Source organism: Pseudomonas sp. AN-B15, from assembly GCF_019056475.1.
GTDB lineage: Bacteria > Pseudomonadota > Gammaproteobacteria > Pseudomonadales > Pseudomonadaceae > Aquipseudomonas > Aquipseudomonas parakoreensis.
Genome location: NZ_CP049737.1, coordinates 3266126 through 4188871, shown reverse-complemented (window position 1 = coordinate 4188871; position 922746 = coordinate 3266126). Strand labels below are relative to the sequence as shown.

Here is a 922746-nt window from a genome sequence, read left to right as displayed (position 1 = left end):
CGCAGAAGCCTACATTGCGCCGAATATCGGTACGGTCACCCCGTTCTCGAATAACGCGACCATTTGCAGTTTTCCGGCCTTCCTGTACGAAAACGAACAGGCCTTCGGACTAGATGTCCATCAGATCGACAAAGTGTTCGCCGGGGCACGACTGCCAAATGTGAAAGCACCTACCGGTGTCGGGTTCTGCATGTACGTGCGCCGCGATTGCCTGGACGTCGTGGGCTTGTTGAATGAGGAAAAATTCGGTCGTGGTTACGGCGAAGAAAACGATTTGTGCCAGCGCGCGCTCAAGGCCGGCTGGTCCAACGTCATTACACCGAACCTTTACGCATTCCATGAAGGCGGCGTCAGTTTTTCTTCGACCAAGCAAGCATTGATCGAAAACGCCTTCAAGGCGATTGTCGAACTGCATCCAGACTATCACCTGGATATTCAGACGTTTATTGCCGAAGATCCGGTCAAACTGGTGCGTGTCAATCGTCTGGTCCAGTTGCTTTCGACACTCGATCGTCCCAAGGTCCTGCAGGTTTCCCATGAGGCCGGGGGCGGAGTCAAACAGCATGTCGAAGAGCTGAGCGAAGCGCTTCAGGCGAATACCTACAACCTCATCCTCAAACCTCGTAAAGGTGCGGGCGCCGTCTCTCTGTACATGGGCACATTCCCCGGCGCAGACGAGTTGGTCTTCCATCTTCCGGAAGAGCTTCCGAAGCTGGTTGCCCTGCTCAAAGGCTGCGGTGTCGGATTCGTCCATTTCCATCACTCTCTTGGATTGAATCCGGCACTGTTCGATCTTCCGGCGCAACTGGGTACTGAATACGCATTGACGGTTCACGACTTCTATTGGCTTGGGGGCAACCCGACACTGACCAACGAGGCGGGCGTTTATCCAGGCCAGTATTCCGATGATTTACTCAATCCTGCGTTCCCTCTGCCCAAGGGTGTCTCGGCAGCCGAGTGGCGCGAACAATTGAGAGTATTCCTCGAAAGCGCGAAAACAGTCGTGTTCCCATCTGAGTACACATTGGCGCTTTACCAGCAGTACTATGCTTTGAAGCGTCCAATCGTAGCGTTGCATGTCGAGAACAAGCGACCGGTGAGCTCTTCGGTGGTACCGATCATCCCAAAACCACGTTATACCGTGGGCGTGCTGGGTGCGCTGGGCAAGGAAAAAGGCGCGGATTATCTCGAGCAACTGGCTGCGAAAGCGAAGGCTGCAAATGCCCCCTTCGACTTCAAGCTGCTTGGCTTCGCTTACCGGGAATTAAACGGCGTTTTCACCAGCGGGCAATACGACGCTGCGGAGCTCGTGCGGTTGATCGCGGAGCATGAACTCGACTTGATCCTGTTTCCTGCGCAATGGCCGGAAACTTACAGCTACACACTCAGCTATGCGCTGGCGTCAGGGCTGCCGATCATCGCGCCGGATATCGGTGCGTTCCCCGAGCGCCTGGCCAGCCGTGAACATACGCTCGTCTACCCATTTGGCATCGAGCCTGCAGAGCTTCTGGAAGCAATGAGCACATTTGTGCAGTCATCGGTGGCGGGGGACTTGATCCAGGCACCTTCGCATGCACAAAGTCTGTTGAATCCGGATTTCTATGATGTCGATTATTTGCAACTGGTAAATAACGCTGTTCCGCGTCAGCAACAGCCCGGTTTCCTCGAGCTCCCTGCCACGGGCATTGCTGCGGCCGAGTACGAAGTGCCGTTGACCACCCGGGAAATTGTGTTGCTCGCTCTGTGGACGTTGTACCGCAAGCCTGGCATGCAGCGACTCAGCCGTTCGGTTCCCTATGGTGTGCGTCAGAAAATCAAGAGAAAGCTGACCAAGCGTCCACTTCACGAAATAGTCGACCTGCACAAAAGCTGAGCAACTTGTTCCCCTTGCCGCGAAGCTGGGGCTTCAGCGGAAGGGGACAGATGATTTTTGGCGCAATGTCGAATTAGAGTTTTGCAAAGGAGCCGCTGGGCTTATGAGTAGCGTTTGGCTTGTGCCAGTGGTTTTTGCCAGTGCCTTCACTTTAACCGCGCTCTTGCGCCGTTATGCCTTATCCAAAAGCCTTATCGATGTGCCTAACGATCGGAGCTCTCACACCATTCCAACCCCAAGGGGCGGAGGAGTGGCGATCGTCGTCACCTTTCTGGCTGCACTTTGTCTATTGTTCATGGCGGGGATAATCCCGTCGGGGCTCTTCTTGTCGGCGTTGGGAGCGGGGGCATTGGTCGCGATCATTGGTTTTATGGATGATCATGGCCACATCGCTGCACGCTGGCGACTACTGGGGCACTTCGCCGCCGCTGCATGGGCTCTTTACTGGCTGGGAGGTCTTGCGCCGCTGCATGCGTTCGGTCAGGTGATCAATCTGGGATGGCCGGGGACGGCATTGGCGGCTTTTTTTCTCGTCTGGATGCTCAATCTCTACAACTTCATGGACGGTATCGACGGGATCGCCGGTGTCGAGGCGGTCACGGTGTGCCTTGGGGTATGCGTGTTATCAGTGTTGGATAACGGCGCGCCGTTGATTGGTGCGCCGCTATTGCTGGCGGTCGCTGTGGCAGGCTTTCTGGTCTGGAACTTTCCGGCGGCACGGATCTTTATGGGCGATGCCGGCAGCGGGTTTCTCGGTCTGATTCTGGGCATTCTCGCGCTTGAGGCCAGCTGGCTCTCGTTTCAGCTGTTTTGGGGGTGGTTGATCCTGCTGGGGATCTTCATCGTCGATGCGACGTTAACACTGCTGCGCCGCTTGCTGCGTGGCGAAAAGGTCTATGAGGCTCACCGCAGTCATGCCTATCAGTTTGCGTCACGTCGTTATGGCAAACATTGGCCTGTCACAATGGCAGTGGGTTTGATCAATCTGCTGTGGTTGTTGCCGATTGCAGTATGTGTCGCCCGATTCCAATTGGACGGGGCGACGGGACTTATCCTTGCGTATGCCCCTTTAGTTTTTCTTGCCTTCAAGTACCAGTCGGGCAGGGCGGAGCAGGCTTGAGTGAGGAAATACAGGCTTCGTAATGGCAACATAATCTCGCCGCACTTACGTGATAATATGCGCGCGCCGAATAAAAGGTGACAAAACGAGTTCGCGTAATGACCAATTTTAAAAAGCCAGCAACAACACTTGGCGACATGGTAAAGCTGCGTGCTAACAACTTTGACTTGCTCAGATTGTGCGCAGCCCTGATCGTCTTGATAACCCATAGCTTTGAGCTCACGGGGAAATCGGCTGCATCGTGGCATACCTTTTTTATGGGTTATGCGCCTGGAAGCCTGGCAGTCAGTGCTTTTTTTGCGATCAGTGGCTTTTTGATTGCCGGCTCTCTGGAGCGCCGTACATTCTCGGAGTACTGGCAGGCACGTGCCTTGCGCATCATCCCGGCACTGGCGGTCACCTCGTTCGCTTCCGCCTTGATATTAGGCCCGATTTTCAACGCGCTGCCGATTGCTGAGTATTTCCAGAGTTCCGGCACCTATCGCTATCTGACCAACTCCATTCCGTATCAGACAATCTTCGTGCTGCCTGGCGTCTTCACGGATGTATTCTATCCACTGACGGTGAATGGTTCGCTATGGACGATCCCGATCGAAGCGTTTTGCTACGTGGCGCTGGCTGCGATCTTCTTTGTCGGACGTCGAACCTTCTCGCTAGTTGTACCGGTTATGGTGTTTATTTCGGCGTTCTTTGTCTGGTTGTTTTTCCATGGCCCCATCGCGCCGATCACACTTTTCGGAACGACGGAGGTACTACCTGTTCTGCGCTTCGGCTTGATGTTCCTGGTCGGTACCTTCCTCTGGAAGTACAAGGATATCGTGCCATTCAAGGGCGGTATCGCGGCAATGTGTCTGGTCATCCTGTTGATCGGCTCACGATTTGGTTACACCAATCTGGCACTGTTCATTGCATTGCCGTACTTGCTGATGTATCTGGCTTATCGTCGTCCAGTCTTCGTTGATGGCATGCACAAGCTTGGCGATCTATCTTACGGCACCTATCTCTTTGCCTTCCCTATCCAGCAAGCGCTGGTGTCGATCTCCCACAAGTCGATCAACGGCTGGTGGTTGGCTATTGCCACCAGCGTGATCTCCATGGGGCTGGCGTGGTTTTCCTGGCGATACATCGAGAAGCCGGCGATGCAGTTTAAAAAGAAGTTCTCGGCACCGGTGGTGCTTGAACGAGCAGCCTGATCAACAGGCATAAAAAAACCCGGATTGCCGGGTTTTTTTATGCCTGTTGATCGTCAAGGACGCTTTCATTGGGCTGGTGTGTTGCTTTTCACAAACACAAGTTTGCTTAACGCATAAGTTATCGGCAGCGTTAGTGCGATGGCTGCCAGTGGGGCCAGATACTCGGGAAGGGACAGCTTCTTGACCCACAGCCAGACAATCAGGACGCCCAAAGCGTATTGCGCAACGTACACGAACGGGAACAAAAGCGCGGATTTCAACCCCTGATGCTCTTTGAATACGAAGAAACGACTGAGCATGAACGCCAGAAAGATCCCGCAGACATAACTGATTGAGTAGCTCCAGATGTAGGGTAGAAAACTCAATAGAACGAGATAGAGAACGTAAGTCAGTCCGGTGTTGAGCCCGCCGGTCAGGAGGAACCGGACAAACTTGATCTCCAGCAGTTTTTTCAGATTCATTCCTACGAAACTGCCTGCTGTTTTTTCTCGATCAGGAATTGATCATAGTCACGGATGTAGTCGTCGGCCATGTAGTGTTCCGAGGCGAATACCAGCAAGACGGCGTCTGCCGAATACTTGTACTGAATTCCCCAGGTCATCGCTGGCAAGAACAGGCCCAGAGTATGGTTGTCCAGAACGAATTCCTGGCGGTGCTTTCCATTATCGGCAACGACATGCACTGTGCCTTTGACCGCTACCAGAAACTGGTGACATTCCCGGTGAGCATGCTCGCCACGGGTTTCTGCCGTCGGAACGTTGGTCACCAGGAAGTAACGCTTCACTTCGAACGGCACATCCTTGCCGCATTCGCCAACGCTCAGACTTCCGCGCATGTCGACGGCTTCCATCATGCGGTGCAAAGTAACGCCACAAGGGTATATATCCGATTTTCCGACTTTCACCGGGTTTTCTACCAGTGCCCCATCGGTAGGCTTGGCATCGACATAACCGATGATTTTGGCCGGGTTGCCGACCACGATGGCATTGGGCGGAACAGATTTGGTGACCACTGCGCCTGCACCAACCATCGCCGAAGTGCCAATGGTGATGCCGGGCAGAATCGTCGAGTTGGCGCCCAAGGAGGCACCTTTACGAATAATGGTTCGGGCGAATGCTTCCGGATAAATCTTGCTGCGTGGGAACTTGTCGTTGGTAAATGTGACATTAGGCCCGACGAAGACATCGTCCTCAATGGTGATGCCGTCCCAGACTTGCACGCCGCATTTCAGCGTCACACGGTCACCGATGATGACGTCGTTCTCGACAAAAACGTTGTCGCAGATATTGCACTCGGCACCGATGAGGGCGTTCGGCAGGACGTGGGCAAAAGCCCAGACTCGTGAGCCGGCGCCAATGGTAGACGATTCACAAATCGCACGGTCATGAACGAAAAAATCCCGTGGATCACTCATTTATTGGCTCCAAACTCAGTAACTTTCATAGGAATAGCCAGAGGGCGCCCTTTAGTATTTTCATACGTGCGCCAAGCGTAAGAACCGATGACGCCCAGGCCCAGCAGATTGAGGCTACCCAATAGCGTGATGGTAAACAGCGTCATGGCATAGCCGGGCACGTTGATCAAACCACCCAGCTTGGCCAGAACTACACTGACGCCATAGAGTGCAGAAAGCACCGAACCTACTGCACCGACCCGGATCAATAATCGAATCGGCAGGTCGGTAAAAGAGAAAACGCTATCCATCAGGTAGTTGATTTTCTTGCGCAGAGTCCACGCGGACTTTCCGTGCTCTCGGGCCACGCGGGAATAGTGAACCACCTGCCGACGGAAGCCGAGCCAGAAAATCTGCGCGATCAACGAGCTATGCCGCTCTTCAAGTTTCAGCAGGTTGTCGCGAAACTCCAGATTGCAGCCGAACATGTCAACGCCGCCGGCCGGCATTTCCGGAATAACGTATCGCTTGTACAGACCCCAGAACGTTTTCGACGCCAGTTTCGACAGGAAAGGATCCTGACGGCTTTCGCGCACGCCTACTACAACATCGACTGGCTCGGTATTCAGGACGCGATTCATGGTCAGAACCAGGCTCGGTGGTTCCTGCAGATCGGCAGCCATTACTGCGAAAGTCCGTCCCTTGCCATGCTGCAAGCCGGTTCTGATCGCCATGAAAGAACCAAAGTTCTTCGAGAGCAGAATCAACTGCGATGCGAAACGTTGCATTGGCAGGCTGTCGCGAAGAATTTCATACGAGCGATCCGGGCTTCCATCTACAACAAACACAACCTCCAGGGCTCCCTGAAGCTCGACATTCAAGTCGTCGACAGCCTTCAGCAGTGAAGGGAGTGATTCTTCGTTGCGATAGACAGGAATGACGAGCGACAGCACGTTAAGCCCTCTGCTTGAAGTAGTTTTTGACCACTTCAATGACGCGGTCTACTTGAGATTCCGTCAGCCCGGGGAAACAAGGCAAAGACACAAGTTGCGAGCAGGCCACTTCGGTAACCGGCAAGTCGAAGTGCTCGGTCAGTTCATAGGCTGTTTGCCAATGATCAGGTACAGGATAGTGAACATCGGTGCTGACGCCATTCTCTTTCAGGTACAGGGTGAAGGCCTCTCTGTCCTTTATGCGCAAGACAAACAAATGCGCAACAAAATCGCTGCCCAAGCTAACTGGAAGCGTGACGGGCAGACCTTTAAGGCCCTCGGTATATCGGCGAGCGATGTATCGACGCTGTTCGTTCCATTGATCCAGTAGAGGCAATTTCACGCGAAGAATTGCAGCCTGCATTTCATCGAGTCGGCTGTTGCGGCCCAGGGCTGTGGTGATGTGATACTTGGTCGACCAGCCATACTGGCGAAGCGTACGCAAACGTTCGGCGATTTCGGTAGAGGACGTAACAATTGCTCCGCCATCACCCAGAGCTCCGAGATTCTTCGTCGGGTAAAAGCTGAAGCAGGCCAGATCACCGAAGGAACCACACTGTCCGCTGGATGATCTGGCACCATGAGACTGTGCGCAATCTTCGAGCACCGCTGCACCCGCCGCTCTTGCCATTTCTGCCAGTGTTCCGATCTCTGCCAGTTGACCATAAAGGTGCGTGACGATTACGACTTTGGCTGGCTTGGACAGTGCTTTTTCCAGCGAAGCCGGGCACATCGTCAGTGAATGTTCGTCGACATCGACGTACACCGGTTCGGCGCCCACTGCGCGAATGGCCGTGCTGCTGTAGAAGCCGGCATTAGCTACAGTAATGACACGATCACCTGGGCCTACTCCAAGCGCAAGCAAAGCGATCTCCAATGCTTCGGAGCCGTTCGCGACAGAGATGCAATGCTCAACGCCTACATAGTCGGAAAATTCGCGCTCAAAGGCTTTGACCTCCTCGCCCATGATGTACCAGTGCCGATTGACCACCCGCATCAGTGGTTCGGAAAAGTCGATGCCTGCGTTCGCCGCGGCTGCAGAAAACAACGGAACGGTTTGATTCACTTCCATGATTTATCCAGAAATATAGGGCGGAGCACTTGATGATGGGCGAAATGTTACTACAGATATTGCCGCCTATGTCGGGCCAATCCACGCCGTTCGTACGCGATGTGCAATGAATAAAAATGGCAGTCTTGGTGCGCAGAACGGAGCTCCGAGCGAGCTCCGTGCGCAGAGGCCGCTGACTGCCTATTGATACTGGGCGTGGATGGGGTCGGGCTTTTCTGACAGCTTGATCAGATAGATACCATTGTCCAGACGAACAGAACCTGGCGCAGGCCAGACCGGCATATCCTTAAACTTCGGCGTCAGCGCTATCCGATCAACCGGCTGGAGAGGAAAAACATTACGGAATCCAACAAGCTGCATGTATTTGATCATTCGATTTGCGTTGCCATCGTCCCAGTCAAAAAATGAAGCACTCATGGTCGACGAGTCGGGGGACGGGTAGCGAGTGTTAAATGACATCTTTCCAAATATATCGATATGTGCTCGTGCATTTCGGTCGAAATGAGGGTTGGACTCGGCTATTTTTTTATATATTTCTTCAGCTGTAAATCGATCATGACTGGTTGCGAGCAGAGTGCTGGCTGTGTACTGCCCATTAATCGTTACTATCTGGAATATCAATATGGCGCTCAAAGCCAGGCCAAGCGCTCGAATTCGGCCTTGATACTCGAGAATAATCATGACGCTAAACCAGCTGACGAAAGAAACCGCCAGCATCGAGCGTAGTGGAAGATTGTTCCCGCCGGTTACAAAATTTAGCAAGAAAGGCGAGATAAGAAGAGCTGCAATAAAAAGCATCATTCGCGCGGAGGCTTTCCAGGTTCTCTGCGTGATCAGAAGTAACGTGGCGAGACCGAGCATGATTGCAGAGATGAAAAAATCGACCCCGAAAGTCTGCGCTGAACCAGTATAAATTTTAAATATTTCATTAGTGGTCAGCTTCGTGATGAGTAAAGGATTTTCCAGTAGTGCGTTCAGCTTCAGGAAGCTGTCTAGATAGCCTGGATTTGCTGGGTAAAAGTGTTTCGCAATTTTATTAATGAGCGCATAAAGAATCAGGCCGCAGAGGAATACTGCTGCAATGAGAGCCATTCTCTTGAATAGAGGCCGAAGCCCACCAGGCAGCGACGTTGTGTCGGCTTTGGCTGCAAATATTATCATGCCTATTCCGATCGCCAGGTAGAACATCACCAGAGACTGATAAGCACCGATTGCCGCCGCGAGTAACAAACTTGCACAGGCGAGTGCGAGAAATTTTGCTTTGTTTGCTTCTGTAGATAGATCAACTCGAGAAACAATGTAAAGGCTGATGGAGAGGCAAAGAACTCCAAGGCCTGTGGAAGGTAGGTTAGAGTAAAACTCGGAGATGAACCACCAGATCGGATGGGCGACAAACACGCAATAAGCGAATGCCGTAAGCTTGGTAAATGTCAGATTGTGCGAACGTAAGATCAGCATGTAAGAAGCTGCGAGGCATACATAGAAAAACAGGTTCGGGACAAAAGGTAAGACTGGCAGCGGGAATATAAATTTTTCTACAAGGAACGCGGTCCATCGTCCGTCAGCAATCCATACCGATGGGTCGGTACGAAAGGCGCCCACTTCATCATCGACGGACAGGAAAAAATTGCTGATGGGGATCAGATTCAAAACTATCCCGATGCACAGAAGAGTAATGAATTCAATCGATGAAAAGTTATCGTTTTTTGCCACATTTTTTATGCGTGTTGCCCAGATGCTTTCTTTCTGAAAATACGGCAGGATAATTGGATGCCAAATGATCCAGCCGACTGTAGCGAGTGCGAGCAATGCTGCCAGCATGAAGGCGATAGATGTACGCACCTTTTCAAGATGGGCGCTATTTATATGGATGGTAATCTGTGGGTCTGTCGATCCAGGCGGTGCCGAAAAGAAATAAAGGTTGTTTCTGAAGGTTTTCTGCAGCTGGAAGGACGGATTGACGTCATCCATTGAAATATCCATACGATACGCCAATAGACTGATGCTGACCGATTTCAAATCAAAGGCTTCTGCATTATCGAACGGATCCCAGCGAAGCTCGTCGTCATAAAATGGTAGCTGGAACTGAAAGCGTGTCCTTGAAGGATCGATTTTTTTGAAGACTGAATTCTGTTCGCTATAGGGTGTCAGTTTTTTATAATAGAGCTGCGATTTTTCGGCAGGGAAGTTCTCAACTTCGATGTTTAATGTGGGCATTAAAATCGGGCTTTTCAGAAGTACCCAGGTAAACACCAATGTTAGTGCTGCGCCGAGGACAGCCCATTTAAAAACGGCTTTTGCTTTTGTCTTGAACTCGGTGTGCATAACCGTTGCTCACTTCCCTATATTTGATTTTTACGAGTGGGGGCTTGATGTTTGAGACGCGGTGGTGCGGCAAATCACGTTGCCGGCGGTTACGCCCGACCTCCTGAGCCTAGAATGGCGCCGGTCAGTATAACGGCTGATGTCCACTGCCGCAGCAGGGCGCTCGGATCCGGCTCGGAATTTCTAGCGGTTAGACGAGGTGGGGGGCGGCTCTGCCTGGCTTAAACTTTGTCGTATCGATATGATTTTAATTTTCCACCCCCTTCTTTTTTCTGTAACGTACTTCTCTATCTCCGTACAATGTCAACCGCCGATTTAACCGAAGGGAGCAGGCCAGATTGGTACAGGGGAGTATGAACAGAATGCGCGAATTCTTGCTGGGATTGCCTCGTCGCCAGAAGCGATTGATTCAAGTGTTGACTGACGTATGTCTCGTCTGGCTTGCGCTGTGGCTGGCGTTTATCGTTCGTCTGGGCATCGACGAGATGGTCAATCCGTTCAGGGTGCACTTGTGGCTGTTCATCTGTGCTCCCATCGTGGCCATCCCGCTGTTCATCCGGTTTGGCATGTACCGGGCGGTGATGCGCTATTTTGGCAACGACGCACTGGTGGTGATCATCAAGGCGGTCAGTTTGTCTTCACTGATTCTGGCGCTGGTCGTGTACTGGTACAGCAATCATGAAGCGGTCGTGCCGCGCTCTATCATTTTCAATTACTGGTGGCTGAGTCTAGTGATCATTGGCGGCCTGCGTTTGTGCATGCGCCACTATTTCATGGGGGACTGGTTTACTGCGGCCCAGCATGTGCCGTTCACCAATCGCGACGACGGGCTGACCAAGGTAGCTGTTTATGGGGCAGGTGTTGCGGGTAATCAGTTGGTAGCGGCACTGCGCATGGGCAGGGTAATGCGCCCGGTGGCCTTTATCGATGATGATCCGGGCATCTCGGATCGTTCGATTTCCGGCCTTCAGGTCTACAAGCCAAAACACATCCAGCAAATGATCGACATGACTGGTGCGCAGGAAATTCTCCTCGCGTTGCCGTCCTCCACTCGTGCACGACGCCGGGAAATTCTCAATCTACTGGAAGGCTTCCCGCTTCACGTGCGCAGTGTTCCCAATTTCACCGACCTTGCCAGCGGGCGAGTGAGAGTCCAAGACATTCAGGAAGTCGATATTGCCGATTTGCTGGGACGCGATGCGGTGCCGGCTCAGCCTGATCTGCTGGAGCACTGCATCAAAGGTAAGGCTGTCATGGTTACCGGGGCAGGTGGATCCATTGGTTCTGAACTGTGCCGACAGATTTTTTCCCTGCAACCGACCACGCTTCTTTTGTTTGAGCACAGCGAATTCAACCTTTACAGCATTCTTTCGGAACTGGAACAGCGCGGTTATCGTGAGTCGGTATCCGTCAAACTGCTGCCGATCCTCGGCTCGGTCCGTCATCAGGACAAGCTGCTTGACGTGATGAAAACGTGGAAGGTCGATACGGTTTACCATGCTGCAGCTTATAAACATGTACCAATGGTCGAGCACAATATTGCTGAAGGTGTCCTGAATAACGTTATCGGTACGCTCAATACTGCTCAGGCCGCATTGCAGTCTGGCGTATCGAACTTCGTATTGATTTCCACTGACAAGGCCGTGCGTCCAACCAATGTAATGGGCAGCACCAAACGTTTGGCCGAGTTGACTCTTCAGGCGCTCAGCCGTGAGATAGCGCCGGTATTGTTTGGCGACAGTTCCAACGTGTCCCGAGTCAATAAAACCCGCTTCACCATGGTGCGTTTCGGCAATGTGCTGGGATCGTCGGGTTCGGTGATCCCGCTGTTTCACAGCCAGATCAAGTCAGGCGGCCCGCTGACGGTCACCCATCCCAAGATAACTCGCTACTTCATGACGATCCCGGAAGCCGCGCAACTGGTGATACAGGCCGGATCCATGGGGCAGGGTGGCGATGTCTTCGTGCTGGACATGGGCGAACCGGTCAAAATTGTCGAGCTGGCAGAAAAAATGATCCACCTGTCGGGCTTGAGCATTCGCTCCGAGCGCAACCCGCAGGGCGATATTTCCATCGAGTTCACTGGCTTGCGGCCAGGTGAAAAGCTCTACGAGGAGCTGTTGATCGGCGACAACGTAGCAGCAACACCCCATCCGATGATCATGTCCGCCAACGAGGATCACCTTCCCTGGGATGTACTCAAGTCTCGCCTGCACGAATTGCTCGTCGCCGTCGAAAATGATGATTACTCACGAGTGCGCCAGTTGCTGCGCGAAACTGTCAGCGGCTACACCCCGGACGGCGAAATCGTCGACTGGATCTATCAACAACGCCGTCTCGAACCCTGATTGTTTCACATCCTGTAATAGACGCATTTTTGACACCCGCCAACCATCGCCTAAGTTTGGAGAGCAGCTTCGGAAAAGCTGCTTTCTCAAACGATGATGGAGCGTCATTTATGCGTACCGGTTTTTTCTACTCTCTGGTTTTTGCTTTGCTCACCAGTGCTTCAATCGCTGTAGTGGCGGCACCTGCCGTTGTCCCGAACGCGGAAAAGGCAACGATGGTGAGCGATACCGTTGCGACGTCTACCAGTGAAAAAGTCGATCTCAACGGTGCCGACGCAGCCACTCTGCAAAAACAATTGGCCGGCGTTGGCGAGACAAAGGCCAAAGCCATTGTTGCGTATCGTGATGCTAATGGGCCATTCGCCTCGGTGGATGAGTTGCTGGAAGTGAAGGGCATCGGCAAGGCGATCCTGGATCGCAATCGCGACAAGCTGGAAGTGAACTAAGCTGATTATTCAACGCCAAGGGGCCGGTCATTGACCGGCCTTTCTGCTTTCTGGTGGCAGAGATGCGACAGAGGGAGCACCGTCGCGTCTGTCGGCGAGCTGAAAATTATGGGTATCATATTGTCTTGAGATTATGCCTATAATAATTTCCATCACCTCCAGGCAAGTGAGCGTTGGAGGCCTATCTCCCAATATGTTTCAGGAGCGCTCTCATGAGTTCAGTCCAGTCTCAAGGTACGGCCGTCGTCACTGGCGCATCGTCCGGTATCGGTGCCATCTACGCGCAGCGGCTGGCAGCGCGTGGTTTTGATTTGCTGTTGGTGGCACGCGATCAACAGCGTCTTGAAATTGCCGCGGGCGAGTTGCGCGAAGCGCACGGTGTAAAGGTCGAAGTGCTCAAAGCCGACCTGACGCAAAAGGACGATGTCCTCAAACTCCAGCAACGCCTGCGCAGTGATTCGAGCATCAGCCTGTTGGTGAACAACGCAGGGGTCGCAGCCGATGGCTTGCTTGCCAATTCCGATGCCGAGCAACTGGAGCGTCTGATCCAGTTGAACGTCACCGCCGTAACGTTGCTGGCCTCCGCAGCAGCCGCCAGTTTCGCCAAGGCTGGACGCGGCACGATCATCAATATCGCGTCGGTGGTGGCGCTGTTTCCTGAACGCTTCAACGCGACCTACAGCGCCAGCAAAGCCTACGTGTTGAGCCTGACTCAATCGCTCAACGCCGAGCTCGAAGGCACTGGCGTGAAGGTGCAAGCGGTGCTGCCCGGCGTTACCCGCACTGAAATCTGGGAACGCTCGGGCATCGACGCCAGCGGTATTCCGGCGGAGATGGTGATGGAAGCTGGCGAGATGGTCGATGCGGCGCTGGCCGGTCTGGATCAGGGCGAGTTGATTACCATCCCGTCGCTGCCGGATGAGGGTGAATGGCAGGCCTTTGTGCGTGCACGACATGTCATGGCACCGAATCTGTCGCGCAGCTCTGCGGCCCAACGCTACAAGCATTGATCAGAGGTAACTGTGTATGAGTGAAGGTCGAATTGTTGTCACCGGTATGGGCCTGGTTTCGCCTTTGGGCAGTGACGTCGAGGTTGTCTGGCAGCGCTTGCTGGCCGGGCGCTCGGGCTTGCGCAATTTGCCGGACGCGGTGAGCGCAGATTTGCCGACCCGGGTCGCCGGGATGGTGCCAACGGCGGCGGAGGACGTCGAGGCCGGTTTCGATCCGGACCTTGCCACGCCACCTAAAGAGCAGAAAAAGATGGATCGCTTCATCCTGTTTGCCATGGAAGCGGCACGCCAGGCGCTGGCGCAAGCCGGATGGCAGCCGTCCGAGGCCGAGGATCAGGAACGCACCGCAACGATCATCGGCTCCGGTGTTGGCGGGTTCGGTGCAATAGCCGACGCCGTACGCACCACCGACAGTCGTGGTCCGCGTCGTCTGTCGCCGTTCACTATCCCATCGTTTCTGGTCAATCTGGCGGCCGGACATGTGTCGATCCAGCACGCTTTGAAAGGCCCGCTCGGCGCACCGGTGACTGCTTGTGCTGCCGGGGTCCAGGCGATTGGCGATGCTGCGCGGATGATTCGTGCCGGTGAAGCGGACATCGCGGTTTGTGGCGGAGCGGAAGCCTGTATTGATCGGGTCAGTCTGGCCGGTTTTGCCGCGGCGCGGGCGCTGTCCAGTGGTTACAACGACACCCCCGAACGAGCTTCACGGCCGTTTGATAGCGGTCGCGATGGTTTCGTGATGGGCGAAGGCGCCGGGCTGCTGGTGATCGAATCGCTGGAGCATGCACTGGCACGCGGTGCGCAACCGTTGGCTGAGCTGGTCGGTTATGGCACCACTGCCGACGCCTATCACCTCACTGCCGGGCCGGAAGATGGCAGCGGTGCGCGACGGGCGATGCAGTTGGCGTTGGCTCAGGCAGGTGTTGCGCCGGAGCAGGTGCAGCATCTGAATGCGCATGCGACTTCAACGCCGGTGGGTGATCTTGGTGAGTTGGCAGCGATCAAGGCACTGTTCGGTACGGAGAATAAAATCGCCGTGACTTCGACCAAATCCGCCACCGGGCATTTGCTCGGTGCTGCCGGCGGACTGGAAGCGATCTTCACCCTGTTGGCCATCCGCGATCAGGTCGTCCCGCCGACGCTCAACTTCGATAATCCCGATCCGGCGAGTGCGGGTGTAGACATTGTTCATGGTCAGGCACGGTCGATGCCGATCGAGTATGCCCTGTCCAACGGTTTCGGTTTCGGCGGGGTAAACGCCAGTGTGCTGTTCAAGCGTTGGCAGGCTTAGTCCTGCGATTGCTTGAGGTGATCGCGCGTGACCTCGAGGATGCGTTGGGCAAACTCGGCGTCAGCGACACTGCGTGACAGCAAGAGCGCGCCGACCAGCGTCGACATGATGACAATGGCCCGGTCGGCGCCGTTGTCGCCCTCAAGGGTGCCTTCGATTTGACTCAGTCGGGCATTGAGTACCGCATCACTGGTCGGGCTCGGCTGGCCGCGCAGACCCAGCTCTGAGGAAATGGTCAGCAGTGGACAGCCTTCGTGCGGGGAGGTCTGATGCCATTCGGACAGGTAGGTGTCGATAAACGTCTGCAGCGGCTGTTCCTGAGCAAAGATCTCGGCGCACAGGCCATCGACTTGAGCACTCGCCTCCTGCAAGGCTTTTTCGACCAGTTCGTCCTTGGATTTGAAGTGCGAATAAAAGCCGCCGTGGGTCAGCCCCAGTGCTTTCATCAAGGGTTGCAGGCCGGTGGCACCGATGCCGTCTTTGCGAAATCGCGCCGAGGCTTCCTTGATGATCCGCTGATGGGTTTGAGCTTTATGATCTTGCGAGTAACGCATGTGGAACTCTCCGCAACAAGACCACCATCTTAACCAAGGTAAATGAAATGGTGACTGTACTTCTACTTCTTAAAAGCGTGTGGCTGAGTCCAACATGATCCTTGGGGGAATACGCTCCACAAAAAACAAACCCCGCCTGATCCGGCGGGGTTTTTCGTTCAGCGATCCTGCGCGTCCTTGATGTCCGCTTCGGCGTTGCGCTGCGCAACGCGCTTGCGTTCCTCATCGGTCAGTTCAACCTTGTTGGCGGTGTCGCGCAACATCATCAATCCGCCAACGATCGAGCCGATTGCAACGACCAGAATCAACCAGGCATACCAGGGCATAACGGCTCTCCTTAATGGCAGCTTGGCGGGCGAGGGTTCGCCAGCGACGCTGCATACCACTTATGAGCGAAATGACTTCGCAGTGGTTCCATTCTAGGCCCGATATCCAAGCCGCACCTTAATTCCCTGTAGGAGCTGCCGAAGGCTGCGATCTTTTGACTTTGCTTTTTCAAAAACAAGATCAAAAGATCGCAGCCTTCGGCAGCTCCTACATGATGGGTTATCGCCCCGTTAGCATGGCATCGGCCGGAGCGTCAGCGCGCAACTGACCGGTAAGCATGAAGTAGCCGAAACCGACTGCCATGAAACCAAGGAAAATCAGCCCGATCAGCGCATTGAACCAAGCCATGGCGATCAGGCACACCACCGCCAGCACCAGCGCGATCAGCGGGATCAACGGATAGCACGGCGCACGGAAAGTCCGCTCGAGATTGGGTTCGGATTTACGCAGTTTGAACAGGCTGAGCATGCTCATGATGTACATCACGATCGCGCCGAACACGGCCATGGTGATCATCGCTGCGGTGAGGGTCATGCCGCCGAGGTTGATCAGGCCGTCGCTGTAGATCGCGGCGATGCCGATCACGCCGCCAGCGATGATTGCGCGGTGCGGAGTCTGGAAACGCGAGAGTTTCGCCAGCGACGCCGGCAGGTAACCGGCACGGGCGAGGGCGAAGAACTGCCGCGAGTAGCCGAGGATGATCCCGTGGAAACTCGCCACCAGACCGAACAAACCGATCCACACCAGCATGTGCAACCAGCCGGAATTGTCGCCGACCACGGTTTTCATCGCCTGTGGCAGCGGGTCATTGATGTTCGCCAGGGTGCGCCAGTCACCGACACCGCCGGCGAAGAACATCACGCCCATCGCCAGCAATACCAGAGTCAGGATCCCGCTGATGTAGGCCTTGGGAATCGTGCGCTTGGGATCCTTGGCCTCTTCGGCGGCCATCGCCGCACCTTCAATGGCGAGGAAAAACCAGATCGCAAACGGAATCGCAGCGAACATCCCGGCAATCGCCGGCGCACCGAACACATCGGAACCGGCCCAGCCATTCAGGGCAAAGCTGCTGAAGCTGAAGGCCGGTGCGACCACGCCCATGAACACCAGCAATTCGATCACTGCCAGCACGCAGACGATCAGTTCGAACGTTGCCGCCAGTTTCACCCCGAGGATGTTCAGGGTCATGAACACGATGTACGCGCCGACTGCTGCGTGTTTCGGGTCGAGCGCCGGAAACTGCACATTCAGATAGGCGCCAATCGCCAGGGCGATGGCCGGAGGGGCGAAGACGAATTCGATCAGCGTGGCCAGTCCGGCAATCAGTCCGCCTTTTTCACCGAAGGCTCGGCGGCTATAGGCGAACGGCCCGCCCGCATGAGGAATCGCGGTGGTCAGTTCGGTGAAGCTGAAGATGAAGCAGGTGTACATCGTGGCGACCATGAACGAGGTCACCAGAAAACCCAGTGTGCCGGCGACGCCCCAGCCGTAACTCCAGCCGAAGTACTCGCCGGAAATCACCAGCCCGACGGCGATGCCCCACAGGTGCAAGGTGCCCAGCGTGGGTTTGAGTTGTGTGTTCATGCGCATGCTCCCTGAACGGTTTGGAAAGCTCGGGGGAGGGGGTGTGCAGTGGGCGTGCCAGTCATGTGAATCAGGTCGCAATAGGCTGAAAGCTGTCGTTATCCAAGATGTTCATTACCGGATGGGCACATTTTCGTGCGCCAGTTGGGTGCGACGTCGTTAGTGCTGCCGTCTTCGCGGGCAAGCCCGCTCCCACAGGTTTGGCGTTGGAATCAAACTCTGCGGACCACGCAAAAAACTGTGGGAGCCGGGCTTGCCCGCGATGAGGCCCGACCTGACGCTGCAAAACCCCGCTGCAAAACCCCGCTGTAAAGCCAGCATAAACCCACTCTTTACGCTTTCTTTATGCCTCGCCGCACCCCTCGCTCTCGTTCCTTTACAGCCTCCTTTCCGACAATGCCTCCACACGCGGCAATACGCCGTAACACGGAGATCTTCCATGAGCGTTCTGGACGGGGTGTCCCTGCTGCTGGCAGCCGGGCTGTTCATTTATCTGTTGGTTGCGCTGTTGCGCGCGGATCGGAACTAGGAGCGGCTATGCACAGTTATGACTATTGGCTGATCCTCGCGTTTTTTGCGGTGGTCTTGCTGCCGGCGCCGTTCCTCGGGCGCTTTTACTACAAGGTGATGGAAGGTCAGCGCACCTGGCTGACACCGATTCTCGGCCCGGTCGAGCGCGGTTGCTATCGGATTGCCGGGGTGGATCCGCAGGCTGAGCAGAGCTGGCAGAAGTACACGCTGGCCTTGCTCGCGTTCAACCTCGCCGGTTTTCTGCTGCTGTTTGCGATCCTGTTGTTTCAGGATCACTTGCCGCTGAACCCGCAAAACCTGCCGGGCCAGGAATGGACCCAGGCGTTCAACACCGCGGTCAGCTTCATGACCAACACCAACTGGCAGTCCTACAGCGGTGAAGCGACCCTCAGCTACCTGAGTCAGATGGTCGGCCTTACCGTGCAGAACTTCGTCAGCGCTGCCACCGGTCTGGCGGTGCTGGTTGCGTTGTGCCGTGGCATCGGGCGCAAATCGGCCAAGACTCTGGGCAACTTCTGGGTCGACATGACTCGCGCCACGCTCTACGGCCTGCTGCCGCTGTGCCTGCTGCTGGCGCTGTACCTGGTATGGCAGGGCGTACCGCAGACTTTCGCGCAATATGTGAACGCGGTGACGATGCAGGGCGTCGATCAAGTGATCCCGCTCGGCCCGGCGGCCAGCCAGATTGCGATCAAGCAACTGGGTACCAACGGCGGTGGCTTCTTCGGTGTCAACTCGGCGCATCCGTTCGAGAACCCGACCGCGTGGAGCAACCTGTTCGAAGTCGCTTCAATCATCCTGATCCCGGTGGCGCTGGTGTTCACCTTCGGTCATTACGTGAAAGACCTGCGTCAGAGCCGCGCGATCATCGCCTGCATGCTCGCATTGTTCCTGATTGGCGGCGCGACGTCGCTGTGGGCCGAATATCAGCCTAACCCGGCGCTGAACAATGTCGCGGTCGAACAGACCGCGCCGCTGGAAGGCAAGGAAGCACGCTTCGGTACCACCGCCACCGTGCTGTGGTCGGTGACCACGACTGCGGCGTCGAACGGTTCGGTCAACGGCATGCACGACAGCCTCAACCCGCTCAGCGGCATGGTCGCGCTGGTCAACATGATGGTCGGCGAAGTGATCTTCGGCGGCGTCGGTGCCGGGCTCTACGGCATGTTGCTCAACGTGCTGATCGCGGTGTTCCTCGCCGGCCTGATGATCGGCCGCACCCCGGAATACCTCGGCAAGAAACTGCAGGCGCGGGAAGTGCAATTGCTGGTGGTGACCTTGCTGGTGATGCCGATCGGCGTGCTGGTGCTCGGTGCGATTGCCGCCACTCTGCCTGGCCCGGCGGCGACCATCAGCAACCCCGGCCCGCACGGTTTCAGCCAGTTGCTGTACGCCTACACCTCGGCCAGCGCGAACAACGGTTCGGCGTTCGGTGGCCTGAGCGCCAACACGCCGTTCCACAACCTGATGCTCGGTCTGGGCATGTTGATCGGTCGCTTCGGCTACATCCTGCCGGTACTGGCTCTGGCCGGCAGCCTGGCGATGAAGAAAACCGCACCGATTGGCCAGAACAGCTTCCCGACTCACGGGCCACTGTTTGTGACGCTGCTGACCGTGACCATTTTGCTGGTGGGTGGCCTGACGTTCTTGCCGACCCTCGCATTGGGCCCAATCGCCGAACATCTGAGCATGGGCTTCTAAGGAGTCAATGATGAATATGCCCGCAATCAAACCCGCCGCCGTCAAGGCGCCGGAACAAGCGAAAACCGCGATCTCGGCCCTGTGGCGTCCGGCGCTGGTGCAAGCTTTCGTCAAGCTCGACCCGCGCCAGCTGGTGCGTTCGCCGGTGATGCTGGTGGTCGAACTGACGGCGATTTTCACTACCATACTTTGCTTCATCCCGGACAACGTCGTGCCGACTTTCGTCGCCGCGCAGATTGCTCTGTGGCTGTGGTTCACGGTGCTGTTCGCCAACTTCGCCGAAGCCTTGGCCGAGGGGCGCGGCAAGGCCCGCGCCGACAGCCTCAAGGCCGGCAGCGAAGGCCTCAGCGCGCGGCGCAAACTGGCCAATGGCAGCTTTCAGGTGGTGCCTGCCGCCAACCTGCGCAAAGGTGATGTGGTGCGCGTCGAAGCGGGAGAGATGATCCCCGGTGACGGCGAAGTCATCGAAGGGATCGCGGCGGTCAATGAAGCGGCGATCACCGGTGAGTCGGCGCCAGTGATTCGCGAGTCCGGCGGCGATCGCTCGGCGGTCACCGGCAACACGCGCCTGGTGTCCGACTGGTTGCTGGTGAAGATCACCGCCAACCCCGGTGAGTCGACCCTCGACCGCATGATCGCACTGGTCGAAGGCGCCAAACGCCAGAAGACCCCGAACGAAGTCGCGCTGGATATCCTGCTGATCGGCCTGACTCTGATCTTCCTGCTGGTGGTGGTGACCCTGCAACCGTTCGCCCACTTCGCCAACGGCAGCCTGCCGCTGGTGTTCCTGGTGGCGCTGCTGGTCACGCTGATTCCGACCACCATCGGCGGCCTGTTGTCGGCAATCGGTATTGCCGGGATGGATCGTCTGGTACGCCTGAACGTGATCGCCAAGTCCGGTCGCGCCGTGGAAGCGGCCGGTGACGTGCACGTGCTGCTGCTGGACAAGACCGGTACCATCACCTTCGGCAACCGTCGTTGCAGCGCGGTGTATGCCGCGCCGGGCGTGAGTGGTCGCGAGTTGGCCGAAGGTGCGTTGTTCGCCTCGCTGGCGGACGAAACCGCCGAGGGCAAGTCCATCGTCGAATACCTGCGCGGTCTGCACCCGCAATCCGAGCCAGCGCTGAATACCTTGACTGCCGTACCGTTCAGCGCGGAAACCCGCCTGTCCGGTGTCGACTATCAGGGCCGCGTGTACCGCAAGGGCGCCGTGGATTCGCTGCTGGCCTTCCTTGGCCAACAACGCTCCGATCTGGCCCCGGCGCTGTCGCGGGAAATCGACAAGATCGCGCAGAGCGGCGGTACGCCGTTGCTGGTCTGCGCCGACGGCAAACTGCTGGGTGCGATCCACCTCAAGGACGTGGTCAAGCCAGGCATTCGCGAGCGTTTTGCCGAGCTGCGCAAACTGGGGATTCGCACCGTGATGGTCACCGGTGACAACCCGTTGACTGCTGCGGCCATTGCGGCGGAAGCGGGCGTCGATGACGTGCTCGCCGAGGCTACTCCGGAGAAGAAACTGGCGCGTATCCGCCATGAGCAGAACGACGGCCGTCTGGTCGCCATGTGCGGCGACGGCGCCAACGACGCCCCGGCGCTGGCCCAGGCTGACGTCGGTATGGCGATGAACGACGGCACGCAAGCCGCGCGTGAAGCGGCGAACATGGTCGACCTCGACAGCGACCCGACCAAGCTGCTGGACGTGGTACAGATCGGCAAGGAGTTGCTGGTGACCCGTGGCGCGCTGACGACGTTTTCCATCGCCAACGACGTCGCCAAATACTTCGCGATTCTGCCGGCGCTGTTCGCCGCGATTTATCCGCAACTGGGCGTGCTGAACATCATGCACCTGACCAGTCCGCAGAGCGCGATCCTCTCGGCCATCGTGTTCAACGCCCTGATCATCGTGGTGCTGATTCCACTGGCATTGCGGGGCGTACGCGTGCAGGCGGCGAGCGCCGCGGCATTGCTGCGACGCAATCTGCTGATCTACGGACTGGGCGGGATTCTGGTGCCGTTCGTGGGGATCAAGGCGATCGACATGCTGCTGACGGCGCTGCATCTGGTGTGATCCCTTCGCGAGCAGGCTCGCCCCCACAGTTGCAATGCGGTCCCCTGTGGGAGCCAGCCTGCTGGCGATGAAATCGACTCGGTCCACCTGAATTAACGCGGTATCCGCTTTCTGAATTCGAGGATTTTGCAATGTCCACAATGTTACGTCCGGCCCTGAGCCTGCTGGTGCTGATGACCTTGGTCACCGGTGTGGCCTATCCACTGGTGGTGACCGGCGTTGCCCAGGTCGCCTTTCCTGAACAGGCTAACGGCAGCTTGGTGCACGATGCCGACGGCAAAGTGCGCGGCTCGTCGCTGATCGCTCAGGATTTCGTCGGTGATGCCTGGTTCCATCCGCGTCCTTCGGCGGGCGCGTTTGCGACCGTGTCCAGCAGTGCCAGCAACCTCGCACCAAGCAATCCGGCGCTGGCCACGCGGGTGATCGACGACGCCAACAAGTTGCAGGTGCCCGGCCAGGGGCCAGTGCCCTTGGCGCTGCTGACCACCTCCGGCAGTGGCCTCGATCCGCACTTGCCACCGGCGGCAATTGCCTATCAACTGGCGCGTGTCGCGCAAGCGCGCAACCTGCCGGTGGCGACCTTGCAGCAACTGCTCGATGCGCACATTGAACAGCCGCTGGTGGGGCCACCGGTGGTGAATGTGCTGGAGCTGAACATGGCACTGGAAAAACTCTGAACCGGCGGCGCGGCCATTCGCGAGCAAGCTCGCTCCCACAAGAGCAACACTGAACCTGTGGGAGCGAGCTTGCTCGCGAAGAGGCCGTAACTGGCAACGCATAAACATCTGACTGAAGAGATCAAGCATGAGCGACTCCGGCCGCGCCGACGCGCTGTTAGCAGACCTGCCCCGCGACGGCCGTGGTCGGCTGAAGATTTTCCTCGGCGCCGCTCCCGGCGTCGGCAAAACCTACGCCATGCTCCAGGCCGCACACACGCAATTGCGCCAGGGCGTTAAAGTCATCGCCGGCGTCGTCGAAACCCACGGCCGCGCAGAAACCGAAGCGCTGCTCGGCGGTTTGCCGCAGCAGCCGTTGGTGCGCTCGGAATACCGTGGCGTGATGCTCGAAGAAATGGACCTCGACGGTCTGCTCGCAGCGAAGCCGAAACTGGTGCTGGTGGACGAACTGGCGCACACCAACGCCCCGGGCAGTCGCCACGCCAAGCGCTGGCAGGATATTCAGGAACTGCTCGCCGCCGGCATCGACGTCTACACCACGGTCAACGTCCAGCACCTGGAAAGTCTCAACGATCAGGTGCGCGGCATCACCGGTGTGCAGGTGCGCGAAACCCTGCCGGACTGGGTGCTGCAGGAAGCCTACGAACTGCTGCTGATCGACCTGCCACCGCGCGAGCTGCTGGAGCGTCTGCGCGAAGGCAAGGTCTACGTGCCGGAACAGGCGCGGGCGGCGATCGATGCGTTTTTCACCCAGACCAACCTCACCGCGTTGCGTGAACTGGCGATGCAAACGGCGGCCGCGCAGGTTGATAACGATCTCGCGCAAGGCTATCGCCAACTCGGTCAGGCGGCTCCGGCGGTGCGTGGTCGGTTGCTGGTCGGCGTCGATGGCGACGCGCATGCCGAACGCCTGGTGCGTCACGCCAGCCGCGTGGCCCAGCGTCGGCATTTGCCGTGGAGCCTGGTGCATGTCGACAACGGCACGGTGCGCGACGAGCAATCGCGCCTGCGCCTGCAAAACGCTCAGCAACTGGCCGAACGCCTCGGCGGCGAGGTGGTGTTGTTGCGCGCGGGCGAAGTGGCAAAAACCCTGATCCAGCATGCCGCCGAACGCCGTGCGAGTCTGCTGCTGGTCGGCCAGTCGCGGCCGAGTCTGCGCCGTCGTCTGTTCGGTGGTGGGCTCGCCGCGCGTTTGTTGCGCCAGGCCCACGGCCTGGAAATCAACGTCCTCGATAACGACCATGAACACCCGCAGCCGCGTCTGCGGGCGACGCCGACGCTGGTCTGGTTCGACTATCTGTTGGCGCTGGTTGCCACGCTGTTGGCCAGTGCCCTGGCGTGGGCGGTCTCGAGTATTTTGCCGCTGCCGAACATCTCGCTGGTGTTTCTCGCGGCGGTGCTGCTGGTGGCGGTGCGCAGCAGTCTGGGGCCGGCGCTGGCCTGTGCGGCGCTGTCGTTTCTGACCTACGATTTTCTGTTCATTCCGCCGAATTTTTCCTTCGCCATCCAGCGCGAAGAAGACGTTTTGACCTTGCTGTTCTTCCTGCTGATGGCGGCGCTCACCGGTAATCTCGCTGCGCGTCAGCGACGGCAGTTGCAGGCGCTGCGCGACACGCAGGAAGAGACCACCGAGCTGCTCGACCTGTCGCGCAAACTCACGGCGGCGACGGATCGTCAGGCCGTGATCAGCGCTGCCGCGCAGCACCTCAATGGCTGGAGCGACCTGCAATTGTGCCTGCTCAACCGCGACGGTCAGGGCGGCTGGAAAGTCGAGACCGGCGGGCCGCTGGAATTCAGCGAATCCGAACGTGCTGCCGCCGACTGGGCCTGGCAGCACGATCAACCGGCGGGCATGGGCACCGGCACGCTGCCATTCGGTCGCTGGTGGTGGTGGCCGCTGTCGGTGGAAGACGGGCCGCTGGCGCTGCTCGGGGTCTGCGCCAAAGAGGGCCAGACTTTGAGCGGGCAGCGTCGACGCCTGCTCACCGCGTTGAGTCAGCCACTGGCGCAGGCATTGGCCCGGGCGCAGCTGGCGGACGATCTGGAAGCCGCGCGCCTGCACGGCGAAACCGAGCAATTGCGCAGTGCGCTGCTGGCTTCGGTATCCCACGATCTGCGCACGCCGCTGACCGCCATGCGCGGCAGCATCGACAGCTTGCTCGCCCTCGGCGAAGCGATCCCGCTGGAGGATCGCCGCGAGTTGCTCGAAGGCACGCGCGATGAAGCCGAACGCCTCGACCGCTACATCCAGAACCTGCTGGACATGACCCGCCTCGGCCACGGTGCATTGAAGCTCGCGCGCGACTGGGTAGCGCCGGCGGACATCGTCGGCAGCTCGCTCAATCGCCTGCGTGCAGTGCTCGCGCCGTTGCAAGTCAGCACCGATGTGCCGGCCGAGTTGCCGCTGCTGTTCGTGCACGCGGCGCTGATCGAGCAGGCGCTGGTCAATGTGCTGGAAAACGCTGCGCGCTTCTCGCCGCCACACGGTCGTTTGCAACTGAGTGCCGGCGCCAATGACGAAGGGATTTTCTTCTCCGTCAGCGACGAAGGCCCGGGAATTCCCGAGGACGAGCGGGCGAAGATTTTCGACATGTTCTACACCGCCGCCCGTGGTGATCGCGGCGGGCAGGGCACCGGTCTGGGGCTGGCGATCTGTCAGGGCATGGTCGGCGCGCATGGCGGGCGGATCAGCGTCGCCGACGGCATCGACGGCCGCGGCACTTGCATCACCTTGCACCTGCCGTTGCAGGCGCAACCGGGGATGGACCATGAAGCCTGATCGCGACTGCGCTACTCTCTTGCCAATCTTTTGTGTTGATGTGAATTCATGAGCCAGACCGCGACCATTTTGGTCATCGATGACGAACCGCAGATCCGTAAATTCCTGCGCATCAGCCTCGCCTCACAAGGCTACAAAGTGCTCGAGGCCGGCACGGGGGCCGAAGGCCTGGCACAGGCGGCGCTGAACAAGCCCGACTTGCTGGTGCTCGACCTCGGCCTGCCGGACATGGATGGCCAGCAGGTACTGCGCGAGTTTCGCGAGTGGGCCACCGCGCCGGTGCTGGTGCTCTCGGTACGGGCCAGCGAAGGGCAGAAAGTCCAGGCGCTGGATGGCGGCGCCAACGACTACGTGACCAAACCGTTCGGCATTCAGGAGTTTCTCGCCCGGGTCCGCGCGTTGTTGCGTCAGGCACCGGCCGGCGAGGCGCAACAGGCGGCGCTGACGTTCGGCCCGTTGACCGTGGATCTGGCCTATCGGCGGGTGTTGCTCGATGGCGCCGAAGTGGCGCTGACCCGCAAGGAATACGCGGTGCTGGCGCAGCTGGCACGGCATCCGGGGCGGGTGATCACCCAGCAGCAATTGCTCAAGGACATCTGGGGGCCGACGCATACCGAGGACAGTCATTACCTGCGGATTGTCGTTGGACATTTGCGCCAGAAGCTGGCGGATGATCCGACTCGGCCGCGGTTTATCGTGACTGAGGCGGGGGTTGGGTATCGGTTGTTGAGTGACAACAGTCTGTAGTTTTTGTATTGCCTGGTCTGGCCTCTTCGCGGGCAAGCCCGCTCCCACAGTGGCCGGTGTGCTACACAAATCTCAATAACACCTTAAAACCCTGTGGGAGCTGGCTTGCCAGCGAAGAGGCCCTGCCAGACATCCGGGATTTCAACCCTGTTCACTCTCATACCGATCCAGCGTATCCCGCGCAATCTCCCGCCCCAACGCGATCAGTTCCGGCGCTTTGTAGAATTCGAAAAACCGGCACACGCGCTTCGGCACGTTGATCAGGATGTCCGGCGGATAGCCGGCGATCTTGTATTGCGCCAACGAGGTCTGCATCACCTCGAAACTCTGGTTGATCAAGTCCAGCAGTGACGCCGGTCCGACGTTGTCGATGATGAACGAGCCGGTGGCGGACTTCGGCGCGCCTTCGCGCTCGGGTGCCGCTGCCGGTTGCTGACTTTCCGGTTCGCTGCCTTCCAGCCACGGGTTGATGTCCGCCGCCTCCGCACGCAGGGCTTCCTGTTCAAGCAGCAGCAATTGCTCGGCCTGTTTGCGGCGGAACGGCATCTTCGAACCCAGCGAACTGAGCAGGCTGTCAAAGCGCGAACGAAAGGCTGGCGGGCGCTGAATTACCGGCAATTTGTAATGCCGCTGGTTGGTGGCGTTGAGGTTGACCGCGATGATCAGGTCGCAGTGGCTGGACACCACCGGCACAATCGGCAACGGGTTGAGAATGCCGCCGTCCACCAGCATCCGATTGCCCTGCATCACCGGCGTGAACAGGCTGGGGATCGCCGCCGAGGCGCGCATCGCCTGATGCAGGCAGCCTTCCTGAAACCAGATTTCCTGCTGGTTGGTGAGGTCGGCGGCGACCGCGGTGTAGGGGATGCGCAGGTCTTCGATGTTGATTTCGCCGACGATCTTGCGGATCTGTCCGAAGACCTTTTCGCCGCGAATGGCCCCGAGACGAAAGCTCACGTCTACCAGCCGCAGCACGTCCAGATAGTCGAGGGTTTCGATCCAGTTGCGGTACTGATCGAGCTTGCCTGCCGCATAGATTCCTCCGACCACCGCCCCCATCGAACAACCGGCAATGCAGGCAATGTCGTAACCGCGTCTTTCGATCTCTTCGATGACTCCGATATGGGCATAACCCCGGGCGCCACCGGAGCCCAACACCAGTGCGACACGCTTTTTCATCAAGCTTCCTCCCCGACAAGGCTTCACAATGCACCCATCCGGGGGCGGGCGACAATCGTCAGGGTCGTTCGGAGCCGCAGGCGCGTCGTTTTTTCGCTACGGCGTGACCACTCGGCGCTATGCTTTGGTCACCGCAGATTCATGGGGCGCCAAGGCACTTTTCCCGCGCCGTAACGTCTTACCTGCACGACTGTTGACCTATTTTGAGGTGTGAGTGATGAAAGCCTGGATCTGTGTGCCGTTGATTGCGCTGGCATTGGCCGGTTGCGCTGGCAAGACTGCTTATCGTGACAGCTGTGGCAGTCAGCTCGATGCGGCGTGGCATGAACTGGACCTGGCCAAGGCCGAAGGTTTTGCCGGCACGGTCAGTTACTCCAAGGCGCTGTCGTTGCTGACGGCGGCCAAGACTCAACAGCAATTCGAAGGCTTCGAAGGCTGCAGCAAAAAGGCCGAGAAAGCCCGTTTCTATATTCGCGAATCCCGCGCCGGACGCTAAGCTGCTGACTTGACGCAAGGATGCGCCTGCCTTCTGACGGCAGACTCATCCTTCAAGCCATGTGAATCAGGAGCAAGTGATGTCTGCGTTGGTTGACCGGTTGGTGGCTCATGTCCTGAGTCTGGAAGTGCGTTTGCTGGCCTGTCAGGCGCGCTTGACTGCGCGTACCGACCCCGAGGCGCTGCATGACTTGCGCACTACGGTACGGCGCTTGCGCAGCCTGTTGCGACCCTTGCGTGGCTTGCCCGGTGTCGAGCAACTGGAAGTGGCGGCATCCGCGGTGGGGCAGTTGACCACGCCGTGGCGCGACCGCGAGGTGCTGGCGGCGTACCTGCTCAAGCATGATCAACCGCAAGCGGCGCAGCGGCGCATGGCGCAAATGGACGAAGCCTATCCAGCGTTGGCAGCCAGCGCCGAAGTGGCTTCGCTGCTGATCATCCTCGACGCTTTCCCGCGATTTTTGCGTGCCTCCGAGCGTCAGGGTCTGCTCAAGGGGCTGGGCAAACGCATCGAAAAACGCCTGCACAAACAATGGAAAAAACTCGACGAGGCCCTGCACGATCCGGCCCATGACCGGCATCGTCTGCGCTTGCTGATCAAGCGCGTGCGGTATGGCATCGAAGCCTATCCGGAACTGGATCGCCTGCCTGAGCCGGCGCTGGAGCGGCTGAAGTCGGCGCAGGGTGCGCTGGGCGACTGGCACGATTGCTGGCAGTGGCTGGCGCGGGCCGAGCAGGAAAGCGATCTGCAACCCTGCGTCGCGACCTGGCAGGCGGGCCTGATCAAGGCTGAAGCCAAGGCGGATCGGGTTCTGGAAAAACTCAGTTCAGCCTGCTTCAAATAACCTCGATATTACCCGGCCCCTCTAGGAGCTGCCGAAGGCTGCGATCTTTTGATTTTAAAAAACAAAGATCGCAGCCTTCGGCAGCTCCTGCAGGGGGTTTTGTTTGAATGGGAAATCGGGGTAAGGCCTTTCTGTCAGTCCATTTGACCGGAATAGACGCTGCGACGCTCTGCCATGCTGGTTAAGATCGCTGCATTCCTTTTTCGCTTGCCGAGGTTGTCATGCGCTTTTCCGATCTGCTCGAGGCGGTTCGTCGCCAGCCAGAAGTGACCATTCCCGCCGAATGGGGTCAGGGCCGGGCCAGTTTTGGCGGCCTGGTCGCGGCGCTGCAATACGAAACCATGCGCGCGAAAGTGCCGGCCGAGCGCCCGGTGCGTTCGTTGGCGATCACCTTTGTCGGCCCGGTTGAGCCGGACGTACCGGTGCGTTTCGAAGTCGATGTGCTGCGTGAAGGCAAAGCAGTCAGCCAAGTGCTGGGCCGTGCCCTGCAGAACGGTCAGGTGGTCACGATTGTGCAAGGCAGCTTTGGTGCCTCGCGACCTTCGGAAGTCGCGGTGGCAGCCTATCCGGCAGCCGAGATGAAGCACTGGGACGATTGCCAGGAGTTGCCCTATATCAAAGGCGTGACCCCGGAGTTCATGCGGCATCTGGCGATGCGCTGGAGTGTCGGCGGCATGCCGTTCACTGGCAATAAATCGCGGCAGATGGGCGGTTGGGTGCGCTTGCGTGGAGACGTTAAGGAAGAACCGGTCAATGAAGCGCATCTGCTGGCGCTGGTGGATGCCTGGCCTCCGGCACTGTTGCCGTATCTGAAGAAACCGGCGCCGGGCAGCACGTTGACCTGGACCATTGAATTCGTGCAGCCGTTACGCGACTTGAGCACCCTGGACTGGTGCAAATACCTGGCGGATATCGAGTACGCGGCTGATGGTTACGGCCATGTGGCCGCCAAGCTGTGGAGCTCGGAGGGGGAGTTGATCGCCATGAGTCGCCAGACCGTGACGATTTTTGCCTGAGTCACTCAGTGCCGACGATGGCGCTCCCGCCAGGCGCGCCACCAGCCGCCACTGAGGAAAAACCGTGGAAAGGTCAGGAACTGCTCGACCAGCAAGCGCGACACGGCATCTTTGCGATCACTGAACGGCTCGGAGGCTTGCGCCTCCAGGCTGTGGCCATGGCGCTGCAAACCCAGCGCCGCGACAATCCCGATTACGCCGATGGCGACACTGGCCAGGCTCAGGCTGAACACTCCGGACACGATCAACAGAAATGCGACGATGAACAACGGCACGGCGATCAGGTGCAACACCAGATTGGTCGGGTGCTGGTGATTGTTCGGGTACGCGCGCCATTGCCACGCGGGAAGGTTGGGATGACGTTTGCCCATGTTGACTACTCCTCGATCCATGTTGAACACATGCTTGAAGAATAGGCCGGGGCGGGTGGGGCGGCGAATCAAGGTTGGCTATTGGCATCATAGTAATGGTGAACAAAAAAAGATCGCAGCCTTCGGCAGCTCCTACATTGAAATGCGTATACCTGTAGGAGCTGCCGAAGGCTGCGATCTTTTGATCTTCAGAGTTTCAACTGCCCGATTGCCTTGTTGAGCTCCCCGGCCAACGTCGCCAACTCATTACTGGTGGTCGCCGAATCCACGGTCTGCTGCACGGTGTTTTCGGTCACATCACGAATGCTCACCACTGCCCGATTCATCTCTTCCGCCACTTGGCTCTGCTGCTCGGCCGCCACCGCAATCTGCGTGTTGCTCTCGCGCATCTGCGCCACGGCGCCAGTGATTTCCGCCAGCGCCTCGCCAGCCTCCTGTGCCTGCTGCACGCAGTCGTCGGCCTTGTACGAACTCTCCTGCATGAAGTCCACCGCATCGCGGGTGCCGGCCTGCAGCGCCGAGACCATGGTGGTGATTTCATCGGTGGAGGTCTGCACGCGTTTCGCCAGGTTGCGCACCTCATCGGCGACTACCGCAAAACCGCGGCCCATCTCGCCGGCACGGGCTGCTTCGATGGCGGCGTTCAGCGCCAGCAGGTTGGTTTGCTCGGCGATGCTGTGAATCACGCTGACCACGCCGTTGATCTTCTGGCTGTCTTCGGCCAGGCGCTGGATCATTTCGGCGGTCTGCTGCACGCCGCTGGAGAGTCCGGCAATCGATTGCTGTACGCGACTGACCACTTGCTGACCGCTGCCGGCCAGACCATCGGCGGTCTGCGACAGATCGCGGGTGGCGCCGGCGTGCTGGGCGATGTGATAAACCGTGGCGGTCATCTCGTTGATTGCGGTGGCGGCCTGATCGGTTTCGCTCTGTTGGCCGAGCATGCCGTGGCGCACTTCGTTCATGCTCGCCGCCAGGCGCGCGGCACCGACGTCGAGTTGTCGCGCAGTGTTGGCGACGGTGGTGACCACCCGTTGGTAACCGGCCTGCATCGCGTTGAACGCGTTGGCCATCTGCCCGACTTCGTCCTTGCACGCCAGCGGCACGCGAGCCGAGAGGTCACCGCTTTTCTCCACATGCAGCATCACGTCTTTCAATGTGTTGAGTTGGCTGAGCAGGAAGCGGATCAGCAGTTGCGAAGCGCCGAGCATGGCCAGCATCAGGATGAACACTGCCACCGCGTAGTTGGCAAAACGTTCACTGAACACTTGCGCCAGGCTTGGACCATAGGCAATGACTGCCACCTGCTCGCCGTCGGCACGGCTGAACACTTCGGCGCCCATTAACGGGTTATTGCCGAACAATGGCAGGTGATTGATTTCGTTCCAGCCGTTGTTGTCACTGATCTCCAGCACCGGCTGATCGTTGAGGCGCGGCGCTTCCCCGCGTTTGAAGGTCAGAATCTGATCAGCCTTGGGCAATGCCTGCCCGGCCGGCCAGGCCTTGAGCAATTGTGCCTGGGCCTGGGCGGAGGCCTGCGCCGCGTGGCTGCGCGCCTGCTGTTCCAGTTGCACGGCGTACAGCACCAGCAACAGAGTGGTGACGAAAGCGACCGCGTTGACCGCCCAGAATTTGTATTTCAGCGAGATATTGCTAAGCCAGGCACCCATGGAGGTCTTCTCTGATAGCGGAAACAGTTTTGGCAAGGTGCCAGCATTGTGCCGCCATGCAGATCTGAAGATCTTGATACATATCAAAAGAACACATTCCCCCTGTGGGAGCGAGCCTGCTCGCGAAGAGGGCGTGTCAGCCAACACCCATGCCATCTGAACCACGGCTTTCGCGAGCAGGCTCGCTCCCACAGGAGAATTTCGGTGTGTCAGGGAAGGGCGGGAAGGTTGAAGAACGCACGGGCACACGCGGTGGTGTGCGCCGCCAGGTCTTCCTCGCTCTCGCCTCGGTGCAGCGCCACTTCGCGCAATACTTCGGTCAGATACGCCGGCTCATTGCGGCCGTTCTTCGGCTTTGGCCGCAGGGTGCGGGGCAGCAAGTACGGCGCGTCGCTTTCGAGCATCAGTCGTCCGCGTTTGATCTCCTTGACCAGCGAGTGCAGGTGCGTGCCGCGGCGCTCGTCGCAGATCCAGCCGGTAATGCCGATGTGCAGATCCAGATCCAGGTAACTGAACAAGGCTTTCTGCTCGCCGGTAAAGCAGTGCACCACAGCGGCGGGCAGTTGATCACGAAAGTCCCGGAGGATTTCCAGCAGACGCTGGCTGGCATCGCGTTCGTGGAGAAACACCGGCAATTGCAGTTCTACCGCCAGCGCCAGATGTTCTTCGAGGACTTTTTCCTGTTGCGGGCGCGGCGAGAAATCACGGTTGAAATCCAGCCCGCATTCACCCACGGCGACCACGTTTGGCTCGTGCAGCAGACTGCGCAACCGGCGCGCGCTGTCAGCATTCCAGTCACTGGCCGAATGCGGGTGAATGCCGGCGGTGGCGAACAGCTGTTGGCCACCGTCATCCAGTTGCCGGCATAGCTCCAGCGCCTGTTCGCTACCTTCGACGCTGGTACCGGTCAGTACCAGTTGGCAAACCCCGGCGGCGTAGGCGCGGTCGAGCACGGCCTGATGTTTTTCAGCAAAACCGGGGTTGGTCAGGTTGACGCCGATATCGATGAGTTGCATGGTTCTACCTCGGGCCGAAGGCCGGAAAGCATACCAGAGCTGTAGATTTATAAGAAAAACCAAGAACTACAAAGAGTTATAGCTGTCTTTTGATGCCGTGACAGAGCCCGGGTGGCGGATAAGCCATCACTGTGCCAGTCTCTCGCACTTTGCCAGCGCTCCAGGCGCTCTGTTTTCGTCGGCGATTTCGACCGTTCAGCGGTTAAAAAACGCCCCGTATTCTTTCCGGAGAGTGGATGCATCGTCCCTCGGTTTTGCTTCTGTTGTGTGCGTCGCTGCTACTGCCGATAACGGCGGTTGCGCGCTTGCCCGGGCCACAGCAAGCCGTGCCGGCCGCCAAGGTCCGCGACCTGTCAGAGATACGCAGCAGCCGCGTACTGCGAGTGCTGGTCAACCAGAGTCGCAACAGCTCCGGAGAAGTCCAGGGCCAGGCCATCGGTGTCGAATACCATCGCCTGCGCGCCTTCGAGCAATACCTCAATGGCCATGCGCGCGATGGCCAGGAAGTCACTCTCAAAATCATTCCCAAAGCCAAGGATCAACTGCTCGGCGCGTTGCAACGCGGCGAAGGTGATCTGGTGGCGCCCGGCGAGCTGCTTGATCTGCAGCCGGGCCACGCGGTTGCCAGCAGTGAGCCGATCGCCAGCAACGTGCCGCTGGTGCTGGTCGGTATCAAGGGCGAGCGTCGTTACACCAAGGTCGAGCAGCTTTCCGGCAAGACCCTGGCCTTGCCCACCGGCAGTGCGGCGGGGGACGCGGTCAGCCAGCTCAATCAGAAACTGGCGCTGCACAAACTGGCACCGATCAAGATCGAATGGGTCGATCCGACGCTGGCGGTCGAGGACGTGCTGGAGATGGTGCAGGGCGGAATCTTCCACCTGACTATCGTTGAGCAACCGATCGCCGAGCGCTGGGGCAAGATCCTGCCCAAGCTGCGTTTTGACCGGCAATTGATGATCAGTGAACCGGGTGAGGAGTACTGGTTCGTGCGTCGTGATGCCTCGATGCTGCGGGCGAGCATTGATCGCTTCCTCGGCGGCTACAAGAAACCCGCGAACGAGGATGCCGAATTTCTGCGGATCTATCGGCGCCTCTACCAAGTGCACTATCCGTTGGCCAAGGCTGACCGTCAGCGTCTGGAAAAACTGCGCCCGACGCTGCAAAAACACGCCGATGCGCAGAACATGGACTGGCTGAACCTGGCGGCGCTGGCCTTCAAGGAGTCGGCCCTGCAACCCGGCGCCCGCAGCGGCAGCGGCCCGACCGGGTTGATGCAGATCACCCCGTCCGCGGCGCAGCGGGTCGGTGTGAACAACATCCAGAATCTCGATGCGAATGTGCAGGCCGGGGCCAAGTATCTGGCGATGATCCGTCGCAAGTTTTTCAACAGTCCGAAACTCAATGAGCGCGAGCGCATGGCGTTCACCCTGGCCGCTTACAACATCGGTCCGGAACGGGTGCAAGGCATGCGCGCCGAGGCTCGGCGGCGCGGGCTGAATCCCAACCAGTGGTTTTTTCAGGTCGAGCGCATCGCCATGGAGCAGGTGGGCATGGGCCCCGTCAGCTATGTTAATAGCGTGAACAAGTACTACCTGGCGTTCGACCGGGAGCGGGAGTCACTGGAGCCCCGGGAACAGAAAGTCGCCTCACGTAAATGATCAAATAATTTGATTGTTATGGCGGAATAATTGCGCTTTTAACATGAATTTAACTGATTAATATAGCGGCCAATCCCAACACACTTCTCGCAAAACAAGGAATGCCCCATGAGCTCACTGATCAACAAGGTTCTGTTCACCCGCGCCGGTTACGGCCTGACCATTCTGCGTATCGCGGTCGGCGTGATCTTCGCCGCCCACGGTTCGCAAAAACTCTTTGGTCTGTTTGGCGGTTACGGTCTGGCAGGCACCGCGCAGTACATGGACAGCATCGGTCTGCACCCGGGTTACCTGATGGCCACATTGGCCGGCGGCACTGAGTTTTTTGCCGGTCTGGCGTTGATCATCGGCCTGCTGGTGCGCCCGGCGGCGCTGGGCCTGACCTTCCTGTCGCTGGTGGCGATCTTCACCGTGCACATCAGCAATGGTCTGTTCATGGCCAACAACGGTTACGAGTTTGCCCTGGCGCTGCTCGGTGGCAGCCTCGCGGTGATGATCGAGGGCGCCGGCAAGCTGTCGGTGGATCGCGCCATCGCCGGTTGAGCGCTCTGGATCAAGCAAAAGGCCCGCATTGTGCGGGCCTTTTTTTGTTGTGGCTGATTCTTGACACTCATCGGTCACGTTCTCTAGGATGTTGCACATGCGCCGATTTAAACAGCTACTTGCGGGGCGCCAGGTGACTCAGACAGTTGCCGTCAGAAGCCGGAACAGGGCTTCGAAATACCGCTAAAGCGCTGGTTCGGTGTTGCCTCTCACCTGCCATGCAGACTTTTGAGGCAGAGACACGACACGATGAATGCACTACGCCCTCCAGCACGTCCCGCGCCGATCACGGCACATATCACCCAACGCAATCCAAAAATCCTGCTTGGCGGCAAACACCAGCCGACGCTGTTGCGTTATCTGGATGGCTGGCCACGCCGCAGCGGCGGTCCTGCCGCGTTCCTGATCCAGTTCGTTGAAGACGGCGAGTCGCTGGCGCGCTTTGCCAGTGACAGTTTTGACCTCGCCGTGATTCAGGCGCCGAGCGCTGAAGACGCGCCAGAAATGATTAAGCAACTGACCCGCGTTGCGCGGCAGGGACTGATCACGCGCCGCTGAGAGTTACGGATACTCGATCGCCACGATATAGACAAACTGCTCACCGGTTGGCGTCTGCACCCGAACCTCGGCGTCCAGCGCCTTGCCGATCAAGGCACGAGCCAGCGGTGAGTCAATGCTGATCAGACCCAGTTTCAGATCCAGTTCATCCGGGCCGACGATACGGTAGCGCGACTGCTTGCCGTCTTCGTCCTCGATGGTCACCCAGGCACCGAAGTACACCTTGTTCGGATCGCTGGGTTTTTCGCTGACGACCTTCAGTGCTTCGAGTCGCTTGGTGAGAAAACGCACGCGGCTGTCGATCTCGCGCAGCATTTTCTTGCCGTAGGTGTACTCCGCGTTTTCCGAACGATCACCCTGCGCCGCTGCCTCGCTGACTGCCTGCGTCACTTGCGGGCGGCGCACATGCCACAGTTCATGGAATTCGGCGCGCATCCGCGCTTCACCTTCAGGGGTGATCAGCGCGGTGCCGGCGGTGCGGGGAGGGCGATAACGACTCATGGCAACTTCTTCTGGTGACGAAGGCTGGAGTCTATCAACCCTCGCGCAAGACTGTCAGCGGACTCGCATTCAGTGCTCGACGCGTGCCGAACACCCCCGGCACCGCCAATCAGTGCGGCGCCAATTAATGGCAGCACCAGCAGCCATGGATGCGGATGCCATGGCAGATCGAAGGCAAAGCGATACAACACCAGACTCACCACTTCCGAACCGATGGCCGCCAGCAAACCGCTGACCGCGCCGAGCAGACCGAACTCGATACGCCGCGCCTTGACCAGCAACTGCCGTTGCGCGCCCAGTGCGCGTAACAACGCGCCTTGGCGAATGCGCTCGTCCAGCGTGGCCTGCAAGCCAGAGAACAGCACCGCCATCCCCGCCGCCAGCACAAACAACAATACATACTCCACCGCCAGGGTGACCTGGGCGAGGATGCTGCGCAGTTGTTCCAGCAGAGCTTCGACCTGAAGGATGGTCACCGCCGGGAATGCTCGTGACAGCTCGACAATCTGCTGATCGTGACCAGGTGCCAGATAGAAACTGGTCAGGTAAGTCGCCGGCAGATCCCTCAGGGTGCCGGGCTGGAAGATCATGAAGAAGTTCGGCTGAAAGTTGTCCCAATTGATTTCGCGCAGACTGGTGACCCTGGCTTCACGATTGACCCCGCCCACGCTGAACACCATGCGATCGCCGAGTTTGAGCTTGAGGCTTTCGGCGACTTTGCCTTCCACCGACACGCCCGGTATGTCTTCCGAGGGTTGCCCGGTCCACCACACACCGGCGGTGAGCGTGTTGCCGGCCGGCAAGTCGGCGGCCCAGGTCAGGCTCAAGTCGCGTTGCACTGCACGGTCGCCGGCGGAATCCTTGCTGACGATCTGCTGCACCGGTTCGCCGTTGATGCTGATCAGCCGTCCTGGCACCACTGGGTACAACGGTGCCGCTTGAGCCGAGACTTTGATCAGGTGGTCGGTGAAGGCCTGTTTATCCGCGGGCAGGATGTTCAGGGCAAAGTAATTCGGTGCGTTTTTCGGCAACTGGTTTTGCCAGGTGTCGAGCAGCTCGCCGCGCAGCAGAGCGATCAATGCCATCGACAACAGGATCAGACCGAACGCCAGCGCTTGCCCGGCCGCCGCCAGCGGATGACGCAACAACTGCCCCAGACCGAGGCGCCACGGCAGCGGCGCACGGGCGAGCATCCGTCGCAGGCTGTTGAGCAGCAACAACAGCAAACCACCCAATACCAGCGCCGCGATTACACCGCCGCCCAGCAGGGCGAAAGTCAGCAACAGATCCAGACTCAGGCGCCACATGATCAGACCCAGTGCGCCCAGTGCCGCGCCGTAGACCATCCAGGTACTCGACGGAATCGGCAGCATGTCACGGCGCAGCACGCGCAGTGGAGGCACCCGACCCAGCGCGGCAAGCGGTGGCAGGGCGAAACCGGCCAGTGCGACCAGTCCCGTACCGATGCCGGCCATTGCCGGAAACAGGCCGCCCGGCGGGACATCTGCCGGCAGCAGATCATGCAGCAGGGCAAACAGCCCCAGTTGTGCCAGCCAGCCAAGCACCGCACCACTGAGGGCGGCGAACAGACCCAGTACGCTCAGTTGAATACTGAACAACAGCATGGTTTCTCGACGCGACAAACCGAGGCAGCGCAGCAAGGCACTGGCGTCGAAGCGACGACTGGCAAAGCGGTTTGCAGACAGCGCCACGGCCACGCCGGCCAGCAGGACCGCGACCAGACTCGCCATGTTCAGGTAGCGCTCGGCCTTGCCCAGTGCGCCGCCAATCTGCCGGTTGCCGTCGCGCGCATCCTGAATGCGCTGATTGGCGGCCAGGCCCGGTTTGAGCAATTGCCGATAGGTTTCCAGCGCCTGCGGTTCGCCGCGCCACAGCTCGCGGTAGCTGACGCGGCTGCCGGGCTGTACCACGCCGGTGGCGGCAAGGTCGTCGAGGTTGATCATCACCCGAGGCGTCAAGCTGTAGAAATTGCCGGCGCGATCCGGTTCGTAGGTCAGCACGCGGGTCAGTTTCAGCGTTTTCATGCCGACGTCGATGCTGTCGCCGATTTTCAGATCCAGGGCGGTCAGCAAACGTGCCTCGACCCACGCTTCACCGGGTTGCGGTTCGCCGCCGGTTGTCTCGGCGGCAAACGGCGCCGGGGCACTTTTCAGTTCGCCGCGCAGTGGATAAGCGCGGTCGACGGCTTTGATGCTCGATAACTGAATGCCGTTGTCGGTGGCGACGACACTGGAAAACTCCACGACCCGTGCATGATTCAAACGCAGCTCGGTGCCGCTGCGAATCTGTTCGTCGCGGGCCGGCGAACTGCCTTCGAGGACCAGGTCGGCGCCAAGGAACTCGGTGGCGCGCAGCATCATCGCGCCGTTGAGACGGGCGCCGAAGTAGCCGATGGCGGTACTCGCGGCCACCGCCACCAGCAGGGCGAAGAACAACACGCGAAGTTCGCCGGCGCGGGCATCGCGCAGCAATTGGCGAAGGGCGAGACTGAACAGACGCAAGAGCGGCAGACGTGCCATCAAGGCTCCAGAGGGGCGACCAGCAGCCCGGCTTCAAGTCGAATCAGGCGCCGGCAGCGATGGGCCAGGCGTTCGTCGTGGGTCACCAGTACCAGCGTGGTGCCGCGTTCCTTGTTCAGTTCGAACAGCAAGTCGCTGATGCGCTCGCCGGTGTGGCTGTCGAGGTTGCCGGTGGGTTCGTCGGCGAACAGCACGTCGGGCTCGGCAGCGAAGGCGCGGGCAATCGCCACGCGCTGCTGTTCGCCGCCGGAGAGCTGGCGCGGCGAGTGCGTCAGGCGCTGGCCGAGGCCGACGCGCTGCAACAATTCAGTGGCGCGCTCACGGGCGTCCTTGCGGCCATCGAGTTCCAGCGGCAGCATGACGTTTTCCAGGGCGTTGAGGCTGTCGAGCAACTGGAACGACTGAAAGACGAAGCCTACGTGCTCGGCACGGATGCGCGCGCGCTGGTCCTCGTCGAGACTGCTCAGGCCCTGGCCGGCGAGAATGACTTCGCCGCTGCTCGGCAAATCGAGACCGGCGAGCAGGCCGAGCAGGGTGGATTTGCCGGAACCGGACGCGCCGACGATGGCCAGGCTGTCGCCCTGGTTCAGTTCCAGGCTGAGTTCGTGCAGGATAGTCAGTTCACCTTCCGCGCTGGGAACCACTTTGCTGAGGTTCTTCGCGGTGAGAATGCTTGCGCCCATGGAGAATCCGATGCGTGTGTGGTTTTTGAGTGCTGGCCTGGCCTTGATGTGCATGGCCCAGAACGCAGCGGCGGGTACTGTCCTGATCGTTGGCGATAGTATCAGCGCCGGTTTCGGACTGGATACCCGCCTGGGGTGGGTATCGCTGCTCGAGCAACGGCTCAAGGCTGAAGGTTTTGACGACAAAGTGGTCAACGCCTCTATCAGCGGTGACACCAGTGCCGGAGGCCAGGCGCGCCTGCCGGCGCTGCTTGCAGAGCATAAGCCGGAACTGGTGATCCTCGAACTGGGCGGCAATGACGGCCTGCGCGGAATGCCGCCAACGCAATTGCAACAAAACCTTGCGGCAATGATCGACCGCTCGCGCCAGACCGGTGCCAAGGTGCTCCTGCTCGGCATGCAATTGCCGCCCAACTACGGCAAGCGTTACACCGATGCCTTTGCCGAGGTCTACGGCAAACTTGCGGACGAGAAAAACATCCCTCTGGTGCCATTTTTCCTCGAAGGCGTGGGTGGGCATCCCGAGCTGATGCAGGCCGATGGTCTGCACCCGGCAGTCGGGGCTCAGGGCAAGTTGCTGGAAAATGTCTGGCCGACGCTAAAACCGCTGTTATGAGGCTTTTCTAGTGGCAGGCTTTCGGCTAATGTGGCGCCCCCTTATTTGGAGCCCCCGATGCCGCGTCCTGCCTGGTCCCTGTTTGCCTACCAACTGATCGAGCCTGACGAACAGCTGGATCTGTTCGCCTGCCAGGAAGTGCGGGTGCATCTGGTGACCCGTCAGCTCGAACTCGGTGGCTCGGCCGACCGCACGTTGTGCGGCAGTCTGTTGCCGGCGCAACCGCGCTGGTCGAGTGTGGATCGCCGAGTGTTCCAGGATCAGCGACTGTGTTCGTTGTGCCGGGCGATTCTCGAGTCACAAAAACGCGGCACCTCGCCGATCTGGCCTGAGTTGCGTTTCGAGCTTTAGGACCAACAGATCGCAGCCTGCGGCAGCGCCTGCATGAAGACTTCTGGCTGCCCATCGGCGCATCTCCCCGAATTCCCGAGGCGCGGTGTACAATCGCGCCCTTATACCCTTGTTGATCATGCGAAGGATTTTCCGGATGTTGCCGCGCTTTCCTGCCGTCACCCGCTGCCTGTCACTTGCCGCCCTGTGTGTGGCCGGTCCTGTTGCTGCATTGGAGTTTCCCCTGCCACCGCCTGGTGAGGACATCATCGGCCAGGTGCAGGTGATCAAGGCCAAGTACGAAGACACTTTCGCTGACTTGGGAACCAAGTACGACCTGGGCTATTCGGAAATGGTCGCGGCCAACCCGGGTGTCGATGCCTGGCTGCCGGGCGCGGGTACTGAAATCGTTCTGCCGACGCGGTTCATTCTGCCGCCGGGGCCGCGCGAGGGTATCGTGATCAACCTCGCCGAATACCGTCTCTACTACTACCCGAAAGGCCGGAACGTGGTGTACACCTTCCCGCTGGGTATCGGCCGTGAAGGGTGGGGTTCGCCAATCGCGCATACCTCGATCACCGCCAAGACGCCGAACCCGACCTGGACCCCTCCTGCGTCGATCAAGGCCGAGCACGCCGCTGATGGTGATCCGCTGCCGAACGTGGTGCCGGCCGGTCCTGACAATCCGCTGGGCCCGTTCAAGTTCACCCTGGGCACTCCGGGCTACCTGATCCACGGCTCGAACAAGAAGTTCGGCATCGGCATGCGCACCAGCCACGGCTGCTTCCGCATGTTCAACAACAACGTGCTGGAAATGGCGGCCATGGTGCCGGTCGGCACTTCGGTGCGTATCCTCAATGACGCGTACAAGTTCGGCAGCAGTGGCGGCAAGGTCTATCTGGAAGCGCACACGCCAATCGACGACAAGGGCAATCCGTCGGTAGTCGACAAGCACACCGCGGTGATCAACGCGATGCTCAAGCGCGAAGACGTGACCAACAATCTGCGCGTGAACTGGGATGTGGTGCGTGATGTGGTGGCGGCTGAAGACGGTCTGCCAACCGAAATCGGCACGCCGAACACCTCGGCACCGATTGTCTCGAGTGCGCCGATCGACCTGCAGCAGTAAGCTCGATCCAGACCCGCCGATGCGAGAAGCGTCGGCGGGTTTTTTATTGTCCGGACAAAAGCTGCAGGCACAAAAAAGCCGACCCAGAAACTGGGTCGGCTTGATAACAATCCCGAGGGATTATTACTTGCGGCTAGCTTTGTCCAGCATACGCAGAGCACGCTCGTTAGCTTCGTCAGCAGTCTGTTGTGCTTTTTGAGCAGCAGCCAGAGCTTCATCAGCTTTACGGTATGCTTCGTCTGCACGAGCCTGGGCGCGAGCAGCTGCGTCTTCAGTAGCGGTCAGACGTGCTTCGGTTTCTTTCGATGCGCTGCTGCAACCGGTAGCCAGAACTGCGGCCAGAGCCAGAGCAGAGAATTTCAGAACGTTGTTCATCGTGTTCCCCTTCAAGGACTTTCAATTAAGTGGCTTTCTCCTCCGATTGAGGAAATAGCCGGCGTACATACTACCCATTACTTGTAGTAAGTAAACTGACGTAGCGCAAGAAGCAAAAAAAATTGTAGGCGTTGATTCTTTTTCGAGCAACTTTTAACGGGGCTGATTAAAAAATATCCAGCTGCAAGCCCCTGCCTGAGCGAGTTAATGAGAAAAAGTTCCCGCTGTCACGTGCTGTTTTCGGTGTCTTGCACCAAGTCTGCCTAGATGAATTCGTCTACACTTTTGTTCCGATTTTGCATGACGCCTCACATATCTTTGTCGCTCTTGAGGTGACTTTAAAGAAGAGCCTGCGTCTTAAGTCTCGACATCCGGCAATGTTCAGGTGAGCGCCTCGGGATATGTTCCCCGCGCCTGCCACTACGCCCATCGGAGTTATCCGTACAACCTGCACGATGACGAGCGCACCTTGAGCATTTTTGCCAATGGTGCCTACTATTTATCACGTGCTCGGTTGCGCGAGATCGGTGTGGCTTTTCTCGGTGTCCATCAGGCACGGGGTGGCGTAGATGTTCCTTCGCCGGAAAAACATCGGTAAGGTAGGGGTCAGAATTCAAGACCCGCGAGGAGTAGTGATGAGCGAGGCGTTGTCCATCCACCATGACCAGGCTGGTCATCAGTTCGAGACCAATGTGGACGGTCATCGTGCCTACCTGACCTATATGGATCTGGGAAAACAGACCCTGGATATCTACCGCACCTTCGTGCCCAATGCCCTGCGCGGTCGAGGCATCGCGGCAGCGCTGACCGAAAGCGCGCTGCAGTACGCCGAGGAAATGGGCTACACGGTGATTCCGTCGTGCTCCTACGTCGAGCGCTATATGGAGCGCCATCAGAAGCGCGCGGCGAAAATCTGATTACCCCTACACACAAAAACGCCGGGCAATGCCCGGCGTTTTTTTATGCCTGCGAAACGCTGATCAGCTGCGCTGACGCTTCGGCAGCACATCCTTGAGCTTGGCGTGCATGCTGCGCAGGGTGTTCTCGGTGGCGGACCAGTCGATGCAGGCATCGGTGATCGACACGCCGTATTGCAGGTCGGCGAGGTCTTTCGGGATGGCCTGACAGCCCCAGTTCAGATGGCTCTCGACCATCAGGCCGATGATCGACTGGTTGCCTTCGAGGATCTGGTTGGCGACGTTCTCCATCACCAGCGGTTGCAGAGCCGGATCCTTGTTGGAATTGGCGTGGCTGCAATCGACCATGATGTTCGGCTTGATCTTCGCCTTGTTCAGCGCCTGCTCACACAGGGCGACGCTGACCGAATCGTAGTTCGGCTTACCGTTGCCACCACGCAGCACCACGTGACCGTAGGCGTTGCCCTTGGTGGTGACGATCGACACGCCACCTTCCTGGTTGATACCGAGGAAACGGTGCGGGCTGGAAACCGACTGCAGGGCGTTGATCGCCACGGTCAGGCCGCCATCGGTGCCGTTCTTGAAGCCGACAGCCGAAGACAGGCCGGAAGCCATTTCACGGTGGGTCTGGGATTCGGTGGTACGCGCGCCGATGGCCGACCAACTGATCAGGTCCTGCAGGTACTGCGGGGAGATCGGGTCGAGGGCTTCGGTGGCGGTCGGCAGGCCTTTCTCGGCCAGGTCCAGCAGCAACTGGCGACCAATGTGCAGGCCGTCCTGAATCTTGAACGAGTCATCCAGGTACGGATCGTTGATCAGGCCTTTCCAGCCGACGGTGGTCCGTGGCTTCTCGAAATACACACGCATGACCAGGTACAGGGTGTCGGAGACTTCCTCCGCCAGCACCTTGAGGCGGTCGGCGTACTCGTGGGCAGCCTTGATATCGTGGATCGAGCACGGGCCGATCACTACGAACAGACGGTGGTCGGTGCCATCAAGAATGTTGCGAATGACTTCGCGGCCCTTGGTGACGGTGCGCAGGGCAGCGTCGCTCAGAGGGATATCACGCTTGAGCTGATCGGGAGTGATCAGGGTCTCGTTAGAGGCGACGTTTAGGTCGTTGATCGGTAAATCAGCCATCGTTTACTCGTCAGGTCACGGGTGCCGGCCGCCAGCGATCCCCGCGCGGCGGAGCACAGCAGATTTAAGCGCGTCGGGGAGCCGAACCTTAGCGCGTCAGACGCGGCTCGACAATGGGCAAGCGCCGCTTTAATCCAGTACTGGCTGGGCAAAAGCCTTGCGCACGCTGTCGTGGGAGAACTCGTTGGCGTGTTGTTCGACCCATTGCAGGGCCAGCGCCTGAATATCCTGCAAGTCGTCATGGGCCTCGTTCATACGGCAATAGCGTTCGATCTGGCACACCTGCTCGCCCATCCGGGCGCTGAACAACGTCTGCTCATCAGTGAACGCGATCCCCACCAGATAGCCCTTTTTGCGTCGCAGGCACCACGCCACGTAGCCCGGAAAACAGAGGTCGGCATTGAGCGTCGGCAGACGCACTTCAAGGGCGGTGCCGTGGCGCCAGGCGCGGTGATAATTGCAAGCGATCCCGCCGAGGCTGATAGTGTGCAGCTGTTGCCTGGAAATACACTCGGGCTTGAGCAAGGTTAATTCAACCGGCACTTCGTCCGGATGAGGAATGAAACGTCCCATGAGCACAGACTCCCTGTGTCGGCCATTTGACATTGTTTCCCCCAGTATAGTGGTCGAATCCGAGCTGACCGATTTCGACGCCGACCAGCGGCTGCTGGCGATGAGCGGTGTTTCGCTGGTGATTTTCACCAGTGTCGGCTGTTCCAGTTGCCGCTATGCCAGAGAAGTGTTGCCCGGGTTCGCGCTGGCGGTCGATCGCCTGTGCTGGATTGATGCCGGCAATAACGGTGGGCTGGTGGAGCGCTATCAGGTCTTTCATTTGCCGGCGCTGTTTGTGGTGCGCGACGGCGAGTTCTTTGGGGCATTGCACACGCGCCTGACCGCCGCTGCGCTGAACGCGGCAGTGGCGCAGGCGCTGGGTCGAATTGCAGAGGAGTTGCCATAGATGGTGGGAGCAGACAGCAAACCGGTGATCGGGATTATCGGCACCGGTGCAATTGGCGGGTTTTACGGTTTGATGCTGGCGCGGGCCGGTTTCGATGTGCACTTTTTACTGCGCAGTGAGTTTTCAGCGGTGGCCGAGCGTGGGTTGCAAGTGGACAGTGCCGTGCATGGCACGCTGACATTGAACCCGGTGCAAGCGTATGCCAAGGCCGAGGACATGCCGGCCTGCGACTGGTTGCTGGTCGGCGCCAAGACCACCAGCAGCGCCGGTCTGGCCCCGGCGATCATTGCCGCGGCCAGGCCCGGCGCGAAAGTGCTGGTGCTGCAGAACGGTCTGGACGTCGAAGACAGCTTGCGCGAGTGGCTGCCCGACTCCCTGCATTTGCTCGGCGGTCTGTGTCTGATCTGCGTGCATCGCGAAGGGCCGGGGCACATCACCCATCAGGCCTTGGGGGCGGTGAACGTCGGCTATCACAGCGGCCCGGCGACGGACGATGCGGCGCGCATGGCGCTCGTTGAAGAGGGCGCCAGTCTGTTCCGCGCCGCGGGCATCGATTCGCAGGCAATGGCCAATCTGCAACAGGCGCGCTGGCAGAAACTGGTGTGGAATATTCCCTACAACGGTCTCTCGGTGTTGCTCGGTGCTGGTACCACGCCGCTGATGGCCGACGCTGACAGTCGCGCGTTGATTCAGGCGCTGATGGCCGAAGTGGTGCAGGGCGCCAGGGCCTGTGGTCATGAAATACCGTCCGGTTACGCCGAATACCTGTTCACAATGACCGAGAAAATGCCCGACTACTGGCCGAGCATGTACCACGATTTTCTGCACAAACGGCCGCTGGAGCTGGAAGCGATTTACGCCCGGCCATTGGCCGCCGCCAAGGCGGCAGGATGTGAATTGCCACGAATCGAAGCGTTGTATCGCACGCTGGGTTTCATCGACCGACGCAACACCTGAGTCGGTTTTTTGCGGGAGTGGGGGAAGGCATGGCCAAGAACATCGATGACAAACTGGTGCTGGCGATTTCGTCTCGCGCCTTGTTCGACCTGAGCGAGAGTCACAAGGTCTACCTGTCGAGCGGCGTTGAAGCCTATCGGCAATATCAGATCGAACACGAAGACGAAATCCTCGCCCCCGGCGATGCGTTCCCGCTGGTGGAAAAACTCCTGAGCCTCAACAGCCGCCTCGACCGCGCCCGGGTCGAGGTGATTCTGGTTTCGCGCAACAGTGCCGATACCGGCCTGCGCGCGTTCAACTCGATTCATCACTACGGGCTGGACATTTCCCGGGCGGCCTTCGTCGGCGGACGCAGCCCGTATCCGTATCTCAAGGCCTTTGGCTGTGACCTGTTTCTGTCCACGCACGCCGAGGACGTGCGCGCCGCACTGGATGCCGGATTTGCTGCGGCGACAATTCTGTCTGGGGGCGCCAGCCGTGCCGCGAGTGATGAGTTGCGCATCGCCTTCGACGGTGACGCGGTGTTGTTCTCCGACGAGTCCGAGCGCGTTTATCAGTCCGGCGGGCTGGAGGCGTTCCAGGCCAAGGAACGCGAGTCGGCACGCGAGCCATTGCGCGGTGGGCCGTTCAAAGGATTTCTGGCGGCGCTCAATGCGCTGCAACGCGAGTTCCCGGAGGACGACTGCCCGATCCGTACGGCGCTGGTCACCGCGCGTTCGGCACCGGCCCATGAGCGGGTGATCCGCACCTTGCGCGAGTGGGATATCCGCCTCGACGAGTCGCTGTTCCTCGGCGGTCTGACCAAATCGGCATTCCTCGAAGCCTTTGCCGCCGACGTGTTTTTCGACGATCAGGCCGGACACTGCGAGCTCGCCCGTGAAGTGGTCGCCACCGGCCATGTGCCGCATGGCATCAGCAACGAAACGTCGATCTAAAGCCCCTGTGCTTCAAGACGTTGCGTCGCACGTCGTAGTCGCCAAGGCACTGCTAAGCTGAATCAAATCTCCGCCATGTTGGCACGCGAGGAGGTCATATGATTCGTTCGATGCTGTATGCCACTGACCTCGGTCTGTACGCACCGTTAGTGATGCAGCATGCCCTGGCACTGGCGCGGACATTCAATGCCGACTTGTACGTGGTGCATGCAGTGGAGCCCATGGGGCTGTTTGCCGAATCGGTGTTGCAGAGTTATCTCGACGAACAGGCATTGAACGAATTTCACCGTCGGGGTCTGAAAACTGTCATCGCCAGTATCGAGCAACGGGTGCTGGACAGTTTTCGCGAAGAACTGGGGGACGAGGGCGAGCAGGATCTGCAGCGGATTTGCGCGGTTCGGGTGGTGCAGGGCGATCCAGCGCAGGTGATTCTCGACCAGGTGCGGAAACTCTCTGTGGATTTGCTGATCGTAGGCACTCACAGTCACGGCGTAGGGGCGGAAACGCCTTTGGGGCGCACGGCGACCCGGGTTCTGCAATTGGCCAAGGTGCCGGTCTATCTGGTGCCGTTGATGGAGCGTCGGCGCCGGGGGGATCGCTGAAGCGGGAATAATGGCGTTTTGATAAAAAAGTTCTAGATTTATTCATCAAACCATTAATATAGTTATATACCGTCGCTGATGCCCGTGGCGTCTACCTGCTTTGAGGGATACATATGAAGCTTCAACAATTGCGCTACATCTGGGAAGTGGCGCACCACGACCTCAACGTTTCCGCTACCGCCCAAAGCCTTTACACCTCGCAACCGGGTATCAGTAAACAGATCCGCCTGCTGGAAGACGAACTTGGCGTTGAAGTGTTCGCTCGCAGCGGCAAACACCTGACCCGCGTCACCCCGGCCGGCGAGCGCATCATCACCACCGCTGGCGAAATCCTGCGCAAGGTCGAAAGCATCAAGCAGATCGCTCAGGAATTCTCCAACGAGAAGAAAGGCACCCTGTCGATCGCCACCACCCACACCCAGGCACGTTACGCATTGCCGCCGGTGATCAGCAATTTCATCAAGCAATACCCGGACGTGGCGCTGCACATGCACCAAGGGTCGCCGATGCAGATCGCCGAGATGGCCGCTGACGGCACCGTCGATTTCGCCATCGCCACCGAAGCGCTGGAGCTGTTCGGTGATCTGGTGATGATGCCGTGCTATCGCTGGAACCGTTGCGTGGTCGTGCCCCAGGGCCACCCGCTGACCAAGTTGCCGAAGCTGACCCTCGAAGCGCTGGCCGAATACCCGATCGTGACATACGTGTTCGGTTTCACTGGCCGATCGAAACTCGACGAAGCCTTCAGTCATCGTGGCCTGACGCCGAAAGTGGTGTTTACCGCCGCCGACGCCGACGTGATCAAAACCTACGTGCGTCTCGGCCTGGGTGTGGGCATCGTCGCCAAAATGGCGGTCGACACCAAGCTCGATAACGACCTGGTGGTGCTGGATGCCAGCGAACTGTTCGAGTCGAGCATCACCAAGATCGGTTTCCGTCGCGGTACTTTCCTGCGTGGTTTCATGTGCGACTTCATCGAGAAGTTCGCCCCGCACCTGACCCGCGAAGTGATGGCCAAAGCCATCCAGTGCCACAACAAACAGGAACTGGAAGAGCTGTTCGACGGCGTCGAATTGCCGGTCCACTAAGTCCCCGCCTCAAAGCACCTCGGTGACAGCGAACTGTTGCCGGGTGCCTGCCACTAGAATCTCCACTTCATCGCCCTCGAACTTGCCCAGCAGGCCTTTGCCCAGCGGCGAGCGTGGGCTGATGACGGTAATCGGCTGACTCACCACATCGACTTTCAGGCCCGCCGCATCCGGGGCCAGGAACAGCCATTGCTCGCGGCCCTTTTCATCTTCCAGGCCGAGCAGGGCGCCGATCTCGATGCCGCGATTTTCGTCGTAGGCGCGCAGCTTCAGGTTCTGGCATAGCGCCAGTGACTGGCGGATTTCCTCGACGCGTTTCGCCTGACCCGCCGCCAGATAGGAAGCCTCAAGTCCGAGGGTGTCGTACTTGTTCTCGGCGATGTTCTCTTCATGGGTCGCGGTTTCGTAAGCGGTCTGCGCGGCGCGCTCGGCGATGTCGAGGTCGACGCGCAGTTTGTCTAGGATCAGTTGGTGGACGGTGTGCTTGTTCATGATCAATCGCAGAATTGCAAAACGTTGGCGCGGCTCTTTTCGCTCGGCGCGGTCTGGTCCTGTTGCAGCCAGAACTGGCATTTCGGATTCGACTGGTTGCGACTGCTGCCGCGAGCCTGATCCAGACGTGCCTGCTGCTCGTTCTTGCGCAGGTTTTCTTCGTACTGCTCGAACAGCGGGCTCTGTGGCGGAATGTCCGGTTGTACCTGGACGGCCGCTGGCGGCTTGGCCAGTTGCTGCACGGCCTGGGCAACCGGCGCCAGTTGCTCGGTCAACACAAAACGCGAAATCAGCCAGCAGGTCAGGGCGATGGCCAGAAAGCCCAGCCACATGCCCAGGGCAATGCTGCCGGTCAGTTGCAGCGCGCTAAGCTGAACAGGCAACGGACGACGCGGGTTGGGACGATAGGGCATGGCTGCCTCCTGGCGGATGATTGCGGGCAAGTGGCGATTGTCGCACGAAGATTAATCGCCGTCGGCTCTTCTGCGCGAGGTCATTTATGCGGACAATCAGCGCTTTTGCCAACGGGAGTCTTTGCATGCCGGTACCGAAAACCCGCTGGGATATTTTTTGCACCGTGGTCGACAATTATGGCGACATCGGCGTGACCTGGCGTCTGGCCCGGCAACTGGTGGCCGAACATGGACTGGCAGTGCGCTTGTGGGTTGATGACCTGCGCGCCTTCGAGCGTATCTGCCCCGAGATCGACATCCACCTTGCGCAGCAATCGCAGCAGGGCGTTCAGGTATGGCACTGGCCGAGCGACTGGCCGCAGACGGAGGCAGCGGACGTGGTGATCGCCGCGTTTGCTTGTCAGTTGCCAGCTGCCTATATGGACGCCATGGCCGAGCGGCAACAGCCGCCGCTGTGGATGAACCTCGATTACCTCAGCGCTGAAGACTGGGTCACCGGTTGTCACGGTTTGCCGTCGGTGAAGTACAAGTCGGTACAGAAATTCTTTTTCTTTCCCGGATTTCAGCCGGGGACGGGCGGCTTGCTGCGTGAAAGCGGTCTGCTTGAGCGGCGTCGGCAATTTCAGCAGGATGCAGTTGCGCAGCGACAATTCCTGCAAAACCTGGGCGTCGATCGAGCAGCGGACGCACAGCTGATCTCGTTGTTTGCCTATGAAAATGCCGGGCTGGCCAGTTGGCTGGATGTATTGGCGGCCGATAGCACGCCGACCCATCTGCTGGTGCCGGAAGGGCGGATCCTCGGTGACGTTGCGCGCTGGCTCGGGGTCGACGCGTTGGCTGTCGGCGATCTGAACGTGCGTCAGGCGCTGACGGTGCAGGTGCTGCCGTTCGTTCGTCAGGATCAATACGATCAGTTGATGTGGTGCTGCGATTTCAACGCAGTGCGCGGAGAAGACTCGTTCGTCCGTGCACAGTGGGCCGGGCGACCGATGCTCTGGCACATCTATCAGCAGGATGAAGACATCCACCTCGACAAGCTCGATGCCTTTCTCGCGCTCTACACCAAAGGGCTTTCCCCGGCTGCTGCCGAGGCGACGAGCGGTCTGTGGCGGGCCTGGAGTGCCGGGCAACCGATCGGCGAGCACTGGCTCAAGGCCCGTAAACACTGGCCAGAACTGCAGGAAAACGCCGAGGCGTGGTGTCTGGAACAAGGCTTGCAGGCGGATCTTGCCACGGCGCTGGTACAGTTTTACCTAAATTGGATATGATACGCGGCCTAGATTTTTGTAAATCCCATCCAAATTCGGATATTCGCAATGAAAACTGGTAAAGAACTCAAACCCGGTACCGTGATCCGTATCGACAACGATCCTTGGCTGGTTCAGAAAGCTGAATTCACCAAGTCGGGCCGTAACAGCGCGATCATGAAGACCAAGCTGAAGAACCTGCTGACCGGTTACAAGACCGAAACCGTTTACGGTGCGGACGACAAGCTGGACGACGTGATCCTGGATCGTAAAGAAGCCACCCTGTCTTTCATCAGCGGTGACACCTACACGTTCATGGACACCACTGACTACACCATGTACGAGCTGAACGCCGAAGACATCGAAAGCGTTCTGCCTTTCGTTGAAGAAGGCATGACCGACGTTTGCGAAGCCGTGTTCTTCGAAGAGCGTCTGGTGTCCGTAGAGCTGCCGACCACTATCGTGCGTCAGGTTGACTACACCGAAGGTTCCGCTCGCGGTGACACTTCCGGCAAGGTGATGAAGCCTGCAAAACTGAAGAACGGTACCGAGCTGTCGGTGGCTGACTTCATCGAAATCGGCGACATGATCGAGATCGATACCCGCGAAGGCGGTTCCTACAAAGGCCGTGCCAAATAAGCACTGCTTTTCGCGGAAAGAAAAAGCCCGACCATTGCGTCGGGCTTTTTTGTACCTGATGAATTACTTCTTCAGGTGCTGTTTCAGTTCTTCCGAAGCCTGCAGCATCGCCGAACGCACTGCCGGTACCTGGCTGACCACATTGAGCAATCCGTAGTCGTGGATCATGCCGTTGTAGCGCACTGAGGTCACCGGCACGCCGGCTTCGTCGAGTTTACGGGCGTAGGCTTCGCCTTCGTCACGCAGCACGTCGGCCCCGGCGGTCTGGACCAGTGCAGGCGGCAGATCTTTCAATTGCGCGGTCGTGGCCCGCAGCGGCGAGGCGTAGATCTCGTTGCGCTGGTTGGCGTCGGTGGTGTAGTTGTCCCAGAACCACTTCATCATGTTGCGGGTGAGGAAGTGCCCCTCGGCATACTGGTTATACGAACCGGTGTCGAAATTGGCATCGGTTACCGGCCACAGCAGCACCTGGAATTTGATCGCCGGGGTGCCTTTGTCTTTGGCCATCAAGGCGACGACTGCGGCCATGTTGCCACCGACGCTGTTGCCCGCCACCGCCAGACGCTTGCCGTCGACGTTGATCTCTTTGCCGTGTTCGGCCACCCATTTGGTCGCGGCGTAAGCCTGGTTGATCGCTACCGGGTAATGCGCTTCCGGCGAAGGGGTGTAATTGACGAACACCGCCGCCGCCCCCGAACCGGCCACCAGATCCCGCACCAGACGTTCGTGGGTCGGGAAGTCCCCCAACACCCAGCCGCCGCCGTGGAAGAACATGAACACCGGAAGCTCGCCCTTGACCCCGGCCGGCCGGACGATGGTCAGGCTCAACGGTTGGCCATCGACCTGAATAGTCTTCTCGCTGACGTCCGCTTTGGGCAGCGTCAGTTTGACCCCGGACTGCGCGCCTGTCAGCACGGCGCGGGCATCCTTGGGTGTCAGCTGTTCCATCGGTTTGCCAGTGCCTGCATTCAGTACATCGAGGAACGCCTGGGTGTTGTGTTCAACCTCCCCGGCAAATGCGCTCTGGATGGACAGGGCGAGAAGGGTACCGGTCAAGACTTTGCTGAAAGTGTTCATGTTCATTTCCTGTACGGGCCAGAGTGTCAGTGATTACACGGTGACGTGCAGACGCACATCGACGTTGCCGCGAGTGGCGTTGGAGTACGGGCAGACCTGGTGGGCAGCTTCGACCAGGCTTTGTGCGTCAGCCTGCTCCAGGCCCGGCAGATTAATGTGCAGGTCGATGTCCAGACCGAAACCGCCAGGAATCTGGCCGATACCGACGTGGGCGGTGATCGAGGCGTCGTCCGGGATTTTGCGTTTGGTCTGACTGGCAACGAATTTCAGCGCGCCGATGAAGCAGGCCGAGTAGCCGGCAGCGAACAGTTGCTCAGGGTTGGTGGCCGCGCCGCCGGCACCGCCGAGTTCTTTCGGGGTGGCGAGTTTGACGTCAAGGACGTTGTCGCTGGAGATCGCACGACCATCACGGCCGCCAGTGGAGGTTGCGATTGCGGTGTAGAGCGTTTGCATGGTGTGAGCCTCTTCAAGTGTGATTGTTGTGCTAATTGTTTGCGCGCTAACTAGGTGCGAAGTAAATGTACTTCGCTAATATTTGGCGCGCAAGATAAATTTTTGAAGAAAGCGTGGATCGGCACTTGGATTGGGCAGTGTCGTGATCTCAAGCGTTTGATATGGAAGGTTTTTTTAACGTGAAACGAGAGGAAAAATTTTTCGGGAGATAGGCGGGGGGACGGTGCGATTCGCCTGCAGGCGCAAGGCTGCGCCCACAGGGAAGGGGAGTCTTAAGCGAGGCTGTCCTGCAAATGACCACGCAATGCCTGCAATTCAGCTTGCAGATTTTGCAGGCGCTCCAGCGTGAAGCCACTGGCCCCCAGGATGCATTGAGGCACGGTTCGGGCCTTGTCTTTCAAGGCGCGTCCCTGTGCAGTCAGTTCAACGATCACCACGCGTTCATCCTCACGGCTGCGGGTTCTGCTGAGCAAACCTTCACCTTCCAGCCGCTTGAGTAGCGGGGTCAGCGAGCCCGGATCGGTCAGCAGGCGCGTGCTGATTTCTCCGACGGTCAAACCGTCCTTCTCCCACAGCACCATCATCGCCAGGTATTGCGGATACGTCAGGCCAAGCGCTTGCAACAGCGGCTTGTAGACCTTGGTCATCATCAGCGAAGTGGAATGCAGGGCGAAGCAGGCCTGATTGTCGAGCAGCAGGTCTTCGCAGTGGTCGGTGGTGTCGCGGTCGGTGGTCATGTCAGTGCCTTGAACGGTGATGCAGATGAATCTAGCGCTCGAATCTTTAATGCGCCAGACAATTGTGCCTGGTGGCGGATCGGTCAGTGCCGGCCCAGTTCACGTTGCAGCGCCAGATCCCACGGCGGCACGGGGCTGAAACGGGTCTTGAGGTATTCCAGCAGCAGGCGGCTGCGGGAGCTGGCCTGTTGTTCCAGCCGCAGCGCATAGATGCCGGTGCTCTCCGGTTTTGGCAGGCCGTTTTCACAGAACAGCGGCAGCAACTCGCCACGTAACAGGTATTCGCTGGCCAGCCAGGTGGGTAGATGCGCGATCCCGAGTCCCGCAAGCGCTCCGCAAACCAACGCCTCAGCGTTGTTGGCGCTCATGCGCACCCGCGCCGGGCGGTGCAATTGCATCTGCCCGTTTTGCTCGAAACGCCAGGCGAAGGGCGGGGCGAGGCCGTCCCAATCGAGGCCGTCATGCTCGCTCAATTGTGCGGGTTCGCTCGGCACGCCCCGGCGCTTGAGATAGTCGGGGCTGGCGCAGGCGATGCGCACCATGCTCGCCAACGGAGTGGCCACCAGCCGGGTGTCGGCCATCTGCCCGGCACGCAATACCAGGTCGACCTTGCCCAGGTTTGAACCGTCCATGTCGACGAAGCTATCGATCAGATGCAGTTGCACATCCAGCCCCGGATACAGCACCAGAAAATCGGCAATCACCGGCGCGAGATGTCGGCGCCCGAACGCCGCTGGCGCATCCACCCGAATCAGCCCCTCCGGCGCGCTGCTCAGAGACACCGCTTCAGCCCGCGCCAATTGCAGCTCGGCAACGATTCGCCGCGCCCGTTCGGCAAACGCCAGCCCGGCCGGCGTGGCGCGCACCGCATGAGTGCTGCGGATAAACAACTGGCTGCCGACCGCGCTTTCCAGGCTGTCAATGCGTCGGGCGACGGCGGATGGCGTCAGCGGATGTCGACGCGAAGCCGCAGAAAAGCTCCCGCTCTCCAGCACATCGAGAAACAGCCCAAGTTGTTCGGTCAATTGATTGGGATTCATGAACCAGCTCAGTACCTATGCGGTTTTGGCACAGCCATTGTGCGTTGCTGTGCGTTTCCCCGCCAGTCACGACTGCGTAGGATGGATCGCCTGACGGATGAGGACATCGCTGTGATCGAGTTTTTGCTGTACCTGCTGTTTGGCGCCGCCTTGGGGACATTGGGCGGAATATTCGGTATTGGTGGCGGGCTGATCGCCATTCCGCTGCTGGGCGTGTGGTTCGGCCTCGATCAACAGATCGCCCAAGGCACGGCGCTGGTGATGGTCGTGCCGAACGTGATGCTGGCGCTGTGGCGTTATCACCAGCGTAACCGCATCGAACTGCGCCACGCGCTGCCGCTGGCGATCATGGGTTTTTGCTTTGCGTGGATCGGTTCGATCTGGGCGGTGGGCATTGATGCGCAAACCATGCGTATCGGTTTTGTCGCTTTCCTCGTGGTGCTCTCGGCGTACAACCTGCTGAAGATGTTCGGCAAAAAGCCGGCAGTGAGCTCAGAGATGCGTTATTCATGGCCATGGCTGGGTGTGCTTGGCGCGGCGTCCGGAACCATGGGCGGTCTGTTCGGTGTCGGCGGGGCCGTGGTGGCGACGCCGGTCCTCACCAGTCTGTTCGGTACTAGCCAGGTGGTTGCTCAAGGCCTGTCGCTGGCACTGGCGCTGCCCAGCACCGGCGTGACCCTGGTGACCTATGCGGTGCATCACGAGGTCGACTGGATGATCGGCCTGCCCCTGGCCATCGGCGGTCTGGCGAGCATCAGTTGGGGTGTGAAAGTCGCTCACGCCATGCCGGAAAAACTGCTGCGCGGGCTGTTCTGCGGTTTCCTGGTGCTGTGTGCGGTGATGCTCGCGTTTAAAGTTTGAAGCCTTCGACGATGTGCTCGGCCAGGCATTCGGTGATCGGCGACGGGTTGTTCAGGTTGCGGATCAGCATGATGCTGGCCTCGGGCAGCAGCGGCAGGTCTTCGTTGGCACCGAGAATGCGCATGTCCGGAGTGATCAGGCTTTCCAGTTGCGCGGTGATCGCCAGACCCGCGCTCACCACCGCCATCAGTGCCGACAGGCTGGTGCTGTTGTAGGCGATGCGGTAATCGCGGCCCATCGCGTCGAGCGCATTGCAGGCCCACAAGCGGCAGAAACAATCACTGTTGAACATCGCCAGCGGCAGCGGCGTCTGCTCGTGCGCGCTGAAGTTTTGCGCCTCGGCCCAGACAAAACGCTCCTTGCGCAGCAACTGGCCGATCTCGTTGCCCGGCTCGCGGGTGACGATTGACAAGTCCAGATCGGTGCGCTGCAACAGCTGTTTGCTGGACTCACAATGCACTTCGATCTGGATCAACGGGTAGAACTGCGCGAACCGCGACAGGATCCCCGGCAGAAACCGCATCACGTAATCGTCCGGCGTACCGATGCGCACAGTGCCGACCATGTGCGGCTCGCGCAGGGTGTTGAACACTTCGCTGTGTAATTTCAGGATGCGCCGCGCATAACCCAACAACACCTGGCCTTCGGCGGTCAGGCGTACCTGGCGGCCGTCGCGCTCGAACAGCTGACGCTGCAACACGTCTTCTTCCAGACGTTTCATCTGCATGCTCACCGCCGATTGCGTGCGGTTGACCATTTCGCCGGCGCGGGTAAAACCGCCCTGATCGGCAATCGCGACGAAGGTGCGCAGGACATCGGTATCGATACTGGGGTAGGCCGACAATTAATGAATCTCCGTGATGAATGCCATCAGAAACATTCGTTGGATTGATCTTAGCGCCAGCGCGAGACTTGAGCCATCCACAAGGAGGGCAACACGATGAAAGGTCAAAGAGAGTATGTAGACGACACAAAATTTTCCGGCCACGGCCATATCGTTTCCGATCTGCTGCACAGGTTCAGCCGCTGGTACGAACTGCACCGTGAGCGCGAGTTGCTCGCCAGTCTGAGCGATGAAGCGCTGAAGGACATCGGGGTCAGTCGGGCCGACGTCGAACACGAGGCGATTCGGCCGTTCTGGGACGATCCGATGCATAAATGATCGGCGCCTTACTACACAAACCACTTTCAGGTGAGGTAGGTTGCGAGCAGACAAGGAGATGCTCATGCCCGCGACTCTGGCCTTTTCTCTCAAACAGGCGCGACGTCTGGCGCTGGCCGCCCAAGGATTCAACGGGCGCCAGCCGCCAACCGTCAAGGCGCCGCAACTTAACCGGCTGATCGAACGGCTGGGCCTGCTGCAGATCGACTCCGTCAACGCCGTGGTGCGCTCGCACTACCTGCCGCTGTTTTCCCGTTTGGGTTCCTATTCCGCTGATTTGCTCGATCAGGCCGCCTGGAGTTCGGGACGACGTCGCACGTTGTTCGAGTACTGGGGCCATGAGGCATCGTTGTTGCCATTGGCCATGTATCCGTTGATGGGTTGGCGCATGCAGCGGGCGAGGAATGGCAGAGACATTTATCAGCAACTGGCAAAGTTTGGTCTGGAGCAGCAGAGCGTTGTGCGCCGGGTCTTGAGTGCGGTCGAGGAGCGCGGTGCATTGGGTGCCGGCAGTCTGTCGACCCGCGAGGACAAGGCCGGGCAGTGGTGGGACTGGAGCGCGGAAAAGCATGCGCTGGAGTGGCTGTTTGCCGCGGGTGAAGTGACCGTGGCCGGTCGTCGCGGTTTTGAGCGTTTGTATGATTTGCCGGAGCGGGTCATTCCCTCCTCGATTTTGCAACAAGCGTTACCTGACGAGGCGCAAGCGCAGCGTGGTTTGTTGCTGCACGCGGCGCAGGCGCTCGGCGTCGGCACGGAAAAGGATCTGCGGGATTATTTCCGCTTGAATCCGTCTGATGCGCGACCGCGTCTGGCGGAACTGGTCGAGGACGGGCATTTGCAGACCTGTGAAGTCACCGGTTGGCGACAGATCGCCTACTGCCTGCCGGAACCGAAGGTGCCGCGCAAAGTGGTTGCCAGTGCACTGTTGTCGCCGTTCGATTCGTTGATCTGGGAACGCAGTCGCACCGAGCGGCTGTTTGATTTCCGCTATCGGTTGGAGATCTACACGCCGCAGGACAAGCGCGTTTACGGCTATTACGTGCTGCCTTTCCTGCACAACGAACGGATTGCCGCGCGGGTCGATCTGCGCGCCGAACGAGCGTCGGGGCGCCTGGCGGTGCACGCGGTGCACGAGGAAGCGCCGGGGCTGGATGAAGAGGGCATGCTGGCGCTGGCGTTGAATCTGCGGCAGATGGCCGATTGGCTGAGGCTTGCGCGGGTGCAGCTTAATTGTCAGCGCGAGAGTGCGGCGCGGTTGCGGGTGGCGTTGGCGCAAATTGAGGGTGCCTGAACCGACCTCATCGCCAGCAGGCTGGCTCCCACAGAGATCTTTGACCCCTGTAGGAGCTGCCGAAGGCTGCGATCTTTTGATTTTTTAAATCAAGATCAAAAGATCGCAGCCTTCAGCAGCTCCTACAGGGATAGAGGTCAATCCATGCCTGCTGGCGATGGGGCGACTCGGTCTAGCGGCGGACCTGTTTCAGGGTTTCCGCAATCAAAAACGCCAGTTCCAGCGACTGATCGGCATTCATCCGCGGATCGCAGTGGGTGTGATAGCGATCCGACAACCCGTCTTCCGTGATCGGCCGCGCGCCACCAATGCACTCGGTGACATTCTGCCCGGTCATCTCGATATGAATCCCGCCGGCATAAGTGCTTTCGGCTTCGTGCACCTGGAAGAACTGTTTCACCTCACCCAGGATCTGCGCGAAGTCGCGGGTCTTGTAGCCGCTGCTGGCCTTGATCGTGTTGCCGTGCATCGGGTCGGAGCTCCACAACACCTGCTTGCCTTCACGCTGTACCGCGCGGATCAGCGCCGGCAGGTGGTCGCCGACCTTGTTCGCGCCCATCCGCGCAATCAGGTTCAGGCGGCCGGGATCGTTGTCCGGGTTGAGCACGTCGATCAGGCGGATCAGGTCGTCCGGGTTCATGCTCGGGCCGACTTTGACGCCAATCGGGTTGTTCACCCCGCGCAGGAATTCGACGTGAGCACCGTCGAGCTGACGAGTACGGTCACCGATCCACAGCATGTGCGCCGAGCAATCGTAGTAATCGTTGGTCAGGCTGTCGCGACGCACGAACGCTTCTTCGTAGTTCAGCAACAGTGCCTCGTGAGCGGTGAAGAAACTGGTTTCGCGCAGTTGCGGCGAGCTGTCCATGCCGCAGGCGCGCATGAATGCGAGGGTCTCATCGATGCGGTCGGCGAGGTGGCTGTATTTCTCGGCCAGTGCCGAGTTGGCGATGAAATCCAGGTTCCACTTATGCACCTGATGCAGGTCGGCAAAGCCGCCCTGGGCGAAGGCGCGCAACAGGTTCAAGGTGGCGGTGGACTGGTGATAGGACTGCAGCAGGCGCTCCGGATCCGGCACGCGGCTCTTTTCGTCAAAACCGATGCCGTTGACGATGTCGCCACGGTAGGCGGGCAGGGTCACGCCGTTGAGGGTTTCGTCGTTGGCAGAGCGCGGCTTGGCGAACTGACCGGCCATGCGCCCGACCTTGACCACCGGGCAACCGGCGGCGAAGGTCATGACGATCGCCATTTGCAGCAACACTTTGAAGGTGTCGCGAATCTTCGCTGCCGAGAACTCGGCAAAGCTTTCCGCGCAATCGCCGCCCTGCAACAGGAACGCCCGGCCCTGAGTCACTTCGGCAAACTGGCGGCGCAGCTCGCGCGCTTCACCGGCAAACACCAGCGGCGGATAGCTGGCCAGGGCCTGCTCGACCTGGCGCAGATGCGCGGCGTCGGGGTATTGGGGTTGTTGCTGGATCGGCAGGGCGCGCCAGCTGTCAGGACTCCAGGGTTGGCTCATCACGGTCTCTAATGGGTTCTACGCACGGGAAGGCCATGGTAGCAGCAATTAGTGCGTGACCTGCTCCCGCCCCATCACCGACAATCGCCGCTTTGCCACGGCGCCGGAGCGGTGCCATCGCGTCACCGCGCCCGGTGGCCATCAGGAGACGAAATGACTGAGGAGCGCGTCGAGCTGTTGCTCGCCGAGGTACAGGATGAATTCGGCGTGATTCGCGTGCTGGAAGTGGCCGATTACCGCTTTCTGGAATTCGGCGATGCCATCGAGCAGAGCTGCGTGTTCACCGCCGATCCGAGCTGGCTCGAATACGACTACACCCGGGCGATGCTGATTGGCGCGTTGTGCCATGAACAACCGGAGAGCGCACTGTTTCTTGGCCTCGGTGCCGGTACGCTGACCCAGGCCTGCCTCAAGTTCCTGCCGCTGGAAGATGTCGAAGCCATCGAACTGCGCCCGGACGTGCCGCGCCTGGCCATCGAATACCTGGGGCTGGATGACGATCCGCGTTTGTACATTCGGGTCGGCGATGCGCTGGAGTTGCTGCCGACGGCCGAGCCTGCGGATCTGATCTTTGTCGACCTGTACACCGATGTCGGCCCGGGTGTCGGGCATCTGGCCTGGAGTTTTCTCGGCGACTGTCAGAAGCGTTTGAATCCGGGCGGCTGGCTGGTGATCAATCAGTGGGCCACCGATGATGGCAAACCGCTGGGCGCCGCGTTGCTGCGTGGGCTCTACCACCGGCATTACTGGGAACTGCCGGTGAAGGAGGGCAATGTGATTCTGATTGTGCCGGCGGATCTCGATCAGGAGCTGGACATGCAGGCGCTGACCGCCCGCGCTGAAGCGCTGGCGCCGCGGTTGGGGTATTCGTTGCAGTCGTTGATCAACAGTATTCGCCCTGCCACCTGAGTGGCGACTCGGTCAACTGTAGGAGCTGCCGAAGGCTGCGATCTTTTTAGAAACAAGATCAAAGATCGCAGCCTTCGGCAGCTCCTGCAGGGGGGAGTTCATCAGATCCCTTTGAAGATGCCTGGCCGCCGCTCAACCAGCGAGCTGATGCCTTCCTTGGCATCCTCACTCCCCAGCAACTTCTTCACCAGTGCCGGCAACCCCTGCGCCGCCGCCGTCTCACCTTCATACCGTGCCTGCCGCGCCGACATCAGCGTCGCCTGCACCCCCAGCGGTGCCTGCCGGGCAATCCGCTCGGCCAGTTCGATCGCGCGGGGCAGCAGGTCCTCACTGGCCATTACTTCCTGTACCAAACCCAGGCGCAATGCATCATGCGCATCGAACTCATCGCCGGTCAGCAGCCAGCGCATCGCGTTGCCCCAGCCGGCCACCTGATGAAAACGCAAGGTCGCGCCACCAAAAGGAAAAATCCCTCGCTGCACTTCCATTTGTGCGAAGCGGGTATTGCTCGCGCACAGGTTGATGTCAGCGGCCAGCATCAACTCGATACCGATGGTCAGGCAGTAGCCCTGCGCGGCGACAATTACCGGTTTGCTCACGCGCGGCCCGACGAAAACGCCCCACGGGTCGCAACCGCCGGTCGGAACCTGCCAGCCTTCGGCGAGGGCGGCGCTGGCGTTGAGCAGATCCAGACCGGCGGTAAAGTGCTCGCCATGCCCGAACACCACGGCCACTCGCGCGTCACTGTCGGCCTCGAACTCGCCGTAGGCCAGGCTCAGGTCATTGAGCAGATCGAGGTCGAAGGCATTGCGTTTGGCGGCCCGGTCAAGGCCGATCAAGTGGATATGACCTCGACGTTCACGGCTGACGCGGCCGGGGCAGGGCTGACTCATGGGTAGATCCTCGGGCGGGAAGGGCCGGTGCAGCGACGGTATGCCGCACATCGATGAATCGTTTAAGCGTCATCACCCGCAAGGCCGGGCCTTTGCAAAATAGACCTTCGCACGATTATCCGCAAAACCCCGTTACACAGCGGTGACACCGCGATTCAGCTGATAAAAAAAGCTCCCTTTTTGGGCAAATTCCGGTATAGTGCGCGCCGGCCTTTAACCGGGCCGCGTTTAGGTAGCGCAATTCCCCGAAGTCAGCTTCGGCTGCACGTCCGCACTGCGGGCTCTTCCTTGACGATTCTTTTTCATTCATACGTTTTCGCAAATCCCCGCCGACAAAGCTGCCAGGGCGACTCTTGAGTCTCAACACGGCATGCGCAGCTTTGGAGCATGGGTCTTTGCGGATGCACTTAGAGGCAGACCCATGACCCAGGAAATCGGCGGCTTCGCCGCTCTTGAACTTCATCCCAATATTGTCGCTGCAGTAGTCGCTACCGGCTATGAAGAGCCTTCGGCCATTCAGCAGCAGTCGATCCCGATCATCCTCGCCGGTCACGATATGATTGGTCAGGCGCAAACCGGTACCGGTAAAACCGCTGCCTTTGCCCTGCCTATCCTGCACCGCATTGATCCGTCCAAGCGCGAGCCGCAAGCTCTGATCCTGGCCCCAACTCGTGAGTTGGCGCTACAAGTTGCAACCGCTTTCGAAACCTACGCCAAGCAAATGCCGGGCGTAACTGTTGTGGCTGTCTACGGCGGCGCGCCGATGGGCCCACAATTGAAAGCAATCCGTAATGGCGCACAGATCGTTGTCGCCACGCCGGGCCGTCTGTGCGACCACCTGCGTCGCGACGAAAAAGTCCTCGCTACCGTGAACCACCTGGTTCTGGACGAGGCGGACGAAATGCTCAAACTGGGCTTCATGGACGACCTGGAAGTGATCTTCAAGGCCATGCCGGAAACCCGTCAGACCGTATTGTTCTCGGCAACCTTGCCGCAGTCGATCCGTGCCATCGCCGAGCGCCACCTGCGCGATCCGAAGCACGTGAAGATCCAGAGCAAGACTCAGACCGTTACCGCGATCGAACAGGCTCACCTGTTGGTTCACGCTGACCAGAAGACTTCTGCCGTTCTCAGCTTGCTGGAAGTGGAAGACTTCGACGCGCTGATCATGTTCGTGCGCACCAAGCAAGCGACCCTGGATCTGGCCAGTGCCCTGGACGCCAAAGGCTACAAAGCCGCTGCGCTGAACGGTGACATCGCCCAGAACCAGCGTGAGCGCGTCATCGACTCGCTCAAGGATGGCCGTCTGGACATCGTTGTCGCGACCGACGTGGCTGCCCGTGGTCTGGACGTTCCGCGCATCACCCACGTGTTCAACGTGGACATGCCGTACGATCCGGAGTCTTACGTGCACCGTATCGGCCGTACCGGCCGTGCCGGTCGCGAAGGTCGTGCGCTGCTGCTGGTGACTCCACGTGAGCGCCGCATGCTGCAAGTGATCGAGCGTGTCACCGGCCAGAAAGTTGCCGAAGTGCGTCTGCCGGACGCTCAAGCTGTGCTCGATGCACGCATCAAGAAACTGACCAATAGCCTGTCGCCGCTGGTCGCCGATGCCGAATCGACTCACGGCGAGCTGCTCGATCGTCTGACCGCTGACATCGGTTGCACCCCGCGTGCACTGGCTGCAGCCCTGCTGCGCAAGGCAACCAACGGTCAAGCGCTGAACCTGGCAGCGATCGAGAAGGAACGTCCACTGGTGCCGAACAACGCACCGCGTGGCGACCGTCCTGAGCGTTCCGGTGATCGTCCTGATCGTGGCGACCGCGAGCGTCGCGCGCCAATGCCTCTGGGCGAAGGCCGTGCCCGTTGCCGTACCGCGCTGGGTGCGCGTGACGGTATCGCCGCCAAGAACCTGCTGGGCGCGATCCTCAACGAAGGTGGTCTGGCCCGCGAAGCGATCGGTCGCATTCAGGTGCGTGACAGCTTCAGCCTCGTCGAACTGCCGGAAGATGGTCTGGACAAACTCCTGACCAAGCTGAAGGACACTCGCGTCGCTGGCAAGCAGCTGAAACTGCGTCGCTACCGCGAAGATTGATCCGCCCTCGGGCTGATTGATCGAACATAAAAAATCCCCGACTGGTTCGGGGATTTTTTATGTCTGCTTTTTGCCTCGCCCCACAACCCTGTGGGAGCTGGCTTGCCAGCGATGACGTCAGCCGAAGCGATAGATATCCATACCCAGTGCACCCATCGTGAAGCCTTTATGCGCTACGCGGAACTCACCTCCCGCACCACGGGCGAAATACAACGGCAACAAATGCTCATCACTCGGATGGCTGCGCACCGCATTTGGCGCCTGCTGACGATAGTCGTGCAACGCCGCTTCGTCATTGGTCGCCAACTTGTCGATCATCCAGTCGCGGAAGTCCCGCGCCCACGGCTCGACGCTTTCGGGGCCGGCATGCCAGTCCAGTTCGCGCAGGTTGTGGGTGATGCTGCCGGAGCCGATCAGCAAAATACCCTGCTCGCGCAGACTCGCCAGTGCTTGTCCGACACGGGTTTGCAGCGCCGGGCCACCGCGACTCGGCAGCGACACCTGCACCACCGGAATATCCGCCTGCGGGTACATCAGTGACAGCGGCACCCAGACGCCGTGGTCGAACGGTCGTTGCGCATCGAGGCGAGCCGGCAGATGGGCAGCGTTGAGCAATTCGGCCACTTCGGTGGCCAGTTGCGGATTGCCCGGCGCCGGATATTGCACTTCAAACAGGGCGCGGGGAAAACCGCCGAAGTCGTGCCAGGTTTCGGGTTGCGAATGGCTGCTGACCCGCAATTCCTGGCTTTCCCAGTGGGCAGAGACAATCACGATGGCTTTCGGTTTAGGCAGTTCGGCCGCCAGGCGCGCGAGGGCCGGGCCGCTGGCGCCGGGTTCCAGGGCCAGCATTGGCGAGCCGTGGGAGATAAACAGGCTGGGAAACATGGAAAGGTTCCTGAGCGGTAAGATGGTGCCATCTTCAGTCAGATCATTGATCTAAATCTAATATAAGTTTTAACGCCTTTTGATCGAATTTTTTGAGGTGAAGCATGCAGCCTGAGTTTTGGCACAAGAAGTGGGAATGCAATCAGATCGGCTTTCACCTGCCTGAGGTGAATCCGTATCTGCAGCGTCTCTGGCCGCAGTTGAATATCCCGGCCCAGGCGCGAGTGCTGGTGCCGCTGTGCGGCAAAAGCCTGGATCTGTTGTGGCTGGCCGGGCGCGGATATCAGGTGCTCGGGGTCGAGTTGTCGCAGAAGGCCATCGAGGACTTCTTCAGTGAGCATAAGGTAACGCCGCAGGTCAGCGACGAGGGGCCGTTCAAGGTCTATCGCGGCGATTCCATCGAGTTGTGGTGCGGTGATTTCTTCGCGCTGACTGCAGACGATGTAGCGGACTGCGCGGCGTTGTACGACCGGGCAGCGTTGATCGCCTTGCCGCCTGCGATGCGTGAACGCTATGCGACGCATCTGCAGCAAATCCTGCCGCCGGTTGTGCAAGGGTTGTTGATCACACTGGATTATGATCAGGCGCAAATGTCCGGGCCACCGTTTGCGGTGAGCGATGATGAGGTGCGGCGCTTGCTGGCGGGTGCCTGGCAGGTGCGAATGCTGGAAGAGCAGGATGTGCTGGGGGAGAGCTGGAAGTTTTTGCAGGCGGGGGTGACGCGGTTGGAGGAGCGGGTTTACCGGGTTTCTGGTCGATAGGTTTGTATTGGCGGTGCGGGCCCCATCGCTGGCAAGCCAGCTCCCACAGGGTTTTGTGGTGTTTTCTGGATTCGAGGACGAATCAGATCACTGTGGGAGCTGGCTTGCCAGCGATGGGGCCAGATCCGCAACACACAATCCCGAGCACAAAAAGGCCCGCATCGCTGCGGGCCTTTTCGGTTGTCACGCCAGATGGATCAACCGCGACGACGCAGAGCGTCGATACGCTCTTCCAGCGGCGGGTGGCTCATGAACATGCGGGCAAAGCCCTGTTTGATGCCACCGTTGATGCCGAAGGCATTCAGGGTGTCCGGCATGTGTACCGGCAGGCCCTGTTCGGCGCGCAGGCGTTGCAGCGCGCCGATCATCGCGTTGGTGCCCGCCAGACGAGCGCCGGCTTCGTCGGCACGGAATTCGCGCTTGCGCGAGAACCACATGACGATAGCGCTGGCGAGGATGCCCAGGACCAGTTCGGCGAAGATGGTCGCCACGTAGTAGGCAATGCCCTGGCCTTCTTCGTTCTTGAAAATCACCTTGTCGACGAAGTTGCCGATGATCCGCGCAAAAAACATCACGAAGGTGTTCACCACGCCCTGGATCAGCGCCAGGGTGACCATGTCACCGTTGGCCACGTGACCGATTTCGTGGGCCAGAACGGCTTTCACTTCATCTGGCGAAAAACGCTCGAGCAGGCCCTGGCTGACTGCGACCAACGCGTCGTTCTTGTTCCAGCCGGTCGCAAAGGCGTTGGCCTCGTAGGCCGGAAAAATACCGACTTCGGGCATCTTGATCCCGGCTTCGCGGGACAGTTGCTCGACGGTTTGCAGCAGCCATTGTTCATGCCGGGTACGTGGCTGGCTGATGATCTGGGTGCCGGTGCTCATCTTGGCCATCCACTTTGAGATGAACAGCGAGAACAGCGAACCGGCGAAACCAAAGACCGCACAGAAAACCAGCAGCTGACTGAGGTTGAGATCAACCCCGTTGGCCGCCATGAACCCGTTGAAGCCGAACAGGCTCAGGGTGATGCTGGCTATCAGCACGACCGCCAGGTTAGTGGCCAAAAACAGCAGGATGCGCATCATGGTTGTAGAAATCTCCTCAAGCTAAAGATGTAGCGTACTGCGGGGTATATAAGGTGCGGCACGGGGTGATTCAACTGAGTGACTATTTCAAACTGTGTCCTACAGCGGATTCCGGGGCTGCAGGCCATTGCCCACGACCGAAACCGAAAGGGATGACAGCCAGCCGCCACCCGCCACCACTGCGCCAGAGGCAAGTGGACTATACGAATCGCAAGTGTAGAAGGCCCTGCGAGGCGGGTAGGGCAGAAGTGTTGCTGAATCAGACAGTGCGCAACGTTCGGGCCGTTGCGCACTGTCGACCGGTTACTGGCGGTAGGACTTGAGGAAGTTGCCGATACGTCCGATGGCCATCTCGAGGTCGTCGACGCGGGGCAGGGTCACCACGCGGAAGTGATCCGGCCACGGCCAGTTGAACGCCGTGCCTTGCACCACCAGCAACTTCTCGGAAAGCAGCAGGTCGAGGACGAATTTTTCGTCGTTGTGGATCGGGCAGACCTTCGGGTCGATCCGCGGGAATGCATACAGCGCGCCCATCGGCTTGACGCAGCTGACGCCCGGAATGTCGTTGAGCAACTCCCAGGTGCGGTTGCGCTGCTCCAGCAGACGACCTTGCGGCAGCACCAGATCATTGATGCTCTGATAGCCGCCGAGGGCAGTCTGGATTGCGTGCTGACTCGGCACGTTGGCGCACAGGCGCATGTTGGCCAGCATGTCGATGCCTTCGATGTAGCTCTGGGCATTGTGTTTCGGCCCGGAGATGGCGATCCAGCCGGAGCGGAAACCCGCCACGCGGTAGGATTTCGACAGCCCGTTGAAGGTCAGGCACAGCAGGTCCGGTGCCAGCGAGGCGGTGCAGATGTGCACGGCATCGTCATAAAGAATCTTGTCGTAGATCTCGTCGGAGAACACCACCAGATTGTGCGCGCGGGCGATTTCCAGCATGCCCAGCAGTACTTCCTTCGAGTACACCGCACCGGTCGGGTTGTTCGGGTTGATGATCACCATGGCCTTGGTGTTCGGCGTGATCTTGGCCTTGATGTCGGCCAGATCAGGAAACCAGTCGGCACCCTCGTCGCACAGGTAGTGCACGGCATTGCCGCCGGCCAGGCTCACGGCGGCGGTCCACAGCGGGTAGTCCGGGGCCGGTACCAGCACTTCGTCGCCGTTGTTGAGCAGCGCCTGCAGCGACATCACGATCAGCTCGGACACGCCGTTGCCCAGGTAGATGTCTTCGATGCCGACACCTTCGACATTCTTTTGCTGGTAGTACTGCATCACCGCTTTACGGGCGCTGAACAGGCCTTTGGAATCGCTGTAGCCCTGAGCGGTCGGCAGGTTGCGGATCACGTCCTGGAGAATTTCGTCCGGCGCTTCGAAACCAAACGGTGCCGGGTTGCCGATGTTCAGCTTGAGGATGCGCTGGCCTTCCTCCTCCAGACGTTTGGCGTGCTTGAGCACCGGTCCGCGAATGTCGTAGCAGACGTTGGCGAGCTTGTTCGATTTGCTGAACTGCATGGCGATGTGATCCCGAAAATGAACGATCCAGACGGCGGATGGCCAACCGTACTGGGATTCCTGCGTCTTCGCACAGGCGGAGTCTTGCGCGGTGGCGCCAATAATCCGTTTGAATGCGCCCGGTCTGGCTGCCAGACTGGCGTGTGACGAGGCGCAATCATACGTGCCACCCGATCCGTGGAAAAGGTACAGATCGGGCTTTTTCAGCCGTTGAGGTGTGATGATGGAAAAGTTGGAAAAAACCCTGGAAGAATGGCGTGCGATGCTCGACCCCGAGCAGTACAACGTGTGCCGGCTCAGTGCGACCGAACGGCCGTTCTCCGGCAAATACAACGCCACCAAAACCGACGGCATTTATCATTGCGTCTGCTGCAATGAGCCGCTGTTCGACTCCCAAACCAAATTCGATTCCGGCTGCGGCTGGCCGAGCTTCTACGCGCCGATCGGCGAAAGCGCCATGACCGAGATCCGCGATACCAGTCACGGCATGATCCGTACCGAGGTCAAATGCGCTCGCTGTGACGCGCATCTGGGCCACGTGTTTCCCGATGGTCCGCCACCGACCGGCCTGCGTTATTGCATCAACTCCGTGTGCCTGAACCTCGAGCCTCGCGATTGAACTGCTGGCTTGCCCGGCTGGTTTGATCCACCCCTGTAGGAGCTGCCGAAGGCTGCGATCTCTTGATTTTTTAAGATCAAAAGATCGCAGCCTTCGGCAGCTCCCACATGATGGCAACTCAATTAATTAAATTGCACACAATTTAATTGCTCGCTATGTTTGGCCTTTGCCGATAACCCGTGGAGCCGTCTCATGAGCGACAACCTGCTGAATATTCCTGTCACCACCATCAAGGGTGAGCAAAAGACCCTGGCCGATTTCGCCGGCAAGGCCGTTCTGGTGGTCAATACCGCCAGCAAATGCGGCTTCACCCCGCAATACAAAGGCCTGGAAGAGCTGTGGCAGACCTACAAGGATCAGGGCCTGGTGGTGCTGGGGTTTCCGTGTAATCAGTTCGGCAAGCAGGAGCCAGGCAACGAGGGGGCGATCAGCGAATTCTGTGAGCTGAATTACGGTGTGAGTTTCCCGTTGTTCAAGAAGATCGATGTCAACGGTTCAGATGCGCATCCACTGTTCGTGCAGTTGAAAAAACGCGCTCCGGGTCTGCTCGGCTCCGAGGGCATCAAGTGGAATTTCACCAAGTTCCTGATCGGCAAGGATGGGCAACTGGTCAAGCGTTTTGCCCCGACCACCAAGCCGCAGGACATCAGCGGCGAGATCGAAGCCCTGCTCAAATGAACAGCCTGCCCGACGATTCGCTGAAGCTCGACAGTCAGTTGTGCTTCAAGTTGTATGCCGCGTCCCGGGCGGTGATTCGCGCTTACAAGCCGATGCTCGATCAGCTCGGCCTGACGTACCCGCAGTACCTGGTGATGCTGGTGCTGTGGGAGTGGCAGGACAGAGCGCCGGAGCAACCGACGGTCAAGGCCTTGGGCGAGCGTCTGGCGCTGGACTCCGGCACTCTGACGCCGTTGCTCAAGCGGCTTGAGCAATTGCAGTGGGTGCAGCGCCAGCGTTCTGCGCGCGATGAGCGTGAAGTGCATCTAAGCCTGACCACCCAAGGTCAGGCGTTGCGCGAGCAGGTCGGGCCGCTCAAGGCCCGATTGTTGTGCGACAGCGGCGTGGATCTTGAACGGCTCAACGATTTGCGTAACGGTCTCGATCACTTGCTGGGGCAGATCAACGCGCTGACGTAGTCGGAATCCACTGATCGAGCAGGGTCGCCAGCTCTTCGCGGCGGAACGGCTTGGCCAGGTAATCGCTCATGCCGGCGGCACGGCAGCGTTCGCGCTCTTCCGACATGGCGTTGGCGGTCAGCGCGACAATCGGCAAATGCGGCCAGCGCCCGCTCTGGCGAATCTGCCGGCTCGCTTCGTAGCCGTCCATCACCGGCATGTTGCAGTCCATCAGCACCAGGTCGAACTCATCGTGCTCCAGTTGATCCAGCGCTTCGGCACCGTGGGCGGCGACCACCACGTCGCAACCGAGCTTGCCGAGCATGCCTTTGGCCACCAACTGGTTGACCGGATTGTCCTCCACCAGCAGCACGCGTCCGCGGCGTTGAACCGGCTGGCTTTCGTGCTGCGCATCGTTGTTCGTGGTGATGTCTGCCAGCAGAATGCGCCGCAGGATCTGATACAGCGCGTTGCGTGCCAGTGGTCGGGCCTGTTGCTGCAATGGCGCCAGCGCTGCGGCCTCTTCGCTGGGCATGAAGCTGCCATAAGCGGTCACCACCAGGATCGGCGCGCTGAGGGTCGGGCGCAGACTGAACAGGCATTCCGGGCAATCGGTGATCAGCAGATCGGGTGACAGGCCCAGCAGCGGGTCGTCCATGGTGCGCTGTTCGTAAGTCACGCCCCACACCGGCAACAGCATCTTGAGCAGTTCGGCGAGGCCGCTGCTGGCCGCGGTGATCGCCAATACCTTGCCGTGCAGCGGTGGCGGCATGATCGCCCGGGTATGGCACGGCAGCGGCAGGTCGGCACAGAACTGACTGCCGAAACCGGCCTCGGAACTGATGGTCAGCCGACCCTGCATGGCTTCACAGAGGTTGTAGGTCAGCGCGAGGCCGAGACCGGTGCCGCCGTACTGCCGGGTGATACCGGCGCCCGCCTGGGTGAACGGCTGGAAGATTTTCACCTGGGCCTCCTGGGCGATGCCGATACCGGTGTCGCAGACTTCAATGCGCACCCCGTCGCCATGGGCCGACAGGCGCACATCAACCCGACCGAAGCGGGTGAACTTCAGGGCATTGGACAACAGGTTGCTGACGATCTGCCGCACCCGGGTCGGGTCTCCCAGCACCAGAGCGGGGAAGTGCGGATCGATCAGGCAGGTCAGTTCGACGCTCGGCGCGGCGTTCTGCGACAGCAGATTGGCGGTATCCTCGATCAGCGAGCCGAGGTCGAACGGGATGTGCTCGAGCTCCAGTTGTCCGGCATCGAACTTGGACAGGTCGAGAATATCGTTGAGCAGCTCCACCAGCACCTTGCCCGAGTCATGGGCAATTGACAGCTGTTGCTGTTGTTCGGCATTCAGCGGGCCGTCAAGGGACAGGGCGATCATGCCCAGCAGACCGTTGAGCGGGGTGCGGATCTCGTGACTCATGTTGGCAAGGAACGCCGAGCGTGCTTCGGCCATGTCCAGTGCGGTGCTGCGGGCGATCTCCAGTTCTTCGTTGGACTGGCTGAGCCGGGTGTTGATCGCCTTGAGCTCGGCGGTGCGGGCCGAAACGATGTGTTCCAGCTGCCCGAGGTAGTCGGTCAGGCGGTTTTCGGCGTTGCGGCGCTGCTGGATTTCCGTGGCGATGTTTTCGAACTGCTGGTTGGCGACTTTGACCAGCACGCCGATCTCGTCATTGGCGTGTCCGGCCGGGCATTCCAGCGTTGTCGGTTCTGCACTGCGTGCGTCGCGCGCACTGAGTTCACGAATCAGCCGTACCAGTGGCTTGGTCAGCATCACGTAGAACAACGCCAGCAGGATTCCGGTGAGGATCAGGCTGCGGGCAAACCCGTTGAGCAGAGTGACTTCGGCGCGGCGCAGGAAACGGCTGCCGAACGCGTACGTGTCGACTTCAAGGCTGAGGATGCCCAATGATTCGTCAGGCAGGTGGTCGAGGTACAGACGGTCTTCGAACTGGCGTTTGGCGCCGAACAGGAAGTCGCTGATCACTCGATAGCCGCTTTGCAGCTCCGGGCGTTTGACGTTGGCCAGCACGTTGCCATTGTTGTCCGTCAGTTGCGCCGAGATGATCGCCGGCGAACGCAACAGCCCCAGGGTCAGTTCCTGCGCCAGTTCCGCGTCGATGTTGTAGGCGATCCGCGATGCCGGATTGTGGCTGATTTCGAGCAAAGACAGGATTTCACGGTTGATGGAGGCGTCTTCGCTGGCATAATCGATGCCGATTTGCAGCAGGCTGAGCAGCGTGCCCAGAATGAACCCGACCAGCACAGTGAATCTGGCTTGCTTGTAAGACAGCCGGTGGGTGAATTTGATATCCATGGGGTGTTGAACCACTTCCGTTTCCCTTCGCTGCTCAAGCATAGTCGATCATGTATGGATACCGAGGTTCCCGAATCGCCTTGTAACAAGGCCTGAGCGGGGATTGAGATCTGTCTGTCGTCGCTGTATCGACATCATCACTGTGAACGTGCCCGAGGAGAAGACGTGGATTCCCGATTGAATGCTTTTCTTGAACGCGCCGAGTCGGTTCTGGCGCGGATCGAACCCTTGCTGCCGGCGCCACGTCCGCTGATCGACTGGAATACTTGCCTGGCCGCGCGCTGGCAGCGAGACGGGCGTAGCGGATACTTGCTGCCGCTGGACGTCAGTCTCGACATGCGCCTGTCCGACCTGATCGGTGTTGACCGTCAACTGGAGCAACTGGGCCGCAACACCCAGCAGTTTCTCGACGGCATGCCGGCTAACCATGCGCTGCTCTGGGGTTCGCGCGGTACCGGTAAATCCTCGCTGGTGCGCGCGCTGCTGGCTGAACACGCCAAGGCCGGCCTGCGGTTGATCGAGATCGAACGCGATCATCTGGCCGACCTGCCGCGCGTGGTCGAGCAGATCGGCAAACTGCCACAGCGCTTCGTGCTGTTTTGCGATGACCTGTCGTTCGAATCCGGCGAAGGCGATTACCGCGTGCTGAAAAGTGTGCTCGACGGCTCGCTCGAGCAGGCCCCGGACAACGTTCTGCTGTACGCCACTTCCAACCGCCGCCATCTGGTGCCGGAAAAGGAAAGCGACAACGAAAACTGGAAACGCGTCGACGGCGAGCTGCATCCGAGTGAGGCGGTGGAAGACAAGATCGCCTTGTCCGACCGTTTCGGTCTGTGGCTGTCGTTTTATCCGTTTACCCAGGAACACTTCCTCAACGTCGTCGAACACTGGATCGGCCAGTTGGCCGCCAAGGCTGGCCTGAGCTGGCAGCGCGACGAACAACTGGACATTCTCGCCGTGCGCTGGGCCACCGGGCGCGGCAATCGCAACGGCCGTTGCGCGTACCAATTCGCCCGTTACTGGGTGGGTCTGAAATTGCTGGAGCACAAGGCATGATTGATTTGCAACAAAGCGGCCAGGGCCTCGAAGGCTACGGCATGTTGGCCGCACAACTGGAATCGCTGCTGGCGGACGAGCGCGATTTCATCGCGAATGCCGCGCAGTTTTCGGCGTTTCTGTTCAACCAGCTCGATGACTTGAACTGGGCGGGTTTCTACCTCAATCGCAATGAAGAGCTGGTGCTCGGTCCGTTCCAGGGCCAGATCGCTTGCGTGCGCATTCCGTTCGGGCGCGGCGTGTGTGGCGCCGCGGCGGCCAGTCTACAGACTCAGCGCGTCGAAGACGTGCATGCGTTCCCGGGCCATATCGCTTGCGACAGCGCTTCCAACAGCGAGTTGGTAGTGCCGCTGGTCAAGGACGGTCGGTTGATCGGCGTACTCGATCTCGACAGCCCGAAACTGGCGCGTTTTGGCACCGACGATCAGGCAGGTATCGAGCAATTGGCGGCGATCTTCCTGCGTCTGACCGACTGCTGATCAGGCACTCAGGCCAGCCTTGCGCAGCAGGCTGGCCGGATCCACCGCATCGATCTGGCGCGGATCGAGAAACCGCGCAGCGTATTGCATGTAAACCCCGTCATTGATGAACAGCGCGAACAGCTCGGCGTCGATGTGCGCCTCGCGGCACATGGTGGCCATGGTCGCCAATGCCTCGCTGAGGGTTTTGGCTTTCTTGTACGGCCGATCCGCAGCCGTCAGCGCCTCGAAAATATCGGCAATCGCCATCATCCGTGCCGGCAGGCTCATGTCGTCGCGTTTCAGGCGCTTTGGATAGCCGCTGCCGTCCATTTTTTCGTGATGCCCGCCGGCGATTTCCGCGACGCTGTCCAGGTGCCCGGGGAAGGGCAGGTGGCTGAGCATCAGGATCGTCTGCACCATGTGGTGATTGATGATGTAGCGCTCTTCGCGGGTCAGGGTGCCCCGGGCAATGCTCAGGTTGTAGAGTTCGCCGCGATTGTATTTGTAACGCGGCACATCCAGTTTGAACCCCCACGGATTGTCTTCCGGAATCAGTTCACTCTCGGCGCGTTCGATCAGGTGTTCGGGCTTGTCCGCCAGCAGTGGCTCGCTGACTGGCAGCGTTGGCGCGGGCGTTTGCGCCTGACGGCGGTTTTCCTCCCATGACACCCCCAGGCGATCATCGAGGGTGCGCATCCAGCGCCGCTCGGCGATGCGCTCAAGGCGCTGCAGATCGGCGGGTGCCATGGCCTCGCCGCCCAGATTGCAGCGGGCAACAAAGGCAAAGTCATCGTCCAGTTGCGTCAGCGCGGCGTCACGCTGTTCGCTCAGTTGCGCCGCGTTGCCGCCGAGCGCCAGCGCCTGCCAATAACTGACCCAGGCGTCGCGCTTGAGCACTTCGAAACGGGTGCGAATTTCGTGGATGCGATCGTTGAGGGTTTCCAGTTTGGTCGCCTTGTCGACGACATATTCGGGAGTGGTGACCTTGCCGCAATCGTGCAGCCAGGCCGCGATGTGCAGGGCTTCCCACTCGTCTTCGCTGGGCTGATAACGCTGAAATGCCGGTGCCTGGCTGGCGGCAGCGGCCTGCGCAAGCATCAAGGTCAATTCCGGCACACGTTGGCAGTGGCCGCCGGTGTAGGGGCTCTTGGCGTCGATGGCGCCGGCCAGTAACTGGATGAACGCATCGAGCAACTGCTTCTGTTTCGCTTGCAGACGCTGACTTTCAATACTCACCGCCGCCGCACCGGACACTGCTTGCAGGAAGGCAATGCGGTCCGGGCGCAGTTTTTCCAGATCCTGAGCGTTGCCGCTGTCGTTGATCAGCAGAACCAACAGGCCAATGGTCTCGTTGTGGCGATTACGCAGGCGGATACCGATCAGGTGGATGCGCGGCGACTGCATGGCCAACAGGACGTTCTGCAAGTCTGCGGCCTGCTCGAAGCCGAGGCTGCTGACCACGTTGTCGGCGTGGATCAGTTGCTGAAACCACGCCGGGCCCTGATCTGCCAGCAGGTCCTGGCCGAGCACGTTGAACCCGCCCGGCTCCTGCGAAACACCGTCGATCACCAGTCCATAGGGTTCCATGCGGTTGCCGTCGCTTTCGCGCAGATAGATCAACCCTGCCTGGGCCTGGGCGATCTGCACCGTTTCGAACAGCACCCGTTGCAGCAGCGGGGCGAAGCGGGTTTCGGCGCTGACGCTGTCGGTGATACGGAAGAAGCTGGCGAGTGTGTCTTTCATGCGCGCCATCGACAGGCTCAACTGGTCGACCTCCAGCACTGGCGAGCGGCGGGTGACCGGAAAATTGAAATCGAAACTGCGGATCGCGTCGGCTTCCTTGACCAGCGCGTGCAACGGTTTGACCAGAATCCGCGAGATCAGCCAGCCCAGCGGCAGGCACAGCAGCAAGATCGCGAGGGTGATCAGCGCGCCTTGCCAGCGCATGCGGTAGGCGTCGGCCAGCAGTTCGTCCTCCGGCACCAGCAGGGCCATCTGCAAACCGTTCGGCCCACCTTCCTCCAGGTTGCTGCGGGCGACGATCCAGTGGCGCCCATTGACGTCGAGCCGTTTGCCCTGATGGGGCGTGGACAGCAACGCGTGCAGGTTCGGGCTCAGGTCGGCGGCCTTGGCCAGGCGCGCGCTGCGGTCATCGACAATCAGCCGGCGGCTATCGGGATAGGCCACCGCATTGCCATCGGCATCGAACAACACGATTTCGGTGGAGGGGGTGACGACGTGCTTGAGCAAGGTGGCGGAAAGTGCTTCAAGGGTCAGGTCGGCACCGATGACGGAGTCTGCGCTGCTGCGACGGGCGAGCGTGGTGCCCACATTGTGCGTGGAGAAAAATACATAGGGCTCGGTGGTGATCTGGTCACCCTGTTGCAGGGCGTTGATGTACCAGTTGCGGGTACGCGGGTCGTAGCGGTCGTCGGAATTGACGTCGCGCCCCACCGGCGCCAGTGTCTGATCGAAGAACAGTGACTGCGACGATACGGTGCCGCTGGCGTCGTGCTCGATGCTCCAGACCTGATAGACCGCGGTCGGCGGCGCCTTGAGCAGGGTTTTAAGGGCGTTGGTACGCAAGGGTCGAACCATGAAGAAGTCGCCGTTGCCGTACCCCAGATACAGCGACGCGAGATCGCTGTTGTCCTTGAGTGACTGACTGAACGGCTTGAGTAGCGCCAGACGCTGTTGCAGGCGCGAAGCGCCGGCCGCCTGATTGTCGGCCAGCAGGCTCAGCAGGTGCCGGATCGGTTCGTAAGTTGAATGCAGGTCCAGGCGCACGTCCTGTTCGATGCGATTGAACAGGTTTTCACTGCTCGACAGGATGATCCGGGTGGTCTGGCGATAATTGAACAACCCCAGCACAACGCCTGTCAGCAACAGCAGGAAGGTGAACATGACGCTGATGTGCACGTGCAACGGGAATCGGCGTTGATCCGGGCGCAGTGGGCTGGGCATTGCTGACTCTCCATTGAAGTAAACACACTGCTCAGCGTCCAAGCATAGTTAAGGCTCGCCCAGTGTGCCTTCTTCCAAAGGTTCCAGTTGTCGCTGCAATGCCTGCTCCAGTTCGACAATCGCTGCGTCGGTGGCCTCGGTGCAGCGCACGATGGTCGCCAGCGAGGTTGTCTGCAGGCAGGCTTGTTCCAGCGCATCGCAACAGGCGATCAGGCGCGAGGCCTGGGCGATTCGGGCGGCACCTTTGATCTTGTGTGCCACGACCGCCAAGGCTTCACGGTCATTGTGCGGGGCCAGGGCCCGAAGCTCCTCGCGATCCAGACGGCTACTCTTGAGCAGTTGCGTGAGCAGGCGCCGGGCTTGCAGCGGATTGCCACCGGTCAACTGATTCAGGCCCTGAAGATTGAACGCCGGCCCCGGCGATGCCGGTTGCAACCCGTTGACCCAATGGTTCAGGGCGCTGAGGCTCAAGGGTTTGAACAGGCAGTCATTCATGCCAGCCTGTTTGCAGCGCTTGACCTCTTCGGGCTGGGCATTGGCCGTGAAGCCCAGCACCGTACAAGGTGCGCGGCCGGTGCGCCGTTCCTGTTGGCGGATGGCCTCCGTCAGTTCATAGCCGTTCATCACTGGCATGTTGCAGTCGGCGATGACCAGATCGAATTCGCCGGCCTGCCAGACTGCAAATGCGCTTCGCCCTTCTTCGGCAACACTGAAACGATGACCGAGGAATTCCAGCTGCTGGCACAGCAGCAGACGGTTGGCCGGATGGTCATCAACCACCAGAATGTTCAACGGTGTCGCAGACGGGGCGATCGGCTGTGCGGTTTTCGCTACGGTGGCCTTGCACGGCAGCGTCTGCAACGGCAACGACAGGCAGACCTGGGTGCCGATCCCGGGCTGACTGCTCAGCTGCAGTTGACCGCCCATCATTTCACAGAGGTTACGGCTGATGACCAGCCCCAGTCCCGCACCACTTCGAGCCTGTTGCCGACCGCTGTCGGCCTGGGAAAACGGTTCGAACAGGCGTTGTTGATCTTCGATGCTGATCCCGACTCCAGTGTCGTGAATGGTCAGTTGGATCAGGGAATACAGGCCCGCGTCATTGGGTCGTACGTCCAGCGCGACGCGCACCTGCCCGCGCTCGGTGAATTTGATGGCGTTGCTGATCAGGTTCGACAGGACTTGCTTGAAGCGCAACGGATCCAGCTCCACGTCGACGGCGAGTCCGGGAGGATTGACCGTCAGGGGCAAGGCGAGGTTTTTCTGACGGGCCAGGCCGTCGAAAATTCTGACCACTGACGCCACGGTTTCGACCAGATTGACCCGCTCGGGGCTCAGACTCAGGTGCCCGGACTCGATTCGTGCGATATCGAGGATGTCGCCGATCAGGCCCAGTAGATCCTTGGCCGAACAGTAAGCGGTTTCGATGGATGAGCGATCCGGTGCCTGATCGCTCATGCGCTCGAGCGTCAGTTCGAGCATGCCGATGATGGCATTCATCGGCGTACGGATTTCGTGACTCATGGTCGCCAGAAAGGTGCTTTTGGCGCGATTGGCGTTGTCCGCCTGCTCCTTGGCCGTGCGCAGCTCATCGAACAATTGGCGACGTTCACTGATGTCGATCCAGCCACCGATGATCCCTTGTACTTCGCCGCTGGAGTCGCGGTACGGCAGGATCCAGTGATAGATCGTCAGGCGCCGGCCACCGATGTGCAGCGGACGGTCGAGCAGCAGCGGCGTCCCTTCGGCCACCACCCGTTGGTAATCCGCCTGGAAGGCCTGGGCTTCGAAGGCATTGCTCAGGGTGCCCTGCATGACACTCTTGCCGATCACGTCTTCGCGTTTGGCGTTGAAGGCTTCGAGATAGCTGTCGTTGCAGCTTTGCAGCAGACCCCGGCGGTCACGCACGTAGATCGGGTGAGGGGTACCGTTGACCAGCGAGCGCATGAATTCGAACTGATCGTTGAGCGCGCGCTCGGCGGCCTGACGTTGCTTGATCTGGCGGCGCATGTAGGCGTTCCAGAGCAGTGACAGCAACAGCAACAGGCATGCCGCCCCGATCAGTTGGTAAAACAGGCGCTGGTATTGATGCCAGTTGCTTTGCGCGGCATTGGAGAAACCGCGCCAGCGGCTGTTGATGACGCCCAGTTCTTCGGGGCTGATGCTCAGCAGCGCTTTGTCGAGGATCGAGCTCAGCTCGCGGTTGTCACGCGCCGTGGCCAGCGAGAAGGCGGCCTGGCGAGTGCCCAGGGTCGTGGTGATCTGCAACTGATGTTCGAAGATCCGCGACGAGATCAGGTAATTGGCGATGACCAATGAGGTGACCGCGCCATCGACCCTGCCTTCAGCGAGCAATGTCGCGGCGCCGAAGGTGTCCGAGGTTTCGGTCAGACGGATATCGGGAAACTCGCGGCGCAGGTAATCGGTCATGGGGCTGCCTTGGGCAATCGCCAGGTATTTGCCCCTCAGCTGAGCCGGATGTGTCGGGCTGTCGGGGGATTTTCGGGTCAGCAGGACAAAGGAGTTTTCCAGATAAGGGCGACTGAATTGCAGGGTTTTTTCCCGCTGGGGGCTGGGAAGCAGCGCCGCGATCAGATCGGCCCGATGCTGATTGATCTGTTCCACCATGTCGCCGTCGCTGCGGCTGCGCACCAGTTCGAAGCGCATGCCGGTGCGCAATCGCAGCAGCTCAAGCAGGTCTGCGGTAATGCCGCGCAGATTGCCATCACTGTCGAAGAACGTCAGCGGGGCGAACGCTTCGTTCACCACCACACGCAGCACCGGATGCTGTTTGAGCCACTGCTCTTCATGATGGGTCAATTGCAGCTTCTGGTCGGTCAGCAGAATGTCGCTGCCGGCGCTCCAGCGCTTGGCGATGCTGTCCCGTTCACTGGTCGGTATGGCTTGTAGCACGGCGTTGATGATGGCCAGCAGTTGAGGGTTTTCGGCGTGTACGGCAAAACTGAAACCGTGGGCTTCCTGTTTGCCGAAATTGGCCATGCGGATGTTGTTCAGATAGCCCTTGTTGATCATGTAGTGGGTGGAAATGGTATCGCCCAGAAACACGTCGGCCTGATCAAACGCCACCGCGTTGATTGCGTTTTGATAGGACGGATAGGAGGTCAGGATGGCTTTCGGATACAGCGCCCGGACCTCGTCCTGGGGCAGATAGTGATAGACCATGCTCAGGCGCAGACCGGCCAGGCCCTGGGTGAGCGTGCGGGTTTCGTCCTCACGGGTGACCAGTACCGGCTGATCGATGGCGTAGGGCGTTGAAAGCAGGATATCCGCGTCGCTGGCTTCGAAACCGTTGGCGGTACCGAGCATGTCGACCTGACCGGCTTTCAATGCGCGCAAGGCGGCTTCCCGTGAAGCAAAGCGCTGGACCCGCACTGGCAGTCCGCTGGCCTGTTCGAGGAGGCCGGCGTAATCAGCGGTAAATCCTTCGTAATCGCGCCCGCTGGCCGTCATGTCGAACGGCGGATAATCCGGTGCGGAAGTGCCCAGTACCAGTTCGCTGCGAGTCTGCAGCCATTGTCGCTGCGCAGGCTCCAGTGTCACGGACAGTGCTTCATGACCCGAACGGCTGCGCAGCACATACTCTTGCGCCGTGATGAGGTCGGCATGGCTCTGAGTCGTCAGGCACAGGCTCGCGCACCAGAGGGCAAGATAGATCTTTAAACGACTGGGCATTCGGGCTCTCACACTAGTGCGTTGCGTTTGGCCATCTCGATAAGTTCCACCAGAGACCTGGCTTTCAGTTTCTGCATCAGGCGTTTTTTATAGGTGCTGACAGTCTTGTTGCTGAGAAACATGCCTTTGGCAATTTCCTTGTTGGTGCGCCCTTGGGCAAATAACTGCAGAACCATGAGTTCCCGGTCATTGACGGACTTGAATAACTCCAGTTCGGCATAACGCACATCATCGCTGCGCACCGGATTCAATGCCTGGCTGGGGAAATAGTTGTAACCGGAAAGTACCGCCTTGATGGCACTGACCAGTTCGCTCAAGTCTTCTTCCTTGCACACATAACCGGATGCGCCGGACTGCATGCAGCGAATGCCGAACAGGGTCGGGCATTGTGCAGTCAGCACCAGGGTCTTGAGCGGAGTCCCCATGGCGTTGAAACGGGCGAGGACTTCCAGGCCGTCGAGTTTGGGAATGCTGATATCAAGGATGATCAGGTCGGGCATGCATTCGCGGACCATCTGCATGGCATCGACCCCGTTATCGGTTTCGCCGACGACCTTGTAACCTTCATGCTCGAGCAGCATCCGAACGGCAAGCCGGATGACGGGGTGATCATCGACAATAAAAACGGAGTTCATAATCAAATCCCATACGTGCGCGAATAAAGCGCGCACCTTAGCTCAGATAAATGAGCGGCCGCATGAACTCCCACGGCTCTAGCAGCGATATAGGATAAGTCCTACACGCTAAAGGGAAATCGACTACGATCAAACTCAGTGTCGCGTAAGGAAGTGTTTAGGATATTTGTTTATCTGAATGTCTTAAGTTGCTTGTAGAGTATTGAAGAAGCAGAGTTTGTCCGGTTTTTTTGAGTGTTAAACAAATGACACTTGGAAGTCACAAATATTGCGAACCGTAACGCCGGTTCAATGGACCACGCGCTCAACCGGGCAGTCATGGCGACCCGGTGAGCGCAGTGTTCTGTCAGTGGCTGGAACGTCCGGTCATTTCCAGCGCCATGTCGCTGGCGTAGCTGTCGGTCATCCCGGCGATGAAGTCGATCATGCGCAGAAACGAAGTGTGCAACGGGCCATGGGGATCCGGCGCATTGTTGCCCAGCAGATCGAGGATGCGTCGGCTTTTGAACGACGGCGTGCGTCCGCCATGTTGCTCCAGCGCGGCGCCGCAGAACGCGTTGAGGAGGATTTCCAGGGTGGTGTAGGCGCCGATTTCATGCAGCGTCTTGCGCTTGTCCTGAAAAATCTTCTTGCGCGCAATGTCCTTGGCGTTCAGCACGCAGCGTTTGGCCGGGCCGTGCATGTGTTCCACCAGGTCGCCGTGCAGAGTGCCTGCCAGCAATGCGTCCTGTTGTTCGACGAACGCCCTGGCGGCGGCGTTGGTCAAGTGCTCGATGGCCTTGCCGCGCAGGATCGCCAGTTTGCGTCGACGCGAATCCTGCGGGCCGAGCTGGCGATAGGTTTCCGGCAGATCGTCACCGACCAGGCCGAGCAGCAGCGATTCAACCTCCGCGTACTCCAGCAGTTCCATTTCCAGGCCGTCTTCGAGGTCGATCAGTGCATAACAGATGTCGTCAGCCGCTTCCATCAGGTACACCAGCGGATGCCGCGCCCAGCGTTGGTCTTCCAGTTGTGGCAGGCCGAGCTTGTGGGCGATCTGCTCCAGCAGTGGCAGTTCGCTCTGATAGCAGCCGAACTTGTGTTTCTTGTAGCCCAGCGAGTCGGCGTGACGTGCGGTCCACGGATACTTCAGATACGTGCCGAGGGTGGCGTAAGTGAGGCGGGTGCCACCGTCGAACTGGTGATACTCAAGCTGAGTCAGCACCCGAAAGCCCTGCGCGTTGCCTTCGAAATTGAGGAAGTCACCGCGCTCGGCTTCGCTCATGCCGTCCAGCCAGCCGCGCCCGGCGGCTTGCTGGAACCAGTGACGAATGGCGTCTTCACCGGAGTGGCCGAATGGCGGGTTGCCGATGTCATGGGCCAGGCAGGCCGATTGCACGACCATGCCCAGATCGCTCGGGTCGCACCAGTCGGGCAGGGCGCTGCGCAAGGTTTCGCCGACGCGCATGCCCAGCGAGCGGCCGACGCAGCTGACTTCCAGCGAGTGGGTCAGACGGGTGTGGATATGGTCGTTACTTGATACCGGATGCACCTGGGTCTTGCGCCCCAGACGGCGGAAGGCGCCGGAGAAGATGATGCGGTCGTGGTCTTTGTGGAACGGGCTGCGGCCCAGCTCTTGCGGGCTGTGCAGCGGTTTTCCAAGGCGTTCGCGGTTGAGCAGGGTCTGCCAATCCAAGGCTGGTTCTCTCCGTCGGTGACTGGGATGACTGTTGCCCTAGCTTCCCGGTTCAGGCTCGCACCTGCAAGCGGAACTACAGGCCCGCGGCATCGATATCGATCAGCAGCAGGCGCTCGCCGTTATCGAAGAACTGCCCGGCGGTCAGGCAATACTGGTTGCTCGTGGCATCGCGGTAGGTGCTGGACAGCGTCAGGCGACGTTCCTCCCAGCCTTCGGCGAGCAAATGATAGAAGTACGGGCGCCATGACCAGTTGTGGCCCAGGTAGCGGTTATCGGCGACCCAGCCGTTGTTGCGCCATTCAAGGTTAGGCGTGAGTTGGGTGCCATGCCGGTCACATTGGTAGAACCGCAGCAACCACGGAAAGGCTTCGAGTTGCGGCAGCGCACTGAGCGGTGCGTGAGCCTGAGCCCAGGCCTGGAGAATCGCCATCAGTTCGCTGAGTTGTTGGCGCATTTGCATCAGGCGTCCGCGTTCGGCCAGTTTCTGCCTCACGTAACGCTGGCGCAATTCAGCGAAGCGCTGCACGAAGGCATCCGTTGGATAGAGCGCCTCCTGCGCCCGGGCGAACAGGAAACCCTGAACGTAGCGCGAACCGCATTCCAGGGCGAAATTGAGCTGGGCCTCGGTTTCCACACCTTCGGCAATGATCCAGCAGCCGGTCTTCTCGGCCATCTGCGCCAGTGCCTTGACCACATCACTGCTCGGCCCGCCGAGTGCGGCAGCCTGGAACAGGCGCATGTCGAGTTTGAGGATGTCCGGCTGCAAGGCCAGCACCCGATCGAGCTGCGAATAACCGGCGCCGAAATCATCAATCGCAATCCGCGCTCCCGCGTCGCGATAACGCGCCACCACTTCGGCCAGACGCTGACTGTTGCCGCCCAGCTCAGTGATCTCGAACACGATGCGTTGCGGGTCGACGTCGTGTCGCAACATTTGCTTGAGGCTGGGCAGCGGCTGTTCGGCGCGCAGGCGACTGATCCAGCGTGGCGACATGTTCAGGCTGAGAAACCACTCCGAGGGGGCTTCATGCAGTCGGCTCAGGGCGTTGTCGCGGATCTGTCGGTCGAGGCGGCGCAGGGCGATGGCGGGTGTGCGCGGGTCGGCGAACAATGGCCCGACCGAGACCAGTTGGCCATCGGACTGGCGCAGGCGACCCAATGCTTCGACGCCTGCAATGCGCCCAGTGGCGGTATCGATGAAAGGTTGAAAGCAGGCGAGCGGTTACCCGTCGATCACGGGGCCTCCTTAGTCGTTCTTGTTCTGGGTGAACCCCGCCGACCGGGTAGGCGCGCGGGATTGAACCTCCGGGTAAAGAGGTTCATCCCGCGGATATTGCAAGAATGCAGCCAGATGCGCCGGCTCAGCGTTTGCCCGAGCTCTGCATTACCAGTCTGATCAGCGGCCCGAGGCTGGTGCCCAGACGTATCAGTCGGGTCAGACCGCCGACGCCCCCGCTTTTTGCGCCCTTGCCGGTGATAAACCCCAGCAGGGTCACAGCGGCCACGCCCCATAGCGGCGCGTGCTTGATGCCGAAACCTGCTTGCAGGTTTTGCGTCATCCCGCGCATGCGCTGCAAGGGTTGCAGCACTTGCCCGGCTTCATGGCGGATTTCCTGCCGGTGCATTTCCATACGCAGGCGGATCAGTGCCTTGCGCATTTCCCGGCGCGAGCTGTTGTGTGGCAGTTCAGGCAAGCTCATGGCAACAGGCGCTCCCGATCGTTGGCCAACTCTTCCAGCGTGCCGTGGAAGGGCGAGGATTCATCGAAGACGGCTGCTTTGAGGCGTAGCCCACAGAAAGCGGCGGCCAAGGTGTAGAACACGCACAGGCCGATGATTGCCGCCAGGCGATAAGTGTCCCAGAACACGATCAGCACCAGCGTCGACAGACCGACCAGCAACAGCAGGGCAAACACCAGTGCCAGGCCTGCGAACAGCAACAGGCTGACGGTGCGTGCTTTCTGCTCCTGCAACTCGATGCCGAACAGTTCGACATGGCTGTGCAGCAAGCCGAGAACAGCGGCGCCCAGACGCCGCGTGGAGGATGAGGTGCCCGACCCCAGGCCGGATTCGCCGATCGACATGATCAGCGCCGAGTGGCCAGCAGGCCAATCAGAAAGCCCACTCCGGCAGCAATGCCCACCGACTGCCAGGGATTGGCCGACACGTAGTCTTCAGTCGCGGTGACGGCGGCCTGACCGCGATCGCGCAGGGTGTCTTCGGTCAGCTTCAGGGTTTCACGTGCGCGCAACAGGCTGTCGTGGATCTGCTCACGCAGCTCATCAGCCTGATCGCCCGCCAGCGTCGCGGTGTGTTCGAGCAACCGCTCGGTGTCGGCGACCAGAGTCTGGAAGTCGTTCATCAGGATTTCTTGAGCGGTCTTTGCCTTGATGCTGGCCATGGGTGGATCTCCGTAAGTGACGTCTGAAGCGTTCGAGTATGAGCCTTGCGCGAAGGTTCAGTACAAATGACTGGTACAGCTTTTGCTATGTCCTGGTGCGTTCTGCCGCGGTCGTGCGCTGTTGGCGGGCGTACATGCAGCAAAACCTTAACTCAAATAATCCTGGTCCGTGTCAGGACATCGACCTTGTGCGCCAAAGCGGTTCACTGCAGCGTCACTGCGGTGCCTGGCCGGGCGCAACTTGGTGCATGAATTGTCCGCGCGAACCGCTTTGGTACCTTTTTAGCCTTCAGGTCTGCCTCTTTATGGAAAATCTGCAAAGCGCTGTGGACACGCTGGTCCACAGCTCCAACACGTTGTTCATTCTGATCGGTGCGGTGATGGTGTTGGCGATGCACGCCGGTTTCGCCTTCCTTGAAGTCGGCACGGTGCGCCAGAAAAATCAGGTCAATGCACTGTCCAAGATCCTCAGTGACTTTGCCGTTTCGACGCTGGCCTATTTCTTTATAGGCTATTGGATCTCCTATGGGGTGACCTTCATGCAGCCGGCGGCGGTGCTGAGCGCGGATCACGGTTACGGTCTGGTGAAGTTTTTCTTCCTGCTGACCTTTGCCGCGGCGATTCCGGCGATCATCTCCGGCGGGATTGCCGAGCGTGCGCGATTCGTTCCGCAGTTGTGTGCGACAGCGCTGATCGTGGCGTTCATCTACCCGTTTTTCGAGGGCATGGTCTGGAACGGCAACTACGGTCTGCAAGCCTGGCTGACGGCGCGCTTTGGCGCGGCGTTCCATGATTTCGCCGGTTCCGTGGTGGTGCACGCCATGGGCGGCTGGCTGGCACTGGCGGCGGTTTTGCTACTCGGTCCGCGCAACGGGCGTTATCGCGAAGGGCGTCTGGTGGCGTTCGCGCCGTCGAGCATTCCGTTTCTGGCGCTGGGTTCGTGGATTCTCATCGTCGGCTGGTTCGGCTTCAACGTGATGAGCGCGCAGACCTTGCAGGGCGTCAGCGGTCTGGTGGCGGTCAACTCGTTGATGGCCATGGTCGGCGGTACCGTGGCGGCGCTGATCGCCGGGCGAAATGACCCAGGCTTCCTGCACAACGGCCCGCTGGCCGGGCTGGTAGCCGTCTGCGCCGGTTCCGACCTGATGCACCCGGTAGGCGCGCTGGTAACCGGCGCACTGGCCGGTGCCTTGTTCGTCTGGTGCTTTACCGCCGCGCAAGTCAAATGGCGCATCGACGACGTGCTCGGCGTATGGCCGTTGCACGGTCTGTGCGGCGTGTGGGGCGGGATCGCCTGCGGCCTCTTCGGCCAGACTGCGCTGGGGGGGCTTGGCGGCGTCAGCCTGATCAGTCAGTTGATCGGCAGCGCGCTGGGTGTGCTGGTGGCACTGATCGGCGGATTCGCCGTCTACGGCGTGATCAAGGTCTTGCACGGCCTGCGCCTGAGTCAGGAACAAGAGTATTACGGCGCCGACCTGTCGCTGCACAAGATCGGCGCGGTGAGCCAGGACTAGGCTTCCTCGTCTTCCGCGCCGGGATAGAAGCCATGCAGCAGACGATAGCGGTCAATGCGCACCTGATCGATTTGCTCCTGTACCTTATGCGCCGGCAGGCCGAGCATGACCAAGGCGTGGGAGGCGAGCATCAGGCTCGACTCCAATAGCTCCGGCACCACTTCGCTGGCGCCGGCGGCTTTGAGTTCAGCCCATTGGCTGTCGTCGCGGGTGCGCACCAGAATCGGTATCCGCGCATTGAGCCGGCGCGCTTCCTTGAGAATTTGCAGGCTGACATCGCTCTGATCCACGGCGATCACCAGCAGCCGGGCGCGCAATAGTCCGACGGCGGTCAGCAGGTCGCCGCGCGCAGAATCGCCGTAATGCACCTCGCTTTCGCCGGCTGCGGCTTCCTGCACACGTACCGGATCGTTATCCAGCGCGATATAAGGCTGATTGGCGTTGCGCATGAAGCGGCCGATGGATTGACCGACACGGCCGTAACCACAGATCACCACGTGTTGATCCAGCCCGGCATTGAGGGCGCTGATTTCCTCGATTTGCGCCTCCTGGTTCGGCTTGCGGTGCAGGCGCGCGGCCATTTGCGGCGCGGCGCGCAATAGCAGAGGTGTCAGCAGCATCGAGCAGAAGGTTGCCGCCAGCAGCAGGGCGCCCAGCTCGGCAGGCAGCATCTGGTTTTGTTGCATTTGCGCCATTAAGGCGAAGCAGAATTCCCCACCCTGCGCCAGGGCCAGGCCGCTGCGCCAGGCGGTTTCGTGATCACTGCCGCGCCATTTCACCAAGAGCGCGACGACCGTGCCCTTGATCAGCATCAGGCCGAGGGTCAGGCCGAGAATCAACACACTGTGACTGACGAACAGTTGCAGGTCGATCAGCATGCCGATGCTGACGAAAAACACCCCGAGCAGAATGTCGCGAAACGGCCGGATGTCAGCTTCGATCTGATGGCGGTAGTGGCTCTCGCCGAGCAGCATCCCGGCCAGAAATGCGCCAAGGGCAGGGGACAGGCCGAGCAGGTGCGTCAGCCATGCAGTCAACAGCACAATCACCAGCGCCAGCAGCACGAACAATTCCGCCGAACGCGAGGCCGCCACTTCATGGAACAGCCGTGGCAGCAACCAGCGGCTGGCCAGCAACAGACCGAAAAACAGCACCACGGTCTTCACCAATGTCAGGGGCAAGGCCCAGTACCAGGCTTGCGCGCTGCTTCCGGCGAACACTGGCACCAGGGTCAGCAACAACACCGCTACCACGTCTTGAAACAGCAAGACCCCGACCGCGTTCTGCCCGTGACTGCTGAACACTTCGCCCAGGCTACCCAATTCCTTGGTGACAATTGCCGTCGACGACAATGACAGTCCGGCGCCGAGCAACAGGGCCGGGGCCCACGGCATGCCCAACAGGATCAGCACCAGCCCGAGCAATCCGGTGCTGAGCACTACCTGCTGGCTGCCCAGGCGGAACACCACCTGGCGCAGCGCGATCATCTTCGACAGGGAAAACTCCAGGCCCAGCGAGAACAGCAGAAACACCACCCCCAGTTCGGCCACGTCCGGCAGATGTTCGCTCTCGTTGACCCAGTTGAAAGCAGTCGGTCCCACCATCAGGCCCACGCAGAGATAGCCCAGCACCGGCGGCAAGCGCAGGCGGCGGAACAGGGCAATCATCACCAGGGATGAGGCGAGGATGATCAACAGGTTGGCAAACACAAGGCACTCCGATGTCAGGCTCAGGCTTCTCAAGCGTAGAGGCAAAAAGCGCGGGAGCATCGCCTGATTGGCTTTTCCGTGGACTGATTTGCATCAGGGTTTTGCTTGTTTGCTGCGGTGCGCCGGCCATCTGGCAGCGCTGGCTCGACGGGTTTTCGAGGCGGGCCTAGAATGAACGCTCATTTTTTCGGTTGAGCGATCATGCCTCCTGAATGTCAGTTGTTCGGCACCTTGGGATGCCATCTGTGCGAGGTGGCAGAAGCCGAGTTGATGCCGTTTGTCGAGCACGGTTTGCTGGTGGAACTGGTGGATATTGCAGAGGATCAATCGTGGTATGAGGCTTACAGCCTGCGGATCCCTGTATTGCGCCGAGTGGATACTGGCGCAGAACTGAATTGGCCGTTCAGTGCCGATCAGGTGGTGGCATTCCTGCGCTGAGCGATTTGTCATCCGCTGGTCGCGAGCGACCATCGTCGCGTTGGCACTCTGCGGTTTATTCGTTTACTGTATGCGCATACAGTAATTGGGTTGACCTGCTGCTTGTGAAGTCTTGAGCAGGTGAATCCGGCAGTCAGAGGGACGAACCGTGGTCAATGTCGAACAGTTGAAGAACAGCGTGAACCGGATGTCGGTTGACGTGGTGCGCGAGGCGGTCCTCGAGTTGCGCCTGGACGGGCTGGTCACGGAGGGCAAGACGCCATTCAACAAACTGCATTTCAACACCTGCTTTGCCGAGATCGAAGCGTTGTTCCAGCGTGCCGGTTATCACAAACAACTGGATGTGGTCGGTTATCAGGGGTTGTTGTACGCCTTGTATGACCCGGGACGCTGGGAGGCGGTCGATGTGTTGCGCTGGCTCAAGGAGTTCACCGAAGCTGCGGCACTCAAGTCGATTCCGGCCTGAGGCGGGCCGCGGATTCCGCACTAGGTTCGTTTCGCTCAGTGTTGGATAATGCCGGCCTGCATTGAGGGTTCGAATTTCCGTATGTCCACACCAACGTTTTCTGCTGCGCAGAATCAGGCCAGCACCCTTTACCTTCCTCCGGGGCCTTGGGCGACCGTCCTTGATTGCCTGTGTGAGCATTTCAGGGCGATCAGTCGCGAGCAATGGCTTGACCGGATTGTCCGGGGCCGGGTGCTGGACGGTCAGGGTCAGCCAATTGCGCTGGATCTGCCTTACAAGGAAGGGCTGCGCATTCACTACTTCCGTGAAGTGCCGGATGAAAAGCCGATTCCGGTGGTCGAGTCGATCCTCTATGCGGACGAGCATCTGGTAGTGGCGGACAAACCGCATTTTCTGCCAGTCACGCCCGCTGGTGAGTATGTCGAGCAGACGTTGCTGCGTCGTCTGATCCGCCGCCTCGATAACCCGCATCTGGTGCCATTGCACCGCATCGACCGGCACACCGCCGGGCTGGTGATCTTCTCGGCCAACCCACAAACCCGCTCGGCTTATCAGTCGCTGTTTCCGACCCGGCAGATCGATAAACGCTATGAGGCGATTGCCCGTGCGCTGCCGGAGCTGGAGTTTCCCCTGGTGCACAAAAGTCGCTTGATCGACGGCGAACCGTTCTTCCGCATGCAGGAAGGCCCGGGACTGGCGAACACTGAAACGGCGGTGGAAGTCCGGGAAAAGAACGGTGATCTGTGGCGCTATGGTCTGTATCCGGTGACCGGCAAGAAGCATCAGTTGCGCGTGCACATGACTGCGCTGGGCGCGAGTATCTGCAACGATCCGTTTTATCCGCAGGTGTTGAAAGACGTTGAGGATGACTACGCCAATCCGCTCAAACTGCTGGCGCAGGGACTGCGGTTTGTCGACCCGGTCACCGGTGAGAAGCGCGAGTTCGAGAGCCAGATCACCCTGCAGTGGTGACACCATTTACTTTTACGTACCCATGAAAAAGCCCGCATCAATGCGGGCTTTTCTGTATCCGGTGTCGACGTAAAGGTTACAGCTCTTTAACGGTACGAACCTGATCCTTGTTGATGCGGGTCTCTTTGCCGTCCAGCTGCTTGAACTCGTAGAAGCCCGAATCTTCGTCATATTTCGGGGTGTCGACGGCCTGGATTTCGCGACCGTCATTCAAGGTGATCACTGTTGGCGACGAGCAACCAGCGAGCGTTGCCAGGCCCAGTGCGAGCATGAAAGTGGCGAGGGTCCGTTGAGTCATGAGTGTGTCTCCGAATGGGAATACTTTTGGTTACTGAGCTTGAGACGTATACAAGGCGTGAGAGTTCCTTGAATGCTGTCAGTCTGACACAGTGTTATGCGCATTTAACAGTTCGGGGGTATTCAGGTTGGCCAGGCGCGGGTCGTTGTCCGGGCATTGCAGGGCCGCTGCGCCGAGGCTGCGCATGATACGGCCGGGGCTGCGTTCGCCGGCGTTCCAGGCATTTTTGAATGCGGGCAACAGGGCCACCGGAATCACGCACAGCAGGGGCTCCCAATGGTCGTCATGGCGCAACATTAAAGGTTTGTCAGGAAACTGGCCGGCAGTTGCACGCATGTCGCGCAGCAGCGCTGCGTCGATGCGCGGCACATCGCAGGGCAAGACCAGCAGATGGGGCAAACGCGCAACTTCAAGCCCCGCGAGGATGCCGGCCAAGGGGCCTGGAAAGTCGTCTTCTTCATCACTCACCAGTTGGTCGGCGTAGGCAGCATAACGCTCGCGATTGCGATTGCAGGAGATGATCAGATCGTCAGTCAGCGGTCGTACCTTGCGCTGCAAATGCGCAATCAGCGGTTCACCCTGCCATTCCACCAACCCTTTGTCCTGGCCGCCCATGCGCTGGCCGCGTCCGCCTGCCAAGAGCAGAATGGAGCAGGGGAGCAATGGCGTATTCGGGATCATGGCAGCTCTCCAGCAGGGCGGCGAAAGAATCAAGCGCTGTGATATAACACCGGGCTGATTCTCCTACAACTGGACGAGCCTAATGAAAGCCAAGGCCGATGTACCTTTTGCACCGCTGAATATTGCGGTGCTGACTGTCAGCGATACCCGAACCCTGGACACCGACACCTCAGGCCAGGTCTTTGTCGACCGCCTGACTGCTGCCGGCCACCGTCTGGCCGAACGGGTCCTGCTCAAAGATGACCTGTACAAGATCCGCGCGCAAGTTGCCCACTGGATTGCCGAGGACGTGGTGCAGGTTGTATTGATTACCGGCGGCACCGGCTTCACCGGGCGTGACAGCACGCCTGAAGCCGTGGCTTGTCTGCTCGACAAGCAGGTTGACGGGTTTGGTGAGCTGTTCCGACAGATTTCGGTGGCTGATATCGGTACGTCAACCGTGCAATCGCGGGCACTGGCCGGTCTGGCCAATGGCACGCTGGTATGTTGCCTGCCAGGTTCGACCAATGCGGTGCGCACCGGGTGGGACGGCATTCTCGCCGAACAGCTGGATTCGCGGCATCGGCCGTGCAACTTCGTTCCTCACCTCAAACAGGCGGCGCCTTGTGAATCCCGTGGGTAAGCCGGGCAAGAACGGCAGCCTGATGCCCGTCGAGGAAGCGCTGGCTCGCCTGCTGCAAATGGCCGAGGCCACGCCGATTGTCGAGCGCGAGTTTTTGCCATTGGCGCAGGTCGAGGGGCGAGTGCTGGCCGAAGACCTGGTTTCGACGCTGGACCTGCCGCCTTGGCCAAACAGCGCCATGGATGGTTATGCCTTGAGGCTGGCGGATTGGACCGGCACACCGCTGCCGGTCAGCCAGAAAGTTTTCGCCGGTCAAGCGCCTGCCGCCTTGAAGCCCGGCACCTGCGCGCGGATCTTCACCGGTGCGCCGGTGCCTGCTGGTGCCGACTGTGTGGAAATGCAGGAGAACGCCGAAGTCCAAGCCGACGGCAGTGTGCGCTTCGTCGAAATCATGAGCCTCGGCCAGAACATTCGTCCGCAAGGCCAGGAAACCACCGTGGGTGAGTTGATCCTGGCGGCAGGCACAAGGCTGGGACCGATCGAGCAAGGTCTCGCGGCATCGCTGGGATGTGACGGGCTGAATGTGGTACGCAAGGTCCGAGTGGCGGTGCTGTCCACCGGCGATGAACTGGTTGAGCCGGGCCAGCCGCTGGGGCCGGGGCAGATTTACAACAGTAATCGGGTGGTGTTGTGCAGTTGGTTGCAGCGATTGGGCTGTGAGGTGATCGATGCGGGCATTCTGCCGGACGATCTGGACACCACCCGAGCGCGGCTGGGCGACTTGCAGGATGTCGACCTGATTCTTTCAACCGGCGGGGTTTCGGTCGGGGAAGCAGATTTTCTGGGTGTTGCATTGAGGGAAGAGGGCGAGCTGGCACTGTGGAAACTGGCAATCAAGCCAGGAAAGCCGCTGACGTTCGGCCATTTTCGCAACGTGCCAGTGATTGGCCTGCCCGGTAACCCCGCTTCGACGCTGGTGACGTTTGCCTTGCTGACGCGACCTTACTTGCTGCGGCGTCAAGGTGTAAGAGACGTTGTGCCGTTGAAGTTCAAGGTGCCAGCCGGTTTCGTCTGGCCTGTGGCCGGCCATCGGCGTGAATACCTGCGTGGTCGACTCGAGCAAGGACGGGCCATTATTTATCGTAACCAAAGCTCTGGTGTGTTGCGCAGTGCTGCCTGGGCGGATGGGCTGGTAGAAGTGCTGGAGGGTCGTACGCTCGTAGAAGGTGATGAAGTCGGGTTCATTCCCCTGAGCGACCTGCTCGACTGACTCTGATCTTCGCTGAGCCTGCCCTTGCAACTGCAGGCTCTTCGCCTGAAAGCGTCGAGCCTGCATTCCCCGGTCATTGGCTCATCAGTGTGACCAACTGATCGAAGCGGCTGTTGGCAACCCAACCCAACAGTCCCATTATCACTGCCGTTGCACCTGCCGAATAGGCGAGGCGGTGCTTGATTGTTCTTACATCTGCGCGGACTTCATCCATATCCCGGCGTATGTACTTGAGATGGGTTTCCAGTTCGGTCACGCGCGGTTCCATTTGTGCTTCTCCAGCGGTTCTGGCGCTCTTTTTGAAATCGGATTTGTGACTGCTGCGACTTTCGTTGAGAGGGGCAATCGGACGGGTTGAAACTCTGGCTTCATGGCTGGACATGGACATATCCGTCGGCTGTTTTCACTGTCAGCGCGCTGGCCTTTCCGTCATTCGAACTGTCACCAGCTCCGAGGGGGTATCCACTCATTCCCTGCACATCCTTGTGTTGTTAAAAAACGAAAATTGATACTGCCTGCACAAGGTGTATCAAGGATCGAGTCCGGTCAATTGAGCCGATTCCTTACCTGTTGTAAGAAAAAGTACCGCTGTGTAGGACGTGACAGGCCGGGCGCTTGAATTAAATGGTGCTCCGATGGCTTTTTTGCCTGTGCCAGTGGTCAAGATGTTTTATACCGATTCAATTGTGGGGAGTGACCGTTATGAGTGAACGCAGGGCGCTGTTGATTCTGCATGGCAAGCAGGCACTCAATGAGGCGGTTCGCGCCGCTGTCGAAGCAAAACGCAAGCAGGGCTGGGAGTTGGCAGTACGCCTGACCTGGGAGGCCGGTGACGCTCAGCGTCTGGTCGCGGAAGCACTGGCGAGTGGCTATCGGACGATCATCGCCGGAGGCGGAGATGGCACGTTGCGCGATATCGCTGAAGCGCTTGCCGCGAATCCGGACGAGGCCAGTCTGGTGCTGTTGCCGCTAGGAACGGCTAACGATTTTTCTCGCGCGGCGGGGATCCCGCTGGAGCCGGCCGAAGCACTGGAAATGCTGGACGTGCCACCGCGCAAGATTGACCTGGGCGAAGTCGGTGGGCAGATTTTCCTGAACATGGCGACGGGTGGTTTCGGCAGCCAGGTCACGGCCAATACCTCTGAAGATCTGAAAAAAGTGCTCGGCGGGGCGGCCTATCTGTTCACCGGTTTATCGCGTTTCAGTGAGTTGCACGCAGCCTACGGCGAACTGCAGGGACCGGACTTTCACTGGCGTGGCGAGCTGCTGGCGCTGGGAATCGGCAATGGCCGTCAGGCGGGTGGCGGACATGAATTGTGTCCGCAGGCACTGGCGGATGATGGCCTGTTGGACATCAGCATTTTGCCGGCACCGCAGGAGTTGGTCGGTACGCTTAAGACCCTGCTAAGTGACGGCTTCGGCCTCGACAATATGTTTGTCCGGGCCCGTCTGCCCTGGGTCGAAATCAAGGTCGCCGAGGGCTTGAGCATCAATCTTGACGGTGAGCCGCTTGAAGGCGACAGCCTGCGCTTCGAGGCGCGCCCTGCGGCCTTGCGGGTGCATTTGCCCGAGCATTCGCCGCTGTTGGGCGGTGCCGGGTCGATCAGTCGTCAAGACTGATGATCTGTTCGCGCACGGCGAACAGGACCAGACCCGCCACGTCATAGATCTGCAGGCGTTTCATGATCTGCGAGCGGTGGGTTTCGACGGTCTTGATGCTCAGGCCCAAGCCGTTGGCGATCTCCCGAGTGGATTTGCCGCGCACGATCAATCGCAGGATTTCCAGTTGACGGGCTGTCAGGTTGTGCGAATCGGCGACTTCCGGCGGGTTTTTCTGCGTACGGGTCAGGGCCTGGTTGATCACGGTGTGGGCGATCGCCGGGCTCAGGTAACGTTCGTTGTTACGCAGGGCTTCAAGGGCATGCTCAAGTTCGGTGGCTGTGGTGTCCTTGAGCAAATAACCATGCGCCCCGGATTCCAGTGCCTGCATGATCAGCGCCGGATCGGTGTGCATCGACAAAATCAGCACTTTGCTCTGGGGCCGCACCCGCTTGAGCCGTTGCAGGGCTTCAAGGCCACCGGTTTCCTTCATCGAGATATCCAGCAACACGATATCGGGTGCCAGATGCTCGACCATTTCAAGCAACTGCGAGCCATCGCTGGCTTCGCCAACGACGGCGTAACCGGGAATGTCGAGCACCAGAGCGCGCACGCCGGCCCTGATCAGCGAGTGGTCATCCACCAGAAGTAAGTTACAAGTCAACGCATAACCTTATTCGTACTGGCCCGCTCGAGTGCACGGGGCGCCCAGGGGAATAGTGCTTCGATTTGAGTGCCTTTGCCCGGCTCGCTGATGACGTTCAGCGTGCCGCCCAATTGTTCGATCCTTTCGGCCATCCCGGCCATTCCGCGCTGTCCTTCCCGACCCGGATCCGCAGCAGGCGCGAAGCCTTGGCCATCGTCGCTGATCAACAACGTCAGCCCTTGTGGCAGGCGCTGCACACGGATCAACAGGTTGCTGGCCTGCGCGTGGCGCAGAATGTTGGTCACCGCTTCCTGGGTGATGCGAAAGGCGGCGACCGCCATTTCTTCCGGAATGCCGTTGAGTCGCTGCTGGCAATCGAGGCTCCAGTGCACCGGTGTGTTGGCCAGAGTCTTGAGCAAGTGCGCACGCAGGCTGGCTTCCAGTCCGAGGCTGGTCAGCTGGCGCGGGTTGAGAATGGCCGAGACGTCGCGCACCTTGTTGAGGGTTTCTTCGAGGGTGTCGCAGAGCGTCGAGCATTGCTCTTGCAAGTCGCTTGGCAAGCGTCTTTTGAGCCATTCACTTTGCAGTTTGGCGGCCGTCAGTAACTGACCGATGTCGTCATGCAGTTCACGGCTGAGGCGGTGTCTTTCGTTTTCCTGGACTTCCAGCAAGCGGTCGGCGAGTTCCTGGGGCTGGAACTTGATCGATTTGCGCGACAGCCGATATTGCACCCAGACACAAGCAGTGGCGGCCATGTTCAACAGCAGCAGTCCCAGCGAAAGCGGTGCAGACAAACCGTAGGTCAGCAGGCAGCCGGCGGTGGCAGTGACACACAATATGAGTGTGAACCGGCGTGCATTTTCCCGGGACGGTGGCCATGTGGTGATTGACTTGAGGCTGGCGTACATATCGGATGGAGCCAATGGATATTCGCTGCGGGCAGACCGGCCGTTGGCTGGCGGGTCTCTGTCTGAAAATGCTGTCAATTACATTATTGATTTGAACGAGGTTCAGTGAACGCTGTTTGACCGCCAACTGCGTTGGGGAGGACTGTCACTGAATCACTTTGCCATTAATTGATAGCAACTAACGGGCGGCATAATACCACTTAAGATACCGTTGGTCGCGTTTGCCATATATGTCCAAAGGGTCAGGAAAGTCGCCATGTTGGACGTGAGTTCCATAATGGAAAAAAGTCACCTTATTATGCTGGATAGATATCCCGTGGCGCTTGAAGTTGATCGTTACACGGACACAGGCAAACCCTGAGGCGCGGGAAAATTTCTGCGGGTGTCAGGTGTGATTATTTAATTCGAACTGTCGCTGGCGGGCATGAACTATTCATTTGCGACATTCAGCGATTCGGCTCTACAGCCGCGATGTGCGCATTAACCGCAGCGAATCAGGCCTGGCGCTCGGAATAAGACAAGAGTGGAACAGGCCGGGGCGAGAGCGAAGGCTGAAACTGGCGTTGGCCGACCTGGAACGCGAAGGCTTCGATCAGCGAGGTCTGCTCGCTGCTATCCAGGCTCAGTTGCCCGGTATTGTGATCGACCAGTTCAATCTGCCAGGCCATCAGGGTGAAACAGTCCTGAAGCGCATTCAGTGCCTGAGCGTGCAGATCGATAGAGTCCGGGGCATGATCGAGCAAGCTGTGAATGTGCAGGGAAAACTCGGAAATCGCTTCCAGTGCCAACGCTTCGGCACGACTCGCCAGCTTGAGCAGGGTGCTGCGCATGCAGTCGATCGCATCCTTGTCGTTGCTGATCAATTGCAGGTGGCTCAGACATTCTTCCGACTTGGCCAGGAGTGTTTCCGCTTCGACGAGAAATTCGGGAAAGCGTTGTGCCCAGTCTTTACGGTCGATTGGCATGCTTATCTCCACAGCGTCATGTCTGATGAGGGAATGCCGTGTGTGTCGACGATCATGAACCGTCGGGAGATCGCGCCCCGCCGTGCAAGTGCACTGGCTGAGGTTTTCCAGAGGGTGGGTTTCCACTGACCTGCGATCGCACACAATAGCCTGACTCCGTTCATGCAATGAGAATGGCGTCACATTAATGGCTATTGGATATTGCGAACATCAGGTTGGGCCTGATTGTTACTAGGGGATTCCCTTACACGCGGGAACCTGTGGCGCAAACTGTGGTCGCGCCAGAAGAGAATGTAGCAGATGAAAACGCCGGGCCAGTAAACCATGATGTTAATGTGACATCAATGCCTGCGTGTGGCATTTTGATGGTGATTTTGTGGGGATCAAGAATCGCCATCAACAGCCGATAACCCCACTTAGTAGTGAATTCATCAGAACAAGCCCAGGAGTCATTGATGGCCGGCATTCTCGACACGGTAGACCAACGCACGCAACTGGTGGGTGAGAATCGCCTGGAAATTCTCATGTTTCGACTGGCCGGACGCCAATTGTTCGCGATCAACGTGTTCAAGGTTCAGGAAGTCCTGCAATTGCCGAAGCTGACCCTGATGCCGCAACGTCACCCGTTTGTCTGCGGTGTGGTCAACCTGCGTGGCCAGACGCTGCCGGTGATCGACCTGTCCCAGGCGATCGGCATGCGCCCGCTGGTACCGGGGCCGAACAGCACCATCATCGTCACCGAGTACAACCGTTCGGTGCAGGCGTTCCTTGTCGGCGGCGTGGATCGCATCGTCAACATGAACTGGGAAGCCATCCTGCCGCCGCCGACCAGTGCTGGCCGCCAGCACTACCTGACCGCGATCAGCAAGGTCGACGATCAACTGGTGGAAATCATCGACGTCGAGAAAGTGCTCGCAGAAATCGTTCCGTACAACGCCAAGGTTTCGCGCGACAAACTCGACGATCCGGTGCTGGAACGTGCCCGTGGCCGCGAAGTGCTGCTGGTGGACGACTCCAACGTCGCGCTCTCGCAACTGCGTGACACCCTCGGCCAGCTCGGGGTGAAGATGCACATTGCCAGTGATGGCCTGAAGGCGCTGAACATGCTCAAGGCCTGGGCCGATACCGGCGTGAACATGACCGACAAACTGCTGATGGTGTTTACCGACGCGGAAATGCCGGAAATGGACGGCTATCGCCTGACCACCGAGATCCGCAATGACCCGCGCCTGCGCGGTCTGTATGTGGTGCTGCACACCTCGCTGTCCGGAAGCTTCAACGATTCGATGGTGAAGAAGGTCGGCTGCGACAACTTCCTCTCCAAGTTCCAGCCGGACAAACTGGTGGACGTGGTGCGTCAGCGTCTGATGCTCGATGAAGTGCCGGCCTGAGGAAATTCTGTAGCGAGGGGATTTATCCCCGATGAACTGCACAGCAGTCCCGCTTTCTTGATTCAAGTGGGGCCGCTTCGCGCCCCATCGGGGATTAATCCCCTCGCCATAAACTATCTGTGCAGGCGCATGCATCAGGCTTTGATTCACAGATAAAGCTCGTATAGGGTGGCTTTTTTGCCCATCAGGAAGCTGGACATGCTGCGTCTGAGTGCGCTTTATCGTTACCCGTTGAAATCCGGCAAGCCCGAGATTCTGCAATCGATTGGCCTGGATAAACTGGGCCTTGAAGGGGATCGACGCTGGATGCTGGTGGACGAGGCCAGCGGCCGCTTCCTGACCCAAAGGGCCGAGGCGAAAATGAGCCAGCTGTCGGCGCTGTGGAATGCGCAGGGCGGGCTGACCCTCAGTGCGCCCGACCATGCCGCGCTGGATATTGCGTTACCGCAGGACGATGCCGAGTTGCGCGGTGTGACTATCTGGCGTGACACCCTGCGCGTTCCGGATGCCGGTGATGCAGCGGCCCGCTGGGTCAGCGATTTCATCGGCAAACCGACCCGTCTGGTGCAGGTGCCACTTGATCGCGCGCGTATGACGCAGGCCGGGTATGGCCGCGACGATGATCAGGTCGCGTTCGCCGACGGTTTCCCGCTGTTGTTGATTGGCCAGGCGTCGCTTGACGATCTGGTGCAAAAGGTTGGACGACCGCTGGAGATGCTGCGCTTTCGACCGAATCTGGTGATCGAAGGCAGTACGGCATTTGCCGAAGATGGCTGGAAGCGCATCCGCATCGGCGATGTCGAGTTCCGCGTGGTCAAGCCTTGTTCGCGCTGCATCCTGACCACGATTGATCCGCAGACTGGCGAGCGCAGTGCCGATCGCGAACCGCTGGCGACCTTGCAGAAGTACCGTGCCCAGGCTGATGGCGCGATGTTCGGGCAGAATCTGGTCAACGACAGCAATGGTCGGCTGGAAGTCGGTATGCCGGTGGAAATCCTCGAATAACCGAGGCCGGAAATGAAAAATGCCCGTGTCCATGGACACGGGCATTTTTTTGCACCGGGAAAAGCCGTGGGCTTAGCCGCGGTATTCGCACAGGTAAGCAGTATCGACGGCGACTTTCAGTTGGAACTTGCTGTTGGCCGGAACGTTGAACTGGCTGCCAGCGGCGAAGGTTTCCCAGTCGCTGCTGTCCGGCAGTTTGACGGTCAGCGCACCGGAGACTACGTGCATGATCTCGCGCTGAGCGGTGCCGAATTCGTATTCGCCCGGGGCCATGACGCCGATGGTCGCCGGACCTTCAGCGGTGCCAAAAGCGATCGACTTGACGGTGCCGTCGAAGTACTCGTTGACTTTGAACATGGGCGATTCCTCTTGAATGGGGCTTAAAAGGGTTAAAAAGGGCCGGCCAGTATGCACAAGGCTCCCGGCGCCGTCACCTGCCCGGGGCGTGTCCGGCGAGTTCTCGCCCTGACTTCAGAGTGGCAAGACCAACGGCAACAACCGCGCAGTATTGCGCGCATCTTCCAGGGCCCGATGCTGCTGACCGCTGAACTGCATGCCGGCCAGTTGCAGCGCACCGTTCAGGCCCAACGGTCGTTCCAGGCGTCGGGCCTTTGCAAAGCGCTGTTTGAGATTCATGTGCGGCACTCGGCCCAGCACGCTGTCGAGTTGCAGGCGCTGCCATTCCTGAAGTAACTGCTTGCGGTCGTAATCGCCCCAACTGGCCCAGCCCTCAAGGCGCGTCTGGTGTTGCCCGAGCCAGCGCTCAAAGGCTGGCCAGACCTCGTTCAACGGCTGCGCGGCATCGATATTGGCCTGGGTGATGTGCGTGAGTTCACGACAAAATGCCGTCAATAACGGCCGTCGGGTCGGTTTGACGAACCGCTGAAAATGATCCTGCTCGCGACCGGCTCGATCGACCAGCGTCGCGCCGATTTCGATGATTTCCATTTCCGTAACCGGCCAGCCACCTTCATCTGTGGTGGCTTCCAGATCAATGACCAGCCAATGGGGCATCGCAGGTTTCCTGATTTACGCGTCCTGATAGATCAGAGCGTAGTCAAACCTTGCGTTTGCGCCTGGCGACTCACTCGACCTGCAACAGAACCTGACGATTTTTTACCTGATCGCCGACCTTGACCTGCACCCGCTTGAGCACGCCGTCGATGCCGGCCTTGAGCGGATGCTCCATTTTCATTGCCTCCAGCACCACCAGCAACTGACCCTTGCTGACCGGACTGCCTTCGCTGACCAGCACGTCGACGATGGCACCGTCCATCGGCGCTTTCAGTGTGCCGGAGCTGACGCTGCTCTGACTGCTGATCAGCGCATGAGTTCGATCCTCCAGGCGCAGGTTGCCGGGATGGGTGAACAGCCAGAGTTCTTCGCCGACGATCCGATACGCATGACGCTGGCGCAGGCCGTCGACTTCCAGCGTCACCGAGCGTTCGTTGCACTCAATGATGGTCAGCATCAGTGCGCGCTGCATCACGTTCACGGTGAAGCGGCCAGCGCCGTCCGCAAGCAGTTGCAAGTTCCAGTCCTGCTGTTCCAGCCCGAGGCGGTAATCGAGCGGCGCGCCGACATTGTTGCGCCAACCCTTGAGCGGCGCGCGATGCGCCTGCGCGCCAGACTGATAAAACAGCACGGCGGCGACGGCCAGTTCCTCCGCGGTGGGGGCGTAGGTGTGCAGGCAGGGGTGATCAGTGAAATGCTGGGCAATGAACGCGGTGCTGAACTCGCCGCTGATGAACTGCGGATGCTGCAGCAGGCTGACCAGCAAACGCTGATTGCTCTGTACACCGAGCAGCACGCTGTCCTGCACTGCGCGCAGCAGCTTGCGCCGTGCCTCTTCGCGGGTCGCGCCGTGGGCGATCAGCTTGCCGAGCATCGGGTCATAGAACGGGCTGATCAACTGACCTTCGCGCAAGCCGTGATCGATCCGCGCGCCGGGATTCAATACCGGTTCCCAGGCCTGCACGCGACCGGTCTGCGGCAGGAAATTCTGCGTCGGATCTTCGGCATACAATCGCACCTCCATGGCGTGGCCGTTCAGCGTCACCTGTTCCTGTGTCAACGGCAGCGGCTGACCTTCGGCGACGGCCAGTTGCCAGGCGACCAGATCTTGCCCGGTGATCAGTTCGGTCACCGGATGCTCGACCTGCAGACGGGTGTTCATTTCCAGAAAGTAGAATTGCCCACGGGCATCAAGCAGAAACTCGACGGTGCCGGCACCGACGTAATTCACCGCCCGGCCAGCCTTCAATGCTGCTTCACCCATGGCCCGGCGCAACTCGCCGGTCATCACCGGGCAGGGCGCTTCCTCGATGACTTTCTGATGGCGACGCTGCACCGAGCAATCGCGCTCACCGAGGTAGATCAGATTGCCGTGGCAGTCGCCAAACAGTTGCACCTCGACGTGCCGTGGTTCGATCAGCGCCTGTTCGAGGATCAGTTCGTCACTGCCAAAGCCGTTCAGTGCCTCGGAGCGCGCGGTGCGCAATTGCGCCGGCAACTCGTCGCTGCTGTGCACCAGGCGCATGCCACGTCCACCGCCGCCGGCGCTGGCCTTGATCATCAGCGGGTAGCCGATGCGCTCGGCTTCGCGCAGCAAGGTAGCGTCGTCCTGCGCGGCGCCTTGATAGCCGGCGATGCAGGGAACGCCGGCGTCGAGCATGGCGATTTTCGACAGGCGCTTGCTGCCCATCAACTCGATGGCGTCGGCGCTGGGACCGATGAAGGTCAGACCGGCTTCTGCGCAGGCGCGGGCGAATCCGGGGTTTTCCGAGAGAAAGCCGTAGCCGGGGTGGATCGCGTCGGCACCGCTGCGGCGCGCGGCATCGAGGATCGCCGGGATGTTCAGGTAGGACTGGTGTACCGGTGCGGCGCCGATGTTCACCGCTTGATCGGCCATCTGCACGTGCAGGGCATCGGCGTCGGCATCGCTGAATAAGGCGACGGTGCGATAGCCGAGGGCCTGGGCGGTGCGCTGAATGCGGCAGGCGATTTCACCGCGGTTGGCGATCAGGATTTTGTGGATGGCGGGCATGGTGATCTTCCTGAGTATTTGGCGGTGGGTTGGCTGGCCTCTTCGCGAGCAGGCTCGTTCCTACAAGGAATTTGCATCGTTCACAAAACCTGTGGGAGCGAGCCTGCTTGCGAAGCTTTCAGGTGGCCCATCGCGGTTTTCGCTTTTGCACGAAAGCCATCGTGCCCTCGATCCCTTCGACACCGGTCACCGCTTTACTGAACCACTGCGCTGCGTCATCCAGCAGTTCATTCGATGGCTGTCCGGCGCTGGCCAGCAACAGCTTTTTGGTCATCGCATTCGCGTCCGGTGCGCAGCACAGAACATGGTCGAGTACTTCGTCGAGGCGTTCGGCCAATGCCTGCGGATCCTGCTCGACAAAATGCACCAGCCCCAGGCGTCGCGCTTGATGACCATCGAAACGCGCGGCTGTCAGTGCCAGCCGACGGGTTTCGGTCAGGCCGATGCGTTGCACCACGAACGGCGCGATCTGCGCAGGCAGCAGCCCGAGGCTGGTTTCCGGCAGGCCGAACTGCGCCTGATGATCGGCCATGGCGATATCGCTCACACATGCCAGCCCAAGACCACCGCCGAGCACTGCGCCTTGCAACACCGTGATCAGCACTTGCGGCGCCTGCTGCGCCTCTTGCAACAGCGCACCGAAAGCGCGGTTCAAATCGCGATAGGCATCGGCGCCCCGGGCGCGTGCATTGGCCATGTCCTTGATGTCGCCGCCAGCGCAGAAGTGCCCGCCCGCGCCACTGAGCACCAGGGCGCGAACACTGCGCTCATCGCGTACCGTCGCCAGTACCGAACGCAGTTCGGCGACCATGTGCAGGCTCATCGCATTGCGGCTTTCCGGGCGATTGAGGGTGATGTGCAATACGCCGCCATGCAGCTCCAGCAGCAGTGTCTGGCAATCGGGCAGGGGGCTCATTGCTTTTTCCCCGGCAGAATGCCCATCAGTTTGCAGATGATCCCCAGCATGATTTCGTCGGCGCCACCGCCAATCGACACCAGCCGCACATCGCGATAGGCGCGGGCCACCGGGTTGTCCCACATGAAGCCCATGCCGCCCCAATATTGCAGGCAACTGTCGCTGACTTCACGACCGAGGCGCCCGGCCTTGAGCTTGGCCATCGAGGCCAGACGCGTGACGTCCTGACCCTTCACATATTGCTCGGTGGCCTGATAGACCAGCGCCCGCAGGCATTCGATTTCGGTCTGCAATTCGGCGAGGCGGAAGTGGATCACCTGATTGTCGATCAGCGCGTTGCCGAAGGTTTTGCGCTCCTTGCAGTACTCGATGGTGCTGTCGACGCAATATTCCAGCCCCTTGATCATGTTGGCCGCGCCGAACAGACGTTCTTCCTGGAACTGCAGCATCTGCATCATGAACCCGGCGCCTTCGTGGCCGATGCGGTTGCGCTGCGGCACACGCACGTTGTCGAAAAACACCTGGGCGGTCTCCGAACTGCGCATGCCGAGCTTGTCCAGGTGTGAGCTGAGGCTGATGCCCGGGGTGTTCATCGGCACCATGATCAGCGACTTGTTGATGTGCGGCTTGTCGTCCGAGGTGTTGGCCAGCAGGCAGATGAAATCGGCACTCGGTGAATTGGTGATCCACATTTTGCTGCCATTGATCACGTAATCGTCGCCGTCCTTGCGCGCGCTGGTCTTGAGACCCGCGACATCGGAACCGGCGCCGACTTCCGAGACGCCGATGCAACCGACCTGCTCGCCGGTAATCGCGGGGCGGAGGAATTCGTCGCGCAATTCATCGGAGCCGAAGCGGGCCAGCGCCGGGGTGCACATGTCGGTCTGCACGCCGATCGACATCGGAATGCCGCCGCAATGAATGGTGCCGAACTCTTCGGCGGCGACAATCGAATAGCTGTAGTCGAGGCCCATGCCGCCGAATTTTTCCGGTTTGGAAATCCCCAGCAGACCAAGGTCGCCGGCCTTGCGGAAAATCTCGTGGATCGGAAAGCGCCCGGCCTTCTCCCATTCATCGACGTGTGGATTGATCTCGTGTTCGACGAATTGGCGGACGGTGCGGCGCAGTGCTTCGTGTTCCGGGGTGAAGATCATTTTTATTGTTCTCCTTGGGATCCGTGGCGGTCAGAAGCGGCTGACGCCGAAGCTGTTGGGTTGCAACGTGCGGATGTCGGCTTCGTGGCAGATATCCAGCAGGTAACCGAGCAGGGTGCGCGTGTCGCGCGGGTCGATCAGGCCGTCGTCCCACAGGTTGGCGCTGCCGTAGAGTGCGGTGGACTGGCTGTCGAGTTTCTGCGCGGTGACCTGTTCGAGCATGTCGAGCATTTTCGGATCCGGCACCAAGCCTTCCTTGAGCTGTTTGGCCTCGGTGACAATGCGCAGCACCTTGCCGGCCTGTGCGCCGCCCATCACCGCCGTGCGGCTGTTGGGCCAGGCAAAAATGAAGCGTGGATCGAGACCGCGCCCGCACATCGCATAGTTGCCGGCGCCGTAGGAGCCACCGACGACAATCGTCAGTTTAGGCACTCGGGCATTGGCCACCGCTTGAATCAGTTTCGAGCCGTGTTTGATCACGCCTTGCTGCTCGGATTCGGTGCCGACCATGAACCCGGTGGTGTTGTGGAAGAACAGCAGCGGCGTCTGGCTCTGATCGCACAGTTGAATGAACTGCGCGGCCTTGCTCGCCCCGGCGGGGGTGATCGGGCCGTTGTTGCCGATCAAGCCGCAGGCACGGCCCTGGATTTTCAACTGGCCACAGATGGTCTGCTGATCGAACTCGCCTTTGAATTCGAGAAACTCCGATTCATCGGCTATCCGCGCAATGATTTCGCGCACGTCGTAGGGCTTCTTCGGGTCGTCGGGAATCAGCCCGAGCAACTCGTCGATCGGGTACAGCGGGTCCTTGTATTGCGGTTCCGGCAACCACGGCAGTTGTTCGTTCCACGGCAGCAGGCGCAGGATCTCGCGCACCAGACGCACGCCATCGGCATCGTTCTCGGCCAGGTATTCGGCGGTGCCGGCAACCTGTGCGTGCATTTCTGCGCCACCCAGTTCTTCATCGGTGGCGACCTCGCCCGTCGCGGCTTTGAGCAGCGGCGGCCCGGCAAGAAACAGCTTGGCCTTGCCGCGCACCACCACCACGTAATCCGACAGCCCCGGTTGATAGGCGCCACCGGCCGTGGCCGAGCCATGCACTACGGTGATCTGCGGCAGCCCCATGGCCGACATTCGCGCCTGATTGGCAAAACTGCGTGCGCCCTCGACGAATATCTCCGCCGCATAATTGAGGTTGGCGCCGCCGCTTTCGGCGAGGGTGATCACCGGCAGTTTGTTCTCTTGGGCGATCTGTTGCAGACGCAGGGATTTCTTCAGGCCGGTGGGGGAAATGGTGCCGCCCTTGATTGCGCTGTTGTTGGCCACCACCATCGCCCGAATGCCGGACACATAACCGATGCCGGCGATCAAGCCACCGCCGGCGGCGCTGCCATCCTTGTCGTCGTGCAGTTTGTAGCCGGCCAGGCTCGCCAGTTCGAGAAACGGTGCGCCGGGGTCGAGCAACAGGTTCAGGCGTTCGCGGGGCAGCAGTTGCCCGCGCTTGTCGAATTTGGTCTTGGCTTCGGCAGCCTTGTTCAGCAGGTTCTGTTCCAGTTGCTGGACGTGCTCGATGGCCGTGAGCATCGCCGCGCGGTTGCGGGCGAAGGCTTCGCTGTGCGGATCAAGTTCGGACTGGATCTGCGGCATGGCTTACTCCTTGTCCTTGAGGACGTCGGGCAGGTACGCCCGATGGAAACCGTTGAACGACTCGCTGTGGCTCGCCTTGTGCAACGGCCATGCACGGCTGCCGAGGCTGGCCGCACCATCGATTTTCAAGGTGCTGCCACTGATGAACGCCGCCGCCGGACTGAGCAGGAAAACAATCGCCGCACTGACTTCCGATTCGGTGCCGATGCGCTTGAGCGGTACGTGTTCGCGCAAGGTCGGGATCACCGCTTTGAACGCGCCCTCATAAGTGTCCATGCCGCTGGACGCGATCCACCCCGGCGCCACCGCATTGACCCGCACCCCGGCGTAACCCCACTCGAATGCGGCGGTCTTGGTGAAGTTGTCCATCCCCGAACGTGCCGCGCCGGAATGGCCCATGCCGGGCATGCCGCCCCACATGTCGGCGAGCATGTTGACGATGCTGCCGCCGTGTTTACTCATCGACTGGTTGAACACTTCCCGGGCCATCAGGAAGCCGCCGACCAGATTGGTGCGCAGCACGGTTTCAAAGCCTTTCTGATTGATCGAGGCCAGTGGCGACGGGTATTGACCGCCGGCATTGTTGACCAGGCCGTGGATCGGCCCGTGCTCGGCGATCAACTCAGTGACCAGTTGTTTTACCGCGTTTTCGTCACGGATGTCGCAGGCGTGCCAGTGCGCGCGGCCACCGTCTTCGGTGATTTCGGCGGCGACTTTTTGCAGTTTTTCCGGCTTGCGCCCGACCAGCAGCACCCTGGCGCCGAGCGCTGCCAGTTCATGGGCGGTGCAACGGCCGATGCCACTGCCGCCACCGGTGACGATGAGGGTCTGGCCGTTGAACAGATCGGCTTTGAAAATCGATGCGTAAGCCATGAAGTCCAACCTCTAGTCGAGTTGTTCGGCGATGCTCTGCGGCACCGGGATCTGGATTTCCAGCAGTTGCTGGGCGAAGGCCTTGCCCTGTGGATCGATGCGCAGACTTGCCACGCCACCGCCACCGAGGGCGTTTTCCAGCAGGAAATTCAGGCTGTGGGTGCCGGGCAGGTACCAGCGTTCGACCCGGCCATGGATCGGGTCGAGCACGTGGCGCATCCAGTCGACGATGACCGCCGGCGTCAGCGCTTCGGCGATCCACGGCAGGTACTCCGGCCGACGCGGCAGGACGCCGATGTTGCTGTGGTTGCCCTTGTCACCGGAGCGCGCCACCGCCAGTTTGACCAACGCCACGCTGGCGTCGGCGCGGCCCTGGGGTTTGGGTGGCTGTTCGGGGGTTGGCAGAGCGTGGCTGTCGAGTGGTGTTTGCGCAGGCAGGGCGCAGGGGTATTGCTCACCGGCCATGTCGATTTGCAGGGTGCAGGCGTTTTTGTCGATCAGGAACGAGAACAGGCGGATCAGCGGATAGACCGTCGGCCGCCCGCCGACGATGCCGGTCAGTCCCGGCGCCATGCCGGTCGCGGCCTGGGCGATTTCCCGGGAGAACAGGATCAGCGCCGGTTTCAGTGTATGGCGCACCGCGAGTTTGATCACCACCTCGCGGCTGTCACGGCGCTGACCGTGAGGGCCGTAAGTGGCTTCACTGCCGAGCAGTTCGATATCGACTTCGCTGTAGGGCGGCCAGCCGCGCTGGCTGAATATTTCCGAGGTTTTGTCGATGATCGCCTGGCTCACGCGCCGGGCCTTGTCCACCGCATCGATGCCGGCGATCAGGCAACTGGCGGTGCAGCGAAAGCCGTCCGGGTAAGTAGCGCTGACTTTGTATTTATCGCTGGGTGGCAAGCCTTTGGCACCGTGCACATGCACGGTGTTTTTGCCCTGTTGCTGCAGTTTCACTTGAGTGAAATCGCAGACTACGTCTGGCAACAGATACGCCTGTGGATCACCGATTTCATAGAGCATCTGCTCGCCAACCGTCAGTGGCGTCACTAACCCGCCGGAGCCCTCGGGTTTGCTGACGATGAACTGGCCGTCGGCGCTGACGTCGACGATGGGAAAACCGATGTGTTCGTAATCCGGCACATCGCGCCAGTCGGTAAAATTGCCCCCGGTACATTGTGCGCCGCACTCGATGATGTGCCCGGCCAGCGCCGCCTGAGCGAGTTTGTCGTAGTCGTGCCAGGCCCAGCCGAACTCATGCACCAGCGCCGCGCTGACCACCGCGCTGTCGACCACGCGCCCGGTGATGACGATGTCGGCGCCCAGGCGCAGGGCTTCGACGATGCCCGGCGCGCCGAGGTAGGCGTTGGTCGATACGCACATCGGCGGCAGCGGCGCGCCGTTGAACATTTCGTGGATGCCTTGAGTGGCGAGTTGCTTGAATTGCGGCTGCAGGTCGTCGCCGAGCAGCACGGCGATTTTCAGACTGACACCGGCCTTGTCGCAGGCGGCCTGCAGGGCGGCGGCACAGGCTTTCGGATTGATTCCGCCCGCGTTGCTGATCACGCGAATCTTCTGTTCGACCAGTTGCGGCAGCAGCGGCGCGAGCACTTCGACAAAATCCCCGGCGAACCCGGCTTGTGGGTCCTTCATACGGGCGCCGGCCATGATCGACATCGTGATCTCGGCCAGGTAATCGAACACTAGATAATCCAGGCGCCCGCCTGCCACGAGCTGGGCGGCGGCGGTACTGGTGTCACCCCAGAATGCGCTGGCGCATCCGATGCGAACGGTCGTGGGCATGGTGATCTCCGACTCAGGAACCTGCGACAGAAGTGCCTGGAGGCTACCAAGCAAGCGCTTGGTTTGTAAACAGCTGAAATATCTTCTGCCCAAGCGCTTGCTTGGTTGCCGCCTGCGGCTTAAATTGCGCGCAACCCTGCGTGTTCAGGGGGCAACAGACTGATCGACTGTAGGAGAGAACGGGTGGACGAGCAAAAAGCCCTGAGGGTCATGCGCGAACTGGTCGACCAAGGCCAACTGACCGACCCTGACAGCGCTCGCGGCAAACTGCTGCAAGTGGCCGCCCACCTGTTCCGCAACAAAGGCTATGAACGCACCACCGTGCGCGATCTGGCCGGGGCGGTGGGGATTCAGTCCGGGAGCATTTTTCATCACTTCAAAAGCAAGGATGAAATCCTTCGTGCGGTGATGGAGGAGACCATCGTCTACAACACCGCGTTGATGCGCGCCGCGCTGGCCGAAGCCGCCAATGTACGCGAGCGAGTGCTGGCGCTGATTCGTTGCGAGTTGCAGTCGATCATGGGCGGCAGCGGCGAAGCAATGGCGGTGCTGGTCTACGAGTGGCGTTCGTTGTCCGAGGAGGGGCAGGCCCGGGTGCTGGCCCTGCGTGATGTCTATGAAGAGATCTGGTTGCAAGTGCTGGGCGAAGCCAAGGAGGCCGGGTTTATCCGTGGCGATGTTTTCATTACCCGACGTTTCCTCACCGGTGCACTGTCCTGGACCACCACCTGGTTCCGCGCTGGCGGCAGCCTGAGCCTTGATCAGTTGGCCGATGAAGCGCTGATTCTGGTGCTCGAAGAGCGCCAGTCCACTTTCTAACAGGCCGGGAAACTGGCTAACTGGGCGAAACCGCCTAGCTTGAATGCATTGAGTGCCTTTTTTTCGGGGAGTGGGGTGTTTTGAAGTCTTCGGCAATTCGGACGACCGCAGGGCTTTTGCTCGTAGCGCTGTCGGTATTTTGGGTGTTGCCCGTACAGGCAGCGCAACTGGTTCGGGTGGGTGCGGCGCATTTTCCGCCTTACACCGTGCGTCCGGAAAGTGGTGCCGACACTGGCCTGCTGCCGCAACTGGTCGAGGCGCTCAATGCACTGCAGGCAGACTATCAGTTCGTACTGGTACCGACTTCGATTCCTCGGCGCTTCGGTGATTTCAAGCAGGGCCGGATCGACATGGCGATCTTCGAGAACCCCGATTGGGGCTGGAAGGAGATTCCTCATACCGACGTCGATATGGGCCTGGAAGATGCCGAGATTTTCGTCGCGCAACGTGAAGACGGTCGCCAGCAGAACTATTTCGCCGACCTCAAGGGCAAGCGCCTGGCGCTGTACAGCGGTTATCACTATGAGTTCGCCAACTTCAACGCCGATCCCAAATACCTCGCCGATACCTTCAACGCGACGCTGACCTATTCCCACGACAGCAACCTGCTGATGGTGCTGCGCGGGCGCGCCGATATCGCTCTGGTCACGCGCTCGTACCTGTTCGATTATCTGCTGCGCAACGAGAAAGTGCGTGACGAATTGCTGGTGTCGCAACGCATCGATCAGATCTACCACCATTACGCCATTCTGCGTCCGACGGCACCGATCACTGGCGAGGCGTTCGGCAAGTTGCTGCAGGGTTTGCGCGACAATGGCCAGATGCTGAAGATCTTCGATCCTTACAAGATTGCCGTGGTGCCGGTGGCTCATCGCTGACCGATTTTCATCCGGGCGGCTAAATTTCTCCTCTCGGCTCACGTCCCATCGTTGAACTGTCGACGATTATCGTGAGCCCGACCCATGTCCAATCTGAATGACCTGACTGCCCTGGCCCTGCCTTCGGGCAGCCAACTGGTAGCCGATGCCACTGAAAGCCGTCTGAGCCTGAGCCTGGACGGGCAACCGCTGATTCGCCTGCGCCTCGATCGCCTGGGCAAAGGCCCTATCCAGCTCGACGAGCGTTACGCACTGCCCGTGGGGCAGGCGCTGTGGGCGGCCTGTTACTGGTTGTTCGCACGCGATCCGGACTGTCAGCAACTGCTCTGGCAACTCGATCAACCACCCACTGAAGCGTTGCTCAGCGGTTTGCTGGTCAGCACCGAAGTGGCTGGTGAATACCGCTGCGAACGCACCCTGTTCTGGCAGTTGCCGCAACCCTGGCTGGGCACGTCGCTGACCGGCAGCTACCCGCAACAAATGGTGATCAGTCACGGCAAGCGCCATCCGCTGCGCCCGGCGAAGCCGCGCGGTGAGGTCTATCGGCGTTTCGATGCGCGTCTCGGTGCGTGGATTTCCCTGCGTACGCTGGAGATCGAGCAGGATCTGGCGCGTTTCAATCGCTGGCAGAACAGCCCGCGAGTCGCCAGTTTCTGGCAGGAGGAGGGCAGCCTCGAGCAGCATCGCGAATACCTGAGCAAGCTCGACGCCGATCCGCACACCCTGACGCTGATCGGCTGTTTCGACGATCAACCGTTTGCCTATTTCGAGGCCTACTGGGCCAAGGAAGACCGTATCGCGCCGTTCTACGACGCCGACAATTACGACCGTGGCATTCACATGCTGGTGGGAGAGGAAAACCACCGTGGCCCGCACAAGGTCGCGAGCTGGTTGTCGGCGCTGGTGCACTACCTGTTTCTGGATGATCCGCGGACCCAGCGCGTGGTCGCCGAACCGCGTGCCGATAACGCGAAGATGATCGGCCACATGCACAACCAGTGCTTCCACTGCGAGAAGGAGTTCGACTTTCCGCACAAGCGCGCGGCCTTGATGATTCTGGGACGTGAGCGGTTTTTTGATCGGTGCAAGCTGGCGTAAAAGCAAAAGATCGCAGCCTTCGGCAGCTCCTACATGAAAGGTATTCCTCTGTAGGAACTGCTGAAGGCTGCGATCTTTTTCTGCGATGAACCGGGCTTAGCGCCGACCCATCGAGGCCGCATCCCCACGGCTGCCCGACACCTTGCGGCAGTGCACCAGTGCATCGCGAATCATGAAGTTGACCAGGGTCGGCGAGACGCCGAGTTCCTTGGCGATGTCCTTTTGCGGCACGCCGTGCAGGCGGTACATCTCGAAGGCGTAACGGGTGCGGCTGGGCAGTTCGGTCAGCGCGTCGGCGATGTGCTCCAGCGTCGAGAAATTGATGTGCGAGGTTTCCGGCGAAGCGCCCTGAATGACCACGTTCAACCCTTCCTCTTCGGGGCCCGAGTACTTTTGTTCCAGCGCCTGTTTGCGGTAGTGATCGATGGCGAGGTTGCGCACGATCTGGAACAGGTAACTCAATTGCGCCTTGATCGACGAGGTGATCGGCGGCGCCGATTGCAAGCGGAAGAACGCATCCTGCACCACGTCTTCGGCGCGCGAACGGCAGCCGGTAATGCGCGCTGCGATCTTCACCAGAATCAGTCGATTGTCGACGAAGGCCTGAAGTAGCGGTGAATCGCACCTGCTTGTGGATACTTGTTCCGTCATGGAAATCACCTTGCTGCCAATAGGTTAGTGGGACGCCGGGGGACGAGGCCGTCCTACACATCGAGCGACAAATTATGTTGAATGATAATGATTGTCAATTGAGAAAGAGAACTAATGCTCCGTAAAGGTGCGAATCGAGAACTGCGACACACCGCCACACCCCGTCCCCCGTTGGCGATCCTGCCCGCTGACTAATTATTTGCAGACGCCATCCGTTCTCATTGGTGAATGGCTTCGGGGGTACAGCCCCGGCCAGACAGCATTCCCCAAGCCTTGCGCGGTCGGCACAGACCACGCCCTGCACGCCCACGACTGGCGTGACGCAGCAACCCGATTCCACTAGCAAGCCGAATTCAGGCAGGAAACCTCATGACCGACGCGTTCGAACTCCCCAGCACTCTGGTCCAAGCCCTCCAGCGCCGTGCGGCACACACGCCGGAGCGCCTGGCCCTGCGCTTTCTCGCCGAAACCGAGGAGCAGGGCGTGGTGCTCAGTTACCGCGAACTGGATCAACGCGCGCGCACCATTGCTGCCGCATTGCAGGCCCAGGCTGAGTTCGGTGATCGCGCGGTGCTGCTGTTCCCCAGCGGCGCGGATTACGTCGCGGCGTTTTTCGGTTGCCTGTACGCCGGGGTGATCGCGGTGCCGGCTTATCCGCCGGAGTCCGCCCGTCGTCATCATCAGGAACGCCTGCTGTCGATCATTGCCGATGCCGAACCGCGTTTGCTGCTGACCAGCGCCGACCTGCGCGATGCCTTGCAACAAATCGAAGGGGCGCCGCCGTTGCTGTGCGTCGATACGCTCGACAACACGCTGGCCGAGAACTGGATTGAGCCGACCCTGCCGCAGAACCACATCGCCTTCCTGCAATACACCTCCGGCTCCACCGCGTTGCCCAAAGGCGTGCAGGTCAGCCACGGCAATCTGGTGGCCAACGAGCTGCTGATTCGCCACGGTTTCGGCATCGACGTGAACCCCGACGACGTGATCGTCAGCTGGCTGCCGCTGTACCACGACATGGGCCTGATCGGCGGATTACTGCAGCCGATTTTCAGCGGCGTGCCGTGCATCCTGATGTCGCCGGCGTACTTCCTCGGTCGCCCGTTGCGCTGGCTTGAAGCGATCAGCCAATACGGCGGCACCATCAGCGGCGGGCCGGATTTCGCCTATCGTTTGTGCAGCGAGCGGGTCAGCGAATCGGCACTGGAACGACTCGACCTGAGCCGCTGGCGCGTGGCCTATTCCGGTTCCGAACCGATCCGTCTCGACACCCTCGAGCGCTTCGCCGAGAAGTTCACCCCGTGCGGCTTCAGCGAAGACAGCTTCATGGCGTCCTACGGTTTGGCCGAAGCGACCCTGTTCGTTGCCGGCACACCGCGTGGCACCGGTATCCCTGCGTTACGCGTGGACGATCAAGCGCTGGCGCAAAATCGTGCCGAGCCGGGCGACGGCAGCGCGATCATGAGTTGTGGCATCAGCCAGCCTGATCACGCGGTGCTGATTGCCGACCCGGTCACGCTCAAAGAACGAGCTGACAACTTCGTCGGTGAAGTCTGGGCCGCCGGGCCGAGCATCGCTCACGGCTACTGGCGCAACCCCGAGGCCAGCGCCAGGACCTTCGTCCAGCACGCCGGTCGCACCTGGCTGCGCACTGGCGATCTGGGCTTCATCCGCGACGCTGAACTGTTCATCACCGGGCGCCTGAAAGACATGCTGATCGTGCGCGGTCACAACCTTTATCCGCAAGACATCGAGCAAACCGTCGAGCGTGAAGTGGAAGTGGTGCGCAAAGGTCGCGTCGCGGCATTCGCGGTCACTCAGGGCGGTGAAGAAGGCATTGGCATCGCGGCGGAAATCAGCCGCAGCGTGCAAAAAATCCTGCCGCCCGAAGCGCTGATCAAAGCCATTCGCCAAGCGGTGGCCGAGGCCTGTCAGGAAGCGCCGAGCGTGGTGGTGCTGCTCAACCCGGGCGCGCTGCCGAAGACGTCCAGCGGCAAGCTGCAACGCTCGGCGTGCTGCACGCGTCTGGCCGATGGCAGCCTCGACAGCTACGCGACGTTCCCACCGGCCACCGCTGAAACCCGCGAGTCGACCGCGTCCACCTCCGAGCTGGAAGCCCTGATCGGCAAGCTCTGGGCCGAGCAACTCAATCTCAAACAGGTCAACGCCGACGACCACTTTTTCCTGCTCGGCGGCAACTCGATTGCAGCAACTCAAGTGATCGCCAAGGTGCGCGAAGAACTGGGCCTGGAGCTGAACCTGCGTCTGCTGTTCGAGGCGCCGACCCTGTCCGCGTTCGCCGCTGCCGTGGCGCAACAGCAACAGGACGGCGGCAGCGCCCAAGGCGAAATCACCCCGTTGTCGCGCAGCGAAGCACTGCCGCAATCGTTGGCGCAAAACCGTCTGTGGATCACCTGGCAACTCGACCCGCACAGCAGCGCCTACAACATTCCCGGTGCCCTGCGTCTGCGTGGCGAGCTGGACGAGGACGCGGTGCGCGCCAGCTTCCAGCAACTGATCGAACGCCACGAATCGCTGCGCACGCGCTTTTTCGAACGTGACGGTGTGGCGCTGCAACAGGTCGAGGCGGCGCCTGAATTCAATCTGCAACTGATTGACCTCAGTGACTTGCCAGTGCACGAGCGTGAAGCCCGCGCGCAACAGATCCGCGAAGACGAAGCGCGCACTCAGTTCGATCTGGAAAAAGGCCCGCTGCTGTGGGTGACGCTGGTGCGCCTCGACGACGAAGATCACCAGTTGCTGGTGACGCTGCACCACATCATCGCCGACGGCTGGTCGCTGAACGTGCTGATCGATGAATTCTCGCGCCTGTACGCTGCGGCATCCCAAGGTCAGCGCGCCGAACTCGCGCCGCTGCCCACCCGATACGCCGACTACGGCAGCTGGCAGCGCCAATGGCTGGCGCAAGGCGAGGCCGAGCGGCAACTGGCGTACTGGAAAGCCCGGCTGGGCGACGACCATCCGGTGCTGGAACTGGCCACCGATCGCCCGCGCTCGGCCAAGCAATTGCACAGCGCCGCGCGCCACAGCGTGCGCCTCGGTGTCAGCCTCAGCGATGCGATCAAGCAGACTGCGCAGGCGCATCAATCGACGCCATTCATGCTGTTGCTCTCGGCGTTCCAGAGCCTGTTGCACCGCTACAGCGGTCAACGCGATATCCGCATCGGCATCCCCAATGCCAACCGCCCGCGCCTGGAAACCCAAGGCCTGATCGGCTTCTTCATCAACACCCAGGTACTGCGTGCCGAGGTTGATTCGCGGCAGTCGTTTATCGAGTTGCTGGCGCAGACCCGCGAGGCTGCGCTGGGGGCTCAGGCCCATCAGGATCTGCCGTTCGAACAACTGCTCGAAGCGTTCCCGCAGGCTCGCGAACAGGGACTGTTTCAGGTCATGTTCAACCACCAGCAACGCGACCTGAGTGCGCTCAAGCGTCTGCCGGGTCTGCTCGCCGAAGAGCTGCCGTGGCACAGCCGCGAAGCCAAGTTCGACCTGCAACTGCACAGCGAAGAAGATCGCAACGGACGCCTGACCTTGTCCTTCGACTACGCCGATGAACTGTTCGACGCGGCGACCATCGAGCGTCTGGCCGAACACTTCAGCAACCTGCTGCGCAGTGTGTGCGAACACCCGCAACAGGCAATCGGCGACCTGCAACTGCTGACTCCGTGCGAGCACGAACAGCAACAAGCGTGGAGCATCGCCCCCTGCACCCCGGCGCGACACTGGCTGCCGGAACTGCTCAACGAACAGGCGCGGCAGACCCCGGAACGCACCGCTTTGGTGTGGGACGGTGGCAGTCTCGATTTCGCCGAATTGCACGCCCGGGCCAACCGTCTCGCGCACTACCTGCGCGACAAAGGTGTGGGCCCGGATGTGTGCGTGGCAATCGCTGCTGAGCGTTCGCCGCAACTGCTGATCGGCCTGCTGGCGATCATCAAGGCCGGTGGCGCTTACGTGCCGCTGGATCCGGATTATCCGGCCGAACGTCTGGCCTATATGCTCAGCGACAGCGGCGTCGAACTGCTGCTGACCCAGACTGCTCTGCTCGAGCGTCTACCGGCCAGTGACGGTGTCAGCGTGATCGCCATGGACGCATTGCACCTGGAAAACTGGCCGAGCCAGGCCCCGGGCCTGCACCTGCATGGCGACAACCTCGCCTATGTGATTTACACCTCCGGCTCCACCGGCCAGCCGAAAGGCGTGGGCAACACTCACGCGGCGCTGGCCGAACGTCTGCAATGGATGCAGAACACCTATCGCCTGAACGACAGCGACGTGCTGATGCAAAAGGCGCCGATCAGTTTCGACGTGTCGGTGTGGGAGTGCTTCTGGCCGCTGATCACTGGCGCGCGTCTGTTGATCGCCGGCCCTGGTGAGCACCGCGATCCGCATCGTATCGCGCAGCTTGTTCAAGAATATGGTGTGACCACGCTGCACTTTGTGCCGCCGCTGCTTTCGCTGTTTATCGACGAACCGCTGAGCACCGAATGCACCAGCCTGCGCCGGGTGTTCTCCGGCGGCGAAGCGCTGCCGGCGGAACTGCGCAACCGCGTGCTGGCGCAACTGCCGGCGGTGCAATTGCACAACCGTTATGGCCCGACCGAAACCGCGATCAACGTCACTCACTGGCACTGCACCACGGCCGATGGCGAGCGCTCGCCGATTGGCCGGCCGCTGGGCAACGTGATCTGTCGCGTGCTCGACGCCGATCTCAATCCCGTACCGGCCGGTGTGCCGGGTGAACTGTGCATAAGTGGTATCGGTCTGGCCCGTGGTTACCTCGGTCGTCCGGCGCTGACGGCCGAGCGCTTTGTGATCGATCCACTGGGCGAGCAGGGCGCACGTCTGTATCGCACCGGTGACCGTGCACGCTGGACTGCTGATGGCGTGATCGAATACCTCGGCCGTCTCGATCAGCAGGTCAAACTGCGTGGTTTCCGCGTCGAGCCGGAAGAAATCGAAGCGCGCCTGCTGGCTCAAAATGGCGTCGCCCAGGCCGTGGTGCTGGTGCGCGAAACCGTGGCCGGCGCGCAACTGATCGGCTACTTCACCGCTGTCGATGCGAGCGAAGATCAGCACGTGCAGATCGCCCGCCTGAAAACCGCGCTGGCCGCCGAACTACCGGAATACATGGTCCCGGCGCAACTGCTGCGTCTGGACGCAATGCCCCTGAGCCCGAGCGGCAAGCTCGACCGTCGCGCCTTGCCTGAGCCGCAGTGGCAAGTGCGTGAACACTTCGAACCGGTCACTGAGCTGGAGCAACAGATCGCCGCGATCTGGCGTGAAGTGCTGGGTCTGCCACGGATCGGTCTGCGCGACGATTTCTTCGCCCTCGGCGGGCACTCGTTGCTGGCCACACAAATCATCTCGCGCAGCCGTCAGGCCTGTGACGTCGAGTTGCCGCTGCGCGCCTTGTTCGAACACAGCGAACTCGGTGATTTCGCCGAACAGATCCGCCTGATCCAGGCCAGCGGCCAGACCAACCAACAGCCGCCGATTGCCAAAGTCGACCGCCGCCAAGCGGTGCCGCTGTCCTATTCGCAACAACGCATGTGGTTCCTCTGGCAGATGGAGCCGGACAGCCCGGCGTACAACGTCGGCGGCATGGCGCGCCTGCGCGGCGTGTTGCATGTCGAGCATTTCGAGGCGGCGTTGCAGGCGTTGATCCTGCGCCACGAAACCCTGCGCACCACGTTCCCGAGTGTCGATGGCGTGGCCCGTCAGCAGGTGCATGCCGAGACCGGCGTGCGCATGGGCTGGCAGGATTTCTCGAAATTGCCGGCTGACCAGCGCGAACAGAAAGTCCAGCAATTGGCCGACGAAGAAGCGCATCTGCCGTTCGACCTGGAAAGCGGCCCGCTGCTGCGCGCCTGCCTGGTCAAGACCGCCGAGCACGAGCATTACTTTGTCCTGACCCTGCACCACATCGTCACTGAAGGCTGGGCGATGGACATTTTTGCCCGCGAACTCAGCGCGCTGTACGAAGCGTTCGTCGATGAGCGCGATTCGCCGCTTGAACCGTTGCCGGTGCAATACCTCGATTACAGCGTGTGGCAGCGCAACTGGCTGGAGTCCGGTGAGCGTCAGCGCCAGCTCGACTACTGGACCGCGCAACTCGGTCGCGAACATCCGTTGCTGGAACTGCCCGGCGACCGTCCGCGTCCGCCGGTGCAAAGCCATCAGGGCGAGTTGTTCCGTTTTGATCTCAGTGATGACCTCGCCGCCCGCGTCCGTGCGTTCAATGCGCAAAACGGTCTGACCCTGTTCATGACCATGACCGCTGCGCTCGCCACCTTGCTCTACCGCTACAGCGGCCAGACCGACCTGCGCATCGGCGCACCGGTGGCCAACCGGATCCGCCCGGAAAGCGAAGGGCTGATCGGCGCATTCCTCAACACTCAGGTGCTGCGTTGCCAGCTCGACGGGCAGATGTCGGTGGGTGAGTTGTTCGAGCAAGTGCGCCACACCGTGATCGAGGGCCAGTCGCATCAGGATCTGCCGTTCGATCATCTGGTCGAAGCGCTGCAACCGCCACGCAGTGCGGCGTACAACCCGTTGTTCCAGGTGATGTGCAACGTGCAGCGCTGGGAGTTCCAGCAGAGCCGGACGCTCGCCGGGATGACTGTCGAATACCTGGCCAACGATGCACGGGCGACCAAGTTCGACCTCAATCTTGAAGTCACCGACCTTGATCATCGCCTCGGCTGCTGCCTGACGTACAGCACCGACCTGTTCGACGAACCGACCATCGCGCGCATGGCCCGGCATTGGCGCAATCTGCTGGAAGCGTTGATCGCCGATCCGCAACAGCGTCTGAGCCAGTTGCCGCTGCTCGACCCGGCTGAGCAGCAACACCTGCTCGACAGCCTCGGTGTCGAACCGGGCGAACGGCGTCTCGATCAATGCATCCATCACCTGTTCGCCGAGCAGGCGCTGGCGCGCAAAGACGCCCCGGCGCTGACGTTCGCCGGGCAGACGTTGAGCTACGCCGAACTCGATGCCCGCGCCAATCGCCTGGCCTGGGCCCTGCGCGAGCGTGGGGTCGGTCCGCAGGTGCGGGTCGGTCTGGCGCTGGAGCGCTCGCTGGAAATGGTCGTCGGCCTGCTGGCGATTCTCAAGGCTGGTGGCGCTTATGTGCCGCTGGACCCGGAATACCCGCTCGACCGTCTGCGCTACATGATCGAGGACAGCCGTGTCGGTCTGTTGCTCAGTGATCGGGCGATGTTCAACGCCCTCGGCGTTCTGCCGCCGAGCATGGCGCGCTGGTGCCTGGAAGATGACAGCGCGGCGCTGGCCGATTACCCGGCCAGCGAGCTGCCATTCATCAGCCTGCCGCAGCATCAGGCTTATCTGATTTACACCTCGGGTTCGACCGGCCAGCCGAAAGGCGTGGTGGTGTCGCACGGTGAAATCGCCATGCATTGCCAGGCGGTGATCGAGCGTTTCGGCATGCGTCCGGACGACTGCGAACTGCACTTCTATTCAATCAACTTCGACGCCGCTACCGAGCGTCTGCTGGTGCCGCTGCTCAGCGGCGCGCACGTGGTGCTGCGGGCGCAAGGGCAGTGGGACGCGGAAGAAATCTGCAACTTGATCCGCACCCACCGGATCAATGTGCTCGGTTTCACCCCGAGCTACGGCAGCCAGTTGGCGCAATTCCTCGCCACGCAGAATGAAACCCTGCCGGTGCGGATGATCATCACCGGCGGCGAAGCGCTGACCGGCGAGCACCTGCAACGGATTCGCGCCGCATTCAAACCGAGCCTGTTCTTCAACGCCTATGGCCCGACTGAAACCGTGGTCATGCCGCTGGCCAGTCTGGCGCCGGAAGTGCTGGAAGAGGGCGCCGGCAGCGTGCCGATCGGCAGCGTGATCGGTGACCGCGTGGCGTACATTCTCGACGCCGATCTGGCGTTGGTCCCGCAAGGCGCGACCGGTGAATTGTTCGTCGGCGGTGCCGGTCTGGCGCAGGGTTATCACGACCGTCCGGGCATTAGCGCCGAGCGTTTCGTGGCTGATCCGTTTGCCGCCGATGGCGGACGCATGTACCGCACCGGCGACCTGGTGCGCCAGCGTGCCGACGGGCTGGTGGAATATCTGGGGCGGATCGACCATCAGGTGAAAATCCGTGGTTTCCGCATCGAGCTGGGCGAGATCGAAACCCGGCTGCTCGATCACGCTTCGATCCGCGAAGCGGTAGTGCTGGCGCTGGATGCGCCGAGCGGCAAGCAACTGGTGGGCTACCTCGTCACCGATGTCGCCGAACAAAGTGAAACCCACCAGGCCGAACTGCGCGAAGCACTGAAGTCACACCTCAAGGCGCAACTGCCGGATTACATGGTGCCGACGCACCTGATCCTGCTGGCGAGCATGCCGCTGACCGCCAATGGCAAACTCGACCGTCGCGCCTTGCCGGCGCCGGATCCCGAGCTGAATCGTCAGCATTACGTCGCGCCGAGCAGCGAGTTGGAGCAGACCCTGGCACAGATCTGGTGCGAGGTGCTCAACGTCGAGCAGGTCGGTCTCAACGACAACTTCTTTGAGCTCGGTGGCGACTCGATCCTGTCGATTCAAGTGGTCAGCCGGGCGCGCCAGCAAGGCATTCATTTCAGCCCGCGGGATCTGTTCCAGCATCAGACGGTGCAGACCCTGGCCGCCGTCGCCAGCCGCAGCGAGCAAGTCACTGCCGAGCAGGGACTGGTGCTCGGTGAGTCGGCCATGACGCCGATTCAGCACTGGTTCTTCGACACTGAAATTCCTGAGCGTCAGCACTGGAACCAGGCGCTGCTGCTGGAGCCGAGCGTGGCACTGGAACCGCATCGTCTGGAACAGGCGCTGCTGGCGGTGATCGAGCAGCACGACGCCCTGCGTCTGCGTTTCACCCAGGTCAACGATCAATGGCAGGCCACGCATCAACCGGTGTCCGACGCCGAGGTGTTATGGCAGGTGCGGGTGGCGGCGATGGACAAGTGCGCAGCCTTGTTTGCCGATGCCCAGCGCAGTCTCGATCTGCAAAATGGCCCGCTGCTGCGCGCCTTGCTGGTGGACGGGCCCGAAGGTCAGCAACGCCTGTTCATTGCGATCCATCACCTGGTGGTCGACGGTGTCTCGTGGCGCGTGCTGCTTGACGATCTGCAAACTGTGTATCGCCAGCTCGACGCCGAACAGTCAGTACAACTGCCGGCGAAAACCAGTGCCTTCAAGGATTGGGCCGCACGTTTGCAGGCCTATGCCGGCAGCGAATCGTTGCGTGAAGAATTGAACTGGTGGCAAATCCAACTGGCCGGCCCGAACGCCGAGCTGCCGTGCGAAAACCCGCAGGGCGGACAGCAGAATCATCACGCGCAAACCGTCAGCGTACGCCTGGATGCCGAGCGTACCCGACAATTGCTGCAGCAGACGCCGCGCGCCTACCGCACGCAAGTCAACGATCTGCTGTTGACCGCGCTGGCCCGCGTGCTGTGCCGCTGGAGCGGGCAGCCGTCGGCATTGATTCAACTGGAAGGCCACGGCCGCGAAACCCTGTTTGACGAGATCGACCTGACCCGCACCGTCGGTTGGTTCACCAGCGCCTATCCAGTGCGCCTGACTCCGCACAACATCGAAGAAGCGGCCGGGCAGGGCGCTTCGATCAAGGCGATCAAGGAGCAACTGCGCGCGGTGCCGCACAAAGGCCTCGGTTATGGCGTGCTGCGTTATCTGGCCGATGACCTCAGCCAGCGCAGCATGGCGGCGTTGCCGAATGCTCCGGTGACCTTCAACTACCTCGGCCAGTTCGACCAGAGTTTCGCCAGCGATGCGCTGTTCCGTCCGCTGGATGAGCCGGTCGGTGCAGCCCACGATCCGCAGGCGCCGCTGCCCAACGAGCTGAGCATCGACAGTCAGGTGTACGGCGGTGAACTGTTGCTGCGCTGGACCTTCAGCGCCGAACGTTATGACGCGCAGACCATCAATGAGCTGGCCGACGCTTACCTCGGCGAGCTGCAAAGCCTGATCGAACATTGCCTGCAAGACGAGGCCGGCGGCCTGACGCCGTCGGACTTCCCGCTGGCGAAGCTGACCCAGGCGCAACTCGATGCCCTGCCGGTGCCGGCGGCGCACATCGAAGATGTCTACCCGCTGACGCCGATGCAGGAAGGCATGTTGCTGCACACCTTGCTCGAGCCGGGCACCGGTCTGTACTACATGCAGGATCGCTACCGCATCAACAGTGAGCTTGATCCCGAGCGTTTCACCCAGGCCTGGCAAGCGGTGGTCGCTCGTCACGAAGCGCTGCGTGCTTCGTTCTGCTGGAACGTCGGCGAGGACATGTTGCAAGTGATCCACACCCCGAGGCGCACGCCGATCGAGTACCTGGACTGGTGTGACATTGCCGAGGACGAGCAAGAACCGAAGCTGCAAGCGCTGCTCAAAAGCGAGCGCGAGGCCGGATTCGATCTGCTCAATCAGGCACCGTTCCACCTGCGCCTGATCAAGGTCGGCGCGGCGCGTTACTGGTTCATGATGAGCAACCACCACATCCTCATTGATGCCTGGTGCCGCTCGCTGCTGATGAACGATTTCTTCGAGATCTACACCGCCCTCGGTGAAGGGCGCGAAGCGCAGTTGTCGCTGCCGCCGCGTTACCGCGACTACATCGGCTGGCTGCAACGCCAGAGCCTGGCCGACGCACGCCAGTGGTGGCAGCAGAACCTGCGAGGGTTCGAACGCACCACGCCGATCCCGAGCGACCGGCCGTTCCTGCGTGAACATGCGGGTGAAAGCGGCGGCATGATCGTTGGTGACTGCTATACCCGTCTCAAGGTTGAAGATGGCGCCCGTCTGCGCGAGCTGGCCCAGGCCCATCAACTGACCATCAACACCTTCGCCCAGGCGGCATGGGCCTTGGTGCTGCGCCGCCTGAGCGGTGATCGCGACGTGCTGTTCGGCGTCACCGTAGCCGGGCGCCCGGTGGAGTTGCCGGAAATGCAACGCACCGTCGGCCTGTTCATCAACAGCATTGCGTTGCGGGTGCAGATCCCGGCGGACGACCAACGCGCCAGTGTGCGTCAGTGGTTGAGCGGACTGCTCGACAGCAACATGCAGCTGCGCGAGTACGAATACCTGCCGCTGGTGAGCATTCAGGAACAGAGCGAACTGCCGAAAGGCCAGCCGCTGTTCGACAGCCTGTTCGTGTTCGAGAACGCCCCGGTGGAAGTCTCGGTGCTGGACCGTGCACAGAGCCTCAACGCGACGTCGGACTCCGGTCGGACCCACACTAACTTCCCGCTGACGGCGGTGTGCTACCCGGGCGATGACCTCGGTCTGCACCTGTCTTACGACCAGCGTTACTTCGACGAGTCGACCATCGAACGCATGCTCGGCGAGTTCAAGCGTCTGTTGCTGGCACTGGTCGATGGTTTCCATGGCGACATGGCCGAACTGCCGCTGCTGGGTGCCGAGGAACAGGACTTCCTGCTGCACGGCTGCAATCAGAGCGCGCACGACTATCCGCTGGAGCACAGCTACGTGGCGCTGTTCGAAGCGCAGGTCGCGCAACATCCGCAACGCATTGCCGCCAGTTGCCTCGATCAGCAACTGAGCTATGCCGAGCTGAACCAGAATGCCAACCGTCTCGGTCATGCGCTGATTGCAGCCGGGGTACAGATGGATCAACCGGTGGCGTTGCTGGCCGAGCGTAATCTCGATCTGCTGGGGATGATCATCGGCAGCTTCAAGGCCGGTGCCGGTTACCTGCCGCTGGATCCGGGTCTGCCGAGCCAGCGTCTGCAGCGAATCATCGAGCTGAGCCGCACGCCCGTGCTGGTGTGCAGCGACGCCTGCCGCGAACAGGCGCAGACCTTGCTCGATGAATTCAGCTGCGCCAATCGACCACGGCTGTTGGTCTGGGAAGACGTGCAGGCGCTGGCGACATCACTGCACAACCCGGGGATCTACAGTGGCCCGGACAACCTTGCTTACGTGATCTACACCTCGGGTTCGACCGGGTTGCCGAAAGGCGTGATGGTCGAGCAGCGCGGCATGCTCAACAACCAGTTGAGCAAGGTGCCGTACCTGCAACTGACGGACGCCGACGTGATCGCGCAGACCGCTTCGCAAAGCTTCGACATTTCGGTCTGGCAGTTCCTCGCCGCGCCGCTGTTCGGCGCGCGGGTGGACATCGTGCCGAACGTCATTGCCCACGATCCGCAAGGGTTGCTGATGCATGTGCAGGCGCAGGGCATCACCGTGCTGGAGAGCGTGCCGTCGCTGATTCAGGGCATGCTCGCCTCCGAGCGCCTGAGCCTCGACGGCCTGCGCTGGATGCTGCCGACCGGTGAAGCGATGCCGCCGGAACTGGCGCATCAGTGGCTGCTGCGTTATCCGGACATCGGTCTGGTCAACGCTTACGGCCCGGCAGAGTGCTCCGATGACGTGGCGTTCTTCCGCGTCGACCTGGCCTCGACTCGCGGCAGCTATTTGCCGATCGGTACGCCGACCGACAACAACTTGCTGTACCTGGTCGATGGCGCGCTGGACCTGGTGCCATTGGGCGCGGTGGGTGAGTTGTGCGTGGCCGGGATCGGTGTCGGTCGCGGTTATGTCAGCGATCCGCTGCGCACCGCGCCGGTGTTTGTGCCGAACCCGTTCGGCGCGCCCGGCGAGCGTCTGTATCGCACCGGTGACCTCGCGCGGCGGCGCAGTGACGGGGTGCTGGAGTACGTCGGCCGGGTTGACCATCAGGTGAAGATTCGCGGTTACCGCATCGAACTGGGCGAGATCGAGGCACGTCTGCACGAACAACCGGAAGTCCGCGATGCGGCGGTCGGCGTGCAGGAAGGCGTGAATGGCAAGCACTTGGTCGGCTATCTGGTCGCGGCGGATTCGGCGCTCAACCCGAGCGAACGTCTGGAGCGGATCAAGCAGCGCCTGCGCAGCGAATTGCCGGAGTACATGGTGCCGCTGCACTGGTTGTGGCTCGATCAGCTGCCGCACAACGCCAACGGCAAACTCGACCGCAAGGCCTTGCCGGCGCTGGAGATCGGCCAGTTGCAAAGCCAGCATTACCTGGCCCCGCGCAACGAGCTGGAGCAGACCTTGGCCGATATCTGGGGCGAAGTGCTCAAGGTCGACAAGGTCGGGGTGCGCGACAACTTCTTCGAGCTGGGCGGTCATTCATTGCTGGCCACACAGATCGCCTCGCGTGTGCAGAAAACCCTGCAACGCGATGTGCCGCTGCGGGCGATGTTCGAGTGCAGCACGGTGCAGGCGTTGGCCGAGTACATCGAGGGTCTGGCGGCCGGTGACATGACCGAGGACAAGGTGGATCGCTTGAATGATCTGATGGCGGAGCTGGAAGGCTTGTAATCTTCAGCGCCTGTTCCGGCCCCATCGCTGGCAAGCCAGCTCCCACAAGTTTCATGGTGAACACATGATTTGTGTACACATTCGATCACTGTGGGAGCTGGCTTGTCAGCGATGGCGTCAGTGCATTCAACACCGATAAACCGGCATATTCACGTACATATCCAGGGTTGACGATCAACAACCGGCAGCTCAGTCTGCCGGTTCTCTTTTTCATCGCGGGGGTGGTCGATGCCTTTCTTCACGGTTGACGGACAAGCGCTGCACTACATTGATCAAGGCACCGGCCCAGCCGTGTTGCTGGCGGGCAGTTATCTGTGGGACACGGCCATGTGGGCGCCGCAGATCGCTGCACTGTCACCGCACTACCGGGTGATTGCGCTGGATTTGTGGGGCCACGGTGAGTCCGGGCGTTTACCTTCAGGCACCACGTCGCTGGATGACATCGCGCGGCAGATCGAGGCCTTGCTCGATCACCTGGGTATCGACCGGGTCACGTTGATCGGACTGTCTGTCGGCGGTATGTGGGGCGTACGTCTGGCCTTGTCGGCACCGCAGCGGCTCAATGGCCTGGTGCTGATGGATACGTACGTTGGCGTGGAGCCGGAACCCACCCGCCAGTACTACTTTTCGCTGTTCAAGCAGATCGAGGACAGCGGCGAGATCTCCGAACCATTGCTCGACATCGTGGTACCGATCTTCTTCCGCCCGGGCATCGATCCGCAGTCGGCGCTGTATCAGGACTTCCGCGCGAAACTGGCGGCGTACACTGCGGACCGCCTGCGCGAAAGCATCGTGCCCATGGGGCGTATCACTTTCAGTCGGGATGACCTGCTACCGCGTCTGAGCGAATTGAATGCCGCGACCACGCTGGTGCTGTGCGGCGATCAGGACAAACCGCGACCGCCGTCAGAGGCCAAGGAGATGGCGCAGCTGATTGGTTGCCCGTGTGTGCTGGTGCCGGAGGCGGGGCATATCTCCAGTCTGGAGAATCCCGAATTTGTCACCGAGGCGTTGCTCGGCTTTTTGGCTGAGCGTCATTGAAAATGATCGCAGCCTGCGGCAGCTCCTACAGAAAACGCGTTCCCATGTAGGAGCTGCCGCAGGCTGCGATCTTTTGATCTGGCTTATTTAGGCCCGAGAATCTTCGCCAGTTTGTCCGGCGAAGGCGCGCCTTGCTGCTGTTGCAGCTCACCCTTGTCGTCCATGTAGAAGATGGCCGGCGTCGCCTGCAACTCCAGGTCTTCCATCAACTGCATGTTGGCGGCCAGTTTGGTCTGCACCGCTTTTGGAATGTCTTTCAAGGGCTTGAGGGTGCTGGCCTTGCCGGCCTTCTCATGGTCTTCCAGGGCTTTGGCCGGATCTTTCGCGGCCAGCAGGGCGGCGGATTTCGCCGGGCTGTCTTCGCGGATGATCCCGACCATGATGTGCCGCAGTTGCACCTTGCCGGCCTTGACCCATGGCCGCGCCTGTTCCCAGAACATGTTGCAGTACGGGCAGTTCGGATCGCTGAACAGGTACACGGTACGCGGCGCATCCTTGTCGCCGTCCTGAATCCAGTTGCTGGCTTCGAACTTGCCCCAGATTTCCTTGGCCATCGGCGCGTAGACCAGTTTTTGCAGCGGTTCGCTGCTCAAGTCCTTGCCGTCGGCGTCGTACAAATTGCCGAGCAACACATGCTGGCCGTCCGGCGTCAGGTACAGCGCCATGCCACGGTTCTGGTACTGCGCCGCATAGCCGCGCAAGCCGTCCGGGGCGTCGAACTGGCCGACGATTTTTGCGCCCTTGGCTTCGATCTGCTTGATCGCGGCGGGCAATTCTTCGGCAGCCTGCACCGACGGCAGGTGCAGCAGGGCAGTGCCCAGGGTCAGCGTCAGCAGGTGGCGGAGGCGGGGCATGGCAGTTTCCTTGCAGAGGTGGCCGGTGCGGCGGTTGGATTCGGGGTGTCGAAGTTTTCCAGGGCGCGGGCGAGACTGGCGTTCGACAGTTCGCCCAGATGGCTGCTCAGCAAGCGACCGTCAGGGCTATAGAACAGCGTAGTTGGCAGTGCCATGGAACCCACGGCCTGGCCGAGTCGACCGCTGCGGTCGAACAGCACGTTGTTCAGGCTCAGGCCCTGGGTTTCAAGAAAAGTCGCAACGCTTTGCATGCTTTCGGCCTGATTGACGAACAGAAAGGTCAGGTCCGGGCGTTGTTGTTGCGCATTTTCCAGCACCGGCATCTCGCGCCGGCACGGCGGGCACCAGGTTGCCCACAGGTTGATCACCAGCGGGCCGCCCTGATAGTCGCTGAGCTGGATGGTCTCGCCGGCGGCGTTGCGCAGGGTGATGTCCGGCAGGCGCGTGCCTTGTTCGTAGATATTCAGTGACAGGGTCGCCAACAGCCAGAACACTACGCCACTGGCCACGCCAAAACCCAGTGGCCGACGCAGCCCCGGGCGACGCCAGCCGCGATAGAGAGCGGCGAGCAGCAGCACGATCACCCCCGGCCAGGCGAGGAAACCGCCGTCGCGCAGGTCGATGATCTGCCACGGATCGTTGCGATAGTGGCCCCAGTACACGGCCACAAAGGCCACGCGCGCCGCAAGCATGCCCAGCAGGAACAGGCTGAACAAGGCCGACTCGGGGTTATCGCCGCCACGCTTGGCCACCCGCCAGCCGACAAAGGTCGCCAGCGCCAAGGCACTGATCAGCAACAGGTGGTTGAGCGCGATGGCAAAGGTGCCGAGGGTGAACGTCAGCATTTAATTGGCGTCTCGGGTGGTGGTCCAGCGTTGCAGGAACGTCTCGGCATCGACTTCGCCGGTAATGCGCTGGCTGCGCCGCTCTTCGCCGTCGGTGCCGATCCAGACAAAACTCGGTGGCCCCGGGACTTTGTAGCGGCCGAGCAGCTCGCGGCTGGCGGCATTGTCGGCAGTGACGTCGAGGCGCAGCAGGCGCACATCGCTCAACGCTTGCATGACTTTGTCTTTGCCGAACACCTGTTTCTCCATGACCTTGCACGACACGCACCAGTCAGCGTAGTAATCGAGCAGCACCCATTGGCCCTGAGCCTTGGCGCTATCCAGTTCGCGCTGCAGGGCTGCCGGATCCTTGATCGTGGTGAACGCGTCATGCCCGCTCGGCGTGGTGCTGGCGACCCGGCCAGCGCTGTACACCTGCAGCGGCTGATACGGGTCGTCACTGCCGCCAGCGGCACCGATCAGCAGCAGGCTGCCCCACAGACCGAGCAGCAGCGAACTGGCGCCGAACACTTGGGCGACGCGGCCGAAGCCTTCCGATTGCTTCCAGGCGCAGAACGCCGCGATCAGCAGCAGCGCGCCGCACAGGCCCAGCCACAGCGACGAGTCCAGCACCGGGCGCAACATCAGCAGCGCGGTCGCGAGGAACAGGAAACCGAAGATGCCCTTGAGCAGGTTCATCCACGCCCCGGGTTTGGGCAGGAAGCGATTGCCAACGGTCACCAGCAGCAACAGCGGTACACCGATGCCGATGCCCAGCGCGAACAGGATCAAGCCACCGTGCAGCGCATTACCGCTCTGCGCGATGTACAGCAAGGCGCCGGCCAGCGGTGCGGTCATGCACGGGCCGACCAGCAGACCGGACAATGCGCCGAGCACTCCGGCGCCGATCAGGCTGCCACCGTTGCGGCTGCGCGAAGCGTGTTCGAGGCGATCACGCAAGGCCACCGGCAATTGCAATTCGAAGAAGCCGAACATCGGCAGCGCCAACACCACGAAAATCGCCGCAAAGGCACCCAGCAGCCACGGATTTTGCAGCCACGCCTGCAGGTTGGCGCCGAGCAACGAGGCGATCACACCCATCGCGGCATACACCAGCGCCATGCAGATCACATAGCTGCTGGCCAGGGCGAAACCACGACGCGGGGTGGCGCCGCTGCCGACAATCATGCCCGCCAGAATCGGCAGCATCGGCAATGAACACGGGGTAAACGCCAGCAGCAGGCCGAGGCCGAAGAACACCAGCAGGCTCCAGCCCAGCGCCCGTTGTTGCAGGCTGCTGGCCAAGGCTTGATCCGGCGCTTCAGCACTGGCCGTTGGTGTTGCTTTGCCGCCCAGGTCGATGACCCGGGTCTGCGGCGGATAACACAGGCCGGCATCGGCGCAGCCCTGATAGCTGACCTTGATCTGACCGCTGGCCGAGGCCGGGACTTTCACCTCCAGCCCTTGGCGATACACCGGTTGTTCACCGAAGAATTCGTCGCTGTGCGACTCGCCCTCGGGCAACGACGGCTGCTGCTCTGCCGACAAACCGTCGAATTTCAGGCGTTTCTGGTACAGGTAATAGCCGTCGGTGATCTGCCAGAACAGCTGGGTTTCCCCGGATTCAAGGCGTTCGGAGGTCAGCACGAAGGCTTTGTCGACCGGCAGAAACTCCGGTTTGGTCTCGAATGGATTGTTCCCGGCCTGGGCCAGGCTGGAGATCAGCAGTGCAAACAAAAGAAAAAAATGACGCATGGAGGAGCCTTGTCCCTGTGCAAGTCTGGTGCACAGTGGCGGGTGGCGATTAACCGATGATTAACCGCCCCGCACGATGTCGGATGGCGACCCGACGCCGATTCACTGGTGCCTGCGAGTGGCTCAGTCCTTCAGCAGTCCGGGCCAGGTTGAGTCGGAGATTGTATACGGGCCAAATACTTTTTTCGCGTTCTGTTCATAACGCAGGTAGCGGTTGTCGTTCAGGAAAACATAAAAGTAAGTGTCGAAGGTCGGGTAGTCATTGGTGACGGCTGTCATCATTTGGTTTTTATATTCTTCCAGCGGTGCCCAGGGCGAACCTTTTAGAGGTAGTAGTTCCAGGGTCTTTGAGTATATTTCGTAGATCAGATAATTTCCGTCATTCAACAAGAACCAGTAACTCTCTCTTTGTGCAGTGCTTTCAGCCCACATGACGCCAACGATTTTTTCGTAGTAAGGCAATATTTTTTCCCACTTTGATTTGGCGATGGGGGTTTTCGAGATTGCCTTGTCGGTTTGTTGGCTGTACTCGCAAACGCAGGGTGTTGTTCCTTCGTCGTAGAACAGCCAGAGCGTGTCGACGCCACCGTTCCAGTGGGTGGTCGTCGTGGTAAAGCCAAAGCGCAAGTCTGCAGCAGTCTTGTCGAAGCCTTCCCATTTGCCATCCACCGGCTTGGGGAAGCCGGAAAGTACTTTGTTATCCTCGAAGTCGAAACGGGAATAACTGTTTTTCTCCGGGAAGAAGAAATAAATGCGGTCGGGGCCGGTGCGCCAGTCAACGGCTACGAAGTTTTTTGTAATGCTCATTCATGGTTCCTTTAATAGGTTGATTTATGTTTTAAAGTTTTGATTGGTTGTATGTAACTTGCGAAAGCGAGGTTAGTTATTAGTTGTGGTTTTGTATAGTTTGAAGGTGTTGGAATTCATGTCGGTTAGTTTGTTTTCAAGTTGATCAAGCGTTGTTCTTGCGCAAGCGGTCTGTTGGCAGTTTTGAGTCCGGACCTGGCGAACGGGTGAGTCGCTGCCGTGTCGGTTGTCGCCCTGCCATAATTGCGGCTTAATCCTGTTCTGTTCGACTTGCCTTTTATTTCAGGGAACCACCATGCACGTACTGGTTTGCGAAGACGATGAGTTGATCGCCAGTGGCATCGTCGCCGGCCTGACAGCCCAAGGCTTGACGGTCGAGCACGTCAACACCGCCTCCAAAGCACGGGCGATGCTCAAGGTCGCCGAATTCGACGTGATGGTGCTCGATCTTGGCCTGCCCGACGAAGATGGCCTCAAGTTGCTGCAACAATTACGTCAGCAGGGGCTGGAAATCCCGGTGCTGATCCTGACCGCGCGCGACTCGGTGACCGACCGGGTCGACGGCCTGCAAGCCGGGGCTGACGATTACCTGCTCAAACCCTTCGATCTGCGTGAATTGTTCGCGCGCCTGCAAACCCTGCTGCGCCGGGTCGCCGGGCGCAGCGTCAACCTGATTGAGCACGGTGCGCTGACCTACGATCCAAGCAGCCGCGAAACCACTCTGGCCGGGCAACCGGTGGATTTGTCGCGCCGCGAGCAATCGCTGTTGCAGGCGTTGTTGCACAACCGTGGCCGGGTGTTGTCCACCGAGCAGTTGAAGGACAGCGTCTACGGCTTCAATGACGAACTGGAGAGCAACGCCCTCAACGTGCATATCCACCACCTGCGCAGCAAACTCGGCAAGGGCATCGTCGAAACCGTGCGCGGTCTGGGTTATCGCCTTGGGCCGGCCGATGGTGGAGAACAACAGAAGTGATGAGCCTGCGTCTGCGCCTGAGTCTGACCCTCGGCGCCGCGTTTGCCCTGATCTGGGCCCTCGCCGCGGCCTGGATGCTCAGCGACTTGCGCAATCAGATGATGTTTTCTCTCGATCAGCGATTGGTGGCTTCGGCGCGCATGGTCGCCGGGCTGCTGGAGCAACTGCCGGCGCTGCCGAGCAAGGGCGAGGGCACCCATTTCAGCGCCGAACAATTGAACATTCCCGGCGGCATGGCCTGTCAGGTCAGTTCGTTGCGCGGGGAGATTCTCGCGCGTAGTCACAGCAGTCCCGAGCAAACCCTGGAAGCGGAAAAAATGGGCTTCCATGACCAGATGATCGATGGCGCGCCGTGGCGCAGTTTTACCCTCGCACGAGGCGACGTGCGGATCACCACGGCTGATCGGCAGATCGAACGCGAAGCGCTGAACATGTCGATCCTGCTGGCGGCCTCGGTGCCGGTCGGCGTGGCGTTGCTCGGTTGTCTGTGCCTGTTGTGGCTGGGCATCGGCCAAGGCCTGGCACCGCTTAATCGCCTGCGCGAAGCCTTGATGCGGCGTAACGCCGATTCGCTGGAACCGTTGCAACTGCAGTCGTTTCCCAGCGAACTGAAACCGCTGCTCGATACCCAGAATCAGTTGTTTCAGCGCATCGGCAAGACCATCGAGCGCGAACGACGGCTGACCGGCGATGCCGCGCATGAACTGCGCAGTCCGCTGACCGCGATCAAGACCCACCTGCAAGTGGCGCGCATGACCGAAGGCAGTGCCCGCGATCAGTCGCTGGCGCGGGCCGAGGAGGGCGCCGACCGCATGCACCGTACGCTGGAGCAACTGCTGTTGCTGGCGCGGGTCGAGGGCAGTCTGTCGTTCGATGATGGCGTGCAGTGCAGCGCCGAGCAGGTGGCAAAACTGGCGATGCAGGATGCAGCGGGCGGTGAGCGTCAGCGCATCAAACTGCACTTGCCCAAGCAGCTCTCCAGTGCGCCGGTGCAAATGCCGGCGGTGCTGTCGATTGCCGCGTTGCGCAACTTGCTCGACAACGCTCTGCGCCATACCCCCGCGGACGCTGAGGTGGAACTGAGCCTGGAAACCGTCGGCCAGCGCGCCCGTTTTGTGGTGCGCGACCACGGTCCGGGGATTGCGGCGGAAGATCTGCAGCACCTGACCCAACGCTTCTGGCGCAACGGCCAGAGCACCGGCTGCGGCCTCGGCCTGGCCATCGTCCAGGCCATTGTTCAGCGCTGCGCCTGCACCCTGCATTTCGACAGCCGCGCGGATGGGCTGCGCGTTGAGCTGACCATGCCGCTGCAGTCCATCTGAAAACACTCCCCCCTTGTAGGAGCTGCCGCAGGCTGCGATCTTTTGATTTTGATTTTCAAGATCAAAAGATCGCAGCCTGCGGCAGCTCCTACAGGGGATTTGTGGTGTGGCACATCAAATGTAACGTCTATGCGTTGGTGATTTGGCAATCGCGGCGCTAAGGTCGGGGCTGCTCTGACTCAATGGATTGAGGGAACGCGCCATGCAAGCACCGATCTGCATTCGTCCAGCGAAACCTGCCGACGCCGGCCTCATCAGTCGCATCATCGAGCGTTCGATTCGCGTCGGTTGTGCGCTGGAACATCGCAACGACCCGCAGCAGGTCAACCGCTGGATTGACCGGCAATCCGCCGACATCATCAGTGCGCGCCTTGCCGACTCGCATTGCTACCTGAACGTCGCCCTGCTGCAGGACAAACCGGTGGGGGTCGGCATGGCCACGGCCAGCGGTGACATCGGTTTTTGTCATGTGCAGCCGGAATGGTTTCGCCGTGGCGCAGGACGTGCACTGATGAGCGACCTGGAGGGCTGGCTGCGGATTCGTGGCGTGCTGCAGGCGCGCATCGCCAGCACCCAGAGTGGCGCGGCTTTTTATCGACATCTGGGCTACCGCGATCTGGCGCCACCCGCCAGCGATCAGGGCTTGCACCGCGTGACGCTGCACAAGCCGTTGGCATTGTCCGGCTGACAACTCGATCAAGGGTCTAAATCCTCGCTCCGCTTAAGCGTTTCCAGAACAGGAAAACCTGCATGTGCGCCCCGTGACCGGAACGCGCACCTGTGCGGTGTGCTGTTTTGGTCACTATCCATAGCGTATTGAGGGGTCGAGAGATGTCAGTCGCCACCAGCCTTATCGAAGAGTCGTCAGGGCGGATCACCGCCACGCCGGCGGAAACCCTGTACCAGTTCAACGAATCGCCACTGTTGGCCCGGCAGAACCAGCAGGAGTCCAATGCCCGCAGCTACCCGCGACGCATTCCGCTGGCCCTCAAACGCGCCAAGGGCCTGTACGTCGAGGATGTCGAAGGCCGCACGTTCATCGACTGTCTGGCCGGTGCCGGCACCCTCGCGCTGGGGCATAACCACCCGGTGGTGATCGAGGCGATCCAGCAAGTGCTCGCCGATGAGCTGCCGCTGCACACCCTCGACCTGACCACGCCAGTGAAGGATCAATTCGTCCAGGACTTGTTCGGTTTGCTGCCGCCGGCACTCGCGGCCGAGGCGAAAATCCAGTTCTGCGGCCCGACCGGCACTGATGCAGTGGAAGCCGCGTTGAAACTGGTGCGCACCGCCACCGGGCGCAGCACGGTGCTGTCGTTCTGCGGCGGATATCACGGCATGAGCCAGGGCGCCTTGAGCCTGATGGGCAGCCTGGGGCCGAAAAAACCGTTGGGCGCCTTGCTCAGCAACGGCGTGCAATTCATGCCGTTTCCGTACGACTACCGTTGCCCGTTCGGTCTCGGCGGCGCAGCCGGGGTCAAAGCCAACCTGAGTTACCTGGAAAACCTGCTCAACGATCCTGAAGCCGGCGTGCAGTTGCCAGCAGCGGTGATCGTTGAGGCAGTGCAGGGCGAAGGCGGGGTGATTCCGGCTGACGTCGAGTGGCTGCGCGGGTTACGCCAGATCACCGAGAAGGCCGGCGTGGCGCTGATCGTCGATGAAATTCAGAGCGGTTTCGCCCGTACCGGCAAAATGTTTGCCTTCGAACATGCCGGCATCGTCCCCGACGTGGTGGTGTTGTCCAAAGCCATCGGCGGCAGCCTGCCATTGGCGGTGGTGGTCTATCGCGACTGGCTCGACACCTGGCAACCGGGTGCCCACGCTGGCACGTTCCGTGGCAATCAGATGGCGATGGCCGCCGGTTCCGCGGTGATGCGTTATCTGCTTGAGCACAAGGTCTGCGAACACGCCGCCGCCATGGGCGAACGCCTGAGCGAACATCTGCGCATCCTGCAACGCGACTTCCCGCAACTGGGCGACATCCGCGGGCGTGGCCTGATGCTCGGCGTCGAGTTGGTTGACCCGAACGGCGCGCCGGATGCGCTTGGTCACCCACCCGCGTTCGCCCGTCTGGCACCGCTGGTGCAGCGCGAATGCCTCAAGCGCGGACTGATTCTCGAATTGGGCGGCCGGCATGGCGCGGTGGTGCGCTTCCTGCCGCCGCTGGTGATCACCGCCGCCGAAATCGACCGTGTCGCCGAGATCTTTGGCCGGGCCTTGGCCGCTGCCACTGCCGCTGAGTAAATTTTTCGCAGCGCCGGACGTTCTTTCTACATAACCGGCTGCACCCGGCTGCAGCCCACCCTCACAACGATGGAGAACCAGCATGACGTCAGTATTCGACCGCGAGGACATCCTCTTTCAGGTCGTGGTCAACCACGAAGAGCAATACTCGATCTGGCCGGATTACAAAGCCGTGCCGCAAGGCTGGCGCACCGTGGGCAAGAGCGGCCTGAAGAAGGAATGCCTGGCCTACATCGAAGAGGTCTGGACCGACATGCGTCCGCTGAGCCTGCGCCAGAAGATGGAAGGGCAGACGGCTGCTCAGTAATCTGACAGGCAAAAACAAACCCGCTGGACTGGTGACAGTCAGCGGGTTTTTATGGGCTTCAAAAGATCGCAGCCTTCGGCAGCCCCCTACAGGGTGTAAGTATCCCCCATTAGGAGCTGGCGAAGGCTGCGATCTTTTGATCTTAGGCCGAAGGCCCGCCGCTCAACCCCCTGAGCAGCAAATCGACATTGCCTTCCAGCTCCGCCACCGGATCTTCGGCGTCGGTACTCAACACCAGCAGCTGACTCCCCGACGCAGCAATCGCCGCCTTCACCGCTTCCGATGGCTGGCGATGATGCAGCACCAGCGCCACATCGTTGTCCTTGAGCGTCGCCGTGAGTTGCTTCAACTCTTGCGGCGTCCACTCGCTATCCGGCCGTGGATCCTCGCCAACCAGCTCCAGATTCAGGCTGCCGATCAGGTAACCGAAGTGATCGCTGAGGCTCACCACACTCAAGTTGTCGACCTCGGCCAGACGCGCTTCGCTGTCGGCGCTGAGCTTGAGCAGGCGCTGTTTCAGCGCCGCCAGATTGGCCTCGATCTTCGGTTTGGCCGATGGCGCCAGGCGCACCAGATCCGCCGCGATCACGTCGGCCATCCGTCCCATGTTGTTGCTCGCCAGCCATGGCTGACTGTTCAAGCCATCGACCTTCAGCCCCGGTTGCACGGCGATCCCTGGCAGGGCGCCGTCCACCGGACGTGCTGCGTCGACCTCGACAATGCGAATGTTGCTGCGCCGTGCGATCGGGTACAGCGGATCATCCGCCCACAACGAGCGCACGCCGATCACCGCGTCGGCATCGCCTGCCAGTTTGCCCAGTGCCGGTGCGCCGCGACCGGTGAAGTACGCTGTCTGACGGCTGCCCGGCAGATTGGCGGGGGCCGCACGTTCCAGGTTGACGTCAGTGCCTTTGAGCAGCACTTCGCCCAAGCCGTAGGTGATGGGCAACGAGGCCAGTACGCGAAGTGGTTTGGTGTTTTCAGCCGCCAGCAACGGGCTGCCGGCCACGCCGCACAGGGCCATGGCCAGGGTCAGCTTTCGCAGTGAGAAGATCATTTATCCAAGGTTCCCTTTCAGACTCGGAACAACCCCGCGCGCGATGGCGGCGAGGGCGAAGGCGATGCCGGCGACCAGAATGATCGCGGCGCCGGACGGGATCGGCAGATCGAAGACGATCGGCGCGAGAATCCCGCACAGGGTGCTGACGGTGGCAATCAGCACCGAACACCAGAAGAAGCCCTTGAGCGACTGGCTGAGCAAACGCGCTGCCGCCGCCGGAATCACCAGCAACGCGCCGACCAGAATCGCGCCGATGACCTTCACCGCCGCGACGGTGATCAGCGTCACCAGGATCACGAACAGGTAATCCAGGGTCTTCACCGCGACGCCGCGTACCGCCGCCAGTTGCGGGTTGAAACTGGCGAGCATGATCCGGTTGTACAGCGGCAACGCCAGGGCCATGACCAGCGAACCGACAATCGCCAGCACCAGCAGGTCGTTGCCATTGACGGTCAGCACCGAACCGAACAGCACGTTCTCCAGAATGTGCACGTTGATCTTGCCGGCCAGAATCAGCAGCAGGCTTGCACCCAAGGCCAACGACACCGAGAGGAACACACCGATCAGGGTGTCCGGCGCCAGACCGGTGCGGTTGCGCAGGTAATTGAGCAGGATGCCGAACAACAGGCAGTAACCGAAGAGGCTGCCGTACGGCCCGGTGTAGGGTTCGCCGAGCAGAATGCCGATGGCCACGCCGGTCAGTGCTGCGTGGCCGACCGCTTCGGAGAAAAACGCAAAACGCTTGACCACCACCAGCGTGCCGAGACCACCGAGCACCGGGCCGATCAGCAGACCGGCAAGCAGCGCGTTGACCACAAAACCGTAGGCCAGCGCTTCCGGCAGGTAACCGGACGATGCCCAGCCCTGAACCATCAAACGAAAGGCTTCGTAGCTCATCAGACTGCGCTCCGTGGATGGGTGGAAAACAGACTGAGCAGACGTTCCGGGGTCAGCGCCTGTTGCGGCGTTGCGTCGAACAGCACGCGGCGGTTGAGACCGGTGACTCGGTCGGCCAGGCGCTTGACCGCTTCCAGATCGTGCTCGATCCACAGCACGGTGATGCCGGCGGCGCGCCAGTCGCCGAGCAGGCGTTCGAAGACCTGGATCCCGGCTTCGTCGAGCGCTGACATCGGCTCATCCAGCACCAGCAGTTGCGGGGCCGGGATCAAGCCTTGAGCGAGCAACACACGCTGGCGTTCGCCACCGGACAGCGCGCCCATGCGCCGCTTGCGTTTGTCCTGCATGCCGACCCGTTCCAGCGCCTCGCCGATGGCGTTGGCGTAGTGTCTGCTCAAGCCGAGAAAAGCCGGGCGCCGCTGACACATGGCGGCCATGAAATCGTCGACGGTCATCGGCAAGCCACGATCGAACTCCAGCGCCTGCGGCACGTAACCGATGGTCCCGGGTTGACCGGGCCAGTGCAGGCTCAGTTGACCCTGATGCGGCATTTGCCCGAGCAGGGTCTTGATCAGCGAGCTCTTGCCGCCGCCGTTCGGGCCGACCAGGGCGTGCACGTGGCCGGGTTGGACCTGGAAGCTGACGTTGTCGAGAATTGTCGTGCGACCGAGCGTCAGAGAGACTTGCGCAAAATCCAGAGTCGGCCCCAATCCCTGTGGGAGCGAGCCTGCTCGCGAATGCGGTGTGTCATTCGATATCGCTGTTGGCTGACCCGGCGCTTTCGCGAGCAGGCTCGCTCCCACAGGGGATTGATGGGTGTCAGAGAGGGTTTCTTTTGCTGTCATGCCCCGGACTCCTGAATCGCTCGCACCACGGTGTCGAGGTTGCCGGTCATTTCCTTTTCGTACTTGTCAGCGCTGTATTCGCCATAGGAAATGTGCGACAGCGGGTACAGCTTCACCCCGGACTCACGCTGGATGGTTTCGACGTAGGTCGAAGGGAAATCCATCTCGGAGAAGATCACCTTCACGTCAAGCTCGCGCAGTTGGTCGATGGTCTTTTTCAACTGGCTCGGGCTCGGTTCGATGCCATGGGCGGGTTCGACCACGGCCGTCACTTCCAGGCCGAATTCGCGCAGCAGATAGTCATAAGCCGCATGCACCGTGGCCACGCGCAGCTCGGCGTTCGGTGCCTGGGTCAGTTTGGCCAAGGCATCGGCGCGCATCTGCCGCAAGCGTTTGCCGTAGGCGCGGGCGTTTTGGGTATAGGTCTTGGCGTTGTCCGGATCGAGCTTGCCCAGCTCGCGGGCAATATTGTTGACCTGGGCAATCGAAGCGCTGATCGACAGGAAGGTGTGCGGGTTGACCACTTTGCCGGCGCCGCGCGCCGCGGTACCGGTGGCGGCCAGCAGCGGCACGTTTTCGTTGGCTTCGATGGTCTTGATGTTCGGCGTTTCGCTGGCGGCGATCATGCGGTCGGCGAAGTCGTCATGGCCAACACCGTTGAGCACGATCACGTCGAGCCCGCTGATGCGCTTGATGTCTTCGGCGCGTGGCTCGTAGGCGTGCGGGTTGAACCCTGCGGGAATCAGCGGCACCACCTCGGCCTTGTCGCCGACGATGTTCGCCACATAGCTGTAATACGGGTGCAGGGTGATGCCGATGCGCAGGCGTTTGCCCGGATCGGCGCTGGCCAGCGGGCTCAGCAGGCACGCGCACAGGCCTAAGAGCAAGGTGCGCAGGAGGGGACGGCGAGTCAGTGAAATAAGCATGGGCAAGCGGTCTTCTCTCGGGTGAAGGCGAAGGTTCAGTGGCGATGCTCGCGGGTCACGCCGGCATCGAACTGCGCGACGATCTGTTTCCAGCCAGCGGCGGACAGCGCGGCGTCGGTCAGTTCGGCGGGCGTCTGCAAGTCGGCGGCGCGGTTGAGCCAGATGTCCGGCGCGGCGGTGGCATCGGCGCTCAGCCGCATCAAGAATGAACCGGCGACGGCGGGTACCTGGCTGTGGCCGAAATAGGCAGTGTCTGCCAGCAATTGCCAGACGTGACCGCCTCGGCTGACCGAACTGGCGTCCTGGGCGAACGGGGCGAAACCTTCTTCGGCCAGAGTCTGTGGCGTCGGCAGGCTTTGCTGTTCTGCACGCAGCAGGCGGATTTCGTCGAGGGTCACCCGCAGGTCGGCGTAGATGCCTTGCTCGGCGGCACTGAGGTCGCGCCGTGCATCGAGTTGATGGCTGGCGACCGGTTCCGGCTCATGGGACACCCCGCGCCATGCCACCACCGAGCCGGCGACGGCAAGGATCAGCAAGCACAGCAGCAGAACGTTAAGGGTTTCATGCCCGGCACCGGCCGGGCGGACGACTTGGGTGGTGGGCGTGCTCATGGGGCCTCAATGTCGGCTTGGTCGATTTCCACGACGTGGCCGGGGCCGGCGTCGAACAGCACATAAAACTCGGCCGCCGGTTTCTTGAAGGTCAGGCTTGAGTCGGCGCCGAGCTTGCCCGGCAGCAGAATGGTTTCGTCGTAACCGATCACATCGAGGGTCACCCCCGGTGCGCCGCTGCCGTCGGAGAAGCCGCCGGTGCATTTGATCTGCTCGGCATCAACGGCTTTGCATTCGCACATCGGGTTATGGGCCAGGGCGCCGGCGCTGAAACCTGCGCACAGCAGCAACGCGGCGCGCAACCGCAGGCGGGAAGGGCGTTGAACGCGGTTCATGGTTTGGCTCCTTGTTTGGTCAGCCAGGCGAGGGTCGCGGGAGAGGCCTGGCTCAGGGGAATCGAGGCTTGGTGCAGGCTGCCGTCCCAGCCTTCCATGGTGATCCACAGTTCGGCATCGGCCTTGGTCTTTTCCGCCACCGGCAGTTGCGCGCCCATGCGATACGGCGTGCCGAAGAAAATCACCCCGGCGGCGCGCAGGCTGCGCGGCTTGCCGATGCGCAGGTAGGTGGCCTTGACCTGTTCGACGCAGGCGTCGCAGAGGGCGGCATTGAAGTCCTTCATGTAGCCGGCGGGGCCGCTCAGGCGCGGTGCTTCGTTACGCAGTTCGGCCAGGCGCAGGCTCCACGGGCCGACCTGGATTTCGCCGACCTCATGTTCACCGAGGCCGACGTCACCGCGAAACAGCGCAGCATCGGCGAAGTACTTGGGCATGAACCCCAGCGGAATCAGCAGCAACAAGGCGTTCAGGTGAAAGCGCCATTTGTGCCAGAAGCGGCGCAGGGCGGACGGTGGGGCAGTGCGATTGGACGGGCTCACAGGCTGACCTCCGCCGGTTCACGGCTGACGCGGGGGCTGCGGGCCTTTTTATTCTCGCGCTTGAGGGCGTTGGCGGTGGCCAGCGCGGTGCGCTTGGTCCAGATCAACAGGCCGCTGAGGACCATCATGCTCAGCAGCAGGCCGAAGAAGAACCAGATCAGTTTGATCCACAGACCGCCGAAATCACCGGTGTGCAGCGGGCGCATCGACTCGGTGACGAACTCCAGCGAAGAGCGGTCAGTCAGCAGTCGGGTGGCGGCCATGTCACCGTTGTACGGGTTGAGCGTGGCGGTCTGGAACATCAGTGGATACCAGCCGCGACCGCCAACGCTCAAGTGACTGTAGGCATTGCCCGGCAAGCTGACGAAGCTGACGTCCAGCCCGGGGATGTGCTGTTCGGCGATCTGTACCGCGCGATCAAGGCTGATTCGTGGGGGAGGACTGGCGTCGCTCGACATCGGTACGCTTTCCCGGGACATGGCGGGAATGATCGGCTCGCTGCTGATGGACACCTGGTTGTCGGCCAGAATGGCCTGAATCAGAAACCAGGTGCCGGTGATCGAGATCACCGCGATGAACCAGATTGACCAGATGCCGCTCAGTCGATGGAAATCGCCCCAGAAGATCCGCGCGCCGTGGCGAAATCGCAGGGTGGGCTTGAAGAAGCCTTTCCAGAATCGTTTGTAGACCACCAGCCCGGTGACCAGCGAGGCCAGCATCGGCAGGCCGAGGAATGACACCAGGTACCAGCCCCAACTGAAACCGTTGGTGAACGGCACCAGCCACCAGCCGTGCAGGGCCCGGGTGAACGCCTTGAAGTTGAAGTCCGGCGCCGGGCCTTGAATCACCCCCGTGTACGGGTTGACGTATACCGTCTGGGTGCGGCCGTCGGGGTAGCTGACCTCGACATCGAGGGCGAAGTGCGACTCGTCGGGACGGCTGATGCTTTCCACCAGCGTCTGCGGTTCAGCTTGTTTGATCGCGGCCAGCACCTGATCGTAACTGAGCCGCGGCGCATCGTCCGACGGTTGGCTGGCGCGCATCTGCGGGTTGGCCAGCCAGACGATTTCCTGGCTGACCACCGCCAGCGTGCCGGTGACGCAGACGATCAGGACAAAAAACCAGATCGGCAACGCGAGCCAGCTATGCACCAGGAACCACAGTTTGGAACGGGATTTCTTCGACATGTTTGCGCGTCTTGATTTCGATGAAAGGGCACGCGGCTACGGGCTTCGCAGCGCGGGTGTCCGCAAAAAGGCGCGGTCGTGGCGGTTGCCTGTGCGAACGGCCTGCATCTCTATAGGACGGATGAGCCGGACAAATCCCGATGGCTGATATGAAAGTAAATGTTTCGCACTTCGCAGGGGCGACGACATCCCCCTGTAGGAGCTGCGGCACGCTGCGATCTTTTGATCTTGATCTTTAAACAACAGATCAAAAGATCGCAGCCTCGTTGCACTCGACAGCTCCTACAGGATTTTTGCGGGCGGGCGATCAAACACGATTCATGAATGGCGCTATCACTGTCGGGCAATTGATGGCCGGTTCGCGCTCCTTATGATGGAAAGCACTGGATTTCCCGAGTGAGCCCCCTGATGAGTCCCAGAACCCTCTACGACAAACACATTGATTCGCACACCGTGTGCCGCCTCGACGATCAGGGCCATGTGCTGTTGTATATCGATCGCCAGGTGATCAACGAATACACCAGCCCGCAGGCGTTCAGCGGTCTGCGTGCTGCCGGGCGCAAGGTCTGGCGGCCGGGTACGGCGTTGGCGGTGGTCGATCACGTCAACCCGACCACCCCCAAACGGGTGGCGGCGATGCCTGATGCCGGCGGTGCGCGGCAGGTGTCGTATCTGGCGGAGAACTGCCGGGACTTCGGCATCGAACTGCTGGATATCCTCGACAAACGTCAGGGCATCGAGCATGTGATCGCCCCGGAGCAGGGCTTCATTCTGCCAGGCATGGTCATCGCTGCGGGCGACAGCCACACCACCACCTACGGTGCGCTGGGAGCGTTCGGGTTTGGCATTGGCACCTCGGAAATCGAGCACCTGCTGGCCTCACAAACGCTGATCTACAAACGCCTGAAAAGCCTGCGCGTGACGGTGGAGGGTGAGCTGGCGCCAGGGCTGACGTCCAAGGACTTGATCATGGCGCTGATCGGTCGCATCGGTGCGTCGGGTGCCACGGGTTATGCCATTGAATTCTGCGGTTCGACCATTGATGCGCTGAGCGTCGAAGCGCGGATGACCATTTGCAACATGGCGGTCGAAGCCGGTGCACGCGGTGCGTTCATGGCGCCGGACGAAAAAGTCTTTGCTTATCTCAACGGCAAACCCCGCGCACCGCAAGGCGAACGCTGGGCGCGCGGCGTGGAAAAATGGCGTGAACTGCGCAGCGATCCCGGTGCGGTGTTCGACCGCGAAATCCACCTCGACGCCAGTCTGCTGGAACCGATGGTCACCTGGGGTACCAGCCCGGATCAGGCGGCGCCGATCGGCGCGCAGGTGCCGGACCCGCAAAGCATCGACGATCCGATCCTGCGTCAGGACATGCGCCGCGCCCTGCATTACATGGGCCTGGAGCCGGGCATGGCGCTGCGCGATATTGTCATCAGTCACGCGTTTATCGGCTCCTGCACCAACGCGCGGATCGAGGATCTGCGTGACGCCGCCAGCGTTGTGCGCGGGCGGCGGGTGGCCGGGCATGTGCGGGCGATGATCGTGCCCGGTTCCAGCGAAGTGCGCGCTCAGGCCGAGGCTGAAGGGCTGGCGCAGATCTTCATCGACGCCGGGTTTGAATGGCGTCAGTCCGGTTGCTCGATGTGCCTGGCGATGAACGATGACGTACTCGCGCCCGGCGACCGTTGCGCCTCCAGCACCAACCGCAATTTCGAAGGCCGTCAGGGTGCCGGGGCGCGTACGCACCTGATGAGTCCGGCGATGGTCGCCGCCGCCGCGATCAGCGGTCATCTGACCGACATCCGTCACTTTGGAGAACGCCCATGAGTCTGCAACCTTTCACGCAAGTCAGCGGCCAGGCCGCGCCGCTGCTCGCGGCCAACGTCGACACCGACGTGATCATGCCCAAGCAGTTTCTCAAGGGCATTGATCGTCAGGGACTGGATCGTGGGCTGTTTTTCGATCTGCGCTTTCTCGCCGACGGTACGCCCAACCCGGAATTCGTGTTGAACCAGCCAGCCTGGCAGGGCGCGAGTTTTCTGGTGGTCGGGGCGAATTTCGGCTGCGGTTCCAGCCGCGAACACGCGGTGTGGGGGTTGCAGCAAATGGGCATTCGCGCGCTGATCGGCAGCCGTTTCGCCGGGATCTTCTTCGACAACTGCCAGCGCAACGGGGTGTTGCTGATCACGCTGGATGAGGCGCAGGTGCAGCGCATTGGCCGGTTGGTGAGTCAGCCTGAAACGGCGCAGATCAGTGTGGATCTGGAGACGCAGCAGATTCGTCTGGCGGACGGTGAAGTCATCGATTTCCAGATTGACGGCTTGCGCAAGACCGCGCTGTTGCTGGGGCTGGATGCGATTGGCAGTACCTTGCAGCGACGAGCGCAGATCGAGGCGTTCGAGCGCGAACACCTGGCCGCCAACCCATGGCTGGCCTGACACACCTTTGACCCTGTGGGAGCTGGCTTGCCAGGGATGAGGCCAGCACATCCAACATTTATATTGGCTGAGCTGACGCCTTCGCTGGCAAGCCAGCTCCCACAGGGTTTTGTGGTGTTTGGGCTAGAGAGAAAGATCCTTGAAATGCCCCTGCAAGAACTCCACACACGCCCGCAGCTTTCCGGAGTTGGCCAGCCGCGTCGGGTACACCGCCCAGACATTGGCGCTCTGGCTGTAATCGGCCAGCACCGGCAGCAGTCGGCCCTGTTCCAGCAACGGTTTCACATCCCACAATGAGCGCAGCAACACCCCGCGTCCGTCGAGCGCCCATTGCAGGACGATTTCGCCGTTGTTGGACGACAGCGGCCCACTGACGCGCACGCTTTCCTGCGTGCCGTCACGATCCAGATCCCAGACGCCGAACGCGTTGTCGCGCTCCTTGATCACCAGACAATCGTGTTGTTGCAGATCGTCCAGGGTCTGCGGTGTACCTCGGCGTTCAAGGTATCCGGGCGCTGCGCACAACACCCGGCGATTACTCACCAGTTGCCGGCCGATGTGCTGACCGGGCAGGTCGTCGCCGACGCGGATTTCCAGATCGAAACCTTCGTTGACGATGTCCACCGCGCGGTCGAACAGGTCCAGGCGAATCTGCAATTGCGGGTGCCGTTCCGCCAGCAGCGAAACCGCAGGCGCCACATGGTTGCGGCCGAAGCCGAAACTGCTGCAGATGTGCAGGCGTCCGCGTGGGCTGTCGTGGGCGTCGGCCAGATCGTCGTGCAGTTGCTGGAAATCATCGAGGATGCGCAAAGCCCAGCGCTGCACCCGCTCGCCGTCCTCGGTCAGCGACACGCGGCGACTGGTGCGGTGCAGCAGGCGGGTGCCGAGGGTCGATTCGAGAATCTGGATGCGTTTGCTGACGTAGGCCGGGCTCAGGCCCAGCTCATCGGCGGCGGCTGCGAAGCCGTTCTTGCGGATCACGGTCAGCAGCACCCGCAGGTCTTCGGGCAGGGGCACGGGGTCTTGGTTCCGGGACATGTGGGGGCGGGCACTGGCGGCACAAGCCGCCAGCATAGCATCGGTGGGGAACGCTCGATTCAGCGCAGGAAATCCAGCGCTTCGGCGAGCAACAGTTCGGGCACTTCTTCGGCCAGATAATGCCCGGCCGGCAGCGCCTTGCCACTGACGTTGGTTGCCACGTGCTGCCATTCCTTGAGCGGGTCGAAGCAGCGCCCGACCGTGCCTTGCGCGCCCCACAGCACCCGCAGCGGCAGGTCAAGATGATGGCCGGCAGCGAGGTCGGCCCGGTCATGTTCCAGGTCGATGCTGGCGCTGGCGCGGTAGTCCTCGCAAATGCCTCGGGCGCTGCCGGGACGTTGCAGACAACGCAGGTATTCGCTGAACGCTGGCCCGGTAAACGGCGTGAGCCCGGCGCTGCGGCTGCCCATGACGCTGCGCAGATAGCCTTCAGGATCGGCTTCGATCAGGGTTTCCGGCAACGGCGCCGGGCGGATCAGGAAGAACCAGTGCCAATAGGCGCGGGCAAAGGCCTCGTTGGTCTGCGTGTACATCGCCAGGGTCGGGGCGATGTCCAGCAGCATCATCCGTTGCACCGCAGCGCGGTGGTCGAGGGCCAGGCGATGGGCGACCCGCGCGCCACGGTCGTGGGCCAGCACCGAAAACTGTTCGAAGCCCAGCGCCTGCATCAACTCGAGGTTGTCCCTGGCCATTTCGCGTTTTGAGTAATGACGATGTTGTTCATCGGCAGCCGGCCGGGCGCTGTCGCCGTATCCGCGCAGGTCGGCGGCGACCACGGTGAAATGCTCCGCCAACTGCTCGGCAATCTTGTGCCAGATCACATGGGTCTGCGGGTGTCCGTGCAACAGCAACAGGCCCGGGCCGCTGCCGCCGAGGCGGTAGGCGATGTCGACACCGTTGAGGTGGCGCTGGTCTTTGCTGAATCCGGCAAACATCGGGCTGATCCTTGTTCAGGTGCTTGTAGGGTGCATCCTGAAAGTCTCTGGCATGCGGGGCAAGGGGTGAAGCGTGGTGTGGTGGTTCATGAAGTGTGATGTGTGTCGCCAGGGCTGGCCCCTTCGCGGGCAAGCCCGCTCCCACAGTGTTTTTCTGTGTGACACCCATCGTATAAACACCGGAGATCCCTGTGGGAGCGGGCTTGCCCGCGAAGAGGCCAGCCCAGCCCCTGAAAATCTCAACCCTGCTGAAACATCTCCATCGCCCGCTGCCTGATCTGCTCCTCGGTCAGATCCTCCTTGCGCGTCGCCAGAAACCACAGATGCCCATAAGGATCTTTCAGCGTCCCGCTGCGATCACCATAAAACTGATCCTTGACCTCGGACACCGCTTGCGCCCCGGCCTCCAGTGCCCGCTGAAAGGATTTGTCGACATCGGTGACATACAGATGCAGACCGACCGACACGGCATGGTCCGGGCCGCTCAATGGCCCTTGATCGCACGGTGTGCCGAGCATGATCGCGCTGTCGCCAATGCGCAGCTCGGCGTGGCCGATACGGCCGTCCGGCATGTCCAGGCGCATGACCACCGTGGCGCCGAAGGCTTTTTTATAGAATTCGATGGCCTCGGCAGCCTCGAGGCTGCCGAGGTATGGGGTAATGCTGTGATACCCCTCGGGAATGGGTTTGACGCTCATGACGTTCTCCCTGTTCTTTGTTTTGCGAGGTAGGGCTCCACCGGATTTGTGGAAAATTCACTATAGAACTGTCTGCGCGGGCAGAATTTTTCCCCGACGAGCCGTCAGCCGAGAAAGTGCGCCCCCGGCCCTTTCTCACCGAGCACATCGCCCTGGTTGCGCAACGGGCAAGCTTCCATCGACAGACAGCCGCAGCCGATGCAGCCGGTAAGCCGGTCACGCAACAGGGTCAGCTGATTAATCCGTTCATCCAGCTCGCGGCGCCATTGCTCGGAGAGGATTTTCCAGTCCGCTGCGGTTGGTGCGCGGTCGTCGGGGAGTCTCTTCAGCGCCTCGCCAATCTCCGCCAGCGGAATACCCAGGCGTTGCGCGACCTTGATCAACGCTACTCGGCGCAAGACCGCCCGTGGATAACGGCGCTGATTGCCGGCATTGCGCTGGCTCTTGATCAGGCCTTTGGCTTCATAAAAGTGCAGGGCAGTGACCGCGACACCGCTGCGCGCGGCGACTTCGCCGACGGTGAGTTGTTTGTGCAGGTTTTCCGGGGTGATCATTTTGCAAAGGGCTCTTGACCTTGACTTAACTAGAGGTTTTACCCTGCAGGTCTTCGAGTCGCAAGACTCGGCTTAATCAGTGGGGACTTCTCATGCAAACCTCAGCGAAAAATCGCAGTTTTACCCAATTGATCGAATTCGAGATCGAGCCGCGTCAGCAGCCGGCATTGGTTTCGGCGCTGTCGCAGCAGAGCGAACATCTGGCGCAGCGCTACGCAGGCTTCGTCAGCGCCAGCGTCCAGGTCAGCGACGACGGTCGGCGGGTGCTGAGCTTGCTGCAGTGGCAGAGCCGCGAGGCCGGGGAAGCGGCGTTCTGTCGCTATGAAAGCGGCGAGCAGGATTTCTGGCAACTGATCCGCGCCCATCAGGCGAAAACCGTGACCTTCAATTCATTTCAGGTGTTGAGCAGCATCGCCCGCAGCCATGACGATGCGCTGCACTGCAACCTGGTCGGCTAGATCGACAACTGGATCAGGCGTTCACCGCGCAGGTTCTCCGTGAGCCGCCGCTTGTTCACCGCCAGTTCGCCGATCTTTATCAGCCGTGTGCGCGTGACGTTGCGGCTCAGACCGAGCAGCGCGGCGGTGTGCACCTGGTTGTAATGGCAGAAGCGATAGGCGGCGCGCAGCAAGGCGTCTTCGACCTTTTCGTGGAGGGCGCCGGCCTGTTGCTCGAAGAGCTTCTGGAAGGCTTGCTCCAGCAACGCTTCCGGTGAATCGTCGGCGCTCGACTGCTGATCGTCCGCGCGCTCGATGCGCAGGTTGGACAGGCGCAGATCGTCGCGCTCGATCACACCGTTGCGGCAGATCAACAGGGTGTGATGGATGACGTTTTCCAGTTCGCGGATGTTCCCCGGCCAACTGTAGCTGCGCAGTTTCTGTTCGGCACCGGGGCTGATACTGACCCGTCCGTAACCCAGGCGCTGGCTGTAGGCCTCGATGAAATGCCGGGTCAGCGGCAGGATGTCGCCGGGCCGTTCGCGCAGCGGACTGAGTTCCAGATTGACCACGTTCAACCGGTAGAACAGGTCTTCGCGGAAGTTGCCGGCATTGATCGCTTTCTCCAGTTGCACGTTGGTCGCGGCCAGCACCCGCACATCGATCGGAATGCTTTTGCGCGAACCGAGGCGCACCACTTCGCGTTCCTGCAACACCCGCAGCAACTTGACCTGAATCGCCATCGGCAAATCGCCGATTTCGTCGAGGAACAAAGTGCCGCCGTCCGCCTCTTCGAACCAGCCGGCCTTGGCGCTGAGCGCGCCGGTGAAAGCGCCTTTTTCATGGCCGAACAGCTCGGCTTCCACCAGTGATTCGGAGAAGGCGCCGCAGTTGACTGCGACAAACGGCCGATGCCGGCGGTGGCTCAGGTTGTGAATATGCCGCGCCACCAGCTCCTTGCCGGTGCCGGTCTCGCCGATGATCAGCACGCTGGCTTCGCTCGGCGCGACCTGTTGCAGATGCGCCAGCAAGGCCTGGGATTTCGGGTCTTCGAAGACCTGCGCGGTGGCGCGGATCGACGTCGCCAGAGCGGGTGAGGGCGGAAGGGTCAGCAGTTGCATGGGACTCGCTCCATTAAAGGCAAGATCAGGAATAGAACGTCGGCACCGGCAGCGCCTGGTTCAGCGCCCAGTCGCCCAGCTCGTGGAGTTTGTAATCGAGCGGGTCGTGCAGAGTCTGCGTGCGCAGGTTGCGCCAGTGTCGGTCAAGACGCAGCGAGGCGTGGGTTGAACGCGCGCCGGTGACTTCGAACAAACGGCTGCAGATGTCCAGTCCCTGACGACTGGCGGCGACCTTGGCGGTGGCAATCGCCGTGGCCAGATGTCCACGTTCTTCTGCGGTCAGGTTCGGGCCTTTGGCCCAGGCCTCGTCGAGCAGCGCGGCGGCCCGCTCGACCAGCAGACGAATGCCTTCCAGTGCGACCCAGAACTCGCCGTAATGCGCGAGCACGTACGGATCTTCACGCACGTCGCGGGCGGCGGATTTGTGCCAGAGCCGGGTTTCGCTCAGCGTGTACTGGCGCGCTTCCTCAAACGCACCTTCGGCGATGCCGAGGAACATGTGAGTGAAGGTCAGTTGCGCGATCAGCGGACGCAGGCAGGCGAACGGCGTGCTCAACGGGCCGGGATCAAGCAGCAGCTCGGATTCTTCGACCCGCACCCGTTCGAACGTGGCACTGCCGCTGTCGGTCTGGCGCTGGCCGATGTTGTTCCAGTCGTCGTGCAGAGTGATGCCGCTGCGACCGCTGGGGATCGCCGCGATCAGCAACTTGCCGCCGGCACTTTCGTCGACGGCGGAAGCGATCAACATCTGCGAATCGCTGGCGCCGGAGCAGAAGCTTTTCTTCCCGGAAAACTCGCGCCAGCCGCCGAAGTCCTTGACCACAGTGCGGGTGTCGAGCGGGTTGAGGGCGTTACCCCAGAACCAGTTCTGCCGCGCGGTCTGTTCGAACCATGGCTGCCATTGTTCGGGCCGCGAGAACAGGCGCACGGTGGCAAGCATCAGGTGATGAAAGCCGAAGACGTGGGCGATGGAACTGTCGACCTTGGCGAACTCGCGCACGACTTGCAGGGTTTCGCTCCATGTCGCGCCGAGGCCGCCGTAACGGTTGGGAATGCTCAGAGCCAGCAGGCCGCTGTCGCGCAGGGCATCGCGTTCGGCCTTCGGTGTACCGCCGCGCTCGTCACGTTCGACGGCGGTCAGGGCAAATTCGGCGGCCAGTTGGCGCGCGGTCTGCAGCGGGGAGAGCAGGGTGCTTTGTGGTTTGGCGGTCACACCAAAACTCCTATGTTCTACAACTTCCGTGTAGGAGCTGCCGAAGGCTGCGATCTGTTGATTTGATTTTTACAAGCAAGATCAACAGATCGCAGCCTTCGGCAGCTCCTACAGTGGACGTTTTAGGCCTTTGCCTGGGTGGGCAACACATCGTTGGCAATCATTTCGCCAAACGGCCCGGTGAGGTTGGTCACGCCGCGTCCGGCCAGACTCGCGTAGGGTTCCGGCAGCAGCGGGAACACCAGTTCGGCAAAGCGATAAGCTTCTTCCAGGTGCGGATAACCGGAAAAGATGAAGCTCTCGATACCGAGGTCGGCGTACTCCTTGATCCGCGCGGCCACTTGCTGCGGATCGCCCACCAGCGCGGTACCGGCACCGCCGCGTACCAGACCGACGCCGGCCCACAGGTTGGGGGCGATTTCCAGGTTGTCGCGACGCCCGTCGTGCAACGCTGCCATGCGTCGCTGACCTTCGGAGTCGAAACGCGAGAAGGATTTCTGCGCGGCCTCGATGGTCTCGTCGCTGATGTGCTCGATCAGTTTGTCCGCCGCTTTCCACGCTTCTTCGGCAGTCTCGCGAACGATGACGTGCAGACGAATCCCGAACTTCACCTTGCGCCCATGCCGCGCGGCGCGTTCACGCACATCGGCGAGTTTTTCGGCAACGGCGGCGGGCGGTTCGCCCCAGGTCAGGTACACGTCGACTTGCTCGGCAGCGAGGTCATGTGCCGCGTCGGACGAGCCACCGAAATACAGCGGCGGATAGGGCTTCTGCACTGGCGGATAAAGGGCCTTGGCGTTCTGTACTTTCAGGTGTTTGCCTTCGAAATCCACCGATTCGCCTTGCAACACCCGGCGCCAGATCTTGAGGAATTCGTCGGTGACTTCGTAGCGTTCGCTGTGGCTGAGGAAGCTGCCGTCGCCACGGTTTTCGTCGGGGTCGCCGCCGGTCACCACGTTGATCAGCAGGCGGCCGTTGGACAGTCGATCGAGCGTCGCCGCCATGCGCGCCGAAACGGTGGGCGAAATGATCCCCGGACGGATCGCTACCAGATAACGCAGGCGCTCGGTCAAAGGCACCAGCGCCGAAGCGATCACCCACGAGTCTTCGCAGGAGCGCCCGGTGGGAATCAGCACGCCGTGGTAGCCGAGGCTGTCGGCGGCTTGCGCCACTTGTTTCAGGTAATTCAGGGTGACCGGGCGCGCGCCTTGGGTGGTGCCCAGGTAATGCCCGTCGCCGTGGGTCGGCAGGAACCAGAAAACATCCATGAACAGCTCCTTAAGCGATTTTCAGCAACGGTTTGATTTGCGTGCCGAACAGCGGCGCGGCGCGTTCGGCGGCCAGGCGAATGCGCGCTTTCAGCGGTTCGCTGGTGATCTGGTAGTCGGCGAAATCGGCCTCGGTGGCATAGACCCCGATGGGCAGGGTCACGGCCTGGAAGAAACTGAACAGCGGCCGCAACTGGTGATCCAGCACCAGCGCATGGCGCTCACTGCCCCCGGTGGCAGCGAGCAGTACCGGGGTGTCGATCAGCGCGTTGAGGTCGATCAGGTCAAACAGATGCTTGAGCAGGCCCGGGTAGGAACCGCGATACACCGGCGCGGCGACGATCAGCAGATCCGCCTGTTCGATGGCTTGCAGTTCGGCCTCGACCTCGGTGTTCAGCTCCTGACGCGACAGGGCACTACCCAACGGCCGGGCGATGTCACCGAGTTCGATCAGATGACTCTCGACCGGCAAGTGTCCGGCCAGTTCGGCCAACAGCGCTTGGGTCAGTACCAGCGTGCGCGATGGACGCCAGGTGCCGCCGGAGAGGGCGACGACTTTCAGGGGACGCGACATGATCAGTTCCTTTTTTTCAACAGTTGCTCAGCGAGCAGTGAGTCAGTGCCAAGGCTTGAGCAAGCGCTGTACCAATTCCTGAGAGGCCCGGTTTTATTGGGCCTGAGCGCTCTGGCGTAAGTCGGTTGTGCGGATATCAGGCGGGTTTGTTGATCTGCTGTTGCCTGGGCAACAGTTGCTGGAGCAACAGTTGTTCGCCGTGTGCAGGGATTTATAGCGACTGCTGTTTATTCCGTAAAAGAACGTTAATCGATATTTATAGATCATTAGGAGATATAGCGACGATACAGCTGAAATCCTGATAGCCACTATTGAACGCGTTGATTTTTGCCCGGACGGGCGCGGGCGTAGCCTTTGTCCATCGACTACCACCGCCCCGCCAGGACGCTCCTCATGAATCATTTACTGACTGTTTCGCTGTTGCTCGCTGTCTCCGTACTCGCCGGTTGCGCGACCCACGTTTCCCCCGAACAACGGCCTTACACCGCCGAAGAAACCCGCGAACTGGCGATGGAAGCGCTGAATCGCAGCGGCTTGTCCTTCGACGAATATCACGCGAAGAAAGCCGCACTGCTGGGCGAATCGCAATTCGACAAGAAAGCTGAAATGAGCGCCGGGCGAGCCATACAGCTGCACGGTCGTCCAAGTTAATCGAAAACTGTACTGCTCGAATTTTCGCGTAACTGTCCGTGGGTTTGCGGGCTGCCGTGCGATAGGGTCAACACCTGAATGACCCCCGACGGATTGCCCTCCATGACCCTTTCGCTTGATCTGCTGTTGGGCTTTGCCCTGTTTGCCCTTGTCACCTCGATTACACCGGGGCCGAACAACACCATGTTGCTGGCGTCGGGGGTGAACTTCGGCTTCAACCGCACCATTCCTCACATGCTCGGCATCACCTGCGGTTTCTTCGTATTGGTGGTCGCGGTGGGCTTTGGCCTGGGCGCGGTATTCCAGACATACCCGATTCTGTACACGGTGCTGCGCTATGTCGGCGCCGCGTATCTGTTGTACCTGGCGTGGAAAATCGCCCACTCGGGGCCGGTGGGCGAGGGCGTCGAAGGCGAGGCCCGGCCGATCAGCTATCTCGGCGCGGCGGCGTTCCAGTGGGTCAATCCCAAGGCCTGGATCATGGCCATCGGCGCCATCAGCACCTACACGCCGATGCAGGGTTATTTCACCAACGTGGTGGTGATTGCCGCCGTGTTTGCCATCATCAACCTGCCCAGTGTCGGCGTCTGGGCGGCGTGTGGCACGCTGTTGCGCAACGTGCTGAAGGACCCGCGCTGGTTGCGCGTGTTCAACTGGGGCATGGCGGCGCTGTTGGTGATTTCGCTGTACCCGTTACTTCTCGAAAGCTTTCACTGACGCATTGCTTCAACCGCCGGCCCGATGCCTGTTAAGCTCGGCTTCAGGAGCGTTCCTACGCACTTTTAAATGAAGTTGTTCTTCTTTAACGGCATCCGATCAGGTATTGATGACGCTCTCGAACCGACGCGCAGCTCACAAGGCTGCGTTGTGCCGTTTGCAGACACGAGCCTCCTGATCCCGGAACACGCTCTGCGAGTCTTTTATGAATAAACGTCCGCTGTATTTCGATTACGCCGCCACCACCCCGGTGGACGAGCGAGTCATCCAGGTGATGATCGACTGTCTGGGTTTTCACGGTAACTTCGGCAACCCGGCGTCCAGTTCCCATGCCTTTGGCCAGCAGGCCCGGCAAACGGTCGAGCAGGCCCGTCGACAAGTCGCCGAACTGGTAGGCGCCGAAGCCGCGCAGATCGTCTGGACCTCCGGTGCCACCGAATCCAACAACCTCGCCCTCAAGGGCGTAGCCCAGGCGCGCGGCGTTGCCGGTGGCCACATCATTACCAGCCAGATCGAACACAAAGCCATTCTTGATACCGCCCGGCAATTGCAGGACGCCGGTGTTGCGGTGACCTATCTGGTGCCGGATGCCGAAGGCCTGATCACCCCGCAAGCGGTCAGCGAAGCCATGCGCGACGATACCTTTCTGGTGTCGCTGATGCTGGTCAACAACGAACTCGGCACCCTCAATGATATCCCGGCCATTGGTGAAGTCGTGCGCGGCCGTGGCGCGCTGTTCCACGTCGATGCCGCGCAGGGTGCGGGCAAAGTGGCGATCGATCTGCAGCAATGGCCGGTGGACTTGATGTCGTTTTCGGCGCACAAACTCTACGGCCCCAAGGGGATCGGCGCATTGTATGTCGGCCCGCGTGCGCAGCAGCGTTTGCAGGCGCAGATTCATGGCGGCGGCCACGAAGGCGGGCTGCGTTCCGGGACGCTGGCGACGCATCAGATCGCCGGCATGGGCGCGGCATTCGCCTTGGCCGCTGTGGCGTTCGATGCGGAGAAAACATCCATCGTGGCGCTGCGTGAGCGCTTGCTCGAACAGTTGTCGAGCCTGCCTGGCGTGCGTCTCAACGGCAGCGATAGCCAGCGCATCCCGCATACCCTGAGCCTGACGTTCAGCGAAGGTGAGTTCAACGGTGCAGCCTTGAGCCAGTCGATCGCCTTTTCCGCGACCTCGGCCTGTAACTCGGCGAGCAACACGCCCTCTCACGTGCTGTTGGCCCTGGGACACGATGCCCGGCTGGCCGGTCGCACCATTCGCCTGAGCCTCGGCCGTTTCACCACTGCCGACGATATCGATCAGGCGGCAGAACTGATCAAAGGCGCCTGCGCCAGTGCCCCGGCATTCTGGGCGACAGGGCTTTAACCGGCCGGTTTTCACGGCTACGAACAATAACGATGAAGTGATTGGCAGGAGACATGATGAGTACCCAGACTTTGACCGAAGGAACGGTTCCCCAGCGCCTGGCGCACACCCGTGAACTGATGCGTCGCGAAGGCATTCATGCGTTGCTGGTGCCATCGGCGGACCCGCACCTCTCGGAATACCTGCCGGGTTACTGGCAAGGGCGGCAATGGCTGTCGGGCTTTCATGGCTCGGTCGGCACGTTGATCGTGACTGCTGATTTCGCCGGGGTCTGGGCTGACAGTCGCTATTGGGAGCAGGCGACCAAGGAACTCAGGGGCAGCGGCATCGAACTGGTCAAGCTGCAACCGGGTCAGCCGAGTCCGCTGGACTGGCTGGCCGAGCAGACACCCGAAGGTGGCGTGGTCGCGGTCGACGGTGCGGTGATGGCCGTTGCCTCGGCACGCACGTTGAGCAGCAAACTTGAAGCCCGCGGCGCGCGTCTGCGGACCGACATCGATTTGCTGAATGAAGTCTGGGCGGACCGCCCGAGCCTGCCGAACGCGCCGATCTATCAACATCTGCCACCGCAAGCGACGGTCAGCCGTGGCGAGAAACTCGCCAAACTGCGTGAGACCTTGCGGGAACGTGGCGCCGACTGGCACTTCATTGCCACCCTCGACGACATTGCCTGGCTGTTCAACCTGCGCGGCGGCGATGTCTCGTTCAATCCGGTGTTTGTGTCGTTCGCGTTGATCAATCAACAGCAAGCGACCCTGTTTGTGGCCTTGAGCAAAGTCGACGCCGAGTTGCGCGCAGTGCTGGAGCAGGATGGCGTGACTCTGCGCGATTACCGCGAAGTCGCCGACGCCTTGCGCGCTGTACCAGGCGGCGCGAGCCTGCTGGTGGATCCGGCGCGGGTGACCAGCGGTTTGCTGGATAACCTGGACAAAGGCGTGAAACTGGTCGAAGGCCTGAACCCGACCACGCTCGCCAAATCGCAAAAGAGTGAGGCTGATGCGCAGCACATCCGCAAGGCCATGGAGCAGGACGGCGCGGCGTTGTGCGAGTTCTTCGCCTGGCTGGAATCGGCCTGGGGTCGTGAACGCATCACCGAACTGACCATCGACGAGAAACTCACTGCTGCCCGTGAGCGTCGTCCGGATTACGTGTCGCTGAGCTTCAACACGATTGCCGCGTTTAACGCCAACGGCGCAATGCCGCACTACCACGCCACCGAAGAAGAACACGCAGTGATCGAGGGTGACGGCTTGCTGCTGATCGACTCGGGCGGCCAGTACCTGGGCGGCACTACCGACATCACCCGAATGGTGCCAGTGGGGACGCCGACGGCTGAACAGAAGCGTGACTGCACTCGGGTACTCAAAGGCGTGATTGCTCTTTCGCGGGCGCAGTTCCCGAAAGGCATTCTGTCGCCGTTGCTCGACGCCATCGCCCGTGCACCGATCTGGGCGGAAAGCGTGGATTACGGTCACGGCACCGGTCATGGGGTCGGCTATTTCCTCAACGTTCACGAAGGCCCGCAGGTGATCGCCTATCAGGCAGCACCGGCACCGCAAACGGCGATGCAAGCGGGGATGATCACCTCGATCGAACCGGGCACTTATCGTCCGGGCCGTTGGGGCGTGCGCATCGAGAACCTGGCGATGAATCGCGAGGCGGGGAGCAGCGAGTTCGGTGAGTTCCTCAAGTTTGAAACCTTGACCCTGTGTCCGATCGACACGCGCTGCCTGGAACCGTCCTTGCTGACGCAGGAAGAGAAGCAGTGGTTCAACGCCTATCACGCTGAAGTGCGTGAGCGTCTGAGTCCGTTGCTGGAGGGCGCTGCGCTGGAGTGGCTGAACACGCGCACCGTGGCGATCTGAATGGCTGAAACCCGGGCGCTGTCGGCAGTGCCCGGGTGTTGTTTCTAATCTTGACGCAGGGCCTCTTCGACGAAGTCGAGGCGGTCCTGTCCAAAGAACATCTGGTTGCCGATAAACATGCTCGGCGCGCCAAACACCCCGCGTTTAATGGCTGTTTCGGTGTTGTCCTTCAGGGCTGCCTTTACTGTCTCATCGTTGGTCAGGGCCAGAACTTCATTGGGGTCGAAGCCGTGCTCGCTCAATACCGCAGCGACAGTTGCCGGCTCATCAAGCGGGCGTCCCTCCACCCACAATGCCTTGAACAGACAATCGATAAACGCCTGAAAGCGTTCCGGTTGGCGCAGTTGGATGCCGGTGACGGCTCGCATCAGCATCAGTGTGTTGATCGGAAAATGCGGATTGAATTTCAGCGGCACGCCGTAACGCTTGGCGTAGCGATCCAGATCCTGAAACATATAGCGGCCCTTTGCCGGAATCATCGCCGGCGATGCGTTGCCGGTCGCCTTGAACACGCCGCCCAGCAGCATCGGGATGTAAATCAGTTGGCTCGCGGTCTCGGCACAGATCTTCGGCAACTGGGTATAGGCCAGGTAAGTGGCAGGGCTGCCGAGATCGAAATAGAACTCCACGGTTTTCGTCATCTTCGCTGCTCTCTATTTATTGTTATGGAGGAGGTGGGGCTTACCAGCGTTCGTTCCACGGGCGCAGATCCAGTTCGAAGGTCCAGGCGTCCCGTGGCTGACTGTGCAGATACCAATAGTTTTCGGCGATGTGTTCGGGATTGAGAATACCGTCCTGATCCTTGGTCGCGTACTTCTCCGGGAAACTGTTGCGAATGAAATCGGTGTCGATGGCGCCATCTACCACCACGTGCGCGACATGGATGTTCATCGGCCCCAGCTCACGCGCCATGCTTTGCGCCAGTGCACGGATACCGTGTTTGGCGCCGGCAAACGCGGCAAATCCGGAAGCGCCACGCAGTCCAGCGGTAGCGCCAGTGAACAGAATGGTGCCGCGCTGGCGCGTGACCATGCGCTTGGCCACTTCGCGGGCATTGAGAAAACCCGAGAAACAGGCCATTTCCCAGATCTTGAAATACTTGCGCGCAGTTTCTTCGAGAATGCTGCAAGGCACGTTGGCGCCGATGTTGAAGACAAACGCCTCGATCGGACCCAGGCAGGTTTCGATCTCTTCAATCAACGCGATGACGTCTTCTTCCTTGCGCGCATCGCAGGCAAAACCATGGGCTTCTCCGCCCTCGGCCGAAATCGCGTCGACCAGCGGCTGCAATTTGTCGGCACTGCGCCGGGTGACGCAAGCGACAAATCCTTCCCTGGCAAAGCGCTTGGCAATCGCTCCGCCGGTGGCATCGCCGGCACCAACGACTAATACGACCTTCTTGTTGTTATTCATGGGTGAACCCCTTTAGTAAACGATCGTTAAGTGAACGAACGTTATGCTAGGATCCGGACAACGTCAAGGCGGTCGATCAAGAGGGTAAGCACATGCGGTATTCCGCCGGTCACAAGCTGGAAACCCGAGAAAAACTGCTGAACAGCAGTGCACTGTCAGCCAAGCGTTCGGGCTTTTCCACAGTCGGTGTCGATGGTTTGATGAAGGCGATCGGCCTGAGTGGCGCGGCGTTTTATAGCCACTTCTCGTCGAAAAACGAGCTGTTCACCGCTATCGTCGAGCGCGAACTGTGTCAGAGCCTGGAGCGGCTGGGGGGGAAGGGGGCGCAGGACCGTGAGCGGCTGGAACGCTGTCTCAAGCAGTACCTGAGCATGGCTCACGTGGAGCAGCCTGAATCGGGCTGTGCCTTGCCGACGCTGGGCGCGGAAATTGCCCGTTCAGATGATCAGGTTCGCGAGCAGGCAGAGTTGTGGATTTGTCGGCTGCAAGCCAGTTGGGCGCAGATTCTGGAAAGCGACAGCCTGGCCTGGGCGATTCTGTCGCAATGCGTCGGAGCGCTGGTGGTGGCGCGGATGCTGGTGACGCCGGAGATTCAACAGACGGTATTGCAGTCCAGTCATGAGGAAATCGGGCGTCAACTGGCTGCTCGGAAAGGCGGGCAGCCTGAATGATTCACTTGCAGATGACGATCATGCTGCGGCTGGTATAGCCAGCCGGATTGAGACCGAACGGGTAATCGCCTGGCTCTTCCACGGCGTCCCCGGATTTGGCGATGACCTTGTAGCCTTTGGGGGCGCAGGAATTGGCGGCGCTGGTGTAGCACTTGTCCCAAGAGGACGACAGCCCGGAACAGTTGATGTGCAGCCCTTTTTTACCGTGCTTCACCTGGGTCTTGGAGGTCGCTGCGCACCCCGCTACTGCCAATACAGCGATCAGTATCAAAATTCGTTTCATTACCGTCCTTATGGTAGCCACGAGTCTGGCGCTCGGGTCTGCCTGTATTCGCCTGCGCTTTAAGCGGTTTGATATCCCTGTCCGAAAAATCCATGTCTGGCACTGAGTCAAGGGGGCTAAACATGGCCTAAATGAACGCCAATTGCCAGACCTTCGTCAAATCCTGTCTCAATCCGCCGCAACGGCGGGCTTGGCAGTGCTGCCCATGGTCATGGTTGCCCCGACGGAGGCCAGAATAATGCAGAGGATCGCCATCCATTGTGACAGCGTGAGGTACTCCTGCAGAAACAGGAGGCCCGACAATGCGCCGAAGGCCGGTTCGATGCTCATCAAGGTACCGAAGGTGCGGGCAGGCATGCGGGTGAGGGCGACCATCTCAAGGGTATAGGGCAAAGCCGTCGAGAGGATGGCGACGCCGATGGCGATCGGGATCAGCGACGGGGTCAGCAACGCGGTGCCGGCATGCACGATGCCGATCGGCGCGACAAACAGTGCGGCGATCATCACGCCCAGAGCCGCAGTCGTCACGCCGTTGTCTGCACCGGCTTTTTGGCCGAACAGAATATACAACGCCCAGCACACGCCGGCGCCCAGGGCATAACCGGCGCCGACCAGATCAATTCCCGCGGATGTTGCTCCCGTCGGGATCAACAACAGCAGGCCGACGGCCGCCAAGGCAATCCAGAGAAAATCGATAGCGCGGCGAGAGGCGTAAATGGCGACGGCCAGCGGACCCGTGAACTCAAGCGCGACTGCAATGCCAAGCGGTACGGTGCGCAATGACATATAGAAGAGGAAGTTCATCCCGCCCAGCGCCATTCCGTAAACGATCACTGTCCGCAGCGACTGAGCTGTCAGCCTTGCGCGCCATGGGCGCAGCAATAACAGCATGATTACGCTGGCGAAGACCAGGCGCAGAGTGGTCGTCCCTTGAGCGCCGACTACCGGGAACATGCTTTTGGCTAAAGAGGCGCCAGACTGGATGGATGCCATGGCTATTAATAAGAGGCCAACCGGGAACAGCGTTGAGGCCAGAGAGCGAGGTTGGTCAGTCATTGCGAGGCATCGTCCAAAGGTAAGAGCAGAGTATTGTTTTAGGTGTTGGGCAATATACTGCGCATTCGGAGGCATTGCGTCTATATATAGCTGGCTTTTTCGGTGTCTCGACAGAAAACTGAAATTAACGGTTGACTGCAGATTCTGGAGGTCTATAATTCGCCCCACTTCCGGCGCAGTCGAAACGGAAAACTCCTTGAGATTCAACGAGTTAAGCAGTTTTCGACGGCGGATCGCTTCAGTTCATCGAAGCCTGGAAGGAGTTGAAGGGGCGGTGATGTTTGGCTCTTTTGACGGTTCGGTCTTCTCGGTCGAAAGCGGTGAAAAAGAGGTGTTGACAGCAGCGTGTAACGCTGTAGAATTCGCCTCCCGCTAACGAGAGATCGGAAGCGCAAGTGGTTGAAGTTGTTGAAGAATTCTTCGAAAGCTTCTGAAAATAATCACTTGACAGCAAATGAGGCTGCTGTAGAATGCGCGCCTCGGTTGAGACGAAAGATCTTAACCAACCGCTCTTTAACAACTGAATCAAGCAATTCGTGTGGGTGCTTGTGGAGTCAGGCTGATAGTCAACAAGATTATCAGCATCACAAGTTACTCCGCGAGAAATCAAAGATGTAACCAACGATTGCTGAGCCAAGTTTAGGGTTTCTTAAAAACCCAAAGATGTTTGAACTGAAGAGTTTGATCATGGCTCAGATTGAACGCTGGCGGCAGGCCTAACACATGCAAGTCGAGCGGATGAGAGGAGCTTGCTCCTGGATTCAGCGGCGGACGGGTGAGTAATGCCTAGGAATCTGCCTGGTAGTGGGGGACAACGTTTCGAAAGGAACGCTAATACCGCATACGTCCTACGGGAGAAAGCAGGGGACCTTCGGGCCTTGCGCTATCAGATGAGCCTAGGTCGGATTAGCTAGTTGGTGAGGTAATGGCTCACCAAGGCGACGATCCGTAACTGGTCTGAGAGGATGATCAGTCACACTGGAACTGAGACACGGTCCAGACTCCTACGGGAGGCAGCAGTGGGGAATATTGGACAATGGGCGAAAGCCTGATCCAGCCATGCCGCGTGTGCGAAGAAGGTCTTCGGATTGTAAAGCACTTTAAGTTGGGAGGAAGGGTTGTAGATTAATACTCTGCAATTTTGACGTTACCGACAGAATAAGCACCGGCTAACTCTGTGCCAGCAGCCGCGGTAATACAGAGGGTGCAAGCGTTAATCGGAATTACTGGGCGTAAAGCGCGCGTAGGTGGTTTGTTAAGTTGGATGTGAAATCCCCGGGCTCAACCTGGGAACTGCATCCAAAACTGGCAAGCTAGAGTATGGTAGAGGGTGGTGGAATTTCCTGTGTAGCGGTGAAATGCGTAGATATAGGAAGGAACACCAGTGGCGAAGGCGACCACCTGGACTGATACTGACACTGAGGTGCGAAAGCGTGGGGAGCAAACAGGATTAGATACCCTGGTAGTCCACGCCGTAAACGATGTCAACTAGCCGTTGGGAGCCTTGAGCTCTTAGTGGCGCAGCTAACGCATTAAGTTGACCGCCTGGGGAGTACGGCCGCAAGGTTAAAACTCAAATGAATTGACGGGGGCCCGCACAAGCGGTGGAGCATGTGGTTTAATTCGAAGCAACGCGAAGAACCTTACCAGGCCTTGACATCCAATGAACTTTCCAGAGATGGATTGGTGCCTTCGGGAACATTGAGACAGGTGCTGCATGGCTGTCGTCAGCTCGTGTCGTGAGATGTTGGGTTAAGTCCCGTAACGAGCGCAACCCTTGTCCTTAGTTACCAGCACGTTATGGTGGGCACTCTAAGGAGACTGCCGGTGACAAACCGGAGGAAGGTGGGGATGACGTCAAGTCATCATGGCCCTTACGGCCTGGGCTACACACGTGCTACAATGGTCGGTACAGAGGGTTGCCAAGCCGCGAGGTGGAGCTAATCCCACAAAACCGATCGTAGTCCGGATCGCAGTCTGCAACTCGACTGCGTGAAGTCGGAATCGCTAGTAATCGCGAATCAGAATGTCGCGGTGAATACGTTCCCGGGCCTTGTACACACCGCCCGTCACACCATGGGAGTGGGTTGCACCAGAAGTAGCTAGTCTAACCTTCGGGAGGACGGTTACCACGGTGTGATTCATGACTGGGGTGAAGTCGTAACAAGGTAGCCGTAGGGGAACCTGCGGCTGGATCACCTCCTTAATCGACGACATCAGCTGCTCCATAAGTTCCCACACGAATTGCTTGATTCATTGAAGAAGACAAAAGCTAAGTAAAAGCTTAGAAATGAATATTTCGGCGTGAATATTGATTTCTAGTCTTTTGATTAGATCGTTCTTTAAAAATTTGGGTATGTGATAGAAAGATAGACTGAACGTTACTTTCACTGGTAACGGATCAGGCTAAGGTAAAATTTGTGAGTGACTCTTAAGAGTTTTGCGAATTTTCGGCGAATGTCGTCTTCACAGTATAACCAGATTGCTTGGGGTTATATGGTCAAGTGAAGAAGCGCATACGGTGGATGCCTTGGCAGTCAGAGGCGATGAAAGACGTGGTAGCCTGCGAAAAGCTTCGGGGAGTCGGCAAACAGACTTTGATCCGGAGATGTCTGAATGGGGGAACCCAGCCATCACAAGATGGTTATCTTGTACTGAATACATAGGTGCAAGAGGCGAACCAGGGGAACTGAAACATCTAAGTACCCTGAGGAAAAGAAATCAACCGAGATTCCCTTAGTAGTGGCGAGCGAACGGGGACTAGCCCTTAAGTGGCTTTGAGATTAGCGGAACGCTCTGGAAAGTGCGGCCATAGTGGGTGATAGCCCTGTACGCGAAAGTCTCTTAGTCATGAAATCGAGTAGGACGGAGCACGAGAAACTTTGTCTGAATATGGGGGGACCATCCTCCAAGGCTAAATACTACTGACTGACCGATAGTGAACTAGTACCGTGAGGGAAAGGCGAAAAGAACCCCGGAGAGGGGAGTGAAATAGATCCTGAAACCGTATGCGTACAAGCAGTGGGAGCAGACTTTGTTCTGTGACTGCGTACCTTTTGTATAATGGGTCAGCGACTTATTTTCAGTGGCGAGCTTAACCGAATAGGGGAGGCGTAGCGAAAGCGAGTCTTAATAGGGCGTCTAGTCGCTGGGAATAGACCCGAAACCGGGCGATCTATCCATGGGCAGGTTGAAGGTTAGGTAACACTGACTGGAGGACCGAACCGACTACCGTTGAAAAGTTAGCGGATGACCTGTGGATCGGAGTGAAAGGCTAATCAAGCTCGGAGATAGCTGGTTCTCCTCGAAAGCTATTTAGGTAGCGCCTCATGTATCACTGTAGGGGGTAGAGCACTGTTTCGGCTAGGGGGTCATCCCGACTTACCAAACCGATGCAAACTCCGAATACCTACAAGTGCCGAGCATGGGAGACACACGGCGGGTGCTAACGTCCGTCGTGAAAAGGGAAACAACCCAGACCGTCAGCTAAGGTCCCAAAGTTATGGTTAAGTGGGAAACGATGTGGGAAGGCTTAGACAGCTAGGAGGTTGGCTTAGAAGCAGCCACCCTTTAAAGAAAGCGTAATAGCTCACTAGTCGAGTCGGCCTGCGCGGAAGATGTAACGGGGCTCAAACCATACACCGAAGCTACGGGTATCACGCAAGTGATGCGGTAGAGGAGCGTTCTGTAAGCCTGTGAAGGTGAGTTGAGAAGCTTGCTGGAGGTATCAGAAGTGCGAATGCTGACATGAGTAACGACAATGGGTGTGAAAAACACCCACGCCGAAAGACCAAGGTTTCCTGCGCAACGTTAATCGACGCAGGGTTAGTCGGTCCCTAAGGCGAGGCTGAAAAGCGTAGTCGATGGAAAACAGGTTAATATTCCTGTACTTCTGGTTATTGCGATGGAGGGACGGAGAAGGCTAGGCCAGCTTGGCGTTGGTTGTCCAAGTTTAAGGTGGTAGGCTGAGATCTTAGGTAAATCCGGGATCTTAAGGCCGAGAGCTGATGACGAGTTACCTTTCAGGTGACGAAGTGGTTGATGCCATGCTTCCAAGAAAAGCTTCTAAGCTTCAGATAACCAGGAACCGTACCCCAAACCGACACAGGTGGTTGGGTAGAGAATACCAAGGCGCTTGAGAGAACTCGGGTGAAGGAACTAGGCAAAATGGCACCGTAACTTCGGGAGAAGGTGCGCCGGTGAGGGTGAAGGACTTGCTCCGTAAGCTCATGCCGGTCGAAGATACCAGGCCGCTGCGACTGTTTATTAAAAACACAGCACTCTGCAAACACGAAAGTGGACGTATAGGGTGTGACGCCTGCCCGGTGCCGGAAGGTTAATTGATGGGGTTAGCTAACGCGAAGCTCTTGATCGAAGCCCCGGTAAACGGCGGCCGTAACTATAACGGTCCTAAGGTAGCGAAATTCCTTGTCGGGTAAGTTCCGACCTGCACGAATGGCGTAACGATGGCGGCGCTGTCTCCACCCGAGACTCAGTGAAATTGAAATCGCTGTGAAGATGCAGTGTATCCGCGGCTAGACGGAAAGACCCCGTGAACCTTTACTATAGCTTTGCACTGGACTTTGAATTTGCTTGTGTAGGATAGGTGGGAGGCTTTGAAGCGTGGACGCCAGTTCGCGTGGAGCCATCCTTGAAATACCACCCTGGCAACTTTGAGGTTCTAACTCAGGTCCGTTATCCGGATCGAGGACAGTGTATGGTGGGTAGTTTGACTGGGGCGGTCTCCTCCTAAAGAGTAACGGAGGAGTACGAAGGTGCGCTCAGACCGGTCGGAAATCGGTCGTAGAGTATAAAGGCAAAAGCGCGCTTGACTGCGAGACAGACACGTCGAGCAGGTACGAAAGTAGGTCTTAGTGATCCGGTGGTTCTGTATGGAAGGGCCATCGCTCAACGGATAAAAGGTACTCCGGGGATAACAGGCTGATACCGCCCAAGAGTTCATATCGACGGCGGTGTTTGGCACCTCGATGTCGGCTCATCACATCCTGGGGCTGAAGCCGGTCCCAAGGGTATGGCTGTTCGCCATTTAAAGTGGTACGCGAGCTGGGTTTAGAACGTCGTGAGACAGTTCGGTCCCTATCTGCCGTGGACGTTTGAGATTTGAGAGGGGCTGCTCCTAGTACGAGAGGACCGGAGTGGACGAACCTCTGGTGTTCCGGTTGTCACGCCAGTGGCATTGCCGGGTAGCTATGTTCGGGAAAGATAACCGCTGAAAGCATCTAAGCGGGAAACTTGCCTCAAGATGAGATCTCACTGGAACCTTGAGTTCCCTGAAGGGCCGTCGAAGACTACGACGTTGATAGGTTGGGTGTGTAAGCGCTGTGAGGCGTTGAGCTAACCAATACTAATTGCCCGTGAGGCTTGACCATATAACACCCAAGCAATCTGAATGCTCGAAAGAGACCAGATTGCGGTGTGTGAAGACGCAATGAACCGAAAGTTCGCGCAGCTCACAAACACCTGTATCACATACCCGATTTGCTGAAGCGAGGCCAGTTGGTCACGAGTCAGTACCCGAATTTCTTGACGACCATAGAGCGTTGGAACCACCTGATCCCATCCCGAACTCAGAAGTGAAACGATGCATCGCCGATGGTAGTGTGGGGTTTCCCCATGTGAGAGTAGGTCATCGTCAAGATTAAATTCCGAAACCCCAATTGCGAAAGCAGTTGGGGTTTTGTTTTGCCCACAGGAAAGTGCTTGGCTCGCCAAGATCAGACGATACAGGTGTTCCAACCGTCGCCAGGACTGCCATTGGAGAAAAACCTTCTGAAGTGACCACTCGGTTTTTGGTATGGTGCAGCTCGTTTTTTAACGGATTGATGTCATGCCCATGGATCGGCGCTCAAATTATGTCAAAGAGTTGCTGTAGAAATGCCTGAACCCATCCCGATCAAAGATCACGAAAAAGAGAAGCGTTTGGTCAACAAGCGGTTGATCGCCTGCGCTCTGTTTGTCTTTGCTATCAGCTGCGCGCTGGTGGTGCGCTTGTACGTCCTGCAAGTGGTTGAATTCGACTACCACTCGACCATCTCTGAAAACAACCGCGTGCACGTCTTGCCGATTCCGCCGACGAGAGGCCTGATCTACGATCGCAATGGCGTGCTGCTCGCTGATAACCGTCCTAGTTACAACCTGATCATCACCCGCGAACGCGCCACTGATGTTAATCAGGAGCTGGACGAGGTGATCAATCTGCTGCATTTGCCAGCTGAAGATCGTACGGTTTTCGATAAGGCCATGAAGCAGTCCCGTCACCCGTTCACCCCGGTGACGCTGTTCTATGGACTGACGGAGGAGCAAATCGCCGTGTTGGCGGTTAACGAGTTCCGTTTGCCGGGCCTCGATGTCGAGCCGCAGTTCGTTCGGCATTACCCGCTGGGTCCGCACTTTGCGCATTCAATCGGTTGCGTTGGCCGGATTAACGAAAAAGAATCCAAAACCCTCGACTCGGTGGAATACCGCGGCACTCAATCCATCGGTAAAACCGGCATTGAACGCTTCTACGAAGCGCAACTGCACGGTCACGTTGGCTACGAGGAAGTTGAGACCAACGCCCAAGGCCGAGTGTTGCGAGTGCTCAAACACACCGATCCGGTCCCTGGCAAAAACATCGTTCTAAGTCTCGACGTCAAACTGCAGGAAGCTGCTGAAGCCGCACTGGGCGACCGCCGTGGTTCGGTGGTGGCTCTCGATCCATCCACTGGTGAAGTGCTGGCCATGGTCAGCAATCCGAGCTTCGACCCGAACCTGTTCGTCACTGGTATCAGCTCCAAGGAATACTCGGCGCTACGCGATTCCATCGATCGGCCGCTGTTCAACCGTGTGCTACGCGGCCTGTATGCACCGGGTTCGACCATCAAACCCGAAGTGGCGATTGCCGGCCTTGATGCCGGTGTTGTGACCCCGCAGACACGAGTCTTCGACCCGGGCTATTACCAGCTCCCGGATTTCGATCACAAGTACCGCAACTGGAACCACAGCGGCGATGGCTGGGTGGACATGGATGCGGCGATCATGCGTTCCAATGACACCTACTTCTACGATCTGGCGCACAAGCTCGGCATCGATCGCCTGCACGACTACATGGCGATGTTCGGCCTCGGCGAAAAAGTCTCGCTGGACATGTTCGAAGAGTCGCCCGGTTTAATGCCATCTCAGGCCTGGAAACGCGCCACGCGCCGTCAAGCCTGGTTCCCTGGGGAAACAGTAATCCTGGGCATCGGCCAAGGCTACATGCAGGTCACGCCGCTACAACTGGCTCAGGCCACCGCACTGATCGCCAACAAGGGCGTTTGGAATCGACCGCACTTGGCGAAGACCGTCGATGGCGTTGCGCCGGTCGACGAGCATCCTATGCCGAATATCCTGCTGAAGAACCCGCGTGACTGGGATCAGGTCAACCACGGCATGCAGATGGTGATGCACGATGCCCGGGGTATCGCGCGCGCCGCAGCGGCCGGTGCGCAGTACCGCATCGCCGGCAAGAGTGGTACGGCGCAGGTGGTGGCGATCAAGCAGGGTGAGCGTTACAACCGTGAGAAAACTCTCGAACGGCATCGCGACAACGCCTTGTTTGTCGGCTTCGCTCCGGCAGAGCATCCGAAGATCGCCATCTCGGTGATGATCGAAAACGGTGAGGCCGGTGGTCGGGTTGCCGGTCCCGTGGTGCGGCAGATCATGGACGCCTGGCTACTGGACCAGGACGGCCACCTCAAGCCGCAATACGCGGCGCCGGCCAAGCCGCCGGGTGACCCGCACGTGTAGCCGGAATGCGCTTCACCGCTCCGGCTCACGTTGGCTACGCCGTGAAGCTGTCGAGACAGAGGTTTGGGTAACTGACTATTTGCAGCTGTAACCCTCGGGCATCGTGACGCTGTAGTTGCGTTGCACGCGATCCTGGAAGTCCAGATTCTGCAGGCCCTGTTCGACCAGAAAGGCTTCGACCTTAGCGGCCTGACAGTCCTCGTTATAAGACGACGCCCGCAGCAGATACACCGTGCGTTTGCTCGCCTCATCCCGGGCGGTGGCAATAAAGGTACTTAAGGTGGTATAGCCGATTCGCTCCGAAGTACCTACCGGACCATAGGTCGTATTGGGCTTACTGGTGCAGGTCAGTCGGTCATCTTTCTTCTTGGTATTTTTGCAAACGGTCGTAGTACTGGTTGGCACTTGCCCATAGTCGGTAGCGGTATAACGGTAAGACACTTGCCGGCTGCCGATATCGAGGCTGATGGTCATTTTGATCGGTGCGTGATTTCTGGGCAGGCTGGCGTCGGTATAGACCTCTTGGAAACCCCTGTCTTTCAATGCGTTGACCATGTCGCGGAGATAGTAGCGGGCACTCAGTGCGTTTTCATCAGCGCCATTCGTCGAGGTCACCAGTACGGTTGCCTTTCGGTCGAACTGATAGTCCGGATCAGGAATTGCATTGAGTGCGACGTCAAATTGTGTGGCGCAGCCGCTGAGTGACGCTGTCAGCAATAACAGCGCGCATAACAAATAACGGGACATGACAAAGCCGCCTTGAAACTAAGGATTGAATAAGCGTTAAACGATTGGGACCTGCGACAAATAACTCGCCGTCCGGGGAAAGTCTCAGTCTTTCTGGTATTCCAGCAGATCGCCCGGCTGGCAATCGAGCGCAGCGCAGAGCTTGTCCAGAGTTGCCATCTTCACGCCTTTGACTTTGCCGTTTTTGAGCAATGACAGATTGGCCTCGGTTATTCCGAGCAAGGCGGCTAACTCTTTCGAGCGAATTTTTTGCGTGGCCATGACGACGTCAAGGCGGACGATAATGGTCATTATGTTGTTCTATATGTATTGGCTTTGCTCATCGCTGAGTACTTTTGCGTCACGCATGATAATTGAAAAGATACAGAGTAATACGCCTTTGATTATCTCGTAGGCAGAAGCGGAAGACAGGCCGATCGAGAACTGGAAAATCCGATCCCCCGGCGGCAGATCTATCGACAACGCCAGACCTTGCAAGGTCTCTATTAGCGGGTAGGTTGCCGGAGAAACGATGCAGAGTACGCCCACTCGCCAGAGCACCCTGATGTTGCGGTCGGTCCATGTTTCGCCGCGCGACAAGCGCAGAAAAAACAACCCGGTCAGCCATAACGCGTAAGCCGACAGGACAACGGGCAGGAAATCCAGAAAGACGATCAGCGCAGTGACCGTTGATGACAGCCAGGTGTCAGGATCAAGCAATGCACCTTCGACAAACGGGTCAAGCAATTGCGGCGAGCCTTCTGCAAAGGCATAAAGCAGGCTTGCCAGCATTTCATCCTTCTTGAAGAACCAGATCGTCACGTTGCCACCGACCTCCGTAACCCCCAGAACCCAGACAAGAATCGCAGCCAGCAGCCCGATCCAGTGCATGCGCTGCGGCGCCAATCCGTTGATGTGAGTACTCATGAAAATTCCTGGTTGTTACAATTTGGTAGCGAATTTTCGATGAAAAATTATCTTATTACAATAATTAATTTTGATTTTGTTGCTGCTCCACCTGCTTCTGTTCCGGCTCCGCGCAATCGCTGGTAACGGTGCGGAAATCGATTCACTGGCCAGCGTGCCGAAACGGCGCCAAGCGTGGAATCAACAAACCTGGCGGCAAGACCGAAGCCACTACACAATCAAATCCCTGGCACCGGGCAACTCATGTCACCTTCCTGACACTTCAAATACTGCTTCAGCGCCTCAATCCGTGCCTTGGTCACAGCGGTCAGGCAATTGCTGTAGATCAGCGGATAAACACTCCCGCCCTCGACCCCGGATGCCGAAAACTTGCACTCGGTATCGCGAAACCCGATCCACGCTCGCTGCGCACCCACCAGCAGCTTCTTGCGGTCAGGGTTGTCCTTCAAACGGCCGATGATCTGCTGATACATCGCGTTCAACTCCTTGTCAGTCGACTTGAATTCCTGCCCGGCACACTGGTTCATGGTGGCCTGATCGCTGGCATTGGCGCAGTCGATGGCAGCGTGGGCGAGGGGGCTGAACAGAAAGGGTGTCAGGGTCAGAAGCAGGCGTGGCGACATTGGGTAATCTCACTGAGTCGGATGGAAAGTGCAGTGCAGTCTAGCGGCTATGGAGCTTCTAATCAGGGACGCGTAGCCGGGAGGCGTCGAGCAGGCGATCTGCGGTGGCTGCAATCTCCTCGCCGTCATGGAGCATTTCCAGCCAGTGGGCGGGAATCGACCGAATGCCGTAGTAGGCCCCGGCCAATTGGCCGACGATCGCGGCAGTAGTGTCGGCATCATCGCCCAGGTTGGCGGCTTGCAGAATCGCCGCAGCGAAACCGTCAGTGTGATGAAAACACCACAGCGCCGCTTCCAGCGACTCGACGCTGTAGCCGCTGCCACGGATTTCGCTCGCCGACTTTGCGAGGTAATCACCTCGGGCGATGGCTGCGACTTTTGGCTGAACGAAGGTTGTGTCTGGCAATTTGCGCAATTCTGACTTGGAGGCGCCTAGCAGTGCTTTGCTGAGCACTTCGGCAAATAATTGACAGCATTCGATGGCTTCAGGTGCAGCATGGGTGGTTCGCGAACTGTCACTGGCGAACTGGCGAATCTGCCGGGCATCAGGGAAATAAAACAGCACCACCGGCACCAGGCGCATCAGCGACCCGTTGCCGGCGGTAAACGGGTCGGTAGATCCCGCGAACGGCTGACCGGTTTGCTGATACCGCGACAGCGCCTGGCTGACCGTCATGCCGATATCGAAACAATCACCGGTTGAACTGAGATACCCCCATTGCCACCAATTCAGATAGCGTCCCATCTGGTCCGCGGCATCGAATGTGTTTTTCCTCAGCAGGCTCTCCGCCAGGCACAGCGCCATCGAGGTGTCATCCGTCCATTGCCCAGGTTTCAAGTGAAAGGGGCCGCCACCGACCATGTCCGTCAGCGGCTGGAATGAGCCTCTTGGCCTGAACTCCACCGTGGTGCCGACGGCATCGCCGCAAGCGAGGCCGAGCAGGGCGCCGCGATAACGTTCGGAGAGAGAGGGCTGCATGCTTCGTCCTTGTCTGTGTCTATCTCGCAGGAAACGGTAACAGGTTCATCGCAGGGGGGCGCTCGTTTCAATGAACGGAAATGCCGCTGAATGTTTCCTTTGGATTGGACGGGTGCAGCCCTTTGATACAACTTCAGGTTGGACATGTGGTCATACAAGCCTACTGTTCAAAACAGGAGGTGACTTATGAAACCGGTACCCAATAGTTTCGAACGAAAAATCGCGCTCAAGGCGCCACGTTCATATGTCTGGCGTGCATTGGTCGATGCCGAGGCGTTTGGCCAGTGGTTTGGTGTGGCACTGGAGGGCAGGCGGTTCATTGCCGGGGAATGGACGCAAGGGCAGGTCACCTATCCCGGTTATGAGCATGTGCTGTGGAACGTACTGGTGGAGCGGGTGGAGCCGCAGCAGCTGTTTTCGTTTCGCTGGCATCCGTACGCGGTCAATCCGAACATCGACTATTCCCAGGAGCCGACAACGCTGGTCAAGTTCGAGCTGCAGGATTACGAGAGCGGCACATTGCTCAAGGTGTCCGAGTCCGGTTTTGCGCATATCCCCGATGTGCGGCAGAAGGAGGCGTACTACATGGACAGTCGTGGCTGGGAGGAGCAATTGAGTCGACTTGAACAGTTTCTCGCCGAAAGTGCGAAGACGCGCGAGCGTGATGGTGACTGATAGCGCAGTATTTGAACCCTGGCTGCAACGCTGGGCGCTGGTACCGGATGGTGAGCCGATCATCACCCCGGGCAGCCGTTTGTTACCGGTGAATTACGGTGATGCGCCGGCCATGCTCAAGATCGCACTGGATACCGACGAGCAGTACGGCAATCGGCTGATGGTCTGGTGGGACGGTGACGGCGCCGCGCAGGTGCTGGCCCATCATGAGAACGGTCTGCTGCTGGAACGGGCGATGGGGCGGCGTTCGCTGATGCACATGGCGCTTCATGGTGAAGACGACGACGCCACCCGGATCATGTGCACGGCGCTGGCGCGCTTGCATGCGCCGCGTCCGACGCCATCACCGCCGCTGGTGGAGCTGGCACCGTGGTTCGCGTCGCTGCGAGTGGCCGCCGCCAAACATGGCGGCGCTTATGCCTTGAGCCTGCAAACGGCTGAAGCGTTGCTCGCAGACCCGCAGGATGTGGTGGTGTTGCACGGAGACATGCACCACGACAATGTCCTTGATTTCGGTAAGCGCGGCTGGCTGGCGATCGATCCAAAGCGGGTACGCGGTGAGCGTGGTTTTGACTACGCGAACCTGATCTGCAACCCGGATTTGCCGACGGCTGGTGATGCCGAGCGTTTCCGGCGGCAGGTCGACGTCATTGTCGAGGCCGCCATGCTGGATCGCCAACGGTTGCTGCAGTGGGTGCAGGCGTTCGCCGGGTTATCTGCCGCCTGGTTTATGGAGGATGACCAGCAGGAGCAGGCCATCGGACAGCTGAGCGTCGCGTACATCGCGGCCTGCATGCTCGGTGCCTGACGAGCGTAGGGGTTTTCGGAAGGGGTTCTATAGCGAATGTCTTACACGCGGTGGTAGCTTTTGCGACTATTGCCGATTGGATCCACGGCGTAATCTACACCCATCAACTGAGACACAGGGAGTGTTTCAGGATCACGGATGATCGACCATTAGCAAGGATCGCTGCCGACAGGGAGTCGATAATGGTCTTGGGAAAAACCCGCTTCGGCGGGTTTTTTTTCGCCTGTAGAAAAGTACATCACCCTGTAGGAGCTGCCGCAGGCTGCGATCTTTTGATCTTGCTTTTGAAAGCCAAAATCAAAAGATCGCAGCCTGCGGCAGCTCCTACAGGGAAACGTATTTTCAGGAAGCAATCAGTTGGCGCAGGACGTAGTGCAGAATCCCGCCCGACTTGAAGTACTCCACCTCATTCAACGTATCGATGCGGCACAGCACGTCGAGCTTCTCCTGGCGGCCGTCATCGCGAGTGATGACCAGGGTCAGGTTCATGCGCGGCGTCAGCTCGACGCCAGTCAGCCCCTGGATATCAAGGGTTTCCTTGCCGGTGAGGTTCAGGCTCTTGCGGTTCTGATCGAGCTTGAACTGCAGCGGCAACACGCCCATGCCCACCAGGTTGGAACGGTGGATGCGCTCGAAGCTTTCAGCGATCACCGCTTTGACACCCAACAGGTTGGTGCCCTTGGCCGCCCAGTCGCGGCTGGAGCCGGTACCGTATTCCTGACCGGCGATTACCACCAGCGGCGTGCCCGAGGCCTGATAACGCATGGCGGCATCGTAAATCGGCATTTTCTCGCCGCTCGGGATGTAGATCGTGTTGCCACCTTCTTCGCCGCCGAGCATCTCGTTACGAATGCGGATGTTGGCGAACGTACCGCGCATCATCACCTCATGGTTGCCACGTCGTGAGCCGTAGGAGTTGAAGTCCCGCGGTTCCACGCCTTTCTCGCGCAGATAGCGCCCGGCCGGGCTGTCAGTCTTGATGTTGCCGGCCGGGGAGATGTGGTCAGTGGTCACCGAATCACCGAGCAGCGCCAAAACCCGCGCCCCCTTGACGTCAGTGATCACCGGCAATGGGCCGGAAATGTCGTCGAAGAACGGCGGATGCTGGATGTAGGTCGAATCGTCCTGCCACACATAGGTGGCGGCTTGCGGCACCTGGATCGCTTGCCACTGTTCATCGCCGGCAAACACCTCGGCGTATTCCTTGTGGAACATCGCGGTGTTGACCTGATTCACCGCATCGGCGATTTCCTGGCTGCTCGGCCAGATATCGCGCAGGTACACCGGATTGCCTTGCTGGTCGTTACCCAGAGGCTCGCTGCTGATGTCAGTGCGCACACTGCCAGCCAGAGCATAAGCGACCACCAGCGGTGGCGAGGCCAGCCAGTTGGTCTTGACCAGCGGATGCACCCGGCCTTCGAAGTTACGGTTGCCGGACAGCACCGACGCCACGGTGAGGTCAGCTTTCTGAATGGCCTTCTCGATCGGCTCCGGCAATGGCCCGGAGTTGCCGATGCAAGTGGTGCAGCCATAACCGACCAGCGAAAAACCGAGCTGATCAAGGTATTGCGTCAGCCCGGCTGCCTTGTAGTAGTCGGTGACCACTTTCGAGCCGGGGGCCAGCGAACTCTTGACCCACGGCTTGCGCGTCAGGCCTTTCTCCACGGCTTTTTTCGCCAGCAGACCAGCCGCCATCATCACGCTCGGGTTGGAGGTGTTGGTGCAGGAGGTGATGGCGGCGATCACCACCGCGCCGTTTTTCAGGCGATAGGTGTGGCCTTCATATTCGTATTCGGTTTCGCCGACCAGATCGGCGTTGCCCACGGCCACCCCACCGCCGCCCTCGCTTTCCAGGCGGCCTTCTTCCTTGCTGGTGGGCTTGAATTGCAGGTCCATGAAATCACTGAAAGCCTGCGCGACATTCGGCAACGAGACCCGGTCCTGCGGGCGCTTTGGCCCGGCGAGGCTGGCTTCGACGCTGCCCATGTCCAGCGCCAGACTGTCGGTGAACACCGGTTCCTGACCGGGCAGGCGCCACAGGCCCTGAACCTTGGTGTAGGCCTCGACCAGTTTCACCACTTCGGCAGGGCGACCGGACAGGCGCAGGTATTCGAGGGTTACGTCATCGACAGGGAAGAAGCCGCAGGTCGCGCCATATTCCGGGGCCATGTTGGCGATGGTCGCGCGGTCGGCCAGGGGCAGGTCGGCGAGGCCGTCACCGTAGAATTCGACGAATTTGCCAACCACACCTTTCTTGCGCAGCATCTGCGTGACGGTCAGCACCAGGTCGGTGGCGGTGATGCCTTCCTTGAGTTTGCCAGTGAGTTTGAAGCCGATCACTTCCGGGATCAGCATCGACACCGGTTGGCCGAGCATCGCCGCTTCCGCCTCGATTCCTCCTACTCCCCAGCCGAGTACGCCGAGGCCATTGATCATGGTGGTGTGGGAGTCGGTGCCGACGAGGGTGTCGGGGAACGCGTAGGTGCGGCCGTCCTCATCCTTGGTCCATACCGTGCGCCCGAGGTATTCGAGGTTGACCTGGTGGCAGATCCCGGTGCCCGGTGGCACCACGCTGAAGTTGTCGAAGGCGCTCTGGCCCCAGCGCAGAAACGCATAACGCTCGCCGTTGCGCTGCATCTCGATGTCGACGTTCTGTTCGAAGGCGCTAGGGGTGGCGAATTTGTCGACCATCACTGAGTGGTCGATCACCAGATCCACCGGCGACAGCGGGTTGATTCGCTGCGGATCGCCGCCGGCCTTGGCCATCGCCGCACGCATCGCAGCGAGGTCGACCACGGCGGGCACGCCGGTAAAGTCTTGCATCAATACCCGGGCAGGGCGGTACTGGATTTCCCGATCTGAGCGGCGCTCCTTGAGCCAGGCGGCGATGGCCTTGAGGTCGGCGCCGGTGACAGTTTTTTCATCTTCCCAGCGCAGCAGATTTTCCAGCAGGACTTTCAGCGACATGGGCAACTGGTCGATGTTGCCCAGGCTTTTCGCGGCATCCGGCAGGCTGAAATAGTGGTAGGTTTTTTGGTCGATCTGCAGTGTTTTAAGGGTCTTCAGACTATCGAGGGACGGCATTACGATCACTCCTTTGAGTCCGCACGGCTACGGACTGAGGGGACGGGCAGAGCTATCAACGTAGCCCTGTTTTCAGTAGCTGGCTAATAACTGGACTCTATCGATAAGTCCAAGGTTCCGAACTCGGCTATCATGCGCCGGTTTTCGTGACAGGCTTTGCTTCACCGCAAGGCTTGAGCAGCGTGCAGGGGCCGAATATCCGCCCTCTGCCCAGGAGTAAGAATGAACACCCTATTCATGCATTGCCGGCCAGGCTTCGAAGGCGAAGTCTGTTCGGAGATTTCCGACCTCGCCGCCCAGTTGAATGTGGCCGGTTACGCCAAGGCCAAACCGGCCACCGCGTACGCGGAGTTTGTCTGCAGCGAAGCAGACGGCGCCGAACGCCTGATGCGCGGCCAGCGTTTCGCCGAGTTGATTTTTCCGCGCCAGTGGGCGCGCGGTGTATTCATCAATCTGCCGGAAACCGATCGCATCAGCGTGATCCTCGAGCAGATGGCGGACTTCCCGGTCTGCGGCAGCCTGTGGCTGGAAGTGGTCGATACCAACGATGGCAAAGAGCTGTCGAACTTCTGCAAGAAGTTCGAAGGCCCGCTGCGCAAGGCGCTGACCGGTGCCGGCAAACTGGTGGACGACGCCAGCAAACCGCGCCTGCTGCTGACCTTCAAAAGTGGCCGCGAAGTGTTCCTCGGCCTGGCCGACGCCGGCAACTCGGCGATGTGGCCGATGGGCATTCCGCGCCTGAAGTTTCCGCGCGAAGCGCCCAGCCGTTCGACCTTGAAACTGGAGGAGGCCTGGCACCATTTCATCCCGCGTGATCAGTGGGATGAGCGCCTGCACAGCGACATGACCGGTGTCGACCTCGGTGCGGCACCCGGTGGTTGGACCTGGCAACTGGTCAACCGCGGCATGCTGGTGACCGCCATCGACAACGGCCCGATGGCCGAGAGCCTGATGGACACCGGACTGGTGCAGCACTTGATGGCCGACGGCTTCACCTTCAAGCCCAAGCAACCAGTGGACTGGATGGTCTGCGACATCGTCGAGAAGCCGGCGCGTAACGCGGCGATGCTTGAAGAATGGATCGGCGACGGTCATTGCCGCGAAGCGGTGGTCAACCTCAAGCTGCCGATGAAACAGCGCTATGCCGAAGTGAAGCGCTTGCTCGAGCGCATCGCCGATGGCTTCAAGGCGCGCGGGATCAAGGTCGATATTGGCTGCAAGCAGCTGTATCACGACCGCGAGGAAGTGACCTGTCATTTGCGTCGGCATGACATCAAGAAAGCCAAATCCCGCTGAGTCACCACTAAACCCTGTGGGAATGATCTCTTTGGTGAGGAGATTTATCCCCGATGGGATGCAGCGCATCCCCAGTCTCTGGGGCCGCTTCGCGACCCATCGGGGATAAATCCCCTCGCTACAGATGACTGAGCACCCGGCAATGCGCGACAATGCCGGCCAGTTTCAGGAGTGAATCATGAGTGAAATGATCGATACCCCGGTCGACGGCACCCTCGACGCCACCGGTCTCAATTGCCCGGAGCCGGTAATGATGCTGCACCAGCACATTCGTGACCTGGTGCCGGGCGGCCTGCTCAAGGTGATCGCCACCGATCCCTCGACCCGTCGCGACATTCCCAAGTTCTGTGTGTTTCTCGACCACGAACTGGTGGGGCAGCACGAAGAGGCCGGTACTTATCTGTACTGGATCCGCAAGAAGTCCAATTGAATCCGGACAAAAAAAGACCTGCATGTGCAGGTCTTTTTTTATGGCTGATCAGCCCACCGAACGACTGATCCGAATACGCTTGCGTGCACTGCGCGTCAGGCGAATCGACAACATCAGCGCCGCGCAGCTCAGGCCGACAATCAGCCCTTGCCACAGACCGCTTGGGCCACGCGGTTCGCCGAGCCAGTCGGTCAGACCGAGGGCGTAACCCACTGGCAGGCCAATGCCCCAGTAGGCGAACAGGGTCAGAATCATCGTTACCCGGGTGTCCTGATAACCGCGCAGAGCGCCGGCAGCCGTCACCTGGATCGCGTCGGAGAACTGGAACAGCGCCGAGTACACAATCAGCATTGCCGCAATCTGGATCACCATCGGATCGGCGGTGTAGATCGACGCGATCGGCTCGCGCAGCAACAGCATCATGCTCGCCGACAGGCAGGCATACGCCAGTGCGGTGCCCATGCCGACGCCGGCGGCAAAGCGTGCTTCCCGCGGCTCTTCACGGCCCAGCGCCTGGCCGACACGCACCGTGACGGCCATGCCCAGCGAATACGGAATCATGAACACCAGCGAGCTGACGTTCAGCGCGATCTGGTGCCCGGCCACCACGGTGGCGCCGAGACTGCCGATCAGCAGGGCGATCACGGCGAAGATGCTCGACTCGGCAAACACGGCGATGCCAATCGGCAAGCCGATCGCCAGCAGACGTTTGATCACCGCCCATTGTGGCCAGTCGAAGCGGCTGAAGATCTCACTCGAACGATACGCCGGCGCCCAGCGCTCCCATCCGGCCAGACCCAGCGCCATGACCCACATCACGATGGCCGTGGCCCAGCCACAGCCCACGCCACCCATGGCCGGCACGCCGAAGTGGCCATAAATGAAGATGTAGTTCAGCGGAATGTTCAGCGCCAGACCGCACAGACCCAGCACCATCGCCGGGCGGGTACGGCCGATGCCGTCACTGGTGCAACGCAGCACGTGATAGAACGCCACCGCCGGCAGACCGCTGGCAATGCCGTGCAGGTATTGCATGCACGGGCCGATCAGCTCGGGATCGACTTTCATCAGGTGCAGCACCGGCTCGGCGGCGACCAGCATGCACGTGGCGATCAGGCCGACCACCAGTGCCAGCCACAGCGCTTGACGGACAATCGGGCCGATTTCGCTGTGGGTGCCGGCGCCGAAACGCTGGGCGACTTTCGGCGTGGTGGCCAGCAGGGTGCCAGTCATCAGCAGAAACACCGGGACCCAGATCGAGTTGCCCAGTGCAACCGCTGCCAGGTCACGCGGCCCGACACGGCCGGCCATCACCGCATCGACGAAGCCCATGGCGGTGGTCGCCAGTTGCGCGATGATGATCGGCAGCGCGAGGGCGAGCAGATTCCTGAATTCCAGGCGAATTCGCGCGGGGCGGGTGAGTGAGGCAGCGAGCGGTTGATCAGTAACAGAATTCACAGGCAAAGCGTCCACAGGGATTGATGCGCAAGGCGCCGCATTCTACGCCGCTGACGCTTTGGTCAGGAAAAATCCTCTGTTGCGGATTTGTAATCTGTAGGAGCTGCCGCAGGCTGCGATCTTTTGATCTCGATCTCGATCTTGAAAAACAAAATCAAAAGATCGCAGCCTGCGGCAGCTCCTACAGTTAAACTGCCGATCCGCCCAAGGAGCCCGCCATGCTGATTGTTGCCGACGAAAATATCCCCCTGCTTGATGCCTTTTTTGCCGGTTTCGGCGAGATCCGCCGGGTGCCTGGCCGTGCCATCGACCGTGCGACGGTCGAGCAGGCCGATGTGTTGCTGGTGCGTTCGGTGACCAACGTCAATCGTGCTTTGCTCGAAGGCAGCAAAGTGCGTTTCGTCGGCACGTGCACCATCGGTACCGATCACCTCGATCTCGATTATTTCACCGAGGCCGGCATCACCTGGTCCAGTGCGCCCGGTTGCAATGCGCGAGGTGTGGTCGATTATGTGCTCGGCAGTCTGATGACCCTGGCGGAAATCGAAGGCGTTGAATTGCCGCAACGTACTTATGGGGTAATCGGTGCCGGTGAAGTCGGCGGTCGGCTGATCAAGGTGCTCAAGGGCCTGGGCTGGAATGTCAAAGTCTGCGACCCGCCGCGTCAGGCAGTCGAGGGCGGTGATTACGTGAGCCTCGAGCAGATCATCGAGCAATGTGACGTGATCAGCCTGCACACGCCGTTGACCCGTACCGGCGCAGGCGCGACCTGGCATCTGTTCGATGAGCCGCGTCTGCAAAAGCTCAAACCCGGTACCTGGCTGATCAACGCCGCCCGTGGCCCCGTGGTGGATAACGCTGCGTTGCGCAACGTGCTGCTGGCGCGTGAGGACCTGCAAGCGGTGCTCGACGTGTGGGAAGCCGAGCCTGAAGTCGATGTCGACCTCGCCGAGCTCTGCGTGCTGGCCACGCCGCACATTGCCGGCTACAGCCTTGATGGTAAACAGCGCGGCACGGCGCAGATTTATCAGGCTTATTGCGAATTCATCGGTCAGACGCCGAGCATCCAGCTCAGTGACTTGCTACCGGCACCGTGGCTGTCAGAAGTGACCCTGCACGCCGACAGCGATCCGGCCTGGGCACTGGCGATGTTGTGCCGTGGCGTATACGACCCGCGCCGCGATGATGCGGATTTTCGTCGCAGTCTTGTAGGCAATGTCGCGGAACAGCGTGCGGCATTCGATGTGTTGCGCAAGCAGTACCCGGTGCGGCGCGAGATCGAGGGGCTGAAGGTGCGGATCGACGGAGATTCGCAGCAGTTGCAAAAGATTGTGGCGGCGCTGGGGGCGGTGGCTGTCTGAAGTTCCTGTAGGAGCTGCCGGAGGCTGCGATCTTTTGATCTTGCCTTTGAAAAACAAAGTCAAAAGATCGCAGCCTTCGGCAGCTCCTACACAGAACAGAAGAGAACGGCAGGCAGAAAAAACCCGGCCAAACAGGGGCCGGGTCAGGAAGACGGTGGCTATATCACTTTTGTTCGGCAGGCTTGACCAATCGCTTCTCCAGCTCGCGGCACGCGTCCTGGATCATGTCTTCAGTGATCGGTACTTCACGCCCATCCTTGTCGATAATCGAGCAACCCAGAGATTGGCCGGGCTGGGTGCGGATCACTTGAATCTTGTCATCGCTGCTGTGTTGCAAGGACATGGCCTGTCTCCTCATCAGGTTGTGCACGTAGATTAAAACCGCCACGTGACCAGGCTGTGACAACACCCTTGGGTCTGTCAAAAGCGGCATCTCCACTCCAACAGAAATGACCGCTCGTCTCAACCGGGACATTAGACCAATAGCAACTATGGCCTAGTCTTTGGGGGCATATTTAACCTGACTCATTGTGATTTACAGAGTTCCGCCCCATAGAAGGTTTAGGCTAGCCCTTTCATCAACACGGATGTGTACCTGAATGATCTCGAAGCTTTCTTCCCGGCACCGTCGAGCGCTGAGTCTGACCAGCCGGTTTCTGGCGCCTTATCGTTGGCAAGTCTGCGCTGCGCTGTTGGCGTTGATCGTCACTGCGGCCGTTACTTTGTCGATGGGGCAGGGGATCAAATTGCTGGTCGATCGGGGTTTCATGACGCAGTCGCCGCACCAACTGAACCAGAGCATCGGTATCTTCATGCTGATGGTGTTGGGCCTGGCGATTGGCACCTTTGCGCGGTTTTACTGGGTGTCGTGGATCGGCGAGCGAGTTGTCGCGGATATCCGGCGCGAGGTGTTCAACCATCTGGTCTACCTGCATCCCGGCTTTTACGAGAATAACCGCAGTTCGGAGATTCAATCACGGCTGACCGCCGACACGACGTTGCTGCAATCGGTGATCGGCTCGTCGCTCTCCATGTTTCTGCGCAACCTGTTGATGGTGATCGGCGGAGTAGTGCTGCTGTTCGTGACCAATCCGAAACTCACCAGCATCGTGGTAATCGCCTTGCCCTTCGTGGTCGCGCCGATTCTGATTTTCGGGCGGCGCGTGCGCAATCTGTCGCGGTTGAGTCAGGATCGGGTCGCCGACATCGGCAGCTACGTTTCCGAGACGCTCGGGCAGATCAAAACCGTTCAGGCCTACAACCATCAGGTGCAGGATGAACGCCGTTTCGCCACGACGGTCGAGGACGCGTTTGATACTGCGCGCAAACGGATCTTTCAGCGCTCCTGGATGATTACCGTGGTGATCGTGCTGGTGCTCGGCGCGGTGGCGGTGATGTTGTGGGTCGGCGGCATGGACGTGATAGCCGGGCGCATTACCGGGGGTGAACTGGCGGCATTCGTTTTCTACAGCCTGATCGTCGGCAGTGCCATCGGTACGTTGAGCGAGGTCATCGGCGAGTTGCAGCGTGCGGCGGGTGCCGCCGAGCGCATTGCGGAGTTGCTCAGTTCGCAGAACATCATCCAGCCACCGACCCTCGGGCTGGTGACGTTGCCTGAACGGATCAAGGGCGAGTTGCAATTGCAGAATGTGCACTTTTCCTACCCGTCGCGTCCGGACAGCTATGCCATCAGCGGCTTGAGCCTGACCATCAGGGCTGGTGAAACCCTGGCCCTTGTCGGGCCTTCCGGTGCCGGTAAATCCACGGTGTATGACTTGTTGCTGCGCTTCTACGACCCGCTTGAAGGCCGGATCCTGATTGACGGGGTGCCGCTGACGAGCCTCGATCCGCTGGATCTGCGGCGCAATTTCGCCCTGGTCTCGCAATCGCCAGCGCTGTTTTTCGGCAGCGTCGAAGAGAATATTCGTTACGGCAATGCCAACGCGACACTCGAGCAGGTCAAGGAAGCGGCAAGAATTGCCCACGCCCATGACTTCATCGAGAAGATGCCCAACGGTTATCAGACTCATCTGGGGGACGCTGGCCTCGGCCTTTCCGGCGGCCAGCGTCAACGTCTGGCGATTGCCCGCGCGTTGCTGGTGGATGCGCCGATTCTGCTGCTGGACGAAGCCACCAGCGCTCTCGATGCTCAGAGCGAACATCTGATCCAGGAAGCGCTGCCAAGCCTGATGCACAACCGCACCACGCTGGTGATTGCGCATCGCCTGGCCACGGTGAAGAACGCCGACCGGATCGCCGTGATGGATCAGGGCCGATTGGTCGCAATCGGTACGCATCAGGAGCTGATCGTGAGCAATCCACTGTATGCGCGGCTGGCGGCGTTGCAGTTCAACGACGGGCATGCGATGGCGGTGTAGAACTGCCGAAGCCTTTCCTGGCAGCAAAAAAATGCCCGCATCGATGGATGCGGGCATTTTTCATTTCAGGTATTCAGCACCTGTCATTGATCGTCGAAATACCGCTCATGCCAATCCACCAGCGGCTGCGGCGAATTGAGTTTCTGCCCGTAGATCACCGAGTACGACAGCACGTTCTGCACGTACTGGCGGGTTTCGTCGAACGGGATGCTTTCGACCCACACATCGAAGCTCAGGTGATCGGCGCCGCGCAGCCACTGGCGCACGCGGCCGGGACCGGCGTTGTAGGCGGCGGAGGCCAGGACGCGGTTGCCGTTGAACTGGCTGTGCACCTGGCTCAGGTAAGCGGCGCCGAGCTGGATGTTCTTGTCCGGATCGAGCACTTGCTGCGGCGAGGCCAGCGGGATGCTGAACTTGCGCGCGGTTTCCTTGGCGGTGCCGGGCATCAATTGCATCAGGCCGCTGGCGCCGACGCCGGAGCGGGCGTCATCCATGAACGCGCTTTCCTGGCGGGTGATGGCGAACACCCAGCTCGAATGCAGGCCGCGCGTCTTGGCTTCACGCACCAAGGTGTCGCGGTGGGCCATCGGGAAACGGATATCCAGGTCGTCCCAGTATTGCGCCTGACTGATGGTGCGAATGGCCGGGAAGTACCATTTCAGGTCGTAAGCCAGTCTGGCCTGGGCGACCATTTCGTCACGATTGAAATGGCGGCTGACGTGATACCACTCGCGGCGCCCGTCGACGATCTGCCCGCGCGCATGGAATTCCAGAGCGCGACGCACACCGGGGGTGTTACGCACTTTGTTGATGGTGGCCTGGCTGAGTACCAGCGGCTTGTTCATCAGCGAGTAAGGCAGTTGCGAGCGGTCGGCGGCGAGGAAGCCGTAGAAGTCGCGTTCTTTCGCCAGGTTCTTGTACAGGGTCTGCGCTTCCGGGTTCTGCGGTTGCGCCAGTTCCAGGCTGCGGGCCTGCCAGTAACGCCAGCGGTTGGTGGTCGCCAGATCCTGCGGCAGCCGACGGGTCAACTGATACGCATCGTCCCAGCGTGCCAGACGCAACAGCAGGCGCAGGCGCCATTCGGACACGGTGTTGTCACGCAGCTCCGGATCGTATTTGGTCATCACGTCCAGCGCGCGGCTGTCGAAACGCCGGGCCAGGGTCAGGCCGATTTCCCGGGCAATCGCGACTTTTTCGTCACGGGAAAAATGCATGCTGCTGGCGTATCCGTCGAGCAGGGCCATGGCCTTGTCCGGGTCCTGACGGGCGAGGCGGCGCAGGCCGAGGCTGACCACGTCGGACATCGGCTCGTCAGCGGGAGTGAAGCGCGACGGCTGATTGAGCAGTTCGGGTTTCTGCGCCACATCCACCAGCAGCCGACCGCGTGGGGCGAGGGTGGTGAGGCCGTTGACCAGGCTGTTAGCCAGTGGATAGTTGCGCGCCTGGGCGGCAAGTTTGGTGCGCTCCCAGCGTTTCTGCTCGGTCAACTGGCCATCGGCCGCCCAGATCCCGAACAACCCGTCACAGGCGGCCGGTTGCGATTTGCCGGTCAGCCACAGTTTGTCGGCGTTGGCATAGCCCTCGGCCTTGTGGCCGCTGCTGATCTGGTACTGCGCATTGAGGCAGTCCAGTTCGGTGAAGTTGAGTTTCGGGTCGTAATACTTGACGAAAGTTGCCCAGTCACCACGGTCGGCGAGCCAGCGCAACCAGCGCAGTTTCATCCAGTTGGCCTGTGGCAGGTCGCCGTGCTCGGCGAGGAATTTCTCGATTTCCTCGTTACTGGCGGTTTTCAGACGCGCGGTCAGTTCGTCGTAAGCCAGGTACGGTTCCAGCGGGTAATCGGCCAAGGCCTGGCTGTAACGAAAGTACGGGCCGGTATCGCCCTTGGCCAGTGCGCGCTTGGCTTCATCGTAATACTGGCGTTGGGTCGACAGGTCCACCGCCTGGGCGGATTGAGCGGCAGCGGCGGTAAGTAGCAAACAGGACAAGACACTGAAAAGGCGACTGCGCATGAGACATCCGGGCAGAGAAATCATGACAAGCACCGGCCGCGGCCAGCACTGAATTGTCTGTAGCTTAGCCTTTTGCCAGCAACGGGCGAAAGCTTTGCGGGTCTTGCAGCACAAGTTCGCAACAAATGTTGTGCAGAGTGCTTCAGCAAACAAATTGCCGGCCTGCTGAGGACCTGATTCAGGTAGAATGCGCGCCCGGTTTTTGGAGAAGCTCATGACCCTGCTCAAATTCAGCGATGTGTCCCTTGCATTCGGCGCGATGCCGTTGTTGGACAAGGTGTCCTGGCAGATCGCCCGTGGTGAGCGGGTGTGCATCATCGGCCGCAACGGCACTGGCAAATCCAGCATGATGAAACTGGTCAAGGGCGACCAGAAACCCGATGACGGCTCGGTGTGGCGTGCCCCCGGTCTGAAAATCGGTGAATTGCCGCAAGAATTGCCGGTGGCCGACGGGCGGACGGTATTCGACGTGGTTGCCGAGGGTCTGGACGGTGTTGGCGCCTTGCTCGCCGAATACCATCACTTGAGCCAGAACATCGTCACCGACGCCGATCTGGACAAGCTGATGCACGTTCAGCACGACCTCGAAGCCCGTGACGGCTGGCGTTTGCAGACGCTGGTCGACAGTACCCTGAGTCGCCTGCAACTGCCGGCCGACAAGACTCTTGCCGAGTTGTCCGGCGGCTGGCGTCGCCGCGTGCTGCTGGCGCAGGCGCTGGTGTCCGAACCGGATTTGCTGTTGCTCGACGAACCAACCAACCACCTGGACATCGGTGCGATTGCCTGGCTCGAAGAAGCCCTGAAGGATTTCCAGGGCGCCGTCCTGTTCATCACGCACGACCGTTCCTTCCTGCAAAACCTCGCCACGCGCATCCTCGAACTGGATCGCGGCGGTCTGATCGACTGGAACGGCGACTACGCCAGCTTCCTCGTGCATAAAGAAGCCGCGCTGGCTGCTGAAGAAACCGCCAACGCGCTGTTCGACAAGCGTCTGGCTCAGGAAGAAGTGTGGATCCGTCAGGGCATCAAGGCCCGTCGCACCCGTAACGAAGGCCGTGTGCGTGCCCTGAAAGCCCTGCGCGTTGAGCGCAGCGAACGTCGTGAACGTACCGGCAAAGCGAATATTCAGCTGGAAACGGCAGAGAAGTCCGGCAAGCAAGTGATGGTCCTGGACAACGTCAGCTTCCATCACCCGGACGGTCCGTACCTGATCAAGGACTTCTCGATGGTCCTGCAGCGTGGCGACCGTATCGGTCTGCTCGGCGCCAACGGTACCGGCAAGACCACTCTGCTCAAGCTGATGCTCAACGGCCTGCAACCGACCAGCGGCAAAGTGGAAGAGGGCACCCGGATCGATGTGGCCTACTTCGATCAGTTGCGTCATCAACTCGATCTGGAAAAGACCGTGATCGACAACGTCGCCGAAGGTCGCGACTTCATCGAAATCGATGGCCAGAGCCGCCACGTCCTGAGCTACCTCGGTGACTTCCTGTTCAGCCCGCAGCGTGCGCGCACGCCGGTGAAGGCGCTGTCCGGTGGCGAGCGTGCACGTCTGTTGCTGGCCAAACTGTTCAGCAAACCGGCGAACCTGCTGGTACTTGATGAACCGACCAACGACCTCGACGTCGAGACTCTCGAACTGCTCGAAGAAGTGCTGCTGACGTTCAACGGCACGGTGCTGATGGTCAGTCACGACCGGGCATTCCTCGACAACGTGGTCACCAGCACTCTGGTCTTCGAAGGTGAAGGCAAAGTCCGTGAATACGTCGGCGGTTATCAGGACTGGATCCGTCAGGGCGGTTCGCCGCGCCTGTTGGGCGTGACCGAGAGCAAGTCGGGCAAGGCTGACCTGAACTCGGCGGTGGTCACTGCTGAACCGGCCCCGGTTGCCGCGCCTGTCGCTGCGGCCCCGGCTGCGAAGAAGAAACTGAGCTACAAGCTTCAGCGCGAGCTGGAAGCGCTGCCGGGCGACATCGACAACAAAGAGCAGCAGATTGCTGCGGTCGAGGCTGAAATGGCTGAAGCCGGCTTCTACCAGCGTCCGCCGGCCGAAACGGCCAAGGTGATTGCCTCACTTGAGCAGTTGCAGGCTGAGCTGGATGCGCTGGTGGAGCGTTGGGCCGAGCTGGATGCCTGATTGTTTCCAGGCATGAAAAAGCCCGGCGTCCAGTGATGGACGCCGGGCTTTTTAGCTTTTCACAAGGGCCTGGGATCAGCGTTTGACCAGGTGCACCGCCAGCACATCACAAGGTGCGCCGTGCAAAACATCGTTGGCGGTTGAGCCCAATAGTAGTGCCAGACCATGTCGGCCATGGCTGCCGACCACGATCAGGTCGCATTCCTGATCCTTGGCGAAGTGGTGGATTTCCTGGCGTGGCTGGCCGTAGGTCAGGTGGCAGTTTGAGCCTTCCAGTTCGGTGTATTTGTGCTTCAGGCGCTCCAGGCGTTCCTTGGCTTGATCGAACTGTTGTTGTTGCAGTTGTGACAGATCCATCGGTACGTCACCCCCAAAGGCCATGGCCATCGGTTCGACGATATGCACCAGCGACAGCTTGGCGCCATTGCTCACCGACAGCTCTCGGGCGCGGTGGATCACAGGGTCGCACTCTTCGGTCAGATCTACGGCGACCAGGATATGGTGGTAGGGCATGAGGTGCTCCTCGTGAGGGATCAATATTGTTAAGTATGGCTGGTTTCAAGCGCATTGGTTCCAAAGTGACGCAATGGGCTCATGACAAAACGGGAGTAGAGATATGACGGTCTGGCTGGTGGTGTCAATCCTGCTGGTGGTGTTGAGCCCCCTGGCTTGGTTGCGTCCGTCCCGTGCACAGAGTGGCCGGATAGCCTTGCGCACGGAGGCCCGGCGCATCGGGCTGGCCATGCAGCTGGCGCCCCAGGAGTGGCCGCACTGGCTGAGCCAGGAGCCGCCAAACCCGTGCGCGCAATACCATCGGCCACGGCGCGGCAAGCAGCCGGCTTGCTGGACGTATTGGCAGAAAACCCCGGGCGTGTGGGTCAATCAGTGGCAGGAAGTCTGTGAAGATTCGCTCCTGTTGAATCATTTCGAAAAATTGCCGGGCAACGTTTTCAAGGTCGAAGCTGACAAGCAGATGATCGCGCTCTATTGGGGCGAGAAGGGTGACGCTTCGGTTCTGCTGGAAATTGATGCCACGCTGAAAGCACTGGCATGACTCACGGACGTTTCGCGCTGCAACGGTGCGAAACGTCTGGCAGACGAGCAATAAAAAGCCCGACATGATTCATCGGGCGGGGTGGCCAGGCAGGCCGGAAATTCTTTTTGATGTTGATTCGGCGTGTTCCGGTCAACACACGTGCGCTTGTTTTCCTTCGTGGTCCAGCGAGCGTAGCCTGTTAAACAAGGCTTGCAGCGAATTAGGGCGACATTTCTAACTATTAGTCTTATGAATACCCTCACATGCAAGCATGTGTCGGCGGCTGCGTCTTACAGAAATGACCGCAAAGTCGCATTTCAACCCGTATTTAGGGCGATTGACAATTGTCGGAAATTCCGTGAAGGTGGCGTACCCAAATCAAACGGGCGTATGAATTGAGCGTTTGTCTTACAGACTGCTCCTACAGAATCCCGACTATCGCGTTGGCGGGTGTGCCGGGTGGATTGGCGTCAGCATCGACGAAAAAGCGTCCTGCCGAGCCATTTACCTGCGTCCGACGTGTACTGTTCAGCTTCCATATCGTGGAGATCAGTTGATGATTTACGAAGGTAAAGCCATCACGGTTAAAGCTCTTGAAAGTGGCATCGTCGAATTGAAATTCGACCTCAAGGGTGAGTCCGTCAACAAGTTCAACCGTCTTACCCTGAACGAACTGCGTCAGGCCGTGGACACCATCAAGGCAGATGCTTCGATCAAGGGCGTGATCGTCAGCAGTGGCAAGGACGTGTTCATCGTCGGCGCCGACATCACCGAATTTGTCGACAACTTCAAGCTGCCGGATGCCGAGCTGGTTGCTGGCAATCTCGAAGCCAACAAGATCTTCAGCGATTTCGAAGACCTCAACGTTCCGACCGTGGCCGCGATCAACGGCATCGCCCTGGGTGGCGGTCTGGAAATGTGCCTGGCGGCGGATTACCGCGTCATGTCGACCAAGGCCAAGATCGGTCTGCCGGAAGTCAAACTGGGCATCTACCCAGGCTTCGGCGGTACCGTGCGTCTGCCGCGCCTGATCGGCGTCGATAACGCCATCGAGTGGATTGCCGCCGGCAAGGAAAACCGTCCTGAAGACGCGCTGAAAGTCAGCGCCGTCGATGCTGTGGTGGCTCCAGAGAAGCTGCAGGAAGCTGCCCTTGAACTGATCAAGCGCGCCATCTCCGGCGAGTTCGATTACAAGGCCAAGCGTCAGCCAAAACTTGAAAAACTCAAGTTGAACGCCATTGAACAGATGATGGCTTTCGAAACCGCCAAAGGTTTCGTGGCAGGTCAAGCCGGCCCGAACTACCCGGCGCCGGTCGAAGCGATCAAGACCATCCAGAAAGCCGCGAACTTCGGTCGTGACAAGGCGCTGGAAGTCGAAGCTGCAGGTTTCGTCAAGCTGGCCAAGACCTCTGCCGCGCAGAGTCTGATTGGCCTGTTCCTGAACGATCAGGAACTGAAGAAGAAGGCCAAGGCCTACGACGAAATCGCCAAGGACGTAAAACAGGCTGCGGTACTGGGTGCTGGCATCATGGGCGGCGGTATCGCCTATCAGTCGGCCTCCAAAGGCACGCCGATCCTGATGAAAGACATCAACGAGCACGGTATCGAGCAGGGTCTGGCCGAAGCCGCCAAGCTGCTGGTGGGCCGCGTTGACAAAGGCCGCATGACCGCTGCGAAAATGGCTGAAGTGCTCAACGGCATTCGTCCGACCCTGTCCTACGGCGACTTCGGTCACGTCGACCTGGTTGTTGAAGCCGTGGTCGAGAACCCGAAGGTCAAGCAAGCCGTGCTGGCTGAAGTCGAAGACAAGGTCAAAGAGGACACCATCCTCGCGTCCAACACCTCGACCATTTCCATCAGCCTGCTGGCCAAGGCCCTCAAGCGTCCGGAAAACTTTGTCGGCATGCACTTCTTCAACCCGGTGCACATGATGCCGCTGGTGGAAGTGATCCGTGGTGAGAAGTCCAGCGAGCTGGCGATTGCCACCACCGTTGCCTACGCCAAGAAAATGGGCAAGAACCCGATCGTCGTCAACGACTGCCCGGGCTTCCTGGTCAACCGCGTCCTGTTCCCGTATTTCGGCGGTTTCGCCAAGCTGGTCAGCGCGGGTGTGGATTTCGTGCGCATCGACAAGATCATGGAAAAATTCGGTTGGCCGATGGGCCCGGCGTACCTGATGGACGTGGTCGGCATCGACACCGGTCACCACGGTCGTGACGTGATGGCTGAAGGCTTCCCGGATCGCATGAAGGATGACCGTCGTTCGGCAGTCGACGTGCTTTACGAAGCCAAACGTCTGGGCCAGAAGAATGGCAAGGGCTTCTACGCCTACGAGACCGACAAGAAGGGCAAGCAGAAGAAGGTGGCCGATCCGTCGGTGCTGGAAGTGCTCAAGCCGATCGTTTACGAGCAGCGCGAAGTCACTGACGAAGACATCATCAACTGGATGATGATTCCGCTGTGCCTGGAAACCGTGCGTTGCCTGGAAGACGGCATCGTTGAAACTGCCGCCGAAGCCGACATGGGTCTGGTTTACGGTATCGGTTTCCCTCCATTCCGTGGCGGTGCGCTGCGCTACATCGATTCGATCGGTGTTGCCGAGTTCGTTGCCCTGGCTGACCAGTACGCTGATTTGGGCGCGCTGTACCACCCGACCGCGAAGCTGCGCGAAATGGCCAAGAACGGCCAGAGCTTCTTCGGTTAAGCGCCCCCAACTAGAGTGAGAGTGAACTTATGAGCTTGAATCCTAGAGACGTCGTGATTGTCGACTTCGGTCGTACTCCGATGGGCCGCTCCAAGGGCGGCATGCACCGCAACACCCGTGCCGAAGACATGTCGGCGCACCTGATCAGCAAACTGCTGGAACGCAACGCCAAGGTCGATCCTGCTGAAGTCGAGGACGTGATCTGGGGCTGTGTGAACCAGACCCTGGAGCAGGGCTGGAACATCGCGCGCATGGCGTCGCTGATGACCCAGATCCCGCACACCTCGGCCGGCCAGACCGTCAGCCGTCTGTGCGGCTCGTCGATGAGCGCCCTGCACACCGCTGCGCAAGCGATCATGACCGGTAACGGTGACGTATTCGTGGTTGGCGGCGTCGAGCATATGGGTCACGTGAGCATGATGCACGGTGTCGATCCGAACCCGCACATGTCGCTGTACGCGGCGAAAGCCTCGGGCATGATGGGGCTGACCGCGGAAATGCTTGGCAAGATGCACGGCATCACCCGTGAGCAGCAGGACGCCTTTGGCGTGCGCTCCCACCAGCTCGCCCATAAGGCGACGGTGGAAGGCAAGTTCAAAGACGAAATCATCCCGATGCAGGGCTACGACGAAAACGGCTTCCTGAAGCTGTTCGACTACGACGAAACCATTCGTCCGGAAACCACTCTGGAAAGTCTGGCGGCCCTCAAGCCTGCCTTCAATCCGAAGGGTGGCACCGTGACTGCCGGTACTTCGTCGCAGATCACCGATGGTGCTTCGTGCATGATCGTGATGTCGGCGCAGCGTGCGCAGGACCTGGGGATCCAGCCGATGGCCGTGATCCGTTCGATGGCGGTGGCGGGTGTGGATCCGGCGATCATGGGCTATGGTCCAGTGCCGGCTACACAAAAAGCCCTGAAGCGTGCGGGCCTCGGCATCAACGATATCGACTTCTTCGAGCTCAACGAAGCTTTTGCTGCACAGGCCCTGCCGGTGTTGAAAGATCTGAAAGTGCTCGACAAGATGAACGAGAAGGTTAACCTGCACGGCGGCGCGATCGCCCTGGGTCACCCGTTCGGTTGCTCCGGTGCCCGTATTTCCGGCACTTTGCTGAACGTGATGAAGCAGAATAGCGGCACCTTCGGGGTGGCCACTATGTGCATTGGTCTCGGCCAAGGCATCTCCACCGTCTTCGAACGCGTTTAAGCGTCTCGTCGATGGAAGCCGGGGCCAAGTGCCCCGGTTTTTGTTTTTGTGGATTTATTTTTGTATTTATTTTGAAAAAATTTGAGTGAGGGCCGAAGCATGCCGATACAACCTGGGCTCTACCAACATTACAAAGGTCCGCAGTACCGCGTATTCAGTGTGGCGCGGCATTCCGAGACCGAGGAAGAAGTGGTCTTTTACCAAGCCCTGTATGGCGATTACGGCTTCTGGGTACGCCCTTTGAGCATGTTCGTCGAGTCGGTCGAGGTTGACGGCGAGCAGGTGCCACGCTTTGCTTTGGTGCAAGCCGAACCGAGCCTTTTTTCCAAGCCATGAGGCGAGTGCGCACAGAACCCTGTGCTTGACCTCACCTTGTAGCCACTATATATAGCGGTGCCGCGTCAGGCGCCAACCGCCTTTCACTTCTAGAATTCAGGAATTTTCTGATCCATGGGCAAATCGCTGGTCATTGTGGAATCCCCGGCTAAGGCCAAGACCATCAACAAGTATCTGGGCAACCAATACGTGGTGAAGTCGAGTATCGGCCATATCCGAGACCTGCCCACCAGCGGTTCGGCTAGCGCCAGCAAAGAGCCGGCCGCCAAGCGCGGCAAGGCCGCCGCGGGCGAAGGGCCGGTGCTCACGCCGAAAGAGAAGGCGCGCAAGCAACTGGTTTCGCGCATGGGTGTCGACCCGGAACATGGCTGGAAAGCCCAGTACGAGATCCTTCCGGGTAAAGAGAAGGTCATCGAAGAGCTGCGCCGGCTCGCCAAGGATGCTGACACCATCTATCTCGCAACCGACTTGGATCGCGAGGGGGAAGCCATTGCCTGGCACCTGCGCGAAGCCATCGGTGGTGACGACAGCCGCTACAAGCGCGTGGTCTTCAACGAAATCACCAAGAAAGCGATTCAGGAAGCGTTCTCCGAGCCGGGCGAACTGGACATCGATCGTGTGAACGCCCAGCAGGCGCGTCGTTTCCTCGACCGCGTTGTGGGTTACATGGTCTCGCCACTGCTGTGGGCCAAGATCGCCCGTGGCCTGTCGGCCGGTCGCGTGCAATCGGTTGCCGTGAAGCTGGTGGTCGAGCGTGAGCGTGAAATCCGTGCGTTCAACCCGGAAGAGTACTGGGAAGTGCACGCCGATCTTGGCACCGCCAAGGGCTCGACTGTACGTTTCGAAGTGGCGCGCGAGAAGGGCGAGGCCTTCAAGCCGCTGAACGAAGCCCAGGCCACGGCCGCGCTGGAGAAACTCAAGTCCTCCAGCTACAGCATCGTCAAGCGCGAAGACAAGCCGACCAGCAGCAAGCCGTCGGCGCCGTTCATCACGTCCACCCTGCAGCAAGCCGCGAGCAATCGTCTGGGCTTCGGCGTGAAGAAAACCATGATGATGGCCCAGCGTCTGTACGAAGCCGGCTACATCACTTATATGCGTACCGACTCGACCAATCTTTCGGCCGATGCCGTGGCGATGGCGCGCACCTACATCGAAGATGAGTTCGGCAAGAAGTACCTGCCGGAAGCGCCGAATGTCTACAGCAGCAAAGAAGGCGCACAAGAGGCTCACGAAGCGATTCGTCCTTCCGACGCCAACACCACGCCAAGCAAGCTTGCAGGCATGGAGCGTGACGCTGAGCGCCTTTACGAGCTGATCTGGCGCCAGTTCCTTGCTTGCCAGATGCTGCCGGCGCAGTACCTGTCGACCACTGTCAGCGTCGCTGCTGGTGACTTTGAGCTGCGCGCCAAGGGCCGCATCCTCAAGTTCGACGGTTACACCCGCGTCCTGCCGCAGATCACCAAACCTGGCGATGACGACGTTCTGCCCGACATGGCGCAGGGCGATGTGATGAAGCTGATCAAGCTTGATCCGTCGCAGCACTTCACCAAGCCGCCAGCGCGTTACTCCGAAGCGAGCCTCGTGAAAGAAATGGAAAAACGCGGTATCGGTCGTCCCTCGACCTATGCAGCCATCATTTCGACCATTCAGGATCGCGGCTACGTGACCCTGCACAATCGTCGTTTCTACTCGGAAAAGATGGGCGACATCGTCACCGAGCGTCTGTCGGAGAGTTTCTCGAACCTCATGGACTATGGCTTCACTGCCGGCATGGAAGAGAACCTCGATGACGTGGCTCAGGGCGAGCGTGACTGGAAAAACGTGCTGGACGAGTTCTACGGCGACTTCAAGAAGAAGCTTGAAGTGGCGGAGAATCCGGACAATGGCATGCGTGCCAACCAGCCCGTGATGACCGACATTCCGTGCACCACATGCGGTCGTCCGATGCAGATCCGTACCGCATCGACCGGTGTGTTCCTTGGCTGCTCGGGTTACAGCCTGCCGCCGAAGGAGCGCTGCAAGGCCACCGTCAACCTGGTGCCAGGCGACGAGATTGCCGCGGACGACGAGGGCGAGTCGGAGTCGTTGGTTCTGCGTGGCAAGCATCGCTGCCCGATTTGCAGCACGGCGATGGACGCCTACCTGCTTGATGAGAAGCGCAAACTGCACATCTGCGGTAACAATCCGGATTGCGCGGGCTACGAAATCGAAGAGGGCAACTATCGCATCAAGGGCTATGAAGGTCCGAGCCTGGAGTGCGACAAGTGCGGCAGCGAGATGCAGCTCAAGACCGGTCGTTTCGGCAAGTTCTTCGGTTGCACCAACCCAACTTGCAAGAACACCCGCAAGCTGCTGAAGAGCGGTGATGCGGCGCCGCCGAAGATGGATCCGGTGAAAATGCCTGAGCTGAAATGCGAAAAGGTCAACGACACCTACATCCTGCGCGACGGTGCTTCCGGTCTGTTCCTGGCAGCCAGTCAGTTCCCGAAAAACCGCGAGACCCGTGCTCCGCTGGTGATCGAGATTCTGCCGCACAAGGACGAGATCGATCCGAAGTACCACTTCCTGTGCGAAGCGCCACAGAAGGATCCTGATGGTCTGCCAGCGGTCATCCGCTACAGCCGAAAGACCAAGGAGCAATACGTGCAGACCGAAGTAGACGGCAAGCCTACCGGCTGGAAGGCGTACTACGATGGTGGTAAATGGACTGTTGAAGACAAGCGCACGAAAGCCAAGGCTGAGTAAGCGTTAGCCTGATACAAAAAAGGCCGCATGATAACCCTCGGGTTTTCATGCGGCCTTTTTGTTTTGTGCTTGCGGTCGGATCCGTTGATCCATGACACTGTCGGGTCTGTGTGACGCAATTATTTCGCTGTGGAGACTGCCGGCATGGCGCACGAACTCTATACCCGCACCAATCAGAAAATCTATTTCGCCGGCCTGTCGCTGGAAGCTCTGGCTCGTGCCGAAGAGGGGCGAGCGATGAATTCGCTGGCGCTGATCCAGGCTGGGCGTGAATCGGCGTTATTTCACCTCTACGGCGCGCTTTTGGGACTGTGCCATGAGATCGCCGGTTTCTATCGTCTGCCTCAGGCTAATGCGTCGCGAGCAGAAGTGTTGTTGACTCGTGACGTCCTGGAATCGATTGCCATCCCTGAGCTGGCCGAGATGGTGGAACTGGCCGGTAACCCTGAAACCTGGCTGGCGAAACTGCTGGCGGCGCATTCGGCGTTGTTCCAGCCGCCACGGGTGCCACAGAAGCCCAAGGGCGATGTGACGCAGCCATTGATTCAGGCCATTAATCTTGATGAGGAAGAGGCGCCGCAGGAGTTGAGTCGCGAAGAGCTGGAGAGCTGGCGGCAGAATCTCAAAGGTCTGGCGATCCGCTTTCGCGAAGGTCTGAACGAATGCTGATGGGCATTGGTACGGTGGCAATCTGAAACATGCTGCTGGTCAAGATCCCGAGCGAAGCCCGAATGATGTCTATATAATCCCTGCCTTTCGTGGAGAACAGACCTATATGCCAACGTCCTTTCTAGAAATTGTCGAGTTACCAGACGGCCGAATCGAACTGCGCAGGGCTGAGGACGAGGGTTCTCTGGTGACGCTGGATTTCTCCGAGGATGCCAAAGCGTTCCTGCAAGGCCAGCACGTGGAAATCGCCAAGGCGATGTTAAGCGTCGGCGTACAGATGGCCGGTCGTATGGTCGAAGGCGAGTTTGATAAGGAAGAGGGGCCGCGGGTTCTTCACTGAGCCCCGCCTGTCGGCGATTGCCGCTATCGCATCAGATCGGCTTCTCTGTCCCTGGAGAAGCCATGCGCTTCACACAGCGCGCGTTACCAGTGAATCAACCCAGTCGAATGTTCAGGCTCTGAGCGTCGCCCGTGCGGGCAGCGCCGATCAGCTGTTGCCGGGAACTTGTGTTCAGTGGGTTGAGCCATGTCACCACTGTGTGGCTACGGCCCAGACGCAGCGCTTCACACGCCAGTTGCTGAGCGCTTTGCGCGCCACGTGGTTGCAGCAGCAGAATGCGTTCACGGTTCAGGCCGGCCTCTCGCAGCCAGGTCTGGGTCAGGCTGGCGGGTGGGGCGATCAGTGTCAGCCAGCGCGCGTCCTGATCCTCGCTCAGTTCGCGAAGGATCGGGGCAAGCAGGTTCAGGCAGTTCCCGGCCGCACCGCGCAGTGACAGCTCACTGAATACTTCCGGTTCGGCAATCCATGGGCGCTCGACGACATCTTTCAGGATCGGCGCCATCGGTTGTGCCAGAAACGCTTCGAATAAAGGCAGTTGTGTTTGCTGAGGTGTGTGTGGGAACTGCATAAAGCCTCCTTTAGCGGCGGATGACGCCGACACTCAAGCCTTCGATCACCAGTTCCTGATCTTTCAGGTCGACTTCGATAGGGGCGAACTCAGGGTTTTCGGCAATCAGCCAGACTTTGCTGCCTTCGCGCTTGAAGCGCTTGACCGTCACTTCATCGCCGATCCGTGCAACCACGACCTGGCCATTGCGTGCTTCGCGAGTAGTGTGAACCGCCAGCAGGTCACCGTCGAAAATGCCGATGTCCTTCATGCTCATCCCGTGTACGCGCAACAGGTAGTCGGCTCGGGGATGGAAGAAGGCCGGGTTGATGTTGCAGGACTCTTCGATGTGCTGCTGGGCGAGGATCGGAGCACCGGCGGCGACCCGGCCAATGATTGGCAGGGTGGAGTCATCGGCCTTGGCTTCGAAGCCCGGGATGCGGATGCCCCGAGAAGCGCCAGGCGTCATCTCGATGGCACCTTTGCGGGCCAGGGCCTTGAGATGCTCTTCAGCCGCGTTTGGCGACTTGAAACCCAGCTCCTGAGCGATTTCCGCGCGGGTTGGCGGGTAGCCGTTGTCTTCGAGGCAGCGTTTGATAAAGGCCAGAATCTCGGCTTGGCGTGGCGTCAGCTTTAGCATATTGATCGCTCTGTCTTTTTATACAGTGACTGGGATTATATACAGTGAAGCAGTCTTGGCAATGCCCGTTTTTTTGCGGCCCGCCGGACGGTCGGCTGCCGTGCTTATTAAAGGAGCGGACGAGTGTGGTTAAATAGCTGACCGACCATTCCCAAAACGAACTGGCAGGCTTGACAAGGCACAGGCTGAAACGTATGTTTCAAACAAGTGTTTGTCAGGCGGAGTAGCCATGGCCCAGTCGGAAACCGTTGAACGCATTCTTGATGCTGCCGAGCAGTTGTTCGCGGAGAAAGGTTTCGCCGAAACCTCATTGCGTTTGATCACCAGCAAGGCCGGGGTAAACCTGGCGGCGGTGAACTATCATTTCGGCTCCAAGAAAGCCCTGATCCAGGCGGTTTTTTCGCGCTTCCTCGGGCCGTTCTGCGTCAGTCTTGATAAAGAGTTGGAACGGCGTCAGGCCAAGCCGGAAAACAAACCGACACTTGAAGAGTTGCTGGAGATCCTCGTTGAACAGGCGTTGGTGGTCCAGCCACGCAGCGGTAACGACCTGTCAATTTTCATGCGTTTGCTCGGGTTGGCGTTCAGCCAGAGCCAGGGTCACCTGCGTCGTTATCTGGAAGACATGTACGGCAAGGTGTTCCGCCGCTACATGCTGCTGGTCAACGAAGCAGCTCCGCGCATTCCGCCAATCGAACTGTTCTGGCGCGTGCACTTCATGCTCGGCGCTGCAGCGTTCAGCATGTCGGGCATCAAGGCCCTGCGCGCGATTGCCGAGACCGATTTCGGCGTCAACACGTCGATCGAACAGGTGATGCGCCTAATGGTGCCGTTCCTCGCCGCTGGCATGCGTGCCGAAACCGGTGTCACCGATCCGGCGATGGCAACAGCGCAATTGCGTCCGCGCAGCAAGTCGACTCCGGTGGCCGCCAAGGTTTAACCGCACACGGGTGGGCGCGGCAGTTTACATCCGCTAAGCTAGCCGCCCATGCCGACTCTCGTTCTGAACCCGAAATCCCAAGAAATTGCCGACCTGCCGAGCATTGCTCACGGTAGCGATTTCCTGCGGGTCGGGTTTTTCGTTTTCAAGGAATTTCTATGACTGCTGGCCTGCAAGGCTCGTTGATGGTGGACGTCGCCGGTACCTGGCTGACGGCCGAAGATCGCCAATTGTTGCGTCAGCCCGAAGTGGGTGGCCTGATCATTTTTGCCCGTAACATCGAGCATCCACGGCAGGTGCGTGAGCTGAGCGCCGCGATCCGCGCCATTCGCCCGGATCTGCTGCTGGCGGTGGACCAGGAGGGCGGTCGCGTCCAGCGCCTGCGTCAGGGCTTCGTGCGCCTGCCGGCGATGCGCGCCATTGCTGACAACCCGAATGCCGAGTACCTCGCTGAGCAATGCGGCTGGATCATGGCCACTGAAGTGCTGGCGGTCGGCCTTGATCTGAGTTTCGCCCCGGTACTGGACCTGGATTACCAGCGCAGCGCCGTGGTTGGCACCCGTTCGTTCGAAGGTGATCCCGAGCGCGCCGCATTACTCGCCGGTGCCTTCATCCGCGGTATGAATAGCGCAGGGATGGCCGCTACCGGCAAGCATTTCCCCGGTCACGGTTGGGCCGAAGCCGACTCCCACGTCGCGATCCCGAACGACGAGCGCAGCCTTGACGACATCCGCGCCAATGACCTTGTACCGTTCGCCAGGTTGAGTAAGCAGCTCGCGGCGGTCATGCCCGCCCACGTCATCTATCCGCAAGTCGATTCGCAACCTGCCGGCTTCTCCCGTCGCTGGTTGCAGGAGATCCTGCGCGGCGAGTTGCAGTTCGACGGGGTGATCTTCAGCGACGACCTTTCAATGGCCGGCGCTCACGTGGTTGGCGATGCCGCCAGCCGTATCGAAGCCGCACTGACTGCCGGCTGTGATATGGGGCTGGTGTGCAACGACCGCGCTGCTGCGGAACTTGCGCTCAGTGCCGCGCAACGGATGAAGGTCAAGCCGTCCACGCGCATTGCGCGGATGCGCGGCCAGGCGTTCGCCAGCACCGACTACCGTCAGGACCCGCGCTGGCTCACTGCAATCGGTGCGCTCAAAGACGCTCAACTGATCGATTAAGGATTATTTGCTATGACGGTTTACGCAATCATTGGTGGCACTGGCCTGACTCAACTCGAAGGCTTGACCATTCGCCAATCGCTGGCGGTAGACACGCCTTATGGCGCGCCATCAGCCGACGTGCAGATCGGTGAATACGCTGGCAAGGAAGTGCTGTTCCTCGCCCGTCACGGCCATCCGCATCGCTTTCCGCCACACAAGGTCAACTACCGCGCCAACCTGTGGGCGCTGAAGCAGGCTGGCGCGGAGGCGATCATCGCGGTCAACGCGGTGGGCGGGATTCACCCGGCCATGGGCACCGGCCATTTCTGTGTGCCGCATCAGATCGTCGACTACACCAGCGGTCGCGAACACACGTTTTTCGCCGACGATCTGGAGCACGTCACCCACATCGATTTCAGCTTTCCTTACAGCGAGTCGCTGCGTCAGCAATTGATTGCGGCGGTGGCTGCCGAAGGTTGCGAATACAGCGATCAGGGCGTGTATGCCTGCACTCAGGGCCCGCGTCTGGAAACCGTGGCGGAGATCGTGCGACTGGAGCGCGATGGCTGCGACATCGTTGGCATGACCGGCATGCCGGAAGCCGCGCTGGCCCGTGAACTGGAGCTGGATTACGCCTGCCTGGCGCTGGTGGTGAATCCGGCGGCGGGCAAGACCACCGAAGTGATCACCATGGCCGAGATCGAGCAGGCGCTGCATGACGGGATGGGCAAAGTGAAATCGGCGTTGGCGCGGGTGCTCAAGGGCTGAGTCTGACCGAAACCGATTTGGCCTCATCGCTGGCAAGCCAGCTGCCACAGGTATCGAGTTGAATCACAGTGTTGTGTTCGACTCATAACCTTGTGGGAGCTGGCTTGCCAGCGACAGCTCTCTAATTGGCAGGGAGGGGCTCAACGCTTGTCGAGCTTATCCGGCAACGGCGCAAACAGCGCTTCGATGTCATCGCTCTGTAGTTTCCAGTCTCCGGCCTTGCGCCCATCCAGCACGCCAGCTGCCAGGTCGGACTTTTCCTTCTGCAGGTGCTGAATCTTCTCTTCCACCGTGCCCCGGGCAATCATCTTGTAAACGAACACCGGCTTTTCCTGGCCGATCCGGTACGCGCGGTCAGTCGCCTGATTCTCGGTTGCCGGGTTCCACCACGGGTCGTAATGAATCACCGTGTCCGCTTCGGTCAGGTTCAAACCAACGCCACCGGCCTTCAGGCTGATCAGAAAGATCTGACGCTTACCGCTCTGGAATTCCTTCACCGGCGTGCGCCGATCGCGGGTCTGTCCCGTCAGCAGGGCATAGGCCACGTTGCGTTTTTTCAGTTCGTCTTCGATCAGTGACAGCATCGACGTGAACTGCGAGAACAGCAGAATTCGCCGACCTTCCTCAAACAACTCCTCGAGCATTTCCATCAGGCTGTCGAGCTTGCCGGAACTGCTGCCGCGAGCGGGCAGGGTGGCGTCGTTGACCAGACGCAAGTCGCAGCAAACCTGACGCAGCTTGAGCAGGGCTTCGAGAATGATGATCTGGCTACGCGCCACACCCTTGCGAGTGATCTCGTCACGAACCTTCTTGTCCATCGCCAGGCGCATGGTTTCGTACACGTCGCGCTGGGCTTCGTTGAGATCGACCCAGTGGATGATCTCGGTCTTGGGTGGCAGCTCGGTAGCCACCTGTTCCTTGGTGCGGCGCAGCAGAAACGGTTTTATCCGCCCATTGAGGTGCTGCAATCTGACTTCGCTGGCGCGTTTTTCGATCGGTACGCGGTAGTCGGCATTGAAACTTTTGACGTCGCCCAGCCAGCCCGGCAGCAGGAAATGAAACAGCGACCACAACTCACCGAGGTGGTTTTCCAGCGGTGTGCCGCTCAGGCACAGCCGTTGGCGCGCGTTGAGTTCGCGGGCAGCCTGTGCGGCTTTGCTGTTGGGGTTCTTGATGTATTGGGCTTCGTCCAGCACCAGAACGTGCAGCGGCTGTTGCGCCAGGCGCTCGACGTCCTTGGGCAGCAGCGCGTAAGTGGTGAGGATCAGGTCGAAATCGGCCAGATGCTCGAAGTGTTTTTTGCGGGCGGCACCGTACAGCGCGACCACTTTCAGTTGCGGCGTGAAGTGCGCAGCTTCGTCGAGCCAGTTCGGGATCAGGCTGGTGGGCATCACCACCATGCACGGCCGATCCAGGCGCCCGGCATTTTTCTCGCTAAGAATATGCGCCAGAGTCTGTAGGGTTTTGCCCAGGCCCATGTCGTCCGCCAGGATCCCGCCAACCTCTAGCTGACGCAGGGACTGCATCCAGCTCAAGCCTTCGAGCTGATAAGGCCGCAACGTCGCGTTCAAGCCCTTCGGCGCTTTGGCGCTGAAGTCGCGAATGTCGCGCAGGCGTTGGGCGAAGCTGCGAATCTGCTCGCCGCCTTCCCACAGCAGGGGAAGGCCTTCCAGCGAATTGAGCCGCGTCGCGTCGGCTTTGCTCAGGCGCAGGGTGGTTTCGCCCGGCTCCTGCAAGTAAAACTCGCCCAGTGTCGCCAGCACCGGTTTCAGTCGGCCAAGGGGCAGGGCCACCTGCAGTGGCCCGTGCTCACTGTTGCGTTGCGGAATATTGACCAGAATCAGTTCGTCATCGCGTCGCCGTGCCAGGCGTTCCGGGTTGAGGATTTCCGTGTGCGAGCGCATCAGGTTGAGCAGGATCGGCAGCAGGCTCAGGCGTTCGCCATTGACGATAATCCCCAGCTCCAGATCGAACCAGTCGCGTTCCGGCGCCTGTTCGACAGTCGCGTACCAGTCGTCGACGGCGGTCAGATCGAAACCGAATTCCTCGTCGATCTGCAATTCCCAGCCTTGGGTACGCAGTTTCGGCAGTTCGTTGAGGGTGAACGTCAGCCAGGCGCTGTCGTTGACCATCTCGTACAGCTCGCCGGCGCTTTCCGGCAGCGCCTTGCTCTGGCGGGTGGCGATGCGAAAGCCGAGGATTCTTAACTGTTCGCGGTAGGACTGTTCCACTTCAGGATGGCGTTTTATCCGCAGCGTCTGGGTTTCCTGGCGGATCAGGATGTCGCTGTTTTTCTGTCCGCTGACGTATTCATCCAGATAGCTGAACGACAGCGCCGCGCGATGCTGGATGTAGCGCTGCATCTTGCCGTTGCGTGGCTCGAACGCGCTGAACTCGACGCTGGCCAGCCACAGGCGCGGCAGCGGTTGCACGTTGTCCACCAGCACTTGCGGCGGCGCCTTGGGGCTGCGGTTCTCCAATACGGCCTGGAGTTTTTCCAGCAGTTCGGCGTCTTTTGCGGCGGCCGGGTATTCGAGGGTTTCCTGCACTTGCAGAAGTACCGCAGCGCAGTGCTTGCAGTTGTTGCGCACCGGGCAGGTACAGCTGGCGTCAACCAGCAGCAGGGTGCCTTTGGCTGACTCGCGCAAGTGAATGGTCTGACGGTAGACGTTACCGCCAGAGCCTTCGCAACTGGCGGTGATGGTCGCATCGCCAACCTGCGCGATGCGTACCCGATTCTCCAGGGCGTAGCGGCGGCCACGCTCCAGGCTCTGTTCCTTGAATCGGCTGACCCAGGAGGGTGCCAACGGTTTACTCAGGGGCGGGGACATAAGGACTTCGATCAGTCCGGAATCGCTTCAGGAGCTTGCCGAGGGGCGGGCGCCGTCAGGGAAGTGATCTTGATCAGCAGCGCCAGGTGGCCGTTGTCGAGATAGTTGAGCTGGCCGTTTTTAGTGTGGCTGTCCTGCTTCAGGCGTTCGCTGGCAGTGACCATGCCGTTGGCGTCGATCTGGTTGACCCAGAAGTCGGCGTTCACGTCGGTGAAGCGCCCGAGTTTCATTTCCAGGGTGCCTTCGATCGGGAACTGGCCGAACTGTTCCTTGCCGTCGCTGACGGCCACCTTGGTCGGCGCTTCGCCGAGGGTTTGCTGCCAGGCCTTGTGCAGCAGCACGCTGTACTCGCCGGTGGCGCTGAGTTTGTTGGCCACCTCATTCAAGGCAGGTGTGCGCTGGCTGGCATCGTCGAGGCGTTGAGCGCCGGCTGCCCAGTCTTCCGGGGCCGCGCGGCTGACAATCGCCGGTACGGCGTTCTGCCGCACCAGAATCATTTCGACCATGTAGGTGTCATCGGCAAACGCCATCGGTGCTACGAAGCTGAGTAGCAAAGTCAGTGAGCGAAACAGGCGCATGCGGCGTCCTTCAAACAGTTTTCGGGAGGAGGCGCTCGAACAGCGCCTCTACAGTATTAAAGCGCTCTTCCGGGCGTTCCATCGGCACCTGGAACTTGAACATTGTGGCGCCTTCGAATTTGTAGCGTTTTGGCTGAGTCTGGATCAGTTTGATCAAGGTCATCGGGTCGACCGGCGTCTGCGCGGCGAACTCGATGCGGCCACCTTGCGGGCCACCGTCGACTTTCTTGATGCCCAGTTGTTCGGCCTGCAACTTCAGCGCGGTGATGCGCACCAGATTCTTGGTCGGCTCCGGCAGCAGACCGAAGCGGTCGATCATCTCCACTTGCAGATCCTTCAGGCCTTCCTCGTCGGTGGCCGAAGCGATGCGCTTGTACAGGATCAGGCGGGCATGAACATCCGGCAGATAGTCTTCCGGTATCAGCGCCGGCACCCGCAGGTTGACTTCCGGGCCACCGCCGAGCGGTTGATCAAGGTTCGGTTGCTCGCCCTTGCGGATCGACTTCACCGCGCGTTCGAGCATTTCCATGTAGAGCGTGAAGCCCACGGCCTGAATCTGCCCGCTCTGGCCGTCGCCGAGCAATTCGCCGGCGCCACGGATTTCCAGGTCGTTGGTCGCCAGCACGAAACCGGCGCCCAGATCCTGAGTGTTGGCAATCGCTTCCAGACGCTTTTCCGCGTCCGAGGTGATTTGCTGGCGCGGCGGCGTCAGCAGGTAGGCGTAAGCCTGGTGGTGACTGCGACCCACACGTCCGCGCAACTGGTGCAATTGCGCCAGGCCGAACTTGTCGGCGCGCTCGATGATGATGGTGTTGGCGCTCGGCACGTCGATGCCGGTCTCGATGATGGTCGAGGCGATCAGTACGTTGAAGCGCTTGTGATAAAAGTCGCTCATCACCTGTTCGAGTTCGCGTTCACGCATCTGCCCATGGCCGATGCCGATCCGCGCTTCCGGCACCAGTTCGGCGAGATCGGCAGCGCACTTCTCGATGGTCTTCACGTCGTTGTGCAAGTAGTAAACCTGCCCACCGCGCAGCAGTTCTCGCAGCAGGGCCTCTTTGACCGTGCTCTTGTTCTGCTCCATGACGAAGGTGCGCACCGACAGGCGGCGCGCTGGCGGCGTGGCGATGATCGACAGGTCACGCATACCCGACACCGCCATGTTCAGCGTGCGCGGAATCGGCGTGGCGGTCAGCGTCAGAATGTCGACTTCGCTGCGCAGGGCCTTGAGCTGTTCTTTCTGCCGGACACCGAAACGGTGTTCTTCGTCGATGATCACCAGTCCGAGGTTTTTGATCTTCACATCGTCGGACAGCAGCTTGTGCGTACCGATGACGATGTCGATCTTGCCTTCCGCCAGATCGGCAATCGCCGCGTTGACTTCCTTGGCCGATTTGAAGCGACTCATCACTTCTACGGTCACCGGCCAGTCGGCGAAGCGGTCGCGGAAGCTGTTGTAGTGTTGCTGGGCGAGCAGGGTGGTCGGCACCAGAATCGCCACCTGACGCCCGCCGTGCACGGCGATGAACGCTGCGCGCATCGCCACTTCGGTCTTGCCGAAACCGACGTCGCCGCAGACCAGGCGATCCATCGGCTTCGGCGCGAGCATGTCTTCGCGCACGGCTTCGATGGTCGCTTGCTGATCCGGGGTTTCTTCGAACGGGAAACCGGCGCTGAACGTCGCGTAATCGGCTTTCGGGTCGGCAAACGCGTAGCCTTCGCGCGCGGCGCGGCGGGCATAGATGTCGAGCAATTCAGCAGCGACATCGCGCACCTGTTCGGCCGCCTTGCGCTTGGCTTTCTGCCAGGTTTCGGAGCCGAGGCGGTGCAGCGGTGCCAGTGAGTCATCGCTGCCGGTGTAACGGGCGATCAGGTGCAGGTTGGCCACCGGCACGTAGAGCTTGGCGTTCTCGGCGTATTCCAGGGTGAGGAATTCGGCCGCCTGATTGTCGATTTCCAGAATCGTCAGGCCCAGATAACGCCCGACCCCGTGATCGATGTGCACCACCGGCGCGCCTTCGCGCAGCTCGGTGAGGTTCTTGATCACGGCATCGTTGTTGGCGTCGGCACGTTTTTCCCGGCGACGACGCTGCATCACCCGCTGACCGAACAGCGGACTCTCGGCCACCAGCGCCAGCGCCGGGTCATCGAGCATCAAGCCCTCGTCGAGCGGGGCAATGGTGATCGCCAGACGGTCCTTGCTCGCAACGAAGTCCGGCCAGCTGTCGACGGTTTTCGGCCGCAGCTTCAGACGCTCCAGCAACTCCAGCAGGACTTCACGACGGCCCGCGGATTCGGCGGTGAACAGCACGCGTCCGGGGAATTCGTCGAGGAATGCCGAGAGCGCCGCCAGCGGTTGCGTCGCCTTGGCTTCGATCGCCAGGTTCGGCAGCGCTTGCGCCGGGAAGCGCTCGCGACCGGCACCGGCTTCGACGTCCTGCTGACTGGCCACTACCCGTGGCCAGCTCTTGAGACGGGCGAAGCAGTCCTCCACCGGCAGGAACAGTTCGGCGGGCGGCAATAAAGGACGTGATGGATCGACGCGGCGCTCTTCGTAGCGATTGCGCACGTCGTTCCAGAAGTTTTCCGCTGCTTGCTCGATGCCCGGCAGCGAGAACACTTGCGTGTCCTGCGGCAGGTAATCGAACAGCGTCGAAGTCTCATCGAAGAACAGCGGCAGGTAGTACTCGATACCGGCGGGCGTGATGCCGCTGCTCAGGTCCTGGAAGATCGGGCAGCGCCGGAAGTCGACATCGAAGCGCTCGCGGAATCGCGCCTTGAAGCGGGTGACCGCATCTTTCTGCAGCGGAAACTCTCGCGCCGGCAGCAGCTTGACCGATTCGACCTTGTCGATGGAGCGCTGGTTTTCCGGGTCGAAGGTGCGCAGGGTTTCGATTTCGTCGTCGAACAGGTCGATGCGATAGGGCAGTTTGCTGCCCATCGGGAACAGGTCGATCAACGCGCCGCGTACGGTGAACTCGCCGTGCTCGTAAACCGTATCGACGTAGCGATAGCCGCTGGCTTCCAGGCGCGAGCGCATCTGTTCGACATCGAGCTTCTGCCCGACATCCAGCACCAGGCTGCTGCCGAGCAGAAATTTGGTCGGCGCCAGGCGATGCAGGGCGGTGGTGATCGGCACCACCAGCACGCCGTGCGCCAGTTCCGGCAGCCTGTACAGGCTGGCGATGCGCTGGGAAATGATGTCCTGGTGCGGCGAGAACAGATCGTACGGCAGGGTTTCCCAGTCGGGGAAATGCAGCACGGGCAAATCCGGGGCGAAGAAACTCAGCTCCTGTTCCAGCCGTTCGGCACTCTGGCTGTCGGCGGTCAGTAGCAGGGTGAAGCGCTTGGCTGCGCTGGCAGCCTCGGCAATCGCGAGGCTGAGGGCGGCACCGGGCAAGTTGCCCCAATGCTGTTTACCTGCCGCGGCAGGGAGAAGCGGTAGACGCAGAACAGGCACGGAAGGTTGAGCTCCAGGCGTTGCGACAAAGTCGGTAATTGTAGCGGCGTCAGGTGCCGGCTGTCAGTTGCAGACTGCGTCTATCTGCGCGGTTTGCGCGAAATGTAGTGGTAACCATAAAAACGAGCACTTTTTTTACGGTTATGTAGTGCCGAAATCGACCGGTGTTACGGAGGGTTACAGACATCGTCTAACAGTCGTCGAAAAATTGACTGCGCTGAAAGCCCCGGTTTTACTGGGCTGGCGCGAGGCGTAATTTTTTTGAACGGAATTTTGTTACCGATTGCGCGACAAGCGCGCATTGCTACAAGAGGTTCTCGGCGGCATAATGTAGCCCCTTTTTTCTGCCCCTACATGTGGAAGGTTCCCGTGACTCAGAAGCCCGACCAGTGTCTTGGTGAATGGATCGACCGTGAAGCACTCGCAGAAGCGATGATTCCGCTTATCGGTCAGCTCTACCGCAATAACAACGTGGTGAGCTCGATCTATGGCCGCAGCCTGATCAACCAGTCTGTCATCGCGATTCTCAAAGCTCACCGCTTTGCTCGCCACCGTTCCTCCGACGATAGCGAACTCTCCGTCCACGAAACATTCCCTCTGCTTAAAGCCATGAGCGAGCTCAAGCTCGGCGCGGCTTCGGTAGACCTGGGCAAGTTGGCGTTCAAATTCCGCAGCGAAGGCAATGGCCGCAGCGCCGAGCAGTTCGTGCGTGAAGAACTGGCTGACGTGGTTGGTCAGCAAAACGCTTCGGCCCGCAAAGGCACTGACGTTGTGCTGTACGGCTTCGGTCGTATCGGCCGTCTGCTGGCGCGCATCCTGATCGAGAAAACCGGTGGTGGCGACGGTCTGCGTCTGCGTGCCATCGTCGTGCGCAAGGGCGCCGAAAACGACCTGACCAAACGCGCCAGCCTGCTGCGTCGCGATTCGGTACACGGTCCGTTCAACGGCACCATCGTCATCGACGAAGAAAACAACACCATCACCGCCAACGGTAACCTGATCCAGGTGATCTACGCGAAGAACCCGACCGAGGTGGATTACACCCAGTACGGCATCAAAGACGCGCTGCTGGTGGACAACACCGGTGTATGGCGTGACGCCGATGGCCTGGGTCAACACCTGCAATGCCCGGGTGTTGCTCGCGTTGTTCTGACCGCGCCTGGCAAAGGCAAGCTGAAGAACATCGTTCACGGTATCAACCACAACGAAATCACCGCTGACGACAAGATCGTGTCCGCCGCTTCCTGCACCACCAACGCCATCGTGCCGGTGCTGAAGGCTGTGAATGACAAGTTCGGCATCATCAACGGTCACGTCGAAACCGTTCACTCGTACACCAACGACCAGAACCTGATCGACAACTTCCACAAGGGTGACCGTCGTGGCCGTTCCGCCGCGCTGAACATGGTCATCACCGAGACCGGTGCTGCCACCGCTGCTGCCAAGGCCCTGCCTGAGCTGGCCGGCAAGCTGACCGGTAACGCGATCCGCGTTCCGACGCCAAACGTGTCGATGGCCATTCTCAACCTGAACCTTGAGAAAGCCGCCAGCCGTGAAGAGATGAACGAGTACCTGCGCTACATGGCGCTGCACTCCGATCTGCACAAGCAAATCGACTTCGTCAACTCGCAGGAAGTGGTGTCCACTGACTTCGTGGGTTCGCGTCACGCCGGTGTGGTCGACGCTGAAGCGACCATCGTTCAGGACAACCGCGTTGTGCTGTACGTCTGGTACGACAACGAGTTCGGCTACAGCTGCCAGGTGGTTCGCGTGATGGAAGACATGGCCGGTGTAAACCCGCCAGCGTTCCCGCGCTAAGCTTTAGCTGCAAATGAAAACGCCCCGACTTAGGTCGGGGCGTTTTTTTATGCCTGGCAGATCTCTATTGCCTGATCCGGCCTCATCGCTGGCAAGCCAGCTCCCACAGGTTTCCTGGCAGGCTGCGCCATGGCATGTACGCCTCAAGACCTTGTGGGAGCTGGCTTGCCAGCGATGGCGTCCTATCTGGCGCCACCTGCCACAGCGGCTTGCGCAGTTCGCAGCTCATGTTTGTTCCCGCGGAACAGCACCAGCGTCGCAATCAGCCCCAGCACCGCCGCACCGCTGAGCCAGATTCCCGGCGCAGCCTTGTTGTCCAGCACGTGAATCAGGTAAGTACAGGCCGCAGGCGTAAAGCCGCCAAAGGTCGCTGTTGCCAGGCTATAGGCCAGCGAGAACCCGGTCGTGCGCACTTCCACCGGCATGATTTCGGTCAGCGCCACCACCATCGCGCCGTTGTACGAGCCGTACAGGAACGACAGCCACAGCTCGACGATCAGCAGATGACTGAAGCTCGGGTTCGCCACCAGCCACGACAGCGCCGGGTAAGCGGTCAGGATCGCCAGAAGGGTCGCCGCCAGCAGTAGGGGTTTGCGCCCGATCTTGTCGGACACCGCGCCCATCACTGGCAGCCAGAAGAAGTTCGACAGACCGATGCACACCGTTACCAGCAGCGCGTCGAAGTCCGACAGATGCAGTTCGGCCTTGCCGAAGGTCGGGGTGTAGGCAGTGATCAGGTAGAACGAAACCGTGGTCATCACCACCAGCGCCATGCCAGCGATGACGATGCCGAAGTTCTGACCGATCGAGCGGACGATTTCCCGCAGGGTAGGGCGATGTTTGCGCGCCTGGAATTCCGGCGTTTCTTCCAGCGAGCGACGAATCACGAAGATCACCGGAACGATCATGCAACCGATCAGGAACGGCACGCGCCAGCCCCAGTCACCCATCTGCTCCGGGCTCAGCCAGTGGTTGAGACCCACCCCGAGCAGACCGGCAAACACCACTGCTGCTTGCTGGCTTGCCGACTGCCAACTGACGAAAAAGCCCTTGCGGCCCGGCGTGGCAATTTCCGCCAGATACACCGAAACACCGCCCAGTTCGACGCCGGCCGAGAAGCCTTGCAGCAAGCGACCGAACAGCACGATCAACGGCGCGGCGACACCCAGGGTGGCGTAACCCGGCACGCAGGCGATCAGGATCGTACCGGCGGCCATCAGCGCAAGGGTAATGATCAGGCCCTGGCGACGACCGTGACGGTCAATGTAGGCACCAAGGAAGATCGCCCCCAACGGACGCATCAGGAAGCCTGCACCGAAAGTCGCCAGGGAAAGCATCAGGGAAGCGAAGGCGCTGTCGGCCGGGAAGAAGGTTTTGGCAATGGCCGTGGCGTAGAAGCCATAGACCATAAAGTCGAACATCTCGAGAAAGTTACCGCTGACAACGCGAAAAATCGCTTTGCCTTTGCCCGTGGTCGAGGACATTTTCAGTTACTCATTATGGGTTTCTTGTAACGCGTTGCATCCGATGGGGAGCGTGCGGGCCTTTGATCCATAATGGCCGGCGCGCTTTTATGGGGAGATGAAGAATTGTTCACTGGACGGTGGGTTGGGCTTGTGAGTGTGCTGGTTGTCCTTGTGGCCTGTGGCAACGGTGATTCCCTGGAAAGTTTTGGTGGCCCGACCATGGGCAGCACGTATTCGATCAAGTACGTGCGACACGCGGGTATTGCCGAGCCGGCGCAAGTTCGCCGGGAAGTGGAAGGTATCCTCGCTGACGTGGATCGACAGATGTCGACCTATCGCAGTGATTCCGATATCGAGCGCTTCAATGCCTTGCCGGCGAACAGCTGTCAGACTATGCCCGCCGCCGTGCTCGAATTGGTCCGAGTTGGTAAGCAACTGGCAGAGCAAAGCGAAGGTGCCTACGACTTGACCGTCGAGCCGCTGATGAATCTGTGGGGGTTCGGCCCGCAAGGGCGTGAAGAGAAAGTCCCCGACCCCGCCGTGCTGGCCGAAACCCTGCAGCGAGTCGGCTACCGCCATTTGCGTATCGACGGCGACCGCTTGTGCAAGGACGCCGCTGTCGAGGTCGATTTCAACAGCATCGCCGCCGGATATGCCGTCGACACCATCGCCGCCAGACTCGAATCGATGGGCATCCATGACTATCTCGCCGAAGCCACCGGCGAGCTGAAGGCCAAGGGCAAGAAGCTCGACGGCTCGGCATGGCGCATCGCGCTGGAGGCGCCGCGTGACGATCAACAGGTGGCCGAACGGATCATTCAGGTCGATGGCTACGGCGTGTCCACCTCCGGGGATTACCGCAACTATTTCCTGCAGGACGACCGGCGCTATTCCCACACCTTTGATGCGCGGAGCGGGGCGCCGGTCCTGCACAACCTGGCATCAGTCACGGTGATTCATCCTTCAGCGTTGATGGCCGATGGACTATCGACGCTGTTGCTGATTCTCGGGCCTGAACGGGCTTGGGACTATGCCGAAAAACACGACATTGGTGCATTCTTCGTGATTCGTGCCGATACAGGCTTTGTTATTCGCACCAGTGCGGCTTTCGAGCGCCTGAGTCGTGCAAAAGTTGACTGAAAACAGTACGAAAGCTGGCGTTGTAGTGCAGGCAAAAGTAGCCTACGACGCGACCAAGGGTTAATGTGCGCGGCGTTGACGCTTCTATAGACTGTGTCCGGGTTCTTTACTGGCCCCCAATTGTTCCTTCGCGCCGCGATTCGGCGTGATTTAGCCGCCGGTGCTGCTGGCACCGCGGCCTGTTCTGAGGAGTACGCATGGCTGTCTACAACTACGACGTGGTGGTGCTGGGTTCCGGCCCGGCGGGAGAAGGCGCGGCAATGAACGCCGCCAAAGCAGGGCGCAAGGTGGCCATGGTCGACAGTCGTCGCCAGGTCGGCGGCAACTGCACCCACCTGGGAACCATCCCGTCCAAGGCCCTGCGTCACTCGGTGCGGCAGATCATGCAGTTCAACACCAATCCGATGTTCCGGGCGATCGGCGAGCCACGCTGGTTCTCCTTCCCGGACGTGTTGAAAAGCGCTGAAAAGGTTATCTCCAAACAAGTCGCTTCGCGCACCGGCTACTACGCCCGTAACCGCGTCGACGTGTTCATCGGTACCGGCAGCTTTGCCGACGAGCAAACCATCGAAGTGGTCTGCGCCAACGGCGTGGTCGAGAAACTGGTGGCCAAGCACATCATCATCGCTACCGGTTCGCGTCCGTATCGCCCGGCGGACATCGATTTCAATCACCCGCGTATCTACGATAGCGACACCATCCTCAGCCTCGGTCACACCCCGCGCAAACTGATCGTTTACGGCGCCGGTGTGATCGGTTGCGAATACGCCTCGATCTTCAGCGGTCTGGGGGTGCTGGTCGAGCTGGTGGACAACCGCGGTCAGTTGCTCAGCTTCCTCGACTCGGAAATTTCCCAGGCGTTGAGCTACCACTTCAGCAACAACAACATCACCGTGCGCCACAACGAAGATTACGATCGCGTTGAAGGCGTGGACAACGGCGTGATCCTGCACCTGAAGTCCGGCAAGAAGATCAAGGCCGACGCTTTGCTCTGGTGCAACGGCCGTACCGGTAACACCGACCAGTTGGGTCTGGAAAACATCGGGGTCAAGGTCAACAGCCGTGGCCAGATCGAAGTCGACGAGGCTTACCGTACCTGCGTGCCGAACATCTACGGCGCCGGCGACGTGATCGGCTGGCCGAGCCTGGCCAGTGCCGCCCACGACCAAGGGCGTTCGGCGGCTGGCAGCATTGTCGATAACGGTAGCTGGCGCTTTGTGAATGATGTGCCGACCGGCATCTACACCATTCCGGAGATCAGCTCGATCGGCAAGAACGAGCAGGAACTGACCCAGGCCAAAGTGCCGTACGAAGTCGGCAAGGCGTTCTTCAAGAGCATGGCGCGTGCGCAGATCGCCGGCGAGCCGCAAGGCATGCTGAAAATCCTGTTCCACCGTGAAACCCTGGAAGTGCTGGGTGTTCACTGCTTCGGTTATCAGGCGTCGGAGATCGTGCACATCGGTCAGGCGATCATGAACCAGCCGGGTGAGTTGAATACGCTGAAGTACTTCGTCAACACCACGTTCAACTACCCGACCATGGCCGAAGCCTATCGGGTAGCGGCGTACGACGGCCTCAACCGGCTTTTTTGACGGGCTCCGGCCGGTGGCCTGAGCCGGCCGGGGAGACCGATTTCAGCAATTCTCGAGGGTGGCAGTGGCCAAACCGGGAAAGTCTGTAATCAGGCTGTCAACGCCGAAGTCGGCGAGTCTGCGCATCAGCGCAGGCTCGTTGACGGTCCACACCGACACATGCAGCCCCTGACGCTGCGCCTTCTGCAGGCGTTCCGGCGTACACAGCGTCCAGTTCAGCGCCAGAATCTCACAGCCATAGCTGGCGGCGACCTTCAACGGGTCGAGCCAGGCGTATTCGGCGACCAGTCCACGCGACACGTCCGGCACCAACTCCAGCGCTGCCTTCAGTACTTCCCGCGAACTCGAAGTAATGGTGACCTTGTCCAGCAAGCCATGACGCTGGGCCATTTCGCGAATCGCCAACACGGTGGTGGCGGCGCGGGTGCGTGAAGCGCTTTTGACTTCCAGTTGCCAGTGCTCGAAATCGCACTGCTCGAACAGTTCTTCCAGGGTCGGAATCGGGCACGGCTTGATCCAGCCCGGGCCGCCCTTGCGCGCGTCGTAGGTCACCAGTTCGGCGGCGGTGTGCTCGACCACCTTGCCGCGCCGGTCGGTGGTGCGCTTGAGGGTCGGGTCGTGGATCACCATCAGCTCGCCGTCCTTGGACAGGTGCAGATCCAGTTCGCAACGGCGTACGCCGTGCTTGAGACATTCCTGAAAACTGGTCAGGGTATTTTCCGGTGCTTCGCCCTTGGCGCCGCGGTGGCCGTAGATGAGGGTCACGGTGCTTCCTTAATTAAATGCCTGATTCGTTCTGTTCACGGGCCAGGCGTCGTTCCTGGGCCTGTTTCTGCAAGATATAGCGGGCGAGCAACTGGCGTTGGGCGTCGGTCAAGTGTTCGAACTCGGTGCCGACGTCGTAGCCATCGCCCTTGCGGTCGCAATGGGTGACGCGGGCACGCAGCAGCAGGCCCAGTGCCTGCGGCATCAGCACCAGTTTCACCGACAGGTGCGCGCCCGTGGCGATCGGCGTCGGGTGCTGAAAGTCGATTCCGCCTTCGGAGAGGATCACCGGCTGCGGCTCGCCGATATGGCCGAGCACGGTCAGGGCGACCACCTGACTGAGCAGGTCGATGCGTTTGTTCTGGGATTTGAGGAACGCGGCGATGGCCCGGTCGCGCTCGCTGATCTGGCGCAACAGGTGCTGCGACTCGAATTCGCTCAGGTGCAGTTCGCTGAGCAGGTTGAACAGCGGGGAAGCATCCTGCAACACTTCCTGGCCTGCGGCTTCGGGAGCGGACAGGGGCCGAATTTCCAGTGCGATCATGTCCTCGATACGGTAGTATTCGCGGCGATCTTCTTCATCTAATGTCGACATGGCGAACCCATGGTAGCGGCGGTGGTCTGAGTGTAAAGCTGGTTATCGACCCCCGCCACAAGGACGTTCCTTTTCCCTCCGAACAAGCCCCGACATGTTCAGACCTCTCTTCGTATTTATCGGCACGCGTTATACCCGTGCAAAGCGTCGCAATCATTTTGTGTCATTCATTTCCCTGACTTCGATGATCGGGCTCGCCCTCGGCGTGATCGTGATGATCGTGGTGCTCTCGGTGATGAACGGCTTCGATCATGAGATGCGTACCCGCGTGCTGGGCATGGTGCCCCACGCGACCCTTGAAACCGGCGAACCGATCAACGATTGGCAGAGCCTGGCCGCCAAGGTCAAGCGCAACCCGGAGGTAACGGCCGTTGCGCCGTTTACTCAGATGCAGGGTTTGCTGACCAACAACGGCCAGGTGTCCAAGGTGTTGCTCAACGCCATCGACCCCGCGCTCGAGCGCAATGTGTCGATCATCGACAACTTCATGAAGCAGGGCAAACTCGACGATTTGACGCCGGGCAGCTTCGGCATCGTCATCGGCGACAAGGCCGCGACCAAGCTCGGCGTGGGCCTGGGTGACAAAGTCACCTTCGTCGCGCCGGAGGTCAGCGTGACCCCGGCCGGGATGTTCCCGCGCATGAAGCGCTTTACCGTGGTCGGCATCTTCCACGTCGGCGCCGGTGAACTGGACGGCTATCTGGGCGTCACCAACCTGCAGGATCTGGCGAAGATGCACCGCTGGAAGCCTGATCAGGTGCAGGGCATCCGGTTGAAGTTCGATGATCTGTTCCAGGCGCCGCGCGTGGCCTGGACCATCGCCCAGCAGTTGGGCGAAGACCATTACTACGCCCGCGACTGGACCCGTACCCACGGCAACCTGTATCAGGCAATCCGCATGGAAAAAGCCATGATCGGTCTGCTGTTGCTGCTGATCGTCGCGGTGGCTGCGTTCAACATCATTTCCACGCTGGTGATGGTGGTGAATGACAAGAAGAGCGACATCGCCATTCTGCGTACCCTCGGCGCTACGCCGGGGACGATCATGCGTACGTTCATGGTGCAGGGCACCGTGATCGGCGTGGTCGGTACGGCGATTGGTGCGGTGGTCGGGATCTTCGCCGCGCTCAACGTCAGCGCTGCGATTTCCGCCCTTGAAGGGCTGATCGGCCACAAGTTTCTCAACGCCGACGTGTATTTCATCGATTACCTGCCGTCGCAGGTGCAGAGCCAGGACGTGGTCATGGTCTGCGCCGCTGCGTTGGTCCTGAGTTTCCTCGCCACCCTGTATCCCGCCTGGCATGCTGCGCGCACCCAGCCGGCGGAGGCGCTACGTTATGAGTGAGTCGGGCATGAGTGATAAAGCAATCTTGAGTTGCCGCAACCTGGGCAAATCCTACGAGGAAGGCCCGGAGTCGGTGCAAGTGTTGGCCGGTCTGCAACTGGAGTTGCACCCGGGCGAGCGTGTGGCGATCGTCGGCAAATCCGGTTCAGGCAAAAGTACCTTGCTCAACCTGCTGGGCGGTCTCGACACCCCAACCGAGGGCAGCGTCTGGCTTGACGGCGAAGAGCTGTCAGCGCTGAGCGAAAAGAAGCGTGGCCTGCTGCGTAACCGTGCCCTCGGGTTCGTGTACCAGTTCCACCACTTGCTGCCGGAATTCACCGCACTGGAAAACGTCTGCATGCCGTTGCTGATCGGCAAGACCGCGATCCCGCAAGCACGTCAACGCGCTACCGCGTTGCTTGAGCGTGTCGGTCTGGGCCATCGTCTGGAGCACAAACCGGCCGAGCTTTCCGGTGGCGAGCGCCAGCGTGTGGCCATCGCCCGTGCGCTGGTGAACAACCCAGGCCTGGTGATGCTCGACGAGCCAACCGGCAACCTCGATTCGCACACCGCCGAAGGCATTCAGGACTTGATGCTGGAACTCAGCACTTCGATGCGCACGGCGTTCCTGGTGGTGACTCATGACATGAACCTGGCCCGCCAGATGGACCGCGTCCTGCAACTGCAGGAAGGCTGCCTGACTCCAATCGCTTGAGAGCTACTGCGCTCGGAAATACTGCGTTAAAAACAGGCTCGGAATGCTCATTTACAGCCAGTAGACTCCGCTTCCTCGCCTGTTTTTGCCTTGTCTTTCCTTCGCTCGCTACGCTCTCAAACGATTGGCCGCTTTTTTAAGCTTGATTTTTTATACGGTGCCCCAGCGAATGTTCAGACCGTTATCGATCTTTATCGGCACGCGCTATACCCGCGCCAAGCGCCGCAATCGCTTTGTTTCGTTCATCTCGATGACTTCGATGATCGGGCTCGCCCTCGGCGTGCTGGCGATGATCGTGGTGCTGTCGGTGATGAACGGCTTCCAGCGCGAAATGAGCTCGCGCATCCTCGGCATGGTGCCGCACGCGACCATCGTTGGCGTCAAGCCGATCGATGACTGGCAGCCGGTGGCCGCTGCCGCGCTGAAAAATCCCGAAGTGACCGCCGCCGTGCCGTTCACCGAGATGGAAGGCATGCTGTCTTACAAGGGCTTGATGCAGCCGATCCAGATCAGCGGTGTCGATCCGGCTCAGGAAGGCAAGGTGTCGATCGTGGCCCAGCACATCGTGCAGGGGCGTCTCGATGACCTGAAGCCAGGTGAGTTCGGCGTGGTGATCGGTGAAATCACCGCGCGCCGCTTCCGTCTCAATGTCGGCGACAAGATCACCCTGATCGTCCCGGAAGTCAGCAGCGCACCGGGTGGCATCACCCCGCGCATGCAACGGCTGAACGTGGTCGGTGTGTTCAAGGTCGGCGCCGAGCTGGACGGCTCGATGGGCCTGATCCACGTGGCCGATGCCGCGACCATGCAGCACTGGCAGCCGAATCAGGTGCAGAGCGTGCGCCTGGCGGTGAAGGATCTGTACGCCGCGCCGAAAGTCTCCTCGGACATTGCCGCAGGCCTGGGCGCCGAGTTCAAGGCTGACGACTGGACCCACACCCAGGGCAGTCTGTTCAGCGCGATGAAAATGGAAAAAACCATGATCGGCCTGCTGTTGCTGATGATTGTCGCTGTGGCGGCGTTCAACATCATCGCCACGCTGATCATGGTGGTGAACGACAAAGGCGCGGATATCGCGATTCTGCGCACCATCGGCGCCACGCCACGGCAGATCATGGCGATTTTCATGGTGCAGGGCACGGTGATCGGCATTGTCGGCACATTGATTGGCGGTGTGCTCGGCGTGATTGCCGCGCTGAACGTCAGCGAGATGGTCGGCTGGGTCGAGCGCGTCACCGGGCAGCACATCTTCAGTTCCGACGTCTACTTCGTCAGCAACCTGCCTTCGGAATTGCAGGGCGGGGATGTGCTATTGATCTGCTCGGCGGGCTTTATTCTGAGCTTCCTGGCGACGGTGTACCCGGCGTTGCGGGCGGCGAAGATCGAGCCGGCTCACGCGTTGAGATATTCGTAAGCGCTGAAATCGCCATCGCGGGCAAGCCCGCTCCCACAGGTATTGAGTTGCGTCACCATTATGTGAACGACACAAAATACTGTGGGAGCGGGCTTGCCCGCGATGGGGCCGTACCTGCTGGCCTCAAGCCTCCTTGGGCAACTCGATCACAAACCGCGTCCACCCCGCAGCCGATTCGCAATGAATCTGCCCACCATGCGCCCGGACGATCGATTGGGTAATCGCCAGCCCCAACCCTGCATGCTCACTGCTGCCTTCCTGCCGCGCCGGATCGGCGCGATAGAACCGGTCAAACAGCCGTGGTAACAGCTCTGCCGAAATCTCTTCGCCACTGTTCTCCACCGACACCTGCACCGCATGCGGCTGATCGACGATGGACAGGCGTACGCTGCCCGCCACCGGAGTAAAGCGCAGCGCGTTATCCAGCAGATTCGACAAGGCCCGGCGCAGCATGCTGCGATCGCCCTCTATTCGCGCATGACCTTCACGGCTCAGCGTCACCCCGGCGTCTTCGGCCAGTGGCGCGAAGAATTCGAGCAATACATCGCTTTCATCCGCCAGCTCCAGCGCCTCGCGCTTGGGCATCAGCAAACCATGGTCAGCCTTGGCCAGATAAAGCATGTCGTTGACCAGTTGGGCCATCCATCGCAGTTCTTCGAGGTTGCTGTGCAGGGCCTCGCGGTAATCCTCGAGCGGACGTGGGCGGGTGAGGGTGACCTGGGTGTGGGTCAGCAGGTTCGACAGCGGTGTGCGCAGTTCATGGGCGATGTCGGCAGAAAACGCCGACAGCCGTTGAAACGAGTCATCGAGGCGTCCGAGCATGGCGTTGAAGCTGTGGGCCATTTCTGCCAGCTCCGGCGGCATTTGCGCTTCCGGCAGTCGGGCATTCAGCGATTGTGCGGAAATCCCACGGGCGACTGCACTCATGCGCCGCAGTGGGCGCAAGCCGCTGCGCGCCGCCCACGCGCCGAGCAGCGCGGTGGCCAGGGCCGACAAGCCGACGGTCAGCCAGATCAGATGCTGCATGCGTTGCAGGAAGTGCTGGTGATGGGTGATGTCCAGCAGCAGCGTCAGTTGTGGTGTATCGGACTTGTCCGGGTAGAGCGGGGCGTTGAGCACGCGGTAGTCGGCGCCGTCATGGCTGATGGTCGACAGGCCGGATTGTTTCGGCAACTCCGTAGGGATCTGCGTTGAACTGTCGTACCAGCGCTGGCCGTCACTGCCGGTAATACGCAGCGCCAGATCGGCCTGGCGGCTCAGCTCATCCGCCAGCCGCGCCTCACGCTGAGCGGGTTGTACATCCTGCAAGGCCCGGCGCAGGCCGATCAGTTTGCCATCCAGCAATTGCTGATCGAGCTCAATAAAGTGCGCCTCGCTGGCGCGGCTGAACAGCACCCCGGCGAACAGCGAGACCACGGCGGTGCACGCGGCAAACAGCAGAGCCAGACGAGAACTCAGCGAAAGGCGGCGCATCAGGCTGGACGCTCTTCAAGCACATAACCCATGCCACGCACGGTGTGGATCAGTTTGTTGGGGAAGTCATCGTCGATCTTCAGGCGCAGGCGACGGATCGCCACTTCGATCACGTTGGTGTCGCTGTCGAAGTTCATGTCCCAGACTTGCGAGGCAATCAACGATTTCGGCAACACTTCACCCTGACGGCGCAGGAGCATTTCCAGCAGCGCAAACTCCTTGGCGGTGAGGTCGATGCGCTGGCCACTGCGTTCGACCCGGCGGCGGATCAGGTCCAGGCGCAGGTCGGCCAGTTGCAGGCTGGTTTCCTGGGGTGCCGCACTGCCCCGGCGTAGCAGGCTGCGCACCCGCGCCAGCAACTCGGAGAAGGCGAACGGTTTGACCAGATAGTCGTCGGCGCCGAGTTCGAGGCCATGAACCCGATCCTCGACTGCATCTTTGGCGGTAAGAAACAGTACCGGCGTGTCGAGGCCGGCACTGCGCACTGCTTGCAGAATCTGCCAGCCACTGCGCCCGGGCAGCATCACGTCGAGAATCAGCAGCGCATAATCACCGCTCAACGCCAGTTGCTGGCCGCTGTTGCCGTCGGCCACCAGTTCGGTGTTGAACCCTGCCTCGGTCAGGCCCTGGCGCAGGTAGTGGCCGGTTTTCGGTTGGTCTTCGACGATCAGCAGTTTCATGGGCGACTCGGATATAGAGAAACGAAAGCGTTATACCGTGGGAGCAGACGGCGCGCGCCAACCTGACAAAGTTGTAATCTGCCTGTCAGGTAGCTGCCAGCGCGGGCGGGCTAGAGTTTCCCACAGGCTGAACCTTTTCTTGTTGGAGTATGACCATGTTTTTGCGCAACCCTCTGGCCGTCGCCGCCTGCTTGCTGGCACTGAGTTCACCTGTCTGGGCCGCTCCCGCACACACTTATGATTTTGGCCAACCGGCACCAGCAGCCAAGGCTACTCGCAGCATTGAAGTTGTACTGAACGACATGTCGTTCGACCCCAAGGCGATTCAGGTCAAGGCCGGTGAGACGGTTCGCTTTGTCCTGGTGAATAAAGGTCAGTTGCTGCACGAATTCAACCTCGGTGACGCGGCGATGCATGCCCAGCACCAGCAGGAAATGCTGCAGATGCAGCAAAGCGGCATGCTGACGCCTACCGGCATGAAAGAAATGTCCCACGACATGGCGGGCATGGATCGCGGCAGCATGGGCCACGGCATGCAGCACGACGACCCCAACAGCGTGCTGGTCGAGCCGGGCAAGACCGCCGAGCTGACCTGGACCTTCAGCAAGGCCACCAGCCTGGAATTTGCCTGCAATATTCCCGGGCACTACCAGGCGGGCATGGTCGGCAAACTGACTGTCAGTCAGTAAGCACTCAAAGGCGGGCGCAAAGGCTGATAGAATCCGCTGATTCTTCAGTCAGGTTTCCGCCATGCATCCCGCAGCCGAACATTCGCCGCTGGGCAAATCCAGCGAATACATCGCCACGTACACGCCGTCACTGCTGTTCCCGATTCCGCGCACCGCGAAATGGGCCGAACTGGGCCTGACCGCCGAAACCCTGCCGTATAAAGGTGTGGATTTCTGGAACTGCTTCGAACTGTCGTGGCTGCTGCCGTCGGGCAAACCGGTGGTGGCGATCGGTGAATTCAGCATTCCGGCGGATTCGCCGAACATCATCGAATCGAAGTCGTTCAAGTTGTACCTGAACTCGCTGAACCAGACGCCGTTTGCCGACATCGCCAGCCTGGAAACGACGCTGGTCAAGGACCTGTCGGCCGCTGCCGGCAAACCGGTCGGCGTGCGCGTACGCAGCCTGAAAGAGGTCGAAGCCGAAGGCGTCGTGGCGTTGCCGGGCGTGTGCATCGACGATCTGGACATCAGCGTCAGCAACTATGAGCATCCGCGTCCGGAACTGCTGCGTTGCGATGATTCGCGAATTGTCGAAGAGAGCGTGCACAGCCATCTGCTCAAATCCAACTGCCCGGTGACCAGCCAGCCAGACTGGGGCAGCGTGGTCGTGGAATATCGTGGCGCGGCGCTGGATCACGCCAGTCTGCTGGAATACATCGTCAGCTTCCGCCAGCACTCGGACTTCCACGAACAGTGCGTGGAGCGGATCTTCCTCGATCTGCAGCGTTTGCTGAAGCCGGAGAAACTCACGGTGTTTGCGCGGTATGTGCGTCGCGGCGGGCTGGATATCAACCCGTATCGCAGCACCGAAGCGGTCCAACTGCCGAACCACCGACTGGTCCGTCAGTAAGATCAAAAGATCGCAGCCTGCGGCAGCTCCTACATGAGATTCCCTGTAGGAGCTGCCGCAGGCTGCGATCTTTTGCTTTTTTGGGATACCCGGGAATCAGATCCCCATGCTGCCCAGCGCATTGACGATATTGCGCAGGGTGCCGGCAATGGCCGGGTGTTCGAGTTCAAAGCGGTCAACCGCCAGGTTCACGCCATCGGCGATACTGGCGTCCTGGGTGGCGCTTTCCAGTTTGATTTCGGTTTCAATCTGCGCCATTAGCGCGTGCAAATCTTCACGCTCGGCTTCGGACAGCGGCGGATTCTGCTCCAGTTGCTCGCGCAGGGTGTCGAGTTGTTTTTGCAGTTCTTGGGCGGGCATGGTGGTTTCCTTTTATCAAGAGGCACTGGCATTGACCGCAGCCGCGCGCCAAAGGTCTATGGCTGACCTTTAGATTAATCCACTCTGCTGCAACCTGCATGATCCCGGTCAGGGCTTTTCGCCCTTGAGGCGGCGCAGGTTGATGTCGGCCAGGCAGGTGTCGAGTTCGCCCAGGTGATCGATCACCGAATGCACGCCCAGATTGAACAACTGCAGGGTCGCCTTGCCGCGACGCTGTTCGCGTTCCTGTTGGCTCAAGGCTTGCCACTCGCTCGGCGACAGGCCGCACAACGAGCCGCAGGAAGCCAGGCCAATGGTCCACAGCCCGGCGTTGAGGCCTGATTGCAGCAGGCGCGGCTCGCCACTGACCAGCACGCAGCCATCCAGGCGGCTGACGTTCAAGCCCATCAGTGCCTGCCAGCAGGCATTCGGCGCGGGCCATGGGTTGTTTGTTGCTGAATATTGCGTCGGTTTGATCCACGCCGGCAGAGAGGCCGCCAGGGGATGCGCGAGGGCAGGGGGCAGTTCATCGATCCACGCACAGGGAATCTGCTGGCGCTGCAGGCTGAGCAGGCTGTCGAGGGCGCCGGGTGTGGCGTCGGCGTGCTCGGGCAGCATGCTGGCGTGTTGCCGGGCACGGGCACCAAAATCCACCAGACAGCCACTGAGTCCGAACAGCACGGCGGTCAGGCCGGGCGCGGCGACAGGCAAGGCTTCAGCGTGGGTCATGGCAACGTCCCTGAAATAGTCACGAGGTTAGGCGACATCGGTGACAGCTGGATGACAGGTGTGTGAAGGCGCTCTCTGGAAACGTCCTGCATTACTCTTGACAGGTAGACTGCCCAAAACGGCTTTTGCGCTTATACTAGCGGTCTTAACGCTTGGGCCGACGGTGCCCGCGCCAGTACGAATCCAAGGAGCTTTTCTATGCGCTGGAGCAATCCTCTCGCTCAGCTATGTGTATGTGCCAGCGTCTTGCTGGTTCCGTTCGCCGCCAATGCTGCAACGGAAGAAGACCCTTGGGAAAGCGTCAACCGCCCGATCTTCCAGTTCAACGACTTCGTCGACACCTACGCGCTCAAGCCGCTGGCGCAGGGCTACGAGTACGTGACGCCGCAGTTCCTTGAAGACGGCATCCACAACATGTTCCGCAACGTCGGTGACGTCACCAACCTGGCGAACAATATTCTGCAGGCCAAGCCCGCAGCCGCTGGTGTCGATACCGCGCGCATCATCTTCAACACCACGTTCGGCCTGCTGGGCTTCTTCGATGTCGGCACCAAAATGGGCCTGAATCGCAGCGATGAGGACTTCGGTCAGACCCTCGGTTACTGGGGCGTCAGCAGCGGCCCTTACGTGATGCTGCCGTTGCTCGGCCCGAGCACCCTGCGTGATGCGCCGTCGAAGTACGTCGACAGCTACACCGGTCCGTACCGCTACATCAACGACGTGCCTGTGCGTAACTCGGTGTTCGGCCTGAACATCGTCGACACCCGCGCCAGCCTGCTGTCGAGCGAGAAGCTGATCAGCGGCGACAAGTACACCTTCATCCGCAACGCCTACCTGCAGAACCGCGAGTTCAAGGTCAAGGATGGTCAAGTCGAAGACGATTTCTGATTTCGACCGATGACAAGAAGGCGGCCCTTGGGGCCGCCTTTTTTGTGTGCGCTTATTTCATTTTCAGAATGCTCAGGCCGAGCTTCTGGCTGTCGCCATCCTGGGCCTTGACCCAGACCACTTCGGTCTCCGCTTCCAGACCGCTCAAGGCGGCATGATCGGAGTCGATGCGCACACTCAAGCGGTCGCCAACCGCGAAATGGGGCGGTGCCTCAACCTGCATGCCGCTGCTCGAGAGGTCGATGCACACCGCTGATACCTCATCACCCTCATGGATCAACACCACATCGGCGTCGACCCGCATGCGGATGAAATCACGCTTTTCGCTGTAGTCCCGACCGGTTTGACTCATGGTTTTGACCTTCCATTGGGTTACGGTTTGAGCGGTTCTTATAACTCTCGGTGATTTGACAAGTAAAGTCGTCAAGCGACCATCGGCGCATGCTTGAAACGCCCCGCGGATGGGAGTACCGTCTGCGCCTTAGAAGGGCACCTCTGGTGCAATCGCGTTCCGGGCCACTGCTCGAAAGCGGTGCAGCAGAGAGGCTAGAAAGCGAATCCAGTAGTCTGAGCCGGGCCGATGCCCCGCCTGCTACGCCAACCTAATTCTGGCGCCGTTTGCCCACATGCCAAAAACCAGTGCCACGCTGCTGATAATCGATGATGACGAAGTAGTGCGCGCGAGCCTCGCGGCCTATTTGGAAGACAGTGGTTTCAGCGTCCTGCAGGCCAGCAACGGCCAACAGGGTCTTCAGGTATTCGAGCAAGACAAGCCCGACTTGGTCATCTGCGATCTGCGCATGCCGCAGATGGGTGGGCTCGAACTCATCCGTCAGGTCACCGAGCGGTCACCGCAAACGCCGATGATCGTCGTTTCGGGTGCCGGCGTGATGAACGACGCGGTCGAGGCGCTGCGCCTGGGTGCGGCGGACTACCTGATCAAGCCTCTTGAAGACCTGGCCGTGCTCGAGCACTCGGTGCGTCGCGCGCTTGATCGTGCGCGCCTGCTGCTGGAGAACCAGCGCTACCGCGAGAAGCTGGAGAAGGCCAACCGCGAGCTCGAAGCCAGCCTGAACCTGCTGCAGGAAGACCAGAACGCCGGTCGCCAGGTACAGATGAACATGCTGCCGGAAAGCCCGTGGCGCATCGACGAGTTCCAGTTTGCCCACCAGATCATCCCGTCGCTGTACCTGTCGGGAGATTTTGTCGACTATTTCCGCGTCGACGAGCGTCGGGTGGCGTTCTACCTGGCTGACGTTTCGGGGCATGGCGCCTCTTCGGCGTTCGTCACCGTGCTGCTGAAGTTCATGACCACGCGCTTGCTGTTCGAGTCCAAGCGCAACGGCACATTGCCGGAATTCAAGCCTTCGGAAGTCCTTGGTCATATCAACCGGGGGCTGATCAGTTGTAAGCTGGGCAAACACGTCACAATGGTCGGTGGAGTCATCGACGAGGAGACCGGTTTGTTGACCTATAGCATCGGCGGCCATCTGCCGTTGCCTGTGTTGTACACGCCTGACAGTGTTCGTTACCTCGAAGGCCGCGGTTTGCCGGTGGGCCTGTTCAACGAGGCCACCTACGAAGATCACGTGCTTGAGCTGCCACCGACGTTCAGCCTGACGCTGATGTCCGACGGTATTCTGGATCTATTGCCAGAACCTACGCTCAAAGAAAAAGAAGCCGCTTTGCCACAACGGGTGAAGTCGGCGGGCGGCAGCCTGGATGGTCTGCGGCAAGTGTTTGGATTGGCCACGCTAGGGGAGATGCCGGATGATATCGCCCTGTTGGTGTTGAGCAGGAACCTTCAATGAGTACCGGTAGAATCCAGTTCGCCGAGCAGGACGGCACCTTCGTCCTGAAGTTCGTCGGTGAAGTTCGCCTGACCCTGTGTTCGGCGTTGGATGCGACTATTGAGAAAATCTTCACCGCGTTGAATTTCAACGCGATTGTGATCGATTTGACCGAAACCCGCAGCATCGACAGCACCACCCTGGGCCTGTTGGCCAAGCTGTCGATCCTGTCGCGGCAAAAGGTCGGCCTGCTGCCGACCGTCGTCACCACCCACGAAGACATCACCCGTCTGTTGCAGTCGATGGGCTTCGAACAGGTGTTCAACATCGTCAACCACCCGGTGCCGTGCCCCGAGTGCCTGGACGACCTGCCGGATCAGGACCAGTCAGAAGAAGTGGTGCGGATCAAGGTGCTCGAAGCGCACAAGATCCTCATGGGGCTGAACGATTCCAACCGTGAAGCCTTCCATGACCTGGTGAATGCCCTCGAAAGACACTGATTCTTTGAGGTTGAGGTTGTCTGTTCCGGCCTCTTCGCGGGCAAGCCCGCTCCCACAGTGATTGAGTGAACCCGAGATCTTCATTCCACACCTGACCCTGTGGGAGCGGGCTTGCCCGCGAATGCGTCAGTCCAGACGATGCATCTTCAGGCACTGCATAAATAAAAAGGGCGAACCCAACCGGGTTCGCCCTTTTTGCATTTCAACCGCTCAGATCACAGCTTGGCCTGCAACAGCGCCTCGAGCTTCTCCTGGTCACGGGCAAACTGGCGGATGCCCTCAGCCAGTTTCTCGGTGGCCATCGCGTCTTCGTTGGACAGCCAGCGGAATTGCGCTTCGTTGAGGCTCAGGCGCGCTTCGCCGGCGTGGCCCGGGGCGAGTTTGCGCTCCAGTTTGCCGGTGTCGGCTGCCAGCTTGTCGATCAGATCCGGGCTGATGGTCAGGCGGTCGCAGCCGGCCAGTTGTTCGATCTGGCTCAGGTTACGGAAGCTGGCGCCCATGACCACGGTCTTGTAATCATTGGCCTTGTAGTAGTTGTAGATGCGGGTCACCGACTGCACGCCCGGATCATCGGCACCGGTGTAGTCGTTGCCATTGGCCTTCTTGTACCAGTCGTAGATGCGGCCCACGAACGGCGAGATCAGGAACACCCCGGCGTCAGCGCAAGCGGCAGCCTGAGCGAAAGAGAACAGCAGGGTCAGGTTGGTCTGGATGCCTTCCTTCTCGAGAATCTCGGCTGCGCGGATGCCTTCCCAGGTCGACGCGATCTTGATCAGTACGCGGTCACGGCCGATGCCGGCCTTGTCGTACAGCTCGATCAGGCGATGTGCACGCTTGAGCACGGCGTCCTGGTCGAACGACAGGCGCGCATCCACTTCGGTGGAAATGCGGCCCGGAATCACTTTGAGGATTTCCTGGCCCACGGCGACGCCGAAACGGTCGCTGGCCAGGCCCACGTCGCCCTTGCAGTCGCTGACGCAAGCGTTCAGCAGCTCGGCGTAAGCCGGGATGGCGGCGGCTTTGAGCAGCAGGGAAGGGTTGGTGGTGGCGTCGACCGGCTTGACCCGGGCGATCGCTTCGAAGTCGCCGGTGTCGGCAACCACGGTGGTCATCTGTTTGAGTTGTTCCAGCTTGGAAGTCATGGGTGTGCTCTGTCCTGTGGGTTTGACGACATTACCCGAGCGCTGACGGCCACTCAAGGGCATCAAGGCGTAACGGGCTCCCCGGGGGCAACAACCTGAGAACGGCTGTTTGAAGGGTGGGGCGCGGTATCGATGAATACGATGCCAAAATCGGCCGCAGGTTCAAAGCAACTGACCTGTGACCAGGCCAGTTGCCGCTGACTTATTGGGCGTTAAGTTGCAATTCGGCCGCCGCTCTCGCCGGTTTTGGCTGGCCGTCAGAGGTCAGCAAGCCGAAGTTCTTCTCTCGTTCATTGCTGCCTGAATCACTGTTTTTCCATTCATAGATCGAAGTCAGTGGAATGTTCAGCCTTTTGACGTCGGCTATGAACGCGCCGACTTTGCTGGCTTGTCCTTCAATCCCGCCGTTGGAACCGAGCGCCGAAATACCCCATTCACTGATGACTCCCGGCAGATGGAAATTCTGCTGGATGAACGATTGCGCATTGCTGATCTGCGTGGCTGTCATGCCGTAGGGATGGTAGGAAATCGCATTCAGGCACTTGGGGTATTCACTGACAATCCTGCTCAACGCCACGGTGGACGCCGAACCGGCCGTTGGCGGCCGCGCGAAACCGTAGCCGACCCGCGGTGCTGACTGCGGTTTGTCCTGGAGTGTTTTGCACACCGCACTCATGAACGGCACAAACGTGGTGTCGAAATTGCGCGTGGGCCAGTAGGTTTCCAGATCTGGCTCGTTCCAGATCTCCAGTGCTACCAGTTGTGAGCTGTAGGCGGTTTCAAGGCCGGTCAGGGTATTGGCAAAAGCTTCGCCTGCCGTCGTCAGTTCATTAGTGTTGGCCGGCGTCGTGGTCAAAGGCTTGATGGCGCGCACGGTCAGGAGCACCGGCAGGCCAGCGGAGCCGGCTGCGGCGAAAGCATCGCTGACCTGTTTTTGATAGGCCTTGGCGCTGAGGCTGTCGCTCCATACCCCGAAGCGCACGAAACTGAAGCCGGCAGCCTTGATGTTGGCAGCGTCGTCGGCGGTGAAACTCTGGATCTTCACCTGGACGCCGATGGTTCTGGCGGGAAGCTTGGGAAACAGTTCACTGGCGTGAACATGGGTGGCGACACTGAGTGCCAGCAGCGCCGAGGCGCCGAGCTGTGTGAGATGGGCTGATTTCATGTCTGCTCTCCGGATGAGAATGACAACGACGAATAGTTATCCCGTTACTCCTGTTTCGAAACTAACAAGGGTGCTTAGTGCGTGATTGTTATTTTTTGTCAGGAAAACAAGACCTGAAAATCACAGTTATTTTTAGTCCGGTAATTCTGTTTTGGCGGCTTTTGAGGCTGTGGTACTTAATACGCTGGTACTGACAGGGCGAATCTATTTCTGAGTGCAGGATGATCTAGTGGGTTCATTAAGATTCGCACTAGATGTTGGCAGAATGATATTACACAGGAAAGTAAACCTTGTTCAGAAATATCCTGGTTGTGTGCGTTGGCAATATTTGCCGAAGTCCGACAGCAGAACTTCTGCTGCGTAACGCGCTGACCCCCTCAACCATTTCCGTGACTTCCGCAGGCCTCGCAGCGCGAGTCGGCGAAGGCATGGAAGCCTCGGCACGCCAGGTGCTGGAAGATCACGGGCACAGCGCCGAGGGGTTCAAGGCGCGGCAATTGACGAGCGATATCGTCAATGCATCAGACCTGATTCTGGTCATGGAAAAACAACATGTGAATCAGGTGCTGAAGATTGCTTCGCATGCCCGAGGCAAAGTGTTTCTTCTTGGCAAGTGGCAGGGCGAAAGAGAAATACAGGATCCGTATCGTCAAGGTAAGGCCGCTTTTATTCATGCCCATGCATTGATTGAAGATGCTGTTAGCTCGTGGGCGCAGCGCCTCGGACATTGATGAATATTCTTCAGATCAGTGAATGGTAAGAAAGACTTATGCAGTTACCGTCAGTAATCGCCAACCGTGATAACGATCAAGACAGTATTGATCTTCTCGGCATATTCGGCAGTTTGATCGACCAGAAATGGCTGATCGGTGCATTCACCGGTGCCTTCATGGCCGCCGGCGTTGCCTACGCGGTATTGGCGACGCCGGTGTACATGGCGAACGCGCTGGTGCAGGTCGAGCCGAAAAAAAACGACATGCTCGGCTTTTCCGACCTCAGCAGCATGCTCGGTGGGCAATCGCCGTCGGTCACCGAAATCGGCATCATCAAATCCCGCGCGGTGATCGGCAAAACCGTCGACGACCTGCGTCTGGACATCGACGTCACCCCCAATACCTTCCCGGTCATCGGCGGTTTTCTCGCCCGGCGTTATCGCGGTGAAACCGAGTCCAGCGTGGCGCCGCCGCGTTTTGGCTTCAACAGCTACGCCTGGGGCGGCGAGCGTCTGGAATTCGCCCGGCTCGATCTGCCCAAAGAACTGTTGGGCAAGAAGCTCACCCTGATTGCCGGTGAGCAACAGCACTTTCAGTTGCTCGATGACAACGACAACCTGCTGATCGAAGGCGTCGCCGGCGAAGCCTTCGCGCAGGACGGCGTCGAGGGGTTGATCGAGCGTCTGCAAGCCAATCCGGGTGCCCGTTTTGAAGTGGTGCGCAATCCACGGATCGTGACCATTCAGGGTTACCAGGATGCGCTGGATATTTCCGAGCAAGGTAAAGAGTCGGGGATTATCCGTCTGGCGCTGGCCAGTGCCGACGCCGCCGAGGCGGTGAAGATCCTCAACAAGATTGCTGCGCTCTACGTGGATCAGAACGTACGTCGCACCTCGGCGGAAGCGGCGCAAAGTCTGGCGTTCCTGCAAAGTCAGTTGCCGCAGGTCAAGCGTGATCTGGCCAAGGCCAGCGATGCGCTCAACGCTTACCAGACCCACGGCAAGACCGTGAACATTTCCCTGGAAACCCAATCGGTGCTCGGTCAGTCCGTGGCGCTGGAAACGCGGATTTCCGAGCTGAAAATGCAGCAGGCGGAAATGGATCGCAAATTCACCAAGCAGCATCCGGCGTATCGCGCCTTGATGTCGCAGATCGGTGAATTGACCCAGCAGCAGAAATCGCTGGAAGGCAAGGTCGGCGACCTGCCGGCGACGCAACAGGAGCTGCTCAACCTGACCCGCGATGTGGAAGTGGCTTCGCAGATCTATACGCAGTTGCTGAACAAATCCCAGGAGCTGGACATTGTTCGCGCCGGTGCGGTGGGCAACGTGCGCCTGATCGACCCGGCGGATGTCGACCTGACCAGCCCGGTCAAACCGAAAAAAGCCCTGATCGTGCTGATCGCGACGTTCCTCGGCGCCTTTGTCGGCGTGGCGCTGGTGCTGTTGCGCAAATCCCTGAGCAAGGGTCTGGAAGGCCCGGAAGCCATCGAACAGCTCGGGCTGCCGGTGTACGCCTCGATTCCCTACAGCGCCTTGCAGCGCGAAGAGGATACGAAAAAGGGCCGGGCCAAAATCACCGCTGAAACACCGGCCTATCTGCTGGCGTTGCGCAACCCGACCGACCTGTCCATCGAGTCGATCCGCAGCCTGCGCACCTGCCTGCATTTCGCCGCGCTGGATTCGACCAACAACCGCATCATGATCTCCGGCCCCAGCCCGCAGGTCGGCAAGACCTTCGTCTCGTCCAACCTCGCCGCGGTCATGGCGCAGAGCGGTCAGCGCGTACTGCTGATCGACGCCGACATGCGCAAGGGCCACCTGCACAAGACGCTGAATGTGCCGATCGCCAATGGCCTGTCGGATCTGCTGGTCAAGCGCTGCAGCATCGAGCAGGCGATCAACACGGTGGAAATCGACAACCTGCACTTCATCAGCCGTGGCCAGGTTCCACCGAACCCTTCCGAGCTGCTGATGCACGCCAACTTTCGCGATTTGCTCGCCGAGCTGAGTCAGCGCTACGACGTGGTGATCATCGATACGCCGCCCCTGCTGGCGGTGACCGATGCGGCGATTGTCGGGCGTGAAGCCGGCATCAGCCTGATCGTCACCCGGTTTGCGGTTAATCCGGCCAAAGAGATTGAAATGACCATCCGCCGCTTCGCGCAGAACGGCATCGAGCTCAAGGGCGCGGTGTTCAACGGCGTCGAGAAGCGCGCCGCCAGTTACTACGGCAACGGCAACTACGGTTACTACAACTACGAATACGCGTCGGACAAATCCTGAGTGTCAGCGCTTGTCCTTACATGCAAGGAAGTGGGTGGGTTGTGAAGAAAATACTGCACGTGGCTGAAACGATAAAAGGTGGGGTTGCCACCGTTATCCGCACGATATCGGCGTCGCCGGAAGGCCAGGACGCGAACTACGAATGGGTCTATCTGGTGCCGCTTGACCAGAAACAGGAGCTGCACGGCATCGATCAGCGCCAGATTCGCACGTTCGTCAGATCCGGGCGTAACGTGCCTTCGCTGCTGCGCTTTGCGTGGGAACTGGCACGGACGCTGTTCAAGGAAAAACCCGATGTGGTGCATCTGCATAGCACGTTTTCCGGGGTGATTGGCCGCTGCGTTTGTGTACTGCTCAAGCCGTGGCGTCGGCCGAAAATCGTCTACTGCCCGCACGCGTTTTCGTTCCTGATGGAAAGCTCGCCCATCAAGCAGAAGGTCTACGCCTCGATCGAGCGCGTCTTGCAGAAAGTCACCGACGTGATCATTTGCGTCAGTCGCTACGAGATGGACAAAGCCGCGCGGTTCGGTATCGAGCGCAAGCGCATGCGCCTGATTTACAACGGCATCCCGCACAAGGATGACGCACCGAGGGCCGACAACCCCGCGCCGATTCATCTGCTGTTCGTCGGTCGCCTCGACTACCAGAAAGGCTTCGACGTATTGCTCAAAGCCTTCGCCAAGGTGCAGCGCAGCGATCTGAAGCTGACGGTGGTTGGCAGTGCGGTCAACGAGGACAAGGTCGAGTGCCCCGAGATGGACGCGGTCGAGTACCTGCCGTGGGTCACACCGACCGAAGTGCAGGCGCTGTATCAACAGGCCGACGCGCTGATTGTTCCGAGCCGCTGGGAAGGTTTCGCCATGGTGCCGCTGGAAGGCATGGCCATGGGTTTGCCGGTGATCGCCAGCAACTGCACCTCATTGCCCGAACTGGTTACCCATGAAGTGTCCGGCTACGTCTTTCCCACCGGTGACCACCAGGCGCTGGCCGATGTGCTGGCGCGAATCCAGAAGCCGCGGTTGCTCGACCTCGGCAGCGAAGGCCGGAACATCGTGCGTGAGCGCTTCAGTGCCGCGCTGATGATCCGCCAGACCTACGACGTGTATTGCGCTCCCACTTATTAAGTAGAACTCAAGCTTATGAACGTAACGATTTTGCATGGCTACAGTGCGTCCAACTCCGGTGACGGCCTGCTCGTCGATCTGGCCATCGCGTTGGTGCAGCGCAACTTTGGCGAAGACACTTCGATCAACGTCGTGGCCTCCGACCCGCAGTCTTTCGCCTACCTGCCGCACCCGCGTTTCGACGCGCCGGTGATGGCGGCCAAGGGCTTGGGGCGGGTCAAGCAGGCGGTGTTCCTCAATCAGTCGTATGCCGGGCTGGCGGATCTGTTGCGCAAGACTGATCTGATCGTCGGCGTCGGTGGCGGCTACATGCGCTCGAAAAGTGCCTTCGAACACATCAAGCTCAAACTCGGCCACGCCAAGCAACTGGAAACGGCGATCCTCAGCAAGGTGCCGTCGGTGTACCTGCCGCAAAGCATCGGCCCGTTCCATGGCGAGAGCCGCAAGATCGTCGATCACTACGCCAGCGCGGACGCGGTGTTCGTGCGCGATAACCGCTCCTCGGCAATGTTCGATGCCTGCGAAAACGTCTATCGCGCGCCGGATCTGGCGGTGCAATCGTTGGCCAGCAAGATTCTTCAGCAGCCGAAGTTCACCCGCTGTGCCGCATCGCCGGCCACCGTGTGCGTGGTGCTGCGCAAGCCGCCGGAATGGAGCAAGGAAAAGAAGGTCGCCTACGTCACCAACCTGAAGCTGCTGCTGCAGCGCCTGAAGAACAAAAGCAAAGTGGTTTGTGCCGTGCAGAGTGCCGTTCGCGGTAACGACGACGGTGCGTTCTATCGCGAGCTGGGCATCAGCGAAGAGCTGCTGTCGTTGAAGGCGACGATTGCCAAATATCAGCCGGACCTGGTGATCTCGGTGCGTCTGCACGGCGCCATCGAATCGCTGTTGTCCGGTGTCCCGGCGTACCACATCAGCTATGAACGCAAAGGCTTTGGCGCCTATCAGGACATGGGCGTGGAAGACTGGGTGATCAATGGCGGCGACATCAATGTCGAGCAGATCATCGACACCGTGTACGCGCCGAACGCGCTGTCGAATTTCGGCAAGCGCCTGACGGATACCTGCCGTGAAATCGAAGCCAAGACGGTGATGATGGACGAGATCATCAAAGGCGTCGTTCGATGATATTTCGCTTGCTGCTGCGCGGCGGAGCCTTGGGCGCGAAGTTTCTGCTGGTGTTGGCCATCACCCATTACCTGGGCTACGAAGCGCTGGGGTTTTATGGCGTGGTGGTCGCCGCCTCGCTGATCGCCTCGAAGTTCTACAGCGTCGGTTTCAGTTCCGAGATCAATCGGCTGATCAGCGTCGGCGGCAGTTCACGGCGGGTGGTCGACAAAGTCCTGCTGCTGTACCTGGCGGTGGGGCTGCTGCTGTCGCTGGCAACGGTGGGGATCTATTCGCTGTTTCAGCAGGTCGAGGCGAGCACCGCGCTAATCCTCTGCGTGACGCTGGTGTTGCTCACCGAACACCTGTCGTTCGAGATCAATTCGTTCGTGTTTTCTGCGCAGAAAGCCACGGCGGGTGCGCTGCTGTTCTTCATCAAGACCGGTCTCTGGGCGCTGCTGGCGGTGGGCGCGATGATGCTCGACTGGGTGTCGGGCATCGCCAGTGTGCTGTGGTTGTGGGTGGCCGCCAACGTGCTGGTGATCGTCGCCGGTTACCTGATCGTGGTGAATGTGCACAAGGGCCGGGTCAGCGCGGCGCTGACGACGGCGACAGTGTGGAAGGCCGGGTTGCCGTTTTATTTCGGTACGGGCTTGATCGCGCTCAGTCAGTACGCCGAGCGCTTTCTGATTGCCGACCTCGAACCGTATGCCAATCTCGGTAAATACGTGTATGCGTGGTCGGCGGCGAACACTCTGCAGGCGCTGTCTTACGCGGTGGTGGCGGTAGTTGGCATTCCGGTGCTGGCCAAGCGGTTTCAGGCGGATCAACAGGCGTTCAGCATCCGGCAGTTGTTCGTCAACAAGTGGGTGATGCGCTCGTTAGGGGTGTCGGCGGCGGTGGCGGTGCTGATTTATCTGTTCTTCAACGTGGTGCTCGATTACGTCGCTAACAGCGTGCCGCGTCCGGATAACGCACTCCTCGGCGTGCTGATCTTTTCCTTTGCCCTGCGGGCCATCGGCGACATCGTCTGGGGCGGTCTGATCGCTTCGAAAAACAGTCGGGTGTCATTCGCCAGCGCGGCGATTTGTTTGCTGGTGTCGGTGCCGGTCAGTTACCTGCTGATCAAGCATTATTCGATTTATGGCGCGGCGTGGGGCAATGTCTTCGCGATCATCGTGCAGCTCGGGGTGATCGCCGTGTTGACTCGAGCGACCCGTGCCAAAGGGGCGCTGGCATGGGGTTGAAATTGCCGTGCATCGAGTTTCGCGGCCGCAAACTCGATTCCTCGCTGTCGTTCCTGATTCTGTTCACCGGGCTGTTTCTGTCGGTGGCGATGCCGCTGCTGATCCCGCGCGATCCGGGGCCGGATGCGATGACCTTATGGTCGTCCTACGCCCGGGCCGACAACTGCAATTTCTGGAACCCGTTCTCGCCGGATCGCTCCTCCTACGAGTGTTCGGCGTTCCTGCTGCGGCCCACCGGGATCAACCTGACCAACGCCTGGGCCTACGGGATGTTCTGCAACTTCTTCCTCACGGCGATCCCGGTGGTGGTGTTTCGGCGCATGCCGCTGGCGATCTTCGGCACCCTGTGCCTGTGGGGTGTGGTGCGTTCGTTTTTTCTGGAAAACCTGACCAAGGAAATCATCGTCTCGGTGGCGGTGCTGAGCATTTTGTTCAGCGCATTGACGCGCAAATACCGCGGCGGTTTTTTTCTCTCGGCGATGATCTATGGCGTGCTGATCCGGCCTTACTGGATTCTGTTTTCGCTGTCGTGGGTTGGCGTCTGCGTGATGAAAAAGTACGTGTCGCGTTTCACCTTCTTCCTGATGCTGTTCCTGTTTTACCTGGCGGTGGCCATGGCGATTCAGCTGGCGCTGGGCTTTCCGGTGTCGTCGATTCGCGCCAGCAACAACGAGTTGCGCACGGCGGGGGAGGAGGGGTCGAAATCGCTGATCGTCTCGTGGCTAAGTGGCAGCGACTTCGTCTCGCAGGCGCTGGACTCGATGATCATTTTCTTCCGGTTGTCGTTCCCGGTGGAGCTGATTCTGTTGTCCGGGCCGGGCCAGGTGATCTTCGTCGCGCTGATGATCATGACCGCGCTGCTGCTGTTCAAAGTCATCACCTCCACCGATTACAAAGGTGCGCCGATCGAGACCAAACCCAAGGAACTGATCGCGATCCCGCTGGCGTTTCTGTTAGTGCAAGGCTTGTTCGAGCCGGACTTCGGCTCCTTTGCCCGACACTTTTCCATGGTGGTGCCGGTGCTGTTTGTCGGCCTGGGCCTGATGTTGCGTGCGAACAAACCGGTGCGGGTTGAATCACGCGTTCTGAATTGAGGCAGGTGCTGTATGTCGAGCAAGAAAAAATCGCTGGAGATCGAAACCCTGCGTGGTCTGGCGTGCCTGCTGCTGGTGCTCTACCACGTCATCGGCCCGTTGGGCGGAGGGCTGAAAATCGATCTCGGCTCGCCGTTCCGGGTGATCGCCGATTCGATGGTGTACGTGCGCATGCCGCTGTTCACCTTTATTTCCGGCTACATCTATTCGATCTACAAAATCCGTGGCAATGACTTTTCCGCATTCTTCAGCGGCAAGGTGCGACGGTTGATCGTGCCGTTGTTTTGTGTCGGTGTGCCGTTCTCGGTGTTGCAGGCGGTGGGGCCGGGGGTGAACAAGGACGTCGGGGTGATCGATGCGCTGCTGTCGTTCTGGGTGCCGGTCAATCACTTCTGGTTCCTGCAGGCGGTGTTCATCATTTTCATGTTCGTCGGCCTGCTGGAATGGCGTGGGATGCTGCGTTCGATGACCCGCTTGTACCTGCTGTTCGCCTTCGCTGCGGCGCTGTTTCTGCTGCCACCGTTCAAGCTCGATGCGTTCGGCATCAACGGTGCGATTTACCTGCTGCCGTTTTTTGTGGCGGGGATGATCGGCCAGGAAAATGTCGAGGCGTTGAAGCAACGGTTCAAGGTGATCGGGCCGCTGGTGTTTGTGTTGATTTCGTTGACGCTGCTTTACGTGGCGGCGATTGATCGTGAGTTGATTGTCGACCGCCGTAGCCTGATTGGCTTGACCGTGGGTTGCGTGTCCTGCATTGCTTTGCTGTCGAGTGACATGCGCTCGAAGTGGCTGACCTGGCTGGGCGGCTACTCTTACGCGATCTTCCTGTTTCATGTGTTGTTTGCGGCGACTTCGCGGTTTGTCATGGGGCGGTTGGGGGTAAAAGACGAAAGCGTTCTGGTGCTCAGTGGCCTGCTGTTCGGTCTGTTGGGACCGGTGGTACTGTCGATGATTTTCAGTCGCTTCAATGTCACTTCGGTGCTGTTTTTGGGCGAGCGTGCGGCGAAGAAAAAACCGGTGGCGGGCATTGCTCCAGCGGTGCCGGCCAATAGCTAAAAAGCTTCGCGAGCAAGGATCTTTGGAACTCACCATCTCTGTGGGAGCTGGCTTGCCAGCGATGGGGCCAGATCAGATGAAGTTTATGCGCCTGACCCACCGCCATCGCTGGCAAGCCAGCTCCCACAGGGTTTGGGTGTACAAGGATTTAGCGGATGACCTCAACCGCTGTTCGCGAAGGGGCCATTCCAGACTCAAGGAAATAATGCATGTTGGCAGTAAATGACGCTCAGCCCGTCGCGGCGTCGGTGGTGGAAGTGGGCGATGCCCGCGAGCGCTTTGCGCAGTGGCGCGAAGGCAAGGCCGGGAAGGTGTTGTCGGTCTCGGTAATTGGCGACAGCTACAGCGCCGGTCAGGATTTTTACTTGAACAAACTGGTGCAGCGCGTGGCCGGCGAGGTCGGATTTGCCGGCCCCGGTTATGTCGGTTTCAACCATGGCGCGGCGCTGGGCGGCACGCATTTCAAATACACCCGCAGCAGCGAAAAATACTTCGGCGGTGGCTGGCAAGTGTCCGGCCTCGGCCAGGCCAGCCCCGACAGCCGCACGGTGACCGGCAAGCCCGGCGCCTGGCTGCAAATCGACGCCAGCCCGACACCCGCCATCGACACCCAAGTCACCCAGGCGAAATTGCTCTACCTGGGCAACGGCGAGCCGAGTGAGCTGCGTTACCGCTGGACGCCCGCACAAGCCTGGCAACCCTTGACACTTGGAGGTTCAGGCGTACAGGAACTACCGCTCGCAGGTCTTTCGGCAGCCGCAGACTGGTCGTTCAAACTGGAGGTGGTGAAGGGCGCACCGACCTTGTTTGGCCTGTGGCTGAGCAACGAGCAGAACGGCGTGCGGGTCTCGAAACTGGCGGCCTCGGGCGCGGCCTCAGCGGACTTCTATCACCGCGATCCGCAATGGCAAGTGCAGTGGAAAGCCGCCGTGTCGAAGATCCCCGCCGACATTTACCTGATCATGCTCGGCGGCAACGACCAGGGTTTCGGGGTCAAACCCGAACAGTACCTGCACAACGTTCAAGGGTTGGTGGCGATGATCCGCGAGATCCAGCCGGCGGCGAGCATCAACCTGATCCTGCGTCAGGACACCACGCGGTCCAGTGCCTACCCGATGTCGGCGTATGCGCAGGTCTTGCAGCCGTGGGCGCATGAGCAGCAGTTGGGCTTTGCCAATCTGCAATGCGCGTTCGGCCCTGACGTCAAACGCTATGTAGCGGCGATGATCGGGCCGGACAAGATTCATCCGCAGCCCGCGACGGGTGGGAAAGTGATTGCCGACTACTTCTATCGCTGGATCGTCAGTGGCATCAACGCAGACAGTTGCGACCCAACGAAACCCCTGTAGGAGCTGCCGAAGGCTGCGATCTTTTGATCTTGCTCTTCAATACAAAATCAAAAGATCGCAGCCTTCGGCAGCTCCTACAGGGGTGGTGTTTTATTTGAAGTGATCTATCTGGTTCAGGAGCTCCGCAGTCTTCTGCGGCATCAGTTGCGTCGCACACCGTGTCTCGACATTGATGATGATCGCCGGCTCGTTGCAGCACAGGCGTACGCGGAAGCGCCAGTCGCTGAAGATCACTTTCAGGCCATCGCGGTCGTCCATTTCCAGCGCCTGCTCGGCATACAGGTGTTTCAGATGGGCGAGCAGGGGATAGGGATCGGCCAGCGGCCGGCGAATGTCGCCGGACGAGGGAAACATGCCGATGCGTTCCACCAGCAGGATGCTGCCCAGCCACGACTCGTTGGCGCTGGGCAACGGCTGATGCCGTGACAGCCGGCTCACCGCCCCGAGGTTGCCCACCTCCCGTTCAATCTCTGCTGCATGCTGTGCCATGTTCATGGTTGCCTCCTGAAAAGAGAAGTGGGCGGGGGCCGTCTCAGCGGCCCTTGAGGTAGACGTTGTCGTAGCAGAAGTTGGTCGCCTGCAGGTAACCCTCGGCGTCACCGCAGTCGAAGCGCAGGCCCTTGAACTTGTAGGCCAGCACGCAACCGTTCTGTGCCTGTTTCATCAGCGCGTCGGTGATCTGGATCTCGCCGCCCTTGCCCGGTTGGGTGTCGGCGATCAGGTCGAAGATGTCCGGGGTGAGGATGTAGCGGCCGATGATCGCCAGGTTCGACGGCGCGTCCTGCGGCGCCGGTTTTTCCACCATGTTATTGACCCGGTAGATGCCCTCGGACATCAGTTCGCCGGCGATCACCCCGTACTTGTGGGTCTGGTCGGCCGGGACTTCCTGGATGGCGACGATCGAGCAGCGGAATTTTTTGTACAGCTGGATCATCTGCGAGAGCACGCCGTCACCGTCCAGGTTCAGGCACAGGTCATCGGCCAACACCACGGCGAAGGGCTCATCACCGATCAACGGACGGCCGCTGAGAATCGCGTGACCGAGGCCCTTCATTTCCACCTGACGGGTGTAGGAGAAGGTGCAGGTGTCGATCAGCTCGCGGGTGCCGGCGAGGAATTTCTCTTTCTCGGTGCCGCGGATCTGGTGTTCGAGTTCGTAGCTGATGTCGAAGTGGTCTTCCAGCGCACGCTTGCCCCGACCAGTGACGATGGCCATGTGTTGCAGGCCGGCGTCCCGTGCTTCTTCAACGGCGTATTCGATCAACGGCTTGTTGACGATCGGCAGCATCTCTTTCGGCATGGCTTTGGTCGCCGGCAAGAAACGCGTGCCATAACCGGCAGCGGGGAACAAACATTTACGAATCATAAAAGTATCCTGGACAGTCATGGAACACAGGCAACGGATGCGCGCACTTACGAACGCGCACAAGTTTCAATGATTATTGAACGAGTACTTTAATACCTGAGTCAGGTTGTTAATGGCAATTAGTGCGGAGGGTAAAACCTGACAATGTTATGAGATGTCGGTTATAGCGTTATTGGTTATTTTTAGTCGGTATCTGTTGATAGTGATGAGTGCACTCGGGGTGCTAATAAGTACCGGGCAATACAGTTTGACCTGCAAAAATATTTATTGCCAGTGGTTGAACTAATTTTGTTTAAGGCTGTTGTCGTCCTTATTTGTGTGGTGCGCCACAGATTCAATGAAAGGGACTTGACAGGCTACTTGTCACTTATCCAATGACGGACCGCGCTATGAAGATTCTGGTAACGGGTGGTGCCGGCTATATCGGCTCGCACACCACACTTGCGCTGCTTGAAGCAGGTTATGAAGTTGTTGTACTGGATAATCTTTGCAACAGCAGCGATGCGGCACTGCATGCGATAGAAGGTATTTGCGGCAAAAGCGCGCTGATGATTCGCGGCGATGTCTGCGACCGGCCGTTGCTCGACCGGATTTTTCGCGAGCATCAAATCGACGCGGTGCTGCATTTTGCCGGGCTCAAGGCCGTCGGCGAGAGCGTGCGCAAGCCGCTGGATTATTACGAGAACAACGTCGTCGGCAGCATCACGCTGTGTCAGGCGATGGCGGCGGCCGGAGTGTTCCGGCTGGTGTTCAGCTCTTCGGCCACGGTGTACGGCGAGCCTGAGCAGATGCCGATCCGCGAGGATTTCCCCACCGGTATTCCGACCAATCCTTACGGCCAGTCCAAGCTGATCGTCGAGAACGTGCTGCGCGACCTGAGCCAGGCCGAGCCGCGCTGGAGCATCGCCTTGCTGCGTTACTTCAACCCGATCGGTGCGCATCACAGCGGGCATATGGGCGAAGACCCCAGCGGCATCCCCAACAACCTGCTGCCCTACATCAGCCAGGTCGCGGTTGGCAGCCTGCAGGAACTATCGATTTTCGGCGACGATTACCCGACCATCGACGGCACCGGGGTTCGCGATTACATCCATGTCGTCGACCTCGCCGATGGCCATCTCAAAGCCTTGCAATCGATTACCGACCGTTCGGGCATTCACACCTGGAACCTCGGCACCGGCGACGGCTACAGCGTGATGCAAGTGTTGCATGCCTTCGAACAAGCCAGCGGGCGTCCGGTGCCATACCGAGTGATGCCGCGGCGCAGCGGCGATATTGCCGAGAGTTGGGCCGACGCCTCCAAGGCCGCAAAAGAACTTGGCTGGAAAGCCACGCGCAGTTTGCAGGACATGGTCACCGACACCTGGCGCTGGCAATCGAATCATCCACGCGGTTATCTCGAATGATGTCGTTCTAATACTGAATGTTAGTTTCGGTCAGCTGTTAGATATCGTCGGGAAAATACGCTGGAAATGCCTTTTGCAAGTCCGTAGATATAAACCTGCCGTTCGACTTTTATCAGTTGGGTAAGACTGTGAAAGAACGACGGATCTTGTTCGCGATTTTCGCGAACTTGAACGCTACCACCGCTAACTCAGGCCGGTTTTTAACAGGCCGAATGTTAGAAAGGAGTTGATATGAAAAAAGTGATGGCGATTGCCCTGTTGACGATGTTGAGCAACTGGGCGTCCGCTGCTGAAGCGCCGCTTACTGCGGTGACCAATGTATCTGGCAGTGTCGCGGCTTCTACAGCGCCTGCTGCCAGTACTGCAATGGTTGCCAGTGCAGTCGCGGCGTCCAACAGCGGCGGAAGTGCCAACGGCGGTACCACGGGCACCACCGGTACTACCGGCACCACTGGCACGCACAACTAACAGGAACATTTGTTAGTGCAGTACAGGGTCGCCCGACGCAAGTCGGGTGACTTTATTTTTAGATTCGCCCTTGAATAGCGTAGTGCCATTATGACTCGTAGTTTTTCTCTTTTGCTGTTGGCAAGTATCGCTTTGCAAGGTTGCATGTTTTCCCCCGGCCAATACCTGAGCACCGGCGACATCACGCGCCAGGGCGCCAGCGAAAGCAGTCGGGTCGAGCTGATTCCGATCACGCCCAAGCTGATCTCGATGACCCGCGCCACGCAAAAGCGTGAGTCGGTGCCGGCGGAACTGTTGGCAACGCCGGCGGAATACCGCATTGGCAGCAACGATGTGTTGTACATCACGGTCTGGGATCACCCGGAGCTGACCGCGCCATCGGGGGCACAACAGCAGATCGACGCCAACGGTCGACTGGTGCGCTCCGATGGCACGCTGTACTACCCGTTCATCAAGGAAGTGCAGGCGGCCGGCAAGACCATTCAACAGCTGCGCTCGGACATCGAAACCCGCCTGTCGGCGTTCATCGCCGAGCCGCAGGTGGACGTCGCGGTGCTGCGTTTCGCCAGTCAGAAAGTGGTGGTTTCGGGCGCCGTGGCCAAGGCCGGTCCGCAGCCAATTTCCACCAACCCGCTGAGCGTGGTCGAAGCCCTCGGTACGGCCGGCATCGACACCAACAACGCCGATCTGTCGGGCCTGCTGCTGACGCGCAATGGCCGGGTGTATCCGCTCAATCTCGACTCGCTGAACCAGCAGGACTCCGAGTTGCAGCACGTCTTCCTCAAGGGCGGCGATCAGTTGTATCTGCCGTACAACGACAACAAGCGCATCTACGTCATGGGTGAAGTCAACCAGCCCCGTGCGCTGAGCTTCAAGACCGCGACGATGAACCTCTCCGATGTGCTTGGCTCGGTCGGCGGCTTGAGCCAGACCACCTCCAATGGCAACGCGGTGTATGTGATTCGCGGGGTGGAAAACCTCGATGTCGAGCCGGCGAAAATCTATCAACTGGAAGCTCAGTCGCCGACCGCCATGGCACTCGCTTCGCATTTTGAAGTGCGTCCGCAGGATGTGGTGTACGTCGGCCCGGCCAACGTCACGCGCTGGAACCGCTTCATCAGCCAACTGGTGCCGTCGGCATCGATCGTCGGGACCGGGGCTTCCGCTGCGAAGAACTGGAGCGAATACAGTAACAACAGCAAATAAGGCCGACTGTGAAAACCTTGAAAGTGGGCGTCTGCCTGATGGCGGCCTTGATGTTGTGTGGCTGCAACCCGCTGATGACCGCCTCGGTGCGCAACCTCAAGTCGGCGGTGATCGGCCCGGACGAGCTGGACGTGAGCGCGGCCCAGGTGGCCGAGGTCAAGTACCCGCAAATCAAACTGACCACGCCGTCCGGCTCCGGGGTACTGGCGCTGGTGCGCGAGCGTGAAGACCTGCAGTTCTGGGTCGCCTCCGGCAAACAGGTGTTGCTGCTGCGTGACGGCCTCGCCGTGCGCACCATCGGCCTCGGTGTCGAGGGCGATCTGGACGGCACGCGGCTGGCTGACAACGCGCCGTTCAAACGTGGCCTGCATCAGGTCGCCGACGGCTTCACCAGTCAGCGCTGGATCGACCTGTACAAGGGCCAGGAAGTCGGCTTGATCGTCAACAGCCGGTTCTCCCGCCGTTCCACGCAAACCCTGCATATTCTCGACAAGGAATATACCGTGCTGCGTGTCGACGAACGCATCGACGTCCCGGCCATCGGCCTGCGCGCGACCAACCATTACTGGGTCGATCCGCTGGACGGTTTCATCCTGCAGAGCGAGCAGCAACTGACCACGCAACTGCGCGTGCGCATCGTGCAACTGACCCCTGATCGCAGGCATCTGCCGTGAAGCGCTTACGCATGTTATCGGCAGGGTTGTTGTTGCTCAGCGACGTCAGTCAGGCAGCGGTCACGGTCAGTGGCGATGTGGCCAATCCGGGGCCGGTGGAATTGCCGCCGGGCGGGCGCTTGCTCGACGTGATCAGCGTGGCGGTGCCGAATGCCGAAGGTTACTGGCTGGCCGGCGTGTTGCTGCGCCAGTCGTTGCTGGAACAGCAGGCGCGGCTCAAGGCCGGGGTGCTGTTCGATCTCGATGTGTTGCAGCGCATGGCCTCGTTGTTTGATCGACCGAGCCGCGCGGCACTGGCGCTGCGTCTGGCCGAGCAGGTGCGGCAGATGCCGGTCACCGGGCGCCAGATCGCAGACCTCGACCCGGTCGCAGTAGAAGTTGGCTTCGCGCGCAACATGCGTCTCGACGATGGTGATCGTCTGATCTACCCGAAACGGGTCGACGAGGTGCAAGTGCTGGGCGCGGTTGCCGAGACCTGCCACCTGCCTTATCAGCCCTTGCTGGAGGCGCGCGAGTATCTGGAAAACTGCACGCCGCTGGACGATGCCGAAGCCGATTACCTGTGGCTGATCCAGCCCAATGGTGCGGTGCGGCGCGTGGGCATTGCGCACTGGAATCGCGAGAGCGGGCAGTTTCCCGTGGCCGGCAGCAAGATTCTGGTGCCGGTGAAAAACGATGATCTGGATCCGCCTGTTCCTGAACTGAATCAGCAGTTGGCCGAATTGATTGCCACGCAGCTGGCTGAGGTGGTTCGTTGAAGTTACGTGTTGCAGCTGTGTTGTTATTGCCGTGCGGCCTGGTGTATGCCGAGCCGCGTATTACTCAAAATGATTTTGGTGGCACCGGTCTGTTGCAGACCCCGACCGCGCGCATGGCGCCGGCCGGCGAACTGAGCGTCAATGCCAACCGCACCGAGCCTTACAGCCGCTACAGCGTGTCGTTGCAGCCACTGGACTGGCTCGAAGGTTCGTTCCGCTACACCGCGATCACCAACCGGCCGTACGGCTCCGAGGCGCTGAGCGGCAGCCAGAGCTACAAGGACAAGGCGGTCGACGCCAAAGTCCGGCTGTGGCAGGAAAGCCACTGGGCGCCGGAAGTCGCGCTGGGCTTCCGAGACATTGGCGGTACGGGTCTGTTCTCCAGCGAATTTTTTGTCGCCAACAAACGTTTCGACAATTTCGATTTCAGCGCCGGCATTGCCTGGGGTTATCTGGGTAATCGCGGCGACCTCGACAACCCGCTGGGCTACGTCAGTGATCGCTTCGATACCCGACCGGCTCTCGAAGGTACCGGTGACGTCAACTCCGGCTCGTACTTTCGCGGTCGGCCGTCGTTCTTCGGAGGCGTGAGCTACCAGACGCCGTGGGATCGACTCAGCCTGAAACTCGAATACGAAGGCAACGACTACAAGCACGAGCCGAAGGACAACGTGATCAAGCAAGATTCGCCGATCAACTTCGGCGCGGTGTTCAAGGTGGCCGATTCGGTGGATGTCAGTGCGGCGTGGGAGCGCGGCAATACGGCGATGTTCGGCATCACGTTCCACACCAATTTCGTCAGCCGCAAAGCGCCGGCCAAGACCTACGATCCGACACCGGAACCGCTGCCGGCGAAGATGCCGACCACGCCGATGGAACAGGTCAACTGGGCCGACGTGTCGCAACGTTTGCAGCAGAATGCCGGGTACAAGGTCGAGCGCATCAGTCAGCGTGATTCCGAGCTGATCGTCTACGGCGAGCAGCAGCGCTACTTCCATTCGTCCAAGGCTGTTGGCCGCGCGAGCCGGATTCTCGACAACAGTGTGAATGACGACATCAACTGGTTCACCGTGGTCAACAAGCGCTACGACCTGCCGCTGGAAGAGACCAGCGTGCCGCGCCAGACCTTCCGCGAAGTGATCAACAACGAGGAACCGCTGGAGTCGCTGCACCGCACCACCGAGATCAACCCGGCGATGCCGCACAATGAGAAAACCCTCTACAGCGAAGCGCCGCAGCACTTCAATTACGGCGTCGGCCTGGGCTTCAAGCAGAACGTCGGCGGCCCGGATGGTTTGCTCTATCAATTCAGTGCAGATGCGGACGCGGAGTATCGCTTCAACCGCAACACCTGGTGGAACGGCCTGCTCAGCGCCAACCTGATAAACAACTTCGACAAGTTCACCTACGACGCGCCGAGCGGCCTGCCGCGCGTGCGTACCGATTTGCGTCAGTACCTGACCACCTCGGAGGTGACCATGCCGTTATTTCAGGTCAGCCATGCCGAGCAGTTGGACAAGGACCTGTATGGCATGGTCTACGGCGGCTATCTGGAGTCGATGTTTGCCGGTGTCGGCGCTGAGGTGCTGTTCCGGCCGACCGGCGAGCGCTGGTCGGTGGGGGCGGATCTGAACTACGTGCGTCAGCGCGAGTTCGACCAGGGTTTCGGCCTGCGCGATTACTCGATCTGGACCGGGCACATCACGGGTTATACCGACTTGCCGTACGACACGTTGGCTGCGGTCAGCGTCGGTCGTTATCTGGCGGGCGACTGGGGCGGTACGCTGGACATCTCTCGCGAGTTTTTCAACGGTGTGCGTTTCGGCGCTTGGGCGACGATCACCACGGCTGGCAGTGCCGAGTACGGGGAGGGTAGTTTCGACAAGGGCATCTACCTGTCGATCCCGTTCGACGAAATGATGAGCATGTCGACCATGCGCCGCGCCAATCTGGTCTGGGCCCCGCTGACCCGTGACGGCGGCGCCAGGCTCAATCGCAGCTTCCAGCTGCACTCGATGACCGATAGCCGCGAGGGTGACATGTTCTACCGCAACTTCTCGAAGATTACCGAGTAAACCCGGATCCTGCTCGGGACCTGTGGGATCGGGATGAACTGGATATCCCGATCCACCCCCGATCCCTGTGGGAGCGAGCCTGCTCGCGAAGGCGCCAGTCCATTCAAAATCCATGTTGCCTGACCCACCGCTATCGCTTGCAGGCAAGCTCCCACAGTGATTTTGTGGTGTGCCCGATTTGAGTGAACACCGCCGGACCCTGTGGGAGCGGGCTTGCCCGCGAAGGCGTCGGCACATTCAACATCTCTGTCGGCTGACCCACCGCCATCGCGGGCAAGCCACGCTCCCACAGTGGATCGGGATGAACTGAATATCCCGGATCCACCCCCAATCCCTGTGGGAGCGGGCTTGCTCGCGAAGGCGTCAGTCCATTCAAAACCCATGTGGCCTGACCCACCGCTATCGCTTGCAGGCAAGCTCCCACAGTGATTTTGTGGTGTGCCCGATTGGAGTGAACGCCGCCGGACCCTGTGGGAGCGGGCTTGCCCGCGAAGGCGTCGGCACATTCAACATCTCTGTCGGCTGACCCACCGCCATCGCGGGCAAGCCACGCTCCCACAGTGGATCGGGATGAACTGGATATCCCGGATCCACCCCCAATCCCTGTGGGAGCGGGCTTGCCCGCGAAGGCGGTGGCACATTCAACATCTCTGGCGGCTGATCCACCGCCATCGCGGGCAAGCCACGCTCCCACAGTGGTTCGGGGTGAAACAAATATCTTGATCGACAACCCAATCCCTGTGGGAGCGAGCCTGCTCGCGAAGGCGTCAGTCCATTCAAAATCCATGTTGCCTGACCCACCGCTATCGCTTGCAGGCAAGCTCCCACAGTGATTTTGTGGTGTGCCCGATAGGAATGAACGCCGCCGGACCTTGTGGGAGCGGGCTTGCCCGCGAAGGCGTCGGCACTGCAACCCTCGCAACCGCCTGACCCACTGCCCAAATCCCGCCCACAAAAAAGGGGACTTTCGTCCCCTTGCGCTATCGCCTGACTTGTCACCAGTCCATCAATAAATATCTTTCGACAACAGCGTAAACGGCGTCTTCACCAGGATCTTCAGATCCAGCCACAACGACCAGTTGTTGATGTAATGCAGGTCCATCTCCACCCGACGCTGCATCTTGTCGATGGTGTCAGTCTCGCCACGGCAGCCGCTGATTTGCGCCAGGCCGGTGATGCCCGGTTTGATTCGGTGACGAGCCATGTACGCGAGGATTTTCCCCGAGTAGTAGTGGTTGTGCGCGACAGCGTGAGGACGCGGGCCGACCAGGGCCATCTGCCCTTGCAGCACGTTGAACAACTGCGGCAGCTCATCCAGAGAGGTGCGGCGGATGAAGCGCCCGACGGCGGTAATACGCGAATCATTGCGGCTGGCCTGGATCACCTCGCGATCATCGTGCACGCGCATCGAGCGGAATTTCCACACCTGAATCACCTTGCCGTTCCAGCCGTGGCGATCCTGTTTGAAGAACACCGGCCCCGGCGAGTTGATCTTCACCGCCAACGCGATGAACAGCAGCACCGGGCTCAACAGAATGATCGCCAGCAGCGCCACGCCTTTCTCCACCAGACTTTTGCTCAGCGCAGCAGTAGGGCGGCTGGTCAGCGGGCTTTCGTTGAGGCAGATTGCCGGCAGACCATCCACGACCTTCACCGAGTGGTTGAGCAGGGTCAGACTGTTCAAGTCCGGCACCCAGACCACATCAACGTTGGCCCCGAGCAAATCGACGTACATCGCTTCGATTTTCGCCGCTTCCGCCAGCGGCAGGGTGATGTACAGACGGCGGATGTCATGATCCTTGATCAGTTGCAGCAGATCTTCCTGATCGCCCACCACCCGCGGTGCATCCGAATCCAGAACCGGTTTCGTGCCATTGCTGACCAAACCTACCAGTGGCAAGTTTTCCACCAGACTGATCTTCTGCGCCAAGCCCAGCGCCAACTCACCCGTGCCGACAATCAGGGTTTTCTGCGCACTGGTGCGGGAACGCTGGTAGTACTTGGAGAACGCATGCAGCGGCGCGTACAGCAGCGCCTGACCGAGGAAGCCGTACACCGCCCAGCTCAGCGTCACTTCACGGGAAAACACCTCGTCGGCCTTGCACACGAACGCGATGCCGGCCAGCGCGAGCATGGTCATCGACCAGCCCATGAACAGACGTCCCAGACCCGTCAGGTAATTGTCCTGTTTGCGGTATACGCCGCTGAACGTGTACGCCGGTACCGAGGCCAGTACCGCCAGTGTTGCGCACAGGCGGTAGTAGAACTCGACGGTGCCGGTATGGCGTTCAGCAAGTACGAACAACAGCGCGACAATGAAACCTTGCGCCAGCGCCCATTGGCCCCAGAAGGTAAGTCCCTTGAGGCCGTTATTTCGATTGATCCGTAGAGAGAGTTCCATGAGATATCCCCAGAAATACGTCCATTCAGGTTTCGACAGTTAAAGTCCGAGTTGCTAGATAGGCTTGTTGTTGTTATTGGACGAGTGTCCTGAGGTAACAACGTCGATAGGCCGAACTGTCGTCAATCAATAGACTAAGTTATTGCCGGAGAGGGTGTCTGACGAGTTCTAACAAGATGGCACAGTGCCAACTTTCGAGTAATCAAATATAAGGCTGTTAGAAAAGGTCGTGGAGCAAGGGGTGAATAAATGATGTTGTGTTTGTTACTGTAGGAGGGGTGGAGGCAGGGAACTTTATTTACCAGGGAGGTGAAGTCAAACAGAGTGCTCTTGTTGTTTTTGTAATCGCACTGTTTTCTGTTTGTTTTGTTCGCGGAGATCGTGCGTGTTTACGCAACGATTTCCTGGATGAGGCAATAACCGCGGTTTCTTACGGCACGGAACAATCGCTCCCCATTACTGGCGCTTTTGAACTTGTCCTGCAGGCGACTCAGGCACATCTCCAGGCCACGATATTGCTCCGGTTCACGGCCGATGCTGAGGATCAGATCGTCGCGGCTGACAACGCGCTCTTCGTGATGGAGCATTTTGCGCACCAGCGCGGTTTCCAGTCCGGTCAGGCTGATTTCGACGCCTTCCTTGATCAGGGCGCCTTGATCATCGTCCAGATGCCAGGTCGTGTTGCCAGTGGCAGCGTCTTCAATGGCGGCAGTGCGGTTGTCGCTCTCTGCACTCTGAAACGGCTTCGCCGATTGTGCGGACAGCCATTCCGATTCGAGGGTGGCGAGGATGCGCTGGGTATCGTGTTCAATCGTGCGGGCCACGTGTTTACGGGTGCCGCTTGGGTAAGAGAACTCCATCAGCATGGGCGCGGAAGAGGGCGAAGTAGCACCTTCAATAAACATTTGTGCCTGAGACGTGCCAAACGAATTGAAGCGCTCGCTGGACAGAATGCTCTCAAGTTCACGCTGCGACGTTGTACTGTGAGTCACGACGACAAAATATTTTCTCGGGAGGGTTGTACTCGTTTCCATGTCTCTCTCCTAAAATGTGCACCAAAATGGGCGAAAAGATAAATCGGCAGGCGAGCAATGACTTCCTCGGAAGTAATCGACAGGCAGGGTCTGGGCTTAAAAATGGCCCTCGATAAGTTCCACTCGTTCTGCTGCTATGTTGTGAAGTTTATTGTTATGGTTCGGTGTAGCCGTGCTCATTCAATGGCTTGATTATAATTAGATGTGAAGTACAACTAGAGCGGTATGGTTGCATATGACGATCCTTCGTAATTATGCAAAGAGGATGGCTGCCCGAGAGTCAGGCAGTCGATATCAGACCCCGCATCAGGCGATAGCCGTAGCCGCGGATGCTCTGAATCGCGTTCGTACCATACATGTCCTTGATTTTTCCACGCAAGCGGCTGATGGATTTTTCCAGCGCCCTCGGGTCGTAGAAATGGGTGTTGAGCCCCATGATGCTGGCGATTTCATCATGGCTGAGAATGTGATTGCTGGTCTGCGCAAAGGCTTCCAGGATCTTCATCTCGGCGAACGAGATGTCGAGTTTCTGACGGGGGCTGCCCAGCAGGCAGATACGCGTAGGGTCTAGCGTCAGATTGATATCCCGCTGCCATTCTTCACTGTTGAAGAACTCACCGAGCAGCTCGTCGCCCTCGTCGGCAAGGGTATTGAGTTTGATACAGAAGTCGGCGCCAGCCAGAAAATACTTGATCTTGTTGAACGCGCCGCGACCGGTAATGACCGCGCAGATGATCGGCTTCAAGTTGTCGCTGCGCAGGCTTTCGATCAGCGCAAGATTGTCTTCCAGCGCTTGCGGAGTATCGATAACGATGAAAATGGCGCGATACGGACCAGAAAGTTCATTGTTGAAGGAACTAGTGTACGACTCGGCCTCAAGTGCCATATCTGTGCGTACGTGCTTCGCGATCAGCGCCCTGAAATGTTCGGCCACGCCACGGGTACGACCCAGAGTAAGAACACCGGGTACGTCGTTCGTCGGGCGCGGACTTCTAGTCGCCAAGTTCCCTGAGAGCATCATGCTTTGACTCGAATTAGGTGCTGACATCGGGATGTTAAAGCACCGGTTCTCATCTGTGACTGACAATTGGTAACATTCACGCGATTTTTAGACGTGGCTCCCGAGTTTTCTAACAATAATTAAGCATTTCAAGCTTTTAGTTGATTTTCTCGGGGTTGTGAACTAGTCGTTACATGGTGGCAATGTGGAATTGTGCCACTATTTTGAATCTATGGCGATGGCTTTATTCATGTCCAATTGCCACTGTTCACGATCCGGAGACAGTGTGAGCTGGATCACACTTTATTGGCGAATCGATCTTTTTTCTACTATAGGCCTAAATATTTTTCGATTAGTTCGTAGGCGGACGTTTATTAACATGGCTTGAGTGTGTCTTTTGATAAGACATATTCTCCGTCGCCTGATCAGGCAATGGGTGTCGCGTTATACCGATTGTTTAACTTCAGATACTCAATTCCTGAATACAGTTGACCGGTCGCTCAGCAAGAGCGCTCTGACGGAGGATTAATGGATTTCTGGACCTTTATCCAGGTGTTGATTTTGGGCGCGGTAGAAGGCCTGACCGAGTTCTTGCCGATCTCCAGTACCGGCCACCAGATCATCGTCGCCGACCTGCTGGACTTCGGCGGCGAACGCGCGATGGCGTTCAACATCATCATTCAACTGGGGGCGATCCTGGCCGTGGTCTGGGAGTTTCGCCCGAAGATCTTCGACATCGTCAAAGGCCTGCCCACCCAACCCAATGCGCAACGTTTCACCCTTAATTTGTTGATTGCCTTCCTGCCGGCGGTGATCCTCGGTGTGCTGTTCGCTGACAAAATCCATCAATACCTGTTTAACCCGATCACCGTGGCCATGGCCTTGGTGGTGGGCGGCATCGTCATGTTGTGGGCGGAACAGCGCAGCCATGTGGTGAGCGTCGATCACGTCGACGACATGCGCTGGTCAGACGCGTTGAAAATCGGTTTCGTGCAATGCCTGGCAATGATTCCCGGCACGTCGCGCTCCGGCTCGACCATCATCGGCGGCTTATTGTTCGGCTTGTCCCGGAAAGCCGCCACAGAGTTCTCGTTTTTCCTCGCCATGCCGACCATGGTCGGCGCTGCGGTGTACTCCGGCTACAAATACCGCGACCTGTTCCAGGCCAGCGACCTGCCAGTGTTCGCCCTCGGTTTCGTCATCGCCTTCATCTTCGCCATGATCGCCGTGCGCGGCCTGCTCAAATTCATCGCCAATCACAGTTATGCGGCGTTCGCCTGGTACCGGATCGCGTTTGGCTTGTTGATTCTGGCGACGTGGGTGTTTGGCTGGGTGAACTGGACGGAGGCGGCGGGGTAATGCGCACGCCAGGCGGATCAACCCGCCTGGCGCGTTTTACGGAAGGAGGGCATCAACGCCCTTGCAGCAACTCGCCAGCCTGATCCAGCAACGCCAGCGGATCCGTGGCCTTGTGAATGTCCACCGACAACAACTGGCGGAATTTACGCGCCCCCGGGAAACCGGTGCCCAACCCCAGCACATGCCGGGTGATGTGATGCATCGCACCACCCGCCTGCAAATGCTCGGCAATATAAGGCCGCAACTGCGCCAGCGCCTCGGCACGGCTGATCACCGGTGCGCTGCTGCCGAACAACTGCTGATCGACCTCCGCCAGCAAATACGGATTGTGATAAGCCTCACGCCCGAGCATCACACCGTCAAAGGTCTGCAAATGCTCATGGCAGGCCTCCATCGTCTTGATCCCGCCGTTCAGCACAATCTCCAGCTCCGGAAAATCCGCCTTCAACTGCGCCGCCACGTCATACCGCAACGGCGGAATATCGCGATTCTCCTTCGGCGACAACCCCTCCAGAATCGCAATCCGCGCATGCACGGTAAAACTGGTACACCCAGCATCGCGCACCGTCCCGACGAAATCACACAACTCGGCGTAACTGTCCCGCCCATTGATCCCGATCCGATGCTTCACCGTCACCGGAATCGACACCGCATCGCGCATCGCCTTCACACAATCCGCCACCAACTGCGGATGCCCCATCAGGCACGCACCGATCATATTGTTCTGCACCCGATCACTCGGGCAGCCAACATTCAGATTCACTTCGTCGTAACCATGCGCCTGGGCCATGCGCGCGCAAGCGGCCAGATCCAGCGGGACGCTGCCACCCAACTGCAATGCCAGCGGGTGCTCGGCTTCGTTGTGACGGAGGAAGCGTTCGTGATCGCCGTTGAGGAGAGCGCCGGTAGTGACCATCTCGGTGTAGAGCAGGGCGTTCTTCGACAGGAGGCGTAGGAAGTATCTGCAATGCCTATCAGTCCAGTCCATCATGGGCGCAACGGAGAACCTTCTAGACAGCGTAGAGCCGGTGTTTGTTGGGTATGTAGCTGATTTCTGTACCATTTTGCTCTACGTGTTCTAAGCTGATTTCAGGGGGTAAATAGGCGTTTTCTGGGGTCGGTTGGTACAATGTACCAACCACTTTCCCAATTGTACCAGTTGACTATGGCCACGATCAGAGCACGGAAACGCACCGACGGCAGCACCAGTTACACGGCACAGATACGCCTGTTTCGCGATGGGGCGCAAGTTTACCAAGAGAGTCAGACCTTCGCCCGAAAACAGGCCGCACAGGCTTGGGTGCGTAAAAGAGAAACCGAACTGGACGAACCAGGTGCGATCGAGCGGGCGAACCGACCTGGTGCGACGATCAAGGAAATGATCGATCGCTACTTGGCCGAGATGACCAAGGCGCGCCCTCTCGGGAAAACGAAACTCGGCACGTTGAAGGCGATCAGCGAGTCGTACTTGGGGAAACTGAACGACAGAGATATAAGTAGCCAGCACCTGGTTGAGTATGCGCTATGGCGCATGGGCAAGGAGGGTGGGGGCGTTCAGCCTCAGACCGCTGGCAACGATCTCGCACACCTTGGCGCTGTTCTCTCGATCGCTCGGCCAGCTTGGGGTTATGAGGTGGATCCGCATGCAATGGCGGATGCGCGCCGAGTATTAAAAAAGCTCGGTTACAACATGAAAAGCCGCGAACGCGATCGCCGGCCCACCCTGGACGAACTCGACAAGCTGCTTACACACTTCCTGGATATCCAAACCCGTCGTCCAACTTCTATCAACATGCTTAAACTGACCGGCTTCGCGTTGTTCTCCACGCGTAGGCAAGAAGAGATTACCCGGATCCGCTGGGAGGATTTGGACGACGTTGGCCAGCGGGTTCTGGTTCGTGACATGAAGAACCCTGGGCAAAAAATCGGTAACGACGTCTGGTGTCATTTGCCGCCAGAAGCATGGGCGATCCTTCAGACCATGCCCAAGGTGTTGCCTGAGATTTTTCCTTACAGCGCTGAATCCGTGTCGACGTCCTGGACAAGGGCCTGCAAAATCCTGGGCATTGAAGATCTGCACTTTCACGATCTGCGACACGAAGGCGTCAGTCGTCTTTTTGAAATGGATTGGGATATTCCGCGGGTGGCGAGCGTGTCGGGCCATCGAGATTGGAACTCAATGCGCCGTTATACCCACTTGCGCGGGCGAGGGGATGCTTATGCAACTTGGGAATGGTTCGAGCGCATCCTGCAGGCGCCCGTAAAGCTGGGCGCCAAAACGTTGAAGTGAATTAGCTGCTGCGCGGCGCGCTATTCAGTTGATTACTCTCTTTGACTGCAGCAGCGCGCTGTTCATCCAGATAGGCCGACAGGTCTGCAATATGAACACCTTTCGCACTTTTCTGGCTCGGCTCCATGCGAGTAATCGGGAGCTTTATCTGCCCGGCACCAACTTTGCGTTGAAACATATCCGTTGTCAGGTGCGTGAAATAGTCCTGGCACACTCGATCCAGGGGAATTACCACTTGGCCATTGTATTGAGCCATCAGTACAAAAAGCGTTTTCATAGTGCGATACCTTCGAGTGAGTAAGTTCGATCAATTGGGGGGCGGTCTGCTGTCGATTTGCCTGCCAGTAGTTGAGCTACAACAGCGAACTCTGTCGTATCGATGTCGCCCAACTCTTTGGCGAAAGTGGTAAGGCATTCAAGCCGGATCCTCGCTGCTTCAGTTTTCCGTACTCGATATTCAAACAGCGCTGTACCTACGATTCTGATAGCCATCAGATGCCGTTCGTGCGGTCACTGTTGTTGAGTGTGTTAGCCTTTGGATCACTGCTGCTTTGGTGCCTTGCTTCCATGGTGTAGCCCTCAGTGGTGGTTGATGTCGGGGAGCTGCAACTCCTCGACATCGCTTCTCATCCGTCAGTCTCGACGGGCCAGGTGAATAACCAGGTCAGCGTAATTCGGGTCTTCCTCGGTGCAGGATTGCCATTCAAGTACGCTCAAGATCTGCTGCGGGCTGCACGACTCCACCAGGATTTCGCGCTGGCCACCTGCAGCACGAACTTCAAGAATCTGCAGCAGCCCGTCCTCGCCGTAAGCCCCGGCTTGAATCACCGGCTGGCTCTTCCCCAGCGCATTCAGGCGATCGATGATCTCCTGCAGCTTGTTCGTGTTGCCGTCGCCGGCATTACCCATAAAGACTTGGATTTGCATCGGTGTAGCCTCCTTTTCACGCTTTGAAGATCCAGCACTTGACCGTTGTGGGACGGCCCGGCGCCAGGGGGGTTCTGCTGTTCATCGCTGCGCGGACTGCGCTGTGTACGGCTTTATTTGCCTCCAGAAACTTGTGCGAGCGGGACTCTTTCAACAGGTCGCGCAGGGTGGCGACGTCGGCCAGCTTCTGTTTGTGTTCGGCAGCTCGTTCGCTGAACTCATTGAGGTTGATCGCAATCACGTTCGGGTCGCTGCTGTGATCGACTAAGGGGTCATCATTGAGCGATTCGAGGTAGTCGTAGACCTCCCAGAATTCGGCAACGGCCGGGTGGTCGGAGCTGATTGAGGCTTGACGCTCGATTGCCATACGGACGATCTGCCGCTGGGTCGCTGCTACCTGAGGCTCGTCCAGTTTCAGAACCAGGCGCAGCGCATCGAGCAGCGAAAGCAGCTGCGCGTGGTTCTTACTGATCCGCTCCACACGGATGTATCCGCGCAGGTCGGATCCGCAGCTGCGGCAATTACCTTGTTCGCTTGGGAACTCGGTTCCGCAGTCGAAGCAGTGGGTGTGAAGACGGCGCAGCTTGGATTCGTATTCAGGCATGCGCTGGGCGAAAAGCTCGAGGACGGCCGATTCTTTACCGACGGCCCGAATCAAGAAGTGGCTGAGCGTGCCGCCGTCCAAAGCGTTCAGCTTGTCCGCTGCAGCGCGGCTTTGCGGCGTCACTGTCGGCCGGATGAAGTGCAGCTTCACGATCCGGGTCATGATCGCCTCATGGGCGACCACGGCCGCGTTCTGGCTGATGGCGATCGTGCCGCGAAACGGTGGTTCGTAGGTTTCGTTGCCGGCAGTCTTCACACCCTTGGTGGCCAAGGTGCCGCCGCCGTAGTAATCCTTTAGCTCGTCCCATTCGAAGGTTTTGGCGTGAGAGCGATCCTCGCTGTGCCGATCGGCTTCGAGGAATACGACCGGCATACCTGCGACTTGCCCCATCAACCGCGAACGGCCGGCTTTCGTCGATTTCATCGGGTCGAAGCCTTCGTACCCCTCGCGGCCGAGCAGTTTCCACAGCAGGTTAAGCAAGGTGGTTTTGCCGGCGCCGGCCTCGCCGGTGGCTTCCAGAAATGGGAAGGACTGATAGCGCGCCCGGATCTGCTCGCAGAACAGCGAACCGAAGAAGAACACCAGTGCGACCAGGCCCTGGGCGCCGAAGCATGTCCACAGCAGCTGCAGCCACTGCTCGTTAAAGTCCTTGCCGTCACGCTGTAGCTTGATCGGCACGCCTTTCTGCAGCGATTTCAGCCGAAGTTTTCCGAACTCGAAATAGTCCTCGCTGTTGATTTTGTAGATCGTGCCATCCTTGATGGCGAGATCCCCAAAAACGTAGCAGCCGTATTCCTTGCTGTAGCCCACGTAGTCGATCGTGGATACGGTTTTGATGCCGAAAAGCTGATCCTTCATCAACTTGTCGAGCTGCTGGCCGCTACCGGTGTACATGGCACCGGCAGCCATCCCGAGCAGACGTTTTTTGAACTCGCTGGCGGCTGACAGCTGACCGCTGGTGAAGGTGTTCTTCACGCTTTCTGAGTCGTGAGGGAAGTCCACGCGCACGTAGTACCAGGATTCGTCGGTGACTTCGTTGCGTTGAAAGTACAGCGCCTGTGGGTAGCAGTTAGCGATCTCGACCACGCTGCCGGACTGCTGCAGAGCTTTCTCGCGCTGTTGGGATTGGTTGAGTAGTTGGTCGTCGTGGTTTTCGCTGTCCTCGATGTCCTGCATCGCCCGGTTGAATTTTTCCATGTCCAACTTGAACCAGTAGAGGCGGCTACCGAAGCCGAGGTGAAATTCCCCGCGCTTGTTCCAGTCATACATCAGCAACGCTTTCTCGGCGGCGCTCTCGGCAAGCAGCAGCGCACCCAGATGACGCGTCTGTTTCAGGTCAGCGGCAATCTGGTCGGCTCGCTCGCTTTCGTTGTCAATGAAGCCCCAGCGTTGATGTAGGTCGTTCCAGTCGGTCTTCCGACCGTCACGCAGAGGGATCTGCGCGGCCTCACAGACGAACCCCAGCGCTCGCGCCTGCTTGGCCCAGCGTTTGGTGTAGGTATGTGCACCTGGTTCGTTATCCAACGCCCAGACCAGCTTCGGCAGCTTCCCCTCACGGTCACGAACGAGCGCCCGTAGGGATTCCTCCGGGAACGCATTCGAAGACATGGCGGATACGGCTGCGATTTCGTTATGCACCAAAGCGATCGCGTCGAAGATGCCTTCCACTATCCAGATTTCTTTGGCTTCTAGCAGATCGACGCAGGGCGGGCACCACCAGACGCCGCGATAGCTGTCCTTGGATTTGAAGCGAGCCTTCATCTTTCCAAAACGGTGAGGTCGGTCGATCAGCCTTTCCCACCAACCGCCTTTCTCCAAGGCAAAGCGCACGGTAGCGCTGCCAGCATTGTGTTCGGCCGAGTAATAGCTTTCCTGTGTGAACCATCCCTGGATCAGCTCTAAACGAAAACCTCGGGCAAACTCCAGATAGGCGCGGGCGGTGGCGTTGGGGTGTTGATCTGTCGCCGGCGCTCGCTTGCTCCAGTCTTCAAACAGGTCTTCGTACAGTTCCTTTACATGCAGGGTGTGAGCGCATTTTTCAGGTCTGCCACAGATCACCAACCAAGGAGCGTCAAAACGGGTGTACAGCGTCTTCTGCCGGCATTTCGGACAGGTGCCGCCGCGCATGTAGTCGGTGTTTGCCCGGTGCTTGAGACCGTAATCGCTTGTCAGGCGCTCGATCACGTCGCTACGCAGTTTCTCTTTCATCGTTACTTCACTTTCTTAAGGCAGAGGGAGAGGGCGCCGATCAGGTGTTTCTGGGCGGCCATCACAGGGCAGTTAGCGAGGATTGATCCGTGACGCAGGCCTTCGGGAATGAATCGGTATTGGTCTGCGTACCAAAGGTCGTTGAGGCTGAGACGGTACTGTTCGCGCAGGTTTGCCAAGAGCGCCTGAGCCTGTTCCGGCGGTAGCTTTGCGTGGATGTTCAGGGCGTTTTCCATCGTCAAACCTCAATTTCGGACGCAGCTCACCCAAACCCACGGGAATGGGGGATCGGGAGGATTTGTTGGTTGTGTGTTACGGAGTGGTGACGCGGAAACGCCCGTTGTCCGGTGCGTTCAGAATGCGTTCATAGATCAGGCTGACGGGGACGGCCCAAACCTCACCGGTGCCTGTGTCAGTGATAACTGTGTGTGTCGCCGTGCTGGTCAGTACGTCCAGGCGCTGCCGATCGCTTGCGGCAGATAAATCGCTGTAGGCCAGGTGAACCATTTTTTCGGCTGTCGGAGCCAGTACGTCGAAGTCGGATACCAAATGTTGAACGGCGCGTTTGACCAATTGCTGATCGTCGCTCAAGTGTTCGCACCGGTGCCGTTCTAGGAACAGCGACGCCGCGGCTTTGAGCATGTCCTGATATTCCTGTACTGCAGGTAGATTGTTCATTGGGTTTTCCCCGCACGGTAAAGAGCGATGGCTGCAAGCACTTCGGCGTGTCGTGCAGCTACATGGAGGTTGTGGGCGTCTAGGATCAGCTCGGCTTCTTCTTCGCTGATCGAGCCGTCTTCAAGCGCCTTGGCGATCGCCTGGTCAACACAACCGCGCTTTGCTGCTACCTGCACCGACCGAGCGTAAAGCTCGACGTTGTCCAAGGTCTCAGGATCAGCAACCGGCACAAACAGCCCGCCATACATCGACGCGACGTAGTTGGGGAAATGGTGGGTGCCGCAATCTTGCTCCAGCATGAAAACTTGCGTGTCAGTAAGGGGGCTACAGCCGGCGTTTTCGTAGGCATGGTTGTCGAACTTTTTAAGCTTCAGTCCCAAGCGTGCGGCAGCGGCCTCACGTCCTCCGGTATAGCTGCGGATGATCTCGCTCATGACTTCTTTGCGAGTGTCTAGGATCGGGCTTTTCATCTTCTACTTTTCCCTGTTGAGCGCCGCTATTACTGTTCGATCACGCCGTCTTTAATCCCTAGCAACACAGCGGCGCGATGTGCCTCCCCCCGGCGACCTTTGATCCGACCGTTCAATAGGTCGCTGACTAAATTTTTGTTCAGTCCGTGTTTGCGACTGAACTCCGCAATGCTTACTCCTTTTCGATCAAGCGCCGCCCGGGCTTGCTCGTGCGTAACGGTGGCGGGCATAGTGCTCCCCTTGTTTGTTTCTGTTTGTTTGCGTTTGTCTGTGGTGATTCTTGGTCAAAAAAATGATCAAGTCAATGGTGGTGAATAAAAAAATGCTCATAGCGGATCGAGTGGGTGAACGCCTCAGGGAAGAGCGCGAGCGCTTGGGGTTAAATCAAACTGATTTCGGTGTGCTGCTTGGCGTCAGCCGGGGCACACAAAAGAACTACGAATTGGGAGCGAACTCTCTCGATCTACGATACGTCACGGCTCTTGAAGAACGTGGCGTTGATGCTGCTTATGTGCTGACCGGTCGGCGATCCACTCCTCTGGGTCAACTTTTTAGCGCAGCAGAAGAAGAGTTGATAAACCAGTTCAGAACCATCTCGGATGAGGATCAAAAAGCGATCCGTCGTTTCCTTGAGGCCATGGCTGACGACGCCGTGAGGCGTCGGTCTTAATTCACGAAAATCCATACATCATTGGGAAAGCTCCCATTCCAATGATTTTTGCCACGCCCCATAAAGTCCGTTCAGCAATGCACTTTATGGAGTAGTTAGCATGTTGGATCGCAAGAAGAACGATCAAATCAACCTCGAGCACGTCGGGTCGGAAACAACCGTACTCACAGACATCGAGCGTCGACTGATCGATCTGTATCGTCGGCTGAGTCGCGTTGAACAGCAGCAGATTCGTCGCGTGGCTGAGATACTGGCAATCAACCCAAAGGAGAAAGTAGGGGGCTGAACGTCATTCTTTGAATGATCCCGATCGCCGACGCTGTAGCGTTGGCGGTTTGTACCTACGCCACCGCCTGCGACCCTAATTGCTCGAACAGCTCCCGCTGCTTCGCCCTGGGCAACTCGCGAAACCGATCGATCAACATGCGTTCGAAGGTCTGCGAAGACGGACTGAGCGTGTGTGAGAACGTCAGGTTCGACACCCACGTATGCCCGCACCTTGCATCCAGGCATTGGCAATACAGCTTCACGAACTCCGTTGTTACCTCTTCCCGTGAAGCAATTCGGCCCTTGTGGCCGCACTTGCATACAACTCTCATAGTGTCCCTCCCCAGGGGCAACTGATCGCCACCATATTGCCACATTTTGTAGTGGTATTCGCTCCGAAAGGTCTCTCATGCAGTTATATCCACTGCATCTTGAACAGGCTTCCAGCTAAAGCGCCTGTCTTCGCGTAACCGGTGATTTAGCTGATCGAACAGCTGGCAAATCGGTCGAATCTCGTTACTGGTGTACACGCGATCGATCTTTTCAATGTCGCCAAACCCGCCGGTGTTCTCCGGGATGATGCCGGCCAGCGCGGGGTTCATCCGCCAGGCCGCGATGACATCGTTACGGGTGATGTTCTTCACTTTCTCCAGCTCGTCTTTCGCCTGGAAGTCACCCACGGGGATGATCTGAATCGCGTTCTCTTTGCCGTTGGGGATGTTGACGAACATTGAGCGGAAGTTGCCCACACCTTTGCTGGCGCTGATTTGGGCGCGCAGCTCGTCTTCGTCCTCTTCGGTTAGGTCGGGGTCATTGGTGTAGAAGATGTAGCCGGCGTGCGCGCCGTTGCTGTAGTAGCGCCGGCGGAAGAGGGTCGCAGCCTCATTCAGCAGCAATGCCTGCAAGCCGCCCAAGTAGTCCGGAATGCCGTAAATGTTCTGTTCCACGTCGTAGTCCAGGACATGGGAAATTTCGTGCGCCTCGAATTCCATTTCCTTGTTGTCGGGCAGCAGCATCACATACCCGCCGTCGACCTTGACGCGCATGTTGATAGCCGGCAGGTGCTGCAGCTCCAGCACCTGGCCGAACGCATTGGTGTCGTTGTAGAAGTAGGCTTCGCCAAACACCATGTAGTCCAGCCCGGCACGGCCCATCGTCTCTGTGCTGCAGCCTGCTGAGGCGATGAACTCACGCAGCAACAGGTTGCGCTTGAACTTCGGAATGGCGCCGTGGTGCGCGTTGGCGCGCAGCAGCTTGGCCAGCCCAGCCCTCGACACCGGCGGCTTGTAGATCTTGCCGTCGTCGCTGGGGAACACGCCCACGTACTCGCCGATGTTGCCGGACAGCACTTGTTCCGGCTCCCCGAACGTAAACGAGCGCATCGGCTGTTGCTGTGGTTGGGCTGCGGGGTGCTTTCTGCGTTTGCGGTTGGCCATGGCTGCTCTGGTTACTCGTGACGTAGCGGCTACGGCGCCGCTTGTTGGTGTTCAAAGGTTCGTTGGACAGGGCGTGCATCACCGCCCAGGCAATGTCGGCGTGACCGGTGGCTTCGGTACGGGATGCGCTGTAGGTGATCTGGCCGCTGTTGGTAGCGCCGCGCTTGATGGTCAGGAACGCCTGGGCGATATCTGTCCATCCTGCGTCCCACTCGATGCGACTGCCTTGGATCGTGTCCTGGGCTTTCAGTACCAGGGCGTTTTTCGCTTCCAGGCTGTAGTGAATCGGTGTCGCCTTTGCGTAGAAGTCGCGCACCAGGTCGAACACGCCGTACCCCACGCCGGTGACATCGATGCCGATGTGCTGCACATTGAAGCGCTCGGTCAGCTTCTTGACCTGAGCGGCCTGGTAGGTAAACGAATGGCCCCGCCAGCTGTGCTTCTCCAGGATCCGGAACTTCGCCCCGGGTTCGAGAGGTGGCGCGATGACCACACAGGTGGCGTCGTCGCGCGTGCGACTCGGGTCGTACCCCAGCCAGACTGGGCTGTTGCCGAACGGACGATCCAGATCCGGGTTGTAGTCCTCCCACAACGACAGATCCGAGTAGCAGCGCTCCAGATCCTTGAGACTGAACGCGCTTTGGGTGCTGTCGATGAACTTGCAGTAGAACAGCTGCTGAAACTTGTCCTCGTCGTACTCCAGTTGCAGCTGCTCCAGGTCGAACAGATCGCAGCCGCCGGCGATCGCATCGTCCAGGGTGATCGTTTTTCGCCACTGGCCGTCCGGACACAGCGCGCCCTGTGTATAGGCCGTTTCGCTCGGCCACACACCGCCGGCCTTCTTGCCGCGCTTGCTGTTGCGGAACTCTTCGCCCGACCAGAACGGATACGCCTGGTGCGACACGGCGCTGGGCGTCGAGAAATAGGTTTTGCGCCACTTCTTGTGGGTGCCCATGGCGCTGGCCACGGTGCTGAGTTTTTCGAAGTCGCGAATCCAGAAATATTCGTCCACGTAGACGTGGCCGTGGTAGCCCTGGGCGGTGCTGCTGTTGGTGCTGAGAAAGCGCAGCTCGGCGCCGTTGCTCAGGGTGATCGGGTTACCGGTCAGCTCAATATCAAACCATTGCTTGGCGAACTGGATGATGTAGCTGCGGAAGATTTCGGACTGCGATCGGCTGGCTGATAGGAACACCTGGTTATCACCGCTCAACACGGCGTCCATGAACGCTTCGCCGGCGAAGTAGTAGGTCAGGCCGACCTGACGGCTTTTGAGGATGTTCCGCACACGGCGGGTCAGTGGGTTCTGTTTCGCCTCGAACAGTTCTCTCTGGTAGCCGTACATTTTCGAGATGAACTTATCCAGGAAGTCCACTTCGGTCAGGCCGCTGATGTCGTTCTTTGCCTTCTTTTCGCGCTTCTTGCCGCCGCCTTCGCCACGCTCACGGCGTTGACCAAGCTGACGTTCGCGAGGCTCGTCCGGACGATCTGTTGCCGCCGCCGGCGCAGCTTTGGCCGCGAGCTTTTTCAGTCGCTCAAGCAGGCTTGTCAGCCGCTCCAGTTCGTCCAGTTCGGCTTTCGTCAGCGGCTCAATCTTCTCTAGAATCAGGGTGATTCGTCGGTTGACGGCGCTCAACGGTTCTTCATCCGTAAGCATCTCGTCCCAGCCGCCCTGGCGGATCCAGTAGTAGACGATACGGATATTTGGCAGCTTCAAATGCGCCTGGATTTCCTTTACCGAACAGCGGCGCAGGTAGAGGCGTTTTGCAGCTTCTTTGACTTCGGTCGGGTAGTTCATGGGCCGCAGTCTATGCGGCGAAAACGCCGGAAACGCGGGGTTAAATCCCATCATTCGCCTATATCCGGAAAATAGGAGATCGCCGAAAACCAACCGTTTGTTTGGGGCAAATCGGCTCCCTATCGTGGCGGCTCATTCAATGATTGAGCGCAGTCAACGACCATGCCCCGTTCCCTTGTCTCCTACTGGAAACGTGTTGCCACCAGCGGCCCGACCGTCGATGGCCGCGAGATCCTGCCCCAGGAACTGCGCGACATCGCCGAGACCTACACACCTGCCAAATACACGGCGGTGATCTGGTGCGACCACGAACGCTGGCCGGGTTCCCACGGCACCGTTTTTGCCGTGCGTTTGGTTGAAGAGGGCGAGGATCTGGAGCCAGGCCAGATCGCGCTGGAAGCTCAGCTGAAACCGAACGATCGCCTTCTGTACCTCAACGACCAGGGCCAGAAGCTGTTCAGCAGCATTGAAATCACCCCGAATTTCGCCGGCAGCGGAAAGGCCTATCTGACTGGCCTGGCGGTGACTGATTCGCCGGCGAGCCTCGGCACGCAAGAGCTGTATTTCTCCAATCGCACCAGCCGCGCCGCGTACTACGCCGCCTCGCAAGAACTCGGCCCCCTGCGCGAAACCGAGCCGCAGGGCGAGATCGGGCGCCTTGCCGCCATGTTCACCCGCCTGTTCAAGCGTTTCGGCATTGAAGACACGCCCACCGAAACCACCCCGCAAACCCCAACCGAGAGCAAACCCCCAATGGATGAAGCTACCGCAACGGCTTTGAAAGCCCTGCTGGCCCAGCTGCTGGTCGTCGCTGCCGGCATTCAGGCCGTGATTGAGCCTGCCGCCGAAGACGCACCAGAACCCGATCAAGCCCCGATCGATGACGTCAGCACGGCTGTCGACGAGATCGTCACCACTGCCGAGGAACAGCGCGAATTCAAGCGCAACGGCGGCGGCAACAAGGCAGTGCTTGCAGCGCTGACCAGCCTCCAGAAGCAGTTCACCGCGCTGCAGAACACCTCCACCGGACGTCAGTTGCCGCGCAATTCCGGCCCGACTGACAAAACCAAAGCGCGGGTGCTCTGACCATGGCCCGTTCCCTGAGCGCGTACGGCGCCAAGATGTACGCCGAAATGCAGCTGGCGATTGCCGAAACCTACGGTGTCGAGCTGGCCAGCAAGATGTTCTCCGTTGAACCGTCGATCGCCCAGGAGCTGAACGACGCGATTACCGCCAAAGCGGACTTCCTGCAGCGCATCAACGTCATTCCGGTGACCGAGATCAAGGGCGAGAAGGTGTTTATTGGCGTGTCCGGCCCGGTGACTGGCCGCACCAACACCAAGACCACCGATCGCGTGGCGAAAGATGCTTCGGCACTGGAAAACAGCACCTACGAGCTTTCCTCGACCGAATCGGATGTGGGCCTGCCTTACGCGAAGATTGATGCCTGGGCCAAGTTTCCGGACTTCCATCAACGCTACTCGGCTGCGGTGCAGAAACAGATCGCCCTGGATCGCATCATGGTCGGTTTCCACGGTGTGAAGGCGGCTGCGCAGACCGACATCGAAGCCTATCCGATGCTGCAGGACGTGAACAAAGGCTGGCTGCAGCAACTGCGCGAGCAGGCGCCGCAACAGGTTCTCAAGGAAGGCAATACACCTGGCAAGGTCACCATGGGGCCGGGTGGTGATTACGAGAACCTGGACGCCCTGGTGCATGACACCAAGCAAATGGTGGACGAGCGTCTGCGCGACAGCGGCGACCTGGTGGCGATCATCGGCACCGACCTGCTGGCCGCTGACAAGGCCAAGCTGTATGCCAAGCAGGGCGACACCCCAACCGAGAAAGAGCGCATCGAGGACGCCCAGGTGATCGCCACCTACGGCGGTCTGCCGAGCTTTAGCGTTCCGTTCTTCCCGGTCAACGGTGTGCTGGTCACCAGTTGGGACAACCTGTCGATTTACTTCCAGGACTCCAGCTGGCGCAAGCAAACCGTGGACAACCCGAAACGTTCCCGCGTCGAGGATTACAACAGCCGCAACGAGGGCTACGTGATCGAGCAGCTGGAAAAGATCGCGCTGACCGAAAACGTGGAGCTGGTGAAGTGAGCCTGGCCCTTGCCCACAAGCGCCGCATTTTGGCTCAGGGAACTGCTGCAGTGATCGCTGCTGCAGCGGCACCGCTGGCGTATTCGCCGGCGGAAGCCCTGAGCAGCCCAGCCAACGCAAAAAAACACCTGCTGCTGATGCAAGCCTCGCTGGATGAAGACCTGAAGCGCTTGAGCGATTTAAAGAACTTGGCGAGCAAACAAACGCTTAAGCGAACTGAGTTGCTGCCCAAGTATCAGGATTTCATCCAGCGCTACATGGATTCGGGCCTGGTGATGCAGAACCCCGTCCTGGTGCAGGTGATGGTCTGGCTGTTCGACACCGAGCAGTTCGAAGACGGTCTGGAACTGGCGGACTTCGCGATCGAGCAGGGCCAGGAAATGCCGGAGCGCTTCAAGCGCAACGTGCAGACGTTCGTAGCGGACGCGGTGATCGAATGGGCTTTCCGTGAATACAACGCCCAGCGCAGCCCGGAACCGTACCTGTCCGACCTGCTGCCGCGTGTCGACGGCGAATGGGATCTGCCCGAACAGATCCCGAGCAAGTACCACAAGTTGATCGGCATGCGCGCCATGGAGGCCGAGCAGTGGGAAACCGCGCTCAAGCACCTGGAACGATCCACTGAGCTGCACGCCAAGGCCGGCAACGAGACACGCATTGCGAAGTGCCGTAAGGCGATCGCCAAACAAACACCCGCCGTCACCGGCGCCCAATAACCGACTACCCCCCCAGCGGGGAACTGTGGACGTGTGTCTGCCATTTATGGACAGCCCCACGAAAAACAGCCTCCCCGCCCTAATTCGAGCGGTCAGCAATGAGCTTTTCCGGGAAACCCACCACTGTTGTGGAACAGGCGATCGAGAACGACGGCTTTTGGCCGAACCTCTCCGTGGCCGAGTTCCAGAAGGGCTACCGCCTGCCGGCGGAGTTCCTGGGCGACCTGCTGACCGACGCTTTGTTTATCGCGATGGCCGAGGTCAATACCGACCTGGCCAAGCTCAAAACCAGCTGGCTTGCAGCGGGCATCGTTGCCGTGGAAACAGCCGATCCGATGCTGCTGCCTGAGCGTGCTTTCAAAGCCCGGCTGTACAAGCGCGCCGTGTATTGCCGCGCCAAGGCCAGCGCCCTGCAGCAGTTCGCCACCGTGACCCGCCGCGAGAGCGCCGAGAACACCGGCAAGGAAGCGCCGGAGCGTGAAGACACGTTTCTGGCATTCAGTCAGCAGGCTGTGCGCGCCTTGCAGGGCCGTGGCCGCATCACGGCGAAGTTGCTATGACCAAGCTTCAGGCGTTGACCGCCTACCTGCTGGAGCGCCGCCTGGTCGAGCCTGAACAGCTCGACAGCTGGACGGAGCAGGTCAAGCTGTCGCTGATCTGGAAACCCGACGTCGACGGCATGCACTTTGCCGACATGCACTATCGCGCCGTGATTGTCCTGGAGCGTTTCGCCGCCAATCCGGCCCGCATGATGGCCCTGGTGGGCAGTTGGCTGGAGACTCACGACGCCGATCGCGACCGCCACGAACTGCCGGCGCCGGAATTCGCCGTGGAGCCCCTGGACAGCGATCTGTTCGACGTGGAAGTCACGCTGGAATTCGTCGAGCCGCAGTATCTCTCCGAAGAACCGGACGGCGAGATCCAAGCCTTCGGCAAGACCTGGGCGTTCATCCCGTTTGACCTGTGGGTCGCTGAGCGCGGCGAGGTGGCCACCAGTGGCGGGGCGTAGCACGTTCGAACTCGATGTGCGCGGACGCCTGGGTGTACACGAGCAATTGGCCTTGCTGAGCCTGCCGCCGCAGTTGCGCCGGCGGTTGTTGAACCAAGTGACCAAGCGCGTGCGGACGATGAGCCGCAAACGTCAGCGCGCCCAGCAGAACGTGGACGGTTCGGCGTTCGCCCCGCGCCAGGGCGAGAGCAAGGGCAAAAAGAAGATGGAAGCCGGCCTGGCCAAGCTGATGGTGGTCACCCGCGTGACCGCTGACGAAGCAGAACTGGGCTGGAAAAACGCCCTGACCCGATGGGTCGCCGCCCAGCAGCACTATGGCGTCAGCGAACGCCGCACCGCCGCGCAGATGCGTCGCTGGAACAAAACCCCGCCTGGCCTGGCTGCCACCGAGAAACAGGCCAAACGTCTGCGCCGGTTGGGTTTTCGCGTGCGTCAGGCCGGCAAAAAGACCCTGACCAGGCCGTCAGTGGCGTGGATTCAAGAACATGTGAACTACGCCAAGGCGGGCTTGTTGATTCGCATCCTGGACGACCAGCGCAGCGAGTCTTCGGGCGCGCAGAGCTGGGAAATCACGCTGCCCAAACGCCAGTTCATCGGCGCCGAAACCGAACGCGACACCAACCTGCTGATTAACCAGGTGTTGCAACAAATCCTAACTTCACCCCGCTAACGAGGCACTGCATGGCACTCGGTCAAGTCACCGTCGACAATCTCAATCTGGGCCAGGGGCCAGTGAGCGAGATTGAGCGTTACTTTCTTTTCATCGGCCCCGCCGGCAAGAACGTCGGGCAGATCCTGCCGCTGAACATGGACAGCGACCTGGACGTCCAACTGGGCGTCCCGGCCAGCGACCTGAAAACCCAAATCACCGCCGCCCAGCTCAATGGTGGCCAACGCTGGGCGTGCGTGGCGGCTCCGATCGGCGCCGAGGGCGATTGGGCCAGCGCTTTGGAAAAGGCCCAGCAACAGGGCTACTCCGTCGAAGCCGTGGTGATTACCAACCCGGTTACCACTGCCGCCGAATTGTCGGCCATGCATGACGCGGCGATCGCGCTGAACAACACCTACGGGCGCCGCGTGTTCTTCATGGCATCCGTGCCTGGCATCACCGCCGAACAGACCTGGGCGCAGTACGTCAGCGAGCGTAAAGGGCTGCTGGCCAATCTGGCAGCGCCGCGTGTGCTGGTCGTGCCGCAATTGCATGGCAATGACCTGGGCGTGCTGGCCGGTCGCTTGGCCAACGCTTCTGTGAGCATCGCTGACAGCCCCATGCGTGTGACCACCGGTGCCGTGCTGGGCCTCGGCCCTGTGCCGGTCGACGGCGACAAAGTCCCACTGACCTCGGCGGTGCGCAGCGAACTGGATCGGGCGCGCTACTCGGTTTCCCAGACCTATCCCGATTACCCGGGCGTGTACTGGGGCGACGGCAACATGCTGGACACCGCCGGCAGTGACTTTCAGGTCGTGGAATACCTGCGCATCACCGACAAGGCCGCTCGCCAGATCCGCCCGCTGCTGATTCGCCGCGTAGCCGATCGCCGTTTGAACAACACCCCCAACAGCATGGCCGTCAACACCAACCAGTTGATGGCGCCGCTGCGAGCCATGGCCAAGTCCACCACGTTTGCGGGTCAGGTGTTCCCGGGCGACATCGAGCCGCCGAAGGACGGCGACCTGGTGCTGACCTGGGAGACGAAAACCAAGGTCGCGGCCTACATCAAGCTCAAGCCCCACAACTGCCCGAAAGACCTGACCGCAAACATCGCGTTGGATCTTTCCACCGACAAACAGGAGTAACGCCCCATGGCGAAGATTGGCGGCAAGAACTTTGACGTGAGCCTGGGCGATATCGCACTGCACGTCGAAAGCTGCACTTTGGATATCACCGACAACTCGGCAGTGGCCCAAACCCGGGGCGTGCCAGACGGCACCGTGGACGGTGACGTGGCCGCTGCCGGCGAATTCGAGCTGGATACCACCAACTTCAATCTGCTGATCGACGCGGCGCGCTCGGCGGGCAGCTTCCGAGGCCTCAAACCCTTCGATGCGGTGTTCTTCGCCAAGGCCGGCGAAGACGAGGAACTGCGGGTGGAAGCCTTCGGCTGCAAGGTGAAGCTGTCCAGCCTTCTGGCGATCGATCCGAAGGGCGGCGAGAAGTCCAAACACAAGGTTCCGTTCGACGTCACCAGCCCGGATTTCATCCACATCAATGGCGTGCCGTACCTGGCTGCGACCGAGATCGAGGGGCTGCGCTGATGGTGGACTGGTTCGACCGTGCCCAGGATCTGGAGCAGCGCCAACGTGACCAGGCGATCAAAGCCCAGCTGAGCAAGCCTGTGCCGGTCGGGCCGAGCCTGACCCATTGCCAGGACTGCGACAAACCTATTCCGCCGGCGCGCCAGGCGCATGGCGGTATCACCCGGTGTGTCCCGTGCCAAACGGACGTTGAGAAGAGCAACCGCCGATGACCAATGAAACCGCACGTCTGGGAACGCTGGAGCGGCAAATCGCCGTGATCGAGCACCGCATGAACGAGTTTGAAGATCGGCACGACACCGTGCCCACTCGCGTGACCAAGCTTGAGCAGCAATTCGAAAACATGACTGGCCAGCTCAAGGAACTGAACAAGGGGCAGCAGGCGTTGACCCTTGCGGTCAACGTGATCGGCTCGAAGGTCGGGCGCTTGCTGACCATCCTGACTCTGGTTGGCGCTGTGCTGCAGATGGTCGTGCCGGCACTGTTGCGTGTGTGGTTCCCATGAGCCTGCGCGGACGTATCACCGCCGGTTTGATCGCGCTGGCCAGCGCCCCGTTGGTGATCTTCCTGGGCACCTGGGAAGGCAACGGCCAGAACACCGTTTACGCGGACAAGCTCGCTGGGGGACTTCCCACGGTTTGCAAAGGCATCACCCGGTTTACCAGCCCGTACCCGGTCGTCGTCGGCGACTACTGGTCGCCCGCCAAATGCGCCGAGGTGGAGCAGCTGGTGATCCGCAAAACGCAGCTGCAGCTCGCCGAGTGCATCACGAACCCGAACGTGGGCCAGAACCCGTTCGACGCACTGACCAGCCACGCCCACAACTTCGGCGTAAGCAGCACCTGCGCCAGTCGAGCGGTCGCGCTTATCAACGCTGGTCGCATTGCCGAAGGCTGCAAAGCCCTGGCATGGGCGCCGGACGGCAAGACGCCGGTATGGGCCTTTGTGACTGACCCCAATGGCCAAAAGCGCTTTGTGCCGGGCCTGCACAACCGCCGGCTGGCCGAATCCCGGCTGTGTGCGGAGGGCTTGTGATGCTGCGCGAAGCCTTGTTCCTGGTCGTGCTGTGCCTGGTTGCCTGGATCGGTTTCGACGTGCTCGAAGGCCAGCGCGACGAAGCCAGGCGCGAGCGCGACAGTGCGAAATGGGAGGCCAGCGGCCTGCGCGAAGCGGCACGCATCAGCGGCGAAATGCTCGCCGAGCGGGACGCGATTGACCAACGAAACACCAAGGAATTGACCCATGCCCGCACTGAAAACGAACGCCTACGCCGCGCTGTTGATGATGGGACTCGGCGGCTGCGGATCCGCGCCACCTGTCCCACCTCCGGATCTTTGCCCACCGCCACCGGCCCCGGCCGCGTGGCTGATGCAGGAACCGCCGAACTCGCAGCAGACGCTCGACCGGATTATCACACCCTCCGAGATCAGCACGCCTTAAGCCGGCAAATGATTCTCGGACTTCAGCAATACGCCCTAGGCGTCTGCCGGCGATCGCCGGCGCACCAGGGCACCCATTTCCCCAACCTCAACAAGAGCGATACCCCATGAGCCAGCAAAACACCGAAATCACCCTGGAAGTCGGCGAACAGGAATTCACTTTCAACCTGACCCCGGCCGACGTGACCAAATACTTCAACGCCCTGACCCAGACCAACAAGGTCGCCCCGGGCAATAACCTGCTGATGACCACCGTGCTGCAGGATCAAAAGCCTGCTTTGAAAGCCCTGCTAGGCAACCCGGTGATGGTGATGCAGCTGGCCGGCGCGCTGCTGGAGGAATACGCACCCAACGTTGAGGTGATCGTAAAAAAGCGCTCGAGCACGCTGAGCGCCTGAGTGAAAACGGCCTGGGCCAGCTGATGGCCCTGACGAACCGCTGGCTTCCTGGTGCCGAACCCACGCCCGAGGCGATGGGGACTGCCAAGTGGCTGGAGGACGAACACTGGAGACGCATGGAGTTTGCCGTGGCTAGCGGCATCGCCCTTGCGCTGAACGGGTAACGACATTGGCAGACCGTAGCGCCAGCCTGGCTTTCATCCTGAGCCTGACCGATAAGGTCACCGCGCCCCTGGGCAAGGTGAAAATGGGCTTTTCCGAGCTTGCCGATCAGAGCGAAAAGCACATCAAGACGATCGGCCTGGGCTTGGGCGGGCTGACGGCGGGCGTGGTCGCCATTCGCGAATCCATGGAACCGGCGTTGGAGGTCAATCGTGCCCTGGGCGACGTGCGCTCGCTGGGCGTGGCTGAAGATGCGCTGTCGGCGCTCAACGCCAAGTCGCTGGAATTCGCCGTGAACTACGGGGAGAACGCCAAGGATTTCGTGGCGTCCGCGTACCTGATCGAGGGCGCTATCAAGGGGCTTGCCGGCAACCAGCTGGCGACCTTTACCAACACCAGCAACCTGTTGGCCAAGGCCACCAAATCCGACGCCGAAACCATGGGCGAATACGTCGGCACGCTCTACAACCTGCAGAAGTCCCAGGCCGATGCGATGGGGAAGGGCGCGTGGGTGGAAAAACTCGGCGGTCAGACGGCGCTGGCGGTGCAACTGTTCCGCACCAGCGGCGCGGCCATGAAAGACGCCTTCAAGGAAGCCGGAGCGATCGCCACGACGTCCGGCGTCGACCTGGCTGAACAGATGGCGGTGATCGGCACGCTCAGCAGCACCATGGAAGGCGGCGACGCCGGCGGACGCTACAAGGCGTTTTTCGAGAACATCGGCGCCGCCTCGGAAAAGCTGGGCATGAAGTTCACCGACCAGCAGGGAAAGATGCTGCCGATGATGACTATCCTGGACAAGCTCCAGGGCAAGTTCGGTGACCTGACCAGTGCGTCGGCGGGTGCCAAGCTGATGGAGGCTTTCGGCGGCGAAGGCGCCCAGGTGATCGGCGCGCTGGCCAAGGATACCGATCGGCTACGCAACGGCATCGAGCAGCTGGGCAAGGTGCGCGGATTGGAGAACGCTGAGCAGATGGCGCGGGCCATGGTCGATCCGTGGCAGCAGTGGGCGTCCCTGGTCGAAGTCATGCGCGTGGTGTTCGGCCAGGTGCTGATCCCGGTGCTGTCGCCGTTCATGGCCAAGATGGTCGACATCGGTAAAACGCTGGTGCGCTGGTCGCAGCTGTTCCCCAACATCACCCGCGTGGTTGGCATCACTGCGCTGTCGATCATGGGCATCGTCGCCGCCATGTCAGCCTTGACCATGGTGGTGGGCATCGCGCGGATGACGTGGCTGGGCATGCTCACCGTCTGGAAACTCTTCCAATTGATGGGCCTGCGCACGGTCGCGATGTTCATCCTGCAGAAACTAGCGATCCTGGCTTACATCGTGGTGATTCACACGCTGAGCGCCGTTCTGGCGGTCATTCGTGGCGCCATGCTGCTGTGGCAGGGGGCGATCTGGCTCGTCAACGCGGCGCTGCTGGCCAACCCTGTGGTGTGGATCGTGGTCGGCATCGTCGCCCTGGTCGCTGCGATCGCAGCAGCGGTCTACTACTGGGACGAATGGACGACGGCCCTGATGAATACCGCCGCGTTCCAAGCCGTTGCCGAGACATTCCAGAAGCTGTCCGACTGGTTCAACTCCATGGGCGGCTGGTCAGGCATTGCCAAGGCCGCGTGGGACAGCATCGTCGGTATTTTCACGAAGGCCGTAAACGGCGTGATCGAGCTGCTGAACAGCATCCCGGGCGTGAACATCGAGGCACGTTTCGGCGGTATGCCCGAAGTGCCAGGCGTCGACGCGGCCACCAGCGCTTCCGATACCGCCAACGCCGCGCAGAAAGCCCAGCAGACCATCAATGCGGCCATTCCCAGCCTGTCGCCGGCACGCCCGTCTGCAGTGCCGCCGGGTGGCCTGCTGACCAGTATTCAGAACACCAACAGCAGCCAGAACAAGGGCACGCATGTGGAAAACGTGAACATCCACACCGGCAAGCAGATGACGCCGCTGGAGATGGAAAACATGGTCGCGATGGCGGTGGGCGGATGAGCGAATACGTGGATTTGCTGATCGCCGACAACGACCTGGCGCTCGATCCTTCGAACCAGCCCAGGCTGATTGATGACCGCGCCTGCATCGCCCAGGACATCGCCCACATGATCCGCGACAGCGGCCTGCTGGTGACGCTGGTGGCCGAGCGGGACCGCCTGCGCCAACGCGATTGCATCCAGCAGATGGAACTGCTGGTGGAAGACGACGTGCGTCTGGTGCCGGGTACGGCGCGCATCACCGAGCAGGCGCCAGGCGTGTACCTGGTCACCGCGAAAACCATCAAATTCGGATCGATCGAGGTAAGTCTGTGAGCGTCGATTTCAAAAAGTTGATTGCCGATACTGGCATCCCGACCACCGAAGCAGGCTTGAAGGCTGCTTGGGAAAAAGAGGTGGAAGCCCAGGGCGCGAAAGTCGCCAACACCAGTAGTTATTCGCCGTTCTGGCGGGTGATGACCGCGCTAGTCACCAAGCCGGTGTTGTGGTTGTTGGACTTCCTGTGCTTGACCGTGCTGCCCAATTTCTTCGTGAAAACGGCGGTCGATGCCTGGCTGGACACGCTCGCATGGGCGGTCAACGTCGAGCGCAAAGGCGCGACCAAGGCGAAGGGCAAATTGCTGTTTACCCGGGCCATTCCGGACGGTGTGCTAGAGCTGGAAAAGGGCATCGTGGTGCAGTCTGCCGCGATCAACGGGAACGTCTACAAACTGGTGACGACGGCGCCGGCGACGTTCCAGCAGGGCCAGCTGCAGCTGGACGTTCCTGTCGAGGCGATCGAAGCCGGCAGTGGTTTTAACTTGGCGCCGGGTTATTACGCGATCCTGCCGGCGCCGATCCCTGGCATCGTGCAGGTGGTCAACAAAGATGGGTGGCTGGATTCACCAGGCGCAGATCCGGAACCCAACGAGCAGCTGCGCCTGCGCGTGCGCAACCAGTTTTCGGCGGTCAACCAGTGGCACACCGACGCGGTCTATCGCGCCATGATTTCCGCCTTTCCCGGCGTGCGCCCTGACGGCGTGTACTTCGAACACGGCGCCCCGCGTGGCCCCGGCAGCGCTAACGCCTACATCCTGTTTGATGCAGGTGTGCCGGCGGCGACGTACCTGGAGCAAATCAACGCGCATATCCGCGACCAGGGAAATCACGGCCACGGCGACGACTTGCTGGCCATGGTCATGCCTGAAACGCCGACCAACCTTGTGGTGAACGTCTGGCCGTTCGCCAACCAGACCGCCGCGCAGATCGCCGAACTCAAGCAAGAGGTTGAACTGTTTGTGCGGGCCGCGTATCGCGAAAGCACGCCCCGGGACTACCAACCCACCCTGACCTATCCGCAATCAAGGTTCAGTACCAGCCGCTTGGGTGAGGAATTACACCGGCAGTTTCCCGGTATCGAAGCGGTGAAGTTCACGCCCATGGTCGACGTGGTCAACGGCCTGTCGATTCCCCGGCTGGAGAACCTGACGGTGAACATCAAGTGATAAATCTCAAGTTGCCGTTTTGGCTCGCCGGCACCGAGCTGTCGAAACTGACCACTGCCGCACAGTCCTGGTGGGAAGCCGTCACCGGCTGGCTTCGCTGGCCTTACTCGCAGATCGATCCCGACACCTGCCACCTGAGCATCCTTGAGCTGTGGGCCTGGCAGCGCGACGTGACGCGCTTCACTGGCGAGCCGGAATCGCTGTTCCGCTTGCGGGTGAAATTCGCCTTCATCAACTCGGTCGACGCCGGCAGCACCGCCGGCATGAAGCGCATTTTCGAGCGCCTGGGCGTCGGCTATGTCGAGATCGAGGAACGCCAGCCCGACCGCGATTGGGACGTGGTGCTGCTGAAATTCAGCAACGCGCAGCTGTCGCTCAATCCTGAACTGCTGCGCGTGCTGATCCAGCAATACGGTCGGACGTGCCGGCGCTACGACTTCGTGACCATCACCCCCGTGGGCCTTCAAGTGGGCCTTATCGATTTCAACGACGACCAGCAAACGCTGGTCGCCAGCCTGTAGGAGCGCACTGTGAGCGCCAGTATTACGTTGGCCGGTGAAGGCCAGATCGCCCTGAAGCAAAGCCAGAAAAAGCCCCTGGTCATCACGAAATTTATCTTTGCCAACGTGCCCGGGTTGAACCCCGAAGCCCCGGTGGATCGTGCCGCCGGCAAACCCCCGGCAGGGCAGATCGTTCAGACCTATGACATTCCCAAGGAAAACGCCGGCTTCGTGAATCCCAACCAGGTCGTGTACAGCGCCCAGCTGGGTTCCGACATTGGCGATTGGGACTTCAACTGGGTCGGCCTTGAGGATGAGGACGGCCTGCTGTTCGCGGTGTCCTATGTGCCGCTGCAGCAGAAACGCAAGAACATCCCGCCGCTGCAGATCGGCAACAACGTCACCCGCAACTTTCTGGTGGCCTTCGACGGCGCCCAGGCGCTGACCGGTGTCACGATCGATGCCAGCACCTGGCAGCACGATTTTACGGTGCGTCTGGCCGGCATCGATGAGCGCGAGCGTCTGAGCAATCGTGAAATGTACGGTCGGGCCTGTTTCTTCGGTAACTCGCTGGCATTCGCAAAGAGCGAAAACGGGTTCCAGTTGAATGCCGGTACGGCGTACATCGAAGGCATTCGGGTGTTCATGTCGAAGCCTTGGCCATTCACTGGTGTTATTCCCGTTGGAACTATCACCCTCGACGTGTGCCTGGAACGACAGTTGAACGATCGGGTGGCGACGTGGAAGGTCGTCTATGGAGAAAGGGGCGATTACACCGACGCGGCAGGTATCCGTCACTACTGTGTGCCGATCGTCTATTTCGCCTCTGCGACAGAAATCTACGATGCGCGCCCAGCGGAACCGATCGCCGGTGCGCTTATGCAGCATTTCGCAGCGCGCAATGGTGACTACCCAAATTTACGTGCAAGAGCCACAACGAAAGTTGACGTCGGACTGGGCAACCTACCCAACGCAATCAGCGACGATCCTGCCACCAACAGCAGTCAGATCATTGCGTCGACGGCCGCGTTGAACAAGCTGCAGAAACAGGTCGGCGACTCAATGACCGGCATGGTCGCCGCGTTCGCCATGAATAGCCCGCCGGCAGGGTGGTTGGCGTGTAACGGTGCCGCGATTTCTCGCACGGCGTTCGCCGGTTTGTTTGCACGGATCGCCACACACTACGGCGCAGGCGACGGAACAACCACGTTCAACTTGCCCGATATGCGCGGTCTGTTCCCTCGCGGCTGGGACGACGGGCGCGGCCTCGATCCTGGTCGGGCGTTCGGTGTCTATCAGGACATGATGATCCATTCCCACGCGCACACCGCCTCTGCTGCAGCGGTGGGTGACCACCTTCACGCCGCCTGGACGGATGCCCAGGGCAACCACGTTCACCGAACATGGACTGACGCTCAGGGCGCACACAATCACTCGGCGCCCAGCTCGCCGGGTATTGGCCAAGGTGCTGGTGGTCTCAACTCGGTACAACAATCGGGTGGCGCACACGAAACGTCCTGGGCGGGCGCGCACGCACACAACATCGGAATGGATGCCGCCGGCCACCACGCGCACAACGTCGGCGTAGGCGGGGGCGGCGCGCACACCCACGGCGTCACCGTCGCCGCCGCCGGTGGCACTGAAACCCGGCCTAGGAACTTGGCCCTTTTCTACTGCATCAAGTATTGAGATCGAGCATGACCGAGAAAATCGTCTATCAGACCAACCATCTGGGCATCCTCGTCGGTGCTGTGAAGGCTGACGAATCGCCGCTGGAACCAGGCGTGTACATGATCCCCGGCGGCTGCGTGGAAACAGCGCCGCCGCTGATCCCCGAACACAAAGCCGCGTGGTGGAACGGTAGCGCCTGGCAGCTGGTGGACTACTTCGGCGGCGTCGTGGTGTACAACACCGCGACCGGTGAACCGCGCACGCTCGAAGGCTTTGAACCGGTGCCTGCGGGGCACACCATGAACAAGCCCGGGCCAAACCAGATCTGGAGGGACGGGCAATGGGTCGATGACATCGACGCCGTGCTGGCCGCGCTTCAAGACCAAAAGCTTCAGGCGATCGGCGCCGGTTGCGCGACGTACATCGCCGGCGGATTTAACTCCAGCGCCCTGGGCGACGTGCACCGCTACAGCAGCGCCATCGATGACCAGGTGAACCTGAACGCCCAGGTGTTGCTGGGAGTTGATGACGTTTACCCGTGCACCGGCGCCGACCAGGTGCTGGCTTTCCGGCCTCACACTATCGCCCAGTTGCAGAAGGTCAGTCATGACCTGGTGCGCTTTCGTCAGGCTGCCCAGCAGTGCGCGGAGTCGTTGCGTCAGGCTGTGGATAAAGCGCTGAAAGACAAAAACCTCAAGGCCATGAAAGCCATCACCTGGACGCCGCCGGCATGAACTGGGCACCGGTGACGATGCAATGGCCGGAGCAGGCCACGCAATGGATGGGCGGGCTGTCCGCCGCCAAGGATCTGGCCACCGGCGAGCTGGCCAGCACCGCGCAACGGCTGGCCGGTCTGGACGGGCTGGCCAATACCAACCCGGGGCCAGTTGCGGATGCCGCGAAAGGCGCCATTGAAGCCGGTCGGGCGGCGCTGGCCGATCAACTGGGCCAGGTGCCGGCGTGCCTGGTGGTGACGCCGTTTCAAAGTGGCATTGGCCAGGGCCAAGGCTATCAGCGGTTCCTTTCGGCGCCGAACGTGCTGGAACACCTGGCCAGAAAGCTGGAGGACGCGACCGACAACGGGCGTCCGGCGGGGCCGCAATATGCCCTGTCGATTCTGTTCCTGGGCACGCGCCTGGAACAATTGGCCAGCGGCCTGTCGCGGTTCAATGCTTTGCTGCCGATTCCCGACCTGGTGCGCACGGAACGGCGCGCCCATCACCTGATGAAGCTGGAGAGCGACAAGTGGGAGATTCCCGGCGCCGGCCCGCTCCCGCGCTGGCAAGCGCTGCCGCTGGAGCGCTGCACGGTGGTGAAGGCCGCGAAACAGTCCATGGCCGGCCAGTTGGCCGTGCTTGAGGGCTACGCCGCCGACAGCTCGCCGCTGGCCGATCTGGCAGCGCTGGCCGCTCGCAAAGTCGCCCAGCAAAAGGGCCGGGATCAACAACTGGCTGACCTGAAAAACCTGCTGGCCGAGGGCAATCCGGATGTCAGCATTCGCGCACGCCTGATCGGCCCGGGTAACTCCAGCGAGCTGCGCCAGGAGTTGCTGAGCGGTGAAGCGCCGGGGCATGAGTGGGTGCAGTGCGCGGGAATGCTGCTGGTCGGCACCAAGGAAGGGCTGAGTTTTGTACAGGAGCTGGTGGGCCTATGACGCTGTTACTCGACGGGCAAAAAGTGCAGGGGAAGAACCTCAAGGTCACGGCCAATCTGCGTATCGAAAGCGGCGACATGTCCGGGCAGACCAGCAATACCGACAAGGCGCACAAGGGCTTCAAGCCCAAGACGCTGGCCGTGTCGCTGATGATCCCCTTCGTCGATCGGGTGCAGTTGACTGACTTGATGCGCATGGCCGAAGCCACGGCAAGCGGTGGCCAGCTCCATCTGTACCGCGTGGTGAATGACACCGCCGAGGCCTTCGGCGTGCGTCAGGTGGAGTTCTCCGAAGGTGTCAGCGCCCGCGAGGCGGACACCTTAAAAGCCTGGCTGGTGCAATTCACCCTCAGCGAGCGCGAATCGAACCCGGAAAAGGTCGAGGGACGACGCGCCGGCAACAAGGCCGACGCCCAGGGCGCCCCCGGCAGCGCGGTCGGGGAGGGCGGCGGTTCCGGTACCGGCGACAATCCGGAATTGAGCGGATTTGAAAAGGTGCTGGGCCGTGTAGACAAGTGGCTGGGGAGTGAGCAGACGTGAAGCTGCACAAGGTTCTGTCGATCAATGGCGCGCCGGTTGCCCTGGTCAAAGAAGACGTTCGGCTGGACGCCACCAGTCCCGGTCGGGCGAATTTTACGGTGCAGTCTGCCGAGCCGCTGAAAGGGCTGGTGACGCTGGATATCGGCTACAACGATCGGACGCTGCAGCGCCATTTCATCGGCTACGTCGAGCGTTGCACCGCCGCCAACGCGGTGGAACAGGTGCTGTTCTGCCGCGAGCTGGCCGCTGTGCTAGCCAACCCCTTGCCGCTGAATCTGCGTCACGTTGACCTGCGCGCCGTGCTGGCCGCTATCAGTGAGCAGACCGGCCTGCGTTTTCGTGTTCCGGATCAACCCTATGCCGGCATGAAAGCACCGTATTTCTACAGCCTCGCCGCCGGCTACCAGGCGATGGACAGTCTGGCCCGCGTGTTCAGCATTCCGGACTTCACCTGGCACCAGCTGGGCAACGGCGAAGTGTTCGCCGGCAGTTGGGCCGACAGTTTTTTTGGCGCCCGGGCGCCGCTGCAAATCCCCACGGAGCTGTTCGACGGCTACCAGGGCAACCAGAGCGCAATGGTCGCGGCCCTTCCTGGGCTGCGACCAGGTGCAACAATCAACGCCGGCGAGCGCGTCACCAGTGTGGCGCTCGCCAATGACCAGATGGCCATCCGATGGAAGACGCAATTCGCCGCGCTGTAGAGCGCCAATTCCCCGAACTCACCGGCGGTTATCACCTGCCGCGATTCGCCCAGGTCACCGCCGTGGCCGATGCGCCGGCGGACGCTGGCCTGTGCGATGACTTCCGTCCGCGCTACGCCGTGGACATTGTTGTCCTCGGGCCAGACGACGAGCCAGATCCGGCCATCCCGCCGCTGACTGGCGTCCCGTTGCCACTGCCCACCGGTGGCGAGGAAATGGGTATTTACGCCTTTCCCGAGGAAGGCACCCGTGTCGTGGTGTGCTTTGCCTACGGCTTGCCGAACAAGCCCTACATTCAGTCAATCTTGCCGCACGGGCTGAGCATGCCGAGGGTGCCCAAGGGTGATCAGGTATGGCAGCACAGCGGCGCCGCCCAGCAGCGCGTCGATGCCGACGGCAACTGGCTCCGCCAGACTGATGGCAGGATCCGAGATCTGGCGGTCGAGCGTGAAGTTGAAGCCCTGGACAACCGCGAACAGTTCCAGAGCCACACGCAGACGATTGACGACCACTCGACCGAGTCGGTGGGTGGCGTGAAGACGATCGAGGCGCTGGGCGCGCTCAAGCTGCTGTCGGGTGGATCCGCGAGCCTTGCAGCGGTGGATGATCTGCACCAGGCGACCGGCCGGGATCTGAACGTGGTTGTGGGCCAGAAACACAACGCCACGGTGGGGGGCGATATGCATGAGCGGATTGAAGGCTTGCGGCGAAGTGTGGCCAGCAAAGGGCAGCGCCTACAGGCGCCTGAAAGCTGGATCGGCTCAGAAGGCGTGAACCTGTTTCAAGTAGTCTGCGATCTTCTCGACTTGGTAGAGCAGATGAACGAACAGCTGGCCGCACATACGCACGGCCCAACACCGCCACCATCGAATTCGTCGGCATTTTTATTAAACGCCGAAACTTCAAAACAAAAAGGTGACATAGTAAAAGCAATCACACTAAAGCTCTAAAGTGGTATTGTGAACTTCCGCATTCTCAAAAGCACGACTGTACGCATCAAGATGCTCTTCTGAGACATTCATCACGCGTAGCCAACTTACAACACCCTCATCTTCTAAAATCTCGTCTTGCATTATCATCTTGCAAAATCTAGAGCAATTTACTGCCAAACCTATAAGGTTCAACAGATTAACGGCGCGCGTATACATTGGTCCTTTGAAATCCTTTATCTCTACCAAGGCGTCACTTATTTCCTCTAGTCGCGAAATTAACAATTGAATCCAGTATCTTTGCTGGCGACTATATTTGTGAGCTACATCAATAAAGTAAGACTCCAAACATAAAGCACTTATGCTCAATGGAAGATAATTTCCCCTGGCAGGCGTTTTTTTGACGATAAGGCTAATCATTCGTAGAGCCTCTTTATTCAATTCATCCAGAGAATGCTCAATCGCCATGACATCTTCTTCGATGCACATGAGCTTGTTTTTTGCTGCGTTATTTTCTTTGCCACGTCCTGCAAAATAATTTAAAGCAAAACCAAAAACGGCACCTACTAGGGTGCCTAGTATCGGAAGCGCTTTGTCTAAAGTCCCTTTCCCTTGCAATGACGCCTGCAAATACCCCAAACACTGGTTGAAGCTTTCAATATCCATATTCTTCCCTTGCCGAGTATTCATGGTGGTCATTTAAGCTAAAATAACTTGCTGGGCTATTAAATTACAGGTTTCAGTATTTAAATCACATAGTTCATTCTTCACGGCACCACCATGATTGCGCGTAGGCACAACCATCAATGTACTCGATTCCGCTCAGAACAAATCCTGTTACTGCCATACCCGCTAATGTGGCGTCAAGCAAGGGTGGTAAAGGATCCGGATCGAGCGGCATTCCCACCTCAACACGAGCAACGTTGGCTGCGCGGCCTAACTCATGGCTCATCGTGGAATTGACCATGACATTGCCTCTAACCGCCGGATAGCGGCGCCGCTCTTTCGCATCCAGCGCGACACCACGTAACCGCATAGGCGTGACCAATACGCGCATGGTTCCCCCTATTCGTCAGCTTTGAGGTCGAGCAAAGACTCGACGGCGTAGGCAAGCGCAGCGTCCGCTAACTCCAACAAATCACTGAGGTGATCACTATCAATTACATGATCCTGGTGCAGAACATGGGCTTGCCTGAGCAGTGCTTTGTGATGGGCGCCAGGCATCGCCAGCAGCGCCAATTCATCCCGCAGCATTACGTGCCACTGCGCTATCGCGGATGACTCTTGGTTTTCGGTTCCCGCACATTGTTTGTTCATAAGCCATGCTTACAAGAATACTGTATATGCAAACAGTATAGCGGCAGACGAACTCCTCGACACCAGTCGGGCGACTGACGGCGATCGGCGGACGCTTGGTTGCTCGGAGAAATTTAGCTGCAAGAAAAAAACAGCTGAAAAAGCACTTATCCCCCTCCCGCCGACGGGTATTGCGTCCCTTTTTTGTGCAAAGGCCGGAGCGGTGCAACCACCTCCGCTGCCCAGGCCTTCTGCGAGGGCAGTTGACGTTGTAGCGATTGCACGATGTGAAAGGATTTGCAAAGAAATGCAGCAGCTTTGCACTGCACTCAGAACCGACGCTGCCTGCGAAGACAATTCACGAGCCATTGTTTAAAGGGGAATCCTTTAAAAAAGGTGCCTTATCGACATTTTTGGTTTTTGAACAGCTGATTTTGCAACCACTCAAGGTACGATTGAGGTTCGTAACTTTGTTAGCTGAACCCTCGGATTACCGAGGGTTCAGGGTGGTTTTGCGCATTTCAAAAGTGATCACACTATAGGACGACGGTTGCACATGATTTCGGCATGTGCATCCATCGAGATTGGCGCCTGAATCATGCGAGACTTGGAAGGTATCAGAAGTCAATCGTTGAACTTTAGAATATGAGCATATATCTTAGAGCATAGCTCTTGAAGCGGCTCTGGAAGCACCCATTCAGCGGTATTCATTACATCTATTGCCTCGCGACAAAATTTAACTTTATCGTTGATTGTTCCACTTTCATCTGCGAAAACTCGAGGGTTAGATTTTCCTCGTCCCTTCAGGCCAAGGCATTGGTCTAAATGATATCCAATCCCGTAAGGTGATGAAGATATTTCACGGCGAAGTATTTTTTTAAGGTCGGAAATATCAAGGCCTTCAGTTGTTTTTCTTTTCTTTCTCTCGAATATGTTTTTCGCTGTTTCCTCTATGATATTTAGTGGCAGTAGATTCTCAATCTCCTTGCTTGGTAATAGATGGAATCTTTCTGCTAGTTCGCCTTCTAGTGTTTCGCATCTATTACCTTTTCCTTGAATGTCACCGTCCGCTATAAGGAATGCCGAAGCGCAAAGTTTTGATGCATTCAGTCGTTCTGTAGTGTCGCCGTCATCAAAGCCCCAATGACCTAGTGTTCCGCCTTGATATTCAACGAAAGCATAATGGAAGTTTTCTAATAGCCCTTCAAGTTTTATTTTGAAAACTGAGTCTGTCAGGGTGTCTAAATATTTTTTCATTAGTATTTTAAGGTACAGCCGATCCGTTATGCCTTCAACCCAGATGGTCGAGTTGGCTAGATAAACTGAGGAAGCAAGTACCCCAAGGTCTGCTAATAGCTCCCTGTCTCTGGTGCACTCTTGTATGCGAAAACTTGTGCCATTCTCACCATTGCTCTTGGAAACCTTGTGAACAACTACGTCTTGTATGGTTTCCGCCAGGTCGAGTAAATGATTTGAGTGAGTTGTGGCTAGATATTGATGATTCGTATGTTTTAATAAAAAAAGTGCAAGCTTTCTGAGCAGGCCAGGATGCAAGCATGCTTCTGGTTCCTCAATAAAAAATAGAGACGGGTCAGACTGTAAATAAGCAGCGGAAGTAATAATAATCACTTGCTGTAGTCCGTCGCCCAAGTTGAATATTGAGAATTGATCGTCGGCCCCGATTTTTACTGAAACTGTATCTTTTCCATGTTCAGGGATTAATGTTATATGCCTGCCGCCAAAGAACTCGTTTCCCAGTATTCGTTCATATTCTCTGATGCGTTCACGTTGTTCGGGTTGACCCAATAAAAAACGAACTAGCAAGTTGTAGAGGTCAAATCCCGTGGTGATTGTTAGAGGGGCCATTTGCTCGATCGAAAAGTAGTCCTTAAGTGTGCGGTCGCGATAAAGGTCTGACTCACCACCTAAAGGCCTCATACCTCGAAGAATAGGAATGTAATGCCTTTTAGAATTAACGGCCTCATTGCAAGAACTTTTAATTAAACCAATCTCGTTTGTCGGGAGTTCGCGCCTTACTATTCGTTGAATATCGTAGTAAAAATTTATATTTTCACCGCCGGTGTAGGATACGTTGGTGTTTGCGGCATCAATTAATAGCTTTACAAAATTTTCAACGATAATTTTAAATTCTACAGTCGTTACGCATTTGCCATTATAAATTTCCATGAAAGTATTGCAGTCAAATCCCAGAATTTGTTTTCGGAATTCGATGATTTCAAAAATTTCTGGAATGCTTTTGCATGCTTCTCTAAAAGCTGGTCCGCACCCAATTTTTAGATTTTTATCTGGGGTTGCGAATAAATATCGTAGTAGCCTACTTTTGCCGCTATTATTTGGGCCAATAAGCAGGTTCAGCTTTCTTAGTTTAAGATGGTTGTCATCATAAGAATCCGTTTCGTAGTTCTTTATGTCGGTTGACCAGATTTTATCTAAAGCCATTTCTGTTACTCGTAGAATGTGTTGTGCAAATATGAAATAAATTTTTATTGTGGTGCGTTTTGCTATTTACATAATTATGATTTTAGGTTGCACTAGAAATAAGGTCGCGTTATTTTGGAAGTTCTGCGCACTAAATTTATTCATTCGCTTTAAGGCGAGCTAAACCTTGTTTGATAAATCCAGCATTATCACCTATCCGTTCTAGCGAACCACGGACATTATCACCCACTTCAACGAAACCTTGCTGCTCTACGAGTAGCGTCAGTTCCATTATTGCTGCCTCAAGGCCGAGTTGGTTTTCGTAGATTTTTTCGAGAACCACGGAAAGGGAATACTCACTGACCATACCTTCGACTCCATTCGGAAACAAGGAAGCATAGCAGGCGACCCAATGGTTATTTTCAGTTCAAGGCTGGGAAAAAGGTAATTTTGGTAATTCGATGAGAAAAATTGCCTACAACCCTTATAGAACGTGGCTTTGACGCATTACCTTTGAAGGTAATATTTGGTAAGGCCGGAGGTAATATTTCACCAAGTGACTGATTTTAAAGGGTTTTGCAGGTTGGTGAAGTTACTACGACTAAGGGTAATTTTCTAACCTCCCTATTACCCTATTATTACCTTTGCCAAATCACTCTAACCTACTGATTCTATTATGTTTTTATCACTATAAAAATGAAAATTACCAAAATTACCTTTTTCCTAGGGGTCAACCTGAAAACGGAGTGAAGCACAGACGGGGTGATTCGCTGGCCTTCCATGCGCGCTGTTTTAACTCTCACGAAACACGCCTGAGCCGACGATAGACAGTGCCAGGATTGGAGCCGAGATCCGCTGCTTAAAATTTGCTAAAGCAGTCGACAGAGGGATGGGACTAGGAGGGAGAAGAACGGAGCTGGTACGCAACTGGTACGCGGGCTGGTGGTGAGGCGTTTGGGCCTTTATTTGCGGGAGGTGAAAGAAGGGTCAGTTCGATCCATCACTGGAGCGACGTACAGCGCTGGAAAAGGATCGTATTTGCTCTCTGCACTAGTGACGTTATCCCGAACAATCAGCGTATTTTTGAAGCTTTTTTGAGTGAAAATGCGCCTGTTTAAATGAGGCCTATCTTTGCAGTCCTGCTCCTACACCACCTTGCGCCTCCCCCTACACCTAAGACAGAATCCGCCGGCTTGTGCGTCTAGCTCGCGGGTTCTATCGTCCCTATGTCACTGAAAACCAGTGATCGGGTTTGGTAGCCCGCCTCCGTCAGAAGCACAAGACTACTGTCTTGCGAGGGCGTTTCTCGTCTTCGTTTTATGGTGGTCATGCGCGGGGCGTCTTCGGATGCGCCGGGGTTCCTGACGACCGGTCTACCAACCTGCGTATGGCCTCCACCCTTCGTTTGGTAGCGAGAGTGATGGCTCCTTTTCGTTTATCCGTCAGGAGTTACACCATGTTCAAACCAACACCCAACCCACCCGAAACCAACCCCGCATCCCCCTACGAATCCCTCGATTCCCGCAAACTCCACGAAGCCGCCGAGCGCGCCCTTGATCACTACCTCACTCCAGCCAGCCAGATCATGGCCAGCGGTGATCAATCCAGACCGATGTTCCTCGCCAATCCGGCCTACGACACTGAATCCCTGCTCGCCAACGCCAGTGAATCTCTGGGTTCCGCCACGACCATGCTCAACGATTTCGCCGCGTTGCTGGATGTCTCGCACCGCAAGACGCTGCTGGGCATTGCGCAGGTGGTGATGTTGGGAGAGCTGGCGGTGAATCAGGCGTTGGACAACGTCGAGCTCAAGGCGTAGATCGCGGCCCTCCGTGGCGAGCGGCCAGGTCGTGGTCGCGGAGGGCGCTCAGTCGATGCGCAAACCAACCGCCGAAATGGCAGGTTTCAGCCTGATTTCGCAGCAATAGCGATGTGCCACAAAAAGTGATGGCAATGCGTCATCACGCGCTCAAAAAAGTTCAACGATTATACAAAAATATAAAGTTGTACAACTTTTCCCAAAATTTATAGCATCCGTTCCAACACCTTTGCTGAAACGATAAATCCAGCGTCAGTCCTGGATTTGTCCGCTAGTGCGTGGGCCGTCAGTACGGTTTTTCGCATTGGCCAGTTGCAGCCGGGTCAGTGGAAGCTGCCCGTATTTCGCCCAGGACGACGACCCCGAATATGAGCGGTAACTCCGGTTATCAGAGATCTACTTTTTGTGCCTGACGCTGAATCGCGTCAGGGCGTTAGAGGCTGAACATGGCAGAAGCATCGAATTTCCTGGGCAACATCAAGGTTTCCCGAAAGTTGGGGGCCGGGTTTGGCGTTCTGTTGCTGGCGGTGGGGGCGGTGGCCTTCATTGGCTACAGCAGCAGCAATGTGTTGGTGGATCGCCTGGACACCACGCGTCTGATCGGCACGCTCAACGATGCGACGCAGGACATGCGTCTGTCGGAGAAGCAATACGAAGCGGCGGCGGATGTCACTTATGCCGAGGCTTATCAGTCGCAGTTGAATGTGTTGCAAGGGCTGATCGCCAAGGCCTTGCAGACTCTGACGCGGGCGGAAAACCAGCAGGCCTTGAAGCGTTTGCAGGACACCACGCTGGCTTACGATCAGCAGGTCAAGCGCCTGGTCGAGGCGGACAAGGCGACCAGCGAAGCGCTGAAACCGTTGGGGGCGATGTCGGACAAGTACGCCGAGACCTTCAACAGGCTGTTCGAGAGCGCCACGGCCAGTGCGTTGGCGTCAGTCGACAGTGCGCGGGTGGCGGACTTGCGCACGGTGGCGGATCTGCGCAATGGCATGACGATGTTTCGTCTGATGCTGCGGCGTTATATCGCGGTGCCGAGTGAGGCCAACAAGCAGGTGCTGCTGGACACCACCGATACGTTTCTGACGGACATGGGCAAGGCGCGTAGCGGGTTGCCGGCAGCCTTGTCGAGTCAGCTTGAGGAGGCGCAGGCCGGGATCCGGCGGTATCGCGAGGTGCTGGTGGAGGTTGCCGCGCTGTTCGAGCAGAAGCAGAGCCTGCGCCAGCAGGTGGATCAACAGAGCCAGGCGATGGACAGCATCATGACCGGGCTGATGGACACCCAGCAGCGTCTGGCGCGGGACGATCAACATCGTGCGTTTATCCAGATTGCCGTGCTGACCGTGCTGGCGCTGGTAGTCGGTTTGTTGGCTGCGGTGTTGATCTCGCGGCAGATCACCGGGCCGCTGGCGCTGACGGTGGAACTGGCGCGGCGGATTGCCAAGGGCGATCTGACGGTGCAAGCCAAATCCAGCCGCAAGGATGAGTTGGGCGATCTGCAAAACGCGATGCAGGACATGGCGCAAAGTCTCAACACACTGGTGCAGGGGATCGGTAACGGCGTGACGCATATTTCGACGTCGGCCGAGAAGCTTTCGGCGATGAGCGAGCAGACCAGCGCCGGTGTGCGCCAGCAGAAGGTCGAGGTCGATCAGGTCGCCACGGCGATGCACGAAATGGCCTCGACGGTGCAGGAGGTCGCGCGCAACACCACCGACGCGTCCGCCGCCGCAACTCTGGCCGATCAGCAGGCACGTCACGGCAGCGCGGTGGTCAAGCAGGCGACTGTGCAGATCAGCGAACTGTCGGTGGCAATCGAGGACCTGGGCGCGGCGATGAACGTGCTGTCCCAGGACAGTGAGCAGATCGGCAAGGTCATCGATGTGATCAAGGCTGTCGCCGAGCAGACCAATCTGTTGGCGCTGAACGCGGCGATTGAAGCGGCGCGGGCGGGGGAGCAGGGCCGTGGTTTTGCCGTGGTTGCCGATGAAGTGCGCTCGCTGGCGCAGCGCACCCAGGATTCGACCAAGGAAATCGAAGCGCTGATTGTCACCTTGCAGCAGGGCACGCAAGCGGCCTCTACACTGATGACATCCAGCCGCGAACGCACGCTGGACACCGTGGTGCTGGCGCAGAAGGCCGAGCAGGCGATCACCGAGATCAACCAGTCGATCGGTACGATCCAGCAAATGAGCCTGCAGATTTCCGCCGCCGCCGAGCAGCAAAGTGCGGTGGCCGATGAGATCAATCGCAGCATCGTCAGCGTGCGCGATGTGGCTGATCAGTCGGCCGTCGCCAGCGAAGAAAGTGCTGCCGCGACCCTTGAGCTGGCGTCGCTGGGGCAGGACTTGCAACGCATGACGGCGCATTTCCGCACCTGATGGCATTTCGCAATGAACTTGGCCGGAATTGACCGGTCAGCCTGTATAAGCGGGGGCCGCCACGCGGCGCCACCCGGTCCGTGCAGTGATTTTTTCTGGGCCATGGATGGTTGCAACCCGCTCTCAGGGGGCGTCATGACCAATACACCCATTTTCCCCCAGCCCAGCGGGGGGTGCCAAGGCTGCCGGCAAAAAGGCGAGGCCGACATGGCGTTCTCGTTCGCGTTCCAGCCGATTGTCGATGTGCGTGATCAATCGACCTTCGCCCACGAGGCGTTGGTCCGGGGCGTGCAGGGCGAAGGGGCGCTGTCGGTGCTGCAGCAGGTCGATGACCAGAACCGCTATCGCTTCGATCAATTGTGCCGCGTGCGGGCGATCTCCACCGCCGCGCAGTTGGGCCTCACCGGTTTTCTCTCGATCAACTTCCTGCCCAACGCGGTTTATCGCCCGGACCTGTGCATCCGCAGCACGCTGGAGGCGGCGCGTGCGCATGCGTTTCCGCTTGAGCGGCTGATCTTCGAAGCGGTCGAGGGCGAGCACGTCGAAAGCAACAAGCACTTGATGAACATCCTGCGTGAGTACCGCGAGTTTGGCTTCAAGACCGCCATTGATGACTTCGGTGCGGGGTATTCCGGGTTGAATCTGCTGGCGGACTTTCAACCGGATCTGATCAAACTGGACATGGCGCTGATTCGCGGTATTCACCGCGACCGTGTCCGTCAGGCGATTGTGCGGGGCGTGGTGGGCATGTGTACCGAACTGGGGATCGAGGTAATTGCCGAGGGCATCGAGCACCCGGAAGAGCGGGATTTCCTGGCCGATTGCGGGATTTATCTGATGCAGGGATTCTGGTTCGCCAAACCAGCATTCGAGGCGATGGCGCAGATTCCTGCCGGGGCGTGGCGGGCGGTGTGATGCGAAGCTGAACCCGTGCTGTCGATCAGCCAGGTTTCATCTTGCCGGGCGCGGTGAACGCCTACGATGCGTGCACAAGATCATCCCAAGGGGAGCCGTACCATGCGCGCCGCTGTCGTCAAAGTGCTGTTGATCGCTGCAACTGTCTCGGTATTGAGTGCCTGTTCGGGCGCCGGTGGCTTGACCACCACCAGTTGTTTTTCTGCGGATTGTCAGTCGCCCGAAGGGCGCAGTCATGCCACGACCCTGAAGTTTGGCGGCAACAGCATTGGCAGCAGCTTGAATCAGTACAGCTCCGGGATGTTGCATGATGACTGATGGATTTTGTGGCTGAGAATCAATGTGGCGAGGGAGCTTGCTCCCGCTGGGTCGCGAAGCGGCCCCTCAAAAGAAGGCCTGCTGCGCAGTCCAGCGGGAGCAATCTCCCTCGCCACAACTGTTTGTGCCTGGACGATTACTGCGGCACTGCCAGCCACTCACCAATGACCTTCTGATAACTGCCAGTGACTTTGCTCAAATGCAGCCACTGATCGACGTACAGCTTCCAGCTGATGTCATCGCGCGGCAGCAGATACGCCTTCTCGCCATACTGCATGTACTGATGTGGATTCACCGCACACAACCCCGGTTTGAGTTTCTGCTGATACAGCGCTTCCGAGGCGTCGGTGATCATCACGTCGGCCTGGTTGTCGAGCAGTTGCTGGAAGATCGTCACGTTGTCGTGCAGGGCCAGTTGCGCCTTGGGCAGGAAGGCGTGGACGAAGGCTTCGTTGGTACCGCCGGCCGGTTCCACCAGACGTACGTCTGGCTGGTTGATCTGCTCGATGGTCTGGTATTTGGCCTGCTCGGCGCAGCGCACCAGCGGGATCTTGCCGTCGCTGTCGAGGGTGTTGCTGAAGAAGGCTTTTTTCTGCCGTTCCAGCGTCACCGAAATGCCGCCCATGCCGATGTCGCACTTGCCGGCCTGCATGTCCGACATCAGGGTTTTCCAAGTGGTCTGCACCCACTCGACTTTGACCCCGAGGCTGTCGGCCAGCGAGCGCGCCATGGCGATGTCGATGCCTTCAAATTCGCCGTCGGCGCGCTTGAAGGTGTAGGGCTTGTAGTCGCCGGTGGTGCAGACGCGCAGTTGGCCTTGTTGCTGGATGCTGTCGAGGTGCGAAGTGGCTTCCTGGGCTTGCACACCTGCGGCCAGGGTCAGCGCGCCGCAAAGGATCATCGTGCTTTTTAGAATAGTCATGAACATCGGGCTTCTGCAGAGGACGGTGAGCCAGTGTAGTGAAAGGCCTTCGCGGGTGTCATCCCGCGTCCGGACTCAACGTGCCGAGCCACGCCACCAGCGCCACGATCAGCAGGGCCATGCCCAGTTCCAGCAGCACACTGCGCCTGAGTGCGTTCGCCGCGATGACGTGCTGTCCATCGCGTAGTGATCGCGCCAGCGCCGGCCCAAGGTGGAAGCGGTTCAGCGCGGCCAATACCAGCATCCCGGCAAACAGCACGACCTTGATCGCCAGCAATACGCCGTAAGTGCCGAGCAGCACGTCATCCAGCCTCGGGCCGACGATGAACAGGTAATTCACCACGCCGCTCACTGAGAGCGTCAGCACAATCGTCGCGCCGACCCATTCGAAGCGTTTCACCGCCTCAGCCAGCAGGCGAATCCGCGCTTCATCCACGCGACCCCTTGCCAGCAGCACCAGCGCCAGCATCCCCCCCAACCACGCACCCGCCGCCAGCAGATGCAGGATGTCGCTGAGGAAATGCCAGACCCGCAGCGAGCCCTCGTCCATGGCCCCGTGCCCACTCCACGCAAGGGAGCTGAGGACAACCGCGCCGGCCGTCGACGCGAGCCACTTCCCCGGCTGAATCAGCACCACGATCAGCGCAATCATGCGCAGCGCCCACGCCAGCCCGACGTCCGTTTCCAGCAGCATCATCTGCAGATGTGGCCAGAGCGCGGCGAGTTCGGTTTCGCCACTCATGGTGCTTGTCATCAGCACCAGTCCAGCCACTGACAGCAGTGCCCCGATCAACGCCAGTCCACGCAGCATCGGGCCAGACCGCAGGTCGGCGTTGGCGCTGTACAGCGTAAACAACCCCACCCCGAACAACAGCAGCAAATCCACATACAACGCCAGGCGCAGAATGATGTTGATCAGTTCTGCCATCGCTCACTTCACTTTGAACGTGACGTTGCCGGTGATCGGGTGCGTGTCGGACGACACCGCGCGCCACTCGACCTGGTAGGTGCCGGCGGGCAACGGCACGAGCGGGGTGACGAGCATGGATTTCGGGTCGCTGCCAGCGCTGACTCTGGCCTTCATCGGCATCGGTGAATGGGCCATGCCGGGCATCTCGGTCATCACCAGTTTGGCGCCGGAGAACCGGGTCAGCAGGTTTTCGGAGAAGTGCAGCTCGATCTTGTCCGGCGCTGCGCCGTCAGCACCTTCGGCCGGGGTTGATGACAGCAGTTTCGGGTGGGCCTGGGCGAGGGTGCTCAAGAGCAATCCGCTGGCGAGTGCCAAGGTGATATTCATTGTGCGCATGCAAGACTCCAGGTTGTTTTTTAATGGGATTCAAAACCACAGCCGCACACCGAGCACGAGGCGTGCTTCGCTGCGATCCTCGCCTTCTTCGCGGGCGTAATCGGCGGTGTTGCCGTAGGTGCGGTTCCACGTCACACCGACGTACGGCGCAAATTCGCGGCGGATTTCGTAGCGCAGGCGCAGGCCGGCTTCAGTGTTCGACAGGCCGGAACCAAGGCCTCGTTGCGGGTCGTTTTTGCCATAGACGTTGAGTTCGGCGGTGGGCTGCAGGATCAGCCGGTTGGTCAGCAGAATGTCGTAGTCGCCTTCCAGCCGCAGCGCGCTTTGTCCGCCCTCACCGAGAAACGCCGTGGCCTCGGCTTCGAAGTTGTAAAGCGCCATGCCCTGCAGACCGAACGCGGCCCAGGTTTGTGCGGCGCCGGGTTTGAAGTCCTGACGCACGCCGCTGACCATGTCCCACCACGGCGAAATCGCATGGCCCCACAATGCCTGGAGTTCGGCGTCCTCGGTCTTGCCGTTGCTGCGTTCGCCTTCGGACCGCAGCCACAGGCGATCGATGTCGCCGCCGATCCAGCCGGACAGATCCCAGGCCAAAGCGCTGCCGTCATCGGCGTTTTGCCATTCAAGTTTGTCGGCAAGGAAGTAGCTGTTGATCGCGCTGTCATGCACCTGATGGCCGCCGGGGCTGGCGAACACGGCGGCGCGGTCGGCGTCGGTCAGCACCGGGATCGGCGTGCGGCTTTCAGTGGATGCGGCAGGCTGCATCATGCCGTCGTCCATGCTTTGCATCGAGTGATCCATGCCGGGCATCTGGCTGTGATCCATGCCTTGCATGTCGTTGGCGGCCATGACGGAGGTGCCGATGAACAACACGGAGAACGCTGCAAATCGAGTCATCATCAGCCCCTTCATTCTTCCACCCGCACTTCGCGGAACATGCCGGTTTCCATGTGATAAAGCAGATGGCAGTGATAGGCCCAACGGCCCAGTGCATCGGCTGTGACCCGGTAACTGCGACGGGTACCGGGGGGCATGTCGATGGTGTGTTTGCGCACCTGGAAGTTGCCGTTTTCGTCCTCCAGATCGCTCCACATACCGTGCAGGTGGATGGGGTGGGTCATCATCGTGTCGTTGACCAGCACCAGTCGGATGCGCTCGCCGTACTTGAGGCGCAGCGGTTCGGCATCGGAGAACTTGATGCCGTTGAACGACCAGGCGAACTTCTCCATGTGCCCGGTCAGGTGCAACTCAATCGTGCGCCCGGGATCGCGGCCGTCCGGGTCGTCGAAGGTGCTGCGCAGATCGGCGTAAGTCAGCACGCGACGACCGTTGTTGCGCAGCCCGAGGCCGGGATCGTCGAGTTTCGGTGTGGGGGTCATGGCTTGCATGTCCACCAGCGGGTTGTCTTTTTCGCTGGCGGGGTGCGATTGCATCGGGCCCATCGCCGAGTGGTCCATGCCCGCCATGTCGCTCATGTCCATCGAGCCGTGGTCCATGCCACCCATGCCCATGTCGTCCATGGTCACCCGTGGGCGCGAATCCAGCGCTGGCAGCGGGGCCGTCAGACCGGCGCGGGACGCGAGGGTGGCGCGGGCGTAACCGCTGCGGTCCATGGCCTGGGCGAACAGGGTATAAGCGTCGGCGGCGGGCTCGACGATCACGTCGTAGGTTTCCGCCACCGCGATGCGCAGTTCATCGACGCTGACCGGTTTGACGTGCAAACCGTCTGCTGCCACCACGGTCATTTTCAGCCCGGGTATGCGCACGTCGAAGTAGGTCATGGCCGAGCCGTTGATCAGGCGCAGGCGCAGTTTTTCGCCGGGGCGAAACAGGCCGGTCCAATTCGAGTCAGGAGCGTGGCCGTTGATCAGGAAGGTGTAGGTGGCGCCACTGACGTCGGCGATGTCGGTGGGGTTCATCTTCATTTCGGCCCACATCGTGCGGTCGGCGACGGTGGCACCCCAGCCTTTGTCGCTGACGTCGTCGATGAAATCGCCAACCGTGCGCTTGTGGTAGTTGTAGTAGTCGGACTGCTTTTTCAGGGTTTTCAGCAGGCTGGCCGGGTCATCGTCGGTCCAGTCGCTGAGCATCACCACGTAGTCGCGGTCGTAGTGGAACGGCTCCGGTTCTTTCGCATCGATCACCAACGGCCCGTAGACCCCGGCCTGTTCCTGCAAGCCGGAGTGGCTGTGATACCAGTAAGTGCCGTGCTGCCGCACCTTGAACTGGTAGACGTACATGCCGCCCGGTTCGATGCCGTGAAAACTCAGACCCGGCACGCCGTCCATGTTGGCCGGCAGCAGGATGCCGTGCCAGTGAATCGAAGTGCTGTCCTTGAGCCGATTACGCACCCGCAGCGTCACCGTGTCGCCTTCGCGCCAGCGCAACAGTGGACCGGGCAGGCTGCCATTGATGGTCAGCGCAGTGCGCGGGCTGCCGGTGAAGTTGACCGGGGTTTCGCCGATGAACAGCTCGAACTCGCTGCCGCTCAGCTCATTGATCTGCCCTGGCCCGCTCAGCGCCCAGACCGGCGCGCGCCACAGACCGAGGCCGCCGAGCAGGCCGCCGGCGGCCAGGCCTTTGACGAAGGTGCGTCTTGAAGTGTTGGAAGGCATGCGCTGGAAGTCCCCGTTTGAAACATGACGGGGAGGCTAACCAGCGCTGGCTTTCAGTTGGCTGAGGGCGGGATTACAGTTTTGACAGTTTGCCCGTTCCTGTTACAGGCCCAGACCTTCCTGCACCACCTGCAACAGATTGTTCTCGGTCAGCGCAATCGCATCCAGTTCTTGCCCGGTTTCCACCGTTTGCAACCACCAATGGCTTTCATGATGTTCATCGACGGTGCGCAGCAGGGAGGTGTTGCGGTCCGGCAGGGTGATCTGTACGCGGCCGGCGCCGTCCTCGGTAAACCGGGCGATGGGATCAAAGGTCAGGGTTTGCTGGTTGGCTTCGATCACCAGTTGGTCGATCGCATAATCGTGGCTTTCGCCATCAGGTGAGCTTTCGCAAACGTGGGTCGGGTTGCGGCGGATTTTCAGGCCGACTTCGGTGACGGGCTGCAGCCAGGCCTCGATGCGGTGGTACAGGTCATAGACCTGCGCCGGCCAGCAATCGATCTCCAGCGCGGCATCCGCGTGGGTGTGCCGGGTTTGCTTGAGTTTGGCGGCGAGTTCGTCTGCTTTACTCATTTCGGATCCCTTGGTTTGATGTCTGCCTGTTAATCGTAGACCTTTCAACGGCGTACGGTCTTGCCTTGCGTCATGCGCTTGCAACACAAGCATGGCGAAATCAGCGCTGGCCAAGTCTGGTCAGCATCAAAAACCACGGACGCAGGCGTCCCAAGGAGCGGGTACATGAAAAAGCTGTTTACAATTCTGGCGCTGATCGCGCTGACGGCCGGTAGCATCGGTCTGAGTTCGGCGCGTCAGTCGCACGCCAGCAAGGTGCAAACGGAAGCAGTGGCGGGGCAGTTCGATTACTACCTGCTGACGCTGTCCTGGTCGCCGACCTTTTGCCTCACTCACAAAGATGACGTGCAATGTTCCGGCAAGGGTTATGGCTTCGTGCTGCACGGTTTGTGGCCGCAATACGCCAATGGCGGCTGGCCGGAATCCTGCCCACCCTTGACCACGCTGTCGGCGGCGGAGACGACCAAAGGTCTGACGCTGTTCCCGACCAAAAAACTGCTTGATCACGAATGGTCCAAGCACGGCACTTGCAGCGGTTTGGGCTCGATGGGCTATCTGGATGAGGCGGACAAAGCGGTGGGCGCGGTGAAGATTCCGCAAGAGCTGCAGCCGTTCAGTTCCTCGTATTATTTCGAAGCCCAGGAAATCGCCGACCTGTTCCGCAAGGCCAACCCGGGCATCCCGGCCAATGGCATCGCGGTGATCTGCAGCGGCCCGGAACTCTCGGAAGTGCGGGTGTGCATGGGCAAGGATCTGCAGTTCGGTGCTTGCGGCAAGGGCGTGAAGACCCAGTGCCGGGCGGGGGATATTCGGGTGCCACCGTCGCGTTGATGTGAGCGGTTTACGCGAATGAAAAAGGCGCCTCGATCGGGCGCCTTTTTTTGCCTGGAGGTTTGAAGCAACCTGGAAATTCACGCATGCTTGCGCCCCCAAAAGGATGACCCGCAACACGGCAAGGAGCTGTTCATGAGCGGAAAACCCGCCGCCCGCGTCACCGATCCGACCGCCTGCCCACTCCCGGGACATGGCACCAATCCGATTGCCAATGGCTCGCCGAACGTGAATTTCGACGGATTGGTGAAAAGTGGCTTATCTCCTTTGGCCCTTCATTAAACGTCAATGTAGACACAAATTATGCAAATGCTTTGGGGTTGTTTACTGCCCGTATCGCCGGGGCAAGCCGGCAGGCGATATGCTTTTTGACTCAATCATGAAGGAGTTTCCATGATGTACAGGCTACTCCTTTGCGTTTTACTCGCTATTTGCTCTGGTTGTGCGAAGAACCACGTAAAGCCTCCGGCAAACCTGAGCTTCGAGTCTGTGGAAAGAGAAAAATCGCTGCTATACGTCATCCGGTATCAGTCGGACGTTGATGTGTTGGATCTTTTTGATCGCGGAGAGCGAGTTGGGGTGATTTCGGGCATGCTTCATTGTGCATTGGCGGATGATCATGATTTCTCAGTAGGCAAAGCCATACAGTTTTCCGCCACCGGTTTGATACGCTCGGAAAAAAATGAAAACAACAAGGCCAAGTTTTCCTATCTCACTCGCGCATTCTTGAGTGAAACTTCAAGCAACCGGAGTTCTGAAAGAAATCTCTCGGTGGCAGAGCTGAATCAACTCCTCGCCAACAAACAACAAATCCCCTGCAAAGTCGTCGTCACCGCGTACGGCTATAAACCCTACTACTCAAACACCATGAACCTGCCGGTCGCGGATCTACTGCGGGAAATCAACAAACCCCGATAGCTGCCACTGGTGCCCTGCGCGAATGCCCTGCGCAGATACGCGAGGGCGATCACCTGCAAAACGACCTCTGAAAATAAATCGCGGCGCGACGTTCATCCAAATCCCTCGCGCGCCGATACAACGGGGCGGGCGTGTGTTGGCGCGGCGGGTTTGCCGTGCGCATCCCGGTGGGCTACGCTCACAAAAAGTAAGGGTTTCGGGCTGCGGCCCCTGTCGTACCTGCCCAGGACACGTTTTTGCCAATCCCCATTCACGAACCGCATCAAACTCCCGGCACGCTAAAACGCCTGCCGTTGCGCAAGGCGGCAGCGCTGTTCATCGTTGCGGTGTGCCTGTGCCTGTCCGGCTTGCTTTATTTGCAGCTGGAGCAGACGCGGCGTCAGGATCTGGCGAACGCGCAGGTTGCCTCTACCAACTTGACCCGAGCCATGGCGCAGCAGGCCGAAGACACGTTTCTGGCTGCCGATCTGGTGCTCACCAGTCTCGCCGACTGGGTCGAGGACGACGGATATGGCGCCGCGCAACGACCACGCCTGCAGCAGACCTTCGCCCGCCGGGTGCAGCAACTGGAACAGTTGCACGGCATGTTCCTGTTCGACCGCGAGGGGCAGTGGGTGATTACCTCGTTCCCGGACCTGCCTCGTGGCAACGGCGTGGCCGACCGCGAGTACTTCAGGTTTCACCAACAGAATGTTTCTACCGTGGCGCACATCGGCCCGGCGATCCGCAGTCGGGAAAATGGTGAGTGGATCATTCCGATCTCGAAGCGCATCAATGACCGCGCCGGCAACTTTCAGGGCGTGCTGATGGCCGGGATCAAGATGGCGTACTTCGACCGCTTCTTCAAAAGCTTCAGCCTCGATGATAGCGGCATCATGTTTCTCGGCCTCAAGGACGGCACCTTGCTGGCGCGGCGGCCGTTTGACGAAAGCCTGATCGGCTCGTCGCTGGCGCGGGGCAAGATCTATCAGAAACTGCTGCCTGAAGCACCGGCCGGTACGGCGATGATCAGATCAGTGGTCGACGGCGTGGTGCGTTTATATGGCTACCGGCAGTTGGCGGCTTACCCGCTGGTGGTCGCGTCCGCCTCTTCGCGCGACACGATTCTCAAGGGCTGGTCCGAGCGGGCCTTTCAGTCCAGCGTGATTGTGGCGCTGGTGATTCTCGGCGTCGGCCTGTTCGGCTGGGTGTTCATTCATCAGGTGCGGGACGGTGAGCGTATCGAGAAAAACCTGCGCAAGGCACAGCGCGCACTGGAGCAGATTGCGACTCATGACAGCCTGACCGGGCTGGCGAACCGGCGGCTGTTCGAGCAATCGCTGGACATCGAATTCGCTCGCGGTGCACGGCAGTCGAGTCCGGTCGGCCTGATCATGCTCGATATCGATTTCTTCAAACGCTACAACGATGCCTACGGCCATGTGGCGGGGGATCATTGCCTGACCCAGGTGGCCCAGGTGCTGAAGAACAGTTGCCAGCGCAAGGCTGACCTGGCAGTACGGTACGGTGGCGAAGAGTTCGCGGTGCTGCTGCCGGACACTGACATCAACGGCACGCTGGCGATTGCCGGGCAGATCCGCCGCAGCGTGATGGACAAGCGCATCACCCACAGCGGTTCGCCGACCGGCTACCTCACGGTGAGCCTGGGTTGTTATGCGTTTGTGCCCAGCGGCAACGACAGCGTGGAAGAATTTATCCAGCGTGCCGACGCGGCGTTGTATCAGGCGAAAAACGCCGGGCGCAATCGTGCGGCGGTGTTGTCGCTGGAATCGGAGGTTGCCGAGTTGATGCGTTCGGATCGCTAAAGGCCCGCCCCTGATCTGTGGCGAGGAGCCAGGTTCCCGCGCCACAGATTGTTGGCTTTATGCCGGATCACCAGCGGTCACGCTTGTTCGTTCAGCTCCCGGTGCCACCGCCGGCACCGCCGGTTCCGCCGCCGGCCGAACCGGTGCCGCCACCCGCCCCCGAACCAGAACCCATGGTGCCACTGTTAGTGCCCGTACCCTTGCCGGCGCCATCGGTACTGTCGCCGTTTTTCGGTGCTCCGGGATTGGTGTTGGGGGGCATGTTGGTGCCACTTGTCGCACCGGATTGGGTGCCTGAGGAATCTGCCCCGTCATTGGCGGCAAAGGCGCCGAGCGACGCGGAGGTCAACAGCCCGGCGAGCAACAGCGAAGTCAGTTTGCGCGATGTCATGGTACGTCTCCAGAAAGGGTCGGTTACCTGACTTTGGTCTGACGGCCCTGAACGTTGGTGCCACCTGGCTGACGAGCGGTTGCGACCTGAGCTTTACTGAGCATGCGGCAGGTCGCGGCAATCACGCCAGAGGTGAGCGCCTGTTGCGCGGCAGGCGGTTGATCCGATGCAACCAGCGGCGCCGCTACCGGGTCACAATTGTCATACCTTGTTCGCCGGAGCCTGGACGATGAAAAACCTGCGGATTGCCACCTTCAACGTCAACGGTTTGCGCGCGCGGCTACCGAACCTGCTGCAATGGCTCAAGCGCGAACAGCCGGACATCGCCTGCCTGCAGGAGCTCAAGTCGGTGGACAGTGCATTTCCGGCTGCCGAACTCGAAGCGGCGGGTTACGGCGCGATCTGGCACGGTCAGGCGTCATGGAACGGCGTGGCGATCCTCGCTCGCGATGCGCAGCCGCTGGAAAGCCGTCGTGGTCTGCCGGGCGATCCCGACGACAAGCACAGTCGTTATCTGGAGGCGGCGGTGCACGGCGTGCTGGTCGGCTGCCTGTACTTGCCCAACGGCAATCCGCAGCCGGGGCCGAAGTTCGATTACAAACTGGCCTGGTTCGAACGCCTGATCCGCTACGCCAAGGATCTGCAAAGCAGCGATCATCCGGTGGTGCTGGCCGGCGATTACAACGTGGTGCCCACCGACATGGACATCTATAACACCCGTTCCTGGCTCAAGGATGCGCTGCTGCAGCCCGAAAGCCGCGAGTGTTATCAACGGCTGCTCGATCAGGGCTGGACTGATTCGCTGCGTCATCTGTATCCCGAGGATCGCCTCTACACGTTCTGGGATTACTTCCGCCAGCATTGGCAAACCAACTCCGGTCTGCGCATTGACCATCTGCTGCTCAACCCGGCACTCAGCCCTTACCTGCACGAGGCCGGGGTCGACGCCTGGGTGCGCAACGAACCGCACGCCAGCGACCATGCACCGACCTGGATTCGTATCGGTTCGCGCAAGCGGCGGTAGCGCTGATTGGCGAAATCAATTGTCGGAGTCGGGGCCTGATCCCGTATACCTGTCGGCCAGCGGCACAGCGATCCGCGGCCACATGCAAAAGGACTGAGCAATGAGCGAGCCACGTCTGGCGAATCCGACGTTGTACCTGCAGCGCCTGGGGTTCGATGCCCCACCGGCACCGACCCTGGAAACCCTGCGGCAGCTGCAGTTACGCCACACCGGCGTCTTCCCCTTCGAGAACCTGTCGACGATCACGGGCGCACCGGTGCCGATCGATCTGGCGTCGGTCGAACAGAAAGTTCTCCACGGAGGCCGGGGTGGTTACTGCTACGAATTGAACAATCTGTTTCTGGCGTTGCTGCAGGAATTGGGCTTCGAGGCCCGTGGTATCTCCGGACGCGTAGTGCTGGCGCAACCCGAGGGCACCTGGACGGCGCGCACCCATCGCTTGAGCCTGGTGATCATCGATGGCGAGCGCTACATCACCGATGTCGGCTTTGGCGGTATGGTGCCGACTGCGCCGCTGTTGCTCGATACCGAGGCTGAACAGCCGACGCCGCACGAGTCCTATCGCATCGAGAAACAGGCCGACGGTTACATGCTGCGCGCCAATGTCGCAGGCGAGTGGCGCGCGATGTACCTGTTTGATCTGCAACGCCAGGAAGACATCGATTACACCCTCGGCAACTGGTACGTCTCGACCCATCCCGAGTCACCGTTCGCCAAACGGCTGATGGTTGCGCGCACTGGCGATGGCTGGCGACGGACCCTGAACAACGGCAGCTTCGCGATTCATCACATTGGCGCCGACAGCGAGCGGCGCGAGGTGGCGGATGTCGATGAGTTGATCGAGCTGCTGGAACAGGAGTTCGGCCTGCGCCTGCCTGACCAGCCGCATGTGCGCCAGTCGCTGGCGCGGATGCTCGTACCGGCCTGATCTCAAGGCTTGGCCTCCGGTTCCAGTACCCGGCGGATTTCACCGACCGCCGCCGAGAGCTTTTTTTCCAGGCTCTTGAGGTCGGCGGCGGTGATGCCTTTCTTGAATTGCCCGGAGTGGGGCGGCTCGGCCTCCTGCGTTTTGCTGCCAGCCTCCAGCAGGGCATGGCGCAGGGTGTTGTTGATCACCGTCTGATAACCGAAGCCTTCGTTTTCCGCCACGTTGCGGGCGGCTTCGATGACCGCGTCATCGAGCATGATGGTGATGCGGGTCTTGCCCTTGGCGGGCGCCAAGGCACCGCGTTTGCCCTGCGAGAAGTCGTATTCGTCTTTCATTGTTCAAGCCTCCAGAAAGTAAGCGCAACGCTCGCTCGGTGTGGCGACACGTGCAGAAATGATTCGTACGACGTTGGCTTCGCGATAACTGTACGCAACCACCAGCAAACGCCCTTTGCCATCAAGGCCGAGGGTGATCCAGCGCTGTTCGTCATGGTTGTTGTCCTCGATCGTCAGCGCGCGCTCGTCGTGAAAGACCGGCTCGGTCTCGGCAAGGCTGACGCCCCTGTGCTTGAGTTTGTTGGCTGCGTTCTTGCTTTTGTCGTACTGAATTTCGAATGACTTCATTATGCATACTTTATATGTATAAAAAAGAGCGCCGGTGCACCGCTGGTCGCCATGAATAATTCAGCCTAGTGCGATAAGAACCGGGGGCAGGAAGGGATGTGTTGCCGGATTTGTGGGCGCTAGAGGTGGCGGGATAGAAGCTTGGGTGGCTACCTATCCATTATGTGACTGATAAGTTGTATACAACTCTATGGACATTTGTCCCGAGTATTGAATACAGTGTGCGCATAACAAAAACCAGGGAACCCCCCACATGAAAACGCCCCATGTTTCACACCAACGGCCCGAGGATGAAAATCTCGGGGTCGGCGCGAATATGGCTTACGGCCTGCAACATGTTCTGACCATGTACGGCGGTATCGTTGCGGTGCCACTGATCATTGGCCAAGCGGCCGGGCTGTCGCCGGCGGACATTGGTTTGTTGATTGCTGCTTCATTGTTTGCGGGGGGGGCTGGCGACACTGCTGCAAACCCTGGGTCTACCGTTTTTTGGCTGTCAGTTGCCGCTGGTGCAGGGCGTGTCGTTCTCCGGTGTGGCGACCATGGTCGCGATCGTCAGCAGTGGCGGGGAGGGCGGCTTCCAGTCGGTGCTGGGCGCGGTGATTGCCGCGTCGTTGATCGGCTTGCTGATTACGCCGGTGTTCTCGCGAATCACCAAGTTTTTCCCTCCGCTGGTCACCGGCATCGTGATCACCACCATCGGTCTGACGCTGATGCCGGTGGCGGCGCGCTGGGCCATGGGTGGCAACAGCCATGCGCCGGACTTCGGCAGCATGCAGAACATCGGGCTGGCGGCGGTCACGCTGGTGCTGGTGTTGTTGCTGAGCAAGGTCGGCAGTTCGACCATCTCGCGTCTGTCGATCCTGTTGGCCATGGTGATCGGCACGGTGCTGGCGGTGTTCCTCGGCATGGCGGACTTCTCCGGTGTCGCTCAAGGACCGATGTTCGGCTTCCCGACGCCGTTCCACTTCGGCATGCCGACTTTCCACTTCGCCGCGATCCTGTCGATGTGCATCGTGGTCATGGTGACGCTGGTGGAAACCTCGGCGGACATTCTGGCGGTCGGTGAGATCATCGGCACCAAAGTCGACTCCAAACGCCTGGGCAACGGCTTGCGGGCGGACATGCTGTCGAGCATGTTTGCGCCAATCTTCGGATCGTTCACCCAAAGCGCCTTCGCGCAGAACGTCGGGCTGGTGGCAGTGACCGGGATCAAGAGCCGTTATGTGGTGGCCACCGGCGGTATCTTCCTGGTGATCCTTGGCCTGCTGCCGTTCATGGGTCGGGTGATTGCCGCAGTGCCGACCTCAGTGCTGGGCGGTGCCGGTATCGTGCTGTTCGGTACGGTGGCGGCGAGCGGCATCCGTACGCTGTCGAAGGTCGATTACCGCAACAACGTCAACCTGATCATCGTCGCGACCTCGATCGGCTTCGGCATGATCCCGATTGCCGCGCCGAACTTCTACGATCATTTCCCGAGCTGGTTCGCGACCATTTTCCACTCGGGCATCAGCTCGTCAGCAATCATGGCGATTGTGCTGAACCTGACCTTTAACCACTTCACCGCCGGTAACTCGGACCAGCAGTCAGTGTTTGCCGCTGCGGAAGAGCGGACCCTGCGTTATCGCGACCTGGCGGCGTTGCGTGAGGGTGACTACTTCAGCGACGGCAAACTGCACGATTGCGACGGCAAGGAAGTGCCGGTGGTCGAGCCTGATGACCACGATCATGGGCATGGCGTGCCGAAGACCCAGATGAAGAGCAGCGAACACGTTTGATCGCTGATTGGGTGAAAAAGGCCGAACTGTAGTTCGGCCTTTTCGTTTGAAGATCAAAAGATCGCAGCCTTCGGCAGCTCCTACAGGGGAACGCATTCCACATGCAGGAGCACCGCAGGCTGCGATCTTTTGACTTTTCGAGCGCCCACAAAAAAGCCCCTGAATCTTTCAATTCAGGGGCTTTGCTATTTGGCTCCACAACCTGGACTCGAACCAGGGACCCAATGATTAACAGTCATTTGCTCTACCAACTGAGCTATTGCGGAATTGGTGCGTATGTTACTGATTCAAAAAGAGAAGTCAAGCAATGGATGTAAAATTTCAGGTGTAGGCAGGACGGACGGTGATTTGTCAGTGATTGGCGGTTACCAGAAAACCATCGGCGGTCTACCATGGGGCCCCGGAAGTGGTCACACGCGCTGCCGGCCATTCGCCGAAAAGGTACGCGCCATGAAGCCTGCAATCCGCAACAACGAGGTGCTCGCATGAGCATCGCGCAAATCAGTCTGCCCAAGGGCGTTGGCCCCCACGCCGAGAAACTCTTCGACGCAATCACTCAGGCCGGCACGGCTGAGGAACTCAATCGCGCTGGCGGCAAAGCCGAAGGTTTTGTGCTCGGCCTGGAAAGCACCAAGGCGATCAAAAGCCAGATCGCCGAATTGCTGTACGTCGTGTATGACGATGCCGCGAGTCAGCGCGCGAGCGAACTGGCTTAACTGCCGAAGGTAATCGTTCCGAGCAGTAATTTGGCGTACGCCGCGGTGGCCGCCAGTTGCACCAGCCACAGGGCGAGACCGCCGAGAAACACCCCGGCGGCGACTTGCAGCACCAGGCTTTTTTCGCGTCTGGCCGGGGCGCGGGGGATGAAATCATCCAGGTCGTCACGGTCGGCACGCAGGTTGTCGTTTTTCATTTGGGTTCTCACAGAATTCCTGGATGTATATGAAACCTGTGGGAGCGAGCCTGCTCGCGAATGCTGTCAGCCACCAACAATGGCGACTGACCCACCGCATTCGCGAGCAGGCTCGCTCCCACAATTCAGATTTGTATGCAGTTTAGAGGGAATGTTGCATTCCTTCGGACAAATAAAAAACGGGAAGCCCAAGGCTTCCCGTTTTTCATTGCCAGGCGAATCAGATGACCTGCACGATCGCATCCGTTACCGCTTTGATGTTGCTCTGGTTCAGTGCCGCGACGCAGATGCGGCCGGTGTCCAGGGCGTAGATGCCGAACTCGTTACGCAGGCGATGCACCTGTTCGGTGGTCAGGCCGGAGTAAGAGAACATGCCGCGCTGACGGCCGACGAAGCTGAAGTCACGCTGCGGGGCTTTCTCGGCCAGCAGGGCGACCATCTGCTCGCGCATGCCGCGAATGCGCAGACGCATTTCTGCCAGTTCGGCTTCCCACTGGGCGCGCAGTTCCGGGCTGTTCAACACGGCGGCGACAACGCTGGCACCGTGAGTCGGCGGGTTGGAGTAGTTGGTGCGGATCACACGCTTGACCTGCGACAGCACGCGCGCGCTTTCTTCTTTCGATTCGCTGACGATCGACAGGGCGCCCACGCGCTCGCCGTACAGCGAGAACGACTTGGAGAACGAGCTCGAAACGAAGAAAGTCAGGCCCGATTCAGCGAACAGACGCACCGCTGCGGCGTCTTCGTCGATGCCGTCGCCGAAACCCTGGTAAGCCATGTCGAGGAACGGCACGTGACCTTTGGCCTTGACCACGTCCAGCACGTTCTTCCAGTCGGCCGGGGTCAGGTCGACGCCGGTCGGGTTGTGGCAGCAGGCGTGCAGCACAACGATCGAGCCGTTCGGCAGGGCGTTGAGGTCGTCGAGCATGCCGGTACGGTTCACGTCGTGGGTGGCGGCGTCGTAGTAACGGTAGTTCTGCACCGGGAAGCCAGCAGTTTCGAACAGCGCACGGTGGTTTTCCCAGCTCGGGTCGCTGATCGCCACGACGGCGTTCGGCAGCAGTTGCTTGAGGAAGTCGGCACCGATTTTCAGCGCGCCGGTACCGCCGACAGCCTGAGTGGTGACGATGCGACCGGCAGCGATCAGCGGCGAGTCGTTACCGAACAGCAGCTTTTGCACGGCCTGGTCGTAGGCGGCGATGCCGTCGATCGGCAGGTAGCCACGGGAGGCGTGCTGAGCAGCGCGAATGGTTTCGGCTTCGATCACCGCGCGCAGCAGGGGAATTCGCCCCTCTTCGTTGCAGTAAACACCTACACCCAGGTTGACCTTGGTGGTCCGGGTATCGGCGTTGAATGCTTCGTTGAGGCCCAGGATTGGATCGCGGGGTGCCATTTCGACAGCGGAGAACAGGCTCATTATTACGGCGGCTCTGAATGGAGAGTGGAGGGACGTGTCGCGCTCCAGCCGAATGCACTAGAGCGGTGCACAAACGGGGAGCTAGTATAGAGGCCATTACTGAGCAATGGCGACAGGCGATTCAGCTTTTCCGGCAAGTTTTTCCGATTATTTCTTGACCGTTAGTCGATTGACTCTGTCAGAGACTTTACCGGATGTAGGACGTTTGCCTTGAAAGGCGAGGCAATCGGCTCCACATTGAGCACAATCTTCGTTTTTCCTTGGGCGACAACGGTCGTTTGCGGTCATCCCCGCGGCTCGGCTGTTTTCTGCGCGAGCCGCGATCCCAGAGGTGTGTATGTCCGAATTCCAGCTAGTCACCCGCTTCGAGCCCGCCGGCGATCAGCCAGAAGCGATCCGCCAATTGGTCGAGGGCATCGAAGCCGGGCTGGCGCACCAGACGCTGCTCGGTGTGACCGGCTCGGGCAAGACCTTCAGCATCGCCAATGTCATCTCGCAGGTACAGCGCCCGACGCTGGTGCTGGCGCCGAACAAGACCCTCGCCGCGCAACTGTATGGCGAGTTCAAGGCGTTCTTCCCGAACAACGCCGTCGAATACTTCGTTTCCTACTACGACTACTACCAGCCCGAAGCCTATGTGCCGTCGTCCGACACCTTCATCGAGAAGGACGCGTCGATCAACGACCACATCGAGCAGATGCGTCTGTCCGCGACCAAAGCGTTGCTCGAGCGCAAGGACGCGATCATCGTCACCACCGTCTCGTGCATCTACGGTCTCGGTAGTCCGGAAACCTATTTGAAGATGGTGCTGCACGTCGATCGCGGCGACAAACTCGATCAGCGCGCTTTGCTGCGGCGTCTGGCCGACCTGCAATACACCCGCAACGACATGGATTTTGCCCGGGCGACGTTCCGCGTGCGCGGCGACGTGATCGACATTTACCCGGCCGAATCCGATCTGGAAGCGATCCGCATCGAGCTGTTCGATGACGAGGTCGAGAGCATTTCCGCGTTCGACCCGCTGACCGGCGAAGTCATCCGCAAGATGCCGCGCTTCACCTTCTATCCGAAGAGTCACTACGTGACGCCGCGCGAGACCCTGCTCGACGCCATCGAGGGGATCAAAGTCGAGTTGCAGGAGCGTCTCGAGTACCTGCGCAGCAGCAACAAACTCGTTGAGGCCCAGCGCCTGGAGCAGCGCACCCGATTCGACCTGGAAATGATCCTCGAACTGGGTTACTGCAACGGCATCGAAAACTACTCGCGCTACCTGTCCGGGCGTCCTGCTGGTGCCGCGCCGCCAACGCTTTATGACTATTTGCCGGCCGACGCCTTGCTGGTGATCGACGAATCCCACGTCAGCGTGCCGCAAGTCGGCGCGATGTATAAGGGCGACCGTTCGCGTAAAGAAACCTTGGTGGAATATGGCTTCCGCTTGCCGTCGGCACTGGACAACCGGCCGATGCGTTTTGACGAGTGGGAAGGGGTCAGCCCGCAGACGATTTTTGTCTCGGCGACGCCGGGCAACTACGAGGCCGAGCATGCCGGGCGCGTGGTCGAGCAAGTGGTGCGTCCGACCGGCCTGGTCGACCCGCAGGTTGAAGTGCGCCCGGCGCTGACCCAGGTTGACGACTTGCTCTCGGAAATCACCAAGCGCGTGGCGGTCGAGGAGCGGGTGCTGGTCACCACGCTGACCAAGCGCATGGCCGAAGACCTCACCGATTACCTCGCCGACCACGGCGTGCGCGTGCGCTATCTGCACTCGGACATCGACACCGTCGAGCGGGTCGAGATCATCCGCGATCTGCGCTTGGGCACCTTCGATGTGCTGGTGGGGATCAACCTGCTGCGTGAAGGTCTGGACATGCCGGAAGTGTCGCTGGTAGCGATTCTGGACGCCGACAAGGAAGGCTTCCTGCGTTCCGAACGCTCACTGATCCAGACCATCGGTCGTGCTGCGCGCAACCTCAATGGCCGGGCGATTCTCTACGCCGACCGCATCACCGGCTCGATGGAGCGGGCGATTGGCGAGACCGAGCGTCGTCGCGACAAGCAGATTGCCTTCAACCTCGCCAACGGCATCACGCCCAAAGGCGTGTTCAAGGACGTCGCCGACATCATGGAAGGCGCCACCGTGCCCGGCTCGCGCAGCAAGAAGCGCAAGGGCATGGCCAAGGCTGCCGAAGAAAGCGCCAAGTACGAAGCCGAACTGCGCTCGCCGAGCGAAATCACCAAGCGTATTCGCGCGCTGGAAGAGAAGATGTACCAGCTGGCGCGGGATCTGGAATTTGAGGCAGCGGCGCAGATGCGCGATGAGATTGCCAAACTGCGTGAGCGGCTTTTGGCGGTTTGAACTTCATCGCCTGACCGGGCCCATCGCTGGCAAGCCAGCTCCCACAGGGATTGAGGGTGTACACGAAATGTGTGAGCACCAAAAAAATTTGTGGGAGCTGGCTTGCCAGCGATAGGGCCGGTCCAGGCAATACAGATCAGTGAGACTCCCCAGCCTTCAATCCCTGCGGCAATTTTTTGGTCAACAAAATCGCCAACATGCTGATCCCTAGCGCAATCCCGACAAAGTGAAACGCATCGTTGTAGGCCATGATCAGCGCCTGCTGGTGGACGATCTCGCTCAACTTGCCCAACGCCGCCGTGTCACTGCCAAAGCGGTCGGTCATCGACGCCAGCCGCTCAGCCACTTGCGGATTGGTCGGCACCACCGCCTCGCGCAAATAATCGAAGTAAGTCTTGGTCCGTGCATCCAGCAGCGTGGCGAGCAGGGCAATGCCGATCGCACCGCCGAGGTTGCGTAGGATGTTGAACAGGCTCGATGCCGATCCCGCGTCCTGCGGCAGGATGTAAGCGGTGGCGATCAGCGAAATGGTCACCATGATCAGCGGCTGGCCCAGCGCCCGGATGATCTGGATTTGATTGAACTGCGGTCCGGCGAAATCCGGGTTGAGCACTCCCGACGAAAAACTCGCCAGCCCGAACAGTCCGAAGCCCAGGGTGCACAGCCACTTCGGTGAAACGAACTTCATCAGCTTCGGCACCAGCGGAATCAGGAACAGCTGTGGCACGCCCATCCACATGATCACTTCGCCGATTTGCAGGGCGTTGTAGTTCTGGATCTGCGCCAGGTACAGCGGCAGCAGATAAATCGAGCCATACAAGCCGACACCCATGCCCAGGCTGGAAATGCTCGACAGGCCGAAGTTGCGATTGCGCAGGATGCCGAGGTTGATCAGCGGGTTGGGTTTGGAGACCTGCACGATGACGAAGGTGATCAGGCTGAGGAGGGCGATGCTGCCGAGGGTCACGATCAGGTTCGATTCGAGCCAGTCCTTGCGGTGGCCCTCTTCAAGAAACACCTGCAGGCAACCGAGGCCGACACCGAGGGTGAGAATCCCGGTGTAGTCGGTGCTTTTTAGCAGTTCCCAGTGCGCTTCTTTCTTCTCCAGCCCGTACATCAGCCCGGCGATCATGATCAGCCCCGGCGGAATGTTGATGTAAAAAATGTATTCCCAGCCCCAGTTTTCCGTGAGCCAGCCGCCGAGGGTCGGGCCGATGGACGGAGCAAAGGTCGCGGTCATGGCGAACATCGCCATGCCTTTGGCGCGATGATGTTCGGGGAGTTTGATCAGGGTCAGGGTGAACGCCAGCGGGATCAGCGCGCCGCCGGTGAAACCCTGCATGGCGCGAAAGACAATCATGCTTTCGAGGCTCCAGGCCATCGAGCACAGCAGCGATGACACCAGAAACCCCAGCGACACCCACACCGCCAAGCGTCGTGCCGAGAGTAACTGCACCAGCCACGCGGTCAGCGGAATCATGATGATTTCCGCTACCAGATAGGAGGTGGAAATCCACGAGCCTTCTTCCAGTGTCGCCGACAGCGCGCCCTGAATGTCCTTGAGCGAAGAGTTGGTGATCTGAATGTCGAGCACTGCCATGAAGGCGCCAAGCATCACGCTCATCACCGCGATCCAGTCCCGCCGGGTCGGTTCGCCGGCCGGGCGGATCAGTTGATCACCGGCCATTGTCTGGGGCGTCTTTGATGTTCACGGTGGCGGTGACCGACATGCCCGGACGGATCTTGCCATGCAACGGATTGTCAGCCTTGAACGTCAATTTCACCGGAATCCGCTGCACGACTTTGGTGAAGTTGCCGGTGGCGTTGTCCGGCGGCAACAGGCTGAACTGCGCACCCGAGGCGGCGAACAGACTGTCGACACGCGCCTCGATCGGCGTGTCGCTGTAGGCGTCGAAAGTCAGTTCGGCTTTTTGGCCGGGGACCATGTGGCCGATCTGGGTTTCCTTGAAGTTGGCCTGCACCCAGATGTCTTCGTCCGGGACGATCGACAGCAGGTACGCGCCGGCCTGCACCACTTGGCCGTTGCGCGCGGCACGCTGGCCGACCATGCCGCTGATCGGCGCGTGGATATCGCTGCGGGTCAGGTTGAGTTCGGCTTGCGCCAGATCGGCGCGGGCGTTGGCGATCTGCGCGTCGAGGCGTTTGATCTCGGCGGTCAGTGCGTTGACCTGCTGGCGCTGACTCTGCGCATCGGCCTGAGCCTTGGCCACTTGCGAGCGGGCGATATGGTTGTCGGCGGAGAGGGTGGTGACCCGCTCCTCGGACACAAAACCAGGCTTGCGCAGGGCTTCAGCGCGAGACAGATCTATCTGCGAGCGACCCAGCGATGCCTGGGAGGCGGCCACTTGCGCGTCGCTGGCGGCGATCAGGCTCGATTGCTGAGTCAATTTGCTTTGTGCCTGCAAACGCTCGGCTTCGCGGGTGGCGAGGGCGGCGCTGGCGCGATCCACGGCCAGGCGGAAATCATTGGGTTCGAGGCGTACCAGCAATTGGCCTTTTTCCACGTGCTGGTTGTCCTGCACCAGCACTTCGTCGATGCGCGCGCTCAACTGGCTGGAGACGCGGGTGATCTCGCCCTGGACATAGGCATTGTCGGTGCTTTCATAAAAGCGTCCCTTGAAAAACCAATGGGCGAAGAAGCCCCCGGCAATCAACAGAACCAGCAGCAGGAAAACGAACAGGCGACGCTTGAGTTGGGCAGGCATGGGCAAACTGTAGTCGAGGAATTGTAAGGAAAGTTATCAGGGGGAGAATCTGGCACGAAGCCGATAAACGGTAAATGCTGTCGACCGATATTCGGCCATTCGCCACGCTCTATGGGCGTTCCAGCCGCAAACTTGGCTTAAATGCCCTGCCCGCTGGAGCGGGGCGGGTGTCGCCTGTTACCATTCGCCGCTTGATTGTTTTGCTTTTCATTCTTTTCGAGACATGCCATGACCACCGTCCGCACTCGCATCGCGCCATCGCCTACCGGGGACCCCCACGTAGGTACCGCTTACATCGCATTGTTCAACTACTGCTTTGCCAAGCAGCATGGCGGTGAGTTCATCCTGCGCATCGAAGACACCGACCAGTTGCGTTCGACCCGCGAGTCCGAGCAGCAGATTTTCGACGCCCTGCGCTGGCTGGGGATCGACTGGAGCGAAGGCCCGGATGTCGGCGGCCCGCACGGCCCGTACCGGCAGAGCGAGCGTGGCGATATCTATCAGAAGTATTGCCAGCAACTGGTGGACATGGGCCACGCGTTCCCATGCTTCTGCACCGCTGAAGAACTGGACCAGATGCGCGCCGAACAAATGGCGCGCGGCGAAACCCCGCGTTACGACGGCCGCGCGCTGCTGTTGTCCAAGGAAGAAGTCGCGGCGCGTCTGGCCGCTGGCGAGCCGCACGTGATCCGTATGAAGGTGCCGACCGAAGGCGTCTGCGTGGTGCCGGACATGCTGCGTGGTGATGTCGAGATCCCGTGGGATCGCATGGACATGCAAGTGCTGATGAAGACCGACGGCCTGCCGACGTACTTCCTCGCCAACGTGGTCGACGACCACCTGATGGGCATCACCCACGTGCTGCGCGGCGAAGAATGGCTGCCGTCGGCGCCGAAACTGATCCTGCTCTACGAGTACTTCGGCTGGGAACAACCGGAGCTGTGCTACATGCCGCTGCTGCGTAACCCGGACAAGAGCAAGCTGTCCAAACGCAAGAACCCGACCTCGGTGACCTTCTACGAGCGCATGGGCTTCATGCCCGAAGCGATGCTCAACTACCTCGGTCGCATGGGCTGGTCGATGCCGGACGAGCGCGAGAAGTTCTCGCTGCAGGAAATGGTCGACAACTTCGACCTCAAGCGTGTGTCCCTCGGCGGGCCGATTTTCGACATTGAGAAGCTGTCTTGGCTCAACGGCCAGTGGCTGCGTGACCTGCCGGTGGAAGAGTTCGCCGCGCGTGTGCAGAAGTGGGCGTTCAATTCCGAATACATGATGAAGATCGCGCCGCATGTCCAGGGCCGCGTGGAAACCTTCAGCCAGGTTGCACCGTTGGCCGGGTTCTTCTTTGCCGGTGGTGTCAATCCGGATGCCAAGCTGTTCGAGTCGAAAAAGCTCTCGGGCGATCAGGTGCGTCAGCTGATGCAGTTGATCCTGTGGAAGCTGGAAAGCCTGCGTCAGTGGGAGAAGGACAGCATCACCGCGACGATTCAGGCGGTAGTCGAATCCCTTGAGCTGAAGCTGCGTGACGCGATGCCGCTGATGTTTGCCGCGATCACCGGGCAGGCAAGCTCGGTATCGGTGCTCGATGCGATGGAAATCCTCGGCCCGGACCTGACCCGTTTCCGTTTGCGCCAGGCGATTGACCTGCTGGGTGGCGTGTCGAAGAAAGAAAACAAAGAGTGGGAAAAGCTGCTGGGCGCTATCGCCTAAGCGTTTGCGGCTTGTGTAGGAGCTGCCGAAGGCTGCGATCTTTTGCTCTTGCTTCTAAAGACCAACGGCAAAAGATCGCAGGCTGCGCCAGCTCCTACAGGTCGGCGGCGTGCGTAAACCTCCCGGATTTTCGGGGGGAGGGCGGTAAGTGATTGTTATGCCGACAAAAAACTTTGAATTTTTTCAAAAATAAGTTTGACAGGCTTTCGATACGCCCTTAAGATTCGCCCCGTCCTCAGCGATGACATCAACGATGAGGGGCTATAGCTCAGCTGGGAGAGCGCTTGCATGGCATGCAAGAGGTCGACGGTTCGATCCCGTCTAGCTCCACCAATTTACACTTCGAAGCCTGGCCACACCGGCTTCGAAGCGATCAACACTCAGCGTTGATCAGTTGTATGGAAGGGTTTGCGTCCCCTTCGTCTAGTGGCCTAGGACACCGCCCTTTCACGGCGGTAACAGGGGTTCGAGTCCCCTAGGGGACGCCAGTTTTACAGAAGCGATGTTGCAAGATGTCGCTCCGCCGCGAGGCGAAAAATCCGGGGCTATAGCTCAGCTGGGAGAGCGCCTGCATGGCATGCAGGAGGTCAGCGGTTCGATCCCGCTTAGCTCCACCAATTTTACAGTTCAAGGTCTGGCCACACCGGCCTTGAATCGGATCAGATCTCAGCACTGATCAGCTGTATAGAAGGGTTTGTGTCCCCTTCGTCTAGTGGCCTAGGACACCGCCCTTTCACGGCGGTAACAGGGGTTCGAGTCCCCTAGGGGACGCCACGATTACCCGCTCTGCGGGATTTATAAGGGTCATTCAATTATTGAATGGCCCTTTTGTTTGTCTGGCGTTTGGCCAACTCTCCATTTTCCTTACACTGTGCTTCAGACCAGCGGTCATATCCTCGACTTGCAGAATATTATTATGCGAATAATATTCTAGGCGTAATATTCGGAGGCAACGATGAACGATAAAAAAGCTCAAACCCGCGAACGCATCCTCAAGGCTGCCAGCGCTGCGCTGATGCAGCGGGGTCCGGCGGATCCCAGCGTAGGCGAAGTGATGGGTGCCGCCGGCCTGACTGTTGGTGGTTTCTACGCGCACTTCGAAAGCAAGGACGCGATGATGCTCGAAGCGTTCAAGCAACTGCTCAGCCGTCGACGCGACCTGATTGCCGACATGGACTCCGAGCTGACCGGCGAAGAGCGTCGCGCCCTGGTTGCTGCGTTCTATCTGTCGCGCAAGCATCGGGATTCCAGCGATGCTGCGTGCCCGATACCGGCTTCGATTGGCGAACTGGGGCGTCTGCCGGAATCCTTCCGCATCGCACTGAACGAACACCTGGAATTGATGATTGCGCAGTTGGCGTCCAGCCCCGAGGACACCGACAAGGCATTGGCCGATGTGGCGTTGATGGTGGGTGGTCTGGCGCTGGCACGCGCGCTGGGCCCGGGCGATTTATCCGATCGATTGCTGCGCGCTGCCAAGTCGGCGGTGCGTTGACCTGAAGGCAATACGCCTGAGGAGAGAGCGATGAACACGTTGAAGTGGGTTCGTGGCGTTAATGGCACCTTGGGCTGGATTGCACCAAAGCGGGTAGCGAGCAAAATGCGCGTAGCGTTCATGACGCCGCGCACGTTGCCGCTGCGCGATTGGGAGCTGCCGCTGCTGGCGAGCTCCGAACGCATCACTTTGCGCTTTGGCCTGTCGGCGCTGCGCTGGGGCCAAGGCCCGGCGGTGCTGCTGATGCACGGCTGGGAAGGGCGACCCACGCAGTTTGCGGCGTTGATCACAGCGCTGGTCGAGGCCGGTTACACCGTCGTTGCCCTTGATGGTCCGGCTCATGGTCGTTCGCCGGGGCGTGAAGCCAACGTCGTACTGTTCGCCCGCGCCATGCTCGAAGCAGCCGCCGAACTGCCACCGCTGCAAGCCGTCATCGGCCACTCCATGGGCGGCGCCAGTGCCATGCTCGCGGTCCAATTGGGGTTGCGTACAGAAACCCTGGTCAGCATCGCGGCGCCCGCACGGATCCTGGGAGTGCTGCGTGGTTTCGCCCGTTACGTCGGCATGCCGCCGCGGGCACGATCCGCCTTCATCCGTCAGGTCGAGCAGGATGTCGGCATGCGCGCCGCCACCCTAGATGTCGCGCACTATCAACTGGATATGCCGGGCCTGATCGTGCATGCCGAGGATGACAATTTCGTCCCGGTCAAGGAATCGCAATTGATCCACGAGTCCTGGTTCGACAGTCGCCTGTTGCGCCTGGAAAGCGGCGGTCACCAGCGCGTACTGGCCGACCCTCGGGTGGTTGATGGCGTGTTATCACTGCTGGCAGGGCGCAGTCTTCAGACGCGGCAATCGGCCTGACATCCGTTACACTGCCCCGGTTGAATAATCTGACCGGGAGTGGGGCATGGGCTGGGATCGGGCAACGCCGTTCACCATTGATCTGCAAGTAGGCGCCGAGGACATCGACGGGCTGGGCCACGCCAACAACGCGGTGTACGTGACCTGGCTCGAACGCTGCGCCTGGCGTCACTCGCAGCGTCTGGGGCTGGATCTGGTCGAGTACCGGCGCCTGGATCGGGCGATGGCCGTGGTGCGGCACGAAATCGATTACCTGGCGGCGGCCTACGAAGGCGACGAGCTGCAACTGGCAACCTGGATCGTCGATTGGGATCAGCGCCTGAAAATGACCCGGCACTTCCAGCTGATCCGCCCCAGCGACAACGCCACCCTGTTGCGCGCCCAGACCACTTTCGTCTGCATCGAACTGTCCACCGGCAAGCCCAAGCGCATGCCGGCAGAGTTCATCGAGGGTTACGGCCCGGCGATCCAGTCCCCAGCCTGACCCAGTCCTTGTAGGAGCTGCCGAAGGCTGCGATCTTTTGATTGTGATCTTTAAAAATCAAAGTCAAAAGATCGCAGCCTGCGGCAGCTCCTACAGGTGGTCGTGGGTTTAACCGGCTTAATCCAGTAAACTGCCGCACGTTTTTTCTTCCTGAGTAGTGTGTTCCCCATGCAAATTGCCCTGGCGCCCATGGAGGGGTTGGTCGACGACATCCTGCGCGACGTGCTGACCCGCGTTGGCGGCATCGACTGGTGCGTGACCGAATTCATTCGGGTCAACGATCAGCTGCTCACCCCGGCTTATTTCCACAAGTTCGGCCCGGAGCTGCTCAACGGCGCCCGCACCCGTTCCGGCGTGCCGCTGCGCGTGCAATTGTTGGGTTCCGATCCGGTGTGCCTGGCGGAAAACGCGGCGCTGGCCTGCGAACTCGGCTCGCAAGTGATCGACCTGAACTTCGGCTGTCCGGCCAAGACCGTCAACAAATCGCGGGGCGGGGCGGTGCTGCTCAAGGAGCCGGAACTGCTCAACAGCATTGTCGAGCACGTGCGTCGCGCCGTGCCGGCGCACATCCCCGTCACCGCGAAGATGCGCCTGGGTTTCGACAGCCCGGATGGCTCGCTGGTCTGCGCCACCGCGCTGGCCGAGGGCGGCGCCGAACACATCGTGGTGCATGCCCGTACCAAGGTCGATGGCTACAAGCCGCCGGCGCATTGGGAGTGGATTCCGCGGGTGCAGGACGTGGTCAAGGTGCCGGTGTTCGCCAACGGTGATATCTGGAGCGTCGAGGACTGGCGCCGCTGCCGCGAGATCAGCGGCGTCGAAGACATCATGCTCGGACGCGGTCTGGTATCGCGCCCGGATCTTGCCAGGCAGATCGCCGCCGCGCGCGCTGGTGAAGACGTGGTCGAGATGAGCTGGGCCGAGCTGCTGCCGCTGATTCAGGACTTCTGGCTGCAAGCCAAGGCGCAGATGACCGCACGCCAATCGCCGGGTCGCTTGAAGCAGTGGCTGGCGATGCTGACGCGCAATTATCCCGAGGCGACCGAGCTGTTTACTGTGCTGCGTCGCGAGACAGAACCGGACCAGGTCTCGCGTTTACTGGGTTTGCCGGTCGCCGAAGCGGCCTGAAAAAAATCTTCAAATACTCTCTTGAAATCATTTTGGCGGTCCCTATCTAAGGGTTACGCGATGCCGAATTCGGGTCGCGGAGACACAAAAACTTGCTGATTGTTTTCAGGAGATTTGAACCATGAGTACTGCATTTTCCCTGGCACCACTGTTCCGTTCTTCGGTGGGTTTCGACCGTTTCAACGACCTGTTCGAAACCGCTCTGCGCAACGAGCCAGGCAGCACCTACCCACCCTACAACGTGGAAAAACACGGTGACGATCAATACCGCATCGTCGTGGCGGCCGCCGGTTTCCAGGAAGAAGACCTGGAGCTGCAAGTCGAGAAGGGTGTGCTGACCATCAGTGGCGGCAAGCGTGATGTCAACGAAGGCGTGACCTTCCTGCATCAAGGCATTGCCCAGCGGGCTTTCAAGCTGTCCTTCCGCCTGGCTGATCACATCGAGATCAAGGCCGCCGATCTGAGCAACGGTCTGCTGAGCATCGACCTGTTGCGGGTGATCCCGGAAGAAGCGAAAGCCAAGCGCATCCCGATCAACGGAGCGCAAAAGCCGGTTCTGCAATAAGACCGAGCAATAAAAAAGGGCGCCACTGGCGCCCTTTTTTTGTGCCCGTCATTCGAGCATCTTTTTCAATGCTTCCAGTGCAACCGGCCGACTGTGCAGGTAGCCCTGATACAAATGGCAGCCGAGCCCTTGCAGGAACGCCAGTTGCTCCGGCGTCTCCACGCCTTCGGCAATCACCTCCAGTTCCAGGCTGCGGGCCATGGCGACGATGGCGCGGATGATCTCGGCGTCGTTGGGGTCGGTGGTTGCGTCGCGGATGAACGACTGGTCGATTTTCAGAGTATCGACCGGCAGGCGTTTGAGGTAAGTCAGCGATGAATAGCCGGTGCCGAAATCGTCCATGGCGAAGCTCACACCGAGTTTTTTCAGGCGACGCATTTTGCTGATGGTGTCTTCCAGGTTCTGGATGACGATGCCTTCGGTGATCTCCAGTTTCAGCAGCGAGCAGGGCAGGCCGTGGCTGCTCATGCTGTGTTCGATACGTTCGACGAAGTCGTTCTGGCGGAACTGCCGTGGGCTGATGTTCACGCACAGGCTGAAGTTGAGCGGGTCGACCAGTTTCAGCGCGATCAATTGTTTGAACGCCTCGCAGGCTTCATCGAGAATCCAGGTGCCGACTTCCAGAATCAGACCGCTGTCTTCCAGTACCTTGATGAATTCGGTGGGCGATTGCGCACCCAGTTCCGGGTGGTTCCAGCGCACCAGCGCTTCGGCACCGATGATGCGGTTGTCCTGCGCGTCGACCTGCGGCTGGTAATGCACGTTGAACTCGCCACGGGACAGCGCCAGACGCAAGTCAGTCTCCATGCGCAGCCGTTCGCTGGCCGCTTTCTGCATGGTGTTGTGGTACATCTGCGTGGTGTTGCGCCCGGAGTCCTTGGCCCGGTAAAGGGCAATGTCGGCGCGCTTGAGCAGGTCGGTCGGGGTCGAGCCGTGGTCGGGAATCAGCGCCACGCCGATACTCGGTGTCACTTGCAGGCGCTGGCCGTCGAGGAACATCGGCTCCGACAGCAGCTCGCGAATGGTGTCGGCGAGTTCGCGCACTTGCGCGCTGACCTCGTTGCGCGTGCCTTCGAGACCGCTGAGCAGTACCACGAATTCATCGCCGCCGAGACGCGCCACCGTGTCCTCCATGCGCACGCTGGCTTCGAGCCGTGCGGTGATGATTTTCAGCACCGTATCGCCGACCGGATGGCCCAGCGAGTCGTTGATGTGCTTGAAGTGGTCAAGGTCGAGGAACAGCAGCGCACCGCGCAGGTTGTGGCGCTTGAGCAGGGCGATCTGCTGGCTCAGGCGATCCATCAGCAAGGCGCGGTTGGGCAGGTTGGTCAGCGGGTCGTGATAGGCCAGGTGGCGGATCTGCGCCTCGGCATTTTTCAGCAGGCTGACGTCGCGCGCGGTCAGCAGCAGGCACGCGGTTTCGTTGAGGGTGATCGGTTCGATCGACACCTCCACCGTCAGCAACTCGCCGCGCTTGTTGCGTCCGAGCATTTCCTGATGATGCACGCGGCCCTTGATCTGCAGTTCGGCGAGCAGCGCCGAGCGTTGTTTCTCTTCGGCCCAGATGCCGATCTGATACACGGTCTTGCCCACCACCTCGTCGGCGCGATAGCCGGTCAGGCGGCAGAAGCCGTCGTTGACCTCCAGATAGCGCCCGGTGTCGCGCTCGGTGATGGTGATCGCGTCGGGGCTGGAGTGAAACGCCTTGGCGAATTTCTCTTCGCTGGCCTTGAGTGCGGCCTCGGAGCGTTGCTGTTGAGTGATGTCGCGCAGGGTGGTGACGATGCACGGCTGATTGCCAACGCTGATCTGCCGACTGGAAATCACACACGTCAGCGACTGGCCGTCCTTGTGCTGGACGATGATCGCGACATTGCTCAGGCCCTGTTCGCGGATGACGCGTTCGATGCGTTGCAGGCTCTTTGCCGAGGCGTCCCACAGGCCGATGTCCTCGGCGGTGCGCCCGATCACGTCGGCGGCGCTCCAGCCGAAGGTCTGGGTGAAGCTGTTGTTGATTTCGATGAACTCGCCGCTGTCCTGACGGGTGACGCAGATCGGGTCCGGACTGACCTGAAACAGCGTGGCGAATTTCTCTTCCGAGGCCACCAGACGTTGCTCGCGCTCGACCTGATCGGTGATGTCCAGCAAGGTCCCGGCCATGCGCAGCGGCGCGCCGTTCTCGTCGCGGTAGAGGCGGGCGCGGCTTTCCAGATAACGTGAGCTGCCGTCGGGCAGTTGCACGCGATAAGTCAGCTGATAGTTGCCGGCCGGGCCCTCGCGCAGGCTGCGGTAGGCGTCGCGCATGCTGTCGCGCTCTTCGCCGGGCACGCCTTCGAAAAACTCTTCAAATGACTCGTGAAACGGGATCGGTTCCAGCCCGTGCAATTGCGCGGCCCGCGCCGAGCCGTAGAGCATGCCGCTGGGGATGTGCCAGTCCCAGGTGCCGAGTTGCGCCGAGTCCAGCGCCAGATCGAGACGTTCCTGGCTGTCTTTCAAGGCGTGTTCGGCAGCTTTGCGCTCGGTGGTATCGAGGAATGTGCTGAGCAGATATGGCTGGCCTTCGAGTTCGACCTTTTGCGCGCTGAGAATGCCGTCATGGATCTGCCCGTTACTGGCGCGAAACTGTACTTCCATGCTGACCAGTTCGCCTTTGGCCTTGGTCTTTTTCACCAGCTCGGTACGTTGTTCGGGGTGTACCCACAGGCCCAGCTCCAGGGTGGTGCGGCCAATGGCGCTCTGCACCGGCCAACCGAACAGGCTTTCGAAATACTGGTTGGCCTCGCTGATCAGGCCGTCTTCCTGGCGCGTCAGCAGCACCATGTTCGGGCACAGATGAAAGAGTGTGGCGAAACGTTTCTCCGAGCTGCTGAGGGCCTGTTCGCGTTGACGTTGGTGGGTGATTTCGCGAATCACCCCGATCATTCGGGGACGGCCGTTTTTGTCCGGCAGCAGGCTGCCGCTGATTTCCAGCCAGTGCAGGCTGCCGTCGGGCCAGCGGATGCGGTGGTGCATCGCCTGTTCCAGCGGCGCGCCGGCAATCACCGCGTGGAAGGCGCGCACGGTTTTCGCCCGGTCTTCGGGTGGCAGCAGGTCGAGGTATTCGAGGTCTTGGGGCAGCGGTTGCCGTGGATCGAAACCGAACAGCGCCTGAGTGCCCCGTGACCAACTGATTTGACCACGCTCGATGTCCCAATACCAGGCGCCGAGCCGGGCGCCGTTGAGTGCGGCGAGCAGTTGCGGCGCACTCTCCCAGCTCTGCTCGGAACGTCGCGGATCAATGGCCTGAATACGCGGCATCGGCGGAATTCGGTCAACAGATTTCGGCATTGTTAACGGGCCTTGAGCTGATGGTGGCGTTAGGCACAGGGACAGCGGCTCTATAGGAGTAGCACAAGTTAGCCTGGAGTCCCTGGCAGATCGATTTGCGCATCCAGCAAGGCCATGAAAGCCCTTGCCGCATTCGACAGCGTCCGTTCGGTGTGCACGATATAGCCTAGCTGGCGACTGAGCTGTATGCCCGGCAAAGGTATGCGCGCCACCTGTTCGTCAAGCATGGTACGGGGCAGAACACTCCAGGCCAGTCCAATGGACACCATCATCTTGATGGTTTCCAGGTAGTTGGTGCTCATGGCGATGTTCGGCGTCAGCCCTTGGGCTTCGAACAAGCGTTGGACAATGTGATGAGTAAAGGTGTTGCCGCCGGGAAAAACTGCCGGATGACCGGCAACGTCCGCCAGGCTCACGGCGCCATTGCTGATCAGCGAATGCTCCGGCGCTACCACGAAATCCAGCGGGTCGTCCCACACCGGCGTGGCTTTGACCAGTGTGTGCGGCTCCGGGGCCAGAGTGATTACCGCCAGCTCGGCGCGGCCGTGGAGAATTTCTTCGTAGGCCACTTCCGAATCGAGGAACTGAATATCCAGCGCCACTTGTGGGTAGCGGCGGGTGAATTCCCTCAAGAGTGGCGGCAAACGGTGCAGGCCGATGTGGTGACTGGTGGCCAGGGTCAGACGACCGCTGACTTCACCGGTCAGGTTGGTCAGGGCGCGCCGCGTGTCGTCCAGCACGTTGAGAATCTGGTACGCCCGGGGCAGCAGAGCGCGGCCGGCTTCGGTCAGGCCGACTTCACGACCCAGGCGGTCGAACAGTCGCACGTTCAATTGTTGCTCCAGCCCGGCGATGCGTTTGCTGATCGCCGGTTGGGTCAGATGCAGGCGTTCCCCGGCGCCGGAGAAGCTGCCAGTCTCGGCGATGGCGATAAACGCATTGAGGTTGGCCAGATCCATGGTTTGTATTCCAGTTGGTTATCCAAAGCATAAAAAATATGAATTTGAGTTATTTAATGTAACCCCATAGGATCGGCCTCACAAGCCAAAGGGTTATTGATAAGCCCAGGGCATAGAAACAAGCTGATGAGGAACCGTCTGATGGCCGGCAAAACGCTCTACGACAAGCTCTGGGATTCGCATTTGGTCAAGCAGCGCGACGATGGCTCGGCGCTGATCTATATCGATCGTCACATCATCCACGAAGTGACCTCGCCGCAAGCCTTCGAAGGCCTGCGTCTGGCCGGGCGCAAGCCGTGGCGCATCGATGCCAACATCGCGACCCCGGACCACAACGTACCGACCACGCCAGAACGCAAGGGCGGCATCACGGCCATTGCCGACCAGGTCTCGCGTTTGCAGGTTCAGACCCTCGATGACAACTGTGATGAGTACGGCATCGTCGAGTTCAAGATGAACGACATCCGTCAGGGCATCGTCCACGTGATCAGCCCGGAGCAGGGCGCAACCTTGCCGGGCATGACCGTGGTCTGCGGCGACTCGCACACCTCGACCCACGGCGCCTTCGGTGCCTTGGCGCACGGGATCGGCACTTCCGAGGTCGAGCACGTGCTCGCCACCCAGTGCCTGGTCGCCAAGAAGATGAAAAACATGCTGGTGCGCGTCGAGGGCCAGTTGCCGTTCGGCGTGACCGCCAAAGACATCGTCCTCGCGGTGATCGGCAAGATCGGCACCGCCGGCGGTAACGGCCATGCCATCGAATTCGCCGGCAGCGCGATTCGTGATCTGTCCGTCGAAGGCCGCATGACCATCTGCAACATGTCCATCGAAGCCGGCGCCCGCGTGGGTCTGGTGGCAGCGGATGAAAAGACCGTCGAGTACGTCAAGGGCCGTCCGTTTGCGCCGAAAGGCGCGCAGTGGGATCAGGCGGTTGAAGCCTGGAAAGACCTGGTCTCCGACGCCGATGCCAAGTTCGACACCGTGGTTGAACTCGACGCTGCGCAGATCAAGCCGCAAGTCAGCTGGGGCACTTCGCCTGAAATGGTCTTGGCCGTTGATCAGAACGTGCCGGATCCGGCCAAAGAGATGGATCTGGTCAAGCGCGACTCGATCGTCCGCGCCTTGAAGTACATGGGTTTGAGCGCCAATCAGGCGATCACCGACATTCAGCTGGATCGCGTGTTCATTGGCTCCTGCACCAACTCGCGCATCGAAGACTTGCGCGCTGCAGCCGTGATTGCCAAGGGCCGCAAAGTCGCTTCGACGATCAAGCAGGCCATCGTGGTGCCGGGCTCGGGTCTGGTGAAGGCGCAGGCGGAGGCCGAAGGTCTCGACAAGATTTTCCTCGAAGCCGGTTTTGAGTGGCGTGAGCCGGGTTGCTCGATGTGCCTGGCGATGAACCCGGACCGTTTGGAGTCCGGCGAGCATTGCGCCTCGACCTCCAACCGTAACTTCGAAGGCCGTCAGGGTGCCGGTGGTCGTACCCACCTCGTGAGCCCGGCCATGGCCGCTGCGGCGGCGGTGAACGGTCGTTTCATCGACGTTCGTGAATTGATCTGAAGGAGAGCGCAGCATGAAAGCTTTTACCCAGCACACTGGTCTTGTCGCGCCTCTGGATCGTGCCAACGTCGACACCGACCAGATCATTCCCAAGCAGTTCTTGAAATCGATCAAGCGCACCGGTTTCGGCCCGAACCTGTTCGACGAGTGGCGTTACCTGGATGTCGGCCAGCCGTATCAGGACAACTCCAAGCGCCCGTTGAACAAGGATTTCGTGCTCAACGCCGAGCGCTATCAAGGCGCCAGCGTGTTGCTGGCCCGTGAGAACTTCGGTTGCGGCTCCAGCCGTGAACACGCCCCGTGGGCGCTGGAAGAATACGGTTTCCGCAGCATCATCGCGCCGAGCTACGCCGACATCTTCTTTAACAACAGCTTCAAGAACGGCTTGCTGCCGATCATTCTGAGCGACGCTGAAGTCGATGAGCTGTTCAAGCAGGTCGAGGCCGCGCCGGGCTATCAATTGCAGATCGATCTGCACGAGCAGACCGTGACCAGCCCGAACGGCAAGGTGTACCACTTCGAGATCGACGCGTTCCGCAAGCATTGCCTGCTCAATGGTCTGGATGATATCGGCCTGACCTTGCAGGACGGCGATGCGATTGCCGCGTTCGAGGCCAAGCATCGTGTGAGCCAGCCGTGGTTGTTTCGCGACGCGTGATTGATTCGTGATTGATGTAGTCAGGGCCGGCCTCTTCGCGAGCAGGCTCGCTCCCACACTTGAAATGCATTCTCCTGTGGGAGCGAGCCTGCTCGCGAAGACGGTCGCTCAAACAACACAAATGCAGGATGTGACCATGACCAGCACCGCCCAGCACAGCCAGGTCGTACAAAAGCAGTTCGGTGAACAGGCCGCCGCCTACCTGAGCAGCGCCGTTCACGCTCAAGGCACCGAATTCGCGCTGCTACAGGCTGAACTGGCCGGGCAGGGCGCGGCCCGGGTGCTGGACCTGGGGTGCGGCGCCGGTCATGTGAGTTTTCATGTGGCGCCACTGGTCAAGGAAGTGGTGGCCTACGACCTGTCGCAGCAGATGCTCGATGTGGTGGCCGCTGCGGCGGTTGATCGCGGCATGAACAACATTGCCACGGTCAACGGCGCCGCCGAGCGTCTGCCGTTTGCCGATGGCGAATTCGATTTCGTGTTCAGCCGTTATTCGGCGCACCATTGGAGCGACCTCGGCGTAGCCCTGCGCGAAGTGCGTCGGGTGCTGAAAACGGGTGGTGTGGCGGCGTTCGTTGACGTGTTGTCACCGGGCAGCCCGCTGTTCGACACCTATCTGCAGAGCGTTGAAGTGCTGCGCGACACCAGCCATGTGCGCGATTATTCTGCCGGCGAGTGGTTGCGTCAGGTCAGCGAGGCCGGGCTGCATACCCGCAGCACCACGCGTCAGCGTCTGCGTCTGGAGTACAGCAGCTGGGTCGAGCGCATGCGCACGCCCGAGGTGATGCGCGCGGCGATTCGCCAGTTGCAGCAGTCGATGGGCAACGAAGTGCGCGAATATTTTGAGATTGATGCCGACGGCTCGTTCAGTACAGATGTAATCGTATTGATGGCTGAGCGATAAGAATTTTTCCGGGCGCGCCCTGAGTGGCGCACCGACTGATGACATGAGGAAAGCATGAGCAAGCAGATTCTGATTCTCCCAGGTGACGGTATTGGTCCGGAAATCATGGCCGAAGCGGTCAAGGTGCTGGAGCTGGCCAACGACAAGTACAGCCTGGGCTTCGAGCTGAGCCATGACGTGATCGGTGGTGCCGCCATCGACAAGCACGGCGTGCCGCTGGCCGACGAAACGCTCGACCGCGCCCGTGCTGCCGACGCCGTCCTGCTGGGCGCCGTGGGCGGCCCGAAATGGGACGCCATCGAGCGCGACATCCGCCCTGAGCGCGGCCTGCTGAAGATTCGTGCGCAACTGGGCCTGTTCGGCAACCTGCGTCCGGCGATCCTCTACCCGCAACTGGCCGACGCTTCGAGCCTGAAGCCGGAAATCGTGGCCGGTCTGGACATCCTGATCGTCCGTGAGCTGACCGGCGGCATCTACTTCGGCGCGCCACGCGGCACCCGCACCCTGGACAACGGCGAGCGTCAGTCCTACGACACCCTGCCGTACAGCGAAAGCGAAATCCGCCGAATCGCCCGCGTCGGTTTCGACATGGCCATGGTTCGCGGCAAAAAGCTGTGCTCGGTGGACAAGGCCAACGTGCTGGCGTCCAGCCAACTGTGGCGTGAAGTGGTCGAGCAGGTCGCCAAGGATTACCCTGAAGTCGAACTGAGCCACATGTACGTCGACAACGCCGCCATGCAGCTGGTGCGCGCGCCGAAGCAGTTCGACGTGATCGTCACCGACAACATGTTCGGCGACATCCTGTCCGACGAAGCCTCGATGCTCACCGGATCGATCGGCATGCTGCCGTCGGCTTCGCTGGATTCGAACAACAAGGGCATGTACGAGCCGTGCCACGGTTCGGCGCCGGACATCGCCGGTAAAGGCATTGCCAACCCGCTGGCGACCATTCTGTCGGTGTCGATGATGCTGCGTTACAGCTTCAATCTGCACGACGCGGCCGATGCCATCGAGAAAGCCGTCAGCGTGGTGCTGGATCAAGGCTTGCGTACCGGCGACATCTATTCGGCCGGTTGCACTAAAGTCGGAACGCAGGAAATGGGTGACGCAGTAGTCGCCGCGCTGCGGAATCTGTAATCTCTCGGGCCCGCTGCGAAATTCAATACAAAGCAGCGGCCCACTTTTCAAGAAGGTGTAGTTGCGATGAAACGTGTAGGTCTGATCGGTTGGCGCGGCATGGTCGGTTCCGTGCTCATGCAGCGGATGCTGGAAGAGCAGGATTTCGATCTTATCGAGCCGGTGTTTTTCACCACTTCCAATGTCGGTGGCCAAGGCCCGTCCGTGGGCAAGGACATTGCTCCGCTCAAGGACGCTTACAGCATTGAAGAGCTGAAAACCCTCGACGTGATCCTGACCTGCCAGGGCGGCGACTACACCAGCGAAGTGTTCCCGAAGCTGCGCGAAGCCGGCTGGCAGGGTTACTGGATCGACGCGGCGTCCAGCCTGCGCATGAACGATGACGCGGTCATCATTCTCGATCCGGTCAACCGCAAGGTCATCGACCAGCAACTGGACGCGGGTACCAAAAACTACATCGGCGGCAACTGCACCGTCAGCCTGATGCTGATGGGCCTGGGCGGTCTGTTCGAAGCCGGTCTGGTCGAGTGGATGAGCGCCATGACCTATCAGGCGGCCTCCGGCGCCGGCGCACAGAACATGCGTGAACTGATCAAGCAGATGGGCGCGACCCACGCTGCGGTGGCCGATCAACTGGCCGATCCGGCCAGCGCGATCCTCGACATCGACCGTCGCGTGGCCGAAGCCATGCGCAGCGACGCGTACCCGACCGAGAACTTCGGCGTACCGCTGGCCGGCAGCCTGATCCCGTGGATCGACAAGGAACTGCCGAACGGCCAGAGCCGTGAAGAGTGGAAGGCCCAGGCCGAGACCAACAAGATCCTTGGTCGCTTCAAGAGCCCGATCCCGGTCGACGGTATCTGCGTGCGCATCGGCGCCATGCGTTGCCACAGCCAGGCACTGACCATCAAGCTGAACAAAGACGTGCCGATCGCTGATATCGAAGGGCTGATCAGCCAGCACAACCCTTGGGTCAAACTGGTGCCGAACAACCGCGACATCAGCATGCAGGAGCTCAGCCCGACCAAGGTCACCGGCACCCTGAACGTCCCGGTGGGTCGTCTGCGCAAGCTGAACATGGGTTCGCAATTCGTCGGTGCCTTCACCGTCGGCGACCAACTGCTGTGGGGCGCGGCCGAACCGCTGCGTCGCATGCTGCGGATCCTGCTGGAACGTTGATCGCTTGATGCAATGAAAGAACCCGTGCCTTGTGAGAGGTGCGGGTTTTTTTATGCCTTGGATTTTCGGGTATCAGCTCTGGCCTCATCGCTGGCAAGCCAGCTCCCACAGGTTTCAGGTGTGTACAAATATCTGTGTCCCACACTGACCACTGTGGGAGCTGGCTTGCCAGCGATGAGGCCGGTCAGGCGGCACAAATCCCCGGCAGAAATTGCCTGCATGGCAGTCACCCGGTAAAGTGCCGCTCCCCCCGTTTCGCCAGAGGTAGAACCATGACCCAGACCCTAGATATTGCCGTCGTCGGCGCCACCGGTACTGTCGGCGAAACCCTCGTACAGATTCTCGAAGAACGCGACTTTCCGGTCGGTAACCTGCACCTGCTGGCCAGCAGCGAATCCGCTGGCAGCTCGGTGCTGTTTCGCAACAAAAACGTGCGCGTGCGCGAAGTCGACGAGTTCGATTTCAGCAAGGTCAAACTGGTGTTTTTCGCCGCGGGCGCTGCCGTTTCCCTGAGCTACGCGGCGCGTGCCCACGCGGCCGGTTGCTCGCTGATCGACCTGTCCGGCGCATTGCCGGCCGAGCAGGCGCCGCAAGTGGTGCCGGAAGCCAACGCCGAGGTCATCGCCGGTCTGACCGCGCCGTTCCAGGTCAGCAGCCCAAGCCCGTCGGCGACGACGCTGGCTGTGGTGCTGGCGCCGCTGCTCGACTTGCTCGACCTGCAATACGTCAACGTCACCGCCAATCTCGCCGTCTCCGCGCAAGGTCGCGAAGCCGTGACCGAGCTGGCGCGGCAGACCGCCGAGTTGCTGAACATGCGTCCGCTGGAGCCGACCTTCTTCGATCGGCAGATGGCCTTCAACCTGCTGGCCCAGGTCGGCACGCCGGACGCTCAAGGCCACACGCTGCTGGAAAAACGCCTGGTGCGCGAGCTGCGTCAGGTGTTGGCGCAGCCTTTATTAAAGATTTCCGCTACTTGCGTTCAAGCCCCGGTGTTTTTTGGCGATAGCTATAGCGTGACCTTGCAGTCAGCGAGCGCGGTCGACCTGGAAAAGGTCAACGCCGCACTTGAAGACGCACCCGGCATCGAGCTGGTTGAAGCGGGCGATTACCCGACGGCGGTGGGTGACGCGGTGGGGCAGGACGTTGTCTATGTTGGCCGTGTGCGCGCCGGTGTCGACGACCCGGCGGAACTTAATCTGTGGCTGACGTCAGATAACGTACGCAAAGGCGCGGCCCTCAACGCTGTGCAGGTTGCTGAATTGTTGATAAAAGACCTGCTGTAAAAGATACTTGGCAACAATTTGTCGACTGATTCTAGGTGAGCGCTATGCTTGCCCGGAGCACTTGATAACGTGTCACCCTCCGGGACTTTCCGGGGCATCAAAGAAATGATCGCGCGCGGCATGTGTCGTCGTCGCGCGCAATGCCTTACGGCAGCGGCAATCAACATCTTCTCGCTGGCCGAGGAACGTTCAAACAAAGGATGAGGCTATGGTTCAAGTTCGCAAACTGGTGTTAGCAATAGCGGCCGCCTCGGCGCTGTCCTCCGGTATGGCGCATGCCCTCGGGCTCGGGGAGCTGACCCTGAAGTCGACCCTGAACCAGCCGCTGGTGGCCGAGATCGAGTTACTCGACGTCAAGGATCTCACCGCTGCCGAAGTGGTGCCGAGCCTGGCTTCACCCGAAGATTTCGCCAAGGCCGGTGTTGATCGCCAGGCCTTCCTCAACGACCTGACGTTCACCCCGGTGCTCAACGCCAGCGGCAAAAGTGTGCTGCGCGTGACGTCGAGCAAGCCGCTGTCGGAACCGATGGTGAAATTCCTCGTGCAGGTGATGTGGCCGAATGGCCGTCTGCTGCGCGATTACAGTGTGCTGCTGGATCCGTCGAAATTCTCGCCACAGACCGCTGACGCCGCCGCGCAACCGGCGCCGTCGCAGACCATCACCGCACCGACCACCGGCGCCACGCACCCGAATCAGTACACCACCACGCCGCGCGATACCCTGTGGGAGATCGCCGCGAAGGCGCGCACTGGCGGCTCCGTGCAGCAAACCATGCTGGCGATTCAGGCGCTGAATCCGGATGCGTTCATCGACGGCAACATCAACCGGCTGAAAACCGGTCAAGTGTTGCGTCTGCCGGACTCGGTGGAAAGCACCGCGCTGCCACAATCGAAAGCGATTGCCGAAGTTGCCGCGCAGAACGAAGCCTGGCGTCAGGGTCGTCGCTATGTGGCCAAGCCGGGTACCGGCCAGCAGCAGCTCGACGCAACCAAGCGTGGTCGCAGCAATGCCGGCACCGGCCAGAATGCCAAAGACAACTTGAGCCTGGTCTCCGCCGAAAGTGCCAAGGCCCGGGGTAAAGGCCCGGCCGGCGATGCCAAGGCCTTGAGCAACAAGCTGGCGGTGACTCAGGAAAGCCTCGACACGACCCGTCGTGACAACGAGGAACTGAAAAGCCGCATGGCTGATCTGCAAAGTCAGCTGGACAAGCTGCAGCGCCTGATCGAGCTTAAGAATAATCAGCTGGCGAAAATGCAGGCCGACGGTACCGGTGCCGCGCCAGCTGCCAACGCCGCTGTGCCGGCGATCACTGCTGAGCTGGCTGCCACTCCGCCGGCGACCCCGGCAGAAGCTGCACCCACCCCGGAATCGGCGATTGCGCCACCGGTCGACACGCCTGCCGAGACGCCAGTGGTTGCGCCAAAACCGGTGGTCGATGAAGACAAAACCTTCAATGAACTGCTGACCAATCCGATCCTGCTGGGTCTGATCGGCGGCGGCGCGGTGGTGTTGCTGCTTCTGCTGTTGCTGCTGGCCCGTCGCCGCAAAGCCCAGCAGGAAGCCGAGAAACACCTGCGCATGGCCCGCGCTTTGGCTGAAGAGCAGGAGTTCTCTGCCGAACAGGATCTGCCGGAAAGCAGCTTCGAAGGTCTGGAAACACCTGCCGCCAGCGTCAAGCTCAACACCCCGGCATCTGCGCCAGCGCCTGCTGCGGTAGTGGCTCCGGTGGTGATGGCCGAGCCGATTGCCGCGCCATTGGTCGCGCCGGCCGCCGAGCGTTCCGATGACGTGCTGGACAAGGCTCAGTCGCATATCAATGCCGGTCGCCTGAATCAGGCTGCCGCGTTGCTGGAAGAAGGCGTCAGCCTTGAGCCGCAGCGCAGCGACCTGCGCCTGAAACTGATGGAAGTCTATGGTCAACAGGGTGACCGCGATGCGTTCGTCGGTCAGGAGCGTCAACTGGTGGCCAATGGCGACAACTTCGCCAAGGTCGAAGAACTGAAAAAGCGCTTCCCGGCCATGGCTGTAGTCGCGGTCGCTGGTCTGGCTGCAGCGGCCGCCGCCGCTGAACTCGATGCGCAATACGTCAAGGAGCTGCTGCTTGACGAGCCCGAGGCGCCTGCACCTGAGCCGGCGGCAGACGATCTGGACAGCGCGTTCGACCTGAGTCTGGACGATCTCGATAACATTACCCCGGTTGAGCCTGCGCCTGTTGTCGCACCTGAAGCACCAGTGGAGCTGGACGAGTTTCCGGCTGACGACGATCTGAGCTTTGAGTCGGTGCTGCAACAGCAGACCGAGATCAAAGAGAACCTCGACGACCTGTCGGACTTCGACCTCGATCTGGACCTCGGTGCCGAGCCTGCGCCAGCCTCGATGGCTGACCTGGCGGACGATGACTTCCTGCTGGATCTGGACGAAGGCGTGAAAGACCTGTCGCCGGCCGAGCCTGTGGTCGCCAACGAAGTGCCACAGGACGATCTGGAGCTGCCCGCCGATTTCGATCTGTCGCTGGCCGACGAGATGGACACCAACCCGGCCGAACCGGATGCCTTCGCGGCAGAGCTGGATGACGTCAACGCCGAGCTGGATCGTCTGTCGCAGAGCATCACCGAGCCGACCTTCACCGAAGCCGACGCAGCCATGGGTGGTGATCTGGGCGAAGATGACTTCGACTTCCTCGCCGGCACCGACGAAGCCGCCACCAAGCTCGATCTGGCCCAGGCCTACATCGACATGGGCGACAATGACGGCGCGCGCGACATCCTCAACGAGGTGTTGACCGAGGGGGATGAGAAGCAGCGGGGCGAGGCCAAGGAAATGCTTTCGCACCTGGCTTGAGTCAGCGGTAAATCAAAAACGGCAGCCCGATCAAGGCTGCCGTTTTTGTTTGCTTTTTCAAATCAAAAGATCGCAGCCTTCGGCAGCTCCTACAGAGAAACGTAATCTCATGTTGGAGCTGCCGAAGGCTGCGATCTTTTGATCTTGAAACTGGCATCCCCGACCCACAGCCTTATAATGCCCGCCTTTGTACATCAGCAGGCTGTCCCACCTTGGCAAACATAGATAATCCGGCCGCCGAAATGGCACCCGAAGGCTTTTACCGCGTGGCACTGGGCGTCGAGTACAAAGGCTCGCGCTACAGTGGCTGGCAGCGTCAGTTGACCGGCGTGGCCACGGTGCAGGAAGAGCTTGAAAAAGCCTTGTCGAAAGTCGCCAATTCGCCGATTTCGCTGCAATGCGCCGGTCGCACCGATGCCGGGGTGCATGCGTGCGGGCAGGTGGTGCATTTCGACACGCCGGTCGATCGTTCGCTGAAAGCCTGGGTGATGGGCGCCAATATCAATCTGCCCCACGACATCAGTGTCAGTTGGGCGCGGGTGATGCCGGCGCATTTTCATGCGCGGTTCAAAGCCATCGCCCGACGATACCGCTATGTGATCTACAACGATCAGATTCGGCCGGCGCATCTCAATGAAGAGATCACCTGGAACCACCGCCCGCTCGACGTCGAGCGCATGGCGCAAGCTGCGCAATATCTGATTGGCACCCACGACTTCAGTGCGTTCCGTGCCGGTCAGTGCCAGGCCAAGTCGCCGATCAAGAAGATGCATCACCTGCGCGTGACCCGGCACGGCAAGATGATCGTGCTCGATATCCGTGCCAATGCGTTCCTGCACCACATGGTGCGCAACATTGCCGGTGTGCTGATGACCATCGGTGCCGGCGAGCGCCCGGTGGAGTGGATGAAGGAAGTGTTGGAGAGCCGAGAGCGGCGCTCCGGTGGCGTGACAGCGCATCCGTATGGGTTGTATCTGGTGCAGGTTGAGTATCACGACGAGTTCCCGTTGCCCGAGCGTTTCATCGGGCCACATTTCCTTACGGGTTTCTCGGACCTTGACGGCTGACGCCTCCCGACGCTTTTGTTACCATCCGGGACTTTCCCGGTTTTTACCTTGAGGTTTTTATCGACATGTCAGCCGTTCGCAGCAAGATTTGCGGGATTACCCGCATAGAGGATGCGTTGGCAGCGGTCGAGGCCGGGGCCGATGCCATCGGTTTCGTGTTTTATGCAAAAAGTCCGCGCGCAGTGAGCGTGCAGCAGGCAAGGGCGATCATTCAGGCTTTGCCGCCCTTCGTGACGACGGTGGGCTTGTTCGTCAACGCCAGTCGCTGTGAATTGGGGGAAATCCTCGATGCCGTGCCGCTGGATCTGTTGCAGTTCCATGGCGACGAGACCGCTGAAGAGTGCGAAGGCTGGCATCGTCCGTACATCAAGGCATTGCGGGTCAAGGCCGGCGACGACATCGCGGCTGCCGTCGATGCCTATCCGAGTGCCAATGGCGTGCTGCTCGACACCTACGTCGAAGGCGTGCCTGGCGGAACCGGTGAGGCGTTCGACTGGTCATTGATTCCGCAGCAGTTGAGCAAGCCGCTGATCCTGGCGGGTGGCCTGACCCCGGAAAACGTCGCCGACGCCGTGGCCCGGGTCAAACCGTACGCCGTCGATGTCAGCGGCGGGGTAGAGGCGAGCAAGGGCATCAAGGATCCTGCGAAGATCCGCGCGTTCATCAATGCCGTACGCAGCAGCTCGCAGGGAGCGTCTACTTCGATGTGACGGCTGGCAGTCTGCCGCCGTCCATCAATGCACTTGCACAAAGCAGGCGAGGCTGAGGGTTTCTGGAGGTGCACGCAGGTCATGTTTCGCGCTGACCGCGGCGCTCCACCAACCATCGCCACACACATGAATTTAGCTGAAGGGCATACGCGGGGCTGCGAACCAGAGCGTTCGGGCCGCCGGTACTGGAGAAAGAAAGCATGAGCAACTGGTTGGTAGACAAACTGATCCCTTCGATCATGCGGTCGGAGGTCAAGAAGAGCTCGGTGCCTGAAGGTCTGTGGCACAAATGCCCGTCCTGCGAGGCTGTGCTGTATCGTCCTGAGCTGGAAAAGACCCTGGATGTTTGCCCCAAGTGCAACCACCACATGCGCATCGGCGCACGGGCGCGTATCGACATCTTCCTGGATGCCGAAGGTCGCAACGAGCTGGGTGCCGATCTGGAGCCGGTTGACCGTCTGAAGTTCCGTGACGGCAAGAAGTACAAGGACCGTCTGGTCGCCGCACAGAAGCAGACCGGCGAAAAGGACGCGCTGATCTCCGTCAGCGGCACCTTGCTGGGCATGCCGGTGGTGGTGTCGGCGTTCGAATTCAACTTCATGGGCGGTTCCATGGGTGCCATCGTCGGTGAGCGCTTCGTGCGCGCCGCCAACTACGCCCTGGAAAACCGTTGCCCGATGATCTGCTTCGCCGCCTCCGGTGGTGCGCGCATGCAGGAAGCGCTGATCTCGCTGATGCAAATGGCCAAGACATCGGCCGTACTGGCGCGCCTGCGTGAAGAAGGCATTCCGTTCATCTCGGTGCTGACCGATCCGGTCTACGGCGGTGTTTCTGCCAGTCTGGCGATGCTTGGCGACGTGATCGTCGGTGAGCCAAAAGCCCTGATCGGCTTCGCCGGTCCGCGCGTGATCGAGCAGACCGTGCGGGAAAAACTGCCGGAAGGCTTCCAGCGCAGCGAGTTTCTGCTGGAGCATGGCGCAATCGACCTGATCATCGATCGTCGTGAACTGCGTCCACGTCTGGGCAATCTGCTGGCGCAGCTGACCGGTCAGCCGACACCGACCTACGTCGCCGCTCCTGTCGAGCCAATCGTCGTTCCACCGGTGCCTGCCAACGTATGACCGAGCGTACCCTTGGCGAGTGGCTCGCCTACCTTGAACAGTTGCATCCATCGGCCATCGACATGGGGCTGGAGCGTTCGCAACAGGTAGCGTCCCGCATGGGACTGGGCCAGCCGGCGCCTCGGGTGATCACGGTCACCGGCACCAACGGCAAGGGTTCAACCTGCGCTTTCATGGCTTCATTGCTACGGGCGCAGGGCCTGAGCGTAGGTGTCTACAATTCTCCGCACCTGCTGCGTTACAACGAGCGGGTGCAGCTCAATGGCGTCGAAGCCACTGACGCACAGCTGTGCGAGGCCTTCGCTGCAGTCGAGGCCGGGCGAGGCGACACGTCCCTGACTTACTTCGAAATGGGTACCCTGGCGGCGTTCTGGCTGTTTCAACAGGCAAAACTTGACGCTGTGGTGCTGGAAGTCGGTCTGGGCGGGCGTCTGGATACGGTCAATGTGGTGGATGCCGATGTCGCGCTGGTCACCAGCATTGGCGTTGATCATGCCGAATACCTGGGCAATACCCGTGAATCCGTGGCATTCGAGAAGGCCGGGATTTTCCGTCAGGGCAAACCTGCCTTGTGTGGTGATCTGAATCCTCCGCAGCCGTTGCTCGACAAGGCGCGCGAATTGGCGTGTCCGTTTTTCCTGCGTGGGCGTGATTTCGACCTGGGAGTCACTGAGCAGCATTGGCAATGGCGCGGTACCGATGCGCAAGGCCTGCAGGTCGAACTGCATGATCTGCCGTTGCTCGATCTGCCGATGGAAAACGCCGCGCTGGCCTTGCAGGCGTATCTGTTGCTCGGTCTGCCGTGGGATGCCTCGCAGATCGTTGCAGCCTTGCAGGCGACTCGCGTGGTCGGGCGTCTGGATCGTCGCTCCTTTGACTTCAATGGCAAACGCTTGAACCTGCTGCTGGATGTGGGACACAACCCGCACGCGGCGGAATATCTGGCGCGGCGTCTGGCCAGTCGGCCACTGGCGGGCAAACGTCTGGCGGTGTTCGGCTTGCTGGCCGACAAGGATCTGGATGGTGTTGTCGGTGAATTGAATGCTAGTGTCCAGCATTGGGCGGTCGCGCCGCTGGATTCGCCGCGTTCGCGCCCGGTCAGCGAATTGCACGCCGGGTTACAGAACCTTGGCGCATCCGTCACGTCCTATGACAGTGTTGCGGCGGCGCTGGAAGGGCAGTGCGCAGTGGCCACCAGTGACGACGAGATTCTGTTGTTCGGATCATTTTATTGTGTCGCCGAGGCCCTTGAATGGCTGGCCCGGCGCTCCACGGAGGAAGCGGCAAATGGCTTTGCTGGATAAAGCGTACAAGCAGCGCATGGTTGGTGCCCTGGTGCTGGTGGCACTGGCGGTGATTTTCCTGCCGATGCTGTTTTCCCGTCAGGACGAGCAACGTCAAGTGACGGTCGAGGCGCCATCCGCACCGCAAGCGCCGGCTGTGCCGCAAGTGCAGCTCGAGCCGGTGGCCGTGCCTGAGCCGCAAGCACTGCCGCAGGAGCCGGTACCGAGCGACGACGAAGTGGCCGAGCAATCGGCGCCGTCGATGCCGATTGCCGCAGCACCGGCACCCGCGCCGACCCCGGCTCCGGCTCCGGCAGCCAAACCGGTTGCGCCTGCGCCCGTTGCCAAACCTGCTGCGGCGCCGGCTCAGCCGATTGCTGCGGCTGCGGCCAAGCCTGATACCACGCAAAGCCGGGTCGATGCCAACGGTCTGTCGGTCAGCTGGTCGGTGCAACTGGCCAGCCTGTCGAGCCGTGAGGGCGCGGAATCGCTGCAGAAAACCCTGCGCAGCCAAGGCTACAACGCTTACATCCGTTCTGCCGATGGCAAGAATCGGGTGTTCGTCGGGCCGCTGATCGAACGTGCCGAGGCTGATCGTCTGCGGGATGTGTTGAGCCGTCAGCAGAACCTCAAGGGTTTTGTCGTGCGCTTTCAGCCCGAGCGCGGCTAGGATCTATCGATTCGATTGAAATGCACTGAAAATCGCAGCTTACCGACAGCGGTGCGCTCTGCTAAAATGCGCCGCCTTATCCGTCTGTAGGCTGCACTGTGCCATTTACCCTGGTTGACTGGGCGATCGTTGCAATCATCGCCATCTCCGCTTTGATCAGTTTGAGCCGCGGCTTCGTCAAGGAAGCATTATCGCTGGTGACCTGGATCATCGCAGGAGCGGTTGCCTGGATGTTCGGTGGCTCACTGTCCGAGTACCTCGCCGGATACATCGAAACCCCATCGGCTCGCGTGATCGCGGGCTGTGCCATCATGTTTGTCGCCACACTGATCGTGGGCGCAATGATCAATTATCTTATCGGCGAGTTGGTGCGCGTGACCGGGTTGTCCGGCACCGACCGATTCCTGGGCATGGCCTTCGGCGCGGCGCGTGGCGTGTTGCTGGTGGTCGTGGCAGTCGGGCTGTTGAGCCTGGGGCCGGTACAGCAGGACGGGTGGTGGAAAGAATCACAGCTCGTGCCAAAGTTTCTATTGGTCGCCGACTGGTCCAAAAACCTGATTCTCGGGTGGAGCAGTCAGTGGCTTGCCAGCGGAATCAGCGTACCCGCTGATATTCCGTTCAAGGAGCAGCTCTTGCCGTCGGCCAAAACGCCACAGTGAGTGTTGTTCAGTTCAGATCCATTAAGTAGGGGTTGCGTCGCATGTGTGGCATCGTCGGTATCGTCGGTAAGTCGAACGTCAATCAGGCGCTGTATGACGCGCTAACCGTGCTCCAGCACCGCGGCCAGGACGCTGCCGGTATCGTGACCAGCCATGATGGCCGGTTGTTCTTGCGCAAGGACAATGGTCTGGTGCGTGACGTGTTTCAGCAGCGTCACATGCAGCGCCTGGTCGGCCACATGGGTATCGGCCACGTGCGTTATCCGACCGCCGGCAGCTCGACCTCGGCCGAAGCGCAGCCGTTTTACGTCAACTCGCCTTACGGCATCACCCTGGCGCACAACGGCAACCTGACCAATGTTGAACAGTTGGCCAAGGAAATCTACGAATCCGACCTGCGTCACGTCAACACCAGTTCCGACTCGGAAGTGCTGCTCAACGTGTTCGCCCACGAGCTGGCCCAGCGCGGCAAGCTGCAGCCGACCGAAGAAGACGTGTTTGCCGCCGTGACCGACGTGCACAACCGTTGCGTCGGCGGTTACGCCGTGGTGGCAATGATCACCGGTTACGGCATCGTCGGTTTCCGTGACCCGCACGGCATTCGTCCGATCGTGTTCGGCCAGCGTCACACCGACGAAGGCGTCGAGTACATGATCGCTTCCGAAAGCGTTTCGCTGGACGTACTCGGTTTCACCCTGATCCGCGACCTGGCCCCGGGCGAAGCGGTCTACATCACTGAAGACGGCAAGCTGCACACCCGTCAGTGCGCGACCAACCCGTCCCTGACCCCGTGCATCTTCGAACACGTTTACCTGGCGCGTCCGGATTCGATCATCGACGGCGTGTCGGTGTACAAGGCGCGTCTGCGCATGGGTGAGAAACTCGCCGAGAAGATCCTGCGCGAGCGTCCAGAGCACGACATCGACGTGGTCATCCCGATTCCGGACACCAGCCGCACCGCCGCGCTGGAGCTGGCGAACCATCTGGGCGTGAAATTCCGCGAAGGTTTCGTCAAGAACCGTTACATCGGCCGGACCTTCATCATGCCGGGCCAGGCGGCGCGCAAGAAATCGGTTCGCCAGAAGCTCAACGCTATCGAACTGGAATTCCGCGGCAAGAACGTGATGCTGGTCGACGACTCGATCGTGCGCGGCACCACCTGCAAGCAGATCATTCAGATGGCCCGCGAAGCCGGCGCGAAAAACGTCTACTTCTGCTCGGCGGCCCCGGCCGTACGCTTCCCGAACGTTTACGGCATCGACATGCCGAGCGCTCACGAACTGATCGCACACAACCGTTCGACGCAGGACGTGGCGGATCTGATCGGCGCAGACTGGCTGATCTATCAGGATTTGCCTGACTTGATCGAAGCGGTCGGTGGCGGCAAGATCAAGATCGAAAACTTCGATTGCGCGGTGTTCGACGGCAAGTACGTCACCGGCGACGTCGACGAGGCTTACCTGGACAAGATCGAGCAGGCACGCAACGATGCCTCCAAGGTCAAGACCCAGGCGGTCAGTGCGATCATCGATCTGTACAACAACTGAGTTTCTACCGGCCCTGAGGGGCCGGTTTTGTATCTGGCAAAAGACTTTCATTTATTCAGAACAGGGCAAGGAGTGACAGCATGAGTCAGGAATGGGATGCCGGTCGGCTGGACAGCGACCTCGAAGGCGTAGCGTTCGATACCCTGGCCGTACGTGCCGGTCAGCACCGTACGCCGGAAGGCGAACACGGTGATCCGATGTTCTTCACTTCCAGCTATGTGTTCCGCACCGCCGCCGACGCGGCCGCGCGCTTTGCCGGGGAAGTGCCGGGCAACGTTTACTCGCGTTACACCAACCCGACTGTGCGCGCGTTCGAGGAACGTATTGCTGCGCTGGAGGGCGCCGAGCAAGCGGTTGCCACTGCCACGGGCATGGCCGCGATCATGGCGGTGGTGATGAGCCTGTGCAGCGCCGGCGATCATGTGCTGGTGTCGCGCAGCGTATTCGGTTCGACCATCAGCCTGTTCGAAAAGTACTTCAAGCGTTTCGGCGTGGAAGTCGATTACGTGCCGCTGGCCGATCTGTCGGGTTGGGAGGCGGCGATCAAACCGAACACCAAGCTGTTGTTCGTCGAGTCGCCGTCCAATCCGTTGGCCGAGCTGGTGGATATCACCGCGCTGGCGGAAATCGCTCACGCCAAAGGCGCGATGCTGGTGGTCGACAACTGCTTCTGCACGCCTGCCTTGCAGCAACCGCTGAAGCTCGGTGCAGACATCGTCGTGCATTCGGCAACCAAGTTCATCGACGGCCAGGGCCGGTGCATGGGCGGGGTGGTGGCCGGTCGCAGCGAGCAGATGAAAGAAGTTGTCGGTTTCCTGCGCACCGCCGGGCCGACCCTCAGCCCGTTCAATGCGTGGATCTTCCTCAAGGGCCTGGAAACCCTGAACCTGCGGATGAAGGCGCACTGCGCCAACGCCCAGCAACTCGCCGAGTGGCTGGAGCAGCAGGACGGTATCGAGAAAGTCCATTACGCCGGGCTCAAGAGCCATCCGCAGCACGAACTGGCCCAGCGTCAGCAGAAGGGCTTCGGTGCGGTGGTGAGTTTCGAGGTCAAGGGCGGCAAAGAGGGCGCATGGCGCTTTATCGACGCCACCCGCTTGATCTCGATCACTGCCAACCTTGGTGACAGCAAGACCACCATCACCCATCCGAGCACCACCTCCCACGGCCGTCTGGCGCCGCAGGAGCGTGAGGCGGCGGGGATTCGTGACAGCCTGATCCGCATTGCGGTCGGTCTGGAAGACGTGGCGGACCTGCAGGCCGACTTGTCGCGCGGTCTGGCGGCGTTGTGATCGAGTTGTCGACGCCGACGGCGGGTACCCATGGCCGCGTGGCGCTGGTCACCGGCGCCGCGCGTGGCATCGGTCTGGGCATCGCGGCCTGGCTGATCAGCGAAGGCTGGCAAGTGGTGCTGACCGATCTTGATCGCGCACGCGGTTCGAAAGTAGCGAAGGTGCTGGGCGAGAATGCCTGGTTCATCGCCATGGACGTGGCGGATGAAAGTCAGGTGGCATTGGGTGTTGCTGAAGTGCTTGGGCAATTCGGTCGTCTCGATGCGTTAGTGTGCAACGCGGCGGTGGCTGATCCGCACAACATCACCCTGGAAAGTCTGGATCTGGCGTACTGGAATCGGGTGCTGGCGGTGAACCTCAGCGGGCCGATGCTGCTGGCCAAGCACTGCGCGCCGTATCTGCGCGCGCACAACGGCTCGATCGTCAATCTGGCCTCGACCCGTGCGCGGCAGTCGGAGGCAGATTCCGAGGCCTATGCGGCGAGCAAGGGCGGGTTGTTGGCGCTGACCCATGCGCTGGCGATCAGTCTCGGGCCGGAGATTCGGGTCAACGCGGTCAGTCCCGGCTGGATCGATGCGCGGGATCCTTCTGCGCGTCGAGCCGAGCCGCTGGCCGATGCCGATCATGCGCAGCATCCGGCGGGTAGGGTAGGGACGGTCGAGGATGTGGCGGCGATGGTTGCGTGGCTGTTGTCGCGCAATGCCGGGTTTGTCACCGGGCAGGAATTCGTCGTGGATGGCGGCATGACCAAGAAGATGATTTACACCGAGTAGATCGCGTGCTTCTCCTGAATTTGCGTCAAATGGGCTGCCGTCTTCGCGAGCAATCTCGCTCCCACATTTGGAATGCAATCCCCTGTGGAAGTGAGCTTGCTCGCGAATGCAGTCTTGCAGGATGGAAACAATTTCGTCTTTTTCAGAAAAACTTCAATCCTGCTATTGACTTAGGTTCGCCACCTGCGTAAATTTCGCGGCCTCGGAGATGCAAACGGGTGATTAGCTCAGCTGGGAGAGCGTCTGCCTTACAAGCAGAATGTCGGCGGTTCGATCCCGTCATCACCCACCACTCCCGAGAAACTTGCGAAAGCAAGAGGTAGGCTGAAAGTGCCTCCACCGACGCGCAGCGGTAGTTCAGTCGGTTAGAATACCGGCCTGTCACGCCGGGGGTCGCGGGTTCGAGTCCCGTCCGCTGCGCCATATTTTACGAGTCGGGCATTGTCCGGTTCGCGATTGAAAAGCACCGAAGCTTTCAGTCAAAACGAGTTACTTGAGCGCAAGCTCAAAGCGATACGCAGCGGTAGTTCAGTCGGTTAGAATACCGGCCTGTCACGCCGGGGGTCGCGGGTTCGAGTCCCGTCCGCTGCGCCATATCTGTTTCAAGGACCACTGAACGCCTTGAAACACCGAAAGCAACCCTTGGTTGATTCGGAATCGATAGCAAAGACCCTGGTCGAAAGACCGGGGTTTTTTGTGTCTGAAATTTCACCGCTCTCCCTTCACTACCCAGTCCTGCACAAATCCCTGTAGGAGCTGCGGCACGCTGCGATCTTTTGATTTTGATCTTGATCGTAGAAGTAGGATCAAAAAATCGCAGCCTCGTTTCACTCGACAGCGCCTGCATGAAGTGGGCAACCGCATTCGACTGTGTATGGCGGGGGGCAATCGACCTCATGCGGTGCCACGTCGCATTGATTTTTTGATTCTTTAGTCAAATTTTTGTAACTGGTTGTTTGCTGCGAGCGCGGAAACCTTTAAAGTTAACCTTTCGGTCAGCTTTGCACTGTCAACACGCCCTTTGTTTAGCCAAGAAGGGCTTCTGCAAGACTCGAGATTCCCAGTAGATAACCAGAAGGGCGGACACATAACCGCCCAGAGGATGATCCATGTCCAACCGTGATATATCCCGGCGCTCGTTCCTCCAGGGCGGGCTGGTGGCGGGCGTGAGCGTCACGCTCACGCCGCTCAGCAGTCAGGCGCTGGCTGCCTTGATGGAAACCAGCGTCACCGTGCCGTCCGAGAAGTGGCTCGGCAACAACGGCAAGGCGCGTCAGCGTAACGATGCGCTGTCCAAAGTTTGCGGCAGCAAAGTATTTGCCCGCGACATTCGCTCCAAGGACATGCCGGGCTGGCCTGAGCAACAGGGCCACGCCATGCTGCTGAAAACCATCAAGGCCGACCGTATCTACGCTGGCTACGACCTGTCGTGGCTCGGTGCCGACTTGCAACCTGACCGCATCGTCACCGCGGCCGATCTGGACAAGGACGGCATCGTCTTCCCGGAAGAGCACGCGCCGGACCCCTTGCTGCCGGAAGGCAAAGTGCCGATGTTCATCGGTCACCCGGTAGCAATCCTAATCTGGAACGATTTCGAGCGTTTCCGCCAGGCCAAGAACAAACTCAAATTCAATGACAAGGCGATTCGTTACGGTGCACAAGTGCCGTACTACGAAGGCGATCCTTATGGCAGCTTCCGCTACGTGCGCGTGGGCGGTCCGACCTCGGCCGACGAAGACGAATTCGCCAGCCTGAAAGACTCGATCCTGTTCCCGATGCTGAAGAACCGTCGGCCGGTGTGGAATTCTCAGCCGAACCTGCACGGCAACCTGACTGAGCGCGGTCTGTTCTACGCCGATCGCATGAAGAAAGAGATCGATAGCCCGCCAGACAACTGGCTGGTGTTCGACGAGCGCTACAAGACCCCGTCGATCGAACCGGCTGCGATGGAACCGGACAACGGCAACGGCTGGTACGACCCGAAAACCAAGACCCTGCATTTCGTGGTTGCCACTCAGTGCCCGCTGGAAGCCGCGACCGAGACCGCGAAAATGATCGCGCCGTCGCGCTTCGGCCTGGCCAACTTGAACATGCACCCGGGTTACACCGTGGGTTACGGTTCCAAAGACCACAACATCTTCGTCTACTACGCGGCCCTCGCGGCGCTGTACGGTGCCGGTGTGCCGATCCGTCTGGCGAATGACCGCTATGAGCAGTTCCAGAGCGGCATCAAGCGTCACCCGTTCGACATCCGCTACCAGTTGGCGGTGGACAAGAACGACTACAGCTTCAAGATTTTCCGTGCCGAGATGAGCGTCGACGGTGGCGGTCGCATCAACTACAGCCCGTCGGTGGCGGCGGTGGGTGCCACGGCAGCGCAGTCGATCTATTACATGCCGCAGAACGATCTGCAGGTCACCGCTTACCACTCGCGTGGTGTTGAGGCGGGGTCGATGCGCGGTTACGGCACCCTGCAAAGCATGGCCTCAACCGAAATGATGGTCGACGAAATCGCCCATCGTCTCGGCGTTGACCCGATTGATCTGCGTCGCAAGAACGCCTTGCGTTCGGGGATGAAAAACACCCAGGGCGCGATCCCGGCGGGTGCTCTGCGCCTGCACGAAATTCTCGATAAGGCTTCGGTGCACGAAGTCTGGAAAAACCGCGACGCGATCAAGAAGCAGCGCGAAGCCGCCGACCCGGACAACTGGTACGGCGTGGGTTTTGCCATTTGCCAGAAAGACTTCGGCACCGGTTCCGAAGCGCCGATGGCCAGCATCGAATTCACCGCTGAAGGTCGCATCACCCTGCGCCACATCGGTATCGAAATCGGCACCGGCATGTCCACTTCGCAAGCGCTGGTGGTGGCCGATTTCCTCGGTAGCCCCGCGCATGAAGTGAAGACCGGTGAAACCGAATGGCAGGAAATGCAGCTGATCACCAGCGGCAACCCTTACATCATGAGCCAGGCCGAACAGGACAACCTGCTGCGCAATCCGCGCTGGGTTGGCAAGCTGGCTTCGGCGTCGTCCGCGACCAACTCGGCCTACTATTTCAGCCACGCCACTCGTGAAGCGGCGCGCGTGCTGTTCAACAATGGCTTGTGGCCGGCGGCCATGGAAATCTGGCGTCAGGGCCCTTACGGCGGTCAAGCCAACCCTTACGTGGTGCGTCGTGAAGATGCGCATTGGGTCGACGGCAAACTCACTGCCAACGGCATGCAGCCGTTGAGTTTTGAAGAGCTGGCCAAGCGCGCTCACGAGCGTGGCCTGGTCACCGGTGCCACCGTTCACGCGTTCAACCGCTGGAGCTGGGCCGAGGCTGAATACAGCATCGACGGCGTGCGTGAGCGTCTGCCGCTCGACGGTCTGGCGGTGAAATACGGCGATGGTGCGCCGAAGGCGAAGAAGGCGCTGATGAACACCGCTGGTTTCCACTTGCTGGATCGCCAGAACATCAACTACCCGGTGGTTCAGTTGAACAATGCCGCGGTGACTTACTACAGCCCGGTCGCGACGCTGGTCGAGCTGAAGGTTAACAAAGGCTCGGCGGAAGTCGAAGTGCTCAACCACCATTCGTGGGTCGAGTGCGGTCGGGTGCTGGTCGAAGAACTGGTCAAGGGCCAGCTTGAAGGCGGGATCGCGATGGGTATCGGTCACGCATTGATGGAAGAGATGCCGCTGTACGAAGGCGGACCGGGGGAGGGTGACTGGAACTTCAACCGTTATCGCTTGCCGATGGCCCGTCACGTCGCGGTGTGGAAGCAGACCGCGGAGATTCTGCCGCCGTTGTCGCCAAGCGATCCGTCCAAAGGCATCGCCGAAGTGGTGATGATTCCGGTGGTTGGTGCCATCGGTAACGCCGTGGCGCATGCCATCGGTAAACGTGTTCGCGATCTGCCAATCACTGCTGCGCGCATCAAGGAGGCCCTCAATGGCTAACCGTCCGCTTCAACTGACCCTCAATGGTCAATCCGTCGGCCCGGTGGACATCCCTGATGACCTGCCGATGATCGACTACCTGCACGAATACAAGAATCTCACCGGTTCGCGCCTGGGCTGCGGCCAGGGCATCTGCCACGCCTGTGTGGTGATCGTCGACAACCCGGACGGCACCAGCGAAGAAGTGCGCACCTGCATCACCGGCGCGCATTACTTCGAGGGCAAAAAAGTCCGCACCATCGAAGGTCACGCCAAACGTGATGAGAGCGGTCAGGTCACTGAGCTGAACCCGATCCAGCAGCGTTTCGTCGACGAATTCGCCTTCCAGTGCAGCTATTGCGCGCCGGGCTTCGTCAACGCCGCGACGGTGCTGGTGGAGAAGCTGCAGCGCCAGCCGATCGTCAAAAGCCAGCTGGAAAGCGTCATCGAAGACAGCCTCGGCCATCACGTCTGTCGTTGCACCGGGTACGTGCGTTACTACAACGCCACGCGCAACGTGCTGACCGATCTCGGCCTGGTCAAGGACCCTGGCGATACAGGTGCACGTTCTTGGAACGGTGGGTCGCGACTTTGGTGAAGCCCATGATCTCGAAGATCGGCTCCAGGGTGCCAGGAGTCGGCGATGCGAACTCGATGAACTCAAAGCCCATCAGGCCCATTGGGTTTTCGTATAAATCTGCCATGGTGAAGCCTCATCATTCTTATCAATTAACCAGAGTTAGTTGTCAGTAATGCTGAGACCGGCGGGTGGTGCGCAGGAGATGCCTCGCACACTGCGGGCGAGGAAGTCACCATAGATCAGTTGAAACCCGAATATCTTCATTGTCGACCCAAGGCTCTTGCGGGCGAGGCTTCTGCTGCCAGAAGACGTTTATTATTGTATGCGTAACCGGATTCTACACAGCGTAAATAGGGTTGTCTGCCCTCTCTATAAAATCCGCCTTTTTCGCATCGGTGCAAGGGGTTTGTTGCACAGGTAAATTCCCGCCAGCACCAGCGCACCGCCAAGGCACAGAGTCAAGGTGAGTTGTTCGCCAAGCAACAGCGCGCCGAGCAGCACTGCGGTCAGTGGATTGAGGGCAATGAACACGCCGGAACGGGTCGCACCGATTTTGCGGATGCCGTCGTAGTAGCCGATGTATGCCAATGCCGAGCCGAACACGCCGAGGTAGATCAGGCTCAGCCATTGTGGCGTGTCGAGGTTGAGCAAGGCTGCCGCGCTCATCTCGCCACGCAGTGTTGCCAGCACCAACAGCATCACGCAGCCGATCAATACCGAAAATGTCACTGTCTGCAGCGGGCCGAGTGCCTGATTTAACTCGCGGGAACACAGCGAGTAAATACCCCAGCCCGCTACGCAACCGAGAATCAACAAATCGCCGATCCAGGCATTCGGTGTCACGGCGAGCAATTGCGGGTTGCGACTGACGATCACCAGACTCGCGCCGCCAATGCACAGGGCGATGCCGGCGACTTTCACCCGGCCCAGGCGCTCCTTGAACAACAGCCAGGAAGCCAGGCCGATCACGGCCGGATTCAACGCGACGATCAACGAAGCGCGCGAGGCATTGATGTACTGCAAGCCATAAAAGAAACACAAATTGTAGAAAAAGATCCCGAAGAACCCCAACAGCGTCAATTGCAGCCATTGCCGAGGCGTCGGTCGTGCCAGCGGGATGCGCGCAACCCATACAAACCCGAGCAACGCCACGCTGGCGAGCAGGAAGCGCAGGCTGGCGGCGAACAGCGGGCTGAGGCTGCCCGCCAGAAAACGCCCGGCGACAAAGGTCCCGCCCCACATCATGGTCACGGCAGCCAGCGTCAGATAAACCGACCGGTCAGAAACGTTATTGCGAGTTTGCTCCACGTTGCGCATGACGCTCCAAACCAGAGAAGCCAAAGGATGGCGTATCATTCACTTCATTCCTTGTCATCGTAAAATGAGCAAACACTCATGACCCTCACGCAACTGGAGATCTTCTCACTGGTCGCCGAACTGCGCGGCTTCACCCTCGCTGCCCACCGTCTGGGGATTTCGCAGTCAGCGGTATCCCACGCCATGAAATCCCTGGAGCAGGAGTTGGGCGTCGAGTTGTTGCGCCGTCACTCGTCGCAGGTGGAGCTCACCGATATCGGCGAGCAGGTACTCCAGCGCGCACGCGCCATGCTCGGTCTGGCCAACACGCTGCGCCAGGAGGCGGCCGATGCGCGGGGCATGAAAAGCGGTACGCTGCGCATTGGCTCGTTCGGCCCGACGGCGTCGATCAAGTTGCTGCCGAGAATTCTGCAGCGCTATCGCCAAGTCCATCCCGGCATAGAAGTGCACATCGATGAGGGGCCGGACCGGCAGGTGCTGCAGTGGCTGGAAGAGCGGCGAATCGACGTCGGTTTCGTGGTGTTGCCCGAGGAACGCTTCGACACTTTCGCGCTGGTCGAAGACCAGATGGTTGCCCTGCTCCCGCTCGGTCATCCACTGGCCGCCAGCGCGGCGCTGAGCCTTCAGGATTTGTGTGCCGACCCGTTTGTGCTGACCGAGGCCGGTTCAGCGGAACTGGTTTCACGCCTGTTCACTGCCGCGCGCCTGCAACCGAACATTCGCTACCGCTGCTCGCAATTGCTCAGCACACTTGACGTTGTCAGCCGGGGCGATGCAGTCACGGTCGTCGCCGAAGGCTCATTGCCAGACGATCCAGCGCCGTGTTACGTGAAGAAGCCGCTGTTGCCGGCGGTGCAACGTCTGATCGGCCTCGCTGTTCTCGATCAGCGTCAGGCTTCGCCCGCCACGCGGGCATTTATCGAACTCGCCAAGCAGATCAATCAGCCGTGAGCGGCACAAGCGCCAGCGGCCATCTATCATGCCTTCTGACTCCGCTGTTCCTCACCGGTGCGCCGTTGCCAGGCCTGCATTCGAGCGTTCCACCTCATCGCAACAGGATGCGCCTATGCCCTTGACCGTCAGACCCCGCCGCAAACGTAGCGTACGCATTTTGATGACCCTGCTCTGCGGTGTATTGCCCGTCCTGCTGGGCGGCGGGATTCTGTATATGCAAGCCGAACGGGCCTTGCAGCAGAGCACGCAAAATACCGCCGATGAGGCGTTGCGCCAATTCGAGCTGATGCTCGACAACACCGCCCAGGCCGCCAGCGAATTATTGCCCCTGGCTGGCCAGCCCTGCGAAAGCGTAAAACTGGCTTTACGTGAGCAGGTAACCCGCCGGCCTTTCGTGCGTTCGACCAATCTGGTGTGGGACAACAACCTCTATTGCAGCTCGCTGTTCGGTGAATTCAAGGAAGCCGTCAACCCGGGCGACTATGCGCAAGGCAAACTGTGGTTGATGAATGGCAACCCGGTCACGCCCGACACCGCGCTGCTGGTATATCGCCTCAGCGAAGGTCGCGGCGGCGCGCTGACTACGCTCGATGGCTATCACTTGAGCAACATCCTGCGCCTGATCGGCCGGCAGACGCAGTTGGTGCTGCTGGTCGGCGACAACTGGCTGTCGGCCGATGGCAAAGTGCATCAGGGCGCCCTGCCGCCGCTGCCGATAGCGCAAAGTACGTTGATGTCTTCACGTTATGCCTTCAGTGTCAGCGCAGGGTTCGCGCAAGGGCAAACGTGGCGCTACATGGCCGCCGAATACGCACCCTTGTTCAGCCTGCTGATCTTTTTCGGGGTGATCTCGGGCGCGATCGCTCACGTCCTGCAACGACGCGCCACCTCGCCCAGTCATGAAATGCTCCGCGCCCTGGAGGCCGGCGAGTTCATCCCTTACTTTCAGCCGGTGGTGCATGGTGACAGCAGGAAATGGTCCGGCACCGAAGTGCTGATGCGCTGGAAACACCCCAAGGAAGGCCTGGTGCGCCCGGACCTGTTCATCCCGTTCGCTGAACATTCGGGGCTGATCGTGCCCATGACCCGTTCGCTGATGCAACAGACTGCCGCCTTGCTCGGCCCGCTCTCTGCAGACTTCGACCAACCCTTCCACATCGGCATCAATATCACTGCCAGTCACTGCCAGGACTTGGAGCTAGTGGAGGACTGTCGCGAATTTCTTGCCGGGTTTGCCCCCGGCAGTATCAATCTGGTGCTGGAGCTGACCGAGCGCCAACTGATCGAGCCGACCGACGTCACGCACCAGTTGTTCGAGCAGTTGCACACGCTCGGCGTGATGATCGCCATCGACGACTTCGGCACCGGGCATTCAAGCCTGGGCTACCTGCGAAAATTCAATGTCGACTTTCTCAAGATCGACCAGAGTTTTGTCGCGATGATCGGTATTGATGCGCTGTCGCGGCATATTCTGGACACGATTATCGAACTCTCGGCCAAGCTTGATCTGGGTATTGTTGCCGAAGGTGTAGAGACTCCGGCACAGGCTGACTACCTGACCGCACACCACGTCAACTTCCTGCAAGGCTATCTGTTCGGAAAACCCATGCCCGGCGCTGACTTCATCGCTGCATTAAGTGATCGTTAACTAAAAATAAATTAAGCCCGACGCTTCGACGCGACGCACCAAATTGATACAAAACACCACTGTTGTTACATGACGACAAGATCAGGATTTACTCTTGGCGCATTAACTACTACAATTTTTTCAGCCTGTGCAAGATTGACAGGTGAGCCATTATCACCGAGTCGCTTCAAGGCTCTTGGCTTATAGCTTTGTTTGCGGTTGGTATCAGCCAAACACACTATTGGAGTAAAGATATTGTCCAGACTCGCTGAATTTCGTGCAGCTGAAAAGGCCCTTCAGGAACAGCTCAAGCAGCTGGAATCGCTGAAGAACGATGCCGGGCTCAAGAAAGAAATCGAATTCGAAGAAAAGCTCCAGGGGCTGATGAAAACCTACGGCAAAGGCCTGAAAGACATCATCGCCATCCTCGATCCGAACCCGTCCAAGTCCGGCTTGCAAGTGTCCGCCGCACCAAAAACCCGCCGCGCTCGCGTGGTCAAGGTTTATCAGAACCCGCACACCGGTGAACTGATCGAAACCAAGGGCGGCAACCACCGTGGCTTGAAAGCCTGGAAGGAACAATACGGTGCAGCCACCGTTGATTCCTGGTTGCGCGGTTAATTTTGCGCCAACAAACAAGCCCTGCTGTATGCAGGGCTTTTTTTTGACAATATCTAACAAAAGCAACGATTTCCCCCGCGCTAGTTATCAATCCGCTTTAACACCCACAAGACGTGAGGCTAAAAACTCTTGCCGGATGTTGCGACGGTCATCGCTGCTAAACTTTGTGCTTAATGCCTTCGAGGTATCTAACCTGGCCGAGGTGAAACAGAGGCTTAAAGTTTCAAGCTGTTTCTCACGGCGACTATTTCGTCAGCGCTGGCCTTATAAATCTCAGCCTGACCCGCGTAAGAAAGTACATACGCCTTATCCGCCCCGACCGCCGCAACCAATGTTTGCGACAACACATGTCGGCCATTTTCAGTGATCGTACAGGTGGTTTCCAGTGCGTCCAAGGCGCCGAGTTTCGCCGGGTGCACCTTATTGCAAACACTCTGATAACCGCCCTGGAAAAAGTCTTTCTGAATCGACTTGCGCATCTCCAGCAGCACGCCCTGCACATTGACCTGATGGCCAGCTTCAACCTGAGTCATGGTCAACTCCATCACCATGACCTGATTGCCATCGGCGTCGTTTTTCACCGCACGCTGGCGCGACACCTGCGGCGGCGTGTCGGGCAATGCCTGGATTTCCCACCCCGCAGGCCAGGTGATGCTCGGCTGATCGGCCCATGCGGGGGCAGCCAGCAGCGACGAGAAAAGGCAAACGAATAGCACGTTGAACGGTCGGATCATTACCAGAGGCACTCGTAGATTGAGCAGCAAAGTCTGAGGCCCGGTCGCCCACAGAGCAAGCCGCGCATTCGGTTTGGCGATGCCGCCCCGCATGCGTATCATTGCGCCCATTCACTCGCCCCATTGTTACGGAGGGCCTATGAGCCTGCACGAACTGAACACTTTCCCCGGCGTTACTGCCACGCCAGACAGCGCAACCCGCAACTTCGTCTTCAACCACACCATGCTGCGTGTCAAGGACATCACCAAGTCCCTGGACTTCTACACCCGCGTCCTGGGCTTCTCGCTGGTTGAAAAACGTGATTTCCCGGAAGCCGAGTTCAGCCTGTACTTCCTCGCGCTGGTCGACAAGGCGCAGATCCCGGCCGACCCCGCGGCCCGCACCGAGTGGATGAAGTCGATTCCCGGCATCCTCGAACTGACTCACAACCACGGCACCGAAAACGACGCCGACTTCGCCTATCACAACGGCAACACCGACCCGCGTGGCTTTGGTCATATCTGCATCTCGGTGCCGGACATCGTCGCGGCTTGCGCGCGTTTTGAAGAGCTGGGCTGTGATTTCCAGAAGCGCCTGACCGATGGCCGCATGAAAAGCCTGGCGTTCATCAAGGACCCGGATGGCTACTGGGTAGAAATCATCCAGCCTGCACCGCTGTAAACAGATCGCAGGCTTCGCCAGCTCCTACACATTCCTTGCAGGAGCTGCCGCAGGCTGCGATCTTTTGCTTCAGCCATAAAAAAAACCCATGATCGCTCATGGGTTTTTGCGTTTCAGCGACTGATGCTTATGCCGGCGCCGAAGTACGGATCAAGTGATCGAACGCGCTGAGGGAAGCCTTGGCGCCCTCGCCCACTGCAATCACGATCTGCTTGTACGGCACGGTGGTCACGTCACCCGCCGCGAAGATCCCCGGGATCGACGTCTCGCCACGGTTGTCGACGATGATCTCGCCGCGTGGCGACAGCTCGATGGTGCCTTTGAGCCAGTCAGTGTTCGGCAGCAGACCGATCTGTACGAAGATCCCTTCCAGCTCGACGTTGCGCAGTTCGTCAGACTTGCGATCCTTGTAACGCAGGCCGTTGACCTTCTCGCCATTGCCGGTGACTTCCGTGGTTTGCGCACTGGTGATCACGGTGACGTTTGGCAGACTGTGCAGTTTGCGTTGCAGCACCGCGTCGGCACGCAGTTGCACGTCGAATTCCAGCAACGTCACATGGGAAACGATACCGGCCAGGTCGATGGACGCTTCGACGCCGGAGTTACCGCCGCCGATCACCGCCACACGCTTGCCTTTGAACAGCGGGCCGTCGCAGTGCGGGCAGTACGCCACACCCTTGTTGCGGTATTCCTGTTCGCCCGGCACGTTCATTTCACGCCAGCGTGCGCCGGTCGCCAGGATCACGCTCTTGGCTTTCAAGGTCGCGCCACTGGCGAAGTGGACTTCGTGCAGCTCGCCGTTCTTGCCGGGAATCAGCTTGTCGGCGCGTTGCAGGTTCATGATGTCGACGTCGTACTGTTTGACGTGTTCTTCCAGCGCCGTGGCCAGTTTCGGGCCTTCGGTTTCCTGCACGGAGATGAAGTTCTCGATGGCCATGGTGTCCAGCACCTGACCGCCGAAACGCTCGGCCGCCACACCGGTGCGGATGCCTTTACGGGCGGCATAGATAGCAGCCGAAGCACCGGCCGGGCCACCGCCAACTACAAGCACATCAAAGGCTTGCTTGGCGCTGATCTTCTCGGCCTGACGCTCGATGGCGCCGGTGTCGAGTTTGGCGAGAATTTCTTCCAGGCCCATGCGGCCCTGACCGAAGTTTTCACCGTTGAGGTAGATGCTCGGCACAGCCATGATCTTGCGATCGTTGACTTCGTCCTGAAACAACGCGCCATCGATGGCGACGTGACGGATGTTCGGGTTCAGCACGGCCATCAGGTTCAACGCCTGGACCACGTCCGGGCAGTTCTGGCACGACAGCGAGAAGTAAGTTTCGAAGCTGAACTCGCCCTTGAGCGAGCGGATCTGTTCGATGACTTCAGCACTGGCTTTCGATGGGTGGCCGCCGACTTGCAACAGGGCCAGCACCAGCGATGTGAATTCGTGGCCCATCGGAATGCCGGCGAAACGCAGACTGATGTCGGCACCTGGGCGATTGATCGAAAACGACGGCTTGCGCGCATCGGTGCCGCTGTCGATCAGGGTAATCTGGCTCGAAAGACTGGCAACGTCTTTGAGCAGGTCAAGCATTTCCCGGGATTTCGCACCGTCGTCGAGGGAAGCAACGATCTCGATCGGCTGGGTGACCCGTTCCAGGTACGATTTCAACTGGGCTTTAAGATTGGCGTCCAACATACGGGCGATCTCCTGTGTCTTTATTCAAGGCGAAAAAAAGCCCGAGCGAATCTCGCCCGGGCTTTTTCAATGGGCGGTGCAGCTTACTGAGGTAGGTGCGGAGTACCGCCCTGTGTTGCGTGTCTCACAGACTCAGATCTTGCCGACCAGGTCCAGGGACGGAGCCAGAGTGGCCTCGCCTTCTTTCCACTTGGCTGGGCAAACTTCGCCTGGGTGAGCAGCAACGTACTGAGCAGCCTTGATCTTGCGCAGCAGCTCGGAAGCGTCACGGCCAACGCCGCCATCGTTCAGCTCAACGATTTTGATCTGGCCTTCAGGGTTGATCACGAAGGTGCCACGGTCAGCCAGACCAGCTTCTTCGATCAGCACGTCGAAGTTGCGGGAGATGACGTGGGTCGGGTCGCCGATCATGGTGTATTCGATTTTGCCGATGGCTGGCGAAGTGTTGTGCCAGGCAGCGTGGGCAAAGTGGGTGTCGGTCGAAACGCTGTAGATTTCCACGCCCAGTTTCTGGAACGCAGCGTAGTTGTCGGCCAGGTCTTCCAGCTCGGTTGGGCAAACGAAAGTGAAGTCGGCTGGGTAGAAGAACACTACGGACCATTTGCCTTTCAGGTCAGCGTCCGAGACTTGTACGAAGTCGCCGTTTTTGAACGCGGTAGCTTTGAACGGTTTTACTTGGCTGTTGATGATAGGCATTGATGACTCTCCGTCAGGGTTGTGAATTCGATGGGTGAATCCTACCCACTCACTTGACGGATGGCTCATTGGCAAACCTGATGCTGCTGATTTGTTTTCGCTATTAGCTGACTGTATTAATAGAAGAAAACCATATCTACGACGAAGCCGGCTTATCCGTAATCCGAGCCATTCCGTGAAAGGGGCTCGCTTCAACATAGCGCATGGCTGACTTCATATCCTTCCAGCCGACATAGCTCATCAAGGATTTCAAATCCCAGCCCCTTTGATGCGCCCAGGTGGCAAAGCCGCGACGCAGGGAATGGCTGGTGTAGCGCTCGGCCGGGATGCCGGCGCGTTCCAGCGCCTGACGCAGTAATGGAATGACACTGTTGGCGTGCAAGCCCTCCTCGCTCAGATGTCCCCAGCGGTCGATGCCGCGAAATACCGGACCGCGTACCAGCGCCGCCTCGGTGATCCAGTCGATATAAGCCTGCACCGGGCACAGCTTGAGCAGCGCCGGCGCCTGATACGTCTGCCCGAGGTTCTCGCGGTCGCCCTTGCTGCGCGGCAGATACAAGGTGATGCCGCTGCCGGCGTGCGCTTGCACATGCTCGATCTGCAAGCGGCACAGCTCATCACTGCGAAAGCCGCGCCAGAAACCCAGCAGGATCAGCGCCCGGTCGCGACAGGCCTTGAGCAACTGCGGGCGATCTTGCTGCTGCCGCGCACTGCGGACTTCCTGTTCAAGCCAGTCGACCACTTGCTGCAGATCGTGCAATTGCAGCGGCTCGGCCTGTTTTTCCTGCGTCGGATGCAGTGCGCGAATGCCTTTGAAGACCTTGCGCACCACTGGCGCCTTGGTTGGGTCGGCAAAACCCTGACTGTTGTGCCACTGCGCCAGCGCCGACAAACGCAGCTTCAGCGTATTGATCGACAGCACGCCGGCATGCTCGACCAGATAACGCGCAACGCTATCGGCCGTCGCCGGCAGGAATCCACCCCACTTGACTTCAAAGTGTTCAATCGCCGAACGATAGCTGCGGCGGGTGTTGTCACGAGTGGCGGCTTGCAGATAGCGATCAATCTCGCTCATGGACAGTGTTCTCGCTGGCGTACTGATTCAGGGCGCAAAAAAGCAATTTAATCACCTGACATTGGGTAATACCAGTATATCCCGTCTGTTATTAATCAAACATTTAACTTTATTTCCAGCGTGGTACACTGCGTACTTTGGTGGCATGTACCACAGTACGAAACGGTAGGAGTTCACATGGCCCGTGGCGGCGTAAATAAAGCAGTGGTTCAGATCGCGCGCACAGCGATTCTGGCCCGAGGCGAACACCCCAGCATCGATGCGGTACGCATTGAGCTGGGCAACACCGGCTCGAAAACCACGATCCATCGCTATCTGAAAGAGCTCGATGACGGCAGCCAACCGGTCGAAGCGTCCGCAGAACCGATCAACGATGAGCTGACGGCGCTGGTCTCGCGCCTCGCCCAGCGCCTGAAAGAACAAGCACAAGAGCCCATTGAACAAGCGCGCGAGCAGTTCGAAGAGCAGCGTGAAACGCTGGAAGCGGAACTCAAGCAAGTACGCCAGGCACTCGAACAACTGGAGCAACAGCACGACATCCAAGGCGCGGCGCTGGCCAAGGAATCCGAGGCGCTGAAAGAAACCCGTTCGATGCTGCAGACCGAGCAAACCCGCAACGCGGGACTCAATCAGGCGCTGGCCGATTTCGAGTTGCGCCTGCAGGACAAGGACGAGCAGATCCGCTCGCTGGAAGAAAAACATCTGCACGCCCGCGATGCGCTTGAGCATTACCGCAACGCCACCAAAGAGCAGCGCGAGCAGGAACAGGCCCGTCACGAGGGACAGCTGCAACAGTTGCAGATGGAATTGCGCCAGGCGCAACAAAGTGCACTGGTGCGTCAGGACGAGATCACTCAGTTGCATCGCGACAACGAACGTCTGCTCACGGAAAACCGTGGTACCCAGCGCGAACTGAGCCTGATGCAGGATCAGCTCAAGCACAGCAACCAGCGTCAGGATCAGTTGCTGGAGCAAGCCACTCGCGTCGACAACGAACGCACCCTCCTCCAGGAACGCCTGCGCGTGGCCCTGCTGGAGAGTCAGACGCTGAAACAGGATGCCGACGAACAGCGGCAGCTCAATCAGTCACTGGAGAAGGAATTGACCAAGACTCAAGCGAGTCTGGAAGACAGCTTGCGTCTGGCGGCTACCGTTGCAGCAGCGCCAGACACAGGCAAAGCGAAGGATGCTTAAGCGCCGACCGGCGTACGCAGGGTGACGAACTCTTCGGCGGCCGTCGGGTGTACCCCGATTGTGTCGTCGAAGTCACGCTTGGTCGCGCCAGCCTTCAGAGCAATTGCCAGACCTTGCACGATCTCACCCGCGTCCGGGCCGACCATATGGCAGCCGAGCACTTTGTCGGTCTTGCCGTCGACCACCAGTTTCATCAGGGTTTTCTCCTGACATTCGGTCAGCGTCAGCTTCATCGGGCGGAAGCGGCTCTCGAAAATCACCACTTCGTGGCCCGCTTCCCGCGCCTCTTCTTCGGTCAAACCGACAGTGCCGATGTTCGGCAGGCTGAACACCGCCGTCGGGATCATCTTGTAATCCACCGGGCGGTATTGCTCCGGCTTGAACAAGCGCCGCGCCACCGCCATGCCTTCGGCCAGTGCCACCGGCGTCAGTTGCACCCGGCCGATGACATCACCCAACGCCAGAATCGACGGTTCGCTGGTCTGGTATTGCTCGTCGACCTTGATGAAGCCCTTGTCGGTGAGCTGCACATCGGTGTTTTCCAGACCCAGATTGTCCAGCATCGGACGGCGACCCGTGGCGTAGAACACGCAGTCGGCTTCCAGTACGCGGCCATCCTTGAGGGTCGCCTTGAGGCTGCCGTCTGGCTGTTTGTCGATGCGCGCGATGTCGGCGTTGAACTGCAGATCCATACCGCGCTTGGTCAGCTCTTCCTGCAAATGCTTGCGCACCGAGCCATCGAAACCACGCAGGAACAGATCGCCGCGATACAACAGCGTGGTGTTGGCGCCCAGGCCGTGGAAAATCCCGGCGAACTCGACCGCGATGTAACCACCACCGACCACCAATACACGTTTCGGCAGTTCTTTGAGGAAGAACGCTTGATCGACCCTGTCGGTGGCGGAAAACCTGTTTCTCGACAACCTGCCGAGCAACGGCGGCTGGATCAGTCGCAAGCAATTGCGCAAGGCCGCCATCGAAGCCATGGCGCAGGTCGGCCTCGATGCGATTGATCCGGACACTCTGGTCGGCGAGTTGGGTATCGGGCATCAGCAGATGGTCGAGATCGCACGCAACCTGATCGGCGATTGTCATGTGCTGATTCTTGATGAGCCGACGGCCATGCTCACTGCCCGTGAAGTGGAAATGCTCTTTGAGCAGATCACCCGTTTACAGGCGCGTGGCGTTGCGATCATCTATATCTCCCACCGCCTGGAAGAGCTGGCCCGAGTTGCGCAACGCATTGCTGTGCTGCGTGACGGCAATCTGGTCTGCGTCGAGCCGATGGCCAACTATAACAGTGAGCAGTTGGTGACCTTGATGGTCGGCCGTGAGCTGGGCGAACACATCGACATGGGCCCGCGCAAGATTGGCGCGCCAGCCCTGACGGTCAGGGGCCTGACCCGCTCCGACAAGGTGCGCGATGTTTCCTTTGAAGTGCGTGCTGGCGAGATTTTCGGGATTTCCGGGCTTATCGGAGCCGGACGCACTGAATTGCTAAGGCTGATTTTTGGCGCCGACCTCGCCGACAGTGGCACGATCGCGCTGGGTTCGCCGGCGCAGGAGGTCAGTGTGCGTTCGCCGGTTGATGCAGTGAAACACGGCATCGCCCTGATCACCGAAGACCGCAAGGGTGAAGGCTTGCTGCTCAGCCAGTCGATCAGCGCCAATATTGCTTTGGGCAACATGCCGGAAATTTCCCGGGCCGGGGTCGTCAATAACAGCAACGAAATTTCTTTGGCGCAGCGCCAGATCAACGCCATGCGCATCCGCAGTTCGAGCCCGACCCAATTGGTTTCCGAGTTGTCTGGCGGTAATCAGCAGAAGGTCGTCATCGGTCGCTGGCTGGAGCGTGATTGCTCGGTGCTGTTGTTCGACGAGCCGACTCGCGGCATTGATGTGGGTGCCAAGTTCGATATCTATGCCTTGCTGGGCGAGTTGACACGTCAGGGCAAAGCGCTGGTGGTGGTATCCAGTGACCTGCGCGAGCTGATGCTGATCTGCGACCGGATCGGCGTTCTGTCGGCAGGGCGTTTGATCGATACCTTCGAGCGCGACAGCTGGACCCAGGATGATTTGCTTGCTGCCGCGTTCGCCGGCTACCAAAAACGTGATGCGCAGCTCAATGAAGCGGCGCCTAGGGAACTCCCATGAAAACTGCATCTTCTGCCGGCAAACGTGGTGGCAATTTCTACGGTCTTGGCACCTATCTGGGCCTGGCGGGTGCCTTGTTGGCGATGGTGGCGTTGTTCTCGGTCATGAGCAGCCACTTTCTGTCCTACGACACCTTCAGCACGCTGGCCAATCAGATCCCCGATCTGATGGTGCTGGCGGTGGGCATGACCTTCGTGCTGATCATCGGCGGCATCGACCTGTCGGTCGGTTCGGTGCTGGCACTTGCCGCCTCGACAGTCAGCGTCGCGATTCTCGGCTGGGGCTGGAGCGTGTTGCCGTCCGCTTTGCTCGGTATGGCGGTGGCTGCACTGGCGGGTACGGTGACCGGTTCGATCACTGTAGCGTGGCGTATTCCGTCGTTCATCGTTTCGCTCGGTGTGCTGGAAATGGCCCGTGGCCTGGCGTATCAGATGACCGGTTCGCGCACCGCCTACATCGGTGATTCGTTTGCCTGGCTGTCGAACCCGATCGCCTTTGGTATCTCGCCGTCGTTCATCATTGCCTTGCTTGTGATCTTCATTGCGCAAGCGGTGCTGACCCGCACCGTGTTCGGTCGCTACCTGATCGGCATCGGCACCAACGAAGAAGCGGTGCGTCTGGCCGGGATCAATCCAAAACCGTACAAGATTCTGGTGTTCAGCCTGATGGGGCTGCTCGCCGGCATCGCCGCACTGTTCCAGATTTCCCGTCTGGAAGCGGCGGATCCGAATGCCGGCTCCGGTCTCGAACTGCAAGTGATCGCTGCGGTGGTCATTGGTGGCACCAGCCTGATGGGGGGGCGTGGTTCGGTGATCAGCACCTTCTTCGGTGTGTTGATCATTTCGGTGCTGGCGGCCGGTCTGGCGCAGATCGGTGCGACCGAGCCAACCAAGCGCATTATCACCGGTGCGGTGATCGTCATTGCGGTGGTACTCGATACCTATCGCAGTCAACGCGCCAGTCGACGGGGCTAAGCCATGGCAACGATCAAGGATGTGGCGGCGCTCGCGGGGATTTCCTACACCACGGTTTCTCACGTGGTGAACAAGACGCGCCCGGTCAGCCAGGAAGTGCGGTTGAAGGTCGAGGCGGCCATCAAAAGCCTCGATTACGTGCCAAGTGCCGTGGCGCGTTCACTGAAAGCCAAGACCACTGCGACCATTGGCTTATTGGTGCCCAACAGCCTCAACCCGTATTTTGCCGAGTTGGCTCGGGGTATCGAGGATTACTGTGAGCGTAACGGCTATTGCGTGATCCTTTGCAACTCTGACGATAACCCGGAAAAACAGCGCAGCTATTTGCGCGTGCTGCTGGAGAAGCGCATTGACGGCCTGATCGTCGCCTCCGCCGGTGGCGACATCGGGCTTGCGCAAGGGCTGGCCGGGGTGAAAACGCCGATGGTCATCGTCGACCGCGGGCTGGATGGCGTGGACGCCGACCTGGTGCGCATCGACCATGAATATGGTGCCTATCTGGCGACGCGTCACCTGCTGGAGCTGGGCCATCGTGACATCGCCACCATCGGCGGTCCGTCGAGCACCAGCGTGGCGCAAATGCGTCAGGCCGGTTTTTGTCGAGCGCTGCAGGAGGCGGGCATCAAGGTGCGGGCCGAGCGCATGCTGGAAAGCGATTTCACCAGCACTGGCGGTTACAACGCGGCGGCGATCCTGCTTGAAAGCAATCCGCCGAGTGCGATCTTCGCCGGTAACGACATGATCGGGATCGGTGTGCTGCGCGCGGCGGCCGAGCGCAATGTGCGCGTACCGAGCGAGCTGTCGGTGATCGGCTTCGACGATATCCAGATGAGTCGCTACGTGTACCCGGCGCTGACCACCGTTGGCCAGTCGATCCTGCAGTTGGGCGAGATGGCTGCCGAAGTGTTGCTGCGAAGGATTGCTACCCCGAGTCTGGTCACCGATCAACGGATCGTGACCCCGAGTATTGTCTTGCGCGAATCGACTGCGCCGCTGTCCGGCGTATTCACCGAGTACCGCTGAAACCGAATTGACGAGTAGTGATGTATGCCAGCAAATGTAGTGGTAATAGGCAGCCTGAACATGGATCTGGTCACCCGGGCACCACGGCTGCCCAAGGGCGGTGAAACGCTGATCGGTCATTCCTTTACCACCGTGTCCGGCGGCAAGGGCGCCAATCAGGCAGTCGCTGCTGCGCGCCTGGGTGCGCAGGTGGCGATGGTCGGCTGTGTTGGCAACGATGACTACGGCGTGCAATTGCGCGACGCATTGCTGGCCGAGCAGATCGATTGTCAGGCGGTGAGCACGGTTGCCGACTCCAGTGGCGTGGCGCTGATTGTGGTCGATGACAACAGTCAGAACGCCATCGTGATCGTCGCTGGCGCCAACGGTGCAATGACCCCGGCGGTGATTGACCGCTTTGATGCGGTGCTGCAAGCGGCCGACGTGATTATCTGCCAGCTCGAGATTCCGGATGCAACGGTAGGGCATGCGCTCAAGCGTGCACGTGCGTTGGGCAAGACGGTGATCCTCAATCCGGCGCCGGCCAGTCGTCCGTTGCCGGCAGACTGGTTTCCCGCCATCGACTACCTGATCCCCAACGAAAGTGAAGCCGCGGCGTTGAGCGGGTTGCCGGTCGATTCGCTGCAGAGCGCAGAGGGCGCTGCCAGTCAGTTGATCGCAATGGGCGCGGGCAAGGTCATCGTTACCCTCGGTGCGCAAGGCTCGCTGTTCGCCAATGGCAAAGATTTCGAGCATTTCCCGGCGCCCAAGGTGCAGGCGGTCGATACCACCGCCGCGGGCGATACCTTTGTTGGTGGTTTTGCCGCAGCACTTGCCAGTGGCAAATCCGAGGCTGAGGCGATCCGTTACGGGCAAGTCGCTGCAGCGTTATCTGTGACCCGGGCCGGCGCACAGCCTTCCATTCCCACCATATCCGACGTACAGGCGTTCAAATCCGCATGAAAAAGACTGCTTTGCTCAACGTCGCGTTGTCGCGGCTGATCGCATCCCTGGGCCATGGTGACATGGTGGTGATCGGTGACGCCGGACTGCCGGTTCCTCCTGGTGTTGAACTGATTGATCTGGCGCTGACCCACGGCGTTCCGGATTTTGTCAGTACCCTGAAAGTCGTGCTCAGCGAGATGCAGGTGGAGAGCCATGTGCTGGCCAACGAAATCCTCGACAAGCAGCCGACCGCCCTGGTTGTGCTGGACGAGTTGCAAGAAGAGGGCGCCCTCGGTCGGCGCGATCTGCTGACTCATGAGCAATTCAAGGTCCTTAGCCGACAGGCACGGGCGATTGTTCGTACAGGCGAATGTCAGCCGTACTGCAACATCGTGCTGGTGGCCGGAGTAACGTTCTAATCGGATTTTCGACCCTTTCATTTTCATCAGCACAAGGAATGCGCCATGCACCGTTACGCTCACAAACTCCACCAATTGCTTCGGAGTCTGCTGCTTTTGTCTTTTATGACCGCCACCAGCGCTCAGGCTGCTGAAAAGATCGACCTGATCATCGACACCGATCCGGGTGCCGACGATGTGGTTGCCCTGCTGTTCGCCCTGGCTTCGCCGGATGAACTGAACATTCGCGCACTGACCACCGTGGCCGGCAACGTGCGCCTCGACAAGACTTCGCGCAACGCGCGCCTGGCTCGCGAGTGGGCAGGGCGCGAGGACGTTCCGGTTTACGCCGGCGCGCCGAAGCCGCTGATGCGGACGCCGATCTACGCCGAGAACATCCATGGCAAGGAAGGCCTGTCGGGTGTCACCGTGCATGAGCCGAAAAAAGGCCTGGCCGAAGGCAATGCGGTCAACTACCTGATCGATACCCTGAAAAAAGCCAAGCCGCACAGCATCACCATCGCCATGCTGGGTCCTCAGACCAACCTGGCGCTGGCGCTGATCCAGGAGCCGGAGATCGTTAACGGTATCAAGGAAGTGGTGATCATGGGCGGCGCGCACTTCAATGGCGGCAACATTACCCCGGTGGCCGAATTCAACTTGTTTGCCGACCCGCAAGCGGCAGAGGTGGTACTCAAGAGTGGTGTAAAACTGACCTATCTGCCGCTGGACGTGACCCACAAGATTCTCACCAGCGACGCCCGCCTGAAGCAGATTGCCGCGCTCAACAACAATGCGAGCAAGATTGTCGGCGACATCCTCAACGAGTACATCAAGGGCGACATGGAGCACTACGGCATCCCTGGCGGTCCGGTGCATGACGCTACCGTCATTGCTTACCTGCTCAAGCCGGAGCTGTTCACCGGTCGCTCGGTGAACGTGGCCATCGACAGCCGCGAGGGGATCACGTTCGGTCAGACCGTGGTCGACTGGTACGATGGTCTGAAACAGCCGAAAAACGCATTTTGGGTCGAGAATGGCGATGCCCAAGGTTTCTTCGATCTGCTGACTGAGCGTCTGAAGCGCTTGAAGTAAGGCCAGGACCCGCAGGTGCAAGTCTGCGGGTTTTTACTCCCTCTCCGTGTCCGGCGTGCTCTTGTCGTCATGCTGGTACCGTTCGAACACTTGAGCGATAAACGTTTGTGCGCCTTGTGTTCCCATCGTCTTGACCAGTAGATCGATGCTGATCAGCGCCAGCTCCTCCGAACTGCCCGGGCTATACGAACTGCGCCCCTTCGGCCAAAGAACCTTGATGTCGGCGGAGATGCTTACGGTGCTCATGAGTGCGCTCGAAAAGTCGGGAATGTCTGAGCGCGAGTTAACCACTTTGTCGGGCGTTTGGCACTGCGACTTAGGCATGGACGCGACGCTATGCGACACTTGGTCTTTTCCGGTTGAACCAAGGAATGTGCTGTGCAGATCGATTTGAATTCCCCCGACGGCCTCACACTTGACGCTGTGCGCCAGTTGCTCGCGTCGGCTAGCGATGATGTACACACGCAACTGCGCGTGACCAAGGGTGGGATTGCCTATATTTCTTCCGGTGTGACCGGCGGGCAGGATATTGACGGCCTGCTCTTTCGCCTGGAAACCTGGGCCAAGGGTTCGGGGTATGTCGGCAACGTCGCGGCCAGCGATGAAGTCTGGGTGATGCAGATTTTCAACGCACTGAAAGACAACTGGCCGAATCCGCCGCTCGATTACATCGACGTCTATTGAGCTTCGTTAATATTCGGTGACGATTGTGTGAGGATGCGCTGCACGCTCTTCAGGCAGACTCAGCGTTTTTCCGGATCGTGGGGCAGGGTGGCAGCATTGGTTGTGAAACCAAACGCCAGATTGGCGGTCGCACGATCTCAGCTTAACCATTTGAAAGAAGGAGGCTTCATGCCTTTGAAGTTCGCGTCTCTGGGTGCACTTATGGCCGTTGTCATGTTGGCCGGTTGCAGCACGACCTCCAGCGAGTCGGCAAAGGATCCTGTGGCGACCGATGCCGGTCACAGCCGCTGTGAAGCAAAGGCAGCGGAATTTGCCATCGGTAAAAAGGCTTCGCCGGAACTGCTCGATCAGGCGCGTGCCAAGGCTGGCGCGCAAAACGCCCGTTTCCTCAAGCCAACCGACATGATCACGCTGGAATACCGCTCCGATCGCTTGAATCTGAACACCGACAACAACCTGGTGGTCACCCGCGTCAACTGCGGTTGATCGCAGAGCGCTTTTGTTGCAGGCATAAAAAACCCCGTCACATGGACGGGGTTTTTTTAGCGCGCCGGGAAATTACTCTGGGCGAACTTGTGCAGCTTGCATACCCTTTTGGCCTTTCTCAGCCACGAAAGAGACGGTCTGGCCTTCTTTCAGGCTTTTGAAACCGTCGGATTCGATAGCTTTGAAGTGTACGAACAGGTCGTCACCGCCACCTTGAGGAGTGATGAAGCCGAAGCCTTTTTCATCGTTGAACCATTTAACGGTGCCGGTTTGGCGATTAGACATGGTGTATCTCCAAGAAACATATATTTTCAGTAGTACTGTGCTGCTCAGGCCAACTGGGCACACCCGGGTATCATAGTCGAAATGTTCGCTTTGGTAGCCCCCCGGACGTGCTGTTTGCTTTCATATTGCATCGATTTCAACCTCTGAAATGTCTGCAAGCCCCGGTTTCAGTGGCTTTTGGCCGAAAGAAGAGGGTGTAAAAAAAGCTATAAAACCTGCGTAAATTATCGATTTCGGGGTCTTTTTAGCGATTTTTGGTCTGCCGGACGCCCGAAAAAACATTCGTCAGCGCTTATTTCTGCACGCGGCAAACCGAGATTTCTTTCAGTGCGCGTTGACCCAGTTCACCACTGGGCGGGGTGTTCTTGTCCATCAGTTGCGCGATCTCTTGCGTGGTGAATTTCTTTTCCAGAACATCGGCACCGCAAGCGCAGTGTTTATTGGCTTCGGCTGGATTGACGCTCTTGCTGGCGGCGGCGGTGCAGTCGTTCATGTACTGGGCTTTGACACCGGCAGGCCAGGCCGCGTTGGCGCTCAGCGGCAGTAGCAGAGCCAGCGGGGCCGCGTAAGCAAAAAGTCGGGTAAGGCGCATGTCGGAAACTCCTTGGGTTGATATCGGCGACGATTCTCAGCTTATTTGAGGCAAAGCGTATATCCCAAGTTCACTTTGCGCCGCAAAAATGCATAAATCTTCAGCACTGAAAATCCTTCGACTCGATGACCGCTCATCTGTGCTAGCATGCCGGGCTCATGCGTTCTCAGGCTCCGGATGGCCTTCAGCCCCGAAGCGGTCAGCGTGCGAAACCCTGATTTGAATCCCAGTCACTCTGGTTCGGTTTTCCGGTTGGCCGCAAGGCTCCTGCCGCTGTAAGGCAGGCGTTCGTCATTGAATGGCCTGGATCGGATCTTGTACTGGCTCATCCCAACCCACGTGACCTTTGGTAGGGGTCACCACTAGGAGAGGAGGCGCCATGCCAACTATTACTCTTCCCGACGGCAGTCAACGTTCATTCGATCACCCGGTTTCCGTAGCCGAGGTCGCCGCATCCATTGGTGCCGGTCTGGCCAAGGCCACCGTGGCCGGCAAGGTCAACGGCAAGCTGGTTGACGCCTGCGACATCATCGACAGCGACGCGACGCTGCAAATCATCACGCCAAAGGATGAAGAGGGGCTGGAGATCATTCGCCACTCTTGCGCGCACCTGGTTGGCCATGCGGTCAAGCAACTGTACCCGACTGCGAAAATGGTCATCGGCCCGGTTATCGACGAAGGCTTCTATTACGACATCGCCTTCGAACGTCCTTTTACGCCGGACGACATGGCCGCCATCGAACAGCGCATGCATCAGCTGATCGACAAGGATTACGACGTCATCAAGAAAGTCACTCCGCGCGCCGAAGTGATCGAAGTGTTCAAGGCTCGCGGCGAAGATTACAAGCTGCGTCTGGTCGAGGACATGCCGAACGAGCAGGCCATGGGCCTGTATTACCACGAAGAATACGTCGACATGTGCCGCGGCCCGCACGTGCCGAACACGCGTTTCCTGAAGTCCTTCAAACTGACCAAATTGTCCGGTGCCTACTGGCGCGGTGATGCCAAGAACGAGCAACTACAGCGCGTTTACGGTACTGCCTGGGCAGACAAGAAGCAGCTGGCGGCTTACATCCAGCGCATCGAAGAAGCGGAAAAGCGCGATCACCGCAAGATCGGCAAGCGCCTGGGCCTGTTCCACACCCAGGAAGAAGCGCCGGGCATGGTGTTCTGGCACCCGAACGGCTGGACCCTGTATCAAGTGCTCGAGCAGTACATGCGCAAGGTGCAGCGTGACAATGGCTACCTCGAGATCAAGACCCCGCAAGTGGTCGATCGCAGTCTGTGGGAAAAATCCGGGCACTGGGCCAACTACGCCGACAACATGTTCACCACCGAGTCGGAAAGCCGCGACTACGCCATCAAGCCGATGAACTGCCCGTGCCACGTGCAGGTGTTCAATCAGGGTCTGAAGAGCTACCGCGAGCTGCCGATGCGTCTGGCCGAGTTTGGTGCGTGCCACCGTAACGAGCCGTCGGGAGCATTGCACGGCATCATGCGTGTGCGTGCGTTTACTCAGGACGACGCCCACATTTTCTGCACCGAAGAGCAGATGCAGGCTGAATCCGCAGCGTTCATCAAACTGACCATGGATGTTTACCGCGACTTCGGCTTCACCGACGTCGAGATGAAACTGTCCACTCGTCCGGAAAAACGCGTAGGTTCCGACGAGCTGTGGGATCGCGCCGAAGCGGCGCTGGCGGCAGCCCTCGATAGCGCGGGCCTGCCGTATGATCTGCAACCGGGCGAAGGTGCGTTCTACGGTCCGAAGATCGAGTTCTCGCTGAAAGATTGCCTCGGTCGCGTCTGGCAGTGTGGTACCTTGCAGCTCGATTTCAACCTGCCTGTCCGTCTCGGCGCCGAATACGTCTCCGAAGACAACAGCCGCAAGCATCCGGTGATGTTGCACCGCGCGATCCTCGGTTCTTTCGAGCGTTTCGTCGGGATTCTGATCGAGCACTACGAAGGTGCATTCCCTGCGTGGCTCGCGCCAACCCAGGCAGTGATCATGAATATCACTGATAAACAGGCAGATTTCGTCGCTCAGGTTGAAAAAACTCTCAACGAAAGCGGATTTCGTGCCAAGTCCGACTTGAGAAATGAAAAGATCGGCTTTAAAATCCGCGAGCATACTTTGCTCAAGGTTCCCTATCTTTTGGTTATCGGAGATAAGGAAGTCGAGATGCAGACTGTCGCTGTGCGTACTCGTGAAGGTGCTGACCTGGGCTCGATGCCCGTCGCCCAGTTCGCTGAGTTTCTCGCGCAAGCGGTTTCCCGGCGTGGTCGCCCAGATTCGGAGTAATTATTATTAAGCGTGAAATGAGACAAGATAAACGAGCTGCACCGAAAGCCCCGATCAACGAGAATATCTCGGCACGCGAGGTTCGGTTAATTGGCGCTGATGGCGAGCAGATTGGCATCGTCTCGATTGATGAAGCGCTTCGTATTGCTGAAGAAGCAAAGCTTGATCTGGTAGAAATCTCTGCTGACGCAGTCCCACCGGTTTGCCGGGTGATGGACTACGGCAAATCGATCTTCGAAAAGAAGAAGCAGATTGCAGCAGCGAAGAAAAACCAGAAGCAGATTCAGGTAAAAGAAATCAAGTTTCGTCCAGGGACGGAGGAAGGGGATTACCAGGTAAAACTGCGCAACCTGGTACGTTTCCTGAGTGACGGGGACAGGGCCAAGGTATCCTTGCGATTCCGCGGCCGTGAGATGGCCCACCAGGAGCTGGGGATGGAACTCCTCAAGCGGGTTGAAGCTGACCTGCTCGAGTACGGTTCGGTCGAACAGCATCCTAAGATGGAAGGACGCCAGCTGATCATGGTCATCGCCCCGAAAAAGAAGAAGTAATCAACAGGGCACGGCAGGCCTTCTGATTATGTTTATCAACTGAATGCGGAGTATCCGAACATGCCAAAAATGAAAACCAAAAGTGGTGCTGCTAAGCGGTTTCTGAAAACTGCTAACGGTATCAAGCACAAGCACGCTTTCAAGAGCCACATCCTGACCAAAATGTCGACCAAGCGTAAGCGTCAACTGCGCGGTAGCAGCTTGCTGCATCCGTCTGACGTGGCAAAAGTCGAGCGCATGCTGCGCCTTCGTTAATTTTAGTCAAGAATAGAGGAAGTAACTCATGGCTCGTGTAAAGCGTGGCGTCATTGCCCGTAAGCGTCACAAAAAAATTCTGAAACTTGCTAAAGGCTACTACGGCGCACGCTCCCGCGTATTCCGTGTTGCCAAGCAAGCGGTAATCAAGGCAGGCCAATACGCCTACCGTGACCGTCGTCAGAAAAAACGTCAGTTCCGCGCTCTGTGGATCGCTCGTATCAACGCTGGTGCTCGTGTTAACGGTCTGTCCTACAGCCGTTTCATTGCTGGCCTGAAAAAAGCGTCCATCGAGATCGACCGTAAGGTTCTGGCTGATCTGGCAGTGAACGAAAAAGCGGCGTTTGCTGCGATTGTCGAGAAAGCTAAAGCCACCTTGGCTTAAGTACCCCCGACAGTCACCCGGCCTCACCTCTGTGGGGTCAGGTGTTAAACGTCATAAATAGGGGAAGAGCCTTCAAGCTCTTCCCCTATTTTGTATCTGGAGTCTGTACATGGAAAACCTGGATGCGCTGGTCTCTCAAGCACTAGAGGCTGTGCAAAGCGCTGAAGATATCAATGCCCTGGAGCAAATCCGGGTTCAATACCTTGGCAAAAAGGGTGAATTGACTCAGGTGATGAAGACCCTGGGGAATTTGCCGGCAGAAGAGCGTCCGCAAGTCGGCGCCCTGATCAACGTTGCCAAGGAGCGTGTTACAGGCGTTCTCAATGCGCGCATGGCCCTGTTTGAAGAAGCTGAACTGGCTGCCAAACTGTCTGCCGAATCCATTGACGTGACGTTGCCGGGCCGTGGCCAGACCTCCGGCGGTCTGCATCCGGTGACCCGGACTCTGGAACGAGTCGAGCAGTTCTTCACCCGCATCGGCTACGGCATCGCCGAAGGCCCTGAGGTCGAAGACGACTATCACAACTTCGAAGCGCTCAACATCCCAGGCCACCACCCGGCCCGGTCGATGCATGACACTTTCTATTTCAATGCGAACATGTTGCTGCGCACTCATACCTCGCCGGTACAGGTCCGCACCATGGAGTCCAAGCAGCCGCCGATCCGCATCGTCTGCCCAGGTCGTGTGTATCGCAGCGACTCCGATATCACCCACTCGCCGATGTTCCACCAGGTCGAAGGCCTGCTGGTCGATCGCGATATCAATTTCGCCGATCTCAAAGGCACCATCGAAGAATTCCTGCGGGTGTTCTTCGAGAAAGAGCTGGCCGTACGTTTCCGTCCTTCGTACTTCCCGTTCACCGAACCATCCGCTGAAGTCGACATGGAATGCGTGATGTGCAGCGGTAAAGGCTGCCGCGTCTGCAAGCAGACCGGCTGGCTGGAAGTCATGGGCTGCGGCATGGTCCACCCGAACGTGCTGCGCATGTCTGGCATCGATCCGGAAGAGTTCTCCGGTTTTGCATTCGGTATGGGCGTTGAGCGTCTGGCCATGCTCCGTTACGGCGTGAACGACTTGCGTCTGTTCTTCGACAACGACTTGCGGTTCCTCGCGCAATTTCGCTAGTCGTAACGAATTCTTAGGAGAGCAGGATGAAATTCAGTGAACAATGGCTGCGTGGCTGGGTTAGCCCGCAGGTAAGTCGCGACGAGCTGGTTGCTCGTCTGTCGATGGCGGGTCTGGAGGTCGATAGCGTGACCCCGGCCGCCGGTGTATTCAGCGGCGTGGTCGTGGGCGAGGTGCTGAGCACCGAGCAACACCCTGACGCCGACAAGCTGCGTGTGTGCCAGGTCAGCAATGGCGCGGAGACCTTCCAGGTCGTGTGCGGTGCGCCAAACGTGCGTCCGGGCCTGAAGATTCCGTTCGCCATGATCGGCGCCGAACTGCCGGGCGACTTCAAGATCAAGAAGGCCAAGCTGCGCGGCGTCGAGTCCAACGGCATGTTGTGCTCGCAAGCCGAGCTGCAGATTGGTGAAGGCAACGACGGTCTGATGGAATTGCCGGCCGATGCGCCGGTGGGCGAAGATTTCCGTGTGTATCTGGATCTGGAAGACGCCAGCATCGAGGTCGACCTGACCCCGAACCGTGGCGACTGCCTGTCGCTGGCCGGTCTGGCCCGTGAAGTGGGTGCGCTGTACGCCGCTCCGGTTACCCGTCCGGCGGTCATGGCGATTCCGGCAGTGCACGACGAAGTGCGTCCGGTAGACGTGCTGGCGCCTGCCGCTTGCCCGCGTTACCTGGGGCGTGTCATCCGTAACGTTGACCTGTCCAGGCCGACCCCGCTGTGGATGGTTGAACGACTGCGCCGCGCCGAAGTGCGCAGTATCGACGCTGCCGTCGACATCACCAACTACGTGATGCTCGAGCTGGGTCAGCCGCTGCACGCGTTCGATCTCGCCGAAATCAATGGCGGCATCCGCGTGCGTATGGCGGAAGAGGGCGAGAAGCTGGTACTGCTCGACGGTCAGGAAGTCAGCCTGCGCAGCGATACGCTGGTGATCGCCGACCATACTCGTGCTCTGGCGATTGCCGGCGTAATGGGTGGTGAGCACAGCGGTGTGTCCGCGACCACGCGCGACGTGTTCCTGGAAAGTGCGTTCTTTGACCAGATCGCTGTGGCGGGCAAGGCCCGTTCCTACGGCCTGCACACCGATGCTTCGCACCGATACGAGCGTGGCGTGGACTGGCAACTGGCCCGTGAAGCCATGGAGCGCGCCACTGGCCTGCTGCTGGAAATCACCGGTGGTGAAGCCGGCCCGATCATCGAGACCGTCAGCGAGCAACACCTGCCGTCGATCGCCCCGATCACCCTGCGTGCACAGCGCATCACCCAGATGCTGGGGATGGAAATGGATTCGGCGCAGGTCGAGCGTCTGCTCAGCGCTTTGGGCCTGAAGATTTCCGCTGATGGAGCAGGGCAGTGGTGCGTGGAAGTGCCAAGCCATCGCTTCGACATCAGCCTGGAAGTCGATCTGATCGAAGAGCTGGCGCGTCTTTACGGCTACAACCGTCTGCCGGTTCGTTACCCGCAAGCGCGTCTGGCGCCACAAGCCAAAGCTGAAGCACGCAGCGAGCTGCCTGAGTTGCGTCGTCTGCTGGTTGCCCGTGGTTATCAGGAAGCGATCACTTACAGCTTCATCGATCCCAAGCAGTTCGAACTGTTCAACCCGGGCGTCGAGCCGCTATTGCTGGCCAACCCGATTTCCAATGACATGGCTGCCATGCGTTCTTCGCTGTGGCCGGGCCTGGTCAAGGCGTTGCAACACAACCTGAACCGTCAGCAGGATCGCGTGCGTCTGTTCGAAAGCGGTCTGCGCTTCGTCGGTCAGCTGGAAGGTCTGAAGCAAGAGCCGATGCTCTCGGGTGTTGTTTGCGGCAGCCGTCTGCCGGAAGGCTGGGCGCAAGGTCGCGACAGCATTGATTTCTTCGATGTGAAAGCTGACGTTGAAGCGGTTCTGGGTTACGCCGGTGCGTTGGATGCCTTCACTTTCACTCCGGGCAAACATCCGGCGCTGCACCCGGGTCAAACCGCGCGCATTGAACGTGATGGGCGTGAAGTCGGCTTCATCGGTGCGATTCACCCTGAACTGTCCAAAGCCCTGAGTCTGGATCGTCCGGTATTCGTCTTCGAGCTGGTTTTGGCTGAAGTCGCTTCCGGAAAAATGCCGCAATTCCACGAGTTGTCGCGTTTTCCTGAAGTGCGTCGTGACCTTGCACTGATCGCGCACAAAGACGTCGCGGCCTCGGCTGTACTCGACGTAATCCGTGAAAATGCAGGCGAATGGCTCACGGATCTCAGGCTGTTTGACGTGTATCAGGGTAAAGGCATTGATCCTGATAGAAAAAGCCTTGCAGTTGGCTTGACCTGGCAGCATCCATCGCGCACTCTTAATGACGATGAGGTGAATTCGACGACGCAAAATATCCTCACCTCGCTCGAACAAAGGTTGAACGCCACGTTAAGGAAGTGACGTATGGGGGCTTTGACGAAAGCTGAGATGGCGGAACGTCTGTATGAAGAGCTGGGCCTGAACAAGCGGGAAGCCAAGGAATTGGTCGAACTGTTTTTCGAGGAAATCAGGCACGCTCTTGAAGACAACGAGCAGGTCAAATTGTCCGGTTTCGGCAATTTCGACCTTCGGGACAAACGCCAGCGGCCTGGCCGCAACCCGAAAACGGGGGAAGAAATCCCGATCACGGCTCGCCGTGTGGTCACCTTTCGTCCAGGGCAGAAGTTGAAGGCCCGAGTTGAGGCTTATGCTGGAACCAAGTCATAACGACGAGCTACCCGTCATCCCGGGCAAACGCTACTTCACCATTGGTGAAGTCAGCGAGCTGTGTGCGGTAAAACCACACGTGCTGCGCTACTGGGAGCAGGAGTTTCCTCAGCTCAACCCCGTCAAACGCCGCGGAAACCGCCGGTATTATCAGCGCCAGGACGTGCTGATGATCCGGCAGATCCGCGCGCTCCTTTACGATCAGGGTTTCACCATCGGCGGCGCGCGCCTGCGTTTGTCCGGCGATGAAGCCAAAGACGACACCACCCAATACAAGCAAATGATCCGCCAGATGATCGCTGAGCTTGAAGATGTACTGGTGGTGCTCAAGAAATAAAAAGCTGCGTTTGAATACTTCCAGTTTTCAAAAGCTTGCGCTATATTCTTGAGCGCTCTTCGAGATGAAGGGCAGGTTCCAAACCAGTCGGGGCGTAGCGCAGTCCGGTAGCGCACTAGCATGGGGTGCTAGGGGTCGAGTGTTCGAATCACTCCGTCCCGACCATATAATTCAATGACTTAGCCGCTTTCGTGCGGCTTTGTTGTTTCTGCCATAGTGACTTTACGAGTGACCTTGGCCTTTTCTTCACGCTTCCCTCCTTTTCAGAATCGTCAGCGCTGGTGCGCGCGAGTCGGTTGCTGATACCTTGTTTGCCGCCGCAATGAGCTGATCCAACTCCGCTGCTGAGTAGTGGCTGGTGATGCTCCCATTCTTGTGGCCGAGCAGTGCTTTCCGATCCTCCTCAGTCACACCTGCAGCACGCAGCCTTCTCCCAAAGGTGTGCTTCAAGTCGTGAATTCGGATTCTGGCAAAGCCGTCATGTGCCGGCCGCAAGAATTTCTCCTGCCACTTCTTCGCCGCCCGGATTCGCGCCTTCTTCCAAGCCGAGTCGTTCATGCGGTGAACTGTCGTTTCATTCCCATCACCATCTGGCTTGCCAAACGGGAACACGTAGACCGGGTGCTGCCCTCTCTGTTGCTCGATTACTGACTTGGCAACGTCATTCATCACGACCAGACGCTCGTCTCGGTTCTTCACGCCAGACCTGGCGCTTCTTCCCCCAAATCCCGCAGGTATCAGGAACACGCTCGTTCCAAGCTCCGGTACCGCAATCTCCCAATTCCATTGAAGCTTGCAAACTTCCTGCTCCCGGCAACCTGTATTGACCTTGAACAGGGCCATGGTCTGCAGGTGCGCCGGGAGTTCGGCGAACAGGATCGACTGTTCTTCCCATGAAAGCGGGTAGGGCTTTCGGCTGTTCGTCTTCTCGTCCAGCAGGGAAATCATCGGCACCACGTCCAGTAGCGGCCGTCGCTCCTCATCGCGCCACTTTCGCGCGCAGAGGTTCAACACGCGAATAACTCGTTGAAGCGCGATATTCACTGTCCGGTTCGTGACTGGCTTCCCTACCGCTGGATTCAGCTTCGACTGGATGTAAGGCGCGAGGGCGTCGTCGTCAATGTGGGTCAGCGGCATGTCGCCAATGAACGGGTCGAGCTGCTCCATATAGGTGGCAGAGATATGGATGGAAGCCTGATCCTTCACTTCCAGCAGGAAGCGAGTTGCCGCCTCCCGCCACGTCCTGATCCGCCGAACGCCGTACACCTTTTGCTGGCGCAACTGCTCCAGCTTGTGGATCAGGTACTGCTCTGCTTCGGCGCGGTTACAAGTGCCAGTACTCTCTTGAATTCGTTCTCCTCTGTACTTTTTGTCGATCTTCCAGATGCCGTTCGGCATTTGCTGGAGGCCGGTGATTGCTTTTTGGGCCACGGCGTTGCTCCTTTCTTCTTGCCCTGGCGCTCGCTGCGAGGGCGATTGTTGTCCTGATTCGCGGCCTTTTCAATTGCCATGGTCTCGATGTAGCGATCTGCCCACTCATCAAGCTCGATTCGGTCGAAGCCGACGCCCTGTTTCCCGATCGGGAATTCGCGGACGTTCGGGCGCACCGTTTTGTTGAATTCTTCCCGGCACATGCCGAGGTAGCCGTATGCCTCGCCGGCGCGAATGAAGCGCGGGAGGATGGGCGCGACCTGGGCCGCGCTTCGATTTGCCATGAGGTGATGCTCCATGCCGCGCGTGGCGGCAGAAGGTGGTGATGGGTTATGCGAGCGGGGCGTAAGTTTCGCCGCGACGCTCGGCCGAAGCCTTTCGATAAGTCTCGTTGGTGTAGGGTGCGTCCGGCTCGCGGCGTACCAGGGTCATCTGGTATTGGGAGCCTTTGGCGCGATGCGTGCCGGCGCAATATTTCTCGATCAGGAACTGGGCGTCGTGCTTATCGCCTTTCTCTGCCCGGCTACCTGCGCCGATCGTTCCGCCTTTCCACGACCCTTTCTCGGGGCCGGTCTCGCCATCGAACGAGAGTTCAAGCTGGACGAACGTTCGAGTGGGTCGCAGCGCGCCGAAATACTTCTTCACCCAGCCGGTGCCGACGCGGTATACGCGCTTTTCCATGTAGCAGTAGGCTCGGATCTCCTGCCCGTCGTAATCCTTCAGCAGGTACACGTAGCGCGGCATGGCGTCCTTAATCGCCGATTGCTCCTTGTAATCGAGGGTCGCACCCTTGCCCTTTTGGACATGCTCCACGCCTTCCGCGTCGCAGATGGCATGGAATTCCAAGTCAAACTTGCGCCACGGGAAAGAGTGGTACCGAGACTTTGTTGTTCGGGAATCCCAGGTGCTCGGGCCGAAATTGGTGTGAATCCCGTGAGTGGTCAGGTGGAAGCCGAACTGGCGAGAGTGGTATTCGTAGTAATGAAGGTGCCCATGCTCTGCAATTCGCTTGGCTTCCGCTTCAGGGCTCAGACTGGTAAAGGTGTGCTGCTCAGCCCAGGGCTTGATGATGCTTGGGATCTTGATCCAGGCCGAGTACTTCCACATCTGGATTACCAGCTTGTTGCCCGGGTAGTCGCCCTGATCGCCGGAGTTCAGCGTGATACCCAGGACACTGTCGCGCTGCCCTTTGAAGTACAGGTCAATGAAGTTCAGCAGCACGAGCTTGTCGTGCCATGGGTTCGCCCGGAAAACATTGCGGGACCACCAAGCTTTGATGATTTCGAACATGCACGAATTCCTCGCCCGCCGTACACCGGCAGGCTGTTGAGTAGGGGGAGGGGTTAAACTAGGTTGGCTGGAACGTTGACGCTGGCGCCGTGCCTGGCGAAGACCACGGCCCGGAAGACCGCGATGGTGCGCGTTACGCCGTGCTGGCGGTTGAACGGGTCGTTTGTCGCGTCGGCCAGCCAAGGGTGCCGGTGGCCGGCATCGACCCAGACGCCGTACTTCGTGATCAGCTGCTCGGCGTCCGGCAGGGCGAAGAGATCCAGCTGACCGGTGCCAGGCTGCTGATCACCCTCGATCGCGTTGATTGCCCAGTCCAGCGCCGGGCCCGCCAGTTCCTCGGTGCGGACGATGACCATGCGGTTCATGGGTAATTGTCGTAGTTGTCGAAGCAAGAGCCGCACATGGGCCGCCAGCCTTGGCTTATTGCTTGGGGATGATCCTTCCGAACCCACCGCCATTTCTGTACGAATGCTCCGCAGTCGCGGCACCGAATATAGTGGTCGACGGCTTTTCGCTGAGCGATTTCAATCCTCTCGCGTTCCAGCTCCACACGGTGCGCTTCTTGTTGCTCGGCGAACCACTGCTTTTCCTGCTCCACAGTCATTTCCGGAAAGATGTCGCTCATCTGTGTCATCGCCACGGCCCGCTGTATATCAGGTAGGCCATGTAGAGCGGGGCGCCTCCCGCGAGAACGGGGACCAGCGCGGGGATCAGGAAGATCATGGCGTCACCCTCAGGCCGAGAGCCTCGATGGCCAATTTCACATCAGCCAGATACTTGGATTCGTTGAAAGACCCGCCCTCAACATCGTCGAAATACTCTTGGTACTTCTCGTCGTAGCGGTTTGGCAGCTCAATCACCAGCGCATCGCGCGATGCCTGCCAACCCCACCACGCTCCCTCAAGCTCCGGTAGAACATACCGGCCATCCAGCCCGCAACGCTCGAAGCTGGCAGGAGCGAACTTTCCTTCCTGCTGGTTTTTTGCGATCGCCGTCTCAAACTGTTCACGCATTGTTTCGCTCATCCGATCACCGCCTTAATGGTCAGGGCCAATGGAAGCCAGAAGAAGAGGGTGCAGCCGGCCATGCATTTGAGGATCATGGCGCGGCCTGCTTGATGTGGGAGTCGACCCATTTGCGCATCCGCTGCCAGCGCCGTTCCGGTGTTTCGCGGATCAGCTTGTAGCGGCCATCGGCTTGCAACTCGTACTCACCGTCGCGCTCGTCGTTCTCGAAAACGATCTCCGCAGCCATGGCCTCGGCAATCCCGAAAGCCTGCGAAACGCTTTCACGGCAATGAGAGTCGATGCTCGTCATGTCCAAGCCGCGTTTGGCACCGAGGACGCCAAGCGTGCAAAACTGGCCATCGGCTTCGAGGGTGTCCGTCACCAGCCGCTTGTCCGGCATCGCATCCATGGCTTCACGCAATTCAACCAGGAATGCTTGGCCGCGCTTTCCATTCAGCGCCGACTTCACGGCGCCCCTCCAGCAGATCAGGTCCCATCCGCCGCAGTCGTCGCTGTATCCGCTTCTGCTCATGGCGTCACTCCACCCCGTTCAGGTAGCAAGGTTCCGTGGCTTCAGCCAGCCACTGCCGGAGAGATCCCGCTGGGGTGCTGGGTGCATCTTCGTCCTGCCACTGCTGGTCGAGCTCCGAATCGCCCGTCAGAACCACGTCGTAATCGTCGGAGTGCTCGTGCAGCCAGTCGCCGTTGTATTCAGCCAGTACTGCCAAAGCCTGTTCCGGGTTCTGCGCGGCAACCCAATCTTGATCGCCGACTTGGTAGCAGAGCAGCGGACCATCCTCCGGCTCAAAGGTGTAGCTTTTGGAGTTCATGGCGTTGTCGATGGCCTTGTCCAACGCGGCGCCGGTCAGCACGTCCTCATGGCTGGCCAAGCCAACGACAATCCATTGTTCTTCTGGAAGCGTTACGGGTGCGCTGGCTTTTGGCTCGCGCAGAAAGCGGTACCGATCAGCGAGCGGGCGATCTTCGTCATGACTGCGCTTGAGCCCTTCGACGTTCGCGAGGAGGGTCGACAGGGAGTGATTGCTGCTCAGTCCGAACACGTTGTAGATCCGGGCCAAATCTGGATGAACTTGAGACATGAGTCGTCCTTGCCGCTATAGCGGCTGACTTTGAAGGGGGAGGGAGTAATTTTGCGGGAGGAGTACAGATGTACTCTTATCGGGATCCGGCTGATTCGCTGGCTGGGTGTGTCGCGTTCCAGCGCTCGAAGGCTTCCTGCGTGGTCGCGGCCTCGATCTTCTCGTCGCACTGGTTGCACGCCGCCACACCGCCCGAAGCGCCGACATCACGGTGACCTTTCTTGCACGGGTTCATGTGCCAGTCGTCGTCAGCGTCGGGTTCAGGCTCAGGGTATTCAGGTCTTGCTGGCGGATACGCCGGCGCCGCCATTGCCTGGTCAATTGCTGCGCGAAGGTTTTCGCTGTAGTTCTCACCGACGACGCGCTCGAACGGCTGATCCATCCAATGGCCGACGACTTCGATGTTGATGCTGCTGTCGCCGGCGTCGCCGTTGGGGCTGCTGTTGAAGCGGACGTCCCAACAATTCGAGTCAAGGGCATCCAGCCGCGCCTTATCGCGCTCCAGCTCATCAATCTGCTGATCCGCTGCGTTCAGGCGCTGCTGCAGGGCGTCACGCTCTGCGGTGACCTGGTCGAAGTCGGAACCCAGCACATACCGCACCGACTCATGCCCGCATTCGCACGCATCCCACACATCGTCCTGGCACCATTCACGGCCGCTTGATTGGCCCTGCTCCTGGCAGGCTGGACCGAGGTAAATCACTTTTGGGTCGCTCATCCTGCAATCTCCATCGATACCAGATCATGGGCATTCACGACCTTCATGCCGAGCTCGCGGGCAATGTGCACTTCAAGCCGGGCACCTTTCGAGTTTTCCCAGCCGGGCAGCACCGCGATCTGACCGCACAGGCCAAGGCGGGTAAGGTCGTAGGCCATGTAGTCGGCCCAGTCCGCACCCTCGACAACGCCGTGCTCGGCAGGGTTCTCGACGACGTAGCCGCGCGCCCGGAGCTGGGCGGCCATCGCGTTGAACGCGGGGAAGTTGAAGTCTTCGAAGCCGGTCATCGGGCCGGCCAGGTAGAGGCGGTTGGAGCGGTCCGCGATGAGCGTTACTCCAGTCGCTGCTGGCGTCGGGTCGAGTTCGTGCCAAGTGTCGACCTCGAACTCAGTAGGGCGCAGGCCAAGACGTTTTCCGTCGGGCATCACCGCCGCTACGGCACCGTAAATATTCGTCCATGCCACATACGATTGACCGACATTTGCCACGGGTAGATCGCCATTGACGTATACGTAGTCAGGCATCGGGTCAGCTGTCACGGCCTTGAGCATCCGGACAGTGCGCGGAACTCGATCGCCAAACGGGTAGCTGGTGCTGCGCTCGTGCAGCGCTGGGCAATCGATGATGTTTTCTTTGGGCATGGGGCTATTTCCCGTGGTTGGAGTGGTAGCCGTTCTGGCTTTCGAATGACTTGCGGGCTGCTGCCGCGTCGAGCAGCGTCTGGTGTCGGCCGAGCGTGATATAGCGACCGCTCAAGTAGCCGTAGGCTCGCCATCGCGATCTCTGATCCCACATGACGCCCGGCAATCCGGAAGAATTGGTTCTGTGAAGCCGCTGATTTCTGGCGTTCTCGATCGCAGTCACTGGCCGAAGGTTTACCCACCGGTTATCCGTGCGGTCTCCGTTGATGTGGTCGACGCAGTCCGGAATCTCTTGCCCCATGAACGCGAAAGCCAATCGGTGCAGGCTCTGGTACTTCTTGTTGACCATCACGACCAGGTAGCCGTTTGTGGCCTTAGTTGCCGCGACTGATCCCGCTTTCGCGCTCCCCTGATCGACTAGCCAAGTGAACAGCCCCGTATCCGGGTCATAGCTCAGCAGATGTTCGAGGTAATCCTGATTTTTGAGCATGCGCGTCCTATGCCGGGGCATGCCCGGGCGGTGGAGGGGCGGGAGGTATACAAGCGATTTTGTCGTGACGGCAGGATGGGTCATCCAACGAGCCGGAGCACGACCGAATGAAACGACTGATCGCTGAAGTGATGTACCAGGTACTTATCGAGCTGCTTAGCCAGATTCTGATGCGTTTGGCTGACTGGCTGTCGGCTTTGCCGTGGCTGTGACTACGCCGCGGCTGCCTGCTGCTCGACAACGCGCCACGGATCGTTTGCCCGTGCCAGTGCAGCCATCGGCGGCGGGCTGACGCTGTTGCCGCACATGTGGACCTGCTGAGTCTTGGTGAACGGTTTGCCGTCGGCACCGTGGCTGATGATGTAGTCAGCAGGGAAGCCCTGAGCCTTGTACAGCTCGGCCGGTTGCAGCATCCGCAGGCAGATATCGACGATCACGTAGGGCGTGCCCTTGATCGTGACGGTGACAAGGCCAAGCCGATCCTTGGTGGTGATGGTTGGCGCCGGCGCGTCGGCGGCGCTCATGTTCTCAGTGCCGTAGTAGCTGATCAGGAATGCCGCGACCCGTAGTGCGCCCGCTTCAACTTCTGGCGAGAGCTGCAACTCGACCAGCGAGCTTTTGCCGCCACCGCCGGCGGTGATGGTTGGTGCGGGCTCGTCCACGCCCTGGCCGACGCTGGCGCCGAACTGGCGTTCCATGAAGGCCGTCACCAGCCCATGGTGGGTGCCGCCGGCACTGACGGTATACAACGGGTCTGAAGCGTCCCGCGCATCGCAGTTGCCGCGCAGATGCACCAGGTTCGCGGTCACCAGCTGCTGCTGGCTGCCGGTATTCGTCACCGTGGTCATCGGGTCCTCGACGCTCTTGGCGTCCGTGGTGTTGAACCCGCCATTCATCTGGGCCATGAACACGGTTGAGATGCCCATGGCGTGGGCGGCGCCGGCCGGACGCGAGTAGTTGCCGCCGCTGGTGATGGTCGGCAGCGGCTCGTCGACCGCTTTTCCCGCATCGTCAAACCTGAACTTCACCAGGTGTGCGGCTGCCAGAGTCAGCTCGCCGCGGTTGGCGCAGGTAATCGTCGGCAGCGGGGCGCCCGGGTCGCAGATGCGGTCGCTGCCCTGATGCGTGGCTGGCGCAATGATCGGGCTGGCCATGGCAAACGAACCGCCGCGCGGCCAGGACGTCACGGTGCGCAGCGGCTCGTTCGCTGACTGCACGCTTTCCCCTGACCAGTTTGCGATCGGCACGATGAAAGGGTCGGCTGCGTCGATGACGAACTTCTTCATGCCCTTGGCGATCCGGCGCAGGGTTGCGGGTGCCAGCGGCTTTGCCCGGTCGAAGATGCTTTTGCTCGGGATGGTCCAGTCGATGCACTCGGCGGCGGTGCGCCACTTCTTTTGGCCCTTGGCCGGGTGCTTCGCGTGGGTCGGCTCGGGCCAAACAATCGGCTGACCATCGCAGCGGGCGATCATGAATAGGCGCTCGCGGCTGGTCGGTGCGCCGAAGTCGCAGGCCTTGATCACTCGCCATTCGACGGCGTAGCCCAGGCGCTGCAGCTCAGCGACGAACACGGCCCAGGTCTGACCGCGACGTGCCGGATCCGGTATCAGGAACTGCTGGCTGACCGGTACCACTTCGCCAGGCTCGGCAACTCCGCCGCCCAGCTTCACCACGCGGCCGGTTGTCTTGCAGCGCTTGGCGATCAGCGGCCCCCACTGGAGGATCTGTTTTACGTTCTCCAGGCTGATGACGCGCGGCTTCTTCTTACCGGCCCACTTCAGGCCGATCCATGACAGGTTGCGGATCTCGCGCTTGCGCGGCTGGCCGCCGGCGGCCTGGCTATGATGCGTGCAATCCGGCGACATGTGGAACCATCCCACGGCCTTGCCGCCGCATTCGGTATCCGGATCACCCTCGAACACATCGGTGGTGAAGTGCACAGCGCCCGGGTGATTCACGGTGTGCATGCTGATCGCCGCGGCGCTGTGGTTCTTCGCCACGTTTACTGCGCGGCCAAGGCCCATCTCCAGCCCGGTACCGGCGCCGCCGCCACCGCAGAAAAAATCGACAACGATCTCATCGTCCTGAGTACTGAAGCCGAGTCCGTATTGAGTTTTGAAATCGAAGGGGTGTTTCTTCTGTTTTGCGGACATAGGGGATCCTCGCCGGCTGGCGTGATTCGTAGAAGTGGGGTATTTGTGTTCGGCCCGGCATGGGGCCGGATCAAGGAACTGATATGGCTGAAGATACGAAGAACTTTTCTGCATGGATGAGGGCTGCCGACATTCAGGCATCCGTTTCGCGATGTGCGGACCTATTCAACTGTGGAGTTTTCAACTCCAACAACACCGCCGGGCCATTGTTCGAATCAGCAGTAACACTTTTGTTGGTCCATCTAAACGACCTGCTGCAGAAGGCGAAACAAGACGGGAAACGGATAGATTTCTCTGACGACATGGAGGCAACTGACGTCGTGGCTGATATCACTGACCTAGTGCGGACGTGCAGAAATGCGGCCTGTCATGTCACGAGCGGGGAGCACAAGATCGATTCTAATAAGTTCACATTTTGTGTGACTTCTGGTTATGGGCCAGGTGCGTTTGTTATCAACGGCCAAGAAATGGGCTGCGATCACGAAGATGACATGGCAATTTACTACGGTAAGAATCGCATTTATCTCAGGCGGCACCTGCTCAGGAGCTTTGAGTTGGTTGCCCAGATGTATCGAAGCGACGGCCGCTGGTAGCGTTCCACTATCTCTGCTTCGCATCGTGTCATTGGCTACTTTGGTATGTCGACTTCGTCGTCATGCTCTGGCGGATCGTCGGCGAGCGACTTCATGCCGGCGGCCTCGATAAGTCGTGACACCTTTTCCGTAACTACGCAAGGTGTCGTGACACATCGCAACATCTTGGACTGGGTATCAAAGTCGGAGTTGATCAGGTTCATCAGCAGGAGCTGGTAAACCTCCTGCTGGTTATTGATCCCGTGGGCTTTCATCACCTTCTTCAGGTCAGGCTTGAACACCCCGGCCACCTCAACCGTAAACTTCTCGACGCCCAATGCAGCGTCCTTCGCTGCTGCCTTCTCGCGCTTCCTGCGCTGCTTGATGGCTTCCGCTGTCAGCTGCGGCTCTTCCACCGTCAGTTCCTGTTCTTCGGCCATAGCCTACCTCTTCAATTCCGCTGGCCGGCAAGTCCAGCCAGGTCTGTCGGCGGCGCGTGGCCGCCCGGTTGTTGGTTCGTCTCACGCAGCTACCTTCACCTGATGCCAGGCGCCGGCGGCGTAGAACAGCTTCGCGGCTTGGGCTTCATCCATCGAGATCTCGTTGGGGATGGCGATCCAGCCCGAGGCCACCAGATGGTTCGGGTTCGCGCTGTTGCGCAGCTCCAGGTAGTAATGCTCGATGGCATCGGTCAGGCGCTCGACCTTGTAGATGCCCTCGGGCGAAATCTCGACCGACTTGATGTACTCGGCGCCGCGCTCGTCTCGACACATGGCGGCGATGTAGATCGTCCAGCGGTAGGAGAAATCGAAAATCGCGTTGGCGATCGCCAGGCTTCGGATCTGCCGGCAGTTCTTCCAGTTCGCCATGATCTGGCTGCCGCTTGGGTCGATGTTCACCACCGCGACGTGGTTGGTGCGCAGCAGCGCCCGGCAACTGCGTTCGGCTCGGGCGAAACCGTTATTGGGTTTGCGTTTCGATTTCATAGCGAGTCCGCCATTTTGCGTAGGGCCTTGCGGTCGGCGGCCGATATCGGCTTCGGCCGACGCTTGAGGACCGTTTCAGGGTCTATTTTGTTGGAGCGGGGCGGTGGCAGCGGATTTCGCGGCGGACTTTTAAGTTGGTCGATCCGCCCGCCGGCGGCCAGGTACTGGGCGACTCGTTCAGAGATCGCCTCAGCGTCCGGCCGGTGCTGCTCCACCAGGTTGAGGTGGTTGCTGATCATGCGGCCACCTTGACCAGCTTGACGCCGGCCATGCTGAACTTAGCGCCCTGGGCGGCGACCATTGCGTCGAGTGCCTCCCAGTCCACGGTCAGCACCGAAATAGGCGCTTGGCCGTAGGCGACAGCTTTGATCAGCGATTCCAGATCGAACACTTCAGCCTGCAGGTTCACCGGCGTCGCGGTTGCAGTCGATGGTTTCGAGGCTGACTGAACCGGCGCCGCAGCTTTCATCGGTGCCGGGCTGGCAACTGGAGCCTGTTCGATCGGCGCCTTGGCCTTTGCCTCGTCCTCGATTCGCTTCAGCTCCTGCTGGCGGATCTGCTCGCGCTGGGCTTCGGCTTTCTGCTCCTCGGCCTTCTGGTGTTCCGAAATCCGCAATTTGATCAGCGTGATCAAATCGTCGTTTGCCTTCATCACCAGTTGCTGAATATCGTTAAACAGGAAAGCGTAGTCGGCCGCCAGCTCAGCCAAGCTGGCCAGGTTCAGGCGAATCGCGTCGGCGGCCTGGCTCGCGGCGATTTTCGCGCGGGCCAGCTCAGTATCTACAGCGTCCTGCAAGCTGGCGATCGTTCGCTTGTTCTTCATGACGCCGGCGAAGTCTGCGGCGACTACCGGCATGGTGACCCGGCCCAGCGTCTTGTTGATCGCCGCGATATGGTCTGTCAGCGACTGCTCTGCTTTCTGCTTGATGTTGGTCTTCACCAGCAGCTCTTGAGCCTTCACCAGCTTGTCGACCTTCAGCCGAGTCTCGCGAGCGTGCGCGCTGATCCGATCCAGCGAGGAGAATAGGTCGTCGATGGTCTGGGTTTGCGATAGTGCCTGTTTCTTCGCTGTCGCGACGGCCTCTTCAACATCGCCGCACCATTTCACGGCCTTCTTGGCGTCGGCGAAGTCCTGATCTGTAGTCAGCTCGGTCTTCACGGAGTCGATCACCGCCAGTGCCGATTCCTCGAACACTTTTAGGTTGCTCGCGGTGACCATGCCAGTCAGTTCGATGCGTAGCGCTGGCAGCTCGTCCGGTGCCTTGCCGACGACAATAGAAGGCGCCTCGGCCAATTCGAAGTTGGCCAGGTCGGCCTCGAACTGTTTCCAGCCTTCCACCAACTGCGCGGCCCGGCCAGCGACAGGCCGATACTCCATGTGCACGAAGTTTTCAGGGGTACCGTCTGAGCAAACAAAGATCACACGCTCGGCGCCGCTCACCAGCAGTTGCTGTTCAAGCTGCCAGTAATAATGCGGCTCCAGATTTTCGGCCCGAACCTGGGCAGCCAGCGATTCATTCCAGAGCTTGTGCTCGAAAAGCGTCTCGCCGAGCATCGTTGCGCCGTCCATGGACGCTAGCAGGTTGCCATCTGTACCTACAACCGGGTACAGCTCTTCGCCGATTATCACCTCAACCAGTGGCCGGGCCAGCGCTTCAGTGGCGTGGCCTTTGTCGAAGATGTACTGCTGAGCTTGGGTGACTTCCGGCGCAATGCCGGTTTTTTTCAGCGTCAGCAGCTCGGAACGGGTTTGGTACTTCGAGGCTCCCATCATTGCTGGGGCCTCGGAGGCGGTGAAGTGCTGGGCGCGGAGTGCATGCCACTCGGCGGAGCCTTGAGCTACGTTGTGAATTTTCATGCTGTGTCTCCGTCGATGGCTTTCAGGTTATGGATGGTTTCGATCTGGTCGTCGCGTAGCGTGTATTTGCTACTGACGTTGGCGATGATGTGTTTCGGACTGGTGCGACCCGCGTCAATGAGCGGCTGCCACTTTTCGATGTTTGCCGCCAAAAGCTCGTCGGGGTAATCAGGTTTCGCATCCGGCTCTTGCTGGGTTTGTCGTGTCGGTGAAATGTCCTTTGCTGGCTCTTCGAACGACTTGCCTTCCATTTCATCCGCCGTGGGAGCAGATCCGACCTCTGGAAAGGCCTTGCGCAGTGCCTGAGCCTCGGCACACTTCGCCAGCTGGGCGAAGGCGCGGCGCTTCCACATGGAGTTCGGCGCAATGGTGTCTTTGGCTGCCGTGGCGTAGTTTTCGAGCCAGCGCTCATTAGCGGTGAACTCGGCGACAAGGCCGTTCGACATCTGCCTTTTGACGGTAACTCGGCACCACTCTGGATAAGTGACTTCAACGCCGCCCAACTTTGCTGTGATCGATGGCCCGTACTCCGGATCGCTGATTCCGGCGTATTGACCGGTGCGCGCAGCCTGAATGCGGTAAAGGCCGATACCGGGCATGACCGTGTCGACCATCCCGCGGCCTTTTTGGTAGATGGGAACGATGTGCACCGGCTTGAGCATCGGATCGAGCTGAGCCGCCTTGCAGTAGGCCAGCACCATCACTACAGAGTTGTGCGCCGCGCCTGGATACAGGCTTCCGCTCAGCACTTCGACGAGCGCGTCCTCGGAGATGGCTGGCAGATGGTCAGCCTGTTTCATTACTGCGGACATGGGGAATCCTTGCCGCGCCCAGCGCAGCGATTGAATGCTTGGTTTATTGAGTGATGCGGTCGGCGAGGGCGCTGAGCAGCATCAGAAAGGTGAAAACGCCGAGGGAAGAGAACGCGCCGCGCCAGATGATCAGGCGGCGCGCCCATTGGCGACTGGTCACTGGAACACCTTGTAGGTGGTCGATTTTGGAACTTGGCAGGTGCCAGGCTCGCTATTGACGACCTTGAGGGCGCCTGCGCCTACCACCAGAACCACGACGAGAATCCAGTAGACGAGATTCATGGCCGAGCCCTCACGGCAATACGTCCGCCTTTCATGGTCACAGACAGACGCTGCGGGAGGTTGTCGACCAGATCCTCGCGCTTGCGGCCGATCACCTCATTGAAGGGGAGGCCGAAGCCGAGGAGGGCGATCTTGCGCTCGATGTCCGCCAGTTGCTCCTCAACCAGCGTTGTCACGATTGGCGTGGTCATGCTGCCAGCTCCTTGCGCTGCCGACTGATCTTCAGCAGGCGGGCGCTGTAGTGTTTGAATTCTTCTGCGGTGATGGCGTTGGCCGTGAAGTGCTGGATGATCAGCCCCTCGGCCAGGGTTTCGACGATCTGGCGGGCGCCGGCCTGTTCAGCAGCCTCCAGAGCCTTATCGATGGCGATGTGAGCGCTCATAGGTCGCTGTCCACATCGTCCTCGGCCGCTTCGCGCTCAGCAGCAACAGCATCGGCGGCGTGAGGGCGGAGGAAGTTGGCGGCGATCGCCTCAAGCTGTGTGACCGGGCTGTTGCTGCCCAGCAGGTGCTTGGCGTGCGTCAGCGCCTCGGCTGGACTGCCAACCACGACGGCCAGCACCAGGTTGGCGAACGAGTCACGATCATCCAGCCCGTCGATCTGCCGCTGATTCAGGTGGTGCTGCAGGTGTTCGGCGTACTGCGCAGAGGTCACCTTCCGCGCCGGGCCAAACCGGCGCTTCCATTCCACATCCGAGCCGCACACAAGTTGTTCGGCCGCGCTTTCCAGCCATTCCCGCTGATCATCTGGCTCGCTCACCACCGGAGGCAATTGCGCGTCGTACATGGCCTGACAAATCTTCAGTGCTGCGTTCATGCGACCTCCGGCCAATGGCGCTCAATGCTCTGTTTTGCGTAAATGGACAGCCGCTGGTAACTGTTCACGCTGCCGCAGCCAGGCATGGTTCCTTCCAGCTCGACACAGGCGCGAATGTCGCAGCGCCGCGAGCAAACCCAACCGCCGTAATGGCAGCGGTGGACTTCACCTTTCGGCTCGGGGTGATAGGCGAGGCCGCCTTTCCACGATGGCGAGCCGCGCAGCTTCAGCCCGCAACCTCGGCAAACTGCTTGTGTGTCGGTGCAGTTGTGCATGACGACCTCCAGTGTTTGGGGTTAGGCGGTGGCCAGAACGGCTTCACGAAAGCGCGAGGGGCTCCAGTCGCACGACTCATCCGCAGGGATGTGGCCGAACATCGCGGTGCAGCGCTTGCAGTGCACGCAGTCGCCGCAGGTCTTGCCCTCGGGCAGGTTCATCTGATCAGCGTTGTCTGCCGACCGTGGATACGGCGCTCGTTGCTCGGCCATGATTTGCTCCATGTGGTTGATCCAACAAAACTCGGATGCACTCATCCGCTCCGCTGGTTGCCGTTGGGCGCGGAGGGGAGTGCATTCGGGATTAGTCGGGGAAGGGATGCCGGTTACTTGTCCGGCGCTGATGTCACCAGCAGATCTGTGGGATATACCCGCTTCGGGGCGCTGACAAGGCGCGCTCTCCGGGGCCGATATTTTCTCGTCGACCCAAGCGCCCGACACTGTAGCGGCCGGGTAAGCTGTTGCTCGGCAACGTCTCGTTAACGCTTCATGGCTGTATCTCCTATCGCTCGCTCACTGGGCAGGCAGTGGCCACCTATGGATCGAGTTTCTTGAGGGCTGATTTGCCCAGTCCACGCAGAGAAAGGCGGAAATGGCCTAGGTCTCGGCGCTCCTCTTTGCGCTTCTGGATGAAGTACCAAGCGCGGGTGCAGTGGACGCAGCCAAGCTCAGCCAGGTAGTCGCCTATCTCGTCAGTGTGTAGGCCAGCGATGTAGCCGCAGCTATTGGGTTCCCGATGCTGAAAGGCTTCCCAAATGTGAGTCTTCCGATATCCCTTCTCGTCATAGAGAATTTTCATGTGCTCTTCGCTGCCGTTCGGCCATGGCATCGGTCCAAAAATCTGATCGCCGACCGAATGTGCCTCGTACGCTTCAGGCCGCGGGCCGATTTCATCAAAGCCGTTCTGGCATTTGTTGATGCAAACCCCGATGACGTGGGTCAGGCGCTTGATCTGCTGGAGGCACGCTTCGTGTGCAGCCAGCGCGAGTACCACTTTCCGCTCGAAATTCATCTGCAATACCTTCGACAGGTCGTTCGGTGTGCCCATTGATCCATGAGTTCCAGGCGTTCTTGTCGATCACCTGCCCCTCGTATTCATGTGCACAGCATGACCTGCAATAGATGTGCGGGGTGCGCATGCCAAGTGAGGCCGTGTTGCCTGAGTTGCAAATCTTGCAGGCCATGTTTCTGCCCTCGGTGATTTTCCCAATGCACCCGTCACCAGGTGCATCAGTGAAAAAGTCCGTGTTGCTATCCGCCCCATGCGCGGCGCCGCGGTTTCCCCACCTGGCCGGCGTCACACATTTCGTGTTCGGTGTTCTTCGCCGGCTGGCTTGCATGGTTTGGCGTCCTCCCATATGGGGAGTCCGGCAGGTTCCAGAGCCTGCATGGGGATCGAAGTTTGTGTTTCGCGCTATGCCCGTTTCCGGGGATCGATCCGCGAAGATTCCTGACTGTTAAAGAGCGGCGGGTCTCTTGAGGCCCTTCGCAGTGGCTGTGTGTCGCTGCGATGGGAGAAATATAGGCACTCCCATATTTAGTGTCAATGGGTATTCCCATAAATTTTGAATCTCCCGTATTCCTGGTCGCAAAAAAGCCCGCGCTTGGCGGGCTTCGGATGACGATCGTGCTATCTACACCGCCTGTTGTACCAAGTCAGAGCCACAGTATCGGCACTTCTTGGCTGCGGCCTTGATGGTTTCCGCGCAGAACGGGCATTCCTTGTTCGCGGCAGCGGCAGCAAGATCCTCGGCGTAAGTTGTAGTCTCGACCGGACGGGCAGTGTGGATGGCGGGCTTGTTGAGTGCCCAGATGAAAGCCGCAACCCAGCCGATAAAAGTCCAGCCGGCGAGGAGGTTTAGCGCGAAGATCGGCGTGGCCTTGGGGTGCTCGCCAACGGCGCAAATTGTCGGGTAGAAGTACAGCGCGATCGCGCTGGGAAAGAAAACGATACTTGCGACCATTGCAAAGCCGTTGGTGCCGCTCCCGATCAGGTAGCTGACCAGGCAAACAATCCCGAGCAGAATCAGGCCTACGATCTTCATTGGATCCCTCCATCAATTGAGCTCAGATTTTACCATTCGTGGCTGTGCGCCACCATTGGCGTGAGAGAGGGGGAAGGGGAGGCATGAAAAAGCCCGGCGCTGGGCCGGGCATTAGTTCTGTTCTCGCCACTCTTTTGCTAAGTGAGCCAAATATCGCATAACTACATTGTTTCTTGCTTGTTCATGAGCGTCCGGCCAGAAGAACGCAAGAATCAGATAGTGATCCTCCTCAAGCTCCCCCTGTACGTACACCAATGCCGCGTCCTCGTGAGGTTTCTTAAAGTCGCACACTCGGTAGTATTGAGCGCAGTCTTGGCGAAACCTGCCTGGCGGAAGCTTTATGTGGATGTGGGACAGGTGAGCGTTGAGTGCTGCTTGAGGCTGGGTGTAGGGAGCGTCTCTGCCAAAATACACGGGCGTTCTGGTTTGTCTCGATTCTATGTAAGCCAGAAAGTCAGATGCAATTTTTGCGGATAAGCCAGGATACTTTTTATCAATCGGCTCGAAAAATTCTGCGAACGTCGCCTGATGGAAGCTTACAGAAGCCATTTTCTCCCTTAGGCGATATGCGCCAAGCGGGCATTCGTAAAACTCGCCAGCTCTTTCAATCCATTGAAATTTACTTCTGTGTCTATGTAATCAGGCATACGAGTAGCTTGACGATGGAGGCTGTCGAGCTCAGAAAGCCTGGCGCGAGTTCCGGCGACAACGCGCCGAAGCTTTAGGTGGTCAGCGGCTAACTGCACTGGTGGTTGCGCGCTCTTGAGAGCAGCCTCTAAGGCTCGAGTTGCGTTTAGCAACTCTGCTACTCGAGAAAATTCTGGATGAGCAATGTTGTCGCGTTTGAGGCAGGCTCTTAAAGCGCTCGCAAATATTCCATCAAGCTCAGACCAACCTTCAGCTAATTCCTTTAGCTCTTTCCGCATTGCCGCAAGCTCCAGATGGTTGCATTCCACCTCCAAGCGAGGAGTTGGGTTCTGATGTGTTGCAGCTTCGGAGTAGCTACCCATCAAAGCGAGAGCTGCAACCATCATCTGTGATGCTGCTGCGCGATAATCCACGATGAGGATCTCCAAATTTAATAACAACCGGATAGTCGCTTCACAGCGAGAAAATCCCGGATCAGTCGTTAGACGTTTACCTTTTTGGAAAACGTCACACGCAGTGATCATACGGCAGTTTATTTTTTTTTCCGATGGAATCCGATGTGCGCCATGACCGCGTGTCGGTGTAAGAGATCTCTTACACGGATGAACAGCCCTAGGTTCTCCGCGGCCTGCACGAAAGTTTCGAGCTGCGGGAGCGAGCTATCGGGCAATTAAGCCAATAATCGGCTTTGGTCAATTTATTGAAAAATATTTGATCAGGACGTGATGGCAGCCAGGCTTCAACGGCGGAAGTGTCAATTTATGGCAAATATCACTATCGCGAGTACATCGCCCACCAAAACACATGCCCCAGGATCGAGATCTGCTGCTCCTGGATCTGCTGAAATGTGTAGTCCTCGTCCGGATGTTCGTCTCTGTTGAAGCTGCGCAAGCGAATACCGATCGGGATCCGGTAGACCTGCTTCACGCGAAGCTGACCGTTGTGGTTGATGGCGTACATCTCGCCGTCGACGATATCGCTCAGTGAGTTTTTCCCCACGTTCACGCCAACTGTGGCGCCGTCGCGCAACACAGGCATCATGCTGTTGCCGCCAACCTTCACGCACTTCGCGTTGCTGAACTGAACGCCGTTGTGGCGCAGATCCTTCTTGTTGAAGCGGAGGCGTGAGTTAGCGTTTTCCTCAATCGCAAACCTGCCGGATCCGGCTGCCAGCTCCACTTCATGGAGGAAAGGGACGTAGACCTCGTCATCATCGAGTGGAGTTTCGTCATCCCAGGTTTCGATGGTGCCAAGTTTCACGCTGGGCTGGATGCGTTCAGCCTGATGATCAGGCACACCCTTGAGCATGTCACCGACACCTTCAGCCAGCCACATCGGGGACACGCCACATACAGAGGCGATCTGAGCTGCGAAGGCGGTAGCCTTCGATTTCCCCCTCTCCAAATCGGAGATCGAGGTTTGCGTGAGTCCAGCGCGCTCAGCAAGCTCAGTCTGATTGAGCTTGGCGTGGCGGCGGGCGATTTTGAGTCGTTCTTTGAATTCCATCCGCGAAGTATTACGGGCGCTCCCATACCCTTGCAAATCGGTGTTCCCATAACCTACTATATGGGTATTCCCGTATGGAGGGGCATCATGAACGCAATTTACAAGGGCCTCGTTGACTACTTCGGCACCCAGGAGGCCACCGCCGAAAAGCTCAAGGTTGATCAAAGCACCGTTTCCGGTTGGGTTCGGGGGAAGCACGGCATGTCTCCGGTTATTGCCAAACGAGCGGAGGCGCTGACCGAAGGTGCTTTCAAAAAAGAAAACCTGTGCCCGTCGTTTCCTTGGGCCGAGATGGCCGCCTAAGCGACATCCCTGTCCGCCAATCCGTTGAAGCCAGATTAAAAGAGAGCAGTCCCCATGGAAACGTCCAGTCCAAGACACACCGTACAAACCCGTGATCAGGTGCTGGTCGCTCATGCTCAAAACCAGATCGCGCGTACCAGCCTGAGCCAAGATGACTTCGCTCAGGCTCTGAGCCGTGAGCTGCACCTGTCGATTCCAGATCGCGCCAAGAAGAAGGAAGTGCCTGACTTCAATTCGCCCGAACTGACAGGCGAAGTCGGCGAGTTTGTGAAGGCAACCGGCCGCTGGCTCAAGCGTGTACAGCGCTGGCTCAACGGCGATCAGGAAATGCCGTCCTGGCTTGAAGAGTCGTGGGTAAACGCTCTTGAGCCTGAGTTCCGCGATCACTGCCTGAACGAGTTGGCCAGCCGTCATGGCTTGACCGGCGCCCGCCAGATGATCAGCGACCAATGTGCGAACAAAAGCTTCGGCGCGCTGATCCGCGCCCTGGGCGATGTGATCGACACCGGCAGTGAAGTTTTTGACGACCAAGTGATGTGCGAGCAGGACATGCCGCACTTGCCAGCGTTCGCCAAGCAGTGTCGTCAGGTTGAAGCAAAGGCGGGGGAGTTGCGCCGTAAAGCTGAGGCGTTGATCAACGGAAAGCCAGCACTGAAATCTATCGCCTGAATCCCAGGCACAAAAAAGCCGGGATTGCGCCCCGGCTGATTCGTTAACACCTGATGAGGCTGATTATGCAGAGCCATCCCCAATTCAGCAATACCCCAACCAATGTCGCGACACGTTTTTCGAGTTCTGAAAACGTGTCGCGTACCACCATGTCCTCCCGCGAGATCGCCGAACTGACCGGAAAGCGTCATCCGGATGTGAAGCGAGACATCCAAGCGATGGCGAAAGACCTTCTGGAAGATGTGAGCAGTTTTGCTCACATCTATCTGGACGGGATGAACCGCCAGCAGACCGAATACCTTCTTGACCGCGAGCATACCGACTGCCTGCTGACCGGCTACAGCGCCGCGATGCGCATGGCGGTCATCAAGCGCTGGCGGGAACTGGAGGAGGGAGCCGGCAAGGTCATCGCCACGCTTCCGAACTTCGCGGATCCGGTCGCCGCGGCCCGTGCCTGGGCTGATCAAGTCGAGCAGAAGCAGGTCGTCGAGCAGGCCCGCCTGCAGCTCGCAATCCAGGTCGAATCCCAGGCCTCGAAAATCCACTCCATGGAGAACCTGTTCAAGGAGGGGATGACCCATACCCAATTCTGCAAGGGCCTCAATGGGGTCAACGTCATGCAAGTGGGCAAATTCCTCGAAGGCCGCAACTGGCTCTACAACGAGAGCAAATCCGGCCTGCGCTTCCGTGTGGCGTCCTACGCCCGCGACAAGTACATGACCGAGCATCAGCACGAAGTCACTCCCCACGGCCGCGAGCCGTTCGTTTCCTTCACGCCGATCCTGCTGAAGAAGGGCGCCGTGCGCCTCTACGACCTGTACCTGGCCGGCGAGCTGCCCATGAAGAAGAACTGGAACGGGCTGTTCACGCACGATAAAGCACTCAAGGGGGCCGCATGATGGCCAGATCCAGAAATATCAAACCGGGGTTTTTCTCGAACGAACACCTGGCTGAAGTAGATTTTGCAACGCGTCTCCTGTTTATCGGCATGTGGACTGAGGCCGATCGGGAAGGGCGCCTTGAGGATCGCCCGCGCCGCCTGAAAATGGCCCTGTTCCCGGCCGACAATGTCGACATCGAAAAGATGCTCGCCGACCTGGATCATTTGGGATTCATCACGCGGTACACCGTTGGATCATTCAAGGCTATCCAGATCGTGAACTGGTCGAAACACCAGAACCCTCACGTCAAAGAAGCCAAGAGCATCATCCCTGAAATGCCCGTTCTAGAGACGTCGGAAGGTGAGCATGGTGCAAGCACGGTGCAAGCACCAGACAAGCACAGTTCTTTCCCTGCTGATTCCCTCTCTCTTGATTCCGGATTCCTGATTCCTGATTCCCTCACTCCGTCGCAGGCTCCGGTGGTGACCGAGGACCTGTTCCCGAAGTTCTGGAAGCTCTATCCGCGCAAGGTAGGGAAGGACAAAGCCGAGAAGGCGTGGGCGAAGCTCAAGGTCAATCAAGCGCTGTACGACGTGATGGTCGCAGCTCTGTCCAAGCAGGTCTTGACGCCTGACTGGACCAAGGAGCGGGGCCAGTTCATCCCGCATCCTGCGACGTGGCTCAACGGCAAGCGCTGGCAGGACGAGATCCCTGACGTGCCAACCAACGTGCACCCGTTCCCGCAATCCCGGCACACCGGCTTCGCTGAGCGCGATTACAAGGCCGGACTGATCCAGCGGGAGGATGGCACCTATGCATTCTGAACAGGTTCAAGTCGCCCCCGAACTGCCACCAGGTACTCGCATCCAGCCGGCCGAGTGCGAAACACACGGTTCCTACGATCAAAAGGTTTATGCCGTGCTGGGCCGCGAGCTCAAGAGCGGTTGCCCCGATTGCAGTCGCATCCGCAGCGAGGAAGATGCCGAGCGCCAACTGGCGCAGGAAGCAGCATTGGCTCGCTACCACATGGCGGAGAAGCTGGGAGCCGCGTTGATCCCCAAGCGTTTCGCTGGCAAGACCTTCGCCGGTTACATCGCCAAGACCACCGAGCAGCAGAAGGCGCTGAAGACCTGCATGCGGTACGCCGCTGAGTTCAAACAGATCTCCGCCGCTGGCCGCTGCCTGTTGCTGCTGGGCAAGCCTGGCACCGGCAAGACGCATCTGTCGGTCGCGATCGCCAACGAGATCATGGCCACCTCCAGCGCCACGGCCGTGTATCGCACCATCGGATCGATGCTGCAGGCCATCCGCGCGACTTACGACCACACCAGCGACCAGAGCGAGAGCCAGATCCTGTCGAGTCTGATCAGCCCCTCCCTGCTGATCCTGGACGAGATCGGCGTGAGCAAGGAGAAGCCAAGCGACTTCGAGCTGACGACCTTGTTCTCGATCATCAACGGACGGTACGAAGAGCTCCGGCCCACCGTCATCGTGTCCAACCTCGATGCGAAGGCCTTGGCCAGTGCAATCGGCGAACGCTGCGCAGATCGTCTGAGAGAGGGCGGGGTGATCGTCGTTCCGTTCGAGTGGGAATCTCAGCGCGGCAAGGAGGGCTTCTGACATGACCATCGACAAACAGAGACTCCAGTCCCTGCTGTGGAGCGAGGTCGCCGCATGGAAGGCCAACTGCGCGGAGTGGAAGCAGAACGCTGAAGCGCTCGGCGAATTCCTCGGGGAGAAGACCGTGGAGGAGGTGGCGCTTGAGCTGCTGGCCGAGAACGAGACGCTGCGTAAGGCTGCGCTGGACGCCCGCGAATTCATTCTTCACGAAGCCGAGGTGCGCGGGCTTCTGGATGAAAACAACGAGGTTTCCTTCAGGCACCCAAGGCGCCAAGCGGCCATCGCGTCCATTGACGCCGCGATGAGCAAGGTGGCGCAGCCATGACTGGAAAAAAACGGTTGTGGGTTACTCAGGTCGCTCTCGCGACGCTTGACTCTTGGTACGTGACTTGGGAGGTATTCCGCACGAAGGGAGACCGTGAGGTGCGGCGCCGTGCGATTTGCTGCAAGGCGCACGGTCTCGTATGGCATGACCGTCATCTTGTGAAGGGGCTGGAGGTTTTCAGTGACTGACAAGATCAGCGTCAATTGCCAGGCCAAGCTCTCAGAGGCTATCACCCGGCTCAGCGCCATGTTCCGCGACAAGAAGTTCGTCGTGGTGTCGCTACGCCCAGGCAAGGATCGTACGCTCGACCAGAACCGGCTCTGGTTCGCGATGTACAAACGCATCTCCGAAATGACCCAGATCGGCGACGCGGCCGACGCCAGATGCTACTGCAAGCTGCACATCGGCGTGCAGATCCTGCTGAACGAGGACGCCGGCTTTCAGGCTGAGTGGTATCGGGTGATGCGGCACCTGCCATACGAGGCGAAGCTCGCCCTGATGGGGGAGTGCAAGCTCTTTGGTCCTGACGGGTTCCCGGTGACCAGCCTGTTTAATCGCGCCCAAGGCGTCGCCTACACCGACCGTATCGTCGCGCGCTTCGCTCCGCAGGGCGTGTACTTCGATGATCTTCTGAGCCAGGAGGCTGCATGACGATTGAAAGGAAGCAGCCGCGCCCGAAAAAGTGCTCAGTCAAAACCTGCAGGGCCTCATTCGTCCCGAAGGTGAGCTTTCAGTCTTGGTGCTCGCCGGACTGCGCCGTTGTCATCGCGCGGGACAAGCAGGAGAAGAAGCGCAAGTCGCTGGCCAGCATCGAGCGCCGCGAGATCAAAGTCCGCAAAGAAGCCCTGAAAAGTCGCGGCGATCACCTCAAGGATGCCGAAAAAGCAGTGCGCGACTATCGGCGCACCTATGAGCTGAGCATCGGCAGCGGCTGTATGAGCTGCGGCCTGAGTCAAGAAGAGATCCTCGCCGCCCAAGGATGGAAGGTGGGAGGGGCATTTGACGCGGGTCATTTCATGGGTAAAGGCGCCCGGCCGGAGCTGCGCCTGGAGCCTTCCAACATATGGCTTCAGTGCAAGGCCTGCAACTCAGGCTCCTACATGCACGCCCGTAAGGGATACACCGTTTCCCAAGGCTTTCGAACTGGACTTATCGCCCGCATCGGCCTGGAGGCCGTCGAAGCGCTTGAAGCCGACCACGAACCACGCAAACACACCGTAGAAGAACTCAAGGCGATCACCGCTGAATACCGGGCCAAGACCCGCGAACTGAAGAGGGCTGTAGCATGATCTATCCAGGCGTTCTGAACGCAGTTGTCTCCGCCCTCGCGGCTGAGGCCATCGACAACACCAGCAAACAGGCATGGCAGAAGCTGTATAACTCTGCCGACGAAGAGGAGGGCGGCGATCTGGCAACACTGGTCCGTTCCCGTGGTGCCGACACCATCGACCGCACGCAGGTGGACTGCTGGGTGTCTGCCCGGCTGCACAGTGCGCTCGAGCCAAAGCACTGGGACGCGCTGGTGGCGAAGTACAGCACTCACAAGGGACGCAAGGTGCAAGCGATCTCAGCGTTGCAGACCCTCATCAACACGCCGGCCCCGAAGCTGTTCCTGTTCAAGGCGACCACTGCCTGGGCTATCCCGCAGCTGAAGGGGGCGCGGCCGAAGGTGGCAACGTCCGTATCCGTCGAGATCCCGCTCGATGCACCGGAGTGGCGTCGCGAAGCAGTGGTGAAAGCGGCTCTGGCGGCAGGCCAGGCCAAGGCGAAGAGAGACGAGTCCCGATCGGCCGACATGATCGTGCTGAAGGACAGCTTCTACGACATGAACACCTGGGACAACGACGGGACGCCGGAATCGACTCGACGCCGGTGGCGGAAGGATATTGGCAAGGCTGCTGACGTCTTGGTCGACGAGGCGCTGGCGCACGCCGCGGACATTCTGGAGGCAGAAGGTTTGCTGATTGAACAGGCTGCGTGATTGCCTGTTGACATCAGTGAGCGGATGAGCGAAATTAATCCCATCCTGTCATTCCTGCGCGTATCGAGGAGTGACAACCGAAACCCGGCCACCGTGCCGGGTTTTTTATTGCCTGAAATTCGCCGCCATAGCTCCAGTGGTAGAGCAGTCGCCTTGTAAGCGAATGGCCCGGGGTTCGAATCCTCGTGGCGGCACCATTTTCACCTGTAGCCAGGACAGCCCTCGGGAAGGCCTGGACGTCGATAGCCGGATAGTGCGACGTACGGAATCAACACCGGCAGCCCGCGCACCCTGACCTAAAACTTGCTTTCGGGGTGGTGTGAGACTGGATCAGCGAGATCGATGCAATGGGGTGTCGACGTTGAGAAGGTCTTTGGCAGACAGCTCGGAAAGACGAGCGCACCTATTCAGGGCCTCTGCATTCGCAGGGGTTAACCAGCTCTGTTCCAGCGGACTTGGGTCACGCCCAGTTTTCCAGCCTCGAGCAACATTGCCTCTCTCGATAGTCCGCAATCCATGCAGCTTTCTGTCTCTTGGACGGCGTGACTTGCAGCGAGGCGAATTGCTTCTTCCTCGCTAAACGAGGTCGCTGTCGTTATGAAATGCTCGGGCTCGCCGTGCCTCATGTAATGGATGGCGTAGTGGACGGGGTTTGTCATTGGAGCCTCTTGGCCGAAGCCATACCCAAAAGGGTCGATTCTAAGTATCTGGAATTCAGAGAGGTCTGCCGGGATATGAGGCCGAGAGAGATGGTAATGCCTGAACTGCGAGTGTTTATATGTGTACTGGTTAAATTATGACCACTAGGTCTTTGGTTCGTTCGTTTTAACGCTGCATCAAATTTCTGGGCCTCGACATTGATCGGGGCCTTTTTGTTTCTTCATGCCCACGGAGTCGAGCGCATGGATTTTTTGCACCGCCTGCTCGACAGATTGGATCTGCTGATCGCCGGCCTGTTCGGCGTCATCGTCGCCAGTTGGTGGCACAAGGACGATCTGACCGATTGGCGCGCCTGGCTGATCTTCCTCACCACTGGAGTGGCCTGCGCCCTTTACCTGACTGGTATGGTCAGTGCGTACCTCGGCGTGACAGAGCCGAACATCGTTGCCGGCGTGGGCTTCCTGCTGGGAACCTTCGGCGGATCGCTACTCGCGGCAATCAACCGAGCCATCAAAGCCGCTGACCTCTGGGCGCTCATTCGCCAGCGGTTCGGGGGAGGCAATCCACCATGAGTCTTGAACTGATCAACTCCATCGCCTGCGGCTTGATTGCCTTGTGGGCGACCTGGTGTGTTCTGAGCGGTCGAGTGCGGGACGGAATCCTAGGCAAGCTGATCTATTCAGCGATCGCCATCAGCGGTTTTGTGGTGATGAGCCGCAATCAGAACATCTTCATCATCGGCCCAACCACTGCCGGTATCACGTTGCACGTCTCGCTGGCCCTTGCCGGTATGCGTCACATCTTCATGGTCATCTGGTGGCAGCGGGTGAAAGCCTGGCTTTGCCGGACGCTGAGTTGTGAACACTGCCTACGCTGTGACAAGGCGCCGGGCGGGATCGAGCGTCGATCCAAGTAAATCGCGACACATTTCGCGAATTAGAAATTGTGTCGCGACCGATTATTCGGAGATATCTTCCCGGAGTAACGTCATTCCATTATGCCCCCCGCTGAAGCCAACGGAGCGGACAGTGGATTCGTCGAGGCCTGCTTCCCTTGCAATCGTAGATAGATCATAAACTTGAAAGCGGGATGTCTGCCTGGCGTAAAGGCGATCGACAGCGCTGTCAATTGCTACCGCATATTGGTTGTGTTGGGACGCCTTGCGCTTCTTCCTTGCATCATTCCCTCGGTATGTGTCTCTCCGCGCTCTCGGTAATAGCATTGTGCTTCTCCATGGTTTTCCCTACTCAAATACCGGCAACGGGCCACTATTTCAAGCTCAAGGTGACCCATGGATAGGCCATACCCTCCAGCATCATTGCTTGAGCTGTCGGATCTACCAGACTTCGGTATCCGCCTGATACCTGCTCCGGAAGTGTGGGAGTGGTTCCAAGCGGAGATCCTCGCCGCGACCGGCAGCATCCACAACGTAGAACATGCCCATCTGATCGATGCGGACATCCGCGTGATGTGGGCGTCTGCCGCCTTCACGAAGAAGGGTCGCACTGTGGTGGGCCAGGCCGAACAGGTCGCGTTCCGCGCAGGCGGCTGGCAGAAGGCGCGGATGGAGCAGCAGATGCGTGATTGGTTCGGCGACGTGCCGGCCTACATCATCACCTTGGCTGCCGACTACTGCGCCGACTGTTCCGAAGCTGACTTCTGTGCGTTGGTCGAGCATGAGCTGTATCACATAGCCCAAGCGACCGATAAGTACGGTCAGCCAGCATTCACCCAGGACGGCTTGCCCAAGCTTGAGATGCGCGGACACGACGTTGAAGAGTTCGTCGGTGTCGTCCGTCGCTACGGCGCGAGCGCGGCTGTCCAGGAGCTGGTGGACGCTGCAAACAATCCTGCTGAGGTGGGGAAATTGAACATATCGAGGGCCTGCGGAACCTGTCTGCTCAAGTCGGCCTGATTCTGGACAGGCTCTGGACGGATGAAAATCTATGGCAGCCCTTCAAAACGACGTGAAGGCCTTTATCGTTCAGGCCTTGGCGTGCTTCGACACGCCGTCACAGGTTGTTGAAGCCGTCCAAAAGGAATACGGGATCGTGGTGACTCGCCAGCAGGTAGAGACGCACGATCCCACAAAGACATCGGGAAAAGGCCTGGCCAAGCGCTGGGTGACGATGTTTGAAGATGCCCGCAAGCGCTTCCGCGAAGAAACTGCCGAGATCCCGATCGCAAACCGTGCCTACCGCCTGCGCGCCATGAACCGGTTCGTGGAGAAGGCCGAGACGATGAAGAACATCGGCCTGGCCATGCAGATCCTCGAACAGGCCGCGAAGGAAGTCGGCGACGTCTACGTCAATCGCCACCGGAAGGATGAGCCTGACGACGAACCGGCAATCCCGACGCGCATTCAGGTCGACGTAGTGGATGCGAGGAAGCCGAATGCCGAGCCTTAACGTTCCGCAGTCGCAGTTCCTCCTGTTGCCCCACAAATTTCGCGCATTCGTCGCTGGATTCGGCTCCGGAAAGACCTGGGTCGGATGCTCGGCGCTCAGCAGGCATTTCATGGAGTGGCCAGGCGTCAACGCGGGTTACTTCGCACCGACTTACCCGCAGATCCGCGACATCTTCTACCCCACGATGGAGGAGGTGGCTTACGACTGGGGGCTGAAGACCAAGATCAACCAGGCGAACCATGAGGTTCACATCTACAGCGGCCGGCAGTATCGCGGCACTGTGATCTGCCGGTCGATGGAGAAGCCGCAAACCATCGTCGGCTTCAAGATCGGTCACGCTCTGGTCGATGAGCTGGATGTGCTGACGTCGATCAAGGCGCAGCAAGCCTGGCGCAAGATTATTGCCCGGATGCGTTACAACATTCCCGGGCTGAAGAACGGCGTGGACGTGACCACAACGCCGGAAGGCTTCAAGTTCGTCTTTCTCCAGTTCGTGAAGCAGCTACGCGACAAGCCGGCGCTGAAGGAAATGTATGGGCTGATCCAGGCCAGCACCTTCGACAACGAGCTGAATCTACCGGATGACTACATCGCCTCGCTGATGGAGTCGTACCCCGAGCAGCTGATCCGCGCGTACTTGAACGGCCAGTTCGTCAACCTGACGTCCGGGTCGATCTACCACGCTTACGACCGCAAGCTGAACCAGTGCTTCGACACGGTCCAGCCCGGCGAACCGCTGTTCATCGGCATGGACTTCAACGTCGGCAAGATGGCGGCAATCACCCACGTCAAGCGTGATCAGGGACTGCCGCGCGCCGTGGACGAGTTGATGGATGGCTACGACACGCCGGACATGATCCGCCGCATCAAAGAACGGTACTGGGAACACACCGGCAATGACTTCAGAAAGACTTGCGAGATCCGGATCTACCCGGACGCCTCCGGCGATTCGCGCAAGTCGGTAAATGCAAGCCTGACCGATATCGCCATGCTCAAGCAGGCGGGTTTCACAGTAATCGCGCCGGCGGCCAACCCGCCAGTTAAGGATCGAATCAACGCCATGAACGCCATGTTCTGCAACGCGCAGGGCGAGCGGCGTTACTTGGTCAATCCGTTCACCTGCCCGACATACGCCGACGGCCTGGAACAGCAGATATGGGCGCCCAACGGCGAGCCAGACAAGAGCCAAGGAAACGACCACGCCAACGACGGCGGCGGTTACTTCATTCACCGCGAGTACCCGATCGTTAAACCGGTCACCTCAATGAAAATGGGAGTCGCTCGATGACGGACGTCACTTTTACTCGTCCCGAGTACAAGGCGGCACAGTACCGCTGGCGCTTGGTGCGCGACGTCTGCAAAGGGTCGGAAACCATCAAGACTGCCGGCGACCGTTACCTGCCGAGGCCGAACGCGGCCGACACCGGCGAGGACAACAAGCAGCGCTACGAGGCGTACAAGAAGCGGGCAGTGTTCTACAACGCTACGGGGCGCACGAAGCACAGCCTAGTCGGTGCGGTATTCCGCACCTGGCCCACGCTGACTGTTCCCGGCGCGCTCGATTACGTGGCCAAGGACGTCGACGGTCAGGGTGTGAGCGTCTACCAACAATCCCAGTCGGTGATCGGGCACCTGCTCGAAGTGGGTCGCCATGGGCTGCTGGTGGATTACGCCGCGGTTGAGGCTGGAACTGTCAGCAAGGCCGACGAATTGTCCGGCCGTGCCCGAGCGAACATCGCGAGCTACACCGCAGAGTCGATCATCAACTGGAAGACCCGCCAGATCGGCGGCCAGCACCTGCTCAGCCTTGTAGTGCTGCGTGAGACAGTCGATGTCGACACGGATGACGGTTTCGGTAGCGAGCAAGTCGTGCAATACCGCGTGTTACGCCTTGATCTTGCTGGCCAGTACACGCAAGAGGTTTGGGAGGAGGGTTCGAGCAAGACTTCTCAAATTGTTGCTCCGTTCACGCCGCTGAATGGGATTGGCCGGCCATGGCAGGTGATCCCGTTCCAGTTTGTTGGCAGCGAGAACAACGACACGACCATCGATGATGCACCGCTGTACGACATGGCCGAGGTGAACATCGGCCATTACCGAAACAGCGCGGATTACGAGGAAGCTGCCTATCTGGTGGGTCAGCCTCAGCCGTGGATGGCTGGTTTGGACGAGCAGTGGCGCGATCACATGGAGACGAATGGGATATTCCTCGGCTCCCGAGCGCCTTGGCTGCTTCCGGTAAACGGCACTTGCGGAGTTTGGCAGGCTCAGCCGAACACGGTGGCCAAGGAGGCCATGGAATCCAAGAAGCAGGACATGGTGTCGCTCGGCGCGCGCCTCATTGAGCGTGGTAGCGCAGTGAAGACCGCAACCCAGGCCGACAACGACAGCGCCGCCGAACACAGCGTCCTGTCGCTGGTGGTCAGCAACGTCAGCGAAGCCTACAGCCAGTGCCTTGAATGGATGGCTGAGTTCGTGAACGTCTCCGGTGACGTGGTCTACAAGCTCAATCAGGACTTCAGCCAGATCACTCTCGACGCGACGATCCTGGCTGCACTGTTCAATGCGGTGCAGGGCGGCAAACTCCCTGAAGGCGACTTCTGGCAGTACCTGCGCGATCGAGGCGTGATCAACCCTGAGAAGACGGACGACGAGATCCGGGACGAACTCGAAGCGCAGAGCGCCGGGCCAGCCCTTGATGACGCAGAGGTGATTCCGAATGGCGGCAAACCAGGCAATCCTTGATGCCACGATCCGGCACGCCGTCTTCCTCGAGCAACTGAAGTCGGGGGAGGTGGCGAAGTTCGCGCCATTCCTCAAAGAGATCGACCGCTCGATCCGTGAGCGGCTGACCCGGGCTGATCTGACGGACTACACCGTTGCCCGGCTTGAGCGGCTGCTGAGCGAGGTCGACAGCCTGCTGCTGGGCATCTTCGATCGGTACAGCGAGAAGCTGAACCTTGATCTGGTGGATATCGCCAATTACGAGGCCGAGTTCGAGGCGACCAGCCTGACCCGGGCGGCACCTGTTGGCGTCTCGTTCGATGCGGCGGTGCCTGGTGCAGCGGCGATTCGCGCTGCAATCCTCACCAACCCGCTCAGCGTACGCGGTACGGACGGCGGCAAGCTGCTCAAGTCGTTCATTGATGGCTTCACCACCACCGAGCGACAACGCCTCACAGGCGCGATCCGGCAGGGCTTCTTCGAAGGCCAGACCAACTTCCAGATCATCAAGAACATCCGTGGCACCAAGGCGCTTCAGTACAACGACGGCATCCTGGCCACAACCAACCGCAACGCCGGCGCCATCGTGCGGACGGCAGTGCAGCATGTCGCCACTCAGGCGCGAATGGAGACGCTGAAGGCGAACTCCGATGTCGTGCCGTCGGTGGAATGGGTCAGCACGCTGGATTCGAAGACGACCAGCCAGTGCCGGACGCTCGACAAGCGCCGTTTCAAGCTTACCGAGGGTCCGCGGCCGCCGATCCACATCAACTGCCGTTCGACGGTGGTGGCGGTGACTCGCTTCAGCGCGCTGTTCGCCAAAGACGCCACACGGGCATCTATCGGCGATAGCGGTGCGCAGCAGGTGAGAGCAGACCTCAGCTATTACGACTGGCTAAAGCAACAGCCGGCGGCGTTTCAGGACAAGGCTATTGGCCCGGTACGTGCGAAGCTGTTTCGCGAAGGCGGTTTGACAATCGAACGATTCGCCGAGATGCAGCTTGATCGCAATTTTTCACCTCTAACCCTCCTGCAAATGAAGGCTCTCGAGCCTCTGGCGTTCGAGCGGGCGGGCATCAAATAGGGATAGGTCTATTAACCAGACGAGGACATTTAACCCGCGCCTTGAAAAAGATTGATACAGCCTTCATCTTGGGTTGTACAACCACATAAAAGGAAAGGCGCGCATGAAAACCGGTCAAGAATTGATTCAGGTAGAGCATCTGCGGAAGTTCACGCATCTTTTAACCATGGATGGGCGCCTAGGTTGGGACAACACTCAACGCAACGCTCTTCTTCAGGCTATTGCAGATAGCGAAAAAACGACATACATCGGTTGTATTGCAGACGCATTTGGCATTGAGAGTCCGCAGGTTTTTGCTATCGGGGATCTTGTCAGGATTATTTCCCTGCCGTCTGTGGTATTCATGGATGCGCTGAGCGAAGAGATCAAATCCTTCGCTTCTAATTATGGCCACATCGCAGTGATTAGCGGCCGGGGTTTATACGGGGCTGAAATTTATTTCATTGACCGCAGTGCTCTTGCGCTCGCAAACGCTGCGGAGACCTTCACTAAGCTAAAGCTTCTAGGTTCAGCCTAAGTAGCTCAAACAGCCCTGGTTCACGCCGGGGCTTTTTACATCAGATATTTCAAAAGGCCTCGTCAATGACGGGGCTTTTTTATTCCCGCAGGCAGGGCCTGCACCTACGTCTCTGGGAGACAACCAATGCTGAAATTCCAACTGGATACCCTGGAAGGGGTAGATGAGGCCGTGCGCGCTCTTTACACCGAGAAGGACGGCAAGTTCGTACTCGGCATTGAAGGCCTGCCGCAGCAAGAAGATGTATCCGGCCTGAAAGCCAAGGTTGATGAACTGCTCGGCGAGAAGAAAGCCGCCGAGAAGAAGGCGCGCGAAGCCGAAGAGGCTGCGCGCCTGGAGCGGGAAGAACTAGCTCGCAAGTCCGGCAACGTCGAAGAGCTCGAGCGTTCCTGGACAGAGAAATTCACTCGCCGCGAAGCTGAGCTGACCGGCACGTTGGAACAGGAGCGGGCAACGCTGAGCGGGCAGATCCGGGATCTGACTGTCGGCCGTACCGCTACTGACATCGCCTCTGCACTTGCAGTGCAAGGTAGCGCAAAAGCCCTGTTGCCGCACATCGAACGCCGTCTGAGCGTCGAGCAGCGCGACGGGAAGCCTGTTGTGGTCGTCCTCGACGCACAGGGCAAGCTCTCGGCGGCAACGCTGGACGAGCTGAAAGCGGAAATCGCCAATGACGCGGCGTTCGCGCCGCTGATCGCGGGCAGTAAAGCATCGGGCGGCGGGGCCGGCGGTGCAGGTGGTGGGGGCGGGGCCCCGAAAGGAAAAATCGGCGGTACCAAAGAGGAACGCACGGCTGCAATCGCAAGCCGGTTCCCAGATCTCCCTCAATCGTAAGGAAAAAACATATGTCCCTGTCGCAAATGCAGGTCTTCAACCAGTACATCATGCCGGCGACTCTCGAGACGCTGGATCAGTACCTGGCTGCTTTCAACGCTGCGAGCCGCGGCGCTATCGTGCTGTCCCCAGACGGCTTCACTGGCGACTTCCTCCAAGAGTCGTTCTTCCAGACCCTGGCTGCTGCTCAGCGCCGCGTGGACCGCTATAGCGCCAACGCCGCCGTTGCTGCCACCGACCTGACCGAGCTGAAAAACACTTCGGTGAAGGTTGCCGGCGGCTTCGGCCCGATCCGCTATGAGCCATCGCAGATGACCTGGCTGGAGCGCCCGACCGCGCAAGGCATCGAAGTCGCCAGCCGTGCGTTCGCTGAAATCCTGCTGAAGGACCAGTTGAACACTGCGATCGCGGCACTGGTTGCAGCAATCACCGCTCAAGCGGCAGCAGTCAACGATGTGTCGGCTACCGCAGGTATCAGCTACGCCGGCCTGAATAACGCGCATGCGAAGTTCGGCGACGCCAGTCAGAACTTGGTCACCCAGGTGATGCAGGGCACCAGCTACCACAAGCTGGTCGGCCAGAACCTGGCGAACCAGCAGCAGCTGTTCCAGGCAGGCAACGTTCGCGTGGTGGACATCCTCGGCAAGATCTCCGTTGTGACGGATGCCCCTGCGCTGATGCAGGCCGGCACCCCGAACAAGGAAATCATCCTCTCCCTGGTGCAAGGCGCTGCGCTGGTCCACGACGGCCGCGACATCATCAGCAACGTCCAGACCACCAACGGCAAGGAGCGCATCGAGACCACGCTGCAAACCGATTACACCTTCGGCTTGGGCCTGAAGGGTTACACCTGGGATACCACCACCGGCGGCAAATCGCCAACCGACGCTGAGCTGGCGACCGGTACCAACTGGGACAAGACCGCCACCAGCATCAAGCACACCGCCGGTGTGGCTCTGATCGGTGACGCCTCCAAGTAACCCCGCGATGTCCAAGCCGGGACGTGTGCCCGGCTTGGCGGAGATGCAATCATGAGCAATAAAATCTGGTATCTGCCCGGACCGTTTCACCAGTACCGGGAAGACGTGAAGGCGCTGGCGAAGGAACACGGCCTGCGCATCATCGACGCGAGCATCACCGAAAATCGCGATGGTGAGGCCGATGATGTGCCGGAGGTGACGGTGCGGCAGGTCGAGCCGTCGCCGGTGTTGCTGATCGCCGATAGTGGTGATCACGCTGCGCTGCAGGAGCTGATCGACAAGCTGAATGCGGAGCGTGACGGCATCGTGTTGTTAATCGACGCCGCTGAAGGTCTGTCCGATCTGGAACACCCTGGCGCCGGCGAACTGCCAATCCGCCTGTTCAATGCGCTGAAAGCGATTCACGAGGGTTTCGAAACCCTCACGGGTGAACGTGACAACTTAGCGGGTGAGGTTGAATCACTCCGCGCTGAATTCGTACGTCTCAAGGCAGCAGCCGAGCCGGTCGACAATGCCGAGAAGATCGCGAACCTCAAAGCGCAACTCGACGCCGCCAACGTGACGTATCGGGCGAATGCCTCGGTAGAATCGCTGGAAAAGGCAGTTGCTGACCTGCAGCAGGCGTAATAACCCGGGTGCCCGGTAACGTGGCACTCGATCCAGAACACCACAGCGAGCTGATTCATGACTCTCATCATCGAGGACGGTACCGGCAAGCCTGACGCCGAAAGCTATGCATCCGCCGAAGACCTGGCCATGTACGCCGTGAAGTTCGGCGTGACCATCCCAGCGGAAGCGCCTGCACAGGAAGCGCTGCTGCGCCGGGCCGCGCTGGCAATGGATGGCATGACGTGGAAAGGGCGAAAGTCCAACAACGAGCAGGCGCTGTCTTGGCCGCGTCGCGGTGTAGAGCTGGATCATCAGATCAAGCCTGACAACTACCTGCCGGCGCGGATCCAATACGGACAGATGGCGTTGGCCGCCGAGATCCACAGCGACGACGTCGACCCGATCGAGAAGCGCAAAGGCGCGGTGACGCTTGAGCGTGTCGAGGGCGCGGTAACCCGCGAATATGCGACCATCCCAAACACCAGTGGCCGACTGTTACCGGCGGCGCCGGATCGGCCTAGCGCCACGCAGTTTGCTGACTACTTGCAGCGGCGCGGACTGTTCGCAATCCGAGCGTAAGGATATGCTTGCTTCCTGTCAGTCTCCGGGGGCATCGCTGTGAGCCAATCTGGTGGGAAAATCAAAATAAATCTCGCTCCTGAGTGGGAGCTGGAGCTTGAGATTCAGGCCGAAGCCGCAGGCATGCTCAAGGAGGACTACCTCATTGAGCTTTTGGAGGCGTACTGCAAAAGCCTTGATCAGGAGGAAAATCCTCCTTCACCTCTAATTCACTAAGCCCAGCCATCGTGCTGGGCTTTTCACATCTGGAGCCACCATGGCCTTCTACGACGAAATGGCCGTGATGGCTCTGGAGATGATCACAGAGTTCGGTCAGCCCGTGACCATCAACAAGACGGAGCCGGGCGAGTATGACCCGGAGACGGGCGGCGAATCGCCAGGCGCCACCATCGAGCAGACCGCCCAAGGCATCCTGCTCGACTTCACCGGTCAGGAATTCCAGAACAACAGCCTCATCAAGCAGGGCGACAAGAAATTGAAGATTGCCGCGCAGGGTTTGGCCTGGGTGCCGGGCCTGCTCGACAAGGTGGTCGCCCAAGGCCGCACATGGGCAATTGTCCCGCCGCTGAAAGAGGTCAATCCAGCCGGCACGCCGATACTGTATGAACTGCAGGTGCGGTCATGAGCCGAGCAGGCGCTGGCCAGTCCGGAAGCTTCGCTTTGAGCCTTGCGGAGTTTGCCGTGCAGACCAGCGAAGCCATCGACGCCAGCGTGCGCGAGATCATCATCGAGGTCGGCAGTAGCCTGATCCGCATGTCTCCCGTGGGCAACCCGGAGATATGGGCGCAGAACGCTGTCGCGGCCCAGTACAACAAGGCCGTTGACGAACACAACTCCTCGCTGCGCAGCGATCCGGCCAACCTGACCAAAGGCGGCAGGCTCAAGAAAGGTCGCAAGCTCAACGACGGCATGGACATCGTCGCACCGGAGGGCTATGTCGGCGGCCGGTTCCGGGCGAACTGGCACCTATCCATCGGCGTGGTCGAGAATGTCACCTTCGACGAGGTGGATCCTAGCGGCGCCGAAACCATCGCGGCCTTGGTCGCCGCCATCAGCGACTTCACCGCCGGCCAGATGGTCTACCTAATCAACAACTTGCCCTACGCGATCCCGCTAGAGTTCGGCCATTCCAAACAGGCCCCCAGCGGGATGGTCCGGGTCACCGTGGCTCGCTTCCAGCAGATCGTGCAGGAGGCCATCAGGAACAATCAGGTATGAGTCACGCGATCATCGCCTCGATCTACGAGGCAAAGCTCATCACTTGGAACAGTGCCAGGCCGCAGAAGCTGAAAATCGTCTTCGAGAACATGGTCTACACGCCATCAGCGGATGAAACTTACCTGCGGGCGTTCACGATACCGGGTGATACCGCGAGCAACACGATCGGCGGCGATCACCGGCTGTTCACAGGTGTGTTTCAAGTCAGCATCATCGCGCCGGCCGGTACGGGGAAAGCAAAGACGAACCCGATCGTCGATGAGCTGACAGGCCTGTTCCCTCTGTACGCTCGGGACACGAAAGGGGCTGTGACTGTGGTGACTATGTCGCCAGTTGACCAAGGCTCAGGCATCACTGGCGATTCCGCGTACACCGTCCCGGTCTCGTTCTCCTATCGAGCCGATACCAACTGATCCCGCCCATTGGGCAACCCTACGAAACCCGCCACTGAGCGGGTTTTTTCATATCTGCAAAGAGGAAATACCCATGGGCTACAAGATCCCGAACGGCGGCACTTTCCAGCACGCTGCAACCTATGCCACTGCACTGGCGTTCGCTTCCATCACCAACGCCACTGAAGCTGTGGCCACCGTTGTGGGCGGTACGCTGAGCGCCGGCGATATCGTGTTGCTGACTTCGGGCTGGAGCAAGCTGGACAGCAAGGTGGTGCGCGTGAAAGCGGCGACCGCCACGGCAATCACGTTGGAAGGCATCGACACTACTGACACCCAGATCTTTTCGGCCGGCGGCGGCGCGGGCACCATGCGCAAGGTTTTGACCTGGGTGCAGATTCCGCAAATCTCCGACGTTGCCTTCTCCGGCGGTGAACAGAACTACCTCGACGTGGTTTTCCTCGAGGATGACCAGGGCAAGCAAATTCCGACCGACAAATCGGCAGCCAGCATGGTGCTGACCCTGGCGGATGACCCGGCGCAGGACTTCAACAAGGTGCTGATGAAGGCTGATGCCGGCAAGCAGGTTGAGGCTGCGCGTCTGAACCTGCCGGGCAATGACACGCTGCTGTACGGCGCTTACACGTCGTTTTCCAAACAGCCGGCAGTGTCCCGCAATAATCTGCTGACGCGAACTGTGAACCTGGCGCTTCAGGCTGAGCCGACTCGCTACCTGACCGCAGTGGTGTAACCAATGGCAAAAATCCGCATTGCCCAGAATCCGACGTTCAAGGCCATGGTGCTGATCCCAATCGTTGGCAGCGAACCCGAAAAGATCGAGTTCACGTTCAAGTATCGCGACCGGTTGGAGCTGGCTGCTCTGTTTGACGGGTGGAACCAGAATCGCAAGGAAGCCATGGCCGCGCTCGGTGATCAACCATCGCTCTCTGAAGTGGTCGCTGCAGATGCAGCCCAGCAGGTTCAGCAGATCAAGGATCTGGTGGCTGGCTGGGCCTTCGACGACAAGTTCGATGAGAAGAGCATCACCGCACTGGTGAAGTCGTGCCAAGGAGCAACCGAGGCAGTAGTCGATGCGTACCAAGGCGCCTACAACCAGGCCCGCCTGGGAAACTGACGGACGCCGCACGCGCACTGTACGCGCCTGCGGCGCCGGTCGAGTTGATGAGTATGTTCGGGCTTGCGCCTGGTGATCTGGAGGAGGAAACGGAGGTCTGGCCCTGCAACTGGCCGGCCTTCCTCCTATTCAATCGGATGTCCACGCAGTGGCGGGTCGGCTCCGGTGGCGCCATCGGTCTCGATTACAACTGCATCCTCGACGTTGCCGGCTTCCTCGGCATCAAGAAAAAGAAACTCGCTGAAATCTTTCCTGACCTGCAGGTGCTGGAAGGCGAAGCCCTGCGCGTCATGGCGGAGGAAAGGGAAAACAGCCCGTAATCGCGGGCATTTATTCAAGGTGAGTCGATGAACATTGCAGAACTCGGCGTCAAGATCGACTCGGCCGATGCGATCGAGGCCAAAACGAGCCTGGATGAGATGGCGAAGGCCGGCGGCCGGGCCGAGCAGTCCGCCGTTTCGCTGATGAACGAAATGCAGGCGCTGGAGAAATCGCTATCTACCAGCGCCAAAACTACGCAGGACCTTGCCAAACAGCGCGATGCGTTGGCGAAGCTGACCAAAACTGGAGCCTATGGCGAGGCTGAGGCCGCGAAGATCTCGGCACAGCTCGACAAGCAGCAGGTAGCGTTGGCCAAGTCGGCCATGGATGAACAGAAGGCGCTGAACAGCCTGCTGGGCGCCATTGACCCGGCCCGCGCCGCACTGGCGAAGCTGGACACCCAGGTCGAGCAACTGGGCAAGCATCTGGATGCCGGCCGGATCAGCCAGGACGAGTACAACACCGCCCTGAGCAAGATCGACAAGGATTACGACAAGCTCAACAAAACCACCACCGGATTCGACAAGCTGCGCCTCGGTACACGCCAGGCACAGGAAAACGTTGTTCAGTTGGGGAATGCGCTGTCCTCGGGAGACTGGGGCAGTGGCGTACGTGCGGTTGCGCAATTGGGCGCTGGTGCAGGGGCAGGCGCGGCAGGATTGCTCGCCATTCTTGGCCCGCTCGCGCTTGCCACCGCTGCCGTAGGCGGTCTGGCGTACGCTTTCTATAAGGGGAGCGAGGAACAGGACAGCTACAACAAAGCGTTGATCCTGACCGGTAACTACGCCGGTGTGAGCGCCGGGCAATTGGGCGACATGGCCCGCCAGGTCAGCGCAACCGTTGGCACCACTGGCCAAGCCGCAGCCGTGCTCGCTCTGCTAGCCGACAACGGCAAGATCGCCGGCGAAAGCTTCACCGGAATCACCCAGGCTGCCGTGTCGATGCAGGAGGCGACTGGCAAGGCCGTAGGCGAGACCGTAGCCGAGTTCGCCAAGCTCGCCGACGACCCGGTCAAGGCATCCGCCGCGCTGAATGAGCAATACCACTACCTGACCGCGTCGGTTTACTCGCAGATCGCCGCGCTGGAGAAGCAGGGCGACCACGCCGGCGCAGTGAAACTGGCGACCGAGCAGTATGCCGACGCGATCAACGAGCGAACCCCGCGAATTCTGGAGAACCTGAGTTTCTGGGAGAAAGGATACAACGCCGTTGCGCGTGCGGCGGACAACTTGAAGAACCTTGGCCGGCCGGATATCAACGCCGATATCGAGCAGGCTCGGCGTAATCTGGAGTCTGCCCAATCGGGCAATGTTGGTCTGTTCCAGAACAAGCAGGAGATGATCGATCTCTACCAGAATCGTCTCAACATGCTTGAAGATCAAAAAGCAGCTGAAGCCGATATCGCCAAATGGGAAGGGGAACAGGCAAAAGCCCAAGGCGAAGCTGTTACCGCCATGGGCAAGATCGACGCACTCACCAAGTCGGCGTGGACGAATGAACAGAAGCGCACCGAGGCGATCAAGGAGTACAAGCGGCAGCTCGACGATATTCGCAAGGTCGCCCCCAACGACCCGCGCCTTAATCAGGCTGCGATCGACAAGAACCTGGCGAACATCAACGACCAGTTCAAGGATGCGAAAACGGCAGGTACTCAGGTCGATCTGACCGGTTTCAACAACGCCAAAAACAATTTAGCCGCCATCAGCGAGGAGTACAAAAACGCCCAGAAGGAACTGGACGCGGCGCAGAAGGCTGGGCTCGTTTCGCAAGCCGACTACGCCCTTAAACGCGAAGCGCTGATCGGCAACGAGCGCGACGAGGTGACTGCGTCCTACGAGGCGGAGATCGCCGCACTGGAAGCCGCGAAGGCGAAAAAGACCACTTCTGCCGCGCAAAGCATCCAACTCGACCAGAAGATCGCTGATGCGCGAGCCGGGATGGTCAAAGCGCAAAGAGAGGCGGACAGCCAGCTTGAGGTTCTGGCCACGAACGAGACCGGTCGCCTTGCTCGACAAGAGCGGTCGATCACGACCTACGTCCAAGCCTTGGCCCAGCAACAGAGGGCTCTGGAATTGGCAGGGCAGCGCGCCGTTATCGGCGTCGGCCAGGGCGATCGTCAGAACGCTCTCAACAACGAGTTGAACAGCCAGCAAGACCGGTTCGCACAGCAGGCGCTGGAACTCGCGAATCAGAAGTCCGATCCGTCGCGCAATATGTCGGAGGAGGAGTTCAGCCGTAAGTCGCAGGCGCTCGCCGACGCGAACAAGGCGGCCACTGACCAGATCCGGCAGAACTACGCGGATGTGGAAAAGGCGCAAGGTGATTGGACCAAAGGGGCGACATCGGCCTGGGCCAATTATCTGGATTCGGCGAGCAATATTGCCGGCCAGACGAAAACTTTGTTCGGCAACGCCTTCAGCTCGATGGAAGACGCGATCGTCAACTTCGCCATGACCGGGAAGCTGTCGTTTGCTGACTTCACCAAGTCGATTCTGGCGGACATGGCGCGGATCGCGACTCGGCAAGCCAGCTCGGCGTTGCTGAGCAGTCTCGTCGGAGCGGCCACCAGTTACTTCACTGGCGGTGGTGGCGGTAATGGGCTGGCGGCTGGATCAGCAGGTGCGACGTCGTCGAACCTCGGCGCGTCCTCGGCGGGTTACTCCAGCAGTTACTTCCCGCAGGCACTCGGCGGTGCCTGGTCGTCTGGCGTACAGATGTTCGCCAACGGCGGCGCCTTCACCAACAGCATCGTCAGTACGCCAACCGCCTTCGGGATGGCTGGCGGCCGGGCGGGAGTCATGGGCGAGGCAGGGCCGGAGGCGATCATGCCGCTGACCCGGACTTCCAGCGGCAAGCTGGGTGTTCTCGCCGCCGGCGCTGGCTCCGGGACTGCGATCAGCATCAATGCACCGGTCACGGTGGTGACACAGGACCGAGGCTCTGAAGGGATGCAGATCGACCAGCAGGCACTGTCGAGAAACCTGCAATCGCAAATGCAGGCCGTGGCCGAGAAGGCCGTCGCTGACTCTTGGCGCGCGGGCGGTACCAGCTTCCGAAATGCAAATGGGAGGGCCTGATGACTATCGAGAAATTCACCTGGCCAACCGAGCGCGGGGAAACACCCGATATCAATTATCGGGTGCGCACCTCGAAGTTTGGCAACGGTTACGCGCAGAACGTCGGAGACGGTCCGAACAACAAAGAGGACTCCTACCCGGTTACCTGCGTCGGCCAAAAGGCCGCGGTGCTGGAGATTATGAAATTCCTCGACCGGCACGCCGGCGCGAAAGCGTTTCTCTGGACAACGCCGCTCGGCGAACTCGGGCTTTTCACCTGCAAAAATCCCGCTCCCACACCAATGGGCGGCGGGGTCTTCAAACTCACAGCCACGTTCGAGCGGGCATTCCAACCATAAGGGGCAATCATGCCGCTGATCAGTGACATCCAGGTGCTTGAGCCTGGCAGCGAAGTGCTGCTCTTTGAATTGGACGGCACGGACTACGGCGCAGATGTTCTGCGCTTCCACGGGCACGCAATTCCGCACACGGCAGCCGAACTGATTGCCGCCGGTGACAATGCAGATCAGCTACCGGCGAAGGCCATCTACTGGCAGGGCAACGAGTACAGCGCTTGGCCGATGCAGATCGACGGTATTGAGGCAAATGGCGACGGCACGGCGGTTCGGCCCACGCTTTCGGTCGGCAACGTCAATGGGCGCATCACAGCGCTGTGCCTAGCGTTCGAGGATCTGCTCGAGTTCAAGCTGACCATGCGTCACACGCTCGGCACCTACCTCGACGCGGCGAACTTCCCTGCGGGCAATCCAACGGCAGACCCAACCCAAGAGACGATCGAGGTCTGGTACATCGACCAGAAGACGAACGAGGACGGGGAAAACGTTAGTTGGGAGCTGGCCAGCCCAGGCGACGTTGGCAGCGAGTCGATCGGCCGGCAGGCCACGACGCTGTGCCACTGGTGCCTCACCGGTGGCTATCGCGGGCCGAACTGTGGCTACACCGGGCCGTACGTGACCAAGGACGGCGTCGTTACCGATAACCCGGAACTGGACGAGTGCGACGGCACGCTGGGTAAGGGCTGCATCCCGCGCTTCGGCGAGGGCAACCAGCTACCTTTCGGCGGCTTCCCGGCCGTTTCCCTCATCGCTCGGAGCTGATATGCGCAAACACATTTTGAACGCGATCCAGGCACATGCCGCTGCGGAGTACCCGAAAGAGTGCTGCGGTCTGCTGTTGGCCGTGGGCCGCAAACAGCAGTATTACCCGTGCCGCAACGTCTCGACCGAGCCGAACGAAGAGTTCCGGATCGATCCCGAGCAATACGCAGCGGCCGAGGACGTCGGGGAGGTGATCGGCGTTGTGCATTCGCATCCAGACGCTACCAGCCGTCCTTCGCCGCGTGACCTCGCCATGTGCGAAGCGACGGCGATGCCCTGGCACATACTCAGTTGGCCGGAAGGAGACCTCAGAACAATCGTGCCCACTGGCGACGTACCGCTACTGAAGCGGCCTTTCGTGCACGGCGCCTGGGACTGCTGGCAGGTCTGCGCCGACTGGTACAAACGCGAGTGGAGGCTGGAGTTCGAAGCCTTCAAGCGCGCTGATGGCTGGTGGGAAAGCAAGGACAACACCAGCCTGTACGAGGCGAACTATGAGGCCGCCGGCTTCTACCGGGTCGACCAGCCGCAGCGCGGCGACATGATCGTGATGGAAGTGGGGCGCACCGTGTACCCAAACCACGCCGGGATTTTTCTCGGCGCTGACCCGGCACTGCCAGGGGAGGACGCGGCGACGTTCGGCCCCGGGCCGTTCCTGCTACACCACCTGTACGGCCGGCCATCGGAGGTCATCGTTTTCGGTGGACCTTGGCTCGACCGGACACGCCTGATTCTCAGACACAGAAATGCACAACCAGCCATATAACGCGGCGCAGCCGCAGGAGGGATTTATGAGTCAGCCGTTTGCATTCGATGAAGAAGGGCGAACTTACATTAACGAAACGGAAGTCTTGAAAGATCAGATGATTGTCTCTGCCGCCGGAATTTCTTTACCGGCTGATTTTGCGGGAAGGGCGCAAGAGAAAGCCGACCTGCTGGAGCGCCGGCTTGCTCGATTGGAAAAACAGCTTGGCCTTGACCCTATTTGTGCTGATTAAAGACTGCGGAAATTCGGTTTGTATCGGGACGAGATGGCCCAGTGCTCGGCATCGTTTTCGCAACTTCCAGCGCGAATACGCGTGCCGCTTCAATACCCTCTGGCCCCTGAGCTGCTCGAAGCTGGCTGATTAAACCGGCCAAAATGCAGCTGATCGTCGTTATATCGCTACCATGAGAATTGATTACGTCGATGAGTCTTTGTTCGTTTGTCACACTGACCTCCAGGTCATAAACGCGCCGAAATTGGCGCAATCCCAGTCCTTGGGCTTGCAGGCAAAGGACTGGGGAATCCTTTAATTTTTCAATTTACGCAGCACTCCACTGAGTGCCGAAATTGCGCTCAGCACCCAAACGTGGTGCTGTTCGACGCCGTGACCGTTCGTGATGTCGTAGCCAAGCATCGCAGCCGAGTGAAAGCGAAGTCGTTCCACATTTTCGCCTGCATACGGCGCCTTCTCTTCGAAGTAGTTATCCAGACGCTGGACGAGTAGTGCTATGGCGGAGAAGGCAGCCGCATGGGAGAAAAGGTCATCCGTGGCGCGCGCGGCGTTAATCAGCTCTTCGATTTTCTCGAGAGCCTGCTTCGGATCATTCATTCTCAATCCTTTGAAAGACTATGTCGTGGAGGCTAGAGGCTACTATCGGAGATGGGCGGGGCGGTACTGGGGTTGCATACACGCTGGATGGGTGAACAGCGCGAGGTAGGGAGAAGCCTCATCAATGTTGACTCGCGTCAATTAACCATGCATGTTTTTGGTGAAAATTAGTCTTCTGCCAGCTGTACTGAAAGGACGCTCCATGACAAACAAAGCTAAAGACCTTGAAGAGTTAGCCGCCTGGGATATCTACTTTGCTGCAGCGATGCCGCTGGTAAAGGCGGAAATCATCAGTCAGCCGACCCATAACTATTTCAAGCGCTGGGCCGAGAAGGCTGCCGATATCGCAGATGATATGCTCGTTATTCGGCGCCAAAGGGAGCCAAGAGAGAAATAGTATTGTTAAGCCCGGCCCAGCGCCGGGCTTTTTCATTTCCATCCGGCCGAGTGATATCGTTCACCCTTTCCCACAGGAGTGACCTGCATGAAATTGATCGTAGGAGCGCTGGCGGTAGCGCTGTTGGCGGGGTGTGCGACTTCAGCTATTCCGGTTAGCCAGGCTGATCCGGTACCGCGTGATGAGCTGTACGCGTTTCAGACCAAACCAGCTGGCGAAAGCGGCAAGTTAACGGTCGTAAGGGACTCGGGAATGGTTGGGTCTGGTTGTGACATCGTCGTGTATGTCGATGGCCGGAAGGCCGCGAAATTCGGCACCGGTCAGCGCGCTTCCTTTTACCTGCCGCCGGGAAATCCAAGCATCGGAGCAGGTCTCGCCGGCTCTGGGCTCTGTGGCGGGGCAGCCATCCGTACGATCTCTGCCAACGTGCGGAGCGGCAAGGAAAGCCTCTACCGGATCAGTGGGGACATGAGCGGCTTTTTCATCGGCCCTTACGTTGATTACCAATAATTGAATTTTCAATCAGCCGCCTTCGGGCGGTTTTTTTATGTCTGGAGAAAGCTATGCAGTCGACCGTTGCTCACTATCAGCCGATGACCACGATCAGGCTGTCCGGGTCGCTTGCGGCCAAGTTTGGCAGGATTCATCGTCGCGTTTTGGATTCAGGTCAGGCCTGGGAGGCGTTCAGGGCGTTGAAGGCAACGCTTGATGGATTCAAGGAGGAGATTCAGCGCCTTGATCGGCTGGGCATGCGCTTCGCCGTGTTTCGCAATCGAAAAAACGTTGGCGAAGCGGAATTTGGTCTGGGTGGCGCAACCGACATTCGTATTGTGCCGGTTATCCACGGAAGCAAGAAGGCTGGGTTGATTCAGACCATTGTCGGTGCTGTTCTGATCGTTGCCGGTACGTTTCTTTCGACCACGCCATTTGGTGCGCCACTGATTGGCGCGGGTATCGGCCTTGTCGCTGGTGGCGTGATCCAGATGCTCAGCCCCCAAGCCTCGGGCTTGAAGCAAAGCGCATCACCTGAAAACGCTCCGTCCTATGCCTTCGGCAGCGCCAAGAACACTACAGCCAGCGGCAACCCGGTGCCGATCTGCATCGGCGAGCGCCGGTGGGGCGGGATGATCATCTCGGCCTCGATCCTGGCTGAAGACAAAGCTTAATTTTTTTGAGGCGTACGCTAGGATATGCTCAAGAAAATTTCACGGAGTTGATCACATGGCTTTCGGCGTGCGGCTTGTTGCGGCAGACGGTGAGGAACTACAGATGCCGGGCTGGTCATTGAACTTGGAAACAAAGCCACCTTGTGTATTCAAGGGCGGTAAAAAAATTGACCTTCCGTGGAAAGGTCTTGAGGTAAAGGTCACCAACGAGGAGCTTGCTGATATCCGTCGGCAGTATGAGCTTGCAGAATCACCCTGAAATTATTGAATGCACAAAAACCCGCCATTGAGCGGGTTTTTTTATGCCTGGAGGAAAGCATGGGCGCAGCGCAACAGATCGAGATCCACGGCGATAAGGGCGGCAGCAGCAAGCCGAAGTCGCCGGTCGAAGCCAGCGACAGCCTGCGCTCGACCAACCTTGCGAAACTGCTGATTGCCGTGGGCGAGGGGGAGTTCGACAGCGTGCCGACCGATTACGACATCTACCTGGACAACACGCCGATCCGCGACGCCAGCGGCAACTACAATTTCCCGAACGTGAAGTGGGACTGGCGCCCGGGCTCGGTGGATCAGACCTATATCCCCGGCATCCCGTCCGTAGAGAACGAGACTTCGCTGAACATTGAGCTGCGCAGCGATGCGCCGTGGGTACGCTCGATCAGCAATACCCAGTTATCGGCGGTGCGCATGCGCCTGGCTTGGCCTGCGCTGCAACGGTCGGACGATGAAGGCAATGTTGGCGGTTACCGGATCGAGTACGCCATCGACGTGGCCACCGACGGCGGCGCGTATCAGCAGGTGCTGGTGGATGCTGTCGATGGCAAGACCACCACGCGCTACGAGCGATCGCGCCGCATCGATTTGCCGGCTGCAACTACTGGCTGGCAGATCCGCGTGCGCCGCCTGACGCCGAACCAGAACAGCAACAAGGTAGCCGACACCATGCTGGTGGCGGGCTACACCGAAGTCATCGACGCCAAGCTGCGATACCCAAACTCCGCGCTGCTCTACATCGAGTTCGACGCCGAGCAGTTCACCAACATCCCGGCGGTGACCGTGAAGTGCAAGGCCCGGCGCTGGATGGTGCCGAGCAACTACGACCCGATTCAGCGCACTTACGCCGGGACATGGGATGGCTCGATGAAGTCGGGCTGGACCAACAACCCGGCTTGGATCACCTATGGCATTTGCACCGAGGAGCGTTTCGGCCTGGGCAAGCGCATCAAGCCTTTCATGGTCGACAAGTGGGAGCTGTACCGAATCGCCCAATACTGCGATCAGTTGGTGCCGAACGGCCTCGGCGGGCAGGAACCACGCTTCCTCTGCGACATGAACCTACAAGGCAAGGCTGACGCTTGGTCGCTGTTGCGCGATATCTCGGCTATTTATCGAGGCATGACGTACTGGGCGCAGGGCCAGTTGGTGATGCAGGCTGACATGCCGCGCGCGCAGGATTTCGACTACGTCTTCACCCGGGCCAACGTCATCGACGGGAAATTCTCGTACGGCAGCGCCTCGGCGAAAACCCGGTACACCCGAGCACTGGTGAGCTACGACAACCCGGCGAACAACTACGACACCGACGTCATTCCGTTTGCTGATCTAGATCTTCAGCGCCGCTATGGCGACCGGCCGACCGAGCTGAGTGCCATTGGCTGCACCCGCGCCTCCGAGGCCCAGCGCCGCGGCAAGTGGGCGATCTTGAGCAACAACCAAGACCGCACCGTTTCGTTCAAGACAGGCATGGAGGGTGTGATTCCGCTGCCGGGCCACATCATCCCGGTGGCGGATTCGTTGCTGGCCGGGCGGGAGGTCGGCGGGCGGATCTCGTCAGCAACTGGCCGCGTGGTGACCCTCGATCGCGATACCCAGGCCAAGGCGGGTGATCGGTTAATCGTCAACCTGCCGGGCGGCCGCGCCGAAGGGCGCACTGTGCAGAGCGTCAATGGCCGTGTCGTGACCGTCACAGTCGCCTACAGCGAGCCTCCAGTCGCGCAATTGCAATGGGCGCTGGACGCTGACGACCTAGCGATTCCGCTGTACCGCGTTTTGCGCACCAAGCGCACCACCGAAGGCGACTTCGAGATCAGCGCGCTGCAGTTCGAGCCGAGCAAGTTCGCGCATATCGACACCGGCGCACGCCTGGAGGAGCGGCCAATCAGCGTGATCCCGATCACGGTGGTTCCGGCACCGGCCAGTGTGACCCTCACGTCGACATCGTCGGTGGTGCAGGGCTTGGCCGTGGCCACCATGACCATCAGTTGGCCCGCCGTGGATGGCGCGGTCGGCTACGACGTGGAATGGCGCAAGGACAGTGGCAACTGGATCAAGCTGCAACGTACCGGCATGACCAACGTGGACGTGGTCGGCATCTACGCCGGCGCCTACGTGGCTCGGGTGCGTGCGGTGAGTGCATTCGACATCTCGTCGCAGTGGCGCAACTCGATCCTGACCAACCTGAAAGGAAAGGAGGGGCTGCCGCCGGCGCTCAGCTACCTGACCGCCACGCCGCTGCTGTTCGGCATCTACCTGAAGTGGGGCTTCCCTGCTGGTGCTGAAGACAGCCAGCGGACTGAAATCTGGTATGGACCCACGACGCAGCTTGATGCGGCCACGAAGCTCACAGACTTGGCCTATCCGCAGAGTGACTTCTCCATGCTCGGCCTGCGCGCTGGCGTGACGTTCTACTTCTGGGGCCGGATCGTCGACAAAATCGGCAACATCGGGCCGTGGTACCCGATCGGCATGGGTGTGCAGGGACAGTCGAGCGCTGACGCTGCGGCAATTCTGGAGATGATTGCCGGTGAGATCGGCCGCACCGAGTTGGGTCAGGATCTGCTCGACGAAATCGACAAAATCCCAGGCTTGCAGGAACAGATCGATGCGCTCGACGGGCTGAAGGGTTACAACCCCGACGATACCTACGAAGAGTACGACCTGGTGGTGCAGGGCAAGCGCATCTATCAGGCGACTGGGCCGGTGCCGAAAGACACGCCTCCGCCGAACCCTGCCTATTGGCTCGACGTTGGCCAGACCGTTGAGACGGCTAATGGACTTGCCCAGCAGGTTGCCACCAACACTGCCGAGATCACTGAACTCGACGGCGTGGTTACGGCCCAGGCAACGGCCTTCGAAGCCCTGCGCGCCTCCTATCGAGACGATGATGGCGCTGGTGATCTTGCAGACGCGATCAAGAGCTATACCAGCACCGCTTCGCTCGCATCGGAATCGAAGGTTCGAGCCTCCGAAAACGAGGCAATGGCAAGGCGCGTCACGACGTTCGACGCGAAAATCGGAGAGAACGCTGCCAACATCACCGAGCTTGAAGAGGTGGTGGCCACTAACGAATCAGCGACCGCGACGAAAATCGACCAATTGAATGTTTCCGTCGGGCAAAACTCGACGGCCATTCAGCAGACCTCGACCGCCTACGCGGACACGGCCGGCAAGTTGAACACGATGTGGTCGGTGAAGATGCAAGTCACGGCGAATGGGCAGTACGTCGCGGCTGGCATCGGTCTTGGCATCGAAAACACCGGTGCCGGGCTGCAGAGTCAGTTCCTGGTCAGCGCTGACCGGTTTGCCATCGTCAACACGATTGCCGGCGGCGCCATCTCGGTGCCGTTTGCAGTGCAGGGTGGCCAGGTGTTCATGAACTCGGCGTTTATTCAGGACGGCAGCATCACGATGCTGAAAATCGGCCAGTACTTGCAATCCGACAACTATGTTGCCGGTGCTCTGGGTTGGCGCTTGGATAAAGCAGGAAACCTCGAGTTCAACGGGCCAGCGCCCGGTGGCGGGCGACTGACGATGACCAACAGAGCGATAAAGGTGTTCGATCAAAACGGCGTGAAACGGGTGCAGCTTGGAGATCTGGACGCATGACCTATGGAGCAAGAGTCTGGGACGAGAATGGCAATCTCGGGATGGATACCAACAGCTTTACCTATCAGGTGCTGTGGCAGGGCGTGATCGACTTCAGCGGTAGCACGCCCAGCTACACACTCAATATTCCAGGCTTCAACCCAGCCAACTGCGTGTTCATGATCATTCCGACGCGTGCACAGGATGTGCAGTCGTCAGAAACAGACGGTAGCGGCAATGCCAAGTCCTATCCCTATGTCACGACTGCCGTCGGCCAAGTGATTGTCAGGCCTAAGAATCCGTCAGCCAGCGCCTCGACAATTCAGACAAGGATCGTCGCCAAGGGCTACGCCATCAGGTATTCGACATGAGTTACGGCTTTCAGAGCATCAATGACAACTCGTTTGTTCAAATTGATTCGGAGGCACCCAGGCTCTGCCTTCTCACCAAAGGTACCTATTCCGGTGTTGCAACTGCATCAGGTACGTTTGCCCGGGCGGTGACCAGCCAAGACCCGCCAATGGTGTTCATTCGTCCTGATCAGGGAGGCGCGATTCAGGTTCCCATTTCAGTGTGGTTTACGGGAGGGCCGGGTAACTGGACTGGCTTTGCCATGAACGCGTCACGGGTGAATGAAACCCTCAGCGGGCAGTATTTCGTGGCGGCATGGGCTTCGATGGGTACCGCTGCTTATGGGATGCGGCTGTGGGATGGCGCTGGCGCGCTTGTTTACGACAGCGGCGCCCCGGCGGTGGTCGTTACGTTCGCTGCTGGCAACTGGACGTATCTCGGAACCGAACAGCTCAGTGTTGGGCGCCGGTACTTATGGGGTATCAACAAGAGCCTCGGGGTAGGTGAGTACGTGTCCCTCAATCCTTTCACGATGAACTGCCACAACGACGGTACCGGTGGCGGCTGCGCTCTGGGAGTCGATTACGCTGGCGGCCGCATCATGATGTACAGCCTTGCCTTTACAGCCTGGACTGACCAGGGCCATCGCCCATTTCTCTGCGCCAAGTTGCTGGCCTGAAACCTTTATTTCTGGAGATATACAATGCCTTGGTACAAGACGGGAACGGTCTCTGTCACCCAAAATTCCAACGCGGTGACAGGCTCGGGCACCGCATTCATTGCCAACAGCCGGGTCGGCGATGGCTTTCGCGGGCCGGACGGTCGCTGGTACGAGGTGACCAACATCGCCAGCAATACGGCTCTGTCGATCTCGCCCAACTACGAAGGCCCGACAGCGGCCGGCGGCTTCTACTCGATCATGCCGGTACAGGGCTACCAGAAGGATCTGTCCGACCAGGTGCGCGCCATCCTCAATGACTACGGCGAGAAGCTGGCGGCGCTCGGGACTACTGGGAACTACGACATTTTGCCTCCCAGCAAGGGCGGCACGGGCATAACCGATCTTTCCGTTTTCATCGAAGGGCTGTTGAATGACACGGACGCACCAGCGGCACGCGCCACGCTGGAGGCGGCGAAGTCTGGCGCGAACGGCGATATCACCTCCATTACAGGGATGACTACAGCTCTCTCTGTGTCTCAAGGTGGTACGGGAGGGAAAACACAGGCGGCCGCGCGAACTGGCCTCGGATTGGGTAGTGCGGCTGTTCTGGAAGTTGGCACGGGTGCTGGAACTGTCGCCGCTGGCAACGACCCCAGGATGACAGGCGCTGTGCAGACTGGCTCGGCAGCCAACGTTGCAACTCTGCGGTTGAATAATGCTGCAACTTTGTCCAGTAGCGCCGGATATTTTATCTCTAGCGCCACGTTTTTCCCCCCTGGGTATCGCTCAAGTAACGGCGGTACGTCCAGTTCGAGTACTTGGAATCTCTTTTGGGGTTCCGGCATGCAGGTGTGGGTGGATGGCACTAACACTGGCACGATTCAGTACACCGCGTCGGATGAGCGCATAAAGGATGAAATCACTTACGTTCAAGATACCTCTGGCGACCTCTCGCTAGTTGAGTCACTGCGGCCGGTTACCTACAGATTTTCACAGCGTGGGCCGGTTGCTCAGTCCGGCATAAAACGAGGTTTCATCGCTCAAGATGTAATGGTATCGGATTCAGCGCTGGTGACTGGCGAGATCATCGAGGGCGAAACGAAGGACAATATCACCTCAATTCTTTCGCTCGACTCACTCGGTCTCGTTTCCTATCTGGTTGGTGCAGTGCAAGAGCTTTCGTTGAGAAATAAACAACTTGAAAGCCGAATCAGCGCGATTGAGCCAAGTTCATAACTGCCGGTTTTCGAATCCACCCGCCATTGAGCGGGTATTTTTTTGCCTGGAGAAAAGTGATGCCTGTAACCGAAAAAGATCGCGACATCCTTGCCCGCACGCTTTGGGGCGAGGCCCGAGGTGAAGGCCCGGCCGGACAAGTAGCCGTGGCCTGGACGATCCGCAACCGCGTGTTCGATGGCAAGACCAATTCGTGGTGGGGCGAGGGCTACGCCGGCGTGTGCCAGAAGCCTTACCAGTTCAGCTGCTGGAACAAGACTGACCCGAACTATCAGTTCCTGATCGGCGTAAAGGAAATCCCGTTTCGCGAGCTGGCGCAATGCCGAATCGCTGCTGATCAAGTGATCGACGGCAAGGTGCCGGATCCCACCGGCGGCGCCACGCATTACTACGCTACCAACATCAAGGCGCCGGCCTGGGCGGCGAAGGCCAAGCAGACGCTCAGTTTGGGTGGGCACGTCTTCTTCAGGGATGTGCCGTGATGGTCGTTCCGTGGAAAGCGGTTGGCGTGCTGGCGCTGGTGCTGATCGGCGCTGGCAGCGCCTGGCAGTTTCAGGACTGGCGCTACGGCAAGCAGTTGGCCGAGCAGTCCCAGCAGCACGCCGAAATCCTCAATCAACTGACCCAGGCCGCGGCCACTGCACAGCAGGCCGAGCAGGACAAACGGCTGGTGCTCGAGCAGAAGCTGGCGTCCAGTGAGCAAACCCACTTCAGGAAAATGACCGATGCCCAACGTGACCAAGATCGTCTTCGCGATCGCCTTGCCACTTCTGATTTGCGGCTGTCAGTCCTCCTCGACGCAACCGACGCTGCCAAAGGCTGCGACGTGCCAACCACCTCCAGCACCGGCGGCTTGGATCATGCAGCCGTACGAGCCCGACTTGACCCGGCGCATGCTCAACGAATTATCGCCATCACCGACACCGGCGACCGGGGGCTGATTGCCCTGCAGGCGTGTCAGGCGTATGTGAAGGCGGTCAGCTCTTCATCTCACGCAACTCCCTGAGCAGTCGCTGGTTTTCATGGAATAGATGGTCTCTCTGGTGGGCCACGTCCGCAAACCTGCCCCTTTCGCTCAGTAAGTCCCCCTCGGCGTACTGAAGCTTTGCCCTAAGGGAATTTCTCTCCTGGGTGAGCGCATCATTGTCACGAACCAAGCCCTCGATATTTTCAAGCGCCCGATCGAGCTTGAGGGTGAGCGCTTCGAATTCGTTTTCGTACATCCTGAGCTGGTGCCGGCAGGTTTCGAGCGAAGTCGGGTTACCGAGCCAATCGTCGGTGTCTTCTATATAGAGGGGGTCCACGGGAATGCCTTGCTGATTACTGGTTGCATATACAGTAATCGAGGTGCGGTAGGTGGGCGAGGGTGAAGCGACGAGCTGTAGGATTTTGGATTGGTGACGGTCGGCAGAACGCCGGGATGGTGCCAAAAAGGCTCAGTGACTTTTCGAGTGACTTTGTAAAACACAGTTGCGCACGGTTAGGCATCGTTGCAGCGAGCGCCCGGCGCGAAGCCTCTGGTTTGGCGGGCTGTGGATCAGTCCGCTTGCATGGGGTGCTAGGGGTCGAGTGTTCGAATCACTCCGTCCCGACCATATATTTCAATGACTTAGGCCAATGTTAATGACATTGGCCTTTTTCATGCGCGTGAGTTTTGCGGGACGACTATGCTGTGCCCAGCCAAAAAGCCACGCCTCAATGCAGAACCCTACGACTCTCACCAATCCTGATCCGGTCCAGCGCCCGGTTCAATGCATCCAGTGCATCCAGAAGTGCCTTTGCTTCCGACTCTCGGCCATCGCCCCATAAACGTTCCGCCATTTTGTTCAGGGCCTGGATCGAGCGTTCGATGTCAGCGGCGGTCGCGGGTGCCTGGGTTTGCGCTTCTTTGCTGGGCATACTTTCATTCATCTGCAGGGGATTGGCGATGCCCAGCATGATCGGCGTTCGCTGTCGGTCAATCCAGTGGTTACTGCTTTGTCTTGCTCTGAATATCTTCCGAGTCGCTGGAGGTTGCCGCGTCTTTCTCGGTTTCTTTCGATTCTGCGCCCGAGTTCGAGCCTGAGGCTTCTTCACCTTTCTTGTTGGCTTTTTCTTCGTTTGATTCAGATGTGTTGCTGGATTGATTGACGCCTGGGATGGCCGTGGGCGGTGCGGCTGATCCTGCTTTCTCGGTTGCCAGTGTCAAGGCAGAGCCAGCCAGCATCAGGCTTGCAAGCATCAGGGTTGCAATCTTGTTGTCCATTTTTCCGGCCTTGTTGGGGGGTGTACCGCATTGGAGGCACCAGGCTCGCCAAGGTGCTGCTCATTGGACGAACGGCTGGCTTTGCGCGCCATGCGGCAATTTGCTGGCCCCCAGGTCTGAGCTTCCTCGGCAAAATCGCCTTTTTTCAAAAGGTTAGGTTGGCTATATGCGGACGATTGTCATAACCGTTGCAACGCTTTCCCTGGCTGCCTTTGCTTCGGCCATTGAAGCGAGGGAGTTGAGCAAGAGTCATGGGTTTGCCTGTACCTGGGGCTCGGACATCGCCGCCGGGGCGCAGCAGTCGAAGCTGTCGGGGATCTCGTTGTATGGCGCACGCAAGCAGTTGCAGGTGCGCAAGTTCCAGCAACCGTGGATGCGCATGACGGCGATGGGCATTACCGAGCAGACCTACAACAGCACCTCGAAGCTCAAGCCGGCGGCAGTCAAGCAGACTTATTACGAACAATGTGTGCGGCATGAACTGGCCCAGCGATAAACCCAAAAGCCCAACCTGAAACGGTTGGGCTTTTTCATGCCTGACGAAACGTCAGCGTCACTTGTCGCTCTCGCAATTGACCATCCAGGAGACCCCAAAGCGATCGACCAGCATGCCGAACCGGGCGGCCCAGAACGTCGCCTCCAGCGGCATGTCGACGCGACCGTCCTTGGCCAGTGCATTAAACACTCGCTCGGCTTCGGTAATGCTGTCGACGTTGAGGGAAATCGAGCAACCGCTCATGCCTCCGGTTGGCCGGTCGGGCGTGGTGTCGGAGGCCATGATCATCTGATCGCCGACTTTCAGGCAGGTATGGATGACCAGGTTGTGGTGCTCTTTCGGTACGTGTTCGGCGGCGGGTGTTTCGCCGAAAGTCATCATCGCTTCGAGTTTGCCCTGCAAGGCTTGTTCGTAAAAAGTGAAGGCTTCGCGGCAATTGCCGTTGAAGATCAGATAGGGATTGATTCGCATGGTTGCGCTCCTGGCAGTAGGCGCGGAGAGAGGCGATTTTCGCCAGGTTCCGCGAAAGGCGGTTAAAAACATAGCAGAGCATTGGACGTCGCAACGGCCGGAGTTTTTCCAGATGTTTTTCTTCTGAAAACACCGGGTTTCAGCACGGACAAACCCTGCGGAGTACCATGACACCCTGTACGACCTGTCGAGCTTGATCTGCCATGCCTTTGATTTCCCGCTTCAACGCCCTGTTCGATCAGGCCCGGCGCGCCTTGCTATTGGTTTGGGCGACATCACGCGGATTGTTTCTGGGGCTGGTGCTGGCGACCCTGATTGCCGGCGTGCTGCCGGCGCTGGCCGCGTGGCTGGGGCAGCGTATTGTCGATGCGGTGGTGACGGCGATGCAGTTGCACGCGCAGCAGGGCGATGCCCCGCTGTGGCCGGTGTTGCGTTATGTCCTGCTGGAGGCGGGGGTATTGGCGCTGTTGTCCGGCACCCAGCGGGCATTGTCGGTCCAGCAGTCGCTGCTGCGGGTGCAGTTGGGGCAGAAGGTCAACACGCTGATTCTGGAAAAGGCCCAGACCCTGTCGCTGGTGCAGTTCGAGAACTCCGAATTCTACGACAAGCTGGTGCGCGTACGCCGCGAAGCCTCGACTCGACCGCTGGCGTTGGTGATGAAGTCGCTGGGGCTGATCCAGAACCTGATCATGCTGATCAGCTTTGGTGTGCTGCTGGTGCACTTTTCGCCGTGGGCACTGCTGTTGCTGGTGATCGGCGCGTTGCCGGTATTCTTTGCCGAGGCACATTTTTCCGGCGATGCTTTCCGCTTGTTTACCCGCCGGGCCCCGGAAAGTCGGCAGCAAAATTACATCGAAACCTTGCTGTCCCACGAGGCCTATATCAAAGAGGTCAAGTTGTTCGGCTTTGCACCGTTGCTGCTGCAGCGTTATCGGGACACGTTCGCCAAGCTCTATGCCGAGGATCGGCGCCTGACCTTGCGTCGCGATGGCTGGGGTTTTGGTCTCGGCTTGCTCGGCACCGGGGCGTTCTACCTGGCCTATGCGTGGGTGGTGATCGATGCCGTGCACGGCAATATCAGTCTCGGCCAAATGACCATGTACCTGGTGTTATTCAAGCAGGGGCAAAGCGCGGTCAGTAGCAGTCTGAGCGCAATCAGCGGCTTGTATGAAGACGGTTTGTACCTGTCGAACCTTTACGAATACCTGGCTGAACCGGTGCTGGCCGATTCCGGTCATCTCACCGTCGGCGCGCACCCGGGCGATGGCCTGCGCTTTGAAAACGTCGGTTTTCGTTATCCAGGCGCCATTCGCGCGGCACTGGAAGGCATTGACCTGCACTTGGTACCGGGCAGGAGCGTGGCGCTGGTGGGGGAGAACGGTTCAGGCAAGACCACCCTGATCAAACTGCTGACCCGCCTGTATCGGCCGGACCAAGGGCGCATCCTGCTTGATGGCAGTGACTTGCAGGATTGGGAAGAAACCACTTTGCGCCGGCGCATCGGCGTGATTTTCCAGGACTACATCCGCTACCAGTTCACCGTGGGTGAAAACATTGGCGTTGGCGATACCCTGGCGTTCAATGAAGAATCACGCTGGAAGGCTGCGGCTACCGAAGGCATGGCCGCGCCCTTCATTGAAGGGCTCGACCGCGGCTACGCCACACAGTTGGGCCGCTGGTTTGCTGGTGGTCAGGAGTTGTCGGGTGGGCAATGGCAGAAGATTGCCTTGTCCCGGGCCTACATGCGCCGCGATGCCGATATCCTGATTCTCGACGAGCCGACCTCGGCCCTGGATCCGGCAGCGGAAGCGGCAGTGTTCGAGCATTTCAGCCAGCACACCGAAGGTCGCATGACCCTGCTGATTTCCCATCGCTTTTCCAGTGTGCGCAACGCCGATCAGATCATTGTGCTGGAGGCCGGACGGATACTGGAGCAGGGCGGTCACGACAGCCTGATTGCCGCCAATGGACGCTACGCCAAATTGTTCGATCTGCAGGCTCGCGGCTATCGCTAGGAGTCCTGTGCGTTGCGGGCCATTGCCGGGCCGGCCACGCGCGGCGCGGGTTTTGATTGCATCAGCGCATCGATCGCCTTGCGATAATTCTGTCCGCCCAGTGCCATGCTGTTGTTGTGGGTCGCGCCTGGCACCAGCAGCAGTCGTTTCGGTTGTCGGGCGGCGTTGAACAGTTGCTCGCTGAAGCGTGGCGGCACGAACGCGTCGGCCATGCCGTGCACTACCAACAGCGGCATGTGAATCTCGGCGATCTTGTCGATGGAGTCGAATTTCTGCGACAGCAGCCAGCGCACCGGTAGCGAGGTGTTGGCCACGGCGGCGGCCACATCGGCGAGGGAGGTGAAGGTCGACTCGATCACCAGACCCTTGACCGGTAGCGGTGCATGGTCCCGCGCGGCGTCCTGGCCGAGCTCTGCCGCCAGATCAATGGCCACGGCACCGCCTAGCGAGTGACCGTAGATCAGGCGCTTGCTCGGGTCGGGCTGCAGCAGTTTGAAGCGCTCCCACGCCACACGGGCGTCTTCGTACACGCTGCTTTCCGAAGGCAGATCGCCCTTGCTCTGACCGAAACCGCGGTAGTCGATGGCCAGTACCGAGTAGCCGGCCGCGCGCAATTGTTCGATGCGGAACAGCTGCCCGGTGAGGTTCCAGCGCACGCCATGCAGATAAAGAATGGCCGGTGCATTGGCTTTTTCCGCCGGCCACCACCAGGCATGAATATTCTCCCCGGCCTTGAAGCTCTTGGGCTGCAGGTCGAGTTCCTGCACGCTGCCCGGCAAGCCGTGATACCAGCCGGCCGTGCCCGGTTCGATGCGAAACAGCAGCTTGCGCTCGGTGTGCTCGAGCACCGCACAACTCGTCGGTACGCCAATGATCAGCGCAGCCATGCAGGCGAACGCCAGACGGCGACGACGCAAACGCGTCATGAAGGACAGGAACATTAAACGGTTCACCACGGCGCAGACAAAGAAGGCTTTTTACCAGATGCCTTGATCTGCGCGTGAGTTTTTCGACCACCGTCTCCTCGCAACAATTACAAGATGCTGCAGCTCAGTCCACCCGCAGGACGATTTTGCCGATATGGTCGCCACCTTCCATGCGTGTATGCGCCTGGGCCGCCTCGTGCAGCGAGTAGACCTTGTCGATGATCGGCAGGCAGCGCCCGGCGGCCAGCGCTGGCCAAACATGTTCGCGCAGTTGCCCGGCAATCTCGGCCTTTTCCTCTGTGGTTCGCGCACGCAGCAGCGAACCGGTGATCACTGCCCGTTTGGCCATGATTGCCAGCAGGTCGATGTCGTTGGCCTTGCCGCCGCCGAGAAAGCCGAGCATCACCAATCGGCCATCCATCGCCAGTGCGCTGACATTACCGTTGAGGTACGAGGCGCCCATGATGTCCAGGACCGCATTCACGCCGTGCCCCGCGGTCTTTTCGGCGATGACCGTGGCGAAATCCTGCTCGCGATAATTGATCGGTTGCCCACCCAGTTTACTGATTGCCGCGCATTTATCGGCACTGCCGGCCGTGGCAAAGGCTTCGATGCCGAATTCACGGCACAGCATCAGTGCGGTGGTACCGATGCCGCTGGTGCCACCGTGGATCAGCACGCGCTGACCACGTTGAGCGTTGCCGAGACCGAACAGGTTGGCCCACACGGTAAAGAACGTTTCGGGGATCGCGGCGGCCTGCACCCAGTCCAGACCTTCGGGGATCGGCAAGGTCTGCCCGGCCGGCACCGTGCAGTATTCAGCGTAACCGCCGCCGTTGGTCAGCGCGCAAACTTTGTCCCCCACGGCAAACTGACTGACCCCCGCACCCAGCGCCACCACTTCGCCGGCCACTTCCAGACCGGGAATCGGATTCATGCCCGGCTTCATCGGGTACTTGCCTGCCCGTTGCAGGGCGTCGGGGCGGTTGATCCCGGCGGCATGCACGCGAATCAGCACTTCGCCGGCTGCGGCGACGGGCAGGGGCACACGCTTGGCTTGCAAGACTTCGGGGCCACCAGGTTGAGTGATTTCGATACGGGTCATTTCGCTGGGCAAGGTCATGTCGATTCCTGTTGCTTGAGGTTCTGAAGATGGGAGCACAGCCCGCAGGCAATGATTCCCTTCAATTTTCACAGACGCGTGGTTCAGTCGCTGAGGGCAGCCATTTCAGGGCATGCTCCAACAAGATCGCCACGGCAATCGCCCCTGCGGCGATCACGAAGAGCATTGCGTGCTGACCGCCCGTGGCATTGAACAGTGCCGAATAGGCGAATCCGGCCAGCGCCTGAAACGTGGCAAACGATACGGTGGCGCGGCTCCAGGCGATTTGCTGGCGATGGTGATCCGGCACCAGTTCATGCACGCGGGCCAGGGCCAGCGGGACGATCCCGGGCGGGAATGAGCCGATGATTACTGCCAGCACGGCCAACGCCATGAAGGACTGGGAAACCGCCAGCAGTCCCAGTGCAATCGCCTGTACCAGCAATACCAGCCGAATCCCCATCCGCGCGCCAAGCCGATCCGCGAGAAAGCCATAACTTACCGGGCCGACAATTGCGCCCAGGCCATACATCACCCAAACCAGTGCGCCAATTTGCGCCCCGGCACCGAGCCCACGAGCGACGTAATCCACCAGAAACACCATGGCCGGCACCAGTCCTGCGGCCATGAATGCGTATTGTCCGAACAGTAAATAGACGGCGGAGGGGGTTGGCTCAACCGTCGCGCCTGCGTGAATGGCGGTCGGGTGTGGTAGATCAGCAGGCCAGCCAAACCAGCTTGTTACGGTCAGCAACAACGACAATCCGCCCAGTCCCAACCAGGTGGCGTGCAGGCCCATATTCAACAAGGGCGGGACGATGGTACCGGAGGCGGCAATCCCCAGGCCGATACCGAGAAAAATCGCACCGCTGGCCAGTCCTTTGCGGGATGCCGGCACGTGGGGCAGAACAGTCGCCGCCACCAGCACCATAATTGCGCCGCCGGTAATCCCCGACAGCAACCGCCAGCCAAAGAACCAGCTCACCGACAATGGAAATGCACAGGCAAAAAACGCTGCGGTGACCAGCAGCATCATCAGTCGCAGGGCGTTTTTATTGCCCAGTTGCCGCGCTAGCGGCCGGCCGAGCAGGGCGCCGATCAGATAGCCGACCAGATTGGCTGCGCCAAGGTAGACCACGTCGTTGGCAGAAAACCACTGCGCCTGAATCAGCGAGGGAATAAGCGGTGTATAGGCAAAACGCGCCAGACCAATGCCGACCAGGCTGGCGCAGAGTCCCGAGAAAATCGGTAACGCTGAGGTCGATGTACGCATGACAGCCATCCTGAGGAAGTTCTAAGGCGCTCAGGATATCGGCTATCTTTGCTGCGGTAATGCAGCGATTTGGCTTTATAGTGATGCAAATTCGCATCGGGCGGGACAACATGAACTGGGATGATGCGCGGGTATTTCTCGCGGTATGCAGAGAGTCGACCTTACGCGGTGCAGCGCGGGTTCTGGGGGTGGATCAGGCGACTGTCGGGCGCCGGATCACGGCGTTGGAAAAGTCCTTGAGCGCGACCTTGTTCCTGCGCACCTCCGACGGCTACGCACTGACTGCAGTCGGCGAAGCCGCGCTCAAAAGCGTGGAAAAAATGGAGCAGTCGGCGCTGGAACTTGAGCGGCAGATTCAGGGCCTGGATGATCGTCTGACCGGCACCGTACGCGTCAGCACCACCGACTCGCTGGCCATCGACTTTCTGATTCCGGCCATTAGTCGCCTGCACGCGCAGCACCCGGACGTGCGTGTGCAACTGGACGCCTCCACGCAGATCCTCAGCCTGGCCAAGCGCGAGGCCGACATCGCCGTGCGCAATACCCGGCCTGACAATCCCGATCTGATCGCGCGGCGGATTGCGCGCTGGCCCGTGGGGTTGTTCGCTTCACAGGCGTATATCGACGCCCATGGCATCCCGCCGCAGGGTACGGCGTTCGAAGGCCATGATCTGGTGGTCTATCAACCGTATTTGCAGACGCACAAGGACATGACGCTGGTTTGCGAACCGCTGCAGCGCGGGCGTATCGTCGCCAGCCTGAGCTCCAGTCTGCTGGTACGGCGCTCGATTGCGGCTGGCCTGGGCTTAGGAGAAATTCCGGTGTACATGGGCGAGCGCGATGGCCTGATCAGGCTTTGGCCGGAGCGCAATCGCCCGCAACCGTATGAGGTCTGGCTGGTGACCCACGCGGACTTGCGCCACACCGCACGGGTCAGGGCGGTGATTGAGCAGATTGTCGAGGCGTTTGCACTGGAGAATGAGTGACGGCTCAAAGCGCTTTGGAGAAGTTACATCGTCTGACGAAACGCCCTACACCCACAGCAGAATCTGCCGGCTTGTGGGCTTGAAGCGCCAGCCCTACTGTTGATGCAACTTGCAGCGCCAGGAAATCGGTGTGAGTGATGCGCCAGAACAGGTATCGGTAACCCAGGGAAGGGATCGGATTGAAAGCCAGGGAATTCGAGCAATATCAAAGCACTGACACATTGAGCAGAGGTCGTAACACACCAGCCATGAACGCAATCAGCCGTGAAGAATTCAACGCGAGGATCGAGACCATCGAGGCAAGAATGGATGCTCGCGTAGAGCGAGTGCACGCAGATATCCGAGAGTTCCTTGGCTCTCAGACAGAACGAGACAAGGCTATTGAGCGCATCCAGTTCGAGCGGGATAAACGGTACGAGTCAATGATTCAAGGCATTGCCATTGAATCCAGAGAGGCGCTCAAAAAGGCCGGCACCGTCAATGCCAATGTCTGGATGGCAACGGCTGTGTATTTGTTTGGCGTGGTCAGCATTGTCGTGGGTGGGTATTTCGCCAGCCAGGCCCACCTTTATGTAGCGGCACAAACAACGTTGGCGGCGGTTCAGGCGGGCAAGGATGTCGGTGCAGCGAAGCCAGCCGAGCTGCCATCATTGGTGTTGCCAAAATAAACAACGGCCTTCAATCGAAGGCCGTTTTTGTTGCCATTGAAAACCCCTGCCTCATGGCATTTGCGGCAGCTCTTGCGGACGCAAGTCAAACACCAGTACTTCGGCATTCACGCCATTGCTCAGGGTCAGCGCCTGTTCCTCGCGAACCCGCACGCCGTCACCTTCCTGCAGCGACTGGCCGTTGAGTTCAACGCTGCCACGCGCCACATGCACGTAGGCGTAACGGTTGGCAGGCAGTTCCAGCGTCGCGCTTTCCTTGCCATCGAACAACCCGGCGTAAACCCGCGCATCCTGGCGCACTGTCAGCGAACCATCGCTACCGTCCGGCGAGATAATCAGTTGCAGGCGACCGCGTTTTTTCTGCGTGCTGAAGTGCTCCTGCTGGTAGCGCGGCTTGGCACCCGCCACTTCCGGCACGATCCAGATCTGCAGAAAGTGCACTGGACGGGTGGCCGAATGGTTGAATTCGCTGTGGGCCACGCCACTGCCGGCGCTCATCAGTTGTACGTCGCCAGGGCGGATCACCGAGCCGGTGCCCAAGGTATCCTTATGCTCCAGCGCACCTTCAAGCACGTAGGAAAAGATCTCCATGTCGCGGTGCGGGTGCTGGCCGAAACCCTTGCCGGCCGCCACGCGGTCATCGTTGATCACCAGCAGGTCGGAAAAACCCTGTTCGCGCGGGTCGCGGTAGCTGGCGAAGGAAAAGGTGTGGAAGGACTTCAACCAGCCATGATTGGCGAGGCCGCGTTCGGAAGCTTTGCGAAGGGTCAGCATGATGAATTCTCCTTGCAGGACGTTGATTCGTCCGAGTGAGGAGAAGGTTACTGTTAATCGGCTGAGGCAATAAGTAGATCGAAATTGAAATACTGTCCTGCTCAGGTTGACAGTTTTGTGGAGTCGATCACGCATTCTTTTCGCCGGATGTCATGCACTTGGCCATAATGCGGGTCTGTTCCTTCCCTTGATTTCAGTGATGTTCACCCATGAAAACCGTGGCAATGGTGCTGTTCCCCGATTTTCTCCTGCTCGACATGGCCGGCCCCATGGAGGTGTTTTCGGTCGCCAATCGCTACTTGAAACCCGAAGATCACTACCAATTGATCACCCTGGGCACTGAGCACGGGATGCTGCGGGCGTCCAATGGTGTGCAGGTGCAGACCGACCGCCATATTGACGACCCGGCCCAGGCCTTCGACCTGCTGCTGGTACCGGGTGGACCGGGTGCCTATAACGAAAAACACCCGGCGCTGCTTGCCTGGTTGCAACGCTCGGTGGGGCAGTCCGGTTGCTACGGTTCGATCTGCACCGGGGCGTTTGTGCTCGGGCATGCCGGTCTGCTCGACGGTTATCGCGTGACCACTCACTGGAACTACACCGAACGTTTGATCAAGGCGTTCCCCAAGGCGCAGGTGGAAACCGACCAGATTTACACCGAAGACCGCAATCTGATTACTTCGGGAGGCGTGACCGCCGGCATCGATCTGGCATTGGCCGTAGTCGCCCGGGATCACGGAAAAAAGCTCGCTCAGGACGTGGCCAAGGTGCTGCTGGTGGTGATGAAACGTCAGGGCGGGCAAGCGCAGTTCAGTCCGTTGATGGCCGCCGTGGCGCCACAGGAAACCGCGATCACCCGCGTGCAGAACCATGTGCTGGAGCATCTCGACGAAGCCTTTACCGTCGAGCGCATGGCGGGGCTGGCGAACATGAGTACCCGGCATTTTGCGCGGCTGTTTGCGCGGGATGTGAACATGACGCCGATGGAGTTTTTGCAAAACGCCCGGATCGATTGCGCGCGTAATCTGCTGGAAACCACTGAGCTGCCCTTGAAGACCGTGGCCTACAAAAGTGGTTTCGGCAGTGTGCGCCATATGCGTTTTCTGTTTGCGGAAAAGCTCGGCCTGACCCCGGCGCAATACCGCGAACAGTTCAGCTAGAGCGGTTGTGTCCGTCCGGTGCATCCGGATGTCCGTGTTGCGCCCTGTATGGAGGTTGTACCGTCACCTGCGCCTGCCAAGATAAACGGTAACGCTTGGAAGGGAGACGCGCTGAGCGCCGAGGGCATGCTGCCCGCGCGCGTTGGCGCTGGAAAACGGCATGAACAGCCACAAAGATTTACCCGCTGCATCGGTGTTGTATTTCGGGCCATACGCCTTTCATCTGCGCCAACGGCTGATCCTCGACGGGGATCGACCATTGCGCATGGGCGGCCGCGCCCTCGATATTTTGCAGGTGCTGGTCGAACACGCCGGTCGCGTCGTCCGCAAGGAGCAGTTGATCGCCCGCGTGTGGCCGGACAGTGTGGTCGAAGAGATCAACCTGCGGGTGCACATCGCCGCGTTGCGCCGGGCGCTGGGCGATGGCGAGAAGGGCCAGCGCTATATCGTCAACGTGCCGCAATGTGGTTACAGCTTTATCGCGCCGGTGCACGGCGACAGTGTCGCGCAGGTCGTGTTCGACACCTTGCAGGTACCGCAACAGAATTTGCCCGCCCGCTTGACTCCGGTCATCGGCCGCGATTCGCTGGTGGGCCGTCTGGTCCGGCAAATGCCCCTGTGCCGCTTGATGACACTGACCGGCCCGGCCGGCATCGGCAAATCCACGGTGGCGCTGCGGGTGGCCGAATTGCTGTTGCAGCATTACCGCGACGGCGTCTGGTACATCGATCTGTCCATGCTCGATGATGCGCCGTCACTGCTTGAACATTTGTTGCGCACTCTCGACCTTTCGTTCGATGCGTTAGCGTCGCGTCATGCCTTGCTGCTGCTGGATAACAGCGAGCGGTGTCGTGACTCATGCCGGGCATTGGTGGAGCGACTGCAACTGGCGGCGCCGCGGCTGGCGCTGCTGGTCACCAGTCGCGAACCGTTACAGGCCAATCTGGAAACCCTGCAACCGATTGCGCCATTGACCTTTCCCAAGGCCTCGACACCGGCTAGCGTCGATGAACTCATGGGCTATTCGGCGGTGCAATTGCTGGTCAGCCGCGCGCGTGCCCGGCAGCACGATTTCAGCTTGCGCGAGCAGGATCTGCAAACGGTGTGCAGTCTCTGTCGTCGTCTCGACGGTTTGCCATTGGCCATTGAACTGGCGGCCGCGCAGATCGATGCGCTGGCGTTGGTAGGGCTGCAAGCGCAACTGGACAACGCCCTGCACCTGCTCAGGCATGGCCGCCGCACCGCGAAGCCAAGACATCAATCCATGAGCGCAGCGTTGGACTGGAGCTATCAGGATCTGCGGCCCTGCGAACGTCGGGTCTTGCAGCGCCTGTCGGTATTCAAGATGGCCTTCACCGAAGAGGCTGCGTTGCGGGTCATCGACGGTGGGCATCTGAGATCGGTGATCGAACGCCTGGCTGCCAAGTCATGGCTGACGGTGGAGCGGGGTGCAGATGCAGTGCGTTACCGAATGCTCAATCTTCTTCGCTGTTACGTCCGTGAACAGACCGAAGCCAGCGTTGAACCGAGTGCTATCGCGTACCATCGTGCGCTGTACCGCAGGCCAAATCGATCAGCTGCGGGTGTGCAACTGTTCATGCAACGCATCGAGCAATAAGCGCACCTTGCGCAGGTCCGGCGTGGCATAGCCTTCGGTGAAGCGTTGATGGATCGGGGTCAGCAGCTCCAGTGCTTCGCGGTGGCGTGATTGGCGCTGCCACAGTTGGGCCAATGTTGTGGCGCTGCGCAGTTCCCAGGCCAGCGCGCCCTGGGCACGGGCGATGGCGAGGGCGTTTTGCAGGAGGTGTTCTGCCTGCTCGCCAAGGCGTCCCTGCGGACAATCCGCCTCGTCCGCCAATAACCGCTCAGCCTCGGCCCGCAACACTTCCGCCGTGCTCCAGCCTGCTGCACCACTGTGCGCCCGCTCCAGCAGCGCTTCATCGATATGGCGGGCATCGAGTGTGACCATTAGCTCCTTGATCAGCCCGTTATCCGCCGGCGCGTCGGGTTGGGCCAGGCGTTCATCGATCACCTGCGCATAGTGCCGTCCCCAGCGATAGAACAGCAGCACCGAGTGCTTCTGCGCCTGCTCCAGCAACAGTTGCAACAATTCGCGCGCAGTCCTGGCGTCGCCGTTGTAATGCGCAATCAGGCAGCTGGCCAATGCCAGGGTGTAGCAGATCGACGTCCCGTGGTTGATCTGCACGGCGATATCCAGCGCCTGCCGGGCGGTGCGCCACGCCTGTTCGGGAAACCCCTGCAGCCACAACACCCGGGCGAGAATGGTCAACGAAGCCACGCTCTGGTCGTACTGCACGCCAAAGCCGTGGGTGAAGCGGTTGCGACAACCACTGTGGGCCATACGCTGAATCACTTGCTCGGCGTTGATCCGCGCGCGCGGCTGGTCGCCGGCAAAGTGCAGCGCCAGGACGCGCAAGCGGTGAATGCTCAATGACAGCAGCGGGTCGTCGTGGCCACCGAGGCGGTCGAATTGTTCGCTTTGCTGCAATGCCGCCTGGTAATGCCCACAGCTGAGATTGACCGCCAGGTGGCCGGAGATGGCGCGCAATTGCGCGGCGACGTCGTGGTGCTGCTGCGCCAGCGCGTTAGCCTGAGTGAACGCTTCAATGGTTTCCGGTGACCCGCCGCAGGTGTGATAACAAGCGCTGCCGAGTGCCAGTTGCAAGGCTGTCTGCAGGCGCGGACAGGGTTGTGCCGCGCTTTTGAGCAAGGACAACGCCTGACGGACATGCGCGCCATATTCCTTGAGCAATGACAGCTCCTGCCACAACGCGGCCGACGTCGCGGTCAAACGGATGCCGAGAGGGCGCGAGCCGTTGCCGTGCAAACTCCAGTCGAGTGCAGCGCGCAGGTCTTCCAGGCCTCGGGCATAGCGCTCGATCCATTGTGTGGTCGGAGTGTGTTCCCACTCGGTCTGCGCTTGCTCCATCAACGTCAGATAGCGTTCGGCGTGGCGTTCGCGCAGGGTTTCGCGTTCGCCGCTGAGTTCGAGTTTTTCCAGGGCGTAATGGCGGGTGGTGTCGAGCAGGCGATAAAACACTTCTTCATCACCGACTTCCACGTTCAGCAGCGATTTACCCACCAGTTGCGTGACCGATGCGAGCACCTGCGTGGGATCGATGTGTTGACCGACGATCACCGCCGCAGCCGAGGCCAGGCTGAAGCTGCCGCGAAACACCCCGAGGCGCCGCAGGCAAGTCTGCTCGCAAGGGGTGAGCAGATTGAAACTCCAGTCCAGCGTGGCGTGCAGCGTTTGATGCCGCGCATGGCGCTGGTGGTTGCCCGCCGCCAGTGGGTGCAAGTGATCCTGCCATTGCTCCAGCAGGCCGCTCAGGCCCAGGCTTTCGACCTGCGCTGCTGCCAGTTCCAGAGCCAGCGGAATACCGTCCAGACGCCGGCAGATTTCCATCGCCAGGGGTAGCTCGGCATCGCTCAGTTCAAAGCGTTCATGGGCGCCCATCGTTCGTTCGACGAACAGTTGCAAGGCCGCGAAAGTCATCGCCTGCTCGCGATCGAGACGGCTCGTCGCAGGCGGGCAATCGAGGGATTCCAGACGCTGCACGAACTCGCCCTCAGCGCGCAGACTTTCGCGGCTGGTGGCCAGAATGTGTACGTGCGGTGCGCCGCGCAGAAGGCTCTCGACGAGCAGCGCCACGGCATCGATGAGGTGCTCGCAGTTATCGATCACCAGCAGCATCTGCCGTTCGCGCAAATCGTTGATCACACTCGCCAGCGGCGCGCCGTCGTGTACCGCCAGATCAAGCAGGGTCGCCAGTTGCGAGGCGATCAGCGCCGGGTCGGTGAGCGGCGCCAGATCCAGCAGGCGGATGCCATCGCGATAGCGTCCGAGCAACTGCTCGGCGACGCGCAGGGCAACGGTGGTCTTGCCGATGCCGCCGGGGCCGATGAGGGTGATGCAGCGCTGTCGCGGCAGTTGCTGCATCAAGCTGTCCACCAATGACTGGCGGCCGATCATCCGGGTACGGCGCAGCGGCAGGTTGTGGCGCCCGGGCGCCGCCTCCAGTAGCCGTTGTCCATTGGCGTGCACCGTCAGTGGGGCAACGAAACTGTAGCCGCGCTGGGCCACGGTCACGATATAGCGTTGACCGGCCTGACCGTCGCCCAGCGCCTTGCGCAGGGCGGCCATGTGCACCCGCAGATTGATGTCTTCGACGACGGTGTCCGGCCATACGCCGGCGAGCAGTTGCTGCTTGCTCACCACTTCTCCGGCATGCGCCAGCAGCATCAGCAGAATATCCATGGCGCGCCGCCCCAGCCGCAACGGCTGGTCACCTTCCATGACCAATCGTTGTCCGGTGTAAATCCGATAGGGGCCGAAGCCGATGGCCTGATTCGGGGAAAGACTCAACAGCGCACTCCTGCGGTGATGCGGCGATCCTGGCAGATGGACGCTGCGTGAAGACGCAGATCGTCGGCTACAAGGTATCGCAGCATATTCCTCAGGTTTGGCCATCAGTGCAACGCCGGGCTCTTGCGCAACGCTCAAAAGCTCAGATGCCGTGTCCGGGGGGCGTTGCCATCACGCATGACCTGACAGCGCCAGGCAAACGGATTGATCCCTTCGCTGCGGGTGAACATGTGGCAGAAATGTGCCTGATCACAGAAACCGCATTCCAGGCTGATCTGCGTCAGGCTCAGGCCGGTGTGGCGGATCAGCAGCTTGGCGCGGGCAATGCGCTGCTCGCGGATCCAGTCCTGCGGCGCCAGACCGGTGCTGGCCTTGAACGCCCGGGAGAAATGGCTGCGCGACAATGAGCAGGCGCGTGCCAACTCGGCCACTTCCAGGCTTTCTCCGAGGCGTTCGAGGATCAGTTGTTTGACCTGCCGCTCCCGTTGCGGGCTGAGGCCGCCGATAAGCGGCCGGGGCGTTTCGCTGGCAGGGGCGAGGGCGACGGATTGCTGTAGAGGAGCCATGGCCGGTGTCCGTGTCGTGGAGGTGAAAAACAACGCTGCGCAGAGGCCTTCATTGTTAAGAAGGGACATGCCGGCTGACGAGTTAATCGTTGTTAATTCGCAGGCCTGACACAGATGCAAACCACCGTTGATCGGGTAAAGTGCTCAGCACTTGCGAACGGTCTTAGAAGGAATTGCAGCCCATGAACCGTAACGATCTGCGCCGTGTCGACATGAACCTGCTGGTGATTTTCGAAGCGCTGATGTTCGAAAAGAACCTGACCCGCGTCGCCGAAAAACTGTTCATGGGCCAGCCGGCGGTCAGTGCCGCGCTGGGGCGTTTGCGTGACCTGTTCGATGATCCGCTGCTGTTGCGCAACGGCCGCAGCATGGAGCCGACGGCGCGAGCGCTGGCGATTCTGCAGGAGCTGCAACCGGCGATGGATGTGATCTCCGGCGCGGTCAGCCGGGCCAAGGAGTTCGACCCGGCGACCAGTTGCGATGTGTTCCGTATCGGCCTCTCGGATGACGCCGAGTTCGGGCTGTTTCCACCGCTGCTGCGCAACCTTCAGGAGGAGGCACCGGGTATCGTCGTGGTCGTACGCCGCGCCAACTACCTGCTGATGCCGGCGTTGCTGGCGTCCGGGGAAATCTCCGTCGGCGTGAGTTACACCACCGATCTGCCGGCCAACGCCAAGCGCAAGAAACTGCGCGACATTCCCTGCAAGGTTCTGCGTGGCGACGACCGCCCGGGGCCGCTCACGCTTGACGAGTACTGCGAGCGGCCTCACGCCATGGTGTCGTTTTCGGGGGACCTGAGCGGCAACATCGACATGGACCTGGCCAAGGTCGGCCGCAGCCGCCGGGTGGTGCTCGGTGTACCTCAGTTCAGCGGCCTGCGCGCGCTGTTGGCGGGCACCGAGATGATCGCTACCGTGCCGGATTACGCCGCGTGTGCGCTGGTGGAAGGTTGTGCGTTGCGAGCTGAAGATCCGCCGTTTCCGATTGATGCGGCGCAACTGTCGATGGCCTGGAGCGGGGTGCATGACAACGACCCGGCAGAGAAATGGCTGCGGTCGCGGATCAGTCAGTTCATGTCGGTGTCGCTGGATGTTCCAGTGGTGTGAGTGACCGTTCGTCTAAAACAGCGTTCACCCTGTTAGTTCTGACAGTGGTGAGTGCTCGCCTTTCCGTGTTTGATGGGTCAATGCCGAAACGGCCAGCCCTCGGGGGAAGTGAAAATGGACGTGCCGATTACTGCGCTTACCCGTGACGATCTGTCGCGACTGGCAATTAAAGAAAGTTCAAATGGTTTCCTGTTGCCAGCGGCCGCCCGGTACAACCTGACGGTAATAATCGACTTCCCTTGGTTGCCAGGAGACTTACTTACCATCACGTGGGCCGGGACTCCAGGTTCCGGTTCCTATACGTCGCCGCGCATACCGATCGGCGGATTTAAACCCCCTTTCACGACCCACATTAACAATATTCTGGTGGCTTTCAATCTCGGTCGGACCGTCATCGTCAGTTACACGCTTTACCGTGGCACTGAACCTCCTGTGGTATCGCAACCTTTGCCGCTCTTCATACCGCTCATAAACCAACTTGATCTGCCCCTGCCGGTGATCAAAGAGGCAAACGACGAAGGTGGGGGCACTCACTTGGATGTGAGCGATCTGACTGAGGTTACTTTACGTATCCGGTCATGGCTGCTGAGCAGGCGCGAGCAGTTCTTCTGGCTCCTGCTCACAGGCGTGAAAGCCGACGGCAGTGTCTGGGAGGCCTGGTATTGGCAAGCACCGGAAAATATTGTTGGTAATGAATTCAGCCTCGGTTATTACGAACAAAAGATCCCTGCCGCGCCGCTGCAAGGTCTGCAAAATGGAAGCGTGTTGACAATGAGGTTTTGGGCCGGGCTGCAGAACAGTCCGGATCGGTCCGATGCCCAGGCATTTGCACATCGTAACTACATCGTCCTGACGGACCCTGTGAGCGCGCCAAGGATCGAACGGATCACTGATCCGCTCGATCAGGAGATCGCCGAAGATGGCGACACGCTTTTCACCAGCGCCACATTGCACGGTGCCGCGACAGAAGAAGTCAGCGTGTTTGACGGGCAAGCGCCTCTGGGCAGGGCGCCGGCCATAGCGGGCGTATGGAAATTTCCGGTTACTGGATTGACCCAGGGCCCACACATCTTTACAGGTCAATACGCCGGTGGCGGGGTATCCAATACTCGGACGATCAACGTTCTGGAAAACCGCGAAGTACGGATCAAGGAATCAACCGGCAACACTCATTTGAATCCTTCTGCGTCCATTAATACGCTGACGTTTGTGCTCGATTATCCGAGCCAGCCTGCCGACCTGGTCAGCGTGCGCTGGATCGCGGCGCAAGGCACGCCAGCGGCAGGTTCGTATACATCGCTGCCGGTCGCTGTGGGTGCCACGCCCAGAGAACTAACGGCGCCTGTCTCTCTGGTGGCCTTCAGCATCGGTAAATCCGTTGAAGCTACCGCCTCCTACGTACGCGGCGGTGCACCGGCGGTGCAGTTGCAACCCTTGGCGCTATCCGTGCTGCCGATCCCGAGCAACTTGCTCATATCCCCAGTGATCGACGAGGCCAAAGACACTCTCGAACTGGACAAGAAGGACATCGTGACCGGAGCGAACCTGACTTTCGGCAACTGGATACACATAGCGAGAGGCCAACGACTGGAACTCACCCTGATGGGCTTCACGGCCAATGGCATCGAGAACAATCGAAGTATCTGGACACCCGATCGCAATTCGGTTCATCAGGCCTGGGTCTTGAATCGAGGCTACACGTTCGGACTCCCGCTCGACTATCTGCTGTCGCTCGGGGTCGGGACATTGGTGAGCATCCTGTTCACAGTGAGAACGGATCAAGTGCCAAGCTCGACGGCAGTCACGGTTTTCGAACCGCGTCGGTACACCATCGTGGACTCGCGCTGACCGGAGGAGGGAATAAGGTTTTCGGCTTTGGACGGTTGGGACGCGGAGCATCCCGGCTGCATTCCCATGCAGAACGTGGGAGCGATCGATCAAGAGCAAAGAGAGCACACCCATCCAATTTCCCCCCGATCAATCGTTGCACTATTCCCTGCAATGATTGATCAAGGGTGGATCCATGAACGCTGTACAACGCAATGACCAGGCGCAGAACCTCGGCCTGCTCTTACTGCGGGTGACCGGCGGGTTGTTTCTGCTGTTCGTCCACGGCTTGCCCAAGTTGCTGGACTTCACTGCGCAGCTGCAACAGATCGAAGACCCGTTCCACCTCGGTGCCCACCTCACTTTGATTCTGGCGATCTTCGCCGAAGTCCTCTGTCCGCTACTGATCGTCGCCGGGGTGCTGGCGCGATTGGCCTGCTTGCCTATTCTTTTTGTTCTGCTGGTGGCGCTGCTGGTCGTGCATCCGCAATGGAGTGTGGCCGAAGGACAGTTCGGCTGGTTGCTGTTGATCCTCTTCACCACTGTGCTGATCGCCGGGCCTGGACGGCTGGCGCTCAATGCGCGTTTGCCCGGAGTGCTTCGTTATGCCTGATACCCCGTCCCTGAGAAAACCGGGAACCGAAGAAACCGTGACGCTGATCGTCAAGCACCGGGTCAAGGCCGGCTTCGAACAGCCCTACGAAGCCTGGCTGCGCAATATCGTCAGCGTGGCGGGGCGTGAAGAAGGGCACCTGGGTGTGGACGTAATGCGCAGTAAACAGGGTGGCCTCGCGCTGTTCACCTGCGTGCTGCGTTATTGCTCGACCGAGGCGATGCAGCGCTGGCTCGACTCCCCACAGCGTCAGGCGCTGATCGAAGAGGCCGCGCCGATGCTCGCCGACGGCGACCAGACCGAGGTCAATGCGGCCAACGAGTTCTGGTTCACGCCACTGGTCGACGCTGCCACGCCACCACCACGCTGGAAGCAGGCCGTCGTGACGCTGTTCGTGATCCTGCCGCACACCTTGCTGGTGCCGCTGATCTGGGGACCGCTGCTGCAACTCAATGCATTCCTGTCCAACTATGTGGTCGCCACGTTCCTGATCACCCTGACCATCGTGGTGTCGGTGGTGTACGTCTGCATGCCGGCCGCCACTCGCTTGTTCGCGCCGTGGCTGGCGGCCACTCAGCCCCATGAGCACCTGGAATCCAACGCCCATCCGCCGCGCTGAAGGGGCGGATACGGACTTCGTTTCACTTATCTCGAAGGAACTGCGATGAACGCCGATCTGATTCTGTTCAATGGCCAATTTCATACGGTAGACCGCGAAAAACCTCTCGCCAGTGCTGTGGCGATCAAGGACGGACGCTTTGTCGTCGTCGGCAACGACACCCAGGCCATGGCCCTGCGTGGTTCGGCCACGCAAGTGATCGACCTGCACGGGCGCTGCGTGATCCCCGGCCTCAACGACTCGCACTTGCACCTGATCCGTGGCGGCCTCAACTACAACCTCGAACTGCGCTGGGAAGGCGTGCCGTCGCTGGCTGATGCACTGCGCATGCTCAAGGAGCAGGCCGACCGCACGCCGACCCCGCAATGGGTGCGCGTGGTCGGTGGCTGGAACGAATTCCAGTTCGCCGAAAAACGCATGCCGACCCTCGAAGAACTCAACCAGGCCGCACCGGATACCCCAGTGTTCGTCCTGCACCTGTACGACCGCGCGCTGCTCAACCGTGCCGCACTGCGGGTTGCCGGTTACACCCGCGACACACCGAACCCGCCGGGCGGCGAGATCGTGCGCGATGCCAACGGCAATCCGACCGGGATGCTGGTGGCGCGGCCGAACGCGATGATTCTGTACTCGACGCTGGCCAAGGGGCCGAAGTTGCCGCTGGACTATCAGGTCAACTCGACCCGCCAGTTCATGCGCGAACTCAATCGCCTCGGCCTGACCAGCGCGATCGATGCCGGCGGTGGTTTCCAGAACTATCCCGACGACTATCAGGTGATCGAGCAACTGGCCAAGGACGACCAGTTGACCGTGCGCATCGCCTACAACCTGTTCACCCAGAAGCCGAAAGAAGAGCTGACCGATTTCCAGAACTGGACCGGCAGCGTCAAGTTGCATCAGGGCGATGACTTCCTGCGCCACAACGGCGCCGGCGAGATGCTGGTGTTCTCCGCCGCCGACTTCGAAGACTTCCTCGAACCGCGCCCGGACCTGCCGCAAAGCATGGAACAGGAGCTGGAACCGGTGGTGCGCCACCTGGTCGAGCAGCGCTGGCCGTTCCGTCTGCACGCCACGTACAACGAATCGATCAGCCGCATGCTCGACGTGTTCGAGAAGGTCAATCGCGACATTCCGTTCAACGGTCTGCCGTGGTTCTTCGACCACGCCGAAACCATCACCCCGCAGAACATCGAGCGGGTGAGGGCGCTGGGCGGCGGCATCGCGATTCAGGATCGCATGGCGTTCCAGGGCGAATACTTCGTTGACCGTTATGGCGCGAAAGCCGCCGAAGCCACGCCGCCGATCAAGCGCATGCTTGCCGAAGGCGTGCCGGTGGGCGCGGGCACCGATGCCACGCGGGTTTCCAGCTACAACCCGTGGACGTCGCTGTACTGGATGGTCAGCGGCCGCACCGTTGGCGGTCTGGCCTTGTACGAAGAAGGTTTGCCGCGCACCACTGCGCTGGAATTGTTCACCCACGGCAGCGCCTGGTTCTCGTCCGAGCAGGGCAAGAAGGGCCAGATCAAGGTCGGGCAACTGGCGGATCTGGCGGCACTGAGCGCGGACTTCTTCCACGTCGAGGAAGAAGCGATCAAGTGGATCGAGTCGGTGCTGACCGTGGTCGGCGGCAAGATCGTTTACGCCGCCGGCGATTTCGAAGACCTCGGCCCACGCTCGATCCCCGTGCTGCCGGACTGGTCGCCGGTGGTCAAGGTGCCGGGCCACTGGCGCCCGAATTCGCCTTTGCAGGCGCAAGTGCATCAGTGTGTCGGTGCCTGCGCGGTGCATGCGCACAGCCATGAAAAAGCCCGACTGTCGAACGCACCGGTCAGTGACTTCGCCGGTTTCTGGGGCGCGTTCGGCTGTTCCTGTTTCGCGTTCTGATCACTACAAAAAAGCGCCGGCCACCCGGTCGGCGCCTCATGCAACAACCATCCACCGAGGAGTTTCCCATGAGCGTTCCCTACAAGCGTCTGAACAAAGATGATGCGGTCGTGCTGCTGGTCGACCACCAGACCGGTCTGATCTCGCTGGTACAGGATTTCTCGCCAAACGAATTCAAAAACAACGTGCTGGCACTGGGCGACATCGCCAAGTTCTTCAAGCTGCCAACCATCCTCACCACCAGTTTCGACGCCGGCCCGAACGGCCCGATCGTGCCTGAGCTGCGCGAGCAGTTCCCGGATGCACCGTTCATTCAACGTCCTGGCCAGATCAACGCCTGGGACAACGAAGACTTCGTCAAGGCAATCAAAGCCACCGGCCGCAAGCAACTGATCATCGCCGGTGTGGTGACCGACGTCTGCGTGGCATTCCCGACCCTGTCGGCCATCGCCGAAGGTTATGAAGTGTTTGTGGTCACCGACTCGTCCGGCACCTTCAACACCACCGTGCAACAAGCGGCGTGGGCGCGCATGTCGGCGGCCGGTGCACATCTGCTGAACTGGTTTGCCGTGGCCTGCGAGCTGCAAGGCGACTGGCGCAACGACATGGAAGGCTTGGCGCACCTGCTGTCCGAACGCCTGCCGAACTACCGCAACCTGATCAACAGCTACACCAAGTTCACTGCCAAGTGATTGCTTGAACTGAAAGTGCCCGCTTGATTGCGGGCATTTTCATGTGCAGTAAAAAGAGGCGTAACCCATCACCACCTGTGGCGAGGGAGCTTGCTCCCGCTGGGCTGCGCAGCAGTCCCCGAAATCTGTGAGCGCTGCGCACTCAAGCGGGAGCAAGCTCCCTCGCCACAAGGTATGGCGTCCACCTGTTTGTCAGGGCTAGCGCTTTTGCAACCAGCCGAGAAACCCACCCTTGCGCACCGCCACCGGTTTGGCCATCAACGCCAGCCGGCTGTTCTGCTGTCGCACGGCCTGCAATTTGTTCAACGCCTGGCCGACTTCGCTGCGCTGTTCCATGCACTGACGGGTCAGGTTCTTGTCGAGACGGTAGATGATCGAAGAGGTCAGCGCGGTAAACGTTGCTTGCGAAGGCGTATCTGCAAGGATGCTTTGCTCACCCATGACCTCGCTCGGCCCCATGCGCCCGGCCTCGCTGAAGCCGTTGCCATCCGGCACGCTGGCGCTGACTACGCCGGTGGCGATCACGAACAGGCTGTCCGGCACCTCCTCCAGATTGAGCACCACCTGCCCGGCGCTGTACTGCTGCGCGACCATCGATTCGGCGAGGCGATCACGTTCCTCATGGCTCAGCGAGCGGAAGACTTTCACTTCATCGAGCAACGCCCGGGCGCGGGTCGAGGGTTCGATCACACCGTCCGGATGCCGGGAAATACCTGCGGCCTCGAGATGCCGGTGGGCGAGGTCGAACAGTTGATTGCGCATTTCGCCTTTCTTGCCCAGTTCACTGATGAAACCGCTGGCGACATACTCCGACATCTCCTCACCGGCCTCTTTCAACACGGCTTTGGGCGGCGGATTGAGCAGCAGACTGCTGCTGCCCTGCAGGGTGCGGTCGAGCGCGTCGAGCACGCGCCGTGGGCGAATGTGATTCGGCACCTTGATGCTGATCGAAACCCCGTGCAGGTGGGTCGGACGGCTGAGATTGACGATTTTCGCCTTGGCCGCCACCGAGTTCGGTACGACCGCCAGGGTGCCGCTGCTGGTCAACAAATGCGTGGCGCGCCAGTCGATGTCGATGACCTTGCCCTCGACGCCGTCGATCACCACGAAATCGTCGACCTGATACGGCTTGGTGGTGTTGAGCACGATGCCGGAAAACACGTCGGCCAAGGTGCTTTGCAGCGCCAGACCGACGACGATCGCCACCACCCCGGAGGTCGCCAGCAAGCCTTTGACCGGCAGCTCCAGCACATACCCGGCGGCCGCGACGATCGCCGCCAGAAACACCAGCGCGCCAACCACGTCCTGCAACAGCCGACCGCTGTGGCCGATGCGTCGCATCAGGATCAGGCCGATCACTTCGGTCAGCACCCGCGCGGCGTACAGCCACCAGAGAATGCCCAGCGCCGTCGCCCCGAGCTGCGTCACCGGGTCATCGACAAACAGTGGAGCCTGCAACGGGCTGACGCCGGCGTTGATGGCCAGCGCACTGAATGCCAGAAACAGCACCAGCCGCACACCGACCCGCGGCGCGCGGTGCTTGAACGGGGCGAGGTGCCAGAGCAGCGCGTCGAGCAGCAGCAGCGCGGCGCTCCAGGACAGCGGGTGGGTGAGGAGGATGGACATGGCGATCTCCGGAACTGCATGAACGTCGGTGTTGAAGAGGCTTTTGTGGTGAGGGGATTCATCCCCGATGGACTGCGCAGCAGTCCCCTGCCTTTTTGGTTAGCAGTGGGGTCGCTTCGCAACCCATCGGGGATGAATCCCCTCACCACAAGGGTTCTTGCAATCAAAAAACTCGCCACACTGTTGGGTGTGGCGAGGGAGGGGGCCTCAGTTCAGATGCGTCTTCAGCTCAGCCGCGGCCTGGCGCACGGCCGCTTTCACTTCGGGAATCTGACTCAGCGGATTGAGCAAGCCAAAGTCATGAATCATCCCGTTGTAGCGCACCGAGGTCACCGGCACACCGGCCGCATCCAGATGCCGTGCGTAGCCTTCGCCTTCGTCACGCAGCACGTCGAACTCGGCGGTCTGCACCAGCGCGGCGGGCAGACCCTTGAGCTGTTCGGCGCTGGCGTTGAGCGGCGAGGCGTGGATCTGCGCGCGTTCGGCCGGGTTGGTGGTGTAGTTGTCCCAGAACCACTGCATCATGCCCTTGGTCAGGAAGTGGCCCTCGGCAAATTGCTGGTACGAGCCGTCGTCGAACTGCGCGTTGGTCACCGGCCACATCAGCAACTGGAAGCGCAGCGCCGGGGTTTGCTTTTCCTTGGCCATCAGCGCCACGACCGCTGCCATGTTGCCGCCGACACTGTTACCGGCCACCGCCAGACGCTTGCCGTCGACCCCGATCTGCTTGCCGTTTTCCGCGACCCATCGGGTCGCCGCATAGGCCTGGTTGATCGCTGTCGGGTACTGCGCTTCCGGCGACGGCGTGTAATCGACGTACACCGCGACCGCTCCAGAGCCAACCACCAGATCGCGAATCAGGCGTTGGTGGGTCGGGAAATCGCCCAGCACCCAGCCGCCACCGTGGAAGAACATGAACACCGGCAATTCGCCTTTGACCTTGGCCGGCCGCACCACTTTCAGGTTGATGGTCTGGCCATCGACCTTGATCGCCTTGTCGCTGACTTCAACCCCGGACAGGTCAACCTTCACCGACGCCTGGGCACCGGTCAGCACCGCACGGGCATCCTTCGGGCTCAGCTGTTCCAGCGGTTTGCCACCGCCGGCGGCGAGGGCTTCGAGGAAAGCCTGGGTGTTGTGTTCGACACCCGGGCTGCCGGCGGCGAACGCGTTGCCGATGGAGAGGGCGAGGAGGGATGCGGTCAGGGTTTTTTTGATGTTCATGCTCAATTCCATTTTTGATTGGTCGTGTTCTCTGTAGGAGCTGCCGAAGGCTGCGATCTTTTGATCTTTAAAAGATCGCAGCCTTCGGCAGCTCCTACAGGTTTGGGGTTGTTTTCAACACCGTGAACACAGATTAATGAGCTGTCGAAATGTGAAAAAGCGGCTATAAAGCGTTTAACTGTCCACCAGAGAGTGACAATGAACCCGTTCGAAGACATGCGTATTTTTTGCCAGGTCATGGACTCCGGCAGCTTCACCGCTGCAGCCGATCAGTTGGGCCTGTCCAAGCAGTTCGTCAGCCGCCGCTTGATGCAGCTCGAGGAGCGCCTCGGTGTGCGCTTGTTGAACCGTTCCACCCGACGCCTCGACGTCACGCCACTGGGTCAGAGCTACTACGAGTCGGCGCTGCGCCTGCTCGGCGAAGTGGAGCAGGTCGAACAGGGCATCGCCGGGCAGACCGCCGAGCCGCGCGGGACGATTCGCGTCAGTGCGCCGCTGTCGTTTGCCGTGGCGCATCTGGGTTGTCTGTTGCCGCTGTTTTTGCAGCGCTATCGCGATGTCACTGTGGAAGTGGATTTGAGTGATCGCCCGGTGGACCTGCTCGGCGAAGGTTATGACCTGGCGTTGCGTATCGGTGTGCTGGAAGACTCGACGCTGATCGCCCGGCGTATCGCCGCCATCGAACGGGTGTACTGCGCCAGCCCCGCGTATCTGGCTGAACGTGGCACACCGCTCACCCCCGAAGACCTGCACAGCCACGACTGCCTGCCGTACGGCCATGGTCGTTCGGTGCAATGGCGCTTCAACGCGGGGCAGGGCAAGCCGCTGCTGGTCAACGTCACCGGGCGCATGCGGGTGAACAACGGCGAGCTGCTGAGGGATGCAGCGGTGCAGGGAATGGGGATTACCTATCTGCCGACGTTCATCGTCGGCGCGGCGCTTAAGGACGGGCGACTGCTACCGGTACTCGACGACTACAGGCCCGAACCGCTGACCCTGTCGGCGGTCTACCCGCAGCATCGCCAGGCGTCGCGCCCGGTGCAGGCGTTGGTCGAGTTTTTGCGCGAGCGCCTGAATCAGATGTAAGCGTTCCGAACTGTAGGAGTGAGCCTGCTCGCAATAGCGGTGTTTCAGTCGATGATGATTTGGCTGAACCGCCACAATCGCTGGCAAGCCAGCTCCCACAGTGGATCGGCGGTGCGGCTTACAAAGTCGCAACAACCGTATTGATTGGGCTGTTCTAGACTCGGGGCCGCTCAATCACGAGCATCGTCCGGAGTGCGCCATGGAAGTGCCCAACAATAAAACCGCCATCGACAGCAATCGACAGGCGTGGAACGATTCCGCTCGCCATCATCGTGAATCGGCGGAATGGCAAGCGCTGTTGAACGACGTTTCGCAGGCAGATTTTTCCTGCCTCGACGATACCTTGCGCGGTCTGCTGGAACAGGTCGGTGTCGTCGGTAAAGAGTTGATTCAACTCGGTTGCAACAACGGTCGCGAAAGCCTGTCGCTGTTTGCCCTCGGCGCGCGCAGTGTGGTCGGCGTCGATCAATCGGAGGCGTTTCTCGAACAGGCTCGCGAATTGAACCAGCGCTCGCCGTACAACGCTGAATTCATCGAAAGCGATATCCATCACCTGCCGGCTGCGCTGCACAGCCGCTTCGACGTGGCGCTGATCACCATCGGCGTGCTGAACTGGATGCCCGACATCGGCGAGTTCTTTCGCCACGTGGCGTTAACCCTGAAACCGGGCGGCAAACTGGTGATCTATGAAACCCATCCGTTTCTGGAAATGGTTGATCCTGAAGGCGAAGACCCGTACCGCCTCGCCAGCTCCTACTTCCGCGCCGAGCCATTCGTGCAGGAAGAACCGATTGTCTACGTCGGCAAGGTCGAGCAGCAGGCGGCCAAGTCCTACTGGTTCGTACACACCCTCGGCGCGATCTTCAGCGGCGCCATCGCCGCCGGCCTGAACATCGCGCATTTCAGGGAATACCCGCATTCGAATCGGGAGGAGGTGTATGACCAGTATCTGAATCGCGAGGCGCAGATGCCGTTGTGCTTCACCTTGGTCACCAGCAAGGCCTGAAGCTTTCCATCGCTCCAACCGGCCATATCGCTGGCAAGCCAGACTCCCACAGTTTTTTGGTTCGCACGAAAATAGCGAGGACACCTGAACACCTGTGGGAGCTGGCTTGCCAGCGAAGGCGTCGATAAGGTTTCAAGTCTGGCTGAAAGAATGAAAGTCGACTTCGACCGTTTGACCCTTCTGAATGTTCGAGCAAGCCTGTGCCACATAGCCGATGGCTCGAAGCAACTCTTCATCGTCGTCATCGCTTAGCACTTGTTTCAGATACTCACGAATTGCCGCGACATCAACGAGTAATGACGGCAACTCTAGGCTGGTGAGTTTGTAGCTCAACTTTCTGCTCCCTTCTGTTTTTGCGCCAATTTACTTGATCAAGCCATTGGCAACAGTCAGGCATAGCCTTTAGGGCAGGAGGGCGATTCTTTTTCGGCTGTGGGCAAAGTCCTGTGTTACGCAATCCACTGTAGGAGCGAGCCTGCTCGCGATGGCGGCCAAACGGCCGCCATGTCTTACGACCGAATCACGCCTGCGCCGCCGCACTCACCACCGGCCGCCCAGGTTTGCGCAGGGGGTCCAGGCGTGAGCCTTGATAGCGGCTTTCGCGGTAGAAGCGCCAGCGGCCGAACAGGCCGTAGACGTGGGTGACGCGGCCCTGTTCTTGGTAGCCCATGCGGATGTGCAGCTTCAGCGCCGGGATGTTGTGGGTTTCGCAGACGTCGACGACTTTGTCGCAGCCTTGAGCCGCCATGGCTTCCCAGAGGGCGACTTGTACGTCCATCAATCGAGTGCCGCGGCACCCCGTAAAAAATCCTTGTTCAAATCGGCATAGGACACCCGCGGCACCCCCGTCAGCCGCTGCTCCAGCACGCGGTTCAGGGATTCTCCGGGGTTGAGATAGGCATCGCCGAAATCGCTGTCGAGCTGATTGGGGTGGGCGACGATTTCCAGCACGCCGTCGCTCGGTGCGGGGGCGTTGCGCAGGTCCACTGGCGTGCATACGTAGTCCGCCGTCGCGCCGGCCAGGCTCTGCAAGCGCCAATTGAGCAGACCTTTGAACACGCGTTTTGGCAGACTGAGGTTCTGCCCCAGATTGCGCGCCAGGCGAATCGGCACGCCTTGCTGAGCGGCAAACCGCGCGACGATTTCACCAATCGGCCAGATGTTGTGTACGTGCTGATGCGAGTCGATGTGGCTTGGCCGTACGCCATGCTCGACGCAACGCTGCCACTGCGCCTGCAACTCTTCTCGTACTGCGTCGCGATCTTCGCGACTCAGCCACAGACTATGGCGTGGCAGGCTCAGATCGAACACGCCATGCCCATCGCAAAAGGTTCGGCTGCGCAGAATCGAAGCACTCAACGGCCGGCCGTAAGTCAGATTGAAGTGCAATCCGACCCGACCTTGCAGCGACGCATGCCGGGCCATCGCACAGGCCGCCTCAAACGCCGGCATGTTGGCCATGGCCGTGGCCGAGCTGATGACCCCGGCCTGAAACGCGGCGAAGATCGTCGCGTTTTCGTTCGGGCTCAAACCGAAATCGTCAGCGTTGACTATGACTTGGCGAGGCATGATCGCCCTCCGTGGTGATGACGACAGGTGTCGGTGCCGGTCTGGCCGCACGTCGCGCGCGCCATTGCTGCACCGTCGGTTTCAAGCGATGCCAGAGGCGCAACCCCAGCCCCAGCAATATCCCGCTGGGGCGCCAGGAATAGAAACTCCAGCGCCAGTGCTCCAGTTGGCCGGTCATGCGCTCGTGTAACTGGTGGCTGGAGTTTTCCAGGCTGACCCGCGAGGCATCGATCCAGCGCCATTGCTCATCCAGCCCCCAGCGAATCCATTCCTCCAGCAACACCCGGCCGCTGCCCAGATCGGCGTATTGCGGCAGGAACGCGAGGTTGTAATCGTAGAGTCGACCCTGTTCCAGCAAGCCGAGGCGATAGCTGATGCAACGCCCGTTGAGTTCCAGCGTCACCACCCGCACCAGGCCCTGGCCGGCGAGGGCGGTGAAGGCGCGTTCGATCCATTGCCGACTGCGCTCGCTGGCGAAGATTCCCACGCCTTCGTCACCTTTCCAGCTCACTGCTTCGACTTCGCTGATCGCCCGCAACAGCGGACCCATGCTCAGCGAATCGGGGGTAATGCGCCGCACCAGGGCGCCACACGCGGCAATCCGTTTGCGCGCCCGGCGCAGTTTGTAGCGCGGGTCACCGGAGACTTCCTGATGATCGGCCTCGCTGATCAGATGCACCGGCACCCGACAACTGAGACGGCGTTCGCCCGTGGAGCTGTGGGCCATCCATGGGGTGAGAGTGCTTTCTTCACCCGCAGGCTCGGATAACTCGTTGAGTTGCAGCAGCGCGTGCGGCAGGTGTCGGCGGATCAGGCGCAGGGCTTCGCGCATGTCATCGCCCTTGAGCAACGACAGCAGCGCCAGTCGGTCCGCCAGTGGATGGCCCAAGTGATGCAACACGCGAAACGGCACACCGGCAAAGCGCTCGCGGCCCGCCACCAACGGCAGGCACAGGCGCAATTCGTCCGCTTCCCAACCGAGCAGGATGTGCAGGCTCTCGCCCGCGCTCAGTGCCTGCTCTGCCGCGCACAACCAGCCCAGGTGGTTGAACGGCGTGTGATCGGTCACCCGCAAGCGCAGCGCCTCATAGGCGACTGCCGGAAAGTCGGCGGCGCACAGTGAAGTGCGCCATTCAAATCGCGCCGTCATGGGCTCAGGCCGCCGTGGCTGTGACAGGTGGACGGGACGGTTTGCGCAGCGCATCCAGCCGCGAGCCGCTGTAGCGGGTTTCGCGATAGAAGCGCCAGCGACCAAACAGAGTGTAGATGTTCATGATCCGGCCCTGCTCGGTATAACCCATGCGCAGGTGCAGTTTCAGCGCCGGGATGTTGTGGAACTCGCAGACGTCCACCACCTTGTCGCAGCCTTGCTCGGCCATGGCATTCCACAGTGCCAGTTGCACGTCCACCGACAGCTCGGTGCCCCAGAAGGCGCGGGTCAATTCGCCGCCGAATTCGAAGAACTCGCCAGGCTTCACCGGGAACATGCAACCGTAGTAGTGCCGGTCGAAATAGTCCCGCTTGCTGCCCCAGATAAAACCTACGGCATCGCCTTGTTCGTCCAGATACATGAGCCCGGTATGACCTTCGTTGGCCAACTCTGCCATGGTCCCGACACGGTCGCCGAAGTAGCGCGCGAAGGCGCTGGCGTTGTCGGCAGTGATCGTCACTGCCCTCACCGGTGGATACGGCTTGAGGTTGTGCGGCGGCACCGGGCTGACCAGATCGCGTTCCATCCACAGCAGCTCCTGATGGGAAAACACGAAGTGCTTCCACGCCTTGGCGAGGGTGACGCGCAGGCCTTTTTGTTTAATCTGTTGGCTGACTTTTTGCGCAATGCTCATGGTTTTTGCTCCTGATGATATGCAACGCGTGGCGTGCGGGCCCGCGTGGCAGAACATGAATCGACGGTTCATGAAGGGGTCCAGCTGAGGGCGAACAGGGTCTGCCCCGGCAGCTCGAAACGTACGCGGCCGTCCTGGCAGAGAAACGGCGCGTCGCGGCTGCGGTTGTCCGCGCCGAAGTAATGCAATGCACCGTTACTCAGCGGGCACCGGGCGCCGTTCAATTCGATTTGCTGCAGTCGCGTGCCCTTGTTTACGCCGAGCAGGCCACGCTGGGCGTCGCCGGCCATCGCCAGCACATCGACTTCAAAGCCGTCGTTCTCCAGCCACAGCACCTGATGCAGCCAGTGCTGCGCGATGAACTGCTGGGCCAGCCCCACCGGTTTCAGCTCGAAACCCTCAGCGCCCAGGACCCGGATCATGCCCTTGGGGTATTCCGGTTCATCGGCGGCCTGAAACCAGTTGAGCATGCTCAGCAAACCGTCCTGCGAGGCGTTGATCACCACCGAGGTCCACCACAGCGCGGCGTAGCGGGTTTCCTGATCGTAGGGGCTGAGGCTGGAGCCGCTGGACAGGTTGGTCTGATCCAGCAGCAAAGCCTTGCGCGGTTGGCCGCGAGCGTCGAGGCCAACCAGTTCGGCAGCGCGGCGCACGCTGTCGCGGTAGACCCGGGTGGCGAGCAGATCGCGGATCATCCATTCGTGCCAGGCCAGTGCGTCGATCTGCCCGGCGGATTCACCGAGCAAGCGCCGCGCCCAGTCAATGCCACGCTTGTCTGCCGCGTTATCGGCGAACGGCCCGTTGACCAGCCGCGAACTGGCCGGCATGGCGATGCGCACGCCGGCCCTGGCATTCGCTGGATCGCTGCGTACTTGCCTGGCCATGCTGGCGAAAATCGCCCGGTATTGCTCGAAGCTCGAATAGTTGAGGTTCGGCTCATCGGCAAAACCGATGTAGTGCGTGCCTTTGCCGCCCAAGGCGCGGGTGCTGGCCAGCCACGCGTCGAGCCCGCCATTGCTTTGCACATCGGCGCGCAGATCGGCCTGACGCTGGCTGCCGGCGAGCAGGGTGATGTCCTGTCGGATGCCGAAACGCTCCTGATAAACCTTGCGGAATGCGTCTTCGAAGTGCGGGTTCTTCGCCGTGACATCGACAAAGCTGTAGTAACTGGCGGCGGTCGCTTTCAACGCATCCAGCACCGCATGGCTACTGGCGGGCGGCATCACATAGGGCAGGGCGATGCCCAGATCCGGCGTGCGTCCGAGGATTTTTTCGTGCAGGGTCAGGTGGATCTGGCCGGTCTCTTCGCGCACAGGTTTGAGTTGCTGCGGCGTCTGCGCAAACCGATTGGCCGTGCCGTCGAGCCAGAACGCCGCTTTGCCGCTGCCTTGCAGGCGCAGACGCCAGACCTGTTCGCGTTCGCTGACCGGCAACGCCAGTTGATCGAACTGCCAGTAGGCGCGATAGGGTTTGAGCGCCAGCGTCAGTGGCTGATCATCGCCCACCCGTTGCGCCTGCAGCGCGTTGACCCCGCCATGAAACTTGCCGGCCAGCACCGCCTGTTCCCCCGGCGCCACCTTGAAATACAGCTCGTCGCCGTTCTGTGTCTGCGCGCTGAAATGCACCTTGGCCGGCTCGAACAGCGCTACCGTGTGCTCATCGTGTTCGACCCGATAATTGCGGAAGCTGTAGCCAGGGATTTCCAGGCGATAACTGGCAGCGCCGGGCAGCAACGGCCAGCTCTGGGTGCCGCGGGTTTCGCTGGCCTTGATCAAGCGTTCGCCCTGCAGTTTGCCCTGGCCGTCGAGCAGGTACAGATGCTCTTCGTTGGCGTCGGCCTGCCACGCCGGGGTCCAGCGCACGGTCACGCTGTCCGGGCGATCGGCTTGCAGATACAGGCTGCCGTCGCGGATCTCGCCCCAGCGCATCGACGCGGCAAAGGCGTCCAGCGACAGGCCGAGACCGAGCAGCAGGACCAGGCGGTTCATGCGGCCTTCCGGTGCAGCATCTGCCACATCGGCGCGATGTCACTGGGCAGGATGATCAGGGTTTGCCAGAACGCCACGCCGCTCAAACGGCAGTACAACACCAGCATCGCCACCGTCACCGCCAGATAGGCAATCGACGACGCCGCTGCTGCGCCGACGATGCCGTAGGCCGGAATCAACACCAGGTTCAGCGCCAGATTGAGCAGGGCGCCGAGGCCCATCAGCAGCGACACCGTACCGGGGCGGTTTTTTCCCAGCAGGTCCAGACGCAGGATGCTCGCGTAGCACAGCCCGAGCAGCCCCGGCAGCAAGGCGAGCAGCGCCGGATACGCCGGTTGGTAAGCGATGCCGAACAGGGTGACGATCAGCCAGTTGCCGATCACGGCCATGCTCAGGCACGCGCCGAGCATCACTGTGGCGGTCAGGCGCAGGGCCAGCGGGGTGACCTTGTCCATGCCTTCGTCCTGTTGCAGCAGGCGTTTCATCAGCGGCGTGGTCACCGCTTCCGGGACGATCAGCAGCAGTTCGGCGGCGGCGCTGGCCATCGCATAATGACCCAGCGCGGTGCTGCCGAGCAGAGCGCCGATGAACAGGTAGTCCGACCGCAGAATCACCTGCTGGAACAGCAGGTCCGGATGGCTGCGCGCGCTGTAGCGCAGCAGTTCGTTCTGGCTCGCGCGATCCCATTGCAGGTGCAGCGGTTGCGCGCGTTTGAGCCAGACCCAACCGGCCAACACCACCAGGCTGATTCCGGCCAGCCAACTGATCAACGCCGCTTCCAGTGCCGCGCTTTTCCACATCCAGAACAGCGCGAGAAACAGCAGCAGCGGCGCCAGCGATTCGGTCAGGCGCAAGGCGTTGAACGCGACCACGCCACCGGAGGCGTTGTGCAGGGTCAGCAGACCGCTTTTCAGCACGGTCAGCGGTACCGCCAGCAGTAACAGCCAGGCCAGCAGACCGAGCTGCACGGTGACATCCAGTTCACTGCCGAACTCACGCACCAGCGCCACCACCAACAAGGTCAACAGGCCGGCGAGCAAGCATCCGAACACCAGCACCTGACTCAGCAGCAGCCCCATCGGTCGTTGCTTGGCGGCCTGATAACCGACGGCTGAATTCAACCCGCCACTGGTGGCAGCGCTGATCAGATCGGGCAAGGTGCTGAGCAGCGCAAACAGCCCGCGCTCACTGGGGCCGAGGATCCGCGCCAGCAACACGTTGCGCAGCAAACGCAAGGCGATCATCGCCAGTTTGGTGCCCATGCTTAGCGCCAGATGCTTGAGGTAATGGCTGCGGCTCATGGCCGGTTTCCACGAAAGATGCGCCACGACAGCAGCTCGGGATTACGCGCGGTGCGTTGGCTGACGCCGAAACGTGGCAGGTTCAGTGGATCGCCTTCGCCGCGATAGATGCCGGTGCCGGTGCCCAGCGCGAACGGGTAATCGTGGGCAGCAATCTGCCTGCGCACACGGTCGTCGTTGTTGCCGTTGGGGTAGCAATACACCGGCAGTGGCCGGTTGCAGCCGTTGTTCAAGGCGTCGCGGCTGCGACGGATTTCTTCGCTCAGGCGCACATCGTCCAGTTCCGTGAGGATCGCGTGGCTGGCGCCGTGCGGGCCGAAACGCACCAGTCCCGAGGCTTCCAGCGCCCGCACCTGGTGCCAGTCCAGCGCTTGCGGCTGCGCTTCGGGCGGGCATTCGTCAGTCAGGCGTTCGAGCATCGCCGGTTCAAGGTCTTTGAGGCTTTGCAGGTAATGCAGCAGCGACAGGCTGCGACGGTCGACATCAATGTCATCGACCAGTACCGGCAGTGGGCGATGGATCATGTGCAGGTATTCGATCAAGTGCATGCGGGCCTTTTCGCCATGGCTGCCCCACAGGGTCTCGCCAAGGCTTTCCCACCAGAAGCGCTGGCGGCTGCCGATGAAGTCGGTGGAGAGAAAGATGCTCGCCGGCACCTGATGTTTTTGCAGCAGCGGGAACGCATTGACCGCGTTGTCGCGCCAGCCGTCGTCGAACGTCAGCGCCACCCGTGGACGATCGCTGCGCAGTGAGGTGGGCGCAAGGATGTCCATCAGCGGCACGCAATCGAAGTGTCGGCGCAGCCACACCAGCAGGTGCTCGAAGGCTTTCGGTCCGACACACAGCTCATTGCGGTGCGGCAAGTCGGCAGCGCGGTCGTTGGCCAGCACCCGGTGCAACATCAGGATCACCCCGGCGCCGTGCAGCTGATTTCGTCCCACCGGGGAATTGAGGTAAAGCCAGCCACTGGTGCGTTTTATTAATTGTTTGATCGCCATGGCTTCGCTCCTTTCAACGGTTTTGTTCAGGATTCCACTGGGCGTAACGCTGGCCGCGCAGGAACTGCCACAGGCCGATGCTCATGCCTGCCAGCGTGACCAGCAGAAATGCCGCAAGGCGAAACGGTTTGGGTAACCGGTGTTGTGAATCCAGCAGTCCGGCAATCGCCAAGGCGTAACCGAACAGTTGGGCGATCAGGGCCAGTCGATAGAACCCGTGGTCCTCCCACAGCCAGAAATTGCTCAGCAGCAATGGCAACAGGAGGATCGGTGCCAGACGGCGGATCAGCTTGTGGCTGATCAGCGCAATCGAATACAAGCCATGTTTGAACGGGTTGAGCAGTTCACGGCGCTGGGCGAGGCTTTGCAGGCCACCGACGGTGACGCGTTGACGGCGGCGGAACTGTTTGTCCGCTTCGTCGACACCGTGGTCGATCACTTGCGCCTCGGGCACATAGACAATGCGCTTGAAGGCGACCGGCGCGCAGGTGCTGAGAAAGAAGTCGTCATTGACCTCCGCCGGTACGCTCTGGAACAGCTCGCGGCGCAGGGCGAGCAGGGCGCCGTCGGCCGAGACCATGCAACCGGTGCGATTCTCCACCCGGCGCAGCCAGCCCTCGTAATGTCGGTACAGACTGTCGCCGACGCTCAAGCCGCCACCGGTCACCGGAATCACCATGTGCCCGGCGCAGGCGCCGACATTCGGGTCACTGAGGGGCGCGAGCAGGTAGCCGAGGGTTTCCCGCGACCATTGGTTATCGGCATCGGTGAACACCAGGATATCGCCGGTCGCCAGCGCCGCCCCGGCGTTCAGCGTTGCCGCTTTGCCCTGGCGCGGCAGATCGAGGACGGTGATGCGCGAATCGACCACCTTGTGCGCACAGGCCACGGTGTCGTCGGTCGAGCCGTCGCTGGCGAGGATGATCTGCAGCGTGGCCGGCTGATAGTCCTGCGCCAGCAGCGTGCGCAATTTGTGCTCGATATGCCGCGCCTCGTTGTGCGCGGCGATCACGATGCTGATGTTCAGCGGCGGCGCCGGGCTGTGGCGCCAGGCCGGGAACAGCGGTGCCAGCACGGTCAGCAGCAAAGGGTAGCCAAGGTAGGCGTACACCGGCAGCAGCAGGCACAGCCAGAAAATGAATTCAGCCACGGGCAGGCCTCCTTGCGGTCCAATGACACAGACTGAGAATGAACGCGGCACCCGCCAGGTGCAGACGCACCCAGTGCAGGCCCCAGAGTTGCAGGGTCAGAACGACATTGTGGTGCCGAGCGCTCTGACGAATGCTCAGCACCAGTGCGGGCACCAGGGTCAGCATCACCATGATTGCAGCGTGATGCGGAAAGCCGTCGAGCAAGGCCGAGAGGGTCAGAAAGTCCAGTATCCACACGCCAAGCGAGAGCAGTGGAAAACGCAGCAGCCGCAGGCTGAACCCATGGGTGCGCAGCAGTTGCAAGTGACTGCCTTGCCGCCACATTTCCTTGCCCATCCACTCCCGCCAGTTCATTTCGTAGCCCCAGTGCAGGGCCACGCTGCTGTTCACCGACAGCAGCCGCGCGCCTTGTTCGTGCAGACGCAGGGTGAACTCTTTGTCTTCGCCGGTGCGCAGGTGTTCGTTGAAACCACCGACCTTGTCGAACCAGTGCCGGCGCATCAGCAGGTTGCAACTGGGCAGCCAATCCACCGTATGCGATGCCTGGCTCGGCGGGCGCAGCGTGCGGCGTTGCCAGGCGGTGGCGTACCACGGCGCGGCAGCGGGGGTGTGCAGGTCGAGGCCGAACACGTCGGCCTGACCCTCGGCTTGCAGCTCGAACAAGGGCTTGAGCCAGTCTTCGGGCATCTCGACGTCGGCATCGATAAACGCGATCCACTCGCCGCTTGCCAGCAGGGCACCGCGATTGCGCAGCGCACCGATCAACAGGCCCGGCAGCACCAGCACCTGTGCACCGAATTGACGGGCGATGTGCGGGCCGTCGTCGTTCGAGCCGTTGTCGACCACGATCAACTCGCAGTCGACATCGGCCGCATGTGCGGCTTTTTGCGCGGCCAGCAGCGTGCGGCCAATGTGCCGCGCCTCGTTGAACATCGGGATGATGATGCTGATCCGGCTCATGGTCTGGCCTCGGTCAGTGGCGCCTGTTCGGCTTTGAGGCGCAGGACGCTGGTCAGCGCAAGCATGATCCACACGTATTTCTGGTTCGGCGCGCTGAGGAACATCAGGAACAGGGTCAGCGACAGGAAGCTCACGCCGAGGTGGGTCATCAGATTTGCCTGTTGCCAATCGCGCCGCAGCATCCACGCGGCGCGTGCGCGAATCAGGTTGTACAGGCCGAGGCCGAGCATACCGACGAACAGCAGACCGGCAGGAATCCCCAGTTCACTGAAGATTTCCAGGTAGGTGTTGTGCGCACGGCGGTACAGGTCGCCGATCTTGCGGTTGGCGGAAAACGCCTTGGCGTAGCCGGTGGTCGCGTAGTGCAGCGGGAAGGTGCCGGGGCCGGAGCCGAGCAACGGGTTCTCGCGGATCATCTGGCCGCCGACCACGATGTACGAGGCGCGGCGGCCGAGGGATTCGTCCTGTGCCTTGGAACCGGCGCTGAGAATACTCAGCGACTGAATGCGCGCGACGTAGCCGGCGGGCATCGCGTAGATCGCCAGCGGAATCACGATCGCCGCACCGAGCATGGCGAACCCCAGGTGCCGTGGACGGATCCGGGTGAGTTGCGCGCGGTAGTGCCAGCAGCCGATCAGCAGACTCAAGGCCACCACCACCAGCCCGGAGCGCGATTCGGTTTTGGTCATGCCACCGAGCAGCAGCAGGCAGCAAGCGCCCCAGAACAATCGGTGCAGCAGGTTGGGCCCACGAATCACCAGCAGCAGCGCCAACGGAATGGCGAAGGCGATCAGCAGGGCAAACGCGTTGGGGTCTTCCAGAAGACCGGCAGCGCGCCCCTGATCCTGGAATTTGACCGAAAACATCGCCATGGCGCAGGTCGTGCTGACGCTCAGGGTCACCAGTCGGGCGAACAGGTCGAGATTCAGTTCACGGCCAATCAACAGGGTAATGACAAACAAGATCAGCCCGACGCTCAGTTCGCGCAGGTGTCCCAGCGACATGCCCACGTCATCGGTGTTGAGCAGGCTGAGGAAATACAGGACCAGAAACCACAGCAGAAACCGCCAGATATTGCTGCGCAGGCGTTCGCCGGGAATCTGGTGCAGGGCCAGTTGCAGCATCACGATCACCGCCAGCGAGGCGCCGATCAGTTTGCTTCCGGACAGCGCACTGTCCTTGAAGAAACCTTCAAACGGTACCAGCGCGGCAATGCCCAGCAGACCCCAGGTCGGCTTGCGGTACAACACCGTGAACCCCACCAGACCAATGACCGCACCCGGTGCGAGAAATGGATAAGGGCTGGCGAGCAAACCGATGCACACCAGACCGAGCAGCGTGACGATCGAGAGCGGGAAAATCATGCGCGTGCCTCCCGTGCCGTGCGGATGTACAGCTGCGACCAGCGTTCGGCCAGGGCCTTGAGGTCGTAGCGATCCTGTTGCGTACGCTTTGCGTTGTCACACAATTGCCGAGCCAGGTTCGGCTCGTTCAGCAGGTTATCGAGCTGGCGGGCGAGGTCGGCGCTGGCGGCGGGTGTCGCCAGCAAGCCGTTGTACCGATGCTCGAGTACATCGGGAATGCCGCCGACCGCAAACGCCACCACCGGCACGCCGCTCTGCATCGCTTCGAGCAGAATCATCGGCGTGCCTTCGGTGCGCGAGCTGATCACCAGCGCATCCAGTTGCTGCCACCACGGCTGCATGGCGGTCTGGTAACCGGGCAGGCGAATTCGTTGCTGCAAACCTGCGGCGTCGATCCGCGCCTGCAGCGCCTCACGTTCCGGGCCGTCGCCGAGCATCACCGCGTCCAGTTGCGGATGCTGGTGACACAGCGGAATCAGGGCATCGAGAAACAGGTCCGGGCCTTTCTCGCTGCTCAAGCGCCCGACATAACCGGCCAGCCAGCGCTGACGGTCAACGTTGCTGACCCGCGCGGCGGCGGCGGGTAACCCGTTGGGGATCACCTGCAGCTTTTCAGCTTGCACGCTGGCCTGACGATGCAATACCGCGATGCTCTCGGCCACGCACACCACCCGATCCACCGAGGCGGTGCGGCACAACTGCAGACTCAGCCAGGTGTAAAACTTCTGCTTGCGACTGCGCGGGGTGAAGCCGTGTTGGGTGATGACCAGCGGCAAGCGCAACAGCGTCGCGCCGACCCAGCCGAACAACAGCCCCTTGAAGTTGTGAGTGTTGATCAGCGGCCGTTCGCTGCGCCGGGCCCGCAGGTGGCGCAACAACTCGCCCGGCCCGGCACAACCACGACAGTCCACCCCGGCCTCGCGAAAGCGCGCGATCAACGCTGGCGGTGCATCGAGAAACAGCACCTGGTGCTGCCCCGGTGTCGCCAGGCAGTGATCGAGCAACATGCGCTCGGCCCCATAGAAGCCGCCGCTGCTGAGCAAGTGAATGATCGGCAGCGCGGCGTTCGGGGTGGACAGCGTGTTCAATTGCGCACCCAGTGCACGAAGCTTGGCACGGTCCAGTTCTTGTGCGGATTGCTCGGCAGCACGTTTTCGTCGTTGATCACCAGCAACACGGGCAGGCCCAGTTCGTGGGTGATTTGCGCCGGGTGTTTGAACCGGTGATCGAAGAACTCACGCACATAGACCAGGGCAATCGCCAGCAGCAGACCGGTGAACAGCCCGAACGGGATGATCAGCAGCGGTTTGGGGAACGCCGGCTCGGTTGGCTCAAACGGCGGGCTGAGCACTTTGGCGTTCGACAGGTCATCGTTGAGCGAACCGGCGGTGCTGCTTTCGGCGAAGCGTTGCGCATAGGTCGAGAACGCCGTGTGCAGCGCGTCGATTTCCGTGTCCATCTGCCGCAGCTTGCTCTGGGTCTGTTGCAAGGTGTGGATGCGGTTCTTGAACTCGGCGATGCGCGCGGTTTTCTGATCGATCACCTGTTGCACCACGGCCAGGTCGTTGGTGCGTTCCTGAATGCGGTTGCTCACCACTTTGAGGAACTGCTGGCGGGTGCGGGCGATCTGCTCGCGGGTCAGCAGCATCGGCTCGCTGCCGGGCTGGAACACCGCGAGGTCATTCATGTAGCGGCTGACTTGCGTGGTCAGTTGCTCGCCCAACTGTTTGATTTCCCGATCCTCGAACGCCACGTTATCGACGGTGGTGGTGAAGGTGAAGGGGAAGGTGTAGTCGTTGAGCTTGTTGCTGCTGGCGGCCGTCAGCGCAGTTTTCAGGTATTCGAGCCAGCGCTGGCTCTGCAACAGGCGATCCTGATACAGGTTCAGGGCTTGCTCTTCGGTGTTGATCGCGTTCAGGCGGAAGGTGATTTCTTCTTTCGGATCGGACGATGCAACACTCTCCAGCAGCGCTTGCCGATTACCTTCCAGTCCATCGAGGCGCACCTGATACAAGTGCTTCTTGGTTTCGTAGAAAGACTGCGGCAGGTCGATCGACTGCAGCGCCTGACGGCTGACCAGATAGTTCTGCAATAAGGCGCTGACGAAGGTCGTGCCCTGATGCGGATCCGGGAAACTGTAGATGATCGAGATCACGTTGGAGCCGGGCAGGGTCTCGATCTTCAGGCTGTCGATCGCATCTTGCGTCAAGCCATCGAGCACCGTGTCACGCACCGGATCGGTTTGCAGCCCGAGCATGTTGCGCAGGGGATTGATCACGTACTCACGCAGCGGCGAAGAGACGTAACGGCGGAACGGGTTGCTCACCAGTTTGGCGAATACCCCCACAGGCGGGTCGTACTCGCCCTTGTCGCGTAGCTCGCTGATGGTCTGGCGGATCAGCGCCGGGGACCGCAGGATGTTGCTTTCGGTTTCCATGTCCGCCAGCGACGGCGGAATGAAGGTGGCGTTATCGACCGTCAGTGACGTGGTGGCGTCACCCTGAGAGAGTTTTTTCGACTGCACGATCACCTGGGCGGTGATATCGAAGCTCTGCTTGAGCACCAGCGGCAGTACCAACGCGATGACTGCAAAGATCAGGAAGACCCGTTTCACCAGCTGCTTGTTGGCGAAGAAGATCCTGAAGAACTCATGCAGGTAGTTTTCCTTTGGATTCATGATCGGTCACCTGAGAGTCAGTTGTTGTTACTGCCTTTGTTGTCGACGCGGTAGCCGAAGCTGAAACCCACGCCCTGGAACAACACCACGTCGGCCAGTTGCCGGGCCAGATCGCCGGCACTCGCCAGTTTGGTTTTTGGCACGAACAGCATGTCGTCCGGTTGCAGATAGGCGATCTGCGACGCATCGCCCGACAGGGCTTTTTCCACGTCGTAGTGCACGGCCTGCACCTGATTGCCGTTGCGGCGCATGATCACCACCGAGTCCAGACGCGCCTTGACGTTGGTGCCGCGCGCCAGGGTCAGCGCTTCAAGCACCGATACCGGACGGCGGATCGGGTAGGAGCCCGGTTGGCCGACCTCGCCCAGCACGTAGATCTCGTTGCCAGCGGTGGACTTGAGCATCACATCGACGCTCATCCGCCCCGGCAATTGCGCGTACTTCTGGTTGAGGAAGGTTTCCAGTTGATTGATGGTCATGCCTTGCAGCGGCACCGCGCCGATTTCTGGAAAGCTCGCATAACCGTCATTGCCCACGGTGATCTCGCGGCTCATGCCGGTGGCCGGGTGATTCAGCGCGCTTTTCAGGTTCTGCTCATTGGTCAGCGGACTGATGACCTGCACCGTCAGTTGATTGCGGTTGGGCTGGAACAGCTGTTTGCGCTGGTAGGCACGCTGGATTTCATCGCGCGCCTCATCGGCGGTCAGGCCGGCGATTTTCACCGAGGTGTTGGCGCCGGGCAGGTTGATGGTGCCGTCGGGCAGCACCAACTGGTTGCCATTGAGCTGGCTGGCAGCGGTGAAGTTCAGGCCGATCTGGTCACCCGACTGCACGCGATAGGCATCCGAGCCGCTGGTGCTGATGTGGAAGATCACATCCAGCACGTCTTGCGGGCGCAAGGTCTGCTCGATCTTCGGCATGTCGGTGGCCTGGGCGTTGGCCGGGGTGGCGGTGAGAATATTCACCGGCATGTGCTGGGTTTCGGAATTGCTCGAGCAGCCTGCAAGCGGCAGCATCAGCAGAACCAGTATCTTGGCGTTCATGGCGTCATCCCTCGCGTTTGCTTACAGGTTTTTGTAGAGCCACTTGGGCATGTAGTACTTGCGCCGGTTGAATACGCTGCCGACCACTTTTGCCCCGGCCTGAGTCAGGCGTTGCACGGCGGCCTGGGCGACTTCCCAGCGGGTGTCTTCGGCGCGCACCACGAACACCACGCCATCGACCTGAGTGGCGAGCACCAGCGTGTCGGCGGCGGAATACACCGCGTCACCGTCGATCACCACGAAGCGATACTGCGTGCCCAAGCGGTCGAGCAGCGGGCTCAGGCGCTCGGCGGTCAAGTGCTCCAGGGTGCGGATCGGCCGGCCGTTGGGCAGCACGTGGAACGGCAGGCTGGAAACCTGCACCACGCAATCCTGCAACAGCGGCGGGTTGTCCGGGTTGAACAGCAGGTCGCGCAGGCCGCGCTCCTTGCCCAGGTTCAATTGCTGCGTGAGGCTGCCCGCCGACTGGCTGGCGTCGACCAGCAGCACTTGGCCGCTGCTCATCTGCGCCAGTTGGCTGGCCAGCGCCAACGCGCTGGTGGTGGTACCGGCGCCGGGGTTGGCGGCGGTCAGGAACAGGATCCGCAGATCCAGATCCAGCACGGTCGAAATCAGGTTCGATTCGCTGGGGTTGGCAATGCTCAGGCTTTTGTTGGTTGAACCGTCCATTAGCTTGCTCCGTGGCCGCTGAATACTTTGAAGGGGGTTTTCAACAAGATCTTCAGATCAAGCAAAAGGCTTTGCTCGGCGATGTAGCTGAGGTCCAACTCAACGCGCTGGTCGAAGTCGATGTTGCTGCGCCCGGAGATCTGCCACAGGCCGGTCATGCCGGGGTAGATGCTCAGGCGCGCGAGGTGATTGTCCTTGTAGCGGTAGGCGTTGAACGAGGTCGGCCGCGGGCCGACCAGGCGCATGTCACCGCTCACCACGTTGAACAGGTTGGGCAGTTCATCGAGGCTGGTGCGCCGCAGGAAACCGCCGATACCGGTGATGCGTGGGTCCTTGTCGATCTTGAAATCGATGGCGTCGACCCCGTGCTTGTTGAGGTGACGCAGCGATTCCTTCAGCTCTTCGGCGTTGCAGACCATGGTGCGGAACTTGTACATGCCGAAGGTGCGGCCGCGATAACCGGTGCGTTTCTGCACGAACATCACCGGCCCCGGGCTGGTGAATTTGATGGCCAGCGCCAGGCCCAGCAGCAGCGGCGAAAACACCACCAGCAGCACCAGCGCACCGAAGCAGGCCAACACCCGGTTGGTGCGGGACAGCGTCCATGGCCGGCCACCGTCACGGCCGGTCAGCCAGCCACGGCCCTGCCTGTGGATGGCGGAATCGAGGCGCATTCGGTGCTCGGGATCCATGCGCTTGTCGCGGCGCATCTGGTTGATCGGTACACCTTGTTCATGTCCAGTCATGGGGTCCTCCGCTGATGTTCAGCCGCGAGCGGCGCGTGGGCGATAGGCAGTGGGGTAGTAGTCGCGAAACCAGGCGATGAAACGCCCCAGTCCTTCATCCAGCTCGATCCGGGGCTGGAACCCGGTGGCCTGGGCCAGATCATCGGTCTCGGCACAGGTGTTGAGCACATCGCCCGGTTGCAGGGGCAAGAGCTCGACAATGGCTTTCTGGCCGAGGTGTTTTTCCATCAGCGCCAGGTAGGTTTTCAGCTCCACCGGGTGGTGGCCGCCGATGTTGAACAGGCACCACGGGGCCATGCTGCTGCCGGCGTCGGGGTGCTCGCGATCCCACTCCGGGTGGCTGTGTGGCGGATGGTCGGTGAGGCGCGCGATGCTTTCGACGATGTCGTCTATGTAGGTGAAGTCGCGCTGGTGCTCGCCGTAGTTGAACAGTTTCAGCGGCGTGCCTTCGGTGATCGCCCGGGCAAACTGGATGGGCGACATGTCAGGCCGCCCCCAAGGGCCATACACCGTGAAAAAGCGCAGGCCGGTGCTGGGAATGCCAAACAGGTGGCTGTAACTGTGGGCCATCAGCTCATTGGCTTTTTTAGTGGCGGCGTACAGCGACAGCGGGTGATTGACACCGTCGTGCACCGAATACGGCGTGTGCTGGTTGGCGCCATACACCGAGCTCGACGAGGCGTAAATCAAGTGCTCCACCGGATGGTGGCGGCAGCCTTCGAGAATGTTCAGGAAGCCGCAGAGATTGCTGTCCAGATAGGCTTTCGGATTTTCCAGCGAGTAGCGCACCCCGGCCTGCGCCGCGAGGTGGATCACCACCTGCGGTTGCTCGCGGACAAACAGCGCTTCGATCGCGGCGGCATCGGCCAGATCAATCCGCGCCAGCGAGAAGTGCCCGACCTGATCACGCACCCATTGCACGCGATCGTGTTTGAGCTGCGGATCGTAGTAGCCGTTGAAATTATCCAGGCCGACCACCGCATGTCCGTCGCGCATCAGCCGCAACACGCAATGGGCACCAATGAAGCCGGCTGCACCAGTGACCAGGATTTTCATGGGCGCAGTCCTTCGGGTGCGATGTGGCGCAGGCCGATGCCGCTGTAATGCAAACCGGCGGCGGCCACGTGTTCCGGGTTGTAGAGGTTGCGACCGTCGACAATCACTTTGGAGCGCAACTTGCTCGCCAGCAGCTCGAAATCCACCACGCGGAAATTCTTCCATTCGGTGCAGATCACCAGCGCATCGGCATCTTCCAGGGTGTCGTCGCGGGTGGCGCACAAGTGCAGATCGTCGCGATAGCCGTACAGGCGCCGGCATTCGGACATGGCCTCCGGATCGTAGGCCTGCACGCTCGCGCCTTCGGCCCACAGCGCGTCCATCAGGTAGCGGCTGGGGGCTTCGCGCATGTCATCGGTATTGGGTTTGAACGCCAGGCCCCAGATCGCGATCGACTTGCCGGCCAGGCCTTGCGGAAACTGCGCCTTGAGTTTGCTGAAAAGAATGTGCCGCTGGCTGTCGTTGACGTCAGTGACGCTGCGCAGCAGTTTCAGCGGCATGCCGTTGTGTTCGGCGGTGTGCAGCAGGGCGCGCAGATCCTTGGGAAAGCACGAACCGCCGAAGCCGCAACCGGGGTAGATGAAGTGGTAACCAATGCGCGGATCGGAACCGATGCCTTTGCGCACCGCTTCGATGTCGGCGCCCAGCAATTCAGTGAGATTGGCCAGCTCATTCATGAAGCTGATACGCGTGGCGAGCATCGCGTTGGCCGCGTACTTGGTCAGCTCGGCGCTGCGGTTGTCCATGAACATCAGTTTTTCGTGGTTGCGGCAGAACGGCGCGTACAGCTCGCTCATCTGTTCGCGCGCCGCGTCATCGCGGGTGCCGACGATGATCCGGTCCGGGCGCATGCAATCGGCGAGGGCGCTGCCTTCCTTGAGGAATTCGGGGTTGGACACCACCCGCACCTGGAGGCTGCTGCGGCCGCGGCGCTGCAATTCTTCGCTGGCCTTGGCGGCGACCTGATCCGCCGTGCCGACCGGCACCGTGGACTTGATGATCAGGGTACGATCGGCCTCCATGTGCGAGGCGATCTGCCGGGCGACGTTGAGCACATGGGTCAGGTCGGCGGAACCGTCCTCATCGGCGGGGGTGCCCACGGCGATGAAGATCAACTCGGCATGCTCCACTGCGTCGCTGGCCTGGGTGCTGAACAGCAGACGGCCAGCCTTGATGTTTTCTTCCAGTGCAGCGGATAAGCCCGGTTCGCTAATAGGCGGCACGGCTTGTTGCAGTTGTTTAATCTTGTTCGGGTCAATATCGACACATAAAACCCGATGTCCCACATCGGCAAGTGCGGCGGCTTGAATTAATCCGACATAGCCGGTGCCAAATACGCTCACGTCCATCTGCGCACCCTCGATAGAGCGAAAAGAAGAAGTTCGGAAGAAGACTGTAAAAGGGGTATAGCGCAGGGTTTGGAAAGCGTGTCAGCAAAATGACATGTTGCACCTGTATAACACTTGAGCGCTTTTTGGCGATTGGCCATCAAGTCATTGCTGCGATTGGATTTGTTGATTTTTTGCAGATTTGTTCAGATTCAAAATAAGCGATAAACGGTTTTAAGTCTTTAATTTAAAGGCTTCTAGCGTTTCGTGTGTGTCAGATTTGAGTCACCGGTTTTTTGACGCTTTGTGAAAAAAACAGTCAATTCTTGCGCTTTGATGGCCGGGTGCTAGTGTCAGGTTCTGACCGACAAACCTTTGACTCCCTGCCGTTTTGCGCGAGCGGTATCGCCATGTTCAGATATGCCAAAGAATTACTTTTATTTGTTTACTTGCTGCTTTACTCCGAATATTACATTGATCGGTTAAATGCTATCGGCGCAGGTTTTGCTGTACTTCTTTTTGGCGCGATGTTTTTGGCGCTTACTTTGGCGTTATATCTAACGGCGTATATTCGTCAAGCTCTCATTCGCCACTTGTTCGCAATAACACTGTTTGTCTCGGCAGTGTTTTTCGATGTTTATACCCGGGTCACCGCGGATTACCTGAGCTACAGCAGCTTTGTCTCGCTGGTTTACTCTGGCGGCTTCATTCAGGAAGCCGCTTACCAGTATCGCGACGCGATCATTCATGGCGTGCTCAGCGGCCTGCTGTTGCTGTTCGGCATCGGGCTCAAACCGCGGCATGCGCTGGCAGTGCCCAATGCATTGCGAGTGGCGGCGCCGGTGTGTGGTGTGCTGCTGTTGAGCGCGGTGTTGTTCCTGCGGGCGGGCGAGGGGGCGCGGGGCTTGCCGATCATGTACACGCCGCTGGCCTATCTGAACCTGTTCACCTATGAAGCGCTGCACAACACGGTCGGTCCGCGTGAGCCCGTGACGCTGGCGCGCAGCGCTGCGACGGTCAATCACGACATCGTGCTGATTATCGACGAAAGCATCTCCGGCAATTACCTGGACATCAACGCGCCGTTCGGGGTGCACAGCAACCTCAAGCAGGCGCATCCGGGGGTCGAGATTTTCAACTACGGCTACGCCGCGTCCATTGCCAACTGCAGCGCCGATACCAACGTTACGTTGCGTTACGGCGGTACGCGTGCCGACTACATACGGATCAACAGCACGCTGCCGTCGATCTGGCAGTACGCGAAAAAGGCCGGGTTGCGCACGGTCTACATCGACGCCCAGCGCACCGCCGGCAATCTGCAGAACCTGATGACCGACACCGAGAAAAAGGACATCGACGAGTTCGTGCAGTTTGACCAGACCAGCGTGCGAGACCGCGACATGGCTGCCGCCGCGAAGCTGATCGAGTTGCTCAACGACGATCAGCCGGAGCTGGTGGTGATCAATAAAGTCGGCGCGCATTTCCCGGTGCACGACAAGTACCCCGACGCCTTCATGGCCTACCGTCCGACCCTGCCGCGCGGGCAGTTCACCGAAGTCGCCGATACCGGCAAACGCGACGGTTTCAACGGCCAGCCGGACGATTGGCTGTTGTACCGCAACGCCTACAAGAACACGGTGTTATGGAACGTGGGCGAGTTTTTCGCCCGGGTATTTGCCCAGGCCAGGCTGAACAATGCGCTGCTGATCTACACCTCCGATCACGGCCAGGACCTGCATGAGCGCGGCAATCCCGGGCTCAATACCCACTGCGGTGGTGATCCGGTGGAGGAGGAGGGGTTGGTGCCGCTGGTGGTGATTCAGGGCGATCAACTGCACGGCCCGGATTGGGCGCAGTCATTGCCGGTGAACAAGGACCGTTCCAGTCACTACAACATTTTCCCGACGCTGCTGCAGCTGATGGGTTACGACCTGGCGGGCATCGAGGCGGTATACGGCAAACCGCTGACGCTGCCGACGGCGGACGATTTCACCTTCAACTACCGCTTCAATGCGCGGCTGGGGGCCAGACCTGAGTGGAAGCACATTGATCTGAACACCATTGTCACGCCGGGGGAGGCGGCGACCAGTGTGGCGTCCGGGGATTGAGCGTTGTGTCGGGTTCACTGGCCTCATCGCTGGCAAGCCAGCTCCCACAGTGTTTCAGGGTGAACCTGGTGTTTGTGGACAACCCCAATCCCTGTGGGAGCTGGCTTGCCAGCGATGAGGCCAGTGCAAACACCACTGATTTGATCAGCCCGCAATCCGCTATCCTTGCCCCACACTGATCCAACGGATGGCGGCATGCTTCAGGTTCAAGGCGTTTTCAAAAGTTATCTCACTCCCCAAGGCTCATTACCCGTGCTGCAAGGCGTCGACCTGACGCTCGAACTCGGCGGCAGCCTGGCGCTGATGGGCGAATCCGGCAGTGGCAAAAGCACTTTGCTGCACCTGATCGCCGGCCTCGACAAGGTGGATCGCGGCAGCATCCACAGCGGCGAGCATCGACTGGAGCAGATGAACGAAGCGCAACTGGCCGACTGGCGCCGTACCGAAATCGGTCTGGTGTTCCAGCAGTTCAACCTGATCGGCAGCCTGCGGGTCGAGGACAATCTGGCGTTTCAGGCGCGTCTGGCCGGGCGCCATGACCCGCGCTGGCAAGCGCATCTGGTGCAGCGTCTGGGTTTGGGTGATTTGCTCAAGCGTTATCCCGAACAACTGTCAGGCGGCCAGCAGCAGCGGGTTGCTTTGGCCCGGGCGTTGGCGTCGCGACCGAAACTGCTGCTGGCCGACGAACCCACCGGCAGCCTCGACGAAGCCACCAGCGATGAAGTGCTGCGCCTGTTGCTGGAGTTGCTCGACGACACGCCGACCACGCTGCTGATGGTCACGCACAGCCCACGCGTGGCGGCGCGACTGGCGCAGCTGGTGGTGTTGTCCAAGGGCCGTCTGACGTGAACGTGTTCTGGCAAACCCTGCGTGCGCTGCTCAGCCATTGGCGGCGGCATCCGGTGCAGTTCTTCAGTGTGCTGACGGGATTGTGGCTGGCCACCAGTCTGTTGACCGGCGTCGAGGCGCTGAACAGTCAGGCCCGCGACAGTTACGCCCGGGCGAGCCAGATGATTGGCGGCGAACCGCAGGCCAGCCTTGCTACGCCCAATGGCGCGACGTTTACCCAGCAATGGTTCGTTGACCTGCGCCGCCAGGGCTGGCCGGTCTCGCCGCTGTTGCAGGGGCGGCTGGCGCTCAAGGATCACCCGGATCAGCGCCTGCAGCTGATGGGCATCGAACCGGTGTCGCTGCCGGTGGATTCCGCCGTGGCCGGACAGGCGATGCCGATCGAGCGCATCGTCGCGTTCTTCTCGCCGCCGGGCGTTACGTGGATTTCGCCTGAGACCTTGCAGGCCCTGAACCTCAGCGAAGGCGCAACACCCCAAGCCGTCAACGGCCAATACCTGCCACCGCTGCAGGTACAAAAGGACATGGCGCCGGGCGTGTTGCTGGTGGACATTGGCGTCGCGCAGAGTCTGCTGGAGCAACACGGGCAAGTGTCACGCTTGTTGCTGCCCAAGGATTTTCACGCCGAGTTGCCGGCCGCGTTCAATGGCCGGTTGCAGCTCAAAAGCAGCGCCGAAGAAAACAATCTGGCGCGCCTGACCGAGAGCTTCCACCTGAATCTTGATGCCTTGGGATTTCTCTCGTTCGTGGTCGGGCTGTTCATCGTGCACGCGGCCATCGGTCTGGCGCTGGAGCAGCGTCGTGGCCTGCTGCGCACCTTGCGTGCCTGCGGGGTCGGTGCGCGGATGCTGATCGGCAGCCTGATCGTCGAACTCGGTGTGCTGGCGTTGATTGGCGGGGTGTTCGGAGTCATCAGCGGTTACTGGCTGGCGAGCGTATTGCTGCCGGATGTCGCCGCCAGCCTGCGTGGTTTATACGGCGCGGAAGTGGCGGGGCAGTTACGCCTGAGTCCGTGGTGGTGGTTCAGCGGTATTGGTCTGAGTCTGTTCGGCGCGTTGCTGGCCGGCGCCAACAGTCTGTTGCGGGCGGCACGTTTGCCGCTGTTGGCGGTGGCGGACCCACAGGCCTGGCATCAGCAACATGCGCGCTGGTTGTGCCGTCAGGGTTGGCTGGCGGTGCTATTGGACGTGATCGCGCTGCTGGCGCTGCTGTTCGGCGACAGCCTGAGCAGTGGTTTTGTGTTGATGGCCGGGTTGCTGCTCGGTGCCGCACTGGCGTTGCCGGTGGTGCTCAGCGCGGTGCTCAATCGATTGCTTGGGCGCAGTCGTTCGGTGCTGGGTCAGTGGTTTCTTGCTGATTGCCGCCAACAGTTACCGGCACTGAGTCTGGCGCTGATGGCGCTGCTGCTGGCGCTGGCGGCCAATATCGGCGCGGGCAGCATGACCGCCGGTTTTCGCCAGACCTTCAACGACTGGCTCGAACAACGCCTGAGTGCCGAGCTGTACCTCAACCCGGTGAATCCGGCGCAATCGCGCGAGATGTACGTCTGGCTCAAACAACAGCCGAACGTCAGCGCGGTGCTGCCCAACTGGCAAGTCGCGGTGACCCTGCAAGGCTGGCCGGCTGATGTCTTCGGGGTGATCGATCATCCTTATTACCGGCAGCACTGGCCGTTGCTCGAGGCGCTTGCCGGTGATCCGTGGGCGCATTTGGCGACGGACGATGCGGTGATGCTCAGCGAACAACTGGCGCGACGGCTGAAGGTTCGCGCGGGGGATCATCTGAGCGTACCGACGCCGGGCGGGCCGTGGTCACCGCGCATCGTCGGCATCTACGCCGATTACGGCAATCCCAAGGGCCATCTGTTGGTCAACAGCAACCACCTGCTGCGCCTGTGGCCGACGCTGACGCCGAACCGTTTCAACCTGCGTATCGCGCCGCCGGACATCCCGTGGTTTTTGACCGCGCTGCAAACGCGCTTTCAGCTCGATGACAGCCGCATCGTGGATCAGGCGCGGCTCAAGGGCTGGTCGGTGCAAGTGTTCGAACGCACTTTCGCCGCCACCGCCGCGCTCAACAGCCTCACTTTGGCGGTGGCCGGTGTGGCGCTGTTCATCAGTTTGCTGACCCAAAGCCAGAGCCGCCTCGGGCAACTGGCGCCGCTGTGGGCCTTGGGCGTGACGCGCCGGCAGTTGATGCTGCTCAACCTCGGCCAGACCTGGTTGCTCGCGCTGCTGACGCTGGTGCTGGCGTTGCCGCTGGGGATCGCGTTGGCGTGGTGTCTGGACGCGGTGATCAATGTGCAGGCATTCGGCTGGCGCTTACCGCTGCGGATCTTCCCGCTGCAACTGCTGCAATTGATGGGATTGGCGTTACTGGCGACCTTGCTGGCCTCGGCGTGGCCGCTGTATTCGTTGTACCGCACGCAACCGGCGGATCTGCTGAGGACGTTTGCCCATGAGGATTAACCGGGTTGCGCTGCTGTTCGCGCTGCTGCTGTTGGCCGGTTGCGATCAGCCTGTGCCTGAGCAGAAGGGCTTCGCCGGACTTGGCGATCAGGCTGCGCAGTTCACCGCTGTGGTGCCGGGGCGGGTATTCAGCTTCCCGGCGGATCACGGCGCCCACGATGGATTTCGTATCGAGTGGTGGTACGTCACCGCCAATCTAAAGGATCAGCAGGGCCACGATTTCGGTGTGCAATGGACGCTGTTTCGCAGCGCCCTGAAACCTGCGCCAGAGCAATCGGGCTGGGCCAGCCAGACGATCTGGCTCGGGCATGCCGCGGTGACGTCGGCCACCGCGCACCATGCCGCCGAGCGCTATGCCCGAGGCGGAGTGGGGCAAGCCGGGGTGAACGTGGCGCCGTTCGAGGTGTGGATCGATGATTGGCGCTTCGCCAGCCAGGCGCAGGATCCGCTGACGGATGTGCAACTCAGTGCCCGCGACAAAGCCTTCAGCTATCAACTGCACCTCACCTCCAGCCGCCCGCTGGTGTTGCAGGGCGACAACGGCTTCAGCCGCAAATCCGCACAGGGCCAGGCCTCGTACTACTACAGTCAGCCGTTCTTTCAGGCCAGCGGCACCCTGCAAATCGACGGCCAGACCTACACCGTCAGTGGCCCGGCATGGCTGGACCGTGAGTGGAGCAGCCAGCCGCTGGCGGCCAATCAGACCGGCTGGGACTGGTTTTCCCTGCATCTGGACAGCGGTGAATCGCTGATGCTGTTTCGCACCCGACAAACCGATGGCGCACCGTATCTGACCGGCACCTGGATCAACGCCGACGGCCAGACTGAAACCTTGCACGCTGAGCAGATCAAACTCACGCCGCAAAACACCGCAAAAGTTGCCGGGCACACGATGCCGGTGCGCTGGTCGATCAGCATTCCCGACAAACACCTCGACATCAGTCTCGACGCGCTCAACCCCAAGGCCTGGATGGACCTGCGCATTCCTTATTGGGAGGGCCCGGTGCAGATCAGCGGCAGCCATGGCGGGCGCGGCTATCTGGAAATGACCGGATACTGACTGCTGATTGCCATTCATGTAGGAGCTGCCGAAGGCTGCGATCTTTTGATCCTGTTTGTAAAAATCAAAGTCAAAAGATCGCAGCCTGCGGCAGCTCCTACAGGGATTGGGTTGAACTCCGTTTCATTGCGCAGCCTCTACAAACTATTACCCGTGGAGGATTAGCCATGAGCGACGACCTGCAACCCCCAGACCTCAGCACCTGGCAGCGCCTGTTCGACGATCAGACCTACTGGCAGCAGTCCCCCGACGCTCACTATTTCGACCTGCAACGCATCGCCGACGATCTGCTCGGTCAAGGCGCGATCGATCTGGAGCAGTGGCAGATCCTGCGCGCCAAGGCCGATGACCTGCACAAGAATTCGCCCGCCGCGAATGTCGTCAATGAACTGGATGACCCTGACGCCTGAGGAGCACTCCCATGAAACCCGTATCCCCCAGTGAACATCCCGATGAACCCCGGCCACCGGGAGAGACCGAGCGCGATAACGACGCCCTGCGCCCGACCGACCCCAAGCAACGCAAGGACAGCGGCAAGGGCACCGCCAGTGGCGAATCCACTGCGCAAGAGACTGCTGCGGCAGAATCGAAAGCCAAGCCCTGAACAGCGTCTATGCTCAGTGGCACATTCGGCGCCAAACACGCGTTGGCGCCAGTTGCTGCCATTCACTACAGGGAAAGTACCGCTTATGAAGCTCCACGCTCTGGCCAAGGCCATCACCCTTGCAACCGTTCTGTCCGCCACCAGCTTCGTTGCCATGGCGGCGGACATTCCGCTGTCCGCCACCATCGAGGCCGATCAGGTCACCACCAAAGTGCTGGCCGTTGATGCGGCCAACCATCAGGTCGTGCTCGAAGGTGCAGAAGGTCGTCAGGTTCACGTCCAGCTCAGCGACAAGGCGAAAAACCTCGCCAACCTCAAGGTCGGCGACCTGGTAAAACTCGAAGTCCAACGCTCGGTGGCGGCTTACCTCGATACCGATGTGGATAAAGGTCTGCCTGGCACCGTCGAGCGTAGCGGCGAGCTGCGCAAGGCGCCGGGCAGCGAAAACCCGGGCGGCGAGGCTTATCGCCAGATTCAGGTGCAACTGAAAATCACCAAAATTGATTTGAAGAATAATCAGGTGACCCTGGAAAACCCGCAGGGTCAGTCGAAAACCCTCGACGTGAAAAAGCCTGAAATCCAAGCCAAGCTGAAAGATCTGAAAGTAGGGCAGAGCGTAGTTGTCACTTATACCGATGTATTAAAAGTGACCAGTCAGCATGAAAGCTGAGTATTAACTCTACAAGATGATTGTTCTTGTACAAATTATTGTATGAGAACAATCATCTGAAATGAGCTGAGCCGTGCTTTGAAAGTTTCACGAAAGGATTTCGTCGATAAATATCTATTAACTTATTCGTACATAAAATTTACCTTTGTGTATGACGACATATCCGCCAACTTCTATTAAAATCCTTCCCGTTCGCCCAGTGTCAGGGCTCTTTACCGGTGCATGGATTGCCAGGCCATTACACTGGGCGAACACCTCTTAGGAGCGGATGTATACAATTTCAGATTAAAAAAGGGCGACTTTGCGGTCGCCCTTTTTGTGTTCATGATCAAACCGATGCTTGCTTTTCAAAACGTTTGAGAGTGGCCTCGTACATTCTGGTACGACGGTGGTTTTTGCCGTAGGTGCCGGCGGCAGCGACGGTGCCTGCCTGGATGTGATCCAGATAGCGGAAAATCTTGCGCGGTGACAGCAGCTTGATGCCGAAGCCCAAAGCGACCATTCGATCCTGCAGGGTATAACCGGGAACTCGGTCATCCATGCAAAAGTGCAGTCCCTGAGACTTCATCAACCTGGCGTTCCACAACGTGCAAAAACTTTTGAGGTGAGTTTCCCGATAAGGTTTCGGCTCTTTACTGCGCAAACCCAATGCCGTTTTCGCCCGGCGAATATAGTGTTTGCAAAAACGCGAAGTTAGTCGCCAAGTGTCTCTGACAATCCCGCGATTGATTTGCTCGACACACCCGACTGCAGCAATGTCTGCAGACTTTGCGCACTCACGCAGCATCATCGCGAAGACTTCCTTGTCGTAGACAAAAGTGTCGGTGTGCAGCAGAAACAGATAGTCGGTTTCAACTTTTTCCAGCGCCAGATCCAACGCCTTGCCATGGGCGATATGTCCCGCTTCTTTGCCGGGGGAGGAGCGTTCGATCAGATTGATCCAGTCCAGCGAGCGCAAATAATCCAGACTGGCGTCGGCAGAATCATTGTCCACCACCCAAACCGGAATGCGCTGCGCCTGAACGTGCTGACGCAACAACTCCAGGCACATCCGGGTGATGTCCGGGGTTTTGTAATTTACCAATACAAGACTGAAATTCGGCTGCGTAACGGCTGGTAAATCAAACTGGCTCATTCGGGAAGCTCATCCGCGGTTGATCGGCGACAGGTGTCTCTCGGGCCGGGATGCTAGCGACGCAAGCTTAGTTGAAGCTTAATTTGCTGTTCAGGAAGTGAGGCGAGGTGTTTCGAGACACGACATCTCGCGCACGACGCAAGCCGGCCCACAGGCTAAACTGCGTGCTCCTCGGATGCGTCAAGGAAGAAACGGCACCTGCCGTCGCCCCACGGATGAAACCACTTTCCCTCTATCACCCGGCCCTGTACTGGCTGCGCGTGTGGCAAAAAAGACTGTTCCGCCAGATCGCCTGGCACTGCTCCAGCAAACGCTACGCACGCCTTGTGGCCGGCGCTGACCGTCTGCCATTTCGCTACCTCAAACACACCTCGAAACTCATCCGCAAACTCGGCGACTCCGACCTCGCCCTGCAACACAACAAAGTCATCAACCTGAAACTCGCCGTCGCCGCCATCGACGGCCTCATCATCGCCCCAGGCGAATACTTCTCCTTCTGCCGCCTCGTCGGCCGCCCAACCCGCAAACGCGGCTACGTCGAAGGCATGGAACTGTCCTTCGGCGAAGCACGCAGCGGTATCGGCGGCGGAATCTGCCAACTGAGCAACCTGATCCACTGGATGGCGATTCACTCGCCGCTGGTCGTTGTTGAACGCTCCAACCACAGCTTCGATCCATTCCCGGATGAGGGGCGAGTGCTGCCATTCGGTTCCGGTGCGGCAATTTTCTACAACTACGTTGACCTGGTACTGCACAACCCGACGGATCGGAGTTTTCAGTTGAAGTTGAATGTGGGGGACACGCAGCTGGAGGGCGAGTTGTTATGCGATCAGGTGCGGGCGTATCGGTATCACGTGTTTCAGGAAGGGCATCGGTTTGTGCGGGAGGGGGAGCGGGTCTATCGGGAGAATGAGATCTGGCGGGAGGTGAGGGAGAAGGGGCAGGTGGGGGAGTTGGTGGAGCGGGTGAGGTTGTATCGGAATCGGGTGGTGGTTAAGTATGAGGTGGCGGAGGAAATGGTGGAGAGATGATCGCTATACCGTAGATGGTGAAAAAATCATTTAATGGGCGGCGAGACTCCGTATGCGAAGTGTGGTCGTGTAAAAGGAGACGGGCTTATTTCAATCTCTTTTGATTAGAGTTGGAAAATAAATCTGATACCTTTCGTTCATAAACTTTTCTGAGCTGGATACGTATCACCCATGATCGTAATTGACATTTCATCTGATTTTACATCTTTTATGCTATTTATAACTAGTTCAGATATTTCTGATTTTTGAAATAGAAATAAAAAAGCTCGAAATAAAGACAATCTTTTATAAGGCTGGCCGCTAAATAGTGATGGGCTTTTAAAATTTTATCAAAAGTCGGATAATTTATCTTTTCAAGTTCTGGAATGTCCGCGTAGCCTTGCTTAGAGTCATCAACTTTGCATTCGATAATAAATGAGTTTGCGTGTTTGATGAATTGCTCCGGAAACTCATCGTTGTTTATCGTCATTTCGTATTTTTTTGTTTCAATACTTGATTTCTCTCCGAAACCAAGGCTTCTGTAAGAGACCTTGTTTAGATTGATTTTTGTGCCGGCTGATTTAAATTTCATGGAAATTTTCCCGTTGGTATTAACGTGATCATACCATCCTCAAATGTTCATCATCAGCTGTGCCCGCGTCGAGTTTTTTTGTCGAATTACGTTCGGATCATAGACTGTTTTTGGATTGCTGATTGTTGGATTTTTAAGGTGTCTATATCTCGCGATTCAATCATGAATGATTCAATTTTTTAACGAATTAAACTTTGCTTTTGGTTCTGAACTCACCAAGAAAAACTTCGGAGTTTTTAACCGGGTTTCCTTTTTGGTCATAATCGATTTTCAGGAAATCAATTACAAACTCTCCGTTGGGGGCGCCCTCTGGTTCTACTCTAGAATCGAAACAGTGCCCGCTACTTCGACGTGCTCCGCCCAATAGTACTGAGCAGGTGAACCCGTCGCTGGTTTCTGGCGTTAATTAAACTTCAAAAAAATTGTTGATTGTTATTGTCCAACCGCTTGGGACTCGAATCGGTTGAAGCTTATATCGTAGTTTGGGTCTCATTTGAAATTTCTACACTTGAAAAATTGCGTCAAAGGGAAAAATTATTTTTCAAGTTTTTTGGAGTATGTTTGGGTATGAGTTAGTGGTCTTTATTCTTATTTTTTCGAAGAGGGTAAAGTAATTTTTTGTCTGAAAATAAGACTTTATGTTGTTTATTTTGAAGAAGGCTGGCCTTGTGATTTTCTTAGCAAGTTTATGATTTCTGGGTGGGAGTCGTTTTCTTCGTCGGACAGGTTGTTTATAATTTCCTGTATATTATTAGAGTATTTTTCCTCAATGACTGCTTCCGTCCAGTCAAGTTCGGAAGCTGCGGCGATTGCTACCTCCGAAAACTTGGATTCAAGAAGTTTTTTTAGAATTTTAATTGCTTCGGGTGATCGTAGCTCTCCGAGAACAGCAGCACTTCTTTCTTGCCAGTATTCTTCTTTCGAAAGTATTGCTTCATTAAATAGTTGCCAGTCCATGGCGCCGAAATTTCTTAGAATTCCATAGGCTACTTGTTCAGTAATGTACTCATTCCAATTTGAATTTTCATTTTGTCCGAGCCAGTAGTTGTATTCTTCGTAAGCTTTGCTATTCATAAGCACAGTAAAAGAGGACGGATTTGTTTTTGTGTATTTTTATGTCGATATGAATTTAGTAAAAAATAAATCTATCATCTTTTTTTTCTCTTCTATAGTTTTTGATTGGTCGCAGATTGAAGTTTCGCAAAAGGTGAGAGATTTGTTTTTCAATATCTTTGAGGTTATTGAAAATAATCTCTCTCCTTTGATCACTGTTCGGATAGCTGTAAGCGTATGGGGACTCTGCTGCGGATTACATCTATATAAACAAATTTGTTGAGAGTTATATATATTAAAATTTAGTTAGGGGTTCCAAAATTTAATCCCTTCCATGTGGCGCTCAATGTCATCCATATCATCATCCCCTAGTGTCGAATCAAAATTCTTGCTTATAATTTTTCTTACTTTGGCAAGGCGTTGGGTGACTCCTTCGTTATCAATGAAGTCAGTGGTGGCTTTTTGGTAGTCTTCGATTGGTTTGTCGGAGTAGTAGCTGCCCATTTTGTGCAGTGAAATTAATATAAACTCGATATCCGCAAGGACTTCGAGAGCATCTTCTCCGTTAAGTGCTATTTTTTTGTTGGTTTCTAACATTCTTTCCGCCGATTAAATGCGGGGTTTAAGCGCCACATTTCCTTTGGTCGTAAGATCTGTTGTGCCGTATCTACAGGTCTTTACCCATTCAGGTTGGATAGCAGAAGGGCATTTTAAAAAAAGGGAGTGAATTTATTTTCAGTGTCTTTTGTAAAGTGTGAAAAATAAATTTCCCTCTTGCTTTATTTGCTTTGGCTGTATTGGTGAGTGCTGGGTTTTAAATGTCTGTATCTCACGATTCGATCATGAAAGATTCAATTTTTTTAATGAATTCAATTTTGCTTTTGGTTCTGAACTCACCAAGAAAAACTTCGGAGTTTTTAACCGGTTTTCCTTTTTGGTCATAATCGATTTTCAGGAAATCAATTACAAACTCTCCGTTGGGATCGCCCTCTGGTTCTACTCTAGAATCGAAGCAGTGCCCGCTACTTCGACGCACTCCGCCCAATAGTACTGAGCAAGTGAACCAGTCGCTGGTTTCTGGCGTTAATTCAATTTCAAAAAGGTTGTTGATTGTTACTGTCCAACCGCTTGGCACTCGAATTGGTTGAAGTTCATATTTGAGTTTTGGTCTCATTTTACATTGCCCATGTATTTTTTAACTTGATCGGGTGAGGCCGGGAAACTGTGTATGACAGGTTCGCCAGCTTTGGAAAGTTCAATCCTAACCCAGTTTGTTAGTTCGCCATTGTTATATCCAACGGGGGTTTCCGATCTATAAAACATATATCTTGAACTCCCATGATCAAATACATTCCCATCGCGTACCGCTGAATAAGCCGCCTGCTTCTCAAAACCGCTGACGTTATTCGCGATATCCGGTAAATAAGAGGCTTCTGGTTTTCCGTCACGACTCCCTTGACCTAGGCTGAGCGATTTCGCTTGTTCTGCCGATTGCGCATTTGTGTGCTTTGTGGCATGCCTACCTTCTGGGCGCTTTGCATCATAAACATCTGTTCTTAGGTCTTTACGTGTTTGATAGTCGCTTGTATCAACCTTCTTGGGGCAATTAGTGCTATTTAACCCCAACGGATCCACCCACCCCGTAGGGTTAGGCACGTACTGGTAGCTATTCAAACCGCCTGCAAGCTTGATCGGGTCCGGCGTCAAAAACCGCCCAGTCCCCGGATTGTAGTAGCGGTGCCGGTTGTAATGTAACCCTGTCTCGGCATCGAAATACTGACCCTGGAAGCGCAGCGGGTTATCGATCTCGCTGACGTCCAGCGCAGCGAGGTTACCGTAGGCGCGGTACTTCGCTGACCACATGATCTCGCCACTGTAGTCGGTGAGTTCCTGCGGTGTGCCCAGATGATCGAGTTGGTAGTAAAACGGCGTGGCTTTGCGCGGGCCTTCACCATCGAGCATCGCCAATGGACGGAAGCTACCGGGCTCATAGATGTAGCTGCGGTAGCGGTTTTCGGCGCTTTCAGCGATCAGTCGTTCGCCTTGCCACAGGAACTCGGTAGTGTGGCCGTCGACGGTTTTTTCGATGCGTCGGCCGAAGGCGTCGTATTTGTAGGACGCGGTGCTCCCACCTGGCAGGCTTACGCCGATCAGGCGGTGCTGGCAGTCGTAGCGGTATTCGGTGACGAGTTTCTGGCCGGTACCACGGCGTTCGCGGATCAGGTTGCCGTAGGCATCGTAGTCGTAATGACGGTCGCCCTGCATCAGCAGTCGGTTGCCTTTGACGTTGGCCAGGTTCGCTGTGCCTTCGTTGTTCTGACCCAGCAGGTTACCTGCCGGGTCGTGGGCGAAGCTTTCCGGCGTGGCGCCGCGCACGCTGATGAGTCGGTCGAGCGGGTCGTAGTGATAGCTGCGCTTGCCTTTGCGGCTGTCATCGATTCCGGCGAGGTTGCCGTTGGCATCGTAGTTGTAGCGACGCTGGTACAGGTTCTTGTCTCGCTGGCCGACTGTATGGGCTTGCAGGCGGCCCTGTTCGTCGTACTGGTATTGGCTGAGCAGCAGGCCTTGTTGGCGTTGCTGTTCGCGACCGGCGCTGAACTGGTGGCTGGTCAGGCGGGAGCCGTTGAGGTCGATGCTGCTCAGGCGTCCGCCGGACAGGTGACGGTAGTCGAGTGTGCTGCCATCGGGTAGGCGACAATGGCTCAGCTGGCCGACGCTGTCGTACTCGTAGCGCAGGGTGCCCCAGCCTTGGTGTTCCTCGATGAGGCGGTCTTGCAGGTCGTACTTGTAGGCGAGCGGCCAGTGACCGTCGTCGACGTTTACTAGGCGGCCGAGGGCGTCGTAGCTGTAGTGAATCTCCTCGCCATCGGCGAGGGTTTTTACCAGCAGACGGCCAGCGGCGTCGCGTTGATACTCGGTAACGAGTTCGCTGCCGTCATCACCGAATTCGGTTTTCTTCAGCAACTGGCCGTTGAGGTCGTATTCGTAGGCCGTGCGGCGACCGTCGAAGCCGGTTTCCTGTTGGATCAGGCCGTTCGAGTAGTAATCGAGATGGTAATGTTCGCCGCGCTCGTTTTCGATGTCGGTGAGCAACAGACGCGAGTTGTCGTAGCGGTAGCGCAGTTGGCTGCCGTCCGGATTGATGCGGCGGCTGACCAGGTGCAGGTTGTCCGCATACTCATATCGCGTAACGCGACCGAGTTCGTCGCGTTCGGCGGTGACGTTGCCATAGGCGTTGTAGGTGAAGGCACGTGTTGCGCCGCCCGGCAGCGTGACTTGTGCCAGGCGGTTGGCCGCATCCCATTGGTAGTGGGTGATGGCGCCGGATTCTTCCTGACGGGTGATCTGCCGACCCAGTGCGTCGTAGCGATACTTGCGCTGACCGCCGTCCGGCAGGCGTTCTTCCAGTAACTGCCCGAGGTTGTTCCAGCCGAGTTGATGGCGGCTGCCGTCGGGGTGGCGGATCTCCAGCAAGCGACCTTGGGCGTCGTAGCTGTATAGCGTGGCATTGCCGTTCGGGTCGATTTGCTGGGTGATGTCGCCCTGACGGTTGCGTTGGTACTTCCAGCTGGCTTTGCCGCGATGAACATCGCTGACGAAACCATTGATGTATTCATACGTGGTCGCTTCGTCTTCCGGCGGGATGACGGCAGTCATCAGTCCGTTGTCGTCGTACCGGTATTCGGTGACGGCACCCAAAGGATCCTTTTCCGCGATCAACTGACCTTTGTCGTTATAGGCCTTGAGGTGTTCGGCGCCGTCCGGGTCGACCTTGCTGATCAGTCGCGCCTGGTCGTCGTGGGTGTAGACCTCTTCGCTGCCATCGGCGTTGGTTACCGTTACGCTGCCTTTGTCATCCCAGGCGTAATGCGCTTCCATCTGCGAGAAGTTGGCCCAGTGACGGATGCAGCGAGACAGTTTGCCTTCGTTCTCCCACTCCCAATAGAAGGCCGCGCCGCCCGCCAGTTGCCGCTCCAGAATCACGTGCTGTTCGTTGTAGCGATAGCGCTCGGCTTCGCCGGCCGCGTTCTTCGCTTCGATCAGACGGTGCTGTGCGTCATAGCTGTACGTCACCAGCGTTTGAACGGTGTTCCAGGTATCTTCCAGGTTGTCCGCCGGCAGGAACTGTTGATAGTCCACAGCGATAATGTGTTTGCGGTCGTAACGCAGCAGCAGGGCACGACCGGCACCGTTATCGAGGCGCTTGATTCGACCGTGGATATCGCGCGTGACGTGCAGCTGATTGCCATAGCTGTCGCTGATGGCGATCAGGGTGGCGCCTTTGCTGTTGAAGCGGAAGTGGTAGAACGATGGGCGTTTGCCTGCCTGTGCCAGAATCAGTTCTGACGGATCGTCTCCAAGAAATATCGCGGCCTTCGACAGGCTGTTGGTAATTGCCGGACGTTGTTCGCTTGGGAGGGGGAAGGGTGTCGAGCGGTTTTCGTGGTCGGTCCAGATGACTTCGTCGTCACTGATCTCGAGGCGATGCGCCAGCGCATGGCTCCAGCCATAACCCAGACCACAATCGATTTCCACTGCACTGGTTCGGTAGAGACGGGTCCATTCAAACGGCAGCAGACCGTCAAGTTGGCCGTCGGTCAGCGTCAACAGTTCTTCACCGGTAACCATTGAAACCGGACATCCATTGGTGCAAGTGTCGGCTGCCGGCTCCGCGCTTTTGTCGGCGGGCGTTTTTGCCTGTTTGGAGGCATCGTCAGCTATTTTTCCATCTGCGAGTTTTGCGTTTTTCTTCCCATCAAAACGCAACTCGGAAATACCATTCCTCACCTTGGCCGTCACACCCCGCGCCGCAACCGCTGTGTACTTCGCGACGTATTCCATAAAGCCGTTGATGATCTTGAACAACGACTTCACGAAACCGATGACGGCGTTGAGAACCAACTCACCGTACTTCTTCAGTCGGGCAGCGAGATAGATGATCCCGGTGCCTTCGGCTGCGATGGTCAGGACCACACCAATCACGATGTCGATCGCGATACCAACGACGATCGCTGTGGTCATTTTCGCCACGTCGCCCGCCATCTTCATGGGTGGCAAACCGGCCAGCCAGATCACTGCGCTGCGCACCAGCAGGAACAGTGCGGCTTCGTCACTGGCCAGCAACATGGCCTTTTTCATGACATCTGGCGAGCTTTTGGCGACCTTGATCAGCTCATCAGCACCAGCCCCAAGATCCTTAGCAAATTTCTTCGGGTCTTGCAGGATATCGAGCACCAGACTGATGCCATCCCACACACCCTTGATGGCTTCCCAGCCACCTTCAAGAATGCCATTGCCGATAGCCATCGCGGTGCCCGAAGGCGACAGGTTCGACCATTGCGGCTTGAACCCGGCCCACTCTTTACGCAGGAAACCCTCCAGGTCAGCTGTCACGCCGCTATAGGAGCCGAAGAGGGCGTCGATCTGCGCCGGTGTCACTTCGTTGTGAACGCGGATCTGATAGAACTTGCCGGGAATACCTCCGGTCCACTCAGCTTTGCCTTGAGCGTCGAGTTTGACTTTGCTGACCGCACCACCTTCCACCGCGACGATCTCGACTTCGATGTCGCCAATCGGGATGTCGTAGACCGATTCGAATTTACTTTCGATCAGCAATGGACCTTTGAGAGGACACTGAGCCACGTTCGAGGCGAAACTACCGTCGTTCATGCTCACCGATTTACTGGTGTCGCCCACCTTGATCACGCGCTCCATGCCCAACAGGGAGGGCAGGTCTGCGGCTCGACTGGCCTTGTCGGCGGCCCTTGCGTACCAGGTTTTGGTTTGTTCCTGATACAGCTTCAGACTGTCCTTGAAGGTGTTCAGTTGGTTGTCAACAAAGGCAACGCGATCCATCAGCCTTGCTCCAGAATCAGGTGGTTTAACAGTGCTTCTTTAAGGTTTTTCGGCGCATCCGGGCGGCGCACGAAACGGCTGACTTTCAGCTTCAGGTTGTTCTCAGGCCAAGCGTTGTAAACATCCGGGCGGTCTTCTTCCAGCCACTGCATCAGGTTGCTGATCAGTGTCGTCGGGTTCTCCTTGGCTAAGCCATCCAGCAACTCCTTCGGCACCTCCCACCACGGCCAATCCTTCACCTTCGGCAATACCCGCGTCCCAACCTCCAGCGTCTTCCCGTTAATCAGATACCGCTCAAACACCGGCATTACTTCCCCAGCCTTCTCCCCAAGCCCCTTCAGAATCGGGTAGATATGCCGCCCATCCCAAAAGCGGAAAAACACCTCAGTCCCGTCCGGCATTTTCACCTGTGTGAGGCTGCGCAGGTGCTCGAACACCTCGTTCGGTTCGGCGCGTGAGATGGCCAGCCAGCCCCAGTCGAGGGCGTCGGTTTCGGCGATCCAGGGCAGGAATGCCGAGTTCGGTTTGAGTTCGGTGACGTAGGGCATCACCGGTTGCCAGGTGGAGTAGGGCGTACCGCCCCAGATTGGCAGGAGTTGGGCGGTGGGTTCGGTCAGGTACAGGGTTTTCAGTGCGTCGGCATCGCTCGCTGCGCTGATGATCAGGTACAGGCGCTCGCCGGTTTGCAGCGGCTGTTGTGCCAGCCAGTCTTTGGGTGTCAGTCGATCAGATGGCACAGGCACCTGCCTTGCATTTTTCGCATTCTTCGCAGAACGGCGCGTTGCGTTTGAGGGTGTTGATCTGGGCCGGGGTCAGGACCTGGCCGGCTTTGTCGGCGTCGGCCTGTTTCAGCACGCCGGGCATCAGCGGGGCGGCGCCAGTGCCGCTGCCGGGGCTGCCGCCGGAGTTGATGTTGATCGTTGGGCCGCTCAGGGTCACGCCGCCGGCGTCGATCTTGATGAAGCTGCCGCCGCCGACCAGGGTCAGTTCTGCGCCGGCTTCCATCACCACTTTCATGCCGCTGCTGAGGTGAATTTCCTGGCCGGCGTCGATGAACTGGCCGGTGCCGATCTTGATGTGCTGGTTGACGCCCACGGTCAGGTGGTCGTTGGCGCGGGCTTCGACTTTGCGGTCTTCGTAGACGGTGTGGTGTTCTTCGGCCTTGAATTCTGTGTAGCTGTTCTGCTCGACAGTGTCGTGGCGTTCGTTGCCGACGCGGATCTTCTGGTCGTGCTCGATGTTCTCGTCCCAGTCGCGCTGGGCGTGGAGGAAGATCTGCTCCTGACCTTTCTTGTCTTCGATGCGCAGTTCGTTGTAACCGCCGCCGCCCATCGAGCTCAGGGTCTTGAAGGTGCTGCGGGTCTTGTTCGCCGGCAGCGGGTAGGGGACGGTGTTTTCCTTGTGGTACAGGCAGCCGCTGATCAGCGGTTGATCGGGGTCGCCTTCAAGGAAGGTGACCAGCACTTCCATGCCGATGCGCGGGATGGCGATGCCGCCGTACTGGGCGCCGGCCCAGGCGCTGGAGACGCGCAGCCAGCAACTGGTCTTGTCGTCGGCCTGACCTTCGCGATCCCAGTGGAACTGGACTTTGACCCGGCCGTACTCGTCGCAGTGAATCTCTTCACCTTTGGGGCCGGTGACCACGGCGCTCTGGCTGCCGAGGATGCGCGGTTTCGGGTGGCGTAGGGGCGGGCGGTTCGGCACGTCCCACGGGGTCGCCTGGAAGCGGTTGCGATAGCCCTGGTGGAAATCGTCTTTCAGCGCGGTGGTGTCGCTGGTCACCGACTCTTCGAGCACTTGCGGCTGTTTGCCTTCGTGCAGCACTTCGGTCAGCAGCCACAGGTCATTCCACTTGGCTTTCGGGTGCTCGGTCAGGGCGAGGAAATGGCCGCTGACCAGCAACGGCTGATCACTCTTGCCTTCGGCGAGCTGAAAGTCGCTGCGATGGCGTTCGAGGGCACGTTTGGCCAGGTGTTTGCCGCGCTCGCGGTCGATGAACCGGCCCGGGTAGTCGTAGTCTTCGAGGTCGGGCAGGGCATCGCCACGGTTCTCGCTTTCCAGCGTCAGGCGCGGTTTTTCGAAGTCGTAATCGCGGCGCGTGGTGCGGCTGGTGCGGGTTTCCAAGCGCAGGTCGAAACGTTTGATCACCGGATTGCTGGCGACCATGCCGGAGTCTTGCTGGTAGGCCACAGGCTGGAGTTTCGGGAACACCGTCTGGTCATCACCGAACACCAGCTTGTGCGCCGTGGCGCTGTGCTGGAAGTGGTAGTGGATACCTTCTTCCTCGCACAGGCGCTGGATGAAGTGCAGGTCCGATTCATCGTATTGCACGCAGTAGATGCGCTCGGGATAGATCGAACCGGTCTTGAATTCGTAGGCGTTGCTCTGGATGCCGTGTTCTTCGAGAACCATGCCGATGATTTTCGGCACCGTGAGGTTCTGAAAGATGCGTTGGTTGACGCGATGCGCCAGGTACGACAGTTGCGGGCGCAGGGTTACCGAATAGCGCGTCAGGCGCTTGCCCGAGTCACCTTGCGCGGCGCGGTAGATCTGGCCGTGGATGCCGCTGCCATCGGGCGACAGCTGCAGAAAGGCCGGTTTGTGCAGCAGGGTTTCGAGGTCCAGCGACGGCTGCTCACTGACCAGCTCCACCTCGAACACAAAAGGCTGGCTGATGGCTTCCCGGCCGGTCAGGGTGAATACCTGAAAATCGGCGGAGAGCCCTTCGATGGTCAGGGCAAAGTGGGTTTCATTGGCCGGCGCGAACATCCCTTGTTCCTCGTGCTGTACAGCGGCGTTCGTCGACTACCGCCAGGCGGTTCAACGCACGCGAAATTCTGGAGGGGCGTAAACAACATCGACCAGCAGGGCTGGTCGATGCTTGTAACGATCAGCCGTAATTAAACGACTGGAGCACGCCAGTCATCGGAACCCGAAGTACCGGATACTTCGTGGGTCCAGGTGATTTTGCGGTAGGTGAACTGCACTTCTTCCAGGTGGGTGAAGTGCGAGTTGCCTGGATCCTGGCAGTTGTGCATTTTGTTGTTGATGGCGACGATGATCGCGTCTTCCAGTTTGGTGGTGTAGTAGTGCTCTTGAGTACCTTGAGCAGAAGTACGGTACCACTGGATAACGATTTCGCTCATGCGCTCGCCGGAGGTCAGAGCAGCTTGCAGCAGAGGCGAAGCCTTGTCGTAGACCTTGGTGATGATCACTGGCTTGTGAACGCGCTGACCGGTTGGCTGACCGGATTGTGGGTCACGCGGGATGATCACGTCGTGGCTGAAAGCCTGAACCATGACCTGGTCTTCGTGGCCTTCCTGGTAGGTGTTGCCAACGGAGTCGGCGGTGAAAGCGCCGGCAGTGATCAGGCCTTGTTTTTCGCCGGTAACCGACATGTACGCTGGTGTTGCCATGGGGTGCTCTCCTTGCGGATAAATTTAGGGTGCCCGGGAGGCGAAATCGCCCGGTGGGTGCCTGACTGTTATCAAGGAGCGTGCCAGGTTTGTCGAAGGCCCCGGCAGCCGCGGGTGAAGCGGCTGTAGCCTGCGGTTTTGCCGATGTTTTCATTGAATCGAGATGGAAAGTGCGCAACTTCTTGCGCAGTACTGCGCAAGAAGTTGCGCACTTGGCTGTAAGCCTCTCCGATCAAGGGCTGTAGCGCGACAAGTCACGTTTTTTGCCGGACAAGTGCGCAAGAAGTTGCGCAGTAAGGCCAAGTGCCAGCGTCGAGCGTTTGAAACGATCCACCCAGCGCGACGGTCAATCACTCACGACTGCGCCGCAGGCGTCTGAACATTCCCCACCGCGAGTGAGAACGACATGAAAATCCTGATGGTTTTAACGTCCCACGATCAACTGGGTGATACCGGCAAGAAAACCGGCTTCTGGCTGGAAGAATTCGCCGCGCCGTATTACGTGTTCAAGGATGCCGGCGCGCAACTGACGCTGACCTCGCCCAAGGGGGGCCAGCCACCGCTGGACCCGAAAAGTGACGAGCCCGATGCGCAGACCGCCGCAACCGAGCGCTTTCGCAAGGATTCTGCCGCCCAGTCGGCATTGTCGTCGACAGTCAAGCTGGACACGGTAAAGGCTGCGGATTTCGATGCCGTGTTCTATCCCGGCGGCCACGGCCCGTTGTGGGACCTGGCTGAAGACCGCCATTCGATTGCGCTGATCGAAGCGTTTTACAACAGTGGCAAACCGGTGGCGGCGGTGTGTCATGCGCCCGGAGTGCTGCGCCATGTCAAAGGTGCGGACGGTCAGCCATTGGTCAAGGGTAAGCAGGTGACAGGCTTTACCAACAGTGAAGAGGAGGCGGTAGGGCTGACGGACGTGGTGCCGTTTCTGGTAGAGGATGAGCTCAAGGCCAAGGGCGGGATTTTCTCCAAGGGCGCGGACTGGTCGAGCTACACCCGTGAAGATGGATTGTTGCTGACGGGGCAGAATCCGGCGTCGTCGGAGGAGACGGCTTTCGCGTTGTTGTCACGGTTGCGCTAATAGCAAAAGCAAAAGATCGCAGCCTGCGGCAGCTCCTACAGGGGGAAACACATTCCATCTGTAGGAGCTGCCGCAGGCTGCGATCTTTTGATCTTTCAGCGCGAAAGCGCTGCCAGACACTCCTCAATCGAGCGCCGCTGCGTCTCGGCATACAACCCCAATTCATCAATGGTTGCACGCCCCAGCGCTTGTTCGAATGCCTGGCGGTTCGAGTGTTCGCCATAGTGTGTCTGCGCAGCATCCCCAAGGTTCGACTGAAAAATCCCCGCCGCACTCACTGGCAGAAAATCTTCGTACACCAACGGTTCAGCTTTCACATGGCCTTCGCGGAGCAAATCCTCCAGCGATGTCGATTTGAGGCTGCCCGCTGCCAAGCCTTTTTCCGTGGGGAAATAGCGAAAATACGCCAGCTCCTGTTCACGCATGCCGTCGACGCTGTCAGGAAATTCGCCAAAGTGTTGGGTCATCAGCGTGTTGTAACGTGCGGCGTTGCCTTCGTTGGGAAAGTCGCCCAGTTCATCGCGCGCGGCGTTCAACAAGCGGTCATACAGCGCCCGGCCTTTGGGTGTCAGCGCCGCACCGCGTTGTTCGATTTCGCCGAAACGCGCGCTGTGGCTACCGCGAGTCTCGTGCTGATCGGTGAAAGCGATCGGCTCGTCCAGCGCTTTGAAACTGGTCTGGCGCAACAGGATCGGGCACTTGCGGCGTGGCGGGCCTTCGATCACCGCTTTCGGGGTGATGCCGTGCACCGGCATCTGCGTCTGGACGATATCGATGTCCAGCGTGCGTGGGGTCAGGTGATTGATGTGCGGGCCTTTGAACGCCACCACATCGGCGATCAGACGGTGCTGGGCGCTGAGGGTCTGGTACTGCGCAGCGGTGACGGTGGCGCTGTGATGCCAGCGAAAGGTTTCCAGTGCCTGCAGGACGAATTCCCTGGCTTCATCCTCATTCAGCCCGCCGACGGACTCCGCCCGCTCGATCAGCTGCAATGCCGCAGGGGTAAAGATCGAACGCCGGTTCAACACCGATTCGGCAAAACCGCGCAACTCGGGATCTTCGATCAGCTCCAGACGCAGCAACGAAGTGAACACCCGAAACGGGCTGATCTGCAGCGCCGCTTCATGCACCGCGCGAAACGCCGTGGAGTGCACCGGCACACCCGCCGGGGTCAGGTCGTAGTAGCCCACCGGTTGCATGCCCATCACCGCGAACAGGCGCGCGAGGGTCGCGAGCTCTTTGCCGGTGCCGACGCGGATCGCGCCGTGTCGCTCCATGTCCAGGCGCCCGATTTCACCGGTGCTGTCGAGCTGCCGTGCGAGGTCTGGCTGAGCGGCCAGCACTTCACGGTTGGTCTGTTCCACCAATTCCATCAGCGCGCCGTACAACGGCACTTCTTCGCGGTACATGTCGGACATCGCTTTGGAGAAGCGTTGGCGGATCAGGTCTGGGCTGACGAAAGGCTGCACGGTCATGAAAAAAATTCCTGCCACGGTCACGTAAAGGATGGAGGAAAAGATCGCAGCCTTCGCCGACGGCGGCAAACGAAGAATCCTACGAACTTCATTCTGCCAACGACTGATCCACCAGTTCGATCCAGTGCAAAACCTGCGTGCGTCCGGCGCCGGCCAGATGATTCTGGCAGCCGACGTTGGACGTGACGATCAGCTCCGGGCGCCCGCTTTCCAGCGCATTGAGGCGGTTATCGCGCAATTGCCGGGCGAGGGTCGGCTGCGTCAGCGAATAAGTGCCGGCCGAACCGCAACACAGGTGACCGTCCGGCACGGGTGTGAGATTGAACCCGAGGCGGGTCAGCAGCGCTTCGACTGCGCCGCCGAGTTTCAGCGCATGTTGCAGGGTGCAGGGGCAATGCACGGCGATCCGCCGCTGGCGGGCGGCGCACACTTGCTCCAGAGGTTCCTGAGCGAGCAGTTGCACCAGATCCAGCGTTCGCTCACTGATCTGCCGCGCCTTGTCGGCGTAGCGCGGATCCTGCGCCAGCAGATGCCCGTAATCCTTGATGAACGCGCCGCAACCGCTGGCCGTCTGCACGATGGCTTCCGCGCCGTTTTCCAGCTGTGGCCACCACGCGTCGATGTTTTGCCGCGCGCGGTCGAGGCCCTTGGCCTGGGCGTCGAGGTGATAGTCCAGCGCGCCGCAGCAACCGGCCTCGGCCACCGGCGTGACGCTGATCCCTAGTCGATCGAGCACCCGCGCCGTCGCATCATTGGTGTTCGGCGACAGGCCCGGTTGCACGCAGCCTTCGAGCAGCAACACCCGCCGCGCATGGCGTGGGGCGGGGCGTGAGCCGGTTACGGGCGAGCGCTGCGGCAATTTGCTTTCCAACATTCGCGGCAACAAGGGCCGGAATGTTGTACCCAGGCGCAGCAGTCCCTTGAATACGCCCGGATTCGGCGCCAGTGCACGCAAGCCCTCGCGCAACAAGCGCTGGGCGGCAGGGCGGGGCACGGCCTGATCGACCACCGCCCGACCGATATCCAACAGGTTGTGATAGTCAACACCAGAGGGGCAGGTGGTTTCGCAATTGCGGCAGGACAGGCAGCGATCCAGATGCAACTGCGTCTGCTCGGTGGCCGGCGCCCCTTCGAGCACTTGCTTGATCAGATAGATGCGTCCGCGTGGCCCATCGAGCTCATCACCGAGCAACTGATAGGTCGGGCAGGTGGCGTTGCAAAAACCGCAATGCACGCAGGTGCGCAGAATCTTTTCCGCCTCGGCCGCACGCGGCAGTTGTCGGGATTGTTCGCTTAGGGTGGTCTGCATGGCTAGAACTCCGCGTACATCCGGCCGGGGTTGAACAGTCCTTGCGGATCGAGTTGCGCCTTGAGTTGCCGGTGATAACGCATCAGCGTGCGCGGCAGTGGCTGGAACGGTGTGTCGCTGGCGCCATGGGTGAAGCAGGTGGCATGGCCACCGAGTTCCCGGGCGAGAATCTGAACGTGCTCGTGATCGGACTTCAGCCAGCGTTGCGCGCCGGCCCAGTCGATCAACTGCTGGCCGGGCAAGTCTTGCGGCCCGAGATTGTTCGGCAGCGACAGGCGCCACAGCGGCAGGCCCTCGTCGAAAAAGCTCAGGCGTTGCTCGTTCAAGTTGCGCCAGAACACCGAGTCCAGCGGCTCGCCGCCGAGTCGTTGATGCGCGGCGGTCACCGAGCCTTCGCCGCCCTCCAGGCGCAGGTACAGGCTTTGCCCGTCATGGCAGGCGCCGCTGATCGGCAACGGTTGCTGGCCCCATTCGGCCAGCCTGGTCAGCGCTCGGGTGCAGTCGATATCGAGGCGGATGCTCAGGCATTGACGCGGTTTCGGCAGGACTTTCAGCGAGACCTCGGTGAGCACGCCGAGACAGCCGAAACTGCCAGTCAACAAGCGCGACAGGTCGTAGCCGGCAACGTTTTTCATGACCTCGCCACCGAACCGCAGGTGCTCGCCAAGGCCTGTGATGACCCGGGTACCGAGGACGAAGTCGCGCACCGAACCTGACCATGGCCGCCGTGGCCCGGACAGTCCGCTGGCGATCATCCCGCCGACGGTGGCACTGTCACCGAAGGCCGGCGGTTCGCACGGCAGCATCTGCCCGGCAGCGTCGAGCGCCGCGAGCAACTCGCGCAGCGGCGTACCGGCGCGCACGCTGACCACCAGCTCGGTCGGTTCATAGCGCACGATGCCGCAGTGCGCGCGGGTGTCGAGCACTTCGCCGGCCACCTCGCGCCCCAGAAACGCCTTGCTGTTGCCACCCTGGATTTTCAGCGGCGTGGCGTTGGCCCGGGCCTGATTGACCTGATCCAGCAGGGCGCCGCTGGCGTCGACGTCAGCCATCAGAAGCGCTCCAGTTCGGGGAATGGCAATTGTCCGGCATGAATGTGCATCGCACCGAATTCCGCGCAGCGGTGCAGGGTCGGGATGTTCTTGCCGGGGTTGAGCAGGCCTTGCGGGTCGAACGCGGTTTTGACGGCGTGGAACAGGGTCAGCTCTGCGCTGTTGAATTGCGCACACATCTGATTGATTTTCTCGCGGCCGACGCCGTGTTCACCCGTGATGCTGCCGCCGACGTGCACGCACAATTCGAGAATTTTCCCGCCTAACGCCTCCGCGCGCTGCAGTTCACCGGGCTGGTTGGCGTCGAACAGGATCAGCGGGTGCATGTTGCCGTCACCGGCATGGAACACATTGGCCACGCGCAAGCCGTATTCGGCGCCGAGGCGCGCGATGCCTTGCAGCACGCCGGGCAATTCGCGACGCGGGATGGTGCCGTCCATGCAGTAGTAGTCCGGGGACAAGCGGCCGATCGCCGGAAAGGCGTTTTTGCGACCGGCCCAGAAGCGCACGCGCTCGGCTTCATCGCGGGCCTGACGCACTTCGCTGGCGCCGGCCTGCAACATGACCTCGCGCACCCGCAGGCAATCGTCGTGGACATCGGCTTCGACACCATCGAGTTCGCACAGCAGAATCGCTTCGGCAGCGACCGGGTAACCGGCGTGAATGAAGTCTTCGGCGGCGCGGATCGCCAGGTTGTCCATCATCTCCAGGCCACCGGGAATAATCCCCGCAGCGATGATGTCGGCCACCGCGCGGCCAGCCTTTTCTACCGAATCGAAGCTGCCCAGCAGCACCTTGGCGACCTGCGGTCTGGGCAGCAGTTTGACCGTGACTTCGGTGATGATCCCGAGCAAACCTTCGGAGCCGGTGAACAGCGCCAGCAAATCGAAGCCCGGCGCATCGAGGGCCTCGCTGCCCAGCGTCAGACGTTCGCCTTCGATGGTCAGCACTTCGATCTTCAGCAGGTTGTGTACGGTCAGACCGTACTTGAGGCAATGCACGCCACCGGCATTTTCCGCGACGTTGCCGCCGATCGAGCAGGCAATCTGCGACGACGGATCCGGCGCGTAATACAGGCCGAACGGCGCCGCCGCCTGGGATATCGCCAGGTTGCGCACCCCGGGTTGAACCCGTGCGGTGCGAGCCGCCGGGTCGATGTGCAGGATGTTGTTGAACCGCGCCATCACCAGCAACAGGCCGCTTTCCAGCGGCAGCGCGCCGCCCGACAACCCGGTGCCGGCGCCACGGGCCACCACCGGCACATGGTGTTGATGGCAGAGTCTGAGCAGGGTTTGTACCTGATCGAGTCGCCGGGGCAGCGCCACCAGCATCGGCGTGGTGCGATAGGCCGACAGGCCATCGCATTCGTACGGCTTGAGTTCGTCTTCGCGCCACAGAAGGTCGAGATCCGGGAGGGCGTGCTGCAGGGTTTTCAGCAGCTCAGCCTTGTTCACTTCCGGCAGCGGGCCGTCGAGGCGTTCGTCGTAGAGAATGTTCATTCCAATTCCATTGGCGGACGGGATTACCTGTGGTGAGGGGATTTATCCCCGACTGGCTGCGCAGCAGCCCAACCCAGAACATGCGGTGTGTCTGATTCAGCTTGGTGCTGGAACCGGGGCTGCTCTGCAACCCATCGGGGATGAATCCCCTCACCACAATAAATCCCCTCACTACAAGGATAGTTGTGGGATTCATCGCTGACTGCCCAGAAACTCTCGATACAACCGCGCAGTATTCCCCGGTTGTTCGACCATCGGCATGTGCCCGACACCGTCCCACACTTCGACCCGCAGATTGGCGATGCCCTTGCTCCACACCGGCACGCTGCTGACGTCGATCAAGCGGTCCTTGCGCCCCCACAGCAGTAGCGCCGGGCATTTGATCTCGGCCAGTTTCGGTTCCATCGGCGGGCTGGCGCGAAAGTCGCGGAAGATCTCTTCCAACTCATCACGCTGGCGTTGGTAACGTTGGGCGATGGCGTCCAGCACCAGCCCGGGTACCCACGGTGGCGAGGCCATGGTCATCGCATAAAACTGGCGGAATTCTTCCCGGGAGTTGATCAGGAACGGGTTATGTCCACGGGCCAGATGGCGTTCCATGTCGCTGGCCTGCGGTGCGGTGACGCCGGCCGGGTCGATCAGTGCCAGTGAGGCAATCCGGTCCGGGTAGGTTGCCGCCAACCATGCTGCGATGTAGCCGCCCATCGAGTTGCCGATCACGTGGACTTTCTCCACACCGCACACGTCGAGCAGCTGGATCATGCGCTTGGCCTGCAGCGCAATGTCATAGCCGCCACCGGCCTTGAAGCCGGTTTCACCGTGGCCGGCGATGTCCGGAATGATCACCCGGTACTGGCGGACAAAGTGCCTGGCGAAGCGCAGCCACAGATTTTTCTCGGCGCTGTAGCCGTGCAGCATCAGGATCGCGCTGGCGGCTTCATAAGGCCCACCTTGCCAGGTCGAGACCGTCATTTCGGCAATCGGCACTTCGATCTTGTGCAACTTGTACATCCTGGCCTCGAGCGCCGTGCTCAGGTCATACAGCCAATGGCCGATCGCCGGATAACTCAACCAGCTCCAGGCCACGAAAACCGCGAGAGCGACAAACAGCACAAGCATCGACGTCTTCCTTTTACGTGTTCAGGACAGAATGTGGTCAGCCGGTTTCAGCGCCCGGGTCAACCGGTAGTAGCTGAAACTGAAGCCCGGAAATATCGCGATCACATGACCGCTCTTGCTTTGATACCAACTGTGACAGCCGCCGGACTTCCATACCGTGCGCTCCATCTCACGGTGGATCATTGCAGTGTAGGTACGTTCCGCGTCGGGGCGCACTTCGATGCTGCGCAGTCCTTTTGCCTGCAGGGTGTGGATACAGTCGAGGATGTAGTTCATCTGCGCCTCGATGATGAACAGCGCCGAGGTATGCCCGATGCCGGTGTTGGGCCCGGTGACGATGAACAGGTTGGGAAAGTCCGGCAGGCTGGTGCCCAGGTACGCGCGCGGGTACTGCGCCCAGACGTCCTTGAGTTGCACGCCGTGCTTGCCGGTCACCGGATAAGAGACCACGCCGTCGGTGGCGTCGTAGCCGGTCGACCAGACAATCAGGTCGACCTCGATGTGTTGGCCATCCTGGGTGACGATGCCGGTTTCATCGAGCGCGGCGATGCCTTGCTCGCGGCTGTGCAGGGTGACGTTGGGTCGGGTCAGCGCCGGGTAATAGGTGCTGGAAAGCAGGATGCGCTTGCAGCCGATGATGAAGTCCGGGGTGAGTTTTTCGCGCAACAGCGGGTCCGGCACCTGTTGCTTGAGAAAACGCAGGGCCTGGCGCTGGACCAGGTGAATCGCCGGTTTCGAATATTTGAAGGCGATGACCCGTGTTTCGAATTGCCAGTAAAGCAGCCAGCGCAGCAGCTTGTAGGCCGGTTTCACTCCCAGCAGCCAGCGCTGCAAAGGCCCGAACCGGCGATCGGCGCGCGGCAGCACCCAATGTGGTGTGCGCTGGAATACATGCAGTTGTGCGACCTCGGGGGCAATCGCCGGAATGACCTGCGCGGCACTGGCGCCGCTGCCGACGATGGCCACGCGTTTACCGCGGTAGTCGTAGCTGTGATCCCAATTGTTTGTATGAAAAGTCTTGCCCTGAAAGCGATCCTGGCCGGGGAAGGGTGGGATCACCGGTTGGCTCAACGGTCCGGAGGCGTTGATCACGAACTGCGCGCAGAACATCCCCTTGTTGGTGTGCACCGCCCACTGCCTGGCGGCGTCATCCCATTCGATGCGTTCGACGTTGGTTTGCAGTTCCACGCGTTCGCGCAGGCCGAAGCGTTCGATGACGTGTTCGGTGTATCGGTGCAGTTCAGGTTGGGTGGCAAACATCTGCGTCCAGCGGTACGGCGCGAAGGACAGCGAGTACAGCGGTGAGGGCACATCCACCGCTGCGCCGGGATAGGTGTTCTGGCACCAGGTGCCGCCGAAGAACGTCCTTCGTTCCAGCAGGCGAAAATCGTCAATGCCGGCCTTGAGCAAATTGACCGCCGCACATTGGCCGCCAAATCCGCTGCCGATGATCAACACCTGGTAGGTCCGCATGGGTCTCCTTTTTATAGTCGTTTCACCGTTTTCATCCTTTCAGGTATAGCTAAAAATTCGCCGAGTGGGAGCGGGCGGCTGGGCGGTGATGGCTATTTAACGGCTGGCTGATAGACTCCCAGCACATCGGTCTGACGGTGTGCGCAGGTTCCGTTGAGTGGTCGAGGCCCTTATGCGAAACAAGGGGGGAAAGGGACTTTCACTGGCCAGGAGGCTTTATACATCGCGAACCCTCGGCCTGGTGCTGGGGTTGTTGTGCGTGAGCGTGGCGATGTACCCGCTTGACCCGCCGCCGTGGGTCTGGGCACTGATGCTGTTCAATGGCCTGGTCTGGCCGCATCTGGCGTTTCAATGGGCCCGTCGCTCCAGCGTTCCCTACCATGCTGAACACCGCAATCTGTTGATCGACGCGTTTATGGGCGGCTTCTGGGTCGCCGCCATGCAGTTCAATCCGTTGCCCAGTGCCACTACCGTTTCGATGATGGCGATGAATAACGTCGCCATCGGTGGCGTGCGTTTTCTCGCGGCGGGCCTGGCGGCGCAGGTCCTTGGAATCGGCGTCGGCCTGGTGGTGTTCGCTCCGGCATTCATCCCGCCCACCTCACCTTTACAGCTGTATGCCTGCCTGCCGTTGTTGATGCTGTACCCGTTGGCGCTGGGCTGGATCTGCTTTCGCCAGGCCTACACGCTGGGCCTGCACAAGCGTGAACTGCTGGCCCTGAGTCGCACCGACAGCCTGACCGGCCTGCTCAACCACGGCGCCTGGAAGGATCAACTGGACATCGCGTTTCAACGTTGCCGTCGACAGCAACAGGGCGCGGCGATTGCGTTGATCGATATCGACCACTTCAAGTCGATCAATGACACGTATGGGCATGTGGCGGGTGACATCGTCCTGCGCCAGTTGAGCAAAATGCTCAAGCAGAACCTGCGCGCTGCGGATATCGCCGGTCGCTACGGCGGCGATGAGTTCTGCGTGATTCTGCCCGACCTGCCGCTGTTCAATGCCGCGCAGGCCATGGAAGCCTTGCGCGAACGTTTCGCCACCCTGGGTTATGAGCAGAACCCGGCGCTCAAGGTCAGCCTGAGCATTGGTCTGGCGGCTTATGATCCGGCGCATGGCGACGCGACCCGCTGGCTCAATGATGCGGATCAGGCGCTGTACGAGGCCAAGGCGACCGGGCGCAATCGGGTGATTTGCAACAGTGACGACCTGCCGAAACAGGAACTGCTCGATTCGGTCTGACTGCTCACCACATTCACCTGTGCGAGCCGGCTCGCTCCTGGAAGTGTTCGGTGTCGGCGGCTCCGGTGTCGCATCCGCTATAGAGCCTTGCGTTGATGTCAGGTACGGTTTGAATCCCCCGACGCGAAACAAGGATCGATTCATGACGTTCTCATTTCCCCGCTCCCTGCTGGCCGCCAGCCTCGGCCTGTCTCTCGCCTTCAGCGCTGCCGGTGCCTTCGCCGAACCGCACAAGCAAGTGCTGGCCGATGCCGAGCAGTATCAGCCTGAAGCCCTGAAACTGCTGGAGCGGCTGGTCAACATCGACTCCGGTTCCGGCTATGAACCGGGCCTCAAACATGTCAGCGAGATCGCCATCGACGAGCTGAAAAAACTCGGCGCCACCATCGAGCTGGTGCCCAACACCCCGGAAAAAACCAACCACGTGCTGGCCACTTTCAAAGGCACCGGCAAGGCGAAAATCCTCTTGATGGCGCACATGGACACGGTGTTCAAGGAAGGCTCCGCCGCCGAGCGCCCGTTCCATATCAAGGACGGCCGCGCCTACGGGCCGGGGGTGATGGACGACAAGGGTGGCATCGTCGCCGGGATCTACGCGCTGAAGATCCTGAAGAACCTCGACTTCAAGGATTACGCGCAAATCACCTTCCTGCTCGATGCCAGCGAAGAAACCGGCTCGGACGTCGCCACCGACCTGATCAAGAAAACCGCCAAGGCCCACGACGTGACGCTCAACCTCGAACCGGGGCGTCCGGCCGATGGTCTGGTGGTGTGGCGCAAAGGCAGCGCAACGGCGCTGGTCGAGGTCAAGGGCAAGGCTGCGCATGCGGGCGTCGCGCCGGAGCTGGGACGCAACGCAGCGATGGAAGCGGCGCACCAGATTCTGCAACTGGGCAAACTCGGCGACGAAGCGAAGAAAACCACGATCAACTTCACTGTGCTCCAGGCCGGCGACCGCACCAACGTGATTCCCGATCACGCCACCGCCAAGGCTGACGTGCGCGCGGCCGTGCCGGAAGAGTTCGACCGGATCGAGAAAGACCTGGCGCGGGTCTCGCAGGACAAGCTGATCGCGGAAACCGAAGTCACCACCAGCCTCAAACGCGGCTTGCCGCCGATGCCGCAAACGGCGGAGTCGGATCGCTTGATGGCGATGGCCCAAGGGATTTACGGCGAGATCGGCCGCAAGCTGACCGAAGAGGGCAGTGGTGGTGCAGCGGATGCCAGCCTGTCAGCCGGCGTGGGCACACCGACGCTGGACGGTTTCGGTATTGTCGGCGGCAATATTCATACGCCGGAGGAGTACGCTGAAGTGGCGAGCGTGGCGCCGCGGATTTATCTGTTGTCGCGGATGATCATGGAATTGGCCAAATAGTCACAGTCTGAACATTGTTCAGTGCTGAGGCGACCGGCCCCATCGCTGGCAAGCCAGCTCCCACAGTAGAACTTCAGTGGACGCAGTATCTGTGTTCGACACCGATCAAATGTGGGAGCGAGCCTGCTCGCGATGGCGTGAGCACAATCAACATCCATATAGCCTGATCCACTGCTTTTACTGGCAGGCCAGCTCCCACGGACTTTGGTGATGCCCACAAATCCATGTCGGCCAAATAACCTTTGGGAGCTGGCTTGCCAGCGATAGCGTCAGCCCGGTCATCACATCACTCCTTGACGCTCATGTATTCCTTCGCCCAGAGAATGTAGTCCTCTGGCTGGGTGTAGGTGTGCGTCAGTTCGGTGGCACTCAGGTCCGAAGCCTGGGTAAAGATCTGTCGTTGCTCACGCAGGCTGTCGTAGGTGGCCTTGATCGCCGCGAAGTACGCGCCGTGACCGTCGATGGTTACGCGCACACCGAGTTCGGCCAGACGCTTGTCGTCGCGCAGCGCCGGGTTGCCGTAGGTGACCAGCATCAGTGGCACGGTCAAGTGTTCGGCAATCTGTTCTAGCTGATCGAAGTCCTGCACGCCGACCATGCAGATGCCGTCGGCACCGGCGGCCTGGTATTGCTTGGTGCGGCTGATGATTTCCTGGTTCGGCAGAATACCGGCGTTGGTGCGGGCGATGATCGCCATTTCCGAATCGACCCGGGCTTCCAGCGCTGCACGGATCTTGCCGACGCCTTCGGCAACCGAGATCAGGTCGGTGGATTTACGGCCGAATTGTGCCGGCAGCAGCGTGTCTTCGATGGTCAGGGCGGCGACGCCGGCGCGTTCCAGTTCGACGATGGTGCGCATCACGTTGAGGGCGTTGCCGTAGCCGTGGTCGGCGTCGGCGATCACGGGCAGTTGAGCGACGCGGCCGATGCGGGTGGCCTGCTCAGCGAACTCGCTGAGGGTGATCAAGGCGAAGTCGGGAGCGCCCAACACCTGCAAAGAGGCGACGGAGCCGCCGAGGATCCCCACTTCAAAACCCAGGTCTGCGGCGATGCGCGCGGACATCGGGTCGAACACCGAGGCCGTGTGGTAGCAGGTGTCGGAAGCCAGCAATTGACGGAAATTACGGCGCAAATCTTGATGGGAAAGCCTGGTCATACGAGTTCCACCAATACAAAGGAATGGAACGGCTTGAGCAATGGTGTCAACGCCGAAGAATGAAAAGGCTATCACGCGAATGGGTCAAGATTCATGACGAATTTGCGAGTGAGGCGTTGATCACGGATGCAAAGGCTGAAAGGTTTCATCTGCAATCAGCGGATTTCCAGTGTCAGGACAGTTGTTCAGGCCGCGACTGCGTGTTGCTGTTGCCTGGGCAGCAGCACGGCGCGGACCGAATTGCCCGGCTGCAGTTGCAGGCGCTTGGCGGTCAGGCGGTCGACCACCAGGGTATTGCCGACCAGACGACCGGGGGCCACGGTGATACGGCAGTTCTCCAGGCGACGGTTATGGATCAGCCACAAGGGGGCCTGATCGTCCGGCGTGCCGAGGCTCAAGGTCAGCGCCTGGCTGTCGCGCACGGTACGAATGCTGCCGATCGGCGCTTCGATCACCGGGCCACCGTCGAAGATGTCGATGTAGCCCTTATGTACAAAGCCTTCCTCGCGCAGGATCTTCAGCGCCGGCTCGGTATTGGGGTGTGGCTGGCCGATGGCCGCTTGTGCCTGTTCGGTCAGCATGCAGGTGTACAACGGCTGGCGCGGCATCAGTTCGGCGATGAACGACTTGTTGCCCAGACCCGACAAGTGGTCGGCGTGGCTGAAGTCCATCTGGAAAAAGTGCCGGCCCAGGCTGTCCCAGAACGGCGAACAACCGCGTTCATCGGCACTGCCACGCAGTTCGGCGATCATCTTCTCGCCAAACAACTGCGGAAATTCGGCCACGAACAGCAGGCGCCCCAACGACAGCAGCCGGCCGTTGCTGCCATGACGATGGTCGTGGCTGAGAAACAGCGAGCACAGCTCCGACTGGCCGGTCAGCTCATTATTGAGAAACAGCGTGGGTATCTGTCGGGAAATGCCCAGATCCGCTGACGAACTCACGGTCAATCCGACGCGGTAGTTGTACCACGGCTCGCGCAGGCCAACCGCGCCGGTCAGGGCGCTGACACCCACCACGCGCAGGTCGTCGTCTTCGAGCACGAACAGGTAGTCGGCGTCGGCCCGTTCCACCTGCTCGGCGAACGCACGTTGCGCCCAGCGCACCCGGTGAGCGAGGCGGTCTTCATTGGCCGGCAGGGTGGTGAACCCGGGGCCGGCCTGCTGCACCAGAGTCATCAGCGCTGGCAGGTCGCTGACTTTGACCGGACGGACGATCATGCGGTAACTCCTTGTACGCGCCTGTTCGGGCACTGTCGTTGGGTGTGCAACCGGGCGCCGTTCACAGGGCTGTCAGCCTGATCGTGCTGCCATCGGTGACCTTCAGCGCCGTGCACAGGGCTGGCGTAAGGGACAGCGGTTGATCGGGCTGGTAATCCAGTTCGGCGACGATGGCCCGGAAACCGTGCAAGGCGTCGTTGCTCACCAGATAGCGTCCCCGAGCGTCGATTTGTGCTTGCTGGCGTACGGTGGCGGTCTGGCTGCGGGCGATCGAACGGATGTTCGCGGTGCGCGCATACAGGGTCGGGCCCGCGTCGAACAGGTCGATGTAGCTGTTGGTTTCAAAGCCTTCGCGTTCAAGGATGTCGAACGCTTCCTGGCCGTCCGGGTGAATCCGGCCGATGCATGCCTGTGCTTCCGGGGGCAGCATCGGCACGTAAATCGGGTATTGCGGCATCAGTTCGGCGAGAAAGGTGCGGCTTTGCAGACCGCACAGGCGCTCGGCCTCGACGTAGGGCAGGTCGAAGAAATGCTTGCCCAGTGCATCCCAGAACGGTGAATGGCCATTCTCATCGCTGTAGCCGACGATTTCGGTGATCACCGCATCGGCGAAACGGGATGCGTGAGCGGCGATGAACAGCAGCCGCGCCCGCGACAGCAGTTCGGAAAAAGCGCTGCGCACCAGCGCATTGTCGATGTGAAAACCGCGCAGCAGGGTGTGGTCGTTGAGGTCGTGACACAACGACAGCGCCGGCACGCCGTGTTCGATGTTCAATTCCCGCGAGGCGCTGGTGAAGTGGCGGTTGCGCAGGCTGTAGAACGGTTCGTTGAAACCGGCCGTGGCGAGGATCTCCGAGCAGCCGACCAGCCGCCGAGTGTCGAGGTCTTCCAGCACGAAGAAGTAATTCTCCGGGCCTTGCGCCTGAATGTCGTGGTCGAACGAGGCGCAGGAACCGGCGATTTTTTCACGCAGGCGTTCGCTGTCGTCCGGCAGCGACGTGACGCCGACCAGACTGTCGCGGGCCAGTTGCTGCAATTGCGGCAGGTCGGTTGGCTCGACTGGGCGTAAGACCAGCATGGATGCACTCCTGTATCAAAGGGTCCGGTGATCCGCACCGAACCTGACTATCACTGTCGGTTGCCACGCTTTAAAGCGGCGGTCGCCTGACTTGTTGTCAGACGCCGCTCTTTTTCTTGTCAGCCGTTACTCGGGTCAGGCAGCGCGCTGCTGGCGCCGAGCTTGTTCAGGAAGAACAGGTACACCAGACCCAGCGCGATCCAGATCAGGCCGAGTTTCTGCGCATCGACGCCCATGTTGTACATGATGGCGGCGACGATGATGAAGCCGATCACCGGGCAGATCAGATGGCGCACGACCTGGCCGGACTTCTGCCGACGCCAGTAGTAGTTGATCACTGTCAGGTGCAGCAGCATGAAACCGCTGAGGGCACCGAAGTTGACCAGCGAGGTCAGGGTGTCGACCGAATTGATGAACAGGTAGCAGATCACCAGCGACAGCAGCGCCACCAGATAAATGCTCAGGTACGGGGTGTTGTGCTTCGGGTGCACCTTGGCCAGCACTTTCGGCAACTTGCCGTCACGGGCCATGCCGAACAGCAGGCGCGACACCGCGGCTTGCGAGGTGATTGCCACGGCAACCCCCCAGGCCAGAGCAGTCGCCACACCGGTCAGCGTTGCCAGCCAGCTGCCCGCCGCGATTTCGGCGATTTCATAGAACGCGGTGTCGGCGGACTTGAAGCCCATGCCGGCAGCGAGGTCGGTGGCGATCCAGGTCTGTACGACGAAAATCGCGCCCATCACCAGCAGCGTGATCAGCGCTGCCCGACCGACGCTTTTGCCCGGGTCGCCCTTGATTTCTTCGGCTAGCGTCGAGATCGCATCGAAGCCAAGGAACGACAGCACCGCAATCGACACCGCCTGCATCAGCAGGGCGAAGTTGAATGTTTCCGGGTGAAACAGCGGCGCCAGGGTCAGCTCGCCGTTGCCGCCGCCGTTGTGCAGGGCATTCCAGGCGTAGAACAGGAAAATCCCCAGCACCACCAATTGCGCCAGCAGGAAGATGATGTTCATCCGTGCGGTGAAGGTGATGCCGCGCAGGTTGACGAACGTCGCGCTGACGAGGAACGCCAGAATGAAGCCGACTTTCGGAATGTCCGGGTACAGATGGTTCAGGGCCATCGCCGCGTAGACATATAGCAGCGGCGGAATCAGCAGGTAGTCGAGCAGCATCAGCCAGCCGGCGAGAAAGCCGACGTGTTGGTTGAGGCCGCGTTGCGCGTAGGAGTAGACCGAACCTGCAATCGGAAATGCCCGCGCCATGCTGCCATAGCTCAACGCGGTGAACAGCATCGCCACCATGCCGATGATGTAGGCCAGCGGCACCATCCCGGGCGCCTCGGCATTGACGTAGCCATACACGCCAAACGGGGCGATGGGGATCATGAAGATCATTCCGTACACCACCAGATCGGTCAGTGTCAGGCTACGTTTCAACTCCTGTTTGTAGCCGAACTCTTCTATTTCCATGAAGCGCAACTCCTTGTCAGCCTATCCGGCGTTTTAGTTGTTATGTCGGTCCATCGTTTACCGCGTTATCAATCTTTGCATTCGTTACAGCAGCGGTGCCAGGCGCTCGGCCCACAGCGAAACCGCTTCCGGGCTGCGCAGCAGATCGTTGCGCACTTCGATCAGCACCGACTCCAGTCCACGGGCATCGCCGTGCACTGGCACGGTCATGTCACCCAGCGGATCGATCCGGTACGGCTGGTTGCCCGCGACCTTCAACGGGTGCTGGCCGAGGCCGTCGATCAGCCGTTGTGCGTAGGCGCTGGCCTGGCCGAACAACACGCCGACTTCCAGCGGGCGCGGCTGGCCGTAATACACCGGGGTAAAGCTGTGAATCCCCACCACCCGTACCGCTTGACCCTGCGCGACGCGTTGGTCGATCAGGGTTTGCAGCCGGGCGTGAAACGGTTTGAACAGCGTCTGGCGCCGGTACTCGCGAGTGGCTTCGTCCAGCTCGCGATTGCCGGGCACCTGATAAATCTCGCTCTGTGCCGGAATGCTGTCGGGGGCATGCCGGGGCCGGTTGAGGTCGATCAGCAACCGTGAATAGTTGGCGCTCAACAGTGTCGCCCCGAGCACCTGCGAAAGCTTTTCAGCCAGTTGCAAGGCGCCGATGTCCCAGGCGATGTGCTCGCGCGCGGCTGCATCGTCCAGGCCTAGGTTGTTCAGGGCTTCGGGGATGTAGCGGCTGGCGTGCTCACACACCAGGATCAATGGATGCGATGAATCTTCACGACTCAGGTTGTAGACCGGGCGGGTATACAACCCCAGCTCGGCGGATTCAGTACAGGCGTGCATAGTGCTCACACAGGTCAGCGGGCGAGAGCTGTTCCGTCAGCGCCAGTTCCTCGGTTTTAAGGGCGTGGTAGGTGTCGAGCAACGGCTTGGGCAGCCATTGGTTGAAGGCTGCACTGTCACGCAGGCAATCCAGCGCCTGGGCCAGCGAGGCGGGCAGGGCAACGATGCCCCGGGCCTTGCGTTGCTCGTCGTTGAGTGAATCGGGTATTTCATCGGTGATTGCGTTCAGCGCCAGGCGCTGTTCGATGCCCAGCCGTCCGGCGATCAGCAGCGCGGCCATCGCCAAGTGCGGCGAAGCGGTGGCGTCCATGGCGCGGAATTCGAGGTTGTACTGCGCCGCCACGGATTTGCCGCCCAGGCTCACGGTCGGACAAATGCGCAACGCCGCTTCACGGTTCTGCTGCCCCAGACACGCGTAGGACGCGCTCCAGTGATGCGGCTGCAGGCGTTCGTACGACACCGGCGTCGGCGCGGTGAATGCACACAGCGCTGGCAGATAATGCAGGATGCCGGCCGCCCAATGCTGGCCGAGGGTCGACAGACCGTTGCTGGTGCCGGCGTCATAGAGCAGCGGCAGACCTTGCAGGTCGAGCAGGCTGACGTGCAAGTGCACGCCGTTGCACACCGCATCGGCCTTGGTTTTCGGCGCGAAGCTGACGTCCAGGCCCATTTGCCGGGCGATTTCACGGGTGATCTCGCGCACATTGACCGCACGATCCGCCGCTGCCACGCCGCAGGTCGGGCGGCAGGTGATTTCGTATTGATGCTTGCCGTATTCCGGCAGAAACATCTCTGGCTCGACGCCACCGGCACGCAAGGCGCTGAGCAGCCAGCCGCCGAACTCGGCGCCCTGACGCTGGGCTTCGAGGGAAAACGCCAGGTGTTCAGCGAAGCCGGCATGCAGGTTGAATTCATGTTCGAACGCTGCGTTGACCTGCAGGCCGAGGTCGTCGCGATAACGTTCGATTTCATCGCGCAGCAGCGTGCGCGGGCAAGCGCTCCACGGCCGGCCATCGGTCTCGCGGATGTCGCCGTGGATAAAGTCCAGCGCCGGTGCTGCGGCGTCCGGGCCATTACCGACCGTCACGCGACTGGCCAGATCGGGAATCAGCCGCAAATCACCATAGGCGCCCCATGGGTTGGTCGAGGCGATGATGTCCTGAGGCGTCAGTGCGCTGTTGGCCGGCACCCAGCCGCACCCGGCCGCTTGATAATGCTCCAGCTGATCGGTGGGAAACGAACGGCCACGGGTGATGCCGATCAAGTCAGTGGTGACGATGGTGGTCATCGGCAACGGCGTCAGGCGCTCGCTCATGGGCGCATCTCCTGCAACCTGCCGAGCACCGTCTGGGTGTCGGTGATCCAGCAGTAGCCCTTGATCGCATTCAGGCAGGCGTCATGTCGCGCCGGGGTGTAGGTGGCGCAGGCGTCTTCGACCAGCGTCACCAGATAACCGCGGTCGGCGGCATCACGCACCGCCATGTCGACGCACTGGTCGGTGACGATGCCGGCGACGATCAAGTGGCGGGTTTCGAGGTTGCGCAGCACGTAATCGATGTTGGTCGAGTTGAACACCCCGGACGAGGTTTTCGGTAACACGATCTCGTTTTCCACCGGCGTCAGGTCGTCGATGATCCGCGCCTGTTCACTGCCCTTGGGCAGGTGCATGTCCGACAGTTTGTGATCCAGCGAGCGGTCGCGGCCGTCAGCGGTCAGGCTTTCGATAATGGTGTGCAGCACGTTCTGCCGCGCTTCGCGAAAGGCGCTGAGCAAGCGGCGCTGGTTGGGCACCACCTGCATGTGGGTGCGGGTCAGGAAATACTCGGCGTCCGGGCCGTTCAGGTGCGGATCGAACTGCGGTTCGAGCCAGGCACGCTGCATGTCCACCAGCAGCAACGCGGTGTGATCGGTGACAAACGGCAAGTCCCGCGGTGAGCGGTGGGGAAGACTGAACATCCTTATTTATCCTCCAGCAGGTGGGTGTGGAACTCGTTGCGCAGGGCGTCGATGCCTTCCAGGCGATCGGCCAGATCGGGGCTGCGCAGGGTCAGGCAGGCAATCAGTGCTTCGACCTGGGCCAGCGCTGGCACCATGGTGTCGAACGGCGAAGCCGATTCCACCGGGGCGCTGATGATCAGGTCGGCCAGTTCACGCAGCGGTGAGGCATAGATGTCGGTGAACAGCACCACCCGGGCGTTGCGGCTTTTTGCAGCACTGGCCACGCGCAAGGCCTGGGTCTGATAGCGGCGATAGTCGAACAGCAGCACCACGTCCTGGCGTTGCAGATCGAACAGGCGGTCGGGCAGTTGCGCGTTGTCTTCCAGGGCAAAGCAGCCGGGGCGCAGCAGACGCAGGTGATTGAGCAGATAGTTGGCCATCAGGCTGCTGAAGCGTCCGCCGAAGCAGTAGATCTGGTGCCGCGTATCGAGCAGCCAATCGAGCAGAATGCGTATGTCTTCGGGCTGGGTCAGGACCTGGGTTTCCACCAGCAGGCGTTGGCTATCGGCCAGATAATGGCCCCAGGCGTCGTCCTTGTTCAGGTGCGAACGCGGCTGCAGCAGGGTGCGCGGCGAGCGCAGGCGGTGGTCCATATCGCTGAGCAGGGCGTCCTGAAATTCGGCATAACCGCCGAATCCGAGCTTTTTCACCAGCCGCACGATGGTCGGATCGCTGACGCCGGCGTGTTCGGCCAGACGCGCCATCGGACCCAGGCCATTGCGTGGATACTGGTCGAGCAGGGCGCGAATCACTTTGCGCTCCGACGGCGTCAGCTCCAGGCCGGGATCGGTGATCAAGTCTCTAAGAGGGGGCATCCGGGCTCCTGCTGGATGAGGGGGTGTTGAATTTGTTTCATAATCCGTTAAAACAGTATTTATGTAACTCAGGTTACATGTCTAGTGAATTTTTTGCGGTAGGAATTCACTGTTTAAATAACCTCAAAGAGCTGTGTCACAAGGGCTACACCGATGTCCTCGACCCTTGTAGTCCATTGCCTATTGGTGTGTGAGACATTGCCGTTTTTGTACGCTCGTCGGGGTACCGTCCTGGCTCGCGAGGTCCCCCGAGCCGCCCGGTTTTGCGGCACAATTGCCGCAAAACCGGCAGTTTGCCGCCGATTCAATCGATGTTCAGCGAGTGCAACCCTGTGCAATCCACCTGTTTGACTTTGATCTGCCACGCTCGAACCGTCGCACAGAAATTGTCGCGTTTTCCTACGAACGAGCCGGTTGAAAATCCGCCATCAGAGCTCGCTGCGTTGACCACACAATTCGCCAGCGCCGGCCGTCTGTTGTGCGGGCCGGAATTGCGTACGCGCCAGACCGCCGAGTGGTTCGGTGCGGCGCCGCAGGTGGACGAAGCGCTGCGCGATTGCGATATGGGGCGCTGGCACGGACAAGCGATCAAGGATCTGCAACTGCGCGAGGCCGAGGCTTTGCAGGCATGGATCAGTGATCCGCAGGCGGCACCCCATGGCGGCGAGTCGGTGACGCAATTGGGCGAGCGCGTGGCGGTATGGCTGGCCAGCCTGCAAGGCACGCCGGGGCCTATCGTCGCGATCACCCATCCTTTTGTGGTGCGGGCTGCATTGATGCAGGTGGTGCAGGGCGTAGCGTTCAACGCGATTGATGTTGAGCCGCTGTCAGTCGTTGAACTGCGGTTCAACGGGATCTGGCGGCTACGCTTGCCGAGTAGCGTTCGTGTGGGAGCACAGTGATGAAACGACTGCTGGTCATCGGCATCGGCGCCGGCAACCCCGACTACATCACCCTGCAGGCGGTGAAAGCGCTCAACCGGGTAGATGTGTTTTTTCTGATGGACAAAGGCCCGCGCAAGGACAAACTGATCGATCTGCGTCGCGACATCTGTGAGCGCTACATCACCGATCCTGCCTATCGTTTCGTCGAAGCTCACAGCCCGGAGCGTGAGCGTGGCGACGTGGACTACACCCGCGCGGTCGAAGATCTGAACCGTGCAAAGCAGGAAACCTTCGAGCGGCTGATCAATGAAGAATTGGCTGACAACGACTGCGGTGGTTTCCTCGTGTGGGGCGACCCGGCGCTGTACGACAGCACGATTCGTATCCTGCAGGCGATTCTGGCGTCAGGCCGCTGTGTGTTCGAGTTTGAAGTGATCCCCGGGATTACCAGCGTTCAGGCACTGGCCGCGCAGCATAAAGTGCCGTTGAACAGCATTGGCCGGTCTGTCGAAATCACCACGGGCCGGCGTCTGGCGGCGGGCCAGGTGAGTGACACGGACAGCCTGGTGGTGATGCTCGACGCTGAAGATTCCTACCGCCATGTTGAGGATCAGCAGACCGAGATTTACTGGGGGGCCTACCTGGGCACGCCGGATGAGCTTCTGATCAGCGGCAAGCTTGAGGATGTTGCGGATCAGATCGAGCGCACGCGCAAAGCGGCGCGGGCCGAGCATGGGTGGATCATGGATACCTATCTGTTGCGCAAGCCCTGAATTGTCGGGTGTCGGTTCGGGCCTCATCGCGGGCAAGCCCGCTCCCACAGGTTTTCGGGTTGAAATAAGTTGTGTGTACGACGCCAAACCTGTGGGAGCTGGCTTGCCAGCGAAGGCGTCCGGAAACTCACCTCAGGATATCGCTTTGACCCCACGCCCAAACCGCTCCCGATACACCGACGGCGGCACCCCGACCACGCTGCGAAATGCCACGCGAAAACTTTCCACTGATCGGTAACCACAGCGCTCGGCAATCTGTTCGCTGTTGTGCGCTGTGCTTTCCAGCAGTTCCCGCGCCCGCGCCAGGCGTTCGTGTTGCAGCCACGCCTTGGGCGATTGCCCGCTGGCCTCGCTGAATCGCCGCAGAAACGTGCGCTCGCTCATTGCCGCTTCGCTCGCCAGATCGCGCACTTCCAGCGGTTGGTGCAGACGCTCGCGAGCCCACTGCATCACCCGTGACAAATCGTTGCGCGGCGTCGGGCTGACAGGCGTGGGAATGAACTGCGCCTGGCCGCCGGTGCGTTGCGGCGACATCACCAGCCGCCGCGCCACCGAATTGGCGACCTGAGTGCCAAAGTCGCGGGCCACCAGATGCAGACAGGCATCGATCCCGGCGGCACTGCCGGCCGAGGTGATCAACTGACCCGAGTCGACGTACAGCACATCCGGATCCACCGCTATCGCCGGGAAGCGCCGCGCCAGTTCATCGCTGTAGCGCCAGTGGGTGGTCGCGCCGTGGCCGTCGAGCAAGCCGCTGGCGGCCAGCACGAACACCCCTGAACAGATCGATAGCAGCCGCGCACCGTGGGCGTGGGCCTGACGCAATGCGCCAAGCAGGGCCGGCGGCACCGGGGCTTCGCGATCACGCCAACCGGGAATGATGATGGTGCGTGCCTGCGCCAGCAGCTCCAGGCCGCCGTCGGCCAGGACGTGAATGCCGCCCATGGCGCGCATCGGCCCTGCGTCGACGGCGACGATGCGGTGCTCGTACCACGGGAAATCGAACTCCGGCCGGGCGAGGCCGAAGATTTCCACGGCAATCCCGAACTCGAAGGTACAGAGGCCGTCGTAGGCCAGAATCGCGACCAATCCAGGTGAATCAGGCATTTGGCGGAAAGTTCCCAGTGAGTGTCTTGCGCGCCACTGTAGCGCCAAGTGACGGCCCGATAAAGTCTGTTCACACCCCAACTGATACAGGAGCTCCACAACATGCCCAGCCTGGTTCGCGAAATGCCTGCTGCGCCGTCGGCGATTGCCCTGATGCATTTCAGCAATCGTCTGACCTATGAAACCGATTGTTCCGACGTCTTCAGCAGCCAGGAGGCTGGTGAGGTCGATTTTGTCCTGGTCGATGTGCGTGGTCCGCTGGCGTTCGAGCGCGGTCATGTACCGGGCGCGATCAATATTCCGACGCGGTTGTTGACGCCCGAAGCCTTGTCGACTTACGCCAAGGACACATTGTTCGTGGTCTATTGCGCAGGTCCGCACTGCAACGGCGCCAACAAGGCAGCGGTGAAACTGGCGGCGCTGGGTTACCCGGTCAAGGAGATGATCGGTGGCGTGTGCGGCTGGCTCGATGAGGGCTTTTCGCTGAGCGTCGAACAACCTGCCAAAACCCCCATCGCCTGCGAATGCTGAAATGCTTTTGTAGGAGCTGCCGAAGGCTGCGATCTTTTGGCTTTCAAGAGCAAAAGATCGCAGCCTGCGGCAGCTCCTACAGGGGAGGAATCTTGTCATTTTCAAAGATTTGTCCTACAGCCTTTGCACCATGTCGGCGCACCGTTGATCCCGGTCAACGCGTGCGCCGATGTTCTGTAAGTATTTGTCGCCTAAACACAATTTACCCTGTGCGCGCCGCCATAGACTGCCGTCCACTTCGGTTTTTGCTACTTGATGGCCATGACCGAACGCCAATCGAAAGCTGCCAATAAAAGCCTCCGCACACAGGAGTAATAAATGAAGAAGCTAGTGATGTTCGGTGCCCTGGCACTGTCGATGTTGTCCTTGACCGCTGTGGCTGAGGACGCCAAACCGATTCGTCTGGGGATCGAAGCCGCTTACCCGCCATTCTCGATGAAAACCGCTGACGGCAAGCTCACCGGGTTCGATGTCGACATCGGCGATGCGCTGTGCAAACAGATGGACGTTAAATGCGTGTGGGTCGAGCAGGAGTTCGATGGCCTGATCCCGGCACTCAAAGTGAAGAAGATCGACGCGATCCTGTCCTCGATGACCATCACCGACGACCGCAAGAAGAACGTCGATTTCACCATCAAGTACTACCACACCCCGGCGCGCTTCGTGATGAAGGAAGGCTCCGGTGTCAAAGACCCGCTGACCGAACTCAAGGGCAAGAAAGTCGGCGTACTGCGCGCCAGTACCCACGACCGCTACGCCACCGACATCGCCAAGGACGCCGGGTTTGAAGTGGTGCGCTACGGCTCGCAACAGGAAGCCAACCTGGATATGAAATCCGGTCGTCTCGACGCGATGCTGGCCGACTCGGTCAACCTCAGCGACGGTTTCCTGAAGACCGACGCCGGCAAAGGCTTCGAATTCGTCGGCCCGACCTACGAAGACGCCAAGTACTTCGGTGGCGGCGCCGGCATTGCGGTGCGCAAGGGCGATACCGAGCTGGCCGAGAAATTCAACAAGGCCATCACCGAAATCCGCGCCAATGGCGAGTACAAGAAAGTCCAGGACAAGTACTTCGACTTTGACGTGTACGGCCATTAATACGGCGTAGAAAAAAGTGGTCCCGTTTGCGCGGTGGCCACTTTTTTTGTGCTCTCTTTCTACGGCGGAGATTCACTGTGGGAGCGAGCTTGCTCGCGAATGCGGTTTAACATTCAACATCTTTATTGACTGTCAGGTTGCATTCGCGAGCAAGCTCGCTCCCACAGGGATCTCATCGATCCAGATCTACCAGACTGCAGGAGTTTTCCCATGCAACGCATCGACCATGTCCTGCCCTGGAGCCACTTGGGCAGCGAACGTTCCCTCAGCGTCTTCCGTTACGGCGCGGGCAGCCGCAAGGTCTACATCCAGGCCAGTCTGCACGCCGACGAACTGCCGGGCATGCGCACCGCATGGGAACTCAAGCAACGCCTGAATGCGCTGGAGCAGCAGGGCCGTCTGCAAGGGGTGATCGAGTTGGTGCCGGTGGCCAACCCGATCGGGCTCGATCAGCATTTGCAAGGCAGCCACATGGGCCGCTTCGAGCTGGGCAGCGGGAAGAATTTCAACCGCGCGTTTGTCGAACTCAGCGCGCCAGTGGCGGCGCGCATCGGCGAGCGGCTGGGCAGCGATGCCGAGGCCAACATAGCGTTGATCCGGCAAACCATGGGCCAGGTGCTCGATGAACTGCCGGCCCCGGCCTCGCAGCTGGAAGCGCTGCACCGCTTGCTGCTGCGCCATGCCTGCGACGCCGACATCACTCTGGATCTGCATTGCGATTTTGATGCGACGATTCACCTTTACGCGCTGCCGCAACACTGGCCGCGCTGGCAATCGCTGGCGGCGCGACTGCAGGCCGGCGTTGCACTGTTGTGTGAAGACTCCGGCGGCAGTTCGTTCGACGAGTCGTGCTCATCGCCGTGGCTGCGTCTGGCGCGGGCGTTTCCGAACGCGGCGATTCCCCCGGCGAACCTTGCCACCACTCTGGAACTGGGCAGTATGGGCGATACCCGGGTTGATCAGGCGCAGGCCAATTGCGAAGCGATACTCGGCTTTCTCGCCGAGCAGGGGTTCATCAGCGGCGAATGGCCGGCGGCCCCGAGCGACTGCTGCGAAGGCATGCCGTTCGAAGGCACCGAATACCTGTTCGCGCCGCACCACGGCGTGGTCAGTTTCCTGCGTAATGCCGGGGAGTGGGTCGAGCAGGGCGATGCGTTGTTCGAGGTGGTGGACCCGTTGAATGACCGCCTCACCACCGTCCGCGCCGGCACCAGCGGCGTGCTGTTTGCGATTGATCGTGGACGTTACACCCAGCCGGGAATCTGGCAGGCCAAAGTGGCGGGGCGTGAACCGATCCGGGTGGGCAAGTTGATCAACGACTGATAGAACTTCGGTGTTTTTGCTGGCCTCATCGCTGGCAAGCCAGCTCCCACAGGTTTTGTGAACACCACCGATCACTGTGGGAGCTGGCTTGCCAGCGATGGCGGCATCCGCGACACCACAACGTTCAGACAATGTTAGGCTGCCCCGAACCCGACGCTCCGTGAAGGAAGGCTCTATGTTGAAGGCGTTTGCCCTGTTAACCCTGCTGGCGTCCAGCGCCGTGCATGCGCAAACCACGCTGCAAAGCGACTTGCCACTGAAATACATCGAACAGGTCCACCCGGACGCGAACACTCGACCACTGGTGATATTCCTGCACGGCTACGGCAGTAACGAAGCCGATCTGATCGGTATGAAATTTCAGCTGCCGGCGCAGTACAACTACCTCTCGGTGCAGGCGCCGCTGGCGTTGGGCGAAGGACGTTTCCAGTGGTTTCGCAAGAAAGGCGAAGGGGCTTACAACGGCGAGACCGATGATCTGCAGGCCAGCGGCCAGAAGTTGCGGGAGTTTGTCGCGCAGGCGGCGCAGAAATATCACGCCAGCCCGGACAAGGTGTACCTGATCGGTTTCAGTCAGGGCGCGATGATGACCTACGAAGTGGGCTTGCGTCCGCCGGTGGCGGTCGGCGGGATTGCGGCGTTGAGCGGACGGCTGTTGCCGGTGTTGAAAACCGAACTAAAAGCCGAGCAGCCACCGCTGCCGCTGCACATCTTCATCGGCCATGGCACCGCCGATGATCGAGTGCCGTACCGCGACGGCACCGAGGCCAATACGCTGCTGCAGAAACTCGCCTATAAGCCCGAGTTTCACGCCTATCCCGGCGTCGGCCACAGCATCAGCGCGGCCGAGCTGCGTGACTTGAACGTCTGGCTGCAGCAGCTCAACCCGTGACGGTCACTTGTCCTTGAGGATGGTTTTCACCAGCGCATCGTGACCGCTTTTGTCGCTGGCCCGGGAAATCACCTGGACCAAGGCCATGCGTTTGCCGGAGGCGGCGAGCAGGGTGGTATTGAGTGTCTGGCCGCCGCCTTGGGTGGCAGTGCTGTCGACCTGACGCACGCCGAGGCCACTGCTTTTCTGGGTCAGACTCTTTTCTGTGAGCTTGTTGAAGTCCGGCAGCGCCTTGCGCTGGTCATCGATGAAACTTGCCAGGCTGCCGTCGAGAAATTCGTTGTCGTTGTCCTTCACGCTGGTGCCACCGGCGATCTGGTTTTCCGCGGCGATGACCACGGTCTTGGTCGCCTGATTGGTGTACATCGTGCCTTTGGCACCGGTCGGCCCGGCTGGCAGCGGGTCGGCGCTGAAGCCTTTGGGCAGGACGAAGGTGAACTTGCCGTCCAGCATCGACACGTTGTTGGTCGAGGCCTTTTCCTTGGGCTTGGCTGCCTGGGCGTTGAGGGCGCCGAGACCGGCGACCGCCGCCAGCAACAGGACGACGGCTTTCTTGCTGAGCAATGACATGTGAATCTCCGAGGGATGGTCGCGCCAGGGCGGCGATGATCCCACGGAGCATGCCTGGCATTCCAGCGCGGTTTGTCAGGTGTTCGCATCAGCCTCGGGAGTACGGTTTTTTGCCGGAACAGGTCGGGCCAGCAGTTTACGGGTGACCCCGAGCATGGCCACCGATACCGCGACACCGGCGATGAATCCGCTGAGGCCGAGGCTTGGCAGGGTCAGCGCCGACACCAGACAAAACGCCGAAAACGAGTACATGCCCGTCGCCGTCGCCCGCAGCAATGCCGCGGTAAATGCCGGGCCACGAGTCTGCTGAGAAAACACCGCCATCACACTCCCGAGTACCGGGAACACCGCGAGCAGACCGCTCCAGCGTTCGCCCACGGTACTGGCGAGCATCGTCACCAACAGCGTCAGCGCCGCGCCGGCAATCATTCGCCAGAGCAGTTTGTCCGATTTCGGTGCCGGGCCGTTCAGCACCGGTTGCACATTGGGGAACAGGTATGGCGCGGCGAGCAGGGCAGTGGCCGCCGCCGCGACCGAGAACGTCAGTGACGACGGAATCAGCGACAGCTCCAGCGCCAGCACCGCCCACACCGTCAGGGAAATCGTCAGCGCCCATGGCCAGTTCGCCCGCTGCGCCACCTGCGCGTAGGTGATGCAGAAGGCGATCATGGCGAACATCGCCGACAGCGCCGCCACCGCCGATTGCGCAGCAAACTGCGGCCCCTGTTCGATGGCGAGGAAAAACAGAATCGGCCCGACCACCACCGGCAGCCCCGACAGCCACCCGGCGACGCTCGGCCCCCAGCGCTTGCCAGCGAGGGAAATCAGCAGCAGGAAACCGGGGATCAGCAGTAATTTGAGGATCAGCACGCGGGAGGCCTCCGGGGGATTGAACGGCCACGGTAACCGATTGCTGCATTGATCGACAATTTTTGTATACAAAGTGCGCGAGTGATATCCGCTATGCTCTGAAGATCAGGGTTTACCGGGGTCGATGCCGCAATGAACAAACCATCGAAGTTGCTGCTTGGGTGCTGTGGCATCGGCTTGTGGGCGTTGTTACTCACGCCGACCTGGGCCAATTGGCAGGACGCGGTGCCCGGCGCGCAAATCATCGGCACCGGCGATTTCAGTGTGTTCGGCTTCGACGTCTACAACGCCCGGTTGTGGAGCGCGGCACGCCCACTGTCGACCGAACAGCCCTTCGCTCTGGAGCTGATCTACCGGCGCGAGATCTCGCGCGATGATCTGGTGCAGGCCAGTGTCGATGAAATCAAACGGCTGGCAGGCTCGGGCGTCAGTCCCGCGCAACTGGCCAGGTGGCAAGGACAAATGCAGCAATCGTTCGTCGATGTGCAGGCGGGCACACGGATTACCGGCGTATACCTGCCGGGGCAGGGTGCGCGATTCTTTGTCGGGCAGCAGTTGCAGCACGAAATTGATGATCCGCAATTTGCCCGGGCGTTTTTCGATATCTGGCTGGATCCGCGTACTCGTAATCCCGAATTGCGCGAGCAGTTACTGGGTGTGAGTCGTTAAGAGCAAAAGATCGCAGCCTTCGGCAGCTCCTGCATTGGAATGCATATCCTGAAGGAGCTGCCGAAGGCTGCGATCTTTTGCTCTTCAAGGGTTCAACTGAAACCTCTAAGCTGCGTCTTTCGAACTTGTTTCTGGATGTGTGCGTGAAATTCAGCTTACCCAAAATCGCCACTGCGCCGTTCTGCCCGCCAGAAGTAGCCGGCAGCGTCGCGGTCGATCCGAACGCTTCGTTCTTCAAACGCGTGCTGCGTTTTGCCGGTCCCGGCCTGTTGGTGTCGATCGGCTACATGGACCCCGGTAACTGGGCGACCGCCATCGAGGCCGGTTCGCGTTTTGGTTACAGCCTGCTGTTCGTGGTGTTGCTGGCGAGCCTGGCGGGAATGGTCGTGCAATGCCTCTGCTCGCGGCTGGGCATCGCCACCGGCCGCGATCTCGCGCAATTGTCCCGTGAGCGCTACAGCACCCCGACCGCGCGCCTGCAATGGGTGCTGGCGGAAATCTCGATCATCGCCACCGATCTGGCCGAAGTGCTCGGCTGTGCCTTGGCCTTCCATTTATTGCTGGGTTGTTCGCTGACCTTCGGCATTGCCCTGACTGCCTTCGATACGCTGCTGGTGCTGGCTCTGCAGAACCGTGGCTTCCGTCGGCTGGAGGCAATCATGCTGGTGCTGGTGGCGACCATCGGCGTGTGTTTCTTCGTTGAGCTGGTGCTGATCAAACCTTACTGGCCGCAGGTGTTCGCCGGATTCAAACCGTCGCTCTCGGCGATCAGCGATGCTGCGCCGCTGTACCTGGCGATCGGTATTCTTGGCGCGACGGTGATGCCGCACAACCTTTACCTGCACACCTCGATTGTGCAAACGCGGATGATCGGCAAGGATCTGGCGAGCAAGCAGGACGCGGTGAACCTGGCGCGGATCGACACCATCGGTTCGCTGGCGCTGGCGCTGCTGGTCAACGCGGCGATCCTGATTCTGGCGGCGGCCGCTTTTCACCAGTCCGGGCATACCGACGTGGTCGACATTCAGGACGCCTACCACTTGCTCGACCCGCTGGTTGGTGGTGCGCTGGCCAGTGTGCTGTTCGGCGTCGCGTTGCTGGCATCGGGGCAGAGCTCGACGTTCACCGGGACCATCGCCGGGCAGGTGATCATGGAGGGTTACCTGAACCTGCGAATTCCCTGCTGGCAGCGGCGTTTGATCACGCGTGGGCTGGCGTTGATCCCGGCATTCATTGGCGTGTGGCTGATGGGCGACAACGCGGTGGGCAAATTGCTGGTGTTGAGTCAGGTGGTGTTAAGCCTGCAGCTGCCATTTGCGCTGTACCCGTTGATCCGCATGACCAGCGACAAACAACTGATGGGGCCGTTTGTGAATCGGCTGCCGACCCGGGTGCTGGCGTGGGGATTGTTTGTGGTGATCAGTGGGGCGAATGCCTGGTTGATTCTGCAGATGGTGGTGTGAGCCATGTTTTGTGCTGCCTGAACCGGCCTCATCGCTGGCAAGCCAGCTCCCACAGTGATTGAGGGTGGATTCAAATTCTTTGTATACCCCAAGACCCTGTGGGAGCTGGCTTGCCAGCGATGGGGCCCTGAAGATCGACACAAAATTCAGGCAAAAAAAACCGGTGCAACGCAAGTCGCACCGGTTTTTTTGTTGCCAGCGAGCAGCGGATGTCGTGGATCCGCCGCCCGCCGATGAACTCGATTGTTAAGGGCGTTCCAGCGCCAGCGCCACACCCTGACCGCCGCCGATGCACAAGGTCGCCAGACCTTTTTTCGCATCACGCTTGAGCATCTCGTGCAGCAAGGTCACCAGCACCCGGCAGCCCGACGCACCGATCGGGTGACCGAGGGCGATGGCGCCGCCGTTGACGTTGACCTTGTCCAGATCCCATTGCAGATCCTTGGCCACCGCCAGTGATTGTGCGGCGAAGGCTTCGTTGGCTTCGATCAGGTCCAGTTGACCGATGTTCCAGCCTGCCTTGTCGAGGCAGCGACGGGTGGCCGAGACCGGGCCGATGCCCATGATCGCCGGGTCCACGCCCGCATTGGCGTAAGCCGCAATTTTCGCCAGCACCGGCAGGCCCAGAGCCTTGGCTTTCTCGGCGCTCATCAGGATGACGGCGGCGGCGCCGTCGTTCAGCGAGGAGGCATTGCCGGCGGTGACGCTGCCATCCTTCTTGAACGCCGGACGCAGTTTGGCCAGCGATTCGGCGGTGGTGTCGCCGCGCGGTTGTTCGTCGACCTTGAACGCGACCGGATCACCTTTGCGCTGCGGGATCAGAATCGGGGTGATTTCATCGACGAAACGCCCGGCTTCGATGGCTGCGGCGGCCTTGCGCTGCGAAGCGGCGGCAAAGGCGTCCTGCTGCTCGCGACTGATCTGGTATTGATCGACCAGATTCTCGGCAGTGATGCCCATGTGGTAATCGTTGAACGCATCCCACAGACCATCGCTGATCATGGTGTCGACGATTTGCGCGTGACCCATGCGCAGACCGGTGCGAGCACCCGGCATCACGTAGTTGGACAAGCTCATGTTCTCCTGACCGCCAGCGATGATCACCTCGGCATCGCCGCAACGGATCGCCTGCGCGCCCAAGTGCAGGGCCTTCAGGCCCGAACCGCACACCTTGTTCAGGGTCATGGCTGGCACGGCGTGGGGCAGGCCAGCCTTGATCGCCGCCTGACGCGCCGGGTTCTGCCCAGCGCCCGCGGTCAGCACCTGGCCCATGATCACTTCATCGACCTGCGCACCGTCCAGACCGGTCTGTTCCAGCAACTGACGGATCACCGCAGCGCCCAGATCCACCGCGGACACGCTGGCCAGAGACCCTTGGAAACTGCCGATCGCGGTGCGCGTGGCGGCAACAATTACGACGTCTTGCATTTTCGAATTCCTCACTGGGCAGCGAACTGCATTTCCGGTACGTGATCCGGGACGATCAGTTTACCAGCGGTTTTGGCGACGATTTCCTCGACGCTGACGCCAGGTGCGCGTTCCTTGAGGACAAAAGCGCCATTTTCGATTTCCAGGTAGGCGAGGTCGGTCAGCACGCGCTTGATGCAGCCGGCGCCGGTCAGCGGCAGGCTGCATTTGGACAGAAGTTTGGACTCACCGTCCTTGGAGGCGTGGGTCATGATCACGATGATGTTGTCGGCACCGGCCACCAGATCCATCGCGCCGCCCATGCCCTTGACCAGTTTGCCGGGAATCATCCACGAGGCGATGTTGCCTTCGACGTCGACCTCGAACGCGCCGAGCACGGTCAGGTCGACATGGCCGCCGCGGATCATCGCGAAGGATTCGGCGGAGTTGAAGATCGATGCGCCGATGCGCGCGGTGACGGTCTGCTTGCCGGCGTTGATCATGTCGGCATCGATGGTGTCTTCAGTCGGAAACGGGCCCATGCCGAGCAGGCCGTTTTCCGATTGCAGCATGACTTCCATGCCGTCGGGAATGTAGTTGGCGACCAGGGTCGGAATGCCGATACCGAGGTTCACGTAGTAGCCGTCCTGCATTTCGCGGGCGACGCGCTGAGCCATTTGTTCGCGGGTAAGTGCCATGTGTTTATTCTCCGTCAGCCTGAATTATTTGCGGATGGTGCGCTGTTCGATGCGCTTTTCGAACGTGCCGCAAATGACCCGGTCGACGTAGATGCCGGGGGTGTGGATCTGCGACGGATCCAGTTCGCCGGGCTCGACGATTTCTTCGACTTCGACCACGGTGATCTTGCCGGCGGTGGCCGCCAGCGGGTTGAAGTTCTGCGCGGTGTGACGGTAGATGACGTTACCGAAATGGTCGGCTTTCCAGCCTTTGACGATGGCGAAGTCGCCAGTGATGGATTCTTCCATCAGGTACTTGCGCCCATTGAATTCACGTACTTCCTTGCCTTCGGCGACCGGAGTGCCGACGCCGGTGGCGGTGAAGAAAGCCGGGATACCGGCACCGCCTGCGCGCATTTTCTCGGCGAGGGTGCCTTGCGGGGTCAGGATGACTTCGATGTCGCCCTTGAGCAGCTGCTCTTCGAACAGTTTGTTTTCGCCGACGTAGGAGGCGATCACTTTGCGGATCTGACGGTCGGTCAGCAGCACACCGAGGCCGAAACCGTCGACGCCGCAGTTATTGGAGACCACGGTGAGGTCGCGGGTGCCTTTGCGCTTGATCTCGGCGATCAGGTTTTCCGGGATGCCACACAGGCCGAAGCCGCCGGCAATCACGGTCATGCCGTCTTCAAGACCCGCCATGGCCTCCTCGTAGGAACTCACGCGCTTGTCGAAACCTGCCATATGCACCTCTTTTATTGTTTGTCGGGCGGCTGGCTAGCCGAATGACTGGAGTGTCGCGCTGGAGGATATATTTGTTAAGTTGATTTTTAAGGTTGATTAATAGATAAAACTCAATAATTTCAGCTGTTACCCTGTAGGAGCTGCCGCAGGCTGCGATCTTTTGATCTTGATCCTAAAAAACAACATCAAAAGATCGCAGCCTGCGGCAGCTCCTACATGGATACGGCGTTTACTCGGCAATATCGCTAACAGGGCGTTATCCAGTATGACCATCAAACAGATCCGCGCCTTCCTCGCCGTGGCCCAGAGCCTGAGTTTCGCCGTGGCCTGCGAGCGTCTGCACTTGTCGCAATCGGCGCTGAGCCTGACCATCAAGGCGCTGGAAGAGGGTTTGGGCGGGCGGTTGTTCAGTCGCAACACGCGCAATGTGGCGCTGACCGCCGAGGGTGAATCGCTGCTGCCGCTGGCTCGGCGCCTGATCGCCGATTGGGACAACGCCGAAGACGAAATGCGCCAGCGTTTCAGTCTGCAACGCGGACGGGTGACGCTGGCGGCGATGCCGTCGTTTGCCGGCAACCTGTTGCCGCCGATCCTCAAGACGTTTCGCGCGCGCTATCCAAACGTCAATGTCACGGTCAACGACGTGATCAACGAACAAGTGCTGGAAATGGTGCGCGACCGCCACGTGGAACTGGGTGTCGCGTTCGAGCCGATGCAGAACACCTCGCTGACGTTCACGCCGCTGTACATGGACCGCTTTGTCGCGGTGGTGCCGCAAGATTCAGCGCTGGCCAGGCTTGGCGAAATCGACTGGCAGACCTTGCTGCAGGAACCGTTCATCACCTTGCAACGGCCGTCGACAGTGCGGGTGATGCTCGAAGAACACTTGCTGGCCCGGGGCATGAAGCTCCCGGTGGAGTTCGAAAGCCATCAACTGGCAACCGTCGGGCGCATGGTCGCCAGTGGCCTGGGAGTGAGTGCAGTGCCGGCGTTGTGTGCCGAGCAGATGCTCGAACTGGGCGCGCATTGCCTGACCTTGAATGATTCAGTGGAGCGAGCGATTGGCGTGCTGACCGAGCCCGGCAATGAACTGTCGGCAGCGGCGCAGGCACTGTTCGACATCCTCAAAGCCGAACACTGATCTTCAAACGTTTAACCCCTGTAGGAGCTGCCGAAGGCTGCGATTTTTTGATCTTGCTTCTAAAAAACAAAGCCAAAAGATCGCAGCCTTCGGCAGCTCCTACAGGGATTTTCGGTATTCAGGTAGATAAGTGTTGCGCCAGCAACGGCAGCAGTTGTTCGCATGACGCCTCGATCTTCAGATCCAACAGATCATCGGCGCGGGTCTTGCCCAGATTGATCGCCAGCAACGGCTTGCCGCGATCGGCGATCACCCGGCACAGACGGAACGCTGAATACGCCATCAGCGACGAACCCACCACCAGCAAACCCTCGGCTTTTTCCGCCGCGGCCATGGCCCGCGCCGCCGTCGGCTGCGCCACGTTCTCGCCAAAGAACACCACGTCCGGCTTCATCCGCTCCCCGTCGCAATACGGGCACTGCGGCGTCTGAAAGCGCGCCTCGAAGGCCGGATCGAGCAGGGTATCGCCGTCCGGCGCCTGCACCGCATCGACCCCGGCCAGATACGGATTCTGCTCGACCATGCGTTGCTGAATCTCATCGCGCGCACTGCGTTGGCCGCAATCCAGGCACAGCACCCGGTGCAGGCTGCCGTGCAATTCGATCACATCCTGACTGCCGGCCTGATCATGCAGGGTGTCGACGTTCTGTGTGATCAAGGCGCTGATCCGTCCCTGGCGCTGCAAATCCGCCAGTGCCGTATGCGCCGCGTTGGGTTGCGCCTGACGCACCCGGGGCCAGCCAAGCATGGCCCGCGCCCAATAGCGGCGGCGGGATTCGGGAGCGGCGAGAAATTCCTGATACATCATCGGTTGCCGGCCCCGGCGCACACCTTCGTTATCGCGATAATCCGGAATGCCCGATGGCGTGCTGATGCCGGCGCCGGTCAGCACCAGAAAATCGCCATCGGCCATGGCCTGGCACAGGGTGTTGAAGTGTTCGCGGGTCGGGCTGTCGAGCATGCTCAGCACTCCGGGGAGGACGGTGCCCGCAGGTTAGCATTAACCGTGTGGCGAGGGAGCTTGCTCGCGCTGGATTGCAAGGCAAGCCCAAGAACAGGCCTGCTGCGCAGTCCAGCGGGAGCAAGCTCCTTCGCCACACGTGATAGCGGTGAATTATTTGCGCGCCTCCAGAATCAGATTGAACGGCGTCTGCGTTGCCCGGCGGAAGTGCTTGAACCCGGCCTCGGCAAACACTTTGCGCAAGCGCACTTCACCCGCCTGCGCGCCGAGCCCCAGGCCGACCTCCTGGGACAGCGAATTCGGCGTGCAGATAAAGGTCGAGGCCGCATAAAACAGGCGTCCGACCGGGTTGATATTGTCGTCCAGCGTATCGTTGGCAAATGGCTCGACCAACAGCACCGTGCCGTCGTCCTTTAATGATTTGAACGCATGCTGCGCAGCGCCGACCGGGTCGCCCATGTCGTGCAGGCAGTCGAAATAGCAGATCAGGTCATAGCCGTCACCGGGATAGCTTTTGGCGGTGCTCTGGAAGAATTCTGCCCGGCTGCTGACACCGCCTTCTTCGGCGCGCTGGGTGGCGACGGTGATTGACGGCGCGTGATAATCGAAACCGACAAAGTGCGATTTGGGAAACGCTTGGGCCATGATCACCGTGGAAGCGCCGTGGCCGCAGCCGATGTCGGCGACTTTGGCGCCTTTTTCCAGTTTGGCCACCACGCCGTCCAGCGCCGGCAGCCATTCCGCGATCAAGTGCCCCTTATAGCCGGGGCGGAAGAAGCGCTCGGTACCGCTGAACATGCACGGGTGGTGATCGCCCCAGGGCAGGGCGCCGTTGCCGCGCATGGCTTTGACCAGTTTGTCCTTGTCATGGAAAAACGAGGCCACCACGCCGAGTCCGCCGGCGACGTACACCGGTGAGTCTTCGACGGCGAGTGCCAGCGCCTGTTCTTCTGGCAGACGGAACTGGCCATCGTGATGCTCCATGTAGCCGGACGCGGCGTGCGCACTGAGCCATTCGCGCACCAGTCGGGGATTGCAGGTGGTTTTTTCAGCGAGGGCTTGCGGGGTGATCGGCTGACTGTCGGCCATTGCCCGATACAGCCCGAGTTCTTCGCCAACGATGACGTTCGCCAGCATTGCGGCGCCGCCCATGTCGTTGACCAGTTTGCCCATGAATGCGTTGAGTCTTGATTCGTCCATCACGAGTGCTCCTGATACAGGATCACCGTCCGGTGGCAAAACGTTGTCGAGGCATGGGCCGCAGGGCGATGGTCACGGAAATGGGCAGGGCACAGCTGACGTCGTCCTGCATTCCCCCTCGACTGGGTAATGAATCAGTCTAGCCGGGCCGGGTGAACCTTGCAGGCTGTGTGAGCCTGCAATTCCGATGAGGGATCTGTGCGGGGGTCAGCGCAGCGGCAGCCTCAGCACGGCACACAGCCCACCGCCCTCGCGATTGCTCAGGGTCAGCGAACCTCCGAGGGCCATGGCCAGTTGCTGAGCGATCGCCAGTCCCAGACCGGTACCGCCGGTATCACGATTACGCGAGTTTTCCACGCGATAGAACGGTTGCAGCACATGCGCCAGTTCGGCATCGGCGATGCCCGGGCCACGATCCATGACGGTGATTGCGAGGCTATCCTTGTGGGCTTCGACCCAGACTTCGGCGGCACCGGCGAATTTCAACGCGTTGTCGGTCAGGTTCACCAGCACCCGCCGCAGTGCCTGGGGGCGGGTATCGATCACCGCCGCGCTCTTGCCGATCAGGCGTACATCCTTGCCCATGTCCTGGTAATCGAACACCAGGCTGTCGAGGAAGGCGTCGAGGTCGGTGCGCCGGCTTTCTTCGGTCGAACCATGGATGCTGCGGGCGTAGGCCACGCCTTCGCGGACCAAGTGCTCCATTTCGCCGAGGTCGCTCCACAGTTTGTCTTTTTCCACTGAGTCGTCCATGAACTCGGCACGCAGCTTCATGCGGGTGATCGGGGTTTGCAGGTCGTGGGAAATCGCTGCCAGGAGTTGCATGCGCTCCTTCAGATACGCGGCGATGCGTGTCTGCATCGCGTTGAAGGCCCGCGCGGCGTGGGCCACTTCGATCGGGCCTTGCTCGTCGAGCATCACGGGATGGGCGTTGGGATCGAGGGTGTCCACGGCGTTGGCGAGGCGGGCGAGGGGGCGGATGGCAATGCGCACCGCCAGCCAGGTGCAGGCGATCAACAGCGCCAGTTGTCCGAGCAAAACCCCCGGCAGCCACGGCGACAAGGGCGGCATGGCTGGACGCACATCAATCGTCACCGGGCTGCCGTCGCTGAGTCTGACGTGGGCCTGAAAGTGTTTTTGCTCCCCGGCAAACCGGGTGAAGCCCAGCGGGTGTGCACCGCCGAGCGCGGCGCTGATCGAGGTCACGGCCACCGGCACCTCGTCGGCCTCGGGGTCGAGCGGCGCACCGGATTCGCCGACACTCAACAGATAGTCGTAGTTGGTGCGGGACAGTTGCTTGAGCCAGGCGGGCCGTTCCTGCGCGGGCAAGCGATCGAGGATGGCGATCGACGTCGAGACGTCGTTTCGCATATTGCCCAGCATGGTGCTTCGGGCACTCTGGAAACGCTCGTAGTACTGCGCGCCAAACGACAGCGCCTGAGCGAGGATCAGCCCGACCAGAAAGATCAGCGACAAGCGTGACGCCAGCGTTCGTGGCCACTGCAGCCTGAAACTCATGCCGAAGCCCCGAAAATTTCCACCGGCAGCGAGAACACATAACCTTCGCTGCGCACGGTCTTGATGTAAGCCGGTTCGCGCGCATCGTCGAGCAGACGCTGGCGCAGGCGGCTGACCAGCAGATCGATGGAACGATCAAACAGATCGGCCTCGCGCCCCTGGGTCAGGTTGAGCAACTGATCGCGGCTGAGCACCCGTTGCGGGTGATCGAGGAACACTCGCAGCAAACGGTATTCGGCGCCGCTGAGCGCGACCAGCGTGCCGTCCTGGTCCAGTAGGTGACGGGCCGAGGTGTCCAGCTGCCATCGGCCGAAGCCCAGCAGCCGACCGCTTTCGGTGACCACCAGGTTTGGCGGCAGCATCCGCGTGCGCCGCAGCACGGCGTTGATCCGCGCCAGCAGTTCGCGGGCAGCGAACGGTTTGGTCAGGTAATCGTCTGCACCCATTTCCAGGCCGATGATGCGGTCGGTTTCATCGTTGCGCGCGGTGAGCATCAGCACCGGCGTGGCCTTGTGTTTGCCCACGCGCAACTCGCGGCACAACTGCAGACCATCGTCGCCGGGCATCATGATGTCGAGCACGATCAGGTCGACGGTGTTGGCTTCGAGAAAACTGCGCATCTGTCGGCCATCGGCGACCACGGTGGTGCGCAGGCCGTTCTTTTTCAGGTAATTGCCAACCAGCTCGCGGATCTCGCGGTCGTCGTCGACGATGAGAATGTGATCGACATGTTCCATCGGTGCAGAACCTCTATCAAAGGGCAATGCCATGCAGTCTATCGAGCCTGCGCCGGCTTGCCTGCCGGGGTTTGTATTGCAGTGTATCTGGCGCCATGACGGATACAGATACACGCAAAAACGCGATTTTTTCAGGGTTTTGTATCGCTGTGTATCTCCGGGTGGCGCAGATACACAACGCGTCATAACGGGCATTTCCAGACACAGACGTGATACCTCAGGCGCCTCAAATAGGCTCCATCGAGGCGCATCCAGCTTGCCTCGGCTCAACCCACCCACGCCTTGAGGTAACCGCCATGACCCGCACATCCGTGATCGCCGCCTGCCTGTTCGCCGCCCTGAACATCTGCACCCTGTCGGCCCGTGCCGAAGCCGATATCACCCCGCACACCTACACCTACGGCACGCACCTGGACGTGCAGAAAGTGCTGTCGATGACCCAGGACACCTCTGTGACCTGCGGCATTGTCGATGCGCGCATGACCTACCTCGATTCGGCAGGCAAAACCCAAGTGCTGGATTACCGTAAATTCGCCGATGGCTGCAACAACCAGAACTGAGTGCTCAGATGCATCGAGAGTCACCGCCCGCGCATATCAATGGCTCACAGGTCGCGCACCATGAGCCATTGCTCGTTGTCCCAGGCGCGAAAGCGCTCCAGCACTGTCCAGCCGCGTTTGGCGTAATAGTCCTGCTTGTTCTGTGTGTGCAGATAGAAGCGTGCGAAGCCGCGCTGTTTCGCCGCCTGGCTGATGCCGTCGATCAACCGTTCTGCCAGCCCCTGGCCGCGAGCTTGCGGGCTGACAAACACGCATGCCAGCCACGGGCCGAGATCCGGACGCAGCGCCAGGTCCGCCCGGGCCAGTGCCGCACCGCCGAGCAGGCGCTCGCCGTCCAGCGCAATCAGGCACGACCAGTCACCATTGTTCTGGCCGGCAGCGAACTCGCGTTGCCATTCGGTCAAGGGTTGCTCGGTATATTCGTAGGCAAACTGGCGGTGGATCCACTCGGCGTAAGTGTCGCTGTGCTGCGGGTGATCGACGAGCCATTCAAGACGCAGGGACATGATGGAATCCATTCACGGAACACGGGAAAGCATAAAAACCGAATGCCCCATGCAATGGCAATCTCGAAGTGTCTCGAGGCCTTTACAAAAAGCCGCCATTCATCGGCCAAGCCAGGGTTTTCCAGGCTCTTCGGACGATTGGCAGGGACGCCATCGACCCTCGGCGCGATAGTGGATGAGCAGGGCCACTGCCGTCCCTGTCACTGATAAAAAGAACGCGAGGTTGCCATGCCGAAATTCGTGATTGAACGCGAGATTCCAGGGGCCGGAAAGCTGTCGCCGCAAGAACTAAAAGCCGTATCGCAAACCTCCTGCCAGGTGTTGCGTGAACTCGGGCCACAGGTGCAGTGGCTGCAGAGTTACGTCACGGCCGACAAAATCTATTGCGTCTACATCGCCCCTGACGAAGAGCAGGTGCGCGAGCACGCCAGGCTGGGCGGCTTCCCGGCCAACAGCGTGGCACGGGTGATGACGGTCATTGACCCGACCACGGCTGAATGAAGTTCTCCAACCTGCTGCGGAGCACGATTGATGAGTACGCCCATTGATCTGACGGGTCTGAAGGAGCGCCAGAAAGTCGCCTGGGCCAGCGGCGATTACGCGGTGATCGGTACCACCTTGCAGATCGTCGGCGAAAACCTCGCCGAGGCTTGCGACCTGCGCTGCGATGAAGAGGTGCTGGATGTCGCCGCCGGTAACGGCAATGCAACCCTGGCGGCAGCGCGGCGTGGCTGCAAGGTGACCTCGACCGACTATGTCGCGGCGCTGCTCGAGCGTGGACAGGATCGGGCGCGGGCCGAGCATCTGGAGGTGATTTTTCAGGTCGCCGATGCCGAAGCGTTGCCGTTCGCCGACGAGAGTTACGACGCGCTGCTGTCGACCTTCGGCGTGATGTTTGCCCCGGATCAGGCCACTGCAGCTGCAGAACTGGCGCGGGTCTGCCGAAGGGGCGGGCGCATCGGTCTGGCGAACTGGACGCCGGAAGGCTTCGTCGGCCAGATGTTCAAGGTGCTTGGTCGCCACGTCCCGCCTCCCGCCGTGGCCCAGCCGCCGTCGAACTGGGGCACCGAAGCGTGGTTGCACAGCCACTTCAATGAGCGCGAATTTCTGCTGCAGGTCACCCGCCGCACGTTCAACTTCCGTTATCGCTCGGCGGCGCATTTCATCGACATCTTCCGTCACTGGTACGGGCCGGTGCACAAGGCTTTCGCGGCATTGCCGCCGGAAAGCGGTCAGGCGCTGGAGAGTGATCTGGCGGACTTGCTCAACCGCTCGAATCGGGCGGGAGCCGGTTCGCTGGTGGTGCCGAGCGAGTATCTGGAGGTGGTGATCACCAAACGCTGAATGGCGGAACAATGCCAATCCCTGTGGGAGCTGGCTTGCCAGCGATGGCGGCCGTCCTGTCAAAACGATGTCGACTGACAGTACGAAATCGCTGGCAAGCCAGCTCCCACAGGTATTCGTGTTTGGCAGGTCTGGCGCTATTTCAGGTGTGCCCCATCAACCCACTCCAGCGCCGTACGCCAGATGCAGATCCCCAGAAAGTACGCCGACATCAGCAGCCACAACCCCATCACCGGCGGATTGATCACCGGGTGATTGAGCACCAGCGACAGGCTGCACAACAGCCAGATTGCCGTTACCGCGATGTTGATCGGCATGAACCGGCGCACACGGAACGGGTGCAGGAACTTCATGCGGGTGACGGTCAGCAGCGCCAGGCCAATGATGGTCAGAAAAGTGATCCACGGTCCCGGGCCAATGATGTACAGGCACAGGGCAACCACGTTCCACGCGGCGGGGAAACCGACGAAATAGTTGTCCTTGCTTTTCATGTTGACGTTGCAGAAGCAGAACAGCGACGACACCAGAATCAGCGACACACTCAGCAGCAGGGTGTAGTCGGGCAGGGGGATGTAGCGGTAGATGAACAGCGCCGGGATAAACACGTAGGTCAGGTAGTCGATCACCAGATCGAGGATCGAGCCGTCAAAACTCGGCAGCACCGATTGCACATTGACCTTGCGCGCGAGCGCCCCGTCGAGGCCGTCGACGATCAATGCCACGCCCAGCCACATCAGGCAATGGGTCGGCTGGTTCTCCAGCAGGGCGAGGGTCGCCAGAAAGGCAGTGACCACGCCGGTCGCGGTAAAACCATGGGCGCCCCATGCTTTGAGCCTGGCGATGTGTACGGTCGATATCACAGGGGCGTTCTCCAGAAAAATGAAGCAAGCCGGGTATCACCCTCGAGCAAAGGGCGCCGGCAAACCGGGTCGGGGTTGCAGCTATCGACCGGTTTGGCCGGGATAAGGTTCACCACCGTTGAATCTTAGCTGGCCGCTCGAAAAATACCTCGGAGGAAACCGCCGGTGTCAGCCAGACGGTGCTGGCGCGATGGCTGCGCCGGTCTATCGTTGCCTGACGCGGTGAATGCCAATGCCTGAGGACGAGCTCATGAACACCAGCGATTTGCTCGAACAACTGCTGCGAGGCCAGGCCTCGGCGGGACAACCAAGTGGCGCCTCGGCCGGCGCAGGTCTGGGCGGACTGGGCGGCTTGCTCGGTGGCCTGTTGGGCGGCGGCGCGAGTACAGGCGCCAGTGGCGCGCAGTCCGGTGGGCTGGGCGGTTTGGGTGGATTGCTGGGTGGTTTGCTTGGCGGCGGTGGCGGCGGTGGATTGGGCGGCGCGTTGGGCGGGGCACTCGGTGGCGGCGGTACACAAAGTCGTTCCGGCGGCACCAATTATGCGGCACTGGCCTCGTTGGGAATGATGGCGTTCCAGGCGTATCAGGCCTGGCAGCGCAGTCAGGCGTCGGCGGCGCCACAACAGATTCCGCCAACCGCAAATCTGCTGGCCGGGCCCGAAGTCGAGGAGCACGGGCATGCTGTGCTGCGGGCGCTGATCGCGGCAGCTAAGGCTGATGGTGAGATCGATGACCGGGAACGGCAGATGATCGATGAAGAGATTGGCAAACACACCGACGATCCACAATTGCAGCAATGGTTTAACGCTGAAGTTGCCAAACCGCTGGATGCGAACGAAGTCGCGCAGGCGGCCAACGACGACCAGGCCATGGCTGCCGAGATGTACCTGGTCAGCGTGATCCTGGTGGACCACCAGCAAGACGCCGAACGCAACTACCTGGATGAACTGGCTGCCGCGCTGCAGATCGATCCGCAATTGCAGGTGCATCTGGAGCAGCAGGCCAAGGGGCAGGGCTGAAGCAAAACTCAAAAGGTCGCAGCCTTCGGCAGCTCCTACAGGGGAAAATCGTTCCAAATGTAGGAGCTGCCGAAGGCTGCGATCTTTTGATCTTCAGAGCCAGACTGCGTCCCATAGCGGGTAATCACCCAAGCGCTTTACCAGACCTGCCCGCAATGGATTCATGACAATGTAGCGGGCAGCCGCTTTCAAATCTTCATCGCGACGCAGAGCTCGGTCGTGATAGCCGCGTTGCCACAGGCTTCCCTGACTGCCAGACATCAGGTTTACCGACCGACAGCTACGCGATTTGACGCGGCACATCAGCTGGGCCAAGGAGCCTCGTTTCAGGTCGACCAACCAATGCAGGTGATCCGGCATGACCACCCAAGCCAAAGACACGCCCAATCCTGCCTCATCTGCCGCGCGCATCTGCTCAACCAATAATCTTCCGACTTTCCAGTCGGAAAAAACCGGCCGACGCTCCTTAACCACCGCCGTCAGCAAATAAACCCGCCCAACCTCCGAATAGCGTCCCTTGCGTAAACCGCAGGCTTTTGCAGCTTCAGGCATTCCATTGCCCTCCGTAACCATCGTCCTTCAACACTAGCTGCCCAATGACAGTTCACGAACCCAAGCCATTACACGATGTAAATGTAGGAGCTGCCGAAGGCTGCGATCTTTTGATCTTGATCGTAAAAGACAAAATCAAAAGATCGCAGCCTTCGGCAGCTCCTACAGTGACCAACTGACCAACTGACCAACTGACCAACTGACCAACTGACCAAGTGAAAGAGAATTGGCGCTGATCGCCGTCCGTCAGGGCAATTTTCATGTCGATTGAATTTTTCTCCGTAGCGGTTGCTCTGCTGCTGTAGAGGCGTGAAACAACGCCCTGACCGGCCAACCGAGTGAGAACACTGACATGACTGCCCTGACTTCCCTGCCAGCGCCGAGCGCGCAGCCACAGCCGATCATTGCCGACGGTGACCTGCGGCGTATTTATGAGGCGCTGCTGCTCGAGCATTCGCCTGACACCCTCGCGCAGGATTTTCTCGCCGAGCAGTTGCAGCGCGCCGCGCTGCTGCCTGAAGAACTGCCGCAGGATCCGTCGGTGTGGCAGGACTGGGTCGCCGGGCACTGCACCGAAGTTGCCCGGCAGTACGCCGATTACCTGCAACAGCGTCAGGCGGGCGGACCGCGCCAGTACTTCAGCAACAAGGCTCATGCGTTGTACTTTCTGCAAGCCGTGGCACCGACCAAACTGGTCGATGGCGCGTGGCTGTACGGCTTGTTGGCGCAATGGCGCGATCCGCGTTTTGATGGCTTGCTGTGTACCTATCTGGAAGAACTCGGCGACGGCAATCCTGCGCAAAACCATGTGGTGATCTATCGCAAACTGCTCGCTGAACACGGTTTGCAGGATGCCAGCGTCATCGCCGATGAGCGCTACTTGCAAGGTGCATTGCAACTGGCACTCGGTGCCTGCGGTGAAGCTTGTTTGCCGGAGGTGATCGGTTACAACCTCGGTTACGAACAATTGCCGCTGCACCTGCTGATCAGTGCCTATGAGCTCAGCGAGTTGGGCATCGATCCGTACTATTTCACCCTGCATGTGACCATCGATAACGCCAGCACCGGCCATGCACAAAAAGCCGTGCAGGCGGTGCTCGACCTGCTGCCGCTGGAAGCGGATCGCAGCGAGTTTCTGCGCCGGGTAGCGCTGGGCTATCGACTCAACGATCTGGGGCAGGGCAGCCGCGCCATCATCGAGGGTTTCGACCTGGAACAGGAAGTGCTGGCGATGCTCGAGCGCAAGCGTCCGTTTGGTCAGCACATGCATTCCGACTACTGCCGCTTCGACGGCAAAACCGTCAATCAGTGGCTGGCCACGCCCGGGCAACTGCCCGGGTTTCTGCAGGTGATGCAGGACAAGGGCTGGATCAAGCGCAATCAAGATCCGCAGGCCAGCCGTTTCTGGCAGTTGATCGACGGCGACGGTGCGGCGATGTTCGGCGTGTTCAGTCCTTATGAAAAGCAACTGCTGCACGACTGGATCGCCGGCGACTGGACGTCCTCGGAGAGGAATACGACGCCAAGACGCAGCCGTCAGGTCGCCACCCCGGACGCCGCCGTGCCCGAACACGATCCCGATGTGCAGCGTCTGACCTGCGCGCTACAAGGCCAGGACGGACACGCGCAAATGGCCACGCTGATCCCATGGCTGTCACCGGCCCGCCATGCCCACCCGGCGGGGCTGTTGGCAACGCGTCGCTTCATCGAACTCAAATCCAGTCTGCGTTAAGGAATTCTCCATGAATCAGGAAGAACATTTGTCTGCCGACGACCTCACACTGCTGCAGCTCGGTCGACGCTTGCAGGCCGACGGTTATCGTTTCATCACGCCGACGCCTTTGACCCATCAGCGGGTCAACCAGCGGGACGAGGGGCAGGTGGCCGATACCTTGCGTGATGTCTTCGGCTGGTCGCGCCCGTTTGAACCGGGGTTGTTGTCCGCCGAAGAGCAGCGGCAGTTGCAGGAGGCGCAAGTGATTGACGCCTACGACGGCCGCTTGAAAAGCCGGGTGCGCTGGTCGAGTCTGGATGACCTGTTGTTCGTGCATTCGGGCTTTCCTACCGATGCCGCCGATTCGGTGTTTTTCGGTCCGGACACCTACCGTTTCGCGCAGTTGATTCACGCACATCTGCAGCAGAGCTTTGCACCGATCCAGCGTGCGGTGGATATCGGATGCGGGGCGGGCGTCGGCGCGATTCTGATTGCCCGCGCGCGGCGCGAAGCGCAGGTGTTGGCGGTGGACATCAACCCCGCCGCGCTGCGCCTGACCGCGATCAACGCGGCATTGGCCGAGGTTGTTAACGTCGAGGTGCAGGCCAGCGATGTGTTGCAGGGTACCGACGGCGACTTCGACCTGATCGTCGCCAACCCGCCGTACATGGCCGATCCGGCCGGCCGTGCCTATCGGCACGGTGGTGGCTCGCTCGGTGCGGGGTTGTCGCTGCGCATCGTCGAGCAGGCACTCAATCGGCTGGCACCCGGCGGCTCGTTACTGCTGTATACCGGCGTGGCCATGGTCGATGGCCGTGATCCGTTTTTCGACACGGTGGTGCCACGCCTGGATTCGGCGCGATTCGGTTGGACCTATCGCGAACTGGATCCCGACGTGTTCGGTGAAGAATTGTTGAACCCCGGTTACCAGCGTGTAGACCGGATCGCCGTGGTCGCGCTGACTGTGACCCGCATTGGCTGACACAAGGCAGGTGCGCCATGACCAGGAACCTCGACGACTACAACCGCATGCGCGATTTTTCGGCGACCTCGGAGCCCGCTGCCATCAAGCGCCGTGGCCGCAGCAAGGCGACTGAGCATGCGCTGCAGTTCTGCATCCAGAAGCACGACGCTTCGCACCTGCATTATGACTTTCGCCTCGAACTCGATGGCGCGCTGAAGAGCTGGGCGGTGCCCAAGGGGCCGTCGCTCGACCCCAAGGTCAAACGCCTGGCGGTGCACGTCGAAGATCACCCGCTGGATTATGCGACGTTCGAGGGCAGCATTCCCGAAGGGCATTACGGCGCCGGCGATGTGATCGTCTGGGATCGTGGTGTGTGGATTCCGCAGGAAGACCCGGCCAAGGCTTACGCCAAGGGCAAACTTAAATTCGAACTGCAAGGCGAGAAGCTGTCCGGCCTCTGGAATCTGGTGCGCACCCACATGCCGGGCAAGAAGGAAAACTGGTTTCTGATCAAACATCAGGACAGCGCTGCACGCCCGCAAGACGATTACGATGTGCTCAGTGCCGAGCCGCACAGTGTGCTCAGCGACCGCACCTTGATCAGCAAACCCAAGCTTGCCGCCGAGCAAGCCAAACCGGTGAAGAAGGCCCCGGCCAAACCGCGTAGAACGGCGTCCGGTACGCTCACGGGTGCGCGCAAGGCCAAACTGCCGGCGCAACTCAAGCCGGAACTGGCGACGCTGGTCGACAGCGCCCCCGAAGGACAGTGGAGTTACGAGATCAAGTTCGACGGTTACCGGATTCTGGCGCGCATCGATCATGATCAGGTGCAGCTGTTTACCCGCAATGGCCATGACTGGACGCACAAGCTGCCGCAACAGGCGCAGGCTCTGGCCGAGCTGGGCCTGGAATCGGCGTGGCTGGACGGCGAAATGGTTGTCGCCAACGAACACGGTGTGCCGGACTTTCAGGCACTGCAGAATGCGTTCGAAGCTGGAAGCAGCGGCAACATCGTCTATTACCTGTTCGATTTGCCTTACCTCAATGGCGTCGACCTGCGCGAAGTGCCGGTCGAGGAGCGCCGCGCCGCGCTGTCCACAGTGCTCGCTGGGCATCAGCAGCCCTTGCTGCGCTTCTCCGAAGCCTTCGACGAAACCCCGGACGCGCTGCTCAACAGCGCCTGCCAGATGCAAATGGAAGGACTGATCGGCAAGCGCCTGGGTTCGCCTTACGTATCGCGGCGCAGCAGCGACTGGATCAAGCTCAAGTGCAAGCATCGTCAGGAATTCGTGGTTGTCGGCTATACCGATCCGAAGGGCGCGCGCAGTGCCTTCGGCGCCTTGCTGCTGGGTTTGCATGACCGCGACAGTGGCGAATTGCGTTACGCCGGCAAGGTCGGCACCGGGTTCAACGACACCACCCTGAAAAGCATCCTTGCCCAACTCAAGCCGTTGCAGGTGAAGAAGGCTGCCGTGGTCAACCCGCCAAGCGGCTTCGACGCCAAGGGTGTGCACTGGCTCAAACCGAATCTGTTGGCGGAAGTGGCATTCGCCGAAATGACCAAGGACGGCTCGGTGCGCCATGCCGTGTTCCATGGTCTGCGCAATGACAAACCGGCCAGGGCAATTACCGAGGAGCGCGCGAAACCCGTGAAGACTTCAGCGAAAGCCACCCCATCGAAAAAGGCTGCACCGGCAAAGAAAAAGGCTGAAGCAGCACCGTCACAACTGGGCCTCGCCAGCGGCAAGGTGCGCATCACCCACCCCGACCGGGTAATCGATGCGGTCAGTGGCACCACCAAGATGCAACTGGCCGAGTATTACGCCAGCGTCGCCGAGTGGATCCTGCCGCAGCTCAAGGATCGTCCAGTGGCACTGGTGCGTGCGCCGGACGGTATCGCCGGCGAACTGTTCTTCCAGAAAAACGCCGAGCGTCTGGCGATTCCCGGCATCACCACGCTGGACAAGGAGGTCACCGGTCAGCCGGTGATGCTGATCAACAACGCCGAAGCCTTGATCGGCGCCGTGCAGATGAGCACGGTCGAGTTGCACACCTGGAACGCCACCACCGTCGATCTGGACAAGCCTGACCGCTTTGTCCTCGATCTTGACCCGGATCCCGCGCTCCCATGGAAAAGCATGGTCGAAGCCACTGCGCTGACTCTGACCGTGCTCGATGAACTGGGGCTCAAGGCGTTTCTCAAGACCAGCGGGGGCAAAGGCATTCACCTGGTGGTGCCATTGACCCGCAAGCACGGCTGGGACGAGGTCAAGGATTTCAGCCATGCGATTGTCAGTCATATGGCGAACTTGTTGCCGGAACGGTTTTCCGCGGTGTCCGGGCCGAAAAACCGGGTTGGACGAATCTTCATCGATTACCTGCGCAACGGTTTGGGTGCCACCACTATTTGTGCCTACGCGGCGCGCACCCGCGAGGGGCTGCCGGTGTCGGTGCCGCTGTTTCGCGAAGAGGTGGCGCAGATCAAGGGTGGCAATCAGTGGAACATCAGCAATGTCCATGAGCGCCTGAACGAGGTCGGCGACGCGCCGTGGGCCGACATGAAGAAAACCCGCCAGAGCATCACTGCAGAGATGCGCAAGCGGGTTGGCATGAAAAGATGATCAAGTGTCGCGCAGCAAGTCGTGGGCGTTGAGGAGTTCGAAAGCGATTTCAGGGTGGTTGCTCAGGCCTCGACGAATGGCCGCCGGAATCGCTTTGCGCGTCTTGCGGCACAGACCCGGCAGCGCTTCGATCTGAATCTCGATGCCGAGCATGGTGCGCACTTCATGAAAGCCCGGCGCAACTTCAACTCGCAGGCCCAATTGTTCGTGCATGCGATCTTGCAGATGGCGCAGGTCGGCGAGGTCTTTGAGTTGTTCCAGGCGGGCGAGCAGGATTTTTTCCTGCTCGCGAGTCAGGCGCAGGATGCGCAGATCGCTGCCGGGATTTTCCAGCAACGAATCGCGCCCGCAATCGCAGGCGCCGGGCGGGCAGGGTGAGCGCAGAGGCGCAGGCGGCGCAAGAGTCGTCATGGCCTCCATCATAGAGGCCGTCGGACTGTTTTGCCTATGTGCCTTCAGTTGCCATCCATCGGCCGCTGCCTGCGTGACAACTACTGATTCAGGCCTTCGTAATGCACCAGAATCGCGTTGGCAAGGTCTTCATCGCTGGCGTTGAGACCGGGGTTGTCGTGCCGGACCTGTTGAAGCACCGACTCCAGATAGACCCCTCGTATGGCACCGCCGCTGGCCACGAACGCTGACAGGTCATCGCGCGCCGGGATCACCATTTTGTGATCCTTGAAGGTCGAGTAAAGCGACGCGGAAACACCCGCCGAGGTGGCGACATCGCCGGCATCGACACGGGCCAGGGCCGAGCCGACAGGCAGGCACAGCAGGAGAGAAGAAACGAGCACTAACTTGCGCATGACGGTGTTCCTCCACAAGCGCGAAGCAAAAAGGAAGACTACATAATCTCAGAGGTGCGACCTTTGCCGGAGTTCCGTTCAAATACGCGGATACTTGCTGAAACGCTCTGAAGCGGCACATCTGCACAAATAAGCTTAACTGAACTCCTGACAGGTGCATTCGGCGCGCCTCAGGAGGAACCCACCGTGTCGATCAAATTGCGTTTGCTGTTGCTGATAGCAACCAGTCTGCTGACCGCGCTGATCGTGAGTCTGGTCAGCTATGTGGGGAATACGCGGATGTCCGCGGCGGTAGACGACAACGCGGTGAGCATGACTGCGCTGCGCAATCACATGGAAGCCGACATGATGCACGATGCACTGCGGGCTGACGTGTACTCGGCGATGCTGGTGGGCCTGGGCAAAAGTACCTACACGGCCGCTGAGGTGCGAGATTCGATCAACGAGCACGCGAGCCATTTTCGCGAAGTGCTGGATGAAAACCTCAAACTGCCAGTCAACCCGACAATCAAGACCGCGCTCGAACAGATCAAGCCCAGCCTGGACACCTACATCGAGGCGGCCGAGCGCATTGTCGGCCTGGCACTGGATAACCCGGACAGCGCGCAGCGGGAGCTCGGCACGTTCAATGCTGTGTTCAGTCAGCTCGAAGCGCAGATGGCCGCGCTCAGTGAGCTGATTGAAAGCAATACCCGGGACACCAGCAAAGCCACCGACAGCGCCATTCGAAATGCCAACATCGCCCTCGGCGTGGTACTGCTCGCCAGCCTGTTGCTATTACTGGCGCAAGGACGATGGGTGACCCGCAGCATCATGGGGCCGCTGAAGTCCGCCAACCACATCGCCCAAAGCATTGCGCATGGCAACCTCAGCGAGCCGATCAGCGAACCGGCCGGCAAGGATGAAGCCAGCACGCTGATCCGCAGCCTGGCGACCATGCAGCGCGATCTGCGAGACATGATCGACGTGGTGCGCCGCAACGCGCATGGCGTCAGTGGCATGAGCGAGCAGTTGAGTCACGGCTGCCATCAGGTCGCCGACAGCAGTCAGCAGCAAAGCACCGCCGCCGGCACCATGGCCGCTGCCGCGAGCCAGATGACCGCCAGCATCGAGGAAATCACCCGCCATGCCGAACGCGCACTGGGCATGGCCAATCAGGCCGAGTCGCTGGCCAAGAGCGGCGGACAGGTGATCCATCAGGTGGTCAGCGACATGGACGACATCGCCCGCTCGGCGCAGCAGTCGGCACAGGTGATCCGCACGCTGGATCAGGAATCCGAAGGCATCTTCAACATCATTCAGGTGATCAAGAGCATCGCCGACCAGACCAACCTGCTGGCACTCAACGCCGCCATCGAAGCGGCGCGAGCCGGCGAGCAGGGCCGGGGCTTCGCCGTGGTCGCCGACGAAGTGCGCAGTCTGGCCGCGCGGACCAGCGCCTCAACCCAGGAAATCGCGGCGATGGTCGCGCGCATCCAGAACAGTACCCGCGAAGCGGTCAGCAGCATGGAGGCCGGCGTGGCTCAGGTGGACAAAGGCATGGCGGTCACGGCTGAAGTCGAGCGGGCGATCCGCGAGATCCTCGACGCCACCCTCAGCACCACGCAACTGGTCAATGACATCACCCGCACCATCGGCGAGCAAAGCCAGGCCAGCAACGAAATTGCTCATCAGGTGGAAATGATCGCCGGGATGTCCGAGGGCAACAGCAAAGTGATCGGGCAGACGGCCAACACCACGGACGAGCTGTCGAGTCTGGCGGGGCGGCTGGCGCAGTCGGTGGATCGGTTTCGGTTGTGAGGGGAATGAACGTTAAATTAATGAGGAGCCTTGACACTACTCAAGGAATTTTTACGAGCGTCTGGACATAAAGTCTGAACTGATACTCGTCGTAAAAACGTTTCTTCATATTGAATTCTGGCTTGAAGAAGGGATGCTTGTTTCTATTGCAGATATAGGCCTTTTTCGGGTTGTATTCCTTCAGGAATTCGACGCCGTGGCTTTCGGACATGAGCTTTATAGTAGATTCCAATTGTTCGGCTGCAACGCTCTGCCAGCCTGCCTTGTCCCGCTCTTTCAACTCGATCAGGTACAACTCTGAACCGACTGTCAGCATACAGTCGCATCGTGGCCTGCCTCTCGCGTCACCATCCTTGATTACACACTTGTCAATTGCAGTGAAAATGACATCCCTCTCTTTGGGGTTGCTGACGGTGGCGAGCCATTTGTTTTTTTCAGCGGTATCCACATAGGCAACGGGTGGGATTGATCGTCACAAAGGCCAAACTCTAGATCGTCGAAAGGGCCTTTCTGGCAGGCGATATCGAGAAAATTCACGCCTTCAGCTCCTCCTCGATATCCAGGAGACGATCAAACATGTCATTCCCTTCGCGAAGCGACTCGTTGAGATAATTGCTATCAGAAGGAATACCTTCAGCCATCGGCAGTTTTGCAATGCTTCCCGTCTTTTCATCGGCTTGGTAGATCGCCAAATCATCGGCGTCCAGCAAGGCTTTCAAGGGGATCACGTTGGCTAGCTTGAGTCCAAGATCGTCATGACGACTTTTCTTGAGAATTTTGTCGTGGAGCTGTTTTCCTTGTACTGCAATCGTCAAGTAATTCACCACATATGGGCTATGCGTTGTCAATACTAGGCGGTTTTTGTTTTCTTGATTATTGAACTGCAGAAGGCTCTGTAAAACACCCCATTGCGATAGAGGACAAAGGTTTTGCTCTGGTTCTTCGACAATATTGATAAAAGCCGTTTTGTTGAACCGTGTCGACAAGGTCGAAATAAATGCACGCCGTTGCTCTATGGTCAGAGATTCAGAGAAGTACTTTTCTGCTTCTTTCCTGAAACGTTCCAGCTCCTTGGTGCTCATCGACTCTTGGCGGTTCTCTATGGGTTCTTTCACCCTGTTGACCAGGTATTGGCTCACAAGGTGGAGGGGAACAGCAGACTGGAAACCACTTGAGGCGTCAGCCAACTCCAGCTGGTACCCAGGCTCTCGAATGCTTAGTGTGTTCGTAAGCGGGTCGTATTCGAGATCAGCATTATTGATAGGGAGTGCAAGAGATCCCTTCATGTTTTCTTTGGCGTAGTTGAATTCGGTAAGAAACTCTTTGAGCGACTCAGAAGAAAGTCGCAGTTCCTCCGTATGCCTGACGTAGGAAATGAAATTACGCTCGGCAGGCACGTACATGATCTGAGGCAGGTGATATTCCTCTGCCTTGGATGGACTGATATGCATACGGCCATGAACATATTTGATCGTGAAGGCATCGCCTTCATAGTCGATTTCTGTTTCGTTTTTCTGACCAGACGAAACGTAGTTTTCGAGCCGATGATAGGTTAGAAACGGTTTGGTGAGTCGATCCTTTTCCTCAAACCATTTTTTATCGTAATCCCCTCGAACCAGCGCTTTTTCAATCCACGAGAAAGTCGAAAAGAGCTTGGCTAACGTGCTTTTCCCTGAGCCCTGATTACCCACGAACACGGTCACGCGCTTGAACTCTATCCAACCATCGTTTTTTACACCATCACGGATAGGGCCAAAGTGCTTGACGCGTAAGCGAGGCATTGATTAGTCCAAGAAGATTGAGCTCATACGGTAATGCGGTGAAGCATATCAGGGAGAGGGGGAAAGGGGAGACGCAAATGAAACTGGATGTGGAGCAAATGACGTCTGATTCATAGCCAGTGAATAGCTCTGCCTTCTTCTAATGGCAGAGCTGTTCGAATCAATCAGAACTTGTACGCCTGACGCCCCACCAGCAACCACCTCCCAGCCTGCTTCTGCCAGATCTGGAAGTTCTCGATTTCGGTCGGCACGATCTCGGTGCCTTTGATGGCCTGCGCCGAAAAGTGATGACGCACCAGTGCCGTGTCACCGGAAAGGGTGATGGTCTGGTTCTGCATTTCGAGTGTCTTGAATGCACTTTTGCCGGTTTCGATGTCGGCGATGAACGCTTTCTTGTCCTGGATCTTGCCGCTGGAGTGGCCGTAGGTCAGGTTGTCTGCCGTCAGGGCGCTCAACTCAGGGATATTTTTGTGCAGCATCGCCTGGGTAAGATGATCGACTGCCTGGGCTACGTCTTGTTCTGCCGGAGCAGGGGCAGCCATGGCATAACTGTTGAGTGCACAGAGAAATCCGATCAGGAGTCGGGTTTTGGTCATGGGACTGTTTCCTTGTTGTTATGGGTTTAACTGATCGCGTTAATTACGTTCGTCAGTCATCGTACAACTTAGCAGGTTTCAGATTGATCGAACAATGGTCATAGACGGTCAGCCGCTGGTTGCGCGGTCATGGAAAGGATTGCAGGCCTCAGTCACAGCTCCATGGGATCATGTTCAGCCCAAACCGGCCGATAACGCCCAGAGCGGAAAAAGACTCTCAAGTCGGGAACAGACGCGCGGGTTTGCCCTGACGTGATATTCTTCGCGCCAACTTGGTTTGACCTAATTCGGTTGGCCTGCCTTTTTGGCAGGCTGACGGACTCCCTGTCGCTCAAGTAGCTGAAGCCAATAATGATAAAAAGTCAGTTCAGAAGGGACATTAACTGAGGTCGATGCGGTACGTCGGCCTTGTGTGCCCACCCGTCAACATTGCAGTGTGAAGGTGCCCGCGACCCTGGCCTGAGTGTCGCGACAAAAGGCCCTCATACCCACAACAGTGGCGGGCGGAAGGCGTTTTATCATAGGTGCAACAGATGTTTAAGAAAGTGAACACAGCCTTGCTCGGGCTGGCTTTGGCGATGGGGATGTCGTCCGCCAATGCTGCAGAAGCAAAGAAAGTCGACGTTCTGTTGATCGGCGGCGGCATCATGAGCACCACCCTGGGTGTGTGGATCAATGAGCTGGAGCCAAGCTGGTCGATGGAAATGGTCGAGCGCCTCGATGGCGTCGCCCTGGAAAGCTCCAACGGCTGGAACAACGCCGGTACTGGTCATTCGGCGCTCGCCGAGCTGAACTACACCCCGGAAGACGACAAAGGCAACGTGACGATCCCGAAAGCCGTCGAGATCAACGAAGCGTTCCAGGTCTCCCGTCAGTTCTGGGCCTGGCAGGTTCAGCAAGGCGTTCTGAAGAACCCTCGCTCGTTCATCAACACCACGCCGCACATGAGCTTCGTGTGGGGTGACGACAACATCAAGTTCCTGAAAAAGCGCTACGAAGCCCTGCAGGCGAGCCCGCTGTTCGCCGGCATGCAGTACTCCGAAGACCCGGCTGTGATCAAGAAGTGGGTCCCGCTGATGATGGAAGGGCGTGACCCGAACCAGAAAATCGCGGCCACCTGGAGCCCGCTGGGTACCGACATGAACTTCGGCGAAATCACCCGCCAGTTCGCCGGTTACCTGCAGACCAAGCCTAACTTCGACCTGAAGCTGTCGAGTGAAGTCGAAGACATCACCAAGAACGCCGATGGCACCTGGCGCGTCAGCTACAAAAACCTGAAAGACGGCACCAAAACCGAAACCGATGCCAAGTTCGTGTTCATCGGCGCTGGTGGCGGCGCTCTGCACCTGCTGCAGAAGTCGGGCATTCCTGAAGCCAAGGAATATGCTGGCTTCCCGGTAGGCGGCTCGTTCCTGGTGACCGATAACCCGGCCATCGCCGAGCAGCACCTGGCCAAGGCCTACGGCAAAGCTTCGGTTGGCGCACCGCCGATGTCGGTTCCGCACCTGGACACCCGTGTTCTGGACGGCAAGCGCGTCATCCTGTTTGGCCCATTCGCGACCTTCAGCACCAAGTTCCTCAAAGAAGGCTCGTACCTGGACCTGCTGACCAGCACCACCACCCACAACATCTGGCCAATGACCAAGGTCGGCATCAAGGAATACCCGCTGGTCGAGTACCTGGCCGGGCAACTGATGCTGTCGGATGAAGACCGTCTGAACGCGCTGAAGGAATACTTCCCGAACGCCAAAGCCGAAGACTGGCGCCTGTGGCAAGCCGGCCAACGCGTGCAGATCATCAAGCGTGATGAAGCCGCTGGCGGCGTGCTGAAACTGGGCACCGAAATCGTTGCTGCACAAGATGGCTCCATCGCCGGTCTGCTGGGCGCATCGCCAGGCGCGTCGACTGCTGCACCGATCATGCTGAGCGTGCTGCAGAAAGTCTTCAAAGACAAAGTCGCTACCCCTGAGTGGCAAGCCAAGCTGCACCAGATCGTTCCAAGCTACGGCACCCAGCTGAACAACGATCCGGCCAAAGTGGCACAAGAGTGGGCGTACACCGCCAAGATCCTCGAACTGCCAACGCCTCCGGTGATCGGTCAGGCTGCTCCGGCTGCACCAGCAGCTGAGAAAGCTGAGGCACCGAAGGAAAATGCTGCACGTGACATGGCGCTGTAACCACACGCCAGATGCACAAAAGCCCACTGCACCGGTAACGGTCAGTGGGCTTTTTTTTGCCAAAAAACCGCTGTAGGAGTTGCCGCAGGCTGCGGCAGCGCCTACACAGGTTTTGCGTTTGCCAGGTAGGCGCCCAACCGCCGTCCCATTTCCTCGCCGAGGGCCTGCAACCCACTCAACGGTCGCACCATCACCTCGAACTCGATAATTTTCCCGCGCTCATCGAAGCGAATCATGTCGATCCCCTTCAACTCTTTCGTCCCCACCTTGGCACTGAACTCCAGCACCACATTCAAACCATCGGCAGTCGCCAGTTCACGGTGGTATTTGAAATCTTCAAACACGTTGAACACGGTGTTGAGGATCATCGTCACCACAGGTGCGCCGGGGTAGGGCGAGTGGGCCATGGGCGAGCGGAACAGCGCATTCGGATCAAGCAGCTCGGGCAAGGCCGTGAGGTTGCCGGTGCGGATCATCTCGTGCCAGCGCTTCAAGGATTCGGCGGCGTTGGGGTGCAGGTTCAGTTCGGACATTGACCACTCCTGGAATTGTTGTTGTTTTTCGCGCGACGGCAATCACTCTAGTTCAAAGCGGCGTGCCCTCGAATCTTTGTGTGCCGGTCTGAATATCACGCCATGTCCGGAACAGATCAGTTTGGTATCTGATCCGTATTTTTCTGTTGGATCTGCCTCTGTAACCGGCTCAGTCAGGCGCTCAGAATAGCCCGGCAATCCGGTCACCCGCGGCTGCCCTTCATCCCGAAGCGCCCGGTGCACCGCAAGCTCAACATTAAGGAGAGCAGCATGAACAAGATGGCGATTTTCCTCGGTGGGTTTCTGACATTGACCATTCTGATCGGAATGCTTGCGACAATTTCTCCGGTCTGACCCCGGCAGTACTCCACCAGACTCCAGCGCCCTTTCTTATCGAAGGGCGCGACTGTTTCTACTGCGTTGTCATTTCTCGCATCACACTGTACTGGTGCCCGTCCGCTAACTGGACTAAACCGGGATATCCAGTCCCGGAAACTTTCACTGTGCCTGATCTGTCATGGACTCGTTGATCAATGCTGCCGGCCGTGCGCTCGCGGTGGGTGATCCGCTGGCCGCGTTGAAGCTCGTCGCCTTGCGTGAAGACCCGCCTGCGTTGGCGCTACGGGGCATCGCCATGGCGCAGCTCGGTGATGTGTCCCGAGCCAAGGTGCTGCTGCAGCGGGCGGTCAAGGCGTTCGGCGCCAACGAGCCGTTGTCCCGAGCGCGCTGCGTCGTGGCCGAGGCCGAAGTGGCGCTGGCGACGCGGGATCTGGGCTGGCCGGTGAAAGCGCTGGAGCCGGCGCGGCAGCTCTTGCTCGATCACGGCGATCAACTGAACGCTGCGCATGCCCGCTATTTGCAAATCCGCCGGCTGTTGCTGATCGGCCAGCTCGATGAGGCGCAGGCGTTGCTCGCCGCACTTGATCCCACCGCGTTGCCCCCGCCGTTGCGGGCCGCTCATGGATTGATGACGGCCGGTATTGCGCTGCGTCAGGTGCAGGCGCACAACGCGCGGGCGGCGCTCGAGCTTGCACAACGGGCGGCGCAGCAAGCGGCTATTCCCGCGCTGACCGCAGAGACCGAACAGGCCTTGCAAATGCTCGATACACCTGCGGCGCAACTGATTGTGTCTGGCCGGTCTCAGACCGTGACGCTTGCGCAGGTTGAAGCGTTGTTCGCCTCGCCAGCGCTGGTGGTCGATGCGTGTCGCTACAGCGTGCGCGGCGCGGGGATGACAGTGGCCCTGGCGACGCGGCCGGTGCTGTTCGGTCTGCTGCGAATGCTGGCTCAGGCGTGGCCGGAAGATGTGTCGAGAGAGGCGCTGATCGCTCAGGCGTTTCGCTTGAAACTAAGCGACGAATCCCATCGCGCACGCCTGCGGGTGGAGATCGGCCGTTTGCGTTCGGCGTTGCAGCCCCTGGCGGGGATCATCGCGACGGCGCGCGGTTTTGCCTTGGTCGCCGACGATGTGGCGTTGCTCACTTTGCCGGTCGAGGACAAGTACGCGACGCTGCTGGCCTTGCTCGCCGATGGCGAAGCCTGGTCGAGTTCGGCGCTGGCGTTGGCGTTGGGCTGCAGTCAGCGGCAAGTGCAGCGCTCACTGGAAGCACTGGCGCAGGCGGATAAAGTGCAAGGGTTCGGCGTGGGTCGTGCGCGGCGCTGGACCACGCCGCCGGTGCCGGGTTTCGCGACGATCTTGTTACTCCCGGTGTCGTTGGGCAATGGCTAGGCTGGACACTCCTACCAACGAGGAAGGCAGCATGAAACAGGCAAACGCAGAAATCCTTCGTGAGTACGGCCCGTTCGACGGCGTCGAACGTGTCCACGGCGTGACCTTCGACGGCCAGCACGTGTGGTTCGCCAGTGACGGCCAGCTCAATGCGCTGGACCCGGCCAGCGGCGAAACCGTGCGCACGCTCAAGGTCGGTGCCGACGCTGGCACCGCGTTCGACGGCCAGTACCTGTTCCAGATCGCCGACAGCCGTATCCAGAAAATCGACCCGACCACCGGCCGTGTGCTGAACACCGTCCCGGCGCCGGGCGGCGGCAACGATTCGGGGATGGCCTGGGCCGAAGGCTCGCTGTGGATCGGCCAGTATCGCGAGCGCAAGATCTATCAGGTCGATCCGGAGACTGGCGCGGTCTTGCGCACGCTGGCGTCAGACCGCTTTGTCACCGGGGTCACCTGGGTCGACGGCGCGTTATGGCATGGCACCTGGGAGGGCGATGAAAGTGAACTGCGCCGGGTCGATCCGCAGGATGGCGAGGTCCTGGAGCGTTTGAAGATGCCTGCGGGGACAGGTGTTTCCGGGCTGGAAGCGGATGACGGCGAGCGCTTTTACTGCGGTGGCGGGGGGAGTGGGCGGCTGCGGGCGGTGCGGCGGCCCAAGTGATGGAGGGTGCCTGCTCTGGCCCTTCGCGAGCAGGCTCGCTCCCACATGGGGTCAGCCTCAACCAGGCAAAATGTGGGAGCGAGCTTGCTCGCGAAGGGGCCAGTAGCTTCACTGAAAATCTCTCAGCGAATCAAGGCGCACCAAACACCATCGTCCAGTAAACCCCTTCATCACTGCGCGCCTCGCTGGCAAAACCCGCGCCGACCTGGGTGAACATCGGGTTCATCAGGTTGGCACAATGCCCGGGACTGGCCAGCCATCCGGCCATCGCCTTGCCCGGTGAACTCTGGCCGGCGGCGATGTTTTCGCCGATCTGCCGGCCCCGATAACCTGCCGCTCGGGCGCGATCGGCCGGCATGTCGCCGTCCGGATCACGGTGGGCGAAGTAGTTGCCGTAGGCCATGGCCTTGCTATGCCCTTGCGCGGCGGCTCCCAGCGCCGGGTTCCAGCTGAGCGGGCGAGCGGCGGCGAAGCGCTGGCGTCCACACATCCGTGGGCGTGCACGGGCGGCGTTGACCTCGGCGAGCAAGGCTTTGCCGACGCTGCGGTTGTCGCCGACGCGACTGTCGAACACCGGTTGCGCCAGCACCACTTGCCATTCACCGCGGGCGCGGCTGACGCCGATGTCGGCGTACTGGGCGTCGAGCAGGGCGCTGCAGTGGCTGTCTTGCAGCTGTTCGAAGGCTTCCTCGGCATCCCCGGCACCGACGATGCGGATGCTGCGCACCGCCACCGCCGAATATCCCGAAGACTTCAATCTCTCGCGCAAGCCACCGCCGTAGCCATAGCCGATCGGCAACGCCAGATTCGACTTCAGCGACAGTGGCGCCAGGCGCTGGGCAGGGCGACGTTCGCAGCGTTGCGGATGGGCGCGGTAATCGTTGATGGCGGCCACCAGCTGCCGCTCTTCGCTGGCGTGGCTGGTCTCGGTAAACAGTGGGGCAAGGATCAGCAGGCACAGCGAAACGAAGCGTGATGAGCGAACGACATGGCGCATGGGACGGCAGACTCAGGGGAAAGGACAGTGCTGAAGTGGGTGGTCGCGGAATGCGGCGCCACTAGGACTGGGCTTTTTGCACTTGGTTCATGCTGGCAAACTGGCTTTTTTGCTGGGTGTGAAGGAGAGGGTGATCCAGGATTTTGTGTTGTCCGCACTGGCCCCTTCGCGAGCAGGCTCGCTCCCACAGAGCCAGGTGGGAGCGAGCCTGCTCGCGAAGGAGCCAGTTCAGCCGACGCAATAATCGGCTATCAGCGATCAAGCACTGCCTGCATCCACTGCAGATACTGCGCCCGCTCGGCAATCGAGTTGTGCCCCGAATCCGGCACTACTCGCAGCGTCGCCACACCTTTGGGGAAATGCCCCAGCAGCCGCTGCGTGCTGTCCCGTGGAATCACCTCATCATCGCTGGCTGCCAGCAGCAGGGTCGGTACTTGAATGTGCGCGGCATAGCGACCCGACTCGAAGCGATCCTTCAGCAGCCATTTCACCGGAAACCACGGGTATTGGCGCACGGCGAGTTCTTCGAGGCTGTTGTACGGCGTCACCAGAATCAATGTCTGCGCCGGGCGCTGACTCGCCAGCCGCACCGCCACTCCGGAACCCAGGCTGCGCCCGACCACGGCAATCTGCGGATGGCTGGCGTAGACCCGGTCAAACAGCGCCAGCGCATCTTCGGCAATCGCTTCCTCCGAGGGTGAGCCACCGCTGCCGCCAAAGCCCCGGTAGTTCAACAGATACAGCGCGTAATCGGGAAACGCTGCGCTGAATGAAGGCAGGTTGTGCGACACGTCCTCGGCATTCCCGCCGAAGTAGATCAGCGCTTTCGGACCCGCATGTTCGCGAACGGTTATCCAGACATCGGCATCCGGCATCGCCAGTTTCAGCCGTGAATCTGCCGTGGTCACGGCACTGCCAGGCTGGGGGAAATAGATCAGCGAACGCTGAAACACGAACAAGGCCCCGCACAGCAAAACGTAGAGGGCGATGAGCAAAGCGACGACTGACATCAGGATTCTGGACATTCGGCTAACTTTAACGGGACGCGGGTGTTCGCTGTCGCAGTGTAGTCCAGCGCCGTGGAGGGACAGCCGTCGCACACAACGTGCAACAGATTCACGCAGCAGGGGAACCAGCATGAGCCACACTGAGGGTTGCTCCCGTCGCCGATTGCTCACGCTGGCTGCCGGGGTTTCGGCGGTGCTGAGCTTTGACCGGGCGTTGGCCACTGTCGCCACGCCGACTGCCACTTCGCCGAACCAGGCAGGAGACCAGACCATGCAGACCCGCGCCATCCCTTCCAGCGCCGAACGACTGCCCGTGGTGGGCCTGGGCACTTATCGCGGCTTCGACGTTGAGCCCGGCGAGACTGCCTATAAACAACTGCCGGCAGTGCTCGACGAGCTGTTCAGAAAGGGCGGCACCCTGATCGACAGCTCACCGATGTATGGCCGCGCCGAGCAAACTACTGGCGAACTGCTGGCGATCCACGAACCGCGTTCGCCGGCCTTTCTCGCCACCAAGGTCTGGACGCGCGGGCGCGAGGAAGGTATCGCGCAGATGGAGCAATCCTTTCGTCTGCTGCGCACCGAACGCATCGACCTGATGCAGATCCACAACCTGCTGGACTGGCAAAGTCATCTGCCGACTCTGCGCGCGTGGAAAGCCGAGGGGCGTATCCGCTACATCGGCATTACCCATTACACGCCCTCGGCTTACGACGAAGTCGAAGCAGTGCTCAAGGCTGAACCACTCGATTTTCTGCAAATCAATTACGCCCTCGATGACCGTGGCGTGGAAAAACGCATTCTGCCGTTGTGCCGCGAGCGCGGGGTCGCGGTGATCTGCAACCGGCCGTTTGGCGGTGGCGGGCTGCTCGAGCGGCTCAAGGGCAAGCCGCTGCCGGCGTGGGTGTCGGACGTGCAGGTCAACAGTTGGCCGCAACTGGCGCTGAAGTTTTTGCTGTCGCACCCGGCGGTGACCTGCGTGATTCCCGGCACCGGCAATCCGCGCTACATGACCGACAACGCCGGCGCGGGGTTCGGGCCGATGCTCACCGATGCGCAGCGGCATCAGTTGATTGCGCTGCTGGGATAGGCGCCTGCCCGCGATACCGCAACGCCTCGACCAACAACGCAAACGCCGGCGCCGCCTGCCGTCGACTCGGGTAATACAGGTGATAACCGGCAAACGTCGGACACCAGTCGGCCAGCACTTGCAGCAGACGCCCGTCGGCCAGATAGGGCGCGACGATGTTTTCCGGAATGTAGCTCAGGCCAAAACCGTCGAGTGCGGCGTCGAGCAGCGGATACACGCCATTGAGGGTGACTTGCCCGGAAACCCGCACCTTGAGGCTTTCGCCGTCCTTCTCGAACTCCCAGGTGTACAGCCCGCCGTTGGTGGGCAGGCGCAGGTTGTTACAGGCATGGGCGGTCAGATCCCGCGGTGTTTGCGGCTGTTCACGCTTGGCGAAGTAAGCAGGCGAGCCGACCACCGCCATGCGCATGTCCGGGCCGATGCGGGTGGCAATCATGCCTTGCGCGACATCTTCGCCCAGCCGCACGCCGGCGTCGAAGCCTTGCCCGGCGATGTCAACGAAACCGTAGTCGCAGATCACCTCGACGGCGATGTCCGGGTATTGGGGCAGGAATTCCTTGAGCACCGGACGCAGCAGCCAATTCAGCGAATGGTCGGTGGCACTGATGCGGATCCGGCCTGCGGGCGTCTCGCGCAGGTTGCTCAGGGCCGCCAGTTCCTGCTCGATCTCTTCGAAGCGCGGGCCGATGGTCTGCAGCAGATGTTCGCCAGCCTCGGTGGGCGAGACGCTGCGGGTGGTGCGCGTCAGCAGGCGCAGGCCAAGGCGCGCTTCGAGGGCGCGAATGGTATGGCTGAGCGCCGATTGTGAAACGCCCAGTCTGGCCGCGGCTTTGGTGAAACTGCGCTCGCGGGCCACAGCGAGGAAGGCGTGCAGGTCACTGGCGTTTTCTCGAAGCATTGATGAGTGTCCTGCATAAGTTTTTTCGAATTCTAGTCGATTATCTGAAGAGTACGGCTCGCTAAAGTGACGCAAGTTCCCTGTAGGAGCTGCCTCAGGCTGCGATCTTTTGAGGTTTTTTTGAAGATCAAAGATCAAAAGATCGCAGCCTGCGGCAGCTCCTACGGGGGAAGTCTCTTTCAGATTTGGAGTCTTGTGATGAATGCACATATCTCAGGCGTTACCGTCACCCCCAACGGCTCGCAGCCTTCGGCCAAAGGCCCGACGGACTGGTTCACCGGCACCGTACGCGTTGACGCGCCGTTCAAAGGAAGCGAGGCAGCGCGCGTCAGCGGCGCCACGGTGACCTTCGAGCCGGGCGCACGCACCGCGTGGCATACCCATCCGTTGGGTCAGACGCTGATCGTCACCGCCGGTTCAGGTTTCGTGCAGGAGTGGGGGCAACCGGTTCGCGAGATCCGCCCCGGCGATACCGTGTGGATCGCGCCGCAGGTGAAGCACTGGCATGGCGCCGCGCCGACCACGGCGATGACGCACATTGCGATTGCCGAGGTGCTGGACGGTGAAGTGGTGGAGTGGATGGAGCAGGTGAGTGCGGCGCAGTACCCGAACTGACCTGCGGCAGCTCCTGCAGAGGGTCAGATCATCTCTGGCAGGGAAGAGAGGATCTTGTCGAGGGTGATCGGATACTCACGCACCCGCGCCCCGGTGGCGTTGTAGATCGCATTCGCCACCGCCGCACTCACGCCGCAAATCCCCAGTTCACCCACACCCTTGGCTTTCATCGGCGATGAAACCGGATCGGTTTCGTCGAGGAAAATCACTTCCTGATGCGGGATGTCAGCATGCACCGGCACCTCGTATCCAGCCAGGTCGTGATTGACGAAAAAGCCCAGCCGCTTGTCCACCGCCAGCTCTTCCATCAGTGCCGCGCCGACGCCCATGGTCATCGCCCCGATCACTTGGCTGCGCGCGGCTTTCGGGTTGAGAATCCGTCCGGCCGCGCATACCGCGAGCATACGCCGCACGCGGACTTCGCCGGTCGCTGCATCCACTGCCACTTCGACGAAATGCGCACCGAAAGTCGACTGCTGATACTGCTTGGCGAGGTCGCCGAATTCGATGCTGTCCTCGGCCTCGACCACGCCATCTTTTGCCGCATCACGCAGCGGCAGAGTCTTGCCGCCGGCACGCACCTGACCGTCGGCGAACTCGACGTCACTACCGCTCATGCCCAGCTTCGTCGCCACCGCTTCACGCAGTTTCATGCACGCGGCATACACCCCGGCAGTCGAGCAGTTACCGCCGAACTGGCCGCCGGAACCGGACGACACCGGGAAATTCGAATCGCCCAGATGCACCGTCACATCCGCCAGAGGCACGCCCATCATCTCGCCGGCGGTCTGGGCGATGATGGTGTAGCTGCCGGTACCGATGTCGGTCATGTCGGTTTCCACCGTGACCTTGCCATCGCGCTCTAGCCGCACCCGGGCGCCGGATTTCAGCAGCAGGTTGTTGCGAAACGCCGCAGCGACGCCCATGCCGATCAGCCAGCGGCCTTCGCGACGGCTACCGGGTGTGGCGTTGCGCTGGTTCCAGCCGAATTTCTCGGCGCCGGTCTGCAGGCATTCGATCAGGCGCCGCTGGGAGAACGGACGCTCGGTTTTCACCGGATCGACCTGGGTGTCATTGAGGATGCGGAACTGCACCGGGTCGAGCTTGAGCTGCTCGGCCATTTCGTCCATGGCGATTTCCAGCGCCATCAGCCCCGGCGCCTCACCCGGTGCGCGCATGGAATTGCCTTCGGGCAGATCCAGCGGCGCCCGGCGCATGGTCACCCGGCGGTTTTCCCCGGCATAAAGCAACTGGCTCGGTTGCGCGGCAACTTCGACCTTGCCGTCCTTGAGGTTGCCCGACCAGCCTTCGTGGGCGATGGCGCTGAGCTTGCCGTCCGCCGTCGCGCCCATCCGAATACGCTGAATCGTGGCCGGGCGGTGGGTGGTGTTGTTGGCCATTTGCGGGCGGGCGAGGGCGACTTTCACCGGGCGGTTGGCCAGGCGCGCACCGAGGGCGGCGAGGATCGCGTCGGCACGAATGAACAGTTTGCCGCCGAAGCCGCCGCCAATGTACGGCGAGATCAGGCGCACGTTTTCCTTGGGCAGGCCAAGGGTCGTGGCGACGTCGCCGACGCTCCAGGCAATCATCTGATTGGAGGTCCACAAGGTCAGGTGATCACCTTTCCATGCGGCCAATGTGGCGTGCGGCTCCATCATTGCGTGGGATTGATCGGGGGTGGTGTAGGTCTGGTCGAACTGCACCGGCGCGGCGGCGAAGGCCGAGTCGAAATCGCCGTGGGTCACGTCGGGCAACTCGTCGTCTTCGACACCCTGGTCGCGCACGTTGGCCAGTTCAAACTCGCCTTTGGCCGTGACGTAATCGACCTTGACCAATTGCGCTGCGGCGCGGGCCTGCTCGAAGGTCTCGGCGACCACCAGCGCCACGGCCTGGTGATAGTGCTGCACCTTGGGCCCGGCGAGCAGCGGCGCCGAATTGTATTGGCCTTTACCGAGCTTGCCGGCATTGGCGGCGGTAACGATGGCCAGCACGCCCGGTGCGGCTTGGGCCGCGTCAAGATCAATGTGGCTGATGCGGCCCTTGGCGATGGCCGAACCGACCATGAAACCGTAAGCCTGATTCGCCACGGCCTGATGCTGCTCGTAAGCATACGGCGCCTGGCCGCTGGTTTTCAGCGGGCCTTCGATGCGGTCGGTGGGCTTGCCGACAACTTTCAGTTGGTCGATCGGGTTGGTGGTGGCGGGCGTGTCGAATTTCATGCCTGATCCCTCGCTTGCGCCAACACCGAGCCCAGCGTGCGCTCGACCAGCGTCAGTTTGAATTGGTTGTCGTGGGTTGGCGTGGCGCCGTCAAGCAGACGTTCGCTGACGGCTTTAGCGCCTTGGGACAGCAACGCGTCAGCGGCGTCGACCCGCCACGGTTTAGGCGCAATACCGCCGACCGCCACACGGCCGCTGCCGTCCTTTTGCAGGATCAGACCGACCGACACCAGCGCGAAAGCGTACGACGAGCGATCGCGCACCTTGTGATAAATGTGTGTGCCACCGACCGGCGCCGGCAGGGTTACCGACGTGATGAACTCGCCGGGCGTGAGGCTGGTTTCGATATTCGGCGTGTTGCCCGGCAGTTGATGGAAATCGGCGATGGCGATGCTGCGGGTGCTGCCGTCCGGTTTCACCGTTTCAACCTGTGCATCGAGGGCGCGCATGGCAATTGCCATGTCGCTGGGGTGGGTGGCGATGCAGGCGTCGCTGACGCCGATCAGTCCCAGTTGCCGACTGACCCCGCCAATCGCCGCGCAGCCGCTGCCGGGCTGGCGTTTGTTGCAGGCCTGATTGACGTCATAGAAGTACGGGCAGCGGGTGCGTTGCAGCAGGTTGCCGGCAGTACTCGCCATGTTGCGCAACTGACCGGAAGCGCCGGCGAGCAAAGCGCGGGAGAGCAGCGCGTAGTCCTTGCGCACGCGGCTGTCGGAGGCCAGATCGGTGTTGCGCACCAGCGCGCCGATGCGCAATCCGCCTTCAGGTGTGGCTTCGATCTGATCGAGGCCCAAGTGGTTGACGTCGATCAGGTGCAGCGGGGTTTCGATGTCGAGTTTCATCAGGTCCAGCAGGTTGGTGCCGCCGGCGATGAACTTCGCGCCTTCAATCTGCGCCGCCAGCGTTGCGGCTGCGGCGGGGGAGTCGGCGCGGCTGTAATTGAACGCTCTCATGCTGGCACCTGCGCAACTTCAGTGATGGCTTCGATGATGTTGGAGTAGGCGCCGCAGCGGCAGATGTTGCCGCTCATGCGCTCCTGGAATTCGCTGGCGATCAGTTGTGGCGCCTCGGTCAGGCTGGGGCTGACGTGACTGGGGATGCCCTCGCGAATTTCCTTGAGCACCGCCACCGCCGAACAGATCTGCCCCGGCGTGCAATAGCCGCACTGGTAACCGTCGTGCTTGATGAACGCGGCCTGCATCGGGTGCAGATGGTCGGGCATGCCGAGGCCTTCGATGGTGGTGATCTCGCTGCCTTCGTGCATCACCGCCAGGGTCAGGCAGGCATTGATTCGGCGGCCGTCGGCGATCACCGTGCAGGCGCCGCACTGGCCGTGGTCGCAGCCTTTCTTGCTGCCGGTCAGGTGCAGGTGTTCGCGCAGGGCGTCGAGCAGGGTGGTGCGGTTGTCGACCTCAAGGGCTTGGGGTGTACCGTTGACGTTGATTGTCAGTTTGGCCATGGCGGGTTGCTCCAGACTGGCCACGTAGGCCTTGAGGCTGATGAAAGGGGGCATTGCAAACGCGGTGGCGGTCACCGCGCCGAGGATCAGGAATCTTCGTCGGGAAATCGTCATGCTTCGATTCCTCTCTGGCTTAATCAGGACGGCAGGGATTGAAGGGCCCAAACGGGCGCGCCGGCATGTTTACCGGTCTCGTTCTTGGAATGACCTGCGCGGAGGGGAAAAGGTTTTTGCGGATTTGCGCTATAGAGTTATGCGCAGGATTCATTAATGAGCTGGGCGACGCTGACCTTGTGGGAGCGGGCTTGCCTGCGATGGGGTCGTGTCAGTCAGCATTGCTTGAATGACACACCGCCATCGCGGGCAAGCCCGCTCCCACAGGTATTGTGTTCAATGCCCGCCAACCACCATGTGCGTGAACGGCGCCACATACGCCTGCAACGTCACCAGCCCGCCGACCAGCACCGCCAGCACAATCGAGTGGAAGAACACGTAGCGCAGAATCTCGCCCTCATGCCCATACCAGCGGGTCGCGGTGGAGGCGACCACGATCGATTGCGCATCGACCATCTTGCCCATCCCCCCGCCGGAACTGTTGGCCGCCGCCATCAGCACCGGGCTGATGCCCAGCTGTTCCGAGGTCACTCGTTGCAGTCCGCCGAACAGCACGTTCGAAGCCGTGTCCGAGCCAGTCAACGCGACGCCGAGCCAGCCGAGCAGGGTGCCGAACATCGGGTAGAACACTCCGGTCGCGGCAAACGCCAGACCCATGGTGGCGTCCAGTCCGGAATACCGCGTGAGGAACCCCAGCGCCAGCATCGCGGCAATGGTGATCAGCGAAAACCGCACCACCCACAACGTGCGCAAGTATTGCTTGATCAGTTGCGGGATCGAATAGCCCATCAATAAACCGCCGACAATCGCCGCCAGCAGAATGCCGCTGCCGGTGGCAGTGAACCAGGTGAACTTGTAGATCGCTTCCTCGGCTTTCGGCGCCGGCACCACCGGCGGGACTTTCTGCACTTGCAGGTGCAGGGTGGTGAAGGTCAGCGCCGGCGAGAAAATCGGGTTGGCCTCATTGAGCGGTTTGCCTTGAGGATCGAGTTTGACCGCGTGCGTCACCGGATCCAGTGCCGGGCGCACATCGAAGATGTTCTTGAAGCCCTGGGTGCCCCAGGCAAATACGAACACCGTGAGGATGATCCACGGCATCCACGCACGCATCACCGCCGGGCGTGCCTGATCGCTGAAGGCGGCGCTGGCGGTGACTTTTTCTTCCTCGACCCGGGAGTTGTCGACCCGCCCGAACAGGGCGGCCGAGGTGTACACCGTCGCCGGTTTCCAGACTCGCAGAAACAGGGTCAGACAGGCCATGGAAATCAGCGCGGCGATCACGTCCACCAGCATCGGCCCGTGGAAGTTCGAGACGAGGAATTGCGGCACCGCGAAGCTGACCCCGGCCACCAGAATCGCCGGCCAGATCTCCAGCATCTTGCGCCACCCGGCAAACGCCCAGATCAGCCAGAACGGCACCAGCACCGAGAAAAACGGCAGCTGCCGACCGACCATCATCGACAGCTCCATCTCATCCAGCCCGGTGACCTTGGCCAAGGTGATGATCGGCGTACCGAGTGCGCCGAACGCCACTGGTGCGGTGTTGGCAATCAATGCCAGACCCGACGCCGCCAGCGGCGAAAAACCGAGGCCGATCAGAATCGCTCCGGTTACCGCGACCGGCGTACCGAACCCGGCGGCGCCTTCGAAAAATGCACCGAAGCAGAACGCGATCAGCAGCAACTGCAAACGCCGGTCATCGGTGATACGTGCGAGGGAATCCTGCAGCACTTTGAACGAGCCGTTCTCGGTGGTCAGGCGGTGCAGAAAAATGATGTTGAGCACGATCCAGCCGATCGGCAGCAAACCATTGGCCGCGCCGAACAACGCCGCCGAACCGGCCATGCTCGCCGGCATGCCGAAGGCGAAGATCGAAATCAACAATGCCGAAGCCAGGGCGAGCAGGGCGGCCAGGTGCGCCTTGACGTGAAAGAACGCCAGCGCCGCGAGCATCACCACCACCGGCACCGCGGCCATGAGCGTGGAGATCAGCGGGTTGCCGAACGGGTCGTAGATTTGCTGCCAGACCATGATCCACCTCTGCTTGTTGTTATCGAGGCGCAGATCCATTGCGGGGGAGTCGGTAAGCAGCAGTATAGGTGGCATTTCGCCGCCGCCCGGATACAGCAAATCGGCCGATCAACGGTCGTGCCCGGGCAGTGAATCAAAGTCCTTTTGTCCGGTCGTATCAGCGGCTGCGCGCACTGCGTCCTGTAAAGGCGTGGGCAGTGGCAGCCGTTCCGTCGTCAAGACCTTGGTTTTAGGGAAGTGTTGAATGAAGCGCGCTACAACGATGCTACTGACCGTGACTGCCGCCGTATTGCTGGCGGGCTGTGTGGCGGACTTTGATGATGACCACCGCCACGGGCGGCATTACGATCGCGATCATGGCCGTTACTACGACCATGACCGACGTTGGGATGACCGCGACGATGGTCGTCGTGACGGGCGTCGTTACTATCGTGACCGCGACGATGACTGAGTAGAAATGAAAAGGGCGTTCTCGCAACGGGAACGCCCTCGGCGATTAAAAATGAGCGCTCGCCCGGACGCTGGAATGCGCAGGCACGGTGGCCTCGAGATCCAGCAAATGGGTGGCGAGTATGTCGCTCAGAAAGCGGAACTGATCGTTGATGCCGACCACTTCATTGCTGAAGTGATTGCTCGCAGCGGGCATCAGCACATCGTCGAAATCTTCGTTGAACAGCAGCGCTTGCGTCTTGCGTGAGACGACCTGCTGGTCGTAATAGTTGCTGCCGAACACCGGGAAGCTCACGGAGAGGGTGATGGTGCGAATCATGATGAGTACTCCTCGTTGCGTCTCGGATGGATGAATCGTGCCTTGGCCGGGCGGTGGGCGGAAGGCAATCGTGGCGATGGTGAATATCGACGGCGTTGATGGTTAATAGGTGTGGTGGATCGACTGGCCTCATCGCTGGCAAGCCAGCTCCCACAGGTTTTCGGCTGTTCATTGGATTGATGGCCACTGAAGTTTTCCATGGAGCTTACAAGCCAGCTCCCACAGGTTTTTCGGGTGCTCAATGGATTGATGTTCACAGAAGGGCTCTGTGGGAGCTGGCTTGCCAGCGATGGCGTCGGTACAGCCAACATCCTCGGAAACTGACACACCTATACTCAATGCTGTCTCCCTCCATTCAAGGACTCCACCACCGTGAACCTGCGTGCGCTGAGCCTCGCCGCACTGTGTCTGCTGGCTGGCTGCGCCACCTCGGCCCGCGCTCCGGTGGCGCCGCGAGCGGTGGTGGTGTCCCCGGCTACCTGGCAGCAGATCGATCGCGACATCGTCAGCGCCTCGCAGCAATCCACCGAGCAAGTCAAAGTATTTGCCCGGGGTTCGATGGAACATTGGCGCACTCGCGTCTATCAGCAAACTGAAGAAAATTTCATTCCGTGGTTCAGCAGCTACTGGACTCAGGAATGGCTGTCGATGAAGGTCAGTTGGTACACCATCAGTGCTGGCGGCGAACAGGATGCGTCAGCCAAGCGTCTGGCGAGCTATCTGCTTGAGCAATATCAGGAAAGAGTGCTGGCTCCGGTGGCGGTGGAGATCGATCCGGACGCGATCCTCGGTCAGGCCACGGCGTTCTACGCGCAACTGATGGCCCAGCAGATGCCGCTCATCGCCCAGCGCTATGGCATGCCGGTGGCCCAACTCAACGGGCGTCTGCAGAAGGTCCCAGCCATCGCCCTTGGGCCGCCGCCGGCGCGGGATGCGTCGCTGTATCAGATCATCAGCACCGAGCCGCTGAACACCTTGCCGGCGTATGCCGCGCTGATCGACAAGATCCACACCGAGGGCGGCAGCAAGGGCATTGCCTCGACCGACGCCGGCATGGCCCCTGTGGCCAAACGCGCCAGTCAACGGATGGAAGCGGAAATGGCGCCGCGCGGAGCGGCCAGTGCGGTGGCGGCTGCGGCGGGCAAGTTGGTTGGCGGGGTGATCTCGATTGGGGTGGCGGGCATCCGCGCGATCATCCAGGCCAACGACCGGCCCGACAGCGAAGCGCTGATTCGCAGCAGCCTGGGCAGTACCTTCGACAAGGCCTGGGCGAAACTGCTGCAAAACCCGACCACCGGGGTCATGGCTGGAACGCTGCATATCGCCGGGCAGGTCGAGGGCAACCTTGGCGGGGGCGAACAACCGTCGGTCGGGCAGGGGCTGAATCGTGTCGAATGGCGACCTCCCGAATCGACCAATCAGCAGATCGAACCCAACGTGCAAGGAGAGTGATCATGGCTTACATCGATATTTTTGTAGCACCCGTGCCGAATGCCAACCGCGAGCAGTACAAAAAACACTGTGCGATCGCCGCGAAACTGTTCAAGGAGTACGGAGCGAAGGAGGTGGTTCAGGGCTGGGGCGATGACGTGCCGGAAGGCAAAGTCACGTCGTTCCCGATGGCGGTAAAACTCAAGGACGGCGAGACCGTTTCGGCCGGCTGGTTGATCTGGCCCGACAAGGCCACCCGCGATGCCGGCATGGCAAAGATGATGGAAGACCCGCGCATGCAACCGGACGTCAACCCGATGGGGTTTGATGGGCAACGGATGATCTTTGGGGGCTTCAAGAACATTCTTGAAGCCTGAACTCACCAGACTCCGTGTAGGAGTGAGCCTGCTCGCGATGACGGTGTGTCAGTCAGCGGGTTTGCAAAATGTGCCGGCCTCTTCGCGGGCAAGCCACGCTCCCACAGGGTTTTGCGGATGGCGACGATCATGGGCACGCCACAAATCCAGTGTGGGAGCGAGCCTGCTCGCGAAAGCGGCGTGTCAGGCAATGTGAGGCTGAATGTGTGGACGCTTTCGCGAGCAGGCTTGCTCCCACATGGGGTGGTGGTCACTCTGGAGTGGGGGTGATCCGGCAGCTTTTGCGGTGGCGGATTTCTTCCTCCGTCGGTCGTTCGCGGACGAATTCGAAACGCGGTTCACCTTCGCTGTAATGCACCAGCCAGCCCCATTCCAGCTCGGTTTCATCCTGCCCTGGGCTGGGTGGTCGGGCCCACCAGGGCTCTTTGCTGAGGATCTCGCGCATGGCGACCTCCAGTTCGATGGCCATCCTTGAACTATAGCCGGCTGTCGCGAGTCGTCAGAGAAGGCTGTGTAGAATCGGCCGATCGACCAGCGAAGGAGCAGGGCCATGACCGATGATGCGCGCAGGGATGAACCGTTCAAGCGACTGTTTTTCGCCCTCGACTGCCCACCACCACAACGCAAGGCCATCGCTCAGTGGCGCGCCGATCTGCGCTTGAGAACCGGCAAAGCGGTGCCGGCGGATAACTTTCACCTGACGCTGCTGTTCCTCGGCGCGGTGCCGCTGGCGCAGATCCATGAAGTCTGCGAGGCTGCCGGCAAAGTACGCACGCCGGGTGAGCCATTGAAGCTTGCGCTGGATCGCCTGCAGGTCTGGCATCGCGCGGGGATCCTGTCTTTGGCACCCGAGCAGGCGCCGCCGGCGTTGTTGCGTCTGGTGTATGCGTTGGAACAGGCGATGCTGCCATTCGGTTTCGAAGACTCGCCGCGCGAGTTTCGCCCGCACCTGACCCTGGCCCGGGACTACCGCGCAGCGGAACCGGAAGCCGCCACGCCGCCGGAGTTCTTCCTGCGTGCCGAGCGCTTTGCCTTGTTCGAATCGCACAAGGGCCGCTATCGGATCCTGCAGGATTGGCCGCTGAAATGAACCCACAAAAAAAGGCGCCCGAGGGCGCCTGAAATTCACCTGAGCCGAGGGAGCCAGGTGAGGCCGTTCATTGCAGGGTGCAGCGGTGGTAAGGCGCTGCGTGAACGGGAAATCAATGATTCTGCGAGTCAACACCCTCCCTGTGGGAGCTGGCTTGCCAGCGATTGGGGCGGCACATCCAACATCGTCGTCGCTTGACTCACCGCCATCGCTGGCAAGCCAGCTCCCACAGGTTTTCCAGTTTTTGTCACAATCTTCAATCAGCCGGATTACTTACCGAGCTTCACCCGCGTCCAGCCGCGGGTCATGATCCGCTGGGTGGCAATCGGCTGATCCGGCACCGCATACAACGTCGCCATTACCGCCTGCGACGGATACGAACCCGGGTCGTTGCGGATCGCTTCGTCCACCAGTGGCGTCGCCGCCGAGTTGGCGTTGCTGTAGCCGTTGCTGTTGGTGATCTCGGCAATGATGTCCGGGCGCATCAGGAAGTTCATGAACAGGTAGGCGTTATCGACGTTGGCGGCATCGCGCGGGATGGCGACCATGTCGTAGAAACTGCCGGCGCCTTCCTTCGGAATGCTGTAGTCGATCTGCACCTTGTTGCCGGCTTCAACCGCGCGGGCCTTGGCCTGCAGCACGTCTCCGGAGTAACCGACCGCCACGCAGATGTTGCCGTTGGCCAGGTCCGAGATGTACTTCGAGGAATGGAAGTACGCCACGTACGGGCGGATCTTCATGAACAGCGCTTCGGCTTCGAGGATGTGCGCCTTGTCCTTGTCGTTCACCGGGTAGCCCAGGTAGTGCAGGGCGGCCGGGATCATTTCGGTCGGCGAGTCGAGGAAGCTGATACCGCAGGCTTTCAGCTTCTCGGCGTTTTCCGGCTTGAACAGCAGGTCCCAGGAGTTGGTCGGGGCGTTGGCGCCGAGTACTTCCTTGACCTTGTCCGGGTTATAGCCGATGCCGATCGAGCCCCACATGTACGGGAACGCGTGAGCGTTGCCCGGATCACTGGCGGAGGCGTTTTTCAACAGCACCGGGTTGAGATTCTTCCAGTTCGACAGCTTTGATTTGTCGAGCGGCTGATAGACCCCGGCCTTGATCTGCTTGGCCAGGAAGCTGTTGGACGGCACGACAATGTCATAGCCGGATTTGCCCGCCAGCAAACGCGCCTCAAGGGTTTCGTTGCTGTCGAACACGTCGTAGGTCACCTGGATACCGGTCTCGTCTTCGAACTTCTTGACGGTGTCCGGCGCGATGTAATCGGACCAGTTGTAAACACGCAGCACCTTGTCGTTGGCCTGGACGCCCGTGGCGATTGCGCCCATTAAGGACAGTGTCAGCAGAGTCCTGCCAAACATTTTCATCGGTGAAACTCCATTCTTCTTATTCAAAAACACACATCTGAAACTTGATCGACAAGCGCCTTTCTGTAGGAGCTGTCGAGTGAAACGAGGCTGCGATCTTTTGATCTTAAAAAACAAAGTCAAAAGATCGCAGCGTGCCGCAGCTCCTACAGGTCAAGCCGTGGTGGCGGCGCGTTGCGGCTGCTGCCACGCCTCATTCGCCGTTTGATCCATCGCTTCCTGAATCGCCTTCTTGCGGCTGGCTTCTGCCTTGCGGCCGAAGTACCAGACCAGGAAAGTCACCAGCGACACCGCCAGCAGAATCAGGCTGGCCACGGCGTTGATCTCGGGCTTCACGCCCAGACGCACCGCCGAGAACACTTCCATCGGCAGGGTGGTCGAACCCGGCCCGGAAACGAAGCTCGCCAGCACCAGATCGTCCAGCGACAGGGCGAACGACATCATGCCGCCCGCCGCCAGCGATGGCGCGATCATCGGAATGGTGATCAGGAAAAACACCTTGAACGGCTTGGCCCCCAGATCCATCGCGGCTTCTTCAATCGACAGATCCAGCTCCCGCAGGCGGGCGGAGACTACCACCGCCACGTAGGCTGCACAAAACGTCGTGTGAGCGATCCAGATCGTGACGATGCCACGCTCCTGCGGCCAGCCGATCAATTGCGCCATCGCCACGAACAGCAGCAACAGCGACAGACCGGTGATCACCTCAGGCATCACCAGCGGCGCCGTCACCAGACCGCCGAACAGCGTACGACCCTTGAAGCGCGTCACCCGCGTCAGGACGAAGGCGGCGAGGGTGCCCAACGCCACCGCAGCAATCGCGGTGTAGCAGGCGATTTCCAGCGAGCGCACCACCGAACCCATCAGTTGCGTATTGTCCAGCAGGCCGACGTACCACTTCACCGACCAGCCGCCCCACACCGTCACCAGTTTCGAGGCGTTGAACGAGTAGATCACCAGAATCAGCATCGGCAGATAGATGAACATCAGGCCGAAGATCAACATGAACTTGGAAAAACCGAAGCGTTTCATCCTCGTGCCTCCATCTCTTTGGCCTGGCTGCGGTTGAACAGCAGAATCGGCACAATCAGGATCAACAGCATCACCACCGCCAGCGCAGATGCCACCGGCCAGTCGCGGTTATTGAAGAACTCTTGCCACAGCACGCGACCGATCATCAGCGTCTCCGGGCCACCCAGCAGTTCCGGAATCACGAACTCGCCGACCACCGGAATGAACACCAGCATGCAGCCGGCGATGATGCCGTTCTTGGCCAGCGGCACGGTGATTTTCCAGAAGTTGTTGAAGTTGCTCGAACCCAGGTCCGACGCGGCTTCCAGCAGGCTGCCATCGTGCTTGACCAGGTTGGCGTACAGCGGCAGCACCATGAATGGCAGATACGCGTAGACCACGCCGATATACACGGCCGTGTTGGTGTTGAGGATCTCGATCGGGTGATCGGTCAGCCCTGTCCACATCAGAAACGCATTGAGTAGACCGTTGTTGCTGAGGATGCCCATCCACGCGTAAACGCGGATCAGGATCGCGGTCCAGGTCGGCATCATGATTAACAGCAGCAGGACGTTTTGCGCTTCCTTGCTCGCTTTGGTGATCGCATAGGCCATCGGGAAACCGATCACCAGGCACATCATCGTGCTCAGCGCCGCGACCTTCAGCGAACCGAGGTAGGCCGACAGGTACAACTCATCTTCGCCGAGCATGGTGTAGTTGCCGATGTTCAGCATCAGCTGGAATTTCTGTTCGGCGTAGGTGTAGATCTCCGAGTACGGCGGGATCGACAGCGCGGCTTCCGAGAAGCTGATCTTCATCACCAGGAAGAACGGCAGCATGAAGAACAGGAACAGCCAGATGAACGGGATGCCGATGACGAACTTTCGCCCGCTGGGCACCAGGCGCAGGCATTGCTGATTGAAGGTTCTCATGAGCGCAGTACCACGCCGCTGTCGTCTTCCCACCACACGTAGACCTTGTCGTCCCAGGTCGGACGCGCGCCACGGCGTTCGGCGTTGGCCATGAACGACTGGACGATCTTGCCGCCCGGCAGCTCGACGTAGAACACCGAGTGGCCGCCGAGGTAGGCGATGTCATGCACCTTGCCTTCCGACCAGTTGTAGCGGGTCTCTGGCTTGAGGGTGCTGACGAGCATTTTTTCCGGGCGGATCGCGTAGGTGATCGACTTGTCCTGCACCGAGGTGCTGACGCCGTGACCGACGTAGATCTTCTGCTGCAAGTCCGGGCTGTGGATGATCGCGTGACCTTCAAGGTCTTCCACCACGGTGCCGTCGAAGGCGTTCACGTTGCCGATGAATTCGCAGACCATGCGGCTGACCGGCGCTTCATAGATATCGACCGGGCTGCCGATCTGGGCGATCCAGCCCAGGTGCATGATCGCGATGCGCTCGGCCATGGTCATGGCCTCTTCCTGGTCGTGGGTCACCATCACGCAGGTCACGCCGACGCGCTCGATGATTTCCACCAGTTCCAGCTGCATCTGCGAGCGCAGTTTTTTATCCAGTGCGCCCATCGGTTCGTCGAGCAGCAACAGCTTCGGACGTTTCGCCAAAGAGCGGGCGAGGGCGACGCGCTGGCGTTGACCGCCGGACAACTGATGGGGTTTGCGTCTGGCGTATTGGGTCATGTGCACCAGGCGCAGCATCTCTTCGACGCGGGCGTCGATTTCGCTGGCCGGCAAACGGTCCTGCTTGAGGCCGAAGGCAATGTTCTGTGCCACGGTCATGTGCGGGAACAGCGCGTAGGACTGGAACATCATGTTGATCGGCCGCTCGTAGGGCGGCATGTCAGTGATGTCTACACCGTCGAGCAGAATCCGCCCTTCAGTCGGCCGTTCGAAACCGGCGAGCATGCGCAGCAGGGTCGATTTGCCCGAACCGGAGCCACCGAGCAGGGCGAAGATTTCCCCCTGATGGATCTCCAGGGACACATCGTCCACGGCCGTGGTTTCGTCGAACTTCTTGGTGACACGATCGACTTTCACCAGAACCTTTTTCGGTTGCTGGTGGCCTTCAAGTGCCTTCCGGTAAGTGCTGGAGGCGTTTGCCATGTGAAACTCCCAACAGGTTTCGTTCGCTCGGCCAACGTGGCCGGGCTTAAGTGGATTGCAAGCCTGCAGGTGCATTTCCGGTCGGATCACATTCCCTGTGGGAGCTGGCTTGCCAGCGATCGCGGTGGATCATTCCCCAACAATGTTGGAGGTGATGGCCTCATCGCTGGCAAGCCAGCTCCCACAGGGTTTTGCATTGATCTGACGGTTTTGCTCCGGCCATCCGGCTTGTTCGGCGCCGCCGTCCTGGCTGCCTGGGTCGTACTTGTTGTTATTACGGTGTGTTGTTTTCACGGATGACGGATGCGCACACGCGCCACCGCCGACCCCGTGGGGGCAGTAAACAGTTTTGAAATCCTGGGTGGTGTCAGCGCTGGTTGCGTCGCGCCGCCCGTTGCCGGCAAGCCTCACCGAACGCCTGGAAAATCTTCAGGTAATTCGGGTTGTCCAGCACCTGCCATTCCGGGTGCCATTGCACGCCGAGGGCGAAAGTCGGACTGTGCTCGACCGAGATCGCCTCGATCAGGCCATCCGGCGCCACCGCTTCGGCACGCAGGCCGGGCGCGAGGCGGTCGATGCCCTGACTGTGAATCGAGTTGACCTGGAATTCGCCCGGCAACTCGAGCGCCTCGAACACACCACCGGCCAGCACGCTCACGGCATGCGCGGGTGCGTATTGCACGGCCACGTCCGGGCTGTCGGCTTCGCGGTGATCGAGCATGCCCGGCAACTCATGCACCTTCTGGTGCAGGCTGCCGCCGAAGGCCACGTTCATTTCCTGGAAGCCACGGCAAATGCCGAGCACCGGAACGCCCGCCGCAATGGCTGCACGCAATAAAGGAAGGGTAGTGGCGTCCCGCGCCGGATCGTGATCCGTGCCGGGGGCGCTGTCCGGGCCTTGATAGTGGAAGGGCTCCACGTTCGAGGGTGAGCCGGTCAGCAGCAGACCGTCGAGTTGACCCAGCAGGTCTTCGATTTCAGTCAGTTTGCCAAGGGAAGGAATGACGACGGGCAACCCCAGCGCCGCAACGCTGACAGCGCGAACGTATTTGTCGCCGCTGATGTGATAGGGGTGCAGGCCAATCTGTTTGACGCACGCAGTAACGCCGATCAATGGCTTGAATGCCATTTTTATTCACCTCGAAGTTTGACACTTGAACGAGCTTTTCCGGAGCTTAGCCTCGTTGATTTTAATTAACAACTGCCATGTAAAAAATTCTAAACGCCGTTCATCCAATCTTCATGATTCCAGGCCTTGCGGCGCCTGCATTGGCACGTGAGTGTTAAAAAAAGCCCGAAAAATAAACGCTGAACGGCTGGGTGTTCGCTATTGACTTCACTTTGCCTTTCGGATTGACTGGCTCGGCGAAACAGCAGTGAACATAATAATTAACAGCTAAATAGGTGCATCATGTCGGTCCCTCTGCGTGCCGTTCAACTCAACGAAGCAAACGCATTCCTTAAGAAACATCCTGAGGTTTTGTACGTCGACCTTCTGATTGCAGACATGAACGGTGTGGTGCGCGGCAAGCGCATCGAGCGCACCAGTCTTCACAAGGTTTACGAGAAAGGTATCAACCTGCCGGCCTCGCTCTTCGCCCTCGACATCAATGGCTCCACCGTGGAAAGCACCGGTCTGGGCCTGGACATCGGTGACGCCGACCGCATTTGCTACCCGATCCCCGGCACCCTGAGCATCGAGCCGTGGCAGAAGCGTCCAACCGCCCAACTGTTGATGACCATGCACGAACTGGAAGGCGAGCCGTTCTTCGCCGACCCGCGTGAAGTGTTGGCCAACGTAGTGCGCAAGTTCGACGAACTGGGCCTGACCATATGCGCCGCGTTCGAACTGGAGTTCTACCTGATCGACCAGGACAACGTGAACGGCCGTCCGCAGTCGCCGCGTTCACCGGTCTCCGGCAAGCGTCCGGTATCGACTCAGGTCTACCTGATCGACGATCTCGACGAGTACGTCGACTGCCTGCAAGACATCCTCGAAGGCGCGAAAGAGCAGGGCATCCCGGCTGACGCGATCGTCAAGGAAAGCGCCCCGGCGCAGTTCGAAGTCAACCTGCATCACGTCTCCGACCCGATCAAGGCTTGCGATTACGCGGTGCTGCTCAAGCGTCTGGTGAAAAACATCGCCTATGACCACGAGATGGACACCACCTTCATGGCCAAGCCGTATCCGGGCCAGGCGGGCAACGGTCTGCACGTACACATTTCGATCCTGGACAAAGAAGGCAACAACATCTTCGCCAGCGAGGATCCCGAGCAGAACGCCGCGCTACGCCACGCGATCGGCGGTGTGCTCGAGACCCTGCCTGCGCAAATGGCGTTCCTCTGCCCGAACGTCAACTCGTACCGCCGCTTCGGCGCGCAGTTCTACGTGCCGAATTCGCCGAGCTGGGGCATCGACAACCGCACCGTCGCGGTACGTGTGCCGACCGGTTCGGCCGACGCCGTGCGCATCGAGCATCGCGTGGCCGGTGCCGACGCCAACCCGTACCTGCTGATGGCTTCGGTACTGGCCGGCATTCACCACGGCCTGACTAATCAGATCGAGCCGGGCGCACCGGTTGAAGGCAACAGCTACGAGCAGAACGAACAGAGCCTGCCGAACAACCTGCGCGATGCGTTGCGCGAGCTGGACGACAGCGAAGTCATGGCCCGCTACATCGACCCGATGTACATCGACGTGTTCGTCGCGTGCAAGGAAAGCGAGCTGGCCGAGTTCGAAAACTCGATCTCCGACCTTGAGTACAACTGGTATCTGCATACCGTCTGACGCTCAAGCGCGATCCCGTTAACACCGCAAAACCCTGTGGGAGCGGGCTTGCCCGCGAAGAGGCCATCACCTTCAACATTGAAGGTGACTGACCCACCGTATTCGCGAGCAAGCTCGCTCCCACAGGGATATCGGTCACCCATTCTCCTGTGTGAGTCACCCCCATGACCATGACCCGCAACGACTGGGAACAACGCTTCCAGTCCCTGACCCTCGAATCCCGCGCCTTCATCAACGGCGAATATCGCCCGGCGATCAGCGGTGCCACCTTCGAATGCCTGAGCCCCGTCGACGGCCGTTTCCTCGCCTCCGTGGCCAGCACCGATGAAGCCGACGCCAACCTCGCCGTCGAGGTCGCACGCCAGTCGTTCAATTCCGGCGTGTGGGCCAACAAGGCCCCGGCCGAGCGCAAACGCATCCTGATCCGCTTCGCCGATCTGATCCTGCAACACCAGGAAGAACTGGCGCTGCTGGAAACCCTCGACATGGGCAAACCGATCAGCGACTCGATGAGCATCGACATCCCGGCGACCGCCAACGCGATCCGCTGGAGCGCCGAAGCCATCGACAAGATCTACGACGAAGTCGCCGCCACCCCGCACGATCAACTCGGCCTGGTGACCCGTGAGCCAGCCGGCGTAGTCGCGGCCATCGTGCCGTGGAACTTCCCGCTGATCATGGCCAGCTGGAAATTCGCCCCGGCGCTGGCGGCGGGTAACTCGTTCATCCTCAAGCCTTCTGAAAAGTCGCCGCTGACTGCCATCCGCATCGCCCAACTAGCGCTGGACGCGGGCATTCCGAAAGGTGTGTTCAACGTCCTGCCGGGCTTCGGCCACACTGTCGGCAAGGCGCTGGCGCTGCACATGGACGTCGACGTGCTGGCCTTCACCGGCTCCACGGCGATTGCCAAACAACTGATGATTTATGCCGGCCAGAGCAACATGAAACGCGTCTGGCTCGAAGCCGGCGGCAAGAGCCCGAACGTGGTGTTTGCCGACGCCCCGGACTTGCGCGCAGCCGCCCAGGCTGCGGCCGGTGCCATTGCTTTCAACCAGGGCGAAGTGTGCACCGCCGGTTCGCGCCTGCTGGTGGAGCGTTCGATCCGCGAGCAATTCATTCCGCTGTTGGTGGAAGCGCTGCAAGCGTGGAAACCGGGGCACGCCCTCGACCCGGCAACCACCGTCGGCGCCGTGGTCGATCAGCGTCAACTGGACAACGTGCTGCGCTACATCAGCCTCGGCCGCGAGCAGGGCGCTGAACTGATCGCCGGCGGCCGACGCACCCTCGAAGAAACCGGCGGCACCTACATCGAGCCGACGATTTTCGACGGCGTGACCAACGCCATGACCATCGCCAAGGAAGAAATCTTTGGCCCGGTGCTGTCGCTGATCACCTTCGACACCGTTGAAGAAGCGCTGCAGATCGCCAACGACAGCATCTTCGGCCTCGCCGCCGGCGTGTGGACCAGCAACCTGAGCAAAGCGCACACCTTCGCCCGTGGCCTGCGCGCCGGCAGCGTGTGGGTCAACCAGTACGACGGCGGCGACATGACCGCACCGTTCGGTGGATTCAAACAGTCGGGCAACGGTCGCGACAAATCGCTGCACGCGTTTGACAAGTACACCGAGCTGAAAGCGACCTGGATCAAGCTCTGATTTTCTACAGCGGCGGTCGCTCCTGATGAGCGACCCTCGGAGAACAATAAAATGAAGCAACAACACGTCAACAGCTACTACGCCGCCACCCGCAACGAAGTCATCGACTTCCCGACCCTTGAAGCGTCGGTCGAGTGCGACGTCTGCATCATCGGCGCCGGTTACACCGGCCTGTCCTCGGCCCTGTTCCTCACCGAGGCCGGCTACAAAGTGACGGTGCTCGAAGCAGCGAAAGTCGGCTACGGCGCCAGTGGCCGCAATGGCGGGCAACTGGTCAACTCCTACAGTCGCGACGTCGATGTGATCGAAGAGCGCTACGGTGACAAGACCGCAGAAATCCTCGGCAGCATGATCTTCGAAGGCGCCGACATCATCCGTTCGCGGATCAAGGACTACGACATCAAATGCGACTATCGCCCGGGCGGCATTTTCGCAGCGATGAACAAGAAACAACTCAACGGTCTGGCCGAGCAGAAGCGCAGCTGGGAACGTTACGGCAACAAAAACCTGAAGATGCTCGATGCCGCCGACATTCGTCGTGAAGTCGGCTCTGACGCCTACGTTGGCGGCCTGCTGGACATGCAGGGCGGCCACGTGCATCCGCTGAACCTGGCCCTCGGTGAAGCCGCGGCCATCGTGCGCCTGGGCGGCAAGATTTACGAGCAATCGGCCGCCGTGGAAATCAAGTACGGCGAGCCTAACGTCGTGCGCACCGCCAAAGGCCAGGTCCGCGCCAAGTACCTGCTGATCGCCGGCAACGCCTACCTGCCGCAGGGTCTGGACAACCGCGTGACCGCCAAGAGCATGCCGTGCGGCTCGCAGATCTGCGTTACCGAACCGTTGACCGAAAAGCAGGCGCGCAGCCTGATTACCAACAACTACTGCGTCGAAGACTGCAATTACCTGCTGGATTACTACCGTCTCACTGCTGACAACCGTTTGCTGTATGGCGGCGGCGTGGTCTACGGCGCCCGTGAACCGGACGACATCGAAACCCTGATCCGGCCGAAGATCCTCAAGACCTTCCCGCAGCTCAAGGACGTGAAAATCGACTACCGCTGGACCGGCAACTTCCTGCTGACCATGTCACGCATGCCGCAATTCGGCCGCATCGAGAAAAACGCCTACTACATGCAAGGCTACAGCGGTCACGGCGTCACCTGTTCGCACCTGGCCGGCAAACTGATCTCGGAAATGATCCGCGGCGACGCCGAACGCTTCGACGCCTTCGCCTCGCTGCCGCACATGCCGATGCTCGGCGGGCGCACCTTCTCCGCCCCGTTGACCGCCCTCGGCGCCGTGTATTACTCGCTGCGCGACCGCTTCGGCATTTAAGTTACCTCCCCGGCGGCGGCCCCCAAGACCCCGCCGGTTTTTTACCTGAAACACCAATGCTCAAAATGGGGGAGCTGGCTTGCCAGCGATAGCGGCCTGACAACCGCTATCAAGTTAACTGACACAAAAGAGATCCAACTGTGGGAGCGAGCCTGCTCGCGAAGAGGCCATATCAGCCAACCTCCATGTCGTCTGACACACCGCTTTCGCGAGCAGGCTCGCTCCCACAGTGACTGTATTACCAAGGCCAGAAGGACTTTTACCGCACCGTCCATCGAACCTGCTGAGCAACACCGGCAAACGTGATTTAATAGCCGCCTTTCACGGTTCCGGGACACGGGAGCAACGTGATCCGCGCGCCTTGCGCGGCACCCGCCACCCACCCCCATTACCCTTAAGTACTACTCACATAAGGCTGTCATGGATACGGGTTCTCGACTCAAACTAGTACGCGAAAGCTACAAACTCTCCCAGCGCGAGCTGGCCCGGCGTAGCGGCGTGACCAATGCCACCATCTCCCTGATCGAACAGAATCGCGTCAGTCCTTCCGTCAGCTCACTGAAAAAGCTGCTCGAAGGCATCCCGATGTCCCTGGCCGACTTCTTCACCTTCGACCAGCCCCCGCGCGAACACCAATACGTGTTCCGCGCCAACGAACAACCCGACCTCGGCCGCCACGGCCTGCGCCTGCTGCTGATCGGCGCCTCCGTCCCAAGCCGCCAGATGCGTTTGTTGCGCGAGCAATACGCCCCGGGTGCGAGTTCCGGCGAAGAGCCGATTGTTCACGCGGAAGGCGAGGAGTGTGGGTTGGTGACGCGCGGCACGGTCGAGTTGACGGTGGACGGGCAGGTGAGCGTGTTGAGTGCGGGGGACGGGTATTATTTTCCGACGACGCTGCCGCACAAGTTCCGGAATATCGGGGCGGATGAGGCGGAGATCATTAGTGCGAATACGCCGGCGAATTTTTGAGGAACGCTAAACGTCAAGTTCATCTTCTTGTTAAAGAAGCTCGGCCTATTTAAATTAATAGGCCTTCTCTTTTTTGGCATGATTGGTGCTGCGGTTTACCTTTTTTTTCCTGTTTTTAACTCGGCTTCAGGATCATTACAGTTTTGATTTTGACACCGCTGCGGAGAGACATTTTCTATGGAAGTGGTGAAGCTTCCATTGCGAGCCCCAGTTCTTGCACATTTGTCGCACCAGACTTCTTGCTTTATATCTTGCCCGTTAACGTTTCCTGCTTTCATTTTTTTTTCCTCGTTTTATGATTACTAATGCGTAACTCTCATAGAAGGTTCTTGGGGGTGGGATGTCATTCGTTGTCTTGAGCTAATAGCGCGTTAATCTCTGCAATTTCTTTTAGTGTCCTCGAAACCTTTGAATACATTTTACTACGGTAATTGTCTATATCAGGGTTTGTATAGAGTCTGTTTCCACTGGAATCAAAGGTATATCTATCTGAGTTTTTTGCCGTTGTGCAGCGCTCAATTTCCTCATATAGAAAACTTATTTCTTTATGTTTTGACTCGATTTTTGAGTAATAATATTGACTTTTTATTGATTTTTCATTTAGCGATATTTGTTTTTTTTGCAGTTCGGCTAGCTCACGCTGCGCTTCAGCGGAGATTTTATTTTGTTCCGCCGATTCTTTTAGGGCATCTTTTGTTTCGGACAGTTCTTCTTTTTGGGATAGATATGCTTTGATCAGAAAATATAAGGCGATTGTTGAGGCCAGAGGATTTACTAACCCCCCGAAATAGTCTCCTAGTGCCCCCCAGTCTGATGGGTCTGATGAGAGTGAATGGTTGTGAAAGTTTGAAATATATGCGGCGGAAATTGATACTGTAAAAAAAAATATCAAAATCCAAGGCCAAGATTTTTTTGCGAAAAATGTAAGTTGTGTTAGTGGTGTGCTGGATTTTGTTGCTTCAGTGTGTTTGCAGTCGCCGTTTTGTGATTTTTTAATTGACATATAATTTGTTCTTTGGTGGGGGGATTAACGGGCGAATTTATTATTTTTTTGCCTGAAAGAAAAAAGAAAAGAAAGAAAAGGTGACAGATTTATTTGTGTGATGTTTTATAGGTCTATCACCTTTAAGTTCCGTACTTTAACTACCATGTAAGGCTTTTGTTCTTGGCTTCAAAATTTTTCTTGTACATCATCCATATAGTGCTGTAATTACACATGTCAATTTTCTCGCAGTAGTCATGAATCACTGCGTTCATTATTTTTCGATCAGTGGCTTTAGTCGCTTCTTTGAAGGAGTCAAGATTCTTCTTTTCCATCATGCGAAGAGTGCTTTCCTGGCACATGTCGATTTTTTCGCAGTAGTCCTTCCTCACCGTTGCGGTGATGGAATCAATGACCTGTTGTTTCTGTGCTTCTGAACCGTCGAAATCCATCGGATTGAGGATTGTCGCGGCGGAGCAAGAAAATGCGCTGAAGAGTGTGAGAATGAAGAGCAATTTTTTCATGGAGATATCCTTTCCTCGTCTACTGTTGCCGTGATTGTCGCTGATCAGGATCGAAGATCCTCAGTACACCGATCAATTGCCGGATGTCAGAGTGCCACTAAGTTTTTGTCAGTGGAAGACGTTGAGACCAAAGTCGCTAGCGACGGAGCCTCAGCCGATTTTGCGACTGAGTTTTCTACTCCGACCCATCCAAAGGACAAAAAACCGCGATATCGCGGTTTTTTATGGCTTCAAAGGGGGGATAGAACGCTTGGGTCAGGATTCAATTGCTCGTTGCCCAATTACCCGAAATACATCCCTCACGTCCTGCACCAGGATTCTCGCGATCGTGGTGATGGTGCTGATGTCGTGTTCGGAATGGTCGGGGAGGCTGGTGCACGCCATGAGATCTAAATACTTAAGGACTGCCTCGAGGCGTTCGGATGCGCAGGCATGTAGGTCACTCAAGGGGGCTTCGGCATTAATCAGCAGGACAGGGTGATCCGAAGCCGGATAGGACATGTCAACGCATTGGTAGAGCGATTTTTTGTTCGTCATGGTGCTAATCCTTTTAATGAGAAGAATTGCCACCGTCCTGCTGCGAAACAAAATGGGTGGCAGCTATGCGCGGGTTCGCAGACCGGAGGATTAACACCAAGACCCGGCAGACCCGAAGGTCTCCCACGCACAACCGCCATAAAATTTGCGCAGCCGGGAGTTGGCCGTGCCAGCTGCGAAACCCTATCGCCAAATTCGTTCAGCGACAGATCCACTCTAGGCATCGATCCCCACCGTCGCAATCAGCCTGTAGGACGTGAAATCACCAGATGTGGCCAGCGCTTTCGCTCCCGGTCAGCGGTGCAACCGTCGTGAATCAAGGGTTGCGGAGTGTCCGGGGAAAATGACTCGCAGGGTATGGAACCGCTTCGCAGCCCCGCAATAACAAGCTCCCTCACCACGCGCAGTCATTTCCTACGCGGTTTTCAGATCCCAAAATCCAGTACCCATCCCCGCCCCGGAACTTTCTTCAAAAACGATGCCAATTTGATGGCGTGTCGCGACGCTCATTTGAATTGGATAAACCAGCGCCAGGCTGTTTCCTGGCAAGCCAAGGGAGTGTGAGATGAAACTGATTTTTGCGATGTTGTTGATGTTCAGCGGTTACACGTTTGCCAGTTGTTCCAACATCAGTGACAGCGATCAGCGCAATTACTGCCAGGCCACGCAGGAAGGCAGTACTTGCTCCTCAATCCGGGACAGTGATTTGCGTGCGTCCTGCGAAGCGGAGAAGGGCAGTACTTGTTCGAGCATTCGCGACAGCGACCAGCGCGCTTACTGCGAGGCGAAAAAGGGCAGCACCTGTTCGAGCATTCGTGATTCGGATTTGCGCGCAACGTGTGAGGCTGAAAAAGGCAGTATTTGCTCCAGTATCCATGTGCATTTTGTGAAGCGAAGAAGGGCAGCACTTGTTCGAGTGACCGGAATTCGGACTTGCGCAATCAGTGTGAAGCCATGAAGCATTGATTCCCCACCATTTAGAGCAAAAAGGGACACCCATCAGTGTCCCTTTTTCATGCGCGCTAAACGCCGCTATTTCGCCTTCCAATGCCCACCCCCGTTCTCACAATCAATTCGCGCCTGGGCCAAATGCTCCGCGTCGTAGTAATACGTGGTCACTTGGGCGTTGTCGGGGATGTTCAGCGCCTTGGCGTTTTTGTCTTTGCTGGTGGAGTGCGGGTTGGCCAGGGATTCCTGGGTGATCGTGGCGACACACGTGGCCTGATAGTGATCAGCGCAGTGGTCGACTTTGGTTTTAGTGCTGCTGAGCATGTCTTTGCTCTCATTGCTGCACGACCAGTCGATGGAGTTGACGGGCATGCCTTCGTATTCGTAGCAGCTGTGGGTTTCCACGGCGGGCACCGAAGCGCTGGAGGATTGGGTCTGGACGTCGCAGCCTTCGGCCATGACGCAGGTGGGGATGACGGCGAAGGTGGTGATCAGGAGCAACATTCGGATGTTCATCGCGGAACTCTCCCATGGCCCCGTGTTTGATCGTGAGCGGGGCGCTTATGGTTTCGAGATAGGTTCGTCTCGGAAGGTTCCATCAACCATTCCGGTGAGAGTACGCGAAGGTGCTCCTGTTGAAATCACTCGGTGTCGTACATTAATTCTAACCTTTCGATCCACTCATCAGTTGCGCCAAACCTCGAATAATAAGATTGCTTTTCAATGTCACTCAATTGAGTGAAAAAACTGAAAAAGTAATTGTTGTCGTAATACTCTTGAGCACCTTGCATGCTGCCTCCCCACCAAGCAGGCTCGTAGCCTTCAAAAGCAAACCAAGGTGGAGGAACCGCAAATTTTTTGCGGTTAAGCATCGTTAAAAATTCAAGGCTATTAGTTATCAAACGAATCGTGACGGAGTTGAATTCTCTAGTAGATGCGAAGAATATCAGTCGGTCTCCGCTCAATGCGCTTTCGTATTCAAATACCGGAAGGTCATTGAAGGTTCTTTCAGTATTTTTTCTGAAGTGAGATTCGACGAGTGATTCAAATTCAACCAAATTTTTAGGGTCGATTAGGAACTGCGAAAAAAATGCGCAGATATAAGCGCTTTCCAATGAAGTAGTGGGAGGCTGAGCCGGTAGGTTGGTCTGAACTAAAGGCCGAGCAAACAAGCTTTTAAGCTCCTGTTTGCTGTACCCGGCTATTTGCTCTTGCCTAGGTTCTGGCTTTACCAGTGCCATTATTTTTTTGATAAACCTCATGCGGCTCTCACTCTTGCATACATTCAGTTAGCTAAGGCGCACCAAGCATTAGGAGGAGGTTAGATCAGTAACTCGAGCAGCAGGTTTTCCTGACACGGTGAACATCCTTGTAAATACCTTGGTTTGGAAATGTTACACAAAAGAGGGTGGGTTGAACCATTTCAGTTGTCCGTCTACATCTCATCGCCAAAGGTTCCCACCATCGGCACCACGACGTAGACTGCGAAACAAGTTGTAACGCCTCACCCACGGACGGAACCGCGCATGATCGAAATCGGCAGCCGCAACAATGCCCCCACCCCGCAGCACCCCACTCAAGACATCTACATTTTCAGCATCGACCAGTCCCGACCGGCGACGCCATTCTGCTTCGAGCAATCGATTGGCGGCGGGCATGCCAATCAGGGCGGGGCGCGGTGGTTGGCGCTGGATGAGCTGGATGGCTGGCCCGGCGAATGGCGTGAGCATTTGAAGAAGGCTGATTGTGCGTGGGTTGCGCAGGTGATCGATGCGCATCGGGAGGTGGACCAAGCGACATTGGTGTCCATGCTGCTTGAGCAACATGCCCAGCCAGTGGGGCGTTTGAAAACAATCGGCAACTGGCTTAAACGCAATATCCACGTCGGTGGCCGTTACGGTCTCTAACCCGAGGAATCTCCATGCCCCAGACACTCGAACGCGCTATCGCCATCGCCGCTACCGCCCATGCCGGGCAGGTCGACAAGGGCGGTGCGCCGTACATTCTGCATCCGCTGAAAGTCATGTTGCGCATGAATTCGCTGGAAGAACGCATCGTCGCCGTGCTGCACGACGTGGTCGAGGATTGCGGCGTCAGCCTCGATGATTTGCGTAAGGAAGGCTTCAGCGAAGAGGTGCTGACGGCGATTGAATCAGTGACCAAAGTGCCGGGCGAGTCTTACGAGGATTTCGTCGAGCGCGCGGCGCAGAACCCGATTGGCCGGGTGGTGAAACTGGCGGATCTGGAAGAGAACAGCGACCTGTCGCGCATTGCCTCGCCAAGTTGGGAGGATCTGGAGCGGGTCGAGAAGTATCGGCGGGCGATTGGGCGGTTGCGCACGTAAGAACGAATCCCACCCTGTAGGAGCTGCCGAAGGCTGCGATCTTTTGATCTTGCGTTTAAAAATCAAAGTCAAAAGATCGCAGCCTTCGGCAGCTCCTACAGGGGAGTGGAATACCTCAGGGACATAGCCAGGAAGGCGAATATGAAATCGATTCTGTGTTTGTTGATCGCGGCCGCCGTTGGCGCTGCGTTGCAGGTCAGCGGTGTGCCTCATGGCCTGTTGCTGGGGGCGATCCTCGTCACCGCATGGGTCACCACGCGCAGCGGTTTTGCCCCCGCGACCCCTTATGGTCTGGGCTACATCCAGGTCACGCTGGGCATCGCCACCGGGCTGATGTTCGAGGCGTGGGACAGTGCGACGGCTTCGGCGATGTTGCCAAGCCTCGGCGTTCTGCTGATATGCCTGACGGTACAGATTGCCCTCGCCGGAGGATGGCTGACCCGCGGCGCAGGCTGGAACCGTACCGATGCGCTGTTGGCGGTATACCCCGGCGCACTGGCAGCGGTGTTTGATTTGCTGGAGTCGGAAAAGGCCTCAAGCAAGGTCATCATCGTGCACCTGATGCGGTTGCTGTTGATCACGGTGCTGGTGAGCTTTTTGATTCCCGGGCAGGGCTCGGTGGCGGTGGTTGAAAGCCCTCCGTTGAGCACAGGCATGGCGTTGACCGTATTCGTACTGATTGGCCTGAGCGTGGTGCTCGGGCGTTTGCTGCTGGCAATCGGCGTGCCGGCGCCGTTCATGCTGACGGCGATTCTGCTGACGGCGGTGTTTGTGAAATCGGGATGGCTGCACGGCTTCCACATGCCGGACTGGAGCCTGAATCTGGCGGCGCTGATTCTCGGCGTGCGGATCGGCTCGCGCTTTCAGGGACTCGGTTTTGCGGAGCTCGGGCGGCATGGTCGCACGGCATTTGTGTCGGTGGGGCTGATGATCGTGGTGGCGGCGGCATTTGCCGAAGTAGCGGCGCGTTGGCTGGGCAGTGATCCGCTGTCGCTGTGGCTGGCGTATATGCCGGGGGCGATCGAGACGATTGCGATTGTCGCGTTTGCCGGTGGGCTGAATGTGGTGTTTATCCTCACGCATCATCTGGCGCGGATGGTGTTGCTGCACTTTGCGCCGGCGTTGTTGGTGCAGGTGCGGCGAGCGCAGAAAGAAGTCTGAAGCACACCCTCCTGTGGCGAGGGAGCTTGCTCCCGCCGGGCTGCGAAGCGGCCCCAAATCCTGATGTCGCGGTGTTTCAGGTGCACCGAAATCGCAGGTTTGCGGCGACTGCGTCGCCGAGCGGGAGCAAGCTCCCTCGCCACAAAGGTCCAGGTATCTTTACCGTGTGTGGGCCGCAAAGCCCTCAAGCCCCGGGGCGATACCTTCCTTCAACGTCAACGCCGGAATCTCATAATCGCCGGCATTCTGCAGCCGATACGCAATCGGCCGCGTGCTCCACAACTCATCCAGGCGCCTCCCCAGCGCTTCGCAGGTCTCGGCAAACCGCGCCTCATCCATGCGACTGGCGCGGTACACCAGGAAGGGTGGCACCACGTCGAAACCGGGGTAGAACAGCACGCCGTGCTGGATCGGAAACAGCAAATCATCAATCGGCCCGTTGATCCCGCGCGGGCTGTAGTGCGAATCCCAGCCTCCGGTGGTGACCAGCAGCATCGCGCGTTTGCCTTTCATCTTGCCTTCGCCGTAACGCTCACCCCAGCGGGCATCGGAATGCTCGCCGACTCCGTAGGCAAACCCGTAAGCGTATACGCGCTCGACCCATCCCTTGAGGATGGCCGGCATGGTGAACCACCACAGCGGAAACTGCAGGATCAATGCGTCGGCCCACAGCAGTTTTTCCTGCTCGCGGGCGATGTCGGCGGACTGCCGGCCCTGTTGGTAAGCCAGTTTCGAATCGATCGAAGCGTGGAATGGCCGGCTTTCATCGCGACCGGGGGCGTCATCGGCGTCGATCGTGGTTTTCCAGTTCATCGCATACAGGTCAGAGACCTGCACGGTGTGGCCGGCGGCTTGCAGGCGCTGGACGGTGAAGTCCTTGAGCGAGCCGTTGAGCGAAGTGGGTTCGGGGTGGGCGTAGACCAGTAGCACATTCATGTGGCAACTCCTTGGTTGGATGCAGGCAGGATCAGTCCTTGATCGGTATATTGGAAATGAATGTCTGATATGTCAGGTATAGCCATGAATAATTTACGACGTCTGGATATCAACTTGCTGTTGACCCTAGACGTGTTGTTGGCAGAACACAACGTAACCCGCGCCGCAGAGCGGTTGAACCTGTCGCAGCCGTCGGTGAGCGTGCACCTGGCCAAGCTGCGCGAGATTTTCGGCGACCCGTTGTTGCTGCCCGGCCCTCGGGGCATGCGCCCGACTGCACGGGCCGATGAACTGCGCGAGCCGTTGCGTGAAGCGCTGCAAGCACTGGAGCGCGCGGTGGCGCCGGCCAGCGCGTTCGATCCGGCGCAGGCCCGACACATCTGGAAAGTCGCGGCGACCGATTACGGCGAGTCGACGGTGGTGCTGCCAGCCCTCAGCGGTTTGCGCCTTCAGGCGCCGGGCACGCGGCTGGCGGTGCTTGATCTGGTGCCGGCGCAGTTGGCCAGGCAGGCGGAGCAGGGCGTGTTTGACCTGGCGCTGCACATCACCGAAGACGCGCCGCTGGATCTGCATCAGCGGGTGCTGTTCACCGAGCATTACGTGTTGGTCGGGCGTGTCGGGCATCCGGGTTTGAAGCGTAAGCCGACTCGCGAACAGTTCTGCGCGCTGGAACACGTGATGGTGTCGCGCGAGGGCGGCGGTTTTTTCGGGGTCACCGACAAGGCGCTGGCCGAGGTCGGTCTGGCGCGCAAAGTGGTGTTGTCGGTGCCGCATTTTCTGATGGTGATGTCGGTGCTGGCCAGTACTGATCTGGTGGCGATGCTGCCGTCACGGCTGGTGCGCGGCAACCCGGCGTTGCAGGTGGTGGACGCACCGCTGCAGGTGCCGGGCTACGAAATGGCAATGTTCTGGGGCGAGCGCGCGCACCGCGACCCGGCACACAAATGGCTTCGCGAGCACTTGGCGGCGTCGGTGTGACGTATCAGGCGTGGCCAAGGGCAATCGCAAAAGACACCACGATCATGCACGCAAACGCAAAATTGAGATTCATCAGCTGTTCATCCTGAGCCTTTTTAAAGTGAGGCCATTCTGAACAGGCGCCATGCAAAGAAAAAATTCGGCCTGTTGATTCCAATGATCGAAACAATTGATACCCGCCGGTTTGTGTTTGCCCGAGGCTTTCGCTAGTCTCGGCAAAACCTGCAACTACAAGCATAAACAGGCAAAACCATGCACGATCATTCGGTCACCGAACTGCCCTCCCTGCGCCGGCAGAAAATCCTCCTGATCCTCGAGCGCGACGGCAAGGTCATGGCCTCCGAGTTGAGCCAGCATTTCGCCGTGTCCGAAGACACCATCCGCCGCGACCTCGCCGAACTGGACAACGCCGGGCTGGTGCAGCGCGTGCACGGCGGGGCGCTGCCACGGCCCAAGGACAGCGGCAAGGATTACTTCACTCGGCTGGATGAGACCGATGAGGTCAAAGTGCGGTTGGCGCAACGGGCAGCGCGAGAGGTGGAGGACGGGCAGATTGTGCTGTTCGATTCCGGCTCCACCACTTTGCAGGTGGCACGCTCGCTGCGGGCGGATATCCAGATCACCGCGGTGACCGCAGCGCCGATGACGGCCATCGCGTTGTCTGAGTACAAGGGCGTGAACGTGATTCTCGCCGGAGGGCAACTTAATCCGCGCACGATGGCGGCCGGCGGGCACGAGGCGGTGCGCATGCTGGCCGGGATCAAGGCGGATCTGGCCTTTACCGGCGTCTGTGCGATTCACCCGGAAGTGGGCATCACCTCGCTGCACTTCGATGAAGTGCCGGTGAAACAGGCGCTGCTCGACAGCGCGACGCGGGTGATTGCGGTGACCACGGCGGACAAGCTCGGGGCGGTCGAGCCGTTTGTGGTGGCGCCTTGTACTCGCCTGCATACGCTGATTACCGAGCGGCATGTGGCGTCGGGCAGTGTCGAGGATTATCGGCGATTGGGGATTGTGGTGGAGCAGTTGCCGGACTGAGGTTTTTTGCTGAGGCTGATGGCCTCATCGCTGGCAAGCCAGCTCCCACAGGTTTTGGTGGTGTACATCAGGTTGAGTACGACACGGACACTGTAGGAGCTGCCGAAGGCTGCGATCTTTTGATCTTGATCTTAAAAACAAAGTCAAAAGATCGCAGCCTGCGGCAGCTCCTACAGGAAGGTGGGGGTGTCAGCGAAGGCGTTCAAGCATCTGGTAATACCACATCCCCGCCGCCAGCAACGGATTGCCCAGTAAATCCCCCATCGGCACCCGAATGTGCTGGCACTGCGCAAAGGTGTCGAACTGTTCCATCTGCCCGGTGATCGCGCGGCTCATGATTTCGCCCATGATGTGCGTCGTCGCGATGCCGTGTCCCGAGTAGCCCTGGCAATACCAGACGTTGTCCGAGAGCTTGCCCAGTTGCGGGATGCGGTTGATCACGATGCCCATCGCGCAGCTCCACTGGTAGTCGATCTGCACCCCTTTGAGCGCCGGGAAGGTCTGCTCGATGCACGGGCGCAGCTCGGCGGCGATGTCCCGTGAATCCTTGCCGCTGTAGTTGGCGCCGCCACCGAACAGCAGACGACCATCAGCCGTGAGGCGGTAGTAATCGAGGACGAAACGGCAGTCATACACCGCGAGGTCTTCGGGGTTGATCTGCCGCGCCAGATCACCCAGCGGCGCGGTGGTGACGATGCCGCCCATGGCCGGGAAAATCTTGCCCTTGAGCTGACCCGGTTCGAGTTTGTGATAGACGTCGCCGGCGAGCATGACCTGATTGGCGTCGATCTGGCCGTGGGCGGTGCGTACGCCCGGGCTCTTGCCGTGAATGATCTCCAGCACTTCACTGTTCTCGAAGATCAATGCACCAAGACTTTCTGCCGCCCGCGCTTCGCCGATACACAGGTTGAGCGGGTGCAGATGCATGTTGCGCGTGTTCTTGATTGCGCCGTGGTAGAGGTCGCTCTGCAGCAGGTCGCGCACTTGACTGCGGTCGAGCAGGCTGACTTCGCCGCCGAGGCCGCGACGCACGGCTTCCTCGTAATCATTGCGCAAGCCGGCCATGTGGCTCGGCTTGTAAGCCGCGTGCAGATGACCGTGTTTGAGGTCGCACTGAATGCCGTACTTCTCGACCCGCTGCCGGATGATTTGATGCCCGCGCCAGCGCAGGTGCCAGATGAAATCGTCGACTTCATCGCCGAGTTTCGGGCGCATCTGTTTGCGCATCGCGCCGTCGCCTGAGAGGCTGCCGGTGACTTGTCCGCCATTGCGCCCGGTGGCGCCCCAGCCGATCTTGTGGCTCTCGACGATGGCGACTTTCAGGCCTTTTTCGGCGAGTTCGACGGCGGTGGCGACGCCGGTGAAACCGCCGCCGATGATCACCACATCAACCTGGTGCCGGCCCTGCAGGGTCGGGTAATCGGTGTCCTGGTTGAGGGTGGCGGTGTAGTAGGAATTGCAGCGTTGGGTCATGTTGGTGTCCACACAAAATTCGGGAGTCAACTCGAGGACCCTGTGGGAGCTGGCTTGCCAGCGATAGCGGCGTATCAGTCACCAGAGATGCTGAATGTGCCGGCCCCATCGCTGGCAAGCCAGCTCCCACAGGATTCAGGGTGTATGTCAGGCTTCGGTCAGGTACCAACGCCAATCCTGCTCACCCACCTCGGCCATGAACTGCCGGTACTCGGCACGCTTCACCGCCAGGTACACGCCAAGAAACTCCTGGCCCAGGGCATCCCGCGCCCATGCAGAATTTTCCAGTGCCTGCAACGAAGTCAGCCAATCGGTCGGCAGCAGTTGCTTGGCCTGCGCATAGCCGTTGCCCTCGACCGGCGCACCCGGATCGAGGTCTTCACGAATACCACGATGGATCCCGGCAAGGATCGCTGCCGCCGCCAGATACGGATTGGCGTCGGCGCCGCAGATGCGATGTTCGATATGCCGGGTGTTGGCCGGGCCGCCCGGTACACGCAGGCTGACGGTGCGGTTGTCGACGCCCCAGGTCGGCGCCAATGGCGCGTAGCTGTTGGCCTGGAACCGGCGGTAGGAGTTGGCGTTGGGGCAGAACAGCAGCAGCGTATCGAGCAGCGAGGCGAGCATGCCGCCAATCGCCGTGCGCAGTAGCGGGGTGCCGGCCGGATCCTCGGCGGCGAACAGATTGCGCCCCTCGCCATCAGCAAGGCTGACGTGCATGTGCATGCCGGTGCCGGCCAGATCATCGAACGGCTTGGCCATGAACGTCGCCTGCATGCCGTGCTTGTGCGCCACCGCTTTGACCAGACGTTTGTAGCGCACTGCCTGATCCATCGCGACCAGTGCGTCGCCGTGTTCAAGGGTGATTTCCACCTGGCCTGGCGCATATTCCGAGATCGCCGTGCGCGCCGGAATGCCATGCAGTTTGCAGGCACCGTAGAGGTCGGCGAGGAACGGTTCGATCTGCTCCAGTTCGCGCAAACCGTAGACCTGAGTGTGTCGCGGTCGGCCGCCATCGGCATCCAGCGCCGGTTGCGGACGGCCGTTGTGATCGCGTTTGGCGTCGAGCAGATAGAACTCCAGTTCGCACGCCATCACCGGGTGATAACCCTCGGCCTTGAGGCCGTCGATGACCTTTATCAGCAAGTGCCGCGGGTCGGCGATGCTCGCCGGCATTCCCTCGGTCGGGTGCATGCTGACCTGCACCGCCGCGGTGGGAATCTGCCGCCACGGTAGGCGCACCAGACTGCCTTCGAGCGGGTAGGCGCGGCAGTCGATGTCGCCGACGTCCCACACCAGCCCGGAGTTTTCCACGTCCTCGCCCTGCACAGTCAGGCCGAGGATGGTGCTGGGTAGCGGGCGACCGCTCTGGTACACGACAAGCAGTTCTTCACGGTGCAACAGTTTGCCGCGTGGCACGCCGTTGGCGTCGAGGATGAACAGCTCGATCATGTCGATATCGGGGTTCTGTTCGAGGAACAGCTGTGCGTCTTCGATGGCTGCGAATTTCATGGTCAATCACTCACGATGGCGCCGCGCAGGCGCGCAGAATCGGGCCGGACACGACGCGGTAAATAGGCGTGAGTGTCCTGGCAGGGATATCAAAAAAGAAAAAAGTATTTCGCTAATGCCCGGCAGTCGGAAGTGACACGGAACCTGTGGTGAGGGGATTTATCCCCGACGGCGCGCGTAGCGGGCCAAAAAGATAGGGACTGCTGCGCAGTCCATCGGGGATGAATCCCCTCACCACAATGGATCTTTTCAGACTGTCGGAATCAGCAGGCGATATCCGGCGGGCGTGCGGAGTGGCGCAGCTTGGAACGGCGCAGGGCCATGGGGAGATTGACGATGCGATTCATGCGCGGCCCCTGTGACAGAGGGCGCACACAGCGGAGACGTTCAACCTTTCTGGTTGTTGTGGTGACGTACTCATAACGCGTGTTTCCGTTGGCGGAAAACGTCGGTGGCGGGGCAGACCCGCCGACCGGTGTGCCCGGATAGTAAGGGGCAATCTGCGGGTGTGTAAACCGCTGATTGCGCCCCGGCACCGTTGGACGACGTTCAGTGCAGCAGGTGAAAGCCCAGCCCGGCAAGGGCGCAAACGATCAACACTTCGATCACCCCGCGCTTGAAAATGAACAGCGCCAATGCCGCCAGCAGCGCCAGCCCGATCGAAAACAGACCCGGATGCCCGGCGAAACCGCTCGGCCAGAACACGTGATAAGCGAAGAAACACGCCAGGTTGAGGATCACCCCGACCACCGCCGCGGTGATCGCGGTCAGCGGTGCGGTGAATTTCAGTTCGTTGTGGGTCGATTCCACCAGCGGCCCGCCGGCGAGGATGAACAGTAACGAAGGCAGGAAGGTGAACCAGGTCACCAGCGTCGCCGCCAGTGCACCGGCGGCGAATGCATGTTCGGCGCCGAACGCCGGTTGCACGTAACCGCCGATGAAACCGACAAACGCCACCACCATGATCAGCGGGCCGGGTGTGGTTTCGCCGAGGGCGAGGCCGTCGATCATCTGCGTCGGCGTCAGCCAGCCGTAGTGCCCGACCGCGCCTTGATAGACATACGGCAACACCGCGTAAGCACCACCGAAGGTCAGCAGTGCGGCTTTGGTGAAGAACCAGCCCATTTGCGTGAAGGTGCCGTCCCAGCCGAACAGCGCGGTCAGCAGGCCCATCGGCAAACACCATAAAGCCGCGCCGATCAACAGCAGGCGCCACAGCTTTGGCAGGCTGAATCGCGCATGCTCAGGCGTCGGCGTGTCGTCATCGATCAACGCCGGGCCGAAGGATTTGGCACTGCTGCGCTGACCGCCGTTGTTGAAGCGCTGTGGCGCCAGTCGCCCGCCGAGATAACCGATCAGTGCCGCCCCGAGCACGATCAGCGGAAACGGTAGATCAAAGGCGAAGATCGCCACGAATGACGCCCCCGCGATGGCCCACAGCCAAGCGTTTTTCAGCGCCCGCGAGCCGATGCGGTGCGCCGCGTGCAAGACAATCGCGGCCACCGCCGGTTTGATCCCGTAGAAGATTCCGGCGACCACCGGCACGTCGCCGAAGGCGATGTACAGCCACGACAGCGCAATCAGAATAAACAGCGACGGCAGCACGAACAGCGCCCCGGCGATCACCCCGCCCCAGGTGCGATGCAACAGCCAGCCAATGTAGGTCGCCAGTTGCTGGGCCTCGGGGCCGGGCAGCAACATGCAGTAGTTGAGCGCATGCAGAAACCGTCGCTCGGAGATCCAGCGCCGGCGCTCGACCAGTTCCTGATGCATGATCGCGATCTGCCCGGCCGGGCCGCCGAACCCGATGCAGCCGAGCTTGAGCCAGAAGCGCCAGGCCTGGCGCAGCGTTACGGGAGCGGGTCTGGGCAAATCTTCGGGTGAGGTGTTCAAGCGCGGCGCCTGCGGTGGATGTTGTCGGAGCCGCTATCTAAGCAGTTTTCTGTTCAAGTGTGGTGTCAGGCTTGGCCCTTTCCAAACAATTTGCGCGCCTCGGCGAAGCACTTCTCGGCGATCGCCGAGCGCGGTTCGGTCTTGCGCATCACCAGCCCCAGCGGCGCCAGCACACTGGCGTCCGGCAATTGCATGAACGACAGGTGTTCGATCGGCTCTTCCAGCCCGCTGTCCAGCGGCATGATCGAGCAACAGAAGCCCTGATGAATGGCCTGTAACAGCTGATAGGTCGAATCGCTTTCCAGGATCGGCTGCGGATTGAGGCCGCGACTGCGGAAACTCAGGTCGATGGATTTGCGGTAATGCATGCCGGTGGTGATCATCCCCAGCGGCAGTTCGGCGGCGTCCTCCCAACTGATGTCCGAGCCTTCGAAATGGAAGTGGCGGTTGTCGTAAAGCAGCCCGACGCGGGTTTCGCCAATCTCGAAAAAATCGAAATAGTTAGGGTTGACGTGGTCGAGGTAGCACACGCCCAGGTCCAGTTGATTGTTGCCCAGCTCGGCGATGATCTCGTCGGAACTCCCCGACGACAGACTGAATTTCAACTCGGGATACGTGCCGGACAAGCTCTGGATGTAAATGATCGGGTTGAAGTTGCTCAACGGCACCAGGCCCAGGCGCAGGCTGCCGACCAGTTGCCCGCGGCACGCTGCGGCTTCGGCAAACAGGCCGTCATGCGCGGCCAGCAGCGTGCGGGCCCAGGCCAGCACTCGTTCGCCGGCCTCGGTAAACCCTTCAAAGCGCTGGCCGCGATTGACCAGCACCAGATCCAGCTCATCTTCCAGATTGCGCAGACGCATCGACAGGGTCGGCTGGGTAATGTGGCAGCGGGCGGCGGCCTGGCCGAAGTGTCGGGTTTCGTCCAGCGCGATCAGGAACTTGAGTTGTTTGATGTCCACGATGGCACCTGCTCGTTGAGAAATCGGATTGAGTATCGACGCAGCGGCGCGCAGCGCACGAAAAACGCGAGGTGCGACGATCTCACCTGACGGTATGTGCGCCGGATCGGAAGAATTGAATAGCCTGTCGATCCGCTCTGGCGCCCATGGTTTCAAAGGCGTTGGCCGAGGTCAACGGCGCCGATAGAGCAGATCGATTATGGGGTGGGTCAGAGTGATCAGACCGTACTTGCGGGGGGGAGCGAGATCAGCTCAGGACATAGTCCACCGGCAACAACATCGGTGGCAGGTCGGTCTCACCCAGTTCGCTGAGGACATCGCGCTCGATGGTGCGCACCAGCGAGTCGGTCGCCAGGTCGTTTTCGTCGCGGCCGAACGGGTCTTCCAGCTCGTCGGCAATCGCGTCCAGACCAAAAAATGTGTAGCTGACAATTGCGGTAAACAGCGGGGTCAGCCAGCCCAGCGGTTCGGCCATGGCGAACGGCAACAGAATGCAGAACAGGTAGATGGTGCGGTGCAGCAGCAAAGTGTAGGGGAAGGGTAGCGGGGTGTTTTTGATCCGTTCGCACACCGCTTGCGCCTGGGTCAGGCTCGTCAGGTGATTGGCCAGCAGCATGTAGCGCCACTCGCTCAGTTCGCCACTCTGTTGCAGGTCGGAGCACTGTTGGCCGACCTGCTGCAGAATGCGCCCGCTGTAGTCCGGCACCTGTGCATCGTGTTGCGGGGTGATCCACGCACGGCTGGCCGCCGCTTCGCTTTCCCGGCGCAACCGCGCATTCAGCGAGTGGGCGAAACCGCAGAGGTTGAGCAGCAATGGTTTGCGCTGCGCTGATTCGCGGATGACCTGGGTTTCGCGGATCACCGAACGAATGTGCACCAGCACATCGCCCCAGGCTTTGCGCGCTTCATACCAGCGGTCGTAGCAGGCGTTGTTGCGAAAACTCATGAAGATCGACAGCGACAAGCCGAGCAAGGTGAACGGCGTGGCGTTGACCTTGGTGAAGTTGCTCGGGTGGAGCATTTCCATCAGCACGATGGCCGAGGCCAGCAAGGTGACCATCAGCGTGCGCAGGGCGATGCGTTTGGCGATCGAACCCTTGAGGGTGAAGAGGATGGCGAACTGGTTGACCTTGGGTCTGACGATCATGCTGGGCGATCCCGGTTACGCAGGGTAAGGGCGGCTCAACCGCCGGTCATGTTCATGAAGCGCACGACCTGAACGTCGTCGTTCACTTCGAAATTGTGCCGGTACGGCTTGAGTTTCATCGCCTCGATAATGGCCTTTTCCAGCCGCTGCGGTTGCCCCGGATGAGCGCGCAACACGGCTTTGAGGTCCACCGAATGCTCGTTACCCAGACACAGTAGCAAACGCCCTTCGACGGTCAGCCGCACGCGGTTGCAGGTGCCACAGAAATTGTGGCTGTGCGGCGAGATAAAGCCCAGGCGAATGTCCGGTGCTTCGGCCACGCGCCAGTAGCGCGACGGGCCTTGGGTCGACTCGGCGGAATCGATCAGGGTGTAGCGCTCGGCGATTTTCTCGCGCACTTGGACACTGGAGAAAAACGACTCGGCGCGACTGTGTTCGCTGATGATCCCCAGCGGCATTTCCTCGATGAACGAGACGTCGAGCTGGCGGTCGATGGCGAAACTCACCAGATCGTTGATCGCCTGATCGTTGCGTCCCTGCATCACCACCACGTTGAGTTTGGTTCGGGTGAAACCGGCCTTGCGCGCCGCATCGATACCCTTGATCACCTGCGCCAGATCACCGGTGCGGGTCATTTGCTTAAAGCGATCCGGGTCGAGGCTGTCGAGGCTGATGTTCAGGCGGCTGACCCCGGCGTCGAACAGCGGCGCGGCGAGTTTGTCCAGTTGCGAGCCGTTGGTGGTCATGCACAGCTCACGCAGGCCGGGCAGGGCGGCGATCTGTTCGCACAGCCTGACGACGCCCGGACGGATCAGCGGCTCGCCGCCGGTCAGGCGAATCTTGCGCGTGCCCAGCGCCACGAAGCTCTGCGCCAGTTGATAGATCTCCTCCAGCGTCAGCACTTGCTGGCGCGGCAGAAACTGCATGTCCTCAGCCATGCAATACACGCAGCGGAAGTCGCAGCGGTCGGTAACCGACATGCGCAGATAGTCGACGCGGCGGTTGTAACCATCGATCAAGACACGCTCTGACATGACAGCCTTGCAGGAGTAGAGAAGCCGCATTGAGCGGAAAGAATGGAGTGCACGCAGGTTAGGCGCAACGTTGGCAAGCGTCCAATCACTATTAGTGAATGGCTGATTGATGCGCTCGATGATGAGCTGATTGTTCACCGAGACGACGATCCGGGTTGAACGCCGACAGTGAGCGTGCTCGTGAAGGCGTCCGTGCAGTCGCCACCGGTGTCAGAGCACATCCACTGTCAGCTGTGACCGCTGATGTTCCATCAATCAGGGTTATGGCGCACCAAACATCGCGGTCCAGTAAATGCCGGCGCTGCTTTTCGGGTCGGTCGCGTAGGCGGCGCCGAGTTCCTTGTATTGTGGGTTCATCAGGTTGGCGCAGTGACCGGAGCTGGCAAGCCAGCCGTCGACGACCTTGCGCACGGTGTCTTGTCCGGCGGCGATGTTTTCGCCAACCAGTTGGCCGCCGTAGCCGGCCAGTTCGGCGCGGTCGCCCGGGGTGCGGCCGTCACGGTCCTTGTGGTCGAAGTAATTGTTGTTGGCCATGTCGCGGCTGTGATCCTGAGCGATGCTGCCCAGGTTTGCACTCCAGGCCAATGGTGCCGCGGCGGCAAAGGCCTGGCCGCCGCATTGACGTGGCTGGGCGCGAGCGGCGTTGAGTTGTTCAAGCAACTTCTGGCCTTCGCTCTGCGCATCCCCGAGTTTTGCCGACAGCAGTGGTCGTGCCAGCACAATGCGCCAGTCGCGATCGGCGCGGCTCACGCCGACATCGACGAACTGCGGATCCAGCACCACCTGACAGAAGCTCTCCTCAATCGCCTTCATCGCCGACGCCGCATCGCGCGGGCCGTTGAGGGTGATCGCCTGCACATTGACCATCGGATAACTGGCGCTGGCCATGGCCTGTTGCAGATCTACCGCGCCGGCGGCCGGCAGTCTCAGTCGCGGGTCGGCCGACAGCGGTGGCAGTTCATTGGACGCCTGGCTGCCGCAACGCTGCGGTTGGCTGCGGTAAGTATTGATCGACTCGATCAGTTGCGACTCGTCGGCAGCCATGGCCGAGGCGGCCACGGCCAGCCCAAAGGACAGCGCGGCAAAGCGCAAAACGGATGGCATGAAACGCATGGAAATCTCCTTGAGCGGAATGCGCTCATGATGCGCGAAAGGCCCCCGGTCCGTGCAATGTCTTTTTCTTCATCGAGCCGGTTTTTCTGCGGAACGTTACGCCGGCCTTTGCCGTCTACACTCTCCGAAGGCCCCGGGAACCGGGCGTCTCCCCCACGAAGCACCTTGCCCGGAACGGGCGCTGCCGGAAGAACTGACATGGGATTGAAATGGTTGGCTGGCTGTTTCGCAGTAACCCTGATGGCCGGTGTGGTGATGGCCACCGATCAGGCCCCGATCAAGGCCAAGGCCGAAGAAAAAGCTCAGGTGCTGGAAGAGAAAGCCGCTGACAAAGTCAGCGCGGCGCCGGCACCCAAATCCGAAGCGATCACACCGACTGAAGTACAAGCCGTGGACCCCGCCGGCACCGCGCCGCTGGACGATCCGATCACCTGCCTGGCACGCAGTATCTACTGGGAAGCCAAGGGGCGCGACACTGCGGAAATGCAGGCCGTGGCCAGCGTGGTGATGAACCGCCTGGGCCATGATGGCTTTCCCGACACCGTGTGTGCAGTGGTCAAACAAGGGTCGGAAACCAAGAGTTGCCAGTTTTCCTGGTGGTGCGATGGCAAGGCCGATCAGGTCAAGGAAGACGCTGAATACACCTTGGCCAAGGACATCGCCGGCAAGGCGCTCAACCGCCAGTTGCCGGATCGCACCCGTGGCGCGTTGTACTTTCATGATCGCAACGTGCACCCGAGTTGGGCCAAGGAGTACAAAAAGACCGCCGCGGTCGGCAAATTCCTGTTCTATAAACCGGCCGGCGGCGATGCGCGTTAGACGCAGACTTCCCGTACGCAATTGCGCAACCAGCGGTGCGCCGGGTCGGCGTCCATGCGCGGGTGCCAGAGCATCGATACGCTGATCGGCGGCATCCTGAAGGGCAGGGCGAAGCTGTGCAGGCCCATGCGCAGCTTGCTGGTGTGACGCTCTGGAACCGTGGCGATCAGGTCTGATTCGCGGACCAGCGTCAGCGCCGCCGAAAACCCGCCGAATGAAGTAACGATATCCCGCGTCAGACCCGCAGCCAGCAACGCTTCGTCCACCGGGCCGCTGCTGCGCCCGCGACGTGAGATGAGAATGTGCTGGCCGCCGGCGAAGCGTTTGCTGCTGATCTTGCCCGCACTCAACGGATGGCCCTCACGAACTACACCAATCCAGTGATCCTGAAACAGGATACGGCTGTGCAGCGCCGGGTCGGTGCTGTCATCGACCACACCGGTCTCCAGATCCACCCGGCCTTCACGTAGAAGGGTGCTGTCCTTGTCGGCCTTCTGCACAAAGCGCAGGCGCACGCCGGGTGCTTCTTCGGCGATGCGCGCGAGAAGGGCGGCGGCGAAGGTTTCAACAAAACCGTCGGTGTTGCGCAGGGTAAAGGTGCGCTGCAACTGGCCGGGGTCGAGAATCTCGGCGGGGCGCAAAGCGGCCTCGGCTTCCTGCACCAGCGTGCTGACCCGCTCACGCAACTCCAGCGCACGCGGGGTCGGCACCAGGCCACGCCCGGCGCGAACCAGCAACGGGTCGCCGGTGGTCTCGCGCAGCCGGGCCAGCGCACGGCTCATGGCCGACGGGCTCAGCCGCAGGATTTGCGCGGCGCGGGCGACGCTGCCTTCGCGCAGCAGTACGTCAAGGGTGATCAACAGGTTAAGGTCCGGTGCGCTCATGACATGGCGTTTCATGCAGGTATCAAGTGCAAAGCATGCGTCTTGCGCCCTGCCTTGTCGAGACTCAGGCTATGCCGTCTGACCTTCGCACCAGGAGCGCCCGATGCCCGGATCCCCCTTGCCCCCTCAAGCCCGCTGGGCGCTGACCAGCCTGGCGCTGTCGATGTTGATGCCATCACTGGACACCAGCATCGCCAACGCCGGATTACCCACCCTGGCCGCCGCGTTCGATGCGACGTTTCAACAGGTGCAATGGATCGTGCTGGCGTATCTGCTGGCGGTCACCACGTTGATTGTCAGCGTCGGGCGTCTGGGCGATGTGTTCGGGCGGCGGCGATTGCTGCTGATCGGCATTGGCATTTTTACCAGTGCGTCGTTGTGTTGCGCACTGGCTCCGGGGCTTGGCTGGTTGATCGGCGCGCGGGCCGTGCAGGGCCTGGGCGCGGCAATCATGTTCGCCTTGACCGTGGCGCTGGTGGCGGATGCGGTGCCCAAAACGCGGGCGGGCAGTGCGATGGGCCTGCTCGCGACGATGTCGGCCACCGGTACCAGCCTCGGGCCGTCACTGGGTGGTCTGCTGATCGCGCAGGTTGGCTGGCCGTCGATCTTTGTCCTCAACGTGCCCTTGGGCCTGCTCAACGCGTGGCTGGTTTATCGCTATCTGCCGGCGGATCGGCCGGTGCGGGCGGGTGTTGCGTTTGATTATTTCGGCAGCGCAGTGTTGGTATTGACGCTGGCGGCCTATGCGCTGGCGATGACGCTGGATGGATTCACCCTGGTGTTGCTGCTGTCGAGCGTAGGCGGGGCGGGGCTGTTTATTGCGGTCGAGATGAAAGCCAGAGCGCCGCTGATTCGTTTGTCTCTCTTCAGCGATGCGCGTCTGAGCAGCAGTCTTGCGCTGACATTGCTGGTGACGACGGTGATGATGACCACGCTGGTGGTCGGGCCGTTTTACCTGAGCCGAGGCCTGGGGCTGGGCAGCACCGTGGTCGGCCTGGCGTTGTCAGTCGGGCCGCTGCTGGCCGCGTGCGGCGGGGTGCCGGCCGGGCGTCTGGTGGATCGCTTCGGTGCGCGGCGTGTGGTGCCGGGGGCGTTGCTCGGGATGGTCGGGGGTTGCAGCTTGTTGGCGTTGTTGCCGATGCGTCTCGGCCTGCCGGGGTATCTGTTGCCGATGGCGGTCATTGCCAGCAGTTACGCGTTGTTTCAGGCGGCGAACAATACCGGGTTGATGGCGACGGTCAGTCAGGATCAGCGCGGCGTGGTGTCGGCTTTGCTCGGGCTGTCGCGCAATCTCGGACTGATCACCGGCGCGGCGGTCATGGGCGCGGTGTTTGCCTCCGCTACCGGCAACCCGACGCAAGCCCCGGCCGAGGTCATTGGCAGTGGCTTGCACTGCACGTTCGGGGTTGCGGCGGCGCTGATGGTCATGGCCCTGATCGTCAGCTGGCGTGGCTACTCAAGATACTCGCCACCTGTTGTGGCTGGCAGTTGAGGTACGGCGAGGACTTCAGCCAGCGCTGATCCGGGTACCAGGAGAACATGAACTGGCCGTCCTTGAGTTTGTCGATCACCTGCTTTGCCACTTGCGGACGCACCGCCGGGCAACCCTGGCTGCGACCGATTCGGCCTTGACGCTTGCTCCACAGCGGATTCACGTAGTCGGCGGCGTGGATCACGATGGCGCGGTCGCGGGCCAGATCATTGAAGCCCGGCTCCAGACCGTCCATGCGCAGCGAATAACCATGGGTTCCCTCGTAACTTTCCTGGGTGCGGAACAGCCCGAGGCTGGACTGGTAGCTGCCTTCGCGATTGGAGAACTGAGTGGCGAAGTTTTCCCCGGAATTCGAACCGTGGGCGACCAGGTCGCGCAGCACCAGTTTCTGTCTGCTCAGGTCGAAGATCCACAGCCGGCGCGCGGTGGAGGGTTGCGAGTAATCGATGATCGCCAGATGGCGTGAGGGGCGCGCGCCATTGTTGACCGCGCATTGCATGGCGTTCAAGGCGCCTTTGAGCGCTTGGGGATTGAGTTCCGGCGCGGCGTGCGCGAGGCTGGTGAAAAGAACCGGCGATGGCTTGCCGGCGGCGAAAGCTGGGCTGCTCACGGCGACGAGGGTCGCGCTGGTCAGCAGAAGTCGGCGCAAAAACGTCAACATTTATACAGTGTCCTCACTGGCTACTTATTTGGCACTTTGGCTCCTGACTCCCAGTCATACCCGACAGACCCCTGTTTCGAGCCTGACTGTTCAGCGCACCTGATGTAAGGTTGACCGTCAATGAGACGGCCACGGATTGGAGTAAAGCAGTTGTTCAAAAAGTACGCATGCTACTTGAGCATTTGTTTGCTCGCTGCGCCGTTTGTCGCTTGTGCCGATGAACCCTTGCCGCCGTTGCAGACCCTGCCGACGCCGCCGGCGCAAATGCCGGTCGAACCACAAAGTCCGCTGCAAGCGGTGCTGATCGGTTTGCCTCAGGCATGCCCGGCGATTGCCGCACAGCTGAGTGGTCCGGCGCTGGCGCAACTGCAAGCGTTCTACCAGCAGCAGGACTGGCTGCCGGTGTGGGCCAGCGAGTCCGGGCGTTTGCCGGCCTTGCGCGCGCAGTTGCAGCTGTTGGCCGACGATGGCCTCAATCCCAAGCGCTATCCGGTGGCCGTCAATCCACCGCAGGACGGCGAGTTGTGTGCCGATATCGACATCAGCCGCTTTTATCTGCAAGCGCTGCAAGACCTGCATTTCGGGCGTCTGTTGCAGTCACATTTCGAGCCGCTGTGGCATGCCGATGACACCCCGCGTGATCGTCAGGCGGAATTGCTGGCGATCGCGGTACCCGGCCTGCACGACATCACAGCCGCGTTCGATCTGGCGCGTCCGCGTCTGGCGCAGTATCAAAGCCTGCGTCATCTCTACGCCAGCCAACGGTTGCAGGCCTTGCCGCATTGGCAGGCGGTGGGCAACGGCCCGCTGCTGCGCCCGGCGATGGAGGACAAACGCGTGCCGGAACTGGCCCAGCGCCTGTTCAACGAGGGCTATCTGACCCACGTCACCGGCACGCCCGGCAATGCCTATGAGGGTGTGCTGGTGGAAGCGGTGAAGAGCTTTCAGGCCAACCATTCATTGCAGGCCGACGGGGTAGTCGGGCCGGGGACGATTGCCGAGCTCAACATCAGCCCGCTGACGCGCCGCGAGCAGTTGCGGGTCAACCTCGAACGTTTCCGCTGGCTGGCGCAGGACATGGAGCCCAATGGCTTGCTCGTTAACGTCGCCGCCGCCGAACTGACCCTGTATCAGGGCGGCGTGCCGGTCTGGCAGACCCGTACCCAGGTCGGTCGCGCCGAACGGCAGACCCCGCTGCTCAAATCCCGGGTCACGCGCCTGACCCTGAACCCGACCTGGACCGTGCCGCCGACCATCTGGAAAGAAGACAAACTGCCGGCGATCCGCAAGGATCAGACCTTCCTCAGCCGGCAGAACCTGCAAGTCCTCGACGCCCATGGCCAGCCGTTGGCCGCGGCGGATATCGACTGGGACAATCCCGGCAACATCATGCTGCGCCAGGAGGCCGGGCCGCGGAATCCGCTGGGGCAACTGGTGATCCGCTTCCCCAACCCGTTCGCCGTGTACTTGCACGATACGCCGAGCAAGGCCCTGTTCGACAAAGGCCCGCGCGCTTTCAGTTCGGGCTGTGTGCGGGTCGAGCACCCGATGCAACTGCGTGACTTGCTGTTGACCCCGGCGGAACGTACGCGCACCGACACCTTGCTCGCCACCGGCAGCACCCACGAATTCCGCCTGTCGGCACCGGTGCCGATCCTGATGACCTACTGGACGGCGCAGGTCGGCAAGGATGGGCAGGTGCGTTATGCGCCGGATATCTACAGCCGCGACAGTGCGCTGCTCGCCGGACTCGACGGGGCACACTGACCGATCTCTGTAGGAGCTGCCGCAGGCTGCGATCTTTTGATCTTGATTTTGAAAGGCAAGGTCAAAAGATCGCAGCCTTCGGCAGCTCCTACAGGGTTTGTGTGATTCCGCAAGCTTGCGCAGCGTCTAGCCCCAGTGTCCCCGCAATCCCATGGGGCGAGACTTCGGAACCCGGCATGCAAGCGCTGTTGAACGAGATTCTTGACGCTGTCCGGCCCCTGATCGGGCAGGGCAAAGTGGCTGACTACATTCCCGCCCTCGGCACCGTGCCGGCCAATCAACTGGGCATCGCCGTGTACGGCAACGACGGCGAAATGTATTGCGCCGGCGATGCCGAGACGCCGTTCTCGGTGCAGAGTATTTCCAAGGTGTTCAGCCTGGTGCAGGCCATCGAGCATTCCGGCGAGGCGATTTGGGAGCGTCTGGGACACGAGCCGTCCGGCCAGCCGTTCAACTCGCTGGTGCAGCTGGAGTTCGAACGCGGGCGTCCGCGCAATCCGTTCATCAACGCCGGGGCGCTGGTGATCTGCGACATCAACCAGTCGCGTTTCGCCGCGCCGGCCCTGTCGATGCGTGATTTCGTGCGGCGCCTGTCGGGCAATCCGCAGGTGATCGTCGACGGCAAAGTCGCCGAATCCGAATACCAGCACCGCGCCCGCAACGCGGCCATGGCGTACCTGATGCAATCGTTCGGCAACTTCCACAACGACGTCGAAGCGGTATTGCGCAGCTACTTCAGCCACTGCGCGTTGCGCATGAACTGTATCGACCTGGCGCGGGCGTTCTGCTTCCTCGCCAACGACGGGTTCTGCAAGCACAGCGGCGAACAGATCCTCACCCGTCGCCAGACCCAGCAGGTCAACTCGATCATGGCCACCAGCGGTTTGTACGACGAGGCCGGCAATTTCGCCTATCGCGTCGGCCTGCCGGGCAAGAGCGGGGTCGGCGGCGGGATTGTCGCGGTGGTGCCGGGGCAATTCAGCGTGTGCGTGTGGTCGCCGGAACTCAATGCTGCCGGCAACTCGCTGGCGGGGATGGCGGCGCTGGAGATGCTCAGTTCGCGGATTGGCTGGTCAGTCTTCTGACCCGATCTTCCAAACACTGCAAAACTTTGTGGGAGCGAGCCTGCTCGCGAAAGCGTCGTGCCGGTCGATGCATTTCTCGCTGACCCACCGCATTCGCGAGCAGGCTCGCTCCCACAAGGGTTTTGTGTTGCCTGGGGGATGAGTGTTCCTATACATTTTCCGGCCGCCCCTCATATGGTGAATCCGCTTCATGTCTCTTGCGCTCGAACGTCTAGTCGCCGGCACGCCGATCCCTTTCGCTGGTAACCGCGTGACCGTGGTTAGCCCCGAACTGGCGGCGCGGTTTCAGCCCGGTGACCACCTTTTGGTCGAGCAGGTGAGTGGCGAGCTGTTGCTGATTCCGGTGGTCGATCAACAGGCCGCTGCGGTAGCCATCGAACGCGCTGAAGCGGCTTTCACTGCGTTGTCGGCGGTGACCGACCAAGCCATCAGTCGTTTCTTCGATCTGTTCGCCCAACGTCTGGAAACCCCGGAATGCTGGAGCCTGATCGAAGCGGCGAACCTGGCCGACATCGAACGCGCCAAGGCCCGTGGTCGCTCCACCACCCGGCTGCTCGCCGACGAGCGCATGCGCCGTGACATGATCGCCGGTCTGCGCGCCTGGCGGGATGCGCCGGCCACGCGCGGCAAGGTCATCAGCAGCGTCGAACACGACGGCTGGAAGGTCGAGCAAGTGGTGTCGCCGCTGGGCATTGTGGCATTCGTGTTTGAAGGACGGCCGAACGTGTTCGCCGATGCCGCCGGCGTACTGCGCACCGGCAACACTGCGGTGCTGCGCATCGGCAGCGATGCATTGGGCACTGCGCAAGCGATCGTCACTCACGCGCTGAACCCGGCGCTGGCCGATGCCGGTCTGCCGGCGGGGGCGGTGTCGCTGGTGGAAAGCGTCAATCACGCCGCCGGTTGGGCGATGTTCGCCGACCGGCGTCTGTCGCTGGCGGTGGCCCGGGGTTCGGGGCATGCGGTCAGCCAGTTGGGCAGCATCGCCCAGCAGGCGGGCACGGCGGTCAGCCTGCATGGCACTGGCGGCGCATGGCTGATTGCCGATCGTGATGCCGATGCCACACGCTTCGCCGCCGTGGTGCGCAACTCGCTGGATCGCAAGGTCTGCAACACGCTGAACGTTTGCCTGATTCAACGCGATCGCGCCATCGAACTGGTGCCGCTGTTCCTCGATGCGCTCAAACAAGCGGGCACAGCACGCGGGCAGGGCTGCAAACTGCACATCGTCGCCGGCAGTGAAAGCTATCTGCCGGCCGAGTGGCAGAACGCGACGGTCGAGGTCTATCGCGCCGAGGGTTATCAGACCGAGGCCTTGGCCGAAGCGCTGGCGGAGTCCGATTTGGGCCGCGAGTGGGAATGGGAAGAAACCCCGGAAGTCAGTCTGATGATCGTCGATGATCTGGATCAGGCGATCGCGCTGTTCAACCGCTACAGCCCGCAGTTCACGGTGTCGCTGATCAGCGAGGATGCGGCGGCCCAGGAACGTTTCTACAACGCGGTGAACGCGCCGTTTGTGGGCAACGGGATTACCCGTTGGGTCGATGGGCAGTACGCGTTGAACAAGCCGGAGCTGGGGCTTTCGAACTGGGAGAGCGGGCGCCTGTTTGCGCGCAGTGCGATTCTTTCGGGGGATGGGGTGTTTACGGTGCGTAGCCGTATGACGCAGGTTGATCTCAGCGTAAAACGCTGACGCTGATCCTGAGTTTGACCTGGTAGGAGCTGCCGAAGGCTGCGATCTTTTGATCTTGTTTTTTAAAAGCAAAATCAAAAGATCGCAGCCTTCGGCAGCTCCTACAGCAGGCTGGTTTCAGGCTGCTTTAGCGGCTATGGCGCAAGTCGCCGGTTGCTCATCCAGCGGCACAAACGTACGGCGATCCGCCGCCAGCGCGTCGATTGACCCGGTCTCGATGTCATAGACCCAGCCATGCAGGTTCAGCAGGCCTTTTTCCTGGGCCAGGCGCACGCTTGGGTGGGTCTGAATGTTCGCCAGTTGCGCGATCACATTTTCCCGCACCATCGCACTCAATTTCGCCGCGTCATTGGCGTGCGGTCGTGCCTCGTTCACCACTTTCGCCGACTCGGCATGTTGCAGCCAGCCGCTGACGGCGGGCAGGTGATCCATGCATTTGCACTGGGCAATCGCGGTCATCGCGCCGCAATCGGAGTGGCCGCAGATCACGATGTCAGTCACCCCAAGCACCGCCACCGCATATTCCACCGTCGCCGACACCCCGCCCGGATGCGGGCTGTAGGACGGCACGATATTGCCCGCGTTGCGGATCACGAACAGTTCACCGGGTTCTTGCTGAGTCAGCAGCTCCGGCACCACCCGGCTGTCGGAACAGGTGATGAACAAGGTGCCCGGGGTTTGAGTGGTCGCCAAGTGTTTGAACAGTTCGGTGCGTTGCGGAAACGCCTCGTTCTGGAACTTCAGGAAGCCTTCGATCAGGATTTTCATGGTGTTGTCCTCTCAGTTCGAACAGCCGGTGCCGAATTCGCTGTATTGAAGAATGTGTTTTGCGCCGTGGCTGTCGAGGTAGGTCATCTCGACCGGTACAACGCCGCAGACGTCGGCGACCGGGGTGATGCTCACGACTTCAGCAATATCCAGCGCCATGCCGTAGCGGTAGGCAATGGCCTCTTCATCAGCCTGGGCCTGGGCGGCGAGGCCGGCGAGCAGGGCCAGGGTCAACAGAATTTTGTGCATGGGGCAGCCTCCAGGCGGATGGGGTGACGATTTGGTAATTCGGGTTTGGATGGGCCCGCACCTCAGGTGCGGGCCGGGTGGATCAGAACGGACGCAGTGGCAGGAACTTGCCGTCGAGGGTGACCACGGCGCGGGAGCCGCCTTCCGGGTCTTCGACTTTCTTGATGTCGAGCTTGAAGTTGATGGCGCTGATGATGCCGTCGCCGAACTGCTCGTGGACCAAGGCTTTGAGGGTGGTGCCGTAGATCTGGATCATCTCGTGGAAGCGGTAGATGGTCGGGTCGGTCGGCACGCCGCTGAGGCTGCCGCGCAACGGGATGATCTGCAGGGCGGCAACGGCGTCGGCGTCCAGTTCAAGCTTGGCGCCGACCACTTGCGCGGCGTCTTGCGGCAAAGGGTGCTGGCCGAGCAGGGCAGCGGTGACGTAGGCCAGGCTCAGGCCGGTGTCGTCAGCCAGATCCTGCCACGACAGATTTTTGCGGGCCTTGATATCGAGAATGTGGGTGGTCAGGGCCAGGCTGGCATCGTTGTAAGCGTGGGACTGTTGCATGGTGTCGCTCCTTTCAAGGTTGGCTTGCTGTGTGGGAGCCATCTTCTGCCGGTTGATCCATAGCGTCCAAGACCGATATACAATGCTTCGCATAAGTCCTGCCTATAGATGGTGAGCCCGATGCTGTTGCGACATTTGCGTTATCTGCTGGCCGTGGCCGACCACGGCGGATTCACCCGGGCGGCGGAGGCGTTGCACGTGTCGCAGCCGACCTTGTCGCAACAGATCCGCCAACTTGAGGAAACTCTGGGGGTGGCCCTGTTTGATCGCACTTCGCGCACGGTCAAGGCCACCGATGCCGGCGAGGCTTACATTGAGTGTGCGCGGCGGGTGCTGGTGGAGCTGGAGGCGGGCAAGCGGGCATTGCATGACGTGAAGGATCTGTCCCGTGGCAACCTGCGTCTGGCCATGACCCCGACCTTCATGGCGTATCTGGTCGGGCCGTTGGTGCGTGATTTCGCGGCGCTCTACCCGGGTATCCATCTGCAGATTCTCGAGCTGTCGATGGACGATATCGAGGCGGGACTGGCGGACGATTCGCTGGACATCGCGATTGCCTTTACCCCGGTGCGCCACCCCGATCTCGAGTGCATTCCGGCGTTTACCGAAACCCTGGGGATCATGGTCGGGCGCGAGCATCCGCTGTACGACAGCAGTGGGGTACTGACGTCGAGTGACCTTGCACAGCTGGATTTCGCCTTGCTGGCACCGGACTTCATTACCCGGTTATCAATCGATGAATATTTTCGTCAGTTGGGGATCACGCCGCAGGTGCGCATCGAAGTGAACTCGGTGAGCACGTTGCTGGAGGTGGTGCGACATGCGCCGATGGCGACGATGTTGCCCGAGGCGATTGCGTCCGAAGACCGCGCGTTGCGTCGCTTGAGCGTCGAGCATGAAGCGCCGCAGCGTGGAGCGGCGTTGTTGCGGCGGCGCAATAATTACCACAGTGCGGCGGCAGTGGCGTTCATGAATCTGGTGCTGGAACTCAATATCCCTCTGTAGGAGCTGCCGAAGGCTGCGATCTTTTGATCTTGATCTAAAAAACAAGATCAAAAGATCGCAGCCTTCGGCAGCTCCTACAGTGCAGTTTCAGGGAGCAATAAAAAGGGCCTGCTTCTTTTGGAAGCAGGCCCTTTTTATTTATTGAAGTTGTAACTCAGCAAAACCGGTCAATCACCCGAACTTCATTCTTGTTCTGCATCGAATCCCACGCCTGTTTCAGCGTCTGCAGCACATTGCCGATGAAGTCCTTGTCGGCTGCGGCTTTCTTGCCGACATAACCGTGGCCGCGGCGGTACATCTTCAGGCGGGCCAGCAGGTTCTGGTTGTTGCGGTCGAATTCTTCTTCACCAGCGTGGGGCGACAGGCAGTCGATATGCACCTGACCCGACTTGCTGATCCAGAGAATGTGGCTGTCGTGGCTGTCTTTTTGCGCCGCGAACATACGAGCCAGTTCTTCGATAGTAGGTTGATTGTTCAGATTCATGATGTTTGCCCCTTGACCAGTCTGGTGATCTTTCAAAGTTGATTCGCTAATACAGGTAGCCCATCGGTTAGTTGATCCCTGGCACCGAAACCAGGACGTCAGCGGTCGCCCGTGAGAAGTACGGGGTCATGCGTCTGTTGCATGTAGTCGTGTTGAATAACTGCTACGCAATAGCGTCACAACGAGGAGAAGCAGCGAAAACCGGGAGGCTCCTTGACGACGTTTTCAGGGTCGACCACAAGCATCTTGAGAATTTTCGCCAGCGCTTCTCGTCCTTGTACTGGACGTTCAGGCCAGGTCAGCTTCTTCAATCTGCCTTGTGGGCAGCGTGTATCCGGAAAAAACAACTCGGCGGTCAGACGAGTTTGCTCAAGCGTGTTACCGATGTTCCCGATCGGGGAACGTCTTCATCATGCAAAAGCAAAACGACGCCGTCAACGGTTTTGTAGTGATTATTTTTGATCACTACATATTGTCGGACAAAGCTGTTTTGGAATGAGAAAAGTTCCGTTCAGGCAACGGACGCGGGGCTGTGAAAGATGTAGAAGGTGCAGGGATAACCGTCGACCGAACGCTGCTGGCGGACGAACTCACCACCGCTCAATTTGGGGATCAACCGGGCCCAGAAGTGCCGTGCAGGCAGGTTGGCGTCGATATGAAAAATCTGCCACTGACCGGGCAAACGACTCAAGAGGGCAGAGACGACAAACTGCGCGACGCCTTGGCCACGGAAGCGTCGGGTGAGGAAGAGGTAGCTGATGTTGTATTCAGTGCCGTCGATGCGGGTGTCATTGTCGACGATCACGAACCCGGCCAATTCGCTGTCGATGCGGATCAGGAAAGGTTGGGTAGCTGGATTGCGCCAGTAGTCGTCTTTCGGCTGAATACTGAAGAAGCCATGTTCGCCGAGTTTCAGTGGTAGCCATTGGCTGAAGTCGTACATGTAGAACTGCATGAGGTTTTCGATGGTTTGCAGTTCGTCGCGGTGGGCGGGGTGCAGTTCGATGGTGGGCATTGGGGAGAACTCCTGAAGATTGCGGCTTCAGTATTGTCGAATCATACCTTGTGGCGAGGGGATTTATCCCCGATGGGCTGCGAAGCGGCCCCAGCTTTTCCTTAAACCGGGGGACTGCTGCGCAGTCCATCGGGGATAAATCCCCTCGCCACAGTTGCCCCGGCGGTTTTGCTTCGGGTCGATTTGCGTTTCTTCTTCCACGGCGCGGCAGCCTTGCCGGCCGGTGGCGGGCCGCTGATGGTCAGGTTCAGCGCAGAACAGCGGGTGACCTGCTTGCTCATCCACGCTGCCTGTTTGGTGACGAACTCTTCCAGACTCATCTCGCCGCTCTGCACCATGTCCAGCGCCTGCTCCCAGATGGCGGTGGTGCCGGGATCGGCAATCGCCCGCGGTACGGCGTCGATCAGGCTGAAGGCCGGCGGGGTCGCGGCCAGCGCCTTGCCGTTCTTCACCAGATAACCACGATCCAGCAGGCCCTGAATGATCGAGGCGCGCGTGGCTTCGGTGCCGATGCCGGTGGTGTCCTTGAGTTTCTGTTTGAGCAGCGGATCTTCCACCAGTCTGGCGACGTTCTTCATCGCCTTGATCAGATCGCCTTCGGTGTAGGGTTTCGGCGGCTGCGTCCAGAGGTCCTTGAGGTTCACGCCGGCCACGGCGCAATCGATACCCTGGCTTAGCGCCGGAAGCGTTTGTGGGGCTGGCGCTTCACGGCCCTTGGCCGGGGCGAGGGCTTCAGGCAGGGCACGTTTCCAGCCCGGTTCAATGATCTGCTTGCCGACCGCGCGCAACGCTTCACCGGCGCAATCGAAATCGGCCTGAGTACGATCGTATTCATGGTTGGGCAGGAATTGCGCCAGATAACGCGCGCGAATCAGGGTATAGACCGCCCGGTGTTTGCCGCTCAGGCGTTCGAGATTTTTCGCCGCAGCCGTGGGGATGATGCCGTGGTGGGCGCTGACCTTGGCGTCGTTCCACGCTCGGGAGCGACGCTGCGGGTCGAGGTGACCGTTCAGCGCGTCGAGGCTCGGGTCGGCCTGACGCAGTGCCGCAAGTATCCCCGGCGCTTCGCTGTGCTGGCTCAGCGGCAGAAAGCCGCAATCGCTGCGCGGGTAGGTGATGACCTTGTAGGTTTCGTAGAGCGCCTGGGCGATGTCGAGGGTTTCCTGGGCGCCGAGACCGAGTTTCTTCGAGCAGACTTCCTGCAGGGTGCCCAGATCGAAAGGCAGCGGTGCCACTTCACGCATGCGCTCGGTGCGTAGCTTCATCACCCGCGCAGTGGCGGCATTGCTGATTGCCGCCGCCGCTTGTTGCGCCAGTGCCTGATTCAGACAGCGATCCTGATCGTCGCAAACGTTGCTGGGCGCACGCCATTGCGCAGTGAACCGCGTGCCGTCGTGCAGCAGTTGCACATCGATCGCCCAATACGGCACCGGGACGAAATCGGCGATGCTGCGGTCGCGATCCACCACCAGTCGCAGCGTCGGCGTTTGTACCCGACCGACCGGCAGCACGCCCTGATAGCCGGACTGCCGGCCCAATAGAGTGAACAGGCGGCTCATGTTCATGCCGATCAGCCAGTCCGCCCGCGAGCGCCCCAGCGCCGAGTGATACAGGCTGAAGGTTTCCGCTCCCGGCTTCAGCGCGGCCAGAGCCTTGCGAATTGACGCCTCGTCCAGCGCCGACAGCCACAAGCGCCGGATCGGCCCGCGATAGCGGCAGTGTTCGACCAGTTCCCGGGCAATCATCTCGCCCTCACGGTCGGCGTCGGTGGCGATGATCAGTTCGCTGGCCTCGCCGAGCAGGCGCTTGACCGCCTTGTACTGGCTGGCAGTGCGCGGCTTGACGGTCATTTTCCACTTGTCCGGGATGATCGGCAGATCCGCCAGTACCCAGCGTTTGTAGCGCGCGTCGTAGGCATCCGGTGGTGCGGTTTCCAGCAGATGGCCGATGCACCAGGTCACTGTGACGTCCGTTCCCAGCCAGCAGCCGTCGCCCCGACGCCTGGCGCCCAGCACGGCCGCGATGTCTTTGGCCTGGGAAGGTTTTTCACAGAGGTACAGCCGCATAACCACCGTCGTCGATCAGTTCACTGGAGGTGCACAGAATGGCCGCAGTTGGCGCTCGGGGCAACTTTTATCTGTATGGATATACAGATCAAAACGTTGCCGGGAATGACCGGTATTACCGGGACGTCGCGAGCGGCTATCGAGAAATCGATTGGCAAGGCAGTTGACGCCCGTGTCAGGTTCACCGGGCTTCTCAGAAACGCGAGTGACCGGGCGATCTCGCTAGTGGATCGCCGTGCTCGACGCGTACTGCCAACTCTGAAACAAGGAAGTCCCACCATGGCTCAAGCCAAAGCGAAAACCAGCAGCGCCTATGACGAAGTGAACGCCTTCAGCCACCTGTACGACCGTGGCGTCGGCCTGGTGAACGGCAAACCGTCGTTCACTGCCGACCAGGCGGCTGACGAAATCCTGCGCAAAAACCTGTCGTGGCACGACAAGAACGGCGACGGCAAAATCTCCCTGACCTACACCTTCCTTACCGAGAAACCGGCAAACTACAACCCGAACCTCGGCAACTTCAGCCAGTTCAGCGCTCAGCAAAAGGCTCAAGCCATACTGGCCATGCAATCCTGGGCCGACGTGGCCAAGGTCACGTTCACTGAGGGCAAGGGCGGCGACGGCCACATGACCTTCGGCAACTACGACGTCAGCACTGGCGGTGCGGCGTTCGCTTACCTGCCGAGCGGTGGCAGCTACGATGGCCAGTCGTGGTACCTGATCAACAACCAGTATCAGGTCAACAAGACCCCGGACACCAACAACTACGGGCGTCAGACCCTGACCCACGAAATCGGCCATACCCTCGGCCTGTCGCACCCGGGCGCCTACAACGCCGGCAACGGCAACCCGACCTACAACGACGCCAAATATGCCGAAGACACCCGTGGCTACAGCCTGATGAGCTACTGGAGCGAAGCCAACACCGACCAGAACTTCAGCAAGGACGGCAGCGGCGCCTACGCCTCGGCACCGCTGCTGGACGATATCGTCGCCGTGCAAAAACTCTACGGCGCCAACTATGAGACTCGCGCCGATAACACCACCTACGGTTTCGGCTCCAATACCGGGCGCGATTACTACAGCGCCACCTCGGCGTCGTCGAAGCTGGTGTTCTCGGTGTGGGACGGTGGCGGCGATGACACGCTGAACTTCTCCGGCTTCACCCAGAACCAGAAAATCAACCTCAATGAAGGCGCGTTCTCCGATGTCGGCGGACTGGTCGGCAACGTGTCGATCGCCTATGGCGTGACCGTGGAAAACGCCGTTGGCGGTTCCGGCAATGACCTGCTGATCGGTAACTCGGCCGTCAACCATCTGTTCGGCGGAGCCGGCAACGACATCCTTTACGGCGGTGGCGGCGCGGATGTGCTGTGGGGCGGCGAGGGTGCGGACACCTTTGTGTTTGGCGCGGCCAGTGACTCGACCAACAACCAGCCGGACTGGATCATGGATTTCAAAAGCGGCGTGGACAAGATCGACCTCTCGGGCATCGCTGGTTTCGCCACGGGCGCGGCCACGCTGAACTTCGTCAGCGGTTTCACCGGCCATGCGGGCGATGCAATCCTGACTTATTACGCGCAAAGTGGTCAGACCGGGCTGCTGATCGATCTGACGGGGCAGGGTGAGGTGGACTTTGCCGTCGGTGTGGTGGGGCAGGCGCTGGCGACGGATATCGTGGTTTGAGCTGATCCTGACTGACACCGATTCAGGGCAACTATCGTCCTGTGGCGAAGGAGCTTGTCGAATCGTCGCACCGTCCCGCTCGGCGGCGAAGCCGTCGCAAACTCGGAAATCGCGTTATACCTGACACACCCGATTCCCGGATTCAGGGCTGCTACGCAGCCCAGCGGGACGGTGCGACGATTCGACAAGCTCCCTCGCCACAGTTCATTTGTCCCTGGAGAACCCCCCATGAGCACCACCGGCCTCAACCCCGTCATTACCCTCGAAGAGCTTCCCGGTTGCCTGCTGGTCAAATTCCACGGCATCCAGGTCGCGGCGTCCTCGCATGTGCTGGTTCTTCATGAGGCCAATTACCCGCCGGTGTACTACGTGCCCCGCGAGGACATCGACGAAAAATACTTCGCCCGCACCGACCACACCAGTTACTGCCCGTACAAGGGCGACGCCAATTACTTCAGCCTGCAGGTGCCGGGGCATGAGGCGGCGAATGCGGTGTGGACGTATGAGAAACCGAAAATCTCGGTCGATGCGATCAAGAACTATGTGGCGTTTTATCCGGACCAGGTGAAGTTCGAGGTGATCAAGGCGGATGCCTGATTCTTGGCTGAGGAGATTCAATTGTGGCGAGGGGATTCATCCCCGATGGACTACGTAGTAGTCCCATTTTTCACAGGGGGCGCACGCACCCCATCGGGGATAAATCCCCTCGCCACAGGTTTTTTTCACCCAAGGATCATGTGTTCAGGTTCAGATTCAGTTCTTGTCCAGATCGATATTCTTCGTCTCCCGCAGACAAATCATTCCCACCACCAGGCTCACCCCGGTAATCAGCACCGGGTACCACAGCCCATAGAAAATATCCCCGGTGTACACCACCAGCGCGAACGACACCGTTGGCAGGAAGCCGCCGAACCAGCCGTTGCCGATGTGATACGGCAGGGACATCGAGGTGTAGCGGATGCGCGTCGGGAACAGTTCGACCATCAGCGCCGCCAGCGGGCCGTAGCACATGGCCGAGATGATGATCAGCGCGACGATCAGTGCCACGATCATCGGTTTGTTGATTTGCTGCAGGTCGGCCTGTTGCGGGTACCCGGCGAGGGTGACGGCGCCGCGCAGGGCCGATTCGTCATAGCCGTCGATCTTCACGTCGCCGATGCTCACCTGCACGCCGCTGCCGGCCGGCGCTGCGGCGCTGGTGTAGGGCAGGCCTTGCTTGACCAGGAAGGTCTTGACCTTGTCGCACGGGCTGTCGAATTTGGCTTTGCCCACCGGGTCGAACTGAAAGGTGCAGGTTGCTGGGTCCGCCAGTACAGTGATCGGCGCCTGACGGCTGGCCTGATCGATTGCCGGATTGGCGTAGTGGGCGAGGGATTTGAAAATCGGGAAGTACAGCGCCGTCGCCAGCAGCAAACCGAGCATCAACACCGGTTTGCGTCCGACCTTGTCCGACAGCCAGCCGAAAATGATGAAGAACGGCGCACCGATGACCACGCTGATGATCAGCAGGCTGTTGGCAACGGCCGGGTCCATTTTCAGAAACTGGGTCAGGAAGAACAGCACGTAGAACTGCGCGGCATAAAAGGTCACCGCTTGCCCGGCATTGATGCTGAACAGCGCGATCAGTACGACTTTGAGGTTCTCCCATTGGCCGAACGATTCGCGGATCGGCGCCTTCGACGCTTTGCCTTGCTCTTTCATTTTCAGGTAGGCCGGCGACTCGTGCAGGCTCAGGCGGATCCAGGTGGAAATGCCCAGCAGCACGATCGACAGCAGAAACGGAATGCGCCAGCCCCAGACTTCAAACTGGTCACCGGTGAAGTACCGGCAACCGAGCACCACCAGCAGCGACAGCAGCAGGCCGAGGGTCGCGGTGGATTGAATCCAGCTGGTGTGGAAACCGCGCTTGCCGATGGGCGCATGCTCCGCCACGTAGGTCGCGGCGCCGCCGTATTCACCGCCCAGCGCCAGGCCCTGGAGCATGCGCAGCACCACCAGAATGATCGGCGCGGCGATGCCGATGCTGGCGTAGTTCGGCAGCAGACCGACACAGAACGTGGCGATGCCCATCAGGACGATGGTCGCGAGGAAGGTGTATTTGCGCCCGATCATGTCCCCCAACCGACCGAACACCAGCGCCCCGAACGGCCGCACGATAAACCCGGCGGCGAAGGCCATCAGCGCGAAGATGAACGCCGTGGTGTCGTTGACGCCGGCGAAAAACTGCTTGCTGATCACCGCCGCCAGGGCGCCGTAGAGGAAGAAGTCATACCACTCGAACACCGTCCCCAGGGACGAGGCGAAGATGACTTTCTGCGTGGCATTGCTGGTGCTGGCGCCGCTCGCGGCATCCAGCGGCTGAGCGTGTTCTGACATATCGGTATTCCTCACAGTGATTGTTTTTGTTGTTCCACTGGTGTTGCGCGCTGCCTTGAACGAATTACACGGCCCCCTGTAGGAGCTGCCGCAGGCTGCGATCTTTTGATCTTGTAAAAGCCAAAGGCAAAAGATCGCAGCCTGCGGCAGCTCCTACAGGGTGTGGGCCAGTTCGGGAGTGGGTGTGCAGGTCCTGATCGGTGGGTTGAGGATCATCTGCGCCGCCTTCTCGGCAATCATCAGCGTAGGCGAACAGGTGTTGCCCGAGGTGATGCGCGGCATGATCGAGGCGTCGGCGATGCGCAGGCCGGGCACGCCATGCACGCGCAGTTGTGCATCGACCACCGCGTCAGCGTCATTGCCCATGCGGCAGGTGCCGACGGGGTGGAAGATCGTCGTGCCGATTCGCGCCGCCGCTTCGTGCAGTTGCGCCTCGCTCTGCAGGCTGTCGCCGGGCAGATACTCCACCGGTTTGAACGCCTGCAGGGCCGGGGCGCTGACGATGCGGCGGGTCAGGCGGATCGCATCGGCGGCCACGCGCAAATCTTCGGGATGGCTGAGGTAGTTGGGTTGAATCAGCGGCGCGTCCTGAGGATTCGTCGAACGGATGTCGATCCGCCCACGGCTCTGCGGACGCAGATCACAGACCGATGCGGTGAACGCCGGGAAACCGTGCAGCGGCTCGCCAAAGCGCTCCAGCGACAGCGGTTGCACGTGGTATTCAAGGTTCGCTGAAGTCTGCTCCGGCCCGGAGCGGGCAAACGCGCCCAACTGACTCGGCGCCATCGACAGCGGCCCGCTGCGGTCATACAGATAACGCAGGCCCATGCCCATCTTGCCCCACAGGCTGCCGGCGATCTGATTCAACGTGCGGGCGTTTTGCAGTTTGTAGATCAGGCGCAATTGCAGGTGATCTTGCAGGTTGCCGCCAACCCCCGGCAGCTCATGAATCACGCCGATGCCGAGGTGTTCCAGCAACGGCCGCGGGCCGATTCCGGAGCGCTGCAGAATGCTCGGGGAACCGACGGCACCGGCGCAGAGGATGATTTCCTTGCGCGCCTTGAAGCTTTTCACCTGGCCTTCGTGACGCGCGCTGACTTTGCAAGCACGGCCGTTTTCCAGCAGCACCCGATCCACTTCAACCCCGGTCAGCACCGTCAGATTGGCCCGCTCGCGAATCGGTTTGAGAAATGCTTTCGCCGCGTTCCAGCGCACCCCGGCCTTCTGGTTGACCTGAAAGTAGCCGCAACCCTCGTTGTCGCCCTGGTTGAAGTCGTCGATGCTGGCGATGCCGCTCTGTTCGGCGGCGCTGCGAAACGCGTTGAGAATCGGCCATGACAACCGCTGTTGCTCAACCCGCCATTCACCCGTGGCACCGTGAAATTCAGCGGCGCCGGCAAAGTGGTTTTCGCTCTGTTTGAACAGTGGCAGCACGTCGTTCCAGGCCCAGCCCGGATTGCCCTCGGCCGCCCAGCCATCATAGTCGCCGGCCTGGCCGCGCATGTAGATCATGCCGTTGATGGAGGAGCAGCCACCGAGCACTTTGCCGCGCGGGTAACTCAGGCTGCGACCCTGCAGGCCGGGTTGGGCTTCGGTCTTGAAGCACCAGTCGGTGCGTGGGTTGCCAATGCAGAACAGATAGCCGACCGGGATGTGAATCCACGCATAGTTGTCGCGTCCGCCGGCTTCGAGCAGCAACACCCGCTGCTGCTTGTCTGCCGACAATCGATTGGCCAGCAGGCACCCGGCAGGTCCAGCACCGACCACGATGTAGTCGTATTCATCAAGGGAAGTCTGCATTCCCTGACCTCGCTTTTTGTTTTTATTGTCCGACACTCTAGTTGTCAGCTTTCGTTAAAAGAATGTTAGTTTTTACCCAGCCGCTGTGCGTTTTCGAACAGCCTGGCTTGACCCTGGCTGACAAGGACACCCCCATGTTCGACTGGAACGACCTGCGGTTTTTTCTGGAGTTGCAACGCAGCGGCCGCCTGCTCACGGCCGCCCGACGCCTGAACACCACTCACGCCACCGTCGCCAGGCACATTGAGGCCATCGAACGGAGCCTCGGCACCGCACTGTTCGTCCAGCATGCCCAAGGCTACGAAATGACCCCGGCGGGGGAGGCGCTGCTCAAGCACGCCGAAGCCATGGAAAACGTCGCGCTATTGGCCCAGGAAGAGATCACCCAATCCACCGCGCCGCTGGGCAAGATCCGCGTCGGCGTCACCGAAGGGCTGGGTATCAAGTTTCTCGCCAGCCGCATGATCGGCCTGTTCGAACGCTATCCCGGCCTGGAGGTGGAGCTGGTGGCCGTGCCGCGGTTCGTCAGCATCCTCAACCGCGAGGCGGAAATCAGCATCCACCTCGAACGCCCGGCTGCCGACATGCTGGTCACGCGCAAACTCACCGACTATCGGTTGGCGCTCTACGCCAGTCAGGCCTACCTCGACAAGGCACCGCCGCTACAGAGTCGCGAAGACCTCGCCCGGCATGCGTGGATCGGCTATGTGGATGATCTGCTGTTCAGCCAGGAACTGATGTTTCTCAACAGTTTCTGTCGCAGCCCGCGCGTTGTATTCCACAGCACCAGCGTGATCGCCCAGCAGGAAGCGGCGCGCTCGGGCCTGGGGATTGCTGTGTTGCCCTGCTATATGGCGGCGTCGGATCCGGATCTGCGCCTGTTGCTGCCGGATGAGCGCATTGAGCGCAGTTACTGGATCAGCACCCGGCGCGAGCTGCACAAATCGGTGCGGCTGCGGGTGGTCTGGGATTATGTGGTGGGGCTGTGCGAGGCGGAGCAGGGGCTGCTCACCGGCAAACACTGACACCTCAAGGTTTTTCAGCCGGCTCGAGATTTCACCGATCTGGATCAATATTTCCCTTTGAAATATCACCTAACTTAAAAGATCCAGGCCCTTGTTGCGGTATCGACTACAGTGCTCCGGTGCGCAATTTGCTGCGCTCATGGAGTAGCCCGGCAGCCCCCACCAATAACCACAACGGGTCGCCAGGCAGAGTGCAGCAAGGAGCTGACGTAGAACTCCCCCTGAAACTTTTCACGGATGAACATCGTAATGCACTGCCTAGAACGCACCTTTGATATCCAGCCCCTGACCCAGGCGGATATGACTGTCCACATCAACGGCCAACCGGTTAGCGCGGCCATCGGTGAAACGGTCCTCAGCGTTATCCAGTCCCTCGGTGTGCGCCAGGTCGCACGTAACGATCATGACCAGATCAGCGGCGCCTATTGCGGCATGGGCGTGTGCCAGTGCTGCCTGGTGAAAATCAACGGTCGGCACAAGCGCCGTGCCTGCCAGACGGTGGTGCGCGACGGAATGCGGATTGAAACCCGGGTCAACCGCATCAACGAGCAGGAGGTTGTATGAGCCTGCAACCGGTGATCGTCGGCGGTGGTCCGGCGGGAATGGCGGCGGCCATCGAACTGGCGCGCCATGGTGTGCGCTGCACCTTGCTCGAAGAGGCTTCGCGCCTCGGTGGAGTGGTCTATCGCGGGCCGTTGCGTGACGGCGTGCAACTGGATTACCTCGGGCCACGTTATTCCGAAGCCCTGAGCAAACTGCACGGTGATTTTCAGCAACAGGCCGGGCTGATTGACGTGCGCCTGAATCATCGCGTGGTTGGCGCCGAAGGCACCCGTGCCCTGGTGGTGCTGGATGGCGATGAGCAACTGCATGAGATCGATTATCCGCAATTGCTGCTGGCCGCCGGTTGTCACGAACGCAGCGTGCCGTTTCCCGGCTGGACCCTGCCGGGCGTGATCATGCTCGGCGGCCTGCAACTGCAAATCAAAAGTGGCGTGGTCAAGCCGCAGGGGCCGGTGGTCATCGCCGGTACCGGGCCGTTGCTGCCGCTGGTGGCAACGCAGCTGCACGCGTCCGGCGTCAAGGTCGCGGGCGTATACGAAGCCTGCGCCTTCGGCAAGATCGCCCGCGAAAGCCTGGCGTTGCTGAACAAGCCGCAGCTGTTCCTCGATGGTTTGAGCATGCTCGCTTACCTGAAACTGCACGGCATCCCGATGAACTACGGCTGGGGCGTGGTCGAAGCTCACGGCGACGGCGAGCTGAAAAGCGTCAGCGTGGCACCGTACTCGGCCACCTGGGAGCCGGACCTGACACGCATCGAGCGCTTCGAAGCCCAGACCCTGGCGGTCGGTTACGGTTTTATCCCGCGCACCCAGCTCAGTCAGCAAATGGGCCTCGATCACGGTTTCAGCGACGACGGTTACCTGCGCGCCAATGCCAACAGCTGGCAACAAAGCAACGAGCCGCATGTGCACCTGGCCGGTGACATGGGCGGCATTCGCGGCGGTGAAGCGGCGATGCTCGCCGGCAGAATCGCTGCCACCTCGATCCTGCTGCAACGCGGGATTATCGAAGAGGATCTGGCACGGGTACGCCGCGACCGTTACTTGGGCAAACTCAAATCCATCGTGCGCTTCCGTGCGGCTGTTGATCGCTACACCGAACGCGGTGTCGGCCAGACCGCCTTGCCGGCTGCCGATACGGTGATCTGCCGCTGTGAACATGCAACCCGCGCGGACATTGATCTGGCGTTGGAGCAAGGTGTGCAGGACATCGCCAGCCTGAAGATGCGCACCCGCGTCAGCATGGGCGATTGTCAGGGCCGGATGTGCGTCGGCTACTGCAGCGATCGCCTGCGCCAGGCGACCGGGCGCAAGGACGTTGGCTGGTTGCGCCCGCGTTTCCCGATCGATCCGATTCCTTTTTCCGCGTTCCAGTCCGGCGGCACGGAGGCCGTTTCCCATGAGTAAGTTCTATGACGTGATCATTGCCGGCGGCGGCGTGATCGGGGCGTCCTGCGCCTATCAATTGTCCAAGCGCGAGAACCTCAAGGTGGCGTTGATCGACGCCAAACGCCCGGGCAACGCAACCCGCGCTTCGGCCGGCGGCTTGTGGGCCATCGGCGAGTCGGTGGGGCTGGGGTGCGGGGTGATTTTCTTCCGGATGATGTCGGCCAACCGCAAACGCGAAACCCAGGGCGCGGCCGTCGCGGTGGACGCCAGCACGCCGCATATCCTGCCGGAGTCGTTCTTCGATTTCGCCTTGCAGTCCAACGCGCTGTACCCGGCGTTGCATCGCGAGTTGAAGGACAAGCACGGGATGGATTTCAAGTTTGAAAAGACCGGGCTGAAGTTCGTCATTTATGACGACGAAGACCGGCTCTACGCCGAGCACATTGTCAGCTGCATTCCGCATCTGGCCGATCAGGTGCGCTGGCTCGATCAGGCTGCGCTGCGCGAAGCCGAGCCGAGCGTCAGCCATGAGGCTCGTGGGGCACTGGAATTTCTCTGCGACCACCAGGTCAGCCCGTTCCGTCTCGCCGATGCCTACATGGAAGGTGCGCGGCAGAACGGCGTCGACATCTTCGTCAATACCAACGTCACTGGCGTGTTGCACCACGGCAGCCGCGTGACCGGCGTGCAGACGGCCGAAGAGGGCGTGTTCCACTGCAAGACGCTGATCAACGCCGGCGGCGCCTGGGCGGCGGATTTGAGCGAATGGGCCACCGGTGTGCGGATTCCGGTGAAGCCGGTCAAGGGCCAGATCCTGCTGACCGAACGCATGCCGAAGATCCTCAACGGCTGCCTGACCACCAGCGACTGCTATGTGGCGCAGAAGGACAATGGCGAGATCCTGATCGGCAGCACCACCGAAGACAAAGGCTTCGACGTCACCACCACCTACCCGGAAATCGCCGGACTGGTGCAGGGCGCGGTGCGCTGCCTGCCGGAACTCAAGGACGTCAACCTCAAGCGCACCTGGGCCGGATTGCGTCCGGGGTCGCCGGATGAGCTGCCGATCCTCGGGCCGATGCGTGGGGTGGAAGGGTATCTGAATGCCTGCGGACACTTCCGCACCGGCATCCTGACCTCGGCGATTACCGGGGTGCTGCTGGATAAACTGGTCAACCAGGAAGCACTGCCGCTGGATATCACACCGTTCCTCGCGGATCGGTTTGAGGTGGCGCCGGTCAAGCAAGAACGGGAATTAGAGCTGGCCTGATCCAATCCCCTGCGGCAGCTCCCACAGGGTTTTCGGTCGTTCACAAAACCTGTGGGAGCGGGCTTGCCCGCGAAGGCGTCGGTGCTGTCGGCCTGAAGTTTGGATCTGTGCAAGGACGTCAGGCCTTGCGCGCTTCCTCTTCCAGTTGATCCGATTCGAACAGCCGCGCCAGTTCCGCGCGGGCTTCCTGAGCGGTCTGCAGGACTTTGGCCGCGTCGTCGTAAACGGCGTGCTGCGCCTCCAGCACCTGCTCGTCGTGGTGCTTGAAGCGCTTGATCCGCGCATCGGCCTGAGCCTGGGTCAAACCCAGGCCGACCAGGGTACGGCGGCTCATTTCCAGACTGGAGTAATAGGTCTCACGAATCGGCTCGGCGCCGACATCCACCAGGCGGTGCACGTGCTGACGGTTACGTGCGCGGGCGATGATCTTCATGTGCGGATACAGCTTGCGCACGATCTCGGCGGTCTTGATGTTGGTCTCCGGATCGTCCGTGGCAATCACGAAGTATTCCGCCTCGCCAACCTTTGCCGCATTGAGGATTTCCGGGCGCATCGGGTCGCCATAGAACACCGGTACGCCGCCAAAACTGCGCGACAGTTCGATGGTTTCCACCGAAGTGTCGAGGGCGACGAACTTGATGTTCTGCGCTCGCAGAATCCGCGCCACGATCTGGCCCATCCGGCCCATGCCGGCGATCACCACGCGCGGTGCCTCGGTATCGATTTCGCGGAATTTCTCCGGTACTTCCACCGGCTGCACTTTCGGGCTGACCAGCCGTGCGCAGATCAGCAGCAGCAACGGCGTCAAGGCCATCGACAAGGTGATGGTCAGCACCAGCAGGTCATACAGGCGCGGTTCGAACAGGCCCTGATCGCGCCCGATCTTGAACACCACAAAGGCAAATTCACCGCCGGCGGCGAGTACGATGCCCAAGCGAATTGCACTGACCTTGGTCAGCCCACCGGCCAGACGCCCGACCACAAACAGCAGCGGCAACTTCAAGCCGATCAGCAGCAGCGTCAGGCCCAGCACGGTGATCGGCGCACTCAGCAGCAGACTCAGGTTGGCGCCCATGCCGACGCTGATGAAAAACAGCCCGAGCAGCAAGCCCTTGAACGGCTCGATCTGCGCTTCCAGTTCATGCCGATATTCGGAGTCCGCCAGCAACAGGCCGGCGAGGAAAGCCCCGAGGGCCATCGACACGCCGACCAGATCCATCAGCCACGCCGTGCCGATCACCACCAGCAATGCGGTGGCGGTAGACACTTCCGGCAGACCGGTTTTCGCCACCACGCGGAACACCGGACGCAACAGATAACGCCCGCCGACCACCACCACGGCGATTCCGCCGAGTACTTGCAAACCGTGATTCAGGCTTTCCGCGTTGCTGGTGGCATGCGCGCTGCCGGCGAGCATCGGCACCAGCGCGATCAACGGGATCGCGGCGATGTCCTGAAACAGCAGAATCGCAAACGCCAGCCGCCCGTGCGGGCTGGTGAGTTCCTTGCGCTCGGCCAGGCTCTGCAGGCCGAATGCGGTGGACGACAGCGCCAGGCCAAGGCCGAGCACAATTGCACTGTTCAGCGGCTGACCGAACACATACAACGCCAGCACGCCGATTACTGCCGCTGTCAGCAGCACCTGCGCCAGGCCCACGCCAAACACCGATTTGCGCATCACCCACAAGCGCCGCGGCGACAGTTCCAGGCCGATGATGAACAACAGCAGCACCACGCCCAGTTCGGAAATATGCGCGACACTTTGCGGATTACCGATCAGACCGAGCACCGACGGGCCAATGATCACCCCCGCCAACAGATAACCGAGCACCGCGCCCAGTTGCAGACGTTTGGCCAAGGGCACGGTGAGCACTGCGGCGAACAGAAACACGACAGCGGCTTGTAACAGGTTGCCTTCATGGGGCATGGGTTGACTCCTGACAGCGGTACGGCGGGGGTGACAAGGATAAAGGCTGAAACGATTCAAGATCCATCGAAGATCCGCTGCAGGAGCTGCCGCAAGCTGCGATCTTTTGATCTTGATTCCGGAGATCAAAAGATCGCAGCCTGCGGCAGCTCCTACAGGGTTCAGTGTAAGTCTGTAATAATTTGCATCAAATAGTTACATTGATAGCCTTCGCGAATCAGTCTTTCCGAGTCCGCCATGGCCATCAACTTCGATCTCAACGACCTGCAAGCCTTTCGCGCCGTGGTCGAACAGGGCAGCTTCCGCAAGGCCGCCGACACCGTGCGCCTGTCACAACCGGCCTTGAGCCGTCGCATCGAAAAGCTTGAGGACGCCCTCGGAGTAAAGCTTTTTGAACGCACCACGCGCAAAGTCAGCCTGACTCAGGCCGGGCGCGGCTTCATGCCCAGCGTCGAGCGTTTGCTGGATGATCTGGATGTGGCGTTGTTGGGCATCAGCGAAGTCGCTTCGACGCGAATGGGCCACGTCACCGTGGCCTGCGTGCCGTCGGCGGCGTACTACTTCATGCCGCGCGTGGTCGCCCGTTATCACCGGCAATTCCCGCGCATCAAGGTCAAAGTCCTCGATTCCAGCGCCCACGACGTGCTCAGTGCGGTGGTCAATGGCGAGGCGGATTTCGGTTTGAGCTTCATCGGCACACAGGATGCCAAAGTCGATTTCGAACCGCTTGTGCAGGAGTGCTACGTTGTCGCCTGTCGCCGTGATCATCCGTTGGCCGGGCGCAGCAGCGTGAGTTGGGACGAGTTCTATCAGCAGGATTACATCTCGCTGGACAAGACGTCCGGCAACCGGTTTCTGCTCGATCAGGCCTTGAGCCGAGTGGTGCCGCAACGCCAGAGCATCTGCGAGACGCGGCATGTGACGACGATGATTGGTCTGGTGGAAGCGGGGCTTGGCGTGGCGGCGGTGCCGTTGATGGCGATGCCCGGGCCGGATCATCCGATCCTGACCCGGGTGCCGCTGACCGATCCGGAAGTGATGCGCAGTGTCGGCATCATCAAGCGCCGGGGTCGCACGTTGACCCCGGCAGCACTGGAGCTGGAACGGCTGGTGGTGGAAATGAAAGTCCAGCCGCCGACGCTCAGCGCTTGACCGAATCCAGCCCGGTGGCCTGTACGTCAGCCTGAGCGGCAGGCGCGGCGAGGTAGTCGAGCAGGGCCTTGGCCTCTTTTGGATGCTGCGCACCGACCGGGATGCCGGCGGCAAAACGCGTCACCGACTGCACCGATTCCGGAATCTTGCCGACAAAACTTACCCCCGGCACCGGCAGCAATTCGCTGACCTGCTGGAAGCCCAGTTGATAATCGCCGGTGGCAACCACTGAACCGACCGGGACTTTCGGGACCATCTTCGCTTTCGGTTTCAGCTGCTCCTCGATACCGAGTTTGTTGAACAACTCCTTCTCGATGTACACGCCGCTGGCACTGTCGGAGTAGGCCACCGATGTTGCGTCGAGCAGGGTTTTCTTCAGGCTTTCGACGCTGCTGATGTTCGGCTTCGGCGCGCCCTCACGCACTACCAGACCGATCCGCGAATCCGCCAGTTCGACCCGCGAGGCCGGGTCGACCTTGCCTTGTTTGATCAGATCATCAAGGGCATAGCCGACCATGATCACCACGTCGGCGTGTTCGCCACGGGCGAGGCGGTTGGGGATCGCTTCCGGCGCCTTGCCCATCGACGGGCCGAGCTGGGTGTCGAGGGTGTTGCCGGTGGCCGCCGCGAATTTCGGGCCGAGGATTTTGTAGGCGGCGGTGAAGCCGCCCGACGTCATCACGTTCAGCTGTTCAGCATGGGCCAGTGCGCTGAACGCGAAGAGGGCGATGGCGCTGAAATTGATCAGTTTTTTCAAGGTGTTGCTCCTTATGCGGCAACCGGTTGCAGACGGCCGCCTGCGCGGCGATAGAGGTACAACGTGGCGCCCAACGCGCACAGTGCGCCGACGCTCATCCAGTAACCCGGCGCGGCCTTGTCGCCGGTGTACTGGATCAGGAAGGTCGACATCGCCGGGGTGAAACCACCGAAAATCGCGGTCGCCAGACTGTAGGCGAGGGAGAAGCCGGCCACCCGCACTTCCACCGGCATGATCTCGGTCAGCGCCGGAATCATTGCGCCGTTGTACATGCCGTAGATGAACGACAGCCACAACAGCGACAGCAACATGTGACTGAAACTCGGCGCCTGCACCAAGTACGACAGCGCCGGGTAGGTGCTGGCCAGCGCCAGCAGCGACATCGCAATCAACACCGGACGCCGGCCGATGCGGTCGGACAACATGCCGCCAATCGGCAGCCAGAAGAAGTTAGACACGCCCACCAGCAAGGTCACCAGCAACGCATCGGAGGTGCTCAGGTGCAGCACGGTTTTGCCGAAGGTCGGCGCGTACACGGTGATCAGGTAGAACGCGGTGGTGGTCAGCGCGACCATCAGCATGCCGCCGAGCACCACGCCCCAGTTCTGGCCGAGGGTGCGGAACACTTCCTTCATGCTCGGGCGGTGTTTGCGTGCGGCGAATTCTTCGGTTTCCGCCAGGTTACGGCGCAGCAGGAAGATGAACGGCACGATCAGGCAGCCGACGAAAAACGGAATCCGCCAGCCCCAATCGGCCACCACGCTCGGCGCCATCCACGCGTTCAACGCGTAGCCCAGCGCCGCCGCGACGATGATCGCCACCTGTTGACTGGCCGACTGCCAGGCGGTGAAAAAACCTTTGCGGCCCGGTGTGGCGATTTCGGACAGATACACCGAAACACCACCCAGTTCCGCACCGGCGGAGAAGCCTTGCAACAGCCGTCCGATCAGCACCAGCGCCGGCGCAAACAGGCCGATGCTCTCGTATCCGGGCACCAGCACAATCAGGATCGTGCCGCTGGCCATGATCGACAGCGTAACGATCAGCCCCTTGCGACGACCGACGTCGTCGATATAGGCGCCAAGCACAATGGCACCCAGCGGACGCATCAGAAAGCCTGCGCCGAATACGGCAAAGGTCATCATCAGGGAAGCGAACTCACTGCTCGCCGGGAAGAACACCGCCGCGATCTGCGTGGCGTAGAAGCCGAACAGAAAGAAGTCGAACTGTTCGAGGAAGTTGCCCGAGGTTACCCGGAAAATGGCGCCGGCCCGCGAGCCGCCGTGTGGGATTGAGGCTGTCATAGAAAAAATCTCCACCGCTTTTATGACGTGCGCGACGTGGAAGCGGCGCACGGTTGTTATTGCGGCGGATGGTCGCGCAGCTGTAACAGGATGTTAATTGCATTGTTGGCATGGATTGATGTGCAAAGCGGATCAATCCCCTGAAACACCACTACGTGTGGGAGCGAGCATGCTCGCGAAAGCGGTGTGTCAGGTAATGAAGAGGCTGAATGTGCCGACGCCAGCGATAGCGGCCTCACGGACAACTACAATCCCCGGCCAGTCCACGCAAAAAACAAGGAATGATTCCAGTCCTCCGCAGTCGGAGTTCAGGTATCACACATCTGAAGGAGGTTCACCGATGAACAGCAAAACCCTAATCGCCAGCCTGGCCCTCGTCGCCGGCATTGCCGGGATCAGCCCACTTGTTCAAGCGGCGCAAACCTCAAGCGAACCCACCGTCCAGTCGCCGACCAGCGACCGTGAATTGAAGGTCAACGACCGCGCTCCAGACATTTATCAGCGCAGCGACAAGGCATTGAAAAACTGGAAACAGAAAGGCTTGAAAGCACCGGTCGACCAGGCGCAGTGGGTGCAGATCAACGACAAGTACGTGATGGTCATGATCACCAACGGCACCATTGTCGAGATGCAGCCTGTCGAGCGTTAAACTCCCGGACTCAAAGGCCCTGGGCGTGCAGCCGCGCAGGGCTCTCGCCCCCCAATCGATACTGATTGTTCCCACTGCGCTTGGCCTCATACATCGCCAGGTCGGCAATGTGCAGCAGTCGGTCCATGGTCGGCGCATGGTCGGGAAATACCGCGACGCCAAGGCTGGTGCCGATGTGGCGCTGGTCGTTGCCGATGCTGATCGGCGGCGACAGTTCGATGAAAATCTTCTGACAGATGCTGCGGGCTTCGTCCTGCAGGTTGAGGCTCGGGGCCAGGCCTTGCAGGATCACCACGAATTCGTCGCCGCCAATCCGTGCGACGGTGTCGGTGGCGCGCAGGATGCGTTTCAGACGCGTCGCAGTGGTGATCAGCACGCGGTCGCCGGCGGCGTGACCGTAATGGTCGTTGATCGCCTTGAAACCATTGAGATCGATAAACACCAGTGCCACGCGGGTCAGGCTGTGGCGCGCCTGTTCCAGTGCTTCGGATAAACGCTCTTCAAGCACCAGGCGATTGGGCAGACCGGTCAACGGGTCGAAGTGGGCGAGGTGCTGAAGGTAACTGGCCGAGGCTTTTTCCTCAGTGATGTCGCGCACCACACCCATCATCTTGATCACCGCATCGTGGTCGTTGCGCACCACATTGCCGGTTTCCCGCAGCCAGCGAATCGTACCGTCGGGCCAGACCACGCGGTATTCCTCGTCATGGTTTTCACCGGTCTCCAGACAACGCAATTCACCCTCGCGCACTCTGACGCGGTCGTCCGGGTGCACACAGGCGCAGAACAGCGCATAAGACGGGGTGATTTCGCCGATCTTGAACCCGAACATGCCGTAGATCGCGTCCGACCAATACAGCCGGTCGGTGTCGACTTCCCAATCCCAAGTGCCGATGCGGGCAAAGTACTGGCTGCGTTTGAAACGCTCGGCGTCACCGTCCTGGTGGATGTTCTGGCGTTCGGCGGCGCGGGTCAGCAGCTCGCGGTATTCGTCCAGTTGCTTGCGCAAGCCGCGCTCGCGCCAGATCAGGACGACGATCAATCCAAGCATGACAACGCCAAGGGCAAGGCTGATCCAGAGGTCAGTCATTCGGGAACTGCCAGCATGAACAATCGATCCGTGAAGTAATGGCGGTTGGCTATCTTAATGGGTTGGCAGTCACTTCGGATACAGCGCCAATCTTCGTTAATGAGTTGCGAACAGCCGCCATTTCTGGGAAAACGGCGGCCAGCTGAACAATAGAGTGAATGGCATGAATGATGAACTGCAGGTAATCGATCTCCAGGTGGGCGAGGGCAAGGCTGCCGTCAAAGGTGCACTGATCACCACCCATTACACCGGCTGGCTGGAAGACGGTAGCGAGTTCGATTCTTCCCACAGCCGAGGCAAACCTTTCCAGTGCGTGATTGGCACGGGGCGGGTGATCAAGGGCTGGGATCAGGGGCTGATGGGCATGCAAGTGGGCGGCAAGCGCAAACTGCTGGTGCCGGCGCATCTGGGGTACGGCGAACGAACGATGGGCAAGATCCCGCCGAATTCGAATCTGGTGTTTGAGATTGAGTTGCTGGAGGTTTTGACGCGGGAGGATTGAGGCGGGCAACCGCCGATCAATCAATTTCCATGTAACCTGTGGCGAGGGGATTTATCCCCGATGGACTGCGCAGCAGGCCTTCTTGAGGTATCGCTTGGCGATCCCCCTCGTCACGGTTACTCAGGTCACCATTGCCATCGCGTTCTGCGCCCGGTGCCGATCCCGCTCATTGAGGCCCATGGCGACTTATGCGACGACGACGTGGGCATCTGTTTTATTGGTCATGTGAAATTCTCCTTTGCGCCGTTTTCCTTGTGGCGAGGTAGCTTGCTCCCGCTGGGTTGCGAAGCGACCCCAAGATCCATCGATCCGGATCGGATCCGGATTTCGACTGCCGTGCAACTAGCAGGTCCACCGCTTTCGCGAGCAGGCTCACTCCCACAGGGGGAGTGAAATCGCTTTCCGCATCCCGTTCATCCCTTGAAGGCTCACCGAACTTGCGATTGCCCAAGCCATCGGCGACTATGCGCGCCATATAGGGGTAGGGGGTATAGGTATGTCGCACATTCACGAACACAAAGACGAGTTGCTCAACCGCGTGCGGCGGATTGCCGGGCAGGTGCAGGCGGTGGAGAAAGCGCTGGAAGGCGATGCCGATTGCGCCAAGACCTTGCACCTGGTGGCGGCGATTCGCGGGGCGGTCAACGGGTTGATGGAGCAGTTCATCGAGGCCCACACCCGTGAGCACGTGGCGCATCCCGACCTCACCGACGAACAGCGCGCCCAGGGCGCCGAAGATCTGTTGCAAGCCATCCGCCGTTATTCCAAATAGAGCATCCGCATCATGAGCCTGACCCCAAGCGCTGAGCGTTTTAGCCACGATCACCAGTTTCTCGGCGCATCTCACGACGAAAATGCCCGCCGCACTTTGTGGGTGGTGGCGCTGACGTTGGTGATGATGATCGGCGAGATTGCCGCCGGCTACATCACCGGCTCCATGGCCCTGCTGGCCGATGGTTTCCACATGGCGACCCATGCCGGCGCGTTGGGTATCGCCGCGGCAGCCTATGGTTTTGCCCGGCGCAATGCCAACAACCGCCGCTACAGTTTCGGCACCGGCAAAGTCGGCGATCTGGCCGGATTCGCTTCGGCGATGGTGCTGGGGCTGGTGTCGCTGGGCATTGCCGGCGAGTCGATTTTTCGTTTGTTCGAACCGACCACCGTGGCGTTTGGCGAAGCCACTGTTATTGCGATTGTCGGCTTGGGCGTAAACGTCCTCAGCGCCTTCCTGTTGATGGGCCATCACGGCCATGACCACGGCCATCAGCATGACCACGGTCATGATCATCATCACCATCACGACAACAATCTGCGCTCGGCCTACGTCCATGTGCTGGCCGATGCCCTGACCTCGGTGCTGGCGATTGCCGCGTTGCTGGCCGGGCGTTATCTCGGTTGGGTATGGCTGGACCCGGCGATGGGGATTGTCGGTTCGATTGTCATCGCGAAATGGGCTTACAACCTGATGCGCGACAGCGCCGCGGTGCTGCTCGACACCACCGACGAGCCGGTGGCGGCGGAGATCCGCGAGTTGCTGGAAACCTCCGACGATGTGCGCATCAGCGATCTGCATGTCTGGCAGGTCGGCCCGCAGGCGCGGGCGGCGATTGTCAGTGCGGTCGCGGCGGCGGGCGTGACGGCGGAGGTGATTCGCGAACGGCTGGCGCCGGTGCATGAACTGTCGCACCTGACCATCGAGTTGCGCAGCGCTTAAGGCTGCACTGCGCTGAACAGTGGAATCCGCCCATTGAGCGATGGGCGGTAATGCCACGTCAGTTGTTGCAGATTCACGCCCTGATCAAGGATTTCTCTGACAGTCGCAGCGGCAATGCTCAGCGCCAGCGTCTGCCCTGGACACTGATGCCGGCCACTGCCAAAGCTGAAACTGCGCCGGTCAGGTCGATCCAGCAGAAACCGCTCGGGCTCTGCATTTAACAAAGGATCGCGGTTGGCCGAGGCCAGCAGCACCAGAATCACCTCGCCAGCCTCGAGCCGCACGCCATCGATTTCGCAAGCCTGTGCGACAAAGCGCCGAGTGTTCTGCACCGGCGGATCAAAGCGCTGAACCTCGGCCAACAGTGCGTCCACAGAGGCATCGCGCAACTCAGGTTCACGCCGTAACGCAATCAGTGCATTGCCGATCAGCCCGGCTGTCGCCTCAAATGTCTGCGAGCAGAGTCCGATCAGGTTGGCGATCAGGGTTTCTTTGTCCCCCGCGAATCGCTGCTCGATCGCCTGGAGCAAATCGCTGTTGGCTTCAGCCAGCAACTCGATGAAGTAACCGCGCAATTGCTCAGCCGCCGCATGCGCCGCCGCCAGTTGCAGGTCATTGCTCAGCGGCGACAGGCAGGCGACGAAATCCGCCGTCAGCTCACTGATCGCCCGACCTTGCGTCGGGGTGAAGCCGAGCAGCGTCGCGACCACACACACCGGGCCGCGAAACATCGCCTTATATAAGCCGTCCGCGTCCGCTGTCATCAGCCGTGCTGCCACCAATGCGCGTACCTGATCGTCATCGATCAACTGCAGCGCCGGTTCCACCGCAGAGCGTGGGCAGCGCTGACGCTCGCCATCGTTCATCCGCATCAACTGTCCGAACACCTTGCCAGCCAGCCCCGACGCAATCGCCTTGGGCACCGGTTCCTGCAGCGGCCGCACCCGGCAATCGGCATGCGTCAGCACCGCACGCACCGCTCGGGCGCTGCTGGCGACCCACAGTTTCAAGCCATGATCAAAGGTCAGTCCGCCCTCGGCGCGCAGTTTGGCGTAGTAAGGGTAGGGATCGGCATGCGTCGCAGCGATGATCGGGTCCATGGTGCACAGCCTTGTCGTCGGGAAAGTGATGCGAGTATCTTCAGTTCGCAGCGAGGACGATTCGTCGGGGAACGAAATATGCACGCAGAACATCAAGACATCGGCGTTTCGCAGGTGGCAGCCGCCATCGCCGAACCGGCACGCACCAAAATCCTCTGCTCGCTGATGGACGGCCACGCCCGCACCAGCACTGAATTGGCCGCCGTTGCCGAGGTCAGCGCCTCTACCGCCAGCGCGCACCTGGCCAAACTCAAGGATCTGTCGCTGGTGCGCCTGCACGTGCAGGGCCGCCATCGTTATTACAGCCTCGCCGATCAACGGGTGGCGCAGGCGCTGGAAGCGTTGATGGTGATCGGCCAGAACGCCGCGCCGAGCTTCAAGCCGCACACTCCAGATCGTCTGCAATTCGCGCGCACCTGCTATGACCATATGGCTGGCACGCTGGCGGTGTTGCTGCATGACCGTTTGCTCGCGGCGGGATGGCTGGTGGAAACCGACGAGCGGGCTTATCGCTTGAGCGAGAGTGGCGAGGCGCTGTTCGTGGGCTTGGGTATTGAGGTGCAGGACTTGAGTACCTTGCGCCGCAAGTTCGCTTGCCCGTGCCTGGACGGGAGCATGCGTCGGCCGCATCTGGGCGGTTCGTTGGGCGCGGCGTTGTTGCAGATGGCGTTGAAACGCAAGTGGGTGACGCAGGATCTTGACAGTCGGGCGTTGGCACTGACCGTGGCGGGGCGCAAGGCAATGGGTACGCGGTTTGGTCTTGAGTTGCCGTTAGACGCGAAGGTCAAAAGATCGCAGCCTGCGGCAGCTCCTACAGTAATCGCGTACACCCGATAATTCTCGGCCCTGCCCCAGTCCCTGTAGGAGCTGCCGCAGGCTGCGATCCTTTGATCCGGTTTTGCATCTTGTGCCAATCCGACAGACTCGATACTGTACGCATAACCAGTACAGGGTCTTCGCCATGCAAATCATCGACAAGCTCAGCATTCTCGCCGACGCCGCCAAGTACGACGCCTCCTGCGCCAGCAGCGGTGCGCCCAAGCGCAGCTCCGAGGGCAAGAGCGGGTTGGGTTCGACCGACGGCATGGGCATCTGCCACAGCTATACGCCGGACGGTCGTTGCGTGTCGTTGCTGAAGATTCTCCTGACCAATTTCTGCCTCTACGACTGCCAATACTGCGTCAACCGTCGCTCCAGCGATGTGCCGCGTGCACGCTTCACCCCCGAGGAAGTGGTGACGCTGACCCTGGATTTCTACCGGCGCAACTGTGTCAGCGGGCTGTTTCTCAGTTCCGGGATCATCCGCTCGGCGGACTACACCATGGAACAACTGGTACGCGTGGCGAAGCTGTTGCGCGAACAGCATGAGTTTCGCGGCTACATTCACCTCAAGACCATTCCCGAGGCCGATCCGGCATTGATCGAGGAGGCCGGGCGTTATGCCGATCGCCTCAGCGTCAATATCGAATTGCCCACCGATGCCAGCCTGCAAACCCTGGCGCCGGAGAAACAGATCGGTTCGATCAAGCAGGCGATGAGCACCATTTACACCGGCGTGCAAACGGTGCTCAACGAACCGCGTTCGGCGAAATTCGCTCCCGCCGGGCAGAGCACGCAAATGATCGTCGGCGCCGATGACACCGACGACAGCACGATCTTGCACAGCGCTCAGTCGCTGTATGGCAACTACCGCTTGCGCCGCGTCTACTACTCGGCCTTCAGTCCGATTCCCGACAGTCCGAAAAGCGTGCCGCTGGCCGCGCCACCGCTGATGCGCGAACACCGTCTGTATCAGGCCGATTTCCTCTTGCGCAGCTACGGCTACAACGCTGATGAGTTGCTCAAGGGCCCGGGTAATCTGGCGCTGGACATCGACCCCAAACTGGCTTGGGCGCTGCAGAATCGCGAAGTGTTTCCGCTGGACCTGAACCGCGCCGAGCCGTCGCTGATCGCGCGCATCCCGGGCATTGGCCTGCGTACCACCGAGCGTCTGGTGCAATTGCGCCAGCAACGGCGCATTCGCTACGAAGACGTGGCGCGCATGCGCTGTGTGCTGGCCAAGGCCAAGCCATTCATCATCACCAGCGACTACCACCCGCAGCAGGCTGAAGTCACCAGCCACATGCTCTATCAGCAACTGCGCGACCGGCCGCAGCCGCAACAGATGGGATTGTGGGGATGATCAATCTCGATTGCGATGACCTGTTCGACACCTGGCGTCAGCAGGCGCGCTGGCTGCTCAGCCATGAAGTCGACCCGAGTCTGGTGAGTTGGGCGTCGGAAGGGGTGAGCGATCTGTTTGCCAGTGACGTACATGTGCCGGAGGGGCAGGGGCCGTTTCAGGCGCGCATCCCTCGCGCATTGCTTGATACCCTGGAGCAAGCCGCACGCTACCGGGGCGACCAGCGCTGGAGTCTGTTGTATGAAGTGCTGTGGCGGGTCAGCCACGGCGACCGCACGGCGATGATGGCCGGCGATAAACTCGGCAGCGAGTTGCAGCGGCGGATCAAGCAGGTACAGCGGGAAGCCCACCATTTGCATGCGTTCGTGCGTTTCATCGAACGCCCGCAGGATCAGCCGGGCCCGCAATACGTCGCATGGCACGAGCCGGCCCACGACATCCTGCACAGCGCCAGCGAGCATTTCATCGGGCGCATGGGCCGGCATCGCTGGTTGATCGCCACGCCGCGTGACGGGGTTTATTACGATGGCGAGCAATTGATCCATCAACGCCAATGCCCGCTGGAATGGCAGCAACTGGCGCAGAACGTCGATGACCCGCACGGCGAGTTGTGGCTGACGTACTACAGCCACATCTTCAACCCGGCGCGGTTGAACGAGAAGGTCATGCAAGGGCACTTGCCGGTGCGTTTCTGGAAGAATCTGCCGGAAGGGGAGTTGATTCCCGGATTGATTACCCAGGCGCGCACGGGCAAGCAACAGAATGGTCAGGCCAGCGGGATCGCTGCGCGAGGCGGGAAGCGGATTGCGCTGAAATAGAAAATCAAAAGATCGCAGCCTGCGGCAGCTCCTACAGGAGATCTGTGTAGGAGCTGCCGCAGGCTGCGATCTTTTGATCTTGCTTCCAATAAAAAGCCCCCCATTGATCACTCGATGGGGGGCTTTTGTGCATCTGCAGCCGTCAGATCAAACCTTGACGATCCAGCCCGCTGGCGCTTCGATGTCGCCGGTCTGCACGCCAGTCAGCTCTTTGTAGAGCTTCTGGGTGACCGGGCCGACTTCGGTTTCGCTGTGGAACACGTGCAGGTGGTCGTTGTAGCTGATGCCGCCGATCGGGGTGATCACCGCAGCGGTACCGCAGGCGCCGGCTTCCTTGAAGTCCGACAGCTTGTCGATCAGCACGTCGCCTTCCACCACTTCCAGGCCCAGACGGGTTTTCGCCAGTTCGATCAGCGACAGGCGGGTGATGCCTGGCAGTACGGAGGGCGAGTTCGGGGTGACGAACTTGTTGTCGTGGGTGATCCCGAAGAAGTTGGCCGAACCGACTTCCTCGATTTTCTTGTGGGTCAGCGGATCCAGGTAGATGGCGTCAGCGAAGTGCGCCTTCTTGGCCTGGGAGCCCGGCATCAGGCTGGCGGCGTAGTTGCCACCGACCTTGGCCGCACCGGTGCCTTGTGGGGCAGCGCGGTCGAAGCTGGAGATCTGGAAATTGTGCGGGGTCAGGCCGCCCTTGAAGTAGGCGCCGACCGGGATCGCGAACACCGAGAAGATGAACTCTGGCGCGGTGCGCACGCCGATGTTGTCACCCACGCCGATCACGAACGGACGCAGGTACAGCGCGCCGCCGGTGCCGTATGGCGGGATGAAGCGCTCGTTGGCGCGAACCACTTCTTTGCACGCTTCGATGAACTGCTCGGTCGATACGTGCGGCATCAGCAGGCGGGCGCAGCTGCGCTGCATGCGCGCGGCGTTCTGGTCGGGACGGAACAGGTTGATCGAGCCGTCCTTGCAACGATAAGCCTTCAGGCCTTCGAAGCACTGCTGGCCATAATGAAGGGCCGTCGAGCCTTCGCTGATGTGCAGCACGTTGTCTTCGGTCAGGGTGCCTTTGTCCCACTCGCCATTGCGAAAGTACGACAGATAGCGTTTGTCGGTCTTGATGTAGTCAAAACCCAGCTTGTCCCAATTGATGCTTTCGTTACCCATGACACCCTCTATCACTGAACAACCGTCGAAACGGTTCAAGGCTTCTGACGTTTTTTTGGATGGGCACAACAATACTTCATTCTGGAGCGGTTTCGCAGCCCGGACGATGGGGGGAAAAGCAGATTTATTAGCCTGCTTATGAAAAATCCTTGTCCATCGCTGAAAAGATCGCAGCCTGCGGCAGCTCCTACAGAATCGGCAACCCCCCGTAGGAGCTGCCGCAGGCTGCGATCTTTTGATCTTTAAAGGTGCAACGCATGCCCCAAAGCCCGCAACGCCGCTTCCTGCACCGCTTCACCCAGGGTCGGATGCGCATGGATGGTGCCGCCGATGTCCTCCAGGCGCGCGCCCATTTCCAGGCTTTGCGCAAACGCCGTCGACAATTCGGAAACACCTGCTCCGACCGCCTGCCAGCCGACAATCACATGATTGTCGCGACGCGCGACTACGCGCACGAAGCCGCTTTTCGATTCCAGGGTCATCGCCCGGCCATTGGCGGCGAACGGGAAGCTGGAAACGATGCAGTCCAGCCCGGCAGCCTTGGCCTCGTCCGGGGTCTGGCCGACCACCACCAGTTCCGGGTCGGTGAAGCACACGGCGGCAATGGCGGTCGGATTGAATTCGCGGTGCTTGCCGCTGATCAGTTCGGCAACCATTTCGCCCTGGGCCATGGCGCGATGCGCGAGCATCGGTTCGCCGCTCAGGTCGCCGATGGCGTAGACGTTGCGCATGCTGGTCTGGCAGCGGTTGTCGATCTTGATCGCCGAGCCGTTCATGTCCAGATTAAGCGCTTCGAGGTTCCAGCCCTGCGTATTCGGCTTGCGACCGACGGCCACCAGCACCTGATCGGTTTCCAGATTGAGGGTGTCGCCGTTCGGGTCACGCACCTGCAGAGTGCCGTCGAAACCCAGCACGCTGTGCTTGAGATAGAGCTTCACGCCCAGTTGCTTCAGCGCTTCGTGCACCGGTTGCGTCAGCTCGGCGTCATAGGCCGGCAGGATCCGATCCTGCGCCTCGACCACGCTGACTTCGGCGCCGAGCTTGCGGTAAGCAATGCCCAGCTCCAGACCGATGTAACCGCCGCCGACCACCACCAGACGTTTGGGCACCGCTTTCGGTGCCAGCGCTTCGGTGGAGGAGATGATCGGCCCGCCAATCGGCAAAATCGGCAGGTTGACGCTGGTCGAACCGGTGGCCAGCACCAGATGTTCGCACTGGATCCGCGTGTCGCCGACTTCCACGGTTTTGCCGTCGATGACTTTGGCCCAGCCATGGATGACCTGGACCTTGTTCTTTTTCAGCAGCGCGGCGACGCCGGTGGTCAGGCGATCAACGATGCCGTCCTTCCACTCGACGCTTTTAGTGATGTCGAGGGTCGGCGCGGAAACGCTGATGCCCAGTGCCGAATGCTGGTTGTGGTGTTGAGTCTGGTGAAACTGCTCGGCTACATGAATCAGCGCTTTCGACGGAATGCAGCCGATGTTCAAGCAGGTGCCGCCGAGCGATTGGCCTTCGACCAGAATCGTCGAGATGCCCAGTTGCCCGGCGCGAATCGCCGTGACGTAGCCGCCGGGGCCGCCGCCAATGATCAGCAGCGTGGTGTTCAAGGTTTGCATGGCGTCACTCCACAAACAGGGTCGCGGGTTGTTCGAGCAGACCACGAATGGCCTGGATGAAGAGCGCCGCGTCCATGCCGTCGACCACGCGGTGATCGAAGGAGCTGGAGAGGTTCATCATCTTGCGGATCACCACCTGGCCTTTGACGACCATCGGCCGTTCGACGATTTTATTCACGCCGACGATCGCCACTTCCGGCAGGTTCAGCACCGGCGTGCTGACGATGCCGCCAAGGGCGCCGAGGCTGGTCAGGGTGATGGTCGAGCCGGACAACTCGTCGCGGCTGGCCTTGCCATTGCGGGCGGCATTGGCCAGACGCGAGATTTCTGCGGCGCTGTCCCACAGGCTGCGCGCCTCGGCGTGACGCACCACCGGCACCATCAGGCCGACATCGCTTTGGGTGGCGACGCCGACATGCACCGCGCCAAGGCGGGTGATGACCTGGGCTTCGTCGTCGTAACGGGCGTTCATCTGCGGAAAGTCGCGCAGGGCCACGACCAACGCGCGCACCAGGAACGGCAGCAAGGTCAACTTGCCCCGGCTGGCGCCGTGTTTCTCATTCAGATGCGCGCGCAGTTCTTCGATGGCGGTGACGTCGATTTCCTCGACGTAGCTGAAGTGCGCGGCACGCTGGGTGGCGTCCTGCATGCGCTGGGCGATCTTGCGGCGCATGCCGATCACCTGAATCTGTTCTTCGTCGTTGCGCTGGGCGTAAGCGGCGACCGGTGCCGAAGCGTTCGACTGCCCCTGCGCCAGATAGGCTTCGAGGTCTTCGTGCAACACGCGACCGGCCGGGCCAGTGCCGCGGACCAGACGCAATTGAATGCCCAGATCCAGCGCATGTTTGCGCACGGCCGGCGAGGCCAGCGGACGTTCATCGGCTTCGCGGGCAACCATCGGGCCCTGGCACACTGGCGCCGGACGCGGTGCGGCAGCGGCGGCAGGTTTACTCTCGGCAACCGTTTCAACTTTCGGCGCAGCAGGCGGCTCTTTCGCAGCAACCGGTGCTGGCGCGGCGGACTCTTTCAGGTTTCCGGCACCTTCCACTTCGATGCTGATCAGCACACTGCCGACCGCCATCACTTCCCCCGGCTGACCGCCGAGGGCAATCACCTTGCCGTGGACCGGCGAGGGAATATCGACCATTGCCTTGTCGGTCATCACGTCCGCCAGCACCTGGTCTTCAACGACCAGATCACCGACCTTGACGTGCCACTGCGACAGCTCTACTTCTGCGATGCCTTCGCCGATGTCCGGCATCTTGATAACGTGCGTGCCCATTCAGACCTCCATGACCCGTTTCAACGCCGCGCCCACTCGGGACGGCCCTGGGAAATACGCCCACTCTTGCGCGTGCGGGTAGGGCGTGTCCCAACCGGTGACGCGTTCGATCGGCGCTTCCAGGTGATGGAAGCAATGCTCTTGCACCAGCGCTACCAGCTCGGCGCCGAAACCGCAGGTGCGGGTGGCTTCGTGCACCACCACGCAACGCCCGGTTTTTTTCACCGATTTGACGATGGTGTCCAGGTCCAGCGGCCACAGGCTGCGCAAGTCGATGACTTCGGCATCCACGCCGGATTCTTCGGCAGCCACTTGCGAAACATACACGGTGGTGCCGTAGGTCAGCACGGTCACGTCCTTGCCTGGACGGGTGATCGCGGCGACGTCCAGCGGTACGGTGTAGTAACCGTCCGGCACCTGAGCTTGCGGGTGTTTCGACCACGGGGTTACCGGGCGGTCGTGGTGGCCGTCGAACGGGCCGTTGTACAGGCGTTTTGGCTCGAGGAAGATCACCGGGTCATCGTTTTCGATCGAGGCGATCAGCAGGCCCTTGGCGTCATACGGATTGGACGGCATCACGGTGCGCAGGCCGCACACCTGAGTGAACATCGCCTCGATGCTCTGGCTGTGGGTCTGACCGCCGTAGATGCCGCCGCCGCAGGGCATGCGCAGGGTCATCGGCGCGGTGAACTCGCCGGCCGAGCGATAACGCAGACGGGCGGCTTCGGAAATGATCTGGTCAGACGCCGGGTACACGTAGTCGGCAAACTGGATTTCGGCGACAGGACGCAAGCCGTAGGCGCCCATGCCCACCGCCACACCGACGATGCCGCTTTCGGAGATCGGTGCGTCGAATACCCGCGAGGTGCCGTACTTGGTCTGCAGGCCTTCGGTGCAACGGAACACGCCGCCGAAGTAGCCGACGTCCTGCCCGAACACCACCACATTGTCGTCACGCTCAAGCATCACATCCATGGCCGAGCGCAGGGCCTGGATCATGGTCATGGTGGTCGTGGTCATGGCGGTTTCCAACTGAATATTGTTGTTGTGATCGTTCATGTCAGATCCCCAACTGCTGACGCTGGCGCTTCAAGTGCTCCGGCATCTCTTTGTAGACGTCTTCGAACATGGTCGCGGCGCTTGGAATCTGCCCGCCGGCGAGGGTGCCGTACTGTTCGGCCTGTTTCTGCGCGGCAATCACCTCGGCTTCGAGTTCGGCGCTGACGGCGGCGTGCTCTTCTTCCGACCAGTGGCCAACCTTGATCAGGTGCTGCTTCAGGCGGGCAATCGGGTCGCCCAGCGGGAAGTGGCTCCAGTCGTCAGCAGGACGGTATTTCGACGGATCGTCGGAAGTCGAGTGCGGGCCGGCGCGGTAGGTGACCCACTCGATCATGGTCGGGCCGAGGTTGCGCCGGGCGCGTTCAGCCGCCCAGGCGGAGGCGGCGTAGACTGCGTAGAAGTCGTTGCCATCGACGCGCAACGAGGCGATGCCGCAACCGACGCCGCGTCCGGCGAAAGTGGTGGCTTCACCTCCGGCGATGGCCTGGAAGGTCGAGATTGCCCATTGGTTGTTGACCACGTTGAGAATCACTGGCGCGCGGTAAACGTGGGCGAAGGTGAGGGCGGTGTGGAAGTCCGATTCGGCGGTGGCACCGTCACCGATCCACGCCGAGGCGATTTTGGTGTCGCCCTTGATTGCCGAGGCCATGCCCCAGCCGACGGCTTGAATGAACTGAGTGGCGAGGTTGCCGGAGATGGTGAAAAAGCCGGCGTCCTTGACCGAGTACATGATTGGCAACTGCCGACCCTTGAGCGGATCGCGCTCGTTGGACAGCAGCTGGCAGATCAGGTCGACCAGCGGCACTTCGCGGGCCATCAGGATGCTTTGCTGGCGGTACGTCGGGAAGCACATGTCGTCGATGTTCAAGGCCAGAGCCTGGGCGCTGCCGATGGCTTCTTCGCCAAGGCTTTGCATGTAGAACGACATTTTTTTCTGGCGCTGGGCGACCACCATGCGGTTGTCGTAGATCCGCGTCTTGAGCATGGCGCGCATGCCCTTGCGCAGGATGTCGACTGGCACATTTTCAGCCCAGGGACCGAGGGCGTTGCCCTGATCGTCGAGCACCCGAATCAGGCCACGCGCCAGGTCGGCGGTGTCGGCAGGTTCGACGTCAATGGAAGGTTTGCGCACCGTGCCGGCATCGGTCAGATGCAGGTAGGAGAAGTCGGTTTTGCAGCCTGGGCGGCCCGAGGGTTCAGGGACGTGCAGACGCAGCGGTTCATACGCTTGGGTCATGGCTTCTACGCTCGATCTTGTGAATTTCTTGTAGTGAGCTGGCAATCATTCTTGGGTGAAAGAAATCTTGTCCTACAACAATCATAGGCCCGGCCAAGAAGAATATTTCTCTCTGTTTCGTTGCGTTGGAGACGATTTGCAGATAGAAATTCTGCATAAACATAAAAAACAGGTGGTTTTGTCTCATGCGCAAACTGGACCGTACCGACATCGGCATTCTCAACAGCCTTCAGGAGAATGCGCGCATCACCAATGCCGACCTCGCACGCTCGGTGAACCTGTCGCCGACGCCGTGTTTCAACCGGGTCAAGGCAATGGAGGAATTAGGCCTGATTCGCGAGCAGGTGACGCTGCTGGATGCCGATCTGCTGGGGCTGCACGTGAACGTGTTCATCCACGTCAGTCTGGAGAAGCAGGTCGAGGAGGCGTTGCAGCATTTCGAAGAGGCGATTTCCGACCGCCCCGAGGTGATGGAGTGCTACCTGATGGCCGGCGACCCGGACTATCTGATCCGGGTGCTGGTGCCGACGATTCAGGCGCTTGAACGCTTCATGATGGACTTTCTGACCAAGGTGCCGGGGGTGGCGAACATCCGGTCGAGTTTTGCCTTGAAGCAGGTGCGCTACAAGACCGCGTTGCCGTTGCCGGCGAATGGGTTGACGCTGGGTTCTTGAAGATCAAAAGATCGCAGCCTTCGGCAGCTCCTACGCAGGGCACGCACAAACCATGTCCCTGTAGGAGCTGCCGCAGGCCGCGATCTTTTGCTTTTAGAGCTTATTGATCGGCACCTTCAGGTAAACCACACCATTGTCCTCGGCCGCCGGAAAATTCCCCGCCCGCACATTCACCTGAATCGCCGGCAGCAACAGCGTCGGCATGCCCAACCCCGCATCGCGCTGGGTGCGCATCTCGACAAACGCCGCCTCGTCGATCCCGTCATGTACATGAATATTGCTCAGACGCTGCTCACCGACGGTGGTCTGGCACTGCGCGGCGCGGCCTTCGGGCGGGTAGTCGTGGCAGACGTAGAGTTTGACGCTGGCGGGGAAGGCCAGCAGTTTGTGGATCGAGTTGAACAGCTGATGCGCGTCGCCGCCGGGGAAGTCGCAGCGGGCGGTACCGACATCGGGCATGAACAGCGTGTCGCCGACCAGGATCTGCTCGCCGTCGATCAGGTAGGCCATGTCCGCCGGGGTGTGGCCGGGGACGTGCAGGGCGGTGGCTTTGAGATTGCCGATCCTGAACGACTCGTTCGGCGCGAACAGGTGATCGAACTGCGAGCCGTCGACGCAGAACTCCGGCTCCAGATTGAACAGCGCCTTGAACACATTCTGCACTTTGCTGATCGACTGACCGATGGCGATCTTGCCGCCCAGTTCGCGGCGCAGGTACGGCGCGGCGGACAGGTGGTCGGCGTGGGCGTGGGTTTCCAGCAGCCATTGCACTTGCAGGCGGTGGTCACGAACGAAGGCGATGATTCTGTCGGCCTGTACGGTGCTGGTGCGACCGGCGGCGCCGTCGTAATCGAGGACCGGATCGACGATTGCACATTGCCCGCCATCGGCTTCATAGACCACATAGCTGTAGGTCGAAGAGGCGGGGTCGAGGAAAGCTTCAATCTGCGCGGGCATGGACACCAACCTGAATCAGGGAAATGGGTTGCAACACTTTATCTAAAAACATAATGTTCGCAGCTTAAGTGACGTTGAAGGCATCATGCAAATGCAATCCAGTCTGACCGAATGTGAAGTCGCCCAATTGCGGGCCTCCGCCTCCAAGGCCTGCGCGCTGCTCAAGGCGTTGGCCAATGAGGACCGTCTGTTGATCCTGTGCCAGCTGACTCAGGGCGAACGCAACGTCGGCGAGCTGGAAAAAATGACCGGTGTGCGCCAGCCGACGCTGTCCCAGCAACTGGGCATCCTGCGCGATGAAGGCTTGGTGGCGACCCGCCGTGAAGGCAAATACATCTTTTACGGCCTGGCCAGCCCTGAAGTGATTCAGGTGATGAAGACCCTGTCCGGGTTGTATTGCGGGGCGGTGCTCAAGAGCTGGGGCCACCCATAAATGTCAGCCAACACAATACAAAACCTGTGGGAGCTGGCTTGCCAGCGATGGCGGAGTGTCAGTCGCCATCAATAGCGGTTGACAAGTCCCTATCGCTGGCAAGCCAGCTCCCACAGGTTTCGTGGTTTGATTCGAAAAAATCCTTGCGTGCAGCAATAAGGAACAAGCAATGAACGATCAACACTGGGGCCCATCCATCAGTGCAGACATCGTGGTCATCGGCGGCGGCACCGCCGGCATCGGTTTTGTCGCCAGTCTGCTCAAGCGTGATCCCACTCTGAACATCACCGTGATCGAGCCGAGCGCCCACCACTACTACCAACCGGCGTGGACGCTGGTCGGCGGTGGCGCCTATGACGTCAAGGACACCGTGCGGCCGATGAGCAAAGTGATGCCGCGTCAGGCCACCTGGATTCAGGCGGCGGTGACAGCGGTGGATCCCGACACACGTCACCTCACGCTCAACGATCAACGCCGCGTCAGCTACCAGAACCTGATCGTCTGCCCCGGCCTGCGTCTGGCCTGGGAGAAAATCGAAGGCCTGCAGGAAAGCCTCGGCCAGCATGGCGTGACGTCCAACTACAGCTATCAGCATGCGCAGTACACCTGGGATCAGGTGCAGAAACTGCGCGGCGGCAAGGCGCTGTTTACTCAGCCGGCGATGCCGATCAAATGCGCTGGCGCGCCGCAGAAGGCGTTGTACCTGTCGTGCGATCACTGGCGCAAGACCGCTGTGCTGAATAACGTTAACGTCGAGTTCAACCTCGCCGGTGCCGCACTCTTCGGTGTCGCGACCTTCGTCCCGCCGCTGATGAAGTACATCGAGAAGTACAACGCGCAACTGGCCTTCAACAGCAATCTGGTCAGGGTCGACGGCCCGGCGAAAACCGCCTGGTTCGAGATCAAGGACGCTGACGGCAACGTCACCACACAGGCGAAAACCTTTGACCTGCTGCATGTCGTGCCGCCGCAAGTCGCGCCGGACTTCATCGCCCAGAGCCCGCTGGCCGACGCCGCCGGCTGGTGCGAAGTCAATCCGCACAGCCTGCAACATCCGCGTTACCCCGAAGTGTTTGGTCTCGGTGACATCTGCGGCACCCCTAACGCAAAAACCGCTGCCGCCGTGCGCAAGCAGGTCGTGGTCGTCGCCGAAAACCTTCTGGCGCTGCGCAAGCGGCAGCCGTTGCCACTGAAGTACGACGGCTATGGTTCCTGCCCGCTGACGGTGGAGAAGGGCAAGGTGATCCTCGCCGAGTTCGGTTACGGCGGGAAGTTGCTGCCGACCTTCGCCCTTGATGCGACCGTGCCGCGCCGCTCGGCGTGGTTTCTCAAGGCGACGCTGCTGCCGTGGTTCTACTGGAACGGCATGCTCAAGGGCCGCGAGTGGCTGACCGGTTTGTCCAAAGTCGACTGAGAACTCCCTATGTTGCTGGCAAGTCTGTTTGGCGTGTTGATGGGGCTGATTCTCGGGCTGACCGGGGCGGGCGGCGGGATTCTCGCGGTGCCGGCGCTGGTGCTTGGCCTCGGCTGGAGCATGACTCAGGCCGCGCCCGTGGCGCTGTTCGCGGTGGGCAGTGCGGCAGCCGTCGGTGCCATCGACGGTTTGCGTCATGGCCTGGTGCGCTATCGCGCGGCACTGCTAATTGCGGCGCTTGGCGCGGTGTTTTCGCCGCTGGGGATCTATTTCGCGCATCAGTTGCCGGAGCAGGTTCTGATGATCCTCTTCAGCCTGCTGATGGTCATGGTCGCCTGGCGCATGTTGCGCCGCGAGCGTGCGCAAGTGGGACCGAGCGACCACGGCCACGCGAGCTGGGGGCAGAAGAACTGCATGCTCAATGAACAGACCGGGCGCTTCGACTGGACCGCCAAATGCACCGCGACTCTTGCGGTATTGGGCGCGGTGACCGGCGTGGTTTCGGGCTTGCTCGGCGTCGGCGGAGGGTTCCTGATCGTGCCGGCGTTCAAGCAACTGACCGATGTGCAGATGCGCGGGATCGTGGCGACGTCGCTGATGGTGATCAGCCTGATTTCGGCGATTGGCGTGATCGGATCGTTTCACGCAGGCGTGCGGATTGACGCACAGGGCGCGGCGTTTATCGTCGCCAGCATCGTCGGCATGATCATCGGGCGCAAGCTTTGTGCGCGGGTCCCGGCGCGGACGTTGCAGGTGGGGTTTGCCAGCGTGTGTCTGGTGGTGGCGGGGTATATGTTGTTGCGTGCCTGAATGTTGGCAGATCAAAAGATCGCAGCCTTCGGCAGCTCCTGCAGGAATCGCATTCCCATGTAGGAGCTGTCGAGTGAAACGAGGCTGCGATCTTTCAGGCTGTTACAACACCAAGTGCGGTAGCCACAGGGAAATGGCGGGGATGTAAGTGACCAGCATCAACACCAGAAACAGCACGGCATAGAACGGCAGCAGCGCTTTCACGGTGCGCTCGATACTGACCTTGCCCACCGCCGAACCGACAAACAGCACCGCGCCCACCGGCGGTGTTATCAGCCCGATCCCGAGGTTGACCAGCATGATCATGCCGAATTGCACCGGGTCGACACCGATGCCGAGAATCACCGGCATCAGAATCGGCGTGAGGATCAGGATCAGCGGCGCCATGTCCATCACCGTGCCGAGCAACAGCAGCATGACGTTGATGCACATCAGGATCACGTAGCGGTTGTCCGACAGGGTCAGGAACAGCGTGGTGATCTTCGCCGGTATCTGCATCAGGGTCATGATGTAGCCGAAGCTTGCGGCGAAACCGATCAGGATCATCACGATCGAAATCGTCCGCACGGTGCGGTGCATCAGTTTCGGCAGTTCGCTCCACTTGTAATCGCGGTAGATGAACATGGTCACGAAGAATGACCACAGCACGGCAATCGCCGCCGATTCCGTGGCGGTGAAGATCCCCGAGAGGATGCCGCCGAGGATGATCACCATCGCCATCATGCCCCAGAGTGCTTCGCCGACGATTTTCAGCGCCTGGCGCATCGGGATCACTTCACCCTTGGGGTAGTTGCGCTTTTTCGCGAAGATCAGGCACAGCACCATCAGGCAGGCGCTCATCATCAAGCCCGGCACGATGCCGGCCATGAACAGCGAGGCAATCGAAACCGTACCACCGGCAGCCAGAGAATAGAGCACCGAGTTATGGCTTGGCGGCGTGAGCAGGGCTTGCACCGAGCCGCTGACGGTCACCGCGGTGGAGAATTCCCGAGGATAGCCCTTGCGTTCCATTTCCGGAATCAGCACTGAACCCACCGACGCGGTGTCGGCCACCGAGGAACCGGAGATCGCGCCGAAGAAGGTCGAGGCGACGATGTTGACCAGCGACAGACCACCGCGCACGAAACCCACCAGCACTCCGGCACATGCCACCAGCCGGCGGGACATGCCGCCCTCGGCCATGATCGCACCGGCCAGAACGAAGAACGGAATGGCCAGCAGCGAGAATTTGTTCACCCCCGACGCGACCTGAATCATCACCGCCTGGAACGGGATGTCGATCCACCATGCACCGATCAGTGCGGCGGCGCCCAGCGCGTAGGCGACTGGCATGCCGATCAGGATCAATACGATAAAACTGCCCAGCAGAATCAGAGCGTCCATTAAGCGGCACCTTCGCTTTCTTCAACCAGATCGAACTGCACGACACGCCGTTTGCTCTGGTCACCGAGCAAGAGCTTTTCCAGAACGAAAACCAGCGTCAGCAAGCCGCCCACGGGAATCGGCAAGTAGGTCACGCCAACCCGCAGATCGGGCAGGGCCGCCATGAACTGATTCCAAGTGGACATGCACAGCTTGGCGCCCCAGATGGTCATGAAAATGCAGATCGACGCCATGAGCAGTTGCGAGAATATCGCCGCCGCCGCTCTCAGTTGTGGGGGCATGCGATCGGTGAGCATGGCCACGGCCATGTGTGCGCCGGCGCGGTAACTGGCGGCGGCGCCGATGAAGGTAAACACCATCATCAGCAGGATCGCCGTGGGCTCTGGCCAGCTCGAACCGGTGCCCAGGACGTAGCGGGCGAACACGCCCCAGGGAATCATCAGGGAAATCGCCAGGACGGCAAGGCCGGCGACCCAGATGCACGTCATGTAGATCTTGTCGTTGATACGCAGCAGCAGATTCTTCATCGGGTTCCACCGTAACCGGGCGCACCTGAGTCATCAGGTGCGCCGGGCCTGGTTAATGAGTACGGAGCGGGAGGCGTTACTGAACGGCTTCGATTTTCTTGATCAGGTCGGCGTACGCCGCGCCATACTTTTCCCGCACTGGCGCGGTGGCGTCGTAGAAGGGTTTCTTGTCGACCTGGATGAACTCGACGCCCGCGGCCTTGAGTTTTTCTTCGCTGGCAGCGGACTTCTTGTCCCACAGCACGCGTTCTTCAGCCTGGGCAGCCTTGGCGGCGGTCTTGACCAGCGCCTGTTGTTCCGGGGTGAGTTTTTCCCAGGTGATTTTTGACATCACAATCGGCTCCGGCAGGATCAGGTGACCGGTCAGGTTATAGAACTTGGCGTTCTGGAAGTGGTTGTGTTCGAGCAGGGTCGGCGGGTTGTTTTCCGCGCCGTCGATCACGCCGGTCTGCAAGGCGCTGAAGATTTCCCCGGTGTCCATGGCGATACCGTTACCGCCCATGGCATTCATCATGTCGATGAACATCGGGTTGCCTTGCACGCGAATCTTCATACCCTTGAGGTCTTCGAGCTTGCGTACCGGTTTCTTGGTGTAGACGTTGCGCGTGCCGCCGTCCATCCAGGCCAGCGCCACCAAGCCGAATTCGGAGTGGGTGATTTTGTCGAGGATCTCGTCGCCCACCGGGCCATCGATGACGTTACGCATGTGTTGATGGTCGCGGAAGATGAACGGCATGTTGAACACGTTAACGTCCGGGACCACGGGGCCGACAATACCCAGGCTGACGCGAGACAGCTGCACCGCGCCGACTTGCATCTGCTCGATGACTTCCTTTTCAGAGCCCAGCACGCCGCCGGGGAAGTATTGGAAGGTCAGCTCGCCGTTGGTTTCCCGGGTCAGGGTCTTGCCCATGTTTTCTTCGGCCACCACCGTTGGATAACCGGCGGGGTGGATGTCAGCGAATTTGAGTTGCAGGGCCTGGGCGGCGCCAGCGAAGGTAAACATCAGTGGGAGTGCGGCGGCCAGCAAGGTGCGTTTGAAGTTCATGGGGGTGAGTCTCCAGTCTTGTTATTGTTGTGTTCAAGGCGCAGCGGTGCAGCAGAGGGGTTTAAAGCAGATCGTTGAACAAGGGTTCGGCAAGGCCTTTGACGTTGGGCTTCAACGCGAACACGCCGCCGGCCAGGGATTGCGGATCGCGGTCGTCGCCGGGACGAATCGAGGCGATAAACAACGTGTCCATGTCGCTGCCGCCGAAGGCACACATCGTCGGTTTCTGCACCGGCACTTGCAGCGAGAAATCGAGGCGCCCGTCCGGAGCAAATCGGTGAATCAGTCCGGCGTCGTTGGCGCAAATCCAGTAGCAGCCTTCGGCATCCACGGCAGCGCCATCCGGTCGGCCGGGGAAGTGGTTCATGTCGACGAAAACGCGGCGGTTCGATGGCGTGCCGGTCTCGGTGTCGTAATCGAAGGCCCAGATCAATTGCACGTGCGGATGTGAGTCCGACAGGTACATCGTCTTGCCGTCGGGGCTGAAGCCGAGGCCGTTCGGCACGATGAACCCGTCGAGCTGCGCTTCGATCACGCCTGATGAGACGGCGCCGTAGCGGTAGAGTCGGCCTGCAGGCGCGTTCAGGCCCATGTTCAGCACCATGCTGCCGGCCCAGAAACGGCCCTGGCGGTCGCAGCGACCATCGTTGAGGCGCATGTCTGCCCGGCTGTGCTCGACGGTGGCGAGTCGTTCGCTGTCGAGGCTGCCATCGCTGTGCGGATGCAGATGAAAAAAGCCGCTCTCCATTCCGGCAACCCAGCCGCCACCGCTGTGCCGGGCGATGCAGGCGAGCATTTCAGGGGTTTTCCAGGCGTGCACATGGCCGGTGTCAGCGCTCCAGCGTTGCAGCCCGCCGTTGGGAATATCGACCCAATACAGCGCGTTTTCCTGCGGCACCCAAACCGGGCTTTCACCCACGGCGTTGCGAGCATCGACGATCAATTCGGCTTGCATACTCATTCCTTTGCGTCGTTGTCAGGGTGTTCAGTCGCCGAAGGGACCGGCGGCGACGAACGCGCCACCCTGATAGATCCGCGCCGGGTCATCGGCGGCGGGCATGGGTTGCGCTTCGACTTTTTCGCGGAACACTTCGGAGCTGTCCCTGGCTTCAAAACCGAGGTGGCTGGCGAAGCGGTTGTCCCACCAGACGTCCTTGTTGGCGGACATGCCATAGATCACGGTATGGCCAACGTTGGGCGTGTACAGCGCGCGTTCGAGCAATTGGGTGAGGTCGTCAAAGCTGAGCCAGGTGTGCATCATTCGGCGGTTCTGCGGCTCGGGAAATGAGGAGCCGATGCGGATGCTGACGGTCTCGATGCCGTAGCGATCAAAGTAGAAACTGGCCATGTCTTCGCCGTAGGACTTGGACAATCCGTAGTAGCCGTCGGGGCGGCGGGCGCAGCTGGCGTCGAGCGGTTCGTCCTGTTTGTAGAAGCCGATGACGTGGTTGGAACTGGCGAAGATCACTCGCTTGACACCATGGCGGCGTGCAGCTTCGTAGATGTGAAATACGCCGCAGATGTTGGCGCCGAGGATCTCTTCGAAGGGCCGCTCCACGGAGACACCGCCGAAATGCAGGATCGCGTCGACGCCTTCGACCAGTTGGTGCACCGCCTGTTTGTCGGCAAGGTCGCAGAGGACGATTTCTTCGCGATCATCAACGGCAGGGGCGAGAGCGGTGATGTCCGACAGGCGCAAGACATGGGCATAAGGGCGCATACGTTCGCGCAGGACTTTGCCCAGGCCACCGGCGGCGCCGGTCAGCAGCAGACGATTGAACGGGGCACGGGGAATAGAGGTGGACGTCATGGCACTCCCTTACACGTTGTTATTAGGTTTGTTGTAGGTTGTCGTATGACTGTGCTGAAGTATCGGTAGGCTTTCCGGAACTTGTCAACGCGACTTTTGGTGTAAATGACGGAAGGGGATCATTTACTTTTCAATCACCGCGATGCCTTCGTTGCACTGCAATTTCCTTGTGGGAGCGAGCCTGCTCGCGAAAGCGCTGTGGCAATGAACATCAATGGTGAATCTGCCGCCGCCATCGCTGGCAGGCCAGCGATGTGGCCGATCCAGGCACTCTTGCATCGACTGACCAATCGCCTTCGCGAGCAGGCTCGCTCCCACAGGGTAAAAAAGAGATCTGGTTACAACAATGAAATCGGATAGCTGATAAAAATCCGGTTCTCATCGAACTCATTGGTGCTGAAGTCCCGGCGTATCGTCGCGTTGCGCCATCTCACATTGAGGTTTTTCAGCGGTCCGCTTTGCACGGTGTACCCCAGTTCCGACTCGCGGCCCCATTCCTTGCCGTCGGTAATCGTCCCGGTGTGCACGTTGTCGCCGCTGATGTAGCGGTTCATCAGGGTCAGGCCGGGAATGCCGAGGGCAACGAAGTTGTAGTCATGTCGCAACTGCCAGGAGCGTTCTTTGGCGTTGTCATAACTGGCGTTGTAGCTGTCGTTGGCCAGGGTGCCGCCGCTGGTGCCGTTGACCCGCATCCAGGCGTCGTCGCCGCTGAGTTTTTGCAAACCGACGTAGAAGGTGTTGCCGCCGTAGCGGGCTGAAAGCAGGGCGAACGCGGTCTTGTTATCGAGGTCGCCGGCCAGGGCGCTGCCGTCTTCCTTGCCGGTGAAGAAACCGAGGTTGGCGCCCAGCGTCCAGTCGCCCAGCGGCTGACTGTGGCTGAGGTTGAAATACTGCTGCTGGTAGATGTCGCTGAGTTCGGCATACCACACGCCGAGCAGGGTGCGCTTGTCGTTGAAGGTGTATTCGCCGCCACCGAAGTTGAAACGGTCGGAGGTGAAGGCGCCGCGGCCGTTCATCGACATGTCTTCCATGCTGGCATCGTTGCGTGGGCTGTTGCCACGGAACTGCCCGCCGTAGAGGGTCAGGCCGTTGATTTCGGTGGAAGTGACCTGGCCACCGCGAAAGGTCTGCGGCAGGGAGCGGCCATCGTCCGAGCGCAGAATCGGCAGCACCGGCATCCATTCGCCAACCTTCAATTCAGTCTTCGACACCTTGGCCTTCAGCGCTACACCCAGTCGCCCGAAATTGTCTGCCGGGCGACCATCATCGTGGATCGGCAACAGTTGCGTACCGCCGGTGCCTTTGCCGCCATCGAGTTTTTGCGAATACATCCCCAGCACATCGAGACCGAAACCGACCGTGCCTTGGGTGAAGCCGGATTTGGCATCGAGGATGAAGTTCTGCGTCCACTCTTCAGCCTTGCCCTGCGGATAGTTCGGGTTGACGAAGTTGCGATTGAAGTAGGCGTTGCGCAGGTTCAGCGTGGCTTTGCTGTCTTCGAGGAAGCCTTCGGCGTCTGCGCTCATGGGCAAAACCAGGGCGAGGCTGCTGCAGCCGATCAAAGTCAGGGTGGAATACGGGCGGGGCATGGAAATACGGGACGTGCGAACGGAATTGCAGACGAGTGTGCTCACGGTGACGCTCCCTGTTTCATTTGTTGTTTTTATTATTGTTATACGTCGTCGTACAACATGGTTGCGGATAGTTGCGAGGTTTTCCGCAAAAGTCAACAGGGCTTTTTACGATGAGTTTGCGCGAGTTGGCAGCCCTCCAGATGCTGCGAAGAGGGCTGTTTTCGGCGGCTTACCGGTTGTAGGGCGCCTCCGCGTTGTCTATCAGCGGGTTTTTCTCGGTCAGGACGACCCGGGCGATCTGATCCTTGCGCATGAAACTTACCTTCGGATGCGCTTGCGCATAACGAATGAACCGCTCCATCGCCTCGACCATCGCCGGTGTGCCGCCGATGCGGTCGTGCAGACTCACCGACATCATCCGTCGCTGGCTCGCGCCTTCGGCGTACAGGCGATCAAATTCCAGCACCAGTTGCTGATAGAACTGCTCGGCGGAGAAATGCCGGCCCTCGATCAGCACGATGTCGTTATTGCGCAGGGTGTACGGCACCACGGCAAATTTGCGTCCACGGACCATGGTCACGAACGGTTCGTCGCGGCTGACGTCATCGATGTGATAGGTGAAATTCAGGTCTTGCAGAACCTTCAGCGTATTGGGGCTGCGCCGCAGCCAGTTGGCGTTGTAGCCCACTGAGCGCTGGCCGGTAAGTTTTTTCACCGCGTTGACACCGTCGCCGATGAACTGTTTTTCCTGGTCGTAACTCATGTTGTACGAATCGGCCCAACGCATGCCATGGGCCGCCAGTTCATGGCCGCGCGCAGCAATCGCTTTCGCCAGTTCCGGGTGCTTGAGCGCCGCTTCGCCGACCACATGCGAGGTGACCTTGATGCCGGTGCGATCCCACAGGTCGAGCATCCGCCACAAGCCTTCCTTGTAGCCATAATCAAACCAGGTCTGCGCCGGCAGATCCGGATAACCCTTGGGCAGCGGCGTGCCGGAGAACGGACTTTCCGCGCCTTCAGGCTGACCGCCGGTTTCGAACTGCATCGACACCGAGATCACCAGTTGCGAACCGTCCGGCCACGGGCGTTCCTGAGCGAAGGCGAGGGCCGGCAGCAGCAGGGCGGTCGCCACAAGGTTTTTTAAAAGATGTAGGGAGCGTTGCCGGTGGGGCGTGGTCATAACGGGCACCTTGCAGGTTGAGAAGGGCTGCAAGGGTGGCAGTTGCCCGGTGCGGGAAAAATCCGTTGCGGGCGAGAAGACCTTTAAACAGAATTTACGAATCCGCCGCAAACCAGTGGGAGCGGGCTGCCGGTCACCCAGTTGCCGAGCCGACTGCCGCCATCGCTGGCAAGCCAGCTCCCAGAGGATTGTGGGTTTACCGCAACATTTGCGACAAACTCCCGGCAACATAAGCACAAGGTCTTTCAATGGATCGATACGCCCCGCGCAACTGGCAGCCGCACGAAAAGCCCAGTCTGCCCGGTTCCCCCTCGACGCCGCTGCACTCCAACCCCAAGCGCCTGGCCTATGCGCTGGTCGGGCTGTTGGTGGCGGTGACCGGTGGTCTGGGCAACTCGCTGGTGGTCGCCAACCTGCCTTACCTGCAAGGTGCGTTGGGTGCGACCACGGCGGAGATGGCCTGGCTGCCGGCCGCGTACGTGATGACCAACGTGTCGATGAACCTGCTGCTGGTGAAGTTTCGTCAGCAGTTCGGCCTGCGTGCATTCACTGAGGTGTTTCTGGTGCTGTATGCGCTGGTGACCTTCGGCCACCTGTTCGTCAACGACTTGAACTCGGCCATCGCGGTGCGCGCGGCGCACGGCATGGTCGGTGCGGCGCTGAGTTCGCTGGGTCTGTATTACATGATCCAGGCATTTCCGGCCAAGTGGCGGCTGAAGGCGCTGGTGCTGGGCCTCGGTGCGTCGCAATTGGCCCTGCCGCTGGCGCGCCTGTTCTCCGAAGACTTGCTGCAGATTGCCGAATGGCGCGGCTTGTACCTGTTCGAATTGGGCATGGCCTTGTTGTCGCTGGGCTGCGTGTTGCTGCTCAAGTTGCCGCCCGGTGACCGCTTCAAAACCTTTGAACCGCTGGACTTTCTGACCTTCGCCATCCTCGCCAGCGGCGTGGCCCTGCTCTGCGCGGTGTTGTCGCTGGGGCGGATTGACTGGTGGCTCGAGGCCGACTGGATCGGCTATGCGCTGGCAGCCTCGATTGCCCTGATCCTCGCGGGCCTGGCGATCGAGCACAACCGCAGCAACCCGATGCTGATGACCCGCTGGCTCGGCAGCGGCACGATGATCCGCCTGGCGCTGGCGGTGACCCTGATTCGCATGGTCACCTCGGAGCAGTCCACCGGCGCGGTCGGTTTCATGCAGAACCTCAACATGGGTTATGAGCAACTGCACAGCCTCTACGTGGTGATGCTGATCGGCAGCATCGCCGGGCTGGCGACCAGTGCGCTGACCATCGACCCCAGGCACCTGCTGATGCCGCTGATCATCTCGCTGGCGCTGATGGCCACCGGCTCGGTGATGGACAGTTTCTCCAACAACCTGACCCGTCCGCAAAACCTGTATTTCAGCCAGTTCCTGCTGGCCTTCGGCAGCACGTTTTTTCTGGGGCCGACCATGGTGTTCGGCACCCGCAACGTGTTGACCAACCCGCGCAATCTGGTGAGTTTTTCGGTGTTGTTCGGGATCTGCAACAACCTCGGCGGCCTGCTCGGTGCGGCATTGTTGGGCACGTTCCAGATCGTGCGTGAGAAATTCCACTCCAGTCATCTGGTCGAGCACCTGACGCTGTCCGATCCGCTGGTGGCCGCCCGCGTACAGAGCGGCGGGTCGGCCTATGGCTCGTTGCTGGCCGATCCGAGTCTGCGCAACCTCGCCGGGATTCGCAGCCTGGCCAACGCAGCCACGCGCGAAGCCAACGTGCTGGCTTATAACGATGTGTTCATGCTGATCGCCGTGATTGCGGTGCTGACCATGATCTGGCTGTCCATTCGTGCGCTGTGGCTGATGAGCACCACCAAAGCCGTCGACCCAGCGCCTTCCGTACCTCCTGACGGTGCCTCCCATTCATGACCGAACCGACCACCACAACCACCAATGCCATCGCCGCCACACCGGAAGGCGTGGCGCCGCCGTCCTCGCCGAACACCGAGCCGCGCTCGTTGCGGGTGCGGATCATCTCGTCACTGGGCTTTGCCGCGATTGCCATCGTCGGCGTGTTGATCGTGCTCTACGCCTGGCAACTGCCGCCGTTCAGCAGCGCCGTCGAAACCACGGAAAACGCCCTGGTGCGCGGTCAGGTGACGATCATCGGCCCGCAACTCAGTGGCTACGTGTTCGAGGTGCCGGTGCAGGACTTCCAGTACGTGAAGGCCGGCGACTTGCTGGTGCGCCTGGATGACCGGATTTACCAGCAACGCCTCGATCAGGCGCTGGCGCAACTGGCGGTGCAGAAGGCCGCGCTGGCCAATGTGGTGCAGCAACGCAACAGTGCCGAAGCGACGATCAAGTTGCGTCAGGCGGTGGTGGCCGACAGCGAGGCGCAATTGCGTAAAAGCGAGGCGGATCTGCGGCGTAACAAGGAGCTGGTGAGTGACGGCTCGGTGTCCAAGCGCGAGATGGACGTGGCGCTCGCGGCCAATGCGCAGAGCATTGCGGCGGTGGCGCAGGCTAAGGCCAATCTGGAAATCGCCCGGCAGGATCTGCAGACGGTGATCGTCAATCGCGGTTCGCTGGAGGCGGCGGTGGCCAGCGCTGAAGCGGCGGTGCAACTGGCGCGAATCGACTTGTCGAATACGCGCATCGTCGCCCCGCGAGACGGCCAGCTCGGGCAGATCGGCGTGCGCCTGGGCGCCTACGTCAACTCCGGGGCGCAGCTGATGGCGTTGGTGCCAAACCAGAAATGGGTGATCGCCAACATGAAGGAAACCCAGATGGACAACGTGCGCGTCGGGCAGCCGGTGCGCTTCACCGTTGATGCGCTGAACCACCGCCAGTTCACCGGCCATGTGCAGCACATTTCGCCCGGTACCGGTTCGGAGTTCGCCCTGTTGCAGGCGGATAACGCCACGGGCAACTTTGTGAAAATCGCCCAGCGCGTGCCGGTGCGGATCACCATCGACCCGGATCAGCAGGAGGAGGAACGCTTGCGCCCGGGGATGTCGGTGGTGGTCAGCATCGATACCGCAGCGGGCGACACGCAACCGCATTGATCAACACAAAACCCTGTGGGAGCTGGCTTGCCAGCGATGGCGTCGGTACATCCGAAATATCTGTTCCTGACACATCGCCATCGCTGGCAAGCCAGCTCCCACAGGGGGGCTTCAGGCTGCAATCATCGGCGGCAGGGTGCCGAGAAGGGAGACCGCCGCCACCGCACTCATTCCCAACAACCACTCCAGCAGCACACTGCGCTTGAGCGCGTCCATCCGCTGTTCGCAATCATCAATCCGCAAGCGATTGAACAGCGCCAGCGCGAGCATGCCCAGCACCAGCAACGCCTTGATCAGCAGGATCAGGGCAAAGCCACTGAACAGCGGCGTCGGCCACCATTGCCCGGTCAGCACGCGCACATTGATCAGGCCGGTGATCAGCAGCCCGCCAACAATGGCGTAACCGACACCGCTGAAGCGTTGCAGGATCCGGCTCATCGTTTCGCCGGGTTGACGCAGGATCAATACCAGCAGCAACAGCCCGCCGAGCCATGCGGCGACGCAGGTCAGGTGAACGATCTGGTTGAGGATCAGCAGTTGCCCATTCAGACCGTCGAGCATCGCGCCGTGACCGACCGGCGCCAGGGTTGCCAGGAGCAGCGCGCTCAAGCCCAGGCGCAGCGGCAGGCTCGATCGCCACGGCGTAAACAGCAACGCCAGCAACAGCGCGTTGATCAGCAGATGCCAACGCCAGACCTGACCGAAAAACGTATTGCCCAGCACCAGGCGAATCGTGTCCGGATCGAACGCGGCCGTCGCTGAACCGGCCATGCTCGCGGTGATCAGCAGCGCCCAGGTGACACCGCTGACCAGCGCAATTGCCGTCAGCCAGCGCGCCAGTCGCGCCAGATGCCGATCCAGTGTCGGCACTGGCGCCTTGAGCAGCCGTGGCCGAAACAGCCAGGCGCCGAACAGCATCAATACCGCGCTGAAATGCACGAAGCGGCACAGCACCAGCGCTTCACTCATGAATTACTGGCCGACCTTGAACTGATAGGCGCCTTCGCTCTTGTGCGTGTCCACCGAAACCGCATGCCATTCGACTTTGTATTCACCGGCACTGAGTGGCGCGGCGGGGGTGACGATCAGGGTTTTCTTGTCGCCTTCGGTACTCAAAGGTTTGATGCCGACCGGGGCGCCGTCGTGGGTCAGGCTGACTTTGGTGAAGCTGGCCTCGACGCCTTCGGAAAAGGTCAGGCGCAGATCGGCCGGAGCGGCGACGGTGCTGTCGGCGGCCGGGGTCTGGCTTTTCAAGTGGGCGTGGGCAAAAACCGAAGATGCGGCGAGCAGCGAAGCAAGCAGGGCAGTGGTGGTCAGGACCTTCTTGAACAGCATCGCGGGTACCTCTGAGGCAGGACAAAGAAACGCCAGTTTAGCCATGCGCAGACCTTCGTACGAAGTTTTGTTTGCAGCGGTCGCCCCGAGGCCAGAGCGGATGCTAGTCTTCAACAACGTCGTTGTCAGGGAGCCCTCATGGGCAATCACAAGATCGAGATTCGTCGCAGTAACGTCGAGAAAATCCTGCTGGCGGCGGAAAAAGTCTTCGCCGAAAAAGGCTTCGGCGGCACCGCCATGGCCGATATCGCCGCCGAAGTGCAACTGCCGCGCTCCAATCTGCATTACTACTTTTCCACCAAGAGCGAACTGTACAGCGCGGTGCTGTTCGACCTGCTGGAGGTGTGGAAACAGGACGCGCTGTGCTTTGAGATGTTCGACGATCCACGGGTGGTGCTCAGCAGCTACATCCGCGCCAAGATGAACCACTCGCGCAGCCGGCCTTATGGTTCCAAAGTCTGGGCCAACGAGATCATCCACGGTGCGCCGACCCTGGGCGAGGCGCTGGACATCAGCCTGTACGACTGGGCAAAGATGAAGGAAGCGAAGATCCGCCAGTGGGTGGAGGACCAGCGGATTCTGCCGGTGGAGCCGTCGAGCCTGCTGTACATGATCTGGGCCTCGACCCAGCACTACGCCGACTTCGATCATCAGGTGAATATTCTGAACGAGCACCAGCCGTTGTCGGACATGCAGTTCGAGCGGGCGGTGCAGACGGTGACCAGTGTGATTTTGCGGGGGATCGGGTTGGAGCCATAAATCAAAAGATCGCAGCCTGCGGCAGCTCCTACAGAGATCGGTGTAGGAGCTGCCGCAGGCTGCGATCTTTTGATCTTAAGAATCAGACCGCGACATGATAGGGATTGCGCGGATCATGATTCCAGTCCAGAAACGGCTTGCCGGTCTCCATCGGTACCATCTCGATGCAGTCCGCCACCGGGCAGGTGATCTGGCACAGGTTGCAGCCGACACACTCCTCATCGATCACTTCATATTTATGCGTGCCGTCGGCCTGCTTCAGGCTGCTGATCGCCTGGTGTGACGTGTCCTCGCAAGCAATGTGGCAACGCCCGCAACCGATGCACGCGTCCTGATCAATCCTGGCAATGACCTGATAGTTGATGTCCAGGTACTTCCAGTCAGTGGTATTGCCCACCGCACGCCCGGAAAACTCGGCGATGTTGGCGTAGCCTTGGCTGTCCATCCAGCGCGACAGCCCGTCCTTCATCTCCTCGACAATCCGGAAGCCATGCAGCATCGCCGCCGTGCACACCTGCACCGCGCCGCTGCCCAGCGCCATGAACTCCGCCGCGTCACGCCAGCTGCCGATGCCGCCAATGCCGCAGATAGGCAGGCCTTGGGTCTGCGGATCACGGGCGATCTCGGCGACCATGTTCAGCGCAATCGGTTTGACCGCCGAGCCGCAATAACCGCCGTGGGTGCTTTTGCTGCCGACGGTGGGCAGGGCGACCATGTGTTCCAGGTCGACGCTGGTGATCGAGTTGATGGTGTTGATCAGCGACACCGCATCGGCGCCACCGCGATGGGCCGCGCGGGCGGCGACGCGGATGTCGGTGATGTTCGGCGTCAGCTTGACGATCACCGGCAACGAGCAATAGGTCTTGCACCAGCGAGTGACCTGCTCGACGTATTCCGGCACCTGACCCACCGCCGCGCCCATGCCGCGTTCGGGCATGCCGTGCGGGCAACCGAAATTCAGCTCGATGCCGTCAGCGCCGGTGGCCTCCACCAGTGGCAGGATGTGTTTCCACGATTCCTCCACGCACGGCACCATCAACGAGACGATCAGCGCACGATCCGGCCAGTCCTTCTTCACCTGGGTGATTTCACGCAGGTTGATTTCCAGCGAGCGGTCGGTGATCAGTTCGATGTTGTTGATCCCCAGCACCTCGCGGTTGTTGCCGTAGTGCGCCGAGTAGCGCGACGAGACGTTGACCGCCGCCGGGTCTTCACCCAGGGTTTTCCAGACCACACCGCCCCAGCCGGCCTCGAAGGCGCGGACCACGTTGTAGGCCTTGTCGGTCGGTGGTGCGGAGGCCAGCCAGAACGGGTTGGGGGCTTTGATACCGGCGAAGACAATCGAGAGATCGGCCATTTACGCAGCCTCCACGTTGAGCATCAGTTGCGCGTTGATCGCCTCGGCGGCGCGTTTGCCGTGCTGTACGGCTTGCACGGTGAGGTCTTGATCGAGACTGGTGCAGTCGCCGCCGGCATACACGCCGGGGATGCTGGTGCGCAGGTTGTCGTCGACCTGAATCCGTTCGCCCTGACGCTTGAGTTCGCGCGCCAGCGGGTCGGTGAGGGCGCTGCTGTCGAAGGCCTGGCCGATGGCTTTGAAGATCGCGTCGGCGGCCAGTTCGAAAGTTTCGCCCGTGGTTTGCAGGCGACCGTCGACCAGATCGGTTCGGGCAAAACGCATGCCGCGCACCTTGCCTTGCGCATCGAGCAGCACTTCTTCCGGTTGCGCCCAGGTCAGCAGGCGTACCTGATTGGCCTTGGCGATATCTTGTTCGTGACCGGTCGCGCCCATGTCCGCCGCACCCCGGCGATACACCAGATTCACGTCACGCGCTCCGAGGCGGGCCATTTGCACGGCCATGTCGATGGCGGTGTTGCCGGCGCCGAGGACGATGCAGCGTTCGGCCAGTGGCAGTTGCGTCAGGTCATCGGCCTGGCGCAGTTCGCGGATGTAGTCAGTGGCGGCGAGCAGGCCGGGCGCGTCTTCGTGGGCCAGGCCGAGCTGTTTGCTGGCATTCAGGCCGAGGCCGAGGAACACCGCGTCGAACTGCTGATGCAGCTCGCTGAGGGTCAGGTTTTCGCCGAGTTTCTGTCCGTGACGGATTTCGATACCGCCGATCTGCAGGAGGAAATCCAGCTCCTTCTGCGCGTAGTCGTCGACCAGTTTGTACTTGGCGATCCCGTATTCATTGAGGCCGCCTGCCTTTTCCCGTGCTTCGAAAATCACCACGTCGTGGCCGTGCATGGCACTGCGGTGGGCACAGGACAAACCCGCTGGCCCGGCGCCGACCACGGCGATGCGCTTGCCGGTGCTCGCCGCACGCTGGAACGGGTGCTCGGTGAAATTCGCGTTGTCCACGGCATAGCGCTGCAGCAGGCCGATCAGCACCGGCGCACATTCCTGAGCGTTGTTGCGCACGCAGGCTTGCTGACAGAGGATTTCCGTCGGGCAGACCCGGGCGCAACTGCCGCCGAGGATGTTCGCCGAAAGGATTTTCTGCGCCGCACCGGGCACGTTGTCCTGATGGATGTTGCGGATGAACGACGGAATATCGATCTCGCTGGGGCATGCATTGACGCAAGGCGCGTCATAGCAATACAGGCAGCGCGACGCTTCCAGGTGTGCCTGCCGGGCATTGAGCGGAGGCGCCAGATCAGTGAAATGGCCGGCGAGGGCGGCCGCACTTTCGTGCGGGTGCGGGAGATGGTTCAGGGTCTCGATCACGGTTTTTTGCCTCACGGTTATTGAGGTTCTCTGCCTCTGTCGGGCAGTGGTTTTTGTGTTGTCTGGACGGGCCTCTTCGCGAGCAAGCTCGCTCCCACATTTGGAATGTGTACACCCTGTGGGAGCGAGCTTGCTCGCGAAGGCCGAAGGCCTGGATTTCAGCGTTTCACAGCCGTCGGCTTATGCATCTCAGCCCGCTTGCTCAGCAAATCAAACACCGCCGGATACGCCGGCCGTTCGATGTACCGCCCGGCGCCGCGCTCGGCGCGCAGGTCGCCGTCGGCCCAGACCACTTTGCCCTGGCTGACGGTATGGCTCGGCACGCCGCGCACGGTCTTGCCTTCGAAAATGTTGAAGTCCACCTGCTGATGGTGGGTCTTGGCGGAAATGGTGCGGGTGCCTTGCGGGTCCCACAGCACCAGGTCGGCATCGGCGCCGACGCGAATCGCGCCTTTGCGCGGATAGAGGTTGAAGATTTTCGCGGTATTGGTGGAGGTAAGGGCGACGAAATCCTGCATCGACAAACGGCCGCTGTTGACCCCTTCATCCCACAACACCGCCATGCGGTCTTCGATGCCGGCGGTGCCGTTGGGGATCTTGCTGAAGTCGTCGCGCCCGGCGGCTTTTTGCTCGGCGCAGAAGCAGCAGTGGTCGGTGGCGGTGGTGTGCAGATTACCGCTCTGCAGGCCATGCCAAAGAGCTTCCTGATGCCCGCGCGGGCGGAACGGCGGGCTCATCACATAACCGGCGGCGGTCTGCCAGTCCGGGTGCTGGTAGACGCTGTCGTCGAGCAGCAGATGCCCGGCCAGCACTTCGCCGTACACCGGTTGGCCCTTGCTGCGGGCGTAAGTGATTTCGTCCAGCGCTTCCTTGGTCGACACGTGCACCAGGTACAACGGCGTGCCGATGGTCTCGGCAATGCGAATCGCCCGGCTCGCCGCTTCGCCTTCCACCTGCGAGGGCCGCGACAGAGGATGGGCTTCCGGCCCGGTGATGCCCTGGGCCATCAACTTGCGTTGCAGGTGATAAACCAGTTCGCCGTTTTCCGCATGCACGGTTGGCACGGCGCCGAGTTCCAGGCAGCGCTCGAAACTCGCCACCAGCGTGTCGTCGGCGGCCATGATCGCGTTCTTGTAGGCCATGAAATGCTTGAAGCTGTTGACCCCGTGGTGGCTGACCAACTCGGCCATTTCCTCGCGCACCTGCTCGCTCCACCAGGTGATCGCGACGTGAAAGCCGTAGTCCGAGGCGGACTTTTCGGCCCAGCCACGCCACTGATGAAACGCTTCCATCAATGACTGCTGCGGATTGGGAATCACGAAGTCGATGATCGACGTGGTACCGCCAGCCAGACCTGCGGCAGTGCCGCTGTAAAAGTCTTCACTGGCCACGGTGCCCATGAAGGGCAGTTGCATGTGGGTGTGTGGATCGATGCCGCCGGGCATCAGGTATTGGCCGCTGCCGTCGAGCACTTCGGCACCGGCGGGAATATCCAGGTTTTGACCAATGGCGTTGATCACGCCGTCGGCGCAATAGACGTCGGCGCGATAACTTTCATCATGGGTAACAACGGTGGCGCCACGGATCAACAGAGACATTCCGAGTTCCTCGCAGGCATGACCGACTTGTGCCGGTTCTCAATGTTTTATTGATGTACAGCGCTGATCGGCGTATTCCTGTCAGCGCTGTCAGGAATAGAAGCTAGCCGCAGTTCTGCAATTGATCAAGATTATTTTTTATAAGCTTGTTGCTGTTTTAAATCATTGAAAAATAACGATAAAAAACATAAATCACCAAAATGGTGAGGCTGTTCACCATTTTGACGCACTTGACAGGATGGAAATATGAGCAAGATTTCCTATGTGAAATCAGCTGCTTGAAGTTGAGCTGCGGTTAATCGCCTGTAATGAAAAAAAGTGCAGTGCACCAGATTGAGTCCTGACAGTTCGGACAACTTGGCAAACGTTTAGCCTGAGCGTGCAGACAGGTTTTCGCGGACTCCTCCGGTGAATAATTAAAAGCGTGAATTATCAGAAAGTTGCAATGCGTTTGTAGTACCGCCTGAGCGTCGGACGGAGTACCCGGCACGTTTATTGATGCCGCCGCTGACACCATGGCCGGTGCAAGAAAGTTGTCAGTTCCTCCGGCCATCGTCCGGCTCGCACCTTGGTGTGCAGCCGCCTGATGAGCAAAAAAATAATCAGAAGAACAGTGGAGCGGCCATGCAACAGAACAGATCGCAAGTGACCGAGCGCGACGGCTTGTTCGAACTCGAAGCCGGCAGCGACGTCCTCGACAGTCCCCGTTACAACCACGATATGGCACCGACCAAGGTGCGCGAGCGGACCTGGAACAAATGGCACATCACCGCGCTGTGGGTCGGCATGTCGATCTGCGTGCCGACCTACACCCTCGGCGGGGTGCTCACCGCTTACTTTGGCCTGACCGTTGGTGAAGCGCTGCTGGCGATTCTGTTCGCCAACGTGATCGTCCTGATTCCACTCACGCTCAACGCCTTTCCCGGCACCAAATACGGCATTCCCTTTCCGGTGTTGCTGCGTTCGTCGTTCGGCATTCTCGGCTCCAACGTGCCGTGCCTGATTCGTGCGCTGGTGGCGTGCGGCTGGTTCGGGATCCAAACGATGTTTGGCGGGCTGGCGATTCACTTGTTTCTCGGCTCGGTATTCGAGGGCTGGAAATCCCTCGGCGGCACGGGGGAGGTGATCGGCTTCATGATTTTCTGGTCGCTGAACCTGTGGGTGGTGATCCGTGGCGCCGAGTCGATCAAGTGGCTGGAAACCCTGTCCGCGCCGTTGCTGGTGGCGGTTGGCATCGGCCTGCTGGTGTGGGCCATGCCCAATGTGTCGATGAGCGAGCTGCTGGCGATTCCACCGAAACGCCCGGAAGGCGCGAGCGTGGTCAGTTACTTCGCCGCGGGGCTGACGGCGATGGTCGGCTTCTGGGCCACGTTGTCGCTGAACATTCCCGACTTCAGCCGTTACGCCAAAAGCCAGAAAGACCAGATCCTCGGGCAGATTTTCGGCCTGCCGCTGACCATGTTCCTGTTCGCTTCGCTGGGGGTGGTGATGACCGCCGCGTCGGTGAAGCTGGTCGGTGTCACGGTATCGGATCCGGTCAGCCTGATCGGCCATATCCAGAGCCCGCTGTGGGTAGCGGTGGCCATGGCGCTGATCATCATCGCCACGCTGTCGACCAATACGGCGGCGAACATTGTTTCGCCAACCAACGACTTCCAGAACATCGCGCCCAAGGTGATCAATCGTACCAAAGCGGTGTTGCTCACCGGCTTCGTCGGGCTGGCGTTGATGGCCCACGAGCTGCTGAAAAAGCTCGGTCTGATCGTTTCCGATGTCAGCCTGGAAACCGTGTATTCCAACTGGCTGCTCGGCTATTCGAGCCTGCTCGGACCAATCGCCGGGATCATGGTGGTGGCCTATTTCCTGATCAAGAAGCAGCAACTGGACCTGGCCGGGTTGTACCGGGACGACGTGTATCCGGCGTGGAACTGGGCCGGGTTTACTGCGTTTGGCGTGCCGGTGGTGCTGACCCTGCTGTCGCTGGGTAGCGATGCATTCAGCTGGTTTTACAGTTATGGCTGGTTTACCGGTTCGGCGCTGGGCGGGGTGATTTATTACGGGTTGTGCGTGATGCGGGCGCAGCCTTCGGTCGTGAAATCACCGGTGTGAGGGAGGGCCTCATCGCTGGCAAGCCAGCTCCCATAAGGATCAAGTCGTACACAAACCATGAGTTCACTCAAAACCTGTGGGAGCTGGCTTGCCAGCGATGGCGGCCTGGAAAACACCAAAGAAATACCCTAAGAAACTGCCTGAGGAGATCAACATGAACGCAGCCGTAGACGTTCTGCAATCCACCCATCAGCACATCAACCGCGACCGCCTATGGGCCTCGCTCATGGAACTGGCCAAGCTCGGCGCCACGGTCAAGGGCGGGGTCTGTCGCCTGGCCTTGACCGACCTCGATCGCCAGGCCCGTGACCTGTTCGTGCAGTGGTGCAAGGACGCCGGATGCAGCGTCACGGTGGATGAAGTCGGCAACATCTTCGCCCGTCGCCCGGGGCGTAACCCGAACCTGCCGCCGGTGATGACCGGCAGCCACATCGACACCCAGCCCACCGGCGGCAAGTTCGACGGCTGCTTCGGCGTGCTCGCCGGGGTCGAAGTGCTGCGCACCCTCAATGACCTCGGCGTGGAAACTGAAGCACCGCTGGAAGTGGTGGTCTGGACCAACGAAGAAGGCTCGCGCTTTGCTCCGTGCATGATGGGTTCCGGCGTGTTCGCCGAAAAATTCACCCTCGAAGAAACCCTGGCCAAGGTCGATGCCGACGGCGTCACGGTTGGCGAAGCGCTCAACGCCATTGGTTACGCGGGGTCACGCAAAGTCAGCGGGCACAAGGTTGGCGCCTATTTTGAAGCACACATCGAGCAAGGCCCGATCCTCGAAGACGAGCAGAAAACCATCGGCGTGGTGCTCGGCGCGCTCGGGCAGAAGTGGTTTGATCTGAAACTGCGCGGCGTCGAAGCGCACGCCGGGCCAACGCCGATGCACCTGCGCAAGGACGCCCTGGTCGGCGCCTCGGTGATTGTCGGTGCAGTCAACCGCGCCGCCCTCGGCCACCAACCCCACGCCTGCGGCACCGTCGGTTGCCTGCAAGCCTACCCCGGTTCGCGCAACGTCATCCCCGGCGAAGTGCGCATGACCCTCGACTTCCGCCATCTGCAGCCAGAGCGCCTCGATTCGATGATTGCCGAAGTGAAGCAGGTCATCGACGCCACCTGCGAAGAACACGGCCTGACCTATGAACTGACCCCGACCGCCGACTTCCCGCCGCTGTACTTCGAAAAAGGCTGCGTCGAAGCCGTGCGCAGCGCGGCGAAAGGCTTGGGCTTGTCACACATGGACATCGTCAGCGGCGCCGGCCACGACGCGATTTTCCTCGCCGAACTCGGCCCGGCCGGGATGATCTTCGTGCCTTGCGAAGGCGGCATCAGCCACAACGAAATCGAGAATGCCGCGCCGGATGATCTGGCGGCCGGGTGCGCGGTGTTGTTGCGGGCGATGCTGGCGGCATCGGCGATGGTAGCGGCGGGGCAGCGCGCCGCCTGAAGATCAAAAGATCGCAGCCTGCGGCAGCTCCTACAGTTGGATTACATTCAAACTGTAGGAGCTGCCGAAGGCTGCGATCTTTTAGTGGCCACCTGTAGGAACGAATTGGTTTGATCAACCGGGCCGGTCATTTTTACTTGCAGTGCCCTGACGTCGGTCAGGGCCGTTGGGGTTGCCCACATCCAGCAACCGTCGTTCGACCAACACATTCTCCAGTGCCTGACGCTCGACCGGCGCCATTTGGTGTTCACGCTTTTTCAGCTCCAGCAGAATCGGGCTGGACCAGGTGCGATAAGTCTGTTCGATGTTGCGACGCGACGTCATCAGTCTCTCCTTGATCAAGAGCCCGGTGTAGCTGGCAGGGGCTCAATCCGATGAGGGATTAACGTTAGTCGACAATCCCTTAAGTCGCGAATCCTGTGCAATGGTGTTGTTGAAGTGCTCGGCACGATCACGAACGCCTGCGGTCGTAATCTTCACACGCGCATTCCCTGTGGAGATCCAATGAGCCAGGAAGTCCTGACCACTGAAACCAATCGTCGCCAGTTGCAGCAGATCATCGCCGGGCTGTCCGACGGGGTGATTCTGCTGGAACTCGATCAGAGCATCCTCTGGGCCAACGAGGCAGCACTGGCCATGCACGGTGTCAGCCGGATCGGCGAGCTGGGCACTAATGCCGATGAGTATGCCAAGCGTTTCACGCTGCGTTATCGCAACAACCACCTGTTGCCACCCGAGAACTATCCGATCAGCCGCGTCGCACGCTGTGAGGTATTCAGCGACCTGTTGGTCGAAATGTCTGCCATGGATGACCCGGAACGCGTCTGGGTGCACAGTGTGCGCAGCATGGTACTGACCGACCGCGAAGGGCAGCCGGAGTCGCTGGTGCTGATCATGAGCGATGTCACCGATTGGGCCAATGCCGAGCAGCGTTTCGAAAAGACCTTCAATGCCAACCCGGCGCCGGCGGTGATCTGCCGCCTCAGCGACTTGCGTTACATCAAGGTTAATCCGGGGTTTCTGGAGATGACCGGTTACACCCGCGATCAGGTAATCGGTACTTCGGCCTATGAAATCGATGTCTTCGATCAGGCTGAGAAAAAGGATCTGGCGATCCAGCGTCTGCGCGATGTGGCGACCATTCCACAGATGCAGGCTCAACTGCGTCTGCCCGATGGCGGCAGCAAGCAAGTGATCGTCGCCGGGCAACCGTTGGTGCTCAATGATGAGGATTGCATGCTGTTTTCCTTCGTCGACATGGAGCTGCGGCACAAGGCGGAAGTGGCGCTGCGTCAGAGTGAGGAACGCTTCGCCAAGGCGTTTCGCCTGACCCCGGTGCCGATTCTGATCTGCAGTGCTGACGAGCAGCAGGTGATCGATGTCAATCAGGCGTTCCTCGACACCCTCGCCTACGACAGCGACGAGGTGGTGGGCAAAACCGTGACCCAGCTGCATTTCATCGACGACGACGGTGCGCGGGCCCGGCTGCTGAACGCCCTGGCCAAAAGCGGTCGGATTGATCGGGTCGACGTCCGCGTGCGCAGGAAGGATGCAGAGCTGCTGGAGTGCGCGGTGTCGGCTGACACCGTGAACATTCAGGACACGCCGTGCTATCTGCTGGTGCTGATGGACATCACCGAACGCAAGCGCACCGAGCTGGAACTGGTGGCGGCGATCGAAGAGGTGATGAAGGATGCTTCGTGGTTCAGCCGGACGCTGATCGAAAAACTGGCGAATGTGAAGAAGGTCAACTCGCCGCAACTGCCGAGCGTGTCGTTCACTGATCTGACGGCGCGTGAGCGCGACGTGCTGGGGCTGATCTGCGAGGGGTTGGCCGACAAGGAGATCGCCGCCCGGTTGAAGCTGGCACCCAATACCGTGCGCAATCATGTAGCGACGGTGTATTCCAAGCTCGATGTACACAGTCGCAGCGAGGCGATTGTCTGGGCGCGGGAGCGCGGGCTATTTTCCGGCGAACGCGGCGCCAAGGGGCAGCGGTAGGTGCAAATGCACTAATCGATGAGGTGCAAATGCAGGTTCTGGCGCGGTGGGGCAGTTCTTAGTCTGGTGGGGTGCGATACGAGCCTGTTGGCTTGGGATCGTCTCCCTTCGAAACAGCTAAAGGAACAAGCTCCATGATGAATCTTGCGCAGTTGCGCGCCAGCCTTGAGCAGAGTTTCTCGCCCTTGGCGTGCGAGTGTTCAGTGGATGGGGATCATTCGCTGACGGTGAAGTTGTATCACCGTGAGTCGGGACAGGTGGATCTGGTGATCAGCGGGTTGAAGCTTGATGCGTTGCGTACGCCGGAGGCTGTGGCGGCGTTGATTGATGAGTTGCGGTATGAGTTGGAGAGTAATTCTTTGCGGGCTGCTCGGGATCCGGATATGGCTTAGGGTTTTAGGGGAGTTGGGTGTATATCCGTTGCTGCGGTAACGGCCTCCTATGGTTCCGCCCTTACGGCGGGTCACCTTTTCCAAACGCCGAAAAGGTAACCCAAAAGGCTTTACCCTGACGTTCGGCCCTCGCTCAGGCTCGGGTTCCTTCGCTGCGGGATTCATCCGGGGGCAGCGCCTACGGTTTGCTTCGCTGCACCTCCTCTCGCTGTGTTTGGCTGCGCCAAACGGTCGCTGCGCTCCCACCCCCGGATAAATCCCTCCACTCAGCCTGCCGACGGGCCCTCAGATCAAAAGCTTTACTCGAGCTAACGCTCATTGTGTTGAGTGGGGCGGCTTCGCCGCATGGGGTGTGCACGAATAAAGTTGTGGGAGCTGGCTTGCCAGCGATGGCGGCCTGACAGCCGACCAATCTCTAACTGAAAACATCCGATCCCACTGTGGGAGCTGGCTTGCCATCGATAGCGGCCTGACAGCCGACCAATCTCTAACTGATGACACCCGATCCCACTGTGGGAGCTGGCTTGCCAGCGATGGCGGCCTGACAGCCGACCCAATCTCTAACTGATGACACCCGATCCCACTGTGGGAGCTGGCTTGCCAGCGATAGCGGCCTCCCAGTCAACAAATTGCTTGCTGAGGCAACCCTTCCTCACAGATTTTGCTCTCCACAAAATCGACAGCCAATTCCCTCATCCCCCTCCATTTCACTGGCGCTCGCCGGGTAGTCGGCTATAAAGAATGAGTGGTCAGGTCTTCCGTCATCCGCGGTATTCGTGCGCGATAGCGGAAGTGGCTCTTCCATTCACCGCGGGTCGTCCTATGAATAATCCTGGGAAACGCGTGTATCTGCCGTTGTCGCTGGCTTTCTCTGTCGCGCTATTGAGCGGCTGCGCCCGTCCTCCGCCACCGCCTCCTGCTGCGCCGCCACCAGCGCCGGTGCGTACCTGCCAGACGCTGGAGAACACTCAGGTGTCTGGCGATATGTACGTTGACGAGCAGGTTACGCGCCATATCACCACCACCCGGTGTGTCACGCAGTAGCGTGGGGCGGCTTGGTTGGCGGTGCATTTTGGCTGGCACCTGGCCAAGGTCATTGCCTGACCTCAATCCCGTGTAGGAGCTGCCGAAGGCTGCGATCTTTTGATCTTTATCTGCAAAATCAAAGTCAAAAGATCGCAGCCTTCGGCAGTTCCTGCACAGACACGTCTGGCTTAGGACAGGAACCCACCGTCCACATTCAGCGCAACCCCGGTGGTGTAGCTCGACGCATCACTGGCCAGGTACAACACCGCCCCGGCCATTTCACTCGGATCGGCTACGCGCTTGAGCGGAATCTGCGTCAGCGCCTGCTTGAGGATCGCGTCGTTCTTGACCAGTGCCGAGGCGAATTTGGTGTCGGTCAGGCCCGGCAGCAGGGCGTTGCAACGGATGCCGAATTGCGCGCATTCCTTGGCGAAGACCTTGGTCATGTTGATCACTGCCGCTTTGGTCACCGAATAGATGCCCTGGAAGATCCCCGGTGAAATACCGTTGATCGACGCGACGTTGATGATGCTGCCGCCACCGTTTTCGCGCATCAGCTTGCCGGCTTCTACCGACATGAAGAAGTAGCCGCGGATGTTCACGTCGACGGTCTTCTGGAATGCGCTCAGGTCGGTGTCCAGCACGTTGCAGAACTGCGGGTTGGTTGCGGCGTTGTTCACCAGGATATCGAGGCGACCGAACTGTTCCTTGATCCCGGCGAATACCTGGCTGATCTGTTCCATTTCACCGATGTGGCAGGCCACGGCGGTGGCTTTGCCGCCAGCGGCGATGATCGCGTCGGCGACATGCTGGCAACCTTCGAGCTTGCGGCTCGAGACGATCACATGGGCGCCTTGCTGGGCCAGCAGTTTGGCGATGGCTTCACCGATGCCGCGGCTGGCGCCGGAGACGAAGGCGATTTTGCCGTCGAGGTCGAACAACTGAGTCTTGGACATGGGGGTTCCTTGGTGTGGGCCGTCAGAGGCTCGATTTCGCAATGACCTGCAGGCTCATGTGCTCCAGCAGTTTGTTCATGTGAATGAACTGCGCGAAGCGTTTGTCCTGAGTCTGGCCGTGGTAGAAGCGGTAGTAGATCTGCTGCACGATGCCGGCCAGGCGGAACAGGCCGTAGGTGTAGTAGAAGTCGAAATTGTCGATGCGGATGCCCGAGCGTTCGGCGTAGTAATCGACGAACTCGCGGCGGCTCAGCATGCCCGGGGCGTGGCTGGGCTGGCGGCGCATCAGTTGCACGGGGGCCGGATCGTCCGCCTGAATCCAGTAGGCGAGGGTGTTGCCCAGGTCCATCAGCGGATCGCCGAGGGTGGTCAGTTCCCAGTCGAGCACGCCGATGATCTGCATCGGGTTGTTCGGGTCGAGGATCACGTTGTCGAAACGGTAGTCGTTGTGCACGATGCTTGAGGTCGGATGGTCGGCCGGCATCTTGTCATTTAGCCAGGCCTTGACCGTTTCCCAGTGCGGCGCATCCGGGGTCAGGGCTTTTTCGTAACGTTCGCTCCAGCCCTTGATCTGACGGGCGACGTAACCTTCCGGCTTGCCCAGATCGCCGAGGCCGCAGGCGTTGTAGTCAACCCGGTGCAGTTCGACGAAACGGTCGATGAAGCTCTTGCACAGTGCTTCGGTCCTGGCTGCATCGAGGCCCAGTTCTGGCGGCAGATCTGAGCGCAGGATGATGCCCTTGACCCGCTCCATCACATAGAACTCGGCACCGATCACCGACTCGTCGGTGCAGTGCACGTAGGCTTTCGGGCAGTAGGGGAAACCGTCGCGCAGTTGATTGAGGATGCGGAATTCGCGGCCCATGTCATGGGCGGATTTGGCCTTGTGGCCGAACGGCGGACGGCGCAGGACAAATTCCTGGTCCGGGTATTCCAGCAGGTACGTCAGGTTCGACGCGCCGCCGGGAAACTGGCTGATCTGCGGCGTGCCGGTCAGGCCCGGAATGTGCGCCTTGAGGTACGGATCGATCAGGCTGGCATCGAGTTCTTCGCCAGAGCGGATACGGGTGGACTGGTCAGTAAGCGCCATGCTTATCCCTTCTGCTTATTTTGGAGGCCAGACATCATTGGCTAATCTAATGGCGCACCAGGGTGGCCACAAGCGCGCAGCGGTCTTATAGGTTAGCGTGTTGCAGGATAATCAGCGTTTCGAATAGGCACCGGCAGCAGGGCGCTGCCGGCGCTTGTTAATGCACGCGCTGGTTGGTGAGTCTCGGTGGCAGGATGACTGGCGTGAGCACTGGTTGCCCCGAAAAGAATGCCATCAGGTTTTTCCCCACCAGTTCCACCGTACCTTGTGTGGCTTCCGGCGACAGACCGGCGACATGCGGCGTGAGAATCACATTGTTCAGGGTTTTCAGCGCATCCGGCACCTGCGGTTCGTGATCGAACACGTCCAGCGCAGCCCCGGCAATCCGTCGTTGCTCAAGCGCGCTGATCAGCTCTGCGGTGGCGATCACACTGGCCCGGGCGATGTTGACGATGAAACCGGTCGGGCCCAGAGCATCAAGTACCGGACGCGTCACCAGATGCTGGGTGCCAATCCCGCCCGGCGTGGCGACGATCAGAAAATCCGAAGCCCGCGCCAGTTCGGTCGGCGTGGAGCAGAACGCATAGGGCACATCACTGCGCAGCTGCCGGTTGTGGTAACTGATCTGCATGTCGAAACCAAGGTGAGCACGTTTGGCAATCGCCATGCCCACCGCCCCCAGGCCGAGAATCCCCAGGCGTTTATTGGCCAGCGACGGACGCATGATCTTCGGCCATTCACCCCGGCGCACCGCCGCGTCGCAGCGCGGAATGTCGCGTACCAGTGCCAGCAGCATGGCCAGGGCATGGTCGGCCACCGACGAGGCATTGACCCCGGCGCCGTTGGTCACGGTGATCCCGCGATCGCTGGCGGCCTGCAGGTCGACGTGTTCGTAACCGGCACCGATCACGGTGATGATCTTCAGCGCCGGCAGGGCGGCGACTTCCTCGGCGGTCAGGCCCAGCGGGCCACGAGTCAGTACCGCGTCGATCCGTGCCCCGTGGGTGGCGATGGCTTGCGCGCGTTCGGCAGGGGTTGGCGCGAGGATCAGATGAAAGCCCTGATGCTCGAGAATCGGCAGATAGTCATTGATGGTTTCAACCAGTACCAGAACGGTGGCGGGCATTGCGCGGCTCCTGTGATCAATGGCGGTTCGGTCGCGAAGTCGTGTCAGGGTGCTGATTCCAGAGCTGTTTGGCAATGATGGCCGCAGCCCCGCTTCAGCCAGTGTAGGAGCTGACACGGGGAGCGCGCGGGCGCTTCGTCAGAAGCTCGCCCTGGTATTGTTGATCGGCTGCACGAAGACGCCAGCGAGTCCAGTCAACTGGCGTATTGGGCGATGCCGTTGCCGAACGACCAGTTCTCCTTTTTGACTTCCACCAGATTGATGAACACGTCTTCCAGGCGAATGCCCAGTTGACTGTTCAGGCTGTGCGCGATGGTCTGGTACAGGGCTTTTTTCTGCTCCAGCGTCCGGCCTTCATTGAGGGTGATCTGGATGATCACCAATCCATCGCTGCGCTGGATGCCCAGGTACTGCGGGTCGAAGATGAAATGCTCGCCGTCGTGTTCGTTGAGGATCTGGAAGTTGTCGTGCTCCGGTACGTTGATGGTGCTGCGCATGGCGGCGTAGATCTGCTCGCCGATGCGTTTGGCGAAGTTGGGATCAGAGTGTTTTTTGATTTCGACGTGGACGAGGGGCATGGGCAAAGACTCCGTGGGGCAGGGAACTCCTCTCACGCTAGAACATGTCGGCCAGATTGAAAATTTGGGGTGATGAGCTCGCCGCTGTTTTTGTACGAGGCTACCTACGTTTTTCGCGGATTTTGCCTACGAATTTGGCAGATGCGTCTGCTACCGGAATGGTTATGAACAAGCAATCATGAGGCACAAAGCAGCTCGGGCAGTGACTGCAATAGCTAAGGACGGCGAATGCTCAAGAACGATCTTGAAAATCTGGAACTCGACAGGCTGGAGAATGAGTCAAGAAAGCTTGTAGCCGAGAGAAAAAAGCTAACGGCGGAGGAGAAAAAGCTTAATAGAGAGAAAGATTTGTATCCGCTCGCAGTATTGGCTGGGGTGGTGACAGCAATCACCGCAGTAGCAGGCGTTTTCTTCAAGTTCTGATGTTCGCGTTCCACAACTGTCAGACCATGACCCCAAAAAGGAAAATTCACATGAGTACCTATGATCGCAAAGCCAGAATGGAAGAGCTGGAACGTGAGCACGATGAATGGGAAGAAAGAATGCGCATCAAAAACAAGGGCGATATGTACCCAATCTGGGGAATGCTGGCGTTCGGCCTGTTTTGCATGTCACTCGGATTTCTCCTCGCTCGATCAATCTGATCGTCTTGCCGGTGGAGTTGTCGCTGAGACTTGCCGGAAAACGACATTTCACGTATCCAAAGCCGACAGCTATTTTCCCGAAAACGACAACCCGCTGATCTGCTCCGTACAACCATTCCTCAGCTAAGTCTTTGCTTCTGCTCATTTATCACGGAGAATCGCGCCCCTGTTTCGGCCGGAGCATGTCTGTCGGTTTTTTCCGACGCGTCCCGACCGAGTGGCAAGTGACCGGAATGCGGAGATCCGACCGGATGAATGATCAGGCCAATAGCGTCGACGAACGCTATGAAGCGGCAGCACCAGCTGAACTGTCGAGCTGGAATCGCCATGACACCACGTGGATGTTGGGACTGTTCGGGACGGCCATTGGCGCCGGTACCCTGTTTTTGCCGATCAACGCCGGTCTGGGTGGCTTCTGGCCGCTGGTGATCCTCGCGCTGCTGGCCTTCCCGATGACGTTCTTTGCCCACCGAGGCCTGACCCGCTTCGTCCTCTCCGGTCGCGAAGGCGCCGACATCACTGACGTGGTCGAGCAGCATTTCGGCATCAAGGCCGGTGCGCTGATCACCCTGCTGTACTTCTTCGCCATCTTCCCGATCCTGCTGATCTACAGCGTCGGCCTGACCAACACGGTCGCCAGTTTCCTCGAACACCAACTGCACATCACGCCGCCACCGCGCGCGCTGCTGTCATTCGTGTTGATCCTCGGCCTGCTGGCCGTAGTGCGTTGCGGCGAGCAGGCCATCGTCAAGGCGATGAGCCTGATGGTGTATCCGTTCATCGTTGCGCTGCTGTTCCTCGCGGTGTACCTGATTCCGCACTGGAACGGCGGCATTCTTTCCACCGCCTCGCAAGTGCCGGCACCGTCGGCGCTGCTGCACACCCTGTGGCTGGCGATCCCGGTCATGGTGTTTTCGTTCAACCACTCGCCGATCATCTCGGCGTTTGCGGTGGATCAGAAGCGTCGTTACGGTGTCAACGCTGACCAGCGCAGCTCGCAGATCCTCTGCCGCGCCCACTTGTTGATGGTGGTGATGGTGCTGTTCTTCGTCTTCAGTTGCGTGCTGACCCTGTCGCCGGAACAACTGGCCGAAGCCAAGGCGCAGAACCTGTCGATCCTGTCGTACCTGGCCAACCACTTCAGCAACCCGACCATCGCGTTCGCGGCGCCGCTGATTGCGTTTGTGGCGATCTCCAAGTCGTTTCTCGGTCACTACATCGGCGCCAGCGAAGGCCTCAAGGGCCTGATCGTCAAGAGCGGCAAGCGTCCGGGTGCCAAGGCGCTGGATCGCATCGTGGCGGCGTTCATGCTGGTGGTGTGCTGGATCGTCGCGACCCTGAACCCGAGCATTCTCGGGATGATCGAGACCATCGGTGGCCCGGTGATCGCTGCGATTCTGTTCCTGATGCCGATGTACGCGATCCGCAAAGTACCGGCGATGGCGCGCTATCGCGGTCAGGCGTCGAACGTGTTTGTCACCGCCGTAGGTCTGGTGGCGATTTCGGCGTTGATTTATTCGCTGACTGCTTGAAGATCAAGAGATCGCAGCCTGCGGCAGTTCCTACAGGGTTTGTGTATACCTGTAGGAGCTGCCGAAGGCTGCGATCTTTCGCTTTTCAGCTACAGTAGGCCGCTGCGCATCTCTCATGCACAGCGGCTTTTTTTCGTCTGGAGACAGTGGATTGTCGAGTACGGCCCAACCGGTAGAACCCACCAATCGCTGGCGTGACATCCTCGCCGGCCTGTCGATTGCCGGGCTGCTCTTGCCCGAAGCGGTCGCTTATTCGACCATCGCCGCGCTGGCGCCGCAGGCCGGCGTGATTGCCCTGTTTGCCGGATTGCTCTGCTACGGACTGTTTGGCACCAGCCGCTTTGCCATTGTCTCGGCCACGTCTTCGTCAGCGGCGGTGCTGGCGGCGACCACCGCGACCATGGCCAATGGCGACCCGCAGTTACGCGCGACGCTGGCGGTCGGCTTGGTACTGGTCACCGGTGGGCTGTTCTTGCTGGCGGGGATCTTTCGTTTCGGCAGTGTGACTTCGTTTATCGCCAAACCGGTATTGCGCGGTTTCGCCTTCGGCCTGGCGCTGACGATCATCCTAAAACAGGTCGCCAGCGTGGTCGGCGTGCACCTGACCGATGCCAATCTGGTGCGCTTCGCCCCGCAATTGCTCGAACAACTGCCGCAATGGAACTGGCCGGCGGCTGCTGTCGCTGCGGTGGCTCTGCTGTTGTTGAGCCTGTTCTCCCGTTTTCCAAGGATACCCGGCGGTTTGCTGGTGGTAGTGATCGGTATCGTCGCCGGGCAATGGCTGAACCTTCCGGCTCACGGTGTGAAGTTGATCGGCTTGATCGACCTGAGCCTGGAAGTACCGAATCTGCCGGTGCTGCCGTTTGCCGACTGGCTGCGGCTGGGTGAGGTGGGGTTCGCGCTGGTGATGATTCTGTATGCAGAGTCGTACGGCTCGATCAGTGCGTTCGCCCTCAAACACGGTGATCGTGTGACCTCCAACCGTGATCTGCTGGCGCTGGGGGCCTCGAATCTGTTGTCCGGGTTGTTCCATGGCATGCCGGCGGGGGCCGGGTATTCGGCGACGTCGGCGAACGAGGCGGCCGGGGCGACGTCACGCTGGGCCGGTGGCGTGGCGGCGCTGGTGGTGCTGGTGATCGTGCTGACGGTGTTGCCGTGGATCGCCCTGACGCCGGAGCCGATTCTGGCGGCCATCGTGATTCATGCGCTGGCGCGTGGCTTGAGTCTGCATCCGCTGGGGCGCTACTTCGTCTGGCGCCGGGATCGGCTGCTGGTGATGTGCGCGGTGGGGGCGGTGCTGGTGCTGGGCATTCTCGACGGCTTGCTGGTGTCGGTGGCGATCAGCGTGTTGCTGATGCTCAAACAGATGTCGGCGGCGGACATTCAGGTGCTCGGGCGGATCGACGGCGGGCACGATTTTGTCGATTTGCAGCGACATCCAACGGCGACGGTTGAGCCGGGAGTGCTGATTGTGCGGCCCAGTGAGGCATTGTTTTTCGCCAATGTGGAGCGGATTCTCGGTGCGGCGCTGCATTTGATTCGTCATTCGGAGGCGCCGGTACACACGGTGATCCTCAGTCTGGAGGAAACCCCGGACCTGGACGGCACCAGTATCGAGGCGATGCAAGAGTTTTTCCTGCGGGTGCATCAGGAGGGCAAGCGGCTGATTCTGGCGCGGCTCAAACAGGAAGCGCTGGCCGTGTTGGAGGCGTTGCCGGAGGTGACGGCCAACGCGGTGATACTCAGCGGGCTGAGCGTCGATGGGGCGGTGCAGCAAGCCTTGAAATCTGACGCCTCCCTGTAGGAGCTGCCGGAGGCTGCGATCTTTTGATCTTGCTTTTTAAGATCAAGAGCGAAGATCGCAGCCTTCGGCAGCTCCTACAAGGAATGATGTGGAACAGAGCACGCATAAAAAAACGCCGCTCATCTCACGATGGGCGGCGTTTTTCATTGCAGTGTCGCGTTAGGCTTGAACGACCGGAATCTTGGCGTTCGCAGCCGCTTCACGGAACTCGGCGATCTGGTCGAAGGACAGGTAGCGGTAAACATCGGCCGCCATGCTGTCGATCTTGCCAGCGTATTCCATGTACTCCTCGACGGTCGGCAGGCGACCCAGGATCGAAGCCACGGACGCCAGTTCGGCCGAAGCCAAGTAGACGTTCGCGCCGTCGCCCAGACGGTTCGGGAAGTTACGGGTCGACGTCGAGACCACGGTGCTGTTTGGCTCAACGCGTGCCTGGTTACCCATGCACAGCGAGCAGCCTGGCATTTCCATGCGTGCGCCGGCCTTGCCGTAGATGCCGTAGTAGCCTTCTTCGGTCAGTTGGTGAGCGTCCATCTTGGTCGGCGGCGACAGCCACAGACGGGTTGGCAGCTGACCCTTGACCTGATCCAGCAGTTTACCGGCAGCGCGGAAGTGACCGATGTTGGTCATGCACGAACCGATGAACACTTCGTCGATCTTCTCGCCAGCGACGCTGGACAGCAGACGGGCGTCGTCCGGATCGTTCGGCGCGCACAGAACTGGCTCGTTGATGTCGGCCAGATCGATTTCGATGATTTCGGCGTATTCGGCGTCGGCATCGGCTTCCATCAGTTGCGGGTTGGCGATCCAGGCTTCCATCGCTTGCGCACGACGTTCCAGGGTACGTGCATCGCCGTAGCCTTCGCCGATCATCCAGCGCAGCAGGGTGATGTTGGATTGCAGGTACTCGGTGATCGATTCTTTCGACAGCTTGATGGTGCAACCGGCAGCCGAACGTTCGGCCGAGGCGTCGGACAGTTCGAATGCCTGTTCCAGGGTCAGGCCTTCCAGGCCTTCGATTTCCAGGATGCGGCCGGAGAAGGCGTTTTTCTTGCCTTTCTTCTCGACGGTCAGCAGACCGTTCTGGATGGCGAAGTAAGGAATGGCATGAACCAGGTCACGCAGGGTGATGCCAGGTTTCATTTTGCCTTTGAAGCGCACCAGGATCGATTCCGGCATGTCCAGCGGCATGACGCCGGTGGCAGCGGCGAACGCGACCAGACCGGAACCGGCCGGGAACGAGATGCCCATCGGGAAACGGGTGTGCGAGTCACCACCGGTACCTACGGTGTCCGGCAGCAGCATGCGGTTCAGCCACGAGTGGATGATGCCGTCGCCCGGACGCAGGGAAACGCCGCCGCGGGTCATGATGAAGTCAGGCAGGGTGTGGTGGGTGGTCACGTCGATCGGCTTCGGATACGCCGCGGTGTGGCAGAAGGACTGCATCACCAGGTCAGCGGAGAAGCCCAGGCACGCCAGGTCTTTCAGTTCGTCACGGGTCATTGGACCGGTGGTGTCCTGAGAACCTACGGTGGTCATTTTCGGTTCGCAGTAGGTGCCAGGACGAACGCCTTTGCCTTCTGCCAGACCGCACGCCTTGCCGACCATTTTCTGCGCCAGGGTGAAGCCCTTGGTGCTTTCAGCCGGTGCTTCCGGCTTCTTGAACAGGTCGAACGCAGGCAGACCCAGTTCGGCGCGAGCCTTCTCGGTCAGGCCACGGCCGATGATCAGCGGGATACGACCGCCGGCACGGACTTCGTCCAGCAGCACAGGGGTCTTCATTTCGAAGGTGGTGATGACTTCGTCGGTACCGTGCTTGCAGACTTTGCCGGCGTGCGGGTACAGGTCGATCACGTCGCCCATGTTCATGTTCGACACGTCGAACTCGATCGGCAGTGCGCCGGCATCTTCCATGGTGTTGTAGAAGATCGGAGCGATTTTGCTGCCGAAGCAGAAACCGCCAGCGCGCTTGTTCGGCACGTAAGGGATGTCGTCACCGAAGAACCACAGCACCGAGTTGGTCGCCGATTTACGCGAGGAACCGGTACCGACCACGTCACCGACGTAGGCGATCGGGAAGCCCTGGCCGCGCATTTCTTCGATCTGCTTCATCGGGCCGGTCTTGCCTTGCTCGTCCGGAACGATGCCGTCACGGGCCATTTTCAGCATGGCCAGGGCGTGCAGCGGGATGTCAGGACGCGACCAGGCGTCTGGTGCCGGGGACAGGTCGTCGGTGTTGGTTTCGCCGGTGACCTTGAACACCCGCAGGCTGATCTTGTCGGCCAGCACCGGGCGCTTCTTGAACCACTCGCCGTCAGCCCAGGATTGCAGCACGGCCTTGGCGTGAACGTTGCCGTTCTTGGCTTTTTCAGCCACGTCGTGGAAGGCATCGAACATCAGCAGGGTGTGCTTGAGTTCTTCGGCAGCCACTGGCGCCAGCTCGGCGTTGTCCAGCAGTTCAACCAGGGTCACGATGTTGTAGCCGCCCTGCATGGTGCCGAGCAGTTCTACAGCGCGCTTCTTGTCCAGCAGAGGGGAGGTGACTTCGCCTTTGGCCAGGGCCGACAGGAAACCGGCTTTGACATAAGCGGCTTCGTCCACTCCTGGTGGTACGCGATTGGTGATCAGGTCAACGAGGAAAGCTTCTTCGCCAGCCGGAGGATTCTTCAGCAGCTCGACCAGGCCTGCAGTTTGTTCGGCGTTAAGCGGCTGGGGAACGATACCCAGGGCTGCACGCTCTTCGATATGTTTGCGGTAGGCTTCAAGCACAGTTATTACCCTCATCAGTGGTCCCAAATGGGTGTCCGGGACGCTCATCCCGAAATTGCCGTACTCATGCACCGCACGACGTTGTGAGTCGTTTGGCCAGAATTACCGGCAATTCCTTACAGAAGCTGCTTTCAAAGTTTTACGCCTGCAGAACGGGGAGCTGATGAGGGTTGGCGTTGGGCTTTTCCCCGCTGGAAAAACCCTTCGCCAACACCGCTCTGAAGGAACGACTGTGCTCGTGACGCTTTGAAAACAGCTTCTAACGGACATTGGCGCCTTAAAAGGCTGGCTGATTCTACGGCAAAAAAAATTTAAAGGTAAGTCGCGCTCTATTGGACTTTGGTGGCGTTGTGCACGGGCGCGCCAAACCGCGATCCAGCGCTTGCCCCTGACGTTTGAGGGGTGATCAATGGCCGACAAAGGGCTAACATGCCGACCTGTTCCGCGTTTCAGTGTTTTGCCAATTTATGCCCAATCAGACCATCAAGACCCCCTGCGTCGGCCTCTGCTCCACTGTTTACGGAGATCTGGTGTGCCGTGGCTGCAAGCGTTTCCACCACGAAGTGATCCACTGGAACGGTTACGGCGAGGAGGAAAAGCGTGCGGTGTGGTTGCGTCTGGAGCAATTGCTGTCACAAGTGATGGCGAGCAAGGTCGAGATCTTCGATTCGGCGCGTCTGCGCCAGCAGCTGGAACAGCGCAAGATCCGCTTTGTACCGCATCAGTCGGAATATTGCTGGGCCTATCAGCTGATCGCTCGCGGGGCGCGGGTGATCATTAATCTGGAGGCCTACGGGATGGTGTTGCTGCCGGAGTTCCGCGACTGGAACCTGCCGGAACTGCGTGATGCCATTGATCGGGAATTCTTCCTGTTGTCGGAAGCGCATTATCAGCGCTATATCGCACCGGGCTTTCTCAAGGACGCCTTCGGCGCCTAGCAGCTTCGCGAGCAGGCTCGCTCCCACAATGAACGGAGTGGAATGCAAATATTGTGGGAACTGGCTTGCCAGCGATGAGGGCGGTGCATCCAATATCAATATTGACTGACCCACCGCTATCGCTGGCAAGCCAGCTCCCACAGGTATATGCATTCCAACGGTGGGAGCGAGCCTGCTCGCGAAGTCGCCGGTTCAGGCACCCTAATCCTCAGTGTTTCACCGCCAACTCCACCAGATGATCCTCAACCTCCTGCGGCTTGAGCACCAGCACGTCGCTTTCCAGGGCATCCAGCACCACTTCAGCGGTATTGCCGATCAACGCGCCTGACAACCCGCTGCGCGCCACGGTGCCGATCACGGTCACCGCCGCCTGCAGCTTGTGCGCCATGAACGGAATCAACACATCCGCCGGGCCTTCCTCGATATGCAGGTGCTCGTCGTCCACATCGAACTCGGCCTGAAACGCCTTGCACTGCTCGCGGTACCGCGCTTCGATGGTTTCCTTGAGCTGGAAGGTCGGATCTGCGGCCGAGAGCATGGGCGACGGATGCGCCGTGATCACATGCAGATGCGCCTTGGCCAGGCTGGCAATGTCGTAGCCATGATCAATGATCGTGGTGTGCAAATGCCGGTGTTCGCCATCGGCATTGCCCACATCCACAGCCGCAAGAATCACTCGGTCTTTCCAGGAGGTGGATGTTTTCACCAACAGCACCGGAGTCGGGCAGTGGCGCAGCAGTTTCCAGTCGGCCGGGGTCAGCAGGGCCTTTTTCAGCGCGCTGTCGGGATAGTGCTGTTTGATCACCAGCCCGCAACCTTCGGCCTGCTGCACGTCGATGATGGTCTCGTGCAGGCTTTCGTTCCACGCCTGTTCGGTGGTCACGCTGTAGCCATCCGCCAACAGCGCGGCTTTGAGCACGCCAAGCATGCCGGCATGGTCGTGCTTGCGGTCACACACCAGCAGGTGCAGATGGGCCTGGGTCACGCCGGCGATCAACTTGGCGCGCTTGAGCGCCAGGCTTTCCGAATGTTCGGGTTCGATGACCACCAGAATGCTGCGAATGGCTTGCATGAGCGGAGTCTCCAGCAAAGAAAAGGCACGGCGTTGCACAACTATAGTTGCTGCTCATGCGCCTGCGACTTGATGCACATCAACGCCTGCGACTGGTGGTCTGCGGGCAGGCCGGTATAATCGGCGGCCTTTGCTCGTACACCTTTTACCGTGAGCCTCATGATCCTTCCCGAAATCCACGAATTCCTTGGCTGCCGCACGCCCGACGCCTGGGTCCAGGCCGCACTGGCCGATCAGGAAACCCTGCTGATCGACCACAAGAACTGCGAGTTCAAGGCCGCCAGCACCGCGCTGAGCCTGATTGCCAAGTACCATTCCCACGTCGACCTGATCAACATGATGTCGCGTCTGGCCCGGGAAGAACTGGTGCACCACGAACAGGTCATGCGCCTCATGAAACGCCGCAAGATCGAGCTGCGCCAGCTGCACGCCGGGCGCTACGCCTCGGGATTGCGCAAAGTGGTGCGCAGCCACGAACCGGTGAAACTGGTGGATACGCTGGTGGTCGGCGCATTCATCGAAGCGCGCAGTTGCGAGCGTTTCGAAGCGCTGGTGCCGCATCTGGACGAAGAACTCGGCAAGTTCTATTTCGGCCTGCTGAAAAGCGAGGCGCGGCACTTCCAGGGTTATCTGAAACTGGCTTACCAGTACGGCGACGCGAAAGACATCGCTCAGGTGATCGACAAGGTGCGTGCTGCCGAGCAGGAACTGATCGAGTCGCCGGACGACGAGTTCCGCTTTCACAGCGGTGTGCCGGCTGCCGCATAACCTGTAGGAGCTGCCGAAGGCTGCGATCTGTTGATCTTGTTTCAAAAATCAAAAGATCGCAGCCTTCGGCAGCTCCTACTTGTTAAAAACTCTTAAGAGTATGAAATATCACCGAAAACCGGCCCCTGCGGCCGGTTTTTGTTGCCCGAAACAACGCCTTGCGAACGATTGCCGCCATACTGTCGACCATTTCACACATGGGTTGGCAGACGGTCGTTATGGATAACCTGGGTTTTGGCAAAGTCCTGCTGGTCGAAGACGATGAACGTCTGGCCACGCTGATTGCGCACTTTCTCGAGCAGCATGGCTACGAGGTGCGCGCGGTGCATCGCGGCGATCAGGCGGTGGCCGCGTTTCTCGAATTCCAGCCCAAAGTGGTGGTGCTTGATCTGATGCTGCCGGGGCAGAGCGGGCTGCACGTGTGCCGGGAAATCCGCAGCGTGTCGGACACGCCGATTGTCATCCTCACCGCCAAGGAAGACGACCTCGACCACATTCTCGGCCTGGAATCCGGCGCCGACGATTACGTGATCAAGCCGATCAAGCCGCCGGTATTACTCGCCCGGCTACGCGCCTTGCAGCGTCGGCAGATGCCGGAGGTCGGCGTGGTCAGTGCGCTGGAATTCGGCCGCTTGAGCATCGACCGCAGCTGCCGCGAAGTGCGGCTGGCTGGCGAGATCATCGAAATGACCACCATGGAATTCGAGCTGCTGTGGCTGCTGGCCAGCGCCGCCGGCAAAACCCTGTCCCGCGATGACATTCTCAACCGCATGCGCGGTATCGCCTTCGACGGGCTCAATCGCAGCGTCGACGTGTACATCAGCAAGTTGCGCAACAAACTCAAGGACAATCCCCGTGAGCCGGTGTGCATCAAGACCGTGTGGGGCAAGGGTTACCTGTTCAATCCATTCGCGTGGGAGCTGTAGATGCTGCGGTTATTCCTCGGGCTGTTTCTGGTGATGACGGTGGGCCTGGTCCTGGCCCTGCAAACTGTCGAACACACCTTCAACGCGTTGCTCGACAACCAGATGCAGGCCTACAACCGTGAGGCGGTGCGCGGGCAGGCGTGGTCACTGGTCGAGCACATGCGCGATCAGCAAGGCGCGGCCCGAGAACAGCAGCTGGAAGCGTTGCGCCCGCACTACGGCTTGTCGCTGAAGCTGATCGAAGCCGATCAACTGGACCTCAGCACCGAGGAGAAGGCCGAACTGGCGCAAAACCTGTTGGTGATCCGCGACAACTACACCCAGTTCATCAGCAACATCGACGGTGGCGCGCAACTGCTCAGCATCAAGCTGCCGCCCGAGCCGAGCCTGATGCCGTTCTACATCGCGGTGGCTTATGCGATGCTCGCGGTGCTGATCGGCATCGTCCTGTTCTTCTGGGTACGCCCGCACTGGCGCGATCTGGAAAAACTGCGTCTGGCCGCCGAGCGCTTTGGCGATAACGATCTGTCGGTGCGCATTCAACTGTCGAAACGCTCGAACATCCGCGATCTGGCGGAACACTTCAACCTGATGGCGGCGCGCATCGAGAGCCTGATCGCCAATCAGCGCGAGCTGACCAACGCGGTCTCCCACGAATTGCGTACGCCAATTGCACGGCTGTCGTTTGAACTCGACCAACTCAAGCAACAGCCGGATGCCAACCAGAACCGCGAACTGATCGCCGACATGTACGCCGACCTCGGCGAGCTGGAAGAAATGGTCTCCGAACTGCTGACCTACGCCAGCCTCGAACGCGGTGCGACGGTGATCAAGCGCGAAAACATTCAAGCGGCCAACTGGCTCGACAGCGTGGTCGGTAGCGTTGCACTGGAGGCGGAAGCGGCGGGGGTGCAGTTGCTGATTGGTGACTGCCGGCTCGACACCGTGCGCATCGAGCCGCGGTTCATGGCGCGGGCGGTGATCAATCTGCTGCGTAATGCCATTCGTTATGCCGAGCAGCGAGTCGAAGTGACGCTGGTGCGCAGCGGCGATTACTACGAAGTGCGGGTCAACGACGATGGCCCTGGGGTGCCAGTGGAGGGCCGGGAGAAAATTTTCGAACCGTTCTCGCGACTGGATGCCAGCCGCGACCGGCGTACCGGTGGCTTTGGGCTGGGCCTGGCGTTGGTGCGACGGGTGTCGCAGTCCCATGGCGGGCAGGTCGAGGTCGGGGAATCGGTGTGGGGTGGGGCGTCGTTCCGGATGACCTGGGCGCATCTGGACTGAACTGCGTTGTCGGTTCCGGCCCTATCGCTGGCAAGCCAGCTCCCACAGGTTTTGTGTACGCCGAGGAACCTGTGGGAGCTGGCTTGCCAGCGATAGGGCCATCAAAGCCAGCGCAAATCCATGCTCATTTGACCAACCCCAATCGCTCATGCCACTGCGCAATCGACTCTTCGGGATACACCGCAAACTGTTTGTCCTTGGGCTTGGCATCCACTTCGACCCAAGGCGCCTTCGACCCCAGCATCAAATGCGTGTGTTGCGGCGGCACCGGCAGCGGCGTATCGATGGCCGAGGCGAACGGGTGAATCAGCTCCGGCCACTCAGGGCTGAACAACCATAAACCGCTGCCGCACTGTGAGCAGAAATGCCGTTCGGCTGTGCTGCGATGGGCACGTTTGTCACCTTCGTCCTTCATCTTCGCGTGGTAGATGCTGATGTGCTTGCGCCCCTGAACCTTGAGGCTGGCCGCGTCGCCACCCAGGTTGATCGCGTAACCGCCACCGCCCTGGGTCTTGCGGCAGATCGAGCAGTAGCAGCGTTGATAGGGATAGGGATGGGCGCTGGTCAGGCTGAAGGTGACGGCGCCGCAGTGGCAGGAGCCTTCGAGGTGCATGAGGGGCCTCCGGTTGGCTGGATGGGTTTGAATGAGCCTAGAAGAATTGTGTGAATGTGCCGACGCCATCGCTGGCAAGCCAGCTCCCACAGTGATTTTTTGGTGTGCGCGACTTTGCCGTTCGACACAAAACCTGTGGGAGCTGGCTTGCCAGCGATGAACGATAACGCGGAGCCACTGGACGCCTGCTCAAGGCCCAGTCAGCATGTCCCCAAAAAAGGCACCCCAACCCATGCGAAGACTCCCCTCACTGGCCGCCCTCAGAACCTTCGAATGCGCCGCCCGCCACGCGCATTTCGGCCGGGCTGCCGCCGAGCTGTGCGTCACCGACAGCGCGGTCAGCCACCAGATCCGTCAGCTCGAAGAGCAGCTCGGCGTCTCGCTGTTCATCCGCGAAGGCCGGCAGATCCGCCCGACCATCGCCGCCGGGCGCCTGATGCAGAGCCTGCAGCAGGCCTTCGAATTGATCGGCGAGGCCTGCGATGAACTGCGCGATCCATCCTCGCTGGCGGTCGTGCGTCTGGCGGTCACCGCCGAGCTGGCGCAGAAGTGGCTGGTGAACCGCCTCACCGATTTCTATGCGCGCTATCCGCACATCACCCTGCATCTCTACGAACAGCCGATCGACGCCAGCGCGCCCGGCGAGGACATTGATCTGGCGATCACCTATGGCACCGGGCCTGTAGACAGCAGTTCCTGCTTCGTGCGGCCGTTGCCGGCGCTGCAATTCTTCCCGGTGTGCAGCCCCGGGCTGTTCAACCAGGGCGCTTTGAAGTCGCCGAAGGACCTGGTGCGCCATTGCCTGCTGCACGACGATCAGGATGGCAAGACCTGGACAACGTGGCTCACCAGCCACGCCGGCGATCTGCGCCCGCAGCGTCAGTTGTATTTCGCCCATGCCGGGTTGGCGCTGGAAGCGGCGGCGCAGGGGCAGGGCGTGGCGATGGGCGACAACCTCACCGCGCAAGAGGACCTGCTGAGCGGGCGACTGGTGCGGCCGTTCAGCGCGAGCATGACCGCGCTCGGCCAATACGCGCTGGTCTGCGAACGGCTGCGGCTGGAGCGTCCGGCGGTGGCGCAGATGCTCGAATGGTTCAACGATCAGTTGAGCGATTGATGAGTTGAATTCAACGGTTCCGCAATAATCATCGTTGGCGAGCCTGCCGTCCGCGACCTTAGCCTGTGGTCATTCCCCACCCAAGACGAGGTTTGACCATGGCACGTTTGCTCGACTCCACCCCCAAACACGACGGCTTCCGTCTGCCCGGCGAATTCGAAGCCAAATCCGGCTGCTGGCTCGGCTGGCCGGAGCGCACCGACGTGTGGCGCAACGGCGCGAAACCGGCGCAGAAAGTCTGGGTGCAGATCGTCACCGCCATCTCCCACAGCGAACCGGTCACGGTCTGCGCCTCCGCCGCGCAATTTGCCACCGCCCGCCGCCAATTACCGCCGCAAGTGCGCGTGGTCGAGATGACCTGCAACGACACCTGGTTTCGCGACAGCGGCCCGTGCTTTGTGGTCAATGATGAAAGCGGCGAAGTGCGTGGCGTCGACTTCGAGTTCAACGCCTACGGCGGCCTCGACGGTGGCTTGTATTACCCGTGGGACAAGGACGACCAGATCGCCAGCAAGATCCTCGAAATCGAACGCTTCGACCGTTACCGCGCACCGCTGATTGCCGAACTCGGCGGCATCCAGAGTGACGGTCAGGGCAGCATCCTCACCACTGAGCAATGTCTGCTCAACCGCAATCGCAACCAGCATCTGGGCAAGGACGAGGTCACTCGGCGCCTGACTGATTACCTTGGCGCCGAACAGGTGATCTGGCTGCCGCGCGGCTGCAAGTTCGACGAAACCGATGGCCATGTCGATGACCTCGCGTGCTTCGTGCGCCCCGGCGAAGTGGTGCTGCAATGGACTGACAACCGCGATGACCCGCAATGGGAAATCTATCAGGAGGCCTACGACATCCTGCGCAGCACCCGCGACAGTCGAGGTCGCGCGTTGATCGTGCACAAACTGCCGCAACCGGACGTGCTGGAGTGGACCGCCGAGGAAGCCGAAGGCCTCGATCAGCAGGACAGCACCCACACCCGTCAGGCCGGCACCAGAATCTGCGCGTCGTACATCAACTACTACGCCGGCAACAGTTCGATCGTGGTGCCACTGTTCGGTGATCGCAACGATCAAGTGGCCATGGCGACCCTGGCCGAACTGTTCCCGCAGCACAAGATTGTCGGCATCGAAAACTCCCGGGAAATCCTTCTCGGCGGCGGCAACGTCGCGTGCATCACCATGCCGCAATACGCCGGCGCGCCAAACATCAAGGGGGTGTGATGATGGGCCTGCACAAACTGACTCAAGCGTTATTGCTGGTGCTTGCACCCCTGTGTGTGCAGGCCGCCGACACCGCCAGACCGGTGGTCAATCTGTACATCTGGGGCGAGTACCTGGCCCCGGATACGCTGAAGAATTTTGAAGCGCAGACCGGCATTCAGGTGGTCGCCGACCACTTCGATTCGCTGGAAACCGTGGAAACCAAACTGCTCACCGGGCGCAGCGGTTATGACCTGGTGCTGACCGCCGGCCAGCACCTGTCGCGGGCCATCGAGAGTGGTGCGATCCAGCCGCTGGACAAGGCGCAAGTGCCGCACTTTGCCGGGGTTGGCGAGGAGTTTCGCCAGCACATGGCGGTGTTCGATCCGGGCAACCGCTACGCCGGGATTTACGCCTGGGGCACCACGGGGGTGGGCTATCAGGAACAGGCGATCAAGCAGCGCCTGCCTAATGCGCCGACCGACAGTTGGGCGATGCTGTTTGACCCGGCCGTGGTGGCGAAATTTGCCGATTGCGGGGTAAGTCTGCTCAACGATCCGAACGAAGTGTTCGCGGCGGTCATGAAGTACATGGGCCTGGACATCAACCGGCAGAACCTCGATGACCTGAAACTCGCCGAGCAGCAACTGGCGAAGATCCGCCCGTACATCCGTTACTTCGACAACGACCTGAACATCAGCGACCTGGCCAACGGCAACACCTGCGTGGCGATGTCATGGAACGGCAACGTGGCGATTGCGGCAGGGCAGGCGCAAGCGGCGAGCAAGCCGTTCCAGCTCAGTTACCGTATCCCCAAAGAGGGCACGTTGATCTGGTTTGACGCCATGGTCATTCCCAAGGATGCGCCGCATCCGCAGGCCGGGCTGGCGTTGATGGATTATCTGATGACGCCTGAGGTGATCGCGCCGATCACTGACACCATCCACTACGCCAATGCGATCACGGCGGCGGATGCTTTGGTTGACGCGTCGATCCGCAATGATCCGGGGACGTACCCGTCAGCGGCGGTGCGGGCTTCGCTGTACAGCAAGAACGACAATGGCAAGGCGTTCAATCGGGCTTTGATTCGGGCGTTCAGCAAGTTGAAGTCAGGTCTGTGATTTGAGGTTGAATCAACTGGTGCCTTCGCGAGCAGGCTCGCTCCCACCTTTGCAATGCATTCCCCTGTAGGAGCTGCCGCAGGCTGCGATCTCTTGAAAAGCAAGATCAAAAGATCGCAGCCTGCGGCAGCTCCTACAGGGTTTTTGGTACGCGCCACAGGTACCAGGCCGCCACCGTCCGATACGGGCTCCACGCCAAGCCGATCTCGATCATTTGCTTGCGCGTCGGCTGCACCTCCAGCCCCTTCAATCGGCGATAGCCCTCGCGCACGCCAAAGTCATCCGCCGGCAAAATATCCATGCGCTCCAGGCTGTAGATCAGCAGCATCTCCACCGTCCAGCGGCCAACCCCGCGCAGGCTGACCAGACGTTCAATCAACGTCTCGTCGTCCATCGCCAGCGCGGTGGGGTAGTCCGGTACCACGCCGTCCAGCGTTGCCTGGGCGATGCCCTGAATCGTTGCAATCTTGCCCGCCGAAAAGCCGCAGCCGCGCAGTTGATCAAAGTCGGTCGCGAGAATCTGTTCAGGCCGGGGAAACGTCTGTCCGGGAAACAACGCCACCAGGCGCCCGACAATCGCGTCCCCGGCCTTGGCGTGCAGTTGCTGATAGGCAATCGCCCGCACCAGCGACTGATACGGATCACGCGTCGGGTGCGGTTGATGCAGGCAGGGGCCGACGGCGGCAATGTGGCGCTGCCAGTCCTCGTCGAGCGCGGCCAGAAACTCACTGGCCGCCTGATAACGATCCGGCATGCTATTTCAGCAGACCGTTGACTTCGCCGTAGGTCAGCGCTTTCAGATCATGGGTATCGAGCTTGCCACTGGCGAGGAAGCTTTTCACCAGCGCACCCATCGCGCCATAGAGGAATTCGGCGATCCCGGACCCGGCGCTCAAGCGCCGCACGCCCAGGGCGTGCAGCTCGGTCGGCGAGGGCAGGCAGGCGAAGCCGAGCACGTTCACCGGCAGTGACGTGCCCTTGCAGATTGCCTCGATTTCATAAGCGGCGGTCACGCCAGCGGCAAACAGCCCATCAGCCCCAGCCGCCTGATACAACGCCGAACGGCGCAGGGTTTCGGCGACACGATCCTCGGCCGGTACCAGACCCTTGAGGTAGACGTCCGTGCGGGCGTTGATGAACAGCTTCACATTGCGCTTGCGAGCGGCTTCGCGTGCTACTTCGATCTTGCGCGCCAACAGTTCCGGGGCGCCGCTGCCGTCCTCGATATTGATCCCGACCGCACCTGCAGCGAGCACCGCATCAATGACTTCGGTCACGCGCCCGAGGTCATCGGAATAACCGGCCTCGATGTCCACGCTCAGCGGCACCTGGATCACCCGCGCGATGGATTCCACGGTTGAAATCAACCGTTCAAGGGGCAGGGTGTTGCCGTCTGGGTAGCCATGCGCCCACGCGACTGCCGCGCTGCTGGTCGCGACCGCTTTACCGCCCGCGTGCTCGACCAGTCGCGCGCCAGTGGCGTCGGCGACGTTGGTCAGGATCAGTAGACCTTCCTGGTGTAACTGGTGGAACCGAGTGTCGAGCGCGTTCATCGAGATTCCTTCTTGTGAGTGGTGCAAAGCGTCAGAAAGCCAGGGGTTGCGTGAGCTGCACCGCAGCGTTTTCCAGCCTCAGCAGAAACGCCTTGCGCGGCTGCCCACCACCATAGCCGGTCAGTGAGCCATCCGCGCCAATCACCCGATGGCACGGCACCACGATCGACAACCGATTGTGCCCGTTGGCCAACCCCACCGCGCGACTGGCGCCGGGTTTGCCCAAACGTGCCGCGATGGCACCGTAGGTGCTGGTGTGGCCGAAGGGAATGTTCAGCAGTTCGTTCCAGACTTGCCGGTCGAACGTGCTGCCGGGCAGGTGCAGTGGCACGCTGAAGGAGCTGCGGGTGCCGGCGAAATATTCCTTCAGTTGTTGTTCGATCTGCTGCAGATGGGCATCGTGCCCCGGTGCGACCACGTAGCCGTGACGGGCCTGCAATTCCTCAACCTCGCGGGTCAGCGCCGGGCGGTCGAGAAACTCCAGCAACACCAGTCCCCGACGTTCGGCCATGGCAATCATCGGCCCCAGTGGTGTGGTCAGGCGGGTGAACAGCAGCGGTTCACTGTTGGCCGCGCGTCCCGGGGTGATGTGGAAGGATTTCTGGAATGCGTCACGAAAACCGCTGAGCGATTCATAGCCGGAATCGAATGCCGCGTGATCAATCGAGGCGCCCTGGCGAATGCCACCCAGCGCCATGCCGAGCCGGCGCGTGCGCAGCCAGGCATGGAAGGTCATGCCGAAGTGCTGCTTGAACCAGCGCCGCAGCTTCAGCGGTTCGATGCCTTCGGCCAGCAACTGGGCGTCGCTCCAGCGCATTTCGGGGTCGGTATCGACAGCTTTGAGCAGGCGCTGCACCCAATCGGGTGCGATGGCCGCAGCGTCCAGCGGTTTGCAGCGCAGGCAGGCGCGATAACCGGCGCTCAGGCACTCATCGGCATGAGCGAAGAATTCGACGTTTTCCGGCTTCGGCTTGCGTGCCGTGCAACTGGGGCGGCAGAAGATCCCGGTGGTTTTCACGGCCGTGAAGAACACCCCCTCGTAGGCGGTGTCGCGTTCGAGCATGGCGCGAACCATCTCGGCGTGGGGCGGCAGCAGTGCGGTTTGTATGTTCATGGCCAGAGCTTAAATCCAGGATTTCGATGGCTCCACCGAAAAATCGACAGTGAATTTCCAGAACCTCTGAACTACCGTGTAGGAGCTGCCGCAGGCTGCGATCTTTTGATCTTGTTTCTTAAAATCAAAAGCAAAAGATCGCAGCCTGCGGCAGCTCCTACAGAGTGGGTGAGGTGTCGAGTTTATGCATCCGTTTTCGATTCAACATATTGATCACATCGTCCTGCGCGTCGCCGATCTGCAGCGCAGTATCGATTTTTACTGCCAGGTCTTTGGTGCCGAGGTGGTCAGGCACAACGAGCCGCTGGGTCTGGTGCACCTGCGCGCCGGGACTTCGATGATCGATCTCGTCGACTTGCAAGGCGAGCTGGGCAGGAAGGGCGGCGGGGCGGCCGGTACCGAGCGGCGCAACGTCGATCACTTCTGCCTGCGCATCGAGCCGTTCGATGAATTTGCGCTGACCGAGCACTTGCAGGCACACGGTCTGACCGTGGAAAAAGCCGCCAGACGCTTCGGCGCCGAAGGCTACGGCCTGTCGCTGTATTGCTTCGACCCGGACGGCAATCAGGTCGAACTCAAAGGCCCGTCCGAGGCTTAAGCGCGCTTGGCGAACAACAGCACTGAAGCGGCCGCCGACAGCAGCCCTGCACAGCACCGGTTGAAGACCCGTTTGCCGCGCGGCTCGGCGAACCAGCGGCGCATGTGCAGGCCCATCCACGCATAGGCGCCGATCGCGATCCATTCCAGCAGCAGGAACAGTGCACCGAGCACGGCGAATTGCGCCGGCACCGGGCGGCTCGGGTCGACGAATTGCGGCAGGAACGCGGTGAACAGCAAAATCGCTTTCGGATTGCCCGCCGCCACCAGAAACTCCTGACGCGCCAGGCGCCAGAATCCCACCGACGCTCCCGCCACTTGCTGCTCGGCCTCGGGATTGGCGCGCCACAGTTGCCAGGCCAGGTACAGCAGATACGCCGCGCCGATGATCTTGATCGCATGGAACAGCCATTCCGAGGTCTGCAGCACCACTGACAGTCCGGCGCCGGCGAGGGCGATCATCCCGGCGAAGGCGATAATCCGCCCGATACCGGCGGCGCAGGCCCGGCGATAGCCATAGCGGGTGGCATTGCTGACCGACAGCAAATTGTTCGGGCCGGGGGCCATGTTCAAGGCAAAGCAGGCCGGCAGAAACAGCGTAAGCGTGGCGAGATCCATGGATGTGGGCTCCAGAAGCGATGCCGCTTTTTTATCACAGGCGGCGGCCGCGTTGACCCATACAGTCGCGCGGCGCTGTCGCGGTACAGCCTTGGCAGTTCCTTCAATCCAGTCGAACTTTTCCGATTGGCCGGAACTCTCAAAAGTCTGAAGGCGCTGGTTTCGTCAGAAAAATCTATGCGCCAAGTCAGAAAAAGGCGTTTGCCGTGTAATATTCGTCCAAAGCTGCAAACACCCTGCCGGCCCCGAAGCGGCCCCACCAAGAGCGATTTACATGCAAGCAAAGGCCCGTGAAGTTTATGTGCCGCCGGTGCTGCAAGATCTGCGAGCCGGCACTGCCGAACTGCACATCGCACTGGAAAAACGTCTTCCTTTTTTCTCCAATACCCTCGATTTCAAGGCTTTCGTACGGTTGATGCAGGCTTATTACGGCTTTTATCGGCCACTGGAAAACGCATTGCTCGACAGCGGCGCGATCCCGGTGGATTTCGATCTTGCGCCACGTCTCAAATCGCAGATTTTGCTCGATGATTTGCAGGCTCTGGGCCTCACGACCGAGACCATCGCCCGTTTGCCACAGTGTCAGACGTTGCCCGTGATCGACTCCGGGCCGACTTGCCTGGGTGTGCTGTACGTGCTGGAAGGGGCAACCCTCGGCGGGCAGATCCTGCGTCGCGAAATCGCTTCGCGGTTGCGTCTGGACGCCGACAACGGCGCGGCATTCCTCGACGTTTACGGCGCTGCCACCGGCCGCCGCTGGCGCGATTTCATTGATTACCTGGGCAGTCGACCGCTGAGTGCGGATGAACGTGAAGCCGTGGTTGCGGCGGCCCAATCCACATTCAGTTGTTTCGAGCGCTGGCTCGAAAGCCGGGAGGTACTGGCATGAACCCGCAAGACCAAGAAGCCTTTGAAGAACTGCTGGCCAACTGTGCCGACGAACCGATCCGCTTTCCGGGTGCCATCCAGCCCCATGGCCTGTTGCTGACCCTGAGCGAGCCGGCGCTGGACATCATTCAGATCAGCGCCAACGTCGAGACCCTCTTGGCACGGCCGGCGCAGGAGCTGATCGGCCAGCCGCTGCACAGTCTGTTGGGTGAAGCGCCTGCCGCCGCCGTGCGCGAAGCGCTGCAGCAACCGCTGTTCGCCGATGCCGGACCGCTGCATTTCCGCCTCAACGGCACCGCGTTCGAAGGTCTGCTGCACCGTCATCAAGGCGTGTTGATTCTGGAACTGGAAATCCACGTCGAAAACTTCCAGCCGCGTAACGTCGCCGGCAACCAGACCCATCTGGGACGCATGCTCCAGCGCTTGCAGGCAGCCACCACATTGCAGGCGCTGTATGACATCAGCGTCAAGGAAATCCAGGCGATGACCGGTTACGACCGGGTGCTGATCTACCGCTTCGAGGAGGAGGGCCACGGTCAGGTGATCGCCGAGGCGTCCGATCCGTCGATGGAAGTGTTCAACGGCCTGTTCTTCCCGGCTTCGGACATCCCCGAGCAAGCGCGCGAGCTGTATCGCACCAACTGGCTGCGGATCATCCCGAATGCCGATTATCAGCCAGTGCCGCTGGTGCCCAAGCTGCGCCCGGACACCCAGACCCCGCTGGACCTGAGTTTCGCCACCCTGCGCAGTGTCTCGCCGATTCATTGTCAGTACATGAAAAACATGGGCGTTCTGTCGTCGATGAGCATCTCGCTGCTCAAGGGTGACAAACTCTGGGGCCTGATCAGCTGTGGCAACCGCCAGCCGCTGCATGTGCCGCACGAGTTGCGCAGTGCCTGTCAGACCATCGGTCAGGTGCTGTCGCTGCAGATCAGCGCGATGGAGGCGCTGGAGCTCAGCCGTCAGCGTGAAGAAAAGGTCGAGGCGCTGGCATTGCTCAATCAGGCCATGATCGACTCGCCGCAAAACGTCTTCGATGGCTTGGCGCAACAGCCGCAAGTGTTGATGGCACTGGCCGGGGCCGGGGGCATTGCGATCATCGAAGACAAGCAGTTGCACCGTTACGGCAACTGCCCGGAACCGGAAGACATTCGCGCCCTGCACAAGTGGCTGCAGGAAACCGGCGAGCCGGTGTTCGCCAGTCATCACTTGGCCAGCGTCTATCCGCCGGCCGCGCAGTTTCAGCAAGTGGCCAGCGGCGTGCTCGCCATGAGCCTGCCCAAACCGGTGGACAACGGCGTGTTGTGGTTCCGCCCCGAGGTCAAGGAGAACATCAACTGGAGCGGTGATCCGCGCAAGCCGCTGGACCTGGAAAACTCCGATGCCGGCCTGCGTCTGCGCCCGCGCACCTCGTTCGAAATCTGGAAAGTCGAGATGGCCGGGATCTCCACCAAGTGGAGCCACGGCGATCTGTTTGCGGCCAATGACCTGCGCCGCTCGGCACTGGAAAACGACCTGGCCCGGCAGGTGCGCCGCGAGCAGGAGGCGGTGCGCGCCCGGGATGAGCTGGTGGCAGTGGTTTCCCACGACTTGCGCAATCCGATGACCGTGATTTCCATGCTCTGCGGCATGATGCAGAAGACCTTCAGTTCCGACGGCCCGCACACCTCGCGGCGCATCTCCACCGCGATCGACACCATGCAGCAGGCGGCCGGGCGGATGAACACGCTGCTCGAAGACTTGCTCGATACCTCGAAAATCGACGCCGGGCGCTACACCATCGCCCCGCAGACCCTGGACGTCGGGCAGATGTTCGAGGAAACGCAATCCCTGCTGGGGCCGCTGGCGCTGGACAAGGACATCAGCATCTCGTTCCAGGCCGACCCCGACCTGAAAATCCATGCCGACCCGGAGCGCCTGTTTCAGGTGCTGTCGAACCTGATCGGCAACGCGATCAAGTTCACCCCGCGCAAAGGTTCGGTGGGCGTGCTGGCCAAGTCTGACGGCAAGGAAATCGTGTTTACCGTGCGCGATACCGGTGAAGGCATTCCCAAGGAAAACCTGGCGCGGGTGTTTGACCGCTACTGGACGGTGAAGGAGGGCAACCCGACCGGAACCGGACTGGGTCTGTACATCACGCAGGGGATTGTTGAAGCTCACGGCGGACGCATCGAGGCCAGCAGTGAGCCGGGTGAGGGCACGGAGTTTCGGTTTACCGTGCCGGCGATGGTCGGGAGCGACTGACAGCCGTGAATCGTGACAGAACACAGCCCGGCAGGCGCTGGCCGGCCGGGCTGTGGGTCTACTCAGCGTGGCGATTTTGCGGGTTTTCAGTCCAGACCATGCAGCGCGCTGAATGCTTCTTTCGACAGCGGATTGAACCGGTTCTTTCGTATCTCGCTGATCGCATACAAGGCACGGCCCGTGCGGCCATTTCCATCACCAAAACCGTGGAAGCCAACCACTGTGCCGAGTAGCTGTTTGCTGAAGTGCTCGTGAGCGGTGTCCAGTTTCTTCAAATGCTCCTGCATCACGGCAAAGCCACTGATGCTACTGGCGTATTTCTTGTCGTTGACGCCTACACGAACAACGTCCGAGGTGGCAGGTGCGATGCTGACATGTAGCTGTCTGATCACGTCGGGGTCGGTCAACGCCTTATTGCTGTTAGCGTACTCTCGCAAGACGGCCACGATGCTGGCGAGATCGTTACCCTGAGAGTTCGAGGCATGAACGATCCAGGCGCCGGCTCGTTGGGCGTTATCGGTGAAGCCTTGAACGTTGTAGTGCGACTCTGGCAGCACGCCGTTGTAAGGGGCTTTTCCCAGATCCTGTCTCAGCAGATTCTGCTGATGGCCTTTCATGTAGTTGACCTTGCGTGCCTCGATCTCGCTGACCGTTTCCAGCAAGTCGGTATATCCCTTGCCCGCCGAGCGTGCGGCCTGGAGATCGATACCGTTCTTTGCCAAGACCGTCGCCAGCAGTTCATCGATTGCGGTTTTGCCGATCAACGCTTCAAGCTCCTGCGCTTTTTGCAGCCTTCGCGTAGTGTCGATGACGGCTTTGTTGAAGAGGTGTTCCAGCTCCGCAGGGCTGGCGGTTTTCGGTAAAGGAATTTTCGTGTCTGTCAGTCGATTGAGGATTTGGCTGGCACTTTCCAGGGTGTCATCCTTGAACAGTGCCCGCGCATGAGCCACCGTCGGCAGGGTCATGCGAATCTCGGCCGCCGCCCCGGACTTGCTCAACGCTTTGACCAGGTCGTAGGAGCCACTGCTGGCGGTCGTCAGTCGACGCAACTGGCGGGCGGCTGTCATGCTGATCGAACTGCCAGCCTGGCTGAGTTTCAGCGCGCCTTTGCCTGCCAGCTTCCCGGCGCCGACGATCACTTGGGGAACACCGTCAACGGGGTTGAAGATTGACACCAGAACACTGCCGGCCACGCGCCCCAGGCTGAGCAGCCTGGTGCTGCTTGCCACAGCCTTTGCCAGCGCACCGGCCGCCCCGATAAAGACAAAGGACACCGCGAGGGCGTCGATGACGCAACTGAAGGCGGCCCCGCTGCGTTTATCCGGATCATCTGAAGTCAGTTGCTGGATACAGCCTCTGAATGGAATGAAGATATTCAGAATGATGTTGGCAACGCGCTCGTACGCTTCCTGCTTTTCCTCGTATTCAGTCTGGTCATAGCCCATCCGGTAGTATTCGTCGTAGGTGATCGGCGGGTTCTTTTGCGCAATGAAGTCGGCAATGTCTTTCAGCCTCGGCGATTGGTAACTTTCCATTGGCGATGTGTACCAGGCTGACTCTTTGTCGTATGGCGCAAATTGACCAAACCGATCAAGCAGCATGCCGAACTCGTGAACATCTGCATGTTCGGCCAGTTCCCAGTGGCGGCGCGGCAGTAATTTATTGATGTCTGCCTGTTCGCTCTGGGAAGGCGTTGCACCCTGAAAGTACGCCGCGTGCTCGGTAATGATGTTTTCCAGATAGGTAAGGCGCGGGAAGTTCCCGTTCTTGCCGTTGGTCGCTCCGTCGAAGCTTGCTGTGTCTTCGTTAAATACATGACCGCTGGCGAAAGCCTCGGCCAGGCGATCGCTTTTGCGGCACAGTCCTTGTAACGGGAACAACTCATAGCAATGGTTTTTCGATTTGTGACGGCACAGGATGACCACCCCGTGCGGCGAGAAGTGGTCGGCGCTGTGCCCGGGGATATTGCGGTTGCCGCGCACCAGATAGAGCGTTAATGCGCCCTGTGTCAGTGCTTCTCGATCACTCAGGCCGAGGCGGGAAAATGCCAGCCGGATCATGGTGCTGATTCCCGACTTGAAGGTTTCGTGCTGCCCCTTGATCTTTGCGGCGTACAATTGATTGACTGGCGCAAGGCTGGCCAATGTCGGATGCACGTCGTGCAAATTGCGCCGGGTCGATGTGCTGGTGAGGTTTTTACGGTGTAACTGGTTGGCAAGGTAAAGATTGATCACCGTGTCGCTGATCAGTCCCCCTTTATTGTGCGGCGAACGAAATACCTCCTGATGGTGGTTGATGTCGGCATCGAACAGCGTTTGCTGCGCCAGGTTCCTTCGGCTGGCCGGCGCAGTGGTTATAGACTTCAGTGCCGCCTCCAGTTCATCGGCATATGTGTTGTAGTGATTCATTGCCGCTGTTGCGATTTGTGCTTCGGATAATGTCGAATCTTCACGGAGCATCACTTCGTTGATGCTTGCCCAATCCAGCACGCACTGCAGATTGAGTAATTGATGCAGGGAGCGTTGTGCATCGCTGAGCGGCGCAAGTTCGGCAAATTTCATCAGTTGCTCATAAGACAGTTTGCGCGACAACCCGGGAGCGATCCTTTCTGTCAGCATGACCGCCTTGCGCAACATGACCCAGCCTGGTGAGCCGATCAGCAGTGTCGGCGGGGTAACAACCAGAAACTCTGGTGATTGCCCCGCCAGCACCAGTTCCACTGCCAGGTAAGCGGCAAACAGACTGACGCGGTTGATCTGCTCAAAGTGGCGCTTGAGACGAGTCCGCGCCTGCGCCGGGGTTTCATGCACATACAGCGATTCATAACGCAGACTTCGATGAGTTTCGACCCGTTCCTCCGAGCCCATGTCCAGGTCCAGCACGACCGCGGCCAGCAACAGCCGGCTGCGGGTGACCTCCGTTACGGTGGGTGCCTTGCCTTCGATCAGAAGTGCATCGAAACAGCTCTGAGCCAGACGGTGTGCCTCGCTCGTTTGCATCAAATACTCCCACGCCAGTCGCGGATCTTCCTGCAGCAAGGCGCCGCTTTTTCTCTTGAGCACCACATCCGTCAGGTAGTTGATCAACGGTTCGGAATGCCGCCCCAGGTCGGCCATCAACTTTCGCACGACCTGCATGATCACAGGATACTGTGCGGGCTCGATGATCAGGGCGACATCCTGAGTCTCTTCGGAAATGCCCCAGTAGTTAGCGAATTTTGGCGGCGCGGGCATTTTGAAGTTGAGGCAGTCAATCAAGTTTGCAAGGTCTGCGTAGTCGTTGGGCTGATCGATTTCCTGAAACGCCAGCCAGTTGCGCAGTGGCACGGTGGCGCTGGAGGAAATAATGCCGCCAGAACGCCATGCGGTTTTAGACAGGAGTTCGATATCGGGCCGTAAAGATTCGATCTCATACAGTTCGTCGGTAATGATGGTGGATTGGATGTATAAGCCCGTAGCACCGAATTCCTCATAGGCGGCGTAAACTTCACCATTGCTTCTGACCATGAAAAAGTGATCGGCAGGAAGGTCGAAGGAGGCAATGAATTCAATGAATTCCGGATGTTTGCTGAGTGAGCGCAGCAATAATTTGCCAGCGAGATGTTCGCTGTCGAAACGACTTCCCGACACCACTTCCGTGGCGAGTTGCATGAGGTCTTCTTCAGCACGAAAAGATTGTCGAAGGAAATTTCGGTTCTCCAGAGCCCTGGCGATTTTCAATCGTTCTACTTCGTCGGCCGATGCAGGGGTCGTTGCAAAAAGGTTGCGGTTAATATCCATATTGAGTTGTTCTGGTCCGTGTTGGTTAGTGCGGCAATCAGCCAGGTTAACGTGGCTGGTTGTGAAGGGGGCGGGAATATAAAACATCGAGCAAAGTTGTTTTTTTATTTTAAGTTGCAAGTTGTTTTTGAAAGTGTCGAGATGTCTGTTTGAGGTATTAAGTGGCAACAGAAACTTCGTCGCCGGTTTCAATGGCCTGAGTGGTGGCGCGGGTCGTGGGTGATTTTGTTCAATACGCGGGCGCACGGCGCTGTCTACTGTTGACTCCTTGTTCCCCAATTTGCAGCAGGTGCGTAATGAGTCTGATTGTGTCGATGGCGGCGTTTGCGCTGGTGGCATCCATAACCCCGGGGCCGGTAAATATCGTCGCGCTGAGTTCCGGGGCGCAATACGGCTTACGGGCCAGTCAGCGGCATGTGGCGGGGGCGACGCTGGGCTTTGTGCTGTTGCTGGTGCTGATGGGGTTGGGCCTGCATGAAGTCCTGAAACTGTGGCCATTCCTGACCCGGGTGGTGCAATTGGCCGGGGTGGCGTTTCTGTTGTTCATGGCCTGGAAGCTGGCTGCCGATGACGGCCAGTTGCATGCCGGCGAAGCGGGGCGGGCGCCGTCGATGCTGTACGGCGCGGTGATGCAATGGCTCAACCCGAAAGCGTGGCTGGCCTGTGTGGCAGGGATGGGCGCGTTTGTCGCCGATGGCGAGGCGCGGCTGGTCTGGCAGTTCGCTGCGGTGTATCTGGTGATCTGTTATCTGTCGGTCGGTTGCTGGGTGTACGCCGGAACGTTTTTGCGGGGGTATCTGGGCAATCCGGCGGGGATGCGCCTGTTCAATCGCTTGATGGCTTTGCTGCTGGCAGCGAGCGCGGTTTATCTGCTGTTGCCGTGAGCCCGAGGTCGATGGTCAGCCGCGATATTGGCCGGGTGTCGCGGCCAGATGCTGTTTGAATGCACGCTGAAAATGAGCCTGATCGGCAAAACCTGCATCCAGTGCAACATCAGCGATCAGCTGGCCGCTGCGCAGACGTTCGCGGGCAAACTGGATGCGCTGGTTGACCAGGAACGCGTGCGGCGTCATGCCGTAATGCTGCTTGAATGCGCGGATCAGATACGACGCTGACAACTGCGCCGCCGTGCAGATGTCCTCCAGGCTGAGCAGGTCAGTGCAATGTTCGCGGATGAAATCGGCGGCGCGTTCGAGCTTGAAATTCGGTTCGCGCAGCGCCGGTTCAGCCGGGTTCAGGCGCCATTGCAAATCACTGAAAAACTCCACCGCTGCGCTGTGTTTGCGCAGTGCGTCCTGCTGCTCATCGACCAATATGGCGTAAAGCCCTCGCAGGTCACGAAACAGTCGCAGGTCATCCAGGTGCGTGGTGGCAAATCGGCGAAACTCAAGTTCGGCACTGAACCCCAACTGATGCTGCAGATCGGTCAGCCATGGCGTCTCGACATACAACATCAAGTACGACCACGGCTGATCATCGATCGGATTGCAGGCATGCACGTCGCCCGGATTCATCAGCACCACGGTGCCGGCGGCCACTTCGAATGTCGATTGCTCATGCACATAAATGCTGCGCCCGGCCGTGATCGCGCCGATGGAAAAGTGCGCATGGGAATGGCGTGAGTAGCAGACCTCACGACCATCGGCGATGGCCCGCGCTTCGATGAAGGGCAGGGCATCGTCCCGCCAGAAGCGTGGGGCTTTTTGAGGATTTTTGGCGGCAGCGTGTTTCATCGTTATGGTTCCCGGCAGGCCAGACCCGGAGTGTATTAGCTCTGGCCGGCAAAGGCCCGCTCCAGTTCGGCGATGTCGAGTTTTTTCATCGTGAACATGGCCTGCATTGCCCGTTGCGACTTGCTGGTGTCGGGGTCCAGCATCATGTGCATGAACGCCACGGGCACGATCTGCCACGACACGCCGAACTTGTCCTTGAGCCAGCCGCATTGCTGGGCCTCGACCGGGCCACCGGCCGACAGGTTGCCCCAGAAGTGGTCGATTTCTTCCTGATTCTGGCAGTTGACCTGAAACGAAATCGCCTCGCTGAACTGGAACATCGGCCCGCCATTGAGACCGGTGAAACTGTGGCCGTCGAGTTCGAAACTGACGGTCATCACCGCACCTTCCGGCTTGCCGTGGAATTCCTCGCCGACCTTGCTGTAGTGGGTCATGCCGGTGATTTTCGAATGATCGAAGATCGAGCAATAGAACTTCGCAGCCGCTTCGGCCTGATCATCGAACCACAGGCACGGTGTGATTTTCTGGAAACGTTGCATGGCAGTCATCCTCGGCAGGTTAGACACGCGGGATTTACAGCGTAGTCAGTCCTTGGTCGAATGGCGGTGCCGTAGATCGACAAGTGCAGTGCAATTCAGCAACACCCTGAACCTGTGGGAGCTGGCTTGCCAGCGATGAGCCGACACGTTCAGAAGTGATGTTGCCTGAGCCACCGCCATCGCTGGCAAGCCAGCTCTCACAATGTCTGTGACTCAGTCAGGATGTGCAGGAAGTCAGCGCCGTTCGGCGATCATCAGTAACGACTGTGGCACGGGGCTTTGCGGATGCTGCGGCTCCTGCAGGCTGACCAGTAGAAACCCGGCCATGTCCAGCGCGTTGCACCAGCTCGACAGCGTGCGGAAATACCACGGCATCGGCTGCCACTGGCCCTTGAACGCGGCAAACGATTCTTCACGCCAGCCATCCTGATAATTGCCGGCCGCCACGGCCCACGGATGCAGGGTCTGAATGATCATGGCGCCGCCGGGAACCAGCAACGCATGCATCGCAGCAAGCAGCGGGATGATGTCCTGATGCAGCAGCGAAAAGTTGGCACAGATCAAATCGTAATCACGGCCAACATCAATCTCGGCGTCGACCAGCGCCGCGTAACGGGCGACATGCACTTTTGTCGAACCGGCCGCGCGTGCCGCCTCGATCAGCCTCGCATCGCCGTCGACACCCGCCGCATCAATGCCGCGATCCGCCAGCGCGCGCAACAACCAGCCTTCGCCGCAACCCAGATCCAGCACGCGTTCCGGTTGGCGGCCCATGATCGCCAGCAGGATCGCCTGATCGGTGACCTGCTGACGGCTTTCGATGGCACCGCTGCGGATCACCTCGATCCAGGCTTCAGCGTTGGCGTGCCAGCTCTGCAACAAGGTGGATTCAAGGGAGGGCATGGCGCTGTCTCCGAAATTGTGAGCGTTCGCTTGTACGGCTGCTATGTTCAAAGGCTGAACAGAGTCTGGCAGAGGATAGACACCATGACCCCATTAACCGGCGGTTGCCTGTGCGGCGATGTGCGCTTCGAAGCCGCGGGCCAACCTTACCGCATCGGCATTTGCCATTGCCTCGACTGTCGCAAACATCACGGCGCGTTGTTTCATGCTTCGGCGATATTTCCCGAGAAGGCGGTGACCGTCAGCGGGACTCTCGGCGAGTATCAAGGGCGGGTGTTTTGCCCGCGCTGTGGTTCGCCGGTACTAGCGCGTTCGGGGGATGAGATTGAAGTGAATGTCGGCTCGCTGGACGCGCCGAACCAGTTCAAACCGACTTATGAGCTGTGGACCATCCGCCGCGAGTCCTGGCTACCGGCGCTGCCATTGGCGCACCATTACCAACGTGATCGCGAAGGGACGGGCCGTACCGAGGCGTAGTACGCAGCCAACCCATGACTGACTGACCGATTGCCTTCGCCAGCAGGCTCGCTCCCACACGGTTTCTGGTGTGACCGAGTATGCAGCAGGCATCCTAAAACCTGTGGGAGCTGGCTTGCCAGCGAGGGGGCCGGCACATCCACAATTGATGTTGCCTGATCCACCGTCATCGCTGGCAAGCCAGCTCCCACAATGATGTGTGTCAGCCGCGAATAAACGCCAACAAATCCGCATTGATCGTCGGCGCTTCAGTTGTCGGCATTCCGTGCGGGAAGCCCGGATACGACTTCAGCGTGCCATTTGGCAGCAGTTTCGCCGACAAAGGCCCCGAGTTCGCATACGGCACGATCTGGTCGTCCTCGCCATGCATCACCAGCACCGGTACGGTGACCTTCTTCAGGTCTTCGGTGAAGTCGGTCTGCGAGAAGGCAACGATCCCGTCGTAATGCGCCTTGGCGCCGCCGATCATGCCCTGACGCCACCAGTTGCCGATGATCCCTTCCGAAGGTTTTGCTCCCGGGCGGTTGTAGCCATAGAAAGGACCGCTGGGAATGTCGCGATAGAACTGCGCGCGATTGGCCGCCAGTTGTGCCTGAAAATCATCGAACACCGATTTCGGCAAACCACCGGGATTGCTTTCGGTCTGGACCATCAACGGTGGCACCGCGCTGATCAACACGCCTTTGGCCACGTTGTCCTGCCCATGCCGGGCGATGTAGTGGATGACCTCACCGCCGCCGGTGGAGTGGCCGACATGCACTACGTTCTTCACCCCCAGATGCTGAACCACCGCCAGCGCATCGTCGGCGTAATGATCCATGTCGTGACCGTCCCAGACCTGGCTCGATCGCCCGTGCCCGCGCCGGTCATGGGCAATCACCCGAAAGCCCTGGGCCAGAAAGAACAGCATCTGTGCATCCCAGTCATCCGAGCTGAGTGGCCAGCCGTGGTGGAAGTGGATCACCGGAGCGTCCTTCGGGCCCCAGTCCTTGTAGAAGATATCGACGCCGTCTTGAGTGGTGACAAATCCCATGTTCGCGACTCCTGACCAATGTGATGGGTGACCGCGCTCGTCGCAGGCCGGTGGTGCTGGCTCGGGTGAGCGCCGTTATCAGCCAGAAGATTAAAGTCGACATTTTTACGTTGAGGCATGACCGGTGGTCGCAACGTCTGGCTTGCGGCGCAATTTGGGCTTTGCTGAAAGGGATAAGCCGAGGCGCGCACAGGCTTCGATGGCCGTAGCGACGCCCCTTCAGAACACCGTGAGTCTGAGGAAAATCCCCGATGCTGACCTTGAATATCAATGGCAAGGATCAGGATCTCGATGTGCCGGCAGACATGCCGCTGCTCTGGGTCCTGCGTGATGTGGCGCACCTGACCGGTACCAAATTCGGCTGTGGCATGGCCCAGTGCGGCGCCTGCACCGTTCACGTGGATGGGGCACCGTTGCGTGCCTGCATCACGCCCGCCACTGCCGTGGCCAACGGCCAGAAAATTCTCACCATCGAAGGCCTGTCCACCGACGGCTCGCACCCGGTGCAGCAAGCCTGGGCCGAACTGGATGTGGTGCAATGCGGTTACTGTCAGTCCGGGCAGATCATGTCTGCCGCGGCGCTGCTGGCGAAAATCCCCAAACCTACCGACAGTGATATCGATCAGGCGCTCTCCGGCAACATTTGCCGCTGCGGCACCTATCCGCGAATCCGCGCAGCAGTGAAACGTGCGGCCGAAATTGGCTGATTGGGAGACAGACGATGAACAGTCCTGTATCGCGTCGCGGCTTTCTCAAGGGCAGTGCCGTGCTGGGTGGTGGTCTGGTGGTGGCGTTTGTCGTGCCCGGTGCCCATCGGTTTGCGCGGGCAGCGGAGAATGAAGGCAAGGTCTTCGCGCCGAATGCGTTTTTGCGCATCGCCGCCGACAACAGCGTGACGGTGTTGCTCGGGCATTCGGAAATGGGCCAGGGCATCTGGACTGGCCTGACCATGCTGATCGCCGAAGAGCTGGACGCCGACTGGTCGACGATCCGCGTCGAGCACTCGCCGGCCTCGGCGGCCAATTACGGCATGCCGGCGTTTGGCGGAATGCAGATTACCGGCGGCTCGACCTCGACCTGGATGGAGTTCGACCGATACCGGCTCGCAGGGGCCACGGCGCGGCAGATGCTGGTGGAAGCGGCGGCCAAGCGCTTCAACGTTGCGGCGTCGACGATTCGCACTGAGTCGGGCGTCGTGATTGCCGGCGATAAACGCGCGACGTATGGCGAACTGGCGGATGCCGCCGGGCAACTGCCGGTGCCGGATCCGAAGTCGATCACCTTCAAGGAGGCCAAGGACTGGAAAGTCATCGGCAAACCGACCAAACGCCTCGACACCCCGGAGAAAATCACCGGGCGCGCCAAGTTCGGCATGGACGTGCAGTTCGACGGCTTGATGACCGCGATGGTCGCGCGGGCGCCGGTGTTCGGTGCCACGGTCAAATCCTTCGAGGGGGCCGAGGCGCTGGCGGTGCCCGGCGTGCACAAAGTGGTACAGGTGCCGACCGGCGTGGCGGTGATTGCCGATCATTACTGGGCGGCGAAACTCGGGCGTGATGCCTTGAAAGTCGATTGGGACATGGGCCCGCACACTGACCTGAGTAGCCAGGGCCTGCTCGACAGCTTTCGCAAACTGGCGGCGACACCGGGGACTTCCGCCAGCCAGGCCGGGAATCCGCAGGGCAACTTCAATAAGGCGGCGAAGAAAATCGACGTCGAATACAGCGTGCCGTATCTGGCGCATGCACCGATGGAACCGCTCAACTGCACGGTGAAGATCAGCGCCGACAAGTGCGAAATCTGGACCGGCACGCAATTCCAGACCCTCGACCAGATGGTCGCCGGCAAGATCACCGGGCTCAAACCGGAGCAGGTGGAGATTCACACCGAGTTTCTCGGTGGCGGTTTCGGGCGCCGGGCCAATCCGACCTCGGACTTCGTCTCTGAAGCCGTGCAAGTGGCGAAAGCGGCCGGGATGCCGGTGAAAACCGTCTGGTCCCGTGAGGATGACATTCGTGGCGGTTATTACCGCTCGATGTTCCTGCATCAGGCGCGCATCGGCCTCGACGGGCAGGGCATGCCGTTGAGCTGGCAGCATGTGCTGGTCGGTCAATCGATCATGGCCGGCACGATGCTTGAACAGACCATGGTCAAGAACGGCATCGACGCGACTTCGGTCGAAGGTGTGGCTGACAGCCCGTATATCAAAGGCCTGGCCCATCAACAGGTGCAACTGCATTCGCCGCAGACCGGGATCAACGTGCTGTGGCTGCGTTCGGTGGGGCACAGCCACACCGCGTTCGTCATGGAGTCGCTGATCGATGAAATGGCCACGGCGGCCGGCAAGGACCCGGTGGAATACCGGCGAACGTTGCTCAAGGATCATGCGCGCCATCTCGGTGTGCTGAATCTGGCGGTGGAGAAGGCCAACTGGACAGCGCCATTGCCGGATGGGCATGCGTTGGGCGTGGCGGTGCACGAGTCATTCGGCAGTTATGTGGCGCAGGTGGCCGAGGTCTCCCAGGACAATCTGGCGATCCGCGTGCACCGCGTGGTGTGTGCGGTGGATTGCGGGATTGCGGTCAATCCGCAGAGCATCGCGGCGCAGATGGAATCGTGCATCACCTTTGGCCTGGGCATGGCGCTGCACAGCAAGCTGACGGTCAAGGACGGCGCGGTGGTGCAATCCAACTATCACGACTATCAGGTGCTGCGCCTCAATGAGATGCCGCTGGTCGAGGTGCATATCGTGCCCAGCCGCGACAAACCCGGCGGCATCGGCGAGGCCGGTGTTCCGCCTACCGCGCCGGCGGTGGCCAACGCGGTGTATGCACTGACCGGGCAACGCCTGCGTGAACTGCCGCTGCAACTGTCGGGGGTGTGAGATGAAACGACATCTGCTGTTGGGCACGGTGATTCTGCTGGGGCTGGGCGGCTACGCTTCGGACCTGTTCGCCGATGATCAGGAGGCGCTCAAGGCGTTCGGCACGGTGCAGAAGGTGTTCCAGAGCCCGCGTTGCCAGAACTGCCACATTCCCGGCGACTCGCCGCTGCAATTCGATGCCGGCAAACCGCACGCGATGAATGTCGTGCGCGGCATGGACGGCAAGGGCGCCGCCGGTTTGCCTTGCGCCACCTGCCATGCCGAGCGCAACCCGCCCGACAGTTATGGCCCGCATGCGCCTCCGGGGGCGCCGCACTGGAGCCTGCCACCGGCGGCGCACAAGATGGCCTGGATTGGCCTGCCGCCGGACAAGTTGTGCGCGATGATCAAGGACCGTTCCAGCAACGGCGACCGTGATTTCGCCGCGCTGATCAAACATGTCAGCGACGACAAACTGGTGCTGTGGGGCTGGAATCCCGGAGCCGGGCGCGCGCCGGTGCCAGTGCCGCATGATATTTTTGTGGCCCAGTTCAAGCTTTGGGCCGATGCCGGCGGGCCGTGCCCGGTGGCGGGCGGCTGAGTGTGTGAGTCGCTGGCGATTCAAGCTACTCTAACGGTCGTTGACCCTGATGGAGTGCGTGATGCTGGCCCCGATCAAACCCGCCAATGAAGCTGTGCGAATCCAGGCATTGCACGGACTGAACGTCCTGGACTCTGCGCCCGAAGAGCGTTTCGACCGTTTGACGCGTCTGGCCAAACGGCTGTTCAACGTGCCGATTGCGTTGGTCACGCTGGTCGACAAGGATCGGCAATGGTTCAAGTCGTGCGTCGGCCTCGACGTCAACGAAACCCCACGGGATGTGTCGTTCTGTGGGCACGCGATTCTTCAGGATGAATTGCTGCTGGTGCCGGATGCCAAGCAAGACAAACGCTTTCATGACAATCCGCTGGTGACCGGCGAGCCGAACATCCGTTTTTACGCGGGCTACCCGCTGACCGTGCCCAACGGCAACAAGATGGGCACGCTGTGCCTGATCGACACCAAGCCGCGCGAGCTCGATGACGAGGAGCGCGGGCTGTTGCGCGATCTGGCCGGCATGGCCGAACAAGAGTTGATGGCGGTGCAGATGGCGAACATGGACGAGCTGACGCTGCTGTCCAACCGCCGTGGCTTCAAGGCGCTTGCTCAGTATGCGCTGGAGGCCTGCAAGCACCGGGACAAACCGGCGACGCTGCTGTTTTTCGATCTCAATGACTTCAAACACATCAATGATCACTATGGGCATGCCGAAGGCGACAGTGCGCTGAAGACTTTCGCCGACGTGCTGCGCATCGCTTTTCGCGAGAGCGACGTGGTCGGGCGCCTGGGCGGTGATGAGTTCGTGGCGCTGCTGACCGGCTCCAGTCACGTCGAAACCACGGCGATCATGGCGCGGCTCAAGGACATCCTCGACGAGCGCAATACGATGTTGCAACGCGGCTACGACATCCGCTTCAGCGTCGGCCAGATCGAATACGATCCGCAACGGCATGACACGGTGGATCGGCTGCTGGCGGATGCCGATAGCGCAATGTACGAACACAAGCAGCAATTGAAGCGCGGCCATTGAGGGCCTCAGCGCTGGCAAGCCAGCTCCCACAGATTTCGCGGCTGCCCACACAATCCAGGGACTGCACGGAACCTTGTGGGCGCTGGCTTGCCAGCGATAGCGGCCGGTCAGACGCCACACTTCTATTTGGCAAACAACTGCCCGATATCCTTGAACGCCTTGAACTCCAGCGCATTGCCACACGGGTCGAACAGAAACATCGTCGCTTGTTCGCCCACCAGGCCCTGAAAGCGAATCCCCGGCTCAATCACAAACCGCGTGCCCAGCGATGTGAGGCGTTCGGCCAGCGCCTGCCATTGCGCCATCCCCAGCACCACTCCGAAATGCGGCACCGGCACGTCATGCCCGTCCACGGCATTGGTGTGGGCAGCTTCCTGTGCAGCGTTTTTCGGCGCCAGATGAATCACCAGTTGATGGCCGAAGAAGTTGAAGTCGACCCAGTGTGCGCTGGAACGACCTTCCTCCAGCCCGAAAACTTCGCGGTAAAAGTGCCGTGCGGCGGCCAGGTCATAGACGGGGATGGCCAGATGGAATGGGCTGAGTGACATAGGTGCGGTCTCGATCAACGGTTGGGGTGAGCTGAGTCTAGCGCTGTGCATTTCGATTGAAAGACGATAGTTTTTGCGCCGAGCTCAAATTATTTCGATCAATCGAGGTGTCCATGCTGCGTGAACTCAAGACCTTTCTGGCGGTGGCGCAGCACGGCACGTTTGCCGCGGCGGGTCTTCATGTCGGCCTGACGCAATCGGCGGTCAGCGCGCAGATCCGCAATCTGGAACAGACCCTCGGCGTAAGGCTGTTCGATCGCACCGGTCGGCAGGCGATCCTCAATCCGGCAGGGCAGCGCGCGGTGCCGATGGCGCAGGAAATGCTCGCCACCTTCAGCCGCATGGCGATCAGCGAAGACGCCAGCGAGTTTTGCGGCGAGCTGAGAATCGGCGCCGTGGCCACCGCACAGACGGGGTTGTTGCCTCAGGCCTTGCTGCGCTTGCGCCAACAGGCGCCCGGCGTGGAGCCGAAACTGGTGCCTGGTGTGTCGCTGAACCTGCTGAGCCAAGTGGATGCAGGGCAGGTCGATCTGGCGGTCATGATCAAGCCGCCGTTCGAATTGCCCAAGGAGCTGGCAGCGCAGGTGATCCGACGCGAACCGTTCGTGCTGATCGTACCGCGCGGTGTCGAGGGCGATGATCCGCTGCAATTGCTCGCCGAGCATCCTCATGTGCGCTACGACCGTAACTCGTTCGGGGGGCGACTGGTGACGCGCTTTCTGCGTGAGCAGCGGATAGACGTCCACGTAGCGCTGGAGCTGGATGAGCTGGAAGCGATCGTTAAAATGGTCGAATGCGGGCTCGGGGTTTCGTTGCTGCCCATGGCTGGGCTGTGGCTGGAGCATCCGCTGAGGGTGAGAGTGATCGAACTGGGCGAGCTGAAGTTTTATCGGGAGATGGTGCTGTTGCAGCGTTACAGCCAGCGCAGCCAGCCGATTCAGCAGTTGTTCGCCCGTTGCCTGGAATCGCAGGCATGAAAAAGCCCGCCAATTGGCGGGCTTTTTATCGGCAGCGCGAAGATTACTCTTCGATGTTGCCCATGGCGGTGGTGTTGAAGCCGCCGTCCACGTACATGATTTCACCACTGATGCCCGACGCCAGGTCGGAGCACAGGAAGGCGCCGGCGTTGCCGACTTCTTCGATGGTGACGTTGCGGCGCAGTGGAGTTTGCGCTTCGTTGGCGGCCAGCATCTTGCGGAAGTTCTTGATGCCCGAGGCGGCCAGGGTACGGATCGGGCCAGCCGATACGCAGTTGACGCGGGTGCCGTCCGGGCCCAGGGAACCGGCCAGGTAACGTACGCCAGCTTCCAGCGAAGCCTTGGCCATGCCCATCACGTTGTAGTTCGGCATGGTGCGCTCGGCGCCCAGGTACGACAGGGTCAGCAGGCTGCCGTTGCGGCCTTTCATCATCTCGCGGCCAGCCTTGGCCAGGGCCACGAAGCTGTAGGCGCTGATGTCGTGAGCGATGCGGAAACCTTCACGGGTGGTGGCTTCGGTGAAGTCGCCGTCCAGTTGGTCGCCCGGGGCGAAGCCGACGGAGTGCACGATGCAGTCCAGGCCGTCCCACTTCTTGCTCAGTTCTTCGAAGACCTTGGCGATTTCTTCATCGCTGGCCACGTCGCACGGGAAGCACAGCTCAGGGCTCGAACCCCAGCCCTGTGCGAACTCTTCAACGCGACCCTTGAGTTTGTCGTTCTGATAAGTGAAGGCAAGCTCAGCGCCCTCGCGATGCATGGCGGCAGCGATGCCGGATGCGATGGACAGCTTGCTGGCGACACCGACGATCAGTACGCGCTTACCGGCGAGAAAACCCATGTGTTGCTCCTCTTTCAGGTTATTGCGCAGTGGCTGGTGCCAGAAAAGCGGCTTCCAGCAACTGCTGTGTATACGAATGTTTGGGAGCGGCAAAGATGGCTTGCGCGTCTCCCTGTTCGACCACTTGGCCATGCTTGACCACCATCAGCTGGTGGCTCAGCGCTTTGACGACAGCCAGGTCATGGCTGATGAACAAATACGTCAGGTTGTACTTGGCTTGCAGTGAACGCAACAGCTCCACCACTTGCCGCTGCACCGTGCGGTCGAGCGCCGAAGTTGGCTCGTCCAGCAGGATCAGCGCCGGTTTCAGCACCAAGGCCCGGGCAATGGCGATACGTTGCCGTTGCCCGCCGGAAAATTCGTGGGGGTAGCGGTGCCGGGTTTCCGGATCCAGACCTACCTCCTTCAATGCCGCAATAATCGCCGCTTCCTGCTCGGTCGCGGTGCCCATCTTGTGAATCCGCAGGCCTTCGCCAACGATGTCGCTGACGCACATTCGCGGGCTCAGGCTGCCGAACGGGTCCTGAAACACCACCTGCATCTCCCGCCGCAACGGGCGAACCTCGTTCTGCGTCAGGCAGTCTAGCTGCTTGCCCTCAAAGCGGATCGCGCCTTTGCTGCCGATCAGCCGCAAAATCGCCAGACCCAGCGTGGATTTGCCGGAACCGCTTTCCCCCACGATCCCCAGAGTCTGTCCCTGAGGCAGGCTGAAATTGATGCCGTCCACTGCCTTGACGTAATCCACCGTGCGCTTGAGCAGGCCTTTCTTGATCGGGAACCAGACTTTCAGGTTCTCGACTTCGAGCAGCGGCGCCCCGATTTTATTGCTCGCCGGGCCTCCGCTGGGCTCCGCGCCGAGCAATTCCCGAGTGTACGGATGCTGCGGCGAACGGAACAGCTCTGCGCACGATGCCTGTTCGACGATGCAACCGCGCTGCATGACACATACGCGATGCGCAATTCTTCGCACCAGATTCAAATCATGACTGATCAGTAACAGCGACATGCCCAATCGAGCCTGAAGTTCCTTGAGCAAATCGAGGATTTTCAGCTGAACGGTCACGTCCAGTGCGGTGGTTGGCTCGTCAGCGATCAGCAGTTCCGGCTCGTTGGCCAGCGCCATGGCGATCATCACCCGCTGGCGCTGGCCGCCAGACAATTCGTGGGGCAGGGCCTTGAGACGTTTGTGCGGCTCGGGGATGCCGACCATCTCCAGCAGCTCCAGCGTGCGCTTGGTTGCGACTTTGCCGCTCAAGCCCTTGTGGATGCCCAACACCTCGTTGATCTGCTTCTCGATCGAGTGCAGCGGGTTGAGCGAGGTCATCGGCTCCTGAAAGATCATCGCGATGCGGTTGCCACGGATGTGGCGAATGGTCTTTTCGCTCAGGTCCAGCAGATTCTGCCCGGCATAGGTGATGCTGCCGGCCGGATGGCGGGCCAGCGGGTAGGGCAGCAGGCGCAGGATCGAGTGCGCGGTCACCGATTTGCCCGAGCCGGACTCGCCGACCAGCGCCAGGGTTTCGCCGCGCTTGATGTCGAAGCTCACGCCCTTCGACCACCCGGTGCAGTCGCTCGTTGAAGCCGAACTCGACGGCGAGGTCGCGCACTTCGATCAGATTGTCCTGATTCATTTCACTTCCTCGGGTCGAAGGCATCGCGAGCGGACTCGCCGATAAACACCAGCAAACTCAACATCAGCGCCAGCACCGCAAACGCGCTGATGCCCAGCCACGGCGCCTGCAGGTTGGATTTGCCCTGAGCCACCAGTTCACCCAGCGACGGGCTGCCGGCCGGCAAGCCGAAGCCGAGGAAATCCAGCGCGGTCAGGGTGCCGATGGCACCGGTGAGGATGAACGGCATGAATGTCATGGTCGAGACCATCGCGTTGGGCAGAATGTGGCGGAACATGATCGCGCCGTTCTGCATGCCCAGCGCCCGCGCCGCACGCACGTATTCGAGGTTGCGCCCACGCAGGAACTCGGCGCGCACCACGTCGACCAGGCTCATCCACGAAAACAGCAGCATGATCCCCAGCAGCCACCAGAAATTCGGCTGGACGAAACTGGCGAGGATGATCAGCAGGTACAGCACCGGCAGCCCCGACCAGATTTCCAGAAAGCGCTGCCCGGCCAGATCGACCCAGCCGCCATAAAAACCCTGCAACGCGCCGGCAATCACGCCGATGATCGAGCTGAGCACGGTCAGGGTCAGGGCGAACAGCACCGAGATGCGGAAGCCGTAAATCACCCGCGCCAGCACATCGCGGCCCTGATCGTCGGTGCCCAGCAGGTTGTCCGCCGAGGGCGGGGCCGGGGCCGGGACTTTCAGGTCGTAGTTGATGCTCTGGTAGCTGTAGGGAATCGGCGCCCACAACACCCACGCGTCCTTGGCCTTGAGCAGTTCGCGGATATACGGGCTCTTGTAGTTGGCTTCCAGCGGGAATTCGCCGCCGAAGGTGGTTTCCGGGTAGCGCTTGATCGCCGGGAAGTACCAGTGGTTGTCGTAATGCACCAGCAGCGGCTTGTCGTTGGCGATCAGCTCGGCGCCGAGGCTCAGGCCGAACAGAATCAGAAACAGCCACAGCGACCACCAGCCACGCTTGTTGGCTTTGAACAGTTCGAACCGGCGGCGGTTGAGCGGGGACAGGTTCATCTCAATGCTCCCGGCTGGCGAAGTCGATGCGCGGATCGACCAGGGTGTAGGTGAGGTCGCCGATCAGTTTCACCACCAGCCCCAGCAGGGTGAAGATGAACAGGGTGCCGAACACCACCGGGTAATCGCGGTTGATCGCCGCTTCGAAACTCATCAGGCCCAGGCCGTCGAGGGAGAAGATCACCTCCACCAGCAACGAGCCGGTGAAGAAGATGCCGATGAACGCCGACGGAAACCCGGCAATCACCAGCAGCATGGCGTTGCGGAACACGTGGCCGTAGAGCACGCGGTTGCGCGTCAGGCCCTTGGCCTTGGCGGTGACCACGTACTGCTTGTTGATCTCGTCGAGGAAGCTGTTTTTGGTCAGCAGGGTCATGGTCGCGAAGTTGCCGATCACCAGCGCCGTCACCGGCAGCGCCAGGTGCCAGAAGTAGTCGAGAACCTTGCCGCCCAGGCTCAGCTCATCGAAGTTGTTCGAAGTCAGGCCGCGCAACGGGAACCAGTCCAGATAACTGCCGCCGGCAAACACCACGATCAGCAGAATCGCGAACAGGAATGCCGGGATCGCGTAGCCGATGATGATCGCCGAACTGGTCCACACGTCGAAGTGGCTGCCGTGCCGCGTGGCCTTGGCGATCCCCAGCGGGATCGACACCAGGTACATGATCAGCGTGCTCCACAGCCCGAGCGAGATCGATACCGGCATCTTCTCCTTGATCAGGTCGATGACCTTGGCGTCGCGGAAGAAGCTGTCGCCGAAATCCAGCTTCGCGTAGTTCTTGACCATGATCCACAAGCGTTCCGGGGCCGACTTGTCGAAGCCGTACATGTGCTCGATTTCCTTGATCAGCGCCGGGTCCAGGCCTTGCGCGCCGCGATAGGCGGAGCCGGCCACCGAGACTTCGGCGCCGCCACCGGCGATGCGACTGGTGGCGCCTTCGAAGCCTTCAAGCTTGGCGATCATCTGCTCCACCGGGCCGCCTGGCGCGGCCTGGATGATGACGAAGTTGATCAGCAGGATGCCGAACAGGGTCGGGATGATCAGCAGCAGTCGCCGAAAAATATACGCCAGCATCTGATTACTCCGTGCCCACAGGGTCGGCTTGCAGTTTGGTTTCGACTTCTATGGCGGGTTTCGCGTCAGGCTTGACCCACCAGGTGTTAATCCCGATGTCGTATTTGGGCGAGACTTTCGGGTGACCGATGTGGTTCCAGTAAGCCACGCGCCAGGTCTTGATGTGCCAGTTGGGGACTACGTAGTAACCCCATTGCAGCACCCGATCCAGCGCCCGGGCATGGGCCACCAGGCTGCTGCGTGAATCGGCGTTGATCAGGCTTTCCACCAGTTGATCGACGATCGGATCCTTCAGGCCCATGGTGTTGCGGCTGCTCGGTTTATCGGCGGCCGCGCTCATCCAGAATTCGCGCTGCTCGTTGCCCGGCGAATTGGATTGCGGGAAGCTGCCGACCATCATGTCGAAGTCCCGTGAGCGCACGCGGTTGATGTATTGCGAAACGTCGACGCGGCGGATCACCAGATCGATGCCGAGGTCGGCCAGATTGCGTTTAAACGGCAGCAGTACGCGTTCGAATTCGGTCTGCGCGAGGAGGAACTCGATGACCACCGGTTTGCCGCTGGCGTCGACCATTTTGTCGTCGACAATCTTCCAGCCAGCCTCTTGCAGCAGTTGATAGGCTTCGCGCTGCTGGGCGCGGATCATGCCGCTGGCGTCGGTCTTGGGGTTCTCGAAGGCTTCGCTGAACACCTGCGCCGGGAGTTTGCTGCGAAACGGTTCGAGGATCGCCCGCTGCTCGGCGTCCGGCAGGCCGGTGGCGGCCATTTCCGAGTTCTCGAAATAGCTGCGGGTGCGGAAGTAGGCACCGTTGAACAGTTGTTTGTTGGTCCACTCGAAATCGAACAGCAGACCGAGCGCCTGCCGCACCCGCACATCCTGAAACACCGGACGGCGCAAATTGAAAACGAAGCCCTGCATGCCGGTCGGGTTGCTGTTGGCGATCTGTTCCTTGATCAGCCGGCCTTCGGTGACCGCCGGAATGTTGTAGGCGTTGGCCCAGTTCTTCGCGGTCATTTCCAGCCAGTAATCGAACTGCCCGGCCTTCAGCGCTTCGACGGCGACGGTGTTGTCGCGGTAGTAATCGGTGGTCATCACGTCGAAGTTGTAGAACCCGCGATTGACCGGCAAATCCTTGCCCCAATAGTCCTTGACCCGCTCATAGCGCACCGAGCGCCCGGCCTTCACTTCGGCGACCTTGTACGGGCCGCTGCCCAGCGGGATTTCCAGATTGCCCTTGGTGAAATCGCGATTGGCCCACCAGTGTTTCGGCAGCACCGGCAACTGGCCGAGGATCAGCGGCAACTCGCGATTGTTGGTGTGCTTGAACTTGAACAGCACCTTGAGCGGGTCTTCGGCGATGGCCTCTTCGACATCGCTGTAGTAGCCGCGAAACAGCGGCGAACCGTCTTTGGTCAGGGTCTGGAAACTGAATACCACGTCTTCGGCGCGCACCGGATGGCCGTCATGAAAGCGCGCTTCCGGACGCAGGTAGAAACGCACCCAGCTGTTGTCCGGGGCTTTCTCGATCTTCGCAGCGATCAGGCCGTACTCGGTGAACGGCTCGTCGAGGCTGTGCTTGGTCAGGGTGTCGTAGATCTGCCCGACGTCATCGGCCGGCACGCCTTTGCTGATGAACGGGTTGAGGCTGTCGAAGCCGCCGAATCCGGCCTGGCGGAAGATCCCGCCCTTGGGTGCATCGGGGTTCACGTAATCGAACTGTTTGAAGTCCGCCGGGTATTTCGGCGGTTCGTTGTACAGGGTCACCGCGTGTTGCGGGGCGGCAATCGCCAGCCCGGCGAACAGCAGACCGCTGGCCTGCAGGAGCAGGGCACGGATGAGGGTCATTTATTGTTCTCCGAAGATTTCAGCCACCACGCGCTCAGGCCCAGGGTGTAGGGCGGCGTGGTGACGAAAGCCAACCGGTTGCGGTAGGCCAGTCGGTGATAATTGAGGTACCAGTTGGGAATGCTGTAGTGCTGCCACAGCAGCACGCGGTCCAGCGCCTTGCCGGCGGCGACCTGTTCGTCGCGGGTTTGCGCGGCGAGCAATTGTTCGAGCAGGTGATCGACCACGGGGTTGGCGATGCCGGCGTAATTCTTGCTGCCCTTGACCCCGACCTGACTGGAATGGAAGTACTGCCACTGCTCCAGGCCCGGGCTGAGGGTCTGGTTGAGGGTCATCAGGATCATGTCGAAATCGAATTGATCCAGACGCTGTTTGTACTGGGCGCGATCCACCGTGCGCAGGCGCGCGTCGATGCCGATGCTGTTGAGGTTTTCGATGTACGGCTGCAGGATCCGCTCAAGGTTCGGATTGACCAGCAACAGTTCGAAGCTCAGCGGCTGCCCGGCAACGTTTTGCAGGCGCTGGCCGTTGAGCTTCCAGCCGGCCTCGGCGAGCAGGGTCAGGGCCTTGCGCATGGTTTCTCGCGGGATGCCACGGCCATCGGTTTGCGGCAAGGTGAACGGCTCGGTGAACAGCTTCGCCGGTAACTGATCTTTATACGGCTTGAGCATCAGCCATTCGTGCCCGACCGGCAGGCCGCTGGCGCTGAATTCGCTGTTGGGGTAGTAACTGGTGGTGCGTTTGTAGGCGTCGCTGAACAGCGCGCGGTTGGTCCACTCGAAGTCGAACATCAGGCCCAGCGCTTCGCGCACCTTGACGTCGCTGAAGGTCGCGCGTCGGGTGTTCATGAACAGGCCCTGGCTCTGAGTCGGGATCTGATGCGCGATCTGCGCCTTGATCACGTCGCCACGGCGCACCGCCGGGAAGTTGTAGCCATTGGCCCAGTTCTTCGCCTGATGCTCGATGTAGATATCGAATTCACCGGCCTTGAACGCTTCGAAGGCCACGTCGCTGTCGCGGTAGAACTCGACTTCCATGCGATCAAAATTGTACTTGCCGCGATTGACCGGCAGGTCCTTGCCCCAGTAATCCTTGACCCGCTCGAAAATCAGCTGCCGCCCCGGCGTCACCGAGGTGATGCGATAGGGGCCGCTGCCCAGCGGTGGTTCGAAGGTGGTGGCCTTGAAGTCGCGATCTTTCCAGTAATGCTGTGGCAGCACCGGCAGCTCACCGAGGCGCAGAATCAATAACGGATTGCCCGAGCGTTTCATCACGAAACGAATGCGCTGCGGGTTGAGGATGTCGACCCGTGAGACTTCCTGCAGGGCAGTGCGGTACAGCGGGTGGCCGTCCTTGAGCAGTGTTCGGTAGGAGAACGCCACGTCGTAGGCGGTGATCGGTGTGCCATCGTGGAAACGTGCTTCCGGGCGCAGATTGAACACCACCCAGCTGCGATCTTCGCTGTATTCCACCGATTGCGCGATCAGGCCATAGCTCGATGCCGGCTCGTCGCCGGACGGCGAATACTGGCCGGTGCCGACCATCAGCGGCTCGTTCAGCTCATTGATGCCGTACTGCAGGAAATTCGGCGTGGTGACCGGGCTGGTGCCCTTGAAGGTGTACGGGTTGACCGTATCGAAGGTGCCGAACGCCATCACCCGCAACGTACCGCCCTTGGGCGATTGCGGGTTGACCCAGTCGAAGTGGGTAAATCTGGCCGGGTACTTGAGCGTGCCGAACTGCGCATAACCGTGACTCTCGGTAATCGTCGCGCTTGCGGGTGAGCTCAAGGCCAGGCTGATCAGGAGCAGGAGGAGGGGACGCTTCAAGTCAGATCCGATCCAGGCGGCTTGGGCTTTTGTGGCCGTACAGTAACAGCTTGTCTGGACAGGAAAAAGATGCGGGTTAATGCTGTGTTAATGCAAAAAAAAGATCGCAGCCTTCGGCAGCTCCTACAGAGATCAATGTAGGAGCTGCCGAAGGCTGCGATCTTTTGATTTCAACTCAATGCGGCTGGTAAACCGTGAGCATCTGCCCAGGCTTGAGGGCCTTGCCGGCGCCCGGGTTCCAGCGCTTGAGATGCTGCATCTCGACGTTGAAACGCTTGGCCACCACGTACAGGGTGTCGCCACGCTTGACCTTGTACTGAGTCTGCTGCTGGTTGTCGGCCTTGCCTTTGGTCTTGCTGTTGGCTGCAATCACCGTGTTGATCCGGCCACTGTTACGAGCCGGGGCGCGCTTGGTGGTGTCCTGCATCACCAGGGTCTGGCCGACCTTGAGGTTTTTGCCGGTCAGCTTGTTCCAGCGCTGCAGGTCCTTGACTTCGACCTTGTTGGCCTTGGCGATGGAACCGAGGTTGTCACCGCGTTTGACCCGATAGGCGCGTTTGAGCTTTGCCACCTCGGTCGGGTCGGCACCGTCGAATACCGGTTTCAACGAACGGGGACTGATCAGTTCTTCAGGCCGCATGGTCTGCAGGCTGGCGGTCAGCAGTTGCGCCTTGGACGTCGGCACCAGCAGATGCTGCGGGCCGTCGATGGTGGTGCGTTGCTTGAAGGCCGGGTTGAGCTGGAACAGTTCGTCTTCGTCGATGTTGGCCACCGCCGCGACCTTCGACAGGTCCATGCGCTGGTTGATTTCGACGACCTGGAAATACGGTTCGTTGGCGATCGGGTTGAGGTTCACCCCGTAGGCTTCCGGGGCCAGCACCACTTGCGACAGGGCCAGCAGTTTCGGCACGTACGCCTGGGTTTCCGCCGGCAACGACGACAGGTTCCAGTAGTCGGTCGGCAGGCCGAGCTTCTCGTTGCGCTCGATGGCGCGGCTCACTGTGCCTTCACCGGCGTTGTAGGCCGCCAGGGCCAGCAGCCAGTCGCCGTTGAACATGTCGTGAAGACGGGTCAGGTAATCCATCGCTGCGGTGGTCGAGGCGGTGATATCGCGACGGCCGTCATAAAAGCGGGTCTGGCGCAGGTTGTAGTAGCGACCGGTGGACGGAATGAATTGCCACAGCCCCGAGGCGTCGGCGCGCGAGTAGGCCATCGGGTTGTAGGCGCTCTCGATCACTGGCAGCAGGGCCAGTTCCAGCGGCATGTTGCGCTCTTCGAGACGCTCGACGATGTAATGAATGTAGAGACTGCCGCGTTCGCCGGCATTCTCGAGGAAAGAAGGGTTGCTGGCGAACCACAGGCGCTGTTGCTCGATGCGCGGGTTGACGCCCAGGCCGTCCTGCAGCTGGAAACCACCGCGCATGCGCTCCCAGATGTCCTGAGGCACCTGCGGGCTGGGCTTTTCGCTCAGCCAGATCGGTTTCTGCTTGGCTCGCGCAGCAATGTTCGGCGTATGGGTCGCTTCAGTCTGCGGAGCATGGCTGGAACAGCCCGCCAATGTGGCGGACACAGCCACCGCGATGGCTTGGGCCAGGCGGGTCAACGTGTCTGAATTGACGGACTTACGTATGGATGACGACATTGGCTGGAAGTAAGTTCCGGGCAAAAATGTCGGGCGATTCTAGAAAGCGCACCCCCTGCGGTCAACCATTCAGAATTTTTGTACCAGGGGGCGAGTCACTTAGAATTTATCTTTCCACGCCCGCAGAGCCGCAAAAACCTCACTCGGCGCCCGGTTTTGAGCGCCTGCCCGTTCGTCCACTTTTTGTGTAACTAATGTTTCAGAGGTGCGCAGAAACGGATTGGTGAGCTTTTCCAGGGCCAGGGTCGACGGCAGGGTCATCACGCCTTTTTCCCGTTGTTGAGTGACTTTTTCCAGACGGGCGGCAATGTCCGGGTTGCCCGGTTCGACCGCGGCGGCAAACTTCAGGTTGCTCAGGGTGTATTCATGGGTGCAATACACCAGCGTATCCTCGGGTAACGCGGCGAGGCGGCTGAGCGAGTGGTGCATCTGTTGCGGCGTGCCTTCGAACAGGCGCCCGCAACCGGCGGCGAACAGGGTGTCACCGCAAAACAGCAGGCCGTGGTGGTAATAAGCAATGTGGCCGAGGGTGTGACCGGGCACCGCATAGACATCGAAGTCCCAGCCGAGGACGCTGACCGTGTCGTTGTCCTTGAGCGCCACATCGCGCCCCGGGATGTTTTCGCTGGCCGGGCCGTAGACTGTGGCGCCGCTCGCGGCTTTCAGGCGTTCGACGCCGCCGACGTGGTCGTGGTGGTGATGGGTGATCAGAATGTCGCTCAGCACCCAGCCCGGGTGTACGGCGAGCCAGGCCTGCACCGGCGCGGCATCGCCCGGATCGACCACGGCGCAGCGCTGGGTGCGGTGATCCTGTAACAACCAGATGTAGTTGTCGGTGAACGCGGGCAGGGCACTGATCTGTATCATCGTCGGAATTCGCCAAGCGGAAAACATTGGCGCATCTTAGAGCTTCTAGCGGCGTTGGAGAATGACATGACCGATAAAGCGTTCGCTCAGGCCGATCCCGACTGGCTGGCGTTGATCGGCGCGGCCCGTGAATGGCTCGCCGGCCCGCTCGGGCAATTTCTGCTGGATGAAGAACGACGCATGCTCGAAGACGAGTTGGGGCGGTTCTTCGGCGGCTATCTGGTGCATTACGGGCCATCGGCGCAGACCCCGCCGTCGGCGCCACAGGTGCAGCGCAACGTGCGGCTTGGCGCGCCATTGCCGGGGGTCGAGATCGTCTGCGAGGAACAGGCCTGGCCGTTGAGCGAGCACGCCGCCGACGTGGTGGTGTTGCAGCACGGTCTGGATTTCTGCCTGTCGCCCCACGGATTGCTGCGTGAAGCGGCGAGCAGCGTACGCCCCGGCGGGCATCTGCTGATCATCGGCATCAATCCCTGGAGCACCTGGGGCCTGCGCCATGTGTTCGCCCACGACGCCTTGCGCCAGGCGCGCTGCATCTCGCCGTCGCGGGTTGCCGACTGGCTCAACCTGCTGGGCTTTGCGCTGGAGAAACGCCGCTTCGGGTGCTATCGTCCGCCGCTCGCGTCGCCCAAGTGGCAGGCCCGACTGGCCGGCTGGGAACGCAAGGCCGGCGACTGGCAACTGTCGGGCGGTGGCTTCTATTTATTGGTCGCGCGCAAGATCGTGGTTGGCCTGCGACCGTTGCGTCAGGAACGTCGCGAGCCGATGGGCAAGCTGATTCCGCTGCCGATGGCCAAGGTCAACCGCCGTCGGATCGAACCGTAAACCTTCTTTTTATAGTGGCCGGACCTGCTCCGGCCGCGGCCATCGTCGATCCGCGATTGACGGGGCCAGGCATTTATCTGGATAGCGTGGCATGAGCGAAAGCGTCGATAGCGTAGAACTGTTCACCGACGGCGCCTGCAAGGGCAACCCCGGCCCGGGCGGCTGGGGTGCCTTGCTGGTGTGCAAGGGCGTGGAAAAGGAACTGTGGGGCGGCGAAGCCAACACCACCAACAACCGTATGGAACTGCTCGGCGCCATCCGTGGCCTTGAAGCCCTGAAGCGTCCTTGCGAAGTGCTGCTGGTGACCGACTCGCAGTACGTGATGAAAGGCATCAACGAGTGGATGGCCAACTGGAAGAAACGCGGCTGGAAAACGGCCGCGAAAGAGCCGGTGAAAAACGCCGACCTGTGGAAAGAGCTGGATGAGCAGGTCAACCGCCACAAGGTCACCTGGAAGTGGGTGCGCGGGCACATTGGTCATCACGGTAACGAACGGGCTGACCAATTGGCCAACCGTGGGGTAGATGAAGTGCGCGGCTACAAGCAGAGCTGATTGCCAGCAGGCTCACTCCTGCCATCTGGAATGCATTCCCCTGTAGGAGCTGCCGCAGGCTGCGATCTTTTGATTTTGTTTTTTCGAAAGCAAGATCAAAAGATCGCAGCCTGCGGCAGCTCCTACAGGGTTATCGGCGCCGATCAAGCGGTGGTGGGCGACGCGCACCGTGAGCGTGTTAACATCGCCGCTTTTGCACGATTGACCCCGTTGAGAACTGAACACTGATGGCCACCAGATCCGTTGTACTCGATACCGAAACCACCGGCATGCCGGTGACCGATGGTCACCGGATCATTGAAATCGGCTGTGTCGAACTGATCGGTCGGCGCCTGACGGGCCGGCACTTTCACGTTTACCTGCAACCGGACCGCGAGAGTGATGAAGGGGCGATCGGCGTTCACGGCATCACCAACGAATTCCTCGTCGGCAAACCGCGTTTCGCCGAAGTCGCCGACGAGTTCTTCGAGTTCATCAATGGTGCGCAGCTGATCATCCATAACGCGGCGTTCGACGTTGGCTTCATCAACAACGAATTCGCCTTGATGGGCCAGCACGATCGTGCGGACATCACGCAGCACTGCACCATTCTCGACACCCTGATGATGGCGCGGGAACGTCACCCGGGGCAGCGCAACAGCCTCGACGCCTTGTGCAAGCGTTATGGCGTCGACAACTCCGGCCGTGAACTGCACGGCGCTTTGCTCGACTCGGAGATTCTCGCCGACGTCTACCTGACCATGACCGGTGGCCAGACCAGCCTGTCGCTGGCCGGCAACGCTTCCGACGGCAATGGCACGGGCGAGGGCGCGGACAACTCCGCCACCGAAATCCGTCGTCTGCCGGCGAATCGTCAGCCTGCGCGGATCATCCGGGCGACGGAAGACGAGCTGGCGGAGCACCTGGCGCGGCTCGAGATCATCGCCAAGTCGGCCGGTGGCCCGGCGCTGTGGACGCAGATCGCCGAGGCTGACGCTCAGGCCTGAAAGATCAAAAGATCGCAGCCTTCGGCAGCTCCTACATTGGAATGCGATCCCTGTAGGAGCTGCCGAAGGCTGCGATCTTTTGCTTTTGGCTGAATGAAGCCAACTGGCCACCCTCGCCACTTTTGCTGCAACCCTCTACCCTGAGTGCATTGGCAGACATTGATCCGCCGCCTCGGGACACTGAGCCTCATGTACAAAGATTTGAAGTTTCCGGTGTTGATCGTCCACCGCGACATCAAGGCCGACACGGTCGCCGGCGAGCGTATCCGGGGCATCGCCCGGGAGTTGGAGCAGGAAGGTTTCAAGATCGTTTCGGCCATCGACTACACCGAAGGGCGGTTGGTGGCGTCAACCCATCATGGTCTGGCGTGCATGCTCATCGCTGCCGAAGACGCCAGCACCAATTCCCATCTGTTACAAAACATGGCCGAACTGATCGGTCTGGCGCGGGTTCGGGCTCCGGATCTGCCGATCTTTGCCCTCGGCGAACAGGTCACCCTGGAAAACGCCCCCGCCGATGCGATGGCCGAACTCAATCAGTTGCGCGGCATTCTCTATCTGTTCGAAGACACGGTGCCGTTTCTCGCCCGGCAAGTGGCGCGGGCGGCGCGCAAATACCTGGATGGCCTGCTGCCGCCGTTTTTCAAGGCGCTGGTGCAGCACACCGCCGACTCCAACTATTCCTGGCACACCCCCGGGCATGGCGGTGGCGTGGCCTACCACAAGAGTCCGGTGGGGCAGGCGTTTCACCAGTTCTTTGGCGAAAACACCCTGCGTTCGGATTTGTCGGTGTCGGTGCCGGAACTCGGTTCGCTGCTCGATCACACCGGCCCGTTGGCTGAAGCCGAAGAGCGCGCGGCGCGCAACTTTGGCGCCGATCACACGTTTTTCGTGATCAATGGCACCTCGACTGCCAACAAGATCGTCTGGCACTCGATGGTCGGTCGGGATGATCTGGTACTGGTCGATCGCAACTGCCACAAGTCGGTGCTGCACGCGATCATCATGACCGGCGCGATCCCGTTATACCTGTGCCCGGAGCGCAATGAACTGGGGATCATCGGCCCGATTCCGCTGAGCGAATTCAGTCGCGAATCGATCCAGGCCAAGATCGACGCCAGCCCGCTGACCAAGGGCCGGGCGCCGAAAGTCAAACTGGCGGTGGTGACCAACTCGACTTACGACGGCCTGTGCTACAACGCCGAGCTGATCAAGCAGAGCCTGGGCAGTAGCGTCGAAGTGCTGCATTTCGATGAAGCCTGGTACGCCTATGCGGCGTTTCACGAGTTCTTCGCCGGGCGTTATGGCATGGCCACCTCGCGCACAGAAGACAGCCCACTCGTGTTCACTACACATTCCACGCACAAGCTGCTCGCTGCGTTCAGCCAGGCCTCGATGATTCACGTACAGGACGGTGGTGCGCGGCAACTGGACCGTGATCGTTTCAACGAAGCGTTCATGATGCATATCTCGACCTCGCCGCAATACAGCATCATCGCCTCGCTGGACGTGGCCTCGGCCATGATGGAAGGCCCGGCCGGGCGCTCGCTGTTGCAGGAAACCTTTGATGAGGCGCTGAGTTTCCGTCGCGCGCTCGCCAATCTGCGCCAGCACATTGCGGCGGATGACTGGTGGTTTTCGATCTGGCAGCCGCCCGGCGTCGAAGGCATCGACCGGGTGCAGACCGAAGACTGGCTGCTGCAGCCGGACGCCGACTGGCATGGCTTCGGTGAAGTCAGCGACGACTACGTGCTGCTCGACCCGATCAAGGTGACCCTGGTCATGCCCGGATTGAATGCCGGCGGCGCGCTGAGCGAAAAGGGCATCCCGGCGGCGGTGGTCAGCAAATTCCTCTGGGAGCGCGGATTGGTGGTGGAGAAGACCGGGCTGTATTCGTTCCTGGTGTTGTTCTCGATGGGCATTACCAAAGGCAAGTGGAGCACGCTGCTCACCGAGTTGCTCGAATTCAAACGCAGCTACGACGCCAACGTCAGTCTGGCGAGCTGCCTGCCTTGCGTGGCGCAGCAAGACACCGCGCGCTATCGCGGCATGGGCCTGCGTGACCTGTGCGATCAACTGCACGCCTGTTACCGCAGCAACGCCACGGCCAAGCATCTGAAACGCATGTACACGGTGTTGCCGGAAATCGCCATGAAACCGGCCCACGCCTACGATCAACTGGTGCGCGGCGAGGTCGAGGCGGTGCCGATCGATGAGCTGGAAGGACGGGTCGCGGCGGTGATGCTGGTGCCGTATCCACCAGGGATTCCGTTGATCATGCCCGGCGAGCGCTTCACCGAGGCAACCCGCTCGATCATCGACTACCTGAAATTTGCCCGCACGTTCGATAGCAGCTTTCCCGGTTTTGTCGCTGATGTGCATGGACTGCAACATGAAGATGAAGGCAATGGACGGCAGTACACCGTCGATTGCGTCAAGGAATGAGGACTTTTCCGAGTATGCAACCGGTCATGAATCCAAAATACCCAGGACTGTCGGTGCGCGTTGCCGACGATGGTTTTGCGGCGTACATCTGGGGCAGCGACTTCAGTTTCGAGGTGGCTGCGTATGGCGCGGCAGCCATTGGCCAGCCGGTCGAGCGCTGGGCGGTGACGCCAATCGTGCCGTACCGCAAGTGCTACGGCATCGATCCTGAAGAGTTCAGCAGCTATCGCGACGCCGCCGACAGCGCGATCTTCATGGCTTATCTGGATGACGAACCGGTCGGCCATCTGGTGATCAGCACCAACTGGAACGGTTTTGCCCACATCGATGAATTGGCGGTGCACGCACCGGCACGCCGCCATGGCGTCGCCAAGGCGTTGCTGGATGTCGCGCAGTTCTGGAGTCGCAAGAAGAAGCTGCCGGGGATCATGCTCGAGACGCAGAACAACAACCTCGGTGCCTGTCGTTTGTACGAACGTTGTGGCTACGAGATTGGCGGTATCGACCATTTGCGTTATCGCGGGATAGACCCGAATACCGCCGAAATTGCGCTGTTCTGGTATCGACTGTTCGACAACCCGCTGGAAAACCCGCTCAGCTCGCCAGCATCGCCTCGGCTTGTTCCGTGACGATCGCCAGCAACGTTTGTATTGCAGCCGGCGTGGCGCTGTGTCGGTAGCTCAGGGCATACAGGCTGATCGGCACCGCCGGTGACAACGGGCAGACGTCCAGGCCGCCCGCCCGTGCACCGAGCGCAGTAAACGGGTCGACGATGGCCAGGCCTTCGCCGGCCTCGACCATGCTGCGCATCATCTGATGGGTTTGCACCCGGGTCTGGATGCTCGGCGCCGGGCGCAGGGCCTGGAGTTTGTTCTCCAATGCCGGGCTCAGCGGGTCGTGGCCTTCGAGGCCGACCATCGCCTGGCCGGCGAGATCCTGCAGGGAAATGTACTTCTGCTTTGGTTGCAGCCAGCCGTGCGGCGCGAGCAGTTGCAGCTTGCCGTGGGCCAATGGCTGGCAGTGGATGTCGGGGTGTTCCGGATCGTGCAGGCTCAGGCCCAGATCGCTTTCGCGCAGCAGCAGGCTGCGAACGATGTCGCACGTGGGCGAGCTGAGCAAACGGCAGGGCGCGTCGGGCAAGCGTCGGCGCAACAGCGCGATGCTTTGCGGCAACAGCAGTTGCGCCAGCGGCGGGGTGCCGATGATGCGCAGGGGCGGAGCGAGGTATTGCTTGAGGCTGCTGGCCAGGCGCTGCACCGGCTCCAGCGCCTGATAGACGTGAGCAATTTCCACCTGCAGCGCCCGCGCTTCGGGCGTTGATTGCAATCGACCGCGCACGCTGGCGAACAGCATGAACCCCAACTCGCTCTCGGCTTCGCGCAAACGCTCTTCGACGTCAGTCACCGGGAGCTGCAGCCATTCGGCGGCGGTGCCCAGGTGACCGGTCTGCAAGAGCGCCTGAATCACTTCGATATGACGTAAACGCATGCGTGAAGTCCATGTTCAGCAGGTGGGGTCAGTGGCTGAATCCTACCCCAAGTCTGCGCATATGACTTCTGCTCATAACGCGCGGTTATTGAGCGACGGTTGGCTCGGGTTCGCGGATCAGGGTGATGTCCGACTGAACCAGCAAAAACTCATTGTCACTGAGTTTCTTGACTCGATCGCCAATCGCCAGTTTGTAGGTGGTGACAGGCTCCATGCCGGTGAAACCGTCTGCCGACGGGGTGGATTCCTGGAACTCATGCACGGAATAAACGCGGCCTTCCGCATCTCTTGCATGGAACTGACCGACGAGTACTGCTGCCATCTGCTTAGAACCTCTGGAGATAAAACGCTTGATTTGCGGCTTGGTAGACCGTCATCAAGCCCTGTAAGTTTTCCTGCAGGAAAAAAATAATCAGCGCGGAGGAATTTATTGCGCACGCTGGTGAAACGGTCATCGAATCATCTATAACTACTGGCTCTTCCCACGGACAGTCGAGAGTCTTCCATGAGCAATGTCTACAACGTCGCTGTAGTCGTCGGCAGCCTGCGCAAAGCATCGATCAACCGCAAAGTGGCACTGGCACTGGCCGAGCTGGCACCGGCGAACCTGAAACTGAAGATTGTCGAAATTGGCGATCTGCCGCTTTACAACGAAGACATCGACGGCGATTCACCGCCGGCAGCCTACAGCACTTTCCGCCAGCAGGTGGGCTCTTCCGACGCGGTGCTGTTTGTCACCCCGGAATATAACCGCTCGGTGCCGGCGCCTTTGAAGAATGCGATTGACGTGGGTTCACGGCCTTATGGCAAAAGCGTCTGGAGCGGCAAGCCGGGGGCGGTGATCAGCGTGTCGCCGGGAGCCATTGGCGGTTTTGGTGCCAACCAGCACCTGCGCCAGTCTTTCGTGTTTCTCGATGTGCCGTGCATGCAGCAGCCGGAAGCGTACCTGGGCGGTGCGGGCTCGGCGTTTGACGAGGCGGGCAAATTGAGCGAGTCGGTCAAGCCGTTCCTGCAAAATTTCATCAATGCGTATGGGACATTTGTGGAACAACACAAAAAATAATCGGGTCAGAGCTGCGGCTTGAGAAAATCCTGTGGGAGCGAGCTTGCTCGCGAAAGGGCCATCAGCCACACCTCGTGGTGACTGACAGTCCGCTTTCGCGAGCAGGCTCGCTCCCACAGTTGTGTGGTTTGGTTTATTTCATTCATTAAGGCTGTCGCGAATGCTCGCTGCGTCACTGATCTTCCTGCTGACCATCACCCTTGTCATCTGGCAACCCAAAGGCCTCGGCGTCGGCTGGAGCGCGACGCTCGGCGCCGTGCTCGCATTGATCTTCGGCGTCGTGCACCTGAGCGATATTCCGCTGGTGTGGCAGATCATCTGGAACGCCACCGGCACCTTCGTTGCATTGATCATCATCAGTCTGTTGCTCGACGAAGCGGGATTCTTCGCTTGGGCCGCGCTGCATGTGGCGCGCTGGGGGCGGGGCAGTGGGCGCAAGCTGTTTGCCTATATGGTGCTGCTCGGCGCGCTGGTGTCGGCGCTGTTCGCCAATGATGGCGCGGCACTGATCCTCACGCCGATCGTGATTTCGATGCTGCTGGCGCTGCGCTTTTCCCCGGCGGCAACCCTCGCGTTCGTCATGGGCGCCGGTTTCATCGCCGACACCGCGAGCCTGCCGCTGGTGGTGTCGAACCTGGTCAACATTGTTTCGGCGGACTTCTTTCACATCGGCTTCAACCGCTATGCGGCGGTGATGGTACCGGTCAACTTCGTCAGCGTGGCCGCGACCCTGGGCGTTTTGATGTGGTTCTTCCGCCGCGACATCCCCAAGGCCTACGATCCCGAACAGCTCGAACAGCCGCACACGGCGATCCACGACAAGGCCACGTTCTACGCCGGTTGGGTGGTGCTGGTGATCCTGTTGATCGGCTGCTTCTTCCTCGAACAGCTGGGCATCCCGATCAGCGCGATCTCCGCAGTCTGCGCTGCGTTGCTGCTGGGGATCGCTGCCCGCGGTCACAAGATCTCCACGCGCAAGGTGCTCAAAGAAGCGCCGTGGCAGATCGTGATTTTCTCGCTGGGCATGTACCTGGTGGTCTATGGTCTGCGTAATGCCGGGCTGACCGGCTATCTCGCTGGATGGCTGGATGTGTTCGCCGGTTATGGCGTGTGGGGCGCGGCGCTGGGCACCGGGGTACTGACAGCACTGTTGTCGTCGATCATGAACAACCTGCCGACGGTACTGATCGGTTTGCTGTCAATTGATGCCAGCCAGGCGAGCGGTGTGGTCAAGGAAGCGATGATTTATGCCAACGTGATCGGCAGCGACCTGGGGCCGAAAATTACCCCGATCGGCAGTCTGGCGACGTTGCTCTGGTTGCATGTACTGGCGCGCAAGGATATCCGGATCGGCTGGGGGTATTACTTCAAGGTCGGGATTGTGCTGACGGTGCCGGTGTTGTTGATGACCTTGGCGGCTTTGGCGTTGCGGTTATCCCTTTAGACCGAGTTGATCCCATCGCTGGCAAGCCAGCTCCCACAGGTTTTGTGATGCGGCTCAGAAAGTGAGCACACAGAAGATCGCTGGCAAGCCAGCTCCCACAGGTTTTGTGGTGCGGCTCAGATAGTGAGCACACAGAAGATCCCTGTGGGAGCTGGCTTGCCAGCGATGGGGCCGGTGCAAACACCGCAAAATCTCAAGCCTGGCCCGGCACATTTGGCCAGAGATCCGCCACCAGAAACAACCGCTCCGCCTCTTCCCATTCGCCCCGGGCATTCTCGGTCAGGCGCACCATCAGTTGCGCCGGAGCCATCGGTTCCAGGGTGTCCAGCCACCTCTGCAGGTGTTCAGCGCTCCAGGTCTGATCTGCCGGGTAGTGCGCCGGCGCCAGCCACGCATGGCGGGGCAGCGGTTGCCAGCGTCCGGCCGGGCGCTGGGCGACGAACGCCGGCCAGTCCTTCTGATGCAACCAACTGCCGCGCAGATGCTGCGGATGCGCCCCTTTCGGCGGCTCGGCGTGACCGGGCCACGGGTACAACAGGTAGCCGCCCAGCCACAACTGCGCACTGAACACTTCGATATCCAGCGTGGCCAGTGCCGCACGGCTTTCCGGGCGCGCCGAGATCGGCAGCTGGTGTTCGGCCAGATGCGCCAGTTTGCGGTCCAGTCGATCGTGGCAACCCGGCCCCAGCCATTGCGCCGGGTCGTGGCCGTCACCGTGCTGCGGCCCCAGGTACAACTTGATCGCCAGCTCCAGGTGATGCACGCCGTCGCGGTCGCGCAGCAGCATGTCCAGTTCACCGAGGGTGTGGCCTTCGCGGCGGATCGGCAGGTTGGCGGCGATCAGTTCGATGCCCGGCGCATGCTCCACGGCAAACTGCCACAACCGTTCGTAATAAAGGCCCAGTCGCCGGGTGCGCGCCTGCGACAGCCAATGCAGCAAGCCATAACTGTCCCGGTCCAGTTGCCGCAGCCACTGCTCCAGGCGCGCGGGATCGCTGACCCAGTCGCTGCTGGCCAGCGGATGACGTTGCGGCCAAGGCGTCGCCGCAAGCATCGGCGGGGCGAGAATCACCCACGCCAGATCCCGCACTTCCGGATGGCGTAATTGATGGGGCAACTGGAGAAGGTCGGGAAACAGGATCATCTTGCGAGCATAGCCTGAAACACGCGCGCACCCTTGAGGCTGAAAGGATTTTGTCTATGGCGGGCTTTCGCCCATAATCGTGCTTTTCGCGTTTTCGATTGTCCGCAGAGGTCCCATGGAGCAATTTCGTAATATCGGCATCATCGGTCGCCTGGGCAGTTCCCAGGTGCTGGATACCGTCCGCCGACTGAAACGCTTTCTGCTCGATCGTCACCTGCACGTGATTCTCGAAGACACCATCGCCGAAGTCCTGCCGGGCCACGGCCTGCAAACCTCGTCGCGCAAGATGCTCGGCGAAGTCTGCGACATGGTCATCGTCGTCGGCGGTGACGGCAGTTTGCTCGGAGCTGCACGCGCATTGGCCAAGCACAATATTCCAGTGCTGGGGATCAACCGTGGCAGCCTCGGCTTTCTGACGGATATTCGCCCCGATGAGCTGGAAGTCGAAGTGGCCAAGGTGCTCGACGGCCACTATCTGGTGGAAAACCGTTTCCTGCTGCAAGCCGAAGTCCGCCGCCACGCCGAGGCCATCGGCCAGGGCGATGCGCTGAACGATGTGGTGCTGCACCCGGGCAAATCGACGCGGATGATCGAGTTCGAGCTGTACATCGACGGCCAGTTCGTCTGCAGCCAGAAGGCCGACGGTCTGATCGTCGCCACCCCGACCGGTTCCACCGCTTACGCGTTGTCGGCGGGTGGCCCGATCATGCATCCCAAGCTCGACGCCATTGTGATCGTGCCGATGTACCCCCATATGTTGTCGAGCCGGCCAATTGTGGTCGATGGCAACAGTGAGCTGAAAATCGTCGTGTCGAAAAACATGCAGATCTACCCGCAGGTTTCCTGCGACGGGCAGAACCACTTCACTTGCGCGCCGGGCGACACCATCACCGTCAGCAAGAAAGCCCAGAAGCTGCGGCTGATTCATCCGCTCGACCACAATTACTACGAAGTCTGCCGGACCAAACTCGGCTGGGGCAGCAAGTTGGGTGGTGGAGGCGACTGATGCTCGATCCCGCGCGCAGTTATGACTTGATTGGTGACGTGCACGGATGCGCCCTGACCCTCGAACACTTGCTTGACCGTCTCGGTTATCACAAGCAGGGCGGGGTCTGGCGGCATCCATCGCGCATGGCCGTGTTCGTCGGCGACATCATCGACCGTGGCCCGCGGATCCGCGAAGCCTTGCACATCGTCCACGATATGGTCGAGGCCGGGCAGGCGCTGTGCATCATGGGCAATCACGAATTCAACGCACTGGGCTGGAGCACGCCGGCGCTGCCGGGCAGCGGCAAGCAGTTCGTGCGCGAACACACGCCGCGTCATGCACGCCTGCTGCACGAAACCCTGACCCAGTTCGAAGACCATCCGGGCGACTGGCATGACTTCCTCAACTGGTTCTACGAACTGCCGCTGGTGGTCGATGCCGGACGATTCCGCGTGGTGCACGCCTGTTGGGATGCCAGCCTGATCGAACCGTTGCGCGGTCTGTTCCCCGATGCGCGTATCGACGAGCACTTTCTCCAGGCCTCGGCCGTGCCCGGCAGCTTCGCCTGCACCGTGTTCGACCGCTTGCTGCGCGGCACCGACATGCGCCTGCCGGATGGCCTGACCATGACCAGTGGCGACGGTCTGGTGCGTTCGTTCTTCCGTACCAAGTTCTGGGAAGACGATCCGAAAACCTACGGCGACATTGTCTTCCAGCCGGATGCACTGCCTGAGCCGGTGGCGCAGAAACCGCTGACCTCCAGTGAAAAAAACAACCTGCTGCGCTACGGCATCGACGAGCCGTTGTTGTTCGTCGGCCATTACTGGCGCAGCGGCAAACCGGCGCCGATCCGCCCGAATCTCGCGTGTCTCGATTACAGCGCGGTGCTCTACGGCAAACTGGTGGCCTATCGTCTGGATCAGGAAACACGCCTGGATCCGCATAAATTTGTCTGGGTCGATGTCGAGCGGCCGGAGGTGCTGCAATGAGTGCGATAGCGGTATTGCGTCTGCCACTGGCGGTGGATTTGAGTGGTTTCGTCAAGCTGCTGCAACGGATGCAGGTGCCGCATCGGGTCAGTGAAGAGGCGGGCGAGCAGGTGCTGTGGGCGCCAGCGGAAATCAGCGAAGACGTTCGTTCGCTGTACGAGCGCTTCCCGGCCGGCGATCCCGATCAGCAACTGGACATCCCGCTGGCGCCAACCTTCAAGCGCCCGAGCTTCGCCGAACAACTCAAACACGCCAAGGCCACCGGGTTGATCCTGCTGCTGAGCCTGCTGGTCGGTGGCCTGACCTATCTGGGCGACAACCTCGAAACGATCCGCTGGCTGACTTTCCTCGATTTTCGCGTGGTGGGCGAGTACATCCAGTTCACGCCGCTGGCCGACAGCCTGGCGGCGGGGCAGTGGTGGCGCCTGTTCACGCCGATGCTGCTGCATTTCGGCATCCTGCACCTGGCCATGAACGGCATGTGGTACTGGGAGCTGGGGCGGCGCATCGAGTCACGTCAGGGCAGCATCAATCTGCTCGGGCTGACCCTGCTGTTCAGCCTGGTGTCGAACTACGCGCAGTTTGCCTGGAGCGGCCCGAGCCTGTTCGGCGGCTTGTCCGGCGTGCTTTACGGACTGCTTGGCCACTGCTGGATTTTCCAGTTGCTGGCGCCGAACCCGGCGTATCGCCTGCCGCGTGGGGTGCTGGTGATGATGCTGGTGTGGCTGGTGATCTGCATGTCCGGGCTGGTTTCGATGATCGGTTTCGGTCAGATCGCCAACGCCGCGCACGTCAGCGGGTTACTCATCGGATGCTTCACCGGTTTGTTGGGCGGTTTGTATAACCGCCGTAAACTGGCCGCCTAACATTTTCAGTGAATAGAGAGCACGGAGACCCAGATGTCCTCTTTTAACGACATGATCAACAACATCACCCCGGACATCTACGAGAGCCTGAAACTGGCCGTGGAAATCGGCAAGTGGTCCGATGGCGGCAAACTCACCGCCGAACAGCGCGAGCTGTCGCTGCAGGCGATGATCGCCTGGGAAATCCAGAACCTGCCTGAAGACCAGCGCACCGGCTACATGGGCCCGCAGGAATGTGCGTCGAAGTCGATCGAAGTGCCGAACATCCTGTTCAAGTCGGATGCCATCCATTGATCGAGATTGGCCGCGGTGCAATCAGCAAAATGTCGGCGCGCCTGGACGGGCCGAACGTGCAATACGCGTTTCGTCTCGATGACGTCGAGGTGCCGGTCAACCCCATGATCGGCACTACGGTGCGTCTGGAGTACCTGGGGGCGATTCATTGCACCCATTGCGGGCGCAAGACCAAAACCAGTTTCAGCCAGGGTTACTGCTACCCGTGCATGACCAAACTGGCCCAGTGCGACCTCTGCATCATGAGCCCGGAGCGCTGCCACTTCGAGGCCGGCACCTGCCGTGAGCCGGAGTGGGGTCAGAAGTTCTGCATGACCGATCATGTGGTGTATCTGGCCAACTCGTCGGGGATCAAGGTTGGCATCACTCGTGCTACCCAGTTGCCGACCCGCTGGCTGGATCAGGGCGCGAGTCAGGCGCTGCCGATCATGCGCGTCGCCACGCGTCAGCAGTCGGGCTTCGTCGAAGACCTGTTCCGCAGCCAGGTGGCCGACAAGACCAACTGGCGCGCCTTGCTCAAGGGCGATGCGGCGGCGGTGGACCTGGCGCAAGTGCGCGATCAACTGTTTGAAAGCTGCGCTGAAGGCTTGCAAGGTCTGCAACAGCGATTCGGCCTACAGGCAATTCAGACGATTGCCGATGTAGAACCGCTCGAAATCCGCTATCCGGTCGAGCAATACCCGGCCAAAATCGTCAGCTTCAACCTGGACAAGAACCCGATTGCCGAAGGCACGCTGCTGGGGATCAAGGGTCAGTACCTGATTTTCGACACCGGCGTGATCAACGTTCGTAAATACACGGCCTATCAACTCGCCGTGCATCAATAAGGATTCCAGCATGCGCACCGAACAACCGAAGATGATTTACCTGAAGGACTATCAGGCGCCCGAGTACCTGATCGACGAGACGCACCTGACCTTCGAGCTGTTCGAGGACCATAGCCTGGTCCACGCGCAACTGGTGATGCGCCGCAACCCGGAGCGTGGCCCGGGCCTGCCGCCACTGGTACTCGACGGCCAGCAGCTGGAACTGCTGTCGGTGACCCTGGCCGACCAGGAACTGGGCGCCGGCGATTATCAGCTGACTGAGAACACCCTGACCCTGCAGCCGGCCAGCGCCAGCTTCACGGTCGACACCAGCGTCAGAATCCACCCGGAAACCAACACCGCGCTGGAAGGCCTGTACAAGTCCGGCACGATGTTCTGCACCCAGTGCGAGGCCGAAGGCTTCCGCAAGATCACTTATTACCTCGACCGCCCGGACGTGATGAGCAAGTTCACCACCACGGTGGTCGCCGAGCAGCACAGCTATCCGGTGCTGCTGTCCAACGGCAACCCGATCGCCTCCGGGCCGGGCGAAGACGGCCGGCACTGGGCGACCTGGGAAGACCCGTTCATGAAGCCGGCGTACCTGTTCGCGCTGGTGGCCGGTGATTTGTGGTGTGTCGAAGACACCTTCACCACCATGACCAATCGCAATGTTGCACTGCGCATTTACGTCGAGCCGGAAAACATCGACAAGTGCCAGCACGCAATGAACAGCCTGAAGAAGTCGATGCGCTGGGATGAACAGGTCTACGGTCGCGAGTACGACCTGGACATCTTCATGATCGTCGCCGTCAACGACTTCAACATGGGCGCGATGGAGAACAAGGGCCTCAATATCTTCAACTCCAGCGCCGTGCTGGCCCGCGCCGAAACCGCCACCGACGCCGCGCACCAGCGGGTCGAGGCGATCGTCGCCCACGAATATTTCCACAACTGGTCGGGCAACCGCGTGACCTGCCGCGACTGGTTCCAGCTGTCGCTCAAGGAAGGCTTCACCGTGTTCCGCGACGCCGGTTTCTCCTCGGACATGAACTCGGCCACGGTCAAGCGCATCCAGGACGTGGCGTACCTGCGTACCCACCAGTTCGCCGAAGATGCCGGTCCCATGGCCCATGCGGTGCGTCCGGACAGCTTCATCGAGATCTCCAACTTCTACACCCTGACCGTGTACGAAAAGGGCTCGGAAGTGGTCGGCATGATCCACACCCTGCTGGGCGCCGAAGGCTTCCGCAAGGGCAGTGACCTGTACTTCGATCGCCATGACGGCCAGGCCGTGACCTGCGACGATTTCGTCAAGGCCATGGAAGACGCCAACGGTGTCGACCTGACCCAGTTCAAGCGCTGGTACAGCCAGGCCGGCACGCCGCGTCTGGCGGTCAGCGAGTCCTACGACGCTGCGGCGAAAACCTACAGCCTGACCTTCCGTCAGAGCTGCCCGGAAACGCCGGACAAAGTGGAAAAACTGCCGTTCGTGATCCCGGTCGAACTCGGTCTGCTCGACAGCAAGGGCAACGAGATTGTCCTGCGTCTGGCCGGTGAAGCGGCAGCGCAAGGTACCAGCCGTGTGATCTCGGTGACTGAAGCCGAGCAGACGTTCACCTTCGTCGACATCGCTGAACACCCGCTGCCATCGTTGCTGCGTGGTTTCTCGGCGCCGGTCAAACTGAGCTTCCCGTACAACCGCGACCAGTTGATGTTCCTGATGCAGCACGACAGCGATGGCTTCAACCGCTGGGATGCCGGTCAGCAACTGTCGGTGCAAGTGCTGCAGGAATTGATCGCCCAGCAGCAGAAGGGCGAGAGCCTGGTGCTTGATCCACGTCTGATCTCGGCGCTGAAAACCGTGCTGTCCGACGAGTCGCTGGATCAGGCCATGGTCGCTGAAATGCTTTCGCTGCCAAGCGAAGCGTATCTGACCGAAATCAGCGAAGTGGCAGATGTCGAGGCGATTCACAGCGCCCGCGAGTTTGCCCGCAAGCTACTGGCGGACAACCTGTTTGAAGCGCTGTGGCTGCGTTATCAGGCCAACCGCGATTTGTCGAAGCAGACGCCATACGTGGCCGAGGCCGAGCACTTTGCCCGTCGCGCGCTGCAGAATATTGCGCTGTCGTACCTGATGCTCAGCGGCAAGCCGGAAGTGTTGGCCGCTACACAGGAACAGTTCGAAAACAGCGACAACATGACCGAGCGCCTCACCGCGTTGGCGGTGCTGGTCAACTCGCCGTTCGAAGAACAAAAGGCCAAAGCGCTGGCAACTTTCGCCGAGCACTTCAAGGACAACCCGCTGGTCATGGATCAGTGGTTCAGCGTGCAGGCCGGCAGCACATTGCCGGGCGGTCTGGCGCGGGTGAAGGCGTTGATGCAGCACCCGGCGTTCAACATCAAGAACCCGAACAAGGTACGTGCGCTGGTCGGTGCGTTTGCCGGGCAGAACCTGATCAACTTCCACGCCGCCGACGGTTCGGGCTACCGCTTCCTCGCGGATCTGGTGATCGAATTGAACGGCTTCAACCCGCAGATCGCCTCGCGGCAACTGGCACCACTGACCCGCTGGCGCAAATACGACAGCGCCCGTCAGGCCTTGATGAAGGCTGAGCTGGAGCGGATTCTGGCTTCTGGGCAGTTGTCGAGTGATGTGTACGAAGTGGTGAGCAAAAGCCTGGCGTAACGCTCGCCTGATCAATATTCAGGCGAACACAAAACCCTGTAGGAGCTGTCGAGTGAAACGAGGCTGCGATCTTTTGATTCTGGTTTTTTAAATCAAGATCAAAAGATCGCAGCGTGCCGCAGCTCCTACAGTTTATTGCGTTACTTCAGGTCAAACCGATCCAGCTCCATCACCTTGGCCCATGCCGCCACGAAGTCCTTCACGAACTGCTCCTTCGCGTCAGCACTCGCATACACCTCGGCCAGCGCGCGCAAAATCGCGTTGGAACCAAACACCAGATCCACCCGCGTCGCCGTCCACTTCACGCTGCCGGTCTTGCGGTCGCGTCCTTCGAACTCGTCTGCTGCCGGTGAGGTCGGCTTCCACTCCACGCCCATGTCCAGCAGGTTGGTGAAGAAGTCATTGCTCAGCGTTTCAGCGCGCGAGGTGAACACACCATGCCGACTTTGCCCGACGTTGGCCCCCAATACCCGCAGACCACCGACCAGTACGGTCATTTCCGGGGCGGAGAGGGTGAGCAGTTGGGCCTTGTCGATCAGCAATGCTTCGGCGGAAACGGTGTATTTGCCTTTGCTGTAGTTACGGAAACCATCGGCAATCGGTTCGAGGAAACCAAACGACTCGACATCGGTTTGCTCCTGAGTCGCATCGGTTCGACCTGGATTGAACGGCACCGACACCGAGTGCCCGGCGTTTTTCGCCGCTTGTTCGACCCCGGCGTTACCTGCCAGCACGATCAGATCCGCCAGCGAGACTTTCTTGCCGGATGATCCGGCGTTGAACTCGTTCTGAATGCCCTCAAGGGTTTTCAGCACCTTGTCCAGTTGCTCCGGCTGATTGGCCTGCCAGAATTTCTGTGGGGCCAGACGCAGACGGCCACCGTTGGCGCCGCCACGCTTGTCGGAACCACGGAAGGTTGATGCGGCGGCCCATGCGGTGGACACCAGTTGCGACACCGACAGCCCGGACGCCAGCACTTTGCTTTTCAGCGCCGCCGCGTCGTTGCTGTCGATCAGCGGGTGCGTGGCCTCAGGAATCGGGTCTTGCCACAGCAGTTCCTCGTTCGGCAGTTCCGGGCCGAGGTAGCGCGACAGTGGGCCCATGTCACGGTGGATCAGCTTGTACCAGGCGCGGGCGAAGGCGTCCGCCAGTTGGTCCGGGTTGGCCAGGAAGCGTCGGGCGATCGGCTCGTAGATCGGGTCGAAGCGCAGCGCCAGGTCTGAAGTGAGCATGGTCGGCGAGAGCTTTTTGCTCGGATCGTGCGCATGGGGAACGGTACCCGCCCCGGCGCCATTTTTCGGTTTCCACTGGTGCGCACCGGCCGGACTCTTGAACAGTTCCCACTCGAAACCGAACAGGTTTTCCAGGTAGTTGTTGCTCCACTGGGTCGGAGTGGTGGTCCAGGTGACTTCGAGGCCGCTGGTGATGGTGTCGGCGCCTTTGCCGGTGCCGAACGCGTTGCGCCAACCGAGGCCTTGTTCTTCCAGTCCGGCCGCTTCCGGCTCAGGCCCGACATTATCGGCCGGGCCGGCGCCGTGGGTTTTGCCGAAGGCGTGACCGCCGGCGATTAGGGCCACGGTTTCTTCGTCGTTCATGGCCATGCGGCCAAAGGTTTCGCGGATATCGCGACCCGAGGCGACCGGATCGGGATTGCCTTCCGGACCTTCCGGGTTGACGTAGATCAGGCCCATCTGCACGGCGGCCAGCGGGTTTTCCAGGTTGCGTTCGCCCTGATCGGTGCGGCTTTCCTCTTTGCCATGCAGATCGGGTTCGGCCACCAGTGTGCCGTCCCCGGGTTCTTGCATGGCTGACTTGTCTTTGCCGTAACGGCTGTCGCCACCGAGCCATTCGCGTTCCGAACCCCAGTACACGTCTTCATCCGGCTCCCATACATCGGGACGGCCGCCGGAGAAGCCGAAGGTCTTGAAGCCCATGGATTCCAGTGCGACGTTGCCGGTGAGCACGATCAGGTCGGCCCAGGAAATATTGCGACCGTATTTCTGTTTGATCGGCCACAGCAGGCGCCGGGCCTTGTCGAGGCTGACGTTGTCCGGCCAGCTGTTGAGCGGGGCGAAACGCTGCTGGCCGGAGCCGGCGCCCCCGCGCCCGTCGGCGGTGCGATAGGTGCCGGCACTGTGCCAGGCCATGCGGATGAACAGCGGGCCGTAGTGACCGAAGTCGGCTGGCCACCAGTCCTGCGAGTCGGTCATCAGCGCGCGCAGGTCTTGTTTCAGGGCCTGGAAGTCCAGGCTCTTGAAGGCTTCGGCGTAGTTGAAGTCCTTGCCCAGCGGATCGGACTTGGGCGAGTGCTGGCTGAGGATCTTCAGGTTCAGTTGATTCGGCCACCAGTCACGGTTCGTCGTACCACCACCGGCAGCGTGGTTGAACGGGCATTTCGATTCGTTTGCCATGTTCGGATCCTTATCAGGTCTTGTGCGGCCGGCTCATGCCGACTTCGGACTAGTAAGGCTAGACCCGACTCGGGCAACCAGCTAATAGGCCGACTATTGGAGGTTGATAGGCGCAGTCTTTCAGCGTTTTTGCCTGTTGCGCAGGTTGGATGATTGTCTGATTCGACCTTGAAATCCCCGTGCTTGAGGGCTTGCTGCAAAACGGATTGCGAGAATCGTGATGACAGAAAGAAATGTTATTGTATAACATAAAAAAGATTTCATTCTGTTTCTGCCAGCGTTACTCGCCAAACGCCGGCAGCGATCTCATTTTTCTGCTCATGGAAGTTCTGAAATGCCTGCCCGTTCCCAACCCCTTCAACGACGCCTGACTCCTCTGGCCGCCGCGCTGCTTGTTGCCTCACCTGTGTTCGCCGCCGAGCCGCTCGAACTGCAACCGCAAGTCATCACCGGCAATCCGCTGGGCAACCAGACCCTGGCATCGCCCTCGACCGTCCTCAGCGGCGACGACCTCACGTTGCAGCAGAAGGGTAGCCTCGGCGAGACGCTGAACAAGCAGCCCGGCGTGTCCTCGTCGTACTTTGGCCCGGGCGCGAGTCGGCCGATCATTCGCGGGCAGGACGGTGACCGCATTCGCATCCTGCGTAACGGCGTCGGCGCGCTGGACGCCTCGTCGCTGTCCTACGATCACGCGGTGCCGCTGGACCCGGTCAACGTCGAGCGCATTGAAATCGTCCGTGGCCCGGCGGCGTTGCTGTACGGCGGCAGCGCGATCGGCGGGGTGGTCAACACCTTCGATAACCGCATCCCCACTGAAGCCATCGAAGGCATTCACGGGGCCGGCGAGTTGCGTTACGGCGGTGCCGACACGACCCGCAGCAGCGCGGGGAAACTCGAGGCCGGCAACGGTCAGTTCGCCTTGCACCTGGACGCCAGCGCCCGTGAATTCAATGATCTGAAAATTCCCGGCTACGCCAAGACCGGCACGGCGCGCGCCAACGACGACGGCGACTCGCGCAAGCATCGGCTCGCCAACAGCGACGGTCGTCAGGATGGCGGCGCCGTCGGCAGTTCCTACACTTGGGATGACGGTTACGCCGGTCTGTCCTACAGCCATTACGATTCGAACTACGGCTCGCCCGCCGAAGACGACGTGCGCATTCGCATGCAGCAGGAGCACTACGCGTTCGCCTCGGAAATGCGCAATCTCGACGGGCCGTTCAGCTCGATCAAACTCGATGCCGGCTACACCGATTACCAGCACCGGGAAATCGAGGGCGGTGAAGTCGGTACCACCTTCAAGAACAAGGGTTACGAAGCTCGGGTCGAGGCCCGGCATCAACCGCTGGGCCCGTTCAACGGGGTAATCGGCGCCCAGGTCAGCCGCAACGAATTCTCGGCACTGGGCGAAGAAGCCTTTGTGCCACACACCGATACTGACGCTGGCGCACTGTTCATTCTGGAAGAGTTTCAAGCCACTGAGCGCCTGCTGTTCACCCTCGGCGGACGCCTCGAACACACCACCGTCGACCCGGACGCCAAAGGCAACGAGCGCTTTGCCAATGCCGACCGCTCCAGCAGTTTCACCGCCGGCAGCCTGTCGTCCGGCGCGGTGTACACGCTGACGCCGATCTGGTCGGTCGCCGCGACATTGGGCTACACCGAACGCGCGCCGACCTTCTATGAGTTGTACGCCAACGGCGCCCACGTCGCGACCGGCACCTATGAAGTCGGCGATGCCGGGCTGTCGAAAGAAAAAGCCGTGTCCAGCGACCTCGCATTGCGCTTCGACAACGGCACGCACAAGGGCAGTGTCGGTGTGTTTTACAGTCACTTCTCCAACTACATCGGCTTGCTCGGCACGGGCCGTACACTGAATGACGAAGGCGAAGAGGATGCTGGCGGAATTGCCGAATACACCTACTCGGGTGTGCGTGCACGTTTCAGTGGCATCGAGGCGCAGGATCGCTGGACGCTTGGCGAAAATGCCTACGGTAAATTTGCTTTGGAGCTGTCAGGCGATTACACCCGCGCCAAGAATCTCGACAGCGGCCAGGACCTGCCGCGCATCGCGCCGCTGCGCTTGAACAGTGGTTTGCTGTGGGAACTGGATCGCTGGCAGGCGCGGATCGATATCGAACACGCCAGCTCGCAGCATCGTGTGCCAGACAACGAAAGCAGCACCGACGGCTACACCACGCTGGGCGCCAATGTGGGTTATCACTTTGATGTCGGCCAGAGCAAATGGCTGGCCTTCGTCAACGCCGAGAACCTGACCAACCAGACCGTGCGCTATGCCAGTTCGATCCTGCGCGATATTGCACCGGCAGAAGGTCGCAGCATTCAGGTCGGGTTGCGCACGACGTTCTGATAGCCCTTCGCCCCCCTGTCGGAGCTGCCGCAGGCTGAAATCTTTTGATCCTGAAAAAACGAAATCAAAAGATCGCAGCCTGCGGCAGCACCTGCACGGGCATCAGCTTGATTGTGCGGTGTCATCCTCCGGCAGCGCATCCAGCGGATCTTCCTGCCCCGGCAATTCGGTGATCACACTGAAATCCGTGACCTCGACCGCGCCCAATCCATAGCCCAGCAAATGGAACGAGAAGGCCTTGCGCTGTTGCGGGTTGTCGAAGCTGAAATCCATCTCCAGCGGCTGGTCCGCCGTGGCGACCATCTCGGTCGGCAGGCCCAGTTGCACGTCCTGTTCGAACTCCTTGGCCTTGAGCTGAATGTACGCCGCCTGCTGCGGGTCCACCGAGCGCACGGTCAGGCGCACGCGGGTGTGCGAGCCCTTGGGCATTTCCAGGTACTGCGCGCCGATCAGGTTGTCGGCCCAGTCATCGTTGATCTGCGCCTGCAGCGGGATGACATTATTGCTGCCGAACTGGTAACGCTGATTGAGCGGGGTGCGCAGCAGCGACAGGTCCAGCGCCATGGCCCGCGCGGCAATCTGCCGGGCCTGCTGGCTGCTTTCATTGCCCTTGAAGGTGGCACGCTCGGCAATGAACCCGGCGCTTTCGTAGTAGCGGCAACGGCGCGGCATGTCGCACTCGGAGAAGATCCCCTGACCATTGTGGTAGCGCAGTTTGCCGTTGGTGTAGGACATGATTTCGCGCCCGCTGTCGTAGTCGCGAAACAGCGAGCGCCCGCTCAGCGCCGTCGGCACTGGCAAGTCGAAATAATCGAGGATCGATGCGCTCAGGTCGACATGTCCGTACACCCCGGCATTCAGTCGCGGCAGTTGCTCATGTTCCGGTGCCAGCGTCAGGTTGAAGCCCCACGACGACGCCAGACGCACACCATCGATGCCGTGGGATTCGTCCGAGGTGATCACCACCAGCGTGTCCTTGAGCACGCCCTGGCGTTCGAGGCCGCTGAGGAACTGCCCCAGCGCATCGTCGAGATAACCGACAGCGGCCTGCTTCGGTGTCTCGTAGCGCGCCAGATAGTCTTCCGGCGCGGAGTAGGGCTGGTGGGTGCCAACGGTCAGCAGGGTGAGCATCCACGGTTGCTTCTGCTGCTTCAGTTGACCAACGTAATCCAGCGCGCCTTCAAAGAACGCCTTGTCATCCTTGCCCCACGGAAACTCCAGATAGTTGGCGTTAGAGAACCATTCCAGACCGTGGGTCGCATCGAAACCGATGTGCGGCATGATCTTGTCTTTGGCCATGAAGCGCAGACCGGCGCCTTGCAGGTAGTGGGTGCTGAAGCCGTGCTGGCGCAATTGCGCCGGCAGGCAGGCCTGATTGCGCTCCTGTTGGGTGAGCATTTCCACGCCTTTGGGCGTGCCGTTGTTGAGCTTGTCGTAATCGCCGCAGAGCATGGCGTACAGGCCGCGAATGGTCTGGTGCGTATGCAGCACGTAATCCGGGGTGTTCATGCCGCGCTCGGCCCAGCGGCTGAGATTGGGCATCAGGTCTTCCTGATAATGGCTGCCGATGGCCTCGCGATTGGCGCGGATGTACGCGCCGGGAATGCCTTCCAGGGCGATGATCAGCACGTTGCGCGCCTGCCCCGGCGCGGCCAGCAATTTGTGGCCATTGAGATCCAGATCGGTCAGCCCGGCCATCTGTGGCGCGGCGGGTTCGGCGTCACCGTCCAGCCATTCCTCGGCCTGCAACTGCAGATCGGCGACTTGTGAGGCGAGCAACTGATGCGGCAAGTTGTACATGCGCCACGGATCTTCCTCGCTCGGCCACTGGTTTTGCACACCCCAGTGCGCGGCGAACAGCAGCGCCGGTGCGGCCCACACGGCACGGGGCAGGGCAGCAGCGGGTTGCGCGCGATTGGCGAACCGCGTCAGCAACCAGAACAGCAGCGCCAGCAACAGCGCCACAGCCAGCGCCGGATGGGCAAAGCCGCCACCGGTGGAGTTTTCCACGAACTGCGGGTCAATCAGGTAATGCAGGTCGGCAGGATTCGGCAGCCGGCCGACAGCACTGACCAGTTCCGCCGTCGCCACCGCCAGCAACCCCCAGAACAGCAGCAACGGCAACCCCAGCCACCACGCCCGGCGATGCAGCAACATCACCAGCAAACTGCCAATCGCCAGGTCGGACAAATAGCCCAGCGGCGACGACCAGCCCAACGCCGCGCGCAGGCACACCGGTACGATCAGTACCAGCAGAATCAGGGAAAACAGGCGGGCATGCGGTTGCCGCAACCAACGCAAAAGAACGCTCACAAACACAGACCTTCCAGCCATCAAACCGTCATAAAAGTGTGCGCGATGATACCAAGGGTGGGCTGTGTGATCGCACTTTTAAACTACCGGCTGATCCGCTCTCGAAGGCACGGTGCAGGGCTTGAGACCGTGACTGGCGTTGATGTCAGCGCGCTGACGGCTGACGCACAGCGTGTAACCGATGGCAGATTTATTGTTTCAGGCTGTTTAAATCAGCGCATGACGGCCCATGCGAGCGTGCTATGGATATTCGATAACGGTATTTAATTTCTGTTTTTTATAGCGATAGAGTTCGACCTTTCAGCCAAATCCACCCCTGCTGCGAGGTTGTCATGGCCACACCGTTCAAATGTTCTGCGCTGACTCTGCTGGCCGCATCCCTGGCAGGTAGTTTGCTGTTCAGCAGCGGTGCGCAGGCCGAGGGCAAGATCAGCATCGCCCAGCAATTCGGCATCGGTTATCTGATTCTCGATGTGGTCCGTGATCAGCAGTTGATCGAAAAACACGGCAAGGCGCAGGGGCTGGAGATCAAGGTCGACTGGAACAGCATCTCCGGCGCCACTGCGATGAACGAAGCACTGCTCACCGGTGCGCTGGACGTGGTCTCCGCCGGGGTGCCGCCGATGCTTACCGTGTGGGATCGCACCCGCGGCAAACAGAACGTCAAGGCCATTGCGTCGCTCGGCTCGATGCCCAATTACCTGCTGACCAACAACCCGAACATCAAGACCCTGAAGGATTTCAGCGACAAGGATCGCATCGCCGTACCCGCAGCGGGCGTGGGTTTCCAGTCGCGGACCCTGCAGATCGAAACGGCCAGGGAATTCGGCAATGACCAGTACAAGAAATTTGACGACATCTCGGTCAGCCTGCCGCATCCGGACGCCACGGCGGCGCTGATTGCCGGCGGTTCGGAAATCAACGCGCATTTCTCCAGTCCGCCGTTCCAGTATCAGGCGCTGCAAAACCCCAACGTGCACAAAGTGCTGAGTTCCTACGACGTGCTCGGTGGTCAGGCCACCTTCAACGTGCTTTACACCACGGAAAAATTCCACGACGACAATCCCAGGACCTACAAGGCGTTCTACGATGCGCTGGCCGAAGCGGAAAAAATAATCAAAGCCGACAAACCCGCCGCCGCCCAGGCGTACATCCGCGTCGAACAGTCGAAGCTGCCGCTGGCGCTGGTCGAGCAGATCGTCACCGATCCGGAAATCGACTTCACGGTGGTGCCGCAACGTACGTTCATCTATGCCGAAAAATTGCAGGAACTGGGCGTGCTGAAGAACAAGGCCGGCAGCTGGAAGGATTACTTCTTTGAAGAGGCGCATGGTGGCGCGGGGAGCTGATGCATAAAAACAGCCGCCGAGCGGCGGCTGCCGGAGTTGAGTGATCAGGACTGCAAGGCTTCCATCAACACCTGCACCAGTTGGCCACCCTCAGGGGTTGCCCAACTGCCGGCCAGTTCGGCGATCAACTGATTGGTCGTGGTCAGGGTCACCCCCCCTTTGTCCATGCGGCGCAAGGCGATATCGTCGGCCATGACGCTCGGCGATCCGCCGCCATCGGCAACCACCTGCACTTCATAACCGTCGCGCACCAGACTCAACGCCGGGTATACCGTGCAGACGTCGTTGGTTACCCCGGCAATAATCAGCTTCTTGCGTCCGGTCGCCTTGACGGCGCCAGCGAAGTTTTCATCATCCATGGCGTTGACGATGCCCAAGCGTTTGACTCGTGCGGCGAACTCGGCAGGCAGGATCGTCTCAAGTTCGCTGAGCAATGGACCCTGAGCGTATTCCTCCATACTCGACGTCAGCACCACCGGCAGTTTGAGAATGCTTGCGGTTCTGGCGAGCATCAGGGCATTGCGTTTGAGTTCTTCGAACGGAATGGATTTCACCCAGCCCATGGTGCCCACCTGATGGTCGATCAACAGCAGGGCAGCATTATTGGCACTGAATTTCTCGTAACTCATGGTATCTCTCCTGGCAGATGTTACGGGGCACGGCGCCCCGGTCGATGGAACGGTTCAACGGGGTTGCAGAGTTCCGAACTCACCGCGCTGATAGGCCGCAACCGCCCGGCTCAGCGCGTCTGACGAGGCAAGTGCCAGCGGCCCCTGCCAATACACCGGTTGATGCAATGGCACACCACGAAACACCACGGCGTGGGCGGGTGCATCTGTAGCCCGCAGGGTGATGCTGTGCGCTTCGCCGATGGCCAGGCTCACGGGTACCTGCGCGTTGTCGATGGTGAAACGCTGGTCGTCGATCCAGATGTCGCCGTCGATTGGCATGACGAACGCCGACTCGCCGCTGGCAACGGGAATCCGCACTTCGTGCCTCGGCTTGATGCTGATATCGAGCAGGCTTACGTCGGTCGGCAGATCCAGCGGCGAGCGGGTGTCGAGAAAGGCACCCAGTGGCACCCGGATTTCGGCCCCCGGCAAACGCAAGACCGGCACGTCTTCAGGGGCAAGACTGAGGGCAAAAGGCGCAGCCTCCTGAAATGCGAGCGGCAAATTGATGAAAATTTGCAGCATGTGTACGGTCTTGCCGCTTTCGTTCGGGACCTCTTCGTGAACGATGCCTTTGCCGGCGGCTGTCCAGTGCAGGCCACCTGGTCGAATCAAGTTGCGGTTGCCCAGCGAATCACGGTTGTCGATTGCGGTTTGCGAGTCGGCAAACAGATACGACACCGCGCTGAACCCAGCGTGTGGGTGGGGCGCAAACGTCGGCCCGCTGATCCACGCATGGTCTACGGCAAGAAACGGGTCGATGCTGACATCCGGCTGCCCGCCGTGCAGAGAAAAGGCACGGAAATGGCTGCCGTGACGCATGGACTTCAAGGAGGCGCGGGCGGACATGGCAGACTCCTTACGCTTGGCTCAATGTCGGATAGTCGATATAGCCCTTGGCGCCCGGGGTGTAGAACGTGTCTTTGTCCGGTGCATTGAGTTCGGCACCGAGACGCAGACGCTCGGGCAGATCCGGGTTGGCAAGGAACGCACTGCCGAACACCACAGCATCCGCTTGTGCGTTTTCGATCAACGCCTGGGCGGCGGCTTGATCGAGTCCTCCACCGATCAGGTAGCGACCATCGAAGAGTGGCCGCAGCAACGCGTGATAGTCGGTCTTGGCGCCAAACAAGGCGACGTGCAGATAAGCAAGGTCGAGACTGTGCAGGTGCTCGACCAGATAGGTGTACGTTGCTTGTGGGTCGGCATCGATGATGTCGTTGAAATTCATCTCGGGGGAGATTTTCAAGCCCACGCGATCACTGCCAATTTCCGTGGCAACTGCCGCCAGCACTTCGAGGAGGAACCGCGCGCGATTTTCCACCGAGCCGCCATATTCATCACTGCGCTGGTTGCTGCCAGAGGAGAGAAACTGCTCTGGCAGATACCCGGAGGCCCCATGCACTTCAACACCATCGAAACCGGCCTCAATCGCCCGGCGAGCTGCCTGACGGTAGCCTTCAACCACTGCGGCAATTTCGACCACGCTCAGTGCATGCGGCGTGACGAAGTCTTGCAGGCCATTCGAGGTCCAGGTCTGACCAGCCGGTTTGATCGCCGACGGTGCCAGGGGCAGGGCGCCGCGGGGTTGCAGCGACGGATGGGAGATTCGTCCGCTGTGCATCAATTGCATGAAAATTCGGCCGCCTTGAGCATGCACCGCGTCGGTGACTTGTTTCCAGGCGCTGACCTGTTCGTCGGTCTCGATCCCGGGAGTACGCACGTAGCCTTTACCCGTCGCCTCGGGATACACGCCTTCACTGATGATCAGGCCGGCGCCGGCGCGCTGCGTGTAATAAGTGGCGACCAGATCACTGGGTACGCCGTCGTCATCGGCACGGGATCGAGTCATCGGCGCCATCACCAGACGGTTCTCAAGTACAACGCGACCCATCTGGACGGGCGTGAATAGCGAACTCATTTTGCTGCTCCTCGGTAATTGATGTGGCTATCATTGATCAATCCGTTTTCGGGATAAATCCGCTAAAGATGAAATGACTATTCCACTCATGGAGCAATTTCCGTGGAGCTTTTGAACGATATGGCGCTGTTTGTGGAGGTAGTGAAGGTGCGCAGCTTTCGTCGCGCGGCCGAGGCACTGGGCATGCCCAATTCGACTCTATCGCGGCGCATCAGCGGCCTTGAAAAGGCCATTGGCCTGCGTTTGCTACATCGCACCACGCGCAAGCTTGAACTGACTGAAGCCGGGCAGCTGTACTTTGACCGCTGCAAGCGGATCGTTGAGGAGGCGCGCCTGGCGCACGAGCAACTGGGTGAAATGCTGGCGCAGCCCAGTGGACTGTTGCGCGTGTCGATGCCGGTGGATTTCGCTAACGTTTATCTGGCACCGCTGATCGCCGAATTTGCCGGGAATTACCCGGGCATCAGCTTCGATTTCGACCTTACGCCACGCCAGGTGGATCTGGTCAGCGAGCCGGTGGATGTCGTGATCCGCATGGGTGAGCCGGCGACGTCCAATCTGATCGCCCGCAAGCTCACCACGTTGCGACGCGGGTTGTATGCATCACCGGGGTATCTGCAGCGTTTTGGTACGCCGCGGCAACCGAGTGATCTGGTGAAGCACGAGTGCTTGCGTTTGCGCACGCCAAGGCCGGACAACTGGATCCTGTCTACGGCCGGAGAGACGATTGAAGTCGAAATCGCCGGACGCTTTCAGCTCAACAGTGTCGGCATGCTCAGGCGCCTGGCCATGCTTGATCAGGGAATCGCCGTGTTGGCCGAAGGCATTGCCGCCGAAGATCTGGCCAGCGGCGCGTTATGCCGGGTGTTGCCGCAGTGGCAGTCCAATTCAATTGCGGTATACGCACTGACGGAAACCCGCTTGTTGCCGGCCAAGACCCAGCGTTTCATCGAGTTTTTGCGTGAGCGGCTGGTGGATGCCTGAGGATGTTGTCGGCGCCAACCTGAAGCTGTTCACCTGGAAAACCGTACTGATCACCCTTGGGCTGTGGACAGTGGTCAACCTGATCACCGGTTGGCTGGGATTCTTTGTGGCAGCCGGTTATCTCGGTTATCGCTGGAGTCAGGTGTTGAAGCGCAAGCAGCAGTTGGCTGCGGCGCCCGTGGAGAAAACTGCGGCGGCACCGCGCTCGGGGGTGTCGAGAGAAAGCGTGCGCAACGCACTGGCCCGCAAGCGCGGCTGACAGGTGCGATAAAAAAAGGGGCGACCTGATCATCAATCAGGCCGCCCCTTTTTATTACCGCCAAGTCAGATCAATGCATCTTGCTGTGATCGTGGCCTTCCATGTGCGTCAGCGCACGGACTTCGGCTTTGACTTCGACGGTTTCTTTCTCGCCCTTGGCGTTTTCCACGGTCAGGGTCAGCGGCACGCTTTCGCCTTCCTTGAGCTGAGCGGTCAGGCCCATCAGCATCACGTGGTAGCCGTTCGGGTCGAAGCTGACCGCTTTGCCGGCCGGCAGGTCGACCGATTTGACCGGGCCCATGCTCATCACGTCGTTCTTCATGGTCATTTCGTGGATCTGTACATCTTTGGCCACCGGCGAGGCCACGCTCAGCAGTTTGCTGTCGCTGTCGGCGGTGACGGTCATGAACGCACCGCTGGCCGATTGGGTCGGTACGGTCGCACGCACCCAGGCGTCGTCGACCTTGGTCTGAGCGCTAGCCTGAAACGCCAGGCCCAGCAGGGACACAGCGAGAACGGCGCGTTTGATGTTGTTCAAAACGGGGTGCATCAGCAGACCTCCATAACGGTGAGCAAATCTTCCGTGCACTCTTGTGCCGAAAGCGATACAGACAGACCCAGGCGCAACTGGCCGCGCGAGTCGTAGACGTAACTGGTGGACGTGTGGGAGATCGTGTAGGTGTCGCCCGCCGGGACCTTCTCGTAGAACACGTCGAATTCCTTGGCGGTGGCCTTGGTTTCCTCGACGGTGCCGTACAGCGCGACGAAGCTCGGGTCGAAGGCCTTGACGTAGCTGTCGAGGATCTGCGGCGTGTCGCGTTCCGGGTCGAGGGTGATGAAGATCACCTGCAGACGGTCGCCATCCTTGCCCATCAGTTTTTTGATTTGCGCGGCGCGGGCGAGGGTGGTCGGGCACACTGCCGGGCATTGGGTGAAGCCGAAGAAGATCATCGGCATCATGCCGCGGAAGCTCGACAGCGTCATGGTTTCGCCGTCGGTGTTCTTCAGCTTGAAGGTGCGCCCGAGGATCTTGTCGCTCAGGTCCTTGCCGTACTTGTACGACAGTTGGCCACGGGTGTCGCAGCCGGCGAGCAGGCCCAGGCCCAGCACGCCCATTCCCGCAAGCACCTTGCGGCGAGTCAACAAAGCCGTCATCTAATACCGCCTTTTGCAGCCCGTCAGTCGGCAGGACTGGCGGGGGGTTAACCGTAAAAGCGGCGCATGATACCAAACTGACGGCAGACGCCGGCCACGGATCGCCGCGTGGCGCAGGATCTGGCGACAAAAGGTGTAAGAAAAAGTGACGGGAGGCTAATGAAAATTCGCCTCATCGGCCCGCCAGCCGCCGCCCAGCGCGGTGTACAGGTTGACCTCGGCCACCAGTTGCGCCAGCCGATCGGTGATCAGCCCCTGTTGTGAACTGAACAGCGAACGCTGTGCGTCGAGAAACGTCAGGCTGCTGTCGACGCCATTCTGATACCGATGCTGCGCCAGGTTGTAGTAGTCCTGAGTGGCCCGCACCAGATCGCGTTGTGCCTGCAATTGCTGCTGATAAGTGCTGCGCGCCGCGAGGCCATTGGCGACTTCCTGAAACGCGGTCTGAATCGATTTCTCGTATTCGGCGACTGCGACGTCTTTCTGCAATTTCGAATAATCCAGGCTCGCGCGCAGGCTGCCGGCATTGAAAATCGGCAGGTTGATTTGCGGCTGGAACGTCCAGGCGCCCGAGCCGGCGCTGAACAGCCCGGACAGATCGCGGCTGGAGGTGCCGGCGCTCGCGGTCAGGCTGACACTGGGGAAAAACGCCGCCCGCGCCGCGCCGATATTGGCGTTGGCCGCCTTCAGTTGGTACTCGGCCTGGAGAATGTCCGGGCGCCGTTGCAGCAAATCCGACGGCAACCCGGCCGGCAGTTGCCGGATCAGATCGCTGGCCAGTGGTTGCGCCGGCAGTTGCTCGGGGACTGGCGCGCCGACCAGCAGCGTCAGGCTGTTGAGATCCTGCGCCACCTGGCGTTTGTAGCGCGCCAGATTGGCTCGCGAACTGTCGACGCTGGTCTTGGCCTGCGCCTGTTCCAGTGCCGAAGACTTGCCGGCGTCACGGTTGCGCGTGGTCAGGCGCAGGCTCTGTTCATCGGCGGCGAGGGTCTGGCGCGTCAGTTCAAGCAACTCCTGATCGGCGCGCCAGGTCAGGTAGGCATTGGCGACGTTGGCCACCAGACTCAGCTCGGCACTGCGCCGCGCCTGCTCGGTCGCCAGCCAGGTTTGCAGCGCCTGCTCGCTGAGGCTGCGCACCCGGCCGAAAAAATCCAGCTCATAGGCACTGACGCCGAGATTCGCCGCATAGGTCGAATTGATCATGGCTTTGCTGCGGGTCACGCTGGGCGGCAGGCGCTGGCGCGACTCGCTGGCATTGGCCGACACCGCCGGCAGCAGATCGGCGCGCTGGATCCGGTACTGCGCCTGGAACGCCTCGACGTTCAGCGCCGCCACGCGCAGGTCGCGATTGTTCAGCAGTGCGCTTTCAATCAGCTGTTGCAGCGCCGGGTCGTGGAACAGCGTGCGCCAGTCTTCAGTGCGCGCTGCGGCGGGTGTCTGTGTCGGGTAAACCGCACCTTGCGGGTACTGCGCCGCGCTCGGTGAGGCAGGGCGCTGGTACTCGGGAATCAACGAACAACCGGCCAACAGGACGGCGAGGGACAGCAGGGACATGCGCAACATCGAACGCTCTCATGCAGAAAAAATACGTGCCGGGGGACTCAGTCTCCACCCCCCTCGCCAACACCGTTGAAGCCTGACTTCGCCGTTATGCCCCTGCCATCCAGCGCGCCAGGCCATGCCGTCCGCTGACGCCCAGTTTGGCGGTGGCACGCTTGAGGTAGGTCTCGACCGAACTGCTCTTGACCCGTAGCTGCTCGGCCAGTTGCGGCACGGTGCCGCCGGTCAGCAGCCCGAGGCAGACTTCCTTTTCCCGGGCCGACAGCACAATGGCGCCCAGCGCCAGGCGCTCGTCGAACACCTGCTGCAACGGCGCCTGTTCCAGATCGGCCAGGGGCAGGCGCGGTTGTTTGGCGACGATCTGTCGACTGAGTTGCGCGTGCCGTTCAATCAGCGGCAACAGGGTGTCGGACAGGCTTTTGAGAAACGACAGCTCCGGCAGGGAAAACACCCGTTGCGTATGCGGTCGGTAGAACGAGATGACACAACGGCGGTTGGAGGTGCGCGACACCAGATTGCACTGGTGCACGCTGTGCTGCGGATGGCGGGGCTGGAGTGAGGCTTTGAGTTGAATCAGCAGGGAATCATTCATCTCGATCATCTTCTGCAAGAGCGGATGATCGTCCGGACTCGTCAACGGGTCTGGCGGCGGAAAGGTCTGCGGCAGGCCGGCGCTGCCCAGCGCCTTGATCTCGACCACGCTGGCCTGACGTTCGTCCAGCGTCCACTCGCTGAGGTCGACGCGATTGACCGGCACCAGGGTGTCGACCAACTGGAACAGGTTATTGGCGAAGTGATCATCGCCGGTGCTGGCAATCAGTTCCCCCAGTTGCCAGTAGAAGTGCGGGTTTTCCATGTTGCGAATGCTGCCGGTCAGATTCATATCCTTGTCATCCCTGGTTCCGAGTCATCACCGAGTCGTCCGCTGTTGATGCAAAAGCCGCCCACGCAATCGTCTCTCCTTGAAACTGATCTGGGGCGGGATTTAAGCCTATGGATTTGTCCTACGTCTGTAGGGGAAAACAGGGACACAAAGTGCCATCATTTCTGAAAGTTGGCGCCGGGCTTCTGACGGTGCCTGGTACAGAGGTCGCGCTTTGCGTGACTGTTCGGTCACGGCAAAGGCTTGAAAACCGGGGCAGTTACGTTTTCATGTGCTGACTGCGCTGGTCGATGGCGGCGTCAGCGTGTGGCATTTTTCCTACAAGAATTTCAGTATTTCCTCTCCGAACTTTTAGTGGGTTCCCACCCAATAAGGCTGTTCAAGCGCGGACTGGCCGGCGCGTGGGACGAGGTTGTCCGGGTTTCAGGTGTCATGTCGGCCTCGGGGCCGATGCTTGAATAGGCGCAAAATCACCTGAGAAGGATCTTATGCCGCCTATTTCCGCCCCTGCGGTGGCCACGCCGTCCGCATCGCTCCAGACGTATCCGCTGACCGCTGCGCAGTTGGATATCTGGCTGGATCAGCTGAGTCGCGGTGATTCGCCGCTGTACAACATCGGCGGCTACATGGACCTCAGTGGGCCGCTGGAGCCGGCCCGGATGCAGGCCGCGCTGGAAGCGCTGGTGGCCCGGCATGACGCAATGCGCACGGTGCTGTTGCCCGGCGCCGGTGCAACAGGCTTGCCGCTGCAGCAGTTTGCCCGGTCAGTCGCAGTGCCGATGCCGATCCACGATGTGTCGACGCACGGCGAGCCTGAGTCGGCGGCACGGCGATTGGTTCAGGCGCGCATCGATCAACCCTTCGTGCTGGACGGCGGCTACCTGTTCCGCTTTCAGTTGATCCACCTCGATGACCAGCGACATTGGTTAGCCGTGCAGGCTCATCACTTGATCTTCGATGGCTGGAGCTTTGGCGAAATGTTCAAGTCGCTGGACGAGATCTATAACGCGCTGGCGCACGGCCAACCGGCACCAGTCGCGGCGCCGTCGTACATCGACTTCATCGAAGACAATGCGCGCTACCAAGCGTCGCCGCGTTATGCGCAGGATCGCGCCTACTGGCTGGACAAGTACCGACAGATGCCCGAACCGCTGTTGCTGCCGCGGCACCCGCAGCGCCAGACCGGCCCCGCCGCGCAGACGCAGGTCTACACGCAGCCCTTGCCGACGCTGCTGCACGAGCGCATGAAGCAGGTGGCCCGGGCGTACGGTGCCTCGGCGTTCCATGTGCTGCTGGCGGCGCTGCATGTCTACTTCAGTCGCAGCACGCAGCGTGACGAATGGGTGGTGGGGTTGCCGATTCTCAACCGCTCCGGCGCGCGCTTCAAATCCACCCTCGGGCTGTTCGCCCAGGTCAGCGCGGTGCGCATGGGTTTCGGTCGCGAATCTACCTTCGCTGAGCTGGTGAGCGCGATCCGTGATGAGCTGCGCAAGGATTTCCGCCATCAGCGCTTCCCCGTGAGTGAAATGAACCGCGCCCTGGGTTTACTGCGCGAAGAGCGCTCGCAGCTGTTCGAGGTCACGGTTTCCTACGAACAGGGCACTCACGATTATCGCTACGGCGAGGCATCGGGAAGGATCATCAAGGCCTCGAACGTCGAGGAGGCCACGCCGCTGGCGGTGCACCTGCTGAGCAGTCTTGCCAACGACGACGCGCGCCTGTACCTGATCTACAGCGAGGCATATTTCAGCGCCGATCAAGTCAAGGCCCTGGCGGAACGCTGGTTGTTGATTCTGGAGCAGGGGCTGGAGGCGGTGAACCTGCCGGTGGCGGATTTCGACCTGAGCACGCCCGAGGAAACCGCGCTGCTGCAACAGTGGAATGCCACGCGGGTGGACTACCCGGCGCCGACCACCCTTGCGCAGCGTATCGAAGCGCAGGCAATGCTGCGGCCGCAGGCGCTGGCGGCGGTTGCTCAAGGGCAATGCCTGAGCTATGCCGAACTCAATCAACGTGCCAATGCGCTCGCTCATCATCTGCTCGACCTCGGTGTGCACCCGGATGACCGGGTGGCGATCATCGCCCGGCGCGGGCTCGACACATTGGTCGGGTTGTTGGCGATCCTCAAGGCTGGCGCCGCTTATGTGCCGCTGGATCCGGCGCATCCGGCCGAGCGCCTGAGCTATCTGCTGGAGGACAGCGCGCCCATCGCGGTGCTGACCCAGCGTGCGCTGCGCGAGCATTTGCCGGCGCTGTCGGTGCCGGTGATCGAGCTGGATCAGCCGAGCTGGTCCGCCGAGCCTGTCGGCGCGCCGAAAGTGCCGGGGCTGACCCCGGCCAACCTCGCTTATGTGATTTACACCTCTGGTTCCACCGGTCTGCCCAAGGGGGTGATGGTCGAGCACCGCACCCTGTGCAATCTGGTCGATTGGCACGCTGACGTTTTCGACCTGCGCGCCGGCAGCCATACCTCGAGCCTGGCCGGCTTCGGTTTCGACGCGATGGCCTGGGAAGTCTGGCCGGCGCTGTGCGTGGGCGCGACCCTGCACCTGGCGCCGGTCAGCGAGGGCGGCGAAGACATCGATGCGCTGCTCGACTGGTGGTGTGCGCAGCCGCTGGAGGTGAGCTTTTTGCCGACCCCCATCGCCGAATACGCGTTCAGCCGCCAACTCGCTCACCCGACGTTGCGCACGCTGCTGATCGGTGGCGATCGCCTGCGCCAGTTCCCGCGTCAACAATCCTTCGAAGTGATCAACAACTACGGGCCGACCGAAGCCACTGTAGTGGCGACCTCGGGTCGCATCGACGCCGGGCAGGCGCTGCACATCGGCAAACCGGTGAGCAATGCCACGGTGTATCTGCTGGATGAACAGCAGCAACCGGTGCCGCTGGGCGTGAGCGGCGAGTTGTACATCGGCGGGGCCGGCGTGGCTCGCGGTTATTTGAACCGCGCCGACCTGAGCGCCGAGCGCTTCCTGCGTGATCCGTTCAGCGCTGAACCGGGGGCGCGCATATATCGCACTGGCGATCTCGCACGCTGGCGCGCCGACGGCAATCTGGAGTATCTGGGGCGCAACGATGATCAGGTGAAAATCCGTGGCATCCGGATCGAACCGGGGGAAATCGAGAGCGCACTCACCAGCCATCCAGCGGTGCGAGAAGCGGTGGTGCTGGTGCGCGACGGACAATTGTTGGCGTGGTTCACCGAGCGGGTGCCGTTGAACATCAATGAACTGCACGCACACCTGAAAACCCGCCTGAGCAGCGCCATGCTGCCGAACGCCTACGTGCGTCTGCCGGCGCTGCCGCTGACCGCCAACGGCAAGGTTGATCGCAAGGCGCTGCCCGCGCCCGGGGCAGAAGATTTGATTCGCCGCGAATACGAGGCACCGCAAGGCGAGGTCGAAATCGCCCTGGCGCAGATCTGGGCCGAAGTCCTGCAAGTGGAGCGGGTCGGGCGTCACGATCACTTCTTCGAGCTGGGTGGGCATTCGTTGCTGGCGGTGATGCTGATCGAACGCATGCGTCAGCTCGATCTGAGCAGCGACGTGCGCGTGCTGTTCAGCCAGCCGACGCTCGCTGCACTGGCCGCTTCGGTCGGCAGCGGTCGGGAAATCGAAGTGCCGGCCAACCGCATCGCCGCCGATTGCACGCACATCACGCCGGCGATGTTGCCGCTGGTACAACTGCAGCAGATGGACATCGAGCGGATCGTCGCCAGCGTTCCGGGTGGCGCCGCCAATGTGCAGGACATCTACCCGCTGGCACCGCTGCAGGAAGGCATTCTCTACCACCACATCACTGCTGAGCAGGGCGATCCGTACCTGCTGCAATCGCAACTGGCGTTCGACAGTCTTGAACGCGTCGAGGCCTTCGCTGCGGCGCTGCGCGAGGTCATGGCGCGCCATGACATTCTGCGCACTTCGGTGCTCTGGGAAGGCCTGACCACCCCGGTGCAAGTGGTGTGGCGCGAGGCAATTGTGCCGTTGGAGGAGGTCGAACTGGATCCGGCTGACGGCCCGGTCATCGAGCAGTTGCACGCGCTCTTCAATGCCCGGCGTTATCGTCTTGACGTCAGCCAGGCGCCGCTGATGCGCCTGGTGTATGCGCGTGATCCGGCGCTGGATCGGGTGGTGGGGATTCTGCTGTTCCATCATTTGGCGATGGATCACATCGCTCTCGAAGTGATGCGCGGCGAACTGCAGGCCAGCCTGTGCGGACACACTGTGGCGCTGGCGCCGCCGGTGCCGTATCGCAATTACGTGGCGCAAACGCGGCTGGGCGTCAGCGAGCAGGAACACGAGGCGTTTTTCCGCGCGCAACTGGCGGACATCGACGAGCCGACCCTGCCATTCGGGCTGATGGAAGTGCAGGGCGACGGACGCGGCATTGACGAAGCGCAGCAGACCCTGCCGGCTGACGTCTATCAGCGCTTGCGCACCCAGGCACGCCAGGCCGGGGTCAGCGTGGCGAGTCTGATCCATCTGGCGTGGGCGCGGGTGCTGGCGGCGACGTCCGGCCAGCAGCGTGTGGTGTTCGGCACGGTGCTGATGGGGCGCATGCAAGGCGGCGAGGGCGCTGACCGCGCTTTGGGCGTGTTCATCAACAGCTTGCCGTTGCGCATCGATGTCGATGCCGGGGTGCTGGACGCCGTGCGCGCCACCCATGTGCGGCTGACCGCGCTGCTCGGCCATGAGCACGCGTCGCTGGCACTGGCTCAGCGCTGCAGCGGCGTCGCCTCGCCGTCACCGTTGTTCAGCGCGCTGCTCAACTACCGGCACAGTGACGAATCTGAATTGCTGGAGCCGTCCAGTCAGGCTTGGCAAGGCATCGAAACCCTGGCCAACGAGGAGCGCACCAATTACCCGCTGACCATGAGCGTGGATGATTACGGCAACGGCTTGCGCCTCACCGGCAGGGCCGTGGCGCAGATTGGCGCGCAACGGATTTGCGGCTACATGCAAACCGCGTTGAGCGGCCTGGTACAGGCCTTGGAGCAGACTCCGCAACAACTGTTGAACCGCTTGCCGATCCTGCAAGCCGAGGAGTTGCAACGTTTGCTGATCACGTTCAACGCCACTGAGGTCGATTGTCCGCTGAACCAGCCTCTGCACGCGTTGTTCGAAGCACAGGCGCGGCGTAAGCCGGACGCCATCGCGCTGCAATCCGCGCAGGGAACCCTGACTTACCTCGAGCTCAATCAGCGCGCCAATCGCCTGGCCCATCACCTGCGTGAACTCGGCGTTCAACCGGACTCGCGCGTAGCGATCTGTGTCGAGCGCGGGCTGGATCTGGTGATCGGTCTGCTGGGGATTCTCAAGGCTGGCGGCGCCTATGTGCCGCTGGACCCGGACTATCCGCTGGAGCGCCTGAACTACATGCTGCAGGACAGCGCGCCGGTCGCACTGCTGGTGCATGGCGCCACGCGGCAATTGCTCGGCGAGCCGGGTGTGACGATGATCAATCTGGATTACGGCAGTTGGGAGCAGCAGCCGTCAGGCAACCTTCAACTGCCGGGTCTGAGTGCTTCGAACCTCGCTTACATGATCTACACCTCGGGTTCTACCGGGCTGCCGAAGGGCGTGATGATCGAGCATCGCAGCGCCTGCAACATGGTGCATTGGGGTTCGCAGCTCAGTCCGCCAACCGAACACGGCGCACTGCTGCAAAAGGCACCCTTCAGCTTCGACAGTTCGGTGTGGGAGATCTTCTGGCCGTTGTGTTCCGGGATGCGTCTGGTGCTGGCGCGGCTGGATGGCAACCGCGATTCGGCGTATGTGGTGCAGACCATTCGTGAGCAGCAGGTGACGGTGGTCAAGTTTGTGCCTGCCTTGCTGCAGCAGTTCATCGAGCAGGACGGTGTCGAGCAATGCACCAGCCTGACCGATGTGCTCAACGGTGGCGGCGAACTCAGCGCGGCGCTGGCCCGCCAAGTGCGTGATCGCCTGCCGTGGGTGCGGTTGCACAACGTTTATGGCCCGACCGAAACTACTGTGGACAGCACGGGCTGGACGCTGGAACCGGACATGCCGGTGCCGGAGAGCGTGGTGCCAATCGGTACAGCCTTGAGCAACACGCGGCTGTACGTGCTCGATGCGTACGGTCAACCGGTACCGCAAGGCGTCAGCGGTGAGTTGCACATTGGTGGCGTCGGCGTGGCGCGCGGTTATCACGGTTTGCCGGAAATGCAGGCCGAGCGCTTCATCGACAGCCCGTTTGTGGCGGGGGATCGGCTGTATCGCACGGGAGATCTGGCGCGCTACAACAATCATGGGGAACTGGAATTTCTCGGCCGCAACGACTTCCAGATCAAGCTGCGGGGCTTGCGTCTGGAGCCGGGAGAAATCGAGGCACGGTTGATCGAGCATTCGGCGATTCGCGAGGCGGTGGTGATGGTCCGTGATGAGCGTCTGGTGGCCTGGTACACCCTGCGCTCGGGCGTAGAAGCACCCAGTCTGGAGGCCTTGCGCGCGCATGTGCTGGAGCGTCTGCCGGAGTACATGGTGCCGGGTGCGTTCGTATTGCTCGACGCCTTGCCACTGACACCGAACGACAAGATCGATCGCAAAGCCTTGCCGGAGCCGGGGGCCGATGCCGTCATCAATCGCCCATACGTGGCACCCGAGGGCGAAGTCGAAACCACGCTGGCGCGGATCTGGGGCGAGGTGCTCGGCGTCGAACAGGTCGGTCGTCACGACAACTTCTTCGAACTGGGCGGGCACTCGTTGTTGGCGGTGAGTCTGGTGGCGCGCATGCGCCAGAGCGGTTTGCACACCGACGCCCGGGCGCTGTTCAGTCAGCCGACCCTGGCGGCGCTGGCGCTCAGCACCACACCCGAGGCGCAGCAAGTGTTCATCCCGCCAACCACTATCCCGAGCCTGGCCCGCAAACGCCGGCTCTGACGCCGAACCCTGTAGGAGCTGCCGCAGGCTGCGATCTTTTGATTTGGCTTTTAACAGCAAGATCAAAAGATCGCAGCCTGCGGCAGCTCCTACAGGGGGGGATTGCGGCGCCCGAGCCGGCGGCTTGTCCCCGCTTCCCATGTCAGCCCCGCAAGCCCCGATGTTTTAGCTTTTCCAGGCTGCGCGCAGCAGGCACGGACTCGCGGCTGCGCGCTCCTTTTTCTCGTATTTACAGCAGGTTATCCCATGCATTTCAGCGAACTGATGGCTGTTCTTTCCACCCATGCGATCCGCCTTCAACAGGAAGATGAAGACCTGGTCATTCTGGGCAGCGACGACGCGCTGGACGATGCGTTGTGGGACAGCCTCAGCGAACACAAGGCGCAGCTGCTGGAACTGGTCGCCCGTCATGGTGGCGACTGGCTGAGCCCGGCGTTTCGCATCACCCCGGACATGCTGCCGCTGGTGACACTGGATCAGCCGACCATCGACCGGCTGGTGGCCAAGGTGCCCGGTGGCGCCGCCAACCTGCAGGACATTTACCCGCTGGCGCCGCTGCAGGAAGGCATGCTTTACCTGCACCTGTCGGCACCCGCCGGCGATCCTTACGTGTCACAAGCGCGGTTCGCCTTCGACAGCCGCGAACGGCTGGAAGCCTTCGCCGAGGCGTTGCAGTGGATGATCGAACGCCACGATATCCTGCGCACTTCGTTTGTCTGGGAGCGTCTGGACGAACCGTTGCAAGTGGTGCAGCGGCAGGCTCGTCTGCACTGCGAGGAAATCGCCCTCGACCCGGGCGCGGATGTCCTGATGCAACTGCTGGAGCGCCACGATCCACGGTTCTTCCGCCTCGACATCCGGCAGGCGCCGCTGCTGCGTCTGGTGTACGCCATGGATCCGGCCAATGGGCGCGTGGTCGCGCTGTTGCTGTTCCATCACCTGATCATGGATCACGTCGCGCTCGATGTGGTGCGCCGCGAAACCCGCGCGCACCTGCTCGGCCAGACTGCGCGGGTCGGGCCGCCGGTGCCGTACCGTGATCATCTGGCCAAAGCCCGTCTGCGTCTGGACGAGCAGGTTCACGAAGCGTTTTTCCGCGAGATGCTCGCCGATATCGACGAGCCGACCTTGCCTTGTGGTCTGCAGGACGTGCAGGGCGACGGCCAGGACATCGAAGAAGCCGTGCTGATGCTCGACGCCGATTTGAGCCGGCCACTGCGCGGCCAGGCGCGTCAGCTCGGCGTCAGCGTCGCCAGCCTGATGCACCTGGCGCTGGCACGCGTGCTCGGCCAATTGTCCGGGCGCACGGCGGTGGTGTTCGGCACCGTGCTGCTGGGGCGGATGGAGGCGGGTGAGGGCGGCGAACAGGCGCTGGGGATGTTCATCAACACCTTGCCGCTGCGGGTGGATGTCGGGCAGGACGGCGTGCGCGCCGGGGTGCTGGCCACCCATCGACGCCTGACCGCGTTGCTCGGCCATGAACAGACCTCGCTGGCCCTGGCCCAACGTTGCAGTGCGGTGGCGGTGCCGACGCCGTTGTTCAACGCGATCCTCAACTATCGCCACAGCAGCAGCGAAGAGATCGCCGAGGTCAGCGAACTGGCCCCTGGCGTGCAAGTGCTGGGCGCCCGCGAGCGCACCAACTACCCGCTGACGATCAACATCGACGACCTCGGCGAAGACTTGCGCATCACCGCGCTGGCGGATGCGGCGCTGGGTGCCGAACGCATCGCCGCTTACCTGCACACCGCGTTGCACAGCCTGCTACAGGCCTTGCAATCGAACCCGGATGCGCCGCTGCACCAGCTGAATATTCTGCCGGCGGCCGAGCGCGAATACCTGCTGCACGGAGTCAACTCGCCGTTGCCGCAGTTCCCGCAAACGCCGTTGATCCATCAGCAGTTCGAAGCGCATGCGGCGGCACGCCCGGAGGCCACAGCGCTGCTGTTCGAGGAGCAGACGTTGAGCTACGGCGAACTCAATCGCCGCGCCAACCAGCTTGCGCATCATCTGCTGGCGCTGGGGATTCGCCCGGATCAACGCGTGGCGATCTGCGTCGAGCGCGGCCCGCAGATGATCATCGGCCTGCTCGGTATCCTCAAGGCGGGCGCCGGTTACGTGCCGATCGACCCGGCGTATCCGCTGGAGCGCATCGCCTACACCCTGCAGGACTGCGCCCCGGTGGCGGTGCTGACCCAGGCCGATACGCTGGTCCGGGTTGGCGCGCTCGCCGTGCCGAGCATCGATCTGGACAGTGTGCAGTTGCAGGCTGAACTCGGCAGCAATCCGCAGATTCCCGAGCTGAGCCCGAGTCATCTCGCCTACGTGATCTACACCTCGGGTTCCACCGGGCTGCCCAAAGGCGTGATGGTCGAACACCGCAACGTGGTGCGCCTGTTTTCGGCGACCCACGACTGGTTCAACTTCAACCCGCAAGATGTGTGGGCGCTGTTCCATTCCTTCGCCTTCGATTTCTCGGTGTGGGAAATCTGGGGCGCGCTGGCGTTTGGCGGCCAGTTGTTGCTGGTGCCGCAGGCCGTGAGTCGCTCGCCGGACGACTGCTACGCGCTGCTGTGCCGCAGTGGCGTCACCGTGCTCAATCAAACGCCGAGCGCCTTCCGCCAGTTGATCGCCGCGCAGGGCCGCAGCCCGTTGCAGCATTCGCTGCGCGAGGTGATCTTCGGCGGCGAAGCCCTGGAGCCGGGCCTGCTCAAACCGTGGTACGCGCGGGTCGGCAATGCCGGTACGCGGCTGGTGAACATGTACGGCATCACTGAAACCACGGTGCACGTGACCTATCGCCCACTGGAAGCCGCGGACGCGCAACTGGTCGGGCGCAGCCCGATCGGTGTGGGCATTCCCGACCTGCAACTGTACGTGCTCGACGCGCAGCGCGAACCGGTACCGGTCGGCGTGATCGGCGAGTTGTACGTCGGTGGCGCCGGGGTTGCCCGGGGTTACCTCAATCGTGAAGCGCTGACTGCTGAACGCTTTATCGCCGACCCGTTCAGCGGCCGTGCTGCAGCGCGCCTGTACAAGACCGGTGACCTCGCGCGCTGGTCAGCGGATGGCAGCCTCGAATACCTGGGGCGCAACGACGATCAAGTGAAGATCCGGGGTTTCCGCATTGAGCTCGGTGAAATTGAAGCTCGCCTCGCCGCCTGCGCCGGTGTGCGCGAAGCGCTGGTAATCGCTCGTGAAGACAGTCCCGGTGACAAGCGTCTGGTCGCCTACTGGCTGGCCGCCGAAGGCACTGAACCGAGCGCCGCGCAATTGCGCGACGCGTTGCTGCAATCGCTGGCCGACTACATGGTGCCGAGCGCCTTTGTGCGCCTCGACGCCATACCGCTGACCACCAACGGCAAGCTTGATCGCAAAGCCTTGCCACAACCGGACAGCGATGCCTTTGCCCGTCGGGGTTTCGAAGCCCCAGTGGGGGAAGTTGAAACCCTGATCGCCGGCATCTGGCAGACCTTGCTCGGGGTTGAACAGGTCGGGCGACACGACAACTTCTTCGAGCTTGGCGGCCATTCGCTGTTGGCGGTGAAACTGATCGAACGCATGCGTCAGCACGACTTGCAGTGCGACGTGCGCGTGCTGTTCGGCCAGCCGAGCGTCGCGGCGCTGGCGGCGACCCTGAGTCACCGTCACGCCCGGCAGGTGCCGGACAATCTGATTGCTGTCGATTGCACGCGCATCACCCCGGACATGCTGCCGCTGGCCACGCTGGATCAGGCCGCCATCGACCGCGTGGTCGCCAGCGTGCCCGGCGGCGTCGGCAATGTGCAGGACATTTACGGTCTGGCACCGTTGCAGGCGGGGATTCTCTACCACCATCTGGCGACCAGCGCCGGTGACCCCTACGTGTTGCAGGCGCAATTTGCCTTCGCCGGACTGGCGCAGATCAAGGCCTTTGTCCGCGCGCTGAACGCGGTGATCGCGCGCCACGACATCCTGCGCACCAGCGTGTTCTGGGAAGGGCTTGAGGAGCCGGTGCAAGTGGTCTGGCGCGAGGCGCCGCTGGCACTGGAGCGGATCGACGCCGACCTGCTGGAAGGCGATGTGCTGGCGCAGATGCAGGCGCGGTTCGATCCACGGCACTACCGCCTCGACCTGCGCCGCGCGCCGCTGATGCGTCTGGCCTACACCGAAGACCGTGCACAGCAGCGCTGGGTCGGCATCCTGTTGCTGCACCACATCGTCCTCGACCACACTGCATTGGAAGTGCTGCTCGCGGAAATGAACGACAGTCTGCAACCGAGCGGTGCCGAGTTGCCGATGCCGGTGCAGTACCGCAACTACGTGGCGCAGGCGCAACAGCATGCCGATACCCAAGCGCACGAAGCGTTCTTCCGCGACATGCTCGGCGACATCGACGAGCCGACCGTGGCCTTCGGTGTGCAGGACGTGCATGGCGATGGCAGCAGCAGCGTCGAGAGCGCGCAAGCGCTGGATTCGAGCGTGGCCCAGCGCTTGCGCGAACAGGCGCGGCGCCTCGGCATCAGCGCCGCGAGTCTGGTGCACCAGGCCTGGGGTCAGGTGCTGGCAAAGGTCTCGGGCCGTGAGGATGTGGTATTCGGCACCGTGCTGCTCGGGCGCATGCAGGGCGGCGAGGGCGCCGACCGCGCACTCGGCATGTTCATCAACACCTTGCCGCTGCGGGTCAGCGTCGGCGCGACGGCGGTGCAGCAAGGCGTGCGCGCTACCCATGAACGTCTGGCGCAACTGCTGGCGCATGAGCAGGCCTCGCTGTCGCTGGCCCAGCGTTGCAGCGGTGTTGCCGCGTCGCTGCCGCTGTTCAGCAGCTTGCTCAACTACCGTCACAGCGCGGCGGAGCCGGCAGGCGTGGCCTGGGACGGGATCGAGATTCTCAGCTCCCGCGAGCGCAGCAACTATCCGCTGGTGGTCAGCGTCGACGACCTCGGCACCGGTTTCCGCCTGAGCGTGCAGGCGGTGCCGCAGGTAGATGGTGCGCGGGTCTGCGATTACCTGCAGACCGCGCTGCACAATCTGCTGACGGCGCTGGAGCACAATCCGGCCACGCCGCTGCGGCAGATCTCGGTGCTGTCGCCGAGCGAACGGCAGCGGGTCCTGGTCGGCTTTAATATTAGCGGTCGCGACTTCCCGCCGGCACAAACCGTGCAGCGTTTGTTCGAGGCCCGGGCGGCTGCGCACCCTGCAGCGTTGGCGGCGGTGCAAGGTGCGCAGCAGTTGCGCTATGGCGAACTCAATCAGCGGGCCAATCGTCTGGCGCATCACCTGATAGGCCTTGGCGTGCAGCCCGATGACCGGGTCGCCCTGTGCGCCCGGCGCAGTCCGGACATGCTGGTGGCGCTGCTGGCGATCCTCAAGGCCGGCGCCGGTTATGTGCCGGTCGATCCGGCGTATCCGCCGGAACGCATCGCCTACCTGTTGCAGGACTGCGCCCCGGTGGCGGTCGTGGCGCAGGCATCGACTCGCGATCTGCTCGGTGGCGTGCCGGTCGTCGATCTGGACAACGACCTCTGGCAGCGCCTGTCGGATGCCAATCCGCAGGTGCCGACATTGACGCCGAACCATCTGGCTTACGTGATCTACACCTCCGGTTCCACCGGCCAACCGAAAGGCGTGATGGTCGAGCACGCGACCCTGGAAAACCTCGTGCACTGGCACGCTGAAGCCTTTGATTTGCAGACCGGCAGCCAGACCGCGAGTGTCGCCGGCTTCGGTTTCGATGCGATGGCCTGGGAAGTCTGGCCGGCGCTGTGTGTTGGCGCGACCTTGCACCTGCCGCCGCCGTCGATCCGCAACGAGCACCTCGACGAACTGCTCGACTGGTGGTGCGCGCAGCCGTTGCAGGTCAGCTTCTTGCCGACGCCGGTGGCCGAATACGCGTTCAGCCGGCAATTGCAGCACCCGACCCTGCGTACGCTGCTGATCGGTGGCGACCGACTGCGTCAGTTCAGTCGTCAGCAAACCTTCGAGGTGATCAACAACTATGGCCCGACTGAGGCGACGGTGGTCGCCACCTCGGGGCCGGTCGAACTGGATCAGCCGCTGCATATCGGCCGGCCGATTGCCAATGCCAAAGTCTATGTGCTGGACGCCGAGCAGCACCCGGTGCCGGTGGGGGTGGCGGGCGAGTTGTATGTCGGCGGCGCGGGCGTGGCGCGCGGCTATCTGAATCGCCCCGAGCTGAGCGCTGCGCAGTTCCTGTTCGATCCGTTCAGCGACGAGCCGCAGGCGCGCATGTACCGTACCGGCGATCAGGCGCGTTGGCTGGCCGACGGCAACCTCGAGTACCTGGGGCGCAACGACGATCAGGTCAAACTGCGTGGCGTGCGTATCGAACTCGGTGAAATCGAAGCCGCGCTCGGCAGCCACGCGGCGCTACGGGAGGCGGTGGTACTGGTTCGCGACGGGCGGCTGATTGCGTGGTTCACCGAGCGCACGGCGGTCGATATTCAGCAGTTGCACACGCATTTGCAGGCACGCTTGCCGGAGGCGCTGTTGCCGGCGGCTTACGTGCGGCTGGACGCATTGCCGTTGACCGCCAACGGCAAGATCGATCGCAAGGCCCTGCCTGAACCGGAGCAGGGCGCGTGGCTCAGCCGCGAATATGAAGCGCCACAAGGTGCCGTGGAAAACGCGCTGGCGCAGATCTGGATCGACGTGCTGAACGTCGAGCGCGTCGGGCGTCACGACAACTTCTTTGAACTGGGCGGGCATTCGCTGCTGGCGGTGAGCCTGATCGAACGCATGCGTCAGATCGACCTCGCGGCTGACGTGCGCGTGTTGTTCAATCAGCCGACCCTCGCTGCACTGGCCGCCGCTATGGGCAGCGGTCGCGAAATCGAAGTGCCGGCCAACCGCATTCCGCCGGGTTGCACCCGCATCATCCCGGACATGCTCAGCCTGACCGAACTCGATCAAGCGAGCATCGAGCGCATCGTCGCCACCGTGCCCGGTGGCGCGGCCAATGTGCAGGACATCTATCCGCTGGCGCCGTTGCAGGAAGGCATTCTTTATCACCACCTGAGCGCCGAACAGGGCGATCCGTATCTGCTGCAATCGCGGCTGATCTTCGACAGCGTCGAGCGTCTGCGCACTTTCAGCCGAGCCTTGCAGCAGGTCGTCGCGCGTCACGACATTCTGCGCACCAGCGTGGTCTGGGAAGGCTTGCCGAGTCCGCATCAGGTGGTGTGGCGCGAGGCGCCGCTGTTGGTACAGGCGGTGCCGCTGGATCCGGCTCAGGGCGACGTCCTCGAACAGTTGCACGCGCGCTTCGATGCCCGGCACAACCGCCTCGACTTGAGCCAGGCGCCGTTGATGCGCATCGTTTACGCCGAAGACCCGGCGCAGCAACGGGTGGTGGCGATCATCCTGTTCCAGCACTTGATTCTCGACCACACCGCCATGGAGGTAGTGGGCCAAGAGATGCGCGCGTTCATGTTCGATCAGGCCGACCGCCTCGGCACGCCGATGCCGTATCGCAACTACGTGGCGCAGGCGCGTCTGGGTGCCAGCGAGCAGGAGCACGAAGCGTTCTTCCGCGACATGCTCGGCGATATCGACGAGCCGACCCTGCCGTTCGGTTTGCACGACGTGCAAGGCGATGGCGGCGACATTGAAGAGGCGCAGCAAGCCGTCGATGCCGGATTGACCCTGCGCCTGCGAGAGCAGGCGCGGCAGTTGGGTGTCAGCCCGGCGAGCCTGATGCATCTGGCCTGGGCGCAGGTGCTGGGGGTACTTGCCAACCGCCGCGACGTGGTGTTCGGCACGGTGCTGTTGGGTCGCTTGCAGGGCGGCGAGGGCGCGGATCGCACCCTGGGCGTGTTCATCAACACCTTGCCGCTGCGGGTGGATGTCAGCGAAGGCGTGCAGTCTGCTGTCAAGACCACCCACGCACGGCTGACCGCGCTGTTGGCCCATGAACATGCGCCACTGGCGCTGGCCCAGCGCTGCAGCGCAGTGTCCGGCGCGCCGCTGTTCAGCGCACTGCTCAACTACCGGCATACCGTCGCCGAGGCGCAGCCGCGTGACGGTCAGGGCATCTGGGAAGGCGTGCAATTGCTCGGTGGCGAAGAGCGCAGCAACTATCCGCTGACCCTCAGCGTCGACGATCTCGGCACAGACTTTTCTTTGACCGTGCTGGCGTTGACGCAGATCGGCGCGCAACGCATCTGCAGCTACATGCACACCGCGCTGGAGCATCTGCTGCACGCACTGGAGCAGGCGCCACAGCGTGCGCTCAACCGTTTGCCGATTCTTGCGGTGGAGGAATACGAGCGCTTGCTGGTCGGGTTCAACCCGACGGCGGCGGCATACCCGCGCGGGGCGACGATTCAGTCACTGGTGCAAGTGCAGGCCGAGCTGCATCCGCAAGCGCTGGCGGTGGTGCAGGGCACGCAGCAACTGACCTATGCGCAACTCAATCAGCAGGCCAATCGCCTGGCCCATCACTTGCTCGGCCTCGGCGTGCAGCCGGACGACCGGATTGCCGTGTGCCTGCCACGCAGCCCGCAGATGCTGGTGGCGCTGCTGGCGATTCTCAAGGCTGGCGCCGGTTATGTGCCGGTCGACCCGGCGTACCCGGCGGAGCGCATCGCCTACCTGTTGCAGGACAGCGATCCGGTGGCGGTGCTGGCGCAAGGCTCGACCCGCGAGCTGCTGGGCCGGGTGCCGGTGATCGATCTGGATCAGAACCTCTGGCAGCACCTGGCGGCGACCAATCCACAACTGCCGACGCTGACCCCGGCGCATCTGGCTTACGTGATCTACACCTCGGGTTCGACCGGCCAGCCGAAAGGCGTGATGGTCGAACACGCGACCCTGGAAAACCTTGTGCACTGGCACTGTGAGGCGTTCGACCTGCGCGCCGGCAGCCACACCGCCAGCGTCGCCGGTTGCGGTTTCGACGCGATGGCCTGGGAGGTCTGGCCGGCGCTGTGTGTCGGCGCGACCCTGCACCTGCCGCCGCCGTCGATCAGCAACGAACATCTGGATGAACTGCTCGACTGGTGGCGCGCGCAGCCGTTGCAGGTGAGCTTCCTGCCGACGCCGATTGCCGAATACGCCTTCAGTCGTGAACTGGGGCATCCGACCTTGCGCACGCTGTTGATCGGGGGCGACAAGTTGCGCCAGTTCCCGCGTGAGCAGACCTTTGCCGTGATCAACAACTACGGCCCGACCGAGGCTACGGTGGTCGCGACTTCCGGGCAAATCCATGCCGGGCAATTGCTGCACATCGGCCGGCCCATCAGCAACGCCAGGGTTTACTTGCTCGATGAACAGCAACGTCCGGTGCCGGTTGGCGTGGCGGGCGAGTTGTACGTCGGTGGCGCGGGGGTGGCCCGTGGTTATCTGAACCGTCCCCAGCTGACCGCCGAACGCTTCCTCGAAGACCCGTTCAGCGATGAGCCGCAGGCGCGCATGTACCGCACTGGCGATCTTGCGCGCTGGCTGGCCGACGGCAATATCGAGTACCTGGGGCGTAACGACGATCAGGTCAAACTGCGCGGCGTGCGGGTGGAACTGGGTGAAATCGAAGCCGCGCTGTCCAGCTATCCGGCGGTGCAGGACGCGGTGGTGCTGGTGCGCGAGGCGCGGTTGATCGCCTGGTTTACTGCCCGCACAACGGTCGATGTCGAGGATCTGCGCGCGCATTTGCAAGCGCGTCTGCCACAGGCACTGGTGCCGGCAGCTTACGTGCGGCTTGAGGCGCTGCCACTGACCGCCAACGGCAAACTCGACCGCAAGGCCTTGCCCGAACCGGATCAGGACGCCTGGCTCAGCCGCGAATACGCAGCGCCGCAAGGGCCGGTGGAAACTGCGCTGGCGCAGGTCTGGGCCGAGGTGCTGCAGGTCGAACAGGTCGGGCGTCACGACAACTTCTTTGAGCTGGGCGGGCATTCGCTGCTGGCGGTGACCCTGATCGAGCGCATGCGTCAGCTCGGCCTGAGCACCGACGTGCGCGTGCTGTTCAGCCAGCCGACCCTCGCCGCGCTGGCCGCCGCCGTCGGCAGCGGTCGCGAAGTCGCGGTGCCGGATAACCTGATTCCGTTTGGTTGCACACATATCACTCCAGACATGCTGACCCTGCTGCAACTGGATCAGCAGAGCATCGAGCGCACCGTTGCCACGGTGCCGGGCGGGGCCGCCAACGTGCAGGACATTTATCCGCTGGCGCCATTGCAGGAAGGGATTCTTTATCACCACTTGAGCGCCGCGCAGGGTGATCCGTACCTGCTGCAATCGCGCCTGGCGTTCGACAGCCTTGAACGCTTGCACGCCTTCGCCGCTGCGCTGCGTCAGGTCATGACCCGGCACGACATTCTGCGCACCGGCGTGGTCTGGGAAGGGTTGGCAACGCCGGTGCAAGTGGTCTGGCGCGAAGCCGAGCTGCCGCTGCAGGAGGTTGCATTCGATCCGGCGGGCGGTGATGTTCTGGCGCAATTGTATGAGCGTTTCGACGCGCGTCATTACCGCATAGACCTCAGTCAGGCGCCGCTGATTCGCCTGGTGTACGCGCAGGATCCGGCCAACGACCGGGTGGTCGCCATGCTGCTGTTTCATCACATCGCCATGGATCACACGGCGCTGGAAGTGGTGCAGCAGGAACTGCAGGCGCTGCTCTTCGGTCACGGCGAAGCCCTGATACCCGCCGTGCCGTATCGCAATTACGTGGCGCAGACCCGGCTGGGTGTCAGCGAGCAGGAACACGAAGCGTTCTTCCGCACGATGCTCGGCGAGATCGATGAGCCGACGCTGCCGTTCGGTCTGCTGGATGTGCACGGTGACGGCCATGACATCGAAGAAGTCCGTCAGCGCGTGCCCGAAGCCTTGGCGCGGCGCCTGCGCAGCCAGGCGCGGCAGCTGGGCGTGAGCGTCGCGAGCCTGTTCCATCTGGCGTATGCCCAGGTCTTGGCGGCAACCTCCGGACATGAGCGCGTGGTGTTCGGCACCGTGCTGCTTGGGCGGATGCAGGGCGGTACCGGCGCTGATCGCGGTCTGGGAATGTTCATCAACACGCTGCCGCTGCGGGTGGATCTGGGCGATGTTTCGGTGCGTGCCGGCGTGCGTGCGACCCATGCGCAACTGACGGCATTGCTCGGCCATGAACATGCGTCACTGGCATTGGCCCAGCGTTGCAGCGGCGTGGCAGCGCCGTCGCCGCTGTTCAGCGCGATGCTCAATTACCGACACAGCGTCAGCGAGGAACAGCAGCAGGCCACGCGTCTGAGCTGGCAGGGCATCGAAAATCTTTCCAGCGAAGAGCGCACCAACTATCCGCTGAGTCTCAATGTCGATGACCTGGGCGAAGGTTTTATCCTCACCGCCATGACCCCTTCGCGCATAGGCGCGGCACGGGTGTGTGGCTTTATGCAGCAGGCGCTGGCGGGACTGCTCGAGGCACTTGAACAGACACCGCAGCAGACCTTGAACCGCCTGCCGGTGCTGGCGGATGCCGAGCGCCAACAGTTGCTGTTCGGCTTGAATGCCACAGCGGTCGATTACGATTTGCAGCAGACGATTCATGAGCTGTTCGAAGCGCAAGTGGCGCGTTCGCCACAGGCCCCCGCCGTGGTTGCAGGTGAGCAGCAACTGAGCTACGCCGAACTCAACGCCCGGGCCAATCAACTGGCGCGGCATCTGCGCGGATTGGGCGTAGGGCCGGATGCGCGGGTGGCGATCTGCGTCGAACGCGGTCTGGACATGGTGGTCGGGCTGTTGGCGATTCTCAAGGCCGGCGGCGGGTATGTGCCGCTGGATCCGGCGTATCCGCTGGAGCGTCTGGCCTACATGCTGGAAGACAGCGCGCCGCTGGCGGTGCTGGTACAGGGTTCGACGCGTTCGTTGCTCGGCGATGTAGCGGTGCCGCTGATCGATCTGGATCAGCCGCACTGGCAGTCGCTGCCAACGGAAAACCTTTCTCTTGCAGAGTTGACCCCGCAGCACACCGCGTACGTGATCTACACCTCCGGCTCGACCGGCCAACCGAAAGGCGTGATCAACGAGCATCGCGGGGTGGTCAACCGCTTGCTGTGGATGCAGGACGCCTATCAACTGACCGCCAGCGACACGGTGTTGCAGAAAACCCCGTTCAGCTTCGACGTCTCGGTCTGGGAATTCTTCTGGCCGTTGATGACTGGCGCTCGATTGGTCATGGCCCGGCCCGAGGGGCACAAGGATCCGCAGTACCTCAGTGAAGTGATCGAACGCGAACACATCACCACGCTGCACTTCGTGCCGTCGATGCTCGACGTGTTTCTCGCTCACGCTGACACCGCACGTTGCAGCAGTCTGCGTCAGGTCATGTGCAGCGGCGAAGCCCTGCCGGGCAGCGTGGTGCGGCGCTTCAAACAGCAACTGCCGGGCAGCCAATTGCACAACCTCTACGGCCCGACTGAAGCGGCAGTGGACGTGACCGCGTGGAGTTGCGCCGGGCCGCTGGAGCAAACCCCGGACAACACGCCGATCGGCAAACCGATCGCCAACACCCGCATGTACATCCTCGATGCCCAGCAACAACCGGTGCCGCACGGCGTGGTCGGCGAGCTGTACATCGGTGGCGTACAGGTGGCGCGCGGTTATCTGAATCGCCCGCAGCTGAACGCCGAACGCTTCCTCGACGATCCGTTCCAGGCCAATGGGCGGATGTACCGCACCGGCGATGTCGCCCGCTATCTGGCGGACGGCAATATCGAATACCTGGGCCGCAACGACGATCAAGTGAAGATCCGTGGCCTGCGCATTGAACTCGGCGAGATCCAGGCGCGCCTGACCCAGATCGACGGCATTCAGGAAGCCGCCGTACTGGCTCGCGAAGACGTGCCGGGGGACAAGCGTCTGGTGGCGTATTACACCGGCGCACGGCTGGAAACCGACGTGCTGCGCAGCCATCTGCTGGAAAACCTGCCGGACTACATGGTGCCCGCGCTGTTCGTGCATCTCGATGCACTGCCGCTGAGCCCCAACGGCAAACTCGACCGCAAGGCGCTGCCGGCCCCCGATCAGGCGGCGCTGACCGCTCGTGCATACGAAGCCCCGGTCGGCGAAGTTGAAATCACCCTCGCACGGCTCTGGGCCGAGTTGCTCAACGTCGAGCGGGTGGGGCGCCACGATCATTTCTTTGAACTGGGTGGGCACTCGCTGCTGGCGGTCAGTCTGATCGGCCGGCTGCGTCAGGAAGGCATGGAAGCCGATGTCAGGTCGCTGTTCGAACATCCGACCCTGGCCGGCTACGCCGCAATTACCGAACGAATGGAGATCGTCCTGTGAACGTGATCGAACTGTTGGCCACATTGAAGGCCAAGGATATTCAGCTGGCGGTCGCGGACGACCAATTGCGGGTCAATGGCAACAAGCAGGCCTTGAACGACCCGGCGTTGCTGGCGCTGTTGCGCGAGCACAAACCGGCGCTGATCGAGCTGATCAAGACCGGGCAGTACTCGGCCAGCAAGCACGGGCAGGTCGAGGTGCCGGTCAACGGCATCGTTGCCGGCACCTCGCGCATCACCCCGGCGATGCTGACGCTGGTCGAACTCGACCAGACGACCATCGACCACCTCGTCGCACAAGTCCCTGGCGGCGCGGCCAACGTGCAGGACATCTACCCGCTGGCGCCGCTGCAGGAAGGCATCCTGTATCACCACGTCAGTGCCGGTGACGGTGATCCGTATGTCATGCAGTCGCATTTCGCCTTTGCCAGCCGCGAGCGTTTTCAAGCGTTCGCTCAAGCGCTGCAAGCGGTGATCGATCGCCATGACATTCTGCGCACCGCTGTGCATTGGGCCGGACTGGACGCGCCGGTGCAGGTGGTCTGGCGCCGCGCCGAACTGCCAGTGGAAGAGGTGACGTTGCCTGATGCAAATGGCGACGTGCTGGCGTATCTGCATGAGCGTTTCGACGCCCGGAACTTCCGCCTCGACGTGACCCAGGCGCCGCTGATGCGTCTGGCCCATGCCTGGGATGAAGCCGGGCAACGGGTGATCGCTACGCTGTTGTTCCATCACATGGCGCTCGACCACTCGGCCCTCGACGTGGTGCGCCACGAAATGCGCGCCTGCCTCACCGGGCAAAGTGAGCTGCTCGGGCGCCCGGTGCCGTTTCGCAACTACGTGGCGCAGGCGCGTCTGGGCGTCAGCGAGGCCGAGCACGAGGCGTTCTTCCGCGAGATGCTCAGCGACATCGACGAACCGACGCTGCCTTACGGCCTGCAGGACGTGCAGGGTGACGGCAGCGAAATCGTCGAACTCAGCGTGCCGGTGCCAACGTTATTGGGCCAGCGTCTGCGGGCGCAGGCGCGGACCCTTGGCGTGAGTGTCGCGAGCCTGTTCCACCTCGGCTGGGCGCAGGTGCTGGCCGCGCTGACCGGCAAGCAGCAGGTGGTGTTCGGCACCGTGCTGATGGGCCGCATGCAGGGCGCCGAGGCGATTGACCGGGCGCTGGGGATTTTCATCAACACCTTGCCGTTGCGGGTAAATGTCGACGGGCAGGATGTGCGCGCGGCCGTCAACGCCACCCACGCACGGCTGACCACGCTGATGCGTCACGAACACGCACCACTGGCCCTGGCTCAGCGCTGCAGTCACGTGGTGGCGCCGACGCCGCTGTTCAGCACACTGCTCAATTATCGCCACAGCCACAACGTCGCCACCGCCAGCGCCGAAACCCTCGCGGCGTGGGACGGCATCTCCACGTTGCACTCCGAAGAGCGCAGCAACTATCCGCTGACGATGAGCGTCGATGACCTCGGTGACGCCTTCAGCCTGACGCTGCTGGCCAGCACCGAGACCGATCCGCAGCGCATCTGCGACTACCTGCTCTGCGCACTGCAGAACCTGCTGCTTGCCCTGGAACAGGCGCCGCAGACACCGGTCAATCAATTGCCGGTCCTGCCGGCGGCAGAGCTTGAACAGGTATTGCGCGGCTTCAATGCGACTCAAGTGGATTTTCCTGCGCCACAGACTATCCAGCAACGCTTCGAGGCGCAGGTGGCCGAGCGGCCGGACGCGTTGGCGGCAGTGTTTGCCAACGTGCAGCTGACCTACGCCGAACTCAATCAGCAAGCCAACGCCTTGGCGCAGCATCTGATCGACCTGGGCGTGAAACCGGATGATCGCGTGGCGATCGTCGCCCGCCGTGGGCTGGACACCCTGGCCGGACTGGTGGCGATCCTCAAGGCCGGCGCCGGTTACGTGCCGATTGACCCGGCGCATCCAGCGGAGCGTTTGAACTACCTGCTCGACGACAGCGCGCCAGTCGCCGTACTGACCCAAAGCCATCTGCGCGAGCGACTGCCGGCGCTGACCGTGCCGGTGCTTGAACTCGACCGCTGCACTTGGCCGCTGACGGTCACGCAAAACCCGCAGGTTCCCGGTCTGAGCACCGTGCACCTGGCCTACGTGATCTACACCTCCGGCTCCACTGGCCTGCCCAAGGGGGTGATGGTCGAGCATCACACCTTGAGCAATCTGGTTGACTGGCACTGCGCGGCGTTCGACCTGTGTGCCGGGCGTCACACCTCAAGCCTCGCCGGGTTCGGCTTCGATGCGATGGCCTGGGAAGTCTGGCCGGCGCTGTGCGCGGGCGCGACCCTGCATCTGGCGCCGACTCACGAGGGTGGCGAAGACATCGACGCCTTGCTCGCCTGGTGGTGCGCGCAGCCGCTGGACGTGAGCTTCCTGCCGACGCCGGTGGCCGAATACGCCTTCAGCCAGAACCTCGAACACCCGACCCTGCGCACGCTGCTGATCGGCGGCGACCGCTTGCGTCAGTTCAATCGCCACCAGCATTTCGACGTGATCAACAACTACGGCCCGACCGAGGCCACGGTGGTCGCCACTTCGGGTCTGGTGCAAAGCGGCGATGCGCTGCACATCGGCAAACCGCTGAGCAATGCCACGGTGTACCTGCTTGACGAACAACAGCGCCCGGTGCCGCTTGGTGTGGCTGGCGAGTTGTACGTTGGCGGTGCCGGGGTCGCCCGCGGCTACCTGAATCGCCCGCAAATGACTGCCGAGCGCTTTCTGCGTGACCCGTTCAGCAGCGCACCCAACGCGCGGATGTACCGCACCGGTGACCTTGCGCGCTGGCGCGAGGACGGCAACCTCGAGTACCTGGGGCGCAACGACGATCAGGTGAAAATTCGCGGCGTACGCATCGAACTGGGCGAGATCGAAACCTGCCTCAACCAGTTGCCGGGGATTCAGGAGGCGGTGCTGCTGGCCCGCGAAGATCAACCCGGCCAGCCGCGACTGGTGGCCTACTTCACCGAACAGGCGCAGGTCGAAGCGCTGCCGGTGGGCGAGTTGCGCGCGCAATTGCTCAGCCGTTTGCCGGAGTACATGGTGCCGACCGCGTTCGTCAAACTCGCCGCGCTGCCGCTGACCGCCAACGGCAAGGTCGACCGCAAGGCCTTGCCGGCGCCGGATCTGGCGGCGTTGTTCACCCGTGAGTACGCGGCGCCCGAAGGCGAGGTGGAAACCGCGCTGGCGCAGATCTGGGCCGACGTGCTGCAAGTCGAGCGGGTCGGGCGTCAGGATCACTTTTTCGAACTCGGCGGGCATTCGTTGCTGGCGATGCGCATGGTTTCGCAAGTGCGCCAGCGCCTGGGTGTCGAACTGGCGCTGAGCGATCTGTTTGCCAACGCCGAACTGGCGGCGGTCGCCTCAGTGCTGAGCGAGGCCGGACGCTGTGCGCAACCGCAGATCGTGCCGGTACCGCGTGACGGCGCGTTGCCGCTGTCGTTCGCCCAGCAACGCTTGTGGTTCCTCGCGCAAATGGAAGGCGCCAACACCGCCTACAACATTCCCGTGGCCTTGCGGCTGCGTGGCCGTCTCGATGACGCGGCGCTGCAACGCGCACTGGCGCGGATCGTCGCCCGCCACGAAACCCTGCGCAGCCGCTTCGCGCAATTCAACGACGAAGCGCAGGTGCTGATCGCTCCGGTGGACACTGGTCTGTTACTGCGAATCGAAGACCTGCGCCAGCACCCGCAACCCGAGGAAACCCTGCAGGCACTGATTCAGGGCGAAGCCTCCGGGCCGTTCGACTTGCAGGACGATCCGTTGATTCGCGGGCGACTGGTGCGGTTGGCCGACGATCACCATGTACTGTTGCTGACCCTGCACCACATCATCTCTGACGGTTGGTCGATGGGCGTACTGACCCGCGAACTGATGGCGCTGTATCAGGCGTTCAGTCATGGCCAGCCGGATCCGTTGCCGCCGCTGGCGTTGCAGTACACCGACTACGCGGTGTGGCAGCGGCGCTGGCTCAGCGGCGAGGTGCTGCTGCGCCAGAGCGAGTACTGGCAACAGACCCTGGCCGGCGCCCCGGCGCTGTTGATGCTGCCCACCGATCGGCCGCGCCCGGCGCAGCAGGACTATGCCGGCAGCAGCGTTGCCGTCGTGCTCGACGAGCGCCTGAGCGCCGGGCTCAAAGCCTTGGGCCAGCGCCATGGCGTGACCCTGTACATGACGCTGATGAGTGCCTGGGCGATGCTGCTCAGCCGCTTGTCCGGGCAGGCTGAAGTGGTGATCGGTTCACCAGTGGCCAACCGCACCCGCGCCGAGATCGAAGGCCTGATCGGCATGTTCGTCAACACCCTGGCGCTGCGCATCGACACCTCGGGCGAGCTGAGCGTCGAAGCACTGCTGGCGCGGGTCAAGGCGCAAACCCTGCAAGCGCAGGCGCATCAGGATCTGCCGTTCGAGCAAGTGGTGGAAATCACCCGGCCCGTGCGCAGTCTGGCGCACAGCCCGTTGTTCCAGACCTTGCTCAGTTGGGATGGCCTCGAAAGCCCGGCGCTGGCCCTCGGCGAACTGACGCTGGAAGGCGTGGCCGAACCGAGCCACTTCGCCAAGTTCGACCTGTCACTGAGCCTCAGTGAGTCCAACGGCATCATTCGCGGATCGCTGGAATACGCCACGGCGTTGTTTGACCAGAGCACGGTCGAGCGCTTCGTCGGTTATTTCCAGCGCCTGTTGCAGGCGATGGTCGCCAACGATCAGGCGCTGCTGGAACAGGCGCCGCTGCTGGCGGCGGAGGAACAGCAGCGTTTGTTGGTCGAGTTCAATGCCACGGCGGTCGATTACAACCTTGAGCAGACCATTCACGGCTTGTTCGAGGCGCAAGTGGCGCGCTCGCCGCTGGCACCAGCGGTGGTCGCGGGGGAGCAGCAACTGAGTTACGCCGAACTCAATGCCCGGGCCAATCAACTGGCGCGGCACCTGCGTGAATTGGGTGTAGGGCCGGATGCGCGGGTGGCGATCTGCGTCGAACGCGGTCTGGACATGGTGGTCGGGCTGTTGGCGAACCTCAAGGCCGGCGGCGGGTATGTGCCGCTGGATCCGGCGTATCCGCTGGAGCGTCTGGCCTACATGCTGGAAGACAGTGCGCCGCTGGCGGTGCTGGTGCAGGGAACCACGTGTCCGGTGCTTGGCGAAGTCGCTGTGCCGGTGATCGATCTGGATCAGCCGCACTGGCAATCGCTGCCGACGGACAATCTATCGCTCGCTGAGCTGACCCCGCAGCACACCGCGTACGTGATCTACACCTCCGGCTCTACTGGCCAGCCGAAAGGCGTGATCAACGAACATCGCGGGGTCGTCAATCGCCTGCTGTGGATGCAGGACGCCTATCAACTGACCGCCAGCGACACGGTGTTGCAGAAAACCCCGTTCAGCTTCGACGTCTCGGTGTGGGAGTTCTTCTGGCCGCTGATGACCGGCGCCCGATTGGTCATGGCCCGACCCGAGGGGCATAAGGATCCGCTGTATCTCAGCGACATCATCGAGCGCGAACACATCACCACGCTGCACTTCGTGCCGTCGATGCTCGATGTATTCCTCGCTCATGCTGATACCGCACGTTGCAGCAGTCTGCGTCAGGTGATGTGCAGCGGCGAAGCCCTGCCGGGCAGCGTGGTACGGCGTTTCAAACAGCAACTGCCGGGCAGCGAACTGCATAACCTCTACGGCCCGACTGAAGCGGCAGTGGACGTGACCGCGTGGAACTGCGCCGGGCCGCTGGAACAAACGCCAGACAACACACCGATCGGCAAACCGATTGCCAACACCCGGATGTACATCCTCGATGCCCAGCAACAACCGGTTCCGCACGGCGTGGTCGGTGAGCTGTACATTGGTGGCGTACAGGTGGCGCGCGGTTATCTGAATCGCCCGGAACTGAATGCCGAGCGCTTCCTCGACGATCCGTTCCAGAGCAATGGGCGGATGTACCGCACGGGTGACGTCGCCCGCTATCTGGCGGACGGCAATATCGAGTACCTCGGTCGCAACGACGATCAGGTGAAGATTCGTGGTTTGCGCATCGAGCTCGGCGAGATTCAGGCGCGTTTGACCCAGATCGACGGCATTCAGGAAGCCGCCGTATTGGCCCGTGAGGACGCGCCGGGCGAGAAACGTCTGGTCGCGTACTACACCGGGGCACCGCTGGAAATCGAAACACTGCGCAGCCATCTGCTGGAAAACCTGCCGGACTACATGGTGCCTGTCGTATTCGTGCATCTTGATGCATTGCCGCTGAGCCCCAACGGCAAACTCGACCGCAAGGCGTTGCCGGCGCCGGATCTGGCGGCGCTGACCACCCGTGAATATGAAGCGCCGGTCGGCGAAGTGGAAATCGCCCTCGCGCAGCTTTGGGCTGAACTGCTCAAGGTTGAGCGGGTAGGGCGCCATGACCATTTCTTTGAATTGGGCGGGCACTCGCTGTTGGCGGTCAATCTGGTCGCGCGCATGCGTCGCGCCGGTCTGACGGCCGACATCCGCGTGCTGTTCAACCAACCGACCCTCGCCGCACTGGCCGCTGCGGTGGGCGGTGAACCGGAGGCCGAAGTCGCGGCCAACCTCATCACCACGGACTGCACACGCATCACTCCCGAGCTGCTGCCACTGGTGACGCTCGACCAGCCGAGCATTGACCGCATCGTCGCCAGCATCCCCGGCGGCGTGGCCAATGTGCAGGACATTTACCCGCTGGCGCCGTTGCAGACCGGCATCCTCTTTCATCACTTGTCCGCCGCCCAGGGCGATCCGTATGTGTTGCAGGCGCAGTTTGCCTTTGCCGACGAGCAGCGCCTGAACAGCTTCACTCAAGCCTTGCAGAAGGTGATCCAGCGTCACGACATCCTGCGCACCTCGCTGTTCTGGGACCGCCTGCAAGACCCGGTGCAAGTGGTCTGGCGTGAGGCGCCGCTGGCGTGCGAAGCGCTGGAACTGAATGGCGCGGACGGCGATGTACTCGAGCAATTGCGCCGGCGTTTCGACGCTGCGCAGTACCGCCTGGCCGTCAATCAGGCGCCGCTGATGCGCGTGGTGCACGCCTGGGATTCAGCCAATCAGCGGGTGGTGGCGTTGTTGCTGTTCCATCACCTGGTCATGGACCACGTGGCGCTGGAGGTGCTGCAACACGAGATGCAGGCGTTCCTGATCGGTCAGCCGCAGCGTCTGGCTGAGCCGGTGCCGTATCGCAATTACGTGGCGCACACCCTGTCGGGGCTGAGCGACCAGCAGCACGAAGCGTTCTTCCGCGAGATGCTCGGCGACGTCGACGAACCCACCTTGCCTTACGGGCAGAACCCGGCGCAGGAAGGGCTGGCCACGCAGGCCCGGTTGAGCCTCGACGCCACGCTGAGCCGCAACCTGCGCAGTCAGGCGCGGCGCCTGGGTGTCAGCGCTGCAAGTCTGATGCACCTGGCATGGGCGCAGGTACTGGGGCCATTGTCCGGTCGTGACGACGTGGTGTTCGGTACGGTATTGCTCGGTCGCTTGCAGGGCGGCGAGGGCGCCGAACGGGCGCTCGGGGTGTTCATCAATACCTTGCCGCTGCGTATCGATCTGCGCGCGCACAGCATCAAGGGCGCAGCACTGGCGACGCATCAATTACTCAGCCAGTTGCTGCAGCACGAACACGCACAACTGGCGCGCATTCAGCATTGCAGCGCCATGGCGCCGAGCACGCCGCTGTTCAGCACGTTGTTCAATTACCGTCATGGTGCCTCGGCAGGTGGCGGTTCTGCCGAGGCCCGGGCGGCCTGGCAGGGCATGCAATTGCTCGAGGCCGAGGAGCACAGCAACTACCGCCTGACCCTCAGCGTCGACGACCTCGGCGAAGGCTTCAGCCTGACCGCACTGGCGGGCGCCGGCATCGACGCGCGGCGCACTTGCGCTTATTTGCAATGCGCCTTGCACGCGCTGGTGGAGGCGCTGGAGCACTCGCCGCATCAAGGCTTTGAACGGCTGTCGATCTTGCCGGGCGCCGAGCGCGAGCAGGTGTTGCACACCTTCAACGCGACCCGCGCCGATTACCCGCAGGGGCTGACGATCGCCCAGCGTTTCGAGCAGCAAGCCATTGAACGGCCGCAGGCGCTGGCAGCGGTGTTTGCCGGTGCCTCGCTGAGCTATGCCGAGTTGAACCGCCAGGCCAACATGCTGGCGCATCATCTGATTGCATCGGGTGTACAGCCTGACGACCGCGTGGCCATCGTCGCCCGGCGCGGTCTCGATACGCTGGTCGGGCTGGTGGCGATTCTCAAGGCGGGCGCCGGTTATGTGCCGGTGGATCCGGCGCACCCGGCGGAGCGCCTGAGCTATCTGCTGCAAGACAGTGCGCCCGTCGCGGTGCTGAGCCAAAGCGATCTGCATGAACGCCTGCCGGCATTGTCGGTGCCGCTGATCGACCTTGATCTGCGCCAATGGCCAAACGAGCCCATCGACAACCCGTCGCTGCCGGCCCTGACCCCGCAGCACCTGGCCTATGTGATCTACACCTCCGGCTCCACTGGCCTGCCGAAGGGCGTGATGGTCGAGCATCAGACCCTGAGCAACCTGGTGGACTGGCACTGCGCGGCCTTCGATCTGCACGCTGGCAGCCATACTTCAAGCCTGGCCGGGTTCGGCTTCGACGCCATGGCCTGGGAAGTCTGGCCGGCCTTGTGCATTGGCGCGACCGTGCATCTGGCGCCAAACCATGACGGCAACGAAGACATCGACGCGCTGCTGATCTGGTGGCGTGCGCAGCCGCTGGACGTGAGCTTCCTGCCGACCCCGGTAGCCGAATACGCCTTCAGTCAGGAGCCGGCGCATCCGACCCTGAAAACCCTGTTGATCGGCGGCGATCGTCTGCGCCAGTTCAACCGCAACCAGCCGTTCCGGGTGATCAATAACTATGGCCCGACCGAGGCCACGGTGGTGGCGACCTCCGGCCTGATCGAGGCGGGCGACGTCTTGCACATTGGTAAACCGGTGAGCAATGCCACGGTGTATCTGCTCGACGCGCAGCAACGCCCGGTGCCGCTGGGGGTGATCGGCGAGTTGTATGTCGGCGGTGCCGGCGTGGCCCGGGGTTACCTGAACCGTCCGCAGATGACCGCCGAACGCTTTCTGCGCGATCCGTTCAGCAGCGTGCCAAATGCACGTCTGTACCGCACCGGCGACCTGGCGCGCTGGCGCGAGGACGGCACGCTTGAATACCTCGGGCGCAACGACGATCAGGTGAAAATCCGTGGCGTGCGTATCGAGTTGGGCGAGATCGAAACCCGGCTCAATCAGCTCGACGGCGTTCAAGACGCGGTGCTGCTGGCCCGAGAGGATGAACCCGGCCAGCCACGTCTGGTGGCGTATTTCACCGAACAGGGCGACGCGCTGAGCGTTGGCGATCTGCGCGCCCGACTGTTGGCGCAACTGCCGGAGTACATGGTGCCGGCGGCGTTCGTCAGGCTTGACGCATTACCGCTGACCGCCAACGGCAAGGTCGACCGCAAGGCGCTGCCAAAGCCGCAGCAGACTGCGCTGTTCAGCCGCGCATACGTCGAACCGCAAGACGCGCTGGAAACCGCGCTGGCGCAGATCTGGGCCGAGGTGCTGCAGGTCGAGCGGGTCGGTCGGCATGATCACTTCTTCGAACTCGGCGGCCATTCGCTGCTGGCCATGCGCATGGTCGCGCAGGTGCGTCAGCAACTGGGGCTGGAACTGGTGATGGCCGATCTGTTCGCCAACCCTGAACTGGCGGCGGTCGCCGAGTGCCTGTGCGTAGCGCAGGTCAGTAGCCAACCGCCGATCGTCGAGGTGCCGCGTGACGGCACGCTGTCCTTCGCCCAGCAGCGCCTGTGGTTTCTCGCGCAAATGGACGGCGGCAATTCGGCGTACAACATTCCGCTTGGCCTGCGCCTGCGTGGACGGCTCGATGTCGAAGCCTTGCAGCGCGCGCTGACGCAGATCGTTGCGCGCCACGACACCCTGCGCAGCCGTTTCGTCAGCGTCGACGATCAGGCGCAGGTGACGATTGCACCGGTCGATTGCGGCCTGCTGTTGCAGATGGAAGACCTGCGCCAGGACCCACAGGCCGAAGCCACGGTGCAGGCACTGCTCGCGCAGGAAGCCGCGACGGCCTTCGATCTGCAGCACGATCCGCTGATTCGCGGACGCCTGATACGTCTGGCCGACGAGCATCAAGTGCTGTTGCTGACCGTGCATCACATCGTCGCCGACGGCTGGTCGATGGGAGTGCTGACCCGTGAGCTGATGGCGCTGTATCAGGCCTTCAGCCACGGTCAACCGGATCCATTGCCGCCACTGGCGCTGCAATATGGCGACTACGCCGTGTGGCAGCGGCGCTGGCTCAGCGGTGACGTGCTGCAGCGGCAAAGCGATTACTGGCAGCAGACCCTCGACGGCGCGCCGGCGTTGCTGACCCTGGCCACCGACCGTCCGCGTCCGCCACAGCAGGACTTCGCCGGCAGCAGCGTCGAAGTACGGCTCGACGAGCGTCTGAGTGCCGGGCTCAAAGCCTTGAGTCAACGGCACGGCGTGACCCTGTTCATGACCCTGATGAGTGCCTGGTCGCTGTTGCTGAGTCGGTTGTCAGGGCAGTCCGATGTGGTGATCGGCTCGCCGGTGGCCAACCGCACCCGGGCCGAGATCGAAGGCCTGATCGGCATGTTCGTCAACACCCTGGCCCTGCGTATCGACACTTCGGGCGAGCCGAGCGTTGCTGCGCTGCTGGCACGGGTCAAGGCGCGCACGCTGGAGGCGCAGGCGCATCAGGATCTGCCGTTCGAGCAAGTGGTGGACATCGCCCGGCCGGCGCGCAGTCTGGCGCACAGCCCGCTGTTCCAGACCACGCTGAGTTGGGACAGCAGCGTCGGCCCGCACCTGGCGCTGGGCGATCTGAGTCTTGAAGCTGTGGCTGCGCCGGGCCGGGTGGCCAAGTTCGACCTGACCCTGACCCTGGGTGAGGTCAAAGGGGTGATTCGCGGTTCGCTGGAATACGCCACGGCGTTGTTCGATCACGCGACCGTCGAGCGCTATGTCGGCTACTTGCAGCGCCTGCTGGCGGCGATGGTCAACGATGAGCAGACAGTGCTGGAGCGGGTGCCGTTACTCGCCGAGTCTGAGCGGCAGCGCTTGCTCTACGACTTCAACGCCACCGCACGCGAATACCCGCAGGCCCTGACCGTGCACGGGATTTTCCAGCAGCAGGCAGCGGCGCATCCCAAGGCGGTGGCGGCGGTGCATGGCGAGCATTCGCTGAGCTACTTCGAGCTGAACGCCCAGGCCAACCGCCTGGCGCATCACTTGATCAGCCAAGGCGTGCAGCCGGGCGATCACGTGGCGATCCTGCTGCCGCGCTCGCTGGAACTGCTGGTGGCGCAACTGGCGATTGCCAAATGCGCGGCGGCCTATGTGCCGCTGGACATCAATGCCCCGAGCGAGCGGCAGGCGTTCATGGTCGAGGACTGTCAGGCAGCGGCGTTGCTGACCCTCAGCCGTGAAGTCATCGACTACGCTGCGCCACGCATCGACCTCGACCGCTTGACCCTCAGCGGCCAACCGACGCATAACCCGAATCTGGCGCAGTCCTCGGAGGCGCTGGCGTACATCATGTACACCTCCGGTTCCACCGGCGCCCCGAAAGGCGTGATGGTGCCGCACCGCGCCATCGGCCGCCTGGTGCTGAACAACGGTTACGCCGATTTCAATGCGCAGGACCGCGTGGTATTCGCCTCCAACCCGGCGTTCGACGCCAGCACCATGGACATCTGGGGGCCATTGCTCAATGGCGGGCGCGTGGTGGTCATCGATCACCAGACCTTGCTTGATCCGAACGCCTTTGGCCGCGAGTTGAGCGCAACCGGGGCGACGGTGCTGTTCGTCACCACTGCGCTGTTCAACCAGTACGTGCAGTTGATTCCGCAGGCGCTCAAGCGCCTGCGCATTCTGTTGTGTGGCGGTGAGCGTGGCGATCCGGCGGCGTTCCGTCGACTGCTGGCCGAGGCGCCAGAGTTGCGCATCGTGCATTGCTACGGTCCGACCGAAACCACCACTTACGCGACGACGTTTGAAGTGCGTGAAGTGGCGGAAAACGCCGAGAGCGTGCCGATTGGCGGGCCGATCTCCAACACCCAGGTGTACGTGCTCGACGCGCACCAGCAACCGGTGCCGATGGGCGTGACTGGCGAGTTGTACATCGGCGGGCAGGGCGTGGCGCTGGGTTACCTGAACCGCGCCGATCTGACCGCCGAAAAGTTTCTGCGTGATCCGTTCAGCGAGCAACCGGGCGCGTTGCTGTATCGCACCGGCGACCTCGCACGCTGGCTGGCCCCGGGGCAGCTCGATTGCATCGGGCGCAATGACGATCAGGTGAAGATCCGTGGTTTCCGCATCGAGCTTGGGGAAATCGAAAACCGTCTGCTCAACTGCCAAGGGATCAAGGAGGCCGTGGTGCTGGCGCGCCGCGATGGTCAGGACATCACCCGTCTGGTGGCGTACTACACCGCGCACGCCGGGCGCCTGGACAGCGCGGATCTGCACGCGCAGTTGCTGGTGCGACTGCCGGAATACATGGTGCCGAGCGCGTGGGTGCAATTGGAGGTCCTGCCGTTGAATAACAACGGCAAGGTCGACCGCAAGGCGCTGCCGGCGCCGACGCAGGCAGCGATGCTCAGCCGGGTGTATGTCGCGCCGATCTCGGCGCTGGAACACCATTTGGCACGGATCTGGGCTGGCTTGCTGCGGGTTGAACAGGTCGGTCGTCACGACAACTTCTTCGAACTGGGCGGGCATTCGTTGCTGGCGATGCGCATGCTGTCGCAGGTGCGCCAGCAGTTGGGCGTCGAGCTGACACTCGCCGAGCTGTTCGCCAACCCCGAGCTGGCCGCTGTCGCCGAGGTGCTGAGCCGGGCGGGGCGCAGCACCTTGCCGGAGATTTTGCCGGCACCGCGTGATCAGCGATTGCCGCTGTCCTTCGCCCAGCAACGCCTGTGGTTCCTGGCGCAGATGGACGGCGGCCACAGCGCCTACAACATCCCGGTCGGTCTGCGCCTGCGCGGTCGACTGGATGAAGACGCGCTGCAGCGGGCACTGGCACGCATCGTTGCGCGTCACGAAACCCTGCGCAGCCGCTTCAGACAGATCGACGATCAGCCGCAGGTGCTGATTTTGCCGGCCGAAACCGGTCTGTTGCTGGCGGTAGAAGACCTGCGCCAGCACCCGCAGGCTGACAATGCCTTGCGCGGTCTGATCGAGGAGCAGGCCTGCGCCTCGTTCAATCTGCAGCACGATGCGCTGTTGCGCGGACGTCTGGTGCGTCTGGCTGATGATCATCATGTGCTGTTGCTGACGCTGCACCACATCATCGCCGATGGCTGGTCGATGGGCGTACTGACCCGTGAGCTGGCGGCGTTGTATCAGGCGTTCAGCCGTGGCGAAGACGATCCGCTGCCGCCGCTGGCGCTGCAATACACCGACTATGCGGTGTGGCAACGGCGCTGGCTCAGTGGCGAGGTGCTGCAGCGCCAGAGCGATTACTGGCAGCAGACCCTGGCTGGTGCGCCGGCCTTGCTGAGCCTGCCCACTGACCGTCCGCGTCCGCCGCAGCAGGACTATTCCGGCAGCCGCGTCGACATACTGCTCGATCAACACTTGAGCACCGGTTTGAAAGCCTTGTGTCAGCGTCGTGCGGTGACGCCGTACATGGTGATCATGAGCGCCTGGGCGATGCTGCTCAGCCGTTTGTCCGGGCAGAGCGACGTGGTGATCGGCTCGCCGGTAGCCAACCGCAACCGCGCGGAGATCGAAGGCCTGATCGGCATGTTCGTCAACACCCTGGCGCTGCGCATCGACACCTCGGGCGAGCCGAGCGGCGAGGCGCTGTTGGCGCGGGTCAAGGCGCAAACCCTGGCGGCTCAGGCGCATCAGGATCTGCCGTTCGAGCAAGTGGTGGACATCAGCAAACCGGTCCGCAGTCTGTCGCACAGCGCGTTGTTCCAGACCATGCTCAGTTGGGACAACAACGACGATCCGAGCCTGACCCTCGGCGACCTGACCCTGGAAGGCGTGGCCGGCGACAGCCATTTTGTGAAATTCGACCTGTCGCTGAGCCTTGGCGATTCCCACGACGGCATTCGCGGTTCGTTGCGCTATGCCACGGCGCTGTTCGATGAGTCGACGGTGCAGCGTTTCGTCGGCTACTTCCAGCGGCTGCTGGCGGCGTTGGTCAACGATGATCAGGTGCTGTTGACGCAGGTGCCGTTGCTGACGACGGATGAGCGTCAGCGCGTGCTGGTGGATTTCAACGCCACCGAAGTCGATTGCCCGCTGGAACAACCGCTGCACGGCTTGTTCGAAGCGCAGGCGCGCCGGAAACCAGAGGCTGTCGCGCTGCAATCCGCACAGGGAAATCTGACCTACCGCGAGCTCAATCAGCGCGCCAATCGCCTGGCCCGGCACCTGCGCGCACAAGGTGTGCAACCGGATGCGCGGGTGGCGATCTGCGTCGAGCGCGGGCTGGATCTGGTGGTCGGTCTGCTCGGCATTCTCAAGGCTGGTGGTGCCTATGTGCCGCTGGATCCGGGGTATCCGGCGGAGCGTCTGGCCTACATGCTCAAGGACAGCGCGCCGGTGGCGGTGCTGGTGCAAACGGCGACTCGCGGGTTGTTCGATGAAGGTGCCGCGGCGTTGATCGACCTGGATCACGGCAGTTGGCAACATTTGCCGGATCACGATTCGCCAGTGCCGGGCCTCAGCGCCTCGAACCTCGCCTACATGATCTACACCTCGGGTTCGACCGGGTTGCCGAAAGGCGTGATGATCGAGCATCGCAGTGCCTGCAACATGGTGCATTGGGGTTCGCAGCTCAGTCCGCCGACCGAACACGGTGCGCTGCTGCAAAAGGCGCCGTTCAGCTTCGACAGTTCGGTGTGGGAGATCTTCTGGCCGCTGTGTTCCGGGATGCGATTGGTACTGGCGCGGCCGGACGGCAATCGCGATTCGGCGTATGTGGTGCAGACCATTCGTGAGCAGCAGGTGACGGTGGTCAAGTTTGTGCCTGCCTTGCTGCAGCAGTTCATCGAGCAGGACGGTGTCGAGCAATGCACCAGCCTGACCGATGTGCTCAACGGTGGCGGCGAACTCAGCGCGGCGTTGGCCCGCCAAGTGCGTGATCGCCTGCCGTGGGTGCGGTTGCACAACGTTTATGGCCCGACCGAAACTACTGTGGACAGCACGGGCTGGACGCTGGAACCGGACATGCCGGTGCCGGAGAGCGTGGTGCCAATCGGTACAGCCTTGAGCAACACGCGGCTGTACGTGCTCGATGCGTACGGTCAACCGGTACCGCAAGGTGTCAGCGGGGAGTTGCACATCGGCGGCGTCGGCGTGGCGCGCGGTTATCACGGTTTGCCGGAAATGCAGGCCGAGCGCTTCATCGACAGCCCGTTTGTGGCGGGGGATCGGCTGTATCGCACGGGAGATCTGGCGCGCTACAACAATCACGGCGAGCTGGAATTCCTTGGTCGCAACGACTTCCAGATCAAGCTGCGGGGCTTGCGTCTGGAGCCGGGAGAAATCGAGGCACGGTTGATCGAGCATTCGGCGATTCGCGAGGCGGTGGTGATGGTCCGAGATGAGCGTCTGGTGGCCTGGTACACCGTGCGCGCCGGCATCGACGCGCCGTCACTGGAAACCCTGCGCGCGCATGTGCTGGAACGTTTGCCCGAGTATATGGTGCCGGGCGCGTTCGTGCGACTCGACGCCTTGCCACTGACGCCAAACGACAAGATCGACCGCAAAGCCTTGCCGGAGCCGGGTGCAGACGCCGTTATCAATCGCCCATACGTAGCGCCACAGGGTGAAGTTGAAACCACGCTGGCGCAGATCTGGGGCGAGGTGCTGGGCGTCGAGCAGGTCGGACGGCACGACAACTTCTTCGAGCTGGGCGGGCATTCGTTGCTGGCGGTGAAACTGGTCAATCTGCTGCAACGGGCCGGGCTGCAACTGTCGCTGGCCGAGCTGTTCCAGCACCCGAGCATCGAGTCTGCCGCCGTGCTGCTCAATCAGGGCGAGGCACTCAGTCAGCCTGACGGGCTGGTCGTGGTGCGCGCCGGGGAACACGGTACGCCGCTGTTCCTGATGCATGAGTTCAGCGGCCGCGACGTGTATTTCCCGACGCTGGCCCAGCACATCGGTGGCGAGTTCCCGATTTACGGCCTGCCCGGTGTGCCGCTGGGGCAAGCGCCATTGCGCACGCTGGAGTGCATGGCGCAGCGCATGGTCGGCATCATCCGTGCGGTGCAGCCACATGGGCCGTATCGGCTGGCGGGCTGGTCGTTCGGCGGGGTGCTGGCGCATGAGGTCGCGCAGCAATTGCTCGGTCTCGATGAACCGGTGGAGTTTATCGGCATGCTCGACAGCTATGCGCCAAACCCGCTCGCCCAAGACAAGGCCATGTGGAGCGGCGAGGGCCTCGACAAGCGCCAGTTGCTCGGCCATTGCCGTGGCCGTTCGCTGATGCTCGGTGCTGAAAGCGAGGCGGCACTGGCGGCAGTGCAAGCGCTGGAAGCGCAAGTCGAACAACTGGACTTCCCCGAGCTGTTCCAGCGCTGTCAGACGCAGCAACTGACCGATCCGGAACTGGCCACGGTCAGCGCGGCGGACGCCTGGCATTACTTTGATCGCGAAGCGGCGCATCGTCTGGCGCTGGCGCATTACCGGGTCAGCCCGGCGAGCCAGCCGATCCACTTGTTCCGTGCTCAGGAGCGGATGGACGGCCAGTCATTGCCGAGCCCGACGCGCGGCTGGGAAGAGCGCTTCGACACTCGCTTGCTGCGCTGCATCGACATCCCCGGCGATCACCGGACCATGATGAAGCATCCGCACATTCAGGCACTCGGTCAGGCCATTACCGGGGCGCTGGAAACCCTGGTGACGCCGCAGCCGACACGGTATCAACCGCTGCTGACGATTCAGACCGGGCAGCCGGGGCATGCGCCGATTTTCTGCGTGCCGGGGGCGGGTGACAGTGTCACCGGGTTCATTCACCTGACCGAGGCTATCGGCCCGGAATGGCCGATCATCGGCCTGCAACCCCGCGGGCTGGACGGCGTCAGTGTGCCGCACAGCGCGGTCGAAGCCGCTGCCGCGTTCTACCTGCAGGCCATCGAGCAGATTCACCCGCAAGGGCCGCTGCACCTGATCGGCCATTCGTTCGGCGGCTGGGTCGCGCATGCCATGGCGGCGCAGTTGCAGGCGGCCGGGCGCGTGGTGGCGTCGCTGACCTTGATCGACAGCGAGGCGCCGGGCGCTGACGGCACGGCGGGCAAGCCGTACACCGCGACTGCGGTGCTGCAACGGCTGATCGACACCTTGCAGTTGTCCTGTGGCAAATCGCTGGGCATCGATCCGGCGACCTTCGCCAACGCCGATGACAGCACACAACTGCGCCTGCTGCATGAAGGCATGGTGCGCGCCGGGGTGTTGTCGGAGCGCGCGGCGCCGGATGCGATGCACGGCCCGGTCCGCACATTCGCCAGCGCCTTGCGCACGGTCTATCAACCGCGTCTGGCCTATACCGGGCCAGTGCGGCTGGTGCTGGTCGATGACCCGACGCTGGACGAGTGGGGCAATCAGCGTGAGCAGGCGGCGATGCTCGAAGGCTGGCAGCGGCAGGTCAGTGATCTGGCGGTGTGGTACGGGCCGGGCAACCACTTCACGATTCTCAAGGCACCCAACGTCTTCAGTTTCGCCGCGTGGTGGCATGACGGTCTGGCGCTGGCGGTCGGCGAAGCGCTGTCCTGAGTGTGGTTTTTCTATCAAGACCCGGCCGCTGGCCGGGTCCATCCCTGAACGGACTTGTGGTTATTTATGGAAAAGTCGAAGTTGCGCAAAGTCGGTATGGGGTTGGCGTTGGCGGCGGTGGCCGGGTTGGTGCTGTACACGGTGCAGGCCCCGGCCGAAGCGCCGAAATACCAGACAGCGCCGGTCGAACGCACGGACATCGAAAACACCGTGCTCGCCACCGGTTTGCTGGAAGGCGTCAAGCAAGTGGATGTCGGCGCGCAAGTGTCGGGGCAGTTGAAGTCGCTCAAGGTCAAGGTTGGCGACAAGGTGAAGAAGGGCCAATGGCTGGCGGAGATCGACCCCTTGGTGCTGCAAAACACCCTGCGTCAGGCGCAGGTCGATGAAGAAAACCTGCAAGCGCAAAAGCGCGCCACGCAAGCCCAGCTCAAGCAGACCAAAGCGATATACCAGCGCTATCAGAACCTGCAGGAAGACGCTTCGATCTCGCGTCAGGATTTTGAAACCGCGCAATCGAACTACGAGGTGCAGCAGGCCAATCTGTTGTCGCTGGACGCGCAGATCAAAAGTGCGCACATCCAGATCGATACCGCCAAGGTCAACCTCGCGTACACGCGGATCGTCGCGCCGATCGATGGCGACGTGGTCGGCATAGTCACCCAGGAAGGCCAGACCGTGATCGCCAACCAGTTGGCGCCGATCCTGCTGAAACTGGCGGATCTGGACACCATGACCATCAAGGCGCAGGTCTCGGAAGCGGACGTGATCCATATCGCGCCGGGACAGCAGGTGTACTTCACCATTCTCGGTGAGGACAAACGCTACTACGGCAAGCTGCGCGGCACTGAGCCGGCGCCGCAGAACTTCCTCGAAACGCCGCCGGCCGGTACGCCGAAACAAAACACCGCGGTGTTCTATAACGCGCTGTTCGAGGTGCCCAATCCCGACCATCGCTTGCGCATCTCGATGACCGCGCAAGTGCGCATCGTCCTCGATACCGCGCAATCGGTGCTGACGGTGCCGGTGGCCGCGCTCGGCCCACGCAATGCCGATGGCAGCTTTCCGGTGCGGGTGCTGGACGCCAAGGGCCAGGCGCAGTCGCGCAACGTGCAGACCGGGATCAACAACAACGTCAAAGTGCAGATCAATCAGGGCCTGAATGAAGGCGAGCGGGTGGTGATCGGCGATCCGCTGCCCGCCGTGGCGGGGGCTTGAGCATGACGCAGCCGTTACTGCAACTGGCCGGCATCACCCGCAGTTTCACTGCCGGCGACCGCGAGTTTCTCGCGCTGAAGGACATCAACCTGACGATCAACGCCGGAGAAATGGTGGCGATCATCGGCGCCTCCGGCTCCGGCAAATCAACCCTGATGAACATCCTCGGCTGTCTCGATTACGCCACCGCCGGCAGCTACAGGATCAACGGTCAGGAGACCCGCGACCTCGACGATCAGGCGCTGGCCGAACTGCGCCGCGATTACTTCGGCTTCATCTTCCAGCGTTATCACTTGCTGCCGCACCTGAGCGCGATGCACAACGTCGAGATGCCGGCCATCTACGCTGGGATTCCGGCGCCGCAACGCCACGCCCGCGCCCGTGAGTTGCTGGCGCGGCTGGGCCTCGACGGGCACCTGACGCATCGCCCGAGCCAGCTTTCTGGCGGTCAGCAGCAGCGGGTGAGTATCGCCCGGGCCTTGATGAATGGCGGTGAAGTGATCCTTGCCGACGAACCCACCGGCGCCCTCGACACCGCCAGCGGCAAGGAGGTAATGCGCATTCTGCTGGAGCTGCACGCAGCCGGGCACACGGTGATTCTGGTGACCCACGACCCGAAAGTCGCGGCCAACGCCGAGCGCATCATCGAAGTCAGCGACGGCGAAATCCTCAGCGACCGGCGCAACCAGCGCGACACCGGGCAACTGTCGGACGAAGAGCAGGTGCCGGCCAAACCACCGGCGACCCGCCGCCTGGTGGCCAGCCTCGGGCTGTTCAAGGAGGCCTTCAACATGGCCTGGGTGGCGCTGATTTCGCACCGCATGCGCACCTTGCTGACCATGCTCGGGATTGTCATCGGCATCACCTCGGTGGTGTCGATTTCGGCGATCGGTGAGGGTGCGAAAAACTACGTGCTCAAGGACATTTCGGCGATCGGCAGCAACACCATCGACATCTATTCCGGCAGCAGTTTCGGCGACAAGCGCGCCGCGTCAATCGAGACACTGGTGCCGGCCGACGTTACCGCGCTGAATCAGCTGTATTACGTCGACAGTGCCACCCCGGTGGTCGGCCGCAGCATGCTCCTGCGTTACCGCAACATCGACCTCGACGCGCAGATCAACGGCGTCAGCGACCAGTACTTTCAGGTGCGCGGGATCAAACTGGAGGCGGGCATTACCTTCAGCGAAAGCGATGCGCGGCGCCAGGCGCAGGTGGTGGTGATCGATTACAACACCCGGCATCGGTTGTTCGCCGAGGGTGTCGATCCGCTGGGCCAGGTGATCCTGATCGGTAACCTGCCATGCACGGTGATCGGCGTGGCCGCCGAGAACAAGAACCTGTTTGCCTCGGGCAAAAACCTCAACGTCTGGGTGCCCTACGAAACCGCCGCCGGCCGGATCCTGGGCCAACGCTTCCTCGACAGCATCAGCGTACGGATCAAGGACGGCCAGTCGAGCAAAGTCGTGGAAAATCATGTCACCCAATTGCTGCTGCAACGCCACGGCATCAAGGATTTCTACACCAACAACCTCGACAGCGTGATGCAGACCGTACAGAAAACCAGCCGCTCGCTGGCCTTGCTGCTGTCGCTGATCGCGGTGATTTCGCTGGTGGTCGGCGGCATCGGGGTGATGAACATCATGCTGGTGTCGGTCACCGAGCGTACCCGCGAGATTGGCATTCGCATGGCGGTCGGCGCACGGCAGTCGGACATTCGTCAGCAGTTTCTGGTGGAGGCGGTGATGGTCTGCCTGCTCGGCGGGGCCATCGGCATTTCCCTGTCGTACGCCATCGGCCACCTGTTTTCGCTGTTCATCAAGGAATGGGAAATGGTGTTCTCCATGGCCTCGGTGTTGACGGCGGTGATCTGCTCGACGCTGATCGGCATCGTCTTCGGCTTCGTCCCCGCGCGCAATGCATCGCGCCTGGACCCGATCGAGGCGTTGGCGAGGGACTGATTGCCGGAGCTGATTGGCCGGGCTCGTGCCTGAAGCGCACAAATCGAAAGGGACGGGTCACGACCCCGTCCCTGTTTTTCGCCCTCAATCCAACTGTGGCTGGCTTGCCAGCGATGACGGCCCACAAACCGACCGACCTCTCAACTGAATGCCCTCAATCCAACTGTGGGAGCTGGCTTGCCAGCGATGACGGCCTACAAGCCGACCAACCTCCCAACTGAATGCACTCATTCCAACTGTGGGAGCGAGCCTGCTCGCGAAAGCGTCCTGCCAGACAAAATCAAAACAACAGAGCAAACGCCGCACATAAACATAACCCCGCAACCACGTTTAAAGTACACGAACCGTTACGCCATACCGGCTACAACGCCTTGCGCCGTCACCTACGCGTACGCCAGAATCCGCCGGCTTACACGGCTATGGGGCGGGCTATATCGTTTCCCGGTCACTGAAAATCAGTGATCGGGTTTGGTAGCCCGTCTGTAATAGCTGTATGGCAACACTATGCAGTCCCTTTGCGGGGCTCGGTTTTATGGTGGTCATGCGTGGGGCTCATTCGTGAGCGCCGGGTTCCTATTGCAGCCGGTCTACCAACCCGCGTATGGCCACCACCCCTCGTTTGGTAGCGAGAGTGATGGCTCCTGAATAACTGCAATAGGAGTACATCCATGTTCAAAGCCACACCCAACCCCCCAGACACCTCAATCCCGTACGACCCAGCCCTCGACCCGCAGAAGATAAAAGCGGCCACCGACCGCGCCATCAACTTCTACCTCAACCCCGGCGCCCTGAAGATCTCGATCCCTTCAACACCCTCAAGCAAATCCAACAGAATCTTCCTCATCGACCCCACCGTGGACGAGGAAACCTTGCTCGTCGAAGCCTGCGAGTCCTTGGCAGCCGCCAGCGACATGGCCCGTGATATCGGCGACACCGTCGATCACCCACAGCGCCGGGCCATGCTGATGCTGCATCAGGTGATCATGCTCAGTGAACTGATGGTCAACCGGGTACTGGACGGCCGCCGCGTGCCGAACTAACTGCCCGGTCCTCTGTAGGAGCTGCCGCAGGCTGCGATCTTTTGATTTTGTTTTTCAAGATCAAGATCAAAAGATCGCAGCCTGCGGCAGCTCCTACAGAAAGTCATTCTTTCAATGTGCCTCGATCGGAGTTCCAGCTGATGCCCGAAACCCCACCCAATCCGCCGATCACAGAATCGGTATCGCCGTATGAATCCCACAACTCCAGGAAACTCCACGAAGCCGCCGAACGCGCCCTGGATCACTACCTCGCGCCCGCGCACATCATGGCAACGCCGTACAGCCCCAGCAGCATGTTCCTGGTCAACCCGCAAACCGACACCGAATCGCTGCTGGCCAACGCCTGTGAATCCCTGGCCTCGGCCACGGTCATGCTCGGTGATTTCGCCGGCACGCTGGAAGGGCCGGGTCGCAATACGGCGCTCGGCATTGCGCAAGTGGTGATGCTGGGGGAGTTGGCGGTGAATCAAGCGCTGGATAGAGTCATGCCGAAGGATTAAGCCGCCAATGTAAAAAAAACCGCCACCCGGTGAGGGCGGCGGTTTTTTTCTTCAGTGGCGGACTCAGGCCGCGCTGGTGGCGGTGGACGTGTCCTCCGGCGAGTACATCCAGCGCATCAACGAATGCCGGCCGCTGATTCCCAGCTTGATCGCGGCGCGCTTGAGATAGCTTTCCACCGTGTTGACCTTCAACTGCAATTGCTCGGCCAGCTCCGGCGCGGTACGCCCGGCGAGCAGGCCAATGCACACTTCGGTTTCGCGATTGGACAGGCTCAGGCCCAGTTGCTGTAAACGTTCGTTGAAGCGCAGTCGCAGGTTGTCCAGGCCCGGTTGCGCGCCGTCGGTGCCGGGCGACGGCTCTTCAGTGCCGGTTTGCAAGGGTTGCAGGGCGTGAATGTGTTTTTCCACCATCGGCAACAGCACCGGAGAGATGTCCTGCAACAAACTCTGCTCCTGGGCCGAGAACCGTTGCGACTGGTCGTTGCGATACACCGAAATCACGTAGCGGTAGCCGTCCTTGCGTCGGGTCAGGTGCAATTGTGAGGCGTCGGCGCTGGCGGAGGCGGGCGGGTCTATTGGCGCGCTCGAGCGTGCGGCAATGTGTTCGCAGAAGACCGTTTCAACCTGCTGGGCCGAGTCTTTGCCGGCTTCCAGCGGATTGCGATGGGCGGGGCGGCCCACCGGTTCAACGCGCATTTGCCGAATGTGCGTGGCGTCCACCGCCAGTTGCGTCTGGATCAGGTCATGCAGCATTCGCGGAAAGTGCCGGCTACCGGTGCTCGCAATGACTTTGCCGATATGGGGAAACAGGTGTGAGTTCATAAACATCATCCATGAATTGCAGGTGAAACAGTCCCGTTCCTGACCTGCGTCGAGCGTGTTCCCTGGTCGACGCAATGTCAGGATGTGGATCCTATCCTAGTACAACGTTTGAAAGACGGTTTAATGAAGGCGTTATCAGCTTATAACTTCACTCGATTTTTTCCGGCGCCACCACCCACACGCTGCATGGCATCTTGTACAGCAGGTGTTCGACGGTGCTGCCGATCAGACGGCCCACACCCCGGTGGGCGATGCGGCCCATGACGATCATGTCGATGTCATAAGCATCGGCGTAGCTGGCCAGTACCTTGGCCGGGTCGCCCAGGATCATGTGCTGGTTTTCTGCCGGAATATCGTTGCGTTCGGCCAGCTCACGGAACGCTTCGCCCTGGGCATCGAACAGCGCCTTGGCGGCACTGGAGGAAAAGAACGCGGAGGCGTGATCGAAACCGAATTCGGCGGCGCTGAGCGAGGTCAGGTCATGGGCGTAAATCACGTCGAGCTGCGCATTACACAGCGTCGCCAGTTTATCGGCCTCGTACAGGATCCGGTCGTTCAGACCTTGGTACTGACCATCGCGATGGAACGGGTCGACCGCCGCGACAATCCGCCGTGGCAGCGCGTGTTGCACATGGCTGACGAAATGCAGCGGCACCGGGCATTCGCGCAGCAGGTGCACATCCAGCGGGGTGAACATCAGGCGCGACAGCAGTGATTCGTGCTCCAGTGCCTTGATCAGCGCCGTCATCGGTTGTTCGCGCAGGTGAATGAGGATTTCCTGCAGCGGCCTTTCGACCCAGACCACCTCGGTGGTGACGTGCACCCCGAGTTTGCGCAATGGCCGGGCCTGATCCTCGAGCCATTGATGATGGCGTTCGATGTAGCCCAGGCGCATCTGTTCCAGCGCTTGTTCGTTGACCAGTCCGGCGGTCGCCAGGCCTTCCAGATAATCGAAGGCGACGATGTGCAACGCCGCGTCGGAGGCCTTGGCCAGCGCGGCGGCGCGCTCGAAAGCCGGGCTGTTTTTCATCAGGGGCGAAACCACCAGCATGAAACGCGATTGTTCAGACATGACAAATCTCCCGTGGTTGATCGCACACACGACGCGAAAGGGCGGCGTTGTGTTCGGGCCGTGAGCCTTGAGTCCATCGTGGCCCGGGCGTGGCGGGCGGGATTGATATTTGTCAACGGGGCGATTCACCCACACAGTCCATCGGACGTGCGGTAGGGGGTGGCTGTCCGGGATCCCGAGTGGGAGCGGGCTTGCTCGCGAAAGCGGTGGGCTGATCCGCAGATTGTTTGACCATTATCAACGTTGGCGCTGTGACGACGGCGCAGTCTTGAAGACATCTCAAGCTGCGACCCGCTCAGAGGATTTGATCATGACCATGATGAAAGCAGCGATCTTCGTCGAAAAGAACCGCATCGTGCTCGACGACAAGCCGATTCCGCAAGTCGGGCCACTGGATGCGCTGGTGCGCGTCACCACCACGACAATCTGCGGCACCGACGTGCATATCCTGCGCGGCGAATACCCGGTGGCCAAAGGGCTTACCATCGGTCATGAGCCGGTGGGCGTCATCGAGCGGCTGGGTTCGCAGATGCGTGGTTTCGTCGAGGGTCAACGGGTGATCGCCGGGGCTATCACGCCCAGCGGCCAAAGTTACGCCTGCCTGTGCGGTTGCGGCTCGCAGGACGGCCCGGACACCCGTCACGGCTTCAAGGCGATTGGCGGCTGGAAGTTCGGCAACACCATTGACGGCTGCCAGGCCGAATACGTGCTGGTGCCGGACGCCCTGGCCAATCTGTGCCCGATCCCCGACGGCTTGAGCGACGAACAGGTGCTGATGTGCCCGGACATCATGTCCACCGGTTTTTCCGGGGCGGAGCGCGGGGAGATCAACATCGGCGACAGCGTCGCGGTCTTTGCCCTCGGGCCGATCGGCTTGTGTGCGGTAGCGGGGGCGCGCCTCAAGGGCGCCACCACGATCATCGGCGTCGATGCCGTGCCCGAACGTATGAGCGTCGCCCGCCGACTGGGCGCGACCCATGTGGTCAACTTCAAGGATGGCGACGTGGTCGAGCAGATCATGGCGTTGACCGATGGCCGTGGTGTCGACGTGTCCATCGAAGCGCTGGGCACCCAAGGTACGTTCGAATCGGCCTTGCGGGTGCTGCGTCCCGGTGGTCGCTTGTCGAGCCTGGGAGTGTACTCCAGCGACCTGCACATTCCGCTCAATGCCTTTGCCGCCGGGCTGGGTGATTACAGCATCGTCTCGACCCTGTGCCCCGGTGGCAAGGAACGCATGCGCCGCTTGATGGCGGTGGTGCAAAGCGGCGCGGTGGATCTGTCGCCGCTGGTGACCCATCGCTTCAAACTCGATGACATCGAGGCGGCGTATGAGCTGTTTGCGCATCAGCGCGACGGGGTCATGAAGGTGGCGATTACCCCTTGAACAAGGGCCTTTTCCGATTCGACGGAGGCTTTTCGATGAACATTGATATCAGTGCAACGGCGGCGCCGCATGGCTGGGTGGTGTCGCTGGATGATTGTCGCGTGTACTTCAATCAATTGCAGGAGGCGCAGGCTTTTGTCAGCCGGCTCCAGGCCCGTATCGACGCGCCGCATCCCTGGCCACACGCAACTGAGCGTCAAATATTTACCCCACCCGCGCCGGCCAGAACCGTGAAGGCTGTTGCGGGCTGAATTCGATCCGCGCAGGGGTAAGGCAGGGCAAATCGACGATGAATGAATCCCTGGGCATGACGGGGGCGGCGGCTGCCTTGGGCATCGGCATGCTCATCGGTCTTGAGCGCGAACGGCACAAGGGCACGGGTGAGCGTCGAGGCAGCGCAGGTTTGCGCACCTTCGCGATCAGCGCGTTGCTGGGCTACGCCGCGATGGTGGTGGGGGCGGCGCTGTTGGTGGGGATTGTCGCGATCGGTTTGACCTTGCTGATCACCGTCGCCTATTGGCGCGGGCGCGATGACGACCCCGGCGTGACCAGCGAAGTGGCGCTGATCATCGTGCTCATATTGGGCGCGTTGTGCACACGCTCACCCGAACTGGCGGTGGCGATTGGCGTGGTGGTGGCGGGTTTGCTGACGTATCGGGAAAAGCTGCATGACTTCGCGATCACGCAGTTGAGCGAAACCGAAATGCGCGATGGCCTGATCTTGCTGATAACCGCATTGGTGGTGTTGCCGTTGACACCGGATCGCTACATCGGACCGTACGCCGCGCTCAATCTGCGCACCATTTGCACCTTGACGGTATTACTGATGCTGGTGGGCGCCGGCGGGCACATTGCCGTTCGTACGCTGGGCATTCGTTACGGCTACGTCCTCAGCGCCATCGCCTCCGGCTTCGCCTCCAGCACCGTGACCATTGCGACGATGGGCCATCGGCTCGCCCGGGAGCCGGCGAATCTGCGAATCCTCAGCGCGGCAGCGCTGCTGTCCAATCTGGCGACCATGGTTCAGACCGGGCTGATTCTCGCCACCGTCGATCCAGCCTTGTTGCGCAACATGTGGCTGCCGTTAGTCTGCGGCAGCGTGGCGACGCTGATCTACAGTGCTTGTCTGATGCTTCCCCGACCCGCCAGAGGAACTGAAAAGACGCTGTCGATAGGCGGTGCATTCAATTTGAAACTGGCCTTGATCGTTGCGTTGACCATGACCGCGATCACCCTTGTGTCATCGGCCATGCTCAGTCAATTCGGCCAAATGGGCGTGATGCTCACCGCCACCTTCAGCGGTTTCGCCGATGCGCACGCGTCTACCGCCTCGATCGCCGGGTTGGCCAAGGCCGGTCTGTTACCGGTGGAGGCGATTGTCGCTCCGGCGCTGATTGCGATCAGCAGCAACTCGTTAAGCAAATGCGTGGTGGCCTGGGTCAGCGGCGGCAGGCGTTTCGCGGCGATTGTCATCCCCGGGCAAGTGTTACTGACACTGGCGATGTGGGCCGGCACTTTGTGGCACTGAAATCCGGCGGCGCGGGTTTGAGGCAGAGCTGATCAAGATCAACTCGTCGGCAGCAGGAGCGGGCAATCTGGAGATCTGTTCACTCGATCCCGATGGCCGCCGTGCCGAGGTGCCCCATGTCGCAGACCCAACGCTTGTTGTTGATTGCTCCCCCTACCATGAGCCACACCCCGGCGTTCGAGCGTGCCGCCGCGTTGGCCGTCGCCATGCAGTTACCGTTGCACATCGTCGCCTTCGATTACCTGCAGGCGCTGGCGGTGGCGGGCCTGTTCGCCCCTGAACAAATCCGTCTGGCCCGGGACGGTTATTTGCGCACGCATCGCCAGTGGCTGGCCGAGCAGGGCAAATTGCTCGAACGGCATGGCATCCAGGTCACCAGTGAGGTGGTCTGGGTGCAACATCCTTACGAAGAAGTCCTGCAGTTCGTCAACGAAATGCCGTTGGCGCTGATCATCAAGGATGCGCAGCAGGAGTCGGCGTTGAAGCGGGTGTTTTACACCCCGCTGGATTGGCAACTGCTGCGCGACTGCCCGGTGCCGGTGCATCTGGTCACCGATGACGTGCATCCAAGGCCACGCAGTGTGCTGGCGATCATTGATGTACTGCGCAGTGAAGATCAGGACTTGCTGTTCAATGATCAGATTGTCGACGCTGCGGTGCGCCTGGCCGAGCAGTGTGATGCCAGGCTTGAGTTGCTGCATGTCTACGACTGGGCGGCGGTGTATGCCACGGACATGGGCTACGGCGCTTTGCCACTGGCCACCGGCATCTATGAGTCACTGGGCAATGCGCAACAGGAGGCATTTGCCGCCCTGGCCGAACGCCACGGTGTACCGCCGACCTGCCGACATTTTGTCGAGGGACCACCGGTGCCGAGCATTTGCGAGTTTGCCGCCGAACATCACATTGAGGTGATCGTGTTGGGCACGGTGCAGCACCACGGTTTGAACAAGTTGTTGGGCACCACCGCCGAACAGATCCTGCATCGCGCGCCGTGCAGTGTGCTGGCGATCAAACCGGGACATACCTTGCAATCGTGAAGAATCGCCCGGTGCCGAGTCGTTTTGCAGACTCGGCACCGGGCGATTTTTTACAGGTGAAGACGGTGTATGACCTGACGGCTGTCTTCAGGATCGTGGTGGGTTTCGAACTTCAGCGCCCGCGCCAGTTCGCGCATCGGTTCGTTGCTGGCAACGTCGACCGAATACATCTGGCGGAAGCCGTTCTGGCGTGCAGCCTTGATCAGATGCTCCATCAACAGCGTCCCCAGGCCCAGGTGTTGCCATTCATCGGCAACGGTGACGGCGCATTCGCATTCATGCTCGCCGGTGGCGGCATAACGGCTGATGCCGATTTCGATCAACTGGCCGTTTTCATGCACCAGCGCGATGAACGCCGTGCGCTGCCGGTTATCGGTGTCCATCAGTTGGTCGAGCATTGCCGGGCCGGGCTCGCTGATCTGCGCCAGAAAACGCATGTGCCGGGACTCGGGCGACAGGCGTTTGATGAACGCGTATTCACGCTCGCGATCCTTTTCCGCCAACGGACGGATCAACACATGACGCCCATCCTTGACGGCCTCGATCCAGTGTTGCCCGGAGACTGCGGCGTAGGCCGCCACGGCTCGATCGTTGTGGTCTTTGACTGTAAGCATGGGGTAATCCTCCATCCGGTTTGAAAGGCTGACGCGGGTTGAGCAACGGTTGTTTTTGATGGTTTTACGCCGTCGCCGAGGCCAGCATCTGATCTGGATCAGACACACGCGAACGCGTCACTCAATGGCCGTTGGTTGATTTAAATCAACGTCGGGCAGTGGGCCGCGAGCGCAGGCTGGAACCTTGCCGGTCGTGCAACGCCGGTGCCGAGCGGAGGTGTGTGATGGGGCAATATCAACGTTTGCTGCTGGTCGCCGACCAGACCCTGCATCAGTCACCCGCCATGCTGCGCGCCATGGCGCTGGCCAAGGCGAGCGGGGCGGCGCTGGACGTACGGGCCTTTGTCGAACCGGTGCCGGTTGCGCATCTGTGGGAAGAAAGAATCGACGAAGTCGACGCTCAGCGCTATTTGCGGCGCTACCGCCGCTGGATCGCCGATGAGGTCGAACGGCTCAACGGCCATGGCCTGAAGGTCACCGTCGACGTGGTGTTCACCACGCACCCGTTGCTGGAAATTCTCAGGACCGTGCAGGCACTCAAGCCCGATCTGCTGATCAAGGATGTGGCGCTGGAGCCAGTGCTGAAACGGGTATTCATCACGCCACTCGATTGTCACTTGCTGCGTGAAAGCCCGGTGCCGGTGCACCTGGTCAATCAGATTCGCTACGCATTACCGCATCGAGTGGTCGCGGCGGTGGATCCGTTCGATCCGGCCACGCAGATCAACGGCTTGAACGACACCATCATCCAGACGGCCAACGCCCTGGCCTTGCAATGTGACGCGCCGTTGCACTTGTTGTACGCCTATGACCTGTCGGCGGCATTCAACGGTGACGCACCGTTGGTAACCGGTGGCTGGAACGGCAACTTTGTCGAAGAACTGCGTGAGTCGCTGCATCAGGCTTTTGTGACCCTGGCCGATCGTCATGGCGTACCCCCGGAACGTCGGCATTTCGCCATGGGCTTGCCGGTGCCGGTGATCAGTGAGTTTGTCGAGCAGTACCTGGCTGACGTGGTGGTGATGGGCACGGTGCATCGGGTCGGCGTTGACCGGTTGATCGGCAGCAACACCGAGCGGGCACTGTACTCGGTGCCGGGCAGCATTCTGGCGGTCAGGCAACGGGGCCCCAGCGATTGACCGGCCGGGGGCCAGCCTCAGCGCGGCGAGCGGTGGCAGCCGGCAACCAATTGCTTGAGGCCGTCCATGTTCTGGATCCGCACGTCGCGGCCGCTGATTTCCACCAGCCCCTGATCCCGCAGGTGAGCGATGCCCCGGCAGATGGTTTCCAGACGCATCCCGAGAAAGGAGCCGATTTCCTCACGGCGCATTTTCAGCACGAAATCCTTCGCCGAGTAACCGCGCAGGCTCAAGCGTTGTGACAGGTTGAGCAGAAACGCCGCCAGCCGCTCATCCGAGTTCATGTTGCCCATGAGCATCAACATGCTGTGGTCGCGAACGATTTCACGGCTCAGCAACCGATTGAGGTTGTGCTGCAGTGACGGCAGGTTCTGCGCCAGTTTTTCCAGCTGCGCAAAGTGGATCGGACAGACCTCGCTGTCCTCCAGGGCAAAGGCATTGCAGGCATGCTCGTCGGCGCTGATGGCGTCCAGCCCGAGCATCTCGCCGGGGATGTGGAAACCGGTGACCTGTTCACGGCCGTCCACCGACAGCATGCTGGTCTTGAACGAGCCGATTCGCACGGCATACAACGAGCGCAGCGGATCGCCCGTGCGGTACAGCGCGGCCCCCTTTTTGACCTTGACCCGTTGCACGATCAGCGTGTCCAGGCGCTCGACTTCTGCACCGCTCATGCCGATCGGCAGACACAACTCCAGCACACTGCAGTTGGAGCACGCGGTTTTGAGGTGGTGCACCGGCAAAGCAAGTTTTTCGGACATGGGAGGGTTCACGCGGTTGGGGGTGGGTTAAGCATAGGTGCCCCGCATACGGACATCGATTTCATTTAACAACCGCCTGCGCCAGCTGACGAACGGACGAAAGCGCAGTGCGGGGAACGCAGCTGCGCCATTGCTTGATAAAAATCAGAACCCTCGCAAGGCACCGTCGGATACTGGCCGGGCAAATGGTCACTACTCGATCGACAGGGATGTCAGGCTGGCCCTCAGGCCAGTACCGCACTGCCAGGATGAGGTTCGTATGCTCAGATTCAAGCGAATGCTGTTGATCGCGCCTGCCGAAATGGTTCGCACCCCGGCCTTCGATCGCGCGATGGCTCTGGCCCAGGCAACCGGTGCGGCGCTGCACATCGTGGCGTTCGATTATGTGCAGGCGCTGGCGGTGGCCGGTCTGTTTGATCACGATGCGATGGCCCAGGCACGCGAGGGTTATTTGCAAGTGCACCGGCACTGGCTGGAGCAACAGGCCCGGTTCCACACCGGCTGCGGCGTGCAGGTCAGCAGCGAAGTGGTCTGGGCCAGGGCCACGCCGGCGCATCTGCTGGAGTACATCAATGACTATCGAGCCGATCTGGTGATCAAGGATACCCATCATGTTCCGGCGCTGAATCGGGCATTCCATCGACCGCTGGACTGGCTGTTGCTGCGCGACTGTCCGGCCCCGGTGCATCTGGTCACCGAAGCCCGTCATCCTTTGCCGCTGAAAATGCTCGCCGCCGTCGATCTGTCGCATCTGGAGGCTCTGACCCAAGGCCTCAACGACCGCATCCTCGATCTGGCCGCCACGCTGGCAAGCGCTTGCGACGCCGAGTTGCACCTGCTCAACGTCAGCAACTGGTCGGTGCTGGGCGATGCGGCGATGAGCGTGCCGACCCTGAGTCTGGATCACAGCCTGTGCGAGGCGATCAACGACACCCAGCAAGAGGCGTTTGATGCGCTGGCCGAGCGTTACGCAATCGAGACTCAACGCCGACACCAGATGACCGGGATCCCGCACAAAGTGATCGAACAGTTCGCTCGCCAGAACGCGTTCGACCTGCTGGTGCTCGGTACTGCCTACCAGCAGGGCCTCAACGGCTTTATCGGCGCGACGGTCGAGAGTGTCCTCAACCGGGCGCCGTGCAGCTTGATGATCGCCAAACCCTTACCCGATGCGGATTGAGGAGCAACCAGACAAAGCCGATCCGGACCATTAGATTGTCCGTTATGAGTTGACAGTGAAACGCTTTTCAACCGATTTATCGGTTTCGGTGGTGTCAGTAATCTGTGCCCATGTTCAACGCAACGCCAACCACCACAACCAAGAAAAGGGAATCAAACATGAGCACTGCAACCTACAACCGCCTGAACAAAGACGACGCCGTAGTCCTGCTGGTCGACCACCAGACCGGTCTGATTTCTCTGGTTCAGGATTTCTCGCCAAACGAATTCAAGAACAACGTGCTGGCGCTGGCCGACCTGGCGAAATTCTTCAACCTGCCGACCATCCTCACCACCAGTTTCGAACAAGGCCCCAACGGCCCGCTGGTTCCGGAACTGAAGGAAATGTTCCCGGACGCGCCGTACATCGCCCGTCCAGGCCAGATCAACGCCTGGGATAACGAAGACTTCGTCAAGGCGATCAAGGCCACCGGCCGCAAGCAGATCATCATTGCCGGTGTCGTGACCGACGTCTGTGTTGCATTCCCGACCCTGTCGGCACTGGCCGAAGGCTTCGACGTATTCGTCGTCACCGACGCCTCCGGCACGTTCAACACCACCGTTCAGCAAGCCGCCTGGAACCGCATGACCCAGGCCGGCGCTCAAATGATGAACTGGTTCTCGGTCGCCTGTGAGCTGCACCGCGACTGGCGCAACGACATCGAAGGACTGGGCAATCTGCTGTCGCAGCGGATTCCGAACTACCGGAACCTGATGAACAGTTACTCGGCGTTGACCGCGCAGCAAAAGTGACTGCAGCGTTGTGAATGTGAAAGCCTGCCCTGAAAAGCAGGCTTTCTTTGTTTGCGCCGCTGCATCAGCGTTGCTACCCGTTGCGCTGACCGAACGCGCGCACCAGCAGTTTTTTTGATCACCACCACCGGGTATTCCCAGTCGTTTACGGCTAATCTGCGCACTCGCTGACGACAACAAGACAACAACAGGAGTCACTGATGCAACCGATCCGTCTCGGTCTGGTGGGCTACGGCAAGATTGCCCAGGATCAACATGTTCCGGCGATCAACGCCGATCCCGGATTTCGTCTGGTGGCGGTCGCCACGCAAGGTAAACCCTGTGCCGGGGTGGAGAACTTTCACTCGTTGAGCGAGTTGCTGGAACATGGCCCCGAGGTGGACGCGATTGCGTTTTGTACGCCGCCGCAAGGTCGATTCGCACTGGTGCAGCAGGCGCTGGCCGCCGGCAAACATGTGTTGGTGGAAAAACCGCCGTGCGCCACGCTGGGCGAGGCGCTGGCTTTGGTCAATCAAGCCCGGCAGCAGGACGTCAGTGCGCTGTTCGCCTGGCATTCGCGCTACGCCCCCGGTATTGAAGCCGCCCGCGACTGGCTCGCCAGTCGCACGCTGCAAAGCGTGCGGATCGACTGGAAGGAAGACGTGCGCAAATGGCATCCCGGTCAGACGTGGATCTGGCAACCCGGTGGTCTGGGCGTTTTCGATCCGGGCATCAACGCCCTGTCGATCGTCACCCGTTTGCTCGCGCAGCCACTGTTTGTCGAGTCCGCCGAACTGCGTGTACCGGACAACTGCCAGTCGCCGATTGCCGCGTCGATCAAAATGTCCGATGCCAGCAGACTCGACGTGCAGGCCGAGTTCGATTTCGACCACGGTCACGACGAACTCTGGAGCATCGAGATTCGCTGCGCCGAAGGTGTGCTGCGTCTGGACAACGGCGGAGCGCTGCTGAGTATCGATGGCGTGCCCCAAGCGGTGTCGGAAGAGGGCGAGTACACGGCGGTGTATCGACACTTCCGGCAACTGATTGGTGATCGGGCCAGCGACGTCGATCTGCAGCCACTGCGGCTGGTGGCGGACAGTTTCTTTGTCGGCAGCCGGGTGGCAGTCGAGCCGTTTTATGACCCGGCACGCTGATCGGTTGAAGCGGGATAGCGGTTGCGCGATGTCAGCGAACCTGAGCGTCAGGCCTAAGCTAATGCAAAAAGGGTATTTGTGTCCTGCGAGATGCTCGGGGTCAGCGCCGGGTTGGGCTACTTCATCCTCGATACGCGTGATCGTCTGGCGTATTCGGAACTGATGGCGATGGTGCTGCTGATCGGCATACTGGGTTTTGCGCTGGATGCGTTCGCGCGCTGGCTACACCGACGCTGGGCGCCGGCCTGAGCCTCTTCGCGAGCAGGCTCGCTCCCTGCCCGCAATCCTGCAATCACCACAAAGCCCTGTGGGAGCTGGCTTGCCAGCGATGGGGCCGTGTCAGCCACCACCCGTGCAGACTGACGCACCGCCATCGCTGGCAAGCCAGCTCCCACAGTAATCTCGGCCAGTAACCAAGTCCGTGTACACCGCAAAACCTTTTAGGGGTCACGGGCTCGACGCCGGTTTCGCCAGCGCAATCCCCGCATCCCCCAGCCGCTTGAGAATCTCGAACAGCAGATCACTCTTGGTCCCGCCGACGATCCGTGGGCTGCCGACATAGCCCGTCACCGTCAAGGTGATGCCATCGGGCGAGAGTTTGCTGAAGCGCACGTACGACGCCGGCTTGTCGAGGATGTTTTCGTTTTCGCGGTAGGTGTTCAGCAGCAGTTCCTTGACCTGTTCCGGGTCGATGTCCAGCGGGAACATCAGCTCCAGGCTCGCCACCCCCTGGGCGCTGCCGCCAAGGGTGACGTTGCGCAGGTTCTGCGAGATCAGTTGTGAGTTGGGCACGATCACGATGGAGCGGTCGCTGAGCTGGATTTCCGTGGCGCGCACGTTGATCCGGCGGATATCGCCTTCGACACCGCTGATGCTGATCAGGTCGCCGACCTTCACCGGGCGCTCGGTGAGCAGGATCAGCCCGGAGACGAAGTTCTTGACGATCTCCTGCAAACCGAAACCGATCCCCACCGACAATGCACTGACGATCCACGCCAGATTGGTCCAGCGCACGCCCAGCGACGACAGCGTCAGGAGGATGACCGTGGCATAACCGATGTTGGAAAACAGCGTGCTCAGCGACGCGCACATGCCCGGATCCATGTCGGTCTTGGGCAGGAATTCGTTGTCGAGCCAGCGGCGCAGGGCGCGGATCAGGTAGATACCGATCAGCAGCGCCAGCACGGCATTGATCAGGTGCGCAGGGACGATGTTCAGCTTGCGCAAGCCGGCACCACCGAGAATGCCCAGGACATTGCTGGTCAGTTGCCCGAACGTGGTGCCGATGCCGCCGACGAACAGAGTGATGACCGCCAGCAGCAACAGCCCGGCGCGGCTGGCACCGGACAGCACAATCGAGATCTGTTCCAGCCGCCGGTCGCCCAGGCCCAAAGTCTGCTTGAGCGTCTTGCCCGCCGAGTAGCGCGGCGAGAACAGGTACTCGCAGGCGTCCTTGACCACCTGCACCAGTAAATAGAACCCGGCCAGCACGATATAGGCCCATACCAGCTCAAAAGTGATGAAGCGGGCCAGCGACACGTAGCCGGTGAGCAAGGCCAGCGCCGACACGCCCATGCACACCGTGGCGATGCTGTAGATCGCTCCGGCAAACGTGCTGGCGGCCTCCGGTTCGTTGGCGCTGATCAACGCCTTGCGCACTTTGCCGACGCGCAACAGCAACGGCACCAGAATCACGATCACCACGATGGCGATCACCCCGCGCTGGGCGATCACGATCTGGCTGCTCATGCCGGTGGCGTTGCTGACTTGCACCAGCGTCACCAGCACCAGCAGGGTGGCGGCGAGAATCCTCGGATACGGGCGCAACGCCAGCGCTACCGAGTCGGCCATCGCCGGCAGCCGCCATGAAGGATGCTGGGTCGACAGCAGTGCGCGGCTCAACGCAGTGATCAGGACGCAGGCGTAAACGGCTTTTTCGAATTCTTCGGAAAAAGTCTGCAGCACTGGCGTCAGCGGTTCGTGGCGGGTGCAGGCGTAGAACAGCAGGTGCAGGGCGATGGCTGTGGTGCCCAGGGTCGCCAGCGCCGAGGCGAAGGCCAGCGCGCTGCGACGCAGGCGACCTTCCGGCATGCGGTGGATGCACAGCCAGGTCAGGCCACGCTCGGCGAGTCGGCGACCGACCGTCCAGAAAGCCAGCGCCAACAGCACCAGCACACAGGTGAAAAACCGTTCCCCCGGGGCCCAGACGGTGGCCCAGGTGAGGTTCACCTGATCGATGAAAAACTTCAGGCGCTGACGATCATCCGGTTCCGGCACCACCAGCGGCGACCAGAAGGCCGGGCTCAGAATGCTGTCGGTGCGCAGCGTCAGTTCGCTTTCGAGCAATGTGCGGCGGATGCCGGCGATTTGTGTAATCAGCTCGGCTGCGCTTTGTTTGAGCGCGGCAAGGCTTTTGAGCGTGGCATCAACCTTGTTTTTTTGCTCGTTGAGCTGCGCCCGTTGTGCGGCGATTTCCGCCTGTTCGGCGGCAATCTGCGTATCCGGTGCGGCGCCGAGCACCCCCAGTTGCACCGCCAGTTGCGCCTGCTGCGGCAACAACGATGCGGACAACCGATCGACATCCAGAATGAACGTCTGCACCCGGTCCTGCGGGCCTTCGAGCTGGTTGTAATTGTTGGCGGTGGAAATCTGCTGCTTCAGTCCGTCGAGACGCAATTGCAAGGCTTGCAGATCACTTTGCGAGACCTCCACCAGCGGCGCCGCAGTGGTCGCCGAGGGCGCCGGCAAATCCGCCGCGTACAGCAGCGAACTGCCCGCAGCGAGCACGGTCAGCGCGACAAAAAACAATGACTTCAATGTGTTGCGCATCGGAGGGGCCGGTTCTCGTTGATCACACAATCTATGAGGTTAGGTGATCGAACCGGGCACGGCGGAAAATTTCGGGTAGCAGGGCATGCGTTTCAAAAAAACTCGGCGACAGGCATGCTATGGCTCACGCCAATGTTCGGACGTCAGGGATAGTCAGCTCCATGTGGAAAGTTTTGTTGCAAAGACTCACCGGAAAAACATCCACCACTGCAAAAACCGAACGCTCAGTAGATCCAGTAGATCCACCAGAAGTATTGCCAGTGCGTGAATGGAAGTGGCTGGTCACGTCCTGGGATGGATTCGACCGGGAGGCCGGTCTACGGCAAATCCGCTCGTCGCAGTCGATTGAGCGGCTGGCGTCCATTATCGTGCGGCTCAACGACTGGGTGCCGCAGGTACGCGCAGCGGCCAGAGACGCTTTCGCAGACTACCTGACCCCCGAGTATGGCCCTTGGCTGATCGCCAAGACTCCCGCCATCCTTGCCCTGGAGCAGCGTCGACGCGAAGACCACGGCGCTACCATCCAAAAGCTTGAAGCGCTGCTGGCAAGACCTGAATGCCTCGCGCAAACCACAGCTGCCTTCGAAACCAGCCGTGGCGCCTGTACGCGGTTGTTTTTCCGGGTACTCGCTCAGACAAAGCGCGCAGATGAGCTGGAGGCGTTTCTTGTCGCGAGCCTTCATCATGCAGATTTCAGTGTGCGGCGGGCTGCGCTCGGCAGGGCAATGGCGCTGCCTTTGGCAACGGCGCAGAAGGCCATTGCCTATGGACTCGCCAGCAACAGCAGCATTCTCAGGCGCCTGTCGTTTCTGCAAGCCATTGAGTTGCAAACGGATCGCACACGAATGATCGAAGACTTTCTGACCGACCCATCGTCTGCAGCAAGATCGACTGCACTCTGGGCCGCCAGAAAGTATGGCGTCGACCCGTTGCAGGTACTACAAGCGCGACTGGCAGGCGAGATTCCCGCTACCAAAGCCCGTTGGCTTGGCGTACTCGGGTTGGCGCAGTCGCTTGGCATGGCGATCCCGCAAGGGTGGATGAACGCAGCCCTCAGCCAAAACAGTGGCGAGGTTCGGGCACTGGTCTTGAGCCTCGAAGGAGAGGGCAGGCCTGATTTACTGATCGTGGCGATCGCGGATCCGTCACGCCCGGTGTTCGAGGCCGGGGTACGCGGCCTGCGCCCGCAGCCGTGGAAAGTCATCGAGTCCGCATTCAGCGCTCAGCTCGAAACACTCTGGCCAGCGCTGACCGCCTCTCGACGTCAGGCGCTGCTCGAGCTGATGCCCAAATGGACGCAGGCTGGGTATCTGTTGCAGCAGCTGTCTCGCACACCTGCTGAACCTTCCGTGCTTGAGCAGTTGCGTGCATGGGTCTATGGCCAGACTTATTCGATTACTGACCGCGAAACATCGGAAAGCGAGCGTGCCCGAGTTGTCGCGAAACTGACTGCGCTTGAGAGGGACGGGACTTTGCCGACAGGTTCGATTGCCAGGCTGATATGACGTTGATGCCAGGCAGGTATGAGCGCTCGAACCCGGATAGGTTGAATCGGGGAAGGTCTGTTATGCGGTTGGATCCGGATCACGGCTGCTGGCTGTCATGGCCTGTCCACGACATTTCGATATGCGTGTCCGTCGCCCCAGTCCTGCGAAAACCCAGCCGTTCATAGAGCTTCTCAAAGAGGGTTGTCTGGTCACCTTCGATGGCGGGGCGTAGCGTCATGCGGGTCTCTGATTTGTGCTTTTGGCTGTTGCTGAGGCTAGCGGCTGCAACAATAAACGGCAATTCGGATTGATCATGGCCGCAGCATCTGACTGCCCCCGGACAATCACAACGCCACCCGCTCCACAAGCCTGCTGAACTCCAGCGGATGACCGGGGAATTTCACCGGTTATAAGCTACAGCCGAGCCCTATTCCCGGCAGGAATGTGGCCTATGAAATGATTCGATTTTTCTTGTCTCGTTTCCCGGCGTAGCGTGCCCCAACGACAAGGAGAATCATCGTGGCCTCATCCTCGACCAACCCTGCAGCAAAATTCGACACCTCGCGCGCCAGCGAGTACGCCAGACAGAGCCGTATCGCACTGGCCGGTTACGACGCCTGTCACGATCTGGCGGCTTGCATGTTGGCGGCCACGCTCGGACCGGCGCGGGCGGCAAACGTGCTGGTGGTGGGCGCGGGGGGTACGGCGCAGGAAATCATCGCAATGGCCGCGCTGGAGCCGGACTGGCGTTTCACCGCTGTCGATCCTTCGGCACCCATGCTGGACGCCGCGACGCAGCAATTGCAGGCCCATGAATTACTGCACAGAACGCAGCTGCATCTCGGGCATGTCGATGACTTGCCGGCCGCCCCATCCTTCGATGCGGCAACATTGATCGGTGTGCTTCATCACCTCAAGGGTGATGAACCCAAACAACACATCCTGTGCTCGGTCCAGGCGCGGCTGAAACCGGGCGCACCGCTGATTGTGGCGGGCAATCATTACGCCTATGCCAGCCAACCGTTATTGCTGCAGGCGTGGGGGCAGAGATGGCGGCAGCAAGGCGCGAGTGCTGAGGAGGTGGCCGCCAAGCTCGGGAAAATCCTGCAGGGCGCGGATCCGCCGCATTCCGAAGCAGCGGTTCAGGCGTTGTTGCATAAGGCGGGATTTGGCCAGGCGACGCGCTTCTTCAGCAGTCTGTTCTGGGGCGCGTGGCTGGCGTGCCGACTGCCTGTCTCAGCCGACTGAGTGTGATCGAAACCTGAATTGCAGAATCAGCTCTCGCTGCTCTCAACCGGTTCGGCCGCCGCTTCGGCAGCCATCTTTGCGCGCTCGGCCTTGCTGATGTATTTGGGCTTTTTCGGCGCCAGTTTGGCGCTGGCCTTTTTGGCCTTTTCCTTGAACAACTGCTGCAGTTTCTTTTGGCGGTTCATGTTTCTACTCGGTGAAGTGGAGCCGGGCATGTGCCCATCAAGCGCGCATTAAATCCGGGTCGCAGCCATTTGGCGAGCCTGTTGCAGTAATGCGGGATCAAACTGCTCACGGGTGTCCATTCGCACACCGCGCAAGCCCGCCGTTTCCAGCTGCGTCCTATACAGCGCCTGCGCGCAATAGTTGATCAGAATTGAGCGCCGACGTGCGCCATTCACGTTGCGACTGCCCGCGTGGAGCAGATCGACGTCAAACAGCAAAATGTCCCCCGCAGTCCCTGAAAGCTGCACGACAGCAGTCTCGTCGTTGGGGTCGAATGGTGGCTGTTGTGGTGAAGGTCGGTGACTGCCCGGGACGATGCGCGTGGCGCCGTTGTCGGGGCCGTAGTCATCGAAAAAGGCGATGGCGTTGACCATGTCGCCGGGCCGCTGGATCGACAAGTCGCGGTGCAGTTGCTGATGGCCACCGCCGGCAAGCGGTTCGCGACCCTCGACCTGGGACAGGAAGAAGCGTTCGCCGATCAACTCGCCTGCCACCGTCAGAACCTGCGGCAGGCGACACACCGCTTGCACCGTTGCATCCAGGTCCAGCAGCGAATGGCGCCAGTCCATGCCGCGCGGTACCGGCCAGTGTTCCGATGCTTGCACATTCGCATCGAATATCGCGCGCAGGTCGGCGAGCCAATTCCCCGGGATCGCATCGCGCAGCAGCGCGTAACCTTGCCGGTGAAGCTGCTCGCGCTCGATCATGGCTTCGGTAACGTCAGGAAATCGCTGGTCAGCAGCGCGCCGAGGGCTGTGTTCAAGATTGATCTTTTCCAAGAGTGCATGGGTTGTTTTGAGACAGGGCTGCGCGCAGATTCGTAGACCGGTTGCCATGAGGATAGCCGACGCATGCGCCTCTGCATCGAGGCTACGTCGGCACACCGGCGTGCGCGTCCGGATTTGAAATACCCGCCACCGCCCGCTAGAGTCGCGCCCCTTGTCCGGCCAGCAGCGCCGGCGATGGCTGGGGAAGAGGGCGGCAGTTGAACGAACACACATTGTCCATGCGACTGGAGCGGGTGGCGGCGCATGTACCGGCTGGCGCGCGGTTGGCGGATATCGGCTCGGATCACGGCTATCTGCCGGTGGCCCTGTTGCGCCGTGGCGCCATCGTTGCGGCGGTGGCCGGCGAGGTAGCGCAGACACCGTTCCATGCCGCGGTGCGCACGGTGCGCGACAACGATCTTCAGCCGTTCATCACTGTGCGTCTGGCCAGTGGCCTGGCGGCGATCGAGCCGTCCGACGGGATTACCGCGATCAGCCTGTGCGGCATGGGCGGCGAGACGATTCGTGACATTCTCGACAGCGGCAAGGCGCGTTTGCGCGGCCACGAACGGCTGATCCTGCAACCCAACGGCGGCGAGCAACCCCTGCGCCGGTGGCTGATGGATAACGGTTACCGCATCCTCGATGAGGAAGTGCTGCAGGAAAACCGTTTCTTCTACGAAATCATCGTCGCCGAGCGCGGTGCCCCGGTGAGCTACAGCGCCCGACAGTTGTACTTCGGCCCATTGCAGATGCAGGCGCGCAGTCCGGCATTCCTCGCCAAATGGCAGCGTCTCTTACGGCAGAGACAGAAAACGCTGGCCAGTTTCAAACAGGCGCGCCAGGAAGTGCCCGGGGAGAAACTGGAAGAAATTTCGCGACAGATTCAGTGGATCACTGAGTTGCTGGCTTGATCTGCCGTGTTGGCGCTTGCGCTCCTTCAGGTTTAAAGTCAGCTTCAAGGTTAACGTGCTTGCGGAGTCGGACATGAGAATCGGTGAACTGGCAAAAATCAGCGGACTGGCGCCGTCGCGCATCCGCTTCTACGAAGCGAGCGGGTTGATCACTTCGGTCGCGCGCAAAGCCAATGGCTATCGCGATTACGCCCCCGACACACAGTGGGTGTTGCATATCATCACCGGCGCGCAGGCGGCAGGTTTTTCCCTGGAGGAAATCCGTCAGTTAATGCCGATGAATGCCAACGGTTGGCAGCACGACCAATTGCTCAGTGGCTTGAAGCAAAAGGTCGATGAAATCGAGGTGCTGCAGCAACGGCTGGCGCAGAACAAGGAACAACTGCTGCTGGTCATCAAAGGGATCGAGGGCAAACCTGCGGGGATGGCGTGTGCGGACAATGCGCAGAGGCTGATCCAACGGCTGTGCGAAGAAGGCGTGGCTTCTGCGCCCGACAAGCAGCCAGCAGCTGCGGCAAGAAAAACCAACGCCCGTCAGGCATCCAGAGCCTGACGGGCGTTACCGCTTTCAGCGCTTGCCAACCAGCGTGGCAAGCGGTTTTGGCGCATAGAGCGCACTCTGGAACTCAGGGACATATTCGTACTTGAGCATTTTCCCCAGCTTCAAATCGCGCAGATAATTAGAAAGGCTGCCATCGCCCAGCGTCAGCGTGGCGGCATCCGCGTCCCGGCTGGAACCGTGGCTGAGCTGGCGCGACACCGCGTAGCCATAGGCCAGTTGGCCCTGGTGATCGAGGTTGGTGAAACTGCTGGTGACGATATCCTCATCGCGCGACAGTTTGTCGAGCTTCTTCGCGGTGAAGGACACGTCCGGTTTGCCGGTCTGGCTGTCACTGATCTCATAGATCACGGATTGCCCGTTTTCTTTGCGATCAATGCCGGTCAGCCACTTCGGCAGGTTGTAACCGACCACTCCGCGCACCCGTGCCAGCTCGGTATTGACCGGCAACTTGAGCACATAACCCCAGAAATCTTCTGACATCGACTGGCCAATCAACGTGAGCGGTCCCAGGTTGGTTTTGCCGGGTTTGTTGGTAATGATCGACACGGCTACTTCGTTATAGGCATCGTTATCGCAATGCTCGTAGGTGTACGCAGTAAACGCGATCAAGCCACGTCCTGGCCAGACTTGCAACGGCTGCACGGTGGCCAGTATTTCGGGCGGCATCAACGCCCGGAGCCGGTCGAGGTCGGCTGTGTAGATCGCCGTGACACGACTGTTCTGATAGTAGAAATTGGGCGAAAACGACTCAAAACCAATGTCGACCTTGTTCTTCGCCAGGCCCTTGAACCAGCTCAAATCAACGCCCGGGACTTCGGCCGCAATCACCGACAACGGCGGATTGGAGCGAAAGCGGTCATACAGGCCACCCTTGACGACGGGGACTGAATGGCCGGCAATGTCGATGGTGGTGGTCTCGGTCAGATCGGGCATTTCAGGTGTCTCCGCCAACGCAGCGTTGGCAAAAGTGGTGATCAGCAATCCTGTTAAAACGGCGCTCGCGACTTTCAATCGGACTTTCTCCGGTGGGTAGGCACTACAAAAAGATTCAGCGCGTTCGTTCGCCGGCGCTGAGCACCGCCATCACGGCTTCAGCCACGGCCTTGGGCGATTGAGGGTTCTGGCCGGTCACCAGTCTTCCATCGGTAATGGCAAACGAAGTGAACGGCAGCCAGCCCTTGCGGTAGCGCGCGCCCTGGCTCACCAGGCGGTCCTCAAGAAAGAACGGCACCTGATTTTTCATGCCCGAGAGCAGCTCTTCGCGGTCGGAGAACCCGGTGATGTTTCGACCCTTGATGATCAACTGGCCTTGGCTGTCTTTCAGATCCAGCAGACCCGCCACGCCATGGCACACGGCCGACACGATGCCGCCCTGGTTGTAGATGGTTTCGGCGACACGGCGCAGGTCAGGATTGTCGGGAAAGTCCCACATGACGCCATGGCCCCCGGTGAAGTAGATGACGCCGAAGCGGGACGGATCGACCTCGGCGATCGGCAGCGTATTGGCCAGGCGCGCGCGGAAGGCCGGAGACTGCAGATGCTCCCGCGCAGCCTTGTCCATGTACAACCAGCCCAGACTGCGTTCGTCCAGAGGCACCGCGCCACCCTTGGGGCTGGCAAACACGGTGGTGTAGCCGGCGGCTTCCACCACATCGGTGAAGTGGGTCAACTCGGTCAGCCACAAGCCGGTGGTATCGGATCGCGAGGGATAGCTGGCGTGATTGGTCATGATCACCAGGATCTGGCGACCCTTGATCGCCGCCGACTCAGCATTTGCAAACGTCATGAAAGCACCACCTATCAATAGCAGGGCAGAGGAAACAAGGGTCTTGAGCATCATCCGGGCTCCATCGAGCAAGCAGGTCAGCGCATGCTCACCTTAAACCTCACTTTAAGGTCAACCCCGCTGCTGCGAATAATTTGTGCTGATGCCATCGGACTTTTGCTTGACCCTCAACCTGACTTTAACGCTAGCGTCTGAAGCTGATTGGGCAAGGCAATAACGCCGGTCATCAATCCACTCAGGAGCCAGGCATGAGTCAGCAAGACCAACCGGATACATCGATGAAATGGATGATTTATGGCGCCAACGGCTATACCGGCGAACTGATCGCTCGCGATGCCGTCAGGCGTGGACTCAGGCCGGTGTTGGCTGGACGTAGCCGCGACAAGGTCGAAGCGTTGGCCCGGGAACTGGGTCTCGAAGCCCGGGTGTTCGGTCTGGACGACCCTGCGCGGTTGCTGGCGCAGATCAAGGGCCACGGTTTGATTCTGCATTGCGCGGGGCCGTTTTCCGCGACCGCCGCGCCGATGATCGAGGCCTGCCTGCGGGCCGGCGCGCACTATCTGGACATCACTGGCGAGATTGCCGTATTCGAACATGCGCAGTCCCTGAATGAGCGGGCGCGGGCAGCAGGGTCAGTCATTTGTCCCGGCGTCGGCTTCGATGTAGTCCCGACCGACTGCGTTGCCGCCGCCCTGAAAGACGCGCTGCCGGATGCGACGCATCTGGCGCTGGGCTTCGATTCACGTTCGAGCTTTTCACCCGGCACTGCCAAGACTTCAATCGAAGGCCTGGCGCAGGGCGGCAAGGTCCGACGTGACGGCAAGATTGTTTCCGTGCCTCTGGCCTATCGGGTACGGCGTATCGATTTCGGTGTCGGGGAGAAGCTGGCGATGACCATCCCCTGGGGCGATGTGTCCACCGCCTGGCACACCACCGGCATCGCCAATATCGAGGTGTTCATACCGGGATCGGCGGGGATGATTCGCGGCGCCAGGCTCGCCAACTGGATTCGTCCGTTGCTGGGACTGTCGTTTGTGCAGCGGCTGCTCAAGGCGCGCATCGGCAAGACAGTGACCGGTCCGGATCAGGCAAAACGTGCTGACCAAGGCACCTATGTGTGGGGCGAGGCCCGCAATGCGCGCGGTGAAAGCAAAGTCGCTCGCGTGCACACCGCGAACGTTTACAGCCTGACGATCGACGCTGCGTTGGCGGTGGTCGGCTATCTGTTGCGGACAACACCACCCGGCGGTGCCTACACACCTGCGCGGTTGTTGGGCGCGGATCTAGTGACGCACTTGCCAGGGTCGAGCGAAATCAACATTGAATGATCTTGAAAAAAGTCATTGACCTTAAAGTTGACTTCAATCTTATGGTGGCCTCATCTCCAGTTGAGGACTGCACCATGAATGTGTTCGACCCCCTGACCCTACCCAACGGTTCAACCATCAAAAACCGCATCGCCAAAGCCGCCATGGAAGAAAACATGGCGGACGCCGACCAGGCGCCCTCCGCAGAGCTGATGCGTCTGTATCAGGCGTGGGCCGATGGCGGTGCCGGGCTGATCATCACCGGCAACGTGATGGTCGACGGCCGCGCGATGACCGGGCCGGGCGGTGTGGTGCTGCAAGATGATCAGCAACTCGACAAGTTCAAGCGCTGGGCGCGGATCGGCCGTTCTGCCGGTGCGCAGTTCTGGTTGCAGATCAATCACCCGGGGCGCCAGATGCAGTCCAACCTCGGGCAGAAAACCTGGGCGCCATCAGCGGTACCGCTGGACCTGGGCAAACTGTCCAAGCGTTTCGCCACGCCCCACGCCATGACCGCCAGTGTGATTGAGGACGTCATTCAGCGTTTTGCGCACACCGCACGCCTCGGTGAACAGGCCGGCTTCACTGGGGTGGAAATCCACGCCGCCCACGGCTATCTGTTGAGCCAGTTTCTCTCGCCACTGACCAATCAAAGGACGGACGAGTGGGGCGGCTCTCTGCAGAACCGCGCGCGGTTGTTGGTCGAGATCGTCAAGGCAGTCAGGGCCGTGGTTTCTGCAGAGTTTGCCGTAGCGGTCAAACTCAATTCCGCCGATTTCCAGCGCGGTGGATTCACCGCTGACGACGCGAAAAAGGTCGTTGAGCTGCTCAACGATCTGGGCGTGGATCTGGTGGAACTGTCCGGTGGCAGCTACGAAGTTCCGGCCATGCAAGGTGAGGCGCGCGATGGTCGAACTCTGGCTCGCGAGGCCTATTTCGTCGAGTTTGCCCGGGATATCCAGACCGTTGCGAAAATGCCAGTGATGGTCACCGGCGGCATCCGCCGTCGTCCGGTTGCCGAAAGCGTCGTGCACAGTGGTGTGGACATGGTCGGCATCGGCACCGCGTTGGCCATCGATCCGCACCTGCCGCGCGACTGGCAGCAGGGCAAGGACAACGCCCCGCAATTGCCGCCGATCACTTGGAAAAACAAGGCCGTTGCCGCCCTGGCGAACATGGCGGTGGTGAAGTTTCAGCTGGGCAAACTCAGTCGGGCAAAAAAGCCCGAGCCGAACGTGTCACCGTTGCGCGCGCTGATACTGCAGCAGATCGGTATGGCGTTTCGCACTCGGCAATATCGGCGCTGGGTGGAAAAGCGTTCGGCGTGAGTCGCAAGGCACTTCAATCGTGACGTTGGCGGACGTTCTGACGAGAGCCCGCCCACGTCAACCAACGACAACGGGTAGTCGATTCGCGATCGAAATAATCGCGACATCACACTTTGTGCAGGAGCCTTCCCACGCGAGTTGCCGTAGGTTCAATGATTGGCAGCGTCGCTCAACTGTTGAAGCTCAAGTTGCCTGGCAGCACTCGCTTCGAGGGCCGCACGCTCTACATCCAGGTACCGATGAATGCTTTGGAGGTTGGCAATTTTCTGTTTGATTTCGGCCATCTTCTTTTCAATCAGCTTCGCGCCGTCAGCACAATCGATTAGCTTGTTGCGCTGCGCATCCAGAATCTCGCCTATTTCTCCCAGGGAAAATCCCATGCTTTGCGCGCGCTGGATAAAGTCCAGATCCTGCAGGGTTTGCTCGGTGTAGACACGATAGTTGTTGGTTTGCCGCAGCGGTGAGATCAGGCCGATCTGCTCGTAGTAACGCAAGGTATGACGGCTGGCGCCGCTGCGAGCCTCGAGTTCGCCGATTTTCATGAAAACACCGCTTGACTGTAGAGTTGGGTCGATACTTTACGCTGGATTTCTCACCTTCAACAAGGAGCAGGGAAATGAGCGTGGAGTGCTTTGTCACGGGGGGGACCGGCTTTATCGGTCAACATTTGCTGGCGAACCTGAGTGCAAAAGGTCACACCCTTCGGGTGCTGATGCGTCGCCCGGAGCGGCTGGCCGCGTTGCGCGAGCAAGTTGATAGTTTAGGCGGGTGCGCGACACGGGTATTTGCCGTGGCTGGCGATCTGGAGCAGGACAATCTCGGGCTAAGTCTGGCTGATCAGGACGTGCTGAGGCGCGCCAGCGTCATATTCCATCTGGGCGCCCACTTCGCATGGGGTCTTTCGGTGGAGCAGTCTCGTGCGGTGAATGTGCAGGGGGCAAAGCGTGTGGCGCTGTTGGCGGCTGAGCAAAAAAGCCGTTTAGTGATGATAGGCGGCTACATGCTGAACAATCATGAACATCTGCAACGCATCGGCATTGATCGTCGCCAGCCGGAGTTGACGAACTGGCCCGCCGTCTACCGGCGTGTCGGTGGTTACGAGGCAAGCAAGCTGGAGGCGCATTTTGCGACCCAGCAGGTCATGTCCGCCAAGGGTGGTGAGATGACCGTTGTCCACCCTGCGACGGTCTGTGGCCACAGCCGCACCGGGCATATCGTTGACGGTCAGCCGCTGGTGGCGCTGATACGCAATCTGGTGCAGGGCAAGATGACTGCAGTGCCCGGTACCGCCGAGCACTGGCTGCCACTGGTCACCGTCGATTATCTGGTCGAACTGGTGGCTGTTTGTGCTTTTGATCCTGCCATGGTGGGCGAGGAACTGCTGGCGCTTGATGATCAAACGCCAAACTTGCGAGAACTCCTGGCACAGGTGGCTAAACCTTTGGGCTTGAAGTCTCCCAAACATCACATTTCACTTCGACTGCTGAAGTGGCTACTGAGTATTCCTCCGGTCGCGTGGTTTTTGAATACAAAACCCGAAGCCTTGGACTTTATCCAGACCACTCGTTTCAACACAGCGGCGGTCGAGCGGTTTGCCAACAGGCATGGAATAGTCAAACCGGACATACGTCAGGCTCTGCAGCACACGGCAACGTTCGTCAACGCGTATTACATAGCAAAGGGCCAGGCACTCTGACTTCTCCCTTGGGCGGCGCCGTCGATACAGGACGGCATGCTATCGAACGATAATTCAGCGACAAGGATCGTCACCGCGCAGCCTCGGATGCGCGGCAGGAGCTTGTTTCGATACTCACGGAACAATCGCGATACCAGCGTCGTTTTTACAACGCAAACCCAGTCCCACGCGTATTTACAAACAACGAGTAGATCGAGTGACTACTGGCCATGAACAGTCGATTGCCTTCGCGTCCGCCGAAGCACAAGTTCGGGCAGCGCTCTGGCAGCGAAATGTGCCCGATGGCCTTGCCCTGCAAATTGAAAACGCGCACGCCGTCGAGTTTTTCCAGGTCGGCCTTGGGATCACCATTGCCGCCCCAGCCACACCACAGGTTGCCCGCTTCGTCGCATTTGATGCCGTCAATCGCGGCATAGTCCAAGCCTTCGATGTGCTTGCGGCGTTCGCCCAGGGTGCCGTCGTCTTTCACCGCAATCGCCCAGATCAGACGATTGGGCTTGGCGCGACCTTCGACGACATACAGGGTCTTTTCATCGGGAGAAAAGCACAGGCCGTTGGGACCGTTGAGGTCGTCGATTACCCGAGTGACTTTTTGGCTCTCGCCGTCGATGCGGTACACGGCATGGGGTTGGCTCGGGGTGACTTTGTGGCCTTCGTAATTATTGCTGGTCTGGAATGGCGGGTCAGTGAACCAGATTGAGCCGTCACTTTTGCAGACGATGTCGTTGGGCGAGTTGAAGGGCTTGCCGTCGAAACTGTCAGCCAGCACGGTGCTCGTGCCATTGTGTTCGGTGCGCGTGATGCGGCGCCCTTCGCGAGTGGTGGTGGAGCCTTCGCAAACGATCAGTCGCCCTTGGCGATCCCGGCACATGCCGTTGGAGAAGTTTGAATGTTCGCGGTACACGGTGAAGGTGTCGGTGATTTCGTCCCAGCGCATGATGCGATTATTGGGGATGTCACTGACCAACAGATACCGGCCATCACCGACCCACACCGGTCCTTCGGCCCAGCGCATGCCGGTGGCGAGTTTTTCAACACTGGCGTTGAAAATACGCAGATCCAGGAAGCTGTCGTCGAGGATGTGAATCAGTGGATCAGGGTAGCGCTGACTCAAAGGTTCGGCGGCATCGGAGAAGCGGGGCAGTGCGGCGCTGCCGACGGTGGCGAGCGTGGCGGAAACAGCGAGCGACTTTTTCAGGAAACTGCGGCGGGTATTGCCTTTCGTTTGATCAAGGCTTTCAGGCTTGGCGGACAGGAATGAGGCCATGTAGCGATCTCCGTGGTTTTATTTTTGTTGAGGAGACGTAGTAATACCCTGTGATAAGACATCGTACAAGTTGATGTGCCACCGGCAGCGCTGCATGTTATCCCAGTGACTGGAATCAATCTGGCCGATACGGCGCTGACTCTACCGACGCTGTCTTGCCTGGCCCGGTGATATCAGGGAAGCTGCGCCGAGCCCGGTTGCGGGGCAGTTGTTGAATTGTTCAGGGAAGCGTTGATCGCATTCAGGATGTTGGTGGTTGGCGGGTATGGAAACTTTGCAATCCTATGCGGTGGCCGAAAGCTGCATCGAGGCGGGCGTCAACTATTGCGATCTGGCGGACTGCCGGACGTTCGTCAATGGCATCAGCGTACTCGATGCCCGAGCGAGAGAGGCCGGTGTCGCCATCCTTAGCGGTTGCAATTCGGTGCCGACGCTGTCGTCGGCGATCATCGATGAGCAGCGCCATCACTTCAAACGCATCGACTCGATCGAGCACGGCATTTCCTCGTCAGCGAAAACGCCGGGGTTGTCGACGATCGAGGGGGGGGCTGGCGTATGCGGGCAAGCCGATCCGCCAACTGCGCAATGGTCAACTGCATGAGGTAATGGGTTGGTGCGTGACCACAGGGTCTGGGCCGCCGGGTTGCGTCGCTGGGGGACATGGTTTGAGCGTTTCGGTGATGGCAAAAGTGCTACGTATACGAAGATGACGCCGGGGCAGTGGCTGCAGTTGATGCTGTAGCGGAGCATTCACATTGGCGACTTGAGAAAGCGACGTTCGTGATCGGGGTCGGGCAACAGGCAGGTGTCGTACTTGCCAAAGATCCGATAACGATTCAATGCCACGCGGTCGTAGGCCCAATCTCTGAGTGCTCGTGGGAAAACTCGCAGAAGCCTGACCGGCGACCAACGAGCCGGCAGTTGTGCAATGACTTCGAAGAACGCATCGGAGCGCACCCAGTAATGCTCGTCGCGAATCACCGCCATCGTGTCGAACTCGTCGACCGGAAGACCGGCCCATGCCAGCAATGCCTGACCTTCTGGCGATTGCACCGCCGCCAGGCGCACCCGCTGCTTGTTGTCGTGACGAATCAGAAAACGCGCCCAGCCGTTGCATAGCTTGCAGACGCCGTCGAACAACACCACGGTCTCGCCTGGATTAAGCAAGGGGGCGGGGGTAGGGCGGATTCGGGAGCCAGGAAGATGGGCTGTCATTGTGAGGCGTCATCCGAAGGCGGTGTCTTGGGCGATGGACTATATGCTGCGCATCCGTGGCGGTTGCGTCTATATATAGAAGGAATTTTTTGAGGGACACAGAAAACTGAAATTAACGGTTGACGGCAGATTCTGGAGGTCTATAATTCGCCCCACTTCCGGCGCAGTCGAAACGGAAAACTCCTTGATATTCAACGAGTTACGCAGTTTTCGGCAGCGGCTTGCTTCAGTTCATCGAAGCCTGGAGGGAGTTGAAAGAGCGGTGATGTTTGGCTCTTTTGACGGTTCGATCTTCTCGGTCGAAAGCGGTGAAAAAGAGGTGTTGACAGCAGCGTGTAACGCTGTAGAATTCGCCTCCCGCTAACGAGAGATCGGAAGCGCAAGTGGTTGAAGTTGTTGAAGAATTCTTCGAAAACTTCTGAAAATAATCACTTGACAGCAAATGAGGCTGCTGTAGAATGCGCGCCTCGGTTGAGACGAAAGATCTTAACCAACCGCTCTTTAACAACTGAATCAAGCAATTCGTGTGGGTGCTTGTTGAGTCAGACTGATAGTCAACAAGATTATCAGCATCACAAGTTACTCCGCGAGAAATCAAAGATGTAACCAACGATTGCTGAGCCAAGTTTAGGGTTTCTTAAAAACCCAAAGATGTTTGAACTGAAGAGTTTGATCATGGCTCAGATTGAACGCTGGCGGCAGGCCTAACACATGCAAGTCGAGCGGATGAGAGGAGCTTGCTCCTGGATTCAGCGGCGGACGGGTGAGTAATGCCTAGGAATCTGCCTGGTAGTGGGGGACAACGTTTCGAAAGGAACGCTAATACCGCATACGTCCTACGGGAGAAAGCAGGGGACCTTCGGGCCTTGCGCTATCAGATGAGCCTAGGTCGGATTAGCTAGTTGGTGAGGTAATGGCTCACCAAGGCGACGATCCGTAACTGGTCTGAGAGGATGATCAGTCACACTGGAACTGAGACACGGTCCAGACTCCTACGGGAGGCAGCAGTGGGGAATATTGGACAATGGGCGAAAGCCTGATCCAGCCATGCCGCGTGTGTGAAGAAGGTCTTCGGATTGTAAAGCACTTTAAGTTGGGAGGAAGGGTTGTAGATTAATACTCTGCAATTTTGACGTTACCGACAGAATAAGCACCGGCTAACTCTGTGCCAGCAGCCGCGGTAATACAGAGGGTGCAAGCGTTAATCGGAATTACTGGGCGTAAAGCGCGCGTAGGTGGTTTGTTAAGTTGGATGTGAAATCCCCGGGCTCAACCTGGGAACTGCATCCAAAACTGGCAAGCTAGAGTATGGTAGAGGGTGGTGGAATTTCCTGTGTAGCGGTGAAATGCGTAGATATAGGAAGGAACACCAGTGGCGAAGGCGACCACCTGGACTGATACTGACACTGAGGTGCGAAAGCGTGGGGAGCAAACAGGATTAGATACCCTGGTAGTCCACGCCGTAAACGATGTCAACTAGCCGTTGGGAGCCTTGAGCTCTTAGTGGCGCAGCTAACGCATTAAGTTGACCGCCTGGGGAGTACGGCCGCAAGGTTAAAACTCAAATGAATTGACGGGGGCCCGCACAAGCGGTGGAGCATGTGGTTTAATTCGAAGCAACGCGAAGAACCTTACCAGGCCTTGACATCCAATGAACTTTCCAGAGATGGATTGGTGCCTTCGGGAACATTGAGACAGGTGCTGCATGGCTGTCGTCAGCTCGTGTCGTGAGATGTTGGGTTAAGTCCCGTAACGAGCGCAACCCTTGTCCTTAGTTACCAGCACGTTATGGTGGGCACTCTAAGGAGACTGCCGGTGACAAACCGGAGGAAGGTGGGGATGACGTCAAGTCATCATGGCCCTTACGGCCTGGGCTACACACGTGCTACAATGGTCGGTACAGAGGGTTGCCAAGCCGCGAGGTGGAGCTAATCCCACAAAACCGATCGTAGTCCGGATCGCAGTCTGCAACTCGACTGCGTGAAGTCGGAATCGCTAGTAATCGCGAATCAGAATGTCGCGGTGAATACGTTCCCGGGCCTTGTACACACCGCCCGTCACACCATGGGAGTGGGTTGCACCAGAAGTAGCTAGTCTAACCTTCGGGAGGACGGTTACCACGGTGTGATTCATGACTGGGGTGAAGTCGTAACAAGGTAGCCGTAGGGGAACCTGCGGCTGGATCACCTCCTTAATCGACGACATCAGCTGCTCCATAAGTTCCCACACGAATTGCTTGATTCATTGAAGAAGACGATAGAAGCAGCTTTAAGCTCCAAGCTGATAGCTCTGAGCTAATCAGTTACGCGCTCGAAATTGGGTCTGTAGCTCAGTTGGTTAGAGCGCACCCCTGATAAGGGTGAGGTCGGCAGTTCGAATCTGCCCAGACCCACCAATTTTGTATGGGGCCATAGCTCAGCTGGGAGAGCGCCTGCCTTGCACGCAGGAGGTCAGCGGTTCGATCCCGCTTGGCTCCACCATTAACTGCTTCTACTTGTTAGAGCTTAGAAATGAATATTCCGGCGTGAATATTGATTTCTAGTCTTTGATTAGATCGTTCTTTAAAAATTTGGGTATGTGATAGAAAGATAGACTGAACGTTACTTTCACTGGTAACGGATCAGGCTAAGGTAAAATTTGTGAGTGACTCTTAAGAGTTTTGCGAATTTTCGGCGAATGTCGTCTTCACAGTATAACCAGATTGCTTGGGGTTATATGGTCAAGTGAAGAAGCGCATACGGTGGATGCCTTGGCAGTCAGAGGCGATGAAAGACGTGGTAGCCTGCGAAAAGCTTCGGGGAGTCGGCAAACAGACTTTGATCCGGAGATGTCTGAATGGGGGAACCCAGCCATCATAAGATGGTTATCTTGTACTGAATACATAGGTGCAAGAGGCGAACCAGGGGAACTGAAACATCTAAGTACCCTGAGGAAAAGAAATCAACCGAGATTCCCTTAGTAGTGGCGAGCGAACGGGGACTAGCCCTTAAGTGGCTTTGAGATTAGCGGAACGCTCTGGAAAGTGCGGCCATAGTGGGTGATAGCCCTGTACGCGAAAGTCTCTTAGTCATGAAATCGAGTAGGACGGAGCACGAGAAACTTTGTCTGAATATGGGGGGACCATCCTCCAAGGCTAAATACTACTGACTGACCGATAGTGAACTAGTACCGTGAGGGAAAGGCGAAAAGAACCCCGGAGAGGGGAGTGAAATAGATCCTGAAACCGTATGCGTACAAGCAGTGGGAGCAGACTTTGTTCTGTGACTGCGTACCTTTTGTATAATGGGTCAGCGACTTATTTTCAGTGGCGAGCTTAACCGAATAGGGGAGGCGTAGCGAAAGCGAGTCTTAATAGGGCGTCTAGTCGCTGGGAATAGACCCGAAACCGGGCGATCTATCCATGGGCAGGTTGAAGGTTAGGTAACACTGACTGGAGGACCGAACCGACTACCGTTGAAAAGTTAGCGGATGACCTGTGGATCGGAGTGAAAGGCTAATCAAGCTCGGAGATAGCTGGTTCTCCTCGAAAGCTATTTAGGTAGCGCCTCATGTATCACTGTAGGGGGTAGAGCACTGTTTCGGCTAGGGGGTCATCCCGACTTACCAAACCGATGCAAACTCCGAATACCTACAAGTGCCGAGCATGGGAGACACACGGCGGGTGCTAACGTCCGTCGTGAAAAGGGAAACAACCCAGACCGTCAGCTAAGGTCCCAAAGTTATGGTTAAGTGGGAAACGATGTGGGAAGGCTTAGACAGCTAGGAGGTTGGCTTAGAAGCAGCCACCCTTTAAAGAAAGCGTAATAGCTCACTAGTCGAGTCGGCCTGCGCGGAAGATGTAACGGGGCTCAAACCATACACCGAAGCTACGGGTATCACGCAAGTGATGCGGTAGAGGAGCGTTCTGTAAGCCTGTGAAGGTGAGTTGAGAAGCTTGCTGGAGGTATCAGAAGTGCGAATGCTGACATGAGTAACGACAATGGGTGTGAAAAACACCCACGCCGAAAGACCAAGGTTTCCTGCGCAACGTTAATCGACGCAGGGTTAGTCGGTCCCTAAGGCGAGGCTGAAAAGCGTAGTCGATGGAAAACAGGTTAATATTCCTGTACTTCTGGTTATTGCGATGGAGGGACGGAGAAGGCTAGGCCAGCTTGGCGTTGGTTGTCCAAGTTTAAGGTGGTAGGCTGAGATCTTAGGTAAATCCGGGATCTTAAGGCCGAGAGCTGATGACGAGTTACCTTTCAGGTGACGAAGTGGTTGATGCCATGCTTCCAAGAAAAGCTTCTAAGCTTCAGATAACCAGGAACCGTACCCCAAACCGACACAGGTGGTTGGGTAGAGAATACCAAGGCGCTTGAGAGAACTCGGGTGAAGGAACTAGGCAAAATGGCACCGTAACTTCGGGAGAAGGTGCGCCGGTGAGGGTGAAGGACTTGCTCCGTAAGCTCATGCCGGTCGAAGATACCAGGCCGCTGCGACTGTTTATTAAAAACACAGCACTCTGCAAACACGAAAGTGGACGTATAGGGTGTGACGCCTGCCCGGTGCCGGAAGGTTAATTGATGGGGTTAGCTAACGCGAAGCTCTTGATCGAAGCCCCGGTAAACGGCGGCCGTAACTATAACGGTCCTAAGGTAGCGAAATTCCTTGTCGGGTAAGTTCCGACCTGCACGAATGGCGTAACGATGGCGGCGCTGTCTCCACCCGAGACTCAGTGAAATTGAAATCGCTGTGAAGATGCAGTGTATCCGCGGCTAGACGGAAAGACCCCGTGAACCTTTACTATAGCTTTGCACTGGACTTTGAATTTGCTTGTGTAGGATAGGTGGGAGGCTTTGAAGCGTGGACGCCAGTTCGCGTGGAGCCATCCTTGAAATACCACCCTGGCAACTTTGAGGTTCTAACTCAGGTCCGTTATCCGGATCGAGGACAGTGTATGGTGGGTAGTTTGACTGGGGCGGTCTCCTCCTAAAGAGTAACGGAGGAGTACGAAGGTGCGCTCAGACCGGTCGGAAATCGGTCGTAGAGTATAAAGGCAAAAGCGCGCTTGACTGCGAGACAGACACGTCGAGCAGGTACGAAAGTAGGTCTTAGTGATCCGGTGGTTCTGTATGGAAGGGCCATCGCTCAACGGATAAAAGGTACTCCGGGGATAACAGGCTGATACCGCCCAAGAGTTCATATCGACGGCGGTGTTTGGCACCTCGATGTCGGCTCATCACATCCTGGGGCTGAAGCCGGTCCCAAGGGTATGGCTGTTCGCCATTTAAAGTGGTACGCGAGCTGGGTTTAGAACGTCGTGAGACAGTTCGGTCCCTATCTGCCGTGGACGTTTGAGATTTGAGAGGGGCTGCTCCTAGTACGAGAGGACCGGAGTGGACGAACCTCTGGTGTTCCGGTTGTCACGCCAGTGGCATTGCCGGGTAGCTATGTTCGGGAAAGATAACCGCTGAAAGCATCTAAGCGGGAAACTTGCCTCAAGATGAGATCTCACTGGAACCTTGAGTTCCCTGAAGGGCCGTCGAAGACTACGACGTTGATAGGTTGGGTGTGTAAGCGCTGTGAGGCGTTGAGCTAACCAATACTAATTGCCCGTGAGGCTTGACCATATAACACCCAAGCAATCTGAATGCTCGAAAGAGACCAGATTGCGGTGTGTGAAGACGCAATGAACCGAAAGTTCGCGCAGCTCACAAACACCTGTATCACATACCCGATTTGCTGAAGCGAGGCCAGTTGGTCACGAGTCAGTACCCGAATTTCTTGACGACCATAGAGCGTTGGAACCACCTGATCCCATCCCGAACTCAGAAGTGAAACGATGCATCGCCGATGGTAGTGTGGGGTTTCCCCATGTGAGAGTAGGTCATCGTCAAGATTAAATTCCGAAACCCCAATTGCGAAAGCAGTTGGGGTTTTGTTTTGCCCGCAGGAAAGTGCTTCGCTTGCCAATTAGCTTCTAACTGCTCCGATCTGACGCGAAAGCCACGCTCGGCTGTGGTCCAGAACACCACTAGCCATGGTGGTAGGAAAATGAATAAAACCATGGGCGGACGAGGGCAGTAGATGTACTTCAACCGGTGCCGATTGTTGCCAACGCTCAGCGAGTTCCAGCGTGTCATCGCGCAGCGGATCCAGTTCACCGGTGAACATCAACGCCGGTGGCAATCCGCTCAAATCGCCGTAGAGCGGAGACAATGGCGCCTGTCGGCGTTCATCATCGCTCAGTCCTGGAGTCAGCAGGCGCAGCGCCTCAACCATGCCCGGGCCGTCGAGTACCAGCGTTTCTGCAGGTGCGGCGTGTACGCTCGGGGTGCCCGCGAGATCGTAGACGCCGTAATACAGCAAGGCGCCGCAGACGCGCTGCAACAAGCCGGGTGCTGGTTTGAGTGCCAATAACGTTGCGGTTGCCAAGTGCGCGCCCGCGGATTCACCGACAATGATCACCGGCAGGCCAACGAATTCCGTGCAATCGTCGCTCAGCAGCCAGCGTGCGGCGCAAAGACAATCCGCCATCAACGCCTCAACCGGTGTATTGACTGCCAACCGATAGTCAACTGAAACCACTGCCACGTTGCAAGCCTTGACCATTGCGATGTTAAGGTCATCGTTCATCTGTGCATTGCCGATCACCCAGCCGCCACCGTGGTAATCAAGTACCATACCCTTGGGCTTTCCTTGTGGGCGGATGATTCGGACGGGCACTGAAGCCGCGTGCGAATGAACTACAGTGCTTTGCACTTGAAGGCCGTGCTTGACCGGTTTGTTCGCGCCGAGCATCTGACTGGCGCGCAGCAAAGCCTGGATCAAACGCGGCGTCAGCCGATTGCGAACGCGAAACCGCGGCAGCCAGGCGAGTTTGCGGTTGAAGCGCTGCATTTGCGCCAAATCACTCTCGGTGAACTCAAGCGTGTTATCAGCCAAATCCTTCCTCCCTCATCAGCAATTCCCACTTAACGATATAGGGTGTTATGGCGGAGCAGTGAAGGGCGCCTCACGGTCAAGAACATTCACATCATTCCCCACCCGCTGCAAGGTTTCCGGTACCGCCAGCCACAACAGCACGAATGCCACCCCGGCTATCACCGCCAGGGTCAGAAATGCCGCGTTGTAACCGGCTTCCTGCAGTACAACCCCCGCAACGCTGGCACTTAATGCTGCGCCCAGACCAAACACCGTCGACAGGGCGCCAAGGCTGACATTGAAGTGGCCGGTGCCCAAGGTCAGATCTTTCACTACCACCGGAAACAGTGCGCCGAAGACTCCCGCGCCGACGCCGTCGAGCATCTGTACGGCAACCAGCCAGTAAGGGTCTGCGGAAAAGGTGTAGAGCACACCGCGCAACGGCAGTATCAGGAAGCCCGCGAGCAGCAGCGGCTTGCGTCCCCACACATCGGCTTTGACCCCAACCAGCAGGGCGACCGGCACCATGACCAGTTGCGCGGCGACGATACAGGCCGAAGTCAGGGGCGTCGCCATTTGCAAATTGACCTGCGCCAGCTTCTGGCTCACCAGTGGCAGCATCGCCGCGTTGGCCAAGTGGAAGAGGGCACAACAGATGGCGAACATCAGCAGCGCTTTGTTGGTCAGCAATACCGTCAATCCCGATGGCGTCTTGTCGTGCGCGGCGTCGCTTGGGTCGAGCCCGCGGGCGAGATCATGGTTGATGGCGTTGCTGTCGACGAAGCTCACGGCGATCACGCTGCACAGCGCCATGACCGCCATCAGATAGAACACCGCCACCGGCCCGAACAAGTAAGCAAACCCACCGGCCAGCAGCGCCGCGCAGGCGTTGCCGGCATGGTTGAAGGTCTCGTTGCGTCCGGTGCGCCGGGTGAACGCACGCGGACCGGTGATGCCCAGGGAGATCGCCGAGATGGCCGGTGCGAATACCGATGCCGCTGCGGCGCTCAGCGCCTGAGTGATCGCCACCAGACTGAAGGACGTCACGAAGGGCAATACCACGCAACTGCCCGTCACCAGCAACGCAGCAATCGCGATGACCGCTCGTTTACTGCGCGTATTGTCGACCAGCGCACCGGCGGGTGTCTGGGTGACAAGGGCGGCGACGCCAGCGAGGGTCATCACCAGCCCGATACTGGCCGGTTCCCAGTGATGCACGGCCAACAGGTAAATGGCCAGATACGGCCCGAGTCCGTCGCGCACATCGGCGAGGAAGAAATTCAGGCTGTCCAGCGAGAGGTTGTTGCGACGATCAGAGTGAGTGTCCACGCTGGCACCTTCGATATCGAGGTTGCGTGGAATGGCGCAACCTCCGTCAATTCAGTAACTGGTCGTCTGCGGATTTAGCTGCACGGCGCTTATGTGGCCGCTCGACTCCGTTTCGAGTGGCCACGCTGCGAACGGCTCAGTTAATGCGCGGATGCTGCTGCACCAACTCCTTGCGTTTAGCTTCCAGTTCGGCGATTTCGGCGTCGATGTCTTCGATTTTCTGCTCGATGTGGTCGTGGTGTTCCTTGAGCAGTTCCTTGGCTTCCTCAAGGTCCGACGCCGCCGGTGCAGCACCCCGTAGCGGTTTGTTGGCTGTCTCTTTCATGGTCACGCCGGTGATCAGGCCGACCACGGCAATCACCATCAGGTAGTAGGCCGGCATGTACAGGTTGTTGGTACTCTCCACCAGCCAGGCTACGGCCGTCGGGGTCAGACCAGCAATCAGCACCGAGACGTTGAATGCAGCGGCCAGCGCGCTGTAGCGGATGTGCGTGGGGAACATCGCCGGCAGGGTCGAGGCCATGACGCCGATGAAGAAATTCAGCAACACCGCGAGGATCAGCAAGCCGGAAAAGATCAGGCCGATCTTGCCGCTGTTGATCAGCATGAACGCCGGAATCGCCAGCAGAAACAGACCGATACTGCCGACCACAATGAAGGGCTTGCGGCCAATCTTGTCGCTGATAAAACCGATCGCCGGCTGCACGAACAGCATGCCGACCATGATCGCGATGATGATCAGCACGCCACGGTTTTCGCTGTAGTGCAGGTTGTGCGACAAATAGCTCGGCATGTAGGTCAGCAGCATGTAATAAGTGACGTTAGTCACCGCCACCACGCCAATGCAGGTCATCAGGCTGCGCCAGTGCTTGGTGGCGACTTCCTTGAACGAGACTTTCGGTCCGCCCGCCAGACCTTCACGGTCGCCTTCTTCGAGTTTTTCGACGTGCTGCTGAAATGCCGGAGTTTCTTCCAGTGCATGCCGCAGATAGAGGCCGATCATGCCCAGCGGCAGGGCGAGGAAGAACGGCAGGCGCCAGCCCCATTCGAGGAATTTCTCTTCGCCGATGATCGTCGAGATCAGCACCACCACGCCGGCACCGAGGACAAAACCGGCAATCGAGCCGAAGTCCAGCCAGCTGCCGAGGAAGCCGCGTTTGCGGTCGGGCGCGTATTCGGCGACGAAGATCGAGGCGCCGGTGTACTCACCGCCGACCGAAAAGCCCTGGGCCATTTTCGCCAGCAACAGCAGGATTGGTGCCCAGATGCCGATTGATTCATAGGACGGTATCAAGCCAATGGCGAAGGTGCTCAGCGACATGATCACGATGGTCGCGGCCAACACTTTCTGCCGCCCGTATTTGTCACCCAGTGCACCGAAGAACAGCCCGCCCAGCGGGCGAATCAGGAAGGGCACCGAGAAGGTCGCCAGCGCTGCAATCATCTGTACACCAGGATCAGCCCCGGGGAAGAAGATCTTGCCGAGTGCATAGGCGACAAATCCGTAGACCCCGAAGTCGAACCATTCCATGGCATTGCCCAGCGCGGCGGCGGTGATCGCTTTGCGCATCTTGGCGTCGTCGACAATGGTGATGTCTTTCAATCCGATGGGATTGACCTTGTTTTTCCTTGATTTCATGCGGGTCACTCATAGCTGAACGGATTCGATGCCATTGTTTTGGTGGCATGGGTTCTTTCCGTCAGATACAAGAAGACACGAAATAATTCACTGCTCGTGGCATTTTTGTCGTCCGCAGCCGCACAGGCGCCGCACAGCCCACTCGGCGATGATTACGCAAAAGCACAAGACGTCAGGCTGAAAACCCGGATAATGGCCGCCAATTCGTTTTTGCTCTCTGGTAAACCCGCATGGAAATCAAGGTCAACTTTCTCGACAACCTTCGACTTGAAGCCAAGTTCGACGACTTCACGGTGATCGCCGATCAGCCTATTCGCTACAAAGGCGATGGCTCGGCACCCGGGCCGTTCGACTACTTCCTGGCGTCGTCGGCCTTGTGCGCGGCTTACTTTGTGAAGCTGTATTGCGAGACGCGTAACATCCCGACCGACAATATTCGCCTGTCGCAGAACAACATCGTCGACCCGGAAAACCGCTACAACCAGATCTTCAAGATTCAGGTCGAATTACCGGCGGACATCTCTGAAAAGGATCGCCTGGGCATTCTGCGTTCGATTGATCGCTGCACGGTGAAGAAGGTCGTGCAGACCGGTCCCGAGTTTGTGATCGAGGAAGTCGAAAACCTCGACGCCGATGCGCAGGCGCTGCTGATGCCGCATTCGACGTCGGACGCGGGCACTTACATCGTTGGTAAAGACCTGCCGCTTGAGCAGACCATCGCCAATATGTCGGGAATCCTCGCGGATCTGGGGATGAAGATCGAGATCGCCTCGTGGCGCAATATCGTGCCCAACGTCTGGTCGCTGCACATCCGTGACGCGCACTCGCCGATGTGCTTCACCAACGGCAAGGGCGCGACCAAAGAGGGCGCACTGGCCTCGGCACTGGGCGAGTTCATCGAGCGCCTGAACTGCAACTTCTTCTACAACGATCAATTCTGGGGCGAAGACATCGCCACCGCCGAGTTCGTGCATTACCCGAACGAGCGTTGGTTCAAACCCGGCCCGAAAGACGAGTTGCCGCCAGAGATTCTCGATGACTACTGCCTGGACATTTACAACCGCGACGGCGAACTCAAAGGCTCGCACCTGTACGACACCAACTCCGGCAACACCCAGCGTGGCATCTGCTCGCTGCCGTTCGTGCGCCAGTCGGATGGTGAGGTGGTGTACTTCCCGTCGAATCTGATCGAAAACCTGTTCCTGAGTAACGGCATGAGCGCCGGCAACACTCTGGCTGAAGCCCAGGTGCAATGCCTGTCGGAGATCTTCGAGCGCGCGGTCAAACGCGAAATCCTCGAAGGCGAAATGGCCCTGCCGGACGTGCCGCAGGAAGTACTGGAAAAGTACCCGAGCATTCTCGCCGGGATCAAAGGCCTGGAAGAGCAGGGCTTCCCGGTGCTGGTGAAGGATGCGTCGCTGGGCGGTGAATTCCCGGTGATGTGCGTGACCCTGATGAACCCGCGCACCGGTGGCGTGTTCGCCTCGTTCGGCGCGCACCCGAGCCTGGAAGTGGCGCTGGAGCGCAGCCTGACCGAGCTGTTGCAAGGCCGCAGTTTCGAAGGCTTGAACGACTTGCCGCAACCGACGTTCTCCGGCCAGGCAGTGACCGAACCGAACAACTTCGTCGAGCACTTCATCGACTCCAGCGGTGTGGTGTCGTGGCGCTTCTTCAGTGCCAAGTCTGACTTCGAATTCGTCGAGTGGGACTTTTCCGGTCACGGCGAAAACTCCAACGTCGAAGAAGCCGCAACGCTGTTCGGCATTCTCGAAAACCTGGGCAAAGAAGCCTACATGGCGGTCTACGACGATCTTGGCGCCAACGCTTGCCGGATCCTGGTGCCTGACTACTCGGAAATCTACCCGGTCGACGATCTGATCTGGGACAACACCAACAAAGCCCTGCAATTTCGTGCCGACATCCTCAACCTGCACAGCTTGAGCAAGGTCGGCCTGCGCAACCTCGCCCAGGGCCTGGAGAACAGCGAGCTGGATGATTACACCGACATCACCACGCTGATCGGCATCGAGTTCGACGACAACACGCCGTGGGGCAAGTTGACCATTCTGGAGCTACGCCTGCTGATCTGCCTTGCCCTGCAGAAATTCGAGCAGGCCAAGGATCTGGTCGAAGCCTTCCTGCAGTACAACGACAATACCGTCGAGCGCGGCTTGTTCTATCAGGCGGTGAATGTGTGTCTGGAAATGGAACTCGATGAAGACCTGGAACTGGCCGATTACGAAGCCAACTTCCGTCGCATGTTCGGCGACGAGCGCATGGACGCGGCGATTGGCTCGGTCAACGGCAGTGTGCGTTTCTACGGTCTGACACCGACCAGCATGAAGCTTGAGGGGCTGGATCGGCATCTGCGTCTGATCGACAGTTACAAGAAGCTGCACACCGCGCGGGCGAATGCGGCGGCGTTGAAGCGCTGATAGCCGACGGTCATTTTGCAGGCGTGAATCTATGGTGGGGAAGGCAATCTCCTCGCCAAGGATTCATGTGCGCTCGAGCGCCGAAAATTGACTGCTCAACCACGTATACAGCTGAGACACCGCAGGCGATATCTGCTTGCGGTGCGGGCAAACCATGCTCAGGGGCGAGGCGCTCCCCGGGTGATCCGGGAGTAACACGACCAGCCGACCGGCCAGTACATCCGCACTGACATCCAGCCATGATTTGCAGGCAATCCCTTCACCTTCCACAGCCCAGCGCCGGACAACATCGGCGTCGTCGCTGAACAGCGGTCCCGAGACCTGAATGGTTTGCGCGCCCAGACTCCACTTATCGAAAACCCGGCCATTCTGCAGATAGAGCAGGCACGGGTGCGCGCTCAATTGTTCCGGTGTCGTCGGTTGTCCGTGGCGCTCGATGTACTGCGGTGAGGCGACCAGTACACGGCGGTTACCGGGAGCCAGAGGCAGCGCGACATAGTTGGCGTCAGCGTTCGAACCGTAGCGAATGGCGACATCCACCGGGTCGCGAAACAGGTCGGCGACCTGATCGGACAAGACCAGACGCAGGGTCAGTTCCGGATGCTGACGTCGGAATGCCGAGAGCCAGGGCAATAGCACATTGCGCCCCAGGTCGGATGGTGCGGCGACCTGCAGCACACCGCGAAGTGGCGTGTTTTCGCCGCGCAGATTTTCCTTTCCCTGTTTAAGCGCTTCCAGCACCGAGTGGGCGGTGGGCAGGTATTGCTCGCCTTCGGCCGTCAGACGCAGGCTGCGCGTCGTGCGGGCGAACAGGCGCACGTCCAGTTCGCGCTCCAGGCGCTTGATGGCGGCGGCGACCTGACCAGGCAACAGATCAGCCTCCAGTGCGGCGGCGGTAAAACTGCCCAGTGCGGCACTGCGCGTGAACAGACCCAGATCATCAATGCGGACCATCTTCACTCCATAGGTGAAAGTGTCAGCGGATTCTGCCGGTTTTTCTTTGTGCTCGTGAGCCTTTGTTTGCAGGCCTGTAGATCATTCCTCCAGCACTGCACCCAATTGATTGAGCGCTTCAAGGGTTCATTTTCATTTTTAAAGTGAAAGTGTTGATGCGTTTTGCAGGTTTTTCTTTGCCAGGGGTCAGTTGAAGATGGCTGCAAGTGAGTGCCACAGCCCCTCTGACAGCGAGTTTTCATGAAAGCCATCACCTTTATCCAACACGCTTTACCTATTGAACATCCACAGTCATTGATCGACACCGAGATTCCCGTGCCGAGCCCGGGCCCGCGAGACTTGCTGGTCGAAGTGCTTGCGGTGTCGGTCAACCCGGTCGACACCAAGGTGCGCGCCGGTACGTTCACCAAGGAGCCGAAAATCCTCGGCTGGGATGCCGCCGGCGTGGTGCGTTCGGTCGGTTCCGAAGTGACCCTGTTCCAGCCCGGTGATGAAGTGTTCTACGCCGGCTCGATTGCCCGCACCGGCAGTTACAGCGAGTACCACCTGGTGGATGAACGCATCGTCGGGCACAAGCCCCGTTCGTTGACTGCCGCTGACGCGGCGGCGCTGCCGCTGACGTCGATTACGGCCTGGGAGTTGCTGTTCGACCGGCTCGCGGTCGCCGAAGGCACGGGGGAGGGCAAGTGCCTGCTGATCACCGGGGCCGGTGGCGGCGTGGGTTCGATGCTGGTGCAACTGGCTCGGCAATTGACCCGACTGACCGTCATCGGCACCGCATCACGGCAGGAAACCGCGGATTGGGTTCGCCAGTTGGGCGCGCACCATGTCATCGATCACAGCGCGCCACTGCTCGGTCAATTGCAGGCGGTGGGCATCGACGAAGTCGGCTACGTCGCCAGCCTGACCCACACTGAGCAGCACTTCGCGCAGTTGATTGAAGTCCTGCGGCCGCAGGGGCGTCTGGGCGTGATCGACGACCCGGAGACCCTCGATGTGATGCCCCTCAAGCGCAAGTCGCTGTCGTTGCACTGGGAGCTGATGTTCACCCGCTCGTTGTACGAAACCCAAGACATGATCAACCAGCATGAGTTGCTCAACCGCGTCTCCGACCTGATCGATTCGGGCGTGTTGCGCACCACTGTGGGTGAGCACTTCGGTGCGATCAATGCGGCGAATCTGCGCCGTGCCCATGCGCTGGTTGAGAGCGGCAAGGCCCGGGGCAAGATCGTTCTCGAAGGATTTTGAGCTGCACCCCACCCGAACATTCAGCCCGACCCTGTAACGGGCCGGTCAGGAGCACTTTATGCGTTTGAAAAAACTTCCCGCGGTGTTGGCGCTGACATCGGCGTGCGCCTTGGCCATGCCGTTCGCCCATGCCATCGATGCGGCTGCGGTGCCGGCCAATGCCCCGGCCGATAGGGCTTTTGGCAAACTGGAACAGGTGCATGCGTTCTACGATGCGATGCCCACCGGGGTGACAGTCAGCGAAACCGGGCGGATCTTCGTCAACTTTCCGCGCTGGGGCGACGACGTCCCGTTCACTGTCGGCGAGCTTCGCGACGGCAAGGTCGTGGCTTACCCCGATGCCGCGTTCAATCGGGAGAATCCCCGCGATCCAAGCGATGGCCTGATTAGCGTGCAAAGCGTGGTCGCCGACGGTCAGGGCCGTGTCTGGCTGCTCGACACCGCAGCGCCAGGCTTCTCCGACCCCAAACCACGCGGCGCGAAGCTGGTGGCGGTGGATCTGGCGAGCAACCGCGTGGTCAAGCGTCTGGTGTTCCCGGACAACGTGATGCTGCCCAGTACCTACGTCAACGACATGCGTTTTGACTTTCGTACTGGCGCGCAGGGAACTGTTTACCTGACCGATTCGTCTTTGCGCGGCCCCGGCGCCATCATCGTCATGGATATCGCCAGCGGCCGTGCCATGCGCCGCTTGAGTGGCGCACCGTCGACATCGGTTGATTCGGCGTTCGTGCCGGTGGTGGAAGGTTTGCCGGTCACGGTTGAAGCAGCGGATGGCAAGCGCAAACCGCTGGCAGTGGCCTCGGACGGCATCGCGCTGTCGGCGGACGGCAAGACGCTGTACTTCACGCCGCTGTCCAGTCGGCACTTGTATTCGGTTGCCACGGCGCTGTTGCGCGATGCCAGTGTCAGCGAAGCGCAACTGGCCGCCGCCGTGCAGGATCTGGGCGAGAAGGGTGCGTCCGACGGTATGGAGGCCGACGCCGCCGGTGCGTTGTATGCCGGCGACTACGAGCACAACTCGATCCGCAAACGCCTGCCCGATGGTCACTGGCAGACGCTGGTACATGACCCCCGACTGCTCTGGCCCGACACCCTGTCCATTGGCCCGGACGGTTATCTGTATTTCACCGCCAACCAACTCCATCGTCAGGCGGCGTTTCGTGGTGGCCAGGATCAGCGGCAAAAACCTTACAGCCTCATGCGCCTGAAAATCGATGCGGCGCCGGCGCCTACCCGTTGAAAACTGTTTTCACTGTGGGAGAAATGACGATGAATGCGTCCACTGACGTGTTGGTGTCGATTGCCGTGCTTGAAGCCCCTTTCGCGATGCCGTATTTCCAGCGCTTTGCCGTCACGACGGATGAGCTGCTTGAAGAGCCGTTGCGATTGATCTTCCTCGAACAAATTTCGTCCTGACACGCTGTGACGCTCAGCCATCCATCCAATCTTTCGGGGTGTTTTGCAATGACAGGGTTAAATCATTCAATGCCGGTGGCACAAGACACCGACGAGGTCGAAACCAGCGAGTGGCTGGAAGCCCTGGTCGGGGTCGCGCGGGTCGGTGGCAAGTCGCGTGTCAGGTACTTGCTGCAACGTCTGGCCGAGCAGGCTGACCGGCTGGGCGTGCAGGGTGCCAATCGTGCCTGTTCGCTTTACCAGAACACCCTCGCGCGTGAGCACCAGGGTGACTATCCTGGCGATCTGGTGATGGAGGAGCGCATCACCTCGATCATCCGCTGGAACGCTCTGGCGATGGTGGCGAAGGCCAACAAGGCTTACGGTGAGTTGGGTGGGCACATCGCGAGTTTTGCCTCGGCTGCCGAGATATTCGAAGTCGGTTTCAATCACTTCTTCCGTGCGGACAGCGAGGCAGGGCGCGGCGACCTGGTGTACTTCCAGGCACATTCGGCTCCGGGTGTTTACGCGCGGGCATTTCTCGAAGGCCGCTTGCAGGAAACGCAATTGCAGCGCTACCGGCAAGAGGTGGACGGCGGCGGTTTGTGTTCGTATCCGCACCCTTGGTTGATGCCTGATTTCTGGCAGTTTCCGACCGGCTCGATGGGCATCGGCCCGATCAATGCGATTTACCAGGCGCGGTTCCTGCGTTATCTGCAACATCGTGAGATCGCGCCGACGCACGGGCGGCATGTCTGGGGTGTGTTCGGTGATGGCGAGATGGATGAGCCGGAATCGATTGCCGCGCTGTCGCTGGCCGCCCGGGAAAATCTCGATAACCTGACCTTCGTGATCAACTGCAATCTGCAGCGCCTCGATGGACCGGTGCGCGGTAACGGGCAGATCGTCCAGGAACTCGCCGCATTGTTCAGCGGCGCCGGCTGGAACGTGATCAAAGTGCTCTGGGGTTCCGATTGGGATCCGTTGTTTGCCCGGGACGAGGGGCATGCGTTGTTACGCCATTTCGCCGCGATGGTCGATGGCGAGTATCAGAACCTGGGGGCCAATGACGGTGAATACAACCTCAGTCATTTCTTTAACCAGGACCCACAGCTGCGGGCTCTGGTGGTAAACATGAGCGCACAGCAGATTGATGCGCTGCGCCGCGGCGGCCACGACTTTCGCAAACTGCACGCAGCGTTTGCAGCGGCGAAACAGCACAAAGGCAGGCCGACGGTCATTCTGGCGAAAACCAAGAAAGGCTTTGGCATGGGCCGGATCGGCGAGTCGCGCAACACCTCGCACCAGCAGAAGAAACTTGATGTCGAGGCGCTCAAGGCGTTTCGTGATCGCTTTGGTTTGCCCCTGGATGATCAGGCTGTCGAAGAGCTGCGTTTCTATCGCCCGAGCGCCGACAGCCCGGAGCTGCAGTACCTGCATCAACGGCGCCAGGCTTTGGGAGGGTATTTGCCCAAACGCAACAACCAGGCGCCAGTCATCAGTGTTCCGCCACTCGACAGCTACGCCCGTTTCGCGTTGACGCCGGATGACCGGGAAAACTCCACGACCATGGCGGTGGTGCGCCTGTTCTCCCAACTGATCAAAGTTCCAGAGCTGGGGCCACGCATCGTTCCGATCGTCGCCGATGAAGCCCGCACCTTTGGCATGGCAAACCTGTTTCGGCAGATCGGCATCTATTCGTCCGTAGGGCAGTTGTACGAGCCGGAAGACGCTGGCGCCTTGCTCTACTACAAGGAATCCACCGACGGTCAATTGCTCGAAGAGGGCATCACCGAGGCCGGCGCGATTTCCTCCTGGATCGCCGCGGCCACTTCATACAGCGTCAGTGGCGAGCCAATGCTGCCGTTCTACATTTACTACTCGATGTTCGGCTTTCAGCGGGTGGGCGATCTGATCTGGGCGGCGGCCGATCAGCGTGCGCGGGGCTTCTTGATCGGGGCGACGTCCGGGCGCACGACGCTCGCTGGAGAAGGGCTGCAGCATCAGGACGGCTCTAGCCCATTGATCGCCGCAACCGTGCCTAATTGCCGCGTCTACGACCCGGCCTTCGCCAGTGAGGCAGCGGTGATCATCGACCATGGCAGCCGGCGCATGCTGGAGCAGCAACAGGATGAGTTTTATTACCTGACCGTGACCAATGAAAATTACGTGCAAGCGCCGCTGGAGCCCGAGCAGTACGACGACGTGATTCGCGGCATGCGCTTGTACGCTCGGTACGGTGCTGGCTCGGCGGCGGTGCGCCTGCTCGGGGCGGGGGCAATACTGCAGGAAGTGATTGCCGCCGCGCGGATGCTGGAGGACGACTGGCAGATCAGCAGCGAAGTCTGGAGTGTCACCAGTTTTGCCGAACTGGCCCGTGATGCTCGCGAGGTGCAGCGCCAGCAGATTTTTGCCACACGGTGCGAGGCACAAAGTCACCTGCAACGTTGTCTTCCCGGCAGCGCACCGATTGTGGCGGCGAGCGACTACGTTCGGGCCTATGCGCAACTGGTCGCGCCGTACCTGCAGGCGCCTTATGTGGCCCTGGGCACCGATGGCTTCGGCCGAAGCGATACGCGCTCGGCGTTGCGCCGGTTCTTCGAGGTCGATCGCCTGCACATTGTGTTGGCAGCACTGGCTTCGCTTGATCCGCAAACACACGCCCGGGCGCTGGAGCGATACGGCGTTGACGCGCGCGATGCGGCGCCGTGGAATCGCTGATGGCGGGGCTATTGGCGAGTGAGGTCGCCGCTGTTTCCTGGAGCCATCGTGTGAAACGCACCGTCTGCCCCTTTGGCACAGAATTGTTTCGGCACAGGCGTTTCTACGGTGCTAGTGCCGACAACGGAAAGCGCGTTCAACTCGACGATGCAGCCTGCGCTGAAGGTGCTGAGTTTGACGATCTTCAGTTGCATCTCATAGTCCTGCCCCGGCTGCGGAATGAACGACACCGGTTTGGGCGAACAGGCGATCGAACCCACCATGCCAAAAACCGCCAGGAACGGTTTATTGGCTTCTACCACGTACTCGTCGAACTGTTTGGTGGTGCTGTTGATTTGCCGGGTGGTCTGGCTGGCCGGCATGCCGACCACACTATTGCGATGGTCCGAATCCCTGAATGGATAGACCCCTGAACTGTCGTTATGCGCCATCTTCCAGCCGGACTCCTCAGGCGAACCTCCCTTGAATGTTTCATTCATGAACTTCTCACAGCTTTGACCGTTGAAGTATGCGCCGTGGGCGTTATCGCCGGTGATCAGTCGCACCCGGGCACTGTTGGCCGGATCGTACTTGGCCGCTTCGGTCTCGTTGCGGATGTCGATTTTACTGGTGGCGCAGCCGATGAGAGCCAAGCTGAGGGCGAGTGGGAGAAGCTGACGCATGGATGACCTTTCTGTTCTGGAAGAGATTGGGCGCTGCACCCGCATTCTCGGGAAGAGACCGGGTACATGAGGAGCGCCCGGTTTATAGCGGCCTGATGGCGTAAAGGTTTAGAAGAAAGGGCGCTGAAGCGGTGCTTACGGAGTTGACCGGCTGGCTCAGCGTGCCTGGAAAATTGTCCAGCATGCTGCGATCAGCGTTTGCACTGCGCCTGCACCACCTGACAGGTGTTCGGCGTCCCTCCGGAGCGGCTCGCATAGCGCATGCAGTTATTCATCGACTTCTTGCGCGCCATGCTCAAGGTGTCGCCCCAGGCCAGACCACCTTCGCCGGAAGTGGGCACGGCTTTGGCGTAGCAGTTCGAGCCGTTGGTGGCGTAGTGTTTGCTCGAACAGCCGGCCGTCAGCGCCATGGCTGTGCCAAGCAGGGTCAGTAGCACCCAGGACGAGCATTGGCGTGCAGTGATTGTGGTCATCCGGGTTCCTCGTGGGGCAAGCGCCTCAATGGCCTCGCTGACAGGCGTTGGGCATTATCCTGCAATCGACATAAGGAAGCGTCCCCAATGCGTGCACCCACACTACACCTGATGTGCGGCAAGATCGCCTCGGGTAAAAAGTGGATGACGCCATCTGCCGTGCTCGGTTGCATGCACGCAACACACTGGCGAGCATGAGTTGGCGGCGTCGGAGCGGAGTTTGATTTGATCACTCGATACTTTAAGGCGCCAGACCTGGGCGAGGCGCTGGAGATCGTCATGCACCGAAATCGCTAGCAGGCTAGCTCCCACTTTGGATCTCTGGCAGCTGCCAACCCTGAGCTCACCGCAAAAAAAACTGTGGAAGCTGGCTTGCCAGCGATACGGCCGTGTCAGTCGCCATCACTTTGGCATGCTCGCCCCAATCGCCAGCGGACTAATTCCCAAAATGGTCTCCACCGCCTGATCCACGGAAAGACTCGTGGTGTCGAGCCGAAGGATCGGCTGCGTCCAGGCTTCAAATTCATGATTCGCCACGGAGGACCAGCTCGGTGGAGTCAGCCCCGTTATGTCTGATTGCCGCTGCTCCACCCGGCGCCGATGCTCATGTGGATCTGAGCAAATTACTTCAATGTTGAGCAACGGCGCTCCCGAGCGAGCCGCGATTTCGGCCCACGCTTGCCGGCTTTCAGCGACCGGATTCACACAATCAACCACGACACTGTGGCCAGGACGCAGGTTGTTCGCGGCCAACTCGTTGGCTACCCGGTAACCACTGGTACCCACATCATCAGCCAGAACCCCTGCGTTGCGGATGGCTTGTTCGATCGTGTCGATACGCAGGTAGGTCGCATCCAGCCGGGGCGCGAGTGATCTGGCAATCGTGGTCTTTCCGGTTCCCGGCAGGCCGCTGAAGACAATTAGCATTGGCAGTCCTTGTTCGCAGTGGCCCATGTCGCGTTCAGAAGTGGATGAAGACCTGACTTAGAACGCCCACATCCGAACCAGGGCAAATTGCAGATCCACAGTGACGCATGTCCGGCCATCCACCCATTCATCTTCGCGAAGGCGACGTCCTGTATTGGTTTCGCGTTCGCCTTTGGCGATGACCAGGACGAACAGGCGGGTGGGGCATTCGAAAGAGCGCAATCGATCAACATCGGCCCGCACCGACCAATCGCCTTCCAGGCACTTGGCTTGCGAGACATCGCCCAGACATTTGATTTCGGCGACCATCCTGGTTGCGCCGTTATCATCCAATGAGTACAGATCGGCTTTGCGCCGATCGCCTATCGACAGGTCCGTCCAGATCTCGACCTCATCCTCGAACCAGGCACGAAGGCTGATTTCGGCTTGAATCCAATGCTCGCGACAACTGTTGAGTTGCAGCACTTGCTCAAGGTTCTTCTCCATGCCGCGAAAAGCCCGTTCGAACAACTCGAGCCATTGAGTGGTGTCCATTTCACATTTCCTGTTTCAGTCCATTTGGGAGAGGGATTATGGGCGGAATCTCCGTCAACCGAAAACCCCAGTCTCATCACCGGTAGACATCATTCCTGTGGCCAACACAAACAACTGTGGGAGCTGGCTTGCCAGCGATGGGGCCGTGTCAGTCACCATTATTCATGGCTGACCCACCGCCTTCGCTGGCAAGCCAGCTCCCACAGGGTTTTCCGTTGCTCCCGAAATTCATGCAAAAAACCGAACCCTACGGACAAAAAACGCAGCCCATGGCCCGATCGCGCAGCCATTTTCTTGCGCAGTCGTTCTGTCATATTCGGTATCAGTTGATTGCAGATAGTAGCCAGCCCAACACTAATTCCAATGAGGCTGCACTGTGTTTCAACGTCTTGTGTGTTCGCTGTCCGTTCTGAGCCTGTCCATCGCTGCTGCCCACGCTGCCGAGACCGTCGTGCTCGACACGCCGCGCCTGCAAAGCATCGACAACTTCCGTGATGTCGCCGGGCTGACCACCGCGTATTCCACGGCCCACGATGGCACGATGCGCGGAGGCGTGTTCTACCGCTCCAACGCGATCACGCCGTCGGCAGCGGATCTGGCGACCCTCAACAGCCTCGGCATCAAAGCCGTCTACGACCTGCGCACGCCGAGCGAAATCGCTGGTACGCCGGACACAATGCTGAGTGGCGCGACCTACCAGAACATCGACATCATCGGCAGCACCACCTCGGGCGCGAACATCACCACCGTGTCGTTCAAAAGCGCCGCCGATGCCATCGCCATGATGGAACAGACCAACCGCGCTTTCGTCAGCGACGCGGGGATGCGCGGGCAGTTCGGCAAGTTGTTCAACGAACTGGCCAGCACCGACGGCGCGCAACTGTTCCATTGCACCGCCGGCAAGGACCGTACCGGCTGGACCGCCGCCGTGCTGCAGAGCATCGCCGGCGTCGACAACGCGACCATCATGGCCAACTACCTGGCAACCAACGACTACACCGCCGCCCGCGTTGCCGCGACCCTCAAAGCGTTGCCGCCGAGCATGGCCTCGATCTATGCGCCGCTGCTTGGCGTACAGGCCAGCTACCTGCAGGCCGGTCTTGATGAAGTCACCGCCGAATACGGCAGCATGGACAACTACCTCAAACAAGGCCTCGGCCTGTCGCAGGAAACCATTTATGTGCTGCGCGGCAAACTGGTCGAGTACAACAGCCTGCCGGGGCAGGCCGGATTGGTCGGCAACGCCGCTGCCGGTGCCGAATTACTGCGTCAATTGCAGAACACCAACCTGTCTGGTACCTACAGCGCCTACAACTATTACCTGCAATCGGCCATCGACGCCGGCACCCTCGGCGGTGTCGAAGCTCAGATCGGCGGCCAGGTTCACGCCGACGCCGCCAGCTACCTGCTGCGGCAGAACGCGCTGATCGAACAAGCCGCCGCCCCCTACGCCAGCGGCTCCGACCTGAACGTCGGCCAATACCGGTTGTGGACCACCGCGCTCGCCGGTTACCTCGGCACCGACGGCTCGTCCCGCGCCGAGAGCAGCAACGAACATAGCCAAGGCCTGATGGTCGGCATCACCCAGCGCTTCTCCGAACAACTCAGCGCTCGCGGCGGTTTCGGCTACAGCAAAGGCACCGTCGGCGGTGCGGGCGGCGAGGCCGATACCGACTTCACCTTCTTCAACCTCGGTGCGCGCTACGGCTTCACCAGCCTGGAACGCGGGCTGTTCGTCGATGCCAATGCCAGCGCCGGCTACGTCGATTACGCCAGCAAACGCGAACTCGGCGGGGGCCTCGGCACCGCCAAGGGCGACACCCACGGCAACCTCACCGGCGCGACCTTGGCGCTGGGTTACCGCGCTCCGGTCAACGGCATGATTCTCGAACCCAGCCTCGGTGTGCGCATCAGCCACCTCGACCTCAAAGGCTTCCAAGAGAAGGGCAGCGAACTGTCCCTCGACGTCGACGACAACACCGCCACCCGCCGCAGCGCCGTCGCCAACCTCAACGTGGCGTTCGCCCCGGTGGCGATGGGCGCCTGGCAACTGGTGCCGGGTGTACAAGTCGGCTACGAGCGCACGCTGGGCAACAACGACGTCAACAGCCAGGGCCACCTGCTGGGCCTCGACATCGAACAACGCGCTGCCTTCGACAACCGCGACCAGTTCAGCGGCGGCGTCAACCTGATGGCCAGCCTTGGCGCTGTCAGCGTCGGCGCAGAAGTCGGTGCCAGTGGCGGTGGTGACAGCCACGGTTTCAGCGGCAGCCTCAAGGCCAGTTACGCGTTCTAAGTGATTGGAGGACAACCAGGTCAAGGATGACCACTAATCGCAAAGCACCAGCCAAAACTGGTGGAGGCAGAAGATTGGCAACCCTTATTCACCGCTTGACTCTGTGGGAGCGAGCTTGCTCGCGAAGGCGTCATGTCAGCCAACATCACCGTCAACTGACCCACCGGCACCTTGCCTATAAACCGATCAACCCCGCCGCCTCAGCTGCGCCGGACTCACCCCATACGCCTGCTGAAAATACTGACAAAACCGCCCGACATTGCTGAAGCCAAAGCGCAACGCCACCTCCGTCACCGACGCCGAATGCCGCAGCGCCTCGAAAGCCCGCTCCAGTCGCACCTGCCGCTGATACGCCACAATCGACATCCCGACAAACCGTCGAAACCCTTCCTGCAAAGCTCGCTGACTGACATTGCTCAACCGCGCCAGCTCTACGCCACTGACCAATTGCTCCGGATGCGCCTGAATAAACGCCATCGCCAACTTCACATGCCGCGGCGCCACCCTCGGCGCAGGCTGGCGCAACGCCTCGGTAAAATTGTGCGGCCACGCCTCCAGCACCGCATCAATCAACATCTCACGCAACCGCGACGGCATCAGCGTGCCGCTGTTGAGCAACAGATCAAACTCCGTGCCCGTCGCCAGATCAATCAACGCCTTGATCCCGCCATACGCCGCCGTGTGCAGATCCACCACCGGCTCAAACACAATCTTCTGCACAACCGGTCGCCCCAACAACGCCGCCAACCGCTCCGTGAGCTGCGCCCGACTCACCGAAATCCCGTGCTGCGCATGATCGTCGAGAAACCGCATCGATCGGATGTCCGCCTTATCAATCGCCAACCCCACCTGCGCCACACCGACGGACTCGGTGCGGTGGTTGAACACAATCTTGCCCGCCGTGGTAATCACGAAAGTGATCTCGTCCTGCGGGTCGGGGAAGGTGACGGTGAAATCACCGTGGTAATGCATACGCCGGAAACTCACGCCGTCGTGCCTGCCGTAGACACCGCCGATGATGATGCTGGAAGGGATCGGCGGGGAGTCGGCGTAGCGATTGCCGAAGAACCGGGAGAAGAGGGCGCCGAAGTCTTCGGCGTGGAGGTTTTCGGAGCGGAGGATGATTGTTTGGCGGGGTGGGACGACGGAGTACACCTTGGGTCGGTCCTTGGGTTTGGAGGCTACATTTAGTTTTGGGGAGGTTAGCAGGTTGGGATGACAGGCATATGATCGTTGCGTTTAACGATTAAAGTGTAAATCGTGAGCTTAGTTGAATTGCAACCAACGTCAGAAACGACTACAAATATGGTTCTTGAGGCAGATTGCTATCACAAGGAGGGTGTTATGGGGAGCTCTGGATCTGGGCGTTTTTCGGACTATCCTGGTACGAAGGCCAAGGAAGTCGTTGGTGAAGGCACGGGGGTTGAGGGAGGCACAAGCGGCATTGATAAATGCACCCAAGCATTTCATGTGCTTTTGGAAGACGTTGGTAATAGTCAGCTTTACTCGCGATCTGGAAGCGTCCCATCTCCAAAGACTCAATTGGGGATTCTCTTCGACGGACAGCGCGTTTTTGCCGTCGACCTGAACGGTGTAAAGGTGGGGGCCCTTCCTACCGCGTACAACTATCTTGTTGCATGCATGGACAGCGGCGTTAATTATTTGGGGATAGTTAGTTTCTCTGCGGCTTTGCCCGTGCCGACTGTCGAAGCTGATTTCGTACCGCAATGATGGTAGGAATTACTGAAAGCGTATTGGTGGTTGGTGAGCTTGTTATTGATTACACCCTTGGCCGAAATGGCGTTATGTGCAAGCTTCGCTTGGGGGGGGTGGCACATGCGGCGAGAGGACTATGGGCTGCAGGGGTCGAATACGCTGTTGCCGTATTCTGTCCGCAATATCTAGTGGAAGAAGCTCAACAATATTTAAGGGAGATCGGTTGTCGCGAATTCATTTGGATCGGAGACGTAATGGGTGCTCCCAATGTCATCGTTATTGATGATGTAAAGGAAATCGGGCACCAAGGATACGAAGATCTTATGCGTGAAAGAAAGGTCCTGAAGCTTCGTGAACCGCTCCCTTCATTAAACGCCTACCTGAAGGTTGTCGTGTTTTCGGGCAGGTTCGACCTTCAGTTTCTTGCTCTAGCGCTTTCTGAAGATGCGCGCGTTTCATTTGATGTTGCTTATGATCTTGATGATCTTTCATTACTTGCATCTTTTAGAGATCGCCTTCAAGCAGTCATTATTTCGACGTCATCATCTTTGTTTATGAGGTTAGGGCATGAAGATGTAGGTGGTCTACTTGCAGAAGTTAGAGCCCTATCCCCCGAGGTTTTATTACTAAAAGAGAATCGTGGTGGGAGTCGACTCTTTGACATGCGCGATGAGAGCGTTCAACAGATTCCGGCTTCGCTGGGCCGTACGATGAACTCTGTCGGCGTTGGTGATGTTTACTCTAGCGTTATGGTGGCCTATTCACAAAAAGGGTGGAGAGAGGCTGCATGGCGTGGATCGCAAGCTGCGACCGTATATGCGCAATCTACATTTCCAGATGACATTAAACGTGATCTACAGCGTAACCTTCGGCTCAGCTTGAAAACTGTGCAAGCATTGGGAGGTACATCTCTTTCATGGCATGAACGTCAGAGTTACGCGATTTACCTAGCAGGCCCGGACTTTTCTTACGTTGCAAAACCAGAGCTTGACCAGGCGGTGGAAAGTCTCAGTTACCACAACTTTAGGGTTCGCCGACCGATACTAGAAAATGGTGAGTTGGAGAGGCCTGCTACAGAGGGTGCTCTTCGTCTGACCTATCATTTGGATTACCAGTTACTTAAGGACTGCGACGTGGTGTTTGCTGTTCCGCTTGATCGTGACCCTGGGACACTCGTAGAAATTGGGATGGCTATAGCGATGGGAAAAAAGGTAGTCACATATGATCCTCGGTGCGAAAACGAAAACACAATGGTGATGGTCGGTTGCTCCGTCTACTCCGCAGACCTTGATACGTGTCTGAACGGTACTTTCCGCGTAATTGCTGACTTAGGGCGCGAAAATCCATGAAAAGGGTACTGCTAATGGCTTCTGGCGGATTGGATTCAACCACCGTCGGATATCAGCTCGTCGCCGAAGGCGTTGAAGTGGTTCCAATTTTTTTTGACTACGGGCAACATTGCGCCGCTTTAGAGTGGGAGCGCGTGAATGAGGTTTTCCCATCTGTAATGGAACCGCCGGAGCGCTATAACATTTCCGAGGTTTTCCGAGGGTCTCAATCCCGATTGATTCGTGAGGCGAACCTCTGGACAGAGGAGGTGAAGGATGATGACCTTTACATACCATACCGGACGATGCTTTTTTTCGCAGCTGCGGCTGCGCGAGCCCAAACCACGGGCATTCTCGATGTCTACACTGGTTTTATAAACAGTAATCATGCTAAAGAAATCGATTGCACCGCCGCATTTATGAATAGTCTTGATGGGCTAACCTCCACAATAGGTCCTGTACGATTTCACTCGCCATTCCGGTACTCCTCCAAAAGTGATGTGGCTACTGCTGCTGCTTCCCTTGGTGTACCAATTGGACGTACTTATTCCTGTCAGGCGTCATCCCACTTTCCGTGCGGTGCTTGTCCAAATTGTGTTGAGCGCTTGAACGCGTTAAAAGAGGCTAATTTAGTATGAATAATCCACTCGTCGAGGTTCTCCTCGTAGCGCGTCTCATCGCCAACCGAGCGAGAGATGAGGGCGCGCTCTTCGACGAGAAAAATCCGCGTGCCACGTGCGATCATCTTGGAGCTGTGCTTGCCGACTCTATTCTTCAGGCCGGTCTAAATTATATGACAGTTGTACGGCCTCGCGTTCTTGAAATACTTAAGGTATATCCGAGCCGAGATACCATTTCCTCATTGATTTCTTTGATCAAAACAGGCGAGGTCGGAGCTTTTTTACAATGGCGACATTTCGAGAAAATCAGCCGTTTTGAATCCCTTGTGTTTTTTTTGAAAGAGAAAGGTATCGAAGATGTGCAGGATTTACGCTTAGCATTGTCCTCCTCTAAGTTTTGTGAAGACATTCAGACGGTAAATGGCGTCGGTCCCAAAACTGTTGACTATATGGCATGTCTCGTTGGTATCGACTCAATCGCGGTTGATCGGCATGTCCGCGCTTTTGCTCGAGCGGTCGGAGTTGATAATGACGATTATCATTTTCTTCGTAAGTCATTTTGCTGCGCAGCCGATCTACTGTCTCTTCCCCGACGCGAGTTCGACGCTTGGCTTTGGCGTCGAGCCGCTGCACCGTTTCAGGAACAGTTGTTATTAGCAGTTTGAAAATATTTTATTCAAATTATTGAATAGGCTAATTGTAGTTAAGTCTCTTCGAGCTCTACGTGCGTTTGGTAACCGCTAATCGATTTCCTCTGCTGCGCAGGTCTAGCTAGGGCCTTATAAGGCCCATTTACTATGCAGCAGCAATTAATTCGTCGCCAATTCCAGCAGCATCACCTCCTGCGCAATGCGCAGTAGCGTCTAGCAAGTCGGTCCCTCTATCAGCGCAGCTATATCCCCCAACGTCACCCTCGCCGAACTCAGCGATTCACGGGAGAGAGGGGAGCGTATTTGTTTTGCAGGAAATAATCTGTCCACTTTTATTGAAATAGCTAAAGTGTGTGCGTCAGACTTACACTTCTAATCTAAGCAGTCTTGATTGGGGTGGTCGGTTAAATTCTGCCGATCAGTGCTTAGGAATTAGCTCGATCCTAAACGAGTCGAAAGAGGACAGATTGATAAAGGGTAAGTATGTCTCCTTTTTGTTTTTCTGATCTATGATCCTAAGAGCTAAGCCGACACCGCTTCAGGATCGTTATCGTCTTCGGGTTCAAACGCTGCTATATTTGTTGCGGTTTGCGGTGAAACTTCATCAAAGCTTTCTAGGATCTCTATTAGCTCATGCTTGGCTAAATCGGCAGTAATTAGGATTGAGTCATTTAATTCTGCGTCTACGTTGTGAACAATGATGTCGCGAGCAAGCTGTATTTTTATAAGTTCTTTCGCTAGCTCGGAAGATATAACGTCTTCCTCAACTAACTTGTCGATGATGAGGCGGGTTGATGTTTTATTTTTTATTAGTTTTCTAGCTTGCTCATGATTCAGTGCATTCATTCCCGTCTCGATAAGCAGTTGCTGTATAGAGATCCAAATAGAGATGAGTTCTGCATGGGTGCTGTTAACTGTTGTGGCAATGTTCTCCGCAACCTCTTCTTTTTGTTCTGGAGACATATAGATACTGTCAAGTTTACTTAAGGCTTCGCCTAGTTTTTCTTTAACCTCTCCAGAAATTCTTAAAATATTGTCATAGTCGTCATGGCCAATGAAATTGTTGTGTGCTACAAGACATCTCAGCTCATATAACTTTGCCCAGCGAGTTTGTAAGTATTCGCTTTTGCAGCTGACTATAGGTTGAAAGTATCGTTCCCAGTTTGATGTTGGAACAAGCTCTTTTAGTTCGTCAATATTTATTTCGCTGGCGGACAGGGCTGAACGAACTTTTTCCATTAGTTTTGAGGAGTTGGCAGTTGAATAGGGCTTAAATAAAAAATCTGAAAGTTGAATGAAGTCGGTTTCAAATAGGTAGTTGTTGCCAGCTGCATTTTTCTTTGTTTTAATCGACTCAGAAACTTCTCTAGGCACCGCTTCTTTTGTCCAGCCTAACCCGATTTTCGTAAGCATGAATTTTGTTATGAGCTTTCGCATCATGTTTTCAATTTCATGAATTACTGGGTATGCATCAGATGACAAACTGCTACTCACGTCGTCCCAAAGCACTTCCACTGGCCTTTCAGCTGCTTTAGCCAAAATTGTTCTAATAGATTTGAGCAACGACAGGAATACGATTACCTCGCTTTTGTTTTGGCAGCCCAAGCGGACGTGGAAAAATACATGGCTGTTATTTTGAATTTCACCTTGTTGGACGTCATATTCAAATCTGAACCCTTCGAAAATTAGTCCTTTGGGTTTTATTTCGATACTGCCATATGATTGTATTAAGTTATTAAATGCGGAAATTGAATTGCAAAAACCTTCCTTGGAGTTGATTATCGCAAGGTATTCGACTTTGAGGTTTTCCATGACCATTTCTTTGCTAAGGTGATGGATGTGATAGTAGCGTTTTGAAATCTTCATGTCATCGACATGCTTCGATATAAATGCAAAGGCCCCCTTAGCGAGGTCGTCGTCGCCAGAAAGGGCAACTCATCTCAGTCCATCGGCACAACATTATCCAACGCCTGATTCACCGCCAATTCCCCCAGCATCACCACTTGCGCAATGCCCAGCAGGGTCTTGCGAATCGGGCCCTCAACCAGCGCCGCGACGTCCCCCAACATCACCGTCGCCGAACCCAGTGATTCACTGGCGTTCGCCAGCAATTCCTCGGTGGAGATTTCGGGATTGACGAGGAACAGGGTGTTGGGTGTGCAGGGCGTGGCCATGATCTGGCTGGCGGGGTTCAGGTAATGGTCGAGGGCGCGTTCGGCGGCTTCGCTGAGTTTTCGGGAGTCCGGGGATTCGTAGGGGGAGACCGTTTCGGTTTCGGGCGGATTGGGCGTTACTTTGAACATAGGTGAAGCTCCAGGATGAATAAAGTGGAGCCATCACCTTCGCTACCAAACGAAGGGTGGTGGCCAAACGCAGGTTGGTAGACCGGTCACCTGGATACCCGGCGCATCCGAAGATGCCCTACGCATGGCCACCATAAAAACAGCGGACGAGACCGTCCCTGCAAATAGGATTGCTATGCGACAGGTAAGCCGGGCTACCAAACCCGATCGCTGTTTTTCAGCGACCGAACCACGATAAAACCCGCACCCTGGGCGCACAAGCCGGCGGATTCTGGCGTAGTCGTAGGCAATGGCGCAAGGCGTTGTAGCCTGGGATGACGTAACGGCGAGTGTTTTTAAACGTGTGCGGGGAAAGGGTTAAACGTGAGGGTTTTCGGGGCTGCGCTTTTCGTGAACGGATGGTTTGGCAAAGAGGAAAGCGGGGCAGTGCGACGTCGCTAAATCCCCTCGCGACGAGGATAGTGTTTGTGTGGGAATCAGAGGCTTCAGAGGATGGAGCTGACTCAGGTTCATCGCTGACTGGACTGACGCCTTCGCGAGCAGGCTCGCTCCCACATGGGGTTGGCGGTGTACACCCATGGTGTGGTCGATACGAAACCTGTGGGAGCGAGCTTGCTCGCGAATGGCCTGTCCACAGTTCTCAGGACTTATTCATCACCATTCTGGACACAGTGTTTGTCCAGCCGATCGATTATTGTCGTGCGCTTCAATCCCTAACACCGTCTGCAACCCGTGACACAACACGGTTGCCCACGAGACGGTGAACATCATGAAACTTGCAAAAAAGCGCTCTTCTTCTGGCCTTTGGCGGTGTCGATCTCCGAGGCGGCGAAGTGAATCGTGGCGTTTGCCTTGATTCAGAAAATAACTGGCTGTTTTAAAACAAATTTTTTTGCACTCGGGGCTTCCCAGATCAAAAAAAGGTTGGTAAATTGCGGCCCATTCTCGCAGAGCTTGTTACAGAGCTTGAGACACAGGGGCGTCGCCAAGCGGTAAGGCAGCAGGTTTTGATCCTGCCATGCGTTGGTTCGAATCCAGCCGCCCCTGCCATATTCAGAAAAACGCCAGTCCGAAAGGGCTGGCGTTTTTTTATGCGCGCGATTTCTGTCCGGCAGCGAGGGTTGCCTGAGTCGCACCGGAAGACTGTTGTAAACTGCCCCGCGAAAAGTCCCGGCGGGTTGTTGGCCGGCGACCCTCATTCTCTCCAGACCAGAGACTTACATGGCTAATCACGACCTCAGCTTCACCCCTGATCCGGATGCGGATTCGATTTCCTCCGATGTTGTCGGTTTCAACGGCATTCTGGTCTCGACCCAGATCCCGACCCGCGCCGATGGCAGCCTGGAACTGGGCGATATCACCCTGCAAAGCGAATGCACCCTGCAGGCGCTGAAAGTGGCGCTGGAGCGGGCGGGCAGTTCGATGGATCGGGTGATGCACCTGACCATTTACCTCACCGACATGGCCGACCGCGCTGCGTTCAATGAAGTCTACAAGCGCTTCTTCGCCAAGCCATGGCCGGTGCGCGCGGCGGTGGGCGTGGCGTCGCTGGCGGTGGAAGGCATGCGCGTGGAAGTCACCGCGATGGCCGCCAAGGCCTGATCAACCTGCAAAACCGTGCTGGTGGCCAGCGATGACGCCCGGCCATCCAGCACTCGTCTGCGCACTTACTTCAGCGCATCAGCCAGCGGCAACCGCGCCATGTGCCTGGCTTTCAGTGAGCCCAGGTACAGCCAGTCCCCATACTCGCGCGCCGTGGTGATCGGCGAGTAATTGCCGCTGCTGGCATCTTGCAGATTGGCGATCACCTTGCCCTGCAGATCCAGCCCCAGCACAAACCCGCGTTTCTCCACCGGTTTGGGCAGCACAGTCAGTGCCCGGACGATCATCGTGCGCACCCACGGATGCCCGGCGGTGCCGTCGAGCAAGGCACTGCGCGGTGCGTAGAGGGCGACCCAGAAGCGGTTGCTGCCATTGAACGCGAGGTTGTCCGGCAAACCGGGCAGGTTGTCGATGAACAGGTCATGGGTGCCAGCCTTGGGGCCCGTCAGCCAGTAACGACTGATGCGGTAGGCGCCGGTTTCGTTGACCAGCACATAAGCGTCGTCCGGGCCGAGTGTCACGCCGTTGGCAAACTGCAATTTGTCCAGCAGCACGCTGGTCTTGCCGGTCTGAAAGTCGTAGCGCAGCAAACGCCCGTCACCGCCATGTTCGATGATCGCCTCACCGTCGTGGCCGTAACCCCAGCGGCTGCTGGCATCGCTGAAATAGGCGTAGTGCCCGGACTTGTCGATCGCCACGTCGTCGGTAAAACCGAAGGGCAGGCCATTGGCCTCGGTCGTCAGAGGAATCAGTCGACCCTGCGCGTCGAGCGAGAGCAGGCCTTTGACCGCGTCGGCAATCACCAGCAGACCGTTGGGATGCCGCGCCAGCCCGAGAGGGCGGCCGCCCGTGTCGCTCAGGACTTGGCGTGTCTTGCCATCGAGGCTGGTGCGAATCAGCCGCCCGTCATGCAGGCCCGTGATCAGGTAGTCACCTTCCAGCAGCAGTGCTTCCGGGCCGTCAATGTCGCCCGGGCCCACCTGTTCGACGACTTTGAGCCGCTGGTTTTCGGCGTACATGCCTTCGCTCAGTGACGGTGCCGCTGGCGGTTTCCACGCCACCGGTTGAACCCTGGTTGGCATCAACAGCAAGAACGCGATGACGAGGACGACCAGCAGTAACAGCAGGCGCTTCATGAATGTTGCCCCGTCAGCGTCAGGTGCTTGAGTGCCATGTCGCGCAGGGCGTGCATCGATGTGGCCGATTCACGTTCGATGCGGCGCTTCAACAGCAACAGGTTGGCAACGCGCATGCCCAAGCCGTCGAAGCGATAATCCAGGGTACGCACGAACCGTGTGCCGTCGCCTTCGGCCGTGCATTCGTAGGTCAGCCGCAACGACAGACCGTGGTCACCGCGCGCCCGCGCGCACCAGCGCCGGCCGGGGAGATACTCGGTGACCTCCCAGCGCAAATGACCGGCGCGCCCGCCGGCATGAATGTCTTCTTCGAAATGTGCGCCGGCGTGCAGCGGGCCTTGCGGGCCGTCGATTTTCAGCGACGAGGGATGCCACTGCGGCCAATGGTTGACGCTGGCGGCGTAGCGAAGGACGGCAATGGGTTCGCCGGCGATATCGATCTGGTGCTGCATGCGGGTCATGGCGGGTCTCGAATGGCGCAACGGGGCGGGTTGCGGCTCCCAGTACAGGGTGCCGAACAGGTAATCCATCAACGGCAGAACGATATTGAAATTGCGTTCCTGCATGCACTCGCGACGGTGATGCAGTTTATGCAGATGACGCATCTGGCGGATCCACGGCAGGCGAGTCAGCGGATTATCGGGCGGCAGATGTTCGCAGGCGTGAAACACCTCGTAGGTCAGGTAGCCCAGCACCATGCAGCCGCCGAACAGCCCGGCGACATTGGCATTGAACTGTGCGAGCAGCCACCAGAGCGGCAGGGTGAAAAGCAGCGTATGCACGACGATGAGCCAGGCCGGAAACAGAATCACCCGCCAGTCGCGAGCGCCGTCGTAGGTCATGTGGCCGGGAGTGAAAAAACTGTGGTGGTCACCGGCATGCCGCGCATAGAACAGCTTGGCGAACGTCTTTTTGTGGTGGCCGAGATGGCGATGGACCATGTACACACCAACGTTGAAGAACAGCAGGGTCAGCGGCACGCTCAGCCATTCCAGTGGCTGTACCTGGCGTGCGCTGCTCCAGAAGGCGCCGATCGCCAGCACGCCGAACAGCAGCACGAAAGCGCCGTGCAGCCACGGGTTGTACAACGGATGAATGGCCGCACGGTAGCGGCTGCGGAATGCCTCGGTGGTCTGCCTCAATGCGTTCACCTGCGGGTATTGTTGTTATACCCGGCAGATTAGCCGATCGGGCCGTTTGTGCAGGCCGGACCTTGAGGTCAGTTGTGCCATGCTCCGGTGTAAAGCGGCCGACTCAGCTCAACGGGTTCCAGCGCTGCGACCAGTCGTCATCGGTCTCGATCACCTGGCGCAACAGATCGAAGGCCTGTTGCAGGGTCGCCGAGTCTCGCTCGCGGGCGTACACCAAATAAGTTGGATAGCCGAATTCCGGGGCCTTGGTCACCGCTTCCAGCGCGCCGGTTTCCAGATAGCTGCGCACCACGCGCGTACGAAAGTAGCCGCTGCCGCCGTGTTCGAGGATGTATTGCAGGGCCAGCGGGCCGAGGTTGAAACTCAGCGCGGCTTTGGCCTTGTCTGGCAGGGCGGCGTCGTGCTGGCGACGGAAGTCCGGCCCCCAGTCGATGTAGACGTAAGGATCCGGGCGGTTTGGCGCACGTACCAGAATCAGTTTTTCTTCCAGTACCTGCTCGACTTGCAGGCCGGGCCAATATTCCGGCTGATAGACCAGCGCGGCATCGAGCACACCGAGTTCGAGTTGGCGCAGCAGGTTTTCGCCGTCGCGGATTTCCATGCGCAGGGCATGTCCGGGGATTTTTTCGCGCAGTTCGGCGGCCCAGCTGAGCATCAACGGGTTGCACAGGCTGACTTCACCGCCGATGTGCAGCACGTTGTGATAGCCGTCCAGCAGCGGCAGGTCGCGCCGCGCGGCTTCCCAGGTCTGCACCAGTTGATTGGCGTAGACCACGAAAGCCTCACCATTGGCGGTCAGTTTCGCCCCGGCGCGGTTGCGCACGAACAGCGTGCTGCCCAGCTGACTTTCGAGCTTCTGCACCCGGGCGGTGATCGCCGTTTGTGTGACGAACAACTTCTGCGCCGCCGCGGCGAGGCTGCCGTGGCGGACGATTTCCAGAAAGGTGCGGGCGAGGTCGATGTCCATGGGCGGGCCGGTGTCTGAGGTGCGGGCATTGTAAGTGCCGGCTCGCCACCGCGTCATCGTTCATTGCGCTGCGGTTTACATGGATTTCGTGAGCGATGCAAACCCCTGCAGGAGTGAGCCTGCTGGCGATGGCGGAATGTCTGCCAAACCAGTGCCGCCCGAGACACCGCCATCGCTGGCAAGCCAGCTCCCACAGGTACTGTGTCGGACGCAGAACCCTGTGGGAGGAATGTCTGCCAAACCAGTGCCGCCCGACACACCGCCATCGCTGGCAAGCCAGCTCCCACAGGTACTGTGTCGGACGCAGAACCCTGTGGGAGGAATGTCTGCCAAACCAGTACCGCCCGACACACCGCCATCGCTGGCAAGCCAGCTCCCACAGGTACTGTGTCGGACGCAGAACCCTGTGGGAGGAATGTCTGCCAAACCAGTGCCGCCCGAGACACCGCCATCGCTGGCAAGCCAGCTCCCACAGGTACTGTGTCGGACGCAGAACCCTGTGGGAGGAATGTCTGCCAAACCAGTGTCGCCCGAGACACCGCCATCGCTGGCAAGCCAGCTCCCACAGGTACTGTGTCGGACGCAGAACCCTGTGGGCGTCTGGCTTGCCAGCGATGAGGCCGTAGTGGGCGCTGAAGCTCAACCCGCCAACTCAACCTTGCGCACCCGCGCCCAGTCTTCCACCAGCCGCGCCGGCGTGCCGCAGGCCTTGCGCTTGTAGACGAAGTGGCCGCACTTCTCGGCAAACTGGTTGCGGTTGTAGAGCATGTCTTCCTGCATTTCCTGCAGTTCGTTTTCCCGGCATTGCTCGATCAGCACCTGATCAACCCGCAATTTGCGCTCACGCACGGCGGCATAGGTCGGGTCGGTCAATGTCGCATTGGCCCGTTGCAGCAACCATAACGAAAACTCGTCCGGGCAGCGCGGACCGATCTCCTGGACCATGCCCAGTTGCAGCGCCTGCGTGGCGCTGATTGGCAGGCAGGCCTGGGTCAGTTGTTCGGCCACCGTCGGGCCGACAGCGCGGGGCAGGCTGTAGGTCCAGTATTCCGAGCCATACAGACCCATGCTCTTGTAATGCGGATTGAGCACGATGTCGGCCCGGGCAAACACGATGTCGGCGGCCAGTGCGAGCATCACGCCGCCGGCTCCGGCATTGCCGGTCACGCCGCTGACCACCAGTTGCTGCGCGCTGAGCAGCTCGGCGCAGACATCGTCGATTGCCTGAATATTGGCCCAGGCCTCGGCGCCCGGATCCTGCGCGGCCTGGATCACGTTCAGGTGCACACCGTTGGAAAAACTGCCGCGCCCGCCCTTGATCAACAGCACGCGGGTGTCCCGCGATTTGGCCCAGCGCAGCGCTTCGACCATACGCTGACACTGTTCGGTACTCATCGCGCCGTTGTAGAACTCGAAGGTCAGCTCCCCGACATGCCCGGATTCACGGTAGCGGATCGGCTGATACGCCTCCTCATTGAACGGCTCGCGGGCGATTGACCAGTCGAGCGTCGGCACGTCGACCAGTTGCCCGGCCAGCACGTGCCGCGCCGGTTGCTTGAAGGTTTCTTCGCCAGGCAGTGGTTTGCGCCGCAACGAACCGATCCACAGGCTGTGATCACCGGTGGCAACCAGCACCGCGTCATCATGCACCGCGAGGATCTTGCCGGGAATGCCGGTGCGTTGATCGAGGTGCGCGTCGTACACGTAATACTGCCCACCGGCCAGACTCGCCAAAACCCCGGGCTGGCCGTCAGCGGCGTCGATGCAGCGTTTGATGAACCGCGAGCAATCGTGCCAGCTGAAGGTGCGGTCGGCTTGCTTCATGTTCGGTTGCAGGCGGCCGCGGACTTTGGGATCGCTGTAATCCAGTGCGACAGGGACAAAGCCGTCGATGAATTTTTCGACCACTTCGCGAATACAGCGAATCGCCGCATCGCTGACCCGACCGTTGTACAGCTCGGATTTGCGCAAGCCCGGCGGCAGATTGAATTCGCAGGTGGCCCAGACCGGGCCGGCGTCCATTTCCTCCACCGCTTGCAGGGCGGTCACGCCCCAACTTGTCAGTTCATTGGTGATCGCCCAGTCCAGCGCGCTGGCGCCACGATCGCCGACGATGCCCGGATGAATGATCACCACCGGCCGCCGGAGATTGCTCCACAGCGCTTGCGGCACGCGGTCCTTGAGGAACGGGCAGATCACCAGATCGGCGCCGCTGTGCTCGATCTGTTCGCACACCGAAGCCTCGTCGGTGAACACCACAACGCTGGGCGAATGCCCGGCCTGGCGCAGTTCCAGCCAGGCGCGTTGAGTCAGGCCGTTGAAGGCCGAGGACAGCAGAATAATCTTCAGTGATCGCATGGTTTTCTTCCTTGAAAGGGCTGCCGTGGGCTCCTGATGAGCCGTCCCTGGCATTCGATGGAGCGCGCAGATTAGTCAGTGCTGCAGCGCTGGCAACTGATCCGGGTCAACGTTGTGTGAGTCAATATTTCCCCGGCGATGAGGTTCCTTATTCTCAAAGGTTTGACTGTCCTGATTTTTTATTACTTCAAATGTAAGCAGCGCTATTGCACAGTCGCGCCAGATCAGGAGTCGGACGATCCCGGCAGAACGATGGTTTTTCGCAGCGGGTGGGACCCGTTTCAGGGAGCAAGACATGGGTGATGTTCAAAACCCGCATGACCGGATCATTGGGCAAATGTTCCAAAAGGACTATCGCTGGCTGTGCGCTGCCGTTGGCCGCACGCTGGGTTGCCCGCACAGTGCACAGGACATCGCCTCGGAAACTTTTCTGCGGGTATTGACCCTGCCGGACCCGACCGCGATTCGTGAACCGAGGGCGCTGTTGACCACCATCGCCCGACGGCTGATGTATGAAGGCTGGCGTCGCCAGGACCTGGAACGCGCCTATCTGGAAAGCCTGGCCCTGGCGCCGGAACCGGTGCATCCATCGCCGGAGGAACGCGCGCTGGTGATCGAAGCGCTGTTGGCGGTCGATCGCCTGCTCAATGGCTTGTCGGCCAAGGCCAAAGCGGCGTTTCTCTACCATCAGCTCGACGGTCTGACCTACAGCGAAATCGGCGAACGGCTTGGGGTTTCCACCAGTCGGGTGCAGCAATACATGGTCGAGGCGTTCAAACGTTGCTATCAGGCGATGCAGGCATGAGGCCGGACGACGCGGTGATCGATGAGGCGGCGCAGTGGATGGCGCTGTTGCAGTCCGGTGAAGCCAGCGCTGGCGAGCGTGCGGCGTTCGACGCGTGGCGGGCAGCCGACCCGCGACATCAGCGGATCATCGAACAAATGGACGGCGGTTTGAACCTGCTGCGCCATCCGGACTTGCGCGGGCTGCCCCGCAACAGTCTGCTGCACAGCCTGAATGCGCCGTCGAGTCGTCGGCGTTTTCTCAGCGGTAGCCTGAGTGTGCTCGGGATTGCCGTGCTGGCCGGATTGCTCGGGCGTCGCTACGGCTGGCTGCCGGAGGCGGGGGAGTTAGCGACCGGCACCGGCGAGCGGCGCGACTTTACCCTGGAAGATGGCAGTGCACTGAGTCTGAATGCCCGCACGCGGGTGGTGGCGCAATTCGATGCGACTCAACGCTTGTTGGCGTTACGCTCGGGTGAGTTGCTGGTGAACGTCGCCAAGGATCCCGCGCGGCCATTCGTGGTCGAGACCGAACATGGGCGGATGCGGGCGCTGGGCACTAAATTTCTCGTGCAACAGGGCGACGATTTTACGCGGCTGGTGATGCTGCATTCGCAGGTCGAAGTGGTCACCGCCGGCGGTGCACGGCAAGTGGTGGAGGCGGGGGAGAGTCTGCTGTTCAACGCTCAGGACATTCTGGCTCTGGAGCGCAGCAGCGGACAGGAAAGCGCGTGGGTGCAAGGTCGCCTGGAAGTGCGCGACCAGCCACTGAGCGAAGTGATCGACAGCCTGCGTCGCTATCGCCGGGGCATTCTGCACCTGAGTCCCGATGTGGCCGATCTGCGCCTGAGCGGTCTCTATCCGCTGGACGACAGTGACCGCACTCTGCAATTGCTGGAGCGCTCGCTGCCGATTCGCGTCACATGGCACAACCCTTACTGGGTCAGCATCGAACCCTCAATTCCACCTAACACCCTGTAGGAGCTGCCGCAGGCTGCGATCTTTTGATCTTTAAAAGCGAAAATCAAAAGATCGCAGCCTGCGGCAGCTCCTACACAAATGTGTGTGGAGTCCGGTTATAGGTTTATGACTTCTTGGCCTAATCCCCGCCCTATAAAAAGCGCCGGCCCGCTGCTCATTCCCTGCAGACGCCTTCAACAGGGAAGCCCTTGATGATTTCATTCAAACAACAATTACCTCGCCTGACTCTCGCCGCCGCATTGGCGATGGGGCTGGTGCCGATCGCGGTGTATGCGCAGGACTCTGCGGCCCAGGTCTACACCTTCGACATCGCCAGCGGCCCGCTCGATGAGGTTTTGCTGGATATCTCGCGCCAGACCGGCGTACCGATTTCCTTCAGTCAGAATCTGGTGGAGGGCAAACGCAGCAGTGCCGTGCGCGGTGCGTTGGGCGGGCGTCAGGCGGTCGAGAAAGCGTTGCTCGGCAGTGGCCTGCATGTCGAGCAGAGTGCCCAGGGCCTGAGCGTGCGCGAAGGCGCAGCGAGTACGCCGATAGCGGCCAAAGTCAGCGCCGCGGCCCCGGCCACCAGCGCCGATTACCGCATGGAAAAAGTCACCGTCACCGGCTCGCGAATCGCTCGTGCACAGAGCGATGGCGCGACTCCGGTCAACGTCATCACCCACGAAGAGATGGAGGCGCGCGGCTACAAGAACGTCTATGACGCCTTGGCGACGCAGACGCAAAACACCGGCATGACCCAGGGCGAGGACTACGGCAATACCTGGCAACCGGCGGCCAGCGCGATCAACCTGCGGGGCCTTGGCCCCAATCACACACTGGTGTTGATCAACGGCCGGCGCGTCGCCGATTACCCGACGCCGTACGACGGCAAAGTCAACTTCACCAACCTGGCGAACATTCCTTCGGCAGTCATCGAACGCATCGAAATTCTCAGCAGCGGCGCTTCGGCAATCTACGGTTCTGACGCGATTGCCGGGGTGGTCAACATCATTCTCAAGAAGCAGATCAATGGCATCGACGTCAATCTCAAGGGCGGTACCAGTGAGCGTGGCGGTGGCGACAATCAGCGCCTGCAAATCAGCGGCGGCGGCAGTTGGGGCGACTTCGACGGCTTGTTCGGCCTGGAGCTGACCAACCGAGATCCGATCTGGGCCGATGATCGCGGCTTCATGCAGAGCGGCCCGCTGGCGGACGTCGGTTACCGTCGCGACCTGAGCAATAACCGCTACCTCGGCCCCGGTTGCGGCGCCTATCAAGGCACCTTCGACAACAAGCTGTTGAACAACGGCGGACGCTGCCGCACCGATCAGATGTACAACGATTACTGGACCATTCAGACGCAAAAGGAAAACTACGACGGCTACACCCGTGGCACCTGGCACTTCAGCGACAGCGGTCAGGTGTTTGCCGACTTGATGTATGGCCTCGATCACATTCAGAACAACACCCGTGGCCCGACGTTCACTTCGCCGGACTTCATCAACCAGAACAGCGGCAATCTCGAGCGCTGGTATCGCCGTTACGGCGAAGAGGAAATCGGTGGCCGCACCAGCAACAACAGCAAATGGACCGACACGTCGTGGACCGGCACCCTCGGCCTCTCGGACAAGATCGCCGACACCGGCTGGCGTTATGACCTGGCGGCCAACCGCTCGGAATATCGCAGCGTCAGAACCACCCGCTACACGCCGTTGTCCTCGATTCAGGATTTCTACCTCGGCCCGCAACTGGGCACGCGTGACGGTTACCCGGTGTTCGCCCCGGACGCCTCGCGTCTCGATCGTCCGCTGACGCCACAAGAGTGGGAGCAGTTTCGCAGCAACCTGACACAGCGCAGCAAGTCGGTTTCCACCAGCTACAACGCCTCGATCAATGGCGATCTGTTTGACCTGCCGGCCGGCCCGGTCGGATTTGCCGGGGTGCTGGAAGCGGGCAAGCAGGAGTATCGCGTCGACCCGGACGACGGACTGAATGACGGCACTTTCTATGGTGTGAGCCCGGCACAAAGTTCCGGTGGTTCGCGCAAGCGTTACGCCGCCGGTGGCGAGTTCAGCATTCCGGTCACTGACACCGTGCTGGCCACTGCCGCCGGACGTTGGGACCAGTACAAATTCAGTGGCCGCAGCGAGCAGCAGAAAACCTACAACCTTGGGCTGGAGTGGCGCCCGATCACCAGTCTGTTGCTGCGTGGCAGTTACGGCACCAGTTTCCGCGCGCCGGATCTGAACTACATCTACCAGTCCGACAGCAACGGTTACTACCCGGCGCAGATCGACTACTACGGTTGCAGCCAGGGCGTGCAGGGCGCGTGTGATCGCGGGCGGGTCGATTACACCCAGAGCGGCACCCCGGACCTTGAGTCCGAACGCGGCAAATCCTGGACCTACGGTTTTGTCTGGTCGCCGTCGCGCAATTTCGATTTCTCCACGGATTTCTGGCGCGTAGAGATTGATGACCTGCTGACCACCGTCGACGAAAACCGCCTGTTGCAGCAAGAGAACGAATGCCGCAACGGCACCCAGGACATCAACTCGGCCAACTGCCAGTCGACCCTGGCGCGCATCGACCGCAACCCGGGCAATGCCGCCATCGATCCGAATCAGTTGCAACGGGTGCGGGTCAATGCGATCAACGCCGCCAGCGAGCGGGTCAGTGGTCTGGATTTCAAGAGCAACATCCGCTGGGGCGCCGGTCAGTACGGTGCGTTCAGTTCGGCGCTGGGCTATACCCTGGTGCTTTCGCATTTCTATAAAGAGTCGGACGAGGCGCCGACCCAGGACTGGCGCACATCGCGGACCAATTACGACTGGCGCAGCAAGGTCAACGCCAGTTTGACCTGGGATTACCAGAAGGCCACGGCGACGCTGATGGGCATTCGCTATGGGTCGGTGACCAACGGCGCGGGTGACGGGCGCCTGTCGCCGTGGACGGTGTTCAACGCCAGTGCGCGATACAAACTCAATGACCGCGCCAGTGTCGGCCTGACCGTGAACAACGTGCTCAACCAGATCAAACACGATGACTCGGCTGGCTGGCCGTATTACCCGACCGGTAACTATGGCCCGTACGGGCGGCAGTGGTGGCTGGATGTGAGTTATCACTTCGGCAGTTGAGCGCACGGTATTCGTGGGTAATGTCCTACGGAAACAGGTCTGGATTTCGCAGAAACGGGGATATTTCCGACGACATTCTCAGGTTGGTCGTCGGAAGCGCGATCTATAGCATCGGAGCTGACATTGAAGTCGTAAACGGCTTGGACGCTCAGGCCTCTGATAACGGATGGATTATGCGAACTCCCCACCTCGAATACGAAACGCCTGCTTATTCCCATCGCCTTCACTGGCGCACCGATCGTGCCAGATGCCCCATGGAGGAGGTCACGATGCCCAGCGTCAAGGTACCCCGGCTGACGGGGGTGAAGAGGGCCGAGGGCAGACCTGTCGACTTGCTCGTGAACGGCCGGAACATAGGTGACGATGCCTTTCTGATCGTTGACCTGACCGACGAAGGTTTTGAGCTGAACGATGTCGTCAACATGCTTTCAACCTCTGAGCTTTATCTGCAAGGCGACATGGTCAAACGCATCACCGGCAAGTCGGTCAGCACCGTACGCCGATTACTGAAGGAAGGTAAAACGGTACGGCTTGACCCGCAGCAGAGCGTCGTCGCCTACCAATATGCGTTGGTGCTGGAAAAGGCCACTCGCGCCTTCGGGAGGCAGTCACGGGCCGAGGAGTGGCTGCGCAAGCCCAGCACCTACCTGAACGGTCGCGTCCCCGCGGAGTTTATTCGGCACTCACTGGGGTTTCAGATGGTGGAGCAGTATCTGGGGCAGCTGATATACGGGGTTTACACATGAATCCCTTGCCCTGGGACGAGCACTGGTATGCCTGGCGGCTGGATCCCGAGGTTTATGGCGGGACTTGGGACAGCGGGATGGGTTCAAATCTCAATGGTGGCCGATGGAACAAACCCGGACGACGAGTCGTTTATGCATCGGTCGATCCGTCGTCAGCCATTCTGGAGGTGGCAGCCAATCACAGCTTTGATGCGCTGGACAGTGAACCCTATGTACTCACGTGTTTTGAGGTCATCAACGAAGCAAAAGTGAAAATAGTGCAGCCTGGGGAAGTGCCGAATCCTTACTGGTTGAGCCCCGCCAAACCTTCACCCAATCAACAACTGTTTGCCGATTCGTTATTGGCAGAACATCCGTTTGTACTGATCCCCTCGGCGGCAACCCGCCATTCGTGGAATTTGCTGGTGAGCTGCGAATTGGCGGAGGGCCAGTTCAGGATGGTTTCTCAGGAGCGGTTTGGGCTGGATACCCGGTTGCTGAGGGAGATGGAACTGGTTTGATACACAGCTGGTTTTTTTGCATAACCTCATCACCCAACGGTCTAAATCGGGCTCTATAAAACCTTGCTGTCCATTGCACATCCCTGCATAAACCAAAACGCAGGGATGGCTGTTCATGATCCATTTTTCACCCGTTAGATCCCGTTTGAGCCTGGCCTTGCTGCTGGCGATCAATACCTTGCCGGCAGTTGCTGCCGACGAACCCACGACCCAGCTGCAACGGGTCGAAGTCACCGGCACCGCGATTCGCCGGGTCGATGCGGAAACCGCGGTGCCGGTCACAATCCTGCGAGTTGAAGAATTGCGCGAGCAGGGCGTGAGCACCACAGAAGAACTGGTGAGCCGGATTTCCGCCAACCAGTCCTCGGTCGGCTCCGGCCGCTCAGTGGGTTCGAGCAGCGGCGGGGCGTCGTATGCCGATTTGCGTGGCATCGGCCCGAACAAGACGCTGGTGCTGCTCAATGGCCGGCGCCTGAGCAACAACGCGACCAACGCGATCAATGGGTCCGGGGTTGACCTGAACACTATTCCGTTCGCCGCCATTGATCGCGTCGAAGTCCTGCGTGACGGCGCTTCGGCGTTGTACGGCACCGATGCGATCGGAGGGGTGATCAACTTCATCACCAAGACCAGCCTCACCGAAGGCCAGCTCAGCACCAACTACGACACGCCGACTCATGCCGGCGGTGGTGAAAGTCGTAACTTCAGTGGCAGCTGGGGCTTTGGCGATTTGCAGAATGACCGCTTCAACGTGTTCGGTGTGGTCAGTTACGACAAGCAGCAACGCCTGGCTGCCGAGGATCGTGGCTACACCTACAACTATCAGCCCGGACGCGGTCTCGATTACACCTCCGGCACCGCATCGCCGGCGAACTGGAGTCAGGGCCGCAATGCCACCAATCCGCTGGCCGGTTCCGGTTGCAACGCGCCGGGATTGCTGGCACGCAACGGTATTTGCCGCCAGAGCCTGTGGAACTATCTCGATCTGGTACCGGAAACCGAGAAGACTTCGGCGTTCGCCAAAGCCACCGGCAAGCTCGCGGATGACCATAACGTCAGCCTCGAATACTTCTGGGCACGCAACGAAAACCGTACGCAGATCGGCCCTGGCACCTTGATGGGCAATCAGGTCAATCCCGGCACGACGTTCTATCCCGGCAACGGCATTACCCCCGGCCCCAACGGCTTCGCCCTCGACCCGACGCAACCGGTGGATGTGAACTGGCGAGAAACCGCCGTCGGCGCGCGCCAGCATGAAGACGACAACACTGGCCAGCGTTTGCTGTTGAACTTCGATGGCAGCGTGGTGGGTTGGGACTATAACGTCGGTGCGTCGTACAACCAGAACAAAGTGGTGAATGCCATTGAGGCCGGTTACGTCAACGACCGCGCCGTCAGTGCCGGTATCGCCAATGGCATCATCAACCCGTTTGGCGCGCAGACCGCTGCCGGACAGGCGTTGCTGGCGGCCAGCACGGTAGACGGCGATTACTCGACGGCGGTCGGTCGGGTGAAGGCGATTGACGGGCGTGTCAGCCGCGAAATTGGCGATTGGTTCGGCGCCGGCCCGTCGGCGCTGGCGCTGGGTGGCGAATACCGCAAGGAAGATTTCCACCAGGACTTCGCCCAGTTCGCCGCTGATGTGCAAAGCCTGGGTGTCGACCCCAATGCCAGCGTCGCCGGGGATCGCAGCGTCTCGGCGCAATACGCCGAGGTCAACGTGCCGGTGCTCGACAGCCTGGAGTTGTCCGCCGCCGTGCGCCACGACAAGTACAGCGACTTCGGCAGCACCACCAACCCGAAATACTCGTTCCGCTTCCAGCCGTTCAAGGAGCTGGTGGTGCGTGGCGCCTACAGCGAGGGTTTCCGCGCGCCGTCGCTGTACGAGTTGTACAACCCGAACTTCACCACGTTCACCGTCGCCAACTACAACGACCCACGGCTGTGCGCTGGCGGTAATCCGAGCAACGGCGGGATCGCCAACCGCGACTGCGCCCAGCAGTTTTACAGCCGCACCGGTGGCAACACGGACCTGAGCCCGGAAACCGCGCGCAACGTTACCCTCGGTTTCGTCTATCAGCCGTTTGAGCGCCTGAGCACCGGGCTGGACTTCTGGTGGATCAACATCGCTAACCAGATCGCCGAATTCCCCGAGTCAGCGGTATTCGAGAACCCGGAACTGTACCCGGATCGCCTGGTGCGCAAGCCTGACGGCTCCATTGATCACATCGTCACGGGGCTGGCCAACCTCGGCAAGATCAAGACCAATGGTGTCGATGTCAGCTTCGATTACCGCCTGCCGAGCACCCCGTACGGCAACTTCGGTATCGGCCTGCAAGGCACCTATGTCAGCCGCTACGAGTATCAGCAGCAACTCAAGGGCGACTACATCGACAAGCTCGGTGACTTTCGTGGCGGCGACTTTTCCTCGGCCGGCGCTGTGGCTCGTTGGCGCCACAGCCTGACCGGCAGCTGGAACTACGGCCCCTACGGGGTGGCGCTGACCAACCGCTACACCAGCGGTTACCACGACTCCGACCGTGAGACTCACGATTACGTCGGCTCGTACAACGTCTGGGATCTGGCCGGCACCTACACCTGGCGCAAAACCCTGAGCGTGACCCTCGGTGCGAAGAACCTGTTCGACCGCGAGCCACCGTTCAGCAACCAGACCTACACCTTCCAGAGCGGCTACGACCCGAAGTACGGCGACCCGTTCGGGCGGACGCTGTACACGCGGGTCAATTACAAGTTCTGACCCGCTCTGTATAGGAGCTGCCGAAGGCTGCGATCTGTTGATCTTCAAAAGTCAAAAGATTGCAGCCTGCGGGAGCGGATTTCATGGAAGGGGCAGGTTTTAGTCACTTATTGATCTAAGCCTGCCCTATAAAAAACGCCGGCCTGTTGCACATCACAGGTAGGCAGGATGTTTGGTGATTGTTCGGGCGTCATCGCTGGCAAGCCAGCTCCCACAGGGATTTGTGAGCACCGCAAAACGTGTGGGAGCTGGCTTGCCAGCGATGACGCCATAAACAGCGCCGTGCAAAAAAAGGATCTGCCAATGTTCCCCAGGCTCATTCTGTTCAGCGCTTTTGCGCTGTTAAGCCCATTCAATTGGGCCGCTCCACAACCTGCGTTGACGGTCTACGGCGAAGCCCCCAAATACGCCCCGGACTTCCAGCACCTGGCCTACGCCAATCCCGACGCTCCCAAGGGCGGGACACTGCGCCGCTCCTCGCTGGAAAGCGGCCCGTTCGATCACCTGATTCCGTACATCGACAAAGGCACTGGCGTTGCCGAGATCGACGGCTGGCTCTACGCGCCGCTGGCCTATCGCAGCAAGGACGAACCCTACAGCGTCTACGGCCTGGTGGCGCAGCAGATTGAACTGGATGCGGATCGCCGCTGGTTGCGCTTCTACCTCAATCCCAAGGCCCGGTTCGACGACGGCACGCCAATCACTGCCGAAGACGTGCGTTACACCTTCGAGCTGTTCATCACTCAGGGCAGCCTCAAATACCGCCAACAGTTTCGTGACGTCGCCGACGTCGTGGTGGAGTCGCCGACGCAAGTGCGCTTCAACTTCAAGAACAACGACAGCCGCACGTTGCCACTGGATCTGGCGACACTGCCGGTGTTGCCCGAACATTGGTGGCGCACGCGCAACTTCGCCGAGGGCGCCGGTTTCGAGATCCCGCCGGGCAGCGGCCCGTACCGCATCAGCGCGGTGGATGCCGGGCGCAGCGTGAAATTTCAACGCGTTGCCGACTGGTGGGCCAAGGACCTGCCGATCACGCGCGGCCTTTATAACTTCAATCACTTGAGTGTGGAGTTCTTCGCCGACACCGATGTTTCACGGCAAGTGCTCAAGGCTGGCGGCTTCGACTACAACCGCGAGTTTTCCGCGACCAGTTACACCATCGGCTATGCCGGGGCAGCGCTGGAGCAGGGCAAACTGCTCCGCGAACATCTGGCACCAGGTGCCGCGCAAGGTTCGCAGGGGTTCGTGTTCAACCTGCAAAAACCGCTGTTTCAGGATCGCCGGGTGCGGCAGGCGATCGCCATGCTCTGGGATTTCGAATGGAGCAACCGGCAGATGATGCGCAGCATGTACTTGCGCCAGCGCAGTTACTTCTCGCACAGCGCATTGGCGGCCACCGAGTTGCCGGACGCCGAGGAACTGAAAATACTCGAACCGTGGCGCGGCAAGATCCCCGACGAGGTGTTCACGCAAGTCTTCGAAGCGCCGAAAACCGACGGCAGCGGCAACATTCGCGCCGAGCAGTTACAGGCCCTGAAACTGCTCGAAGCCGCCGGCTGGAAACCCCGTGGCGATCAGTTGGTGAATGCCAAAGGCGAGCCGCTGCAGTTCACCTTTCTCAACGGTCAGAAGGGTTTTGAAAGGCTGCTGCTGCCGTTCAAGCGCAACCTGGCGCAGATCGGTGTCGGCTTCGATATTCGCCAGGTCGACACCGCGCAATACACCAACCGCGTGCGCAATCGCGACTACGACATGATCGTCGTGGGTTACCCGGTGAGTCAGGCGCCGGGGCGCGAGATGTTCAATTACTTCGGCTCCGACGGCGCCGACGATCCCGGCTCGAATAACTACATGGTGCTGCGTGATCCGGCGGTCGATGCCTTGCTCGAAGGGCTGGTGCAGGCCGACAACCGCGAAAGCCTGCTGCGCCATGCCCACGCTCTGGATCGGGTGTTGCAGTGGGGTTACTACTGGATTCCCAATTACTACCCGCCGGGAATTTCCACGGTGTGGTGGAACCGTTTTGGCCGCCCGGCGACAGCGCCGCTGTATGACGCCGGGCTCGATACCTGGTGGGAAATCAGCCCGACCGCGCTGACCGCCACGCAGATGCAGCAACAGCAAAAGGAGTATGCGCATGTGGGGTTATAGCCTGCGGCGTCTGCTGCTGGTCGTGCCGACCTTGCTCGCCATTCTGCTGGTCAATTTCGTGATCGTGCAGGCCGCGCCGGGTGGCCCGGTGGAACAAGCCATCGCGCGCTTGCAGGGCATCGGAGTCGGCGCAGCGGTGGGCGGCGGTCATGTCGAAACCATTGGCGGCGAATCCCGCGCGACCCGTGGCCTGGACCCGAAACTGGTGGCCGACATCGAGCGTCAGTACGGCTTCGACAAACCGGCCGGTGAACGCCTGTGGCTGATGCTCAAAAGCTACGCGCACCTGGATTTCGGTCAGAGCTTTTTCCGCGGTGCCAGCGTCACCGAGCTGATCTGGCAAAAGCTCCCGGTGACCTTGTCGCTGGGCTTGTGGGCGACGTTGATCACCTATCTGGTATCGATTCCGCTGGGCATCCGCAAGGCCGTGCACAACGGTTCGGCGTTCGATGTCTGGAGCAGCGTGGCGATCATCATCGGCTACGCAATGCCGGGCTTTCTGTTTGCGCTGCTGTTGATCATCGTGTTTGCCGGTGGCAGCGCGCTGGACTGGTTTCCGGTGCGCGGACTGGTCTCGGACAACTTCGCCGAGCTGTCGCCGTGGGGCAAGGTTGCCGATTACTTCTGGCATCTGGTGCTGCCGGTCACCGCGTTGGTGATCGGCGGATTCGCCACCCTGACGATCCTCACCAAGAACAGCTTTCTCAACGAGATCTCGCGGCTGTACGTGCTGACGGCGCGGGCCAAGGGCTTGAGCCAGCGTCAGGTGTTGTACGGCCACGTGTTCCGCAATGCGATGCTGCTGGTGGTCGCCGGATTACCGCAGGCACTGGTGACGGTGTTTTTCGGCGGCTCGTTGCTGATCGAAGTGATCTTCTCCCTCGATGGCCTCGGCCGTCTCAGTTACGAGGCGGCGGTGTCGCGTGACTACCCGGTGGTGTTCGGTTCGCTGTTCATCTTCACCCTGTTCGGCCTGCTGATAAAACTGCTCGGCGACCTGTGCTACACGCTGGTCGACCCGCGCATCGACTTCACCGCGAGGACTGTCTGATGCTGACTCTATCTCCCATCGGACAGCGGCGCTGGGCGCGGTTCAAGGCGCATCGGCGTGGCTGGTGGTCGTTGTGGCTGTTTTTGCTGTTGTTCGGTCTGAGCCTGGGCGGCGAGCTCATCGCCAACGACAAACCGCTGCTGGTCGAGTACCAGGGCCAATGGTATTTCCCGGCGTTCAAACGCTACACCGAGCAGGATTTCGCCGGCGAACTGCCGTTCCAGCCGGACTATCGCAGCGCGCAGGTGCGGCAACTGATCGAAGAGCAGGGCGGACGGATGTGGTTTGCGCCGATCCCGTTCGGTTTCGATACCGTGAATTACGACCTGACCGATCCGGCACCGAGCCCGCCGAGCGCCGAGAACTGGCTGGGCACCGATGATCAGGCGCGGGATGTGCTCGCGCGGGTGATCTTTGGCACGCGGGTGTCGTTGCTGTTTGCCCTGGCGCTGACCGCTGCCAGTGCGCTGATCGGCATTGCGGCCGGTGCCTTGCAAGGCTATTACGGTGGCTGGGTCGATCTGCTCGGGCAGCGGTTGCTGGAAGTGTGGTCGGGACTGCCGGTGTTGTATTTGCTGATCATTCTGTCCGGGTTCGTCGAGCCGAATTTCTGGTGGTTGCTGGGGATCATGGCGCTGTTTTCCTGGCTGAGTCTGGTGGATGTGGTGCGCGCCGAGTTTCTGCGCAGCCGCGGTCTGGAATACGTGAAAGCCGCGCGGGCGTTGGGCGTTGGCGATGTGCAGGTGATCTGTCGGCACATCCTGCCCAATGCGATGAGCGCGACCCTGACGTACCTGCCGTTCATTCTCACCGGAGCGATTGCCACGCTGTCGGCACTGGATTTTCTCGGTTTCGGCATGCCCGCCGGCAGCGCTTCGCTGGGCGAATTGATCGGTCAGGGCAAGAGCAATCTGCAAGCGCCGTGGTTAGGGCTGACGGCGTTTTTTGCCTTGGCGCTGATTCTTTCTCTGTTGGTGTTCATCGGTGAGGCTTGCCGAGATGCTTATGATCCAAGGACTTGAGATGAGCGAAAATCTGATCGAAATACGCAACCTGCGTGTGACATTCAACGGCCAGCCTGTGGTGCATGGCATCGACCTCGATATTCGTCCGGGCGAATGCCTGGCGCTGGTCGGCGAGTCCGGCTCGGGCAAATCGGTGACCGCTCACAGCATCCTGCAATTGCTCGACCCGAACATCACGCGGATCGACGGCAGCATTCGTTATGCCGGCGAAGAGCTGCTCGGCGTGCATGAGCGTTATCTGCGCCAGTTACGCGGCAACCGTATTGCGATGATTTTTCAGGAGCCGATGAGTTCGCTGAATCCACTGCACACGATCGAGCGGCAACTCGGTGAGAGCCTGGCGCTGCACAAAGGCCTGGCGGGCGCGCAGGCCCGTGAACGGATGCTTGAACTGCTCGAACTGGTCGGCATTCAGAACCCGCGCGAACGGCTCAAGGCCTATCCGCATCAACTCTCCGGCGGCCAGCGCCAACGGGTGATGATCGCCATGGCGCTGGCCTGTGAGCCGCAATTGTTGATCGCAGACGAACCCACCACTGCACTGGACGTGACGGTACAGCGCAGGATTCTGTTGCTGCTCAAGAAATTGCAGCAGCGCCTGGGCATGGCGCTGCTGATCATCAGCCACGACCTCAATCTGGTGCGAACCCTCGCGCAGCGGGTGGCGGTGATGCGCGGTGGACGGATCGTCGAACAGGCGCCGTGCGAGCAGTTGTTCAGTGCGCCGCAGCATCCTTACAGCATTGAATTGCTGAATGCCGAGCCGGGCGGGCATGCCTTGTGTCTCGGCGCGACAGAGGACTTGTTGCAGGTGCGCGATCTGAAGGTGCGTTTTCGTCTGAGCGGCGGTTGGCTGCGGCGCAACACCTGGCTGGACGCGGTGAAGGGCATCGATCTGAATCTGCAGCGCGGCAAAACGCTGGGGATTGTCGGCGAGTCGGGCTCGGGCAAGTCGACATTGGGCCAGGCGATTCTGCATCTGATCGACGCCGAGGGCAGCATTCACTTTGCCGGTGAGGCGCTGCAACAGTTGAGCGGCAAGCAGTTGCGACCCCTGCGCAGGCGCCTACAAGTGGTTTTTCAGGATCCGTTTGGCAGCCTCAGCCCGCGCTTGTGTGTGGAGCAGATCATTGCCGAGGGCTTGCAGGTACACAGTGATCTGAATGCTGCCGAGCGTGAGCAGGCGGTGATTGATGTGCTGCGCGAGGTTGGCCTGGATCCGGCCACCCGACATCGCTATCCGCACGAATTTTCCGGCGGACAACGCCAACGGATTGCAATCGCTCGGGCGCTGGTGCTCAAACCGGATCTGATCTTGCTCGATGAACCGACCTCGGCGCTGGATCGCACGGTGCAGAAGCAGATCGTTGCTTTATTGCGGCGACTGCAGGAAGAGCATGGGCTGACTTATCTGTTCATCAGCCATGACCTGGCGGTGGTGCGGGCGTTGGCCCATGACCTGATTGTGATGAAGGAGGGGGAGGTGGTGGAGCGTGGTCGGACGGATGAGCTGTTTACGGCGGCGCGGCATCCTTATACGCAGGAGCTATTGGCGGCATCGTTTGTCACGTCGGTTTTACCTGTGACATATACGGACAGACTTTTATCCGTGGTGTAGTTCCGGTACATTCCGCGCCCTGGCCAATACAAGGAAGTAGATGATGGCAAAACCTGCCGCTCGACTCAGCGATCTCAATGCCTGCCCGGTAACCGGTCACGGTACCAACCCAAGCACCAGCGGTTAGCCCAACGTGAACATCAACGGGATGGCGGTGCTACGTGTCGGCGATACTACGGCTTGCGGCGACTCGGTCACCGAAGGCATCGGCAACATCCTGATCAATGGCAAACCCATTGCCTTTCTTGGCAGTGCCACCGCTCATGGCGGCATGATCATCACCGGCTCCGGTGACGTTTTCGTCGGCACCGCAGTCGGCGCCGCGCCGTTCACCCCGATCGTTACCGTGCCCAAGCATAGCGAGCGCTTCCAGCTGGTCGACGAAACCACCGGCGAAGCCATTCCCGATATGCTCTATTGCATCGAAACCGGCGACGGCCAACGCCTCGTCGGCCACACCGACAACCACGGCAACGCCGCCCGAGTGTTCACCGCCGATCCTACTTCCGTTTTCGTGCAATGGGGCAAGGAAGCCGCCGCTCACCTGGATGCGTTGGGCATTGCTTACTAAGGAAGGTCAGACGTGGCGCCACCGAAGAAAAAACAGGCTCAGACAAGCGATCAGCACGGCACGACGCAGGTCAAGGGGACACTCAAATACGATTATGTAACTGTGGTGGGCTCTTACCACATTAGTCGCTGGACGGAATTTCGCGGGAATTACGGCAACAAGATGAGTTTCATCAACCAAGGTGTTGGCCAGTTGAGAGACTACTCGAATCTTAAAAAGGGGGCCGCGGACAAAACCTTTTTTCTGCTGTTTGTCGCGGAGTACGATCCCAAAATGCGCGCCAGGCTAAAAGAGCTGGTCGTCAACACATACAGAGCCGAATACCTTGAGATTGATTCCGCCGCTGAACTGGTTGCTTTCATAAACAAGCGAGTAGAGGAAAAGCGCGAGATCAAACAGCTCGATATCTTTGCCCACGGCGTGGTGTTCAATATCGAGTTCGGTTACGAAATCGAAGGTAAGGATGCCAGCTATCGCTTTGGACCTGCCCAAGCGAGCCAGTTGCAGCCTGATGCCTTTGCCTTCGGCGCTAATATCTTTTCGTACGCTTGCCGAACCGGGTTGGGGGTTGATGAGACGGCGCTTGTCAGTGAGGGGCAGGAACATTACGAGCTCAGCCTTGCACAGAAGCTTGCCGATGCAACCGGGGCGACCATTCATGCTTACCCGCGTCGCAGCCTTTACGACCAAACATATGGCAGTGATGCAGAGCGCGATGGTCTGGAGGGGGCGAAGGCGCGTGTAGCGTCGGATAATCGAGCCAAATCCGCTTTCATGATCAAGAAGGCTGGCTACGAACGGCGTCTTGCTGAATACAGATTGTCAAAAAAGGACGACACAGCGGAGCTGCCGGGCGAAACAGCCCCGGTTCAGCCACCGGAGCTGGCTAACGAAAACGATAAAAAGCTTTTGATGCATGCCCAGAGTCGCGCGAAAAACGAAAAGAACATGAGCTATCCGCTGGACGATTATTGAGCTGTCGGAAAGGTGCGCTCAGGCAATACGCCGTTGGGGCCACCAAAGCAGCAACTGAAGTTTAAAAAAGGGCTTCCGGCACAACCATGACTGTTAATTTTCACAAGCGCGTGGGTCTCATAGCGGCCTTTTTGCTGGTTTTTAGTGCGATGGGTCTCTATCTGCACACAAGGGAAGATGCAATGAGCGAGAAAGTGATGATGTACTACGGCGACTGGAGTCCGGAAGAAAACCGTTTTGATGCAACAAAATGGTTTCGTACCGATATGTACCGCAGTGATGTTGTCGATGGAAAAAAAAGCGCTGTAACCATGCTGCGTAACAGACCATTACCTTTTAAGCCAAGCGACAACGATGAGTTGGTAGCTGGCGCCATTGTGGCCCTCGAGGCGGCGTATCCGCCGGTCAATGGTGACTTGCTTGGCAAGGAATGGCCGATGCTGATTCCACGCATCCGCTACCGTTACAGCGCTTTCGAAGCGCCGGATCAGCCGCAGGATTATTACAACATTTATCTGAAGTACCAGGGTGAGCGGTATGTCATCACTTTCGCCCGGGATGCGCAAACCGGTGAAATCATTCCAGGGGGCAGTGTCCAGTTGATGTACCCCGAGAGTGAGACCCAGATCGCCGATCGGCAGGTCTTCAAAGAGCTGGACGCCGCCGGCATCCAATGACCCGGAAATGACAAATCCCGCCATCAAGGCGGGATTTGTTTGTAATGCGACGAATCTTACGACGGGAACAGCTCGGACAGCTTCATCGACAGCATCATGTCGCCTTCAACGCGCAGCTTGCCGCCCATGAACGCTTGCATGCCGTCGGTTTCACCGCTGACGATGCCTTTCAGCGTGTCACTGTCCAGTACCAGCGTGCAGTTGGCGTCTGGGTTTTCGCCTTCCTGGATGTCGCAAGTACCGTCTTTGACGATCAGCGCGTAGTGCTTGTCTTCGTCGGTGATGTTGAAACCGAAGACCAGATCCAGACCGGCAGCGGCGGCTGGGTTGAACTTGGCTTGCATCGCTTTTACGGCATCAGCTACGGAGGTCATGGTTCGATCCTTTATGGGTTGATTGCAGCAGGGTCACAGTTATCCGGACTCAACGGTAAGTGATGAGTTCCGGGGCCTTCAGCAGTTGCAGATGCGCATGACTGTTGAAGGAAGCCAGAGTCACCTCGCGACCGCGGAATTTCAGCTGGTTGAGCGAGGTGTTGACGATTTGCCAATTCAGTTCAAAGGCCTGCCTGGCAGGTATTTGGGTAATCAGGTGGAGCAGGGCGGTAATGGTGCCGCCGGAGGTGAATACGGCGACTTTCTGATTGCCGTCGGCCTGTTCGAGGATGCGGTGAAGACCCCCCTGAACCCGTTCGACGAAACCCAGCCAGCTTTCCAGCCCGGGGGTGTCGTGGGTGCCGGCCAGCCAGCGCTCGATGACCAGCGCGAAGATGCGCTGGAACTCGGCGCGGTTCTGCGCGGCGTTGCGCAGGATGTCGATGGCTTCCGGCTCGTCCTCCAGCATGTCGGGGATCAGCGCACGAATCACTGCGTCGGCATCGAATTCGTTGAACGCAGAGTCGGTCTCCAGCGTCGGTACCGACAGGCCCTTGGCGCTGAATTGCTCCAGTGCGCTGCTGGCCGTGTGTTGCTGGCGGCGCAGGTCGCCCGCCAGGCAGCGATCGAAACGGATTCCCAACTCGGCCAGGTGCTGGCCGAGGATTTCTGCCTGGCGCACACCGATGGGCGACAGGACGTCATAGTCGTCTGCACCAAAGGAGGCCTGGCCATGTCGAATCAGATAGATGCTGCCCACGTCCGCGTCATCCCGGTACGTTGAAGGTTGTGGCGAGGTTATGAGGATGACGGAGTGCTGTCAATGAAAAAACATACGCTTGTTTGAAATGCCCGTTACAGGCATGTTGCCAGAGGTTTCACGGCTGGCCGAGGAGGCGGCGCATGGGTATGCTGGAACCATCCCGCGCGTGTTTGTGCATCCGCGCATTGTTTTAAGGAGTCTCTGTGGAGTTTTTCACCGAATACGCCAGCTTCCTGGCCAAGACCGTAACGCTGGTGGTCGCCATTCTGGTGGTGCTCGCCAGTTTTGCTGCGTTGCGCAGCAAGGGCCGGCGCAAGTCGTCCGGGCAGTTGCAGGTCAGCAAGCTCAACGATTTCTATAAAGGCTTGCGTGAGCGCCTGGAGCAGACCCTGCTCGACAAGGATCAGCTCAAGGCCCTGCGCAAGGGCCAGGCCAAATCGGAGAAGTCCGAGAAGAAGCAAAAGAACAAACCCGAGGCCAAATCCCGGGTGTTCGTGCTGGATTTCGACGGTGATATCAAGGCCTCGGCCACCGAGAGCCTGCGTCACGAAATCACCGCATTGCTGACCCTCGCCACGCCGAAGGACGAAGTGGTGCTGCGCCTGGAAAGTGGTGGTGGCATGGTGCACAGCTATGGTCTGGCCTCATCGCAACTGGCGCGGATCCGTGAGGCCGGCGTGCCGTTGACCGTGTGCATCGACAAGGTCGCCGCCAGCGGCGGCTACATGATGGCGTGCATCGGCGAGAAGATCATCAGCGCTCCGTTCGCGATTCTCGGCTCGATCGGGGTAGTCGCGCAGCTGCCCAACGTCAATCGTCTGCTGAAAAAGCACGACATCGATTTCGAAGTGCTGACCGCGGGTGAGTACAAACGCACCCTCACCGTATTTGGCGAAAACACCGAGAAGGGCCGGGAGAAGTTTCAGGAAGACCTGGACATCACCCACCAGTTGTTCAAGAACTTCGTGGCCCGTTATCGGCCACAACTGGTCATCGATGAAGTGGCTACCGGAGAAGTCTGGCTGGGCGTCGCGGCGCTGGACAAACAATTGGTCGATGAACTCAAAACCAGCGACGAATACCTGGCCGACAAGGCGAAGAAAGCCGAGGTCTACCACCTGCATTACGCCGAGCGCAAGAGCCTGCCGGAACGCATCGGCATGGCCGCCAGTGGTTCGGTGGAACGCGTGTTGGTGAACGGCTGGAGTCGCCTGACCCAGCAACGCTTCTGGTAAGCCACTTGCATAAAAGGCCCTTCATTGTTCTGCAATGAAGGGCCTTTTTATTGAGGTGGTATATATGTATTTTTTAAGTTTGAAATGTTGATTGTGCGAGCGTTGGTTTGATCTGTTATTCGCGCTTTTATAAAGAGGTCGGCTCGCTAAGCTGATGACTCCTTTAAGTGCGTGAGATCATCAATGTCCTCGTTAACCGATACAACTGCGTCAGCCACGCCAACTTCAGAACAGAAAGGCCTCTTTTTTTATTTGATCAAAAAGAATGCACCGCCCTGGATATTGGCGGCTTCCGGGGCGTTGCGCCGCGAACTCTACGACAGCCTCATTGAAAGTCATCGCACGCGCAGTACCGCAGGCGCGCTCCTGAACAAACTGCAGTCACCCGAGCAATTCTGCTCCCCCTTGCTGGCCAAGGCCATGTCCGACAAGCTGTCCATGCCACTGGACGTGTCCGGCGTGGTGTTTCAGCACGTGCGATCAACGTCGAGCCTGCTGGGACTGCGCAAAAAACTGGTGCTGCCGATCAATCGCGATCTGCTGGCCGCCGCGTGCGAGAACTTCGAATCCCGCGAAACCGAGGCAAAAAACTACAGCGACACTTCACTGATCTATATCCCACAGAAACTGAACGCTGGCGTGGCTTCGATATTGCCAATACAACCCCATGACTTTGCGCAATTGTGCCGGACACTGGATCTGGGCAAGCAATATCAGACTCATCTTGAATCGGTATTTGAACTTAACGTCGAATCGAGCAATGTGCTTAGCCAGTGCGCTGCCCATGTGCGAAGTTGTTTTGATGTGGATCGGCATATTGCGCTGATGAAGAAACATATCAGCACGTCGGTTCACCAAATGTTGAAGGCCGTGAAGGACGGCGACAGCACGATCAAACTGGGGAAAAACACCCTCGGGTATCAGAGTCTGGAAATGTTCAACATGACCCTGCATGGCCCGTTGTTCATCGGGCCTGTCAGCGAGCATGCCGACGATGATTATCGCTGCGTCGTTTACCTGCCGGGCGATCCGCTGCATCCGCTGAAAGAGTACGCCTCGTTCACCGACTTTGAGGTCGAGTTGAGCGGGCGCCTGAAAAATCCGGCGTTCAAGAAGTTCTTCATGGGCTTCCTGAAGCTGGGCGAGCGGGCGGCCTTTCAACAGGAACTGAATATTCGCCTGTATCCCGGTGGCAGTTCACTACTGACGGGCACCGGCACTTACGTGACGTTGACGGGTGTCGATATCGAGGGCGATCCCTTTACCGGGATACACCGTCAGCAGGTTACGCGGACCTTGGCCGACGCCCGGCTTCTGGTGGTTCCCACGGATGATGAAGACGAGAAAACCCGCCTCGCACGCCTGGAGACCTTCAAGGAAATCGGTATCGATCTATTGCTGGTCGCGGCCTCGTTTTTGCCCGGAGTGGGTGAAGTGCTGTTGACGGTGGGTACTCTGCAACTTCTGTCGCACGTCTATGAGGGCATTGCGAGTTGGACCCGTGGCGAGCAGGAGCAGGCCACGGATCACCTGTTCGATGTCATCGAAAACATCATTCTGATGGCCGCTTTTGCCGCCGGGACGAAAGTCGTCGGGGCGGCCTATAAAACTGTCAGGTCGTCGGCCTTCATCGAACGTTTGATCGTGGTCAATCCGGGCGGTGGACGCCTGCGCCTGTGGAAGCCGGACCTCAAGGCTTTTCGTCAACATCGGCGGTTGCCCAAAGGATTGCCCGTCGACGAGCGCGGGTTACGTTGGCTCGAGGGACAGGCTTACGTCACCCTCGACTCCGTTCGGTACGCAGTGCATCAGCAACCCGAGACCGAACTGTGGGAAGTGCTGCCTCCACCGGGCGCAGCAGAAAGCTACCGTCCGTTGCTCGAAACCAATGACCGCGGCGCCTGGCGTCATGACTCGGAGCGGGTGCAGGAGTGGGGGCGGCTGACGTTGTTCCGTCGTTTCGGCTACACCAGAGAAGCGATCCCGGACGCCATGGCGACGCGTGTTCTGGCGGTCAGTGGACTTGATGACAGCGTGTTGCGGCAGGTGCATATCGATCAGGTACAGACCCCGGCACTGTTGGTCGATACCGTGCAACGTTTCATGGCGGACGCTGCAGTCAAAGCGTTTATCGAACAGTTACAGACGCCGAGTACGGCAGCGCTGGCCGACCCTGATCTGCAGTTGCATGTGCTCACCGCCGCAGCGAAATGGCCCTCCGATAGCGCAATCAGCGTGGTCAACGCATTGGATTACCCAGTCAACCGTTACGGTTCGCAAACTGCCAAGAGCGTTATCCGGCTGACTGAGGACGCGCTGCACAAAGGTCAGTTGCACCGTTCGCTGCTGTCGAAGCTGTCGCGCAATCAGCGAGAAAGCCTGCTCGGCAACGCGTCGACGAACACTGAAGTACAAGCACAGGAACTGGCACGGATCGTTGCCGAACAGGCTCAAACCGCGCGCCCCGATTTGTTCCGGCGGGTATACCAGCGTAGCCAGGTCCCAGGCCATCCCCGGGTCGCGGTACTGATGCAACACTTTCCCGAGCTGCCCGCCAGTGCCGCCGAAGAGCTGGTGAATAATGCGTTCAGTGGCGAATGGCGCGAGCTGGACGCGAAGCGCGTGCCCTTGCGGCTGGCGGAGGAGGCCCGGCGCTATCAGCAGATGATCCGTGTCTGTCGCGCCTACGAAGGTCTGTATCTCGACGGGGTGGGAGGGCAGTACACCAATCGACTGGTGCTCGATGCACTCAAACACCTCCCGGGCTGGTCGGACGCCGCGTTCGTGCAAATACTCGAATGGACCGCGACCCATGATTCGGCAGCCGCGATCGGGCCGGCAACAGCGAGCGAGCGCACGGTGGTCAGCGTGTTCGAGGATCGAATCAACGTCATTCAGGGCACCGACGCACCGCTTGTCACATTCACCAGGCGCACCCGCGAACACTATTTCCGCGCGCTCTGGATGGGGCTTTCGGCACAGCGCAGGACGGCGCTGGGCGTACAGGCGGAAAATGGTGCTGCCGCATTGCAGGAAAAGATTACCCGCGTGGCGCAGGAGCGACGGACGATCTTCGCGCAGAGCGTTGGTGCGCGTCTCGGAGAGCTGTCACCCATGGGACTGGCCGAGCGTACTGCTGTCGTGTCCGGTGCGACCTCCGGCGAGGTGACCAATGTCATGGTGCGCCGGGCCCTGGAGCTGTATCCGATGCACACCCCTGCGCAGATTCATCGTCTGCTCAACGCTCTGGGCACCAACGAAATCAAGGTACTGATGAAGCTCGAAGCGCTGCGGCTGGAGTTTTTCGCGCTCCGAGAAACCTTGAGTCGCTGGGTCAGCCGTCAGACCTGGCATTTGAGCGCCGATGGCACACGGCAGCCGACTCCCCGAGACAGCAAGCTGCGCGCCATGCGCGCGATCATTCGCAGTTGGCGCAAGGAGCCGGGGAATGTGGCTGCAGACCAAAGTTTATATGGCACCTTGCGGTTCGCGCCGGAGCCTTTGGGGGAGCTGCCGCCGGTGGTGGCCGATTTCAGTCATGTCGGGCGGGTCATCATGGACGGTGTGATGCCCCATGCCGGACTGAACGAATTTCTGCGCAACTTCAGCCAGTTGCGCAGCCTGTCACTGAGCGACAATCAGCTCAGCCAGTTGCCCGAGTCGCTGGAGCGGATACGTTGGCTGACGCATCTGGACCTGAGCAACAATCGCCTGCAGTCCTCTGAAGCATCGCTTGCTCAATTGGGGCGGATGAAAGACTTGCGGGTGCTGCACCTTGATTTCAACCCGAACCTGGCGCAGTTGCCCGATCTCGGTGGGCTGACGCATCTTGAGCAGTTGACCGTGCGCGGTAGCCGGATGACACACTGGCCACAGCGCCTGTCCGGGCTGCTCCGATTACAGTTGCTGGATCTGCGCGACAATCGGATTGAAACCCTGCCAGCGCAGGCGTTCGATACTACTCAATTGCCGCAGATGATTCGCTTGCACGGTAATCCGTTGTCTTCCGAGACGCTGAAAAACATCGCGACTTATCAGCAGACCTTCAGTGGTCGTTTCGGTGTGACGGCGATGGAGGGGCGCAAATCCCCCCTGCAAACCGTGGCGCGGGAAGATCAGAGTGTGCAGTGGCTGGCCGGGGAAAGTGCCAGCGTGGCGTCGTCCCGGCGCGAGGTATGGGAGGCGCTGCGCGCGTTACCTGATTCCGCTGACTTTTTTCAAGTGCTGTTGCAACTGGTGCACACCGCAGAATTTACCCACGTGTATCCGCATTTGCGTCAGCGTGTCTGGGATGTGGTGGACGCGGCTGCCGGCGATCAGCGCCTGCGTCGGTCATTGTTCAATGCGGCGCGCAGTGCCAGGGTCAGTGTCAGTGTCGACGGCTACAGCGCGTTGTTCAGCGAAATGGAAGTGCTGGTCTTGTGTTTCCGGGCGAGCGCGGCGGCCTCCGCTGGTGTGCAGGTGCTGGAAGCGCAACTGGTGAGTCTGCTCAAGGGCCTGTTCCGTTTGCACGAAGTGGAAAGCCTTGCGCTGGCGGACATCAGCGCACGTTTCCACACCGCGCCGATGGACTACGATCAGGCGCTGCAAGTCAGCCTGGCCTATCGGGTTGGTCTGGCGCAACGCCTGAACCTGCCGGCGCAGCCGCAGACGCTGAGCAAACCCTTGAATATCGAGGTATCGCCGACCGTCCTGGATCAGGCCTTTCAACAGGTGCTCAAGACCGAAAGCAGCGGCGCCTTACGCGACTGGAGCGTAGCGCAGACGTTCTGGGTCGAGTACCTGGAGTCGGCTCACGGTGATCGGTTTTCCGCCGTGAACGAACAGACGTCGCGGGAAATGGCTCAATTGGAAGGGCAGATCGAACTGACGCGCGAGGCGGCCTCGACGCAGATGAATGCCATCCTCGACAACTTCGGTAATCAGCGCCGGGAATTGATCGGGCAACTGACGGATCAGGCGTTGGCACGCCACGCCGAACTCGACGCAGCAAAGGCCGCGACGGCTGAAATGATGGAGGCTTGATGCGGCGTCGCTTGCACGCAACGCTTGGCGTTAACGCCCGGAATGAACAACGCCTTGAGCCCGATTGCAGGCTCAAGGCGTTTTTCGATCAGCGACGACGGAACAGCGGCAGCGGTTCGTCGGTGGCGGCCTGGTAGGTGACCGAGAAGTCCTTCAGGCTTTCCAGTGCTTCGTACGGGTCTTTGTCGGCGCGCAAGGCGAACGCATCGAAACCGCAGCGGTGCATGTAGAACAACTGGTCACGCAGCACATCGCCAATCGCCCGCAGTTCGCCTTTGAAACCGTAACGGTCGCGCAGCAGGCGGGCGTTGGAGTAGTTGCGGCCGTCGGTGAAGGCCGGGAAGTTCAGCGCGATGACCTGAAACTCGGCCACGTCGTTACCGATCTCCTCGGCTTCTTCATCGGCGTCCAGCCACACACCCAGTCCGCCGTCGCGGGCCTTGAGCATGCGGCTGTGTTCACGCCAAAGCTGCAACGGAACAATCAGATCGTCGCAATTGCTGATGTCGTCGATGTTGAAATCTTTCGGCAGCAAGTGCCAGGTTTCGTCGACGACTTCGTTGTTCTTAATGATTCGCTGCATAGACGCGTTCCTTGAAGAGGTCGATGCCAATACGCTGGTAGGTGTCGATGAAGCGCTCGTCTTCGGTACGTTGTTCAACGTACACGTCGATCAGCTTCGAGATCACGTCCGGCATGTCGTCCTGGGCAAAGGACGGGCCGAGGATCTTGCCCAGGCTCGCGTCACGGCTGGCGCTGCCACCGAGGGACACCTGGTAGAACTCTTCCCCTTTCTTGTCCACCCCGAGAATGCCGATGTGACCGACGTGGTGGTGACCACAGGCGTTCATGCAGCCGGAGATGTTCAGGTCCAGCTCACCGATGTCGAACAGGTAGTCCAGGTCGTCGAAACGGCGCTGGATCGATTCGGCGATCGGGATCGACTTGGCGTTGGCCAGCGAGCAGAAATCACCGCCCGGGCAGCAGATGATGTCGGTCAGCAGGCCAATGTTTGGCGTGGCGAAACCGCTTTCACGCAGTTCGCCCCACAGGGTGAACAGTTGGCTCTGCTCGACATCGGCCAGGATGATGTTCTGCTCGTGCGACGTGCGCAGTTGGCCGAAGCTGTAACGCTCGGCCAGGTCGGCGACAGCGTCGAGCTGCTTGTCGGTGATGTCGCCCGGAGCAACGCCGGTCGGTTTCAGCGACAGGGTCACCGCGACATAACCCGGCTTCTTGTGCGCCAGGGTGTTGCGCGAGCGCCAGCGGGCGAAACCCGGATGCTCCTTGTCGAGTTCGGCCAGGGCCGCGGTCTGGTTCTCCAGAACCTTGTAGTCCGGATCGACGAAGTGCTTGGCGACGCGATGCAGTTCGGCTTCGGTCAGTGTGGTCTGGCCGCCGCGCAGGTGCTCCATCTCGGCATCGACTTTTTGCGCGAAGACTTCGGGGGTCAGCGCCTTGACGAGGATCTTGATCCGCGCCTTGTATTTGTTGTCGCGACGGCCATAGCGGTTGTACACACGCAGGATGGCGTCGAGGTAGCTCAACAGGTCCTGCCACGGCAGGAACTCGTTGATGAATGCGCCGACCACCGGGGTGCGGCCCAGGCCACCGCCGACCAGTACACGGAAACCCAGTTCGCCGGCGGCGTTGTGGACCGGCTCCAGGCCGATGTCGTGAACTTCGATGGCGGCACGGTCAGCGGTCGAACCGTTGACGGCAATCTTGAATTTGCGTGGCAGGTAGGCGAATTCCGGGTGGAATGTGGTCCACTGACGGACGATTTCGCACCATGGGCGTGGGTCGATCACCTCATCGGCGGCGACACCGGCGAACTGGTCGGTGGTGACGTTGCGCAGGCAGTTGCCGCTGGTCTGGATCGCGTGCATTTGCACGGTGGCCAGTTCCGCGAGGATGTCCGGAATGTCTTCCACCGCCGGCCAGTTGAACTGCACGTTCTGCCGCGTACTGATGTGGGCGTAGCCCTTGTCGTAGTCGCGGGCAATCTTCGCCATCATGCGCACCTGACGGGAAGTCAGTTGGCCGTAAGGCACCGCCACGCGCAACATCGGCGCAAAACGCTGGATGTACAGGCCATTTTGCAGGCGCAGGGGGCGGAATTCTTCTTCGCTCAGCTCACCTGCCAGATAGCGTCGGGTCTGATCACGGAACTGCTTGACGCGGTCCTCGATGATCCGCTGATCGTACTCGTCGTATACGTACATATAAGTCCTGTTCTCAGGCTTTGGGCTACTCGGAAAACGCTGCGTTTTCGCTTGCTGGAGTCCGATGGTGCCTCTGCAATTACGCGCGCACGGCCGCGCACTCCCTAACGGAGCCGGGGCAATATACCCGTTTGCAGTTATGCGCAAAAGTGATGTTTGAGTATATGTAAAGAACCAAATCGCCTAACGAGAATAGTTGTTGATTAACCCACATTTGTCGCGGGGACAATCATCGTCTTAACTGTGATCGAGTCTTTCTGCAATCACCGATAAAACCGACAAGAGGCGATGCAATGAGCAATCCGACCAAGGCAAAGAAAAGCGATAGCAGTGTCGATGCATGGGCCATTCTGTTCCTGATTATTCTGGTCGTAGGGACAGCGGTATTCTGGGTCAGCCATCAGTAAACGACCGATCCGGGTCCGCTTCCGACGATTGTCGGACAAAAAACGGGATCAGGCGTCAATAGCCGCTGATTCGGGGGCTATAATGCGCGGCCATTTTTCCTTGGGCCCGGGTCTTTCATGTTGAAGTTTTTCTGCCTCAGCCTCCTGCTGTTCGGTGCGGTTTTCGGATCCGCAGCCCGGGCCGAGTCGGTGCTGTTCCTCAACCCGGGTACGACTCAGGAAGCGTTCTGGGTCAGCTATTCGCAATTCATGCAAGCGGCGGCTCACGACCTTGGCGTCGATTTGCAGATCCTCTATTCCCGACGCCAGCCCGAACTCACCGTGGCCCAGGCCAGGATTGCCCTGCAGGGACCGAACCGGCCCGACTACCTGATGTTTGTCAACGAGCAGTGCGTTGCACCACAGATCCTGCGGCTGGCGGAAGGCAGCGGGGTCAAGCTGTTCATGGTCAACGCGGTGCTGACCGCCGATCAGCAGGCGCTCGTCGGCGAGCGGGCCGATCGCATTGGCAGCCTGGTGCCCAATGACGAGGAGGGCGGCTACCTGATGATGAAAGAGTTGATTCGCTTGCATCCGCCAGTGGCGCGAGACGAGCCGATCGAAGTGCTGGCGTTTTCCGGTCTGAAGATCACGCCATCGGCGCAATTGCGCGAGCGCGGCATGCAGCGTGCCTTGGCCGAGCATCCTCAGGTGCGCCTGCGACAACTGGTGTACAGCGGCTGGACACGGCAGCGCGCCTACGAACAGGCGCGGCAACTGGTCAGCCGCTATCCGAAGGTGTCACTGGTATGGTCGGCGAATGACGAGATGGCGTTCGGCGCCATGCGCGCGTTTGTCGAAGCGGGCAAGGTGCCGGGCAAGGACGTGCTGTTCAGCGCGGTCAATACCTCATCCGAGGCGTTGCAGGCGGTGATCGATGGACGCCTGAGCGCACTGGTGGGCGGTCATTTCACCCTCGGTGGCTGGGCGCTGGTGGAGTTGCATGATTATGACCACGGCGTCGACCTGGCCCGTTACGGCGGTCGTGATCGCCAGGTGCCGTTGCTGCAACTGATCGACAAGCATCAGGCCCGGCAAATTCTGGCCATGGGCTCGGCACCGGGTTACGGGGTGGGCTTTCGCAAGCTGTCCGCCAAGGGGCGTCCGGCCTCGTATCGTTACCCGTTCGAGCTGCAGACCCTGATGCACTGACCGCCCTCAGACCCCGGCGAAATGCAGCACCAGTTTGACGATGGCAAACAGGGTCAGGGCGAACACGGCGGTGAAGCCGATCCCCAGGATCACGAAGTGGCTGGGCTTGCCATGGGTGAAGTCCCTTGCCCGATTCTTCCCGCTTTGCACGCCAAATGCCGCCGCCATCACGCTGTGCAGCATCTGCCAGAAGCTCGGTGGTTTGTTGTCGACTGGATCGTCCATAAATCCCCCGTCCGAAAGGCTGTCCCGACAGCATAGTCAATCCTGCGGGTTGTGCCGTGGTCGCACGGGAGATCCTGACGGGTCCGGTCATACGCCCACGGCCATGCGATAACTATGTACCGCAGGTCACTGCGGCGGACATGGTGTCCTGTGCTCCCATTATTCAGGAGAGACAGGATGTCCCATCATTCCCCGACGTTGCCCCGTGCGCCCGTCAGCGCCAGCGTCCACGGCAAGTTGCTTGAGCAGATGATCCCCGATTGGCTGATTGCCGCCTCGCCAGCCCGGCAAGCCGCGATGAAAGCGGCCAGTACCCGTCCACCGCCCGGCTATCACGAATTCCCGCAGAAACAGCAACAAGCCTTGAAAGACCAGGTCACGGCTGCCTTTGTCGCCCAGACCCGACTCGACAAGACCATGGCCGGCCTCGAAAGCGTCGAGGCATTTGCCCAAACGTTGCTTGGCGAGGCACTCAAGGATCAGTTCAACGTCACGGTCGATCTCGGCAAGACCTTGCTGTGCCTCAGACGGCCCTTCGAACTCGGAGTGCTGGAGGTGGAAGTGTCCACCTTCGAAGTGTTGAAACTGCCATTGCTGCAAGCGGCACTGCACAACTTCGAGGCCTGGGAATGTGAAGCAGGGGCCTATCACGCCAAATCCGGTTTCGTGGTCGAGACAGCGACCCCCGGCGAGTTTCAGGCCGCAGAAGTCGGCATCTCGGTCAGTCAGTTTCTGACGCTGTGCCGTTCACTCGACGTCGGTTCGCTTTATCAGGCACGGATCAAAGCGTTTTTCGAGAACAACGACACCTTGCGTGGGCAGTTCATCGTCAGTCAGAAGGCCGCGTTGCGTGCCGCCGCGCAATGGGCGCTGCTGAAAAAGGACATCGAGCCTGCCGACTACCGGATGATTCTGTCGGTGGTGGACGGTCAGATCCACCCGCAACTCGGCGGCAAGGCCGTGTGGTTTCGCGATCTGAGCCTGATGAAGCGGCGGATGACCGGTTGCGTCGTGTTCAGCATCAGCGAGCGCTACCGCTACACCAACGAATTCATCGTCTACATTCCCCATGACCCGCAACACCCGCTCAAGCGTTACACCAGCGCGCAGATGCGTGAGGTGTTCAAACGCAAGTTCACGGCGACCGACACTACGGCGACCGGGCAAGGACCGACCGCTTACCAGCGGTTTTTCAGTCAGTTCGTGGCCTACGCCGACCGCCCTTACTATTTCAGTCAGTTCACCCAGAAGGCCGCGGACGCCCCGAGTGACCCGTTGCATTCGATCTGGGTCAAGGTCGCACAGCTGATACCGCCACTGTCCACTATCGTGCAGATCAAGGAGTTGCCACCCGAAGTCCCCGGCAAGCGCGAGCCGCACCCTGACCCGTATCTCGACCCGTTTGCCATCACGCGCCAGGACGTTGCCGGGATCTGGGGCGCCAACACCGATTTGTGGCAATACCTTTACGAACAGCACCGGGCCAAATTCATCGCCGACGCGCGCGCCCATGCCGTGCCCACGGCGGACGTCGACGCCCGGGTCCGGGCAGCCAAACTCAATCATCTGCTCGAACTCGGCATGCTGGGGTTGAACATGGTGTCGATGTTTGTCCCGGTGCTGGGCGAAATCATGATGACCGTGATGGCGGGGCAACTGCTCTACGAGTCCTTCGAAGGCGCCATCGAATGGTCAGAAGGCGATCGCGAGGCTGCCAAGGCGCATCTGGTCGATGTGGCGCAGAACCTGGCACTGATTGGCGTAATGGGCGCAGTGGGCAAGGGCGTAAGCCGCCTGCGCGCGGCCTCCGCCGAACCCGTGATCGAGCACCTGCAGCCGGTCGAGCGGCCCGATGGCTCGGTTCGCCTGTGGAAACCCGACCTCGATGCCTACGCCAGCGATATTGTCCTGCCAGCAACTGTCGGGCCCGACGCGCAAGGCGTGTATCGGTTCGACGGCAAGACCTTCATTCGCCAGCAGGGCAAGCTCTATCAGACGCACTACGACGAGAACCTGAATAACTGGCGCATCCTCCACCCGCAGGATCCGGCGGCGTATCAACCGCTCCTCGAGCACAATCGACTGGGCGCCTGGCGCCACACCCTCGAGCGGCCGCTGCACTGGGATCGACTGACCCTGCTGCGGCGCATCGGTCACTCGACTGACGCATTTTCGGATGAGCAATTGCTCGAAATCGCCGACCTCAGTGGTGTCAGCGATGATGCCCTGCGGCAGATGCACCTCGATCACCAGCCGGCGCCACTGGCCCTGGCCGACACGCTGCGCTTATATGAGGCGAATCAGCAGGTCGGGCGCTTGATCGACCAAGTCGAACGAGGAGCCAGGCTTGACGATTCGTACCTGCTGACGCTGCCCATGCTTACGCAAATGCCGCGCTGGCCGAGCGGGCAGATGCTGGAAGTCTTCGACGGACCGCGGTTGTCCGGCCCCAGCCGTCTGTTCGGCGCGCCGTCAGGTGCAATCGAGGGCCCGACGCGTGCGCCGATCCGGATCACCCGCGCCGACGTGCTCGACGGCCAACTGCCTGCGCGCATTCTGGCAACGCTGGATGAGCCGCAAACCGTTTGGCTGTTGGGCGCCGAGCCGGCGCGGGTCATCGAATCCCGGCCGCTGGAGTTGCGCAAACAGATCGCCGATTACCTGCGAACCCGGCAGCCGGCAATGTTCGACAGGCTGTATGACGAACCCGCGCTGAACGACCCGCGAATCGCCAGGCTACAGGCCGCCACGCCGGGGCTGGGCAGTTCGGCGGCAATCCGTGTATTGCTCGAGGCGAACGCCGAGGAACTGACGCGTCTGCAGAACGGTGGGCGGGTACCCTTGCGGCTGCTGGAGATCTCCCGTGAATATGCCCGGCTGCGGCGTTTCAACCATGCGATTGCCGGTCTGCACATGGAAAATTCGGCCGGCGGCGACAGCCAATGGCTGGCCTTGCGCGCCCTGGAGCGGCTGCCGGGCTGGTCGGACGAAGTGCGTCTGGAAGTACGCGAAGGCAGTGTCGACGGGCCGTTGATCGACAGCCTTGGCGGCGAAAGCGCCGGTCAGACTCACTACCTGGTCAAGCGCGGGCCGGTCTATCAGGCGTACAGCGCGCACGGGGAAGCGCTCAACGGCGTCCCACGGCGCGGGGACAACTTTTTTGCCTCGATCCTCCATGCGTTGCCCGATCAGACGCGACAGGCTCTGGGTTTTGCCGAGGTTTCGCGTAGTGCCGGACTGCGCCGGGCAGTGATCGAGTATGTGGCCCGCCATCGCACCGAACTGGCTCGGCTGGCGAGCAGGCGCCATGGCCACAAGCAGCGCTTCAAGGCGCCGGTGCGGGTACGCCAGCATGGCCTGGGTTATTACGCCAGCGGTCGCGGCGAAGGCGTGAACCCGCTGCTGGTGACGCGCGTGCAGGACGTGTATCCGGCGCTCACCGATCAACAGGCGGGCGGGTTCATCCTCAAGCAATTGGCCGCCGGGCGAACTGACGCGCAGATCTACGAGATGTTGCAACGGCGCCTGCGTGAATGGCAGGCGCTCGAATCGACACTGGCGCAATGGGAAGGTGTGCCTTCCCCGGAGCCGACGCTGCAATCGATGATCGGCGGCAAATCCAGCGTCGTGCGCAGCCTCAAGCAGAGCTGGCGCCATGCGCCGCTGGCCGACAGTCAGGCGAGTGCCGCACGCCTCGATCTGACGTGCGACGAGCCGTTGCCGGAGCTGCCGGCAGATTTCTCGCATGTGCGCGACCTGCGCATCAGAGGGCGTTGCATCACCGATGCCAACGGCGATGAACTGTTGAGCCATTTCCCCAGGCTCAAGGCGCTGCGCATCAATGCCACCGCAGAAACGTTTACCAACGTGCCGGCGGTGCTACAGAACATGCCGGAGCTGACTGACCTGACGCTCTACGGCGCGATGCCCTATGCCGCCGACATGCCGGAACGCCTGGCTCAGTTGACCCGACTTGAAGCATTGAGTGTCAGCACCTCGAGTTATCAGTCGCTGGCGTTCGACGTCAGCGGCATGCGCAATTTGCGCAGCCTGGACATCGTCGCCTATTCATTGTTCGACTGGCCTGCGGGTGTGTTGGAGTTACCGGCCCTGGAACGTCTGAACCTCAGGGACACGAGCATCAGCACCGTGCCCGCCGAGCTGCTGCAGGGGCACGAAAAACTCTGGTCGGGGCTGTCGCTGGACTGGTCAAGATTCTCCCGGGAAAACTTTGCGGGCGTGTACGAATACGTCAAAACCCTGCCGGAGCACCTGATCGATCGAGAGACCATGGTCAGGGATTATTGTCGCGGCGAGTTGCGGCGCCTGGGCGAGGGCGTGCATCAATCCACCGAGGGGATATTCCATCGTTTCTTCGAGCAATGGCCCGATGAGCAGCAGCGTTTCACCGCCATCAATGCCTTGAGCGATCAATATGCGGCGCTGGAACGTGAACTCAGTCAGTGGCAGCAGCGCCTGGTGGTGTCGGCAGAATCGCTGTCCGAACTGATCGCGCGATCAAACCTGGTCCATGTGCTCAAAGCCAGTTGGCGCAACGGGTTGTTCAAGCGCTATGGCGCAACGATCAGCGCCTCGACCGTGGATTTGTCGGGCTTGAGGCTCAGCGAGCTTCCGGTGTTGCCGGCAGACGCCTTTGCGCATGTACGCACGCTGCTGCTCAATGGCCAGCGGGTTGCCGGCGCGCAGATGCGCGGGTTCATCAGCGCATTCAGCGAAGTCCGCACCCTTGATCTGAGTAACAATGCCTTGCACGAATGGCCGATCGAGTCGCAGCGCCTTTCGCGCCTGATGCACCTGGACCTCGCCGACAATCTGTTGACCGATGGTTCAAGCCTGCAGAGCGGATTGAGTGAGTTGCCTGCGCTTGAACAGCTCAATCTGCGGAATAATCCGCTGAGCGAGCTGAATGTGGGCAGCCTGCAGCGTTTGAAGGCCCTCGACCTGCAGCGCACGCACCTGCAACACTGGCCGGCAGGCGCAGAAGGCTTGCCGCAACTGTCGTGGCTGGACCTGCGCGATACCCGTATCAGCACGCTGCCGCCCGTCGTGCTTGAGAGCACCTCACTGCTCAACACCAACCTGACCGGTGCGCCCCTGACCGCAGCGGCGTCGGCGCAACTGCGTTCGGCGCAACTGCGGCTCGAGCACGACCTGGGTCTGCCTGCCGGCGCGCTGGATGCGTTTGCCCGGGAGCCGGTGCCGGCGACGTTTCCCCCAGCGGAGAACGGTTTGACCGTGGCCCGCCAGTTGCTGCCGTTGACGCCGGCACCCGTCAGTACCGGGCTGGTACGCATGCGCCAGAATCTGCAGCGGATGCAGCCGGCCTTTAGCGATAAACAAGCCATGCAAGTGATCGAGGCGCTGCGTAGCGATGGCGCCACTGATGTGCAGATTGCCGAGCAGATCACGGGCTGGAGTCAGACGTTTGAAACCCTCGTTCGCCGACTCAATGGCTGGCTGTATACCCGGGAAACCCGTGGAGCTGACTGGGTCATCTCTTCGCAGTCGCGCAGCCTCGCGGCGTGGCGCATCCTCACCTGCTGGCGTGCCAGGTTAGCGGTTGCCGGGGGCGATGCGGTTCTGGATCTCAACGGCCTGCAATTGGGCGATCTACCGGCGCTGCCCGAGGATTTCGGGCATGTCGGCAGCCTGGATCTGACAGGCACTCGGGTAACGGCCGAGGGCAGCGACGGGTTTCTCAAGTCGTTCACCCACCTGCGTCATCTGACCCTTAATGGCAATGCGCTCACAGCGCTGCCTGAAGGCGTCCGGCAGATGCCGCAGCTGGAGCGACTCGAGCTTTCCAGCAATCACTTCAGCGGCAACGAGGACCTGTATGCCGCGCTGTCCGGTCTGGAGCATCTGCAAGCTCTGGACCTGAGCTACAACTACCTTGATGCGTTCGATGTCAGCTATTTCGAGCATTTGCAAAATCTGGATCTGCGCAACAACAATCTGGCCGAATGGCCGGCCGGTGCGCTGGATGCGCGGCACCTGCAGACACTGAACCTCAGTCGTAACGACATCACCGCCATCCCCGAAGAGGCGCTGGACGGTCAGCACGATGAGCTGATGGACGGCACCGACCTGACTGACAACTACAACCTGTCGCAGGAGTCCCTCGAAAGGCTCAGGGCCTATCAGACGGTGGGTAACCGCCAGCGGGTGCTCGGTTTTTCGAGTTCCGATCTGGAGGAAATGGCTGACGACGTTGCCGGCGGGCTCAGCGAAACCACGGAGAGCATCGAGTCGGACGAATCGCTCCCGGACGAACAGGCCCATGCGCAGCAGAAAGCGCCGTGGCTGGCGAATCTGCCGCCGGAGCAGGCGTCCGCCCGAGACCGGCTCTGGGATCAACTGGCTGCGGAACCGGACAGCGGGGCATTCTTCCATTTGCTTGACCGATTACAGGACACCCAGGAGTTTCGCGTGGCCAATGCCGACCTGACCCGACGGGTCTGGAGGGTCATGGAGGCTGCCGCCGCCGACAGTGAACTGCGCGAGGTGATTTTCGCCGGCTCGGCCACCCATGGAACGTGCGTGGACGGGCGAATCCTCACGTTCAGTGGCCTGGAGAGCAAGGTCTTTACCTACAACGCCTTGCTCGATTTGCCGGCCGGTCGCCCGGGAATTCGCGGCGAGGCCTTGTTGTCGTTGTCGCGGCAGCTGTTCCGGCTGGACAAGGTCGATGAACTGGCGAAAGCGGCGGCTGCGCGCAGTGGTTTTGACGAAGCCGAAGTCCGCCTCGGCTACCGGATCGGTCTGACCGGTGGCTGGGAGGATGGACTGGAATTGCCCGGGCAGCCGAAAAACATGAAATTTGCCTCCGGTGTAACGCCTCAGCAGTTGTTCGATGCGCGGGCCGAGGTGGTTAGCGCGGAGCACTCCGACCGGTTTCTGGAGGATCTGATCCAGCGCGATTACTGGCTGGATTACCTCAAGGAGCAGCAGCCCGAAGCGTTCAGACAAATGGATGAAGGGCAGTTGATGGAGGAGGGCGAGGACGACGGTCTGAGTGTTGACGACCCGCTTTATCTGAGCCGGTTGTTCGATCAGGCAGCGGCGCGCAATGCCAGGCTTATCGAATTGACGCGACAGGCGATTGAATGGATCGGTTTGTCTGCCGACAAGGCACCAATGCCCGGCTCATCCGGGCAATCGTCAGGCGCGTAAAACCTGGTGAACGGTCACTCCCCGGCTGATCCGTGGAGTGACCGTCGCGCTTATTCGTCGTAACCGAGGTTCGGCGCCAGCCAGCGCTCGGTCACGCTCAGTTCCTGACCTTTGCGCGAGGTGTAGCTCTGCACCTGATCCTTGTCGACCTTGCCCACGGCAAAGTATTGCGCCTGCGGGTGCGCGAAGTACCAGCCGCTGACCGCGGCTGCGGGGAACATCGCATAGTGTTCGGTGAGGAACACGCCGCTGCGGCCCGCGCGCATTTCGCTGGCCTCAGGATCGAGCAGGGTGAACAGCGTGGCCTTCTCGGTGTGATCCGGGCAGGCCGGGTAACCCGGTGCCGGACGGATACCGGAGTACTGCTCTTTGATCAGCGCTTCGTTGTCCAGCACTTCGTCCTTGGCATAACCCCAGTGTTCTTTACGCACTTGCTGGTGCAGCCATTCGGCGCAAGCTTCCGCCAGACGGTCGGCGAGGGCTTTGACCATGATCGAGTTGTAGTCGTCGCCAGCGTCCTGATAAGCCTTGGCCACTTCTTCGGCGCCGATGCCGGCGGTGGTGATGAACCCCCCGACGTAATCGGTCACTTCGCTGTCTTTCGGCGCGACGAAGTCGGCCAGCGAGAAGTTCGGCTTGCCGTCGGTCTTGATGATCTGCTGACGCAGATGATGCAGGCGCGCCATGGGCTTGCCGTCATCGCCGTACAGCTCGATATCGTCGTCGTGTACCTGATTGGCCGGCCAGAAACCGAACACCGCACGGGCGCTGATCAGCTTCTCGTCGATCAGCTTGGTGAGCATTTCACGCGCATCCTTGTACAGCGCGGTGGCGGCTTCACCGACCACTTCGTCTTCGAGGATGCGCGGAAACTTGCCGGCCAGGTCCCAGGAGATGAAGAACGGCGTCCAGTCGATGTATTCGGCCAGCACGTTGAGGTCGATGTTATCCAGCACGCGGGTGCCGGTGAAGGTCGGTTTGACCGGCGTGTAGCTGGCCCAGTCGAACTGCGGCTTCTTGGCGATCGCCGCCGCGTAGCTCAGGCGCTCGGTACGGGCGCTGCGGTTGGCGGTGCGCTCACGCACGTCGACGTAATCGGCGCGGGTCTTCTCGACGAATCCGGCCTTGAGTTCCTTGGACAGCAACTGCGTCGCGACGCCGACCGCACGCGAGGCGTCGGTCACGTAGACCACCGCATCGTTGCTGTACTTCGGCTCGATCTTCACGGCGGTGTGCGCCTTGGAGGTGGTCGCGCCACCGATCATCAGCGGCAGGTGGAAATCCTGACGCTGCATTTCCCGGGCAACGTGGACCATCTCGTCCAGCGACGGGGTGATCAGGCCGGACAAGCCAATGATGTCGCACTTTTCTTCCTTGGCGACCTGAAGGATTTTCTCCGCCGGGACCATCACGCCGAGGTCGACGATGTCGTAGCCGTTGCAACCCAGCACCACGCCGACGATGTTCTTGCCGATGTCGTGCACGTCGCCTTTTACCGTGGCCATCAGGATCTTGCCCTTGGCTTCCGGCTTGTCGCCTTTTTCCAGTTCGATGAACGGGATCAAATGCGCCACGGCTTGCTTCATCACGCGGGCGGATTTGACCACCTGCGGCAGGAACATTTTGCCGGCGCCGAACAGGTCGCCAACGATGTTCATGCCGGACATCAGCGGGCCTTCGATGACTTCGATCGGGCGGGCAAATGACTGGCGCGACTCTTCGGTGTCTTCGACGATGTGGGTGGTGATGCCCTTGACCAGCGCATGCTCCAGACGCTTGTTGACGTCCCAGCTGCGCCACTCTTCGGTCTCGGCTTCCTTGACGCTGCCGTCGCCCTTGTACTTGTCGGCGATGGCGAGAAGGGCGTCGGTGCCTTCCGGCGTGCGGTTGAGGATCACGTCTTCGACGGCGTCGCGCAGTTCCTGCGGGATCTGGTCGTAGATCTCCAGCTGACCGGCGTTGACGATACCCATGGTCAGGCCGGCGCGGATCGCATACAGCAGAAACACCGAGTGGATCGCCTCACGCACCGGGTTGTTGCCGCGGAACGAGAACGACACGTTGGACACGCCACCGGAGCTCAGCGCATACGGCAGTTCGTCACGGATGTAGGCACAGGCATTGATGAAGTCCACAGCGTAATTGTTGTGTTCTTCGATGCCGGTGGCCACGGCGAAGATGTTCGGGTCGAAGATGATGTCTTCCGGCGGGAAGCCGACTTCGTTGACCAGAATGTCGTAGGAGCGTTTGCAGATCTCTTTCTTGCGCGCCTCGGTGTCGGCCTGGCCGGCTTCGTCGAAGGCCATGACCACCACTGCCGCGCCGTAGCGTTTGCACAGCTTGGCGTGATGGATGAACTGCTCGACGCCTTCTTTCATGCTGATCGAGTTGACGATGCCCTTGCCTTGAATGCACTTCAGACCGGCTTCGATGACTTCCCATTTCGACGAGTCGATCATGATCGGCACGCGGGAGATGTCCGGCTCGCCGGCGATCAGATTGAGGAAGGTCACCATGGCCTTCTTCGAATCGAGCATGCCTTCGTCCATGTTGATGTCGATCACCTGGGCGCCGGCCTCGACCTGCTGCAGGGCGACTTCCAGGGCTTCGGTGTAGTTGTCTTCACGGATCAGACGGGCGAACTTCGCGGAGCCGGTGATGTTGGTGCGCTCGCCAACGTTGACGAACAGCGAGCTGCGATCGATGGTGAACGGCTCCAGACCCGACAGGCGGCAGGCCTTGGGGATGTCCGGAATCTGCCGCGGCGCGTAACCGGCGACGGCTTTGGCGATGGCTTCGATGTGGCCCGGAGTGGTGCCGCAGCAACCGCCGACGATGTTGAGGAAACCGCTTTGGGCGAATTCTTCGATGACCTTGGCGGTGTCCACCGGCAATTCGTCGTACTCGCCGAATTCGTTCGGCAAACCGGCGTTCGGGTGCGCCGACACGTGAGTGCTGGCCTTGTTCGACAGCTCTTCCAGATACGGACGCAGTTCGCTGGCGCCGAGGGCGCAGTTGAGGCCGACCGAGATTGGCTTGGCGTGGGCCACCGAGTTCCAGAACGCTTCGGTGGTCTGGCCCGAGAGGGTGCGGCCGGACGCATCGGTGATGGTCCCGGAAATCATGATCGGCAGTTCAATGTGCAGTTCTTCGAAGACGCCTTGTACGGCGAAGATCGCGGCTTTGGCGTTGAGCGTGTCGAAGATGGTTTCGATCAGGATCAGGTCGACGCCGCCCTCGATCAGGCCTTTGGTGGCTTCGGTGTAGTTTTCCACCAATTCATCGAAGGTGACGTTGCGGTAGCCTGGGTTGTTCACGTCAGGCGACAGCGAGCAGGTACGGCTGGTCGGGCCGAGTACGCCAGCAACGAAGCGTGGCTTGTCCGGGTTCTCGGCGGTCTTGGCGTCGGCCACCTTGCGCGCCAGACGCGCGCCTTCTACGTTTAATTCGTACGCCAGTTCTTCCATGCCGTAGTCAGCCATGGAAATGCGCGTGGCGTTGAAAGTGTTGGTTTCCAGAATGTCGGCGCCGGCATCCAGATAAGCCTTTTCGATGCCGCCGATCACGTCCGGACGGGTGATCACCAACAGGTCGTTGTTGCCCTTGACGTCGCTCGGCCAGTCGGCGAAGCGTTTGCCGCGATAATCCTGCTCCTCGAGCTTGTAGCTCTGGATCATCGTGCCCATGCCGCCATCGAGTATCAGGATGCGCTCTTTGAGGGCTTGCTTGAGAGCTTGAAGGCGGACGCTGCGATCGGACATTGGGACTACTCGAAAAGACCATGACGAAGGGCCGGGATCATAGCAAACCTGTGCGCTTTTGGAGCATGTGCCGCTTTTGCATGAATATCGCTCATGTTGGTACGGGCGTCATACTGTAGAATCGCGGACGTTTTTTTCTGGATCGGGATCAAGGGCATGTCGTACCGCGTCATCAGCATTTTCTTGCTGTTTTTAAGCTGGGGCGCCGTGGCGCAGGAACCCGCGATCTCTGCTGCTATTTCGTACACCCGAGACATCCAGCCGATCTTCACCGAGAAATGCGTGGCCTGCCATGCGTGCTACGACTCGCCGTGCCAGCTCAACCTGGGCAGCGGTGAAGGCGCTGGCCGTGGCGCGAGCAAGATGCCGGTCTACGACGGCGAGCGCACTCAGGCTGCGCCGACCACGCGACTGTTCTACGACGCTTTCGGCAAACGTGCGTGGCAGCAGAAGGACTTCTATTCGGTGCTCGACGCTCAGGGCAGTCAGGCGGCGCTGATGGCGCGCATGCTGGAACTGGGCCACAAAACCCCGCTGACACCGAATGCCAGGCTGCCGGAAGAGATCGTCCTCGGCCTGCAACGGGAAAACCTGTGTGCGATGCCCGCCGAGTTTGAAGGCTATGCCGGCGCCCATCCGAAAGAAGGCATGCCGCTGGCGGTGACCGGCCTCACCGATCAGCAATACCAGACCCTGCAACGCTGGCTGGCGTCCGGTGCGCCGATCGACGAACAAGGTTTGGCCCCGAGCGCCAAAGAAGCGCTGCAAATTGTGCAGTGGGAAAACCTGCTCAACACGCCGGGTGCGCGGCAGAGTCTGGTCGGGCGCTGGTTGTTCGAACACTGGTTCCTGGCGCATATCTATTTCAAGGACGGCGAGCCGGGGCACTACTTCCAGTGGGTGCGGTCGCGCACGCCGACCGGGCAGCCGATCGACCTGATCGCCACCCGACGCCCGAATGACGACCCGGGCACTCAGGTGTATTACCGCCTGTGGCCGGTGCAAGGGGTGATTGTGCACAAGACCCACATCACTTATCCGCTGAGCGCGGCGAAGATGGCGCGGGTCAAGAGCTTGTTCTACAGCGGCAACTGGCAAGTCAACGCGTTACCGGGGTACGGGCCGCAGAGCCGGGCCAACCCGTTCGCCACGTTCGAAGCGATTCCGGCGCAGGCGCGCTACCAGTTCATGCTCGATAACGCCGAATACTTCGTCCGCACCTTCATTCGCGGGCCGGTGTGCCGTGGGCAGATTGCGACGGATGTGATCCGCGATAACTTCTGGGCGCTGTTCCAGGCCCCGGAACACGATCTGTACATCACCGACCCCAACTATCGCGGCCAAGCCACGCCGTTGCTGGCAATGCCGGGGCAGAACGATGACGTCGGCAGTGTCCTGAGCCTGTGGCACAACTACCGCAACAAGCGCAACGAATACGAAGCCCTGCGCCGCGATAGCTACGCCGACCAGCCGCCGCCGAGCTGGTCGACCCTGTGGGCCGGCAACGACAACGCGCTGCTGAGCATTTTCCGCCACTTCGACAGCGCTTCGGTGACCAAAGGCCTGATCGGCGAAGTGCCGCAAACGATGTGGCTGTTTGACTATCCGCTGCTGGAGCGCACTTATTACCAGTTGGCAGTCAACTTCGATGTGTTCGGCAACGTCTCCCATCAGGCGCAGACCCGTCTGTATTTCGACCTGATCCGCAACGGCGCCGAACAGAACTTCCTGCGTCTGATGCCGGCCGATTCCCGTGAGGACTATCTCGACGATTGGTATCAGAGCAGCGGCCAGTTCAAGATGTGGCTCGACTACGAAGCCATTGACGACGACAAACCGACCGGGCTGAAGCTCGATCCGAAGGACCCGAAATACGACTTCGCCATGCAACTGCTGGCACGCTACGGCGACCTCAATGCGCGGCCGGATCCGATCAACCGCTGTGATGGCGCCTACTGCTCGCGGCCGAACATTGATCCGGCGTTGCAGAACGCCGAACAGGCGCTGAGCCGCCTGACGTCACGACCGGCCGCCGGTCTCAAGGTCATCGACCAATTGCCGGAAGCCACCTTGCTGCGCATCGAAACCCGCAGCGGCAAACGCGAGGTCTACAGCTTGCTGCGCAACCGTGCGCACAGCAACGTGGCGTTTCTGTTGGGCGAATCCCTGCGCTATCAGCCGGGACTCGACACCTTGACCATTTATCCAGGCGTGCTCAGCAGTTACCCGAATTTCATGTTCAACATTCCGGCCGCGCAAGTCCCGGAGTTTGTCGATGCCATGGAAAGCGCCAAGGATGCCGATCGCTTCGAGAAAATCGTCGAACGTTGGGGGATCCGTCGCAGTCATCCGCAATTCTGGTTCTATTTTCACGACCTGAGCCAGTACATCCACGAAACCGAACCGGAGGAAGAGGGCGTGCTGGACATGAACCGCTACGAGAATCTTTGATCGTTGAGATCGACCTGCTGTCCCAACTCCAAGCAACACCGCAAAGCCCCTGTAGGAGCTGCCGAGTGCAACGAGGCTGCGATCTTTTGATTCTTTAACAACAAAGATCAAAAGATCGCAGCGTGCCGCAGCTCCTACAGGGGGGCGGAGGTGATTCAGGAATTGTGCACGGGAGCCGATCATGTTGATTTCAGTGCAGGCCCTGCGCGCGCTTGCCGCGTGGACCGTGGTCTGCCATCACTTCATGCAGATTTTCTTCGACTTCAAGGCGCGCGGCCCGGTCGGGCAGTTCTTCATTGATAAAGGCGCAGTCGGCGTCGATGTCTTCTTCGTCATCAGCGGGCTGGTGATCTTCTTGTCTACCGAAAGCAAAACGCTGCCTCCGGCGCGGTTTCTGCTGTATCGACTGTCGCGCATAGTGCCGGCGTACTGGCTGTACACGCTGCTGATGGCCTTGCTGGTGGTGTTCGCCCGGCCGCTGTTACCGGATCAGACGGTGGACTGGGCGCATGTCCTGCTGTCGCTGCTATTCATTCCTGCGCAAAATCCCGGCGGTTATGGGATCTATCCGACGCTGAATGTCGGCTGGACGCTCAATTACGAAATGCTTTTCTATGTGTTGTTCGCCTGTGCGCTGGTGTTCCGCTGGCAGGTGCGCTTGCTGGTGGTTGGCGCGTTGCTGTTTTCGGTTTGTCAGGCGTTTGGCTGGATCAACGAGTTTTACCGTTCGGACATCGTCTACGAATTTTTGCTGGGGATCGGCATTGGCGTGCTCTATCGCCGGGGCTGGATCGGTGCAGGTTTATGGCTGCCGCTGTTGGCGATGGGCGCCGCGTTGTCGGCGATCTATCACCTGGCGCCGGCGCCAAGGCTGTTGAACTGGGGCGTGCCGAGCGCGGTGCTGGTGATGGCGTGCATGGCACTGGAGCGCTATGTCGAGCACAACCGCGTGATGAAATGGCTCGGTGACTGTTCCTATTCGGTGTATCTGATGCACGTATTGGTGCTGTCGGTTGGCGGTTTTATCGCGCGACGCTACGGAATCAACCCGTATCTGATGTTCATCGTCTGCGCGGTGGCTATCGCTGTGGGGTCATGGTTGAGCTACGAATGGGTAGAAAAACGCAGCTATCGGTGGCTTAAAGCACGGATCGATGGTGAACCGCTGCGCGTACCGGTCGAGAATCTTTCCCGACAAAAATACTAGGACTTTGTCCGGCGCAATGATTGGCGTAAACTGCGCCCAAGCCTGCGAGGAGTTTCCATGACCGCTATTACCATTACCGACGCCGCCCACGATTACCTGGCCGATCTGCTCTCCAAGCAGAACACCCCGGGTATCGGCATCCGCGTCTTCATCACCCAGCCTGGCACCCAGTACGCCGAAACCTGCATTGCCTACTGCAAGCCGGGCGAAGAAAAACCTGAAGATACCGCGCTGGGGCTGAAAAGCTTCACCGCCTATATCGACTCGTTCAGCGAAGCGTTTCTCGACGATGCCGTCGTCGACTACGCCACCGACCGCATGGGCGGCCAGCTGACCATCAAGGCGCCAAACGCCAAAGTCCCGATGGTCAACGCCGACAGCCCGGTCAACGAGCGCATCAACTATTACCTGCAAACCGAAATCAACCCGGGGCTGGCCAGCCACGGCGGTCAGGTCAGCCTGATCGATGTGGTCGAGGACGGCATTGCCGTGCTGCAGTTCGGCGGCGGCTGCCAGGGCTGCGGCCAGGCCGACGTGACCCTGAAGGAAGGCATCGAGCGCACCTTGCTTGAGCGTATTCCAGAGCTCAAAGGTGTGCGCGACGTGACCGACCACACGCAGAAAGAAAACGCCTACTACTGAGTAAGGTGTTCACTGCGAACATGAAAAACGGCGCCCCGTGAGCGCCGTTTTTTTATGTCCTTTTGTAGCGAGGGGATTTATCCCCGATGGGGTGCGAAGCAGCCCAAGAAATGGAACTGCTGCGCAGTTCATCGGGGATAAATCCCCTCACCACAGGTTTTTTATCCAGCCACAAAACTCATCTGACTCAGGGTCTGTAGAGATGTGCATGCCCCGCGCGATACAGCGATGACTCGCTGAACACCTCACTGCCCAGCACCCGACCCACCAGAATCAACGCCGTACGCCGAAACCCCTTGGCCGCAACCTTCGCCGCAATGTCCTCCAGCGTCCCCACCACCCAGTCCTGATCCGGCCACGTCGCCCGGTGAATCACTGCAATCGGGCAATCCGCGCCGTAATGCGGCAGCAGTTCAGTGATGATTTTCTGCAGATGATTGACCCCCAGGTGAATCGCCATGGTCGCGCCATGTTGTGCCAGATCGCCGAGTTCCTCGCCGGCGGGCATCGCGGTTTTGTCCGCATAGCGGGTCAGAATCACGCTCTGTGACACATCCGGCAGCGTCAGCTCGGCGCCAAGCAAGGCTGCACAGGCGGCAGTGGCGGTGACGCCGGGGATGATTTCGAACGGAATATTCAACTCGCGCAGATAACGAATCTGCTCGCCAATCGCACCGTACAGGCTCGGATCACCCGAGTGCACCCGCGCCACGTCCTGGCCCTTGCCGTGGGCGGTTGTGATCAGTTCAATGATCTGCTCCAGATGCAATTCGGCGCTGTTGACCACCGTTTCCGCCTGATGTCCCGCGAGCACGGCGGCCGGCACCAGCGAGCCTGCGTAAATGATTACCGGGCAACTGCGAATCAGTCGCTGGCCTTTGACGGTGATCAATTCCGGGTCGCCGGGGCCGGCGCCGATGAAGTAGACGGTCATGAAGACATCCTGTGAAAAACGGGGCAGGGCAACGCTTCAGATGAAGATTGCTCATGATCAAACAGGGGGGATTATCGGGAATTTACGCAGCGCCGGCCAATGCCAGTGTCGCCTGAGCGTATTTCTGCCGGGAAATCAGCAGCTTTGCCGGTGCCTGAATCAACTGCTCGGCCAGGGCCAGGGCGGCACTTTCCGCCACACCGTAGCAACCGGTGCGCTCATAGGCAATCTGCGAGTGATGGCTCAGTCGCTGCTGGTAAATGGCCAATTCTTCGCTGCTGAAATACAACAGCGGCAGCGCCAGTTGGCTGGCCAGTTCCTGCAGACCGGGTTCATCGCGTTTCAGGTCGATGCTGGCCAGGGCCTTGACCGCCTCGAGTTCTATACGATGCGCCTGCAACGCCTGATCGAGTAACGCGCGCAGCGTGCTGGCCGGGCAGCCGCGCTGGCAGCCCAGGCCGACCACCAGGGTCGGCGCTGCGCGGTCATCGGTCATGCGTGGTATTGACCAGCGCTTTTGCGGCGGAACAACCAGGCGCTGATCAGGCCCAAGGCCAGCCAGAACGCCACGTTGGTCAGCTGCGAAGCGATTTTGAACTGGGCTTCCAAGGCTTCCGGAGCGAGCATCGAATGCACTTCCGGTTGCGGCGCGCCGATCACATGCGGCACGGCGAGGATCGCCACGCCCAGCAGCTTCATCAGCCAGTGACGGCTGAACACGATGAGGGCCAGGCCGACTGCGGTGGAAGCGGCGGTGCCGATCCACCACGTTTGCCGCGACGCCAGATCGGCGGCAGCGGTGCCCGGCAGTTCAGGCGGCAGGCCGAGGGTCGGCGCGAGGACGAAGGTCGCGTAACCGGCCAGGCCCCAGAGCAGGCCCTGCGAAGTTTTGGTCGGTGCACGCAGGGTGTACAGGCCGGCGAGCATCAGCGCGAAACCGACCGCCACCACCAGATTGCCGCCGGTGGTCGAGACCACACGCTGCCAGCCGTCTTCCGGCTCCCAGGCTTCAGCGTCGTGAGTGTGTGCGGTCGTACCGGCGGCGTGTTCGTGAACGGCCACCGGTTCGGATTTTTCGAAAGTTTCAGCCTGCAGAATCAGTGGCGAGACCCAGAAGCTTTGCAGCAACGTCAGCAACAGGGCGGCCAGCAGGCCGGTGAAGCCTGCAGTTTGCGCGATACGCTTGATCATGTCGGCTGGTCTCAGTGGCACGGGAACGCGGCGCTGTGGCGGGTATCGTGAGCGGCGTTGTGCACCGCTTCGATGTGCGAGAAACCGGCGAAGTAAACGAGGCTGGCGCCCAGGATCGACGCGAAAATGGCGGCGGTCAGGCGTTGGCTCAAAGTGGCGGTGCTGGAGATGTTGTCGGTGTTGCTGCCGGTGCTGCTGATGATCGACATGGCGCTTCCCTCTGGAGTGTCAGCGGGTGATATAGAGCGCATGAAAACCCCTGCGAGTCGCGCACGCAGAGGTTCGAACAGCGCCCGCCCACCGCGGGTTTGTTATGTTCAGCGACGCGAAATGCGCGCTGTGTGTTGCGGGCCGGTCTCCGGGCTCACGAGGGGTTGGCGTCAGGCCGACCTGCAAGCATCACCTTCCCATGCCGCAATGGCACAGTGGATTCGACGCTTCGCTCGCTTACCGTTGCGGGGGCAGCACCGGACTGACATGGCTTTGAGTAAAGCACATGATTCACCGGTTTCCCGTTTCACCCTGTGAAGGGCACCCGTAACAAGTTGTGTAGGAGAGCATGGGTTGGGGAAACTAGTCAATTTTGTGGGTGGATCCGTTGCTGCGGTAACGGCCACTTAGGGTTCCGCCCTTACGGCGGGTCACTTTTGGCAAACGCCCCAAAAGTAACCAAAAGGTCTATGCCCTGACGTTCGGCCCTCGCTTAGGCTCGGGTTCCTTCGCTGCGGGATTCATCCGGGGGGCAGCGCCTACGGTTTGCTTCGCTGCACCTCCTCTCGCTGTGTTTGGCTGCGCCAAACGGTCGCTGCGCTCCCACCCCCGGATAAATCCCTCCACTCAGCCTGCCGACGGGCCCTCAGATCAAGAGCGGTACTCGAGCTAACGCTCATCGTGTTGAGTGGTGAAAAGCGGGTGCGGTCTGCTGTGACTTTTGTGGGAGCTGGCTTGCCAGCGATGGCGGCCTGACAGCCGACCAATCACCAACTGAAAACACCCAATCCCATGTAGGAGCTGCCGAAGGCTGCGATCTTTTGATCTGCTTTGGCTTTGGCTTTGGCTTTGGCTTTGGCTTTGGCTTTGGCTCTGGCTCTGGCTTTTGATGTGGCTTTTGACCTTCAGCCCCTTCGGCAGGCCGAGCGTAGGTGTCCATCAGGGGGTAGGCGCGCAGCGCCGTGCGGCGAAGCCGCATGCATCGAGAGGAGGTGCAGCGAAGCAAACCGTAGGCGATGCCCCCGGATGGACACCGTAGCGAGGGAACACTGAGCCTCAGCGAAGTGCCGTACGCCGGGGCAAAGCCTTTTGGGTTACCTTTTCGGCGTTTGGAAAAGGTGACTCGCTGTAAGAGCGAAACCGCCAGCGGCGACACCCGCAGAAACGGATATGCCCCCAATCCAAAAAAAACCAGACCCCGTAACCCGAGGTCTGGCAAAAGTGACCCGCCGCAACGGCGAAACCGTAATCAGCAACCCCCGCAGCAACGGATATGCCCCCAATCCAAACATTGACCCATCCTCAACCCATGCGTAGCCTTGCACCTTCGAGGTTCTTCGGCCCACGCCGAAGCTAAGAAGGGAACGCGGTCGAAGCCGCGGCTGCCCCCGCAACTGTGAACGGTGAAGTTCGTTGCCACGCCACTGCCAGCTCAATCCACTGAGCCCGCGGGAAGGCGCAGCGAATGCCAGGCCCATGGCCTGAACACCGTCAGCCAGGAGACCTGCCTCGTGACAGATTTCTCACTACAACCGGGCGGGGTGATCCGGTGGCGAATTCTTCCGCGCGCACGCCCGCAGCGGATCTCGTCCCGCATGCCCGCCACCTTGCCAAAGGGCATCCGATGAAAACACTGGCCAAACTCCCCGTCACCATCGTCACCGGTTTCCTCGGCTCGGGCAAAACCACCTTGCTGCGCCATATGCTCGACAACGCTCAGGGCCGCCGTATCGCGGTGATCGTCAACGAGTTCGGCGAGCTGGGTATCGACGGTGAGATCCTCAAGCAATGCACCATCGGCTGCACCGAAGAAGAAGCCACCGGCCGTGTCTACGAACTGGCCAACGGCTGCCTGTGCTGCACGGTGCAGGAAGAGTTCTTCCCGGTGATGCGCGAACTGGTCGCCCGTCGCGGTGATCTCGATCACATTCTGATCGAGACGTCCGGTCTGGCCCTGCCAAAACCCTTGGTTCAGGCTTTCCAGTGGCCGGAAATCCGCAGCGCCTGCACCGTGGACGCGGTGATCACCGTGGTCGACAGCCCGGCCGTGGCCGCCGGGACCTTTGCTGCGTTCCCGGATCAGGTTGATGCCCAGCGCAAACTCGATCCGAACCTGGATCACGAGTCGCCGCTGCACGAACTGTTCGCCGACCAACTGGCCAGCGCCGATCTGGTGATCCTCAACAAGGCCGACCAGACCAGCCAGGAAGACCTCGCTCGCGTGCGCGCTGAAGTCGCTGAAGAACTGCCGCCAGCAGTAAAAATCATCGAAGCCAGCAACGGTCGCCTGCCGCTGGACGTGTTGATTGGTCTCGGTGCCGGATCCGAAGAACACATCGACAGCCGTCACAGCCATCACGATCACCACCACGACGGTGATGACGACCACGATGACCACGATCACGACGCCTTCGATTCGATCTCCATCGAACTGCCGCAAGCCGACGAAAGCCTGCTGCTCGACGCGCTGACGCAACTGGTTGTGCAGCACGGCATCCTGCGTGTGAAGGGCTTCGCGGCGATTCCGAACAAGCCGATGCGCCTGTTGATTCAAGGCGTGGGCACGCGTTTCGACAAGCACTTCGACCGCCAGTGGGGCGCTGACGAAGCGCGCGTCACTCGTCTGGTGTTGATCGGTCAGGAACTCGACGCTGCGCAACTCGAAGCGCAACTGCGCGCCGCGCTCAGCGTTTAAGCCATGCACCTGCTCAGGACCCAGCCCGGCGGTTTCGTGTCGGATGACAACATTGCCGACCTTGGACAAACCCCCGCCGAGCTGGTGATCCTGTGCAGCGGCGACTCCAGCCTGGCGCTGCTCGCCGAAGCGGCGCAGCAACTGCCCGAGGATTACCCGAGCCTGCGCCTGGCCAATCCGATGCAGGTGCAGAATCACGCTTCGGTCGATCTGTATGTCGATGAGGTGCTGCGGCACGCCAAGGTCATCCTGATTTCGCTGCATGGCGGCATCGCCTACTGGCGTTATGGCGTCGAGCGTCTGGTGGAATTGTCCGAGCGCGGCGTGCAGGTGATTCTGGTACCGGGGGATGACCGTCCGGACCCGGAACTCAGTGACCTGAGCACCGTACCCGCCGAAGATCGCGACCGTCTCTGGCAGTTTTTGCGTCAGGGCGGGATGGGCAATGCGCTGGGCTTCTTCCATTGTCTGGCCAGCCGCTGGCTGGCGCGGGATTACGCCTGGGGCGAGCCGCAAGCGCTGCCGCGTACGGCGATTTACCACCCACAGAAAAACACCGCCGCACTGAGCGACTGGCAAGCCGATTGGCTGCCCGGTCAACCCGTGACGGCGGTGTTGTTTTATCGCTCGCATTTGCAAGCGGCGAACACCGCGTTCATCGATGTGTTCTGCCAGCGCTTGCAGGCGACGGGGCTCAATCCGTTGCCGATCGCCGTCGCCAGCCTGAAAGAACCCGGCTGTCTGTCAGTGGTCGAGGACTGGCTGGATGAGGTCGAAGCTGCGGTGATCCTCAACACCACCGGCTTCGCGCAATCCAGCCCGGAAGCGCCGCACCTGCGGCCGTTCCGGCGCAATATTCCGGTGATTCAGGCGATCTGTGCCCAGGACAACGAGCCGGGCTGGCGCGACAGCGAGCAGGGTCTGGGACCACGAGATCTGGCGATGCACATTGCCTTGCCGGAACTCGACGGGCGCATCATCAGCCGGCCGATCAGCTTCAAGGATCTGGCCTGGCGCAGCGAGCGCAGTCAGTCCGACGTGGTCTGCTACCGGGCGCAACCCGAGCGCATGGATTTCGTCGCTGAACTGGCCCGGCGCTGGAGCGATCTGGCGCGGCTGCAGAACGCTGAAAAACGCATCGCACTGATTCTCGCCAACTACCCGACCCGCGACGGTCGCATCGGCAATGGCGTCGGCCTCGACACGCCAGCGGCGGCGTTGAATATCCTGCGCGCGTTGCAGGCCGAAGGCTTTCCGTTGACCGCTGAGTTGCCGGACAGCGGCACCGCGTTGATCCAGCAATTACTCGGCGGGGTCAGCAACGACCTCGACAGCATCGACCTGCGCCCGTGTCAGCAAAGTCTGGCGATGGACGCCTACCTGGCGATGTTCAATGCGCTGCCCGAGGCCAATCGCGCGGCAGTGCTGGAACGCTGGGGCACGCCGCAAAACGACCCGATGTGCCGCGACGGGCGAATGATGATCGCCGGTCTGCGCTTCGGCCTGACCTTCGTCGGCATTCAGCCGGCGCGCGGTTATCAGGTCGATCCGAGTGCGGTGTATCACGACCCGGATCTGGTGCCGCCGCACGGCTATCTGGCGTTCTATTTCTGGCTGCGCAACACCTACGGTGCGCACGCGGTGATTCACGTCGGCAAGCACGGCAACCTCGAATGGCTGCCGGGCAAGGGCGTGGGGCTTTCGCAGAATTGCTGGCCGGACGCGCTGCTCGGGCCGCTGCCGAACATCTATCCGTTTATCGTCAACGACCCGGGCGAGGGCGCCCAGGCCAAACGGCGCACGCAAGCGGTGATCATCGACCACCTGATGCCGCCGCTGACCCGCGCCGAAACCTACGGCCCGTTGCGCAATCTGGAACTGTTGGCCGACGAATATTACGAGGCGCAACTGCTCGATCCGCGTCGTGCGCGAGAGCTGCAACGCGACATTCTGCAACTGGTGCGCGAGACGCAGATCGACCGCGAACTGCAACTCGACGCGGGCCTGGACAGTGATGCCGACGCCGCGATCTGGCTGCCGCGGCTGGACACCTACCTGTGTGATCTGAAGGAATCGCAGATTCGCGATGGCCTGCACATCTTTGGCGAATCGCCGACCGGACGTTTGCGTATCGATACCTTGCTGGCCTTGTTGCGCATTCCGCGTGGCGACGGCAAAGGCGCACAGTCGAGTCTGCTGCGGGCGTTGGCCAAGGCGTTTGAATTGAGCTTTGATCCGCTGGATTGCGCCCTTGCCGATCCATGGAACGGCCCGCGCCCAGCGGAGCTGCAAAGCGTCAGCGACGAAGTCTGGCGCAGCGCCGGCGATACCCGCGAACGCCTCGAACTGTTCGCCGCCCACCTGATCGCCCAAGCACTACAAATCCCCTGTGGGAGCGAGCTTGCTCGCGAAAGCGGTGGGTCAGGTACATCAATGTCGACTGACACGACGCTTTCGCGAGCAAGCTCGCTCCCACAAGGGGCGTGTTGGGCTGAAGTGAGGGCGATCATTGAAAACCTGCGCGAAGTCATCGCCCCACGCCTCGACGCCTGCGGCCCCGCCGAAATGCGCGGTCTCCTCGACGCCCTCAACGGCCGCTTCGTCCCCGCCGGCCCAAGTGGCGCGCCCAGCCGTGGCCGTCTCGACGTGCTGCCCACCGGGCGCAACTTCTACTCGGTGGACGTGCGCAACCTGCCGACCACCACCGCGTGGCGCATCGGCTTCCAGTCCGCGACGTTGATTCTCGAGCGGCATTTGCAGGATCACGGCGATCACCTGCGTCAGCTCGGCCTGTCGGTGTGGGGCACTGCGACCATGCGCACCGGCGGTGATGACATCGCCCAGGCCATGGCGCTGATGGGCGTGCGCCCGGTGTGGGCCACCGGCAGTCAGCGCGTCGATGATTTCGAGATTCTGCCGCTGAGCCTGCTCGACCGGCCACGGGTCGACGTCACGCTGCGGGTCTCGGGTTTTTTCCGCGATGCTTTTGCCAATTTGATTCGTCTGTTCGACGCCGCCGTGCAAGCGGTGGCAGCGCTGGACGAACCGGATGACCTCAACCCGCTGGCGGCGAAGGTGCGTGCCGAGCGCGAGGCGCTGTTGCAATCGGGGCTGGATGCCGACGCGGCGCGGCGTCAGGCCGGCTGGCGGATCTTCGGCGCCAAACCCGGTGCCTATGGCGCAGGCGTGCAGGGCGCCATCGACGGTCGCCTGTGGCAGAGTCGCGAGGATCTGGCCGAGGTCTACCTTAACTGGGGCGCCTACGCCTATGGCGGGGCGGATGAGGGCACCGCCGCCCGCGAACAGTTCGTCCAGCGCCTGAGCCAGGTGCAGGCGGTGTTGCAGAATCAGGACAATCGCGAGCACGACTTGCTCGATTCCAACGACTATTACCAGTTTCAGGGCGGCATGCTCGCGGCGGTGGAAACCCTGCGCGGGGAAGCGGCGGCGAGTTATCACGGCGATCACAGCCAGCCGGATCTGCCGAGAATCCGCACCCTGAAAGAAGAACTCAATCGGGTGATCCGCTCGCGGGCGGCCAATCCGAAGTGGATCGACGGGGTCAAACGTCACGGCTATAAAGGCGCGTTTGAACTGGCGGCGACAGTCGATAACCTGTTCGCCTTCGACGCCACCACGCAACTGATCGACGATCATCAATATGCGTTGCTGGCCGACGCCTATTTGCTCGACCCGACGACCCGGGATTTTGTTCGTGAACACAATCCGCATGCCCTGCGCGACATGACCGAACGCATGCTGGAAGCGCAGCAACGCGGGATGTGGCAGGAACCCGGCTTGTATAAAGAAGCACTGGAAAACCTGCTGCTGGATATAGAAGAAGACACCTGATGCACCGCAATCCCCTGTGGGCGCGAGCAGGCTCGCTCCCCCAGGGATCAACGTGGCTCCCAGCGATTTTCGAAAGATCACCGACCATGACCGAGTATTGAAGATGACCGACATCCCGCATTTCCCGCTCTCCGCCGTGGTCGGCGCTGATGACTTGAAACTCGCGCTGTACCTCACCGCCATCGACCCGAAAATCGGTGGCGTGCTGATCGAAGGCCCACGCGGAATGGCTAAATCGACTCTGGCCCGTGGCCTCGCCGATCTGCTGGCCAGCGGTCAGTTCGTCACCTTGCCACTGGGCGCCACCGAAGAACGTCTGGTCGGCACCCTCGATCTGGATGCCGCGCTGAGTGAAGGTCGTGCGCAGTTTTCTCCCGGCGTGCTGGCCAAGGTCGACGGCGGTGTGCTGTACGTCGATGAAGTGAATCTGTTGCCCGATCATCTTGTGGATCTGCTGCTGGATGTGGCGGCCAGCGGCACCAATCTGGTCGAGCGTGATGGCCTCTCTCATCGGCATTCGGCACGGTTTGTGTTGATCGGCACAATGAACCCGGAAGAGGGCGAATTGCGCCCGCAGCTGCTGGACCGTTTTGGCCTGAACGTCGCCCTCAGCGGCCACACCGCGCCGACCGAACGCGGGCAGATCATCCGTCGCCGACTGGATTTCGACAGCGACCCGCAGGCGTTCTGTGCGCAGTGGGAAGCCGAGCAGCAAGCGCTGCGCGAACGCTGCGAACAGGCGCGCATCGCCTTGGCGCGCATTGCGCTGGATGACGAGGCTTTGGCAAGCATCACCGAGCGCTGCTTTGCCGCCGGCGTCGATGGCTTGCGGGCCGATCTGGTCTGGCTGCGTGCGGCCCGAGCCCACGCGGCATGGCGCGGTGCCGAAGCCATTGCCGAGCAAGACATCGATGCGGTGGCGGAATTTGCCCTGCGCCATCGCCGTCGTGGGTCCACTTCGCCCAGCCCTCAACCATCTGCGCAGAACCAGACCAGCACCCAGGCCGAACCAAGCGATGGGCAGGGGCAGTGGGGCGACATGCCTGCTCCGGCGCTGGCGACTGGCGCACGCCGCGAAGTGCCGAGCTGGCCAAAAAAGTAACCGGCATTCGTCCCCGATCCGACGCGGGGGCGAATGCCAGTCCCCGCGCCGGACGACTCGACTACGGACGCCAGGGCAAGCGCCACGCTGCGCGCAGCGGTCTGGTGAACTGGCCAGGGACGCTGCTAAACGGTCGGCCGCAAACCCGTGAGGACTTGCAGTTCCAGCTGCGTACGCGTGCTCCCCATGAGTTATGGCTGGTGATCGTCGATGCGTCGGCTTCGACGCGACGGCATCAGGCGCTGAGCGATGCCAAGGGGTTGCTCGCGCAATTGTTTGATGATGCGTATCGACAAAGGGCGCGACTGGCCTTGCTGACCGCCAGTGGCAGCGCGCCGCAATGGCAGGTGCAAGGATTGAAGGCTTCAAGTGGCTTGCGCACCTGGCTGGAGACACTGGGCGCGGGCGGCGGCACGCCATTGGTGGCGGCGTTGACGCAGGCGCAGCAATGGCTGATGCAGCGACAAAAGCGCTTTCCGGCCGAGCAGCAGCGCTTGTTGCTGGTCACGGACGGACGTTTGAAAACCTTGCCGCCGCTGCTGCCGCTGGGGTGTCCGGGGTTGCTGATCGACATCGAGCGGGGGCCGATCCGTCTGGCGCGGGCGCGGGAATTGGCGGCGGTGCTGAATGCGGAATATCGGCATATCGATGATGTGTGAAGTCTGAGCGGGCCTCTTCGCGAGCAAGGTTGGTGAACACCGCTTGCTCTGTGGGAGCGAGCCTGCTCGCGAAGGCATCGCCTCGAATCATGCGGGATCACCAAAAAACTGCAGCGCTGCTCTATGCTCCACCCAGCCCAATCACAAGGAGTGAATCATGCGGGTACTGGTCGCCAATCCTCAGGACGATTTTCGCGTCAAAGCCTACGCCGGCACCAACGGCGTGCTGCTCGCCATGGATCTGGCCGAACCCCGCCGTAATGGCTTGCTCGGGTTTGCCATCGAAAAGCAGCAGGGCGACAAACCGTGGTTGTTCCTGTTCAACAGCCTGACGTTTCCCGGCAAGGTTCACACGTTCCCGCAATATCACGCCACGCCCAGCGATAAGGCACCGCTGCAGAAATTCCGCTGGGCCGATTACGCCGTCAACCCGGGCACGACCCTGCACTATCGCGTGCACCTGGCCTACGGCACGGCGGACGCGCCGCTACTGGGCGAATCGCTCGCGCTGAGCATCACCAGTGACGACGGCCACCCGGCCAATCAGAGCGTGATCTTCAATCGCGCCGTGGCTGCCAGTCAGGCGTTTCAGCGCAAATTTCCCGACCTCGACGCACAGATCAGCGCCAACAAGAATCTGCCCATCGAAGCCTGGCCCGACGCGGCGCGCCTGTGGCTGGAGAACGGACTGCTGGAGCGATTGCTGAGCTTCATCGAGCAGGCTGTGGACGCGCAGTGGGCGTTGGACATTGCGATCTACGAGTATCAGTTGCAGGCGATCATTGATGCCGTGAACGCGGCATTCGCGCGAGGGGTGCAAGTGCGCGTGCTGTACCACGCCCAGCCTGATGATCCCGATACGACCCTGAATGAAGCGAACCTTGCCCAATTACCAGCGGCGAACAAGCGTGGCCGGGTCACTCACAACATTTTCCACGACAAATTCATCGTCCTCAGCCGGGTCGATGGCGTCGGTCAGCGTCAACCGCAGGCGGTGCTGTGCGGCAGCACCAATTTCACCGCCAATGGCGTGTATCGCCAGGCCAATGTGGTGCATACGCTTGATGACGTGACCATTGCCACGCGCTATTTGCAAACGTTCGAAGAGGTCTGGGCCAACCCCGCCGACGTCGCTGCGACGCGCAACTGGATCACCGAGCACAACCCGATGGATCCGACGCAGCCGCTGTTCGCCGGGTTCTCGCCACGCAGCGGTGGCGGCGATTTGCGTGAGTTTGTCGAGATCATCGAGGCCGCCAGCAAGGACGTGCTGTTTGTCACGGCATTCACCTTGCCGGACGCGATCCTCAATGCGTTGCTTGGCAAGCCCCATGACGACATCCTGCGTTACGGCCTGCAAAACACCGCGAGCCGCATCACCGGGTTTCATGCCGACCGCAGCGCCGAATTCGCCGCCACCGCCTTGCTCAACACCGGGCTGGAAGGCTGGCTGAAAGAAAACATGAAAGGTCAGAAGGGCAACCTGTTGGTGCACACCAAAGCGGTGATCGTCGACTTCACCAGCGACAGGCCGACGATTATCAGCGGCAGCCACAACCTCAGCACTTCGGCCAGTCACGGCAATGACGAGAACTTCCTGATCATTCGCGGCGACACCGATCTGGCTGATCGTTACGGTCTGGAATTGCTGCGGTTTTATGAGCATTACCGCTTCCGCTATTTCGCGAAAAAACTCGAGCTGAAGCAGGTGAGTCCGTTGGCGGTGGATGACAGCTGGACCAACGATTACTACGTGGAGGGGGATTTGCGCCAGTTGTCGCGGTTGCGCTTTGCCGGACGATGACAGACCCCTGTAGGAGCTGCCGCAGGCTGCGATCTTTTGAATTTGTTTTTTAAGGTCAAGATCAAAAGATCGCAGCCTGCGGCAGCTCCTACAGGGGGGCAGTGGTCAGTTGATACAGATTTTGAAATGATTTCGCTCTGTAGGAATTGTCGTCGGAGCCTGTACGCTCCAAGGCCATTTTTCATTCAGGATTTGCATGAACACCCTCTTGGAGCCTCCCAGTCGTACCTTCTCCTCGCGCCATGGCGCGGTCTTGACGCACTCGCAGCATCCGGTTTTCCGCCTCCCGACTATCGTTGACAACGCAGCCTCAGAGCCTTCGCGTTGCACTTTGCCGTGCCCGGCAGCCTGAATTTACTGAAGAGAGATCGAGACATTTTATGGAATGGTTAGCGGATCCCACGGCCTGGTTAGGCTTGTTGACTCTGATCGTGCTGGAACTGGTGCTGGGTATCGACAACCTGGTGTTCATCGCGATTCTGGCGGACAAACTGCCGCCGCATCAGCGTGATCGTGCGCGGATCATCGGCCTGTCGCTGGCACTGATCATGCGTCTGGGCCTGTTGGCGAGCATTTCCTGGCTGGTGACCCTCACGCAGCCGTTGTTCGAAGTGTTCGGCAAGAGCTTCTCCGGCCGTGACCTGATCATGCTGTTTGGTGGTGTGTTCCTGCTGTTCAAGGCGACGATGGAGCTGCACGAACGGCTTGAAGGCCACGTCGGCCAGCGCTCGACCAACGCCGCTTACGCGCTGTTCTGGCCGATCGTGGCGCAGATCGTGGTGCTCGATGCGGTGTTCTCGCTGGACGCGGTAATCACCGCCGTCGGCATGGTCGACGAGTTGGCGGTGATGATGATCGCGGTGATCATTTCCATCGGCCTGATGATTGTGGCCAGCAAGCCGCTGACCCGCTTCGTCAATGCGCACCCGACGGTGATCATGCTGTGTCTGGGCTTCCTGATGATGATCGGTTTCGCCCTGACGGCCGAAGGCCTGGGCTTCCACATCCCGAAAGGCTATCTGTACGCGGCCATCGGCTTCTCGATCCTGATCGAGGTGTTCAACCAGATCGCCCGGGCCCGACGCAAACGTTCGATGCAAGGCCTGCGCCCGCTACGTGAGCGCACGGCACACGCGGTGATGCGCTTGCTGGGCGGACGCAAGCTGGAAGTGGAGGAGGTCGGCGAGGAAATCTCCGATCTGCTGGATGACGGCGAAGCCCGGAGTGCAGAACTGTTCGACCGGCGTGAGCGGGTGATGATCAGTGGCGTGCTGCAACTGGCCGAACGCCCGATTCGCAACCTGATGACCGTGCGCGCCGACGTTGACACCATCGATCTGGCCGACGACGCCGAAACGATCCGGACAAAACTGATGCACTCGTCCTATTCGCGTCTGCCGCTGATCCGCAACGGTGCCGTGGATGAACCGTTGGGCTTCGTGCACAAGAAGGAATTGCTCAAGGAGTACCTGAGCGGCATTGAGCCGAACCTGGAACATCTCGCACGCAAGACCATCAACCTGCTCGACAGCTATTCGATCCTCAATGCGCTGGAGCAGATGCGCGCAGCGTCGACCCACATTGCTTTTGTGGTCAATGAGTTCGGCGACTTCGTCGGCGTGCTGACCATGACCGACATCCTCGAATCGATTGCCGGCGAACTGCCCGATGCCAGCGAAATCGAAGGCCCGGACGTGATCGAAGAACAGGGCGGATTCATGGTCAACGGCGCTCTGAATCTGACGCGTGTGCGTGAACGTACCGGATTTGGTGCGCAGCCAACCGAGGATTATCAGACGTTGGCCGGGCTGGTGATGAGTCTGCTGGATCGCCTGCCGATGATCGGCGATCGCCTGCAGTACGAAGGCTGGCAGATGACCGTCAAAGCCGTTGAGGAACGACGGGTGACGCAGGTGTTGCTGGTGCGCGATTCTGCGTAAGGCAGCAGCCTTGCGCTGACGGTGCCGGCCCCTTCGCGGGCAAGCCCGCTCCCACAGTGCACGCGTCGTACACGGAATGTGTGAACAACGTTGACCCCTGTGGGAGCGGGCTTGCCCGCGAAAGCGATGTGTCAGACGCCGTAACGATTACGGCAAATGCACTGCCTCAAATCACCCGCCGATGCGCACGCGTGATTGTGCAGAGCCTGCTCAATGTGCGGCGCAACCACGGCAGGTCATGTCGTGGTTTCTGCTGCACCACCGGTGCCCTAGTCCTGCCAATATGCCGGGCAAAGTCCGCCGCCAGTGTTTCCTCTGTGTCGATGCCCTTGAGCTTCTTCAGCAACTTGCCGTTCTTGTAGAACAGCACCGTCGGCGTGCCGGTGACCAACGGATGGCGCGGCGACTCACGGGTATTGAGCATGTAGATATTCGCTCGCAGCCGATATGGCTCGGCAATTTCTCGAAACACCGGCCCGGCCCATTCGCAGGCAGGACAGTGTTCATTGGCGAAGTACAGGATCACCGGGCGCCAGGTTTTCAGGGCTTTGCGGTAGACCGGAGCCAGATTGGAAATGGTATTGGCAGAACTCATTGAAAACTCCTTTTTCATCGACCTCGAAGATTCAATGACGTTAAAGGAGGGTGCAGAACCGGTCTACTGTCAGAAATTACAGGTGGCCTGTGGATTCGCGAGATTTTTCCCACTTTTATGGCGGACCGTCCTGACACGAAACCCGGAAATGTGGATTGTCGGGACGTGATACCTTTTTTCACTCAATAAAAGAGACGGTGGGAATAAGCGATAGCCGTCGAAGCCGTCTTGGAGTGCTAGCACCATTAACAGCACTCCAGGGAGCACCATCATGACTCACGTAGTTCTTTCCAATATCGTTGCGAGTATTTCTGAATTGAAAAGAAATCCCATGGGTACCGTGGCCGCCGGTGGCGGCCAGTCTGTTGCAATCCTCAATCGAAATGCGCCGGCGTTTTATTGTGTGCCCGCGAAGGAGTATGAGGCGATGATGAATCGTCTTGAGGACCTGGAACTGATCGCACTATGCAAGGAGCGAGAAAACGACCCAACCATTAAGCTCTCTATAGATGACCTATGAGCTGGAGTTTTCCGAGAAAGCGTGGAGAGAATGGAAAAAGCTTGATTCAGCATTACAGATCAGTTCAAAAGAAAGCTCGCTACACGTCTGGTCAACCCTCACGTTCCTGCCGATCGACTTCGAGGGTTGGGAAACGCTTACAAAATCAAGCTTCGCAGTGCTGGGTACAGGCTGGTCTATCGCGTAAAGAACGAGGTTTTGGTTGTTACCGTGATTGCGGTAGGGAGAAGAGAGCGGGGAGAGGTTTACGACAAAGCCGCTAGCCAATAGATAAGGAGAGAGGGCGCGTTCAAACGCCAAACACATTTGCACCGAAATAGTCGTCGATGCTCCCATCTGGGAACCAACTACTCGCGATTTGTAGCCTAAAGTAGCGCAGCCCATCAGTACCTTCATGTAACACCATTCCTCGCATTTCCCGCATCCTGTTGATTCCAAAAACATTTCAACTCAGCGCAGATTCCCTTTGAATCCTGTGGCACACTTTCTGCTGTCTATTCCGTAGTAACAAACCGTATTCCGGTATAGCGGAATAAACATCATCCTGGAGTGCTTGCCATGCATCGCCGTCCTTCGTTGTTCAAAGCGTGTGTTTTTGTTCTTGCGGCTTCGTCCGCTGTCATGGGCATGGCCCAGGCAGCCGACAGCAAACTCGACAGTGTTCTGGCCCGGGGCAAGCTGATTGTCGGCACCGGCAGCACCAATGCGCCGTGGCACTTTCAGGGTGCGGACGGCAAGTTGCAGGGCTTTGATATCGACATCGCCAGGATGGTGGCCAAGGGTTTGTTCAATGACCCGAACAAGGTCGAGTTCGTCGTGCAGTCGTCCGATGCGCGGATTCCCAACCTGCTGACCGACAAGGTCGACATGAGCTGCCAGTTCATCACCGTCACCGCCAGCCGTGCGCAGCAAGTGGCGTTCACTTTGCCGTACTACCGCGAAGGCGTCGGCCTGCTGCTGCCGGCCAACAGCAAGTACAAGGAAATCGAAGACCTGCAGGCTGCCGGTGACAGCGTTACGGTGGCCGTGCTGCAAAACGTCTACGCCGAAGAACTGGTGCACCAGGCGCTGCCCAAGGCCAAGGTCGATCAGTACGACAGCGTTGATCTGATGTATCAGGCGGTGAACTCCGGCCGTGCCGATGCCGCGGCTACCGATCAGTCGTCGGTCAAATACCTGATGGTGCAGAACCCTGGCCGCTACCGCAGCCCGACTTATGCCTGGAGTCCGCAGACCTACGCCTGCGCAGTCAAGCGCGGCGATCAGGACTGGCTGAACTTCGTCAACACCACGCTGCATGAAGCCATGACCGGCGTTGAGTTCCCGACTTACGCGGCATCCTTCAAGCAATGGTTCGGTGTCGATCTGCCGTCGCCGGCGATCGGTTTCCCTGTCGAATTCAAATGATCCCGTGAGAGTGGGGCGATACAAATCGCCCCGCTCAAGGTACTGCTGACCATGAACTATCAGTTGAACTTTGCTGCCGTGTGGCGCGATTTCGACACCTTGCTGGCGGGGCTCGGTCTGGGACTTGAACTGGCGTTGGTGTCGATTGCCATCGGCTGCGTGATCGGCCTGCTGATGGCGTTTGCCTTGCTCTCGAAGCATCGCGCCTTGCGGGTGCTGGCCTCGGTGTACGTCACGGTGGTGCGGAATACGCCGATCCTGGTGTTGATTCTGTTGATCTACTTCGCCTTGCCGAGCCTGGGGATCCGTCTGGACAAGATCCCGTCGTTCATCATCACGTTGTCGCTGTATGCCGGTGCCTATCTGACCGAGGTGTTCCGTGGCGGCTTGCTGAGCATCCCCAAAGGCCAGCGTGAAGCGGGGCTGGCGATCGGACTCGGTGAATGGCAGGTCAAGGCCTACGTGACCGTGCCGGTCATGCTGCGCAACGTGTTGCCGGCGCTGTCGAACAACTTCATTTCGCTGTTCAAGGACACCTCGCTGGCCGCCGCGATTGCAGTGCCGGAGCTGACCTACTACGCGCGCAAGATCAACGTCGAAAGCTACCGGGTGATTGAAACCTGGCTGGTGACCACGGCGTTGTATGTCGCGGCCTGTTACCTCATTGCCATGCTGCTGCGTTACCTGGAGCAGCGTCTGGCAATCCGCCGATAGGAGGCTGCGATGTACGAATCTCCCAGTTGGTTGCATGAGTTGTGGGTCGCTCGCGAGACCTTGTTGCAAGGATTTCTGACCAGTGTGCAGGTGTCCGCGCTGGCGATTCTGTTCGGCACGCTGCTCGGCGTCGTCGCCGGTCTGGTGCTGACTTACGGCAAGTTCTGGATGCGCGCGCCGTTTCGTTTTTACGTTGACCTGATTCGCGGTACGCCGGTGTTTGTGTTGGTGCTGGCCTGCTTCTACATGGCGCCGGCGCTCGGTTGGCAGATCAGCGCGTTTCAGGCCGGTGCGCTGGGTCTCACGCTATTTTGCGGCTCGCACGTTGCCGAGATCGTGCGCGGTGCCTTGCAGGCCTTGCCGCGTGGGCAGATGGAAGCGAGCAAGGCGATTGGCCTGACGTTCTATCAGTCCCTCGGTTATGTGTTGCTGCCACAAGCGCTGCGGCAGATCCTGCCGACCTGGGTCAACTCGTCCACCGAAATCGTCAAGGCGTCGACCTTGCTCTCGGTGATCGGCGTCGCCGAACTGCTGCTCAGCACCCAACAGATCATCGCCCGGACCTTCATGACTCTGGAGTTCTACCTGTTCGCCGGTTTTCTGTTCTTCGTCATCAACTACGGCATCGAATTACTCGGCCGGCACATTGAAAAGCGGGTGGCCCTGCCATGACTCAAGCTCAAGTTTCCAACGTTTCAAATGGCCAGCCACTGCTGGATATCCGTGGCCTGCACAAACAGTACGGCGCAGTCGAAGTGCTCAAGGGCGTCGATCTGAGCATGCAGCGTGGCAACGTCGTGACGCTGATCGGCTCCAGCGGTTCGGGCAAGACCACCTTGCTGCGCTGCGTGAACATGCTCGAAGAGTTCCAGGGCGGGCAGATCCTGCTCGACGGCGAGTCCATCGGCTATGACGAGGTCGGCGGTAAACGTGTGCGCCACGCGGAAAAAGTCATTGCCCGCCATCGCGCCATGACCGGCATGGCCTTCCAGCAATTCAATCTGTTCCCGCATCTGACAGCCTTGCAGAACGTCACCCTCGGTCTGCTCAAGGTGAAAAAAATGCACAAGGACCAAGCCGTCGCGCTGGCCGAGAAATGGCTGGAGCGAGTCGGCCTGCTGGAGCGGCGCAATCACTTTCCCGGGCAGTTGTCCGGCGGTCAGCAACAGCGCGTGGCGATTGCCCGGGCGATTGCGATGAACCCGAGCCTGATGCTGTTCGACGAAGTCACCTCGGCCCTCGATCCGGAGCTGGTCGGTGAAGTGTTGAACGTGATCAAGGGACTGGCCGAAGACGGCATGACCATGCTGCTGGTGACCCACGAAATGCGTTTCGCCTTCGAGGTCTCCGACAAGATTGTTTTCATGAATCAGGGGCGGATCGAAGAGCAGGGGCCTCCCAAGGAGCTGTTCGAACGCCCGCAATCGCCGCGTCTGGCTGAGTTTCTCAAGAGCACGCGGTTCTAATTTTTGCTTTGTAATCAGGAGAACTACCCATGAGCATTACTCGATACGGCACCGGCAGCACGGCCGCTGGCGGTCAGCCACGTCCTTTCGCACGCGCCGTTGAAGCGGACGGCTGGCTGCACGTGTCCGGCCAGGTGCCGGCGGTGGATGGCGAGATCATCGTTGGCGGCATCGTCGAGCAGACCCACCAGACCATGAAGAACCTGATCGCGATTCTCGAAGAGGCCGGTTATGGCCTGGAGGATGTGGTGCGGGCCGGGGTGTGGCTGGACGATCCCCGGGATTTCAGCAGTTTCAACAAGGTTTTCGGCGAGTACTTCAAGCCTGAACATGCCCCGGCGCGGGCCTGTGTGCAGGCGAGCATGATGGTCGATTGCAAGGTCGAGATCGATTGCATCGCGTACAAGAAAAAGGCCTGATTGTCGTCGGCTCTTGTAGGAGCTGCCGAAGGCTGCGATCTTTTGGCAATTTTGGATGCGCCACGAAGGCAAGATCAAAAGATCGCAGCCTGCGGCAGCTCCTACAGAGGCATTTTGAGTGAGTACTGACATGACCGAAGACACCATCAAACGCCGGGCCCGTGGTCTGGACCGGGCGTTCGATATCCTCGATTTCCTCAAGGAGATCGGCCAGCCGCTGCGTCCGAATGACATCGCCAACGGTATCGGCAGCCCGAAATCCACGGTCTACGAACTGGTGGCGTCGTTGCTGGAGCGACGGATTCTGGAGCCGGTGGGCAAGGACGGGCACGTCTATCTCGGTCGTCAGTTGTACTTCCTCGGGCAGGCGCACCTGCGCCATTTCGACCTCAGTCGCGAGGCCGATCATGCCTTGCAGGACATCGTCAGCCAGACCCGGGAAACCGCGCAGATGTGCCTGCTCAACGGGCGCAAATACACGGTGGCGTTGATGAAGGAGGGCGAGCGGCATTTCCGCATTTCGTCCGACATCGGCGAAAACGCGCCGATCCCGTGGACTGCATCCGGACGCCTGCTGCTGGCGCATTTGAGCGACCAGCAGATCATCGACCTGATCGACGAAGACGACTACATCCTGCCCGACGGCGAACGACTGCCGCTGGAGCGCTTTCTGGCGGAAATTCGGCAGGCCGGGATCGACGGTTTCTTCTCCTTCGACAGCGTGGCCGACACCTTCACCCATTGCTTCGCTGCGCCGGTCAAAGACCCCAGTGGCGTGGCCATCTGCACCCTGTGCATCGTCGCCCCACGGGCCGATGCGAAAAACAATTACGACGACTATCGCCGGGTGCTGATCGAGAGCGCCAACAGCCTCGCCCGGCGTATCAACGAATAACCGCGGCGGCCTGCGACCGCGACTGAATGCGAGGAGTTTGACCATGACGACTGCCATCAATACCGCTGTGGAAAAGGGCGCCGCTGCCATTGGCGCGCACCTTGTGCGTGACGTCAGCCTGCCGGCGCTGGTGCTGCACCGCGAGGCGCTGGAGCACAACATTCGCTGGATGCAGACGTTCGTCAGCGACAGCGGCGCCGAACTCGCGCCCCACGGCAAAACCAGCATGACCCCGGCGCTGTTCCAGCGTCAGCTCGACGCCGGCGCGTGGGGCATCACCCTCGCCAGCGCCACGCAGACCCGCGCGGCGTATGCCCACGGCGTACGGCGGGTGTTGATGGCCAACCAACTGGTCGGCACGCCGAACATGGCGCTGATTGCCGATCTGCTGGCAGACCCGGATTTCGATTTCTACTGCATGGTCGATCACCCGGACAACGTCGCCGATCTGGGCGCCTACTTCGCTTCGCGCGGCGTG

819 protein-coding genes, 14 tRNA genes, 6 rRNA genes, 12 pseudogenes and 2 riboswitches (2 of these 853 only partly in view) are annotated in these 922746 nt (G+C 60.2%); of the genes and pseudogenes, 459 read left to right on the top strand and 392 right to left on the bottom strand.

The window, feature by feature from the left end:
* From GTQ41_RS18890 to GTQ41_RS18880, 3 genes are all read left to right on the top strand, one after another.
* Positions 1-1873, top strand: the 3' end of a protein-coding gene (locus GTQ41_RS18890; protein WP_217325339.1) for a glycosyltransferase. It extends 2450 nt beyond the left edge of the window; the window shows 1873 of its 4323 coding nt (coding positions 2451-4323); the start codon falls outside the window, past its left edge; its stop codon occupies positions 1871-1873.
* 103 nt (positions 1874-1976) lie between these two features.
* Positions 1977-2993 carry a glycosyltransferase family 4 protein gene (locus tag GTQ41_RS18885; protein WP_047295538.1) on the top strand — a complete coding sequence of 339 codons (1017 nt, stop codon included), beginning with the start codon at positions 1977-1979 and terminating at the stop codon, positions 2991-2993.
* A 98-nt stretch (positions 2994-3091) separates the two neighbouring features.
* The gene (locus tag GTQ41_RS18880) at positions 3092-4186 is read left to right on the top strand and encodes an acyltransferase (protein ID WP_217325338.1); all 1095 of its coding nucleotides are present in this window, start codon (positions 3092-3094) and stop codon (positions 4184-4186) included.
* A gap of 65 nt (positions 4187-4251) precedes the next feature.
* On the opposite strand, the gene GTQ41_RS18875 is transcribed toward GTQ41_RS18880, so the two are convergent.
* The 5 genes from GTQ41_RS18875 to GTQ41_RS18855 form a co-directional block, all read right to left on the bottom strand.
* Positions 4252-4647 (bottom strand): GtrA family protein, encoded by a 396-nt coding sequence (locus GTQ41_RS18875; RefSeq protein WP_047295533.1) that lies wholly within the window; start codon positions 4645-4647, stop codon positions 4252-4254.
* A gap of 2 nt (positions 4648-4649) precedes the next feature.
* On the bottom strand, positions 4650-5600 hold the full coding sequence (locus tag GTQ41_RS18870; RefSeq protein ID WP_047295531.1) for a WxcM-like domain-containing protein: 951 nt from the start codon (positions 5598-5600) through the stop codon (positions 4650-4652).
* Positions 5597-6532 (bottom strand): glycosyltransferase family 2 protein, encoded by a 936-nt coding sequence (locus GTQ41_RS18865; protein ID WP_047295528.1) that lies wholly within the window; start codon positions 6530-6532, stop codon positions 5597-5599. The genes GTQ41_RS18870 and GTQ41_RS18865 overlap by 4 nt, the downstream gene beginning before the upstream one ends.
* A 1-nt stretch (position 6533) precedes the next feature.
* Positions 6534-7643 (bottom strand): DegT/DnrJ/EryC1/StrS aminotransferase family protein, encoded by a 1110-nt coding sequence (locus GTQ41_RS18860; protein ID WP_047295526.1) that lies wholly within the window; start codon positions 7641-7643, stop codon positions 6534-6536.
* A 180-nt stretch (positions 7644-7823) separates the two neighbouring features.
* On the bottom strand, positions 7824-9968 hold the full coding sequence (locus GTQ41_RS18855; RefSeq protein WP_047295523.1) for a glucosyltransferase domain-containing protein: 2145 nt from the start codon (positions 9966-9968) through the stop codon (positions 7824-7826).
* 353 nt (positions 9969-10321) lie between these two features.
* On the opposite strand from GTQ41_RS18855, the gene GTQ41_RS18850 reads away from it, so the two are divergent.
* From GTQ41_RS18850 to fabF, 4 genes are all read left to right on the top strand, one after another.
* Complete coding sequence (locus GTQ41_RS18850) at positions 10322-12316, top strand: nucleoside-diphosphate sugar epimerase/dehydratase (RefSeq protein WP_047295521.1); 1995 nt, start codon at positions 10322-10324, stop codon at positions 12314-12316.
* A gap of 110 nt (positions 12317-12426) precedes the next feature.
* Positions 12427-12762, top strand: coding sequence for a helix-hairpin-helix domain-containing protein (locus GTQ41_RS18845; protein ID WP_047295518.1), 336 nt, complete (start codon positions 12427-12429; stop codon positions 12760-12762).
* 212 nt (positions 12763-12974) lie between these two features.
* Positions 12975-13772, top strand: coding sequence for an SDR family oxidoreductase (locus GTQ41_RS18840; RefSeq protein WP_047295517.1), 798 nt, complete (start codon positions 12975-12977; stop codon positions 13770-13772).
* A 16-nt stretch (positions 13773-13788) separates the two neighbouring features.
* Positions 13789-15063 carry a beta-ketoacyl-ACP synthase II gene (fabF, locus tag GTQ41_RS18835; RefSeq protein WP_047295515.1) on the top strand — a complete coding sequence of 425 codons (1275 nt, stop codon included), beginning with the start codon at positions 13789-13791 and terminating at the stop codon, positions 15061-15063.
* On the opposite strand, the gene GTQ41_RS18830 is transcribed toward fabF, so the two are convergent.
* The 3 genes from GTQ41_RS18830 to eat form a co-directional block, all read right to left on the bottom strand.
* Positions 15060-15617, bottom strand: coding sequence for a TetR/AcrR family transcriptional regulator (locus tag GTQ41_RS18830; RefSeq protein ID WP_047295513.1), 558 nt, complete (start codon positions 15615-15617; stop codon positions 15060-15062). The two genes, fabF and GTQ41_RS18830, sit on opposite strands and share 4 nt — an antisense overlap.
* Positions 15618-15775: 158 nt before the next feature.
* Complete coding sequence (locus GTQ41_RS18825) at positions 15776-15943, bottom strand: DUF2897 family protein (protein ID WP_003226857.1); 168 nt, start codon at positions 15941-15943, stop codon at positions 15776-15778.
* Positions 15944-16163: 220 nt separating this feature from the next.
* Positions 16164-17528: an ethanolamine permease gene (gene eat, locus GTQ41_RS18820; RefSeq protein WP_047295511.1), complete on the bottom strand. Its 1365-nt coding sequence runs from the start codon at positions 17526-17528 to the stop codon at positions 16164-16166.
* A 439-nt stretch (positions 17529-17967) separates the two neighbouring features.
* Between eat and kdpF the strand changes: the two genes are divergently transcribed.
* The 6 genes from kdpF to GTQ41_RS18790 all read left to right on the top strand — a co-directional run bounded on the left by kdpF (position 17968) and on the right by GTQ41_RS18790 (position 26031).
* Positions 17968-18057: a K(+)-transporting ATPase subunit F gene (gene kdpF, locus GTQ41_RS18815; protein WP_007963673.1), complete on the top strand. Its 90-nt coding sequence runs from the start codon at positions 17968-17970 to the stop codon at positions 18055-18057.
* Positions 18058-18065: 8 nt separating this feature from the next.
* A complete protein-coding gene (gene kdpA, locus GTQ41_RS18810; RefSeq protein ID WP_047295509.1) occupies positions 18066-19760 on the top strand; it encodes a potassium-transporting ATPase subunit KdpA in 1695 nt (564 codons plus the stop codon).
* 10 nt (positions 19761-19770) lie between these two features.
* On the top strand, positions 19771-21828 hold the full coding sequence (kdpB, locus tag GTQ41_RS18805) for a potassium-transporting ATPase subunit KdpB (RefSeq protein ID WP_047295507.1): 2058 nt from the start codon (positions 19771-19773) through the stop codon (positions 21826-21828).
* Between the two features lie 131 nt (positions 21829-21959).
* Positions 21960-22505, top strand: a complete 546-nt coding sequence (gene kdpC, locus GTQ41_RS18800) for a potassium-transporting ATPase subunit KdpC (protein WP_047295505.1) — start codon at positions 21960-21962, stop codon at positions 22503-22505.
* 127 nt (positions 22506-22632) lie between these two features.
* Entirely contained in the window at positions 22633-25284 is a 2652-nt protein-coding gene (locus tag GTQ41_RS18795) for a sensor histidine kinase KdpD (RefSeq protein ID WP_047295503.1), read from the top strand.
* 48 nt (positions 25285-25332) lie between these two features.
* On the top strand, positions 25333-26031 hold the full coding sequence (locus tag GTQ41_RS18790; RefSeq protein ID WP_047295501.1) for a response regulator: 699 nt from the start codon (positions 25333-25335) through the stop codon (positions 26029-26031).
* A gap of 141 nt (positions 26032-26172) precedes the next feature.
* Here GTQ41_RS18790 and GTQ41_RS18785 read toward each other — a convergent pair whose 3' ends face one another.
* Positions 26173-27210, bottom strand: coding sequence for a patatin-like phospholipase family protein (locus tag GTQ41_RS18785; RefSeq protein ID WP_047295500.1), 1038 nt, complete (start codon positions 27208-27210; stop codon positions 26173-26175).
* A gap of 217 nt (positions 27211-27427) precedes the next feature.
* Between GTQ41_RS18785 and GTQ41_RS18780 the strand changes: the two genes are divergently transcribed.
* From GTQ41_RS18780 to GTQ41_RS18770, 3 genes are all read left to right on the top strand, one after another.
* On the top strand, positions 27428-27706 hold the full coding sequence (locus GTQ41_RS18780) for a hypothetical protein (protein WP_041069470.1): 279 nt from the start codon (positions 27428-27430) through the stop codon (positions 27704-27706).
* A 79-nt stretch (positions 27707-27785) separates the two neighbouring features.
* Positions 27786-28550: a CHAD domain-containing protein gene (locus GTQ41_RS18775; protein WP_047295498.1), complete on the top strand. Its 765-nt coding sequence runs from the start codon at positions 27786-27788 to the stop codon at positions 28548-28550.
* A 221-nt stretch (positions 28551-28771) separates the two neighbouring features.
* Positions 28772-29566 carry an acyl-CoA thioesterase II gene (locus GTQ41_RS18770; RefSeq protein ID WP_047295496.1) on the top strand — a complete coding sequence of 265 codons (795 nt, stop codon included), beginning with the start codon at positions 28772-28774 and terminating at the stop codon, positions 29564-29566.
* A 5-nt stretch (positions 29567-29571) separates the two neighbouring features.
* Here GTQ41_RS18770 and GTQ41_RS18765 read toward each other — a convergent pair whose 3' ends face one another.
* The 3 genes from GTQ41_RS18765 to GTQ41_RS18755 form a co-directional block, all read right to left on the bottom strand.
* Positions 29572-29937: an Mpo1-like protein gene (locus GTQ41_RS18765; RefSeq protein WP_047295495.1), complete on the bottom strand. Its 366-nt coding sequence runs from the start codon at positions 29935-29937 to the stop codon at positions 29572-29574.
* Positions 29938-30125: 188 nt separating this feature from the next.
* Positions 30126-31607: a methyl-accepting chemotaxis protein gene (locus tag GTQ41_RS18760; protein WP_047295493.1), complete on the bottom strand. Its 1482-nt coding sequence runs from the start codon at positions 31605-31607 to the stop codon at positions 30126-30128.
* Between the two features lie 209 nt (positions 31608-31816).
* Positions 31817-32623: a TatD family hydrolase gene (locus GTQ41_RS18755; RefSeq protein WP_047295491.1), complete on the bottom strand. Its 807-nt coding sequence runs from the start codon at positions 32621-32623 to the stop codon at positions 31817-31819.
* Between the two features lie 236 nt (positions 32624-32859).
* Between GTQ41_RS18755 and GTQ41_RS18750 the strand changes: the two genes are divergently transcribed.
* The 3 genes from GTQ41_RS18750 (at position 32860) to GTQ41_RS18740 (ending at position 35382) form a co-directional block, all read left to right on the top strand.
* Positions 32860-34281, top strand: a complete 1422-nt coding sequence (locus GTQ41_RS18750; protein WP_047295489.1) for a transglycosylase SLT domain-containing protein — start codon at positions 32860-32862, stop codon at positions 34279-34281.
* A gap of 108 nt (positions 34282-34389) precedes the next feature.
* On the top strand, positions 34390-34824 hold the full coding sequence (locus tag GTQ41_RS18745; RefSeq protein WP_007964771.1) for a DoxX family protein: 435 nt from the start codon (positions 34390-34392) through the stop codon (positions 34822-34824).
* Between the two features lie 249 nt (positions 34825-35073).
* Positions 35074-35382 carry a hypothetical protein gene (locus GTQ41_RS18740; RefSeq protein ID WP_003226820.1) on the top strand — a complete coding sequence of 103 codons (309 nt, stop codon included), beginning with the start codon at positions 35074-35076 and terminating at the stop codon, positions 35380-35382.
* A gap of 3 nt (positions 35383-35385) precedes the next feature.
* Here GTQ41_RS18740 and greB read toward each other — a convergent pair whose 3' ends face one another.
* From greB to GTQ41_RS18725, 3 genes and pseudogenes are all read right to left on the bottom strand, one after another.
* On the bottom strand, positions 35386-35883 hold the full coding sequence (gene greB, locus GTQ41_RS18735) for a transcription elongation factor GreB (RefSeq protein WP_016770885.1): 498 nt from the start codon (positions 35881-35883) through the stop codon (positions 35386-35388).
* 34 nt (positions 35884-35917) lie between these two features.
* A pseudogene (locus GTQ41_RS18730) lies at positions 35918-38423 on the bottom strand (ABC transporter permease).
* On the bottom strand, positions 38423-39106 hold the full coding sequence (locus GTQ41_RS18725; RefSeq protein WP_041069503.1) for an ABC transporter ATP-binding protein: 684 nt from the start codon (positions 39104-39106) through the stop codon (positions 38423-38425). Before GTQ41_RS18725 ends, GTQ41_RS18730 begins: the two are co-directional and overlap by 1 nt.
* A gap of 10 nt (positions 39107-39116) precedes the next feature.
* On the opposite strand from GTQ41_RS18725, the gene GTQ41_RS18720 reads away from it, so the two are divergent.
* The 3 genes from GTQ41_RS18720 to GTQ41_RS18710 all read left to right on the top strand — a co-directional run bounded on the left by GTQ41_RS18720 (position 39117) and on the right by GTQ41_RS18710 (position 41181).
* Complete coding sequence (locus GTQ41_RS18720; protein ID WP_047295484.1) at positions 39117-39722, top strand: arylesterase; 606 nt, start codon at positions 39117-39119, stop codon at positions 39720-39722.
* Positions 39723-39779: 57 nt separating this feature from the next.
* Complete coding sequence (locus tag GTQ41_RS18715; RefSeq protein ID WP_003226812.1) at positions 39780-40073, top strand: hypothetical protein; 294 nt, start codon at positions 39780-39782, stop codon at positions 40071-40073.
* A 136-nt stretch (positions 40074-40209) separates the two neighbouring features.
* The gene (locus GTQ41_RS18710) at positions 40210-41181 is read left to right on the top strand and encodes a L,D-transpeptidase family protein (protein WP_041069516.1); all 972 of its coding nucleotides are present in this window, start codon (positions 40210-40212) and stop codon (positions 41179-41181) included.
* A gap of 123 nt (positions 41182-41304) precedes the next feature.
* Here GTQ41_RS18710 and oprI read toward each other — a convergent pair whose 3' ends face one another.
* Positions 41305-41556, bottom strand: a complete 252-nt coding sequence (gene oprI, locus GTQ41_RS18705; protein WP_025113130.1) for an outer membrane lipoprotei OprI — start codon at positions 41554-41556, stop codon at positions 41305-41307.
* Between the two features lie 635 nt (positions 41557-42191).
* Here oprI and GTQ41_RS18700 point away from each other — a divergent pair.
* The gene (locus tag GTQ41_RS18700) at positions 42192-42473 is read left to right on the top strand and encodes a GNAT family N-acetyltransferase (RefSeq protein WP_025113131.1); all 282 of its coding nucleotides are present in this window, start codon (positions 42192-42194) and stop codon (positions 42471-42473) included.
* Between the two features lie 63 nt (positions 42474-42536).
* Here GTQ41_RS18700 and GTQ41_RS18695 read toward each other — a convergent pair whose 3' ends face one another.
* Positions 42537-43613 carry a 3-deoxy-7-phosphoheptulonate synthase gene (locus GTQ41_RS18695; RefSeq protein ID WP_003226802.1) on the bottom strand — a complete coding sequence of 359 codons (1077 nt, stop codon included), beginning with the start codon at positions 43611-43613 and terminating at the stop codon, positions 42537-42539.
* A gap of 129 nt (positions 43614-43742) precedes the next feature.
* Positions 43743-44186: a PilZ domain-containing protein gene (locus tag GTQ41_RS18690; protein WP_041069521.1), complete on the bottom strand. Its 444-nt coding sequence runs from the start codon at positions 44184-44186 to the stop codon at positions 43743-43745.
* On the opposite strand from GTQ41_RS18690, the gene GTQ41_RS18685 reads away from it, so the two are divergent.
* From GTQ41_RS18685 to cysB, 5 genes are all read left to right on the top strand, one after another.
* On the top strand, positions 44185-44571 hold the full coding sequence (locus GTQ41_RS18685; RefSeq protein ID WP_047295481.1) for a co-chaperone YbbN: 387 nt from the start codon (positions 44185-44187) through the stop codon (positions 44569-44571). The genes GTQ41_RS18690 and GTQ41_RS18685 overlap by 2 nt on opposite strands.
* Positions 44572-45528: a putative 2-dehydropantoate 2-reductase gene (locus tag GTQ41_RS18680; protein WP_047295479.1), complete on the top strand. Its 957-nt coding sequence runs from the start codon at positions 44572-44574 to the stop codon at positions 45526-45528.
* 29 nt (positions 45529-45557) lie between these two features.
* Positions 45558-46463, top strand: a complete 906-nt coding sequence (locus GTQ41_RS18675) for a 5'-nucleotidase (protein WP_047295477.1) — start codon at positions 45558-45560, stop codon at positions 46461-46463.
* Between the two features lie 98 nt (positions 46464-46561).
* Entirely contained in the window at positions 46562-47065 is a 504-nt protein-coding gene (locus GTQ41_RS18670) for a universal stress protein (protein ID WP_047295475.1), read from the top strand.
* Positions 47066-47178: 113 nt separating this feature from the next.
* Positions 47179-48153, top strand: a complete 975-nt coding sequence (gene cysB / locus GTQ41_RS18665) for an HTH-type transcriptional regulator CysB (RefSeq protein ID WP_007908591.1) — start codon at positions 47179-47181, stop codon at positions 48151-48153.
* A 9-nt stretch (positions 48154-48162) separates the two neighbouring features.
* Here cysB and GTQ41_RS18660 read toward each other — a convergent pair whose 3' ends face one another.
* Complete coding sequence (locus GTQ41_RS18660; protein ID WP_047295472.1) at positions 48163-48645, bottom strand: GreA/GreB family elongation factor; 483 nt, start codon at positions 48643-48645, stop codon at positions 48163-48165.
* A gap of 2 nt (positions 48646-48647) precedes the next feature.
* Entirely contained in the window at positions 48648-49058 is a 411-nt protein-coding gene (locus tag GTQ41_RS18655; RefSeq protein WP_041069540.1) for a hypothetical protein, read from the bottom strand.
* A 125-nt stretch (positions 49059-49183) separates the two neighbouring features.
* Here GTQ41_RS18655 and earP point away from each other — a divergent pair, with 125 nt between their 5' ends.
* Positions 49184-50326, top strand: a complete 1143-nt coding sequence (earP, locus tag GTQ41_RS18650; protein ID WP_047295471.1) for an elongation factor P maturation arginine rhamnosyltransferase EarP — start codon at positions 49184-49186, stop codon at positions 50324-50326.
* 48 nt (positions 50327-50374) lie between these two features.
* The gene (locus GTQ41_RS18645; RefSeq protein WP_003226785.1) at positions 50375-50944 is read left to right on the top strand and encodes an elongation factor P; all 570 of its coding nucleotides are present in this window, start codon (positions 50375-50377) and stop codon (positions 50942-50944) included.
* Between the two features lie 63 nt (positions 50945-51007).
* Here GTQ41_RS18645 and GTQ41_RS18640 read toward each other — a convergent pair whose 3' ends face one another.
* From GTQ41_RS18640 to GTQ41_RS18625, 4 genes are all read right to left on the bottom strand, one after another.
* Positions 51008-52021 carry an alpha/beta hydrolase gene (locus GTQ41_RS18640; RefSeq protein ID WP_047295468.1) on the bottom strand — a complete coding sequence of 338 codons (1014 nt, stop codon included), beginning with the start codon at positions 52019-52021 and terminating at the stop codon, positions 51008-51010.
* Between the two features lie 33 nt (positions 52022-52054).
* Complete coding sequence (locus tag GTQ41_RS18635) at positions 52055-52474, bottom strand: organic hydroperoxide resistance protein (RefSeq protein ID WP_047295466.1); 420 nt, start codon at positions 52472-52474, stop codon at positions 52055-52057.
* A 272-nt stretch (positions 52475-52746) separates the two neighbouring features.
* A complete protein-coding gene (locus GTQ41_RS18630) occupies positions 52747-53211 on the bottom strand; it encodes a MarR family winged helix-turn-helix transcriptional regulator (RefSeq protein WP_047295464.1) in 465 nt (154 codons plus the stop codon).
* Positions 53212-53294: 83 nt separating this feature from the next.
* Entirely contained in the window at positions 53295-54251 is a 957-nt protein-coding gene (locus GTQ41_RS18625) for a LysR family transcriptional regulator (protein WP_039770458.1), read from the bottom strand.
* Positions 54252-54362: 111 nt separating this feature from the next.
* On the opposite strand from GTQ41_RS18625, the gene GTQ41_RS18620 reads away from it, so the two are divergent.
* Complete coding sequence (locus tag GTQ41_RS18620) at positions 54363-55112, top strand: sulfite exporter TauE/SafE family protein (RefSeq protein ID WP_179295022.1); 750 nt, start codon at positions 54363-54365, stop codon at positions 55110-55112.
* On the opposite strand, the gene GTQ41_RS18615 is transcribed toward GTQ41_RS18620, so the two are convergent.
* Positions 55102-55956, bottom strand: a complete 855-nt coding sequence (locus GTQ41_RS18615; RefSeq protein WP_047295460.1) for a LysR substrate-binding domain-containing protein — start codon at positions 55954-55956, stop codon at positions 55102-55104. The two genes, GTQ41_RS18620 and GTQ41_RS18615, sit on opposite strands and share 11 nt — an antisense overlap.
* Before the next feature lie 96 nt (positions 55957-56052).
* Here GTQ41_RS18615 and GTQ41_RS18610 point away from each other — a divergent pair, with 96 nt between their 5' ends.
* Positions 56053-56274 carry a DUF1127 domain-containing protein gene (locus GTQ41_RS18610; protein WP_047295457.1) on the top strand — a complete coding sequence of 74 codons (222 nt, stop codon included), beginning with the start codon at positions 56053-56055 and terminating at the stop codon, positions 56272-56274.
* A gap of 64 nt (positions 56275-56338) precedes the next feature.
* A complete protein-coding gene (locus tag GTQ41_RS18605) occupies positions 56339-57565 on the top strand; it encodes a winged helix-turn-helix domain-containing protein (RefSeq protein ID WP_047295455.1) in 1227 nt (408 codons plus the stop codon).
* Between the two features lie 172 nt (positions 57566-57737).
* Here the strand turns inward: GTQ41_RS18605 and GTQ41_RS18600 are convergent, their stop codons facing one another.
* Entirely contained in the window at positions 57738-59084 is a 1347-nt protein-coding gene (locus tag GTQ41_RS18600) for a class II 3-deoxy-7-phosphoheptulonate synthase (RefSeq protein ID WP_217325337.1), read from the bottom strand.
* A gap of 153 nt (positions 59085-59237) precedes the next feature.
* Between GTQ41_RS18600 and GTQ41_RS18595 the strand changes: the two genes are divergently transcribed.
* A complete protein-coding gene (locus tag GTQ41_RS18595) occupies positions 59238-59993 on the top strand; it encodes a spermidine synthase (protein WP_041069570.1) in 756 nt (251 codons plus the stop codon).
* A gap of 101 nt (positions 59994-60094) precedes the next feature.
* Here GTQ41_RS18595 and GTQ41_RS18590 read toward each other — a convergent pair whose 3' ends face one another.
* Positions 60095-60886 carry a crotonase/enoyl-CoA hydratase family protein gene (locus GTQ41_RS18590; RefSeq protein WP_047295450.1) on the bottom strand — a complete coding sequence of 264 codons (792 nt, stop codon included), beginning with the start codon at positions 60884-60886 and terminating at the stop codon, positions 60095-60097.
* Between the two features lie 421 nt (positions 60887-61307).
* On the opposite strand from GTQ41_RS18590, the gene GTQ41_RS18585 reads away from it, so the two are divergent.
* On the top strand, positions 61308-62981 hold the full coding sequence (locus GTQ41_RS18585) for a DEAD/DEAH box helicase (RefSeq protein WP_007964821.1): 1674 nt from the start codon (positions 61308-61310) through the stop codon (positions 62979-62981).
* 117 nt (positions 62982-63098) lie between these two features.
* On the opposite strand, the gene GTQ41_RS18580 is transcribed toward GTQ41_RS18585, so the two are convergent.
* Positions 63099-63866, bottom strand: coding sequence for a class III extradiol ring-cleavage dioxygenase (locus tag GTQ41_RS18580; protein WP_047295448.1), 768 nt, complete (start codon positions 63864-63866; stop codon positions 63099-63101).
* A gap of 104 nt (positions 63867-63970) precedes the next feature.
* Between GTQ41_RS18580 and GTQ41_RS18575 the strand changes: the two genes are divergently transcribed.
* On the top strand, positions 63971-64627 hold the full coding sequence (locus GTQ41_RS18575; protein ID WP_047295446.1) for a thiopurine S-methyltransferase: 657 nt from the start codon (positions 63971-63973) through the stop codon (positions 64625-64627).
* Between the two features lie 197 nt (positions 64628-64824).
* On the opposite strand, the gene htpX is transcribed toward GTQ41_RS18575, so the two are convergent.
* Complete coding sequence (gene htpX / locus GTQ41_RS18570) at positions 64825-65712, bottom strand: protease HtpX (protein ID WP_041069582.1); 888 nt, start codon at positions 65710-65712, stop codon at positions 64825-64827.
* 303 nt (positions 65713-66015) lie between these two features.
* A complete protein-coding gene (locus tag GTQ41_RS18565) occupies positions 66016-67227 on the bottom strand; it encodes a pyridoxal phosphate-dependent aminotransferase (RefSeq protein ID WP_003226761.1) in 1212 nt (403 codons plus the stop codon).
* A 223-nt stretch (positions 67228-67450) separates the two neighbouring features.
* On the opposite strand from GTQ41_RS18565, the gene msrB reads away from it, so the two are divergent.
* The 3 genes from msrB to GTQ41_RS18550 all read left to right on the top strand — a co-directional run bounded on the left by msrB (position 67451) and on the right by GTQ41_RS18550 (position 68982).
* Complete coding sequence (gene msrB, locus GTQ41_RS18560; RefSeq protein WP_041069831.1) at positions 67451-67846, top strand: peptide-methionine (R)-S-oxide reductase MsrB; 396 nt, start codon at positions 67451-67453, stop codon at positions 67844-67846.
* Positions 67847-68038: 192 nt separating this feature from the next.
* The gene (locus GTQ41_RS18555) at positions 68039-68524 is read left to right on the top strand and encodes a glutathione peroxidase (RefSeq protein ID WP_027613435.1); all 486 of its coding nucleotides are present in this window, start codon (positions 68039-68041) and stop codon (positions 68522-68524) included.
* Positions 68521-68982 carry a MarR family winged helix-turn-helix transcriptional regulator gene (locus GTQ41_RS18550; protein WP_047295443.1) on the top strand — a complete coding sequence of 154 codons (462 nt, stop codon included), beginning with the start codon at positions 68521-68523 and terminating at the stop codon, positions 68980-68982. Before GTQ41_RS18555 ends, GTQ41_RS18550 begins: the two co-directional genes overlap by 4 nt.
* Here the strand turns inward: GTQ41_RS18550 and GTQ41_RS18545 are convergent.
* Positions 68966-71287, bottom strand: coding sequence for a response regulator (locus GTQ41_RS18545; protein ID WP_047295441.1), 2322 nt, complete (start codon positions 71285-71287; stop codon positions 68966-68968). The genes GTQ41_RS18550 and GTQ41_RS18545 overlap by 17 nt on opposite strands.
* A 165-nt stretch (positions 71288-71452) precedes the next feature.
* On the opposite strand from GTQ41_RS18545, the gene GTQ41_RS18540 reads away from it, so the two are divergent.
* Both GTQ41_RS18540 and GTQ41_RS18535 read left to right on the top strand, forming a co-directional pair.
* A complete protein-coding gene (locus tag GTQ41_RS18540; protein ID WP_047295439.1) occupies positions 71453-72343 on the top strand; it encodes an ATP-binding protein in 891 nt (296 codons plus the stop codon).
* Positions 72340-72822: a GAF domain-containing protein gene (locus GTQ41_RS18535; RefSeq protein WP_039770434.1), complete on the top strand. Its 483-nt coding sequence runs from the start codon at positions 72340-72342 to the stop codon at positions 72820-72822. The genes GTQ41_RS18540 and GTQ41_RS18535 overlap by 4 nt, the downstream gene beginning before the upstream one ends.
* Here the strand turns inward: GTQ41_RS18535 and GTQ41_RS18530 are convergent, their stop codons facing one another.
* The 8 genes from GTQ41_RS18530 to GTQ41_RS18495 all read right to left on the bottom strand — a co-directional run bounded on the left by GTQ41_RS18530 (position 72823) and on the right by GTQ41_RS18495 (position 84174).
* A complete protein-coding gene (locus GTQ41_RS18530) occupies positions 72823-75768 on the bottom strand; it encodes an HD domain-containing phosphohydrolase (RefSeq protein WP_047295435.1) in 2946 nt (981 codons plus the stop codon).
* Between the two features lie 48 nt (positions 75769-75816).
* Complete coding sequence (locus tag GTQ41_RS18525) at positions 75817-79461, bottom strand: transporter substrate-binding domain-containing protein (RefSeq protein ID WP_047295433.1); 3645 nt, start codon at positions 79459-79461, stop codon at positions 75817-75819.
* 8 nt (positions 79462-79469) lie between these two features.
* The gene (locus GTQ41_RS18520; protein WP_041069609.1) at positions 79470-80096 is read right to left on the bottom strand and encodes a response regulator transcription factor; all 627 of its coding nucleotides are present in this window, start codon (positions 80094-80096) and stop codon (positions 79470-79472) included.
* 346 nt (positions 80097-80442) lie between these two features.
* Positions 80443-81771, bottom strand: a complete 1329-nt coding sequence (locus tag GTQ41_RS18515; RefSeq protein ID WP_003226741.1) for a deoxyguanosinetriphosphate triphosphohydrolase — start codon at positions 81769-81771, stop codon at positions 80443-80445.
* 76 nt (positions 81772-81847) lie between these two features.
* Positions 81848-82972: an EAL domain-containing protein gene (locus GTQ41_RS18510; RefSeq protein WP_230679391.1), complete on the bottom strand. Its 1125-nt coding sequence runs from the start codon at positions 82970-82972 to the stop codon at positions 81848-81850.
* Between the two features lie 163 nt (positions 82973-83135).
* Complete coding sequence (locus GTQ41_RS18505; protein ID WP_041069615.1) at positions 83136-83474, bottom strand: hypothetical protein; 339 nt, start codon at positions 83472-83474, stop codon at positions 83136-83138.
* Complete coding sequence (locus tag GTQ41_RS18500) at positions 83471-83857, bottom strand: phage holin family protein (protein WP_041069617.1); 387 nt, start codon at positions 83855-83857, stop codon at positions 83471-83473. Before GTQ41_RS18500 ends, GTQ41_RS18505 begins: the two co-directional genes overlap by 4 nt.
* A 2-nt stretch (positions 83858-83859) precedes the next feature.
* Positions 83860-84174, bottom strand: coding sequence for a YqjD family protein (locus GTQ41_RS18495; protein WP_025113166.1), 315 nt, complete (start codon positions 84172-84174; stop codon positions 83860-83862).
* Between the two features lie 305 nt (positions 84175-84479).
* Between GTQ41_RS18495 and GTQ41_RS18490 the strand changes: the two genes are divergently transcribed.
* The gene (locus GTQ41_RS18490) at positions 84480-85688 is read left to right on the top strand and encodes an ammonium transporter (RefSeq protein ID WP_047295425.1); all 1209 of its coding nucleotides are present in this window, start codon (positions 84480-84482) and stop codon (positions 85686-85688) included.
* Here the strand turns inward: GTQ41_RS18490 and GTQ41_RS18485 are convergent.
* Entirely contained in the window at positions 85685-87397 is a 1713-nt protein-coding gene (locus GTQ41_RS18485; protein ID WP_047295424.1) for a monovalent cation:proton antiporter-2 (CPA2) family protein, read from the bottom strand. The two genes, GTQ41_RS18490 and GTQ41_RS18485, sit on opposite strands and share 4 nt — an antisense overlap.
* A 201-nt stretch (positions 87398-87598) precedes the next feature.
* On the opposite strand from GTQ41_RS18485, the gene GTQ41_RS18480 reads away from it, so the two are divergent.
* The 3 genes from GTQ41_RS18480 to GTQ41_RS18470 all read left to right on the top strand — a co-directional run bounded on the left by GTQ41_RS18480 (position 87599) and on the right by GTQ41_RS18470 (position 89273).
* Complete coding sequence (locus GTQ41_RS18480; RefSeq protein WP_047295422.1) at positions 87599-87835, top strand: glutaredoxin family protein; 237 nt, start codon at positions 87599-87601, stop codon at positions 87833-87835.
* Between the two features lie 148 nt (positions 87836-87983).
* Positions 87984-88301 (top strand): transcriptional regulator, encoded by a 318-nt coding sequence (locus tag GTQ41_RS18475; RefSeq protein WP_003226726.1) that lies wholly within the window; start codon positions 87984-87986, stop codon positions 88299-88301.
* Between the two features lie 81 nt (positions 88302-88382).
* A complete protein-coding gene (locus GTQ41_RS18470) occupies positions 88383-89273 on the top strand; it encodes a pseudouridine synthase (RefSeq protein ID WP_047295420.1) in 891 nt (296 codons plus the stop codon).
* Between the two features lie 76 nt (positions 89274-89349).
* Here the strand turns inward: GTQ41_RS18470 and GTQ41_RS18465 are convergent, their stop codons facing one another.
* Together GTQ41_RS18465 and mobA are read right to left on the bottom strand one after the other, a co-directional pair.
* On the bottom strand, positions 89350-89571 hold the full coding sequence (locus tag GTQ41_RS18465) for a YgdI/YgdR family lipoprotein (RefSeq protein ID WP_003226722.1): 222 nt from the start codon (positions 89569-89571) through the stop codon (positions 89350-89352).
* A 78-nt stretch (positions 89572-89649) separates the two neighbouring features.
* Positions 89650-90252, bottom strand: a complete 603-nt coding sequence (gene mobA / locus GTQ41_RS18460) for a molybdenum cofactor guanylyltransferase MobA (protein WP_047295418.1) — start codon at positions 90250-90252, stop codon at positions 89650-89652.
* 82 nt (positions 90253-90334) lie between these two features.
* Here mobA and moaB point away from each other — a divergent pair, with 82 nt between their 5' ends.
* Both moaB and glp read left to right on the top strand, forming a co-directional pair.
* Positions 90335-90874 carry a molybdenum cofactor biosynthesis protein B gene (gene moaB, locus GTQ41_RS18455; RefSeq protein ID WP_047295416.1) on the top strand — a complete coding sequence of 180 codons (540 nt, stop codon included), beginning with the start codon at positions 90335-90337 and terminating at the stop codon, positions 90872-90874.
* Entirely contained in the window at positions 90858-92084 is a 1227-nt protein-coding gene (gene glp, locus GTQ41_RS18450; RefSeq protein WP_047295413.1) for a gephyrin-like molybdotransferase Glp, read from the top strand. Before moaB ends, glp begins: the two co-directional genes overlap by 17 nt.
* 73 nt (positions 92085-92157) lie before the next feature.
* Here the strand turns inward: glp and GTQ41_RS18445 are convergent, their stop codons facing one another.
* Entirely contained in the window at positions 92158-92466 is a 309-nt protein-coding gene (locus GTQ41_RS18445; RefSeq protein ID WP_179294967.1) for a hypothetical protein, read from the bottom strand.
* A 320-nt stretch (positions 92467-92786) separates the two neighbouring features.
* Between GTQ41_RS18445 and yegS the strand changes: the two genes are divergently transcribed.
* A complete protein-coding gene (gene yegS, locus GTQ41_RS18440; RefSeq protein ID WP_047295409.1) occupies positions 92787-93704 on the top strand; it encodes a lipid kinase YegS in 918 nt (305 codons plus the stop codon).
* On the opposite strand, the gene GTQ41_RS18435 is transcribed toward yegS, so the two are convergent.
* From GTQ41_RS18435 to GTQ41_RS18425, 3 genes are all read right to left on the bottom strand, one after another.
* A complete protein-coding gene (locus GTQ41_RS18435; protein ID WP_047295407.1) occupies positions 93688-94347 on the bottom strand; it encodes a response regulator transcription factor in 660 nt (219 codons plus the stop codon). The genes yegS and GTQ41_RS18435 overlap by 17 nt on opposite strands.
* Positions 94344-95237 carry a sensor histidine kinase gene (locus GTQ41_RS18430; RefSeq protein WP_047295405.1) on the bottom strand — a complete coding sequence of 298 codons (894 nt, stop codon included), beginning with the start codon at positions 95235-95237 and terminating at the stop codon, positions 94344-94346. The genes GTQ41_RS18435 and GTQ41_RS18430 overlap by 4 nt, the downstream gene beginning before the upstream one ends.
* Before the next feature lie 494 nt (positions 95238-95731).
* Positions 95732-96202 (bottom strand): hypothetical protein, encoded by a 471-nt coding sequence (locus tag GTQ41_RS18425; protein WP_047295403.1) that lies wholly within the window; start codon positions 96200-96202, stop codon positions 95732-95734.
* Between the two features lie 455 nt (positions 96203-96657).
* Between GTQ41_RS18425 and GTQ41_RS18420 the strand changes: the two genes are divergently transcribed.
* Together GTQ41_RS18420 and GTQ41_RS18415 are read left to right on the top strand one after the other, a co-directional pair.
* A complete protein-coding gene (locus GTQ41_RS18420; RefSeq protein WP_003226705.1) occupies positions 96658-97593 on the top strand; it encodes a chemotaxis protein CheV in 936 nt (311 codons plus the stop codon).
* Between the two features lie 198 nt (positions 97594-97791).
* Positions 97792-98598: an MOSC domain-containing protein gene (locus GTQ41_RS18415; RefSeq protein ID WP_041069662.1), complete on the top strand. Its 807-nt coding sequence runs from the start codon at positions 97792-97794 to the stop codon at positions 98596-98598.
* Between the two features lie 72 nt (positions 98599-98670).
* Here GTQ41_RS18415 and GTQ41_RS18410 read toward each other — a convergent pair whose 3' ends face one another.
* The 8 genes from GTQ41_RS18410 to GTQ41_RS18375 form a co-directional block, all read right to left on the bottom strand.
* Positions 98671-98955 carry a pyrimidine/purine nucleoside phosphorylase gene (locus GTQ41_RS18410; RefSeq protein ID WP_003226701.1) on the bottom strand — a complete coding sequence of 95 codons (285 nt, stop codon included), beginning with the start codon at positions 98953-98955 and terminating at the stop codon, positions 98671-98673.
* Positions 98956-99069: 114 nt separating this feature from the next.
* Positions 99070-99612: an exonuclease domain-containing protein gene (locus GTQ41_RS18405; RefSeq protein WP_047295400.1), complete on the bottom strand. Its 543-nt coding sequence runs from the start codon at positions 99610-99612 to the stop codon at positions 99070-99072.
* A gap of 70 nt (positions 99613-99682) precedes the next feature.
* Complete coding sequence (locus GTQ41_RS18400) at positions 99683-101644, bottom strand: acetyl/propionyl/methylcrotonyl-CoA carboxylase subunit alpha (RefSeq protein WP_047295397.1); 1962 nt, start codon at positions 101642-101644, stop codon at positions 99683-99685.
* 118 nt (positions 101645-101762) lie between these two features.
* A complete protein-coding gene (locus GTQ41_RS18395) occupies positions 101763-102560 on the bottom strand; it encodes an enoyl-CoA hydratase/isomerase family protein (protein WP_047295395.1) in 798 nt (265 codons plus the stop codon).
* Positions 102557-103714, bottom strand: coding sequence for a citronellyl-CoA dehydrogenase (atuD, locus tag GTQ41_RS18390; protein ID WP_047295393.1), 1158 nt, complete (start codon positions 103712-103714; stop codon positions 102557-102559). Before atuD ends, GTQ41_RS18395 begins: the two co-directional genes overlap by 4 nt.
* A gap of 30 nt (positions 103715-103744) precedes the next feature.
* A complete protein-coding gene (atuC, locus tag GTQ41_RS18385; RefSeq protein ID WP_047295391.1) occupies positions 103745-105361 on the bottom strand; it encodes a geranyl-CoA carboxylase subunit beta in 1617 nt (538 codons plus the stop codon).
* Between the two features lie 3 nt (positions 105362-105364).
* The gene (locus GTQ41_RS18380) at positions 105365-106234 is read right to left on the bottom strand and encodes an SDR family oxidoreductase (protein WP_047295389.1); all 870 of its coding nucleotides are present in this window, start codon (positions 106232-106234) and stop codon (positions 105365-105367) included.
* Between the two features lie 12 nt (positions 106235-106246).
* The gene (locus GTQ41_RS18375) at positions 106247-108037 is read right to left on the bottom strand and encodes an acyclic terpene utilization AtuA family protein (protein ID WP_047295386.1); all 1791 of its coding nucleotides are present in this window, start codon (positions 108035-108037) and stop codon (positions 106247-106249) included.
* Between the two features lie 183 nt (positions 108038-108220).
* Here GTQ41_RS18375 and GTQ41_RS18370 point away from each other — a divergent pair, with 183 nt between their 5' ends.
* The 3 genes from GTQ41_RS18370 (at position 108221) to GTQ41_RS18360 (ending at position 110832) form a co-directional block, all read left to right on the top strand.
* Positions 108221-108856 carry a TetR/AcrR family transcriptional regulator gene (locus GTQ41_RS18370; RefSeq protein WP_047295384.1) on the top strand — a complete coding sequence of 212 codons (636 nt, stop codon included), beginning with the start codon at positions 108221-108223 and terminating at the stop codon, positions 108854-108856.
* Positions 108857-108936: 80 nt separating this feature from the next.
* Complete coding sequence (locus GTQ41_RS18365) at positions 108937-109734, top strand: ABC transporter substrate-binding protein (protein ID WP_047295382.1); 798 nt, start codon at positions 108937-108939, stop codon at positions 109732-109734.
* 84 nt (positions 109735-109818) lie between these two features.
* Positions 109819-110832, top strand: a complete 1014-nt coding sequence (locus tag GTQ41_RS18360; protein ID WP_047295380.1) for a GNAT family N-acetyltransferase — start codon at positions 109819-109821, stop codon at positions 110830-110832.
* 96 nt (positions 110833-110928) lie between these two features.
* Here the strand turns inward: GTQ41_RS18360 and GTQ41_RS18355 are convergent, their stop codons facing one another.
* Positions 110929-111483: an RNA polymerase factor sigma-70 gene (locus GTQ41_RS18355; RefSeq protein WP_027613402.1), complete on the bottom strand. Its 555-nt coding sequence runs from the start codon at positions 111481-111483 to the stop codon at positions 110929-110931.
* A 369-nt stretch (positions 111484-111852) separates the two neighbouring features.
* Between GTQ41_RS18355 and GTQ41_RS18350 the strand changes: the two genes are divergently transcribed.
* Entirely contained in the window at positions 111853-124851 is a 12999-nt protein-coding gene (locus GTQ41_RS18350; RefSeq protein ID WP_047295378.1) for a non-ribosomal peptide synthetase, read from the top strand.
* Between the two features lie 228 nt (positions 124852-125079).
* On the top strand, positions 125080-125892 hold the full coding sequence (locus GTQ41_RS18345) for an alpha/beta fold hydrolase (RefSeq protein WP_047295376.1): 813 nt from the start codon (positions 125080-125082) through the stop codon (positions 125890-125892).
* An 83-nt stretch (positions 125893-125975) separates the two neighbouring features.
* Here GTQ41_RS18345 and dsbG read toward each other — a convergent pair whose 3' ends face one another.
* The 4 genes from dsbG to GTQ41_RS18325 all read right to left on the bottom strand — a co-directional run bounded on the left by dsbG (position 125976) and on the right by GTQ41_RS18325 (position 130132).
* Entirely contained in the window at positions 125976-126746 is a 771-nt protein-coding gene (gene dsbG / locus GTQ41_RS18340; protein WP_047295374.1) for a thiol:disulfide interchange protein DsbG, read from the bottom strand.
* On the bottom strand, positions 126722-127591 hold the full coding sequence (locus GTQ41_RS18335) for a TlpA disulfide reductase family protein (protein WP_047295372.1): 870 nt from the start codon (positions 127589-127591) through the stop codon (positions 126722-126724). Before GTQ41_RS18335 ends, dsbG begins: the two co-directional genes overlap by 25 nt.
* The gene (gene dsbD, locus GTQ41_RS18330) at positions 127592-129325 is read right to left on the bottom strand and encodes a protein-disulfide reductase DsbD (RefSeq protein ID WP_047295371.1); all 1734 of its coding nucleotides are present in this window, start codon (positions 129323-129325) and stop codon (positions 127592-127594) included.
* Positions 129326-129448: 123 nt separating this feature from the next.
* Positions 129449-130132 (bottom strand): hypothetical protein, encoded by a 684-nt coding sequence (locus tag GTQ41_RS18325; protein ID WP_047295369.1) that lies wholly within the window; start codon positions 130130-130132, stop codon positions 129449-129451.
* A 295-nt stretch (positions 130133-130427) separates the two neighbouring features.
* On the opposite strand from GTQ41_RS18325, the gene GTQ41_RS18320 reads away from it, so the two are divergent.
* The 5 genes from GTQ41_RS18320 (at position 130428) to GTQ41_RS18300 (ending at position 134981) form a co-directional block, all read left to right on the top strand.
* Positions 130428-131108 (top strand): response regulator, encoded by a 681-nt coding sequence (locus tag GTQ41_RS18320; RefSeq protein ID WP_007969056.1) that lies wholly within the window; start codon positions 130428-130430, stop codon positions 131106-131108.
* Complete coding sequence (locus GTQ41_RS18315) at positions 131108-132430, top strand: ATP-binding protein (RefSeq protein ID WP_047295367.1); 1323 nt, start codon at positions 131108-131110, stop codon at positions 132428-132430. The genes GTQ41_RS18320 and GTQ41_RS18315 overlap by 1 nt, the downstream gene beginning before the upstream one ends.
* A gap of 202 nt (positions 132431-132632) precedes the next feature.
* Entirely contained in the window at positions 132633-133118 is a 486-nt protein-coding gene (locus tag GTQ41_RS18310) for a GNAT family N-acetyltransferase (RefSeq protein ID WP_047295366.1), read from the top strand.
* A 143-nt stretch (positions 133119-133261) separates the two neighbouring features.
* The gene (locus GTQ41_RS18305) at positions 133262-134674 is read left to right on the top strand and encodes an aspartate aminotransferase family protein (RefSeq protein ID WP_047295364.1); all 1413 of its coding nucleotides are present in this window, start codon (positions 133262-133264) and stop codon (positions 134672-134674) included.
* Between the two features lie 82 nt (positions 134675-134756).
* Positions 134757-134981: an MbtH family protein gene (locus GTQ41_RS18300; RefSeq protein WP_047295362.1), complete on the top strand. Its 225-nt coding sequence runs from the start codon at positions 134757-134759 to the stop codon at positions 134979-134981.
* Positions 134982-135123: 142 nt separating this feature from the next.
* On the opposite strand, the gene GTQ41_RS18295 is transcribed toward GTQ41_RS18300, so the two are convergent.
* Genes GTQ41_RS18295 through GTQ41_RS18260 form a run of 8 tightly spaced genes read right to left on the bottom strand, consistent with a single transcriptional unit; the run spans position 135124 to position 141381 of the window.
* Entirely contained in the window at positions 135124-136038 is a 915-nt protein-coding gene (locus GTQ41_RS18295; RefSeq protein WP_047295360.1) for a metal ABC transporter solute-binding protein, Zn/Mn family, read from the bottom strand.
* The gene (locus GTQ41_RS18290) at positions 136039-136938 is read right to left on the bottom strand and encodes a metal ABC transporter permease (RefSeq protein WP_003226663.1); all 900 of its coding nucleotides are present in this window, start codon (positions 136936-136938) and stop codon (positions 136039-136041) included.
* Positions 136938-137783, bottom strand: coding sequence for a metal ABC transporter ATP-binding protein (locus GTQ41_RS18285; RefSeq protein WP_047295358.1), 846 nt, complete (start codon positions 137781-137783; stop codon positions 136938-136940). The genes GTQ41_RS18290 and GTQ41_RS18285 overlap by 1 nt, the downstream gene beginning before the upstream one ends.
* Positions 137780-138709 carry a metal ABC transporter substrate-binding protein gene (locus GTQ41_RS18280; protein WP_007965475.1) on the bottom strand — a complete coding sequence of 310 codons (930 nt, stop codon included), beginning with the start codon at positions 138707-138709 and terminating at the stop codon, positions 137780-137782. The genes GTQ41_RS18285 and GTQ41_RS18280 overlap by 4 nt, the downstream gene beginning before the upstream one ends.
* Positions 138710-138744: 35 nt before the next feature.
* Positions 138745-139320 (bottom strand): DUF6162 family protein, encoded by a 576-nt coding sequence (locus GTQ41_RS18275; RefSeq protein ID WP_047295355.1) that lies wholly within the window; start codon positions 139318-139320, stop codon positions 138745-138747.
* On the bottom strand, positions 139317-139655 hold the full coding sequence (locus GTQ41_RS18270; RefSeq protein WP_047295354.1) for a hypothetical protein: 339 nt from the start codon (positions 139653-139655) through the stop codon (positions 139317-139319). The genes GTQ41_RS18275 and GTQ41_RS18270 overlap by 4 nt, the downstream gene beginning before the upstream one ends.
* Positions 139652-140194: a hypothetical protein gene (locus GTQ41_RS18265; protein WP_047295352.1), complete on the bottom strand. Its 543-nt coding sequence runs from the start codon at positions 140192-140194 to the stop codon at positions 139652-139654. Before GTQ41_RS18265 ends, GTQ41_RS18270 begins: the two co-directional genes overlap by 4 nt.
* Positions 140191-141381 (bottom strand): PepSY domain-containing protein, encoded by a 1191-nt coding sequence (locus tag GTQ41_RS18260; protein WP_047295350.1) that lies wholly within the window; start codon positions 141379-141381, stop codon positions 140191-140193. The genes GTQ41_RS18265 and GTQ41_RS18260 overlap by 4 nt, the downstream gene beginning before the upstream one ends.
* A gap of 408 nt (positions 141382-141789) precedes the next feature.
* Between GTQ41_RS18260 and leuC (GTQ41_RS18255) the strand changes: the two genes are divergently transcribed.
* Together leuC (GTQ41_RS18255) and leuD (GTQ41_RS18250) are read left to right on the top strand one after the other, a co-directional pair.
* Positions 141790-143208, top strand: coding sequence for a 3-isopropylmalate dehydratase large subunit (leuC, locus tag GTQ41_RS18255; RefSeq protein WP_047295348.1), 1419 nt, complete (start codon positions 141790-141792; stop codon positions 143206-143208).
* Entirely contained in the window at positions 143205-143819 is a 615-nt protein-coding gene (gene leuD, locus GTQ41_RS18250; RefSeq protein WP_047295346.1) for a 3-isopropylmalate dehydratase small subunit, read from the top strand. Before leuC (GTQ41_RS18255) ends, leuD (GTQ41_RS18250) begins: the two co-directional genes overlap by 4 nt.
* 123 nt (positions 143820-143942) lie before the next feature.
* Here the strand turns inward: leuD (GTQ41_RS18250) and GTQ41_RS18245 are convergent, their stop codons facing one another.
* From GTQ41_RS18245 to soxR, 4 genes are all read right to left on the bottom strand, one after another.
* Positions 143943-144893, bottom strand: a complete 951-nt coding sequence (locus tag GTQ41_RS18245) for a LysR substrate-binding domain-containing protein (protein WP_047295344.1) — start codon at positions 144891-144893, stop codon at positions 143943-143945.
* Between the two features lie 23 nt (positions 144894-144916).
* Positions 144917-145792: an alpha/beta fold hydrolase gene (locus tag GTQ41_RS18240; RefSeq protein WP_047295343.1), complete on the bottom strand. Its 876-nt coding sequence runs from the start codon at positions 145790-145792 to the stop codon at positions 144917-144919.
* 239 nt (positions 145793-146031) lie between these two features.
* On the bottom strand, positions 146032-146490 hold the full coding sequence (locus tag GTQ41_RS18235; RefSeq protein WP_047295341.1) for a VOC family protein: 459 nt from the start codon (positions 146488-146490) through the stop codon (positions 146032-146034).
* 104 nt (positions 146491-146594) lie between these two features.
* Positions 146595-147044, bottom strand: coding sequence for a redox-sensitive transcriptional activator SoxR (gene soxR, locus GTQ41_RS18230; protein WP_047295338.1), 450 nt, complete (start codon positions 147042-147044; stop codon positions 146595-146597).
* Between the two features lie 92 nt (positions 147045-147136).
* Here soxR and GTQ41_RS18225 point away from each other — a divergent pair, with 92 nt between their 5' ends.
* Positions 147137-147502: an antibiotic biosynthesis monooxygenase gene (locus tag GTQ41_RS18225; RefSeq protein WP_003226650.1), complete on the top strand. Its 366-nt coding sequence runs from the start codon at positions 147137-147139 to the stop codon at positions 147500-147502.
* Here the strand turns inward: GTQ41_RS18225 and GTQ41_RS18220 are convergent.
* The 4 genes from GTQ41_RS18220 to msuE form a co-directional block, all read right to left on the bottom strand.
* Positions 147499-148602, bottom strand: a complete 1104-nt coding sequence (locus GTQ41_RS18220; RefSeq protein ID WP_047295336.1) for a sigma-54-dependent Fis family transcriptional regulator — start codon at positions 148600-148602, stop codon at positions 147499-147501. The genes GTQ41_RS18225 and GTQ41_RS18220 overlap by 4 nt on opposite strands.
* A gap of 25 nt (positions 148603-148627) precedes the next feature.
* Entirely contained in the window at positions 148628-149815 is a 1188-nt protein-coding gene (locus GTQ41_RS18215) for an acyl-CoA dehydrogenase family protein (RefSeq protein ID WP_047295334.1), read from the bottom strand.
* 122 nt (positions 149816-149937) lie between these two features.
* Positions 149938-151083 (bottom strand): FMNH2-dependent alkanesulfonate monooxygenase, encoded by a 1146-nt coding sequence (gene ssuD, locus GTQ41_RS18210; protein WP_095137367.1) that lies wholly within the window; start codon positions 151081-151083, stop codon positions 149938-149940.
* Between the two features lie 10 nt (positions 151084-151093).
* Positions 151094-151657 carry an FMN reductase gene (gene msuE, locus GTQ41_RS18205; RefSeq protein WP_047295330.1) on the bottom strand — a complete coding sequence of 188 codons (564 nt, stop codon included), beginning with the start codon at positions 151655-151657 and terminating at the stop codon, positions 151094-151096.
* Between the two features lie 393 nt (positions 151658-152050).
* Here msuE and GTQ41_RS18200 point away from each other — a divergent pair, with 393 nt between their 5' ends.
* From GTQ41_RS18200 to GTQ41_RS18185, 4 genes are all read left to right on the top strand, one after another.
* Positions 152051-152308: a hypothetical protein gene (locus GTQ41_RS18200; protein WP_047295328.1), complete on the top strand. Its 258-nt coding sequence runs from the start codon at positions 152051-152053 to the stop codon at positions 152306-152308.
* Positions 152309-152410: 102 nt separating this feature from the next.
* Positions 152411-153025, top strand: a complete 615-nt coding sequence (locus GTQ41_RS18195) for a LysE family translocator (protein ID WP_041069783.1) — start codon at positions 152411-152413, stop codon at positions 153023-153025.
* A 205-nt stretch (positions 153026-153230) separates the two neighbouring features.
* Positions 153231-154397, top strand: coding sequence for an aminotransferase class V-fold PLP-dependent enzyme (locus GTQ41_RS18190; RefSeq protein WP_047295326.1), 1167 nt, complete (start codon positions 153231-153233; stop codon positions 154395-154397).
* 56 nt (positions 154398-154453) lie between these two features.
* Entirely contained in the window at positions 154454-156262 is a 1809-nt protein-coding gene (locus GTQ41_RS18185; RefSeq protein WP_047295323.1) for an aminopeptidase P family protein, read from the top strand.
* A 44-nt stretch (positions 156263-156306) separates the two neighbouring features.
* Here the strand turns inward: GTQ41_RS18185 and GTQ41_RS18180 are convergent, their stop codons facing one another.
* Both GTQ41_RS18180 and GTQ41_RS18175 read right to left on the bottom strand, forming a co-directional pair.
* Entirely contained in the window at positions 156307-156903 is a 597-nt protein-coding gene (locus GTQ41_RS18180; RefSeq protein ID WP_047295321.1) for a 2-hydroxychromene-2-carboxylate isomerase, read from the bottom strand.
* A gap of 40 nt (positions 156904-156943) precedes the next feature.
* Complete coding sequence (locus GTQ41_RS18175; RefSeq protein WP_047295320.1) at positions 156944-157675, bottom strand: SDR family oxidoreductase; 732 nt, start codon at positions 157673-157675, stop codon at positions 156944-156946.
* A 92-nt stretch (positions 157676-157767) separates the two neighbouring features.
* Between GTQ41_RS18175 and GTQ41_RS18170 the strand changes: the two genes are divergently transcribed.
* Entirely contained in the window at positions 157768-158346 is a 579-nt protein-coding gene (locus GTQ41_RS18170) for a TetR/AcrR family transcriptional regulator (RefSeq protein ID WP_047295317.1), read from the top strand.
* Position 158347: 1 nt separating this feature from the next.
* On the opposite strand, the gene GTQ41_RS18165 is transcribed toward GTQ41_RS18170, so the two are convergent.
* Together GTQ41_RS18165 and rhtA are read right to left on the bottom strand one after the other, a co-directional pair.
* Positions 158348-158629: a hypothetical protein gene (locus tag GTQ41_RS18165; RefSeq protein ID WP_041069802.1), complete on the bottom strand. Its 282-nt coding sequence runs from the start codon at positions 158627-158629 to the stop codon at positions 158348-158350.
* 168 nt (positions 158630-158797) lie between these two features.
* On the bottom strand, positions 158798-159685 hold the full coding sequence (gene rhtA, locus GTQ41_RS18160; RefSeq protein ID WP_041069804.1) for a threonine/homoserine exporter RhtA: 888 nt from the start codon (positions 159683-159685) through the stop codon (positions 158798-158800).
* Between the two features lie 669 nt (positions 159686-160354).
* Between rhtA and GTQ41_RS18155 the strand changes: the two genes are divergently transcribed.
* The 4 genes from GTQ41_RS18155 (at position 160355) to mrdA (ending at position 167473) form a co-directional block, all read left to right on the top strand.
* Positions 160355-161891: ribosomal RNA gene (locus GTQ41_RS18155) — 16S ribosomal RNA — on the top strand.
* Positions 161892-162183: 292 nt separating this feature from the next.
* Positions 162184-165075: ribosomal RNA gene (locus tag GTQ41_RS18150) — 23S ribosomal RNA — on the top strand.
* Positions 165076-165228: 153 nt separating this feature from the next.
* Positions 165229-165344: ribosomal RNA gene (gene rrf, locus GTQ41_RS18145) — 5S ribosomal RNA — on the top strand.
* The 16S, 23S and 5S rRNA genes sit together here, the layout of an rRNA operon.
* 236 nt (positions 165345-165580) lie before the next feature.
* Complete coding sequence (gene mrdA / locus GTQ41_RS18140; protein ID WP_217325336.1) at positions 165581-167473, top strand: penicillin-binding protein 2; 1893 nt, start codon at positions 165581-165583, stop codon at positions 167471-167473.
* A gap of 75 nt (positions 167474-167548) precedes the next feature.
* Here the strand turns inward: mrdA and GTQ41_RS18135 are convergent, their stop codons facing one another.
* The 5 genes from GTQ41_RS18135 to GTQ41_RS18115 all read right to left on the bottom strand — a co-directional run bounded on the left by GTQ41_RS18135 (position 167549) and on the right by GTQ41_RS18115 (position 170728).
* Positions 167549-168220, bottom strand: a complete 672-nt coding sequence (locus GTQ41_RS18135) for a hypothetical protein (RefSeq protein WP_047295308.1) — start codon at positions 168218-168220, stop codon at positions 167549-167551.
* An 84-nt stretch (positions 168221-168304) separates the two neighbouring features.
* Positions 168305-168511 (bottom strand): helix-turn-helix transcriptional regulator, encoded by a 207-nt coding sequence (locus tag GTQ41_RS18130; RefSeq protein WP_003226632.1) that lies wholly within the window; start codon positions 168509-168511, stop codon positions 168305-168307.
* 9 nt (positions 168512-168520) lie between these two features.
* Positions 168521-169126 carry a DUF2975 domain-containing protein gene (locus tag GTQ41_RS18125; RefSeq protein ID WP_041069052.1) on the bottom strand — a complete coding sequence of 202 codons (606 nt, stop codon included), beginning with the start codon at positions 169124-169126 and terminating at the stop codon, positions 168521-168523.
* A 218-nt stretch (positions 169127-169344) separates the two neighbouring features.
* Positions 169345-169749 (bottom strand): lysozyme inhibitor LprI family protein, encoded by a 405-nt coding sequence (locus tag GTQ41_RS18120; RefSeq protein WP_047295306.1) that lies wholly within the window; start codon positions 169747-169749, stop codon positions 169345-169347.
* 58 nt (positions 169750-169807) lie between these two features.
* Positions 169808-170728, bottom strand: a complete 921-nt coding sequence (locus GTQ41_RS18115; RefSeq protein ID WP_047295304.1) for an ADP-ribosylglycohydrolase family protein — start codon at positions 170726-170728, stop codon at positions 169808-169810.
* A 186-nt stretch (positions 170729-170914) separates the two neighbouring features.
* Here GTQ41_RS18115 and GTQ41_RS18110 point away from each other — a divergent pair, with 186 nt between their 5' ends.
* Complete coding sequence (locus GTQ41_RS18110) at positions 170915-171403, top strand: SRPBCC family protein (protein WP_041069044.1); 489 nt, start codon at positions 170915-170917, stop codon at positions 171401-171403.
* Complete coding sequence (locus GTQ41_RS18105; RefSeq protein WP_052912765.1) at positions 171396-172211, top strand: aminoglycoside phosphotransferase family protein; 816 nt, start codon at positions 171396-171398, stop codon at positions 172209-172211. The genes GTQ41_RS18110 and GTQ41_RS18105 overlap by 8 nt, the downstream gene beginning before the upstream one ends.
* Before the next feature lie 342 nt (positions 172212-172553).
* Here the strand turns inward: GTQ41_RS18105 and acnA are convergent, their stop codons facing one another.
* Positions 172554-175295 (bottom strand): aconitate hydratase AcnA, encoded by a 2742-nt coding sequence (gene acnA, locus GTQ41_RS18100; protein ID WP_047295300.1) that lies wholly within the window; start codon positions 175293-175295, stop codon positions 172554-172556.
* Between the two features lie 222 nt (positions 175296-175517).
* On the opposite strand from acnA, the gene rlmM reads away from it, so the two are divergent.
* Positions 175518-176591 carry a 23S rRNA (cytidine(2498)-2'-O)-methyltransferase RlmM gene (rlmM, locus tag GTQ41_RS18095; protein ID WP_047295298.1) on the top strand — a complete coding sequence of 358 codons (1074 nt, stop codon included), beginning with the start codon at positions 175518-175520 and terminating at the stop codon, positions 176589-176591.
* Between the two features lie 178 nt (positions 176592-176769).
* Positions 176770-177021 carry a sulfurtransferase TusA gene (gene tusA / locus GTQ41_RS18090; RefSeq protein ID WP_007961802.1) on the top strand — a complete coding sequence of 84 codons (252 nt, stop codon included), beginning with the start codon at positions 176770-176772 and terminating at the stop codon, positions 177019-177021.
* 48 nt (positions 177022-177069) lie between these two features.
* Here the strand turns inward: tusA and GTQ41_RS18085 are convergent, their stop codons facing one another.
* Positions 177070-178479, bottom strand: coding sequence for an MATE family efflux transporter (locus GTQ41_RS18085; protein WP_047295296.1), 1410 nt, complete (start codon positions 178477-178479; stop codon positions 177070-177072).
* A gap of 218 nt (positions 178480-178697) precedes the next feature.
* On the opposite strand from GTQ41_RS18085, the gene pdxB reads away from it, so the two are divergent.
* On the top strand, positions 178698-179840 hold the full coding sequence (pdxB, locus tag GTQ41_RS18080; RefSeq protein WP_047295295.1) for a 4-phosphoerythronate dehydrogenase PdxB: 1143 nt from the start codon (positions 178698-178700) through the stop codon (positions 179838-179840).
* Between the two features lie 163 nt (positions 179841-180003).
* On the opposite strand, the gene GTQ41_RS18075 is transcribed toward pdxB, so the two are convergent.
* A complete protein-coding gene (locus GTQ41_RS18075) occupies positions 180004-180183 on the bottom strand; it encodes a PA1571 family protein (protein ID WP_047295294.1) in 180 nt (59 codons plus the stop codon).
* 256 nt (positions 180184-180439) lie between these two features.
* On the opposite strand from GTQ41_RS18075, the gene GTQ41_RS18070 reads away from it, so the two are divergent.
* Entirely contained in the window at positions 180440-182218 is a 1779-nt protein-coding gene (locus tag GTQ41_RS18070; RefSeq protein WP_047295293.1) for an ABC transporter transmembrane domain-containing protein, read from the top strand.
* An 83-nt stretch (positions 182219-182301) separates the two neighbouring features.
* Here the strand turns inward: GTQ41_RS18070 and GTQ41_RS18065 are convergent, their stop codons facing one another.
* Entirely contained in the window at positions 182302-184230 is a 1929-nt protein-coding gene (locus GTQ41_RS18065; RefSeq protein ID WP_047295292.1) for a transglycosylase SLT domain-containing protein, read from the bottom strand.
* Positions 184231-184444: 214 nt separating this feature from the next.
* Here GTQ41_RS18065 and GTQ41_RS18060 point away from each other — a divergent pair, with 214 nt between their 5' ends.
* Positions 184445-186367 (top strand): ATP-binding cassette domain-containing protein, encoded by a 1923-nt coding sequence (locus GTQ41_RS18060; protein WP_047295291.1) that lies wholly within the window; start codon positions 184445-184447, stop codon positions 186365-186367.
* A gap of 75 nt (positions 186368-186442) precedes the next feature.
* Here GTQ41_RS18060 and GTQ41_RS18055 read toward each other — a convergent pair whose 3' ends face one another.
* Entirely contained in the window at positions 186443-186880 is a 438-nt protein-coding gene (locus GTQ41_RS18055; protein WP_047295289.1) for a universal stress protein, read from the bottom strand.
* 103 nt (positions 186881-186983) lie between these two features.
* Between GTQ41_RS18055 and GTQ41_RS18050 the strand changes: the two genes are divergently transcribed.
* From GTQ41_RS18050 to GTQ41_RS18020, 7 genes are all read left to right on the top strand, one after another.
* Positions 186984-187421 carry a hypothetical protein gene (locus GTQ41_RS18050; RefSeq protein WP_047295287.1) on the top strand — a complete coding sequence of 146 codons (438 nt, stop codon included), beginning with the start codon at positions 186984-186986 and terminating at the stop codon, positions 187419-187421.
* 538 nt (positions 187422-187959) lie between these two features.
* Positions 187960-190107 (top strand): fatty acid oxidation complex subunit alpha FadB, encoded by a 2148-nt coding sequence (fadB, locus tag GTQ41_RS18045; RefSeq protein ID WP_047295284.1) that lies wholly within the window; start codon positions 187960-187962, stop codon positions 190105-190107.
* Between the two features lie 29 nt (positions 190108-190136).
* Positions 190137-191312 (top strand): acetyl-CoA C-acyltransferase FadA, encoded by a 1176-nt coding sequence (gene fadA, locus GTQ41_RS18040; protein WP_007910465.1) that lies wholly within the window; start codon positions 190137-190139, stop codon positions 191310-191312.
* A 99-nt stretch (positions 191313-191411) separates the two neighbouring features.
* Entirely contained in the window at positions 191412-191648 is a 237-nt protein-coding gene (locus GTQ41_RS18035) for a DUF1653 domain-containing protein (protein ID WP_041069004.1), read from the top strand.
* Positions 191649-191762: 114 nt separating this feature from the next.
* Positions 191763-194393 carry a type I DNA topoisomerase gene (gene topA / locus GTQ41_RS18030; protein WP_047295278.1) on the top strand — a complete coding sequence of 877 codons (2631 nt, stop codon included), beginning with the start codon at positions 191763-191765 and terminating at the stop codon, positions 194391-194393.
* Between the two features lie 144 nt (positions 194394-194537).
* Positions 194538-195062, top strand: a complete 525-nt coding sequence (locus GTQ41_RS18025; protein WP_041068998.1) for a DUF6586 family protein — start codon at positions 194538-194540, stop codon at positions 195060-195062.
* A gap of 106 nt (positions 195063-195168) precedes the next feature.
* The gene (locus GTQ41_RS18020; RefSeq protein ID WP_003226592.1) at positions 195169-195402 is read left to right on the top strand and encodes a hypothetical protein; all 234 of its coding nucleotides are present in this window, start codon (positions 195169-195171) and stop codon (positions 195400-195402) included.
* 94 nt (positions 195403-195496) lie between these two features.
* On the opposite strand, the gene sulA is transcribed toward GTQ41_RS18020, so the two are convergent.
* Both sulA and lexA read right to left on the bottom strand, forming a co-directional pair.
* Positions 195497-195970 carry an SOS-induced cell division inhibitor SulA gene (gene sulA / locus GTQ41_RS18015; protein ID WP_041068994.1) on the bottom strand — a complete coding sequence of 158 codons (474 nt, stop codon included), beginning with the start codon at positions 195968-195970 and terminating at the stop codon, positions 195497-195499.
* Between the two features lie 10 nt (positions 195971-195980).
* Positions 195981-196589 (bottom strand): transcriptional repressor LexA, encoded by a 609-nt coding sequence (lexA, locus tag GTQ41_RS18010; protein ID WP_003226590.1) that lies wholly within the window; start codon positions 196587-196589, stop codon positions 195981-195983.
* Positions 196590-196818: 229 nt separating this feature from the next.
* On the opposite strand from lexA, the gene GTQ41_RS18005 reads away from it, so the two are divergent.
* From GTQ41_RS18005 to GTQ41_RS17995, 3 genes are all read left to right on the top strand, one after another.
* Positions 196819-197526 (top strand): TetR/AcrR family transcriptional regulator, encoded by a 708-nt coding sequence (locus GTQ41_RS18005; RefSeq protein WP_047295276.1) that lies wholly within the window; start codon positions 196819-196821, stop codon positions 197524-197526.
* Between the two features lie 170 nt (positions 197527-197696).
* The gene (nagZ, locus tag GTQ41_RS18000; protein ID WP_196302438.1) at positions 197697-198695 is read left to right on the top strand and encodes a beta-N-acetylhexosaminidase; all 999 of its coding nucleotides are present in this window, start codon (positions 197697-197699) and stop codon (positions 198693-198695) included.
* A gap of 12 nt (positions 198696-198707) precedes the next feature.
* Entirely contained in the window at positions 198708-199445 is a 738-nt protein-coding gene (locus tag GTQ41_RS17995; protein WP_047295272.1) for an S-methyl-5'-thioinosine phosphorylase, read from the top strand.
* Positions 199446-199585: 140 nt separating this feature from the next.
* Here GTQ41_RS17995 and GTQ41_RS17990 read toward each other — a convergent pair whose 3' ends face one another.
* The 3 genes from GTQ41_RS17990 to mfd are packed head-to-tail and all read right to left on the bottom strand — an operon-like array spanning position 199586 to position 206314.
* Complete coding sequence (locus GTQ41_RS17990; RefSeq protein WP_047295270.1) at positions 199586-202276, bottom strand: DEAD/DEAH box helicase; 2691 nt, start codon at positions 202274-202276, stop codon at positions 199586-199588.
* Between the two features lie 11 nt (positions 202277-202287).
* Entirely contained in the window at positions 202288-202854 is a 567-nt protein-coding gene (locus GTQ41_RS17985; protein ID WP_047295268.1) for a CsiV family protein, read from the bottom strand.
* A gap of 10 nt (positions 202855-202864) precedes the next feature.
* Entirely contained in the window at positions 202865-206314 is a 3450-nt protein-coding gene (mfd, locus tag GTQ41_RS17980; protein ID WP_047295265.1) for a transcription-repair coupling factor, read from the bottom strand.
* Positions 206315-206668: 354 nt separating this feature from the next.
* Here mfd and GTQ41_RS17975 point away from each other — a divergent pair, with 354 nt between their 5' ends.
* Positions 206669-208132: a glyceraldehyde-3-phosphate dehydrogenase gene (locus GTQ41_RS17975; RefSeq protein WP_003226583.1), complete on the top strand. Its 1464-nt coding sequence runs from the start codon at positions 206669-206671 to the stop codon at positions 208130-208132.
* 182 nt (positions 208133-208314) lie between these two features.
* Here the strand turns inward: GTQ41_RS17975 and GTQ41_RS17970 are convergent, their stop codons facing one another.
* Positions 208315-209616, bottom strand: a complete 1302-nt coding sequence (locus GTQ41_RS17970) for an MFS transporter (RefSeq protein ID WP_047295263.1) — start codon at positions 209614-209616, stop codon at positions 208315-208317.
* A gap of 72 nt (positions 209617-209688) precedes the next feature.
* Between GTQ41_RS17970 and GTQ41_RS17965 the strand changes: the two genes are divergently transcribed.
* A complete protein-coding gene (locus tag GTQ41_RS17965; protein WP_196302437.1) occupies positions 209689-210738 on the top strand; it encodes an FAD:protein FMN transferase in 1050 nt (349 codons plus the stop codon).
* 197 nt (positions 210739-210935) lie between these two features.
* On the top strand, positions 210936-212330 hold the full coding sequence (gene sthA, locus GTQ41_RS17960) for a Si-specific NAD(P)(+) transhydrogenase (RefSeq protein ID WP_041068973.1): 1395 nt from the start codon (positions 210936-210938) through the stop codon (positions 212328-212330).
* A gap of 42 nt (positions 212331-212372) precedes the next feature.
* Here the strand turns inward: sthA and GTQ41_RS17955 are convergent, their stop codons facing one another.
* Both GTQ41_RS17955 and GTQ41_RS17950 read right to left on the bottom strand, forming a co-directional pair.
* A complete protein-coding gene (locus GTQ41_RS17955) occupies positions 212373-213095 on the bottom strand; it encodes a glycerophosphodiester phosphodiesterase family protein (protein WP_041068969.1) in 723 nt (240 codons plus the stop codon).
* A gap of 13 nt (positions 213096-213108) precedes the next feature.
* Positions 213109-213690, bottom strand: a complete 582-nt coding sequence (locus GTQ41_RS17950) for a PilZ domain-containing protein (RefSeq protein WP_047295261.1) — start codon at positions 213688-213690, stop codon at positions 213109-213111.
* A 94-nt stretch (positions 213691-213784) separates the two neighbouring features.
* Between GTQ41_RS17950 and GTQ41_RS17945 the strand changes: the two genes are divergently transcribed.
* From GTQ41_RS17945 to GTQ41_RS17935, 3 genes are all read left to right on the top strand, one after another.
* Positions 213785-215035 carry a lipoprotein-releasing ABC transporter permease subunit gene (locus GTQ41_RS17945; protein ID WP_047295260.1) on the top strand — a complete coding sequence of 417 codons (1251 nt, stop codon included), beginning with the start codon at positions 213785-213787 and terminating at the stop codon, positions 215033-215035.
* A gap of 7 nt (positions 215036-215042) precedes the next feature.
* Complete coding sequence (gene lolD, locus GTQ41_RS17940; protein ID WP_167734160.1) at positions 215043-215729, top strand: lipoprotein-releasing ABC transporter ATP-binding protein LolD; 687 nt, start codon at positions 215043-215045, stop codon at positions 215727-215729.
* A gap of 169 nt (positions 215730-215898) precedes the next feature.
* Complete coding sequence (locus GTQ41_RS17935; protein ID WP_047295256.1) at positions 215899-217143, top strand: lipoprotein-releasing ABC transporter permease subunit; 1245 nt, start codon at positions 215899-215901, stop codon at positions 217141-217143.
* A gap of 123 nt (positions 217144-217266) precedes the next feature.
* On the opposite strand, the gene GTQ41_RS17930 is transcribed toward GTQ41_RS17935, so the two are convergent.
* Both GTQ41_RS17930 and GTQ41_RS17925 read right to left on the bottom strand, forming a co-directional pair.
* Entirely contained in the window at positions 217267-218616 is a 1350-nt protein-coding gene (locus tag GTQ41_RS17930) for a heavy metal sensor histidine kinase (RefSeq protein WP_217325335.1), read from the bottom strand.
* Entirely contained in the window at positions 218616-219296 is a 681-nt protein-coding gene (locus GTQ41_RS17925) for a heavy metal response regulator transcription factor (protein WP_047295252.1), read from the bottom strand. The genes GTQ41_RS17930 and GTQ41_RS17925 overlap by 1 nt, the downstream gene beginning before the upstream one ends.
* A 155-nt stretch (positions 219297-219451) precedes the next feature.
* On the opposite strand from GTQ41_RS17925, the gene GTQ41_RS17920 reads away from it, so the two are divergent.
* Positions 219452-219985: a plastocyanin/azurin family copper-binding protein gene (locus GTQ41_RS17920; protein ID WP_047295251.1), complete on the top strand. Its 534-nt coding sequence runs from the start codon at positions 219452-219454 to the stop codon at positions 219983-219985.
* A gap of 61 nt (positions 219986-220046) precedes the next feature.
* Positions 220047-220877 carry an NADPH-dependent 7-cyano-7-deazaguanine reductase QueF gene (queF, locus tag GTQ41_RS17915; protein WP_047295249.1) on the top strand — a complete coding sequence of 277 codons (831 nt, stop codon included), beginning with the start codon at positions 220047-220049 and terminating at the stop codon, positions 220875-220877.
* A 96-nt stretch (positions 220878-220973) separates the two neighbouring features.
* Here the strand turns inward: queF and GTQ41_RS17910 are convergent, their stop codons facing one another.
* On the bottom strand, positions 220974-221237 hold the full coding sequence (locus GTQ41_RS17910; protein ID WP_041074003.1) for a DUF4404 family protein: 264 nt from the start codon (positions 221235-221237) through the stop codon (positions 220974-220976).
* A gap of 108 nt (positions 221238-221345) precedes the next feature.
* Positions 221346-221966, bottom strand: coding sequence for a hypothetical protein (locus tag GTQ41_RS17905; protein ID WP_047295247.1), 621 nt, complete (start codon positions 221964-221966; stop codon positions 221346-221348).
* Between the two features lie 198 nt (positions 221967-222164).
* On the opposite strand from GTQ41_RS17905, the gene GTQ41_RS17900 reads away from it, so the two are divergent.
* Positions 222165-222854, top strand: a complete 690-nt coding sequence (locus tag GTQ41_RS17900) for a VacJ family lipoprotein (protein ID WP_047295245.1) — start codon at positions 222165-222167, stop codon at positions 222852-222854.
* A gap of 52 nt (positions 222855-222906) precedes the next feature.
* On the opposite strand, the gene GTQ41_RS17895 is transcribed toward GTQ41_RS17900, so the two are convergent.
* Positions 222907-223206 (bottom strand): PilZ domain-containing protein, encoded by a 300-nt coding sequence (locus GTQ41_RS17895; RefSeq protein ID WP_047295243.1) that lies wholly within the window; start codon positions 223204-223206, stop codon positions 222907-222909.
* A gap of 274 nt (positions 223207-223480) precedes the next feature.
* Here GTQ41_RS17895 and rssB point away from each other — a divergent pair, with 274 nt between their 5' ends.
* Complete coding sequence (gene rssB / locus GTQ41_RS17890; RefSeq protein ID WP_041074010.1) at positions 223481-224665, top strand: two-component system response regulator RssB; 1185 nt, start codon at positions 223481-223483, stop codon at positions 224663-224665.
* Positions 224662-225144 carry an anti-sigma factor antagonist RssC gene (gene rssC / locus GTQ41_RS17885; protein ID WP_003226553.1) on the top strand — a complete coding sequence of 161 codons (483 nt, stop codon included), beginning with the start codon at positions 224662-224664 and terminating at the stop codon, positions 225142-225144. Before rssB ends, rssC begins: the two co-directional genes overlap by 4 nt.
* 215 nt (positions 225145-225359) lie before the next feature.
* Here rssC and tal read toward each other — a convergent pair whose 3' ends face one another.
* Positions 225360-226286, bottom strand: coding sequence for a transaldolase (gene tal / locus GTQ41_RS17880; protein ID WP_027611470.1), 927 nt, complete (start codon positions 226284-226286; stop codon positions 225360-225362).
* Between the two features lie 202 nt (positions 226287-226488).
* Positions 226489-227451: a cellulase family glycosylhydrolase gene (locus GTQ41_RS17875; RefSeq protein ID WP_047295240.1), complete on the bottom strand. Its 963-nt coding sequence runs from the start codon at positions 227449-227451 to the stop codon at positions 226489-226491.
* A gap of 290 nt (positions 227452-227741) precedes the next feature.
* Here GTQ41_RS17875 and GTQ41_RS17870 point away from each other — a divergent pair, with 290 nt between their 5' ends.
* From GTQ41_RS17870 to GTQ41_RS17835, 8 genes are all read left to right on the top strand, one after another.
* The gene (locus GTQ41_RS17870) at positions 227742-228182 is read left to right on the top strand and encodes a low molecular weight protein-tyrosine-phosphatase (RefSeq protein WP_047295238.1); all 441 of its coding nucleotides are present in this window, start codon (positions 227742-227744) and stop codon (positions 228180-228182) included.
* A 38-nt stretch (positions 228183-228220) separates the two neighbouring features.
* A complete protein-coding gene (locus GTQ41_RS17865) occupies positions 228221-230449 on the top strand; it encodes a polysaccharide biosynthesis tyrosine autokinase (RefSeq protein ID WP_047295235.1) in 2229 nt (742 codons plus the stop codon).
* Between the two features lie 41 nt (positions 230450-230490).
* Positions 230491-231573 carry a glycosyltransferase gene (locus GTQ41_RS17860; protein ID WP_047295232.1) on the top strand — a complete coding sequence of 361 codons (1083 nt, stop codon included), beginning with the start codon at positions 230491-230493 and terminating at the stop codon, positions 231571-231573.
* Between the two features lie 15 nt (positions 231574-231588).
* Complete coding sequence (locus GTQ41_RS17855) at positions 231589-232701, top strand: polysaccharide pyruvyl transferase family protein (protein WP_047295231.1); 1113 nt, start codon at positions 231589-231591, stop codon at positions 232699-232701.
* Entirely contained in the window at positions 232698-233927 is a 1230-nt protein-coding gene (locus GTQ41_RS17850) for a polysaccharide biosynthesis C-terminal domain-containing protein (RefSeq protein WP_047295228.1), read from the top strand. Before GTQ41_RS17855 ends, GTQ41_RS17850 begins: the two co-directional genes overlap by 4 nt.
* A complete protein-coding gene (locus GTQ41_RS17845) occupies positions 233918-235021 on the top strand; it encodes a hypothetical protein (RefSeq protein WP_047295226.1) in 1104 nt (367 codons plus the stop codon). The genes GTQ41_RS17850 and GTQ41_RS17845 overlap by 10 nt, the downstream gene beginning before the upstream one ends.
* Positions 235022-235033: 12 nt before the next feature.
* Complete coding sequence (locus tag GTQ41_RS17840; protein WP_047295223.1) at positions 235034-236077, top strand: acyltransferase family protein; 1044 nt, start codon at positions 235034-235036, stop codon at positions 236075-236077.
* A gap of 209 nt (positions 236078-236286) precedes the next feature.
* Positions 236287-237426, top strand: a complete 1140-nt coding sequence (locus GTQ41_RS17835) for a GDSL-type esterase/lipase family protein (RefSeq protein WP_047295221.1) — start codon at positions 236287-236289, stop codon at positions 237424-237426.
* Positions 237427-237516: 90 nt separating this feature from the next.
* Here the strand turns inward: GTQ41_RS17835 and GTQ41_RS17830 are convergent, their stop codons facing one another.
* Together GTQ41_RS17830 and galU are read right to left on the bottom strand one after the other, a co-directional pair.
* Positions 237517-237921, bottom strand: a complete 405-nt coding sequence (locus tag GTQ41_RS17830; RefSeq protein WP_047295219.1) for a mannose-1-phosphate guanylyltransferase — start codon at positions 237919-237921, stop codon at positions 237517-237519.
* Positions 237922-237958: 37 nt separating this feature from the next.
* Positions 237959-238792, bottom strand: a complete 834-nt coding sequence (galU, locus tag GTQ41_RS17825) for a UTP--glucose-1-phosphate uridylyltransferase GalU (RefSeq protein WP_047295217.1) — start codon at positions 238790-238792, stop codon at positions 237959-237961.
* 389 nt (positions 238793-239181) lie between these two features.
* Between galU and galE the strand changes: the two genes are divergently transcribed.
* From galE to GTQ41_RS17795, 6 genes are all read left to right on the top strand, one after another.
* Positions 239182-240198 carry a UDP-glucose 4-epimerase GalE gene (galE, locus tag GTQ41_RS17820; protein WP_047295215.1) on the top strand — a complete coding sequence of 339 codons (1017 nt, stop codon included), beginning with the start codon at positions 239182-239184 and terminating at the stop codon, positions 240196-240198.
* A gap of 231 nt (positions 240199-240429) precedes the next feature.
* A complete protein-coding gene (locus GTQ41_RS17815) occupies positions 240430-240666 on the top strand; it encodes a hypothetical protein (RefSeq protein WP_003226528.1) in 237 nt (78 codons plus the stop codon).
* 144 nt (positions 240667-240810) lie between these two features.
* Positions 240811-241872 carry a polysaccharide biosynthesis/export family protein gene (locus GTQ41_RS17810; protein ID WP_047295213.1) on the top strand — a complete coding sequence of 354 codons (1062 nt, stop codon included), beginning with the start codon at positions 240811-240813 and terminating at the stop codon, positions 241870-241872.
* A gap of 8 nt (positions 241873-241880) precedes the next feature.
* Positions 241881-242546: a YjbF family lipoprotein gene (locus tag GTQ41_RS17805; protein ID WP_080963294.1), complete on the top strand. Its 666-nt coding sequence runs from the start codon at positions 241881-241883 to the stop codon at positions 242544-242546.
* Positions 242543-243304 carry a capsule biosynthesis GfcC family protein gene (locus tag GTQ41_RS17800; protein WP_329957717.1) on the top strand — a complete coding sequence of 254 codons (762 nt, stop codon included), beginning with the start codon at positions 242543-242545 and terminating at the stop codon, positions 243302-243304. The genes GTQ41_RS17805 and GTQ41_RS17800 overlap by 4 nt, the downstream gene beginning before the upstream one ends.
* Positions 243301-245379 carry a YjbH domain-containing protein gene (locus tag GTQ41_RS17795; protein ID WP_047295209.1) on the top strand — a complete coding sequence of 693 codons (2079 nt, stop codon included), beginning with the start codon at positions 243301-243303 and terminating at the stop codon, positions 245377-245379. The genes GTQ41_RS17800 and GTQ41_RS17795 overlap by 4 nt, the downstream gene beginning before the upstream one ends.
* 1006 nt (positions 245380-246385) lie before the next feature.
* On the opposite strand, the gene GTQ41_RS17790 is transcribed toward GTQ41_RS17795, so the two are convergent.
* From GTQ41_RS17790 to GTQ41_RS17780, 3 genes are all read right to left on the bottom strand, one after another.
* A complete protein-coding gene (locus GTQ41_RS17790) occupies positions 246386-247780 on the bottom strand; it encodes an undecaprenyl-phosphate glucose phosphotransferase (protein WP_047293104.1) in 1395 nt (464 codons plus the stop codon).
* A gap of 389 nt (positions 247781-248169) precedes the next feature.
* A complete protein-coding gene (locus GTQ41_RS17785; RefSeq protein WP_041074648.1) occupies positions 248170-248814 on the bottom strand; it encodes a helix-turn-helix domain-containing protein in 645 nt (214 codons plus the stop codon).
* Between the two features lie 280 nt (positions 248815-249094).
* A complete protein-coding gene (locus GTQ41_RS17780; protein ID WP_047293106.1) occupies positions 249095-249835 on the bottom strand; it encodes a winged helix-turn-helix domain-containing protein in 741 nt (246 codons plus the stop codon).
* A gap of 507 nt (positions 249836-250342) precedes the next feature.
* Here GTQ41_RS17780 and GTQ41_RS17775 point away from each other — a divergent pair.
* Complete coding sequence (locus GTQ41_RS17775; protein WP_047293108.1) at positions 250343-251173, top strand: undecaprenyl-diphosphate phosphatase; 831 nt, start codon at positions 250343-250345, stop codon at positions 251171-251173.
* Between the two features lie 52 nt (positions 251174-251225).
* On the opposite strand, the gene dusA is transcribed toward GTQ41_RS17775, so the two are convergent.
* Positions 251226-252236, bottom strand: a complete 1011-nt coding sequence (gene dusA, locus GTQ41_RS17770) for a tRNA dihydrouridine(20/20a) synthase DusA (RefSeq protein WP_080963259.1) — start codon at positions 252234-252236, stop codon at positions 251226-251228.
* Between the two features lie 102 nt (positions 252237-252338).
* Here dusA and GTQ41_RS17765 point away from each other — a divergent pair, with 102 nt between their 5' ends.
* Positions 252339-253463 (top strand): site-specific integrase, encoded by a 1125-nt coding sequence (locus GTQ41_RS17765; protein ID WP_047293249.1) that lies wholly within the window; start codon positions 252339-252341, stop codon positions 253461-253463.
* A 1-nt stretch (position 253464) separates the two neighbouring features.
* On the opposite strand, the gene GTQ41_RS17760 is transcribed toward GTQ41_RS17765, so the two are convergent.
* The 7 genes from GTQ41_RS17760 to GTQ41_RS17730 form a co-directional block, all read right to left on the bottom strand.
* The gene (locus GTQ41_RS17760) at positions 253465-253740 is read right to left on the bottom strand and encodes a pyocin activator PrtN family protein (RefSeq protein WP_025111104.1); all 276 of its coding nucleotides are present in this window, start codon (positions 253738-253740) and stop codon (positions 253465-253467) included.
* A gap of 356 nt (positions 253741-254096) precedes the next feature.
* Positions 254097-254390 (bottom strand): hypothetical protein, encoded by a 294-nt coding sequence (locus GTQ41_RS17755; protein WP_041074629.1) that lies wholly within the window; start codon positions 254388-254390, stop codon positions 254097-254099.
* A 16-nt stretch (positions 254391-254406) separates the two neighbouring features.
* Positions 254407-257202: a toprim domain-containing protein gene (locus tag GTQ41_RS17750; protein WP_047293112.1), complete on the bottom strand. Its 2796-nt coding sequence runs from the start codon at positions 257200-257202 to the stop codon at positions 254407-254409.
* A gap of 2 nt (positions 257203-257204) precedes the next feature.
* Positions 257205-257438, bottom strand: a complete 234-nt coding sequence (locus tag GTQ41_RS17745; RefSeq protein WP_047293115.1) for a hypothetical protein — start codon at positions 257436-257438, stop codon at positions 257205-257207.
* Between the two features lie 76 nt (positions 257439-257514).
* Positions 257515-257880, bottom strand: a complete 366-nt coding sequence (locus GTQ41_RS17740) for a hypothetical protein (protein WP_047293116.1) — start codon at positions 257878-257880, stop codon at positions 257515-257517.
* The gene (locus GTQ41_RS17735) at positions 257877-258350 is read right to left on the bottom strand and encodes a YmfL family putative regulatory protein (protein WP_047293118.1); all 474 of its coding nucleotides are present in this window, start codon (positions 258348-258350) and stop codon (positions 257877-257879) included. Before GTQ41_RS17735 ends, GTQ41_RS17740 begins: the two co-directional genes overlap by 4 nt.
* A 29-nt stretch (positions 258351-258379) precedes the next feature.
* Positions 258380-258580, bottom strand: coding sequence for a DNA-binding protein (locus GTQ41_RS17730; protein ID WP_041074619.1), 201 nt, complete (start codon positions 258578-258580; stop codon positions 258380-258382).
* A 92-nt stretch (positions 258581-258672) separates the two neighbouring features.
* Here GTQ41_RS17730 and GTQ41_RS17725 point away from each other — a divergent pair, with 92 nt between their 5' ends.
* Positions 258673-259020, top strand: coding sequence for a helix-turn-helix domain-containing protein (locus tag GTQ41_RS17725; RefSeq protein ID WP_047293250.1), 348 nt, complete (start codon positions 258673-258675; stop codon positions 259018-259020).
* A 100-nt stretch (positions 259021-259120) separates the two neighbouring features.
* Entirely contained in the window at positions 259121-259306 is a 186-nt protein-coding gene (locus GTQ41_RS17720; protein WP_047293121.1) for a hypothetical protein, read from the top strand.
* A gap of 55 nt (positions 259307-259361) precedes the next feature.
* Here the strand turns inward: GTQ41_RS17720 and GTQ41_RS17715 are convergent, their stop codons facing one another.
* From GTQ41_RS17715 to GTQ41_RS17705, 3 genes are all read right to left on the bottom strand, one after another.
* Entirely contained in the window at positions 259362-259619 is a 258-nt protein-coding gene (locus tag GTQ41_RS17715) for an ogr/Delta-like zinc finger family protein (RefSeq protein ID WP_047293252.1), read from the bottom strand.
* Positions 259620-259694: 75 nt separating this feature from the next.
* Positions 259695-260564 carry a phage portal protein gene (locus GTQ41_RS17710; protein WP_047293254.1) on the bottom strand — a complete coding sequence of 290 codons (870 nt, stop codon included), beginning with the start codon at positions 260562-260564 and terminating at the stop codon, positions 259695-259697.
* A complete protein-coding gene (locus tag GTQ41_RS17705; RefSeq protein WP_047293122.1) occupies positions 260476-262518 on the bottom strand; it encodes a terminase family protein in 2043 nt (680 codons plus the stop codon). Before GTQ41_RS17705 ends, GTQ41_RS17710 begins: the two co-directional genes overlap by 89 nt.
* Before the next feature lie 162 nt (positions 262519-262680).
* Between GTQ41_RS17705 and GTQ41_RS17700 the strand changes: the two genes are divergently transcribed.
* From GTQ41_RS17700 to GTQ41_RS17590, 23 genes are all read left to right on the top strand, one after another.
* Positions 262681-263604, top strand: coding sequence for a GPO family capsid scaffolding protein (locus GTQ41_RS17700; protein ID WP_047293123.1), 924 nt, complete (start codon positions 262681-262683; stop codon positions 263602-263604).
* Positions 263605-263606: 2 nt separating this feature from the next.
* A complete protein-coding gene (locus GTQ41_RS17695) occupies positions 263607-264626 on the top strand; it encodes a phage major capsid protein, P2 family (protein WP_047293124.1) in 1020 nt (339 codons plus the stop codon).
* On the top strand, positions 264623-265342 hold the full coding sequence (gene gpM / locus GTQ41_RS17690) for a phage terminase small subunit (RefSeq protein WP_047293126.1): 720 nt from the start codon (positions 264623-264625) through the stop codon (positions 265340-265342). The genes GTQ41_RS17695 and gpM overlap by 4 nt, the downstream gene beginning before the upstream one ends.
* Before the next feature lie 98 nt (positions 265343-265440).
* A complete protein-coding gene (locus GTQ41_RS17685) occupies positions 265441-265902 on the top strand; it encodes a head completion/stabilization protein (protein WP_047293128.1) in 462 nt (153 codons plus the stop codon).
* Entirely contained in the window at positions 265899-266351 is a 453-nt protein-coding gene (locus GTQ41_RS17680) for a phage tail protein (protein ID WP_047293131.1), read from the top strand. The genes GTQ41_RS17685 and GTQ41_RS17680 overlap by 4 nt, the downstream gene beginning before the upstream one ends.
* Positions 266338-267021: a phage virion morphogenesis protein gene (locus GTQ41_RS17675; protein ID WP_047293133.1), complete on the top strand. Its 684-nt coding sequence runs from the start codon at positions 266338-266340 to the stop codon at positions 267019-267021. The genes GTQ41_RS17680 and GTQ41_RS17675 overlap by 14 nt, the downstream gene beginning before the upstream one ends.
* A gap of 11 nt (positions 267022-267032) precedes the next feature.
* Positions 267033-268148 (top strand): DUF2586 domain-containing protein, encoded by a 1116-nt coding sequence (locus GTQ41_RS17670; protein WP_217325334.1) that lies wholly within the window; start codon positions 267033-267035, stop codon positions 268146-268148.
* A 6-nt stretch (positions 268149-268154) separates the two neighbouring features.
* Entirely contained in the window at positions 268155-268607 is a 453-nt protein-coding gene (locus GTQ41_RS17665; RefSeq protein ID WP_025111123.1) for a phage protein, read from the top strand.
* Positions 268607-268819 (top strand): TraR/DksA C4-type zinc finger protein, encoded by a 213-nt coding sequence (locus GTQ41_RS17660; RefSeq protein WP_047293138.1) that lies wholly within the window; start codon positions 268607-268609, stop codon positions 268817-268819. The genes GTQ41_RS17665 and GTQ41_RS17660 overlap by 1 nt, the downstream gene beginning before the upstream one ends.
* The gene (locus tag GTQ41_RS17655) at positions 268816-269112 is read left to right on the top strand and encodes a hypothetical protein (protein WP_047293140.1); all 297 of its coding nucleotides are present in this window, start codon (positions 268816-268818) and stop codon (positions 269110-269112) included. The genes GTQ41_RS17660 and GTQ41_RS17655 overlap by 4 nt, the downstream gene beginning before the upstream one ends.
* Positions 269109-269642: a lysozyme gene (locus tag GTQ41_RS17650; RefSeq protein ID WP_047293142.1), complete on the top strand. Its 534-nt coding sequence runs from the start codon at positions 269109-269111 to the stop codon at positions 269640-269642. Before GTQ41_RS17655 ends, GTQ41_RS17650 begins: the two co-directional genes overlap by 4 nt.
* On the top strand, positions 269642-270157 hold the full coding sequence (locus GTQ41_RS17645) for a lysis protein (protein WP_047293144.1): 516 nt from the start codon (positions 269642-269644) through the stop codon (positions 270155-270157). Before GTQ41_RS17650 ends, GTQ41_RS17645 begins: the two co-directional genes overlap by 1 nt.
* Positions 270154-270444 (top strand): putative phage tail assembly chaperone, encoded by a 291-nt coding sequence (locus tag GTQ41_RS17640; RefSeq protein ID WP_047293147.1) that lies wholly within the window; start codon positions 270154-270156, stop codon positions 270442-270444. The genes GTQ41_RS17645 and GTQ41_RS17640 overlap by 4 nt, the downstream gene beginning before the upstream one ends.
* 169 nt (positions 270445-270613) lie before the next feature.
* Positions 270614-272599 carry a phage tail tape measure protein gene (locus tag GTQ41_RS17635; protein WP_047293151.1) on the top strand — a complete coding sequence of 662 codons (1986 nt, stop codon included), beginning with the start codon at positions 270614-270616 and terminating at the stop codon, positions 272597-272599.
* On the top strand, positions 272596-272913 hold the full coding sequence (locus GTQ41_RS17630) for a DUF2590 family protein (RefSeq protein ID WP_047293153.1): 318 nt from the start codon (positions 272596-272598) through the stop codon (positions 272911-272913). Before GTQ41_RS17635 ends, GTQ41_RS17630 begins: the two co-directional genes overlap by 4 nt.
* Complete coding sequence (locus tag GTQ41_RS17625) at positions 272910-274082, top strand: baseplate J/gp47 family protein (RefSeq protein WP_047293155.1); 1173 nt, start codon at positions 272910-272912, stop codon at positions 274080-274082. Before GTQ41_RS17630 ends, GTQ41_RS17625 begins: the two co-directional genes overlap by 4 nt.
* The gene (locus GTQ41_RS17620) at positions 274079-274603 is read left to right on the top strand and encodes a phage tail protein (protein ID WP_047293157.1); all 525 of its coding nucleotides are present in this window, start codon (positions 274079-274081) and stop codon (positions 274601-274603) included. The genes GTQ41_RS17625 and GTQ41_RS17620 overlap by 4 nt, the downstream gene beginning before the upstream one ends.
* Positions 274604-274612: 9 nt before the next feature.
* The gene (locus GTQ41_RS17615; protein ID WP_047293159.1) at positions 274613-276271 is read left to right on the top strand and encodes a phage tail protein; all 1659 of its coding nucleotides are present in this window, start codon (positions 274613-274615) and stop codon (positions 276269-276271) included.
* Positions 276272-276279: 8 nt separating this feature from the next.
* Positions 276280-276987 (top strand): hypothetical protein, encoded by a 708-nt coding sequence (locus GTQ41_RS17610; protein WP_047293161.1) that lies wholly within the window; start codon positions 276280-276282, stop codon positions 276985-276987.
* Positions 276984-277907, top strand: coding sequence for a hypothetical protein (locus GTQ41_RS17605; RefSeq protein ID WP_047293162.1), 924 nt, complete (start codon positions 276984-276986; stop codon positions 277905-277907). Before GTQ41_RS17610 ends, GTQ41_RS17605 begins: the two co-directional genes overlap by 4 nt.
* Entirely contained in the window at positions 277904-278446 is a 543-nt protein-coding gene (locus tag GTQ41_RS17600) for a hypothetical protein (protein ID WP_047293163.1), read from the top strand. The genes GTQ41_RS17605 and GTQ41_RS17600 overlap by 4 nt, the downstream gene beginning before the upstream one ends.
* Positions 278443-279147, top strand: a complete 705-nt coding sequence (locus tag GTQ41_RS17595) for a hypothetical protein (RefSeq protein WP_047293164.1) — start codon at positions 278443-278445, stop codon at positions 279145-279147. Before GTQ41_RS17600 ends, GTQ41_RS17595 begins: the two co-directional genes overlap by 4 nt.
* A complete protein-coding gene (locus GTQ41_RS17590) occupies positions 279120-280097 on the top strand; it encodes a hypothetical protein (RefSeq protein ID WP_047293165.1) in 978 nt (325 codons plus the stop codon). The genes GTQ41_RS17595 and GTQ41_RS17590 overlap by 28 nt, the downstream gene beginning before the upstream one ends.
* Here GTQ41_RS17590 and GTQ41_RS17585 read toward each other — a convergent pair.
* From GTQ41_RS17585 to GTQ41_RS17565, 5 genes are all read right to left on the bottom strand, one after another.
* Positions 280086-280742 carry a hypothetical protein gene (locus tag GTQ41_RS17585; RefSeq protein WP_047293166.1) on the bottom strand — a complete coding sequence of 219 codons (657 nt, stop codon included), beginning with the start codon at positions 280740-280742 and terminating at the stop codon, positions 280086-280088. The two genes, GTQ41_RS17590 and GTQ41_RS17585, sit on opposite strands and share 12 nt — an antisense overlap.
* Before the next feature lie 94 nt (positions 280743-280836).
* Positions 280837-281133 carry a hypothetical protein gene (locus tag GTQ41_RS17580; protein WP_080963261.1) on the bottom strand — a complete coding sequence of 99 codons (297 nt, stop codon included), beginning with the start codon at positions 281131-281133 and terminating at the stop codon, positions 280837-280839.
* Positions 281134-281141: 8 nt separating this feature from the next.
* Positions 281142-281393 (bottom strand): hypothetical protein, encoded by a 252-nt coding sequence (locus tag GTQ41_RS17575; RefSeq protein WP_047293167.1) that lies wholly within the window; start codon positions 281391-281393, stop codon positions 281142-281144.
* Positions 281394-281996: 603 nt separating this feature from the next.
* On the bottom strand, positions 281997-283832 hold the full coding sequence (locus GTQ41_RS17570; RefSeq protein WP_052912721.1) for an AAA family ATPase: 1836 nt from the start codon (positions 283830-283832) through the stop codon (positions 281997-281999).
* A gap of 136 nt (positions 283833-283968) precedes the next feature.
* On the bottom strand, positions 283969-284178 hold the full coding sequence (locus tag GTQ41_RS17565) for a hypothetical protein (protein WP_047293168.1): 210 nt from the start codon (positions 284176-284178) through the stop codon (positions 283969-283971).
* A 1089-nt stretch (positions 284179-285267) separates the two neighbouring features.
* Between GTQ41_RS17565 and GTQ41_RS17560 the strand changes: the two genes are divergently transcribed.
* The 4 genes from GTQ41_RS17560 (at position 285268) to GTQ41_RS17545 (ending at position 289244) form a co-directional block, all read left to right on the top strand.
* Positions 285268-285630, top strand: coding sequence for a DUF6124 family protein (locus GTQ41_RS17560; protein ID WP_047293169.1), 363 nt, complete (start codon positions 285268-285270; stop codon positions 285628-285630).
* Between the two features lie 446 nt (positions 285631-286076).
* Positions 286077-288011 (top strand): methyl-accepting chemotaxis protein, encoded by a 1935-nt coding sequence (locus tag GTQ41_RS17555; RefSeq protein ID WP_047293170.1) that lies wholly within the window; start codon positions 286077-286079, stop codon positions 288009-288011.
* Positions 288012-288218: 207 nt separating this feature from the next.
* Positions 288219-288926, top strand: coding sequence for an EAL domain-containing protein (locus tag GTQ41_RS17550; RefSeq protein WP_230679365.1), 708 nt, complete (start codon positions 288219-288221; stop codon positions 288924-288926).
* A 102-nt stretch (positions 288927-289028) separates the two neighbouring features.
* Positions 289029-289244 carry a hypothetical protein gene (locus tag GTQ41_RS17545; RefSeq protein ID WP_047293172.1) on the top strand — a complete coding sequence of 72 codons (216 nt, stop codon included), beginning with the start codon at positions 289029-289031 and terminating at the stop codon, positions 289242-289244.
* A gap of 136 nt (positions 289245-289380) precedes the next feature.
* Here GTQ41_RS17545 and GTQ41_RS17540 read toward each other — a convergent pair whose 3' ends face one another.
* The 6 genes from GTQ41_RS17540 to GTQ41_RS17515 form a co-directional block, all read right to left on the bottom strand.
* Positions 289381-290166 (bottom strand): transporter substrate-binding domain-containing protein, encoded by a 786-nt coding sequence (locus GTQ41_RS17540; protein ID WP_080963263.1) that lies wholly within the window; start codon positions 290164-290166, stop codon positions 289381-289383.
* Positions 290167-290224: 58 nt separating this feature from the next.
* The gene (gene copD, locus GTQ41_RS17535; RefSeq protein WP_047293174.1) at positions 290225-291094 is read right to left on the bottom strand and encodes a copper homeostasis membrane protein CopD; all 870 of its coding nucleotides are present in this window, start codon (positions 291092-291094) and stop codon (positions 290225-290227) included.
* 3 nt (positions 291095-291097) lie between these two features.
* Complete coding sequence (copC, locus tag GTQ41_RS17530; RefSeq protein WP_047293175.1) at positions 291098-291472, bottom strand: copper homeostasis periplasmic binding protein CopC; 375 nt, start codon at positions 291470-291472, stop codon at positions 291098-291100.
* 30 nt (positions 291473-291502) lie between these two features.
* A complete protein-coding gene (locus GTQ41_RS17525) occupies positions 291503-292369 on the bottom strand; it encodes a copper resistance protein B (RefSeq protein WP_047293258.1) in 867 nt (288 codons plus the stop codon).
* A gap of 11 nt (positions 292370-292380) precedes the next feature.
* Positions 292381-294087, bottom strand: coding sequence for a copper resistance system multicopper oxidase (locus GTQ41_RS17520; protein ID WP_047293176.1), 1707 nt, complete (start codon positions 294085-294087; stop codon positions 292381-292383).
* A 102-nt stretch (positions 294088-294189) separates the two neighbouring features.
* Positions 294190-294660, bottom strand: a complete 471-nt coding sequence (locus GTQ41_RS17515) for a hypothetical protein (RefSeq protein ID WP_047293177.1) — start codon at positions 294658-294660, stop codon at positions 294190-294192.
* A gap of 165 nt (positions 294661-294825) precedes the next feature.
* Here GTQ41_RS17515 and GTQ41_RS17510 point away from each other — a divergent pair, with 165 nt between their 5' ends.
* The 4 genes and pseudogenes from GTQ41_RS17510 (at position 294826) to GTQ41_RS17495 (ending at position 298214) form a co-directional block, all read left to right on the top strand.
* Positions 294826-295491, top strand: a complete 666-nt coding sequence (locus tag GTQ41_RS17510) for a ribonuclease T2 (RefSeq protein WP_047293178.1) — start codon at positions 294826-294828, stop codon at positions 295489-295491.
* Positions 295492-295626: 135 nt separating this feature from the next.
* A pseudogene (locus GTQ41_RS17505) lies at positions 295627-295737 on the top strand (PAAR domain-containing protein); the annotation flags it as partial.
* 147 nt (positions 295738-295884) lie between these two features.
* Complete coding sequence (locus tag GTQ41_RS17500) at positions 295885-296409, top strand: hypothetical protein (protein WP_047293179.1); 525 nt, start codon at positions 295885-295887, stop codon at positions 296407-296409.
* Positions 296410-296645: 236 nt separating this feature from the next.
* A complete protein-coding gene (locus GTQ41_RS17495; RefSeq protein WP_047293180.1) occupies positions 296646-298214 on the top strand; it encodes a sensor domain-containing diguanylate cyclase in 1569 nt (522 codons plus the stop codon).
* Between the two features lie 91 nt (positions 298215-298305).
* Here GTQ41_RS17495 and GTQ41_RS17490 read toward each other — a convergent pair whose 3' ends face one another.
* Complete coding sequence (locus GTQ41_RS17490; protein ID WP_047293181.1) at positions 298306-298605, bottom strand: hypothetical protein; 300 nt, start codon at positions 298603-298605, stop codon at positions 298306-298308.
* A gap of 229 nt (positions 298606-298834) precedes the next feature.
* Here GTQ41_RS17490 and GTQ41_RS17485 point away from each other — a divergent pair, with 229 nt between their 5' ends.
* Positions 298835-299629, top strand: coding sequence for an exodeoxyribonuclease III (locus tag GTQ41_RS17485; RefSeq protein WP_041065979.1), 795 nt, complete (start codon positions 298835-298837; stop codon positions 299627-299629).
* Between the two features lie 100 nt (positions 299630-299729).
* Positions 299730-300557 carry an arylamine N-acetyltransferase gene (locus tag GTQ41_RS17480; RefSeq protein ID WP_047293182.1) on the top strand — a complete coding sequence of 276 codons (828 nt, stop codon included), beginning with the start codon at positions 299730-299732 and terminating at the stop codon, positions 300555-300557.
* Positions 300558-300559: 2 nt separating this feature from the next.
* On the opposite strand, the gene GTQ41_RS17475 is transcribed toward GTQ41_RS17480, so the two are convergent.
* Both GTQ41_RS17475 and GTQ41_RS17470 read right to left on the bottom strand, forming a co-directional pair.
* The gene (locus GTQ41_RS17475; protein ID WP_047293183.1) at positions 300560-300892 is read right to left on the bottom strand and encodes a BrnA antitoxin family protein; all 333 of its coding nucleotides are present in this window, start codon (positions 300890-300892) and stop codon (positions 300560-300562) included.
* 3 nt (positions 300893-300895) lie between these two features.
* A complete protein-coding gene (locus GTQ41_RS17470) occupies positions 300896-301180 on the bottom strand; it encodes a BrnT family toxin (RefSeq protein ID WP_047293184.1) in 285 nt (94 codons plus the stop codon).
* Between the two features lie 253 nt (positions 301181-301433).
* On the opposite strand from GTQ41_RS17470, the pseudogene GTQ41_RS17465 reads away from it, so the two are divergent.
* Positions 301434-302958, top strand: a pseudogene (locus tag GTQ41_RS17465) (nucleobase:cation symporter-2 family protein).
* Positions 302959-303148: 190 nt separating this feature from the next.
* On the opposite strand, the gene GTQ41_RS17460 reads toward GTQ41_RS17465, so the two are convergent.
* Positions 303149-303224 (bottom strand) — tRNA-Asn (locus GTQ41_RS17460).
* A 219-nt stretch (positions 303225-303443) separates the two neighbouring features.
* On the opposite strand from GTQ41_RS17460, the gene GTQ41_RS17455 reads away from it, so the two are divergent.
* On the top strand, positions 303444-303674 hold the full coding sequence (locus GTQ41_RS17455) for a hypothetical protein (protein WP_047293186.1): 231 nt from the start codon (positions 303444-303446) through the stop codon (positions 303672-303674).
* Here GTQ41_RS17455 and GTQ41_RS17450 read toward each other — a convergent pair.
* Positions 303671-303871, bottom strand: coding sequence for a hypothetical protein (locus GTQ41_RS17450; RefSeq protein WP_047293188.1), 201 nt, complete (start codon positions 303869-303871; stop codon positions 303671-303673). The two genes, GTQ41_RS17455 and GTQ41_RS17450, sit on opposite strands and share 4 nt — an antisense overlap.
* Before the next feature lie 220 nt (positions 303872-304091).
* A complete protein-coding gene (locus GTQ41_RS17445; protein ID WP_047293190.1) occupies positions 304092-305288 on the bottom strand; it encodes an amino acid aminotransferase in 1197 nt (398 codons plus the stop codon).
* Positions 305289-305625: 337 nt separating this feature from the next.
* Here GTQ41_RS17445 and uvrB point away from each other — a divergent pair, with 337 nt between their 5' ends.
* On the top strand, positions 305626-307641 hold the full coding sequence (uvrB, locus tag GTQ41_RS17440) for an excinuclease ABC subunit UvrB (RefSeq protein WP_047293192.1): 2016 nt from the start codon (positions 305626-305628) through the stop codon (positions 307639-307641).
* Positions 307642-307777: 136 nt separating this feature from the next.
* Here uvrB and GTQ41_RS17435 read toward each other — a convergent pair whose 3' ends face one another.
* Positions 307778-309268, bottom strand: a complete 1491-nt coding sequence (locus tag GTQ41_RS17435; RefSeq protein ID WP_179295025.1) for an MDR family MFS transporter — start codon at positions 309266-309268, stop codon at positions 307778-307780.
* 49 nt (positions 309269-309317) lie between these two features.
* Positions 309318-310367 (bottom strand): HlyD family secretion protein, encoded by a 1050-nt coding sequence (locus GTQ41_RS17430; protein WP_047293197.1) that lies wholly within the window; start codon positions 310365-310367, stop codon positions 309318-309320.
* 228 nt (positions 310368-310595) lie between these two features.
* On the opposite strand from GTQ41_RS17430, the gene gltX reads away from it, so the two are divergent.
* The 10 genes from gltX (at position 310596) to GTQ41_RS17380 (ending at position 316613) form a co-directional block, all read left to right on the top strand.
* A complete protein-coding gene (gltX, locus tag GTQ41_RS17425) occupies positions 310596-312077 on the top strand; it encodes a glutamate--tRNA ligase (RefSeq protein ID WP_047293199.1) in 1482 nt (493 codons plus the stop codon).
* A gap of 257 nt (positions 312078-312334) precedes the next feature.
* Positions 312335-312410: transfer RNA gene (locus tag GTQ41_RS17420), tRNA-Ala, on the top strand.
* A 79-nt stretch (positions 312411-312489) separates the two neighbouring features.
* Positions 312490-312565, top strand: a tRNA-Glu gene (locus tag GTQ41_RS17415).
* A 53-nt stretch (positions 312566-312618) separates the two neighbouring features.
* Positions 312619-312694 (top strand) — tRNA-Ala (locus GTQ41_RS17410).
* A gap of 81 nt (positions 312695-312775) precedes the next feature.
* Positions 312776-312851 (top strand) — tRNA-Glu (locus GTQ41_RS17405).
* A gap of 181 nt (positions 312852-313032) precedes the next feature.
* Positions 313033-313572 carry a TetR/AcrR family transcriptional regulator gene (locus GTQ41_RS17400; protein WP_007969225.1) on the top strand — a complete coding sequence of 180 codons (540 nt, stop codon included), beginning with the start codon at positions 313033-313035 and terminating at the stop codon, positions 313570-313572.
* Between the two features lie 30 nt (positions 313573-313602).
* A complete protein-coding gene (locus GTQ41_RS17395) occupies positions 313603-314436 on the top strand; it encodes an alpha/beta fold hydrolase (RefSeq protein ID WP_047293200.1) in 834 nt (277 codons plus the stop codon).
* 46 nt (positions 314437-314482) lie between these two features.
* The gene (locus GTQ41_RS17390; RefSeq protein WP_047293202.1) at positions 314483-314920 is read left to right on the top strand and encodes a thioesterase family protein; all 438 of its coding nucleotides are present in this window, start codon (positions 314483-314485) and stop codon (positions 314918-314920) included.
* A gap of 168 nt (positions 314921-315088) precedes the next feature.
* Positions 315089-316048 (top strand): tRNA-dihydrouridine synthase, encoded by a 960-nt coding sequence (locus GTQ41_RS17385; protein ID WP_047293205.1) that lies wholly within the window; start codon positions 315089-315091, stop codon positions 316046-316048.
* A gap of 121 nt (positions 316049-316169) precedes the next feature.
* A complete protein-coding gene (locus GTQ41_RS17380; protein ID WP_047293206.1) occupies positions 316170-316613 on the top strand; it encodes an Hsp20 family protein in 444 nt (147 codons plus the stop codon).
* Positions 316614-316661: 48 nt separating this feature from the next.
* On the opposite strand, the gene GTQ41_RS17375 is transcribed toward GTQ41_RS17380, so the two are convergent.
* Together GTQ41_RS17375 and GTQ41_RS17370 are read right to left on the bottom strand one after the other, a co-directional pair.
* Complete coding sequence (locus GTQ41_RS17375; RefSeq protein WP_047293208.1) at positions 316662-319940, bottom strand: PAS domain S-box protein; 3279 nt, start codon at positions 319938-319940, stop codon at positions 316662-316664.
* 68 nt (positions 319941-320008) lie between these two features.
* A complete protein-coding gene (locus GTQ41_RS17370) occupies positions 320009-320899 on the bottom strand; it encodes a LysR family transcriptional regulator (protein ID WP_041066034.1) in 891 nt (296 codons plus the stop codon).
* Positions 320900-321040: 141 nt separating this feature from the next.
* Between GTQ41_RS17370 and leuC (GTQ41_RS17365) the strand changes: the two genes are divergently transcribed.
* The 21 genes from leuC (GTQ41_RS17365) to GTQ41_RS17265 all read left to right on the top strand — a co-directional run bounded on the left by leuC (GTQ41_RS17365) (position 321041) and on the right by GTQ41_RS17265 (position 344102).
* Positions 321041-322459, top strand: coding sequence for a 3-isopropylmalate dehydratase large subunit (gene leuC, locus GTQ41_RS17365; RefSeq protein WP_095668812.1), 1419 nt, complete (start codon positions 321041-321043; stop codon positions 322457-322459).
* A 13-nt stretch (positions 322460-322472) separates the two neighbouring features.
* Positions 322473-323117, top strand: coding sequence for a 3-isopropylmalate dehydratase small subunit (gene leuD, locus GTQ41_RS17360; protein ID WP_047293213.1), 645 nt, complete (start codon positions 322473-322475; stop codon positions 323115-323117).
* Positions 323118-323253: 136 nt separating this feature from the next.
* Positions 323254-324021, top strand: a complete 768-nt coding sequence (locus GTQ41_RS17355; RefSeq protein ID WP_047293215.1) for a class I SAM-dependent methyltransferase — start codon at positions 323254-323256, stop codon at positions 324019-324021.
* A 54-nt stretch (positions 324022-324075) separates the two neighbouring features.
* Positions 324076-325158 (top strand): 3-isopropylmalate dehydrogenase, encoded by a 1083-nt coding sequence (gene leuB / locus GTQ41_RS17350; RefSeq protein WP_047293218.1) that lies wholly within the window; start codon positions 324076-324078, stop codon positions 325156-325158.
* Positions 325159-325224: 66 nt separating this feature from the next.
* Positions 325225-326337, top strand: coding sequence for an aspartate-semialdehyde dehydrogenase (gene asd, locus GTQ41_RS17345; protein WP_003226428.1), 1113 nt, complete (start codon positions 325225-325227; stop codon positions 326335-326337).
* Between the two features lie 272 nt (positions 326338-326609).
* Positions 326610-327620, top strand: coding sequence for an aspartate-semialdehyde dehydrogenase (locus tag GTQ41_RS17340; protein ID WP_047293220.1), 1011 nt, complete (start codon positions 326610-326612; stop codon positions 327618-327620).
* A gap of 208 nt (positions 327621-327828) precedes the next feature.
* Positions 327829-330462, top strand: a complete 2634-nt coding sequence (locus tag GTQ41_RS17335; protein WP_047293222.1) for a FimV/HubP family polar landmark protein — start codon at positions 327829-327831, stop codon at positions 330460-330462.
* A 242-nt stretch (positions 330463-330704) separates the two neighbouring features.
* Complete coding sequence (gene truA, locus GTQ41_RS17330; protein ID WP_041066053.1) at positions 330705-331529, top strand: tRNA pseudouridine(38-40) synthase TruA; 825 nt, start codon at positions 330705-330707, stop codon at positions 331527-331529.
* Positions 331530-331594: 65 nt separating this feature from the next.
* Positions 331595-332239, top strand: coding sequence for a phosphoribosylanthranilate isomerase (locus tag GTQ41_RS17325; protein ID WP_047293224.1), 645 nt, complete (start codon positions 331595-331597; stop codon positions 332237-332239).
* A 200-nt stretch (positions 332240-332439) separates the two neighbouring features.
* Positions 332440-333360, top strand: a complete 921-nt coding sequence (accD, locus tag GTQ41_RS17320; protein ID WP_041066058.1) for an acetyl-CoA carboxylase, carboxyltransferase subunit beta — start codon at positions 332440-332442, stop codon at positions 333358-333360.
* Positions 333357-334664 (top strand): bifunctional tetrahydrofolate synthase/dihydrofolate synthase, encoded by a 1308-nt coding sequence (gene folC, locus GTQ41_RS17315; protein WP_047293227.1) that lies wholly within the window; start codon positions 333357-333359, stop codon positions 334662-334664. The genes accD and folC overlap by 4 nt, the downstream gene beginning before the upstream one ends.
* Positions 334648-335313, top strand: coding sequence for an SPOR domain-containing protein (locus tag GTQ41_RS17310; RefSeq protein ID WP_047293229.1), 666 nt, complete (start codon positions 334648-334650; stop codon positions 335311-335313). Before folC ends, GTQ41_RS17310 begins: the two co-directional genes overlap by 17 nt.
* Positions 335314-335411: 98 nt before the next feature.
* The gene (locus GTQ41_RS17305; RefSeq protein ID WP_007961197.1) at positions 335412-335972 is read left to right on the top strand and encodes a CvpA family protein; all 561 of its coding nucleotides are present in this window, start codon (positions 335412-335414) and stop codon (positions 335970-335972) included.
* A 41-nt stretch (positions 335973-336013) separates the two neighbouring features.
* Positions 336014-337519, top strand: a complete 1506-nt coding sequence (purF, locus tag GTQ41_RS17300) for an amidophosphoribosyltransferase (protein ID WP_003226416.1) — start codon at positions 336014-336016, stop codon at positions 337517-337519.
* An 80-nt stretch (positions 337520-337599) separates the two neighbouring features.
* Entirely contained in the window at positions 337600-338811 is a 1212-nt protein-coding gene (locus GTQ41_RS17295; RefSeq protein ID WP_108183232.1) for an O-succinylhomoserine sulfhydrylase, read from the top strand.
* Positions 338808-339584 (top strand): SDR family oxidoreductase, encoded by a 777-nt coding sequence (locus GTQ41_RS17290; protein WP_047293232.1) that lies wholly within the window; start codon positions 338808-338810, stop codon positions 339582-339584. The genes GTQ41_RS17295 and GTQ41_RS17290 overlap by 4 nt, the downstream gene beginning before the upstream one ends.
* Positions 339585-339800: 216 nt before the next feature.
* A tRNA-Val gene (locus GTQ41_RS17285) sits at positions 339801-339876 on the top strand.
* A 54-nt stretch (positions 339877-339930) separates the two neighbouring features.
* Positions 339931-340007 (top strand) — tRNA-Asp (locus GTQ41_RS17280).
* Between the two features lie 94 nt (positions 340008-340101).
* Positions 340102-340178, top strand: a tRNA-Asp gene (locus GTQ41_RS17275).
* A gap of 515 nt (positions 340179-340693) precedes the next feature.
* Positions 340694-343525 (top strand): xanthine dehydrogenase family protein molybdopterin-binding subunit, encoded by a 2832-nt coding sequence (locus GTQ41_RS17270; protein WP_047293233.1) that lies wholly within the window; start codon positions 340694-340696, stop codon positions 343523-343525.
* Positions 343518-344102 carry a (2Fe-2S)-binding protein gene (locus tag GTQ41_RS17265; protein WP_217325333.1) on the top strand — a complete coding sequence of 195 codons (585 nt, stop codon included), beginning with the start codon at positions 343518-343520 and terminating at the stop codon, positions 344100-344102. The genes GTQ41_RS17270 and GTQ41_RS17265 overlap by 8 nt, the downstream gene beginning before the upstream one ends.
* On the opposite strand, the pseudogene GTQ41_RS17260 reads toward GTQ41_RS17265, so the two are convergent.
* Positions 344050-344208, bottom strand: a pseudogene (locus tag GTQ41_RS17260) (4-hydroxyphenylpyruvate dioxygenase); the annotation flags it as partial. The gene GTQ41_RS17265 and the pseudogene GTQ41_RS17260 sit on opposite strands and share 53 nt — an antisense overlap.
* A 245-nt stretch (positions 344209-344453) precedes the next feature.
* Positions 344454-345401: a DMT family transporter gene (locus GTQ41_RS17255; protein WP_047294260.1), complete on the bottom strand. Its 948-nt coding sequence runs from the start codon at positions 345399-345401 to the stop codon at positions 344454-344456.
* A 78-nt stretch (positions 345402-345479) separates the two neighbouring features.
* Here GTQ41_RS17255 and GTQ41_RS17250 point away from each other — a divergent pair, with 78 nt between their 5' ends.
* The 3 genes from GTQ41_RS17250 (at position 345480) to GTQ41_RS17240 (ending at position 348603) form a co-directional block, all read left to right on the top strand.
* On the top strand, positions 345480-346352 hold the full coding sequence (locus GTQ41_RS17250; protein WP_047294259.1) for a LysR family transcriptional regulator: 873 nt from the start codon (positions 345480-345482) through the stop codon (positions 346350-346352).
* Between the two features lie 115 nt (positions 346353-346467).
* Entirely contained in the window at positions 346468-348003 is a 1536-nt protein-coding gene (locus tag GTQ41_RS17245) for an EAL domain-containing protein (protein WP_047294257.1), read from the top strand.
* A gap of 234 nt (positions 348004-348237) precedes the next feature.
* Positions 348238-348603 (top strand): histone-like nucleoid-structuring protein, MvaT/MvaU family, encoded by a 366-nt coding sequence (locus GTQ41_RS17240; RefSeq protein WP_003224630.1) that lies wholly within the window; start codon positions 348238-348240, stop codon positions 348601-348603.
* Positions 348604-348818: 215 nt separating this feature from the next.
* On the opposite strand, the gene GTQ41_RS17235 is transcribed toward GTQ41_RS17240, so the two are convergent.
* Complete coding sequence (locus GTQ41_RS17235; RefSeq protein ID WP_047294680.1) at positions 348819-349337, bottom strand: DUF4946 domain-containing protein; 519 nt, start codon at positions 349335-349337, stop codon at positions 348819-348821.
* A gap of 139 nt (positions 349338-349476) precedes the next feature.
* Between GTQ41_RS17235 and gloA the strand changes: the two genes are divergently transcribed.
* Positions 349477-349998 (top strand): lactoylglutathione lyase, encoded by a 522-nt coding sequence (gene gloA, locus GTQ41_RS17230; protein WP_047294255.1) that lies wholly within the window; start codon positions 349477-349479, stop codon positions 349996-349998.
* 127 nt (positions 349999-350125) lie between these two features.
* Here gloA and ahpF read toward each other — a convergent pair whose 3' ends face one another.
* From ahpF to GTQ41_RS17215, 3 genes are all read right to left on the bottom strand, one after another.
* Positions 350126-351688, bottom strand: coding sequence for an alkyl hydroperoxide reductase subunit F (ahpF, locus tag GTQ41_RS17225; RefSeq protein ID WP_217325332.1), 1563 nt, complete (start codon positions 351686-351688; stop codon positions 350126-350128).
* A 132-nt stretch (positions 351689-351820) separates the two neighbouring features.
* A complete protein-coding gene (gene ahpC / locus GTQ41_RS17220) occupies positions 351821-352384 on the bottom strand; it encodes an alkyl hydroperoxide reductase subunit C (RefSeq protein WP_003224621.1) in 564 nt (187 codons plus the stop codon).
* 136 nt (positions 352385-352520) lie between these two features.
* On the bottom strand, positions 352521-353459 hold the full coding sequence (locus tag GTQ41_RS17215; RefSeq protein WP_047294250.1) for a site-specific integrase: 939 nt from the start codon (positions 353457-353459) through the stop codon (positions 352521-352523).
* A gap of 177 nt (positions 353460-353636) precedes the next feature.
* Between GTQ41_RS17215 and GTQ41_RS17210 the strand changes: the two genes are divergently transcribed.
* Entirely contained in the window at positions 353637-354653 is a 1017-nt protein-coding gene (locus GTQ41_RS17210; RefSeq protein ID WP_047294247.1) for a DNA-binding protein, read from the top strand.
* Here GTQ41_RS17210 and GTQ41_RS17205 read toward each other — a convergent pair.
* A pseudogene (locus tag GTQ41_RS17205) lies at positions 354650-355540 on the bottom strand (FAD-dependent oxidoreductase); the annotation flags it as partial. The gene GTQ41_RS17210 and the pseudogene GTQ41_RS17205 sit on opposite strands and share 4 nt — an antisense overlap.
* Position 355541: 1 nt before the next feature.
* Between GTQ41_RS17205 and GTQ41_RS17200 the strand changes: the two are divergent.
* The 6 genes and pseudogenes from GTQ41_RS17200 to GTQ41_RS17175 all read left to right on the top strand — a co-directional run.
* Positions 355542-356807, top strand: a pseudogene (locus tag GTQ41_RS17200) (sugar ABC transporter ATP-binding protein); the annotation flags it as partial.
* A complete protein-coding gene (locus tag GTQ41_RS17195; RefSeq protein ID WP_041066117.1) occupies positions 356804-357781 on the top strand; it encodes an ABC transporter permease in 978 nt (325 codons plus the stop codon). The pseudogene GTQ41_RS17200 and the gene GTQ41_RS17195, both read left to right, overlap by 4 nt.
* Positions 357782-357784: 3 nt before the next feature.
* Entirely contained in the window at positions 357785-358804 is a 1020-nt protein-coding gene (locus tag GTQ41_RS17190; protein WP_027611551.1) for a LacI family DNA-binding transcriptional regulator, read from the top strand.
* Positions 358805-358828: 24 nt separating this feature from the next.
* Positions 358829-359746 carry a ribokinase gene (rbsK, locus tag GTQ41_RS17185; protein ID WP_047293281.1) on the top strand — a complete coding sequence of 306 codons (918 nt, stop codon included), beginning with the start codon at positions 358829-358831 and terminating at the stop codon, positions 359744-359746.
* Positions 359743-360147, top strand: coding sequence for a D-ribose pyranase (gene rbsD, locus GTQ41_RS17180; RefSeq protein WP_047293284.1), 405 nt, complete (start codon positions 359743-359745; stop codon positions 360145-360147). The genes rbsK and rbsD overlap by 4 nt, the downstream gene beginning before the upstream one ends.
* A gap of 45 nt (positions 360148-360192) precedes the next feature.
* Entirely contained in the window at positions 360193-361221 is a 1029-nt protein-coding gene (locus tag GTQ41_RS17175) for a nucleoside hydrolase (RefSeq protein WP_047293285.1), read from the top strand.
* 33 nt (positions 361222-361254) lie between these two features.
* Here the strand turns inward: GTQ41_RS17175 and GTQ41_RS17170 are convergent, their stop codons facing one another.
* On the bottom strand, positions 361255-361467 hold the full coding sequence (locus GTQ41_RS17170; RefSeq protein WP_047293303.1) for a hypothetical protein: 213 nt from the start codon (positions 361465-361467) through the stop codon (positions 361255-361257).
* 132 nt (positions 361468-361599) lie between these two features.
* On the opposite strand from GTQ41_RS17170, the gene GTQ41_RS17165 reads away from it, so the two are divergent.
* Both GTQ41_RS17165 and GTQ41_RS17160 read left to right on the top strand, forming a co-directional pair.
* Positions 361600-361905, top strand: a complete 306-nt coding sequence (locus GTQ41_RS17165; RefSeq protein ID WP_041066130.1) for a hypothetical protein — start codon at positions 361600-361602, stop codon at positions 361903-361905.
* Positions 361906-362073: 168 nt separating this feature from the next.
* Positions 362074-362391 (top strand): I78 family peptidase inhibitor, encoded by a 318-nt coding sequence (locus GTQ41_RS17160; protein WP_047293287.1) that lies wholly within the window; start codon positions 362074-362076, stop codon positions 362389-362391.
* A 72-nt stretch (positions 362392-362463) separates the two neighbouring features.
* On the opposite strand, the gene GTQ41_RS17155 is transcribed toward GTQ41_RS17160, so the two are convergent.
* Together GTQ41_RS17155 and GTQ41_RS17150 are read right to left on the bottom strand one after the other, a co-directional pair.
* Entirely contained in the window at positions 362464-362676 is a 213-nt protein-coding gene (locus GTQ41_RS17155) for a cold-shock protein (protein ID WP_003179963.1), read from the bottom strand.
* Between the two features lie 292 nt (positions 362677-362968).
* Complete coding sequence (locus tag GTQ41_RS17150; protein ID WP_047293289.1) at positions 362969-363268, bottom strand: hypothetical protein; 300 nt, start codon at positions 363266-363268, stop codon at positions 362969-362971.
* Between the two features lie 379 nt (positions 363269-363647).
* On the opposite strand from GTQ41_RS17150, the gene thrS reads away from it, so the two are divergent.
* The 9 genes from thrS (at position 363648) to GTQ41_RS17105 (ending at position 371100) form a co-directional block, all read left to right on the top strand.
* Positions 363648-365570, top strand: a complete 1923-nt coding sequence (gene thrS, locus GTQ41_RS17145; protein WP_007961251.1) for a threonine--tRNA ligase — start codon at positions 363648-363650, stop codon at positions 365568-365570.
* Positions 365570-366121 (top strand): translation initiation factor IF-3, encoded by a 552-nt coding sequence (infC, locus tag GTQ41_RS17140; protein WP_170929410.1) that lies wholly within the window; start codon positions 365570-365572, stop codon positions 366119-366121. Before thrS ends, infC begins: the two co-directional genes overlap by 1 nt.
* Positions 366122-366181: 60 nt before the next feature.
* The gene (gene rpmI / locus GTQ41_RS17135; protein ID WP_002553160.1) at positions 366182-366376 is read left to right on the top strand and encodes a 50S ribosomal protein L35; all 195 of its coding nucleotides are present in this window, start codon (positions 366182-366184) and stop codon (positions 366374-366376) included.
* Positions 366377-366404: 28 nt separating this feature from the next.
* Positions 366405-366761, top strand: a complete 357-nt coding sequence (gene rplT, locus GTQ41_RS17130) for a 50S ribosomal protein L20 (RefSeq protein ID WP_002553161.1) — start codon at positions 366405-366407, stop codon at positions 366759-366761.
* Positions 366762-366870: 109 nt separating this feature from the next.
* Positions 366871-367887, top strand: coding sequence for a phenylalanine--tRNA ligase subunit alpha (pheS, locus tag GTQ41_RS17125; RefSeq protein WP_003226365.1), 1017 nt, complete (start codon positions 366871-366873; stop codon positions 367885-367887).
* A 26-nt stretch (positions 367888-367913) separates the two neighbouring features.
* Positions 367914-370292 carry a phenylalanine--tRNA ligase subunit beta gene (pheT, locus tag GTQ41_RS17120; protein WP_047293291.1) on the top strand — a complete coding sequence of 793 codons (2379 nt, stop codon included), beginning with the start codon at positions 367914-367916 and terminating at the stop codon, positions 370290-370292.
* Positions 370293-370295: 3 nt separating this feature from the next.
* Positions 370296-370598: an integration host factor subunit alpha gene (gene ihfA, locus GTQ41_RS17115; RefSeq protein WP_002553164.1), complete on the top strand. Its 303-nt coding sequence runs from the start codon at positions 370296-370298 to the stop codon at positions 370596-370598.
* Positions 370579-370935: a MerR family transcriptional regulator gene (locus tag GTQ41_RS17110; RefSeq protein ID WP_003179985.1), complete on the top strand. Its 357-nt coding sequence runs from the start codon at positions 370579-370581 to the stop codon at positions 370933-370935. Before ihfA ends, GTQ41_RS17110 begins: the two co-directional genes overlap by 20 nt.
* An 88-nt stretch (positions 370936-371023) precedes the next feature.
* Positions 371024-371100, top strand: a tRNA-Pro gene (locus tag GTQ41_RS17105).
* A gap of 81 nt (positions 371101-371181) precedes the next feature.
* On the opposite strand, the gene GTQ41_RS17100 is transcribed toward GTQ41_RS17105, so the two are convergent.
* The 12 genes from GTQ41_RS17100 to GTQ41_RS17050 form a co-directional block, all read right to left on the bottom strand.
* Positions 371182-372333: a tyrosine-type recombinase/integrase gene (locus GTQ41_RS17100; RefSeq protein ID WP_230679368.1), complete on the bottom strand. Its 1152-nt coding sequence runs from the start codon at positions 372331-372333 to the stop codon at positions 371182-371184.
* Complete coding sequence (locus tag GTQ41_RS28655) at positions 372234-372650, bottom strand: hypothetical protein (protein ID WP_230679366.1); 417 nt, start codon at positions 372648-372650, stop codon at positions 372234-372236. The genes GTQ41_RS17100 and GTQ41_RS28655 overlap by 100 nt, the downstream gene beginning before the upstream one ends.
* A 46-nt stretch (positions 372651-372696) precedes the next feature.
* Positions 372697-373656, bottom strand: coding sequence for a hypothetical protein (locus GTQ41_RS17095; RefSeq protein ID WP_047293295.1), 960 nt, complete (start codon positions 373654-373656; stop codon positions 372697-372699).
* A gap of 53 nt (positions 373657-373709) precedes the next feature.
* A complete protein-coding gene (locus GTQ41_RS17090) occupies positions 373710-374021 on the bottom strand; it encodes a hypothetical protein (RefSeq protein ID WP_047293297.1) in 312 nt (103 codons plus the stop codon).
* The gene (locus tag GTQ41_RS17085) at positions 374018-374281 is read right to left on the bottom strand and encodes a hypothetical protein (RefSeq protein ID WP_155416803.1); all 264 of its coding nucleotides are present in this window, start codon (positions 374279-374281) and stop codon (positions 374018-374020) included. Before GTQ41_RS17085 ends, GTQ41_RS17090 begins: the two co-directional genes overlap by 4 nt.
* A gap of 94 nt (positions 374282-374375) precedes the next feature.
* Positions 374376-374669 carry a hypothetical protein gene (locus GTQ41_RS17080; protein ID WP_217325331.1) on the bottom strand — a complete coding sequence of 98 codons (294 nt, stop codon included), beginning with the start codon at positions 374667-374669 and terminating at the stop codon, positions 374376-374378.
* A gap of 85 nt (positions 374670-374754) precedes the next feature.
* Positions 374755-375195, bottom strand: a complete 441-nt coding sequence (locus tag GTQ41_RS17075) for a hypothetical protein (RefSeq protein WP_217325330.1) — start codon at positions 375193-375195, stop codon at positions 374755-374757.
* A gap of 4 nt (positions 375196-375199) precedes the next feature.
* Entirely contained in the window at positions 375200-375763 is a 564-nt protein-coding gene (locus tag GTQ41_RS17070) for a hypothetical protein (RefSeq protein ID WP_217325329.1), read from the bottom strand.
* A gap of 76 nt (positions 375764-375839) precedes the next feature.
* Positions 375840-376481, bottom strand: coding sequence for a phage scaffolding protein (locus GTQ41_RS17065; RefSeq protein ID WP_254369334.1), 642 nt, complete (start codon positions 376479-376481; stop codon positions 375840-375842).
* Entirely contained in the window at positions 376478-377122 is a 645-nt protein-coding gene (locus GTQ41_RS17060; RefSeq protein WP_131671931.1) for a DUF4406 domain-containing protein, read from the bottom strand. Before GTQ41_RS17060 ends, GTQ41_RS17065 begins: the two co-directional genes overlap by 4 nt.
* A 4-nt stretch (positions 377123-377126) precedes the next feature.
* Positions 377127-377612: an HNH endonuclease gene (locus GTQ41_RS17055; protein WP_217325328.1), complete on the bottom strand. Its 486-nt coding sequence runs from the start codon at positions 377610-377612 to the stop codon at positions 377127-377129.
* Between the two features lie 212 nt (positions 377613-377824).
* Positions 377825-379765, bottom strand: a complete 1941-nt coding sequence (locus tag GTQ41_RS17050; RefSeq protein WP_217325327.1) for a DNA cytosine methyltransferase — start codon at positions 379763-379765, stop codon at positions 377825-377827.
* An 83-nt stretch (positions 379766-379848) separates the two neighbouring features.
* Between GTQ41_RS17050 and GTQ41_RS17045 the strand changes: the two genes are divergently transcribed.
* On the top strand, positions 379849-380358 hold the full coding sequence (locus tag GTQ41_RS17045; protein ID WP_230679412.1) for a hypothetical protein: 510 nt from the start codon (positions 379849-379851) through the stop codon (positions 380356-380358).
* Positions 380359-380393: 35 nt separating this feature from the next.
* On the opposite strand, the gene GTQ41_RS17040 is transcribed toward GTQ41_RS17045, so the two are convergent.
* The 16 genes from GTQ41_RS17040 to GTQ41_RS16970 form a co-directional block, all read right to left on the bottom strand.
* Positions 380394-380777, bottom strand: a complete 384-nt coding sequence (locus GTQ41_RS17040; RefSeq protein WP_047297521.1) for a hypothetical protein — start codon at positions 380775-380777, stop codon at positions 380394-380396.
* Positions 380778-380858: 81 nt separating this feature from the next.
* On the bottom strand, positions 380859-381323 hold the full coding sequence (locus GTQ41_RS17035) for a hypothetical protein (RefSeq protein ID WP_047297522.1): 465 nt from the start codon (positions 381321-381323) through the stop codon (positions 380859-380861).
* Entirely contained in the window at positions 381320-381562 is a 243-nt protein-coding gene (locus GTQ41_RS17030; RefSeq protein WP_047297523.1) for a hypothetical protein, read from the bottom strand. The genes GTQ41_RS17035 and GTQ41_RS17030 overlap by 4 nt, the downstream gene beginning before the upstream one ends.
* Complete coding sequence (locus GTQ41_RS17025; RefSeq protein WP_217325326.1) at positions 381559-383181, bottom strand: YqaJ viral recombinase family protein; 1623 nt, start codon at positions 383179-383181, stop codon at positions 381559-381561. Before GTQ41_RS17025 ends, GTQ41_RS17030 begins: the two co-directional genes overlap by 4 nt.
* Entirely contained in the window at positions 383178-383981 is an 804-nt protein-coding gene (gene bet, locus GTQ41_RS17020; RefSeq protein ID WP_047297621.1) for a phage recombination protein Bet, read from the bottom strand. The genes GTQ41_RS17025 and bet overlap by 4 nt, the downstream gene beginning before the upstream one ends.
* A 168-nt stretch (positions 383982-384149) precedes the next feature.
* On the bottom strand, positions 384150-384275 hold the full coding sequence (locus GTQ41_RS28800; RefSeq protein ID WP_268989791.1) for a hypothetical protein: 126 nt from the start codon (positions 384273-384275) through the stop codon (positions 384150-384152).
* Positions 384272-384466: a hypothetical protein gene (locus GTQ41_RS17015; protein ID WP_047297619.1), complete on the bottom strand. Its 195-nt coding sequence runs from the start codon at positions 384464-384466 to the stop codon at positions 384272-384274. Before GTQ41_RS17015 ends, GTQ41_RS28800 begins: the two co-directional genes overlap by 4 nt.
* Positions 384463-384657, bottom strand: coding sequence for a hypothetical protein (locus GTQ41_RS17010; RefSeq protein ID WP_047297618.1), 195 nt, complete (start codon positions 384655-384657; stop codon positions 384463-384465). Before GTQ41_RS17010 ends, GTQ41_RS17015 begins: the two co-directional genes overlap by 4 nt.
* A complete protein-coding gene (locus GTQ41_RS17005; protein ID WP_047297617.1) occupies positions 384654-385091 on the bottom strand; it encodes a hypothetical protein in 438 nt (145 codons plus the stop codon). The genes GTQ41_RS17010 and GTQ41_RS17005 overlap by 4 nt, the downstream gene beginning before the upstream one ends.
* A complete protein-coding gene (locus GTQ41_RS17000; RefSeq protein ID WP_047297616.1) occupies positions 385088-385366 on the bottom strand; it encodes a hypothetical protein in 279 nt (92 codons plus the stop codon). Before GTQ41_RS17000 ends, GTQ41_RS17005 begins: the two co-directional genes overlap by 4 nt.
* A 21-nt stretch (positions 385367-385387) precedes the next feature.
* A complete protein-coding gene (locus tag GTQ41_RS16995; protein WP_052912789.1) occupies positions 385388-385579 on the bottom strand; it encodes a hypothetical protein in 192 nt (63 codons plus the stop codon).
* Between the two features lie 322 nt (positions 385580-385901).
* The gene (locus GTQ41_RS16990) at positions 385902-386414 is read right to left on the bottom strand and encodes a hypothetical protein (RefSeq protein WP_047297614.1); all 513 of its coding nucleotides are present in this window, start codon (positions 386412-386414) and stop codon (positions 385902-385904) included.
* 586 nt (positions 386415-387000) lie between these two features.
* Entirely contained in the window at positions 387001-387411 is a 411-nt protein-coding gene (locus GTQ41_RS16985) for a superinfection immunity protein (RefSeq protein WP_047297628.1), read from the bottom strand.
* A 111-nt stretch (positions 387412-387522) separates the two neighbouring features.
* Positions 387523-387960, bottom strand: a complete 438-nt coding sequence (locus tag GTQ41_RS16980) for a type II toxin-antitoxin system YafO family toxin (protein WP_047297627.1) — start codon at positions 387958-387960, stop codon at positions 387523-387525.
* An 8-nt stretch (positions 387961-387968) separates the two neighbouring features.
* Positions 387969-388583 (bottom strand): hypothetical protein, encoded by a 615-nt coding sequence (locus GTQ41_RS16975; protein ID WP_047297626.1) that lies wholly within the window; start codon positions 388581-388583, stop codon positions 387969-387971.
* Between the two features lie 250 nt (positions 388584-388833).
* Entirely contained in the window at positions 388834-389565 is a 732-nt protein-coding gene (locus tag GTQ41_RS16970; protein WP_047297625.1) for a helix-turn-helix transcriptional regulator, read from the bottom strand.
* Positions 389566-389652: 87 nt separating this feature from the next.
* Here GTQ41_RS16970 and GTQ41_RS16965 point away from each other — a divergent pair, with 87 nt between their 5' ends.
* From GTQ41_RS16965 to GTQ41_RS16920, 10 genes are all read left to right on the top strand, one after another.
* Entirely contained in the window at positions 389653-389868 is a 216-nt protein-coding gene (locus tag GTQ41_RS16965) for a YdaS family helix-turn-helix protein (RefSeq protein ID WP_016773984.1), read from the top strand.
* Positions 389869-389922: 54 nt separating this feature from the next.
* Positions 389923-390537: a hypothetical protein gene (locus tag GTQ41_RS16960; RefSeq protein ID WP_047297624.1), complete on the top strand. Its 615-nt coding sequence runs from the start codon at positions 389923-389925 to the stop codon at positions 390535-390537.
* 65 nt (positions 390538-390602) lie between these two features.
* Positions 390603-391436: a Rha family transcriptional regulator gene (locus GTQ41_RS16955; RefSeq protein ID WP_047297623.1), complete on the top strand. Its 834-nt coding sequence runs from the start codon at positions 390603-390605 to the stop codon at positions 391434-391436.
* Positions 391436-392242, top strand: coding sequence for a hypothetical protein (locus GTQ41_RS16950; RefSeq protein ID WP_047297629.1), 807 nt, complete (start codon positions 391436-391438; stop codon positions 392240-392242). Before GTQ41_RS16955 ends, GTQ41_RS16950 begins: the two co-directional genes overlap by 1 nt.
* Positions 392232-393038 carry an ATP-binding protein gene (locus GTQ41_RS16945; RefSeq protein WP_217325325.1) on the top strand — a complete coding sequence of 269 codons (807 nt, stop codon included), beginning with the start codon at positions 392232-392234 and terminating at the stop codon, positions 393036-393038. Before GTQ41_RS16950 ends, GTQ41_RS16945 begins: the two co-directional genes overlap by 11 nt.
* Before the next feature lies 1 nt (position 393039).
* Positions 393040-393363, top strand: a complete 324-nt coding sequence (locus GTQ41_RS16940) for a hypothetical protein (protein WP_047297575.1) — start codon at positions 393040-393042, stop codon at positions 393361-393363.
* Between the two features lie 180 nt (positions 393364-393543).
* On the top strand, positions 393544-394014 hold the full coding sequence (locus GTQ41_RS16935) for a hypothetical protein (protein ID WP_047297576.1): 471 nt from the start codon (positions 393544-393546) through the stop codon (positions 394012-394014).
* Positions 394011-394652 carry a recombination protein NinG gene (locus GTQ41_RS16930; RefSeq protein ID WP_047297577.1) on the top strand — a complete coding sequence of 214 codons (642 nt, stop codon included), beginning with the start codon at positions 394011-394013 and terminating at the stop codon, positions 394650-394652. The genes GTQ41_RS16935 and GTQ41_RS16930 overlap by 4 nt, the downstream gene beginning before the upstream one ends.
* Positions 394649-395344: a hypothetical protein gene (locus tag GTQ41_RS16925; RefSeq protein ID WP_085708294.1), complete on the top strand. Its 696-nt coding sequence runs from the start codon at positions 394649-394651 to the stop codon at positions 395342-395344. The genes GTQ41_RS16930 and GTQ41_RS16925 overlap by 4 nt, the downstream gene beginning before the upstream one ends.
* Before the next feature lie 121 nt (positions 395345-395465).
* Positions 395466-395541: transfer RNA gene (locus tag GTQ41_RS16920), tRNA-Thr, on the top strand.
* Between the two features lie 234 nt (positions 395542-395775).
* On the opposite strand, the gene GTQ41_RS28835 is transcribed toward GTQ41_RS16920, so the two are convergent.
* Positions 395776-395970, bottom strand: coding sequence for a hypothetical protein (locus GTQ41_RS28835; RefSeq protein WP_367997142.1), 195 nt, complete (start codon positions 395968-395970; stop codon positions 395776-395778).
* Between the two features lie 276 nt (positions 395971-396246).
* On the opposite strand from GTQ41_RS28835, the gene GTQ41_RS16915 reads away from it, so the two are divergent.
* The 24 genes from GTQ41_RS16915 (at position 396247) to GTQ41_RS16800 (ending at position 413977) form a co-directional block, all read left to right on the top strand.
* The gene (locus GTQ41_RS16915) at positions 396247-396576 is read left to right on the top strand and encodes a hypothetical protein (RefSeq protein WP_047297555.1); all 330 of its coding nucleotides are present in this window, start codon (positions 396247-396249) and stop codon (positions 396574-396576) included.
* A complete protein-coding gene (locus GTQ41_RS16910; RefSeq protein ID WP_047297554.1) occupies positions 396573-396920 on the top strand; it encodes a hypothetical protein in 348 nt (115 codons plus the stop codon). The genes GTQ41_RS16915 and GTQ41_RS16910 overlap by 4 nt, the downstream gene beginning before the upstream one ends.
* 375 nt (positions 396921-397295) lie before the next feature.
* Entirely contained in the window at positions 397296-397919 is a 624-nt protein-coding gene (locus GTQ41_RS16905; protein WP_047297552.1) for a putative metallopeptidase, read from the top strand.
* Between the two features lie 31 nt (positions 397920-397950).
* Positions 397951-398412 carry a DUF2280 domain-containing protein gene (locus tag GTQ41_RS16900; RefSeq protein WP_047297551.1) on the top strand — a complete coding sequence of 154 codons (462 nt, stop codon included), beginning with the start codon at positions 397951-397953 and terminating at the stop codon, positions 398410-398412.
* Entirely contained in the window at positions 398399-399700 is a 1302-nt protein-coding gene (locus GTQ41_RS16895; protein WP_047297550.1) for a terminase family protein, read from the top strand. The genes GTQ41_RS16900 and GTQ41_RS16895 overlap by 14 nt, the downstream gene beginning before the upstream one ends.
* Positions 399697-401157, top strand: a complete 1461-nt coding sequence (locus GTQ41_RS16890) for a DUF4055 domain-containing protein (protein ID WP_047297549.1) — start codon at positions 399697-399699, stop codon at positions 401155-401157. The genes GTQ41_RS16895 and GTQ41_RS16890 overlap by 4 nt, the downstream gene beginning before the upstream one ends.
* The gene (locus GTQ41_RS16885) at positions 401132-402220 is read left to right on the top strand and encodes a minor capsid protein (RefSeq protein WP_047297548.1); all 1089 of its coding nucleotides are present in this window, start codon (positions 401132-401134) and stop codon (positions 402218-402220) included. Before GTQ41_RS16890 ends, GTQ41_RS16885 begins: the two co-directional genes overlap by 26 nt.
* 103 nt (positions 402221-402323) lie before the next feature.
* The gene (locus GTQ41_RS16880) at positions 402324-402737 is read left to right on the top strand and encodes a hypothetical protein (RefSeq protein WP_047297547.1); all 414 of its coding nucleotides are present in this window, start codon (positions 402324-402326) and stop codon (positions 402735-402737) included.
* Positions 402738-402863: 126 nt separating this feature from the next.
* Positions 402864-403571, top strand: coding sequence for a hypothetical protein (locus GTQ41_RS16875; RefSeq protein WP_047297546.1), 708 nt, complete (start codon positions 402864-402866; stop codon positions 403569-403571).
* 11 nt (positions 403572-403582) lie between these two features.
* Complete coding sequence (locus GTQ41_RS16870) at positions 403583-404551, top strand: major capsid protein (protein ID WP_047297545.1); 969 nt, start codon at positions 403583-403585, stop codon at positions 404549-404551.
* Positions 404552-404602: 51 nt separating this feature from the next.
* Positions 404603-405178: a hypothetical protein gene (locus tag GTQ41_RS16865; RefSeq protein ID WP_047297544.1), complete on the top strand. Its 576-nt coding sequence runs from the start codon at positions 404603-404605 to the stop codon at positions 405176-405178.
* Between the two features lie 57 nt (positions 405179-405235).
* Positions 405236-405739: a DnaT-like ssDNA-binding protein gene (locus tag GTQ41_RS16860; RefSeq protein WP_047297543.1), complete on the top strand. Its 504-nt coding sequence runs from the start codon at positions 405236-405238 to the stop codon at positions 405737-405739.
* Positions 405740-405778: 39 nt separating this feature from the next.
* Positions 405779-405955 (top strand): hypothetical protein, encoded by a 177-nt coding sequence (locus tag GTQ41_RS16855; RefSeq protein ID WP_155416827.1) that lies wholly within the window; start codon positions 405779-405781, stop codon positions 405953-405955.
* A gap of 40 nt (positions 405956-405995) precedes the next feature.
* A complete protein-coding gene (locus tag GTQ41_RS16850) occupies positions 405996-406364 on the top strand; it encodes a hypothetical protein (protein WP_047297542.1) in 369 nt (122 codons plus the stop codon).
* On the top strand, positions 406361-406957 hold the full coding sequence (locus GTQ41_RS16845) for a hypothetical protein (protein WP_047297541.1): 597 nt from the start codon (positions 406361-406363) through the stop codon (positions 406955-406957). The genes GTQ41_RS16850 and GTQ41_RS16845 overlap by 4 nt, the downstream gene beginning before the upstream one ends.
* Entirely contained in the window at positions 406954-407370 is a 417-nt protein-coding gene (locus GTQ41_RS16840) for a phage tail terminator-like protein (protein ID WP_047297540.1), read from the top strand. The genes GTQ41_RS16845 and GTQ41_RS16840 overlap by 4 nt, the downstream gene beginning before the upstream one ends.
* A gap of 73 nt (positions 407371-407443) precedes the next feature.
* Positions 407444-408100, top strand: coding sequence for a phage tail protein (locus GTQ41_RS16835; protein ID WP_047297539.1), 657 nt, complete (start codon positions 407444-407446; stop codon positions 408098-408100).
* A gap of 3 nt (positions 408101-408103) precedes the next feature.
* Positions 408104-408484: a phage tail assembly chaperone gene (locus tag GTQ41_RS16830; protein ID WP_047297538.1), complete on the top strand. Its 381-nt coding sequence runs from the start codon at positions 408104-408106 to the stop codon at positions 408482-408484.
* Between the two features lie 47 nt (positions 408485-408531).
* A complete protein-coding gene (locus GTQ41_RS16825) occupies positions 408532-408804 on the top strand; it encodes a DUF1799 domain-containing protein (RefSeq protein WP_047297537.1) in 273 nt (90 codons plus the stop codon).
* A 27-nt stretch (positions 408805-408831) separates the two neighbouring features.
* Positions 408832-411882, top strand: a complete 3051-nt coding sequence (locus tag GTQ41_RS16820) for a phage tail tape measure protein (RefSeq protein WP_047297536.1) — start codon at positions 408832-408834, stop codon at positions 411880-411882.
* Complete coding sequence (locus GTQ41_RS16815) at positions 411882-412220, top strand: phage tail protein (protein WP_047297535.1); 339 nt, start codon at positions 411882-411884, stop codon at positions 412218-412220. Before GTQ41_RS16820 ends, GTQ41_RS16815 begins: the two co-directional genes overlap by 1 nt.
* Positions 412221-412229: 9 nt before the next feature.
* The gene (locus GTQ41_RS16810) at positions 412230-412979 is read left to right on the top strand and encodes a phage minor tail protein L (RefSeq protein ID WP_217325324.1); all 750 of its coding nucleotides are present in this window, start codon (positions 412230-412232) and stop codon (positions 412977-412979) included.
* Between the two features lies 1 nt (position 412980).
* Positions 412981-413745 (top strand): C40 family peptidase, encoded by a 765-nt coding sequence (locus GTQ41_RS16805; protein ID WP_217325323.1) that lies wholly within the window; start codon positions 412981-412983, stop codon positions 413743-413745.
* A 25-nt stretch (positions 413746-413770) separates the two neighbouring features.
* Complete coding sequence (locus GTQ41_RS16800; protein ID WP_217325322.1) at positions 413771-413977, top strand: hypothetical protein; 207 nt, start codon at positions 413771-413773, stop codon at positions 413975-413977.
* A gap of 294 nt (positions 413978-414271) precedes the next feature.
* Here GTQ41_RS16800 and GTQ41_RS16795 read toward each other — a convergent pair whose 3' ends face one another.
* Positions 414272-414574, bottom strand: a complete 303-nt coding sequence (locus tag GTQ41_RS16795; protein ID WP_217325321.1) for a hypothetical protein — start codon at positions 414572-414574, stop codon at positions 414272-414274.
* Positions 414575-414776: 202 nt separating this feature from the next.
* Here GTQ41_RS16795 and GTQ41_RS16790 point away from each other — a divergent pair, with 202 nt between their 5' ends.
* From GTQ41_RS16790 to GTQ41_RS16745, 10 genes are all read left to right on the top strand, one after another.
* Positions 414777-414971 carry a hypothetical protein gene (locus GTQ41_RS16790; RefSeq protein ID WP_217325320.1) on the top strand — a complete coding sequence of 65 codons (195 nt, stop codon included), beginning with the start codon at positions 414777-414779 and terminating at the stop codon, positions 414969-414971.
* An 87-nt stretch (positions 414972-415058) separates the two neighbouring features.
* Complete coding sequence (locus GTQ41_RS16785) at positions 415059-415481, top strand: hypothetical protein (protein WP_217325319.1); 423 nt, start codon at positions 415059-415061, stop codon at positions 415479-415481.
* A gap of 53 nt (positions 415482-415534) precedes the next feature.
* The gene (locus tag GTQ41_RS16780; protein WP_217325318.1) at positions 415535-416137 is read left to right on the top strand and encodes a tail assembly protein; all 603 of its coding nucleotides are present in this window, start codon (positions 415535-415537) and stop codon (positions 416135-416137) included.
* A 55-nt stretch (positions 416138-416192) separates the two neighbouring features.
* Complete coding sequence (locus tag GTQ41_RS16775; protein WP_217325317.1) at positions 416193-416396, top strand: hypothetical protein; 204 nt, start codon at positions 416193-416195, stop codon at positions 416394-416396.
* 59 nt (positions 416397-416455) lie between these two features.
* Positions 416456-420022, top strand: coding sequence for a host specificity protein J (locus GTQ41_RS16770; RefSeq protein ID WP_217325316.1), 3567 nt, complete (start codon positions 416456-416458; stop codon positions 420020-420022).
* Positions 420019-420372, top strand: coding sequence for a hypothetical protein (locus GTQ41_RS16765; protein ID WP_047297530.1), 354 nt, complete (start codon positions 420019-420021; stop codon positions 420370-420372). Before GTQ41_RS16770 ends, GTQ41_RS16765 begins: the two co-directional genes overlap by 4 nt.
* Positions 420369-421031: a hypothetical protein gene (locus GTQ41_RS16760; protein ID WP_121184008.1), complete on the top strand. Its 663-nt coding sequence runs from the start codon at positions 420369-420371 to the stop codon at positions 421029-421031. Before GTQ41_RS16765 ends, GTQ41_RS16760 begins: the two co-directional genes overlap by 4 nt.
* Positions 421032-421055: 24 nt before the next feature.
* A complete protein-coding gene (locus GTQ41_RS16755; protein WP_217325315.1) occupies positions 421056-422249 on the top strand; it encodes a tail fiber domain-containing protein in 1194 nt (397 codons plus the stop codon).
* 59 nt (positions 422250-422308) lie between these two features.
* Complete coding sequence (locus GTQ41_RS16750) at positions 422309-422731, top strand: cell wall hydrolase (RefSeq protein ID WP_047297611.1); 423 nt, start codon at positions 422309-422311, stop codon at positions 422729-422731.
* Positions 422731-423255, top strand: coding sequence for a lysis system i-spanin subunit Rz (locus tag GTQ41_RS16745; RefSeq protein WP_217325314.1), 525 nt, complete (start codon positions 422731-422733; stop codon positions 423253-423255). The genes GTQ41_RS16750 and GTQ41_RS16745 overlap by 1 nt, the downstream gene beginning before the upstream one ends.
* Here GTQ41_RS16745 and GTQ41_RS16740 read toward each other — a convergent pair.
* Positions 423227-423553, bottom strand: a complete 327-nt coding sequence (locus GTQ41_RS16740) for a hypothetical protein (protein WP_047293305.1) — start codon at positions 423551-423553, stop codon at positions 423227-423229. The two genes, GTQ41_RS16745 and GTQ41_RS16740, sit on opposite strands and share 29 nt — an antisense overlap.
* Positions 423554-423775: 222 nt before the next feature.
* Here GTQ41_RS16740 and GTQ41_RS16735 point away from each other — a divergent pair.
* Positions 423776-423844, top strand: a tRNA-Pro gene (locus tag GTQ41_RS16735).
* Positions 423845-423944: 100 nt separating this feature from the next.
* Here GTQ41_RS16735 and GTQ41_RS16730 read toward each other — a convergent pair.
* Both GTQ41_RS16730 and GTQ41_RS16725 read right to left on the bottom strand, forming a co-directional pair.
* The gene (locus GTQ41_RS16730) at positions 423945-424148 is read right to left on the bottom strand and encodes a hypothetical protein (RefSeq protein ID WP_047293802.1); all 204 of its coding nucleotides are present in this window, start codon (positions 424146-424148) and stop codon (positions 423945-423947) included.
* Between the two features lie 70 nt (positions 424149-424218).
* On the bottom strand, positions 424219-424494 hold the full coding sequence (locus tag GTQ41_RS16725) for a hypothetical protein (RefSeq protein ID WP_047293307.1): 276 nt from the start codon (positions 424492-424494) through the stop codon (positions 424219-424221).
* A gap of 166 nt (positions 424495-424660) precedes the next feature.
* On the opposite strand from GTQ41_RS16725, the gene GTQ41_RS16720 reads away from it, so the two are divergent.
* On the top strand, positions 424661-424990 hold the full coding sequence (locus tag GTQ41_RS16720) for a hypothetical protein (RefSeq protein ID WP_047293309.1): 330 nt from the start codon (positions 424661-424663) through the stop codon (positions 424988-424990).
* A 57-nt stretch (positions 424991-425047) separates the two neighbouring features.
* On the opposite strand, the gene GTQ41_RS16715 is transcribed toward GTQ41_RS16720, so the two are convergent.
* Positions 425048-425461 carry a VOC family protein gene (locus GTQ41_RS16715; RefSeq protein WP_047293310.1) on the bottom strand — a complete coding sequence of 138 codons (414 nt, stop codon included), beginning with the start codon at positions 425459-425461 and terminating at the stop codon, positions 425048-425050.
* A 203-nt stretch (positions 425462-425664) separates the two neighbouring features.
* Here GTQ41_RS16715 and GTQ41_RS16710 point away from each other — a divergent pair, with 203 nt between their 5' ends.
* Complete coding sequence (locus GTQ41_RS16710; RefSeq protein ID WP_047293311.1) at positions 425665-427476, top strand: ABC transporter ATP-binding protein; 1812 nt, start codon at positions 425665-425667, stop codon at positions 427474-427476.
* Here the strand turns inward: GTQ41_RS16710 and GTQ41_RS16705 are convergent.
* The 3 genes from GTQ41_RS16705 to GTQ41_RS16695 form a co-directional block, all read right to left on the bottom strand.
* The gene (locus GTQ41_RS16705; protein WP_047293313.1) at positions 427473-428417 is read right to left on the bottom strand and encodes an alpha/beta hydrolase; all 945 of its coding nucleotides are present in this window, start codon (positions 428415-428417) and stop codon (positions 427473-427475) included. The genes GTQ41_RS16710 and GTQ41_RS16705 overlap by 4 nt on opposite strands.
* A 109-nt stretch (positions 428418-428526) precedes the next feature.
* Positions 428527-429525: an NAD(P)H-quinone oxidoreductase gene (locus GTQ41_RS16700; RefSeq protein ID WP_047293315.1), complete on the bottom strand. Its 999-nt coding sequence runs from the start codon at positions 429523-429525 to the stop codon at positions 428527-428529.
* Positions 429526-429586: 61 nt separating this feature from the next.
* Positions 429587-430777 carry a YbfB/YjiJ family MFS transporter gene (locus GTQ41_RS16695; RefSeq protein WP_047293317.1) on the bottom strand — a complete coding sequence of 397 codons (1191 nt, stop codon included), beginning with the start codon at positions 430775-430777 and terminating at the stop codon, positions 429587-429589.
* 110 nt (positions 430778-430887) lie between these two features.
* On the opposite strand from GTQ41_RS16695, the gene GTQ41_RS16690 reads away from it, so the two are divergent.
* Together GTQ41_RS16690 and GTQ41_RS16685 are read left to right on the top strand one after the other, a co-directional pair.
* Entirely contained in the window at positions 430888-431763 is an 876-nt protein-coding gene (locus GTQ41_RS16690) for a LysR family transcriptional regulator (RefSeq protein ID WP_047293804.1), read from the top strand.
* A gap of 179 nt (positions 431764-431942) precedes the next feature.
* Positions 431943-432431 (top strand): hypothetical protein, encoded by a 489-nt coding sequence (locus GTQ41_RS16685; protein WP_230679369.1) that lies wholly within the window; start codon positions 431943-431945, stop codon positions 432429-432431.
* 51 nt (positions 432432-432482) lie between these two features.
* Here GTQ41_RS16685 and GTQ41_RS16680 read toward each other — a convergent pair whose 3' ends face one another.
* Positions 432483-433205, bottom strand: a complete 723-nt coding sequence (locus GTQ41_RS16680) for a pirin family protein (RefSeq protein WP_047293321.1) — start codon at positions 433203-433205, stop codon at positions 432483-432485.
* A gap of 209 nt (positions 433206-433414) precedes the next feature.
* On the opposite strand from GTQ41_RS16680, the gene GTQ41_RS16675 reads away from it, so the two are divergent.
* Together GTQ41_RS16675 and GTQ41_RS16670 are read left to right on the top strand one after the other, a co-directional pair.
* A complete protein-coding gene (locus GTQ41_RS16675; protein ID WP_047293323.1) occupies positions 433415-434365 on the top strand; it encodes a GlxA family transcriptional regulator in 951 nt (316 codons plus the stop codon).
* A 160-nt stretch (positions 434366-434525) separates the two neighbouring features.
* Complete coding sequence (locus tag GTQ41_RS16670) at positions 434526-435983, top strand: winged helix-turn-helix domain-containing protein (protein WP_047293325.1); 1458 nt, start codon at positions 434526-434528, stop codon at positions 435981-435983.
* Here the strand turns inward: GTQ41_RS16670 and GTQ41_RS16665 are convergent.
* Both GTQ41_RS16665 and GTQ41_RS16660 read right to left on the bottom strand, forming a co-directional pair.
* Positions 435939-438755: a winged helix-turn-helix domain-containing protein gene (locus tag GTQ41_RS16665; protein WP_047293327.1), complete on the bottom strand. Its 2817-nt coding sequence runs from the start codon at positions 438753-438755 to the stop codon at positions 435939-435941. The two genes, GTQ41_RS16670 and GTQ41_RS16665, sit on opposite strands and share 45 nt — an antisense overlap.
* A 134-nt stretch (positions 438756-438889) precedes the next feature.
* A complete protein-coding gene (locus GTQ41_RS16660) occupies positions 438890-439321 on the bottom strand; it encodes a helix-turn-helix domain-containing protein (protein WP_047293328.1) in 432 nt (143 codons plus the stop codon).
* A gap of 182 nt (positions 439322-439503) precedes the next feature.
* Here GTQ41_RS16660 and GTQ41_RS16655 point away from each other — a divergent pair, with 182 nt between their 5' ends.
* The 6 genes from GTQ41_RS16655 (at position 439504) to ycaC (GTQ41_RS16630) (ending at position 446062) form a co-directional block, all read left to right on the top strand.
* A complete protein-coding gene (locus tag GTQ41_RS16655; protein WP_047293329.1) occupies positions 439504-440427 on the top strand; it encodes a LysR family transcriptional regulator in 924 nt (307 codons plus the stop codon).
* A gap of 114 nt (positions 440428-440541) precedes the next feature.
* Positions 440542-442275, top strand: coding sequence for an Ig-like domain-containing protein (locus tag GTQ41_RS16650; protein ID WP_052912724.1), 1734 nt, complete (start codon positions 440542-440544; stop codon positions 442273-442275).
* A 175-nt stretch (positions 442276-442450) separates the two neighbouring features.
* Positions 442451-442867 carry a DoxX family protein gene (locus GTQ41_RS16645; protein ID WP_047293330.1) on the top strand — a complete coding sequence of 139 codons (417 nt, stop codon included), beginning with the start codon at positions 442451-442453 and terminating at the stop codon, positions 442865-442867.
* Complete coding sequence (locus GTQ41_RS16640; RefSeq protein WP_217325313.1) at positions 442860-443486, top strand: antibiotic biosynthesis monooxygenase; 627 nt, start codon at positions 442860-442862, stop codon at positions 443484-443486. The genes GTQ41_RS16645 and GTQ41_RS16640 overlap by 8 nt, the downstream gene beginning before the upstream one ends.
* A gap of 45 nt (positions 443487-443531) precedes the next feature.
* Positions 443532-445370 (top strand): amidohydrolase, encoded by a 1839-nt coding sequence (locus GTQ41_RS16635; RefSeq protein ID WP_047293332.1) that lies wholly within the window; start codon positions 443532-443534, stop codon positions 445368-445370.
* A gap of 68 nt (positions 445371-445438) precedes the next feature.
* Positions 445439-446062, top strand: coding sequence for an isochorismate family cysteine hydrolase YcaC (gene ycaC / locus GTQ41_RS16630; protein ID WP_047293334.1), 624 nt, complete (start codon positions 445439-445441; stop codon positions 446060-446062).
* A 198-nt stretch (positions 446063-446260) separates the two neighbouring features.
* On the opposite strand, the gene GTQ41_RS16625 is transcribed toward ycaC (GTQ41_RS16630), so the two are convergent.
* On the bottom strand, positions 446261-447688 hold the full coding sequence (locus GTQ41_RS16625) for a mechanosensitive ion channel domain-containing protein (RefSeq protein WP_217325312.1): 1428 nt from the start codon (positions 447686-447688) through the stop codon (positions 446261-446263).
* Positions 447689-447895: 207 nt separating this feature from the next.
* Complete coding sequence (locus GTQ41_RS16620) at positions 447896-448912, bottom strand: alpha/beta hydrolase (RefSeq protein WP_047293338.1); 1017 nt, start codon at positions 448910-448912, stop codon at positions 447896-447898.
* 198 nt (positions 448913-449110) lie between these two features.
* Between GTQ41_RS16620 and GTQ41_RS16615 the strand changes: the two genes are divergently transcribed.
* Both GTQ41_RS16615 and GTQ41_RS16610 read left to right on the top strand, forming a co-directional pair.
* Entirely contained in the window at positions 449111-449998 is an 888-nt protein-coding gene (locus GTQ41_RS16615; protein ID WP_047293340.1) for a LysR family transcriptional regulator, read from the top strand.
* A 199-nt stretch (positions 449999-450197) separates the two neighbouring features.
* On the top strand, positions 450198-451004 hold the full coding sequence (locus tag GTQ41_RS16610) for a class I SAM-dependent methyltransferase (protein WP_047293341.1): 807 nt from the start codon (positions 450198-450200) through the stop codon (positions 451002-451004).
* A 132-nt stretch (positions 451005-451136) separates the two neighbouring features.
* On the opposite strand, the gene GTQ41_RS16605 is transcribed toward GTQ41_RS16610, so the two are convergent.
* The 18 genes and pseudogenes from GTQ41_RS16605 to GTQ41_RS16520 all read right to left on the bottom strand — a co-directional run bounded on the left by GTQ41_RS16605 (position 451137) and on the right by GTQ41_RS16520 (position 469719).
* Positions 451137-451337 carry a hypothetical protein gene (locus tag GTQ41_RS16605; protein ID WP_047293342.1) on the bottom strand — a complete coding sequence of 67 codons (201 nt, stop codon included), beginning with the start codon at positions 451335-451337 and terminating at the stop codon, positions 451137-451139.
* A gap of 187 nt (positions 451338-451524) precedes the next feature.
* Positions 451525-451794: pseudogene (locus GTQ41_RS16600) on the bottom strand (N-acetyltransferase family protein); the annotation flags it as partial.
* Positions 451782-452573 (bottom strand): ChbG/HpnK family deacetylase, encoded by a 792-nt coding sequence (locus GTQ41_RS16595; protein ID WP_047293343.1) that lies wholly within the window; start codon positions 452571-452573, stop codon positions 451782-451784. The pseudogene GTQ41_RS16600 and the gene GTQ41_RS16595, both read right to left, overlap by 13 nt.
* Positions 452545-453723: a GNAT family N-acetyltransferase gene (locus GTQ41_RS16590; RefSeq protein ID WP_047293344.1), complete on the bottom strand. Its 1179-nt coding sequence runs from the start codon at positions 453721-453723 to the stop codon at positions 452545-452547. Before GTQ41_RS16590 ends, GTQ41_RS16595 begins: the two co-directional genes overlap by 29 nt.
* Before the next feature lie 4 nt (positions 453724-453727).
* On the bottom strand, positions 453728-454417 hold the full coding sequence (locus GTQ41_RS16585; protein ID WP_047293345.1) for a GNAT family N-acetyltransferase: 690 nt from the start codon (positions 454415-454417) through the stop codon (positions 453728-453730).
* 68 nt (positions 454418-454485) lie between these two features.
* Positions 454486-456405: a hypothetical protein gene (locus GTQ41_RS16580; RefSeq protein WP_047293346.1), complete on the bottom strand. Its 1920-nt coding sequence runs from the start codon at positions 456403-456405 to the stop codon at positions 454486-454488.
* Positions 456402-457706, bottom strand: coding sequence for a lipopolysaccharide biosynthesis protein (locus GTQ41_RS16575; protein ID WP_047293348.1), 1305 nt, complete (start codon positions 457704-457706; stop codon positions 456402-456404). The genes GTQ41_RS16580 and GTQ41_RS16575 overlap by 4 nt, the downstream gene beginning before the upstream one ends.
* Positions 457703-458704, bottom strand: coding sequence for a polysaccharide deacetylase family protein (locus GTQ41_RS16570; protein ID WP_047293349.1), 1002 nt, complete (start codon positions 458702-458704; stop codon positions 457703-457705). The genes GTQ41_RS16575 and GTQ41_RS16570 overlap by 4 nt, the downstream gene beginning before the upstream one ends.
* Before the next feature lie 13 nt (positions 458705-458717).
* Positions 458718-459854 (bottom strand): glycosyltransferase, encoded by a 1137-nt coding sequence (locus GTQ41_RS16565; protein WP_047293350.1) that lies wholly within the window; start codon positions 459852-459854, stop codon positions 458718-458720.
* Positions 459847-460815, bottom strand: coding sequence for a glycosyltransferase (locus GTQ41_RS16560; RefSeq protein ID WP_047293351.1), 969 nt, complete (start codon positions 460813-460815; stop codon positions 459847-459849). Before GTQ41_RS16560 ends, GTQ41_RS16565 begins: the two co-directional genes overlap by 8 nt.
* Positions 460812-462179 carry an O-antigen ligase gene (locus GTQ41_RS16555; protein WP_047293352.1) on the bottom strand — a complete coding sequence of 456 codons (1368 nt, stop codon included), beginning with the start codon at positions 462177-462179 and terminating at the stop codon, positions 460812-460814. Before GTQ41_RS16555 ends, GTQ41_RS16560 begins: the two co-directional genes overlap by 4 nt.
* On the bottom strand, positions 462176-463267 hold the full coding sequence (locus tag GTQ41_RS16550) for a glycosyltransferase family 4 protein (protein WP_047293353.1): 1092 nt from the start codon (positions 463265-463267) through the stop codon (positions 462176-462178). Before GTQ41_RS16550 ends, GTQ41_RS16555 begins: the two co-directional genes overlap by 4 nt.
* Positions 463264-464856, bottom strand: a complete 1593-nt coding sequence (locus tag GTQ41_RS16545; protein WP_047293354.1) for a Wzz/FepE/Etk N-terminal domain-containing protein — start codon at positions 464854-464856, stop codon at positions 463264-463266. Before GTQ41_RS16545 ends, GTQ41_RS16550 begins: the two co-directional genes overlap by 4 nt.
* A 17-nt stretch (positions 464857-464873) precedes the next feature.
* Positions 464874-465899, bottom strand: coding sequence for a polysaccharide biosynthesis/export family protein (locus tag GTQ41_RS16540; protein WP_047293356.1), 1026 nt, complete (start codon positions 465897-465899; stop codon positions 464874-464876).
* Between the two features lie 21 nt (positions 465900-465920).
* Complete coding sequence (locus GTQ41_RS16535) at positions 465921-466568, bottom strand: CpsD/CapB family tyrosine-protein kinase (RefSeq protein WP_041066276.1); 648 nt, start codon at positions 466566-466568, stop codon at positions 465921-465923.
* The gene (locus GTQ41_RS16530) at positions 466568-467314 is read right to left on the bottom strand and encodes a sugar transferase (protein ID WP_047293357.1); all 747 of its coding nucleotides are present in this window, start codon (positions 467312-467314) and stop codon (positions 466568-466570) included. The genes GTQ41_RS16535 and GTQ41_RS16530 overlap by 1 nt, the downstream gene beginning before the upstream one ends.
* 18 nt (positions 467315-467332) lie before the next feature.
* Positions 467333-468370, bottom strand: coding sequence for an NAD-dependent epimerase (locus GTQ41_RS16525; protein ID WP_047293358.1), 1038 nt, complete (start codon positions 468368-468370; stop codon positions 467333-467335).
* Entirely contained in the window at positions 468367-469719 is a 1353-nt protein-coding gene (locus GTQ41_RS16520) for a UDP-glucose/GDP-mannose dehydrogenase family protein (RefSeq protein WP_047293359.1), read from the bottom strand. The genes GTQ41_RS16525 and GTQ41_RS16520 overlap by 4 nt, the downstream gene beginning before the upstream one ends.
* 389 nt (positions 469720-470108) lie before the next feature.
* Here GTQ41_RS16520 and GTQ41_RS16515 point away from each other — a divergent pair, with 389 nt between their 5' ends.
* The 7 genes from GTQ41_RS16515 to GTQ41_RS16485 all read left to right on the top strand — a co-directional run bounded on the left by GTQ41_RS16515 (position 470109) and on the right by GTQ41_RS16485 (position 477457).
* A complete protein-coding gene (locus GTQ41_RS16515) occupies positions 470109-471806 on the top strand; it encodes a sulfatase-like hydrolase/transferase (RefSeq protein ID WP_217325311.1) in 1698 nt (565 codons plus the stop codon).
* A gap of 195 nt (positions 471807-472001) precedes the next feature.
* On the top strand, positions 472002-472655 hold the full coding sequence (locus GTQ41_RS16510; RefSeq protein WP_047293363.1) for an ABC transporter ATP-binding protein: 654 nt from the start codon (positions 472002-472004) through the stop codon (positions 472653-472655).
* Complete coding sequence (locus GTQ41_RS16505; RefSeq protein ID WP_047293364.1) at positions 472652-475123, top strand: ABC transporter permease; 2472 nt, start codon at positions 472652-472654, stop codon at positions 475121-475123. The genes GTQ41_RS16510 and GTQ41_RS16505 overlap by 4 nt, the downstream gene beginning before the upstream one ends.
* Positions 475113-476183, top strand: coding sequence for a lipocalin-like domain-containing protein (locus GTQ41_RS16500; protein ID WP_047293366.1), 1071 nt, complete (start codon positions 475113-475115; stop codon positions 476181-476183). Before GTQ41_RS16505 ends, GTQ41_RS16500 begins: the two co-directional genes overlap by 11 nt.
* Positions 476184-476350: 167 nt before the next feature.
* The gene (locus GTQ41_RS16495; RefSeq protein ID WP_047293367.1) at positions 476351-476593 is read left to right on the top strand and encodes a hypothetical protein; all 243 of its coding nucleotides are present in this window, start codon (positions 476351-476353) and stop codon (positions 476591-476593) included.
* Positions 476594-476604: 11 nt separating this feature from the next.
* Positions 476605-476787, top strand: coding sequence for a hypothetical protein (locus GTQ41_RS16490; RefSeq protein ID WP_047293368.1), 183 nt, complete (start codon positions 476605-476607; stop codon positions 476785-476787).
* A gap of 85 nt (positions 476788-476872) precedes the next feature.
* Entirely contained in the window at positions 476873-477457 is a 585-nt protein-coding gene (locus tag GTQ41_RS16485) for a hypothetical protein (RefSeq protein ID WP_047293369.1), read from the top strand.
* Between the two features lie 328 nt (positions 477458-477785).
* On the opposite strand, the gene GTQ41_RS16480 is transcribed toward GTQ41_RS16485, so the two are convergent.
* A complete protein-coding gene (locus tag GTQ41_RS16480; protein WP_047293370.1) occupies positions 477786-478592 on the bottom strand; it encodes a glycosyltransferase family 2 protein in 807 nt (268 codons plus the stop codon).
* 215 nt (positions 478593-478807) lie between these two features.
* On the opposite strand from GTQ41_RS16480, the gene GTQ41_RS16475 reads away from it, so the two are divergent.
* Positions 478808-479623 (top strand): VanW family protein, encoded by an 816-nt coding sequence (locus GTQ41_RS16475; protein WP_047293371.1) that lies wholly within the window; start codon positions 478808-478810, stop codon positions 479621-479623.
* A gap of 223 nt (positions 479624-479846) precedes the next feature.
* Here the strand turns inward: GTQ41_RS16475 and GTQ41_RS16470 are convergent, their stop codons facing one another.
* From GTQ41_RS16470 to GTQ41_RS16435, 8 genes are all read right to left on the bottom strand, one after another.
* Entirely contained in the window at positions 479847-480194 is a 348-nt protein-coding gene (locus tag GTQ41_RS16470) for a hypothetical protein (protein ID WP_052912725.1), read from the bottom strand.
* 645 nt (positions 480195-480839) lie between these two features.
* Complete coding sequence (locus GTQ41_RS16465; RefSeq protein ID WP_047293375.1) at positions 480840-481268, bottom strand: HEAT repeat domain-containing protein; 429 nt, start codon at positions 481266-481268, stop codon at positions 480840-480842.
* Positions 481269-481553: 285 nt separating this feature from the next.
* On the bottom strand, positions 481554-481844 hold the full coding sequence (locus GTQ41_RS16460) for a hypothetical protein (protein WP_047293376.1): 291 nt from the start codon (positions 481842-481844) through the stop codon (positions 481554-481556).
* 232 nt (positions 481845-482076) lie between these two features.
* Positions 482077-482421, bottom strand: a complete 345-nt coding sequence (locus tag GTQ41_RS16455) for a hypothetical protein (RefSeq protein ID WP_155416804.1) — start codon at positions 482419-482421, stop codon at positions 482077-482079.
* On the bottom strand, positions 482418-487103 hold the full coding sequence (locus GTQ41_RS16450; RefSeq protein WP_254369333.1) for an RHS repeat-associated core domain-containing protein: 4686 nt from the start codon (positions 487101-487103) through the stop codon (positions 482418-482420). The genes GTQ41_RS16455 and GTQ41_RS16450 overlap by 4 nt, the downstream gene beginning before the upstream one ends.
* Positions 487103-487840 carry a DUF4123 domain-containing protein gene (locus GTQ41_RS16445; RefSeq protein ID WP_047293377.1) on the bottom strand — a complete coding sequence of 246 codons (738 nt, stop codon included), beginning with the start codon at positions 487838-487840 and terminating at the stop codon, positions 487103-487105. Before GTQ41_RS16445 ends, GTQ41_RS16450 begins: the two co-directional genes overlap by 1 nt.
* Positions 487830-489872: a type VI secretion system tip protein VgrG gene (gene tssI / locus GTQ41_RS16440; RefSeq protein ID WP_047293378.1), complete on the bottom strand. Its 2043-nt coding sequence runs from the start codon at positions 489870-489872 to the stop codon at positions 487830-487832. The genes GTQ41_RS16445 and tssI overlap by 11 nt, the downstream gene beginning before the upstream one ends.
* A gap of 131 nt (positions 489873-490003) precedes the next feature.
* The gene (locus GTQ41_RS16435) at positions 490004-490519 is read right to left on the bottom strand and encodes an Hcp family type VI secretion system effector (RefSeq protein WP_003226246.1); all 516 of its coding nucleotides are present in this window, start codon (positions 490517-490519) and stop codon (positions 490004-490006) included.
* A gap of 406 nt (positions 490520-490925) precedes the next feature.
* On the opposite strand from GTQ41_RS16435, the gene GTQ41_RS16430 reads away from it, so the two are divergent.
* Positions 490926-491603 (top strand): type 1 glutamine amidotransferase domain-containing protein, encoded by a 678-nt coding sequence (locus GTQ41_RS16430; protein WP_047293379.1) that lies wholly within the window; start codon positions 490926-490928, stop codon positions 491601-491603.
* Between the two features lie 95 nt (positions 491604-491698).
* On the opposite strand, the gene GTQ41_RS16425 is transcribed toward GTQ41_RS16430, so the two are convergent.
* From GTQ41_RS16425 to GTQ41_RS16400, 6 genes are all read right to left on the bottom strand, one after another.
* The gene (locus tag GTQ41_RS16425; RefSeq protein ID WP_047293380.1) at positions 491699-493078 is read right to left on the bottom strand and encodes a VOC family protein; all 1380 of its coding nucleotides are present in this window, start codon (positions 493076-493078) and stop codon (positions 491699-491701) included.
* Positions 493079-493166: 88 nt separating this feature from the next.
* Complete coding sequence (gene glcF, locus GTQ41_RS16420) at positions 493167-494387, bottom strand: glycolate oxidase subunit GlcF (protein WP_047293382.1); 1221 nt, start codon at positions 494385-494387, stop codon at positions 493167-493169.
* Positions 494388-494389: 2 nt separating this feature from the next.
* Entirely contained in the window at positions 494390-495439 is a 1050-nt protein-coding gene (gene glcE, locus GTQ41_RS16415; protein ID WP_047293383.1) for a glycolate oxidase subunit GlcE, read from the bottom strand.
* The gene (gene glcD, locus GTQ41_RS16410) at positions 495439-496938 is read right to left on the bottom strand and encodes a glycolate oxidase subunit GlcD (RefSeq protein ID WP_047293384.1); all 1500 of its coding nucleotides are present in this window, start codon (positions 496936-496938) and stop codon (positions 495439-495441) included. Before glcD ends, glcE begins: the two co-directional genes overlap by 1 nt.
* Positions 496939-497130: 192 nt before the next feature.
* On the bottom strand, positions 497131-498057 hold the full coding sequence (locus GTQ41_RS16405; RefSeq protein WP_047293385.1) for an alpha/beta fold hydrolase: 927 nt from the start codon (positions 498055-498057) through the stop codon (positions 497131-497133).
* Positions 498058-498078: 21 nt separating this feature from the next.
* The gene (locus GTQ41_RS16400) at positions 498079-499530 is read right to left on the bottom strand and encodes an NAD(P)/FAD-dependent oxidoreductase (RefSeq protein WP_047293387.1); all 1452 of its coding nucleotides are present in this window, start codon (positions 499528-499530) and stop codon (positions 498079-498081) included.
* A 172-nt stretch (positions 499531-499702) separates the two neighbouring features.
* On the opposite strand from GTQ41_RS16400, the gene GTQ41_RS16395 reads away from it, so the two are divergent.
* Together GTQ41_RS16395 and GTQ41_RS16390 are read left to right on the top strand one after the other, a co-directional pair.
* Positions 499703-500776, top strand: coding sequence for a diguanylate cyclase (locus GTQ41_RS16395; RefSeq protein ID WP_047293389.1), 1074 nt, complete (start codon positions 499703-499705; stop codon positions 500774-500776).
* 142 nt (positions 500777-500918) lie between these two features.
* Positions 500919-502151 (top strand): M20/M25/M40 family metallo-hydrolase, encoded by a 1233-nt coding sequence (locus GTQ41_RS16390; RefSeq protein WP_047293390.1) that lies wholly within the window; start codon positions 500919-500921, stop codon positions 502149-502151.
* 286 nt (positions 502152-502437) lie between these two features.
* Here the strand turns inward: GTQ41_RS16390 and GTQ41_RS16385 are convergent, their stop codons facing one another.
* The 8 genes from GTQ41_RS16385 to GTQ41_RS16350 form a co-directional block, all read right to left on the bottom strand.
* A complete protein-coding gene (locus GTQ41_RS16385) occupies positions 502438-503307 on the bottom strand; it encodes an oxaloacetate decarboxylase (protein WP_007968750.1) in 870 nt (289 codons plus the stop codon).
* Between the two features lie 185 nt (positions 503308-503492).
* Positions 503493-504527, bottom strand: coding sequence for an arginine N-succinyltransferase (astA, locus tag GTQ41_RS16380; RefSeq protein ID WP_041074151.1), 1035 nt, complete (start codon positions 504525-504527; stop codon positions 503493-503495).
* Positions 504528-504588: 61 nt separating this feature from the next.
* Positions 504589-505605, bottom strand: a complete 1017-nt coding sequence (locus GTQ41_RS16375; protein ID WP_047293392.1) for an arginine N-succinyltransferase — start codon at positions 505603-505605, stop codon at positions 504589-504591.
* A 119-nt stretch (positions 505606-505724) separates the two neighbouring features.
* Positions 505725-507074, bottom strand: a complete 1350-nt coding sequence (locus tag GTQ41_RS16370) for an APC family permease (protein WP_047293395.1) — start codon at positions 507072-507074, stop codon at positions 505725-505727.
* Positions 507075-507158: 84 nt separating this feature from the next.
* A complete protein-coding gene (locus GTQ41_RS16365) occupies positions 507159-507911 on the bottom strand; it encodes an N-formylglutamate amidohydrolase (protein WP_041074157.1) in 753 nt (250 codons plus the stop codon).
* Positions 507895-509226 carry a glutamine synthetase gene (locus tag GTQ41_RS16360; protein WP_047293398.1) on the bottom strand — a complete coding sequence of 444 codons (1332 nt, stop codon included), beginning with the start codon at positions 509224-509226 and terminating at the stop codon, positions 507895-507897. The genes GTQ41_RS16365 and GTQ41_RS16360 overlap by 17 nt, the downstream gene beginning before the upstream one ends.
* The gene (locus tag GTQ41_RS16355) at positions 509223-509867 is read right to left on the bottom strand and encodes an isochorismatase family cysteine hydrolase (RefSeq protein ID WP_047293399.1); all 645 of its coding nucleotides are present in this window, start codon (positions 509865-509867) and stop codon (positions 509223-509225) included. Before GTQ41_RS16355 ends, GTQ41_RS16360 begins: the two co-directional genes overlap by 4 nt.
* A gap of 2 nt (positions 509868-509869) precedes the next feature.
* Entirely contained in the window at positions 509870-510724 is an 855-nt protein-coding gene (locus GTQ41_RS16350; protein ID WP_047293401.1) for a MurR/RpiR family transcriptional regulator, read from the bottom strand.
* Between the two features lie 311 nt (positions 510725-511035).
* On the opposite strand from GTQ41_RS16350, the gene GTQ41_RS16345 reads away from it, so the two are divergent.
* Together GTQ41_RS16345 and cobF are read left to right on the top strand one after the other, a co-directional pair.
* On the top strand, positions 511036-511626 hold the full coding sequence (locus tag GTQ41_RS16345) for a histidine phosphatase family protein (protein WP_196302422.1): 591 nt from the start codon (positions 511036-511038) through the stop codon (positions 511624-511626).
* Complete coding sequence (cobF, locus tag GTQ41_RS16340) at positions 511626-512381, top strand: precorrin-6A synthase (deacetylating) (RefSeq protein WP_047293404.1); 756 nt, start codon at positions 511626-511628, stop codon at positions 512379-512381. The genes GTQ41_RS16345 and cobF overlap by 1 nt, the downstream gene beginning before the upstream one ends.
* Before the next feature lie 132 nt (positions 512382-512513).
* On the opposite strand, the gene ftrA is transcribed toward cobF, so the two are convergent.
* Positions 512514-513488 (bottom strand): transcriptional regulator FtrA, encoded by a 975-nt coding sequence (gene ftrA / locus GTQ41_RS16335; protein ID WP_047293405.1) that lies wholly within the window; start codon positions 513486-513488, stop codon positions 512514-512516.
* A gap of 102 nt (positions 513489-513590) precedes the next feature.
* Between ftrA and GTQ41_RS16330 the strand changes: the two genes are divergently transcribed.
* From GTQ41_RS16330 to GTQ41_RS16315, 4 genes are all read left to right on the top strand, one after another.
* Positions 513591-514019, top strand: a complete 429-nt coding sequence (locus tag GTQ41_RS16330; protein ID WP_047293407.1) for a rhodanese-like domain-containing protein — start codon at positions 513591-513593, stop codon at positions 514017-514019.
* A gap of 318 nt (positions 514020-514337) precedes the next feature.
* Positions 514338-515117 (top strand): ABC transporter substrate-binding protein, encoded by a 780-nt coding sequence (locus tag GTQ41_RS16325; RefSeq protein WP_047293409.1) that lies wholly within the window; start codon positions 514338-514340, stop codon positions 515115-515117.
* 210 nt (positions 515118-515327) lie between these two features.
* Complete coding sequence (locus tag GTQ41_RS16320) at positions 515328-516440, top strand: M14 family metallopeptidase (RefSeq protein WP_047293411.1); 1113 nt, start codon at positions 515328-515330, stop codon at positions 516438-516440.
* A 175-nt stretch (positions 516441-516615) separates the two neighbouring features.
* Complete coding sequence (locus GTQ41_RS16315; RefSeq protein ID WP_047293413.1) at positions 516616-517332, top strand: alpha/beta hydrolase; 717 nt, start codon at positions 516616-516618, stop codon at positions 517330-517332.
* Positions 517333-517335: 3 nt separating this feature from the next.
* Here the strand turns inward: GTQ41_RS16315 and GTQ41_RS16310 are convergent, their stop codons facing one another.
* Together GTQ41_RS16310 and GTQ41_RS16305 are read right to left on the bottom strand one after the other, a co-directional pair.
* Positions 517336-517902 carry a hypothetical protein gene (locus GTQ41_RS16310; RefSeq protein ID WP_047293415.1) on the bottom strand — a complete coding sequence of 189 codons (567 nt, stop codon included), beginning with the start codon at positions 517900-517902 and terminating at the stop codon, positions 517336-517338.
* Between the two features lie 75 nt (positions 517903-517977).
* Positions 517978-518772 (bottom strand): hypothetical protein, encoded by a 795-nt coding sequence (locus GTQ41_RS16305; RefSeq protein WP_047293417.1) that lies wholly within the window; start codon positions 518770-518772, stop codon positions 517978-517980.
* A gap of 132 nt (positions 518773-518904) precedes the next feature.
* On the opposite strand from GTQ41_RS16305, the gene GTQ41_RS16300 reads away from it, so the two are divergent.
* Together GTQ41_RS16300 and GTQ41_RS16295 are read left to right on the top strand one after the other, a co-directional pair.
* Complete coding sequence (locus GTQ41_RS16300) at positions 518905-519441, top strand: chalcone isomerase family protein (protein WP_047293419.1); 537 nt, start codon at positions 518905-518907, stop codon at positions 519439-519441.
* Positions 519442-519584: 143 nt separating this feature from the next.
* Complete coding sequence (locus GTQ41_RS16295) at positions 519585-520904, top strand: Nramp family divalent metal transporter (RefSeq protein ID WP_041073538.1); 1320 nt, start codon at positions 519585-519587, stop codon at positions 520902-520904.
* Positions 520905-521150: 246 nt separating this feature from the next.
* Here the strand turns inward: GTQ41_RS16295 and GTQ41_RS16290 are convergent, their stop codons facing one another.
* From GTQ41_RS16290 to GTQ41_RS16280, 3 genes are read right to left on the bottom strand one after another with little or no spacing between them, the layout of a single operon-like run.
* Positions 521151-522332: an acetyl-CoA C-acetyltransferase gene (locus tag GTQ41_RS16290; RefSeq protein WP_047293421.1), complete on the bottom strand. Its 1182-nt coding sequence runs from the start codon at positions 522330-522332 to the stop codon at positions 521151-521153.
* Positions 522333-522343: 11 nt separating this feature from the next.
* Positions 522344-523009: a CoA transferase subunit B gene (locus GTQ41_RS16285; protein ID WP_047293423.1), complete on the bottom strand. Its 666-nt coding sequence runs from the start codon at positions 523007-523009 to the stop codon at positions 522344-522346.
* Positions 523010-523033: 24 nt separating this feature from the next.
* Entirely contained in the window at positions 523034-523732 is a 699-nt protein-coding gene (locus GTQ41_RS16280; RefSeq protein ID WP_047293425.1) for a CoA transferase subunit A, read from the bottom strand.
* A 265-nt stretch (positions 523733-523997) separates the two neighbouring features.
* On the opposite strand from GTQ41_RS16280, the gene GTQ41_RS16275 reads away from it, so the two are divergent.
* Entirely contained in the window at positions 523998-524873 is an 876-nt protein-coding gene (locus GTQ41_RS16275) for a LysR family transcriptional regulator (protein ID WP_047293426.1), read from the top strand.
* Positions 524874-524991: 118 nt separating this feature from the next.
* On the opposite strand, the gene GTQ41_RS16270 is transcribed toward GTQ41_RS16275, so the two are convergent.
* The 4 genes from GTQ41_RS16270 to GTQ41_RS16255 form a co-directional block, all read right to left on the bottom strand.
* Positions 524992-525834 (bottom strand): NAD-dependent protein deacetylase, encoded by an 843-nt coding sequence (locus tag GTQ41_RS16270; RefSeq protein WP_047293429.1) that lies wholly within the window; start codon positions 525832-525834, stop codon positions 524992-524994.
* Positions 525835-525987: 153 nt separating this feature from the next.
* On the bottom strand, positions 525988-527034 hold the full coding sequence (locus tag GTQ41_RS16265) for a methyltransferase domain-containing protein (RefSeq protein ID WP_047293431.1): 1047 nt from the start codon (positions 527032-527034) through the stop codon (positions 525988-525990).
* A gap of 207 nt (positions 527035-527241) precedes the next feature.
* Positions 527242-528552 carry a HAMP domain-containing sensor histidine kinase gene (locus tag GTQ41_RS16260; RefSeq protein WP_047293433.1) on the bottom strand — a complete coding sequence of 437 codons (1311 nt, stop codon included), beginning with the start codon at positions 528550-528552 and terminating at the stop codon, positions 527242-527244.
* Positions 528549-529289, bottom strand: coding sequence for a response regulator (locus tag GTQ41_RS16255; RefSeq protein WP_047293435.1), 741 nt, complete (start codon positions 529287-529289; stop codon positions 528549-528551). Before GTQ41_RS16255 ends, GTQ41_RS16260 begins: the two co-directional genes overlap by 4 nt.
* Positions 529290-529585: 296 nt before the next feature.
* Between GTQ41_RS16255 and GTQ41_RS16250 the strand changes: the two genes are divergently transcribed.
* Positions 529586-529849 (top strand): DUF2790 domain-containing protein, encoded by a 264-nt coding sequence (locus GTQ41_RS16250; protein WP_047293437.1) that lies wholly within the window; start codon positions 529586-529588, stop codon positions 529847-529849.
* 44 nt (positions 529850-529893) lie between these two features.
* Here GTQ41_RS16250 and GTQ41_RS16245 read toward each other — a convergent pair whose 3' ends face one another.
* A complete protein-coding gene (locus GTQ41_RS16245; RefSeq protein WP_047293439.1) occupies positions 529894-530355 on the bottom strand; it encodes a GNAT family N-acetyltransferase in 462 nt (153 codons plus the stop codon).
* Positions 530356-530583: 228 nt separating this feature from the next.
* Here GTQ41_RS16245 and GTQ41_RS16240 point away from each other — a divergent pair, with 228 nt between their 5' ends.
* Together GTQ41_RS16240 and GTQ41_RS16235 are read left to right on the top strand one after the other, a co-directional pair.
* Positions 530584-530856, top strand: a complete 273-nt coding sequence (locus GTQ41_RS16240; protein WP_047293441.1) for a DUF4242 domain-containing protein — start codon at positions 530584-530586, stop codon at positions 530854-530856.
* A 30-nt stretch (positions 530857-530886) separates the two neighbouring features.
* Positions 530887-531699 (top strand): class I SAM-dependent methyltransferase, encoded by an 813-nt coding sequence (locus GTQ41_RS16235; RefSeq protein WP_047293443.1) that lies wholly within the window; start codon positions 530887-530889, stop codon positions 531697-531699.
* A 137-nt stretch (positions 531700-531836) separates the two neighbouring features.
* Here GTQ41_RS16235 and pcsA read toward each other — a convergent pair whose 3' ends face one another.
* On the bottom strand, positions 531837-532559 hold the full coding sequence (gene pcsA / locus GTQ41_RS16230) for a phosphatidylcholine synthase (RefSeq protein WP_047293445.1): 723 nt from the start codon (positions 532557-532559) through the stop codon (positions 531837-531839).
* Between the two features lie 250 nt (positions 532560-532809).
* On the opposite strand from pcsA, the gene GTQ41_RS16225 reads away from it, so the two are divergent.
* Positions 532810-533577 carry a tellurite resistance TerB family protein gene (locus GTQ41_RS16225; protein ID WP_047293447.1) on the top strand — a complete coding sequence of 256 codons (768 nt, stop codon included), beginning with the start codon at positions 532810-532812 and terminating at the stop codon, positions 533575-533577.
* 93 nt (positions 533578-533670) lie between these two features.
* On the opposite strand, the gene GTQ41_RS16220 is transcribed toward GTQ41_RS16225, so the two are convergent.
* Together GTQ41_RS16220 and GTQ41_RS16215 are read right to left on the bottom strand one after the other, a co-directional pair.
* The gene (locus GTQ41_RS16220; protein WP_047293449.1) at positions 533671-534129 is read right to left on the bottom strand and encodes a transposase; all 459 of its coding nucleotides are present in this window, start codon (positions 534127-534129) and stop codon (positions 533671-533673) included.
* 52 nt (positions 534130-534181) lie between these two features.
* Complete coding sequence (locus GTQ41_RS16215) at positions 534182-534391, bottom strand: hypothetical protein (RefSeq protein WP_155416805.1); 210 nt, start codon at positions 534389-534391, stop codon at positions 534182-534184.
* Positions 534392-534481: 90 nt separating this feature from the next.
* On the opposite strand from GTQ41_RS16215, the gene GTQ41_RS16210 reads away from it, so the two are divergent.
* From GTQ41_RS16210 to ligD, 3 genes are read left to right on the top strand one after another with little or no spacing between them, the layout of a single operon-like run.
* Complete coding sequence (locus GTQ41_RS16210) at positions 534482-535861, top strand: iron-containing redox enzyme family protein (protein WP_047293451.1); 1380 nt, start codon at positions 534482-534484, stop codon at positions 535859-535861.
* Positions 535862-535871: 10 nt separating this feature from the next.
* Entirely contained in the window at positions 535872-536825 is a 954-nt protein-coding gene (locus GTQ41_RS16205) for a class I SAM-dependent methyltransferase (protein ID WP_047293454.1), read from the top strand.
* Positions 536826-536842: 17 nt separating this feature from the next.
* Positions 536843-539428 carry a DNA ligase D gene (ligD, locus tag GTQ41_RS16200; RefSeq protein WP_217325310.1) on the top strand — a complete coding sequence of 862 codons (2586 nt, stop codon included), beginning with the start codon at positions 536843-536845 and terminating at the stop codon, positions 539426-539428.
* On the opposite strand, the gene GTQ41_RS16195 is transcribed toward ligD, so the two are convergent.
* Both GTQ41_RS16195 and GTQ41_RS16190 read right to left on the bottom strand, forming a co-directional pair.
* A complete protein-coding gene (locus tag GTQ41_RS16195; protein ID WP_196302423.1) occupies positions 539429-539839 on the bottom strand; it encodes a hypothetical protein in 411 nt (136 codons plus the stop codon).
* Between the two features lie 80 nt (positions 539840-539919).
* Entirely contained in the window at positions 539920-540234 is a 315-nt protein-coding gene (locus tag GTQ41_RS16190) for a DUF2388 domain-containing protein (protein WP_025111286.1), read from the bottom strand.
* A 186-nt stretch (positions 540235-540420) separates the two neighbouring features.
* On the opposite strand from GTQ41_RS16190, the gene GTQ41_RS16185 reads away from it, so the two are divergent.
* A complete protein-coding gene (locus tag GTQ41_RS16185; protein ID WP_047293461.1) occupies positions 540421-542034 on the top strand; it encodes a methyl-accepting chemotaxis protein in 1614 nt (537 codons plus the stop codon).
* 40 nt (positions 542035-542074) lie between these two features.
* Here the strand turns inward: GTQ41_RS16185 and GTQ41_RS16180 are convergent, their stop codons facing one another.
* The 3 genes from GTQ41_RS16180 to GTQ41_RS16170 form a co-directional block, all read right to left on the bottom strand.
* Positions 542075-542482 carry a hypothetical protein gene (locus GTQ41_RS16180; protein WP_155416806.1) on the bottom strand — a complete coding sequence of 136 codons (408 nt, stop codon included), beginning with the start codon at positions 542480-542482 and terminating at the stop codon, positions 542075-542077.
* A gap of 85 nt (positions 542483-542567) precedes the next feature.
* The gene (locus GTQ41_RS16175) at positions 542568-543815 is read right to left on the bottom strand and encodes an ATP-binding protein (RefSeq protein WP_047293462.1); all 1248 of its coding nucleotides are present in this window, start codon (positions 543813-543815) and stop codon (positions 542568-542570) included.
* A 164-nt stretch (positions 543816-543979) separates the two neighbouring features.
* Positions 543980-544411 carry a nuclear transport factor 2 family protein gene (locus GTQ41_RS16170; RefSeq protein WP_047293464.1) on the bottom strand — a complete coding sequence of 144 codons (432 nt, stop codon included), beginning with the start codon at positions 544409-544411 and terminating at the stop codon, positions 543980-543982.
* Between the two features lie 533 nt (positions 544412-544944).
* On the opposite strand from GTQ41_RS16170, the gene mqo reads away from it, so the two are divergent.
* The gene (mqo, locus tag GTQ41_RS16165) at positions 544945-546588 is read left to right on the top strand and encodes a malate dehydrogenase (quinone) (protein ID WP_041073501.1); all 1644 of its coding nucleotides are present in this window, start codon (positions 544945-544947) and stop codon (positions 546586-546588) included.
* Between the two features lie 101 nt (positions 546589-546689).
* On the opposite strand, the gene GTQ41_RS16160 is transcribed toward mqo, so the two are convergent.
* Positions 546690-547121, bottom strand: coding sequence for a nuclear transport factor 2 family protein (locus GTQ41_RS16160; RefSeq protein WP_047293466.1), 432 nt, complete (start codon positions 547119-547121; stop codon positions 546690-546692).
* A gap of 517 nt (positions 547122-547638) precedes the next feature.
* Here GTQ41_RS16160 and GTQ41_RS16155 point away from each other — a divergent pair.
* Together GTQ41_RS16155 and GTQ41_RS16150 are read left to right on the top strand one after the other, a co-directional pair.
* Positions 547639-548850: a helix-turn-helix domain-containing protein gene (locus GTQ41_RS16155; RefSeq protein WP_047293467.1), complete on the top strand. Its 1212-nt coding sequence runs from the start codon at positions 547639-547641 to the stop codon at positions 548848-548850.
* Between the two features lie 31 nt (positions 548851-548881).
* Positions 548882-549514 (top strand): PQQ-binding-like beta-propeller repeat protein, encoded by a 633-nt coding sequence (locus GTQ41_RS16150; protein WP_047293469.1) that lies wholly within the window; start codon positions 548882-548884, stop codon positions 549512-549514.
* A gap of 130 nt (positions 549515-549644) precedes the next feature.
* Here GTQ41_RS16150 and GTQ41_RS16145 read toward each other — a convergent pair whose 3' ends face one another.
* The gene (locus GTQ41_RS16145; protein WP_047293471.1) at positions 549645-550511 is read right to left on the bottom strand and encodes a CAP domain-containing protein; all 867 of its coding nucleotides are present in this window, start codon (positions 550509-550511) and stop codon (positions 549645-549647) included.
* 251 nt (positions 550512-550762) lie between these two features.
* Entirely contained in the window at positions 550763-551536 is a 774-nt protein-coding gene (locus tag GTQ41_RS16140; RefSeq protein WP_047293473.1) for an alpha/beta hydrolase, read from the bottom strand.
* Positions 551537-551648: 112 nt separating this feature from the next.
* Here GTQ41_RS16140 and GTQ41_RS16135 point away from each other — a divergent pair, with 112 nt between their 5' ends.
* Complete coding sequence (locus tag GTQ41_RS16135) at positions 551649-552608, top strand: aldo/keto reductase (protein ID WP_196302424.1); 960 nt, start codon at positions 551649-551651, stop codon at positions 552606-552608.
* On the opposite strand, the gene GTQ41_RS16130 is transcribed toward GTQ41_RS16135, so the two are convergent.
* A complete protein-coding gene (locus GTQ41_RS16130; RefSeq protein WP_217325309.1) occupies positions 552565-553506 on the bottom strand; it encodes a LysR family transcriptional regulator in 942 nt (313 codons plus the stop codon). The genes GTQ41_RS16135 and GTQ41_RS16130 overlap by 44 nt on opposite strands.
* 198 nt (positions 553507-553704) lie before the next feature.
* On the opposite strand from GTQ41_RS16130, the gene GTQ41_RS16125 reads away from it, so the two are divergent.
* Positions 553705-554121, top strand: coding sequence for a cupin domain-containing protein (locus GTQ41_RS16125; RefSeq protein WP_047293477.1), 417 nt, complete (start codon positions 553705-553707; stop codon positions 554119-554121).
* Positions 554122-554144: 23 nt separating this feature from the next.
* Here GTQ41_RS16125 and paoC read toward each other — a convergent pair whose 3' ends face one another.
* The 4 genes from paoC to GTQ41_RS16105 form a co-directional block, all read right to left on the bottom strand.
* The gene (gene paoC / locus GTQ41_RS16120; protein ID WP_047293479.1) at positions 554145-556340 is read right to left on the bottom strand and encodes an aldehyde oxidoreductase molybdenum-binding subunit PaoC; all 2196 of its coding nucleotides are present in this window, start codon (positions 556338-556340) and stop codon (positions 554145-554147) included.
* Positions 556337-557293, bottom strand: a complete 957-nt coding sequence (locus tag GTQ41_RS16115) for a xanthine dehydrogenase family protein subunit M (protein WP_047293480.1) — start codon at positions 557291-557293, stop codon at positions 556337-556339. The genes paoC and GTQ41_RS16115 overlap by 4 nt, the downstream gene beginning before the upstream one ends.
* Positions 557290-557913, bottom strand: a complete 624-nt coding sequence (paoA, locus tag GTQ41_RS16110; protein WP_047293482.1) for an aldehyde dehydrogenase iron-sulfur subunit PaoA — start codon at positions 557911-557913, stop codon at positions 557290-557292. Before paoA ends, GTQ41_RS16115 begins: the two co-directional genes overlap by 4 nt.
* Positions 557914-558189: 276 nt before the next feature.
* Entirely contained in the window at positions 558190-559944 is a 1755-nt protein-coding gene (locus GTQ41_RS16105; RefSeq protein WP_217325529.1) for an L-lactate permease, read from the bottom strand.
* 244 nt (positions 559945-560188) lie between these two features.
* Here GTQ41_RS16105 and GTQ41_RS16100 point away from each other — a divergent pair, with 244 nt between their 5' ends.
* On the top strand, positions 560189-560395 hold the full coding sequence (locus GTQ41_RS16100) for a hypothetical protein (RefSeq protein ID WP_041073476.1): 207 nt from the start codon (positions 560189-560191) through the stop codon (positions 560393-560395).
* Between the two features lie 45 nt (positions 560396-560440).
* Here GTQ41_RS16100 and GTQ41_RS16095 read toward each other — a convergent pair whose 3' ends face one another.
* Positions 560441-560713, bottom strand: a complete 273-nt coding sequence (locus tag GTQ41_RS16095) for a hypothetical protein (protein ID WP_047293483.1) — start codon at positions 560711-560713, stop codon at positions 560441-560443.
* Positions 560714-561085: 372 nt separating this feature from the next.
* On the opposite strand from GTQ41_RS16095, the gene GTQ41_RS16090 reads away from it, so the two are divergent.
* Complete coding sequence (locus GTQ41_RS16090) at positions 561086-562165, top strand: hypothetical protein (RefSeq protein WP_047293486.1); 1080 nt, start codon at positions 561086-561088, stop codon at positions 562163-562165.
* 2 nt (positions 562166-562167) lie between these two features.
* A complete protein-coding gene (locus GTQ41_RS16085) occupies positions 562168-562521 on the top strand; it encodes a DUF1428 domain-containing protein (protein WP_047293487.1) in 354 nt (117 codons plus the stop codon).
* 250 nt (positions 562522-562771) lie between these two features.
* Here the strand turns inward: GTQ41_RS16085 and GTQ41_RS16080 are convergent, their stop codons facing one another.
* The gene (locus GTQ41_RS16080; RefSeq protein ID WP_047293818.1) at positions 562772-562966 is read right to left on the bottom strand and encodes a hypothetical protein; all 195 of its coding nucleotides are present in this window, start codon (positions 562964-562966) and stop codon (positions 562772-562774) included.
* A gap of 105 nt (positions 562967-563071) precedes the next feature.
* On the opposite strand from GTQ41_RS16080, the gene thpR reads away from it, so the two are divergent.
* Positions 563072-563611: an RNA 2',3'-cyclic phosphodiesterase gene (thpR, locus tag GTQ41_RS16075; protein ID WP_047293489.1), complete on the top strand. Its 540-nt coding sequence runs from the start codon at positions 563072-563074 to the stop codon at positions 563609-563611.
* Between the two features lie 269 nt (positions 563612-563880).
* Here thpR and GTQ41_RS16070 read toward each other — a convergent pair whose 3' ends face one another.
* From GTQ41_RS16070 to GTQ41_RS16050, 5 genes are all read right to left on the bottom strand, one after another.
* Positions 563881-564978: a polyamine ABC transporter substrate-binding protein gene (locus tag GTQ41_RS16070; RefSeq protein WP_047293490.1), complete on the bottom strand. Its 1098-nt coding sequence runs from the start codon at positions 564976-564978 to the stop codon at positions 563881-563883.
* Between the two features lie 153 nt (positions 564979-565131).
* Positions 565132-566010, bottom strand: a complete 879-nt coding sequence (locus GTQ41_RS16065; protein ID WP_047293492.1) for an ABC transporter permease subunit — start codon at positions 566008-566010, stop codon at positions 565132-565134.
* Positions 566007-566921, bottom strand: coding sequence for an ABC transporter permease subunit (locus tag GTQ41_RS16060; RefSeq protein ID WP_041073460.1), 915 nt, complete (start codon positions 566919-566921; stop codon positions 566007-566009). Before GTQ41_RS16060 ends, GTQ41_RS16065 begins: the two co-directional genes overlap by 4 nt.
* Positions 566918-568060 carry a polyamine ABC transporter ATP-binding protein gene (gene potA, locus GTQ41_RS16055; protein WP_047293495.1) on the bottom strand — a complete coding sequence of 381 codons (1143 nt, stop codon included), beginning with the start codon at positions 568058-568060 and terminating at the stop codon, positions 566918-566920. The genes GTQ41_RS16060 and potA overlap by 4 nt, the downstream gene beginning before the upstream one ends.
* A gap of 367 nt (positions 568061-568427) precedes the next feature.
* Positions 568428-569189: a gamma-glutamyl-gamma-aminobutyrate hydrolase family protein gene (locus tag GTQ41_RS16050; RefSeq protein ID WP_047293497.1), complete on the bottom strand. Its 762-nt coding sequence runs from the start codon at positions 569187-569189 to the stop codon at positions 568428-568430.
* Between the two features lie 282 nt (positions 569190-569471).
* Here GTQ41_RS16050 and GTQ41_RS16045 point away from each other — a divergent pair, with 282 nt between their 5' ends.
* From GTQ41_RS16045 to GTQ41_RS16030, 4 genes are all read left to right on the top strand, one after another.
* Positions 569472-570848: a glutamine synthetase family protein gene (locus GTQ41_RS16045; RefSeq protein WP_047293499.1), complete on the top strand. Its 1377-nt coding sequence runs from the start codon at positions 569472-569474 to the stop codon at positions 570846-570848.
* 164 nt (positions 570849-571012) lie between these two features.
* Positions 571013-572503 carry an aldehyde dehydrogenase gene (locus tag GTQ41_RS16040; RefSeq protein ID WP_047293501.1) on the top strand — a complete coding sequence of 497 codons (1491 nt, stop codon included), beginning with the start codon at positions 571013-571015 and terminating at the stop codon, positions 572501-572503.
* A gap of 51 nt (positions 572504-572554) precedes the next feature.
* Positions 572555-573838 (top strand): FAD-binding oxidoreductase, encoded by a 1284-nt coding sequence (locus GTQ41_RS16035; protein ID WP_047293503.1) that lies wholly within the window; start codon positions 572555-572557, stop codon positions 573836-573838.
* Positions 573839-574258: 420 nt separating this feature from the next.
* Entirely contained in the window at positions 574259-574807 is a 549-nt protein-coding gene (locus GTQ41_RS16030; RefSeq protein WP_011333561.1) for a cupin domain-containing protein, read from the top strand.
* 95 nt (positions 574808-574902) lie between these two features.
* On the opposite strand, the gene GTQ41_RS16025 is transcribed toward GTQ41_RS16030, so the two are convergent.
* The 4 genes from GTQ41_RS16025 to GTQ41_RS16010 form a co-directional block, all read right to left on the bottom strand.
* Entirely contained in the window at positions 574903-575085 is a 183-nt protein-coding gene (locus GTQ41_RS16025; protein WP_131671282.1) for a hypothetical protein, read from the bottom strand.
* 65 nt (positions 575086-575150) lie between these two features.
* Positions 575151-575810 carry a hypothetical protein gene (locus tag GTQ41_RS16020; protein ID WP_131671283.1) on the bottom strand — a complete coding sequence of 220 codons (660 nt, stop codon included), beginning with the start codon at positions 575808-575810 and terminating at the stop codon, positions 575151-575153.
* 140 nt (positions 575811-575950) lie between these two features.
* Entirely contained in the window at positions 575951-576313 is a 363-nt protein-coding gene (locus GTQ41_RS16015) for a hypothetical protein (RefSeq protein WP_047293505.1), read from the bottom strand.
* Between the two features lie 255 nt (positions 576314-576568).
* Positions 576569-576850 (bottom strand): hypothetical protein, encoded by a 282-nt coding sequence (locus GTQ41_RS16010; RefSeq protein WP_047293507.1) that lies wholly within the window; start codon positions 576848-576850, stop codon positions 576569-576571.
* Positions 576851-577415: 565 nt separating this feature from the next.
* Here GTQ41_RS16010 and GTQ41_RS16005 point away from each other — a divergent pair.
* A pseudogene (locus GTQ41_RS16005) lies at positions 577416-577816 on the top strand (hypothetical protein).
* Between the two features lie 66 nt (positions 577817-577882).
* Here the strand turns inward: GTQ41_RS16005 and GTQ41_RS16000 are convergent.
* Positions 577883-578314, bottom strand: a complete 432-nt coding sequence (locus tag GTQ41_RS16000) for a hypothetical protein (RefSeq protein ID WP_047293508.1) — start codon at positions 578312-578314, stop codon at positions 577883-577885.
* A 125-nt stretch (positions 578315-578439) separates the two neighbouring features.
* Positions 578440-579060 (bottom strand): hypothetical protein, encoded by a 621-nt coding sequence (locus tag GTQ41_RS15995; protein WP_047293510.1) that lies wholly within the window; start codon positions 579058-579060, stop codon positions 578440-578442.
* A gap of 264 nt (positions 579061-579324) precedes the next feature.
* On the opposite strand from GTQ41_RS15995, the gene GTQ41_RS15990 reads away from it, so the two are divergent.
* The 3 genes from GTQ41_RS15990 to GTQ41_RS15980 all read left to right on the top strand — a co-directional run bounded on the left by GTQ41_RS15990 (position 579325) and on the right by GTQ41_RS15980 (position 581303).
* Positions 579325-579705 (top strand): hypothetical protein, encoded by a 381-nt coding sequence (locus GTQ41_RS15990; RefSeq protein WP_047293512.1) that lies wholly within the window; start codon positions 579325-579327, stop codon positions 579703-579705.
* Between the two features lie 14 nt (positions 579706-579719).
* Positions 579720-580142: an HD domain-containing protein gene (locus tag GTQ41_RS15985; RefSeq protein WP_047293514.1), complete on the top strand. Its 423-nt coding sequence runs from the start codon at positions 579720-579722 to the stop codon at positions 580140-580142.
* Positions 580143-580283: 141 nt separating this feature from the next.
* Complete coding sequence (locus tag GTQ41_RS15980; RefSeq protein ID WP_047293518.1) at positions 580284-581303, top strand: AbrB family transcriptional regulator; 1020 nt, start codon at positions 580284-580286, stop codon at positions 581301-581303.
* Between the two features lie 159 nt (positions 581304-581462).
* On the opposite strand, the gene GTQ41_RS15975 is transcribed toward GTQ41_RS15980, so the two are convergent.
* On the bottom strand, positions 581463-582239 hold the full coding sequence (locus GTQ41_RS15975) for an NAD(P)H-dependent oxidoreductase (protein ID WP_047293520.1): 777 nt from the start codon (positions 582237-582239) through the stop codon (positions 581463-581465).
* Between the two features lie 84 nt (positions 582240-582323).
* Between GTQ41_RS15975 and GTQ41_RS15970 the strand changes: the two genes are divergently transcribed.
* Positions 582324-583217 carry a LysR family transcriptional regulator gene (locus GTQ41_RS15970; protein WP_217325308.1) on the top strand — a complete coding sequence of 298 codons (894 nt, stop codon included), beginning with the start codon at positions 582324-582326 and terminating at the stop codon, positions 583215-583217.
* Between the two features lie 4 nt (positions 583218-583221).
* Here the strand turns inward: GTQ41_RS15970 and GTQ41_RS15965 are convergent, their stop codons facing one another.
* Positions 583222-583455, bottom strand: a complete 234-nt coding sequence (locus GTQ41_RS15965) for a hypothetical protein (RefSeq protein ID WP_196302425.1) — start codon at positions 583453-583455, stop codon at positions 583222-583224.
* Positions 583456-583469: 14 nt separating this feature from the next.
* Here GTQ41_RS15965 and GTQ41_RS15960 point away from each other — a divergent pair, with 14 nt between their 5' ends.
* Complete coding sequence (locus GTQ41_RS15960; protein WP_047293524.1) at positions 583470-584255, top strand: DeoR/GlpR family DNA-binding transcription regulator; 786 nt, start codon at positions 583470-583472, stop codon at positions 584253-584255.
* Positions 584256-584444: 189 nt separating this feature from the next.
* On the opposite strand, the gene GTQ41_RS15955 is transcribed toward GTQ41_RS15960, so the two are convergent.
* The 7 genes from GTQ41_RS15955 to GTQ41_RS15925 all read right to left on the bottom strand — a co-directional run bounded on the left by GTQ41_RS15955 (position 584445) and on the right by GTQ41_RS15925 (position 593386).
* Positions 584445-585728, bottom strand: coding sequence for an FAD-binding oxidoreductase (locus GTQ41_RS15955; protein WP_047293526.1), 1284 nt, complete (start codon positions 585726-585728; stop codon positions 584445-584447).
* Positions 585729-585875: 147 nt separating this feature from the next.
* Positions 585876-587240, bottom strand: coding sequence for a glutamine synthetase family protein (locus GTQ41_RS15950; protein ID WP_047293529.1), 1365 nt, complete (start codon positions 587238-587240; stop codon positions 585876-585878).
* A 549-nt stretch (positions 587241-587789) separates the two neighbouring features.
* Positions 587790-589133 (bottom strand): chromate efflux transporter, encoded by a 1344-nt coding sequence (gene chrA, locus GTQ41_RS15945; protein WP_217325307.1) that lies wholly within the window; start codon positions 589131-589133, stop codon positions 587790-587792.
* Positions 589134-589198: 65 nt separating this feature from the next.
* Entirely contained in the window at positions 589199-590092 is an 894-nt protein-coding gene (locus tag GTQ41_RS15940; RefSeq protein WP_047293531.1) for a LysR family transcriptional regulator, read from the bottom strand.
* Positions 590093-590339: 247 nt separating this feature from the next.
* Positions 590340-591239 (bottom strand): bestrophin family protein, encoded by a 900-nt coding sequence (locus tag GTQ41_RS15935; RefSeq protein WP_047293532.1) that lies wholly within the window; start codon positions 591237-591239, stop codon positions 590340-590342.
* Positions 591240-591274: 35 nt separating this feature from the next.
* Complete coding sequence (gene moaA / locus GTQ41_RS15930; protein WP_047293533.1) at positions 591275-592273, bottom strand: GTP 3',8-cyclase MoaA; 999 nt, start codon at positions 592271-592273, stop codon at positions 591275-591277.
* Between the two features lie 261 nt (positions 592274-592534).
* On the bottom strand, positions 592535-593386 hold the full coding sequence (locus GTQ41_RS15925) for a CAP domain-containing protein (protein WP_047293534.1): 852 nt from the start codon (positions 593384-593386) through the stop codon (positions 592535-592537).
* Positions 593387-593584: 198 nt separating this feature from the next.
* On the opposite strand from GTQ41_RS15925, the gene GTQ41_RS15920 reads away from it, so the two are divergent.
* The gene (locus tag GTQ41_RS15920) at positions 593585-594205 is read left to right on the top strand and encodes a cell wall hydrolase (RefSeq protein ID WP_047293535.1); all 621 of its coding nucleotides are present in this window, start codon (positions 593585-593587) and stop codon (positions 594203-594205) included.
* Here the strand turns inward: GTQ41_RS15920 and GTQ41_RS15915 are convergent.
* On the bottom strand, positions 594202-595089 hold the full coding sequence (locus tag GTQ41_RS15915) for a LysR family transcriptional regulator (protein WP_047293820.1): 888 nt from the start codon (positions 595087-595089) through the stop codon (positions 594202-594204). The genes GTQ41_RS15920 and GTQ41_RS15915 overlap by 4 nt on opposite strands.
* Positions 595090-595192: 103 nt before the next feature.
* Between GTQ41_RS15915 and GTQ41_RS15910 the strand changes: the two genes are divergently transcribed.
* The gene (locus GTQ41_RS15910; RefSeq protein WP_047293536.1) at positions 595193-596581 is read left to right on the top strand and encodes an MFS transporter; all 1389 of its coding nucleotides are present in this window, start codon (positions 595193-595195) and stop codon (positions 596579-596581) included.
* Here GTQ41_RS15910 and GTQ41_RS15905 read toward each other — a convergent pair.
* Complete coding sequence (locus GTQ41_RS15905) at positions 596529-597242, bottom strand: murein L,D-transpeptidase catalytic domain family protein (RefSeq protein WP_047293537.1); 714 nt, start codon at positions 597240-597242, stop codon at positions 596529-596531. The two genes, GTQ41_RS15910 and GTQ41_RS15905, sit on opposite strands and share 53 nt — an antisense overlap.
* A gap of 150 nt (positions 597243-597392) precedes the next feature.
* Here GTQ41_RS15905 and GTQ41_RS15900 point away from each other — a divergent pair, with 150 nt between their 5' ends.
* The 3 genes from GTQ41_RS15900 (at position 597393) to GTQ41_RS15890 (ending at position 601787) form a co-directional block, all read left to right on the top strand.
* Positions 597393-599009 (top strand): murein L,D-transpeptidase, encoded by a 1617-nt coding sequence (locus tag GTQ41_RS15900; protein WP_047293539.1) that lies wholly within the window; start codon positions 597393-597395, stop codon positions 599007-599009.
* 176 nt (positions 599010-599185) lie between these two features.
* Complete coding sequence (gene glsB / locus GTQ41_RS15895; protein WP_027611723.1) at positions 599186-600094, top strand: glutaminase B; 909 nt, start codon at positions 599186-599188, stop codon at positions 600092-600094.
* A gap of 190 nt (positions 600095-600284) precedes the next feature.
* Positions 600285-601787, top strand: coding sequence for an aldehyde dehydrogenase family protein (locus tag GTQ41_RS15890; protein WP_047293542.1), 1503 nt, complete (start codon positions 600285-600287; stop codon positions 601785-601787).
* A gap of 117 nt (positions 601788-601904) precedes the next feature.
* Here the strand turns inward: GTQ41_RS15890 and GTQ41_RS15885 are convergent, their stop codons facing one another.
* The 3 genes from GTQ41_RS15885 to cynS all read right to left on the bottom strand — a co-directional run bounded on the left by GTQ41_RS15885 (position 601905) and on the right by cynS (position 603354).
* Complete coding sequence (locus tag GTQ41_RS15885) at positions 601905-602555, bottom strand: carbonic anhydrase (protein ID WP_217325306.1); 651 nt, start codon at positions 602553-602555, stop codon at positions 601905-601907.
* Positions 602556-602567: 12 nt separating this feature from the next.
* Positions 602568-602804, bottom strand: a complete 237-nt coding sequence (locus GTQ41_RS15880) for a DUF2790 domain-containing protein (protein WP_047293546.1) — start codon at positions 602802-602804, stop codon at positions 602568-602570.
* Positions 602805-602886: 82 nt separating this feature from the next.
* Positions 602887-603354, bottom strand: coding sequence for a cyanase (gene cynS, locus GTQ41_RS15875; protein WP_047293548.1), 468 nt, complete (start codon positions 603352-603354; stop codon positions 602887-602889).
* A gap of 120 nt (positions 603355-603474) precedes the next feature.
* On the opposite strand from cynS, the gene cynR reads away from it, so the two are divergent.
* A complete protein-coding gene (gene cynR / locus GTQ41_RS15870; RefSeq protein ID WP_047293550.1) occupies positions 603475-604359 on the top strand; it encodes a transcriptional regulator CynR in 885 nt (294 codons plus the stop codon).
* A gap of 154 nt (positions 604360-604513) precedes the next feature.
* Here cynR and GTQ41_RS15865 read toward each other — a convergent pair whose 3' ends face one another.
* The 3 genes from GTQ41_RS15865 to GTQ41_RS15855 all read right to left on the bottom strand — a co-directional run bounded on the left by GTQ41_RS15865 (position 604514) and on the right by GTQ41_RS15855 (position 607924).
* Positions 604514-604843 (bottom strand): hypothetical protein, encoded by a 330-nt coding sequence (locus tag GTQ41_RS15865; RefSeq protein WP_047293552.1) that lies wholly within the window; start codon positions 604841-604843, stop codon positions 604514-604516.
* Between the two features lie 511 nt (positions 604844-605354).
* Positions 605355-605858 carry a GNAT family N-acetyltransferase gene (locus GTQ41_RS15860; protein WP_047293555.1) on the bottom strand — a complete coding sequence of 168 codons (504 nt, stop codon included), beginning with the start codon at positions 605856-605858 and terminating at the stop codon, positions 605355-605357.
* Between the two features lie 101 nt (positions 605859-605959).
* On the bottom strand, positions 605960-607924 hold the full coding sequence (locus tag GTQ41_RS15855; RefSeq protein ID WP_047293557.1) for a DNA topoisomerase III: 1965 nt from the start codon (positions 607922-607924) through the stop codon (positions 605960-605962).
* Positions 607925-608203: 279 nt separating this feature from the next.
* On the opposite strand from GTQ41_RS15855, the gene GTQ41_RS15850 reads away from it, so the two are divergent.
* Both GTQ41_RS15850 and GTQ41_RS15845 read left to right on the top strand, forming a co-directional pair.
* On the top strand, positions 608204-609610 hold the full coding sequence (locus GTQ41_RS15850; RefSeq protein ID WP_047293559.1) for a serralysin family metalloprotease: 1407 nt from the start codon (positions 608204-608206) through the stop codon (positions 609608-609610).
* 228 nt (positions 609611-609838) lie between these two features.
* Positions 609839-610207, top strand: a complete 369-nt coding sequence (locus GTQ41_RS15845) for a DUF427 domain-containing protein (RefSeq protein ID WP_047293561.1) — start codon at positions 609839-609841, stop codon at positions 610205-610207.
* 156 nt (positions 610208-610363) lie between these two features.
* On the opposite strand, the gene GTQ41_RS15840 is transcribed toward GTQ41_RS15845, so the two are convergent.
* A complete protein-coding gene (locus GTQ41_RS15840) occupies positions 610364-611986 on the bottom strand; it encodes an MFS transporter (protein ID WP_047293563.1) in 1623 nt (540 codons plus the stop codon).
* A gap of 153 nt (positions 611987-612139) precedes the next feature.
* Complete coding sequence (locus tag GTQ41_RS15835; protein ID WP_047293565.1) at positions 612140-613786, bottom strand: GMC family oxidoreductase; 1647 nt, start codon at positions 613784-613786, stop codon at positions 612140-612142.
* A 134-nt stretch (positions 613787-613920) separates the two neighbouring features.
* Here GTQ41_RS15835 and GTQ41_RS15830 point away from each other — a divergent pair, with 134 nt between their 5' ends.
* From GTQ41_RS15830 to hcnC, 4 genes are all read left to right on the top strand, one after another.
* On the top strand, positions 613921-614811 hold the full coding sequence (locus GTQ41_RS15830) for a LysR family transcriptional regulator (protein WP_047293567.1): 891 nt from the start codon (positions 613921-613923) through the stop codon (positions 614809-614811).
* Positions 614812-615060: 249 nt separating this feature from the next.
* On the top strand, positions 615061-615375 hold the full coding sequence (locus GTQ41_RS15825) for a (2Fe-2S)-binding protein (protein ID WP_047293821.1): 315 nt from the start codon (positions 615061-615063) through the stop codon (positions 615373-615375).
* Positions 615372-616781, top strand: coding sequence for a cyanide-forming glycine dehydrogenase subunit HcnB (hcnB, locus tag GTQ41_RS15820; protein ID WP_047293569.1), 1410 nt, complete (start codon positions 615372-615374; stop codon positions 616779-616781). Before GTQ41_RS15825 ends, hcnB begins: the two co-directional genes overlap by 4 nt.
* Positions 616774-618033: a cyanide-forming glycine dehydrogenase subunit HcnC gene (gene hcnC, locus GTQ41_RS15815; RefSeq protein WP_041073371.1), complete on the top strand. Its 1260-nt coding sequence runs from the start codon at positions 616774-616776 to the stop codon at positions 618031-618033. The genes hcnB and hcnC overlap by 8 nt, the downstream gene beginning before the upstream one ends.
* A gap of 118 nt (positions 618034-618151) precedes the next feature.
* Here the strand turns inward: hcnC and GTQ41_RS15810 are convergent, their stop codons facing one another.
* Entirely contained in the window at positions 618152-619960 is a 1809-nt protein-coding gene (locus GTQ41_RS15810) for a monovalent cation:proton antiporter-2 (CPA2) family protein (protein ID WP_047293571.1), read from the bottom strand.
* A gap of 237 nt (positions 619961-620197) precedes the next feature.
* On the opposite strand from GTQ41_RS15810, the gene GTQ41_RS15805 reads away from it, so the two are divergent.
* Complete coding sequence (locus tag GTQ41_RS15805) at positions 620198-621112, top strand: LysR family transcriptional regulator (protein WP_047293573.1); 915 nt, start codon at positions 620198-620200, stop codon at positions 621110-621112.
* On the opposite strand, the gene GTQ41_RS15800 is transcribed toward GTQ41_RS15805, so the two are convergent.
* Both GTQ41_RS15800 and GTQ41_RS15795 read right to left on the bottom strand, forming a co-directional pair.
* Positions 621102-621869 carry a substrate-binding domain-containing protein gene (locus GTQ41_RS15800; protein WP_047293575.1) on the bottom strand — a complete coding sequence of 256 codons (768 nt, stop codon included), beginning with the start codon at positions 621867-621869 and terminating at the stop codon, positions 621102-621104. The genes GTQ41_RS15805 and GTQ41_RS15800 overlap by 11 nt on opposite strands.
* A gap of 11 nt (positions 621870-621880) precedes the next feature.
* On the bottom strand, positions 621881-623173 hold the full coding sequence (locus tag GTQ41_RS15795) for an MFS transporter (protein ID WP_047293577.1): 1293 nt from the start codon (positions 623171-623173) through the stop codon (positions 621881-621883).
* A 340-nt stretch (positions 623174-623513) separates the two neighbouring features.
* Here GTQ41_RS15795 and GTQ41_RS15790 point away from each other — a divergent pair, with 340 nt between their 5' ends.
* Positions 623514-623822 carry an RcnB family protein gene (locus GTQ41_RS15790; RefSeq protein WP_027613230.1) on the top strand — a complete coding sequence of 103 codons (309 nt, stop codon included), beginning with the start codon at positions 623514-623516 and terminating at the stop codon, positions 623820-623822.
* Between the two features lie 10 nt (positions 623823-623832).
* Here the strand turns inward: GTQ41_RS15790 and GTQ41_RS15785 are convergent, their stop codons facing one another.
* Positions 623833-624912, bottom strand: a complete 1080-nt coding sequence (locus GTQ41_RS15785) for a sensor domain-containing diguanylate cyclase (protein ID WP_047293579.1) — start codon at positions 624910-624912, stop codon at positions 623833-623835.
* Between the two features lie 163 nt (positions 624913-625075).
* On the opposite strand from GTQ41_RS15785, the gene GTQ41_RS15780 reads away from it, so the two are divergent.
* The 3 genes from GTQ41_RS15780 to dmeF all read left to right on the top strand — a co-directional run bounded on the left by GTQ41_RS15780 (position 625076) and on the right by dmeF (position 627128).
* Positions 625076-625414 carry an FKBP-type peptidyl-prolyl cis-trans isomerase gene (locus GTQ41_RS15780; protein ID WP_041073359.1) on the top strand — a complete coding sequence of 113 codons (339 nt, stop codon included), beginning with the start codon at positions 625076-625078 and terminating at the stop codon, positions 625412-625414.
* Between the two features lie 496 nt (positions 625415-625910).
* The gene (locus GTQ41_RS15775; protein ID WP_003223990.1) at positions 625911-626186 is read left to right on the top strand and encodes a metal/formaldehyde-sensitive transcriptional repressor; all 276 of its coding nucleotides are present in this window, start codon (positions 625911-625913) and stop codon (positions 626184-626186) included.
* A 12-nt stretch (positions 626187-626198) separates the two neighbouring features.
* The gene (gene dmeF / locus GTQ41_RS15770) at positions 626199-627128 is read left to right on the top strand and encodes a CDF family Co(II)/Ni(II) efflux transporter DmeF (protein ID WP_047293581.1); all 930 of its coding nucleotides are present in this window, start codon (positions 626199-626201) and stop codon (positions 627126-627128) included.
* Here dmeF and GTQ41_RS15765 read toward each other — a convergent pair.
* Entirely contained in the window at positions 627125-628228 is a 1104-nt protein-coding gene (locus tag GTQ41_RS15765) for a cytochrome P450 (RefSeq protein ID WP_047293583.1), read from the bottom strand. The genes dmeF and GTQ41_RS15765 overlap by 4 nt on opposite strands.
* Positions 628229-628306: 78 nt before the next feature.
* Between GTQ41_RS15765 and GTQ41_RS15760 the strand changes: the two genes are divergently transcribed.
* The 3 genes from GTQ41_RS15760 (at position 628307) to GTQ41_RS15750 (ending at position 631228) form a co-directional block, all read left to right on the top strand.
* Entirely contained in the window at positions 628307-629065 is a 759-nt protein-coding gene (locus tag GTQ41_RS15760; protein ID WP_047293585.1) for a helix-turn-helix transcriptional regulator, read from the top strand.
* Between the two features lie 124 nt (positions 629066-629189).
* Positions 629190-630410 (top strand): putative DNA modification/repair radical SAM protein, encoded by a 1221-nt coding sequence (locus GTQ41_RS15755; protein ID WP_047293587.1) that lies wholly within the window; start codon positions 629190-629192, stop codon positions 630408-630410.
* Positions 630407-631228 (top strand): TIGR03915 family putative DNA repair protein, encoded by an 822-nt coding sequence (locus tag GTQ41_RS15750; protein ID WP_047293589.1) that lies wholly within the window; start codon positions 630407-630409, stop codon positions 631226-631228. Before GTQ41_RS15755 ends, GTQ41_RS15750 begins: the two co-directional genes overlap by 4 nt.
* Positions 631229-631375: 147 nt before the next feature.
* Here the strand turns inward: GTQ41_RS15750 and GTQ41_RS15745 are convergent, their stop codons facing one another.
* The 5 genes from GTQ41_RS15745 to GTQ41_RS15725 all read right to left on the bottom strand — a co-directional run bounded on the left by GTQ41_RS15745 (position 631376) and on the right by GTQ41_RS15725 (position 637589).
* Positions 631376-632395, bottom strand: coding sequence for a branched-chain amino acid aminotransferase (locus tag GTQ41_RS15745; RefSeq protein WP_047293591.1), 1020 nt, complete (start codon positions 632393-632395; stop codon positions 631376-631378).
* 242 nt (positions 632396-632637) lie between these two features.
* A complete protein-coding gene (gene lpdA / locus GTQ41_RS15740; protein WP_047293592.1) occupies positions 632638-634011 on the bottom strand; it encodes a dihydrolipoyl dehydrogenase in 1374 nt (457 codons plus the stop codon).
* A gap of 4 nt (positions 634012-634015) precedes the next feature.
* Positions 634016-635293, bottom strand: a complete 1278-nt coding sequence (locus tag GTQ41_RS15735) for a dihydrolipoamide acetyltransferase family protein (protein WP_047293593.1) — start codon at positions 635291-635293, stop codon at positions 634016-634018.
* Positions 635294-636352 (bottom strand): alpha-ketoacid dehydrogenase subunit beta, encoded by a 1059-nt coding sequence (locus GTQ41_RS15730; RefSeq protein ID WP_041073339.1) that lies wholly within the window; start codon positions 636350-636352, stop codon positions 635294-635296.
* A gap of 1 nt (position 636353) precedes the next feature.
* A complete protein-coding gene (locus GTQ41_RS15725) occupies positions 636354-637589 on the bottom strand; it encodes a 3-methyl-2-oxobutanoate dehydrogenase (2-methylpropanoyl-transferring) subunit alpha (RefSeq protein ID WP_041073337.1) in 1236 nt (411 codons plus the stop codon).
* 185 nt (positions 637590-637774) lie between these two features.
* On the opposite strand from GTQ41_RS15725, the gene bkdR reads away from it, so the two are divergent.
* The gene (bkdR, locus tag GTQ41_RS15720) at positions 637775-638263 is read left to right on the top strand and encodes a Bkd operon transcriptional regulator BkdR (RefSeq protein WP_027613216.1); all 489 of its coding nucleotides are present in this window, start codon (positions 637775-637777) and stop codon (positions 638261-638263) included.
* Positions 638264-638356: 93 nt separating this feature from the next.
* Here bkdR and GTQ41_RS15715 read toward each other — a convergent pair whose 3' ends face one another.
* Positions 638357-639220 carry an MBL fold metallo-hydrolase gene (locus tag GTQ41_RS15715; protein WP_047293595.1) on the bottom strand — a complete coding sequence of 288 codons (864 nt, stop codon included), beginning with the start codon at positions 639218-639220 and terminating at the stop codon, positions 638357-638359.
* 91 nt (positions 639221-639311) lie between these two features.
* Here GTQ41_RS15715 and GTQ41_RS15710 point away from each other — a divergent pair, with 91 nt between their 5' ends.
* The 3 genes from GTQ41_RS15710 (at position 639312) to GTQ41_RS15700 (ending at position 641877) form a co-directional block, all read left to right on the top strand.
* Entirely contained in the window at positions 639312-639653 is a 342-nt protein-coding gene (locus GTQ41_RS15710; RefSeq protein WP_003224002.1) for a helix-turn-helix transcriptional regulator, read from the top strand.
* A 169-nt stretch (positions 639654-639822) separates the two neighbouring features.
* Positions 639823-641067: an FAD/NAD(P)-binding oxidoreductase gene (locus GTQ41_RS15705; protein ID WP_047293596.1), complete on the top strand. Its 1245-nt coding sequence runs from the start codon at positions 639823-639825 to the stop codon at positions 641065-641067.
* Positions 641068-641076: 9 nt separating this feature from the next.
* Positions 641077-641877, top strand: coding sequence for a sulfite exporter TauE/SafE family protein (locus GTQ41_RS15700; protein WP_047293598.1), 801 nt, complete (start codon positions 641077-641079; stop codon positions 641875-641877).
* Between the two features lie 102 nt (positions 641878-641979).
* On the opposite strand, the gene GTQ41_RS15695 is transcribed toward GTQ41_RS15700, so the two are convergent.
* The 7 genes from GTQ41_RS15695 to GTQ41_RS15665 form a co-directional block, all read right to left on the bottom strand.
* On the bottom strand, positions 641980-643260 hold the full coding sequence (locus GTQ41_RS15695; protein ID WP_047293599.1) for a TRAP transporter large permease: 1281 nt from the start codon (positions 643258-643260) through the stop codon (positions 641980-641982).
* A complete protein-coding gene (locus tag GTQ41_RS15690) occupies positions 643260-643787 on the bottom strand; it encodes a TRAP transporter small permease (protein ID WP_047293601.1) in 528 nt (175 codons plus the stop codon). Before GTQ41_RS15690 ends, GTQ41_RS15695 begins: the two co-directional genes overlap by 1 nt.
* 76 nt (positions 643788-643863) lie before the next feature.
* Positions 643864-644835: a TRAP transporter substrate-binding protein gene (locus GTQ41_RS15685; protein ID WP_217325305.1), complete on the bottom strand. Its 972-nt coding sequence runs from the start codon at positions 644833-644835 to the stop codon at positions 643864-643866.
* Positions 644836-644896: 61 nt separating this feature from the next.
* Positions 644897-645790, bottom strand: a complete 894-nt coding sequence (locus tag GTQ41_RS15680; protein ID WP_047293605.1) for an SMP-30/gluconolactonase/LRE family protein — start codon at positions 645788-645790, stop codon at positions 644897-644899.
* Between the two features lie 30 nt (positions 645791-645820).
* A complete protein-coding gene (locus GTQ41_RS15675) occupies positions 645821-646645 on the bottom strand; it encodes an NAD(P)-dependent oxidoreductase (protein ID WP_047293607.1) in 825 nt (274 codons plus the stop codon).
* A gap of 338 nt (positions 646646-646983) precedes the next feature.
* Positions 646984-648279 carry an OprD family porin gene (locus tag GTQ41_RS15670; RefSeq protein ID WP_047293609.1) on the bottom strand — a complete coding sequence of 432 codons (1296 nt, stop codon included), beginning with the start codon at positions 648277-648279 and terminating at the stop codon, positions 646984-646986.
* A gap of 169 nt (positions 648280-648448) precedes the next feature.
* Positions 648449-649399 carry a polysaccharide deacetylase family protein gene (locus GTQ41_RS15665; RefSeq protein WP_047293611.1) on the bottom strand — a complete coding sequence of 317 codons (951 nt, stop codon included), beginning with the start codon at positions 649397-649399 and terminating at the stop codon, positions 648449-648451.
* Positions 649400-649647: 248 nt separating this feature from the next.
* Here GTQ41_RS15665 and GTQ41_RS15660 point away from each other — a divergent pair, with 248 nt between their 5' ends.
* Entirely contained in the window at positions 649648-651303 is a 1656-nt protein-coding gene (locus tag GTQ41_RS15660; protein WP_047293613.1) for an MFS transporter, read from the top strand.
* On the top strand, positions 651300-652442 hold the full coding sequence (locus GTQ41_RS15655; RefSeq protein ID WP_047293616.1) for an HlyD family secretion protein: 1143 nt from the start codon (positions 651300-651302) through the stop codon (positions 652440-652442). Before GTQ41_RS15660 ends, GTQ41_RS15655 begins: the two co-directional genes overlap by 4 nt.
* A gap of 111 nt (positions 652443-652553) precedes the next feature.
* On the opposite strand, the gene copD (GTQ41_RS15650) is transcribed toward GTQ41_RS15655, so the two are convergent.
* Both copD (GTQ41_RS15650) and copC (GTQ41_RS15645) read right to left on the bottom strand, forming a co-directional pair.
* Positions 652554-653411 (bottom strand): copper homeostasis membrane protein CopD, encoded by an 858-nt coding sequence (copD, locus tag GTQ41_RS15650; protein ID WP_047293617.1) that lies wholly within the window; start codon positions 653409-653411, stop codon positions 652554-652556.
* A 3-nt stretch (positions 653412-653414) separates the two neighbouring features.
* Positions 653415-653777 carry a copper homeostasis periplasmic binding protein CopC gene (copC, locus tag GTQ41_RS15645; RefSeq protein ID WP_047293619.1) on the bottom strand — a complete coding sequence of 121 codons (363 nt, stop codon included), beginning with the start codon at positions 653775-653777 and terminating at the stop codon, positions 653415-653417.
* A 138-nt stretch (positions 653778-653915) separates the two neighbouring features.
* On the opposite strand from copC (GTQ41_RS15645), the gene GTQ41_RS15640 reads away from it, so the two are divergent.
* Positions 653916-654536, top strand: coding sequence for a TetR/AcrR family transcriptional regulator (locus GTQ41_RS15640; RefSeq protein ID WP_025111422.1), 621 nt, complete (start codon positions 653916-653918; stop codon positions 654534-654536).
* Positions 654537-654618: 82 nt separating this feature from the next.
* On the opposite strand, the gene preA is transcribed toward GTQ41_RS15640, so the two are convergent.
* The 3 genes from preA to hydA form a co-directional block, all read right to left on the bottom strand.
* Entirely contained in the window at positions 654619-655893 is a 1275-nt protein-coding gene (gene preA / locus GTQ41_RS15635; RefSeq protein WP_098968232.1) for an NAD-dependent dihydropyrimidine dehydrogenase subunit PreA, read from the bottom strand.
* Positions 655894-657261 carry an NAD(P)-dependent oxidoreductase gene (locus tag GTQ41_RS15630; protein WP_047293621.1) on the bottom strand — a complete coding sequence of 456 codons (1368 nt, stop codon included), beginning with the start codon at positions 657259-657261 and terminating at the stop codon, positions 655894-655896.
* 158 nt (positions 657262-657419) lie between these two features.
* Positions 657420-658859, bottom strand: coding sequence for a dihydropyrimidinase (gene hydA / locus GTQ41_RS15625; RefSeq protein WP_047293622.1), 1440 nt, complete (start codon positions 658857-658859; stop codon positions 657420-657422).
* Positions 658860-659483: 624 nt separating this feature from the next.
* Between hydA and GTQ41_RS15620 the strand changes: the two genes are divergently transcribed.
* Both GTQ41_RS15620 and GTQ41_RS15615 read left to right on the top strand, forming a co-directional pair.
* Positions 659484-660968: an NCS1 family nucleobase:cation symporter-1 gene (locus GTQ41_RS15620; RefSeq protein ID WP_217325304.1), complete on the top strand. Its 1485-nt coding sequence runs from the start codon at positions 659484-659486 to the stop codon at positions 660966-660968.
* Positions 660969-661122: 154 nt separating this feature from the next.
* A complete protein-coding gene (locus GTQ41_RS15615) occupies positions 661123-662406 on the top strand; it encodes a Zn-dependent hydrolase (RefSeq protein ID WP_047293625.1) in 1284 nt (427 codons plus the stop codon).
* Between the two features lie 114 nt (positions 662407-662520).
* Here GTQ41_RS15615 and GTQ41_RS15610 read toward each other — a convergent pair whose 3' ends face one another.
* Complete coding sequence (locus GTQ41_RS15610) at positions 662521-662730, bottom strand: hypothetical protein (RefSeq protein ID WP_041073306.1); 210 nt, start codon at positions 662728-662730, stop codon at positions 662521-662523.
* Positions 662731-662910: 180 nt separating this feature from the next.
* Here GTQ41_RS15610 and GTQ41_RS15605 point away from each other — a divergent pair, with 180 nt between their 5' ends.
* Positions 662911-664407: a helix-turn-helix transcriptional regulator gene (locus GTQ41_RS15605; RefSeq protein ID WP_041073285.1), complete on the top strand. Its 1497-nt coding sequence runs from the start codon at positions 662911-662913 to the stop codon at positions 664405-664407.
* Between the two features lie 134 nt (positions 664408-664541).
* Entirely contained in the window at positions 664542-664799 is a 258-nt protein-coding gene (locus GTQ41_RS15600) for a DUF1652 domain-containing protein (protein WP_047293628.1), read from the top strand.
* A 1214-nt stretch (positions 664800-666013) separates the two neighbouring features.
* On the opposite strand, the gene GTQ41_RS15595 is transcribed toward GTQ41_RS15600, so the two are convergent.
* The 4 genes from GTQ41_RS15595 to GTQ41_RS15580 form a co-directional block, all read right to left on the bottom strand.
* Positions 666014-666781 (bottom strand): SDR family oxidoreductase, encoded by a 768-nt coding sequence (locus GTQ41_RS15595; RefSeq protein ID WP_047293630.1) that lies wholly within the window; start codon positions 666779-666781, stop codon positions 666014-666016.
* A 22-nt stretch (positions 666782-666803) separates the two neighbouring features.
* Positions 666804-667871, bottom strand: coding sequence for a phosphotransferase family protein (locus GTQ41_RS15590; RefSeq protein ID WP_047293632.1), 1068 nt, complete (start codon positions 667869-667871; stop codon positions 666804-666806).
* A gap of 157 nt (positions 667872-668028) precedes the next feature.
* The gene (locus GTQ41_RS15585) at positions 668029-668997 is read right to left on the bottom strand and encodes a 2-hydroxyacid dehydrogenase (RefSeq protein ID WP_047293634.1); all 969 of its coding nucleotides are present in this window, start codon (positions 668995-668997) and stop codon (positions 668029-668031) included.
* 194 nt (positions 668998-669191) lie between these two features.
* Entirely contained in the window at positions 669192-669575 is a 384-nt protein-coding gene (locus GTQ41_RS15580; protein ID WP_047293636.1) for a tautomerase family protein, read from the bottom strand.
* Positions 669576-669803: 228 nt separating this feature from the next.
* Here GTQ41_RS15580 and GTQ41_RS15575 point away from each other — a divergent pair, with 228 nt between their 5' ends.
* The 4 genes from GTQ41_RS15575 (at position 669804) to GTQ41_RS15560 (ending at position 673555) form a co-directional block, all read left to right on the top strand.
* Entirely contained in the window at positions 669804-669998 is a 195-nt protein-coding gene (locus tag GTQ41_RS15575; RefSeq protein ID WP_047293637.1) for a hypothetical protein, read from the top strand.
* Positions 669999-670048: 50 nt separating this feature from the next.
* Complete coding sequence (locus GTQ41_RS15570; RefSeq protein ID WP_186448472.1) at positions 670049-670219, top strand: hypothetical protein; 171 nt, start codon at positions 670049-670051, stop codon at positions 670217-670219.
* Between the two features lie 251 nt (positions 670220-670470).
* A complete protein-coding gene (locus GTQ41_RS15565; RefSeq protein ID WP_047293638.1) occupies positions 670471-671751 on the top strand; it encodes an HAAAP family serine/threonine permease in 1281 nt (426 codons plus the stop codon).
* 151 nt (positions 671752-671902) lie between these two features.
* Entirely contained in the window at positions 671903-673555 is a 1653-nt protein-coding gene (locus GTQ41_RS15560) for a SulP family inorganic anion transporter (RefSeq protein WP_047293639.1), read from the top strand.
* Between the two features lie 159 nt (positions 673556-673714).
* On the opposite strand, the gene acnB is transcribed toward GTQ41_RS15560, so the two are convergent.
* On the bottom strand, positions 673715-676324 hold the full coding sequence (gene acnB / locus GTQ41_RS15555; protein WP_047293641.1) for a bifunctional aconitate hydratase 2/2-methylisocitrate dehydratase: 2610 nt from the start codon (positions 676322-676324) through the stop codon (positions 673715-673717).
* Between the two features lie 467 nt (positions 676325-676791).
* On the opposite strand from acnB, the gene GTQ41_RS15550 reads away from it, so the two are divergent.
* Positions 676792-677262: a DUF1289 domain-containing protein gene (locus GTQ41_RS15550; protein ID WP_041067373.1), complete on the top strand. Its 471-nt coding sequence runs from the start codon at positions 676792-676794 to the stop codon at positions 677260-677262.
* A 208-nt stretch (positions 677263-677470) separates the two neighbouring features.
* Here the strand turns inward: GTQ41_RS15550 and GTQ41_RS15545 are convergent, their stop codons facing one another.
* On the bottom strand, positions 677471-678334 hold the full coding sequence (locus tag GTQ41_RS15545; protein ID WP_041067371.1) for a universal stress protein: 864 nt from the start codon (positions 678332-678334) through the stop codon (positions 677471-677473).
* 159 nt (positions 678335-678493) lie between these two features.
* On the opposite strand from GTQ41_RS15545, the gene miaE reads away from it, so the two are divergent.
* The 3 genes from miaE (at position 678494) to GTQ41_RS15530 (ending at position 681315) form a co-directional block, all read left to right on the top strand.
* Positions 678494-679102 (top strand): tRNA-(ms[2]io[6]A)-hydroxylase, encoded by a 609-nt coding sequence (miaE, locus tag GTQ41_RS15540; protein ID WP_047293644.1) that lies wholly within the window; start codon positions 678494-678496, stop codon positions 679100-679102.
* Positions 679103-679320: 218 nt separating this feature from the next.
* A complete protein-coding gene (locus GTQ41_RS15535; RefSeq protein WP_047293823.1) occupies positions 679321-680028 on the top strand; it encodes a response regulator in 708 nt (235 codons plus the stop codon).
* Positions 680029-681315, top strand: a complete 1287-nt coding sequence (locus GTQ41_RS15530; RefSeq protein WP_047293646.1) for an ATP-binding protein — start codon at positions 680029-680031, stop codon at positions 681313-681315.
* A 124-nt stretch (positions 681316-681439) separates the two neighbouring features.
* On the opposite strand, the gene GTQ41_RS15525 is transcribed toward GTQ41_RS15530, so the two are convergent.
* Complete coding sequence (locus GTQ41_RS15525; RefSeq protein ID WP_047293648.1) at positions 681440-681928, bottom strand: GFA family protein; 489 nt, start codon at positions 681926-681928, stop codon at positions 681440-681442.
* A 232-nt stretch (positions 681929-682160) separates the two neighbouring features.
* Here GTQ41_RS15525 and GTQ41_RS15520 point away from each other — a divergent pair, with 232 nt between their 5' ends.
* The 3 genes from GTQ41_RS15520 (at position 682161) to GTQ41_RS15510 (ending at position 685365) form a co-directional block, all read left to right on the top strand.
* Positions 682161-683045: a LysR substrate-binding domain-containing protein gene (locus GTQ41_RS15520; RefSeq protein ID WP_047293650.1), complete on the top strand. Its 885-nt coding sequence runs from the start codon at positions 682161-682163 to the stop codon at positions 683043-683045.
* Between the two features lie 98 nt (positions 683046-683143).
* A complete protein-coding gene (aguA, locus tag GTQ41_RS15515) occupies positions 683144-684265 on the top strand; it encodes an agmatine deiminase (RefSeq protein WP_047293652.1) in 1122 nt (373 codons plus the stop codon).
* Between the two features lie 2 nt (positions 684266-684267).
* Entirely contained in the window at positions 684268-685365 is a 1098-nt protein-coding gene (locus GTQ41_RS15510) for an extracellular solute-binding protein (RefSeq protein ID WP_047293654.1), read from the top strand.
* Positions 685366-685498: 133 nt separating this feature from the next.
* Here the strand turns inward: GTQ41_RS15510 and GTQ41_RS15505 are convergent, their stop codons facing one another.
* Genes GTQ41_RS15505 through GTQ41_RS15495 form a run of 3 tightly spaced genes read right to left on the bottom strand, consistent with a single transcriptional unit; the run spans position 685499 to position 688032 of the window.
* Positions 685499-686119, bottom strand: a complete 621-nt coding sequence (locus tag GTQ41_RS15505) for a DNA-3-methyladenine glycosylase (protein WP_047293656.1) — start codon at positions 686117-686119, stop codon at positions 685499-685501.
* Between the two features lies 1 nt (position 686120).
* Positions 686121-686918, bottom strand: coding sequence for an isocitrate lyase/phosphoenolpyruvate mutase family protein (locus tag GTQ41_RS15500; RefSeq protein WP_047293658.1), 798 nt, complete (start codon positions 686916-686918; stop codon positions 686121-686123).
* A 31-nt stretch (positions 686919-686949) separates the two neighbouring features.
* Positions 686950-688032 (bottom strand): bifunctional transcriptional activator/DNA repair enzyme AdaA, encoded by a 1083-nt coding sequence (locus GTQ41_RS15495; protein WP_047293661.1) that lies wholly within the window; start codon positions 688030-688032, stop codon positions 686950-686952.
* Between the two features lie 184 nt (positions 688033-688216).
* On the opposite strand from GTQ41_RS15495, the gene GTQ41_RS15490 reads away from it, so the two are divergent.
* Complete coding sequence (locus GTQ41_RS15490; protein WP_047293663.1) at positions 688217-688630, top strand: VOC family protein; 414 nt, start codon at positions 688217-688219, stop codon at positions 688628-688630.
* Here the strand turns inward: GTQ41_RS15490 and GTQ41_RS15485 are convergent.
* Positions 688627-689247 (bottom strand): LysE family translocator, encoded by a 621-nt coding sequence (locus GTQ41_RS15485; protein WP_047293666.1) that lies wholly within the window; start codon positions 689245-689247, stop codon positions 688627-688629. The two genes, GTQ41_RS15490 and GTQ41_RS15485, sit on opposite strands and share 4 nt — an antisense overlap.
* Before the next feature lie 274 nt (positions 689248-689521).
* On the opposite strand from GTQ41_RS15485, the gene GTQ41_RS15480 reads away from it, so the two are divergent.
* The gene (locus GTQ41_RS15480; protein ID WP_047293667.1) at positions 689522-690136 is read left to right on the top strand and encodes a biliverdin-producing heme oxygenase; all 615 of its coding nucleotides are present in this window, start codon (positions 689522-689524) and stop codon (positions 690134-690136) included.
* Positions 690133-692379, top strand: coding sequence for an ATP-binding protein (locus GTQ41_RS15475; protein WP_047293670.1), 2247 nt, complete (start codon positions 690133-690135; stop codon positions 692377-692379). Before GTQ41_RS15480 ends, GTQ41_RS15475 begins: the two co-directional genes overlap by 4 nt.
* Positions 692380-692465: 86 nt before the next feature.
* Here GTQ41_RS15475 and GTQ41_RS15470 read toward each other — a convergent pair whose 3' ends face one another.
* Entirely contained in the window at positions 692466-696404 is a 3939-nt protein-coding gene (locus GTQ41_RS15470; protein ID WP_155416807.1) for a hypothetical protein, read from the bottom strand.
* Between the two features lie 50 nt (positions 696405-696454).
* On the opposite strand from GTQ41_RS15470, the gene GTQ41_RS15465 reads away from it, so the two are divergent.
* Positions 696455-697042 carry a LysE family translocator gene (locus GTQ41_RS15465; protein WP_047293673.1) on the top strand — a complete coding sequence of 196 codons (588 nt, stop codon included), beginning with the start codon at positions 696455-696457 and terminating at the stop codon, positions 697040-697042.
* Between the two features lie 15 nt (positions 697043-697057).
* On the opposite strand, the gene GTQ41_RS15460 is transcribed toward GTQ41_RS15465, so the two are convergent.
* The 3 genes from GTQ41_RS15460 to GTQ41_RS15450 form a co-directional block, all read right to left on the bottom strand.
* Entirely contained in the window at positions 697058-697891 is an 834-nt protein-coding gene (locus GTQ41_RS15460) for an AraC family transcriptional regulator (RefSeq protein WP_047293676.1), read from the bottom strand.
* A gap of 35 nt (positions 697892-697926) precedes the next feature.
* Complete coding sequence (locus GTQ41_RS15455) at positions 697927-698430, bottom strand: VOC family protein (RefSeq protein WP_047293678.1); 504 nt, start codon at positions 698428-698430, stop codon at positions 697927-697929.
* A 234-nt stretch (positions 698431-698664) separates the two neighbouring features.
* On the bottom strand, positions 698665-699333 hold the full coding sequence (locus GTQ41_RS15450) for a bifunctional 2-polyprenyl-6-hydroxyphenol methylase/3-demethylubiquinol 3-O-methyltransferase UbiG (protein ID WP_047293679.1): 669 nt from the start codon (positions 699331-699333) through the stop codon (positions 698665-698667).
* A gap of 84 nt (positions 699334-699417) precedes the next feature.
* On the opposite strand from GTQ41_RS15450, the gene GTQ41_RS15445 reads away from it, so the two are divergent.
* Positions 699418-699810: a GFA family protein gene (locus GTQ41_RS15445; protein WP_047293682.1), complete on the top strand. Its 393-nt coding sequence runs from the start codon at positions 699418-699420 to the stop codon at positions 699808-699810.
* A 202-nt stretch (positions 699811-700012) separates the two neighbouring features.
* Here GTQ41_RS15445 and GTQ41_RS15440 read toward each other — a convergent pair whose 3' ends face one another.
* Positions 700013-700843 carry an alpha/beta fold hydrolase gene (locus GTQ41_RS15440; RefSeq protein WP_047293684.1) on the bottom strand — a complete coding sequence of 277 codons (831 nt, stop codon included), beginning with the start codon at positions 700841-700843 and terminating at the stop codon, positions 700013-700015.
* A gap of 251 nt (positions 700844-701094) precedes the next feature.
* Here GTQ41_RS15440 and GTQ41_RS15435 point away from each other — a divergent pair, with 251 nt between their 5' ends.
* From GTQ41_RS15435 to GTQ41_RS15420, 4 genes are all read left to right on the top strand, one after another.
* Positions 701095-701550 carry a (2Fe-2S)-binding protein gene (locus tag GTQ41_RS15435; protein WP_047293686.1) on the top strand — a complete coding sequence of 152 codons (456 nt, stop codon included), beginning with the start codon at positions 701095-701097 and terminating at the stop codon, positions 701548-701550.
* 14 nt (positions 701551-701564) lie between these two features.
* The gene (locus GTQ41_RS15430) at positions 701565-703727 is read left to right on the top strand and encodes a xanthine dehydrogenase family protein molybdopterin-binding subunit (protein ID WP_047293688.1); all 2163 of its coding nucleotides are present in this window, start codon (positions 701565-701567) and stop codon (positions 703725-703727) included.
* A gap of 1 nt (position 703728) precedes the next feature.
* A complete protein-coding gene (locus GTQ41_RS15425; protein ID WP_041067306.1) occupies positions 703729-704307 on the top strand; it encodes a hypothetical protein in 579 nt (192 codons plus the stop codon).
* A gap of 61 nt (positions 704308-704368) precedes the next feature.
* Positions 704369-705337: a sensor domain-containing diguanylate cyclase gene (locus GTQ41_RS15420; RefSeq protein ID WP_047293691.1), complete on the top strand. Its 969-nt coding sequence runs from the start codon at positions 704369-704371 to the stop codon at positions 705335-705337.
* 122 nt (positions 705338-705459) lie between these two features.
* On the opposite strand, the gene GTQ41_RS15415 is transcribed toward GTQ41_RS15420, so the two are convergent.
* Positions 705460-705885, bottom strand: a complete 426-nt coding sequence (locus tag GTQ41_RS15415) for a VOC family protein (protein WP_041067301.1) — start codon at positions 705883-705885, stop codon at positions 705460-705462.
* A 113-nt stretch (positions 705886-705998) separates the two neighbouring features.
* Here GTQ41_RS15415 and GTQ41_RS15410 point away from each other — a divergent pair, with 113 nt between their 5' ends.
* On the top strand, positions 705999-706862 hold the full coding sequence (locus GTQ41_RS15410; RefSeq protein ID WP_047293694.1) for a LysR family transcriptional regulator: 864 nt from the start codon (positions 705999-706001) through the stop codon (positions 706860-706862).
* Between the two features lie 43 nt (positions 706863-706905).
* Here the strand turns inward: GTQ41_RS15410 and fabI are convergent, their stop codons facing one another.
* From fabI to gloB, 8 genes and pseudogenes are all read right to left on the bottom strand, one after another.
* The gene (gene fabI / locus GTQ41_RS15405; protein WP_003202751.1) at positions 706906-707700 is read right to left on the bottom strand and encodes an enoyl-ACP reductase FabI; all 795 of its coding nucleotides are present in this window, start codon (positions 707698-707700) and stop codon (positions 706906-706908) included.
* Between the two features lie 19 nt (positions 707701-707719).
* A pseudogene (locus tag GTQ41_RS15400) lies at positions 707720-709331 on the bottom strand (ABC transporter ATP-binding protein).
* Position 709332: 1 nt separating this feature from the next.
* Positions 709333-710352 carry an ABC transporter permease gene (locus tag GTQ41_RS15395; protein WP_047293700.1) on the bottom strand — a complete coding sequence of 340 codons (1020 nt, stop codon included), beginning with the start codon at positions 710350-710352 and terminating at the stop codon, positions 709333-709335.
* A 1-nt stretch (position 710353) separates the two neighbouring features.
* Positions 710354-711427 carry a microcin C ABC transporter permease YejB gene (locus GTQ41_RS15390; protein WP_025109088.1) on the bottom strand — a complete coding sequence of 358 codons (1074 nt, stop codon included), beginning with the start codon at positions 711425-711427 and terminating at the stop codon, positions 710354-710356.
* A gap of 4 nt (positions 711428-711431) precedes the next feature.
* Positions 711432-713273: an extracellular solute-binding protein gene (locus GTQ41_RS15385; protein ID WP_047293703.1), complete on the bottom strand. Its 1842-nt coding sequence runs from the start codon at positions 713271-713273 to the stop codon at positions 711432-711434.
* On the bottom strand, positions 713270-715102 hold the full coding sequence (locus GTQ41_RS15380) for an extracellular solute-binding protein (RefSeq protein WP_047293704.1): 1833 nt from the start codon (positions 715100-715102) through the stop codon (positions 713270-713272). Before GTQ41_RS15380 ends, GTQ41_RS15385 begins: the two co-directional genes overlap by 4 nt.
* 175 nt (positions 715103-715277) lie before the next feature.
* Positions 715278-716744 carry a LysM peptidoglycan-binding domain-containing protein gene (locus tag GTQ41_RS15375; protein ID WP_041067277.1) on the bottom strand — a complete coding sequence of 489 codons (1467 nt, stop codon included), beginning with the start codon at positions 716742-716744 and terminating at the stop codon, positions 715278-715280.
* 99 nt (positions 716745-716843) lie between these two features.
* Positions 716844-717611 carry a hydroxyacylglutathione hydrolase gene (gloB, locus tag GTQ41_RS15370; protein ID WP_047293825.1) on the bottom strand — a complete coding sequence of 256 codons (768 nt, stop codon included), beginning with the start codon at positions 717609-717611 and terminating at the stop codon, positions 716844-716846.
* 66 nt (positions 717612-717677) lie between these two features.
* Here gloB and GTQ41_RS15365 point away from each other — a divergent pair, with 66 nt between their 5' ends.
* From GTQ41_RS15365 to GTQ41_RS15345, 5 genes are all read left to right on the top strand, one after another.
* On the top strand, positions 717678-718436 hold the full coding sequence (locus tag GTQ41_RS15365) for a methyltransferase domain-containing protein (protein ID WP_047293705.1): 759 nt from the start codon (positions 717678-717680) through the stop codon (positions 718434-718436).
* Between the two features lie 91 nt (positions 718437-718527).
* Entirely contained in the window at positions 718528-718989 is a 462-nt protein-coding gene (gene rnhA / locus GTQ41_RS15360) for a ribonuclease HI (RefSeq protein WP_003224162.1), read from the top strand.
* A 227-nt stretch (positions 718990-719216) separates the two neighbouring features.
* The gene (dnaQ, locus tag GTQ41_RS15355; protein ID WP_047293706.1) at positions 719217-719975 is read left to right on the top strand and encodes a DNA polymerase III subunit epsilon; all 759 of its coding nucleotides are present in this window, start codon (positions 719217-719219) and stop codon (positions 719973-719975) included.
* 189 nt (positions 719976-720164) lie between these two features.
* The gene (locus GTQ41_RS15350; RefSeq protein ID WP_047293707.1) at positions 720165-722420 is read left to right on the top strand and encodes an Orn/Lys/Arg decarboxylase N-terminal domain-containing protein; all 2256 of its coding nucleotides are present in this window, start codon (positions 720165-720167) and stop codon (positions 722418-722420) included.
* Between the two features lie 14 nt (positions 722421-722434).
* Complete coding sequence (locus GTQ41_RS15345; protein ID WP_047293708.1) at positions 722435-723049, top strand: GNAT family N-acetyltransferase; 615 nt, start codon at positions 722435-722437, stop codon at positions 723047-723049.
* On the opposite strand, the gene GTQ41_RS15340 is transcribed toward GTQ41_RS15345, so the two are convergent.
* Positions 723015-723908: a LysR substrate-binding domain-containing protein gene (locus GTQ41_RS15340; protein ID WP_047293711.1), complete on the bottom strand. Its 894-nt coding sequence runs from the start codon at positions 723906-723908 to the stop codon at positions 723015-723017. The genes GTQ41_RS15345 and GTQ41_RS15340 overlap by 35 nt on opposite strands.
* A gap of 85 nt (positions 723909-723993) precedes the next feature.
* Positions 723994-724230, bottom strand: coding sequence for a hypothetical protein (locus tag GTQ41_RS15335; protein WP_041067263.1), 237 nt, complete (start codon positions 724228-724230; stop codon positions 723994-723996).
* Between the two features lie 183 nt (positions 724231-724413).
* Here GTQ41_RS15335 and GTQ41_RS15330 point away from each other — a divergent pair, with 183 nt between their 5' ends.
* Entirely contained in the window at positions 724414-724971 is a 558-nt protein-coding gene (locus GTQ41_RS15330) for an NADPH-dependent FMN reductase (protein WP_047293713.1), read from the top strand.
* A 160-nt stretch (positions 724972-725131) separates the two neighbouring features.
* A complete protein-coding gene (locus GTQ41_RS15325; RefSeq protein WP_047293716.1) occupies positions 725132-726415 on the top strand; it encodes an arsenic transporter in 1284 nt (427 codons plus the stop codon).
* Positions 726416-726608: 193 nt separating this feature from the next.
* Here GTQ41_RS15325 and GTQ41_RS15320 read toward each other — a convergent pair whose 3' ends face one another.
* Positions 726609-727559 (bottom strand): DUF1853 family protein, encoded by a 951-nt coding sequence (locus GTQ41_RS15320; protein ID WP_217325303.1) that lies wholly within the window; start codon positions 727557-727559, stop codon positions 726609-726611.
* A 115-nt stretch (positions 727560-727674) separates the two neighbouring features.
* On the opposite strand from GTQ41_RS15320, the gene GTQ41_RS15315 reads away from it, so the two are divergent.
* Genes GTQ41_RS15315 through pepN form a run of 6 tightly spaced genes read left to right on the top strand, consistent with a single transcriptional unit; the run spans position 727675 to position 734191 of the window.
* Complete coding sequence (locus GTQ41_RS15315) at positions 727675-728565, top strand: NAD(+) kinase (RefSeq protein WP_003224174.1); 891 nt, start codon at positions 727675-727677, stop codon at positions 728563-728565.
* Positions 728565-729536, top strand: a complete 972-nt coding sequence (locus GTQ41_RS15310; protein ID WP_027613139.1) for a metallophosphoesterase — start codon at positions 728565-728567, stop codon at positions 729534-729536. Before GTQ41_RS15315 ends, GTQ41_RS15310 begins: the two co-directional genes overlap by 1 nt.
* Positions 729533-730402, top strand: coding sequence for a rhomboid family intramembrane serine protease (locus GTQ41_RS15305; RefSeq protein WP_047293721.1), 870 nt, complete (start codon positions 729533-729535; stop codon positions 730400-730402). Before GTQ41_RS15310 ends, GTQ41_RS15305 begins: the two co-directional genes overlap by 4 nt.
* Before the next feature lie 33 nt (positions 730403-730435).
* Entirely contained in the window at positions 730436-730696 is a 261-nt protein-coding gene (locus tag GTQ41_RS15300) for a YeaC family protein (RefSeq protein WP_007919229.1), read from the top strand.
* Positions 730693-731523, top strand: coding sequence for a DUF2797 domain-containing protein (locus tag GTQ41_RS15295; protein WP_047293724.1), 831 nt, complete (start codon positions 730693-730695; stop codon positions 731521-731523). Before GTQ41_RS15300 ends, GTQ41_RS15295 begins: the two co-directional genes overlap by 4 nt.
* Positions 731524-731533: 10 nt before the next feature.
* Positions 731534-734191, top strand: coding sequence for an aminopeptidase N (pepN, locus tag GTQ41_RS15290; protein WP_047293726.1), 2658 nt, complete (start codon positions 731534-731536; stop codon positions 734189-734191).
* A 140-nt stretch (positions 734192-734331) separates the two neighbouring features.
* Here the strand turns inward: pepN and katG are convergent, their stop codons facing one another.
* Positions 734332-736602 carry a catalase/peroxidase HPI gene (gene katG / locus GTQ41_RS15285; protein ID WP_047293728.1) on the bottom strand — a complete coding sequence of 757 codons (2271 nt, stop codon included), beginning with the start codon at positions 736600-736602 and terminating at the stop codon, positions 734332-734334.
* A gap of 334 nt (positions 736603-736936) precedes the next feature.
* On the opposite strand from katG, the gene GTQ41_RS15280 reads away from it, so the two are divergent.
* Positions 736937-738973 (top strand): TonB-dependent receptor, encoded by a 2037-nt coding sequence (locus GTQ41_RS15280; protein WP_047293731.1) that lies wholly within the window; start codon positions 736937-736939, stop codon positions 738971-738973.
* Positions 738974-739075: 102 nt separating this feature from the next.
* Here the strand turns inward: GTQ41_RS15280 and GTQ41_RS15275 are convergent, their stop codons facing one another.
* Positions 739076-741307, bottom strand: coding sequence for an LTA synthase family protein (locus tag GTQ41_RS15275; RefSeq protein WP_155416808.1), 2232 nt, complete (start codon positions 741305-741307; stop codon positions 739076-739078).
* A 311-nt stretch (positions 741308-741618) separates the two neighbouring features.
* Here GTQ41_RS15275 and GTQ41_RS15270 point away from each other — a divergent pair, with 311 nt between their 5' ends.
* On the top strand, positions 741619-742635 hold the full coding sequence (locus GTQ41_RS15270; protein WP_047293733.1) for an ABC transporter substrate-binding protein: 1017 nt from the start codon (positions 741619-741621) through the stop codon (positions 742633-742635).
* Positions 742636-742679: 44 nt separating this feature from the next.
* On the opposite strand, the gene GTQ41_RS15265 is transcribed toward GTQ41_RS15270, so the two are convergent.
* The 3 genes from GTQ41_RS15265 to GTQ41_RS15255 are packed head-to-tail and all read right to left on the bottom strand — an operon-like array spanning position 742680 to position 745227.
* A complete protein-coding gene (locus GTQ41_RS15265) occupies positions 742680-743264 on the bottom strand; it encodes an isochorismatase family protein (protein WP_041067227.1) in 585 nt (194 codons plus the stop codon).
* Positions 743265-743318: 54 nt separating this feature from the next.
* Positions 743319-744155, bottom strand: a complete 837-nt coding sequence (locus GTQ41_RS15260) for a pirin family protein (protein WP_047293736.1) — start codon at positions 744153-744155, stop codon at positions 743319-743321.
* Positions 744156-744165: 10 nt separating this feature from the next.
* Positions 744166-745227 (bottom strand): alkene reductase, encoded by a 1062-nt coding sequence (locus GTQ41_RS15255; RefSeq protein ID WP_047293738.1) that lies wholly within the window; start codon positions 745225-745227, stop codon positions 744166-744168.
* A gap of 102 nt (positions 745228-745329) precedes the next feature.
* Here GTQ41_RS15255 and GTQ41_RS15250 point away from each other — a divergent pair, with 102 nt between their 5' ends.
* A complete protein-coding gene (locus tag GTQ41_RS15250) occupies positions 745330-746211 on the top strand; it encodes a LysR family transcriptional regulator (protein WP_047293740.1) in 882 nt (293 codons plus the stop codon).
* Positions 746204-746470, top strand: coding sequence for a hypothetical protein (locus GTQ41_RS15245; RefSeq protein ID WP_179294977.1), 267 nt, complete (start codon positions 746204-746206; stop codon positions 746468-746470). Before GTQ41_RS15250 ends, GTQ41_RS15245 begins: the two co-directional genes overlap by 8 nt.
* Positions 746471-746540: 70 nt before the next feature.
* Here the strand turns inward: GTQ41_RS15245 and GTQ41_RS15240 are convergent, their stop codons facing one another.
* The 4 genes from GTQ41_RS15240 to GTQ41_RS15225 all read right to left on the bottom strand — a co-directional run bounded on the left by GTQ41_RS15240 (position 746541) and on the right by GTQ41_RS15225 (position 750068).
* Complete coding sequence (locus GTQ41_RS15240; protein ID WP_047293742.1) at positions 746541-747020, bottom strand: copper chaperone PCu(A)C; 480 nt, start codon at positions 747018-747020, stop codon at positions 746541-746543.
* Positions 747020-747625 carry an SCO family protein gene (locus GTQ41_RS15235; protein WP_041067212.1) on the bottom strand — a complete coding sequence of 202 codons (606 nt, stop codon included), beginning with the start codon at positions 747623-747625 and terminating at the stop codon, positions 747020-747022. Before GTQ41_RS15235 ends, GTQ41_RS15240 begins: the two co-directional genes overlap by 1 nt.
* A gap of 156 nt (positions 747626-747781) precedes the next feature.
* Positions 747782-749188: an efflux transporter outer membrane subunit gene (locus GTQ41_RS15230; protein WP_302183176.1), complete on the bottom strand. Its 1407-nt coding sequence runs from the start codon at positions 749186-749188 to the stop codon at positions 747782-747784.
* Positions 749189-749273: 85 nt separating this feature from the next.
* Entirely contained in the window at positions 749274-750068 is a 795-nt protein-coding gene (locus tag GTQ41_RS15225) for a helix-turn-helix transcriptional regulator (protein WP_041067206.1), read from the bottom strand.
* A gap of 488 nt (positions 750069-750556) precedes the next feature.
* Here GTQ41_RS15225 and GTQ41_RS15220 point away from each other — a divergent pair, with 488 nt between their 5' ends.
* From GTQ41_RS15220 to GTQ41_RS15190, 7 genes are all read left to right on the top strand, one after another.
* The gene (locus tag GTQ41_RS15220) at positions 750557-756970 is read left to right on the top strand and encodes a non-ribosomal peptide synthetase (protein WP_217325302.1); all 6414 of its coding nucleotides are present in this window, start codon (positions 750557-750559) and stop codon (positions 756968-756970) included.
* Between the two features lie 246 nt (positions 756971-757216).
* A complete protein-coding gene (locus GTQ41_RS15215) occupies positions 757217-770230 on the top strand; it encodes a non-ribosomal peptide synthetase (RefSeq protein WP_047293834.1) in 13014 nt (4337 codons plus the stop codon).
* The gene (locus GTQ41_RS15210) at positions 770227-788049 is read left to right on the top strand and encodes a non-ribosomal peptide synthase/polyketide synthase (protein ID WP_217325301.1); all 17823 of its coding nucleotides are present in this window, start codon (positions 770227-770229) and stop codon (positions 788047-788049) included. Before GTQ41_RS15215 ends, GTQ41_RS15210 begins: the two co-directional genes overlap by 4 nt.
* Before the next feature lie 66 nt (positions 788050-788115).
* Entirely contained in the window at positions 788116-789264 is a 1149-nt protein-coding gene (gene macA / locus GTQ41_RS15205; RefSeq protein ID WP_041067195.1) for a macrolide transporter subunit MacA, read from the top strand.
* 2 nt (positions 789265-789266) lie between these two features.
* Positions 789267-791225, top strand: coding sequence for a MacB family efflux pump subunit (locus GTQ41_RS15200; RefSeq protein WP_047293748.1), 1959 nt, complete (start codon positions 789267-789269; stop codon positions 791223-791225).
* A 668-nt stretch (positions 791226-791893) separates the two neighbouring features.
* Positions 791894-792265, top strand: a complete 372-nt coding sequence (locus GTQ41_RS15195; protein ID WP_047293750.1) for a hypothetical protein — start codon at positions 791894-791896, stop codon at positions 792263-792265.
* Positions 792266-792405: 140 nt separating this feature from the next.
* Positions 792406-792765: a DUF6124 family protein gene (locus GTQ41_RS15190; RefSeq protein WP_047293752.1), complete on the top strand. Its 360-nt coding sequence runs from the start codon at positions 792406-792408 to the stop codon at positions 792763-792765.
* A 63-nt stretch (positions 792766-792828) separates the two neighbouring features.
* On the opposite strand, the gene GTQ41_RS15185 is transcribed toward GTQ41_RS15190, so the two are convergent.
* Together GTQ41_RS15185 and GTQ41_RS15180 are read right to left on the bottom strand one after the other, a co-directional pair.
* Positions 792829-793587, bottom strand: a complete 759-nt coding sequence (locus GTQ41_RS15185; RefSeq protein WP_047293753.1) for a helix-turn-helix transcriptional regulator — start codon at positions 793585-793587, stop codon at positions 792829-792831.
* Positions 793588-793735: 148 nt separating this feature from the next.
* Positions 793736-794659, bottom strand: coding sequence for a universal stress protein (locus tag GTQ41_RS15180; protein WP_047293754.1), 924 nt, complete (start codon positions 794657-794659; stop codon positions 793736-793738).
* Positions 794660-794969: 310 nt separating this feature from the next.
* Between GTQ41_RS15180 and GTQ41_RS15175 the strand changes: the two genes are divergently transcribed.
* The 4 genes from GTQ41_RS15175 to GTQ41_RS15160 all read left to right on the top strand — a co-directional run bounded on the left by GTQ41_RS15175 (position 794970) and on the right by GTQ41_RS15160 (position 798611).
* The gene (locus tag GTQ41_RS15175; protein WP_047293755.1) at positions 794970-796043 is read left to right on the top strand and encodes an NAD(P)-dependent alcohol dehydrogenase; all 1074 of its coding nucleotides are present in this window, start codon (positions 794970-794972) and stop codon (positions 796041-796043) included.
* Between the two features lie 35 nt (positions 796044-796078).
* Positions 796079-796294: a hypothetical protein gene (locus GTQ41_RS15170; RefSeq protein ID WP_047293756.1), complete on the top strand. Its 216-nt coding sequence runs from the start codon at positions 796079-796081 to the stop codon at positions 796292-796294.
* 38 nt (positions 796295-796332) lie between these two features.
* Positions 796333-797571 (top strand): DUF4010 domain-containing protein, encoded by a 1239-nt coding sequence (locus GTQ41_RS15165; RefSeq protein ID WP_047293758.1) that lies wholly within the window; start codon positions 796333-796335, stop codon positions 797569-797571.
* Positions 797572-797687: 116 nt separating this feature from the next.
* A complete protein-coding gene (locus tag GTQ41_RS15160) occupies positions 797688-798611 on the top strand; it encodes a universal stress protein (RefSeq protein WP_047293760.1) in 924 nt (307 codons plus the stop codon).
* A gap of 50 nt (positions 798612-798661) precedes the next feature.
* On the opposite strand, the gene GTQ41_RS15155 is transcribed toward GTQ41_RS15160, so the two are convergent.
* Positions 798662-799225: a GNAT family N-acetyltransferase gene (locus tag GTQ41_RS15155; RefSeq protein ID WP_041074987.1), complete on the bottom strand. Its 564-nt coding sequence runs from the start codon at positions 799223-799225 to the stop codon at positions 798662-798664.
* A gap of 224 nt (positions 799226-799449) precedes the next feature.
* On the opposite strand from GTQ41_RS15155, the gene GTQ41_RS15150 reads away from it, so the two are divergent.
* Positions 799450-800364 carry a universal stress protein gene (locus GTQ41_RS15150; RefSeq protein WP_047293763.1) on the top strand — a complete coding sequence of 305 codons (915 nt, stop codon included), beginning with the start codon at positions 799450-799452 and terminating at the stop codon, positions 800362-800364.
* 17 nt (positions 800365-800381) lie between these two features.
* Here the strand turns inward: GTQ41_RS15150 and fnr are convergent, their stop codons facing one another.
* Positions 800382-801125 carry a fumarate/nitrate reduction transcriptional regulator Fnr gene (gene fnr, locus GTQ41_RS15145; protein WP_047293765.1) on the bottom strand — a complete coding sequence of 248 codons (744 nt, stop codon included), beginning with the start codon at positions 801123-801125 and terminating at the stop codon, positions 800382-800384.
* A 259-nt stretch (positions 801126-801384) separates the two neighbouring features.
* Here fnr and GTQ41_RS15140 point away from each other — a divergent pair, with 259 nt between their 5' ends.
* The 4 genes and pseudogenes from GTQ41_RS15140 to GTQ41_RS15125 form a co-directional block, all read left to right on the top strand.
* Entirely contained in the window at positions 801385-802305 is a 921-nt protein-coding gene (locus GTQ41_RS15140) for a universal stress protein (RefSeq protein ID WP_047293767.1), read from the top strand.
* 158 nt (positions 802306-802463) lie between these two features.
* The gene (ycaC, locus tag GTQ41_RS15135) at positions 802464-803096 is read left to right on the top strand and encodes an isochorismate family cysteine hydrolase YcaC (protein WP_041074995.1); all 633 of its coding nucleotides are present in this window, start codon (positions 802464-802466) and stop codon (positions 803094-803096) included.
* 200 nt (positions 803097-803296) lie between these two features.
* Entirely contained in the window at positions 803297-804232 is a 936-nt protein-coding gene (locus GTQ41_RS15130; protein WP_047293769.1) for a Gfo/Idh/MocA family protein, read from the top strand.
* Between the two features lie 84 nt (positions 804233-804316).
* A pseudogene (locus tag GTQ41_RS15125) lies at positions 804317-804481 on the top strand (ABC transporter permease); the annotation flags it as partial.
* 198 nt (positions 804482-804679) lie between these two features.
* Here the strand turns inward: GTQ41_RS15125 and GTQ41_RS15120 are convergent.
* Positions 804680-807061 carry a DUF3772 domain-containing protein gene (locus tag GTQ41_RS15120; RefSeq protein ID WP_217325300.1) on the bottom strand — a complete coding sequence of 794 codons (2382 nt, stop codon included), beginning with the start codon at positions 807059-807061 and terminating at the stop codon, positions 804680-804682.
* Between the two features lie 161 nt (positions 807062-807222).
* Here GTQ41_RS15120 and GTQ41_RS15115 point away from each other — a divergent pair, with 161 nt between their 5' ends.
* Positions 807223-808566: a hypothetical protein gene (locus GTQ41_RS15115; RefSeq protein WP_155416809.1), complete on the top strand. Its 1344-nt coding sequence runs from the start codon at positions 807223-807225 to the stop codon at positions 808564-808566.
* Between the two features lie 501 nt (positions 808567-809067).
* Complete coding sequence (locus GTQ41_RS15110; RefSeq protein ID WP_047293777.1) at positions 809068-809796, top strand: class I SAM-dependent methyltransferase; 729 nt, start codon at positions 809068-809070, stop codon at positions 809794-809796.
* Between the two features lie 26 nt (positions 809797-809822).
* On the opposite strand, the gene GTQ41_RS15105 is transcribed toward GTQ41_RS15110, so the two are convergent.
* Both GTQ41_RS15105 and GTQ41_RS15100 read right to left on the bottom strand, forming a co-directional pair.
* On the bottom strand, positions 809823-809981 hold the full coding sequence (locus GTQ41_RS15105; protein WP_080963266.1) for a DUF2986 domain-containing protein: 159 nt from the start codon (positions 809979-809981) through the stop codon (positions 809823-809825).
* A 48-nt stretch (positions 809982-810029) separates the two neighbouring features.
* On the bottom strand, positions 810030-810728 hold the full coding sequence (locus tag GTQ41_RS15100; RefSeq protein ID WP_047293778.1) for a phytanoyl-CoA dioxygenase family protein: 699 nt from the start codon (positions 810726-810728) through the stop codon (positions 810030-810032).
* Positions 810729-811006: 278 nt separating this feature from the next.
* Between GTQ41_RS15100 and GTQ41_RS15095 the strand changes: the two genes are divergently transcribed.
* Both GTQ41_RS15095 and GTQ41_RS15090 read left to right on the top strand, forming a co-directional pair.
* Positions 811007-811702 (top strand): tRNA (adenine(22)-N(1))-methyltransferase TrmK, encoded by a 696-nt coding sequence (locus GTQ41_RS15095; RefSeq protein ID WP_047293780.1) that lies wholly within the window; start codon positions 811007-811009, stop codon positions 811700-811702.
* Between the two features lie 73 nt (positions 811703-811775).
* Entirely contained in the window at positions 811776-812255 is a 480-nt protein-coding gene (locus tag GTQ41_RS15090; RefSeq protein WP_047293783.1) for a MerR family transcriptional regulator, read from the top strand.
* Positions 812256-812270: 15 nt separating this feature from the next.
* Here the strand turns inward: GTQ41_RS15090 and GTQ41_RS15085 are convergent, their stop codons facing one another.
* Positions 812271-813275, bottom strand: coding sequence for a hypothetical protein (locus tag GTQ41_RS15085; protein WP_047293785.1), 1005 nt, complete (start codon positions 813273-813275; stop codon positions 812271-812273).
* A gap of 37 nt (positions 813276-813312) precedes the next feature.
* Entirely contained in the window at positions 813313-814104 is a 792-nt protein-coding gene (locus GTQ41_RS15080) for a type 1 glutamine amidotransferase domain-containing protein (RefSeq protein ID WP_047293787.1), read from the bottom strand.
* 194 nt (positions 814105-814298) lie between these two features.
* Between GTQ41_RS15080 and GTQ41_RS15075 the strand changes: the two genes are divergently transcribed.
* Both GTQ41_RS15075 and GTQ41_RS15070 read left to right on the top strand, forming a co-directional pair.
* Positions 814299-815378 (top strand): trans-acting enoyl reductase family protein, encoded by a 1080-nt coding sequence (locus GTQ41_RS15075; RefSeq protein WP_047293789.1) that lies wholly within the window; start codon positions 814299-814301, stop codon positions 815376-815378.
* Between the two features lie 74 nt (positions 815379-815452).
* Positions 815453-816685, top strand: coding sequence for an NADH:flavin oxidoreductase/NADH oxidase family protein (locus GTQ41_RS15070; protein ID WP_047293791.1), 1233 nt, complete (start codon positions 815453-815455; stop codon positions 816683-816685).
* Between the two features lie 149 nt (positions 816686-816834).
* Here GTQ41_RS15070 and GTQ41_RS15065 read toward each other — a convergent pair whose 3' ends face one another.
* Positions 816835-817227, bottom strand: a complete 393-nt coding sequence (locus tag GTQ41_RS15065) for a MerR family transcriptional regulator (RefSeq protein WP_027614191.1) — start codon at positions 817225-817227, stop codon at positions 816835-816837.
* Positions 817228-817301: 74 nt separating this feature from the next.
* On the opposite strand from GTQ41_RS15065, the gene GTQ41_RS15060 reads away from it, so the two are divergent.
* Positions 817302-818381, top strand: coding sequence for an SDR family oxidoreductase (locus tag GTQ41_RS15060; protein ID WP_047293793.1), 1080 nt, complete (start codon positions 817302-817304; stop codon positions 818379-818381).
* Positions 818382-818526: 145 nt separating this feature from the next.
* Here the strand turns inward: GTQ41_RS15060 and GTQ41_RS15055 are convergent, their stop codons facing one another.
* Positions 818527-819648 carry an SMP-30/gluconolactonase/LRE family protein gene (locus GTQ41_RS15055; RefSeq protein ID WP_047293797.1) on the bottom strand — a complete coding sequence of 374 codons (1122 nt, stop codon included), beginning with the start codon at positions 819646-819648 and terminating at the stop codon, positions 818527-818529.
* A 277-nt stretch (positions 819649-819925) separates the two neighbouring features.
* On the opposite strand from GTQ41_RS15055, the pseudogene GTQ41_RS15050 reads away from it, so the two are divergent.
* Positions 819926-820348: pseudogene (locus tag GTQ41_RS15050) on the top strand (saccharopine dehydrogenase); the annotation flags it as partial.
* A gap of 50 nt (positions 820349-820398) precedes the next feature.
* Here the strand turns inward: GTQ41_RS15050 and GTQ41_RS15045 are convergent.
* Positions 820399-820863, bottom strand: coding sequence for a thiol-disulfide oxidoreductase DCC family protein (locus tag GTQ41_RS15045; RefSeq protein WP_080963267.1), 465 nt, complete (start codon positions 820861-820863; stop codon positions 820399-820401).
* A gap of 657 nt (positions 820864-821520) precedes the next feature.
* Here GTQ41_RS15045 and GTQ41_RS15040 point away from each other — a divergent pair.
* The 5 genes from GTQ41_RS15040 (at position 821521) to rrf (GTQ41_RS15020) (ending at position 826741) form a co-directional block, all read left to right on the top strand.
* Positions 821521-823057, top strand: a 16S ribosomal RNA gene (locus GTQ41_RS15040).
* Positions 823058-823181: 124 nt separating this feature from the next.
* Positions 823182-823258: transfer RNA gene (locus GTQ41_RS15035), tRNA-Ile, on the top strand.
* A gap of 9 nt (positions 823259-823267) precedes the next feature.
* A tRNA-Ala gene (locus GTQ41_RS15030) sits at positions 823268-823343 on the top strand.
* Positions 823344-823580: 237 nt separating this feature from the next.
* Positions 823581-826472 (top strand): 23S ribosomal RNA (locus tag GTQ41_RS15025).
* A gap of 153 nt (positions 826473-826625) precedes the next feature.
* A 5S ribosomal RNA gene (rrf, locus tag GTQ41_RS15020) occupies positions 826626-826741 on the top strand.
* Positions 826742-826815: 74 nt separating this feature from the next.
* Here the strand turns inward: rrf (GTQ41_RS15020) and GTQ41_RS15015 are convergent.
* The 3 genes from GTQ41_RS15015 to proP all read right to left on the bottom strand — a co-directional run bounded on the left by GTQ41_RS15015 (position 826816) and on the right by proP (position 830734).
* Entirely contained in the window at positions 826816-827742 is a 927-nt protein-coding gene (locus GTQ41_RS15015) for an alpha/beta hydrolase (RefSeq protein ID WP_047292018.1), read from the bottom strand.
* 90 nt (positions 827743-827832) lie between these two features.
* Positions 827833-829095 carry an MFS transporter gene (locus tag GTQ41_RS15010; protein ID WP_217325299.1) on the bottom strand — a complete coding sequence of 421 codons (1263 nt, stop codon included), beginning with the start codon at positions 829093-829095 and terminating at the stop codon, positions 827833-827835.
* Between the two features lie 136 nt (positions 829096-829231).
* A complete protein-coding gene (proP, locus tag GTQ41_RS15005; protein WP_041071723.1) occupies positions 829232-830734 on the bottom strand; it encodes a glycine betaine/L-proline transporter ProP in 1503 nt (500 codons plus the stop codon).
* 230 nt (positions 830735-830964) lie between these two features.
* Between proP and GTQ41_RS15000 the strand changes: the two genes are divergently transcribed.
* Positions 830965-833169, top strand: a complete 2205-nt coding sequence (locus tag GTQ41_RS15000) for an OsmC domain/YcaO domain-containing protein (RefSeq protein ID WP_217325298.1) — start codon at positions 830965-830967, stop codon at positions 833167-833169.
* A gap of 63 nt (positions 833170-833232) precedes the next feature.
* Here GTQ41_RS15000 and GTQ41_RS14995 read toward each other — a convergent pair whose 3' ends face one another.
* Positions 833233-834123: a LysR family transcriptional regulator gene (locus tag GTQ41_RS14995; protein ID WP_047291373.1), complete on the bottom strand. Its 891-nt coding sequence runs from the start codon at positions 834121-834123 to the stop codon at positions 833233-833235.
* A 240-nt stretch (positions 834124-834363) separates the two neighbouring features.
* Here GTQ41_RS14995 and GTQ41_RS14990 point away from each other — a divergent pair, with 240 nt between their 5' ends.
* The 4 genes from GTQ41_RS14990 (at position 834364) to mdeB (ending at position 839490) form a co-directional block, all read left to right on the top strand.
* Positions 834364-835371 carry a zinc-binding alcohol dehydrogenase family protein gene (locus tag GTQ41_RS14990; protein WP_047291375.1) on the top strand — a complete coding sequence of 336 codons (1008 nt, stop codon included), beginning with the start codon at positions 834364-834366 and terminating at the stop codon, positions 835369-835371.
* 58 nt (positions 835372-835429) lie between these two features.
* Complete coding sequence (locus GTQ41_RS14985) at positions 835430-836614, top strand: L-dopachrome tautomerase-related protein (RefSeq protein ID WP_047291378.1); 1185 nt, start codon at positions 835430-835432, stop codon at positions 836612-836614.
* 29 nt (positions 836615-836643) lie between these two features.
* The gene (locus GTQ41_RS14980; protein ID WP_196302414.1) at positions 836644-836790 is read left to right on the top strand and encodes a hypothetical protein; all 147 of its coding nucleotides are present in this window, start codon (positions 836644-836646) and stop codon (positions 836788-836790) included.
* Positions 836791-836859: 69 nt separating this feature from the next.
* Positions 836860-839490 carry an alpha-ketoglutarate dehydrogenase gene (mdeB, locus tag GTQ41_RS14975; RefSeq protein WP_230679358.1) on the top strand — a complete coding sequence of 877 codons (2631 nt, stop codon included), beginning with the start codon at positions 836860-836862 and terminating at the stop codon, positions 839488-839490.
* Between the two features lie 8 nt (positions 839491-839498).
* Here mdeB and GTQ41_RS14970 read toward each other — a convergent pair whose 3' ends face one another.
* The 4 genes from GTQ41_RS14970 to GTQ41_RS14955 form a co-directional block, all read right to left on the bottom strand.
* Positions 839499-840152, bottom strand: a complete 654-nt coding sequence (locus GTQ41_RS14970) for a hypothetical protein (protein WP_047291382.1) — start codon at positions 840150-840152, stop codon at positions 839499-839501.
* Positions 840153-840343: 191 nt separating this feature from the next.
* Positions 840344-840625: a hypothetical protein gene (locus GTQ41_RS14965; RefSeq protein WP_047291384.1), complete on the bottom strand. Its 282-nt coding sequence runs from the start codon at positions 840623-840625 to the stop codon at positions 840344-840346.
* Between the two features lie 402 nt (positions 840626-841027).
* Positions 841028-841552, bottom strand: a complete 525-nt coding sequence (locus tag GTQ41_RS14960) for an AAA family ATPase (RefSeq protein WP_047291387.1) — start codon at positions 841550-841552, stop codon at positions 841028-841030.
* Positions 841553-841609: 57 nt separating this feature from the next.
* Entirely contained in the window at positions 841610-842086 is a 477-nt protein-coding gene (locus GTQ41_RS14955) for a hypothetical protein (RefSeq protein ID WP_047291389.1), read from the bottom strand.
* A gap of 376 nt (positions 842087-842462) precedes the next feature.
* Here GTQ41_RS14955 and GTQ41_RS14950 point away from each other — a divergent pair, with 376 nt between their 5' ends.
* Complete coding sequence (locus GTQ41_RS14950; RefSeq protein ID WP_047291391.1) at positions 842463-844382, top strand: tyrosine-protein phosphatase; 1920 nt, start codon at positions 842463-842465, stop codon at positions 844380-844382.
* Positions 844383-844568: 186 nt separating this feature from the next.
* On the opposite strand, the gene GTQ41_RS14945 is transcribed toward GTQ41_RS14950, so the two are convergent.
* Complete coding sequence (locus GTQ41_RS14945) at positions 844569-845537, bottom strand: AraC family transcriptional regulator (protein WP_047291393.1); 969 nt, start codon at positions 845535-845537, stop codon at positions 844569-844571.
* A 105-nt stretch (positions 845538-845642) separates the two neighbouring features.
* On the opposite strand from GTQ41_RS14945, the gene GTQ41_RS14940 reads away from it, so the two are divergent.
* Genes GTQ41_RS14940 through GTQ41_RS14925 form a run of 4 tightly spaced genes read left to right on the top strand, consistent with a single transcriptional unit; the run spans position 845643 to position 848711 of the window.
* Positions 845643-846113 carry a hypothetical protein gene (locus GTQ41_RS14940; RefSeq protein ID WP_217325297.1) on the top strand — a complete coding sequence of 157 codons (471 nt, stop codon included), beginning with the start codon at positions 845643-845645 and terminating at the stop codon, positions 846111-846113.
* On the top strand, positions 846110-847447 hold the full coding sequence (locus tag GTQ41_RS14935) for a nucleoside 2-deoxyribosyltransferase (RefSeq protein ID WP_217325296.1): 1338 nt from the start codon (positions 846110-846112) through the stop codon (positions 847445-847447). Before GTQ41_RS14940 ends, GTQ41_RS14935 begins: the two co-directional genes overlap by 4 nt.
* Complete coding sequence (locus GTQ41_RS14930) at positions 847444-848064, top strand: 7-cyano-7-deazaguanine synthase (RefSeq protein ID WP_080963239.1); 621 nt, start codon at positions 847444-847446, stop codon at positions 848062-848064. Before GTQ41_RS14935 ends, GTQ41_RS14930 begins: the two co-directional genes overlap by 4 nt.
* Positions 848061-848711 (top strand): hypothetical protein, encoded by a 651-nt coding sequence (locus GTQ41_RS14925; RefSeq protein ID WP_047291395.1) that lies wholly within the window; start codon positions 848061-848063, stop codon positions 848709-848711. Before GTQ41_RS14930 ends, GTQ41_RS14925 begins: the two co-directional genes overlap by 4 nt.
* A gap of 507 nt (positions 848712-849218) precedes the next feature.
* On the opposite strand, the gene GTQ41_RS14920 is transcribed toward GTQ41_RS14925, so the two are convergent.
* Both GTQ41_RS14920 and GTQ41_RS14915 read right to left on the bottom strand, forming a co-directional pair.
* Positions 849219-850508 (bottom strand): HepT-like ribonuclease domain-containing protein, encoded by a 1290-nt coding sequence (locus GTQ41_RS14920; RefSeq protein WP_047291398.1) that lies wholly within the window; start codon positions 850506-850508, stop codon positions 849219-849221.
* Between the two features lie 128 nt (positions 850509-850636).
* Positions 850637-850999, bottom strand: coding sequence for a DUF6124 family protein (locus GTQ41_RS14915; protein WP_047291400.1), 363 nt, complete (start codon positions 850997-850999; stop codon positions 850637-850639).
* A 975-nt stretch (positions 851000-851974) separates the two neighbouring features.
* Here GTQ41_RS14915 and GTQ41_RS14910 point away from each other — a divergent pair.
* Together GTQ41_RS14910 and GTQ41_RS14905 are read left to right on the top strand one after the other, a co-directional pair.
* Positions 851975-852049: transfer RNA gene (locus GTQ41_RS14910), tRNA-Gln, on the top strand.
* 171 nt (positions 852050-852220) lie between these two features.
* Complete coding sequence (locus GTQ41_RS14905; RefSeq protein WP_025113298.1) at positions 852221-852601, top strand: RidA family protein; 381 nt, start codon at positions 852221-852223, stop codon at positions 852599-852601.
* A gap of 65 nt (positions 852602-852666) precedes the next feature.
* On the opposite strand, the gene GTQ41_RS14900 is transcribed toward GTQ41_RS14905, so the two are convergent.
* The 4 genes from GTQ41_RS14900 to GTQ41_RS14885 all read right to left on the bottom strand — a co-directional run bounded on the left by GTQ41_RS14900 (position 852667) and on the right by GTQ41_RS14885 (position 858213).
* Positions 852667-853737, bottom strand: a complete 1071-nt coding sequence (locus GTQ41_RS14900; RefSeq protein WP_047291412.1) for an SMP-30/gluconolactonase/LRE family protein — start codon at positions 853735-853737, stop codon at positions 852667-852669.
* Positions 853734-854879, bottom strand: a complete 1146-nt coding sequence (locus GTQ41_RS14895; protein ID WP_047291414.1) for an SRPBCC family protein — start codon at positions 854877-854879, stop codon at positions 853734-853736. The genes GTQ41_RS14900 and GTQ41_RS14895 overlap by 4 nt, the downstream gene beginning before the upstream one ends.
* A 112-nt stretch (positions 854880-854991) precedes the next feature.
* Positions 854992-855855 (bottom strand): LysR family transcriptional regulator, encoded by an 864-nt coding sequence (locus GTQ41_RS14890; RefSeq protein ID WP_041072725.1) that lies wholly within the window; start codon positions 855853-855855, stop codon positions 854992-854994.
* Positions 855856-856494: 639 nt separating this feature from the next.
* Positions 856495-858213: a hydrogenase maturation protein gene (locus GTQ41_RS14885; RefSeq protein WP_047291416.1), complete on the bottom strand. Its 1719-nt coding sequence runs from the start codon at positions 858211-858213 to the stop codon at positions 856495-856497.
* A gap of 295 nt (positions 858214-858508) precedes the next feature.
* Between GTQ41_RS14885 and GTQ41_RS14880 the strand changes: the two genes are divergently transcribed.
* From GTQ41_RS14880 to GTQ41_RS14820, 13 genes are all read left to right on the top strand, one after another.
* Positions 858509-859018, top strand: coding sequence for a sigma-70 family RNA polymerase sigma factor (locus tag GTQ41_RS14880; RefSeq protein WP_047291417.1), 510 nt, complete (start codon positions 858509-858511; stop codon positions 859016-859018).
* Positions 859015-859977 (top strand): FecR domain-containing protein, encoded by a 963-nt coding sequence (locus GTQ41_RS14875; protein WP_047291419.1) that lies wholly within the window; start codon positions 859015-859017, stop codon positions 859975-859977. The genes GTQ41_RS14880 and GTQ41_RS14875 overlap by 4 nt, the downstream gene beginning before the upstream one ends.
* A gap of 191 nt (positions 859978-860168) precedes the next feature.
* Positions 860169-863090: a TonB-dependent receptor gene (locus tag GTQ41_RS14870; protein WP_217325295.1), complete on the top strand. Its 2922-nt coding sequence runs from the start codon at positions 860169-860171 to the stop codon at positions 863088-863090.
* Between the two features lie 269 nt (positions 863091-863359).
* Positions 863360-863836 carry an MbcA/ParS/Xre antitoxin family protein gene (locus GTQ41_RS14865; protein ID WP_182401459.1) on the top strand — a complete coding sequence of 159 codons (477 nt, stop codon included), beginning with the start codon at positions 863360-863362 and terminating at the stop codon, positions 863834-863836.
* On the top strand, positions 863833-864336 hold the full coding sequence (locus GTQ41_RS14860) for an RES family NAD+ phosphorylase (RefSeq protein WP_047291422.1): 504 nt from the start codon (positions 863833-863835) through the stop codon (positions 864334-864336). Before GTQ41_RS14865 ends, GTQ41_RS14860 begins: the two co-directional genes overlap by 4 nt.
* Before the next feature lie 115 nt (positions 864337-864451).
* Positions 864452-867094, top strand: a complete 2643-nt coding sequence (locus GTQ41_RS14855) for a TonB-dependent receptor (protein WP_047291424.1) — start codon at positions 864452-864454, stop codon at positions 867092-867094.
* 303 nt (positions 867095-867397) lie between these two features.
* The gene (locus GTQ41_RS14850) at positions 867398-869248 is read left to right on the top strand and encodes an extracellular solute-binding protein (RefSeq protein ID WP_047291425.1); all 1851 of its coding nucleotides are present in this window, start codon (positions 867398-867400) and stop codon (positions 869246-869248) included.
* Positions 869235-870299: a microcin C ABC transporter permease YejB gene (locus GTQ41_RS14845; protein ID WP_047291428.1), complete on the top strand. Its 1065-nt coding sequence runs from the start codon at positions 869235-869237 to the stop codon at positions 870297-870299. The genes GTQ41_RS14850 and GTQ41_RS14845 overlap by 14 nt, the downstream gene beginning before the upstream one ends.
* Entirely contained in the window at positions 870299-871321 is a 1023-nt protein-coding gene (locus GTQ41_RS14840; protein ID WP_047291430.1) for an ABC transporter permease, read from the top strand. The genes GTQ41_RS14845 and GTQ41_RS14840 overlap by 1 nt, the downstream gene beginning before the upstream one ends.
* Before the next feature lies 1 nt (position 871322).
* Complete coding sequence (locus GTQ41_RS14835; protein WP_047291432.1) at positions 871323-872942, top strand: ABC transporter ATP-binding protein; 1620 nt, start codon at positions 871323-871325, stop codon at positions 872940-872942.
* 133 nt (positions 872943-873075) lie between these two features.
* Entirely contained in the window at positions 873076-873513 is a 438-nt protein-coding gene (locus GTQ41_RS14830; protein WP_230679359.1) for a PAAR domain-containing protein, read from the top strand.
* 12 nt (positions 873514-873525) lie between these two features.
* Complete coding sequence (locus GTQ41_RS14825) at positions 873526-874488, top strand: hypothetical protein (RefSeq protein WP_047291434.1); 963 nt, start codon at positions 873526-873528, stop codon at positions 874486-874488.
* An 86-nt stretch (positions 874489-874574) separates the two neighbouring features.
* Positions 874575-875165 carry a hypothetical protein gene (locus tag GTQ41_RS14820; RefSeq protein ID WP_131671723.1) on the top strand — a complete coding sequence of 197 codons (591 nt, stop codon included), beginning with the start codon at positions 874575-874577 and terminating at the stop codon, positions 875163-875165.
* Between the two features lie 56 nt (positions 875166-875221).
* Here GTQ41_RS14820 and GTQ41_RS14815 read toward each other — a convergent pair whose 3' ends face one another.
* A complete protein-coding gene (locus GTQ41_RS14815) occupies positions 875222-875539 on the bottom strand; it encodes an SCP2 sterol-binding domain-containing protein (RefSeq protein WP_047291439.1) in 318 nt (105 codons plus the stop codon).
* A 49-nt stretch (positions 875540-875588) separates the two neighbouring features.
* Positions 875589-876299 carry a histidine phosphatase family protein gene (locus GTQ41_RS14810; protein WP_047291440.1) on the bottom strand — a complete coding sequence of 237 codons (711 nt, stop codon included), beginning with the start codon at positions 876297-876299 and terminating at the stop codon, positions 875589-875591.
* A 206-nt stretch (positions 876300-876505) separates the two neighbouring features.
* Here GTQ41_RS14810 and sohB point away from each other — a divergent pair, with 206 nt between their 5' ends.
* The gene (gene sohB, locus GTQ41_RS14805) at positions 876506-877537 is read left to right on the top strand and encodes a protease SohB (protein WP_047291441.1); all 1032 of its coding nucleotides are present in this window, start codon (positions 876506-876508) and stop codon (positions 877535-877537) included.
* A 420-nt stretch (positions 877538-877957) separates the two neighbouring features.
* Positions 877958-882562, top strand: a complete 4605-nt coding sequence (locus GTQ41_RS14800; protein ID WP_230679360.1) for an NEL-type E3 ubiquitin ligase domain-containing protein — start codon at positions 877958-877960, stop codon at positions 882560-882562.
* An 88-nt stretch (positions 882563-882650) separates the two neighbouring features.
* Here the strand turns inward: GTQ41_RS14800 and GTQ41_RS14795 are convergent, their stop codons facing one another.
* Positions 882651-883145, bottom strand: a complete 495-nt coding sequence (locus tag GTQ41_RS14795; protein WP_047291445.1) for a DUF934 domain-containing protein — start codon at positions 883143-883145, stop codon at positions 882651-882653.
* Positions 883129-884787 carry a nitrite/sulfite reductase gene (locus tag GTQ41_RS14790; protein ID WP_047291448.1) on the bottom strand — a complete coding sequence of 553 codons (1659 nt, stop codon included), beginning with the start codon at positions 884785-884787 and terminating at the stop codon, positions 883129-883131. Before GTQ41_RS14790 ends, GTQ41_RS14795 begins: the two co-directional genes overlap by 17 nt.
* Positions 884788-885311: 524 nt before the next feature.
* On the opposite strand from GTQ41_RS14790, the gene GTQ41_RS14785 reads away from it, so the two are divergent.
* Positions 885312-886385: an ABC transporter substrate-binding protein gene (locus GTQ41_RS14785; RefSeq protein ID WP_217325294.1), complete on the top strand. Its 1074-nt coding sequence runs from the start codon at positions 885312-885314 to the stop codon at positions 886383-886385.
* Between the two features lie 6 nt (positions 886386-886391).
* Here the strand turns inward: GTQ41_RS14785 and GTQ41_RS14780 are convergent, their stop codons facing one another.
* On the bottom strand, positions 886392-886610 hold the full coding sequence (locus GTQ41_RS14780) for a DUF2970 domain-containing protein (RefSeq protein ID WP_025112547.1): 219 nt from the start codon (positions 886608-886610) through the stop codon (positions 886392-886394).
* 177 nt (positions 886611-886787) lie between these two features.
* Between GTQ41_RS14780 and GTQ41_RS14775 the strand changes: the two genes are divergently transcribed.
* Positions 886788-893804, top strand: coding sequence for an NEL-type E3 ubiquitin ligase domain-containing protein (locus tag GTQ41_RS14775; protein ID WP_047291454.1), 7017 nt, complete (start codon positions 886788-886790; stop codon positions 893802-893804).
* Positions 893805-893854: 50 nt separating this feature from the next.
* Here the strand turns inward: GTQ41_RS14775 and metH are convergent, their stop codons facing one another.
* A complete protein-coding gene (metH, locus tag GTQ41_RS14770; RefSeq protein WP_047291457.1) occupies positions 893855-897565 on the bottom strand; it encodes a methionine synthase in 3711 nt (1236 codons plus the stop codon).
* Positions 897566-897721: 156 nt separating this feature from the next.
* Between metH and GTQ41_RS14765 the strand changes: the two genes are divergently transcribed.
* The 3 genes from GTQ41_RS14765 (at position 897722) to nfuA (ending at position 901865) form a co-directional block, all read left to right on the top strand.
* Entirely contained in the window at positions 897722-900016 is a 2295-nt protein-coding gene (locus GTQ41_RS14765; RefSeq protein WP_047291458.1) for a fatty acid cis/trans isomerase, read from the top strand.
* Positions 900017-900197: 181 nt separating this feature from the next.
* Positions 900198-901223 (top strand): acyltransferase, encoded by a 1026-nt coding sequence (locus tag GTQ41_RS14760; RefSeq protein ID WP_047291460.1) that lies wholly within the window; start codon positions 900198-900200, stop codon positions 901221-901223.
* A 57-nt stretch (positions 901224-901280) separates the two neighbouring features.
* Positions 901281-901865, top strand: coding sequence for a Fe-S biogenesis protein NfuA (gene nfuA, locus GTQ41_RS14755; RefSeq protein WP_003225494.1), 585 nt, complete (start codon positions 901281-901283; stop codon positions 901863-901865).
* Positions 901866-902052: 187 nt separating this feature from the next.
* On the opposite strand, the gene cobM is transcribed toward nfuA, so the two are convergent.
* The 4 genes from cobM to GTQ41_RS14735 form a co-directional block, all read right to left on the bottom strand.
* Positions 902053-902799: a precorrin-4 C(11)-methyltransferase gene (gene cobM / locus GTQ41_RS14750; RefSeq protein WP_047291463.1), complete on the bottom strand. Its 747-nt coding sequence runs from the start codon at positions 902797-902799 to the stop codon at positions 902053-902055.
* Between the two features lie 82 nt (positions 902800-902881).
* Positions 902882-903295: a cobalamin biosynthesis protein gene (locus GTQ41_RS14745; RefSeq protein ID WP_047291465.1), complete on the bottom strand. Its 414-nt coding sequence runs from the start codon at positions 903293-903295 to the stop codon at positions 902882-902884.
* Complete coding sequence (locus GTQ41_RS14740) at positions 903292-903990, bottom strand: CbtA family protein (RefSeq protein ID WP_047291467.1); 699 nt, start codon at positions 903988-903990, stop codon at positions 903292-903294. The genes GTQ41_RS14745 and GTQ41_RS14740 overlap by 4 nt, the downstream gene beginning before the upstream one ends.
* A gap of 11 nt (positions 903991-904001) precedes the next feature.
* Complete coding sequence (locus tag GTQ41_RS14735; RefSeq protein ID WP_047291469.1) at positions 904002-904199, bottom strand: CbtB domain-containing protein; 198 nt, start codon at positions 904197-904199, stop codon at positions 904002-904004.
* Positions 904200-904321: 122 nt separating this feature from the next.
* Positions 904322-904544: riboswitch (cobalamin riboswitch) on the bottom strand.
* 969 nt (positions 904545-905513) lie between these two features.
* A riboswitch (cobalamin riboswitch) is annotated at positions 905514-905727 on the top strand.
* 97 nt (positions 905728-905824) lie between these two features.
* Between GTQ41_RS14735 and cobW the strand changes: the two genes are divergently transcribed.
* The 6 genes from cobW to GTQ41_RS14705 all read left to right on the top strand — a co-directional run bounded on the left by cobW (position 905825) and on the right by GTQ41_RS14705 (position 916252).
* Positions 905825-906895, top strand: a complete 1071-nt coding sequence (cobW, locus tag GTQ41_RS14730; RefSeq protein ID WP_047294811.1) for a cobalamin biosynthesis protein CobW — start codon at positions 905825-905827, stop codon at positions 906893-906895.
* A gap of 3 nt (positions 906896-906898) precedes the next feature.
* Complete coding sequence (gene cobN / locus GTQ41_RS14725; RefSeq protein WP_047294809.1) at positions 906899-910747, top strand: cobaltochelatase subunit CobN; 3849 nt, start codon at positions 906899-906901, stop codon at positions 910745-910747.
* A 103-nt stretch (positions 910748-910850) separates the two neighbouring features.
* On the top strand, positions 910851-911849 hold the full coding sequence (locus GTQ41_RS14720; RefSeq protein ID WP_047294808.1) for an ATP-binding protein: 999 nt from the start codon (positions 910851-910853) through the stop codon (positions 911847-911849).
* Positions 911777-912508 (top strand): VWA domain-containing protein, encoded by a 732-nt coding sequence (locus tag GTQ41_RS14715; RefSeq protein ID WP_230679385.1) that lies wholly within the window; start codon positions 911777-911779, stop codon positions 912506-912508. The genes GTQ41_RS14720 and GTQ41_RS14715 overlap by 73 nt, the downstream gene beginning before the upstream one ends.
* 157 nt (positions 912509-912665) lie before the next feature.
* Positions 912666-914312 carry a phospholipase D-like domain-containing protein gene (locus GTQ41_RS14710; RefSeq protein ID WP_047294807.1) on the top strand — a complete coding sequence of 549 codons (1647 nt, stop codon included), beginning with the start codon at positions 912666-912668 and terminating at the stop codon, positions 914310-914312.
* Positions 914313-914692: 380 nt separating this feature from the next.
* Complete coding sequence (locus GTQ41_RS14705; protein WP_047294806.1) at positions 914693-916252, top strand: TerC family protein; 1560 nt, start codon at positions 914693-914695, stop codon at positions 916250-916252.
* Positions 916253-916418: 166 nt separating this feature from the next.
* Here GTQ41_RS14705 and GTQ41_RS14700 read toward each other — a convergent pair whose 3' ends face one another.
* Positions 916419-916847, bottom strand: a complete 429-nt coding sequence (locus GTQ41_RS14700) for a co-chaperone YbbN (RefSeq protein ID WP_047294805.1) — start codon at positions 916845-916847, stop codon at positions 916419-916421.
* A 271-nt stretch (positions 916848-917118) separates the two neighbouring features.
* On the opposite strand from GTQ41_RS14700, the gene GTQ41_RS14695 reads away from it, so the two are divergent.
* The 9 genes and pseudogenes from GTQ41_RS14695 to GTQ41_RS14655 all read left to right on the top strand — a co-directional run.
* Positions 917119-917367, top strand: a complete 249-nt coding sequence (locus tag GTQ41_RS14695) for a type II toxin-antitoxin system Phd/YefM family antitoxin (RefSeq protein WP_047294804.1) — start codon at positions 917119-917121, stop codon at positions 917365-917367.
* Positions 917357-917637: pseudogene (locus GTQ41_RS14690) on the top strand (type II toxin-antitoxin system RelE/ParE family toxin). The gene GTQ41_RS14695 and the pseudogene GTQ41_RS14690 overlap by 11 nt, the downstream one beginning before the upstream one ends.
* A gap of 288 nt (positions 917638-917925) precedes the next feature.
* Entirely contained in the window at positions 917926-918774 is an 849-nt protein-coding gene (locus tag GTQ41_RS14685; RefSeq protein WP_047294802.1) for a transporter substrate-binding domain-containing protein, read from the top strand.
* 51 nt (positions 918775-918825) lie between these two features.
* Entirely contained in the window at positions 918826-919488 is a 663-nt protein-coding gene (locus GTQ41_RS14680) for an amino acid ABC transporter permease (RefSeq protein WP_003225455.1), read from the top strand.
* 9 nt (positions 919489-919497) lie between these two features.
* Positions 919498-920160 (top strand): amino acid ABC transporter permease, encoded by a 663-nt coding sequence (locus tag GTQ41_RS14675; RefSeq protein WP_041064595.1) that lies wholly within the window; start codon positions 919498-919500, stop codon positions 920158-920160.
* Positions 920157-920954 carry an amino acid ABC transporter ATP-binding protein gene (locus GTQ41_RS14670; RefSeq protein ID WP_041064592.1) on the top strand — a complete coding sequence of 266 codons (798 nt, stop codon included), beginning with the start codon at positions 920157-920159 and terminating at the stop codon, positions 920952-920954. Before GTQ41_RS14675 ends, GTQ41_RS14670 begins: the two co-directional genes overlap by 4 nt.
* A 29-nt stretch (positions 920955-920983) precedes the next feature.
* Complete coding sequence (locus GTQ41_RS14665; protein WP_007912330.1) at positions 920984-921373, top strand: RidA family protein; 390 nt, start codon at positions 920984-920986, stop codon at positions 921371-921373.
* 130 nt (positions 921374-921503) lie between these two features.
* Positions 921504-922268 (top strand): IclR family transcriptional regulator, encoded by a 765-nt coding sequence (locus GTQ41_RS14660; protein WP_047294799.1) that lies wholly within the window; start codon positions 921504-921506, stop codon positions 922266-922268.
* Positions 922269-922311: 43 nt separating this feature from the next.
* Positions 922312-922746, top strand: the start of a protein-coding gene (locus GTQ41_RS14655) for an amino acid deaminase (protein WP_047294797.1). 780 nt of this gene lie beyond the right edge of the window; only the first 435 of its 1215 coding nucleotides appear in the window; the start codon lies at positions 922312-922314; its stop codon lies off the right edge, out of view.

Coding starts and splice junctions, on each gene's coding strand:
- GTQ41_RS18220 (WP_047295336.1), bottom strand. CDS start 148,602: ATGCAACTGCTGACCCTTCCGCCCTCACCCGCTCTGGCGACGTCGATC.
- GTQ41_RS16890 (WP_047297549.1), top strand. CDS start 399,697: ATGACGGACGTCACTTTTACTCGTCCCGAGTACAAGGCGGCACAGTAC.
- GTQ41_RS15680 (WP_047293605.1), bottom strand. CDS start 645,790: ATGCAAGCCGAATTGATCGTCGATGCTCGCAACGCCGTGGGTGAAAGC.
- GTQ41_RS15090 (WP_047293783.1), top strand. CDS start 811,776: ATGAGAATCGGTGAACTGGCAAAAATCAGCGGACTGGCGCCGTCGCGC.
- GTQ41_RS15180 (WP_047293754.1), bottom strand. CDS start 794,659: ATGTCTGAACAATCGCGTTTCATGCTGGTGGTTTCGCCCCTGATGAAA.
- GTQ41_RS15200 (WP_047293748.1), top strand. CDS start 789,267: ATGACGCAGCCGTTACTGCAACTGGCCGGCATCACCCGCAGTTTCACT.
- GTQ41_RS14660 (WP_047294799.1), top strand. CDS start 921,504: ATGACCGAAGACACCATCAAACGCCGGGCCCGTGGTCTGGACCGGGCG.
- GTQ41_RS14990 (WP_047291375.1), top strand. CDS start 834,364: ATGAAAGCCATCACCTTTATCCAACACGCTTTACCTATTGAACATCCA.
- GTQ41_RS14700 (WP_047294805.1), bottom strand. CDS start 916,847: ATGAGTTCTGCCAATACCATTTCCAATCTGGCTCCGGTCTACCGCAAA.
- fabI (WP_003202751.1), bottom strand. CDS start 707,700: ATGGGTTTTCTCGCCGGTAAGCGCGTACTGATCGTCGGTGTCGCCAGC.
- GTQ41_RS16240 (WP_047293441.1), top strand. CDS start 530,584: ATGCCGAAATTCGTGATTGAACGCGAGATTCCAGGGGCCGGAAAGCTG.
- GTQ41_RS17255 (WP_047294260.1), bottom strand. CDS start 345,401: ATGCGCAACGTGGAGCAAACTCGCAATAACGTTTCTGACCGGTCGGTT.
- GTQ41_RS15080 (WP_047293787.1), bottom strand. CDS start 814,104: ATGATGCTCAAGACCCTTGTTTCCTCTGCCCTGCTATTGATAGGTGGT.
- GTQ41_RS14955 (WP_047291389.1), bottom strand. CDS start 842,086: ATGGACACCACTCAATGGCTCGAGTTGTTCGAACGGGCTTTTCGCGGC.
- kdpC (WP_047295505.1), top strand. CDS start 21,960: ATGTCCACAATGTTACGTCCGGCCCTGAGCCTGCTGGTGCTGATGACC.
- GTQ41_RS16065 (WP_047293492.1), bottom strand. CDS start 566,010: ATGAAACGCTTCGGTTTTTCCAAGTTCATGTTGATCTTCGGCCTGATG.
- rssC (WP_003226553.1), top strand. CDS start 224,662: ATGAGTACCGGTAGAATCCAGTTCGCCGAGCAGGACGGCACCTTCGTC.
- GTQ41_RS17575 (WP_047293167.1), bottom strand. CDS start 281,393: ATGAACAAACAATGTGCGGGAACCGAAAACCAAGAGTCATCCGCGATA.
- GTQ41_RS17170 (WP_047293303.1), bottom strand. CDS start 361,467: ATGAGCACCGTAAGCATCTCCGCCGACATCAAGGTTCTTTGGCCGAAG.
- GTQ41_RS16485 (WP_047293369.1), top strand. CDS start 476,873: ATGAAGCTCCACGCTCTGGCCAAGGCCATCACCCTTGCAACCGTTCTG.
- GTQ41_RS16360 (WP_047293398.1), bottom strand. CDS start 509,226: ATGAGCGAGCGCCTGACGCCGTTGCCGATGACCACCATCGTCACCACT.
- GTQ41_RS18740 (WP_003226820.1), top strand. CDS start 35,074: ATGAATGCACTACGCCCTCCAGCACGTCCCGCGCCGATCACGGCACAT.
- GTQ41_RS14820 (WP_131671723.1), top strand. CDS start 874,575: ATGACTGTTAATTTTCACAAGCGCGTGGGTCTCATAGCGGCCTTTTTG.
- GTQ41_RS17520 (WP_047293176.1), bottom strand. CDS start 294,087: ATGCCTTCCAACACTTCAAGACGCACCTTCGTCAAAGGCCTGGCCGCC.
- GTQ41_RS18845 (WP_047295518.1), top strand. CDS start 12,427: ATGCGTACCGGTTTTTTCTACTCTCTGGTTTTTGCTTTGCTCACCAGT.
- rlmM (WP_047295298.1), top strand. CDS start 175,518: ATGAACACCCTATTCATGCATTGCCGGCCAGGCTTCGAAGGCGAAGTC.
- GTQ41_RS16805 (WP_217325323.1), top strand. CDS start 412,981: ATGCGCAAACACATTTTGAACGCGATCCAGGCACATGCCGCTGCGGAG.
- GTQ41_RS17500 (WP_047293179.1), top strand. CDS start 295,885: ATGATGTACAGGCTACTCCTTTGCGTTTTACTCGCTATTTGCTCTGGT.
- GTQ41_RS18115 (WP_047295304.1), bottom strand. CDS start 170,728: ATGCAGCCCTCTCTCTCCGAACGTTATCGCGGCGCCCTGCTCGGCCTC.
- GTQ41_RS18415 (WP_041069662.1), top strand. CDS start 97,792: ATGCTGCGTCTGAGTGCGCTTTATCGTTACCCGTTGAAATCCGGCAAG.
- GTQ41_RS17545 (WP_047293172.1), top strand. CDS start 289,029: ATGCGCGCCGCTGTCGTCAAAGTGCTGTTGATCGCTGCAACTGTCTCG.
- lolD (WP_167734160.1), top strand. CDS start 215,043: ATGAGTGATAAAGCAATCTTGAGTTGCCGCAACCTGGGCAAATCCTAC.
- GTQ41_RS18400 (WP_047295397.1), bottom strand. CDS start 101,644: ATGCCCGCCATCCACAAAATCCTGATCGCCAACCGCGGTGAAATCGCC.
- GTQ41_RS16045 (WP_047293499.1), top strand. CDS start 569,472: ATGTCGGTCCCTCTGCGTGCCGTTCAACTCAACGAAGCAAACGCATTC.
- GTQ41_RS17585 (WP_047293166.1), bottom strand. CDS start 280,742: ATGGATATTGAAAGCTTCAACCAGTGTTTGGGGTATTTGCAGGCGTCA.
- mrdA (WP_217325336.1), top strand. CDS start 165,581: ATGCCTGAACCCATCCCGATCAAAGATCACGAAAAAGAGAAGCGTTTG.
- GTQ41_RS16720 (WP_047293309.1), top strand. CDS start 424,661: ATGCGGACGATTGTCATAACCGTTGCAACGCTTTCCCTGGCTGCCTTT.
- copC (WP_047293175.1), bottom strand. CDS start 291,472: ATGCGCACAATGAATATCACCTTGGCACTCGCCAGCGGATTGCTCTTG.
- hcnB (WP_047293569.1), top strand. CDS start 615,372: ATGAGCCTGCAACCGGTGATCGTCGGCGGTGGTCCGGCGGGAATGGCG.
- GTQ41_RS17895 (WP_047295243.1), bottom strand. CDS start 223,206: ATGAGTCAAACCGGTCGGGACTACAGCGAAAAGCGTGATTTCATCCGC.
- GTQ41_RS18070 (WP_047295293.1), top strand. CDS start 180,440: ATGATCTCGAAGCTTTCTTCCCGGCACCGTCGAGCGCTGAGTCTGACC.
- GTQ41_RS17370 (WP_041066034.1), bottom strand. CDS start 320,899: ATGGATCTGGCCAACCTCAATGCGTTTATCGCCATCGCCGAGACTGGC.
- GTQ41_RS17845 (WP_047295226.1), top strand. CDS start 233,918: ATGGGGTTGAAATTGCCGTGCATCGAGTTTCGCGGCCGCAAACTCGAT.
- copD (WP_047293617.1), bottom strand. CDS start 653,411: ATGAGTGAAGCGCTGGTGCTGTGCCGCTTCGTGCATTTCAGCGCGGTA.
- GTQ41_RS14980 (WP_196302414.1), top strand. CDS start 836,644: ATGAATGCGTCCACTGACGTGTTGGTGTCGATTGCCGTGCTTGAAGCC.
- GTQ41_RS18245 (WP_047295344.1), bottom strand. CDS start 144,893: ATGCTGGCGGCTTGTGCCGCCAGTGCCCGCCCCCACATGTCCCGGAAC.
- GTQ41_RS18235 (WP_047295341.1), bottom strand. CDS start 146,490: ATGAGCGTCAAACCCATTCCCGAGGGGTATCACAGCATTACCCCATAC.
- greB (WP_016770885.1), bottom strand. CDS start 35,883: ATGAGTCGTTATCGCCCTCCCCGCACCGCCGGCACCGCGCTGATCACC.
- GTQ41_RS18555 (WP_027613435.1), top strand. CDS start 68,039: ATGAGCGACAACCTGCTGAATATTCCTGTCACCACCATCAAGGGTGAG.
- GTQ41_RS16905 (WP_047297552.1), top strand. CDS start 397,296: ATGGATAGGCCATACCCTCCAGCATCATTGCTTGAGCTGTCGGATCTA.
- GTQ41_RS14965 (WP_047291384.1), bottom strand. CDS start 840,625: ATGACCACAATCACTGCACGCCAATGCTCGTCCTGGGTGCTACTGACC.
- GTQ41_RS18225 (WP_003226650.1), top strand. CDS start 147,137: ATGCAAACCTCAGCGAAAAATCGCAGTTTTACCCAATTGATCGAATTC.
- GTQ41_RS16100 (WP_041073476.1), top strand. CDS start 560,189: ATGAAGCGCGCTACAACGATGCTACTGACCGTGACTGCCGCCGTATTG.
- mdeB (WP_230679358.1), top strand. CDS start 836,860: ATGCCGGTGGCACAAGACACCGACGAGGTCGAAACCAGCGAGTGGCTG.
- GTQ41_RS28835 (WP_367997142.1), bottom strand. CDS start 395,970: ATGAGGCACGGCGAGCCCGAGCATTTCATAACGACAGCGACCTCGTTT.
- gloB (WP_047293825.1), bottom strand. CDS start 717,611: ATGATACAGATCAGTGCCCTGCCCGCGTTCACCGACAACTACATCTGG.
- GTQ41_RS18375 (WP_047295386.1), bottom strand. CDS start 108,037: ATGCCCACGACCGTTCGCATCGGATGCGCCAGCGCATTCTGGGGTGAC.
- GTQ41_RS18625 (WP_039770458.1), bottom strand. CDS start 54,251: ATGAATCCCAATCAATTGACCGAACAACTTGGGCTGTTTCTCGATGTG.
- earP (WP_047295471.1), top strand. CDS start 49,184: ATGCCGGTACCGAAAACCCGCTGGGATATTTTTTGCACCGTGGTCGAC.
- GTQ41_RS14870 (WP_217325295.1), top strand. CDS start 860,169: ATGATTTCATTCAAACAACAATTACCTCGCCTGACTCTCGCCGCCGCA.
- GTQ41_RS16660 (WP_047293328.1), bottom strand. CDS start 439,321: ATGGCTCCTCTACAGCAATCCGTCGCCCTCGCCCCTGCCAGCGAAACG.
- GTQ41_RS17075 (WP_217325330.1), bottom strand. CDS start 375,195: ATGAGCAGAAGCGGATACAGCGACGACTGCGGCGGATGGGACCTGATC.
- GTQ41_RS18505 (WP_041069615.1), bottom strand. CDS start 83,474: ATGAGCTTGCCTGAACTGCCACACAACAGCTCGCGCCGGGAAATGCGC.
- GTQ41_RS18200 (WP_047295328.1), top strand. CDS start 152,051: ATGAATCATTTACTGACTGTTTCGCTGTTGCTCGCTGTCTCCGTACTC.
- GTQ41_RS16850 (WP_047297542.1), top strand. CDS start 405,996: ATGGCCTTCTACGACGAAATGGCCGTGATGGCTCTGGAGATGATCACA.
- GTQ41_RS15835 (WP_047293565.1), bottom strand. CDS start 613,786: ATGCAGACTTCCCTTGATGAATACGACTACATCGTGGTCGGTGCTGGA.
- GTQ41_RS16145 (WP_047293471.1), bottom strand. CDS start 550,511: ATGCGCCATGTCGTTCGCTCATCACGCTTCGTTTCGCTGTGCCTGCTG.
- GTQ41_RS16455 (WP_155416804.1), bottom strand. CDS start 482,421: ATGAGACCAAAACTCAAATATGAACTTCAACCAATTCGAGTGCCAAGC.
- GTQ41_RS16385 (WP_007968750.1), bottom strand. CDS start 503,307: ATGACCAGGCTTTCCCATCAAGATTTGCGCCGTAATTTCCGTCAATTG.
- GTQ41_RS18695 (WP_003226802.1), bottom strand. CDS start 43,613: ATGGCTGATTTACCGATCAACGACCTAAACGTCGCCTCTAACGAGACC.
- GTQ41_RS15165 (WP_047293758.1), top strand. CDS start 796,333: ATGAATGAATCCCTGGGCATGACGGGGGCGGCGGCTGCCTTGGGCATC.
- leuB (WP_047293218.1), top strand. CDS start 324,076: ATGAGCAAGCAGATTCTGATTCTCCCAGGTGACGGTATTGGTCCGGAA.
- GTQ41_RS18545 (WP_047295441.1), bottom strand. CDS start 71,287: ATGGATATCAAATTCACCCACCGGCTGTCTTACAAGCAAGCCAGATTC.
- oprI (WP_025113130.1), bottom strand. CDS start 41,556: ATGAACAACGTTCTGAAATTCTCTGCTCTGGCTCTGGCCGCAGTTCTG.
- mobA (WP_047295418.1), bottom strand. CDS start 90,252: ATGATCCCGAATACGCCATTGCTCCCCTGCTCCATTCTGCTCTTGGCA.
- ahpC (WP_003224621.1), bottom strand. CDS start 352,384: ATGCCTATCATCAACAGCCAAGTAAAACCGTTCAAAGCTACCGCGTTC.
- GTQ41_RS15665 (WP_047293611.1), bottom strand. CDS start 649,399: ATGACCACGCCCCACCGGCAACGCTCCCTACATCTTTTAAAAAACCTT.
- GTQ41_RS17570 (WP_052912721.1), bottom strand. CDS start 283,832: ATGGCTTTAGATAAAATCTGGTCAACCGACATAAAGAACTACGAAACG.
- GTQ41_RS17055 (WP_217325328.1), bottom strand. CDS start 377,612: ATGCTCAAAAATCAGGATTACCTCGAACATCTGCTGAGCTATGACCCG.
- GTQ41_RS18790 (WP_047295501.1), top strand. CDS start 25,333: ATGAGCCAGACCGCGACCATTTTGGTCATCGATGACGAACCGCAGATC.
- pheT (WP_047293291.1), top strand. CDS start 367,914: ATGAAATTCAGTGAACAATGGCTGCGTGGCTGGGTTAGCCCGCAGGTA.
- GTQ41_RS17600 (WP_047293163.1), top strand. CDS start 277,904: ATGACGCTGTTACTCGACGGGCAAAAAGTGCAGGGGAAGAACCTCAAG.
- thrS (WP_007961251.1), top strand. CDS start 363,648: ATGCCAACTATTACTCTTCCCGACGGCAGTCAACGTTCATTCGATCAC.
- GTQ41_RS16895 (WP_047297550.1), top strand. CDS start 398,399: ATGCCGAGCCTTAACGTTCCGCAGTCGCAGTTCCTCCTGTTGCCCCAC.
- GTQ41_RS15675 (WP_047293607.1), bottom strand. CDS start 646,645: ATGACGTCCACCTCTATTCCCCGTGCCCCGTTCAATCGTCTGCTGCTG.
- GTQ41_RS14785 (WP_217325294.1), top strand. CDS start 885,312: ATGTTGAAGTTTTTCTGCCTCAGCCTCCTGCTGTTCGGTGCGGTTTTC.
- tssI (WP_047293378.1), bottom strand. CDS start 489,872: ATGTTCGCGCCGGCCAATGAAACCCACTTTGCCCTGACCATCGAAGGG.
- GTQ41_RS17680 (WP_047293131.1), top strand. CDS start 265,899: ATGACCAAGCTTCAGGCGTTGACCGCCTACCTGCTGGAGCGCCGCCTG.
- GTQ41_RS17975 (WP_003226583.1), top strand. CDS start 206,669: ATGTGGAAGGTTCCCGTGACTCAGAAGCCCGACCAGTGTCTTGGTGAA.
- GTQ41_RS15775 (WP_003223990.1), top strand. CDS start 625,911: ATGTCGCACATTCACGAACACAAAGACGAGTTGCTCAACCGCGTGCGG.
- GTQ41_RS15130 (WP_047293769.1), top strand. CDS start 803,297: ATGCAACCGATCCGTCTCGGTCTGGTGGGCTACGGCAAGATTGCCCAG.
- dsbG (WP_047295374.1), bottom strand. CDS start 126,746: ATGCCCCGCCTCCGCCACCTGCTGACGCTGACCCTGGGCACTGCCCTG.
- GTQ41_RS16070 (WP_047293490.1), bottom strand. CDS start 564,978: ATGAAAATGTTTGGCAGGACTCTGCTGACACTGTCCTTAATGGGCGCA.
- GTQ41_RS14905 (WP_025113298.1), top strand. CDS start 852,221: ATGGCTAATCACGACCTCAGCTTCACCCCTGATCCGGATGCGGATTCG.
- GTQ41_RS18135 (WP_047295308.1), bottom strand. CDS start 168,220: ATGTCCCGTTATTTGTTATGCGCGCTGTTATTGCTGACAGCGTCACTC.
- GTQ41_RS18670 (WP_047295475.1), top strand. CDS start 46,562: ATGATTCGTTCGATGCTGTATGCCACTGACCTCGGTCTGTACGCACCG.
- GTQ41_RS15745 (WP_047293591.1), bottom strand. CDS start 632,395: ATGGGTAACGAAAGCATCAATTGGGACAAGCTGGGTTTTGACTACATC.
- GTQ41_RS17030 (WP_047297523.1), bottom strand. CDS start 381,562: ATGATCAGCAACCACCTCAACCTGGTGGAGCAGCACCGGCCGGACGCT.
- leuD (WP_047295346.1), top strand. CDS start 143,205: ATGAGTCTGCAACCTTTCACGCAAGTCAGCGGCCAGGCCGCGCCGCTG.
- rbsK (WP_047293281.1), top strand. CDS start 358,829: ATGCCAGCAAATGTAGTGGTAATAGGCAGCCTGAACATGGATCTGGTC.
- GTQ41_RS15335 (WP_041067263.1), bottom strand. CDS start 724,230: ATGGCAGCAGTACTCGTCGGTCAGTTCCATGCAAGAGATGCGGAAGGC.
- GTQ41_RS18420 (WP_003226705.1), top strand. CDS start 96,658: ATGGCCGGCATTCTCGACACGGTAGACCAACGCACGCAACTGGTGGGT.
- GTQ41_RS14970 (WP_047291382.1), bottom strand. CDS start 840,152: ATGCGTCAGCTTCTCCCACTCGCCCTCAGCTTGGCTCTCATCGGCTGC.
- GTQ41_RS14780 (WP_025112547.1), bottom strand. CDS start 886,610: ATGGACGATCCAGTCGACAACAAACCACCGAGCTTCTGGCAGATGCTG.
- GTQ41_RS18425 (WP_047295403.1), bottom strand. CDS start 96,202: ATGCCAATCGACCGTAAAGACTGGGCACAACGCTTTCCCGAATTTCTC.
- folC (WP_047293227.1), top strand. CDS start 333,357: ATGACCGAGCGTACCCTTGGCGAGTGGCTCGCCTACCTTGAACAGTTG.
- astA (WP_041074151.1), bottom strand. CDS start 504,527: ATGATCGTCCGTCCGGTCAAAGTCAGCGACCTGCCAGCGCTGATGACT.
- GTQ41_RS18885 (WP_047295538.1), top strand. CDS start 1,977: ATGAGTAGCGTTTGGCTTGTGCCAGTGGTTTTTGCCAGTGCCTTCACT.
- cynS (WP_047293548.1), bottom strand. CDS start 603,354: ATGCAACAGTCCCACGCTTACAACGATGCCAGCCTGGCCCTGACCACC.
- GTQ41_RS15990 (WP_047293512.1), top strand. CDS start 579,325: ATGATCGAAATCGGCAGCCGCAACAATGCCCCCACCCCGCAGCACCCC.
- GTQ41_RS18635 (WP_047295466.1), bottom strand. CDS start 52,474: ATGCAAACGCTCTACACCGCAATCGCAACCTCCACTGGCGGCCGTGAT.
- ihfA (WP_002553164.1), top strand. CDS start 370,296: ATGGGGGCTTTGACGAAAGCTGAGATGGCGGAACGTCTGTATGAAGAG.
- GTQ41_RS18590 (WP_047295450.1), bottom strand. CDS start 60,886: ATGAGTCAGCCCTGCCCCGGCCGCGTCAGCCGTGAACGTCGAGGTCAT.
- GTQ41_RS15440 (WP_047293684.1), bottom strand. CDS start 700,843: ATGGGATTTGTCACCACTCAAGACGGCGTCGATATCTTCTACAAGGAC.
- GTQ41_RS16755 (WP_217325315.1), top strand. CDS start 421,056: ATGCCTTGGTACAAGACGGGAACGGTCTCTGTCACCCAAAATTCCAAC.
- GTQ41_RS14875 (WP_047291419.1), top strand. CDS start 859,015: ATGAGGCCGGACGACGCGGTGATCGATGAGGCGGCGCAGTGGATGGCG.
- GTQ41_RS17025 (WP_217325326.1), bottom strand. CDS start 383,181: ATGAAAATTCACAACGTAGCTCAAGGCTCCGCCGAGTGGCATGCACTC.
- GTQ41_RS17160 (WP_047293287.1), top strand. CDS start 362,074: ATGCCTTTGAAGTTCGCGTCTCTGGGTGCACTTATGGCCGTTGTCATG.
- GTQ41_RS18465 (WP_003226722.1), bottom strand. CDS start 89,571: ATGACTCAACGGACCCTCGCCACTTTCATGCTCGCACTGGGCCTGGCA.
- GTQ41_RS15320 (WP_217325303.1), bottom strand. CDS start 727,559: ATGATCCTGTTTCCCGACCTTCTCCAGTTGCCCCATCAATTACGCCAT.
- GTQ41_RS17660 (WP_047293138.1), top strand. CDS start 268,607: ATGGTGGACTGGTTCGACCGTGCCCAGGATCTGGAGCAGCGCCAACGT.
- GTQ41_RS18795 (WP_047295503.1), top strand. CDS start 22,633: ATGAGCGACTCCGGCCGCGCCGACGCGCTGTTAGCAGACCTGCCCCGC.
- GTQ41_RS15120 (WP_217325300.1), bottom strand. CDS start 807,061: ATGCGCAACACATTGAAGTCATTGTTTTTTGTCGCGCTGACCGTGCTC.
- GTQ41_RS18760 (WP_047295493.1), bottom strand. CDS start 31,607: ATGGGTGCCTGGCTTAGCAATATCTCGCTGAAATACAAATTCTGGGCG.
- GTQ41_RS17150 (WP_047293289.1), bottom strand. CDS start 363,268: ATGCGCCTTACCCGACTTTTTGCTTACGCGGCCCCGCTGGCTCTGCTA.
- GTQ41_RS17445 (WP_047293190.1), bottom strand. CDS start 305,288: ATGAGCCTGTTCTCCGCTGTCGAAATGGCACCCCGCGATCCAATCCTG.
- GTQ41_RS14915 (WP_047291400.1), bottom strand. CDS start 850,999: ATGTTCAAAGTAACGCCCAATCCGCCCGAAACCGAAACGGTCTCCCCC.
- GTQ41_RS15600 (WP_047293628.1), top strand. CDS start 664,542: ATGATGAATCTTGCGCAGTTGCGCGCCAGCCTTGAGCAGAGTTTCTCG.
- GTQ41_RS15385 (WP_047293703.1), bottom strand. CDS start 713,273: ATGACCCTCATCCGTGCCCTGCTCCTGCAGGCCAGCGGTCTGCTGTTC.
- GTQ41_RS17270 (WP_047293233.1), top strand. CDS start 340,694: ATGTCCAACCGTGATATATCCCGGCGCTCGTTCCTCCAGGGCGGGCTG.
- GTQ41_RS15455 (WP_047293678.1), bottom strand. CDS start 698,430: ATGCAACGTTTCCAGAAAATCACACCGTGCCTGTGGTTCGATGATCAG.
- GTQ41_RS17375 (WP_047293208.1), bottom strand. CDS start 319,940: ATGCCGAAATCTGTTGACCGAATTCCGCCGATGCCGCGTATTCAGGCC.
- GTQ41_RS15150 (WP_047293763.1), top strand. CDS start 799,450: ATGGGGCAATATCAACGTTTGCTGCTGGTCGCCGACCAGACCCTGCAT.
- GTQ41_RS16910 (WP_047297554.1), top strand. CDS start 396,573: ATGAGTCTTGAACTGATCAACTCCATCGCCTGCGGCTTGATTGCCTTG.
- GTQ41_RS16095 (WP_047293483.1), bottom strand. CDS start 560,713: ATGATTCGCACCATCACCCTCTCCGTGAGCTTCCCGGTGTTCGGCAGC.
- GTQ41_RS15260 (WP_047293736.1), bottom strand. CDS start 744,155: ATGTCCGCCCGCGCCTCCTTGAAGTCCATGCGTCACGGCAGCCATTTC.
- GTQ41_RS18780 (WP_041069470.1), top strand. CDS start 27,428: ATGAAAGCCTGGATCTGTGTGCCGTTGATTGCGCTGGCATTGGCCGGT.
- GTQ41_RS16825 (WP_047297537.1), top strand. CDS start 408,532: ATGAGTATGTTCGGGCTTGCGCCTGGTGATCTGGAGGAGGAAACGGAG.
- glsB (WP_027611723.1), top strand. CDS start 599,186: ATGCAAGCGCTGTTGAACGAGATTCTTGACGCTGTCCGGCCCCTGATC.
- GTQ41_RS18470 (WP_047295420.1), top strand. CDS start 88,383: ATGTCCACACCAACGTTTTCTGCTGCGCAGAATCAGGCCAGCACCCTT.
- GTQ41_RS18035 (WP_041069004.1), top strand. CDS start 191,412: ATGCCGATACAACCTGGGCTCTACCAACATTACAAAGGTCCGCAGTAC.
- GTQ41_RS16595 (WP_047293343.1), bottom strand. CDS start 452,573: ATGCCTCGCCAAGTCATAGTCAACGCTGACGATTTCGGTTTGAGCCCG.
- GTQ41_RS14735 (WP_047291469.1), bottom strand. CDS start 904,199: ATGTCGATCATCAGCAGCACCGGCAGCAACACCGACAACATCTCCAGC.
- GTQ41_RS16940 (WP_047297575.1), top strand. CDS start 393,040: ATGACCATCGACAAACAGAGACTCCAGTCCCTGCTGTGGAGCGAGGTC.
- GTQ41_RS16310 (WP_047293415.1), bottom strand. CDS start 517,902: ATGTCATTGCTCAGCAAGAAAGCCGTCGTCCTGTTGCTGGCGGCGGTC.
- lpdA (WP_047293592.1), bottom strand. CDS start 634,011: ATGCAAACCTTGAACACCACGCTGCTGATCATTGGCGGCGGCCCCGGC.
- GTQ41_RS16810 (WP_217325324.1), top strand. CDS start 412,230: ATGCCGCTGATCAGTGACATCCAGGTGCTTGAGCCTGGCAGCGAAGTG.
- GTQ41_RS17525 (WP_047293258.1), bottom strand. CDS start 292,369: ATGACTCGATTTGCAGCGTTCTCCGTGTTGTTCATCGGCACCTCCGTC.
- GTQ41_RS16105 (WP_217325529.1), bottom strand. CDS start 559,944: ATGGTCTGGCAGCAAATCTACGACCCGTTCGGCAACCCGCTGATCTCC.
- GTQ41_RS16780 (WP_217325318.1), top strand. CDS start 415,535: ATGCAGTCGACCGTTGCTCACTATCAGCCGATGACCACGATCAGGCTG.
- GTQ41_RS16495 (WP_047293367.1), top strand. CDS start 476,351: ATGAGCGACGACCTGCAACCCCCAGACCTCAGCACCTGGCAGCGCCTG.
- GTQ41_RS15375 (WP_041067277.1), bottom strand. CDS start 716,744: ATGTCGTCATCCATACGTAAGTCCGTCAATTCAGACACGTTGACCCGC.
- GTQ41_RS15300 (WP_007919229.1), top strand. CDS start 730,436: ATGTCCTCTTTTAACGACATGATCAACAACATCACCCCGGACATCTAC.
- leuD (WP_047293213.1), top strand. CDS start 322,473: ATGAAAGCTTTTACCCAGCACACTGGTCTTGTCGCGCCTCTGGATCGT.
- ftrA (WP_047293405.1), bottom strand. CDS start 513,488: ATGCCTGATTCACCTGGATTGGTCGCGATTCTGGCCTACGACGGCCTC.
- GTQ41_RS16835 (WP_047297539.1), top strand. CDS start 407,444: ATGGGCTACAAGATCCCGAACGGCGGCACTTTCCAGCACGCTGCAACC.
- GTQ41_RS14850 (WP_047291425.1), top strand. CDS start 867,398: ATGTTCCCCAGGCTCATTCTGTTCAGCGCTTTTGCGCTGTTAAGCCCA.
- GTQ41_RS17985 (WP_047295268.1), bottom strand. CDS start 202,854: ATGCGCCTGTTTCGCTCACTGACTTTGCTACTCAGCTTCGTAGCACCG.
- GTQ41_RS16640 (WP_217325313.1), top strand. CDS start 442,860: ATGCCTGATACCCCGTCCCTGAGAAAACCGGGAACCGAAGAAACCGTG.
- GTQ41_RS18605 (WP_047295455.1), top strand. CDS start 56,339: ATGCCCGCGACTCTGGCCTTTTCTCTCAAACAGGCGCGACGTCTGGCG.
- GTQ41_RS18445 (WP_179294967.1), bottom strand. CDS start 92,466: ATGTCCAGCCATGAAGCCAGAGTTTCAACCCGTCCGATTGCCCCTCTC.
- GTQ41_RS15780 (WP_041073359.1), top strand. CDS start 625,076: ATGAATGATGAACTGCAGGTAATCGATCTCCAGGTGGGCGAGGGCAAG.
- GTQ41_RS18880 (WP_217325338.1), top strand. CDS start 3,092: ATGACCAATTTTAAAAAGCCAGCAACAACACTTGGCGACATGGTAAAG.
- GTQ41_RS16085 (WP_047293487.1), top strand. CDS start 562,168: ATGGCTTACATCGATATTTTTGTAGCACCCGTGCCGAATGCCAACCGC.
- GTQ41_RS18260 (WP_047295350.1), bottom strand. CDS start 141,381: ATGTCGAAGAAATCCCGTTCCAAACTGTGGTTCCTGGTGCATAGCTGG.
- GTQ41_RS16080 (WP_047293818.1), bottom strand. CDS start 562,966: ATGCGCGAGATCCTCAGCAAAGAGCCCTGGTGGGCCCGACCACCCAGC.
- GTQ41_RS15345 (WP_047293708.1), top strand. CDS start 722,435: ATGCAACCGGTCATGAATCCAAAATACCCAGGACTGTCGGTGCGCGTT.
- copC (WP_047293619.1), bottom strand. CDS start 653,777: ATGCTGTTCAAGAAGGTCCTGACCACCACTGCCCTGCTTGCTTCGCTG.
- GTQ41_RS16930 (WP_047297577.1), top strand. CDS start 394,011: ATGACGATTGAAAGGAAGCAGCCGCGCCCGAAAAAGTGCTCAGTCAAA.
- GTQ41_RS15640 (WP_025111422.1), top strand. CDS start 653,916: ATGGGCAATCACAAGATCGAGATTCGTCGCAGTAACGTCGAGAAAATC.
- GTQ41_RS16775 (WP_217325317.1), top strand. CDS start 416,193: ATGGCTTTCGGCGTGCGGCTTGTTGCGGCAGACGGTGAGGAACTACAG.
- mqo (WP_041073501.1), top strand. CDS start 544,945: ATGTTTAAGAAAGTGAACACAGCCTTGCTCGGGCTGGCTTTGGCGATG.
- GTQ41_RS16970 (WP_047297625.1), bottom strand. CDS start 389,565: ATGGAATTCAAAGAACGACTCAAAATCGCCCGCCGCCACGCCAAGCTC.
- GTQ41_RS18410 (WP_003226701.1), bottom strand. CDS start 98,955: ATGTTCAAAGTCAACGAGTACTTCGACGGCACCGTCAAGTCGATCGCT.
- GTQ41_RS16215 (WP_155416805.1), bottom strand. CDS start 534,391: ATGAAAATTGCCCTGACGGACGGCGATCAGCGCCAATTCTCTTTCACT.
- GTQ41_RS15185 (WP_047293753.1), bottom strand. CDS start 793,587: ATGAACTCACACCTGTTTCCCCATATCGGCAAAGTCATTGCGAGCACC.
- GTQ41_RS18355 (WP_027613402.1), bottom strand. CDS start 111,483: ATGACGGAACAAGTATCCACAAGCAGGTGCGATTCACCGCTACTTCAG.
- GTQ41_RS15710 (WP_003224002.1), top strand. CDS start 639,312: ATGCAATCCAGTCTGACCGAATGTGAAGTCGCCCAATTGCGGGCCTCC.
- GTQ41_RS16965 (WP_016773984.1), top strand. CDS start 389,653: ATGAACGCAATTTACAAGGGCCTCGTTGACTACTTCGGCACCCAGGAG.
- GTQ41_RS16925 (WP_085708294.1), top strand. CDS start 394,649: ATGATCTATCCAGGCGTTCTGAACGCAGTTGTCTCCGCCCTCGCGGCT.
- GTQ41_RS18675 (WP_047295477.1), top strand. CDS start 45,558: ATGGCCAAGAACATCGATGACAAACTGGTGCTGGCGATTTCGTCTCGC.
- GTQ41_RS15915 (WP_047293820.1), bottom strand. CDS start 595,089: ATGAGCGCACCGGACCTTAACCTGTTGATCACCCTTGACGTACTGCTG.
- GTQ41_RS15215 (WP_047293834.1), top strand. CDS start 757,217: ATGCATTTCAGCGAACTGATGGCTGTTCTTTCCACCCATGCGATCCGC.
- GTQ41_RS15765 (WP_047293583.1), bottom strand. CDS start 628,228: ATGGACCCGATCATCGCTGCGACGCATGCCGATCCCTACCCTTACTAC.
- GTQ41_RS15240 (WP_047293742.1), bottom strand. CDS start 747,020: ATGCACCCCGTTTTGAACAACATCAAACGCGCCGTTCTCGCTGTGTCC.
- hydA (WP_047293622.1), bottom strand. CDS start 658,859: ATGTCTCTGTTGATCCGTGGCGCCACCGTTGTTACCCATGATGAAAGT.
- pdxB (WP_047295295.1), top strand. CDS start 178,698: ATGCTGATTGTTGCCGACGAAAATATCCCCCTGCTTGATGCCTTTTTT.
- GTQ41_RS14865 (WP_182401459.1), top strand. CDS start 863,360: ATGCCCAGCGTCAAGGTACCCCGGCTGACGGGGGTGAAGAGGGCCGAG.
- moaB (WP_047295416.1), top strand. CDS start 90,335: ATGAAAGCCAAGGCCGATGTACCTTTTGCACCGCTGAATATTGCGGTG.
- GTQ41_RS16750 (WP_047297611.1), top strand. CDS start 422,309: ATGCCTGTAACCGAAAAAGATCGCGACATCCTTGCCCGCACGCTTTGG.
- GTQ41_RS17540 (WP_080963263.1), bottom strand. CDS start 290,166: ATGACTATTCTAAAAAGCACGATGATCCTTTGCGGCGCGCTGACCCTG.
- fadB (WP_047295284.1), top strand. CDS start 187,960: ATGATTTACGAAGGTAAAGCCATCACGGTTAAAGCTCTTGAAAGTGGC.
- GTQ41_RS17175 (WP_047293285.1), top strand. CDS start 360,193: ATGCACCGTTACGCTCACAAACTCCACCAATTGCTTCGGAGTCTGCTG.
- GTQ41_RS15965 (WP_196302425.1), bottom strand. CDS start 583,455: ATGCTTGTAGTTGCAGGTTTTGCCGAGACTAGCGAAAGCCTCGGGCAA.
- GTQ41_RS15495 (WP_047293661.1), bottom strand. CDS start 688,032: ATGAACATACAAACCGCACTGCTGCCGCCCCACGCCGAGATGGTTCGC.
- GTQ41_RS15310 (WP_027613139.1), top strand. CDS start 728,565: ATGCTCGATCCCGCGCGCAGTTATGACTTGATTGGTGACGTGCACGGA.
- GTQ41_RS17000 (WP_047297616.1), bottom strand. CDS start 385,366: ATGCACAACTGCACCGACACACAAGCAGTTTGCCGAGGTTGCGGGCTG.
- GTQ41_RS16705 (WP_047293313.1), bottom strand. CDS start 428,417: ATGTTCCTGTCCTTCATGACGCGTTTGCGTCGTCGCCGTCTGGCGTTC.
- GTQ41_RS16615 (WP_047293340.1), top strand. CDS start 449,111: ATGAACCCGTTCGAAGACATGCGTATTTTTTGCCAGGTCATGGACTCC.
- GTQ41_RS18770 (WP_047295496.1), top strand. CDS start 28,772: ATGCGCTTTTCCGATCTGCTCGAGGCGGTTCGTCGCCAGCCAGAAGTG.
- GTQ41_RS15980 (WP_047293518.1), top strand. CDS start 580,284: ATGAAATCGATTCTGTGTTTGTTGATCGCGGCCGCCGTTGGCGCTGCG.
- GTQ41_RS17515 (WP_047293177.1), bottom strand. CDS start 294,660: ATGAGTAAAGCAGACGAACTCGCCGCCAAACTCAAGCAAACCCGGCAC.
- GTQ41_RS15190 (WP_047293752.1), top strand. CDS start 792,406: ATGCCCGAAACCCCACCCAATCCGCCGATCACAGAATCGGTATCGCCG.
- GTQ41_RS15170 (WP_047293756.1), top strand. CDS start 796,079: ATGAACATTGATATCAGTGCAACGGCGGCGCCGCATGGCTGGGTGGTG.
- GTQ41_RS17790 (WP_047293104.1), bottom strand. CDS start 247,780: ATGGAACTCTCTCTACGGATCAATCGAAATAACGGCCTCAAGGGACTT.
- cynR (WP_047293550.1), top strand. CDS start 603,475: ATGCTGTTGCGACATTTGCGTTATCTGCTGGCCGTGGCCGACCACGGC.
- GTQ41_RS14760 (WP_047291460.1), top strand. CDS start 900,198: ATGTTGATTTCAGTGCAGGCCCTGCGCGCGCTTGCCGCGTGGACCGTG.
- GTQ41_RS16760 (WP_121184008.1), top strand. CDS start 420,369: ATGAGTTACGGCTTTCAGAGCATCAATGACAACTCGTTTGTTCAAATT.
- GTQ41_RS16945 (WP_217325325.1), top strand. CDS start 392,232: ATGCATTCTGAACAGGTTCAAGTCGCCCCCGAACTGCCACCAGGTACT.
- GTQ41_RS15845 (WP_047293561.1), top strand. CDS start 609,839: ATGAGCACCACCGGCCTCAACCCCGTCATTACCCTCGAAGAGCTTCCC.
- GTQ41_RS16140 (WP_047293473.1), bottom strand. CDS start 551,536: ATGTCCAGAATCCTGATGTCAGTCGTCGCTTTGCTCATCGCCCTCTAC.
- GTQ41_RS18270 (WP_047295354.1), bottom strand. CDS start 139,655: ATGAACCGCGTTCAACGCCCTTCCCGCCTGCGGTTGCGCGCCGCGTTG.
- GTQ41_RS17310 (WP_047293229.1), top strand. CDS start 334,648: ATGGCTTTGCTGGATAAAGCGTACAAGCAGCGCATGGTTGGTGCCCTG.
- GTQ41_RS15275 (WP_155416808.1), bottom strand. CDS start 741,307: ATGGCTGGAAGGTCTGTGTTTGTGAGCGTTCTTTTGCGTTGGTTGCGG.
- GTQ41_RS18170 (WP_047295317.1), top strand. CDS start 157,768: ATGCGGTATTCCGCCGGTCACAAGCTGGAAACCCGAGAAAAACTGCTG.
- kdpF (WP_007963673.1), top strand. CDS start 17,968: ATGAGCGTTCTGGACGGGGTGTCCCTGCTGCTGGCAGCCGGGCTGTTC.
- GTQ41_RS16000 (WP_047293508.1), bottom strand. CDS start 578,314: ATGAACATCCGAATGTTGCTCCTGATCACCACCTTCGCCGTCATCCCC.
- GTQ41_RS18660 (WP_047295472.1), bottom strand. CDS start 48,645: ATGAACAAGCACACCGTCCACCAACTGATCCTAGACAAACTGCGCGTC.
- GTQ41_RS18120 (WP_047295306.1), bottom strand. CDS start 169,749: ATGTCGCCACGCCTGCTTCTGACCCTGACACCCTTTCTGTTCAGCCCC.
- GTQ41_RS18580 (WP_047295448.1), bottom strand. CDS start 63,866: ATGTTTCCCAGCCTGTTTATCTCCCACGGCTCGCCAATGCTGGCCCTG.
- GTQ41_RS16510 (WP_047293363.1), top strand. CDS start 472,002: ATGCTTCAGGTTCAAGGCGTTTTCAAAAGTTATCTCACTCCCCAAGGC.
- GTQ41_RS18110 (WP_041069044.1), top strand. CDS start 170,915: ATGAAACCGGTACCCAATAGTTTCGAACGAAAAATCGCGCTCAAGGCG.
- GTQ41_RS17040 (WP_047297521.1), bottom strand. CDS start 380,777: ATGGCCGAAGAACAGGAACTGACGGTGGAAGAGCCGCAGCTGACAGCG.
- GTQ41_RS16260 (WP_047293433.1), bottom strand. CDS start 528,552: ATGAGTTTCAGGCTGCAGTGGCCACGAACGCTGGCGTCACGCTTGTCG.
- GTQ41_RS18060 (WP_047295291.1), top strand. CDS start 184,445: ATGACCCTGCTCAAATTCAGCGATGTGTCCCTTGCATTCGGCGCGATG.
- GTQ41_RS15525 (WP_047293648.1), bottom strand. CDS start 681,928: ATGCACCTCGAAGGCTCCTGCCACTGCGGCGCCGTCACCTTCAGCCTG.
- truA (WP_041066053.1), top strand. CDS start 330,705: ATGGCACCCGAAGGCTTTTACCGCGTGGCACTGGGCGTCGAGTACAAA.
- GTQ41_RS15045 (WP_080963267.1), bottom strand. CDS start 820,863: ATGACAGCCCATCTTCCTGGCTCCCGAATCCGCCCTACCCCCGCCCCC.
- glcE (WP_047293383.1), bottom strand. CDS start 495,439: ATGGCTGACGTCGACGCCAGCGGCGCCCTGCTGGATCAGGTCAATCAG.
- GTQ41_RS15500 (WP_047293658.1), bottom strand. CDS start 686,918: ATGAACGCGCTCGACACTCGGTTCCACCAGTTACACCAGGAAGGTCTA.
- GTQ41_RS14855 (WP_047291424.1), top strand. CDS start 864,452: ATGATCCATTTTTCACCCGTTAGATCCCGTTTGAGCCTGGCCTTGCTG.
- GTQ41_RS15450 (WP_047293679.1), bottom strand. CDS start 699,333: ATGCCCTCCCTTGAATCCACCTTGTTGCAGAGCTGGCACGCCAACGCT.
- ahpF (WP_217325332.1), bottom strand. CDS start 351,688: ATGTTGGACGCCAATCTTAAAGCCCAGTTGAAATCGTACCTGGAACGG.
- GTQ41_RS18495 (WP_025113166.1), bottom strand. CDS start 84,174: ATGGCCAGCATCAAGGCAAAGACCGCTCAAGAAATCCTGATGAACGAC.
- GTQ41_RS18480 (WP_047295422.1), top strand. CDS start 87,599: ATGCCTCCTGAATGTCAGTTGTTCGGCACCTTGGGATGCCATCTGTGC.
- GTQ41_RS15830 (WP_047293567.1), top strand. CDS start 613,921: ATGTTCGACTGGAACGACCTGCGGTTTTTTCTGGAGTTGCAACGCAGC.
- GTQ41_RS17385 (WP_047293205.1), top strand. CDS start 315,089: ATGCAAATTGCCCTGGCGCCCATGGAGGGGTTGGTCGACGACATCCTG.
- paoA (WP_047293482.1), bottom strand. CDS start 557,913: ATGACGATTTCCCGACGAAGATTCCTGATCCTCGGCGCGGTGACCGCC.
- paoC (WP_047293479.1), bottom strand. CDS start 556,340: ATGAAATTCGACACGCCCGCCACCACCAACCCGATCGACCAACTGAAA.
- GTQ41_RS17755 (WP_041074629.1), bottom strand. CDS start 254,390: ATGCAAATCCAAGTCTTTATGGGTAATGCCGGCGACGGCAACACGAAC.
- GTQ41_RS14685 (WP_047294802.1), top strand. CDS start 917,926: ATGCATCGCCGTCCTTCGTTGTTCAAAGCGTGTGTTTTTGTTCTTGCG.
- GTQ41_RS15160 (WP_047293760.1), top strand. CDS start 797,688: ATGTCGCAGACCCAACGCTTGTTGTTGATTGCTCCCCCTACCATGAGC.
- GTQ41_RS16285 (WP_047293423.1), bottom strand. CDS start 523,009: ATGGCACTTACCCGCGAACAAATGGCTCAGCGCGTCGCCCGCGAAATG.
- GTQ41_RS17060 (WP_131671931.1), bottom strand. CDS start 377,122: ATGCCCAAAGAAAACATCATCGATTGCCCAGCGCTGCACGAGCGCAGC.
- GTQ41_RS18850 (WP_047295521.1), top strand. CDS start 10,322: ATGAACAGAATGCGCGAATTCTTGCTGGGATTGCCTCGTCGCCAGAAG.
- GTQ41_RS15490 (WP_047293663.1), top strand. CDS start 688,217: ATGCATCCGTTTTCGATTCAACATATTGATCACATCGTCCTGCGCGTC.
- GTQ41_RS14840 (WP_047291430.1), top strand. CDS start 870,299: ATGCTGACTCTATCTCCCATCGGACAGCGGCGCTGGGCGCGGTTCAAG.
- GTQ41_RS17730 (WP_041074619.1), bottom strand. CDS start 258,580: ATGCCCGCCACCGTTACGCACGAGCAAGCCCGGGCGGCGCTTGATCGA.
- GTQ41_RS18325 (WP_047295369.1), bottom strand. CDS start 130,132: ATGAGCATTACAAAAAACTTCGTAGCCGTTGACTGGCGCACCGGCCCC.
- GTQ41_RS16450 (WP_254369333.1), bottom strand. CDS start 487,103: ATGGATCGCGTTGCCTTTGTTGACAACCAACTGAACACCTTCAAGGAC.
- GTQ41_RS16255 (WP_047293435.1), bottom strand. CDS start 529,289: ATGGAACATGTCGATCACATTCTCATCGTCGACGACGACCGCGAGATC.
- GTQ41_RS18875 (WP_047295533.1), bottom strand. CDS start 4,647: ATGAATCTGAAAAAACTGCTGGAGATCAAGTTTGTCCGGTTCCTCCTG.
- GTQ41_RS18185 (WP_047295323.1), top strand. CDS start 154,454: ATGAGTACCCAGACTTTGACCGAAGGAACGGTTCCCCAGCGCCTGGCG.
- GTQ41_RS16870 (WP_047297545.1), top strand. CDS start 403,583: ATGTCCCTGTCGCAAATGCAGGTCTTCAACCAGTACATCATGCCGGCG.
- GTQ41_RS15055 (WP_047293797.1), bottom strand. CDS start 819,648: ATGGCCTCATTCCTGTCCGCCAAGCCTGAAAGCCTTGATCAAACGAAA.
- GTQ41_RS16645 (WP_047293330.1), top strand. CDS start 442,451: ATGAACGCTGTACAACGCAATGACCAGGCGCAGAACCTCGGCCTGCTC.
- GTQ41_RS16125 (WP_047293477.1), top strand. CDS start 553,705: ATGAATGCACATATCTCAGGCGTTACCGTCACCCCCAACGGCTCGCAG.
- GTQ41_RS16525 (WP_047293358.1), bottom strand. CDS start 468,370: ATGAAAATCCTGGTCACTGGTGCAGCCGGCTTCATTGGTGCCCATTGC.
- GTQ41_RS17705 (WP_047293122.1), bottom strand. CDS start 262,518: ATGAACTACCCGACCGAAGTCAAAGAAGCTGCAAAACGCCTCTACCTG.
- GTQ41_RS15505 (WP_047293656.1), bottom strand. CDS start 686,119: ATGCCGGATCGTTATCAGGCGGCCAGTGAGTTTCTGGCCGCGCTCGAC.
- GTQ41_RS16435 (WP_003226246.1), bottom strand. CDS start 490,519: ATGGCAACACCAGCGTACATGTCGGTTACCGGCGAAAAACAAGGCCTG.
- fabF (WP_047295515.1), top strand. CDS start 13,789: ATGAGTGAAGGTCGAATTGTTGTCACCGGTATGGGCCTGGTTTCGCCT.
- GTQ41_RS16370 (WP_047293395.1), bottom strand. CDS start 507,074: ATGGAAATAGAAGAGTTCGGCTACAAACAGGAGTTGAAACGTAGCCTG.
- GTQ41_RS16315 (WP_047293413.1), top strand. CDS start 516,616: ATGTTGAAGGCGTTTGCCCTGTTAACCCTGCTGGCGTCCAGCGCCGTG.
- GTQ41_RS18395 (WP_047295395.1), bottom strand. CDS start 102,560: ATGAGCCCCCTGCCCGATTGCCAGACACTGCTGCTGGAGCTGCATGGC.
- GTQ41_RS16280 (WP_047293425.1), bottom strand. CDS start 523,732: ATGGCAGGTTTCGACAAGCGCGTGAGTTCCTACGAGGAGGCCATGGCG.
- GTQ41_RS18630 (WP_047295464.1), bottom strand. CDS start 53,211: ATGACCACCGACCGCGACACCACCGACCACTGCGAAGACCTGCTGCTC.
- GTQ41_RS16590 (WP_047293344.1), bottom strand. CDS start 453,723: ATGACGGCGCGATTTGAATGGCGCACTTCACTGTGCGCCGCCGACTTT.
- GTQ41_RS15790 (WP_027613230.1), top strand. CDS start 623,514: ATGAACAGCAAAACCCTAATCGCCAGCCTGGCCCTCGTCGCCGGCATT.
- GTQ41_RS15755 (WP_047293587.1), top strand. CDS start 629,190: ATGCAAATCATCGACAAGCTCAGCATTCTCGCCGACGCCGCCAAGTAC.
- GTQ41_RS17430 (WP_047293197.1), bottom strand. CDS start 310,367: ATGCCTGCCCAACTCAAGCGTCGCCTGTTCGTTTTCCTGCTGCTGGTT.
- GTQ41_RS18775 (WP_047295498.1), top strand. CDS start 27,786: ATGTCTGCGTTGGTTGACCGGTTGGTGGCTCATGTCCTGAGTCTGGAA.
- GTQ41_RS18290 (WP_003226663.1), bottom strand. CDS start 136,938: ATGAGCTACGAAGCCTTTCGTTTGATGGTTCAGGGCTGGGCATCGTCC.
- GTQ41_RS17590 (WP_047293165.1), top strand. CDS start 279,120: ATGGAAGACGCAATTCGCCGCGCTGTAGAGCGCCAATTCCCCGAACTC.
- GTQ41_RS17650 (WP_047293142.1), top strand. CDS start 269,109: ATGAGCCTGCGCGGACGTATCACCGCCGGTTTGATCGCGCTGGCCAGC.
- GTQ41_RS17850 (WP_047295228.1), top strand. CDS start 232,698: ATGATATTTCGCTTGCTGCTGCGCGGCGGAGCCTTGGGCGCGAAGTTT.
- GTQ41_RS17250 (WP_047294259.1), top strand. CDS start 345,480: ATGACCCTCACGCAACTGGAGATCTTCTCACTGGTCGCCGAACTGCGC.
- GTQ41_RS17475 (WP_047293183.1), bottom strand. CDS start 300,892: ATGAAAGACGAATACGACTTCTCGCAGGGCAAACGCGGTGCCTTGGCG.
- GTQ41_RS17630 (WP_047293153.1), top strand. CDS start 272,596: ATGAGCGAATACGTGGATTTGCTGATCGCCGACAACGACCTGGCGCTC.
- atuC (WP_047295391.1), bottom strand. CDS start 105,361: ATGCCGCAGATCCAGTCCGAACTTGATCCGCACAGCGAAGCCTTCGCC.
- GTQ41_RS14890 (WP_041072725.1), bottom strand. CDS start 855,855: ATGGACATCGACCTCGCCCGCACCTTTCTGGAAATCGTCCGCCACGGC.
- GTQ41_RS14790 (WP_047291448.1), bottom strand. CDS start 884,787: ATGTACGTATACGACGAGTACGATCAGCGGATCATCGAGGACCGCGTC.
- GTQ41_RS18005 (WP_047295276.1), top strand. CDS start 196,819: ATGGCCCAGTCGGAAACCGTTGAACGCATTCTTGATGCTGCCGAGCAG.
- GTQ41_RS16865 (WP_047297544.1), top strand. CDS start 404,603: ATGAGCAATAAAATCTGGTATCTGCCCGGACCGTTTCACCAGTACCGG.
- GTQ41_RS17560 (WP_047293169.1), top strand. CDS start 285,268: ATGTTCAAACCAACACCCAACCCACCCGAAACCAACCCCGCATCCCCC.
- GTQ41_RS18125 (WP_041069052.1), bottom strand. CDS start 169,126: ATGAGTACTCACATCAACGGATTGGCGCCGCAGCGCATGCACTGGATC.
- GTQ41_RS16820 (WP_047297536.1), top strand. CDS start 408,832: ATGAACATTGCAGAACTCGGCGTCAAGATCGACTCGGCCGATGCGATC.
- GTQ41_RS14930 (WP_080963239.1), top strand. CDS start 847,444: ATGAAAAGGGTACTGCTAATGGCTTCTGGCGGATTGGATTCAACCACC.
- cobN (WP_047294809.1), top strand. CDS start 906,899: ATGCACCTGCTCAGGACCCAGCCCGGCGGTTTCGTGTCGGATGACAAC.
- GTQ41_RS17920 (WP_047295251.1), top strand. CDS start 219,452: ATGTTTTTGCGCAACCCTCTGGCCGTCGCCGCCTGCTTGCTGGCACTG.
- GTQ41_RS17215 (WP_047294250.1), bottom strand. CDS start 353,459: ATGAGCGAGATTGATCGCTATCTGCAAGCCGCCACTCGTGACAACACC.
- GTQ41_RS14885 (WP_047291416.1), bottom strand. CDS start 858,213: ATGCGATCACTGAAGATTATTCTGCTGTCCTCGGCCTTCAACGGCCTG.
- GTQ41_RS18430 (WP_047295405.1), bottom strand. CDS start 95,237: ATGTACGCCAGCCTCAAGTCAATCACCACATGGCCACCGTCCCGGGAA.
- fadA (WP_007910465.1), top strand. CDS start 190,137: ATGAGCTTGAATCCTAGAGACGTCGTGATTGTCGACTTCGGTCGTACT.
- GTQ41_RS16175 (WP_047293462.1), bottom strand. CDS start 543,815: ATGCCTCGCTTACGCGTCAAGCACTTTGGCCCTATCCGTGATGGTGTA.
- GTQ41_RS15985 (WP_047293514.1), top strand. CDS start 579,720: ATGCCCCAGACACTCGAACGCGCTATCGCCATCGCCGCTACCGCCCAT.
- GTQ41_RS17190 (WP_027611551.1), top strand. CDS start 357,785: ATGGCAACGATCAAGGATGTGGCGGCGCTCGCGGGGATTTCCTACACC.
- GTQ41_RS16365 (WP_041074157.1), bottom strand. CDS start 507,911: ATGCACGCCTGTACTGAATCCGCCGAGCTGGGGTTGTATACCCGCCCG.
- GTQ41_RS17945 (WP_047295260.1), top strand. CDS start 213,785: ATGTTCAGACCTCTCTTCGTATTTATCGGCACGCGTTATACCCGTGCA.
- GTQ41_RS18765 (WP_047295495.1), bottom strand. CDS start 29,937: ATGGGCAAACGTCATCCCAACCTTCCCGCGTGGCAATGGCGCGCGTAC.
- GTQ41_RS18575 (WP_047295446.1), top strand. CDS start 63,971: ATGCAGCCTGAGTTTTGGCACAAGAAGTGGGAATGCAATCAGATCGGC.
- yegS (WP_047295409.1), top strand. CDS start 92,787: ATGAGTGAACGCAGGGCGCTGTTGATTCTGCATGGCAAGCAGGCACTC.
- GTQ41_RS18725 (WP_041069503.1), bottom strand. CDS start 39,106: ATGGGCGCAAGCATTCTCACCGCGAAGAACCTCAGCAAAGTGGTTCCC.
- GTQ41_RS17875 (WP_047295240.1), bottom strand. CDS start 227,451: ATGAAATCAGCCCATCTCACACAGCTCGGCGCCTCGGCGCTGCTGGCA.
- GTQ41_RS18720 (WP_047295484.1), top strand. CDS start 39,117: ATGCGTGTGTGGTTTTTGAGTGCTGGCCTGGCCTTGATGTGCATGGCC.
- GTQ41_RS17035 (WP_047297522.1), bottom strand. CDS start 381,323: ATGAAATCGAAACGCAAACCCAATAACGGTTTCGCCCGAGCCGAACGC.
- GTQ41_RS15225 (WP_041067206.1), bottom strand. CDS start 750,068: ATGAATCTGACCGGCAGCATTCGCAACATGGAAAACCCGCACTTCTAC.
- GTQ41_RS16785 (WP_217325319.1), top strand. CDS start 415,059: ATGAAATTGATCGTAGGAGCGCTGGCGGTAGCGCTGTTGGCGGGGTGT.
- GTQ41_RS15195 (WP_047293750.1), top strand. CDS start 791,894: ATGTTCAAAGCCACACCCAACCCCCCAGACACCTCAATCCCGTACGAC.
- GTQ41_RS15430 (WP_047293688.1), top strand. CDS start 701,565: ATGAACAGTCCTGTATCGCGTCGCGGCTTTCTCAAGGGCAGTGCCGTG.
- GTQ41_RS17355 (WP_047293215.1), top strand. CDS start 323,254: ATGACCAGCACCGCCCAGCACAGCCAGGTCGTACAAAAGCAGTTCGGT.
- GTQ41_RS18345 (WP_047295376.1), top strand. CDS start 125,080: ATGCCTTTCTTCACGGTTGACGGACAAGCGCTGCACTACATTGATCAA.
- GTQ41_RS15785 (WP_047293579.1), bottom strand. CDS start 624,912: ATGACTGACCTCTGGATCAGCCTTGCCCTTGGCGTTGTCATGCTTGGA.
- GTQ41_RS18165 (WP_041069802.1), bottom strand. CDS start 158,629: ATGAAACGAATTTTGATACTGATCGCTGTATTGGCAGTAGCGGGGTGC.
- GTQ41_RS15610 (WP_041073306.1), bottom strand. CDS start 662,730: ATGACGTCGCGTCGCAACATCGAACAGACTTATCGCACCTGGTCCAGC.
- GTQ41_RS16130 (WP_217325309.1), bottom strand. CDS start 553,506: ATGCTTCGAGAAAACGCCAGTGACCTGCACGCCTTCCTCGCTGTGGCC.
- GTQ41_RS15545 (WP_041067371.1), bottom strand. CDS start 678,334: ATGCAAGCCATTCGCAGCATTCTGGTGGTCATCGAACCCGAACATTCG.
- GTQ41_RS15730 (WP_041073339.1), bottom strand. CDS start 636,352: ATGAACGATCACAACAACAATATTCAGTTGGAAACCGCCATGACCACG.
- GTQ41_RS16300 (WP_047293419.1), top strand. CDS start 518,905: ATGAACAAACCATCGAAGTTGCTGCTTGGGTGCTGTGGCATCGGCTTG.
- GTQ41_RS15305 (WP_047293721.1), top strand. CDS start 729,533: ATGAGTGCGATAGCGGTATTGCGTCTGCCACTGGCGGTGGATTTGAGT.
- glcD (WP_047293384.1), bottom strand. CDS start 496,938: ATGAACATTCTCTACGACGAACGCCTCGACGGCCCGCTGCCGGAAGTG.
- GTQ41_RS16320 (WP_047293411.1), top strand. CDS start 515,328: ATGCAACGCATCGACCATGTCCTGCCCTGGAGCCACTTGGGCAGCGAA.
- GTQ41_RS17065 (WP_254369334.1), bottom strand. CDS start 376,481: ATGAGCGACCCAAAAGTGATTTACCTCGGTCCAGCCTGCCAGGAGCAG.
- GTQ41_RS15575 (WP_047293637.1), top strand. CDS start 669,804: ATGCTCAAGAACGATCTTGAAAATCTGGAACTCGACAGGCTGGAGAAT.
- GTQ41_RS15955 (WP_047293526.1), bottom strand. CDS start 585,728: ATGACCCAACGCTGCAATTCCTACTACACCGCCACCCTCAACCAGGAC.
- GTQ41_RS15850 (WP_047293559.1), top strand. CDS start 608,204: ATGGCTCAAGCCAAAGCGAAAACCAGCAGCGCCTATGACGAAGTGAAC.
- GTQ41_RS16190 (WP_025111286.1), bottom strand. CDS start 540,234: ATGCGCAAGTTAGTGCTCGTTTCTTCTCTCCTGCTGTGCCTGCCTGTC.
- GTQ41_RS16210 (WP_047293451.1), top strand. CDS start 534,482: ATGACTGCCCTGACTTCCCTGCCAGCGCCGAGCGCGCAGCCACAGCCG.
- metH (WP_047291457.1), bottom strand. CDS start 897,565: ATGTCCGATCGCAGCGTCCGCCTTCAAGCTCTCAAGCAAGCCCTCAAA.
- GTQ41_RS17995 (WP_047295272.1), top strand. CDS start 198,708: ATGACGGTTTACGCAATCATTGGTGGCACTGGCCTGACTCAACTCGAA.
- GTQ41_RS17605 (WP_047293162.1), top strand. CDS start 276,984: ATGAACTGGGCACCGGTGACGATGCAATGGCCGGAGCAGGCCACGCAA.
- GTQ41_RS17900 (WP_047295245.1), top strand. CDS start 222,165: ATGCGCTGGAGCAATCCTCTCGCTCAGCTATGTGTATGTGCCAGCGTC.
- GTQ41_RS17400 (WP_007969225.1), top strand. CDS start 313,033: ATGAACGATAAAAAAGCTCAAACCCGCGAACGCATCCTCAAGGCTGCC.
- GTQ41_RS15735 (WP_047293593.1), bottom strand. CDS start 635,293: ATGGGCACGCACGTTATCAAGATGCCGGACATCGGCGAAGGCATCGCA.
- GTQ41_RS15855 (WP_047293557.1), bottom strand. CDS start 607,924: ATGCGGCTGTACCTCTGTGAAAAACCTTCCCAGGCCAAAGACATCGCG.
- GTQ41_RS15220 (WP_217325302.1), top strand. CDS start 750,557: ATGCCGCCTATTTCCGCCCCTGCGGTGGCCACGCCGTCCGCATCGCTC.
- GTQ41_RS18520 (WP_041069609.1), bottom strand. CDS start 80,096: ATGAACTCCGTTTTTATTGTCGATGATCACCCCGTCATCCGGCTTGCC.
- katG (WP_047293728.1), bottom strand. CDS start 736,602: ATGGCAAACGAATCGAAATGCCCGTTCAACCACGCTGCCGGTGGTGGT.
- GTQ41_RS15585 (WP_047293634.1), bottom strand. CDS start 668,997: ATGCCCGCCACCGTTCTGGTACTGGTTGAAACCATCAATGACTATCTG.
- GTQ41_RS17855 (WP_047295231.1), top strand. CDS start 231,589: ATGAACGTAACGATTTTGCATGGCTACAGTGCGTCCAACTCCGGTGAC.
- GTQ41_RS17665 (WP_025111123.1), top strand. CDS start 268,155: ATGGCGAAGATTGGCGGCAAGAACTTTGACGTGAGCCTGGGCGATATC.
- GTQ41_RS15230 (WP_302183176.1), bottom strand. CDS start 749,188: ATGTTGCGCATGTCCCTGCTGTCCCTCGCCGTCCTGTTGGCCGGTTGT.
- GTQ41_RS15925 (WP_047293534.1), bottom strand. CDS start 593,386: ATGCGTTTCATGCCATCCGTTTTGCGCTTTGCCGCGCTGTCCTTTGGG.
- GTQ41_RS16985 (WP_047297628.1), bottom strand. CDS start 387,411: ATGAAGATCGTAGGCCTGATTCTGCTCGGGATTGTTTGCCTGGTCAGC.
- GTQ41_RS16830 (WP_047297538.1), top strand. CDS start 408,104: ATGGCAAAAATCCGCATTGCCCAGAATCCGACGTTCAAGGCCATGGTG.
- dnaQ (WP_047293706.1), top strand. CDS start 719,217: ATGGCCACCAGATCCGTTGTACTCGATACCGAAACCACCGGCATGCCG.
- GTQ41_RS15590 (WP_047293632.1), bottom strand. CDS start 667,871: ATGGCGCTTACTGACCAGTCCACCCGTATCCGCTCTGGCGAAGAACTC.
- GTQ41_RS17740 (WP_047293116.1), bottom strand. CDS start 257,880: ATGAACAATCTACCTGCAGTACAGGAATATCAGGACATGCTCAAAGCC.
- GTQ41_RS16765 (WP_047297530.1), top strand. CDS start 420,019: ATGACCTATGGAGCAAGAGTCTGGGACGAGAATGGCAATCTCGGGATG.
- GTQ41_RS17265 (WP_217325333.1), top strand. CDS start 343,518: ATGGCTAACCGTCCGCTTCAACTGACCCTCAATGGTCAATCCGTCGGC.
- GTQ41_RS18640 (WP_047295468.1), bottom strand. CDS start 52,021: ATGAACACTTTCAGCAAAGTCTTGACCGGTACCCTTCTCGCCCTGTCC.
- GTQ41_RS16480 (WP_047293370.1), bottom strand. CDS start 478,592: ATGAGCCAGTTTGATTTACCAGCCGTTACGCAGCCGAATTTCAGTCTT.
- GTQ41_RS15070 (WP_047293791.1), top strand. CDS start 815,453: ATGAATGTGTTCGACCCCCTGACCCTACCCAACGGTTCAACCATCAAA.
- GTQ41_RS16960 (WP_047297624.1), top strand. CDS start 389,923: ATGGAAACGTCCAGTCCAAGACACACCGTACAAACCCGTGATCAGGTG.
- GTQ41_RS18280 (WP_007965475.1), bottom strand. CDS start 138,709: ATGCTTATTTCACTGACTCGCCGTCCCCTCCTGCGCACCTTGCTCTTA.
- acnA (WP_047295300.1), bottom strand. CDS start 175,295: ATGCCGTCCCTCGATAGTCTGAAGACCCTTAAAACACTGCAGATCGAC.
- GTQ41_RS15410 (WP_047293694.1), top strand. CDS start 705,999: ATGCTGCGTGAACTCAAGACCTTTCTGGCGGTGGCGCAGCACGGCACG.
- GTQ41_RS16915 (WP_047297555.1), top strand. CDS start 396,247: ATGGATTTTTTGCACCGCCTGCTCGACAGATTGGATCTGCTGATCGCC.
- GTQ41_RS16390 (WP_047293390.1), top strand. CDS start 500,919: ATGACGTTCTCATTTCCCCGCTCCCTGCTGGCCGCCAGCCTCGGCCTG.
- GTQ41_RS28800 (WP_268989791.1), bottom strand. CDS start 384,275: ATGAATCTCGTCTACTGGATTCTCGTCGTGGTTCTGGTGGTAGGCGCA.
- GTQ41_RS18180 (WP_047295321.1), bottom strand. CDS start 156,903: ATGACGAAAACCGTGGAGTTCTATTTCGATCTCGGCAGCCCTGCCACT.
- GTQ41_RS15015 (WP_047292018.1), bottom strand. CDS start 827,742: ATGCAGCGCTTCAACCGCAAACTCGCCTGGCTGCCGCGGTTTCGCGTT.
- GTQ41_RS15330 (WP_047293713.1), top strand. CDS start 724,414: ATGAGCAATGTCTACAACGTCGCTGTAGTCGTCGGCAGCCTGCGCAAA.
- GTQ41_RS16035 (WP_047293503.1), top strand. CDS start 572,555: ATGAAGCAACAACACGTCAACAGCTACTACGCCGCCACCCGCAACGAA.
- GTQ41_RS18610 (WP_047295457.1), top strand. CDS start 56,053: ATGAAAGGTCAAAGAGAGTATGTAGACGACACAAAATTTTCCGGCCAC.
- GTQ41_RS17325 (WP_047293224.1), top strand. CDS start 331,595: ATGTCAGCCGTTCGCAGCAAGATTTGCGGGATTACCCGCATAGAGGAT.
- lexA (WP_003226590.1), bottom strand. CDS start 196,589: ATGCTAAAGCTGACGCCACGCCAAGCCGAGATTCTGGCCTTTATCAAA.
- dsbD (WP_047295371.1), bottom strand. CDS start 129,325: ATGCGTCATTTTTTTCTTTTGTTTGCACTGCTGATCTCCAGCCTGGCC.
- bet (WP_047297621.1), bottom strand. CDS start 383,981: ATGAAACAGGCTGACCATCTGCCAGCCATCTCCGAGGACGCGCTCGTC.
- GTQ41_RS16520 (WP_047293359.1), bottom strand. CDS start 469,719: ATGGACGTGAGCGTATTTGGCACCGGCTATGTCGGATTAATTCAAGCC.
- GTQ41_RS14720 (WP_047294808.1), top strand. CDS start 910,851: ATGACCGACATCCCGCATTTCCCGCTCTCCGCCGTGGTCGGCGCTGAT.
- GTQ41_RS15425 (WP_041067306.1), top strand. CDS start 703,729: ATGAAACGACATCTGCTGTTGGGCACGGTGATTCTGCTGGGGCTGGGC.
- GTQ41_RS15660 (WP_047293613.1), top strand. CDS start 649,648: ATGGATCGATACGCCCCGCGCAACTGGCAGCCGCACGAAAAGCCCAGT.
- GTQ41_RS14935 (WP_217325296.1), top strand. CDS start 846,110: ATGATGGTAGGAATTACTGAAAGCGTATTGGTGGTTGGTGAGCTTGTT.
- nfuA (WP_003225494.1), top strand. CDS start 901,281: ATGACCGCTATTACCATTACCGACGCCGCCCACGATTACCTGGCCGAT.
- GTQ41_RS16195 (WP_196302423.1), bottom strand. CDS start 539,839: ATGACGACTCTTGCGCCGCCTGCGCCTCTGCGCTCACCCTGCCCGCCC.
- GTQ41_RS15485 (WP_047293666.1), bottom strand. CDS start 689,247: ATGGATCTCGCCACGCTTACGCTGTTTCTGCCGGCCTGCTTTGCCTTG.
- leuC (WP_047295348.1), top strand. CDS start 141,790: ATGAGTCCCAGAACCCTCTACGACAAACACATTGATTCGCACACCGTG.
- GTQ41_RS15840 (WP_047293563.1), bottom strand. CDS start 611,986: ATGTCAGAACACGCTCAGCCGCTGGATGCCGCGAGCGGCGCCAGCACC.
- GTQ41_RS16800 (WP_217325322.1), top strand. CDS start 413,771: ATGAGTCAGCCGTTTGCATTCGATGAAGAAGGGCGAACTTACATTAAC.
- GTQ41_RS18830 (WP_047295513.1), bottom strand. CDS start 15,617: ATGCGTTACTCGCAAGATCATAAAGCTCAAACCCATCAGCGGATCATC.
- GTQ41_RS18525 (WP_047295433.1), bottom strand. CDS start 79,461: ATGCCCAGTCGTTTAAAGATCTATCTTGCCCTCTGGTGCGCGAGCCTG.
- GTQ41_RS16690 (WP_047293804.1), top strand. CDS start 430,888: ATGAACTGGGATGATGCGCGGGTATTTCTCGCGGTATGCAGAGAGTCG.
- ssuD (WP_095137367.1), bottom strand. CDS start 151,083: ATGGATGTTTTCTGGTTCCTGCCGACCCACGGCGACGGGCATTACCTG.
- GTQ41_RS17780 (WP_047293106.1), bottom strand. CDS start 249,835: ATGATGCTCTCAGGGAACTTGGCGACTAGAAGTCCGCGCCCGACGAAC.
- GTQ41_RS16500 (WP_047293366.1), top strand. CDS start 475,113: ATGAGGATTAACCGGGTTGCGCTGCTGTTCGCGCTGCTGCTGTTGGCC.
- GTQ41_RS17550 (WP_230679365.1), top strand. CDS start 288,219: ATGGCGTTCTCGTTCGCGTTCCAGCCGATTGTCGATGTGCGTGATCAA.
- GTQ41_RS17840 (WP_047295223.1), top strand. CDS start 235,034: ATGTCGAGCAAGAAAAAATCGCTGGAGATCGAAACCCTGCGTGGTCTG.
- GTQ41_RS18600 (WP_217325337.1), bottom strand. CDS start 59,084: ATGAGCCAACCCTGGAGTCCTGACAGCTGGCGCGCCCTGCCGATCCAG.
- GTQ41_RS16975 (WP_047297626.1), bottom strand. CDS start 388,583: ATGATCACTGCGTGTGACGTTTTCCAAAAAGGTAAACGTCTAACGACT.
- GTQ41_RS17645 (WP_047293144.1), top strand. CDS start 269,642: ATGCTGCGCGAAGCCTTGTTCCTGGTCGTGCTGTGCCTGGTTGCCTGG.
- GTQ41_RS16710 (WP_047293311.1), top strand. CDS start 425,665: ATGCCTTTGATTTCCCGCTTCAACGCCCTGTTCGATCAGGCCCGGCGC.
- GTQ41_RS14710 (WP_047294807.1), top strand. CDS start 912,666: ATGCGGGTACTGGTCGCCAATCCTCAGGACGATTTTCGCGTCAAAGCC.
- GTQ41_RS16680 (WP_047293321.1), bottom strand. CDS start 433,205: ATGCTGACCCTTCGCAAAGCTTCCGAACGCGGCCTCGCCAATCATGGC.
- GTQ41_RS16570 (WP_047293349.1), bottom strand. CDS start 458,704: ATGGCGATCAAACAATTAATAAAACGCACCAGTGGCTGGCTTTACCTC.
- GTQ41_RS18405 (WP_047295400.1), bottom strand. CDS start 99,612: ATGCCCCATTGGCTGGTCATTGATCTGGAAGCCACCACAGATGAAGGT.
- GTQ41_RS15690 (WP_047293601.1), bottom strand. CDS start 643,787: ATGAAGAATCTGCTGCTGCGTATCAACGACAAGATCTACATGACGTGC.
- GTQ41_RS17785 (WP_041074648.1), bottom strand. CDS start 248,814: ATGGAAACGAGTACAACCCTCCCGAGAAAATATTTTGTCGTCGTGACT.
- GTQ41_RS18585 (WP_007964821.1), top strand. CDS start 61,308: ATGACCCAGGAAATCGGCGGCTTCGCCGCTCTTGAACTTCATCCCAAT.
- topA (WP_047295278.1), top strand. CDS start 191,763: ATGGGCAAATCGCTGGTCATTGTGGAATCCCCGGCTAAGGCCAAGACC.
- cysB (WP_007908591.1), top strand. CDS start 47,179: ATGAAGCTTCAACAATTGCGCTACATCTGGGAAGTGGCGCACCACGAC.
- GTQ41_RS18680 (WP_047295479.1), top strand. CDS start 44,572: ATGGTGGGAGCAGACAGCAAACCGGTGATCGGGATTATCGGCACCGGT.
- GTQ41_RS18320 (WP_007969056.1), top strand. CDS start 130,428: ATGCACGTACTGGTTTGCGAAGACGATGAGTTGATCGCCAGTGGCATC.
- GTQ41_RS15315 (WP_003224174.1), top strand. CDS start 727,675: ATGGAGCAATTTCGTAATATCGGCATCATCGGTCGCCTGGGCAGTTCC.
- GTQ41_RS15655 (WP_047293616.1), top strand. CDS start 651,300: ATGACCGAACCGACCACCACAACCACCAATGCCATCGCCGCCACACCG.
- GTQ41_RS15750 (WP_047293589.1), top strand. CDS start 630,407: ATGATCAATCTCGATTGCGATGACCTGTTCGACACCTGGCGTCAGCAG.
- GTQ41_RS18065 (WP_047295292.1), bottom strand. CDS start 184,230: ATGCGCAGTCGCCTTTTCAGTGTCTTGTCCTGTTTGCTACTTACCGCC.
- GTQ41_RS18300 (WP_047295362.1), top strand. CDS start 134,757: ATGACGTCAGTATTCGACCGCGAGGACATCCTCTTTCAGGTCGTGGTC.
- GTQ41_RS14775 (WP_047291454.1), top strand. CDS start 886,788: ATGTCCCATCATTCCCCGACGTTGCCCCGTGCGCCCGTCAGCGCCAGC.
- GTQ41_RS17110 (WP_003179985.1), top strand. CDS start 370,579: ATGCTGGAACCAAGTCATAACGACGAGCTACCCGTCATCCCGGGCAAA.
- GTQ41_RS15390 (WP_025109088.1), bottom strand. CDS start 711,427: ATGCTGGCGTATATTTTTCGGCGACTGCTGCTGATCATCCCGACCCTG.
- GTQ41_RS14680 (WP_003225455.1), top strand. CDS start 918,826: ATGAACTATCAGTTGAACTTTGCTGCCGTGTGGCGCGATTTCGACACC.
- GTQ41_RS17685 (WP_047293128.1), top strand. CDS start 265,441: ATGAGCTTTTCCGGGAAACCCACCACTGTTGTGGAACAGGCGATCGAG.
- GTQ41_RS15175 (WP_047293755.1), top strand. CDS start 794,970: ATGACCATGATGAAAGCAGCGATCTTCGTCGAAAAGAACCGCATCGTG.
- GTQ41_RS15885 (WP_217325306.1), bottom strand. CDS start 602,555: ATGAAAATCCTGATCGAAGGCTTCCTGAAGTTCCAGAACGAGGCGTTT.
- GTQ41_RS16040 (WP_047293501.1), top strand. CDS start 571,013: ATGACCATGACCCGCAACGACTGGGAACAACGCTTCCAGTCCCTGACC.
- cobW (WP_047294811.1), top strand. CDS start 905,825: ATGAAAACACTGGCCAAACTCCCCGTCACCATCGTCACCGGTTTCCTC.
- GTQ41_RS17610 (WP_047293161.1), top strand. CDS start 276,280: ATGACCGAGAAAATCGTCTATCAGACCAACCATCTGGGCATCCTCGTC.
- GTQ41_RS15760 (WP_047293585.1), top strand. CDS start 628,307: ATGCACGCAGAACATCAAGACATCGGCGTTTCGCAGGTGGCAGCCGCC.
- GTQ41_RS15270 (WP_047293733.1), top strand. CDS start 741,619: ATGGCCACACCGTTCAAATGTTCTGCGCTGACTCTGCTGGCCGCATCC.
- GTQ41_RS15825 (WP_047293821.1), top strand. CDS start 615,061: ATGCACTGCCTAGAACGCACCTTTGATATCCAGCCCCTGACCCAGGCG.
- GTQ41_RS15795 (WP_047293577.1), bottom strand. CDS start 623,173: ATGACAGCCTCAATCCCACACGGCGGCTCGCGGGCCGGCGCCATTTTC.
- GTQ41_RS15415 (WP_041067301.1), bottom strand. CDS start 705,885: ATGTCACTCAGCCCATTCCATCTGGCCATCCCCGTCTATGACCTGGCC.
- GTQ41_RS17700 (WP_047293123.1), top strand. CDS start 262,681: ATGCCCCGTTCCCTTGTCTCCTACTGGAAACGTGTTGCCACCAGCGGC.
- kdpA (WP_047295509.1), top strand. CDS start 18,066: ATGCACAGTTATGACTATTGGCTGATCCTCGCGTTTTTTGCGGTGGTC.
- GTQ41_RS28655 (WP_230679366.1), bottom strand. CDS start 372,650: ATGGCAAATCGAAGCGCGGCCCAGGTCGCGCCCATCCTCCCGCGCTTC.
- GTQ41_RS17695 (WP_047293124.1), top strand. CDS start 263,607: ATGGCCCGTTCCCTGAGCGCGTACGGCGCCAAGATGTACGCCGAAATG.
- GTQ41_RS16010 (WP_047293507.1), bottom strand. CDS start 576,850: ATGACGAACAAAAAATCGCTCTACCAATGCGTTGACATGTCCTATCCG.
- tal (WP_027611470.1), bottom strand. CDS start 226,286: ATGACTTCCAAGCTGGAACAACTCAAACAGATGACCACCGTGGTTGCC.
- GTQ41_RS15565 (WP_047293638.1), top strand. CDS start 670,471: ATGAATGATCAGGCCAATAGCGTCGACGAACGCTATGAAGCGGCAGCA.
- GTQ41_RS15910 (WP_047293536.1), top strand. CDS start 595,193: ATGCCCGGATCCCCCTTGCCCCCTCAAGCCCGCTGGGCGCTGACCAGC.
- atuD (WP_047295393.1), bottom strand. CDS start 103,714: ATGATCTTCACCCCGGAACACGAAGCACTGCGCCGCACCGTCCGCCAA.
- GTQ41_RS15975 (WP_047293520.1), bottom strand. CDS start 582,239: ATGAATGTGCTACTGGTCTACGCCCACCCCGAACCCACTTCGCTCAAC.
- GTQ41_RS18550 (WP_047295443.1), top strand. CDS start 68,521: ATGAACAGCCTGCCCGACGATTCGCTGAAGCTCGACAGTCAGTTGTGC.
- kdpB (WP_047295507.1), top strand. CDS start 19,771: ATGAATATGCCCGCAATCAAACCCGCCGCCGTCAAGGCGCCGGAACAA.
- pepN (WP_047293726.1), top strand. CDS start 731,534: ATGCGCACCGAACAACCGAAGATGATTTACCTGAAGGACTATCAGGCG.
- GTQ41_RS16155 (WP_047293467.1), top strand. CDS start 547,639: ATGGACTCGTTGATCAATGCTGCCGGCCGTGCGCTCGCGGTGGGTGAT.
- GTQ41_RS18310 (WP_047295366.1), top strand. CDS start 132,633: ATGCAAGCACCGATCTGCATTCGTCCAGCGAAACCTGCCGACGCCGGC.
- GTQ41_RS17295 (WP_108183232.1), top strand. CDS start 337,600: ATGAGTCAGGAATGGGATGCCGGTCGGCTGGACAGCGACCTCGAAGGC.
- GTQ41_RS14925 (WP_047291395.1), top strand. CDS start 848,061: ATGAATAATCCACTCGTCGAGGTTCTCCTCGTAGCGCGTCTCATCGCC.
- GTQ41_RS15350 (WP_047293707.1), top strand. CDS start 720,165: ATGTACAAAGATTTGAAGTTTCCGGTGTTGATCGTCCACCGCGACATC.
- GTQ41_RS16490 (WP_047293368.1), top strand. CDS start 476,605: ATGAAACCCGTATCCCCCAGTGAACATCCCGATGAACCCCGGCCACCG.
- GTQ41_RS15685 (WP_217325305.1), bottom strand. CDS start 644,835: ATGAACTTCAAACGCACCTTGCTGGCCGCCGCACTCCCACTGATGTTT.
- GTQ41_RS16560 (WP_047293351.1), bottom strand. CDS start 460,815: ATGAGCCGGATCAGCATCATCATCCCGATGTTCAACGAGGCGCGGCAC.
- GTQ41_RS18360 (WP_047295380.1), top strand. CDS start 109,819: ATGTCCAATCTGAATGACCTGACTGCCCTGGCCCTGCCTTCGGGCAGC.
- accD (WP_041066058.1), top strand. CDS start 332,440: ATGAGCAACTGGTTGGTAGACAAACTGATCCCTTCGATCATGCGGTCG.
- GTQ41_RS16225 (WP_047293447.1), top strand. CDS start 532,810: ATGAACACCAGCGATTTGCTCGAACAACTGCTGCGAGGCCAGGCCTCG.
- GTQ41_RS16555 (WP_047293352.1), bottom strand. CDS start 462,179: ATGATTTTCCCGCTCTCGATCGTCACGCTGCTCGGTCTGGTGTGCATC.
- GTQ41_RS16885 (WP_047297548.1), top strand. CDS start 401,132: ATGGCGGCAAACCAGGCAATCCTTGATGCCACGATCCGGCACGCCGTC.
- GTQ41_RS17930 (WP_217325335.1), bottom strand. CDS start 218,616: ATGCGCCGCCTTTCGCTGAGTTCTCGTCTGGCTCTGCTGTTTGCCGCG.
- GTQ41_RS14800 (WP_230679360.1), top strand. CDS start 877,958: ATGTCCGACAAGCTGTCCATGCCACTGGACGTGTCCGGCGTGGTGTTT.
- GTQ41_RS16025 (WP_131671282.1), bottom strand. CDS start 575,085: ATGAAAGCAGGAAACGTTAACGGGCAAGATATAAAGCAAGAAGTCTGG.
- GTQ41_RS16235 (WP_047293443.1), top strand. CDS start 530,887: ATGAGTACGCCCATTGATCTGACGGGTCTGAAGGAGCGCCAGAAAGTC.
- GTQ41_RS15960 (WP_047293524.1), top strand. CDS start 583,470: ATGCACGATCATTCGGTCACCGAACTGCCCTCCCTGCGCCGGCAGAAA.
- GTQ41_RS14740 (WP_047291467.1), bottom strand. CDS start 903,990: ATGATCAAGCGTATCGCGCAAACTGCAGGCTTCACCGGCCTGCTGGCC.
- GTQ41_RS16875 (WP_047297546.1), top strand. CDS start 402,864: ATGCTGAAATTCCAACTGGATACCCTGGAAGGGGTAGATGAGGCCGTG.
- GTQ41_RS17085 (WP_155416803.1), bottom strand. CDS start 374,281: ATGAGCGACATCTTTCCGGAAATGACTGTGGAGCAGGAAAAGCAGTGG.
- GTQ41_RS16655 (WP_047293329.1), top strand. CDS start 439,504: ATGAACCGTAACGATCTGCGCCGTGTCGACATGAACCTGCTGGTGATT.
- GTQ41_RS16355 (WP_047293399.1), bottom strand. CDS start 509,867: ATGTTCAGTCTTCCCCACCGCTCACCGCGGGACTTGCCGTTTGTCACC.
- GTQ41_RS15065 (WP_027614191.1), bottom strand. CDS start 817,227: ATGAAAATCGGCGAACTCGAGGCTCGCAGCGGCGCCAGCCGTCATACC.
- GTQ41_RS16580 (WP_047293346.1), bottom strand. CDS start 456,405: ATGAACCGCCTGGTCCTGCTGCTCGGTCTCGGCCTGTCGCTGGACGCC.
- GTQ41_RS16150 (WP_047293469.1), top strand. CDS start 548,882: ATGAAACAGGCAAACGCAGAAATCCTTCGTGAGTACGGCCCGTTCGAC.
- GTQ41_RS17935 (WP_047295256.1), top strand. CDS start 215,899: ATGTTCAGACCGTTATCGATCTTTATCGGCACGCGCTATACCCGCGCC.
- GTQ41_RS15155 (WP_041074987.1), bottom strand. CDS start 799,225: ATGCTTACAGTCAAAGACCACAACGATCGAGCCGTGGCGGCCTACGCC.
- GTQ41_RS16220 (WP_047293449.1), bottom strand. CDS start 534,129: ATGCCTGAAGCTGCAAAAGCCTGCGGTTTACGCAAGGGACGCTATTCG.
- GTQ41_RS15700 (WP_047293598.1), top strand. CDS start 641,077: ATGTTGCTGGCAAGTCTGTTTGGCGTGTTGATGGGGCTGATTCTCGGG.
- GTQ41_RS15810 (WP_047293571.1), bottom strand. CDS start 619,960: ATGCCCCATGAAGGCAACCTGTTACAAGCCGCTGTCGTGTTTCTGTTC.
- GTQ41_RS17760 (WP_025111104.1), bottom strand. CDS start 253,740: ATGAAAACGCTTTTTGTACTGATGGCTCAATACAATGGCCAAGTGGTA.
- GTQ41_RS17390 (WP_047293202.1), top strand. CDS start 314,483: ATGGGCTGGGATCGGGCAACGCCGTTCACCATTGATCTGCAAGTAGGC.
- GTQ41_RS15280 (WP_047293731.1), top strand. CDS start 736,937: ATGCCTGCCCGTTCCCAACCCCTTCAACGACGCCTGACTCCTCTGGCC.
- GTQ41_RS16020 (WP_131671283.1), bottom strand. CDS start 575,810: ATGTCAATTAAAAAATCACAAAACGGCGACTGCAAACACACTGAAGCA.
- GTQ41_RS17735 (WP_047293118.1), bottom strand. CDS start 258,350: ATGAAAAGCCCGATCCTAGACACTCGCAAAGAAGTCATGAGCGAGATC.
- GTQ41_RS18685 (WP_047295481.1), top strand. CDS start 44,185: ATGAGCACAGACTCCCTGTGTCGGCCATTTGACATTGTTTCCCCCAGT.
- GTQ41_RS16135 (WP_196302424.1), top strand. CDS start 551,649: ATGAGCCACACTGAGGGTTGCTCCCGTCGCCGATTGCTCACGCTGGCT.
- leuC (WP_095668812.1), top strand. CDS start 321,041: ATGGCCGGCAAAACGCTCTACGACAAGCTCTGGGATTCGCATTTGGTC.
- GTQ41_RS16205 (WP_047293454.1), top strand. CDS start 535,872: ATGAATCAGGAAGAACATTTGTCTGCCGACGACCTCACACTGCTGCAG.
- GTQ41_RS15725 (WP_041073337.1), bottom strand. CDS start 637,589: ATGACCCAAGCGTATGAACCGCTGCGTCTGCACGTCCCTGAACCCTCG.
- GTQ41_RS15520 (WP_047293650.1), top strand. CDS start 682,161: ATGCGAAGACTCCCCTCACTGGCCGCCCTCAGAACCTTCGAATGCGCC.
- asd (WP_003226428.1), top strand. CDS start 325,225: ATGAAACGTGTAGGTCTGATCGGTTGGCGCGGCATGGTCGGTTCCGTG.
- uvrB (WP_047293192.1), top strand. CDS start 305,626: ATGTCCGAATTCCAGCTAGTCACCCGCTTCGAGCCCGCCGGCGATCAG.
- GTQ41_RS16275 (WP_047293426.1), top strand. CDS start 523,998: ATGACCATCAAACAGATCCGCGCCTTCCTCGCCGTGGCCCAGAGCCTG.
- GTQ41_RS17745 (WP_047293115.1), bottom strand. CDS start 257,438: ATGGAAAACGCCCTGAACATCCACGCAAAGCTACCGCCGGAACAGGCT.
- GTQ41_RS18535 (WP_039770434.1), top strand. CDS start 72,340: ATGATTGATTTGCAACAAAGCGGCCAGGGCCTCGAAGGCTACGGCATG.
- GTQ41_RS16395 (WP_047293389.1), top strand. CDS start 499,703: ATGCGAAACAAGGGGGGAAAGGGACTTTCACTGGCCAGGAGGCTTTAT.
- sulA (WP_041068994.1), bottom strand. CDS start 195,970: ATGCAGTTCCCACACACACCTCAGCAAACACAACTGCCTTTATTCGAA.
- GTQ41_RS15255 (WP_047293738.1), bottom strand. CDS start 745,227: ATGAGTTCGCTATTCACGCCCGTCCAGATGGGTCGCGTTGTACTTGAG.
- GTQ41_RS16290 (WP_047293421.1), bottom strand. CDS start 522,332: ATGCAAGACGTCGTAATTGTTGCCGCCACGCGCACCGCGATCGGCAGT.
- GTQ41_RS17380 (WP_047293206.1), top strand. CDS start 316,170: ATGAGTACTGCATTTTCCCTGGCACCACTGTTCCGTTCTTCGGTGGGT.
- GTQ41_RS18380 (WP_047295389.1), bottom strand. CDS start 106,234: ATGGCTTACGCATCGATTTTCAAAGCCGATCTGTTCAACGGCCAGACC.
- GTQ41_RS14960 (WP_047291387.1), bottom strand. CDS start 841,552: ATGCTAATTGTCTTCAGCGGCCTGCCGGGAACCGGAAAGACCACGATT.
- GTQ41_RS14900 (WP_047291412.1), bottom strand. CDS start 853,737: ATGAAGCGCCTGCTGTTACTGCTGGTCGTCCTCGTCATCGCGTTCTTG.
- GTQ41_RS14845 (WP_047291428.1), top strand. CDS start 869,235: ATGTGGGGTTATAGCCTGCGGCGTCTGCTGCTGGTCGTGCCGACCTTG.
- GTQ41_RS16330 (WP_047293407.1), top strand. CDS start 513,591: ATGCCCAGCCTGGTTCGCGAAATGCCTGCTGCGCCGTCGGCGATTGCC.
- GTQ41_RS15715 (WP_047293595.1), bottom strand. CDS start 639,220: ATGCCCGCGCAGATTGAAGCTTTCCTCGACCCCGCCTCTTCGACCTAC.
- GTQ41_RS17015 (WP_047297619.1), bottom strand. CDS start 384,466: ATGACCACGCCAATCGTGACAACGCTGGTTGAGGAGCAACTGGCGGAC.
- GTQ41_RS16535 (WP_041066276.1), bottom strand. CDS start 466,568: ATGGACGGTTCAACCAACAAAAGCCTGAGCATTGCCAACCCCAGCGAA.
- GTQ41_RS14675 (WP_041064595.1), top strand. CDS start 919,498: ATGTACGAATCTCCCAGTTGGTTGCATGAGTTGTGGGTCGCTCGCGAG.
- GTQ41_RS14795 (WP_047291445.1), bottom strand. CDS start 883,145: ATGCAGCGAATCATTAAGAACAACGAAGTCGTCGACGAAACCTGGCAC.
- GTQ41_RS18025 (WP_041068998.1), top strand. CDS start 194,538: ATGGCGCACGAACTCTATACCCGCACCAATCAGAAAATCTATTTCGCC.
- GTQ41_RS15480 (WP_047293667.1), top strand. CDS start 689,522: ATGCAAGCAAAGGCCCGTGAAGTTTATGTGCCGCCGGTGCTGCAAGAT.
- purF (WP_003226416.1), top strand. CDS start 336,014: ATGTGTGGCATCGTCGGTATCGTCGGTAAGTCGAACGTCAATCAGGCG.
- GTQ41_RS18240 (WP_047295343.1), bottom strand. CDS start 145,792: ATGTTTGCCGGATTCAGCAAAGACCAGCGCCACCTCAACGGTGTCGAC.
- queF (WP_047295249.1), top strand. CDS start 220,047: ATGCATCCCGCAGCCGAACATTCGCCGCTGGGCAAATCCAGCGAATAC.
- GTQ41_RS17050 (WP_217325327.1), bottom strand. CDS start 379,765: ATGTCCGCAAAACAGAAGAAACACCCCTTCGATTTCAAAACTCAATAC.
- GTQ41_RS17725 (WP_047293250.1), top strand. CDS start 258,673: ATGCTCATAGCGGATCGAGTGGGTGAACGCCTCAGGGAAGAGCGCGAG.
- GTQ41_RS17565 (WP_047293168.1), bottom strand. CDS start 284,178: ATGGTCAGTGAGTATTCCCTTTCCGTGGTTCTCGAAAAAATCTACGAA.
- htpX (WP_041069582.1), bottom strand. CDS start 65,712: ATGATGCGCATCCTGCTGTTTTTGGCCACTAACCTGGCGGTCGTGCTG.
- GTQ41_RS17100 (WP_230679368.1), bottom strand. CDS start 372,333: ATGCCGAACGGCATCTGGAAGATCGACAAAAAGTACAGAGGAGAACGA.
- GTQ41_RS18825 (WP_003226857.1), bottom strand. CDS start 15,943: ATGCCCTGGTATGCCTGGTTGATTCTGGTCGTTGCAATCGGCTCGATC.
- GTQ41_RS15935 (WP_047293532.1), bottom strand. CDS start 591,239: ATGATCGTCAGACCCAAGGTCAACCAGTTCGCCATCCTCTTCACCCTC.
- GTQ41_RS16425 (WP_047293380.1), bottom strand. CDS start 493,078: ATGACCGTGCAGCCTTTCGTCAGCCCAGACCTGATCCGCCAACGCTTC.
- GTQ41_RS14695 (WP_047294804.1), top strand. CDS start 917,119: ATGACTCACGTAGTTCTTTCCAATATCGTTGCGAGTATTTCTGAATTG.
- GTQ41_RS17750 (WP_047293112.1), bottom strand. CDS start 257,202: ATGAAAGAGAAACTGCGTAGCGACGTGATCGAGCGCCTGACAAGCGAT.
- GTQ41_RS16815 (WP_047297535.1), top strand. CDS start 411,882: ATGACTATCGAGAAATTCACCTGGCCAACCGAGCGCGGGGAAACACCC.
- fnr (WP_047293765.1), bottom strand. CDS start 801,125: ATGTCCGAAAAACTTGCTTTGCCGGTGCACCACCTCAAAACCGCGTGC.
- GTQ41_RS17195 (WP_041066117.1), top strand. CDS start 356,804: ATGAAAACTGCATCTTCTGCCGGCAAACGTGGTGGCAATTTCTACGGT.
- GTQ41_RS17910 (WP_041074003.1), bottom strand. CDS start 221,237: ATGCCCGCCCAAGAACTGCAAAAACAACTCGACACCCTGCGCGAGCAA.
- GTQ41_RS16745 (WP_217325314.1), top strand. CDS start 422,731: ATGGTCGTTCCGTGGAAAGCGGTTGGCGTGCTGGCGCTGGTGCTGATC.
- GTQ41_RS17655 (WP_047293140.1), top strand. CDS start 268,816: ATGACCAATGAAACCGCACGTCTGGGAACGCTGGAGCGGCAAATCGCC.
- GTQ41_RS16725 (WP_047293307.1), bottom strand. CDS start 424,494: ATGGACAACAAGATTGCAACCCTGATGCTTGCAAGCCTGATGCTGGCT.
- GTQ41_RS18700 (WP_025113131.1), top strand. CDS start 42,192: ATGAGCGAGGCGTTGTCCATCCACCATGACCAGGCTGGTCATCAGTTC.
- GTQ41_RS16050 (WP_047293497.1), bottom strand. CDS start 569,189: ATGGCATTCAAGCCATTGATCGGCGTTACTGCGTGCGTCAAACAGATT.
- GTQ41_RS16375 (WP_047293392.1), bottom strand. CDS start 505,605: ATGCTGGTCTTACGCCCAGTCGAGCCAACCGACCTGCCGCAATTGCAG.
- GTQ41_RS14995 (WP_047291373.1), bottom strand. CDS start 834,123: ATGGTCCGCATTGATGATCTGGGTCTGTTCACGCGCAGTGCCGCACTG.
- eat (WP_047295511.1), bottom strand. CDS start 17,528: ATGAACACACAACTCAAACCCACGCTGGGCACCTTGCACCTGTGGGGC.
- GTQ41_RS15340 (WP_047293711.1), bottom strand. CDS start 723,908: ATGCGTTTACGTCATATCGAAGTGATTCAGGCGCTCTTGCAGACCGGT.
- GTQ41_RS16460 (WP_047293376.1), bottom strand. CDS start 481,844: ATGTTAGAAACCAACAAAAAAATAGCACTTAACGGAGAAGATGCTCTC.
- GTQ41_RS15620 (WP_217325304.1), top strand. CDS start 659,484: ATGCAACAGAACAGATCGCAAGTGACCGAGCGCGACGGCTTGTTCGAA.
- GTQ41_RS17720 (WP_047293121.1), top strand. CDS start 259,121: ATGTTGGATCGCAAGAAGAACGATCAAATCAACCTCGAGCACGTCGGG.
- GTQ41_RS16700 (WP_047293315.1), bottom strand. CDS start 429,525: ATGACCTTGCCCAGCGAAATGACCCGTATCGAAATCACTCAACCTGGT.
- GTQ41_RS17835 (WP_047295221.1), top strand. CDS start 236,287: ATGTTGGCAGTAAATGACGCTCAGCCCGTCGCGGCGTCGGTGGTGGAA.
- potA (WP_047293495.1), bottom strand. CDS start 568,060: ATGGCAAACGCCTCCAGCACTTACCGGAAGGCACTTGAAGGCCACCAG.
- GTQ41_RS15465 (WP_047293673.1), top strand. CDS start 696,455: ATGAGTCTGATTGTGTCGATGGCGGCGTTTGCGCTGGTGGCATCCATA.
- GTQ41_RS18075 (WP_047295294.1), bottom strand. CDS start 180,183: ATGTCCTTGCAACACAGCAGCGATGACAAGATTCAAGTGATCCGCACC.
- GTQ41_RS16115 (WP_047293480.1), bottom strand. CDS start 557,293: ATGAGAGCGTTCAATTACAGCCGCGCCGACTCCCCCGCCGCAGCCGCA.
- GTQ41_RS16995 (WP_052912789.1), bottom strand. CDS start 385,579: ATGGCCGAGCAACGAGCGCCGTATCCACGGTCGGCAGACAACGCTGAT.
- ycaC (WP_041074995.1), top strand. CDS start 802,464: ATGAGCACTGCAACCTACAACCGCCTGAACAAAGACGACGCCGTAGTC.
- GTQ41_RS18655 (WP_041069540.1), bottom strand. CDS start 49,058: ATGCCCTATCGTCCCAACCCGCGTCGTCCGTTGCCTGTTCAGCTTAGC.
- GTQ41_RS18315 (WP_047295367.1), top strand. CDS start 131,108: ATGAGCCTGCGTCTGCGCCTGAGTCTGACCCTCGGCGCCGCGTTTGCC.
- GTQ41_RS15000 (WP_217325298.1), top strand. CDS start 830,965: ATGGAAATCAAGGTCAACTTTCTCGACAACCTTCGACTTGAAGCCAAG.
- GTQ41_RS15325 (WP_047293716.1), top strand. CDS start 725,132: ATGCTCGCTGCGTCACTGATCTTCCTGCTGACCATCACCCTTGTCATC.
- GTQ41_RS14860 (WP_047291422.1), top strand. CDS start 863,833: ATGAATCCCTTGCCCTGGGACGAGCACTGGTATGCCTGGCGGCTGGAT.
- GTQ41_RS15995 (WP_047293510.1), bottom strand. CDS start 579,060: ATGAGGTTTATCAAAAAAATAATGGCACTGGTAAAGCCAGAACCTAGG.
- GTQ41_RS16545 (WP_047293354.1), bottom strand. CDS start 464,856: ATGAATCCAAAGGAAAACTACCTGCATGAGTTCTTCAGGATCTTCTTC.
- GTQ41_RS15475 (WP_047293670.1), top strand. CDS start 690,133: ATGAACCCGCAAGACCAAGAAGCCTTTGAAGAACTGCTGGCCAACTGT.
- GTQ41_RS15105 (WP_080963266.1), bottom strand. CDS start 809,981: ATGAACCGCCAAAAGAAACTGCAGCAGTTGTTCAAGGAAAAGGCCAAA.
- GTQ41_RS15510 (WP_047293654.1), top strand. CDS start 684,268: ATGGGCCTGCACAAACTGACTCAAGCGTTATTGCTGGTGCTTGCACCC.
- tusA (WP_007961802.1), top strand. CDS start 176,770: ATGAGTGAAATGATCGATACCCCGGTCGACGGCACCCTCGACGCCACC.
- GTQ41_RS15435 (WP_047293686.1), top strand. CDS start 701,095: ATGCTGACCTTGAATATCAATGGCAAGGATCAGGATCTCGATGTGCCG.
- GTQ41_RS15235 (WP_041067212.1), bottom strand. CDS start 747,625: ATGACGGCTTTGTTGACTCGCCGCAAGGTGCTTGCGGGAATGGGCGTG.
- GTQ41_RS18855 (WP_047295523.1), bottom strand. CDS start 9,968: ATGCACACCGAGTTCAAGACAAAAGCAAAAGCCGTTTTTAAATGGGCT.
- GTQ41_RS17340 (WP_047293220.1), top strand. CDS start 326,610: ATGACCCAGACCCTAGATATTGCCGTCGTCGGCGCCACCGGTACTGTC.
- GTQ41_RS14985 (WP_047291378.1), top strand. CDS start 835,430: ATGCGTTTGAAAAAACTTCCCGCGGTGTTGGCGCTGACATCGGCGTGC.
- GTQ41_RS15550 (WP_041067373.1), top strand. CDS start 676,792: ATGCCCAATCAGACCATCAAGACCCCCTGCGTCGGCCTCTGCTCCACT.
- GTQ41_RS18690 (WP_041069521.1), bottom strand. CDS start 44,186: ATGGGACGTTTCATTCCTCATCCGGACGAAGTGCCGGTTGAATTAACC.
- ligD (WP_217325310.1), top strand. CDS start 536,843: ATGACCAGGAACCTCGACGACTACAACCGCATGCGCGATTTTTCGGCG.
- proP (WP_041071723.1), bottom strand. CDS start 830,734: ATGAAATCAAGGAAAAACAAGGTCAATCCCATCGGATTGAAAGACATC.
- GTQ41_RS15890 (WP_047293542.1), top strand. CDS start 600,285: ATGTCTCTTGCGCTCGAACGTCTAGTCGCCGGCACGCCGATCCCTTTC.
- GTQ41_RS15535 (WP_047293823.1), top strand. CDS start 679,321: ATGGATAACCTGGGTTTTGGCAAAGTCCTGCTGGTCGAAGACGATGAA.
- GTQ41_RS16470 (WP_052912725.1), bottom strand. CDS start 480,194: ATGAAATTTAAATCAGCCGGCACAAAAATCAATCTAAACAAGGTCTCT.
- GTQ41_RS18860 (WP_047295526.1), bottom strand. CDS start 7,643: ATGGAAGTGAATCAAACCGTTCCGTTGTTTTCTGCAGCCGCGGCGAAC.
- GTQ41_RS17810 (WP_047295213.1), top strand. CDS start 240,811: ATGTTTTCCCCCGGCCAATACCTGAGCACCGGCGACATCACGCGCCAG.
- GTQ41_RS15245 (WP_179294977.1), top strand. CDS start 746,204: ATGCCTGAGGATGTTGTCGGCGCCAACCTGAAGCTGTTCACCTGGAAA.
- GTQ41_RS17485 (WP_041065979.1), top strand. CDS start 298,835: ATGAAAAACCTGCGGATTGCCACCTTCAACGTCAACGGTTTGCGCGCG.
- GTQ41_RS18195 (WP_041069783.1), top strand. CDS start 152,411: ATGACCCTTTCGCTTGATCTGCTGTTGGGCTTTGCCCTGTTTGCCCTT.
- GTQ41_RS17775 (WP_047293108.1), top strand. CDS start 250,343: ATGGATTTCTGGACCTTTATCCAGGTGTTGATTTTGGGCGCGGTAGAA.
- GTQ41_RS16990 (WP_047297614.1), bottom strand. CDS start 386,414: ATGGGCACACCGAACGACCTGTCGAAGGTATTGCAGATGAATTTCGAG.
- GTQ41_RS16715 (WP_047293310.1), bottom strand. CDS start 425,461: ATGCGAATCAATCCCTATCTGATCTTCAACGGCAATTGCCGCGAAGCC.
- GTQ41_RS17450 (WP_047293188.1), bottom strand. CDS start 303,871: ATGAAAAACGACAACCTGCGTGCCGACCGTGACGACCTGGATGATTTC.
- GTQ41_RS18710 (WP_041069516.1), top strand. CDS start 40,210: ATGTTGCCGCGCTTTCCTGCCGTCACCCGCTGCCTGTCACTTGCCGCC.
- GTQ41_RS17470 (WP_047293184.1), bottom strand. CDS start 301,180: ATGAAGTCATTCGAAATTCAGTACGACAAAAGCAAGAACGCAGCCAAC.
- rhtA (WP_041069804.1), bottom strand. CDS start 159,685: ATGACTGACCAACCTCGCTCTCTGGCCTCAACGCTGTTCCCGGTTGGC.
- GTQ41_RS16060 (WP_041073460.1), bottom strand. CDS start 566,921: ATGAGAACCTTCAATCAGCAATGCCTGCGCCTGGTGCCCAGCGGGCGA.
- GTQ41_RS16515 (WP_217325311.1), top strand. CDS start 470,109: ATGTTCAGATATGCCAAAGAATTACTTTTATTTGTTTACTTGCTGCTT.
- GTQ41_RS15060 (WP_047293793.1), top strand. CDS start 817,302: ATGAGCGTGGAGTGCTTTGTCACGGGGGGGACCGGCTTTATCGGTCAA.
- GTQ41_RS16840 (WP_047297540.1), top strand. CDS start 406,954: ATGAGTCACGCGATCATCGCCTCGATCTACGAGGCAAAGCTCATCACT.
- GTQ41_RS17235 (WP_047294680.1), bottom strand. CDS start 349,337: ATGATCCGACCGTTCAACGTGCTATTCGTTTGCCTTTTCTCGTCGCTG.
- GTQ41_RS16625 (WP_217325312.1), bottom strand. CDS start 447,688: ATGTCCATCCTCCTCACCCACCCGCTGTCCTGGAGCGCCGCGCTGCTG.
- GTQ41_RS16030 (WP_011333561.1), top strand. CDS start 574,259: ATGGATACGGGTTCTCGACTCAAACTAGTACGCGAAAGCTACAAACTC.
- GTQ41_RS15460 (WP_047293676.1), bottom strand. CDS start 697,891: ATGAAACACGCTGCCGCCAAAAATCCTCAAAAAGCCCCACGCTTCTGG.
- GTQ41_RS16980 (WP_047297627.1), bottom strand. CDS start 387,960: ATGGCTTCTGTAAGCTTCCATCAGGCGACGTTCGCAGAATTTTTCGAG.
- galU (WP_047295217.1), bottom strand. CDS start 238,792: ATGATTCGTAAATGTTTGTTCCCCGCTGCCGGTTATGGCACGCGTTTC.
- GTQ41_RS17715 (WP_047293252.1), bottom strand. CDS start 259,619: ATGAGAGTTGTATGCAAGTGCGGCCACAAGGGCCGAATTGCTTCACGG.
- GTQ41_RS16610 (WP_047293341.1), top strand. CDS start 450,198: ATGGAAGTGCCCAACAATAAAACCGCCATCGACAGCAATCGACAGGCG.
- GTQ41_RS18870 (WP_047295531.1), bottom strand. CDS start 5,600: ATGAGTGATCCACGGGATTTTTTCGTTCATGACCGTGCGATTTGTGAA.
- GTQ41_RS18755 (WP_047295491.1), bottom strand. CDS start 32,623: ATGCAACTCATCGATATCGGCGTCAACCTGACCAACCCCGGTTTTGCT.
- GTQ41_RS15905 (WP_047293537.1), bottom strand. CDS start 597,242: ATGTTGACGTTTTTGCGCCGACTTCTGCTGACCAGCGCGACCCTCGTC.
- macA (WP_041067195.1), top strand. CDS start 788,116: ATGGAAAAGTCGAAGTTGCGCAAAGTCGGTATGGGGTTGGCGTTGGCG.
- GTQ41_RS14880 (WP_047291417.1), top strand. CDS start 858,509: ATGGGTGATGTTCAAAACCCGCATGACCGGATCATTGGGCAAATGTTC.
- dusA (WP_080963259.1), bottom strand. CDS start 252,236: ATGGTACAGAAATCAGCTACATACCCAACAAACACCGGCTCTACGCTG.
- GTQ41_RS16250 (WP_047293437.1), top strand. CDS start 529,586: ATGACCCGCACATCCGTGATCGCCGCCTGCCTGTTCGCCGCCCTGAAC.
- preA (WP_098968232.1), bottom strand. CDS start 655,893: ATGGCCGATCTCTCGATTGTCTTCGCCGGTATCAAAGCCCCCAACCCG.
- GTQ41_RS15445 (WP_047293682.1), top strand. CDS start 699,418: ATGACCCCATTAACCGGCGGTTGCCTGTGCGGCGATGTGCGCTTCGAA.
- dmeF (WP_047293581.1), top strand. CDS start 626,199: ATGAGCCTGACCCCAAGCGCTGAGCGTTTTAGCCACGATCACCAGTTT.
- GTQ41_RS16880 (WP_047297547.1), top strand. CDS start 402,324: ATGAAAACCGGTCAAGAATTGATTCAGGTAGAGCATCTGCGGAAGTTC.
- GTQ41_RS14705 (WP_047294806.1), top strand. CDS start 914,693: ATGGAATGGTTAGCGGATCCCACGGCCTGGTTAGGCTTGTTGACTCTG.
- GTQ41_RS17080 (WP_217325331.1), bottom strand. CDS start 374,669: ATGCGTGAACAGTTTGAGACGGCGATCGCAAAAAACCAGCAGGAAGGA.
- GTQ41_RS16695 (WP_047293317.1), bottom strand. CDS start 430,777: ATGCGTACATCGACCTCAGCGTTACCGATTTTCTCGGGACTCTGCGCC.
- GTQ41_RS18565 (WP_003226761.1), bottom strand. CDS start 67,227: ATGCAGTTCAGCAAATCGAACAAGCTCGCCAACGTCTGCTACGACATT.
- GTQ41_RS17070 (WP_217325329.1), bottom strand. CDS start 375,763: ATGTCTCAAGTTCATCCAGATTTGGCCCGGATCTACAACGTGTTCGGA.
- GTQ41_RS17210 (WP_047294247.1), top strand. CDS start 353,637: ATGGCCCGTGGCGGCGTAAATAAAGCAGTGGTTCAGATCGCGCGCACA.
- GTQ41_RS17990 (WP_047295270.1), bottom strand. CDS start 202,276: ATGTCCCCGCCCCTGAGTAAACCGTTGGCACCCTCCTGGGTCAGCCGA.
- GTQ41_RS17580 (WP_080963261.1), bottom strand. CDS start 281,133: ATGCGCGTATTGGTCACGCCTATGCGGTTACGTGGTGTCGCGCTGGAT.
- GTQ41_RS17865 (WP_047295235.1), top strand. CDS start 228,221: ATGCAGTTACCGTCAGTAATCGCCAACCGTGATAACGATCAAGACAGT.
- GTQ41_RS15880 (WP_047293546.1), bottom strand. CDS start 602,804: ATGCACAAAATTCTGTTGACCCTGGCCCTGCTCGCCGGCCTCGCCGCC.
- GTQ41_RS16540 (WP_047293356.1), bottom strand. CDS start 465,899: ATGAACGCCAAGATACTGGTTCTGCTGATGCTGCCGCTTGCAGGCTGC.
- GTQ41_RS16635 (WP_047293332.1), top strand. CDS start 443,532: ATGAACGCCGATCTGATTCTGTTCAATGGCCAATTTCATACGGTAGAC.
- GTQ41_RS16575 (WP_047293348.1), bottom strand. CDS start 457,706: ATGAGCCGCAGCCATTACCTCAAGCATCTGGCGCTAAGCATGGGCACC.
- GTQ41_RS15695 (WP_047293599.1), bottom strand. CDS start 643,260: ATGGACGCTCTGATTCTGCTGGGCAGTTTTATCGTATTGATCCTGATC.
- GTQ41_RS15920 (WP_047293535.1), top strand. CDS start 593,585: ATGGGATTGAAATGGTTGGCTGGCTGTTTCGCAGTAACCCTGATGGCC.
- ycaC (WP_047293334.1), top strand. CDS start 445,439: ATGAGCGTTCCCTACAAGCGTCTGAACAAAGATGATGCGGTCGTGCTG.
- GTQ41_RS16530 (WP_047293357.1), bottom strand. CDS start 467,314: ATGACTGGACATGAACAAGGTGTACCGATCAACCAGATGCGCCGCGAC.
- moaA (WP_047293533.1), bottom strand. CDS start 592,273: ATGTCAGAGCGTGTCTTGATCGATGGTTACAACCGCCGCGTCGACTAT.
- GTQ41_RS16270 (WP_047293429.1), bottom strand. CDS start 525,834: ATGCTCGACAGCCCGACCCGCGAACACTTCAACACCCTGTGCCAGGCC.
- GTQ41_RS16950 (WP_047297629.1), top strand. CDS start 391,436: ATGGCCAGATCCAGAAATATCAAACCGGGGTTTTTCTCGAACGAACAC.
- miaE (WP_047293644.1), top strand. CDS start 678,494: ATGATCCTTCCCGAAATCCACGAATTCCTTGGCTGCCGCACGCCCGAC.
- GTQ41_RS16345 (WP_196302422.1), top strand. CDS start 511,036: ATGTTCAGCGAGTGCAACCCTGTGCAATCCACCTGTTTGACTTTGATC.
- GTQ41_RS16585 (WP_047293345.1), bottom strand. CDS start 454,417: ATGAGCATTGCGCAAAAAGTCAGCCAACAGATTAAACAAAAAGGCCTG.
- GTQ41_RS18285 (WP_047295358.1), bottom strand. CDS start 137,783: ATGACAGCAAAAGAAACCCTCTCTGACACCCATCAATCCCCTGTGGGA.
- GTQ41_RS15615 (WP_047293625.1), top strand. CDS start 661,123: ATGAACGCAGCCGTAGACGTTCTGCAATCCACCCATCAGCACATCAAC.
- soxR (WP_047295338.1), bottom strand. CDS start 147,044: ATGATCACCCCGGAAAACCTGCACAAACAACTCACCGTCGGCGAAGTC.
- GTQ41_RS17670 (WP_217325334.1), top strand. CDS start 267,033: ATGGCACTCGGTCAAGTCACCGTCGACAATCTCAATCTGGGCCAGGGG.
- GTQ41_RS16430 (WP_047293379.1), top strand. CDS start 490,926: ATGAAAATCCTGATGGTTTTAACGTCCCACGATCAACTGGGTGATACC.
- GTQ41_RS16400 (WP_047293387.1), bottom strand. CDS start 499,530: ATGCGGACCTACCAGGTGTTGATCATCGGCAGCGGATTTGGCGGCCAA.
- GTQ41_RS18130 (WP_003226632.1), bottom strand. CDS start 168,511: ATGACCATTATCGTCCGCCTTGACGTCGTCATGGCCACGCAAAAAATT.
- GTQ41_RS15100 (WP_047293778.1), bottom strand. CDS start 810,728: ATGATCGAGCGCGAGCAGCTTCACCGGCAAGGTTACGCGCTGCTGCGC.
- aguA (WP_047293652.1), top strand. CDS start 683,144: ATGGCACGTTTGCTCGACTCCACCCCCAAACACGACGGCTTCCGTCTG.
- GTQ41_RS18715 (WP_003226812.1), top strand. CDS start 39,780: ATGCCGCGTCCTGCCTGGTCCCTGTTTGCCTACCAACTGATCGAGCCT.
- GTQ41_RS18275 (WP_047295355.1), bottom strand. CDS start 139,320: ATGAGCACGCCCACCACCCAAGTCGTCCGCCCGGCCGGTGCCGGGCAT.
- GTQ41_RS17335 (WP_047293222.1), top strand. CDS start 327,829: ATGGTTCAAGTTCGCAAACTGGTGTTAGCAATAGCGGCCGCCTCGGCG.
- GTQ41_RS18175 (WP_047295320.1), bottom strand. CDS start 157,675: ATGAATAACAACAAGAAGGTCGTATTAGTCGTTGGTGCCGGCGATGCC.
- msrB (WP_041069831.1), top strand. CDS start 67,451: ATGGAAAAGTTGGAAAAAACCCTGGAAGAATGGCGTGCGATGCTCGAC.
- GTQ41_RS16405 (WP_047293385.1), bottom strand. CDS start 498,057: ATGCTTGTGCTGTTTGTCGCTCTCGCGGTTTTCGTGGCCTGGAGCTGG.
- GTQ41_RS15570 (WP_186448472.1), top strand. CDS start 670,049: ATGAGTACCTATGATCGCAAAGCCAGAATGGAAGAGCTGGAACGTGAG.
- GTQ41_RS16860 (WP_047297543.1), top strand. CDS start 405,236: ATGACTCTCATCATCGAGGACGGTACCGGCAAGCCTGACGCCGAAAGC.
- GTQ41_RS15365 (WP_047293705.1), top strand. CDS start 717,678: ATGACCGATAAAGCGTTCGCTCAGGCCGATCCCGACTGGCTGGCGTTG.
- GTQ41_RS14765 (WP_047291458.1), top strand. CDS start 897,722: ATGTCGTACCGCGTCATCAGCATTTTCTTGCTGTTTTTAAGCTGGGGC.
- GTQ41_RS17395 (WP_047293200.1), top strand. CDS start 313,603: ATGAACACGTTGAAGTGGGTTCGTGGCGTTAATGGCACCTTGGGCTGG.
- GTQ41_RS15865 (WP_047293552.1), bottom strand. CDS start 604,843: ATGAATCTGAACAATCAACCTACTATCGAAGAACTGGCTCGTATGTTC.
- cobM (WP_047291463.1), bottom strand. CDS start 902,799: ATGACCGTCTACTTCATCGGCGCCGGCCCCGGCGACCCGGAATTGATC.
- GTQ41_RS18050 (WP_047295287.1), top strand. CDS start 186,984: ATGACGGTCTGGCTGGTGGTGTCAATCCTGCTGGTGGTGTTGAGCCCC.
- cobF (WP_047293404.1), top strand. CDS start 511,626: ATGAAACGACTGCTGGTCATCGGCATCGGCGCCGGCAACCCCGACTAC.
- GTQ41_RS17905 (WP_047295247.1), bottom strand. CDS start 221,966: ATGACCCACGCTGAAGCCTTGCCTGTCGCCGCGCCCGGCCTGACCGCC.
- GTQ41_RS16900 (WP_047297551.1), top strand. CDS start 397,951: ATGGCAGCCCTTCAAAACGACGTGAAGGCCTTTATCGTTCAGGCCTTG.
- GTQ41_RS17455 (WP_047293186.1), top strand. CDS start 303,444: ATGAGCATCGCGCAAATCAGTCTGCCCAAGGGCGTTGGCCCCCACGCC.
- GTQ41_RS18020 (WP_003226592.1), top strand. CDS start 195,169: ATGCCAACGTCCTTTCTAGAAATTGTCGAGTTACCAGACGGCCGAATC.
- GTQ41_RS15595 (WP_047293630.1), bottom strand. CDS start 666,781: ATGTCCAAGACTCAGTTGTTCGACCTCGACGGCAAAATCGCCTTCGTC.
- GTQ41_RS17005 (WP_047297617.1), bottom strand. CDS start 385,091: ATGAACGCAGCACTGAAGATTTGTCAGGCCATGTACGACGCGCAATTG.
- GTQ41_RS15970 (WP_217325308.1), top strand. CDS start 582,324: ATGAATAATTTACGACGTCTGGATATCAACTTGCTGTTGACCCTAGAC.
- GTQ41_RS18350 (WP_047295378.1), top strand. CDS start 111,853: ATGACCGACGCGTTCGAACTCCCCAGCACTCTGGTCCAAGCCCTCCAG.
- GTQ41_RS16795 (WP_217325321.1), bottom strand. CDS start 414,574: ATGAATGATCCGAAGCAGGCTCTCGAGAAAATCGAAGAGCTGATTAAC.
- rbsD (WP_047293284.1), top strand. CDS start 359,743: ATGAAAAAGACTGCTTTGCTCAACGTCGCGTTGTCGCGGCTGATCGCA.
- rplT (WP_002553161.1), top strand. CDS start 366,405: ATGGCTCGTGTAAAGCGTGGCGTCATTGCCCGTAAGCGTCACAAAAAA.
- pheS (WP_003226365.1), top strand. CDS start 366,871: ATGGAAAACCTGGATGCGCTGGTCTCTCAAGCACTAGAGGCTGTGCAA.
- GTQ41_RS18745 (WP_007964771.1), top strand. CDS start 34,390: ATGAGCTCACTGATCAACAAGGTTCTGTTCACCCGCGCCGGTTACGGC.
- GTQ41_RS17970 (WP_047295263.1), bottom strand. CDS start 209,616: ATGTCCTCGACCACGGGCAAAGGCAAAGCGATTTTTCGCGTTGTCAGC.
- GTQ41_RS16670 (WP_047293325.1), top strand. CDS start 434,526: ATGAACAGCCACAAAGATTTACCCGCTGCATCGGTGTTGTATTTCGGG.
- msuE (WP_047295330.1), bottom strand. CDS start 151,657: ATGTCGCGTCCCCTGAAAGTCGTCGCCCTCTCCGGCGGCACCTGGCGT.
- GTQ41_RS17010 (WP_047297618.1), bottom strand. CDS start 384,657: ATGAGCGCTCACATCGCCATCGATAAGGCTCTGGAGGCTGCTGAACAG.
- GTQ41_RS18490 (WP_047295425.1), top strand. CDS start 84,480: ATGGAAAATCTGCAAAGCGCTGTGGACACGCTGGTCCACAGCTCCAAC.
- GTQ41_RS15075 (WP_047293789.1), top strand. CDS start 814,299: ATGAGTCAGCAAGACCAACCGGATACATCGATGAAATGGATGATTTAT.
- GTQ41_RS17045 (WP_230679412.1), top strand. CDS start 379,849: ATGGCTGAAGATACGAAGAACTTTTCTGCATGGATGAGGGCTGCCGAC.
- thpR (WP_047293489.1), top strand. CDS start 563,072: ATGACCGATGATGCGCGCAGGGATGAACCGTTCAAGCGACTGTTTTTC.
- sthA (WP_041068973.1), top strand. CDS start 210,936: ATGGCTGTCTACAACTACGACGTGGTGGTGCTGGGTTCCGGCCCGGCG.
- GTQ41_RS16770 (WP_217325316.1), top strand. CDS start 416,456: ATGGGCGCAGCGCAACAGATCGAGATCCACGGCGATAAGGGCGGCAGC.
- GTQ41_RS17245 (WP_047294257.1), top strand. CDS start 346,468: ATGCCCTTGACCGTCAGACCCCGCCGCAAACGTAGCGTACGCATTTTG.
- GTQ41_RS18840 (WP_047295517.1), top strand. CDS start 12,975: ATGAGTTCAGTCCAGTCTCAAGGTACGGCCGTCGTCACTGGCGCATCG.
- GTQ41_RS16350 (WP_047293401.1), bottom strand. CDS start 510,724: ATGCCCCCTCTTAGAGACTTGATCACCGATCCCGGCCTGGAGCTGACG.
- GTQ41_RS17640 (WP_047293147.1), top strand. CDS start 270,154: ATGAGCCAGCAAAACACCGAAATCACCCTGGAAGTCGGCGAACAGGAA.
- GTQ41_RS16245 (WP_047293439.1), bottom strand. CDS start 530,355: ATGTCCCTGCGTCTTGAATGGCTCGTCGATCACCCGCAGCACAGCGAC.
- hcnC (WP_041073371.1), top strand. CDS start 616,774: ATGAGTAAGTTCTATGACGTGATCATTGCCGGCGGCGGCGTGATCGGG.
- GTQ41_RS14745 (WP_047291465.1), bottom strand. CDS start 903,295: ATGACCGATGACCGCGCAGCGCCGACCCTGGTGGTCGGCCTGGGCTGC.
- GTQ41_RS16675 (WP_047293323.1), top strand. CDS start 433,415: ATGAAAACCGTGGCAATGGTGCTGTTCCCCGATTTTCTCCTGCTCGAC.
- bkdR (WP_027613216.1), top strand. CDS start 637,775: ATGCGCAAACTGGACCGTACCGACATCGGCATTCTCAACAGCCTTCAG.
- GTQ41_RS16170 (WP_047293464.1), bottom strand. CDS start 544,411: ATGACCAAAACCCGACTCCTGATCGGATTTCTCTGTGCACTCAACAGT.
- GTQ41_RS18500 (WP_041069617.1), bottom strand. CDS start 83,857: ATGTCGATCGGCGAATCCGGCCTGGGGTCGGGCACCTCATCCTCCACG.
- GTQ41_RS17950 (WP_047295261.1), bottom strand. CDS start 213,690: ATGTCGACATTAGATGAAGAAGATCGCCGCGAATACTACCGTATCGAG.
- GTQ41_RS17090 (WP_047293297.1), bottom strand. CDS start 374,021: ATGAACCGCATGGTCATCGTCCGCACCGAGGAACTGGCGGGCCCGGCG.
- GTQ41_RS18595 (WP_041069570.1), top strand. CDS start 59,238: ATGACTGAGGAGCGCGTCGAGCTGTTGCTCGCCGAGGTACAGGATGAA.
- GTQ41_RS14815 (WP_047291439.1), bottom strand. CDS start 875,539: ATGACCTCCGTAGCTGATGCCGTAAAAGCGATGCAAGCCAAGTTCAAC.
- GTQ41_RS18055 (WP_047295289.1), bottom strand. CDS start 186,880: ATGCCCTACCACCATATCCTGGTCGCCGTAGATCTGACCGAAGAGTGC.
- GTQ41_RS15420 (WP_047293691.1), top strand. CDS start 704,369: ATGCTGGCCCCGATCAAACCCGCCAATGAAGCTGTGCGAATCCAGGCA.
- GTQ41_RS15265 (WP_041067227.1), bottom strand. CDS start 743,264: ATGAGTTACGAGAAATTCAGTGCCAATAATGCTGCCCTGCTGTTGATC.
- rpmI (WP_002553160.1), top strand. CDS start 366,182: ATGCCAAAAATGAAAACCAAAAGTGGTGCTGCTAAGCGGTTTCTGAAA.
- GTQ41_RS17815 (WP_003226528.1), top strand. CDS start 240,430: ATGAAAAAAGTGATGGCGATTGCCCTGTTGACGATGTTGAGCAACTGG.
- GTQ41_RS14665 (WP_007912330.1), top strand. CDS start 920,984: ATGAGCATTACTCGATACGGCACCGGCAGCACGGCCGCTGGCGGTCAG.
- GTQ41_RS15950 (WP_047293529.1), bottom strand. CDS start 587,240: ATGAAATTCGCAGCCATCGAAGACGCACAGCTGTTCCTCGAACAGAAC.
- GTQ41_RS16475 (WP_047293371.1), top strand. CDS start 478,808: ATGAAACCACTTTCCCTCTATCACCCGGCCCTGTACTGGCTGCGCGTG.
- GTQ41_RS16845 (WP_047297541.1), top strand. CDS start 406,361: ATGAGCCGAGCAGGCGCTGGCCAGTCCGGAAGCTTCGCTTTGAGCCTT.
- rssB (WP_041074010.1), top strand. CDS start 223,481: ATGCCAAAAACCAGTGCCACGCTGCTGATAATCGATGATGACGAAGTA.
- GTQ41_RS16650 (WP_052912724.1), top strand. CDS start 440,542: ATGGACGTGCCGATTACTGCGCTTACCCGTGACGATCTGTCGCGACTG.
- GTQ41_RS18335 (WP_047295372.1), bottom strand. CDS start 127,591: ATGCTGACGTTCACCCTCGGCACCTTTGCCATCGCGCTCAACCACCTG.
- GTQ41_RS15115 (WP_155416809.1), top strand. CDS start 807,223: ATGTGGAAAGTTTTGTTGCAAAGACTCACCGGAAAAACATCCACCACT.
- GTQ41_RS17490 (WP_047293181.1), bottom strand. CDS start 298,605: ATGACATCGCGCAAACTGACTTCGCTGTTGCTCGCCGGGCTGTTGACC.
- gloA (WP_047294255.1), top strand. CDS start 349,477: ATGAGCCTGCACGAACTGAACACTTTCCCCGGCGTTACTGCCACGCCA.
- GTQ41_RS16790 (WP_217325320.1), top strand. CDS start 414,777: ATGACAAACAAAGCTAAAGACCTTGAAGAGTTAGCCGCCTGGGATATC.
- GTQ41_RS15705 (WP_047293596.1), top strand. CDS start 639,823: ATGAACGATCAACACTGGGGCCCATCCATCAGTGCAGACATCGTGGTC.
- GTQ41_RS15860 (WP_047293555.1), bottom strand. CDS start 605,858: ATGCCCACCATCGAACTGCACCCCGCCCACCGCGACGAACTGCAAACC.
- rnhA (WP_003224162.1), top strand. CDS start 718,528: ATGAGCGAAAGCGTCGATAGCGTAGAACTGTTCACCGACGGCGCCTGC.
- GTQ41_RS17555 (WP_047293170.1), top strand. CDS start 286,077: ATGGCAGAAGCATCGAATTTCCTGGGCAACATCAAGGTTTCCCGAAAG.
- GTQ41_RS16730 (WP_047293802.1), bottom strand. CDS start 424,148: ATGCCCAGCAAAGAAGCGCAAACCCAGGCACCCGCGACCGCCGCTGAC.
- GTQ41_RS17095 (WP_047293295.1), bottom strand. CDS start 373,656: ATGTTCGAAATCATCAAAGCTTGGTGGTCCCGCAATGTTTTCCGGGCG.
- GTQ41_RS18530 (WP_047295435.1), bottom strand. CDS start 75,768: ATGCCCAGCCCACTGCGCCCGGATCAACGCCGATTCCCGTTGCACGTG.
- GTQ41_RS16620 (WP_047293338.1), bottom strand. CDS start 448,912: ATGAACATCAAAAAAACCCTGACCGCATCCCTCCTCGCCCTCTCCATC.
- GTQ41_RS16955 (WP_047297623.1), top strand. CDS start 390,603: ATGCAGAGCCATCCCCAATTCAGCAATACCCCAACCAATGTCGCGACA.
- GTQ41_RS15530 (WP_047293646.1), top strand. CDS start 680,029: ATGCTGCGGTTATTCCTCGGGCTGTTTCTGGTGATGACGGTGGGCCTG.
- GTQ41_RS18750 (WP_047295489.1), top strand. CDS start 32,860: ATGCATCGTCCCTCGGTTTTGCTTCTGTTGTGTGCGTCGCTGCTACTG.
- gltX (WP_047293199.1), top strand. CDS start 310,596: ATGACCACCGTCCGCACTCGCATCGCGCCATCGCCTACCGGGGACCCC.
- copD (WP_047293174.1), bottom strand. CDS start 291,094: ATGGCAGAACTGATCAACATCATTCTGCGCCTGGCGTTGTATGTGGAT.
- GTQ41_RS18305 (WP_047295364.1), top strand. CDS start 133,262: ATGTCAGTCGCCACCAGCCTTATCGAAGAGTCGTCAGGGCGGATCACC.
- GTQ41_RS18295 (WP_047295360.1), bottom strand. CDS start 136,038: ATGATCTTCTCACTGCGAAAGCTGACCCTGGCCATGGCCCTGTGCGGC.
- GTQ41_RS15395 (WP_047293700.1), bottom strand. CDS start 710,352: ATGAACCTGTCCCCGCTCAACCGCCGCCGGTTCGAACTGTTCAAAGCC.
- GTQ41_RS15580 (WP_047293636.1), bottom strand. CDS start 669,575: ATGCCCCTCGTCCACGTCGAAATCAAAAAACACTCTGATCCCAACTTC.
- GTQ41_RS17480 (WP_047293182.1), top strand. CDS start 299,730: ATGAGCGAGCCACGTCTGGCGAATCCGACGTTGTACCTGCAGCGCCTG.
- glcF (WP_047293382.1), bottom strand. CDS start 494,387: ATGCAGACCACCCTAAGCGAACAATCCCGACAACTGCCGCGTGCGGCC.
- GTQ41_RS16465 (WP_047293375.1), bottom strand. CDS start 481,268: ATGAATAGCAAAGCTTACGAAGAATACAACTACTGGCTCGGACAAAAT.
- GTQ41_RS17965 (WP_196302437.1), top strand. CDS start 209,689: ATGGCCGGCGCGCTTTTATGGGGAGATGAAGAATTGTTCACTGGACGG.
- GTQ41_RS16265 (WP_047293431.1), bottom strand. CDS start 527,034: ATGGACGAATCAAGACTCAACGCATTCATGGGCAAACTGGTCAACGAC.
- GTQ41_RS17155 (WP_003179963.1), bottom strand. CDS start 362,676: ATGTCTAATCGCCAAACCGGCACCGTTAAATGGTTCAACGATGAAAAA.
- GTQ41_RS17510 (WP_047293178.1), top strand. CDS start 294,826: ATGAAAAAGCTGTTTACAATTCTGGCGCTGATCGCGCTGACGGCCGGT.
- GTQ41_RS15805 (WP_047293573.1), top strand. CDS start 620,198: ATGGCCATCAACTTCGATCTCAACGACCTGCAAGCCTTTCGCGCCGTG.
- GTQ41_RS16325 (WP_047293409.1), top strand. CDS start 514,338: ATGAAGAAGCTAGTGATGTTCGGTGCCCTGGCACTGTCGATGTTGTCC.
- galE (WP_047295215.1), top strand. CDS start 239,182: ATGAAGATTCTGGTAACGGGTGGTGCCGGCTATATCGGCTCGCACACC.
- GTQ41_RS16160 (WP_047293466.1), bottom strand. CDS start 547,121: ATGTCCGAACTGAACCTGCACCCCAACGCCGCCGAATCCTTGAAGCGC.
- GTQ41_RS16015 (WP_047293505.1), bottom strand. CDS start 576,313: ATGAAAAAATTGCTCTTCATTCTCACACTCTTCAGCGCATTTTCTTGC.
- GTQ41_RS14835 (WP_047291432.1), top strand. CDS start 871,323: ATGAGCGAAAATCTGATCGAAATACGCAACCTGCGTGTGACATTCAAC.
- GTQ41_RS18785 (WP_047295500.1), bottom strand. CDS start 27,210: ATGAAAAAGCGTGTCGCACTGGTGTTGGGCTCCGGTGGCGCCCGGGGT.
- GTQ41_RS18645 (WP_003226785.1), top strand. CDS start 50,375: ATGAAAACTGGTAAAGAACTCAAACCCGGTACCGTGATCCGTATCGAC.
- GTQ41_RS18190 (WP_047295326.1), top strand. CDS start 153,231: ATGAATAAACGTCCGCTGTATTTCGATTACGCCGCCACCACCCCGGTG.
- GTQ41_RS14670 (WP_041064592.1), top strand. CDS start 920,157: ATGACTCAAGCTCAAGTTTCCAACGTTTCAAATGGCCAGCCACTGCTG.
- GTQ41_RS17830 (WP_047295219.1), bottom strand. CDS start 237,921: ATGAACATGGCACAGCATGCAGCAGAGATTGAACGGGAGGTGGGCAAC.
- GTQ41_RS14920 (WP_047291398.1), bottom strand. CDS start 850,508: ATGGAAAACCTCAAAGTCGAATACCTTGCGATAATCAACTCCAAGGAA.
- GTQ41_RS15140 (WP_047293767.1), top strand. CDS start 801,385: ATGCTCAGATTCAAGCGAATGCTGTTGATCGCGCCTGCCGAAATGGTT.
- GTQ41_RS17925 (WP_047295252.1), bottom strand. CDS start 219,296: ATGAAACTGCTGATCGTCGAAGACCAACCGAAAACCGGCCACTACCTG.
- GTQ41_RS15605 (WP_041073285.1), top strand. CDS start 662,911: ATGAGCCAGGAAGTCCTGACCACTGAAACCAATCGTCGCCAGTTGCAG.
- GTQ41_RS17765 (WP_047293249.1), top strand. CDS start 252,339: ATGGCCACGATCAGAGCACGGAAACGCACCGACGGCAGCACCAGTTAC.